The sequence below is a fragment of the Aquimarina sp. AD1 genome, from assembly GCF_003443695.1.
GTDB lineage: Bacteria > Bacteroidota > Bacteroidia > Flavobacteriales > Flavobacteriaceae > Aquimarina > Aquimarina latercula.
Genome location: NZ_CP031966.1, coordinates 4,188,944 through 5,111,689, shown reverse-complemented (window position 1 = coordinate 5,111,689; position 922,746 = coordinate 4,188,944). Strand labels below are relative to the sequence as shown.

Below are 922,746 nucleotides of genomic sequence, written 5' to 3'. Positions count from 1 at the left end.
CCAATATTTAACAAATACTTCTTAGTCATTAATTTAAAATAATACTTTTTTCCTTTTCCATATTACCTATAAATACTAAGTCACCATGTACTTTTTTACAAGAATAAAATTTCATTTTCATTTCTTGTTCAAGCATCCATTTGTAAGGAAAAAACCGCACATGCTCATCTAATGTATAATAATAAGCTCTTTGACAAGGAACTACTACACATAAAGTTTTTTTAGTAATTCTCTTTAATTCTCTAACAGCTTTTTCAAAATCTATAACATGTTCCAAAGTATGCGTAGAGAAAACCACATCAAAGGAATCATCTTCAAAAGGCAAATTTTCTATATTAGCTTGAAAATACTCACTGTGCGTAAAGCTTTTACCGTCTATAATATCACATCCAGTAGTTTTAAAACCTTTTTTGTTCGCATAATCAAGTAAAAAACCATTTCCGCATCCTACATCAATAAACGTTTGATTATCAGACTTTATCTTTTCAAATACATGTTTTAAACATTGTTTAGACATATCAGTCGGTCTACTATTAGAAAACCGAGTATCTCTTTTAGAGTAAAAGTCAGAAAACTCTTCTTCTGACCACTTAAAAATTATGGATTTCAAGTTCATTACCGTTTTTATATTCCTTCCCTTATATGCATAATAATAGAACGGAAACATAAAAAATTTAGAATCTCTTATAGCCGGCGGTAACCATTCATCCATAAAATATCTAATAATATTTGTAAATCCTCTGCTATTCATAAATAAAATAATTAATTTTTGGAATCAGTTATCACGAATGTAAGTATTACTTAACAAAACCTCTATATAGGAAATAAAAAACATATTGAATTATTGAAAATCAAGAAAATATTAAAAAGAAAAAAGCTTCATCTTAATTAAGATGAAGCTTTGAGCGGGAGACCAGGTTCGAACTGGCGACATTCAGCTTGGAAGGCTGACGCTCTACCAACTGAGCTACTCCCGCTTTTGCGCTCGCAAATGTATTATATTTTATTAAAAATAAAAATATTTTTAATTTTATTTTTATTTCTTATTACAATTTCAATTGATCCTAAGATCAAAAAAATCATTCTTTAACATTGAATAATTATACCTTATATCCAAGTTAAAATAGATTGAAAAAAGTATTTTATCGAAAAAAAATGCATTTAATCGGATTAAATGTGTATTTTTGTAGTTAAGAAAATATTAATATATTAGCAACTTATCTATATTAGCTTAGATAGAAGGCTAGTTTTGTTTAAACAAAATAGTTACGTGATAACCCCAAACAAAGAGAGGTAAAACTCTTTTTTGAAAAGAAATTTCCTACAGCCTATGAAGGTAAAATTACTTCTTTTTATATGTATACTTTCATCTTTGAGCAATGTATATGCACAGGTGAAAGTTGGTGACAATCCAAATCAAATAGATACTTCATCTATTTTGGAACTAGAAAGCGTGGATAAAGCTTTCGTTTTAACCAGAATCAATACGAATCAAATGAATGCACTCACTCCATTAAATGGAGCCTTAGTGTATAATACAGATGATGAATGTATTTTTCAATTCAACAATAATAGTTGGTCCAGTCTATGTAGTGGTAACGATAATCAAGTATTATCGTTCGACCCAATTACTAACGTATTAACATTAGAAGATGGTGGATCAGTCGATTTAACCTCTCTTATTAACGACCCTGATTCTGACCCAACGAATGAAATCCAAATATTAAGTCAAACCGGCAATACTATTACCTTGTCCAACGGTGGAGGAAGTATTACTGAAACCATATCTACACTATTAGATAATGGAGATGGTACATTTACCTATACATCAGAAGATGGAACAATAACAAATATTGGTACCATTGGTGCGCAAGGACCTACTGGAGCACAAGGACCACAAGGTATTCAAGGACCGCAAGGTATTCAAGGACCTCAGGGTGATACGGGTGCGCAGGGACCACAAGGTATTCAAGGACCTCAGGGTGACACTGGAGCACAGGGACCACAAGGTATTCAAGGACCGCAAGGTGACACTGGTGCACAGGGACCACAAGGTATTCAAGGACCTCAGGGTGACACTGGAGCGCAGGGACCACAAGGTATTCAAGGACCGCAAGGTGACACCGGAGCACAGGGACCACAAGGACCACAAGGTATTCAAGGACCTCAGGGTGACACTGGAGCGCAGGGACCACAAGGTATTCAAGGACCGCAAGGTGACACCGGAGCACAGGGACCACAAGGACCACAAGGTATTCAAGGACCTCAGGGTGATACGGGTGCGCAGGGACCACAAGGTATTCAAGGACCGCAAGGTGACACTGGAACACAGGGACCACAAGGTATTCAAGGACCGCAAGGTGATACTGGTGCGCAGGGACCACAAGGTATTCAAGGACCGCAAGGTGACACTGGAGCACAGGGACCACAAGGTATTCAAGGACCGCAAGGTGACACCGGAGCACAGGGACCACAAGGTATTCAAGGACCGCAAGGTGACACTGGAGCACAAGGACCACAAGGTATTCAAGGACCTCAGGGTGACACGGGTGCGCAGGGACCACAAGGTATTCAAGGACCGCAAGGTGACACGGGTGCACAAGGACCACAAGGTATTCAAGGACCTCAGGGTGACACCGGAGCGCAGGGACCACAAGGTATTCAAGGACCGCAAGGTGACACGGGTGCACAAGGACCACAAGGTATTCAAGGACCTCAGGGTGATACGGGTGCGCAGGGACCACAAGGTATTCAAGGACCGCAAGGTGACACTGGAGCACAAGGACCACAAGGTATTCAAGGACCTCAGGGTGATACGGGTGCGCAGGGACCACAAGGTATTCAAGGACCGCAAGGTGACACGGGTGCGCAGGGACCACAAGGTATTCAAGGACCTCAGGGTGATACGGGTGCGCAGGGACCACAAGGTATTCAAGGACCGCAAGGTGACACTGGAGCACAGGGACCACAAGGTATTCAAGGACCGCAAGGTGATACGGGTGCACAAGGACCACAAGGTATTCAAGGACCGCAAGGTGATACGGGTGCACAAGGACCACAAGGTATTCAAGGACCGCAAGGTGATACTGGTGCGCAAGGACCACAAGGTATTCAAGGACCTCAGGGTGATACGGGTGCGCAGGGACCACAAGGTATTCAAGGACCGCAAGGTGACACTGGAGCACAGGGACCACAAGGTATTCAAGGACCGCAAGGTGACACCGGAGCACAGGGACCACAAGGTATTCAAGGACCTCAGGGTGACACCGGACCACAAGGACCACAAGGTATTCAAGGACCGCAAGGTGACACTGGAGCACAGGGACCACAAGGTATTCAAGGACCGCAAGGTGACACCGGAGCACAGGGACCACAAGGTATTCAAGGACCGCAAGGTGACACTGGAGCACAAGGACCACAAGGTATTCAAGGACCTCAGGGTGACACGGGTGCGCAGGGACCACAAGGTATTCAAGGACCGCAAGGTGACACGGGTGCACAAGGACCACAAGGTATTCAAGGACCTCAGGGTGACACCGGAGCGCAGGGACCACAAGGTATTCAAGGACCGCAAGGTGACACGGGTGCACAAGGACCACAAGGTATTCAAGGACCTCAGGGTGATACGGGTGCGCAGGGACCACAAGGTATTCAAGGACCGCAAGGTGACACTGGAGCACAAGGACCACAAGGTATTCAAGGACCTCAGGGTGATACGGGTGCGCAGGGACCACAAGGTATTCAAGGACCGCAAGGTGACACGGGTGCGCAGGGACCACAAGGTATTCAAGGACCTCAGGGTGATACGGGTGCGCAGGGACCACAAGGTATTCAAGGACCGCAAGGTGACACTGGAGCACAGGGACCACAAGGTATTCAAGGACCGCAAGGTGATACGGGTGCACAAGGTATTCAAGGACCGCAAGGTGACACTGGAGCGCAGGGACCACAAGGTATTCAAGGACCGCAAGGTGACACGGGTGCACAAGGACCACAAGGTATTCAAGGACCTCAGGGTGACACCGGAGCGCAGGGACCACAAGGTATTCAAGGACCGGAAGGTGACACGGGTGCACAAGGACCACAAGGTATTCAAGGACCTCAGGGTGATACGGGTGCGCAGGGACCACAAGGTATTCAAGGACCGCAAGGTGACACTGGAGCACAAGGACCACAAGGTATTCAAGGACCTCAGGGTGATACGGGTGCGCAGGGACCACAAGGTATTCAAGGACCGCAAGGTGACACGGGTGCGCAGGGACCACAAGGTATTCAAGGACCTCAGGGTGATACGGGTGCGCAGGGACCACAAGGTATTCAAGGACCGCAAGGTGACACTGGAGCACAGGGACCACAAGGTATTCAAGGACCGCAAGGTGATACGGGTGCACAAGGACCACAAGGTATTCAAGGACCGCAAGGTGACACTGGAGCACAGGGACCACAAGGTATTCAAGGACCGCAAGGTGACACTGGAGGACAGGGACCACAAGGTATTCAAGGACCGCAAGGTGATACTGGTGCGCAGGGACCACAAGGTATTCAAGGACCGCAAGGTGACACTGGAGCACAGGGACCACAAGGTATTCAAGGACCGCAAGGTGATACGGGTGCGCAAGGACCACAAGGTATTCAAGGACCTCAGGGTGATACGGGTGCGCAGGGACCACAAGGTATTCAAGGACCGCAAGGTGACACTGGAGCACAGGGACCACAAGGTATTCAAGGACCTCAGGGTGACACCGGAGCACAGGGACCACAAGGTATTCAAGGACCTCAGGGTGACACCGGACCACAAGGACCACAAGGTATTCAAGGACCGCAAGGTGACACTGGAGCACAGGGACCACAAGGTATTCAAGGACCGCAAGGTGACACCGGAGCACAGGGACCACAAGGTATTCAAGGACCGCAAGGTGACACTGGAGCACAAGGACCACAAGGTATTCAAGGACCTCAGGGTGACACGGGTGCGCAGGGACCACAAGGTATTCAAGGACCGCAAGGTGACACGGGTGCACAAGGACCACAAGGTATTCAAGGACCTCAGGGTGACACCGGAGCGCAGGGACCACAAGGTATTCAAGGACCGCAAGGTGACACGGGTGCACAAGGACCACAAGGTATTCAAGGACCTCAGGGTGATACGGGTGCGCAGGGACCACAAGGTATTCAAGGACCGCAAGGTGACACTGGAGCACAAGGACCACAAGGTATTCAAGGACCGCAAGGTGACACTGGAGCACAAGGACCACAAGGTATTCAAGGACCTCAGGGTGATACGGGTGCGCAGGGACCACAAGGTATTCAAGGACCGCAAGGTGACACGGGTGCGCAGGGACCACAAGGTATTCAAGGACCGCAAGGTGACACTGGAGCACAGGGACCACAAGGTATTCAAGGACCGCAAGGTGATACGGGTGCACAAGGTATTCAAGGACCGCAAGGTGACACTGGAGCGCAGGGACCACAAGGTATTCAAGGACCGCAAGGTGACACTGGAGCGCAGGGACCACAAGGTATTCAAGGACCGCAAGGTGACACGGGTGCACAAGGACCACAAGGTATTCAAGGACCTCAGGGTGATACGGGTGCGCAGGGACCACAAGGTATTCAAGGACCGCAAGGTGACACTGGAGCACAAGGACCACAAGGTATTCAAGGACCTCAGGGTGATACGGGTGCGCAGGGACCACAAGGTATTCAAGGACCGCAAGGTGACACTGGAGCACAAGGACCACAAGGTATTCAAGGACCTCAGGGTGATACGGGTGCGCAGGGACCACAAGGTATTCAAGGACCGCAAGGTGACACGGGTGCGCAGGGACCACAAGGTATTCAAGGACCTCAGGGTGATACGGGTGCGCAGGGACCACAAGGTATTCAAGGACCGCAAGGTGACACTGGAGCACAGGGACCACAAGGTATTCAAGGACCGCAAGGTGATACGGGTGCACAAGGTATTCAAGGACCGCAAGGTGACACTGGAGCGCAGGGACCACAAGGTATTCAAGGACCGCAAGGTGACACGGGTGCACAAGGACCACAAGGTATTCAAGGACCTCAGGGTGACACCGGAGCGCAGGGACCACAAGGTATTCAAGGACCGCAAGGTGACACGGGTGCACAAGGACCACAAGGTATTCAAGGACCTCAGGGTGATACGGGTGCGCAGGGACCACAAGGTATTCAAGGACCGCAAGGTGACACTGGAGCACAAGGACCGCAAGGTGACACTGGTGCGCAGGGACCACAAGGTATTCAAGGACCTCAGGGTGATACGGGTGCGCAGGGACCACAAGGTATTCAAGGACCGCAAGGTGACACTGGAGCACAGGGACCACAAGGTATTCAAGGACCGCAAGGTGATACGGGTGCACAAGGACCACAAGGTATTCAAGGACCGCAAGGTGACACTGGAGCACAGGGACCACAAGGTATTCAAGGACCGCAAGGTGACACTGGAGCACAGGGACCACAAGGTATTCAAGGACCGCAAGGTGATACTGGTGCGCAGGGACCACAAGGTATTCAAGGACCGCAAGGTGACACTGGAGCACAGGGACCACAAGGTATTCAAGGACCGCAAGGTGATACGGGTGCGCAAGGACCACAAGGTATTCAAGGACCTCAGGGTGATACGGGTGCGCAGGGACCACAAGGTATTCAAGGACCGCAAGGTGACACTGGAGCACAGGGACCACAAGGTATTCAAGGACCTCAGGGTGACACCGGAGCACAGGGACCACAAGGTATTCAAGGACCTCAGGGTGACACCGGACCACAAGGACCACAAGGTATTCAAGGACCGCAAGGTGACACTGGAGCACAGGGACCACAAGGTATTCAAGGACCGCAAGGTGACACCGGAGCACAGGGACCACAAGGTATTCAAGGACCGCAAGGTGACACTGGAGCACAAGGACCACAAGGTATTCAAGGACCTCAGGGTGACACGGGTGCGCAGGGACCACAAGGTATTCAAGGACCGCAAGGTGACACGGGTGCACAAGGACCACAAGGTATTCAAGGACCTCAGGGTGACACCGGAGCGCAGGGACCACAAGGTATTCAAGGACCGCAAGGTGACACGGGTGCACAAGGACCACAAGGTATTCAAGGACCTCAGGGTGATACGGGTGCGCAGGGACCACAAGGTATTCAAGGACCGCAAGGTGACACTGGAGCACAAGGACCGCAAGGTGACACGGGTGCGCAGGGACCACAAGGTATTCAAGGACCGCAAGGTGATACTGGTGCACAAGGACCACAAGGTATTCAAGGACCTCAGGGTGACACGGGTGCACAAGGACCACAAGGTATTCAAGGACCGCAAGGTGATACTGGAGCACAAGGACCACAAGGTATTCAAGGACCTCAGGGTGACACTGGTGCGCAGGGACCACAAGGTATTCAAGGACCGCAAGGTGACACCGGAGCACAAGGACCACAAGGTATTCAAGGACCGCAAGGTGATACTGGTGCACAAGGACCACAAGGTATTCAAGGACCGCAAGGTGACACGGGTGCGCAGGGACCACAAGGTATTCAAGGACCGCAAGGTGACACTGGTGCACAAGGACCACAAGGTATTCAAGGACCGCAAGGTGATACTGGAGCACAAGGACCACAAGGTATTCAAGGACCGCAAGGTGATACTGGTGCACAAGGACCACAAGGTATTCAAGGACCGCAAGGTGATACTGGTGCACAAGGACCACAAGGTATTCAAGGACCGCAAGGTGATACTGGTGCACAAGGACCACAAGGTATTCAAGGACCGCAAGGTGACACGGGTGCGCAGGGACCACAAGGTATTCAAGGACCTCAGGGTGACACGGGTGCACAAGGACCACAAGGTATTCAAGGACCGCAAGGTGACACAGGAGCACAAGGACCACAAGGTATTCAAGGACCGCAAGGTGATACTGGTGCACAAGGACCACAAGGTATTCAAGGACCTCAGGGTGATACTGGTGCGCAGGGACCACAAGGTATTCAAGGACCACAAGGTGATACTGGAGCACAAGGACCACAAGGTATTCAAGGACCGCAAGGTGACACGGGTGCGCAGGGACCACAAGGTATTCAAGGACCGCAAGGTGACACGGGTGCGCAGGGACCACAAGGTATTCAAGGACCACAAGGTGATACTGGAGCACAAGGACCACAAGGTATTCAAGGACCTCAGGGTGACACTGGTGCACAAGGACCACAAGGTATTCAAGGACCGCAAGGTGACACTGGTGCACAAGGACCACAAGGTATTCAAGGACCGCAAGGTGATACTGGTGCGCAGGGACCACAAGGTATTCAAGGACCGCAAGGTGACACCGGAGCACAAGGACCACAAGGTATTCAAGGACCTACTGGTGTTGGAATTCCCCAAACTATATCGATTAGTGATCATGACATCACATTATCAGATGGTGGTGGAACCGTGACAGTACCAGATGATACTATATATAATACCGATGGCACTTTAACTGGCAATAGGGTGATGACAATGGGTAATTTCAATCTACAGTTTGATTCAGACTTAGATAATAGAAATACCTTAACTCTTCGAAGAACTAACAACGCAAGAGAGCTCGGTATTTCATTTAGAAACTCTGGTAATGCTTATGCTGCGGCAATTGGATTTGGAACAACGGCTAATGGTAATAACAATGGACTAAATTTCTATGCCGGTGGTAATCAAGGTGATCCAGCAGATATTCAAGAAACATTAAGTCTAAGAAATAATAATCAAATTAGATTTAGCCGATATGGAACTATAGACACCTATCAATTTGATAATACCCCTACTCGATTCTTAGGAATTGAAGCGGATGGCGATGTAGTAACTGTAGATCCAGCTTCTATAGGAAGTGATGACCAAACTGCTTCTGAAGTAGATTCTGATACTCCTGTAGATGTAGATGGTGATGGAAATACCGAAGCAACAGTAGAAGATGTAATTCAGGATATTGCACCGATTACCTCTAAGGCTGCCAGGATATTCTATCCTCCATCAATTGCTATTGATGCAAGCACTATTTCAGCAAATACAGCTGCTCCAGGTGATGAAAGTGTAGATCTTTATCAACAATATATCGATCAATTTACATTAGCAAATGCAGCTACATCACAATCAAGTGCTGGTGCTCCTGGGGCTATCCCAACATATGCGGCCAATGAATTATATTACTATGTAACATATTTTGACCCTACAGTTTTTGCAAACGTTGCTATTGATGCGAACGGAGTTATGACCTATGATATAATAGGTACTCCTGCTGACTATAACACATTAATTAATGTAGTATTCGTAGTACGATAATTTTTATATGAAACTCGTCAAATTATATAAAATAGCATCTAAACATCTAATTACTAGTGTTATTACTATGTCTTTGTTCCCTTATACTTTCTTTTCTCAAGAAACATATAGAGACAATTTTAGTACCGTATCCTACGCAAACAATAATGGAACTCAAAATTGGGCAGGAAACTGGATTGAAACCAATGACAACAACAGTCCTAATAATGGATTTATTAGGATAACAGGAGGAGATCTTAGACTTGATTGGTTATTTGTAAATGCTGAAAACATAAGAAGAACCGCTAATCTTACTGGAGCTTCATCTGCAACTTTATCATTTGATTGGGAAACCAGTGGTTTAGATGGCGGAGTGAATGGAGAAGAATTAAACATTCAAATATCCTCAGATGGCACAAATTTTACTGATATTGGATCATTTACAGGAAGCCAGACCGGAAGTTTTAATCAAGATATAACCGGATTTATTTCTGCTAATACAACAATTAGATTTATTAATAATGGAGGTTGTGGTTTTTGTAATTGGGAAAATGGAGAATTTGCTTTAATTGACAACCTAGAAATATCTGCAGTTTTCGGTCCAATTGTTTCCGTAATTGACTTGACAGTTAATGAGAACGTAGGAACAGCAACTATTACCGCAAGGCTTACCGGTGGTAATATACCTGGAGGTTTTTCCGTAGATTACAACACCATAGATAATACCGCTTTTGCAGACTCTGATTACATTACTTCTTCTGGCACATTAAATTTTGCTGGAAATCTTAATGAAACGCAAACCTTTACAGTGCCTATCGTAAATAATGCTTTTGGAGAAAACGATGAAACATTTTTTATAAATCTTAGTAATATAAGTAATGCTTCTGTAAGAATGGGTAATGGTACAATAACAATTAATGATGATGGAGATCCAACAATACCTAATGAAGTACCTTTAACACTTTTTGATGAATTCAATGGATATTACGATTATGCAGTAACTGCAGGATCTTTTAGAACTTCAGATAATAATGTAGATCCCTGTGCCATAGGAGCAGCATCCTCAAATACGCTTACCACCTCAATTCCTGCTGGTTCTACTATAGAAAAGGCATATTTAACCTGGGCACATTCAGGTCCTTCACCAGATGATGTCGTAACTTTTGAAGGTCAAACCGTTGTTGCTGATGTAATATACTCGGCTAATCAATTGGCACAATACTATAGTATGAAAAGTGATGTTACCTCTATTATTAATGGAATAGCGGATCCAAGTAATGAGACATTTGAAATTACCGACCTTAGCATCACGGTCAATGGATATTGCGGAACAATAGTATTAGGAGGCTGGTCTTTAATGATTTTTTATACAAATCCTTCTTTACCAGCCGTAAGTATTAATTTTTATGATGGGTTTAATTCAGAACAAAATTCATCATCTAGCTATACCCTTGATGGTTTTTTTGCAATTGGTAGTTCTGGTTCTAAAACATCCGTACTTGCATGGGAAGGAGATGTTAATTTTACAGGAGGAGAAACCATTACTTTGACCTCTGGAGTAAATACAACAACCTTAAACGGAGATGGCGATAATACAGGAGGAACTCAAAATGTTTTTAACTCAACTATTTATGACGACACGACAGCCCCTATAATCAATGATTCTTCACAGTTTGGTGTAGATTTAGATACTTATGATATTTCTTCACTTATATCTCAAGGAGCCAACTCTGCTACAACTAATGTTAATGTAGGAGGAGATATCGTATTACTTAATTCTGTATTACTTAAAGTACCTAGTAACTTAATGACAGGTACTGTTTTTGAAGACATGAATTATCCAGGAGGAACAGGAAGAGATCTTACCACTTCATCTGGAATAGGAATAGAAGGAGCTCTTGTAGAACTATATGATAATACAGATACTTTTATCGATTCGGATATTACCGATTCAAACGGAGACTATAATATAGGCGGTATGGCTAATGGAACCTACACGCTGCGTGTTGTAAATAATACCGTACGTTCGACTAGAGGTGGCGGTACTACTTGCACAACTTGTATACCTGTTCAAACATTCAGATCGATATTTGCTGCTAGCACTATAGGATCAGTAACAGATGAGATTGGTGGTACTAACCCTCTTAATGAAGATGTTGTAGCTGGGACAAATACAAACGCGCAAACAATTTCAACTATAACAATTCTAAACGAAGGAGCCGTTGGCATTGATTTTGGTTTTAATTTTAACACCATAGTAAATACTAACTCTAGTGGCCAAGGCTCTCTTGGTCAGTTTATAATTAACTCTAATAATCTCGACGAAACTGGATTAAACATTGAAGCTAATGGTATTTTTGATCCAGCAGCTGGTCAAGACACTTCTATTTTTATGATACCTCCTACTGGGGATCCGTTGGGAAGAGCTGCGGACCCAAACTTTGTTACTGGTTTTTTTGATATCAATTTACCAAACGTAGATCCACTGGATGATATCACAGACGATTCAACTCATATAGATGGTAGAACCCAAACTGCTTATTCTGGTGACACAAATACTGGTACAATCGGATCCGGAGGAACCATTGTTGGTATTTCGGGGATTACATTACCAAATTATAATTTACCAGAAATACAAGTACGTAGTGATTTTGGTGATGTCATTCAATTACAAGCATCAAATCTTGTTATAAGAAACTTGGCAGTATATGGCGGAAACAGAAGAGCAATACGACAAGATTCTGGAACAGGAAATCTAGTAACAGCAAATCTTCTAGGTGTCAACGCCCTAGGAGTTACTGGAACTGTTGGTGTTGGAAGTTATGTAGATGACGGTTTTGAAATTAATGGAGGACAAGTAACTCTTGATGGTAACTATATTTCCTCTAATACTGACTTTGGAATTTCTGTAAATGGAGGTACATCAACGCTAATACAAAATAATCACATAACCAATAATGGTTTTAGAAATTGTGAGTATAACATTAGAATTGCTAACGGAAGCGGTGTAGTAATCCAAAACAATCTTATAGATAACTCCGCTGCTACTGGCATTTTTGACAACCAAGGTAACGTAACTATTACAGAAAACACAATTACAACAGCTGGAAGTAATAGTGGTGCTGGATGTACTGAACTTAGTGGTATCAATTTAGCGCAAAGTAATTCTTCTATTACTAATAATATTATTGATAATAATGGAGGAGCTGGTATTGTATTAAATGGTGGAACTACTTCTGGGAATCTGATATCTCAAAACTCTATTTTTGCTAATGGTACTGTTGCCGATGCACTCGGTATAGATATTGCAAGTGATGGAGTTACGATTAATGATGTTGGAGATGCAGATACAGGTCCCAATGGAAGTTTGAATTTTCCTCTTTTGGAATCCGTAACCATTTCAGGAACAAATTTAAAAATAATAGGATGGTCTCGTTCAGGAGCAATAATAGAAGTTTTCTTAACAGATATAAACCAAGGAACCGCTACTGTTGGAGATAATCAATTAGGTCTTAGTCTGGATTATGGTGAAGGTCAAACGTATTTAGGTTCTGGCACGGAAGGAAGCGGTGCGGATCTTGACAATACTATCTCATTATATACTAATGCCGATGGAAATACAGATAACACCAATAGATTTAACATTAGTATACCATTAGGTACAACAATTCCTGTTGGCAGTTTAGTTACTAGTACTGCAACAATATCAAACACTACTTCTGAATTTGGAAATAGAACTATTGTTGGAGCAGCAACGGTTATTACTAATCGAAAAATTACATATAGAGTAAAACCCAATTAATATAAATATAATAAAAACGCTTAACGTAAAAAATTTAAAACTTATAACTTAAAAAAACACAGTATCACCCAAACATTATGCATAAACATCGTCATCATTGTAAAATATTCACGAAAAAGAATCTTTTCAAGGTTTAGCTACTCGATCACTGAATAGTTTATCCCCTTATATTTTATTAAAAACATATTTCTTCTTCATTCTAAAATGTAGCAAGACAAAATTATTCTTGCAAAAGAAAATGTCTTACAAATTAATAAGTGAAAATATATCTTATCGTGAAATATATGTACTTCGTCGACAAAAAAATGCATTTCAACGATACTTTTGTGAATTTTTTTTTAAAAAAAAGTAGGATGTATGAATAATTTTTATATATTCGCAGTAATTGATTTATGGTTTAACCGTAAAATCAAATTTTAAAAGATATGCCCCAAAATAAACTCTACATAACGTTATTCATACTAGCTGGTTTTATTTCCAATGCTCAGTTGTCTTTTCATAATTTCGGAAATTTACAAATACATGATGAAGGTCAAGTAGGATTTCATCTAGATGTAATTAATGATGGAACCTTTGATCAAAATCGTGGGTTCGCTGGTTTTTACAATCAGAACAATTTAACAATTTCGGGAAGTAATCGTCCTATTTTTCACGATATGGAAATCGATGTAATTGATGATTTGTTTTTAGAAGTTCCTGTAGGGGTTAATAATTTTCAAGAATTTACAAATGGAAGAGTTTTTACTCCCAGAGATCAAAAACAGATTTCATTAGATTACATAAATGATGCACCATACTTAGGAGAAAATGATGATCGTTATGTTGATGGTTATGCTTCAATAACTGGTCAATTAGATTTTTCTTTTCCTATTGGTGATGATTTCCGTCATAGACCAGCACGTATTGAAAGTCAAGCTGCAACTAATACCGCAAAAGCAGCTTATTTCTTTGAAAATCCTAATTTCCCTAATTTCTTTCCTGGAAATTTTGATACTAACAGTTTTGGAGATTTATTATATGGAATTAGTATTTTCGAATTTTGGGATGTAGACGGAGACCAAGAGACAAGAGTTACCTTAACTTGGGACACTAATAGTAATATTCCTACTTTAGTAAATGATTTATCTGATCTTAGAGTTGTAGGATGGGATCCTAATTTAGAACAATGGATTAATCTAGGAAATACTTTTGTTACGGGAGATCTTGATAGCGGAGAAATTACTTCTGAATTAATCGTTCCTGATAATTTTGTAGCTTTAACTTTTGGAACATCTGGTCTTATACTTGATGGAGACTTAGAAATCTTTACAGCTGTTTCTCCTAATGGTGATGGATTTAATGATACTTTCGTAATACAAGGATTAGTTCAATACCCTGATAATGAGCTATTCGTATATAATCGTTGGGGAGTTTTAGTATACAATAAAAAAGCTTATCATGAAGTACAGCAAACTTCAGAAGGCTTTAATGGAATTTCTGAAGGTAGAGCTACTATAGCTAAAGGAGAAGAATTGCCTGCTGGAACTTATTATTATGTTTTAAACATAGAAGGAACAAAGGATAGAGCTGGTTATCTTTACGTAAATAGATAGATTCTAATCTCAATTATTACTTAAATAACTGAGGTAAAAGCATATTTTTTTAATCAGAGCTTCTAAATAACACTTCACATTTGAGTATATACGGAATCGGACTACCACAATTCCTCAAAACCTCAAAACATACACTATTTTTTTGAAACCATAAACTCATTAATATTAGTTAATGATTTCGCTAATAACAAAATAGACTTCTAAAATCATGTTAAATATTAGATTCTCTAATAAAAGTATCAAATTTGTTATCTCATAAATCGTAATAATTTCTAAAATAATTATACTTTTAGCTATTGGTGTGTGTATTATCTATACTGTATACACTCAATTTTAGAAAAACAATTGTAAACTAATTACTGATGAAAGAAAAAGCTGGAAAAATCCAAGATATAATCGATAAAAAATTTTTAGAAGAGCGTAGTGTTTTTCTATGGGGTCAAGTAGATGACAAATCTGCTAAACACGTCATTGACAGGCTTATGTATCTAGATATGATTAGTAATGATGAAATAAAATTATATATAAATAGTCCTGGTGGTTATGTTACATCTGGATTTGCAATGTATGATACTATAAAAGCATTGAAAAGCCCTGTATCTACAATCTGTACAGGACTAGCAGCATCCATGGGTTCTATTTTATTAAGTGTAGGAGAAAAAGGACGCAGGTTTATTCAACCTCATGCTAAGGTAATGATTCATCAACCAAGTGGTGGAGCGAGAGGACAAGCCTCTAATATAGAAATTCAAGCTACCGAGATTCTTAAAACTAAAGAGTTAAGTGCTCAAATTCTTGGAGACAACTGCGGGCAAGAGATTGAAAAAGTACTAAAAGATTTTAATCGAGATTATTGGATGGATGCACAAGAATCTATTGAATATGGTATTGTTGATGGAATACTAGAATAGTATAAATTAAAAACACTTTACAAAATCAAGTCTATATCCATATGTTAAGAAGGGATTTCATAAAAATTAGTGGATTAGGCATTACTGCACTCTCATTATCTTCACTGAATATGATTCAATTAGAATTTACCAAAGATGATTTAATGGGAAAAAGTAATCCAGTTTTTTATGGAGATACTTATAAACTGAAAAAAGAAGCGCACGAAGCATTTTTAAAAATGAAAAATAAAGCTTCGGAAAGTGGTATTAGCATAAAAACTGTTTCGAGTTATCGAAACTATGCACATCAAAACAGAATCTGGGAACGTAAATATAAAAAATTTACTAAAGAGGGCTTATCCCCTATTAATACCATAAAAAAAATAATAGAATATTCTACTATTCCCGGGACTTCACGTCATCATTGGGGTACAGATATAGATATCGTAGACGGAACACCTAAACAACCAAAAGGCCTTCTTCTAGAAGAAAACTTTCATGAAGAAGGTCCATTTTGTAAATTCAAGGAATGGATGGATATTCACGCCAATAGTTTTGGATTTTATCTAGTTTATACAAACAAAAAAGATAGAAAAGGTTTTAAATATGAACCTTGGCATTATTCCTATGCACCTCTATCTATACCCATGCTCAAATCTTATAAAAAACTGGATATAAAAAACGAATTACAAAATGCTAATCTATTAGGTAGTAATCATTTTACAATCGATTTTATACAACAATATATTACTGAAAATGTATTAGATATCAATCCTAAATTACTGTAAAACATACTAAAACATATTTCTTTCAGTTATACTAAAAAAGCCCTTTAATATTTTATGAAAGTATTTTGTAAATTTTTCTTTACGGTATGTATCGCGACAATTATAGTTTCTTGTTCATCTGAGGACGATTCTATAAACTCAAATATAAATACAGATGAACTTACCAATGAAACAAACATTTCTGATGATATACTTGCATTAGTAAATCAACATAGACAAAGTCTTGGATTATCAACATTATCCAAAAACAACACTGCAGAGCAACTCGCTATTGATCACACAAAATATATGATATCTATTGAAGAAATCAATCACGATAATTTTAATCAGCGAGGAAATATATTAGGAGATGAAGAGAATGCTACTGGAACTGCCGAAAACGTCGCTAGATTTTATTCTGATGCTCAGAGTGTTGTTGACGGTTGGTTAAATAGTACAGGGCATCGAGAAAATATAGAAGGTAATTATATGTATACTGGTATCTCCGCAATTAAAGACGAGAATGGTAGATATTATTATACTCAACTTTTTTATCGTTAACCAAGCATCAATTATGCTAATTAGCACAATTCGTATTTAAAAATACGAATTTGAATCCCCTAGTAGTCGCTTACCAAAAAATGACCTCTTTTACATTTATTTGGTAAGCAACTTTTATATTTAGTAACTTTATAACTCAAAAACTTTTACTCTAACCAAAAAATAATTGATGAGACGCGGTGGATTAAAAATAAGAATATTAATAGGTCTTGCTATTGTGGCTTTTGCTTTTATCAAGAAATGTAATAACAAAACCCATAATGAATATACAGATAGAGTTCAGAATATTAATATGACTACGGAACAGGAAATCGCTATTGGTCTCCAAAGTGAACCTGAAATGACTAGACAACACGGAGGACTATATCCAGATCAAAGGCTTCAAAATTATGTCGATAACGTTGGAAACAAACTTGTCAACAATACGATGGCTAGAGAATCTGATTACCGATATGAATTTCATCTTCTAGCCGACCCCAATACTATTAATGCTTTTGCATTGCCAGGTGGTCAAATATTTATAACCTATGCACTTTACTCTAAATTACAAAATGAAGATCAACTAGCTGGTGTACTAGGTCATGAAATTGGACATGTTTTGGGACGACATTCTGCAGAACGTATAGCAGAACACGAGTTTTGGAAAACAATATCAACAGGAGCCTCTGTAGGTGCTGATGCTGGTGGACTTGTAAATGGTATAGGACAAAATGTTCTTTTAGGAAACGGTAGAGACGATGAATTAGAGAGTGATAAATTAGGGGTTTTATTTATGATAAATTCTGGTTATAATCCTCAAGAAATGATTGGAGTAATGGAAATTCTAAAAAAAGCCGCTGGACCTAACCGTACTCCAGAATTTCAAAGTACGCATCCTGACCCGGATAATCGTATTGAAAAAATTCAAGAAGCCATTAAAGAATATAGTGTACAATAAAAACTTCGATTCGTAAATTACGAATCGAAGTTTTTAGGAGTTTTACAATTAAATTTTTAGGACATTTCTTTAAGGAGATCTATTGCTTCTTTAGCATTAGCTAATTCTGCAAATTTTAATGCAGTATTACCTTGACTGTCTTTAGCCTTAAGATAAGCTCCTTTTCCAACTAATAATCTTATAATATCAACTCGATTATACCTAGCTGCATACATTAAAGGTGTTTTTCCATCTAACCTTAGATTTACATCACTCCCTTCATCTATCATTTTTGCCACAGTATCAAGATCCCCCTTAATAACTGCCATAAAAAAAGGATCCACTTTATTAATAGTTAATTCATAATCTTTACTATCACTTACCTTTACTTTTTCCGAAGCAAAGTTTACAGGCATAATGAACAGAATCATTAATACTGACATAATTGTTTTTCTCATAATGTTGTGAATTATTGAAGTTAGTATATTGATTTATTATTTTTTTAAAAATTATAAAAGAGATAATCGGTTTTTATGCACCTACCTAATTTACAGATTTTTAACCAATAATCAACTTAAAAATTTGATAATATTTTAAAAATTTAACATTTTAATCACGAATATTTAAATTTATAACTTCCTAATTTATCAATTATTTACACATGTGAGTTAAAAAAATTATTGTTTATCTTAGATAAACCAAAAATTCAATTATCGTCATTAAAACCCTATCAATCCTAAGAATTAACTATTTTATACCTTGTTCACTAAGATCTATTAATAGTTCCTCAAAAAAACATCTAAACAAAACAATCTAAACCTTCAAAAATCAGAAATCAGTATCAACAGGTTTTTGTCTGCTTCTATTCTATATTGTAATTTAGCCTCTAATCAAAGTTGTCAGCAATCAGTTAAATAAGTGATTGAAAAACATCAAATCGTATATAGAAAAAGAAATGAACAAAAAAGTAATCTTAATGATTCTGGATGGATGGGGAACATCGCCAGATCCTAAAGTTTCTGCAATCGATCATGCTAAGACTCCATTTATTGATAATTTATACACAAAATACCCTAACGCTTCCTTAAGAACGGACGGTTTACACGTTGGACTTCCTGATGGCCAAATGGGAAACAGTGAAGTAGGTCATATGAATCTTGGAGCAGGAAGAATAGTATATCAAGATTTAGCCAAAATTAATATGGCTATCAAAAATGATACACTAAAAAATGAGCAAACACTGATTGATGCCCTTAAGTATGCTAAAGAGAATAATAGAAATGTTCATCTATTAGGATTGGTTAGTGACGGAGGCGTTCATTCTCATATTAATCACATCAAGGGACTATTAGACGTAGCCAATTCTGAAGGATTAGAAAATGTTTTTTTACACGCATTTACTGATGGCCGCGATGTAGATCCAAAATCTGGAATAAATCATATCAAGGAAATTAAAGATTATATGGATACATCTACCGGAAAATTAGCTTCTGTCATTGGACGATACTATGCTATGGACCGCGATAAAAGGTGGGAACGTGTTAAACTAGCATATGACCTTCTTGTTAATGGAACAGGAACACCCACTGATAATGTTATTGAAAGTATTCGAAAAAACTATGATAACGATATCACTGATGAGTTTATTAAACCAATAGTAATAGAAGAAAAAGGGGCTCCTGTAGCCACGATTAAAACAGATGATGTTGTAATATTCTTTAACTTTAGGACAGATCGTGGTCGTGAACTCACAGAAATGCTTTCTCAATCCGACATGCATGAATATAATACTCATAAGCTTTCTCTATATTATGTTACGATGACTAATTATGATGAAAACTTTAAAAACACTCATGTAATTTATGATAAAGACAACATCACAGAAACCTTAGGCGAAGTATTATCCAAAGCTGGCAAAAAACAGATTCGTATAGCGGAGACAGAAAAATATCCTCATGTTACATTTTTCTTTTCTGGAGGGCGAGAAGAACCATTTGAAGGTGAATCCAGAATTCTTAGAAATTCTCCAAAAGTTGCTACTTATGATCTTAAACCCGAAATGAGTGCATTTGAACTAAAAGATGCATTAGTTCCTGAATTAGAAAAAGGTGAGACAGATTTTATCTGTCTAAATTTTGCTAATGGGGATATGGTAGGTCATACAGGAGTCATGGAAGCAGCAATAAAAGCTTGTGAAGCTGTCGATCAATGTGTAAAAGATGTTGTAACAAGTGGACTAGAAAATGGATATACCACTATATTAATCGCAGATCACGGTAATTGCGAAACTATGATTAATCCAGATGGATCTCCTCATACAGCACATACAACAAATCCTGTTCCTGTTATATTAATTGATACTGATGGAATTGAAATAGAAGATGGAGTCTTAGGGGACATTGCGCCAACTATATTGGACCTTATTGGTCTAGAACAACCAAAAGCGATGACACAAAAATCTTTATTGAAGAAATAGATAGTAAATACATAAAAATATAAAGATGAGTTTAGCAATTCTTATACTCATCTTTATATTTTTTTTGCGTTATTTTTTAACATTAAATACATAAATTAAATATTTTAAAATAAAATTAATATTGAATTTATCTTTTTAATGCATACGCCGAACCTTGTGCAAGATCTTTTAAAAAGCTAATACATATGTTAAAGTTCATCTGAAAAAAAGGGTTTAAATACTTCATAACTATCTGATTTTTAAATTACACCTTAAATTTATTCATTAATTATCTTCTAAACAGCAATTTTCGCTTAGTAAGTCTAAAACATAGCTAAAACGTCACTTATATAAGACGAAAGAAATTCAAATTCTAATTATCTAATATTTCATTTTAGTATCTTTAATATATTATTATAAATTTTATAATAATTATACGCAGCGAAATCCTACATCCTCAGTTAAGTTTTATGAGAGTAAGCACTAACCCTTATTCATGAATAAAGAAGAACAAGACAGACTGGTTAAAGCTTGTAAAAAGAATGACCGGAATGCTATGGAAAAAATATATAATACTTTTATGCCCAGGATGCTTGCGGTAAGTTTTCGCTATTGTAAAAATCAATCAGATGCAAAAGATATTGTACAAGAAGCATTTATCAAGGTTTTTAAAAACATAAAAAAATATAAACATAATGGTACATTAGGAAGTTGGATCGAAAGAATTGTAGTTAATTGTGCTATTGATGATTGGCATAAGAGAAAAAAAACAGTTTTAATAGATAATTCAGAGTCCATAGAAGAAAGTGAAGTACAAGAATTAGATGATTTTGAAAAAGATCACTTTTCTAAAAAACTTTCTGCAGACAAATTAAGAGCACTAATAAATGAACTTCCTGAACAATATAAATATGTATTAAACTTATATGCCATTGAAGGATATTCGCATAAAGAAATAGGAAAAATATTGAAGATTAAAGAAAGTACATCTAGATCTAACTATACGAGAGCGAGGAAAAAGCTTTTAGAAAATATGAGAGCTATCGGAATAGAAAAATATCAATAAATCTCTAAATGAGAAACTGATGAAAGAGGATAAAGACCTTTTAAAAGAGTTTTTGCAGACAAAATTTAAAGACGACATTATGGAATCGTCTGGAGATGGCTTTGATCTCATTTTTGATGCTGTACAAGAAAAATCCGATGACAAAAATTTGTTTTATTGGTATACCGCTGGTTTCATAATTCTAATGATTATTGGCGTGTTTACTATATACTATTTTAAAAATGATAGTACTTCAGACATTAACATAGAAACAACCAATACAGAAACTACTACTAAAAATAAAAATAGTAATCTTACGACTATAGTTCTTGATTCTATCTCGGAAAAAAAAGAAACTAATATTACGCTCATTACAAAAGATGAACCAACTGAAGATCCAGATCAATCTTCTAAGAAACCTAAAAATAGACAGATAGATGTAACTAACTTGGAGCCAGAAGACGAAATTATCGAAAAAGGTGTTATTACAGTAACGTATACTGCTTCTGACAAGTATGCATTTACAGAAAGAACAAAATACAATACACTACCAGATTCTAGTACGATTGTAGTAAGAAAAAATAGTAAGATAAACTTTACAGCAACAAAACAAGGGTATCGCAGAGCTGATATTATGGGTACCGTATTTTTAAACATTCGAAAAGATGAACACAAACCATTCATTCTTTTTGGAAAACACGGTAAAGTACAAATTACTGGTAATTCTTTTGCTATGCATTCTGCCCCGGAAGCGGATTTAATGACTTTAATCCAAGGATCTGCAAAAGTAGTTCATAATAAAACAAAAGAAGTGAAAATATTAGCTCCTGGGGAGAGTTTACGAATAGATGATAGAGGAATTTCGGTATTAGAAAAATCTCCGAATCGATTTGCGTGGAAAACTGGCAAATTATTTTATCAAAATACTACCGTAAACGAAATCATTAATGACCTTGGAAATAATTACGATGCCAAAATCCTATTAAAAAATCGTAATATATTAGACTGTAATTATTCTGGATCCTTTAATAATGATAAGATCTCACAAATATTAAAAAAGCTAACAACATCTTTAAATCTTAAATTAATTAAAGAAGATGATGTATATATAATTACAGGAAAAGGATGTACTAAATAAAGAGATTGATAATCTCTCAATCGTCTAAGTGTAATAAAATTTTCAATATCAAAAAACCGGATCTTCATAAAAGTACTCTAATATAAAAAACACCTCTACTCAACTTTACAGAACTACTGAGTAAACCCTATCTATGTATTAGAACTTGAAAGATAGAATAGACTTTCTAATGCACAAACCAAATAAACTATAAGACCATATTTAATAGAAAATACGAACCTCTTTTACAAGGTTCTAAAAAAATATTCAACGCACCTGTAAGACACTTACTAAGGAGATATAACAACTTTACCATAAAACTTTGATAGGATATACTCTCTCTAATCTAATCAATAAGTAACCTTATATTTCTTTTAAAACTAAATCAAAAGACATAAAAAAACCGCCTGCAAATATTTTGCAGACGGTTTTTAGAATTTAACTAAACTATCTATTATAAATCAAAAACAATAGACTCTCCATTATCTCCGGTTAGTACAACCTCTTTATCGCAAGCTCCATCTCCGAAATCAATATTAAAATTAACACCAAAACTACTGGTGAAATCTAAAGATCCTTGAACTGGATATCTCAAGAAATTCAATCTATTAAAACAAGCCACTTTATATACTAAAGGTTCGTTTTCTACAGATTCCGATTTCATAAAATATGTTTGTGTTATACCTTCTACTAAAGAAGATTCTTCTAAAATAACAACCTCATCCGTCGAGAATCTATTTTCAAATGTAAAATTCCTATTTGTCGTATAACGATACGAATCACCATTAGGTTCAGTAATTACCCCATCAATAACAACATCAAAAACCTTCGTTGTTTCTGTACTTAATGCTGAATTTTGTTCAGCAACTCTATAACCATCAAATGTATAACCTTCATCTCCCCTAACGTTTTTAAACACAGTAGAATCCTTCCATTGCTCGTTGAACACTCCAGCCACATAGTATTCTAGTTTACCGCTCCAATCATCAAATTGGCATTGTTCCTCTCTATAATCTAAAATCATTTTACTATAATAATCATACTCCTCGAAACCTAGTAATGGAGTCTCTTCATTAGACACCAACAATTCTATAGATACACAACTGCTTTGAGAACTCTTAGAAGAACTTTGCACCTCATTAAAAGCTGACTCAGAAATTAAATCAAACCCGTCCATCGCTCCATCTAAACTATTATACATTTCAAAATTTTCTTTATCGCTATTCTGGATCGATACGTTATCATCCATATCCTCTACGGCACAACTTACCATTAATCCTAATCCTACTATACAAATCAATAATTTTTTCATGGTTTACTTTTTTAAATGAATATTATAATGTGTTTTCTATCTATTAAACCTGAAAAAATAAAAACGCTGCGTATTTTTTTATTTTTTTTAAAGTGCTTCTGATTTTTTCGCAAAAAACTTAAGTAAAATAGGGTTTTACAGCGCAACATTTTTTTATAAAAAGACATGTTTTATATAAAATTAATCCTATGTTGATTTAAAAATTCTATAAAACTATCATCCTAAGAGCACTAAAATGGGAATTCTTATCAGAGATTAAAACTTGATCAATTGACTGAATCCTAATATTCTTTGTAAATTTGCCATCCTTAATGAGGATATTATGATCATTACTAAAACACGTGAAGAAATTGAATTAATGCGCGAGAGTGCCCTGATTGTCTCTAAAACACTTGGAATGCTTGCTCCGGAAGTTAAACCAGGAGTAACTACACTTCAATTAGATAAACTAGCAGAAGAGTTTATTAGAGATCACGGAGCTATTCCTGGGTTTTTAGGATTATATGATTTTCCTAACACTTTATGTATGAGTCCGAATGCTCAAGTAGTACACGGTATTCCTAATAATACTCCATTAGAAGAAGGAGATATCATCTCCATAGATTGCGGAGCCATTAAAAATGAATTTTATGGTGATCATGCATATACTTTTCCCGTAGGAGAAATAACTCCAGAAGTTGCACACTTACTCAAGATTACCAAAGAGTCACTATATAAAGGTATTGCCGAATTAAAAGTTGGAAAACGTGTAGGTGATGTTGGGTATGCAATTCAGAAATTTACCGAAGAAGCAGGATATGGTGTGGTAAGAGAATTAGTGGGGCACGGATTAGGGCGTAAAATGCATGAAGATCCAGAAATGCCTAATTACGGTCGCCGTGGAAGGGGTAAAAAACTTGTAGAAGGAATGGTAGTAGCAATAGAACCTATGACTAATATGGGAACACACCGTATAAAGCAATTAAGAGATGGCTGGACAATACTTACTGCAGATGGTAAACCAAGTGCTCATTTTGAGCACGATGTAGCTATTATAGATGGTAAGCCCGAAATTCTTTCTACGTTTAAATATATTTATCAGGCATTAGGTATAGAATCTGATGAAGAAGATGCATTTAGACAAGAATTATTAGCGGTTTAGTTTTTTTCCAAACATGAAAAAACTCTTCAAGTTTATATTAAACACAATTCCTAGGCCTTTATTAATTCGTTTGAGTTATGCTGTAAGACCTATAATCTCTATATTCCTTAAAGGAAATACTTTTACAGATCCTATCGATAGAAAAAGTTTTTCTAAGTTTTTACCATATGGATATGGAAATCAAAGAGACAATGTTCTTTCACCTTCTACCCTTTCTCTAGAGCGTCATCGATTACTTTGGTTGTATTTAAAAAATGAAACTGATTTTTTCACTGCTAAAGCTAAAGTATTACATTTTGCTCCTGAACAGGCTTTTTATAAAAAATTTAGACATTTAAAAAACTTAGAGTATACTACTACAGATCTTAACTCTCCATTAGCAGATGTAAAAGCAGATATTTGTGACCTCCCATTTGATAGTAATCAATATGATATCATATTTTGTAATCACGTTTTAGAACACATTCCTGATGACACTAAGGCGATGCAAGAATTACTAAGAGTTCTAAAACCTGGAGGTATGGCTATCCTTCAAATCCCGCAAGATCTTAATAGAGCGGTTACTTTTGAAGACAATACTATTACTGATCCTAAAGAACGTGCTCAAATTTTTGGTCAATATGATCATGTAAGAGTCTACGGAAGAGATTACTTTGAAAAACTACGTTCTATTGGTTTTAAAGTTAATGAGGTTGATTATACCAATGAATTATCTAAAGAAGAAGTAATCAAATACTGCCTAGCTCCTGGAGAAATACTTCCCGTTTGTTATAAGGCTTAAAGAAATATCTATCAAGAAACATCTTTTTTTATATCAGATTTTTTATCACTACCAAGTTCAGAATATAATGGATCTTTAGCTATCAACTCCATTAAGTGTTTTTTGCATTCAAATTTTCGCTTTCTCACATATCCTTCGGTATAATTCGTTAATTGAGCAATTTCTTTCATACTCTTTCCATCAAAAAATAAAAACAATAGATCTTTACATTTACAATTAAGATTTAAGAGATATTTTCTATATAATGATTCACGATCTCTTTGTTCTATATTATCTATTATAGAAAAGTTTGTATCCGACACAAGGTCATTTATCCGTCCACAACAAGAAACTTTTTTCAACTTACTTAACCTTCTCATCCAAATATTTTTAGAAATCCCATAAAAATATGTATGTATAGAATAGTCGAGCACTAAAGAATCATTTTTTATTTTTTGATACAGAATAACAAGAGCATCCTGGAATATATCTTCAGCGTCTTTTTCTGTTCCAGAATTTTTGATAATAAAACTTTTAATTATGATAAAATTCCTTTTATAAAAATCTTTTAAAATTTCATTGTTACCATGTAATATACCGTTGAAAATTTTAATCTCATCATTGTACCCCATATTGATGATATAAGTTTAGTTAGTTTTTTCTAGATAATACCTGTAACAACTTTTGTTCCATTTTTATATCAGAAGTATAATGTTCTAGAAACTTCATACTGTTCTAAAAAGGCAGATATTACTTATCAAAATTGAAATTAACTAAGACCTGAAAAAATCAAAAGTATAAATGAGAGAACACCCGTTCTCAATGAGTAAAAGTGCCTATTCATTTTCTCTATGTAACATTTTGATTGTTATAGTATCAATTTAATTTCTTTCATACTTCCCAATGTTAGGTTATGAATTAACGACCTATGTTACAATTCAACATAAAATGACGACGATTGAAAATTAAATCATTTCATTTCCTTCTTAATTTCTAGATATTCGAGTCATCATTTAATAAGGCTATTAACTAAAACTAAACAAATATGACTACCGCAGATACTTTTTCTATAGCTAATATGATTGCTATGCCAATGTGGGTACTAATGATACTACTACCTAAATGGAAAATAACCAGATTCTTAATTGACTTCAAAATAATTCCCATAGCACTCTCCCTGATTTACGCCTTTTATATTTTTCAGGCAATACAAATTGGTGGAGGCATGGATTTCGGAAGTTTAGCTTCCGTGATGGCCTTATTTACTGAAGAAAACGCAGTACTTGCTGGTTGGGTACATTATCTAGCTTTTGATCTAATGGTAGGTATGTGGATACTAGATCAAAATAAAAAGATTGGAATACATCAACTGCTAATAGCACCTTGTCTTTTTGGAACATTTATGTTAGGACCAATTGGACTTCTACTCTTCTTAATCATCAAATCAATCAAACAAAATAAATCATGAAACATCTAAATCAAATATTCAAAGAAGTAAAAAAAGAAAACCTCATATTATATTGGGCAGTCATCATATACTTTATAACCGCAATTTTTTGTCTATCTGGAGTTTTAATTGATGACAGAACCTTAATGGGAGTTAATGTTTGGATCAAACCCTTAAAATTTTCTATCTCCATTGGTATCTATACCCTAACAGTTGGATATTTGATAACACTGTATCCATATTCTAAAAGGAAAAAAAATATTATAAACAATCTAGTTGTTTGGACACTATTAATTGAACTAGCAATCATTGTATATCAGGGATCAAGAGGAGTACGATCCCATTATAACGAAGAAACGCTATTTGATGGAATGTTATTCCTAGCTATGGGATTATTAATTGGAATCAATATATTACTGATGATATTGTTCATTATTGATACTTTACGATTAAAGTTAAATACTCCCAGATCTATTCAGTATGCTATTCTGATGGGTTGGTTAATTGTATTTTTCGGAAGCTGGATAGGTGGTCAAATGATTTCGCAGATGGCTCATAATGTTGGTACAGCAGATGGTGGCGCTGGTCTTCCATTAGTCAATTGGAGTACTATTAGTGGAGATCTTAGAGTAGCGCATTTTTTTGGATTGCACGGTATACAAATAATTCCGTTATTCGCATTATGGCTGTCTAAAAAATGGACTGTTTCTAATAAAAAACAAATCATCACAGTACTTGTTTTTGGATTGCTATATGCTGGATGGATTGGGTTTACTTTTTATCAAGCCAAGCAAGGTATCCCATTACTTAAACTATAACTAAACCAATATGCTAATTAATAAAAAGAAGCGCATAAAATACTTAGGTTTTGATGACTTTTGGTTTATTATCATCGGAATTTTAATCCTTAGTTTCATTACAGATTACCTATTTAGTAATTCATTCGTTCGACTTCCTTTTGGTGAAGCTATTATTAGTTGGAGTGTATCCCTTTTCTTTTCTACCTGTGATTGGTTTATTATTCGTGCCATCATGATTTTTTTACGAAAAAGACTCCCCGATTTTAAAGATAATTCGAAGCGTATTTTTTTGTTCTTTATTTCTATTGTTAGCACCGTTTTTTTAGTTGATGTATTCGGCAATATGATATTATCTTTTATTTGGGGATTAAACTACAATCCTTTATCAAGAGCTAAAGTATTAGTCCCTGTAATTTTGATTAGCACTATGACTATGGCGATATATGAGGCTATTTATTTTTATGTCCGGCTAAAGAAATCTATAAGAGATGAGGAACAAGCAAAACAAATGATTGTACAGGCACAGTTGGATACACTTAGAAATCAAGCTCAGCCACATTTTTTATTTAACACTTTAAATACTCTTAGAGATATCATTGATCAAAACTCTAAAGAAGATGCTAAGGAATTTGTAGATAAATTATCTGATGTCTATAGATTTATATTAGAATCTGGGAATGCAAATTTGACATTACTAAAAAATGAATTAAAATTCGCCAGATCATATATCCACATACAGTCAGAAAGGTTTGGGAAAAACCTAACAGTGCATTGGGATATTCCTGAAGCCTCATTAAATATGATGATAGTTCCGATGAGCCTTCAACTTTTATTAGAAAACGCAATAAAGCATAATGTAATTTCTAAATCAAAGCCACTCATCATATCAGTAAAAGTTGAGAACAACTCTTTATATATAACAAATAAGATTCAACCAAAATCTACTAAAGTACCATCCACCAAAGTTGGGTTAAAAAACATTGAAAAACGATATGGATTAATCTCTAATGAACCTATTGAAATAAGAAACGATGGAAACCATTTTATTGTTTCCCTTCCATTATTAAAATCATCTGATCAAAAAAACAATTATGCAGATACTGATTATTGAAGATGAACCACGAGCAGCCAACCAACTTCAAAATAAGTTGAAAGCTGAAAAATTTAATTATGAATTATTAGACATCATTGATACTATAGAAGATACAGTACTATGGTTTCATAAAAATAAATCACCCGACTTAGTATTTATGGATATTCAGTTAGCTGATGGATTAAGTTTTGAAATTTTCCAAAAAATAGATATTGATGCACCTATCATATTTACTACAGCCTTTGATCAATATGCTATCCAAGCATTTAAGGTTAACAGCATAGATTACCTGTTAAAACCGATCCAACAAGAAGAATTAAATCACGCATTGGATAAGTTTAAAAAATCTAACAAGCAACCTATAGTTGATCCATTGATCTTAAAAAAACTTCTTGGCAGTATACAAACTACTAATAAAAGAGAAGGTATATTAGTTAAAGAAGGAAATGGTTTTACACAAATTAAAATAGCCGATCTATTATATTTTTATTCTCAGGAGAGTATCACTTTTGGTGTCACTCTGGATAAAAGGTTTATTATTGATGAGACTATGGATCAGCTATTTGAATCATTAGACACCAATCAATTCTATAGAATTAATCGTGGTCAAATCATCTCTAAAAATTCAATTCAGAAGATAGACTCCTATTTCAACCATCGGGTTAAATTAGGCATTCTAAATCCCAGAGATCAGGATTTTATTGTTAGCAGACAAAAAACTAGTGATTTTAAAAACTGGTTAAATAGTTGAATTTAGTTTTCAGGAAAACCATTCAGGTTAAGTGTTTTCAATTCTTTATGATCATCTTCATAAATAAAATACACTTCTAGCTTAGGGTGAGTTTTTAAAAACGCTATAGATTTTTCTAAGCCCATAGACATCAATGCTGTAGCATAAGCATCGGCATCCATACATTTTTCTGTCAATACAGAAACACTTAATAGATTAGATTTATGAGGATATCCTGTTTTTGTATCGATAATATGTGCATATCTGTTTCCATGTTCATCAACCTTAAATTTGCGATAACTACCAGAAGTTGCCATGGCTTGATCTTCTAAATAAATAACTTTGCTATAAGATTGCGTTTGATCAAAATTAGGATCTTCTACTCCTATTCTCCAAGATTGCTCTTTGATTAAATTACTGCCTTTTCCTCTGATCTCTCCTCCTATTTCAACCAAATAGTTTCCTATTTTTTTTGATTCTAGAAAATCTGCAAATACATCTACAGCGTATCCTTTTGCTAATGCATTAAAATCAATAAAAGTATTCTTATGCTGTTTTATAACCTTATCCTTTTGTAAAGTAACCTTATCGAGTCCAACAGAAACCAATAAACTATCTATTTTAATGCTATCTAATGCAACTATTTTACCTTCTGGTCCAAAATCCCACGCATTTACTAAAACTCCAACGGTAGGATCAAAAACTCCATTTGTTTCTTTATAAATTCTTTTAGATGCTTTAAATACAGTTTGGAAATGATCATCAATAGTAACTGTAGCATCTCCTTGATTAATTTTAGAAATATCAGAATCATTTTGATAGGTAGACATAGAGGTATTAATAACCGTTACTATACTATCATATGATTTTGATAGATCTATTTTTTTTGAATCAATAAACTGAACCGAAAAGGTAGTTCCAAATGCATTTCCGTTGGTATAATTCAAATGCTGTTCTGGCTCCTTATTGCATGAAAACAAGCATATCACCAAAAGTAAAAAAAGGAAATTACGAATCATATTATTTAATTGAGATGAGTTTCTATTACTTGTAATCCAGCATACTCCATTGCATATGCTTCATTAAAAAAAACCGGCTTATTTGGGTTTTCAGAATTTTGTAGTCCTACACCTGCATAAAAAACCTTCGCTTCTTGTTCTCTGGCGTGCTTTTTAAACGCTTCCATCCAAACCATATCATAATTATGCGGATTATCTGGATATGCTATAGCTTTTACAATTACAAAATATCGTTGATTCGATGTATCAATACATACAAACTGTGGATGTTTCCCTAACTTACTATTAATAGCAATAAACTCGAAACCCTTTTTTTCCAATTCTTTTCCAACAATATTCATTGCTAGATTATGAAGTTCTTGTTTGGTTAAAATCCTACTCATAGCAGGCAAAGATACTACTCTCTACAAAAACTAAATACATAAACTAAAAAGTTGAGCAATCTATTGTATAAGATAATCTAAGTGTATCTGCTAAGTTCGTTTGAGCAATTTCACGATAATGATGAAAATCTTCATTAAAATTTCCAGTAGAATATGTAAATCTCACCTCAATATCTGAATTAGGTTTTGTTCTCAAATAAATCAGAGTATCCTTTTCTTGTTCAAATATATTTTGTGTCCCAAACGAATAAGAGATATTATCATTATCAACAATACCATTACCAACTGTCAAAGGTTCATTATTATTATTTCTAATTTTCAAATTCAATGCTAAAATAACCGGATACCAAGCATCAACATCTTTTATATTTTCCTTACCAGGAATAATACTATCTTTTTGAATTATTTCAGTATAATATGATGTCCCGTAATATTGTTTTAGAAGATTATATTTTTTCCCTAAAACATGGTTATAAGTTATAGAATAATTACCTTTTTCATCTGTCCAAACAGAGTCAACTGGATCGGTAAAGCAGCCGTTTAGAGAATTAGAGAACCTACAATCTATTGTTCCTAAAACTAGCTTAAAATCCTTAACATCAACCTTTCTTTCTACATCATACACCCGCCCTTTTAGAGTTGTTAAAACTGAAGTTTGATCATCATCAGACCCACAAGAAATTAACAATTGAACTATAATAATAGTTAAACTTTTTAAAACAAACTTCTTCATATTTAATATTTATTAGATCAATGCAAACGTAGTATATATATCTACTTATTATTTGTAATAAATAAGTAGATATGAATTTAGTTTCGCAGAAATCACAAATACAACAATTAACTATTTAAATCGTATAAACACACCTTTTTCAAAATAATAACTAGGAGTATAAATAGTAGTATTTTCTTCAAATCGATACCAAGGAGAAATATCAGTATCTTCAAAATTCTTAAGCAAGCATACATTCTGTGCTGGTGTATTTCCTTGTGCTAACAAAAATAGTTTCTGCCCTTGATCATTTACTATTTCATCTACTATTATTTCTATATGACCAGGAGTTCCTGGGTTTACTAGCATATCACCAATAGTCAAATCCTTTATTTTTACTTTTGGTAATTCTGTATGCAAAGATAACGTCCCCGCATACGTATAGACAAGATTCAAATATTTATAAAAATTTGATTTGGAAGAATTCGGGTTAGCTGTCTTATGAAAGGTTACTTTATTACCTCGGATCTTAGGTCTAAAACCTTCTGCATACTTTTCCCAAGAACAATAATGTCCCGAAGTAAAATTAAATCCTATGTCATCTTTTCTATTTGCATCCCAGAGATATTCTGCTCTCATTCTCATTAAAGCATCCGCACATTGTTGCAATCCATTAGCAGGAACAGGAATTTCTAAAATGGCATCATGCCAATTCTGTGCAAAGTATCTAGTATTATCATAATTTATAATAGGAGAACCGTGTTTTTTCAATTGATAATGACGAAGATATTCTTGAAAAGAACCTTTTGGATATGCTTTTCTTTTATATCCTTTCGGAAGTTCAACTCTGGTACTAATAGAATCTCCTAATTCATTAATATAACTAGGTGTTGAGATTGTGTTTTCTATGATTCCTTTAACATGGTTAGTTAATTGTTTTCCTTTAGAATTCATTCTAAGAATGACTATTAAAGCAATAACACCTAATCCAATTAAAAAATATTTCTTCATAAAAACAACATATACTAAGCAAGATACTTAAAAAAGAAAAAACCAGGGTAAACCCTAGTTTTTAACAAGCAATTAATCCCCTGATAACCATATGATTTAAATTCGATATTTTTGAGTATGATCCATTTATTAAAAATAATAAAACATTATTTAATCGTATTCTTATTATTATCTTCTTTTTCTACTCCTGCACAAGAACTTGATAGTTTATACAATATCCTGAATACTAAAAAAAATGATTCAATTATTGCCAAAGCTCACGGAAGAATAGGTTGGCTTACAATGTATACTGACTCTAAAAAAGCGCTACAACATCTAGATTCATCTCATGCCATTTACAAAAAACTTAATGATGAGAGAGGCTTAGTATACACTTCTTATCGAAAAGCTGTTATAAACAGAACGATAGGGAATTTAGAATTAGCGCTTAGCCAAATGAATTCATTTAAAGTATTTGCGGAGAAAGAAAACAACGAAAAGAATATAGCAAACGCTGCCTTCCAGTTGGGTGTTATTTACAGTGAGATGGGAGATTACCCTAAGGCTTTAGAACAATACCAAAAAGCAATCGCTATTTATGAAAAAAATGACAATATTGATAGCATAGGTTTTGTCTTAAATTCAATAGGAATAATCTATAAAAACACAAAACAATATAACAAAGCGATACAAACTTATAGGAAAGCAATAAAAATTCATAAAGGAGAAAAAAATCCTAATCGTTTAAGTGATGTATATTATGGTCTAGGTTCAATTTTTAGTGAAAAAAAAGCAACAGATAGCGCTTTAAAATACTATCGAAAATCAATTAAATTAAATAAAATGATTGATAAGAAATGGGGACTAGCTCTTAACTTTACTGAAATTGGAAATATTTATAGAGAAGAAAAAAAGATAGATAGTAGTATTTATTATTTAAACAAATCTTATGAACTTCAAATCGAAAACAATTTTAATTCAAATTTAATTTTAACTATTGCTAACCTAGTATTGTTAGAAATTGACAACAATAATTTTAATAGAGCTGAAACTTTATTTAAAAAAGGTATTTCTATTAAATCTGCATCCAAAAAATCAAAAAGAGAGATGTATAGGTCAGGATATCTGCTATATAAAAGAAATTCTAATTACAAAAATGCCTTAAAAAACCTTGAACAATTCAACACCTTAAATGATAGTATAATCAATGAAAGTGTATTAAATAATGTTAATCAATTAGAAATCAAATACGAGACCGAGAAAAAAGAAAGAGAAATTGCAGAACAGAAAATTCAGATTCAAGATCAAGAATTAGATTTAATCAAAAAACAACGACAAATCACTTTATGGTCAATTACTGGAGGTATTTTAGCATTAGTATTAGGCATTACCTTTTGGTTCAACAAAGAAAGACAAAAGAGAAAACAACAAGAAATTGAGAACCTTCAGAAACAGCAAGAAATTATAAAACTAGAAGCTTTGGTCTCAGGTGAAGAAAAAGAACGAGTACGATTGGCTCAAGACTTACACGATGGTATTAATGGTGATTTATCGGTCATAAAATTTAAAATGAATTCTTTAAACAAAAAAGCATTTTCAGAGACCGAAACAAATACGCATATCCAAGCCATAAGCATGCTAGATAATGCAATTGATCAGGTTCGTAGAATTTCACATAATCTAGCACCTCCATCCTTGCATAATTTCAGCTTGTTAGAAGCGATCAAACAGTATTGTAATAAAATACAACAAACAAATCCTTTTACTATTGATTTTCAAGATTTCGGAAACCCTTCTTCTTTTGATAGTGAGAAAGAAACTGCTATATACCGAATCATTCAGGAACTATTAAATAATATCGCTAAACATGCTAAAGCTACCGAAGTTTTAGTTCAGCTAAACAATACCGAAGAATCCTTAGAAATAACTGTAGAAGATGACGGCCAAGGGTTTGATACTCAAAATGTCAAAAATGGAATTGGCTTGCAAAATATTGCGTCACGGGTTTCTTTCTTAAAAGGTAATCTACATATAAACTCAGGAAATGATGGCAGTGCTTTTATCATTACTATTCCTTACCTAACTAGTACGAAAATCTCATGATTAAAATATGCATTTTAGACGATCATCAAATGATCATAGAAGGATTAGAATCCATGTTAAAATTAGAAACTGAAATCTCTGTAATTAACAGTTTTACGCATAAAGCAAACTGTTATGATTTTTTTGAAAAAGAAACTCCTGATGTATTACTTCTAGATATTAATCTTAAAAATGATAATGGGATAGCAATATGTGGTGAGCTCTCTAAAACATATCCCACTATTAAAATTATTGGTGTTAGTAATTACACAGAACCTGGTTTTATAAAAAACATGCTAAGAAGCGGAGCCAAAGGATATCTTCTAAAAAACACTACACAAGAAGAACTGGTAGACGCGATTAAGACCGTTATGAATGATCAAACATTTTTACCTCGTTCTGTAGAAACTATTTTATTAAATGATAGTATAGGTTCTCCACAATCCAAAAGAAGTATTCCAAAATTAACCCGTCGTGAAAAAGAGATATTACAACTGATCAGTGATGAAATGACAAATGCTGAAATTGCAGAAAAATTAATAGTTAGCATTAAAACCGTAGAAAGTCATCGAAATAATCTCCTCCAAAAATTTGGAGTTAAAAATGCAGCAGGACTTATAAAAAATGCTATGAATATGGGTTTTATTTCTTAACGCATTAAAAAACTCAGGGTTTACCCTAGTATTCACATTTACAACATATTACTGATTCGCGGTATCACTTCATTTTAGACCTTAGCTATATAATTATAAGCCATGTCAAAAATGAAAAAAATACTTCTATTACTTATTGCTAGCTATTTAATTAGTTGTAGCAATGACGATTCTACCACAACGAATCAAGCGCCAGCTAATTTTACGGTAACTACAGAAATAATAAATAATGATGTTACTATTTCATGGACTGAAGCAACAGATCCAGAAGGAGAACAAGTTACTTATGAAGTCATATTAAACTCTGAAAGCATCAGCATTGATCAGGAAAGTACATCGTTTCAAATAGATGATTTATCTTATAACACGAACTATGAAGGAAGTGTTACCGCCAAGGATACCGATGGGTTAACAACTACCAGTGATTTTAGTTTTACAATTGATGAACAACCAAATACCGCTCCTACCGAAGCATTGTTAATAGTCCCAGAAAACAATTCTAATAGTAACGATGTAGAAATCACACTTTCTTGGCAAGCTGCTTCTGACAATGAAAATGACCCAATAACCTATTCCGTATTCATTAAATCTGGAGATGAAAGTTTCGTACAATATGCAGAAAACCTAACAGAAAATCAGTTCAATTGGCCAGGTGGGGGCATTGATGAATCTCATCAATGGTATATAGAAGCAACAGATGACAAAGGAGCAAAAAGTACTTCAGAAACATTTTCATTCAGAACCATAGAAAACACTACCGTTAATTATTCTAATCAAGAACCTCCTTTTCCGGATAGAGATAGTCACGCTACTCTTATTTTTAATGATAAAATCTACCTTATTGGAGGCGGTTTAAGTACTGGAGGTGCTCGATATAATGACGTATGGGTTTCTGAAAATGGAAAAGAATGGACAGAACTAACGACGGGACCAAAATTTACAGCTCGCTTATGGCATAGTGCAGTAGTTTTCAATAATAAAATATGGATTATTGGTGGCAACGCAGCATATAGTAGTGGAAACGAACTGAATGATATTTGGAGTAGTGAAGATGGTGATACTTGGATACAAGAAAATGCAAATCCAACCTTCGCTCCAAGGTATGGTCACAGATCTTTAGTATATGATAATCATATATGGGTGTTTGGCGGTCGAGATGTAACTATAAGTTTTAGTAGAGAAGAAGTATGGAAATCTGCGGATGGAATTAATTGGACACTCGTTACAGACAGTGCTAATTTTGGTGCAGCCTCTTTTGATGTTGTTGTTTTTAATGACAAAATGTGGAAAATTGGTGGTCGCGGATCAGGGGTATTTAGTTCTACAAATGGAGAAAATTGGCAGGAAGAAATAAACGAACCAGCTTTTGGAAGATTACGATTTCAACATTCTTGTGCGGTTTTAGACGGTAAACTATGGCTTTTTAGTGGTTATAACGACACCCATCTAAATCCCCCAATTACAGATGCCTGGTATTCTAATGATGGTAAAGAATGGTTCTTGTCAAGTGACAATATTGGGTTTCAAGCAGTAAATTTTACCAGTACAGCTTTTAGAAATACCATCGTAATTATAGGAGGTGCAACCGGAGGATCAGGAAGAAATGCTGTAAACGACATCTATCACATCACACCAGACAAATTTCTTAATTAACAGCGATGAAATGAACTACAAAAAGTAAGTTAATATCACCCAAAATGATTACTGGTGAATTCCATTTGACCTTAGAAAAAATAAATATAAACAAATGAAAACAGGACACACTTTTATAATAATACTAGCCTTATTCCTCATAGGATGTTCTAATGATGACGAAACTATTATCAACACAGAACAAGAAGGGACCAATACTGCTCCATTAGAAGCAAAACTTTTAGGACCAATTAATGGAGCAGAAGTACAACAATTTCTAAATATTACGCTTAGCTGGAAAGGAGAAGATCCTGATAACGATCCATTAACCTATGATATTTTGTTAGGGAAAAGATCTAATCAGCTCGAAGTGTTGGTCGAAGGAATTGAACAAGAAAGTTATACCATAGATTTCTTAACTACAGGAGAAACCATATATTGGAAAGTTATAAGTAAGGATCCCGATGGATTAATCAGTGAATCTGATATTAACGGATTTAATATTTATGAAAATATCTTCGAAGGAGATTATACCATAACTTCTAACGAAGATTTAGAAAGTTTTGCCGCCAATGGTTATACCAAAATAATTGGTGATTTATCAATTGCTAATGTTACAAAATCAGAAAGCAATGATTTAAAAACACTTAACAAACTAGAAGGTTCTCTTTTTATAAAAGATACTAACTTTTCTAATTTTGATGGGTTAAACAATTTAGAAATATTAAAAGGAGACCTTAGTATAAGAAGTAATGATTTTTTAAAAAATATAACAGGATTAAGTAAAATTCAAAAACTAGAAAAAAGTATTTTTATTGAAGGAAACCCATTACTATCTAGCTTACAAGGAGTTGAAAATATCAATCAGTCTATGGAAGGATATATTTCAATTCAGAGCAATACCGCTTTAACAAATCTATCCCCATTATCAAATCTGCTATATGTTAGCAATGATATATATATAACAGGAAATGGAAATATTACAAACTTAGATGGATTACAAAACTTGCAAGCGACGGGTGGATCGTTAGTAATAGGTGACGAATCTAACTTAAGTTCTGTAGGTTTGAATAATTTTCAATCTGTTAATTCTTTAAGATTAATTAACATTGGTAAAATCACTGAAATAAATTTTGAAAATCTAACTGTAGTAAGAGGAAATATATCTATCCAATCTAATAACATTTTAACCAACATAAATGGTTTTGAGAACATTACTGGCGAAATATCCGAAGGTTTAGGTTTATTTATTATTAATAATCCCCTATTAACAAATATTGAAAGTTTACAAAATTTGACAACACTAGAAGAATTAAAGATTTCTAAGAACATAATGTTAAAAGAGATAAATTTTAATAAACTTCTAAATGTTCAAGAAATAGAATTAAACGAAAATGATAATCTAATCAATATTCAAATGGGAAATCTAGAAAGTGTCACCGACAATTTTGAGATTATTGCTAACCCATTATTAACTGATTATTGCAGTTTAGCAAGCTATGCTAGTATCGCACTTACAGAACAAAAAGAAATCACCACTGAAGGAAATCTGTACAACCCCACTACAGAAATGATCTCCACTAGAGAGGAATGCAGACTATAATCTTACTAAAATTCGCAAAAGAAAACATTCATGAAAACACTATATTATTATGTATTGACAATGGCCCTGATTATAAGTAGTAGCTGCTCAAATGATGATGAGCAGCTACCTTCCCAAGAGCTAGAAACAGAGAATAAAGCACCACTAAAAGCAACACTTTTAGGGCCAACAAATGATGAAGAGCTACAACAATTTTCAGGCATTACACTCTCTTGGAAAGGAGAAGATCCTGATGGAGATCCGTTGACTTATGAAATTCTATTAGATCAAGACCCAACGCAACTACAAACAATAGCAAGTGCTATTAATGAAGAAACGTACACTATTGACCACTTGATAGCGGGAGAAACCTATTACTGGAAAATACGCAGTACAGATACCAATGATCTTACTAGTCTTTCGGATTTAAGAAAATTTAGTATTTATGAAAAAGTTTGGGAAGGTAATCTGTCGATCTCCTCACAAGCGGATCTAGATAATTTCGAGAGTAATGGATATACTAGAATTGCCGGTAATTTTTTTGTAGGTCAAATAGAAAATCCTAGATCCAATCAATTAAAAACACTTCACAAAATAGACGGTGGTTTGTGGTTTTCTAGGAATAACTTTATTGATCTCGAAGGCTTAGAGAATTTAACAAGTGTTGGAGAGCTAGGGGTTATGCTCACTAGTAATAACTTTCTCGAAACTATAGAACATCTCAAAAATCTCAAAAAAGCAGGTAGTATCGTTATTGATGACAATCCGTCATTAATCTCCCTCGATGGACTTCAAAACATTACTGAATTAACAGGAAGGTTTTTTCTAGCTGATCTTCCATTAATAACAAACTTAGACGGATTTCCTGAAGCTATTAAAGAAATCCCAGGAAATCTTTATATATCAAAATTGCCTATGATTACCAATATAGATTCACTACAAAACATTGAAAAAATCACTGGAACTTTAAACATAAATTTTACAAGCCTTAACAATTTCAATGGATTAAGCAACCTTACAGAAATTGGTGAAGATCTAAGAGTTACTTATAATGATGATTTAACGACTGTTAATTTCCCAAATCTAGCAATCGTCAAAGAATATTTTAATATTGCGAACAATGAGAACCTTACTTCCCTGAATTTTGATGTGCTATCATCACATATAGGCACTATTGCAATCATTTCAAATCCCATGCTTTCGGAAATTACAGGGTTTAACAACTTAACGACCGTAACCGATTATTTAAGTATTCTAGGTAATGATTCACTCATTAAAATTGACGGTTTTAATAGCCTTAGTGAAGCTACAGAAAATTTAAACTTACAATTTCGAAACAATGATATTTTAGAAACAATAAGTGGATTTAACAGCCTAACAAATGTAGCTGAATTGACCATTTTCAATAACGATAATATGTCATCAATTATTTTAAATACTATAGAGACTGCAAATACTATTTCATTGAATAATAACGATAACCTAACAAACATTGGACTAGAAAATCTAAACAATGTCGCGACAAGCTTTGAGATTAACACCAATCCGATATTGACCAATTATTGTGGATTATCTAATTATGCTTCCCTTGCCGTACAAGAACAAAAGGAAATTGATATCCTAAACAACGGATATAACCCCACTACCGAAATGATAGCCAACGCAACACAATGTCAACAATAAACAAAAATGAAAAAATTTATATATATCATCATGATAATTTCTAGCAGTATATACGGGCAATTAACAGGTCGTGTAGAATACAAAGAAGAAGGTGTTACTTTTAATATCCCTACAAACTGGGTTGGGCAAGAAGTAGAACAAGTATTTATTATGGGATCCCAGCAAGAATCAGGTTTAATAGCACTTATAACACATCCTGCTAAAAATCTAAAAGAACTTCAAGATACTATGCACTTAGGGCTAAAAGAAGGAGGGGTTACCTTAAGTTTAAACAATAACCTCAAAAAATTATCGAATACAATGGTGGAAGGCATGTATGAAGGTGTCATAGATAATCAAAAAGTAAAAGGAAATGCCGTTGGATTACTAAATTCTTATGGAGAAGGTGTTGTTGTGTTTTCCTTAATAAACCCTGATTTATTTTCTAATCGAACACTACAAATTGGTAGAGAAGTAGCAAATAGCGTTAGTTTCTATGCTCCTCAACTATCTAATAACCCTTCTAATGGACTAAATGCAGCTCAAGTAACCAAAGATTTAGGAGGTAATAAATTAATTTATTCCGAAAGTTATTATTCCAATACTCCAGGAGGAGGAGGTTATGAACGAAGCAAAGAAATTAATCTATGTCCTAATGGTGCATTTACGTATTACGGTAGCAGCTATCTTAATTTTACAGATCCCAATTTTGATCCTTATAGAAAAAATGGCCAAAGTCACGGCACCTGGAAATTTATAGATCAAAACGGGAGCGTATATCTAAATTTAAATTACAGAAATGGTAGTAAAGAAAATCTTCTTGTGCGCTATAAAGACGACAAAACATTTCTTGATGGAGGCAGATATTATCTAGGTGATGTAACGTGTTATTAAGAGATTAAAAACATTTAACAAGATCAAATGCAACGTATTATTAAGATTTTAAGTCTTTTATGAAAAGATAATAACACATATATACCGTAATAAATTAAAAGTATAATCGCATTGATTATACTTTTTTTATTTAATAAAATATACAAGTATAAATTAACAAAATATTAATAAACAATCTATTTTTTCCCTTTGTCTTTAAAGTAATTCACAATATAATTTAAACAAGACAATATGAAAACAACACTTTTACTTTTTATTACAGCGATTACATTATCCAACATTTATGCCCAGGAAGATTCTTCATTTGGATTTAAAAAGGGAGATATTACCATCTCTGGAACTATGAGTTATTCTTATCAAAACTCTGATTCTTTCAGAAATGACATAGATGGTACTCCCTATCGATTCGAAACAAAAGGGCATAATTTTAGCATCATCCCTGAAATAGGTTACTTCGTATCATCGCATTTTATGACCGGTTTAAAATTTGGATATATTAGTTCTAAAACAGAAAGTTTTGATAATGACCTTTATGATTACACATCTAAAGGAAGAGGATATAGCACTAGTCTTTTCGGAAGATACTATTTCACTCCTCAAAAAAGAGTTTCATTATTTATAGAGTTAGAAGCCGGTTACACAAAAAACACAATAGATTCTGATAGAGTATTTCAGGTTAATGATCTAACATCGTATACTAATAAAGTTCAAAATTATAGTGTAACAGCAGCTCCTGGAATAAATGTATTTATCAACAAAGATCTTTCTTTAACTTCTAGAATTGGTCGTATCGGATATTCGAATATTAAAGACAATTTTAGTAACTCTAATGGAGATACGGGAACGAATAAAAGAGACAGTATTGATGCTAGTATTTCTTTAAATAACTTCTATTTTGGAGTACTCTATAGAATATAAGCTAGAAGCAATAATTCACAAAAAAACCGATACAACAAGTATCGGTTTTTATTATTTAAAAGACATTATGCCTGTTTTATCCTCCAAAGTCATCAAATCTGATATTCTCATCAGGAATACCAAAATCTTCTCCCATTTTCTGAACAGCTTTGTTCATTAATGGAGGCCCACAGAAATATAATTCAATATCTTCTGGAGATTCATGATGATTCAAATAATTATCGATTACACAATTATGTATGAATCCAACAAATCCATCTCCTTCGGCATCTATATCACTTTTCACCTTCCAGTTATCTTCTTCTAAAGGCTCAGAAAGTGCTAAGTAGAATTTAAAATTAGGGAAGTTTTTCTCTAAATCATAGAAATGATCTAAGTAGAATAACTCACGTTTAGAACGTCCACCATACCAATACGTAACTTTACGTCCTGTTTGTAATGTTCTAAATAAGTGATATAAATGAGAACGCATTGGTGCCATACCTGCACCACCACCTACATATAACATCTCAGCTTCGGACTCATTGATAAAAAATTCTCCATAAGGTCCAGAGATAGTTACTTTATCTCCTGGTTTTTGAGCAAAAATATATGAAGATGCCACACCAGGATTTACATCCATCCATCCATTTTTACTTCTATCCCAAGGTGGAGTAGCAATACGCACATTAAGCATAATCTCTCTTCCTTCTGCTGGGTAAGAAGCCATAGAATAAGCTCTTTCTACAGTTTCATTATTTTTCATTACTAATGGCCATAAACCAAACTTATCCCATTCTGCCTGAAACTTATCCGGTGTTTCATGTTCTTCTGGGTGTGCAGTAATATCAATATCAGAATATTTAATCTCGCATTGAGGAATTTCAATCTGAATATATCCACCAGCTTTATATCCCATATCTTCAGGAATCTCTACAACGAATTCCTTGATAAAAGATGCTACATTATAATTACGTACAACAGTAGCTTCCCATTTTTTAATTCCAAATACTTCTTCTGGAACCTCGATATTCATATCCTGTTTTACCTTCACCTGACAAGCTAAACGTGCTCCGTGTTGTAATTCCTTACGAGAAAAATGTGGCGTTTCTGTAGGCAATGCTTCTCCTCCACCTTCTAATACGTGGCACTCACATTGAATACAAGTTCCACCTCCACCACATGCAGATGGTAAAAATATTTTTTCATTTCCTAAAGTAGATAATAAAGTCCCTCCAGAAGCAACTTCAATCTCCTTTTCACCATTAATAGTAATTTTTACAGGTCCTGATGGTAATAATTTATCTTTTGCAAATAATAAAATCCCTACCAATACCAAAGTAAGTACCAAAAACGAAATAATGGTGATAGCGATTGTTCCAAGTGTTGACGCTAAAAATATCATATTATTTAAGTGTTGAAACGTTAGTGTTTTCTGCTACTTCTTTAGCAGCTTTCTCTTCTATCTGAACAGTTTCCTGTTTCTTTGATTCCTCTTCATCTCCTCCTGTAAGCATTCCTCCGAAACTCATAAATCCAATTGCCATAAGTCCAGTTAGAATAAAAGTGATTCCTAATCCTCTTAATGGAGCAGGAACATTAGAGTATCTAATCTTTTCTCTAATCGCAGCAATAGCAAGAATTGCTAAGAACCAACCAATTCCTGATCCAATTCCATATACCGCAGCATGAGAGATTGCTGGGAATTCTTTTTGTTGCATAAACAATGATCCACCAAGGATTGCACAGTTTACTGCTATTAATGGTAAGAATATACCTAATGAGTTATATAAAGACGGTGAAAACTTCTCAACAATAATTTCTACTAATTGTACCATCGTAGCAATCGTAGCAATAAAAAGGATAAATGTTAAGAAACTTAAATCATAATCTGCGTACTCAGGACCTAACCATATTAAAGCACCTTCTCTAAGTATATACTTATCTAATAAAAAGTTTAAAGGTACTGTAATTGCTAAAACGAATATAACTGCAGCTCCTAGACCCACAGCAGTAGATACCTTTTTAGATACCGCAAGGTAAGAACACATTCCTAAGAAGAATGCGAATACCATGTTATCTATAAAGATCGCTTTTAAAAATAATTCTAAATATTCCATTTTTTATAATTTTTAAATTGCCAGTGGTAGCTTCATACCACCAACAATTGTGAACTTTCTAGTGATCTTCGATTAGTGCTTTATTTCTACTTCTCTGAATCCAAATAATGATCCCTACAGTTATCAAAGCCATTGGGGCTAATACCATAAAACCGTTATTTTCATAACCAAAAGCATACAATCCAGTTTTCTCTATTGGATCTCCCAATACTTTAGCACCGAACAATGTTCCTGATCCTAATAGCTCTCTGAAAAATGCTACAATTATCAATAAAACTCCATATCCAGCCGCATTACCTATACCATCTAGAAAAGATTTCCATGGTCCATTTCCTAAAGCAAAAGCCTCAAAACGTCCCATAATAATACAGTTGGTAATAATCAGACCAATAAATACCGAAAGCTCCTTACTCAATGTATAAGCAAAAGCTTTTAATACTTGATCAACTACAATTACCAAAGCAGCTACTACTACTAACTGTACAATAATTCTAATTTTTGACGGGATAATATTTCTCATTAATGAGATCACAACATTACCAATACCAAGTACAAAGATTACCGAGATAGCCATTACTATTGAAGGCTTTAACTGGGCAGTAATTGCAAGTGCAGAACAAATACCTAATACCTGGATAGTAATAGGGTTATTATCCGCTAGAGGATCTGTTAATAATTTCTTGTTTTTCTTCGAAAACAATGGCTCTTTAGGCTCTTTTACTTTAACTTCAACTTTTTCTTCTGTTACTTCAGCCATTTGTTATTTTTTTAAAGTTTCGAAATAAGGTTGATACATCTTAATTCCTTTCTTCACCATTGCAGTTACACCATCTCCGGTAATTGTAGCTCCCGCCATAGCATCTACTGCATTATCATCTTTTCTTACGTTTTTAGGATCTCCATTACCTTTCTTTACTGTAATTCCTTTATAATTTCCAGAAGCATCTAAAATACTCTCTCCAATAAAGTCATCTCTAAAATAAGCTTCTTTGATATTAGCTCCTAAACCAGGAGTCTCTCCTTTATGATCAAAAAAGGCACCTTTCACAGTTTTAAATTGTTTATCTAAAGAAACATATCCCCAGATTGCATCCCAAAGACCATTTCCTCTCATAGGCACAACATAAAACTCCTGACCGTCTTTTTTACCAATAAACAATGGCATTTTTCGCTCATAATTTGGATCCTGCTTTACCTTATCATTCTCCTTCTTCACTTCTATGTTAAAAGCATCAGTTGTTTTCTTAGCAGAATTTCCAGTAATGATATATTGCTCATCTCCTACATATTTATCAAACAATTCTTGTGCTTTTTCTGCAGGTACAAATTCGTTAGGATCTTCCGTATCCGAAATCCCCATTGCGAATAATATATTCTGCTGCTTTTCTGTGATTTTATTAGCCGTTATATTTGGTTTAAGTACCGAAGATATACCTGCTAATATAGAACCTACCACAACTACCATTGCAACTGCAAAGATAATTGTATATGAATTTTTATCTGTATTAATCGCCATAACTAAGCAGTTTTTAATTTTAGACGTTTCATTCTTTTCTTAACATTTCCTTGAACCACGTAATGGTCAATTGTAGGTGCAAATACATTCATCAATAAAATTGCTAAAAACACACCTTCTGGATATGCTGGATTAAACACTCTAATTAATATTGAAATAAATCCAATCAAGAATCCGTAAATCCATTTTCCTTTATTGGTTTGAGAAGCTGTTACAGGATCTGTAGCCATAAAGACAATACCAAAAGCAATACCTCCTACTATTAAGTGTTTCCAGAACTCTAGATTCATTAATGCATAAAACTTACTAGATTCTGCTATCCAACCAGCATTGGTAACTCCATTAAAAATTAGTCCCATAACCAATGTTCCTAACACAGCACTCACCATAATTCTCCAGCTTCCAATTTTTGTAAAGATTAAGAAAGCAGCTCCTAACAATATCAATAATGCCGAAGTCTCTCCTACAGAACCAGGAATAAATCCAAAAAACGCATCCATAACAGAATATGTAGCATCTCCAGAACCTAAAATATTTTTTCCTTGTGCTAATCCTCCCAAAACAGTCTCTCCAGAGATCGCATCTAACTGAGCACCTCCAGCAATTTCATTTGCTCTATCAACTGCTCCATGCACCCATACTTTATCCCCAGACATCCAAGTTGGATATGCAAAGAACAAAAAGGCTCTTATAGTTAATGCTGGATTTAAAATATTCATACCAGTTCCTCCAAATACTTCTTTACCAATCACTACTCCAAAAATAACTGCTACAGCCAACATCCATAATGGGGTATCAACAGGAACAATTAATGGAACTAACATCCCGGTAACCAAATAGCCTTCTTCTACTTCGTGTCCTTTAATAACTGCAAATAAAAATTCTACAGCTAACCCTACTCCGTAAGAAACTACCACTAACGGTAACACTTTCCATAATCCGATTATCAAATTATCAAGTGACCAAAATGCAGCACTAAAAAAACCATTAGCAGCCGCTTCTATTTCACCCAACGCTAAATAATGCTGATAACCTGCGTTAAACATACCAAAAATTAAACATGGTACTAACGACATGATTACAGTGTTCATGGTACGTTTTAAATCATCTGCTGCACGAACATGAGATCCAGAATGCGTAATCTCATTTGGCAGATATAAAAAAGTATGGAGTGCATTAAATGCGGGCGCCATCTTTTTATCTTTATACTTAAGTTTTAAGTTATGTAATTTACTCTTTAAACCCATGACCTTATCCTATTTCTTTTAACATTAAATCTAGTCCTTCTCTAATGATCTGCTGATGTGGTTGCTTAGAAACACATATAAACTCAGTCAATGCAAAATCCTCCGGAGCTACTTCATACATTCCTAATTGTTCCATAGCATCTAGATCGTTAACCGCACAAGCTTTTAAGATCTGCAATGGATAAATATCTAAAGGAAAAACAGTTTCATAATTACCGGTAACCACAAAGGCTCTATGTTCACCGTTTGTATTGGTATTTAAATCATATTTTTTATTCGGAAATAACCAGGAAAAAGTCAACGCTCTAGACGGAGATATCTTATTAAAAATCGGTTTATTCCACCCAAACAACTCATAATCATCACCTTCTGGAATCACAGTAATCATATCATGATAAAATCCTAAATGACCATCAGGCTTTACATTATCACCTGTAAGAACATTTCCGCTTATAACCCTAATATTATTATCTTTCACACCAGAATCATAAATAACAGAAGAAACTTCTGCACCGATTTTAGTTTTAAAATATTTTGGATTTTTTATTGAAGATCCAGCCAACGCAATGATACGTTCAGCGTTAAACTTACCAGTTAATAACAATTCACCAATAACAACAAGATCTTGTGGATTGACTACCCATACAACTTCTCCTTTATTTATCGGATCTACTTTTGCTATTTGCACTCCCACATTTCCAGCAGGATGAGGGCCACTTACATTGTGTAAGGTAATATTATCCAACCCGTTAAAAGGTGAATTATCCTTTTTCCCCACAGACACGTGAACATCTCCTTCTGTTAACTTACTTAACGCAGTTACTGCTGCTTGAAGCTCTTTATCTTTACCTGCTAATACGTGAGCTAGATCAGCTGCTAAAGGAGCTGTTGCATACGCAGATATAAAAATTGCTTTGGGAGCAACATCAGGATTAGCTATAACGTCATATGGACGTTGTTTGATAAAAGGCCAACAACCTGAAGACAGCAAGTGAGATTTGATCTCATCTCCACTCATTGACTTTACATCCTTTGTTCCAAAGTCTGTAAATTGTTGCTCTTTATCTGCTAAAATTTTAAATGCTAATATTTTTCGTTTAGCACCGCGAACAATTTCCACAACCTCCCCGCTTACTGGCGAAGGAAAAAGCATATTTTCATTAGATTTAGAGTGGAATAAGGGTTCGCCGGCTTTAACTTCTGTACCCTGTTTGGCAATAACTTTTGGCACAATACCGTGAAAATCGTCAGGCTTAATTGCGTAAACATTACTTTTGGTAGCTTCTGCAGTAACTTTCTCTGCTTCGCCAACAAGCTTAATGTCCAAGCCCTTTCTGATACGAATGTCTTTTGACATATTTGTAGTCTATGTTAATTAACTAAAAAAATCGTGCAAATTTAATAATTAAAACACGTAAGTGAAAGCTAGCACTCTTATAAGATTTTATTTATAATGTTTCTAAATAACAAGTTTTAGGCTTTAAAATCATCAACTCATTTTTAGGCATACATTTTGTTTATCTTTACACAGCTAACAATTCATTTAATGTCACAAAATCTTAAACAATTCTTACTAATTCTAGGAATATTTAGTAGTTCTTCATTTTTTATTACAGCTCAGCAAGTTACAAATGAAGTAAACCCTCCTGATCACATCAAAACCATTCAGCTATTTGGTAGCGAAGAATTTTCTGGAACACCTATTCTAAAACTCGGAGAACCTCTTCATATTAGATTTGATGATATCAATGGTGATGAAGTAGATTACTACTACAAAATCACTCACTATAATTTTGACTGGACTCCTTCTGTTTTATACAAAAACGAATACTTAAATGGCTTTGACGATATTAGAATCGTAAACTACGAGAATTCTTTTAACACCCTACAGATGTATAGCAACTACACTTTGAGAATCCCAAACGAAGACACAAAAGGATTAAAAGTAAGCGGTAACTATATGATAGAAATTTATGACGAGGATGATGAAATCGTATTTTCCCGGAAATTTATAGTATACGAAAGTGTAACAAGTATAAAAGTATACACAAAGAGATCAAGAAACTTAAAATATATTGACACCAGACAATCAGTACAGTTCGAAATAAGCTCTCCTAATGAGATTCTAAAAAACCCAAAACGAAATTTAAAAACATTAGTTATTCAAAACAATGATTTAAAAAATGCTATTACGGATCTCGTACCACAATTTACAATTGCGAACAGTTTAGTATATAAATACGATGTAGAATCAAGTTTTTGGGGTGGCAATGAATATCTTTTCTTTGACAGCAAAGAAGTAAGATCTCCAACTGCCAACATAAGAAGTATCGATCTTCAGAAAATATACCACAATTATTTATATACAGATATTGTTAGAGCCAATAGAATATACACCTACTACCCGGACATTAATGGTAGTTTTGTAGTAAGAAATTTGAGAGCCGAAAATAACAACACTGAAGCTGATTATGTCTGGATGCATTTTTCTCTAGAATGCTACGAACCACTTAATGGAGGAGAAATTCATCTATATGGAAATTTCAACAACTACGTTATAGACGACTCTACAAGATTGACTTATGATAAAGAAAATGGTATTTACTTCGGGAAAAAATTATTTAAACAAGGATTTAATAATTACAAATATGTCTTAGTAAATCCAGACGGCACTATTGATCCTGGATTTATCAGCGGAAACTTTGATGAAACCGAGAACGAATATATGATCATCCCTTATTATCGAGCACCAGGAGCAAGATATGACAGAGCAATTGGCAAAGGTATTGGCAATTCTAGAAATATAACAAACTAAGAAATTTAAAACCTACATTTCACCCTTGATCACAAGAAGTGTTTGAATTATTATTAATTACAAACACTAAATTAACAATACACTCTGATTATAAGTTGCTTCATTTAACTACCACCAACTTTTTTCGACATTAAACACGATAACAATACTTCTTTTCGCTATACTACTGTTACTAGTATTACCCGCATTAACTAATACCGATTTTATTCTATTTTAAAGACATTCAGAATTTTTATGTTTTGTAACGAAATACTGTTATTTTAGTCCCATTACGCAAACCATGAACTATACATGAAAGAAAAGGGGAGATTTCTTAAAAAATATAGAGGAAACGAGTGTTTAAACTGCCACGTACCTCTAGATGTTATTGATCGATATTGTCATAACTGTGGTCAAATAAACACTACCAAAAAACTATCGTTTAAGGATTTCTTTAATGAGTTTTTTGCGAGTATATTTTCATATGACTCCAGATTAAGACACACTGTAGTTGGCTTGTTATTTCGACCAGGAATGATTTCTAAAGATTATATCGAAGGAAGAAGAATAAAATATGCCAACCCTTTTAGATTTTACCTTAGCGTATCAATACTATTTTTTATTATAAGTGGTTTATTTATTGATTTTGACACCATAATTACTAAAAACAATGATCAAGACAACCAAGCATTAGCGGTAAATTTATCTAATCAAGATCAACAAAAAAGCACAACAACCAATGACTCCATATTAAAATCTGACAATAAAGACGATAATGATTATGTATATTTTAGTGAGAAACAGCTAGACACTATGGATATGTTTACTGCTTTAAACAAACGTTGGAAAACATATAAATCACATTATAAAAAAACCGAGCAATTATCTGCAAGTATTGCTTTAGACAGTTTAAAGCACTCTAAAAATGGATATACCAAATACTTATACAAAAGAAGTATACGAACAAAAAATCTAAACGAAAACCCGATGGAACTTCTTAAGTTTGTCTTTAACAAACTACCCTTCATCATCTTTTTCTTTCTTCCTTTTTTTGCGTTAACAATATGGATTATATACATAAGAAGACCTTTTAACTACATGGAGCATCTTGTATTCATTTTTCATACTCAAACCATGTTTTTCATCCTTATGGGAATTGCTATTTTAATTGATCAAATCACCAAAAGTGAAGTTGCATCTAGCATTGCGATGTTCATTTTTCTATTTTACCTATATAAGGCGATGCGTAATTTTTACCAACAAAAAAGAGCTAAAACTATTGTTAAATTTCTGTTAGTGAACGTATTATTTTTTATCTTAGCAAGTATAGGATCTTTAATTACGATCATTGGATCAATGTTTATTTTTTAATATGGTTGAACAAGTAACCAGAGGTATAAAAATTTCGGTGGACACCACCTTTGAAGGTACGTTCTTTAAGAACTATAAGATGCACTTTGCCTTTGGATATCGTATCACCATAGAAAATCAAAGTAAAGATTCAGTACAACTTACTTCTCGCTTTTGGGAAATAAAAGATGCGTTAAGTAACACTGAAATTGTAGAAGGAGAAGGTGTTATTGGCAAAAAACCCGTTTTAAAACCAGGAGAATCTCACACTTACAATAGCGGATGTCTTTTAAGCTCTCCATTTGGCGCAATGAAAGGACATTACAACATGGTTAATTTTACTTCTACAAGAAAATTTAAGGTAATCATCCCCAGTTTTAAACTCAGCTCTCCTTTTGCGCTAAATTAAGCCTCTTTATCAAATCAAATCTTATAACTTTCCCATCCTGTTCGATATGGCAGTATTTGCAATGTGAATCAAAAACGAATTTATAGCTTTTACTATAAACAAAAATTGATTTAGGTTCAAACAACCCTCTAAAATCCTCTTGTCCATGCTCGGTATATCGTCTTATTTCAAATAATAAACTTTCAGAAGATTCTTTCATAACGAAATATGCTCCACTACCGATTCCTGTAAGAAAACAAGCTTGTTCTAAAAAAACAGGTAATACATTTTTTTTCTTTTGAACAAAATTCGGTGTTTTCTTGTCAAAATAATTGGTAAGATTCTCTATAAAAACAGAATTTGGATATTCAATTAGACTACCACTTTCTACCTGATAAATTTTATTTTCCATAGACCCTTTTTCTACATTCCCCAAAGGACTTGGAGTAAACAATTTATTTCGCAATAACGGGGTTCTTATTTTGGATTTATCAGTGCTTTTTAAGATCGTATCTGTGACTATCCTAGAACAATTACTACCTTCTTTTCTAAACGTAGAATATGGAATACTTCCTTTATTTTGGACTTCCAACACATATTCTTTTGCCTTATCATAATATATATAATCACATACAGATGCAACTAATCGCCCACTACCATGCGTTTTTTCGGGATTTGCTTCCAACCATAACAGAAATTGATCAACATTAGACAATTTACCTTCTGAAGTAAAAGTCGCTTTAAAAGGAATTTCAAGCTCCACATCAGTCTCAGCGCTTCTTACTCTTCCTTTTCCTGGTGGAGTTATATAACGCCCAAAATCATAGTACTCTGCTATTCCTGTTTTATTCTCAATTAAAACAAAAGCAGCATGACCAGCCTTAATAACTCCTCCTTTTCCCAATCCAAAGAATTGTAACAAACTGGTAGATTTTTTTTCCTCGTCAGAAAAACGAACAAAAGTATCTGGAAAAGCTAGGGAAATTATTTTACCCGTGTAATTCATCACACGCTTAAAATTTTAATATTATACGTATTTTCAAATGTAAGATTGCATTCATAATTTACTTTCAAGCCGTTATTGCTTCAAAAGTAACAATATTTACTTCAGAATTCTGAAGATCCTCATAACGCATTGTAAGTTCTTCTTCGTTATTTTTAACAACCTGAGTTATACTTCTAGTCTTTAAAAAACCTCTATCAATCTGCAAATCTACATCCTTATTTCCTATCCCTGCATTCTTATGAAAATCTAGAAGAGTTTCTGGTGTTAATACATTTTCTTTTTCAAACACTTCAAACCAATCTTCTCTCTTACCCTTCATTTCGGAAGTATATAAAGTTGAAGATGACCAAATATAAATTTCTTTATCTAGTACTCTAAAATGTTTTTGCCTACCATCCCAAACTAATTCAAAAAATTCTAATTCTGATTGCCAGTTTGCAGCAACTATAGTAAACGGCTCAATGCCTTTATAATCATAGTTCATAATTGCATCTTGCAAATTACTAGCACCTAACAAATCTTTAACTACTACTCCTCTACTTTGCCTGTAAGAAGCTAATCTTTCATGAATTTTAAAGCCTCCATTAAGAAGACAGATCATTGTATTTTTATCACTAATTCCAATCCAAGTTCCTCCAGCTACCGCATCTTTTGGAAATAACATTCTGGTTTTATCAACTTGATAAAACTCAGGAGCTAAAGTTTTTCTGTTTAATGCTTCATCTCGATTAGAGGTTAATATAAAACCGTTTTCTTGAGTGGGAATCAACGTTACTGTACACATAGATTTTTGGGTCGCATAAATTTTGCACAACTTACAAAAAAAAATACACACTATACATGTTTATAAAAGGTTAAAATAAACATTACCCTACATAATTTCCTATCTTTGCCGCTTGAAGTATTCTAACACATCTTACAAATTAAACTAAAATACACGTAACTATGGGAAAAGGTTTTTTTCAAGTTCCAACAGCAATAAATGAGCCTGTAAAGTCATATGCTCCAGGGACTCCCGAGAGAGAAGAAGTTTTGGCAACATATAAATCAATGTATAATTCATCTATAGATGTCCCATTATACATAAATGGTGAAGAGATCAGAACTGGTGACACAGGAACCATGTCACCACCACATGACCATAAACATTTATTGGGAACGTATCACAAAGCCGAAAAGCAACACATTCAAAAAGCAATAGATACTGCAATAGAAGCTCGTAAAAAATGGGCTGACCTAGCTTGGGAACAACGTGCAGCTATATTTTTGAGAGCAGCAGAATTAATAGCTGGTCCTTATAGAGCAAAAATTAATGCAGCGACTATGTTAGCGCAATCTAAGAATATTTTCCAAGCAGAAATTGATGCTGCTTGCGAATTCATTGACTTCCTACGTTTTAATGTAGAGTTTATGACTCAGATCTATGAAGATCAACCAGATTCTACTTCTGGTGCTTGGAACAGACTAGAGTACAGACCTTTAGAAGGTTTTGTATATGCAATCACTCCATTTAACTTTACTGCAATAGCAGGGAATTTACCAGCTAGTGCTGCATTAATGGGAAACACTGTTGTTTGGAAACCAAGTGATAGTCAAATTTATTCTGCAAAAGTAATTATAGATATTTTTAAAGAAGCAGGAGTTCCTGATGGAGTTATTAATGTAGTATATGGAGATCCTGTTATGATTACCGACACAGTATTAGCAAGTCCTGATTTTGCTGGTATTCACTTTACCGGTAGTACTCATGTATTTAAAGATATTTGGGCTAAAATTGGAACGAACATCCATAATTATAAAACCTACCCAAGAATTGTAGGTGAAACAGGTGGAAAAGATTTTATCGTTGCGCACCCTAGTGCAAATGCTAAGCAAGTAGCTACAGGAATCTCTCGTGGAGCTTTTGAATTCCAAGGGCAAAAATGTAGTGCTGCTTCCAGAGCTTACATCCCTAAAAGTTTATGGGCAGATGTAGAAAAGTTCTTAAAAGCAGATATCAAGTCATTCAAAATGGGATCACCAGAGGATATGAGCAACTTTATTACTGCTGTTATTCATGAAGGTTCTTTTGATAAACTTGCTAAATTTATTGATCAAGCTAAGGAAGACAATGGAGCAACGATAATTGCTGGTGGTGGATATGATAAATCTAAAGGATACTTTATCGAGCCAACGGTTATTCTTGCAGAAGATCCTAAGTACACAACTATGTGCACTGAGCTTTTCGGACCAGTAATCACCATCTATGTATATGACGATAGTAAATGGGAAGAAACATTAACCTTAGTAGATCAGACTAGTGAATATGCATTAACTGGGGCAATCTTCTCAACTGACAGATACGCTGCTGCAGAAGCTACAAAGGCATTACAAAATGCTGCTGGTAATTTCTACATCAATGACAAACCAACTGGTGCAGTTGTAGGGCAACAACCTTTTGGTGGTGCAAGAGCATCTGGAACAAATGATAAAGCCGGATCTTACCTAAACCTATTACGTTGGGTATCGCCTCGCACAATCAAAGAAACTTTTGTAACTCCAGCAGATTATAGATACCCTTTCTTAGGAGAATAGTCTCTAGTGAAGTACATAACACATAAACCGTATATCATTTTTTGGAGTTTGACTCCAATTTTATTGATATACGGTTTTTCTTTTGACGAAGAAACATTAGACATTAATGTTCACGACACTTATTTTGTGATTTATTAGTCTCATTTTTTTACATTTTTATCTATTTTATTCTTAGGTATTGGACTACTTTATTTTACCGTTCATAAATTAAATAAAAAAAGAACATCATTACTATCTAATATCCATGTGATCTCCACAATTACCGCTACATCGATATTTATTTTTACCTTCTTACTTTCTATTTCTAAATCTACTGAGGGCATAGAAGAAGTTGTATTAATTGTCCGTCTTATTTCTCTTGTTACTATAGTAGTAGCACAACCGATACTTTTCTTATATTTAATTATTAGTATTTTTCAAAAAAAATAAAAAATGATAATACGTCCAGCGCATATTGAAGACCTTCCAACCCTACTTGAATTTGAGCAAGGCATCATTGAAGCAGAACGTCCAATGGATATTACGCTTAAAACCGAAGAAAAAATAAGTTATTATAACATTAGCGAGTACATAAAATCTAATCACACAGAAGTAGTTGTTGCCGAGATTGATGGAGAAGTAGTGGGCAGTGGTTACGGACAGATCAGAGAGCGAAAAGAATTCTTCAAACAGGATACAATGGGATATATTGGTTTTATGTTTGTAAAAGATGAGTTTCGTGGACAAGGAATCAGTCAAAATATAATTCAGTATCTATCAAACTGGTTCTCGACTAAAGATATTACAGAAATACAGTTGGATGTTTATGACCAAAATCCAAGTGCCATAAGAGCCTATGAAAAAGCTGGTTTTGAAAAATATCTAGTTCGCATGCGAATTAATTCAGGAGATAAGTCTTAATAACAAGATTTCATTTTTTAGCTCTTCTATCATTCCAACCGAGGTTAGAACGCATCTTCATTATTAACGAAAATTCTTGTTTGACACCAAAAACAATTACAAACGTTATCTTTAGCAAGCATTTACACGATTATTCCTATAAGCCTAATTCTTTTACCGTATGAATCAAAAAAAAGCACCTTGGTATTTTCTTTTACTACTTATTCTAGCGGGCGAGTCAGTATTTATCCTTCCGTTTGTTCTTTCACGTGTATTTAGACCTACAGTACTGGAAGCGTTTAACTTGAACAACTTTCAATTAGGAGAATGTTTTTTTGTATATGGTATTGTGGCCCTATTATCTTATCTTTTTGGAGGGCCTATAGCGGATAAATTTCCCCCAAGAAAACTGATCGCCGTCGCACTATGGATGACCGCTTTAGGAGGCTTGGTCTACGCTACTTTTCCTGATTATACAACATTAAAAATATTATATGGTTACTGGGGATTTACTACCATTTTTTTATTCTGGGCACCAATGATCAAAGCTACACGGGTTTGGGGTGGATCTACTTCTCAGGGTAAGGCTTTTGGTTTTTTAGATGGTGGACGCGGATTAGTAGGAGCACTGTTTGGAGCCATGGGTGTCTTTATATTCTCTTTGTTCATAACCTCAGATGCATCACAAGTCACTGTTCTTGAAAGTAGAGTAGCATTTAAGCAAGTAATACTGGTGTCTGCTGGTATTGTAGCTCTCATAGGCTTAGCGGTGTGGTTTTTTATGAAACTTGACCACGAAACAGAACAAGAAATTATCCTTGAAAAAATAACAACATCGCAAATTTTAGAAGTATTAAAACTACCCTCAGTATGGCTATTAATGATCATTATCCTATGTGCATACGTAGGTTACAAAATCACGGATGTATTTTCGCTCTACGCTAAGGATGTGATGCTATATGACCAAGTAGAATCCGCTCAGGTAGGTACTTTTTTACTATTTGTTCGCCCGATTATCGGAGTGTTAATTGGAGTATTGGCGGATCGCACGCAAACCACTTTTTGGCTGGTGATTAGTTTTGTAGTCTCCTTTATCGGAGCTTTATTATTTGCGCTTGATATCATTTCGGATTCTGAAACGCTATTATTCTTTATTTCGATATTAGTGGTAGCAACTGGAGTATACTCAGCACGTTCTTTGTATTTCGCAGTAATGCAGAGGGGTAAAATCCCACTAGTTCTCACAGGAACCGCTGTAGGTCTTATATCACTGATAGGATATACTCCAGATATCTTCGCAGGACTTGCTTATGGATATCTTTTAGACAATTCTCCAGGTATTACTGGGCACCAACATGTATTCTGGATGCTGGCTATATTTTCTTGTACAGGAGGTATTGCTGCTTGGTATTACCATAAATTATACAAAAAGAAAACAACCTAAAACACCAATTCTAAAGTGTTTTTTTCACTGATAGTATATCAGCTACACCTTATATTTTATTGGGAGGTGTACTACTTTTTTTGTTTCAAAAAAATCTTCTTCGAAATAGTCTTGTAAATTATACTGTGTTGCTTTGGGGAATGAGGTTAGTTCCTCTGTTAAATCCCCTCCTTTTAGATACAAAATACCATTAGATAATTCATGTATTGATTTTTTAGCTACATTCTTTCTAACCCATTTTACAAAATCGGGCATATTAGTAACTGCTCTACTTACAATAAAATCAAAGCGCTCGTCGAATGTTCCTGCCCTGCGTTGTTCTGCTTTTACATTTTCCAAGCCTAAAGCACTAGAAACCTCATTTACAACACGTATTTTTTTAGCAATTACATCTACCAAGTAAAACTGAGTTTCTGGGAATAATATAGCTAACGGTATCCCAGGAAATCCACCACCTGTTCCAACATCCAACACACTTGTACCTTCTTTAAATCCTTGAATTTTAGCAATCCCCAAAGAATGCAATACATGTCTTTCATATAATAGATCAATATCCTTTCTAGAAATCACATTAATTTTAGCATTCCAATCTTTATATAATTCACCCAGTTGCGTAAACTTTTGTATTTGATCATCTGTTAAATCGGGGAAATATGTAAGTAGAATATCCATACAGTAAATTTTAAACAGCAAAAATACATGTTAACTTAATATATTTTACTACTTTTTAAGAAGTTAAAAAAATTTAAATACCTAACTTTACCGAATAAATTATGACGAATAACGTTAAGTCATAAACACAAAGCCCATGACTACACCTACCGTGAAATTTAGTAGAGTAGATTCCGCAAAATTTTTCAGAACACTGAACAAACGTGTGAATCAATATTTCAAAGAAAATAACATTAAACGTACAGGAAACTGGAAACTTCATTTGAAAACTATTATTATGTTTTCAATATTTCTTACGCCATATTTCTTAATACTTACTCTAAATATATCTCAATGGTGGATGTTATTACTTACAGTTGTAATGGGTATTGGTATGGCTGGAGTAGGAATGAATGTAATGCATGATGGAAATCATGGGTCATATTCTTCTAAAAAATGGATCAACAAATTAATGGGTAGCAGCATGTATGTACTAGCCGGAAATGTATATAACTGGCAAGTACAACACAATGTACTTCATCACACATATACTAACATTCATGGACATGACGAAGATATGGATGCTGGTAGAGTTATACGTTTTACCAAACATGCAAAGTGGATGAAGTTCCATAAATTTCAGCACTATTACTCAGTGTTTCTATATGGTTTATTAACTTTTAATTGGGCCTTAACTACAGATTTCAAACAAACTAAAAGGTATTTAGCACGTAAACTAGCATATGGGAAGCTACCAAGTCCTTTAAAGCAATGGAGCACTATTGTAATTACAAAAATTATTTATGTATTGATCTGGATCGTTATCCCTATGATAATTATGTCTGTTTCTTGGTGGAAAATTTTAATAGGTTTTTTCGTGATGCACTATGTAGCAGGACTTATTTTAAGTATTGTTTTTCAATTAGCGCATATGGTAGAAGAAGCACAAATGCCGCTTCCTGATACTACAGGAACTATGAAAAATACTTGGGCAATACACCAGCTATTTACTACTGTAAATTTTTCGACAAAAAACAGATTGATCAACTGGTTTACCGGGGGGTTAAATCATCAAGTGGAGCACCACATTTTTCCACATATTAGTCACATCCATTATACTAAAATTTCTAAAATTGTTAAGCAAACTGCGCAAGAATTTAATTTACCGTATAATGAATACAAAACCACTCGCAAAGCGATTGTCGCCCATTTCAAACACTTAAAAGAAATGGGGATTAAACCCGCGATGCAGTCATAACTTTTATTTACCAATTACCAAAATGAGCACACAAGTATCGGAAATGAGCATTCAATTATCAGACAAAATCAACAAGCTTAAAGCCTCTGCAACTTTAGCAATGGCTGCAAAAGCAAGAGAATTAAGAGCAGAAGGAAAGGATATTATCGGTTTAAGTTTAGGAGAACCTGACTTTAATACTCCAGATTTTATTAAAGACGCCGCAATTAAAGCTGTTAATGACAATTATAATTCTTATACTCCAGTAGATGGATATATAGAATTAAAGGACGCGATTATAACAAAGTTTAAAAGAGACAATAATTTAAGTTATGATCACTCTCAGGTTGTTGTATCGACTGGTGCAAAACAATCTCTTTACAATGTAGCTCAGGTATATTTAAATCCAGGAGATGAAGTTATACTCCCATGCCCTTATTGGGTAAGTTATAGTGACATTGTAAAACTAGCAGAAGGTGTTCCTGTAGAAGTTAAAACTTCGATAGAAAATGACTTTAAAATGACTGCTGATCAATTAGAAAAAGCCATAACTCCTAAGACTAAAATGATTTGGTATAGCTCTCCTTGTAACCCAAGTGGATCTATATATAGCAAAGATGAATTAAGAGCATTAGCAGATGTTCTTCAAAAATACCCAGATATTATTGTCGTTAGTGATGAAATCTATGAACATATTAATTATGTTGGTGATCATGCTTCAATGGCTCAATTTGACGATATGTACGAGAGAACGGTAACTGTTAATGGAGTTGCTAAAGCTTTTGCCATGACTGGATGGAGAATTGGATATATAGGAGCTCCAAAAGCGATTGCTAGAGCTTGTAATAAAATGCAAGGACAAGTAACTAGTGGCGCTAATTGTATTGCGCAAAGAGCAGTAATTACAGCCTTAGAAGCTCCGGTTAGTAAAATCCAATACATGATTGATGAATTTAAAAACCGTAGAAAATTAATTTTAGATTTGTTAGCCGAAATCCCGGGATTTGAATGCAATGAACCAGAAGGAGCATTCTACGTCTTCCCCGATGTTTCTTACTACTTTGGTAAAACTATTAATGGAAATATAATAAAAAACGCTTCTGATTTCTCAATGTTTTTATTAGAACAAGCGAATGTTGCTACGGTAACTGGAGATGCTTTTGGGAATGGAAATTGTATTAGAATTTCTTATGCCGCAAGTACAGAGCAAATCAAAGAAGCAATCAATAGAATTAAAAAAGCATTAAGCTAAATTAGCAATACTGTATAACTTTTATTAAAAAGCCGATGATTCAATAAAAATTATCGGCTTTTTATTTTCCTAAAAATAAATTACTGTTTTTTGAGTTATTAGATTGCTATATTAAATGTTTTGGGGAAAACACTTAAGAAGAGATAATTGTAGTTTGAACATAAATAACAATCTTAAAACCTACTTTTGTATTTATGGACATTCTTGAAAAAGAACGTATTGTTCAAAAAAATGTGCTTGAAATTTTTAAAGAAAATTTTAATAGCCCTTATTCCGAAGATGAAATTCTTAACTATACTCCTTCTGATGTAGAGGATACTGTTTCATATTATGAGTCAATTCTTGATATCTTTTTTATCGAACCAGAATACCTACAAAGTGTAAAAGGCTGTGTAAAGGATACTATTAAAAAAGTCGCAGAGCTTTGGCATATCAACCCATATGCTTTTGGCCCTTGGGAAGAATCTTATTAATTATTCAACTACGGTAAAATACTATCTGTTCCTCCAGAAGAAAGGAGTAAGCAAAATAAGAACTGTGAACAGCTCTAATCTTCCTATAAGCATTAGAAAAGAACACCACCATTTACCAAAGGCTGGCAGTACATCAAAATTATTTACAGGACTTAGCTTACCTAAAGCAGGTCCAACGTTCCCTAAAGACGAGGCAGCTCCACCTATAGCAGTTTCAAAATCCAGTCCTAACATTCCTAACACTAAAGACCCTATTATAAAGGATAACATATACAATATAAAAAATGCTAATATATTAAACACAATCTCTTTAGAAACCGCTCTTTGATTATAACGCACAGGCAACACAGCTCTAGGATGTAATGTCCTTTTAAATTCTAAAATACCATTACGAATTGTAATAAGATGCCTTACTATTTTCATCCCACCTGCTGTGGATCCCGCCGAACCTCCTAAAAACATTAATCCAAAGAATACTATCTTCAAAAAAGGAGTCCAAACCGTAAAATCAGCAGAAACAAAACCTGTAGTAGTAATAACAGCCAACACCTGAAACAAAGAATGCCTAAAAGCGCTTTCTGCCTCTCCAAAAACCATAGGATGATCTATAACAGAATTCGCTGGATCTGCTTTTAAATAAATAATTAATGCGGCTATAGCGGTAAAAGCCACTATAGAAATTCCGTACCATTTAAACTCTTCGTCTTTAAGAAATTTTCCAAATTTTCCTTTAAAACCAAAGTAACTCAAGATAAAATTCATTCCTGCAAGGAACATAAACAAAATAATGATATACTGTATTAAGGGTTGATCATTCCAATAAGCGACACTTGCATTTTTTGTAGAAAACCCTCCTGTAGACAATGTACTAAGTGCATGATTTATCGCATCAAAGAAATCCATCCCGGCAAGTTTCAATAAGATTGTCTCTGCCGCTGTATACCCAAAATATATTAGCCATAACCTTTTTGCAGTATCAGTGATCCTTGGATGTAACTTATCAGCGCTTGGACCAGGAGCTTCTGCTGCAAATAACTGCATCCCTCCTATTCCTAACAACGGAAGAATAGCTACAGCAAGAACAATAATCCCCATTCCACCGATCCAATGTGTAAGACTACGCCAAAAGAGAACACCTTTAGGAACAATTTCTATTTCATTAAGGATAGAGGCTCCGGTTGTAGTATAACCAGACATTGTCTCAAAGAAAGCATTGGTAAATGATGGAATTGCTTCAGAAAATATATACGGTAGCGTTCCACTTAAAGACATGAATATCCAACCAAATGTAACAACAATATACCCTTCTCGTTTATTTATTGATTTTTGATGTTCCTTAGTAAGAAACATTAAAATTATACCCACAAACATAGTCGATAATGCTGCTAACATTATCTGCATTGTAACACCGTCTTTATAAATAAAACTTACAATGGTTGCTATTAGCATAAAACCTCCATTACAGAGCAATAGAAGCCCCATAATATGAGTAATAATTTTAAAGTTTAGTTTGGACATGTTACAAGAAAAGGTTTTCTATTTTCTTAATAGATTTAGGTAGACAACATACCACTACTCGATCTCCTGCTTTAATATAAAAACCTCCTAAAGGAATCATCCCAACTCCATCTCTTATAACTCCAGCTATAATAGCGGAACGAGGAAAATCAAGATCTCTAATTAGGTTATCACTTACTTCGGAAGTTGGTTTTACAATAAACTCCAACAACTCGGCATTCATATTATTAAGCTTCGTCATAGCAACTACCTCTCCTTTTCGGATAAATCTAAAAATATTATTAGCTGCTAATAGTTTTTTATTGATTAATGTATCAATACCTATAGAATGAGAAAGCTGGAAATAATCCATATTCTCTACCAAGGCAATTGTTTTACGCACTCCTTTAGATTTAGCTACTAAACAAGACATGATGTTGGTTTCAGAGTTACCTGTTACTGCAATAAACGCATCCATATCATCTATATTCTCTTCTTCAAGCAATTCTACATTTCGTCCATCCCCATTAATAATCAATGCATTTGGTAAATCGTCCGCTAAGTCAAATGCTTTGTCTTTATCACTTTCGATCAGCTTTACTCTAAATTTATGATCACATAGATCACAGGTAGTTTTATGTCCAATTTTACTACCTCCCAAGATCATCACTTTTTTAATTTGTTCTTTTACTTTACCCGTTAACTTGTAAAGCTCATCTACTCCTCCTTTAGAAGTAACAAAATAAACCTGATCTCCTTCCTTAAATTTTGTATCTCCTCTAGGAATTATTGTGTATTGCGTTCCCGATCTTTGAATGGCTATTGGCATAAAATGAAGTTCCGGAAAAATCTCGGCAGCCTCTCTAACAGTTTTATCCACAAACAATGCGCTGCTAGAAAGAGTCGTTCCTACCATGGTTAGTGCACCATCCTCAAACTCATAACTATCACTAAAAGCCGATTGATTTAATAATAATTCTATCTCACTTGCCGCTAGTGCTTCTGGAGAAATCAATTCATCAATTCCAAACTTGATAAAACCAACTTCTTCTTTATTCTCTATAAATTCTGTATTGGAAATTCTGGCAATTGTTCGCTTAGCACCTAATTGTTTTGCTAAAACACATACGGTAATATTGGTAGTCTCACTAGAGGTAACACTAATCACCATATCAACATTCTGTACTCTGGCATCTTTTAAAATACTTATTGAGGTAGCATCTCCCTTAATCACTCTAATATCCAGATGGCTATCAGCATAATTTAAGCATTCCTTATCAGGATCAATCAGGGTAATATCCTGAGATTCAAATGAAAGTAATTTTGCCAAATGAAATCCTACTTCACCAGCACCGGCAATAATAATTTTCATCTGTGTTTTCTGTTATTTATCATCAAAAGATAAAATTAAACTTCAGCAAAATCCCCTTAATAACAAAGTGAAAATTTCTTGCTGAAAAATAAAAGCCTACAAAGATAGTGGAATTTCATTAATTCATAAAACAATTAATAACTAGTCACTTATTTTATATCTACTATTCCATTTAAATTAACAAGAACATAGAGCTTACCAAAAATCCGCTGTACCAGCATTCATAGACAACTAATCATTAAACTACAGAATCATTAATAATACTTAAACACATCTGTAACAAAAAACATACTTTAACCGTCTTAAAAGAACATCATCAATCAAAAAACAATCATGAAACATTCTGCATTAAGTATTTCAATATTTATAATTTCTTCAATTCTATTCACTGTTAGTTGTAACACAACAAACAACAACACCTCTTCAACGGAAAACAAAATTGATCATATTATAGAAAAGAAAATAGATTCATTATTAAAATCATTGCATCAAAACAGAAAATTTAATGGAAATATTTTAATCGCTAAAAATGACCAAATCATATACAAAAACGAATTTGGCTTTTCTGATGGCTACAAAAAAAACATTCTTAAAGAGACTGACAGATTTAATATTGGTTCTATTTACAAGGAAATTCCCGCAATTGCAATTATGCAATTAGAAGAAAAAGGTCTTTTACAATTAAACGACCCCATTAAAAAACACCTTAGTTACTTACCGGATTGGTCTAACAATATTAAGATTATTAATCTTTTACAATACACAAGCGGATTACCTAAAATTGATTGGAGAAAACATAAAATAATAAATGATCAAAACCTCATAAATGATTTATCAGAAATATCTAATTTAGAATTTACACCTGGAGAAGATTACATATACACAAATTTCAGCCCTTTCTTACTTTCTAAAATAGTAGAAAGTATCACAGATACAACCTTCTCTTCTTATGTAAACCAAAACATAATAAAACCTCTACATTTAGAACAAAGTACATTTAACACCTCATTTCCATACAAGAATAGGGATTCCATGGCCCTTCCATTTAACAACAAATTTGAAGAAGACAAACTTCCATTCATTATAAAATCTCCTATATTTCTATTTTCCACTACAACTAATGACCTCTTTCAACTTATAAAAAACCTGCATTCTGGTAATATCATCAATAAAAATTCATTACTCAAGATTAGCAAAACTGCAAATTTAGATAGGAATAACATGCAATCCGCGTTAGGAAATATCACCTATGAAAAAGAAAAAATAATAGAACACACACATCATGGAACTAGTGGTAACTATGAATCTATCATAAGTAAAAATGAACTAAACAGTACTACCATTATTATTTTAACAAACAACAAAAGTGGAAACATTCACGCTTTAAGAAATACTATTATTGAATTAATAAAAACTAATAACGAAGTAAAATAACAATTTCGTAATCTCCTTTTTTTTAAAAGAAATATTTCTAAACACAATTCATAAGCTAAAAACTACAACTCAGTAATTATTCTTTTTAGGATTTCTGCAATAGCAACATCTTAGCAGTATAAATACTAACTTTTTACTTATGAAAACGAAACTTATATTACTCGCATTATTTATTACTAAATTTATTTTTGTCCAAGCACAAATGGACGATAAATTCTATTTCCCAAAAAAAGATTTAAGCCAGATAACATGGAAAAATCATGAAGAATTAATGATCAAGACAGAAACTGATACAATTTCTGTTTTAATTCTAAAACCAAAAGAAACACCAAAAGCAACTATATTTTATTTTCACGGAGCTGGGGGGAATATAACATACTACCTCCCCTTAACACAAATATTAGCAGAAAACAACTTTCAGGTAGTTATGATTGATTTTCGAGGGTACGGAAAATCAACAGGAACTCCTACACACAATAACATAGCTAAAGACGGTGAATTATTCTTCGAAACTCTTCTTAAGAAAAAAGGAATAAAAGAAACTCCAAAAATAATATATGGAGTCTCTATTGGAACTCAAATCGCTACTTTACTAGCCAAAAATCATCAAGATAAAATTGAAGGATTAGTGCTAGAAGGAACTATAGCATCCTTTACAGATATCGCTATGTATCATGTACCTGAGTACAAAGATTTTTTAGAAAAAAACTATATCTCTCCCTACGCGGCAAAAGAAGATATAAAAACCATTAATAAAATTTCTAAACTCTTCTTGCATAGCAAAGAAGATAAAGATGTACCATTTACACAAGGCGAAACCGTATACAACAATGCATCGGAGCCAAAAGAGTTTCTAGAATTTAAAGGAGAACACCTACACGCACTTAAATACAAAAAGGAACAAATACTACAAAAAATCAATGAAATGATAGAATAAATTTTATAAACAAACATTAATTACAAAATTGATAAATAGAAGTAAAACAATAAGCTAATAACAACTTAATGACATTCTTTTCCTACGATCCATATCAAAAATGTATATTTGCCTAAATTTTTTTGAATGTCAGAAAAAATAACGCCATACAAAGATAAAAACACGACCAAAAAACAACAGGTTACAGAAATGTTTGATACTATTTCTGGTAATTATGATGGTCTTAATAGAGTGATTTCTTTTGGAATTGATGTAAAGTGGCGTAAAAAGGTTGTAAAAATAGTTGCAGACACAAAACCAAACAGCATTCTAGATGTTGCAACCGGAACCGGAGATTTGGCTATAAACTTAGCTAAAACAGGTGCTTCAGAAATTATCGGATTAGACATCTCCGCAGGAATGCTGGAAGTTGGAAAAGATAAAATAAAGGCAAAAAAATTAGATAAGACAATCTCTATGGTCAAAGGAGATGGAGAGAGCTTACCGTATGATAATGATTATTTCGATGCAATTACTGTAGCTTTTGGCGTAAGAAATTTTGAAGATTTAGATCAAGGTCTATCAGAGATATACAGAGTTTTAAAACCTGGAGGGATTTTCGTTGTTTTAGAAACCTCTGTACCCACCAAAACACCTTATAAACAAGGATATAAACTACATACTTCTTTGATTTTACCATTAATTGGGAAGATCTTTTCTAAAGACAGATCTGCATATTCATATCTTAGCGAAAGTGCGGCAGCTTTTCCTTATGGAGATGCTTTCAACAATATTTTGAGAAAAATTGGGTTTATAGAAGTCGAGGATAATCCGCAAACTTTTGGTGTTGCCACAATTTATACAGCCACAAAATAATATGAAAAGAGTTTTTATAGCAATAGCTGTTATCGTTTGTACTCAGAATGTGAGTGCACAATTGTTTTCTAAAGAACGAGTTAGAAATCTTCAAAATTATGATAAACCTAGATTAAGTTGGGGGTATATCCTTGGGTTTAATAGTTATGATTTTAATTTTGATTATAAAGCTACACCAGAAGGAGAAGAACCTTTATTGGATGGTGATATTCAGGTAGCAAAATCTATAGGTTTTAATGTAGGATTATTGGGTAATATGAGAATCAATGATTACCTAGATCTTAGACTAGAACCTCAGGTATCTTTTGTACGAAGAGACCTTACCTTTACCGGACCAGATTTTGAAGATTCTCAAAGGTTTAGAGAAGTAACATCAACCTATGTACACATTCCTCTTTTATTAAAAATATCTACCAAAAGACTTAATAATTTTAAACCTTTTATTGTTGGAGGAGTATCTACTTCTATAAACTTATCTAGTAATGAAGATAACCCCGACGATAATAGTGTAGGACAATTTAGAACTAAAACGAATACTAATTATTTCGAACTTGGATTTGGAATAGACTTTTACATGTTCTATTTCAAATTTACACCTTCTATTAGAGGAGTATTCGCTATGTCTGATGAGTTAGTAGCTGATAACGACCCTAATAGCCCTTACACTGCTGCTATTGATAAAATGTCGTCAAGAGGACTTTTTATTAATTTCACTTTCCAGTAGTTTTTAAATTCGTCTAAATTCATTTAGAATAATTGCAGTTGCAGTAGCTACATTAAGACTCTCTGTTACTGGAGTAGTTCCAAATCTCGGTATTGAAATCCTTTCGTTCACCAATTGTTCTATATCAGAAGAAATACCGTTCGCTTCATTTCCCATAACAATAATTCCTTTTTCAGGTAATTGTTCGCCATAAATCGTATTGCCATCCATAAAAGTACCGTACACCGGTATTTCTCCTCTTCTAGAAATCAAAAAATGCTCCAGATTCGTATAAACAATATTAACTCTTGTTACAGATCCCATTGTTGCCTGAATGACCTTTGGATTAAAACAGTCAACTGTTTGCTCTGAACAAACCAAATCTGTTATACCAAACCAATCACACAGCCTTATAATTGTTCCTAAATTTCCTGGATCTCTAACATCATCTAATGCTAAAACTAGCCCATTATTCGTCACCGATTGAGCTTCTGGAATATAAAATATAGCTACTGCAAATTGCGGAGTCGTCAGAAAGCTGATGCTTTTAAGCTCAGTTTCTGTAACTATGAAAACTTTTTCTGAATTTAATTTAAAATAAGAAGCATCTAAAGCAAAAAGCGAATGAAGCTTTAAATCAGCTTCTAACAACTCATTAATTACCTTTTTACCTTCTGCAACAAATAATCCATGTTGTTTTCGGTACTTTTTTTGATGTAAACTATTTATTAATTTCTTTTGGTTTTTGCTAACCATACAAATAATGTATTTTTGACACAATAATGAATCTCGATTGAAACACCTGCTCACAAAAATAGTATTTGTTGTAATATCTACAATTTTTTTAATTTCTTGTAATGCGATTAAAAGAGTGCCAGAGGAAGAATACCTGTTGACTAAAAATGAAATTTTTGTTGACAGCACTAAAACCAACGACTCTAAATTATACAATCAGCTTTATCAAAAACCTAATTCTAAACTTGCTTGGACTCCTTTTAGACTTCATCTTTATAATCTTGCTAAAGTAAACCCTGACTCTTCATATCAAAATTGGTTACATAATAAACCAAATAGAGAACGAAGATTAAATAACTTTTTATCTAAAAAACAAGTTAATCGACTGGGTGTAGCGTATACAGGAATTAATAACTGGCTAAAAAAAGCAGGAGAGACTCCAACTATAATCGATGAATCTAAAGCAAAACGATCTGTAAAAAGACTACAATCTTATTACTGGAATAATGGTTGGTTTAATGTAAAAACAGACTACAAAATAAACTTGAACGAAGATCAAAGAGCCTCTGTATCATATTACATCCAACCTTCTAAGCCCTATTTTATTGATTCTCTAAACACTAAAATAGAGTCTAAAGCTGCTGATTCTATATATAAACTACATCAAAACAAATCTAACATAGTAACCGGAAAACAATACCGAACTTTAGACATCGAATCAGAAAGAGAAAGACTTACTAGTTTATATAGAAATTCTGGATTGTATAATTTCGAAAAAGAATACATCAAATTCGATGCAGACACTGTCAATACTGACCAAAAAATACAACTTAATTTACTGATCAAAAACAGACAAATTAAAGAAGGCGAAGAAACTAAGAGACTGCCTTTTAAAGTTCACAAAATAAGCAAAGTAAACGTATTCACAGACTATTCTTATCAAAACAGAAACGCAATACCTAAAGACAGTGTTTCTTATAACGGATATAATATTTACAGTTATGACAAACTTAGATATACGCGTAAAGCAATAACAAATTCTATTTTAATTACACCTGGAGAGATTTTTAAAGATAAAGACAGAACTCTTACTTATAACCAGATCAACAATCTTAAAACTTTTAAATACCCAAATATAAGATACAGTATTGACCCCGATAACCCCGAAGGAACTGACCTTATCGCAAGTGTTTTACTTACACCAAGAAAAAAATATAGTACCAATGTAGAATTTGATGTATCTACTTCTAATATCCAAGTGTTTGGAATTGGATTTAGCGGTTCTTTCTTAATACGAAACGTATTTGGAGGAGCAGAAATTTTTGAAATCTCTGCAAGAGGTAGTGTCGGTTCTTCTAAGGATCCAGTAGATCCAAATGGACAGTTCTTTGATATCTCGGAGATTGGAGTAGATCTTAAACTATCATTTCCTAAAATAATTTTTCCTATCCAAACAAGAAAAATTATTCCAAAATACATGTCGCCGACTACGAACTTGATTTTTGGTATCAATTCACAACAAAACATTGGACTTGACAAACAAAATGCTTCTGGTATATTTAACTATCAATGGAAACCTAGCACCAAGCTTACTAATCAAATTGACTTAGTAAACGTTCAATATGTTCGTAACCTTAATACGGGTAATTATTTTAATGTTTACTCTAATTCTTTTAACAGACTTAATAATATTGCAACAGAAGTATTAGATTCTAATTCACCCTTCTTCGATCCAGATAACACAAGTGAAAACATCTTATCAATTCCATCTGGGGCAAATAGTTTTATAGCACAATCGCTAGGAACAGCACCTGATAGTGATTTAACTACAGATCAATTACAAGAAATTAGTAATATTAATGAACGAAAAGAGCGATTAACCGAGGATAACCTAATTTTTGCATCTAGTTATACATATTTAAAAAATAACAGAGAAAATCTTTATGATGAAAACTTTTCAAGATTCAGAGCAAAAATAGAATTCGCTGGTAATGTCCTAAATACTGTTTCTAATCTAGCTGGTCTAAAAGAAAATTCACGTGATCGTTTTGAAGTATTTGGTGTTGAATTTTCACAGTATGCTAAGACAGAACTAGATTATATCAAACATTGGGATCTTGGAAGAAAAAGAGTATTAGCTTTTAGAGCATTCGGTGGAATTGCATTACCCTTTGGTAATGCAAATAGCATCCCTTTTGCTCGAAGTTTTTTTGGCGGTGGTCCTAATGATAATAGAGCTTGGCTTCCATATGACCTAGGCCCAGGAAGTAGTGGTGGCAGAAATGAGTTTAACGAAGCTAATATGAAAATTGCGTTAAATTTAGAATACAGATATAATATTTTAGGTTCTCTTAACGGAGCATTTTTTGTAGATGCTGGTAATATCTGGAATGTTTTAGACAGTGTAGAAGAAGAAGATGCTGTATTTTCTAGTTGGGATGATATTCAAGAAATCTCTGTGGGTAGTGGCTTAGGACTTCGATATGATTTTGACTTCTTTGTAGTTAGATTGGATTTAGGTTTCAAAACATTTAATCCTGCTAGAATAGAGGACCGACGATGGTTTAAAGGATATAATTTTTCGGAAGGTGTATACAATGTTGGAATCAATTATCCTTTCTAAAAACAATCATCGTTTTTCATTCTTAAATATAAAATTCATTCCGTATTATTTTACTATTTTTGTAGGCTTATTAACTAAAAGTAAATTATGAGTCACAACATCAAACCAGGAGTTGCAACAGGAGACGAAGTACAGGCTATTTTCAATTATGCCAAAGAAAAAGCATTTGCCTTACCAGCAGTAAACGTAATTGGATCCAATTCTATTAATGCAGTATTAGAAACTGCTGCAGAATTAAACTCGCCTGTAATTATTCAGTTCTCCAATGGAGGAGCTCAATTTAACGCAGGAAAAGGACTTTCTAATGAAGACCAAAAAGCTGCAATTGCAGGAGCAACTGCAGGAGCCAGACATGTGCACCTAATGGCAGAAGCTTATGGAGTACCTGTTATTTTGCATACTGACCACTGTGCAAAAAAACTACTTCCTTGGATAGACGGATTATTAGATGCCGGAGAAGCATTTTATAAAGAAACAGGAAAACCTCTTTATAGTTCTCATATGATAGATTTATCAGAAGAACCTATTGAAGAAAATATAGAAATCTGTAAGGAATACCTTGCTCGAATGAGTAAAATAGGTATGACTCTAGAAATAGAACTTGGTATTACAGGAGGAGAAGAAGATGGTGTTGACAATAGTGATGTAGATGATTCTAAATTATACACACAACCAGAAGAAGTTGCATATGCTTATGAAGAATTAAGTAAAGTAAGTGATAAATTTACAGTGGCAGCAGCTTTTGGTAACGTACACGGAGTATACAAACCTGGTAATGTAAAATTAACTCCAAAAATCCTTAAAAATTCTCAAGAGTTTATTTCAGAAAAATATGGTGTAGAACATAACCACATTGACTTTGTATTTCACGGAGGAAGCGGTTCTACTCTAGAAGAAATTAGAGAATCTATAGGATATGGAGTTATCAAAATGAATATTGACACTGATCTTCAATTTGCATTTTGCGAAGGTATTAGAGATTATATGACTGGTAAGATCGATTATCTTAAGACTCAGATTGGTAATCCTGATGGAGCTGATGAGCCGAATAAGAAATATTATGATCCTAGAAAATGGTTAAGAGAAGGAGAAATCACTTTTAAAAACCGACTTAAAAAGGCTTTTGAAGATTTAAATAATGTAAACACATTATAATTAAGATAGAAAACCAAGCTGAAACTCTAAACAAGAAAGAGTTTCAGCTTTTTTAATACAAATAATTTATGGCTTGGTTTAAGAGAACTCAAAAAGGTATACAGACTGCTACTGAGGATAAAAAGGATGTTCCAAAAGGACTCTGGTATAAATCTCCTACAGGAAAAATAGTAGATGCAGAACAACTAGAGAAAAACTTTTATGTAAGTCCGGAAGACGGATATCACGTAAGAATAGGTAGTAAAGAATATTTCGAAATTCTATTTGACGACAACAAGTTTAAAGAATTAGACAAAAATCTAACCTCTAAAGATCCTCTTAAATTCGAAGACAAAAAGAAATACACCGATCGTCTTAAGGATGCTCAAGAAAAAACAAGTTTAAAAGATGCTGTAAGAACTGCCGTTGGAAAATCAAATGGTAATGATTTAGTAATCGCTTGTATGGATTTTTCATTCATAGGAGGTTCTATGGGTAGTGTAGTTGGAGAAAAAATAGCAAGAGCCGCTGATTATGCACTTAAGCATAAAATTCCGTTTATGATTATTTCTAAATCTGGAGGAGCTCGTATGATGGAAGCTGCATTATCATTAATGCAGTTAGCAAAGACTTCTGCTAGACTTGCCCAATTAGCTGATGCAGGAATCCCATATATATCACTATGTACAGATCCAACAACTGGAGGTACTACCGCATCCTTTGCAATGCTTGGTGATATTAACATTGCGGAACCAGGTGCACTGATTGGTTTTGCTGGACCAAGAGTAGTTAGAGACACTACGGGAAAAGAACTTCCTGAAGGTTTCCAAACTGCAGAATTTTTAAAAGAACACGGATTTTTGGACTTCATTAGTCCTAGACAAAATCTTAAAGAAAAAATCAACTTATATCTAGATTTAATTCTAAATAGACCTTTATCTTCTAATTAGATATCAGATTTTTAAAAAAAAGTATTAAAAAACCCGGTTATACCGGGTTTTTTAATACTTTTTTAGATTATAAGACAACATCAAAAAAAAGCGTCTTCTAAATAGAAAACGCTTCTTTAACTGCCTAAAACAAATATTTACAATAATATTTCCCTTTCTTCACCTTCAGAATTTGTAAATACTGCAGCGTTATCACAAGATCCATCACCGTAATTCAAAGATCCATTATATGTAGTTCTTACCAATTCCACTACTCCACTTACCAAAAACCTACAACTAGCTTCTCTTCTTAACGGAGTAGAAATGGTTGTACTATGAACATTACCATTTGCTAAATTAGTTTGCCAATCACCAGTAATTAAGAAAACGTTATCTCCCCAGTTACCATTAAAAGCACCTTCGATCCATTCACGAGTTTTCGACCCGGTCCTAGATGCCTGAGTACCATCCACAAAAGTTACCTTAAAATCAAAACTCATTGTATATTGTGGATTACCATTCTCATTAGATTTAAGTCTAGTAATTGTTCTAGATCCTGCAAATTGTACATTATCAATGAAGAAATCCTCCAAGCTGTAATTAATCAATAAAGACAGGGCATCTGTATCTAGTTCATATGACATCAAAATCTTTCCTTTTACAATATGACCACTTCTTACCTCACATCCTTCCGTTCCAAAATCTATTGTCACATTTTTTGTAGTATCCGTTAATTCTATGGTCACCGTAGCACAATCAGGTAAAAAACGATTTATATTACTTTTTGCTAAACTCTCCTCATCTTCAAAACCTTGTAATGTGAGATCACTAAGTACTTCAGAACCATCATCAATTGTTGCTGTTAATGTAGCCTCTTCACGATCGATTTCATCTACAGATAATTGATCCGTTGCTTCTTCATTATTACACCCTACTAAAACCACCGTAAAGAATGCAATAAAACCAAATTTTAAAATGTTGTTCTTCATTATCTTAATTTTTAATGTTACCCCTCTAGGACTTAATTATTTACAAAAGGTTTAATCAAACATGTTTTTTTTCATAAGAAGCAATTCTAATATAAAAAATACTATATTTGCACGCTGATAGCAGAATGCTATTTATACATAAAAATCATTTAAAATAATATTGGAATGTATTTAACAAAAGAAACAAAAGAAGAAATCTTCGCAAAACACGGAAAAGGTAAAAATGACACCGGTTCTGCAGAAGGACAAATTGCATTATTTACGCACAGAATTACTCATTTAACTGAGCACTTAAAAAACAACCGTAAGGATTTTAACACTGAACGTTCGTTAGTAAAGTTAGTAGGTAAGCGTAGAGATCTTTTAGACTATCTTGTTAAGAAAGATATTATGAGATATCGTGCAATTGTAAAAGAATTAGGATTAAGAAAATAATCAAAAAAGAGAGGCAGTACGCCTCTCTTTTTAATTATATTCATTTCTAATAGAATACGTTTAAATTAAAAAACGTTTTGATCAAGAGATGATCAAAACGATGCCTTAGTTTTTCATTGGTCGCGCAACTACACAACAACAACACAACCTTGTCCGTCCGAGTAAGACGGAAACCAATGTTTAATGAAACCTTTGATATTTGAAGTATCTAATTAACTGACGATATATAGGGTTAGAATCAAAAAAAATATGATTCCAAAAGTTTATAGAGAGGTCATTGATCTAGGAGATGGAAGAGAAATTAGCCTAGAGACCGGAAAATTAGCAAAACAGGCGCACGGATCTGTAGTTGTTCAATCAGGAAAATGTATGTTATTGTGTACTGTAGTTTCTAACTACAAAGCTGCAGATGTAGATTTCCTTCCTTTAACAGTAGATTATAGAGAAAAATTTGCTGCTGCAGGTCGTTATCCTGGTGGCTTTTTCAAAAGAGAAGCTAGACCAAGTGACGGAGAAGTGTTAACAATGAGATTAGTTGACCGTGTATTACGCCCTTTATTCCCTAAAGATTATCATTCTGAAACTCAGGTAATGATCCAATTAATGTCTCATGACGAAGATGTTATGCCAGATGCCATGGCAGGATTAGCAGCCTCTGCTGCAATACAGTTATCAGATTTTCCTTTTGAATGTGCTATTTCTGAAGCAAGAGTAGGACGTATTAACGGTGAGTTTATTATCAACCCAACAAGAGCTCAATTAGAAGAATCCGATATTGATATGATGATCGGTGCATCAGCTGACTCTGTAATGATGGTTGAAGGAGAGATGGATGAAATCTCTGAAGAAGAAATGACTGAGGCTATTAAATTTGCTCACGAGGCTATAAAAATTCAATGTGCTGCTCAAGAAAGATTAGCAGAAGCTTTCGGAAGAAAAGAAGTTCGTGAATATGAGCCAGAAAGAAATGATGAAGAGTTAGCTAAGAAAATTCATGATATGGCATATGACAAAGTATATGCTGTAGCAAAACAAGGTTCTTCTAAACATGAAAGAGGAGCTGCTTTTGCTGAAATCAAAGAAGAGATAAAAGCTACTTTCTCTGAAGAAGAGTTAGAAGATTTCGGAGATTTAGTATCTAAATATTATTCGAAAGCAGAAAAAGCTGCTGTTCGTGATTTAACACTTAATGAAGGATTACGTCTTGATGGTAGAAAAACCACTGAGATTAGACCAATTTGGTGTGAAGTAGATTATTTACCTTCTACACACGGATCGTCTATATTTACAAGAGGAGAAACTCAAGCACTGGCAACAGTAACTTTAGGAACATCTAGAGAAGCTAATCAAATAGATATGCCATCATATGAAGGAGAAGAAACATTCTATCTTCATTATAACTTCCCTCCTTTCTCAACTGGTGAAGCAAGACCTATACGAGGTACTTCTAGAAGAGAAGTTGGACACGGTAATTTAGCACAACGAGCTCTTAAAGGTATGATTCCTAATGATTGTCCATATACAGTTAGAGTTGTTTCTGAAGTATTAGAATCTAACGGTTCTTCTTCTATGGCGACTGTATGTTCTGGTACAATGGCATTAATGGATGCTGGTGTACAACTTAAAAAACCAGTTTCTGGTATTGCAATGGGACTAATATCTGATGCTGATTCTGGAAATTACGCAGTATTATCAGATATCTTAGGTGATGAAGATCATTTAGGAGATATGGACTTTAAAGTTACAGGAACAGCTGATGGTATTACGGCTTGTCAAATGGATATTAAAGTAAAAGGTTTAAGTTATGAAATCTTAGTAAACGCTTTAAATCAAGCACGTGATGGGCGTCTTCATATACTTGAAAAACTTACCGATACGATCGAGACACCAAATAACGATGTTAAGGCACACGCACCAAAAATGGTTACCAGAACAATCCCTGGAGAATACATTGGAGCACTTATCGGACCTGGTGGAAAAGTAATTCAAGAATTACAAAAAACTACAGGTACTACTATTGTAATCAATGAAGATCCTGTTACAGAAGAAGGAATTGTAGAAATTCTAGGAACTGGACAAGAAGGAATTGAAGCAGTATTAGCTAAAATTGATTCTATTACTTTTAAGCCACAAGTTGGAAGTGTATACGAAGTAAAAGTAGTTAAAATGCTAGATTTTGGTGCTGTTGTAGAATATACAGAAGCTCCTGGTAACGAAGTACTACTTCATGTTTCTGAATTAGCTTGGGAACGAACTGAAAATGTAAGTGATGTAGTAAACATGGGGGACGTTATGGATGTAAAATATTTCGGTATTGATTCTAGAACTCGTAAAGAAAAAGTTTCTAGAAAAGCTTTATTACCTAGACCTCCAAGACCTGAAGGTAGCAAATCTAGGGATGATAAGCCAAGAGGTGATAGAAAACCAAGAAATAATGATAAAAAAGAGAATTAACACACTCTCTTTATGACACTTAAAAAACGCCTTCAAATTATGAAGGCGTTTTTGTTTTTTCATAAATTATATTGGTTTTACGAAAATGAACAGTATATTTGTATTGGTTGACCAAATTGGTTGACCAATTTTAAACAAAAAAAGTAAAGCCCTAGATTATGAAAAACAATTATTTGAAGGTGTTTACCTTCTTATTAGTATTGATCACTTCTTACAATCACACCTACTCTCAGATTGTAAACAACAATTCAGAATTACAAACAGCTATTACCAATGCTAGTGCCGGAACTACCATAACATTAGCAAACGGCACTTGGACCGATGTACAAATCAACATCAATAAGAATGGTACCGAAACAAATCCTGTTACTATCCAAGCAGAAACTCCAGGATCAGTTTTTTTTGAAGGCAACTCACGCGTAAGTATGGGTGGTTCTTATATTATTTTTGAAGGGGTTGTTTTTCAAAACCCATCTAATTTAGACGTAAATGGTAGTACTATTGAACCTGTTATAGAACTCAGAGACTCTAGCAATAATGAATGTGATAATTGTACTATTACAAATATTAAAATAGACAACTACAATGGAACCGCAGCTCAAGAGCTATTGACGTTTAAATGGATCATTGTTTATGGGCAATACAATGAAATAAGCTTTTGCTCATTCGAAGGAAAATATGGTATAGGAAGTATAATAAATGATAATAGAAATGCCACTTCTACCGAATTTGCGGAGCCAGATTTTACAAAAATACATCATAATTACTTTGCTGATCGAACGCCTGTTGGTGTGGTAAATGATCTAAATGATCAGGATGCTATTAGAATAGGAAATAGTAGTACTTCATTACATCCTTCAAATACTGAAGTATATGATAATCTATTTTACAATTGGTCTGGAGAAGTCGAAATCATTTCTAATAAAAGTGGTGAGAATAAGTACTACAACAATACTTTTAGAGATTATCAGGGAACTCTAACACTACGACACGGCGATGATTGCGAAGTTTATAACAATTTCTTTTTTGCTGAAAACAATCTTTTTTCAGGTGGTATTCGTGTAATCGGAGAAGGACATAAAATATACAACAATTATATTGAAGGAGTAAATTCTGAAAAACCTGACGGAGGGAATACCAAAACTGCAGGAGCTATTAATGTCAGTAATGGACAAGAAAATTCACCGCTTAATCGTTATTTCCAAGTTAAAGATGCAATTATAGTAAATAATACTTTTGTTAATTGTGATTATGGGTTTAGAATTGGGACTAGCGTAAGTAGCAATCCAGTGTTAACCTTAGCACCAGAAAATTTAGTGATTGCTAACAATATTATGATTAATACAGAAGAAAGTGCGGTTGATGAACAAACAGCTCCAATAGGTTCTTCCATATATCAAGGGAATATTACTCAAAATGGAGCTTGGGATCTTACTACAGGAACTAATAACAATCAAGTTGTTACTAATGGACTTTTAGAAAATGGGACTTTGTATTATGAATTAGGAAGTAATAGTCCAGCTATTGACGCTGCTGTTGGAAGCTATCCTTTTGTGACTACCGATATCTTAGGCGGAAATCGATCCGGAAATCTTGATGCAGGTGCTGAAGAATTCAATTCAGGTGGTTCTCGTATTCCATATACCACTGCCGATGTAGGTGTTTCAATTGGTTTTGGTGGAACCGGTATTGACACTCCTAGATTAACCACAAATACTATATCTATAAATGTAGCAAGAAGTTCAGGAAATACTTTGTTTGATATTGATGCTAATGTAGATTGGACAATTACCGATAATGCGGATTGGTTAACTCTTGACATAACCTCCGGAAGCAACTCGGCAATAATTACAGCTAATTTCACAGAAAACACCTCATCTGCTCAACGTACGGCTACTATTACTATTAGTGAGGTAGCTGGAGGAAGTGATTTAACTACTATGTTGACCATAATACAGTCTAATATATTTTCGGAAGAAATTACAATTGTAGATGCAACTGCTATAGGAACTGAACCAGGAAAACCTAATGTAGGACCTCAATTTGCTTGGGATAATAATGTAACCGAAGCAGAATATTGGACGGGAGATGCCAATACAGAACCAGAGGTTTCTATAACTTTCGATCTGTCTTGTATAAGAGTTCTAAGTGAAATAGGAATTCATGTGCTAAAAGCTGATGAAAGAACTATTAATTTTGACATTGCAGTATCGGATGACCAAACAGGTCCATTTGCCAGCATATTAACGGGTCAAGATAGTATGATTGAAACAGGTGCGGAAAATACAGAACAATTTTTTAACCTTAATAATGCAACAGGGAGATATGTAAAATTTACTTCTAACGGAAATAGCACTGGTTCTGGATTTGCAAGTATTGTAGAAGTTAACATCTATGGTGATACCACCTGTGATGCTACACTAGGAGTAGATGACAATCTTCTTTCTTCTAAAGGTATTTTATTATATCCCATCCCTGCAAAAAACCAACCTATTGTAATCGAATCCAACACGATAATTGGAAAAGTAGAAGTATTTGACTTACACGGAAGGCTAATGTTGAAAAAAGAAATTGACAGTAATATTGGTCAATTAGAAATTAGTAATCTTAGCACAGGGACTTACATTGCTAAAATACAAGGAGCTTATGGTCGTTTTATAATTCAATAATCATAAATAACAAACAAAATAAACGCCTTTAATACATGAAATTAAAGGTGTTTATGTTTTTAATAAAGAAAAACTAACTCAATTAAATTTATACTGAAAAACAACATTTCCGCTATAGGTTGTGTTTATAGAATTAAAATTTACAAAGGGACTTAAACCAAAAGCAAACCTTTTAGCCGGATAAAACAATAATTTAGTATTTATAGGAATTCCTAGAACATTCTTTTGATCTGTAGTACCACTTTTTGTTGTAATTTTATGATGATATAGACCTATCCCAATGTTACCTTCTATTTTGAGCCATCTTGTTAATTCTAGTTCCCTTCCATATAATAAATTAACTCCGTAAAAACCCTGTAACTCTGGATCATCTCCAAAGTTTATAATTACCAATTCGGTTCCCGTTTCTAAGTGAAAAGAAAAAATATTTTTCTTATATGACATAGAAACAAGACCATTAACAGTTATTCCGCTATGATCATATAAATCATTATTCTGGGGTTTAGAATGATATATTCCAAAACCTGACTGTATAGATCTAAATTTGAATTTATTGTTTTCTAAAGAGGTGTTACCTTGTTGACTCAAAGTAATTATTGACAATAACATCGCTATCGTAGTGATAAAAAATCTTCTCATAATAAGAATGTTTAAAATTGTTTAGTTATTCAAACATAAAAGCTATTTATCTACTACAGTTGTCAAAAACACAAGGGTAAAAACATATCTTTGTGATTAACACAACCAAAACATTACATCATAAAAAAACCTTCTAAAAATTATTAAAAGGTCTTTTAATACTAGTTAAATAGATTAATTCAAAAGAGTCTTCCCAAAACAACTCCAAACTGTAATCCATATACACTTTTTACTCCATTTAGATTACCATATGCAGAAAGTTCTACACCTACTACCCTAGTAAAGGTATATCTTAAAGATATTTTAGAAAATCCTCCAAAAATTATTTTCTTATTCTCCTTACTTCTCATATAATCCAGTGATGGACCTGACCCATCACCTGGAAAACAAAAACCAAAACCACAAGATGACGCTGGAGAATACTTAGCAGTATATTCATAATCCTCACTATATATAATAGAAGGACCACCCATTATAAATATGCTAAGGGATCTTGTTTTATTAAGGGCAAAAGACTTAAACACGTTAGGTGATAAAGAATATAATCTATTATCTCTTTTACTATTATAAGTAAATCTTTTTTCAATTCCGGAGGGTAATTCAGTACCTTCAAAATTTTCAATTTCTGTAACTGGAGGAATTCCTTTAGTACTTTCTGCTGTATAAGCTGATCTTGTAAAATCAAAGCCATAACCCCATCCATTCTTCCGCTCGAACAATACACCTGCATAAATATCTAATTCATTACTCTCGTCACTTACAATCGTACTGAACCCATTTGTGAAAGCAATCGGCTTTTTATCAGTTCTTATATCTTGACCATGACAATATTTAGAGATACACAGTAGCAAAAGGAATAATTTAATTAATCTTTTCATTATAAAAATTTTATTGTTTAGTGATTCAAACATATTATTTATCAATCAACTGCTATTGTCAATAACACAAGCCCAAAATTTTGTTTTTGCGATAATCACAATGCAAGAGTCATTCACTCATCAGGACTAAGTAAAATTATGCATGCAAATGCAACATGCTTTTGAGGGGAAACAGTCTTATTTTGTGGATACAAGTCAAATCCATAAGGAGGAAGTGACTAAAAATTATATTTCATTCTAGCAATTTGTATTATTTCTGTATCCAAAATAACTTCAAATATTTCAAGTGAGTCATTTTACAACCAATATCCAGTGGCTTAGATCATTAAAAAACACTACTATTTTTGTGGTAATCGCAATAATACATCACTAAATAAAAACAAGCACCTTCTGTATGAAGGTGCCTATTCTTTATTATAATTATCAGTTCCTATAAACTTCCCAAATACTTTAAATGAGACAAATGGGATTTTACACCTCCCAGATATGATGTCTGATTAGGAATGATATTATTAGTAATCAAAATATTATATAAAACCTTATTTAGTTCCGGATAATAGACATGATGAATATGAGGAAATAGATGATGTGCAATATGATTATTAAATCCTCCAAATATGAAATTCGCTATTTTACTAAAAGGATAAAAGTCGTTAGAACTTTTTATCTGATTCATTAACCAAGATGTTTTTATAAAACCAAAGTTATCCGTTTTAGGATACATCACTCCTTTAATATGATGTGTCATAAAAAAGGTAAATAATAAAAATAAAGACTGTATCAAATGCATCATCATAAACCCCAAAAGAATCACATACCATTCGTGGTCAGTCAAAAACAATGGTAGTACAATTAAGTACGATATATAAAAAAGCTTTTGACACCAAAAAGAAATTTTATAGCGTTGAGTTCTTCTCTTTCCTGTGATAGTTTTTCTAAAAAATATTTTAAAATCTTTTATAAATATCCAGAATAATGAATAGGTAGTATATAAAATTGGAGCATACCAATGCTGATACTTATGAAACCATCTCAAAGAACTTCCGGGAACCACCCTAATAAGATCAGTTATCTCCAAATCTGTATCATACCCTTCTACATTTGGTGCATGATGATGCGAATGCACATGTCTATCTTTCCAAGCTTCTGCATGAGCACCAACCATTGTATAAAGTAATACAAAACAACTATGATTTAGTTTTTTACTTTTAAAAATTGTATTGTGAGAAAAATCATGAGCAAAATTAAAAGCGAATAACAATGCAACTAAACCAAATAACACATAAGTCGCTATTAATAGAGATGGATTACTTATAGCATAAAGACTTATATATACCATAATAGTTAGAATCATATAAACAAAACCTTTAAAGATGATCCTTTTTTTAAATCGATTCGGGCAGAAATTTAATTTCCTATCAATCTCCTTCTGAATGAAGAGAAATAGTTCTTTGTGAGACGGATTATATACATGTTTAGATTTCATAAGACATAGTTTTAAATTCTAATTGTGTTCCCATTTTCTTCAGGAATCTAAAATGTGATCGCAACGCTTGACTATATGACATTTCCATATATACGATACCATACTTCTTTGCAACCTCTCTAAATATTGGCAGTAATTTTATGTAATGTATGTGACATATATTAGGCAATAGATGATGTAATGCATGTGCATTAAAACCACCTAACGTCCAATTTAAAAAAGTACTATTTACATTATAATCAACAGAAGTACACATCTGTAACTTGGGCCAACTCATAGCAAGCTTTCCTTTAGAATCAGGTTGTGGATGTACTACATAATCCGACAAATGCGATACTCCTAACACTCCGGTAAATAGTATAGATACTAAGAAATGATTTAATAAAAAAGCTACAAAAATATATTCCCATGCAAACGGTAATACAATCCCTGGAATGATAATCATATACGTGATATAAGCAATCTTAAAAAAAATAAGTTTAAAAATCTCCCAAGTAGGAATCTTGATCTTTATCGTTCTACTCGATCTATTAAAAATCATTAAGAATTCTCTAAACAAAAACCAATTCAAAGAATAAAACAGATACAAAAAAGGAACATATAAATACTGAAATCTATGATACCATTGTAAATTTTGTTCCGTTGTCATTCGTACTAAAGGATTATTGAGAACATCAATGTCGCTTCCTTCTATATTGGTATACAAATGATGAGACTCATTATGGTTTTTACCCCACACATATGCATTGTTCCCTTGCAGGTTAAAACTTAATTGAAATAGAAGTTTATTCCAGAATTTACTTTTTACAGCTACTCCATGCGCAGCATCATGAGAGACATTAAATGCATTTAATAATACTGATATTCCCAAACCAATGTAAAACACAAAGAATGCCCCTAAATCAGATGAAATGAGCATCAAAAAATAAAACAAAAATACTAGCGAAAAATACATCACTATCTTAAAAACCATCTTTCTGTTTCCTGTTTTATCGATCTGGTTACTTTCAAAATAATTTCTAATTCGTTCATTGAGTTCCTTATAAAAATCAGAACCCTCATCTTTAGAAAACTTTATTTTTTTCATAATTATTTCTTTAAAAATTAGACATACCAATAGTGGCGTGATGATCAAAGGCTATCGCTTTGATATCTCGATTATATTGTAGATATGATATTAATTACTCAGAATTCACACAGAACTAAAGACTTGTCCTGTGCTCATATTATAAATTTAAATCTTACTTTTTCTTTCTAGAAGTAAGATCTTTAAAAACTCCTAGTTGTACTTTTCCTGTTTTCGACAAAAAAATTAATAATTGTTGCTTACTAGAACGCACATTTATTTTTTGAGTCCGCCAATGCTTAATAAACGAAAATATTGAAGTAACTCTATTACAAGATGAAACGCTAAAAATCCCATCTCTTAGCGTACCTTTTATATATTTATTAATCTTTTGAGTTTCTGATTTCATTAAACTAATCTTCAGGGTTCTATCATCCAGTAGTCTAATGCGTGTATATAATTTTTCTTTTACTGGAATAAGACCAACCAAGTCTCCAGTAAGTACATAAAAAGCTTCGAATCCATAATCCCCTTCGATGCTTAAGTTGCTAGTGATATTCATAATTAAGATGTTTTTGTTTTCACTTTTTTCTTAGAAAATTGCCAGTTGATAAAAGGTAGAGAACGTCTTTCATTTTTGTTCCACAATCCTATTTGAATTCCTCTAAAATTGTCTGCTTTATTTAAAATTCCGATCTGGATCCCTTCATATTTAGAATGAGTAGTAGTATCATGATTTGATAAACCAATCTGGATTCCCTTATAATCATTAGAAGTATTAAATATGCCTAATTGCATTCCTCTACCAAAACGCTCAATATCATTAAACGCTCCTATTTGAACACCTAAATAACTATAAGCATAGTTACCTGATAAAGCTATCGATGCTCCTAATCCGTGATAAACTTCATTTCCTAATAACGCAATCGATATCCCATTTTGTTCTTCTATAGAATTTGCAATTCCACCAATTGCTATTCCATTCATAACCTGTAAATATTGCCCTATAAAAGCACCAGATATCCCATGAACGGTAATTTCTCCAAGACTGCCTCCAGAAAAATTAATCCCATATACCTTTTCTAAAAGATCGTCATCATTAGGTCCTCCAGAAAGATATGATTTTGGTGCAATTGGATAAAGAATTCCTAAACCCGGCGCTTCCAATTTCATACCATATGTTCTTGTTAAGGTAGTATCTCCTAGCAAGTCTTTTGGAGCAACTCCTAGTGAAAGTCCTATTATATCTGTGTTTTTAGAATGATAGGTCCAAGCTCCAACATATTTCTTACGTTGCTGACTAAAAGAAGACAGAGAAATCAATAATACTAATGTTATTACAATGCTATTCTTCATTTTTCTTGTTTTTAAAAATTCAACAAGTCAAAACTATTGTGATAATTACAAGACCAAAAGTGATAAATGCGAATAGAAATTTATTTTTTTGCGATTATCACAAAACATAAAGAGCTTATTTTCTTATTTGCGAAAAAAGTGATAATCACAAGCTGATGTTTTATTATTTGCGAAAAACGCAAAATTAACTTATTTTTCTACGTTACTTTTCCACTTCGGAACATCATCAATCTTATTAAAATCAAAAAATGATACAGGAAAACTTCTTAGAACTTATAAAAAAACAAATCAATTCTAAAAATTCTCTTATTGATGAAGTAGCTACCGCATTAGACATTAGTTATGATGCTGCTCACAGAAGAATCAGTAAAAAAAGTAAATTATCATTAGAAGAAGGAGTTACATTAGCTAAATACTTCAGTTTATCAATAGATCAGCTATTCTCTAGTGAAGATGAACATATAGTGGCTGTAAAAAAGACAGCTCCTGTTCAGGATATGGAAAGTCTTCTTGCCTATTATGAAAATTCATATAACTCCTTATCACCTCTTATAAACAATAAGGATGTGGAAATGATTTATTCTGCTAAGGATTTGCCTATTTTTTATACATCTGACGACAATTTGCTTTCTAAATTTAAAATGTATGTCTGGTTAAAAATAATGGATTCTGATCTTGGTGATGTTAGATTTACGGGGTTTAATCCGTCTTTATCACTTTTAGAAGCTGCAAAACGCTTAGGTAATATGTACAACGACCTAAACTCTGTAGAGATATGGGATATTACCACTATAAATAGTACATTAAAACAAATACACTTTTATTTTGAATCGAATTCACTTAGTTCTAAGGATGCCTTAGAAATATGTGATGACCTTCAGAAATTGATTCAAAGAATTTCTAAAAAAATAATTGATCAAAAAGATAACTTTAAATTCTATTATAATGAGTTATTACTAATGAACAATCGTGTATTAGTAAAAACACCTACCGAAACATCATTATATGTTCCTTTCACTATCCTTTCATATTATAGAACCAATGATGTGATTACCTGTAATCAAGCAGAACATTTTTTGAATATACAAATGGATGGTTCTAAACTTTTAAGCACGGCTGGCGAAAAGGAAAGAAATCTATTTTTTAATAAAATGTATAAAAAAATAGATGCACTCCGATCCCTTATAGCAGCTAAAAATGTATTAGAATTCGAATAAAACTGTAAATATTTAGGTTCTCATGCGACCAAAAATTAAAGTCATTTTATATAATACAATAAGGCTTTGAAAAAATAATTTTACTTTTTTGTAACATTTTCGTAACAACATACGTATAATAAATAAAAAGCAAAGCCCTAAAGTATTCACTAATAAAATTTCAAGGATAACATAGATGAGACAACTTAAGATTACGAAGCAGGTAACGAATCGTGAGACTGCATCGCTGGACAAGTATTTGCAAGAAATAGGAAAAGTAGATCTTATTACTGCAGATGAAGAGGTAGAATTAGCTCAGCGAATAAAAGCTGGAGATGAGAGAGCCCTTGAAAAATTAACCAAAGCGAATTTGCGATTTGTTGTATCTGTTGCAAAACAATATCAAAATCAAGGACTTACTTTACCAGATTTAATAAATGAAGGTAATTTAGGTTTGATTAAAGCGGCTAAACGTTTTGATGAAACAAGAGGTTTTAAGTTCATTTCGTATGCAGTATGGTGGATTCGTCAATCTATCTTACAAGCTTTAGCCGAACAGTCTCGTATTGTTCGTTTACCATTGAACAAGATTGGTTCTATTAACAAAATTAATAAAACATACGCTTTTCTAGAGCAATCTCACGAACGTCCACCAAGTGCCGAAGAGATTGCGAAAGAACTTGATATGACTATTAATGACGTAAAAGAGTCTATGAAAAACTCTGGCCGTCATGTAAGTATGGATGCTCCTTTAGTAGAAGGAGAAGATTCTAATCTTTATGATGTATTAAATTCTGGAGAATCTCCAAATCCTGATAGATCATTATTACACGAATCACTTCGTACCGAGATTGAAAGAGCTCTAGAAACACTTACACCAAGGGAAGCTGATGTAATCCGTTTATACTTCGGTCTTGGAGATCAACATCCTATGACACTAGAAGAAATTGGAGAAACTTTTGACCTAACACGTGAGCGTGTTCGTCAAATTAAAGAAAAAGCTATTCGTAGATTAAAACATACATCTCGTAGTAAAATATTAAAAACTTATTTAGGATAACTTTTTATTTCCTAAATTGCGATTACAAACAGTTTATAACATAACTGTTCGTTTTTTGATTGATGAATGACCTCCGGCTGATTACCGGAGGTTTTTTCATGTAAATATCTTATTGAAAATTTAAAAAAAATATTTCCCCACTTTCTTAAAATTAAAAAAAGAGTATCTTTAAGAAAGATTCGTATCAAATGTGGCAAACTATTAGTTATGTAAGTACTGTTGATCCTTCATTAAATGATGATGATATGGAAAAATTATTTGAGTTTGTTAAATTGAAAAACAATGATCTCGAAATTACTGGCATTCTAATGTATTCTGATGGAAATTTTCTACAAGTTTTAGAAGGAAAGAAAGATGTAATTGACTCTTTATTCAATAAAATAAAACAGGATTCTAGACATTATAATATCATAAAAATCTTTGATCGAGCTATTGTTAATCCTTGTTTTTCTAAGTATCATTCTAATTTCACAGTTGTAGGGGAATCCTATGATCACAGTGAATTTCAGACTTTTCTAAGAGTAGAGAAATCTTATAACCCAGATAATTATAAAAGCATTTCTTATCTAGCTAATAAATTTATGAAACTTTCTTAAACAATTTCTATTACTTAAGGATCGTATAAGAAAAATAACAAGTTTTATAAACAAAAGTTAAAAAATAAATTTAACAGAAAAATTCCCTTTAAAAAATGTAACTTTAAGATATAACCCAATCATTATGTTGTATACCATTTCTTATGTAAGTACATCTGCAGAACTTTCCGATTTTCAAATCAATGAGCTATTGCACATAACAAAATTAAAAAATGAAGACCTCGGTATCACTGGCATTTTAATGTACTCTGATCAAAACTTTTTCCAAATTATTGAAGGGCAAAAAAAAGTCATCAAATGTCTTTATCAAAAAATAGAAAAAGATATACGTCACTTTAATCTAATTAGAATATTAGATAGATCCATTAACATTCCATCATTTACCAGTTTTCAAAGTACATATACTATAGTAAATCGAGAAAAGGATTATTCGGATTTACAGCAATTTTTAGAAATAGAAAAAATTTACAACCCCAAAAACTTCAAAAATATATCATATCTAGTCAATAAATTTATGAAGCTTACCTGATAATATACTCTGGTAATCAACTTCACCCCATTGAAGTATTAAATATTTTTTTTAAAGATTAGGGATAACTCCCTATAATTAAAGTTAAATTTAATAAACACTATTTCAATTATGTGGCAGACCATAAGTTATGTTAGTACCGCTAGCCGATTCTTAACCAACTCTGATGTTAATGAACTATTCGAGTACGTAAAGGTTAATAATAACAGTTTAAAAATCACTGGAATTCTGATGTATTCTGATGGTAATTTTTTTCAAATTCTTGAAGGCGAAAAAAAACTTATACACGATTTGTTTAAAAAAATACTACTCGATTCTCGACATTATGATATCATCAAAATTTTTGATCATGAAATGACTAAACCTTCATTCTCAAAATACAACTCCAACTTTTCGACAATTAATAAAAGGTCAGAACATTCAGAATTACAGCAGTTCTTAGAAAAAGAAAAATCTAATAATCCCGAAACTTTTAAAAGCATATCTTATTTAACAAATAAATTTATGCAGCTTTCTTAGTCTGGATTTCAAAACTTTAATAGTATTTTTGCGGAAAACAACACAATTTTATGTCTTCAAAATTAATTGCCCCTTCCGTACTAGCTGCTGATTTTGCTAACTTACAGCGTGATGTAGAAATGATCAACAACAGTGATGCCGATTGGTTTCATATTGATATTATGGATGGAGTTTTTGTCCCGAACATCTCTTTTGGGATGCCAGTATTAAGAGATATTGCAAAACATGCAACAAAAACTATTGATGTACATTTAATGATTGTTGATCCAGACAGGTATATAAAAACCTTTGCGGATTTAGGAAGTAATATACTTACCGTTCATTATGAAGCTTGCACACACCTTCACAGAACGTTACAAGCTATAAAAGCTGAAGGAATGAAAGCCGGTGTCGCAATAAATCCACATACCAATGTAAGCTTACTAGAAGATACTATCAAAGATATTGATTTAGTATGTATTATGAGCGTAAACCCTGGTTTTGGTGGACAGTCATTTATAGAAAATACTTACAAAAAAGTAAAACAACTTAAAGAAATCATTGATCGTAATAATGCACAAACAATGATCGAAATAGATGGAGGTGTGACGAACAAAAATGCTAAACAACTTATAGAAGCAGGTGCTGATGTTCTTGTAGCTGGAAGTTATGTATTTAAAAGTGAAGATCCAATCCAAACCATTACAGGATTGAAAGAAATGATTGCTTAATGAAACATTATGATCTTATAGTAATTGGTGGTGGTCCAATAGGTATTGCCTGTGGACTAGAAGCGAAAAAAAATGGGTTAAATTATCTCATTATTGAAAAGGGGCCAATAGTAAATTCTCTTTTTAACTACCCAATTAATATGCAGTTTTTTTCTTCTTCAGAAAAACTAGAGATCGATGGAATTCCTTTTATAAGTAATGAAGCTAAACCTAAAAGAAATGAAGCTTTAGAATATTATCGAAGAATTGTAACTTCTAATGATATAAATATTCATCTTTTTGAAAAAGTAAATACCGTAAAGAAAGAGAATAAAACGTTTTTTATAGACACCGAAAAACAGAACTATACAGCAAATCAAGTTATTGTTGCAACTGGTTTTTATGATATTCCTAATACAATTAATGTTCCGGGAGAAGATTTACCAAAAGTATCTCACTATTATAAGGATCCCCATTTTTTTGCAAAACAAAAATTAGTCGTTGTTGGTGCTAGTAATTCTGCGGTGGATGCCGCTTTAGAGTGCTATCGGAAAGGTGCTGATGTAACCATGATTGTACGATCACCAGAAATCGGAAATAGAGTAAAATACTGGGTAAAACCTGATATTGAAAATAGGATTTCCGAAGGGAGTATTAATGTCTTTTTTAATAGTACGGTAAACGAAATATTGCCTCAACATATCATTATAAATACACCCGAAGAAAAAGTTCGTATCGAAAATGATTATGTCTTAGCATTAACAGGATATACTCCAAATTTTGATTTTCTACAGAAAATTGGAATCCAGCTTTCTGATGATGAGAAAAAACATCCTAAATATGATGACCAAACTATGGAATCAAACATTAGTGGATTATATTTAGCTGGTGTTATCTGTGGAGGAATGGATACTCATGTTTGGTTTATAGAAAACTCCAGAATACATGCAAAAACTATTATAAAACATATCATTTCTAATCAATCAAGTGTTTCATAAAGATCCTATAATTACTTTTAAAAGAAGGTCTGAAAAATGGTATAGTGACCTTCAAAGTTATAGTACTGAAAAATTGTATCACAAACCATTAACCAATCAATGGTGCCTTGCAGAATTATACGATCATATTATTCGCGTAGCAAAAACATATCAGCTCCCCAATTTTCAAAAATGTATTGAGGGTGATATTAAAAAAGGAAAAAGAAAAAACAGTATTGCCTACCTAATATTTGATTTAAGTATCGTTCCTTCTCGCACTATAAAAATGGAATCTTTTCCTGCCAAAATTGTATCAGATTTCACTCCTGAAGTTTTAGAAAGAGAAGCTTTAGAAAATAAATTCAAAGAATTCATCGCAGAAACGTTATCTAAAGAACCGTTAATCAAACATTCTGATAAATCTTTAAAACATCACCACCCATTCTTTGGGATGATCAATGCTTCAGAATGGTTTTCTCTTATAGAAATACATATGAGACATCATGAACGCCAAAAGAAGCGATTAGAGGCAATAACAAATAAAAAAGCTCTCTGATTTAGAGAGCTTTTTTATTTGTTATTACTTTAATTTATATAATAAATTAATCGTTTGATAGGATACTTAAGATATACCAAAACAATAGCATTAGAGAAGCAAACAATCCTAGAGAAGCACCCACATATTGATCTTCTGAGTATTTATGTACCATATTAGAAGTTTGATACAAGATGGAACCAGATGCCAATACTACCATCCCTACACTAAACCATAATCCAAGATTAAATCCAAATAATAATCCAGCAATAATAAGTCCTAATGCTATAAAGAAACCAATTGTCAACATAGATTTTAAGAAAGAAAAATCTTTTTTAGTTAACAATACCACTCCTGATAGTCCTGTAAACAATGCTAACGTTAATATCGCAGCTTGATTTAATATATTAGCTCCTCCATTCTCTGCAATCATCATTGCTATTCCTATTAAAGGAATAAAAATAAAAGCCTCTGCTACTACATAAAGAAGCAGTCCTAAATACTGCTTATTGATATCATGTGTTTTGTGAGCCATTTTCTCGGCATAATTTGTTGCCAACATAAAACCTCCTAACATGATCATCCATCTCCATCCTTGTGTCATTGAAAATGCAAAATTTACCAAAGGTTCAATCTGAAAAAACACCCATTCTACAATCACAAACAACAATACTGCCATTGCCAAATGCGTATAAGTCTTTTTATAAAAAGCAACTCTTTTTTCATCAGTAAGTGAACTTACTACAGGTGCTACTTGCTGAAACTCTTCCATATTATTCATTTTAGATTTAACTGTTTAGTTAGATAAATATAGTTTTATCATTTAATATAAGTATCATAGTGTTGTAAAATGTTACCTTCATTTTCTGTGTTTTTTCAATAAAAACGAATAGACACCTGAAAAACAAATAATTACAAACCTATCTATAGGTGATTACACTAATTAAACACCAGCATTTAAACTTTAAAATATTTGAAATTTAGCATCCGACTTACATACGTATAAATATCAGGAAATTGCTTCTTTAGCTTTTCTGGAGATTCCATAAAAACTTCTACTAGTACTGCAATAAATTCGAATTTATCGGTAAATGCATACTCTCTTAATATCTTGGAATCAATAATTTTATTACGTAATTCTACAGAAGACAAGTGTTTTTCTAGTTCTAAAAAAGTATCATGAAATATCTCTGAGCTAATATTGTTACTCTTTAATGAACAGTAATGAATCGCATGTGTAATTTCGTGTATTCCAAGATTAATTCCATCTTCTTGATGTAAGTTTCCAATAGTAAAATGTTCCCAAGATAATGCCAATGCCTTAGATCTTGGATTAAACTCACCATTGTTTTCTGTTTTATTAAGTATCGAATAATAACTAGATGGATATAAGATAATGGTCTCCACATATTCTAATAAATAATTACGCATCCCAAAGGTTAATTGAATAACCATTATCGCAATTTGCATACGCTTATCATCATCGACAATCAGTCCCTCTCTTCCAACAAACTTCGTTGTTTCCAAAAACCTCATAATACGATGCTCAAAATACTTTTTTCTTCGTTTATCTAATTGGTTATAAAACGTATTAGTAATTAAAAAAGATACTAGATTTGGAGGTAATTTTTTATAATTCAAATAAAAATGCACAAAAAAAGGCTTCTTATACCTCTTAGCATAAACTGTTTCCAAATATCGAGAGATATAATAAATACATATGGAGACAATACCAATTGTCAATAGGACTCCCAAAAATTTTGGAATCCCTGGTTGAGGCACCTCCTGAGGGGATATTATATATAATAAGTAAAAGTTCAAAAAAAGGATAAGTAGGTTTATTAGGTTACAAAATAGTGGTTTTGAAATAAAAACTCTGTTAAATCAACTACTAAAACGTTAATCTAGCCTACATAGTATTACAACCTACTAAGAAACAATCATTATATATTCAAAGAAAAGCCCTACATGATAGTTTGTATTCCTGCTTCCTTAATTGATTTAAAACCACCAGCGACATCCATCAAATTGTGTATTCCTCTACTCTTTAAAATAGAAGCGGCTATCACAGAACGATATCCTCCGGCACAATGAACATAAAAAGTTGTATCCCTTGGAAATTCATTAAAGTGATTATTTATCAAATCAAGCGGAGTATTGTTAGCTCCCTCTATATGAGCGGCAGAAAATTCATTCTGTTTTCTAACATCAAAAACAGGAGTAGTATCTGTTAGTAGGTTCTTAAAAGTATCTGCAGGAATAGAATCTAAAGTATCTATTTCTCTCCCTTCTTCTTGCCAAGCTTCAAAACTTCCTTTTAAATACCCTAAAGTATTATCAAATCCTACTCTAGAAAGTCTGGTTACTGTCTCCTCTTCTCTTCCTTTAGGTGTTATCAATAATATAGGTTGCTTTACATCTCCAATCAAAGCTCCGACCCAAGGCGCAAAACCTCCATCCAAACCTATAAAAATAGATCTTGGTACGTGACCATTTACATAATCATGTTGATGACGAACATCTAGAATAACCGCACTTGTCTCATTTGCTAACAATTCGAAATTTTCAGAAGTCAATTCACGTGTACCGCGCTCTAAAACTTCCTGGATATCTTCATATCCTTCTTTATTCATTTTTACATTTAAAGGAAAATACGAAGGTGGAGGAAGTAAACCATCCGTAACCTCTTTTACAAACTCTTCTTTAGTCATATCAGATCTCAAAGCGTAATTCGTTTGTTTTTGAACACCAAGAGTCCCTACTGTCTCTTTACTCATGTTTTTTCCACAAGCCGATCCCGCTCCGTGAGCTGGATATACAATGACATCATCAGATAAAGGCATAATCTTAGTTCGCAAACTATCAAATAACATCTCTGCCAATTGTTCTTGAGTCATATTCGCTCCTTTTTGAGCAAGATCTGGTCTTCCTACATCTCCTAAAAACAAAGTATCTCCACTAAAAATAGCATGATCCTTTCCCTTTTCATCTTTTAGTAAATATGTTGTGCTTTCTAGCGTATGACCTGGAGTATGTAATACTATAATGGTCACGTCTCCTACTTTAAATTCCTGTCCATCAGTTGCTATAATTGAATCAAAAGAGGTTTTAGCTTTAGGACCATACACAATAGGTGCTCCAGATTCTTTGGAAAGTGTGACATGGCCACTCACAAAATCTGCATGAAAATGAGTTTCGAAAATATACTTTATGTTCGCATTGTCCTCTTTGGATTTCTCTATATAAGGTTTTATCTCTCTTATTGGATCTATAATAGCTGCTTCGCCATTACTCTCAATATAATATGCTCCTTGCGCAAGGCAACCAGTATACATTTGTTCAATTCTCATTTTTCCTAGTAATAAAATATCAAATAATTTTTCAAAGGTATGATTAATTAAAAATACCGCATAATAGTCTTTTATTTATATAGGCAAATTGGAATTTTTCTAAGCAGTGCTATTTTGGTCTTAATGACATTTATCATAAAAATCTAATATAATTCATCATACTTTTATTTAAAATTTATTATCTCCTATATGCTCAATCGATACTTACCTATTTTTATTATACTCGCCATCATTTCGGAAATTTTGGGCACTGTAGGCGGATTCGGTTCCTCTGTTTTTTTTGTTCCGGTAGCAAATTTCTTCTTAGACTTTCAATCTGTACTTGGATTAACTGCTTTATTCCACCTATCAAGTAATGTAACCAAGATTGCTTTATTTAAAAAAGGATTGGATAAGAAGCTAGTTATATCACTAGGTATTCCGGCAGTTCTTTTTGTTTCTATTGGTGCATTATTAAGTAAATATGTTGATCCAAAAATCTTGACTTGGTTTCTTGGTTTCTTCTTAATTAGTTTGAGTTTACTATTCTTGATTTTTACACAGCTTAAAGTAAAATCTACCACAAAAAATGCTATAATTGGAGGTACATTATCAGGATTAAGCGCTGGGCTTTTAGGCACAGGAGGAGCGATCAGAGGTATTACCATGGCGGCATTTAAAATGAACAAAGATAAATTTATTGCCACTTCCGCAATGATTGACTTAGGAGTAGACTTTAGTAGAACTATAGTCTATTATTTTAATGGTTATATGAATAGAGAAGTTTTATATTTAACTCCCTTTCTGATAGTAGTGAGCATATTAGGTACTTGGATTGGAAAAAAAATATTAAATAAAATTTCCCAAGAACAATTTCGAAAATTTGTGTTATTCCTGATATTGGCAATAGGAATAGTAAGTATCATTGTTAATTTATGATTTTAAAAGTTTAGGAAGATACTCTAAAGCTTTACTATCACGTTTTTCAAAATACTCTTCAGCATATTCTTTTAACCAATAATTATCAATAAAATTAATAAATATTGGCAACAAATGATTCTTATACTGTTTCACCTCTACTTCCAAACCACTAGGCAGTCTATGCATATACATTTTATATTCGCGATTATATTGTGGAAACTTTTCTTCTAAATATTTATCGAAATGAATCGCCACACTAATATCTGGTCGTATCTCTTTTCCATCTAAAGCATAATTTGGTAAAATATACCCTTCTTTTTCAAAACGTCCATACAATCTTATAAAAAGCTCACTCAAAACAGAAAAATGACCAGGTGCTACTCGATCCCAATTGTCATTGAATCTAATTACAAAATTAGGGATTTCTAATCGTTTAGTATGATAGTAACCTCTAACTCTAATAAGTGGCAATACCTCATTAGTGACCCATTTTTTAAACTTTTTAGCACTTTTAGAGTCATTACTAAAAATTAACTCATATAAAGCACTTTCTGATATCAAATTTACCATTTGCATTTGCCCATCTTTATAAACCTCCGTAGCAAAACGATCTTCGGGATCCAAAGAATTCCAAGTATCTATTGGATCAAAAATGCCCATAAGAATGCTAACATCCTTCATAACAAACCAAACTTGACCATCAATTTCTATAGATCCGAGTTTCTGGAAGTAAGTCGTATTTCTTTTCTTGGTGATTTGCGTATTCATATCCAAATATTGTATAATTAATTTTTCTTAAGAGGCATTTACATATGAAAGTAATTCATAAACAAGAAAAGCTGGCCAAACAAATGCTTTAAGAACACCTATTATACCTACCCAAAAGCTTGTTGCCTGACTTACATAATATATTAATGCACCAATAATTCCTAAACCATAAACAGTATTAGATGAGGCATTTTTTTGTACTCTTTCTTTCATTATAATGTGTTTATAATTTTAACTTTTTTGCATTCTCCCAATAGCACAACTCACATAAGATTTAGCTTTTCTACCTAAATTGTTGCTATCATTAACCAGTGGATATCCAAGTTTAGTTAGTTCTTTCTGTACAGTTTCTATACCATCATCAGTATCATAATTAAAAGACACTGTACAAGTATCAGTATTAACAGATATCTCTTTAATTCCTTCTAGAGTATGTAGTTTTTTTGCAATTGTACTCTCACAACCACTACACTTCAAATTTTGAATTTTTACTGTTGTTTTCATAATCAAATTTTAAAAACATAAAAATAAAGACACAGGTGTTTTTTTACTATGATAATTATCAGTCTTTAACGTAGATAAATCTGATTAATATCATTTTTAATCAAAAACTGCAAATCTATCTTTATAAAAAATTTAGTACTAACTCTATGACAAAATCCCTTAGAATAGTAGGAAGAGTAAAAGCTTTTTTTATAGAAATTGGTGACTTATCATATTTTTCATTTCGATTTTTTAAAGAAGTATTCAGTAAGCCGTTTGAATTTCAAGAATTACTGCGTCAATGTTATCATATAGGCAATCGGTCTTTATTATTGGTTGGTGTAACAGGGTTCATTCTAGGGTTAGTTTTTACATTACAATCTAGACCTACGCTAATGGAGTTTGGGGCAGAATCTTGGATGCCTTCTATGGTTGGAATATCAATCGTTAGAGAAATTGGTCCTGTAATTACAGCTCTGATATGCGCAGGACGCATAGGTTCCGGAATGGGTGCGGAAATAGGATCCATGAAAGTTACTGAACAAATCGATGCAATGGAAGTATCTGGAACAAACCCTTTTAAATATTTAGTAGTAACACGTATAACCGCAACAACCTTAATGCTTCCGTTACTGATTATTTTTGGAGATGCTATTGCGTTATTTGGATCAGCTATAATAGAAAACATAAAAGGTGCTGTTTCTTATCAATTGTATTTTAATCAGGTTTTTGATGCGATAAAATTCAGTGATATCATCCCTGCTACGATAAAATCTTTCTTTTTCGGTTTTGTCATAGGACTTGTAGGGTGCTATAAAGGGTATCATTGTAAAAAAGGAACTGCTGGCGTTGGAGAGGCATCTAACTCAGCAGTGGTATACACTTCCATGCTGTTATTTATCATTGACTTTATAGCGGTATTTGTATCTGATATATTTTTTGAAATCTAATATGATGAAAAAACAAGTAAATAAATTCCCGATTTTAGAACTTAAAGAGTTACAGAAAAGTTTTGGCAGCAATAATGTTTTAAACGGATTCAGCTTACAGCTATTCGAAGAAGAGAATTTGGTAGTTATGGGTAAATCGGGTTCAGGTAAGTCTGTAATGATTAAATGCCTGGTCGGTTTAATGCAGGCAGATAAAGGAAGTATTAAAATTAAAAATCAGGATATCACCGTCTTGGGTCAAAATGAACTAGATCTACTCCGAACAGAAATAGGTTTTTTATTCCAAGGAAGCGCCTTATATGACTCAATGACTGTAAGAGAAAATTTGGAATTTCCATTACGTAGGCATAAAGAAAAATTAAAGATGAAAGAAACCACAGAAGATCTAATTATCGAAGCATTAGAAAACGTAGGTTTAGTAGAGGCTATAGATCTTATGCCTTCTGAACTTTCTGGTGGTATGCAAAGACGTATTGCTTTAGCAAGAGCTCTAATTTTAAAACCAAAAATCATTTTATATGATGAACCTACAACTGGATTAGATCCTATTACGGCAAAAGAAATTATTCAATTAATGAGAAACATTCAGAAGAAATATAAAACATCATCTCTGATAATAACACATGATGTAGACTGCGCTAGGGTAATTTCTAACAGGATAATTCTATTAGTAGATGGAATCAATTATGCAGAAGGAACATATCAAGAATTAATACAATCAAATGATCCTCAGGTAAAAGCTTTTTTTAAACATTAAGTACAAATCAAACCAAACGTTATGCAAAAATCAGTTTCACAAAAATTAAAACTAGGTGTTTTTATAGTACTAGGTACATTATTACTGGTAACTGCACTTTATTTTATAGGAAATAAACAACATCTCTTTAGTAGCAATATTAAGGTCCTATCCCAATTTGCCAATGTTAACGGTTTAGAGATAGGGAATAATGTTAGGTATTCTGGTATAAATGTCGGTACCGTAAGTAAAATTGAAATAATAAGTGATTATCAGATTATAGTTGAGATGATGATACAAGAGAATATTAAGAAACATATTAAAAAAGACGCTGTAGCTACTATTGGTTCCGACGGTTTAGTTGGTAATATGATCATAAATATTATTCCAAGAGAAAGTAAATTATCATCAATTACTTCTGGAGACACAATACAATCATATAGCAGAATTGGTTCAGATGATATGCTTACAACATTAAATGTTACCAATGAAAATGCTGCCCTATTAACCGCAGATTTATTAAAAATAACCACCGAGATTATCGATGGTAAAGGTACACTAGGCTTATTAATAAATGATTCGACAATGGCTCAAGACCTTAAACAAACAATTTTTCAATTAAAAAAAACCAGTTCTGGAGCTTCAAATGCAATTAGCGAGCTTAATCAAATAATTTCTTCTATCAACAAAAATGAAAGTGTAGCCGGTGTTTTATTATCTGATAGTATATCTGGAAAAAAAATGAAAACGATTGTTTCTAATTTAGAGCAATCAAGTTTTGACATTAATAAGGTTACTAAAAATCTTGATTCTGCCTTAACGAATGTAGTTTCCGGAAAAGGAGCTCTGCATTATTTAACAGAAGACGAATCTTTAGTTAAAAATATAGATACAACGATTAATAATATAAAAGAAGGAACAGATCTTTTTAACCAAAATATGGAGGCGCTAAAACACAATTTCTTTTTTAGAGGGTATTTTAAAAAACTCGAAAAGGAAGAAAAGAAAAAAGACAATTAAATCAAAAACTTGTATTATGAAAATTGAACATCTCGAAGAACACGTAAATGACTATAGAACCTCAATTAAAACTGTTGTAGACAAAAGGTTACTTTGGAAAACAAAGACAAAAGGTCTACTCATCAAAACACTAAAAACTATAGTAAAACTATACGATATTGGATGGAAAGTACAAGAATTAAGTTGGATTCATAATAATGAAGCTATCAACATTACTTTTGACTCCTTCCCTAATGAATTAATAGATTGTACTAATTTGATTCCTGCATATCAATTCTTACCAGGTGGAGCATTGATTTTTTCTCAATCATATAACGGCGATATTTATATTTTCATGTTATTTCCTGAAATTGAAAACCTACCCAAAGAAAACAATGTAGTAGAATTAGGTACCTATACCCCAGAAACAATATCCGAAAAATTGATTATCGAAAAGGTCGATGAATTTCTGAAAGAAATGATACGTTGGGAAGTACCTTCTGTTAAAAGCAAGGTTGGTTATTGATATCTTATAAAAAGAGGGTGATATAATAATTCAGTAAAAGCTATGAAATAAAGCGGGTTAAAACAATTTACCAATTAATCTTATGTTAAGATCTCATATCTTGAAATCTTTGCTTTAAAATATTCTAACTTCTGTCCATTAATATTCCAAATTCCTGTCATCGAATTAGGAAGTAAGAACCCATCATAACTTTTATACGCTCCTATTTCTCCTATAAAATTTTCTAGAATAGTATCTCTATATCTTTTAGTTTCGAAATGATCTATTAAACCGTTCTCAGCAAAAAAGAAAAACCCTTCAATAGTAAGATTTCCTTTTACCATAATAGCCTTTACACTCCTAGTGCTTATAGTTTCCCATGAAATATCAGAATCCAAAAATCCAACAGGAAACCATATCAATTCTCCTAAGTACCTCGCTAAAGAACTCTGATCTACTTCTCGACCAAAGAACCGAGCTATATTTTTAAAACCAAAAAAACTAACTTTCACTTCTCCCTTATTATTTATGCTCTTATCTCTGATAAATATTGGAAAACTTTTTGCTTTCCAGATAAACCCATAATTAACTGAAGACATATATTGAACAGCTGTAAAGCTTATCCATTTCTTATCTATACTGGCTCTGATTTTACCAGCTTGATTGAATACGACATTGCAATATTTTGGTTTTCCCAACACTCCTACTTTAATCAAATAATTTTTTACCAAATCAGGAAGTCCACTCATATCCTCTAATGAAATCTTTACATTAGACTTATTATTAAGACCAAGGAGAACTGCTTTTTCTTGTTCTACATTATTATTAAATAACAAAAAACCAATTACACCTACTAATATTAATATTATCAAGAATCCACCTATTATCCATAAAACCATTTTTCCTATTTTTTAAATACTATCACAGTCTATTTTATGATTCGACCTGTCTGATTTGTAAAATTTAAATCAAGTATAACTTCCAATAAGGATAATCACTGTTCCTCATTTAATTATTTAAAATATTAAACTTATTATCCGAATTACAACTATCCAAATTTCATAGAAAACACAATGTTTTGGAATGACATTTATCATATTTAAAAACAAAGAGAGCCATTATTTTTGAAATAAATTTAAAGATCACTATAGTTATGGACGTATCAATTTTTTTAGCTAAATTCTGGGGATGGTATCTTCTCATATTCTTTCTTATACTAAGTTTTAATACCACTCGTATAAAACAAGTTTTTGAAAATCTGAAAGATCAAAAATTCTTGATAACTACCTCTTTTGTAGCTATCATTATTGGATTACTCAATATTCTTTTTCATAACATATGGGAACCAAATTGGAAATTTATAATCACCGCTATAGGTTGGATTTCATTAGGGATAGGATTAGCACTATTTATTTTTCCTGAAGGAACTACAAAGTGGCTAGAATTCATTAACATAAAGCTAGTGCAAATATTATATGTTTTATTATTCTTAATTGGAATTTTCTTACTCAACATATCCTATCAATTAGTACCATATTAATAGTATAAAAACGCAAGTACGCACATAAAAAGCTGAAGAAATCAAAAGATAAAGAAAAACTATAGCCTACTAAAAATCTTATACTTTGAGTGCCAACTAAAGCATCTTATTAATGAAAAGAAAAAAAATGAATAACTTATTATTGGTAATAGGATTGATATTAGGAATTTGGATGACTCTTTCCATTGTTGTAAGAAAAAAAGGAGCAAAAAGAGTATCATTTATAGGCTCATCTACCAATGAATATAAAGCACTAATCATTTATGATCCTGATCCAATTTACAACCTAGACGAAAAGATTAGTCGGTCCTTTGCTAAAGGCCTAGCTGAAAATGGATGGTTATCAACATTATCAACTGTAACTTCTACATCAGAAATAAAGGAAAAAGAACAATTTGATCTTTACGTATTTTGCTCAAACACTTACAACTGGGCTCCTGATAAGGCTATAAAAGAATACATTAATAACAGTAATCATCTAAAAGAAAAAAAAGTGGTTGCAATTACTTTAGGGAGTGGTGCAACAAAAAGATCACAACGAATACTCGAAGAATTAATAAAAAAAAGAGGAGCAAAATTAATGGGATCCAGAGAATTTTGGCTAATGAAACCTAATAACGAATCAAAATCGAAAAGATCTAACATTAAGATTGCTGTAGAAATGGCAAATACTTTTGGAAAAGAAATTGCTAAAAAAATTAAAAACTAAAATTACTTACTTATGAAAACAAACATTCAGTTCGTACAAATGCCAACAAGTGAATATATGGAAGGTTATGTACAAGAAAAATTAGAAAAATTATATAAAAAATATGATTGGATCATTAAATCAGATGTATTTTTCAAAAAAGAAAACGATCCCAAAGGAAATGGAAAAATATGTGATGTTGAATTAAGTTTATCAGGTCCAAAAATATTCGCTACATCTAACGAGAAGAATTTTGAATTAGCTGTTAAAGAAACAATTAGCGATCTAGAAAAACAACTCAAAAAGAGAAAGCAAGAGATGAAACCATATATCTAAATATTTATTAGAAATTCATAGAGGGTATTAAGGAGAGTCTTAATACCCTTCTCTATATCTTGATACGATAAAGAAATTATAAATTCAAACTCAAAAACCGATGGTATTTTTCACTTTCATTACTTCGGTTTTGATTTCCAAAAACCATATAAAAGTTGTCCAAAAAAGTTTTTAGGCACTTTTTCATCTCCGGGAAAACCTATTTCGATAGTACCACTATTCTCCGGTATGTAATTCGTTTTAAAAATATAATCCCATACACTCAAACTAATTCCAAAGTTAACACCATAGGAATCTTTTGGTAGTGCATAAGAGTGATGGTATAAATGCATAACTGGATTATTTAAAATATACTTCATAGGTCCCCAAGTAATTTTAATATTTGCGTGATTAAAATGCCCTATAGTAATAGCTACGAAATGTACAATATAGGCTTGCTCCGGTTCAAAACCTCCTAGAATCATTACTCCAATAGTTTTCAAAGGTTTATAAAATATATTTTCCATCCAATGATATCTAAGATGAGCCGCAAAACCCATTTCCTTGACTGAATGATGAATCTTATGAAATCTCCAAAGAAAGGGATATTTGTGAAGTAGCACATGGGTAAACCACTGAACAAAATCCAAGATGATAAAAAAGACAATTAATTGTCCCCACATTGGTAAATCAGAAATATCTAAAAGTGTCAAACTTTTAGCTGATATTCCAACATCTGCGAAAAACACTGCAATAAGTTGATAGAACCCACTAATTACAATCGCAAAAACGAAAAAATTGAAGAACATATAAAACCCATCTAACCAAAAATCTTTTCTAAAAACAGACTGTTCTTTTCTCCAAGGAAATAGTACTTCCAAACTCCAAACCAGCAATGAAATTACTATCAGACCCCAAAAATAATTTGTATACCAAGGCACTTCTAATAGTATTGAATTCCAGGTCCACTGGATATTATTGATAAAAGCATCAATAAAGGCATTGATATACTTCTCCATAGCATAAAATTTTATAGAATAACGGATACTATTCTGTCGTCTAAAACATTAAAACATTTCTTTTCTTACCTCATCTAATCAACGAAATAATTTCACAGCTTAAAAGTATAAAAAGTGAATACTTCTTTCAGTAACTTATGTTACAATATATAAATACAGAAAAACCATCTTTATAAAAACTAATAACGAATTTCAAACATTGTATAAGGTAAAACATCACCTTCTTCTATAGAAACATCAGTAACTTCAGCCAATTCTGGTCCTTTACCACACCAATCTAAGAATGTTTTTAGTTGTGTCTTATTCCCTTCAACCTCTATATAAACATTACCATCAGACATATTCTTTACAATTCCTCTTACATCTAATTCCCACGCTTTTTCTAAGGTACTTTTTCTGTACCAAACTCCTTGTACTTTTCCTTTTACAACTATATTATAATGTTTGACCATATTACTTTGTCATTAAAACTTCAATATTATACAATATACCTAAAGTTCGAAACAACTATAAAACATTTAACTATTCTTATAAATATGCATGATAATAAAACTATCACGAATTGTAAGTATGAGAATTATCATATTAATTAATCTAAACATCTTCTACTTTTGATTTTGTAAAACAATTAGATATGAAAAAAATTCTTGTTCCAATAGACTTTTCTGAGAATTCAGAATATGCATTACGTGTTGCAGCTTCAATTGCAAAGCAACAACAAGCAGAAATTATTGTGCTACACATGCTTGGTTTATCCGAAGCAATCTTAACTAAAGACGAAGCACAAGAAACTGCTGAGGCCATTTATTATTTAAAACTTGCCGAAAAAAGATTTAGTACATTTTTAAATAAAGATTTCCTAAATGGAATTAAAGTAACAGAAACAGTACAAAACTATAAGATATTTAGTGAACTAAATGAAGTCGCAAAGGAAAACAATGTAGATCTTATCGTTATGGGCTCCCATGGAAGCAGCGGATTAAGTGAAGTATTCGTTGGATCGAATACCGAAAAAGTGGTTCGTACTTCCGATGTCCCTGTGCTAGTAATTAAACATAGAATTGATGAATTTATAATTAAGGAAGCTGTCTTTGCTTGTGACTTTAAAATAGAAAACATCAAAGCTTATAATAAAGCAAAAAGATTGTTTGAATTATTAGATGCTACATTACACTTAGTTTATGTAAACTTACCAGGTGATCGATTTAGGAATTCTAATCAAATTGAAAAACGCATTAAAGACTTTCTTTTTAAGGCGGATTCTGGAAATTTAGAGAATTTTGAAAATGTATATGTCCAAAATGATTATTCTGTCGAAAGTGGAATTTTTAACTACTGTAAAAAAGTAAATGCTGATATTATTGGAATACCAACTCACGGAAGACAAGGAATATCACACTTTTTTAATGGAAGTATTGGAGAGGATATTGCAAATCATGCTAATGAACCCGTTATTACGTTTAAGATTTAGGATTATATAAGTTTTTATAGTACTCTATCAAGTCTTCTGAAAAAAGTATTTTCAGAAGACTTGATTTTTTCTTATAAAATACCTAAGGCTATTTCAACCATTTTGCTAAAAGTAGTTTCTCTTTCTTCAGAAGAAGTTCTTTCTCCGGTAACTAAGGAATCAGAAATCGTTAAAATTGCTAATGCTTTTACATTAAATTTTGCTGCAATTGTATACAAACCTGCCGCTTCCATTTCGACACAAAGCACCCCATATTCTGCCCATTTTTTATAGGAATTAAAATCATCTTCATAGAACTCATCTGCAGATAATACATTTCCTGCTTTTATGGGAATACTATGTTCATTAGCATACTTGACAGCTTTCATTAACAAATCAAAATTTGCTGTTGGAGAGTAATCCGAATTGATAAACCGAGAATTATTAATTCCAGAGGTAGAAGAAGCTGCCATGGCAATCACGATATCTCTTAGTTTAACTTCCTTCTGATAAGATCCCGAAGAACCTACCCTAATTAAGTTCTTTACTCCAAAATCATTTATTAATTCATGACAATAGATTAATGAAGATGGAATGCCCATTCCAGTTCCTTGTACGGAGACTTTTTTGCCTTTATAAGTTCCTGTATATCCAAACATACCACGCACTTCATTATAACATACCAGGTTATCTAAAAATGTTTCTGCAATCCATTTTGCCCTCATAGGATCTCCTGGTAACAAAACAGTTTCTGCTACCTCACCTCTCTTTGCTGCGATATGTGTACTCATAAGCGATTATTTTGAAGTTACCAAAGCTACACTAGAAGAAGTACCTAATCGAGAAACTCCCATATTGATATATTGCACTGCGGTTTTGGCATCTCTAATTCCACCTGAAGCTTTTATCTGGATTGCATCCATCGCAATCTCCTTCATTAACCTTATATCTCCTAATGTTGCTCCTCCATCTCCAAAACCGGTAGATGTTTTTATAAAATCCGCACCTGCATCAATAGATAATTGGCAAGCGATTTTCTTTTCCTCTTCAGTAAGATAACTATTCTCCAAAATTACTTTTAGCACATTATCTCCAATGGCTTTTTTGATCAAAGCAATTTCATCCTGAACAATTTTATGATAACCGGATTTAAGTAATCCTATATTTAGCACCATATCTATTTCATTTGCTCCATCATCAATACACTGTTTAGCTTCAAATACCTTAGCTTTAGTAGTCATGGCTCCTAAGGGGAATCCAACTACAGCTGCAATTTTAATATCTGATTTCATTAATTCGCTACAAGCTAAACCTACATAAGCACCATTAACACATACTGAATAAAAACCATATCGTTTAGCTTCCGTACATAATTTCTTAATATCCTCTACAGTAGCTGTCGGTTTTAAAAGGGTATGATCTATATATTGATTAAGTTTCATGGGCTATTTATTAGCATTTATAATACTAATTATCTCCGTTTTTTGTAAAACTCCTGATTGTCGCCAAAGTTGTTTCCCTTCTTTAAAAAGTAACATTGTGGGTACTCCTCTAACTTGATATCTAGCTGCTAATGGTTGATTTTTATCTACATCAATTTTCACAATTTTTATTGATGTTCCTAATTCTTCTTTCACCTCTTTTAAAATAGGAGCTAATGTTTTACAAGGACCACACCAATCTGCATAAAAATCTACCAGTACAGGTGTATTAGAATCTATAATATTACTAAAGCTATCTTTCATTTTTGATTTTCTTTTATTAATTTAAAATATTCTTTTTTTGCATAAACATATTCATAATATTTAAAAGAATATAATATCCACCCAAAAGTGATAATAAATATCCCTCGTTGATATATCCCTCTATAATCAGAATGAATAAACATCAAAAAAGATCCTATTAAAGTAATTATCCCAACAAACAACGCCATCAACTTTTGACTCTTCCATCTTGCAGCGAAACTAATGACTAAAGAATATGCACAAAATGAAATACCAGTAATGATCGAAAATACAGAATGCATTTCATTTTGAAAAGAATCAAAAACGAGCTTTCGATCTATGGGAGCAGATAAATATATTGCAGATAATACGAGAGAGAGACAAAAAACAAGTAATATTAATAACTGAACACGTTGCTTTTGTAATATTCTGAAACCATTAACAAAGCTTATCAAACCAAGTAAAATAAGAACAAAGTTCATGATCCAATTATAAGGAGTTTTTTGTGCTCCTAGTTCATATAAAGTGTGTTTTGATATCGAATATTGTGGATCAGAAAAAAAAGGCAATATAAATGCTATTACTATTAGGGTAATATATAACCCACATAAAAAAAGGTAATTCTTATACTGCTTTTTTCTATAACCTTTCATCCTATTAATGGTTTATTATTATACTTTTTTATAAGATGAATAACATCATTTATTGGAACCTCTATAGCATATGTCCCTGTATATGAAGGGCAGATAATACAGTCGTCAAAATAAAATTTAATAACATCTTCCGTAATAACAAAATTGTTTTTATAAACCTTAAAATCTTCCTCAGACAATTGCCAACATTCATAATATAAGTCTCCAGAATTTATTCCGTCAGATATCACAGTATTGATAGTGGTTAGCAACTCACTTTCTGAATTATCAACAAAAAAATCGTTATAATATAGAAATCCATGATTCTCTAAATCGTAATTAAGGCACTCGAACATATAGGTGGAATGTTTCATCCCCGAATAATAATTTTCTTTATAAAGTAGCACACTGATAAGTTGTTGTTTTACCGTGTATATTTTATAATCAATAATTCGTTTATCCATGCACCTGCCAATTGCTAGAGAATCACAGAATAGGACTTTATCTTCCAAAATTTCATTTTCAGTAGCTTCAATATTTAAGTAATTTTCAGACAGAAATTCATTAAACACAGAATTATTTTCATCCATATTCTCATTTAGATAAGGATACTTATAATCCAAAACATACACATCTTCAGCTTTATAGAATTGCTTATCTATAACTAGTTCCTGTAATTTATGTTCGTCATCTTTTGTAGAGATAAGACGCTCTACTTTTGTTGATTTTGTTTTTTCCTGATGTAGTTCTTGTTGCTCTTCTAATAAATACTGTATACTATCTTCACTTAGAGTATTGTCTTTTTCTATCTGTGTAGTGTAGGTTTCAGGTTTTTCTTTGATCTGAGTTTTATTATTACAAGCGATTAAGCTTAACATCACAAAACTGGTAATTAGCGTTCTCATAGGATACTTTTTATTTTATATAAATGTAATAGGGCTACTTCTTAAAAAATATGATATCCATCAGTTATATGGACATAAAAAAACGAGTCTCATCATATGAAACTCGTTTCTCATTAAGTGTTATATGTAAAATATCAAAATAAACTATTCCCAATAATAAGTAAACTATTAACTAGTAGACTCACGATCAATAGGTCTAATACTAATTTAGGCTTCTGAACTGTTAATATCGCAGCATTATGGGCACTACAAACGGATACCGTTAAAAATACTAGAAGCATTTGTATAAAACCATTACCTCCTAATAAAGTGGTCATAATTGCAATTGAGCCTAAACAAGTAGATGCAATAATTGCTAAAGCAGAATATCCAATATAATTCTCAGAAAAATCAGCGTTAATTTTTGCGTATAATGTCATGATCGTTTAATTTTTAAATTCAGTGTAAAATTACAAGGCTCTTACTAGTTAAAATATGATAAAGATCAGTTCTCAAAAATTAACTGAAGTTTTCCGAGCATCATCAATTCTGATTTATTTTTACCAGAAAAAGCTCCTGCAATACTATTAGATGTATTCCATATCAATTTCTTTATGTTATCTGTAAAAAGTGATTTATTCTCGTGATAAAAATCTTTAAATTCAAGAAAGCTATCTTCTGCAATTAATGATTCATAATCTAACCAATCAAAAACAATTTCTATTTGAAATGCAGCGTCAACGCCAAATTCATCTTCTAGATCATCAACTGCTAACCATTCTGATTTAACTAAATTTCTCAACGAAGTATACTCTGATTTACGAACTACTTTGTCCGAAGCAGCAATAGCATAAAATAATTTACCTAAGCTTTGATAAAATGTAATTCCTATATTTTCTGTTGTATTCATTTTTCTAAAATTATTGGTTTAAAACATAAAATTAATATATGAAATTCACCTTTTCTATGATAAAAATCAGTTATACTATCTAGTAATTAAATTGGACTGAATCAATATAAATTCACTTATATTTGGAAGGTCAATTGCTCCAACAAGTTCATTATTACTGGTAACAGCAAAAAAATCTTTTTTCTTTGTGTTCATCAATACAAAAACTTCTTTTAGCTCTTCTGCGGCATCAATTGACGCAAAAGAAATATCCATAATATCTTTTATTCTAAGATCCTTATTTTTGGATTTAGAAAGGATATCTTGGTGATGAAGAATCCCTATAATCTTAGAATCTTCTACGACGATAAAATTTTTCTCAGTACTCTTAAGTAATATATCAATAACATCTCCGATAGTATTATCTGGTTTTAAAACAGTAATCTTAGTTAACATAGCTTCCTTTACGCTGTGCCCTTTTATTAGTGCCAACTGCTGAACCATTTTATTTTCTGAAGTTGCTCCAAAATATATAAACAATGCGATTAGTATTAAAAAAGGATTATAGAGCGCACCAATAAGCAAAAAAACAAAAGCAATAATTTCTCCTAGGCCAGTTGCTATACTTGTCGCTTTTACTCTATCCATTCTCAAAGCTAGTAACGCTCTAAAAATTCGACCTCCATCCATCGGAAATGCTGGAATAAAATTAAATAGTGCTAATATAACATTGGTTGAAAACAGATAAAGGACAAGATTTTCTATAGTAACATGACTTAAATTAGAATCCATATAACTAGAATCCTGACCAACCAACAATTCAAAAGGAATAAAAAGAACTAAAAGTAATGCTATTACTATATTTACTGCAGGCCCTGCCAATGAAATCAATAATTCTTCTTTAGGGTTTTCTGGAATGGTATCCATGGAAGCGATTCCCCCAATAGGCAATAAAGTGATTTTTTTAGTACTAACTCCAAATTTTCTAGCGGTAAGTATATGTCCAAATTCATGAAGAACAACACAAATAAAAACTAATAAAACGAAAAAAATACTCATTAGTACATTTTGCACATTCCCTCCCCGTTTAAGTTCTAAAAATGATACCCAGGCAATGATTAACAAAAATGTCCAATGTACTTTAATTGCTACATTAAATACTCTACCAAGAAAAAGTGATCCTTTCATAATTTATAATTTTTGGTTAAAGTATCTAGACAAGGATTAATAAGAAATGACCAATATCATAATTTCTGGTTTTTTATCTATATTTGTTAACCAGTTATCTTTAGTCGATCATCTTGTGTTTTTATAATAAAATTAGAACATCATACTTAAGTAATATCACAAAACTCCATGTTACCAACCGGTGAAAACACATTTGACATTCTTTCTGAAGCAATCTCGGAAGGTGTAATTATTGTTGATGAAAATCAGACAATTGTAGCAACTAACTCTGCTGCAGAAGAAATGTTTAATTATAAAAAAGGAGAGCTAAAACAACAACCACTTAATATTTTAATTCCACAAGAGTATCGTGGGAATCATGGAGGGCATTTCAAGAGTTTTTTAAAAAAGAGTGAAAAACGACAAATGGGAAGAGGTAGAGACATTTATGGAGTTCGTAAATGTGGAAGTTCTTTTCCTGTAGAAGCAGGATTAAGTCCTTTTGAAATCTATGGTAAGACCTTTGTAATGGCTTTAGTAATGGATATTACCGTTCGAAAGAAAGCTGAGCAAGAACTAAAACATTGGGCTACCATTTTTGATGAGTCACTTAATGAAATCTTCATTTTTGATACCGAGTCTCTAAAATTTATTGATGTAAATCAGGGAGCACTAAATAATATAGGCTATACTTTAGATGAGCTTAAAAGTCTTACTGCAATTGATATTAAACCAGATTATACCACATCAAAATTTTTAGAACTAATAGAACCTTTGCTTCAAAAAAGTAAAAAAAAGCTACAATTCGAAACTATACATAAACGCAAAGATGGTACAACGTATCCTGTAGAAGTACATTTACAGTTATCTACTTTAGGAAATCAACCTGTTTTTGTTGCTATTATTTTAGATATTACTGATAGAAAAAATTATACCGAAAAATTAGAAAAAACGGTTACAGAAAGAACACAACAACTTAGCGAAGCTCTTGCTAAAGAAAAAGATCTTAATGAATTGAAAACAAAATTTCTTTCACTGGTTTCTCATGAGTTCAAAACGCCGTTAAGTGGAATTCTTACTTCTACGACCTTGATCGGAAAATACACAAAAGCGGAGCAGCAGGAAAAAAGAGATAAGCATCTTGCTACCATAAAAAACAAAGTAAAATATCTCGACAATATCCTTAATGACTTTCTATCTGTAGAACGTCTAGAAAGTGGTAAAGTAAATTATAAGTTTACCTCTTTCCCATTAAGTAAAGTTATAAATGAAGTCGTCTATGATGCCAATATGTTACTTAAGGATGGACAAAGAATAAAATACCCTCAAGATATTGATGATTTTACATTAGAGTTCGATGAAAAAATATTGGAGTTAGTGCTAACCAATCTAATACGGAATGCCATAAAGTATTCCGGAGAGAACACCACTATCGACTTACAGGCTATTTTCGAGAATAATCTACTTACTTTTCATATAATAGACCAGGGAATTGGTATTCCTGAAAAAGAACAAAAATTTATTTTTAATCGATATTTTAGAGCAGAAAATGCGCTATTGGATCAAGGAACAGGAATCGGATTGAACATCGTAAAAAGTCATTTAGAAAACCTTGGAGGAAGCATTACTTTTATTAGTAAAGAAAATCAAGGGTCTACTTTTACAGTAAACATACCTATATCAAAATTATCATAACCATGAAAACAATTCTATTAATAGAAGACGATACTGCTCTAAGAGAAAATACGGCAGAACTTTTAGAATTATCCGATTATAATGTGATCACATCTCCAAATGGTAAAATAGGTATTACTAAAGCGAAAGAAGAAAAACCTGATATCATTGTTTGTGATATTATGATGCCAGAGATCGATGGTTATGGTGTTCTGGAAGCATTGTCTCACGATACTATTACTGATCAAATACCTTTTATCTTTTTATCCGCTAAAACAGAACATAAAGAGATCCGTAAAGGAATGGATTTAGGAGCGGATGATTATCTTACAAAACCTTTTGATGAAGACGATTTATTAAGTGCTATAGAGAGCCGTTTGGCAAAAGCCCATATTATTTCTAAAAGATTAAAAGAACAATCTCTAAAGCCAGAAGAAGATTCAGAAGATGGGTTGAGAAGCTTACACGAACTCAAAAACTTTTTTGATGATCACGGAGATATTTCAAGTCACACCAAAGGAGACGCTATTTTTAAAGAAGGAGACCATTCTAACAAAATATACTTGATTCTGAAAGGTGTTGTCAAAACTCATAAAATGGATGAAAGTGGTAAAGAATTGATTACAGCATTATTTAAAGAAGATGATTTTTTAGGTTTTACATCATTTACAGATCATACTCCATATCAAGAATCAGCAACAGCAGTAGAAGATGCAGAGTTGGCGGGTGTATCCAAAACAGATCTAAAAGATATACTAGAAAAAAGTAAAAACATTTCTTTAGAATTAATGGAATTGCTTAGTGATAATCTTTCTGAAATAAAAGAACAATTATTACAGATGGCATATAGTTCGGTTCGTAAAAAAACCGCTCAAACCATTTTACAATTCACTCAAGTGTTAAATAAAAAACCTGAAGAAAGTATTAAAATATCCCGAAACGATCTAGCTAGTGTGGCGGGTATTGCCACAGAAAGTTTAATACGCACATTATCCAGCTTTAAAAAAGATGGGCTTATCGAAATTGAAGGTCGTAATATTAAAATCTTAGATCTACCAAAACTTCAACTTATAGAGTAAAAAAATAGCTAAGCTGACTTTTGTCATATTTTTCATAGACACATCCTAATACATTTGTTGTATTAGAACATATTAAAAATGAAGAATATTCTTATTCCAACAGATTTTTCGGAAAACTCGTGGAATGCTATTACTTATGCTTTATCTTTTTTTGAGAAAGTACAATGTAATTTCTATTTTCTACATATTTCCCCATATAAACAAGTCATTGGGAATGAATCATTTTTTGAGTCAACTGATCAAGTTGTAGATAACATTACTCTTAGTGATCAGGAACAAATGCAATTATTGTTAAAGAGGATTCAAAAATTACCTCTTAATCCTAAACACTATTTTTTTACTATCCATGAATATATCTTTTTTATAGATACTATCAGAAAACAGGTCGAAGAGAAGAATATTGATTTCATCGTTATGGGGACTAAAGGAGCTTCTGGATTAAAAGAAAAAACAGTAGGCAGTAATACCGGAGATGTCATAACCAAAGTAAAATGCCCTATTCTGGTAATTCCCGAAAAAGCTAAATACTCTAAAATTAACGAAATCGCATTTCCGACGGACTATAATATCCTATATAAAAACAGAATATTACAAACCATAACTGAAGTTCTTACTATCAATAAAGCGGCGTTACGAGTACTACATATTGCAAAAAAGGAAAAACAGCTTACCGAACTACAAAAAAGGAATAAAAATATTCTCAACGTTTTTTTAGAAGAAGATATAGATCACAGTTTTCATTTTTTGTCCAATCCGAGTATCGAACAAGCAGTACAGTGCTTTGTAGAAAGTAGAGACATCAATATGATCACTATGGTTGCTAAGAATCTCAATTTTTTTCAAAGGATTTTATTTCATCCAACCGTAGAAAAAATAAGTTATCATATCAATATTCCATTTCTAGTATTACACGAGTAAAAATTATATAAAAACTAAATAATGCATACAAAATTAGTGGACAAATACAATGTTCCAGGACCCAGATATACCAGTTATCCAACCGTTCCATATTGGAATCATGAAACATTCTCATTAAATGAATGGAAAAAATCAGTGATAACATCTTTTGCAGAAAGCAATGATGCACAAGGAATAAGTATATATATCCACTTACCTTTTTGCGAAAGTATGTGTACTTTTTGTGGATGTAATAAACGCATCACTAAAAGACACACTGTAGAAATCCCATATATCAATTCAGTTTTAAAAGAGTGGCAGTTATATCTAAACCTTTTAGAAACAAAACCAAAGATCAAAGAATTGCATTTGGGTGGAGGAACCCCTACATTCTTTTCGCCAGAAAACTTAGAATACTTAATCAAAGGATTGTTCTCTTCTGCGAAATCAGCTGAAGCTTGCGAATTTAGTTTTGAAGGACACCCTAATAATACAACTCGTGAACATTTACAAGCATTATACGCTGTAGGTTTTAGAAGAGTGAGTTTTGGCGTTCAAGACTATAATGAAAAAGTCCAAAAAGCAATTCATCGCGTACAACCATTTGAAAAAGTAAAATATGTTACCGAAATAGCACGAGAAATAGGATACACTTCGATTGGTCATGATATCATTTTTGGATTGCCTTTTCAGACCGAAGAAGCTGTAATTCATACTATTCAAAAAACAAAAGAATTATTACCTGATCGATTAGCTTTTTATAGTTATGCTCATATTCCTTGGCAAAAAGGAAATGGACAACGAGGATTTAATGAAGAAGACCTTCCTACTGGAGAAGAAAAAAGACGACAATATGAAGTTGGTAAAAAATTATTATCCAAAGTCGGTTATGTAGAAATAGGAATGGATCATTTTGCACTTAAAAGCGATACATTATTCCTAGCTATGGAAGATCAAAACCTACATCGTAATTTTATGGGGTACACGGTATCAAAAACCAAAATGATGATCGGTTTAGGAGTATCTTCTATTAGTGATAGTTGGCATGGGTTTTCTCAAAACGTAAAAGGCATAGAATCCTATCAAAATTTAGTCAACCAAGGAATAATACCAGTTTATAGAGGTCATATATTGACCAAAAAGGATAAAATAATTAGACAACATATATTAAACCTTATGTGTCATTTTAAAACCGATTGGAGTAGTAAACAACTTTATTTAGATGAACTAATAGACATAACTATACGCTTAAAAGAAATGGAACAAGACGGATTGGTAATTATGACCGATCATAGTATTGAAGTTACCGAAAAAGGGAAAGCCTTTGTACGTAACATCTGCATGGCTTTTGATCTAAGACTACAGCATAATAAACCAGAAACACAGCTATTCTCTATGACAGTTTAGAACATTCGTTTTTTAGATCTTTAATCCGATATAATTAATACTAATGACATTCAAAACTAGAAGAAACCAATTCTGTAGATTGTTTAGGTGATATATATGGAATTCCTAATCCCATTCCTCGTAAAATAAACAACAAACCAATCATTACGATAAATACGGGGATCACTTTTTGAACATGTTTTCGTATCCACTTTGCTTTAAAAAAGTGACCTGCATATACTACCATGGTCATTAAAGGAATCGTACCTAAACCAAATAAAAGCACATACAGTGTGCTATTCATAACATTACCTAAAGCTACAGCAGCAAAAACTGCCATATATACCAATCCACAAGGAAGAAATCCGTTTAAAAAACCAATAGTTAAAAATGTATCTGGTGTTTTCTTTTTAAGTTCTTTTCCTAATGCATTCTTGATCTTAGAAATTATCCGATATATCGGTTTAGAAAAACTATATTTCATAAGTATTGATGAAGGTATCAAAACCACTAAGATCATTACAATCCCAATGCTAATAGAAAGTCCTTGCTGCATTCCAAAAATGTTTAGACTTTTTCCTATAATCCCAAAAAATAAACCAATAATACTATAAGCCAGCAAACGGCCCAAATGATATAAAGAGATCTGAAAAAACTTCTTTAATTGATTATTATGATCTAACGGTAACATAAACGCAATTGGTCCACACATCCCAACACAGTGAAAACTTCCTAAAAGACCTAATATAAAAGCAGAAACTAACATTTAATACGTAAAGGATTCTCTAAAGAGATATGATGTGTTTTCATTTTCCCAATTCACTTTAATCTTCCATTTGCCTTCTATCAATTTATTTTTTGGAATTATAACTTCTGAAGTTGTAAGTGAGATCGGAACTTCGAAATCTAACTTTTTGTTAGATGGGCGGTATAGCGAAATAGTTCCGCTTAGTTTTTCGGAGTTTATATCCTCCGGAAATTTAATCAGTAATCCTTCGGATACCTTTTTAATCGTAATATTACTTTTTAGTGCCTTTGCATTTTTTTCGGCATTGATTTCTTCCTGAAAAGCTAATTCTTGTTTGTAGTAATCTTCTGTTACTAAATCATGTTCATATTTTTTATCGGTATTCATCCGTATCACAAAGAATAGTATAAAACTTATAAATCCTATAAATACCAATACAATCGCTGTACCCCAGTTTATTTTCATAACTCATTTTTTTAATTTGGATTCCAGCCTATGCTGGAATGACACGTACTTTACATATTTTTAGTTCCTGTTTGTCATCCCAGCGCAGGCTGTGATCTACTTCACATCTTTTAGAATTTTCTTTTCTCCAATACTCATAAAATCATAGACTCGTCTTCGTTACCTATAACTTCTTGGGCCTAAAAATGCTGTGGTTGTTGTTTCAATCAATTCATTATCATTAGCGTATACTCCAATTTTTACTTTATCCTTATCACCACTTAAGGCAGATGCATTAATTTCTATGAACAATGTTCCCTCTGCTAATCCTTGCTTAGGCACCACAAAGTTTTTATGCGTTACCACTTCTATAGTTCCTGTATGTGATAGCAATTCGAAATGAACATTTTCGATATCATTAATCGTTTTATTCACTAGTTTAAATGTATATACATTACTAATCATATTATGCTCTTTTCGCTCATACAATTGACCTGGTAACCTTAAAATATTCGCTTCGACATCATTTCTCAAAAAAGACATTCCCAAAAAGACACCAATTAATATCACTAATACTGCTGTATATCCTTTTAACCTTGGTGTAAACTTAAATTTCTCTTTTTTAGCGATATCATCTTCACTAGCATATCGGATCAATCCTTTCGGAAGATTTACACTTTCCATCATATGATCACAGGCATCAATACAAGCAGTACAATTCACACATTCTAATTGTGTTCCATTGCGGATATCGATTCCTGTAGGACACACATGTACACATTGAAAACAATCAATACAATCTCCTTTTCCGCTAGTAGGTCTGTCCTCGTTCTTCTTAAACTTAGCGCGTCCTGCTTCTTTTTCTCCTCTTTTATAATCGTATGCAACTACAATTGATTTGGCATCTAACAATACCCCTTGTAATCGACCATATGGACAAGCAATTACACAAACCTGTTCTCTAAACCAGGCAAACACAAAATAAAATACAGCGGTAAATATTAATAAGGAAATTAAAGTCCCCACATGCTGAAAAGGGCCATCAATAAATATATATTGAATGAGCACATCACTACTAATCAAGTAAGCCAAAAACACATTCGCTATTAAAAATGAAATGATAAAAAATACCCCCCATTTAAGAACGCGTTTTTTGATTTTTTCGGCGTTCCAAGGTTGTTTATCCAATCGTATTTGTTTTCCTCTATCTCCTTCGATCCAATATTCTATTCGTCGAAAAACCATTTCCATAAATATGGTTTGTGGGCATATCCAACCACAGAATAATCGTCCAAAAGCTACTGTAAATAATATTACAAAGACTACCCCAATAATCATTGATATTACGAACAGATGAAAATCCTGTGGCCAGAAAGGAGCTCCGAAAATGTTGAAACGTCGCTCTAACACATTAAACAATAAAAACTGATTGCCATTGATTTTGATAAAAGGAGCGGCAAATAAAAAAATCAATAACCCATAACTTACCCATTTGCGGTATTCATAAAATACGCCACTTGGTTTTTTAGGGTACAACCAAGCACGTTTTCCTTCTTCGTTAATCGTACCGATAGAATCTCTAAATGTTTCGTTTTCTGGTGTTTCCAATGGTCAATGAATATTGATTATACGATTTATGTTATACTACTAACCTTTATAATCCTAATTACTTACTACAGAAGTAGAGTCTGCAATAGTTACGGGAACAGTTTCTGGAATTTCTTTTTCTAGAACCTCTTCTTTTACAGCATCTGGATCGATCCAGATCTCGCCTTGCGCCTCTTTAGGTTCTGCAGGCGTTGTACCGCCTAATGTGATTACATAACTAGCCACTTGTGCCATTTCTGCCGGTTTTAGAGTTTGCTTCCAAGCAACCATCCCTTTTCCATCACGACCACCTTCAGAAATAGTTTTGAATACATTTTTAATACCTCCGCCCAAAATCCAATTCGGATCCGTTAGATTGGGGCCAATACCCCCTCCTCCATCTGCTTTATGACAGGCTACACAATTGGTAGTAAAAATGGCTTTCCCTGCACTAATATCAGCAGCATCCGTTAGCAATACAACTGTATTTATATCCACAAGATCTTTTGCGGTTTTTTTATACGCTTCTATAGCGATCAAAGCCTCTGCAACTTCTGTTTCATACTCTTCTGTCTGATTGTAATCATTAAATACATGGAACCGCACTAAATAGATAACTCCAAACAAAATAGTCGCATAAAAACCATATACCCACCAAGGCGGAAGGTTATTATCCAGTTCCTTAATTCCATCATAATTATGATCCAAAATGATTTCATCTTCCTCTTCTACTGGTGTACTATCCACTAATTTTAGATAGGTAGCTTTGATCCATCGAAACTGTTTGTCTTTTTTAATCTTCTGGCTTAGTACATAGCGTTCTTGAGCTTCGGGTTTCAGGGATTTAAACAACACACTTCGTAGTGCCTCTACACAAATCTCTATAGCGATCGCAAATAACAATACGATGCCTAACACTACCCAACTAACTGGTACTGCAATAAATGCCGATTCTTCTCCAGAATCCACTGCCCATTCTATTAAAAAATAAGTGATCAATAGTAATGCAATGACTCTGATATAGGATACTGTACTTCTCATAGTATTAATTCGTTTTCATTTTCAGATTCCAATGGAATCTCGCTTACTTCTTTTATATGTTCCTTTTTTGCTGAAATTACCCACCAGAATAAGGCAGTAAAAAAGATGAAAAATATCAGTAGTGATATGATAGGATATATCTCTACACCTTCGATACTTTCCATATGTCCTTTTATAAATTTAAACATGGTTTATTTCTTTAGTTTGAACTTGCAGTTTCGTTTTTAACTTTGATATCGGTTCCTAATCGCTGTATGTAGGCAATTAAGGCGATGACTTCTCTATCGCGCATTTCTATAAAATCCAATCCATTATCCTTGGCATATTTTTTATCTGCTTCATAGGTTTTGGAAAAATCTGGATCATCGTATAGGTTTTTCTCGATCTGTGTTGCTTGTTCATCCATCCATTTTTGTGCTTTAGCAATCTCTTCTGGAGTGTAAGGAACCCCAAGAGTAACCATAGCTTCCATTTTGGTTTCTGTATCCGATCGATCGAGTTCATTTTTTAGCAACCATTTATAACTTGGCATAATAGAACCCGACGATGTACTTTGCGGATCATAGAAATGATTAAGGTGCCAGTTATCCGAGTATTTACCTCCGATACGCATCAGATCAGGCCCAGTTCGTTTACTTCCCCAAAGAAATGGGTGATCATAGACATATTCACCAGCTTTAGAATACTCTCCGTATCGTTCTACCTCACTACGAAAAGGACGAATCATCTGCGAATGACAAGACACACAACTCTCTCTGATATATAGATCTCTACCTTCTAATTCTAGCGGTGTATAAGGTTTTACACTAGTAATTGTAGGGATATTGGAATCGATCATTAGCGTTGGTACAATCTGTACGGCTCCTCCAATAAGTATCGCAATTGTAGCAAAAATCGTAAGCTTTACCGGTCTTCTTTCTAACCAAGTATGATATCCTTCTTTTGCAGTTCTTTTGTTAGTTACTTTTGTTAATGGAGCAGCTTCTGCCAATTCATCGGTAACCGTATTACCCGCTTTGATAGTTTTGATTACATTATATAGCATAATAAACATCCCTAAGATGAACATACTACCGCCAATTGCTCGCATCCAATACATCGGTATAATTTCGTTTACGGTTTCTAAAAAATTACCGTATACCAAACTACCGTCTGGGTTAAACTGTTTCCACATAGAAGCCTGAACAAATCCAGCCACATACATCGGCAATGCATACATAATAATCCCTAAGGTACCAATCCAGAAATGTGCATTAGCCAATGCTGTAGACCACAATTTGGTCTTAAATATTTTAGGGATTAGCCAATATGCCATCCCAAAGGTGAAGAAACCATTCCATGCTAATGCGCCTACGTGCACGTGCGCAATCACCCAATCACTAAAATGTGCTATTGCGTTTACATTTTTTAAAGAAAGCATAGGCCCCTCGAACGTGGCCATCCCATATCCTGTGATTGCGACCACCATAAATTTTAATACTGGATCTGTACGTACTTTATCCCAGGCACCACGCAAGGTTAATAATCCATTGATCATACCACCCCAAGATGGTGCGATTAGCATTATAGAAAAAGCAACACCTAAATTCTGCGCCCAATCCGGCAACGAAGAGTATAATAAATGGTGAGGTCCTGCCCAGATATAAATAAAAATCAATGACCAAAAGTGTACAATCGATAATCGATAGGAATATACCGGCCTATTCGCTGCTTTAGGAACAAAATAATACATCAATCCTAAAAATGGGGTGGTAAGAAAAAAGGCTACCGCATTATGTCCGTACCACCATTGCACCAGTGCATCTTGCACTCCTGCATAGACCGAATAACTTTTTAGCGCACTTACGGGTAATTCTAAACTATTAAAAATATGAAGTACCGCCACAGTAACTACGGTTGCCAGATAAAACCATATGGCTACATATAAGTGTCGTTGTCTACGTTTTAGAATGGTACCAATCAAATTCCAACCAAAAACTACCCAAACAATAGCGATAGCGATATCAAAAGGCCATTCTAATTCTGCATATTCCTTAGAAGTAGTATATCCTAACGGTAATGTGATAGCTGCACCTACTATAATCAATTGCCAACACCAAAAATTAATGTTACTAAGCGTATCATTAAACATTCTAGTCTTTAGCAATCGTTGTGTAGAATAATATACTCCTGCAAAAATAGCATTACCTACAAAGGCAAAAATCACTGCATTGGTATGTAGTGGTCGTAAACGCCCAAAACTTAGCCAAGGGATTCCATCGGTAAGGTTAGGAAATAAAAATAGAAACGCCAGTAGCAATCCGACTGACATCCCTACAATACCCCAAAGCATGGTGGCGTATAAGAATTTTTTTACGACTTTATTATCGTAATAGAATTGTTCCATTTTCATAGTTTTAATTGATTGTTATTAGTGGAAACTGAATGTTTTTCTTTAGGCTCTTTAACTAGCTCATCATCAAAAAGCATTCTTACAGAAGGTGTATAAGTATCATCGTATTGTCCTTTTTTTACAGAGAGAATAAAAGCTATAAAAAACACGATAGCAACAATGATACTAATGGTTAATAAAACATAGATAACACCCATAAGATTCTTATTAGGCTCCAAAAGTATAGGTGAACATTTTCTTAAAAAATGACATTTATCAGGTTTTAGAAAGGTAGTTTGTACTAAGAACTAAAACCGTTAATAGCATCTCTTAATTTGGCACAGCAAAACAGCTATACAAACTATCTGAATTAGAATTTTGAATTCGGGGAATTTTTACTTTATTTTAGAAGCGGAAAACAAATAATTACAAACGGTACTATACGTAATAACTATACTCGCATGTTAGCTATAATTAAAGAGCAACCAACAGAAAAAGACAATAATGGAAATTGAAATAAACTCAATAAGTAAATTAATTTCTCAATTAAAAAAAGAAACCAAAAAATGCAAAGAGGATATTTGGTTTAGAGGTCAGTCTGATTTTAGTTGGGAGCTATCACCAGGAATTTTAAGAATATCTAATACCACGTCAGAGAGTTCACTACTTTCAAGGTTTAAGCAGTCAGCTGCAATGCTAATTGAAAACAAGACAACAGATGATTTTGACTGGCTATTTTTAATGCAACATTATGGATTGCCAACCAGGTTATTGGATTGGAGTGAAAGTCCATTGACTGCGTTATATTTTGCAGTAAATAATGAAGAAAAAGATAATATTGATGGAGCTCTATGGTTATTAAAACCAACAGAATTAAATGAAATAGCAAATATTGGAGCTTTGGAAAAAAACTTCATTCCTTCTTTTGATGATGAAATTTTAGCTAACTATTCTGTTAAATCTTTAAGCTCAAATCCTAGACATCAACTTGCACCAATTGCGACAATTGCGACAAGAAACAGTCCAAGAATTCAAGCTCAATTAGGTGTCTTTACAATCCATCATTTAGATACTAAACCAATTGAGCAATTTTGCCAAAACGAAGAGGTTATTAAATTCAAAATTCCAGCTAAATCTAAAGCAAAAATAAGAGAGGAATTAACGCTTCTTGAAGTAAATAAATTTGCTCTTTTTCCAGAATTATCAAGTATTGGAGAAATTATTAAAAAGAAATTTATATGAGTTATATAGAAACATTTCCAGTTCAGCACTCAACAATAATGAGTACATATTCTGAAAGAGATGAAATCATTGTAAACCCTGAATATCAAAGAAAAGGTGGTGTTTGGACTACGGAAAAAAAACAATTATTGATAGATTCAATTTTAAATAAGTATGATATCCCAAAAATATACTTTCATCAATTTGACAGAAAGGAAAGAAAAGAAAGCGGAAAATCATTTGCTATTATTGATGGTAAACAAAGACTTGAGACAATTTGGGGTTTTATAAACGGAGATTTCTGTCTATCAAATGACATTGAATTTCAAGATAATCCTGATATAAAGCTTGGTGGATTAAGTTATGATGATTTAGGAAAAGAATACCCTAAAATAAAAATACGATTTGATTCTTTTGTTTTACCTATTGTTGGTGTTATGACGGATGATATAGATTTAATTGAAGATATGTTCTTTAGATTAAATGAAGCTGTTCCGTTAAATTCTGCGGAGAAACGAAATGCTTTTGGAGGTAATATGGTAAAAGCTATTAGAGAAATAGCCAATCACTCATTTTTTATTGACAAAGTAAAATTTAAAAACACAAGATACCAGCATATGGAAGTTGCTGCTAGGTTTTTACTAGTAGAAATTTCAAAAATTGAAGTCAACAAGTTAATTGACACCAAGAAAGTTTATCTAGACGCAATGGCTAAAAACTATAAAACCGAAAAGAAAAAAACGGTTAAAGATGTTAGTCAAAAAGTTAATTCTGTACTAGATGAAATGGTAACTCTTTTTGCCGACAATGATAATTTATTGAGAGCGCAAGGAAGTATGGTTATGTATTATTTATTATTTAAATGGGCAATTTCAGAAAATAAAAATATAAAACGTTCCAAGCTTATTAAATTTGAAAAAACAATAAAAGAAAATAGAAAATTAGCTGAAAAGAGTTACGAAGAAGCAGATTATGATTATTTAGAATACGACAGACTATCACAACACGGAACGAATGATGTATCAAATATTAAAGAAAGATTAAGGATAATTACAGAATATCTGGAATAATAACTATAGCTAACACCGTATAAAATTAATTGCTGGTTATAGCCTACTTTAGTACTTAAAACACGCAACTAATCTTATACAATCACGTTGTAGCTAATTATAGAACCAAGTTAATCTTGAAAGTTTGGACAATTTATTTGACATAAATGAACCTGAAAAAATCTGTGAATATCGTGGTGAAACTTATCGCGTGAGAGAAAACGGTTCTATTTTCAGACTTCAAAAAACAAATAAAAGAAAAAGACCTTTAGACGAAAAATGGACTTTTGGTAAACCATGCAAACAGAAAGGATATATGAACTTCTCATCAGAAACAGTTCATAGAATTGTGGTAACGGCTTATCATGGAAAACAACCTTCTGATAACCATATTGTTGACCATATTGACACCAACAAAAAAAATAATAGACCAGAAAACTTAAGGTGGATAACTAGATTAGAAAATATATTACTTAATCCTATAACTCTATCTAGAATAATTTTTAAGTACGGAAGTGTTGATAATTTCCTTGAAAACCCATCCAAACCAATTGACGGAGAACTTGAACAAAATTTTGAATGGATGAGAACGGTTACAAAAGAAGAATCGGAAAACACCAGAAAGAATTTAGAAAATTGGGCGAAAGAAGGTAAAATTACAAAAGGAGGTCAATTAGGAGAATGGATATTTAATCAAGAAATTTATACAAAACCATCAATTCCAGAACCTAATTACATATTATCAAAAACTCCTAATGCAGCACAACGCATAATTTTTTATAATGACAAACCGAATGAGTTCCCTTGTACTCCAGGAGAAATTGAAAGTAACCCTTTGAAAACATATTATGAGAATTTGAATGAAGGAATGGTTTTTTTTCGAAACCATAATGGAGAATATGTAATTGTAAATAGTGGTTTTTCTAAAGACAGACAATCTATTTACATATTGACAAGAGCTGATTATGTCTATAGAGAAAATAAGGATGGAGAACATAATCCTGTACCCATTTCCAAACTTCAAGAAGTAGTTTCAGTTAAGGATTTACCTCATGCGCTAACTGAAGTAACTTATAAAGATGAGTTGTTTATTCATTCAAAAGTAGAAACCGGTTTTCACCCACGTGAAGAACTAGAACAAATATTTGCAGATTACACTCTAAATGAATAAAACTAGGTACAACAACGTGTATAGTTAATTGTTTGTTCTGTGTATACTCGGTAAATCCTACGGATTTTCCTACGGTTCGTTTTCTTTTGCTAACTTAGTTCTTTCCAACGCAACTAACCATACACCAACACGTTGTAGCCAATTTCAAAATGACTCAGAAATTAAAAGTTGAATTTATTAAAATCATTGAAAGTCTTATCTTGTCTAACAACACGCTCCTAATTTTTCATATCGGTTAATAAGACAGATGGCAGAAATCGCAGTATACTAAACTTCTACCGCCTGTGTTTTTACACTTCTTATACAAATTACCAGGATTATTCACATTGAGCATCACGACCATCATCTAAAATACTCCAATTACTTTCACTAATCAAAGTAGCTCTTGCATCAGTCGCTTCATCAGAACAAAAAGTGGTGTCAATAGCTCCAAAACTAACATCATTTTGTCGTGTTTGATTAGCAAAATTAATGAGTAGTTTGTCGTAATTTTCTGTTGACAAGGCTGAACCATTAAACATAAGACCGGCATCAGTAACCTTAGAAATATTCCAGTTGCTAATATCGGGGTTTGCTAATGAAGCAAGAAAAAACATACCAGCTAGAGTCGTTACATTACTAATATCCCAATTACTTACATCAGGATTTACAATGGATGCACCAAGAAACATAAGTGATAGATTACTCACGTTTGACAAATCAGGAATATCGGTTGCAGGAACTTTAAGATTAATACAGTCAATAAATGATCGGGCCATAGACAACCATACTCCCGTCCCCCATTGATCCACAGAGATAATCTTACTCTTATTAGCCTCATCTGTACTATTGTCAAATTGTATAGAAGGAAAAGTACCTGTTATACGTATTGTATGCTCCTCATCAGTATCAAAAGTATGAGTAATATCACCTGTTATTCCAGATTCATCTACTATTCCATCGTTGTCCCAATCTACATTATAGTTATAAGTCAATTCTGGATCTGTGGGAATGGTAATTTCTTTAGCAGACCAGGTCGTTATAAATTCTATTCCTGATGCTGTTCCTAAGTCAACATTAACAGTGACCACAAACTCTTGAGTATTTCCGTTTTCTGCAACTACGGTATACACTACAGGATTTGTAAAATCTTGTACCGAACCAAGAGCTGGAACTACAGTTAATCCTGTATGCTCAATAAGAGGAGTCAAAGCTGTAATATCTGTTCCTGTATCAAACTCAAGGGTAATGGTATTATTATCTATAGTACCCTGTTGCTCATTAATACTAAATGAAGTAATATCATTAAGATCGCTTAATACCTGGCCGTCATCATCGTTAGAGCATGATATGCATAGTAAGAGCAGACAAACGTAAATAGATAGTGCTTTCATTTTTCTTTGTGTTTCTATATGAATTGATATATCAAATAAAGGTTAAAAAAAAAATTAAACCAAAATAAAATATGCAGAAAGGAAAAAATGAGGTTAAAAGGGAAAACAAATGGTTTAAATATCTATTTCTTATTTACGAAAGTTTCTTGATTAATGACATAGGCCATGAAAAACAGCTTAGGTTTGCTAGCATTACGAAAAAATAAAATGAGCAAGAAGATAAAAAACAATTGACTTTTTCACATGACGAGGTAAATGAAAAATACTGAGAGAAAGAGATAAAAAAGATACACTAATTATAAACCATTTAAAGAATAAATAACTGGCTACTACACCATATATAAAATCAGAGAAATTTAGTGCCGGATCGAAAGGTTATTTCCTTTTTGCAATGGCGCTAGATTTTTATAAATTAACTAAGAAATAAAAATGCGCAGATAGATCGATTGGTTTAGGCTTACTTGCTTTGCTCCGATTCATATATTTAGCGTTGTGCATAATGCGAAAAAAAACGCAGTGAATAATCTGAAAACTATAAAAGAATATTACAGACCGATTCAGCCAACAGTTTCGGCTAATGATAATGAAATAAGTTATCAAGAGAGTAAACCAAATAAAGAAATTGAAAATTTCATCTATTGTTTTTGGCAACTTAAAACGCTGAAACCATTAAACAAAGATTATAATTACCGAGTAGTTTCAGACGGCTGTATCGACATATATTTTGACCATAAACAACCGACCGAAAACTTTATAATGGGATTTTCTAGAAAGTTCGTCCAATTTCCAATTGGAAAGGAATTTGATTACATAGGCATTCGTTTTTTACCTTCTGCATTTCCACACTTATTCGGAATAAACGCCAGAACTTTAAGTAATCAATCTCAAGAACTAAACAAAGTTTTACCTAATTTTTCCGAGTGGATAAATTCACAAATCACGACTACTGATTCATTTGAAAACATTGTAAAAATACTGAACGAAAGAATAATTGAATTTTTAAAAAACCAGGATATTCATTATGACCACCGTTTTTTAGATTCACTAAACCTAATTTTCCAAAAAAATGGATACTTGAACACAGAAAAAGACCTTAATACAGGTTTAAGTTCAAGACAACTTCGCAGAATTTTCAATTTTTATATCGGAACAACAGCTAAATCATTTAGCAATGTTGTACGCTTTCAACATATTTTAAATGCAAAACCTTCCAAACAAAGTTTAAAAGAAAACAAGTTATACTTTGATGTTGGATTTTTTGACCAAGCTCATTTCGTTAAAAACTTCAAAACATATTACGGAGTTACACCCTCCGAAGCCTTCCATTAAGTTTGTCCGATTTTTACAATGTATAGGTTTCTTGCAAACCTAAATTTGTAGCAACAAAATTATTGACAATGAAAGCATTTATATTAACAGCATTTGTTCTTACAGCAGGTTGGGCAAATGCACAAACAACAAACAAGATGAAACTTAATGCAGGAATAATCACTGAAAAATTACAGGAAACCAAGAAATTCTATACAGAAGTATTGGGATTTGGAGTAAGTTTTGAAAACGAATTTTATTTATTACTTCACACCCCCAATAATTCGGCAGAAATCAGTTTTTTACAACCGAACCACCCAAGCCAAAAACCAATTTTCCAATCAGCATTTAATGGAAATGGAGCTTATTTGACTATTGAAGTTGAAAATGTAGATGTAATTTATAAGCAACTAAAAGAAAAGAGAGTCCAAATGGAAATCGAAATCCGAGACGAACCTTGGGGAGACAGACATTTTGCAATAAAAGACCCAAATGGAATTGGAATCGACATTGTAACTTATACAAAACCAGAATAATAAAATACTATACACAACAAGATATAAAAAAACATAGGGCTTTTGTGTTAACTCCAAAGTTCTGTGTTTTTTTACAAAGTCGCCAACTATAAAATTTGGCATTTTTCAACAAAAAAGATAAAAGCAAAATATTATATTTGACGTAATACCAAACCGAAATGTATTGCTTATAGCCTCCCCTACGTTTCTTATACTAACCGCTACCTACAAGCAAAAAAATGAAAAAAATTCTAATATTTTTTATAATATCAATTACAAGTCTGAGTTGTAACAACAAAGGAAAAGATGGTGGAATTAAAACCAAAACCAAATCTGATTTTGAAAAATATGATGAATTAGTTTGGAGCGGAATGCTAAATTTTAAGGACAAAGATTATCAAAACGCATTATCCAATTTTCAAGACGCCTTTAAAATAAAACCTGATGAAAGTACTTCAGATTATTTTTATGCTTCTGCATCTGCTTTAAACTTAAAACAAGATAAAGTTGCAAAGGATTTTATAATAACAGCAATTCAAAAAACTAACGCATCCGAAAATTATTTTGACAGTTTTGATGAATTTAATGCTTTTAGAGAAAACAAACTTTTTTCAGAGATAAAAGCTAGGTATTCCAAGTACAAAACTGACTACACTAATAATCTTAAGAACCCTGAAATATATAAAGAGATTGAGTTATTAGCAGAACGAGACCAAAAAGTTAGAACAGATGGCAGTAGTGTTGAGGAAATGCAAAGAGTCGATAGTCTGAACATCAAAAGACTAATTGAAATAAACAAAGAGTACGGTTGGTATGATAGGCAATGGATATTACTATGGCATCACAGAGGGATTCATCGAGAGAACAATTACGTTTGGAATTATTTTAGACCATTAATCAATAAAAAAATTGAGAAAGGCGAATTAAGAAAAAACTATTGGGCAAGATTTGATGATGAAAATTCTATGCTTAGAGGTAAGGGCGTTCAAATATATGGAACGTACTGGAATAATTATGACCAATTCCCAATTGAGAATATAAACACGGTAGATAGTTTGAGAAATACGGTCGGATTACCTCCTTTGGCATATATAGAAAAGGTTTATGATGTAGAATTACCTGAGGGATATACAGTAAAAATGCCCCTAACAAGATATAAAAAAAATAGGGAGAATTAGTACTTAATCGAAAAATCTACGTGTGTTTAGAAAGTCGCCAAATTTAAAAATTTGACTCGTTCTCAATCCGAAAATAATCCTTAATTTAAACGCTAAAAACTATATCCAAGACTGTGAGCAGTAATCGAAAAATCGACAACATATCTAAAAATCGTGAACTCTATCAAAAATTATTTTTTAGTATCCGTTATTTAAAATAAAACTTTATATGCGACTAATCATTGTTATGATAATGTGTATCTGTTGTTTCGGTTGTAAAAACCAAACAATAGTAAAAAACGAAGTACAGGACCAAGCATTAGAAAAAAGAATTAGACCTGTGCATGATACAATTGGCTTCACAAAATATAATTGGCAATTAGACTCTATTTATAAGCGTTTAGGCATTAAGGATTCTAAAAATAGTATGCAATGGAAAGCAGCTGTAAGTCCGCATGACGATTACAAATACGCTGGACGTTTGTATTATGAATCCCTTAAAGGAATTAATGCCAACACTATTATTCTCGTTGGTGTTGCTCATCGTGCTCGAAACTTTAATCTTCAAGACAAAATCATTTTTGGAGATTTTACACATTGGGAATCTCCTTATGGTGATTTAAAAGTGTCTGATATAAACTCTGAAATTATTGAGCAACTTCCAAAATATTCATACCTGGTTCATAACGATATGCAAGAACTAGAACATTCTTTAGAAGCGATTGTGCCCTTTTTACATCGGAAAAACAAAAATCTAGAAATTATCCCAATACTTGTACCCTATATAAATTATTCATTGATTGATGTCATAGGTAATGATCTTTCTATTGTGGTGTCAAAAATTTTAAAAGAAAAGAATCTTGCCTATGGAAAAGATGTAGCAGTTGTTATTTCTAACGATGCTGTTCATTATGGTAATGAAGAATGGGGTAGAGATTTAGCACCTTTTGGAGTTGATGATGAAGGCACTAAAAAAGCTAGAGCTATAGATATGGAGATTATCGAGAAGTGTTTAGTAAACGAAATTAGTAATGAAAAAATAAAAACGTTTACAGAATACACCGTGCAAACTAATGATTATAAAGAATACAAATGGGTTTGGTGTGGTCGTTATTCTGTACCTTTTGGAGTGAGTTTTGCAAATAAATTAAATCAGACATTACATAATAAACCGTTACTAGGAACTTTTTTAGATTACCAATCGAGTATAGATCATGAGCTTATAACAGTAGAAGACTTAGGAATGGGAACTACAGCTATCGCAACTCAAAAACACTGGGTCGCTTATGCGAGTATCAAATATGAATAGATCTGTAATTCTTGATGGTGTTAAAATTAGAAAAGAAGTCGTAAAGAAAATTACTCAGTACAGTTTAATTACGACCATGAAAGAATCGTTTATTTGAGCAGACAAGTAATGTATATTAAATCGAAATAAACAATAAAAACAGCTGTATAATACTGTTGATAATCTAGTCAAAGGTAGAAAATTCAACAATTTTAATTGCCGTACTAACCATAGCCGAGAGCCACCCTCCATAATAACCAAAAGCCCAGCTACTACATTAAAAACTTATACTTTTTTGACATAGTTTTACATTTGATATGGCAAAACAATTATGTAAACTATCCGAATTAGAATTTTGAATTTGGGGAATTTTTACTTTATTTTAGAAGTGGAGAACAACTAATTAAATACAAATGTATACATGTCCTTTGTAACTAACTATACTTACAAATTGACTGTAATTTCAAGAATTCCGTAAATGGCTAGAATATATGGAACCATAGGATCATTAAAATCTCTAAAATCTGAGTTAGAGACTAAAGGAGTTACTAGATTTAATTCTGTCGGAGAGATTAATGTTTTTTTATCGAATTATAATTTAGAAAAAAGCGCAATTATTAATGACACATCAGATCAGTTAGAAAAGGAATATTCTGAAACATGCATTAACCTGGAACAAAAAATTGAAAGTAAAGCTAAAATAATCAATGTAGAAACGGAAAGAATAGATCACAGGATTTCTGATTTACGGACAAAAACTGACTTAATTCATAGCAATAAAAATGATAACTTTTTAAAAAAATTAATATCAAGTGTAAAACTTTATTTTTTAAAATATAAAGTCAATCATTTTGTAAAAAACAAAACTAGACTTATAAGTTTATCTGTAAAAGAAATCTCTAAAAACATTAAAAATGATGAACTTTTTATAAAAAAATATAAAGCTGAAAAAGAACAGCTAATTAAACAAAGAGCAAAATCCAAAATTGAAGAATTAAAATATATCCATGATGTTTTAGAAAACTCAAGAAATCTAATTGCAGGCTCATTAGGAGAAAATTTAGTTGTTAAAGAAATAAAGAAACTTTCAAATGATTATGCTTTGATTAATGATTTTAATTTGAGTTTTTCTCATCCAATTTTTTATAAAAAACATAATCAGAGAATTAATTCTATACAAATTGACCATCTCTTAATTTCGAAAGCTGGAATTTTTATAATAGAAACAAAAAATTGGAGTAAATCATCTATCAATTCTTTAAGCCTAAGGTCACCGATTGAACAAATCGAAAGGTCAAATTTTGCTCTTTATATTTTCCTTTCAAAAAATATAGTTTTAAACGAACATCATTGGGGAGAACAAAAAATTCCAATACGAAATCTTATTGTAATGATTAATAATAAGCCAAAAGCTAAATTCAAGTACGTAAGCATAAAACTACTTAGAGAACTGAATGACTATATAAAATATTTTGAACCTGTTTTAACCGAAAAGCAATTGAATAGAATAATAAATAAATTGCTAAAATAGTTCTTAATTAACTAAACAAATACAAAAACACTACCCTCCATAATAACCAAAAGCCCAGCTACTACATTAAAAACTTATACTTTTTTGACATAGTTTTACATTTGATATGGCAAAAGAGCTATAAAAAGTATTTAATTTTGAATTTTTAGTTTAGGGAATTTTTAGTCTATACTAGAGACAGAAAACAACGAATTATCAATACACGAAATTAATTACTAATGCGTATATGCCTCCCTTTTATAATTATATCAATATGCTGTAGTGCATTTTAAGAAAAACTGTAACAATCATTAAAAATTGTAATCTTTAGAGTACGAAATCAATAAACAACATGTTAACTAAAACTACTAGTTCTTCTCTATTACTAATTGTCATTTTATTAATTGGTTGTAAACCAAATGAAGATAAAAACCACTCAATCAAAGGTATTTGGAAATCCATCGGTTATGGGGAAATCCTGAAAATAGATGCTAATTCTTATGAATATTTTGACATAAGTGACATTTCTTGCTTACCAGTAAAAGAAGGTACTGTTTCGGAAGTCGCAAATTCAATGCAAGTTTCAAATGATACGCTAATCATAAATCGTGGATTTAACAGATATCGCTACCTCAGGATAAAAAAGCTTCCAGATTTTTGCAATCAAAACTCAAAAGATAAAAACAACATCTTGTATAATTTCGAGGTTTTTGCAAATACCTACAAAAATCACTACGCATATTTCAAACTGAATAAAATTGATTGGGACAATCTTTACATAAACTCAAAAAATAAAATCAATTCAAAAAGTACAGAGGTTGATTTATATATAGTTATGGAAGATATGATTGAAAAGTTGAAAGATAATCATGGTTCGATAACACCAACAGATGAAGTTTATAAATTAGCAGAAAATCAAATCCAACCAGAATTAGCAGAAGAAGAAACAAAAGAATTGAAAGAATATGGCGATTTTGAGATTGCTGGAATGGTTGCAAATTATTATCTTAAAGAGGATTTGACCAAAGATACGTGGCTTATGAAATGGGGCAAGATGGAAAACAATGTTGGTTATATCCAAATCAAAGCAATGTTTTTGTATGCAGATTTGAATTTAAACGATAGTCTTGTCAAAGAAAATGGATTTATTTCAACATATATGGATGCATTTGATAGTTTAAATTATCAACAGCAAATTTCAGAAGAAGTTGATGGAATAAGTAAATTAATGGATACAATAATGCAGGACCTTAAGGAAACAAATTATCTCATTATCGATGTTCGTTTTAATGGTGGTGGACATGATGTAGTATCATTAGAAATTTTGAGACGATTTAACTCTGTCAGAAAAAAAATCGCTGTTAAAAAAGCAAGACACAATAACAAGTATACTATAAAAACACCGATTTATTTAGAGGCAGCCAAAAATCCCTATACAAAACCAGTATATTTATTAACTTCCCAACAGTCTGCAAGTGCAGCTGATATGATGGCTTTGAGTTCAATGGAATTAGATAATTTGAAACGTATTGGCTCACATACAAATGGAGCAATTTCGGATGCTTTGCAAAAGACATTACCAAACGGTTGGTATTTTTCTCTTTCTAATGAAATTTACACAGATAATAATGATAAATGTTATGAAAATATAGGAGTTCCTGTTAATTATGAATTGAATTACCCCAATGATAGACAGACTTTTTTTAGAAGTGTTGCTGACGATTTAGAAAAAGATAAAAAAAATATTTTAAACGCAATTAACGAGTTACAAAACGAGTAAAAATATATCACGACAAAGAACTGAGGTAAAAAACATAGGACGGTTTAAACTTTCAGAAAAGTCTGTGTTTATTTATAAAGTCGCCAAACCGAAACGTATCACTTATCACTTGCCCTACGTTTCTTGTACTAAACCTTATCAACAAGCTAAAACCTAAACTATGAAAACTGAGATTAATACAATATGGATTGACTTACACGAAGAACTTTATAAATTCATTTTAGGGAAAATAAAAGATGAGCAAGCATCAAAAGATATTCATCAGGAGGTGTTCTTGAAAGTTCAAACTAAAATCCATCAACTAAACCATTCTTCTAAACTTACATCTTGGGTTTATCAAATTACAAGAAATACTATTATTGATTATTTTCGAAAAGTAAAAAATGAAAATACATCTATAAGTGGGTTAGATTTTCCTGAAATAGACAAAAGTAATTTTGATTACTCAAATCTAACAAACTGTATCAATCAAAAAATAGAAAACCTTTCTTCTCAACATAAAGAAGCAATTATTTTAACTTCTTTTAAAAATTATTCACAAAAAGAACTGGCAGAACATTTAAAAATATCATATTCCGGAACAAAATCAAGGGTTCAAAAAGCTAAAGAAATTTTAAAAGAAAACATTTTAGATTGTCCAAATGTAGAATCTGATAGCACCGGTAAATTAATAGACTTCGAAAAATAATTAAAATAAACTACGTCTTTTTCTAACTAATTGCGTCTATCCTATATAACATCTAAAAAAAATCAAAATGGGTAGTTTAAAAAAAATAGTAATAGTACAAGTTCTTAATGCTTTTGCAGAAAATGGGAAAGGTGGTAATCCAGCAGGTGTAGTTTTAAACGCGGATGAATTATCTGATAAAAATAAACTGGAAGTTTCTAAAAAAGTAGGTCTATCCGAAACCGCTTTTGTTTCAAAATCTAAAACAGAAGACTATAAATTGGATTTCTTTACCCCAACTAAACAAATAGCACATTGTGGGCATGCCACGGTAGCAACATTTTCTTATTTAAAGCAAATTGGTTTATTGAAAAATGATAGTTCTTCAAAAGAAACTATAGATGGGAGACGAAAAATAGAAATAATTGGAGATTTAGCGTTTATGGAACAATTGGTTCCCAAATATACTGATGTAAACAACGAAGAAAGTATCATTTTAAAATCATTAGGGTTAAAGAAAAAAGACTTGATTCCAAATGCACCAATTAAATTAGTTAATACAGGGAATTCATTTATACTCATTCCTGTTAAAAACAATGAAATTTTAAAGAATATAATTCCCAAATTTGATTTGATTAGTGACGTTAGTGATAAGTTTGATTTAATTGGTTACTATGTATTCTCTACCGACACAAAATCTGACGCTACTTCAAGAATGTTTGCTCCTAGCTATGGAATATTAGAAGAGTCAGGAACAGGAATGGCTGCTGGACCACTTGCTTGCTATTTATTTGACATTTTAAAAATTAAAAAAAAAACTTTTCACATTCAACAAGGAAAATATATGAAAGAGCCTTCATCAAGCATGATTATTGTTAAATTACAAATCAATGAAGGAGAAATAAAGAATTTAATGGCTGGTGGAAAAGGAATACTCAATAGACAATTAAAGATCGAAATTGACGATTAACAACTAGTTATCAACTTAGATGTTTATAACACCGAACAAACAATATGAAAAACAATCCACTTTTATACATTTTAATAGCTTTGATTATTATTAGTTGTACTAAAGAAGAAAAGAAAATAATCGTTGAGGAATGGAAATTAGAATACAAAAATGATACTAATGGAAACAAAGTATTCGGTAACAAAGAGGCACTAATCTCATATGTAAGAAAAGGAAATCCTATTAGAATTGGTTGGGCTTCGCGAAGACGAAATGATTCGACAAAAACGGTTGAACATATTGTCGATGCAGAATTTATAACAATTGCGAATGGAGAAGAAGTCTTTGCACAGATTAAACCATTCCTTGCTCAACGTCCTGATTTAACGAGTGACACGCTGAGCATGACCTTAATGCCATCACAATCCCATTGGATTTTGAGCACAAACGGACTAATTAGCACAATGAGTATTAATTACGGTAAGGATACTGTAAGTACATCGAAGCCAAAACCATTTAGACACGATATAAGTTGGTTTACAAAAAAATCTAATTCATCAAAAAAAGCGAAACCTCTATGGGACTAAATGAATAATCAACAACGACTAACAACAAGTAAACTTAGAGATTCTTGTTACACCTTTAATGAAAGGAATTCATTAAAAAATCCAGTAAAACTTAGTGAGGATCACAGTTAATATGTAATGAATTCGTTGTAACATTTTCATTAATTCTCATACCCATAACCTATAATCTTAAATTTAAATTATTTGCATTATTCACATATAATTAATTGCGGCAGAATTTCCCTATCAGAAATTCTCTTGCATTAATTATCTTTAGCAACGGCAGAAAGTACTCGCATACTTTCTTGCGAATAATCATACACAAAACATTAGATATTAATTAAGGAAACTGAATTGAAAATTAGAGAAACATATAGAAATGATTATACCATTTCAACCGACAAGGATAAATTAGATATTTTAAGCATTCATAAATTCCTTGCAAATGAGACTGATTGGGCTAACGGAATCCCAATCAATACTTTTAAAACATCCGTTGAAAACTCGTTGAATTTTGGGCTTTATTACCAAAACAAACAGATTGGTTTTGCAAGAATAATTTCAGACTATTCGACTATTGCATATTTAGGAGATGTTTATATCCTAAAAGAATATAGAGGAAAAGGATTAAGTAAATGGCTGATAGAGGAAATCATGGAACACCCTAACCTTCAGGGATTAAGGCGCTGGATTTTATTGACTGATACTGCTGAATGGCTTTATAAAAAGTTTGGGTTTACGGAAATACCAAATCCTGAATTTTATATGGAAAAACATAACCCAAATGTATATAACGGAATAGATAACACTAATGCCGACAATGCATAAAAAATTATAGAGAGGTTTCTGCTTTCCCGAAGGTTTGTGGTTATCTACAAAGTCGTCAACTATAAAATTTGGGGTAGTATCAATCCAAAACGTATTGCCTATCAACTGCCTTACGTTTCTTATACTGAATGTTAACTACAAACTGCACAAACACTCGAACTTAAAAAAACAGGATCAAGTGAAATTGAACACCCCAAAACTAGGGGCTACCCAAAAATGAAAAAACAATAAGCAACCATTTAGAAAAAAATTGCGTCTTTATAAATAGAAGTACTTTAAAAACCAAGCAAACATGTTAGAAAATCCAAAAATAAACATCAAAATCAAACTTTCTTCATTATGGGCTTCAGCAACTTTCTGTTATTTATATGGAGATTATTTTGAACTCTACACACCAGGTAAAATAGACAGCTTACTTACAGGCGAAAATATTTTAGACAGCCCTACCAAATTATTAATTGCAACAATAATTTTAGCAACTTCATCCATAATGGTTGCTGCTTCAATTATTCTTAAACCAAAAATAAATCGTATTCTGAATATTACATTTGGAATGTTATTTACAATAATGATGTTATTTATTGGATTCAATTCTAATACGGAATGGTATGGATTCTACGTGTTTTTAGCGTTTTTAGAAAGTATTATTACTGCTTTAATTGTTTGGTATGCTTGGAAATGGCCTAAAGAAAAAAGCATCTCATCATGAAAATTAGGACATAGAATAGAAAAAAAGTACTGGAATATTCTAGTATAGGACAACAATCAATTCTAATCACTAAAATGAGAAGAGCCCGTTGCCAACTATGTATAAAAATAATCCTAAATTAGTCGCTTAATCAAAGGTTAGTACCATTTTGTTACGCCTGATTTTCCTTCGAAAAATCCTCGCACACAAAACCGCACTATTCTTATACATTAAACGTTGGTAAACATTTGAAGAAATTAATTAATGAACATAGAAGTTATTAAACCTTCAGATATTGAACTTCAAAAATACATTGAATGTTTTTATATTTTAACACATTCAAAAGAAGAAGGCAGAACAACTTATTTTACATTTCCCAGTATTTTTTCTATAGTGTCAATTTCTTCTAATACAAATGTAGTTAGAACAAATAGGTTTATAAAAACTACAGAGTCTTCAATACTAAATTTTGATTCCAATTTAGACACTCGCTTCACAAATCCTATTTTGATTCAATATGAGGGTTACGTTAAAGAAATTACAACTTATTTTAAACCATTAGGTTTGAATGCCTTTTTAAATAGGCCACTTAATTATTATTGTAACTCAGATAAAACACAATTTTTACCTTTTTTAGATTATATGGATGTTATGAGTTCAATTCTAAAAATAGCATCATCTGATAAAATAATGAAACTACTCGAAAATTACTGGTCTAGTAAACTAAAAAATGATAGGCCATTAAAGCTTGAAAAAGCCATTAAAGCCATAATTGAAAATCCTAATAGATCAATCTCTTCAATCGCAAATGATAGTAATTTAAGTCACAAGACTTTAATTTCACATTTTAATAAAAACATGTGTAAAACCCCTACTGAATTTAGAAAAATCGTTCGTTTTAGGAAAACGCTAAAAAACAAAAAAGAAAATAATTTAACACAGTTAAGTTACTTGTCAAATTATTTTGACCAAGCACATATGATTAAAGATTTTGATAAACTTACTGGTTACAAACCAAAAGATTTTTTTAAAAATTTAACCTCAATTGATGAAAAAATAAATTGGATTTTCACATAAGGGTAAAATCTGTACAATTCTACTTTACAATAATTGCTGATTTTTGGCTATCAAAATAAAAAGATGATAGAGATTACAAATGCAGTTTTATATGCTGATTTTGAAATTATTGAAAGTTTAGTTAGGCAAATTTTACATAAATTTTATGACCCAGTTATTCCAAAAGAACATACTAAATATTTCATAAATAAGTATCAAACAGCAAAAGCAATAGAGCAACAGGTTGAGAATGGAAGTAATTATTTTTTACTTAAATATAAAGGCTTGAATGTTGGTTATCTCGCCCTAAATAAAACGTCTGATTTTTTGTTATTAGATAAGTTATACCTACTAGAAGATTATAGAGGTAAAAAGATTGGTAAAAAGGCAATTGAATTTACTGATAGTTTCGCTAGAAAAATGAATATTTCAAGAATTGAATTAATCGTACACAAAGAAAACCTTAAAACAATAGAATTTTATAAAAAAATGGAGTTTAAATTACTAGACATAGTACCTAACCATTTCGAGACTGGTCAAATTATTGAAAATTATCAAATGGCAAAAATATTAGTAACAAAGTAAAACGTCTACAATGTAAAAAAACACAGGGCAAAGACAATTTGAAAGATCAGTTCTTTTCTGTGATATCGCCACAATAAAATATGGCATTTAGAACAAAAAAGATAAAAGCAAAACATTTATATTTGGATTAGTACCAATCCGAAATGCACCGCTCATCACCTGCCCTACATTTCTTATACTAGACGGTTAACCATAATTATAAATATGAATATAACTATTAATACATTTCTACTTTCACTTTTATTCTACTACTCTTATTCTCAAACTAGTAAAATTACTGTTATTATACCTGATTGTGGAGTAGATTCTCAATGGAAAGAAATAAAAGCAGATGTAAACGAAGCATATTGGGGTGTTTATGAGAAAAAAAAGTATCATAACAGGGATAATTTTCTAATCAAAAAATATGATAATACTAAATCTACTATCCCAAAGTTTTTAATAAAGGGGTTAAATTTAAAAGATAGTATTTTTACAACAGGAAAATGGGTAAATAGAATGTTGTACCCAGGAGAATCAATTCCATTTTCTGTCTATAGCATAGAAGATGAGCAGAATAGCAAAAATTACTTTCTCTACGCTAAAGGGAATATAATTGAAACAGAAAAAGGTGAGTTTCCATATTTTAAGAAAATTAAAAATTATGAACTTGTTGTAGATTCATACAACGATAAAACTCGTCAAACAATTAGAAAAATGGATCTTTTTTCTTTTCCCTCTGGTGGTTTTGAAGGAGGAGTATTTATCCATTGGATTGGAGATTTGAACGGAGATAAGCTACTTGATATGTTAATTGGAACTTCTGAACATTATGCTGGATCAACGCTTTCAATATTTTTATCCAACAATATTTCTAAAGAGTTATTTAAAGAATATGACGTTGGAGGATGTTCCTGGGATTAACATTATATATAATAATATTAAAAACAAGTTACTGAATGATAGAAATCATTGATTTAAGTCAAGAAATTTACGAGGGAATGCCTGTTTATAAAGACCTCCCACAAGTTAAAATGACAGTTCATAATTCCCATGAAGAATGGAATGGAATAAAAAATCCAAAAATTAAAACACCAGCAGTTCATAAATTAGAATTAGGGGAACATACCGGAACACACGTTGATGCAATAAACCATATGGCAATTGAACATAAAGGAAAATCAATTGACAAAATGCCTTTATCCATGTTCTATACTCAAGGAATTTGTTTAGACTTTTCTCATAAAGGACTAAAAGAATTAATTGAACCTAATGAAATTGAAAATGCTTGTATAGAGGCTAATTTGAAAATAGAAAAAGGAGATACTGTATTGATTTATACTGATCATTATCGAAAAAACTTTAATGGAAAAGATTGGGGTAATGGACCTGGGATTTCTACAGAAACTGCTCGTTGGTTAGGAGAAAAAAAAATATCAGCTTTCGGAGTTGAAACGATGTCACCTGGAGTTCCGGGAATCTCAAATAAAAAAGTGCATCATATTTGTGGAGAATTGAATTTTACGCATTACGAGAATATGATAAATCTACATCTGCTAATCGGTAGAGGAAGATTTCGATTTATTGGACTTCCACTGAAAATTAAAGGAGGAACAGGTTCACCTGTTAGAGCTATCGCAGTATTCGAAAAATAACAACTTTGGCTACACCCTATAAAGCTAATTATTTACTAAATTTAGTGCTCTAACTAGGCATTAAAATCATTTTATGTTAAACCCTATATACAATCAGGACTAATATGAAAAATAAATAACAGAAGAATGTCAGAATTAAATTCACTATTTGTTAAGGTAAAAATTAAAAAGAATAAACTTGATGATTTTCTAAAATCAAAACCAAAGCAATTAAAGATAGATGCCAATTGGGTTGCATGGTGGGATTCAAGAGAAATGTACGGAAAAAATGAACTTTCTCAAGACAACCTTTCTAGTTATGAACAACCGGATAATCAAAGTATCGTAGATACTTGGAAGAATAATAAACGAAGTGGAGGATTTTCTGAATATGATTCAGAAAATGGAATTTGGAACTTTGGAGTAGTTTTTTTTGGAGAGAACTATTATGAAATGATTCCAGGACTTGGATTCATAAAAAGTATTGCGGATTATATCGAACACGATATTGGTAATTTTGCTATAGTCTTCGACTTTTTCTGGGGTAGTAATGAGGTAAATGCTTTAATAGATTTTAATAAAGAGAAAGGGTGTTTTAAGCCTACGGCTAAAGTAAAATCAGATATCAATCCAGAAAGTCTGAGGTATGCAGAAATTTATTTGAATAAAAAAACAGAAGAATTCTCTAAAGCGCATGAAGATTGATTGCGAAATTAACTACCCTGAACCTATCGTATACGCGCGTTTCCAAAAACATTCAAGAAATCTACTTTAAAGTAACTTTTACCTAATGAAGCATTTTTTCAGAATTTTACACCAAACATAGATTGGATTTAATGAATGATGAGCAATATGCTTAGTGAAAATTCTAAAGAGAAATTATTCTTTACTTTTGAAACTGACAAAAATGAGCTTCTAATTAATGAATACCACACAACCAACAAAGAATATAGCAAAAACAGTATGGCCTTGGTTTAGAAAGGCAATTGTATTAATATTATTCTCTTTAGTGGTAAATCACTTAGCTGCAAGCGATAATTTTCTAGATAGTGAATCCTATAGATTCCCTTTAGTTGGTTTTTTGTTTACTATTATTTTATCCATTCTTGTTGTAGTTATAGCACATTTTAATTTTAAATTTTACGAGAAAAAACATTTTTCTAAAAAAATAGAAAGCGTTACAATCATAAGATTTATGGCTTCTACTCTAGGATATATTACAGTAATTTATGTTCCTGTAAATATCATTGTAGGAATAGTTGTAGATGGAGAAATACAATTTTATTACACTTTAATTGGTTTGCTAATTACCTTATTAATATGTTTTATTCTCATAGGTTTATTATATGCCCAAGACGTATACAATTTATATAAGTTATCTATAAAAGATGCAGAAATCACTATAGATAGCGGAGCGAAAATAAAGAAGCTTACCTATGAAAATATTGCGTGCTTTTATAGCGAAAACAAAATTGTGTATACTGTTCAGAATGATGGTACAACAATTAACACCGATTTTACATTAAATGAGCTCGAAGAAAAAATAAACGATCAATTATTTTTTAGAGCCAATCGACAAATTATCATCCATAAAGATACTGTAGACCTAATCGAAAAGATTGAAAATGGCAAGTTGCGTATTCGATTAAAAGGTTTCATTAAAAATGATGCAATCGCAGAAATCAATATCAGTCGTTACAAGCGAAAAATATTTATGGATTGGTTTCAATAAAAGATGTCAAAAACTACCGACTATTCAGTTGTAAATTTCGACCATTCAGTAAAAACATGAGTATTTAAAGGGGATTTCAGAGATTTTGTTCATTATTTCGTTTAGAATTTAAAATCAAAAACAATGAACAAAATCACCTTACGTCAAATATTAATTCCATTAATTACCATTGCATTCATCTGCTTTTTTTGGTTTGGACCGTTTCGTATAACCATAGAAAACATCATTATTTCTATATTAATCATTATAGCAAATTATATAGAATATAAAGAAAAAGCATTTTCAGAACTTGGATTTCAACGTAAAAATTTCACATTCAAAAACATTTTAGTAATTGCGCCATTAGTCGCATTAGGGCTCTTTATTTTTTATGTCTTTATATTGGTTCCTGGGATAACAAAATTCACAGGAACTCCTATTGATTATTCTGCTTTTGATCAATTAAAAGGAAATCTTCCTGCCTTTTTAATTACTTTATTATTAGTGTGGGCCACCGCAGGGTTTGGAGAAGAAATTATCTTTCGTGGTTATTTTATGCGACAATTTGTAAAATTCTTTGGAGAAAGCAAAATCAGTATTGCGCTTAATATTATCCTAATTACTGGTTTTTTTGGCTTTATGCATAGTTATCAAGGAATTACCGGACAACTTGTTACTTGGATTGTGGGAGCGCTCTTGGCCTGGATATTCTACTTGCGTAAATACGATTTGTGGTTTCTGATTTCCGTACACGGTTTTTTTAACACCATCGCTTTAAGTTGTATTTACTTTGATTTGGTATAACGATTCCCAGCAACAATACATAGATCTTTTTTGGAACTATAATTTATTATAAAAATAAAAATTAATTTTACCTAGACTATTGAGAACTATAATTACAAAAAATGAAGCAAATTCAATCAATAATCTTATTTCTACTCTTCATCAATTTTGGATGCAAAAACTCAATAGCAGAAAAGCCGGAAAAAGCATTGGATCAATCTAAAAAAAATCTACAATCAAAACCGCTAGTAAGTTTTACATTCGACGATGGAAATACATCTGATATCGCAAATTTCAAATTTGAGGAATGGAACAAAATGATTTTAACACATCTTGAAGAAAAAAATCTAAAAGCCATATTCTTCGTTACAGGAAAAAATAAATCCAGTAAAAAAGGGCAATTTTTGCTTAAAAGTTGGAATGATAATGGGCATAAAATAGCGAATCACTCCTATTCTCACCCCAATTTTAATTCCGAAAAAAACGATTCACATCTTTTTGAGAATGAACTCAAAAAAACAGATGTAATTATCTCAAAACTTAGCAATCATATCAAGCTTTTTCGATTTCCCTACTTAAAAGAGGGACAAAACCAAACAAAAGTTGATAGCATTAGAAACATACTTAGCAAGCACAATTACTCGAATGGTTATGTAACTATAGATGCTTCGGATTGGTATGTAGATCAGCGCTTAATCAAAAGAATAAAACAAGTTGGACTTGAAAAAGCAGATATCGATAGGTTTAAAGACTTCTACTTAGATCATATTTTAGAACGAGCGAATTATTATGAAAAGCTTTCTTACGAAATGAACGGAAGACATATCAATCACACATTGTTGCTTCATCACAATCTAACATCTGCATTGTTTTTAGGAGATCTTATTAAAAAATTTAAAGAACAAGGTTGGGAGGTTATTGATGCCGATAAAGCTTTTGAAGATGAAATATTTACAAAGATTCCTACATCCGATTTTGCAGGAGAGAGTTTAATTTATTCAATGGCTAAACAATCAGAAAAATACGATCAGATATTGCGATATCCTGCAGAAGATAGTCGATACGAAAAAAACAAAATGGATGCAATTGGTCTTTAACATAGAAGGATTACCTAAATAATATTTTTAACTCCTTGTAACCAACAGAAAAACTAAAAAACGAGGTAACATTTTACCTTTTTATGATACATACTTATAACCTCATAACATACTTCTGTAATAACATTAACTATTAAAATGCAAAAGCTAACAAAAACAATTTTATTCCTATTATTGATTTCTAATATGTACGGACAAGAATATTTTGAAGGTCAAATAGAGTATAAAATTGAATATGAACCTATAAACCCAAATATTCCAAGGAGTTATTTATCTACCGAACTTGGAGATTCTTTTACAGCTTTTGTTCAAGAAGATAGATATACAATGATTTATAACGGAAAAGGAGAACTTGGATGGATGAAAATAATAGTTCGATTAGACGAAGGATATTCATATACTGAATACGAAAAAAAAGATACCATAACTAAGGCAAAATTTGGGCTTGAAAAAGACAAATTACTTGAATTTAGTCGCAATCCAGATGACAAAAAAATTGTAATGGATGAATTATGCGAATCTATCACCATTAACTATCAACCATCTGATCCAAAATCGTTTTTTAAAACTTTTCGTGGTAAATATTATTTCAATCCAAAATATAAACTTAATTCGAAGTTATATGAAAATTATACTAATGGATTTTGGAATCTATTTGTAAAAGAATCTAACTCAATAAGTATTAGAAATGAAACTGAGTTTTATCCTTTTTTTAAAGCCACCCAAGAAGCTATATCTATTGATGAAAAGAAAATACCATCAAAAATATTCGAGCCAAATAATTCAAAAGTGATATTTGAAAAAAAGTAGAACCGTAGCTAACACAACATATAAAACACTTGAGGCAATTGAATACAGAAACCGATGGAAAATGGATTAATGTGAGCGAAATAAGACCTTTTCGTAGTATCGACATTATTACTTTCGGCAATGATAGAATTACAAATGCTGTTTTAGAAAATGTCGAAAATGAAGTAAATTTAAAGGAAAAAGAAGTAGAAAATTCTTCTAAAAATATAGCTGGCCTAAACTTTCAATTTATAAATCCCGACCGAATACGATTTTATAGAAAATGAAAAAAGGTAACCTTATTGAACGAAACGGAATCTAAAACCGAAGACCATATCTTTGAACAAGATTATGTTAGATTGACTCCAACAATATCAAAAATATCAGGAAGTAGGATTCAACTTTTGAAATATAATTTTAAATGGAATAACGAAAAGATGATCATTAAATTCAATAAAATTTTAGATCCTTCTGAAATAACCCAAGCTCTTAATACAATCGAACATACAGGACAAAAACACTGTTAGAAAAAATAGATAATACTTTATTGATTTCTTTCTTTTATAATAATCGTAGAGGATTGGTATTATTTATTAAAGAAATTGACGAAACTAAAGCTGTCTTGTATGGACTTCCTCTAGAACCTTTTGATATAGTAGCTAAAAGAATTGACTAAAAAATACTTAACACTGCAACATACATATAATACCAAGAGTCAATTAATCAACCGAATGGTTGTTGTATTTTTGGTAAAGTGTAAAACTTGCTCTGAATAATTAGTTAATCAACACCGAATATCCTCAGTAGAAAACAATAAAACCGTGTTAAATATCCTTTGAAATGAAAAAATTAAAAAAATCACTATTTCAAACGCCTGTACTAATCAGTATCCTTGCACTATGCTTAAATAGTTGCTTTCATACTAATGCAACTAAAAACGTTGAAAAAGAAAACACGAAAACTACTGTATACCCTAGTGATGTTATTCCTTTTATGAACGAATGGAGTATTCTAACAGGTGATGGCACACGTACCGAAGAATTAGCCAATTACGAGCAAAAAGATTTCTTTTATGTTTCTAATGATGGAGAAACGGACTGGGTAGTTTATAAAACACCAAACTCTGGTATTACGTCAAAAAATTCGAGCAATACAAGAACAGAATTAGGGCAAAAAAAACATTGGATACCCGAAACGGGAGGCAAATTAAATGGTACCTTAAAAGTAATGCATGTTTCCACATCTGGCGATGCTAGAGTGGCTGCATCATATTCTGTAGTCGTTGGACAAATTCATAGTGATGATGGACATGAAAACGAACCACTAAAAATATTTTACAAAAAATTCCCTGGACATACAAAAGGATCTGTTTTTTGGAACTACGAAATCAATACAGAAGGAGATAATTCAAAAAGATGGGATTACTCAACAGCTGTTTGGGGTAATGATATGTCTACTATTGGATCGAGTCCAACTACATATCCTGAAGAACCTAAGGAAGGAATCGAACTAGGAGAAGAATTTAGCTATGAAGTAAACGTATATAAAGGTATTATGTACATCACTTTTACAAGTAAAGGTCATCCAACAAAGACGTTTACAAAAAACTTATTAAAATCAGAATTTATCTCTAAGGAAACCATACCTAAACAAATACTAACATTATATGCGGCTATAGGTCGAGATGGTACAGAACGCCCAGATGCATATGCAGGCGAGTTGCAATTTTTTAAACAAGGTGCTTACAACCAAACAAACGGAAAGAATCCAGAAGACAATATCGTTTGGAATACTGGATCAAAAACTTATGATGGTGATATCGCTAAACAATATGCTAACGGATGCTATGCCGAAGTATGGTTTAAAGAAGCTGCTGTAGGTTCTGGTACGGTACCTAATAAAGAGTAGCGTATTCATGAAATTAATTTTAGATTTTTTTTTGGTGGGAGGCATTTTTATCATTGCCATAGTTCTGATCCAGCTATTAAAAATAAAAAACAGAAAACTACCTCAAAAAATATTAATTGTATTATTTCTTTTTCTTTTATGTGTTACAATCTATTTTTATGCGTTACTACACACTATTGATTGGCTAATACAGCTTCTATTTTTGCCTAATGATATCACCATTATAATTTTGGGTCCTTTATTATTTCTATATGTAAAATCATTATTTTTAAAGCAAAAAGAATTAGTAAAGAATACTTTAGTTCATTTTACTCCTGCTTTACTATTTGCGTGTAGCATTACAATACCAACAATACTATTCAACAACTTCAAAATAGACGAACTAGCTTATACACATACTAATTTTATTCGCTCAATTATCAAAATTGATAGTTTATATTTTTTATTGTACTTATTTTTTTCGCTACGGTTATTATCAACATACAGAAAACTAACCAAACATAAATATTCGAACCTAAACCACTATGATTTTAATTGGATTAAGATTATGCTACTTGCAGCACTAGGTATTATGAGTGTTGATATGGTGATTAAGATATATGAATATGTATTTAGTGATTTTCATTTGAATGCGGACTATTTTTCTGTTTTGGCGATGATAGTTCTAGTGATGTTCTTGAGTTATTACGGTACAAATCAATCTAAAGTATTATTACCTTCTTTTTTATTAGATGATAAACCGCTCTATAATATTAAAAAGATAAAAAATGAAAAAATTTCACCTTCAAAAAAAGAAGCGTTCGAAATCTTAAAGAACAAACTCGAAGTTCTTCTACAAACAGATCAAACGTATTTAGATCAAGATTTAACATTAGGAAAATTGGCGCAAAAAACCTTTACAACGGATAAAATACTTTCTACTATGTTAAATCAACATATGAATACTACATTCTATGATTTAATAAACAAATATCGTGTACAAGCTGTAAAAGAAAAGATACTCCTAGAACAATATCAAAACTATAACCTCTTCGGAATTGCTTGCGAATGTGGTTTTAAATCAAGAACCAGTTTCAATAGAATTTTCAAAAAAGAGACTGGACTTTCGCCTTCTGATTATAAAAGAAGTATGTTAGAAAGATAGTTTTATCTTTTTTTAACATATTATAACATACCAATGCTTCCATTGGTCAATCCGAATCCCTTTTAATTCATTGATTTGTGATCAAATTTATAAACATTAAAAATGATGAAAAAAATCGCATTGACCTTATTTTTTTGTGTATTCACACTAATTGTAAAATCACAAAATCTAATTGAAAAACCACAGAATCCAAGTGTAGAAAAATCAATTTTAGGTATTCAAATTGGATTTGCAGGATTATGGATTTATAATGAATTTAAACTATCAAATCAGTTTACATTGCGGACGGAATTAGGTCTTGATGCTTACGAAAATGATGATTTCTATCCAGATACAGGTTTTCTGTTAACAACAGTTATTTCGTTAGAACCTCGATGGTATTATAATTTTGATAGACGATTAAGTAAATCAAAACGAATCGACAATAATAGTGGTAATTTCTTTGCGCTGAAAACAAGTTTTCATTGGGATGATTTACTAATTAAGTTTGGGGGCGATAGTAATGTTAATATCGTTAATAACTTATCAATAATTCCTACTTGGGGTATTAGAAGAAATATAGGAACGCATTTTAATTATGAAACTGGTATTGGGATTGGTTATATTCACTTCTTTTCTAAAAATTCTGGATTTACAAAAGATAAAGGTGAAGCTGCAATAAATCTACACTTTCGAATTGGGTATCACTTTTAGTAATATAAAAGCTGGTATTTTTAAGAAAAAAGAAAGCAAAATATTATATTTAGTGAGGTAACATTATAGTATATTTTAGAACGCAAATTAAGATTTGAAAGACACACAAGGAAAAGCTATTATTATTGGAGGAACTTCTGGTATTGGAAGAGGTTTAGCAGAAATACTGTTAGAAAATAGTTGGATGGTGGGTGTAACTGGTCGTAGGATTGAACTACTTAATCAAATAAAAGAAAAATCTGATAACCGAATTATAATCCAAGAACACGATATCACAGAAATAAATAGTTCGGATAAAAAAATGGAAGCTCTTTTTAACCAAATGGAAGCAGTTGATTTAGTGATTGTTTCTTCTGGTATTTCAGAATTAAATCAAGAATTGGATTGGGAAACTGAAAACAAAATAATACAAACGAATGTAAATGGGATTTCTAAAGTGTATGAATTCGTGTTTTCTAAGTTCAAAAAACAGGGCTACGGTCACCTTGTTGGAATTTCATCTATTGCCTCTTTAAGAGGTAATAGGTATTGTCCTTCGTATAGTGCATCAAAAGCTTTTCAAGCAAATTATCTCGAAGCGCTAAGATGTATTGCAAAAAATGAAAAATTAGATATACAGATTACCGATGTACAACCTGGTTTTGTAGACACACCAATGGCCAAAGGAGATGGACTATTTTGGGTAGCTTCTGTAAAAAAAGCTTCCGCTCAAATCTATGCAGCAATCCTAAAACAAAAAAGAAAAGTTTACGTCACCAAAAGGTGGAGATTAATCGCCTGGGTTATGAAGCTTGCTCCAAATTGGATCTTAGAAAAAATGTAAAGAACACACTACAAATAGAACTGCAATCCATCCAGAAAGTGAGTTAATAGTACTCTGCAAATCCTTGCAAATTTTGTATTCGGTTTCTGTTTGTTTAATTAAATGCTTCCAATATATTAGCAGAAAGGTATATATTAAGTAACATAATGACATGTCAATAGCTAAAATAGGAATAGTAACAGTGAGCGATCGAGCTAACGCAGGTATTTATGAAGATATCAGTGGAAAAGCAATTATAAATACATTGACTGATTATCTTACTTCTCAATGGACAGAAGTGTATAAAATAGTTCCCGATGAACAAGAAGTTATTGAACAAGCTCTTATCGAATTAGTAGATCAAGAGAAATGCTGTTTAGTAATTACTACTGGTGGTACAGGTCCCGCTAAAAGAGATGTTACCCCAGAAGCTACCGAAGCAGTTTGTGATAGGATGATGCCTGGTTTTGGGGAACTTGTGAGGGCAGAGTCTTTAAAGTTCGTACCAACTGCGATTCTTTCCCGACAGACTGCCGGACTCAGAAGTAGTAGTTTAATTATTAATCTCCCTGGAAAACCAAAATCAATCAAAGAATGTTTGGACGCTGTTTTTCCTGCTGTCCCATATTGTATCGATCTCATGAATGGACCATTTTTAGAATGTAATGAGGATGTTATTAAACCATTTAGACCAAAGAAAAAATAGAGTTGAATTAAAAACATTATGAATAAACTATAAATACAATAATCATTCATGTTTTGACCGCATTTTTAATTAAAACCAAATATTTCATAAAATTATGCTTACCTTAAATATTATAAATTGATAAAAAAGAATGAATGATCTTTAATGAAATTTGGAACAAGCACGAAAGTCATTTGTTAAACTTTATCAAAACAAAAGTTAGTGACCAATGCATTGCGGAAGATATTTTACAAGAAGTTAGTATAAAACTGCTTGACAATATAAATCGAAAGACCGCAATCAAAAACTATAAAACTTGGCTCTTTCAAGTGTGTAGAAATACAATTGCAGATTATTATAGAAAAAACAAAAAGCATTTTGAATTATCTATAAATGATTCTGAAATCGAAATCAACTCAAATACTTGTGTTTGTGATTTATCTGAGTTTGTGATTCAAACTTATTTGCCAGAAAAGTATAGTAAACCTCTTTATTTAAGTGATATTAAACAAAAATCACAAAAAGAAATTGCTCAAATACTTAATTTAAGTTTGACAGCAACAAAGTCAAGAATACAAAGAGCACGTAAAAAACTAAAGGAAATAATCAATGAATGTGTTGATATTAACTATAACGATCGAGGTGAAATCTTCGATTTTCAATTAAAAAAAGGATGTGAACTTCCATCTGAATTAAGAGCAGAAATAGACAGAATAAATTTAATTCTATAATCTTGCATCTTTTTACTTTCTCTTTACGACTACAAGAGAAAAGTACTTAAATGAAACATAAAATAATATCCTTAACAGCAATCCCGCTATTATTAGTTATAATAAGTATAATAGGTTTTCTAACATTGGAGAATAATTGGAACTTTGAATTGACATCGTATTCAGTATTCCTTTTTACTCTCTTTTATATTTTAATTTTAGAACGTATTATACCTTTAAAAAAAGATTGGAAACCCAAAAAACGGCTTATCCTGACAGATATTAAACACTTAGTTTTTTCAATAGCAATTTTTGATGCTTTAGGAAAAATGTTTGCTCTATCATTAACTATTTACTTACAAGAAAAAAAATTTATAGCCTTTGATTTTTGGGATTCTTTACCCTTTATTGTTGTACTTATTATTGCTAATTTAATAGGAGATTTTCTTCCTTATTTATATCACAGGATTAGTCATAAAGGGAATCCTAATTCATACATAAGTATTTTGTTATGGAAAGTTCATTCCATACACCATCTACCTAAAAGCTTAAACTGGTTCAAGACTAATTGGATACATCCAATTAATATGTTTTTAAACACATTTCTTAAAATGACACCAATTTTATTGTTAGGCTTTAATAGCGAAATTATCTTTTTAGTTGGCATTATACACGCGGTAGTTGCGTACATATCTCACGCAAATATTAAAACAGCAAAAAGTTTTTGGGATTATTTAATAGTTACACCACAAATCCATCATTTTCATCATAGTGCCAACACAGAAGAGGCAAAAAACTTCGGTAACACCTTACCATTTTGGGATTTATTATTTGGCACTTATTTTAATAGAAAAGGAGCTGTTAATAAAGTTGGAGTTTTTGAAGAGGAGCATACAGACTACCCGTCAGATACTAATTATGTGAAACAACTTTTATACCCTATAAAGGTCACAAAAAAATGTTGCATATAAATACTTTCTTATTATGAAATGACCAAACACATCGAATTTCAAAAATAAAAGTTAAAAGATTTTTTATTACTAACCGATTGTTTAGTTTTGTTCTGTTTTAATAAAACAATGGCAAGAAAAAAACAATATATAGAATCAGAAGTTATTGATAAAGCTATGAACTTATTCTGGCGTAATGGATATGAGAGTACGTCCATGCAAATGCTAGAAAAGGAAATGGGTATTAATAAATTTTCTATCTATTCGAGTTTTGGTAGTAAACACGGGCTATTTCTGGAAAGCCTAAAAAGTTACAAAAGAAAGGTTAACAACATTTTTGAAAAATTCAGACAATCTTCTAATGGTGTAGATGATATTAAAGAATTCTTTTATGATTCCGTAAAAATCTGTAATCAACAAGGTAATGAAAAGGGATGTATGGTAACGAATACCTATAATGAATTCTCTGGAAAAGAAGATGAATTAATCAATGATGAGATGACTAAGTTTATGGAAGATCTTAAAAAATTGTTTATTACTAAGTTAAGTACCGATACGACCAAAAAGCAAAATGATATTTTAAAACAAGCCAACTTTTTATTATTAGCTAAGCACGGTCTAGCCGCTGCATCTAAAGTAAATAGTAAAAAAGAAATTGAAGACTATATTGAAATGACATTTAGTAGTCTATAGCATTTTTTTTTAATAATAACTAAACGATTGTTTAGTTATAAATGATAATTATATATAACAATAAAATTTAAAATCATGACAACATTAAAAGTAAACACAATCGAATCAGCACCAGAAGAGAGTAAAGCCTCTTTAGAACAATCTGTAAAATCTTTTGGCATGTTACCAGGATTACATGGTGTTTTAGCTTCTGCTCCAGAAGTATTGGAAGCTTATAAAACATTACACAGTGCTTTTCAAAATTCATCATTTAATGCTGAAGAACTTACGGTAGTTTGGCAAACAATTAATGTAGAACACGAATGTCATTATTGCGTTCCTGCTCATACAGGTATTGCTCACATGATGAAAGTAGACTCTGCATTAACTGAAGCTCTTAGAAATAGAACAACAATGCCTAACGAAAAACTACAAGTATTACACGATTTTACTCTAAAAGTAGTTCGTAACCGTGGACATGTAACACAAGAAGATTTAAATACATTTTATGCTGCTGGTTATGGAGAAAGACAAGTGTTAGAAGTTATTTTAGGACTATCACAGAAGGTAATTAGTAATTATACCAATCATATCGCCAACACACCGGTTGATGAAGCGTTTCAAAAATTTGCTTGGGAAGCACAAAAAGTGTAATGCCAAAAACAGATACGTCCAATCCTTATTACTTAAGGTTTGGACGTATCCTATTATAATATTAATTATCAATGTTATTTAAGTATCCAATCAAGAATTAAAAAATTAAAATGTAACAAATACTACTTTCTACATACCAATAAATAAAACATCTGTATATGAATATCTAGGTGTCCAAAAAAACTAAATGATAAGAATTAACTGGAAAAAAGATCTTTTTTCGTCTAAGTATAGACTGCAATCTCACAATCAAAACGTAGGAGAATTCGATCAGCATTCTTTTAGGAATTTTTCAATTGGAAAATTAAATGACACTAAACTCAAATTTGAAAAGAAGGGATTTTTTAATTCAGAAACGCACATCATAGACCTGAATTTAAATCAACCTATCGGGAGTATTAAATTTAGTAACTGGGGAAGCGGAACTACTATTTCACTTAACGGGAACAACTATAGGTGGAACTATGATAATTTCTGGCACTCTAAATGGAGTATCTCTCAAAATCAAAAAAGATTAATTCATTATAACAGCTCAACTACAAGTGGTCTAATTGAATCTTCAGTTGATAGTGAATCTTTAATGTTATGCGGACTTTTTGTTCATAATTATTATATACTAACATTAGTTATCATTTCTACATTCATCATCATAATATCAACAAGCTGATAAAATAATTATTGCATCCTAAACCATAAAGAATTTAGATTTTACACTAATATTTATTCTATTTTTATAGTGTTCTAAGATACTTGAGTTCTCAGTTTAGATAAAAAAACAATAGTTTGCGAAAATTTATTTTTGAAAAAAGGAAGTATGGATTCGAATTACTGATGGATTTGCATAGGTTCGAAAATAATCCAAATGTATTTTTTGAACCCAAGCCTCAAACAACTGACTTTTTTGAAATCATGATTTTTGAAAAAGCAAGTGGAGCTATTGAATTAAATGGACATTTTATAGAAATTGCAGATAATAGCTTTTTCTTCATCTCCCCTTTTCAGACTAAAAGTTGTAAGATTTCTCTAAATCAACTAAAAGGATTTCATCTTGTATTTCAAAGTGATTTTTTATCTGATTTTTTTAATGATGCTCTGTTTACTTACCGATTACAGTATTTTTACAACACTCAATATCCTCAATATTTATGTTTAAAAGATGCTGATTTTAATATTATAAAAATCGCTTTTAACGAAATTATCACTGAGATAAATGATTATCAAAACGATAGCGCTCACATATTACGTTCTCTACTATATTTCTCATTATCCAAGCTAAACCGGTTATATTCTAATTTCTACCATATCTCTCCAGACACACAATCTAACACCGTAATTTATAGATTTAAGGCCTTACTAGAACAGAATATTAGAAATCTACATACGGTAGCAGATTATTGCAATCTACTTAATGTTACACGACATCAGCTTAATACATTAGCAAAAGAATATACTAAACATACTACAAGAGAAATAATTAACAATAGATTACTTCTAGAAATAAAAACAGAATTGCGTTATTCTAATAAAACCATTGCAGAAATTTCTGATGCTTTACACTTCAGTGAACCTAATAATTTGACTCGTTTTTTTCAAAAATTAACAGGAACAAGTCCAACAACATATAGGAAAAATTACCAAAACGATAGATTTTGATTGTAAATTGATACGGGATTTAAACAAATTCAATCAGATATTTGCAAATAAAAAATCATGGTAAAATTTTCTTCATCATTCATCTTATCCTTATGTTTTTTAGTCTCCTTCTCACAGAGCTCTAAAACAAAAATTGAAATGATCGCCTCCAACTGGAATACTACAAAAGAAGCAACTTTCGAAAAATTCGACAATAGAGAAACCCTAGTATTAAAAAAAGGAAGAATTACTGTAAAAAATCAGAAATTTACTAACGGTACTATTGAGGTTGATGTATATGCCAACACTATTAGAAGTTTTGCAGGAATTACCTTTAGAAAAAAAGATAATACCATGGAAGAAGTTTATATGAGACTTCACAAAACAAACCAAGCAGATGCGATACAATACACTCCTATTTTTAATAATGAATCTAACTGGCAGTTATATAGAGAACACCAAGCCAACGTATTATTTAAGAATAAAGGATGGAATACACTTCGTATAGAAGTAAATAATGACCAAGCTAAAGTTTTTGTGAACAATGAAGAAGTGATGAGCATTTCTAATTTAAGAACGGATAATATATCAGGTGAAATTGGTTTATTTGCCCTATTCACTAACAGATTTTCTAATTTTAGGATAACCCCAAAAGAATCTAGTGAAGTACCTGAAAAGACTGAAGAAACACCAACCGACCTCAACATTATAAAAAAATGGAAAATTACTGAGGCAAAACTATTCGATCGAAAAAATCTTAATTTTAAAAATTTTTTAAAGGAAGAATACATTACTGTTACTACAGAAAAATCAGGGTTATTACCTATTTCCAAATACATTAAAAAAGCTTCTTCTGGAAACTTTGAACAAAATACCGAAGATTATACCATTGCATTTACAAATATTTATTCAGAAAAAGAGGAAACAAAGCTTTTCTCATTTGATTATAGTGATACAATACTAGTTTATTTAAACGGTAAAATCATTTTTGAAGGTAAAAATGGATTTAGAACAAAAGGAATTCAATATATGGGACACTTAGATATTAATACCAATACATTATACATGCCACTTAAAAAAGGTAATAACACAATTCATTGTGTCGTTATAGATAAAGCAAATGGATGGGGGCTTATGGCAAAAATGCAATAAGATTTCTTACGATAAGTAAATAACAAACTAAATAAGGCAAACGTTCTAAAATCCTATAAATATGTAATGAATAAATATAGATCGCACTATTTAATGTGAAAAAGATCCGTTGCATATAGGATAATTATGGAGTAAGATTGTATTTTTATGATTTTCATCAATCAAACAATCAAACAATGACCCATATAGAAACACCTCATTGGAGTTTATCTAGCAAAATTTTTCTACGATTTATATTTCTATACCTTTTATTCTATATATATCCATATGGATTCGAATATATACGAGAACTAGATACCTCCGATATTTCTTTTTGGCAGGGGATCACTGTATGGTTTGGGGAAACTTTTCTTAGTTGGGAGTTTGATAAACAAAACCTTCTAAACGGTTTTGATTCTAAATACGATTATAGTAGGTTTCTATTAATTACAGTACTTTCTATAATTGGCACTATAGTTTGGATGCTCATTGACACTAAATTTAAACTTAATTATAATCAAAAATTAAAAACTCTTACAAGGACTATTCTTAGATATCATATTGGATTAACTCTTATAATCTATGGATTAGCAAAGGTTTTTATGCTTCAGTTTGGTGAAATGGATCTGGATCGATTAGAAAACACTATTGGTAATCATAATGGTATGAGTTATCTATGGACATTTATGAGTTATTCTAAATTCTACACAATGACTACTGGTTGGGTAGAAGTAATAGGTGGTGTTCTCCTATTATTTAGAAGATCCACTTTTATTGGCGCTTTTATTTTATTTATAGCCATGATCAATGTTGTAATTATCGACATTGGTTATGATGTAAGAGTAAAAATGTTCGCTATTCATCTTTTAGTTATGACTGTTTTACTAATTAGTAATGACCTGAAAAGGATGATTAACTTTTTTATACTTAACAAGCCTACAGTACCGATTATCGAACTACCACTGTTTACTAATCCAAAGACAAAAAAGATCGGATATATCCTTAAAGCTTGTATATTACTATATTTCACTATTTCTAGTTCAATAAACTTCTCTAATAGAATTAAGAGTCAAACGGCAAATAGGTATCCTAGTATGACAGGGTTTCACCAAGTGGAAATTCAGATGGTAAATGGTGATACGATACCTAAGTCTACTAATATTCGATGGAAGAACATCTCCATTAATGGAAGTTCATATAGACCAGAAACTTTAAAAATAATTCAAGAAGATAAAAAACAACTGTATTTTCTCTTTGAAGCGGATACAATAAAAAGGACCATTGACTTTCATGAATATAATGATTCAGAAAAGAAAGCAAATTCATTTACTTATGATCGACTAGATGATAACGTATTCATTTTTAAAGGCTCTTATAAAGGTGATTCTATTTGGATTAGAACTAAAGCTAAAACGTTTAAGAACTATCGATTGACAAAAAGTGGAATGCGATGGATAACTGATCTTACAAAATAAAACTCTTCAATATTAAAATACATAAGTACCAATTCCTCGAGAGATATAACTCGGAAGGAAGACTGTACTATATATTATAAAACGATACATATATATAAGTAAATAAATTTAGAGCAACCATTGTTAATTTAGCAAATATTATTACCAAATTCTTCTACCCTAGTTAAAAAAATAACAGTTAAATTTCTTTTATTTTTCTAAAAAACACCTCCAAACCCCAGTGTTTTCGTTAAAATATGTTAAAATAGTACCTTTTTATACATAGTACTGTAACAAAAATGAAACATCTGCGTCTAGTAAGTATATAACAATTTAAAACAATAGAAATTATGAGAATATTAGATAGTAATCAAATCAGTAAAAAATTAAAAAACACAAACGGAAATATCTGGAATGCTAAAAGACGTTATAGATAATCCATAACAATAAAAGTATTCATCAATCAATCATCAATTCAATCAAAAAACAAAACATTATGAGAACATTAGACAATAATCAAATCAGTAAAAAATTAAAAAACACAAACGGAAATATCTGGAATGCTAAAAGACGTTATAGATAATCCATAACAATAAAAGTATTCATCAATCAATCATCAATTCAATCAAAAAACAAAACATTATGAGAACATTAGACAATAATCAAATCAGTAAAAAATTAAAAAACACAAACGGAAATATCTGGAATGCTAAAAGACGTTATAGATAATCCATAACAATCAAAATATTCATCAATCAATCATCAATTCAATCAAAAAACAAAACATTATGAGAACATTAGACAGTAATCAAATCAGTAAAAAATTAAAAAACACAAACGGAAATATCTGGAACGCTAAAAGACGTTATAGATAATCCATAACAATCAAAATATTCATCAATCAATCATTAATTCAATCAAAAAACAAAACATTATGAGAACATTAGACAGTAATCAAATCAGTAAAAAATTAAAAAACACAAACGGAAATATCTGGAATGCTAAAAGACGTTATAGGTAATTCGGAAATCTAATTATTCATCAATCAAAAACTAATCATCATGAGAACTTTACAAAACATACGAAACATATCACGAAATAGTGGTACTCCGCAATATAGCAGATTCGTAAATTATATCACGCAATTCTACGATTATGAAGGAAATATTATTACTGGAAACAAACGGTACACTTACCAAGTTGAACGATAAAACAATAAACTGAATTATGGTATAAATTCCATAATTCAGTTTTATTTTTTATATCCACTAAACTCTACATCTTTTCTAAACCATTCTTCTTTCTCCCAACTATGATCCAATGTTATTTTATAATTAACAATACTGGTAACATCAGCTATCAAATCTTGTTTCATAAATTCTAAATAATGTGGCTTAACAATATATCCACCCCAATAATCAGGTTTAGTAATTTCTTTATTCCTAAATTGAATTCTATATTTTTTCAAACGTTCCTCTAATACGTTTCGAGAAACGATTACTTCGCTTTGATTAGATACCCAAGCACTTAATTTACTTCCTTCTGGACGAGATTCAAAATATCCTTCTGAAATATTTTCTGAAAGCTTCTCTGCCCTACCTAAAATTAATATTTGGCGTTTTGAGTTCACCCAATTAAACAGTAAAGAAACTTTACTGTCATTTGCGATAGCTTTTCCTTTTTCGCTATTGTAGTTTGTAAAAAACAGAAACCCTTCCCAAGTAAATTTTTTAAGCAATACTACCCTACTTTTAGGAAAACCATCCAAACCTTTTGTCGACAATATCATGGCGTTCGTTTCATCTTCGGGATATGATTTATCTACTTCAAAAAACCATTTCTGAAAATGTTCTATTGGATTGTGATCATCAGATCTATACATCATTGTTTGAGTTTTATCTTTCTTCCGATATAATTGGTTAAAATGGTTACATAAATAATTACAGAAATAGAGCTTAACGGCATTAGTATAGCCGCCACAATAGGAGATAGTTGCCCAGTAACAGCAAAATACAACCCTATAACATTATATAAGAAAGATAAAACAAAACTTGATTTAATGACCTTCATTGTCTTTCTAGAAATTATTAAATATTGTGGAATTTTGTCAAATTGCGAAGCATCTAAAATAGCATCGCAGGCTGGAGAAAAAACATTCACATTCTCGGAAATAGCAATCCCTACATTACTTTGCGCCAAAGCACCTGCATCATTAAGACCATCGCCTATCATAATTACTTTTTGTCCAGATTCTTGTAATGATTTGATATAATCTAATTTATCATCTGGCTTATGATTAAACTTTAATGTCGTTTTTTCTGGAAGTATATTTTTCAAATGTTCTCTTTCTCCTTCGTTATCTCCAGAAAGAATAGATAGTTTATATCCGCTATTAAGAATATCAAAAACATTCTTAATATTCTTTCTGTATTGGTTATGAAAAACATATCTCCCTTTATATTTATCATTCGTACTTATGTGCACATTGGTGTTTTGTGTTTCTGAAAATTGATTATTTCCAACAAAGTTCGAAGAACCTATTTTAATAGTACTTTCAGATATCTTGGCCTCAATTCCTTTTCCTATGTGTTCCTGATATTCATCAAGCGTATAAATATCGTGATCTTCTAGTATTTTATATAATGCTCTACTTAGTGGATGATTAGAAGCTCTTAGGCTATTTTTAAGTAATGATTCTTCTTCAGAAGTTAACTCGACTCCCTGATACTCGATATTACTTTCAGTATTAGTAGTAATAGTTCCAGTTTTATCAAATATTATACTATCCATTTGAGCTAATCGCTCTATTACATCCGCATTCCTTAAATAAAATTTATTTTTTCCAAAAATCCGCAACATATTCCCCAAAGCAAAAGGTCTAGCTAACGCCAATGCACAAGGACAAGCAATAATCAAAACAGCAGTAAAAACATTAATAGCTTTATTGATATCAATAAAGAACCAAAAAAGGGTTGTGATTACGGCAATGCTCAAAATAATAAGTGTGAAATATTTACTAACCGCATCTGTTAGATTAGTAAAACCGATAGACTTATCTTTTTTAAATACATCATTACTCCATAAACTCGTAAGATAACTTTGTTCTATAGTTTTAGTGGCTTCAATTTCTATAGCTCCATACAATTGCTTTCCTCCTGCAAAGAGTTTATCACCTGATACTTTGTCAACCCATTCACTTTCTCCGGTTACAAAACTATAATCGATTCTTGCTCTTCCTTTAATCAATACAGCATCTACAGGTATTAGCTCTTCATTACGTATAAGTAATCGGTCACCTTCTTTGATGTCATACAGCTGAATACCTTCTTCAATATATTTCTTATTGTTTTTAGTACGAACTAATCTTGTAACTGCAATTGGAAAATAGGATTTATAATCTCTTTCAAAAGATAAAAAAGAATAGGTTTTTTGTTGAAAAAATTTACCTAACAATAAGAAAAACACCAACCCAGTCAAACTATCAAAAAAGCCTGTTCCCAAATCAAATATAATTTCAGAGGTGCTTCGAATAAAAAGTACTGCAATACCCAATGCTATAGGCACATCTATATTCAATATTTTAGATTTTAGTCCCTTATATGCAGAAATAAAATAATCCTGAGCTGCATAGAAAACAACAGGTAACGAGAAGGCAAACATTAACCAACGGAATACATGTTTATACTGTTCTAACCAATATTCTGATACCTCAAAATACTCAGGAAAAGATAAAAACATAACATTACCAAATGCAAATCCAGCAATTCCTAACTTATATATCAAACTTCTGATATTATTCTTTTTACCTTCTGAATAATCATCTAAGCTTATATATGGCTCATAACCAATCGAATTAAGAAGTATAATAACTTTTTTTAGCGATGATTTTTCTTTATTAAAGGTGATTCGAACTGTCTTCTTTGGAAAATTGACCTGTGAATTAATAATAGAAGGTTCTAACTTATGTAGATTCTCTAAAACCCAAATACATGAGCTACAATGTATATCAGGAATATAAAGTGTACAAATTGCTGTAGTATCATCACTAAACTCAATTAATTTTTCTGCGATAGAAATAGTATCAAGATAATTATATTTTTTTTCAATCTCTTTAGGAATGTTACCAGGTGCAGATTGTAGATCATAATAACAATCTAAATTATTACTAGAAAAAATATCATATACTGTTTTACATCCATTACAGCAGAATGTTTTCTGATCGTACGTAATTCCTAATGCAGCATCACAATCACTTCCACAATGATAACATGTAGATTCTATCATAAGTATCTAATTTGAAATACAAAAATGAAAAAGACAACAAGTATATAATATGATAAAAATCATAGTTTTAGCTCTAACGAAGATTTAGTTTTGGAATATCACTTTAAAACTACTGATGATGAAACGGATTCTATTACCAACTGATTTTTCTGACAATTCTTGGAATGCTATTGACTACGCTACAGAACTCTTTAAAGATGAAGACTGTATCTTCTTTCTATTAAATGCTTATAGTAAGATTATTTATGAATCAGTGCATATTTCCGATGTACCTCACAAGCGAAGTATTGAAAATACTATAAAAACGAATGCTATAACCAACCTAGAACATATAAAGAAAACTATTAAACACACTACCATCAATGAAAGACATAAGTTTAATATCATTGCATCGTTTGGAACGCTAACTGAAGTAATACAAGAGTTTGTGAAATCTAAAAAAATAGATCTTGTCATTATGGGAACAAAAGGTGCATCCGGAACAAAAGAGGTATTTATGGGTAGTAATACTGTTCGTATTATTAATACTATCAAAAATTGTCCTGTTATAGCCGTTCCCGAAAACTTTACCTATATATCAAAACCATCGGAGATTACATTTGCTACAGATTTCACTCATTTCTATAGCAAAGAAGAGCTTCAACCTATAGTAGAATTAGCAAAATCATTTGACGCAACCATTAGAATAGTTTATATACAACAACAAAAGGGTGTTCTAACAGAAGAACAAAAATTTAATTTAAGAATGCTTCAAAAATACTTTAAAGACATTACCTATTATCAACACACCCTTTCTAAAAGCGACTCAATTTCAAAATCAATACAGGTTTTCTCTGAAGAGCTTGACATTTATCTACTTGCTATGCTAAATTATAAACATAGCTTTATGGACAGACTTACTAGAGAACCTGTAATTAAAAATATGGCATTCCATACGCAAATACCCTTATTGGTAATTCCTGAATTGGGTATTAGTTCTGCCCTTTCTAAGACTATAAAAAGTAATTCTAAACTAGAAGAAATTAAATAGTATTTCAAACTTTCTTAAATAAGAATAATTGGTCATTATTATTACTAATAATGACCAATTATAACAATCAAAGTTGTTGTTTAGATCTTCATATTTTTTATTAGAAAACAACCAAAGCATATTAATTATCAATCAGGATAACTGATCTTTTAAAAGTAAGTAGCTGATAAAAGTCATAGTTTTAAATTCTATTCTTCTCTAGTTTTGAGAAAACAACTAATAATAGTTAGAATAATGAGAAAAATATTAATTCCCACGGATTTTTCAGAAAATGCAATGAATGCAATTAAATATGCAACAGAGCTATTTAAATATGAAAAGAGTGAGTTTTTTATCTTTCATGCCTATGCAGATGAAGTATATGATAGTAATGAGCTAGTTTCTAGAGAAACTTTAGAAAAACTAAAAGAACAGACACACAAAAACTCTGATAACCAGTTAGAAAAAATACTATCTACACTGCTTACGATTTCTCCAAACCCTAGGCATGAATATAAAATCTTATCAATTTTTGGAACACTCGTAGATGAAGCTAATGATCTCGTTGATCGAGAAAATATAGACATCCTTATTATGGGCACCAAAGGTAAAACAGATGATCGTGACATTACATTTGGGAGCAATACATTACAAGTACTTAAATATGTAAAATCTCCTGTATTAGTAATACCAGAAAATTATAAGTATCAACAACCAAAAAACATTCTTTTCCCTACAGATTATATGTTGCCTTATAAAAGACGAGAATTAAAATTACTCAGTACATTGTCTAAAAGTTTTAGATCTTCTATTAATTTTTTATATGTGTCGAAATATAAAAAACTTTCTATTCGACAAGAAGATAATAAAGTCTTTATTCGAGAATGTTTACCAGATGCAGAAATATTCTTTCATACTATTGATGATAAAGATGTAACTACGGCTACAAATCAATTTATTGAAAAAAACGAAATCAACATGTTAGTTATGGTAAACTCTAGACATTCATATCTGGAATGTGTATTACACCAATCCACCATAGATCAGATTGGGTTACATATAAAAATACCATTTCTAACTATGCAAAATTTACAACGAAATTAAATTACAAGAATTATGAAACGGATTCTATTACCAACTGATTTTTCTGATAATGCATATAACGCAATACGATATGCGATGCAATTTTTCAGAAACGAAAAATGCACATTTTACCTCCTTAACACCTTTACACCAGTGTCATATAACATAGGATATCTTATAGAAAATCCAATGCCATATGGTTTGGAAGATATCGCAAGGATGAATTCAGAAAAAGAGATCGAACTTATAGAGACTAAAATAAAAGAAGAGTTCAACAACTCAAAACATAGTTTTGAAAGAATTTCTGCCTTTAATATGTTAATTAATGAGATTAAAGATACAGTAGAGCGTTATGATATAGATTTGATCGTAATGGGGACCAAAGGAACAACAGGTGCCAAAGAAATATTTATTGGAACCCATACCATGTATACAATCAAAAATGTAACATGTCCTGTATTAGCAGTGCCTTCTGGTTTCGAGTTTGAAGAACCAAAAGAAATCCTCTTCCCTACAGATTATTACCTTAGTTCAACTAATAAATATCTTTCTTTTATAAAAAACATCTGTGATAATCACACATCAAGACTACATATTCTTAATGCATATTATGGTATCCCATTAGATAAAGATCAGGAAAAGATAAAAGATTTCGTGGATAACTATTTTAAAAACAATGCTCATATTTTTCATATAGCAGATGGCATGGATGTTATAGAAGCGATTGAAGATTTCCAAAAAATGAATATCATAAATATGCTTGTTATGGTACATAATAAACATTCTTTTTTTGAAAACCTTTTGTTTAAACCTGTAATTAATCAAATAGCACATCACACTAACATTCCATTTTTAGTAATCCCTTCAGAAAAAAGAATAGGATCAAATAAAAAAAGTGATCACATCGACATAAAAGGAAAAGAAAAAGAGAACCAAAATATAATCATATAACAAAAAGTCAGAATAGTTAGGTGAATAAGAATACGTTATAGAAAGATGAAAAAAATATTAGTAACAACAGATTTTTCTAACAAAGCTTGGAATGCTCTTGTATATATCCTTGAATTATATAAGAACATTCCTTGCGAACTTCATATTCTTAATACGTATGATCTAAATTCTGCCCAATTAGTTACTACGGTAAGCTCACAAAGAGTTGGTCATTTCTATACATCTATCAAGATAATGTCAGAAGATCGATTAAAAAAAACTCTAGAAGATATTCAAAACACCAAACTCTCTAAAAATCATACATTTCAGACAGTTTCTAAACCTGGTTCATTAACCAAAGTTTTAAGACAAATGACTGCACAGTACAAGTTTGACTTGATTCTAATGGGTTCCAAAAAAGTTTCAAATTCGAAACAATTATTCTTAGGAAGTACTGTAAAAAGAGTTTTAGAAAGTGAATTTAACTCCCCTATCCTTATAATTCCTGAAGATGTAATTTTTAAGCCAATTAATAATATAGCATTTGCTACAAATTTCGAAAGGATTTATTATAAATCAGAAATTAATCCAATTATTGATTTAGCCAAACACAATAATGCCACTGTTAAAATGGTCTGTGTTTACGATGGATCAAAACTAAATACAGTACAACATTATAACACCACCACTCTAGAGGGCTTTTTCAGAAATGTGAAATTTGATTTTCACATGATACCAGATTCTTCTAATATAGAAATTGGAATTCAATCTTTCATAGAAGAACAAGAAATAGACCTATTAGCAATGATTACATATAAGCATAATTTTATTGAACGTCTAACCAGAGAAGCTGTTATCAAAAAAATAACATTCCACACCAAAATTCCTTTCCTAGTAATTCCCGCAGATCATATCTAACTATAGAGATAATTAATTAGTAATCACCTCCAAAAAGGTACTGTTATTTTATTTCAAATATGAGAATTATCATAGTATTCATAGTGTTTAAAAAATACTTTTATAGTAAATAAACAAAACTAAAAAACAATGAAAAGAATACTTGTTCCCACCGATTTTTCAGACAACGCATATAGTGCTCTTTTTTATGCTACAAGATTATTCCAGAATCAACCGTGTCAATTTTATATTCTTAATACTTTCGAAGTCAATACACCAGTACTTACTGGTAGAATTGATACAAGCAAAGGAGATGCAACATATCAAAAACTAAGTGCGACATCTATTGACGCTTTAGCAACAACATTTCATTCAATCGTTAGAGATTCGGAAGATCTTAAACATACCTTCGAAACTATCTCTATATCAAAAGATTTAACAGAAACAATTAACAAAACTATCAAAAATAAGGATATTGATTTGGTCGTTATGGGTACAAAAGGAGTTACTGGTGCTGCCTCTCTTTTTATGGGAAGTAATACCGTAAAAGTGGTACAAAAAATAAAACATTGTCCTGTTTTAATTGTTCCTAATGAGTTTGATTTTGATAAACCAATAGAAATTGCATTTCCTACTGATTTTAAACGTTTTTATCTAGAAGCAGAAATAAAGCCATTATTGGATATCGCCTCTTTATTTGATTCCAACATACGTATTTTTCATATCAACGAAGATGAAAATTTAGACGATATACAAGAATATAATTATAATCTATTGAAACGACATCTTTCAAAATTCACCCATAGTATACATTGGATTTCTAAAACTGGACAAAAGACTTCACTAATCAATGAATTCATTGATGAATTTGATATCAACTTGGCTATTATGATTAATTACAAACATAGTTTAATAGAAACCATAACACATGAACCTGTAATTAAAAAAATAGGATTCCATCCATCCATACCTTTTTTGGTAATTCCTGATGCTACCTGATAATTATCATATTTTTTAACTATGATCAATTATATATTTATCTCATTAATCTTTAAAAACCGATCTGATGAAAAAGAAAATTTTATTACCAACGGATTTTTCTAAAAATGCATGGAACGCAATAAGTTACGCAATCGAATTATATAAAAATGAAGAATGTGATTTTTATATTCTTAATGCATTTAATGCTACTGGATATGCTTTAGAAAGTATGATGATTCCTGAACCAGGAGAAAAGATGTATGACGAAGCTAAGGAAAAATCAGAAAAAGGATTAGGAAAAATATTACAACGCCTTTCTTTTAGAGATGAATCTACAAATCATAAGTTTATTATGATTTCTCAATTCAATAGTTTACTAGAAAGTATAAAAGATATAGTAAATAAACAAGATATCGAAATGGTAATCATGGGAACTAAAGGATCCACAAACGCAAGTGATATTATATACGGTAGTAATGCTATTCAGGTCATGGAGAAAATAAGAAACTGTCCAGTGATGACAATTCCTGAAAATACAATCTACAAAGAACCAAAAGAAATCGTGTTTCCTACTGATTACAAGACACAAGTAAAACGTCGAGAATTACAATATCTAATTGAAATTGCAAAAATTAGCAATGCAGCTATACGTTTTTTACACGTTTCTGAAGAAGATACTTTAGATGAAGAGCAAATAAATAATCAAAACTTGTTAAAAGAATATTTTGAACATATACCTCACACATTTCATACGCTACATAATGTAGATGTAAAAGGAGGACTCAGTGCTTTTGTAGAAAGTAGAAATAGTGATCTGATTACTTTTATAAACAGAAAACATTCTTTCTTCGGAAGTATATTTTCCAGACCCCTGGTTAAAAATTTAGGATACTATTCTAAAGTACCAGTATTAGCATTACACGATATTAAAAATTAAATCAAATTGATTATGAAAAACATAGGAATATGGATGGATAAGGAAAAAGCTTATATCATCATCGTAAAAGAAAACAACGAAGAAATGATTACAATTTTTTCGGAAATAGAAGATTACAGAATACATGGAGGTTCTGGAACTAAAATAAAAGGTGGACCTCAAGATGTTGTTCAGGACAGCAAATTCTTAGAACGTGAAAAACATCAATTCAAATCTTATTTTAAAAAGATTATCCCTCTTATTAAAGACTCTGATGCTATTGTAATTTATGGCCCAGCAGAAGCTGGAGAAAAATTCAAAAAAGAATTAGATGAAAATTATTATAGTCTTAGTAAAAAAGTAAAAGCTGTTCTTAAATCAGATAGTTTGACCGAAAACCAAACGAAAGCTTTGATAAGAGATTATTACAAAAATAATAAGTCACATATTCTTAGATAAGTATCCTTCATACTTATCTAAGAATTCTAATGTATTAAACTTTCAAGCTTTTAAATCTATGAAAAATGAAGATTTCAATATCAGAAAATCTTCTGGTAAAAAAGTGAAGTTTTCATTGAGTAAATTAAAGAGTTCACTTAGTAGAAGCGGAGCAGATAACAAAACAATAAAACATATTGTTGACACTGTAAAAGATGAATTATATCAAGGGATTTCTACAAAAGAGATTTACAATAGGGCTTTTTCATTATTAAAGAAGGAAAAAACTGTATTTGCTTCAAAATATAAACTTAAAAAAGCCATCTATGAATTAGGCCCTACTGGATTTCCTTTTGAACGGTTTGTAGCCGCTGTATTAAAATTTTCTGGATATCAGGTTCAAGTAGGACAAATTGTTTCTGGCAAATGCGTTACTCATGAAGTTGATATTATCGCAAAGAAAAACTCGGATTTCATTATAATTGAATGTAAGTTTCATAGTGAAGAAGGGCGTAACTGCAATGTTAAAATTCCATTATATATTTATTCTAGATATCAAGATATCATTGCGCACTTTGGAGACAAAGAAAAAGATCCATTAATTCCTAATCAAGGTTGGGTTGTTACTAATACTAGATTCACAAAAGACGCTATTCAATACGGTAGTTGTATCGGTTTACATTTACTTAGTTGGGATTATCCTAACGGGAATGGCCTTAAAGATCGAGTCGATCACTTAGGATTATATCCCATTACAGTATCCACAATTCTTACCAATCGCGAAAAACAGTTTTTGCTAAGTAGAGATGTTGTTCTTTATCAACAACTAAAAGGAGATGTATTTTACCTTGACCATTTAGGAATTTCTGAAAACAGAAAACAAAAAATACTAAATGAGATAAAAATGTTATGTGATTTATAAAACATTAATATATGCCATCTATTAAAATTCAATTTCTTGGAGCAGCAGGAACTGTGACTGGATCAAAAATCTATATAGAAACTCCACAAAAAAACATATTAATTGACTGTGGTATGTTTCAAGGCATTAAGGAATTAAGAAAGCTAAACTGGACACAATTACCAATTAAAGCTTCAGAAATTGATATAGTTCTATTAACTCACGGACATCTAGATCATACAGGGTATCTTCCTAGATTAATTCAACAAGGGTTCAATGGTGAAATCATTGGAACAGCACCAACCCTTGCAATTACAGAAATCATTCTGAAGGACAGCGCAAAAATTAATGAAGAAGAAGCAGATAGGGCTAATAGAGAAGGATACTCTAAACATGATCCAACATTACCTTTTTACACCATAAAAGAAGTCGAAAAAACAGTACATCATTTTAAAGCTAGAGAAAAAGACATCTGGTTTTCTTTATCAAAAGATATTGAATTTAGATTTAGATATAACGGACATATTATCGGTGCGTGTTTTATAGAATTACATCTTTTCGGAAAAGATTTCGTTTTCTCAGGTGATATAGGGAGACCAAAAGATCTACTACTTAAGCCTCCTGAAAAACCGGAATGGGCAGATTTTCTTTTTATAGAAAGTACCTATGGTAATAAACTTCATCAAGATCAAGATATTGAAGAGAAACTAATTGGATTAATCAAAGAAACATTATATAAACAAGGAACGTTAATTATACCTTCTTTTGCTGTAGAACGTTTACAAACTTTAATGTACCTTTTGTGGAAGTTATATCAAAAAAATCGAATCCCCAATATCCCAATCTATGTAGATAGCCCGATGGGAAGTAACGTATTATCCGTATTTGAAAAATTTTCGGATTGGCATAAATTATCCAAACAAGATTATAATTCTTTATGTGATCATATCAATATTGTTACATCATACAAAGAAACTTGGGAAGTAATTGATAATCCCAGACCCAAAATTGTAATTGCCGGAAGTGGAATGGTAACTGGGGGCAGAGTATTAACATACCTAAAACAGCTTGTAGATAATACAAATACTTCTATTCTTTTAGCAGGATATCAAGCTGAAGGTACAAGAGGCAGACAATTACAAGATGGAGTTCATGAAATCAAATTATATGGTAAATATTATACTGTAAAAGCAGAAATACATCATATAGAAAGTCTATCAGCTCATGCTGATCAATATGAATTATTAGATTGGGTAAGTAAGATCAAAAACATCCCTGAAAAGGTTTTTCTAATCCACGGAGAGCCATCTGCATCGGAAGCATTTGACACCAAATTAAAACATACTTTAAATTGGAAAACACATATCCCTAAGCTCCATGAGGTCCTAAATATTACTGTTTGAAATATATTAGAAACGTGACCATTATCATTTTTCAGGTTTTAATCTTTAGCTAATTTACTACTATAAATATGATATAATAATCATTCTTTTAGTAACCATTAAAAATTAAACTATGACAACTGAAACAAACACAATGAGCAGTGACTTAAAGGATATCCATTTTGATACTCTAGAATGGAAGTCCAGCCTTCAGTTTATAGAAGGAGAACTATTGTTTATCAATCAGCTATTACAATCCTATGTTTTCGAACCAACTACTCCTAATCTTTTTGAACGATTACAGCAGTTTAGACAAGGAATCGAAAATATTGAGAAAGAAATCAGCAAACTGCACCAAAAAATAAGAAAACATGAAAGTGAACTAGGTGGTATGTTGGAATGTGACACTATCTCCTGTGATCATTATTATTTCGATGAGCATAAAGAACTTCGAAATCATTTCTACAATTTTTACAAAAACTTTCGTACGCTAAAATCAGAGGTGTTTCAATATGCAGGAGGAATTCTCAAAAAAAACAAGAATAATTAAATAAGCTGATAATTGTCATTTTATTCAACCTAACAACTAATTACTTTTATTTCAATTAATTAAAACACTAATAATTAAAACCTAAACATTATGTCAATAATTAAATTTAACAAAAACAGATTCCCGTGGTTTAACGACAAAGCTTCCAATTGGATGGATACTGACAACTTTTTTTCCGATGATTTTTTCATTAAAGATAGAAATCTACCGGCAATGAATGTAAAAGAACGTACGGACGATTTCGAAATTGAGCTTGCAGTTCCTGGGTTTTCAAAAAAAGATATTGAAATAACCTTGGAAGATGATGTCCTACATATTTGTGCAGAAAAACGCAATGAAGAAGTAGAAGAAGATAACGATTACGCCCGTAGAGAATTTAACTACAGTTCCTTTGATCGCAGGTTACAAATGCCTGCTAGTATAGATCAAGATGAAAAGATTAAAGCTACATACAATAACGGAGTTCTTACTCTTAATCTATTAAAAAAAGAAGAGGCAAAAGAATTACCTAAAAAAGTAATCGCCATAGATTAATCTCATTCATAAAGGCGAAGGATAATTATATGTAGTTATTTTTTGCCTTTTAATGTTTTATTATAAAATTAATAATGAAACCACAACCTATAGATACTAAATATATAGAATGGAAAAGTGCAGAAGAATTGCATCAAATTTCCATGAATTGGATTTCTGAACTAAAATTCATCAAAGATGAACTTACATTTTTAACGGATCTTATTATAAATGTTGCTTCACCAATAATCTCAAAAAAGATTTTTGCAAAAAGTAACAAATTAATTAAAGAACTAGATCAGAAGAAAAAAGAACTTAATCCAATATTAAAAAAACTGATTGAACACTGTAATAAGCTCATTATACTAATCGACGGTGTTGATCAGCTAAAGGAAGAAAAAAAATACAAAAAAGAGCATCAAGAAATATCAATAAAAATCAGTAATTATTTTGATAATTATAAAAAAAACAAAAGAGAAACTTTTGATCTTGTTAAGGATATTATTAAGAAAAAGAAACAAAAGAAATTACTTAATTAGTTTGATAAGCTTTCGATGAAAAAAATGAAAAAAATAGTGTTCACCGTTATAGCTCTTTTAATCGGAGTCTGGGCATGGTATGAATATACATATTCTATGGATACTGTTATTCCTTTTGAGGTAAATAACAAAAATGCTAAAACAAAAATTTTAATAGCATCTCAGGGCAGTAAATTTAAAGATTCAGTAGTTCAAGGAATTTTAAGAAAATACGAAAAAGATACTATTTATTTTAAAGTAATCGATGTATATACACTATTTACAGTAAATATTGAAAAATGGGATGCCTTAATACTTATCAATTCATGGGAATATGGTAGTCCCCCAAAAAATGTAAAAAAGTTTATTAAGAATCATCCGAACGAACTAAATAAACTTATCGTTTTATCAACAGTTGGAAGCAGTAATATTGTTTTAAAAGATGTAGATGTGATTTCTGGAGAATCTATTATTGAAAAAACATCTACATATGTAGAAGTTGTAACGAACCGACTTAATCAAATAATAAAAAAGAAACAATGAATAAAATAGAAACATATATCATTTTGTTAATCTTGGGATTCTTGACAAGCTGCTCATCCAGTGAACTTATAGAAGTTTGGAAAAATCCTGATATTGAAAGTTTTGAGGCTAACAAAGTATTGGTAATAGGCATGACCTCTGATCTTGATGGGAGAAAAGTATTCGAAAAAAAGCTCACTGCAGCACTCAAAAAAAATGGAGTCAAATCAGAGAAAAGCCTTGACTTCTTCCAAAAATCATTTACCGATTCTCCAAAAACAGAAGAAGACCTAATAACTATGGAAGGTAAGCTTTTAGAAGCCGGCTTTGATGCTATTTTATTATCCAAAGTATTAGCTGTAGAAGATCGATTAACCGTAGTACAAGCTTATCGAAATATGGATAAAGATTTCAGAAATTTCAAAGATGATTACTACAAAAACCAAGATATTTACTACGAAGAAGATTATTATGAAGAGTATGAAATCTATCACGCAGAAACATCTTTGTATTGCATATGCCCTGATAAAGAAAGAGAATTAATTTGGAAAGGATCTATCGACATTACAGAGCCCGAAAACGTAAAAAAGGCTGTTAGTGATTACGTAAAAGTATTGATTTGGGCATTAAAAGGACAGAAATTATTAATTATTGAAGAAGAAATTACCAATGAAAATATTGATCTATAGTGCCAAGGATTTTGAAATACCTTTTCTTGAAAAAGCAAACAAAGATATCCATCAGATAAAATACGCCCCAGAAAGGCTTACTTCCAAAACGGCTATGATGGCTATAGGTTTTGATGTAGTTTCGATTTTTTCCGCGGATGATGCTTCTTCAAAAACACTTCGATTATTAAAAGAATTCGGAGTAAAATATATCACCTTGCGATCTGCTGGTTATGATAACATACACTTAGGAACTGCAAAAAAATTAGGTATTAAGGTAGCCCATACCCCAGATTATTCTCCATACGCAATTGCAGAACATGCTATAGCATTGTTATTAGCATTAAACCGAAAACTAATTTTATCAAATCAACAGTTCAATGATTACAATTTTTCCCTAAGTAATTTAATTGGATTTGATCTTTACAATAAAACAGTTGGTATTATTGGAACTGGTAGAATTGGAAAAGTAATTGGAAAAATATTACGAGGATTTGGTTGCCATGTAATTGCAACTGATATTTATCAGGACATCAACTTTTCTCAAACAAATAATATCAAATATGTTTCTTTAGAGCATTTATGTAAACAATCTGATGTTATTATGCTAAGTATGCCTCTTAATTCAGAAACTCATTATATGATTAATGCAGACCTAATACATCTAATGAAAAGAGAGGCATATATCATAAATATTTCTAGAGGAGCCGTTGTAAATACTTTAGAACTCATAGAAGCCTTAAAATGGAATAGAATCGCTGCTTATGGATCTGATGTGTATGAATATGAACACGATTTATTTTTCTACGATCACTCTAAAAATAAACCTGATGACTCGTTATTGAAACAATTAATAGATTTACCCAATGTTTTAATAACTCCACATCAAGCATTCGCAACAACCGAAGCATTAACTAACATAGCAGAAACCACCTTTTATAATATTAATTGTTGGGAACAAAATAAAGCTTCTGATAATGAAATCATTCCAGAATTAGTGGGGTAACCTATCTTTAATCAAACCGTATAGAAATGTTCCTAAGATGGAAGCTATGATCACTATTACAATTGGTAAATACCCTGCACCTAACAAAACGAACATTGGTCCTGGACAAGCTCCAGCTAACGCCCAACCTAGACCAAAAACAATCCCTCCTATCATATAACGATAAAAACTTTTTTCTTTTGATAGAATAACTATTTTATCTCCAAAAAAAGATCTCACTTTATATCTTTTAATAAATTGAACGATAACAATACCAAGTCCTACAGCGGATCCTATGATACCATACATATGAAACGATCCAAATTGAAACATTTCATAAATTCTAAACCACGAAGCAGCTTCTGATTTAAACAAAACAATTCCAAAAAAAACACCAATTACTAAATATACAACTGTACGCATATGCTTAAAATAATAAAGGAAAAATTAAATGGATCATCACCAAACCACCAATAAAGAAACCAACAACAGCAATAAGTGATGGTATTTGTAAATTACTTAAACCCGAAATCGCATGACCAGATGTACAACCGCCTGCATAGCGAGCACCAAAACCAACTAATATTCCACCAATCACAAGAATAATTATTGTTTTTGGAGTCATCATAATTTGATCAGAAAATAACCTACTTGGTATGTAACTTTCTCCAGCATCCGCAAAACCTTTTGCTTGAAGATCTTTTACCACATTAGCATTCAGATTTACTTTAGTATCAAAAGACAAGTAATTTTCTGCAATAAAACCACCTATAATTATCCCAAAAACTACTACAAGATTCCATCGCTGGGATTTCCAATCAAATCTAAAAAAATCAGCAGTTTTACCAGCACCGCAAATAGTACACATTGTTCTTAGATTGGAGGACACACCAAACTTTTTACCCATCATAAGCAACAAAAACATTACCAATGTTATCAATGGTCCTGACACATACCAAGGCCACGGTTCATATAACCAATTCATTCTTTTACAAATTATATTTTAGTGCAATAACTTACATTTTTTAGCTAGAATCAGTAACCTAAGTTACACAAGAGTATTTTTGAAATAATAAATCAAAATATTCTTGGAAAGAAACGACCTGTAGTCGCTTTGTATACTTTATATTCCTCAAAAAATTCTTGTAACTTTTCTTCTTCGTATTTAGTTTTGAAATAAAAAAGCATATAAATAGTGGTAGCTATAATTAATTTAAAAATGGAACCTATATAAAGTCCATATCCAAATACAACACATAATATTCCTGTATATATAGGATGTCTTATAAATTTATATAGACCAGTTTTAACTAATTTTGAATTTAATTTTGGAGTAGGAAAAGGTGATAGGTTTTTATTTAACTGTAATAAAGAAATGAATACAATCAAAACACCCAATACAAACGTAAATAAACCTATTCGATTTATAAATGGTAACCAACCAATACTTACTATTTTTACATCAATTACGTACACAAAAAACAGTACGAACTGTACTAAGACGAAAAGAAAATCATTGTTTTCTAATTTCATAATTTAAAAAAATAGATTCGTATCTAAAAACCTGTCATCATCTAAATGACAGGTTAATAAGCAACATCATTAATTAAGTTTAGTTCTTTACTTTACAGGTATTTAAACCTACCAGTGAGTATAGCGGGCAAAAACTAACAAAACCAGTTACAGCAAATATTCCTGCTAATCCCAATAAAACATATGCAACGGCACCTTGAATAATGTTAAAATAATAAAGTAGCGCAATTGTAATAGCAACAATCAATCTCAAAATACGATCTGTATTTCCCATGTTCTTTTTCATAGTATATAATATAAAATTAGGTTTTAAAAAATTGAATAAGAAGAACTATTATGGTAGTAATGCTTATACATAATAAACAGACTATTAAAAATTTAATCTCCTTACGCATTTTCATCTTCAATATTTTGGGTTATTGAGGAACAAATTTATCTTAGAGGAAGAATAAAAACTGTGACAAATGTTACAACTACACAAATTTTATGATGACCATTCAAAATTTAAGATCAGGACTAGGTAATATTGACATCTACTTATTAGATCAAATACTAAAAGATAGATATTCCCAAAATGATAAGATCTTAGATGCAGGATGCGGAAATGGTAGAAATATACATTGGTTTTATGAAAATAAGTTTAACATCTATGGATTAGATCGGGATGTAGAACAGATCGAATATGTGAAAAGTATATATCCTGATTGGAGTACTAAATTTGATGTATCCTCTTTAGATACACTGAAATATCAGAATAATTTTTTTGATCATATTATTTGCAGCGCAGTACTACACTTTGCTTCTAGTACAGACCACTTCAATTCCATGTTTTCAGAACTTATACGTGTATTAAAACCATCGGGAACTTTATTTATAAGAATGACTTCTGATATTGGAGTAAAAGATAAGATATCCCATATACATAAGGGTGTATATAGATTAGGAGATGAATCAGATCGATTCTTGCTAACACAAGAGTTACTCTCTTCTATTATGCATAATCATGGGCTATCATTTTTAGAGCCCTTAAAATCCACTAACGTACACGATCTAAGATCTATGTCTACGGTAGTACTTCAGAAGATTTAAGTTACATCAATCAGTTCTATCTCACCTTGTTTTAAAAATATATGACCTTCTTGCTCTAATTTTTTAAGTAATCTAGATATTACTTCTCTAGAAGACCCTAGATCATGCGCAATATGTTGATGCGTCGTATTAAGAACATTTCGCCCTTTTAACTTGGCTTCTTTTTTTAAATACTCTAATAATCGCTTATCCTTATTAGAAAATGTCAATATTTCTATAACATCTAATAATTCTTCGAACTTAAGGTTAAAGAGGTCATAAATAAACTCATTCCATTTCGGATATTTCTTTGCAATTACTAGTGCTTTATCTGCTGGTATGACCACCACTTCAGAATCTTCTTCAATCACCGCTTTTACCTGACTTTCTTGATTACGAATTAAAGTAGTAACTGACATTACACAACTTTCTCCTGGCTGTATATAATACAATAAAACCTCGTTTCCATTAATCGGCTCTTCTTTAAATACTTTTGCTAAACCCGATATTAATAGTGGGATGACTTTAACATATGAGCCTTGTCTAAGAATAACCGTGCCAGCCTCAAATTTATGAATACTACTAATTGCTACAAGCTCTTTCTTTAAATCTGGCATTGTAGTCAATTTTGGAAAGTAAGTATCTAAAGCTTCAGAAATCAACGGTGTTTATTTTTTACTAATTTAATCAATAATTGATTCTATATTATATCATTTTTCTGAATACGAACTCCAAGCTTTATAACCACCTTTAAAATCATATACTTCATTAAAACCTAGTTTAACTAATAATTTAGCAGCGCGATGACTTCTCCAACCAGAATAGCAATAAATATATACTGGTTTTTTTTTATTTAGTTTTTGAAATTCTGAAACAAATTTTTCTCTATTCGCAATACTTATATTTATTGCGTCATCTATATAACCATTAGTATACTCCTCTACAGTACGTATGTCAACAAATTGCACATTCTTACCAATTACTTTTTCTTTAATTGAATTGACATCAACAATCTTTATTGAATTGATTTCTTTAGTAGAAGAATTTCTAAAATAATCCTGAGAAAAACCAAAAAAGATGTTTCCTAAAATTAATAAAAAAGTTACATAATATTTTAACGATATTATTTCAAATCTTACTACATCTTTCATGAATTATTTTAAGGTAGTTGGACATACGTAATCTGTCGTTTCTAAACCAGTTTCCTTAATAGCAGCAAAACCACCAGCAACATCTATAAGATTATGAATACCTCTACTCTTCAAGATCGAAGCAGCAATAACAGATCGATATCCTCCTGCACAATGTATATAAGCCATTTTATCCTCTACAAAATAATGCATATAATCATTGATAAAATCTAATGGCGAATTTTTTGCATTCTCTAAGTGTTCGGCAGCAAATTCACTCTCTTTTCTTACATCAAAAACATGTACTTCTTCTCTTTCAATAATGTTTTTAAGCTGCATCGCTGATATTGATGATATTGTATCAACTTCTTTTTTAGCTTCTTTCCAAGCTTCAATTCCTCCTTCTAAATATCCTAAAGTACCATCAAAACCTACTCGAGATAATCGAGTAATCGTTTCTTCTTCTCTACCTATTGGTGTTACTAATAAAATTGGTTGTTGCACATCTGCTATCAAAGTACCTACCCAAGGAGCAAAACTACCATCTATTCCAATAAATATAGATCTTGGAATATGAGCTTTTACATATTCGTTTTGATGTCTAACATCTAATACAATCGCACCGGTTTCATTAGCCAACATCTCGAAATCTTCTGGAGACAATGGTCTTATTCCTCTTTCTAATACCTCATCTATATCTTCGTATCCTTCTTTGTTAAGTTTAACATTTAAAGGGAAATACTTTGGTGGAGGTAACAATCCATCAGTGACTTCGTTTACAAATTCTTCTTTAGTCATATCTGCTCTCAATGCGTAATTCACTTTCTTCTGATTACCCAAAGTATCAACCGTTTCTTTCATCATATTTTTACCACAAGCAGAACCTGCTCCATGTGCTGGATATACAATTATATCATCATTTAATGGCATAATCTTATTTCGCAAACTATCAAATAACGTTTCTGCCAATTCTTCCTGCGTAAGGTGAGCAGCTTTCTGAGCTAAATCTGGACGTCCAACATCCCCAAGGAATAAAGTATCTCCACTAAAAATGGCATGATCCTTACCATTTTTATCACGCAATAAATATGTAGTACTTTCCATAGTGTGGCCTGGAGTATGTAAGGCTACAATAGTTATATTTCCCAATTTAAACTCTTGTTCATCACTAGCAATAATAGCTTCAAAAGAAGGATTGGCATTTGGTCCATAAATAATCTTCGCACCTGTTTCTTTAGCGAGTGTTACATGTCCGCTCACAAAATCCGCATGAAAATGTGTCTCAAAAACATATTTAATTTTTGCTTTGTCATTTCTAGCTCTTTCTATATAAGGTTTTACTTCTCTTAACGGATCTATAATTGCAACTTCACCTTCACTTTCAATATAATATGCTCCTTGTGCTAGACACCCAGTATATATTTGTTCTATCTTCATTTGTTCTATTTTTTATTTTTAAAAATACTACTCAGATTGTCATTTTACAGTAACAATTGTTACAGATAAAACAATCTAAATTTTTGTTAAGTCAATTCTTTTATCAGTATATAAATTCCCATTATTAAAACGAACCATCCAAAGCCTTTTTCTAATTTTTTTCCTTCAATAAAATTGGATAAATATATCCCAAGAAAAATACCTAGGATAGAAATTCCAGTAAAGGAAATTAGGAAAATCCAATCTATATCTAGATTTTCTACATCGCCCACAAACCCAATCAACGATTTGATTGCAATAATTAATAGTGATGTAGCCACTGCTTTTTTCATTGGTAATTTTGCGAATAAGACCAATGCTGGTATTATTAAAAACCCTCCTCCTGCTCCAACAATTCCGGTTAATACACCCACTATGAAACCTTCTATTATAATTAAAGGATAATTATATAAAACTTCTTCCTTTTTCTGCAATGTATCTTTTCCGTTTTTTATCATAGAAACCGAAGCCAATAACATAATCATTGCAAAAAACACCATGATTCCTATATTTTTAGTAATCACAAACTCTGCTACAGAAAAAAGATTGTCCGGTATCGCAGGAACCAAAAACTTTCTTGTAACATACACTGCTATAAAAGCCGGAATTGAAAATACCACTGCAGTACGTAAACTAACAATGCCTTTTCTCAGGTTCTTAATAGCTCCAATTAATGCCGAAGACCCTACAACAAATAATGAATAAGCAGTAGCAGTCACAGGATTAATATGCATTAAATAAACAAAAATCGGTACTGTTAGTATGGAACCTCCTCCTCCTATTAAACCTAGCACTACTCCAATTATCAATGCGCCAAAATATCCAAGAACTTCTACTATTTCCATCAATTTTTTTTGACAAAAATAATTTTAGCTTATGTTAGTCACAGTAACATTAGTTACACACTATTATAGACTTATGACTTTTATACTATTTCTATTTAATTCTATTCTACCATCCACCTCTAGTTTTTTTAACAGTCTAGAAATTACCACTCTAGAGGTATGCAAATCATAGGCAATTTCCTGGTGCGTATTATGTACAATAGTATCGCTATTTACTTTGATTTTATCTTTAAGATATTTTAGTAATCGTTCGTCCATATTAAGAAAAGCAATGTTATCTATAGCCTCAATTGCTTCCATCAATCTTTTATGATAACTTTCGAAGACAAAACTTCTCCATGAACTATATTTTGTGGTCCACTCTTCCATTTTTTTTATTGGAATCATGATAAGTGTAGAGTCCATCTCCGCGATTGCTTTTATTTCGCTTTTATGATGCCCCATACAACATGAAAGGGTCATTGCGCAAGTATCCCCTTTTTCTAAAAAATAAAGTAACAACTCATCGCCTTCCTGATCTTCTCTTAATATTTTGATTGCTCCATTAATAATCAAAGGCATTGACTTAATGTAACTACCCGGCTTAATAAGTATATCACCCTCGAGTACTTCTTTAGTTATAGAAACCTTACTAATTTCTTCTAAAAGCTCTTTCTCAAAAAAATGACCATAATTATTATTCAGTTCTTCAATCATTCTGATTTATTCTATTTTTGGTTTTCAAAATATTGTTCTAATTGTTGTTTGGCTTCCTGATAACCCAACTCAAAAATTTGATCTAAATTTCCACTACTAAAGAGCCCATGATTGGTAAGTTTCTTTGGTTGAATCACCAAATCACATTCATCAAATTTTGTTTCAGAATTGGGCATAGCTCTTAAATAATATGCTCGTTGCATAACATTATATGCATGCTTAAAATCTGTGAGTTTAGGTTTTCGGATAGGAGTAACATCAATTCCTATGATCATATCACATTGTTTTTTTATCGGCGTGATCGGAAAATTATCCAAAATTCCTCCATCAGAATATAATTGATCTTCAATCTGTATCGGAGAAAACACACCCGGAAAAGCAGCTGAGGCCAATATAGGTTTAATTAATTCTCCCTTATTAAAAACCGTTACTGTTCCTGTCAAAAGGTTCGTAGCAGTAACAAAAAGTTTTTTCTCCAGACTTTCGAAAGAGTTTTCATTAAAATAATTGATTAAATCATCGTAAAATTTTTCTGAATCTAAAAACCCTGCCTTTTTTCTGGTAAACCTATTTAATTTAAACAGCGGTGTTTTACTAAAAAAACTCTTAATCTTTTCTATAGAATGTCCAGCAGCATATAACGAACCTACAATTGCTCCTGCACTGGTCCCAGAGACATAATTCGGAAACAAACCAGCTTCTTCTATTGCTTTTATTGCTCCTATATGTGCTACACCTTTAAACCCTCCGCCAGAAAGGACAAGACCAACATTTTTTAAAGTTTCCATCTTTTTATATTTTAAAGAACTGGGCTAAAAATTTTAGCTGCTCCTTCTTTTAGTTTTTCTACCCAAGGTCTATCTACAAAAGTACTATAGTTCAGCTGAACACTTTGTTTACAATCACTTAAAAAATCATTTTTCAATTCCATAGCAAAACTATCATCATATATCACCACATTTACCTCGTAATTTTGTTCAAAACTTCTAATATCTAGATTAGTAGTACCTACCGAAGAAACGGTATCATCAGCAACAATTGTTTTACTATGTAAAAAACCATTAGAAAATAAGTATATTTTAACACCAGCTTCCATCAACCCTTCAAAATAAGATCGCACACACCATCTAACAATTATGTTATCAGAAACTTCCGAAAGCAGTAACCTAACTTCTACTCCACTCAGCGCAGCTACTTTTAGGGCTTCCAAAATAGCCTCTCCAGGAATGATATATGGATTGGCTATATATACATAGCTTTTGGCTTCGTTTATTAAAGAAAAATACATTTGCTGAGTAGACGAAAAATCCTCATCTGGACCACTATGTACCGTCTGAGCTGTCATAGTTCCTATTTCTTTATAACTTGTAAAATAAGATGTATTTAAAATATTTTCATTATTACTTACTAGGTACCAATCCATCACAAAAATAGCCTGTAAACTATGTATTATTGGTCCTTCTAATTGCAAATGCATATCGTTCCACATTCCTAAATCAGAATCTCCTGTAACATATTTATCCGAAACATTAATACCACCTGTAAACGCTATTTTATTATCAATTACAATAATTTTTCGATGATTACGGTAATTTAATGATGAAAGAAATTTACCGAATTTGATTGGCAAAAACCCATATATTTCAACACCTATATCTTCAAGCTTTTTGATATATTTTTTACTTAATGATAAACTTCCGATACCATCATATAAAATGCGTACCTTAACACCTTCTTTTACTTTCTTTTCAAAAAGCTCAAAAAGCCCGTCAGCCAATATTCCATTCTCGAAAATATAATATTGCAAATGGATAAAATGCTCTGCTTTTTTTAAGCTTTCGAATATTGCTCGAAAAGTGGCATTACCGTTTTTAAGAAGTTTCAATTCATTTCCAGCACTTGGTGAGAAACCACAATTCTTCGTAATAAGTTCTATTAATTTTTGATGTTCCTGATATTCATTTTGCTGTACCGGTTGATAATAACTTTCAGCTTTTTCTAAATATGTATTAATCTCACCCGTTCTTTTTAATTGAAATAACTTGTTTTTCCTTCGATTTCTACCAAGTAACAAATAAAACAACATCCCACCCACAGGGATTGTAAAAACCACAAGTATCCAAGCTAACGTTTTGGTAGGACGCATACCATAAAGTATCAGTCTAATAACAATAACTAAGCCCGCTAAAAAATATATGATAAGAAAAGTAAAATATACCATTTATATTTTTTTATTAAAACATCAATTCTTCATAATAAGTAAAGGAACTCTAGTTCTATAACTGATTTTCGAAGCCTCAGAGCCATAGAAAAATCGTTCAATAAATGTTTCCTTTTGAATAAACATAGCATTCATATCGATATTCATTATTTGGACAAAACTATCAATTGCTAATGCACTAGGAACATTGGTAATCGAATGAAAGGTATGATTAATATTCTTAAAAAAATCTTTTAATTGTTTCTTATCTTCAAATTCTGCAATAGTTACAGTATCATCTTCTTTTATTTTTAGAATTCTTAGAGAGGACTTATACTTTACCACCGTATCTACTAGAGGATCCATACCTTCCGTATTAAAATGATCGTTATCATCAAGTGTATATAACACAGTTTTTAAATTTTCAAAAACATATCCTTGAGGAATCACAAGAACAGGGCAATCTACCTTACGAATTACATTCAGTGTATTACTTCCAAAAACCACTTCTCTGGCCCCAGTGGCTCCATTTGATCCCATAATAATCAAATCAATTTTTTTAGATTTTACTGCCTGTTTAATCGCATCAGTAAAAACATCATAATCAGTAATTGCTTTAAAAGAATATTTCTGATTTGTAGTTTCCTTTTGGAGGTATTTTGTTAACTCATTAAGTTTTTCTTTAGATGTATTAATCACAGATTGATGAACCGAGGTATTCATAGGTGCAGCCATAAGATCATCAGTCATATAAAGAGAAGCTTTTTGAACGTTTAAGATATAAAAAGTACAAAGCTCATTTTCAAAAAAACGCATTGCATAATTAATAGCATTTCTTGAATTTTCTGAAAAGTCGGTAGGAAGCAGGATATTTTTCATTTTAAAAAGATTTTATATGATAAAAATAGCCTAGATACCTATTAAGAACTATGATATTTATCAGCATAAAAAATAATCAATTTGTTAATTTTGTTTAAACATTTTTAATAAATGTTAAACATTTTTTATCTTTACAAAAAAGAAGATTTGGAACTTATTAAAAAAGCTTTAGAGTTTGAGAGCAGAAAGATAAGTAATATGACTACTAGTAATCGGGTAGCAGCATCCAGAGAGGCTAAATCTCTAGTTCTGGCTATTAATGAAATCTATAAAAAGACACAAGAGTCTAATCTTATGTATATTATGAAACTAGTTACTGCGAAGAAAAGAAAAATAGAAAAACGTCTTAAAGGCGTGCCTACAATATGATTGTTTTTAATGCACAGAAAATTAATTAAGTATGCTTTTAGAAACCACATATAGAAATAAAAAAAACAAAGCTCTCATTAATGATTTGGTAGGAAAACCATTTTCTATATTAAATGCAATTAAACTTAAGGGCATTGGATCGAAACGCATGATTATTGAAGATGTTAGTCCTAATCTAAAAAAGGTTATTAATAGTATATCTGATGTTAATTATGGTAGTATAGAACTACGACCAAATGGTATTCTAATAGCTATCAATAAAGGATTGCAAAATTTCACTTGGGCAATACCTTATTATCAGTTTTACCTTTATAATACGAATGGAATAAGTATTCATGCACAAGGAAAATTTGTTCATTTTAGAAATAATCGTACACATCAAGAAAACGCTTCTTTCTTCAAAAAATTAATGCGATTAAAAGTTGAATATGATCAACGGTTTCCACATGTTGATTCTATTTAAAATAAAAGAACTATAAAACTCCAATTCACTTCAAACCTTATTATATAAAAGTCTCCGATATGCTTTAACAATAATAGATAACGTTAAATCATATCCTAAAAAAACAGTTTATATTCGTTATTCCAATTCCTTGTAAGGGATAAAAAATTATAATACCTTTTATTATTTAATTTAAGAATTAGCATATGGGGAACGCCAAACAAACATTTTATGGACATACACCAGGACTAGTTCCTGGATCTGTCGTATACGTTGGTAAAAAAAGCACCAGTGATTTATTTATAGACGTATTCAACTATAATAAAGAATCTTATGAAGAAAAAGAATTAAAAAATATTGAAGAAGCATATTCTTTTATTGATTCAGAACCTACAACTTGGATAAACGTTAATGGTCTTAACCATATAGAGACAATTGAAAAATTAGGCAGGCACTGCAATTTACATCCTTTAATACTTGAGGATATCGTTAACACCCAACAAAGGCCTAAGATTGACGAGTATGACAATTACCTTTTTGTAGTTCTAAAAATGATTTATTTTAATGAAAAAGGAGAGCTTTCTATAGAACATATTAGTTTCGTTTTGGGAAATGGATTTGTCATTTCATTTCAAGAATCAGATGGAGATGTTTTTGATTCCATTAGAAATCGTATTCGAAATAACAAAGGTAGAATTCGAACTATGGGATCGGACTACCTTCTTTATATTTTGATGGATGCTATAGTGGATAATTATTTTAACCTAATCGAAGTGATCGGTGATAAAATAGAAGAATTAGAAGATGATCTTTTTGAAAATAAACAAAATGATAATATTACCTACCAAATACAAACGCTTAAAAAAGAAGTTCTTAAAATTAGAAGAGCAGTACTCCCACTTAGAGAGGTAGTTAATAGAATCGAAAAAAGTGAACATAAATTAATTACAAAAAAAATACGATTATACCTTAGAGATCTATATGATCATATCATTCAGGTATCCGAAAATATTGAAATTTATAGGGATATGATTTGGGGGTTAATGGATATGTATATGACAACTATTAGCAATAAGATGAATGAAGTAATGAAAGTACTAACGATTATTGCTACCATATTTATTCCCCTTACTTTTATTGCTGGGATATATGGTATGAACTTCGAACATATTCCTGAACTTAAGTTTAAATATGGTTATTTTGTGCTTTGGGGAGTAATGATATTTATTTTTGTAGCTCTTATATATTTTTTTAAAAGAAAAAAATGGCTTTAAAACAATATCCAAAAATCAACATTCATGTTAAAGTATCAAACAGAAATTTTTCTTACTATCGTACTGGTGATCATAATGATCATATTATTATTATTAAGTAAAAAAGCGATACAACGATTTGGTTTTATTAGATCCATCGAAGCGAATCGTAGAAAAATCATCTTTAAACTAAGTCATCTTCTAATTTACGTGATTGCCATATCGATACTTGCAATTATTTGGGGAGTGGATCGCAAACAATTTGCTGTTTTTATTTCATCTGTAATGGCCGTTTTAGGAGTAGGATTCTTTGCTCAATGGTCACTACTATCCAGTTTGACTGCAAGTGTTATCTTATTTTTCAATCACCCTGTTAGAATAGGAGATCGCATCCGTATCCTTGATAAAGATTTTGATTGGACAGGTGAGATTATTGATATTACTGGTTTCTATTTATTTATGAAAACAGATGATGGAAGAAATATAACAATCCCTAATTCATTAGTAATGCAAAAAGGGATTGAAATACTTGAGAAAAAATAGTATCTGTTATTCTTTTATTGCTTTTTTAAATGCATCTATACCACCTACTATAGGAACCGTAATAGATGTTTCATCTAGATCAATAGTAAGTTCAGTCCCAGGTTTTGGTAATAGTGTAAACTTACTATCACTAGAAAAAATCATTAATCCAATTTGTTGTCCTTTTTTAATTACCTGATCATCTGGTTGTAAATCAAAAGACAGTTCATAGAATGAACCTGGTTTTAGCGGTTTGCTTTCTGTTAACGATTTATGATTTTGTGGATCAGCCCAACCACGAGTAATTATATTATCCGTGATTTTTTTCGCATTCTTTTCCCAAGGTAAAGAGACTAACCAAACCGAGAAATTAGCTGCAGGTTTACTACTAGCAAGTTTTACAGTTACTTTGGCAATTCCTGATATGTGAATATCTTCTGTTAGTACCGGAGTTGAATATAGCAAACGATGGTTAGATTCTTTTAATATCGCTAACGAATCACCTGAAAAAGTATAGTCATCGATCAATTTTTCTACACCTAGTTTAATTGGTTTTTTAATACTTAACAACCCAATTTCTAATCCTCCAATATTGGGAAAAAGAGCCACATCTGATGCATCCGGATTAGGATATTCTTTATAGGCAACCGGATGCTCTCGAGAATCGTTTTCTCTAACAATCCAAGCACGAGCATCTTTTTCTACTCCATTTTCTATTCCGTGCAAGTATCTTGTAAACCATCTATTCATTATTCTAATTGGAGGAGGACCTCCATGACCATTTTGATGATAATAAATCTGAGATGGAATACCCATTTCTTTAGCTTTCCTATATATCCTGTAACTATGTTCTGGCATTACATTCCAATCATTAAATCCATGAGACATCAATAATGCGGCTTTCATAGGCTTCATATCATTTAGATAATCTCTACCTGCCCAGAAATCGTTATAATCGCCTGTAATTCTATCCATTCCATTTTTCATCTCAGTATCTCGTATTGTTTTATTATTGTATGGACGTTTGGACTCATCTCCACTATGAATAAAATCATATAGTACATCTATATCCTCTCCTAAATATCCACCTGGAGAACGTACCAAACCATTAGATCTATAATAATGATAATACGAGGTATTTGGTGCAATTGGAATAATAGCTTCTAAACCTTTGACTCCAGTAGTTGCAGCTGCTAACGGAATAGTTCCGTTGTAAGAAGTTCCCGTCATCCCAACTTTTCCTGTAGACCAATATGCTTTAACTTTCTCCGTACCTTTTTTTTCAGTGTATCCATCAATGCGACCACATAACCAATCAATCACTGCTTTCGGAGCTAACGATTCGTTATCACCACCCACGGTTGGAGCTCCTTGCGATAATCCAGTACCCGGAGAAGATGAATGAACTACAATATATCCTCTTGGAATCCATTTTTTTATATGCGAATTAGAAATAATTGGTCTTTTACCTCTACGCACTACTTCTGTATGTGTTCTTGGTTTTGGTTGTTCCCCTAATTCATGATGTACATCCCAAAACAATCCATCTATGTCGGCAGCAACACCCGCAAAATATGGACTAGAAACATAAATAACAGGTAGCTTCAATCCTTCTGTTTCTGTTTGATACGGACGTGTCACAGATACGTGCATTCTATCCAATATTCCATCACCATCTGTATCAAATTCTGTAGGCACCCATAGATCGTGACGAATCCATTTAGCAGGTGTATTAAAAGCTTCTACTATTTGCGCTTCGCCATCCTTAAACAAAGGAACTGCTTTTTCTTGTGCGTTTATTGAAGTAATTGAGAATATAAATAATACTAAAAAGTGTATGGTGATTTTGTGAGTCATTGTTATAATAATTTATGAAATATCATCCCGTAGTCAAAAAACGATAGTCTATTCACTGTGTCAAACAAATATAGAATACAAATATGATTTTTTTTATTTCCGAAAGAGAAAACAAAAAACTTTACATTATTTTAAGAGAACAGTGTAAACTTTAAAAGAAACTTAATCTATAAAACATTTAATATACTCTTTTATATTTATATTTAATCTGATAGTATAAATACACCTCTAGAAATATTGCTTTATAAATTAATATACCTGTTTAGAGTATTCTATGAAGACTCCAAACTAAAATTTTGATACTTTATATATTACAAATAGAGAATTCTGATTTATCTTCATAACTAACTCTATTAATTAAGTTAATCCTACAAAAATAACTCTTTTGTTTTTTTTAGGTGTTTAAACCAAAAAAATGTACCTTTGATCTAACACAATCAACTTTTTTGAATAACATAATAAGCTTAAGGTTAAAATTCATTAACAACCCCTATTAGAATTTTAAAGTTTATGAGGTTATTATGGTAGTATCTAAATTAGAAATTTCTTATCCACAAAAAATGATGAACCAGGTTGCAGGTTTCATATTTCGTTTATTTCTGGGGTTCTTTACATTTGTAATAGGCGTATTATCTATTGTTTATATTTTATTATGGGATTTTATACGTGAAAAAATACTTCGAAGAAAACCTATTGAAAGCCCATGTTTTGAAAAAGTCTTACATAACGATGAAGTTCGTATGAAAAATGAAATGATAGGTTCTTCTAAATCAGAAAAAACAGTTCCAGAAGTAAAAAAAATTGATTTATAAAATTGTCTTTTACTAAAAAAGAAAAATAAAATATTTTCTATATCATATAATAATTAAACAAATAACCCAGAACCTTAATTTTTAATAAAGGTTTTGGGTTATTACTTTTTTGAATATAAAACTATTCAATTTATCTTTTCACAATTCTACAGGTTTCGTTAACACCTTTTCCAATTATTCTCAGTAAATAAATACCGGTTGGTATAGAATTGTTTTGATTAATACTATAGTATATCATATTATCTCCTTTATCAAGACTTTGATTACTTATATTTTGTCTTACTCCATTAATATTATACAGTTCTATATTTACATTTTGATCTACTTTGGAGTGTATTTCAATAGTTAACTGATTATTATTTTCATCTACTATGGTAGGATATACTTTAATATTATTTTCTACAATATTATCGCAGGACTCTACCATGATTAAAACTTCATCAGTAGCCTGGCATCCATTTTCATCAGTAATAGTAACGGTATATGTTGTAGTTTCTGTAGGAGACACATTAATGGTAGAAGTAGTTTCATCTGTCGACCATTCATAAGTCACTCTACCATTAGAAAACACTATATCAATATCGCCAATAGTATACTCACTATCTGTTGTTTGTATCCACCCAGAAGCTCCATTAGCACTAGATTCAATTTCTGTACTATTTGCTCCTGTTCCTATCTGAAATGCAGGTCCTCGCCTTATAAATGTTGTAGACCACGATCCATCCGTAGACGATATAATTCCTGAAATATTTGTATAATACTCCCAACCATCACTATTAATTTCATTACAGATGCTTGGTTTAGGGCTACCTTCCGCAGCTACTATAGTTCTACCTGAAAAAGTAGCTTCAAAATTAAACACTTCGTTTGTTACTGTATAATCCAGAATTGTTCCTTCTAAGGTTGCTGTACCATTGTCCAATTCTGTCCACTCTAAATCAATATTTGAAAAATATCTATTAACTTGTCCATTGTATAACCATAAAACGTAATTCTGAGGATCACCAGTACAAATAGTTGTATTTAATATATCTCCTTCAGAAATAGTACTTGTTACTATCGGAGTAAGATCTACATCTTCTCCAGAACATATTGTAATATCATCTCCCAGATCTACGGATAAGTCACATGCTTCCACAAATATTGTAATCGTATCTATTATAATACAATCACCTATCGTCGCGGTAACAACATATGTTGTGGTTTCTATCGGTGATACTATTGGAGCTTGTGATGGAGAAACTGTTGTAAAGAAAACGTTTCCATCTACAGACCATTCTCTATATTCTACATCAGAAATTGCATTTAAACGAACCGATTCACCTTCCTGAATCGTTCTATCATTTCCTGCATCAATCATAATATCATCACAAGAAAGAACAGTAATCACTACCATATCTTCAGCAATACATTCTCCAAACCTAGCTCGAACTGTATAAGTAGTAGTCTCCGTAGGAGAAACGGTAGGTGATGCAGATGGAGAACCTGTAGAGAAAAACACATTTCCATCAATAGACCATTGAACAAGATCAGCTCCTGAAACAGGTATCAATGTAACTGAATCTCCTTCTAAAATAGTTTGATCTTCTCCAGCTTCAATAGCCACTTCATTACTAATAACATTAATTGAATCTGTTGCCATACAACCATCTTCATTTGTAACTGTCACTGTATATTCTCCAGCTTCACTAATTTGAATACTAGCAGTATTTTCTCCTGTAGACCATTCATAAATCATGGATCCATTTACAACACAGTTCCCTAAGTTAAAATTAAAGTCTCCTATCTCATATAAATCTTCATCTGTGATGAACCAACCTGAACCTCCTGCTCTTCCGGATACTAACTCTGTATCATTAGCGCCTTTTCCAACTTGAAAAGAAGGTCCTCTTCTTGACACATTAATAACATCATTGGTTGTTAATGATGTAATCGTTCCATTGAATTCTGGATAATATTCCCAACCATCTGCATTTACATCAGAAGAACAACCATGTAGTCTAGGACTTTCTGCTGGTGGAATTGTTGTTTTCTGTGTAAATACCACAGAAATTTGATAAGTATCATTTGCATCTTGACTATTTACCGCAATTCCTTCCATTCTAGCTGTAGTATCATCAACTTCTTCCCACTGTACATTTTCGTTAACCAAATACACTCTATTCTGCTGATTACCCAGACTTACAAGATATGTATTGATACCACTACAGAAATTAGTATTCTCTACATCAAAAGTAGTACAAGCTCCTGCATCGTTTCCGGAAATAATCGGTGTAATAGTAATAGGCTCGTTATTACAGATTGTTCTATCATCTCCTAAATCTATCGAGAAATTACAAGGTTCTACTGTAATTGTTACTGTATCTTCATAAACGCACTCTCCCTTAAAGGCATGAACTGTATATGTAGTTGTTTGTTCAGGAGATACTGTTGGGGATCTGCTTGGAGAAACTGTAGTGTAAAATATAACTCCATCTACAGACCATTCTCGACGATCGATTTCAGGATCAGATATTGGATCTAAAGTCATAGAATTACCTTCTACAATTGTTTGATCTTCTCCTGCATCTATTACAAATTCCTCGATTACAACTTCAACGGAATCCATCGCATTACATCCTTTACAATCTTCAACAGAAACAGTATATGTACCACTTTCTGAAACAGTAATTGATGGTGTAGTTTCTCCATTAGACCAAAGATAATTTACTTCGTCCGTTGTCTCTGATGAATTACACGGTCCAATATTTATATTGAAATCTCCTATTTTATATACGCTATCATTAGTATCAAACCATCCAGAACCTCCTAATCTTCCTTTCTTCTTTTCTGTAATATTAGCACCTTCTCCTAATTGAAATGCTGGTCCTCTTCTTGAAAGATTTATTGACCAACTATTATCTTCTTTAACAATAGTTCCAGAAAATTCTTTATAATATTCCCAATCTGAAGAGTTTTCTTGATTACACCAATGCTCTTTTGGGCTACCTTCTGGGGCTGTTTTAGTTCCATTTGTAAAAATAACATCAACAATATAATTATCGCGACCATCTGTTACCATACCCTTAAGCGTAGCCTCTTCATTTCCTAGTTCTTTCCATTCTAAATCTACATTAGAGAGGTATTTAACATCACCATTATCATCAGATAGCCAAACCACATATTTGTTTTCTTGTCTATCACAAAATTTCGTATTCTTTATCTTATATCCAACACACGAAGTACACTCTTTCTGATTAGCAGAAGTAGCTGTTAAGGTTACCATCTGTCCGTCACAAACAACCTGATCAGTTCCTGCATCTACAGAAATTGTACAAGAAGTTCTATTTTCAATGTTCTGTGCACTAATTGAAGATATCAAAAAGAGACCTATTAGCATCATAACAGATCTTAACATGAATGCTTTTTCTCTAAAAATATCCAAGTGATATTGTTTCTTCTTTCTATTCTCTAGAAAAAAAGGTTGAGTAATCTTCGGAGCCATAATTTTATATTTTAGAATTAATTAAGTGATTTATGTAACCATAAATTAATAATATTTAAATTTTAATTTACGATCTAGCTAAAGAAATAATAACGAAAAACGTTAAAACACAATATTATATCTATAAAAAGCAAAGCACTATTAAAAATGTAGGATGAAATTGTATTTTACTCAAAAATCATTCAATTCATTCAACTGATAATCAACGGATAAACTTAAAGCACAACTTCAATCAAGGTTACATGATTAAAAGTTATAAAAACTCTTTACTTTATTTATTATTCATAATTCTCTTCTTCCACCACGGTTTTTTCTCTATTACACCACCACCATATGTATATCCATAATAATTTTTACTATGTGTCTCGACATCGTTAATTAAAACAGTCATACTAGAAAAACGTTTATTTTGATAAAGGCTATCTGCTACAGATAAAAGTCTCTTATCTGTAAAACCTGATCTTACTACATAAATGCATAGATCTACATAATCCGTGAACAATAATGCATCGGCAACTAAACTCACTGGCGGTGTATCAATAACAACATAATCATACTGAGTTTTTAATGCTATAATTAATTTTTGAAAACGTTTACTTTTTAACAACTCAATTGGATTAGGAGGAATAATTCCAGAATTTATTACATCCATATTTGGAACATTGTCTAAGCCAATAATGATATCCTCTAAAACAAGTTTTTCATCTCTTATATAGTTAGTCACTCCCACAGAATCTTCTAAATTAAGATACTCTAAGATTTTAGGTGATCTAAGATCTAATCCTAACAAAGCCACTTTCTTATCTGGGTCAGCTAAAGCAATGGCAAGGTTTGTAGAAATAAACGTTTTACCTTCTCCTGTAGCAGAAGATGTTACCAAAATAGTTTTACCTTTATCTGCATTTTCAGAAAGTAAAAACTTTAGATTACTCTCAAAAATTCTAAATGACTCAGCCACTATAGAGCGATTATCTCTAGAAATAAGAAATTGTTCCTTAGTATCTGTACCTGGTATTTCAGCAACTATCGGTATATCAATAAGTTTCTGAACTTCTTTTTTCCCTTTAACTTTTACATCCAAAAGATCATAGAAAAAAATCACTATTGAGGGCAGCAAAAAGGATAATAGTATAGTTACTAGAAAAACAATACGTTTTTTAGGTTTAACCGGGAATTTAGAGCTATAAGCTCTTTCTATTATTTTTGCATTAGCAACGGTAGCAGCAAGTGAAATTGCAGTTTCTTCTCTTTTCTGTAATAAATAAAGATATAGTGTTTCCTTAATTTCTTGTTGTCTAACGATATCTCTTAACTCTCTTTCTTGTCTAGGTAAAGAATTGATTTTAGAATTCATCACCGCATCTTGTCGCTCTAAATTTCTTAATTTAATTTTTAAAGAAGTCTTCTGATTATTTAGACTCTGTTTTAAACTTAATTTGAGGTTTTCAAGTTTCTCATTTAGGCTAACAACAATAGGATTTTTTAGGGTAGTCCCATTAAGTACCTCATCCCTTCTAAGAGCAATTTCATTATATAGAGTAATTGTACCTGAGATAGAACCATCAGAAAAACCAAGATTTGCTGGCAATAATCCTTCACTATTCTTTTTTAAGTAATCGTTCATAAAGTTAACGAGTCCAATTTGAGTACTGGTTTCTAGAACTTCTTTTTTATTTTCGGATGAATTTTCTAAAAACAATTCTGCTTCAGAGGTTACATTCGTTAGACTATTAGAAGTTTTAAAAACTTCTACTCCTTGTTCTATATCCGATAATTCTGAATTGATAATAGTAAGTCGTTCTTTAATAAAACTTGCTGTATTTTCATAAATCAAGTTTTTGTCCCTGATGGCATCAAGATTATATTCTTCTATCAATCCATTTAATAGATCTTTAGCCTTCGCTCTAGTAGTAGTATTTATGCTCAAAGAGATCACATTTGCATCTTTATTAACCAAACCGATACTCACTTTTGATTTATACTCTTCTACCACATCCATTATTGGTTGTACAGAAAGATAAATTTCATTGTCTAAAAAAAGTTCTATAAAATTATTATCTGGAACGAGAATAACATTACCTATTCTTGTTGATATTACTTCGCCAAAAACTCCTTCTTTAATAAAATCTTTTTCTTCTTCTTTAATTGTAAATGAATTTTTCGAATTAATTGTAATTGTAAAATCGGCCGATATATCCTGTAGCAATGAATCCTTTATAAACTTGGCTTCAAAAGGTTTATTCTCATATAATTCTACTAATCTTTTCGAAAACTTTGTCTTGGTAAAATATTGATGATGCGCATTAAGTTTCCTTATTACATTCTCAAACAATGGTCGAGATTTTAGAATCTCTATTTCATTTTCTACCTCTTTATTATTTGTCTCTACAATATTTAAATCTTCAAAAGCGGAGAGTTCAGATAACATTCCTGTTTTTTCTCCTTTGATCAAAATAGTTGCTGTTACCTTATATTGAACCGATGTATATTTTAGATACAGAAACGCTAATATGATGAACAAAATACCTGATACAAGAAACAGTTTCCAAAATCTTAGATATTTACTTATATGATCTTTTAAGGTAAGATTACTTGATTCTTGTTGATATTCGTAATCCATGTTTGTATTTTGCTTAATCTCCACAGAATTAACGTGTTAATAATATTCCTAAAGACACTAGTACAGATGCTACAGATATCCAAATTGGAGTGTTCTTATTGTAAGAAGATGACTTTATCTGTGCGTTATTAGGTGTCACATATATTGCATCGTTTTGTTTTAAATAAAAAACTGGGGAATTAAAAATTTGATCAGAAGTAATATCTACTCTATAGTATTTATATACTCCTTCTTGTTCTCTAATTACTAAAATATCATTTCTTACTCCTGTAATAGTAAGATCCCCCGCCAAGCCTAACGCCTCAATAATACTAATACGTTCGTTAGGAATTGTATAGGTGCCTGGGTTATTTACTTCTCCTAAAACCGTTACTTTAAAATTAACCAATTCTATATGGACTATAGGAGTCTTTATATAAGATGATAATTTTGTTTTCAGTAATTCTGTTGCCTCTATTAATGATAATCCAGCCAATGGTACCTTCCCTAAAACTGGGAAATCAATTGTCCCATCTTTTCTTAATAAATAAGTAAGCTGTTTTTGTTGTCCAACTGCACTACCTGGAATCGCATTGAAAGAAACCGCGGGTAAGTTAAAAGGCTCTAGTCCTTGCATATCAGAAGAAGAAACTGTGATAGCCAGTAAATCATCTGCTTGAAACGTAGTATTGTATTCTATTTTAATTTCCTTCTCTTGAGCATTTCTTATATCCTTAAAATAAACTATATCTTTACGAGAAGCACAAGAAACTAACAAAGATATAATCAATACGAAAAAAGGAAAGTTTTTCAAATTTTTAATAATCATGTATAAATGTTTAACAGAATAAGGGTTAATTAAGTTAACAACTTCTTTTACCACGAAGAAGTATATTTTTCATGATTTTAATTAGATAATCGATATCAGTTTTTATCGGAGCTTTTTCATATGCTTCCAGATACTTTGTTTCTGAAGCAACAATCTCGTCTAAAGTTTTTGGCATATCCGCATAAAACGGTGGAAGTAAACCTGGTTTCACTTTTGTTCTTTTTTCCTGAAGTTCTTTAGGATATAAGCTAAAGTAATGACTACTTAAAGGTCTTACTCCGATTAGTTTCATTTCATTTTTAATTAAATTAATAATCATCGGAAGTTCATCAATCCAATACTTCCTCATTATTTTTCCTTCATGTGATATTCTAAAATCATTTTTGATTTTACCACCTTCCTTTAGATTGTTTTTTTCAAAAACATATTGTTGTAAATATTCAGAAAACGGATACATAGTTCTAAATTTATAAACCTTTATCGTCTTCCCATTTTCGCCTAATCTATTTAATTTTATCAAAGGACCATATGTTGGATCGTGATCAAAAATAGGTTCCTTTATTTTTCTAGCTACAAAATAAAGTTCATTATTAATTGTTCTTTCTTCTAAAATTTCGAATCCACAAGAATATAAACGTCCAAAGGTTTCTGCTTTTGTTAGCACTCTTCCCTTTCCTTTAGTAATATGAAAATACAATCCCTTGGTCCATTTTAATTTAGGAATCACTCGTGTAAGAATAACGTCACCTAAATAATACAAATAATTTAATGGTTTTGGGAGTTTTTTGAAAATCCTATTTTTCCGAACAGCGTGAGTTTCTACTTTATTTATAAAAACTCCTCCCTTAGGTAGTTTAGAATTAACAGACTGAAAGTATTTATTTATTCTTCTAAAATCATTAACCCTCTTAAGATTAACAATTGTTCGATATCTATCTTTCGTTATTTTCTCTATATTAAATCTTGTTCGTGTAGAGATAATATGAACGTCATTGGGTTTATAAGTAGCATACTCTGAAATAAAATCAAAGGTTTCTTCTCCAGCTTCTTTAACAACTAACTCTTTAATACTCACGTCCCAATCTTGATCAGAGATGGCATAAACATTCTCTAAATCTTCAGAACTCAATAACTTTTCGATTTGTGAATCGACAAATGGGGCAAATTTGGTAATCATTTTTGTGTGAGCCTTTAGTTAAGTGTGAATGACCCATATAAAGAATAACAATTATTCAAAACAATAGTATTTTAGGAACTATGTAAATAATTAATTGTCAAACCCTATACTACGTATCAACGGTTTTATTTAAATAATATTATATTAATTTCAAGCAACTTATATAAGTCTAATGACAAAACTTTTAGATACATTAAACATGTTACTTTTACACATAAAACCAAAAATCAAGTTATCTATGACTAAATGAACTATCAATTTAAATTTCTAAAATCAAATTAAAAATGTTTCTAACTTACTTAATAATTTATCCAAAAAATTTGAATGGTTTTTCGATAAAATGAAATAAAAACTGCTTAAATGCAATTTTTACTACAACGTATTTATGATTCTTAAAAGACTTAAATAATTACAAAACCCTTGTAGCTCTATTCTTTATTTACTCACAAAAAAATACTTTTTCACAAGGTTTTTCATGTTTTGTAATATAAGTTCTTTAGTCCATAATACTCTGTTATCACTCCATCGTTGCGGATGGAATGTAAACATTAATTGATCAGCCAAAGAATCGGATGATTCAATAATTTCCGTTGTTGTATGAAAAGTTTTATTAAATGATGTTTGTACCTTATCTCTAACACTAACTGCATGACCATCCCAACGACGACCAGTATCTGTAATGTAATAAACTTGTTCAAAATCTACATCAAAATAAGGCTCTGCAATAATCTCAAAATCTTTATAATTGTAAGTTTTCCAAAGATCCTTAGAATCATACTTAGACATTGGACTACCATGCATACAGATTGTTGTTACCGGAGCCAACTCACGAAGCGCTTTTAAGTTTTTACTAAAATCTTCTATCCCTTTTTTCAAATCTCCATTACAGGTTGTTAAGCATTCATAGTGATATCCTATTTCATGTCCTAACGACGCTATCTGCTTGATGATATCTTCATCCCAACTTTGAGGAACCGCTCTAAAATAATATGTTCCTTTCACTCCTTTATTGGCTTGTATTTTTGCAAATTCTAAAGAATTTTGAGGTAATAAATCAACATCATGCCTCAATACAATGGCTCTTTTATTAGGCCTGTTTATGAATTCTTCGAATGTCTGAAATGAATAGTCTTGATTAATTAATGACTGTAATAAGTCCTTATACTTTTTTACGGTAAAATCCATTAGCTAAAATTATGGTAATATTTTGGGTCGTTTTTCATAGTCCGATGGCTCTGAGGAAAATTTTCCACAAACCATATTAAAAATGCAGTAACATCTATTTTATCTTTTAAAAGTTGTTCTCTCTTTTTTCCAAAAGCCTCTTGCAGATTAGAAGTATTTTCTAATTCCTTAATTTTCTCCATAACTCCTTCTCCTTTCTGAAAATTAAAAAGTAATCCATAATCTACCTGCTCATCAATTGTACCCGCCATAATACTATTTATATATATTGCGGGAGTACCTAAAATTGCGCTTTCTGATGCCATCGTAGCGCCTTCTCCAATGAACATTTCCGCAAAAGCCAATACATCATGCATTTTTTCTGGAGGTATTTTTATTTGATATTCTTTAAACTCATCGGGTAACTGACCTTCTGAAGAAATAAAAACTTTATATTTTTTATCTAAATGTTGAAGTAACTCTCTTTTCTCTGTCATAGTCAACCCCGATTGATTAACATCATGGCTTGCATTCCAAGACACAAATCGTAAAACAACGTAAGGAGTTTGTTCTGGTATACCCAAAGTGTGATAAACTTTAACATCAGAAGTAAAATAATTCGGATGTAAATATGCCAACTCGTGATATCCTGCATATTCGATTTGTTTGTCTCCTAAACTCTTATGAAAAGCTGTAGAAGTAAGGACACTTTTTGTAAACGGCAAATACAATTTTACCTGTTCCATGTTCCCTGTATCTTCTAGAGATACATGAGGTTTTCTTAATATTGCTGCGGCATGAGCTGCATAAGGTGACCCGTGACTCATAAACAAATCTGGTTTAAATTTAAGTCCTTGTACAACTGTCATGAAATCGAACTTTAATAATCCAAACATTTTTCCAACTGTAGAATTATATTTTTTACCAAATGAGACAAATTCAAAACCTTCTGCTTTCATCAGTTCTATTTCAAACTCTTTTTGTCTACATGTAAATAAGAAAGTATGCCCTTTTTTCTGCATTTCTTTAGCCAAGTTCTTAAACAAATGCACATGACCTGGGTGACCTATATCGATAAGTATACGCATTTAAATACTTTTTAAAATTTTGACAGCTGTTTTTCCTACTTTATATAATAATGGTTGTGTGACATTGAGAAATCTACCGTGTTCAACCTGCTCTCCACCAAATTTAGATTTAAATTCTCGTACACCATAATCTTCATCAGGTTTTCCTGCTCCCATAAAATCAAATCGAGGAATTTTATTTTTAACAGCGTAATCCATTGCTGCCCAAGTAGCTAATATACTAGGGTATATATTTTTATAAACTCCATCTTTACCGCAAACGAACCATTCATAAATAACTTTGTTATCCAAAACGGGGCATACAATTCCACCAAGTACTTCTTCTTTATATATTATCAAAAAAAACTTAGCAACCTTATCTTTCCACATTCTAATAAAATAATCCAAATTAGGCAATGGAGTTTTAACTTTGGTCTTATATAAATTCTCAAGAATCGCATAGTATGCTTCTATTTCGTTTTGATCTTGCGCTTCCTTTATCTCCGCTCCTTCTTTTAAACTCTTTTTAACTTGTCTTAGTTTACTACTGCTCATTCGTTTACGCATAACAGCCTCATCCACACAGTTTAAATGAAAATTAAGATGTGGTACATACTCAAAACCTGCTTTTTTGAATACTTCTTTATAATCTCCATAATCATTTAAATTTCTCATCTCTATATATATTGCTTTCTTTTTAAGATAACTTACAGCATATGTTAATACTTCCAAAATATTCTTCTCTTCTGCATTGTCTGATATTATTGGACCACCATAAATAATCGCGCGACTAGTAAGACCAGCTTTCACACCTTTTTCTTTCTGAATAATTCCTGAAAGAAAAACTACAATTTCCTTGTCTTTTTCTAAAGCAAAAGTAAAAACTTCAGTTCCTACAGATTCAAAAAAATGAAGTGCTACTTTAGATTGAAAAAAATTGGCCGTATTACATTTAGACAATTCTGTCCACTGTTTTTCTGATATATTATCTATATTGGATTGTATCATGTTTAGTTTCTTAAGGCTGAGAGTTTTTATAAACATTCACCAATTGATGTGCAATTAGTTCCGAATCTAAATAATTAATATTTGCTCTTCCTTTGGTTTTATCCTCTAAATTGAGGGCTTCTTTTATTTTTTCTGAAATTTCTTTTGGATCAAATTTTGTTACAAAACAGCCTTTAGTGGATGAAATAACTTGTTTTATATCCCCCACATTAACAGCTACAATTTTACAATTGCAAGCCATTGCTTCTTTAATCACATTTGGTGATCCCTCCCAAAGACTGGTTAATAAGATAACATCAGATGCGTTAAAATAAAATGGCATTTTCTTATTAGGAATATCCACTAGTTTTTGCAATATTACCTCATCATTATCTATTAAGGAAAAAGCTTTCTTCGCCAATGCAAAATTTTTCTCAGGTCTATCAGGGTTCGCAGCAAATAAAATATGTTTCTTATTATAATCCCAGCCTGTTTCTATAATTGCCTCTGATCTAGGAATCTGCTTAAACTTTTTAAAGTTTACTCCATTAGGTATAACATTGGCTTTCTTTAATCCTGAATCATCCTTCATGTCCTGAGATTTTACAATAACTTGTTTCCAAAACAACCAGCTAAAAAGTTTGATTACATATTTTAATATTGCCGACGCCTTAACGTCACTCCCCATCAATGAAACAATCAAGGGTTTTGCACCAGCTAAGGATGCAACAATAGCGCTTAATGAGTAATGCGCGTGTACCACATCAAAATGTGTGTTTTTTAGAAATTTATTTAACGTAAAAATGTTTTTAAAATACCCTATAGCTCCTTTTCCTTTAATGGTAAAAAAAGTTACCTGATGACCTAATTCCATAATAGATTCTCCTTGATTTTTAGTCAATGAAGAAATACCGTTTTTAGAATTTCCGCTACTTACAAAAAGTATATTCATTTTGTTTACTACTTCAAAAAGGATATGATACTATCGACATATACTTTTTCGATTTCTAATTTTTCCTTTACAAATTCCCATCGCCCTTTTTTGTTAGAAAAATACCCTTTTGAGTAAGGTATACCTGCCGTTCCAAAGTACAGAGATTGAAACTCTATGATATAAAATTGTTTTCCATCATATGCTATATCTATAGAAAGATGTGGTACATTTAATTTTCGAAAAACATCGAGCGCCACATCAAACATTCCTTCTGGCGCCTCAGCATCTAAATCATATAAATAATTATCATATCCACCACCACTTGCTTTAATACCTCTTCCCTTTAATATTGGTCGTTTAAAAGTATATAGTCTATCTCCAAAAACATATACTTTCCAATCGTTTTTAAGGTTAGGAATAAAATCTTGCACAATAAACTTATCACGATAAATAGATTCTTTGATATACCCTTTATGTTTTAAAGCCCTACCATAATCCTTAGCATCTTCTAGGTAGTTCCTTTTTTGACTACTTGCTTTTACCTTAGCAATTAATTCTTGCTTACTTTTTACGAGGGCTACTCCCCTACCAGACGCCCCCTCTGATTCTTTAAAGACACAAGGAAAAGAAAGTTCTTCTATCGATTTTTCAAGATCAGACATGGAACCAAAAACTCTTGATTTTAATGGAGGCCGCATATCACAGACTTCGCGCATTAACTCCATAAACACCTTGTTATTATTAGCTCTAAGGTGCTTATATTCCGGAAGAACTTTGGTCCCTACAAGTTCCAGTGCAAACACCACATCTTCTATATATGATTTATAGCGATATCCTATATCTTCTGAAGAAGTATAGATTACAGGTATATTTTTGAGATCTTCATCCTGAACAGATACCTCATTAAAGCATTTAAAAATTACCTCATAGCCTGAAGCTTTAAAATAACTTGATAATTTATTTTTATCCATACCACTGCGGTAAGGAGTATCAAAGTGCTTGGATCCAAATTTTTCTTTATAATCGGTAAGTGCTATAATTTTATTCATTAAGCAAATATTTATTTGATTGATTAGATTTTTGTTTTAGCGCACTTATAAGAGATATAGTCATCAATAAAGTATCTCTTTCTTTTTCATTTGTATAAGGGGAGAGTCTATCTAAAATATTGAGTACATATTTTTGATCTATCCATTCTGTTTCTTGGATTAGACTTTTAAAGTTATTCTGTTGCGCTAAGGTTCCTGAAATAATTCCAAGGTTATCCAGGTTCGTTTGTTTAACTTTTCTTTTTAATCGCTTTTTAATAAATGGGAACAAAATATTGAATAAACCAAAAGGTTCTCTTACATCTTTTGGACGATATCCCTTTCCTGTTTTTTGATGATAAATTTGAGTATTGGTTTTTTTAATAATGTCCGCATATATGTACTGACCCTTCATCCTTTTCAAAGGGTTTTCTGTAAAAAAATCGTTATTCGCACCTGCGTATTGTGTTTTTAGAAGTTCTTTTATGAAGGTATAATCCAGAAAAGGAGTTCTTACCTTGATATAGCTCATCTGGATATAAATCCATTGCCCAAAAAACTTCCTAAAAATCTCTTCAAACACAAACGTGTAGAATTGTTGGTTTGGTGTAAGGTCCTTCGGGATTGATTCTTTATAGTTAATTAATTCTTCTATTAATTCCTCTAATTCTTCGGCAAAATCTTCTCTATTAATAATCAATAAAGGCTTTGCTTTTAATATTCGATCTCTAATTTCATCTGCAGTAGTACTAGTGAAAATATCAACCAAAGCTTGTGAAGTTACAGCTCCAGTTAAATGCAATGCTCTAAATAACTCACTTCCTACCACTCCCGAAATAAGATATTTAGATTTTTTAGTTATTTCTTTAGTACTGTATAAAAAGTGTGAATAAATCAATCCATTACCACTAGGGTATAAACTATTATATTCATTTGCATTTTTTATGTAATGTTCTTCTATGTACTCTTTGCTCCCCAGATCAAAATATTGATAGGGTATATCAATAGCCTTAGCATTCTCTTTTGGTATTGCTACATCCTCATTCTCTAATTTCCCAAAAGAAAAAGTATTGAATTTTTTATCAAAATGTGTAGCACAACTTACTAATGTTCGACCATCAAAACCACTAGTGAAAGCAATATCAAAAGTATCTTTCGGAAAATACTCTTTAGTAGTTTCTATGAATAATGCACTTATTTTATCCGCAGTTTTTGATCCTTTAGAAGGTTCTTGAGTAAAAAGAGATACCGTATCGAAATGTTTTTTAATCGTACTTTTTTCTTTAGTTAATTCTAAAAAATAATGACAAGGTGCTAGCTCTATTCCTTTATAAAGTGTTCGATTAAAGAATCCATAATTAAACAACAAGCTCTCTAAAATGAACTTTTTGTCCATTTCGAATTTCTTATCTGATTTTTTACGGATATATTCTATTGAAGAGGATATATATTCAAAATCAGAGGTATGATAAAGAGGTAGAACATTTAGAAAACTACTATATATTTTCAGGTGATTTTCTTCTATTACAATAGCATAAAAATTACCTTTCAATTTAGGAATTTGATTAACATCTATTGTAAACAATTGCTCTTTAGTCCCTATATAATCTCCAAAAACTAGTATTCTAACATCTCCTTCAAGATATTCTTCATACTTTTCTCCATCAATATTTAGATACCAAGCATCAGTTAATTTTAGTTGATGCTCCTTAGGCAATTTATCTTTTGATTTTGATATGATAAAATGATCCATCATTTATAAGAGTCCTCTGTTAGAAAGTTTAAATAAGTTCCACATTAAAATAGCTAGGAAAATGAAGCATAAGTATATTTTCCAATGCATTATTTTTTTTAGATAATTTGTAAAAATTCCATCTGCCATGAAAATGATTAAAAATGGTAATGCTAATACCTGAAATCTATCTTGAAATGAAATTCCAGAAATTGCTAGAATTAAAATATATCCTATAGAAAAGCTGGATATAAAAACAGACCCTTTATTTCTATGTTTTACAATCCTAAAAAGTCCAACAAAAACAAAAAAGTACAAACTGTTTCGTATGATCTCATTAAAAAAATGCGCATAGATTCCTAATTGAGCTTCTTCAAAATTTAATAAGGATGGAAATGGGGTAACAATTGCTCCGGCAATTAATAAAGGTGCTACAATCGCTTTGGTATAACTAATACCTCTCGATTGTGCCGCATATGACAGTTCGTTATCAAATTGGTTTTGGCTAGCGGCAATAATAGTATCAACACTCTCCTTCATCCCTAATTGTTCCACAACAATATAGCTGCCATAGACCATTAAAACAGAAACACATATAGATAATATACGATAATTCTTTTTTCTAGTTTTTAGAAATATAATCTGTAGTAAAATACATATCAACAATAAAGGAGCTATTACCGTTCTAAAATATAACGTAATTGCTACCTGAAAGACAATAAGTGCTAAAATAAGCCACTTAAACTTAGCATTGTGTACTAGTTTTATTATCAAATATCCAACATTGACAATAATAAACATCAAAAAGGTTTCTTTTAGCACCATACTACTAAACCACAAGAGAGGCGGCATTAGCATCACTAAGATTCCAGATAATCTGGCTCGTTTTTCATCAAAAACATACTGCGTAATTTGATAAATCCTTATTGCTATCAAACTCCCTACAAGAATATTAAAGATTTTAACGACCAAAGGATACGCACCAAAAATATAATATAGAAAACCAATAATAACTGAAAAACCATAATCCGAAGCTCCTTTCCAAAATCCTGATAGTTCATTCTGAATGCTAATTCCCTTTTCAAGTGCTTGCTCTACCAATTCTCCCGAAATATGGTAATTTACAGAATCAATCGCACCAATTTCAAAAGGTAGACTATCCGCATCAAAAGACATCGTAAGCACATACATCGCAATTACCGCCAATGTTCTATATACGACACTATGTAAAAATAGTTTCTTTTTGAATTGTTTTGTAAATTCCCAATACTTTGCATATTGATATAAGGCTACAAAAAACAGAAATATAGTTCCTAATCCTCCTAATAGAATTAACAATGGCATCGTATACTCCGAAAACAACAATATGTGGAATAACAATACTACTATTGAAAATAGTATTGCAATACTTGAGTATGTTTTATTCCAGATCATAGCGCTTTATAAGCTTTTAAGTAAGATTGATGAGCTTGATTAATCGAATATTTCTTTGAAAAAGAATCTTTCGCATTTAATTTCAACAACTTTCTTTCTTCTTCTGATAACCGTAAAAAGGTTAAAACATTGTTACAAAATGATTCTATTGTAAAATCCTTTGTAATAAATCCATTATATCCATGATTAACTACGTCCTTCATTCCTCCTGCAGGAGTAGAAATTACAGGAACTCCCAAGGATAAGGCTTCTAAAGCAACAATTGGCATTCCCTCTTCTGTAGAAACCACACATAAAGCATCTGCTTGTGTTATAAAATCAGCAGCATCATTCTGTACTCCAGAGAAAAAAATGTTTTCAGATATTCTTTTCTCTTCGCTTACGTTGCCTACCACTAAACACTTTATTTGAGGATACTTCATTTGTAAAATCTTACAGGCATCAATCAGTAATGAAACATTTTTAAATGGAGAATTATTAGCTATCATTAAAAATTTAAAATCCGTTTCCTTACATTTCAAACTTTGATTCCAATAATCTTTAACCTGCTGCTGACTTCTTAGTGGTTGATACCTTTGTATTCCGTTTTCTACATATGTAGTTTTTAATTTAGGAAAATTCAGTTTTAATTCTTCATAAATTGATCTTGACACACAAATGTGCAATACACTGTTATTTAAAAATCGTAACCTATTGCACAACCTCATAACTGGTTTCCAAATAGTAAAACTATTATGCATGGTATGCACATACTTATACTTCTTTCTTATGAATGATAATCCGTATACATAATATAGTGGATTGTGTAAATGCACATGAATGATATCGGGTCGTTCTATTTTTAAAACCCGATCTAATTCAATAAATTGAATACCACTATACTTCTTTTTCCAATCAAGCTGAATCAACTTTATTCTAGCGTTAATTTTAGAAATATAATTATGATATGCATCTGATTGCCTCAGTACAACGACTATTATTTCATCAGTCTCAGATTGTTGGTTAGCGAATTGAACCACAAAATTCTCAGCACCACCTAAATTTAAAGTTGATATGATATGTATAACTCTCAAGATGCTTTTCCTATTTTCTTTCGGATAATAGATTTTATTTCTTCATATTCGTCAAATTTCAAAAGATGCGCGCAGACTATATATCCAATTCCTACAGTACATATTCCTAATACAAGATATAATAATTGATCCTCTATAAAACTCCACAAAAAATAGCTCCCTGCAGTTAAAAATATACTAACAAAGGCATATTGTAACATGTCAATTATTTGTTTGAAACCAGAATAACCGATATATTTTCCACTATAATAAGCATATGTAAAAAAGCCTATAAATGATACTATGACATATCCCACAGCGATTATTTCTATCCCAAAACTATAGGTGATACCCAATGTTATTACAATGAGGATATTATTAATAATTTCTAATTTTAAGAATAAATCAGAACGCCCTTTTGCATTAATAAAATTAGAGTTGATCGCATTGATAGGAAAAAATATAACTCCAATTGCCAAAATTTGAAGTAAAACAACTGTTGGTAACCATTTTTCTGTTAATAACACTAGTACTAGTGGATTTGCAAAAGCTATTAAAATAGTTATCATAGGAAAAAGAAGAAAGGAAGTTAACCGAACACTTCTTTTCATAATTTTCCTAACACGTTCATCATCTTCTATAACATCTACCAATATAGGAAATGTAACATTTTGCATGATCGTTGTTACTAATGTTGCGGGAATTTGCTTAAAAAGAGTAGCTCGGGTATAATACCCTAATTCTTCAGATTTGTATATTTTACCAATTACTACTAAATATATATTTTGAAAAGCAGCATATAATAATGTAGATGCTAAAATTTTTGACCCAAAATTAAATAGTTTTTTTAAAGCGTTTATACTAAATATAAAGGAAGGTCTCCAATCATTAAAAATCCAAAACAAGACTGAAGTAGCAAAATTTCTAGATAAATATTGTAACACCAATGACCATACTCCTAAACCTGAGAGTGCACAACCAATCCCAACAAAAGCACCGATTAAGCCAGAAGTAATATTCACAATAGCTTGTGCCTTAAAATTGATTTTTTTAATCAAAATAGTTCTCTGAATGATCGCAAAAGATGAAACAATTACATTAAGGCCAACTACTTTAATAAGGTCTATCAACAAAGGCTCTTCATAAAAGTCCGCAATAAAAGGAGCTACTATATAAAGTATTCCATAAATACAGATACTTATCAAAAAGTTAAAAAAGAAGGTTGTAGAATAATCTATCTGATTTGCTTCTTTTTTTTGGATCAGAGCTCTACTGAAACCACTTTCTACAATAGCCTGAGATACGGTTATAAAAATAGTGATCATTCCTATAAATCCATAATCTTCAGGCAATAATAAACGGGCTAATACAATTCCAAAAACAAATTGTATCAACATCGTTGATGATTTATCTACGCCACTCCAGATTACTCCGCCAACAGCTTTTTTCTTGAGGCTGGTCACTTATCCAAATAATTTAAATGTTTAATCTATGAGATTAAACATTACTTTTTAAAAGTCCATCCTTAGTAGACTTTAGAAAAGGATGATAATCATTCTTTAATTCGGAAATAGAAGCATTTCGGATATCGTGAACAATTTCTATAGATTGTCTTGCATCTTTTAGTCCATAACCATTGCCATTTAGGATTGATTTGTAACTATTTGTATGCAATTCAGTAAATCCTCCACTAAATTCAATTTCTTCTCCATTTACGGTAATTGATCGGTAAGTTCTTTTTCCTTCTTTTTTAACCTTTTCAGGAATATTATTGTAATCAATAGATAAAAACCATCGTACTCTTGCTTTCTCAAATTCTAAATATCCTGCAGCCGTATCATCGGTAAGTTTATGAACCACATTTTTAGTTACTTTACCAAATATCCATGATAACATGTCATAAAAATGCACTCCTATATTTGTTGCTATTCCTCCAGATTTAGAAACATCCCCTTTCCAAGAAGTATAATACCAATTTCCTCTAGAAGTTAGATATGTTAAGTCAATATCATATATTTTATCTTTTGGTCCTTGATCAACTTTCTTTTTTAAAGCAATAATACTTTCATGAATTCTAAGCTGCAAAATCGAATATACATTATGTTCTGATTCATTTTCAATCTCTATCAGCTGATCCACATTCCAAGGATTTATAACTATTGGTTTTTCACAAATAGCATGTGCTCCTCTTCGTAATGCCATCCTTATATGAGAATCATGAAGGTAATTAGGAGTACAGATACTAACATAATCTAATGCTATGTTTTTCCTCCTTTTTATTTTCTCTATATGCCTATCAAACCTTTCGAACTCCACAAAAAAATGAGCTTCCGGAAAATAACTATCCATAATTCCAACACTGTCGAATTTATCTAAGGCTGCGATTAAATTATTATTGGTATCCTTAATAGCTTTCAAATGACGGGGTGCGATATATCCTCCTACCCCTACAATAGCAAAGTTTTTGTTCATTTTTTTTGTTTTGAGACAGTTTTATTTTCTAATCTATATGTTTCGTTACTTTCTGGGCAAACAGACCATCCATTGGTATCAAAATTTAATCGATGTCCATATTCACTCATCCAACCTATTTGTTTTGCTGGATTACCAACTACTAGAGCATATGATTTAATAGTTTTTGTTACTACAGCACCAGCGCCTATAAAAGCATATGCGCCTATATCATGCCCGCATACAATGGTAGCATTCGCTCCAATGGAAGCACCTTTGCCGATATGAGTTTTAGTATATTGCCCTCTCCTATTAACTGCACTTCTTGGATTAATCACATTGGTAAATACGCAAGAAGGCCCCAGAAAAACATCATCATCACAGATCACTCCTGTATATACTGATACATTATTCTGAATTTTCACATTATTACCAATAATCACTTCTGGAGATATCACTACATTTTGTCCTATATTACAATTTTCTCCAATTTGACTTGAAGACATTATATGAGAAAAATGCCATATTTTGGTTCCTTTACCAATGCTACAGTTATCATCCACATAAGATGATTTGTGCACAAAATATTCTTGGTCCATTTATTATTTAGTTAAAATCATCATCCTTAAGTCTTATAATAAAACCAAGGTTATATTGAATATAATTACTTCCTACTTTACTATTATCCACTGAAAAATTTCCAGTAACCTGTCCATTAAGACGTAAACTCTCAGTAATATAGTAATTAACACCTATACCAACATTAGCCGTTGTTGCCATTTCGCCATTATAAAATCCAACGCCAACGCCAGAACTCATATACCCTTCATACATTGCTCTATACTTATTAAGATATAGATTTGTTAGGTAATATTTAAACATTCCTTCTATTCCAAAAAAATTGGTATCCTCTCTTGCTATACTTCCATTTACATTTTTACCTTCCAAAAATCTATTAAAAGATCCAGCAACTTCAAAACCATAATCATTCTTAAATCTTTTCTCTATGACAATTCTAAATGGATTACTATAATTATAGTTGTCTTTAACATCAAAAACTCCATTAATTCCTTCTCCAGAATCATAAATCACATTTAATCCAAATCCAAGAATCCAAGGATTATCATCATCAAGATATGCTTGTGAGTTAACATCTATCGTCGTAAACATAAAAAAAAGACATAAGCATATGCTAACAACTTTCATCATACATTTTATTAATCATAACGTAAAGAGAACATTTATTCGTATACCTCCATAACATTTTACAGCTTTGGAATACACATATTTTTCATTACTCTGATAAGTTTATAGCAATTAGTACAACCTAAATAGACAATCATCATCAGGTTATTTTTAATCACAATTTTTCCTATATATCACGAATTTTACAATTTTCAATCTTAATACTTCTATTGTGTATTTTAAAAAGTGCTTATTATCGATCAAAACGCAAAATTTTCGTTAACTGTAAAACAAAACTAGAATTACAAACTTCATTTTATAAAAAAACAGGTTACCAAAAGGCGACCTGTTTTCTCTATAAATGCTTTTAAAATTAATATGTTAAAAAATTCTATCTAATTTCAATTTTAGTAGTAAGGTTTTTGTCATCAATATTTAATTGAAGAATATATATCCCTGTTCCAAGTTGAGAAACATCAACAGTATTTACTGTATTCTTCTCTAAATTCTCTGAAATCATTTGTTTTCCTATAATATCAAAAATTTGAACAGTTCCTTTATTATATAAAAAAGGGATTTGAATATTTACTTCGGATAATACAGGGTTCGGCCAAATTCGTGTATTACTTTCATTAAATTCATCTACAGAAAGTGTATTTCCTAATCCAATACCTGCACCTCCACTAGAAGTAAACACATACAACTCTAACGCTTGATCTTCATTTCCTGATGAAGGTGTAAGCAAACCACTTGCTATAATTGTTATAGATTGCCCAATAAATCCTGATATATCCGCATTACTTTCATTAAGCACATTTGTTGTTCCTTCTTCTCTTATCTCCAAAACATAAGCTGTAGGGTCTAATGTTTGGTATCCGTCAAAATCGGTATATGAAATATTATCAACTAATTCCGCTCCATTTGTAATTGCTGTTTCGAAAATATCTACTGATGGAGTATCTGGTGATCCGTGATGTACTAAAACATCTACTTTAGTATTATCATTAGCTGCTTGTCTTGCTAAATCATATATTTCATAATTCAATGCATTAGCGCCAGAACCACTAACTAAACCATCTACCACAATAATATAATCGTTATTTTCATCTAGAGTTACTATTTCCGATAAAACTGGAATAGAAGTAGCAGTAGCATTAGCAGGTCTAACATCAATTTTGAGGTTAATTTTTGCAAACGTTTCGAAAAAAGGGCTCGCTACTCTAAAATTCACATCCTCAAATGTTAATACATTTTCTACATAAACATCTACTGGGCCAGCATCCGGACTATTATGAATCAACTGAACTGAAGCCTTAGGAACTGCAGGAATTTCTAATCCAACGCCACCTCCTCCAAGTGCACTAAACACGAATAATCCAAAATCAGCTCCATCACTATTTACCGTAGGATTTAAAAATCCACTAGCAACAAGTACAACGGCATCACCAGCTAAATTAACCCCTTCTAAATCGGTTAACGTGGCATCATAAGCTTCTATAGTTTCTACAGTAGCTTCATCAGTAACCTTTATAACATAATCAATAGAAGGCAATGATTTATATCTTCCATTAGTAGTTTCAGAATTATCTCTTCCAACAAAAGTTCCATAATCAGCACTATTAAAAATTGCTGGTGCTCCCTGCACTGCCGCTCCATCAATAATATCAATCTCTGTTGGAGCATCCACTCCTCCGTGATGCAAAACAATATCCGTATTAGAAACTCCATTTAATCCAGATTCTTGTCCAAAAGCATAACTAAAAACATCAAAAGGAATATTAGGTTCATATCCTGTGTCACTTACTATACCATCAGCAACCAAAATATATGTAAATCCATCTGCTAGGTTTAGTTGTTTGGTAAAAATAGGACTACTATTATCCACTGCATCAGGAGCAGTAATATCAATTGTTAATGCCGTATCTGTTGGAACGGTTAAAAATGGAGAAGCTGTTCGAAACATTATGTTATCCAAAGAAGCATCTGGGATACTTCCATTTACATAAATATCTACCGTGGCGGCTGCCAAATCTGGTGAATTATGTATTAACTGAACTCTCGCTGTTTGAGCGATTGTATAATTCCCTATTAACAGGAAAACTAACGTAAATAAGTAAGTTGATTTTTTCATGGTTATGACGATTAGTGTGTAATAATTTGCTTAACACACTCAATTTAAGGTATTTAAAAACCTTAAGCATTCGAACATTTAATAAAATTTTACCAATAAAATGTTATAAAAAACCAAATTTTAGCAAACCTCTTTGGAGTTTACCAGTAGCGTATTTATCAGAAAAACAGGATCAAGCTAATATTATAAAACAAAAAAAAGACAAGCTAAATGCTTGTCTTTTTGAGTGACCCCGATGATTCAAAGTTCAAACTTTTTGGTGCAAGATCTGAAAGAAATAAATACATTTATAAATGAATACTCGGAGCTATCAATTATTTGCTGTCCGAAATAATCAATACAAATTATAAAAAGTTAAATTTATTTTAGACATTATTCTTAGTTAAGAAAGGATAAATATTAATTGGATTAAATACCAATTCTTCTAAGAAAATCGGCTTTATAACTCTCACCAATGGGGATTCTAGTTGTATCAATAATTACTTTACTTTTTTGAACAGTTTCTATATAGTTTATGTTCACTATAAACGATCTATGAATCCTTATGAAATTATTTTCAGGAAGTTTTGATTGTATGGCTTTAAAACTCATCAAGGTTAATTTTGGTTTTCCAGTGGTAATGTGAATTTTCAAGTAATCCTTAAGACCTTCAATATATTTTATTAATCCTAACTCTATTTTTATGTTTTCATATTCCGATTTCACAAAAATAAACTGATCAGGAGCAGTAATAGATTCGGGAGGTTTCTTTGCTATATCAGGTGTTTTATTATTATTTTTAAATTCAAAAATTTCTTTTGCCCTATTGACCGCTTTTATAAACCTTGGAAATGGTATGGGTTTTACCAAATAATCTACTGCATTTAACTCAAATCCTTCTATAGCATATTGGGAATAAGCAGTAGTAAAAATGAAAAGTGGTTTATGATCTAAAGCTTTAATAAAATCAATCCCATTGATTTGAGGCATTTCAATATCAGAAAAGACAAGATCAATATTGGCATTGTTTATAATGTTTAATGCTTCTAGTGCATTTGTAAAAATTCCGACAACTTCTATAGTACCTAAATCCTCACAATAGGATTTTATAATATTAAGTGCCAATGGCTCATCATCAATTATAATACACTTCATGTTATGTCAACATTAATGTTAATGTTAAATCAACTTTATAATAGTCCTTGTCATCTTTTATATTAAGAGTATGGGCATCTTTATATAAAAGCTCTAAACGATTCTTTATATTGCTAAGACCAATCCCCGAAGAATCTTCATTCTTTTTATAAGTTCCTATAATATTACTTATACTCATCATAAGTTTATTTTCAATAACTTCAATTGTTATTTCTATAATAGTATTCCCCTTAAAATCTGTACCATATTTAAAAGCATTTTCAATAAAAGAAATCAATAAAAGGGGATAGACTTTTTTGTTTTCATAATTTCCTTTTATCAGTAATTTTACTTGTTCACTATTAGTAAGTCTAAGTCGCTGTAGCGATACATAGTTTTTTATATAATCAATCTCTTTTTTAAGAAATACTATTTCTTGATTAGCCTCATACAACATATATCTCATTAACTCGGACAATGTAATTACTGCTTCAGGAGCTTCGTTAGATTTGTTACGTACCAAGGAATATACACTGTTCAATGAATTAAACAAAAAATGTGGATTTAATTGAGTTTTTAGAAATCGAAGCTCTGTTTCCGTTCGTTTTGCTTCTATTTCTTTAGCAATTTGATCTCTTTTATAGAAGTCTAGAATAAGACTAAAGATACCTCCTAAAAGAAAAAAGACAAAAGAGAAAATAGCTGGAAGAACATATTTCAAATTTTTTATAGGAGGAAATTCATTTTCAAACTCCAAGTGCTTATCTAATCTTTCTAATGGTGGAATTGGATAAAAATTTCTAAGTAGGTAATTAAACGAGACTAAAACACCAATAGAAAGTATAATATATAAAAGGTTTTTTTTCTTTAGAAGTAGCCTGGGAACTAATAATAAGTAATTAATATAAAATAGACCCACGCTACCAAGTCCTCTATAAATAAAATCTAATCGTATTTGATCTAATTCCGGAATAGCAATTACAATCGGTAATGTAAAAAAACACAACCAGATAATTACGTGGATCCAGATCTCTTTAATTCTAAAGCCTTTTTTCAAAGTAACTACTTTTTAATATCGATCAAGATAGTTATTTTTTGAAAGTGATATCATACTTCTTTAGTTCATTTAATGATATCATTGGCATAGTACCAGATTTTAATTTCGTAATTACTAATGTGCCAACTTTTTTAGCTTCTTCTTTAGATTTAAAACTTTGTATTCCAGGAACTCCTGGGATGGTCTCTTGTTTTATAATTAATTCAGAATCCAAATATACTTCGTAGTACCATTCTTTTTCCGCACGTTCATTGATTTTCAGTGTATATATGTCATTATTCTTTAGTGTTTCCTTTTGAAGAAAGAAGCTCAACACTAAAACACCTATGACGATTGTTACAAAGACAATTGTATATTTAAAAAACTTTTTCATGTCGTGTCATTTAAAATAGATCAGACAGTATTTATGGAAGGAGATTTTGGAAAAAGTAAAAACACTGCCTGACCGTAGCTAATAATTATTAATCATCTTCATCTTCGGTTTCAAGTGGAAAAAATTCTCTATTATCGTCTAGATACAAAGTTCCACTTCTACCTAATGCTACAAAAGCTCGTGATCCATTATAAAAGGCAATCGGATCTTCTCTGGATATACCTTCATATTCTGTTTTCTCTACCCAAAGATCTGTTGCAGGATTATATTCCCATATAGAGTTTGATGAGCCTAAACCAACATTTCCACAAGCAACATACCCTCTATTTCCTATACTAAAGCCTACAGCATTGTTTCTTGTAATAAAATAGTCATCATTATCATCCAGATCTGTTAGCGCACTCCAGGTTTCTGTTGTAGTATCAAACACCCAAAAATCTTCCTGATTTAAACCATTAGAAATACCCGTTCCCAAATATACTTTATCTCCAATAGAAAATGTCATTGCATCTCTTCTTTTATCACCTCCAAATCCGACTAATTCTATCCATTCATCAGTAGTTGGATTATATTTCCAGAAATCTTTTTTATCATTATCTCCGTCAAAACCAGTTCCTACATATCCAGAAGAACTAGAGTTAAATGCAACAGCACCTCTCCTGCTTCCTCCAGTAAAATCAGTAATGGGAGACCACATATTCGTTGAAGAATTATATTGATAAAAATCATTTAATTCATTGTCGCCATCAAAACCAGTACCTACATAACCATTGCTGTTAATTGTAAACCCTACTGCAGCACTGCGCTCTACTCCTGGGAAATCTGCCAATTGACTCCAGAAATTACCTTCTATATCATATTTCCAGAAATCTTTTTGGTAATCATCCCCGTCAAACCCGGTACCCATATATCCCGTATTATTAATAGTAAATGCAATAGCACTGCTTCTGGGAGTTCCATCAAAAACCGATCGTTCTACCCAATTTCCTAATAGTTCATCATCATCATCATCAGAACAACTAACTATGATAAGGGCCATTAGTAATACCAACAAGATTTGTTGTAATTGTAATAGATGTATTAAAAATGGATTATTTTTTGTTTTCATTCTTTGTTTTATTTAAGTTAAACTTTAATCCCATAGATATGTAAAAGGAACTATTTGATTCTATATCATACAGCTCATTATTATCATTGTCTCGTATTTTTAATTGGTTCCAAGGTGCATAACCCAGACTGATGGTAGTAGTCCAATTGGGTTGGATTCTATAATTATATTGGATTCCGGTATTCAGTGAATTATACTGTAATTTTGTATTCGTTTGTAAACTACTATCAGCTAAAGTAACCGATGAAGAAGCATTTCCGAAAAGACCACTAAAACTTGCTTTTCCTGAAAAAGTATGTCGCTCTCTGTAAGTATAGTTTATACTTGTTTCTGGGATACCTAATATATAACTCCAATTAGAATTTATTTTTTTTCTAAAAGAAATAGCAGGAAAAAATTGAGGTTCCCCAAACGGAGTTCCGAAACCTAATCCAAATGTTACTATTGAAAAAGTTTTGTCATTACCCCATTTTTTTGATACCGAAAGTATAGAATTTATGATGAGATCATTATTGCTTAGACTTCCTTCTAAGTTAGAGGATATAACTGGTGAAAACATAATATTTCCTGACCAGGATTCATTTATCATATACCTATAAAACATACGAAATCGTATATTATGAATTCTTTCATAGGATGCTAGATTAAAATCGATAAAAGAATCCTTCTTGTATAGAAAATCATACAGCGTATAGGAAATACCTAAGCCTACCATACCTTTTCCTAGTTTAGTCCCAAAATTTAGATTCGCAGCATATTTTTCTATCTGAGTATCACCAATATCAGGAATAACCGAATACTCAAAACCTCCTATTTCACCCTGTGGATCCTGTCCCCATAGTGCATTAGTAATTCCTGAAAGCATTATAATTAATGTAAAATGACACTTCATTTAATACAAATTTTGTGTAAAAATAACTTAACAACAAAGCATCAAAAAAAAAGATATACAGGTATACATTTTTTATATACCAAAATAGGATTTACCTCGATGAAACCTTGTTTAATAGATTGGTAGAGAGAAAACAGGAGCTGGTATAGAGGTATCTGTAATTTGTAGATTCTAGTTTTTTAATTCTAAACAGTCTCTTTGTTTTGTTATTCAAATAAAAAAATAATGAGAGAACTATTTGGTTTATTAATAATAATATTGTCTATAATTTCTTGTTCTGATCGAGAAGAAGATATTCCTACATTAGAGGTAGGTCAGGATTTTACAGATTCTAATATTCGTATAATATCTATTGATACTTTTGCTGTTGAATTATCTACATTTAAGTTTGATAGTATTAATAGTTCCAGTAATAATAGATTATTATTAGGACAATATAAAGATGAGTTCTTTGGTACAGTACGTGCTTCTAATTATTTCGAGTTAACCTCACTTAACTACAATTTGCCGGATGACGCTGAGCTAGATAGTATTGCTTTAGTTTTAGGGTATGATCGATATTTTTATAGTGATACTACTAATGTTGCACAAGTTAATATTCACGTCTTGACGGATGAAGTAGATCCAGAAGAAGATTTCTTTTATAATACCAGTGTACTTCCTTATGAAACTATTCCAATAGCTACACGTAACTATATCCCTGAACCATTTGACGAAGATTCTTTGCATATATCCTTACCTATTGCTTTTGGTCAAACACTGTTCGATTTAATACGTGATGGAGATATTAACGATGATGATGAATTAAGAAGAAATTTTAAGGGATTTACATTACAGCCGAGAGACGAAGATGACGCATCAATTATAGGGTTTTCAAAAAGTAGTGAAAGCACATATCTCCGTTTTTTTTATACCGTTCCAGGAGAATTTGAGGATGATGAAGAAGCGTTTGATTTAACTATAAATTCTGCTACAATTACTCCTAAATCATTTAATAACATTATAAGTAACGTAGCAGACACCTTTCTTGAACCATTAATTGATCAAGAAATTAACTTGCTGTCAAAAGACAGTGAGAATAGAAGCTATATCCAAGCAGGCACTGGTTATGCAACTCGTATTCAGTTTCCTACTATTCGTAAAATTTATGACATTCCCGGTACCGGAACTATCCTTAACGCCACGCTACAAATTAAACCACCTCCACAAGCTTTTAGTAATGCACTACCTATCAGGGATTCTCTTTTTGTTGATATAGCAGATCAAAACAATGAATTGATAGATAGATTATTTAATGGACAAGGAGGTGTTTTTGCACTCATCAATGAAGAAAACATAGAGTTTAATGAAGTTATATACGAAATACCTATTGGGTTTTATTTAGAGCAGGAACTTCAAGAAGCTCCAATTATAGATAATGCATTAGTGCTTTTTTCACAAGACTTTAATCAGACTGTAGATCGCTTTGTACTAGAAGGTGAAAGTAGTACGGACTTTAGAGCCAGGTTAATATTGACGTATGCTATTTATGATGAATAATAATTATTTAAAAATACTCGGAGTATTGTTTTTTTGGATATCTACTTCAAAAGCACAAACTAATTCTTTAACAGGATCCCCGTATTCCTTATTTGGATTAGGTGTACAAACCAATTCTAATATCGGAAGAAATAGCGCTCTGGGAAGAGGAGGAATTGCTTTGGAAAGTAATTACTTATTGAATACACTAAACCCAGCATCTTTTACAGGTATTTCTGAAAAAAGTTTTTTATTAGACATTGGTTTTTTAGGAGAGCTTAATAAAGTTTCTACTAATGATAAAGATGAAAACAGATTTTCTTCTAACTTTTCTAATCTAGCCATAGGATTTAGTCTTAATGAAAGATCCGGAATGGGTTTATCAATTGTTCCATTTACGGATGTTGGATATGCTTTGATCGGAATTGAAACTAACATTGAAGGTTCTCAAGATGAATTTATTAGCAATATTATTGGTTCAGGGGGTCTTAATGACTTAAACTTACATTATGGATACAGGTTATATGATAATCTAAGTTTAGGTATTAAATCTTCATTCTTATTTGGTGCTATCGATCAGATAGAAAACATCATTTTTCAAGAAACTTTTCTAAATATAACAGAAGAGAATTTTTATAACGGTTTCAGACTGGGGTTTGGATTACAATATAAGATAGATAACCAATATAGTTTAGGTTTTACAATAGATTCTCCAACATCTCTTAAAGGTTCACAGGATAGAAGTGTAACTAAGAGTCTTGACTTTATTCCAACCGAGGTAGAAGATGAAAATGATCTAGCGATCGACAGTTTTAAACTACCATTGGAGATAGGTTTTGGAGCTAGCGCTAGGTTTTTTAATTCACTAACTGTTAATCTTGACTATAAAGGAAACTTATGGGGGTTTACTAATCAGAGTGATGACATTGGTGATTATGTGGATCAAAGTATCATTAGTCTTGGAGCTCAATATAGAGCAAAAGAGATAGGGCTAAAATATTGGGAAAATATAGAGTTCAGAGCAGGATTTAATTATGATTCCGGATATCTAAAAGTAAACGATGAGACAATCAACAATTACAGTGTAACTGCAGGAATAGGTTTTCCGATTAGTGTTAGAGGAGGGTCTATGATTAATATTTCATATGCGACCGGACAACGTGGAACAGTTTCTGGTATTCTGGTAGGAGAAAGTTTTAATATGATCAATGTAAACATAAGTCTTAAAGATATATGGTTTAGAAAACTAAAGTTTAATTAAAAACAACTAGATGAAAAATAACATTCTAACGATAATAATAATTCTTGTTTGCAACATTAGTAGTGTTGCACAAGAAAAAATGAGTGTAACCGAAATGGCTGATTATCAAACCCAGCAGATGGTTAAGGAACTAAATCTTACTACAGAACAAACCGAAAAGGTAAAAATAATCAATCTAAAGTATACGGAGAAAATCGTTGTTTTGATGGAATCAACAGGTAGCATGTTTGGTAAAATTGGAGAAATGAATGAAATAAAAAAAGGCAAACTTTCTGAGCTGGAAAAAGTATTGTCTCAGGAACAATTAGAAAAGTATGAGCACGATGTAGCTCCAAACATCAAAAAACATATGAGAAAGAACATGAAACTGTAGACCAATGAAAAAATATGTAAGCATCATCATAGGAGTTTCAATTGTAATTTTAGGCGTGTTAGCTTTTAATTTATTGAATGTTGAAGACAATAAAAAAAAGGAAGAAGTCACAGCCGAGACACCTATAAAAGTAATTAAAGTAAAACGAGTAAAATTAACCAATGTACCATATGCCGTAGAAGCTACAGGCATACTTCACGCTAAAGAGAAAATAGAACTATATAGTGAAGTTCAAGGAGTAATTCAAAAAACAAATACAGCTTTTAAAATCGGAAATCGATTTAGAAAAGGACAAGCTTTAATTGTAATGGATAATAAAGAACATACTGCTCAAATAAAATCTGCGCGAAGCGATTTAATGAACCAAATTGCCGCTATGTTACCAGATATGGAGATTGATTATCCCAATATCTCCAAAAAGTGGGAAACATATTTAGAAAATCTTACAGTCAATTCAAAAACACCTGAGCTACCAGAATTTAACTCTAATGAAGAGAAACTTTTTGTATCTGGAAAGAATATTTATAGTGCGTATTACAACATTATAAATTTAGAAGAACGCTTGAGCAAGTATTATATCAATGCTCCTTTTACAGGAATAGTAACAGAGTCTAACGTAAATGTTGGAACCTTAATAAGAAGTGGTCAAAAAATTGGGGAATTTACAGATGATTCCAATTTTGAACTCCATCTTTCCATACCCGCATCTGATAATAGATATCTTAAAAAAGGAATTTCCGTTCATCTTAAAACAATGGATAATTTTCAATCATTTAGTGGAAAAATAACACGAATAAACGGGAAAATAAATCAAGATACGCAGAGTGTTAATGTCATTGTAGAAGTTAGTAACGAAGGTCTAAAAGATGGTCTATATCTAAAAGCCCAAATAGATGGAGACGATTTAATAGATGTTTTCAAAATAGATAATGCTCTCATTCTCGAAAACAACATGGTATATGTTGTAAAAGATAACCTTTTAGAATTGAAACCCATAAGAATTGTTAATTACCAAGGTAATGCTTCAGTGATCACTGGTCTGGAATCAGAGAATATTATTGTCAACCAAAGCATTGCTAATGCGTACCCCGGTATGCCAGTAGAAATTCTAGAATAATTATGAAAAACTTTCTCGGTTACTTTATAAAATATCCAGTTGCTGTAAACATTTTTATAGTAGGTTTTCTAATTTTCGGCTTTCTCGGGTATCAAAAAATGAATTCCTCATTTTTTCCTTTATCCGATGCTAAAACTATACAGATTACAGTTACTTATCCAGGAGCTTCTCCTGAAGAAGTTGAAGAGGGTGTCGTAGAAAAAATTGAACGTAATCTTAAAGGTATTATAGGTATTGATAGAGTAAGTTCTGTTTCTCAAGAAAATAGTGCTTCTGTAATCATTGAAATTCTGTCTGGTTTTGATATTAATTTGGTATTAGATGAAGTAAAAAATGCAGTCGACAGAGTCCCCTCGTTCCCAAAAACTATAGAGCCTCCGGTTATAGAAACAATTAAACCAACAAGACCAGCTATCTCATTCATTATTACTGGTAAGGATATTCCTTTACGAATATTAAAAGAGTATGCCCAGAATATAGAAAATGACCTACTCAGGATTGATGGAATTTCGCAAATCTCATTGACAGGATTTCCTGATGAAGAGATAGAAATTTCTATCTCTGAAGCGAAACTTAGAAATTATAATCTGACGTTCGAAGAGGTTGCTAAGTCTATTGCAGAAGCTAACATTAGTATTTCTGGAGGTTCCATAAAAACGAAGGATGAAGAGTTTTTGATTAGGGCAGATAACAAAAGGTATTTTGCAGATAACCTTAATAATATAGTTATAAAATCATCTGCTGATGGATCAAAAGTATACCTTAGAGATATTGCCAAACTAAATGATACCTTCAGCGAAAATCCAGATAAGCTCTTTTACAATGGAGAACAAGCGGTTCAAATTGACTTAAAGAATACGAATTCCGAAGATTTAATTAGTAGTGTAGAAAGTGTAAAAAACTACATAAAAAAATTTAACACCGAAAATGAAAATATTGAATTAAAATCAACTTTCAACACGGCAGATCTAATAGAAGATAGGATTTCTCTCCTACTAGAAAATGCCATTGTCGGAATGTTATTGGTCTTAATACTCTTATCTTTCTTTTTACGACCTAGCGTGGCATTCTGGGTAGCTTTTGGATTACCGATATCTTTTTTCGGAATGTTCATCCTCTTACCCAATTACGGAGTTACTCTCAATATGCTTTCTATGTTTGGGATGATTCTGGTAATAGGTATATTAGTGGATGACGGTATTGTAATTGCCGAAAACATTTACAGCCGACGGAAAAAAGGAGAATCACCAATACAAGCGGCTGTAAACGGTACATTAGAAGTATTAAAACCTATTCTTTCTGCTATTACAACTACCATATTGGCATTTTCAGTATTCTTTTTTTTAGATGGTCAAATAGGTGACTTTTTTGGAGATATTGCGCTAGTTGTCACCTTAACATTATTGGTGTCTCTAATCGAAGCCCTATTAATTCTACCCTCGCATTTAGCCCATTCTAAAGACATTAAGAATATCAATAAAATAAGTAAGTTTAATAAACTTGGTGAACGATTCATGGACTATTTACTGGATAAGATATACATTCCTGTTTATAAAAAATGTTTACAGAACAAGTTTTTATCGTTTACTATCATCTTCTTTTTATTTATAATCACAATTGGCGCATTTACAAGCGGTATCATAAAACTAAGTTTTTTTCCTACGAACGCAAGTGATCAAATTGTTGCAACAATAAACACCCCCCAAGGAACAAGTGAACGTGTTACAGATTCAATTGCCACTTATATAGAAAACAATGTTTGGAAAATCAATAAAGATTTAGGTCCAAACGAGATAAATGAATCCCATATTACAGGAACAGTAAAGCGTATAGGTTCAAGCAGTTCATCTAGTAGTATTACAATCAACTTATCTCCTAGTGAAACACGTTCTATTTCTTCCATAGAGATTACGGATAAAATTCGTGCTTCTGTAGGTAATATTCCGATTCTTGAAAAATTATCTTTTAATTCTGGAGCTAATGTTGGTGGGGCACCTATTTCTGTATCCTTACAAGGTAAAAACATTGAACAAATTAATAAAGCCAAGGAAATCTTATATACTGAATTAAGTAAGAACCCAAATGTTAAGGATATTATAGATTCTAGTCCAAAAGGTATCAAAGAAATTAATTTGAAGCTAAAGGATAACGCACAACTTTTGGGCTTAAGTTACAATAGTTTAATGACCCAAGTTAGAAATGCTTTCTATGGAAATGAAGTACAACGAATTCAACGAGGTCAGGATGAAGTGAAAATCTGGGTACGGTACGATAAGCAAAACAGATCAACTATCAGCAACCTTAATACTATTGAAATTAGCACCTCTAATGGACGGGTTCCCTTATCGGAAGTAGCCTCGTATACTATTGAAAGAGGTGAAGTAGCCATTAATCACTTAAACGGAATTCGAGAAGTAACTGTAGAAGCGGATATCGATAACGCCAAAGTCAGTGCAGCGGATATCATGATGGATTTAAAAACAAGAGTTGCCAAAGGCATAGAAGAGAAATACCTTGAAGTTACAGTTTCTGCAGAAGGTCAAAATAGAGAAGTTAATAAAATTGCAGACTCTGCAACTGCAGTTTTTCCTGCCATTATTTTTTTGATATATGTAGTTATAGTATTCACTTTTAGATCATTTAGTCAGCCATTTATATTATTGGCACTTATTCCTTTTAGCATCATTGGAGTGGCTTGGGGTCATTATTTACACGGCTTTCCTATGAGTATTTTATCATATTTAGGTATTGTTGGTTTAATAGGTATTGTAGTAAATGATGGTTTGGTATTTACTAATAAATTTAATTCATTTTTAAAAGAAGGTTTGAAGTTTGAAGAAGCTCTTTACCAAACCGGAAGAGCACGTTTTAGAGCTATTTTCTTAACCTCGATAACTACTATAGCAGGTCTTGCTCCATTGATGTTAGAAAGAAGCCTTCAGGCACAGTTTTTAATACCGATGGCCATTGCTATTTCTTATGGAATAGCGATAGCAACCATATTAACACTATTCATTCTGCCCATTTTTCTTTCGTTTTCTAATACAATTAAAGTGTATATAAAGTATATAAGAACAGGTAAAAAACCAACCAGAGAAGAAGTAGAACGTGCAATCATAGAACAAAAAGTAGCAAATGAAAAATTTTAAAACGTTAACAATACTATTCGTTTTTCTTAGTATTTCTCCGGTAATTTCACAAAATGTGCTTACTCTAGATGAAGCTATAAAAATTACAGTAGAAAAAAACTATGACGTTCGCATTGCAAAAAACAATACAGAAGTTTCTAATATTGAAAAAGGAGTTTTAAATAGCGGTTACCTTCCTACAGTTTCAGTTTCTGGCGGTATAAACTATTCTGATGAAGCCCAAAATGTAACTTTTTCCGATGGCTCTAATACGAATATAGACAATGCAATAACAGAATCTTATAACGCTTCGGTGACTGCAGAGTATACAATTTTTGACGGGTTAGAACGTAAATTCAACACTCAAAAAAACAGTGAAAATTTTAATCTTAAGAAAATAGAAGAACGGCAGCTAATAGAGAATACCATTGTTTCATTATATGATACGTATTATAATGTAGCATATCAAAAACAGATCACCGAAAACCTTCTGTTGAATATTGAAAATTCTAAAGATCGTTTAGAACGTACGAAAAAGAAATTAAAATATGGGCAAGGTTCAAAATTGGATGAACTAAATGCACAAGTAGATCTTAATAATGATAGCATTTCATACGCTTCAGCCTACAAAGATTTTAAGAACCTTAAACGTAACTTAAATCTTCTATTAGGTAGAGATATAACTATTGAATATGTTGTAGACACAACTGTAGTTTTTCTAAATAAACTTAGCGAAGATGCCATCCTACAAAAGGCTATTAATAATAATGTAACCTCCTTACTTAATAGACAAAACATATTATTGAGCGAGTTAGATATCAAAATAAATAAAGCTAAATTTCTTCCTAAAATTAATGGTAGTGCAAGTTATAATTGGAACGAAAGTATGAATCCTGTAACCTCATTCGCACTTAATAATGAAACGTATGGTGTTAACTTAGGACTGAGTTTATCTTGGAATTTATTTGATGGAGGAAAAAACAAAACAAAAGTTCGGACATCTAAGATAACAAAACAAAATCGTGAAATTGAACTCTATAAGGCAAGAGAAGAATTAAAAACAGAAGTCTATAATGCTTATGAAGATTATTTTAATAAACAATTCACTCTTAAAGCTGAAAATCATAATATAGCAACAAACCAACTGAATTTTAGTCGTACTCAAAAGCAATTTAGTCTTGGTCAGGTATCTGCAGTTGAATTTAGGCAAGCACAAATTAATTTATTCAATGCCTTGAATAACTGTGTAAAGGCAAAATATGATTTGAAGATTGCTGAGACTAATTTACTTCAATTGGGAGGAATCTTATTAGAATAATAAATGATTTGTTTGTTTCAGTAGATTTATAGTGTGATTTTTTATAACTAATTTATGCTCACTAGTTTTTCAGATCGATAACTATAAATCGTAATAGCCCGCAGTGTTAAGCTGCGGGCTTTATTACTAAGAATTTGGGTTTTGGTTTGTTAGATCTGATATTATTTTCTGTTCATTATTCTTGTTTTTTTTGAGAAGCAATACCCGTTACTTCATTTCGATAATCTATAGATCAAAAGAAAGAAGTATAAATCTCTTTGGCAATTATTCCTACTTTGTCATCTTAGAAAAAAGGGTGAAATATTTTGGTGAATGATTGCAAACACCTTATTTTGCCCGTATAACAAGTATTACAAATTAAAGAAAAGTGGGCTACTCTAGATAACACCCGCCAAAAAAAATGATTCAGAAACTTTAAGATTTCTGGATTCTGTTGAACATCAATTCACTTCTTTCTTTTCAAAATTTACAGATCGTTTTAAGGTTGTTAAATTTTCATATCGACAACACGCCTTTGATTATTTTCAATCTGTTTTCAAGTTTGAGAAGAAGAAGGCTAATTGCCAATATATGGCAGACCACTTGTCCAATCTTAGCCAACAAAGTATTAATCACTTTGTTAATAGTGATTTATGGTCATATAGAGCATTGATGGATCAAGTAGTTTTAGCTTCATCAGATTTGTTTTCACAGCGTAATGACCCCACTGCATTATTGATTGATGAAGTAGGTTTCCGTAAAAAAGGTGAGATGTCTGCCTGTGTTTCCAGACAACATTTAGGTTGTATCGGAAAAATGGATAATGGTCAAGTAGCCGTAGCAGCAGGACTTTCACAATCAGAATATTATACACCTATAGATATACGCTTGTTTATGCCTAAAGAATGGAAATCTGATACGGTACGCGGAATTAAATGTAATATTCCCGAAAAAGAACACCATTTAAGCAAGCCTGAAATAGCTAAAAAAATTATAGAACATGTAGTAAATAAGGGAATCAAGTTCGATTATGTCAATTTTGATGCTCTTTATGGTATTGCAAGTTCTTTATTGGAATATTTAGTGGATAGACAGCTTGATTTTATAGGTGATATCCGAAGTGATCAACAAATGTATTTCAATTACGATCTTAAAGAAAAATGTAGGGTCGATAAATACATCGCTAGTTTATCAGAAGATGAATTTCAACAAATTGACATCCGTAAATCAACTAAAGGAACTTTAAGAGCAAAATTTCATTATGTCAAAATACAAACCCGTACTACTAATCATAGATGGCTGTATTTGATATTATTGGTTAGAAAAGATGCGGATGGTAAAACCAAATATTCCGTAACCAATATGGAAAATAATCATATCAAAAAATTAGCTCAAAAACAAAGACAAAGAATATTCATAGAACAAATTTTTAAAGAAGATAAAAACCTAGTAGGAATGGGAGATTATCAGATTAGAGGATTGCATGGTTTTCACAATCATATGGCTATGTTGTTGATTACGAAATTAAAATTCAAAAACAACAAACAAAAATTTACTGCCGCTACAATCAAGAAAATTGTCAATCTGTGTATAAAAACTAAAATAGAAGAACCTCAATTAGCTATTGATCTAATTTTTGAGCAACACCAAAAGTATATAAATCAGCTTTTAAGGAATCAAAAAAAAACAAAAAACCTAAGATGACAAAGTAGGAATAAGATAGATATTCAAAACTTGAGTTTTGTTTTCTTTTATTTGAACTTAATTTTTCAGACAAACAACGAACTAATACGGAAGTTTTTTTTAAAACAATTATAGCTTTCCTGAACAATTAGTTAAGTTGTCCAGAAAAGCTATTTATAGTTGAATTTAATGTTTAATAATAAATTGAGAATTTTGAGTCTCTTTTTTATTGAAATCAATGGATAAGATGTACATTCCATTCGTGATACCAGAAACATCTATTGAGTATATTATGCTTTCTTTTAACTCATTTTTAGAGATTGCTTTAGCAACTCTTCCTTGTAAGTCATAAATTTTAATACTTTGTATTTCCTTTAATGAATTACCTAGTTGTAAAATCAGGTTGTTATTAACCGGGTTTGGATAAAAATTGATTTTTACATCTTCATTATTAGAAATTTCTGACCCTCTATTTCTTACACCAACATCGATCAATTTCCACGCTGTACAATCACCAGTATATGCTATAGAGACTTGTTTGATCCTAGTACCTTCATTCCCGGAACATCCCTCTGATCTAATCCAATGTCCAGTTTGTCTATTTTGTATTCTAAAATATCCATTACTGGTTTCTATTAATTTCCATTGTACACACCAACCAAAAGAATCGTTTCCTACCTGAACGATTTCTATTGAATCATCTACTATATCAGAACATCCTTTTGGTCTGTATCTCCCTTTGGTATATACATTTTCTATAAAATAGTAGCCATCATCTGCAGGGATAAAATTAAACATGGTACAGGTTCCTGTGTTTGTAGTAGGACTTACAATTAGAGGCACAGATTCATTATATTCGAGTCTACATAGAGGACTTATCCATTGTTTAGTTGCTTTATTTTCTATTCGCCAAGTGCTTGTAGTAACGTCATCATCTGCTAAACAATCTATATTTAACTCTTGTATAACACCTAGGTTATTACTAAACCCACCTCCTTTTGGGAAAATATAACCAAACCATTTGTATTCATTGTTACCTAAAGGAATATTAGGATCTATATCAATAGGTATCGATACAGTTCCCGTACCTTTAGAAACATTAACCTGTTTTGACCCATAGTTGGTAAAAGGAGCTTTGTTCTGTTTGAGCTCTAATATAACACTTCTATCTTCAGAAGCAGTATAATCTATATCAACAGTATAACTCTTACCTGGTAATACCACATCTGGTCCATCTATATTTGATGCACCATCTGTACTTCCATTTCCTCCGTCCGTAGAAGAGTCTAATTTTATTACTCTTACGAAACTGGCTGTTAAATCTCCTTGTTCTGCAATCAGGAAAAAATCATTGTTCATACCTGTAGCATTAAAACTGATATTTTTTAACACCCAGGTGATCGTCTTTAAAGTCCTTGTGTTTTGATTAGTAACTCTCTCTTTTACAATTCCTCCGTTAGTATTAGTATATTGTAAGAACCATTGAGTAGTGCCATTATCTTCATAACTAACTTTTATTGCTACTTCTCCTTTACCTTTGATAAAACGGTCGTCTAAGGCAAAACCTATTTTATTAAAACCATTAGATGCATCAGTTCTTCTTGCCGTGTAATCAAATGGTTTGTTTTTGTCTCTAAAAAGTATATCTCCTCCTTGCCCTCTTTCTCTAACAGGAATGGTTTTAATATCACCGCCATCACGTTGGTATAACCAACGCTCAAAGTTCTTAACAGGTAATGTGCCATCTGGGTTTCGATTTTCAACTGCAATGGCATCCTTAATACCTTTATTATTGGGATTATTGAGAATCATATCGCTTTGCCGTAAATAACACCATGCATCAGCAGTAGTATTTACTCTTTTTGCTAAACTAAGTGCTAAGAATTGACTTAATGGAGGATTTACAAATCCTTCTGCCCACTCATCCCAGATAGTAGTCCTACGCATCTGTAAAGCTCGTAAAGTTGATTCTCTATATCTATGTTTATAAGATCGAGGCTCTCCAAAACGACTTGCTGCTAACGCATTTAAAAAATAGTTTTCATTTTCATCTCCAGAAGTTCTGTTTTCTTTATAAATAACTGCATTCTCATTAAACTCTAAATAGCCTTGTGCATTTACTCTTGAGCCAATTTGTGGATTTACTAATCTCATTAGATACTGTTCTACAAAACCACCACGTTGACCCATACCGCGATCTATAGCTGCTTGAGCATTATTCTCATCACTCGACACACTTGTCAATTTTTTGGTATTACTGCCTGCTGCTTCAGCCCAAACATCCAATCGCTCTATATATTTGTCATAATTTGCCTCGTTTGGTTTAGGGCCTTCCCCTTCTTCACCCCGCGTAGGAGACCCTAGGCATACGTATGCGTTAAGAATTATTGGATCGTTTAATATTCCACTTTCTCCTAGTGCTGTTATTAATTTTTTATATCGAAAATGGTATCTAGAATCGAACTCATCGAGATTAGTAATTCTAACGGTTCCCTCAATCGCAGGAGCTTTTCTAGGGATATTGTATGTATCTACAAGCCATTGAGGTGCGGATTGCTCTGCATCAATAGATCTTCTTTGAAAATCATTTAATGAGGTATCAACAGAACCATCTGGATTGAGAAATTCGAATTTAAAAACGGCTGCATAAATATTTACTTCTAGTTTATATTTACCATTTTCGCTGACATTCTTAATTTCATCCCTAAGGCTTTGAAAGTCATAAACTCCTTCTTGAGGTTCTAGTTTTCTCCAATTCCAACTGACTTTTCGCTTAAATTGACCTTTAAATCCTCTTTCAGAATAAATTACATCTTTTCGTTTAAAACTAAGATTTGAAATTTTTCTAGAGGATACCAAACCACTATTTTCTGCTGGTTTTACCCAATTAGGCATTGACCAATCATAGCCGTCTATCGTATGATTGGTCTCATTCCAATTATGGAAGTATACATTAGTTCCATAGAATTCTTGTTCTGTCTGAGCACTTCCTATGATGCTAGTTAGCAAGAATATTTTGGTAAGTAAAAAATAAATTTTATAGTTCATAATGATTGTGTTAATGTTAAATCCTTACTAGACATTCAAAAAGAACTATTCAAGTAAGCATTTTATAGTTGAATTTAATGTTTAATAATAAATTGAGAATTTTGAGTCTCTTTTTTATTGAAATCGATGGAAAGGATATATATTCCTTCTGTAATATCCGATGCATCTATCACTTGCTCAGTATCTAATTTTAAATCGTTTTCAGAATACATAATAATCGATAGCCATTATATTCTGTGATATAAACAGAAAAACCATAAGACCAAGATGAAACTTTATGTTATAGATAAAACTTTTAATATCGTTTGAACTTGCTACTATATTTTTCCATTTGATTTGTGTAGTTTTCATAGGTTTAGTTTTAGAGTTAGCTTTTCCTGAACACTAAAAAGACTATCCAGAAAAGCAAATTGTGGTTGAGTTTAATGTTTATAGAGGTTAATAGTTAAATATTTTTTTCATTGATTAGTTCCAAGAAAAACTCATTGAAGTAGCTATTTAGATTAAAATCACCCTCCATGGAATACACGGTTCTTATCCAAGCTTTGATATGACGAATCATCGTATTAAGAGTTTTAAAATTAAGTCCTTTATGCTTTCTATTTGAGTAATGTTATAGGTATCATGGCAATAGATTGATAGTATTTTCATTTATCAGCACTTGCTTTTGGTATTAAAGAGCCTGTATTTCCTGCCTGTTAAAAAATATTTTTTTCATATGTTTATAATTTTAAATTACACTATAAAATTACTTCGGAAGTACACTTCTGATATAACCTAAATCACTGAATAAAAGACCACTTTTATTAATGTAAAGTATTTTAGCAGGTATAAAAGAAAAATAAAATAATTTGAAGATAAGTTCTAATCTTATTCAGCCGAAGATATTTTATGAGATTTTATCTCATTATATGTAGTTTCATAATCCTTAAACTCAGTCCCCATTAACCAATCCCAAAACCTGAAATGTAATCCATAGTTTCCATTAAACTTGCTATGGTGCATATTATGGTGTGTGCTTGAGGTCATAAAGCGAAGTAAACTTTTATTCCACCATGAAGGATACAACTCATAACCCAAATGTGCCTTTACATTGTCTAGTAGTCCCCAAAGTTGAAGCAGTATTAGAACAGGTGCATACATAGGAAATAGAAAGGAAACAGGTAATATCCAAAATGTAAGCAAGAAAGCTTCAATGATGTGAAAGGACATGGACGTAAACGGATTTACATCAACACTTTTATGATGCTCTCTATGAACATACTTGTAAATTTTAGGGTGATGTAAGAGACGATGAACCCAATAAAACCAGGTGTCATCTATAACTAACAGAGTAAAAAAACCACTAAAGCTAAAAAAAAGATTGTAGTCACTAATGTCAGTATAAATCTTTGTATACCCCATTCCGGTTAATAAAAAAACGATACCGCTAAACATGGTGCCTACTAATGTAACGAGTAAGGCATTTTTTAGTTCTCGTCGTAACTGCTTATTATTTATATATTGTTTTGATTGAATTCGCCATTTTTTTAGTCGTTTTGCAAATTTTTTCCATACCAGAAAATAAACAATTAAAATTATTGTGCCATTAAATAAAATGCCTTGTATTAATCCTTGGGGAAGTGTTTTTAAGTATTCTATGAAAATATCCATTTTGATTCTTTTTATAAAATCAAAGGTCATAGAATATTATTATTTCACACTTGACATTTGTTAAGAAATAATTTTACGTCTAATTCTACTCAAACTTTCAGGTGCAATTCCTAAATAAGAAGCGATATAATTAAGTGGAATATTTTGGATAATTTTTGGTTCTTGAGACATTAATTTTACATATCGCTCTTCAGCATTAAGAGTTGCCAAATCATTAGCTCTATGTTGTGTTTTTTGTATAGCTTCTTCAAAAATTGAAACACTATATGCTTTAAAGTTTTCACTATTCTCTATAAGCGCTTTCATCTTTGTATAAGAAATAGATAACACCTCACAATCGGTAATAGTTTCAATTATATCCTTAGATGGTATTTGGTTTACAAATGGTAGAAAAGAAGCTATATAGTTATTTTTATTGCTTAATACAGTTGTAATTTCGTTACCATCAGTATCTAAATGATATATTCTTGCATAGCCAGAAACGATGAAATATAAATGTTCAGAAACACTCTTTTCATTTTTAAGCGTATATTTTTTTGATATAGCTAGTTTATCAAATGAGTTATCGATTTTAGCAATATCCTCTTTGGTAAGAGATACTTTTTTGGATATTGCTGTGATTAATTTACTTATCATACTTTTTAATGATACAAAGTTAATGTAAAAAGAAGCACTCTCTTATTTGAAATGAAAACCAATCGATTACATTAGAATTAGCATTACACAAATTTAACCTAAAATTTGTATCTCCGCAATTATGGCAAAAAAGATATATCATCCTTTGAAAAGAATTAATTAATAGTAATAGATTATTGTTTTTAAATAAAGTTTCTTAAAAATCTAATTATTGCGAGATAGAGGTACATTTTTTTACAATATCTAAATCTAAGAATATAGACCAATAAACAAACTTAAGTGATTCTTTTTCTACAGAACCTTAATGAGGACTTCAAGCCTTTATAATAACTGAACATCAAATAATTAAAAACATCCTTATATTTTATAACAAAAAACAAAACCCCTTAAAACATTAGTGTTTTAAGGGGTTTTGAAACCTTTAGTGACCCAGGAGGGATTCAAACCCCCAACCCTCAGAGCCGAAATCTGATGCGCTATTCAGTTGCGCCACTGGGCCTATTATTTTTTTTAAGACAACTTAGCTTTTACAATAGTAGAGATCGTTTTTCCATCAGCTTTACCAGTTAATTGTCCGGACGCCATTCCCATCACTTTCCCCATATCTTTCATACCAGAAGCACCAGTTTTAGCAATTATATCTACAATTACCTTTTCTATTTCTTCCTCGCTCATTTGCTCAGGTAAAAACTGCTCGATTACTTGTGCTTGATCAATTTCTGGTTGTGCAAGATCATCTCTTCCTTGTTCGGTAAAAATACTTGCACTATCCTTACGTTGTTTTACTAATTTCTGTAATAGTTTTAACTCTTGATCTTCTGTTAATTCTTCTTTTGCTCCACTTTCGGTTTGAGCTAATAAAATAGCAGATTTAATAGCACGCAATGATGTTAAAGCATTGGTATCTTTAGCTTTCATTGCTTCTTTCATGGCTGTCATTACTTTGGCCTGTAAACTCATAACTAGTGGTTTTAATCTTTTGGATTGCGAAGATAAAAAATAAACCGATAATCCATTTTAGATTATCGGTTTATCTTAAAAACTATTTCTTTAATTCTTAGTCTACATTATCATGTAAAAAGGAATTGTTTTTTCGTAATTGAATATCATCATTGCTATCTGTACCTAATGAAGTTCTAGACAATTCAGACGACCCAGGCTTAGAATCTACATCTAATCCGGCACGTTTATAAGCAGGTTCTTTTTCGATATCATCAATATTAGAAGCATTATTTCTAAACTTATAATTAAACTCCTTCATTTTAGCTCTGCGTTCTGCAGCTCTAGCTTTTAGAGTTTCTGAAATCGGTTGATCTACAGGATCAGCGTTTTCTGAAGGTTCTTGTTCTGGAGTTGGAGCAACAGTCTTCTTTTCAAAAGCTACTTCCTTATCCTCCTCTATTACCTCAGCTGCAGGTTTAGCATCAGTAAGTCTTTTCTCTTCTTCCATGTACTCTTCAAGACTATACTTACGAACTCCTCCCGCTACTGTTTCGCTTACTGGAACTACTTCTATAGGTTCATTTACCTCAACTTCTAAAATATCATCTGTTAGATCGAAAACAATTGGTTTTTCTTCTTCTTCCTGTTTTACAACAGGAGGTGTAGGATCAATCGCTTCTATATTTTGCTCTTCATTTCCACTTACAGGCATATCAAAAGCCAATGTAAATTGGTCTTCCTCCTTCTCCTGTTCTTCCTTAGCTAATGCTATTTCATTTGCGTCATTAACCTCTATTTGATTAATAATATCTTGAGCATTAATAATCACAAAATCACTATCTACGGAGAAAGGGCTTACCTCTTCATGATCTACGACATCTATATTCTTTAAAAATTCTGTTGTCGGTAATAACAAAGATTCATTAATGTCCTCTTCCTCTTCTTCTATTAACTCATGTTTAATAATTATCGGTTCTTCCTTAACCACTTCTTTTTGTGGTACAGGAGTTATCTCAGGAGTACTTTTAGAAGTTGATTTAGGTGTTAAATCTTGGGTTGTTGCTCTTTGTTCTTCTTCTAATGTATGAATTATTCTTTTTGTTTCAGTATTAACAATTTCATCTTGTTGTTCTACATCAAAACCAGTCGCAATAACAGTTACAGAAATTGCATCTTCTAATGACTCATCTTCTCCAACTCCCATAATGATGTTGGCACCATGACCAGCTTCTTGTTGAATATGATCATTAATTTCTCCAATTTCATCAATAGTAATTTCTTCTTTTCCAGAAACAATTAGCAATAATACATTTTTAGCTCCTGTAATTTTATTATCATTAAGTAATGGTGAATCCAATGCTTTTACAATAGCATCGTGAGCACGTTTAGCTCCTGAGGCATTAGCAGACCCCATTATTGCTGTACCACTATTACTAAGTACTGTTTTTGCATCACGTAAATCTATATTCTGCGTATAGTGATGTGTTATTACTTCTGCAATTCCTCTAGATGCTGTAGCTAATACCTCATCTGCTTTAGAGAAACCTGCTTTAAAACCTAAGTTACCATATACTTCTCGTAGTTTATTATTATTAATAACAACTAAAGAATCTACGTGCGCACGAAGTTTTTCTACACCTAACTGTGCTTGTTCATTACGCATTTTTCCTTCGAACTGAAACGGAATAGTAACAATCCCTACCGTTAGAATATCTAACTCTCTTGCCATTTTAGCAATAATAGGCGCCGCACCTGTTCCTGTTCCTCCACCCATACCAGCAGTGATAAAAATCATTTTGGTATTGGTGTCTAACATTCGTTTTATCTCTTCATAACTCTCTACAGCTGATTGCTCACCCACTTCTGGATTTGCACCAGCTCCTAATCCTTCTGTAAGAGACACTCCCAACTGTATCTTATTCGGAATAGGACTATTTTCTAATGCTTGCGCATCTGTATTACAAATAACGAAATCAACTCCTTTGATCCCCTGCTGGAACATATGATTAATGGCATTACTACCACCTCCTCCAACTCCAATAACTTTAATTACATTTGATTGATTCTTGGGTAAATCAAAAGAAATGTTTTCGAACTCCTCGTTGTCACTCATAATTGCTAATTTTCTTGTTCTCTTACTTTTATTTTTAAATATCTTAATTTTTTATTCTAAAAAGAGGCTTACTTATCTACATCTTCAACGCTCGGTTTTACTCTGCGTTATCAAGAAACTCCTTGAACTTTTCCGTCCATTTCTCCAGAATATTTTTTCTAGGTCTGCTATCAACTACTGGCTTTTCTTCCTCGATACCTTCTCCCTCAATAGTTGCTGTTTCTTCTTTCTGCTCCTCTTCTACTACAGCTTCTTTTACCGCTGCTTTTTTCTGTTTACTAATATGTACAAGACTATCCATAACCAAACCAACTGCTGTCGCATACATTGGACTTGTAGTTTCTGGATCACTATTACCTGCTAAATGCTCATTTGGATATCCAATTCTGGTATCCATACCTGTTATATATTCTACTAGTTGTTTTAGATGTTTTAATTGTGATCCTCCACCTGTTAATACAATTCCTGCAATTAACTTTTTCTTTGGTGACTCATGACCATAATTTTTTATTTCTAAAAAAACCTGTTCTATAATCTCCACTACACGGGCATGAATAATTTTAGATAAATTTTTTAACGTAATCTCTTTTGGTTCTCTTCCTCTTAATCCTGGAATGGAAACTATTTCATTGTCCTTATTTTCTCCTGGCCAAGCAGATCCAAATTTAATTTTAAGCAGTTCTGCTTGTTTTTCTATAATGGAACAACCTTCTTTTATATCCTCGGTTATTACGTTCCCTCCAAACGGTATAACCGCTGTATGACGTATAATTCCATCTTTAAAAATTGCTAGATCTGTAGTTCCACCTCCTATATCAATTAATGCTACACCTGCTTCTTTTTCTTCTTGACTTAACACAGCGTTTGCAGAAGCTAGCGGCTCTAACGTAACATCCGATAATTCTAATCCAGAACTTTTGACACACCTTCCGATATTACGAATAGAAGTTACCTGACCAACTACCACGTGGAAATTAGCCTCTAAACGCCCACCATACATTCCAACAGGTTCTTTTATTTCTGCCTGCCCATCGACTTTATATTCTTGCGGAAGTACATGCAATATTTCTTCTCCTGGTAGCATCACCAGTTTATGAACCTGATTACAAAGTGTATCAATATCATCTTCATCAATAACCGCATCTGCATTAGGACGTGTGATATAATCACTATGCTGTAAACTTCTTATGTGTTGACCAGCTATTCCTACTGTTACTTCACTTATTTTTACTCCAGAAACACTTTCTGCTTCCTGAACCGCTTGTTGTATAGATTGTATTGTTTGTGTAATATTATTTACTACACCACGATGTACCCCAAGGCTTTTGGACTTACCAACACCTAAAACTTCCATCTTTCCATACTCATTATACCGCCCGACCATAGCAACAATCTTAGTTGTTCCTATATCTAATCCTACCGCTATTTCATGTTCTTCTCTTGCCATATTGGTATCATTTTATTGTACACACAACTTGATTCCTAAACTGTAAACTAACTTTCTTATATTTTTCTAAGCTTTTATCTTTTAAAGCTTTTTGATAAAAGGCTTTAAAATTTCTAACCTTACTACCTAAATTTTCAATTTTTCCAAAAACTACGTCGAAATCATAAACACGCAATCCTAATTCATAATGTCCGCTTACATTTCGATAAACACTCACTACGTGTTTTTTTAAAAACTCATCTTTCTGAATTTTTCGTAATAATGGAAAAACTTCTGAAACTTCTCGTTCTGAAACATTGCTTACTAGAGGAACATGAGCTGAATAATTATCCGATAATGGCATCGTATTTCCAGTAACATCAACATAAAAAGGAATAACCGCATTTACCCTAGCTATTGGAGTACGCTGTTTAATTCTCGCCTTAAGTTGCCCGTTTACTGTGAGATACACATCTGAATCTTCTATCATTTTGTGTGTATCCAGCCCCTTCTCTACAATATTCAAAACTAAAATTTCTTTACCTACATCCGTCACCCCTACCTGATTTTGTATTAACAATTTATTAACCGTTAATTCATTTATGTAAGGATTCTGTTCTTCAACGAATTCTATTTCTACTTCTTTTATCTTTCTTTTCTCGTTTCTACCCCCTGTAAAAGCAAAAAGAAATATGATCAATCCAACGAGACCAATAAACTTTGCGTATGTTAAAATCTTCTTCATACCGTCAACAATGCTTCTTTTATAACACTTACTTCTTCTCCTATATCCCCTGCTCCAATTGTGGTAATCACCTGAGCATTACTTTTCAAAATTTCATCTACTAAATGATTCTTTTTTACTAATTTTTTATCGTCGAGATGTATCATTTCCAATAACCATTCTGAAGTCACCCCCTCTATTGGCAATTCTCTAGCAGGGTATATATCTAACAATAATAATTGATCAAATTGCCCTAAGCTTTCTGCAAACTCTAATCCAAAATCTTTTGTTCTGGTAAACAAATGTGGTTGAAAAATTGCCAAAACTTTTTTTCCAGGATGCATTTCTCTTATCGCTTGATGTAGTGCATTAATCTCTGTAGGATGATGTGCATAATCGTCTACAAAGACAAGATCATCGGATTTAATTTGATAGCTAAAACGTCTTTGAACTCCTTTAAAAGAAAATAAAGCCTTTGCTAAGGCAGCGGTCGGGGAGCCGTAAAGCATTGCCATAGCAAAGGCTGTGATAGCATTTAACAAGTTATGTTTACCTGGCAGGTTTAAATGCAAATCCTTAATAACTTGAGTTGGTGTTTTTAAGTCAAAAATATAGGTTCCATTATCAATCTTAATATTTTGAGCACAATAATCAGCTCCATCTTCTACCCCAAATGTACTGCCCGATAAAGGCAAACCATTACAGACTAAAAGATGATCCTTCGCTCTAGAAGAAAACTCAATAAAGGATTCTTCTAATGCATTTGCTTCTTTATAAATATCAAGATGATCAGCGTCCATAGAGGTAACAGCTACAACATCTGGATACAACTGTAAAAACGACCTATCAAATTCATCTGCTTCTACCACTACCACATCATTTCCTTCTAGAACTAGGTTCGAGTTATAGTTCTCACTTATGCCGCCTAAAAAAGCGGTAACTTTTGCTCCACTCTCTTTTAATAAATGTGCTAAAATAGCAGTTGTTGTTGTTTTTCCATGAGTTCCAGCCACTGCTAACGTATACGTTCCTTGAGTAATAACACCTAAAACTTCTGCTCTCTTTTTAATTACAAAATCATTACTCTTTAGATAATTTAATTCTGAATGAGTAATAGGAATTGCAGGAGTATAGACAACCAATGTTTCCTTAACATTTAAAAATGAGTCTGGAATTGCCTTGATATCATCTTCGAAATGAATAGAAATTCCTAGATCTTCTAAATCTGATGTTATTTGTGTGGAGGTTTTATCATACCCTGCCACATTTTTTCCTAAAAACTTAAAATATCGAGCAAGCGCACTCATACCGATACCACCGATACCGATAAAATATATATTCTTTATATCTTTTAGTTCTTTACTCATTATTCAACCTAACCATTATCTTTTCTAATTAGTTGCTCTATTTCATCAACTATATCTTTCGTAGCATTTGGTAATGCCATTTTTTTTATTGCGTGTGTTAACTTAATTTGCATTGCCTCTGATGACAGTAATTGAGAAACAGTTTTCTGAAACTTTTCATCTAGCTCAATTTCTTTTAACATCTTAGCCCCATTTTTACTTACGATTGCATCAGCATTTTTAGTCTGATGATCCTCAGCTACGTTTGGAGAAGGAATAAACAAAGTTGGTTTTGCTACAATACATAATTCTGAAACAGAACTAGCTCCAGCTCTAGAAACAATTACATCAGCTGCCGCATATGCCAAGTCCATGGTATCTAGAAATTGGTGAACCTGAACATCTTTATTACCATCGTATTTTCTATATTCATCGTAGTACAACTTTCCACATTGCCAAAGTATTTGAACTCCTTTTTCCTCAAAAAACATCAATTCTTTCTCTACTAATTGATTCACTCTCCTAGCTCCAAGACTTCCTCCGATCACCAAAATTGTTTTCTTTTCAGAATCTAAATTATATTTAACAATCGCATTCTCTCTTTTACTTTTAATTTCTAACAAATCTTGCCGAACGGGATTGCCTGTTTTTACTATTTTATCTTTAGGAAAAAAGCGATCCATATTATCGTAAGCAACACATATTTTATTAGCCCCTTTTGCTAACCATTTATTCGTAATACCTGGATAAGAATTTTGTTCCTGAAGCACTGTTGGGATTTTTGCTGAATTTGCTTTCTTTAACAAAGGTCCACTTGCAAATCCACCTGTACCTATTACTACATCAGGAGCAAACTTTTTAATAATCTTTTTTGATTTCCAAAGACTACTCAACAACTTAAAAGGAAACAACAAATTACTCAATGATAATTTACGTTGGATACCACTTATCCACAATCCCTCTATCTCATAACCCGCTTCTGGAACCTTTTGCATTTCCATACGATCCTTAGCTCCTACAAATAATATAGCCGCTTCTGGGTACCTAGCCTTTAATTCATTAGCTATAGAAATTGCAGGATAAATATGTCCTCCTGTTCCTCCACCTGATAATATGATTCTTGGTTGTTGTTTCATATTGCTTCGCTCAACACCTCTAACGGGTTTTGTTCTTTAGTATCTAGATTATCTTTTACAGTATCATCAGTAGTTCCTTCTTCTTCTGACACACTTCTTTTACTACTTATACTTAACACCATACCTATTGCCATACAAGTCATCCAAATTGATGTCCCTCCGCTACTAACCAAAGGAAGGGTCTGACCTGTAACTGGAAACAATTCTACAGCAACGGCCATATTAATTAATGCTTGAAATACGATGGGCAATCCTACACCAATTACTAATAATTTCCCAAAAACATCTTCACTTTTATGGGCGACAATAACCAATCTAAACAACAACATTAAATAAAGAAACATTAGAAAAACTCCTCCAACTAATCCCCACTCTTCTATAATAATTGCATAAATAAAATCCGAAGAAGATTGTGGCAAAAAATTTCTTTGCACACTTTTGCCAGGACCTTGACCTATTACTCCGCCTCTTGCAATAGCTATTTTTGCTCGTTCTATCTGATAATCTTCTGGCGTATCCTTATCATTAAAAAAGTTTTCTGCTCTACTTACCCAAGTATCAACCCTATTAGGAAAAGCATCCGGAAACGCTTTTGCGGTAAGAATAAAGAATGTTAGTGCTAACAAACCTGTTCCTAATACAACCACAATATGTTTCATTGGATATCCTCCCAAAAAAACCAACATGATTACCATAGAAAAAATAATGGCAGCAGTAGAAAAATTAGCAGGTAAAATCAACATCAAAATGACAAATACAGGCAACCAAAGCGGTATTAACGACTCTTTAAAAGTTATTTTTTTATCTCTTATTTTAGATAAATATCTCGCCACATAAGCCATCAACACAACCGCAGCTAAGGTGGAAGTTTGAAAAGTAACACCAACAAATGGCAAACGAATCCATCTACTTGCATTAGCACCTCCGATAGTATTATTCTGAGCCATAGTAAACAACAACAAGACTACAACAACTGGCAACATAATAATCGAAAGTCCTTTAAAATAATGATATGGGATCTTATGGACCCAATACATAATTCCAAACCCTAAAAGCAAATGTGCAAAATGCTTTACCAAAAACACAAAGGTGTTTCCATTCCCATATAAATATGCTAAGTTACTACTCGCACTATAAACAGGTAGAAACGAAAATAATGCCAACAGAGCAACGATTGCCCATATTACCTTATCCCCTTTTATATTTCTTAAAACCTTTGTCACTTTATATTTCTATTATTTTAATATTACAATTCTCGAACTGCCTCTTTAAACTGTCTACCACGTTCTTCATAGTTTTTAAAAAGATCAAAACTTGCGCAAGCAGGCGATAATAAAACATTTTCGTTTCGTTCCGCAATCTTATACGCCATATTCACAGCTTCTTTCATAGACTGCGTCTCTACAATATTATCTACGCAATTACCAAAAGCATTAATTATTTTAGAATTATCTACTCCAAGACAAATAATTGCTTTTACTTTTTCGTTAACCAAAGGATACAACTCTGTATAATCATTTCCTTTATCAACACCTCCAACTATCCAAACTGTCGCAGACTTCATGGCATCTAATGCATAAAAAGTAGCATTAACATTTGTGGCCTTCGAATCATTCACGTATTGAACATTATTAATTTTCAATACATTCTCTAATCGATGCTCTACTCCATGAAAATTCTCAAGACATTCTCGTATAGTAGTCTTTCTTATTTTCAATAATTGTGATACAGTGGCAGCAGCCATAGCATTTTTCACATTGTGATTTCCTTTTAATGCTAAATCTTTTGTTGGCATAGTAAATTCGTTGTTGTCTATTGTTATTGTTATTTTTTCTCCTTCCAAATACGCTCCATTTTCTACTTTATTTCTTAAAGAAAATGGTAGCAATCTTGAACGAACAGGATGTTTTTCTATATACTTTTTGATTACTTCATCATCTCCATCATAAATAAAATAATCCCGCTCTGTTTGATTCATCGTAATCCTAAATTTTGAAGCGATATAATTCTCAAATTTATAATCATATCTATCCAAATGATCAGGAGTTATATTAGTCAGTACAGCTATATGAGGCGCAAAATCTTTAATACCATCAAGCTGAAAACTACTTAGTTCTAGCACATAACACGGAGCATCATGTTCTACAACTTGTTTAGCAAAACTATCTCCAATATTTCCTGCTATATTCACATCTATCCCTCCATTTTTAAGCACATGATGTGTAAGCATTGTGGTGGTAGTTTTTCCATTACTTCCAGTTATACCTACAATTTTTGCAGATGTAAATTCTGAAGCAAATTCAATCTCTGAAATTACTGGAACTCCATTTTGATGTAGTTTTTTTATCAACTCTACCTTATCCGGGATTCCAGGGCTTTTCATGACTACATCGGCAGTAAGAATTTTATCTTCTGTATGCTTTTGCTCTTCCCATTCAATTTCAAAACTTCTAAGAACGTTTTTATAATGATCTGTAATTATTCCTTTATCAGAAACAAATACCTTAAACCCTTCTTTTTTACCAAGAATAGCCGTTCCAACCCCACTTTCTCCTGCTCCCAATACAACTAGTCTTTTCACCTTATCTAACTTTTAAAGTAATCACCGCTATAATTGCCAGAAAGATTCCAATAATCCAAAATCTAGCTACAATCTTACTTTCATGAATTCCTTTTTTCTGATAGTGATGATGCAATGGAGACATTAGAAATATTCTACGCCCCTCCCCATATTTTTTTCTTGTATACTTAAACCAACTCACTTGCATCATTACAGACACTACTTCTATAAAAAAGATTCCACATACAATAGGGATCAAAAACTCTTTTCTGATAGCAATCGCGATCACAGCTATTATTCCTCCTATTGTTAAACTCCCCGTATCTCCCATGAAGACCTGAGCTGGATATGTATTATACCATAAGAAACCTACTAAAGCACCGGCAAATGCAGCAATATAAATGGTCATTTCACCAGAATTTGGTATATACATAACATTTAAATAATCCGAAAAGACGATATTACCAGATACCCAAGCAAACAATGCTAGTGTGAGCACAATAATTGCAGATGACCCCGCTGCTAACCCATCAATTCCGTCGGTTAGATTAGCGCCATTAGACACTGCTGTCACAATAATAATTACGATTGGTATAAACACCAACCAAGCATACTTACCTAAATCAGGGCTAATCCAAGTAATTAAACTTGAGTAATCAAATTCATTATTCTTAAAAAAAGGAATTGTAGTTTTTGTAGATTTAAATGCAGGATTAAAATCCGATTCTCCATCTACATTAGTAATTTGTGCAATATCTGCTCCAGGTTTCTCTTCTTTAATAGTGATATCTTCGTGGAAATACATTGTACAGCCTACGATAAGACCTAGACCAACTTGACCGATAACCTTAAACCTACCTGCTAAACCTTCTTTATCCTTCTTTTTAATTTTTAAATAATCATCAGTAAACCCTATAACACCCATCCATAAAGTTGTAATAATCAACAAAATGATATAGATATTATCCAGCTTAGCAAAAAGTAATGCAGGAACAAGTGTGGCTAAAATTATTATTATCCCACCCATTGTTGGCGTACCTGCTTTTTCTGCTTGCCCTTCTAACCCAAGCTCTCTGATACTTTCCCCCATTTGTTTTTTTCTCAAAAAATCAATGATACGTTTACCATATATAGTAGAGATCAATAGCGATAAAATAATTGCCATGGCAGCTCTAAATGTGATAAACTGAAACAAAGATGCTCCAGGAAACTGGTACTCATTTTCTAAATATTGAAATAAATAATATAACATATGTATCTTTACCTTTTACCCTAATTCAAATCAGACTTAATGCAAAGGATTTATTTATTTTCCTATTTTTTTTAGTTCTTCTTTTACTATTTCGAAATCATTAAAATCTATCCGTTCTCCATTAGTTTCCTGATAGGTTTCATGACCTTTTCCTGCTATTAAAATAATATCATTCTCTTCGGCAAACTGACAAGCAGTTCTTATTGCTTGTTTTCTATCGGAAATAGATATTATTTTTTTATAATTCTGCGGCTCAACTCCCTTTTCTATATCTTCTATAATCTGCTCAGGATTCTCCGTTCTAGGATTATCACTAGTAAAAACAACCTTATTACTTAATGTTGTAGCGATATTACCCATTACTGGTCTCTTTCCTTTATCTCTATCTCCTCCACAACCTACTACCGTAATCAAAGTTTCGTTATTAGTACGGATGTCATTGATAGTCTCCAAAACATTTTTAAGCGCATCTGGAGTATGAGCATAATCTACTATAGCTGTAATTTTTTTACTAGAAATCAAATATTGAAATCTACCACTAACACTCTCTAGATCACTTAATAACTGTAGAGTCTCCAATGTTTCTAACCCTAGCAATTCTGCTGTTCCAAAAATTGCAAGAAGATTATATGCATTAAAGCTTCCTATTAGTTTCGTCCAAACATCATTATCATTTATTTTTAACAACAATCCTCCAAGACTATTTTCAAGAATCTGCCCTCTAAAATCCGCATAGGATTTAAGAGCATAAGTATATTGTTTTGCTTTTGTGTTTTGAAGCATGAAGCTTCCATTCTTATCATCCTTATTAGTTAAAGCAAATGCTTTGTTACTTAACTCATCAAAAAATACTTTCTTCACATCTCTATATTCTTTGAAAGTATTGTGGTAATCCAGGTGATCATGTGAAAGGTTTGTAAATACTCCTCCTTCGAAAACCAATCCAGATGTACGTTTTTGATCAATTCCATGAGAACTTACCTCCATAAAACAATACTCAACTCCAGTATCATTCATTTCCTTTAAATATTTATTGATAGTCAAAGAATCCGGCGTAGTATGTGTCGCTTTATATGGGGTATCATCTACTAAAATTTTTACCGTAGACAACAGACCAACTTTATAACCTGCTTTCTTAAAAAGCTGATACAATAATGTAGCAATAGTTGTTTTTCCATTAGTTCCCGTTACTCCAACAAGTTTTAAATTTTCTGAAGGAGATCCATAATAATTAGCAGCAATAATAGCAAGTGCCTTTTGAGCGTCTTCTACTTGAACATACACCAAACCATCTACCAAAAATTCCGGCATGGTTTCGCATACAATAGCAATAGCTCCTTGATTGATTGCTTTCTCTATATAATCATGACCATCTACAACAGTTCCTTTAATTGCTACAAAAACATCGTCATGTTCAATTCTTCTAGAATCAAATTCTACCTTATTAATACTCGTTGCTGTGTTTCCAACAACGGCATCCATAGAAACTTTATATAAAATATCTTTTAATTCGATCACGATAATTCTATCCTAATAGTTTGATTTATTTTTACTTTAGTGCCTGGTTCAATTGATTGACTTTTCACTTTACCAGAGCCTTTTACCTCTACTTTTAACCCCATATTTTCTAAAAGAGAAATTACATCCATCGCCGGCATTCCTTTTAAATTTGGCATTATGGTTTTATACTTTCTTGCTTTCTGAAAGTACTCCTCATAACTCTCAGATATCTCTTCACTTTCTACGATATTAGCAGAAACTTCATCAATTACAGGTATGTCATTATACACTTTTAAAGCAATGGTTTTAAATACAGGCGCTGCCACTATATTTCCATAATACCCTTTTTCTTTATTTGGTTTATGAATAACCACAATACAAGAATATCTAGGATCATCTGCTGGAAAATATCCAGCGAAAGAAGATATATATTCTCTTTCCTTATCTTTTCCATAATTACCCCAACAAGTCCCTGTTTTTCCAGCTATCTGAAAACTCTCTGTATGTATATTATCAGCAGTTCCTCTCACTACAACATTCCTCATCATTTCCTGAACAATCTTTGCTGTTTCTTTAGAACATATTGCTGAGTTAAGAACTTCCTTATCAAATCTTTCTTTGGTTTTATCCCAAGCTTTTACTTCTTTTATAAACCTAGGTTTCACCATCTCTCCGTCATTTGCAATAGCATTATAAAAAGCTAATGTTTGCAGAGGAGTTACAGCTACTCCATATCCATGAGCCATCCAAGGCAATGTAGTACCGTACCAATCTTTATCACCTGGATATGGAATCTTTGGCTTACCTTCTCCTTTAATAGATAGTCCCAATGTTTTATGTAACCCCATATTCATTAATCGGTTTACAAACTTCTTTGGATCATCTTTATAATTTGCATCTATAATCTTAGCAAAAGCTGTATTGGATGATAATTCAAATGCTTTTGCAGCTGATATCTTACCATACCCTCCCCATTTAGAATCTTTTACAACTCTATCATAAAACTTAACACGACCATTCTCTGTATCTACTATATAACTAGAATCAATAACCTTATCCTCTAAGGCTGCTACCATTGCCATCAACTTAAAGGTAGAACCTGGTTCGTGTGATTCTCCAACCGCATAATTCAGCTTCTCATAGTACTTCCCAGATTTTGTTCGTCCGAGGTTAGAGATTGCTTTAATCTCTCCTGTTCTTGTCTCCATAACAACTACAGTTCCATGCTCCGCTTCGAATTTCTCTAATTGAGCCAATAAGGCATGATGAGTAATATCCTGAACATTAACATCAATTGTCGAAATCACATCATACCCATCTTGAGGTTCCACTTCATTAGCATCACCAATAGGTTTCCATTGATTTTTTGCTATTTTTTGCTTTTTACGCTTCCCTTCTTTCCCTCTTAAAAACGGACCGTATGCACCCTCTAATCCAACTCTAGTATAATACCCTTGCTCATCTTGGCGCTCATAACCTACCGTTCGTTCTGCTATTTTTCCAATCGGATGTTCACGAATCGTGCGTTGTTCTACAATAAGCCCTCCTCTATTAGCCCCATATTTAAAGAGAGGAAAACCTTTAACTCTTATGTATTGAGAATATCCTAAATTTCTTTTTATTAAAAAATATCTATTCTTATTATCTCTTGCTCTTCTTAATTTATCATCATAATATTCTGATGATCTTCCAAACTCTTTTGCTAATGCTATAGACAACTCCTTAATATTCTCTCTAAAATCCTTATCCGTAACCGTTACAGCATCAAATCTAATATCATACTTAGGTACTGATGTAGCTAATAAATTACCTTTACTATCATATAAGTTACCGCGATTAGCAGGTATATCAAATGTTCTAAAAACACGCTCCTCTGCTTTTGCACGATACATATCCCCTTCTACAAATTGTGTTTTCACAAGCTTTACCAAAACCAAAATTGCGAAGATGAACATACACCCCGAAATGAAGTATAATCTATTTAATATGTTCTTATCTTTTACTGCCAAAACAACTTACTCTTTTACTATTATTTTTTGTGGTGGTTTCGTTGGTCTTTTAATTCCTTTTTTTGTCATTTTTTCGATTACAGAAGATTCCATTTTTAACTGCATCAATTCTGTTCGTCCATCTACAAATTGCGTTCTTAACTCCCTAACTTCATTATTAAGTTTTGCAATCTCATGGACTTTACTTTCTGCATTATGCGAGCTAGCAATCATAATAATTGCCAAAAACGACAAAAAGAGTAGCATACGCCAATTCTTCATCGCATCATCAGCAATAAGAAATTTTCCTTTTAATATATCGTATACCGTTTGCTTCAAATCTTTTCTGCTATTCTTAGTTTAGCACTTCGCGCTCTATTATTTATTTTAATTTCTTCTTCATTTGGAACAATCAAACCTCCTACTTTCTTAAAAGGAACTGACACATTACCATACAAATCCTTTTCTGGTTCCCCCTCAAATAATCCGCTTCTGATATACCTCTTTACTAATCTATCTTCTAAAGAATGATATGATATCAAACTTATTCTTCCTCCTTTACCTAATACTTCTTCCGTTTGTATAAGAAACTCCTTAAGAACCTCTATTTCTTGATTTACTTCTATTCTTATAGCCTGATATATCTGTGCTAAAATCTTATGTTCTTTATGTCTAACCATAAAAGGTTTCAACACCTCTTTTAGCTCCGCACTAGTTTTAATCGGTTTATCGTTCCTAGAATTAACAATTGCTCTAGCTAGTTTAGGAGCATTTCTTAATTCTCCATACTGCAAAAACATTTTTCTTAAGTCTGATTCATCATATTCATTAATCACATGATAAGCCGATAATTCGCCATCTTGATTCATCCTCATATCCAAGTCAGCTTCAAATCTGGTAGAAAATCCTCTTTCTGCAACATCAAACTGATGAGAGGAAACTCCAAAATCCCCTAAGATTCCATCTGCTTTTTTAACCCCATAAAAACGCAGAAAACGTTTAATGAACCTAAAATTCTCATTAATTAAAACAAATCTATCATCATCGATTGCATTTAGTAACGCATCTTTATCTTGATCAAAAGCATATAATTTACCATTTACTCCTAATCTCTTTAAAATCTCTCTAGAATGTCCTCCTCCCCCAAAGGTGACATCCACATATACACCATCTGGTTTTATCGCAAGACCATCAACGGTTTCTTTTAGTAAAACCGGGTTATGATATTCCATCTGTTTCATCATCTAATCCCATTACTTCTTCTGCGAGATCTGCAAAATCAACAGCGGTATCATCTATCACTTTTTCATATTGAGTTTTATCCCATATCTCAATAATATTGACAGCAGATGACAACACTAACTCCTTAGTAATCCCAGCAAAACTGACTAAATCCTTTGGTATCAAAAGGCGCCCTGTTGAATCTATTTCAACAACTTTAACTCCTGCCGTAAACCTTCGGATGAAATCATTATTTTTCTTTTTGAAGCGGTTTAACTTATTCATCTTTTGCATCAGAAGATTCCATTCTTCCATCGGATACAATTCTAAGCAAGGCTGAAAAACAGCTCTTTTCAACACAAACCCCTCCTGCAAAACAGGTGAAAGTTGTTTTTTAAAAGCTGCAGGTATCATCAGACGCCCCTTAGCATCTGCTTTACATTCGTATGTACCTATAAGATTTACCACTTTTTCTTTCTTACCTCTATAATTAGTCAAATATATTGAAAAATTTACCACTTTTTACCACAATCTACCACATTGTTAATAAGTTGTCATCAAAAACCAGTCAAAGAAGCATGGATCAACATTAATATTTTGTTAATCAACAGAATATTCTTTTAGCTATAAAATCTTGGTTTTGACGTATTCAGGATCAAAAAAAATGACCGATTAAAAAAAACTAAAAAAATCATATCGCACTATTGATAAAAAATCTTCAAACTAATTATGAAAATGCTATATTTGCTTTTAATTCTTGTAAGAACTATTAATGAAGCACGAATTAAAAAAAGACGGAAAATTTAGTTATCTGGAACTCGGAGAAGGCACGCCAATAGTTATTTTACATGGACTTATGGGCGGTTTAAGTAACTTTGATGGTGTAAGTAATTATTTTCCAGAAAATGGATACAAAGTATTGATACCAGAACTTCCTTTGTATGAAATGCCGTTGATAAAAACCAGCGTAGGTACTTTTGCTAAATACCTTAAAGATTTTATCGATCAACTTGGATACAAAGAAGTAATTCTTTTAGGAAATTCTCTTGGGGGACATATTGGATTATTATGTACTAAGATGTTTCCCAAAAAAGTTAAAGCTTTGGTAATTACAGGAAGCTCAGGTCTATATGAAAGTGCCATGGGAGAAAGTTATCCTAAGCGTGGTGACTATGAATACATTAAAGCTAAGGCAGAAAATGTTTTTTATGACCCTGCAATCGCTACCAAAGAAATTGTTGATGAAGTGTACGCAACAGTTAATGATAGAAATAAGTTAATTAGAACACTTGCTATTGCAAAAAGTGCTATTAGACACAATATGGCTAAAGATCTTCCTAATATGAAGACGCCAACATGTATCATATGGGGTAAAAACGATAATGTTACTCCTCCAGAAGTTGCAGACGATTTCAATAGACTATTACCCGATTCTGACCTTTACTGGATTGACAAGTGTGGACATGCCGCTATGATGGAACACCCTGAGGAATTTAACACTCTATTACATTCCTGGCTTAAAGAACGTAATTTCTAAGCAACAAAATTTATGAAGATTAGCAGTGCTGAATTTGTAATGAGTAACAGCGATGTAGCGAAATGTCCTAAAAACAATTTGCCAGAGTATGCCTTTATAGGAAGATCAAATGTTGGTAAATCCTCTTTAATTAACATGCTAACCAGTCGAAAAAGTCTAGCAAAAACTTCTGGTCGACCCGGAAAAACTCAATTAATAAATCATTTTCTAATTAATAAAAATTGGTTTTTGGTAGACTTACCAGGATATGGCTACGCAAGAGTTTCTAAATCATCTAAAAAAGTATTTCAGAAGTTTATTACTGCATATTTTTCTAAAAGAACTCAACTAGTATCTGCATTCGTATTAATAGATTCGAGACATGAGCCACAAAAAATTGATTTAGAATTTATGCAGTGGCTTGGAGAGAATCAAATTCCTTTTTCCATAATTTTTACTAAAGCTGATAAACTCACAAAAACTAAGTTACCAAGCAATATTGAAGCGTACAAAAATGAAATGTTACAATATTGGGAAGAAATGCCTAATTATTTTATCACCTCCTCTTCATCTGGACTTGGCAAAGAAGAAGTACTAAATTACATAGAAGAAATCAATCAGCAAGTCGCTAAATCTTAGATTAGCTTAACACTAAGAATTTCTATTAGATCTTCTACCGATTTAATAGATTTTAATTCTTCGGATTTAACCAGAATTTCTAATCCACTCTTTTTTTGCTCTAAGATTACTGGAAATATAAGCTCTTGGTATTTAGGTTTTTTATGCTTTTTCAAAAATTCATTTTTATATGAAAAAATCATTGTATTTGAAGATTTCTCTCTAAATACTTTCCAGACTTTCTTTTCCGAAAAATTCCCATGAGTCAAATTACATAGGCCACAAGAATACGTGGATGGACTTATTATCTTATGAGCAAAATCTAAATATTTATTCCAACTACTGGAATCCGCATTATAAACGAATAAAATTGTCCTTTTCAAAATCAATATTTCATCTATTCATGATAACAGCAGGCCAATCAAACTCACTGAACACACAAAAAAATTACTTTTGTTTAAGCTCTAGTTTTTCTGCAAAATAATCACAGAAATCTTTCATTGTAGCTGACATTTTTTCGTCTTGTGTCGCTCTATTAAAAGTTTCACTCATAGAAACTAATGTCTGATGAAAAAATACTTTCATTTCATCCACAGGCATATCTTTTGTCCACAAATCAATACGAAGACTTTCTTTATTTTTATTATCCCATACTGATAATAACATAGCCTTAGTTTCTTCATTCTCTATCCCTCCATCCTTTGCGGTCCAATTTAGTTTTTCCGGAACTTTATTCTCATCAAGTTCTATTTCAATTTTGATTTCGGATTTATGCGTGTTTGCCATTATCTTGCAGGTTTATATTTAGAAGCGTTAAAAATTGTTTCGGCGTCTGTTAGTAATAATTGACGCAAAGATACATTGTTATTTTTCATATATGAACTAACAATCTTCCAACCTATATACTGACCAACCCTATCTGGTGCTTCTTGATCAATTTCCTCCAAATAAAACTTAGAAAAAGGTCCTGGATATAGAAATCGAGGTAGAAGATCTGCCTCTGTACTATATAATAATTGACGATCAATAAAGTACCTCCAAATTTCTTCTTCATTTGCTTCTATCCAAGCAAACTGATCATCTTTATACGCCATTTTCTCGCTATCCTCAAAATCCGGCAAAAACAGGTCTTTCAGATACATTTCTTTCCCATAATATATCATATTTGCTAAAAAAGTTCTGTTTCTAGGAAATTCTACTAATTGTCGAGCATAGATTGTAGCCACATCAGGTAAAATCTGAATTCTAACAAAACGATCCTTTAAATATGCCTGAATACCGCTATAAAAATAATGATCTGATCCTAAATAAGTATCAAGAGAAATAATCAATAAATTATCTGACAAAATTACTTTACGCTGGTAATCTACATTAGAGGTAACAGTAATAACTCTAGGCACTGTAACTTCTGGGAAATAATATTTTATATGCTGCAATAGCGATTTTAGTTCCTCTTGCTCATTTGTGAAGTTACTGAACTTCTTTTCTACTTCTCGATTAATCTCTAATTGCAACGTATCCTTAGTCTTCTGTATCCAAATACTATCGTCATATTTTTCTGGAAATAAAAAGGGATATTTAGACTTTACATCTGCTAAATTCTCAGGTGTTACATCCGCAAAAACTCTGTCAAAACGTTCAATTCCAATTTCTACAGGTATTTTTGCTATCTCTTCTTCTATTTTATTTTCATCAGCACAAGACCATATTATGCAAAAAATCACTATTATTTTTAAAAATTTACTATACTTCATTCAAATATTATAATATCTATATAAATAATTACTCTTACTCTTTAACGCTAGCTTTTTTTATTAATTTTATAACCACAAATGTACTATTATCAAATTAGGTTTTATACACTAGTAATAGTTTAAAGACATATCATCTTAATAAAGAATTAAAAAATATAAAATATGCAAACTGAAAAAGTAATTGATCACATTGTAAATTGGCTTAAGGATTATGCTACGAATGCAAATATCAATGGTTTTGTTGTAGGAATAAGTGGTGGAATTGACAGCGCAGTTACCTCTTCTTTATGCGCCAAAACGGGTCTTAATGTATTATGTGTAGAAATGCCTATACACCAGGCTCAAAGTCAAGTAAATCGTGCACAGGAACACATTTCTCAGTTAAAAACTCGTTTTAATAAAGTATCCGATACACGAGTTGACCTTACACCCGTATTTGAAGGGTTTAAAAAATCTGTTCCGGAAGGTGATTCTGAAAGCCGGTTAAACCTTTCTTTAGCTAACACCAGAGCCAGATTAAGAATGACCACATTATACTATTTAGCAGGTCTAAATAGCTACTTGGTTGCGGGTACTGGAAATAAAGTTGAAGATTTTGGTGTTGGTTTTTATACTAAATATGGTGATGGTGGCGTTGATATAAGTCCAATAGCAGATTTATTAAAGAGCGAAGTTTATGAATTAGCAAAGGTATTAGAAGTACCGGAATCGATACAAACTGCTACTCCTACAGATGGTTTATTTGGAGATAGTAGAAGTGATGAAGATCAGATTGGAGCAAGTTACGACGAACTGGAATGGGCTATGAAAATGAAGGATTTAGGTAAGAAAAGTGATGATTTTTCTGACCGAGAGCAAGAAGTTTTCAAGATTTATTCTCGTCTAAATACGGTAAATCAACATAAAATGATACCGATTCCTGTCTGTGAAATACCCGTTAATCTGATTTAATTAACGCTTTATCGATAACTTCATAAAAACAAGTTTACGACTGGTAGTTCTTATTAATTTTGCATGGAAAACAAATATCAGAATTACCCCTAGAGATGTTAACCCTTTAAAACAAAAAATTAACATTTATCAATTGTAAACAAGAATGACAAACGTACTAATCGCAGATCATCATCCTATTACTAGAAAAGGGATCGTTTCTTTACTTAGGAACTCTGAAGATTTTGAAATCATCGGAAAAGTAAGTAATGGAAATGAAATGTATGATATTTTGAAATCTAATACTCCAGATATTTTAATCATGGAATTAGACTTGCCGCAGATCAATGGCATTATGGCATTGCGAACCATAAAAAAAGAATTCACAGGAATTAAAGTTATAATTTTTAGCTCTCACCCTGAAGAAATGTACGCACTAAGTGCTATTAAAGCAGGTGCTTCTGCATATTTATCAAAAACCGTTGCTACAAAAACGCTTAAAAAAGCTATCGAACGTGTAGCGCGTGGTGGTATTTATCTTAATGACAACTTAACTCAGCAGTTGGCGAATGGGAACACCAACGAAAATAACATGGTTGTTAAATACAAAAAGCTTTCTTCTCGAGAAATAGAAGTTTTAAATCTATTATCCTCAGGAAAGCGTAATAAGGATATTGCCAGTACTTTATCTATTAATGAAAAAACGGTAAGTACATACAAAACAAGACTATTAAAGAAACTTAAAGTAGACAATCTAGCTGATTTAATCCATCAATCTAGATTACTACATATCAATTAGATAACTCTATTAAGTTTTCGGTATAATAGTCTTCTTAGAGTATAATAATTATTTATATCCTCTAGGATGTTCCTATTATCTTCAAAATTTTGAGCTTTCACTTCTTGTGAAAGCTCATTTATTTTTTTATTTATTAAGTATCTGCGTAAATTCAGGATTGTATCTGACACATATTGAGAAACAGAATGTTCTTTTTTCTTAACATGTATCTCCATATCCGACCATCTATGAAGTGCATGGCGTTCTTCGTCCATCATAATCTCCGTAATTTCATAAGCTACTTCTGGAGGTATTTGATTTATAAAATGATCAATCTTAAAATTTTCTTGCTGATTTAATTGATCTATTAATATTTTATACACTTCTTTAAAAGTGCTTTGAGTAAACTCAATTTCATCTTCTTGAAGATCCAAGTATATTTTCTCAAAAACTTTGGTAGTGTATAATTCTGGCTCTAAAAACAACTCTCCTTCATCATTTTCTTTCATCACTAAATCCTCAAACTCCTCTTCATTAGTGCCATATAATAGTAGAATTTCAATAATTTTTTTCTCTAAACCATTTTGCTCATTAATCTTAGGTTGTTGCTGAGTTTGCTGTTTTACAACTTCTAAAGGTTTCTCGGACTGCTTCTGCTGTTTTCGTTGATCTTTGATATCAACATTTCTGAGTTGAGCTAAAGTATCAAATAACACATCTTCTGAGATATCCATAATGCGAGAACACTCTTGCACATAAATTTCTCTTTTAATTACGTCAGGAATTTTAGAAATACTAACAACCATATCCCTTACCAATTCTGCTTTCTTAATCGGATCTGTTTTAGATTCTTCCTGAAGCAATGAAGCTTTAAACCTAATAAAATCTTGAGCATTTTCCTGAAGATAAACAGTCAACTCCTCCAAAGTATTCTGTTTCGCAAAACTATCAGGATCCTCGCCATCAGGAAAGCTACAAACTTTCACATTCATCCCTTGTTCTAGAATCAAATCGATACCTCTGATTGATGCACGCATACCAGCAGCATCACCATCAAATAAAACTGTAATATTTTTAGTAAGTCTATTTATTAATCTGATTTGATCCGAAGTCAGGGCTGTTCCAGATGAAGAAACAACATTCTTCACTCCTGTTTGATGAAACTGAATTACATCAGTATACCCTTCTACAAGAAAACAATTATCTTCTTTTGCTATCGATTGTTTTGCATGGTAGATACCATAAAGCACCTTACTTTTATGATAAATATCACTCTCAGGAGAATTTAAATATTTTGCGGCTTTTTTCTCGTTGGTTAAGATCCGCCCTCCAAAACCTAATACTCGACCAGACATAGACTGAATAGGAAACATAACTCTTCCCTTAAATCGATCAAATTGTTTTTCTTCCTTAATTATAGTGAGCCCAGTTTTTTCCAAAAACTCGAGCTTATATCCTTTTCTTATAGCTTCAGAAGTAAAAGCATCCCAGGTATCAGGAGAATATCCTAGGCCAAACTTTTGTATAGTTTCAGTCGTAAATCCTCTTTCTTTAAAATAAGATAATCCTATAGCCTTACCTTGTTCTGATTTATGTAAAATATTCTGGAAGAAAGTATTAGCAAATTCACTGACAAGATACATACTTTCTCTTTCATTAGCTTGTTCTTTTTGCTCATCAGTTTGCTCTGTCTCCTCTATTTCTATATTATATTTTTTAGCCAAGTATTTTATAGCTTCAGGGTAGGTAAAATGCTCATGTTCCATAAGAAATGCAACGACATTACCACCTTTTCCACTCGAAAAATCCTTCCATATTTGTTTAACAGGCGATACCATAAAAGAAGGTGTTCGCTCTTCACTAAAAGGACTCAATCCTTTAAAGTTACTACCCGATTTTTTTAGCTGAACAAAATCCCCTATCACTTCTTCTAATCGTGCAGTTTCAAATACAGCATCTATGGTTGATTTATGAATCATTAAGTAAAAAACATAACGTTATATAGCCAACAAAAATAACATAATTAATAGATTCATTCCTTTCTAAGAATATAAACAAAGAGGCTGCCTTAAAAAAGACAGCCTCCTTGTGGCTAAATTATATTTTTAAATAATTTATTATTCAGCAACAACAAACTTTCTAGTTATCTCTAATTCTTCTTTATTAGAAACAAAACGAATAAAATATGTCCCTGAAGCTAAGTTACTTATATCAATTTGCTTTTGAGTTCCTTGGTTAGAAATTTCTTTCACCAATTGACCATACATAGAAAATATCTTAACATTATCGATTGATCTATTCCCTGTAGCTACATTAAGAGTTCCTGTAGCAGGAATAGGATAAATTTTGAAAGCATCAGCGTCTTCTGATCTAAGATCACTTAATGGATAAGTATCTATTCTAGCTCCTGATCCTTCTACACAGAAATCAGTAGCCTCTGAAGCGGCAAATTCTCCTCCACTTACAATAGTACCAGCATCACTAGATAGTGTATATGAACCGTTTCCAAATCCACAGCAAATTCCATCACCAAATGAATCAGAAATTGTAAATGTGTAAGTACCATTTCCTAAGTCAGAAATAGTCTCAGTAACAGTAGATCCGTCAGGATTAGCAGTAGAATAACTCTCAGAAGCAACCACACTTCCTTCAGAATCTGTTAACGTCCAAGAAGTTTCTTGTGGATAGTTATCAAAAGTAATACTTAAGGTAACATCTCCAGAAACACAATCTCCACCGCCTGTTCCACCATCAGCTGTTACTTGCACATTATCTATTGCTGCATCAGCTCTCCAAGTACCACCAGTAACTCTATTAAATCTTAATTGCACACCTGTACCTGCATAATCAGCTAAATCAATACTAGCAGTTTGCCAAGAATTACCTTGGTTTCCACTTCTTGTCCAAATACTAGCCCAAGTTACACCTTCATCATTACTTGCTTCTACACTAAGAGATCCAAAGTCATTTGCACCAAACATATGATACTGGAATGAGAAAGAAGCAGAAGTAGCTCCTGTAAGATCAAAACAAGGAGATGTTAAAATTGCTTGCTTATTAGGGAACCCTGTACCACTACCTGAAGCTTCTACATATATATAATTAGATCCATCCACAGCACTAGAAGGACCTGTTCTATTTGATGGAGTTCCATTAGCATCTACAGTCCAATCAAGATCATCACCTGAATTTTGTGTCCAATCTCCAAGACCAGCCTCAAAACTTTCTGCGTATGGAGGCAATACACCACCTAAACATCCTGAAGCCGCTGGTGTTGTTACACTCGTTGCATCACTTGCTACAGATTCATTTCCTGCCGCATCTTTTGCTATAACAGTAAATTCATAGGTAGTTTCTGCAGTTAACTCTGTAATTACAACAGTAGTATCAGAAACTGTAGCTACTACTACACCATCTTGTAATACATCATACTCTGCTACACCAACATTATCGGTTGAAGCATCCCAACTAAGCGTTGTTTGACCTGCAGTAGTATTCGAAGCAGTCAAATTCGCAGGAGCAGTTGGAGCTTCCGTATCAGGAGCTTCTGTAGTTACTGATAGCGCTGCACTAGCTGCAGATTCATTTCCTGCAGCATCTTTAGCTACAACAGTAAAGTCATAAGATGTAGATGGTGTTAATCCAGTTATATCTGCAGAAGCCGTAGCAACTGTAGTTACTAAAGTTCCATCTTGAAATACATCATAGGCTGTAACTCCGATATTATCTATAGAAGCATCCCAACTAATTGTTGTAGAAACATCTGTAGTATTAGAAGCCACTAAGTTCGTCGGAACTGTTGGAGCTTCTGTATCTGGAGTATCTGGTTCTAGCTTAAAGGCAACTACATGACTTCTTCTAACATTAGGAGCTGGCCCTTTCATATATTCACCAATATGCCAGAAGGTCATATCATCCGTAGGATCTATTGTCATTTGAGCATAATCCCCATAACGTCCATCACCTCTGTTATTTTGAGCATCCCCATCAACAACACTTTGTTCCACTAGTGTCATTGTTCCTGAAGGATCACTTGCTAATCGTCCAGTATATCGTATCGATGTAAATACAGTACTACTTACTACTGTATAAGCAAGACCTATATTACCCTGTGCATCTTGTGCTATACTACCACAAAAAGCACTCAAACCATCTGGTTGCACATAAGTACCTTCTTGGAAAATAGTCCATGGTTGACCATCACCAGTTTGTCTTAATTCATACCACCGAATACCTGCAAGACTATCCGTACCATCTAAATCTACTACAAAATTTAGTACAATAGAGTTATGCGTTCCAAAACGTCTATAATTTGTCATATACATCATAGTAGCTTGTAATGCATCTATATCAGGTCCATTGCCTGGTTCATCCAAATTCTGGAAAGACCCACCATCAAATACACTATCAAAAGGTGTAGTATCAATTTCTTGAGGTTGAGAAATAGTTGAATTAGCAATATTTGTCCAATCTACGTCGGTTGTCCATACTTTTATATGATCCTGAGATACTCCTGCCCATGCATCATCTTGTAAATATAAAATTGAATGCCCTACTCCCACTGGTGGTAAGTTAGGACCTGTAGAGTTTGATCCACCTGGGCTATAAAAACCACTCGTTGAAACGCCTGGCAACGGAAAACCTACAAATTGAGCATTTGGATCTCCAGCTAACATTAAATCTCTTTCTAAAGCATATACCACTTGACTAGTATCAGCCGAGTTTTGATCTTTATTAGCTGTGATATAATATCCATCGCTCCAAATAGATAATTTTTCATAATCCGGAAACGATCCTGTATTAAATCGATAAGTAAACCATCCGTCATTCACTGGATCAGGTCCTTGTCCTATCGCTAGTAAAATACCATTTGGAGTATTACTAAATTCCATGATGATAAATCTATCCGCATAGTTATCATATACCACTATAGGATCTCCTAAAGTTTCACCAGGAAATAAAGTACCTAAAGATGCTTCTGGCACTAATACATTACCTGATCTATCCAAAATACCAAAACCTGAGTTAAATGCATACACATAATGATTTGGTCCAATAGCACCTGTAGGATCATTTAGTACTGTACCAATATGAGCATCAAAAGAAGCAACTTGAGTACTAGTAGCGGTTCTGGTAGTGTTATTTTTTTGTCTAGCCATTAAAGGATCATTCTGACCAACGGCCGGTACTCCTTTTCCTGGAACAAAAGTATTAGAGCCTAACCTTTTTGGTGGAGCGGTATGTTCCATTCCTTTCGCAGCAATGATATTATCCATTTTTGACAATGCAGGTACGCTTCTCACGTATTCAGCTTTACCTAACAAGCTGGCTTTTTGGGGGTTTTGTTGAGCTATAAGCCCAAGACTACAAAGCATAAAAAATGCTACATAATAGAATTGTGTTTTCATATCTAAAATTTGGTTAACAGTTACATAGTTATACACCAATTTTTAGCATAAGTAGTATTTCAAAAACTTGTACTTGGGCAAATACAAGCCTGACTGGACTATTAAAAAAACCTTTATAATTTGACTATCAAAAGGGATTCTAAATATATACTATTTAGATTAAGAATAAAAAAAAATACATGTCATAAAATACTTACAATCAATAACTTACTTTAAAACCGTAACGTTTTTAAGGTATATATCTTCATTTTTATATTTAACAGTTAACGATTTATTGTTTATTATTTAACAAAAATAAAACTACTCTACTTTTCATAGTATTTTAATAGAGTATTCTTGACACCCTGCTAAATCTCAATAAAATAACTCACATATTTTTTTAAAAACAAAAAAGAGTTGTGATTACACACAACTCTTTTCCCCATAAAAAACGGTTAACACTTAAAAAATAAATTATAATAAAATTTGCTCTCGTTCTAATTCCAAAATAAAAATTGAATAGAGAACCTTACCGATTATGGTTATTATCAAAGGTCAAAACGCAACCCCAACGACACATTGTTCTGATCAACGGTCGCATTTTTGAATATTGGAGATAAATCATACTTAGCATATATAGACATATCACCAAAACCAATATAGGTACTTAATCCATATATTAAATCGCTAGTATTATAATCTCTTTTTATTTTATCTTTAATTCTATCTCCATCTTCCTTATATTTTAATTTTTGTCTTGTACTAATGTTCGCTCCTACATATCCTCCCAATCCAATTCTAAATTTTCCATGTGTTTCGAACCTTAATTTTTCTTCAGTTTCTACTTTTTTTGAAGCACCAAACTCTAAATGTAAAGGCACTACGATATTATCCATTCTAAATTTAGATTTATCCAACTCCACTCTAAACTCTTCCAATTCCGTTTGATCTCCGTTTTGCACAAAGTATCTATTATCTGTAGGCTTTAACCCGTTAGATTGATATGAAATCCCGTATTTAACCCTCATAAAGTTTGAATTCTTAAAAACCCTTGTTTTCCAAGCTAATCCTATCTCAAAAAACCTACTACCGGCTATTTTATAGTCAGAATCATCCAACGATTGCCCATCGACTATTGCATTATTTAGTCCAAAAGCTACTACTAAATCTGAATATGTTCTTCTATCATATCGTACCTTGGTCTTCTTTCCATTTTTTACATTAATCCCAAATAAAATGTCTCCATCATCTCTATCTTTTGCCCCTATACCAATGGACAATTTGGTTTTACCATTTAAATAATTAGTATCATTTCGTTCTAATAATGCTATTTGATTATCAACAATTACTAATCTATTTTCGATATTTAAAGCATGTTTTTGAGCTGCAATTTCTTTTAACTCTTGCGCTTCTGCTGTAGTTAACTCTCCTTTTACCAATCGCTCGTTAATAACTTCTACTTCTTTCTTTAAACTCTCTTTTTCCGATAATACTATTTCTTCTTTTTGCTGTTTTAATATTTCTATTTCTTCTGAATTATTTACATCCTGCGCATTTAAAAAATGGACACTAAGTGACATGGTCGTTAACACGACATACATTATTATTGTTCTCATAAAAAATTTGATTTCTACTTACTTTCCCCTCTCAAATTAGAGAGGGAATTAGTAAGAATTGATTGATGAATGTTTATTAATTATCTCTCTCAGCAACGGTTGTTTTTAATTTTTCAAAACCTGTTTTAAGTGCTTCAAAAACACGATTTTTAAAAGACTCATCTAGTTCTGATTCTACGTCTAGAAGCAGAGCTGATGCACTTACCGTATTTGATTTTAAAATTTGTTGTGTTGTGATTTCGAGTTGAGCTTTTCGGAGTAATGCTTCTATCTCTTGATCAGTAACTTTTTTATTATTTTTTTCAAGTTCTTTTATTTGAGCTACCAAACTAGAAACCTTACTTTCTATAAGCTCTGTAGTTATATCCAGCGAATTGCTTTCTTCAGTTAATTTACTATCAATTGTATCTGTTCGCAAGGTTATAGCTTCATTTGTTTTTTCATCAAACATATTTTCTGGAATTACTATTTGGTCACTCTTAGGAGTTTCCTTTTTAACATTCTCATGTTTTTCCGTTCTCTTAGTTTCTTCCTTGTTTAGATCTGCTACAACAATTTCGGTTACTTCTTTTTTAGTTTCTTGTTTATTCTCAATAATATTAGATACTTGTTCGGGCTCTATAATCTCCTCTACTTCGGCATCTTTTAACATATCTTGGTTAAAATCCTCTTCTGTAACATTAACAAATTGAGGGTTTGATGGTTTTATTTTATTATTAGATCGAATTAGAAATGTGGTTACAATTAATAATCCTACAAAACTAGCTGCAATACCAACCCACCAATATTTTTTAATTTTTTTTTGACCTAGTTGATTATCTAACTTATCCTCTAATTTATCCCAAGACCCGTGAGACGGACGTATTGAACGCTGCTCCAACTTCTCTCGTATACTATCTTCAAATTTTAATGGCGCCATTACTAATCTTATTTTGTTGGTTTAACTTTTGCTGTAACATTTTCCTTGCTTTAAAAAGTTGCGACTTTGATGTACCTTCACTAATTTCAAGCATTTTGGCAATCTCGTTATGTTTATATCCTTCTACAGCATACAATACAAACACCATTTTATATCCTTCTGGCAGACTATCTATCAAATCCTGAATTTGTTCTACTCCTAACTCTATATTTATATTATTCCAAGATTCTTCAGTATGATAAGCAATATCTTCTGTGAAAACTACTTGCTTTTGTTTCCTTAAAAACGATATTGATTCATTTACCATTATCCTTCTTATCCACCCTTCAAAACTTCCTTCGAAATTAAACTGTTTTAAATTTGTAAATACTTTTAAAAAACCACTTAACATTACTTCTTCTGCGTGATGAATATCTCTTACATAACGGCGACATACTCCCAACATTTTTGCCGAATGTTTTTCATACAACTGATGCTGAGCATCTCTATGCTTATTTGCAGCCTTTTTTATCAGCTGTGTTTCGTTTTTATAAAACTGAATAACTTTCAAAGTAAAATCAATTATTTAAGACTATCTATTTACATAGACGCAATTAAATTCAAAAAGGTTGTCTGGCTCTAGAAAAAATATTTTTTTTCTAATCAAGCTTTTCGATATCATCTATAATCCACTGTAATTCTTCGTCTTTATCGTTTAAAGTTTTTTTGATAGAGATATCCGGCTTAATCCCATAACCATCAGGCTCTATTTGATAAGGTGCATTTATTTTCATTAACCCTACTCTCATATTAATCCTGGAATTAGGCAATTCCACTTTTGCATAAACCCCTGCCACTGTTCCATTATAAGCTCCTCCGGTTTCTTCTCCAACAAACGTAGCTCGTTTAGTTGCTTTTAAATGAGTAGAAAGAATACTACTTGCCGAAAAACTTTCTCCATCAATTAAAACATATACCTTACCACTAAAAGAATTTGGCTTAGGCTTTCTTAATTTACTATACTTAAATTTAAAATAAGCTTCACCATTTTCCTGCTTTACTTTAAACATTTGATATATCCCTAATATAGGTGATAGTATTGTAGCCATGGTTTTTGTTCCCCAAGACTTTGTATGAAAATATGGATATAAAAAACTTAAACGCCCAGTCATTTTGGATTTTTCTATAAACACATATTCTTTATCTGTTAAATAAGAATATAAATCATCAATTTCCGTAAGTCTACCTCCAAGATTACCTCTTAAATCAAGTACTAAATTTCTACATTTCGCAGAATCAATTTTAGCAAAACTCTCTTTATAAAAATCTTTATATCCTCCATTGGTAAAACTTCTAATATTCATATATCCAATTAGTGTATCGGATTCTAAAAACGAAAAATTTCTATTATAATCTTTTGTTTTTTTGTTATATCCATATTTGAAATTTTTCTTCCGCGTCTTCTTTTTAAGTTCTTTAGCTATTCTCCTATCTACTTTACTCCATTTTTCATTTTGAACACTAGTAGAATCTTTTTTGGTTGAAGCTTTAAGTTTATCATAATCCGCATATATATATTTAGAATATAAACTATCTCTTAATTTTAAATGTAACAATATGCTATCATTCTGTTTATGAGTATTTGAATAAAAAAAACCGAAACGACTGCCTACAAACTCCGGCATAAATGTCTTATTAAAACCATCACTGGCGTGTAATTTATTAAAAGAATCAAGCAAATCACTAACATTTTCATTCTCTACTTTAACAACTTCTGATCCTTCTATTATAGTGGTATCACCTTTAAAAACTTTTCTTACAAATAGTTTTTTATCGGATGCTTGAAATGATAAAGAATGAAAAGGTGAAGACCTTTTACCTTTTTCTTTTATCTGTTCTTTAGTTTGTTTTATAGATGGAACATGTATTGATAAATGACCTTGCTTTATGCTGGTAAAAACTGGCGCAAATGAATTATAAAACTCTTTTGTAGTTAGTGGCTTTGTTAACTCACTCTTTAATTTATTTATGCTTTCTTCCAACTCTTCCTTAGATACATACCAATAAACATCAGGGTGTAATTTTACCAGTTTTTTATATGCATAATCAACATCTTCTCGTAAATCAATAGGGTTGTGAGTTTTATTTATTTGTTGGTTGTATTTCTCTACAGATGCACAACTAGACAATAATAAAATTGAGAGGTATAAAAATAGTTTTTTTTTCATAGATGTTTTTATTTAAAGACAAAGGAACTTTATTCTAAATGATAGACGTCTAAAAGAATAAAAAGGTTGTCCTATTACAAAAAAATGATTAATTGTTAGTATCAAAACCAATACCATAGTCATATTTTTTGGATAAAAAATACGGTAATTACTTGATTTTAGATACTGGAAATTCCGTTTGGATTATTTCTTACGGTCAATAACGTAATTAACCATTAATTGTAAAGAGGATTTATATTCGGATTCTGGATATTCTGAAAGTATAGTCAAAGCCTCTTCTTTAAACTTGTGCATTATTTTTGTAGCATATTCTAATCCTCCACTTATTTTCACAAAATCAATAACTTCTTTTACCCGTTTTTTATTCTTATTATGATTTTTAACAGAGTTAATTAGCCATTTCTTTTTTTCTTTGGAGCAATGATTTAAAGTATAGATTAAAGGCAACGTCATTTTTTGTTCCTTAATATCTATTCCCGTAGGTTTACCTATTGCTGTATCTCCATAATCAAATAAATCGTCTTTTATCTGAAACGCCATACCAATAAGCTCTCCGAACTTTCTCATCTTTTCTACTGAATCAGAATCTGGTTCCACAGAACAAGCACCGACACTACAACATGCTGCGATTAAAGTAGCTGTTTTCTGACGAATAATCTCGTAGTAGATTTCCTCTGTAATATCAAGATTTCTTGCTTTTTCTATTTGTAACAACTCCCCTTCTACAATCTCTCTAACTGCAACAGAAATAATTTTTAGTAAATCAAAATCATCGTTATCAATACAAACTAGCATCCCTTTTGAGAGTAGATAATCACCAATTAGTACAGCTATCTTATTTTTCCAAAGTGCATTTACTGAAAAAAAACCTCTTCTACGATTAGAATCATCAACTACATCATCATGAACAAGACTTGCTGTATGTATAAGTTCTATAACTGAAGCTCCTCGATAAGTACGTTCTTTAACTTCTCCTCCAGATACCATCTTAGCAACGAGAAAAACAAACATAGGACGCATCTGCTTCCCTTTTCTGTTTACTATATAATGAGTAATTCTATTAAGTAAAGCAACTTTGGAATACATTGATTGAGAAAACTTTTGTTCAAAAAGCTCCATTTCATCAATTATAGGTAATTTTATTTGCTCAACAACTTTCAATCCAAAGTAGATTATTTTGTTTTCTAACTAGTTGCGAAGATAGTACAATCCATAATGAGGGTCAAAACAGTTGATAAATAATTTACAAGGAAGATATATTCTAAGATTTATTTGCCAATTGTCCACAAGCCGCATCAATATCTTTACCTCTACTTCTTCTAACATTTACCACAAAACCCCTAGATTCTAAGGCATTAATATATTGCTCTATAGCAGAATCAGAAGCTTGCTGAAACTCTCCATCATCAATTGGATTATATTCTATCAAATTAACCTTACAAGGAACATAAGAACAGAATTTTAATAAAGCGTTTATATCTTCTTTCCTATCATTTATACCCTTCCAAACAACGTATTCATATGTAATCCTACTTTTCGTTTTCTCATACCAGTACTCTAGTGCTTCTCTTAAATCTGTAAGCGGAAAATTCTCATTAAACGGCATAATAGCAGTTCTAACTTCATCTATAGCCGAGTGCAACGAAACAGCTAACTTAAACCTCACTTCGTCATCAGCCATTTTTTTTATCATTTTTGGCACTCCCGATGTGGAAACAGTAATTCTTTTCGGAGACATTCCTAGTCCTTCTGAAGAAGTAATTTTATCAATTGCCCTAATAACATTATTATAGTTCATCAACGGTTCACCCATCCCCATAAAAACAATGTTCGATAATGGACGGTTGTGATATAATCTACTTTCATTATCTATAGCTACAACCTGATCATAAATCTCGTCTGGATTAAGGTTTCTCATTCTCTTTAGACGCGCAGTAGCACAAAATCTACAATCTAAACTACAACCAACCTGAGAAGAAACGCAAGCAGTAGTTCTGGTAGGCGTAGGAATTAAAACAGATTCTACTACTAATCCATCATGGAGTCTAACCGCATTTTTAATCGTACCATCAGTACTTCGTTGCATTTGATCAACGCTGATATGATTAATAACAAAATTATCTTCGAGTATTTGTCTTGTAGTTTTTGAAATATTAGTCATATTATCAAAACTATGTGCTCCTTTACTCCATAACCATTCGTATACTTGATTCCCGCGAAAAGCTTTATCTCCGCTTTCTACGAAGAACTCGCGCAATTGCTCTTTAGTTAGAGCTCGTATATCTTTTTTTTTTGACTTCATTTATATGCAAAAGTATGTAAAAGATATAGGATCTCTAATAGATCGTAAAACTATTTAAGAATATCACTAGGGGAGATCTAGTATTAGAATTTTACAGTACGAAAATCTTCTCTGTTATCTTTTTTAGATGATTTAATACGTTTCCATTGATGCACTCCACCGCTACCTCGATACTTAACATTAAGCACATCGCTGTCATCTTTATCAATCCAAATCTGGCACTCGGATATTTTTCCAGTTCTTATATCAGTAAATTTACCATTAATGTACTTAAATTCACTTTTATTCTTCAAGTGTTTAAGTATAACTAGCCCTTCTACTGGTTGATTTTTATCATCACCTTGACATTCATAACAAACTGCATCTCTTTCTGATTGACGCAACATCTGTTGGATAGAACCAAAAACCTGATTTTTGATCATATATAATTGAACTATATTGATCGCTACTCCAGTTTTTTTATCATATGCTTTCCATTGTCCTAGTACTGGATTGGCGTCATACGTTCCTAATAAATCTTCTTTAAGTTGTACATCAACAGGATTCTCTCCTAACCATATTTTAAAAAGAGCTTGCTTAAACTCTAAACTATTGGTAACAGCTCCAAGTCTTTCCTTGTTTTTATACAAAGTTAGCTTTTGATCTTTTGTATATATAATTTTAAAAATCTCATACTTATTAATTGTTTTAGGAAGAAGTTTGATAAAATCTCTTATTTGATCTTCCATCAAATAGCTGTTACCATCAGTAGCACGCTCTAATCCATTTCTAATAATTTCTTTTAAATCATCATTAGTAATATCAGAAATTGTCTTGATGGTAAGTGCCATCGTAGCATCTTTATCTGCTACCATAAGACCATCTTCCACTCCGTCAACTTCGAAATCCAAATATAAACCAATAGTATACAGTTTCTCTCGCTCTCCTGCTCCATTAAGCATTAGCTCATTATTTTCAAATACATCTATATCATTATAGTGAAGATTACCTACCTTGGTTTGAGAAAATGAAAATAAGGTTACAAAAAATAAAACAATGTGTAATATTCTGTTCATAGGTTAATTTTAAATTTACTTAGGGTGCGCACAAGAAACGATTAATTTTTCAAAAAAATAGGACCAACAATTAGCCTTATTCATTTTTTCGATAAAAAACCAAATTAATCGACATCTTACTCTTTTTAAAACTACGGTAAAACCGTATTTTTTCAAAAAGCTCCGCAAAATACTTATTTTTTATGAAATAAACATTATAACTGATTAATTTTAAGATTTCTACAATAAATATTTAAATCTATACTTTACGTACTTACAATACAAAATGTAGGATTTACAATACATAAGCAAACAAAAAGGCTCCACTTTTAAACAAAATAAAGTGAAGCCTTTTAGTATACATTTTACAAAAATGTTAGATGATTAACATTGCATCACCATATGAGTAAAACTTATATTTTTCTTTTACAGCTTCTTCATAAGCTTCTTTAATAAAATCATGACCAGCAAAAGCAGACACCATCATCAACAGTGTTGATTTTGGAGTATGAAAGTTCGTAATCATACTATTTGCTATACTAAAATCGTAAGGAGGAAAAATAAACTTATTTGTCCATCCTCTAAATTCATTTAAAGTATTATCTGAAGAAACAGAGCTTTCTAATGCTCTCATAACAGTAGTCCCCACTGCACAAATTCGTTGCTTATTAGCAATTCCATTATTAATAGTCTCTGTTGCACGAGCAGTAACGTATGCCTCTTCACTATCCATTTTATGTTTGGATAAATCTTCTACCTCTACCGGGTTAAAAGTACCCAAACCAACATGAAGTGTTATTTCTGCAAAATCTACTCCTTTTATCTCCAAACGCTTCATTAGATGTTTAGAAAAATGCAATCCAGCGGTTGGAGCTGCTACCGCACCCTCATTTTTTGCATAAATCGTCTGATATCTTTCTTCATCTTCTGGTTCTGCATCTCTTTTGATATATTTTGGCAGAGGAGTTTCTCCTAAGTCCGTCAGTTTTTGTCTAAACTCATCATATGATCCATCATATAAAAAACGAAGTGTTCTTCCTCTAGAAGTAGTATTATCAATAACTTCAGCAACTAAACTTTCATCATCACCAAAGTATAATTTGTTTCCTATTCTGATCTTACGGGCAGGGTCTACCAACACATCCCAAAGACGTGTTTCTGAGTTTAATTCACGTAATAAAAACACCTCAATTCTAGCTCCAGTCTTTTCTTTGTTACCATACAATCTAGCAGGAAAAACTTTAGTATTATTTAAAACCATAACATCATTAGGCTCGAAATAATCTATAAGATCTTTAAACTGTTTATGCTCTATTGTTTGATCCTTTCTATTAAGAACCATTAGACGTGCCTCATCCCTGTTTTCTGAAGGATATTCTGCTAATAGATCTTGTGGAAGGTCAAAATTGAAATGTGATAACTTCATTAGTGTCTGTTTTTTTTGGAGGTGCAAATATACAATCTCGACATAGGGGTTGTCAAGTAAATCACCATTTAAATTTTTATTTACAGTACTTTAAAATCTAATTTTTTCAAATCATTCCAAAAATCAGGGTACGATTTTGATACCACATCTGCATCATTAATAAGCAATGTTTCTCTTAGTGCTAAAGGAGCAAAAGCCATCGCCATACGATGATCGTGATACGTATCTATAGATATTTCTGACTTAATTGATTTGGAAGCTGCCAACCTTAAGGAATCATCAGTAATTGCAACATTTCCTCCTAATTTTTCTATTTCTATCTTTAGCGCTTCTAATCTATCTGTTTCTTTAATTTTTAATGTATGCAAACCAGTAAGATAACACGATTTACCTAGCCCAAAACAAGTAACAGCAATAGTCTGTGCAATATCTGGAGAATTAGATAAATCTAATTGTAACTCATCTGACTCGATAGCCGCAGAACTTTTGGTTAGTGTTATTTGATTGTTATGAAAAGTAGTTTCTACCCCTAGTTTTTTGTATATCTGCGCTAATGCAGAATCCCCTTGGTAACTATTTTGCTTATAACTACCCAAAGTAACACTCCTATTGTCCGACAAAGCCACAATACTATAAAAATAAGAAGCAGAACTCCAATCTGATTCTACAACAACCAATTTTGGTGTAGCTACTTTTAAAGGATGTATATTAATAACATTATTTTCGAAAGTTCCTTGAATCCCAACATCCTCAAGCAAACTTAAAGTCATTTTTATGTAAGGAATCGAGGTTACTTTTCCCTCTAAAACGATCTCCAAACCTTCCGGCAAAGAAGATGCAATCAACATTAAAGCAGAAATATACTGGCTGCTTACATTCGCGGCTAAAGAAACCTTATTTGTTTTTGGTTCTTTTCCAATAATTCTAATTGGCGGATATCCTTCTTCTTTTTCATAAGTTATTTCACATCCTAATTGCCTAAGTGCATCTACTAGGATTTTTATTGGTCGCTCTTGCATTCTTTTACTCCCAGTCAGAATAGTTTCTCTACCATTCTTTACTGCAAAATAAGCTGTAAGAAACCTCATTGCTGTACCCGCATGGTGAATATCGATTACCTCATCAGTACTTGCCAATGCCGCCTGCATTAATTCTGAATCATCACTATTTGATATATTCTCTATTTTAATTTCAGGATACAATGATTGTAAGATTAACAATCTGTTTGTCTCACTTTTAGAACCAGTAATTTGTAGAACATTATCCTTAATATTCGAAATGTGATTTAATTTCAAATTCATTTTATCTATTGGATTTACGTTTTCTTAATTCAAAATAATACCCTAGAATCATCCCATATGTTAATCCTCCTACAACTCGAGAAGTGATATACCTTACCCAAAGACCATTATTTATTTTTTCATCTATAAAAGTATCGAATGCCAAGCCACCATATTGCATTAAATGTTCAATAATACTAAACAACACAACAAAAACAAGACCTAAAAGAAGTACAGATTTCCAATATCTTTTTGAGGAAATAATTGATTTAAACATTATTTTAATTTATCATTATTATGGTGACGATCGTGATCTCTTTTTGTCTTAATATCCAACTTTTTATTGAACGCTTCTTGAAGATCGATACCCGTTTGATTTGCTAAGCATAATACTACAAACATAACATCTGCTAGTTCTTCTCCTAAATCTTTATTTTTATCACTTTCTTTTTCACTTTGCTCACCATATCTGCGCGCTATTATCCTTGCCACTTCTCCTACTTCTTCGGTAAGTTGTGCCATATTGGTAAGCTCATTAAAATATCTTACTCCATGATTCTTAATCCAATCATCTACCGCTTTTTGCGCATTTTGAATATCCATTCTTTATATTTTTTCCTTCTCTCAAACAAATTATGAGAAGATTATTATTCTTTGTTCTTAGTATCAATAATTATGGTTACTGGTCCGTCGTTAAATAATGAAACCTTCATGTCTGCTCCAAAAACTCCAGTTCCTACTTTCTTTTTTAAGTTTTTTTCTAGCTCTTTTATAAATTCTTCATATAAAGAAATTGCTTTTTCTGGCTTTGCAGCTTTAATAAAACTCGGCCTATTTCCTTTTTTAGTGCTCGCATGTAATGTAAATTGACTAACTACTATTGCGTCTCCATCAATATCAAGAATACTATTATTCATCATATTATTCTCATCACTAAATATTCTTAGCCGACTTATTTTTCCTGATAACCATAATACATCATCTTTAGAATCTTCATCTTCAACTCCTAACAAGATGAGAAGACCCAAACCAATCTTCGAAATCTTGTCTCCTTTTACTTTAACTGATGCTTCAGAAACTCTTTGAATTACAGCTCTCATTATGTATGTGTCTTTTATAGAGGAAATGTTACCCTGAAAAATAAAATTTTATTCTTCATCGTAATTATTTTTTCGATAATGCTCTTCTTCTCCTTCGAGGATTTGCAAATAACTTTTATATCGAGACCAAGCGATCTCTTCCTTATCTAGCGCTTCTTTAACAGCACATTTTGGTTCATTTATATGTAGACAATTATTAAACTTACATTGTTGTTTTAGTTCGAAAAATTCTGGAAAATAGTCTCCAACTTCTTCTTTATCCATATCGACGATTCCAAAACCTTTGATACCCGGAGTATCAATAATCTTAGCATCAAAACTAAGGTCATACATTTCAGCAAAAGTAGTAGTATGTTGTCCTTGTTGATGTTGATCACTAATCTCGGCTGTTTTAAGAGATAAATTAGGCTCTATTAAATTAACCAATGTAGATTTTCCCACACCACTATGTCCAGAAAACATACTCACTTGACCTTCCATTAAGGTTTTAACTTTGTCAATATTTTTTCCTGTTTTTGCAGATATCCCTATACACTCATATCCTATATTTCTATATAAAGCAGCTAGATACTTTATTTCTAGGAGTTCATCTTCATCATAAGTGTCAATTTTATTAAACAATAAAATTGCCTTAATATCATAGGCCTCTGCAGTAACTAAAAAACGATCTATAAAAGCCGTAAAAGTTGGTGGATTATTAAGAGTTACTAATAAAAAAACCACATCAATGTTTGCCGCAATGATGTGAGTTTGTTTAGAAAGATTTACTGATTTTCTAATAATATAATTCCGGCGTTCTCTTATATTTTCTATAACACCGGTTTCTCTATCATTATTAGTTTCTACCTTAAAATCCACCCTATCGCCTACAGAAACTGGATTGGTACTTTTTATACCTTTTATTCTAAATTTACCTTTTATACGACATTCATATACAGTGCCGTTATCAGTTTTAACGGTATACCAACTTCCGGTAGATTTATAAACGGTTCCTGTCATAAACGCAAAGATGCAAATAAATCTCTATACCCAATAGGTATTATACACATTTAAGATTTAGCTACTTTTTTCTGGTGATTTATAGACTCTTGATGGATTGCTTTATAAATTCTTAACATGAACTCTTCACTTAATCCCTTTTCTTCTCCTTCAAGAATCATTTTACCTAAAATTTCATTCCAACGTTTAGACTGCAATATCGCAACATTCTGTTTAGCTTTGGCTTTACCAATCTCATCAGAAATTTTCATTCTTCTGGACAAAACATCTAATAATTGATTATCGGCTACATCGATTTTTGCACGTAATTCATTTAAAGTTCTTTGGTATGCTTCATCGACTCCTACTTCTTTACGAATTCTTAAATCTTTCATATGTTGAACTAAAGTTTCTGGTGTAATCTGTTGTGCGGCATCACTCCAAGCATTATCTGGATCATAATGCGTTTCGACTATTAATCCATCAAAATTTAGATCTAAAGCCGTCTGCGAAAGGTCAAAAATCAAGTCTCTTCTTCCCGCAATATGGGATGGATCTAAAATAAGTGGTAAATCTGGAAAACGATTTTGCAAATCAATTGGTATTTGCCATTCTGGGATATTACGGTACTTCGTTTTTTCATATGTCGAAAACCCTCTATGTATTACCCCCAAATTTTTAACATCGCACGTATAAAAACGCTCTACAGCTCCTAACCAAAGTGATAGATCTGGATTAATTGGATTCTTGATCAATACGGGATTATCAATCCCTCTACAAGCCTCTGCAATATCTTGCACTATAAAAGGAGAAACTGTACTTCTGGCACCTATCCATAATACATCTACTCCATGTTCTAGGGCCAATTCTACATGATGAGGATTTGCTACCTCAGTAGCTATCTTCATTCCTGTTTCTTCTTTAGCTCGCTGTAACCATTTCAACCCTAAAGCTCCAACACCTTCAAAATTACCTGGTCTAGTTCTTGGTTTCCAAATTCCAGCACGCAACACTGTAGCGTCAGAATCTTTAAGTTGATGCGCTATCTTAACTACTTGTTCTTCTGTTTCTGCACTACAAGGCCCTCCTATCACCAATGGGTGATCCAAGTTGTATTCGTCTAACCAGTTTCTAAGTTCTTTTTTATTCTCCATTTTTATTTTTTTATTCTCTATTAATAATCTGTTTTTAAGTGGTTATTTTATGAAATTCCTTTCAAAATTGTTCTTATATGATTAGTGTCTTCCATTTCTTTATAAATTTCTACAAAATTATCTTCTTCCATCAACTCTTTAAACTGTGTGAGATTTGCTATATACTCAGTTAAAGTTTCGACTACATTTTCTTTATTGTGTTTAAAAATGGGTGCCCACATTTCGGGAGAACTTTTAGCTAATCTTACCGTAGATGCAAACCCACTACCTGCCATATCAAAAATATCACGTTCATTCTTTTCTTTCTCAATTACGGTTTTTCCTAACATAAAAGAACTAATATGTGACAAATGAGATACATATGCAATATGTTTATCATGAGAAGCAGGGTCCATATATCGTATCCTCATTCCTAATCTTGTAAAAATCTCCATTCCGCGCTCCTGTAATTTAAAAGCCGTCTTTTCTACTTCACAAATAATGTTAGTTTTACCTCTATACAAATTAGCAATTGCTGCCTGCGGTCCTGAAAACTCTGTTCCGGCTATCGGATGTGCCGCCAAATAATTTCTTCGTTTCGGGTGATCACTTACTGAATTACATAATTTCTTCTTAGTAGAACCTACATCAAATACCAAACAGTCATCATGTATAATATCTAAAATTTCCGGTAATAGTTTCACGGTTACATCTACCGGAATCGAAGTTATAACAACATCTGCTTTTTCTAATGCTGAAAAATTTGCTTTCTCATCGATTAACCCAAGAGAAATTGCTTTATCCAAATGCTCTTCATTTTTATCTATACCGTAAATTTTCGCTTCGTTAAATGCCGCTTTGACATCAATTGCAAACGAACCTCCTATCAACCCAATACCTATTATGAATACTTTCATGCTTCTACTTGTAATCTTTTTATTGCTTCGTTTATATTCTCTTTAGTAACACATAAAGAAAAACGAATATAACCTGCTCCATTACTTCCAAAAATATCACCTGGAGTTATAAAAACACTATTTTCATATAATATCGTATCGATAAACTCAACAGCGTTAATTCCTTTTGGTAGTTTTGCCCAAACAAACATTCCTGTCGCTGTTTTATCATAGTTGCAACCAAGAATTGAAGCTAATTCCCAGATTAACTTTCTACGTTCTTTATAAATAGCATTCATATTAGAATACCAATCATCAGATATATTCAATGCAGCTATAGCTCCTTTCTGAATCCCTTGAAACATACCACTATCCATATTACTTTTTACTTTTAGAATAGCTTCAATTTTTTCCTGACTTCCATTAACCATTCCTACTCTCCATCCGGCCATATTAAATGTCTTACTCAACGAATTTAGCTCAAGTGCAACATTTTTAGCTCCAGGAACAGATAGAATACTTATTGGGTTATCATTTAGAACAAAGCTGTAAGGATTATCATTAATCAATAAAATATTATGATTTGTTGCAAAATCTACTAACTTTTTAAACAAATCCATACTACCATTGGCTCCCGTGGGCATGTGGGGGTAATTAATCCACATAATTTTCACCTTACTTAAATCATTTTTAGCTAAAGCTTTTAAATCTGGTTCCCACCCATTATCCGCCACCAAATCGTAATAAACAGGTTTGGCTCCAACTAAATTAGTTACAGATGTATATGTGGGATATCCAGGATTGGGAACCAAAACCTCATCTCCTTCATTAAGATACGTTAATGATATATGCATAATTCCCTCTTTGGATCCCATCAAGGGTAAAATTTCATTTTCTGGATCTAGAACTACCTTATATTTATTTTCGTAAAAGTTTGAAATAGCTTCCCGTAATTCTGGGATCCCCTGATAACTTTGGTACTTGTGAGCTCCATCTAAAACAACGGCATTTTGAATAGCTTCTACAACTTTTTTAGGTGGATCCAGATCGGGACTACCTATAGCCATATTTAGAATTGGCTTACCTGAAGCCGCTAGCGCCCTTACCTCTCGTAATTTTTTAGAGAAATAATATTCCTCAACCGTTTCTAATCTTTTTGCAGTTTGAATACTCATCCGTTTTGATTTTTATATTCTCCTAAAATTTTAAATTCTAATGCCATTATTTTTAATAAAGAAACAGCTTTTTGATAATCCTCATATGCACTAAACGTAACATCTACAAAAAAGGAATATTTCCAAGGCATGTTAATTACCGGCAATGACTGAATCTTAGTAAGGTTCAAACCACAATCGCTCATAACATTAAGAACTGTTGCTAAACTTCCTCTTTTATGATCCGTTAAAAATTTTAAAGATGCTTTATTAATTTCTTTACTATCCACTCCAGAATCCTCTCTAGCTGTTAGTATAAAAAACCGTGTGCAATTTGATTTAATTGTCTGAATTTCTTTTGCTAAAACATTTAATTGATAAATATTAGCAGCAGTTTCTCCTGCCACAGCAGCAACGCCTTTTAATCCTTGTTCTTGAATTCTTTTTGCAACATCTGCGGTATCTGAATCTTCTACTAATTTAATATGTGGTTGGTCTCTAAAAAATTCTTTGCACTGAAGCAAAGCCATAGGATGAGAATATACCTCTTTTATATCGGAGATTTCTTGTCCCTCTAAAGCCATTAAACAATGATGAATTGGCTGAAAATACTCCCCACATATTGTTAGATTATGTTCATCAATATATGCATAATTAGGAATAATCGAGCCTGCGATAGAGTTCTCTATTGCCATCACAGCATCAGTACTTTTCTTTCTCTCTAGACTATGAACCAGTTCTTGAAAAGACATACATTCATCTACATCTATTTGATCACCAAAATATGCTTGGGCAACCCCATGATGATATGATCCTTTTATTCCTTGTATAGCAACTTTCTTTCTCAAACGTTTTAAATTTTTATTTCAAAAAAAAATCCCGATTTTTCATCGGGATTCTAATTTTATAAATTTTGCTTATTCATTTACATAGCGATCCCGATCTTACTTTTAAAATAAAAGAAGAAAAAATAAAATCGGTTCCAAGTAAACAAATTGCTCATTGTTGTTTCTTTAATACGTTGCTAAATTAGCTAAAACTATTACCATACAAAATATTTTTTCATTTTTTTCATTGATTCAAACCTATTATCATCAAATATCAAATTTTTAATATGAATCAATGAAATATTTTAAACAAACCAACCTGTACAATAAGAATCTTTTAAGTTTTTAAACACTAACAAACGTTAGTAATTATATTACTCCCAGCTCTTTACCTACTTTAGTAAATGCTTTTACTGCTTTTTCTAAGTGATGTCGATCATGTCCAGCAGATAATTGTACTCTTATACGAGCTTTACCTTTTGGTACCACGGGATAGAAAAATCCAATAACATAAATTCCCTCATCTAATAATTTTGCAGCAAACTCTTGCGCTAAAGTAGCTTCATAAAGCATCACAGGAACTATAGGATGATCTCCAGATACTATATCAAATCCTGCAGCAGTCATTTCTGATCTAAAATATTTAGTATTCTCCTCCAGTTTATCTCTAAGTACAGTTGAAGAACTTAACAAATCAAGTACTTTAATCGAAGCTCCTACAATTGATGGTGCCACTGTATTAGAAAACAAATAAGGCCTAGATCGTTGCCTTAACATATCTACAATTTCTTTTCTTGCTGCTGTAAAACCCCCAGAAGCTCCACCAAGCGCCTTACCATAAGTACCTGTTATAATATCAATCCTTCCCATTACATCCCGATACTCATGAGTTCCACGTCCAGTTTTTCCAAGAAAACCTGTAGAGTGACACTCATCGATCATTACCATGGCTTCATATGTATCAGCCAAATCACAAATTTTATCCAATTGTGCAATAGTTCCATCCATAGAAAAAGAACCATCCGTTACAATCAATACCCTTCTGGATCCTTTTGCCGCTTGTAATTGTTTTTCTAGATCCACCATATTATTGTGTTCGTATCTAAAACGTTTTGCCTTACACAATCTAATCCCATCAATTATAGAAGCATGATTCAACGAATCTGAAATAATAGCATCCTCCGCCGTAAGAATAGGTTCAAAAACTCCTCCATTTGCATCAAAAGCTGCTGCATATAGAATAGAATCTTCCATTCCAAGGAATTCTGCAGTTTTTCGTTCTAATTCTTTATGAATATCCTGGGTACCACAAATAAACCTTACAGAAGATAATCCATATCCATGAGAATCTATAGCATCCTTACCCGCTTTTATAACATCTGGATGAGAAGAAAGTCCTAAATAATTATTTGCACAAAAATTTAAAACATGTTTTGTGTTTGTAGTATCTATTTCTGCTCCTTGTGGAGTAGTTATTACTCTTTCTGATTTATACAAGCCAGCAGATTTAATATCATCTAACTCTTTTTGTAAATCGTCTTTAATATTTGAAAACATTACGGTATTCTTTATTTTATTATTTACTAATTAAACTCAAATTATAAGTCTATAAAACAAAATTTCTAAAACATTAGAAGTTCTTTACTTTTTGAACCTGTTTTATATTTCTGTTGTAGTTTTTCAATCATAATTTCAGTAATATCTTTGAGATCATAACGTGGTTGCCATCCCCAATCTTTTTTAGCAGAAATATCACTAATTGATTTTGGCCATCTAGAAGCTATTTCTTGTCGGAAATCAGGGGTATAATTTACATTAAAATCAGGGTATAATTTACGAATTTCGGAGACTACATTTTCCGGAGAAAAACTAATTCCCGAAATATTATAAGATGTTCTTACTGCTATATTTTCTTTTGGTGCCTCCATTAATTCTATCGTAGCTCTAATAGCATCCTCCATAAAAATCATTGGAAGCATCGTATCTTCTTTTAAGAAGCAATCAAAGTCTTCTCCTAGTACTGCTTTATGATATATATCTACCGCATAATCGGTTGTACCTCCTCCAGGTAACGATTGATAACCAATCACACCAGGATACCTTATAGACCTAACATCTAAACCATATCTAAGAAAATAATACTGTGCCCAATTTTCTCCCGCAGCTTTACTAATACCATATACTGTAGCAGGATTAAGATATGCATCATCTGGTGTGTTTTCTAAAGGTGCACCTTCTCCAAATACCGCAATTGAACTTGGGAAAAATACTTTATCGATATCATTTTTTCTTGACACCTCTAGTACATTAAACAAAGTCTTCATATTAATATCCCAAGTAGCTAATGGTGTTTCCTCTCCTTTAGCTGATAAAATTGCCGCTAAATGATAAATTTGGGTAATCTTATATCTTTCTATAACTTCTTGAATCCTATTCCTATCAGTAGCATCAACAATTTCAAATATGCCTTTAAAATCCTCATTTTGTCTAAGGTCTGAAGCTATTACATTTTCTATTGTATACTTTTTTTGAAGCTCTTTTGTCAATACGGAACCTAATTGTCCATTTGCTCCAATTACTAAAACTTTTGTATCCATATTCCTCTTAAAATTTTAACACACAACAAGTATTATTCACTTACTAAATTAGCAAATACAACTTTTATATCCGATATATATCAATATTTAAGTAATTATTCCTTTATATTGCACATTATATCGTTTTAATTACTTTTAAAGGATGTGTAACTCTCTGTTTTAAAGTAATTTTTAATTAACATACATGGACCATTTAGATCAAACTGACATCACAATTCTTAGAATTCTTCAAAAAGATTCTAAAAAAACGGCTAAAGAAATTGCTGCTATTCTTAATTTAACACCATCTCCTGTTTATGAAAGAGTTAGAAGGCTAGAAAAACAAGGGATTATAAAAAAGTATGTAGCTATATTAGATAAAAAACTAATAGACAGATCTATAACTACTATTTGTCAAGTGTCTATGAGATATCACAATGAAGCATTTATTGAAAAATTCGAAGAACAAATTCAAAATTTAGAAGAAGTGCAAGAATGTTACCATATGGCCGGGCAAGTAGATTTTATCTTAAAAATCCACACTAAAAGTTTAGAAGAATACCATGATTTTGTAAAGACCAAACTTTCTAAAATTGAAAATATTGGGGTTTTAAATAGCACATTTGTTTTAAAAGAAATCAAACATTCATCAGAATTCTATATTTAACCTGAACGATTGGATAAATAATCTTTAAGCCAAAATGCTGTTTTTTTCATTTTTCTATTGAGTGTAATTTTATCCATACCAATTATTCCGAATTTTGGAATATATCCTTCGGCCCATTCAAAATTATCTACAAGCGTCCAAAGTAATATCCCTTTTAAGTTGATTTCTTGATCAGAAACCTTTTTCATACCCTCTATAATATGTGTGTAATATTCTATCCGTTTAGCATCATCTTCTTTTTCTGATAAGGCCATTCCACATTCTGTAAGCCACAATGGTTTTTCTGAATCATACATCGAAAATCTTTCCAAAAAATACTGAATCCCATTTGGATATGTTTCCCATCCCATAATAGAAACAGGTGCTTTTCTTTTGCTTGGTTTAACAGGGATACTACCTAAATAAGGAATGTACCACGCACTTTTAACCACTTCTCGAGCGTACGTCTGAATTCCCCAAAAATCAAAATCAACTTTCATTTCTTCCATATCACCCTGTTGTACAAACCGCTTAATTCTTTTTACGAGAGGAAGTTCATTCTCAGGGTACCCCAAACCTATATAGGGTTCAATACATAAACGATTCATTAATGCATCTATTCGACTCGCTGCTCTTAGGTCTTTTTTTCTTTTGGAATGCGATTCAATTTTTGTGCAACTAATAGCGGTGCCAATTTTTATATCTTTCTTACCTTTTAAAACTCTATAACCTCTGGCCTGAGCTAATAAAATATGATGAATACTAGCACTAAAACTTTTAATCCCTCGCTTGCCAGGAGCGTGTATTCCTAGAAAATATCCTGCTCCAATACACACAATCGCTTCATTAATAAGTATCCAATTTTTTACTCGGTCGACAAAATAAAGCTTAAGTACTTTAATATAATTTTCGTAATCAGTAATTACATCTCGATTTTTCCAACCACCTTTATCTTGTAATTTCTGAGGTAAATCCCAATGATATGTGGTAATCCATGGTTCTATACCAACTTCTATACAATAATCAATTACTTTATTATAGAATGCAATTCCTTTTTCATTAATTGCTCCTGATCCATTGGGTAAAACTCTTGACCAAGAAATTGAAAAACGAAATATTTTCAACCCTATTTTAACAGATAAATCAATATCCTCCCTATATCGTTCGTAAAAATTTGTTGCAACCTGGTTATTTGATTTATCCTTAATACTTTTTGGTTTATTAGTAAACGTATCCCATATAGAAAGGCCTCTACCATCCGCATTAAAACCACCTTCAGTTTGGGCTGCTGCAGTTGTGACTCCCCAAATAAGATGGTCAATATTACTCATTGATAAATAAAACTCAAGGAAAGAATAGTTACTAATGCTTGAATAAGCTCTTCTTAATGTATGGATATATAATAAAGAAAATTACCTTTTGAATATTATAAATCACCTTGGTAAAAAAACGAACTATGTTATTATTTATTCTACTAACTAACATATAAATTGGTTTTGATTTTTAAAGTTAATAAAACAGATCCAACATATGTTTACCTAAATATTATCTAAATGTTATGATCAGTTTTTTAATTTTTTATTGGTTATCGATACAATAAATATCGTTTTATGTACTTTTGAACATAACGGGTAGTTATAATATGTGTTTATGTCAATTTCAGTTTCAAATATTACGAAAATATATGATAATCAAAATGCTTTAAAAGAAGTTTCTTTTAAAGTAAATCAGGGAGAAATTGTTGGTTTTTTAGGGCCCAATGGTGCTGGAAAATCTACTATGATGAAAATCTTAACTACCTATTTAGACCCAACTGAAGGAGAAGCTTTAGTCAATGGTTTTGATATACATACGCAGCCCATAGAAGTACAAAAAAGTGTTGGGTATCTTCCTGAACACAATCCTTTGTATTTGGAAATGTACGTTAGAGAATATTTATTATTCAATGCACAGGTGTATAAAATCACAAAATCTAGAATAAAAGAAGTAATTACGTTAACTGGCCTACTACCAGAGTCAAATAAAAAAATTAGTCAATTATCTAAAGGATATCGACAACGTGTAGGGCTAGCATGTGCTTTGCTACATGATCCAAAAGTTTTAATACTAGATGAACCAACAACAGGTCTTGATCCCAATCAGTTAGTAGAGATCAGAGAACTTATTAAGTCAGTCGGCAAGGAAAAAACAGTTTTTTTATCTACACACATTATGCAGGAGGTGGAAGCAATGTGCGACAGAGTGATTATAATTAATCAAGGTGAAATTGTCGCTGATAAAAACTTAAATGAAATAACTGATCAAATGGATCAACTCATAGAAGTTGAATTTGATTATAGAGTAGAAGAAGCTTTTTTATTAAAATTTGAGCATATAAAAGATGTACAAAACATCCATGGATTTGTATATCAACTTACATTTGACACTACTACAGATATGAGATCAGCAGTTTTTGATTTTGCTCACGATAATGAATTGAAAATTCTTCAACTTTCAAGAAAAAATAAAGATTTAGAAAGTCTATTTAGAGAATTAACTAAATAGTATTTTTTAATAATAATATTAAAAAGCACTTTCAAAATCATTCAAAACCTCCTTCAATTTTGCAACTGATATAGGTTTTACTATATAATCACTTACTCCTTCGTAAGATGTAGCTTTAAGAACATCCTCTGGATCAACTGATGAAGAAACAACATAGATAAGTATTTCTTTCTCGCAAGGTATCTTAATGAACTCATCCAAAAATTGCCATCCATCCAATACTGGCATATTTAAATCCAACAAAATAATATCTGGTAGCTTTTCCTTTGCCGAAATAATCGCTCTTAAATTATTTAATGCTTCTTGGCCATTTTTAAAAACCAATATTCCTTCACAAAAGTCAATGAGTTGCATAACCTTTTTAATCCCAAAAACAAAAATAGGGTCGTCGTCTATAACACAAGCAATATCAATTCTTCTCATATTTCATATAAATTTTAAAAGTTGTTCCTTGATTAACCTTACTAATCACTTCTATCTTTCCTCCAATTGCTTCTACTTGATTTTTAGTAATAAACAATCCTATTCCCCTCGAATTTTTAATATTAGGATGAAAGGTTTTATACATTCCAAATAGCTTAGATCGATGCTTAACCAAATCAATACCCAATCCATTATCCGTTATCGATAAAACCACGTATTTCCTATTTGCAACTGCACTAAGGCTTATATGACTCTTTCGTTCCCTTGATCTGTATTTAATACCATTTGTAATAAAGTTGAGTAATATACTATCTAAATAAGCTGGAATAGCTAATACATCAATATCATCATCAACTAAATTATTAATTTCTACTTTAGACTCTAATGCTATAGCAGAAACACCTCTTACGACCTCATCAATAACATCTTTAAGCTGTATTGGCACTAAACTTTTATCAAGCGAAGTATTGATCAAAACTACCTCATTTAAATGAGCAATAGTATCAGAAAGATTACTTGAAGCAGTCTTAAAAAGTTTAATGATTTCATTGTCTTCTATTTCCGGGTTTTCCTGTAAAAATAGATCCAGCAACATTTCAAAATTTCCTGAATGAGATTTAAGATTATGAGAAACGATATGAGCAAAGTTTTTTAATCTTCTATTCTGCTCTTCTGCTACCTTCAATAATGACTTTAATTCTTCCTCTTTTTTTATTCTAGTAATATCCGAAACATGAATTATAAGACCACCTATTTCAATATCATCTGAATACCAAGGACGTAACTCCCAAGATAACCACTTAAATTTGCCACTTTTAGTTTCTATTTTCTCTTCATAATTCTTAACTATATTTCCTTTTAAACAATTATCAATATTTATTTTCCTTGCTTCACTGATTTTAGAAAAAATCTCATAATATGATTTACCAATAATTTCAACATCTTCTATCTCATACACTTCTAACCATTTTTGAGAAGCTGCTAAATAATTCATTTCATTATCTAGCATTGCAATTGCGCTAGGAGTTTGCTCTATAAAAAGTCTGTTTCTCTCAAAATCTCTCTTCTTTTTAGTAATCTCTTGATGGGATCCAACCATCCATTCAGGATTTCCATTTTCATCCCAGCTTACTACTTTTCCTCTATCTAAAACCCAAATCCACTCACCATTTTTGTGTTTCATTCTAAATTCACACTCGTAAAAAGGGGTTTTATTAAGAAAATGATCTTTTAGAAATTTGTTTGATCTATCTTGATCTTCTTTAGTGGAATGTTCTAACCAAGTACTTAAAGAAATTGGTTCTAGTTCTGAAAGTGAGTATCCTATAATTTCTGCCCAACGTTCATTGAGAATTGTTTCTCCTGTTTTAACATTCCATTTCCAAGTACCTAGACCGGTTCCATCAATTATGTGTTCAAAAAAAGCTGACTGAAGTTTAAGTTCTTCTTCTTTTATTTTAATATCTGTGATATCAGTATGTGCGCCTAACATTTTAACAGGCTTCCCATCTTCATCTCGTAACATCATACCTCTGCACCGAACCCACACAGTATGTCCTAATTTATGTCTAAATCTAACTATCTGATCATAAGGGCAGGTAGGATCTTCTGCATGGCTTGCAAAATTGGCATATACATTTTTTAAATCTTCTTTAAACACAATATCCTGCCAAGAATCTACTTTATGAGGCATTTTCTTGGGATCATATCCAAATGTGGTCCAATAACTAGAGTTCATCCATACGTTTTCTGGGTCTAATAGATCCCAAAACCACAGCCCGTCCAACGCTCCGACTTGTAAAAAATCGAATATTGAACTTTCTTTTTTAACTAGATCGTATAATTCTTTTTGCAAATAGTGTTCCCCGCTATCCAAAATTGGATCTACATCTATCTTTTTTTCAAGTTTCATTGTCTTATTCATTTTATTATAACAGAAGGGGTATGTAAGTAGGAATTTACTTAAAGTTAAGGAAAATTCCCTTAAAAAATATGTTAATAAACCTCAATAATATTATGGTCTCAACTTTATAAATATATTTTTAGATTATCCTGTATAAACTAAACCTCGTAAAAGTTAATCTAAATTAGTTGTAATAGAATTATTGATTTTAACTACATCATTTAAATCCTTGATAGTATCTGAAAGCTTAGATGATGTAATTTTAAACATCTTAATAATATCAGATTCTTTTATCTCAGGATTTTCTTGTAAAAATTTTTCTAAGAGTCTTTCTAAATTACTTGAGTGTAATTGTAATTTATGAGATACAATATGAGCAAAGTCTTTTAAACGTGTGTTTTGATTTTCGGTTACTTTTAAAATTGACTTAAGCTCTCTCTCTGCTTTTTTTATATCACTAATATCGGTTGCAACACCTAAATAACCTATTATATTTCCTTTTTCTTTTATTGCAGTAATCGTAAGTTGCACTGGGAATTGAGTTCCATCTTTTCTTACAAGTGTCCATTCTCTCGTATAGTATTTTTCTTTATTTGCTAATTCAATAAAAACCTTAAACCCTTCTTTATACTCCCCTAACTCTGTTGACAACTCAATTTCAGCCATCTTTATCTCATCTTTTAGATGAATAATAATTGGACTTTCTTTCAATAAAAGTTCATCTCTAGAATATCCCAATAAGTTTTCTGCTCCTTTATTAAATATGTTAATGATACCTGATGTATTTGTACCAATAATAGCAACTCTAGTACTCGACTCTAAAACTCCTTCTAATTTTGCAAGGGCCTTATGTAATTTCCTCCTAGTATTTATATTCTGAGTAGTATCCGTTATTTGAGAAATGAAATAAAGTGGTTTTTGATTTTTATCCTTCACCAAAGAGACTGATAACAACGTATAGACTTCCTGACCGTTCTTATGAATATATCTTTTTTCTAAATGATAATACGGTATTTCATCTTTTAAAAGTTTATTCAATAATCCTAGATCTTTTTTTAGATCATCAGGATGGGTAATATCCTGAAAAGTCATCTTAGTAAGTTTTTCTTTAGAATACCCAATCATATTGCAAACTGCATTATTCACTTCGATCCATCTTCCGTCTAAGCCAATGATAGCCATTCCTATAGCTGCATTTTCAAAATTTCCTCTAAATGCTTCTTCACTTACTTTAAGTTTATCTTCAGCCATTTTTCTTTCAGTAACGTCATGCATAGCCACAACCGCACCTTTTATTTCTCCATCTGCTCCTATTAACTGAGAACCATTAGTTACTACTTTTCTTATAGGACCAATTTTAGGGATTATAGTTAACTCTTGATCTTTTACCTCTTCTCCTTTTAAAGCTTTTAATAGTGGTATTTCTTCTTCTTTTAATGGTGTTACGCCATCTCTCTTATAAAGACCATAGTGTTGAGATAATTCTGTAATTGGAATAGATCGTACTGGTAAACCATGCCATTTTTTCGTCGCATTATTAAATAAGGTCAATTTACCGTTTTGATCACAGGATACTATCCCTACGTTAACACTGTCTAAAATTGCTTCTAAAAAAACTTTACGTTCTTCATTAATGGCTTCTGCTTTTTTTAGTTTAGAAATGTCAGAAGTATGCATTAAAACTCCAGCAATTTTTCCTTCTCTATTATACCAAGGCCTGAGTTCCCAGGAAATCCATTGTAAACATCCCTCTTTACCTTTAAGACAATCCTCTTCTTTTCTAAGAACATTTCCTGTGAGACATTCTTTGTAATATTCGTTCCATTTTTCTTCCATTTCTGGAAAAACTTCATACTGAGTTTTTCCAATTATATTTTGACCTACAATATTATAATCTTCAAACCATCTTCTAGATGCCGCCAAGTACCTCATATTTGTATCAAACATTGCCATTGCACTTGGGGCTTGACTTACAAACAATCTATTTTTTTCTAATGCTTTTTTATTATCAGTAATATCGACCTGAGACCCTACCAACCATTCTGGATTATCCTCTTTATCCCAGCTAATTATTTTACCTTTAACCAAAGCCCATATCCATTCTCCATTTTTATGTTTTAGTCGAATCTCACATTCATAATACGGTATTCTTTTTTCATAATGTTCCTGCAATATTTTAGTTGTCTTAATATGATCCGAAGGATGCATAAAACTAACCCAAGTATCTAGAGAAATAGGCTGTAATTCAGCAAGTGAATATCCAATAATATTAGCCCATTGTTCATCAAACAACACCTCTCCTGTCCTTAAATTCCATTCCCAAGAACCTTGATTTGGACCTTCAAGAACATCCTCATATTTTTCGACTAATTCTTGTAATTTTTCTTCAGTTCTTTTTAATTTACTTAGGTCTGTATGGATTCCCAACATTTGAGTCGGTTTTCCGTCATCATCTTTTATTATTAAACCATTAAATTGTAGCCAAACGATATGCCCTAATTTATGCGTATAACGAAGAACCTGTTCGTAGGAATCAGAAAGGTGATAAGAATAGTTTTCAAGGTTATCTGAAATTTTTTTTAGATCTTCATCTTTTATAACATCCCGCCAAGAGGATATTTTATCAGGCATCTGCTTTGGATCATATCCCAATGTATCCCAAAAATTTTTATTAACCCATTCATTTTTAGGCTTTTTTAAATCCCAAAACCAGAGACCATCCCATACTGAATCTTGAATAAAGTCAAAAATCTTATCTTCCTTCTTAATAAGTTGATAGAGTTTTTCTTTTAAAAAATTTTCATTTAAGGGAATAAAATCTCTAGACGTAGTTTCCTCGCTATAGGCCATACAATTTTGTTAAGATTAAAATGTTTGATCAGCGGGGTACTTAAATTTACGCAATATCATTAACTTTTTATTACAGAAAAACCTTTTATTTTAAAAGTTTAAACCACAATAAAATTACACGCAAAAATGAGTGTTTTACTTTTAACATAAAAACACAAACTGCTCATTAACAATCATTTGTATTAAAAAACATTATCAATTGATTATAATAAAAAAACAAATAGAGTATGAAAAAACTAACAAAACCATATTTAAAAAAAAGGGAAAAATCCCTAATATTAGTTATGATTTAAATAAAATCAGGAAATTAATTAAAAATAAGTCGGCCAGTAAAAAATTCATCAACCTCTATTATTGGAGGTGTATTTACAGAAATCACATCACCTGTGCTTCTTATTTCACCTTTTATGGATTGTTGAGGATTTACAATGATCTTATTTGTACCTCTATGCTTTATGTTCACATCTTGAGAAATAAGCTCACCTCCTTCAAATCGACCCGTTCCGGAAGCAAAAGTAACGCTCAAAGTCTCCACATTACCTTTAATAAAAAAAGAAGCAATATTATTGCCAACAACTCTTAAAACTTCGTTATCAACCTCCATAGTAAAAGTTCCTGTTATATTCCCTCCCTCATTTTCTAAAAAGTCCTCAGAGAACAAAACTAATGAAGGATATCTCAACACCCCATCTGAAGAAATATCAAATTGTGTTTCACTCCTAATTTCAGTAATATTTGGAGAAGTAACAAAAACTTTAGTTTGATTAAAATCTCTCACAAAATTACAATCATTGCTATTACTTAACACTAAACGATCTCCTTCAACCGCCGCGGATACTTCATCCAATAAGTTATCACCTGTCTCTATTACGACCGAAGCTACTTCTCCCTCTTTTAAGATTAACTCTACATTAGGATTTACTAAGATTCTTGTAAAATCAGCAACCTCAACCTCTTGTCTTATTATACCTCCCGTTCTTTGAAAACAGTCCAACGCATTTTCAGAATCACAGGAAACCAGACACAAACCTAATATTATTATGATAACTCTTTTCATAATCTATACCCTATTGAAAACTCTACTGCTTCCGCTTTAGCTGCGTGAGATCTAACAGTAATTGAACCAAATATATTTTTGTTAAAATAATATCTTGCACCAAAACGATTATACACTTGACCTTCGAAATCGTATGGATAATACACATAATATCCTAACTGTGTCAAAATCGATATCTTATTAATTCGTAATTCATGTCCTAAAAAAATACCAACTCTTTTGGAATCTTCGTCACCTGTAGTTCCGTCTTCAAAATCTCCAGTTGACCTAAAATCTATGAACTTTTTTAAAGCTTCTGAAAAGAATAATTCCGCTCCCAATTGAACACTACTCTTTTTATTCAATCTCTTATCTGCAAACGCTGCAATTGTATAAAATGGATGCTGACCAGATCCAACAACATCACTTTCATTAATTCCACTGCGGAACATAAAACCGTAAGAAATAGGTTCCGAACCTTTAACGTCCCCTTTTTCTTTTTTAATATATTCTGGATACGTACTATCCAAGACATAATTAAACCCTGCGTTAAAAACTAGTGTATTTGTACTTTTATTAGGAGCTTTAAAATTAGCATTAGAATAATGAATTACCCCAAACCCTAATTGCACTCCAAGTCCACCTATTAAATTTTCTTTTTTTAGATTCAACATTGCAAAGGTAGAACTCATAAAATGAGATCCGTAAGCTACATTTCTAAAATTATTATCTTCATCATATGGATTTGTATTATAAGCTAATCCCTGTCCAAGTCTAAGCATTAAAACCCGCTTAAAAAAATAAAAATTATAATGAGCATAGAATCCGAAGTTTTCTCCTAAAAACTCATTATCCATATCTTGATAAATAAATGATACTCCATAATCGGGAGAATTATACAACCGCTGCCAGTCTTTGTTTCCAAAAGTCTTTCGGTTTATTGAAAAAAGAACTCCAGAGGGATGCCCAGTAATTAAATGAGAAATATCCGGATTGTGTTTCAGGATTGTTCCATAAAAATTATTGACATCAAAACTATAATATGGTTTATCTTCTTGAGATTGCACCAAATACCCTAGAAGAAAAAGTACTAAACAAAGATGTTTTATCATTCCGACAAATGTAAGATAGCATCATTAGGTTTCCAAAACCTTACTACTTTTTAAAATACATTTGCTGCAATTTTTTTTATGTTATCAGATTTACCCATTGAATAATAATGCAAAACAGGTACTCCGTATTCCATTAACTCCTTAGATTGCTGTATTGCAAATTCAATACCGACTTCTCTTACTTCTTTATTAGTTTTACAACTCTCAACTGCCTTAACAAGTTCATCTGGCATATCTAACTTAAATACCTGTGGAAGTAATTGCAAATGTCTTTTTACAGCGACTGGTTTAATTCCTGGAATGATTGGCACATTAATCCCGGCTTCTCTTGCTTTTTCGACAAATTCAAAATATCTTTTATTATCAAAAAACATTTGAGTTACAACATAGTCTGCACCTGCATTAACTTTATCCTTCAACCTTCTTATATCCGAATCCATAGAAGGAGCTTCTAAATGTTTTTCGGGATACCCTGCTACTCCAACACAAAAATCAGATTGGTTATCACTCTCTATAACTTCATGTAGAAACCTACCACTATTCATATTCACAATTTGTTCTACCAATTCATTGGCATAACAATGACCTCCTTTTGTAGGATTAAAATACTTTTCCTCCTTCATTGCGTCTCCGCGTAACGCCATAACATTATCTATCCCTAAATAATGACAATCAACTAATAGATATTCTGTTTCTTCTTTTGTAAAACCACCGCATAATACATGCGGAATAGTATCGACATTATATTTATGAGTTATCGAAGCACAAATCCCAACTGTCCCGGGACGCATACGAGTAAGCTTTTTATCTAGTAACCCATCTCTATCTATATAAATAAATTCTTCTCTAGAAGTAGTTACGTCGATAAATGGAGGTTTAAACTCCATTAAAGGATCAATGTTATTATATAATTCTTGAATACTTTTTCCTTTTTGTGGTGGTATTAGTTCAAAAGAAAATAATGTTTTTCCTTTTGCATTTTTTATATGATCTGTAACCTTCATCTAATTTATAGTTCTTAGTTGGTAATCTTTTATTTTAGTCAATAATATTAGGACTTAACCATTTTTGCGCATATTCGAAGTCAATATTTTTTCTATTGGCAAAATCCTTCACCTGATCTTCTTTTATTTTCCCTAATCCAAAATATCTAGCTTCTGGGTTTGCAAAATAATATCCCGAAACTGATGCTGCAGGCCACATAGCAAGTCCTTCTGTCAATTCAACCCCTATTCTATCTTTTACTTGTAACACTTCCCAAATTGTTAATTTTTCTAAATGATCTGGGCAAGCTGGATATCCTGGTGCTGGTCTAATACCCTTATACGATTCTTTAATTAATTCTTCATTTGATAATTTCTCTTCTTTAGCATAACCCCAATCTTCTTTTCGAATTTTCTGATGTAAACATTCTGCAAAAGCTTCGGCAAGACGATCTGCTAAAGCTTTAATCATTATCGAATTATAATCATCCAGATCTGCTTCAAAAGCTTCTGCAAGTTCTTTGGTTCCAAAACCAGTAGTCACACAAAAACATCCCATATAATCTTGTATCCCACTTTCTTTCGGGGCAACAAAATCAGCCAATGCAAAATTAGGTTTGCTAGCATGCTTCTTTAATTGCTGTCTCAATGTCCTAAATTTAAAATCTTTTGAGTTTGATTTAATTAAAACATCATCATGATCCACAGTATTGGCCTCAAACAAACCATACACCGCTTTTGCGCCAAGTAGTTTTTCATCAAATACTTTTTGTAATAATTCTTGTGCATCTTCATACAATGAAGCGGCTTGTTCCCCAACAACTTCATCTGTCAAAATTGCTGGATATTTACCATGTAAATCCCATGATCTAAAGAAAGGTGTCCAATCAATAAAAGATTCTAACTTTCTTAAATCAAAATCTTCAATAACCTGAATTCCTAACGTATTTGGTTTTATAATTTCTGAAGAAGACCAATCGATCTTATATTTATTTTTTCTAGCTTCTTCAATAGACAAGTATTCTTTTTGTTTTGTTCTTTTAAGAAACCCTTCTCTAAATTTTTCATAATCATCTTTGAGATCTCCTACATATTTTTGATTACTTCTTTTATTCAACAAATCTCCAACAACAGTAACTGCTCTGGACGCATCATTTACGTGAACTACTGCATTTTTATATTGAGGATCAATTTTAACAGCGGTATGTGCTTTTGACGTAGTAGCTCCACCTATCAATAAAGGAACCTTAAAATTTCTACGCTCCATTTCTTTTGCTAAAAACACCATTTCATCCAGTGAAGGTGTAATCAAACCACTTAATCCAATGATATCTACTTGCTCATCAATAGCAGTTTGAATAATCTTTTCTGGGGGGACCATTACTCCCATATCCACAATTTCATAGTTATTACACCCTAGTACTACAGACACTATGTTTTTTCCTATATCATGAACATCTCCTTTTACCGTAGCCATAAGAACTTTACCCGCAGAACCATTACCTTCGGCCTGTTTGGGATTCTTTTTCTTTTCTTCTTCGATATAGGGTAACAAATAAGCAACTGCTTTTTTCATAACCCTAGCGGATTTAACTACTTGTGGCAAAAACATTTTACCAGATCCAAAAAGATCTCCTACTACATTCATACCAACCATCAAGTTACCTTCGATCACTTCAATTGGTTTCTCTGCGACTAATCTTGCTTCTTCTACATCTTCAACTATATATTGATCAATCCCTTTAACGAGTGCTCTAGTAATTCTATTTTGTAAAGATTCTTCTCTCCAAGAAAGGTCGACCGTTTTTTCTTTACTAGTCCCTACAACAGTTTCTGCAAAATCCAATAATCTTTCTGTGGCATCATCTCTTCGGTCTAAGATCACATCTTCTACATGTTCAAGGAGATCCTTAGGAATATCATCATACACCTCTAACATTGCAGGATTTACAATCCCCATATTCATACCAGCTTTTATGGCATGATATAAAAACACTGAATGCATTGCTTCTCGAACAGGATTGTTTCCTCTAAAAGAAAAAGAGACATTACTAACACCTCCGCTTACACTGCAATGTGGTAGGTTTTCTCGAACCCATCTTGTAGCTTCAATAAAATCAATAGCGTTTTTTCTGTGCTCCTCCATTCCCGTGGCAACAGGAAATATATTTAGATCAAATATGATATCCTCAGGAGGAAAATTCACCTGATTTACTAAAATATCATAAGATCTTTTTGAAATCTCAATTCGACGTTCATAATTATCAGCTTGGCCAACCTCATCAAAAGCCATAATTATTACAGCAGCTCCATATCGTTTAATTTTTTTGGCGTGAGCAATAAACTCTTCTTCACCTTCCTTAAGACTAATAGAATTTACTACACATTTTCCTTGTACCACCTGTAAACCAGCTTCAATAATATCCCATTTAGAACTATCAATCATAATAGGAACTCTTGCAATATCTGGTTCTGCCATAATTAAGTTTAAAAACCTAACCATCGCTTCTTTTCCATCAATTAGGCCATCATCCATATTGATATCTATCACCTGTGCACCACCTTCTACCTGATGCCTAGCTATGTCTAAAGCTTCGTCAAACTTTTCCTCTTTTACTAAACGTAAAAATTTACGCGATCCAGCAACATTTGTTCGTTCTCCTACATTAATAAAATTAGTTTCTGCTGAAACAATCATGGGTTCCAATCCGGATAATTTCAGATATTTTCTTTTTTGCTCCGTACTCATAATCTATGCTACAACTTCTACTGATCTTGGTTCATACTTTTTAGCTAAATCCGCAATCGCTTTTATATGCTCGGGTGTTGTTCCACAACATCCTCCGATAATATTCACTAAACTTTTATCCATATATTCCTTAATCTGAGATGCCATTTGTTCTGGAGTTTCATCATATTCTCCAAAAGCATTTGGTAATCCCGCATTAGGATGTGCAGAAACTCCAAAATTAGCTTTCTGGGCTAACACTTCTAAATGGGGAGTTAATTGACTTGCTCCCAAGGCACAATTAAAACCAACTGATAGCATTGGTATATGAGATACCGAAATTAAAAATGCTTCTGCAGTTTGTCCGGATAGTGTACGGCCACTTGCGTCGGTTATCGTACCACTTATCATAATTGGCACTTCTATATTTCTTTCATCTTTCACCTCTTCAATTGCAAAAAGTGCAGCTTTTGCGTTTAAAGTATCAAAAATAGTTTCAACTAAAAGAATATCAGAACCTCCATCAAGTAAAGCTTCTACTTGTTGTTTATACGCCACTCTTAATTCATCAAAAGTAACTGCTCTAAACCCAGGATCATTTACATCTGGAGACATACTAGCCGTTCTATTTGTAGGACCAATGGACCCTGCCACAAATCGAGGTTTATGAGGTTCTTTCTCTGTAAATTCATCAGCTACTTCTTTTGCTATTTTAGCAGATTGATAATTTAGTTCGTAGACCAACTCTTCCATCTCATAATCTGCCATCGCAATTGTAGTCCCCGAAAAGGTATTGGTTTCCACAATATCGGCTCCTGCCTCGAAATACAACCGATGCACTTCTTTTATAGCTTCGGGTTGTGTAATGCTTAATAAATCATTATTCCCTTGCACCGGAATCGGCCAATCTTTAAATCGTTCTCCTCTAAAATCCTCTTCTGTATACTTATGACGTTGGAGCATAGTACCCATAGCACCATCAAGCACAAGAATTCTCTCTTCTAATATTTTTTTTATGTCTTTCATTTATCCATCTTCAAGCTAATACTTCTTAAATCTATTTTTAAACGATAATGAAATACTAAGGCGGGCTTTATATAACATTATCGAATAACATTAAATCTCCTTTATAAAAGGAATATTTTAAAATATATCAAGAAAAATAAATGGAAATAGCAAAAGCTATGGTCATTTGTTATCTATTTCGTTTAGTATACGAATAGAACGTAGCACCTTCTTTAAAAGATAAAGGGTTGCTAAGGTATCATAGGGTCTATTCCCTCCACCTTTCTTGATAACATTTAATAATTATATGAACTAAACAGTTTTATAACCGTTATGATTACAAATTAAAGGCATAGCCTTTTGTTTTGCAAGTTTATTCTACATTTTTAAGATTCAGGAGCTAATTCTACTTCTAAACCATCCAATTCTGGAGTAATTGGAATCTGACATCCAAGTCTACTATTATCCTCTACATAAAAAGCTTCTGCTAACATTAAATCTTCATCTTGGCTCATTTCTGGAAGCTCATGATCTGATAAGACATAACATTGACAAGATGCACACATCGCCATACCACCACAAGTTCCTTCTACAGGAAGTTCATAGGCTTTGCACACTTCCATAAGGTTCATTGCCATATCAGTAGGAGCCTGTACTTCATGAATTTCTCCTTCTCTATCTTTTATCTTTATGGTAACGTCTGACATATTATCGTCTTAATCGTATAAAAATCCTCGCAAATATACCGAAAAATGATCAGTATTAATTGCGAGGATTATGATATAATAAATTCTATACTATTGCTTTTACTACTTCTTTTTTAGCTTCTTTTTTAGATCCATCAAATCCTTCAACTCCTCCAACGGTAGTATACTTCATTACATATTTCTTGTCTGGGAAGATCCTTTGATAAGCACTTTGACACATAATGGCTGCTTCATGAAATCCTGAAAGAATTAGTTTTAGCTTTCCTTTATATGTATTAACATCTCCTATTGCATAAATACCAGGAATATTTGTTTGGTAATCGTAAGAGTTATCTACTTTTATTGCATTTTTTTCTATTTCTAATCCCCAATCACCTATTGGTCCTAATTTTGGTGAAAGTCCAAATAATGGAATAAAATAATCTGTATCAACATTGATATCTCCCTCTGTTTTATGTTTGATCCCAACAGCGGTAATATGATCATCTCCTTTTAGTTCTTTTACTTCTGCTTGAGTGATTAAATTTACTTTTCCTAACTTAGTTAATTCAGCAACTCTTTCTACAGAATCTAAAGCTCCTCGAAACTCATTTCTTCTATGTACTAGTGTTACCTCACTAGCTACATCTGCTAAGAAAATAGTCCAATCCAATGCAGAATCTCCTCCTCCAGCTATCACAACTCTTTTATCTCTATATACTTCTGGATCTCTAATAATGTAAGCAACTCCTTTATCTTCAAAATCCGTAATATTTGGAATAGGTGGTTTACGAGGTTCAAAAGAACCCAATCCACCAGCAATTGCTACTACAGGCGCATTGTGTTTTGTTCCTTTATTGGTGGTTACCAAAAAGGTATCATCTTCTAACTTCTCAATAGTTTCTGCTCTTTCTCCTAAAGTAAAACCTGGTTCAAAAGGCTTTATTTGTTCCATCAAATTATTCACTAAATCACCAGCTAAAATCTCAGGAAAACCTGGAATATCATATATTGGCTTTTTAGGGTATATTTCAGAACATTGTCCTCCTGGTTGAGGCAATGCATCTATAAGATGTGTTTTTAACTTCAGTAATCCAGCTTCAAAAACAGTAAATAAACCTGTTGGTCCAGCTCCAATGATTAGAATATCAGTCTTGATCATGTTCAACTTCTTTTTTTCCTATTAATCCTTTGGTAAATTCATTAAGTGTTTCCACTTTTTCTTCGAAATCACCTTTTATTGTTTTTCTATATTCGTTTAAATTCTTAACTAAATCATCTATGTTTTCTGGAATTACTTCTTCGAAAAACTGACGTAGTCGTTTTGCTGTTGTTGGTGACTTTCCATTTGTCGAAATAGCCACTTTTACGTTTCCTTTGGTTACAATACCTCCCATATAAAAATCACAATACGGAGGATTGTCCGCTACATTTACCAATTTACTTCTTTTCCTACAGTCTTTATACACTTGTACATTGACTTTTGGAACATCTGTAGTAGCAATCACAATATGTTTCCGTTTAAGAAAACGTCTGTGATATTTCTTTTTAATCATCTCCACCCCAAACTTATTAGCTAAAGTAATTGTATCGTCTCTATACATTGGGGACACCATTGTTACTTTAGCATCTGGACTAGATTTTAGTAAGAACGTAAGTTTTTCTTCGGCTACATTTCCTCCTCCTACAATTAGGATCTCAAGGTTTTTAACTTTCAGAAAAACGGGATATAAATTATTTCTTTCTTTCATCTCTACATCTATCCTGAACTATCAAGATACGATTTCTTCTTTTACTTCTCTATAAATCGAAGCTAATTTTGCTCTTTGCTCTACTACTTCTCCAATTACAATAATCGCTGGTGATGATAGTTTTTTATCTAATACAACCTGCTCTATTGTTTTTATTGAACCAAATCCAAATTGCTCATTTTCAGTAGTTCCATTCTGAATAATAGCAACTGGAACATCCTCTTTATTTTCGGCTGCAAAGATACTAACTATTTCGCTTAACTTGCTCATCCCCATTAAAATTACCACAGTTGCATTTGATTTAGCTGCCAGGCAAACATCCTGCGATAATTTATGGGATTTAGTAGTTCCTGTAATTACCCAAAAGCTCTCGGAAGATCCTCTTTTTGTTAATGGAATTCCTTGATATGCCGGAACTGCTAAAGACGATGATATCCCTGGCACCATATTAGTATCGATACCAAATTTTTGAACATAGTCAATTTCTTCAGCTCCTCTTCCAAAAATAAATGGATCTCCTCCTTTTAATCGTATTACGTGTCCATGGCTTTTGGCTCTACTAACAATTAACTCATTAATCTGTTCCTGTTGATATGCATAACATCCTTTTCTTTTTCCTACAAATATTTTTTCAGCTTTAGGCGCATATTCTAATAAGGATTCATTGATAAGTGCATCATACAACACCACATCAGCAGACTCCAATGCTTTAATAGCTTTTAATGTAATCAAATCTGGATCTCCTGGTCCTGCCCCGACTACTGTGAGTTTTGGTGTTTTAGTACTCATTTTTATTTACTTATTGTCTTTATTTTAAATATTTTACAACCCTGTAAAGATATTATACATTTTCTACTTCGAGTGCTCTAAATGCTTGCACTTTTTGCAAAAATTGCCCTGCTTTTTTAATATAATCCACTGCAAAATCCTTGCTCGGTGCATTTTTTTGAATCTGATATATCAAATCCGCGAACGTTCCATCAAGATTGATCTTCCCACTTACCACAAATTCTGTATCAAATTGACTTATAATACTAGCATGTGTATTTGTTTTCTTGTTCTCTGCAAGTAATAATGCTTTAGCGGAATTAACTAAAGAACTATATGCATGATATATAGCATCAGAATATACTTCATTCTCAAAAGATACTTTTGCATTTTCTATCTTTTCTTCACTTTCTAAAAATAATGTCGCTATTAAATCAATTACTACACCAGCACATTCTCCAATCCCTATTGCTTTTACATACTCTTGTTCAGTCCCCCAGTCTATAAAATCTTCTTGAGTTAAATTTTCTACATTGGACAAATCCGTAAGTAAGTTATAAAAATACTTTTCTCCTTTGTCTTCATAATATGCTACAAAAGTCTTACCATTTGCATTTTCTTCATAATCATCTAAAATTCTACGTAATGCTTCTGGGCCCCTTCTACTAGGAATTTTTACTACTTTATCTGCAAAACGACCTTTTCCATCACCCAGGTTTCCTCCTCCAAGCAATACTTGTAATGCTGGAGCTACTAATTTATCTTTTGTTCTTACTGACATTCCCTGAAAACCAATATTAGCCATATTATGTTGACCACAGGCGTTCATACATCCACTAATCTTAATTACCAGATCCTCTTTTTGTAAATATTGAGGGTATTCAGTTTTTATAACTCTTTCTAATTCTTCGGCAATACCAGTACTACTAGCAATACCTAGGTTACAGGTATCAGTTCCTGGACAAGCTGTAATATCAACCGCTTTATTATAACCTGCTTCTACAAATCCCAATTTTTCTAATTCTTGATAGAAAAATGGAAGCAATCCTTCTTTTACAAAAGGAATTAAAATATTCTGACGAAGAGATAATCTTATTTCTCCTGCAGCATATTTCTCTACTAAATCAGCTAGTAACCTGGCTTTATCTGTGTAAAAATCACCTAATAAAACTTTAACCCCAATTGCTACATATCCTTCTTGTTTTTGTTGGATTACGTTAGTAGATTTCCATAAATCAAAAGCTTTTTGGTTCTTAACCTCTACCTCAGGAATTTTAACCGATACCGGAATTGATGCTACATAAGCTTCTGCATCAATGGTAACTGTTTTCTGCGCAATTGCTTGTTGTTCTGCTTCTACTAATTCTTTAAAAGCTTCCACACCAATATCCTTTACCAAGAACTTCATTCTAGCTTTTGCTCTACTCTTACGTTCTCCATGACGATCAAAAATCCTCAAAACTCCTTCCATTAAAGGAATAATCTTATCGGTCGACAAGAAGCTATATAATTCATCTGCATGTCTCGGCTGCGAACCTAATCCTCCTGCAAGCATCACTTTAAACCCTCTTACCCCATTTTCTATTTTGGCAATAAAACCAAGATCATGCATATAAGACAATCCAGTATCTTCTTCTGTTCCTGAAAAAGACACCTTGAATTTACGTCCCATTTCCTGACATATTGGATTTCTTAAAAAGAAACGAAACAACGCATCTGCATATGGAGACACATCAAACGGTTCCTTTGCATCAACTCCCGCAGTTTCTGAAGCAGTAACGTTACGAACCGTATTACCACAAGCTTCTCTAAGTGTTACATCATCTCTTTCTAACTCTGCCCAAAGCTCAGGAGTTCTATTTAAATCCACATAATGGATCTGAATATCTTGTCTTGTTGTTATATGCAATCTACCTCTAGAATATTCATCTGAAACGTCACAAATTCTTCGTAATTGATTGCTCAACACCTTACCATAAGGTAATTTAATACGAATCATCTGCACACCTTCTTGTCTTTGTCCGTATACTCCACGAGCTAGACGTAGGCTACGAAATTTCTCTTCATCAATCTTCCCTTTATGGAATTGCTCTATTTTATTCGCTAATTCGATAATGTCCTTTTCGACAATTGGGTTTTCTATTTCTGTTCTAAAACTTTGCATTTTCTTTCGTATTACAACCTTTAAAAAAGGACATACTTATGACTTTTGTATAAAGGTTTTTTAATTCTAAAAATTCTTGTTTTTTCTTATCAGTAAAAGATTTTTATCTATTGGATAAAACCTACTCCTGAAGTATTATTGGTTTGAGAATCTATTAATATAAATGACCCTGAAGCTTTATTCTTACTATAAGAATCGATAGCCAAAGGTTTACTTAATTGTATTTGAACTTTTCCTATTTCATTTAGACTTAGTGAATTCTTAGCGGTATCTTCTCCAGAAAAATCAGTAGCAACTGTTCCACTAATATTCTTCACTTTTGCTAAAACTCTACTACTTCCACTTTGGATGAAATAATTTGTTCCAGGATTTAGGTCTTTATTATCCATCCAACAAATTGTTGCGGTTAATTGCTTTTCTACCTTAGGCTTCTCCGACGATTTTACAATCATATCACCACGACTTACATTTACATCATCTTCTAATGTAATCGTACAAGAACTACCTCTACCTGCTGTATCAAATTTTTGATCAAAAAAGAAAATCTCTTTCACTTTGGATGTTGTTAAAGAAGGTAAAATTGTTACCTCATCACCTACAGAAATATCTCCTCCATATAATTTACCAGCATATCCTCTAAAATCATGAAATTCATCTTTTTTAGGTCGAATTACTGTTTGTATTGGGAAACGAACTTCTGCTTTTTCATACACATCTTGCGCATCCAATTCTTCTAAATGTTCTAGTAATGTTTGACCATTATACCAAGGAGTATTCTTTGATTTATCTACAACATTATCACCTTGCAAAGCACTAACCGGAATAAAAGTGATGTTTTGTTCTTTGTAATCACTTTTAGCTATCAACTTTTCAAAATCTTCTTTGATCGCCTCATATTTATCCTGAGAAAAATCAACCAAATCCATTTTGTTTACCGCCACAATCACATCTTTTACTCTCAATAAATTATTAATAAAAAAGTGACGATATGTTTGTTCAATTACTCCTTTTCTAGCATCAACCAGAATAATCGATGCCTGAGAAGTCGAAGCTCCAGTAACCATATTTCTGGTATATTCTATATGACCAGGAGTATCAGCTATAATGTAACTTTTCGTTTTTGTAGAAAAATAAATATGCGCTACATCAATAGTAATACCTTGTTCCCTTTCTGCAACTAATCCATCAGTAGCTAATGAAAAATCTAAGTAATCAAAGCCATTAGCTTTGCTTCTAGTTTCGATTGCTTCTAGTTTATCTGTTGTTAATGACTTTGTATCGTATAAAATACGCCCAATCAAGGTACTCTTACCGTCATCTACACTTCCTGCTGTTGCTATTTTTAATACGTCCATTTTATTACTCGTTGATCGTTTACAGTTGGTTATCAGTTGATTGTTTAAATCTTACAAAATCAACCTACTAATACGATATATTCTCAATTAATTCAATTCTTATTTTCTTTTATCTGTTAACCATCAAAGATTAACTAACAACTATCAATTATTTCTAAAAATATCCTTGTTGTTTTCGTTTTTCCATGGCTGCTTCAGATCTTTTATCATCAATACGAGCTCCTCTTTCTGAGATCGTAGACTCTCTAATTTCTGAAACTACCTTATCAATAGTAATTGCATCAGATAGCACTGCTGCTGTACAAGACATATCTCCTACGGTACGAAATCTCACTAATCGTTCCTCTACTAATTCATCATCTTCTCTATGCACGACATCATCTTCTGCAGACCAAATCATACCATCTCTAATAAATGTTTTTCGTTTATGCGCAAAATATATAGAGGGGATTTCAATATCTTCTTTTTGGATATAACTCCAAACATCAAGTTCTGTCCAATTACTAATCGGAAATACACGTACATTCTGACCTAAATCAATTTTACCATTAAGATGATCAAAAAGCTCTGGTCGCTGATTTTTTTCATCCCACTGACCAAAATCATCTCTTACAGAAAATATACGTTCTTTTGCTCTCGCTTTTTCTTCATCTCTTCTTGCTCCGCCAATTGCAGCATCAAATTTAAATTCTTCCAACGCATCAAGAAGTGTAGTCGTTTGCAAACTATTACGACTAGCATACTTACCTTTCTCCTCTATCACTTTACCTTGATCAATAGAATCCTGAACATTACGAACTATTAATTCTACTCCAAGTTCTTTTACCAAACGATCTCTAAACTCAATGGTTTCAGGAAAATTATGCCCTGTATCAATATGTAAAAGCGGAAAGGGAATCTTACCTGGATAAAATGCTTTTTGCGCTAATCTTACTAGAGTAATAGAATCTTTACCCCCCGAAAAAAGTAATACAGGCTTTTCAAATTGGGCCACGACTTCTCTAAAAATATAAATCGCCTCACTTTCTAAAGGATTCACTTTTAGCACTTTTGCATCCACAATTTGTTCTTTTATATGTTCAATTACTTCCATGTAATTTAATCTTTTTTTTATATATCTTGACCTAATTAGTATGAATCCCGCATTCTCTATTATCTAGAACTTTTGTTGGATCGAAATACTTAAATTCATTTGGTAAATTATGTTGTTCTAAATACACATCTAACTCCGCATCACTATAGTAATAAAAAGGGCTTACTTTTAAAACTCCATCATTACCCAAACTCAAAATATCTAATGAATCTCTTAATGCCGTTTGTCCTTTTCGAAGATTGGTAAACCATACATCCGGTTTAAAATCATTCATAGCTCGTTTAAAAGGTTCTAGCTTTACTTGTTGTGTAAAAATTTTATGTTTTGGATCATCAATATCAGGAATACCCATCACTACATCCCTATGCGCAGCTGTTTGTTTTGGAACGTACAATTGTACATTAAGTTTAAGTAAATTAATCACTTCTTCTGCATGCTTATATGTATTAGGAGTATTGTATCCAGAGTCACACCAGATAACAGGAATATCAGATAATGCTATAGAACTCACATTAAGAATAGCAGCTTCATACGGTCTAAAATTAGTAGTTACTACTGGAGTTTTCGCATTTAAAACAGCCCACTGAGTAATCTCTAAAGGAGTTTTGTCCTTTAAAGCATTATTTAAATTCTGTATTTCCTTTTCTGTAAATTTCATTTTTTTTATTCTTTTTCTGTTACTTCTAATTTAATCAAGAAGTAAACCAGCAATTATCTTCCCCATTTAATACGATTCCAAATTCTTTCATGAAAAAAGTAAAGGATCATTTTTGTTACAAAATCAATTGATGCGATAGATGTAGCTAATGCTATTTCGCCAGTTAACACATAAGAAACAATTAATGTGTCCAACGTGCCAACTACTCTCCAACTTATAGCCTTGGCGATACTTCGTAATGGTTTCTCCGAAGTCCTATCAGTCTCATACGATGTTTTCTTCGTAGCTACTTTATCTAATATCATTTGATCTACAATCATTTTTTACTTTAAAACCTATTACCCTATCGGAATAGTAGATTATTAAACAAATGTATATATAAAAATCTATTTCTTAGTCTTAAAAACTTTAAAAAATTACTAGAAATGAAAGAATTATGATATTATTAATAAAAAGCCTAGTGATTTAGTAGATTATTATTCAAACAAGTCATGTTATAAGGAATCCAGCACAATAATTTCGATTTTTTGACTACTACTATTATTGAAAACATCCCAAACTTTAATTTCTAAAGTATGGTGCCCTTTTGATAATGTATCTAATGGATAAGAGATAAACCCTTTCTTATAACTATTGTCATAATTGGAAAAATAATTGTTTAATATTTTCTTTTCTCTTGTATGTCCATCAATAGTCATTGTCATTTGATGCCCAATTCCCATTCTAGAAACATTGATTCCGTCCTCATCAGCGATCTCTATTTTTAGTTCTGCATTAGCCTTAACAACATTAATTACCTTTGTTTTTTCACCTTCAATAAAAACCCTGATCTCTGGTCCATTGATATTCGATGATTTTACTTTTGATAATCCACCCAACAATATATCTTCTTGCACCCCAACAGCATCTTCTAAAGCATTTTCAACTTTAGCATATAAGATTATTTTACACTTCCCTACAGATAGGTTTATATCTTTTGGGACCACAAATTCGAAATCAAACAATCCTTTTTTAATTTCAAAACTTCCATCATATATTACAACGTCTTGATCTTTGTATTTTAACTGTATAAGATCTCCTTTTCTATTTTTAATTCTATTATTACCTAGTGTCTTTTTACTAAATTCTTTGTCAAATATCTTAACATAAATCTCCCCATCATATTTTTTTATAACATCTTGAGACACATCTAATAGTTCTCCAGATATTCTAATCTTGTCTAGAGCTCTAATTGTATCATTAAACTTTTTAATTGGTATTTCATTAATCTTAGTAATACGAATAGTAGGTAAAGGCATTTGAAGAGACATTACTGGGTCTCCAATAAAAAACACACTTCTTTTATCTTGATAGCCTAGTTCATTTTTTAGTTTTAATACTACTTCTGATGGTTTCAAATGAGAGTCTTTCTCAGAAAAAAGAGAATTGATTATTTTATTATTTATTCTAACTCCAGCACTCATAAAAATTTCTCTAGTAGTTGCAATCATAGCTATTGCACCTCCGTTTGGGTTTTTAAAAATATGCTCTCCAACAGAAACTTCGAAAGGATTATCAAACCGAGTAGCCAGACAGGTAACAGTAACAAACAACGGTAGCTTATCTTTATTTTTAAGTTTGATTGCTTCTTTTTTAGTAAAGAAAAACTCCGTACCAAACCCTTCCTCTTCAGCGTGTCCAAAATAATCTAAAACAGCAACACCTTCCTCGATTTTCTTTATTAGTGTCTTCGTAACGTTTGGATATCGCTCACCGCTGGATGTTGATTCTTGAATAAATGCATCGCTATATACTTTAGAGATATTTAAAAAAGGATATTTTTTAATCAAAGAATTTCCTACATTATCTAAGCTTCCTTGGATACGTTGCTCCCAGACTTTATCCACATCATCCGACAGTAAGAGTATGTTGTTTTTCCAATCCCCAAAAGAATTTTTCTGATGATATCCTATAATTTTATTAACTACATCATTAGCAGCTATATCAGTATCAACCAATATTCGTCCAAGAGCAATATCTAGATTATCTTTCAATCTCATTTCTCCTTCTTCTGGATCCATCATTGCAAAAAAATCATCTGACACATACGATCTAATGTTTGAAAAACTATTATAACTCATAAAACTTGGAACATCATTCTTTTTATATATCTGATTCCCTTCTGTATCCATCATTTTATGTTTATAATCGAATGTAGCATTTCCTAAGAAACATACATATGAAAGTTTTTTAGCATCAGATGAAGCATTTTCATAGACATATCTTATAAAATTTCTAATCGCTCCTATGTCTTGTTTACCGCTACTAAATTCATTATAAATTTCATGCACGGGTGCTACTTTGACATTCTTTTTATTATGTTCCCTATGAAAATTTGCCAATCGATTTGCCGCTAAAAGTTTATCTTTTGATGTAATTATTATATAATCTACGTCTCTAAAATTATTCTCTTTATCTAAGAAAACAGTTCCTTTCAGATCTTGGTTTTCTACTTTGCAATTATTTGGCTTTAATGGATGATAAAAATCATTCTTAGGAATAGCAATAAACCTTCTTGTTTGATTAAGGTTTGTCTTAAAAGAAAACTTTCTAAAAAAAGAAATATTCCTAAAAACGGCTATTGAATCTGTATTAGTCACATCCCATATTTCGGTAATTTCTTTAGTATTCTTTAATTGTATTTCTCCTCTTTTTTTAACCGAATTTAGAGCACGAATTTCAAACTTCAATTGCTTATCAGATAAAACCAATGATCTTTCTGCCGAAATCTTTATGTAATCTAAATAACTCTTTCCTAATACCTGATTTTCTGTTTCATATTTAATGTTAATATTAATAGAATCTGAATTATTCGTTATCATCTTTTCTACCCAACCTTCTTTGGCAATACTCCCCTTTGATAGCTTCTGAAACTTAATCCCTTCTGTTTCTTTTTGGTTTATTTTGATACTGAATTTAGAAGGCTTATCGGATTGAGCAGCTGCAACAATAGTATAGTAAACCGGCATAAAATCTACCTTGTTAGGAAAATAAAACGAAAACTGCTTTTCTTCATTATTTCTAATTTGATCCCCTAACCATCTGCGCCCCATCAATCCAAGATTATATTGATCTATTTCATAAAACTGGCCTTCTCTAAATGTAGTAATAACTGTATCAACTTTTTTGTTTACAGATTCTGAATTGAATATTCTATTTCCTTTTTTTCCAGATGTGGTAATAAAATAATAAGATTTATTATCATATGCATTGATATGAGTTTTACTATCGGTATTGTACCCTTTGGTACTTTGACCATAAAAGAGGATGTAGTCATTTTTAGCCAAAAACCCATTTTCTCCCCCAACTACTTTTATAGCATTTTCCTTTAAATCAAACTCCTCATTTTCGCTGTTTTTAAGAGGAAGCATTTGCCCTCCATTACCGTAAATTTTTATTGTCGTAGGATCTATTGTAGTAACATCGATCCCTAAATCAGATAAAAACTCAGGAGTAATTTTATATATTCCCGATTTTTCAATATAAAACTTGTACCAATCCCCTTTTGCTAACACAGAATTAGACATGGGGATTTTTTTTACAACTTGCTTAGTTGTGCTCGTTCTTTTTTTAGGAATTTGTTGTACTTGATTTCCATAAAGCGAAGCACTCAATAAAACGATAAAACATAATAAAACACTTCTTTTCATAAAAATAAAATGATAAAATAAATATACATTTTATATCTCACGAATTGTTCCATTGTTATCTATAAAGAAATCATATTAGTAATGATTTGAAAGTTCTTTCTATTTAATTATAAATAAGATTACACTTGTAAGAAAAATTATATTTCTTCTAGTGCTTGTGTAATATCTCCAATAATATCATCAATATGTTCCAACCCTACAGAACATCTTACCATTCCGTCTGTAATACCAACAGCTAATTTATCTTCAACTGCTAATTTACTATGTGTTGTAGAAGCAGGATGCGTAACAATCGTTCTAGTATCACCCAGATTTGCAGAAAGTGAGCACATTTTAATACTATCAAAAAATGTCTTCCCTCCTTGTACTCCATTCGTAACTTCAAAAGCAACAATATTACCTCCTAATTTCATTTGTCGTTTTGCTACCTCATATTGCGGATGAGATTTAAGAAAAGGATATTTCACCCAATTTACCTTAGGATGTGATTCTAAAAACTCTGCCAGTCTCAAAGCATTCTCGCAATGTCTATCTACCCTAACAGCCAAAGTTTCTAAACTTTTGGATAACACCCATGCATTAAATGGTGATAATGCAGGCCCGGTATTGCGAGAAAATAAATAAATATCTCTTATCAATTCCTTTTTACCAACAGTTACTCCTCCTAATACGCGTCCTTGCCCATCAATTAATTTTGTAGCTGAATGGATCACAAGATCAGCTCCAAACTTTATCGGATTTTGTAAATATGGTGTTGCAAAACAATTATCAATAACCAATAACAGTTCATGCTTTTTTGCAATCTTACCTAACAATTCCAGATCCAATACATCTACTCCTGGATTTGTTGGAGATTCTGCATAAATGATTTTTGTATTAGGCTGGATTAAACTTTCTATTGTATCAACTTCATTAACTGGAAAATAACTTGTTTCTATATTCCATTTAGGAAAATACTTCGTAAACAAAGAATGTGTTGATCCAAATACTGACCTAGCAGAAACGATGTGATCTCCTGCATTTAATAATGCAGCAAAGGTAGAAAACACCGCAGCCATTCCTGTTGCAAATGCATAACCATCCTCTGCTCCTTCTAATTTGCAGATTTTATCAACAAACTCTGTGGTATTGGGATTACTAAAACGACTATATAAATTACGATCTTTCTCTTCTGCAAAGGCAGCTCTCATTTCTTCAGAATCTTCAAAAACAAATCCAGATGTTAAATACATCGGTGTAGAGTGTTCTAAAAACTGAGTTTTCTCAGTTTGAGTCCTTACCGCTTGCGTTTCAAAATTTTGGCTTTTTAAGCTCATACTTCTTTATTATTAACTACAACCTTATAAGTTATAGTAGCTGTAGGCTCCAATGTTTTAGACACGGAACAATATTTTTCGAATGATAATTGTGCTGCTCTTTTAGCTTTTTCTGGGGCTATTTCTCCTTCTAAATAAACCGTAACGGAAATCTCTTTAAATGGTTTTGCTCCATCAACTTCCACTCTTGAGCCATCAACTTCTGCTCTATAATCTATAATTTCTTGACGCTGCTTCTTAAGTATTGAAATCACATCAATAGCGCTACAACCGGCTACCCCCATCAATACATATTCCATAGGACTTGGTGCCAAATCATGACCTCCAACTTCTGCTTTGCTATCAATATAGGTGATATGACCTCTTTCATTTTTTAGTTCAAAATGATAATCATCATCTATTCTTTTCAATTCTATTTTCATATGTTCAAATATTTTTAATCACTTATAAATACATTAAAAATTGAGATCACGCTCAGTAACTACGTTCTCTTTTTTTAAAAATTCAAATATCTTTCATAAACTAGAAATAACTTTAATTCGTAGTTATTATAATTTATCTTTTTTCAGTTAACCTCAATATATCTCCAAAAACTCCTCTGGCAGTAACCGCAGCTCCCGCTCCCGCTCCTTGTATCACTATAGGTTGATTTCCATATGACTCTGTATAAATCTCGAATATAGAGTCGGAACCTTTTACTTGTCCTAACGCACTGCTTTCGGGAACAGATACTAATTTAACATCTAAAATTCCTTTTTCTTCAAATAAATCACCGTGAAGATCCCCAATATATCGCAAAACATGATCGGGTTTCTGTTCTTCTTTTATTTTTTGATATACTGGGTCTAACTCTTTTAACCTTCCTAAAAACAAATCAGCCTCTCCTTCTCTTAAACTTTCAGGAATTAAATTATGAATATTGACATCTACAAATTCATTACTCAAATCAAGTTCTCTAGCCAAAATCAATAATTTTCTTCCTACATCATTACCACATAAATCCTCTCGAGGATCTGGTTCTGTAAACCCTTTATCAATAGCCTCTTGCAGCACTTCACTAAACAGTATTTGTTCTTTAGAAAAAGTATTAAATAAATAACTTAATGAACCAGAGAAAACTCCTTTGATTCTAGTAATATTTTCTCCAGATAAATGTAACAACTTAATAGTATCTATTAAGGGCAATCCAGCACCAACATTAGTTTCATACAGATATTGTTTTTGAAATTCTTCTAACTTTCTTCTAAGTTCTTTATAAAAATCAAAACTTAGCGTATTTGCCACTTTATTAGAGGACACCAAATCAAATCCATTTTCAATTAAAATGGTGTAATTATCAGTAAATTCTTTACTAGCAGTATTATCTATAGCGATCAGATTTTCTAAATGATGCTCATCAGCAAATTTTATGACATCTTCAATACCATAAGAGTTCCCTTGTTTTAGATCAGTTTTCCAATTAGTATCAACTCCATTTTTATTAAAAAGTACTTTTTTAGAATTTGCAACCGCAAAAATATTAAGATCAATCTTTTTTCTCTTTTCAATATCATCTGCAGATTTTAAAATTTGATCTATCAAAGTTCCACCAACAAGTCCATGTCCAAACACAGCAATATTTATTTTCTTTGCTACTCCAAAAATCTCCCCATGAATAACATTTAATGCTTTATGAAGTTGACTTTTATATACAACTAAACTCACATTCTTACCTGTAACTGTATTGTTAAAAAGTAATGGGATTACCTGATTTTTAATTAAGGAATTATAAGGTTTATGAAATGTACTTAAATCTTGTCCTATAATAGAAATTACAGAAACTTCATTTATTATTGTAATTCTATTTACATCTTGCTTATGAAAATCCACTTCGAACTCTTGTTCCAAAACTTTTTTAGCTTCTATTGCTTTTTCTGAAGTTACAACAAGACCTATTCCTCTCTCGGACGAACCTTGTGAAATAATGCTTACACTGATATCTTTATAAGCTAACGCTTTAAATATTCTAGCATCCACTCCTACTTTTCCTAAAAGTCCTCTCCCTTCTAAATTGATTAAAGAAACATTCTCCAAAACAGAAAGAGATTTTATTCCTTTATTACTATTCTCTGCAGTAATTAATGTTCCATCATTATGACCGTCAAATGTATTTAGAATACGAAGAGGTATATTTTTTTCAATTAATGGTATTATAGTTTTAGCATGGAGAATATTAGCTCCAAAATACGCCAACTCATTTGCCTCAGTAAAAGATAATTTTTCAATCTTTTTTGCATCACTTACTAAATCCGGATTCGCTGTGTAAATTCCACTTACATGGGTGAAATTCTGTAACTCTTCTGCATCTAAGTAATTGGCTAAAAGCGCAGCAGTATAATTACTTCCATTTCTTCCTAAAGTTGTTGTTTCATTATTAGTATTAGAAGCAATAAAACCAGTTACAATATTAACCGTTGAACCATTAAATTTTTTAAAATGTTTAATAACATTTTCTTTAGATAGCTTATCTAACGGTTGTGCTTCTCCAAACTTACCATCGGTTTTTATTAACTCTCTGCTATCTGTGAAATTGGCTTTTATTCCTTTTTCTTTAAGTATGTGAGTAAGTAACTTAGCAGAGATTACTTCTCCTTGAGATAATACTTGATCTTTAATTCTTTTGCTGTAGTCACCTAACAAAGAAACTCCTTCAAAAAGCTTATCCAATGTTTCAAACTCCTCATCAACTTTAAAACTACCGTAATCATTTATTTGATATTGTTTAAAAGCCTGTAGTTGTTCTTGATAACTTTCATTTTTAACAGCCCTATTCAATATTTCTTCTAATTGATCGGTAGATTTCCCTCTAGCAGAAAGCACAACAGTAATTAACTCACCATTATTAACCTTATCTTCTATTATATCAACCACTTTATGAATACCTTCACCATTAGCAAGTGATTTTCCTCCAAACTTTAAAATCTTCATTTTGTCCTATTTTAAAATACATCTGACAACAACCTACTCAGTTGGTCAAATTCTATAAGAAACGCATCATGTCCGTGAACCGAATCAATTGTATGATGCCAAACATTTTGCTTTACTTCCTTTAACTCCTGAAAAGTAATCTCATCTTCTTTTGCCGTAAAAAAGCCATCAGAATTGACACTTACGATATGAATATTCGATTTGATATTAGCCGCCAAATCCTTAAAACATCCTCTCCCTTCTGTTATATCAATATTGGCAAGTATATAGTTCAGCTCTTTATATGCGGAAAGAGTAAATCTTTCATTTAACTTTTTCCCATGATGAAACAACCAACTTTCCACATTATACATTCCCTTTTCACCATTAAAAGTCCTATGAAACTTTTCCTTAAATGACTCAGGCGATCTATAGATAAGCATCGCATGCAATCTTGCATCATGCACAGGATTCTTAGAGTTTAGTAAAATCTGCTCTTGTATTAAACAATTAGCTTTTAACCAATCTGTAGATTTCCAGTCTGTAGCTACTGGAATTAAATGATTAATCAATCCTGGCGCTAATGCTGCAAGTTCCCAAGCAATACCTCCTCCAACCGATCCTCCTATAGCAGCATATAGTTTTTGAACATTCAGTTGTTTTATACCTTTTTCAAAAATCGCTGCGATATCCCTTGCCGTAAAAAGTGTATAATCCGTAATTAAATTTTTCTCATCTCCATCATATCCATTACCTGGAATATTAAATGAGAGCACCGTATATTTATCTGTATCAATACATTTACCTTCTCCAATCAGTCCATTCCACCAACCATTGGGGCCACAAACATCAGAATTACCCGTTAACGCATGATTAACCAAAACTACGGGGCCTTCTAACAAAGGTTTACCAAAGACTTCATAAAACAGTGGAATTCGTTCTATTTCTAGCCCTTTGGTAGTTATAAAATCTAATATTTCAATTTTTTGGAGCATATATATTAAGCCTACTATTTATAAAGAGTCTACTTCCCCTTCTTCTAATCTCAAGGAAAGGGTTAGCATCTCAATGCTTGTCAATCTTAATTACTTTACTTTTTCAGCTACTTTAGAAAATGCGCTTTTTAGATCCGTTTTTAAATCTTCTATATTTTCTAAACCAACAGAAAGTCGTATTAAGTCCTGTGTTACTCCTGTTGATTCTTGCTGTTCTTCGTTTAACTGTTGATGAGTAGTACTTGCAGGATGAATAATTAAAGATTTTGAATCTCCTATATTTGCTAATAAAGAAAATATCTCGGTTTCATTTGCAACTGTTTTTGCTGAATCGAAACCACCCTTTATTCCAAAAGTAACAATACCACTCTGTCCCTTTGGAAGGTATTCTTTTGCAAGTTGATGATACGTATCACTTTCTAATCCTGGATATTTTACCCAAGTAACCTCATCTTGCTCTTTTAACCATTTTGCTAATGACAAGGCATTTTCACTATGTTTTTTAATTCTAATCTCTAAAGTTTCTAAACCTTGTAAAATCTGAAATGCATTAAAAGGACTTAGTGCAGCTCCATAATCTCTCAATCCTTCTATTCTTACCTTAGCAATAAAAGCAGCAGCACCTAAAGCATCGTGATATACTAATCCATGATATCCTGGAGAAGGTTCTGTAAACTCTGGAAACTTGCCACTTGACCAATCAAAGGTTCCTGCGTCTATAACAACCCCTCCTAAAGAAGTTCCATTTCCGCTTATGTATTTTGTTAATGAATGAATAACAATATTAGCACCATGTTCTATTGGGTTTAATAAAGCTGGAGTAGCCACCGTGTTATCTACAATAAGTGGAACTTTATATGCTTTTGCTTCTTTAGAAATCGCCTTAAGATCTAATACATCTAGTTTTGGATTACCTAATGATTCTACAAAGAAAACTCTTGTATTTTCCTGTACAGCATTCTTGAAATTCTCAGAATCCGAAGGGTCGACAAACGTAGTTGTTATTCCAAACCTAGGTAACGTAACGTTTAAAAGATTATAAGTTCCTCCGTATAAACTACTAGAAGCTACAATATGATCTCCTGATTTTAGTAATGTTAACAATGTAGTATTAATAGCTGCTGTTCCAGATGCCGTAACTACAGCAGCAATACCGCCTTCTATTGTAGCCAATCGCTGTTCTAAAATATCATTTGTTGGATTATTTAATCGAGTATAAATAAAACCTGGTTCAGATAAATTAAAAAGATTAGCCGCATGATCTGCATCATTAAAAACATAAGATGTAGTCTGATAAATAGGAACTGCTCTTGTCCCTCCATTGTTTTTCACGTCATGTCCTGCGTGTAAAGCTTCTGTTGCAAATTTTTGTGCACTCATAATTTTCTATTTTAAATTTTAAATAATTGATAAAATTCAAATACATCAAACACTCTTAAAGCGTATGGTATAGAAAATTAAAAAGAAAGGAAACGACAATTACAAGTACTGCAATTTGTATCGAGTTATCTTTTTCGTCTACAACGAATAGAATTTAGCACCTTCTTTATAACTAAAGGGTTGCTAAGGTTTCATAGGGTCTATTCCCTCCACCTTTCTTAATAACTTACTAATATGTATAAGAAACTTCGGGACAAAGCTAGTAATTATTTTTAAACTAAAAACAATTTCCATAAAAATTGTTTTGATCGAAAAAATCACCCTTAAAAGTTTTTTTTTATTGGAAGAAAATTAATGATACGTTAAATCCTTTCCAATATTATCATTTTTTTTACCTTTGCCGCATTATTAAAAAGGGATAGATTTGACTGATTGCAACCCTAAAGAGCTGAAATTATAGTATTCATATCAAAACTGATAGAATCAATTCAGTAAATAAATGCTAAAGCAGTTCGGTACAATACTATAATTATCGAAAGCTTCTTTATTGCAATCCTGTCATAATTTATTATAGTTTATTCTATAAAAACAACGAAGAATGGCGTATTTATTTACTTCAGAAAGTGTATCTGAAGGACATCCGGATAAAGTGGCAGATCAAATTAGTGATGCTTTATTAGATAACTTTTTAGCCTTTGATAAAGATTCGAAGGTAGCTTGTGAAACTTTGGTAACTACTGGACAAGTGGTTCTTGCTGGAGAGGTTAAATCAAAAACATATTTAGATGTACAGCAAATTGCAAGAGAAGTAATTAACGAAATTGGGTATACCAAAGGAGCCTACCAATTCAGTGGAGATTCTTGTGGTGTAATTTCTCTTATCCACGAGCAATCACAGGATATCAACCAAGGTGTTGATAGAGAAACTAAAGAAGAGCAAGGAGCAGGTGACCAAGGAATGATGTTTGGGTATGCAACCAAGGAAACTGAAAACTACATGCCCTTAGCATTAGACATTTCTCATAAAATCCTTATTGAACTTGCTAAATTAAGAAGAGAAGGTACAGAAATTCCATATTTACGTCCTGATTCTAAAAGTCAAGTTACTATTGAATATAGTGATGATAATGTACCACAACGTATTGTAGCAATTGTTGTCTCTACTCAGCATGATGATTTTGATATAGATGATGATGTTATGCTGGCTAAAATAAAAAATGACATCGTTTCGATTTTAATTCCTAGAGTAGTTTCTCAATTACCAAAATATATTCAGAATTTATTTAATGATCAAATAACGTATCACATAAACCCTACTGGTAAGTTTGTAATCGGAGGACCACATGGAGATACTGGTCTTACTGGACGTAAGATTATTGTTGACACTTACGGAGGTAAAGGTGCTCATGGTGGAGGTGCTTTTTCTGGAAAAGATCCTAGTAAAGTTGACCGTTCTGCAGCTTATGCATCTAGGCATATAGCCAAAAATTTAGTTGCTGCTGGTGTTGCAAATGAAGCATTAGTTCAAGTTTCTTATGCCATTGGAGTAGTAGAACCTACTTCTATTTTTGTTGACACTTATGGCACTAGCACGTTAGGTATTACCGATGGAGAAATTGCAGAAAAAGTAGCTGAAATATTTGATATGAGACCAGCTGCAATAGAAGAACGTTTAAAATTACGTAACCCTATATATAAAGAAACTGCAGCATATGGACATATGGGAAAAGAACCAAAACTAGTTACCAAAGTTTTTGAAAGCCCATATTCTGGAAAAGTAGAAAAAGAAGTAGAATTATTTACTTGGGAAAAACTAGATTATGTTGATCAAGTAAAAAAAGCTTTTAAAATATAACTTATTTAATGTAACTTTATAATCTCCAATACTTTATATATCTAACTTTTAAAAATTAGTCATTTTTCTAATGTAGTCGGATACTATAACATGACCTACGAATACTAAATAATTGAATTGCCTGTTATTAATAAAAGATATATTTAAGGCGCAATGATCAAATTATCAAAAAGTACTAAAATGAGATTAAAAATTGGAATTACTTTCATTATGTTTTGTGTTTGTAGCTTATCCTTTGGACAAGACTATAAAACCAATACAAAATCTATAAAAGAGGTTGATGTAAAAATTGAAGAAGGATCTTATAATCAAGATAATTCAGTTTCTGCGGATAGACTTATTATTAAAACTTCTGAACAAGGAGCATCAGAACAACAAGGTTTTACTTCTTCCGCAAGTTACAGTGATGAAGAATGGGCTGACATAAAAAAACAAATATTAGATACTAAAAAAAGAATCAATGATGGGCGAGAGATTTTTGCTTCTAAGGTAGTTGATACTATTTTTGTTACTATACCGACTTTAAGTAGTAAAGAATCTCAATTATCTGGCTGGTAAATTAAATACCACATTATTATAAATTAACAAAAGATCGCTTTTCCAAGCGATCTTTTTTTTATAATTCGTTATAAATCAGAACCTTTTTTAGGGTAAGGGAATATGCACTATTAAAAAAAGGGGTGTTTTCCCTCTAGAAACAACTTTATATATAACGTAAATTAGCATCTGAAAATCAACCCATTATAAAAAAAAAAGAAAAGTTATGAAATTTAAAATGGTAATCATAGTAGTTTTGATCTGGTTTGGTCAAAACGCATTTGGACAAGCTAACACAGAAAAAAATAACACAGTAGAAGACACTCCTCATAATACTATAGTAGTAACTAATGAAAATAGTGAAGTAGTATACAATGATAAGGAATGGAAGAAAATAAAAAGACAAATTCGAAGAAATAAGAAAAGAATTACAAATAGTAAAAACGGAATTCATAGCTACAAAAAAGTAGACACCATATTTTTAGAAATAAAAATCTCTAAAACCAATTCTCAAATTACTAATTGGTAACATCAACTTATTGCATACAAGGGTCATTTGTTAAAAGGGTATTTACCTATTTTTTTGAATGAAAATAGGGGTATTTACCTGATACAAACATTACGGTTTTAATGTAATTTAGATTCGGATTTAATTTGTAGTTTCATACCATATATAATTATACAATGAATCTTGGTATTCATAGTGTACTGAAGTTATAAATATAAAATAAGTCCCCATCTATATTTGAATTTAATCAACCAAAAAAGTATCAATAACTTAAAACCATACCCGTCATGCCAAAATCAAATTATTGTTTAATTGACCCTGATGGAGGTCCCTTAAAGGTTAAGGTAACCGCTAATAATGGAATTAGATCTGGTTCCATATTTATTCTTTGGGAATTGCAGAATGGAAAGTGGGAAAAGAAAGAAAAATTTAATGTAATTACTGGAGACGATGGCGTAGATGAATTTATTCTTCTAGAAAAACCAAGTGATATTGAAAATGATTCTCTTGCTTGGTCTATCAATGCTTGTTCCATGATCAATAATGTAGAGCGAGGAGAATTCAGCATTACAGTAATTCAAGACGAGGAAAAACGATGGACAAAAGATTCTTCACGCCTTGTACCTAAATGTTCTGATGGAAAACAATTAAAATTTGGAAATCACGTAATCTTCAAGCATCTTATTAATGATAATTTCTCAACATCTGACTTATGGAAAGATACAGAATAAGTTGCTCAATTTTGATACTCTTGATAATGCTCACAGGGTATTCGCAAGATGCTGAACAGCCAGGCGATAATCAGGAAGCATATTCTTTTAAACTAGACTATAATGTTCCTGAAAGCCCCGCTTTTGCTGTACTAGATGCTAACCCTACTACTGTTATGCGTGCTAGTACTCCTCAAGAAATTATTACACAATTGGCTAGTAATTTTCTTAGCGGAAATGAAGTTAGTCCAGGATTAGCTTTTGATTTCAACCCATATTTCACATTTGGAGGGAGATTAAAAAACGTAAAAGAATATCGAAATAATTATGGAAAGAGATTTCTAGCAAATCTTCAACTCTCATTTGCGACCATAAATTCAATGGACTTTCCGGATGACCTATTATTTTCTGGAGGGATAAGAGCTACTCTTTTCGACAGTAAAGACATCATATTTGACCAACAACTAGGACAAGATATTGACAATGCTCTTCTTCCAAACGACTCTGACGAACCAGGACCTATGAATTCTGACGACCAAGGAACTATAGTAGACAATCCAGCATTAAAACAAGCATACATCAATGCTAAAACACGCTATATGGAAAAAGCTGGAGGTTCGCTTGCTCTTGGTTATGCGATTGCCGGAAGAGCTAGAGATAATTCTTTTAAAACAGATAGTATTGTTACCTATAGACATCAAGCTTGGCTCGTGGGACAATATGATTTAGGTAAAAGTGGGATGAGTATTAACGGAATGATCATGTATCGATATGATCAAACACCACAGACCACGGATAATGATGGTTTGATTAGCGGGATTGCATTAAGAAAATATGGACAGAAATTAATTCTATCTGCCGAGATTTACCATGACAGCATGAAAGAAAGTATTGATTTCGGCGGGTATGCAGAAGCATATCTTATACCAAGTATTACACTATTTGTATCACTCAAAAAAGAAACAAACGCTATCACCGGTGATGAGGATGTTATATTAAAACCAGGAATAAAATGGAACTTTAGTCAAGCTAAAAAATAAGAGTTTTTAATCATGAAACCAACTGTTACAATCATTTACAATGTTGTTCTAGCAATAACTTCGGTATTATTGCTATATAGTTATTTTTATGTTCTCGTATATGATAAGGATTTTTTCACTGAAGAACATACACATAATAGATTAAGTGAAAATGCCAAAACAGTTGAAGATTCTTCTTCGGTTAACATACAACCGATGCCCGCTAGTCCCATAAAAATAGATACGATCATAAGAGATACCTCTAAAACTACCTTATCTAAAACAAAAGTAAACTTATCAGTTTCAACAGATCTTGAGAAAAAAGATTCATCATTAAAGGAAAAAGAAAAAGAAGTTGAACCCGTAAATTTCTTAGATATGTTGGTCGTTATGTTTTTAGCAGGTATGTTAGGAGGAGTACTAGCAAATCTACGTGGAATTTTTGAGTTTTATCGTGAAGAAAAAATGTTCCCGGATCACTTATTTATTCCCTATTTAATAAGACCATTAACCGCAGCAATATCTGGATTATTAATATTTTTCATATCACACTTAATTATTTCTTCGACTGCAAATCCTACCTATGACAATGAGTATATATCTTTTAGAGGAATGGTTTCCTTTATGAGTCTTGCTATTATTTCGGGTTTTGCATCACAAGAATTTACAGAGCGATTAAAAGCTGCAGCAGGAACATTATTTGGGATTTCTCCTGCTCAGACTCTGGAAAAACCAAAGAATATTACCGAAGAACCCGATCCAAGTAATCCAAATCCCGCCGCTGATTCGGATAGTGACAATCCTGATCCAAATGCAGAAAAACCTGCTCAAAACACAACATCTCCATCTAATCCCCAAGCGTCCCCATCGATCCCTCAAGCTCAGCAAAAAATGGGAAAATCGAGATATATAAATCGAGATTAAGAACACCCATTTTACATGTTGAAGATTGCAACTCCACTTTATGATAAATAAAACGGAGATAGATTTTATAAAAACAACATAAAATAATAAATCATGGGAAAAATACTTCGTGTCTGTCTGGCAATGGGAGGAGGAGTCTCTTTAGGTTCTTTTTCTGGTTCGGCATTAACCGAGGCATTAAAATTATTAGTGCTTTATGGTAAAGACAAAAACAAAAATGATTATGATAAAGTAATCGTTGATGGAATGAGTGGAGCTAGCGCCGGCGCAATTGCTTTGACTATAATGCTTAAATGCCTTATTGATTACCAAGCAATGATGCCACTATTTAGTGAGCAACTTACCCAGAAAGAATTACTTGATGAAATTATAAGAGACTACTTTAACGGAGATATTTCGAAAGCAGAAGAATACAAAGATAAGTTTGAAACATTAAAAGCATTACAACTTGCTCAAAAGATCCAATATAAATTATGGGTAGACGAAGTGAACTCCTTAAAACTATACGGTTCCAAAGCTCAGGATGACTATGAGCCAAAACCTAATGAATCTTTTTCTTTACTAGACAGAAAACTTCTAGAAGATCTTACCAAAAAATATTTAATGGCCTCTGATGGAGTAGATATTTCTAGAAGACAGCTTTTAGATCCTAAACGAGTCATTTTTGCTTGTTCCTTAACCAATTTATTACCAATTGAGATAGATTTTTTTAAAAACGGTAATTCCAACAAGGATCGATTACAGCAAAACTTTTTGAAATCTGTAGGGTCAGAAAATCATTCAGAATTACGTGTTATAGATTTTGTGTTTGATGAAAACGAAGTGCAAAAAGCGCAAAAAGAAACAGATTCTAGATGGTTAAAATTTTGTAATACTCCCGATCCAAATACCCCAACACATTTTAAGATGACTGATCAATCCGCCTGGGCGACAATTTCGGCTTCTGCACTTGGCTGTGGAGCGTTTCCTATTGCTTTTGAACCCGTAGTCTTAAAAAGGTTTAAACAAGAGTTTGGTGATAATGATAATAACACAAACTGGCCATCTTCTTTCATCAAAATACAAAACGAAATCGACACTCATACATCTAAGAATAATACCACCTTTAAACAAAATAGTTTTTTTGCAGAAGAAGGAGAAAATACACTAGACTATAACAGCTTCAATTTCCCATATATTGATGGAGGAACTTTCAATAATGAACCGATTCGGGAAGCATTTAAAATAGGAACTTTTCAAGATTTTGGACGAATTACCCAAAACGAAGAAAGACTCATTCTATTTGTAGATCCAATTGTTAGAAAAGAACAATATCATTCATTTAAAGTATCGGCCTTCTCTCCTATTAAAATGTCCAACCACGAAGTAACTTTCAAAAAAGAATTGGGTAAACTTCTGGGGAACACTTCTAGTATTTTAGGTGTTTTAACAAACCAAGGAAGTATCAAAGAAGAACATAAAATCATTGACATAAAAGAAAATTTCGAACTGCGAAACACTATCTTCAATTATCTAGACGCTAATAGTGATATGAGTAGTAATCTAAATATTGAAATTATTGCTACCGCTTTCAATAAAATTGCTAAAAATCTCAAAAACGGAATCATATCTTTAGGTACCAGAGATCCTATGATATATTTCTTATCAGAAATTAAAAAGAACTGCGATAACAAAAATGGTGATCAAAATACTTGTATTAAAATACTTCAAGAAGATTTACTAGCTCTTAAAGATCTTATTGATGAAAAAATCCGAAAATCAGAACCTCTTAAGATTGATAAAGTATATGAAAAACTTCAACTAACTAAGAAAGAGGATAAAAACATTTTTGCTCAGACAGTATTTAAAGTAATCGCTGATTTTGCATTAAATACAGATGGAAAAAATGAAAATGCATATCGCGCAGCAATACTACCAATTAATAAAAATCTAAACACCATAGAGTTACCAGGAAGCGAAATTGAGGCTTTTGGTGGGTTTGCATCTCTAAAAGCTAGAAAATATGCTTTCGAATTTGCTCGTTTAAGCACTCTATTATCTCTAAAAGAAACTACTGGTGGGTTTAGACCAGAACGTCCTTTCATTGCTAATGAAGGCTTTTCTACTTTAGAAAATCAATTTACCAATAAAATTAAAAGCATCGATTTTTTTAATGATAAAAATCAATATGCTGATGAAATAGAAAAGAATCTTTTTAATCCATCAATTGTTCGTATAAAAGGAGTTTTATTAAGTAATAAATACTTAAAGTTTATATTATTAAAAGTCCCTTTTGTAGCAACATCATTATTGGGAACTATCGCTATGCCATTTGTATCTATTGGATTATTAGCATCCTCTATTTTTAAGAAATCACCTTGGCGTGGTTCAAATATTTTGAAAGATATCATCAGTAAAAGTGTAGATTCGATCAATTATATGCCATTAGAAGCCGTAACGATTTCAATTTTAAGTGATACACAGCTCAATAAAAAACTTTTAATAAGGTGCTCCGATAATTCTATAAAAAAACGAAATTCCATAGAACATATAGTAGAAACATCGGACAATAAAATTAGATATCAGTATTATTTTCAGGTTTCACTTTTAGAATATATAAAACAAGAGAATTCCATTCACGCAGATACCATATCACAAAATGCAGATTCTTTAAAAATAAATTCTCAATTTATACAACGACTTGGGTTATCACTTTCTAATAAAGTAAAAATGCCTAATGATATTGATGGAAACCTGAATCCAGAAAATAAACGCATCGCCCTAGAGAATAATTACACAGATATTATCACTGAAATGCGAATTGACAGATTTAATCTACCACTTTTAAACAATTCAATAAATAATGCTTCAACAGCGCTACATTATTCTCTAAAGAATATCAATTACCACGTAAATCCATTATTAGAGATTGATTTACAAAAACTAACAGAAGGGTGGTATTTTAAAGAACAAACCGAGTCACTGGATAAAAAATTACTTCGTTAATTTATCATATAATATATCGGTGTAGTTTTTGATATACTATAAAAAAACATCATATTATGAAAACTGATACCTATACAAAATCTATTCTAACAATTATTGCAATTGCTTTAAGCATTATTGCAATAAAAGACATTGATATTATACCAAAAGCTTACGCTAATGATAGTTCTTTATTACCTAATTACGGATTGATTCCTATTAACGAAGATGGAACGATTACAGTTAAATTAGCAACCAACGAGGAACTAGATGTAAATATCAAGAGTATTAGTACCTACGATAAACTCAAGATTGACATTAATGAAATCAGTACCAGCAATGAATTAAACATTAACATTGATGAAATCGGCGGAAGCTATGTTTCCAGTGGTGGTCCCATCAAAGTAAAAGTCCAGAATTAGTCGTGGATACAAGTAAATTTCATTCTCAAAATATTATAAAAAAACTAAGTATGATTATAATCCTGCTGCAGCCGAAGTAATTTTATCCAACGCTCCACTTATCTTATTTAGTACCTCTTCGATATCATCTATATCATGACGTTGCTGTAAGTATTTAGGATCGTTATAAGAAATTTTCACAATACCGGAATCATCCTGAAAAATCAAAATTTTCTGTGGTAGATCTAATCCTGTAGTTTGAGCACTTTGCATTAAGGGAGTTCCCAATTTAGGATTTCCAAACATTATAATTCTAGTTGGATTTAACTCTAATCCAACAGATGCTGCATTGGCTTGATGATCTAATTGCGCTATGATTTTTAGATTCGGATTATCTTCAATAATTGTTACCAATTTATTATAGGTATCATCAAAAGTGTTAGTACTTTGTTTTGTTATAATTCCTTGTTTCGGTGTAATTTCCATTTGTTTTTCTAATTCAGGTTGCGCACTATTAGACGTATCCTTTTTAACTTGATTACAAGAAAATAGGAGTATATAAAAAACAAAGCAAAAAACTATTCTTTTCATAGTGAGTTTGGTTTAATATAGTGGTTGGTCATCATTTTTACTGTAATCACAATCATTGAGATTAACATACCAGATCATTTTTACGTTATCAGAAAACTCATCACTTTGATTTACATCTTTGTTATCAAGGTATACTTGTGTCATTTCTCCGGTTGTTCCTAAAATAGAATACCAAGAATGTGTTTTTATTAAGTTTAAATGAGGTAATTCTCTAGAGGGTGCTTGGCCCATGATTTCTGATAATTGGGCAAAAACATGGCCTTTACTAATGGTAATAAATTGAGCTTGTGCAGCATGCTCTACAGTAATAACTTGCTTTAGTCCGTCTTTTTTGTACTCATTATAGATCCCCCAACCTACTCTAATGTTACAACCTTGACGAACTGCTTTTTTTAAATCACTTATATCTCCAGATAAAGGATTTCCTTCGCTATCATTTCTGTAGATTTCTTGCCATCCTTTAATCTCATTAGTAGCGTTTTCATGTTGTTTTCCAATATTACAAGAACTCCATAAAACTACTATGAAGAGCATCGTTATACTTCTAACCATCCAATTACTTTTTACTCTAAAGATAGTCGAAAAGCAAAACAAATTCTAATTTCGCATGCTTATATTTGTGCTCTCAAGGGATTTTTCAACCTTTATTATGTTCGTAATTATGACTGTATTATTCAAAATTTTGATATAGTTAAAATAGTAATAAAAACGAGTACTATTTCTTATTATTAAAATGATTTTGTAATAACTTTCGTCTCTCTATTTGTTCTTATATATTATTTATGAGTAAATAAAACCAATAAATACGTACTATCTAAAAATATACTATAATAAATTTTAAAAACTTATTACCAAATTAAAGCAACTCTTGTCTTCCATTCACATATCACTTGCGCATAATACATCGTTAATGGCATCAATTCATTACGCTTTTCGACATCATAAATACTAATCGTTAAGTGACAAAACAAATCCAAAAGAATATAATTGACTTGTTCTAATCGACATACTGTTTATATTTTTTTAAGCATTCCACTTTGAAAATATTTTTGATATAAAGTATTCAAAATAGTATTCCGTTTTATGGAAAATTCAAATTAGTATTAATAATAAATGTTTGTTTTTCTCCATTCTTACTATTTGAAATCACACTCATTTGTTCAAGTACTATAGGATTTTTCTTATAACGTAATTTTCGAGATAACTTAATGCTATTATTAGTACACAACCATGCTACATAATCATTATAATTTAAGTTCTCATGAAAATTAACATTCAAAAAATCCGTTTTATCCCATAATCTTTTATAAACACGACTTTTAATCTTAATTTTTTTATTCCCTAAAAAAACAAATTCATTATTTAAAAGTATTAAATTCTTAAATCGATAATTCTTAGTGTCCTCACTATTAACTTTGTGAATAACATCTTTATATTGTTTCTTATCTTCAATTTTTATAGGTAATGTACCTAAAACCCCACTTCCCATTTCAGTAACTGAAGCCGGAGAAGTGACATACACGATATTCTTAATCCCTTCTTTTGCAACAAACGTTTTTACTAAATTTACAATATCATAATTTGCTACAGCATCAGAATGTAAATATACTTTATCAATCACCCCTATATTTTCTTTTATTATTTCCCTTATCTGATTAGGGTTTTTAATCTGGTTTCCCTCCTTATCAAATATCTTATTCTTACTATTTACATAAAAAACTACATTAGTCTGTTCATCAAATGAAAATAAATAATTACCAATATCTGTTGGATAAGTAATATTTTTATATTCCTGAGCATTGATTTCTTTACATAGGAGAAAAAGGACAATGATAAACATGATTTTGTGTGTGTACTTATTTTCAAACATGATACTTTACTTTTATTTTTTACTTCTTTTTATTATAAACTTATTAACTCCTACAAAATGAAATTTGCTTTTACAACAATACCTTTTAACCTTATACGTTAATTAAGGAACTTAGTTAGTACATTTTTCTATTTAAAATTCGGACTCTTATAATTATAGTATCATTAAAACACAAAATGTTACCTTACATTTTCATAAATTATAATAGTTTTTCAACCTTAAGCAATATTATCTAAAGTTTCTAACCCATAATAATTTATAGTTTCTTGTTTTAATGGATTTTTATCCCAATCTTCCCAAGTGTTTTTATATGGGTCATACCCACATTTTAAAGGTTTACTAAAAGTATTTTGAGGAGTCTCTACATAAGCTCTACAGTCAGTACATACGTATCTAAACTCACAATCTTTACAAGTTTCTATTTGATTCTTATTAATGCTCCAATATTTCTTATAATTTTTATTCTCTAAAACTTCTTCAAAAGTATTTTTATCAATATGACCAAAAGATTTTTTCATTGATGGACAATTTTTAATATTACCATCTATATTTATTGAGATTTTTCCGTTTAGACAAGAATTATGTTTCAATGACTCAGTAAATGTTTTAATATTTACCGAAAATAAACCTGGATCAATAAGTCCACAACATTTTTCGTTCTTTAAAACTTGATTAGAATAAATAATATATCCTCTTTTATTTTCAATTGGTAACACAAACTTTTTTTCAGGAGCGGAATAAAACCTAAAAGAACAAACTCTAGGGAAATTATACATAAAGTCCTGCATTTTTTTCTTATCAAAATCTTTAGAAAAAGGTATCGTAAAATCTATTGACAGTACAGATGATTTTATAGTATTTAGATGCTTTACAATAGTTTCGATTTCATCAAGGTCAATTTTTCTGAAAAATCTAAATTCTACATGTTTACAATTTATATTGGTTAAGCCATCTAATACTTTAAAAATATCATACTTATAACTTCTTCCAATATCTATAATAGCATTCGTAATTTCATTAGGTGATTGCCATTCCATAGGCATTTTCGGAAATAACTCTGGAGTGGTAGTAAAAAATATAAACTCATGTTCAATTAAAAACTCAAAATATTCGTCAATTATGGTATCATATTTATGATTATACTCCTTTTTAATTTCCTTAATGGTATTACCTTCATGCTTTTTTATTAGCTCATATAAATCATTAGGGATTAGTTGTATGGATCCCCTATGAAGATCACAAATAGAGCTTCTTTTAGCTCCTTTTACAGGTATACAATTTGCAATAAGTTTAAAAGGAGTTTCTTGCTCAACTTTCATAGGGTAAAAATTTTCGAAATGGGTCTGTAAAAACTATAAGGAGTCATTGCATCTGTATCTATATAATCAATTGCAATTGTTTTATTTTGTTGTTTGAAAATCCTATTTTTTTGAATTTCTGCTTTTTGAAACGTAAGCGGTAAAACGGGTTGTAATTTCTTTATTTGGTCCATATTACTTTAGTATTGATTATTTAAAGACTAGATATTCTGCGATATTCTTTTCGATATAATAATTGCAATGTTTTGAAACCCAATCTAGTTGTCCTTGTGGATTAACTTCTAAGAATATATAATCATCTGATCTGTCTACGATAAGATCTATAGATCCTGTAGAGAGTTTAGATCTTTTTATAAAGTTTAGTACCTTTTGTTCAATATGTTTTGATAAAAGAACAGGAACATTTCTATTTGGTTTCTCTCTATTATAATTACGGTAATCGACCGAAGTTTTGGTGTCGTTTTGTGATAAAATAGCCATAGGATACAAGGTGGTTTTAAAAAAGAAAACTCGGATTTCATACTTTTTATCAACCTTTTCTTGTACCAATGTTGGAGCAAAATGCTCTTTCATAGATGTAATCATATCTTCAGATACGACAAAGGTCCCTGCTGAATACATCCCAGAATCCTGAGCTTTTATCTTTATACCATATCGAATGTCTTTGGTAATAATTTGATCATAAGCATTAAAAAACGATTGTAATTCCTTTTTGGAAGTTGTTATTAATGTATCCGGGATTCGAATACCACAATCTTTTGCTTTTAGCAAATAATCAATTTTATAATTTTCAACTTCTTTATGATAGCTGCCAATATATTCTTTAGTATCACCAAGAATATCTTCCAACGATTTTAATAAACTATCTTCCTCCTTTTTTAGATAGGTATATAAAGATGAAGTAGTATTTCTAAGTGTACTTGGTAAAAAACGCATACTTCCACGACGATGCCATATTTTTTCAACCTTACTTGTATCAATACAAGCAATTTTTGAAGTACAAGTTTGATTTGTGATTTTAAGACTATTTAACGGAGTATAACCTGAGAAGTTAATTCGTTTTACATCTTTGGTATAATGACGAATCCACTCCATAGCAATATTAGTGGTGATATCGTTAGTATCACCAATGACAAGTATCATAATAAGAATATTTTTTTAGTTTTTAGTAACAATTTTGAGAGGTAGTAATTCCTGTCGTCCTTCTAAATTCCATTTGATCAAATGATATTCTGCGGTAGTCATTCTCTTTGCTTCCAGTTCACGATGTAGCAATGGCATCAATTGATCACAATATTTATCATCCGCATGTTGGAATATTAGCCATATAGGAATTGGTTTTCCACTACGGTTTGGATTTGGGAATCCATATTTCTCAGTAAAAGTGATGAGTTTTTGTGTATTTTGATCATCTAAACGCTCTTGAATACTCCAGAGTGAGTCCCATTCTTTTTTTGGAGGTTGTTTTCCAATTCTATATAAAGAGTCCAAAGGTTTTCTATAGCGCATATCATTTTTAACTATAATACCCAGTTCCTTCTGTAATTTTGCTTTGTCAAGACCTTGAAAAGCTACTTCAATTTCTTCATTCGTTTTTATATGTTGCTTGCACGAGAGCAAGACAAGTAAACAAACACTATATATATAAAATGTTTTCATCTGTTATCTATTATTTCTAATCCTGGTACTTCAGGTATTCCTTTTCTGCCATTTAAAGTCCAATTTAGCAATCCATATGTAATGCTATCCATTCTTCTAGCTTTAAATTCTCTTTCGACCAAAGGTTTAATTTTTTTATGATATTCTATTGGTGCATGATGTAATATAAGCCACGCTCCAATAGGTTGACCAGTCCTTTCCGGGTTTGTAAGTCCATATTTTTCGGTGATTTCTATAATTCTTATTGTGTTTTTATGATCTACTGTAAGTTATAATGCTAATAGAGAGTCTTTTTGCTTTTGATAATGTACACTATATCTATCTAATCCACTTATCATACCTCTATAGTATTGATCCATATAAACCATTTCTTCTAACTCTTTCCAAAGTTTTTCGTTATTGACTTTCTGAAAAGCTTTTTCAATTTCTTTATTGGTAGGTTGTAGTTTACCACAAGAAACGATAAGAAAAGTGAATAACATAAGAAGATATTTTGATGGCATATTTTTAGGTTTTAAAAGATAGGTTCTTGTAAATGTAGTTTTTTATTCAAAGAGATAAGTAAATATCTAGAATATACTTATCTCTTTACCATTACACATTCCTATTTGACTAGTGAATAGCAAAAGGTTCTACTGCACAAATCATATCACCTACTCCGTAGGTCCCATCATTGTTACTATCTTCCCATATGTCAGTATATAAACCGTCTGAGTTTTTTGACGTAGGAACACTATTAGCACCTCCCAAGATAGAACCCAGCGAGTTCTTTTCTATTTCTAAACTTTGAAATTTTTTTATTGTTTTCATATGTATTTGATTTTTGTGATATTATTTAATGTTAGCATACTACTATTTCAGCACATTCTCCCGGATCTTGTTTTCCGTTATCGTTTGTATCTTCTAAGCAATCACATAATTGTGAACTTCCTGAACCTAAGACAGTATCAATATACTGAAGACCTCCATAAATATTACTTAATCCAATTTTCTCGATTTTTAAACTTTCAAATTTTTCCATGTTGTTTTTAATTTAAAATAATTTGCACCTACTCTATTATCTAAAGGCTTTTCGGTTTCCGCCTTTTCCGTTGCGCAACGGTTTTTTATTTAGATTATCTATACCGTAAGATTGTAGGGTCTTTTGGTATTTATATCTTATATTATAATTATAGAGCTTTAGACCCTATACTTCGAGAACCTCAGTCCTCTTATTAGTAACTAAGCCTAATAAAGTCCTACTAAACAACTGTTATACTGTTAATTCGGCATAGATAGGATCGTTTTGTACCATCTGAAATAAACGATCTTTAATCATACACTTCTTTTTTCTGGTATACCCTTCTGTATACCCAGTACTATTAGCAATGTCACGCATACTTTTTCCTTCAAAAAATAATCCTAATACCAATCTGCTGCTATCCGTAAGTTTAGTTATATGTCTATAAAACACTTCTTCTTGATCCCTATTGGTTATCTTATCGTACAAAGACACATCATTGTCCTCTGCTTTTTGAACGATAGGCTCACTGTATTCTAACATTCTTTTTTTTCTTGATTGATTCTTCCAAATATTTTTACAAACCCCTATAAAATATGCATGAATCGACTGGTGCAATTCTAGATCCCCTGTTCGTAATTTATGATACACTAATATCATTGCTTCCTGAAAAACATCTTCTACATCCTCGGTTGTGCCTTGATATTTTAGAATAATCTTTCTAACTGCTGGTAAGTTTTTCTTATAGAATGATTTTAGGACATCGTTATTTCCTGTAATGATTCCTTCTACGATATATTGATTTTTTGTTGAGTTCATATTTTATTTTCCTTACTTTACTTTTTTACTCTTTTCCTTTAAAATTTGAATGCAAAGTCCCTATCGATGACAACAGACATCGTCTATAAAACTTCACAACACTTGGTTGCAGCGGCTTATTTAAAAAACTTTAATTATTGGGTTATTAGGATCGGACTAATTAGCTTAATTTTTAGATACTAAACTTTTTAAGCGCATTACGGAATCCTATAAGATTATTTTTAATTTTTATAGTAGTTTTGTCACTGATCAGATTTTTGAACTACGTTTTAACGTTGAGACAAATATATGGGTGAGAATTACGTTAAAGCAAGGAAAGATGGTTTCAATTCATAAATTGAGGATTACCAATTCATAAATTGAAAGGATATTATTTAAGAATATAAATCAGTTATTCTGGTTAAAAGAGAACCTTTTAGATGAGAATATATCAACAACAGAAAAAAAAGAATAATGATAGAAAACTTTTATGTCTATCTATCTCATTTTCTTGTTTAATTTTTTTTACTACTCTAACCGCTCAAGTAAATATTTCAATAGATTCTTTACACGATAAAACATTAGAAGAATTAGAAAAAAGTTATAATCTTTATCGGGGAGATTCATTGATGTCTAAAATATATGCTAATTCCTATTTAAAAAAAGCGAAAAAGGAGAAAGATGAATTGGTTATTGCAAATGGGTATAAATTATTATCGGAAATATCAGAAAACTCTTTAAAAATAGATTATTTAGATAGTATTATTCACATAACAAAAGATAAACAAAATAAAAAATTTCCTAGTTTAGCTTATTTAAGAAAAGGAGTCTATTATTTTAATAATCTAGAATATAATAAGGCGTTAAACTTGTATTTGGAGGCATTAAAATTCGCTAAAATTAATCGGAATAAATTTTACGAAATAGCCATAAAACATAATATAGGACTTCTAAAAAAAAATTTAGGAGAAGAAAAAGAAGCCTTAGCTTTATTTAAAGAGAATCTGAATGTAATTAAAAGTGACACAAATGATATAGATTTAAAAGGGTCACTTAACAGCACATTATTTGCTATTTCGGATTCATTTTTAAGATTAAAGTTTCCAGATTCTGCTAAAAAATATATTCATTCTGGTTTAGCTAAAAGTCATAAAAGTAATGACAAAGATCTATATACTAGTTTTTTAGCTTTAAACGGAATTCAGAATCGAATGCAAAATAATTATAAAAAAGCTATAGATTCCTTAATCAAAGCTAAAGTACGAATTGAGCAATCCAATAATTATGACGCGAATAAAACAATAATTTACCTTCAAATAGCCAAAGTTCTACTTAAAATCAATCGGGAAAATGAAGCAGTTTCCTATTTAAAAAAAATTGATTTCCTAACAAATGATGAAAACTTTTCCATAGATATAAGAGATAGTTATGAATTATTAATTGATTATTATAGAAGATCAAATGATAAGGATAATCAAATAAAATACTTGAATAAATTGATTCATTTTGATAGTGTTTTTAATATTAATAATAAGAATATAAAATCAAATATCGTAAGACATTATGATTATAAAGAATTAATTAATGAAAGAAATACTGCTATTAATCAACTAAAGAAAAGTAAAGGAAGGTCTGATAGTGGGATCATACTGTCCTTTTTAATTATCTTCTTATTGTTAGTTTTAATTTTCTTTTACTACAGGAAAAAGAAAATTTATCAGAGTAAATTTGAAAAACTTATTGAGGAAAAGAAAATAGTAGAACCTCAAATTTCTTATCAGGAAGAAAATAATATTTCTAAGGTTTCGTCAGAACTAGATATAGATGAGGAAATAGTAAAAGATATATTATATAAATTAAAGACTTTTGAAGAAAAAAATAGATTTTTAAAATCAGGATTAAAAATGGATACTCTAGCTAAATCATTTTGTACAAATTCAACATATTTGTCTAAAATAATCAATATAAATAAACAGAAAAACTTCAGTCAGTATATAAACGATTTAAGGATTAATTTCTGTATAAATAAATTGAGAAATGACCCGAAATTTAGATTATATTCAATAAAAGCTATAGCTTTTGAAGTTGGATTTACTAGTATCCAATCCTTTAATCGTGCATTTTTAAAACAAACAGGGATACATGCTTCTTACTTTATAAAAAAAATTGATAATCAATAGTTTATGCGTGTTTTTTTTTAATACCATTTTATAAATTGGATCATATATAAGGCAAAATGACAATAAAGAATGTAAATTTTTAAATAGCTTTGTGAAATAAATATTAATAAAAATGAAAATAAGAAACAAGAAGAAATTAGTTTTAAAAAAAACCGTGGTATCAAATTTGGATAGGACTTCTATGCAAAGAATTAATGGAGGGGGTACTCTTACGAGTTTAACAAATAATCCTACCACTGGGATTAGTATGCAGGGTACAGGAAATAATACTATTACTAAAACAGCCGGTACGGCTTAATAATTAGAATTTCAATTAAAATGGAATCATCATTGGTTCCATTTTTAAATAATTTGTATTTTGTTAGATATGTTAAGAAAGAAATTTAAGTATCTTTTCATTTTGATATTTATTGTAAGTCTTAGTTGCAAGGATAAGCAATCAATGAATAAGAAATTTATAGGAACCACATCAAATAATTATCATGGTCAAATAATTTTTGACGAATATAGAAAACTTGAGAATTTAAAAGATTCCTCAGTAATACAATGGTTCAAAAATCAAAGTGTTAGAAGTAATAAAATATTAGAGAACATACCTAATAGTCCCCAATTGGTTTCATTACAAAAAGAAATTTTAGGTACTCAAAATGAGTTCGTAAGTAATGTTTTAATAACGAAAAACAATAAGTTCTTTTATTTTAAAAGACTTTCGACTCAAAAATTTTCAGACCTTTATTACAAGAATGGATTAAACGGGGAAGAAACATATCTATTTGGCTCTTCGGATATAGAAAAAGACTCCTATATAAGTTATTTTCGCCCTGATTGGGACGGAAATAAAGTTATAATAGCTTTTTCAAAAAACGGAGATGAGTTTTCTGAATTGAGAGTTCTGGATGTAAAGTCGAAAACTTTATTACCTTTAAAAATTTCTAATTGTTTACCATCATATGGAGGTGCTTATTGGTCACCAAATAGCAAAGCTATATTATATAATAAGGTTAGAAACACAAAGGATAAGAAAGATGCCTATATGGATATGGAATTTATTTATCACCCTTTAAATTCATCTCCAAGAAAAATGTTTTCACGAATAAATAATCCAGATATTGAGATGAAGCCTGTGGATATTCCAATTGCATATATTGAGGATCCTGATGAGAAATTCTTTTTCGGAGCAGTAGCTGGAGCTACTATTTATCAAGATTATTATTACACTAGTATTGAAGATATTGAAAATAATAAAAAAGAATGGAAGAAACTTTTTTCCAAGAAAGATAAAGTAACATCGTTTGTAAGAGATAAAGATAGTGTGATTTATATCTCTTCTTTGAATGCTTCTAATTTTCAGATTTGTAAGACATCTTTAAGTTCTCCAGACACAAATAATTCAAGAATCATTGTTCCAATGAAAAAAAATGAGATTATTAGAAGTCTTAGGTTGATAAAGGGAGGAATAGTATATACTACAATTAAAAATGGAGTAGAAGCCAAAATTTTCCTAATAGATTCTCTTAACAAAACGAAGGAGTTAACAATACCTGTCAAAGCAGGAAACATATCCGTTCAAACCAAAGGAAAGAAATATAATTATTTATCAATTCTTGTTGAAGGTTGGTTAAGTGATAAAAAGAGATACGAATACGATTTTGAAGAGAAAAAATTTAAGAAAGCTGAAATTAGTAAAATAAGTAGTTATTACAATACTGATGATTTTGAAGTAAAAGAACTTGAAATCCCCTCACATGATGGAAACTCAGTTCCGTTATCTTTAATTTATAAAAAGAGTGTTGAGCTTAATAGTCATAACTCGGTTCTCATGATAGCGTATGGAGCTTACGGAGTTTCTATTACTCCATCTTTTAGTGAGAAAATTTTGACTTGGGTAAGTGAAGGTGGAGTTTTTGCGGTATCTCATGTAAGAGGAGGTAGAGAAAAAGGTGATTTATGGTATAAAAATGGGTTTAAAAGTACAAAAGCTAATAGTTGGAAAGATTTAATCTCAAGTGCCGAATATTTAATAGAGAAGAAATATACCTCCGAAGGTAGAATAGCTATTAATGGGGCTAGTGCGGGTGCAATAACAATTGGACGTGCTATGACTGAAAGACCAGATTTGTTTGGGGCTTCCATTATTGATGTTGGATTTCTAAATATGATAAGAGCAGAAACTGGATATAATGGAAAGAATAACACCAAGGAATTTGGAACTGTTGAAAACAAAGAAGAGTTTCAATATTTAATGGAAATGGATTCATATTATCATATTGAAAAAGGAAAAGAGTATCCTGCTTCATTAATTACTTCAGGAATTAATGATTCAAGGGTTCCGCCATGGCATTCTGCTAAGTTTGCTGCAAAACTTCAAGATTTTAATAAAAATAAAACTCCTATTTTACTTAAAATAGATTTTGATGCTGGTCATAGCAACACAGCAAGTGATAAACGCTTAGAAAGTGTAACTAATGTTTTATCTTTTGCATTTTGGCAAACAGGTCATCCTGATTATCAACCTAAATAGTTAAATTTTTGAAAATATCTCAGGATTGGAATTCATTTTGTCAGTGTATTGATCTAGCCAATAAGATATACGATAGTTTTAAATTGACAGCATTAGTCAAGGCAAAAATAAAAAGCCCAAAGAGCTCAGCTGCATTATGGGCTAGAGTAGAAAATGCTGATGGAGGTATTGATTTCTTTGATGATATGACCGATAGGCGTATTCAATCGTCTCAATGGATGAAATATGAAGTTAACGGTATAATTGATATAAATTCATCTAAACTCTATTTTGGAGGATTTTGCACGAATCAAGGAGAGTTTTATTTTAAAAGCTTCAGACTTTTTTTATCAAACAAAAAAGAAACGAAGGAAGTGATAATTAATAACCCAAATTTTGATAAAGTTAAAAGTCAATTGTTAGTTCCTGGATGGACTCAAGGAATTGGTAATGAAACACCTAATCAAATATTAGAATATAATTTTATTTCCGAAGTTTCCGAATACAGTAAAGAATCTCATTTAAAAATCACTTACACTGACAATTTTAAAAACTTAAAAGATTACGATTGTGAAGTTTATGAGTTACTCAGGATGTTAGAGGATGTAAGTATAAGAATGATTAGATCTATCCAAAATCTAACTATTGATCAATTAGATTATAGAATAAATCTTACATCAAACTCTATAGCCCTATTAATAATGCATATTTCCGCAGTTGAATCATTTTATCAGGTTTTTACATTTGAAAACAGGACATTCAATAATACTGAAAAAAAGAGATTTGAATCAATTTTGAAAATGGATAGTAAAGCACAAGAAACGTTTGTCAATTTTAATATTGAGTACTACATTTCTTATTTTCATGAGATTAGAAGCAGAACTCTAGAAAATTTTAAGAAAAAAAGTAATGGTTGGTTGAAAAATAGACCATCCATCTCTGATAAAAACAACCATTATCACTGGCTTCATGTATTAGAACACCAATCTTATCACATTGGGCAAATTGAATTATTGAAGAAATTAATGAATTAATAACTGGCAATCTATTTGCTTAAATATCATGATTTTCTTTGAAAGAATAAATTTGACTATATAATTCATAATCATAATAAAGGGGATTCAATACTAATAAAAGTAATACCATGTCAAAAATCACTAAGCTGTTTGTACTCATTTCACTTATATATCAACATCAAGGGGTAGCACAAACCCAAAAAGTATCTAGAAATTGGGCTTCTTTCGTACAATCTATAGAGATAAAAACTGACAAGAAAACGAAATTCAAACTTCAAGGTTGGGTTAAAGTTATAGGAAATGAAAAAGACCCTAACGTAAAAGCAGGACTCTGGGTTCGTGTTGATACTAAAAATAATGAAACAGCTTTTTTTGACAATATGAACAACCGACCTATTACTGCCAACATATGGCAACAATATGGAATTATTGGTGAGCTAGATCAGAAAGCTGATAAACTAAACTTTGGAGGAATTGTTCATTACAACGGAACATTTTATTTTGATGATTTTAAATTATACTTAGAAGACGAAAATGGAAACCTTAAGCAGGTTAATATAGAAAATGGAGGATTCGAGAAAGATGATTTCTCAAACGGTTGGTATAAAGGAATAAGAATAAATAATGAGGTAGTTATTAAAGAATTTGAATATAATTTATCCGCAGATCATAAGGAAGGAAAACAATCAATTAAGATAACAGGAAGAAATATACCTAAACGACTATCCAAAGAACAACTAAAAACCTGGTATCATAAAGATTATATTAATGACTCAATCCCCGGAATAAGTTTAGAAAAAGCATATAATAAAATTTTTAAATCTAAAAAAGGGAAAGAGATTATTGTAGCGGTTCTGGATACAAAATTAGATATACATCACGAAGATTTAAAGAATCAAATATGGTATAATAAGAACGAAATCCCTAATAACGGTATTGATGATGATAAAAATGGATATATCGACGATATCAACGGTTGGGATTTCCTCAGTAATACAAGCGGTAGCTTTGTCTCATACGCACCTCTTGAAAGTACGCGGATTGTAAAAAAGTATAATGCTCTTTTTAGTGGTAAAAAAATTAATCAAATCCCGAATGATCTGATAAAAGCTTATCGACTATATACTTCAGCCTATCAAAAATGGAAAAATGATATTGCAGAAAACAAAGAAACCTTAAAAAACATGGAACTATGGAAACTTGCTGTTGTTAATTGTAAATCTTTTTTAGATAGTATATTGCCAAAAAAAGAGCACAAGATTGTGGACATAGATAGCTTATTAACGGTTTATAAAAAAGACTCTGTTATCCAGCACATGTTATATGGATATAGAAATTCTATCGAGTATGAACTTACAGAAGATTACATTAATAAATACATCAATGATCTGAATAAAGAAAAAGAAATTACACTTAATCTTAATTATAACGAGAGAGAAATATCAGGAGATGACATTAACAATATTGGAGATTACACTTATGGTAGTCCAATAGTTGATGGAGATGTACCATTTCATCATTCCACAGCAGTATCAGGAACCCTAGCTGCAAATCGTGCTAATGATATAGGAATTCAAGGTTTTTCTAATCAAATTAAGATAATGCCCGTGGTAATGGTAGCAAGTGGAGATGAACACGACAAAGATGTTGCTTTAGCCATACGTTATGCAGTGGATAATGGTGCTAAGATTATAAATATGAGCTGGGGAAAAACACTTTCATCAAACGAGGAATGGGTAAATGATGCAATAAAATATGCAGCAGACAAAGATGTTTTATTGATTAAAGCAGGAGGAAATAATAACACTAACAATGATACAATTAAGTATTACTTGAATGATTATGACGATACTGAAAAGGAATTTGTTGATAATCTTATTGTTGTTGGTGCGAGTAGTTGGAATATTCAAAATCTTAAAGCTAATTTTTCAAATTATGGTAAAAAACATGTAGATGTTTTTGCTCCTGGAGTTAATATGTACACTACAGAATATGGAATCGATAAATATACAACTACAGGAGGAACTTCTCTTGCGTCTCCCGTTGTTTCAGGAATTGCAGCTTTAATAAGATCTTATTACCCAAAATTATCAGCCAAACAAGTAAAAAAAATACTTCTGGATTCTGGAAGTTCCTTTGATGTTAATGTTGAAATCAAACAAGAAGATGGTACAAAAAAAATAGTCGCTTTTTCAGAATTATCTAAATCCGGTAAGATTGTAAACGCTTACAACGCTTTACTACTAGCAGAAAAAATATCTAAACAAAAGAAGTAAACACTATGCAAACCATTCAAAAAAACAGCAAGTTATTACTACTTGTATTCTTCTTCATCTGTATCTCGCTAATAAATCACACTTCTTATTTTGATCAACAGACTAAATTATATCTGGCTATAGGTTGCGCTGTAATTGCTATCTCGTTCTTGATTTTTTATTGGTCTAAAAAGGAGAATAGAGCATCTTATAAAAACAATACATTTAAAAATAAAATAGGCATTCTTATTGGAGCTGTCGCTGTGACTTTAGTTATATATGTTTACCAAATGATATAACATAAAACTACTACTAGTTACTAGTTCCTTTTAAGTATTGCTCAATTTTGCTTATTTCTTTAGTTTGTTGTGGAGCATTATAGTTCAACCAAAACTCTGCATTGTATTCGCTTGAGTGATTTTCTATACTACTATCAGAATTCATATTTCGAGTAAATGGGTATTTCTCTACATTATCTACAATGATTTTGTTTACGAACAATTCTTTTTTTGGTTCTTTTACAAATAGTAATTTACTAGGAGTTTTAGTATCATAAATATTCCAGGTATCTTCTTCCCTTTGATATTTTAAGTACATTTTGTTCCTATATTCCTGATATTCAAAAATCACATTATAATACACTTGTTCTCCTCCGTGTGTTAATCTTCTTTTCCACGATTTTCCTTTATTTGCAGTTCGCGTAAGCTCCATTCTTACAAAGGCGAAAGATTCTGTATCTATGTATAGTGTTGCTTTCTGAAAAGGTGCATCTGTTCCTTTTATTTTATATACATACTTCTGATTATAAGGTAAGATATCCTCCAATTCATATTTCCATCCATTTTTTCCTTTAATGGGTCCATAATCAAATCTTATAAAATCATCTTCTATTAAGTCGATAATTGAATTTTTTCTTTCCCACTGTTTGTTCCAAGGATTTTTTTCTGCGATGTAGCTATTCCTTATGGCTACAAGCTCTACTTTAGCTTCGACTTCTTTATTTGTAGGTTGATTGTAAAACTTAGCTGCACATTCTAAATACTCTACATATGTACTATCTTCTTTTTGCAAATCACGAACAAAACCTTCTAGAATATAAGACTGATCAGGGTAGTTATTAGGAATCTCCTGATATGCCTTTTTTACTATCTGTTTTGCCGATAATTTCTTCTTTTTTGTCGTTGTAATCACCACTTCACTAAGAGCATTTACTTCTGCACTTAGAAATATTTGCTGATCAAGATTAAAATCATCAACATTTTTCTCTATAGAACTATATCCCAAACTAGATATTATAACTGTGCCATTTCCTCTATTAGAAATATGAAAAACAAACTTCCCTTCTTCATTCGATATTGTACCAATTGCCTGCCCTTTTAGGTATATAGAAGCAAATGGAATCGGTTGATTGTTTTCTTTATCTAAAACTTTCCCTGTGATGGTTTTGTTGCCATTTTGTGCAATGGAAATAACCGTACATAAAAAGACACTTACGGAAATAACAAATCTAATAATTGTATGCATAGTAAGATGACGAGCCAAAACTAATTTCGTTACTTTTTTTGAATACTAAAATCTTTTTTGCTTGAACATGTAACTTGCCACACTCAATATAACTATACACCTCATCAATCAATTTTAGCACCAATCTCCTATTATCAAACGAGATACACCTATAAAACCTAAACTACTTATGTCAATATTGTATCGCTACTAAAACCAAAATTACAGATTATATTTCACACTTAAAATCCAATATCTTGGTTGCACTACATAGCTAGATGTACTATTAAATAATTCATTAAAACTATCTCTATTGATACTTTCAGTATCTAATAAATTGGTAACGGAAAATTTATACTCCCATTTACTATCTGGTTTCTGATAAAACACCTCTGCATCCCAAAAACTATATTCATTTAAGGTAGTTTCGGTATCTCGATAATTATAGTAACTATAAGAAGATTTTAAAAGGAAGCCTTTGGCAAAAGTCCAATCTAATCTGGCAAAAGGGCGACTGGTATAGAAAGTACTTTCTGCACCATTATTATCATAATCATTCACTGTAATACTATAACCAAGATCAAAATTAGGTCCTTTCTTAAAATTTGTAGACCATTCTGTCTGATACGTTTGTGTAAGACTAATACTCTCACTAGGCAATGTGTTGACTATATTATTAAAACTAGACCAACTTACATTAGCACTTAGGTTTCCTTTGATCTTACCAAAAGTCCTCGTAAAATTACCACTACCGGATAAAACCTGATCGGCAAGATTAGAATTTATCGGTGTATTTACCCTATTGATCCCAGATACAACACTCGTATTCTTAATAGGATTACGTCTATTGGTATAACTTAATCTAGCGAAGATATTGGTGTAATTAAACATATTGAAACTAAAATAGTTTAAAGAGTAGTTATCGTACAATGCATTCTCTAAACTTCTATTTCCCTGAGATAATGAGTTATAATTATTAAAAACATATCCTTCTGCCAGATTATTTATATCTGTATAGTTGGCGGTAATTGAATAATTAAATCGCAGACTCTCACTTTTTTTAAACTGTACTAAAGCGAAGAAATCTGGTAATACCTGCCACTCATTCTGGCTATTAGTAGTCCCCAATTGCTCATCTTTTAAATCATAATTATGAATACTAACTCCTGGATTAAAGGTAAAGATTCCAGTAATGAACTTATAATGTACTCCAGCATATAAATCATTAAAATTATAAGTAACATCATTAGTAAATTCTTCTGACTCAAAATTATTTTGATTTCCATCATCTAAAATTTGAAAAATATCAGAATCAAAGTTTTGTTTACTGAATGTGGATCCTAGCGTAAAATTAAGATTACTCTTTTTATTCAACACATAGTAATAATCTAATTTAGCATCTAGTTTACTGGTAGTTACATTTTTTTGTTGATTGATATTATATCGTTCTGAAGATTCTAAGGGATCAAAGGTATCCACATCCGGATCAGCAGGGTCATTAATTTGTGTAAAAACTCCTCTAAAAGGAATTTCTGACCTAATAGCGTTATAAAATGGATCTTCTTCTTGGAATAAATGTTGAGCTTCAAAAGAGAAGATATTTTTTGAATTTAGTGTATAATATGCATTTAAATTTTGTTGTACAGAAAAAGGGTCATTTTCTAATCGTTCGTTAATATCTTCAGAAATATCATCTCTTACAGAAAGAAAAGTATCATCCTCTTCTTGTTGAGAAAGTTTCCCAAAAACATCATAATCTAATCGAAAATTGCTACTCGGTCTATAACTTGCACTTAGTTTTAACAATCCTAAAGTGCTACGTTGCTCTGTATTATCAAAAGTTTCCTCTATTGTGTTGTCAGTAGGATCAGCAGTATCATCAATATACGTTCTTCTTGTATTGGTGATCAAATCTGTTTTAGTATTGCTTACAATTCCATATCCACTAATATCTAATGTTTTACTAGCAGACATACTAAAATTGGCAGCTCCAAACTTGGTGTTAATTTCATTAGCTCGATCATTCTGTAGCACAGCAAATGCCAAATCATCACTTGTTATATTAAAAGAAGTCCCTCCTCTACCTAAATTTCTAAAACCTCCTGTAAAATTAAAGTAGTCCCTTCTAGAAAATGGTACTTCTCCTATATCATTAAAATCGGTTAAAATATTAATACTATATTTTGGATTATAATAAAACAATTTAGGTTTTACCAAATATCGTTCTGTCTCTCCTACTCCTGCTCCTACGGTTATATCTCCGAACCAAAAATTCTTTTTACCTTCTTTCAGTTTTATGTTAATCGCTACCTGATCCTGGTTATTACGAAGGCCGCGCATTTGACCAACATCTTCATAATTTCTTAATACTTCTACCTTATCTAATGCATCTGCCGGAATATTTTTTGTCGCCAATTTAGAATCTCCATCAAAAAAGTCTTTTCCTTCTACCATTACTTTAGAAACTGTTTTTCCTTCGACTTCTATTTCTCCGTCATCATTTACTTCTATCCCCGGTAGCTTATCTAAAACATCACCTAATTTTTTCTCATTACCATTGGTAAAAGAATCTGTATTATATACCAATGTATCTCCTTTTACTACTACTGGTATCTCATAAACGATTTCTACTTCATCAAGACTATTTGCTTCTGAAGTCATCTCGAAATCTACTTTTACATCTTCAGTCTTTACAATACTAGTTTTATCTTTTGCAGAAAGCCCTATAAAACTTACCTTAAGTAAATAGGTTTCATTAGCAGGAACTGATAAACCATATTTTCCTTTACTATTCGTAATTCCATAAGCGGTCATGGAATTATCACTTTTTTTATAGGCTATTACATTTGCCATTTCTAATGGATTACCAACTGAATCTTTAACAAATCCCGTAATCTGAACTTTCTGTGCAGACATAGTGATTCCTACCAACAATATGGCATATAGTATTTTTTGCTTCATTTCTTTGATTAATTTTTTTAAACGAATTTTAATTTCTGCGTCCTCCGCCTAAGCCTCCTCTTCCTCTTCGTTGTGTACTGAATTGTTCGATCATTTCTTCCACTTTCTTCTTTGTAATTTCATCAAACTCAGCTTGTGAAACATCTTTCCCTTTTGTTGGTGGTTTGATTTCTTCTTTTTCTTCGGCGTTTAGCACAATTTTATTACACAATAGTGTTGTTCTTCCCTCTTGTACTTCTAATATTAAACCTGGTAATCCCCAATAAGATCCTGGTCCTTGGTTTACCGGAATTTCTGGTGTATACCAAGCAGTAACTTCAATTTCTTCTAGTGGTTCTGGCATATCCGGAGCATTATCTGCATTTGCCTGATCATCAGATCCGTTTTCTCTTTGATCTCTTTGTTCCCTAGCCTTTCTTCTCATAGCTCTAAAGTCCATCACTTCATTCACTTTTTTAGTAGTGGTTGCTTTAAAACAGGTATAATTTCCAATTTTTTTAGTCTCATTAACTAAAGTCCAATTATATTTTGCTAGTGAATCTTTGATCAAGAAGTTTTTTCCATAAAATTCTCGTTGATCATAATATTGACCATCTTTTATACTTTTATAATAATTATTAGATGTAAAACCAGAAAGCATAGCTCCCCATCTTCCACCACCTCCACCAGATGCATCTAATTGTGCTTCTTCCTTATAGGTCGCGGCACTTTTATTAAAAGTAAGCACAAAGGTTTTTTCCATGACAGATTTCATTCTATCGGCAATAGCTTTTTTCTGGTCTTCCGACATTTGTCGTCTACCAAAATCCATATCCATTCCTGTTTTACTGAAATAATAGGCTTTTCCCTGAAAATCCTGTGCGATTGTTAAAGAGGTTACAAGAATAGTAACCCATGTACATATAGTCTTCATATTAGGCAGTTTTAAAATATTTAGACTCTATGATTAGCACTAGGTTTAATCAATAAAAGTTAATTATATCCTAAAAAAACAACAGTCTTCTATTAGATTAATCGTTTCAATAAAATAACTACTCGATGTACTTCCCCTGATTTATTTTTTACTTCTATTTCTACCTTTTTTTGATCATGCTTTAAATGCTTCTTCCAAAAGTTTAGTTCCTTCCCACCATATCCATCTATTTTAAGTAATTCATCTCCTTCTCTAATACCTTTTTCATACGCTTCACTAGATTGTACCACATGACTTACTAATATTTTGCCTTCTACCTTTTCTATACCTATTCCGCTAGTAGGAAATTCAAATGGAGTATTAAACTTTTCATTAGGTTTGAAATAAAATAATTTCTTTTCATAATCTAGTACCATGTTGAATCTATTAATAATTTGTGCTCCTAAGATTCCAGTATAATTGGAAGAGCCTGATACTCCTTCTTTGCCTTCTGAAATATCAATTGGTAAATCAGTAAATTCGAAATCGCTGAATCTTAATTTTTCTATAGTTCCTTTCGTATAAGTTGTAGATTTATTCAGCCCTCTTGCCTTGCCTTTAATTGTTTTTCCTGATCTATTTCTAAGATCATTTTTTACAGCATATGGTGTATTAAACAATACACTCATATTTGCACCACTATCAAATAGAAAATTTCCAGTTAGCGTATTACCATCATTTAAAGTAAAGGTTAAATCAATTTGAGGAATAGGTGTTCCATCAAATTTCATTGGAATCTTAGTGTATAAATCCAATCCTGAAATCAAATCACCTTCATTATATAATGTGATCATTTTTTTCTGAAAATCAAAGCTTGTTCGATACTTCCTTAAAACATCATACCCTATGATACCTTGAATTTTTCTACCAGATCGTTGAGAAAGCTTTTGTAAATCTACAAGAACTAAATTCGAGTTATCAAATACGACTGCTCCTATCTTGACAGTTTGATTTGTAGCGATATTATAGGTTTGCGATCCATTTGCACCTTGTGCATTTTGCGAATAATTAGATTTTATATTCAATCTTTCGGCCACTGCACTGTCCAAAACTCCAATCGATGCTCCAGTATCGAACACAAAATCTAAATATTCTTCTTGATCATTTACCCGTACCTTTATAAAAACGAGGCCGTCTTCTTCAAAAGGTATAGTGGTTACTTGTGCTTTTATGTTAAAAAACACAAGTATGAATAATACTAATAAAATCCTGTTCATTTTTTGATTGTTTTGATCGATGATTATGATTATCCTCCTATTCTAATTTCTATACTATTACCATCATCTCGGCGCGGCATTCTATCTTGCATTTCTTTCATTTTTTTACGCATGATTTCTTCAAATCTGGTCTCAGTTACTTCTTTACCCTTTGTTGGCTCCTCAATTTCTATTTTTTTACTTGGATTTAAAACAATTTTATTACATAAAACTCGCAAATCTCCGTCATTAACCTCCATAATGAGTCCTGGTAAACCCCAATAGTTTGCTGGACCATTGTTTACGGGTATTTCTGGCGTATACCATACTACTACTTCAATCTCTTCCGTTTCTGGTTCGGATTTTTCTTCTTCTCCATTAACTCGTATATCCCTAATAATTTCCTGAGTTCTGGTCATGGTCGCTTTATAACAATTATAGTTTCCTATTTTTTTAGTTTCATTAGATAGTTTCCAATTATAATGGGTTAAAGTATCTTTTACTAAAAACATTTTGCCTAACATATCTCGTTGTGCAACAAACTTCTCTTCCTTTGTATTTTTGAAAAGAATATCTGAGGCTCCAGATCCTGCGATCATTATTTGCATTCCTGAAGCGGGTTGTGGAGCTCCTAAACTTTCTTCTTCCTTATAGACTGATGTTTCTTTATTGAATCGTAGTGTATATTCTTTTTGAAATTGCTTACGCATCATTTCATGAATCTGTTTCTGCATTTCAGAATTCACCTGTGTACTATCTAATTGTATCTCTAATTTCCTATCTGTGCTATAGGTTGCTATCCCTTGAAAATCTTGTGCCGAAATTTTTGCTATAGCGAATAATGTTATTAGTATTATTAATCTTATCATTTTTGTTTATTTTAAAAGGGTTTCTAGTTTACGTTTTAGTTCTGTAGCTTCTCCCATTTTCATTCCACCATTTTCATCTCTTATATAAGGTATTCCACCTTCTATATTTTTTACTACGCCGTTTTTATCAAGTATAATATTATTAGGGAACGATTTCATTTCTAATGCGTCTGTATATTCTCTAGCGTCTATAACATGTCTGAAATCAAACTTATATTTCTTTAGAAATTTTTCTACTTTTTCTTTGGATTCATAGGTTATAGCAACAAAATTCACACGTTCTCCAAAATGTTCTTTTAACTTATTTAATTCTGGCATTTCGTCAATACATGGAGGACAATTAGTAAACCAAAAATTAAGCAACGTTGGTTTTCCTTCTAAATCGCTAATATTTATTTGATCCCCTTGTAATGTTATTAAAGAAGACGCTAACATTTTTTTTCCTTTATATGAATTAAGCTTTGTTTTTAAATTTAAAGTACCATTCAGATTTACATGAAAACCAAAATCATGGATTATCGAATCCTTTCTAAAATCTGTGTCTTTTATCTCTATCTCAACTACAGCTTTTTTATTGATCTTTTGGATTTTATCTTTCATTTTACTTTCTGCTTCTTTTAACTCTGCCTCATCTAACAAAATTCCATCATGACCCCTGTAATACGTTGATTGTGCGTGGTTAATAAAAGAAGTCAAAAGAAGAAAAAGAGTAACTACTGTTAAGATCCGTGTTTTCATGTTAATTTTAGTTTATATGATTTGTACACTACAAATATGGAAACCAAATGCTAACCAAACCGTTAACCAGTGTTAACGAGTGTTAACTGGTTCTTTTTATATCAGTTAAGAATCCTATTTTTGAACTATGCAAAAAAATAGTTACAGAAGTATATTGTATTTTATTGCCTTTGTAATTCTAGTTACTCTAAGCATTCAGGTATATTGGAATCTAAAGAATTACGAAGCAAGTAAACAACAACTAATTAATGAAGTACAGATAAGTTTAGACAATGCCGTTGATCAATATTATACCGAATTAGCAGAAAAAAATACGATTGGTTTTTCTTCAGACTCCTCTAATATTGGTAGTTTTCTAAAGAAAAGTAGTTTTTCAAACCTTTTAAAAAAAATAGATTCGGGAACGGTTGATTTTAAAAGTTATACATTTTCTGAAGGCTTAGATCATAGTGATATAAAAATATATAGAGGTCTTTCTGTAGATAGTATCGATCGAATGGATCAGCATCCAAACTTTTGTATAGATTCATCTAAAATCATCGAATTTCCAGACGGATTAGAAGAAATAGAGAATGGTGATTCTAGAAAAAAAGCTTTTGAGCAACTTACATCGAAAATCATAATTTCGATTAATGAAGATTCGCTACAACTAGAAGTTTTAGACACTATAATAAACAATCAATTAAAGAGGAAACAGTTAACCATTAGTTATGGAATTACGTTTCAAGATCAAACCGGAACATCGTTCTTATTTAATGAAAATGTTATCAATCAATCTGATTTAAAAACTAAGACAAAATCTTACTATTTACCTAGAGGAAGTTCTTTAGAACTATCTTTTATGAATACTACACGTACAATTCTAAAGAAAAACTTATTCGGTATTGCTTTATCATTTTTATTAGTTAGTGCTGTAATAGGATGTCTTTTATATCTTTTGAATATTATTAATCGTCAAAAGCAATTAGCTGAATTAAAAAATGATCTCATCAGTAATATTACTCACGAATTTAAAACTCCGATTGCTACAATTAGCGTAGCCTTAGAAGGTATCCAAAATTTTAATCGTGAAAATGATCCTGAAAAAACTAAAAAATATATTGACATGTCTTCTAATCAATTGGGCAAGTTAAATACCATGGTAGAGAAAATATTAGAGACCGCTACACTGGATAGTGAAGAACTAGAGTTAAATCTCGAAGAAGTAAACTTAGTCGATTTAACCCAAACAATAACTAATAGACATCAAACAAATACTACAGAAAAAAACATTAGTTTTCATCATACTCATGAAAATATTTGGAAAAAGGTGGATGCATTTCATTTCGAAAATGCTATTAATAATATCATTGATAATGCCATTAAATATGGAGGTAATAACATTGATATATATTTAAAAAATACACATCCTAATATTACACTAGAAATTAAGGATAACGGAACATCTTTAATTAGATCACAAAAAGATAAAATATTCGAAAAATTTTATAGAGTTCCGAAAGGAAATACGCACGATGTAAAAGGATTTGGTATAGGATTATTTTACACCAAAACTATTATTGAAAAACATGAAGGAACAATAGAATTACTTCTAGATCAAGATCAAACTAATTTTAAAATCACACTACCCAATGGATGAAATTATCGAAATAGTACTAGCAGAAGATGAGCCATCTTTGGGGCAAATTATAAAAGAAAGTTTAGAAACCAGAAACTTTAAAGTGCATCTTGCCCAAAACGGCGAAGAAGCCTATAAAATATACAAATCCATAACCCCAAAGTTATTAGTGTTAGATGTTATGATGCCCAAAAAGGACGGATTTACTTTAGCAAAAGAAATCAGATCAGAGAATGAAACTATTCCAATAATATTTCTTACCGCAAAATCGCAAACACAAGATGTCGTAGAAGGGTTTACTATCGGAGGAAATGATTATCTAAAAAAGCCATTTAGCATGGAAGAGCTTATCGTTAGAATCAATAATTTACTCCATAGGACTAAAACACAACAAAGTTCAGAATCATTAGAGATAGGAAAATATACCTTTGATTTTCCTAAACAACTTCTTACTTACGATAATCAATCACATCAACTCACGCATAGAGAAGCTCATTTATTATTTCACCTCATTAAAAACAAAAATCAAGTATTAGATCGTTCTATGATTTTAAAAAAACTTTGGGGTGATGATGATTTTTTTAATGGCCGCAGCATGGATGTGTTTATTACCAAACTAAGAAAAAAATTAAAACAAGATGATTCTATACAGATTATCAATGTAAGGGGCTTTGGTTACAAATTAGTTTGTTAAAAACGGCCTTATTTTTGTACTTTGCTATTTCATGAAACAAATTATTCTGTTTTTAATCTTATTAGGGTTTATTCATAAGGGGTATACCCAGAGAAACGTAATAGCACAAGACACTATAGCATTAAAGGCTGATCAGTTTTTAGGAATTGATTCTTTTGGTGCAATTTATTATGCTAAAGACAATATTTTTTATAAAAAATGGAATAATCAAGAATGGCAATTTGGTGATTTTATTCTTGGTCAACTTACTCAAGCATCGGTATTAAATCCTTTAAAAATCTTATTGTTCTATGAATCCTCGAACACTATTGTGTTAGTTGACAAATATTTATCGGAAATAACCCGAGTGAATTTTAATACAATTACTGAGTTTAAAAGTGTTTCTCTTGTTTCTCCAGCAAATGATAATAGCAGTTGGCTTTTTGACAACAACACTCAACAATTAGAGGTATTTAACACCAATTCTGAAAAAACATTAGTTGTTACACAACCCATTAATGAACTCCCTACATTATTACGCAGTAACTTCAATTATTGCTGGATACTTACTTCTGAGAACCTTTCTCAATTCAACATTTATGGAAGTTTGTTAAACCGAAATGAGAACGAGGGATATAATGGTATCAGAATTATAAATAATGATTTGATAGTTCTAAAAGATGATGGTTTATATTATCGTTACACAAAGACCGGAGAAATTGAAAAAATAAATCTTCCTGAAATTCATATAAAACAGTTTTATGTTACTAATGAAATCCTTTATATTTACGACCAAAGTAAGATTTACAGTTTTGACCTAACACTCCAAAAAAAATAATCACTTATGCACGTAGCTATTGCTGGAAATATTGGTGCTGGAAAAACAACACTAACCAAATTATTAGCCAAACATTATCGATGGGAACCTCAATTCGAAGATGTATTAGAAAACCCTTATCTAGAGGATTTCTATAATAAAATGGAGCGCTGGTCTTTTAATTTACAGATCTATTTTCTTAATAGTCGTTTTAGGCAGATCCTAGAAATACGTGAAAGTGGTAAAGATATTATTCAGGACAGAACCATTTATGAGGATGCATATATTTTTGCTCCTAACCTACACGCGATGGGACTTATGACGAATCGTGATTTTGAAAATTACAAATCACTTTTTGATCTTATGGAAAGTGTTGTCGAAGGTCCTGACTTACTAATCTATTTGCGCAGTAGTATTCCTAATCTGGTTGCACAAATCCATAAACGCGGACGTGAATATGAGAACACCATTAGCATCGACTATCTTAGTCGATTAAATGAACGATATGAAGCCTGGGCACACGGATACGACAAAGGTAATTTACTTATTGTAGATGTTGACCATCTTAATTTTGTCGATAACCCCGAGGATCTTGGTAGTATAATTAATCGTATTGATGCAGAATTAAACGGATTATTTTAAAAATAATAAAGGCCTTTCATACTGAAAGGCCTTCTTTTTCAACTTACATTAATAAGTTTTCTACTCTAACGTCTTCTTAAGATGTTTGTTCACCACCTTCAGTTTCTGCCTCCTTGTTATCTTCTTTTACCGCTTTATCAAGAGTACTTTCTACTTCTTCTCCAGCTTCTTTTACTGCTTTTTCCGCTTCTTTTTCGATCTCTTCAGCTTCTTTTAAAGCTTCTTCTGCAGTATTTTCAACTTCTTTTTGTACTTCGCTGGTTTCTTCGGTAGTACTTTCTGTTTCCTTATTAGTTTCTCTACAAGAAACAAACATTACATTTAAAGTAAATAAAAACGCTAAGGCCAAAATTACTTTTTTCATAATTAAAAAATTTTAGTTGTTATTATATCGGTATAACGGTATTCTAATCCCACTATTTCTATTACCTTGGTAATGTTTTCACAAAAAATCTTAATTTTTTTAACAGAATGAATTTCAGTGATTTATTTCAATTTCTTTCAGAATTACAACAAAATAATAACAAAGAATGGATGGATACTAACAGAAAATGGTATCAACAAATTCGAAATTCTTTTATAGATTGGTTAGATCATCTGGAGGTAGAACTTGCCAAAATTGATCCAGAATATTATCCGACTTCAGGAAGAAAAGGAATCAATAGAATTAATAACAACTTACTTTTTCATCCTAACAAACCTGTATACAAAGATCATTTCGGTGCAGGATTAGACCAATTATCTAAACAGGGAGACTTCTATATCGAAATAGGCCTTTCTCAATGTGTCTTAGCTGGAGGATATTGGCGACCAGAAAGTAAAACACTGCAAAGTATTAGAGAAGCTATTGATTATAATGGAGAAGAATTAAAAAAAATTCTTGCTAAAAAAAGTTTCCGAAATACCTTTGGTAATTTATATGATGACGGCAATTCTCTTAAAAAAGCACCTAAAGGGTACTCTATGGATCACGAACATATAGATTTATTGCAAAAAAGAACTTTTGCAGTAGCTTATGAATTACAAAAGGAAGATGTACTACACTCTGATTTCACGCAAATAGTGATTCAGGTATATCGAGAAATGCTTCCATTTAGAAGGTATCTAAGAGAAGCAATATCTGTTTAGAGTTTTGCAATCTTCTCGGTTAAATAAGCAACAATCATATCCGTTGCTCCGGTATTGCTATTGATAAAGTGTCCAGCGATCATTCCAGTTTTTTCTCTAAATTTCCGATCATCAACTAATTTATTCATAATAGCACTAAATTCTTCAGAAGTAGATATAGAATATAAACCTGCTAACTTTTGCAATTGTTTAGCTTCTCTAAATTTTTCAAAATGCTGACCGATAATAATTGGAATCCCAAAAGTTGCTGGCTCTAATATATTATGTAATCCAGAGGTACCCATTGCTCCTCCTACATATGCGATATCGCCATAACTATATACTCGCGATAAATAACCAATTGTATTCATAATAAAAACCTGATGGTTTTGTAAACTCTTTCCTTCTTTTTCTGAAAAAACAATAGTCTTTTTGATTATTTTTTTCTGCAAAGACTGCACTCCACTATTTTTTATTTCATGCGGAGCAATAATAAAACATAAATTTTCACTAGCCTGATTTACAAAATCTATAAATACTTCTTCATCTTCTGACCAAGAGCTACCTATAACTATACAAAGTCTATCTCCTATAAATTCTGAGATAAAATCTACTTGATTATCCATTTCTATTTGATGAGATACCCGATCAAATCTAGTATCACCACTCACAGTAACGTTGTTGAAATCGACTTGACTTAATAATTGCTTAGAAATTGTATCCTGTACAAAGAAATGATCTACCGTTTTTAAAGCATTACGCATAAAACCTCCATACCACTTAAAGAATGCTTGATCTTGTCTAAATGCTGCAGAAATTATGGTAATTGGAGTATTGTTCTTTTTTAACTCTCGTAAGTAATTAGGCCAAAACTCATACTTTACAAAAATTGCAAGCTTAGGATTCACCAATTCTACAAATCTTTTAGCATTTTTCTTTGTATCTATTGGAAGATAAACAATACTATCAGCGAGGGTGCTATTTTTTTTTATCTCATATCCTGAAGGGGAGAAAAACGTCACCAATAACATATAGCTAGGATATTTCTTTTTTATCATCTCCATCACAGGAACACCTTGCTCGTATTCTCCAAGCGAAGCACAATGAAACCAAACTATTTGATCTTCTTTTTTTAGTTGTTCCTTTAAAATTTCGAAAACTGTTTTCCTTCCTTTTACGAACAAAGTAAGTTTAGGACTTAAGAGTCCTATTATAGGAAGCATACTATTGAAAACTGAAATAAGGAAATTATAGAAAAAATTCAAAAGTCTTGATTTAATACATCGCTAAAATACGGCTCTTTCCTGTAAAAATTGATAAACATACGGTGCAAAACCTGAAATTTTCAAATTATCAAAAACACATAATAATTATCATTTTACTAAAAATATACTTAAAATTTTACGTTTTTAACAAATTTTGTTTATTAAAATTCTTAAATTAACACCAAATATCACGCAAACTCAAATCTTATGAAATTAAAACTTACTCTAATTGCTTTACTATCCTGTGCAATACTTTTTTCTCAGAATTTTTTAGAGGTACAACTGCCTACACCTGATAAACTCAATCCATTTTTTGTTGGTCCGCTTTTTAAATCAACCATTCATTATGGAGCGACCCCTGCAAATTATAACGGAAAAGTGATTGTTTTTAATCACGGATATATTGATCTAAATCAAAGTCAATTTTTATTTGATAATTCTTTTTATCAAAAAACATATAATGAAGGATATCAGGCTGTTTTCGTTGCTACAACAAGAGGTGGTGGCATATGGGTCAATGGAGAACTACTTGCAGAGTCCATTGACATTGTTACAAACAAATACAATGTCGCAGATGTATATATCATAGCCCATAGTAATGGAGGGAAAGCCGCAGAAGCTGCTATGATTCAATATGGAAAAAAAGATAAGATACAACAAGTTTTTGCTTTGGGAACTCCATATTGGGGAACTTATCTAGCCGACATTTCTCAAATGCCTTGGTTAAACTGGGCTTGGCGATTGACTGGTTTAAATGAAGGTGCTAGAACCTCTACCACTTATTATTGTCGAGATGTAGTTCGCCCATATTTAGATAACAATGAAAATAACGAGCCAGAAAAATTTGTTGTTTTAGGAGCTTCCGGATATTTCAATGGATCAAATCTTCTTGCCAGAGCCGCTTTTACGGTTACCGGTGGAATTTTACTTCCTATCCAAGGTGCAAATGATGGTGTTGCACCTTATAGAAGTACGCTAAGGCCTGGAGCAACATATGTCTTTAAAAAAAATGATTATCGCGCATTCTTTGATCATATAGATGTAAGTTTTGGACAATTTAGTTGGCCTTATGTAAAATCATACATACAAAATCGTTCTCAAAAAAGTAATCCATCTTTTGAAAACATAAATCCAGAGAATTACATCACCACTAGTAACTATTACATCATACATTCTGAAAATGAATACGACGAAATAATTTTTGACAAAAACTCTAGATTTGCAGTAGCCGAAATTATACACGAAAATCCTAAAGCTACGTTTCAAGGCATTAACAAAGAACAAACAGATCAGTTAAAAATTAATACCCAAGGCAATCATAGATCTGTAATCTCTCTTACTTCTAATAATATCAAGTTACAAAGTAATTCTCGTTTTGCTGCCTTTGTAAAACAAAATAATGGAATCACGATGTCATTAGAAAATCAAATAAGAAATAAATATCCTTTATTAAAAGTTGATATTTCTTCAACACAAAAAAATAATTCTTTACTTACAAACATAGAAACACGCGGTGTAATTATTAGAACTTCTAATATTGATGGAACACAAGTACAAAGTGATCCGGAAGTAATTACTTTTGATAAAATCAACGATAGTTTTTATTTCGATACCAAAAATCTGGAAGAAGGTGTATACAGCTTGTTTCTAAATTCAGAAAGTACAGGTAATTTTAAAAGAAGTATTATCTCTGGTTTTGTAGTAGGAGATATTAATAAGGCTTTGACTTTTAATACGGAAGTAAATAAGCCTTTAGATAAAAACGAAAAATCAATAAAGTTATCACCAAATTCGGTAAAAAATTATGCTTTACTATCACTACAAGGATATTCTATATCCGATAAAATATCTTTAGCAGTTTACGATATAACTGGCAAAAAAATGAAGAGTTTTGAAGTGAAAGTAACCCAAAATTCAGAATATAATATTTCAGAAAAATTAGAGCAATTATCCTCTGGGATATACCTTTTACAAGTAAATCACGAAAAAACAATAAAATTCGTTAAGGAATAGTTTTATAAATATCTAGAAGAAAGGCTGTTGCTAAAATGACACTATTTTGATTTTATCCGTTAATAAAAAACAGATCAAAACTAAGTATCACATTGGCAATGGCATCATTATTTTGTACTTTCGTCCGGTTACAAAACACATCCTATGAAGAAGATTCAAATGGTTGACTTAAAGGGTCAATACGAACAAATAAAAGAACGTGTAGACTCCTCTATTCTAGACGTTATTTCATCTGCTGCATTTATTAATGGCCCTGAAGTACATAGTTTTCAGAAAGAATTAGAGGAATATCTTGATGTAAAGCATGTGATTCCGTGTGCGAATGGAACAGACGCTTTACAAATAGCAATGATGGGATTAAATTTGAAACCAGGAGACGAAGTAATTACTGCAGATTTTACTTTTGCTGCGACAGTAGAAGTAATCGCGTTATTACAGTTAACTCCGGTACTTGTGGATGTAGAAAAAGATTCTTTTAATATTGATCCCGATGCTATACGTAAGGCAATTACTCCTAATACAAAAGCAATCGTACCTGTTCATTTATTTGGCCAGGCTGCCAATATGGATGAAATTATGAAAATAGCAAAAGAACATGATCTATATGTAATAGAAGATAATGCTCAAGGAATTGGTGGTAGTTATAAATTTAATGATGGTAAAGTTGCTAAAACGGGAACTATTGGTCATGTATCTTCTACTTCATTTTTTCCTTCTAAAAACTTAGGATGCTATGGTGATGGTGGAGCTATTTTTACGAATGATGATGATCTAGCACATACCATTCGTGGTATTGTAAATCACGGAATGTATAAAAGATACCATCACGATGTGGTTGGTGTAAATTCTCGTTTAGACTCTATTCAGGCTACAGTACTTAGAGCAAAATTACCTAATCTGGATACTTATAATAATGCTAGAAGAACAGCGGCCAGAAAATATAATAAAGCTTTTGAAGGAATTGAGAATATTATCACCCCAAAAGTGAAAGGAAATAGTTGTGACACTAATGAGAATATAATTTGTGACACTTGCGATTGTCACGTATTTCATCAATATACATTGCGTGTTGTCAATACAGATAGAGACGCGTTAGTACAACACCTTAATGATCAAGGAATTCCTTGTGGTGTATATTATCCAATACCCTTACATAAACAAAAGGCTTATCAAGATGATCGCTATGATGAAGCAAATTTCACAATTACTAATCAGCTTATAAAAGAAGTGATTTCATTACCAATGCATACTGAATTAGATAATGAGCAAATTGATTTTATTACAAAAAACGTTATCGATTTTGTAACGAAATAGACAAAAAAGCTAGTAAAATTAGGTTAGAAAATAATTTTAATCTCTTTTACATATATATAAATAACCCCGTAGTTAATAACTAAATACAACCAATAAATACCCACAATGGATTCACTTTGCATCTGTTATAACCTAGTTGACCATAATAATTTACCTGGAATCCCTCCATTACCAGAAGCGTATATTGTACCTGTTACAAATGACCGATTAGGATATGTAGAAAAACAGGCTACTCCTGCAACATTAAAAAGTTTTGAGATACCATATTTAGAAACAGCTCATGAACAATTGCTAGAAATATGTTCCAGTTTAAAAACAGCTGTTTTAGAACAACAGTTTAGACCCGCTAAAAAAAGAAAAACATTCGGTTTAGCAGACATTCTAAAGGATCCTAAAATTAAAGATGTTGTTATTAATTATGTAAACAATAAACTTTCTGACTTTTATGAGTTAGTTATAAAAAACGAATACTCTGTAATACATAATGCGCAGAGAAAAGATCCGTTTGAAGTACATAGATTATCGATTGGAAAAAGTATCCTCAACCCTATTCTAGAATTTACAAAAACTGATGAAGGAATTGATTATGCCTTTTCGTTAAAAGATGAAGAAAAGGTAATAATCCCTCAAAATCATAGTATTCAAATTTTATTAAACGAACCGTCTTGGATTGTTGTAGACAAATCCATACATCACATTAACAACCTGAATGCCAACAAACTAAAACCTTTCTTTAGCAAAGAAAAGATTACCATTGCTAAGAAACACATTAAAACATATCTAGATAAAGTAATTATTCCTGTTATCAAAAATGTAGATGTAATTGCTAATGGCTTCGAAATTGTGATTCATAAAAACATAGCATCCTACAAACTAGAAATTATCCAAGATTTTATAAAGGAAAATTATGTTGCCAAGGTAATTTTTAATTACGGAGAAGCTAGTTTTGATTACAATAGCAATAAAAAAACATCTTCTGATGTACATTTTGGAGATAACGAAGAAATCCAGATCACCCAAATAAAAAGAGATCCAAAGGCTGAAAAAGAAATAATAGATTTACTAGAGTCTAAAGATTTAAAGGTAAATGCAAACCTTTTATTAGAAACTACAACTTCTGATGATCCTTTAGCAATTTTTAACTGGGTACAGAATCACCATAAAGATCTTGAAAAAGAAGGTGTCGAAATCATCCTACCGGATTTAGATAATAAATCTGTAAATCTTGATTCACACGAAATCGAGATAAAAAATAAAAAAAAAATGACTGGTTCGATGTCAAAGGAATAGTACAAATTGGCACAAAAGAAATTCCTTTTTCGAAATTTATTAAATACATAAAAGATAATAATCGATTCTTTCCAATGGATAATGAAACCATTTTCATTATTCCATTGGAATGGATGACTCGTTATAAAAAATTAGCAAATTTCGGAAAAGTAAAAGAAGATAGCATCCTTGTTAACAAAGGAAATTACACACTACTTAAAGAAATCGTTGACCCAGAAGAACTAGAAATAAAGGATACAATTGATTTAAAATATCAATCATCTTCTAAACTAAAAGCTACATTAAGACCATATCAAGAAGAAGGCGTAAAGTGGTTAGTAAAACACCAAGGAAATCATCTGGGAGCTTGTCTTGCTGATGATATGGGACTTGGAAAAACATTACAAACTATTGCAACTCTTGTTTTTTCAAAAGAACAACTAAAAACAGAACAATCAACTCCAAAAACCGTTCGACTAGATCTATTTAGCGATCCCCTAGAAATAAAAACGTATTTAAAAGCTCTAATTGTTTTACCCTCTTCTCTTGTTTTTAATTGGGCGCAGGAAATACTAAAATTTGCTCCGCACCTTACTATTACAAAGTATATCGGGAGTGATCGAAAAAAAATAGCTCCTTATTTAGAAACCTATGACATCATACTGACCACCTATACCACTTTAGCTAAGGATATTTCTATTTTACAAAAAACAACATTCACCTATTTAATAACAGACGAAAGTCAGCAGATTAAGAATAAAGAATCTAAAATATTTAAAGCTATTAATGATATTAATGCAACTCATAAAATTTCGCTAAGCGGAACTCCTATAGAAAATTCATTATCTGATCTTTGGTCCCAAATGGAGTTTATCAATCCAGGAATGTTGGGAAGTTTTCCGTTTTTTAAAGATCATTTTAAAATTCCGATTGAGAAATATCAGAACGAAGAACGCATTAAAGAACTAAAAACACTCATAGAACCTTTTATATTAAGAAGAACCAAAGAACAAGTTGCAAAAGATCTTCCTGAGTTATCTGAGCAAATTATCTACACAGAAATGCTTAATGAACAAGAAAAAGCATACGAATCTCAAAAATCAGCTGCAAGAAATCTATTACTAGGTATTGATCCTATTGCCACTAATAAAATACATGTTTTAAACACCTTAACTAAATTAAGACAACTAGCCAACCACCCTAAACTATTAGATTCCACAACAGAAGATTCTTCGTGTAAATTCAAGGATGTTACTTCTTATCTAGAGACCTTAGCTAAATCCCATAAAAAAGCCCTAGTATTCAGCTCTTTTGTATCTCATTTAGAGATCTATCAAACTTGGTGCAAAGCACAAAACATATCCTTTGTTAGTCTTACTGGTCAAACAAAAAACGCTGATAGAGAAAAAATAGTTAATGAGTTTCAGAAAAATGATTCCATCTCTTTATTCTTTATTTCACTAAAAGCTGGTGGAGTTGGTCTTAATCTAACCAAAGCTTCTTATGTTGTTTTATTAGACCCTTGGTGGAACCCATTTATAGAAAAACAAGCTATTGCTCGGGCCCATCGTATTGGACAAAACAACAATGTTATGGTTACTCGTTTCATCACTAAAAATACGATAGAAGAAAAGATTCTTCAATTACAAGAAAGAAAACAGCATCTTTCTGATGAAATCATAGATATCGATACTATACCTGACTATATAGAAAATGATCTAGTAGAATTATTAAGGTAACATTTTACACACACTTAACTTTTTGTAATATCTATACAGGTTAAGTGTCCTTAAGAAAAAGTAAACAAATGAAACGATTTTTTTTAGTTCTCTTAATTATTATAAATCTTTACTCATGTTCATCTCAGGAATCTATAATTCTAGAGAAAAAGAAAATTGATTGGCAACTTTATCCTAAGGTATTTACAGATTCTTCTAAAACTAAATTTAAAGATAGATTTCGTTATTCCGAAAATGTAGACATGTTCGAAATCACTTATCTAAGTGATGGGCTAAAAATTCAGTCTTTCGCTTCAGTTCCCAAAGGAGACAAGAAATATCCAGTTATTATCTACAACAGAGGAGGGAATAGAGATTTTGGTAATTTAAATGTATCCTGGGCGGCCATAAGGTTTTCAAAATTAGCAAGTGAAGGTTATATTGTAATTGGCTGTAATTATAGAGGATCAGGTAAAAGTGAAGGAATGGAAGAATTTGGAGGAAATGATATAAATGATGTCTTAAATTTATCTAAAGTAATTAAAGAGCTACCTAAGGCAGATACAACACGTATTGGGATGTATGGTTGGAGTCGAGGCGGAATGATGACATATATTGCTCTTACCAAAATGAACAATATAAAAGCGGCTGTTACCGGAGGCGCAAAGTCTGATCTGAGAACAATCGATAGACCTAATATGGAAAAGGGTGTTTATGCTGAGTTAATTCCCAATTATCATCAAAACAAACAAGCTGAACTAGAAAAAAGATCAGCAATAGTATGGGCAGATAAATTCTCTACTAAAGTTCCTATTTTATTATTACATGGTAATGCAGATTGGAGAGTAAAATCAACCAATTCCTTAAAACTAGCTTTAGAATTTGAAAAACATCGAATACCTTATAGATTAAAAATCTATGAAGGAGCAGATCATGGTATCAGTCAGTTTAAAGAAGAAAGAGATCAAGATATAATCGATTGGTTTAATAAATATTTAAAAGGCAACGCAGCATTACCTGATATGAAATTTCATGGTAAATAGCCATTATTACCAACCTATATTTCTAAAAGAAATCATAATCTATTAATCAATTAGATTAATTTATTTTAAATTGTTCATCTGATAATATACACAAACAATTTCACTCAATTTATTAGCTTATGAAATTCTTTTACACTTTACTTTTTGTTTTAACGAGCATTACAATTACTGCACAAGACACATATCTGCATTGCGGAAAATTAATTGATAGTAAAACTGGAAAAATTCTTCCTGAAAGAACCATTGTGGTTTCTGGAAACAAAATAAGCAAGGTAGAAATCGGTTATACAGAGGGAGATAGCAATGATATAATTGTTGATCTCAAAGACAAAACAGTTATGCCGGGACTTATCGATATGCATGTTCATATGGAGAGTGAATCCAATCCGAAGGCATATTTAGAACGTTACACTCATAATGATGCAGATGTTGCCTACAACTCTGTAGGATTTGCCGAAGCTACTTTGTTGGCAGGATTTACTACTGTAAGAGATCTTGGAGGAAGCGGTGTAAACATCTCTTTAAAAAAAGCAATTGCTCAGGAAAAAATAATAGGTCCACGAATTTTTACGGCCGGAAAAATTATTTCTAGTACTGGAGGACATGGAGATCCCACTAATGGAAGTAAAAAATCTATTATAGGAGATCCAGGACCTAAAGATGGTGTTGTAAACGGCGTAGAAGATGCTAAAAAAGCTGTAAGACAACGTTACAAAAACGGAGCAGATCTTATTAAAATAACTGCCACAGGAGGTGTATTAAGTGTTGCTAAAAGTGGTTCTAACCCTCAATTCAAACTAGAAGAAATAAAAGCAATTTGCGAAGCCGCTAAAGACTATGGATTTCATGTTGCAGCTCACGCACATGGTGATGAGGGTATGCAACGTGCTTTAAATGGTGGAGTAACGACCATAGAACATGGGACTCTAATGAGTACTAAAACAATGGATCTAATGAAAAAAAAGAAAGCTTATTTAGTACCTACGATTACCGCTGGTAAAGAAGTAACCGAAAAAGCAACAATTGATGGGTATTATCCAGCCATTATTGTTCCCAAAGCATTAGAAATAGGTCCAAAAATTCAAAATACATTTAAAAAAGCTTATAAACGAGGAGTACGAATTGCATTTGGTACCGACGCAGGAGTTTTTAAACACGGCCAAAATGGAAAAGAATTTGGATATATGGTTGAAGCCGGAATGCCAGCTATAACAGCTATACAATGTGCAACTATCGTTAATGCAAAAGTATTAAACATGAGTAAAGAATTAGGGCAAATAGCTCCAGATTTTATAGCGGATATAGTTGCAGTAGACAAAGATCCTAGAGATGACATCAAAACTATGGAAAATGTAGTTTTCGTTATGAAGAATGGTAAAATCTATAAGCAATAGTTCTTTACAACTATAAATTATTAAAAAAGATATATCTCAAATAAAAGTGAAAAAAATATCACAATACATTATTCTAGGAATTATTGTCTTATTTGGGGTATTCTATTTATATACAAAATTTTCGGCAGCAGAAAAAGGAGATTTAGCTCCAGATTTTGAAACGACTCTTATTGATGGCACTCCTTTTAAATTATCAAATCTACAAGGAAAATATGTACTGTTGGATTTTTGGGGTTCTTGGTGCGGTCCCTGTCTTAAAGAAAGTCCTGAACTGGTCGCAATCTATAAAAAACATGATAACCAACTTACTATAGTTACGGTTGCTCTTGAAAAGAATCTAAAGTCTTGGAAAAAAGTGGCTGATAAATTTGGGTATACATGGAAGAACCAAATTGTAAATCAAAATCGTTTTGTTTTATTATCTGATATTGCAAGAAAATATGGTGTTTCAGAAATTCCAGCTAAATTTTTGATCTCCCCAAAAGGGGAGCTTATGGGAACTTATACATTTGAACAAATTGATTATTTATTATCAAACTCCATTAACAATTAATACAACTATTTTTAACCTCTTATCTATTAATATAAAAATATCCCGCTCTATCTTTTGCTCCAGTTATGTTCAATACATAATAATAGGTCCCCTCAGGCAGTTCTGATTTTTGAGAAATTGTGACTCTACCTTCAGAAATACCAGCAAAGTTTTGATTTTCATGATATGCTTTCTTCTGAAAAACTAATACTCCCCATCGATTATATATAAATAATTCGTTATCCGGAAAATTTGATAATCCCTGAATCTTAAAGGTATCATTCATTCCATCTCCATTAGGTGATACAGCAGTAAAAATTTCTAAATCTCCATCTAATAATCTATTTGATGATCCAAAAGTTAATACTTCATAATCATCCGGGATAATTGCTTTAGAAGAAATTTCACCTTTGTTTACATCACCAAACACTGAGGTATTTCCTAAATTAACCCACTTACGAAGTTCTTTACTCCAACCTACCACTCTTAAATCGTTAAGATCTCCAACTAATGTAGGTATATTACTATTACTATCCCATGTTAGAGTAACTCTAGTTTCATTACTACCATCTAAATCCCAAAATTCGAAAATACTTACACCAAATAATAAATCTTCATACATCTCAGTATCAAAGCTATCAACAAAAAAATTTGGCGTATTAGGGTTTTCAAAAAAGTACGCAGCTCTGGAGCCATTACTAGCAGCTTCATTCTCAATTTTTATAGGTCTTAACCTAAAATCATCACCTACAGGAAAAGAAAAATCTAAGTTTCCATTTAAAGTAGCATACCCATCGACATACCTATCATCATTTTCTCCTAAATATGGAGCATCATTTATATAGTCTAATGAAACACTTTTCTCATCTCTATCAGTTATTACTCTACCATTTACAAATTCTTGAAAGTTAGTAACCCCTACGCCGATTTCTAAAACCAAATCATCTTTAACATCGATTTCTAAATCATGAAATACTGGTTCGTTATTTCCAGAAACTGTTAAACTATTATCGTTATAAAATCCTGTCTTTCCTGCGTTATTGTCAAACTCTCCATTATTGATAACATTTATATGAAAACCTATCTGAGCGGTTGAATGAATTTGAACATTACCGAAATTATGAAAAGCCTCTTGAGTAAATCCAGAAAAGCCAATTAAAGTGATTATTATAATTCTTAAATACGACATTTACTTTGGGTTTTTGTATTCGTTACCGTAAATATAATTTGAGAAGTCCCATAAAAACCTTGGAGCCAGATAGGATGACATTTTATACCCGCGAATGGAAAAACACCTCTGTTAAGTCGTTATATGTTCGTTAAAACGGAATAAGTATCGTTCAATGGAAGTTATTAACCGATGAATAGAACTGTGAAGTAAAAAGTATTATTTTAAATTAGCAGAATAGAACTTTTAATAGATAAAAAAGCTCTATTCATTCAGTATTAAATTATTATTGTATGCAATGTAACATTATCAAACTCGCAGTCATTTTTTTTTCGTTTATTAAACTAATATTGGCTCAAGAATCAAATCTTGTTGTTTTCGAAAACCTGATTGATAAAGAATGGAAAGCTATTGGTACTTGGGGAGATGGAACGGCATTTAAACAAGAAACGATATTTAAATTTGATCTTAACCGTACAATTGTCATAGCAAAATCAAAAGGGTTTATAGACAAAAAACAGACTCAATATGGTTCGCGAAATCATGGGATACGAAAATTTGATCAGGAAACCAATACCATTAAATTTTGGGAGTTCGATATTTTCGGAGGTGTTACTGAAGGAATTGTTATAGTTGATGGAAAAAATATTTTATACCAGTATCAATATGGGAGTTCATTGGTAACTGATATGTGGGAATATATAGATAATAACACTTATAATTTTAAAGTCGGAAATTATGTAGACGGGCGCTGGAAACAAATATATCTAGAGACTCAATTTAGAACCGAAAAAATCAAAAAAAAGTAACTAAAAACAATTTTTAAATTAAGTATTATCAATAAAAAACCTCGAAAACTATTTAAATTTTCGAGGCTTCCTTATAATTCTTTTATATTAAATAGATGCAGAAATAGTTTCCATAGATCTATCTACTTTTTTCACTAATCCCGATAGTACTTTTCCTGGACCAACCTCTGTAAATGATGTTGCTCCATCTTTCATCATATTCTGCACACTTTGTGTCCATTTTACAGGAGCAGTTAACTGAGCAATTAAATTCTTTTTAATTTCCTCAGGATCAGTCACTGCAGTTGTAGTCACATTTTGATATATAGGGCAGTTTGGTGTATTGAAAGTTGTTTCTTCTATTGCTGCTGCTAACTCTTCTCTAGCAGGTTCCATTAAGGGTGAATGAAAAGCACCTCCAACCGGTAATACTAAAGCTCTACGAGCACCTTTTTCTTTCATAAGCTCACAAGCTTTTTCTATAGCTTCTACTTCTCCAGAAATAACTAACTGACCAGGGCAATTATAATTTGCAGCCACTACAATACCATCAATTTCTTCACATCCATTTTCTACTACCTCATCATCTAATCCTAAAACGGCAGCCATTGTAGAAGGTTTTAATTCACAAGCGCTTTGCATCGCTAATGCTCTCTTAGAAACTAATCTAAGTGCATCTTCAAAATTTAATGTTCCGTTAGCCACTAAAGCAGAAAACTCACCAAGAGAATGACCTGCTACCATATCTGGTTTAAAACTATCTCCTAATACTTTACTTAAAATTACCGAATGTAAAAATATCGCCGGCTGAGTAACTTTTGTTTCCTTTAACTCATCAGCAGTACCTTCAAACATGATTTTAGTTATTTCAAAACCTAAAATATCATTGGCTTTATGAAAAAGTTCTTTTGCAATTTCTGAATTCTCATATAAGTCCAGTCCCATTCCTGAAAATTGAGCCCCTTGACCTGGAAAAACATATGCGTTCATGTACTGTGTCTTTTAAAATTTTAACAAAAGTAAGTATAAATACCAAGAGTAATTAACTTAAAAAATGTTTTTAAATAGCCTATTTGATTTTAAAACTTCTAAAGAAATCTACTTTCCTGGTTTTAGAAATGGATAACTTTTTTCCATCGTCCATTACGACAAACCCTCCATCAGACTTACTAATACGAGTGATGTGATCTTTATTGATTAAACTAGAGTTGTGTATCCTTAAAAAACCAAAACTCTCCAGCAGATACTCATAATATTTTAAATTCTGCGAAGCCAAAATATGTTTATTATTATTTAGTGTCAATTGAGTATAACTTCCATCTGCTAAACAATATAAAATCGAACTTATGGAAACAATTTCATAGCCATCAAAGGTGGGAATAGATATTTTATTAAACTTATCTTTTTCTAACTTAAGTTGCTCTATCAGTTCTTTTGCATTATTAGCAAAATATCTTCTCTCCAAGCCTTCTAAAAGTCTATTGATAGCTTTTTTAAAGTCATCAATATCGATAGGTTTTAAAAGATAATCTAGTGCCATATACTTAAAAGCTTCTAGCGCATGATTATGTGCAGACATGAAAATTATCTCAAAATCAATTCTTGTAAACTTTTCTAAAAACTCGAAAATACTTCTAGTACCAATCTGAATATCTAAAAATGCTACATCAATTGTATATGATTTCAATAGAGTCTGGGCCTCTTCGAACGTTTGTGCAGTACCTATAATTTCAATTTGCGGATAGAATGTTACTAGTAAAGATTGTAAATTTTCTATACCGTTCAATTCATCATCTACTATAATAGCATTAATTATTTTTGTCATACATATTCTTTAATGGCAAAATTAATATACTTCTAGTTCCTTTTACCTCATTATTTTTATCAAAGAGATCTTCAAAATAATATCTAGCATCCTTATACCCTGATTTTACCAGTATGTCTATTCGTTGTTTTGTATTAATCGAAGTAATTCCGATAAAACCTTTTGGCTTAGACATTTTTATTTTTTGAGCTTCTTTTCTTCCAATTCCATTATCTTGTACAATAATTTTTAAGTTACTATTAAATGGTTCTATTGTTAAAGAAACATGGCCTCCATCTGGTTTATTACTAATACCATGAATTATGGAATTTTCTATGATAGGTTGTAAAATCATTGCAGGAATATAGGGGTTCTGTTCTTCGATATTGCAATCTACCTTTAATGTAAAATCCAGTTTATTTCTGAATCTTATTTTTTCTAAATCTACATACACTCTAATAAGGTCTAATTCCTTTTGTAACCTGATAAACGAATCATTCGAATTATCAAGAATTAACCTAATTGATTGAGAGAACTTACTTAGGTAGTTATATGCACTAAACTTATCTGACTTTAATATCGAGTTTTGCACTCCATTTATCGTATTAAAAATAAAATGAGGATTCATTTGAGATCTCAAAGCGAATAATTTCATCATAGAAATCTGCTTCTGCTTTTCTACCAAATACACTCTATTGCGATATACATATACTACAATCATTCCTATAATTGCTATTAAAACAATACTTACTATCCAAATGATTCTTTCTATATCCGATTCGAATTCTTTTTTATCTTCTGCTTTCTCTTTTGATAAAGAAGCATAAGCAACATCTTTTTGTTCAATTACTTTAGAAGATTCTATTTTTGAAATTTGTTCAGAAAAATTCTCATCTAATAATTTAGATTCGAGTGAATTAAACTTTTCATAATACAAAAGTGCTTCCTTATAGTTTTCCGTTTTTTTATGATATCTACATAAGTCTTTATAGGCATCAATAATTGCTGTCTTTATTTCGTACTCTTCTGCAATTGACAAAGCTTTATTAAGATTATATTCTGCTTTTTTATAAGCTCCAATATCAAGATACACATTGCCTAAAGTACGATAGGTTTGTCCTACTCTACTATCAAACAATTTATCTGGCTTAATTGCTAAAGATTTTTTGGCATAGACAAGACTAGAATCATACGCTTTTATTTTATAATAGTTAAATGCTAGATTGTTATAACACGTCCGTCTTTGATTATAATACGTTAGATTATCGTCTAGAATTTCACTTAATATCTTCTTATACAATACAATTGCATTTTCAAAATTTTCTAATTGAGTTTCTATTACTGCTAAATTTATATAACTAGTAATTTCTCTATCTTTTTCACCCAATAATATTGCAACTTCTAATGCTTCAGAGAATATATCTACTGATCTATCATTTTTATTTAGCTTAGAGTATAAAATTCCCAATCTATTTAATGACTTATGTTTTTCTACAGAAGGTTTTTCATCTTTAAAAAAGTAATATGCTTCCATTAGATTGCTCAATGATTCTTTATAATCACTTTTTCTTTGAAATAATAACCCAATGTCTGATTGAATATCTGCAATTAAAAAATAATCTTTCTCATCATTTGCAATACGTTTAGCTCTATTAAAATAATTATACGCTAAATCCGCATCTTCTGAATACATATAAATGACACCTAATCGTTTTAGACTACGCGCATATAAACCATAATCCTTATGTTCTAAGGATAATCTCTTAGAAACTTCTGCATATTGTAAGGAAGTATCCATATCTACATCCTTGTAATACAAACTAAGATGATAAGATGCTCTAGCCTGTTCAACATCTTCACAAATGGTATAAATAGTTAACAAACTATCTTTTATCCCACCATTTTTCTTAGTTTGGGTTTGCGATACTGTTACTAACGTAAAAAGTAAAAAAAACCAACATATATTTTTATTATACAATTTCAACTTGATAGCATAAGTTTTTCATCCATAACTGTATTTTTTTTGAATACTACTTTAAAATAGATAAAGCAGATAATTTTAGTAATTACCTGCTTGATTAACTGTATTTTGGTTAAATCTATTGCGAATGATTTTATTCTTTATAAATTTTAATAGTTTTTTGGTCTCCACTAATCTTAGAATATATACTTATCAAATACATCCCTTTAGGAAGATCTTCTATAGCAAAAGTCGATTTGACATCATCGGTTTTGGACTGAAATGACTTAAGAATTTTCCCCTCTAGGTTTATAACCTTAATAGAAAGTGATTCATTTTTTATATGCTCTATAAAAAATGAATTCGATATCGGGTTAGGATATATTTCTAAGGCCTCCATTGTTGTCTCTCCATTTCGGTTTTGACCACAAGGAAGGTTTCCAAAATCAAAATTCCCATTACAATATAACCATTCTGAAGAACCACATCCTGTTCTACTAGAATAATCTTCTGTTTGATACAAAGTATCACAAATTTTAATCCAATCGATATAGGCATTTAAGTCACAAGAACTATTATCATCATTTACAAAAGCTATCTTAATATTTTGACCTTCCTTATAATTGACATAACGATACACTTCTATATCATTAGTTAAAATAAACTGAGCTACCGATTCATTGTCCAAAAGTATTTCTATTTGCTCGCCAGAGCAATTTCCTTTTGCTCCTACTTCTAAAACTTGAGTGACAGTATTTCCCGAAACGCAATCAATATTTGGCTTATTTAGGTTACCTAATCGATTGTTCCAATCTCCTCCAACCGAAGTTATATAGACCTGAAACTGATATTTATCTATTCCTAAAGGAGTGTTTTCTGGTATAAAAATCGGAATATCGATAGTTCCTAAGCCTTCCGAAACTCTAATCCTATTAGTTTTATAAACAGTATAAGGGCTAGAATCTAATTGAAAAACAATGGATATATCTCTATTCTCTTTTGCTTCATATGATACTGTGATATTTATTTCCTGCCCAACGACGACTTCATTGGGAACTAATGTAGAAACAATCATATCATCAAATGTATTTATTGTTCCTTGAAACTCCTTAGCTCCTATATCAATTGATCCTCCTATAATAGTTCCAAATCCTACATTAACGCCTCTATCGATAGCGGGACTATTAGATTGAAGATTCATATCCTGAACTGGAAAATTATTATTTTCGGTAGGAGTAAATAATTTTGCAGAAGCTCCATTGATATTAAACGGATTCGATGTAGTTGCTAGTAGGATAGTTTGTGATTCACTTAATGCTTGAATGTTTTTTAATTTTGGATTTACAATAAAATCATTAGAATTTATAGGCTCTGGATTACCAGTTATGTTCCAATGTATATTTTGATCATAGGTTATATTTTCGTCCTGATATCTAGATATTGTAGTTTTTGAATCATTAGAATTATATAAAATATTATTCTTTACACGGGCATTTTTAACTCTTCCTATCGATAATTGAGAATCTCCAACAGCAATCGGATATGCAGGATTAGATATGCGTGTACTTTGTGCATTATCAAATAAAGTATTGTTGTATACATCAACATTGTCACTAGAGAACACATTAATTCCTTGCCCTCCATTACCATAACAAATATTCCCTATTAATAGTGTTCTACTATTATATGGAACTCCGTTTTCTTTTTGATCTTGGATGTGATCATCAACAATGATTCCATTACCATCCGTAATTCTATTACCTCCACCAAGAAAACCTCTAAGATTCACATTATATCTAGAAACATTATTTTTATAGATAATTCTATGATTTGGATATTCTGGAAAGCTACTAACATCTAAATTTGCTGGTTGATATGACGAAATTCCACTATTTCCATTCTGACTTCGAAACGCACAATGTTCCACTAAATTTCCTTCTATTAAAACGACTTCTGATCCACCAATAGCAATTCCATTTCCGGGAAAATCATGTACATAATTATTACGAATAATAATATGATGCGAGCCGTTATCTATTCCAATAGCTCTTCTTGCTCTCCAAAGCTCCAAACCAAAAGAAGGATTATCTATCATTCCTTTCACATCTTGATTAGCAGGAACAAATTCTAAGTTTTCTATAATTACATACGAAGACCCTAACATATCAATTCCTTTTACTGAAGCTGAAACTATTGTAGGTAATTTTCCTTGTGCATCAGGTACTCCGGAAAAAGTTATGTATTTTCCTTCGGATCCAGATATAGACATAAATATTTCGCTCCATGGACTATCATTCCCACCCGTATATATTCCTGATAGAATTCTTACAGTATCACCTTCATTTACAGAATTTACTGCTTTCTGAATTGATTTAAATGCTACATTTTGATCTAGTCCTGAGTTATTGTCATTCCCGTTTTGAGAACTCACATAATATGTTTTTTGTGCACTTGCAAAGAATCCAACCAACACACTTAACATTATTATTAATTTCATTTTTTTCATAATATTATTCTATAAACAATGGATATACTTACTGTAAAAAAGAAATATCAAGTACAATTACTTGATATTCCTTTTCAGTTTAATTAATGATTATCTATAAGGATTTTTTTGGTCTCTTTTGTTTTAGTAGTCAAGTCGTACAACTTTAGTATATACAAACCATTATTTAGGTGATTTGTTAAAATGATACTCGTATTAGATACATTATTTTCTTCATAGACCTTTTTACCTATCATATTATAAATTACTACTGTATATTGTTCAGAGCCTTTTATAGTAATCTTGCTATCAGTTACAGGGTTAGGATATATCTCAAAAGTGTTCTGAATACTCTCATCCGGAGTTTTATTATCACAACCAAGAGCGCCGAAATCGAAATTACCATCACAAAATAACCACTCCGAATTTCCACAACCTGTTCTGGAAGCAATATCTTCCGTTTGATATCTTGTAGCACATACTTTTATCCAATCTATATAAACATTTTTATCGCAATCGTTTATGTTGCCATCATTTATAAAAGCAACTTTTATATTCTCATTATTTTTATATCCTTCATAAGTATATACTGAAATATTCGTGTTAAGAGACCATTCAGATACTTTTTTGTTGTCAATTAACAACTGAATTTTTTCGCTTCCACAGTTTCCTTTCGCTCCTATTTCAATAGTTCCTACTTGATTTGAATTAGCTCCGTTTCCAAAATTAATGTAACCATTACAGTGAATTGCTTGTGTAAAACTTCCTCCACCACAACTTACCACCCAGGCACCTGTATTTTCTTCCCTAGATTCTGCCTGGATTCTTTCTCCATTGATTTCTAACCAATCGATTTCTACATCTCGCCCAGTATCATCATTGATAAAAGCGACTTTAAAGTTTCCTGAAGTCTCTGGAACTGACAAACTATAATTAGCAAAATTATTAGTAAGCGTTATAGCATTATCAATTCGCACATCATTATAGCGTACTTCAATTTTCGAATTATTAGTTCCTTTTGCTCTAACTATAATATTGTCCGGATTATCAACATTATCAATACAATCAATATTAACTTTAGAAATAGTATGTAATCTTTCATTCCAATCCCCACCTTGTGGTGCTATAAAAACTTGAAATTTGTAATCATTATCAGCTACAGGAGTATTTGCATCAATAGGAACTTCTAATTCTATAGTATCTGTCCCTTCTTGAACATTTGTTCTTTTTGATCCATAAACGGTATACGGGCTTCTGTTCAATTGAAAAACAATTACAAGATCTCTATTAGTACTCGAGGAATACTCTATTTCAACAAAAGCGTTTTCTCCTTTCGCAACTTGATCAGGAGTTATTAAAGACTTGATCATATCTTCATCAGTTCCTCCTGTATCATCACAAGATGATGGAGGTGTGTTTACAGTCCTAAAATGATCCCTGTTCCATTTCCCTTCTGCAGTAAGATCATTATTATAATTCCAATTACCATTTGGACTAGCCGATCTATTAAGGGATGAACTAATTTCGTTTTTATTACTTAATGACCACTTACAATAACTAATATCATTATTATCCATCCATTGTTCCCAACGGTTCCACTCGGCAGCATCTAGATTGTTATTAGGTCCATAATTAGTTCCAACTCTTCCACATTCAGTCATAAACAATGCTAAGCCTTTATTAATTGCATAATTACCCTTATCTCTCAATGATTGTTTATGCGCTCCGGCATATGCATGTATCGTATAGGCTATATTACTTACTGGTTTATTATTAATATCTACGGTCAAAGGATTGTCTGCTGCTATGTCTACTCGTTGCGAATAAAAAGGCGTCCCTACTACTATAATATTATTGGGATCATTTGCTCTTATCTCCGCTATTACTTCTCTAGAATAACTTTTTATCTCGTTCCAAGTACCAACTGCATTTCCATAATCTCCAATAGGTTCATTCCAAATCTCATAGATAATATTAGGATATGCTCCATACTCCTTAGACATTTGTCTAAAAAAAGTTTTAGCTTGTTCTTTATAATTAGGATGGGCATGAAAATCTATTACCACATAAATCCCATGTTCAATAGCAGCATCTACAACTGATCTAACCTGATTTACAGAACCAACAGGATCATCTATATAATCTCCACCCCCTCCGCGAACACCCATAGCAGCTCTGACTATTTCTACTTTCCAATCATCCCTTAACCATTTTAATGCATTGCTATTCCAATATTCGCCTCCTTCCCATTGATGCCAGAAATAACTCATTCCTTTCAACTGAGTATTTCTATTACATTTATCCTTTATTTTCGTTCCCTCTACTCTTAATTGTCCGTGTCTTTCTACAATTGTTTGGGCTGACAACTGAAATATCGTGAATAGCATCATTACGATCATTAATAGGTTTGTTTTTCTCATAATAAAGATTGATTTGTGTTAGACCTCTAAAATAAAAGCTAAAACGATCGGTAGAAATGCTCAATTTGATGAACGACCATTCTCAATCAATGGTTGACCTCTATTAATTTGCAGTGCGTTTTTATTAAAAAAGAAAAGAATACTAAACCATTCCTTAGGAATATTTTTTAAGTATTGATTGAATTTGTGGTAAATAAGAATCTCCAAATAAATTAAGATGCACTAATAAATAGTATAATTGCCAAATTTCCATTCTTTTTTTCCAACCATCTATTAATGGGAAAATGTCATTATAAACCTCAAACAATTCGTGTTCAAAACCTCCAAAAAGATGCATCATTGAAATATCCATTTCTCTAGGAGCATAAGCCACTGCTGGATCTATTAAACAAGGAAAACCATTAATATCAATCATAAAATTACCACTCCACAGATCTCCATGTATTAAACTAGAAACTTCATCCGAAATTTCGTTTTCAATAGCAACATAAAAACTATCCAAACTCGAAAAAGAAAAACCTCTTTTAATAGCCATTTCGAATTGTGGTTGTAATCGCTGAGTTATATAAAACTCTGAAGCGGAAGAATATTTGGAGTTATATTGTGGTAAACTTCCAATGTAGTTATCACCTTCAAAACCAAAATAGGGTTTACTTTGCTTATGTAAATTTGCTAGTCGTTCACCGAATATTGACCAAAAATCTCGAGTTTTATTTCCAGACTTTATATATTCTAAAAGCAAAAAAGACACATCAGCATCTTTACCAAACAACAGCACCTCAGGTATTTTAAATATAGCAGCATCTATGAATTCTTGTAAGCCCCTTGCTTCTGCTTTAAACATTCCATGAAATTTAAACACACTATTCACTTTAACCACCATTTCTCTATTATTTGTGGTTAAAAGAAATACTTCATTGATATCTCCGCCGGATAAAGATTTAGTAGAAATGATTTTCTCAGAAAGAAGATTTTCTAGATGTTTTATGAGTCTTTTTGACAACAAACCAAAAACTCTTACTTCTTATTATAGGTCAAATATGTAAATGCATATTCATGTCGCTCATCTGCACCATGAAGCTCTTTTTTATCAACAGTCCATTTCTCCATATCGATTTCTGGGAAAAAAGTATCTGCTTCGAATACCCCATGAACTCTTGTAAGTTCAATACAGTTAGAATATTCCATTCCAATATCATAAATCTCTCCACCACCAATAATAAAAGGCTGTGGATCATCTTTAGCTATTTTTAAAGCTTCTTCCATAGAATGAACTACAATAGCTCCTTCTGGCTTATAATTTTGATTTCTAGTTATTACAACATGTACACGATTTGGTAATGGTTTTGGAAATGATTCAAAAGTCTTTCGACCCATAATAATATGATGTCCAGTAGTTAATTGTTTAAAACGTTTAAAATCATCCGGTAAATGCCAAACCAGATCATTATCTTTTCCTAACGCATTGTTTTCTCCTGCCGCCGCAATCATTGTAATTATTTGGTCTTTCTTAGATACTACAGGCGCCTCAATAACTTTTGATTGTTGTTGTTTAATAAATTCTTCTTTCTTTTTAACCAATTCATCTTTTGGATACATCTGATCAACATCCTTCTGAATCAATGCTATTTCGGCTTTTTGTTTAGCAATCAATCGTTCCATCTGCTTACTTGTCCATTCCGTACCCATAAACTTGTGAAATAACCATACATTACAAAAGTGTAATACCAACAAAAATGCCCAACAAACTACGGCTATCAAACACCAGTCAATACCAAAAAAAGTAATCTCCTTACCAATTCCGACTAATAGGTTTAGAATAATCAAAAACACCGATCCAACTAAAAATACTATAAAATGCTGAAATAGTCTTTTCTTTTGAACAATCCGTTTACGAGCATGTTCATATAATTCGCGCTGTACAGGATCAATTTGTGGAGTTTCTTTTCTTTTTGAAAACATTTTAATAGTACCTTAGTAATGCTTGATTAATTATCAAAGTAAATATAAAGGTTTTACCAAAAAACCGTAAAATAACTTATGAAGAATTTAAAAAAAGAATTTCCCGTATTATCTCAAAACACATATCTTAACACGGCCTCCTCCGGCTTATTATATGATTCATTATTAGACTATAGACAGGAGCATGATCTCGATTTTCTCATTGGAGGAAGTATGTTTAGGGAACATCAAGAAAAACTTTTAAATTCAGTAAGGACATCAATTGGTTCGTTTTTAGGCTGCAAATCAGAAAATACTGTATTAACACCGAATTTTTCTTTAGGTTTTAATACCATATTAAACGGGTTAGAAAAAAATAAAAAAGTACTTCTTCTAGATGAAGATTATCCTTCTATAAACTTTTCTGTAATAAATAAAGGGTTTAATGTATGCTATGCTAAAGTGAACACCTCGTTAGAGGAAAATATCGAAAAAGCTATCGCTAAATATAACCCTACTGTTTTTGCTTTTAGCTTAGTACAATACATTAGCGGTGTAACAATAAATCTTGAATTCCTTAAGAAATTAAAACTAAAAAATCCTGATCTTTTAATAATTGCTGATGGCACACAGTTTTGCGGAACTAGAGTTTTTGATTTTGACACTTCAGGAATTGATATTCTTGGATGTAGTGGGTACAAATGGTTATTAGGAGGTTATGGCAACGGATTTTTATTATTTAAAGAAGGCATTCTTAATAAAACAACACCGGATACTTATAAAAAAGCTTCCTCAACTGCTAATTATGATCCTTCATACACAAATCTACAAGCAAGATATGAATGCGGACATTTGGACACCTATAACTTCGGGAGTTTACAGTTTTCTTTGGAATTTTTATCCAAAATTGGTCTTCCTAAAATTGAAGAAAACATACAAGAACTAAAAGAGTACACAAAAACAAAATTAGCCTCCTTAAACTTATTAGAAACTGATGTAATAGAGAGGAATGATCATAGCTCTATTTTTAATATAAAAGGAGATCAAAAATTATATAATACACTAAGGGAAAGAAATATAATCACCTCTCTAAGAGGAAATGGAATACGAATAAGTCTGCATTTTTATAATACTATCGAAGATATTGACACCCTATTAACCTACCTATAAAACCTTTTCATGACACGTGCATTATTTCTACACTAGTTGTAGAAATAGTATAAATAAATATTGGGTTAAAATATGTAATCAGCGATTCTCATTCAGGTTTTAAAAATGGTATGATTTTTTGAAGTAAATAAACAATTATTGCAGAACTGATTACCAACCACAAAGTTATAATAGATAACTACAAATTAGTACTAACCAAATATTGCTTTAATATATATAAATATACTAGCAAAGAAGTACCTTTCTTGTTATAACGATATAACCATATAGATTGCTCAATTTTCTTAAAACGTAACACAAAATATCATGAAAAAACTTAACTTATTACTCACCCCTTTATTTTTATGCATTGCTTTTTTAACTACTTCGCAAGAAGTACCGATATCTAATATCGAATCAAACGATATAATTGCTAAAGTTATAGGAAAAGAAGATAAAGTATTACACATGTCTGCTAATCTAGTAGTAGATGAACCAGAAGATTTATTTGTTTATATTGATAGAGCAAAAGCAGCTGGAGCGAATACTGTTCTATATTCTGATTCTAAATTAAATACGTATGGACTAGAAGGGACTGCAGGGTCTAGATGGGATGAGCGAATCCAAGTATTGGTTGATGGAATTAAAGAAAGAGGAATGAAATTACATTTCATCACTATTTCCATGGGATTTGCAGGTTCACTAATAGCATCTAACCCTAATTTAACTACTGGATATCCTATTGAAGAACAAAAATTAAAAGCTATAGATGGCGAACTTAGACCTATTAAATCTTCTAATCTAATTAATGGAGATTTTGAAGACTTTGATGGAAACAAAGTTCTGCAATGGAAATTTCAAGATGCAATCGGAGAACGAACTTTTATTGACACCAATATTAAAAAAAGCGGTAATGCTTCTTTTAGAGCAGAAGCTACTAACAATGAAGATTCTAGAATTTTTACAGTTTTTGATGTGAAACCATTTCATCAATACACATTAAAAGTTTGGATCAAGACCGAAAATCTAACTGCAAGAAACTTAGCAGCATTAATTAGAGATGAAAATAATAAGGACCGTACTTTAACAAATTTACATATATCTCTTCCAAATGATAACGGAGGTAGAAAATATTACAATAGTCCTAATAACTTAACTACAGAAGATTGGGAAGAAATACGTATTGGATTTAACAGTTTAAATGCTACTGAAGTTAATTTAGCATTAGCGGTCTTTGGAGGTCAACAAGGTACAATTTGGTGGGATGATTTAGAAATTATTGACTCTCCAACTCTTAACTGGTTAAATCGAGAAGATTTACCAACATCTCTAAAACATAATAATGGACAAACACTTACATTTGGAACTGATGTAGCTCCAATATCAGATGATCAACTTGGTGTTTCTGGATTTTCTGGAGCTTTCGACACGCAACATTTATCACCTAAAATACTCATTAGCAGTACTACAAATATAAAAGAAGGCGATATAGTAAAAATAAGCGGATATCACGGACTTCCTACCGCAAGTGGACAAGTATCCGCTTCTTGGAATCATCCCGAAATATATAGTAGAATGCGAAGAATTCATCAAAAACTAAGTAATGATTTTGAACCTGACGGCTTTTTATTGAATTATTCTGAAATAAGAACAGGAGGATGGGAACCTTTAGATACTCAAATCGGAAATTCTGGTGCTGCCTTATCAGCTAGTATCCAACGATCTTTTAAAGATCTTTTTGAAGTTGCGCCAGATGCAGCATATTATTTTTGGAGTGATATGATTGATCCAGAGCATAATGCCATTGCAGATTATTATCAAATTAATAATACCCTAGATCAGTCTTGGGTTAGCGTAGATCCAAATAAAGTTATACTTGCAACTTGGTGGGAAGGTCAAAAAATTATAGATAAAGGTACAAAATCGCTCAAGTTTTTCTCTGATCTAGGCTTTAAACAGATTGTAGGAGCATTTTACGATGCAGATGTTGAACTTAACTTTAATCAGTGGCAGACAGCAGCCCAAGATACAGAAAACATCATTGGATCTATTTATGCTACTTGGGTTAAACCTCGTAATTATACACAAATAGAAAATTTTGGTTCCCTTTGGTGGTCACAAAATCAAGCAAACGATGAAATCGTATCTATAGATGGTCCTGACACAATTTCTCCTGGTGGTACCGGAATAATAAATTTAGAGTATTCAGCATCGGCAACTAGAGATATTATTGTTTCCTTGCAACTTAATAGAGCTCCGTGGACTAACTATGGTGTTAAAATCACTACAGTTCCCGCAGGAACAAATAATATAGAAATTGAAGTTGTAGTAAATGAAGATATACCAATAGCGGATAACGATTATAAATGGTTATCCTATATAGTTCCAGAAAATGAAAATTGGAATAACCGTTTTGATGATCTTCAAGAAATTAATATTAGCGCTATAAATAATGACACAGAAATAGATATTAGTGGAACACTATGGAGATTAGAAAATAAAGCTACCAAGCAATGGATAAGAACTAGAGGATGTTCGAATGATTATAGTGAAATCACGCCATTAGTAATGACTTCAACCAATAATACTGGAAATTGCACAATCTTTGAATTCATACCAACAGATGAAGGATATTACTATCTACAAAACAAAGGAACAAATGGAAGATATCGTCCAAAAAATTGTAGTAATACTGCCAATGATTCTATCGAAATAGTTCAGGTAAGCTCAGCTTCTTTTGGCTGGTGCGAGCAATGGAAATTAATAGAAACGGATGAAGAAGGGTATTTTAGAATCCAAAATAGACAAACAAACAACTGGATAAGATCCAAAGGTTGTTCCGCTAATATTGACGAATCTATTGCAATCACACAGGTATCACAGGGCTACACAGGCAACTGTACCAAATGGAAACTAATTGATACTAGTAATAATCAAATTAACAGAGATTTTATAGACACTAATATAGATGATATAAAGCTATTCCCAAATCCGGCCAATAGCGAAATATCCATTCAAAAATCTACAAGTAATACAAACGAAATTGTAGCTATTAATATTTATGACTTACAAGGAAGAAAACAACTAACGGTTGATTCTCAAAAACTCATAAGTAATGGAAACAATATTGAGGTATCACATTTAACCACTGGTATGTATATATTATCAGTTGACTATCATAAAAAAGAAACTCAGAATTTACAATTCATGATAAGTCATTAATATTTTTCTCTAAGTTTATGTAATGGTTTAACTTCTAAGAATTACTGTAGAATTATAATACTAGTTTAGGTTAAAGATACTACATCGTTATCGTTAATATTTAATTGTTAATTGTTCATTAAATTATTGAAAATCCGAGAGTTTACACTTTTATTTTTTAATGTTTTGTGGTAATTTCCCTTAAATTTTATTAATCAAGAATTAATTTTAAACTAAAATTATGGCAATAACCAAACAATACTTAAAGTCAAAACCTATCTGTAAAGTTACTTTTTCTGTTCCGGCAAAAGAAGCAACTAATGTTTGTGTGGCTGGAGAATTTAATGAATGGAATACTGAAGCAACGGTATTGAAAAAGTTAAAAAATGGTACATTTAAGGGGACTTTAGATCTTCCGAAAGATCAAAAGTTCGAATTTAAATATGTGGTAGATGGTCAATGGACCAACGAAACTGAAGCAGATGGATATCAATGGAACGATTTTGCTGCTGCAGAAAATAGTTTATTGGTTCTTTAACTAACATAATTTTAATTGGGGTTGTAGTTATTATTCTACAACCTCAATACCTTTCCAAAATGCAACGTAACCTTTTATTTGCTTAGCAAGGTCACTGGTTTCTGGATAAAACCATGCCGCATCTGTATTTTCCTTGCCATTTACAGTTACTGTATAATAAGATGCAACTCCTTTCCAAGGACAGTTGGTATGCGTTTCACTTGATTTAAAAAACTCCTTTTTAATAGCTTCAGGAGGAAAATAATGATTATTTTCAATCACTTTGGTATCATTGCTTTCTGCAATTATTTTATTATTCCATATTGCTTTCATAACTATTTTATATGCTTTTTTTTTAGATTTAAATTATCTATTCTGATTTCTTGAATACATAATTCTTATAATATTTATTTTCATCTGTAAACGATTTACTTATCTCTAATCCAGATTCTTCTGCAAGCCATTTTACTGTATCATCATCATACTTCTGAGAAATCTCTGTATGAATACTTTCCCAAGCTTCAAAGTGAACCTGTATCGATAAACAATCAATATCAACTGTTTGCTTTTTAGTACTTACTAGATAACTTTTAGCGGTTCCGCTTTCTGGATCATACACTTCCCAATGAGTAAATGCATCCAAATCAAAATTACCTCCTAGCTCTTTATTGATTCTAGCCAAAACATTCTTATTGAACGCGGCCGTTACACCAGATTTGTCGTTATAAGCGTCTAAAACTTTCTGAGGATGCTTCTTTTGATCGAATCCCATAAAAATAAGATCATCAGGATGCATGACAGCGTTTAATTTTTTCAAAAACTGAATCGCTCTAGGATGTAAAAGATTACCAATATTAGAGCCCAATACCATAATAACTTTTTTACGATCACTAATATGCTGCAATCTATCTAACACTTCAAAATATTCTCCTATCTGACCTTGTACACTAAGACTAGGTAACTCTTGTTCTAGATTAGAAACCAAACCATCAATTGCATTTTTACTAATATCTATGGGATGATACGTAACCGGATATTCTTTTTCGAGCAGTTCTCTTAATAAAACTTTTGTTTTCTTTCCATCGCCCGCACCAAGTTCTACCAGATCAAATCCTTCTTTATCAGAATCAAAACTTTTTAAAATATCGGCCTTATGTAACTGAAAAATATTAAACTCTGCATTAGTTAAATAATACTCTGGCAAGTCCATAATCTGCTGAAACAACTTATCACCTAATTCGTCATAAAAAAATTTGGAAGATAAATATTTAGGAAAAGCTGTTAGTCCTTCGTTTACTTCTTTGCCGAAAGCACAAAGCAATACATTTTGATCTTTAGAATTCATGTAATGGGGTTATTTATTTTTTACTAGTCGCAATCCATTAAATTGCCATCTTAGTTGGGGGTGAAAAAAATTACGATATGTAGGTCTTGTATGATTATTAGAAGTAGCCACAGAACCTCCTCTAAGCACTTTCTGATTTACCATAAATTTTCCGTTATACTCGCCAAGAGCTCCAGGAGCTTTACTATAGTTAGGATAAGGCAAATATGCACTTTCAGTCCACTCCCATCTTATCCCCCAATCAAAAAACTGTTGAGATGCTTCCCATTCAAATTCTGTCGGAAGACGCTCTCCTTTCCATTGAGCAAATGCAAAGGCTTCATAATATGATATATGAGTAACAGGAGCTTCTAAATCCAATTCTATTAATCCCCTCAATGTATACTGAGAATATCTTTCATCTATATTATGCCAATAAAGCGGTGTCTTAATATCATTAGAATTAATCCAATCCCAAGCTTCTGCATGCCACAACAAACTATTCTTATACCCTTTATCATTTATAAAATCAAGGTACTCCCGATTAGTTGTCAAATTATTAGCAATATGATACTCCTCAATAAACACTTTATGTGAACTAAGTTCATTATCATAACAAAATCCTTCTCCCTTATAACCAATCTCGTACAACCCTTCATTAATCTTATGATATCTAGTTGAAGGATTTACTTTCGGATTCTCATTAAACGTATCATTATATTTTGGTAATAACGGATTGTTACCTAGAATATATTTTATATCCGTTAATAATAACTCTTGATGTTGTTTTTCATGATGAATACCAATCTCCACAAGTGCTCTAATCTCTGTATTATCATTATCTTCTAAAAATGAATACAAACTATTAGTTACATAGTCTCTATACTCATAAACTTCACTAACCGTAGGTCTAGAAAGATTACCTCTATTAGTTCTTATAACTCGTTTCCCTACACTTTCATAATAACTATTAAAAACATATGCAAAATCATTATGAAATCGAGTATAATCCGTTTTGTATTTAGCAAGAATAAACTCTTCAAAAAACCAAGTAGTATGTCCTAGATGCCATTTTGGTGGAGAAACATCAACTATGGGTTGAACAACATAATCTTCTGTTTGAAGGGGGGCACAAATTTCTTCTGTATGAGATCTTGTAGCTAATAAAGAAGAAAGCAAATTATCAGTAATTACCATAAAAAAAGAGCGTATTCGATTTACGAATACACTCAAATTTAATGATTTTTATTATTTCACTAATTGATAATAGAGTTAATCCAATGTTAAAAACACAAATATCTATTTTGGTTTAATGAAAGTAATAGGTGCTTCATATGCAATAGCAATTGGTTTCTTACCCCACTTTCCAGGTTTCATTTTAGGAATAGCTCTAATAATTCTAACAGCTTCCCTTTGTAAATGTCTATGACCTCCTTTAACATCAATGACTTCAGACTTACCTTTATTATTAATTATAAATTCTACAGTAACTGTTCCTTCCAATCCATCTTTTTCAGCGATTTCGGGATATCTGAAATTTCGAATAATATGGTTTCTTAGGTTATTATCAAAACACTTTACAGGGCTCTGTCTTGATTTTTCACAGCCCGGCCATATAGGAGTAATCCCTTTTTCATTAGCGTTATCTTGAGACAGGATAACATTATCCTGAGCAAATAAAAAGGTGGAACATAAAATTGTTGCAATAAGTAGTAGTTTTTTCATAGTATTCAGTTTAAGTTTTGGGGGGGGTTAAACTGCAACTGCACCTTTAATATGAGGGTGCGGATTATAGTCTTCCAGTATGAAGTCATCAAAAACGAAGCCAAAAATATTTTCTACCTTAGGATTGATCCTAATAGTTGGTAATTTTTTAGGAGTTCTAGACAACTGTAATTCTAATTGTTCTTTATGATTATTATAAATATGAGCATCTCCAAATGTATGTACAAACTCTCCCGCTTCATAACCGCAAACTTGCGCCATCATCATTGTAAACAAGGCATAAGAAGCTATGTTAAATGGTACTCCTAAGAAAATATCAGCACTTCTTTGATATAACTGACAAGATAATTTCCCATTAGCTACATAAAATTGAAAAAAGGCATGGCAAGGAGGCAATGCAGCTTTTCCATTCGCCACATTTTCCGAAAAAGATTTAGATGTATCCGGCAAAACACTAGGGTTCCACGCAGATACCAACATTCGTCTACTATCTGGATTATTTTTTAAAGCTTCGACGATTTCTTTAATTTGATCAATTTCATCTCCATTCCAATTACGCCATTGATGTCCATAAACTGGTCCTAAATCTCCATTTTCATCTGCCCATTCATTCCAAATACGAACTCCATTTTCCTGTAGATACTTAACATTTGTATCTCCATTTAAAAACCATAATAGCTCGTGTATAATAGACTTTAAATGAAGTTTCTTGGTAGTCACCATTGGGAAACCTTCGCTCAAATCAAAACGCATTTGATATCCAAAAACACTTTTGGTTCCTGTTCCCGTTCTGTCTTCCTTTTCATTTCCATTTTCTAGCACATGACGTACCAGATCCAAATATTGCTTCATACTCCCTTACTAACTTTCTTTTTGAGTTTGTTAAAATTATACTAATTCCTGTCAAATATACAAAAAATAGGTTTTGAGATATCGTTTAATGCGTAGATTATGAAATACTTGTAAAATCTAATCCACAATTACATTTTTAACAAAAAAATCTATCTTATTTTATCCGATAATCATTCCGGCGATAGTGGCTGATAAAAGTGAAGCGATCGTACCACCTATTAAAGCTTTCATTCCAAACTCTGATAATGTTTTTCGTTGTCCAGGTGCAAGAGAACCAATCCCTCCAATCTGTATTCCAATTGATGCAAAGTTTGCAAAACCACATAACATATACGTAGCCATGATTACTGATTTATTATAAGTCAAATGTGTCACGTTTGCTACATTTTTTAAATCGGCTAATTGTATATAACCAACAAACTCACTAGCAGCTAACTTAATACCGAGAAGTTGTCCCATTAAAGCGATGTCTTCTTTTGCAACTCCAATTAACCACATTAATGGTGCAAAAATATAGCCCAAAATAAGTTCAAGAGATAAACTTTGGTATGCTGTGTTTGATGCAATCCAAGTATTAACAGATGTTATATCTCCGACCCAACCTAACATACCATTAAGCATTGCAATAAAAGCCACAAATACTAACAACATAGCTCCAACATTTACTGCCAGTTTCAAACCTTCAGTTGTTCCATTTGCAATAGCATCTAAAATATTAGATCCTATTTTTTCTGAAGAAACATATACATCGGTATTAATTTCTTCTGTCTGTGGAAATAATATCTTAGAAATAATAATCGCTCCTGGTGCAGCCATTACAGATGCAGCCAACAGGTGTTTTGCAAATTGCAATCTCAAAATCGGATCGTCTCCTCCCAAAAACCCTATATATGCTGCTAATACAGCTCCCGCAACAGTTGCCATACCACCGATCATAACCAATAGCATTTCGGATTTATTCATTTTTTCTAAGTACGCTTTAATCAATAAAGGCGCCTCTGTTTGACCTAAAAAAATGTTACCAGCTACACTTAAACTTTCTGCTCCTGATATCTTTAGCGCTTTAGTTAATAACCAGGCAAGTCCCTTTACTACCTTTTGGATGACACCTAAATAAAATAATAATGAAGTTAAAGCCGAAAAGAATATAATAGTGGGTAATACTTGAAAAGCAAATATAAAACCAAAAGTATCCATATCAACAACCAAACCTTCAAACAGAAATTTACTTCCTGCCCTAGTAAAGTCTAATACACTAACAAACAGGCTTCCTACCCATTCGAATATTGTTTGAACAAACGGAACTCTCAAAACCCCAATAGCAATAACTAACTGAAAACAAACACCTAGGCCAACTGTTTTCCAATTAATTGCTTTTCTATTACTACTAAATAGAAATGCAATAGCTAGTAAGACAATCATTCCTAAAACTCCTCTCCAGAAACTCGAAAAAGAAAAACCTTGATTAGGAATTAGTTCACCATTTGTTGGTACAGAAGCAACGTCGGCTATTTCCTTTTTAGGAATAAAAGAATATATCACATCTCTTTTAGATAAAACTAAAGTAGAATCTGTAGTACTTCGAATTTTATATTTTATAATAGAATCCTCTGCGATATCAGGAAAAAACAACAACACATTACCTTGAGCAAGGTAATCACCTTTAAGATTTTCTAATCGATTATTAAACTTATAAGAAAACAAACCTTCTTCTAAATTTAAATAATCGTTGTCTCCAACTTTAAATATATTATCAGAGGCTCCTTCAACATTCTTTAGAATCCATTCTTTTTCTATAGACTGTGCTGATAAAATAGTAATAGTAAATAATGATAGTAGGAGAAATAGTAGTCCTTTTTTCATATAATTAGAAAGTAATAATATATTATTTCGGAATATGTGATAAACGTCTTCAAAACTAACCTCGTTTTGAAATTTCATCTCTTATTCTGGCTGCCAATTCATAATCCTCATTGCCAACAGCTTGATCCAACATGCGATTTAATTCTTCGAGAGATAAATCTTGATAACTAGTTTCTTTACCTACCATTTCTACATCATCTGAAACTAATTCATCTACAAGTAGACTTTCAGCATCATCATCATCATCTTTCTTAGGATTTACCTTAAGATAAATTCCCGCTTGATCCAAGATGTTTTTATACGTAAAAATAGGCGCTTGAAAACGCAATGCAAGTGCTATGGCATCACTCGTTCTAGCATCTATTATCTCTTCGATCTTATCACGCTCGCAAATAATACTTGAATAAAAAACACCATCCACTAACTTATGAATGATTACCTGTTTAACCACTACATCAAATCGATCAGCGAAGTTTTTAAATAGATCATGAGTTAATGGACGAGGAGGTTTAATCTCCTTTTCTAAAGCAATTGCTATGGATTGTGCCTCGAATGCACCAATAACAATTGGTAATTTTCTTTCTCCATCTACCTCGCTTAAAATTAATGCATAGGCCCCATTTTGGGTTTGACTGTAAGATATTCCTTTTATGTTCAGACGAACTAAACTCATAGTAATTTTCAATAAAAAAAAGGCTGTTTGAACAAATGGACTTTACCTGAGTTCAAACAGCCCTTGATTGGGCACAATTTATGAAAATTATGCGTTATTCGCCTTAAATTCCTTTAATTTTTCAATTAACTGAGGTACTACCTCAAAGGCATCACCAACAATACCATAATCTGCAGCCTTAAAGAAAGGTGCTTCAGGATCATTGTTTATTACTACTTTTACCTTACTAGAATTAATTCCTGCAAGATGTTGAATTGCTCCAGAAATCCCAACAGCAATATATAAGTTGGTAGCTACAGGCTTTCCTGTCTGTCCTACATGTTCACCGTGAGGTCTCCACCCCATATCACTTACGGGCTTAGAACAAGCAGTAGCGGCTCCAAGAACATCAGCTAACTCCTCTATCATTCCCCAATTCTCTGGTCCCTTAAGACCTCTACCTCCAGAAACCACAACTTCTGCATCTGCAATAGATACTTTATCCGTTGCCTTATCTACTGATGTAACATTAACACCAAAATCTGCATCCGATAATGATGGATCAAAACCTTCTGCTGCCGCAGCACCTTGAGTTTCTTTTAATCCGAATGCGTTATTAGATAATCCTACTATTTTTACATCTGTAGAAATCTCCGTAATATTAAACGCTTTATTCGTAAAAGCTGTTCTTTTTACAGTAAAAGGAGCTACATTTTCAGGTAATGCAACAACGTTAGAAGCATATCCTGCATCAAGATTAACAGCTAACATAGAAGCTAAAAACTTACTATCCGCACTAGAACTAACTACTACAACTTTTGCTCCTTCTTTTTCCGCCGCTTGCTTCAATGAATCTGCATATGCTTTTGCACTAAACGTAGCTAGCTTATCGTTTTTAATTTCCAAAACTTTATCTACTCCATATGTTCCAAGATCACTACTATTCTCCACGTTAACGCTAACTGCGGTAACAGTAGTACCTAGCATATTTGCTATTTCTTTTGCATAGGATGCAACCTCAAAAGCAGCTTTCTTAAATTTGCCTCCTTCACTTTCTGTGTATACTAAAACTGACATATATACTGTTTTTTTTATATTGAATCTAATACCATTATTATGATAGTAGACATTCTTTAAAATTATTATATTGCTTTAGCTTCGTTATGTAATAACTCAACTAATTGACCTACATTATCAGGAGAAACCAAAGTTACATCTCCTTTTGGAGCTGGTTTCTCGAACTTAACAGCTTTTGTTTCTTGTGTAGCCTCTATAGCTTCTATAACGGTAAGCGGTTTTTTACGAGCCATCATAATTCCTCTCATATTAGGAATTCGAAGATCACTTTCTTCTACCAACCCTTTTTGACCACCAACTACAAGTGGTAATGTAGTTGTCGAAGTTTCTTTTCCTCCATCAATCTCACGAACTGCAGTGGCAGTATCTCCTTCTATCTCTAATCCAATACAAGTATTTACAAAATTAGCACCTGTTAGGGCAGCTAACATACCTGGCACCATACCTCCATTATAATCAATAGATTCTCTTCCTGCAATTACAAGATCATATCCCCCATCTTGCACAACTTTAGCCAGTTGCTTTGCCACATAAAAACCATCGGTAGCTTCTGTATTAACTCTAATTGCATTATCTGCTCCAATAGCTAAAGCTTTTCTTAAAGTAGGTTCAGTTTCAGCTCCTCCAACATTTACAACATCAACAGATGCACCTTGTTTTTCTTTAAACCACATAGCGCGTGTTAATCCAAACTCATCATTAGGATTAATTACAAACTGTACTCCATTTGTGTCAAACTTTGTATCTCCTTCAGTAAAATTAATTTTAGAAGTAGTGTCCGGCACATGGCTAATACAAACTAATATCTTCATTTTATATAGGTATTTTTTGAGAATTTAATAATAAAAGCGAAGGTACAAATAAAATGTCGAATTTACTATGCGTGCATAGTAAATTTTTCAATTTTCAATGATTAGTAAAAGGTATTAATTGCTACTTTTGCCTTTCGTGTAGCACAAAAATAATTATTTTAGAAATGAAAACGATACAATTCAGAGAAGCAATTTGCGAAGCAATGAGCGAAGAAATGCGCCGAGATAAATCTATTTATCTTATGGGTGAAGAAGTAGCTGAGTACAATGGAGCTTATAAAGCTAGTAAAGGTATGCTTGATGAGTTTGGCCCAGATAGAGTTATTGACACTCCAATATCTGAGCTAGGTTTTTCTGGTATAGGGGTTGGTAGCGCAATGAATGGTAATCGTCCGATCATAGAATTTATGACTTTCAACTTTTCATTAGTTGGAATTGACCAAATCATTAATAACGCTGCAAAAATGCGTCAAATGAGTGGTGGACAATTTAATATTCCTATCGTATTTAGAGGACCTACTGCATCTGCTGGACAATTAGGTGCTACACACTCTCAGGCTTTTGAAAACTGGTTTGCAAATACTCCAGGACTAAAAGTAGTAATCCCTTCTAACCCTAAAGACGCTAAAGGTTTATTAAAATCTGCTATCCGTGATAATGACCCAGTTATTTTCATGGAAAGTGAGCAAATGTATGGAGATAAAGGTGAAGTACCCGAAGGAGAATACACAATACCACTTGGTGTTGCAGAAACTATTAGAGAAGGTGCTGATGTAACAATCGTGTCTTTTGGTAAAATTATTAAGGAAGCCGTAAAAGCTGCAGATGAACTTGCGAAAGAAAACATCACCTGCGAAATTATAGACCTTAGAACTGTACGCCCTCTAGACTTGGATGCTATTTTTACTTCAGTAAAAAAGACAAATCGACTTGTTATTCTAGAAGAAGCTTGGCCATTAGCAAATATCGCATCTGAAATAACGTATCAGGTTCAATCTAATATTTTTGATTATTTAGATGCTCCTGTCATAAAAATAAATACAGCTGATACTCCAACACCTTATTCACCGGTTTTATTTGAAGAATGGTTACCAAACAGTAAAGATGTTGTTAAAGCTGTCAAAAAAGTAATGTATAAATAAAAGGAACCCTTTTTCTTTGCGTCTGATAGATTTTTAAATTTTGATTTGCTGCATCATAAAAGTTGGCTCGAAATTTGATGAAATATCACAAGTTTACAAACGTCAATTTTTAGGGCACTTTGAAATTTTGAGTTTATATATTTAAAAATGTTTTGTGTTAAGCTCTATAATCAAAAGCTTAACACAAAACATTTTTGGATTTGTAAAATATAAGAGGTAGGGTTTTTATATATTGATGTGTTTTAGATAGAGCAACATTAAATTGATACTATAGAATTAGGTTACAACATACTAATTGACTAATAAAAAAAGGGCTTAATTGCTCCTTTTTGATTTTTTAAAATCAAATTAATTTAATGATGCTAATCATAATTATTTAAAAATATTAGATGAAATATTGGGTTTTAGGGTTATTATTTTTTGCTTTTAGCAACTCCTTCGTTTTCGCACAAACTAAAGTAAGTGGTTATGTTTATGATAGTAATAAACAATCCGTTCCATTTGCAAACATTGTTTTCGTAAATTCAACTATTGGAACTATTACGGATGAAAATGGTAAATTCTATATGGAATCTGATCAAAATCACAGTAGTATTAAGGTATCTTTTATTGGTTTTGAAACAAAAACAATAAAACTTTCTAAACGCACCACTTATAACATGGAAGTTGTTTTAGAAGAAGAGGCGGCCTCATTAGACGAAGTTGTCATTTATAAAGGAAAGACTTCTAAAAAAAATAACCCAGCTATAGATATTCTTCGTAAAATTTGGGATAATAGAAGAGAAAATGGTGTTAAAAAGTTTAAGCAGTATAATTATGATAAGTACGAAAAACTTGAATTCGATCTAAACACCATTGATAGCGCTCTAGTTAATAGTAGAATTTTTAATGGTATGGAATTTATTTTCGAAGATATTGATACTTCGAGAATTACCGGTAAAACCTACCTCCCTATCTTTCTTAACGAAGCAATTTCTAAGGTATATGGTGATAATGAGTTAAACGAACTTAAAGAGGTTTTAAAAGGTAATAAAAATGCAGGTTTTAGCGATAATCAAACTCTTATAGCATTCGTAAAAGATTTATATTCTGATTACGATATCTATGACAATTATCTAAAGTTTTTTGACAAAAGTTTTACCAGTCCTCTTTCTAGAACTGGGATCAATGTATATAATTACGTCTTATCAGACAGTGCTTACATAGGAAACAAATGGTGTTATAACATTATCTACTATCCTAGAAGAAAAAATGAACTTACTTTTAAAGGAGATTTTTGGGTAAATGACACTACTTGGGCAATCAAAGAAATCAACCTAGAAGTTACCAAAAGTGCTAATATTAACTGGGTAAAAGACTTATACATCGAACAGGAATTTGATGTTCTTAATGATTCCATTTTCCTTATTACCAAAGATTATTTTCAATCAGATTTTGCTTTTAATAAAAAGGAGAAATCTAGGGGAATGTATGGTAAAAGAACTACCCTTTATGATAATTACAAATTTGACCAAAAGAAAGATAAAAAATTCTACCAAAGCCAAGTAGACCCTTATAATCAAGATATTTATAATAGAGACGATTCTTTTTGGACTAACGCCAGAATGGAAGATCTGAACAAAGACGAACAAAAAGTATACAAATTACTAGACACCCTTAGAACAGTAAAAGCTTTTAAAAGACTTTATAACGTAGGTACCATATTAGCTACAGGTTATGTAGAATTTAATGGATGGGATTTTGGTCCTTTATTCTCTACAGTGGGATATAATACGATTGAAGGGTTTAGATTAAGAGCTGGAGGTCGCACGTATTTTACTGCAAATGATAGATGGAGGATAGAAGGATATGGAGCTTACGGTTTTAGAGATAATAAGTTTAAATACGGAATTTCTGGAAAATATCTAGTAGACAGAAAGTCAAGATTAATAGTTTCAGCTGGAAATCGAAGAGATGTAGAACAATTAGGAGCCAGTCTAACTAACACAAACGATGTCGAGGGACGAAGTTTAGCCTCTTCATCGATAGTTGCCACAGGTGATAACAGTAGATTAACATCAATTAACCTATCGGCTTTTTCGATGCAAATAGAACCACGAAAGAATTTCACTATAGGAGTCACTGGATCATATAGAACATTAAAACCAGCAGATGATGATTTATTTAGTCTTGACTTTTTCGATCCTGAAACTGGTGAAATAAAATCTGAAATTAAGCAAGCAGAAATAGCTACTACGCTGGCCTATTATCCAGGACGTAAAACAACCGGATACGGTGTAGATAAAATAACAGTAAACGATGGCGACTATGCACAATTATTCCTTAATTATTCTTTAGGACTAGATCATATCTTAGAAAGTGATTTTGAGTATCAAAAACTTCAATTCTTCTATAGGCAACCATGGAATATTGGTGGTTTTGGTGTTCTTAGTAGCTCTTTAGAAGTAGGTAAAACGTTTGGAGAAGTACCTTTAGGACTGCTAAGTGTTGTACCTGGTAATCAGACATACTTATCAATTCAAAATACATTTCCGTTATTAAATTTTTACGAATTTGTTACAGATACTTATGCCGCTGTACATATTGAACATAATTTTAATGGTAGAATTTTTTCTAGAATACCGTTACTTAGAAAATTAAATTTACGAGAACTTGTTGGCATTCGAGGAGTTTGGGGTGAGTTATCTGATGAAAATATCGCACTAGATGCCTCTGGTTTCTTACAAACTGTAGGAGCTCCGGATGAAGAAATCTACTGGGAATATAGTGTTGGAGTTGGAAATATCTTTAAAGTATTCAGAATTGATTTTCACTTTAGAGGAAATTACTTCGATAACCCTGATGCCCGTGATTTTGGAGTAACAGGATCTTTCGGGTTCTATTTCTAAAAGAGATAAATTCTATATGATTTAATCTCTTTTATCAAGCTTTATATTTTTGCTTATTTATTTTATAAACTGTACTATTATTTTTACGAAAAGGTTTAAGGTTACCGTAACATTAAATATTAGCACAAAAATCTGTTATTTTTGGTTATAAATTTTAACCAAACCCTTGTAATACTTATATTTGCCGCCCATAAAAATGAGAATAATAATATGAGCGCAGCAAATCGCGATAGTTTCGATGTACTAATCGAAATTCCAAAAGGAAGCCGAAATAAATACGAATACGATTTTGATATAAAAAAGATCCGCTATGATCGCATGATCTTTTCTTCTATGATGTATCCAGCAGATTATGGATTTATCCCAGAAACTTTGGCATTAGATGGTGACCCACTTGATGTTCTAGTATTGGTAACAGAACCTACATTTCCTGGATGTGTAATAGAAGTTAAACCAATAGGTGTTTTTCATATGACGGATGAAAAAGGTCCAGATGAAAAAATCATTTGTGTACCTGTAGCAGATCCTATCGCTAGTCGTTTAGCCGATCTAAAAGAAATGAATCCACACCTTATAAAAGAAATAGAACATTTCTTCCAAGTATACAAAGATTTAGAAGAGAAAAAAGTAGATGTTGGTGGCTGGGGAAATATAGATGAAGCCAGAGAAATTATCAAAGCCTGTGTAAAACGTTTTGAGGATATGCCAAATAAACCAAAAGGTTTATTCAGTATTCACTAAAGTCCATACAAAAAATAAATAAAAGCGCAATATTTTGTAAAGAATATTGCGCTTTTTCTTTTTAGCTTTATTTTACTACATTTAGTGACTAATTAACTAAAAATACATTTAATGGAATCAAATATGATTTATATGCCAATTGTTTTGGCATTACTAGGGCTTATTTATATGCTGGTTAAAAAATCTTGGGTAATGAAACAAGATGCCGGTGATGGAAAAATGAAAGAAATTTCAGATCATATATACGAAGGAGCCTTAGCTTTCCTAAATGCAGAGTATAAATTACTTGCAATATTTGTAGTAATAGTAAGTGTTTTACTTACCATTGTATCTTTTGTAGTACCAACTACTCATTGGTTAATTGTTATTGCTTTTATATTTGGAGCGGTTTTCTCTGCCTTTGCAGGTAATATAGGGATGAAAATTGCTACCAAAACAAATGTAAGAACTACACAAGCAGCTCGTAATAGCTTACCAAATGCGCTAAAGATTTCCTTTGGTGGAGGTACAGTAATGGGTCTTGGTGTTGCAGGTTTAGCAGTTTTAGGATTAACTGCTTTTTTCATTGTCTTTTTTCATTATTTTATGGGAGGACAATGGACCAACACATCTGATATGACTGTTGTTCTGGAAACTTTAGCAGGATTCTCCTTAGGAGCTGAATCTATTGCTTTGTTTGCTCGTGTTGGTGGAGGAATTTACACAAAAGCCGCTGATGTAGGAGCAGATTTAGTTGGAAAAGTAGAAGCAGGGATCCCAGAAGATGATCCTCGTAATCCCGCTACAATTGCGGACAATGTTGGAGATAATGTTGGAGATGTTGCAGGTATGGGTGCAGATTTATTTGGTTCCTATGTAGCCACAGTATTAGCGGCAATGGTATTAGGTAATTATATCATTAAAGATATGGGAGGAAATATTGTCAGTGAAGGGTTTGATGGTATTGGACCTGTTTTATTACCTGTTGCAATAGCAGGAGCTGGAATTATTATTTCTATTATCGGAACGATGCTTGTAAAAATAAAAAGTAACGATGCTAAAGAAGCCCAAGTTATGGGAGCTCTTAATATCGGAAACTGGACATCAATCGCATTAGTAGCTGCATCTTGTTTTGGTCTATGTACATATATGCTTCCTGAAACCATGAAAATGGAATTTTTCGGAGAAGGTTTAATAGATATTTCTGCAATGCGGGTATTTTACGCTACATTGGTTGGTCTTTTTGTAGGAGGAGTAATTTCTGCCGTTACTGAATATTATACAGGTTTAGGCAAAAAGCCTATATTAGAAATTGTACAAAAATCAAGTACTGGAGCAGGAACTAACATTATCGCTGGTCTAGCTACTGGTATGATTTCGACTTTTTCTTCTGTCTTATTATTTGCAGGAGCTATTTGGGCATCTTATGCTTTTGCTGGATTTTATGGTGTAGCTATGGCTGCATCTGCTATGATGGCTACAACGGCAATGCAATTAGCAATTGACGCTTTTGGACCTATTGCTGATAATGCAGGAGGAATTGCAGAAATGAGTGAACAAGAACCAATCGTAAGAGAGCGAACTGATATTTTAGACTCAGTAGGAAACACGACAGCCGCAACTGGAAAAGGATTTGCTATTGCATCTGCAGCGTTGACTTCCTTAGCTCTATTCGCTGCATATGTAACATTTACAGAAATTGACGGAATCAACATCTTTAAAGCACCTGTATTAGCCATGTTATTTGTTGGTGGAATGGTACCTGTAGTATTCTCTGCTTTAGCGATGAATGCTGTAGGAAAAGCAGCAATGGAAATGGTATATGAAGTGCGTCGACAATTTAAAGAGATTGCCGGAATTATGGAAGGAACTGGAAAACCAGAGTATGACAAATGTGTCGCAATTTCTACTAAAGCCTCTTTAAGAGAAATGATGTTACCAGGATTGCTGACTATAGGGTTTCCATTAGCAATAGCTTTTATTCCCATGATTTTTGGAATGAATAATCAGGCTATAGCAGAAATGTTAGGTGGATATATGGCCGGAGTTACAGTTTCTGGTGTTTTATGGGCTATATTCCAAAATAACGCCGGTGGAGCTTGGGACAATGCTAAAAAATCATTTGAAGCAGGTGTAGAAATAAATGGAGAAATGACTTACAAAGGTTCCGATGCTCACAAAGCAGCCGTAACGGGAGATACAGTTGGAGATCCTTTTAAAGATACTTCTGGACCATCCATGAACATCTTAATTAAATTAACATGTCTAATCGGTCTTGTAATTGCACCTATTCTTGGCGGACACACTTCTGAAACTGCCGTTGCAACAAATGAAATAGAAGTTATAGAAACAACATCTTCTTCTGATAAAATAGGAAAACTAATTCAAGTTGAAATGAATATGGATGGTGATATGGCAAATGCTAAAGTTACCATAACTAAAACTGTCAATGGAAAAACTTCTACCGAAGTAAAAAAACTTAAAGGGACTGAGAAAGATGTAAAAATAAAAATTGAAGAAATTAAAGCTTCAATAAAATAATATTTAAAGCTATTTAATAAAAAACCTCGCTATTTAGCGGGGTTTTTTATCTTTATATTGCAGCATAATTACAATTATAATGTTCAAAAAAAAACCATTACGAATTAATTCTTACTTAGGATATGGAACTACAAACAGATTAAGGGCAACTGGAAGAGCACTAGAAGATGAGAATGTCAATTTTGATGGAAATACAGGAACTTTAAAAACATTACGAAACATTTATCGACAGTTCGAAAGTGATGAAATTAGAAAAGCGCATATCGATCTAAAATTATCTAATGGACAAAAATACACTACAACCACGGATGCCGAAGGATACTATAATTTTGATGAAATTATATCAAACTCTAATGAATTACTAAATAAAGAAGGATATATTAATTATATAGTTTCCTATCAAACTACAGGTAACAAGAAAGTAATTCAATCAAATATCTTTAAGGGAAAAATGTTAGTTCCTTCTAAAAAAGCTTCTTATGGTATAATCAGTGATATTGATGATACAATTCTGCATACAGGTGTAGCATCTATCTTAAAGTGGCGAGTTATTGCAAACACTTTTTTTAAAAATTTTGATAGAAGACTGCCGCTTGAAGGAACTGTCCAATTTTATCAGAAACTTAAACTAGGTAAAGCCAAAAAATCAACTAATCCAATTTTTTATGTTAGTAATAGTCCTTGGAACTTATATGATTATTTAACCGCTTTTTTAAAAAAACATTACTTCCCAGAAGGACCTATTTTATTACGAGATTTCAGAACACCTTTTGACAAAACACCAAAACCAACAGCTCCACATAAACAGTCAGAAATTTTAAATATCCTAAAAATATATCCTAATTTAAAGTTCATACTTATTGGAGACAGTGGCGAAAAAGATGCACATATTTATACAGAAATAGCAGGACAATTTCCCGACCGAATATTAGCAATTTATCTGAGAAGTGTTAATCACAAGAGAAAAGAAAAAAGAATCATGGATATTATTAATTCTTTTACCATTACTCCTATCCTACTTGTTCACTCATCACAAGAAGCGGAAGAACACGCAAGAAAGCATGGATTTATAGATTAATTTTTTAAACTTCTAACTTCAGAAGTCAAAACCATCATTGCATCCTGTAATTGTTTAATACTTGCAGTATCAGAATTTGCATCAATATTAAAACTCAGTTTACTATTCACTTCCCAAACCTCTACTATTTGATGTGTTTGGATTGTAAATGGTAAGTAATCAGCGTTTAGAGAAATTAACGTCAATACTGAAGAATCTTCATTCTTTCTAACTTTCTTTACCACAACACTATCCTGTAAAACTACAACATACAAAGCATTACTACTCAATTCTGAAAGACTATTTATAGCTTTTCCAATAACCCACTCTTTAGGCTCCAAAACAGGCAACATACTATCTCCTTCTACCTGAAACCCTCTATACGTAGCATTCCTATATTCTGGCAATGGTATATCAAACGCAGGTAATTGTTGATACCAATCCACATCCTGAACGTTATGCGGATAACCAGCTGCCGCCTTTACATTTACAAGAACAATATTTTCATTATTCTCCGAATCCACGGTAACAACCTTAGGTGTAACATCACCATTATGTAACTGAATTCTCTTTTGATCACTCTCGCCAAACAACCATAAAGGATTCACTCCAAACTCCTGAAGTAATTTAGAAACTACTTTTCCTGAAATCTTTGTTTTTCCTCTTTCTATATCCGCAGTAGAATTTTTAATATTCAAAATTTTAGCAAAATCAGATTGTGTAAAATGATTTTCCTCACGGATTGATTTAAAGCGTTGAATGGTTTGGTTAGTTAAATTATCCATACAACTATTATTTATTTATTAGCATACATTTCGGTTACTCCGGTTAGGGATAATTATGTAACAAATATACTGTTTTTTGGAATAATTCCAATTTTAACACTATTTCATTTTTATTTTATTGGAATAATTCCATAAATTTGGAAAAATTACTAGTCAACTATAATCTTATGAGATCACAAATTGTATTACATCAACCGGAATCAGAAAAAATCATTAAGTATTCATTAAATAATTCTATCCCAGCAACAGAAGAACTTTATGAGGGTTTAACCAAAAAAGGATTTTATTTCATTAGGAATCATAAGGTTGGCAATTATATTTTTGACTTTTATTGTCCTGTATTAAAAATTGCTATAGAAATAGATGGATATGCCCACGAATTTTCTGAAGTATATAGTCAGGATGCTCCTAAAAAATTACACATTCATTCTTTGGGTATAACCGTATTGCGTTTTACAGATTATCAAATCCTTGTTGACATTGAAGAAATATTTAGAGCATTAAAGCACGAAATCAAGACATCCAATCAAAATTCGTATGTCGTTTGATAGAATCACTGAAAAACTATCGATTCTTGCCGATGCAGCTAAATACGATGTATCTTGTGCAAGTAGTGGAGGAAAAAGAGCAAATACGCAAAAAGGATTAGGCAATAATACTGGAATGGGTATATGCCATAGTTATACAGAAGACGGACGCTGTGTATCCTTATTAAAAATTTTACTTACCAATCACTGTATATTTGATTGCGCATACTGTGTTACAAGAAAAAGCAATGACATAAAAAGAGCCGCATTTAAAATCCAAGAAGTAGTCGACCTGACCATAAATTTTTACAGAAGAAACTATATAGAAGGTTTATTTTTAAGTTCTGGAATTTTCAAAAATTCTGATTATACAATGGAACGCTTAGTAGCCGTGGCAAAGAAACTAAGACTAGAAGAGAATTTTAATGGTTACATTCATTTAAAATCAATTCCTGGTGCAAGTGATGAACTTATGAGAGAAGCTGGACTTTACGCTGACCGATTAAGCGTTAACATAGAAATTCCTACAATATCAGGACTAAAACTTTTGGCCCCAGACAAAAAACATGAAGATTTTATAAAACCTATGAGAAAGGTGAAAAATGAAATCATTCGGTATAAATCTGAACGAAAATCGATAAAAAACACTCCTAAATATGCTCCCGCAGGTCAAAGTACTCAGATGATTATTGGAGCGACAGGAGAGAGCGATAGAGATATTATGTATTCTGCAAACTATTATTATCAAAAATTTAATATGCGTAGAGTCTATTACTCAGGTTATATACCAATAACCACGGACAATCGACTACCTTCTATACAGACTGAGGTGCCAATTTTAAGAGAAAACAGATTATACCAAACTGATTGGTTACTTCGCTTTTATGGATTTTCAATCCAGGAATTATTAAACGATCAACATAAAAACCTAGAGTTAGATATAGATCCAAAATTGAGCTGGGCTTTACGAAACATGGAAGTTTTTCCGATTGATATTAATACAGCTGATAAAAATATAATTGCTAGAGTACCTGGAATCGGAATGCAATCCGTATACAAAATACTACAAGCTAGAAGATTTAGAAAATTAGATTGGTCACATCTTAAGGCAATTGGTATCTCTCTAAACAGGTCCAAATATTTTATAACCTGTAATTCTACCAATTTTTTTCATAAAGATATAGCTCCATTAGACTTAAAAAAACTTATTGTGAATTCTTCCAAAAGTAAGCACAATAAATATTTTACAAATCAACTCAGCTTATTTCCTTAAACGTAATACTATGAATCCACAAACTATTTTACAATACGATGGAAGTTTTGATGGATTCCTATCATGTGTTTTTATGATCTATGAACAAAAAATTGATTCGCCAATTATACAAAAACAACAAGAAATAAATAATCAACTATTTACGATTTCCGAAATAATTCATACGGATAAAACTAAAGCAAAAAGAGTCTGGAAAGGGATCAAGGATAAAACCGACATATCACAACAGAAAATTCTTTTCAGGGCATTCTTAAGTGAAATTAAAGGTGTCGAAAACACCATATTTTCTTATATAAAGAATACTTTTAAGGCCACAAATTCTAAATTTATTGATTATAGCAGCAAAGATATTCTTAAAATAAGCCAAGTAGCAAAGATGGTTAGTAGAGAGAAACACCGTATGGAAGCTTTTGTAAGATTTAAAAAAACTAAAGATGAAATCTACACTGCCACTGTAGAACCTGATTTTAATGTACTACCTTTATTAATACACCACTTTACGGATCGCTATGCGGATCAAAAATGGTTAATCTATGATATTAAAAGAGCTTATGGAATATTTTATAACCTTCAGAAAGTAGAGATAATTACTTTAGACTATTTTTCCAAACACACTACTACAATTAACAAAGAATATTATACTAATGATGAGTTGGAATTTCAACAATTATGGAAAACGTATTTTGACAACGTTAATATAAAATCCAGGAAAAATTCAAAACTACATATACAACATCTTCCAAAAAGGTATTGGAAATACTTGATCGAAAAAAACAATATATAAAATAAAATGTTAAATTTGGCGTTCAATAACCCAATTAACTATATCTATCAATTATGAAAAGATTATTTTTAGGAGCAATTGCTCTAACGTTAGCTGTTTCAGTAACTTCTTGTAAAGACACAACAAAAGCAGAAGATGCTGCTAATGAAGCTGTTGAAGAAGTAAAAGAAGCTGCTGAAGAAGCGAAAGAAGCTGCTGGAGAAGCAGTTGAAGAAGCAAAAGAAGCTGCTGGAGAAGTAGTAGATTCAGTAAAAGCTGCTGCTGGAGAAGCAGTAGACGGTGCGGTTGATGCTGCAAAAGATGCTGCTGGTGATGCAGTTGATGCTGCAAAAGACGCTGCTGGTGATGCAGTTGATGCTGCAAAAGATGCAGTAAAAGACGGAGCTAATAAAGCTACTGATGCACTTAAAAAGCAATAATATATAGTCATATATATGTAAAAACCCTTCCAATTTGGAAGGGTTTTTTATTTACTAATCGAACCATTTTACTTTCTCTTCGACTGGATTTCTTTTAGAAGATAACTCATCTTCTTTATCGTAATTACCTATATAAAGAAAACCTAGGCACCTTTCTCCTTCTTCAAGTTCAAAAAACTGGTCTGCATATTTTATTGATACGGGACTACTCCAATAGCATCCAACGTTATTAGATGCGCATGTAAGCCACATATTCTGGACAGCCATAGCAGTTGCAGCTATTTCTTCCCATTCTGGAACTCGTTCTTTAGCATCTCTTTGCATACATATAGCTATAATAGTATCAGACGCATCACATTTATCTTTAATCTTTTTGACTTTAAATGGCGAAAACTTATCATCTGGTGTGATATCCGTATAGGTATCCGATAAAAAATCCTCGATTATATTTGTAAATATAAAGAAAACAAGCACGATTTTTGGTTAACCTTAAAACAACTACAAACAAATGAAAAGAAAAAACCAAAAGAAAAATTTCGCTTATGGCTGGCAGGATTAGTAATTTAGTATCCGTATATTGTTTGAATTATTAAAACGAATACTCTTAATACGTAGCGAAGGATGAATATCCAAAATGAAATTAACAAAACTGGAGGCTTTACGAATCTTGAACTTTTAGCTAAACAAGTGGTAGAAGGTTTTATTTCTGGAATGCATAAAAGTCCTTTTCATGGATTCTCTGCGGAATTTGCAGAACATAAAGTATATAATAACGGAGAAAGTACAAAGCACATAGATTGGAAACTATATGCGAAAACAGATAAATTATTTACTAAAAGGTATGAAGAAGAGACCAACTTAAGGTGTCATATTATTATTGATAATTCTTCTTCAATGCATTATCCAGAGATTAAAGAACATCATTTAGGATCGCTAAATAAAGTTAGTTTTTCGGTACTGGCAACTGCTTGTTTAATGAATATACTCAAAAAACAACGTGATGCTATTGGATTAAGTATTTACAGTGATACTTATGATTATTATTCTCAAGAAAAAGGTAGCGAGAGGCATCATCAAATGCTTCTGAGCAAGTTAAGTCAAATTGTAACTTCTACTCCAACTTCAAAAAATACCGATACCTATACTTTTTTACATCAAATTGCAGAAAAAATCCATCGTAGATCTTTGATTTTCTTATTTACAGACATGTTGCAGGCCACGTCAAGTCCCGAAAAATTATTTGAAGCCTTAAGACATCTTAAATATAACAAACACGAAGTAGTGCTGTTCCATACCTTTGATAGCACTAAGGAGCTAAACTTTGATTTTAATAATCGTCCTACCAGATTTATAGATGTAGAGACTGGTGAGCACGTAAATTTATATGCAGATAATATTAAAGAAAATTATCAGAAAGCGGTCGCATCTTATTTTTATGAACTCAAGTTAAAATGTTCACAGTATAAAATAAAATATGTAGAAGCTGATATTACAAAAGATTTTGACAAAATTCTCACAACATATCTTGTTGAAAGGCAGAAATTTGTATAAATCGACAAAAAATAAACTAAAAAAAGTTGAAAAAACATTTGCGGGTTTTAAAATGAGGTGTATATTTGCATCCGCAATAAGGCAATGGTCTGGTAGTTCAGTTGGTTAGAATACCTGCCTGTCACGCAGGGGGTCGCGGGTTCGAGTCCCGTCCAGACCGCAAATTGCAAAAGCTTCAACTAACATTGAAGCTTTTTTTTGCAATTAACGAAGTTGTGTTGTCCCACGCCGTTTGCGTGGGTGGTTTAGTAAACCAATGAGAAGCTTTTCCTGAAAACGGAGAGGCTTTTTTTAATTTAATACTATATGTAAGATTCTTAAACTCACAAAATCAAAAGCCACAGAATTCTAAAAATCTCTTTTAAAACTTAGAACCCCCTACTACTATATTCCTAGAGAAAAAACATATTTGTATAATTATTCAATGTTAAATTTAACAACTGTAGTCTTAATCCTACTAAAATCAAATAAAATAGACTAAAATATGTTAAAATGCACTTTTTTATAGATAAAGTGCGTAAATAATTTGGTGATAAGCTTTTTTATACTATCTTTACAAAGTGAAAATGAGTTAGTGCTTTCATTACCCCCAAGATGAAAGTTTTTATAAAAGTGAGTTTTAATTTTAGAATAAGCCCCTAAATTAAGATGATTTGTGTGAAGAAAAAGAGCGTGGAGACGCTCTTTTTTATTGTTTATTACTAAAACAATTCCCCCCAATGCTCCCAAACTTTATTGATATATAAAATCACAAAAGCTACGGATACTATAAATTTTACGAAAGTACCAGCAAGAAAACCAAGAAATGAACCAAAAGCTGCTTTTAAAGCCTTACCAGAATCATTACTGTCTTTTATAAGTTCACCGATAAATGCTCCAGCAAAAGGCCCTATAACAATCCCCAATGGCCCCAGAAACAACAACCCTATGATAAGTCCTACAGAACTCCCTATCATACCATACTTGGTACCGCCAAAATGTTTTGTTCCCCATGCTGGGACTACATAATCAAGCACCCAAACTACTAATGCTATAGCCAACGTAATCCCTAAAAAAGTCCAATTTTGAGGAATAACATTTGTAAAATGCAATATTAAAAGACCTATCCATGAAGTAAAAGGTCCCGGTAGTACAGGCAGAAAACTACCAATAATCCCAACTAAACATAAAATAAATCCTATTATGACTAAAGCTATATCCATAGTAATTTATTAGACTAATAAAAAACAATATTGTTACTGTACTATTACTTTTTTAATATAATTCTTAAAGTTGTATTAACACGTAAAATTCTTACAAACTATAAATTTGTAGGAAAATAAAATACTTTATTAACCTATCCTGCCCCCGAAATGAAAAAGTATATTCTTACTACTATCATGATCATTTTTATTGGTTTTTTTGCTTATTCACAAAAAAAGCCCACCACGGTTAAGTGCAAAAACAAAAATATCGAACGTGTTAGAAAGCATTGTGTTTGTAAAGATATAGAACAATATGCTAAAAATAATTACAATGTTAGATCCGTATCTTCCTATGCTCAATCTGGATTCAATCGTATTTATACAAGATTTAATATTTCTAATGATGGTCAAATCAAAAACATACAAGTCAAAGGAGGCTCACCGGAATTAGAAAAAGAAGCTATTAGAACTTTGATGTCATTTCCAGATATTATTCCCGCAAATCCGCAATCAAAGACTATATTAAATTCTCAAGAATTCTATACAATTTTAATTCAATTCGAGGTTAAAAACACTATCACTAATCTATAAACCACATTAGCTCTAAACTCGTTATTTCATTTTAAGCTATTTATTTTTAATACTTTAATAGAGCACATGGAATATTTCCTGTAGAATTCACCAAAACTTACTCCACAAAAAACAACTAAAAATCATAATTTTTTATTTTTTTTAACTAAAAATTTAGTTAAAACAAAAAAATACATATATTTGCTATTCAACTAAAGTATTAGTTGAATAGATGTAGTTACCTACAAAACAACATTGGGGTCGTCAATTTGAGTCTGATATTCTTTTTTTTAATCATGAATACTCAGACTCTAGATTGACAAAGCCTTAACAGTTTTACTAAAAAAGAAAATATGTTTTATTACCTACTCCAAATCTTAATATTTCAGTTAGTATTTCTTTTGATTTATGACCTGTTACATAAAAAAGATACTTTCTTTAATTGGAATCGTCTATATCTATTGATAGTACCATTCTTATCGCTAGCACTGCCGTTTATAGAGATTGACTTTCTTAATTCTAGCACCACCGGAGCTTATGTTTCTACTATTGAAAGAACAATTATAGCCTCTACTGAACGCACCCTACTGAACGGAAACCAAACCAATGATATTTATAATATTTCCTCTGAGTCTGTTAATTGGTCATTAATAGTATACTTAATAGGAATAATGATCAGCATAGTAGTTCTTATATTAAAATTCCATAAACTTCATATACTAAGGAATGTTTCTAATATTTCTAAAGCTTTTGACAAAAGAATAGTAATACTCCCTAATAGCTCTCATGCATTTTCGTTTTGGAATACCATTTTTTTAGGAGATGCTTTAACTGAAGAAGAAAAGAAAAATATCATCTCACACGAACTGGTTCATGTAAATCATAAACATACTATTGATCAAATCGGTATAGAAATATTAAAAGTATTATTATGGTGGAATCCTTTAATATATATTTATCAAGCTAGGATCACCCTACTCCACGAATATATCGCTGACTCCGTTACTATACATAAAGTAAATCAAAGAAATTATATAGAACAGTTACTTAATTCTGCTTTTCAAACAGAAAAAATAACTTTTATCAATCAATTTTTCAATCAATCATTAATCAAAAAACGAATACTTATGTTACAAAAGTCCCAATCAAAATCTATTGCCAAATTTAAATACCTACTATTAATACCAGTCATTACGGGAATCCTTACCTACACTTCTTGTAAAGATGATGGTACATCTAAATCAGAAGACGCTACTATGGTAGAAGGAGAGAGCACTGATATTAATAAAAAAATAGCAACTAGTAATCAGCCTTCATGTCTTAACAAAGGTTCTAAGTATGATTATACGTTAGATAATTACTTAAAAATTACAAATGGAAAAAATGCTGATATAATTGCCAAAATTGTCTCTTTAACTACAAATGAAATTATTAGAACAGCTATAGTTTACAAGTCTCAGACTCATCTTGTTAGAAACATACCTCAAGGTACATATCGAATTGATGCTGTCTATGGAAATCAGTATAAAGAAGAGGAAAAAGATGGTTATTGTTCGGGGAGTTTTGCAACAGAGTTTATTTCCGAAACTGGAGAAGACGTTCTCGATTATAATATTATCATAAATGAAAAAGGGAAAAATGTACCTTCTTATTCTTTAGCATTAGATTTCTTACCTAAAGATTCTAAAAGTAACAATACCGATAACAAAGGAAATGTTAATCAGGAGGAAAAAAAAGGCGAAATTTCTGAAAAAGCAGCAGCTTACAACAATGGGATCAAAACAAATGATATATCCAAAAAAGAAGCTGAGCCTTATTGTGCAAATTCTGATGAAACTAGATACGACTATAAATTAGATAATTATCTAAAAGTAACCAATGGAAAAAATGCTGAAGTAATTATCAATATTGTTAACTTAGAAACGCTAAAAAGCGTAAGGACTATACACCTGCCTAAGAATGCAGAATACTTCATTAGAAACATTCCGGAAAGCAAGTATCACTTAAAAATTGTGTATGGAGAAGGTTATAAAAAAGAAGAAAAAAACGAAAAATGTGTGCTTTCGTTTACCAACAAAAAAATAGAAGAAGAAGGCCAAGATATTCTTGATTTTAATACAATTATATCACCACAAGGTCTTAATGTTCCTTCATATTCTATTTCATTAGATATGTTAGATGAACATACACATTAATAGAGTAAACTATAAATAATTAATACTAACAGATATGCTTCAATATTGTATTCAAACTATATTATTTCAGTTAATATTTTTATTAGCGTACGACATGTTTCACAAAAAAGATACTTTTTTCACTGTAAATAGAGTATATCTTTTAGTTACTTCTGTACTTTCTTTGACTCTACCTTTTATTAAGGTTAAAAGTATCCAAGAAACTATCCCAGACGATTATGTAGTTAATTTACCCACTGTTTTTATCGGGGAAAGAATTTCGAATAATACTATTGAAGTTGCAAATACTGTTTCTTCAGCATCTCTAAATATAAACTGGTGGTTAGTTCTTTATATAATCGGAGTTTCCGTAGCCGTGTTCTTATTTATTAGAAAAATACTAATCATTCGTTCTTTAAAACAAAAATCTTCTAAAGGGATGATCAGGAAATTCCCTGTTAGAATATTACCTGATAGTAAAGATGCCTTTACTTTTTGGAACACTATATACATTGGAAATGAATTATCGGAAACAGAAAAAAACAAAATTCTAATTCATGAGATCGTGCATTTAAAACAAAAGCACACATTAGATCTCATTTGGTTCGAAATAATCAAAATCCTTTTCTGGTTTAATCCTTTGATTTACATATATCACTCTAGAATCATCACTTTACACGAATATATCTCTGATGCATCCGCTATTAGACAATTAGGAAAGAGAGCATATTATGAACAATTACTTAACTCTAATTTCCAGACTAAAAATGTAAAGTTTACTAATAATTTCTTCAATCATAAATTACTTAAAAAAAGAATCATCATGCTTCAAAAAACGAAATCAAAATCCAATGCTAAATTAAAATACTTAGCTATTGTACCGTTATTAGTAGTTATGCTTACATTTACCGCTTTTTCTCAAAAAGCTGTTGCTATTGCAAATATTTCATCCGAAAAAATAACAGATGAGATTAAAGAATTGACTAATTCACTATCTCATGAAAAGGTCGATACTGAGATAGAAACTGAAATTCCTGCTGAAACTAATATTTCTAATAATGAAAAAGAGGTTTCAGATATTATAGAAACTGAACCAACAGAAGAAAAAGAAGAGGAACAAATCCAACAACCAATAAAAACAATTACTAGAGATTCATTATCAAAAGTAGATCAAAAGATTGTTGATAGACTTTTAGAAATTAAAAATGATATTATTCAAAATGGTAAAAGCTTTGCCAGTAGAGCTGTACTATATTCAGAAGACCCTGGATCCAAAGGTAATGGAGGATTATATTTTGTACAAAAAGACACTCCTTTTCATGAAAAATTTAAAGCTATTGCTTTTACCTTAAAAGAAGGTGAAATTTCTGAACCTTTTAGAACCTCTTTTGGATGGCATTTACTAACTGTAGATAAAATAAAAAAAGACGGAGTAGATGTAAGACATATCTTAATTTTAAGAGAACAAAATATCCCTTATGCAGCAGTAGAAAAAGTACCAAAGACACAGAATTGTAAGGATTTAACAAATAATGAAGAAGTAAAAAAATGTGTCTCTGATGAAATCAAACAATTCGTCAATAGGAATTTCAATGTAGACATTGCAGAGTCAATCGGTTTAACTGGGGTAAATCGAATCTTTGTAAGATTTAAAATAGATACTTTAGGAAATATCACAGAAGTTCAATCTCGTGGACCAGCTATCGAATTAGAAGAAGAAGCTAACAGAGTAATTAGTTCTCTACCTAAAATGATCCCAGGAGAGTCGAATGGAGAAAAAGTAAATGTTTTATATTCATTGCCAATTGTTTTTCAGGTACACGGCACCTCCGACCAAGAAGCTGAAAAAAAAACTAAAAAACAGAATATAATTACAGAAGAAAAAGTTCTAACCGAAACATTATCAGACTATGAAAATCACACTATCAAAAATGGATACTATATGGTAGTGAATATTTTTAAACGCCAAAGTTATTTTGAAAAAGGCATCGCAAAATTAAAAAAACAAGGACTTAAACCTAAGCACTTCAGAAACCCAAAAGATTCATACATATACGTATATCTAGAAAGATATGACACTTTAGATGAAGCCAAAGCAATGTTAACTTCTGATATGAATGGACAATACACAGGAGATTTATATATATTAAAAATCCAATAATAAACTAAACGTAAAAAATAAATACATAGAGTCAAACAAATGAAACAACTCACCAAAGCAGAAGAAGAAGTAATGCAGCTTTTATGGCAACTTAATGAAGGAAATGTCGCTGCTATTATCGAACAGATGTCAGAGCCTAAACCAGCATATAATACAATCTCTACAATAATTAGAATTCTAGAAAACAAAGAGTTTGTTTCTCATCGTAAAGAAGGGAAAGGATATGTCTACTTTCCGTTGGTAAAAAAGGAGGAGTATAGTAACCAATCATTAAATAAATTAATGAACAATTACTTCAATGGATCTTTTAGAAATATGGTGTCATTTTTTGTAAAGAAAAATGATATGAACATGAAAGATCTAGAAACTATACTTCAGGAAATTAATAAAGATGATAGTAGTAATTCATAAAAGCATAAAATATTTTTTTTACATTTTAATAGCCTTGACTTTTATAAAAGTTGAGGCTCAAGACTCTCAACTAAAAATTGCAGATAGTCTTTATACAATTGGCAACTTTTCGGAAGCAATAAAAAGCTATAAAACAATCGTTCCGAAGGATGACTATATACTTCTAAAAATAGCTAAAGCTCATAAAGCAAAAGGTACTTATAAGGATGCCTTAAATTATTATGAAAAAGTAATTCTAATGAACACAGAATTACTTCCTGCAAAATTAGAATATGCAAAATTATTGATGTCTACAAAAAAGTTTAAAAAAGCAGATAGTGTATACTCAGACTTGGTTGCTAAACATAATGATAATCCAAATTTCCAATATCGTTTAGGGCTTGCCAAGAAAAAATTAAAAGATTCTACAGCGATAATTTATTTCGAAGAAGCCTTTAGACTAGATAGTACTCATCAGAAAAGTTGTTTTGAAGTTGCAAAACATTATCTTAAAAAAAGAAAATACATCAAAGTAGAAGATATTGCCAATAAAGGACTAGCATCTTATCAAGAAAACCCAGAGTTAATTAATGTAATTGCACAAAACTATCTTTTAAGAAAATACTACTCAGAAGCTATACCATATTTCGAAAAACTTATCGAATTAAATCATAATAATGAATTTGTTCACGCTTCCCTAGCCTTATGTTATCATAAGGATTATGAATACAAAAAAGCTATTGAACAATATCTACAGGCCTTAACATTTAATAATCAAGTCTCTTTAAGGTATACTCGATTAGCTCAAGCCTATAGTTCTATCAAAAAGTATGATGAAGCACTAACTAGTTTTAAAATGGCATTAGAACTTAAAGATGTTCCTATAGATGAAGATCTATATAATATTGCCATGACCTATAGGCATAGAGAAGAATGGGAAAATGCCATTAAACATATGAAATTGGCAATTAAAGAAAATCCAAATTATCACAATGCACAATACCAACTGGCAACTTTTGCCGATGCCTATTATAAGGATCCTAAAGTAAAGCTAAAGTATTATACTGATTGTTTAAAAAAACTAGAAGCAAGTAACGAAGACAATACATTCATAAACTTTCTTAAACAAACTGTCAATAAAAGGATTAGACAATTCGAACAAGAAATCGAGAAAACTAAAAAAAATATTGAAAAAAAATAAATTTATTTACAAAAGTAAAAAGAGTATTCTTATCACATTGATATTAACCTTCTGAAAAAAAACTTTAATTTTATGCGCTTAGAAACACTTAAGTTCTTTTATAGCTATTAAAATTAATCAATGATTAAGCGATTTTATTATATATCTGTTTTAATTTTTACATTATTTTCTTGTGACAATTTAGTGCTCAAAAAAGAGAATCAAGAACAAGTTTTAAAGGATAAATGGAATGAAATCGACAAAAACCAAGTCGATGAACCTCCTCTATTTGATGCTTGTAAACACGTTTCTGGAGAAGAAATAGAGCGTTGTTTCCATACCATCATAAATGAACAAATAGGAAACTATCTCCAAGATCAAACAATTAAAGTAAAAGAACCTATTAATGATACCATCTGGGTTCCTTTGTTAATTACCAAAAATGGGGATATAATTCTTGAAGACTTTTCAGTTCCAGATTTTATAACATCTCAGATTCCAGATTTTAAAGACATTTTAGAAGAAAGTATTGATAATCTTCCTGATGTAGAACCTGCTCATACTAGAAGTACTCCTGTAAATACAAGATATAAACTTCCATTAGTAATTAGTATTAATTAAACTTACATTCCTTAGTTTTGTATAAATTGAAAGCTATTGGAAAGTGAAAAAATAATATTGGGTATTGATCCTGGAACTACCATCATGGGATTTGGCTTGATTAAAGTTGTTAAAAAAAAGATGTCTTTCTTACAGCTTAATGAGTTACAACTTAGCAAATACGATGATCACTACGTGAAGTTAAAACTTATCTTTGAACGTACAATAGAACTCATAGAAACATATCACCCAGATGAAATAGCTATTGAAGCTCCATTCTTTGGTAAAAACGTACAATCTATGCTTAAATTAGGTCGTGCACAAGGAGTTGCTATGGCGGCTGGATTAAGTAGAGAAGTGCCTATCACAGAATACTCTCCAAAAAAAATAAAAATGGCAATTACAGGTAATGGTAATGCTAGTAAAGAACAAGTCGCCAAAATGCTTCAAAGTCTTTTAAAGATCAAAACGCTTCCTAAAAACCTAGATTCTACAGATGGATTAGCAGCCGCTGTTTGTCATTTTTATAATATGGGCAGAGCCGATATTGTAGGTAAAAGCTATACTGGTTGGGCAGCATTTGTAAAACAAAACGAAAAACGAGTGAAGAAATAATAATAATTCAAAAAAAAATAATATCCGATTTAACTCACTCAATTATAACTCTAAAAACTTAAAGTCATCAGCGGTATTTACATACATATTCCATTTTGCAAACAAGCATGTCACTATTGTGATTTCCATTTCTCTACCTCTGGTAAAAAGAGAGATCAAATGGTTTTTGCGTTATGTAATGAAATTAAATTACGAAGATCAGAAATTGATGATCACGAAGTTATAGAAACAATATATTTTGGAGGTGGAACTCCAAGTATATTATCTGTTTCAGCATTAAAATTTATTATTGATACAATTTACGAGAATTACCTTGTTTCTGATGATGTAGAAATTACCATAGAAGCAAATCCTGATGACCTTACCGAAACATACATAAAATCATTAGCTTCTACAGAGGTCAATCGTCTTAGTATTGGTATTCAATCATTTTTTGATGAAGATTTAAAACTTATGAACCGAGCTCATAATGACAATGAAGCTAAGACTTGTTTATCGATAGCAAGTAAATATTTCGATAATATCTCAATTGATCTGATTTATGGTATTCCAGGAATGTCTTCAGAGCGATGGCAAGAAAACTTAAAAATAGCCTTAGATACTAATATTCCTCACATATCAAGCTATGCATTAACTGTAGAACCAAATACAGCACTATCTTCATTTATCGAAAAAGGAGTCATTGCTCCGGTAAAAGATGAACTAGCACAACAACATTTCGATATTTTAGTAGATACCATGGAAAAAGAAGGTTTTGAATATTATGAATTTTCTAATTTTGGAAAACCTGGATATTTTAGTAAAAACAATACTGCATATTGGCAAGGCAAACATTATCTAGGAATTGGTCCTTCTGCACATTCATATAATGGCAAAGAACGTAGCTGGAATATTAAAAACAATATAAAATATATCAAATCGCTACAGGAAAACAAACTCCCAAAAGAAATTGAAGAACTTACCACTACTGACAAATACAATGAATACGTAATGACAGGATTAAGAACTATTTGGGGAGTTTCGCTAAAAAAAGTTGAAGACGATTTTGGACTTACATATAAAGAATATCTACTAAAACAGGCTCAAAAACATCTAGATGAACATCTCTTGTTTCTTGATGAGGATATATTAATTGTTACTAAAAAAGGAAAGTTTTTAAGTGATGGGATTGCAAGTGATCTTTTCTTGTTAAATTTAGGGTAACTAGTTTCTTAAATATAAAAACTAGCATAAGTACAACCTCATGATTACTACTATACAAGATAAAAAACGCTTTTACAAAATAGATCTATCTAAACCTCTAGATATTTCAATTACATTAAGAGGAACCTCTGATAATGTAAACGCCTGGTATATAACCGCTCCAAAAATTGAGCCCGTTACTGATGGAGATTGGATTGGTAAAGTTTCTGAAGGTGCTTCTACAAATTTTAATAATATCCATTTTAACCCACACGGACACGGAACGCACACCGAATGTGTTGGCCATATAACAACAGAGTTTTATAGTATCAATGACACCTTAAAACAATTCTTTTTTACCGCAGAACTTATTAGTATAAATCCAGAAAAAAAAGGTGAAGATTCTGTGATTACGAAAAGTCTGCTGCAAGAATTAATTCATTATAATACGGAAGCTCTAGTTATCAGAACGCTTCCTAATTCGGATGAAAAAATTAGCAAACAACATTCTCATACTAATTGGCCCTATTTATCAGAAGATGCAGCAATATATATCCGAGAACTAGGAATAAAACACCTTTTAATCGATGTACCGTCTGTGGATAAAGAAAAAGATGATGGCAAATTATTAGCTCATAAAGCTTTTTGGAACTATCCAAAAGGAACAATATTTGATGCTACCATTACCGAAATGGTATTTGTGAAAAATGTTATTAAAGATGGAGATTATATGTTAAACCTTCAGATTGCCTCTTTTGAAAACGATGCTTCTCCTAGTAAACCAATTTTGTATAAAATATTAGAATCCTCATGAAATCGACTTTACAGTTAGAAGAGCTAGCTATGCTTGGGCTAGGAATTTATCTATTTAGCCTATTATCCTTTTCTTGGTGGTTATTCTTGGCTTTATTTTTGATTCCAGATATTGGAATGCTAGGATATGCGATTAATAATAAAATAGGCGCCTTTTCATATAATCTATTTCATCACAAGGGCCTCGCTATTTTGATTTACCTCGTTGGAATATACTATTCAAACGAATTTGTACAACTCTGTGGAATTATTTTATTTTCGCATGCTTGTTTCGACAGAATTCTAGGATATGGTCTTAAATATGAAAAAGGTTTTAAATTTACACACCTTGGTGAGATAGGTAAAAAGAATTAGTATGGAATTATTATTTATTGGATTGTTAATAGGTTCTGTTTTGGCATATTTTATTTTTGCCAGATTTAATATCGTAAAAAAAAGAGCCGGCATACAAACACAATCTACTATCTTAATGGAAAAAATCAGAAGTGTTTGTAAGCTTGTTACTGTAGAAGGTGATTTTGCAGAAATCTATCACTACGAAAGTGTAAAAGAAAAATTCTTTAAAACCATTAGAGGAAAGAAAAAAGCTTTAATTCTAATTGATGCAAAAGCACATGTGGGTTTTGACCTTTCTAAAATAAAAATGGAGAGTGATACTAAAAACAAACAGATCATACTAACACAGTTCCCTAAACCAAAACTTCTTACGATAGAAACTGATTTTAAGTATTATGACAAAAAAGAAGGTTGGTTAAATCCTATGACATCTAATGACCTAACAGATATAAATCAAGAAGCTAAACAGTTTATTATTGATAAAATCCCAGAAAGTGGATTAATAGAATCTGCAGGAAAAGAACTACTTACCGTTATCTCACTTATGGAAACTGTTGCAGAATCTATAGGATGGACATTAGACTACTCTGCCTTAGAACTCAATAATGATGTTGATCAAAAACTCCTAAACTAAAAAAGATGGAGCTTATTATCTCTACAGAAAAATCAAAATTAGACATTGATTTTATTCATCAATTTCTTACCAATACTTATTGGGCAAAAGGAAGAACAAAACAAGAAGTAATAACTAGTATAGAACATTGTCTTAATTTTGGCGTTTATATAAACGACGAGCAAATTGGTTTTGCAAGAGTGCTCACTGATTATACCGTATTTGGATATCTAATGGATGTTTTTATAATCGAAAAACATAGAGGAAATGGGTATTCGAAAATACTAATCAAAACAATTATGGAATATCCTGACTTACAAAAAGTTCATCGCTGGATGCTAGCTACAGCAGATGCTCACGGATTATATAAGCAATTTGGGTTTGATTCATTACCCAATCCAGATCTGGTTATGGGTAAAATGATAGATAACAATATTACACGATGAATATAGAAGGGTTTAGAGATTATTGTTTGTCAAAGAAGGGAGTAACCGAAGAGTTTCCATTTGATAAAACTACTTTAGTTTTTAAGGTAATGGGAAAAATGTTTGCGCTAACTGGATTAGAAAGACATCCTTTTAGTGTAAATCTAAAATGTGATCCTGATAAAGCTATTGAACTAAGAGAATATCACTCAGAAATCGAACCGGGATACCATATGAGTAAAAAACATTGGAATACTGTTAACTTTTCTGGCAGTTTAGCTACTAATATGTTATGCGAATTAATAGATCACTCTTATGCGTTAGTAGTAAGTGGTTTAACAAAAAAAGTAAAGCAAGAATTAGAAAATCTTTAATATTAAAACTAAAATAGAGTACGATAAAAAACACTCATTTTTTTATCAATATCTCTATTTCTATAACATACAATGAATAATCCTCAACAATTCTATAACACACAAATAAACACTTATAGCCTATCTCTAAAAAAGGTAAAAAAACAACTAACTCTTTCTAGTACAATTAGACTTTTTGTCTTCTTAGGTATCATAGCCGGTATCTATTTTGGGTACCCAAATACGCAGATTATTGTTGGAAGTATCGTAATAGGAATTGCTCTTTTTATTGTAATGGTTAATCGCCATACCAATTTATCTTACACAAAAAATAAACTACAGAAGTTAATCGATCTTAACACATTAGAAATTGATGTTTTTGGTGGAGATTACAGTAAATTATCTAAAGGAAAAGAATTCATAGACCCTTCTCATAAATATAGCCATGATATTGATTTATTTGGAGATAGATCTTTCTTTCAATATACAAATAGAACAGCCACTGCAGCAGGAAAGAACAAATTAGCAAATTTATTAAGAAGTAATAACATAAATAACATCAATGACAAACAAGAAGCTATAAAAAACTTGGGGAATCTAGCAACTTGGCGACAGGAATTTAGTGCTATTGCCTCACTTGTTGATGTTTCTGCTTCAGTATCTACAATTCGACAGTGGTTACAAAACTATGTCCCATTTGTTCCTAAAATAATGAAGATTCTTCCTACTATTATTTCATCTATTTCTGTAGTGTTACTGGTATTATTATTCTTGGAAATTATTACTTTCCAAATGTTCTTAATTTGGTTTTTTATTGGTTTAGGAATAACAGGATCTCAACTAAAAAAAATCAATAGCTTATACAATGAAGCAAATAAAGTAAAAGATACTTTCGAACAATATTATAAACTAGTAGATAAAATTGAAAGTAGCAGTTTTGATTCAACCTTGCTTCAGGAAAGACAGCAGAACGTAATTAACGAAAAAGAAAAGGCATCACTCATACTAAAACAATTTGCAAGTATTCTTAATGCTTTAGACCAAAGAAACAATATGATGTTTGGTGTTTTTGCTAATGGTCTTCTTCTCTGGGATATTATGCAATGCTATCGTATAGAAAAATGGATTGCCACGCATCATCACAAAGTAGATCAATGGTTTGAGGTTATTGCCTTTTTTGACGCCTATAACTCATTAGGGAATTTTGCTTTTAACAATCCTAGTTATACATATCCAGAATTAATTAAAGAAGGTACCATCATTAACGCTAAAGAACTTGGACACCCAATGCTAAAAACAGCAAAACGGGTTGATAATGATATTATAATCAACAAAGAGGAATTTTTTATCATAACCGGAGCTAATATGGCAGGTAAGAGTACATTTCTTAGAACTGTAGCGTTACAAATTGTAATGTCTAATATTGGATTACCTGTTTGTGCTCAATCCTGTGTATATCGACCTATTAAGTTAATCACTAGTATGAGAACCTCGGATTCTCTAAGTGATGATGCTTCTTATTTCTTTTCTGAGTTAACACAACTTAAAAAAATTGTGGATGCACTACAAGACGATGAGTACTTTATTATTTTAGATGAAATTCTGAAAGGAACAAATAGTAAAGATAAAGCAGCTGGATCTCGAAAATTTGTAGAAAAACTAGTCAATGCTCAAGCTACCGGAATAATAGCAACACACGATTTAAGTCTATGCGAAATCGCGACAGAATTAGATAAGGTGAAAAACAGATTTTTTGATGCGCAAATCATAAATGATGAGTTATATTTTGATTATAAATTCAAAGATGGTGTTTGTCAAAATATGAATGCTTCTTTTTTACTAAACAAAATGGGAATCGTGTAATCTCTTTTTGTATGTAGACGGAGTAACTCCCTTTATTTCTTTAAACTTTCTATTAAAATTAGATAGATTCTTAAAACCACTATTATACGATGCTTCCGATATCGTAATTTCAGTTCCTTTGGATAAAAGTCTACAGACATTTTCAATTCGAACCTCTATCAAAAATTGAAAAAATGTTTTATTTGTGCGTTGTTTAAAATATCGGCAAAAAGCATTTGGTGTCATATTAGCAAGGCTTGCCACTTCTTTTAATGAAAAATCTCTGTTAAACTCATTCATTACAACTTGAAAAACAGTAGCCATTCTTTTTCCTTCATTATCTGTATATGCTCTTTTAGAAATAAATGAAGATATTGTTTCTACTTTAACCGTTTTTAAAAGTTTTAATATTTTCAGAAAAACCATAAAACGATCTAGTCTATCTTCTTTTCCTAAAATTTTGAGAAACTGTTTTTTTAGCTTTTGTTTTTGTGAAAGCACTTTAATCCCATATACAGAGCTTTTAAAAAAGTGATTTAAACCCTCAAACTCTGGTAAGTCAAAAAACCCTTTACCAAAGGATTCTTTCGTAAAAAAAAGAGAAATCATATAAGATTTCTGATCAGATTGCGCGCTTTGTAATACATGCGGAACATTACTCCCAAAAACCAAAATATCATTTGGTTTGTAATCAGTAATGGTATCACCAACAATTAAGTTACCTTCTCCAGAAATAATAATAGAAATTTGTATTTCTTCGTGCTGATGAAATTTATCATATAAGACAATTTCCTTATCTTCTTGAACAATTAAAGTATCCGTGGAAGATTTGGGTATTTTAAAGGGTAAGGCTTTCATTTATAGCAGTATCTACATCAATATTAATCATAATTAAGCAAATTATTACAATATGCGATAATATAGTATCATAATGAGATAATTTCGAAATATACACTTGATGAAATTGACAATATATTTGAACCAAAATTATAAGCAATGACTATAGATTGGAAAGGCGTTATGCCAGCAGTTACTACAAAGTTTACAGACGAAGACACTTTGGATTTATCAATGTTTACTACTAATATCGAAGCACAATTAAATGCTGGTGTTCATGGAATTATTTTGGGCGGAACATTGGGAGAAGCAAGTACATTAAACAATATGGAAAAAAGTACTCTCGTAAAAACTACCGTAGAAATTGTTAAAGACAAAGTCCCTGTTATTATCAATATTGCAGAACAAAGCACAAAAGGTGCTATTGAAGCTGCTCAAAAAGCAGAAGAAGATGGCGCTAATGGTCTTATGATGCTCCCTCCGATGCGATATAAAGCTGGAGATAGAGAAACAGTTGTTTATTTTAAAGAAGTAGCTAAAAACACTGATTTACCCATTATGATCTATAATAATCCTGTAGATTATAAAATTGAAGTTACGTTAGATATGTTCGAAGAACTTATCAAATTTGACAACATACAAGCAGTAAAAGAATCCACCAGAGATATTTCTAATGTTACACGTATAAAAAATAGATTTGGAGATCGATTAAAAATCCTAAGTGGTGTAGATACTCTGGCTCTAGAAAGCTTACTAATGGGCGCAGATGGATGGGTTGCTGGATTAGTTTGTGCATTTCCAAAGGAAACAGTAGCGATCTACGAACTACAAAAAGCAGGACGAATTAAAGAAGCAGTAGAAATTTATCGTTGGTTTTTACCATTGCTAGAGTTAGATATAAATCCTAAATTAGTACAAAACATTAAGCTAGCAGAGGTTGCTACCGGAATTGGAACAGAAAACGTAAGAGCTCCAAGACTTCCATTAATTGAAGAAGAACGTCAAAATGTTTTACAGGTCATTGAAAATGGATTAAAAACAAGACCAGTACTACCAAATTACAAATCTTTGGTTTCTTAACAGAACACAAACAATTCTAGGAGAATAAAATCCTCCTATTATAGATTAAATTATTATAACACTAACTCACTAATTTGTCATTAATGATAAGCGGTAAAAACTACATTGGTAATCAACTTTCTGCAGAAAGTACCAAAACATATAAAACTTTTAACCCTAAACTAAATCTAGAAAATGAAACTATTTTTCATGAAGCTTCTTCAGAGGAAATAGAAAAATCAATATCTCTAGCTGCAGATGCGTTTGAATCATTTAAAAAAGTGTCTGGTCTAAAAAAATCGGAGTTTCTTAATACTATCGCAGACGAAATCTTGAAACTAGACCAAACACTTATTAACACATATATGTCCGAAACTGGACTGCCAGAAGGAAGAGCAAAAGGAGAACGCGGCAGAACAATCGGTCAGTTAAGAATGTTTGCGGAGTTAGTTGCTAATGGTTCTTGGGTAGAAGCTACAATTGATACAGCAAATCTAGAACGCAAACCGATCCCCAAACAAGATATTCGTAAAATGTTAGTTCCTCTGGGGCCAGTAGTTGTTTTTGGAGCTAGTAATTTTCCTTTAGCTTATTCTACAGCTGGTGGAGATACTGCTGCTGCATTAGCAGCTGGATGTCCGGTCATTGTAAAATCGCACCCTATGCATGCGGGAACTGGAGAACTAGTAGCTTCGGCTATTATAAACGCCGCTAAAAAAACAGGTATGCCTAATGGAGTATTCTCTAATCTTAATAGCTCTGGAATCGAGGTTGGTACTAAACTGGTTAAGCATCCAAAAGTAAAAGCTGTAGGATTTACTGGAAGTATAAAAGGAGGAAGAGCTCTTTTTGACTTAGCATCACAACGGTCAGAACCAATACCTGTATTTGCAGAAATGGGAAGTGTAAACCCTGTTATTCTTTTACCAAAAGCAACAACTTCTAAAGGAGCAGACCTTGCGAAAACCTATGCACAATCAATTACACTAGGAACTGGACAGTTTTGTACAAACCCAGGTTTACTCCTAGGAATAAAAGGTGAATCACTTGATAATTTTATAAATACTTTATCTGATGAAATTATAAAAATTGAACCATCTTGTATGCTACATCCAAATATCATTGGTAACTATGAAAAAAACAAAACTAATGCGATACAACAAAAAGGCCTAATTATAACTGCTAATTACGAAAGTGACGTAGCCGTTAATCACGCAAAACAAACTATAACTACCGTAGAAGGAAAAACATTTTTAGAAAACACTACATTACATCAAGAAGTATTTGGTCCATTTTCTATGGTTGTACAATGTGAGGATATAAAAGAATTAGAAACTGTAATTACTAATCTAGAAGGGCAACTTACAGGAACTATCCTTGGTGAGGATGATGAAATTGAAATGTATTCTCCCATAATAAACGCATTACAAAATCGTGTGGGAAGAATAATTTTTAATGGCGTGCCTACAGGTGTAGAAGTGTGTCCTTCTATGCTCCATGGTGGTCCATATCCAGCTTCCACGGATAGTAGATTTACAGCAGTTGGTATTCATTCTATTAAACGTTGGGTACGACCATTTAGTTATCAAAGCTGGCCAAATAACTTACTGCCAAATGAACTTAAAAACGAGAACCCTTTACATATTTCTCGATTAGTAGATGGAAAACAAACTCATGATCAGATTTAATCATGTCTAAAACTGTTTATAAATGTATAGATGCTCATACCTGCGGAAATCCAGTTAGGGTAGTTACTACAGGACATCCAAATCTTAAAGGAAATTCAATGAGCGAAAAACGCCAACATTTCCTAAAAGAATATGATTGGATAAGAACAGGGTTAATGTTTGAACCCCGTGGGCACGATATGATGAGCGGTAGTTTTTTATTTAAACCCAGCGATTCTTCAAATGATTTTGCAATATTATTTATTGAAACATCTGGTTGTTTACCTATGTGCGGTCATGGAACCATTGGTACTATTACCATTGCTATCGAAGAAGGGTTAATACAACCCAGAACCCCAGGAAAAATACGAATGGAAGCCCCTGCAGGTTTAGTTGAGATTACCTATAAGCAGTCTGGAAAAAAAGTAGAATGGGTTCGCCTGAAAAATGTAAAATCCTATCTTGCTAATCAGGATTTAACTATAGATTGTCCAGAACTTGGAGAAATTATTTTTGATGTGGCTTACGGAGGTAATTACTATGCAATTGTAGACCCTCAGAAAAACTTTAGTGGAATACATAATTTTACAGCTTCTAAGTTGATTCAATATTCACAGGTTTTGCGTGGTCGAATTAATAAAAAATACCCAAACTATTTTGTTCATCCAGAGAACGAAACCATTAGAAATGTAAGTCATATTCTTTGGACGGGAGATCCTTTAGACCCTAACTCTTCAGGGAGAAATGCTGTTTTTTATGGTGACAAGGCCATAGATCGCTCTCCTTGTGGCACAGGAACCTCAGCAAGAATGGCCCAATTATATGCAAAAGGAAAACTAAAAAAGGGAGATGATTTTATACACGAAAGTTATATCGGTTCTAAATTTATTGGAAGAATAGAAGAAGAAACTGAGCTTGCTAATCAAAAAGCTATTATTCCTAGTATACAAGGATGGGCAAAAATTTATGGATACAACACCATCATTATCGATGATCAAGATGACCCATATGCTCACGGTTTTCAAGTAATTTAAATTTATGATTCAAAAATGAAGGAAGTAATTGTTATAGGAGGAGGAATAATCGGTCTTTGTTCTGCATATTATCTGCATAAGGAAGGTCATAAAGTAACAGTGATAGATCAGTCATCTATGGATTTTGGAGCTTCTTATGTAAATGCTGGATATCTAACTCCTAGCCATATCATACCTTTGGCAGCTCCTGGAGTAATGAAGAAAGGAATTAAGTGGATGTTTAATCCAGCCAGCCCTTTATACATAAAACCTCGACTTAATAAAGAATTTTTAAAATGGTCTTGGGCTTTTAATAAATCTTGTTCTTCAAAAAATGTAGCTCGCAGCATTTCTGCCATTAAAGATATAAATCTACTAAGCAGAGATCTTTATTCTGAAATAAGAGAACAAGAACAGTTTAAATTCCATTTAGAACGAAAAGGGTTATTAATGCTTTGTCAGACAGATTCTATGCTAGAAGAAGAGATCCGTGTAGGAGAACTTGCGCAAAAAGAAGGATTACCCGTTAAAAACCTCTCATTTTCCGAATTAAAGCAAATTGAACCTAATGTACAATTCAAGGCTAAAGGTGCTATTTTGTATGAATGTGATGGACATACAACACCTTATCTATTTATGGAAGAAATAAAAGAATACCTTTTAAAACAAGGTGTGATCTTTTCGAAAAATGAAAAAATTTCTGACCTAATAATAGAAAATGGAAAAATTACTGCCATTAAAAGCACAACTACAGCATATTCTGCTGATGAATTTGTATTAGCAGCCGGTTCTTGGTCGAAAATACTAAGTAAAAAACTTGGAATTAAATTATTGTTAGAAGCTGGTAAAGGATATCGGATCAATTCTAATAGAAATTTAGGTATTACTATGCCGACAATCTTAGCAGAGGCTAAAGTTGCTATTACTCCAATGAAAGGATTTACTCGATTCGCAGGAACTATGGAAATTGCTGGAATTAATCATAATATTAACAAAGTAAGGGTTGAGGCTATTGCCAAAGCTGCTCATACATACTATCCTGATATTGTTCTTACTGATAACGAAAAGAACGACGCTGCCAGTGGTTTACGACCTGTATCTCCAGATGGCATGGCTTATATTGGCAAATCCAACAAATGTAGAAATCTAACCATTGCCACCGGACATGCAATGATGGGTTGGAGTATGGGCCCAGCAACAGGAAAACTAGTTTCTGAAATTATTTCGGATAAAAAACCATCGTTAAATCTAAACGTATTTCATCCAGATCGACGGTTTTAAAAATCAAGTATTCGACCTGAAAGGTATAACCTACCCCCTCAGGTCTTTGATTTATACTATTTTATAATATATCAGTTTGCTTTTTATAGAAGGCATCTTGTTGTTTCTGCATCAACTCTCTTGCAATTTTCTTTTTATATTGATACAATTCGTCCTCTTCGGCAATATCGCCATAGACTCTATCATTAACTGTATGATCCGTTGCTAATAAAATTTTACGCTGATCTGCTTTTTGCGCTGTCCAGGTTTTTACTTCGCCTTCTACATCTTCAATTTTAAAATCATATTCGCCTCTAGGAGAAAGTAACTTTGCAAAAATTGGAGAAGTTTCAATAGCTAAAAACAATAAAAATATAAAAAATGAAGGTAGCCAAGGCAATTCATTAAGTGCATTTACTCGAGCCATTAATCCATCAAAATTATCAATTATTGGTTGAGAGTCTTGTACTTGCTTTTCATACTCCAATGCTAACTCCGTTTTTTGCAATTCTAAATTTGCAATTTTATCTGTATTCGTTTTCTTAAGTGTTACCAATTCCGCTAATTGCGCATCGTGTTTTTCTCTTTTTTCTTTGTAAACAGGGCCTTTGCCAACTAGCTCTGTTCCTTTTCGACCTTCTGCTTCTGCAATATAAGTTTCGTACAAGCTATTTACCTTTGTTTCCTTGTCACTAATATCTTGTTTCAGTTCTGCAATTTCAGTATCTAAACCTTCTAATATCGGAGTGTACTGTGTCGCTATTTGTTCCTGATTTGCTAAGGTTAAATCATTCTTTTGCTCTAACAGAACTTGATCAATTTCCTTTTCAAAAATCTTTAATTCTAAAGGTTTTGAAATCACTACCGCAATAATCACCGCTAAAATAATTCTAGGAGATGCCTGTAGAAATTCATCTAGAAAACTATCTTTTTTCTTAATAGTAGATACTATAAATCGATCAAGATTAAAAATTAATAACCCCCATACCAATCCAAAGAAAACAGCAGTGAAATAATTATCAAATACTGTATATAATGCATAACTGGCCGCTAAAAATGCCATCAGCGCTGTAAAAAATACCGTTGCACCAATACCTGCGTATTTGTTTTGTTCTCCATTAGAGCTATCCGCCAATATATTAGCATCTGCACCGGAGCACATAATAAAAAATCTTTTTAACATAATCTAAGGGTGTATTTTGATTGACAATAGACTTATAACGCTGATTTCTAACCAAATGTTGCACAAAAACCTCACCAAGGTGAGGTTTTAATTAATTTATTATGATTTCTAATAACTAAAGTTTATGATCAATCTTTAAGTTTAACTTTTGATTTACCATTTTTTGTAGATGCATCAATTGAAATCTTGTTATTAGAACCCTCTACTAATTTAAGAGCTTCTTTAGCAGAAATTTGTTTCCCGTTATAATAGAAATCAGCATCATTTTTCGCCATTCTTTCTATAAGTTTATCAGGCGTATTGTTCTCTGCCATCCTCGCTGCTCTCTGCTCTGCTCTCATAGCGTTCATTTCTGCCCTGCGCATTTTTTTTTCTGCTTCCATTTCTGCTTTGCGAGCATTCATTTCTGCTTTACGAATTACTTTTCGCGCTTCCAGTTCTGCTTTTTGAGCATTTTTTCGTGCTTTCATTTCTTCCATCCGTATTTCCTTCTCAGCTTTTCGAGCTTGTACTTCAGCCTTTCGCATTGATTTTTCTGATCGCTCTCTTGATTCTTCTGCAGCTTCTCTAGCCATAGCTCTTGCTTTCTCAGCAGCTTCTCTACTTATCATAGCATTCTCGCGAGCATTTTCTGCTGCTTGTCTAGCTTCTTCTTGACTAAGCATTGCTATTTCTTGTCCCATTCTAGACTCCTCTGCTCTTACCATTGCTTCTTCTCTTCTAATTTCCGCTTTTTCTCTTGCAAGTTCCGCTCGCTCTCTAGCCAATTCTCTTTGTACTTCTGCCTTTAAAACCGATTTTTCCTCTTTTGTCCAATCTTCTTCTTCTGATAACAAAATTTCTGCGTAACCATCTTCCGTCTTTATTTTTTCCGATTTTTTGGATTTGTTATTGTCATATTCTTTCCCCTTAGGAGCAGGAGGAGGTGGTGGAGGTATATCACTCTTCTCCCCTTTCTTTACTTCTGGAGCTGGCGGAGGTGGTGGTGGCGGAATATTGCTTTTTTCTCCCTTCATTACTTTTGGTGATTCTGGAACTGGAGGTGGCGGTGGAATATCTGGAAACTGTTCCACTCCTTTTCGCTGCTCAGCAGTCATTTTCCTATAAACATCTATCATACGATAAATCTCACTCTGCTTGATGTTAATCGGTTTGTTACCTTTGATTTTAGCATTTATATTTTTTGCCCACACATCATATTCTTTTACCATCTCCTTAGTAACTCCGTCCTGAACGTCTTTCTTTTCCCAATTTTTAGAAATGGTCATAGTTCTTTTTTCAGAAGTATCTGTAGTCGTTGATGGCTCGAAAGATTGAGGTTCCTCAACAAAATTTTCATTTTTAAACTTAATATCATCCATACCAAGGTCTTTAAGCTCATTTAATAATGGAAGTATAAATAAATCCTTATTAGCTTCTTGATGAAAAGTTATACTAGCATTCGTAGTTTTTTTTGTAGCATTAAGCTTTACATATTCTTTTGCTAAGTTTCTTACTTCATCAATGTTAATTTTCTTTTCTTCATGATAAAGATTGTTACTGGCATCAATTGTTAATTCAAAATCATCTTCAATTAACCGCTCTGGCACTTCTTTGATAATTTCCTTGGCTACAATATCATTATTAAATGATAGTAGACCAATTGCCAGCAACGGTAACACGGCTAGCATCTTTAAGATTGTCTTCTTACGGGAAAAATTTTTAGTCATCATCTGTAATCGTTTTTTTGTTAATGAATAATTAATAGGACTCGATAATCCAGCTTGATTAGAGCTGTTTTTGTAATTAAGAAGTAAGTCAACATAACTCTGTATCGAAAATTGTTGTTTCAATACATTCTGATCGGCTAAGAATTCATGATTTAATCTAATTGATTTTTTAATGAAAATAAATACCGGATTAAACCAAAAAATTACTTGTAATAATTCTACAAACAGTATATCTAAGGTATGCTTCTGAAGCACATGCGTTTTCTCGTGAACAAGGATTTCTTTAGGAATAGCCTTTTCCTGAAATTCCTTTTTGGGAACAAAAATAAAGTCTAGAAAAGTATGAGGAACAATCGAGTTGCCCACTAAAACGTTTACATGTGATGTCTCTTTTAAACGTTCATTTCTTCTTACTTTTTTTCCAATATCGATAAGATTTTTAATGAATCTAATCCCGAAAATCAATACCCCAATTCCGTATAAACTCCATACTATAATTGATATATAATTGATCGGTTCTTTTACTTCATTTACCTCAGATACATTCATCATCATCGGAACTGCCGTGTCCAAAATTATTTCTGGTTGTGGAACAACTTCTACTTCGTAGGTAAGGGTAACAAACGGAACACTAAAAGCAAACACCAAACTAAAAAGAAGATAAAACCTCTTTACAAAATGAATATTTTCTTTTTCTAAAAACAACTTATAGAATCCCCATAAGAGTATTAAACAAAGTGATGATTTAATTATATATGCTATCATTTTTGTTTCTTTAAAAGTTCTTTATCTACAATCTTTTTAAGTTCTTCTAGTTCTGAGGTTGATAAATTCGTCTCAGAAGTAAAAAAAGATGCAAACTGGGATGCAGAATCGTTAAAAAAATTCTTTATCAAACCGTTTACATGCTTCGAAAAATAATCTGTCTTTTTTACCAGTGGATAATACTCTCTAGATTTTCCGTATAAAGTATAATCTATAAATCCTTTGTCGGTCATTCTTTTTAATAAAGTAGCGACTGTGGTAGTTGCCGGTTTTGGTTCTGGGAAAGCATCTAGTAAATCTTTCATGAAAGCTTTTTCTAGTTTCCAGAGGTACTTCATTAATTGTTCTTCGGCTTTAGATAACTGCATTACTCTACATTATTAGAATTAACTCTACAAATGTAGAATAAAAATTTGTATTTCCAAATATTTTTTTATTTAGAACAAAAAAACCACTCTAAATGAGTGGTTTAATTAAAAGATAAGCTTAAAAAATTCTTTGTTATTTATATAATTCTGTAAAATATTTATAAAACAACGGGATGGTCTCTATACCCTTTAGATAATTCCAAACACCAAAGTGTTCATTAGGGGAATGGATTGCATCACTATCTAATCCAAATCCCATAAGAATTGTCTTACTCTTTAATTCTTTTTCGAATAAAGAAACGATTGGAATACTTCCTCCACTTCTTTGCGGAATAGGAGTTTTACCAAATGTATCTTGGTATGCTTTGCTCGCTGCTTGATATCCAATGCTATCTATTGGAGTTACATATCCTTGTCCTCCGTGATGCGGAGTAACTTTTACAGTTACTGCCTCTGGCGCAATACTTTCGAAATGATTCTTAAAGAGTTCTGTTATTTCTTTCCAATCTTGATTAGGCACTAAACGCATCGAGATCTTAGCGTATGCTTTACTTGCGATAACCGTTTTAGCTCCTTCTCCTGTATATCCGCCCCAAATTCCGTTCACATCTAATGTTGGACGAATTGAATTACGTTCGTTAGTTGTATATCCTTCTTCTCCGTATACAGCATTGATATCTAATGATTTTTTATAAGTATCCAAAGAAAATGGAGCTTTTGCCATTTCTGCACGCTCTTCTGTAGAAAGGTTTTCTACCTTATCATAGAATCCCGGAATTGTTATATGATTATCCTCATCGTGTAATGAAGCTATCATTTTAGTCAAAATGTTAATTGGATTTGCTACCGCTCCTCCATATAATCCGCTATGCAAATCTCTGTTGGGTCCTGTAACCTCTACCTCTACATAACTTAACCCTCTTAATCCTGTTGTAATCGAAGGAACATCTTTTGCAATCATCCCAGTGTCACTAATAAGAATTACATTGTTCGATAATTTTTCTTGATTTCTTTCTACAAACCAACCAAGGCTATTACTTCCAACTTCTTCTTCTCCTTCGATCATAAACTTAACATTACAAGGAAGTTGATCTGTCTTAGTCATTAATTCCATTGCCTTAACATGCATATACATTTGCCCTTTATCGTCACAAGAACCTCTTGCAAAGATTGCGCCTTCTGGATGTAATTCGGTTTTTTTAATTACTGGTTCAAAAGGTGGACTATCCCAAAGGTCAATTGGATCAGGTGGTTGTACATCATAGTGACCATATACTAAAACAGTAGGAAGATCAGGGTTTATTATCTTTTCGCCATAAACTATAGGATATCCAGGAGTTTCACATATCTCTACAAGATCACAACCTGCATTTTCTAGACTCTTCTTAATTTCATCAGCAGTCTTAATAACATCATTCTTATATGCAGAATCTGCACTAATAGATGGTATTTTTAGTAATTCAAGAAGCTCGTTGATGAAACGCTCTTTATGTTCCTGAACGTAAGATTTAATATTTTGCATTGGATTGAATTAATTTTGTCTAAAAGTACTAAAAAAATTTACTGAGACTTTTTATTTTAAAAGTATTGTTTATATTTGCACTCGCTTTTATAAATAGTCCTAAGTTTTATAAAGGTTTTAATGCGGGCGTGGTGGAATTGGTAGACACGCTAGACTTAGGATCTAGTGCCGCGAGGTGTGAGAGTTCGAGTCTCTCCGCCCGCACTGCAAAAGAGCCGAATCATATGATTCGGCTCTTTTTATTTTATTTGTTTTTCACCATTGTAATATTAGATCAAATCACATTTTAGTGATAATAAATTCTGACCTTCTATTAAGTTGATGATCTGCTTCTGAACAAGGATTTTCATTACCACAATTATTAATCAATTGTGTTTCTCCATAACCTATCGCACTTTCGATTCTACTAGATTCAATTCCTTGTGAAATAATATATTCTCTTGTTGATTTAGCTCTTCGATCTGATAAGGCAAGATTATAATCATCAGGAGACCTAGAATCTGTATGTGATTCAATTTTGATAACCATATTAGGGTACTGGGTCATTAACAAAACAATTTTATTAAGTTCTATGGCTGCATCATTTCTTATAAAAGATTTATCTAAATCAAAATAGATTATTCCTATCTTAATTTTGAGTAAACCATTTTCTTCTACAATTAGTTCACTTACAGTATCAAGACCCAACGGCACTTCTGTTTTACCAGTCTGTCTAGCTGTTTTAAATTCTTTATCATTTGGGCTATACCCTTGTTTTTGGGCAATGACCTTATATTTTTCATCACAATCAATTGGTGTAACGAAATTATAATCTCCATTTACGTCTGTGATAGTTTCTTGTATTTGTTCTCCACCGTTAGAAAACAATACTACCTTAACATTCGTAATTCGCTCACCGGTTTTATTGTTGGAAACATATCCATAGACGTTTTGAGCACATTTTTCTACAGGAATCCTTTCAAATGAATAAATATCATCATCTCCTTTTCCTTGTTTTCTATTAGAACAAACAAATCCAGTATTCTTATCTTCTCTTATTATGAATCCAAAATCATCTAATTTACTATTAAGTGGAGATCCCAAATTTACAGGAGTTTCAAAATAATTATTGACCACATAATTAGATTCAAAAACATCTAATCCTCCAAGTCCTAAATGTCCATCTGAAGCAAAATACAACCTCTCTTCCGTTATATAAGGGAACATTTCTCTACCATATGTATTAATCTGATTCCCTAGATTTCTAGGTTTAGAATATTCATCATTATCCAATATGTCAACTACGAATACATCGGTAGCTCCAATCGAACCAGGCATATCTGACACGAAATATAATTGTTTTCCATCTGGGCTAACTGCTGGATGTCCTACTGAGTAATCTTCTCCATTAAACGGTAATTCTTTTATATCAGTCCATATTTGATTTCCTTTTCTATCTTCTTCTAAAACAGCACTGTAGAGCTTAAGATGATTAATCCCCTCTTCATCTCTTCCTAAATCTCCATTGAAGTTGTTACGAGTAAAATAAACCTTGTTATTATCTACAGAAAAAGAAACAGTTGCTTCATGATATTTTGTATTTATCGTTTCAGAGAAATTCTCTGATTTTATAACATCATTTTCTAATGTATTCATTTTACCTAAGTACAAATTAAGAAAAGGCTGCTCATTCCATCTATATTTTCTTTCGTGATAATATGACGAATCTATTGCAGAAGCATACACTAAACTATCTCTGTAATACATTGGCCCAAAATCTGAATACTCCGTATTTATCGAAAGGTTTCTAAGAACGAACTGTGGCTCTATATCTAGAATATCTTCTATAGTAACTTCTTCTTGTGCATATTTGGTAGCACGAGGATCATTGGTTTTCGTTTTTTTAGCAAATTTTTTCATCCACTTCTTTGCTAATTTATATTCGCCTAAACCTTCTAATGAATGCGCATATCTGAAAATATATTCTGGATTAACTTCATTAGGATACTCTGATATCAATTTATCATACCATTTAAAAGCATTCTCCATATCAGTATTAAAGTAATAAGCATCTCCTGCTTTTTGTAATACTTCGATCGAATTATCTCCTTCATCAATAACTGCTTCATATTCCTTAGCGGCCTGTATATACCACATTTTAGAAAATAAATCATCTGCTCGTTTATATTTTTTCTGAGCCGAAATTGTAATTGAAAAAATCAATAAAATATGTATAGTAATAATTCTTTTCATTATTGAGTACTTTTTAGAAGAATCTAGGTGACTTTAATCTCTTTTCTGCTGATATCAATTCAAAACGTATCATAATTTCGTGACTACCTGTTGTAAACTGTTGTAACTCGGTAGTAGTGTAATCATAAGCATATCCTATTAACAATCCTGGGGAAACTTGAAATCCCGCGAGACCACTGAATGAATCATCCCAACGATAAGATGCTCCCAATCTAAATTTATCGTAAAACATAAAATTAGCTGATAAATCGACTATTAAAGGAGCTCCCACAACATGTTTTAACAGAAACGCAGGTTTAAATTTGGTATTTGCATTGATATCGAATACCAATCCTCCTATTAAGAAAAAATGTAATCGTTCTGAGGCTAGTGATTGTTCAATATCATCATAATGTTGATCTGTAAAGAAGTTTGGAATAGATATTCCTAAATAACTTTTTTCACCATGCAGATATAATCCGGCTCCAACAGTGGGCAAAAACCTATTGTCGATGTTTTGTTGAAACAATACATCTGGGTTTTGAGATTGACCTCTTGTCCAATCTAGACTAAAGAGCCTTCCTCCACCTTTAACTCCAAAAGATAATTTATGAGTTTGAGAAGCTTGAATTGTATAGGAAAAATTTAAATCAACATAAAACTCATCAGAAGGACCTATTTGGTCGTTTACAATCGACAATCCTAGACCTACCTTTTTTCCTATAGGAGAATCGACTGTTAAGGTTTGTGTTCTTGGCGCCCCATCAATTCCTACCCATTGAGAACGATGAATTCCTGTAACACTAAGATTTCCTCGAGATCCTGCGTAAGCGGAGTTTACACTCATCGTATTATACATATACTGTGTAAATTGCGGATCTTGCTGAGCATACATTCCAAAGGATATAAATACTATTAGAATCCCTATATTTTTTCTGATATCAATATTCATTGTCTTTATCAAATTTTTCGAAAGTAGATTTTCTATTTTACTGTTCTTTTTCATCGGTAGGTTTTTTATCTATTGATATATAACCATCCAGCTTTTGGCTCATTACCGTCTCCTAAATCTAGAATGTAGTAATAAGTTCCTACTGGAAGTTTATCCTCCGTATATAAAACGGCTCTACCGTTTGATGTTCCATCAAATGTGTTATCATATCCATCTTTTTGATATACGATATTTCCCCATCTGTTATATATGGTCAGTTTATTGTTTGGATATCTATCTATACAATCGATATAGAATTGATCATTTACACCATCATTATTTGGTGAAAACTCATTAAACACAGTCAAACAAATAGTTTCAATTGTAACCTGATCTTCATCATTATCAGAATTTCCATCAATTTGATCTAATGACGTTAAAGAAGCAATATTCAGATAATCATCAATATCCAATACCTCTACAGTAATTTCTAATACTTCGGAAGTATTACCTGCTACTAGTGGAACAGACCATATACCAGATACAGCACTATAATCTCCAGATGTAGCAGTAAATGATTCAAACTCATATCCAGTAGGTAACTGATCTAATATTTCTACTGTAGTAGCATCCAAAGAACCTAGATTATTAGCGGTAATTGTAAAAGTTATGATATCACCTATTGCAGGGTTTCCATTACTAACCGTTTTGATAACTTGTATATCTGCTACAGGTGTCTCAATAAATGCATTGTCTTCATCATCCTCGCTTTGATCTCCATCATCATTATTAGGATCACTATTAGGATCAAACTGATCACTCACAGTAATCTGAGCGATATTAATATACTCTCCATCTTCTAATGTTGGCATATTAACGGTTGCCTCGTATGTTAATGTTAATCCAGCAGTTGTTATAGTTAAACCTGACCAATCAATAATATTACCTGTTAATAAACCTCCGTTACTAATATTAGAAATATTACTATAACCAATAGGTAATATATCCTGAGCACCGACTCCTGTTGCTGTATCAGGTCCTATATTATCTATTTGTAATGTAAACGTAACAACCTCACCAACATTGGCGTTTACATTACTAACTGACTTGGTAAGACTCAGATCTGCTTGCTCTACAAATACCTGAATATTATCTTGGTCATCCTCTGTAATATCATCATTACCTGGCACACTATTAGGGTCCAATTGATCACTCGCAGTAATCTCTGCCTCATTAATATATTCATCAGAAGTTCCAGAAGGAGTATTTACCAATACATCTATAAATAATGTTTGTGTACTTCCATTCGGCACTGTACCAACATTCCAGATTCCTGTAACTTCATCATATGTCCCAGACGTCGCACTGAAAAGTATAAAATCAAATCCAGGTGGTAATTGATCTACTACTTCAACATTCGTAGCTACATCGGGACCATTATTAGTTACAGTTATTTGGAAAGTGATCTCATCACCAACATTTGGTGTAATATCATCGTCTACGACTGTTTTTTCTAATGACAAATCAGCAATCGCATCTACAGGAGTAATTAATTGATTATCCTCATCATCTTCGCTCTGATCTCCATCATCGTTACCTGGTCCAGAATCAGGATCTGTTACATCTGATGCAGAAACTTCTGCTACATTTAAATAATCTCCTGTGGCATTCACTAATACATCAATTAACAATGTTTCGGATGTTCCACTAGCGATATTACCTACATTCCAAATTCCTGTATTCTCATCATAACTTCCGGTTGAAGAACTAAAGAGTACAAAATCAAATCCTGAAGGTAGTAAATCTAATATTTCAACACCTGTTGCATCTTGTGGACCATCATTCGTTACCGTTATTTGGAACGTAATTTCTGTTCCAACCAACGGCATTGTATCTCCATCAACAACAGTTTTTGCTAAAGATAAATCAGCTATAGACTCTACTGGAATAACAATCTCACTGTCTTCATCATCTTCACTTTGATCTCCATCATCATTATTAGGACTCGAATCTAGATCTAAAATATCTGATGCGGTAACTTGCGCTATATTTAGATAATCTCCTGTAGCATTTACCAATACATCTATTAATAATGTTTCGGATGTTCCACTAGCAATATTACCTACTGTCCAAATTCCAGTACTTTGATCATATCCTCCTACTGTAGAACTAAACAAGACAAAATCATATCCAGAAGGAAGCAAATCTGTCACTTCTACACCTGTTGCATCCTGTGGACCATCATTAGTAACCGTTATTTGGAACGTAATCTCAGAACCAATTAATGGTGTTGTATCTCCATCAACTACGGCTTTAGTAAGCGATAAATCAGAAACTGATTCTATTGGAGTAACAATTGCATTATCTTCATCATCTTCATCTTGATCACCATCATCATTATTCGGAACAGAGTCCATATCAAAAACATCTGAAGCAGTAACTTCGGTAACATTTAGATAATCTCCTGTAGCATTAACTAACACATCTATCAATAATGTTTCTGATGTTCCACTAGCAATGTTACCTACTGTCCAAACTCCGGTATTTTCGTCATAATCACCTACTGTGGAACTGAATAATATAAAGTCATATCCGGATGGTAGTAAATCTGTTACTTCTACCCCAGTAGCGTCTTGTGGACCATCATTAAATACTCTAATTTGGAAAGTAATCTCAGAACCTATTAATGGAGTTGTATCTCCATCAACTACTACTTTGGTCAAGGATAAATCTGCCTGAGCTGGTGGAATCGTAATACTGTCCTCATCATCATCAGCAATTCCATCTCCATTATCATCAACTGTATCATCTGAGTTAGGATCACTATCTGGATCAAACTGATCACTTGCCGTAATCTGTGCAGCATTCGTATATTCTCCTGCAGCTCCGGTTGGAGCTTCAACAGTTGCTGTATAGGTTAAGGTAATACTACCATTATTAGTAGGAATACTCAATCCACTCCAATTCGCAGTGTTATTTGGAATGTCTGCTGTACCTCCATTATTAACAGCTACTAGAGTAAACCCAATTGGTAATACATCTTCTACCGATACACCCGTAGCAGCATCTGGACCAGCATTGCTAATCTCTAAAGTAAATACAACTACATCTCCCACATTTGGACTAGAATCACTAATACTCTTTATAATACTTAAATCTGAACTCTGTGGCACAACTACAGCCGTATCTTCATCATCATCAGCAATACCATCACCATTATCATCAACTGTACTATCCGAGCTAGGATCACTATCTGGATCAAACTGATCACTTGCGGTGATCTCTGCTTGATTTAGATACTCATCAACAGCTCCCGTTGGAGCATCTACAATAGCTTCGAATGTAAGTATTAAAGGTACAGTAGTTGTTACTGATAGACCTGTCCAATCTATTGTGCTACCTGTAACAATACCTCCAGAACTAATACTAGTAATACCACTATATCCTCCAGGCACAATATCTGCAACGGATACTCCTGTAGCATCACTTGGCCCATCATTAGTAATAGTTAAAGTGAAAGTAACTGTATCTCCCACATTTGGAGTAGGATCACTTACTACCTTATTGATACTTAAATCTGATGTCTGTGGAGTAACTTCAAAATTATCCTCATCATCCTCGCTCTGATTACCATCATCATTGTCAGGGGTACTATCGGGATCAAATTGATCACTCGCTGTTACTTCTACAACATTATTGTATTCTCCTGCAACACCGGTTGGCGCCAATACTTCAACATCATAGGTTAAAGTAAGTGTACCTGCAGCGGCTGTTAATGATAAACCACTCCAGTTAATCATATTACCTGTCAATCCACCGCCATTACTAATGTTAGTAATATTGGTGTATCCAGAAGGTATAATGTCTTCTACAGCAATACCTGTAGCATCATCTGTACCATTATTAGTCAATGTAATTTCAAATGTAATTACATCTCCAACATTTGGAGGTAATACGGTTCCTGCATTCTGAACTCCTTTAGCAATCTCTAAATCTGCCTGAGCTGGAACTACGGTCTCTGTATCCTCATCATCATCCGCAATACCATCACCTAGATCATCTACTGTCTCATCACTATCTGGATCACTATCTGGATCAAACTGATCACTACCAGTGATCTGAGCTAAATTCGTGTACTCACCGGCTGCGCCTGTTGGTGCATTAACCGTAACATCGTAGGTCAAAGTTGTTGTGCTATTACCAGCTATGGACAAAATATCCCAATTAATCGTCGTAGCTCCTGCATTATAAACTCCGCCATCGCTAATACTGCCTGGTACAATACTATATCCTATAGGTAATACATCTTCGATACTTATATTAGTTGCTGTATCCGAACCAACACTATTGTTAATCGCCAAACTAAAAGTTAAAACATCTCCTACATTCACCGGAGCTCCATTACCATCTACAAAACTCTTTACTAATGATAAATCTGCTGCAGTGGGAGTGATCACAAATGTATCTTCATCATCATCCGCTATTCCATCTCCATTATCATCAACTGTATCATCTGCCGTAGGGTCACTATCTGGATCAAACTGATCACTTGCAGTAATCTGTGTGGTATTTAAATATTCATTGGCTGCTCCTGTGGGGGCATTAACTGTAGCAGTATAGGTTACTGTAATCGAACTATTTGTAGGTACAAATAAATTTGTCCAAGTAGCAGTGTTATTAGGAATATCGGCTGTACCTGTATCGTTAACTGTACCTAATGTTAATCCGATAGGTAGTACATCTTCTACTGCAACTCCGGTAGCATTACTTGTACCATCATTGGTAATCGTTAATTCAAATACTAATGTATCTCCTATATTAGGCGTAGCACTCCCACTTTGCAATCCTTTACTAATACTTAAATCTGCCTGTTGTGGTGGAATCGTAATACTATCCTCATCATCATCCGCAATACCGTCTCCATTATCATCAACTGTATCATCTGCCGTAGGATCACTATCCGGATCAAACTGATCACTTGCAGTGATCTGTGCAGCATTTGTATATTCCCCTGCCGCACCTGTTGGTGCTTCAACAGTTGCTGTATAAGTTAAGGTAATACTTCCATTATTAGAAGGGATACTTAATCCACTCCAATTCGCAGTATTATTTGGAAGATCTGGAGTACCACCGTTATTAACAGCTACTAAAGTAAACCCTATTGGTAATACATCTTCTACCGATACACCCGTAGCTGCATCTGGACCTGCATTACTAACAACTAAACTAAAAGTAACTGTATCGCCAACATTTGGACTGCTATTATCAATACTTTTCTTAATACTTAAATCCGAAGATTGAACAGTAACAACTGCCGTGTCCTCATCATCATCAGCAATACCATCGCCATTATCATCAACTGTATCATCTGCCGTAGGGTCACTATCTGGATCAAACTGATCACTTGCAGTGATCTCTGCTTGATTCAAATACTCATCAACAGCTCCCGTTGGAGCATCTACAACAGCATCAAAACTTAAGGTAACTGTATCGGTACCCACTGGCACCGCTAATCCTGTCCAGGTAAGAATATTACCAGCAGGAACTATAACAGGGACAATATTACTTATTCCGCTATATCCTCCAGGTACAACATCTGCTACCGAAACATTTGTAGCCGCATCTGAACCAGCATTACTTAATGTAATCGTAAAAGTAACAGTATCTCCCACATTTGGAGTAGGATCACTTACTACCTTACTAATACTTAAATCAGAAGTCTGTGGAGTAACTTCAAAATTATCCTCATCATCCTCGCTCTGATTGCCATCATCATTGTCAGGTGTACTATCTGGATCAAATTGATCACTTGCTGTTACTTCTGCTATATTTAAATATTCTCCCGTTGCTCCCGTTGGGGCATTAACTGTAACATCATAACTTAATGTAATAACATTACTACCTGCAGGAATAGCCGTTGGATCTGGAATAGTAAGAGTTGTCCAATCGATTTGATTACCAGTAGCAACTCCTCCATTATCAATAGTTCCTCCTACAATCGTATACCCAGCAGGTACAAGATCTTGTATTTCAACACCCGTAGCTGCACTAGGACCATTATTTGTCAATGTGATTTCAAAAGTAATTACATCTCCAACATTTGGAGGTAATACGGTTCCTGCATTCTGAACTCCTTTAGCAATCTCTAAATCTGCCTGAGCTGGAACTACGGTCTCTGTATCCTCATCATCATCCGCAATACCATCACCTAGATCATCTACTGTCTCATCACTATCTGGATCACTATCTGGATCAAACTGATCACTACCAGTGATCTGAGCTAAATTCGTGTACTCACCGGCTGCGCCTGTTGGTGCATTAACCGTAACATCGTAGGTCAAAGTTGTTGTGCTATTACCAGCTATGGACAAAATATCCCAATTAATCGTCGTAGCTCCTGCATTATAAACTCCGCCATCGCTAATACTGCCTGGTACAATACTATATCCTATAGGTAATACATCTTCGATACTTATATTAGTTGCTGTATCCGAACCAACACTATTGTTAATCGCCAAGCTAAAGGTCAATACATCTCCTACATTCACCGGAGCTCCATTACCATCTACAAAACTCTTTACTAATGATAAATCTGCTGCAGTGGGAGTGATCACAAATGTATCTTCATCATCATCTGCTATTCCATCTCCATTATCATCAACTGTATCATCTGCCGTAGGGTCACTATCTGGATCAAACTGATCACTTGCAGTAATCTGTGTGGTATTTAAATATTCATTGGCTGCTCCTGTGGGGGCATTAACTGTAGCAGTATAGGTTACTGTAATCGAACTATTTGTAGGTACAAATAAATTTGTCCAAGTAGCAGTGTTATTAGGAATATCGGCTGTACCTGTATTATTAACTGTACCTAATGTTAATCCAATAGGTAGTACATCTTCTACTGAAACTCCTGTAGCATTACTACTACCATCATTGGTAATCGTTAATTCAAATACTAATGTATCTCCTATATTAGGCGTAGCACTCCCACTTTGCAATCCTTTACTAATACTTAAATCTGCCTGTTGTGGTGGAATCGTAATACTATCCTCATCATCATCCGCAATACCGTCTCCATTATCATCAACTGTATCATCTGCCGTAGGATCACTATCCGGATCAAACTGATCACTATCCGTGATCTGTGCAGCATTTGTATATTCCCCTGCCGCACCTGTTGGTGCTTCAACAGTTGCTGTATAAGTTAAGGTAATACTTCCATTATTAGAAGGGATACTTAAGCCACTCCAATTCGCAGTGTTATTTGGAAGATCTGGAGTACCACCGTTATTAACAGCTACTAAAGTAAACCCTATTGGTAATACATCTTCTACCGATACACCCGTAGCTGCATCTGGACCTGCATTACTAACAACTAAACTAAAAGTAACTGTATCGCCAACATTTGGACTGCTATTATCAATACTTTTCTTAATACTTAAATCCGAAGATTGAACAGTAACAACTGCCGTGTCCTCATCATCATCAGCAATACCATCGCCATTATCATCAACTGTATCATCTGCCGTAGGGTCACTATCTGGATCAAACTGATCACTTGCAGTGATCTCTGCTTGATTCAAATACTCATCAACAGCTCCCGTTGGAGCATCTACAACAGCATCAAAACTTAAGGTAACTGTATCGGTACCCACTGGCACCGCTAATCCTGTCCAGGTAAGAATATTACCAGCAGGAACTATAACAGGGACAATATTACTTATTCCGCTATATCCTCCAGGTACAACATCTGCTACTGAAACATTTGTAGCCGCATCTGAACCAGCATTACTTAATGTAATCGTAAAAGTAACAGTATCTCCCACATTTGGAGTAGGATCACTTACTACCTTACTAATACTTAAATCAGAAGTCTGTGGAGTAACTTCAAAATTATCCTCATCATCCTCGCTCTGATTGCCATCATCATTGTCAGGTGTACTATCTGGATCAAATTGATCACTTGCTGTTACTTCTGCTATATTTAAATATTCTCCCGTTGCTCCCGTTGGGGCATTAACTGTAACATCATAACTTAATGTAATAACATTACTACCTGCAGGAATAGCCGTTGGATCTGGAATAGTAAGAGTTGTCCAATCGATTTGATTACCAGTAGCAACTCCTCCATTATCAATAGTTCCTCCTACAATCGTATACCCAGCAGGTACAAGATCTTGTATTTCAACACCCGTAGCTTCACTAGGACCATTATTTGTCAATGTGATTTCAAATGTAATTACATCTCCTACATTTGGAGGTAATACGGTTCCTGCATTCTGAACTCCTTTAGCAATCTCTAAATCTGCCTGAGCTGGAACTACGGTCTCTGTATCCTCATCATCATCCGCAATACCATCACCTAAATCATCTACTGTCTCATCACTATCTGGATCACTATCTGGATCAAACTGATCACTACCAGTGATCTGAGCTAAATTCGTGTACTCACCGGCTGCGCCTGTTGGTGCATTAACCGTAACATCGTAGGTCAAAGTTGTTGTGCTATTACCAGCTATGGACAAAATATCCCAATTAATCGTCGTAGCTCCTGCATTATAAACTCCGCCATCGCTAATACTGCCTGGTACAATACTATATCCTATAGGTAATACATCTTCGATACTTACATTAGTTGCTGTATCCGAACCAACACTATTGTTAATCGCCAAACTAAAAGTTAAAACATCTCCTACATTCACCGGAGCTCCATTACCATCTACAAAACTCTTTACTAATGATAAATCTGCTGCAGTGGGAGTGATCACAAATGTATCTTCATCATCATCTGCTACTCCATCTCCATTATCATCAACTGTATCATCTGCCGTAGGGTCACTATCTGGATCAAACTGATCACTTGCAGTAATCTGTGTGGTATTTAAATATTCATTGGCTGCTCCTGTGGGGGCATTAACTGTAGCAGTATAGGTTACTGTAATCGAACTATTTGTAGGTACAAATAAATTTGTCCAAGTAGCAGTGTTATTAGGAATATCGGCTGTACCTGTATTATTAACTGTACCTAATGTTAATCCAATAGGTAAGACATCTTCTACTGCAACTCCTGTAGCATTACTACTACCATCATTGGTAATCGTTAATTCAAATACTAATGTATCTCCTATATTAGGCGTAGCACTCCCACTTTGCAATCCTTTACTAATACTTAAATCTGCCTGTTGTGGTGGAATCGTAATACTATCCTCATCATCATCCGCAATACCGTCTCCATTATCATCAACTGTATCATCTGCCGTAGGATCACTATCTGGATCAAACTGATCACTTGCCGTGATCTGAGCAGCATTCGTATATTCTCCTGCAGCTCCGGTTGGTGCATTCACTGTAGCTGTATAAGTTAAAGTAATACTACCATTATTAGAAGGGATACTCAATCCACTCCAATTCGCAGTATTATTTGGAAGATCTGGAGTACCACCGTTATTAACAGCTACTAAAGTAAACCCTATTGGTAATACATCTTCTACCGATACACCCGTAGCTGCATCTGGCCCTGCATTACTAACAACTAAACTAAAAGTAACTGTATCGCCAACATTTGGACTGCTATTATCAATACTTTTCTTAATACTTAAATCCGAAGATTGAACAGTAACAACTGCCGTGTCCTCATCATCATCAGCAATACCATCGCCATTATCATCAACTGTATCACCTGCCGTAGGGTCACTATCTGGATCAAACTGATCACTTGCCGTGATCTCTGCTTGATTCAAATACTCATCAACAGCTCCCGTTGGAGCATCTACAACAGCATCAAAACTTAAGGTAACTGTATCGGTACCCACTGGCACCGCTAATCCTGTCCAGGTAAGAATATTACCAGCAGGAACTATAACAGGGACAATATTACTTATTCCGCTATATCCTCCAGGTACAACATCTGCTACTGAAACATTTGTAGCCGCATCTGAACCAGCATTACTTAATGTAATCGTAAAAGTAACAGTATCTCCCACATTTGGAGTAGGATCACTTACTACCTTACTAATACTTAAATCAGATACTTCTGGTGTTGGAATACTCGCAGTATCTTCATCATCCTCGCTCTGATTACCATCATCATTGTCAGGGGTACTATCGGGATCTAATTGATCACTTGCAGTAATCTCTGCAACATTATTGTATTCTCCAATTGCACCTGTCGGAGCATTGACCAAAGCCGTAATCTGTATACTCTCGGGTGAACCAACAGCTACAGTTCCTACATTCCAAACTCCAGATCCGGGAGCATAATTACCTCCACTATTATCACTTTGATATGAATATCCTGCCGGTAACTGATCTTCTACAACAACGTTAGTTGCTGAGTTAGCTCCTCCATTAGTAACAGTAATCGTGAACACTACAGAATCTCCAACATCAGCTGAAGCCGGCGATACTGTTTTTCCTAAACTTAAATCTGCTGATATTATGGTTACATTTGCTGTGTCTTCATCATCATCATCCGGATCAGCATCGCCATTTTCGTCGACAGTATTATCGGTAGAAGGATCACTATCCGGATCAAAACTGTCACTTGCTATAATCTGAGCCGAATTCACGTATGGTCCTGAAGAATTTACAATCACATCATACGTTAAATTTAAAGTATCCCCACTAGCAACATCCAATCCTACCCAAGTTATGGACAGATTTCCTGCATTATAAATTCCTCCATTACTTACTGTTCCCGGTACCAAAGTATACCCAAGAGGTATCAAATCTTCTACACTAACACCACTGGCATCTGATGAATTAGTGAGTGTAGTATTATTATTAAAAATAGAAACAGTAAATGTTACCTGATCTCCAATGTTTACCGAAGAAGGTGCTACTGATTTTGTAAGTTCTAAATCAGATACTGGAGTTATTATAATGGTTACTTGATCTGTAGCAGGATCACAGTCACCATTTGTTATTGTCCATTCAAAAACATAAGTACCTACTATCGTTCCTGTTACATCAGTTCCAGGATCAAGTGGATCATTGATATTAGCAGTATTGGGTCCAGATACTTGTGACCACTCCCCTTGTCCTATTGTTGTTGCTGTTGCACCCAAAGTAACCAAGGAAAGCTCTGGTAATGTTTGGTCAGGACCTGCTTCTGCTACCGCTGCATTAGATCTGACAATAATTTCCATGGTATCCACATTGGTACACCCTCCTCCTACTACTGTCCAAGTGAATATATAAGGATCACCTACTGGTGTAGGAGCTAAATCTATGATCAAACTTTCAGGATTGTTAGGAGCAGTAATTGTTGGACCTGCAGGACCTCCTGTTTGTGTCCAAGTACCAACACCACTTGTAATTGGATCAGCATCCATAAAAGTTTGTGTTTCATCACAAAAATCCTGATCCGGACCTGCTTCTGCATCAGATGGTGGAGCTCCTGTAAAAGTAATTGTAACAGTATCTACTTGTGTATCACATAAATTAGGAGATACCGGATCTGTAAAAGGATCTGTATTCGAATTAGAAACTGTCCAAGTCAATACATATACATCATCAATACCGTCATCGCCGACATCATCAGGAACATTTAATAGTCTAGTTTCTGGGTTATTAATACTTTCTATAGTTACGACTCCCCCTGATGGGTCATCTCCTGGGTTCGCAAATGACCAAACACCGTTACTACTATCAGAAGTAGCGGTTGCTGCCATTTGAACATCCAACTGACAAGCATTTGGTTGATCTGGACCAGCCTCTGCAGCTCCCGGCGCTTCGAACACCTCTACTCGAACGATACTAAACTCATCTGTACAGTTTCCTATTGAATAATTCCATTGTAATATATATACTCCTGGTACCGTTAATCCATTAAGAGTAGCATTTGGATTACTGATATCTCCTGCTGGTATCGAAGCAGTATTTGAAGGTTGTTCTATAATACTCCAGGTAGCTGTTAATCCTGGATCTGCTGGAGGAGTACTTCCATTTAAGGTAATGGAATCATTATTATCTTCACAAACAAAACGATTGGTACCGGCAGATGGCATAGCACTAGGACCGCCAGTAACTGTAATAACTACATCATCAGAATTATTACATATGACACCTGGTCCCGTATAATCTGTGGTAAACCTGAAGGTATAGGTATTACCAGGTGTAATCGTGGCATTGGCTCTATTACTATTAGAAGGAGATTGTGTAATTACGGATCCATTACTAGTAATTTCAGTCCAAGTACCTGTTGCTCCTTCTGTCGCTTCTAAAAACACACTATTTACATTACATAAATCTTGATCTGCGCCTGCAGTAGCTGGTGCAAATACATCAACTTGTATTTCATCAAAATCTGATCTAGGATCACAAACTGGTGATCCTCCTACAGTTGTCCATCTAAAGGTGTAAGAACCTGTTACCAAATCTGTAACTGTTATACTGTTGCTACTAGGATTATTGATAGTTGGATTGTTTGGCCCTGAAATCACTGTCCAAGTTCCTGTTTCGGTAACTGGATTATTTAAAGGGTCTGCAGTAATTACGGTATTGTCAGCAGCACAAACTACTTGATCACCACCTTGAATAACTGCAGGTGTTACTGGAATTCCCACATTAATAGTTACTTGATCGGTAGCCGTAGTACAGCTTCCATATTCTACTGCCCATTCAAATACATACGTACCATCTAATAGATCAGTGAAAGTAGCTGTTGGACTATTTATATCATCCACTGTAAAACCACCTATACCTGTTACCAAACTCCAAGTTCCTGTTCCTAAAGGTGCAGGATCAGTGGCAGCCATTGTAAATGAGGTAGCACATACATCCTGATTAGGTCCAGCTTCGGCCATGGCAGCGCCTGCTACAGTAATTTCTACAGTATCCGAAGTTGCCGTACAAGCTGGAGATGGAGGTATACTGGTATATTCAATTGTCCAAGTAAATACATACGTACCATCACCAGGTAATGTTACATCAGTATCAAATTGATTTTCGTCGGCAAAAACGACTCCTGCCAAAGGTGTTACTGTCCAAGTACCTGTCTCATCGGCTTGTTCTTGATTACCTGCCAATGTAATATTAGTAATTCCGGCTCCCAAACAAGTATCAGCTCCCGCATCGGCAATAGTTGGAGACTCATCAGCTGTTGTCGTTATAGTTACTGTATCTGTAGCTGCTGGTCCACAAAAAGTAAAATCATTTATTAAGGACCAAGTAAGTACATAATTTGTAGATGGGTTTACAAAACCTGTGGCAATAGCATTAGGATCATTAACATCTGAAAATACGATACCGTCTGGAGAAGACCATGTACCTGTTTGACTATCTGCAGGAGGATCTGCAGCCAAGGTTACAGGCGCATTAAAACAAACTGTTTGATCCACACCTGCTTCTACTGGATTATTATCTAAAGGTGATACAAAAATAGTTGTATCTGAAAAAGATGGAGGTGTACAATCCGGCCCTGCACTTACTGAATATCTGAAAACATACTCTCCGGGAATAAGACTAGATATTCCTGTATTTTGAGCATAGATGTCTGCTATTGTCGCTGAATTAGGCCCTGATATTTGCGACCATACAGATTGTCCTGTAGTAATCGCATTACCGGCCAAATTACCTCCTGATTGTCCACAAATAAAAGTTTGATCAGATCCTGCATTTGCTATTGTAGGTATTAAGGAAACGGTAACATTAACAAAATCTCTAGCCTCATCACAAGCCTGAAATAAATTCCCTGTTCTTCTTCTTATAAATTCTATCGTATATGTTCCTTCTACATCCAAATTTTCAATAGTCACAGGACTACTACCTGCTGATATAGGTCCTGTTGTAGATCCTGGAGGACCATTAACAATCTGGTATTCTGTTATATTTCCACTAGTAAAGTTAAAGTCAATATCAAAAGAAGTTTGCCCGCAAGTACCTATGATATCATCTCCCATCCCAGGATTTACATCAATACTTATGGGGTTTACATTGTAACGAACATTAACTATTGCTTCTTCATCACAATTAGTATTTGTATTTGTGATCGTATACCTAAATTGATATGCATTTGGCGAAGTTAATCCAGTAACTTGGGTTGTACTACTTGTCGGATCCACAATAGTAACCGGAGGATTTCCATCTATTTGTTCCCATAGTACTGTTTCATCTGTATTTTCAGGTACAGAACCTACCAAAGTAGTTTCCGTTACAGAAGGATCACAAAATCTTTGATTATTATTTTGAATTGTAGCGCCTGTTACATCCTGTGTCGCTTCATCGACAGTAATAGTAATAGTGTCACTTCCCGTGGAACAAGGCCCTGCTACTTCCCATAAAAATGTATAGGTACCTTCTCTTAAATTACCTATTCCTGTAGTATTCGAATTAGGATCATTAATCGTCGGTGTTGTTGGACCACTAAGAAATGTCCAAGTTCCTATCTGACCGCCAAAACCAGCTCCTCCAAAGGAGGCATCCATAGTAGTGGTTTGGCTTACTGTATAACAATTGTCTAAGGGTATATCTGGACCAGCACTCACTGGTTGTTCTCCACCAAAGTTCGTTACCGTCAAATCAGCAAAAGACTCACAAAACACTCCTGTGCCAGGATCTGTAGGTCCAGTGATTGTCCAACGTAGAGTAGAAACCCCAGCACTGCCTTCTGGTAATAGTATAGGTGTAGACGTAGAAGTAGGAACAGAAATAGTAACACCCGCATTATTAGCACCTACAATAGACCAAACACCTGTTTCTCCAGCATTACCTGGTGTATTTGCATTGATCACAATAGATCCAGAAGTATCTGGACACGATGCTATATCAACCCCTACAGCAGCTTCTGTGATTGGAAGCACTGTAATTGTTACATCCTGAAAAGGAGTATCCCCATTAAAACATTCCGCGGAGTATCTAAATCCATATGTATTACCTCCTATAAAACCTGTAATAACAGGATTATCAATAGTAGGGTCACTAATAACTACTGTTGGTCCAGAAATCTGAGTCCAAGTAGGACCATCTGCATAGGTATCAGGACTATTACCATCTAATTGCATTACATCATTAATACAAATAGTCTGGTTAATACCAGCATTCAAAGTACAACTTTGTGCATTCGTATTTGTAATGGATAAAAAGCTTATAAAAATAAATGATAATACTCTGAGAATACGCTTATTATTTTGAATAAAAAATAAGGATACAATAAAACACAAGTAATTTTTAATCATACCAAAATAGTTAGTTAATGTAATGAATCCGAAAATTCAGTATAAATATTGCCCGTTTTTAAATAGTACAAAGGGGATGTTTTAGCAGAAATTATCTTAAAAATCGATGATGTGATTGTTTTTTCGACCAAATGCACAATAAAAAGGTTCAATAATCAGTTTATGAAGATAAAGACAATAAATAGTTTTTTTTGGGAATTTTCCCTCAAAATATATAAGGTAAAACCATTCTTTGTAACAATAAATTCTCCTAAAAAATTGATTGACAAATAATTGACATGTTGTATTCTATCGAGAAAGTATTTATTTCATCGATATACCTAAATAAATAAACCTCGAAAAATCACACTTCACTTGATATCTGATCTAAATTACCCCTCACTAAAAAAATGGAGTCATGTCTAGGATTAATCATACCGTACTTATTGATGACAATAAAACAACCAATTTCCTCAACAAATATTTGATGTTAAAATCAAAACGTTTTAAACGTATAGAAGAATTTATAAACGGAAATACGGTACTTGAGCGATTCGAAAAAGATCAATCTTTTGAACCAGATATCATTTTTTTAGATATAGACATGCCCAATATTAATGGTTGGGAGTTACTCGAAAGATTTGAAAAACTTTATTCTAAAAAAGTAAAGACAAAAATATTTATTCTTTCTTCGTCAATTAATAAAGAATATTCTCAAGTTTTTAAACCTAAATATTTCGCTCCTGAATACTTAATAAAACCACTAAATCTTACTATAATAGAAGCACTGTATCATAAATATTATCTTAAAGGTTAAAATATTTGATAAACTCTAGATTAATAAATGTTCCTTAATCACTGCGGTTAACTAACTAACTCTGATGGACTAATAGCAAATTGTTTTTTAAAACGTTTAGAAAAATATGACGGACTAGAAAATCCAGTCTGAAAAGCGATCTCCGCAATGGTATTCTGTCGACCAATAATCAATTCCTTTGCTCGATTTAAACGAATTGAAGAAATTAGTTGATTAGGAGACATATTAGTACTAGCCTTAAGTTTACGCTGCAATTGTCGTTCACTAACACCCACTTCCGTACAAAGCATTGTTACACCATAGTAGTCATTGCTTAAATGATGATTAATATTTTGAATCACTTTTTGTAACAAAGAATCTTGTTGTGGAGATTTATTTTTATCAATCAAAGTGACATCTGTAGGAAGATTTTTAGTCGCTTTATATAATAATAAGGAAGCCCCTAATTCAGTTTTAAAAATTGTTTGATAAGGTACAAAACTCATATTTACCCCTATTAATAAATTCTTTACCGTCTGAGTTACTATAATTTGATTAGGTGCACTCTGTTTAGTTACTAAGGTTACGAAATCCTCAGTTTCTTCACAAATACAATCTTTTATAGAACATTCCTTGATATCAACCCCAATAGATATGTGCGCATTGACGCTCTTAACAATTTTCATTAATTCTGAACTACAATAAACTGCTGTACTAGGCCCTTCAAAAGTTAATGTGAATGTATCATTATCATATATCGCTACATTTCCTCCATATCTAGCTACACATTCTCTTATGAGTTTATGTAGCTTATTATCTCGTTTTATTGGAGTGCTTATATGGCCAACCATAAAGGTATAGAGCTTTTTTTCATAAACAGGTTTAGGTTTTACATCGAAAACAAATGTCCTTATTTCCTGAAGAACCCGTTCCGTATCACCAACCCAAAAAAGATGATCATTTCCTTCTAACTCTACAAATTTTGCTCCCGAAATACGTTCGGCTATAAATCGTCCTTCTTCAATCTTTACATCGATATCGTGCGTACGCTGTAATATAAGAGTAGGTACATTAATGGATCCTAAAATATCTATTATGTCAATTTGTGTATTTAATTTTGTCAACATCATAGCAGCTCCAGGACTTGCTCCTGACCTAAAATAACTAGCTAACCAATCCATAAAATTTTTATCATTAGCCTTAGAAGGAGCAAGCGCCTCGAGATTCATATCTCCACTACCCCAATTATTTTCGATCATATCATACACCTCTTGGCGTTCCTCATTAGTAGGCGCCCATGGATAATCCGAACTATAAACTCTTTTAGCAAATATCCCAAAAGAAACTAAAGAAATGGTCCGTTCTGGATAAGTAGCAGCGAAAAGAGCAGATACGGAACCTCCTTCGGAGTGCCCAAATAATACCGCTTTTTTGGATCCAACAGCATCCATTACAGCTCTGATATCATCCATTCTTTCCTCTAATGTAGGATATGTAGCAATACGATCAGAAAGTCCTGTTCCTCGTTTATCAAATAAAATAACTCTTGCTATTTTTCCTAATTCTTGTAAAAAGCTAACAAGTTCTGGACAAGCCCACATATAATCAATATTTGAGATCCATCCAGGAATATATACCAAATCAACGGTTCCAGAACCAAAAACCTGATAAGCAATATTTACATGACCACTTTTAATATAGTTGGTATTAGGTTTCATAAGAGTATAATTTAATAGGTTTTAGAATACTCTAAAATTATAAAGCCCTAATAAGAAGGCAATTAAAAAGACGTATACAATGTGTGCACCTAAATAAAAAAAGGATGTATACAAGGGATACAATAGGTAGACAACAAAAATTTAAATATTTGATTTTCAAATATTTAGACCCTAAAACATAACATCTTACGCTATTTATGTTTTTTATTCTTCTAATTGTAATAAATAGGTGAGAATTTCTTGTTTAGGATCTAATTCTATTTTTTTTCGAAGACGATATCTAGCAGTTTTTACGCTCTCAGGAGATATCCCCAAAATACTAGCAGTCTCTTTTATATTAAGATTTAGCCTAATTAAGCTACAAATTTTTAAATCATTTGAACTTAAATCTGGATGTTTTGATTTTAACCTCACATAAAAGCCTTCATGTGCATCTTCAAAAAATCGACTAAAATCCTCCCAGTCTTTATCAATACTTAGATTCTTTTTAATTATCTTATTTAAATCTGTAATTAACTGTTGTTTTTCTATAGAAGAGGACTTTTTAATCTTCTGAATAGTTTCTTGTAACTGCTCAACAATTTCATTTTTCTTTATAAAGTTAAGCGCATAAGAAGAAAGTTCTTTATTCTTAAAATCTAATTGCTGTTGCAACTCTTGCTGTTTTAAAGCTAAGTTCTCTAAATCTTTTTGAGTAAGCGCATGTTCCGACTCTAGAAGTTCTCGTTTTTTTAAAGCTAATAGTTTACTTTTTTTGGTTCGTTGCCTACTTATAAAATAGATAACACCTCCAAAAATTGATATAATAACCACACTTAGAAATAAAATCAATTGAATTAAATCATCTTTCTTTTCTTGTTCTTTTAGTGCTACTAATTCTTTGTCTTTCCCTTCTAACTGGTTCTCGAATTCTAGGTAAGCAATTTGTTTTGACTTTTCTAAATTTAAAAGAGAATCTCTAAGAAAAATAAATTTATCATAATAAGCCAAAGCTTCTTCTGGTTTAGACTGTAATTTTTTGATTTCCTTTAATTCTTCATATGCAAATAGTTCATATTTTTTCAGTTTGTTCTCTTTTGCAGATGTCAACCCTTTTTGAATTTCTATTGCAGCTTCATCAAGTTTGTTTGATAATCTTAGAATTCTTCCATGAATTATATGGTTATTAGTTAATCCATCAATATCATTGACTTTATTGCCAAGATCCATCGACTTTCTTATATGATAATAGGCCTGCTCTATTTCGTTTTTATGAAGATATAAAATCCCTAATTTATTATGCGCTTCTGCAATCCCATAGGTAAAATTAGCATCCGTATGCATCCTCAATGCATCGGTAAGATATTTTAATGCTTCTTCATCCTTTTGTTGCTCTATAAGAATAGTTCCTATTTTGCTAAATGTAGTTGCTATTCTTCCTTTTAAGCCTAACGCCGTGAATTCATTAATCGCTTCTTCATAAAAAATTAGTGCTTTTGTATATTCTTTGAGATCAGCATATACCATCCCTATATTGAGTTTTGTATTTGCTAACCCTACTTGATCCTCTATATTATTGTATAATTTATACGAAGTATTTAGATAGGTCAAAGCTTTATTTAAATGTCCTTGCGCCCAATAAGCTACTCCAATTATTCGGTTTGCTCTAGCTTGGCCTTTAGTAAATCCAATTTTTTTAGATATGCGCAATGCTTCTTTTCCAAAATTAATAGATTGATTTGCATCTACAATCCAATACTCAAAACCTATAGTATTAAGCAAGTCCACCTTTTCTGCATTCTCTTTGTTATTAGTATTTATTAAATTACGAAGACTATCGACCTTTTCTAATTTCTGAAACCCATAGAAAGAATTAGGCAATAAAAAAAGTCCTAGGATGATACAAGCTATTAAACTTGTTTTATATTGATACGGTCTGATTTGAAAAAAGTAAACTTTAGAAAAAGTCATTAAAAAGTATTTACAAAAGGTGCTATTAGTATTTTTTCAGTTTACTGTAAAACTACTCATCATTTCTCTAAAGAAACTAATATGAAATGTTAAATGAGGTATTATAAGATTGTATAACAATTCTTTAAAATTATATCATAAAAATCCGATGATTATATTTTATAATGAAACTCCAACCAGAATTCCAACTCCGATACCCGCAACACCGATAAGGATTTTTTCAAAAACGCCTTTTCTTCTTTGTCTCTTGGCAGCCTTATCTACAATATCAAGACTATTTGTTGCTCTCTCTAGACTGTTTATGGTATAATCTAGCGCTTTTTGGGTATTTAATAAAGTTGCTTGAGTCTTTTCATATACCTTCTGATCTAGGCTATCACTGGCAGCAAAATTAATTTGCAGACTACGTTCTAAATCAATATTTCTGCGTAATGTTTGTGAATATTTCTCTATCAATTCTTTGGTCATTTTATCTTGTTGTAAAGTACTTTGATACACATTTTTAATGGCTAAAAAAGATTTCTTATTGACTAAAAATACATCAGGAGTTCTAAATAGATAGAGACTGTCTTTTTTTACAATAAAAGGTTCTCCTTTATAATTAGCATAACTTTCCGGAATTTCAATTACCTTAAGAGAATCAATCTCCTGAGAAAAAGATACTGATGCAAATAGAAATAAAAAGATGAAGGTGATTTTTTTCATGTGATAGTTAATTTACAAATAGCTAAATATTTTTTTATTGTTCTAATCCAAAAACTCCGTTTAATATTGCTCGGTCCTTTGCTAATTGATCATTCGTAAGTTTTATAGAATCTTTGATACGTTCTAACTCAGACCAATCTTTCGCATTTTTCCTTTTAAATGAGAGTATTAATGAATCTCGTTTATGAATAATTAAATCCTTTTGAGTCTTCATTTTTTCAAATTCTTTTCTAGAACTTTCTAATTCGGATTTGGTTGTTTCAATTATCTCTTTTGATTGCTTTAATTCTTCTTTTGCCTTGTTCAGTTCTGATGTTAGTATCTTCCAATTAGAACTAGAATTAAAGATCAGATAACCAATAACCACTAAAAAAAGTAGTGCTACAATCTGCAGGATTAAACTCGTAGTAGTATTTTTCACAAGGTCAAATTTTTATCAATTAATCTATTCGTAAATATATCGTAAAACATATCAATAAATCAACATAAGTATTTTAGAAATGAAAAAAATACTGGTTTCAATAATTTATGCTTTAGGTTTTGATTATTAGTTGAATTTCTAGTTATCTGCATATCATTTTGTTTTATAGTAATTCTTTAATTTTCTTCAATTTTAATCTTATATTTTTCCTTGTACAGGATAATTAGGTTGCAAAAAGAGATAATAAACCCAGCAGATAATAGGTAACAAAGGAATAGCATTATTATTAATTGAATTCTATTACTTACAATACTATCTTTAGTCCAGGCTTTTTCCGGATCTCCTAATAGGATCAACATGCGTTCTTTTCTTTCTGGTAAAAACCCATGAGATTCCTTAAAAGTATCAAATGGATTGTTCGCTATCAATTCACTACCAATCACAATATCATTATCTACATATGGAAGTGTATTTGCCTCTCTAAAAAAATGATAGGTCGCATAAATCCCAACAAACATTAGTAAAAATTGAAGCGATAATCGCATCCAAGTTCTTATCATTTTATGCTTTAGTGAATATAAAATCAAAAATCCAGCTAATGCAGTCGCGATAAAAACTCCAAATTTCATAAGAAAAGCAGTATTATCATCTGTAGCATACCAAGAAGGTAGCGGAATAATAAATGCTCCTGTAATAGATGCAATCCAGGTACTTAATAATGTTATCTCTTTCCAAACTTCTTTTAATCTATTTACTAGCATCGTATACTTATTTTGGGGTTTTTAATACTAGCTGTTTTTCTTCTTCACCAGAATTACTCATAATTAGATGGAGTTCTGGTTCTCCTATTAAACCATCTTTTTCTAACCAAAACAAATAATATCCAGGGACAAAATCTAGAGAAGCATTTTGTGTTGGTTGATTAAATCGAAAGCGTTTAATATCCAAATCCTGCTCATAAGATAATTTCCCGAAAACAAAAAAACCTTCATTTTCACTTGAGTTTACTATCACTTTAATAGTTGTGGTGGCATTATTTTGTGCTGTGTTTTTTATGGTTTGTAGTTTGGCTTCATAGTCTTTTGATATTGCTTTTAAAACAAATGTTTTATCCGTTGTTGTTTCATACTGCTCATTTAGATTTCTTAAGGTATATTCCGTAGTTTCTAAAGTTGATACATACGCTGGAGTAAGCGCATATTTATCATTACACTTTTCTAAAACAGGGAATAGTGTAGCGCTCTTTTCTATCAATTCATTATAAGCTGCTTTTAGATTATTATCATTTGTAGTAGTTATTTTTCCTTCTAACCCACTTATAGCTTGCTGGGTCTTAGACAAAACCAAAGACAGGTCTTTATTTTTCGGACCATAGCTTGCACAACTATATAGCATAATTAATATGCAAAACTTAATCAAATACACATACTTATTTTTCATGTCTAGGGAGTTTTTATGAACTATTATAGGGATTATTCCAATTCAAAATTATAGTAAACCAACGTTATCTTGTTATGACAAAAACGGCTAATTCTAGTAATTTTCCGACTTTAAAAACCAAGTAAACCACTGATAATTAAATCCCAATCAAAAGCAGGACCTATATCCCATTTACCAGTAGATCTATAATTAACATGAGATGTAATTCCCCTAAAGTTTACCAACTCTTCTTCTGCCACTATATCATATCGTTTATCCTCTGGTAAAAACGTTGTAGGAATATCATATTCTGAAGTTAAATACCTAAGTAATACCAGTAAACTTTTATACTGCTTAGCGGTATATGTGGCAAAATATTGTTCCCCACGAAAAGGTATATCTAACTTTCTATAAAACTTAGTTTCGCTTACATGACAATACACATCAGTATCATTATATACGGTTACTAATTGATCTCCAATTCTTTTTAAAAACCCAATATTAGACATCTCGATTCCGATGGTTCTTTTACCTCCTTTGGTATTTCCTCCTATTGCTTTTGAACCTAAGTGGTACGCCCAATATGCAGAAGACCACAAGTTAAGTATGGTGCCATTTCTAGCAATAATAAAAGGCACAGAGACCCTGTAATTGGGCTTAGACAAAGCTGCTACATCCCCTTTCAAATAGCCCGCAGTATAATGTAATACTATTTGTTTTTTGGTATGTTTTTCCTGAATATAAAAAGATGTGTCTCCATTTTTAGGTCTACATTGTGTATAAGACATCATCTCCAATGCGCCTTGAATTGGAACCTCTTTATGAGTTAATAAAAATTCTTTTCCAGCTGAGTCTCGACCAGTATCAAAAAAGTTTTTCTCATGTTTGATTATACTAGTTGCCTTCATACCACATTTAATTTATGATTACTTACATCAAAATTACTATAGGTTATGTCTACAAACTATCTTAAAACCGCCAAATAAAGGGAATTTTACGACACTTTTAAAATTGAAATATATGATAAAACTAGATCGTATGCCTTAAATTTATTTTTAAAACAAAAAGCTTCTTATAACAAGAAGCTTTTTGTTTACTGAAGAATATATGATCCTGTAACTACTCTATTTTTGTAAAAGCTATATTAGCTGCTCTAGGAGCATCAAGATTAAAACCTATGATTTTTCCAGTTTTACTTCTTTCAAATCTTAACGTAAACATTCCCATAGCATTGAATTCATCTTTTTTAACGGCCTCCAAAGGAAGTTTTTGATTAAAAATTGGAAAAACAAGTTGATCATCTTCCATCTTCAACCTAAACTCTAGGTCTAATTCATCATTTCTGTATTTCTGGCTAAAAAGATTCAACTCACTAATATCCAATAATGTTTTAGTATAACTCTCAGCATGTAATGTAATTGGACCATCATTCCACACTATATTTTTCTTCTGAATATTTTTAAAATCGAAAGTTAAAATTACATTTGGCCTGTCTTCAAAAGTTAACTTGTTTTCTCCCAGAGGAACTAATTTACTGGTAGGACCATTATTACGGACATAAAAAAGTTGATTCTGATTTCTTTTTATCGTTCTATGTTCATTAGTTTCTATAAAACGGTAATCTCCAACGAATTTATCCAATGCTACAGATGTTAATTTTATAGGTTTCAATTTTTGATTTTCTGCTGACTTCTTAGGTTTATCCTTAGGAGGAAAAAAAGAATTTGCTATCTGCATAGCATATGACCTTATATCATACCAGTTTTGATTAGCAAGAATTATTATAGATAAGTTATGATCAGGAAATCTAATTAAATCAGAACTGAAACCCGGATTTTGACCACTATGAGATATCATTTTCTGTCCATTTTGTTCTCCTTTTATCAACCCAGAAGCATAGGATATTTCCTTTCCGTTTTCTAGCATACCATTAGTTAGCATCATTGACCAAAATTTCTTGGAAAACAAATTCTGATTATGAAATTCATTTTCCCATAATACTAAATCATCAATACTAGAAACAACCCCTCCATCTCCCACAGTAGCTGCTTGAAAACGATATTCCTCTCTTGGGCAATCAGGACATTCACTCACATAACCTGCAGCTCTATTAGGAACCAATTGACCCGTTCTTTCTACATATGAAGTGTTTGTCATTTTTAAAGGCATAAAGATGTTAGCCTTAGCATAATCACCTAATGATTTTCCTGTAATTTTTCCCACTATTTCACCCAGAATCCAATAATTAGTATTAGAATAACTATGCTCTACTCCACTATCAAAAGAAAGTCCCTTCTGATTCGAAACTACATCCATAATATCACGATCCTCTCCAATAAAGCTATTAAAGAAATCCATTTGTCTAGATCCTTTAAGCATTAAAAGAGACATATAATCTCTAATACCCGAAGTATGATTTAACAGTTGTCTGACTGTAACATTTCCAATATTTTCGGAAAATTCTGGAAAAAATTTTGACAATTCATCTTCTAATTTAAGCCTTTTCTGTTCTGCCAAAAGAATAATACAAGCAGCCGTAAATTGCTTGGAGGAGGAAGATAATCTAAAATTAGTTGAATTCGATATTGGTAGGTTATAGTCCAAATTTGCCATTCCTTTAGCTACAGAAAAACTAAGTTTATCCTCTTGGACTATACCTATTGCAACTCCAGGACCTTTTGGATCAATTTCGGATATAATTGAATCTACCAACCTCGAAGAATCAAAAGATTGTGCAAATGTAAATAAGGGAAAGGCTATTAAAATTATTATAAGATGTCTCATGATAGTTATTATTAAGTATTGATTAAATAATTAAATAGTTTCTATGATTGCGCAAATAGAACTAAACAAACTAATTCTCTTAAGTATTAATTTTCTGTTTGTTAATCTGATACTTCAATATTCATAAAGGTTACAAATAATTGAATTTTATTTTTTCAACTTTTTGTAACCTTTAGCTAATTATGGGTATCCAATGGATATATATTAATATTAAAAATGAAAATAAAATGAATGATCCTGTAGCAATAGTTGTAATAGCATTGATAGCCGCCGCTGTATTTTCAATTTTCTATATCATAAAAAGTAAACACTTGGAGCGTATGGCAAAAATTGAAAGTGGAATGATTGACCAAAAGTTTAAGGATTCCGGTAATATTTTTTTAAACATTGGAATACTTTTATGTTCGCTAGCAACAGCTGTATTTACATCCTACTTATTCAGTTTATACACTAAAATCCCAGAATATGTAATCATCCCGGGTTTTCTATTACTATTTGGAGGAATAGGTTTTCTGATTTCTTTTTATATCAGTAAAAAGAAAAGTAATTGAATTCTATACCAGACAAAGCGCATATAGATAAAGTACTCTCTGGAGATAAAAATGCCTTTGTGTATTTTATAAAGACATATCAGGAAATGGCATATTCAATTGCAATTTCTATGGTAAAAAACGAGTTTAACGCGAATGATGTTGTTCAAAATTCATTTATAAGAGCATTTAAAGCCTTAAGATCATATCGTTCTGACGCAAAATTTTCGACTTGGTTGTATAAAATTGTAGTAAATGAATCTTTAAAATTTATAAAGAAAAACAAACGGTCACAAGAGTTCATTACGTTTATGGATGATCCTTTTGATTATTCAGTATCTTTTAATGAAGCAATTGAAAACTTTGAAAAAAAGGATCAAAAATTAGAAATTAAAAAGACTTTAAATCTTATGAAACCCAAAGAAGCTTTACTATTGAAATTGTTTTACTTACACGAAGAGTCTATTCCAGAAATAGAAAAAATTACAGGTTTCACCAAATCAAATATAAAAGTATTACTACATAGAGCACGAAAGAGTTTTCTTGCACTTTCTATTCAACATAATAATCTAAATAATGGATAAGACAGATCAAAATATACATAATACACTTACTGAATACAATCCAATTTATGTTACTCACCCTGAATTAGAAGATAATATTATGGATATAGTAAAAAAGGAAAAAAACTATAAAGAAGTATTGATAAAAACAAGACATAAAGTAAAAGCTGGACTTATTGTAAGTGTAATCCTTTTGTCAATTTATATCATTTTAACTTATACGGATTTATTAAACTCAATAGATCAGAATGAAGATAGTATAAAACTATTTTACCCTTCTATTCTTGCAACTATAGTTGTTATACTTGTCTACTTTCAGGGGATATTTGGGATTTCTATTTTAAAAAAGGAAAATTAAATCTAAACATTTTGATTTTTTAAAGCTTAGAATTGATCCCGTATCTGTAAAAATTCAATAAACATATATAACTAAGAAACTAATGTAAATAACAAAATTCACCTCTCTAAATTTTTAACACATAAGAGAGGTGAATTTTACAAAAAAATTAGGGAGAAATGCTACTGTTTAATCAGTTTCATTGTTTTTACTTCTTTACCTATTCTAAGTTTTAAGAAGTAAATTCCACTAGGAATACCATCTGTATCCCATTGAATATTTTGACTTCCAGAAGAAAGTTTTTCGTTATTTTTTAATACAGCGACTTTTACTCCGATCTGATTATAGACAACTGCATTAACTAATTCATTCTTACTCAATCTGAAAGTAACTGTAACCTCTGAACTAAAAGGATTAGGATACATTTTTAAACTTTCTTTTTCAAGTAATTCTTGCTCTGGAGATCTTTGATCTAAGGCGTCTAAATAAGTTCGATGAGGATCTGAGAATCCAAAACCTGCAACAATATCCCAGTTAATAGACCAAGTCATTAAACCTCTAAAGTTAGCATATCCAGAAGGATTTCGCAACGTGTATTGTCCGCCAAAAGATTGTCCTTTGATAATATAATCTAATGCTTTATACACTTCTGCGGCTGGTGTGTATCCGCTTCCCGCCGCCGATGGACTAGCTGGTAATCCTATGGCAACTTGATCAGGTCGTAATGCAGGAAACTGTTCTCCTGTACTTAATGTAAATCCTTGCAATAATACTTCGGCCATCGCCACATGAAAATCTGCATTTCCAGCAGAATAAGCTCTGCCATCTAATCCTAACATGCTACCCGTATTATAATGCTGAACGTGAATGTAATCCATTTCAGTACGTAGTGCATAGATTAATGGAAGATATGCTCCCCAAATACCACCATACTGGCCAATTGCACCTTGTACATAGGCAGTTTCAGGAGCCATTGACAGAATAAATTTCGACATATCATATTGAGAAAGAATTGATCTAAAAGCAGTTATAAGATTTACAACTTTTGGAGAAGTCGGGTTTGATAAACTAGTATCTCCCGGTGCCAGAGAAATTGAAGTACCTTCAAAATCAATATCCATACCATCAAAACCATACTCATTAATAATATTGGTCATAGAGCTACTAAAAGCTTGCGCATCTGCTGGGCTATCTACATCTACCGCACCGGTAGCCCCACCCATAGAGATCAATACTTTTTTACCTCTACTTTGTAATAAAGCCACATCATTTTTAAATTCTTGAGCGTTTGAATAGATCTCTGGATCTGGAGTAAAAGTCATGGTAGCTCCATTTTGCACAGTTGGAATTGCAAAAGAGATATTAATCACATCCCATTTATCAGATATATCTCTTAGCTTTGGAATTGAAGATCCATTATTAAAATTATGCCAATATCCTACCAAGATTCTTTTTGGCAAATCTCCACCTGGTGGAGGTGGTGGTACAGATCCTACAGAAATATTTACTGTAGCCTCTCCCGTGGCATTATCATCATCAGTTGCTCTTGTAGTAAGTATATAATTTCCTGTAGAAGCATTGTTCCAGGTAAAACTATAAGGGTTTGTTGTATCTTCTCCTATTATAGTCCCATTTCTTAAAAACTCCACTTTTGTTACATTCCCATCACTATCTGAAGCTGAGGCATTAATTGTAATTGTGCTTCCTGCAGTAAATGACTGTCCGTTTACAGGTTGCGTAATGGATACAGTTGGAGCTTCATTTCCTCCAGTATCTCCATCACCACACTCACCAATGAGAGTCCATGCATCTTGCCAATAGGTTCCTTCTCCAGGTGCATATGCCCACGCGGCTCCATTACACCATCCCGAGAATGGATAAGGTTTACACTCATATAAATTTCCAGCATTCTCAACTTGACTACCTGCAACATATCCACCATTTTCTACATATTGTGGTTCTGTACAATCTCCTCCTCCTACTGCATTTCTTGTAACTGAAATAGAATTTGAAAAGTCAAAAGATCCTTGTAATCCTGAAACATTATTATCTGCGGATAATCCTATCAGACCATTTTCATAACTCAAATGCCATATTAAACAAATACCTACTCCTGCTCCGTCAAAATTCACTTGCTCTGGCGATGCCGGTAATCCCAGTATTTTTCCTTGTTCATCGGTAATAACCCATTGCGAATTCATACCACTATTACCACTCAGCGTAATACCAGAAACATTATCTGCAATACCATCTCCTACTGTAAATACAAAGGGTCCTCCAGCTATAACTCCTCCTTCTGGATTATTATCTCCTACTGAATTTCTTGTAACTGTAATAGAATTTGAAAAATCAAAAGCCCCTTGTAATCCTGAAGTATTATTATCTGCGGATAACCCAGTTAAACCGTCCTCATAACTTAGATGCCATATTAAACAAATACCAGGTCCTGATCCGTCAAAATTTACTTGCTCTGGTGATACTGGTAATCCAAGTATTTTTCCTTGTTCATCAGTAATAACCCATTGCGAATTCATACCACTATTACCACTCAGTGTAATCCCAGAAACATTGTCCGCGATACCATCTCCTACCGTAAATACAAAAGGTCCTCCAGCTATAACTCCTCCATCCGGGTTATTCTCATCAGTACATGGTCCTAATAATTCCCAAACATTCTCTCGGTTCGTAACGGGATCATTATTTTGTGTCCACCACTTAGCACGATATTCATTTCCTTGATATGAGACTGTATCTCCTCCAACATATACTTGTCCATTTACGTATGGAGGAGCAGTACAACCTCCAGTATCACCAGAAGTAACTGTTACACTAACTTGATTAGTCGTTGATTCATTATCATTATCCGTAGCGGTGACTACAATAGTATATGGCCCTTCAGAATCTGGAATCCAACTAGCTGAATATATATTATCAGAAGCAGTTGCTGAGATATCTTTACCTGCAATAGTGAATACGACACTACTTATTGTTCCATCTTGATCAGAAGCCGTAGCGGTAAGGTTTATAGTTCCTAATTCGATATTTGCATTATTAGTCGGTGATGTAATGCTAACTACCGGCTTTATATTACCTGGGTCGCAAGGATCTCCTACAACCTGGTTAATCGCTGCTAAAAGAGATGTTTGTTGATCCGTTGTATCATGAGACAACTCCCATATCATAATACCTCCAGCTCGATTCAGCGCCATTTCGGTTTTAGCTTTTATAGTAGGAATACCATTATAATTATTTCCTTGGAAAGAATCGCTATTAGGGCTTGCTCCTTGAGCTAACAATGAAGCATAACTTTGTGCTTGCGGTCTGCTATAAAAAGGCACTCCTAATACTGCTTTTTCTTTTGGTAATCCACGACCAAGCCAATAATCTAATCCACCTTGAGCTTGAGTCATAGCTCCGTGATCAGGACCGTCATATGCCATAATATTTAAGAAATCTACATCATCAAAAACTCCACTAAGAATCCCATCTGCATTCCAACCTGAAACGACTACGGCCGAGGTTAATAATTTCCCTCTACTATGCATTGCTTGACCAAGTTCTTGCATTAACAATTCAAAATTTTGAGGTTCATTACCTTCACGGGGATATTCCCAATCCATATCTACACCATCTAAATTATATTGATTTACATAATTCACCAGGTTGTCTATAAAAGTAGTTCTCGTCGTTGGATTTGCGGCTAATGTGCTAAACGGGGAATCATTACCATCCATCCATCCTCCTACAGCAATCAACACTTTAACTCCTTGTGCATGTCCAAGACTAACGATTTGTTGCATTTTTGCAACATTATCAAGAGGTTGTAGACTACCATCACTATTAGGGAGTAAGAACGAATAATTAATATGTGTTAATTTGTCGTACTGTATTGTATTTGCACTTCCTTGCCAGCTTGGCATATATCCAACTACTTTAAAATTATTTTGGCTATCGGAGCAATCTCCACCGGACACAAAAATAGAAATCGAAGAAGAAGTTGTATTCGCATTATCATTATCGTAAGCTTTAGCTGTCAAAGAGTAACCACCTTCATTAGCTCCATTCCAAACTACTTGATAAGGACTTGATATATCTTCACCTATTTTCTGAGTTCCAACATAAAATTCTACTTTAGTTACTGTTCCATCAATATCATTAGCATTGGCTTCAATTGTAATAGCATTCCCTTCTTCAAAATTCGCATTATCTAAGGGAGAACTAATAGCTACCGATGGTGCTGTATTTGGATCTGGATCTCCTCCATTCGCAAATACTTCATTCACTTTATTTATTAATGGTGACTTCACGTTAGACCATCTCTTCAACTTAGTTCCAAATGATTGAAAAGAGCCACTTATCTCCAAGTCTCCGAACACCGTCCATACAATTGTTCCAGCAAGATTATTGTCATTAATGTACTGTGCTTTAATCCCAATAGACTCTTCATCATCGTAACTAAGAAAAAAATTACCTTTAGTCATATAAGGGACTTTTGCTTGGTCATCCCATTTTTTTGTCCAGCCATTTCCGCCTTCTGTTTTTTGTTTGATAAAAAAATGATTTGGCGTACCATCATATACATCCTGTGGCCAATTGGTATAATCTGCAGCTGTACTAACAGGACCATCTGGTTGTATTGTCACATTTCTCTTAACTGTTGGCGCATTTAACGTAGCATTACCATCAGTTACAACTCCTCTTCCATAAAATGGTATCCCGAAGTTGATTTTATTTGAAGGCACCCCCATGGATTGCATTGCAGTTAACGTAGACTGCCAATTAAAATCTGGTACTTCTGCACCATCATATGGATATACTGGAGCATTATGACCTGCTATATTAGACCACCCTCCATTAAAATCATAGGTCATCATATTAAAGTAATCCATAGAGTTATCTAGTCGGTTCCAATCAAATCCTTCTAGCTTTTTTGGATCTGCAGACATCGCAGCGGTAATCAATTTATCAGGACCTATTGCTGCCCTAATCTCTTCTACCAAGGATGCAAAATTTGGGTAATCTGCATTTGTTCCCGTAAAATTCATTCCAGGATAAGGACCTGGATATTCCCAATCCAAATCTATTCCATCAAACCCCATATTAATTAGTCTTTTACAATCTTCAATAAATCGAGCTTTTTTAACAGGGTCCGCCGCCATTTCAGGAAAATGCTTACACATACTCCATCCCCCTATAGAAGCCATTACTTTTACTCCATTTTCTTTTGCCAATTCTAACAATCCTTTTGCTCCACCTTCTTTAGGAAGCGGTAATGGTAATTGGCCACTCAATCCCCATCCAGGATGATTCCACGTAGCTCCACCCACCTCAACTTCAAATCCATAAGCCTCTGCTCTTTCTTTTACATCAGGGCTTATGTATTGTATTACTTCTAATTCTCCAAACAACAAATACATATCCCAGCTACTATATATATCCGTAAATAGAATGTCTCCTGGTTCCTGAATTGCTCCAGGTTGATATATGTTTTTGTTTCTTAAATCTCCACTGTGTAAAGATCCATCAACTGCTACACCAAAAAAGGAATAGTTAAGGATCGTATATTTCGAATAATCGATATTAAGCTGTGTTAATGCACCTGCAGAGGGAACTCCTGCACTAGCGGCTTTCCAGGCATCCCAATTTGTGATATATCCAATCACCTGCTTTTGATGATTTGATGTTGTTGCGGTTCCTCCTGTATTTACTTGTCCCCAGGTTAAGCCTACGAAAAAGGAACATAAGATTAGTAATGGCACTTTCCAAGAGCCAAAATGAAAAGGGTTTTTCTTTAGTAAAGGTTTTAATAGTTTCATGATGATTTGTGTTTTAAGTTTTCAACAGTTTATGTTAAACTGATCTTAAAGTATAAAGAACTATATAGGCCAAAAAACTAATTGGATCAATGACATCATTTTGTAGATATTATGAAGCAAAAATCCTATAACCGTAATTTTGATATATTTAGAAAAAATCAATAGGGTTTGTATAAAAAAGAGGAATAGCATTTAGATATCTAAATGCTATTCCTCTCTTAAAATTAAGTTCAATATTTATTAGGATTAGACAATAAGGTCTTTACCTATTTTCCTCCAAACTCTTACCAATAAAACACCTGCAATTATGGTTCCTGATCCAAGAATTAATGATTCTTGTAAATTCCCATAAATTATGTGTCCTGTCGTAAACAATACTCCATAAACTAAGAAGCATCCTAATAATAATGCCAGAATTCCAGACGGCACACTCCATCCTTCTAAACTATTTACGATATCTATATTATTTTCTTTTGCCTTTGTAATAACATTCTTCCAACCAGGTCCTCCTGGTTGTATTTTTTTATAAAAATTTTGTAAAACACTATCGCTTTCTGGTTTTGTTAAAAATGTTACACTTATCCAAACAACTGTAGTTATAAACACTATACTCGGAAGTTTTGCCCAGCTTGACATAATTGCATCATCACCAAAAAAATAATCTCCAACAGGAGAAGCGAATATTAAAGATACCACTCCCGAAATAATCATCGCTGAAATCTCACTCCAAGAATTGATGCGCCACCAGAACCATCTAAGAATAAAAATAAGTCCAGTTCCAGCTCCAAACATTATTATAATATCAAATAATTGTTTTGCATTTTTAAGATACAATGCAAATAATGCGCTTAATATCATAAGCACAACAGTCGAAATTCTTCCTACCATTACCAATTCTTTTTCTGATGCATCTTTCTTTATTTGTTGCTTATAAAAATCATTTACAATATAAGACGACCCCCAATTAAGATGTGTAGATATAGTACTCATATATGCTGCAATCAAAGAAGCAAATACCAATCCCAAAAGACCACTTGGCAATTTTGCTAGCATTGCTGAATACGCTAAATCATGTCCTAATTTATCCTCAGTTACATTTGGAAAAGCCTCTTGAATACTTGCTATATCAGGAAAAACTATAAGCGAAGCTAATGCTACCAATATCCATGGCCAGGGGCGTAAAGCATAATGCATAATATTAAAGAAAAATGTTGCACCTATTGCATGATTCTCATTCTTAGCAGCTAGCATACGCTGTGCAATATAACCTCCTCCTCCAGGCTCTGCTCCCGGAAACCAAGAACTCCACCACTGAACTGCTAAGGGGATAATTAATAGTGTAATAAGTGCTTCCTTATCATTAAAATCTGGTAATAATGATAGTTTATCCGCTACATTGGGATGTGTTATTAAATTCTGAAGTCCACCAACTTCAGGAATATTTACTAAATAATATGCTGCCCCTATTGCACCTCCAATTGCTATGAAAAATAATAAAAAATCAGTATAAACTACTCCTTTAAAACCTCCTAATGCACTGAATACTACAGTAATTATCCCTGCATAAACTATAGTCTCCCATGGTTCTAAACCAAGCATAATACTACCAATCTTAATCGCAGCAAGAGTGACACCAGCCATTGCAAAAACATTAAATACAAGACCTAAATATAAAGCTCTAAAAGACCTTAGGAAAATGGCAGGAGCTCCTCCATACCTTAATTCATAAAACTCAATATCCGTACTTACGTTGGACCTTCTCCATAATTTAGCATATATAAAAACAGTTAAAAGACCTGTAATTAAAAACGCCCACCACATCCAATTCGAAGAAACTCCATCTTTTCTAACAATATCTGTTACAAAATTAGGAGTATCGGTAGAAAAGGTAGTTGCTACCATAGAGAACCCTAGTAACCACCAAGGCATATTTCTTCCTGATAAAAAATATTCTGAGGTACTCTTCCCTGCTTTTTTCGATACTATTACTCCTATAAAAAGTGTAGTCAGTAGAATAACTATTATAATTGAGTAATCAAGTGTGCTTAGTTTCATGTGAATATATTTGCTGTATTATTGGTTATGTCAGTTGTATTAAAATTACAGATGTATTTTTATTATTAAAAGGTCTCTTTTTGTGCAATATAGATACTTATCCATTGAGTAGGTTCCCTTTGTTTTTTAATATTTGTTTTTTAGCGTGAATTGAGTAGTTACGACCGATTGGAATTCTCTTATCGCCAATCTCCACAAGATTACCTTCTACAGATTTTACTTTATCAATTGCTATGGCATATGATTTATGTATTCTAATAAAATTTTCGGAGGGTAGTTCCTCACTTATACTTGCTAAAGATTTATGAGAAATATAGGTTCCTTCTACACTACGCAACTTTATATAATCTTTTAAACTCTCTATATAAAGAATATCGCGAAGAAAAATCTTGATTAGTTTTTTATCTACTTTCAAAAAAACATGAGGGGCTTGTTCAAATTCAGCAAAAGGCTTGCCTTTGTCCAGTGTTATTAATCTAGCCATTAACTTATTTATTGATTTTAAAAACCTGCTAAAAGGTATGGGTTTCACTAAATAGTCAAGAACCTCTAATTCATAACTTTCGATTGCATACTCTTTATATGCAGTTGTAATGATGATTTGTGGATATTCTTTAAGTGTTTTTAAGAATTCTAAACCATTCATTCTTGGCATGTTTATATCTAAAAAGACTACATCAACACCATCATTCTCAAGCAAGGGCAGCGCTTCCAAAGGGTTTTTAAACACACCTATAACTTCGATGTTTTTGAACTCTTTAAGGTATGATTCAATAATACTTATTGCCAAATGTTCATCATCAATTATGATACTTTTTATGGTCATGTGGTTGGGATTTTAAGGGTAATCTTATAAAGGTTATTATCATTAGATACTATTAGCTCATAATTTTCATTATATAAAAGTTGTAATCTTCTTTCGACATTTTTTATTCCGATTCCATTCTTAGAATTTGAAGAAGCCTCTTTACCATAGCTATTCTCAGACACAAAAATCAATGTATCGTTATTTACTTCAAATGAAACTAATAGGCTCATCTCTCCTGTATCCTTAAAACCATGCTTAAAAGCATTCTCTACAAATGGCAGGAATAATAGCGGAGTTACTAATACATCATCTATACACCCAACGATGTTAATTTCCGTCTTAATCTCGTTTCCATATCTTATATTTTCTAACTCAATATAATTATCAATATACTGTATCTCTTGTATTAAAGAAACTTTCTTTTTACTAGCATCATATATAATATACTGCATAAATTCTGATAGTTTAACAACTACGTCTGATGCTTTCGAAGACTTTTGTATTGTTAACGCATATAAGTTGTTTAACGTATTAAAAAAGAAATGTGGTTGAATTTGTGCCTTAAGATATTGTAACTCGGTTTTATATTGTAATGCTATTAATTGCTGAGTCTTGTTTCTTTCCAGAATAAAGTCAACACTGATTTTTATAGAAAAAGTTAATGCAAGAACATATAATTCTCCTAATACTACCGCTATGATGTGATTAAGACCGAAGGGGGCATTCTCTCCTTGGGCTTCAGGCCAAATATTTTCTGTAATTAGCCAATAATTCAACCCTGACCTTACCACATAATGAACCCCTAAACTTAAAAGCAAAAAAGTAACATACATCGTATATTTTTTCTTCAATAAATAATTTGGGATAAGGTAATTTATATTGAAATAAACAATTACAAGGTGTAATGGAAATTCTACTAAATTGGATTTAAAAGAATACCAGTAATCATTAAAATAACTACCCCATCTTATCACATTAAAAAGAAAGTATGTCATCCAAAAATAGATATGATACTTCGTTTTAATTGTTTTTTCTTCCACATCTTCGTGGATTACATTTTTATCAGTTTTTAGCACAGAACAGTGTTAATTTTATTAAAAAACTGTGAAAAAGTATCATTAAATATCATAAAAAACAAAAAAATGTTTGGTTCCAAAAACCTGTAGCAACGGTTATCTATGGTTATATGTCGTTCATTATCAAAATGCTGTTGTTGGGATAAAAAAAAAAAAAGAAAACCTTCAAACTATTAATTTAGAACAACACAAATAATCAATAAAAGGAAAACATGAGGCAAAAAAAATTAACTTTAATTTCATTTTTATTTTTAGTAATCGGAGTTCTCGCTCAGGAAAAAAAAATATCTGGAATAATAACTGATGCGGTAAATAACACACCCTTACCTGGAGTAAATGTTATTGTGAAAGGAACTTCTACCGGAGAACAAACCGATTTTGATGGTGCATATACAATTAATGCTTCTACAGGTGATATTCTGGTATTTTCTTATATCGGATTTAAAACCGTAGAAAAATCTATTGGCTCATCAAACACCATAAATATTGGTCTAGAAGAAGATGCAGAACAACTAGAGGATGTAGTAATAACAGCTTTTGGTATACGACAAGAATCAAAAAAACTAGGGTATTCAGTACAACAACTTAAATCTGAAACAATTACACAAACAGCAGATCCTAATATTGGATCAGCGATTCGTGGGAAATTAGCGGGTGTAAATATCAATTCTAACTCAGGTGGAATTGGTTCATCTGTATCAATTAATATTAGAGGAATCAGTTCTTTAGGAGCTAACAATCAACCTCTAATTGTATTGGATGGTGTTATTATAGATGATAATCAAGGTGGTCAGGGAGATTTTGCTTCTGGACTTGATTATGGTAACACACTATCTAATCTCAATCCTAATGATATCGAAAACATATCCCTACTAAAAGGTGGAAATGCTACAGCACTCTATGGATTTAGAGGAATAAATGGTGTTTTAGTAATTACCACGAAAAAAGGACGTTCTGACAAGCCCACTGTAGAAATAAACTCTTCGATTACTGCAAGTTCTATATTGGTTTCCCCTAAATTTCAAAATGAATATGGTCAAGGTTTGTTTGACACCTCAACAAATCAACTAGTATACGATATCACCAATGGTAGTAGTTTTGGACCGAGGTTAGATGGAACACAACGAGAGCGTTTTGATGGAGTTGGAACTGCCAGTTATTCTGCGAATGACAACGATTTTAAAGATTTTTTCAGGAGTGGGTTTTCTTTTTTAAATTCAGTTGCAGTTTCACAAGGAACAGAAAAATTTGATTATAGGTTTAGTTATTCCAGATTAGATGATGAGTCCATAGTCCCTGGAAGTAATTTAAAACGTCAAAACTTTAGTATCAAAGCTGGTGCTTCTATCACAAGTTGGTTAAAGATCCTCGGAAAGGTTGATTATATCCATCAAGATGCACGAAATCGACCTGAACTAACAGGAGGTCAAACCAATATTACTCGCGCTCTTTCATTAAGGCCCAGAAATATTTCTAATACATTGTTAAGAGATAACTTTTTAGAATCGGATGGCACTCCCAATAACTGGGCAGGAGCTTTCATTACAAATCCATATTACACTTCTAATACACTGCTCAATGAAGATGAAGTTGATCGATATATCAGTCTATTAGAACTAAATATTGATATCGCACCAGGCCTAAAGGGATTAATGAGACTTTCTCAAGACCACATCACAAGTAGTCAGCAGATATTCAATCCTTTCGGTGCTTTTGACATTGCTGGTAACGGAAGATTTTCTGATACCAACTCTACTGCTAGAACCAATAATTATGATTTAATTTTTACCTACAATACAGACATAGGTAATAATTTTAACTTGGGAGCTACACTTGGGTTTAGTCACTCTGATGTCTCTTTTAAATCATTACAAGCTATTGGAGAAACTTTTTTACTTCCTAACTTTTTCTCTCTTAACAATTTTGAGAGTATTAGCGTAGTTCCTGGTAATGCCAAAAATTCTTCTAATTCTATATTCGGATCTATGACTATAGGATTTAACAATTATTTATTTGCAGAATTTACCGCGAGAAATGACTGGAGTTCTACATTACCAATAAACGATGCTTCATTTTTCTATCCATCTGTTGGATTAAGTTTTGTAGCAACAGATGCTTTCCCATCATTACAGGACAACGAAATACTTTCTAATCTAAAATTGAGAGGTAGTTTTGCGCAGACTGGTAATGCCACAGGTGCTTTTTCTCTTGTAAATACTTATAATGTATCATCTAATCTTTTTAACGGCCAGCGTTTTTTCTTTTTCGGAAATGCAGAAGAAGGGGCAGGAACTGGGCCAGAACTTAACAACCCCGACTTAGTTCCTGAAATATCAAATGCTCTTGAATTTGGTTTAGATGCCCGTTTTATAAACAACAGAATAGGGCTTTCTGCGACATATTACACTATAAGAACCGAAGATCAAATATTACGATTAACGCTTCCTCCATCCAGTGGAGCAGCAAATCAAATAATCAACGCTGGTTTAGTAACAAATAAAGGGCTTGAACTTTCTTTAGACGCTGATATTATAAAGACCGATAACTTTAAATGGTCTACAACCGTAAATTTCACAACTAACGAAAATAAAGTTGAAGAATTAGCTCAAGGAGTGGATAGAAACATATTAATACGTCAATTTAATGATGTGGTTCAAGTAGCGGCCGAAGTAGGCTCTAGCGCTCAAGGATTATTTGGTACTACATTCTCGAAAGATGATAGTGGAAATGTAATCTACGATACTAACGGATTACCCGTAATTAATACTGAAATATCTCAAATCGGTGATGTTGCTCCAGATGCTTTTTTAAACTGGGGAAACTCTTTTTCTTATAAACAATTCTCTTTAAGTTTCTTATTCGACGCAAGGTTTGGTGGTGATGTATTTTCCTTATCAGAAATACAAAGACATACACAAGGTACGGCGATCGAAACATTAGAAGGAAGAGAATTCTTTTCTGGCGGACAAGGTATCTCCTTACCTCAAAATGCAGTGATTGATGGAACATTAGATCCTAATGTACAGCAAAGAGGTGTAAACCCTCAAACATATTGGGGTAGAGTCGGTCAAATTTCAGAAAACTGGGTCTACGATGGAAGCTTCATTAAATTTAGAGAACTAACGTTTGGGTATACTTTTCCTGAGAGAACGATTAAAGGGCTACATCTATCTAATCTATCTATAAGCTACGTAGGGAGAAACTTAGCCATACTTCATAGTAATACTGACAATTTTGATCCTGAAACAGGTTTCAATACAAGTTTTGGTGGAGTTGAATTTTTTGGAATTCCTTCTGCCAGTAGCCACGGACTTAGAGTAAATCTTACTTTTTAAAATAAATAATGTTATTAATAAACAAAGAATTATGAAAACTCAAAAACACATCATAAAACTATTTGTTGGTTTTCTTATACTAATTATTACAACCGTTTCTTGTACTGAAGATTTTGAAGAAATAAATACCAACCCTATTGACCCGCAAACTGCAACTGTGGAAGGTATTATGGCTGGAGTACAATATTTTGAATTTGCTGAACCTCGTTTCTTAACCTGGAGAGGAAATTTAATCTATACTAGCCAATTTGCAAATCAATTTAGTTACAATGCAGAAGGGTCTTGGTTTGCTGGAGATGCTTATCAAAACAATCAAGGTTGGACTAATGCGATATTTGATGCATCATATCAAAAAGTCTCCCTCAATATTAGAAATTTACTAGGTACTTATAATGATCTTGAAGATACTAATGGTGCAGCAGTTACCAAAATTATGATGTCCTGGTTTTATCAAAAAATGACAGATATTTATGGAGATATCCCTTATAGTGATGTAATTGGCGACGAATTAATTCTGACTAATCCTCAACCTACATATGACGCTCAAAAAGAAATTTATACAAGTATCCTAAATGACCTAAAAGCACAAATGGATGAGATTGGCACTTCATCAGAAATAATTGCTGGAGCAGATGGCGATTTCATTTATAATGGAGACCCTCAAAAATGGAAGGCGTTTGCCAATACCTTGCGATTACGTATCGCAATACGATCCAGAGATGCTTTTATACAAGCAGGTGAGCAATCCTTTATAGATACAGTTATTAATGATTGTCTAAGTAATACCCTCATAGATAGCTCTAATGAAGCACTATTAAAAAAATCCGAATCTGCGTTGATACTATCATTTCTTGATGGAAGTTTCGAAGATGTTTACTGGGGATTTGGAGGACTAGGTTCTAAATGGGTATTCTCAGATCGTTACTTGAATTTATTAAATGATAATAATGATCCTAGACTCCCACAGATAGCAGATCCTTCTCCAAATGACACTTTTGAAGGTACCGCAATTTCAATGAGAGGAATTATCCCAAGAGATAATCTTGCAATTCCATCTCAAAAAATCATCGGGACTTCGACAACTGATGTAGCTAACGTTGTACCAACTCAAATTTTAACTGCTGCAGAATCTTACTTTCTACAAGCAGAAGCAGCACTTTTAGGGTATTCTGGAAATCCACAAGGGCTTTATGAAGAAGGAATTAGAGCGAGTATGAAGTTTTGGGATGTAGATGCTGGTGATATCGAAACTTTTATAATTAACGAACCTATCGCCACTTTATCCGGATCAACAGAACAACAATTAGAAGCTGTCTGGAATCAACGATGGTTAGCACTATTAATGAATGGATATGAAGCTTGGTCTCTAGTAAGAAGAACAGAGCTTATCCCAACATTAACAGACAACGCTATTTTTTTTGTCTCAGAACCTAATAATGGAACAGTCCCAAAAAGATTACAATATTCAACCACAGAACTAGTCGCAAATGAAACAAAAGTAAAAGAAGCTATAGATAGACAAGGACCAGATACAATGACAACTTCTATCTGGTGGGATATTGAATAAGTATGTAATAAAAACTCTTATTAACCTTCCATAAATCAATATGGTACTATTAAAAAAGAAAAATGATTAAAGAAATTAAATTCAGACAAGTTGGCAAATTTGAAGATACCAAATTCGAAAAAATCCATAATGAAATATTTCAGGATTCTTCTTATGCTTCTAAATTGGCAGCTTTAGAAATTTCAGATTTAATAAAACAAAAACAAAAAGAAGGTAAGTCTTGTGTACTAGGATTGGCTACTGGATCTTCTCCAATAAAAGTATATGAAGAACTAGTTACATTATATAGATTAGGAGAACTCAGTTTCAATAACGTGATCACCTTTAATCTGGATGAATATTATCCTATGGATACAGATAATCAACAAAGTTATTATCACTTTATGCATCAACATCTCTTTGATCACGTTGACATAAATCCAGAAAATATCAATATTCCTTCTGGAAATATTAATCTAGAAGAAATTGATCAATACTGTATCGATTATGAAATGAAAATAAAAAAACTTGGTGGACTAGATTTTCAATTACTTGGTATTGGTAGAACAGGGCATATTGGATTTAACGAACCTGGATCTCATCGTAATTCTGGAACAAGGATTATAACATTGGATCATATAACTAGAAGAGATGCAGCATCAGATTTTAATGGTTTAGAAAATGTTCCCAAAAGAGCCATCACTATGGGAATAAGCACTATTATAAAAGCTAAACGTATTCTTTTACTTGCTTGGGGTCATAAAAAAGCATCTGTCGTAAAAAAAACTATTGAAGGCGAAATGACCCCTCAAATTCCAGCTTCTTTCTTACAGGATCATAAAAACATTACCGTTATTCTGGATAGTGAAGCAGCAGCCGATCTAACTAGAATTAAAACTCCCTGGTTAGTAGATCAGTGTATTTGGACATCGAAACTTAAACTAAAAGCAGTTACATGGTTAAGTGAGGAAGTGCAAAAACCTTTGTTAAAACTAACTGATAAAGATTATAATGATCACGGTATGTCCAGTCTTCTAACTTTAGAAGGATCTGCATATGAACTTAACATTAAAATGTTTAATCATTTACAAAACACCATCACAGGATGGCCTGGTGGAAAACCAAATGCTGATGACGCTAAACGTCCGGAAAGAGCCAATCCTGCTCAAAAAAGAGTACTAATCTTCAGTCCTCATCCTGATGATGATGTAATTTCTATGGGAGGAACATTCTCTAGGCTTATTGATCAGGGTCATGATGTACATGTTGCATATCAAACCTCTGGGAATATTGCTGTAACTGATCAAGAAGCCTTAAAATTTGGAGAAGTAGCACAACGTTTAGCTGATGGTAATAGTATATTTAAAAATATAATAGACGCTATAAAATCAAAAAATACTGGAGATATTGATTCTCCAGAAGTAAGATTAACTAAAGGTCTTATTCGAACAATGGAATCCTACGGTGCTACTAGATATTTGGGGCTTCCTGATCATAAAGTTCACTTTTTAAACCTTCCTTTTTATGAAACCGGCAGAGCGAAAAAAAACCCTATTGACACTCCCGATATTAATATTGTAAAGGATATTATAACTCATATAAAACCACATCAGATCTATGCAGCCGGTGATCTGGCAGATCCACACGGAACACATAAACTTTGTCTTGATGCAATTCTCGAAACAATATCAATAATAAAGCATGAAAAATTCATGAATGATTGTTGGCTTTGGCTATACAGAGGAGCCTGGCATGAGTGGGATATCCATGATATTGAAATGGCAGTACCATTAAGCCCAGATGAAGTAAATCGAAAAACAAATGCAATTCTTTTTCACCAATCTCAAAAAGATAAAGTAATGTTTCAAGGTGAAGACTCGAGAGAATTTTGGCTGAGAGCAGAGGAACGAAATAAAGATACTGCGGAACGATACGATAATTTAGGGCTAGCTGATTATGAAGCTATTGAGGCTTTTAAAAGACATTATTTTTAACACGTAGCATTGACTTTATTAACTCTTAAACTTTAAAAATGTGTGTTAAAAATCATGAACAAGAAGCTCTTAATTATAAAACAAACCATAAAGATTAGAATCTATGATATTAATAGCAGATAGTGGTTCTACAAAATGTGATTGGATTCTAATGGACTCACAAGGAAAACAAGTATTCTCCCAGACAACAATAGGAATCAACCCATTAAACACATCACAAAACAAAATTGAAAGCATATTATTAGAGATTTCCGAAGTTTCGAAAAAAAGAAATTTGATTAATGAAGTACACTTTTACGGAGCTGGATGTAACACAGAAGCATCAAATCAAAAAGTCAAATCATCTTTTCAATCTATCCTTAAAAATCTCACGGTAATAAATATTGAAGAGGATATTATTGCTGCTGTACACGCTACCACAAAGACACCAGCCGTAATTGTTATTTTAGGAACCGGCTCTAATTGCTGCTACTTTGACAGTAAAAAAATAATACAATATGCCCCTTCATTAGGATATTTACTAGCGGATGAAGGTAGTGGTAATTACTTCGGAAAAGAATTGCTTAAAAGTTTTTATTTACAAAAAATGCCTTCAAGCCTTGCGAAAGAATTTGAAACCAAGTTTGGCTCCAATTTAGAGCAACTCTTTTATAATTTATATGATCTTCGGCAACCTAATGCATACCTAGCCTCATATGCTTTTTTCATGTTTCAACATCGAAATCATCCCTTTATAGAAAGAATGTTATACTATGGAATCAAAGTTTTTATAGACAACTATTTGACACTTTATTCCAAAGAATTAGAAAACAACCCTATACATTTTGTTGGTTCTATTGCATACTATTCCCAGGACATCATTAATAAAATACTGCTTGACAAAGGTTTTACGGCAAAAAGTTTTATCAAAAAACCTATAAACAATCTTATTAATCACATTATCTCTACTAGGAATACACTACAAAAAACAATATAACAAATGAAGAAATCCATTTTCTATATACTATCAATCATTATCTTTTTTATTTCTTGTCATGAAAAAAACACACCAACAACTGCTGTAAATACAAATCCCAGAATTACTCCAATGCCTTTATCATTGCTGGAAAAGCAAGGGACTTTTACAATTGACAAAAAAACTTCTTTCATTGTAAAGACCAATGAAACCCAGAAAATTGCTTTGTTTTTTATCGATGTTATTTATGAAAAAACAGGATTACATCTTAGTACATCAGATCAAAAAAAAGACAATTCCATTTATCTAGTTATAGATCCTTCTGTCGAATTAACCGAAGAAGGTTACTTATTAAAAACCTATGAAAATCATATTGAAATTATTTCAAAAACAGCGAAAGGTCTATTTTACGGAGCCCAATCTTTAATGCAATTACTACCATTTGTCTCTGATGACGACTCCCACGAAAATTTACAAGTCATAATTCCTTCAATAGATATTAAAGATGAACCGGCTTTTAAATGGAGAGGTGTATTACTTGATGTTTCTAGGCATTTTTTTACAGTAGAGTTTATAAAAAAACAGTTGGATTTTTTGGCAACATTAAAGATCAATAAATTCCATTGGCATTTGACCGATGATCAAGGTTGGCGTATAGAAATAAAGCAATATCCCAAATTAACAGAAATAGGTGCCAAAAGGGGTAATAAAAATAGCACCATTTATCATGGATTTTACACACAAGAGGATATTAAAGAAGTTGTTGCCTATGCTAAGGAACGATTTATTGATGTGATTCCCGAATTTGATATGCCAGGACATGCTAAAGCAATTCTTGCATCTTACCCGGAATTAGCTTGTGAAGAAAAGCCTTTTGAAATAAGAGAAATATGGGGTGTGGATTATAACATCCTATGTGCAGGAAAAGAAGAGGTATATGTTTTTATAGAAAATGTAATTACAGAAATGGTAGCTCTATTTCCTTATAAATACTTCCATGTTGGGGGAGATGAAGTTCCTAAACGTAGTTGGATAGAATCTGAATTATGTCAAAAACTGATCAAAAAAGAAGGACTTAAAGATGAAAAAGAATTACAAAGTTACTTTATGGCTCGTGTAGAAAAAATTCTACACAAGTATAATAAAACAATGGTTGGATGGGATGAAATTCTAGAAGGAGGAATTACAAAAACTACCAACATTATGTCTTGGCAAGGAGAAAAAGGAGGTATAAAAGCTGCAAATGAAGGTCATGATGTAATTATGACTCCATTGGACTATGTATATCTTAATTTTTATCAGGGTAATAAACAAGTAGAGCCAATGGCATTTGGGGGACATACTCCATTAAAAAAAACATATTCGTACAATCCAATACCCCAAGCAATAAAAGAACACAGAAGACATCATATTCTTGGATTACAAGGAAATCTATGGGCTGAACAAACCGATAATGATAAAATCGCAGAATATCAATTATACCCCAGATTAATTGCTATTGCAGAAACAGGATGGACTATAGAGAAAAACAAGAATTTTAATAATTTCTTAAATCGCTTAAACAGCTTATATCCAATTCTTGATCATCATGAAATAAATTACCACATTCCATTACCAGAAGGTCCTTCCTCTGATCGGATAGTATTCATTGATAGTATATCCATCCCATTTAACACCACACATCCTGTTAAAATGGTCTATACAACAGATGGATCTAATCCTACCAACAAAAGTGAAGAATACTCTAAAACACTCACATTTAATGAGACATCTATTCTAAAAATTGCATCCATATTACCACATGGAAAAATTAGTAAAACAAGAACTATTGACATTGTTAAGCAATCCTATCTATCGCCGATATCAGAATCAATGGATTTATCTCCTGGTTTAAAAACAAAAACGATAAAAGGTCACTTTTCAAGTGTAGATGATATCAGGAAAGAAACTCCATCAAAAATATCAATCGTACAAAGTATTAAAGAGGCAAATACGACCTTCGATTGGGGACATGAAGTTAAAAAAGAAAATTTTAAAGCAGTATTTCTAGAAGGATATATCGACATCCCAGAAGATGGAATATATTATTTTTCTAGTACACAAGATCAAATATGGATTGGTAATCAATTAGTGATCGATTACAAAAAAACAATAAAAAAACACCCTGAAGAGAGCTCTATTGCTCTTAAAAAAGGAAAACACAAACTTAAAATTGTATATCTAAATAATATCAAGAAAGGATGGGCATCTGATTGGAATACTGTAGAACTAAAATATCGAAAGGAATTAGATAAAGAATATAAAACTGTTAATGAAAAAATGATTTTTTATGAGAATTCTAATAGAAGTCTCTCCCTTAAATAGTTAAAACACTTTCAAATTAAAACCAATATAAACACAAACTCTTATGACAACATTTAAAAAAATCATTGGATGTATCTTCTTAATTCAGATACTATTCTTGTCTTGCACTAATGAAAGTTTTCTTGATGAGGAAAATCTTAAAGAAATCACTCCGGTAATCGATCGGTCTGCAATCACTGAACCTATTATTTTAGGGTACTTCCCATCCTGGTCAGAAAGTTGGACTACAACTGGACAAGGATCCAAACTTAGAGATATTCCCGAGCATGTCACTCATGTCTTTCTGGCTTTTGCAAGACCAAACTTACGATATCAAAAAGGATCTTTAGATATTACAGGAACCGGAATTCAAACTCCTTATGATGGTCAAACTCTAAAAGAATCTGTATCTATTCTTAAAACTAAAGGAATTAAAGTAATTCTTTCTATAGGTGGAGAAACTTACTGGGGCACAAATGCTGCTTACGACATCAATTATCAACAAATAAAAGATTTAGTAGATGATATTGGTTTTGAAGGTATCGACTGGGATTTCGAGCCTAACGGCGGATTTCAGACTATTGGGGAATCAATTAATGTGCAGCGATTTATTAGTTTTTTTAATGAATCTAGAGCACTGATGCCTAAAGGTCAATATGTAATTGCCTGCGCACCTGCAGGTGCAGGAGCTTTAGGAGGCCTTAACAATGATGATCCCTCTTCTCCTTTTGCTCATAGTAAAAGAAATACAGTAACTGGAGAATCCGATACTAACCTATTTAATGCCACATCACCAAATCAAGCAATAAGTTTATTTGGCTTTGCTTCTACAGGTCACATGATCCCCGTAATAAAAGCAGTAGGTGATAAAATTGATTTAATTGCTTATCAAGGTTATAATACAGGAGCAGCTAGCAACAGAACAATTATGTACGACTCTTATAAACATTATGCAGATCAATATGGATTCTCAATTGCGGCAGGTACTCATTATCCCAATGAACCCTGGGGCCCCTATTATACCTACAATTATCAAAATATGGCTGACTTATCTGATCATATTTCTTCAAAAAGTACGACAGATGGTATTATGATTTGGCAAATGTTACTTGAAGAAAATTCATCATCTGCCTATGGGTATTTATATGTGTCAAGTCAAGTTCTAAATGGAACTTCTCAATCACAAGCAATTGCTAATGCTGAAAATTATCCCGAATCGCCATATACCGGAGATAGTGATGGTGGAGATGGAAATGGTTCTGGTTGTTCATCTAGTCAGTGGAATTCATCTGTTGCTTATACAAATGGTAATGAAGTAGTTTATGAAACTTCAGTATATAAAGCAAAATGGTGGACTCAAGGAGATAACCCAATAACTAATAGTGGAAATGGAAAGCCATGGGAATTTATAGAAAACTGCGATGGCGATACTGATGGCGGAGATGGAAATGACAATTGTAATGTAAACCAATGGAACTCATCCACTGCATATGTAACAGATAATGAAGTTTTCTATGACAATGTTATTTATAAAGCAAAATGGTGGACTCAAGGAGATATTCCAGTATCCAACACCGGAAACGGAAAACCATGGGAATTTGTTCAAAACTGTAATTAGCCACAATAAGAATAAAACACTTTTCTAAACTAATTGATTATCATTTTGATAATATTCGAACCGCCTGAAAACAGGCGGTTTTTTTATAACTTACAATATAAAAAAAGTAGTTACTGAATTCAGTAACTACTTTTAAAACAACTAATACTGAAAGTATCACAAATGGATAACCGCAGTGGGCATTTTACGGCTTTCTAACTAATTCAAACTTTTGCATAATTTCATTTTTTCTTTTTCAGATTATGTAATAGATAAGCGTCCTTTTAGTCTTTTATCAATTTTGCGCTTTTTCTCTGTAATCAATTTCATGATATCCATTAAATATGGATCTTTACTTTTCTTATAAATTTCGTTAATACTTAGTACTAATGATTTAGCTTCTCTGGATGCAGAAACTCGATCACTTGTACTCATATTACTCATACTTCTCTTCTGAAACTCTCGTGCTTTTTTTAATAAATCCATAGAAAATACATTTTAAATGAAACTTTTAATTCTAAATAAAACGAAGAAAAATGTTAGGCAAATCTATTCTATCCTTATATTAATTCACACTCTCACATTATTCTGTCTTACCTCTAATTTACAACAGATTTTTCATATATTTTTATTTATATTTGTAATCATATCTATTAACTTTATTTATGAATTATACATTGCATCAGCTGCAAATTTTTTTAAAAATTGCGGAGAAAGAAAGTATTACTAAAGCTTCCGAAGAATTACATTTAACGCAACCCGCTGTTTCAATTCAACTCAAAAACTTTCAAGATCAATTTCCTATTCCTCTTACTGAAGTTATCGGAAGAAAACTTTATATCACCGATTTTGGAAAAGAAATTGCAATTGCAGCTCAAAAAATAGTAGATGAAGTCAATCAAATTAGTTACAAAACAAAAGCGTATCAAGGCCATCTATCCGGTGTTTTGAAAATTTCTGTTGTATCGACCGGAAAATATATTATACCCTATTTCTTATCAGATTTCATGAAACAACATGAAGGTGTAGACCTCATCCTTGATGTAACCAATAAGCAACAGGTTATTAACAGTTTAGAAAAAAATAATGTTGATTTTTCTCTTGTTTCTGTATTACCAAAACATCTACAAATTGAGAAAACAAAACTTATGGAAAATCAATTGTATCTAGTAGGTAACACCTCAGAAAAATTTACAAAGAAAAAATATCAAAAATCCATATTTTCCGAACTTCCTTTAATTTATAGAGAGTCTGGTTCTGGAACCAGACATACTATGGAAACCTATATAGAAAAAAATGATCTTCCTGTTAGAAAAAAAATGGAATTAACTTCTAACGAAGCAGTTAAACAAGCAGTAATTGCAGGATTAGGATATTCAATAATGCCTCTTATTGGTATCAGAAACGATCTAGAAGCGGGACGTTTACAAATCATTCCTGTACAAGGTTTCCCTATAAAATCAATCTGGAATTTAATTTGGTTAAAAAACAAAAAGTTTTCTTTAGTCGCAGAAGCTTTTCTAAAATATGTTGAGGAACAAAAAGATGAAATAATTAAAGACAAGTTTCATTTTTTTAATTGATAAGGTATATATAGAAGATTAATACATATGCCTTGTAACATAATAAATAGTTATGTTTTTCATCATAAATATAAATAAAAATATATGCTAAATAATACTGATTTTTGTATATCAAAGGGTTAACTAAAATCCTTTATAAAATCACAAAAATGACCAAAGTATTTATTTCTAGAATATCCGAATATTTTCAAATCTCTATTGGTGTAATATTTGCTAGTATTGGATTAAAAGCATTTTTATTACCTAATGGTTTTTTAGACGGAGGAGTTACGGGTATCGCTATCTTACTTAATTCTACATTACATATCAATACTTCTGTTATCCTAGTTTTATTGAGTATCCCATTTTTGATTATAGCATATTTTTCAATTTCAAGAGCCATGGTAATCAAATCTATATTAGCCATCATTGGTCTGGCTATTTCCATCCAGTTAGAAACTTTTGATGTTGTAACAAATGATAAGCTTCTTATCTCCATATTTGGTGGATTATTTCTTGGGTTAGGAATAGGAATTACTATAAAAAATGGAGCCGTTTTAGACGGTTCTGAAATACTTGGTATTTATGTCAATAATACTTTTGGTGTAAGTATTGGAAAGGTAATTTTATTATTCAATTTTATATTATTTTCAATGACCGCGATTATAGTCTCGAAGGAAACTGCTATGTATTCTATTTTAACTTTTTTAATAACTGCAAAAATAACAGACCTTACTATTGAAGGTTTTGAAGATTTTATTGGTGTAATGATTGTATCCAAAAAATCAAAAGAAATGAAAAACGCAATCAAAGAAAAATTAGGAGCCGGAATGACTGTTTTTCAAGGAGTAAATGGTTATGGAAATAATGGCCCGACAGAAAACTTCGAAGTAATCCAGACTGTCATAAATAGGTTTGAAATTAGAAAAATAAATAGAATTATAGACAATATAGATCCCGATGCCTTCATTATTGAATACGATGTAAATAAAATTAAAGGAGGTATTTTAAGAAGGTATCTTCATAAAAACAACTAATATCCTTAAGAATAAAAAAGGTTCAAGCTATTTAATCTTGAACCTTTTTTAAAATGTATCCATTATTACTAGTTAAATATTTGTACCAAATACAGATATAATGGTAAGCCTATTGTAATATTAAATGGAAAAGTTACTGCTAATGCCATTGGAACATAAAGACCTGGATTTGCTTTTGGCGCAACTAATCTCATAGCTGCAGGCACTGCTATGTAAGAAGCACTAGCTGCTAAGATTGCCAATAGGAACCTATTTCCAATACTTTCGATAAAAGTAGTACTAATTAAGGCTACTAGAATACCATTAAACAATGGGATCACTATAGAAAAGAGTACTGCGAACCAACCTTTCTTTAAGAAAGAAGAAATCTTTTTTCCACTGGTAATTCCCATATCTAATAGAAATACAGCCAAAAACCCTTTAAAAATATCTGTTGTAAATGGTTTTATACCAGCAGCTTGCTCTTGACTTGCCAAAAACCCTACGACCAAACTTCCCATAATGAGTAAAACACTTCCATTAGTTAATGCGTGCTTTAAAACTTTTCCTAACGGAATAGCATCCTTAGTATTTTTATTCATTATCGACATTAAAAGAACACCTATCATAATAGAAGGCGCTTCCATAATAGCCATAACCGCTACCATATGTCCTCCAAAAGAGATTTGCTCCATTTCTAAAAAAGAAAGTGCGGTTACAAAAGTTACCGCACTTACTGAACCGTAGGACGCAGCTATCGCCCCCGAATTTTCTATACTATACTTTCGCCTTAGAATAAAAAATGTGTATATCGGCACAACGAGTGCCAATACTACTCCAAAAATAAGAGACCATATGATCTCTAATGTTAATTCACTATGAGAAAGTTCTTGACCACCTTTAAATCCTATCGATAATAATAGGTATAGAGAAATAAATTTTGATGAGTTTTCTGGAATTTCTAAATCACTCTTCAGTCGTACTGCTATAATTCCTAAGAAAAAAAATAATAAGGCAGGATTAGTTAAATTATCAATTAATAAATGTAAATCCATAATAAAGACAATACTATCTATTTTTTAAGTTTGAATATGTTTAAAAATTATTGAATTATTTTTTTATTAAAGTAATTTGGATATCGCTCTCAATCTGCAACTCCAAACCTTCTCTTCGAGCTTCCATTATAGTCTCTCGTATTGATTCTTTTGCTTTCATTAATTCATCTATCCTACTATATAATTGAGGCGTATCATCATTACAATCTTGCTCAGTAATACATAATCTCTGTAGCTTATGAAAATTAATTTTCTTATCTATAAAAATGTTAAGAATATCTGATGCTTCTGATGGGCTAAAGACTCCATCCATTAGTTTAACTTTTTGATCTGTAAGTACCATAATTTCAATTTTTATTAATTACTATTAGTTTTAATTTCTAAATACTTTTTAGGTTTTGATTCTTCTTATGATTTATATTTTGAAAAATAAAAGCAAAGACTAGATATGCCTAGTTATTTCATAAATAATCCTGTAAACCTGTAAAGAGGATAAAAGGAGAATTATAAAGAATAAACCTGCAAGAAAAATTTTATTAATTATTTTTATATCAAATGATGTTTAGTTTACAATTACATTTCTGTTTTCAACCGAATAAAAATTCACTTTCATCAATATTTTAAGCAACGCTACTTGTAAAATTTTGCTTAACTAAAAACAAAAGTGAGAACATTTTTTCATATATTTTTATTTATATTTTCAATACAAAACATAAGATAAATTTATGTTTTGAAATATTTATTAATTCATAAAAATATACTCTCTCCTAACGCCTCTAGGAAAATAAGTGTAAAAAAAGCCACATAGATATGTGGCTTTTTTTAAGTTATGAGGATTTAATTTCTAAAATCATCAATAATAAACTGTCTAGTATTTATAAATAAAAGTTTTTTTAGAAAAAAAATAAATATGTAGCTTTAAATAAAAATTTAACAAACATTAATACATAAAGACCTTATTTCAAAAAATTATTGTGAAATCAAAAATATATAAGAAACAAACACCTTGGAATACGGAAAATAGAATAATAACAGGTAAAGTAAATTTTTAAATAATATAAATCAATTATCTATGTCTAAAAAGAGAAGATATAACTAAAATACCTATTCTTGAATGTATTTATTAATTGTAAATACTTAAAATGAAGCATACCACAGATTAATTTATAAATTGGAAGGGTTTTTTATTTACTAATCGAACCATTTTACTTTCTCTTCGACTGGATTTCTTTTAGAAGATAACTCATCTTCTTTATCGTAATTACCTATATAAAGAAAACCTAGGCACCTTTCTCCTTCTTCAAGTTCAAAAAACTGGTCTGCATATTTTATTGATACGGGACTACTCCAATAGCATCCAACGTTATTAGATGCGCATGTAAGCCACATATTCTGGACAGCCATAGCAGTTGCAGCTATTTCTTCCCATTCTGGAACTCGTTCTTTAGCATCTCTTTGCATACATATAGCTATAATAGTATCAGACGCATCACATTTATCTTTAATCTTTTTGACTTTAAATGGCGAAAACTTATCATCTGGTGTGATATCCGTATAGGTATCCGATAAAAAACTTCCTAATCTATCTTTTGTTCCTCCACGTACGACCTTAAAACGCCATGGTTCCGTTAAACGATGTGTAGGAGCCCAATTTGCATTCTCCAATAAGTTTTTAATAAATTCTTTAGAAACTGGCTTATTATTATATTGAGAAGGAAAAATTGCCCTTCGTTCTCGAATAACCTGATTTAAATATTCATTATTCATGAATTTTATGTTTTTAATGTAAAGTTATTATTAATATTGAGACCAATAAAAAATAAATCCTAATTTAGATCTTGAATTTGCGAATTCGTCTTCATACAAAAGAACAACTTGATAATTTATCGCTATCTGGAAAGAAATTATCAAAAGTATTAATAAGCCTAAAATTAATCAATAAACTGTTCGGAAATCACAAGCAGCTAGCTAAAAGCACTCTTGACTATTGTATTAAAAATCCTCAGAAAAAACCAATTCGTATTGTTGATATAGGTTGCGGAGGTGGTGATAGTATTTATAACGTTTTTAGCAAGCTTAATAATAATGGTATTCAAGGTAATTTTCTTGGAATTGATGGAAATCCACAAACTATTAACCACGCTAATTCTTTATATGCTAAAGAGGATCAAATACAATTCGAGATTGGTGATATTCTAGATCCTGCATTTATAATTCCTGATTGTGATATTATCATAAGTAGTCATTTTATATATCACTTTGAAGATGAAGAACTAATTAAATTTATAAAAAGAATACAAGAAAAAGGAATTAAGCATATTATATTTAGCGAATTAAAAAGAAGTAAAATTGCTTATTTTTTATTTAAGTATTCAAGTATTTTTTTACCCATTTCTAAATTAGCCAAACAAGATGGATTAATTGCAATACAAAGGGCTTTTACCATTAATGAATTAGAAAATATTATTAATAAAAGTGACGTAAAAAAATATACTGTACACAAAAAAACATGGTTTAGAACCTTAACCAAAATAGATCTTTAATTATGAAAGAAATCCTTATTCAAAATCTAAAAGAAATAAAGGAAACTCCTAAAACAATGATCTTCACATATATTATAATATATTTTTTATGGGGATTAGGAATGAATCAGTTTGGTGCAGAAATGGAAATTGCAAGATTTAGTTATTGGTGGCAGGTAATCACTTGTTATATCTTGTATATGGTTCCGATTTCAATTTTATTAAAAAAATACAACTTCTTTAATCAATATGCATACGGATTAGTGGCTATGGGTATTCTCGAGTTTCTGGGGTATTGGTTACAAACTTCTTATGTATATCCAAATAACATACTAGACCTATTATTTAATCCTCAGAATTTTAGTTTGGGAATGGCTTTATTTTTTGCTTTATACTTTCCTGCTGGAAACTGGCTAGTTAACAAAGTTCATAGCCTAATTTTCAAAAATTGATATAAACTTTGTTTTTTACTTTTTAACCAAGATAAATTGCTGCTTGCCTTGTTTTTTAACTCGATATTTATCTTGAATATCTTCTGCACCTTTTAGATCCAAAGAATCCTTAACAAAAGTTATCCAATCTTGTCGATGCACAATCACATTATCTAAAACCACATCTGATAAATCAGCATCATCTAACTTAGTTCCCCATAAAGTTGCTTCCGTTAAATCCGCTTCTGTCAAATCTGCCCCATATAATTTCGCATTTGTTAAATCACAACTTAATAATTCTGAATTGGTTAGATCGGCATTAGTAAGATTAGCTCTTTTTAATATCGCATCGGATAGATTTATTCTTTTTAAATTAGCGTACACCAATTCCGCTCGCTCCAAATTAGCCGCAGGAAGATTAACTTCTGATAAATTAGAATGGTTTAAATTGATATACTTTAAATTAACTCCTCTACCCAAGAATATATCTTTAAAATATGTGTAACTAAAATCAGAAGCATCTAAAATCTCTCTGTAAGATTGATCTGCTAGATCACTTCTTAATAAACTAAATAGCAATTGACCTTTTTCTGGACTTATCTCTTTATCAATAAGTTCACCATCAACTTCATATCTATAGGGTTTCATCGCTCTAGACAAGCTCGCTATTCTTGCCTCTAAAACTGGACTAATATTACGTTCACTAGAACCTTTATACTTTAGTTCCTCACTTAGATCAGAAAGCAAATTATCCATAATAAAAACTAAAGAAGAGCGTCGTTCAGCCTCTATTAAATAGTTTTGATTTTTTACTATCCTATTTTGATTGATTACTAGTTTTGTTTGAACTATCAATATGACAGAAGGTATTAATGTCACAAACAACCCAAAAAGACCAATTCTAGTAATCCGCCATATGATATTAGAAGAAACATCAGAAACGGTATCGACAGAAACAGTTTTCGTTTCCTTGTACTCACTGATAGCATTAGTAATACTTTTCTTAAGTTTTATTCCTAAGAGCGGAACACTAGATTTTTTAAGTAACCAAAAACCAACACTTTTTTTCTTTTCTTTTCTTTTTTTAATCTGATCTAATTGATCCTGAAGTTGTTGTTTTTCCTTCTCTAGCTGCTTTATTTGTTCTTGCTCGGTCACTTTACTCTAGGGTTTGGGATTTTGAATCTCCAATATATTAAAGTTAAATGATTAATACCAATTAAAAAAAAGAAAGCCTTTTTATAAAAAAAAGGCTTTCCAAATCTAACATAATAAAATATAGTCCAAAAAAACCATACCCTTACTTTATATAATTAGAAATATCTTCTGTAATACTTTCTACCAACGAAGTTCGTTCTCCATCATCTACTTGATTAATAATCTTTGCTAAAAGCAGTAAGTAACTCGCAACATAATCACTTTTCTTATTCTCATTCACATACTCTTTACCCTCAACCGCTATGAAGGTAATTAGATTACGTATAACCTCTCTTAAATCCGAAATACTTAACTCCTCTTTCATTTTTCAAGTAGATTTGTTTCTAAATTTTATAATGAAAGTAAGGTTCTAACTTTCTAAAAATGAATATAAAACTTTAGAAAAATAGTAATTCTCGATAAAATGCAACTTTTATCGATTTAGAGAATTTTGTAGAAATTTAAAGGAAAAATGTACAGTTAACGAAGGCTCATAAAAGCGCTATCATTAAAATAGTATAATTGATTAAAAGTTTAATCAAGTTGTTCTAACAACTCTTTAGCTTCTAGTTTTTTAAAATTCAAACCATTGTCAATCAATAATTTAAACTCATTCTTCGCTTTCTCCAGCTCATTAATCTTTAAAAAACATAACCCTAAATACCAATGAGCTTTAGAAGAATCAAGACTATCATTGTTCAGTAATTTTGTAAAAGATTCAATTGCATCTTCATTCATATTTAGTTCTAATTGATTGGCACCTAAGTATAAAAGAATTTGTGAATTCGCTTCTTGATTATTTTCTATCATATATTTTTCTATCAGGATCAATGATTCTTCATTTTTTTTATTCCTGAACAATTTTTCTATATCTGCTAATTCAGTAGCTCCATCTCTTAAAACTAATGATGGTAGTACATTCCAATCTTTATACTCCGCATATAATTGACTATTATCAATATCTTTATTAAACTGCCCTAAAAGAAACAGTCCTGCGATAAAAATAGCTGCTATCCCTCCAACATAAAGAAAAATGCGTTTCATTTTAGATGTTTGTGGCTCATCGAAATATGATTGTTCTGCTTTACCAATTGCGTTTTTAACAGACGCTCCTTTATCTCCCTTAAAAAACTCTTCATACTCTCTTATTTTTTTATAAGAAGGCTTTTTATCCGTTATGTTCCAATTTTCACTATCATAAATGGTATTCATTTCTTGATAGAGAGTTAGAGCTTCTTTTGCATCTGGATTTCCATCTATTTTTTCTAGAAAAACGATCGTTTCCTCCTTGGTCATTTCACCATTGAGGTATTTCTCTATTTCCTGCTCCATAGTATTCAAAACTCTTTTAATTCGTTATAACGCATATCGGCATGTATCGCTTCCTTTAATTTCGATTTACACTTAAAAATTCGTTGTCTTACCGTATTTTCCGATCCGTACCCTAGCTTTTCTGCTATTTGCACATAAGGTACTTTATTAAAAAAAAACGCTAGTACTTCTCTACAATTTTGCGATATTTCTAATAATTTTTCTTGAAATAACTCCCACTTCTCCTGTTCATAGGTCGCCAAAGCTATCTCTCTTTCTTCATGAACAAGATCCATAACTCCTTCATTTGTTACCCTCATTTTTGATAATTTTGAAGCTCGCCTCCATAAATTCTTGCAGATAGTTATAAAATACCCTTCAAAACTAGAAGTAATCTTGAAATTTTCATCCTGTGCTCTGGCAGATAATTGTAACAATGCTTTTTGCATTACATCCTTTGCATCATCTTCTGATCCATCGTGACTAACTATGTAAGACTTTATTTTTGGATACAGTCTAATATATATTTCCTTAACACCCTTATCATTACCGGATTTAAGGCTCTGTAACAGGTAATCATCAAGCTTTTTATTTGCCATGGAATCTCTAAGTAATTATAGAATAATTTCTATACGAAGAACACAAACATAACTATAATTCGTGAAACTTTGTTAGGGGAATAAGACTGTTTTTTTATGGGTTAACTGCTCTTATTAATTCACTTTTTAAGAAAGAAAAAGGGAAATATAATCATCTATAAAACGCATAAAGAGATTATTTAAACAGACTTAAAATCAATTAATTAACATCAAAAAATAATTTCAAAGCCAAATCAAATTATACTATTTAAACAAATTATCTTAAATATTTGGGTAACATTTCTACTATTTTCGAATCCGGTCTATGAATATCAACTAAAAATGTGATTTAGTGATTTAGTAATATATCATATGACTTTACACATTTTAAAAAACAAACTAATTATCATGAAAAAAAGTATTGTAATTGTAGCATGCGTATGCGTTTCATTAATCGGAGTATGGGGATGCTCCGTTGATGAAGATAACTTAGAAGAAGGTTTTTTAAATTTTGAAAAAACAGCCTCTCAAAACATTCCTATTCCAGACATAATTAGAAATCAAGTAGTAGTTCGTTTTAGAGATACCACACTGAGTGATATTGAAAAGAGAAATAAACGTATAACAATTGAAGGGCTTTACAATTTTAACATCTTAAAAAAAGAAACCTGTGATTGTGATAAAAATGGTCCCGAATTATGGACTATCGATACAACCCACAATAATTTTATGGGAGTTGAACACCTTGTTGAAAATTTGGTTACGAATCAATCTAGTAGCAATGGTGATGAAAATGTAGAAGGCGATGAGCATGCGGTTTATGATTATCAATTCTATATAACTATTGCAAACAACACTTTATCAGGAAATTACACAACATCTATAAATAATAGAATAATAGCTTCGAATAACCCTGATTATGTCAACATCGCAATTTTGGATACTGGGGTAGATTATGATTTTTTTCCTGATCCATTCCTATATAACACTAAAAATATACGAAATGGTACATTCGGTATCTCAGGTTGGGATTATATAAACCATGATAATGATAGTAGAGATGATAACGGTCATGGTTCCAAGATAACGAAAATCATTACTACAGAACTTAACACAAGCAATATACCACATCAAATATTACCAATAAAAGCATTTGATCAAGATGGAAGCGGTAGTTATTTTGATATTGTTTGTGGTATGAATTATATTTCAAAACTTCATAACATACATGCAGTAAATATGAGTTTTGGTTGGTATGGGCTAAGAAATCAATCGATTTTAAAAGCAATAATGGAAGAAATTACTGATGACACTTTATTTATAACCTCAGCAGGGAATTATGGTATTAATATAGATGAAGAAACTCCACATTTTCCATCTGGATATGACATAGATAATCTTTTGGGTGTTGGTGGATATGAATTATCTTTAGAAGAAGAATTAGAGTTACCTGACTTACTAGAGTTTATTACATTAGAAAGGTCCAACTATGGATCCTTAAATATTGATCTAGCAGCACCCATAGATAATTATACCTTGGTAATGCAATCAAATCCTAATCTTACTGTTCATCCGGTAGGAACATCATTCTCAGCAGCCTATATTACATCTATAGCAGGAAAATTATATGATAAAGAAAATTCTACTTTGCAGCTTTATACCGACATAATGGATACTTGTCACAAGGTACCTCGCTTACAAAGAAAAATAGAAGAAGGAAATATTATGCTTAGACTAAACAACCGACAATCATTTTAAACATAATACACTTATTATCAACACAATAACAATTTTAGATATACAGTATATCTTTTATAATCACTTAAAATTATTTGAGATCTATTAAAACTTTCTTCTCCAAGCGTAATTTTCATATTTTTATATAATGAAAATTACGCTTTTTATTATATTGTTTTCGATATATATATTCCCTTCTTATACGCAGGAAGAAAATAAAAGACATCAAGAATACAACTCTATCATAACCGCTCCAATAGAAAGCTCTTTAAAGCAAAAAAAAATAGACTCTTTCTTCAAACAAAAATTGCAATCCCCACCCACATTAGATTTGGCAAATTGTTATCATGATTATAGTATAAACCGTTATAAAACATCGAGAGTTAACAATGATAAAAAAACATTAAAAGAAGCAATTAACTACGCAAAAAAAGCATTAAATATTAAAAAAAAAATTGGAAACGTTACTCAGGAGTCGATTGATAAAACATTATTCAATTTAGGTTTTTTCAATTTTCGAAATCATGAATACTTTAAAGCTATTGATTATTTTTCCGAATTAATTGAAGTCGGAAAAACAAATAAAAAAATAAAGGCATATAACGAATTAGGAAGCTCATATATTGAAATAGGAGACTTTCATAAAGCCTTAAATTCTACGGAAAAAGCCTTTGAACTATGCAAACCTATAGATGTCAATCAAAGAAACATAATAAATATATATTTATTAAGAGCAGATATTTATTCTGTTATGGGTTACAAAGAACATTCCAAAGAGATTAAGAAAAATTTACAAAAAGCAGACTCTATTTTAGATATAGCTTCCTTTAATAAAGCTCGAATCAAGAGTCGAATGCACCAAATAGAAGGAAACAGATTGCTTGAAACTAAAAAATACCAAGATGCAATTCTTATTTTTTCTAAAATTTTAGAATCTCAACATCATCTAGACTCAATTAATCGAGCTATAGCTCACAATAGCTTAGGTCTTTCATTTTTAAAAACAAGACAATTAGATAATGCTAAATTCAACCTAGAAAGTGCTATTCAATATAACCCCAAATACACTGCTGCTTATGAAAATTTAGGTGATCTACACCTTGAAAAGAAAGAATTCAAAAAAGGACTATATCAATACCAAAAAGCAATTAATTACTCAATTTCGAATCACAGTAAATTTACATACAGAGATTTAATAGACACAGAAAGGTTAGAAATTGCTATCCACAAATATTACCTATTACATCACTTAATCCAAAAAGCTAATGGTTGGATGCAGTACTATCACCACGACAAAAATCAAGATCATCTCATACAAGCTTTAAAAACTTTTAAAATTGCAGATAAATTAGTTGATATTATTCGTTTCGAAAGCTCTGAATATAAATCTAAGTTATATTGGAGAGAACAAGCTTCATCTTTGTACATGAAAGCTGTAGAAGTATCTTTTCTATTAAAAAAATCTGAAGACGCTTATTATTTTATGGAAAAAACAAGGCGATACTCTTATTAGAAGATATCACCAATGAACAAGCAAAAGATAATGCCAAACTGCCCTCGGAACTGGCTAGCAGAGAATATTTTCTAAAACAAAGTATCTATCTATCAGAAAACAAATTAAATATACTAGACAATACATCAAAAGATAGTATTCTTGCAGTGAAAAAAGAAATCTATCAACATAAGCGCAGCTATGAGGTCTTTGTAGACTCTCTTAATATCAAGTATCCCGAGTACGCAATTAATAAGCAAAAAGTTAAGGTTCTACCCTACTCGAATTTTACAACGAAGTTTATTTCAGACAAAGAAGTTGTATTACAATATATTCTAAATGAGAATCAAGGATATGGGATCCTTCATACGAAAGGCAAATCCATATTTTTCGAGATTCCTAATCCAAAAGAATTAATTCGGGATATCAGTATCGCAAACCATCAAGTTACTACCTGGTTTACAAATCAACAAGAATTAGCGGCATATCAGAAAACAGCATATCGAATTTTTAATCAACTTATTCCAGAGAATGTTTATTCAGTAATTAAAGAAAAAAATGTAACAATCATTCCTGATTATGCATTACAACAACTTTCTTTTGAGACCTTAATTACGTCAGAACATGATCATAGTTATTTAATTAAAGACACCGAAATTAGGTATGCTTATTCTATGAGTTATTTAGATCAAAATAAAAACAAAAACAGAAATCCTGAACTCAATTTTTTAGGTGTTGCGCCAATAGATTTTAAGATGGATAATTTAGGCTCTTTAATTCATAGTAAAAAGGAAGTGACCAACATATCCGATATCGTTTCTGGAGATATCTTATTAAAAGAAAAAAGCATTAAGGATAGTGTTATTAGCAATTTTGACAAATACAATATCTTACACCTATCTACGCATGCTGATGTTGGAGCTATAACAAATCCTTGGATTGCTTTTAGAGATCAAAAAATGACATTACAAGAAATATACGCCACCAAAAATCAATCAGAAATGGTAGTGCTAAGTGCTTGTAAAACCTCTTTAGGAAAAATCAACAAAGGCGAGGGTGTAATGAGCCTAGCTAGAGGATTTTTCTATGCAGGTACTAATAGCGTAGTCTCTTCTTTATGGTCTGTAAATGACAAAGCAAATCAAGAATTGATGATTGACTTTTATAAAAACATCGATAAAGGGTCTACAAAATCTTCCGCTTTACGAAATGCTAAACTACACTACCTAAACACTCACGACGGTAGCGAATTATCTCCTTTTTATTGGGGTTCGTTAATACTTATTGGTAATAATACTCCTATTTCATTAGATCAAAATTCGTTTAAGCCCTATATCGTTTTCATTCTTTTGATGCTAGTAATTGGCGCTACAAGTCTTTATTTTTTTAAAAAGAAAAATAGAAAGGCTAAATAAATAGTATCATTTTAGCCTTTCTATCAAAGTAGTATGATTTCTTACTTATTACAAATTAAATATACTTCCACCAATAGGAATCTTTTCAATCGCAATAGAATTATTTAAAACCTCATCATAATTATCAATATCATCACCTTCAAAGTAATCTTCAAATACCGTTAAAAAGTTAGTTGACAAATCGGGACAAGCACTACATAAAGTATTAAAGTTCCTTAACGTAATAGTGCAGCTGCAATAACTTCCTGCACCATCTAATCCTATTGAGGCCCAAAGATACGGTGGCAAATAAGCAGCCTGAAAATCATCAATCAACACTCCATGTTGAAACACATAATCTTTTGGCACATTTACTTCTGTCGGATAAGGAATATATAATACATTCACTTTTGCTTGATTCTTTCTATCATCTACCTCTTGAATTAAAATAGCTCGACTATCTTCTTTATACAGAATCTCTTTAATAAAAGATATTTCCTCTCTTTCAATCGGTAATTCATTTAGATCAATAAATGATGCTACATCTTTTCCTGTTATAAATATAGGCGTTTTCGGAGTGCCCGGTACAAATCTAAAATCTGGATCAATAGCTTTAGCATATTGTAAAGCATATAAACTTGCAATTCGTGCATCCATACTAAACATAGATGTTACCTCTTCTGCTTCTTTACTAGCATTAAATTGTAAAGCGCTAGATTCTATTTCTTCTTTGTTACAAGAAAGAATGAAGCTTGCAAAAAGCACGCATAGAATTCCTTTTAAAATATTATAATTCATTTTCATTAGTTTTTATTTTTAATGTTTATTTCTTGTTATCAATAAGCTAATACTAGTAGTAAATCCAAGTACCTACCGTATTAGGAGTAGCAGGATACCAATGCGACCAATGTTTTGTAACCCCTGATCTGGGAGTAAATTCTGCAGGTATAAAACCAGCACTCCAATCATATACATCTATGGCTTCATAACAGTTACAATAATTATGACTAGACTTTGATTTTATTCGAGGAGATACTTCAAAAAAATCTTGCGCATACCAAGACGCTTCAAACTCTAATCTATTGTCTGTTTTTACATCTTTCCAATCACTCCACCATAACACTTTTGACCATTCTTGCGTTTTAGTAACGGATCCTATCGAGCTATAAAAAGCCCAAAGTCCATTCCATTGCTTAGCAATCATTCTTGCCTTTCTTCTATTAAATTCACGAATCACTTTTGTTGTAGAAGCTGATTTTTCAGTGATTTCTTCTATTTTATTTTCATGTTTAAATACTGTAAGATTTTCTCCAAAAGAGATCGTCTCACCGTCTTGGACTTGCACATCACCTTTGGCGTTTGCAGCAATAAACTCATTAATTACTTTTCCAAATCCTCGTGTATATGTGTAGACAAAATCTCCATCTATTCTAAAGATTTTATCTTCTATTCCAATTTCTCCATTCTCATTTAGTAAAAAAAGTAACATACTATCCGGAGAATCCACCTTTGCAATATTTTCCCTTTTTAGACCAAGTTGTTCAGCTTCCTCTTTTTCTAAACTATTATACACTAACAATAATGATAATCTTCCTCGTTCTTCGAAAGCAATTCTTGCTTCATCTAAAAGGTTTTCTTTCGACTCCATTTTTTGAGCAATAAACTCTTTAAATTCATCTTGCGAATCAAAACTGAGCATAGAAGACTCTTTAGTTTCTTCTTTAGTATTAATACTAGTTTCTTCTTGCTGTAGAAGAGTATCATCCTGCGAACAAGCAATCAACAACGTACTTAAAACTATTATTCTTAAAATATTTTTCATTTTTATTCTTTTATAAATATTAGTTACTTTTTAAAGTTTTTGAAACAATGCGGATATAATAAAAAACATATATCCCATCATTCAATTAAACCATTTGACAAACCATATACTTAATTCATCAAATGGTTGTTTTTAGTTTCTTACATTTCTATTGTATTGCTAACTGTTGGGTAATTACTTCACCAGAATTTCTTATAATTCTAACAAAATACATTCCTTTAGAAACCCTAGAATCAATCTCTAATTGGATACTTTCTTTCTGAACTGAAAAAGATAACGAGGTACTTTTTCCAGAAAGCTCAACCAGTTCTATACTTTTAATTGGATCATTAAAAGATCCCGAAATGGTAAGTGTATTTCCTGACTGTACCGGATTAGGATACATCTCTAATTTAGATAGATCGGTATTTTTATCATCTGAAGAATTCTCTCTTTCATATTCTTCATATAGTTCATAAATAGTACCCGAATTAACTAACTCATTAATTTCTTTGGTATAAGCACTATCTGGCTCAAAAGGATACTCTTTAGTTTCTAAAATAAAGCCTCCAATATTATTTTCACTTTCCTGTATCTGAACTCTAAAATATTTTCTAGTTTCTTGCCATTCTTTGCAGTCATTCCAGATTCCATGTTTCACATAATACCAAGTATTTATTAAAAGTCCTTGAAAAGAAGCTATATCAGAATTACAGCAAAATCCACTGATTACATTATGGTTTACATCATACACTTGCCATCCATGATATACAGAAACTGGATTACTATCTGCCTGTACATTTACACTTACCTGACCATTAAAATTAGAACTTACACTTAATGCAAAATCAGTAGTGTATCCAGCCCAACTAACAGAACTAGGAATAATTTTTCTAGTTTCTTGCCACGGATAACAATTTTCATCAGAATCTTTCCAAACTCCATGTTTGATATAATAATTTTTAGTCCTACTTAGTCCACTAAACGTTACCGTTGTTCCACCTTGGATAGGTCCTATTTGTGTACCTCCATTAGCAATAGAAGTTGGTGTTTCGAATAATCCCCACCATTGATACGCATTTGGGTTTGTTGCTGTTACCTGTACTGTAATGGTTCCATTACCAGCACAGCTAGTATTCATGATAAAATTAGAATCTAATCCTACATTAGGCAATACTGTAAATCGCTTGGTTAAAGGCAACCATCCGATACAATCATTACCCAATGCTACTTTGATTTCATATTCATATCCAGCTTCAAAATTCACATTATTACCGGCAAATAGGGTCGTTAAATTAACTGTTTGCAATTGTCCTGTAGTCCAACCTAATCCAGATACGTACTGAAAACTACCTGTACTTCCTGTTGGTCTTCTCCAAGCATCTATAAAATAACGAACCTCTCCCTGAGAAGCACTTCCGTTTAATAGAATTGTCTCTCCATCACAAAAAGCATCTTTAGTATTAGCATCAGTATCTTCAAAATGAAAATCAACAGATAAAGATTGACTTTCTTCTATAACGATATTATCGATTGCCATTTCTGCCTGCTTTACTCCACCTGTATACAGCGGATTTATTAAAAGTCTAGCATAGTTTGCATTAGGTGTAAATGTAGTTGTAACCAAATGCCAGTTATTTCCTAAATATGTGCCTATGGTATTAGAAAAAATAGTTTGTTCATTAAGGATGGTACCGTTCTGAAAATTAACAGCTCTTACATTTATAGTACCGTGATCACTTATATCTTGATTACCTCTATCATTAGTTCTTACTTTAAAAGAAACTGCATAACATTTTCCGGTCTCAAATGCGATAGGAGTTTGTATACTTTCATAATGATTAGTAGAACCTCCTGACCACATCCAAGCATGTGGATTAGACGATACGCCGTGCAATGAAGGACTCCCAGAAAAGGAGTTCCAATTAGGAACGCAATTATTGCTGGTGGTAGTAAACGCAAAACTATAATCATTACAATTTGTATTGTAATTAGAAAAATCTCCGTTAGTCACTAGATTCTGTGCTACCCCCAAGTTAACTGATACTATTGTAAAAAATAGCATTAAAATATTTTTAAAATTCATTGTATTAGTTTTAAAAGAAATGCCTACTCATACGCTTTTCGGCTGCCGCGTTTTGCTTCGCAAAAAATTATACAGGTTGATCAGACCTAGAAACAATTGCTTATTTGGTAGGAGGAGTACGTTTATATCTAAATGTTACCCTGAGTTTTTATTTTTTTTGAAATAGATGATTTCTACTAATGAATCATCAGTGAGATACATCTAAGAATACGTGTATCAATCTGGTGAAAAAGTGTTTTGGTAATCACTAATGAAAAAAGAAGAGCGGAGATGAGTATGAATCTGAAATTAGAAAGGGGAACAGTAATAATAAATCTTAATGACTGTTTAGTTAATTATAATTAATCTATTTTAAAAATTAAAGTACTCTAAAATGATGGTTTTAATGAAACTCGAATTTGAGAAGTCTGAAAGATACACTCAAAATTCGTAAGTTGAATTAATCCCCCACTAGGGCAGAATCAGATAAATTCCATATATAAGCCCATTAAGTTCAACAAAACGATGGCTTTTCCAAAAAAAACCTAAGCGAATTACAGATTATATAAAAAAAATACAATTGGTGGTAACATTTTAAGCTTATTTGACACTTTTTAAGGAATGAACATTTATATGAGTTTTAATTATATCATTATGAGTAATTTTGCACTTTAAAAATTTAATAATTATGAAGATACAGCACCTAATCTATTTTCTTACCTTAACAGTAACCTTTGGGTATTCTCAAATTGTAAATATTCCTGATTCTAATTTCAAGACTTATTTGTTAAACCATCCTAATATCAATACAAATGGTGATAGTGAAATACAAGAAACAGAGGCAATTCAATACGCGGGAACTATAAGATGTGGAACTGGAAGTATTAGGGATTTAACAGGAATTGAAAAGTTTATTAATATAGAAGCCCTAATTTGTAAAAGGAATTATCTTACAAACATAGACTTGTCAAACAATATTAAGCTTACAGAATTGGATTTAGATAGTAACGACATTACTAGCTTAGATTTATCCCAAAACATTAATTTAAAAAATTTTACCTGTGCAGATAATGCTCTAACTAATTTAATTCTTCCCGATAGTGAAATACTTGAAAGTATAACTTGTTGGGACAATCAAATAACAAGTTTAGACATTTCAAAAAATATTAATCTAAAGCATATATTAATAACCACAAACAGAATTTCTACTTTGGATTTCACAAAAAACATTAATTTAATTAGTATAAATTGTGGTTTTAATAAGTTAACTAACTTAGATTTGTCAAATAACACAGCCCTTTTAAGTCTCAACTGTTCAGGTAATAGGTTGAAGAGTTTAGATTTTTCGAAAAACACTGAGCTTAATACATTGTTTTGTGGCTTTCAGCGTTTTGGAGGTTTAGAAAATTTAAATGTTACTCAAAATAGGCTTTTAGAAAATTTTGCTTGTCAAGAAGGAATATTAACAAATTTAGACTTATCAAACAATACGGATTTAACTCATTTTAATTGTGAATTTAATGATCTTAGAAGTTTAGACTTATCCCAGAACAACAAATTAAGGGTTTTTCAAGCAAGGGCAAATGAATTAGAATATGTAAACCTAAAAAACGGAGGTAATGCTGATAATCTCCTAAGTGTTCAATTAAAATTGAACCCCAATTTAAGCTGTATTAAGATTGACAATATTAACATTCCTGAAAGCAAAGATAGCTGGTCAATAGACGACACGGCTTATTATAGTGAAGATTGCGAAACTCTGGGTGTTCATAATATAAAGGAGGATATTTTAAGTATTTCAGTATTTCCTAATCCTGTTTCGGATGAATTGAGAATAAATAGTGTTGAAAATTTAAAGGAAATAAACCTATACACATTACAAGGAAAATTAATAAAACACCATTTGAATTCTTCAAAAATGAATGTTTCTAATTTAAACTTTGGATTGTACATTTTCGAAGCCATCACTGTAAATGGAGATCGATATACAGATAAGGTTTTTAAGATTTAGATACTCAATTTCGATGGATATCCGAAAACACATTCAACAAAAAATCACTTTTTATTTTGCTCAATAATATTAAAAGCATTTTTAGGTGATAGAGAAATTAAGAATTATTGGAATATTGCCAATCCTACTAGGTTTGCTATTATTTTGTATTGAATACTTTTTAAAATACTTCATTGATCTCGTATACACCTCTTACTAATATCGCGACCTATTATATTTATACTAAAATTTGCTATAATCCTTCTGAAACCTAAAGTTCAATAAAACGATAACTTAATTAAAAAAAATAAAGTCTAATAAACGATGAAGAAAAAGCAGGTAACATTCTTTATAATTACTCTAATGACCTTGAATTCTATTATATCACAAGAAATTACTCTACATAGCACGAAGTATAATGTTTGGATAGAGAATGCTACAATTATTTTAAAAACAGGAAAAACTTTAAGTGGTCGCTTCAAATTATATCTTCCTCCAGGAAATTCTGCATTCAGTTCTAATCAAAGTTTAGCCTTTAAGGAAAATAGAAAGTCAAAAAAAATAAAATTTAAAGCCAAAGATATAGATAGGGTGTCATTCGTTAATTCTTTATCTGACACAGTTGTTTACAACTGTGTCAGAGTCTCTAACAGAAAATACCTGTTATTGCAAAATTTGATCCATGATAAGTGTTCATTATATGCATCACGTTCATATGTAGGAAATATTCCTTATTACTACTATACAATTAAAGAAGACGATAGTATCGCTACTATTATGAATTCTAATGGTCCATTCCGATCTTTTAGGAAACAAAGTTTATCAGTTTTTCAATCTTGTAAGAGTTTAGTTGAATTGATAAAAGAAAGAAAACTTAGAGAGTGGGATATTATAGATGTCGTGAGAAAATATAATAATTGCGAAGAGTAAGCATTCTAGAAAAAAAATGTATTAAATAATTAAAGTTCAATAAAACGATAGAAACATACAGAATGATTAATATTCACAGTAGAAAAGAGTTTATTAATTTTCTAGAGGGTCTCTTAAAAGAGTATCAAGAGCATGCTGAGAATTGGGAAAACCATAAGATGGAAGATTTTTTAGAAGCTATGATACGATATTCTGATGCTGTTCAGCAATATTATAAAAACACAAATCAAGGTATTAATGCAGATGAAGCTCAATGGAAAGTATTTGCAGATATTATCAAAGGAGCTTCTATGTATGAATAATCAATATGTTTAAAATAAGATGTTTCAAGAATGCAACCTAAATATAAGATACGATCTTCCCAAAGAAATTTGGGATACAATAGAACTAGTATATATGAAGATGCCTGGATGGTTAGGTTTTGGTACAAAAAATAAAGGATATGAAGGTTTACCACATTGGTTTAGTTTTAATGAAGATGAAAAACACATAATCGCTTCTGTAGAACCAAGTGGACTCCAACTCGTGGCTAATATGGAGGAAGATGAATGGCTTTTATGGAAAACTAATTTTAAAAAGGTCGCTACAGAAATTTTAGGATTCAACGTTGGAGAAATAGAAGAAGGAGAAGTGGGACATGACTTAGAGTGGATCAATTAATCAGCAAAATTTAATAAACCGATGTTATTAAAACTACTAAAAAAACCATATTTACTTTTTTGGGGTATTATTCCTTTATTATTGCTTATTTCCTATTATGAAGCTGATCAAACATTAGATGTAAATATTCATGACACTTATTATGTTTTTTCACGGCAACAATTAATAATCCTAATAAGTATCCTTTTTGGCCTAACTGGTTTTATATATTGGTTGTTAGAACGTTTCAATTTTAAAACTGTAACCTTATTAAATCTCTTACATTTAATTTTTACGATTGGAATTATCTTGATAAATAACATCCAAGAATTTTTAGTAGACTATTTTTTAGGCAAAAGCTACTATACGAACTCTCATGTCTCCAATTCATCTATTTGGCTCTTTATTTTGATTATCAGTATAGGACAAATCATTTTTGTAGTAAATATTTTTTTAGCTATTCTGAAAGGAAGGAGTTATACAACTAAAGTTTGACAAACTACCTATGTTGGGGTCTTCTGTTCTTGAAAACTTCACCTAACTTATCGAAGTGCATTTCTCCCTAAATCGAGTAATCGATCTAACGATTTTTTTCAAAAAAAGAAATACTTAAAAAACAAAAAAGCCTTCAAAATCAAAAGATTAAGAAGGCTTTAAGTACTCGGGACGGGACTTGAACCCGTACGTCCTAATGGACATTGGATTTTAAGTCCAACGTGTCTACCAATTCCACCACCCGAGCGTGGTATATTTCCTCAGAGCGAAAGACGAGATTTGAACTCGCGACCCTCACCTTGGCAAGGTGATGCTCTACCCCTGAGCTACTTTCGCAGTAATTTTATGAACTTCGCAATTCGTTATTGCGGATGCAAATTTAAAACATTTCTAGTAATACCAAAGTCTTTTCGCAAAAAAGTGTAAAAAACTTTACACTGTAGAAGCTTTCTTCCTGGTTAACATACGTTTAATCTCATTTAATTTCATCAAAGCTTCTACAGGAGTAAGCGTATCAATGTCAATATTTACAATTTCATCCTTAATTTCTTCCAATAGTGGATCATCTAGATTAAAAAAACTTAATTGTAGCTCATCCTCTTCCTGAATCCCTTTTATCTTATCCGTAAGCTCTTCGCTACTATGCGATTTTTCTAACTTTTTAAGCATCTTATTTGCTCTATGCAATACTTGTTGAGGCATTCCTGCCATTTTAGCTACATGGATTCCAAAACTATGCTCACTGCCTCCAGGAACTAGTTTACGAAGAAACAACACATTATCTTTTAACTCTTTTACAGCTACATTATAATTTTTAATCCTCTTAAAGGTTTCACACATTTCATTAAGCTCATGATAATGCGTAGCAAATAAGGTTTTTGGTCTCGCTGGATGCTCATGAAGAAATTCACTAATTGCCCAAGCAATAGAAATCCCATCATAGGTACTTGTACCACGTCCTATTTCATCAAGCAATACCAAACTTCTGTCCGAAATATTATTTAGAATATTTGCGGTTTCATTCATCTCTACCATAAACGTGGATTCTCCCATAGAGATATTATCGCTTGCTCCTACTCTAGTAAATATTTTATCTACGGCTCCAATTTTAGCCTCATCTGCAGGAACAAAACTTCCCATTTGTGCTAATAAGACGATTAAGGCTGTTTGTCTCAATATTGCAGACTTACCACTCATATTAGGTCCCGTAATCATAATCATCTGCTGATCTTCCTTATTTAAAGAAACATCATTAGCTATGTACTGTTCTCCTGGTGGTAATTGTTTTTCAATTACTGGATGACGTCCATTTTTAATTTCTAGCGTATAGGAATCATCTATCAACGGACGTGTATAGTTGTTTTCTTCAGCTAATTGAGCATAAGAACATAAACAGTCCAATTGTCCGATCAAACTAGCATTTAATTGCACCGGCTTGATATACTCATTCATCCAAATAATTAAATCACTAAACAACTGTTGTTCTAGCGTTAGAATTTTTTCTTCGGCTCCAAGAATTTTAGCTTCGTATTCTTTTAACTCTTCTGTGATATATCTTTCTGCATTAACCAGTGTTTGCTTCCGTATCCAAGTTTCAGGAACTTTATCTTTATGGGTGTTACGTACTTCGATATAATACCCAAAAACATTATTGGAGGCTATTTTTAAAGAAGTTATTCCGGTAGCTTCTGTTTCCCGCTCTAACATCTTATCTAAATAATCTTTCCCAGAAAATGCAATCGAACGTAATTCATCTAATTCGTCTAAATAACCATCCGCTATGGAATTACCTTTAAGGATATTTACAGGAGCTTCTTCATTCAGCGTTTCTTTTATTTTGTTACGCAACAATTCGCAATCATGCAAGGTATCCCCTATTACTTTTAAGGCCTCATTATCACTATTAGTTGCTTGCGCTTTTATGGGAACTATTGCTTCTAAAGAGTTTTTTAATTGAATAATTTCTCTGGGATTGACTTTTCCTGTAGCAACTTTAGAAATCAAACGTTCAATATCTCCAATTTGTTTAATCTGATGTTGGACCTTTTGGTGTAGCATTCCATTATCTAAAAGGTATTGAACTACTTCATGACGTTTTTGAATACTAACTACATTTTTAAGTGGTAAAGCTAACCAACGTTTTAGTGTACGTCCTCCCATTGGAGAAATTGTTTTATCAATAACATCTATTAACGTTACAGCATTGACTGCATTAGGGTTATACAATTCCAAGTTTCGAATTGTAAAACGATCCATCCATATATACTCATCCTCTGCAATCCGTTGTATGGAAGTAATATGTTGTAATTTATGATGCTGCGTTTCTCCTAAATAATGAAGAATTACCCCAGCCGCTATAACACCTTCTTGTAAATGATCTACTCCAAAACCTTTTAGAGATGTCGTCTCAAAATGAGCATTTAATGTCTCATTTGCATAATCCGTTTTAAAAACCCAATCTTCTAGAAAAAAAGTATGAAAATCATTTCCAAAATCATTTTGAAAAGCTTGTTTTTTAGGTTTAGGTATTAACACTTCACTTGGGCTAAAATTACGTAGTAATTTATCCATCTGTGCTACATCGCCTTGAGCAGTCAGGAACTCTCCTGTAGAAACATCTAAAAATGCAACACCTAATTCTTTTTTACCATAATGCAGCGCACACAAAAAATTATTAGTTTTACTCTGTAATACCTCATCATTTAGAGCAACTCCAGGAGTTACCAATTCAGTCACTCCCCTTTTTACAATCGTTTTTGTCTGCTTAGGATCTTCTAATTGGTCACAGATTGCCACTCTTTCTCCTGCCTTAACTAATTTAGGCAAGTATGTGTTTAGAGAATGATGCGGAAATCCTGCCAATGCAGTTTCGTGTTCACTTCCATTACCTCTCTTGGTCTGTACAATATTAAGAATCGCTGCTGCCTTAATAGCATCTTCTCCAAAAGTCTCATAAAAATCACCTACTCTAAATAGTAATAATGCATCCGGGTATTTAGCCTTAATAGCATTATACTGCTTCATTAGCGGTGTTACTTTCTTTTCTTTTTTTACTTTTTTTGGTGCCAAGAGTATCTAATTTTTCTACTGTGGCTAATGTAGGTATTCTCCATTTTTTTTTGAAACCTAACCAACAGGAGTTATTCATTTTTATTCACAATTTCTCTAAAGGAGAGGGTAGTATTAAGTTTCCAGTTGGCAGCGTAAAACCATATCTAGAGAATAAACATTCAAAAAAAACCTCTTAGTAGTCCAACTAATATTATATAACATACAAAGAAGAAAATTATACCTTTGACAAAATTTCAAAACAAATATGGATTTTAAGAATCTACTAGCGTATAAAAATTCTTTTGATTTAGCCATGAAAATATTTGAGATTACAAAAAACTTCCCAAAAGAGGAAAAATACTCCCTTATTGATCAAATAAGGCGATCTTCGAGAAGTGTAACTGCAAATATTTCTGAATCATATAGAAAACGAAAATATCCTAAACACTTTATAAGTAAACTAACAGATTGCGATTCGGAAAATGCAGAGACTCAGACTTGGCTTGAATTTTCTTTAGCTTGTAAATATATTGATCAAAAAACTTTTGACCAACTTACTTCATTAAGTTTAGAAGTAGGGAATCTAATAAATTATATGATTAACAATCCCGGAAAGTTTGGCGTCAAAGAATAGATTAAATCATTAACACAAAACATTTACTGCATATTGCCAACTAGACACTGTAAACTTTTAGAAATGAATAGAAAACTAAAAAACAGCGAACTTGATCGTAAAACGGTTGCTGAATTCAAAGAAGCTGAAAAAACTCCTTTGATAATTATTCTTGATAATATTAGAAGTCTCAATAATATTGGATCTGTCTTTAGAACTGCAGATGCTTTTTTAATCAAAAAAATATATTTATGCGGTATTACTGCTACTCCACCACATAAAGACATTCAGAAAACCGCCCTTGGAGCAACAGAAACTGTAGATTGGGAACACACAGAAGATACTATGGATTTAGTTGTTAAATTACAATCAGAAAACATAAAAATTCTATCCATTGAACAAGCAGAAAATGCTACTATGCTACATGATTTTACACCTGAATCTAATCAAACCTATGCGGTGATTTTTGGGAACGAAGTAAAAGGTGTTCAACAAGAGGTCGTTTCTGCAAGTGATAGTGTTATAGAAATTCCTCAGTATGGTAGTAAACACTCTCTAAACATTTCGGTTAGTACTGGAGTAGTAGTTTGGGATTTGTTTTGTAAGTTTAAGGCTCACTAACTCAATTATTATTTCATAATGAAACACATCTCTATACTACTGGCCATCTGTTTAACTTTAATTGGTTGCAACCAAAAAAAAGAAGAACCTAAAAAAGAAGAATCCATGACAGAGGCTCAACTAATCTCCAAAGCAAAAGAAATACATAAAAATGTCATTACGCTAGACACTCACTGCGATATTAACATAAAGAACTTTACCGACTCTATTAATTACACGCAAGATTTAAACTCTCAGATTACATTACCAAAAATGAAAAAAGGTGGTTTAGATGTAGCTTGGTTTATTGTATACACAGGTCAGGATTCATTAAATGCAGAAGGTTTTAAAAAGGCCCATAAAATTGCTATGTCAAAATTTGATGCCATCCATAGATTAGTTGATACTCTAGCTCCTGATCAAATAGCATTAGCAAGGAATTCTGATGATGTACGCAGCATTCATAAATCAGGTAAAAAAGTGGCTATGATAGGTATTGAAAACGGATATCCTGTCGGAACCGATATCAGTAATGTAAAAAAGTTTTATGACCTTGGTGCTAGATATATGTCTTTATCTCATAATGGTCATAGTCAACTTTGTGATTCTAATACTGGAGAAGCAGATGATGTTTGGTTACATAATGGACTTAGTGAGCTTGGAAAAGAAGTTGTTGCAGAAATGAATAAATGGGGTATGATGATTGATGTTTCTCATCCATCAAAAGAATCCATGCGCCAGATGATTGAACTTTCTAAAGCTCCAATTATAGCTTCTCACTCCTCGGCTAGAGCATTATGCGATCATAGCAGAAATCTAGATGACGAACAATTACAGTGGCTAAAAGAAAATGGTGGTGTCGTTCAGACAGTTGCTTTTACATCATATCTAAATACCCAAAAGTTCGAAAAAAGAGTCGTTAAAGAAGTGGAAATCGGAAAACAAATAGCGGATTCTATGGGAGTTACTTGGTTAGAGCGAGATGAAGTAATGAAGCTTAGTTCTGAAGAAAAAGAAACTTATTACGACTTTTTAGGAAAAATGGCTGCGATACGAAGAGCTAAAGTTAAAACAATGAATGACCTACCTCCTGCCGTTGATGTTGTAGATTTTGTAAATCACATAGATTATATGGTTGATAAAATTGGCATCGAACACGTAGGAATAAGTTCTGATTTTGATGGTGGTGGTGGAATTGAAGGTTGGAGTGATGCTTCAGAAACTTTTAATGTAACACTAGAGCTAGTAAAACGTGGATATACTGAAGCACAAATAGAAAAATTATGGAGTGGTAATTTGCTTCGCGTTTTAGACGAAGTTCAAAAAGTAGCTAGTGACCTTCAGAAAGGATAAATCTAGTTAAGTAATTGGTTTAGAACCCAAATGTAATCTGTTCTATTCGAAATAAAATCTCTTTCGGATATATCGATAATTTTAACGTTAAGGTGTGATTGCGCTTTTATAAATTGCAAATATCCTTGGTTGATTTTATCAAGATATTCGGCAGGGATTTTTTGTTCGTAGTCACGCCCTCTTTTTTTAATATTTTCTAGCAAACGTTCTGTGTTTTGATATAAATACAAATACAACCTAGGTTTTGGCAAATCTCTGTACATAATATCGAAAACCTTTTTGTACAATTTATACTCCTCTTCTTGAAGTGTTACCTGAGCAAAAATTAATGATTTAAAAACATCATAATCGCTTACTACAAAATCCTTAAAAAGATCAAACTGACCAATATCATCCTGTAATCGTTGATATCGATCTGCTAAAAATGACATTTCTAACGGAAAAGCATATCGTTCCATATCCTCATAGAATTTTGGTAAAAATGGATTGTCTGCAAAACGTTCTAACACCAATTTTGCATTAAATTCTTCCGAAATTAAATGAGCTAAACTTGTTTTTCCTGCGCCGATATTACCTTCAATCGTTAGATACTGAACTGTTGATAATGAATATGTGTCTTTTGGATTTGATATGACCTCTTTAAGTTTAGTGACCTTAGATGTATCTTTAGTACTACCTAACAATTGACTTACTGTTTGTTTTAATACTGGATGTAGCTGTTCTGCTGCAATTTCTTCCAGAGGTTTCAATACAAATATTCGATCTTGCATTGATGGATGTGGAACCACGAGCTTTTGAGTTTGTATAATTCCTTCAGAGGAAAAAACAACGTCTAAGTCTATTGTTCTAGCTTCATAACCTTGTTTATCTGTTCTGTTTCTTCCTGAAGAGTTTTCAATCTCTAATAATTTATCCAAAACTTCTTCAGTTGTATAAAAAGTCTTTATTAAGACACAAGCATTATAAAAATCATCACTACTAAAACCCCAGGCTGGAGTTTGATAAACCCCAGAAATTTTAACAACATCACCAATAGTATTATAAATGGCTTCTACCGCTTTTTGGAGGTAATCCAATCGATTTCCGATATTACTACCTAACGAGATATGTATATGACTGGGTGTTTTCAATTTCCGTTTTTTATATTCTGAATAGAAGTCCGTACTTTTAAGAGCAAATTAAGGAAAACAAAACCACTTCACCTTATTTTTGCGTGAAGTATTATGAACTAATTGTATTTTGAATAACACTCCTCTGAATCTAAAAGATAAAATCCTCGCATATAGAATTTACCTAATTCTTGGAGCTTTATTTATTTCCTCATTAGTAGCCTCAAACCTTATATTTCAGAAGTTTTTTTATTGGGATTTTTTCGGTGTGTATACTTTTGAGATTTCTGTTGGAATATTACCGTATCCTATTACTTTTTTAATAACAGATATTATTAGTGAAGTATATGGAAAAAGAAAAGCTAACCAAATAGTTACCGCAGGTATTTTTGCTTCTTTCTTTTCCCTACTAATTATCTATGCTTCTAAAGAAGTTCCTGCAACCAGCTGGTCACCGATCAATGACGAAACATTTACAGAGGTTTTTGGTGCAACCGCAATAGCTGTTTTTGCATCGATGATGGCATATCTTTTTGCTCAATATATAGACATTCAGGTTTTTCACTTTTGGAAAAAAGTTACGAAAGGAAAACATCTTTGGATCAGAAATAACTTCTCTACATTTTCTTCGCAATTTATAGACACACTTACCGTCCTGGTATTATTATGCTCTACAGGAATCATCGATTGGGATCGTTTTGGAATACTTTTACTTAATGGTTTTTTATTTAAAATATTAGTAGCCGCATTAGACACTCCTATTCTTTACCTAAGTGTTTTTATACTAAGAAAAAGGTTCAAATTAAAACAAGGAGGAGAATTAGCATTAGAAATTTAAAAAATCTAACAAATAGTTAACTCAAATACCGCAACATTGTACCTTTGTAAATCGTTACTTTACACAAAAAGCAATCATAATGGTTAAAAAAGCCCTCAAAATCTTCGGTATTCTTATAGTTATTCTTGTAATAGCAGTTATTTCTATTCCTTTACTTTTTGGAGGAACCATTAAAGATAAAATACGATACTTAGCAAACGAACACGTAAATGCAAAAGTCGATTTTGCAGATGTAGACATTAGTTTACTCAGAAGTTTTCCAAAAGCATCTGTAATCATTGATGAGCTTTCTATTATTAATTTTGCCCCTTTTGAAGGAGATACGCTAGCGTATGCTAAAAAGATATCTCTGGACATGTCCATAAATGAACTATTTAAAGGCGCAGAAGAAGCTATTAGTGTTCAAAAATTCATAATCGACGAAGCCAATATTGCTATAAAAACAGACTCTTTAGGAAATTCCAATTTTGATATAGCAAAAGAATCAGGAGAAACAAAAACTACCGATAACGAAGAAGGAGGTTCTTTTACTTTCGAATTAGATCATTACGAAATAAATAACAGTAAGCTATTGTACAAAGATGATGTAGGAAAGATTGCTTTACTTATGACTAATGTAAATCATAGTGGTGACGGATCTCTATCTGGAGAAAATATTATATTAGACACTGAATCTAGTTCTGAAGTCTCTTTTAGCTTAGATGACACCCAATACCTGAATAAAAACGCACTAAAACTTGACGCAGAATTAGAACTAGATCTAGAAAATCAACGATACGCTTTTAAAGAAAATAAAGCACTGGTAAATCAATTGCCATTAGAATTCGAAGGATTTGTACAATTATTTGAGAAATACACCGACGTTGATCTTAGTTTTAAAACACCAACTTCAGATTTTAAAAACTTTCTAGCGGTTATACCAGAAGTCTATGCTAAAAACCTAGATGGCGTACAAACCACAGGAGATTTTTCGGTTAATGGTGTTATTAAAGGAAAAGCTGATGATGTATATATCCCAAAAATGGATATCCAAATTGCCTCTCACAATGCTTCTTTTAAGTATCCAGATCTTCCAAAGAGTGTTCAAAACATTAATATCGATACTCAAATAAAAAATGATACTGGTTTAGCAGATGACATCTATGTTAACATCGGAAATCTTACTTTTAAAATTGACCAAGATACTTTTGCTGCCAAAGGAAGCCTAAGAAATGTTACTACAAATATGATTGTGGATATGGCAGTAAACGGGACTTTAAATCTTGCTAATTTGGATAAAGCATATCCTTTAGAACTAGAACAACAACTTAATGGAATACTTAAGGCAAATGTAAATACGAAATTTGATATGCTATCTTTAGAAAAAGAACAATATCAAAACGTAAAAAGCGCTGGAACCATTAGTTTGGATAAGTTTACGTATGCATCACCAGAATTACCGAGTGAGATAAACATAGAAAAAGCAAATGTAAATTTTAAACCAGAGACCATTACACTGGATAAAATGCAAGTGACTACAGGAAAATCGGATCTTGCTGCTCAGGGAACTATAAACAACTTAATGGGGTTTCTATTTTCTAAACAAGATCTTAAAGGAACCTTTGATGTTACTTCCGAAGTTTTTGCGGTAAATGATTTTATGGTCGCTGGAAATGAAACAGCTGAAGAACAGACTGAAGAAGAAACATCAAGTGACCCTCTTAAAATCCCATCTTTTATTGATGCTACGTTGAATTTTGATGCAAAAAAAGTAATTTACGATAATCTAGAATTACGAAATACCAAAGGGAGTGTAAAAATAAATGACGAAACAGCATATTTACAGAACGTAACATCTAACCTTTTTGATGGTGGATTAGCGTTTAATGGGAAAGTATCTACTAAATCCGAAACTCCGAATTTTGGGATGAATCTAGATCTAAGTAAAATAAATATTGCGAAATCATTTTCAAGCCTAGAGCTATTGCAAGGTTTAGCACCGATCGCAAAAGCACTAACAGGAGCATTAACAACACAAATCAATATAAATGGTAACCTAAACAATGATCTTACTCCAGTTCTTAATTCTGTAAAAGGAAATGCACTAGCAGAAATATTAAATGCTAAAGTAAACACTGCGCAAACACCACTACTATCTAACTTAGATAGTCAGTTAAATTTTTTAGACCTAGACAAGCTAGACTTAAAAGACATTAAGACATCTCTTAGTTTCGATGATGGAAAAATCAATGTAAAGCCATTCGATTTTGATATAGAAGGTATTAAAATAACTGCAGGAGGAAGTCACAGTTTTGATATGAACATGGATTATAACGTATCATTGGATGTACCCGCAAAATATTTAGGTAACGAAGTTGGTGGATTACTCTCTAAACTTAGCGATCAAGAATCTAAAGACATGACAGTAGCACTTCCGATTGGAATATCTGGAAATTTTTCGAACCCGAAAATCAATCTTAATACTGGTACAGCAGTTAAGCAACTTACACAACAAATTATAGACAAACAGAAGGAAAAAGCAACCGGTAAAATCGTTAACGAAGGAACTAAGGTACTTACAGATTTATTAGGTGGTTCTAAAAAAGATAAAGACTCAACAAAAACAACTACGGACAAACCAGAAGATAAATTAAAAGATGCAGCCAAAGATATTTTAGGAGGTTTTCTGGGCAAGAAAAAGAAAAAAGACACAACAGGAACTAAGAATTAAACTTGTTTTTATCTATCCTATATAGAAGATTCTTATCATTTTTTTAATTATAATGTGCTAATACTCCATTTTGCATAAAAATTACTATTGGAATTAACCATCATTAGTAATAAATTTTTTTTATGTTTATTTCTTAGTACATTAGTACTGGGAAAACTACAAAAAAGCATGGGATTTTAATTGGATATAGCAATATTTATAAACCTTTTAAAATCAAAATATTAAAACTTCGCAAACGATATCTCGTATATTAAAAAGTTATTTCATTAAAGAAATAATGGTTGTCGCACAATAAATTTGTTAAAATTGGATTAACTATTTAGTAAAGTTAGATCCAATACCTCTAATTCTTATAATTATAATTTTACCCGAAAAATAAACCCCGCAAAAAGTTATGAAACCAGCTATTTTCCCCCTTGCATTTCTTATATTTTTCCCTTTGTTTTTATCATCTCAAAACGCAATGAATGATAATCCTATGAAATGGACAAAAGGATGGACCAACTTTGACCCTAATCACGAAGCATATCCAGAACCTGATAGCGACATTCCCAATATCATTGATAGAGACACTTATTTATCAAATGATTCAGTATACCTATTGTCTGGTAATACTTATGTAACCAACGGAGCTACGCTAACTATTCAAGAAGGCACAATTATTAGATGTGATAATGAAACCTCTACAAGCTTAGTAATTACTAAAGGATCGCAACTAATAGCAAGCGGACTTAAGGGGCAACCTATAGTTTTTACATCTAGCAAATCTCCTAAAGCGAGAAAAAGCGGAGATTGGGGAGGAATAGTAATTGCGGGATCTGGGATTATAAACTCTCCATCAGAAGCAGGAATTATTGAAGGAGATTTTCTTCCTCATTATTCATTATATGGAGGAAACGATGATCAAGAAATGACTGCAATTATGACTTATGTGAGAATTGAGTATGCAGGAAAAAAAATCAATCAATCAAAAGAGTTAAATGGATTATCTCTGTATGCTTTAGGAAAGAAATCTATTCTAAACAACATTATGATTAGCCATTCTGCCGATGATTCTTTTGAATTTTTCGGAGGTACATTTAATATAAATAATCTAATTTCTTATAAAGCCAAGGATGACGATTATGATTTTACCTTAGGATATAGAGGAGAATTATATAATATTGTAGCCGTTAGACACCCTTATATATCAGATGTTAGTGGATCTTATGCAATTGAGATAGATGGATATGATAAAAAACTAGGGTTGACCTCTAAAAAACTCTCTTATGTAAAAATTTCGCAGGCTACTTTAATTAATCTCTCTGACAACAGCAATTACCAACATACTACTGCTGCGATTTCTTCAAAAAATTTAGCACAACTAAATTTTCTAGATTCAAAAATATCGGGATTTGCTAATGTGGTAAAATTTGACAATTCTTATAGATCTTTTACTGAGTTAGCTAATTCATTTTCTTTAGAAAATAGTATCTTTAACGTACACGATGCAAATGTTTTAACCAATTTAGAACCAAAATCAGAAGCGCAGAAATTATTAAAATATAATATGTTTACAACACAGTTTAGAAATGTTTCTGATCTATTTGAGAAACCTCTAGACAATAAAAACCCAGAATTTACATTAAAACAAGCACGTGATAGTTACACAGTAATGCAGTAAAATAAAATTTACGCTATAATTATTTAACAACCTAATGATGAAATCGATTACTAAAATATTTTTTTTCCTTTTTATAGTTACTACCAGTTTTGCTCAAACTAAAAACAATATTCTTTTTGACCAGAGCACAATGATTAACAAGTTTCACACTATTGATGAATTAGAAAATCTAAAAAAGGGACAACTTGTTAAATTATATATAGAGAGAGCAAATGAAATCATTACCGTACTTCCATATATAGCATTAACTAATGAAGCTAATGTTAGTCTTTCAGATATTGGAATAAAAGAAAACTCGGACAATCAAAAACTTCTAAAAAAACATCACGAGACAACTACGGATGCCTTTGGAAGCACTAGTAATTTAATAACAGAGTTCGTGCCTTATGCTGATACTGAAAAAATAATATGGTCCATTTTATATTATGAAGAAATGATCAAAAAAATTCGGATCGGAGTCAACGGAAATTTTTAGAACAATATTAAAAACAGCCTGATGGCTGTTTTTTTTATCCCAAAACCCCCTATCCTATCTCAACTAATCTCAATTAAAAAATCTTGTACTATAACTTAGAAAGAGTTAGTCAAGAATCCTTTCTACTTACTAATTCTTACAAAAAAATGTTAATAAATCATTTTTTCTGTAATCTTTATTACGTCTTATCGAACTAAATGGTGTTACTAGTTAACAAACCTTGATAGAAAAACTGATCAACTACAAAAGATCTAATGAAGGTATAACTTAAAAAAAGAAGTTATGAAGACAAGAGCAATATTAAGTTTATTTTTAATTATTACAATATCAGTTTCGGGTTTATCTCAAAATGATTTCAACCCAAATAACATGAAATGGATGAAAGATTGGACCAATTTTTCACCAAATAACACCAATTATCCGGATTACGAAGAGCAATTACCAAACATTATCACTAAAGACACTTTTTTAAGTAGTGATATTGTCTACTTTATTTCTGGTGATGTATATGTTGTAAACAATGCCACTTTAACTATAGAAGAAGGAACACTGATAAAAGCAGACACTGAAAAATCAACAAACCTGATTGTATCTAAAGGAGCTAAACTTATTGCCAATGGAACTAAGGCGTCACCCATCGTATTTACCTCTAACAAATCCAGAAACTCAAGAAAAAGTGGAGATTGGGGTGGAATAACTATTATTGGATCCGGTAAAGCCAATACTGTAGAAGGAGAAGGAAGTATCAAGGGTAAATTTAATCCTCTATACACCATATTTGGAGGAAACAAAATGGAAGAAGAAACTACAATATTAAAGTTTGTAAGAATCGAATATGCAGGTAAATCTACAAATGGATTATCCTTATATGCACTGGGAAGCAAGTCTGTGGTAGAAAATGTAATGATAAGTTATTCTGCAGATGATTCTTTCGAATGGCACGGAGGAGCCTCTACCTCTAGAAATCTAATCTCATATAAATCAAATGATGATGATTTTGATTTTACGCAAGGATACCGAGGAGAGCTTATCAATATTTTAGCAGTTAAACACCCATATATCACAAGTAATAATGGATCATATGCAATTGAAGTAGATGGTTATAATAAAAACCTAGGTTTTGACAATTCCAAAATATTATCCAGTATTGATATCACCGGAGCCACATTAATTAGTTTAGCAGATGAAAGCAATTACAACCACACTAGAGCTGCAATTTCTATAAACAACTTAGGCGAGCTTTATCTTAATAGCTCCAACATATCTGGATTTTCTGATGTAGTAAAACTAGATAAAACATTTTCTACCCTTAGAATGATAGAAACGGCTTTTAAACTAGACAATAGCTTTTTTAATGTACACAAGGAAGGTGTAGTTACCCATAACAATATCAAAGATGACACATTTAACCTTTTGAAATACAATCGATTTACTAAAACATTTCAGCAACCAGAAGAAATATTTAGTGATCCATTAGATAAATCAAACCCAGATTTTTCATTAAAAAACTCACTAAATAATTACATGGTAATCCAGTAAGTAATCCAACCACAAACAAAAAAAAGAACCATGAAAAAAACAACTATACTATTACTATTAGTGCTTACAATAGGTACTTTAAGTGCACAAACTAAAAAGAAGGGAGTCCTCTATAATGATGATAAACTAATTAATAGATTTCATACTATTGATGAACTACAAGATCTTAATAAAGGAGCCTTAATTGAACTATACTTGGAACGAACAAGAGAGATTTTTATAGTACTACCATACTTATCGTTATCGAATCAACCGGGAACTAGTCTAAGTGATATTGGTATTAAAGAAGACTCTGATAATATTAAAGTCGTAGAAAAAAATAATGAAATAGCGGATAGAGCTTTCGTTTATACTACAAACACTGTAAAAGAATTAGTCCCCTACTCAGATACGGATAACATAATATGGGCAATCTTATATTTTGAAGAAATGATTAAAAAGATGAGATTAGGCAAGGATGGAAATATATAAATTATTGCCCAATCAAAAAGGGAATTAATCATCGACAAAAGGTGCAAAAATCACGTTTATAATTCACTGAATTAAACGTGATTTTACTTTTTTAATAATGAAACATTTACATAAAGGAGAAAAATTAATCAAATTTCAAAAAAACGTAAAAAACACAAATACTTAAAAATCAATATTTTAAATAAAAAAAGATTTTGAAAATAAACTAAAAAACTCTTTAAGATCATTATTGTTTATCTTTTTCATTAAATAATTAAACAATACATAAAATACTGAAAATCAACACCATAAAATCTTATTAAGTAGGAATAATACTCTTAAAATTTTCATAATTACATGTAAAATGACGACGAACGTACATATTTTACGGTAAACACGTAACCAACTATCAGAAAAGTATATTAACTTAGTGACCCTAAAGTAGAAGAGAGAATTTTCTTCTAAATTTTAACCCCAAAATTAAACTTTTATGAAACTAAGATGCGCCTTAATTACGTCTATTCTTTTATGCATTACTATTTTAAACTCTAACGCACAAGATTTCAATACTAATGACAGCAAATGGACTAAAGGTTGGACCAATTTCACTCCAAACAGCACAAACTATCCTGAAGCAGAAGAAAAACTTCCAAACATTATAGCAGAAGACACTTATCTAAGTAATGATACAGTGTATCTATTATCTGGTAATGTATATGTAATAGGAAATGCAATATTAACCATACAAGAAGGAACCGTAATAAGAGGAGATCATGAAAATCCTGCGAATCTAATTATTAGTAAAGGTTCTAAACTTATTGCGGTTGGTACAGAAGCCTACCCAATTGTTTTTACCTCTAACAAAGCTCCTAAATCAAGAGCGAGTGGAGATTGGGGTGGTATCATAATAGCTGGCTCTGGAAACGTAAATTCAGTTTCTGGAAATGGTATTATAAAAGGAGATTTTAACCCTCAATATGCCGTATATGGAGGAAATAATCCAGATGAACAAACTACAGTACTAAGATATGTTAGAATAGAATTCCCAGGTAGCAAAGCAAAGGGAACTGATCAATTAAACGGTTTATCGTTATTCGGAATTGGTGCCGCTTCTATTGTAGATCATATAATGGTTAGCTATTCAGGTCAAGATTCATTTAATTGGACTGGAGGTAATAACAACATAAGAAACATGATTTCTTATAAAGCAGAAGACGATGATTATCAGATTTCTGAAGGTTTTAAAGGAGATCTTGATCAACTTATGGCAGTTCGTCATCCATACATTAACAGCCCAAAGGGATCTTTTGCTATAGAGATTGACGGATATGATAAAAATCAAGGATTCTTAAAGCCAAATGCAATTACTGATGTAACTATTACTAATTCGACTTTTGTTAATTTATCTGATAACTCGAATTATATGCATACGGCGTCTGCCATTTCTGCAACAAATTCTGCTTTGGTGTATTTACACAATTCTAAAATTTCAGGATTTTCTAATGTTGTAAAATTCGATGAATCATATACTTCTCTAGCTGTACTAGAAAGAGCTTTCAAAATGGACAACAGCTTTTTCAATATTCATGGAGAAGGTGTAGAAGTAAGCTACAAACCAAATGCTGGAGTTTTAAATATTTTGAAATACAATCGATTTACTAAAGACTTTGTTAGTGTTGATAAATTGTTTGAAGACCCTACAAGTAAATCAGCACCAAAGTTTCATCTTAAAAAGGCAATGAATAATTATATGGTAATGCAATAGATGCTGACCATACCTATTAAAAATAACATTTTTTTGTCCCAGGTTCCCCAAATCCTGTAAACGAATTTAATCCGGCAATACAAATTATGCTTAAATCAAAACTATTAGTAGGTTTCATCTTTTTCTTGTCCATCCATTATATCAATGGCCAGCAAAAAGATGAAGCCGTTTTTTTCAATCAAAGAGACCAAATAACTAAATTTCATACTATACGTGATTTAGAAGATCTAAAAAAAGGACAACTCATTCAACTTTATCAAGATCGTATAAAGGAAATCATTACTGTTCTTCCGTTTCTATCTCTTACTAATGAGCCTGGAGTTAGATTAAGCGACCTAGGAATTAAAGAAGATTCGGGACACATAAAATCTCTTAAAAAAAGTGTAGAAACTAACAAAGAAGCAATCAACGTAACTCAGAATTCTATAGAAGAACTGGTCCCCTACGCGGATACAGAAAAAATCATACTAACAATTTTATATTTCGAGGAAATCATAAAGAAAATGAGAATCGGAGTTACTAAAAACTTTTAACTTGAGGTTTAAATAAAAAATTAAGAAAAAGACAGTATTAATACTGTCTTTTTCTTTTGCAATAGATAAAATATCGTATATTATTGTAAGGGTATTTTAGAATTCACTACTAAGAAAACATGATTACATTTTATCTGTTTTTGGGAATATTAACTTCGATCGCTGGCGCGCTTCCACTTGGAGCTGTAAATATTGCTGTAATCAATACTACTATTAAAGAAGACACAAAAAAAGCTTTCCGAATAGCTTTAGCTGCTGGTGTTAGCGAAGTACTATTAGCTCTTTTCGCATTACATTGTAGTATGGAATTGACAGATTTTTTTGAAAACAATCGATGGATTCAGATAGTAATTATTTCTATATTCTTAATTATCGGAGTTTATTTTTTAGCAAGAACTAACAAAACAGAAACTGTCAAAGAAATTAAAAAAAATAAGTTTGGAAAGTCTAAATTCTTAACCGGTTTTTCCCTTGCCTTTCTAAACCCACCTGTTATCATATATTGGATAGTAGCAATATCATTAACCAATAAACATCTATTTGAGCTTACGCTATACACACCACTAATTGCCTTATTTCTTTTCTTTTCTGGTATATACTTAGGTAAAATTGGAACGCTTTATTTATACAGTAAATGGGGTAATAAAATGGCAAGTAAATCTAACAACTCTAAGACTAAATTATTTAAAATTATTGGAATTGCTTTAATAGTAATTTCAGTTGTTCAGGGATTAAAATTCTTCATAGTCTAAAGGCACAATTAACATATACTTTTTTAAAACTGTTTTATACCTATTTTAATATTCAAAAACAGTCTACATTTGCATACGATTTTGATAAAAAGATGCAATGAAGGAAAACCACCTAAATCCAGAATTAATATTGTCCAAGGATGATATGACACAATATGGATATACAATAATAGATCATATTGTAGAACATTTTGACAATCAAGACTCTAAAAAACCAGTAGCAATAGCAACTCGCGAAGAAATGGATAATCTACTAACTGAAGATATTCCAACCAATCCTACCGATGCCAATAAAGTTCTTGATTTTGTCATGAAGGAGATTATACCACAAAGTACGATTGTATCCCATCCAAAATCATTTTCTTTCGTTCCGGGACCAAGCAATTACATAAGCGCAATGGCAGACACGATAGCCACGGGTTTCAATATCTTTTCAGGTGGTTGGGCGGCTTCTCCGGCAGCAGCAGAATTAGAAATTCTTACCATGAATTGGTTATTAGAAATTTTTGGGTTTGGTACTAAACAAGGAGGTGGTATTTTTACTAGTGGTGGATCTATGGCTAATCTAACTGCTCTAGTAACCGCAAGAAGAATTAAATGCGGAGATGACTTTTCTAAATCAGTAATCTATTTATCGGATCAGGCACACTCTTCGAATATTAAAGCGATCAAAGTAATTGGCTTCAAAAAAAGTCAAATAAGGATTATACCGACAGATCTCGAGTTTAAAATGTCTTTAAACAAATTAAAAAATGCGATTGCCAAAGATCGTCTACAAGGGTTAGAACCTTTTTGTATGATAGCTTCTGCTGGAACCACTAATACAGGAACCGTAGACCCATTAGACGAAATTGCAAAAATCTGTACCAATGAAAAGCTATGGTTTCATATAGATGGAGCCTACGGAGGAGCTGCAATATTAGCTGATAATGGGAAAGAATTACTAAAAGGTATTGAAAAAGCAGATTCGTTAACAGTAGATCCTCATAAATGGTTTTTTCAACCATATGAAATGGGATGCTTACTTATAAAAGACCACAATTGGCTAAGTGGAACATTTAGCGAAAAACCTGAATACTTGCGAGATGTCGAGGGAAATGAATCAGAAATCAATTTTTATGATCACGGGATTCAATTAACTCGCCGTTTTCGTGCTCTAAAATTCTACATGTCATTAAAAACTTTTGGTTTAAATTCTTTCAAAAAAGCGATACAATACAATATAGAATTAGCAGAACAAACTGAAAATATTCTCAGAAAAAGCTCTAAATGGGAAGTAATTTCTCCAGCTACGTTAGCCGTTATTAATTTCAGGTATCATCCAATTGACAAAAATTTATCTGAAAAAGAAATTGATATTATCAATCAGAAAATCTCTGAAAAAATAATGAACTCCAGAGAAGCATTATTAGTTACAACAGTGCTTTTAGGGCAAGTAGTATTAAGAATGTGTTTAATAAATCCTAGAACTACAATTACTCACATAACTGAAACTATTGAACAATGCGAATTATATGGAGATGCTTTACTTTCCTTAGAGGAAGTCAATTAAAGCATGGTTAACTGTACCACATACCCTTCATTATTTCTAACATTAAAAACGGTATCATCTTCAAAAATTAGATATTGACCTTTGATACCTTTCAGAATTCCTGAGTATTCGGGTGTTTTCTCTAAATTTAAACTTTTTAATTTATTAGGGTAGTCCAATACAGGAAAATCAAGTTCTGTTTCTTTATTATTATCTATAAAATATTCCTTAGCCTCTTCGGGTATGAATTCTTTTAGCTTATCACGGTATTCTTTTAAATCCTTATCTTCAATCTCATTCTTAAGCATTTTACGCCAATTCGTTTTATCAGCTACATGATCCTTAAGAGCAACTTCGGTAATTCCGGCTAAATATCTATTGGGAACCTCAACAATCTCTATTGCCTCGTGCGCTCCTTGATCAATCCATCTCGTTGGCACTTGAGATTTTCTTGTAACTCCCACTTTTATATTACTCGAATTAGCTAAATACACAATATGAGGTTGAAGTTGAGCTTTTTTCTCAAAATCCAAATCTCTATCTTCTATCCCTAAATGTGCCTTACTTAATTCTGGACGCATCACCCAATCTCCAACCTGAGGTTGATTATAAAAATCATCATAACAATATCCTTGTCGATAAATTTTTTTGTTTTTGCCGCAAGCCAAACATTTATACCCAATAAATTTTATGCTTAAGGATTTATTCAATAACTGATTTACATGGATAAAGTCCGAATCAAACACTAAATAATACTGAATTGGACTCCCTATCTCTGTCTGCATTTTAGTAAGTACTCCCTGATATTGCATAAAAAGTTTAGTTATAAGTTAAATCTTATAAAAAGAATGTTATTATTTTTATTATTTTAGTTTCCGATGAAAGTCAATCACACAATCATATTAATGCTAATTTCAGCTCAAAGATACATCAAAAAATGCCAATCCCTTTAGTCAATTCTATAGCTAGCTGGTTCTTAAAAAAGCGTTTTCACCAGATGGAGCTCTTCCTTAAGTACCCCAATGAAGTACAGCTAGAATTATTACATGTTCTACTGGAAACAGCCAGAAATACTGAGTTTGGCAAAACCTATGACTTTTCTTCTATCCATAATTACGAAACCTTTAAAGAACGAGTTCCTATTAGATCTTATGAAGATTATGAAGAAATGATCGAACGGAGTAGATTAGGAGAACACAATATATATTGGCCTACCCCAATTAAATGGTTTGCCAAATCTAGTGGAACTACAAATGCAAAAAGCAAATTTATTCCTGTTAGCCAAGAATCTCTAGAAGATTGTCATTATGCCGCAGGGAAAGATCTATTATGCATGTATCTTAATAACAACGAAAATTCTAAGCTATTTACAGGAAAAAGTCTTCGGTTAGGCGGAAGCAAAGAATTATATAAAGAAAACGGCACCTCTTTTGGTGATCTGTCAGCTATAATCATTGATAATATGCCCTTTTGGGCAGAATATAGCTCAACTCCAAGCAATGAAGTTTCTTTAATGAGTGATTGGGAAACGAAGATGACGGCGATCGTTAATGAGACTATTCAAGAAAATGTTACAAGTCTAGCTGGAGTTCCATCTTGGATGCTAGTTTTATTAAATCAAGCACTAGAGACCACTGGACAAGAGCATTTATTCGAAATATGGAATAACATAGAAGTATACTTCCATGGAGGAGTTAGTTTTGAACCATATATTGATCAATACAAAAAAATATTGCCAGGAGATTCCTTTAAGTATTATGAAATCTACAACGCATCAGAAGGTTTTTTTGCAATTCAAGATCAAAACGAATCTTCCGAGCTTTTATTAATGCTCGATTATGGAATCTTTTATGAATTTATACCTATGAATACCTATGGCACAAATAATGAAAAAGTAATTTCTTTAAGTGACGTAGAAATTGGCATCAATTATGCCGTTATAATTACCACTAATGCAGGTCTATGGAGATACAAAATTGGAGATACCGTACGTTTTACTTCTATAAATCCTTATAGAATTAAGGTCTCCGGAAGAACTAAACACCATATTAATGTGTTTGGAGAAGAATTGATTATAGAAAACGCAGAAGAAGCTTTAAGAAAGACTACAAAAGATACTGATTGTGAAATTGTGGATTATACAGTAGCTCCTATTTTTATGGAAGGTAAAGAAAAAGGAGCTCATGAATGGATGATTGAATTTAAAAAACAGCCTAAAGATCTTACGCTGTTTACCAAAATCTTAGATCAAAACCTTCAGAATATCAATAGTGATTATGAAGCTAAAAGATATAACAACACTACTTTAAATATATTAAAGGTTAACAAAGCAAGACCTCAATTATTTTATGATTGGCTTAAGAAAAATAACAAATTAGGAGGTCAGCATAAAATCCCAAGGCTTTCTAATTCTAGAAAATATCTTGATGAGTTATTACAATTAAACAAGGTAAATTCTTATTCGATTTAAGGATGTTATAAATTGTAATTTAGCGAAGTAAATCTCCCAGAATCTATTTTTAGAAATACGGTTTTACCACAAAAACAATACGTAATAAATTCTGTTTTTTGTTAAAAAACAAGTATTTCATCGGCAAAAAAAAACGATTTGTCTAAAAAATAAAAAATATCTTTCGTACCCTTTATTTTCATATTAAATTTGTTTTCAGTTAGTTACAAAACAAACGTCCCAAATATGAAAAAGTTTTTACTCAGTATTGTTTTTATTTCGTTCTCTATCGCTGCAAGTGCACAGGAAATCAACACAGAAAAAAACATTGAAGAGAATACCACTTCTAAAGAGTTACCTTTGATAAGTAATCATATATCTTTATCGACAATCAATACTACAGCAAAAACTACAAAACTAGATAATGTATGTTACGGAGAGACTTCTAAAGTTGCATTTTATGAAGTTTTAATATCTAAAAATGGTTTTGATATAAACCTTAAAGATAGCACTGATCTTGTTATAAAAAACACTGAGGAAATTATTTCAAAAAAAATAGAAGAGACTTTATATTCTGAAGAAGAAGAATAGTAACCAACCATATATTGTAAAGCACAATAAAAAACTCCTTAGATATTAAATCTAAGGAGTTTTTTATTTCTATTAGGTAAAGAACTTACTCTATGAAACTGCTTTAAGTTTATTGATAGTGGATTTATTTAGTTTTTTCTCTGCATAATCTTTAGTTACCCTTAATTCAGTTTCTTCACTTTCTGGTAACTCATACATTGCATCTGTAAGAATCGCTTCGCACAATGAACGTAATCCTCTAGCTCCTAACTTATACTCTACAGCTCTTTCTACAATATAATCTAAAGCTCCAGGTGTAATCGTAAATTCGATATTATCCATTTCGAACAGCTTTTTATACTGCTTTATGATAGCATTCTTAGGCTCTGTTAAAATTGCTCTTAATGTATGATTATCCAATGGATTCATATGAGATAATACTGGAAGACGCCCTATAATCTCAGGAATCAACCCAAAATCTTTTAAATCCTTAGGGATTATATATTGTAATAGATTATCCTTCTCTATAGTATCCTCTGACTTAGATGCGCTAAAGCCCATGGCTTGCATATTCAATCGCTTCTGTATAGCATTTTCGATACCATCAAAAGCCCCTCCTGCAATAAAAAGGATATTCTCTGTATTTACCTCAATAAACTTTTGATCAGGATGCTTTCGTCCTCCTTTTGGCGGAACATTAACTACAGTTCCTTCTAACAGCTTCAATAAAGCCTGCTGCACTCCTTCTCCAGAAACATCTCTTGTTATACTAGGATTATCACTCTTCCGTGCAATTTTATCGATCTCGTCAATAAAAACTATACCACGCTGTGCTTTTTCTAAATTATAATCAGCAGCCTGCAATAAACGCGTAAGAATACTTTCTACATCTTCACCAACATATCCTGCCTCAGTAAGAACAGTAGCGTCAACTATTGCTAATGGTACGTTTAGCATTTTAGCGATAGTTTTAGCTATCAAAGTTTTACCAGTACCTGTTTGCCCTACCATAATGATATTACTTTTCTGTATTTCAATATCATCATCAGTACTTGGCTGTAATAAACGTTTATAATGATTATATACGGCAACAGACATCACTTTCTTAGTGAATTCTTGACCAATTACATATTCATCCAAAAACTTTTTAATAGCCATAGGCTTACGAAGCATTAATTCAGAGCTCAGTTCTCCTGTCTCTTCATCTCTAGCCTCTTCAACAACAATTCCGTGAGCTTGAACAATACAACGATCACATATGTGAGCGTCCAAACCTGCAATCAATAAATTGGTCTCTGGCTTTTTTCTTCCACAAAACGAGCATTCTAAATCTTCTTTCGGCATAATTATCTATTTCAAAAACTTGTTTGCTATTCAAAATTATAACAAACATTACTAGGGGCGCAAAATATAAACTTTGCTTTTATTTTAATTATATATTATTCTCTTGTAAGTATTTCATCAATCATACCATACTCAAGAGCTTTATCTGCTTTCATCCAATAGTCTCTATCACTATCTTCATAAACTTTATCATATGTCTGACCTGAATGTTTTGCTATAATTTGATATAGTTCTTCTTTTAATGTCAATATCTCTCTCGCAGTTATTTCGATATCACTTGCCTGACCTTGGGCTCCTCCAAGAGGCTGATGAATCATTACTCTACTATGAGGTAATCCAGAACGCTTTCCTTTTTCTCCAGCACATAATAATACAGCTCCCATAGATGCTGCCATTCCTGTACAAATAGTAGCCACATCTGGTTTAATAAACTGCATTGTATCGTAAATCCCTAAACCTGCATAGACACTTCCACCAGGAGAATTTATATATATCTGTATATCTTTAGAAGAATCAACACTTTCTAAAAACAAAAGCTGCGCTTGTATAATATTCGCTACCTGATCGTTAATACCAGTACCCAAAAAGATAATACGATCCATCATTAATCGAGAGAATACATCAAAAATAGCCACATTCATTTGACGTTCTTCTATAATATTAGGAGTCATACCTACTGGATACATACTACTTATAATTTGATCATAGTAATTACTATTGATACCGTGATGTTTCGTAGCGTATTTTTCGAATTCTTTTCCGTAATTCATATGTTCTTTTTCTGAAATTTTGTTTTTATAAAAAAGGCGTTAACCAAAACTTGGTTTAACGCCCTAAATATAAGTATAAATTCCTTATTAGTATGTGTTGATTATTTGTAAACTTCTTTTACAAAATCATCAAAACTTACTTCTTTTTCTTTCAATTTAACATTCTCTTTATAGTATCCAAGTAATTTCTGGCTCATAAGTTGCTCAGAAATCCTTTTTACCTCATCCTGATTAGATAAAATTCTTGCTGCTATATCTTCTAACTCTTTATCTTCTGGAGACATTTGACCAAACTGAGCCATTTGTCCTTTTATCAGGTTTTTAGCGAATTCTTTTAACTCTTCAAAAGTAACCTGAAGGTTATTATCATTGATTAGTTTTCCTTCGATTAACTGAAAACGTAATCCTTTCTCGCTTTTCTCATACTCATCTTTCGCCTCATCCTCTGTCAAAGGTTGCTCTCCAGTAGCTTGAATCCACTTTTGTAAGAACTCAGCAGGTAAATCAAATTTAGTGTTTTCAAGTACACTTTCTGTCACATCATTTAGCAACTGCTGATCCGACTGCTGAACAAACTGGCGATCTGCATCTTCTTTAATCTTTTCCTTAAGTTCAGTAACAGTTTTTACTGTATCCTTACCGTAAATTTTATCAAATAAATCTTGATCTAATTCAGCTAATTCTTGATTGTTAATTTCAGAAATAGTAAAAGTTACTTCAACTTCTAACCCTTTAGCATCCTCTTGACTAACTTTTAACGCATTTATCAAATCTTGATCATCAGAAAATAAGCCCTTTGTTTTCAAAGTAAGTACATCACCAACTTTAGAACCAATAAACTTATCTAAGTTTCTTTTTCCTTTGATCTTATCTAACGAAATAGTAGTTTGATTGTTAATTTCTTTTTCTTCGTTAACAAAAGTACCAGCAATTAAATCATCCTTCTCTGCAGCATCCTTTGGTACTAATTTACCATATTGCTTTTGGATTGTTTTGATTTGATTATCGATCATTTCTTCACTAGCTACAATCTTGTAATGTGTTATAGCTTTCTTACCATTAAGTTTTACCTCAAATTTTGGCGCCAAACCTAATTCAAACTCAAAAGAATAATCATCAGAATCCCAGTCAAAGTTTTCTTGCTCTTTCGGTAATGGATTTCCTAAAACATCTAATTTTTCCTCTGTTAGATACTTATTTAGAGCATCTTGCAACAATTTATTTACCTCATCTACTAAAACTGCTCTCCCATATTGCTTTTTTACCAATCCCATAGGAACATGGCCTTTTCTAAAACCAGGAATATTGGCATTTTTGCGATAATCTTTAAGAATGTTATCTACCTTATCGCTATAATCTGCTTTTGCAATATCTACTGTCACTACAGCATTTAAATCGTCTAATTGCTCTTTTGAAATATTCATTATCTCTACTTTTTTGTACTAAAAATCGGGTTGCAAAAGTAATACTTTTTTACAACTCAACAAAGTTTTAACTTCCTGAAAAACAGTTAGCTTTTATCTTTCTTTAAAATAGAGTATAATATAGATTGAAACACGGATAACAAAACACTAAATATTAATGCCCATAACCAACCGTTAACTCCAAAACCTGAAACAAAATGATCTGCTATTAATATTATCGCCGCGTTAATTACCAATAAAAACAATCCCAAAGTAACAATTGTAACTGGAAGCGTTAAAATAACCAACAAAGGTTTTACGACAGCATTTAGAACTGCCAAAAGTACCGCCACAATAAGAGCGCTAACATAACTATCCACATTAACTCCCGGTAAAATCTCTGCCAACACCAATACAGCAATTGCACTGAGAATCATTTTTAATAAGAATTTCATTATATATAGGTTTAGATTGATTCTCAAATTACCAAAAAACAATACAATAAAAAAACCTGCTATTAAAATAATAGCAGGCTTATATATTTTATATTAACTTAAAGCAAATTAATTCACCTCGTTACTAAGTGTAACAGTTCCGTAGTCTCCAGGATTAACAGAAGGCAAAGTAGCTCCATAAGTTTCTTCGATCTCTTCTAGCACTGCATTCGTTAAAATCGCATGTGCTCTTGGTGTAGGATGCACTCCATCTAAAGAGAATCCACCACCAGTTACAAAAGTTGAAGTAACTACTCCAGAATCAAAAGGAATACCACTACCTGCAGCCTGACTTAAGATTGACTTTACATCTACAAAAGCTAAACCATTAGCAGCCGCTAATGCTCTTATAGTAGCGTTAAAAGAATCCTGAGCACTAGTTACTGCAGCTTGTTCTGCTTCTGTTAATACATCAGCATCTCCTAAAGGAACGGAAACCCCTGTAATCAAACTACCGTCTCCCGTAAGATCAACACCTATATTACCTGCTGATGTTAATGGAATTAAGTCTGAAGAAGTAGCCTGTCTTAATTGACCTAAAAGCCCAGCCGTTTGAGCATCTAAGTTAAAGGGAGCTCCCTGTATTATTGTTGAGATATCAGTTAATGATTCATCTACTATAGTTACAAAGTTCTGACCAGCTACAAAATTAATTTGTCTGCTTCCAGCTTCTTCAGCAGTTATTACACCAAGTCCCGCCAATCCAGGAAGTATTTGAGTATTATACGCAGCAAATTGCGAATTTAAAAACGCAGCAGTCTGTGCATCTAAAGGTACTGCATTAGTTGGTACAGTTGTAAAAAATGGAAGTGATGTTACACTTGGCAAATTAAGAACTACACCTTTTGCTCCATTTGCAGTAAGAGCATCTAACAAATTACTATAAACAGAAGCAAAAACATTACTATTAGTAATATCACTTCCTCCATAAGTAGTAGGGTCTATATTTCCAGTAACATTGTGATCTTCTCCCACACCTCCAGAAGTAGCATAACTTAAGATGTCATTATTACCTATCCATAAACTAAAGAATGTTGGGCTTTGTGCAACTGCATCTGCAATAACTGTAGCGTCTGCAGAAGAAGCAAACCTAGCAAAATATGGGTTCGCTAAACCCGCAGCAACACCTGCAACATCTCCATATCTATCAGCAACTAAATGAAAACTTTTAGCTCCTGGAACTCCCATATTATTAAAAGAAGCACCTAGGTTATTTGATATTTCAGTTGTCGGCATTGCACCTGTATAAGGTGTAGGGCCAGGATTACCGTCTGCATCAAAAGCTAATACCAATCTATTTCCTAAAATCTGAGTCCCTCCCAATAAGGCTCCACCAGCATTATCCGCCATTAAAGGCTGGGTAAAGTCTCCTCCACCTGCTAAAGCAAATTGTTGAGATAATATGTTTGGGTATGAATTCTCTTGCCCCGTTATATACAAAGCATTATCTGCAAAACCAGCAGTTAGCGAATTTCCTAAAGCTACATAATTAGAAAAATCAGCTTCTCCACTAGTATACACACCAGCATCATCAATTGGATTGTCAAACTCTGGCTCACAAGCTACTAAACCTAATGCCAGAATTGCTAAATATTTTATATTGTTTTTCATCTTCATTTTATAATTTATAAGTTAAACCAAGTCCTGGCGCAAATGCGCTTGATTTATATGTTCCTCCAAATGGAACATTCTGCCCATTTTCTTCATAAAAATCGTAGGATGCATCAACCTCTTCAAACCTTAGATAAAAGAAAGAAGCGTCAATTGCTAACTTAGGAGTAATTGCAAAACTTACACCTCCTGAAAAACCTTGAGAATCGTTACGAGGTGTTTCTGGTGCAAAAAATCCAGATTGAACAGGAGATTCATCAATATAGTATCCTGCACGAAGTGAAATCTTAGAAGTTGCATCATATTGTAATCCAAAACGATATACCGATGAGTTCTTATAATTACGTGGATTAATAGAAGTTGCTCCATTACCAAACTGTAAATCTAAAGATTCATATACATCCCAGAACTGTCTGTTATAATCAAAAGCAAACAACCACTTATCATGGAACTGATAAGAAAGTCCTACTGTCAATTCCGCAGGCAATGGCAATTCTGCATTAAAAGTAGTAGTTCCATTTGCAGGAACACCAGGAGCAGTAGTAACAGGGAAATTAGAGAAAGTCGCCTCTCCTCCTTCTGCTTCAAGAATAATTTCACTACGATAACTAAATCCTAATCTAAAATTTTCTGTTGGGTTAAACATGGCACTTACACTCCAACCCCAATTATTAACTCCAGAATCATCTATAGTAATATTAGCACGATTTCCATCAATATCCGTAGTCGTTCTATTAGCATTTCTATTAAAATTCACAGAACCTGTAACAAAAATAGGTCCTCCCCCAATACTAAACTGGTCAGATAATTTAATAGAAACTACAGGTTGAATATAAATTGCAGCTAATTCAATATTATTTACTAAATGGGAACCAGCCCAATCTGTTGGCCAAGTTACCTCACTACCATAAGGAGTGTACACCCCAAGTCCTAGTGCCAACCAATCATTCACCTTATAAGATCCATATAAGTTAAGTGGAGTCCCAACAGAACTATCAGTTTCTGAAGAAATCCCAAGATCTGAATTTTGATAAATAACATCGGTAAAAATACCGCTCGCACCAGCACTTATATTCAGCTTATTTTCTAAATATACAAGACCAGCTGGATTAAAGAATACTAACTCCGCACTATTTACCACGGCAACACCTGTGTGCCCCATAGCCATAGCTCTCTGTCCTTGCACACTAACTCTATATCCACCGGCATATGTGACTAATGTCACTAAGGCGAATAGAACTAATAATAGTAGTTTTTTCATAATAAATTAAAATTGTTTTTGTTTTTATAAGAATAAAGCACCAAATTTAGTAGAAAATACCAATTATCCAACTAAATCATTAAAATATTATGCATACATAACATTTTTTGTTCAATTTTTGAGAAATTCCAACAAAGTCATTAAAAATTCTGAAGGGTTCTCGGCATGCAACCAATGTCCAGCGTTAGAAATCTCCCCTATTTTTGACTTAGGAAACTGTTTCTTTATAAGATCTATATCTTCGTCTATTATGTAATTAGATTTTTGTCCTCTCAGGAAAAGAGTATCGCCAGCGTACAAGTATTCTTCCGATAACGCAACCCCTATTTCAGAAGAATTACGAATCAAACTATTTAAATTCATGCGCAAACCTAGTCGACCTTTTTCTTTCCAAAACAGATTTTTCATTAAAAACATACGGACACCAGCATCTCTGACATAAAGCTCTAATGCTTTGTCAACATCTCCTCTACTTTTTAAAACTTCAAAATCTAAAGAATCCAATCCATCTAGGATATCCTGATGATGTAACGGATAATATTTCGGACCTATATCCGCTACCACCAATTTATCAACAATGTCAGGATACTTCGCAGCAAAAAGCATTGCCGTTTTACCACCCATAGAATGACCAAGCAACACTATATCCTCAAGCCCATGATCTCTACAATACTCCAACAGATCTAAAGCAAGAATTTCATAATTAAACTCATCACTATGTGGACTCCGCCCATGATTTCTCTGATCGATCAAATGTATTTGATAGCCTTGTTCAGATATCTTCTTAGCTAGGGTCTTCCAATTATCTCCCATACCAAGAAATCCATGTAATATTACAAACGGAGTACCTTCTCCAAAAACATTTGCATGTAACTTCATTATTTATTTGAGTTTATGTAGATACATATTTACCACATTTTCTAATCCAAGATATAGTGATTCACTTATCAGAGCATGTCCAATAGAAACCTCAAGCAAACCAGGAACATTTCCTTTAAAAAACTTGATATTATCCAGCGAAAGATCATGACCTGCATTCACACCTATATCAAGATCCATAGCAATCTTAGCACACTCCGCATATGAACTAATAACACTTTCATCTCCCTTTGTATACGCTGATGCAAAATCTTCAGTATATAATTCTATTCTATCAGCTCCCGTTTCTTTTGCACCTTCTACCATATTCTTTATTGGATCCACAAAAATCGAAGTTCGAATACCATTTCTTTTAAATTCTGATATAACTTCAGACAAAAAGCTCTTGTTTTTTATAGTATCCCAGCCTGCATTACTAGTTATAGCATCTATTGAATCTGGAACTAATGTTACTTGCGTAGGTACAATATCAGTAACCAATTCTATGAATTTTGGAATTGGATTCCCTTCAATATTATATTCTGTATGTACAATTGGTTTTAAATCATAAGCATCCTGATATCTTATATGTCTTTCATCAGGCCTAGGATGTATCGTAATACCTTCTGCCCCAAAATTCTGAACATCAGCAGCAACTTTGAGTAAATCTGGAGTATTACCTCCTCTAGAATTACGTAATGTTGCAATTTTATTGATATTAACACTTAACTTTGTCATAGTTTTTGATATAACTTTAATAAATAACAAAAATACGAACTTGAGAGTGCCTCGGTTACATATTTTTGATTAATTTGCACAAAAAGCCCCGGGAATATGAAGACAAGTTTATACATAGTAAATGAAATAGCGCCACTTGCCACTTCTGCTAAAGTTGTGGATGCACAATTATTATTTAATGAGCTTACGTATACTCATTTCCCTGTTTTGAATGACAAAACGTATGTAGGTTGTATTTCTGAAGCAGACGTTAGGTGTTTCGAAACTGAAAAAAAATTAGAATCCTATGTATACGCTTTGGAAGGTTTTTTTGTTAGAACTGATGCTAATTGGCTTGATATATTAGAATCATTCGCTCAAAACCACTCTAATATTATGCCTGTTCTTGATGATGCAAACAATTATCAAGGGTATTTTGAATTAAGAGACATCATGAATCTCTTTAACGAAACTCCATTTCTTAGTGAACCAGGCAATATTTTGATTGTAGAAAAAGGGGTTTTAGATTATTCTTTTAGTGAGGTTTCTCAAATTGTAGAATCTAACAACGCTAAATTACTTGGACTTTTCATTTCTAATATGGAAAATGATGTAATTCAGATTACGTTAAAAATAAATGACAGTGACATCAATAATATTGTACAAACCTTTAGAAGATATAGCTACAATATTGTTTCTAAACACCACGAAGATTCTTTCCTAAACAACCTTAAAGAAAGGTCTCAATATTTAGAAAAATACCTTAATATATAAATTAAGACATCGAGTAATAACTTAAACAAACTAAATTATAATGAAGATAGGTATTTACGGCCAGTTCTATCATGAAAAATCTGGGATATACATCCAACAATTACTCGAAGCTCTAGACAAAAATAATATCGAAGTAGTAATTGAAAAGAACTTTCTTGAGTTAATTGATCTTCATGATGATATTGACAAAAGTTACTCCCATTTTAGCACGTTCGAGGAATTAGACCATTCTTATGATCTTTTCTTTAGTATCGGTGGAGACGGAACGATATTAAGGACCATTACTTATGTAAGGGATTTAGGAATTCCAATTGCCGGTATTAATACGGGAAGATTAGGATTTTTAGCAACTATCCAAAAAGAAGAGATAAAAGATACTATTGATTTAATTCTAGATAAAAAATATTATATATCACCAAGAACGATTGTAACTATAGATACCGTTCCTCCTTCTAATAAATTCGGAGTGTTAAATTTTGCTATGAACGAAATTGCAGTCAGTAGAAGAAATACAACTTCTATGATTACTGTACACACAAGTCTTAATGATGAATTTTTAAATTCATATTGGGCTGACGGTTTAATTGTATCATCGCCTACAGGCTCCACAGGATATTCGCTTAGCTGCGGCGGTCCAGTCATGATGCCAGATGCAGAAAGTATGGTACTTACACCTATAGCTCCTCATAATCTTAATGCTCGGCCGTTAGTTATTCCTGATGACAAAGAAGTTAAACTACAGGTTTCTGGAAGAGAAGACACTTATCTCGTATCGTTAGATTCAAGAATACATACCTTACCAAATGAAACCACTGTTGTTATCAAAAAAGCTCCTTTTAAGATTAATATGGTAGTTTTAGAAGGTGATAGTTTCCTAAAAACATTGAGAAAAAAAATGCTTTGGGGTGAAGATAAACGTAATTAAACAATAAAATCTACTAAAAAGTGTTTTTTAATTCATACTATTTTACTCAAATTCTTGTGTAGTAAAGTTAATTGTTATATTTGCAAACTTTTGAAAATCTATGAGATACTTAGCATCCTTTGTATTAATTTTGTTTTTTGGACAAACTATCAACTGCCAAACCTATGAGGTTGGGCTAATGCTTGGTGGTTCTAACTATATTGGTGATGTAGGATCTTCCTATTATATAGCACCAAATGCGCTTGCTATTGGAGCAATTGGAAAATGGAATAGAAGTAAAAGACATGCTTTTAGAGCATCCTTTTTATACGCTAATCTAAAATCAAATGACGCTAACGGTGATGATAGAAGAGTCCAAAGAGGTTTCAGCTTTAATAATTCTGTAAAAGAATTTTCTTTAGGATTGGAATTTAATTTCTGGGATTGGTATCTATATGATTCTCAACCACAGTTTACTCCATACCTATATACAGGTTTAACCGGTTTCAATTATAGTGCAAAAGCAGTTGATCCTATCAATGGAAATCAGATTAGCTCCTACAGCGAAAGATGGAGCGCATCAATTCCTATGGTAGTTGGAATTAAGAAAACAATTGGAAGGCACTGGGTACTTGGTGCAGAAATTGGAGCAAGATATACATTCACTGATAATTTGGATGGTAGTGATCCAGACAGTGCATTTGGGACAGGATTTGGTAATTTGGATAATAATGATTGGTATGTATTTACTGGAATAACATTATCCTACACATGGGGAAGAATACCATGTTATTGTGCATTTTAAAATAATGATTAATAAAGAACAACTTAACTCTAACATTCCAGAACACGTAGCCATCATTATGGATGGTAACGGAAGATGGGCTAAAAAGAAAGGGCTTTTTAGAGCAGTAGGTCACGAAAATGGAACAAAAGCGGTTAGAGAAGCAGTAGAAGGGGCTGCCGAAATAGGTATTAAATATCTTACACTATATGCGTTTTCTACTGAAAATTGGAACAGACCAAAGTTAGAAGTAGAGACTTTAATGAAACTTTTAGTAAGTTCTTTAAAAAAAGAAATTAAAACGCTACAAAAAAACAACATCCGCTTAAATGCAATTGGAAATCTCCAATCTTTACCTCAAAAAGCAAGAAAAGAATTACTGGAAGTCATTGAAAAGACTAAGGACAACAAGCATATGACACTTTCATTAGCACTTAGTTATGGTAGCAGAGAAGAGCTAATAAAAACTATTCAAGATATAAGTATTAAAGTTAAAAATAATGTACTTTCGCCACATCTTATAAATGAAGCAGTCATTAATGAGCATTTGTATACCAAAACACTACCAGATGTAGATTTATTAATACGTACCAGTGGAGAACAACGTATTAGTAATTTCTTATTATGGCAAATTGCGTATGCAGAATTATATTTTACTGAAATATTATGGCCTGATTTTAAAAGAACAGATTTGTTTGAGGCCATTTTAAATTATCAACAAAGAGAGAGAAGATTTGGAAAAACTAGTGAGCAGCTTAGTTAAAAAGATGACAAAAAAATTACCTTTTACGTATTTAGCATTCATTGTAATCTTATTAAATACGGTATCAATTTCAGCACAAAATTTGCCTGGGACTTCAGGAAAAGAGTATATCATTGGCGATATAAAAGTTACAGGTATATCTACTTACAGTGAGAACACTATTATTACCTTCACAGGTCTTAAGAATGGTGAGCGAATTGCATTACCTGGAGACAAAATAAGTGCGGTAATAAAAAAATTATGGGATCTTGAATTATTTAGTGATATTAATTTTTACATCACGAAAGTTGAAGGAGAAAAAGCATTTCTTGAGATCAATATTCAAGAGGTTCCGGAATTAAATCAAGCAAGAATTGAGGGTGTTAGAAAACGTAAAGCTGAGGATTTAGTAAAAGACAATAGTCTTAATCCAGGAGCTAAAGTAACAGAAAACCTAATTACTACCACTCGAAATTTTATTACCAATAAATATCGTAAAGATGGTTTCCTTAATACAAAGGTTATTATTAACACTACTCCTGTAAAAGACACTATACCTACTAATAAAGTTAATATGTTGGTTCGCATAGATAAAGGCGATAGAGTAAAAGTTGATAAAATTAGAGTTGAAGGAAATGAGCAATTCTCTGATGGCAAGGTGAGAGCAGCGATGAAAAATACCAAGCAGAAAAAATTCTGGAGATTCTGGAAACGCTCAAAGTATATCAAAAATGACTATCAAGATGATAAAGAAAGTATCATTAGCAAGTATAAAGAAAAAGGATATAGAGATGCGCGAATTACTTCTGACTCCTTAATCGTAGAAGACGACAATAGTGTTTCTTTAAATCTTGCCATAGAAGAAGGGAACAAATATTATTTTGGAAATATTAATTTCCTAGGTAATAGCGTCTATACAGATAATCAGTTAGCAAGACAATTGGTAATTAAAAAAGGTGATGTCTATAATGGAGTTTTACTAGAGAAACAGATTGCAGACAATACCAAACCAGATGCAAATGACCTTACCAATCTATACCAGAACAATGGATACCTATTTTCTAACATTGATGCGGTAGAGACGAATGTAAAAAATGATACTATCGATTTTGAAATACGAATTCGAGAAGGAAAATTAGTTCACTTTGATCATATTACTGTAACTGGAAATGACAAAACAAATGATCATGTTGTTTATAGAATCTTAAGAACAAAACCTGGTCAGATTTATAGTAAAGATTTAGTTGTTAGAACAGTTAGAGAAATTGGACAATTAGGATTTTTCGATCCAGAACAATTAGAACCTCAGTTTCAAAATGCAGATCCTCAAGCAGGAACTATAGATATTAATTATCCAGTTGTTGAAAAAGGAGCTAGTCAAATTGAACTACAAGGTGGTTTTGGTGGTGGAGGTTTTGTTGGAACCTTAGGATTAGCCTTCAGCAACTTCTCAATTAGAAATATTTTTAACAAAGAAGCTTACAGCCCACTTCCTATGGGAGATGGACAAACCCTGCGGATAAGAGCACAGGCAAGTCAGTTTTTTCAAACCTATAGTTTATCTTTTGTAGAACCTTGGTTAGGAGGAAAAAGACCATTTCAGCTTTCTACTTCTTTTTCTCATACGATTCAATTCTTATTTAACAATAGAACTCGTGATGTAGATAGAGACAGTAAATTTTTGATTACTGGGGGATCCATCGGTATTGCAAAAAGATTAAACTGGCCTGATAATTATTTTACTTTATCCCAAGCAGTAAGTATACAGCATTATAATCTTAAAAACTACAACACACGTTTATTTACCTTTGGTGACGGTTCGTCTAACAATCTTGCCTACACTATAGGAATTAACAGAAATAACACTGCTGTAAATCCTATTTTTCCAACATCTGGATCAGAGTTTAATCTAATTGCTAAACTTTCATTACCATATTCTATATGGGACGGAACTGACTATGGTGAATTAGCTGAAGAAAGAAGTAATTTACTTGCAGAACAAGAAGACCTTGTAGTTAATGACCCTACAAACACTAGAATTGGAGAGATCAGTACGGAAATTGGAGAAATAGATCAAGAACGTTTTGACTGGCTAGAATACTATAAAATAAAGTTTGACGCTACTTGGTACACAACTTTAACTAAATTAGGTAAACAACCATTAGTATTAAAAACAAGAGCTGAATATGGTTTTCTTGGAGCATATAACAATAATCGAGGGAATATTCCTTTCGAAAGATTCTTTTTAGGTGGAGATGGTTTAGGTGCAACAGCACTTGACGGAAGAGAGGTTGTAGCCTTAAGAGGGTACCCTAATCAATCACTTATTCCACTAAGTAGAGCAAATGATCCAGATTTTGTTGAAGATGGGGCAACAATTTATAATAAATATTCGTTAGAACTTCGTTATCCAATTACTCTAAAACCATCAGCATCCATATATATGCTGGCGTTTTTAGAAGGAGGAGCTTCATATGATAGCTTTAGAGGATTCAATCCATTTCAATTAAATCGTTCTGCTGGAGCAGGTTTACGTATCTTTATGCCAGCCTTTGGATTGCTGGGTATTGATTTTGGGTACGGTTTTGACCCAATTCCAGGTACGACAGGAAATAATGGATGGGAGACTCACTTTATCATTGGACAACAATTTTAATTTTGGCACGATTATTTCTATAAACAAAACAGGATCATGAAAACAAAAGTTCTTTTAGTATTAGCAGCTATCCTTTGGTTATCTTTCTCCAATACAGCTGAAGCTCAAAAAGGTATAAGAGTCGGATATATCGATATGGATTATATTTTAGAAAATGTACCTGAATATAATGAAGCCTCTGCAGATTTGGAGACAAAAGTTCAGAAATGGAAAGTCGAAATTGAAGCTGAATTAAAAGAAGTTGAAGAAATGAGAAAAGACCTCAATAATGAGCGTGTTCTTCTCACTAAAGAATTAATCGAAGAAAGAGAAGAAGATATTTTCTTTAGAGAAAAAGAGATCCTAGAATATCAACAAAAGCGATTTGGTCCTAATGGCGATTTGTTTATTCAAAAGAAACGATTAGTGCAGCCAGTACAAGACCAAGTTTTTGTTGCAGTACAGGAAGTAGCAAAAAATAAAAAATATGATTTCATATTTGACAAATCGGCAGACTTAGTAATGCTTTATTCTGCTGACAGACACGACATAAGTGATCAAATATTATTAAGAATCAATAGAGCTTCTAAAAGAAAGCAAGTAAACAGTAAAAAAGAGAAGAAAGCATTAGAACGAGCTGAGAAAAGAAATTCTGAACAAGAAAAAGAAGTAACAGATAGAGAAAAGTCAACTTCTAAAAAACAAGCTGAGAGAGAAAAGCTATTAGCCGAAAGAAAAGCTGCAAGAGATTCTATCAGAGCAGCAAAGAAAAAAGAATTTGAAGCTAGAAGAGCTAAACTGTTAGAAGCGCAAAAAAGAAAAAAAGATTCTATAACAGCATTAAAAGAAAAATTGAAAAATGACTCTCAATCTGACGATGATGATAATAAAGATGGAGAAACTAACGATAATTAGAGAAATTAATTTTTAAATTTATAACACACTTAATATTATTAAAATGAAAAAGTTTAGAACCCTATTAGTAGCTTGTGCATTAATCCTTGGAGCATCAAGTTTCGTAAATGCACAATCCAAAGTAGCTCATATTGCATCACAAGAGCTTGTGGAGGCAATGCCTGCTTTTAAAGCTGCCAAGAGTGAAATTGAAAAACTAAACAAAACATACGAAGCTGAAATCAGAAATATGGTTTTGGAATTACAGAATACAATGAAAAAGTACCAGGCAGAAGCTCCTTCTAAGACAGAAGAAGAAAACGCTAAAAGAGCACAAGAAGTTCAGGCTACTGAAAAAAGTATCGGTGATTACAGACAAAATGCTTTACAAGATCTTCAGAAAAAAGAAATTGAATTGTTAAAGCCGATATATGAAAACGCTCGTGTTTCTATCCAGAAAGTTGCGAGAGCACAAGGATTTCAGTATGTATTAGATTCTACAACAGGAACAGGAGTTATCCTAGCTGATGGTAAAGATTTAATGGCAGATGTAAAAAAAGATTTAGGTATCTAAAAAATTACTTTTAGAACATAAAATAAAAAAAACAGTGAGTCCAAATACTCACTGTTTTTTTATTTTTGAGAAGTACATCATTATAAAAATGAAAAAACAAGCAATCGGTATTTTTGATTCAGGAATTGGAGGGACATCTATCTGGAAAGAAATTGCAATTGCGCTTCCGAATGAAGACACAATTTATTTAGCTGATAGTAAATTTGCCCCCTACGGAAAACGTAGTAAAGAAGAAATAATATCACTAAGTATTAAAAACACAAAAAAACTCTTAGAGTTAAATTGTAAAATAATTGTTGTGGCCTGTAACACCGCGACGACAAATGCTATAAAAACTCTTAGAAATCAATTCGATGTCCCATTTATTGGCATAGAACCGGCAATAAAACCTGCCGCTCTTAAAACAAAAACTAAAAAAATAGGCATCTTAGCCACTAAAGGCACCTTATCTAGCGAACTCTTTGCTACTACATCAGATTTATACACTAATAACACAGAAGTAATAGAAGTAATCGGAACAGGCTTAGTAGAACTCATTGAAGCTGGTAAAATCTATAGCGAAGAAATGCTTACCCTCTTATCTTCCTACATCCAACCTCTTGTAGAAAAAGACATAGATTACCTTGTATTAGGTTGTAGCCATTACCCCTATCTAATTCCGGTTTTAAAAAAGATTCTTCCTAAAAACATCATAATTATCGATTCTGGTGAGGCCGTAGCAAGACAAACTAAAGTTATTTTATCAAATAATGATTTATTAAACGAAAACGCTTCAGAAGGATCACATATATTCTTTACTAATGGAAGACTTTCGGTTCTTCAAAATATCCTTAAAAAAAGTAATATCTCAACAGACACTAATCAATTAGAGTTTTAAAAGTATCTTAATTAAAAAACTTCTTTTTAATAATTTTAGTTAAAAAAAGCGCATTTTGTTGATTTTTAACACTTCATATATTCATTGAGATTATTTTTTTGTTTAATTCGATAATCTATTAGTTGTTAAACACTTACAGCCAACAAGATATTAATAAACCTTTTTACCCCTATAGTAATTATGAAGAGGAGCATTATAGCGCTTTTTGGATTATTATTTTGCGCAAATACCATTATTGCTCAAAATGATGTCAAAATTGATGGAAGACTGAAACCACACTTAGATAAATTCTTTGAATATTGTAAAGAATACAATATTCAATATTATGATAAACTATTTAAACTTAAAAATATTGATATAGTCGATACTCTTACCGTCTCATCCAAAGGATCTACACTAGGTATGTTAACCAGAGATAAAAACAACAACGTAGAAAATATAATAATTAACTGGATTACAATGTTAGATCCAGAAATATTGAAAGTAGTTGCATTTCATGAATTTGCACATTATTTTCTGGAGTATCAAAAACATATTTGTGATGACTGCAACCAAATTATGGCTGTAGTAAATACTAGTTATTTCGATATTATAAAAGATTGGGATAATCAAGTAAAAACATTATTCTTAGATTCTCCTGCTTATAAAACAAGAAAAACGGTAGCATATATTGAACCCTACAACACCAAAAACACCATAGCTAATTGAGTCTATTTTACTTAAAGTAATCGAGTAACGTACCTTTTTTAGAAGAAGATACCATAAGCTCTTTTCCTGATGATAATTGGACACTACCTCCTTTACCCTTTTTATATTTTACTATAGTGTTTACATTAACCAAATAACTCTTATGGATTCTAACAAAACCATGTTCTTTTAAAGAATCCTCGAAATACTTCAATGTTTTGCTGACCAACTTTTGTCCTTGATTGAGAAATATCTTTGTATAATTATCATCGGCCTGACAATATAAAATTTCGGAAACTTTTAATACCTCAAAGCCATCTTGTTGTGGTATCGTAATCTTGCCATCAACTGTAGGAGATATTTTTGGAGTTAATACTTTATCTTGTAACTCCTTCTCACGTTCTTTTATATGACCAACATGATCTACGGCCTTTATTAGGTTATCAATTGCTATAGGTTTCAATAAATAATAAGTAGCTTGTGCATTTAAAGCATCTACAGCATAATGATCATAGGCAGTTACAAAAACAGTTTCGAATGTTCTATCTGGTACTTGCTCCAATAAATCAAAAGCATTTCCATAAGGCATTTCTACATCAAGAAATAACAAATCCGGATTATTAGATTCCAAAAGTTTCAATGTTTCCTGAACACTGGCTGCCTCTCCCAAAACCGTCACAGATGGGCAATATTTATTCAAATAATTTTTAAGAATCGCTCGGCTATTTGCCTCATCATCCACTACAATTGCTGTTAAATTCACAGTTTTAATTTATTTATAAGTTATTATATTTTTTAAAATCAATTATCCTTGTTAAGTAATAATTTAACTTTAGTTCCTGCTCCATCCTCCTCATGAGCTAAATCGGATATAAAAACATCAACTTTATCTTTATACATAGTATTGAGTATCTGAATTCTTTTTTTGATATTACTCATCCCTTGTGATTTCTGCTTCTTTTGGTTTAGTGTTTTTAATGACATTGACTTTTCTCTTCCAATTCCATTGTCTGCTATTATTATTTCGATAGTATCGTTATCCTTCTTTTTAAAATCTATAGACAACAACCCTTTTTCCGATTTATATCGTAATCCATGCCAAACAGCATTTTCCACATATGGCTGTAATAACATTGGAGGTATCATATATTGTTTAATATCTATTTCTGGATCAACATCTATCCTATACTCAAACTTATCCTGAAACCTAAAATGTTCTAATTGCACATATAACTCCAGTAATTCTATTTCTTTTTCCAAGGGAATAAAATCTTCTTCACTATTTTCTAAAACAGCTCTCATTAACAATGAAAAATCTGTAAGATATCTATTTGCTGCTCTTTCATCGCTGGTTGCTATAAAAGTGTTAACAGAATTTAAAGCATTAAAAATAAAATGAGGATTCATCTGAGAACGCAAAGATTTAAGCGCTAATAAATTATTAGCATACCGTTGTTGTTTTATGTTTCGATACATTAAATAAGCAGCAAAAAACAATAAAACAGATAAACCAATCAATGAGTAGATAATTACTTTTTGTTGTTCGGCTAATTCTTGAGATTTAAATGCCAATTGATACCTACTCTCATTAAGCTCTCTATCCTTTTCTAAAGTTGCTATACGATTAGCTTTTTGAACAAGTTCGCGATTAAATCTTGTCGCTTGCGATATTTCTTGTTCTTTTTGAATATATAATTTATCTATGATAACTTCATATTCTTCAAAAGCTTCAGAAGCTTTTCCTAATTCTCCCTTTTCTCTATATACCTCACCTAATTTCCTTGTAGCATCTTTCTGAACAACAAGATCATTTTCTGAAGCAGCTTTCTTAATACTTTCTTCTAAATAAGGTATCGCTTCATCATATTCTGATTGAGCAGCAAATGCATTTGCTATTTTATAATTCTGAACTTGTGAAGTAATTGCTCTGTCCTCAGCAGCATTAGATTCGCGTGTAACACTATCTTTTTTGATTGGACTAAACGCTTCTTTCTCTTCTATATCCTGAATATCCTCTAGAGCTTCTTTACGTAACTGTATCTCTTTATCAAAGCTATTATTCTTATTATAAAAATCAGCGGCTTTTGCCCGTTGTATGGCTGAAGATTTTTTACTTCTTTTACTTGCAAGCTGCACGGAATTTCCAAGATATTCTTCAGCATCATCAAGATTTCCTTGAATCTGAAGCATTTCTGCAAGTTTAGAATTTAATTCAATAACATTGTCTTCGGCATTGTTCTTTTGAGCAAACGACAGTGCTATGTTATAATTACTAATTGCATTTTCGTTATCTCCATTACCTTTATAACTATCTCCTAATCCTCTATAAATTTGTATTCGTTGTGTCGCGTTTAATCTTGATTTCTTTAACTGATTAAAAGTTCGCAGAGAAGCATCATAATCTTTAATCTGTAATTGAGCGTTTCCTAACTTAATTTTTACGTCGGCGTTAAACTTATTACTTAAACTAGTTATATAGTTAGTTTCCGCTAAATCCGGTTGTTTCCAATATGCATAAATATCACCCAAAGTCTCAAAAAGTTCAGCCTTTTTCTCATCTCCAAAAGTATCACCATCTTCTATGGTTTCTAAAGCTTTTGTTACATAATCAATACTAGTGGTTGCATCTTTTTTCATAGAACTTCTTGCAGCAGCAAGATGTAATCCATATTCTGCGGATAATTTCTTTTGCTTTCTATCACTGCCCCTACTTAATGATTCTGGATCTTCTTGAACTTTTACATCAATTCTTTCTCTACTTTGAATAGTATGATAAACCGTGTTAAAATTATCGTGACTAATAATAATCTGATCTCCTATTTTAGCTTGTATTTTAAAATCCCCTAAATTATCAGTGCGGTATGTTTTACCACCTATAACTCTAATTTCTACATTTTTTAAAGGACGCAGACTTTCATCTTCCTTTACAGTACCTCTTATTGTAACAGTATTATTACTGGCATTCTCAAGTGTTCGTGCATTATCCTGAGCGTACTCAACATTTGGCAAAAACCACATTATCAGTAAAATAAAATAAAATTTATTCATCATATATTAAATAGTCAAGGTAAACTTAATCCAATTATATGGGATATTAAAATCCGAATTTGACGAGAATTCCTATTTTCATCCATTTCTATATAAAAAAAAGATACTTCCCTAACTCAATAGCGTTTTTCACTCATCCATAATAGTTTCTTACTCATTAATGATTTTTATCTAAAAAAGATCATCATAGTTTTAGCCTAAATTAAAAAAAGTAACAATTATGAAAACAATATATGTATGGAGTCTATTATGCTTATTAATCGTTCCTATCTCCTGTAATGCTAAAAACAATAATGATTCTAACCTAGCATTAAAGACCGAAAAATCATATGAAATTTACACTACTAAAACAGATCCAGATACAAGAAACATTCAGGTTGCTCTGTTATTAGACACTAGCAACAGTATGGATGGTTTAATTGATCAAGCAAAAGCTCAATTATGGGAAATCGTAAATGAGTTATCCTATGCAAAATGTGGTCATTATAATATAAAACTTCAAATTGCTTTATATGAATATGGTAACGATCGTTTACCTTCTCAAGAAGGTTATATTAGACAGGTACTACCTTTTTCTGATGATCTAGATGAAATATCTAAAGAACTTTTTTCTTTAACGACGAATGGAGGGAATGAATATTGTGGTAAAGTAATTAACACATCAATAAATCAACTTGATTGGAAAAAAAATAATGATCACCTTAAATTAATTTTCATAGCGGGTAATGAACCATTTACTCAAGGTCCAATAAATTATAAGGATGCTGCCACTGATGCAAAAGAGAAAGACATTACTATTAACACTATATTTTGTGGTAATTATAAGCAAGGCATCCAAACTAAATGGAAAGATGGAGCCAACCTTACTAATGGAGAATATAGCGCTATTGATCATAATAGAGAAACTATACATATAGCTACTCCTTATGACGATATTATCTTACAACTAAATAGAAAACTAAACAATACATATATCTACTACGGTAACGAAGGTTCTAAAAAAATCGGTTTACAAGCGGAACAAGATCGTAATGCGAGATCATATAGCGCAGCTAATGCTGTTAGTAGAACTATTAGTAAAAGTTCTGGATTCTACAAAAACAAAAGCTGGGATCTTGTGGATGCAGCCGAAGACAAAGATTTTGAATTAGAAGAAATTGAAAAGGAAGAACTACCACAAGAGCTTAAAGATAAATCCAAAACAGAAATAAAACAATATGTAGCTCAAAAAAGTAATGAACGAAAAGAAATACAGAAGAAAATACAAGAGCTAAATAAGAAGCGTTTGGTGTATATCAAAAATAATAGCAAAAAAGATGATGCCAATTTAGAAGCCGCATTAATCAAAGCGATTAAAAACCAAGGAGAAAGAAAATCTTTTAGTTGGAAAAAATAAAACATATGAAAACGATAAAAAAAAGTCTAGTCATTTTACTAATCCCAATAACTATGATCTCTCAAAAAAACAATGAACTACAACACTCAAAAGTTGATTATAATTCATTTATAGAAATTACAGAAGAAGTTATGGAACATAGACAATCGAGATTAATACACTTAGATACGTTCCTTGATTTTGCCACCGAACCAAATACCATTTTATTAGACACTAGATCCGAAGCAGCTTTTAACAAAAAACATCTAAAAGGAGCAGTCAATTTAAATTTTTCAAATTTTACTAAAGAAAAATTAGCGAAACTCATCCTTAACAAGGAAACCAGAATCTTAATCTATTGTAATAATAATATCGATGGGGATACTATAAATTTCCCTTCAAAAAGTATTCCTTTAGCGTTAAATATCCCTACATATATTAACCTATATGGATATGGTTATAAAAACGTTTATGAATTATCATCTTTGGTTCCAATAAAAGACAAACGACTAAAATTTACCGGAACAGACGTTAAATAAAAAAAGCAAGCTTTGAAAAGCTTGCTTTTTTGTTTTTTATCAATGTAAATATTCTTAATTGTTAACGGCAGGACAATGACAATTCCATCTTTCTTTTCGTTTGCCAAAGTCATATCCTAATGTCAGCTGATGAAAACCTCCATTACTTAAGACAACTGAATTGGATTGATAACTATAGGTGTACCCTACCATCCAATTCTTATAATTTATTCCTAGAAAAGGAGTTATATATTGAAGTTTTTGACTTTCAATTTCTGCACCTGTTTGAGAAAATTCTGCACCATCAAAACTTCTTCTATAAGACAGTCCTCCCCACAATGTAGCCAATTCTCCAAATCTTCTATATACTTTTAAATTTCCATCTATCGTACTTTCTTTAGTTTGATCTGTTGATTGATATAAAATTGATGGCTCTAAGCTCCAAGGACCATTTGATAGTCCAAACACATATCCTACCGAAAAAATATACCTTCTCTGGTTATTTGATTCTAGGATAGTATTATTAGCATTATCAAAAATTTCTCTGGTAGAAGGTAAAATATTCTTAACCGTAAAATGAGCATACCAATCAAGATAATGGTAAGACATACCTACATCCAAATTAAAATATCCACTTTTTTGTTCTCTTCCAATAATAACAGGATCTGGATCTAATGGATCATCTAGTCCTCTTTCATCTACATTAGACTGTATAAAAGCTCCACTAATCCCAAAAGACAACATATTAAGATCAGTTCGATCTCTCGAAAACAATAGATGATACGCAAAAGTCGTAAATACTCCTGTTTGCGAGAAACGCCCATTCTCATCTCGATATACAATAGCTCCCAGACCGACTTTATCACCAGTTCTAAAATTAACATTAGCCGATTGTGTACTAGGCGCATTATCAACATCAAACCACTGTTTTCTAGCAGTAAGTCTTATTTTATTCGCATTAGAAGCTCCTGCCATAGATGGATGAACCAAATATAGATTGTCAGAAAGATAATCTGCATAAACTGGAATTCCTTCCTGAGAAAAAATAAGTTGTGAGGTCAATATAGCAAACAACAAATAATATTTCTTCAAATTCATTAGAGGCTTTAGGTTTAAAAAAAAGGAAAAACTAGGTTAATTATTTCAATATAAACTATTTAATACAGCTTATATTGTGGGGCTTTAATATTTCTTTTCCCAAATTAAAATATTATTTCTTGCCAGCTTCAAATATATAAATTTTTACAAGAACATATCTTTAAAGCCCAGTATTAAAACATTCTTAATCTTATAAACCCTACTCCATATGGAATTACTTTTTAGTAAATTTGCCAAAAATTAGATTATGGAAAAGATTTTTGAAATAAAAATAGAACCAACTTCTAATGCAAGTATTATAAAGTTTGAGGCCAATTATTTTTTAACTCAACATACTAGCTATGAATTTGAAAATATAGATCACGCCAAAAATTCTCCCTTGGCACAGCAGTTATTTTACCTTCCTTTTGTAAAAAGAGTATTCATTGCTCAAAATTTTATTGCCATAGATAAATTCGATATTGTGGAATGGAGTGATGTACAAGACGAAGTTGCGGAACAAATAAAAACCTATTTAAATAGCGGGCAACCTGTTATTAGCGAAACTTCTTCAACAAAAAAAGTACCTATTACTATTTATGCAGAAAGTACACCTAACCCTGCGGTACTTAAATTTGTAGCAAATAAAAAATTAGTAACAAGTGGGCACGAATTTAAAAGCATTGATGATACTAAAGAAGCTCCTATCGCAGAAAAACTATTCCATTTTCCTTTTGTAAAAGAAGTATACATTGATGAGAATTATATCTCAATTAATAAGTACGATATGGCAGATTGGAATGATATCACCTTAGAGATAAGAGAGTTCTTAAGAGAATATCTAGAAGAAGGTAAAGAAGTTTTATCAGAAAACGCTACTGCATCAAAAAGCCAAGTAGAGAAACAGGCAGAGGCTGATTTTGAAAAACTAGATGACACCTCTAAAGATATTGTAAATATTATAGAAGAATATATTAAACCCGCTGTTGCTAGTGATGGAGGTAATATTATGTTCGATTCTTATGATCCAGAGAGTAAAGGTGTAAAAGTAATTTTACAAGGAGCCTGCAGTGGATGTCCATCCTCTACTTTTACATTAAAAAATGGTATCGAAAATATGCTAAAAGAAATGCTAAAAGACAAAGTAGAGTTTGTAGAAGCTATAAATGGGTAGTTTATCGAATAATCTTTAATGATATCGAAAAAACCATAAAAATAATAGCGGTAAATATTAAAAAAAGAACAAAGTATCTTGTATATTAGAGACTCTTTTATAAAATATTAACCAAAAAATTATTAAAATGGCAATTGTTAAAGTAATAGAAGTAATAGCATCATCAGAAAAAGGTTGGGAAGATGCAGCTAGAAATGGTGTCAAAGAAGCTAGTAAAACAGTTAAAAACATCAAATCTGCTTGGGTATCTGATCAAAAAATGATTATTGATGACAATCAAATTAAAGAGTATCGAGTAATTTTAAAGATTTCTTTCGAAATAAAATAATTAATTACTTCTATATTATAAAAAGCATCTCACAAATAACGAGATGCTTTTTATATATCTCATTAAAAAGATATAAATCTATTTCATTCATTCAATTATCAAAAATTTAATTTTTTTCAAAAAAATATATTATTAATTCAATCCTATTTTTATAGCCTCTCGTAATATTTGTTTCGACAAGCAAATCAAGCTTTTAGCTTTTTGTTTGAAGTTTTTTCTTACAAAATAACATCGTTTTCGTTCATTTTTTACTGTTTTACCACAGAAAAACGATGCTAATTTTTTAATAAAATTCAATATTTCTAATTGATATACAGTAAAAAATGTCATTCTATTAAAGAATCGATAAAAATTATGTATTAAAACTTATATTTTTGCATTTAAACTCCCTTTTCGTTAAATTTAATTCACCTAAATCAATATACCGTGAGAAAAATATTACAATTTCTATTTCTAATAATGTCCCCGGTTTTATTTGCACAATTACCGCAATCTTTATTAAAACCAGCCAAGAGAGTTACTACTTTTGATGAGTATGATGGTTCCATATTTAAGAGCCTTAAATACAAAAATGCAAGTGTCATAGATGAAAAGTCTGGAACTTTTGATGCAAAACTTCGGTACAATGCCTATTCCGATGCTTTAGAGTTTAAGAAAGATTCTGAATTATTTGAACTATTAAAGAATCCAACTGCCCATGCGAGGATAGACGGAGATTATTATTACTACTGCAACTTTAAAACCCAACGAGGTTTAAAACGAAGTGGATACTATGTTCTTGTTGAACTAAATGAACAATACAGAATATATAAAAAGTATAACGTAAAAATTACCGAACCTGACAAAAGAGGTTCAGCTAGTGGTACAGCTACCCCTGGAAAGGTTCAGATAAAAACCAAATACTATTTAGAAGAACGTGGTGTAATCATGGAACTTCCCATGAATAAAAAGAAGGTTTTAGCCGCTCTTGGCGATAAGGAAGAGGAGTTAAAAACGTATATGAAAAAGGAAAAGATAAAGGTTAGAAAGGAAGAAGATTTAATCCGTCTCGTTTCTAGATATAATGCACTAAAAAATATGGATGGCAATCCTTCGAGAAGTCTCCTAAGCACCAGAAGTAGAAGGAATTAAAACCTTAGAAAAATATAAGCTCTAATAATTTAGAGTAAATAATTAAAAAAGCTGTCTATGTAGATGGCTTTTTTTGTTTATTATATCCTTTGGAATGGTATATCTATTAACCTGCGACAAAATCTTTTAAGTAATAAGGCTCAAAATAACTAACATCTTCAAAATCCTTTTCTAAAAACTTAGTATAGCCTAAGATTCCCATCTCCACAGCGGATGGTAACTTATCAGTTATAAACTTAGCATTCTTATGATTACAGATCTCTTCGAACTTAGCTACCCCATTACCTATAAAAAATACTTGCTTGTTTTCTAAATACGTACTAAAAGAGTCCTCTGAAAGCACTTCTGCTTCAATGGTTCGTACTTGTTTATAATCACTTGAAAAAACCGCAGAATATACTTCCATTCTCCTTGCATCTAGCATAGGAACAACAAAACCTTCCATTGATTTTACTTGTAAAGCAAGTCCTTTTAATGTACTAACAGATATTAGAGGAATATTTAAGCCAAAACACAAGCCTTTTGCAGCAGAAACACCAATTCTAAGACCTGTGTACGAGCCGGGTCCTTTGCTTACAGCAATTGCATCAAGTTTATCTAAAGCTATCCCAGCTTCTTTCATGACAATTGTTATGAACTGATGTAAACGTTCTGCGTGAGAATATTTAATGTCGTAATCTTCTTTAAAAGCAATTACTTTACCATCTTTAGACAAAGCAACCGAACAATTAGTTGTAGAAGTTTCTAAACAAAGAATATAAGGCATCTTTTAAAAAAATTTATGCAAAGATACCCTTATTTATTATATTATTCTTTAGTCTCTTTCTTATCGCTTTTAGAAGATACTTTATCGCCTGTTTTTAGTGTTTTGGTCACGACATTATAAGGTCCTATAATAACATCTTCTCCAACCTCTAAACCTTCTGTAATTTCTATATTACTATCGTCCTGAATACCTGTTTTTATCACTCTTAATTTAGCCGCTCCTCCATCTTTCACAAATACACATTCAAACTTTTCATCAGACTCCTTTAGCTTTTCTTTCGTATAAGATCTCTTCACATTACTAGAAGTGTCACTTTTTATAACTATCGCACTGATAGGTACACCGATCACTTGTTCTCTTTTATTGGTAATAACATCCACAGTTGCGGTCATTCCTGGTCTAAAAGGAGAATAGCTCTCTGGTTTATCTTTTATTAAGTCTTTATATGATTCTTCAAGAATACGAACCTTTACTTTAAAATTAGTAACCTGATCTGCACTCAATGTGCTTTCTGCAGAATTTGCAATTTCCGTAACTAACCCTTTAAACTGCTTTTTAAGATAGGCATCAACCTCTACTATAGTAGAATCACCTAGGGATATTTTTACAATATCATTTTCATTAACATCTACTTCAACCTCCATGTTACTTAAATTGGCAACTCTCACTATTTCCGTTCCTGCCATTTGTTGTGTTCCTACAACTCGCTCACCTAATTCTACGGATAGTTTAGAAACGGTTCCGCTCATAGGAGCATAAATAGTTGTTCTACTAAGGTTATCTTTTGCTTCATTTACAGTAGCTTGAGAACTCTTTACACTATAAAAAGCTGACTGCTTTGCTGCTTCTGCCACCTCATATGCAGAAACAGAACTATCCCATTCTGCTTTAGAAATAACTCCTTTATCAAACAGCTCTTTGTTACGATCATAACTTAGCTTTGCTTCTTTAAGACTTGCTTCTGCCTGTCGTAAACCAGCTCTTGTATTTTCTAAAGCCGCCTGAGACCTATTCAATCCTGACTGTATAATATCTGGATTAATTCTTACTAACAAATCTCCTTTATTTACTTGTTGCCCTTCTTTAATTGGTAAATCAATTATTTCACCCGAAACCTCAGAGGATAACTTAACCTCCACTTCAGGTTGAATTTTTCCTGTTGCAGAAACAGTTTCAATAATATCAAGTTTTTCAATTGTTGATATTTCCACTTCTTTCAAGTTTCCGTCTTTACCAAACAATCCCGCCTTTTTACCAAAGACCAATCCTACAACCAAAACGACAACAATTATTAATATAATTAGTAAAGTTTTTCTACTCATGGCTTACTTTAAAAAATTAATTCTATTGGATGAAATTACGATCTTTTGGGTAACAGCCCAAATAGACCATTATTTATTTACAATTTAATATCTGCTATTTTTATTCCAAAATAAAGCTCTAACACCTTAATTTTGAATATATAATCAAACTTTGCTTGCACCTCATTACTTTGTGCATTTTCTAATCTAAACTTTGATTGACTAAAATCAAAGGCATTCGTTCTTCCTACATCGTACCTATCTTTAGCGTACTCATATGCCCTTTCTTGAGCTTTCACTGCAACAAGAGAAGCTTCATATGCTTCTGCGGATCCCTTGGCATCTAAATATGCCTGATACACATTACTATCAAGATCTAATTCTGCTTGCTCTAATTGAAACGCTGTCTGTTTTACATTAACCTTACTCCTTTTTACATTTACTCTTGACGAAAACCTATTTAAAATAGGAACACTTAATTGTAAACCATAAGAAAAACCATCATTTTCATACAATTGTTTCACAAGACTTCTATCAAAAAAATCGTTATCAGCCCATCTTGTATTATATCCAAAAAATGCACTTAAGGTTGGGTAATATGCTCCTCTTGCGATCTGTAAATCCTTTTCAGCAATTAATTTATTTTGTTCAGCTATTTGAACTTCATATCTAGCTCCTCTAGCACTAGACCTGATTTCTTCAATTGATTTATTTAGAATAGATGCTGAAGGAATTAGATATTCTTGTTCTGCGATATCAAACTTCTCATAATCCTTAATTAACAATGTTTGCGCTAGTCCAACGCGAGCAATTAATACTGCATTTTCTGCCTGTACAATACGCGTTAATTCATCTGCCGAAGTAGCTTCTATTTCTAATAGATCTCCTTGTGGCAACACACCAGCATCTACTAAATCTTTGGTACGTTTAAGTTGTTCTAAAGTAATATCATGTTGTTTCTCTATTACTTTTAAAGATTCTTTATTTAATAAAACTTGCAAATAACTATTAGCAACAAACAATGCAATATCATCTTTTGATTTACCTAAATTATACTGACTTAATAACTTATTCATGTTAGCTCTTTGTAACTGTCTAAAATTACGTAAACCATCAAACAAAGTAAGCCCTAAATTAGCACCACCTGTTAAGGATGTAAATGTATTACTCTCGAAAGTATTGGTTACTGGGTTAATATTGGCTCCTGTGTTTGAAGAAAGGCTAGCCGAGGTATTAACTGTAGGCACAAAATTTCCTATTGCCGCTAATTTATCTATCTCAGCAGTTTCGATATTAAGTGCAGATTGCTTAATTGTAATATTATTTTCTAAAGCATATTCTACGCACTCCCTTAACGTCCACTTTTTTTCTTGTGCTTGCGTAGCGATCATCCCAAGAAGGATACAGCAAATAATTGAAATTTTAACTTTCATCCGTTTTTCTTTATTTTAAGAGGTCAGAATGGAGGCGCACCAAAAACAATAAAGTTTTATAGTTTACCTCACAACACCTATTTGTATACTATTGATTGTTATTGTTACACTTTTTGTTAAAAAAAATTAATTCCCAAACTCTGGTTTCTTAATTTGATTCCAAACTTTGATCTTATCTTCTTTTGTAATTCCACTTTTTACTTCAACATTAATCCCGTCACTAACTCCTAATTCTACATCTCTATTTTCAAACTCTTGTTCTCCTATAGCTACTTCTACAAAAGGTTTTTGGGTTTTTGGATCATACTGAATAAGAGATTCTTTTAAAGCCATTACACTATCCACTTTTGCTAAAATTATAGATGCATTTGCACTTAATCCAGCTCTAATAAAAGTTGTGTCCTTCTTATTTAAAGTTCCTTTTATTTCAAATTGAATTGCTCCATTTTCTTCTTTTCCTTTTGGTGCTATGTAATCTAAAACTGCATCAAACTTTTTATTCTCGATTGCTCCTACAGTTATTTCTAAGGGCAAATTTTCTTTTATTTTCCCTACTTCACTTTCATCAACATTACCCTCAAAGATCATCTGACCTACATCTGCAACTGCCGCAATTGTAGTTCCATCATTAAAATTATTAGATTCTATAACCTGATTCCCTTGTTTTACCGGAACTTCTAGTATCATTCCTGTAACTGTAGAACGAATTAAAGTATTTGCCGCACTTCCTAAACCTCTAGTTGTACCAGTTCTAACAATCTGATAATTCTGTTGAGCTGCTTCATAGTTTTGCCTTGATTGTTTATATGTAACATCAGCACCATCAAATTCATTTGCCGATATTACTCCTTTATCAAATAGTTCTTTCTGACGATTAAAAACCTTTTCTTGATTATCTAAATCTATTTTTGCAGTTTGTACTGCATTTTTAGCACTCTGTAAAGAAGACACATTAGGAATCACCCTAATTTTAGCTATTAAATCTCCTGATTTAATCTGATCACCAGCCTCGATATAAATTTCTTCTATAATTCCCGAAATATTTGGTTTTATCAGAACTTCCTCTTTAGGGACTATACTTCCGGTAGCAACTGTTTTTTTTATGATCGTTTCTGTAGTACTCTGTTCTGTTTTATAGGTAACAGGATCTTCTTGGTTTTTTTGATATAAATAATACAAAGCTCCTCCGAATACAACTACAATGAGAAGCAAAATAATGACAGTGATTGTTTTTTTCATTTTCCGTATTTATTGATTTTTACTATTTGCAACAGTAATTTTGATTGATTTTACATTTAATCTGCTCTAAGAGCATCTATTGGTTTAGTTTTTATAGCCACCTGTGCAGGAATTAGCCCAGCCAAAAGTCCACTCGAAATTAAAATTAACAAAGCTATGAAAACCACAGTAAGATCCACACTAGGATTTGCAAACATAGTCTCATCACTTGCTGGTATTCCTTCTAACACTTTATTTACCAAAAATATCACACCTGTAGAAACAGCAATACCTGTCATTCCTGATATGATTGTTAGAAAAATCGATTCTAATAATATTTGTCCTCGCACGGACCAAGGTGACGCTCCCAAAGCTCTACGAATACCAATTTCTTTGGTCCTCTCTTTTACTACAATCAGCATAATATTACTAATTCCAATGATCCCAGACAACAACACTAAAGTTCCAACAAAATATGCTACTCCCCTAAGTGCTATAAAAAGTCCATTAATTTTGCTAAATTCTTCATACAAATCGAAATTTCCAACTGCTCTATTATCTTCTGGGTGAATTGTATGATTCGTTTTCACAACATCGATAATACTTTTTTTAAGACTTGTAATTGAGTTATCATCCTCTGCGGTAATTGCCATCCAACCGACATTATCTGCACGATTAAAAGCTTGCGAAAAAGAAGTAAAAGGAACAAATATCTCTTTCTGACCTTGTTCACGGTCTCCATTATTAGATTTTTTCATGTAAGTTCCAATTACCATAAAACTTACTCCTTGTATTTTTATATACTCTCCTATTGGTTCTTCCCCAAATTTAAATAGCTCTTTCTTCACTCCTTCTCCAATTACTGCTACTTTTCTATTATTATCTATATCACCATAGTTAATAAACCTGCCAGAAGTAATTGTTATTGGATCTTGATTAATTATTTCTGGATAATCTCCATATACATTGAATGCACCTGCATTAAGACCTCTAATAACATTGTTTGTCCCACCAAAACCTCCTAATTGGTTTCTGGGTGATATATATTTCAATCCAGGAACCTTTTCTCTAATAGAGCCAACATCTCCTATCTTAAAATTATATCTTCTCCCTTTTGGTAATCCTTTATATGGCTTAGAAGCAACTTGAGTCCACATAAACATCGTATTAGTCGCTATATCTCCAAAACCGCGCTTAACACCATTTTCCAAACCTTTACCTGCTGCTAATAAAATAACAAGTATAAAAATCCCCCAAAACACTCCAAAAGCGGTAAGTAAAGTCCTAAACCAATTCGCTGTCAGCGCCTCTATAATTTCATTCCATCGATCTCTGTTAAACATATTATTCGTCTCTAAGTGCTACAATAGGTTTAATTTTTGCTGCTCTCCACGCTGGGAAGAAACCCGCAATTGCTCCTGCAAAAATCAATATAAATACAGTCGTCAAAGCAACATTAAAATTCACTGACGGACTGGATATAAAATCTGTTTTGATCATTGGCCCTAACAACTCTAACAAGATCAATCCGAAGATCAATCCAGTAAATCCTGCAATCGCAGTCACAAATATGGCCTCGTGTAAGATCATACCTATTATTGAAGAAGGCATAGCTCCAATCGCTTTTCGAATACCAATTTCTTTAGTTCGTTCTTTAACAATGATAAGCATGATATTACTTACACCTACCACTCCTGCGATAATCGTACATACTCCTACCCACCAAAAGAAGGCTTTAATCATAAAAATCAGGCTGTAAAATCTTTTGGCTTGTTCTAAAGAATTCCCTATACCAATAGCTCGTTCATCTGTTGGAGCTATTATATGCTTATTTTTCAAATATGTAGTTATTCCTGCAACGAATTCTTCTGACTTAGCAACAGCCGTTTCAAAATCTTTTTCTGGTTTAAGAGTATAAGACAAGTTGTTGATATTTTGCCCTCTATTAAATACTTGTTGCGCTGTGGTGGACGGAACAGAGACCTGTTCTTCTTCGCGTTCACCACCTTTATCAGTATATACTCCAACTACTTTAAAAGGGATATCATTTAATTTTATATACTTTCCAATAGGATCTTCATCATTTTTGAATAAAGCTTCCTTTACTTTGTTACCAATTGCTACAATTTTCCCTTTTTCATTAATATCTTGTTGATTAATGAATCTACCTGAAACCATTGATTGATTTTCTATAAATTGAAAACCCGGAAAAATCCCTTCTATCCTATAATTCCCTGACTCCTTTTTGTAAGAAATAACCGAATTCCATATTCTAACTCTAGAAGATTCATACTCGATCACATCCTCATTCGTTTTATGAATAAAGTCAAAATCCTCATTAGTCATACTAAAAAATCTCCCTGGATTTAAGCCTTTGTATTCTACAGAAGTTGGTCTTGTCCAAACCCAAATACTATTGGATGCATCCCCTTCAAATTCTTGAGAAATTCCATTCTGCATTCCCTGACCTACTCCAAGAAGAATTACTAGAATAAATATCCCTGAAGCAACTGAAAGTCCTGTTAAAAAAGTACGTAGTTTATTCTTAGCAATCGTATCAAATATTTCTTGCCAACGCTCTATATTAAACATATGAATTTGCTCTTACTTGTTCTACTATTCCATCATCAATGATAAGACCATCCTTAAGATTTACTATTCGTTTACTCATATGAGCTATATCTTCTTCGTGGGTTACAATAAGAATAGTTTTCCCTTCGTCATTAATTCCTTGTATTAACTCCATAACCTCATAAGAAGTTTTAGTATCGAGTGCTCCTGTAGGCTCATCTGCTAACAAAACCTTTGGCTCAGAAGCTAAAGCTCTAGCAATCGCCACACGCTGCTTTTGTCCTCCCGATAACTCATTCGGAAGATGAGTTGCCCAATCAGCCAAACCAACTTTTTCTAAATAATGAAGTGCTTTATCTGTTCTTTCTTTTCTCTTAATACCTTGATAATACAATGGCATTGCTACATTATCTAGCGCATTTTTATAATTAATAAGATTGAATGATTGAAATATAAACCCTAAGAATTTATTCCTATACCTAGCTGCTATTTTTTCATTCAAGTCTTTAATAGGTATGTTATCCAAAAAATAACTTCCTGTATCCGCTTCATCTAACATTCCAAGAATATTAAGCAACGTAGATTTTCCAGAACCCGAGGATCCCATAATAGCTACAAGCTCACCTTCTTTAACATTAAAATTGATTCCCTTAAGGACATGAAGGGAATTGCTTCCCATTTGGTAAGATTTATGTAAGTCTTTGATTTCAATCATAATACTAGATTAAGATTTAATAGACATCAAATGATGCCAGCTTCAATTTAAAACAAGACTTACACTATACGGTGTAATACATTATAATTGATGAATTTCTAGTCTCCCCTCTAGAAATAATTTAAATTGGTTAGTGTAGTCTTATACCATAAGACTTCTCCTACACCACATTCGTTACACTTCAATATGTTATGAATATGTTAAAGATTTAAAATCAAGAAAAATTAAAATAAAATCAGTCTTTGATCGGCTTCTTTTTATTTCTGTAAATGAAGTACCCTACAACCCCAATAAGAACATAAGGAATAATCATTAAATACACGATTCCATTGTTAATCCCTTTAGCTGTGTTTTGTCCTTCTTCACTTTCTAATACCGCTCTGCACATAGCACATTGCGCATCCATTGAAACTGTAAAGAATAACAACAAAACTAATATGTAGAATATTTTTGTTCTCATTTTGAAATATTATCTAAGTGAATATGATCAATTAGACTTTTAAATTTACGTATAATATGGTGAAATCATCAAATAAACTATTACCCCGGTAATTGCTACATACAGCCATATCGGAAATGTAATTTTTGCAATCTTCCGATGTCTATCAAAACTTTTAGCCAAAGCTCTAACATATGTTATTAAAACAAATGGGATCACAACAATAGATAAAACAATATGTGTAATTAGTATGAAGTAGTAAACATATTTAATCAATCCTTCTCCACCAAACTTTGTAGAATCACTTGTCATATGATACGCTACATACATCACTAAAAACAAAACAGAACATGTAATCGCAAATTTCATGAGATTTTCGTGTAATTGCAACTTCTTATTTTTAATAGCCCAAAGTGCTGCTATAAGAACCACAGCAGTCAATCCATTAATACTCGCATAAATTGGTGGCAAAAAGGTAAGCGGTTCAACATCATAACCCAATTTACGAAGGTTTACACCAAATAATGCTGCTACAGCTAGCGGTATTACTATGGACAATATAACAATCCATTTATTATATTTTTTTTCTACCTCAGAAGTACTTTTACTCATTTTCTTTTAATAACTTTTTAATATCCTCCAATAGGATTGTTACCTGTTCTTCTTCTCCGTTTTCGTCCTTTTTTTCATCAACTCCGATAGTTCCTCTATAATAAATGATAGGATTTCCGGAGGCATCATAACGTGATCTAATGTAACCTTCTTGATCTATTAGTGCAAAATACCCATTATGTTCAAATCCTCCTGGAACCTCTGGGTTTTCTGCTGCATAAATATTAAAACCAGCATTAGCCAATTCATATAAATCTTCTCGCTCCCCTGTGAGCAAATGCCAATCTGGATTTACTATTCCATAATTCTCTGCATACTTTTTAAGAATCCGTGGTGTATCTCTTTTGGGGTTAATCGTAAAAGATGCAATTCCAAAATTTTGATAATCTTTAAGTTTATTTTGTAAATAAGCCAGATTTCGACTCATTTTTGGGCAGATAGTAGGGCAGCTAGTAAAGAAAAAATCTACTACATATACCTTTCCCTTATAATCATGATTAGTAATTAACAAACTATCCTGATTTAAAAATGCAAACTCCGGAACTTTTCTAGGCTTACCATTAATCTTTATGTATGAAAGTTTTTCATTAGCCACAGGATTATCCGCACTCATTCTATCATTTTTAACAATAGAAGTATCCTTTACTCTATTTACAATTTTAGGGATAAAAATGATCCCAAAAATCAGAATTATAAATGATATACCAACGTATGAATATTTTTTCATCCCTTATTTTTCTTTTCGATCTGCTTTATATTTCTTAAGAGCTAAACGGTACTCAGCTAAGATAACTTTTACGTCATCAACCATTACATTATTTAAATCCGCAACAGAACTAGTATCATATCCATAGACCTCTAACTCATTTTTCTCTTGATTCTCTTCTCTACCCCTTAGATTTACATTCTTATCTATAATAAAAACAAAATTAGAAGCATTTTTTTGATTGAGTTTATAAGGCGTCTGAAGTCCTTTAAACAAGCGTTGTACACTCTCAGGTGTTCCGAAAACAAATTTCCAACCGGATACATCAGTAATGTCATCTAACTCTTCTAAAAGATCTTTTACTGCATTCTCGCTACCATATGGCAATGCCATTACTAATTGAAAATCCCTGAATTCGCGATTTTTATTATAAATCTTTTGATTTAAATTAAAAACATTTCCTTTTTTATCCTGAATATCTTCACCAAAAAAACCTAATATTGTAATCTTATCTTCTAATGTAATTTGTTCTCCTGTAAGGCTTTCAAAATCGTCCAAATTTCCTATAGACTCTTTTAACACAGGAAGTTTAGAAAAATTATCAACTGCTGAAGCAAAAAACAGATACATCACTATTGGTAGTATAAACAGTATTCCAAGAACTAAAAATTTTTTCATTAAATCGTTTACTTTACTTCGATTACAAAAATAAAAAAGACGGCTGAAAACAACCGTCTTTTACTATCTTTTATTATGCTTTTAACTTAAAAACACAAACGGATTTTAAATTAAAAGTCCCAGCTTTTGTGTCCAGCTTTAAATACTTCATAAATATAATCACCTTCTGTTAATAATATAAATATTAAATAACTGATAAGGAATACTGCTGTCCATACTACTGCTCTACGCAAACCTTTAGTTTCACCTTCCATATGCATAAAAGACCAAGTAATATAATACGCCTTATATATAGTAAGAATTATAAAAATCCAATTAAGTAATTTCATACTAATTACTGTAGTCTCTATCAAAAATGCGGGTTTAATAATACCCAAAATTACTTCTACTATCGTAACTACAGATAATAAAATAAATACTTTCCAGATTTTAGCCGTATTCGATTCGTGATGTGCTGTATCGTGTGCCATAATATCTATTATAAATTCTTTTAATTATTAAACTAGGTAGAAGAACGTAAATACGAATACCCAAACTAAATCTACAAAGTGCCAATAAAGCCCTACTTTTTCGACCATTTCATAGTTCTTCCTTCTCTCGTATGTTCCCAAAATCACATTGAAAAATATGATGATATTAATTACAACACCTGATAATACGTGAAATCCATGAAATCCAGTAATAAAGAAAAAGAAGTTAGCAAATAGAGGTGTTCCGTACTCGTTATGAACTAGGTTAGCTCCTTCTACGATACCAACAGCATCCGTATTCAATCTTCGTAAAGATTCTTCTCTAGATAATATTGTTTTTTCTCCTTTTTCAGTAAGTATCTGCGTTCTTATAAGAAGATCACTTCTTTTAGAAAACCCTTCTCTGATCTCATCAACAGTATATGTAGGTAGTGTACCTTCCTTATCATACCAAACACCCAATTTACTTTCATGCTGAAGCCTTTCTTTGTGATTATCCACTACAGCAATATCATGCAATGCCACTCTATGACCATCTTTATCAACAAATTGTAGTATTTGACCACCCTTTGTTTCGACAGCACCATATTCTCCTTTAATGAAATTTTTCCACTCCCACGCCTGTGAACCAACAAAAATAGCTCCTCCGATAATAGTAAGGAACATATATAGTATTACTTTCTTTTGTTTCATTTGATGGCCAGCATCAACGGCTAACACCATAGTTACAGAAGAAAATATCAATATAAATGTCATCAATGCAACATAGTACATTGGTGCATCTACACCATGAAGAAACGGAAAGTGATTAAACACTTCATCCGCTATTGGCCATGAATCAATAAATTTAAATCTTGAAAAACCGTAAGCAGCAAGAAACCCAGAGAATGTAAGCGCATCAGACAGGATAAAAAACCACATCATCATCTTACCATAACTCGCCTTGAGTGGTTGATTGCCTCCGCCCCAAGTTTTACCTTCTGTACCTGTATTAGTAACAGCTGTTTCCATATAAAGAATTTGGTATTGTTAAATTTTCCACAAAAGTAATCAATTTTATTATCTCACGAAATATAAAAATAAAAAGAGATAAACCCACAAAACATCTACGAAATGCCAATACATAGCACCCAGTTCTAAACCAAGGGTTTGCCCTCTTTTATACTTTTGTTTAAAATGATTATAAATTACGACTAAAAGTACTAGTAGCCCAACAATTACGTGAACTATATGTAATACTACAATGATATACAAAAAAGTTGGAACAATATTCGCAGAGGGCCCTGTAAAATAATAACCCTGTGACATAATATCTTCAAAGCCTTGAAACTGCATAAAAACAAACAGCACTCCTAAACCAAATGTAGCTAACAATAAGAATGTTGCTAAACCTCGGTTTTCATTATCAATAGCCTTTTTGGAAAGAAAAAAGGATATACTACTAGCTATAATTACCAATACACTTAAAATAAAAGCATTTGGAAAAACTAAGTCTGTTAACCAATCTTCTCTTGTTTTACTTACTACATAAGCACTGGTAAGACCAGCAAATGTCATGGTCATGCTAATCATAGCAAACCACATCATGGTCTTTTTTGCTCTTTTTTGTTTTTCGCTTGTTGTTCCTTGGGTTAAATCCATGCACGAATAAATTTATCTGCTACATATATAATCTGTAACAATGTAATATAAGACACACTAGCTAACATTAATTGTTTTGCTGTCTTAGCATCTTTGACTTTATATAAACGAATTGCATATCGCAATAAAAAAGCTCCTAATATTAGTATCAAAACTCCAGAAACAGGAGTAATATATAATTTACCAGTAACACCAAACACTGGTATTAGTGAAGTTACTACTGTCCAAACAGTATATATAACAATCTGCGTTGCTGTACTTTTATCCTTTTTACCGGTAGGCAACATAAAGAAACCTCCTTTTTTATAATCATCAAACAAGAACCAACCTATTGCCCAAAAATGAGGGAATTGCCAAAAAAATTGTATCATAAACAAGGTGCCAGGTTCTATTCCAAAATCATTAGTAGCTGCAACCCAACCTAACATAAACGGAATAGCACCAGGAATAGCGCCTATAAATACAGACAACGGCGTTTTCGTTTTTAACGGTGTATATAGACTTACATAAATAAATATAGAAATCGCACCAAACATTGCTGTTTGAGGATTAATAAAATACAGCACGGAAATACCAGAAATAGTAAAAACCGCTGCTATAATAAATGCGGTATTAACAGACATTCTTCCAGATGGAATAGGCCTATTTTTGGTCCTATCCATTAAAACATCTAAATCTCTCTCTATAATTTGATTAAAGGCATTAGAGGCTCCAACCATAAAATATCCTCCTATTGATAAAAGCAGCAGTGTACTCCAAGAAATAGTATCTACTCCTAAAAGATAACCAGCTACAGAAGAGAACACTACACTTAATGCCAAACGCATTTTAGTGATCTCTTTAAAATCCTGAATAACAGAAACTTTGGCAGTATCGACTTGGGTTATACTCAAATTTTGCACGTTAACTAAATGTCTTTTTAAAAAAGTTGTGCAAAGATATGCCTTAAATGGATTATAGACAACTTATAACTATTTATAATTCACCTTTTAACAACTGTTTTATCTTAATACAGTCATTTAACCTTAATTAAAAGACTAATTATGAAGCATGATTAACTTTTAGAAAAAATACACTTTTAAAGAAAACCCATCTATCCAAGACAAATGGGTTTTTAAAACTTAATTTTGAATTTTAAATGTAATTGGTAAAATATATTTAACCTTAACAGGCTCTTTTCCTATCTTCCCAGGTCTCATATTCGAGAATTTTTTCACTACTCTTCTTGCTTCTTTTTCTAAAGCCGGGTGTGGCGCTCTAACCATAACCTCATTTATAACACCATCTTTATCCACTTGAAACTGAACGTGAATCCTTTGCAAACCCTTAAGACCATAAATTGCTCCTAGATCAGCATTAAATTTTTTTGAAACGATTCGTTTAATTTTACCAGAAAGACAAGATATTCTTTCATCATTAGTACTTAAACCTTCACATCCTGGGTAAATAGGCGCTATTGCAACTTTATCAATGTCATAAATAACTTCCTCTTTATCAACTACATCAGAAATAGAATCAACCGGAACTTCTTTAGAGTTTGAATCACCTCCTTCTTCGATTAGTGCTTTTTTAAACTTTTGCAAAACAATATCATCATCGACCTTTTTTAGCTTTGTCCAATCCGGCTCCTTTATCGTTTTTGTTTTAACTACAATCTTTTTCTTAGTCTTTTCTTCAACCTTAAAAACATCCATTGTAAAACTTACATCTTCCTTTTCGTTAGAGGCAACATCAGGAGGATCTACAACAGAAATAGAAGTATATGTCTGGAACATCACATAAGTGAATAATAGGCTTGCTATAAGCCCAATTTGAAAGTTTACCAATGTACTTTTTCGTACATTCGCATCATGCTTGTTACTCATACTATTTAGTTTTAACGTTACAATTAAAATCTGGATCAACAAGCATACCAAAAAAGAATCCCGTTTACGATTATCGTAACGGGATTCTCATATTATATATCAACTATACTTAATCCTGAATCTTAAATACTATAGGCAATTGATATTTTACCGTCACTGGTGTTTGACGTTGTTTTCCAGGAGTCATTGTTGGAAATAAACGAATTACTCTCTCTGCTTCTTTTTTTAGTTTTGGATGTGGGGCTCTTACTTGTATATTCTGAATCGTACCATCTGCTGCCACATCAAATAAAGCATATATTCTCTGCACTCCACTAAGTCCATAATCACTTCCTATACCCGTATTAAATTTTCTAGAAATGATTTTACTAATCTTCTCAGAAAAACAGGCTGCTTTTTCTTTATTCGTTTTTAAGCGTTCACAACCAGGAAAAATAGGCACATCCTCTACTACTGAAAAAGGTACATTCTCAGGAATTTCCTCCTCTTCCTTATCGTCTATTGCATCCGGATTAAATGAAGCTGTCTCCTCAGGCTCTTCATTCTTAAACTCTTCTGTTACATCGTCTAAAGTCACATCATCTTCTACAACTTCAAAATCCGTTGGATCTGGAATAGGCACAGGCTTCTTTTGTGCGACCACTTTTTGCTCTGGCTCTTGATAAACCTCAAAAGCTCCATCCCAAACAAATGACTCATCTTCTAAAACTACTTCTTTATCTGAAGCTTTATTGATAGGCTGCGAGGTGTACACCTCAAACATCACATAAGTGAATAATAGACTTGCTACAAGTCCAATCTGAAAGTTTACCAATGTACCCTTTCGCACATTAGCATCATGCTTGTTACTCATATTATTTAGTTTTAACGTTACAGTTAATTCTAAACACAACAAGCATACCAAAAAAAGAATCCCCTTTGTAATAATTACAAAGGGGATCTAATATTTTAAAAAAGTACTTTACTTAATCCTGAACCTGGAAAACAATCGGTAAAGAATACAGTACACCTACTGCTTTACCTCTTTGCTTACCTGGCGTCATTTTAGGTAACATTTTTATAACTCTTTGAGCTTCTTTTTCTAATCTTGGGTGTGGTCCTCTCGCTTGAACACCAACAATCTTACCAGTTCTATCAATTTTAAAACGAACATATATTCTGTTCACTCCCGAAAGACCTAGTTCACTCCCTAATTCTGTATTAAATTTACGGTTAACAAATTTCTTAACCTTATCACTCATACATTTCTTCTTTGCAGTATTACCAGCTTCTTTTTCACAACCTGGAAAAACTGGTACGTTTTCAATTACAGCAAAAGGAACGTCCGCAATTTCTTCTTCCTCTTCAACATCTTCTACTTCTTCTACCTCAACAATCTCTTCTTCCTGATTAGTTTCCGTAGATTCTATAATAGTTTCCTCTACCTCTTCTTCATCTTCAACAACATCAATAATTTCTGGTGCTGGTGGTGGAGGTGGTGGAGGTGGTGGAGTATTTAAATTTTGAGTAATAGGAACTTCCTCTTCCTCTAATTCATCAAGGTTAACTTGACCTATGTCGATATTACTTCTATCATAGGTTTTCCACTCTATACTTTGCCAAGTGACAAACAAAACTAAAATTAGTCCCAATTGTAAAAATAAGGCACTTTTTTTGGTCAAATCTGCTTTCGGATTTTTCTTCGGTTCCATACTACAATGTTATTATATGATTGCTAAAATAGCTAATTTCTTTTGTAATTTCCAATTAAACGTAAAAATGTAAACCTAAAAATCCATTTTTTAACTTTTAAGCACACATCATATCTACTTCATAAAACGTGTAAAATGCCACAAAATCAATATTTACGACACTTTCATCCTAAAGCTAACTAATTTATTTTTAAGCACTACCATTACTATTACTGCCAAAATAATGCCAGAAGTATTTGCTAAAACATCATTCCAATCAGAATTTCTGTAGCTTGTTAATACAGCTTGAAAAAATTCCATTAACAATCCAAACAGGAATCCAAAAATAGCTGATAACCATAAACTCTTTGAAAAACTCATTGGTTGCTTTCTTGAAAAAAAGAAAGGTAAAAACCAAACAATTGCAAATACAAAATATGCTAAAAAGTGTCCGATTTTATCGCTTCCTTCAACCTTAATATCAATTGGAATAAAAACTTTTGCTAAAGATAACCAAGTTATCACACAGGTATACAATACCGCTAGCACAAGCAAATATCTACGCACCGATAAGCTCTTTGTACCCATCAGCAGATAAAAGATCATCTATTTGAGATGCGTCTGCTATTTTAATTTTTACCATCCAACCATCACCATATGGATCATTATTAACTAATTCAGGATCGCTCTCTAAAGTCTCATTGAATTCTGTGATTTCTCCTGTTAATGGTAGAAATAAGTCTGAAACTGTTTTAACAGCTTCTACTGTTCCAAAAACTTCTTCTTGTTCCAGCTCTTCACCAACTGTCTCAACTTCTACATAAACGATATCACCTAATTCACCTTGTGCAAAATCAGTAATCCCTACTGTAGCTATATCTCCATCAATCTTGATCCATTCGTGATCTTTTGTATATTTTAATTCTGAAGGAATATTCATCCGAAATAGTATTTATATGTTGTTATTATTTTGAAGACGAAAATAAATTTATTTTATCAAATTTTAGAAAAACAGCTTTAAAATTTATAAAAATTTAATTATTCACTGATTGAATAGAAAAAAAGCAACAAATCTTTTCTAATATATTACAATCCATCCTTATTAGTTTCCAAAATTATACCTTAATGTAAAACCTCCTCTAATTGTAGTTTGCGGGAAAGCTGTAGAAATTGAATACTTAGAAAAAGTATGATCATAAAACAGTAACGCTGTTAAGTTTTTACTTAATGCGTAGTCTGTAGTAAACTTAATACCATATATATCCTGTCCCGCAGTAACTTGCGTATTATCTATATCTAAATATCTAATTATCGTTTCATTCTGACGCAATGATAAATCAGCTCTAAAATTAAGATCACTTTTTAAAGTAGTCTTTTTCCCAGCAATCTTAGTAACAAAAGTTAGATCTTGCACCCTATACCCAAGACCTATAATATATTCATTACCCTGAATCTCCGTAAGTAAATTATTATCAAAACTTAGTGAAAGCGCTCGATCTTTTTTCCATTCGGCAAGAATTTTTATAGAATTTTTCATTTCCATATCTAGCCTAATCAATGGACTAAATTGCTCCGTAAGATTAACATTAGCATATAATTCAGGATTCTTAAAATTATCTCCTTGATCTAATTCATCTGGATTATTAGGATTAAATTCTAGGTTTGTCTGAAATTGATTAATCGTATAATTAGCGCGATATCCGTGTGCCATTGAGAACCTCTTGAAACGTTTTTTAAACCATTTTAAGTTCATCAAACCAGTATATTTAATATCCCAATTAGGTAGAGGAACATCTCGGAATGCTCCTTTCTGAACATTTTGAGGATCTGCTCCTGTATACGCTGCTAGGAACGCAGGCAAAAGAACCGCTTGATTCGTAGGACCTAGACCAACCGGAAAATTATTTCCAGTTCCTGGATCTATTCCTCTTTCCAGCGCTAAACGCCTTGCTATAATGAGCCTATTTTCTCGAAACTTATCGAAAGTTTCTGAGTTAAATTCGTCGCTTTTCTTAAAAGCAGTCCCAATTAACAAAGTGGAAACAGTATAGTTACCAAAAGTATTACCCGTTAAAGACGAATATGGATTATCTAAATTTATATTCCCATCAAAATTATCCTCTACATCTAAATTAACTCTATAATTCTCCGTATATGTTTCGGAATAATTTCTATTAGCACTAATATCAATCTTAAGATCCTTAAGTAAGTCTACTGAAGCCTGTATATTTAGTTGCCTACCTTCTACTTCACGATATTGTTGGTTAAAATCCTGATACAAAGTCAACCAACCATTTCTTGCAGCTAAATCCCTTATCTCTGCTTGACTACCAAATGTAAAACCAACCGTAGGTTTTAAAGTTCCAACAAATCCTGGTTCCCGAATATAACCTGGCAAGAAAATACCGTTATCCTGTTGATAATTAATATTAACTTTCTTAACCGCAGTCACCAGACCTATTGCAGTATTAAGCACTTTATCTCCTATAGTAAGTTTACTAGATTTCTTTTTAGTTCTTTTCTTGGAATCAGCTAAAGCCGGTTTAGCAGTATCTTTACCATCAGCTTCTTTTGATTGCTTCTTTTTCTTTGCTCTATTCCTTCCAGGTTTCTTCTTGGTTAAACCAACATATTTATACAAGGTTCCCATATCTAAAGAACCATTTACAGTATGAATATTTGCATTCTGTATTGTATTACCCAAATCAGGTATCCCATCCAGATTCTTCAGAGCTTCACTTCCTTTAGTCCATTGAAAATCTGCAGAATAAGAATATGTTGTCCTCAAGAATTTTAACAGTGGAATTTTATTAAAAGGAATCTCATAATTAACCTGCAACTGTTGGCTATGGAAGTTAGGATCACCAACATCAAACAAACCACTCCAAACACCTATGGAGTCATCCACATTACCTTCATCATCAATAAAGTTCTTTACAATTCTATTATTCGCCGAATTGAAACTAAAATTAAGCGATTTTGTTAAATTGTAATTAATCCCATATTGCCAATCAAACAAGAAATTACGTTGAGTAAGTGCAGGCAACCTTAAATCATTTGGGCCTAGTGTTATATCTCTAAACACTTGCTCATTAAATTGCCTAGTAATATTAGAATTAACAGAAATACTTGTTGGTAATAGATTAAAATTAAAATCCTTAATTAAATCAAAATACTTACTCCTACCTAAAAATTTTATCTTTTTAAAGGGTTCAACTTCTTTAGGCTGAAAACTAAAATCATATGTTCCACCTAAACGAACACTCTGATCTAATGAATTTTCTATTTCAAAATCATGATGATCAGTTTGATTGTATGTCCCCGAAAAAGCCAAATTTTCTACATCATAAGGCATAGGTTTACTATCACCAGTTCTATCCTTTCGAAGCCCAATTACGTTAAAACTCTGTCTTTTGGTATAATTAACAGATTGCCTTCTTATACGCTCTTTTTCTTCAGGATCTGTCTCATTATCCAGTCTATCCTGTAATTCTAAATCCAGAAATTCCGGATCATATTGTGGCGTGATAAGCTCTTCTCCTCTACTATAGTTAAAAGGCACTTGTAACCCCCATTTCTTCGGCAATAGTTGACCTAAATTTACATTCGTAGTAAGGTCATATTGCTTAACATCTTCGATACTTCGTTCATTTGGCCCTTGTTCTATACCGCCAAAACCTATTGTACTAATCCTACCAGAAGCACTTACCGTAGCAAAATCTGCAATATTAGCATCCATACTTCCTACAGCTGCCCAACCACCTCTATTCTTAAGATCACTTAGACGCATTTCGTTAAACCAAACAGAACCAGATTCATTTGTATTACTAGCATTCTTAACACCAACCATCATCACCTGGATATCTCCAAAATTCGGATTTCCTTTGATCCCAACTCTTAGATTATTTGGGCCATTAAAAAAATTAAGGTTTGTACTACTTAAGGAGCCATCTCCTATTACTGTTGCTTTTACTTCTTGCAAAAACTCTAAAGGTAAATTTAGTCTATTAGCCTCAGGCCAGACTTCATCTGGAACTCTAGTAGCTATGTCTGAAACTTGAAGTGGTAATTCTATCTGATAAAAGTTATTTGTAAAATCATTCCCCATCCTTACAAAGGCAACTAACTCGTCATTTGTCAATGAAGATTGTCCTGGAAGATTTTCTGCATGTAAGAATAATTCAAGGTTTTCATATTGACGCATGTCTACATTAAAATTTTTGTAAACACCCCTAGAATCATCTGTTTGAAGATCATTAACTGTTAACGCTAAGGATCTTTCATCTTCCCGTATTGTGGTATTATTATTTATCAACTCTTCCCTTCTTACTCCAGGAGGAGTTACGTAATTAGGAGTTTCTTCTTCACTAACTGAAGTCACTAACACTTCATTATCTCCAAAAATATTTAATCCACTTGTAGGATCATTTGTAACATTTCCAAGCTGGACGTACCTTCTATAATCTCCTCGAACAAGATCCATTGTCGCGAATCTTAATATTACTGGCTCATCAAAACCAGTAACAACCATTCTCATAAATCTAATAGATCTAAAATCACTTATATTTCTTGCGTTTGTTGGTTCATAAATAGGGACTTTAAAACGAAGCCATCTATATCCATGATTCTGACCATTTAAGATAGTTCTGTTTCCTTCTCTAATATCAGTAACAAATCCTGTACCTCCATCAGCACCAACATCCATACCAGGAAAGATTGGTATTTCGTACTCAAAATAACTATCTATTGTATTCATGGTATTATCACGATTCACATCCTCTGCAGTTGGAAAAGTGGTATTCCCCCGATCTTCATTAGAAACACTTGTTGGGGAGTTCCCTTGTGTACCATTATAATCGTTATAACGCTGAACGATATCTCCTTCTGCCTGTAAAAAATATCTATAATTATCATTTGCTGGATCAATAGGATCGAAATTTGGAAAAGAAGCTCCTTCTTCAGTATCACTTAACCCATCATATCCTGCATCTTGATTTACTCTTGCCTGACCTTCTGAATCAAACGCATAGATCAAAGATTGATTAATTGGAACTTTACCGAAATCCGTAGGAGAAGTATCAGTATCTGTGCCATCCGCAGGAAGTCCATTTTCGTACTGCTTCCTACCATCTTTTAAAACATCCTCACTAATATTACCTAGGTTAAAAACAATCGTACCGCCTGTTGCATTTGTCAATGGAGCACCTCCACCTCCTGGATCAAAAAATGGATCCATTAACCAAAATTCGATAAACTCTACATTTGATTGCTCAAAATTAGTAGATGTCAATTGACGAGTTATTCCTGCAAAATTATCTTCAGGATTTGGCAAAACATTATCAGCAGCAGCCAGATCATTATAATTATAAGGGCCACGCTCTGATGGTCTATAATGAAGATCTAAAGGAAACAACGACAATGTCTGTCCAGGTGGTCTATCTGTATCAGGAAAAATTTCATCTAGAAATACCCTTCTTGCTGGGTTAAATTCCTCATCCTCATCAGAAATACCACTAGGCTTGTCATTCGTATAAAAAATAGGATCAACTGTATACCAAGATAAATCTGCCCTTCTAAATCCTGATTCAATTCCATCTAGAACAGCATCACTACTTCTAGAATCAAAACCAATTGGCACACTAGATAATTCCCAAGATAATGCAGAACTCACATCAATTTGTGTCTGCGCTCCTTCAAAATCATCTATATAAGTCGTTACTTTCCCTCCAAAATCCGCACCTTTGGGAGCACCAGCAATCAAATAAGCACCTTCTGCTCTAACAGAAACATTAGAAGGTACATCTGTATCTATATTAGGTAACTTATTAACCATCCTAGTTAGGAATGGAACTTCCGTAGAGTAATTAACATTAAAACCTAACAAGGTATTGTTTATAGGTTCAAAGTCGTAACTAGATTTCTGAGTAATCGGCCTTTCATTAAGATTTAAATAGGTTCCACCAAGAATAAAATTATCACTGAATTTATGCTCTATATTAACTCCTGTAAAACGTTTAGTTTGCTGTCCAAACACAGCATTATTTTCAGTAGAAACCTGAATTGGAGTATTAGAAGCCAATAGAGCTTCATCTAATATATTAACCCTACCTAATTGATAGTTTACAGTATAATCGACTCCTTCTTGTAGCGTTCTTCCACCTGCAGTAACCGTAACAGATCCCTGCGGAACATTAAATGCTCCTAAAGGTATTCCATCTTGCCCAGAGGATTTATACCTACCTTTTAGTTGAAAATATTTATTTTCGGCAGCTTGTTGATCTGCTATTACTTTTGTCTCTGTATATAATTCTCTAAATACATATTTACTTTGATTTCCATTATAATTTAATGGATTATTATAATCATCAGGGTTAGTAATTCCGTCATTATCTAATTTATTAAAAAGATGCTGTCCGAAAGGTTCTACGGTTGTAAAAATCACTCTTCCATTTTCTGGATCAATGGTTAATCCAGGAACATAATCAAAGAAACCATCTCCCGAACCATCAGCTCCCTGCACTGGGTCATTATTAGGATTTAACCTATCCATATTAAAAACACTCAACAACCTTGTCTCCGCAACATCATCAGGAAGCACTGTTGTTGCACCCTCTGCCTGTGTAATATAATTCACTGGAGACGGATTGGTATACACTATATTTAATCTAAAATCTTCTGAATTTAATCTAAAAGCTCCTGTACTATAGATGTTCTTCATCATTAGATCCCAAATCGGAAGATCTACATTAGTTATAGGACTTTTTAGCATTTTCACTACCAAACTATTACTAGAACCTGCTTCAATACCAGTACCTGAATCATCTCCGATAGTAGCATCCACACCATCATTTGCGAACTCCCCTACCTGAAACACTTCTCCTCCAACGGTGTATTGAAAAGCAACAGCGAGAACTTCGTCGTTATTTAATTTTTGATTTAAAGATATATACCCCAATTGTGTATTTAGCGTATACTCGCTTTGATTTAATTGTCGCGCATTTTCTAAAACCGCATAATCAAATCCCTCGTTAAATCCTGAGATTGCACCTGTAAAACCTTGTTGCACAGTTGGTATCTGACGAACAGCATCCGTAATAGGTCCTCCAGGACCTATTGCAGAAGGATCTAAATCATTATTTCCATTATCAGGAAAAGATCCTGCTGGCTGATTAAACAAAGAAACTGGTATTGTAAAATTACCCGTATCAGGAGATTCTCCTAAATCCTGAATTGCAACAATATTTCTCGCATCTGTTAGCGTTTGTGCACTCGTAGCTCTATTCGTTAACCAAACCTCTATCCTAGTAATTTGAATATTATTATTAATAAAAGGATAATTAGTTAAAGCTTGATCATAAGTATCTCTAAAATAATGAGATAAAAAGTAGTGCCTATTATCATCATACTCTAAAGCAAAAATTTCAAAATCTTCTACGGTTCCTCCTCCCTGAACATTCACGGATCTTGTTTCTGACCTTTGTTCAGAATATACAGCAGTAACACTAGTTTTACCAAACTGCAATCCAAGTTTTGCTCCAAAAAGACTCTGAGATCCTTGAATTAATGAGTTATTAATTGGCATTGTAACATTACCAATTTCGATACTTCTTATGATATCATCTTCCGTAGGAGTATATTCTAACTTTATTTGATTTTGAAAATCAAAGGTTGATTCTGTATCGTAATTTGCGGTAATCTGCAATCTTTTTCCAACTTTACCCAACAAACTAAGACTAATTCTTTGATCAAAATCAAACGTAAAATTACTTCTGTTTCTTGGTGAAAACGCTGGATTATCTTGTTTTGTATACAAAATTCCCAAATCCATTTCAACAGATCCCTGGGGTATTATCTCAATTTCATTTCCACCGAAAATCGATTCAAAAAAGTTTGAGTTTACATAAAAAATAGGGAGAAGATTTTTACGCTTCTCTTCGCTCCCGTCTGTTTTTCCACTAAAAGCGCTTATTTTTTCTTTAAAGTAATCTCTTCTTTGTTCTTGTTCAACTAGAGCTTCAAATTCTTCTGGAGTAAGAAATAAAGGATACCTAACATTAAACGACCCTAACATTTCACGATATATATAGCGATTTGTTATTGGATCATATTCATACTTGGCAACTATACTATTAGGATCTGGTAAGGAAATTTCTCCTAAAGAAAATGTAGTACTTGTGGAATCTCTTACTGTTTCATTCTCTTGACCGAAAAGTACTCCCCCATATAGTGCGATTAAACAAACTAGTCTTTTCAAAAATTTAAAATATAAGGAATGTAATGAACTCAATGTTTTTATAAATTTTTTAGTGCTTGTTTAATAATATTTTCTACTGTTTCGTCGGGGCTAACCTTAAGAATTTTATCAACAACTTTTTCTGATTGTTTTCTATTAAATCCAAGGGTTTCTAATGCAGATAACGCTTCATCTTTATTAGTATTGTTTTGGGATACAGAAAGTTCATCAATATTATAAACTTTAAGAATTTTATCTTTTAGATCAATAATTACACGTTGGGCCGTTTTCGCTCCAATTCCTTTTATAGATTGTATGGTCGCTACATCATTAGATGCTATAGCATCTTTTATCTGATCTGGATGCAAAGAAGAAAGCATAGTTCTTGCTGTACTTGCCCCAATTCCTGAAACAGAAATCAAAAGTCTAAAAATCTCACGTTCTGATTTTTCTGCAAAACCAAACAATGTATGAGAATCCTCTTTTACCTGTAAATGTGTATATAATTGTAAAACTTCCTGATCTGGAATTAAAGAGAATGTATGTAATGAAACATGTAAAAGATATCCGACACCATTACAATCTATTACTACGTCTGTTGGATTTTTTTCTACAAGTCGCCCCTTGATTTGTGTAATCATTAGTCAAATGAGTGTTAAGCATCCAAAAGTAAGAAAATTATCCTACAAAACCGTTTAAAAAAATAAGCTTCAAAAACTTATATTTTTTGAAGCTTATTTTACTATTAAAATTTTGTAAATATCACTTAACAACTATACATCACTCGACGTAAGTGAGAACATTTCTTTTTCTCTTTTTTCCTTTTCCTGGGCATCTATTACAGCAACCGCTGCTACATTAACCATCTCTTCTACACTAGCACCTAACTGAAGTATATGAACTGGTTTTTTCATTCCCATCATTATCGGTCCTATGGATTCTGAGTTATTTAATTCTTTCAGCATTTTATACGTACTGTTGGCAGAATCTAAATTAGGAAAAACTAAAGTATTCACTTTACGACCGTTAAGCTTAGAGAAAGGGAATTTATCTTTTCGCATATCTCGATTTAAAGCAAAATCCATTTGCAATTCTCCATCCACAACTAAGTTAGGATAATAACGATGTAAGTATGAAACTGCGTCTTTTACTTTAGAAGCATTAGGATGTTTTGAAGATCCAAAATTAGCGTAGGATATCATCGCTATAACGGGGTCAACACCGAACATCTCTACTGTTCTTGCCGTCATTTGAGCTATCTTCGCTAACTCCTTAGAAGTAGGATCAATATTAATAGAAGTATCGCTAATAAACAATGGTCCTTTATTCGTCATCATTACATTCATGGTAGCAATCCTAGTAGCTCCTTTTGCCAATCCAATAAGCTCTAATATTGGCTTTAATACTGTTGGATAACTTCGAGAATATCCTGACAACAATGCATCCGCATCACCTTCATTAACCATCATCGCAGCAAAGTAATTACGCTCTCGCATCAATCTTTGAGCTCCATAAAGAGTTATTCCTTTTCGGCTATTATCTTGCCAATATTTCTGAGCATACCTGTTTTTTCTATCAATTTCTTCATCTGCCTTAGGATCGATAATAGTAACCCCAGCAGGATCAAAATCAAGCTCCTTCATTAGTTCTGCAATAATATCTTTACGACCTAATAATATTGGAAAAGCTATTCCTTCTTCTTTTACTGTTTGTGCTGCCTTTAAAACATCTAAATGATCTCCTTCTGCAAAAACAACTCTTTTGGGGCTTAGCTTGGCGCGATCCATTAACAATCTCACCAATTTATTATCATTCCCCATTCGTTCTAAGAGCTCACTTTCATACTTATCCCAATCCTCGATCGGTTCTGTAGCTATGCCGCTTTCTATTGCAGCTTTAGCAACTGCTGGAGGAACTTTGGCTATCAATCTAGGATCAAAAGGCTTTGGTATAATATAATCCCTACCAAAATTAAGTCTAGTTTCTCCGTATGCTATATTTACTTGCTCTGGCACTGGTTCCTTAGCCAAATCCGCCAGCGCTTTTACAGCCGCCATTTTCATTTCTTCATTTATACCAGTTGCCCTTACATCTAATGCTCCTCTAAATATAAATGGAAAACCAAGAACATTATTTACCTGATTAGGATGGTCACTTCTTCCTGTAGCCATAATAATATCCTTACGCGTTTGTACCGCTAAATCATATCTTATTTCTGGATCAGGGTTTGCCATGGCAAATACAATAGGGTCATTAGTCATTGACAACAACATTTCTGGATCCACTAAATTAGCCATAGATAAGCCTATAAACACATCAGCATCTTTCATAGCATCTGCAAGGGTATCAAGATTTCTATCTGTTGCAAATTCTGCTTTTTCTGGAGTTAGGTTATCTCGATCTTTACGAATTACACCTTTACTATCAGTCATTACTATATTTTCAGCTTTTGCTCCAAAAGCTTTATATAGTCTTGTACAAGAAACTGCTGCAGCTCCAGCTCCACTAACCACTATTTTAACTTTATCAATATCCTTTCCAGCGATTTCTAGTGCATTTAACAAGGCTGCGGCAGAAATAATAGCTGTTCCATGTTGGTCATCGTGCATTACCGGAATATCTAGTTCCTCTTTTAGACGCCTCTCTATTTCAAACGCTTCTGGAGCTTTAATATCCTCTAGATTGATTCCTCCAAAAGTAGGTGCTATATTTTTTACTGTTTCAATAAATGCATCTACATCTTTAGTGTCAACTTCAATATCAAATACATCAATATCTGCAAAAATTTTAAACAACAACCCCTTTCCTTCCATAACAGGCTTAGAAGCTTCTGGACCAATATCACCTAGTCCCAAAACAGCAGTACCGTTAGATATTACCGCTACTAAATTTCCTTTTGCAGTATACTTATATACATTTGCTGTATCTTTTTCAATTTCTAAACAAGGTTCTGCTACACCAGGAGAGTATGCCAATGACAAATCCCTTTGAGTTGCATATTTTTTTGTAGGTACTACTTTGATTTTACCAGGAGTGGGTTTCGCATGATAAATTAGCGCTTCTCTTCGTTTACTTTCGATACTCATATTATATCAATAAAATTGTGTGCTATACAAAGGTACAAGTCTATGCGAGATGCAAAAGACAAAACTAGGTAATCTTTAAAAAAATTAAGGTTTCAAAAAACTTTGTAGTTTTTTGTGAATTATATTGTAGATTATATAATTATTTACCTCTTTTACTAAATATATCGTTAGGATCTACTAACTGATCTAATTGGGATTTTAATTTTTCATCTAAAATATTTAATCCTAATTGATAAGATGCGTTCATCCACCCAAATCCACTTGGAGTTATATAATCAAATTCTGTCCCGACATTGCCATATTCTGCATATACTTTATGCGTACATTTTACTACATCATACTTTTCGGGAATAGTTCCGTTATAATTAACGGCGTTTTTTGTAATCATCCATAACCAGCGATAAACCAATTCTTGAGCTTCTTTTTCATAACCATAGTTTATAAGACCTCTCCATATCATCATCTGATGTGGTGCCCAACCATTAGGATAATCCCATTGACGTTGTGGTGCATTCGGATCTTCTTTATTAGAGATATCTGTAGTTGCTGCAACACCCCCTTTTTGAACTAAATTATTAAACAAACTTTCTACCAATGAAGCAGCCTGATCTTTACTACTTAATCCAGCCCAAAGCGGATAATAATTAGTTGCTGATTCTATCTTTTGTTGTGTTTTAGACACAAAATTATAATCATAATACACCTTCTTTTCTTCATCCCACAACAGATCATTCATTATCTTTTTTCTTTTCTCTGCTTTTTCTAACCAAAAGTCAGATGAAAATTCTTTAGAATCAATACTAAACTTATCCTGAAATGCTTCTCTTATCAAATATGCTATATCCTGTTCGTATTTATACAAAAGACTATTAATCCCTACAGTATTTAAATGCACACACACATCATCTAATCTATTAGAAGTATCATGTCCGCTTTCTCTCATTGATCTATCATGGGTAAAATACAAATCAAGTTCTTCATCTATAATTTCGCCTGAATCATATTTCTCTACAAACTCATCTAAATTAAGCTTATGTTTTGCTGCATACTTATTTAATATAAAATCAAAATGTCCTTTTTCTGTTTCTGGTGGAATCCCAATTCCCTCTCCATAGAAACGACTTAACCCAGTACTTGTTAAACGAACATCTTTTTCTGACCAAACAGTTTCATATTCTTTAATCACCATTTTTAGATTATCTGACAACCAGTTTCTTGATACGTTTGGATTCTTCTGATATATTTCTCTTACTAAAGAACTAAAAAATGGAGGTTGTGTTCTGGTAAGATAATAACTTCTATTAGCGTTAAGGATTTTACCATAATGTTCAATCTGATACCCAAAATTATCCGCCATAGACATGGCTAAATCTTCTCGACCATCAATTAATAATCCAACAGACTCAAAATAGCTATCCCAGCCATACATTTCATTAAATCTTCCTCCAGGAACTACGAAAGGTTTTGCTTTATAATTTCCGCTTTCATCTATCTTATGGGCTAGATTTAATATTCCAGAAACTTTATTTAATGTTTTTACATATGACGGAGTAATATTCTCTGGTAGCGTTATAACTTTTAACTTTGGAATATCTGATTTTATAGTTTCGAAATAAGTAATTGCTTCTTGATCATTAAATGGCACATAAAGCCTAAAAGTATCAGTTTCTGATTTAGTATCCTCTAATACTTTTGCTAATCCTTTTTTATCCACTGATCTTGTTAGATTATCCCAATATCTAGTTTTAATTAATCTTGAAATTCGACTACTTGGAGACTCAATAATTCGATCCAAAGAAATAGTATCGTTCTGATCTGCAATAGCCAACTCTTGAAGCAAATTAGACAAATGATAAGTCCCCTTTATCAAATTTACTTCTCCATATGAATCAATAAATTCGAATTGTTTAGGGCCTTTATCATCAATGGTTATTTTCTTATCACCATCTGTATCTTCTTGTAGAATCAACTTGTCAAGTGTTTGTTGATGACCTAAATATTCAATTTTCTTATCATTATTACAATTAAAAAGGAATACCGAAAGTAAACACGTTGTTAGAACTCTAAACCTAAAATTTCGCATATTTAATTATTTAATTTACCAGAAAAAACCAACTACAAGAGCCGTTATTACCAAAAGTATTACAGATAAAATTCTATAATTTTTATACCAAGGTAAACCTATTAGCTCCTTAGATTCTTCTTTAAACATTTCCTTTTTATAAGTATACTCCTTTATTTGCTCTTCTGATTGTGCTCTTGTCATCAAACTTACAATCATATGAAGAATGACACATATAACAAATAACCAAGTAGCTTTTGCCAAGAAATGTAATTCATTTATAACAGGTATCCAATCAAAAGTTTGTGATAAAATCATAAACACAGCCAAAGAAAAACCTGTTAATAAACTTACAATTGAACCGTTTCCATTAGCCCGCTTCCAAAAAAGACCTAATACAAAAGTAGAAACTGCTGGAGGACATGTATAAGCAATCACTAACTGCAAATACGTCCACAAAGAATCACTTACACTTTCGATAAATGGAACCCAAGAAATAGCCAAAACTACTAAAATGACTGTTGTAATTTGTCCAACTCTCACTAGTTGCTTACTGGTAAGTTCAGGTTTTAGCTGTTTCACAAAATCCATAGTAACCAAAGTTGACGCAGAATTAAATGTCGCAGAAACGGATGACATCATTGCTGCCATTAGTCCTGCTACTACCAAACCTAAAACTCCCACTGGTAATAATTGAAATAATAAAACTGGATATGTAAGATTTGGACAATCAGAAAGGTTGTTACAAATAGTTCCATCGGTTAACGTATAGTTCAAACTAGTAATATCCAAAGTACTAAATAGCAGTAATGCTAATACACCCGGAACCACCATAATAAAAATCACTGGTAATTTTAGAAATCCTGCAAACAATGCTCCCCAACGACCATGATTAAGGTCCTTTGCTCCCAAAACACGTTGCACCATAAATTGATTATTTGCCCAAAAATAGAACCCTAATAAAGGGACTCCTGTTAACAAACCCCACCAAGGCATAAACTCATCATTACTAGGCCTGACTAAACTAAATACTTCATCAGCATTGGCTGGTATATATTTCCCTTCATCTAAGCGATTCCCAAAATTAACATCTCCAGCAGATAACATAGTATCCAATTTTGCCATCATTCCTGACCATCCTCCTCCTAATTGATCAAAAGCAAAATATGTTAACAGACAGGAACCAATAATAAGCAATATTGCCTGAATAACCTCTGTTTGAATTACAGAATTCAATCCACCTGGAATAGTATATGCTGCAGCCGCAACTGCCAAAATAACCAAGATTAATGTAGAATCCATGGATGGAAACAATAGTGTCAATACAATTTTACCTACATAAAGTCCCGCTGCAGTATCCACTAAAATGTTACCGACTACGGTGATAAATGAAAAATAATAACGAGACCTCTTATCATATCTTCGCTCTAAAAATTCTGGCATTGTATAAACTCCGGATCGTAAATAAAAAGGAAGAAAGAATATTGCGAAAAAAATCAGTACTACAACCGCATACCATTCATAATTATAAACATTAATGTTGGTCTGATAAGCATCAGATGCAAGTCCAACTAAGGTAGAACTAGAAATATTTGCAGAAAACAATGCAATACCTACAATTGGCCAAGTCATTGTTCTTCCGCCTAAAAAATAATCTTCTGAACTTCCCCTTTTTGATTTTGATATTCCGTATATAATAATTCCGATGAGATACACTACAATTACTGTAATGTCGATATAAGATAATTCATTCATGTGTGAAATGTTTAGTACTTGATACTGTATTAGAATCTTAACTTAAACAATAAGACAAGTTAAAATTAGTCAATATTTTAGCTAAAAATCCAATGAATATACAAGTTTCTTAAAAAATTATTAACGTTTTGATACCAAAAACAGGTAAAACAATATATACAACCGTTTGTATTATCAAATCGTCAAACAATCAACATATTTATTTTAAAAATTGGATGTTCCTATGTAAGCCAGAAAATTTAGTTCGTTTCACTGCGGATTTTTGAAAAACTTTAGAAAAAACTTCTTGGGTAACTTCTTCCCAATCTTTCTTTGTCATCTCTAACAATTCTGGTTTAGGATTAAAAAGCGGTTCACTATGTGATTTAGAAAAACGATTCCAAGGACATACATCTTGGCATATATCACAACCAAACATCCAGTTATCAAATTTTCCCTTATAGTCCGAAGGAATCTCTTCTTTCAATTCAATTGTAAAATAAGAAATACATTTACTACCATCTACCACATATGGATCTACAATAGCCTGAGTAGGACATGCATCTATACAAGCAGTACATGTTCCACAATGATCTGTAACGGGTGTATCATATACCAACTCCAAATCAATAATCAATTCTGCTATAAAATAAAATGACCCAACTTTTTGAGTAAGCAGGTTACTATTTTTACCAATCCATCCTAATCCACTTTTTGCTGCCCAAGCTTTATCCAATACTGGAGCGGAATCAACAAAAGCTCTTCCGTAGACATCGCCTATCTCTTCCGAAATAAATTCTTGGAGTTGTTTCAGTTTTGATTTAATCACATGATGGTAATCTTGACCGTAAGCATATTTGGAAATCTTAGGAGCATCTGAATCTTTTTGCGTCTCGGAAGGAAAGTAATTAAGAAGTAATGATATTACACTTTTAGAATCCGGAACTAACTTTGTCGGATCGAGCCGTTTGTCAAAATGATTCTCCATATATGACATTTGTCCGTTCATATTTTTATGCAACCATTTTTCTAACCTAGGTGCTTCTTCTTCTAAAAACTCTGCTTTACTTATACCACAAGATAAAAAACCAAGGCGTTTAGCTTCGGCTTTTATCAAAGATGCATATGTTTCAGATTTATTAATCATAAGCAGTATATGAAAACGTTTTTGAAAGCTTTAAATATATGGCAAGTTGTGTAGAAAATAAACGATTACTTCCGGTTTAGCTACAAGCCAAATCACTTTATTTTATTTTTTTATTCTTCTTTTATTAATACTAAATCATAAAGATTTGGATACTTTGCAAATAACCCCTAATATTTTGGTTGAAAACTAACCTCTCTATCACGGAACTATAGTTTAGTTTGTAAGCTTATTTATTTTTACAAAGAAGTATTACTTCTTTGTCATACTTATCATCCGAGTTACACCATTCGAGTTTTTTATTCACTTCTTGAGGAACAACATCTTTTTTATGTTTCTTAAATCCAAATTTGGAATAAAAACCTAGTAGATTTTCAAATGGTAAGCACCAAACTACAGACTCTTTGTAAGGATTTTTGTCACATAGATTGCTCACAATATTTTCAGCAACCTTTAAACCTCGAAAATCAGGAAATGTATAAATCCCTCCAAGTTCGATATTTTTTTCATCAATCTTTACTAACCTTCCAAGTCCAGCGTTATTATTCCCGACCTTAGCAATAACAATAAATTCACTATCGTAATTAGATTTTACAAAACCAATTTCAGCATACTTCGAATTAATCCACTCGATTTCATTTTTGTCAGCTTGAACTACTGTGACTGTTTTCATATTTACTTGACTTACATACAACACAAAGATAAAACAACTCTATATTCATTTGGCAAATTGTATCTTTAGACATCAATTATTCAAGTACATGCGACAACTCTTTTTATATACTTTCTTTTTTATTATACATTTTGGTTATTGTCAACAAGAATTTCCAGCTTCTGAACAAGATAACTATTTTGAATTCTTACACCGTATTGCTAGCAAAGATTCAACAATTAATAATACATACAAGAGATATAAGTGCTCCGAAAATTTCTTCGGAACCATCGACTACTATCGAGAAAATGAAAAACTTCGTTTTATTATTCACGCCTATAAGCCCCACGCTTATGAGGACACAATTCTTGAATATTATTATATAGAGAATGACTCACTAAAAACAAATGCTGTGTTCAACTATATCATTAAATACAACACAAAAAGTTTTGAAAGTAAAAATGTTCAAAAATTTGGAGCTGAGAAAATTACAGAGATTCAAGAGGACCTAAGTATTTTTAGTCCCAAAATGAATTCATTAAATTGTTTTACAAGAATGCTCCCAAGTGATGGAGAGTCTTGGATTAAAGATGCTTATTTAAATAAGCTTACCCTTTACAAAAAAGCACCATGTAAGGAGGCTGCAGTCGAAATTCTTGACAAATACAACCAATTACGAAAGGCTGAAAAGAAACTAATCACTTACCATAGAACACTCGGATGTTTGTTCCATCTATGGTAATTCTTTTTAAAGATACTACTGATTTATTATTTATTTCTTGGAGTAAACTTCAGAATTGCATTTACTGGTTTCAAAGTAATCAATGGCTTAATCTCAATTTCTGATATGGATGTAGAAATTTTATATTTTCTGATTAATTCACTAACTGCATAAATCATTTCATACATCGCAAAATTACTACCTACACACATCCTTGGTCCTGCACCAAAAGGAAAATACCAATCAGAATATTTCTTTTTATTATCAGGATGAAAACGATCTGGATCAAAAACAGTAGGATTCTCCCAGAAATCTTTATGTCTATGTATCTCAAAAAATGAGATAAGCACTGTCGTACCTTTTGACAATTCTATATCATTAAACTCATCTTTCTCAATATTTACTCTATCCGAGAAATATGCTGGCGGGTACAAACGCATAGATTCTTCAATACATTGAGCAACATATTTACTCTTCTCGAATTGCTCCATTAAGGATAATTCTTGTCCGTCATATTTCGCAATTTCTGTATATGCTGATTCCTGAATTTCGGGATGTAATGCTAACAAGCTTAAACAAAAAGATAATGCATTAGAAGTAGTTTCGTGTCCTGCAACAAACAAAATCAATATCTCATCTATCAATCTTTCATTATCCATCGAACTACCATCTTCATATTTAGAACTTAACAACATGTCCAAAAGATCATCATATGTATCTTCAGATCTTCGTCTTTCTTCAATAATGGTATTCAATATATCTCTTGCTTCCTGGGTTAACGTAAGTGTGCTTTTTATTTGACCACTAAGATAAAACCACCATCTTTTATATGGCTGTCTAATTTCTCTAATTAAGGATTTTTGCGCAGCTTCCGTTATATGTTGTAATCTAGCCATAGTATTCCCAGTATCGGTATAGCTAAACAATGATTTTGCTACTACCTTAAAAGCCAAATCATTCATTAACGGATAAATATCCATAGAAACATTAGGCTCTATTCTGGACAGTTCTTCGCATATGGTTTCTCTAATGGTTTTTGCAATTACATCTATTTTCTTTTTATAAAATGCTGGCTGTATCAGTCTCCGTTGTCTTAACCAATGATCTCCATTGGAAGTTAACAAACCATTACCTATATACTTTCCTAAGTCTTTAGTTTGTAGTGGAGATTTATAATATTTTCTATGTTGATTTTGCAACATATGTTTTGCAAAACCTGCATCTCTGGTAAAAATAACAGAATTACCAAATCCTAAATTAACTTCGAAAATATCTCCATGTTTTTCAAAATTCTTATTATGAAATGGCAATGGGTTACTAAGAATATTTTTAGCATTCTTAAGAACTTTATAAAAAGAGACTTTAGGGACTGGCATATTTTTAATACTTTTTATTATAAGACTAAAACAATCCTCCTTGGATTCCTCCTTTTACTCGTCCTAAATGTTTATAAGCTGCTTCTGTAACCTCTCGACCTCTTGGTGTTCTCATAATAAACCCTTGTTGAATCAAAAAAGGTTCATAAACTTCTTCAATAGTTTCAGCACTTTCACTTACAGCTGTAGCCAACGTGGTAATCCCAACCGGACCACCTTTAAACTTATCTATTAATGTCGTAAGAATTTTATTATCCATTTCATCTAGTCCATGAGCATCCACATTGAGCGCTTTAAGGGCAAATTTAGAAATCTCTATATCAATCTTACCATTACCTTTAATTTGTGCAAAATCACGTACTCTACGCAATAACGCATTAGCAATCCTAGGAGTCCCTCTACTGCGACCTGCTATTTCTATAGCCGCTTCTAATGAAATAGGAACATTTAATATATGAGCACTTCTTTCGACAATCGTGGCAAGTAATTCGGTTGTATAATATTGTAATCTAGATTGAATTCCGAAACGAGCTCTCATAGGTGCTGTTAAAAGACCTGACCTAGTTGTTGCTCCAACTAATGTAAAAGGATTTAAATTAATCTGTACTGTTCTTGCATTAGGACCACTTTCGATCATTATATCAATCTTATAATCCTCCATAGCCGAGTATAAATACTCTTCAACTATTGGGCTTAATCGATGAATCTCATCTATAAATAAAACATCTCGATCATCAAGATTGGTTAACAAACCTGCTAAATCACCTGGTTTATCCAAAACTGGCCCGGATGTTACCTTTATACCTACTCCTAATTCATTGGCTAAAATATGCGCTAATGTAGTTTTACCTAAACCTGGAGGGCCATGAAACAGTGTATGATCCAAAGCTTCATCTCTTAAATTAGCAGCTTGCACAAAAATCTTTAGATTCTCAAGAACCTGATCCTGTCCCGCAAAATCCTCAAATGCAAGAGGTCTTAATGCTCTTTCTATATCAAGATCTTCATTAGAGTAATTTTCACTTGAAGGATTCAAATTTTCGTTCATTACTAAAAGTATATTTTTTAAAGTGAATTCTGAATTATATTAACCGCATAAACAAATATACTAGAAAAAGAAAGATCGGCTTTAATATAACAATGCTTTACACACTTAATTATTAAATTCAATATATGACAAATGAAATAGCTTAAAATTATACCTTGTAATAGATATCCTATAAATTATATGCTAAATAAAATTAGACCCTTTAGTTTCTTCCATTGGCTTAGTACTTACTAAGAACTTTAGATAAAATAACATAGCAATTACATCTACAGAATATATAATAGCTTCAAAAATGACATTGTTATAATATAACTCTTGAATAGGAACTAAAGCATTAACTAAAGCACAACTACTTGCTGCAATTAGTAGGTAGTAAGAATATTGATACTTATTTCTCAAGTAAATAATAAAACAACACCCTAAGAAGTAGAGTAGAGAAATAACTATTATTACACCATAACCAATAGCATCTTGAAAGCCAGGCATGGTCATATTAAAAATAGAAAGAGTAAGATAAATAACTAATAATACACCTATTACCACAGAAGGAGAAAGCATTTCTTTATACTTAATATCTTTTAAAGAAATAAACGGCAGTAACAAGTACGAGCATAAAAAGTAATACAACATCAATAATATGCTTATATATTCAAAATAAAGATCAAAATTCTTTAAAACAAGAACATCATTTATAATAATGATACCGATAATTAATGGATACAGCACACTTACCTTCTTCCTATTGTCAAAATAAATCCAAATCAGTGTTAAAGAAGAGATTGGTTTTATAAAAACCAACACTGAGTTCCCATAAAACAACCCACAAAAAAATACTACTACAATACTTATATAACAAAAGACATATGCCGAGGATAGGTAGCTCAATTTTGAATTTTCTATTTATACTCTAAAATAGCATTAAAATTATACTTAACAAACTACTTAAGTATACTTCTATATACCATTAATAAAGTAAAATAATCTCCTCAAAAATAAATAAGCCCTTTTGAGATTAACTCAAAAGGGCTTATTCATTTTTATAATAGATCAGTTAATGATGCATTTCCTCTTCTCCGTCCTGTAATGGAGTGATTTGGGAGACATAATCCTGTCCAGGAATTACATACTCACCATCTTCTCTAGTTTTACTATAATCATAAGGCCATCTATATACATGTGGAATTGCTCCAGGCCAGTTTCCGTGCATATGCTCTACAGGTGTTGTCCATTCCATAGTATTAGATTTCCATGGGTTTTGAACCGCTTTCTTTCCGTAGAAAATAGAATGTATAAAGTTATAAAGGAATACCAATTGTGCAGCTGCTGTAATCAAAGCAAATACAGTAATTAAAACATTGGTATCCGCTAAATCATCAAAATATGGGAAATTACTGTTTGTATAATAACGACGTGGCAATCCAGCCATTCCAATAAAGTGCATTGGGAAGAAAACTCCATATGCCCCTATCGCTGTTACCCAAAAATGAACATATCCAAGATTTTTATTCATCATCTTACCATACATCTTAGGGAACCAGTGATATACTCCAGCGAATAAACCATACAATGCCGAGATACCCATCACCAAGTGAAAGTGCGCTACTACAAAATATGTATCATGTACATTAATATCTAACGTACTATCTCCAAGAATAATTCCTGTAAGTCCACCAGTAATAAACGTAGATACTAGACCTATAGAAAATAACATTGCAGGATTGAGCTGCAGATTACCTTTCCATAATGTGGTAATATAATTAAACGCTTTTACCGCTGATGGTATTGCAATTAATAAAGTTGTAAACGTAAATACTGATCCCAAGAACGGATTCATCCCTGAAATAAACATATGGTGACCCCATACGATAGTAGATAAAAATGCAATTGCCAAGATTGAAGCAACCATGGCTCTATATCCAAATATAGGCTTACGCGCATTCGTTGCAATAATCTCTGATGTTATACCCAAAGCCGGTAATAATACAATATATACTTCTGGGTGACCTAAGAACCAAAATAAGTGTTCAAAAAGTACAGGTGATCCCCCTTGGTTATGCAATACTTCTCCGGCAATATAAATATCACTTAAGTAGAATGAAGTTCCAAAACCTCTATCCATTATTAATAATAATGCCGCCGAAAGTAAAACCGGGAAAGATACCACACCAATAATCGCTGTTACAAAAAATGCCCATATTGTTAATGGCATACGCGTCATTGACATCCCTTTTGTTCTTAAATTAATTACGGTTACCACATAATTTAATGAACCTAATAATGAAGAAGCGATAAAGATTGCCATAGATACTAACCATAACGTCATACCAGTACCAGAACCTCCGATAGCTTGCGGTAAAGCACTTAATGGCGGGTAAATAGTCCATCCAGCAGATGCAGGTCCTGCCTCTGCAAACAGAGATAAAACCATTATTACACTACTTAAAAAAAACAACCAATATGAAACCATATTTAAGAAGCCAGAAGCCATATCTCTAGCACCTATCTGCAATGGAATTAGAAGGTTACTAAATGTACCACTTAAACCTGCCGTTAATACGAAGAATACCATAATCGTACCATGTATCGTCACCAAAGCAAGATACATACTAGGGTCCATTACACCATCTTCTCCAAACTTACCTAATAAGACCTCAAAAACAGTAAATTTATGATCAGGCCATGCTAATTGCATTCTAAACAATAAAGACATTGCAATACCAATGATTCCCATAATCAATCCAGTAATCAAATACTGCTTGGAAATCATCTTGTGATCTTGACTAAAAATATATTTAGTTATAAATGTCTCTTTATGATGATGTCCGTGATCGTGATCTTCTGCGTGACCATCTACGTGTGCTATTGCTGACATACAGTTATTCTTTTAATAAAAATATAATAATTTCTCTTTTTCTCTTTCTTAGTTGCTTGCTTGAGCAGATAATTGCTCTTTAAATGTCTGTTGTGTTTTTAACCAAGCATTATAATCTTCTTCTGATTCCACTACAATCTTCATTTGCATATTGTAATGAGAAGCACCACAAATCTTGTTACATAATAAGTAGTAATCAAATTCGTAATTTTCTAAAGCTTCATCTCCTGCTGCAACCAATTGTTTGCTCTTTTCTCTTCTAATCTTATTAATAGTGGCTACTTTTTCTACCATAAACTCACTATTACGCATTTCATCAGAAGTTAATATCGGTGTATATGCAAACTCTGTAATCATACCAGGAACTACATTCATCTGTGCTCTAAAAAACGGCATATAAGCAGAATGTAATACATCCTGAGAACGCATTTTAAAGATCACTTTTCTATTAACAGGAAGGTGTAGTTCGTTTACTATTTTATCATCCATCCCATAAGAATCAGATGCATCTAACCCTAAAGTATTAACACCTTCTATAAAACGAACATTAGCCTTTCCTAAAACATTATCTTCTCCAGAATATCTTGCTCTCCAATCAAATTGATATGCATATAATTCTATAATTAACGGATCACCTTCTTCCTCATCGATATTCATAATATCAGTCCAAGTAAACAATCCATATATAATCAATCCTGCTAAAACAATCACAGGAATAATAGTCCAAATAAACTCTAACTTATCATTATCAGCAAAGAATAATGCTTTGTTATTTTTATTTCCTCTATACTTATATGAAAAGAAATGTAACAATCCTTGAGTGATGATCTGAACAAACATAATCAACACCATAGATATTAACATTAACCTATCGTATTCAATCCCGTGCTCAGAAGCCGATTCTGGAAGGAAAAAACTATTATATTGAACAAAGCAAAATATGGTTAGGATATATATGAATACAACAAAAGCAAGCATTAACTTACCTTGTAAGTTATTATCCTTGTCGTTAGCTACTTGAGAGTTATCAGCTCCTTTAACTTGAGATAACTTCAATATTTTAGACATCTGCCATAAGGAGATTCCTATAAGTGCTATAACTACTATGGTTAAGAATACAGTCATTTTTTATCTATCTTCTTTTTTACGATCTAATTTTTAATAATGAAAGTGTTTACTTTCTTCAATATAAGGATTCCCTTTAGCTAATAATGGTGCTTTAGTAAGTGCTTTGAATACTACGTATAAGAATAATCCTAAAAACAACAATACCGCGCTAATTTCCGTAACACCAATAAACCAAGATTCACCTACTGTAGCCGGCATTACCATATTAAATATATCAACATAATGTCCACATAAAATAATAATACCTGCCATCACTACAAACCAGTTAATACGTTTATAATCACTGTTCATAAGAACTAATAAAGGGAATATAAAGTTCATAACTAACATACCAAAGAATGGTAATTTATAATCCTCAATACGAGTTATAAAATATGTTACCTCTTCAGGAATGTTAGAATACCAAATCAACATAAACTGAGAGAACCAAAGATATGTCCAGAATATACTAACACCGAACATAAATTTCGCTAAATCATGAATATGACTATTATTCACAAATTCCATATATCCTTTAGACTTAAGGTAAATAGTTATTAATGCAATCGTAGTTATTCCTGAAACAAATAAACTTGCAAAAACATACCATCCAAACAAAGTACTAAACCAATGTGGATCAAAACTCATAATCCAATCCCAAGAAGCCATAGATTCTGTATAAATAAAGAACACCAAGAATCCTGCTGAGATTTTAAAACTCTTTTTATACCACTTGTTTCCAGTAGCATCTTCATCTTGTTTTCTAGAGTATTTTACCGCAAAATGACGATACAACATCCATCCTCCTAAGAAAATAGCCGCTCTAATTATAAAACCAGTTCCATTTAACCACCCAGATTTACCTTGAATTAATTTATCATGAGCAACTACCTCAGGATCGGCCCAAACAAATAAATGATTTACATGAAACCCTGATAAGGCCAGTATTACAAATAATATTATACCTCCAGGCACCAAATATGCTGTGATCGCTTCCATAACTCTAAAAAGTACCGGAGACCAACCTGCTTGCGCAGCAAATTGAATTGCATAAAATGCTAACACACCTAACGCAATCATAAAGAAGAAAAAAGCAGCTACATATAATGCTGCCCATGGCTTATTTTGCAATTGATGTAACGTATGTTCATAATGTGAATCTCCTCCATGCGCATCTTCTTTACCATGGGTTTCGGTTCCATGACCTTCAGATGCGTGTGAATCAGTTGTTGCCTGCGTATCACCATGTCCACCTCCGTGAGCATCGTGTGCTGCCATCATTTCTTTTACCTCTTCGATAGTATTAGGAGCAGAAAGGAAACCATAAGTTAGCCCTATTGCACCAATAACTACAAGAATGATAGAAAATAATCTTAATTTACTTGATAGCGTATACATATTTATATAATATCGTTATTCTTAACTTTTAACAAATGCACTAATGTGCGTTATCGTGGTTCTCTTCTGTTGTGTTGTGAGCAGTCTCTTCTACTTTTGCAGAAACCACTTCTGTATCAATACGAGCAGGTTTCCCTTCAAGATCAGCCTTTAACTTTTGTACATATTGTACAATCTGCCAACGTTCGTTCTCATTTGTCTGAGAAGCATATGATCCCATAGAATTAATACCATAATACATTACGTGATAGATACTCCCTTCAGTAATTGCTCTACCAATATCGTCGTAACTAGGAACACCAAGAATTTTTTCCCTTTTTACCAAGGTTCCTTTTCCATCTCCTTTTTCTCCGTGGCAAATCGCACAGTAAATATCATACAATGCTTTTCCACTCTCCTCATTCTCCTTAGTATATCGAATAGGGTTTCTTAAAGAATCTTTAGCTAACTGATATCCCTCTGGTGCATTCTTATAATCATAAGGCATCCAACCTCTTGGAACAGAACCCTCCGCAGGTAACATAGCTTCTTGACCTCCTGGAAAAACTCCATACTGGCCATAAGTTTCATAACCTACAGGCTCATACATATTAGGCATATATTGATAATTAGGTTTTGAATCTTTTTTACAAGAAACAATTGTAATCATCATTATTGCAACTACTATTATATTTAAACTATTCTTCATTATTACTAATGGTTATCTTCTTGCTTATCTATTACTTTAATCTCTACAGCTCCCGTATTGCTTAAGAAACTTGTCATCGCATCTACATCTTGATGACTTGCATCTATTTCCATTAAGAAATGATCATCTGTAGTTCTTACATCCGGATTTTCTGCTTCTTTAAATGGCCATAGTTTACTTCTCATATAAAAAGTTATAACCATTAAATGCGCTGCAAAAAACACAGTAAGTTCGAACATGATTGGAACAAATGCAGGCATGTTTTCGATGTAGCTAAAACTTGGCTTACCACCAATATTTTGTGGCCAATCCTCTATCATAATGAAATTCATCATAGTAATCGCTACTGTGAGTCCAACACACCCATACATAAAGGATGTTATTGCAAGTCTAGTAGGAGCCAATCCCATTGCTTTATCAAGACCGTGAACAGGAAAAGGTGTGTAAACCTCTTCAATATGATAATGTTCTCCTCGAACCTGCTTCACAGCGTCCATTAGGACATCATCATCTGTATATAATGCATGTATAACTTTAGATGCCATACTTCTAGTTGTTTTTTAATTTTTCAGCTTGCCCAGCCCAATCGTCACGTTGTGCTCGTCCTGGGAAAGACCCTGTAATACTATCTAATAAATTGTACTCTGTTTCGGTCATCTTACTTACCTGATCGAAAGTATAGATTCCAATTTCATTCAATTTTTTCTCCATTACTGGACCAATACCGTTCACTTTCTTAAGATCATCAGCTGTCTGTGTGGCCGAATCAAAAGTTCCTAAGTTACCTAATAAGTTATTGATATCATCTTGACTAGTATCCTCTACATTCTTAACTTCTTCAGACACCTCTTCAACTATCTTTTCCTCAGATGTAATCTTAGCAGCTACTTTAGGCAACTCATCTCTATGATCAATACCAGCCTCTCTTAGCTTTTTATATTTCTCTCCAGAAGATTTCAATATTGTTTTCACTTCTGCTTGTGCAATTACTGGGAATGTACGTGCATACAATAAAAATAATACAAAGAAGAATCCGATCGTACCTATAAATATTCCAATATCTACAAATGTAGGAGAGAACATTGTCCAAGATGATGGTAAATAATCTCTATGAAGCGAAGTAACAATAATCACAAAACGCTCAAACCACATTCCTATATTTACTACGATAGATATAATGAATGAGAACATTATACTTCTTCTCAATTTTGGAAACCACATAAACTGAGGAGAGAATACATTACAAGACATCATCGCCCAATAAGCCCACCAGTAAGGACCAGTTGCTCTATTTAAGAAAGCATACTGCTCATACTCTACTCCAGAATACCAAGCAACAAACAGTTCGGTTATATACGCAACTCCAACTATTGAACCCGTAATCATTATTACAATGTTCATTAATTCTATATGTTGTATTGTAATATAATTTTCTAGGTTCGACACCTTTCTCATTATAATAAGTAATGTGTTTACCATTGCAAATCCAGAGAAAATTGCACCTGCCACAAAATAAGGAGGGAATATAGTTGTATGCCATCCAGGAATAACAGATGTTGCAAAGTCAAAAGATACAATTGTATGTACAGAAAGTACTAATGGTGTTGCTAAACCTGCAAGTACTAAGGAAACTTCCTCAAAACGCTGCCAATCTTTTGCTCTACCACTCCATCCAAAAGAAAGTATACCATATATTCTCTTATTAAATGGTGTAATAGCACGGTCTCTTATCATCGCAAAATCAGGCAGTAATCCAGTCCACCAGAAAACTAAAGAAACTGAAAGATATGTAGAGATCGCAAATACATCCCAAAGTAATGGAGAATTAAAGTTTACCCATAAAGATCCGAATTGATTCGGAATAGGTAATACCCAATATGCCAACCATGGACGTCCCATGTGAATTATTGGAAATAAACCTGCCTGAATAACCGAAAATATGGTCATCGCTTCTGCAGATCTGTTAATCGCCATTCTCCATTTCTGACGGAATAACAATAATACAGCAGAAATTAATGTTCCTGCGTGACCGATACCTACCCACCATACGAAGTTGGTAATATCCCACGCCCATCCTACTGTTTTATTAAGTCCCCAGGTACCAATACCTGTGGAAATTGTATAAATTATACAACCTATTCCCCAAAGGAAAGCAATAAGCGCGATAGAAAAGACAATCCACCAAGATTTATTTGCTTTTCCTTCAACCGGTGCAGCCACATCCACAGTTACATCGTGGTAGGTTTTATCGCCAGTTACTAAAGGTTTTCTTATAGGTGCTTCGTAATGAGACATAATCCTTTATAATTGAATTGATTCTTTATTTAGTTAATTAGGCTTCCGTAGTATTTCTTACTTTCGTTTGATACATAACATTTGGTTTAGTACCTACGTGTTCAAGTAAATGATACATACGATTATCCTCTGTTAATTTAGCTACTTTACTATCCTTATCATTTATATCACCAAATGTCATTGCTCCAGAAGAACAAGCAGCCGAACAAGCAGTTTGGAATTCTCCATCCTTAATTGCTCTTCCCTCTCTTTTAGCATCCAAAATTGTTTTTTGAGTCATTTGGATACACATAGAACATTTTTCCATAACCCCTCTTGAACGAACAGTTACATCTGGATTTAATACCATACGCCCTAGATCATTGTTCATATGATAATCAAATTCATCGTTTTCATTATACAAGAACCAGTTAAATCTACGTACTTTATAAGGACAGTTATTTGCGCAATATCTTGTTCCTACGCAACGGTTATAAGCCATATGATTCTGACCTTGTCTTCCGTGTGATGTTGCCGCTACTGGACAAACAGTCTCACAAGGTGCGTGATTACAATGCTGACACATTACTGGCTGAAATGCAACTTCTGGACTATCAGAAGGAACTTCCATTTCACCAAATTCAGATAAAGAACTACCTAAACCAGAAATAGCATCTTTCTTATTATTATCACCTTCAAAACTTTCTTCTGAAGAATAATAACGATCAATACGCAACCAATGCATATCACGCGATCTTCTAATCTCAGACTTCCCAACTACAGGAACATTATTCTCAGCATGACAAGCAATAACACAAGCTCCACATCCTGTACAAGCATTTAAATCTATAGAAAGATTAAAATGATGCCCAACAGAACGATCAAACTCATCCCAAAGATCAACTTCTGGCGAAGTAACATCAAACTCAATATGATCTTTACTTACCTGAGGCATCTTGTTCCAATCTTTTGGATTGCCCGTATTAAATATCTCAAGAGTCGTTTCTTTAATAATATCTCCACGACCCATCAATGTATTATGTAACTGTACACAAGCAAATTCATGTGTACCCTCAGCCGCTGAAACAGAAACAGATTGTACCGCATTTTGATTCTGGTATAATGCAAATGCATTAACACCTACTTGCATTTCTTCTTTTACACCAACTATCTTACCGTACCCTAAAGCTAAACCAATAGTTCCTTGTGCTTGCCCTGGCTGAATGATTACCGGTGCAGTCACATTAACTCCATTCACCGTAACAGTTGCATAACTACCATTTAAAGCTCCATTCGCGACATTTTCATTCATCAAGCCATTAGCCTCTGCATCTGCTCTTGAAACTGTTAGATAATTATCCCAAGAAGCTCTGGTTATAGGATCAGGCATTTCTTGTAACCAAGGGTTATTAGCCTGTTGCCCATCACCTAAAGCAGTCTTCGTATATAATGTAAGTTCTAATCCATTTGATTTTGCAGTAGCCAATCTTCTTGCCGCAGCTCCAATATTAGGACCAACAGGTACTTCAACCTCTACAGCGTCTCCTTCTGGAGCAGCAATAGCAGTCTCTAATGACTCCTTAGCAAGCACTGGCTTAACCAATACTCCATCATGTAATGCCTGATTCCAAGAAGTACCTCCTAGTACACCTGTCCAAGCATCTTTAATATAATCGTTATAAGCGGCAGTATTACCTGTCCACTTCAATAATGTTTCTTGAAATTGTCTAGTATCAAATAGAGGGCGAATAGTAGGTTGCATCAAACTGTAGCTACCTTTCTTTAATTCTACATCTCCCCAAGACTCTAAATAATGAGGTGTAGTCGCAACATAAGTACACTCAGATGCTGTGGCATCATTATGCATACTAAAAGCAACAGAAACGTCAACTTTTTTAAGACCTTCTTTAAACTCATTTGCATTCGGAAGAGAATATGCTGGATTAACACCTGCTATTAAAAGTGCACCAACACGTCCTGCATTCATATCCTTCACCAACTGAGCTACCGCCTTAGCATTACCTTGACGAATTTTTCTTGGTGTAGCTTCATTAAATGCTTTACTACTAATATGCTTATTAATAGCCAAAACTAACAATTGAGCATCCACATCTTGAATACCAGAAACTACAACTGCGTTGCTTCCTGCTTTCTGTATATGCTTAGCCGCTTTAACAACTTCGGCATCCAAACCAGCATCCAATGCTCCTTTGGATCCGGCACCAGTAACATATTTATATAAAGCTGCTAACACCTGTTTTTGTTGAGTAGGCGTTGCTTTTACTCTTTTATCTGCATTTGCTCCAGATAATGACATATTTGCTTCAAAATGGATATGTTTAGACATTTTCCCATTTTCAGGAACACGTCCTTGTGCATATCCACTGTCATATCCTCCTCCTTGCCAATCTCCTAAGAAATCAGCAGCTATACTTACAATAGTATTTACTTTAGAAAAATCATAATCAGCTAATGCTCTTTCTCCATACATCATTTCGTAAGCGTCTAATGCTTCACTGTAAGATATAGCATCATATACCACTTGAGAAACATTAGCATATTTTGCTTTAAACTCTGATATCAATTTAGATGTAGAAGGACTAGCAAATGTCTGAGTTAACAATACAATTTGTTTTCCTCCTAAACTATTTAGCTTAGATCCAACCTCTTTATCAAGAACATCCCAACTAATATCTTCATCTCCTTTTTTGGGACCTTGCAAACGAGTACTATCATACAATGATAACACTGAAGCATGAACTCTAGCATTTGCCTCTCCATTAGAAGTAGCAAGGTTATTATTTTCTACCTTGATTGGACGACCTTCTCTTGTTTTTATTAAAACACTTGCAAAATCATAACCATCTGCAATAGTAGTCGCATAATAATTAGCAACACCAGGAACTATTCTTTCTGGCTGTACTACATATGGTATTGATTTAATTACTGGTCCTTCACAAGCTGCTAAAGATGCAGCCGCTGTACTAAAACCTACATATTTAAGAAAGTCACGACGTGAAGTCGAAGAACTTTCTAGAGATGACTTATCTCCTAAAAACTCATCCGTAGGAATCTCCTGAACGAACTCATTTTGTTGTAGCGTCTCAACAATAGAGCTATTTTCGTTTAGCTCTTCAACACTTTTCCAGTATTTCTTGTTTGATGACATATATAATTGATATTAGCTTCTTACTTATTTTTTCGCTTAAACGACGAATAAATCATTTTATTAATAGTGGCACTTACCACATTCCAGACCACCCATCTGAGCAGCTGTTAACTTATCCACTCCATACTTCTTAGACAATTCTTTGTGTATTTTATCATAATACTCATTGCCTTCCATTTTCACATTAGTCTCTCTGTGACAGTTAATACACCATCCCATTGTCAATGGAGCATGTTGATACATAATTTCCATTTCTTCTACAGGTCCGTGACATTTCTGACACTCTATACCCGCTACGCTTACGTGCTGAGAGTGATTAAAGTATGCAAAGTCTGGTAAATTATGGATACGCACCCATTTTACAGGCTCAGTTTCGCCAGTGTAAGACTGAGAATTCTCATCCCAACCAACAGCTTTATATAACTTCTTAATTTCACCGTCATAAAACTCCTTCGAATAATCAGCCGTTGCAGTACCTTCAGCAACCTCACTAATTGATTTGTGACAATTCATACAAACATTAAGCGATGGAATTCCTGAATGTTTAGAAACTCTAGCTGAAGAGTGACAGTACTTACATTCTATCTTATTGTCTCCTGCATGTATTTTATGAGAATAATGTATTGGTTGAATTGGCATATATCCCTGATCAACTCCAACTTGCATAAAATAACCATAAACAAAGTATCCACTAGCAAGCAATACAAATATTGCAGAAACCAACACTAAAAATTGATTTTGAACAAATGCTTTCCATATTGGAGTTCTAGCTTCTGCTTCAGGTAATTGTACACCATTTGCTTCTGCAAAATTCCTAAGTGTTTTATTAACTAAAAACAACACTACTACCAACATTAGGAACACTAATGCTAAAGCTGCTAAAATTAAATTAGAAGACACTCCAGAACCACCAGATTGACTAGTCACTTCACCAGGAGGCGGTGGAGGCGGATCAGCTTTTGGCACCATAACATATGCCAAGATATTATCAATATCCGTATTTGTTAATTGAGGAAAGGCATTCATCGGAGTCTTCTTGTACTCTTCAAAAATTGCAACTGCGTCTGCATCTCCAGAAGCAATCATTGCTGCACTATTCTTAATCCAAGAATACAACCATTCTGTATCTCTTCTCTCGGTAACTCCAAACAATGCTGGACCTGTCATTTTCTTATAACGCTTGTGACAAGCAGCACATAGCGATTTAAATAACGCTTCTCCTTTTGCAACATCACCACCAGCAGCTGATTCCACAGCAGCGGCTTCAGTTGACACAGCTTCTTCCTGAGCAAAAACTGGATTCAATAAAGAGAACAAAAAAACAGTTCCTAAGAGTAGGAGTTTTGAGGCTGAATTTCGGTATTTCACCTGTTTCATATTATTAAGTAGAATTATCGTCTAAATTTTGGTATGGTTTTTTCATTATTTGTAAAAAATGACACAAAAACCACGTCCATTTAATTCGACAGCAAAAGTACTATAATAAGTCGATTTTAGAAATGTTAGCGAAGTGTTAAGTGGTAATTTATAATAATTCTAAATAATATTTTTAAAGGATTTTGAGTTATTAAACTTTACCTTTGTATCAAATCTATTTGTAATGAGAATTTTAAACAAAAAAAACAACCTTTTATTATTAGGTTTTTGTTTTACAGGAATCACCTATATAAGCGCACAAGATTCTACTAATTTGGATAATCCAACTGTTTTTACCACTGTAGAGATGACTCCACCAGCCGAACCAACCATTACTATCAACCAAGATCCACGAATCAACCAGCTGCTAAACATTAAAACCAAAATGGATAAAGACGGTGTTCTCAGTGAGAACTACAGGATTCAACTATATACGGGGGACCTAAAAAATGCAAACACAATTAGAAACAATGCAGAAAAGTCTTTCCCTCAATGGAGAGCAGACATCGTTTATGAAACTCCAAATCATAAAGTATGGATAGGTAATTATCGAAGTAAATTAGAGACGGATCGAGCATTAAAAGAGATAAGAGAAGAATTTCCTAACGCATTCCCTTTTAAACCAGAAAAAAAATAAATATCAAAATCCATATCACAAACATAAAAAAGCCTGATCAATATTGATCAGGCTTTTTTATTATAATCCTATATGTATATCGGTTTTATAATTTTTTCTTCACAGCAACTTCCTGGAAAGATTCTATTACATCACCTATCTTAATATCATTGTAATTTTTAACCTGCAATCCACAATCATACCCTTTAGAAACCTCTTTCACATCATCCTTAAATCTCTTTAAAGAAGCAAGCTCTCCAGTATACACAACTACACCTTCACGTATCAAACGAATTCCAGCATTACGTATAATTTTACCTGTCTGAACCATACAACCTGCAATTGTTCCAACTTTAGATATCTTGAATGTTTCTCTAATCTCAGCAGTACCAGTAATTTCTTCCTTCATCACAGGAGAAAGCATACCTTCCATTGCATCTTTTAGATCATTAATCGCATCGTATATAATCGAATATGTTCTGATATCGATTTCTTCTTTATCAGCAACCTGACGGGCATTACCTGCAGGTCTCACATTAAACCCTATTATAATAGCATCAGAAGCAGATGCTAGTAACACATCACTTTCTGTAATTGCTCCTACTGCTTTATGGATTATATTTACATGAATCTCTTCTGTCGATAGCTTCTGGAATGAATCCGTTAACGCTTCTACCGAACCATCAACATCACCCTTAAGAATAATATTTAATTCCTTAAAGTCTCCAAGTGCAATTCGACGTCCAATTTCATCAAGTGTAATATGTCTCTGTGTACGTACTGATTGTTCTCTATGCAACTGAGCTCTTTTAGAAGCTATATCTTTTGCCTCTCTTTCATCTTCTAAAACACTAAACTTATCACCTGCCTGAGGAGCACCATCTAGACCCAAAATAGATACTGGTGTTGAAGGACCTGCTTTCTTAACGTTCTTACCACGTTCATCCTGCATTGCTTTAACCTTACCACTATTCTTTCCGGCCAATACATAATCTCCAACTTGTAGTGTACCTGTTTGTACTAAAATTGTTGACACATATCCTCTACCTTTATCTAAAAATGCTTCTACCACAGTACCAGATGCCAATCTATCCGGATTCGCCTTAAGTTCTAATATTTCTGCCTCCAGAAGTACTTTTTCTAAAAGTTCTTTAACCCCTTGTCCTGTCTTAGCAGAAATATCATGGGATTGAATTTTTCCACCCCAATCTTCTACCAATAAATTCATAGAAGCTAATTTTTCCTTAATCTTATCAGGATTAGCTTCTGGTCTATCTACTTTATTTATAGCAAAAACAATCGGAACACCAGCAGCTTGCGCATGACTGATCGCTTCTTTTGTTTGCGGCATTACATCATCATCTGCAGCTATCACAATAATTGCTAAATCCGTTACTTGAGCACCACGAGCACGCATTGCTGTAAACGCTTCGTGACCCGGTGTATCTAGGAATGCAATCTTTTGACCATTTTCTAATTGAACACCGTACGCACCAATATGCTGCGTAATACCACCACTTTCTCCTGCTATTACATTCTCTTCACGAATATAATCTAACAGAGAAGTTTTACCGTGATCAACGTGTCCCATTACAGTAACAATAGGTGCTCTAAGTACAAGATCTTCTGGAGCATCTACTATTTCTTCTATTGATTCTTCAATATCAGATGTTACAAAATCAACTTCATATCCAAATTCATCTGCAACAATAGAAAGGGTTTCCGCATCCAAACGTTGGTTCATAGTCACCATAATACCTAATGACATACAAGCTGATATTACTTGAGTTGTAGGAACATCCATCATCGTCGCCACCTCAGAAACCGTAACAAACTCAGTTACTTTAAGAACCTTACTTGCCTGTTCTTGCTGAGCCACATCATCTTCCACTTTTTGGCGATGCTGATCACGCTTATCTCTACGATATTTAGCTGCTTTGGATTTATTTGATTTCCCTTGAAGCTTCTCAAGAGTTTCTCTTACTTGTTTTTGTACTTCTTCTTCACTAGGCTCCTCCTTAACTACAGCAGGTCTCTTTCCTTTTCCTGGACCTCGGTTTGGACCTCGGTTTCCTGGACCACGCCCACGATTACCGCCTTGTCTATTACCTGGTCCTCCAGATTTAGCTCCTCCACCATCTTTGCTAATTCTTCTACGACGTTTTTTTGGATCGCTATCGGAAGACTTCGATTTATCTTCTTTCTTTTTTGGAGGTTTCTGAAACTTAGTTAAATCAATTTTTTGACCAGTAAAATTCGGACCATCCAACTTCTTATACTGAGTTTCTACCTTTACAGGTTCTCCCTGAGGTTCCGGTTCTTTAGAAGCAGGAGATTCCTTTTTAGCTGGCTGCTCTGCTGGTTTAGAAGCTTTCTTTTGTTCCAGATCTATCGCTGCAACTTTAGCTATTTTTATACCTTTTTTAGCAGGCCTATTAGAAACCACTTCAGGAGCCTTTTCTTTCACTTCCTCTTTCTCCTTTTCAACTTCTTTTACCTCTTCTATCTTAGGAGCTTCTTCTGTTGCTGCTTTTTCTTCGGGCTTCTCAACAACTTCTTCTTTCTTATCCAATTCTATTTTACCTACTTGTTTCGGTCCAGTCAATTGGGCTTTGGCTTTCACAACTTCACGAGCTTCAGCGCGCTTACGTCTCTCCTCTTGTTCCGTTTCAATCTGCACTCTGAGCGCTTCTTTCTCTTTTCTTTTTTCCTCACCAACCTCTTTTGAAGCTACCTTCTTACTCTTGTCTGTCTGGAACTCATCAAACAACAGCTGATAGATCTCCGAAGAAATCTTTGTGGTAGGACGCGAGTCTATCTCATGACCTTTTGAATTCAAAAAGTCAACAGCCCGATCTAGCGAGATATTGAATTCGCGTAATACCTTATTTAATCTCATTGTTTTTGCTTCAGCCATAAATGCCTTATTATTTTATGCTCAAATATAAATTAATTGAAGTTATTAATCTTCAAATTCTGATTTTAATATTCTAATAACTTCACTAACAGTCTCTTCTTCAAGATCTGTTCTTTTTACTAAGTCTTTAATATCTTGCTCCAAAATACTCTTAGCTGTATCTAATCCTATTTTAGCAAATTCTTCTATAATCCAAGAGTCTATTTCGTCGGAAAATTCTGATAATTCAACATCTTCTTCAACCCCTTCTCTAAACACATCAATTTCATAACCTGTTAATTGACCAGCCAATCTAATATTGTGTCCTCCACGTCCGATTGCTTTAGAAACTTCTTCTGGCTTCAGCATAACTTCTGCTCGGCTACCCTCTTCATTAAGCTTAATAGAAGTTACTCTTGCTGGACTTAAAGCCCTAGTAATAAACAACTGAAGGTTATTCGTATAGTTTATAACATCAATATTTTCATTACCAAGTTCTCTTACGATACCGTGGATACGAGATCCTTTCATACCAACACAAGCTCCAACTGGATCAATTCTATCGTCATAAGAGTCTACAGCTACTTTAGCTTTTTCTCCTGGTATTCTAACAACTTTCTTAACAGTAATCAAACCATCAAAAACCTCTGGAATCTCAGACTCGAACAACTTCTCCAAAAACAATGGAGATGTTCTAGACATAATAATTGCTGGTTTATTACCTTTTAACTCCACAGATTCAATAACCCCTCTTACATTTTCTCCTTTTCTGAAAAAATCTGAAGGTATTTGTCTATCCTTTGGTAAAATAATCTCATTACCCTCATCATCCAACAAAATAATCGCTCTATGACGAATATGATGCACTTCTGCAGTATATATCTCTCCTTCTAATTCTTTAAATTGCTTATAGATATTAGTGTTATCGTGTTCATGAATTTTAGAAATTAAATTCTGACGTAAAGCCAAAATTGAACGTCTACCTAAATCTATTAACTTCACTTCTTGAGAAACGTCTTCTCCTATTTCAAAATCTGGTTCTATTTTTTGCGCTTCAGAAATTGATATTTCCTGATTTCCATCCTCAACTTCACCATCAGCAACAACCACACGGTTTCTCCAAATTTCTAAATCCCCTTTATCAGGATTTATAATGATATCGAAATTATCATCACTACCAAATTTCTTTTTTAATGCATTTCTAAACACATCTTCTAAGATCGCCATTAGCGTAACACGATCGATTAACTTATCATCCTTAAATTCTGAAAATGACTCTATTAATGCGATATTTTCCATATCAATTTATAATTAAAATGTTATCATAACTTTAGCTTCCTGTATTTCATCATAAGAAACAGAAGCCTCCTTTATTACCGTTATTTTTCCTTTCCCTACTGGTTTTGGCTCTCTTGCTTTCCAAACCAAATCTATACTATTATCAGACACAGAAACCAACTCTCCTTCAATAGTATTACCACCTTCGGTTTTTACCTTTAATTTTCTACCTATATTCTTTTTATACTGACGTCGATGAACTAAGCCTTCAGAAACTCCAGCAGACATTACTTGTAAAGAAAAATCTTCTTCTTCTCGGTCTAAATTATGCTCAATCGCTCTGCTTAAAGCTATACAATCCTCTACAGTTATACCACCATCACCATCAACAATAATCTCTATGATGTTACCAGGATGTATTTTTTGACTGATCAAGAAAAGAGAAGGCCTTTCTTCTAGGGCTTCTGCTAATAAACTTTGAACTTTATCTTTTAATAACATAGGCAGATAAAAAGAGGGGACTTTCCGTCCCCTCAATCTGGTTTTTTAATTTCAACGGTGCAAAGATAGTAATAATATCTTAGATTCAAAATCTACTTAAGAATGAATTTATTCGTAAATTTAAATGACTGTTAGCTTATTACAACCTAACGATTTTAAGAATCATAGGAAAAATACATTTTTTAATCTACAGTTCACGCAAACAAAAAAATAACTAACCTAAACCAAGTGCTACTTGGATATTGATAAATTTCTCTTAAACACACTTAACCATGATTAAAAGAATTCTAGTACCTACTGATTTTTCTACTCAAGCAGAAAGCGCCTTAAAAGTAGCAGCGCAAATCGCTAAAAAGAACGATTGTCAGATCTATCTTTTACATATTTTAGAAATGCCAGTTCATCTGGTCGATTTAATGTCTTCTGGAGCTTCCGCTTCTGCGCCGGAAGCCATATTTTTTATGAAACAAACACATAAGAAGTTTGAAGAAGTTTTAGCTAGTGACTACCTAAAGGATCTAGAAGTAATCGAAACTGTTAGTTTTGAAGATGTTCTCCGTGGAATTATGGATTCGTGTGACAAGAATGATATAGACATGATTATAATGGGTTCCCACGGATCCTCCGGGTTTGAAGAATTATTTATTGGCTCTAATGCCGAAAAAGTAGTTCGAACTTCAGAAAAACCTGTGCTTGTAATTAAAGAAGATTGTAACATCTACAATGTTAACAACCTTGTGTATGCTACTAATTTTGATGATGAAGATAAACCCTCATTAATATCAGCGCATGAATTTGCTAAACAACTAGAAGCAAAATTACACTTAGTGTGGATAAACACAGCAAATAGTTTTAAAACAACTAGAGAAACGGAAGAAAAAATGAATCTAATGATTGCTGATCTACCTATTGACAACTACTCACTAAATATTTACAACGACATCAATGTAGAAAAAGGAATTTTAAATTTTGCAAATTCGGTAGATGCAGGCCTTATAGGAATTAGCACACACGGAAGAAAGGGATTATCTCACTTTATTAATGGAAGTCTTGGAGAAGACGTGGTAAACCATGCTAAAAGACCCGTTCTAACCTTCAAAATATAATTTAATCTTACTTATAAATAAAAAAGAGCTACATATAATATGTAGCTCTTTTATGTTGGTCTACTAGGGCTCGAACCTAGACTCTTCTGGACCAAAACCAGACGTGTTGCCAGTTACACCATAGACCAATGCGTCATTGCGGGTGCAAATTTAATATATTCTTTTTGGTCTGCAAACATTTTTTTAAAAAAATATTCATTCTTTAGTTTTTATCCTATTTATTGAGCCAGTTTTATTTACCACTTATCCAAAATATAAACTTCTGTTAAGCGTTTGCTAAAAAAACTAATAGAGAAGTATTTTTATTACTAAATTCGCCACACGTTATAACAGTTATATCTTATGAGCACATTCAACTTTAAAAAGTGGAATAAAATATTAGGATGGGTAGTTTTTGGAATCGCCCTTTGTGTATACTCCTTAACCGTAGAACCAACAGCTAGTTTTTGGGATGCAGGTGAGTACATAGCTACATCTTCTAAATTACAAGTTGGACATCCACCGGGAGCACCTCTATTTCAAATGATAGGCGCTTTTGCTTCCATATTTGCTTCAGACCCCACGCAGATAGCGCTTGTTGTTAATATGACCTCAGCTTTCGCTAGTGCTTTTGCCATTCTCTTTATGTTTTGGTCAATCACTATCCTTGTCAAAAAATTAATTATAACGGATGAAAGTTTTACGGATGGTAAAGCTTTGGCAACCTTAGGGAGCGGCTTAGTTGGGTCTTTGGCATTCGCTTTTACCGATAGTTTTTGGTTTAATGCAGTAGAAGCAGAAGTATACGCAATGGCTACCTGTATTTTATCTGTATTGTTTTATTTAGGATTACTCTGGGAAAGAGACATGCATAACCCGAGAGGCAACCGATGGTTAATTTTAATTGCTTTTATTGCTGGACTTTCATTTGGAGTTCACTTTATGGGATTACTTTCCATACCAGCAATAGGATTGTTATATTATTTCAAAAACTATAAGGTTACTATAAAGAATTTTATTGTTGCTAACATCGTAGTGGTAGCAATACTTTTATTTATATTTAAGTTACTACTACCTTCCACTTTAAAATTGTTTGGATGGTTTGAGGTTACTTTTGTGAATAGTTTTGGAATGCCATTTAACTCAGGGACTATATTTTTAGGCCTCATTATAGCAGCGGCATTTTATTTCATTCTTAAATACACGCGCAAAAAGGAATTCCCTTTAATCAACTCTGCTGTACTATGCGTGTTATTTATATTCATTGGTTTCTCTTGTTGGATCATGCTTCCTATAAGAGCTAATGCTGGAACAGTCATAAATGAAAATAATCCAAACAATGCTCGTGAATTACTCGCTTATTATAACCTAGAACAATATCCAGAAACTCATCTATTTTATGGACCACAATTTACTGAAATATATGCCGGACTCGATGAAGACGAACCTTATGAAGATGACAAACCTAAATATGAGAAAAATCTAAAAACTGGGAAGTATGATATTGTAAACGACTGGAAAAATGCTAGACAAAACATAGATGATGATCATAAGGCATTTTTACCAAGAATGTGGAGTACCGAGCATATTTCCAATTACATGGACTTCACCGGACCGATTAGGTTCACTATAAAACCAGAGTACCAAGATGAATCCGAATTACTTGAAGCTGTTACGCAATTTAGAAGAGAATATGCGGTAGGTAAATTAGACAATGACGACTACAATAAATTCTTACGCTCCTTTGGTGATTATTTAAATGTAGAAAAACCATCTTTTGCATCTAACGTTTTATATCTCCTTGAATATCAAATAGGATATATGTATTGGAGATATTTTATGTGGAATTTTGTGGGTAGACAAGATGATAATCAGGGAAAATATAGCAATCTAGAAGGTAATTGGCTTAGTGGAATTAAATTTATTGATGAAATACACTTAGGATCTCAAGACAATTTACCTGGGGATGTATTAAAAAACAAAGCTCGTAACACCTATTACTTTTTACCATTATTGCTTGGTCTCATTGGTTTTGTGTTCCAAGTACAAAAGGATAAGAAAAATTTCTGGGTGCTATTAGCTTTTTTCTTATTTACAGGATTGGCCCTAAAAATATATCTTAACGAAAGACCTTTTGAACCAAGAGAAAGGGATTATGCCTTAGTTGGTTCATTTTATGTATTCGCTATATGGATAGGTTTTGGAGTATATGCATTATTCGACATTCTTAAAAACTCATTAAAACCAAAATTACTAGCTCCTCTAGTAACTACAATATGTTTACTCGCCGTACCCGTTTTACTGGCTGCTCAGAATTGGGATGACCACGACCGTTCGAATCGATATACAGCACAAGCTATGGCAAAAATGTACCTTCAATCATGCCAAAAAGACGCTATACTTTTTACAATAGGTGATAATGATACATTTGCATTATGGTATGCTCAAGATATAGAAGAATACAGAACTGATGTAAGAACAGTAAATACTAGCTTATTTGCAACAGATTGGTACATCGATCAGATGAAAAAAGCTGCATATGATGGTAAACCAATCCCATCTCAGTTAACACACGAGTTCTATAGGTTTGGAAACAATGATGCTATTTATTACAAACCAGTCACTAATGATACTATGCTTATCAAAAACTGGATGCGATGGATTGAGACTGATGATCCTAGAACCAAAGGTGACTTACAAAATGGAAAACAAGTAAACACTTTTCCAACGAAACATATAAGAATTCCTGTTGATAAAGAAGCCGTTCTTAGAAATGGAATCGTATCACAAAAAGATGCTCATCTTATAGTTCCTTATATAGATATACATTTAAAAGGTGATCTACTATTTAAAAATCGATTGCTAATGTTAGACATGATTGCTAACAATAACTGGGAAAGACCTGTATATTTTACTGGTGGAAGTTTTGGTGATGATGATTATTTATGGATGAAAGATTATTTACAATTAGATGGTGTTACCTATAAACTAGTTCCTATTAGAACTCCAATAGACAAACGAAACCCTTATGACATGGGACGTATTGATACAGACCTTATGTATAACAATGTTACTAGCTGGGATTGGGGAAATAGCGAAAACCCCAACATTTACCATGATCCTGAAACTCGAAAAAACGCTATTACTTATCGTAGTAATCTAGCTAGATTAGTAGAAGCATTGATTAATGAAGGCAAAAAAGATAAGGCTAAAACAATTCTAGACCTTGGGATGGAAAAAATGCCAATAGAATTCTATGAGTATTACACGCTATTAGAACCATATGTAAGTGGATACTACGAAGTAGGAGAAAAAGAAAAAGCGCGTGATTTATGGAATAAAATCGCAAAAAAATATCAAGAACAATTGACATACTTCGGGAGCCTTACTTTAGAACATCAATATGAATATGCTAGTGAGATAGTAAGTAATGTAGAAAGATATAGAAGTGTTGTAGATCTTCTAATAATCAATCAAGACAAAGAAATGATTGAAGAAAAGGCTGAAGAATTTAATAGATACCTAAGATTATTTACAAGACTTTATTCTGAAGATGAAGAGTATGACAATCAAGATGTTTTGGAAGATCAAGAGCAAGATTTGCAAAAAGAACTTCTAGATAGTCAAAAACCATTAGATACTTTAGAAGAACTACCAAAATCATAACACAACTGAGCCTTTTAACTAAGGCTCTTTTTTTTGATCAATTTGGATTTAATACCTAATAAAACGCCTAACAGTATTAAGTTACTATTTCCCAACTATACTTGGGATTTCTACACTTGCGAAGAAAAGAAGATTTATCTAACCTTTGATGATGGCCCTATTCCCGAAGTAACCGATTTCGTATTAGATCAACTAAAACTGTATAACGCAAAAGGCACTTTTTTTTGTATTGGTGAAAATATTAGGAAAAACCCAATGATTTTTAAAAGAATAATTTCAGATGAACATAGTATTGGTAACCACACTATGAATCACTTGAAAGCGAGGAAAAATAGCTTTTCTACATACATTGAAAATGTTTTAAAATGTGAAAATGAAATTTTAGAACACACTAAAATTAACCACAAACTGTTTAGACCTCCTTATGGACAATTAAATAAGCGTAAATTATCAGAGTTAAGGAAACTAAACTATGAAATTATATTATGGGATGTGTTATCCAAAGATTGGGACAAAAATACCTCACCAGAACAATGCTCTATTAATGTCGTTGCAAACGCAAAAAAAGGTAGTATTGTTGTTTTTCATGATAGTATTAAAGCATTTAAAAACCTTAGGGTAGCATTGCCTAAAGTACTTAAGCATTTTTCTGAAAAAGGATTTATATTTGAAAAGATTTAATCTTAATCAATCTAAGAAAGTTCTTTTTTAAACATACTCTTTCATAAGACCTATAAGCGTGTTCGCATCTTGCTCTCCGCTTTGTCTCCAAACCATTTCTCCTTCTTTATAAATCATTAATGTAGGAAGACCTTTAATACGAAGCGCTGTAGCCAACTCCTCATTTTTATCCACATCTATCTTTATCACTTTAGCTTTATCGCCAAGAGCAGCAGCCACATCCTTTAACACAGGATGCATGGATACAGAAGGTTCATTCCATTCAGTATAAAAATCCAGCAAAACCGGAACCTCAATACCTATTAACTCTCCAAACTTTGACATGTTCTAAAAATTTTATTATCTAACTATGCTATACTAACGAACAAAGCTGATATATAATTGTAAATATAACACTTTCTTCGAATTATGCGGGTTTAGGGCCTTTTCTCAATTCTATAACAGTAATTTCCGGCCAAATCCCTACTCTTCCGGGAAAGGCATGAAAACCAAACCCTCTATTTACATTAAGATAACGCCCCATATCATTATACATACCAGCCCATTGTTTATAAACATACTGTACAGGACTCCACTTTAAAAACCCAGGGATTTCTATTCCAAACTGGAATCCATGAGTATGCCCACTAAGCGTTAAATGATAATGATTATCATGCTTTTTTACCTCATACTCCCAGTGAGATGGATCATGACTTAATAAAATTTTAAAATCTTCTTTGGAAACACCATTCGATGCTTTTGCCAAATCTCCTGCCTTTTTAAAATTATGCCCCCAATTCTCCACACCGACTATAGCTATTCGGTCATCATCTTTTTCTATAAACGAATTGTCATTTAACAACAATTGAAAATCAATTTTAGAATGCACTTCTTTAATAGCTTCAAAATTAGCTTCTTTTTCTTCTTCTGAATCCCAAGTTACATATTCACCATAATCATGATTTCCCAAAATAGAATATTTCCCAAAAGAAGGTGTTTTTAAACCCTTAAAAATATCAATCCAATCATCCATTTCACTAGCCATAGTATTTACAATATCCCCAGTAAAAACTAATAAGTCAGTTTGCTGCTGATTTATTAGATCTACAGCATATTCAATCTTTTCAACCTCATCAAAACTACCAGAATGAATATCCGATATCTGAGTTAACCGAAAACCATCAAATGCATTTGGTAAATCATCAAAATATAGAACATGATTAATAACTTTAAAATTATACTTACCTCTAAATATACCATGCACTAATCCTGCAAAAGGTATTGCAGCCACCCCTAAAGCTATTTGACTTATAAATTTTCTCCGGCTTGGTAAATATTGAGTCGCATTTCCGTCAAAAAATGTATTTGTAAGATAAGTATACCCTGCTACGCAAAGCCTTATAATATCCTCCCCAAACATAAACAATACTAAAATCAACTTAGGAACTAAGGTGACTAACAACAAACCACTTGCTCTTAATGAATATTTTGTAGGACCTACACTTCTATCGTAGTTAGCAAAAACATATATAACATACCCTATTATGAGTAATGAGATAATCAAATATACTATTTGGATCCATTGATTTTTTGATAAAGTGCGAATTACTTGATAAGCATATAATTCTATTAAAACATAAAGCACTAAAGGAATAATCCAACGCATATTAATTCTAAGTTTTATTTACTAAACAAAACTATCTCACCTTTTGTCAATCATAAGTATATTTAAGTAAAAATTAACTGTTTATCATTGAATCATTATAAAATACTATCGTTACTAAGATACACATATATCAAACACCATAAATCTTAGAATTTTCTTTCATATGTATAATTTTTATTCGTACCTTCGTTCAACTATTTAACTATAGGGATGTACAAAAAAAATCTACTTTATTCATAAAATATTACTATCGTATTTATAGCAATTGATAACATTGTTATCAATTTTATTTTGGGGCGAAATGCCGTCATTCATTGACGGCATTTCTTATTTAGTATAATTTTGAAACGATTTTCAGCAATCTTCTTTTTATATTGCATTTCTAAAAACTGAACATACACTATGTCACAAAAACGTCTTTTTCTTCTGGATGCATTCGCACTTATTTTTCGCGGATATTACGCTTTAATTAAAAATCCAAGAATCAACTCTAAAGGGCAAGATACCTCAGCAATTATGGGGTTTGTAAATTCACTTTTTGATGTTATCAAAAGAGAAAAACCAGATCACTTAGCAGTTGCATTTGATAAACAAGGAAGCAAGGATCGTTTAGAGATATTTCCAGAATATAAAGCTAACAGAGACGAAACTCCTGAAGCTATAAAAATAGCTGTTCCTATTATACAGGAAATCTTAAAAGCAATGCATATCCCTATTATTGAAAGAGCTGGAGTAGAAGCTGATGATTTAATCGGAACCATTGCTAAACAAGCCGAAAAAGAAGGATACCAAACATATATGGTTACACCTGATAAAGATTATGCCCAATTGGTGTCCGAAAACATTTTTATGTATCGCCCAGCTCGCATGGGCAATGGTATTGAAATCTGGGGAATACCCGAAGTACAAAAAAGATTTGAAGTAGAACATCCAGAGCAGGTGATTGATTACCTTGGAATGATGGGAGATGCTGTGGATAATATTCCCGGCTTACCAGGAGTTGGTGATAAAACTGCCAAGAAATTCATTGCTGCTTATGGATCTATGGAAGGTCTTTTTGAGAATATAGATCAGCTAAAAGGCAAGATGAAAGAAAAAGTAGAAGCTAATCAAGAGTTAGGGCTTCTTTCTAAAAAATTAGCAACGATTATCCTCGATTGTGATGTTACTTTCGACGCAAAGGATTATGAAATTTCTGAACCGGACGCAAAAAAAGTACAGGAAATTTTTGAAGAGCTCGAGTTTAGAAGATTGACTGATCAATTCACTAAAATCTTCTTTCCATCTGAATCCCCTACCCCAACAAAAACTATTTCTTCAAATAAGCAATCGGAACAAGCTGGTGCGGGTCAATTTTCATTGTTTGGTGGCAATCAAGATACCAATACTGCTACAGATTCATTTTCTAGTAGAAAAACAATTGCAAATACAGAACATTTTTACCAGAGTGTAGCTCCTGGAATGGCAATGAAATTATTTATTCAAAATCTACTTAAGCAGAAAAATGTTTGTTTTGACACAGAGACAACTGGACTCGATCCTCTTACTGCAGAATTGGTAGGAATCTCATTTTCTTGGGAAGCAGGAAAAGGGTTCTACATTCCTTTTCCTGAGAATCAAAATGAAGCTCAAGAATTAATCGAACAACTAAGACCTTTTTTCGAAGATGAAAATATTACCAAAATTGGTCAAAATTTAAAATACGACATCAAAGTATTAGCCAAATATAATCTAGATGTAAAAGGAAAATTGTTTGACACTATGCTAGCTCATTATCTAATCAACCCAGATATGAGACATAATATGGATGTCCTTTCAGAAACCTATCTTAATTACACACCAGTTTCAATAACTGAGCTGATAGGAAAAAAAGGGAAAAACCAATTATCTTTCAGACAAGTTCCACAAGAAAAGCAAACGGAGTATGCAGTGGAAGATGCCGATATTACATTTCAACTTAAAGAACACTTTACTCCAGAACTTAATGAAGCTAATATATTATCTCTTTTTGAAGACATAGAAGTTCCTTTACTAAGAGTTCTAGCAGCGATGGAGATAGAAGGAATTAATCTAGACAATGAATTTTTGCAGTCATTATCAGAAGAACTGAACAATGACATTAAAACGTTAGAAACTGACATATATAAAGAAGCTGGAGAAGAGTTTAACATTGCTTCGCCTAAGCAATTAGGAATCATTCTTTTTGAAAAAATGAAATTGGTCGACAAACCAAAGAAAACAAAAACTGGTCAATATTCTACCGCAGAAGATGTTTTATCGTACCTAGCTAAGGATCACAAAATCATTCAAAACATACTAGATTATCGTGGATTATCTAAACTAAAAAGCACCTATGTAGATGCATTACCTAACCAAATTAATGAATCTACAGGTCGTGTACACACAGATTATATGCAAACTGTAGCCGCAACTGGGCGACTTAGTTCTAATAATCCTAATTTACAAAATATCCCGATTAGAACAGAAAGAGGAAGGCAGGTTAGAAAAGCATTTATTCCAAGAGATGCTGAACACATTCTATTAGCAGCCGATTATTCTCAGATAGAATTAAGAATCATTGCTGCATTAAGTGAAGAAGAAACGATGATCAATGCTTTTAAAAGCGGAGAAGATATTCATGCATCTACCGCAGCAAAAGTTTTCAATGTACCTATTGAGGAAGTTACTAGAGAACAACGTAGTAATGCTAAGACTGTAAATTTTGGAATTATATATGGCGTCTCTGCATTTGGACTGAGCAATCAAACCGATCTTTCTCGAAGTGAAGCCAAAGAACTTATAGACACCTACTACAAAACCTATCCTAAACTACGTAATTACATGAGCGAACAAGTAGATTTCGCTAGAGAAAATGGTTATGTCCAAACAGTATTAGGAAGACGTCGTTATCTTAAAGATATTAACTCCGCTAACGCCGTTGTTAGAGGAGCAGCAGAACGAAATGCAGTAAATGCACCAATACAAGGTAGTGCTGCGGATATTATCAAAATTGCAATGATCAATATTCATCAAAAATTAAAAGAGGATAATTATAAGACAAAAATGCTACTGCAAGTACATGATGAATTGGTTTTTGATGTATACAAACCTGAATTAGAAAAAATACAATCTCTTATAAAATCAGAAATGGAAAATGCATATACACTTGCAGTTCCTTTAGATGTAGATATGGGGTTAGGAGAAAATTGGCTAGAAGCCCACTAACCTGTAACTGCACTTAGTATTATTATATTCATATTTAATAACATAACCAATCAACACTTATTTTATGGAACAACTTTTTACCGTTGAAAGTCTCATTACCCTATTAATGCTTGTACTACTGCAAGCGGTTTTAGGATTTGATAATCTCCTTTACATTTCTTTAGAATCAAAAAAAGCACCTCCAGAAAAACAAAGTTTCGTAAGAAAAATGGGAGTTGGATTAGCAATTGTACTTCGTATAGTTTTGCTTTTTGTACTTATGTCTGTAATACAATTTTTCCAAGAACCTTTCTTTAGTCTTCATGACAATAACATTCTTGAGTTCGAATTTAATGTCCATAGCTTAATTGTTCTTGCAGGAGGTGTATTTATTATATATACAGCAATCAAAGAAATTTGGCACATGATGTTACTTAATGAGCACGAAGAAATAGAAAAAGATGATAAAAAAGGTTCTATAAACAAAGTCATCTTATGGATCGTAATTATGAACTTGGTTTTTTCTTTTGACTCTATTTTAAGTGCAATGGCGTTAACCAGCGATATGGAATATGTACCGCAACTTGTTTTGATGTCTATAGCAATTGTACTAGGCGGTGTTTTAATGATCGTTTTAGCTGATAAAGTATCTAACTTTCTTCAGAAAAATAGAATGTATGAAGTATTAGGGCTTTTTATATTATTCATAGTAGGTATTATGCTATTATCAGAAGGAGGTCATTTAGCACATCTCCATATTTTTAATAATGAAGTTACACAAATGAGTAAAACAACATTCTATTTTGTAATTGTTGTACTTGTAATTGTAGATATTGTGCAAGGTCGTTATCAGAAAAAACTATTAGCAGAAAAGCAACACCAAGAATCACTAGCAAAAAAAGACAAGTAACTCCTTTTTTTAGTAAAAAGAAATAAAAAGCGCTTCCCTGTTTAAGGAAGCGCTTTTTATTTTAACCACAATAACAAATAACTTATTGACGCGTAAAAACTAAATCAACAGCTCCTAAGTCTTCAACTTCATCTGTAAAAGAAAGTGTTGTCTCTGTAAGTGTAATCATCACTGTTCTTGGATCCATTCCAGTTGGAGTAAATGTTAATTGACCACTTGCTAGAGCCCATTCACCTGTTACCTCAAGTATAAGACCTGTGCAGTCAGCAGTAACTACCGGAGGTAAATCTGGAGTTACATTAACATCAATCTGTGTGACATTTTGATTATATGTGCTATCATCACTTACCACAATTGTATCTTCAAAACAAGGCAATTCTTCTAATAAATTAGTAGAAGCATTTCCGTCCATATCTAAATCAACTGGCAACGCTCCAGAAGCAGAAGTAAGCTCCCAAGTTCCAACTAATGAGACCATATCCCCTCCATTGTCGTCATCGGAACTACAAGAGGTAAAAAACAATGCAATAGAAATAGCAAAAAGAAAAAAATTAGTTTTCATTATTTTTGAGTTTTAAATATTAATAACGATTTATTGTTCCTTCTTAGTATTTGCAAAATACACCTTATTTACTTGAAAAACCATTCACTCTCCACTACCCTCCCATTGTTGCAGTAAAAAAATCATAGTAATTCAAAAATGTCGGTATTACTGGGCCATTAAAAGTGTTTGGCCCATTAAACAATACGCAAACGCCTATCTTATTTTCTGGGTCTATCATTAATTGCGTTTTATACTGATTTACATTTCCTCCATGATAGACAACCTTTCTATCTCTGTAATCTAAAACCCTCCATCCTTTTGCATAATAAGAGTCAGAAACACCATCCCACAAATTCACGTACGTATCTTTATCACTTGTGCAGATCATCGGATTAAATATTTCTATTAAGCTTTCTTTAGAAATAATATCAGGACGATTTCCAAGTAGCACTTTTAAATATTCTGCCATATCAGAAATAGAAGCATTAACCCCTCCAGCGGCAGCAACATTATAATAGTTTTCATGAAGATTTGTTAAATAATATTTCTTAGAATAATGATTCCATTTATGTGGTAACGCAACATTAGAGTTTTTCTTAATATCTGAATAACTACTGGATGCATTTTTCATTCCTGCAGGCACAAACAATCGTTCTCTTAACAATGCTTCAAATGACTTTCCCGTATTATTCTCCATCACCTTCTCTACTACAGAAAAAACAGCATTCTGATATTCATATTCAGTGCCTTCTTTAGCTACAACACCATTCCTTTTAAAGTTTGCAATAATGTTCTGCAATGACATCCCTTTATGAATCAATTTAGAATTAGTATACTTATATAATCCTGACGTATGAGACAACAAATGATTAACAGTAAGTCTTTCTGCTTGTGCTTTATCTCTTAAGTTAAATATACCTACTGATTTTTTAACATTTTGCTTCCACTTAATCTCATTATTATCAGCCAAATTTCCAGCTAGCACTGATGTAACTCCTTTTGATAGACTTGCTATTCTAAATACCGTATTCACATCTACAGAATCAGTTGTATGGATCTCTTTTACACCAAAACCTTTTTTGTACACAACTGTAGAGTCTTTAACAATCACTATAGCAGCTCCAGGACATTCTGAAATATTAAAATTAGTTGCAAAAAACTTCTCGTAATGATCCAAAAAAAGTGACAATGAATCTTTTTTAGTTAACACAGGCTCTGGATCAGTAACAACAACCTTTTTCTGTTCAGTTTTAGAAGTAGTACATCCGATAATACATATAGAAACAAAAAGCCCTAAAATTTTTTTCATATTATAATCTTCTTAAGTATTGCAAAATACACGTAAAAAATCTTGATGAAAAACTTTCTTAAAACCTTTTTAAAAATTTTATAATACGAACCTATAAGTAGCCTTAATCAAAAATGTGTTTTCTGGTTGCTGACCAAAAATCTGATTGTCTAAACTCCTAAAAAGATGATCTCCTGGATCACCCAAGCCATTAACTCCTTGTGACCATACAAGAAAAATCTCTGATCCTGGTATATACTCCCAACGTAAAACCAAATTCGATCGAAACTGTACAAAAGCAAAATCAGGATTATCAATAGTATAATCTATTACGCCATCTAAGTTTTCATCCACAGAGTATAAATCATCCGCAAAAGAAATTTGATTATCATTATACAATGTAACTCTCTCATTTAAATCCGAAGCAATAGGATTATTCACATAATTAAAATCTGTATAGGTACCTCTGGAAATAAATGGTTGTCCATAATATTGAATAGTAAGATTAGGGTTGATATTATAATTTAGACGAACACTTGCGCTTAATGTCTGCTGATCGATTCTAGCGGTTATATATCTTGGGGTACCTGCAAAATCTACTTCTGTTACATACTGAGTTTTATTAGGATTCCTCTCGAATTCTGGATTTAAGGAAATACTTAATGCATTAAATGGTTGGTATCTCATCCTTAACACATATCTATGAAAGGTAAAATTATTTTGTCTAGCACCAGAATTAACATACCCCATAGTAAAATTAAACTTTTTCCTACTGTCCGAACCAAAAAACAGAAAGGCAAAATTCTCTTCAGAAAATCTCCAGCGAGGACCCCCTCTTAATACTGTGTTTGTATAAATTCTGGGCTTATGAGCTGCTCCTACTTCTGTCCACCAGTTATTTTTATAGTTAATAAAACCATTAAACTCATATTGAATTCTATTAAAATTTCCTTCAAAATCAAATGCCGAAGTTTGCTCAAAATTCAGATTTGCTCTTCTATAAAATTTAGTAGGTTTTAAAAACAAATATCTAACATTAGCAAATTGTCTGATATCATCAGCTTGCCTTAAAAACCCAACGTCATTTAACTCTAATTCTGGCGACCTCCAAAAAACCCCTCCGGTATACCTCCAATTTCCACCACCTGATTTACCACCGATAAGCTTACCGCCAGTACCCGTAAGTGAAGTTCTATTAGGATCTACTTTTACATGATCTGCATCTACTCTTTGAAAAAGATGTGTTAATTCATTTTGGGTCGCTTCTATGGCTTCTTTAGACCCTTCTACATGACTTGTTACTAAATTTCCTTCGACAAAATACTTTCTATCTTTCCAATTATGTCTAAAATCTAATCCTGCGGTATATGCTGATTTTCTTAAAAAATTTAGATTATTTTCTCTTAACCCAACTAATTCTGAAGTCTCATCGGTATTAGGATCTTCATAATCAATATTCAAAATATCACCGAGATTTCTATTCGTAGCCGTAAAAATACCTCCAATATACGTATTACGATCATTAAAATCTTTCTGAACTCTACCAACAAAATAATTTGTCAAAGGCTCTACAATAGTTTCGCGCCTGTTACCATCGGCGTCTTCTACTTTCGCTATTTCTCGCTGTGTTACACTTTCTAAGACTCCGATTGACCAACCATTCTTTGTTTTTCCACTAAACTTAGCAGCACCTAATATTGTTGTATTAGTTGGCCTATCAACAAACTCTGTATTAATAGGACTAGATCCTATAGAACCTTGTGGACTTCTTCCAATTCTTCTGGAATAAAAGACATTATCTTGACCATTCGCAAAACGATAATCAAAAATATTTTTATTCTCCACAAAAAACGGTCTTTGCTCTCGAAAAAATATCTGAAAACCATCCAATGCTATAGCCGCAGGATCTGCTTCTACTTGTCCAAAATCAGGATTCACCGTTAAATCCATTGTAAGATCATTAGTAATCCCAATTTTAGCATCTAATCCTCCATTCAATTTAAAATCATCTCCATCTCTAAAGGGGTTACCATCTTCTTCGGGGAAAGTGTCATATTGAGTAACAACAAACGGTTGAATCTCTAACTGTTTTTGCGGCTCTATATCAATTAATCCGTGTAACTCGCCAAACTCACTAACCCATCCAGGCGCATCCTGAGGTACTCGCTGCCATACAGATCGCTCTTCTTTTCTAAAAAACCTTCTGTTTACCTGTAAACCCCATATTTGTTCTTTACTCTTACCAAATTTTAATTGACTTAAAGGAATCTTAACCTCTGCTGTCCATCCTTGATCATCTATATTAGTTGCTGTATACCAGATAGGATTCCAACTACCATCCCAATTATTACCATTATCAGATATAAACTCATCTCCTTTTACACCTGCGGCAGTAATTGTAAAAGAGAAGCCTGTTCGTTTATCATGATAACTATCTAAATTAATTTCTACCCAATCTCCAGCAAAACCATCCCTTCTAGATAATCTCTTTTCTATTTTGTCGGGTTCTGTATCATAACATCTATAAGCGATATATAGGTATTTTTGATCATACAAAATTTTAAATTTTGTTTGTTGACTTGGAGGTGTATTCTCATCTGGCTCATTTTCAATAAAATCTCCAGACCATTCTACCAGATCCCAACTAGATTCTTCAATTAATCCATTAATTGTTGGTGCTTCTGAACCATTTAGAGGTTTCGTAGTATAAACTCTTTTTTTCACCACTGTAGAATCTTGAGCATTCGAAAACAGTGTAAAAAGAAGGAATCCTAGCACATGGATCGCGTACTTCATGTTGATTAGTTTTGTTGATTGATGTTTAATACAGGACATAAATTATGAATCTTTGTCACAGTTACTATCTATATTTAGTAAAAAATTAACACCAAAAAGATATTTTAAGTTTAAAACCCATAAAAAATCATCAGAAATTGATCTATCTGAAAACCAACGCATCATAGACACAAAATAATATCAATTACCTGTTTGCTATATAAATATATAATTGTACATTTGCACCCCTATTTTATATAGGAAAGGAATGTTTAATTAGTAAAATTAGTTAGTGTGGACACATTAAGTTACAAGACAGTATCTGCCAATAAGGCAACCGTTTCTAAGGAATGGTTACATATAGATGCTGAAGGACAGACTTTAGGACGTCTATCTTCTGTAGTAGCAATACTATTAAGAGGAAAGCATAAGCCTAACTTTACCCCACATGTTGATTGCGGTGATAATGTAATTATTACAAATGCCGAAAAAATCAATTTAACAGGAAAAAAGTGGACTGATAAATCGTATATCCGTCATACTGGTTACCCTGGAGGGCAAAGAAGTCTTACTGCTCAGGAGTTATTTGACAAAAACCCAGAGCGTTTAATCGAAAAAGCGGTAAAAGGAATGTTACCTAAAAACAAATTAGGAGCAGCTTTATTCCGTAATTTAAAGGTACATGCTGGAGCAGATCACAAGCAAGATGCTCAGCAACCAAAAACTATTAACTTAAAAGAATTTAAGTAATGGAAGTTATTCACAAAATTGGTCGTAGAAAAACGGCTGTAGCTCGAGTTTACCTTAAAGAAGGTTCTGGAAAAGTTACGATCAACAAAAAAGATCTTAACGATTACTTTCCTACTGCTACATTACAATACAAAGTGAACCAACCTTTTGCCCTAACAGACAATGAGGAAAAGTTCGATGTAAATGTAAACGTATATGGAGGTGGTATCACAGGACAGGCTGAAGCAATTCGTCTAGCAATATCTAGAGCGATGTGCGAGTTAGATCAAGAAAACAGAGCAACCCTTAAACCAGAAGGTTTATTGACAAGAGACCCAAGAATGGTAGAGCGTAAGAAATTCGGACAGAAGAAAGCTCGTAAGAAATTCCAGTTCTCTAAACGTTAATTTATTAAAACAGTATTTGTTGTTATCCCCGATTTTAGGGAGGTTAGTTTAGCATCTAAATATTCAAGGCCTTATCAAAAGCGATAGCCACTTGAATATTGCTAATTCAACAGAACGTAAACTATTACAAAAATGGCAAACAATATCGAAGTAAAAGACTTACTTGATGCAGGTGTACATTTTGGTCACCTGACAAGAAGATGGGATCCTAATATGGCACCATATATTTATATGGAGCGTAATGGAATCCACATCATCAATTTATACAAAACAGCTGCAAAGATTGACGAAGCAAGTGAAGCTTTAAAGAAAATCGCAGCATCTGGTAGAAAAATTCTTTTTGTTGCTACCAAAAAACAAGCAAAAGAAATCGTTGCTGAAAAAGCAGCAAAAGCAAACCAACCTTACATCACTGAAAGATGGCCTGGTGGAATGCTTACTAATTTCGTTACTATCCGTAAAGCCGTAAAGAAAATGGCTGCTATCGATAGAATGAAAAAAGATGGTACTTTCAACACATTATCCAAGAAAGAGCGTTTACAAGTAGACCGTTTAAGAGCTAAATTAGAAAAGAACTTAGGTTCTATCTCTGATATGACTCGTCTACCTGGTGCATTATTTGTTGTAGATATTACTCGTGAGCATATTGCGGTAAAAGAAGCTCAGAAATTAAACATTCCAATTTTTGCAATGGTTGATACTAACTCTGATCCACGTCAGGTTCAGTATGTAATCCCTGCAAATGATGATGCTTCTAAATCAATCGACAAAGTAATGACTTATGTAAGTGATGCTATTATCGAAGGATTAAGTGAAAGAAAAGCTTCTAAAGAAGCTCCTAAAGCAGATGCTTCAGCAAAAGCTGAAAAAAAGGCACCTGCTAAAGCTGAAACTCCAGCAGCACCTGCTGTAGAAGCTCCAGCTAAGGTTGAGGAAGCTCCAGCAGTAGCTGAAGCAGCCAAGCAAGAAGAAGAATAAACATTCATTGATTGCTTTCAATCATTAAGAATCATATTATTAAAGAATAAGTTACAAAACTTAACTTTAATATAAATTAATGAGTCGTTTAGTTCTTTACTTTCACAATAGTAAAAACTAAGCGACTTGTTTTTTACACAAACACATTAAATATTTAAACGATATGGCAAAAATTACAGCCGCAGAAGTAAGTAAATTACGTAAAGCTACAGGTGCCGGAATGATGGATTGTAAAAAAGCACTTGTTGAAGCTGATGGAGATTTTGACAAAGCAATAAAAATCCTTAGAGAAAAAGGACAAAAAATAGCTGATAAAAGAGCTGACAGAGAATCTTCTGAAGGAGCAGTTATCGCAAAAGTTAATGACGCTAAAAATAAAGGTGTAATTGTTTCTCTTAACTGTGAAACTGATTTCGTAGGTAAAAACGACTCTTTTGTTTCTTTAGCAAAAGAATTAGCAGAATTAGCTCTTAACAGTTCTTCTAAAGAAGAATTATTAGCTGCTGATTTTAACGGAATGAGTGTTCAGGACAAGCTTATTGAACAAACAGGAGTAATCGGTGAAAAAATCGAAATTGGAGACTTTAAAGTTTTAGAAGCTCCTTTTGTAGGGTCTTATATCCACGGTAATAAAATTGGTGCTCTTACAGGATTATCTTCTAGCATTGATTCCGCAGAAGCTCTTGCTAAAGATATCTCTATGCAGGTTGCATCTATGGGTGCGACTACATTATCTTACAAAGATTTTGATCCAGAATTTGTAGCATCAGAAACTCAAGCAAGAATCGCTGCTATAGAGAAAGAAAATATTGAGCTTGGTAGACTTGGTAAAACATTAAAAAATGTTCCTCAGTTCATCTCAAGATCTCAGTTATCTGATCAAGTAATAGCTGAAGCTGAAGAAAAACTTAAAGCTGAACTTAAAGCAGAAGGAAAGCCAGAGCAAATTTGGGACAGAATCCTTCCTGGTAAATTAGAAAGATTTATTTCTGACAACACTACTCTTGATCAAGAGCAATGTCTTCTTGATCAAAACTTCATTAAAGATGAAAAGAAGACTGTTGGAGACTACGTAAAAACATTAGGCGATGTTTCTGTAGTAAGTTTCGAAAGAATCTCTCTATAGTCGAACACTAAAAATAAGGATTAATTTCCTGTGTTAAAAATCAAAAACCGCTTCGATTGAAGCGGTTTTTTCGTCATTTTTCGAAATACTTTCTAGTAGTTTCCGAAACATTTTCTTTAACATTTTGGACCCCTCCAAAATGCTACCCCAAAAAAGACTAACTCCCCAATCAGTCTAGAATACAAATTACACTTTCGTGAATTTGTAAGTTCAAAAAACGCTTCTTCACTATTTCAAAAATATTCCTCATCTCCCTCTGTTATGTTTTCCTTTGGCAAACCTATGACATTCTTAAAGACCAATCAATAGGGGCGTCAGGGGAAAAGAACCCTTTTTTATTAGTCATTCGATATTTACAATACTCTAAAGCTTTTATTTTTAGATTTACCTTTACTTAGTAAAGTATTTTCTAAATTAAGAATATCATTATATTTGCACCACAGTTCAAGCAAATGATGAAATACAACAGAATATTACTAAAATTATCAGGAGAAGCCCTGATGGGAGAACGTCAATACGGAATCGATCCTAAAAGACTAGCAGAATATGCTAACGAAATCAAACAGATAACTGATAGAGGTGTAGAAGTTGCCATTGTTATAGGAGGCGGTAATATTTTTAGAGGTGTTGCAGGAGCCAGCAAAGGTATGGACCGAGTGCAAGCCGATCATATGGGAATGCTTGCAACTGTAATTAATGGATTAGCATTACAAAGTGCTTTAGAAGATGCCGAAATTCCAACAAGGCTACAATCTGCAATAAAAATTAATGAAGTAGCTGAGCCGTTCATCAAAAGAAGAGCGATTAGACATTTAGAAAAAGGAAGAGTTGTAATTTTTGGTGGAGGAACCGGTAACCCTTATTTTACTACAGATTCTGCAGCAGTATTAAGAGCTATAGAAATTAACGCCGATGTTATTCTTAAAGGAACAAGAGTAGATGGAATCTACACAGCAGATCCCGAAAAAGATTCTCAAGCCACTAAATTTGATTTTATTACATTTGATGATGTTTTAAGCAAGGGACTTAAAGTTATGGATACAACCGCCTTTACGTTAAGCCAGGAAAATGAATTACCTATCATAGTTTTTGATATGAATAAAACAGGAAATTTATTAAAGGTCATTTCTGGAGAATCTATCGGAACAAAGGTAAATCTGTAACAAGACAAAAAGTGGCTCGTTTTTTGATCAACTAAAAAAAGAAAAGAATTATATTACGATGAACGAAGAAGTAGATTTTATTCTGGATTCAACTAAAGAATCTATGCAGGGTGCTATCGCCCATTTAGAAAAACAACTAATTGTTATAAGAGCAGGAAAAGCATCACCAGCAATGCTTAGTGGTGTTATGGTTGAGTATTATGGAAATCCTACGCCATTAAACCAGGTAGGAAATGTAAATACACCAGATGCAAGAACAATTACGATCCAACCATTCGAAAAATCTTTAATTCAAGAAATCGAAAAAGCAATTTTGATGGCTAATCTTGGTTTTAATCCTATGAACAATGGAGAAAGCGTTATCATTAGTGTACCGCCTCTAACCGAAGAACGTCGTAGAGATTTAGTAAAACAAGCGAAAGCAGAAGCAGAAGACTCAAAAGTTGGTGTACGTAATGACCGTAAAAATGCCAACAATGAAATTAAAAAATTAGAAAAAGATGGTTTATCTGAAGATATGGCAAAAAATGCCGAATCAGATATTCAACAATTAACTGACAGTTACATCAAAAAGATTGATGAAATGTTATCAGTTAAGGAAAAGGAAATTATGACTGTATAATACTTTTTCAAAAACAATAGTATACAAAAGTGTTTTAAGAACAAAACACTTTTGTATATCTTCAATTACTATGAATCAAATCGGATAATGCAAAACAAACTCTTCTGTTTATTATTTTTCACTCATTTTGTTGTACTATCTCAAATTAGCATTACCGGAAAAGTAATTGATCAAAGCACCAACCAAGCATTACCGTTCGCTACGGTAAAAACGGATCATAATTCATATGCACTAACCTCATCGACTGGAGAATTCGTAATACGATGCGAAAGTTATCCAATAAACTTAACTGTTAGCTACATAGGGTACACTACCAAGAACTTCTCCATTAAATCTGAAGATATTGTTAAGGTAGAAATACAGCTTTCTCCTAAATCAGAAAATCTAGCAGCAGTAAAACTTGATATCCCAGGAAGCGTTGCTTCTAATATTATCAAACAAGCTATATCAAATAAAACAAAAAACAACCCTAACAAGGCATTAAAAAGTTATAGTTATAAAACTTATAATAAATTTAAAATTACTGAAGATAATCAGGCTACGTTTGAAACTCCGGACACTACAAAAGTAGATATGGAACGGATTTTTAATGACGCACATTCTTTTCTTTCAGAAAAAGTTAGCCTACATGAGTTTAATAAGGGGCGTGATGAAAAAGAAAGCGTTCTTGCTTCGAGAATGACAGGTTTTAACAAACCAGTTTACAATGTTCTAGGCATTAAAATTCAATCCAATTCGCTGTATAAAGAAAACTATGTAATCTTTAATAACAGATATGCTGGACCTTTATCCAATAGGGCCCTCAAAAACTATTATTATAAAGTTTTAGATACTACCCAAGGAAAAAGGCCTGCATACGTAATTCTATTCCAACCTAGAAGATCCAAAAGAATTGCCAGTTTAGAAGGTGTTTTGTACTTAGACATGGAAACACTTGCTATCCAAAAGGCAGTAGCAGAACTAAGAGGAGAACTCAATGTCCTAGTAAATCACGATTTTAAATATGATCCAAAAGAAAAATTATGGTTCCCACTAAATCAAGAAGTTACCATAAGACCGGGGATCGGAAAACAGAAAGTAACTTTGTTTGGTGGACAAATATCTGTCGGTAGATTAGGGAATGACAAGAAAAGTTTTACCGGCAATAATGATTTTCTAATTTCAAAAACAGATTTCTTTGACTACAATACCAAAAAAGATGTCAAAATTAAACTGCAACAATCTGCTATAGAAATAGATCCTGAAGCCACTACCAGAGATGAAGATTATTGGAATAAATATCGAACAAGTGCAATTACAGCAAAAGATCTAAATTCTTTTTCAATAGTAGACAGTATTGTTCAAGCTCAAAATATTGAAAGAAGAATAGACGTTATTCAAAGTTTTAATATTGGGTATTATCCCGTTGGTTTTTTTGACTTTGACCTAACCTATCCTATAAAATATAATAATTTTGAAGGTTTACGTTTAGGAATCGGAGGTTTAACCAATGAGAAATTCTCTAAACGATTCCGAACCGAAGGATACTTAGTTTATGGATTTCGAGATGGAAGGTTTAAATTCGGTCTTGGCGGCGGTGTTTTACTTAATAAAGATTCAGGATCTTGGTTAAACATAAATTACACAGATGACCTCAAAGAAGTTGGAAGTTTCTTTTATCTAACCGACAGACGTGTTTATTCTTTATTTGAACCACGCTTAGTAAATATTGATTTTTATTATAAACACAGAACATGGAGCACAAGCTTACAACATAGAATTTTACCTAAATTATTATCCGAAACTCAATTTTCTGTAAGTAACATTGATCAAACAGGAGGCTATACATATCTCAATAATGGTAATTCCTTCTCCAGCTACAAAACAGCAGAATCCACAATTGCACTTAGATGGAGTCCATTTAGTAAATTCTTAAAAACTCCGAGTGGATTTAAAGAAATACAAGATGGTTATCCAAAAATAACAGCTCAATACACCCAAGGATACAAAGGCGTATTTGATAGTGATTTTAACTATAGTAAAATTGGAGTCAAAGCGGAATACATTATTAACCGTCTTAATCAATCGAGCACTAGCTTACTTCTTGAAGCTGATATTGCCAGCGGAGATATCCCATTAACACATTTATACCACGCATATCCCAATGCCCCAACAAAAGAAACTATCTTTCAGAGGTTTTCTGTTGCAGGACGAAGAAGTTTTGAAACCATGTATTTTAGTGAGTTTTTTAGCGATAGATTAGCTACACTGCAAGTCAGACACCGATTAAGGCCTTTTAAAATAGCTAGTTGGCTAAAACCTGAAATGGTTTTAATAACTCGATACGCTATTGGAGATGTAAGTAATCGTGATAAGCACCAAGGAGTTAATTTCAATTCCCTACAGCAAGGATATCAAGAATCTGGATTCGAAATAAATAAGCTTTTTGCTGGCTTTGGGTTGAGCTTTGCCTATAGATATGGGGCATATCATTTACCAAAACTAGAAGACAATATCGCTTTTAAATTCACTTTTTACTTAAAGCTTTAACTCATTATTATTTATTCATTTTCTTTTGAATATTTTTTAAGTATTAAAACCTCAAATTCTTACATTTGCACAAGGAAAATAGAGAATGGCAAAGTTATTAACTTTCGGGTTTTGGAATACATTGGCTGGAATTATACTCCGTAATAGAGCAGCTATATTTATAATTATTATTGGAATTACAGTTTTTCTAGGTTTTCAATGGAAAAATATGCGATTCTCTTTTACAGAAGCAAATCTTCTTCCAGATGATCATGAGGTAAACATAAAGTATCAAGAATTTCTAGAGAAATTTGGTGATGAAGGCAACCTTATTGTTATGGCCGTAAATGATAGTTCTCTATTTACTCCAACAAAATTAAAGGCCTGGAATGATTTTAATAATTCATTCAAACAATATAGTGAGATTGACCTCGTGATTTCTGTAAGCGATCTAAAAACGCTTAAAAAGAAGGATAATCCAGCTAGATTCGAGCTAGTATCTTTTATAAAAGATAGTATTTATACAGATGAGAAAGTTTCTGCATATCAGCACGAACTCTTTAACAAATTACCTTTCTATGAAGGCTTAATCTACAGCAACAAATCAAACACCATACAGAGTGCTATTTATTTAAACAAGGATATTGTTAATACAATTGTTCGAAAAAAGTTTATTGAAAATACTTTAAATCCAAAAATCAAAGAATTTGAAGAAAAATTCAATATGGATATAAAAGTATCTGGTATGCCATATATCAGAACTATGAATTCTCAAAACATCATGGATGAGATTCAAATATTCATTTTAGCAGCATTGCTAGTTACCTCCTTAATCTTCTTTTTCTTTTTTAGATCATTTAGAGCCACTTTTATTTCGATGACAGCAGTTATTATAGGTGTTATGTGGGCATTTGGTCTACTAGGCTTATTAGAATACGAGATTACCGTTCTTACGGCAATTATCCCTCCTCTTGTAATCGTTATTGGAATTCCCAATTGTATTTTCTTAATAAATAAGTATCAACAAGAAATAAAAAAACACGGAAATAAAGCTAAATCATTACAACGAGTTATTACCAAAGTCGGGAACGCCACTCTAATGACTAACGTTACTACCGCAGCTGGTTTTGCAACCTTTGCCTTAACGGAGAGCAAACTACTAAAAGAGTTTGGTATTGTCGCTGCGCTAAACATTGTTGCACTATTCATATTATGCTTATTAGTAATAACCATTATTTACAGTTATATGCCTCAACCAAAAGAAAGGCATTTAAAACATCTAGGTAAGCGATGGGTAGAACGACTTGTAAACTGGATGGAACACGCTGTTAAAAATCGAAGAATCACTATATACACATCCTCTTTAATCATCCTTATAGCTAGCATAATCGGCATTTACACGATTAAAGTTTCCGGAAGTTTACTAGAAGACATGCCTAAATCGGCTGGGTTTTTCCAAGACATTCAATTTTTCGAAGATGAATTTGATGGTATCATGCCATTAGAAATATTAATCAACACAAAACGTAAGCAAGGGGTTCTAAAATTACCAACCTTACGTAGAATGGAGCAACTGAGCGAATTAATCGAAGAAACACCAGAATTATCTAAACCTATATCAATAGTCAATTTAGTAAAATACGCTAAACAGACTTATTATAATGGAAATCCAAAATACTATCAGTTACCAACAAGTCAAGAACGAAATTTTATTCTGCCTTATGCCAAAAGCTTTGAATCCGAAGCTGGAGCTATGAATAGTTATGTAGATTCAACAGGACAATATGCTAGAATTACTACATTCATGAAAGATGTTGGAACTGAAGAAATGGAAAGAATAGAGGCCAACCTAGCACCAAAACTAGAAAAACTATTCCCAAAAGATAGATATGAAGTTACATTTACGGGTAAAGCTCTAATATTTCAGAAAGGAACTACCTATTTAGTTTGGAACCTTATCTTTTCATTAGGATTAGCAATTGTCCTGATTGCACTATTTATGGCATGGATGTTTAGATCATTTAAAATGATTATTATTTCTCTGATCCCAAACCTCCTACCATTACTTATGACAGCAGGTTTAATGGGTTTTTTAGGAGTTCCAATAAAACCATCTACAATATTGGTTTTCAGTATCGCTTTTGGTATCTCCGTAGACGACACAATTCATTTCTTAGCTAAATACAGACAAGAATTAAAATCTAACCATTGGAGAATTCGCAAATCCGTTTTTGCTGCTTTAAAAGAAACTGGCGTAAGTATGTTTTATACATCCACAGTTTTATTCTTTGGGTTTTCGGTATTTATGATCTCAAGTTTCGGTGGAACTAAAGCACTTGGAGGATTGGTATCTGCTACATTGCTTTTTGCAATGTTAGCCAATCTTTTACTACTCCCTTCTTTATTACTTTCTTTAGAGCGAAGTATAGCAAATAAGAAAACCTTAAAAGAACCTGCTTTAAAAATTATCGCAAGTGATGAAGAACTTCTTGAAGAAGAAGAACAATAATATTGCTATAATTTAATCTAAAAAAAGAAGTCTCACTAGTAAACTAGCGAGACTCCGTGTAAGATAGATTACCCCAAAACCTATCGAACTAAACTTAACGTAAACACAATCGTCATAATTGCATATGCAATATACATCCCCTTTTTGTATTTTGAAACCCATTCATGGGGGGAATTCCCCCTTTCGATAAAATAAACAAAGGTTTAACTTTTTTTTTGTAATCCAAAATTGGATTAAAAAACCATAATCACTTTGTAACCAAATACTTAAAAAAAATTATTTTGTAAGAATTTTTTACCTTCTTTTTGAAAAAAGCAATAAAAAAAACTATTTTTTCCCCAAAAAACTATACTTTTACGGTTTTTACATAGAATTCATCTAGAAAAAACCGTCGGATTATATAATCGCTTAAAATCACTCTATTTTTGTTATCACAAAAAAATGAAATTCAAGATCTATAGAATTTAAGTATTTTTTGAAGAGTAAGACTATGCATCAATTCGATTAAAAATTTATCTTTGCTACCTTGAATTTTTTAACGGATAATCTGGAATAAATTCAAATTTAGGTAGTTCCCTAAAAAGTATAGAAATAAAAAGTAACGCAACTGTATTATTAAATAGATAATATTGATTGTGTATTGCATCCAATAGATGTAAAACATACAAAAATAAGATTGATGAAACATACTAAAGTAATAGACGTACTACAAAGTGATCAGCTATTGCAGCCTGTCTGTGTAAAAGGATGGGTTCGTTCTTTTCGTAATGATCGTTTTATAGCGATAAATGACGGATCAACAATTAAAAATATTCAATGCGTAATTGAAGATAATACAATAGATGCTTCGATTATAGAAAAAATAAATATCGGCGCTGCACTTTCAATTACTGGTACGTTAACAGAAAGTGAAGGTAAAGGCCAACGTGTAGAAATAAAAGCTACAAGTATTGAAATTGAAGGCGAAGCTGATTCTGAAGAATTAAAACTAACTATCCTTTCTCCTAAACGTCATAGTTTAGAAAAATTAAGAGAGCAAGCTCATCTTAGGATTCGTACCAATACATTCGGAGCAATTATGCGCATGCGATCGAAACTATCGTTCGCTATTCACGAGTATTTTCAAAAAAATGACTTCTATTATGTACATACTCCTGTAATTACCAAAAGTGATGCAGAAGGAGCAGGAGAAGCTTTTAAAGTAACGAACCTTGATCTTAACAACATCCCAAAGGATGGAAATGGCGAAGTAGATTACAAACAAGATTTCTTTGGAGGAGAAACAAACCTTACAGTATCTGGTCAATTAGAGGCAGAAACTTACGCAATGGGATTAGGTCAGGTGTACACTTTTGGACCTACATTTAGAGCAGAGAATTCTAATACTTCTCGTCATCTTGCAGAATTTTGGATGGTAGAACCTGAGGTTGCTTTTTGTGATTTAGATGGTAATATGGATCTAGCAGAAGATTTTATAAAATATGTTATTCAATTTGTTTTAGATAACTGCCAAGACGACCTTGCATTTTTAGAAGAACGATTAGTTCAGGAAGATAAACAAAAACCTCAAGCGGAAAGAGCAGAAATGCTACTTAGAGATAAGTTAAAATTTGTTTTGGAGAATAATTTTAAGCGAGTTAGTTATACTGAAGCTATTGAAATATTAAAAAACTCTAAACCTAATAAGAAAAAGAAATTTAAATTTCCAATTAACGAATGGGGTGCAGATTTACAAAGTGAACACGAACGTTTTTTAGTTGAAAAACATTTTAAATGTCCAGTAATATTATTTGATTACCCAGCTGATATTAAATCTTTTTATATGAGACTTAATGAAGATGGAAAGACAGTGAGAGCAATGGATATTTTATTCCCAGGAATTGGAGAGATTGTAGGAGGTTCTCAGCGTGAAGAAAGACTTGATGTGCTTAAAGAAAAAATGGCAGCTTTAAATATCCCTGAAGAAGAATTATGGTGGTATTTAGACACACGTCGTTTTGGAACTTGTAAACACAGTGGTTTTGGACTAGGTTTCGAAAGACTTGTATTATTTGTTACTGGAATGGGTAATATTCGTGATGTAATACCTTATCCAAGGACTCCATTAAATGCAGAATTCTAAAAACATAGTTTAATTTCTATGTTTCTTTAATAAAATCTCAGAAATTAGATCATAAATCACCTTTTGATTACCATCTAGTTCCTGAGATTTATTTTTTGCTTTTTGAATTTTTTCGTAATGTGGGACCTTTCCTGTTTCTGCCAATAACCTCATAGCATCTTCAAAAAAATCATCCAAAATAGGCATTACGTACTCACTTCCTGTATTAATATCCCTAAGTCGAATAAACTTCTTTGTATACGCCAAAAACATCTGGGGATACTTCGCAAAAGTAATAATTGCTTCCGTAAAATTTCTCTTGACCTCTTCAGAGGTAACCGAATTTCTAAATTTTAATTTTGTGTTATCAATATGCTTTAGAGTATACAGAAGTGCACTTTCCTTTATAAAATTACCATAATCATTTACAGAATAATAATAAATCTCCATACCGACATTGGTATTTATTATTAATACTTCATCTCCTATACTATCTTTAAGAAAAGACTGAAAAGTAGCTACAGTGGATGAAGACATTAACAAACGCCTTTTTATATCGGTAGAACGAATATTAACGGATTTTATATAGTGTACAACTGAATTAATACGCACTAGATTACATTCGACAATTCTGAAAAATCAATCCCCTGATTCTCAGCATGCATTGCTGCAGTATACCCATTATTATCTTTAGCACCTACATCTGCTCCATTTTTAATCAGCAATTTTATAATTTCTTTCTGACCAAAAGTAGCTGCAAATATTAAAGCGGTTGCATCATTGTAACTTTTGATATTGACATCAGCACCCGAAGAAATCAATAATTCTGCAATCTCGTAATGCCCTTTAAAACAAACACCCATTAGAGCAGTGTTTCCAGAAGCATCTTGTTCGTTTATATTTGGGTTATAACTAATAATAAGTTTAACAATATTCAGAAAACCGTAATAAGTAGACAATAAGAGAGGTGTAGATCCTCTTTGATCTTTTGTATTAACCAAACTACCATCCTTGGCAAGAAAGTTTTGAACACTTTCTAAATTCTGTGATCTAATCGCATCAAAAATTGTATCCATTGAAATAAAGTTGCAATAATTTTTTATAAATAAGCTAAATACGCTTAATAACTACTGAAGATATCAAAAAAAAGATCAGCAACATTCTAATTAGGAGAAATTTATAATTTCTAAGGCAAAACTTACACTAAAATCTAATTTTTTCTAAAAGCGGGTGAGTTTTACTCGATGAATCAGTCATTACACAGGAATCTCCAGAAGCTACTATCAAACTTATATCAAAAACATTTAACAAATGAATACCTTTAGCACTTTTTATAACGAACTGCCAGTTATACTAATTTTACATATATAGAATTGCTGATCTTAATATATTTTTAAAATCAAACATGTTATCATTTAGAAATTTTTCTCCCTCGAAAACAGAATGGGATCAATAATGAAAAATAGATTCTAAAACAAAAAAGAGGAGCAGCCGCTCCTCTTTTTATATAATATTCATATAATAATTATCCTAACTTTTCTTTCATTCTAAATAATTCTTGTTCTATCATTTGCAACTTACCTTCCATACCATCTGCAAATTCAGGAATACGTTTGCAAAACACATAGCGTACTCGCCACATTTCTTTTATTTCTGAAATCGGATACTCGTCATCCTCAATGTTTTTATGATCTGCGCGTAATACCACGCTATTTTTAGTAATATATAATCTTCTAAAGATTAATTTCGAGTCCGTTAAAGCAACTACCAAAGTTCCATTATTCAATTTCTTAATAACATCTGATGGTACTTTTTCTCCAATCACGATATCTTTTGGATAAAATCCTTGATCATGATTAGTCATTTCTAAATTCAATACGGTATACCCTCTAAAAACCTTAGCTGGATTTACCGGTAATTGAATCGTAGGAAGCTCTTTTATAAAATTATCTTTATTATATAATGATATATACTCCCCAGATGTACTTTCAGTAATACAAGGAATTAGTGCAAACTGTTCACGTTTTACATCTTCTGCGTATGTAGTTAGATCTCCCTTAAACTTTAAAAGCTCATTTACGGTCAGTTCACTAGTTAGCAACTTATCTATTTCAATGCTAAAATAATTAGCTATTTTAATAATCGTATCTATCTTCGGTTCACTCCTACCTTCCTCATAAGCCCCTAAAGTCCCTCTTTTTAAGTCAAAAAGCTCCGCAAAAGCCTGTTGACTTAAACTTTTTACACTTCTAATTTTTTTAATATTTTTTCCAAAAAATGACATTTTTGCTAATTTTATTTGCAATTATAAAAATTTATTGTACTTTTACACTAACAATATTAGCTAATATATTTAATAAATGCTAATTTTAGTAGAAATACTTTTAATAAGTGTATTGATTTTGGGCAAAATCAAAAAACATACTAAAAATTTTAGCAAACAACTAATTCATTAATCATAAAAAATAACATACCCATGATATCCGCAGTGCAATACATTGTCAATTTAGCCGTCGATATAGTAGAAAAGTTATCGTACTTTTTGTAATATTGATATAAGGTCAGAAACAAGAAATAAATTACTAATAATCAGTCAAAACAACCATCACATGCAAGATCACTTCCAATTGGTGAAAGATTACTTATTGAAACTTAATTTTAACATCATTCACGAAAATAGTGGCGATGGAATTATTATGATCAGTAAAGAAAATGAAGGAATTAAAAATCTAATTATTGGTGTCGCATTACCAATTTTGATTATTGAACAACATATTTTCAATATAAAAAACAAAAACGAACTAGTATACCGCAGTTTACTTCAAAAAAACAGGGATATCGTTCACGGAGCATTTGTTCTGGATGAAACTGGAGAAAAAGTAATCTTTAGAGATACCCTACAGTTAGAAAACTTGGATTTAAACGAATTAGAAGGAACCCTAAATTCTTTAAGTCTACTATTAAGTGAATACTCGCAACAAATTATAAATTTTTCAAAATATTAATATTATGAACTTTTTCAAAAGACTATTTAAAATAGGTGAAGCAGAAGCACATTCTGCTATCGATAAGATGGAAGATCCAATCAAAATGACTGAACAAGGAATCCGAGATATGAAGGTTGATCTCGAGAAAAGTCTAGAAGCTTTAGCACAAGTAAAAGCTTTAGCTATTCGATCTAAAAATGATACCGAAGAGTTTGCTGCAAAAGCTGAAGATTATCAGCAAAAAGCGATGCTTATTCTTAAAAAAGCACAAAGTGGAGATTTAGAAAGTGCAGAGGCCGATCGATTAGCAAAAGAAGCATTGATTAAAAAGGAAGAATCTTTACAACATGTAACTCGTGGTAAACTTGAAACCGAAAAATTTGATAGTTCTGTATCTCAATTAGAAAAGAATGTAGGCGAGATTAAACAGAACATAAGCAAATGGGAAAATGAGTTAAAAACGCTAAAAGCAAGAGTAAAAGTGTCTGCTGCCACTAAAAATGTGAATAAACAAATGGCAGAAATCGATAGCTCTAGTACAGTTTCTATGTTAGAAAGGATGAAGGATAAGGTAAATCAAGAAGAAGCCTTAGCAGAAGCTTATGGAGATATTGCCAATGCATCAAAATCTATTGATGAAGAACTTGACAAAGCAGTTGATATCACAAAAACAAATGCTGAAGATGATTTAGCTAAGCTAAAAGAGCAATTAGGTCTGAATGACAAAAAGAAATAGAAGTAATTAATAATCAGCCACTTTTGGTCCAATCGACAAAGTATTAACAAAAAAACTAATAAATCATGGTAACATCTACGACAGAAAAGATACCTAATAAAGAAGTAATTCAAATTTTAGGAATAGCAAGAGGAAGTACAGTGAGAGCAAGAAATATTGGTAGAGATGTTTTTGCAGGGCTAAAAAACATAGTTGGTGGTGAAATTGAAGAGTACACCAAATTGCAAGCACAATCTAGAGAACAAGCATTACAGCGAATGAATCAAGATGCGCAACGATTAGGAGCGGACGCAGTTATTAATGTGAGGCTAACTACTTCCATGGTGATGCAAGGCGCATCAGAAATCTTAGCATATGGGACAGCAGTAAAACTTAAATGATTGAGTTATGGAAGGACTATTTGTAATACTGTTTTGGGCATTCATCTTAGTAATTCTGGTATGTTTAGCGATTAGAAGAATTAAGATATATCAAACGGAAGATTTTGAAAAGAGGGATAACTAAATAACTATCAATTAATTAACTAAACAACTAAAACATTGAAAGAATTGGTCGACATAGCTTTTTCGCAAGTAAATATTGTATTAACCGTACTAATGATTTTATTAATCTTGTATTGGTTATTTACAATGATTTCAGGAATTGATTTTGATCTAGATGTTGACGTAGATATTGATGTGGATGCGGATTTAGATCTAGATATGGACACTGATAGTAATATAGAAGGTGGTAATCTAGATTTTGAAGATATTGCTAATACAGAAGTTAATAAAGAAGATGTTATTGGAAAAAGAAGAAAACCCTTAAAATGGTGGCAAATTCTTTTAATTTATTTCAACTTCGTTGGTCTTCCATTTATGTTCACGTTCACATGCTGGATATTTATATGGTGGTTGTGCACCACGATAACGACAAGTTTGACTCATAGTTACAATAGTGATATTGGATTTATTTTCTTCCTTGCTGGAATCATTCCTTCTCTATTAATAACTAAAATTTTCACTACTCCTTTCAAAAGTTTTTTTAAAAACCTAAATAAAGATGGAGATGCTCCAATCGACTTAATAGGTAGAAAAGGAGTAATTCAATCAACAATATCGGAAGACAAAATGGGTTCCGCAGAAGTAGTAGTAGAAGGAAATCCAATGTCTATATATGTTAAATCTCTAAATGGAGAGGAAATAAACTATCATCAGGAAATTTTAATTATAAAACAGTCAGGAGACAAAAACTACTACTATGCACAGTCTTATGATGACTAATAGAATTCCTAAAATAAAAATTTTAAAAACTAATAAACACTAAACTATTATGACAGGCATCTTACCATTCATTGGCATAGGAATAGGCTTAATTCTATTCTTAATCATTGTATACTTTGCGATCATCGCAATGTTTTATAAAAAAATTCCTCAAGGGCAAGCTCTTGTTCGAACAGGGTTCAAAGGTACTAAAGTAGCCACTGACAAAGGGCTTTATGTAGTTCCTGTATTCCACAAAGTGGAAATTATGGATATATCCGTTAAGAAAATACAAATAGAACGATTAGGAGGAGATGGATTAGTTTGTAAGGATAATATGAGAGCAGATATAAAAGTAGCTTTTTTTGTAAGAGTTAATAGTGATGTAGATTCTATTAAAAAAGTGGCACAAACAATTGGTTGTGAAAGAGCCTCTGAAGTATCAACCTTAGAAGGGCTTTTTGAAGCCAAATTTTCTGAAGCTCTAAAAACAGTCGGTAAGAAATTTCAATTTACCGAATTATACGAAGCGAGACGCGAATTCAGAGGAGAAATTGTAAATATAATTGGTACTGATCTAAATGGATACACTTTAGAAGATTGTGCAATTGATTATTTAGAACAGACACCTGTTTCATTCTTAAAGATGGACAACATATTAGATGCTGAAGGTATCAAAAAAATTACTGAATTAACCGCCGCACAAAATATGAAAGCTAACCTCATCAAACGTGATGAAGAAAAAGTGATTCGTAAACAAGATGTAGAAGCGCGTGAAGCAATTTTAGAATTAGACAAGCAATTAGCAGAAAAAGAAGAACAACAAAAACGTGAAATTGCAAATATTAAAGCACGCGAAGAAGCAGAAATGCTAAAAGTGTCAGAAGAAGAACGTTTAAAATCAGAAACTGCACGTATTGCTACAGAAGAAAAAGTAAAAGTTGCCGAAGAAAATATGCAGCGCCAGATCATCGTAGCAGAAAAAAACAAACAGCGTACTGATGCCGTAGAAACGGAAAGAGTAGAAAAAGATAGAATGTTAGAGGCTACAGAACGCGAGCGTATCGTAACCTTGGCTCAGATCGAAAAGGAAAAAGTAGTAGAAGTTGAAAAGAAAAACATTCAAGATGTAATTCGTGATCGTGTTACCTTAGAAAAAGGAGTGGTAGAAGAGCAAGAAAACATGAAAGATATAGAGGCTTTTAAAACTGCTGATCGTGAGAAACAAGTAAAAATTACTATAGCAGAAGCGAATGCAGAAGAAGCATTGATTACTACAATCAAAGCTGCTGAAGCGCAAAAAGAAGCAGCTAAGCAAAAAGCAGAAGAAATTAATATCGAGGCACAAGCACAAAAAGAAGCTAGTGAAAAAGAAGCTGAAGCTCGTAAAACACTTGCTGAAGCAACTGCCAAAGAAGAAGCGACTATTGGTATGTCTGAAGCACAAGTAATGCACGCAAAAGCAGATGCTAACGAACGTCAAGGATTAGTAGAAGCAAATATTATAGAGAAAAAAGCGAAGGCTGAAGCGGCTGGTATATTAGCTAAAGCTGAAGCAATCAAGGAAGAAGGATTAGCAGAAGCTGAAGTAATTAAAGAAAAAGCAATTGCAGATGCTGCCGGAATCGAAGAGAAAGCAGAAGCTATGAAAAAACTTGATGGTGTTGGTAAAGAACACGAAGAGTTTAAATTACGATTAGATAAGGAATTACAAGTAGACTTAGCCGAAATAAACATCCAGAAAGAAATTGCAGATGCACAGGCAGAAGTAATCGGAGAAGCACTTAAAGCTGCTAACATCGATATTGTAGGTGGAGAAACTATGTTCTTTGATCAAATAGTTGGTCAAATAACTAAGGCCAAAGGATTTGATAGACTGGTAAAACACTCTGATAATATTCAGGATGTAAAAGATGCTATTTTAGGAAGTGATGATGTAAAAGGAAATCTTTTAGAAAAAGTAAAAGAATTTGCTACCAAATACGGAGTATCATCAGAAGATATCAAAAACCTTACAATCGCTAACATTTTGATGGATTTAAAACAGAAATCTAGCAATGAAGAAGAAAACACTTTATTCAGTAACCTGTTTAATCTAGCAAAAGGACTAGGGTTATCAGACCAGAAATTGAAATAACATTCATAAAAATTCTCCTCCTTTATTTGGAGGAGAATTAAATCCGCTTAAATGTGGAAATAAAACAGTAGGAATCTGCAATACTTTATGAATACCATCATAAATACATTTTTAGACCCATAAAAGTCAATCCCAGAAAGTCTCGAACTCTCTTTGGGGTAGCGAGTGATTGACTAGATGGGATTTGTTTAACTTTTAAATACGGTTTAATTATGAGCATAGCAGCCATGGTTGCTTCGATTAAATTTAATGATCGAAGAAATAGAAGAGAAGCATTTAGTAATATAAGCGGCACTATAGACACCAAAAGTCAAGGCATTAAAATAGAGCCCGTTTCTGAAGAAGCTTTGAAAGAAATCAGAGATAAGCTAAAAAAACAAAGATTAACAGTTTTTAAAAAGCAATTAATAGTTTCTGTGTTTTTGGTAGTTCTTATTACATCCTTCATAATATACATAGTTTAGTTATGGGAGGATATGGCCATAATCTAAGTAATCTTCTTAAAAACAGTAGAAGAAAAGAACGAAAAGCCTATGACGGATGGACAGAAAGTGACGAAGAAAGTCAAGCGATCAAAGTAGAAACAGTTTCAGAAAAGACATTGCAAGAAATCAGAGACAAATTAAAAAAACAACGACAAGCACTATTTAGAAGAAGATTGATTGGTTTTGGGTTGATAATGCTTTTGGTTGTTGGAATTATAGTTTATACATCTATTTAAAAGATAAAATTATGAACAAAAAATTTATAGGATTAATAGCAGTTTTATTAATGGCAATTGGAGTTTTAGCATTCAACACCTATTATAAAAAAGAAGGGTTGATAAAAAATGGCACTAGCACAATCGCGGTAATAGAAAAAATTTCGACAAACAAAATTGACAATGAATTCTCACCCACTGTAGAGAATATTCATGTCAAATATAAATACACAATTAAGAATAAAGATTATACGAAAACACAGGAGATTTCAAGACATGAACACGATTTGTATTTCTCTAAAACTGGTAAAATAGGAGATTCTGTTATGATAATCTATGATTCTGAAAAACCTACGAATTCTAGAATTGAAAAAATTAAACTCAAGAAATAGTTTTGTAAACTCAGCGTGACATCGGAACTAAAGATTAAATAAAAATCTTTACAAAAATAAGAGATATGACAACTGACATTCATTATACAGAGAAGCAAAAGTTTAGCCAATCTTGGTTATGGCTGTCAATACTCATTTCTGGAATCGTAGCTTTACTCTATCTATTTAATAACAAAGATGTAGGAACTACTACCCTTGTAATCACTGCTTCCTCTTTTGCATTAGTAATTTTAATTTTTGCTTTAATGAAGTTAGAAACGCAAATAAAAAATGACGGAATTTACATCCGATTTTTTCCATTTCATATTAAATTCATACAGTATGATTGGGGTAGTATTAAACAATTATATATTAGAAAATATGACCCAATATATGAATATGGTGGATGGGGAATAAGAATGAATATTAGAGGAAAAGGCAAAGCCTTTAATATTTCTGGAAATATAGGATTACAATTGGAATTCCTAAACAACAAAAAATTATTAATAGGTACCAATAAACCTGAGAAACTTTCTGAAGCTTTGAAAAAAATTGGCAAACTTTAATCGACGCTAAAAACACGTAGAGTAACAACTATGGAAGAAACCAACACAAATAACATACAACTAGACGGCGGAACCTACGAGATCATCCAAAACCGTTTGCAAAAACAAAAAGGAGAACTCCAAAACCGTTTAACACAATTAAATGACGCAAGAAAAGAGGTTTTCGGTAGTGTAGAAACAAAGCTTATTGCTAATAATCGTATCAATACAGAGAATAACTGTATTGCAAGAGATATTGTAACTATAGGAAAGTTTTGTCTTTTTGGATACAATGTACATTTTGGATTACGAACGGAGATAAAATTAGATGATGTATTTAGTATTTACACATACGCTGATGATCACTTTATAAATAAAAAATTAGATCTTATCAACGATGCTGTTTTTATTGATGACTTCACCAACTTATATAAATACTACAGAAACACCATCTTCTCCAAATTCGCTATTGTTGGTAATTACCTACACATGGTCTTTCAGCTAAGCGAAAGTGTTTCTGACATAAAAACCTTTAAATGGTTAATAAACGAAGACACACTTACCTATGTAGATAATCGTAGTGAACATGAATTTAAATTTCCAAAACAATATGAATTTGAATGGGTCGAAGTCACACGTGATATGCATCGGTATGGAACACACCCACATATTTCAATTTTAGATAAAGTATTTGTAGAAACTGTAGGTGGAGATCTTACTATTAAAATAGAAGATAATACGGATGATGGAAAAGGAATATATGATGAGGCAGTAGAACATGTAGATCAGACACTTGATGATGGTCAATATCGATATGCCAATCTTGGTAATTTAATTGCGTTAGAGATTAAACCATTCCAAGAAGCTCCTAGATATTTTGTATACAATCATAAAGTACAAGAGGTTAAAAAAATTGAATGCATTAAGGATGCCTGTGTATTACTGCCAGATGATCAAGGAATTATATATCCTAATGGATATTACTTACAATCTGGGGAAGTAAAAATATTCACCAATGAGATTTCTGATGTTCAATTTCAACAAAAAATCAGTTCGCCAAATGGAGAGGACTTCTTATATGTATTCTATGAAAGTGAAAAAGGGTTATATACCTTAATGTCCTATAATGTTATAGAACAAGAAGTAAAAACTCCTATTATCTGTAATGGTTTTACGATTTTACAAGATGGCGAGTTATGTTATTTCAAGACGGAAGATGAGCAAACTAAACACCATGTTATTCAGATATGGCAAACACCGTTCTTAAAAGGAAATGAAATCCCTTCAGAACATACAGATACTTTATTATATAAAATTGGCAATAAAGATATTGTAAAAGCAATGGCAGAATGTCACGCCCTCATTACATTATTAAATAAAGAGGATAACTATGATGGATTGTATGATGATTTGGCCAAGTCATCCAGTGATATTACAGATAGTTATTATTGGATTAGAGAAGATGATACATGTAGATTAGATATCCCATTAGGAGAAATTAGTAATGCGGCTAATGCGGCTATAGATGAGTTCGAAAAAGTAGTACAGCTTAGAAGAACCGCTGCCAATGTAACTAAAGAAACAAAAACAGCCGCTGAAGGTATTTTTGGCAAAATAAAAAGTAGTTCTTTTCGATCTATTGATGATTTTGTACAAGTATTATCTCAACTACGAACTTTACGAGGAGAAGTTATTGGTTTAAATGATATACGGTACATTGACAAGCAATTTATTACCGATCTTGAAACCGAAATTGCAGAACAAACCGATAAAATCTCTAAGCGTTGTGTACAATTTCTGCTTGATGATAAAGCATTATTACCATACCATGCTCGCGTAGAAGAAAAGCAACAAGAGTTAGAAACCATCAAAAAAGTAATAGATGCTAAAAAATTAGAAGATGAAGTAAATCAAATTGCTAAAGATCTGGAAATGTTGATTGATATTGTGTCAAATCTACAAATCGAAGACACTTCGCATTCTACCAAAATTATTGATAATATCTCTTTAATTTTTGCAACTATTAATCAGCTAAAAGCTGGTATCAAGAATAAAATAAAATCATTGGGAAGTAAAGAGGCTAATGCCGAGTTTGCAGCTCAGTTAAAACTTGTAGATCAGAGCATTATTAACTATCTCGATATAGCAAATACTCCCGAAAAGACAGACGAATTATTAAATAAAGTGTCTGTACAACTAGAAGATTTAGAAGGAAGATTTGCCGATTTCGAAGAGTTTATTACTCAGATCATTGAAAAACGCGAAGAAGTATACAATGCGTTTGAAGCTAGAAAAAACAGCTTGATCGAAGCTAGAAACAAAAAAGCTGTTGCCCTTGAAAACGCGGCAAACCGAATATTAAAAGGTGTAACCAAAAAAGCATTAAGTTTTGATTCTACAGCCGATATTAACGGATATTTTGCATCTGACCTAATGATCAACAAACTCCGAGATATCATTACTAATCTAATGGAGTTAGATGATGCGGGTAAAGCAGAGACTATTGAAACTGCTTTAAAAGTTGCTAAAGAAGATGCAACAAGAAAACTAAAAGACAAACAAGATCTTTATGAAGATGGTGAAAATATTATAAAACTTGGAAAACATAAGTTTGGTGTAAACAAACAACCACTAGATCTAACAATTGTATATAAAGATAGTACGTTACAATACCATCTAACAGGGACTGATTTTTATCAAGAAATTAAAAATGAGACATTATTAAAGTCTAAAAAATATTGGGATCAAGAACTAATTTCGGAAAACCAAGAGATATATCGTTCTGCGTATTTAGCGTACAAATTGTTCACTACTAAAAAAGATGAGCTAACCAATTTAGGTGAAAATGAATTGTTGGAACTTATAAAATCCGAAAGTAGTAAGAACTATGCAGAAGGGTATGTAAAAGGAGTTCATGACGAAGATGCTGCAATGATTCTAAAAGTTTTGGTAAACAAAAACAAGGATCTTGGTTTATTACGATATGACTCACTATCTAGGTCGTATGCGCAATACTTTTGGCATAGTTTAAATACTGAAAAGAAATCCTATTGGAATGAAACTATCAAAGCCTCTGGAGAAGTTTTAAAAATCTTCTCAGATAGTACAGAATATAAAACTGTACTTAAAGATTTAGAAAACGAAATTGTAATTTTCGCTGATGAAGCAAAGTTATTTGACAAAAAATATAAAAATACTATTAGCAATTATCTTTTTGATGAATTACAAACAGATGACATCTTTTGCATTAGTCAAACTGCAAATGAATTACATGATTCCTTTTTAACTGAATTAAAGAAGAAAAAGGTACTTACCAAATTTAAGAAGTCATTAGAATTAACAAATGAAAAAAGTCAGAAAGATTTAATACGCTTAACATTACAATGGATAACCGCCTATCTAAAAACACATCATCCTAAGAAAATTGAGTATGCACAAGAAATTGTTTGTGTTTTATTATATAAAAAGGAATCAATTTCAGAAGTAGTACATGTAAATCCTTCACAAACTATAGAAGGTTTAAATGGAAGTCACCCTACTATTAATGATGGTAACTTTGACTTTAGTTATCACCAATTTATTACTGAATTATCAGATTTCGCTACTATAGAAGTTCCAGCATTCGAAAGATATCGAGAAGCAAAACACACAGTAACCGAAAACTTGAAATCAGATCTTAAACTTGAGGAATTTAAACCTAGAGTATTATCATCTTTTGTGCGTAACAAATTAATTGATCAAGTCTATTTACCATTATTTGGTGATAATCTTGCCAAGCAATTAGGAAGCGTTGGAGATAATAAACGAACGGATAGAATGGGAATGCTATTATTAATTTCCCCTCCAGGTTATGGTAAGACGACTTTAATGGAATATATGGCTAATCGATTAGGATTAGTATTTATGAAGATTAATGGTCCTGCTATCGGTCATGAAGTTACCTCTGTAGATCCAATGGCAGCTAATAATTCTGCAGCAAGAGAAGAGTTAAAAAAATTGAATTTAGCCTTCGAAATGGGTAATAACGTAATGTTATATTTAGATGACATTCAACATTGTAATCCAGAATTTTTACAGAAATTCATTTCACTAGCAGATGGAACTCGCAAGATTGAAGGCGTCTACAATGGAAATCCTAAAACCTATGATTTACGCAGTAAAAAATTCTGTGTGATTATGGCAGGAAACCCATATACAGAAAGTGGAGACAAATTCCAGATTCCTGACATGTTAGCCAATAGAGCTGACATTTATAATCTGGGAGATATTATTGGTGATACAGCAGATTTATTTAAGTTAAGCTTGATCGAAAATGCATTAACTTCCAATCCAGTGTTGCACCAGTTGAGCAGTAAATATTTCGAAGATATTTATGGCCTAATTGAAATGGTCGAATCTGGAACGCAAGAAGGCATAGAATTACAAGGAAATCATACCAAACAAGAAGTACAGGATTATCTAGCGGTATTAGAAAAAGTAGTGACAATTCGAAATACAGTAATGCAAGTAAATGCCACCTATATTAAATCAGCAGCGATGGAAGATTCTTACCGAATTGAACCTTCGTTTAAGTTACAAGGATCCTATCGTGATATGAGTAAACTAGTTGCCAAAGTAGTTCCTATTATGAATGAGAAAGAATTACAAACCTTACTCCTATCTCATTATGAAAATGAATCTCAGACATTGACTAGCGCCGCAGAAGCAAACCTTCTTAAATACAAAGAATTAACTAACACTATTGTTGATGAAGAAACTGCACGTTGGAAAACCATCAAGGAAACCTTTGTAAAAAACAATAAACTAAAAGGGTTTGGTGATAAAAACGAAATGGCGCAGGTATTAGCCCAGATGATGCAATTTAGTGAACATTTATCTGGTATTCAGGAAGTATTAAAAAAGGGATTAGAAAAATAGTAATATGATAAGGTTTAAAACAATAGTCGGTTCCTTAATTTTGTTTATTTGCATTTGTTCTCTAAACGGTTGTACAAGAAATGATAACGCACAATTAGTTAAAGATTATTACAATCAACTGAACCAGAGTAACTATTCTGAATTATCCGAATTTATTGGAGATAGTATAACTATTAGCGAAGGTGATTATAACATGAACTATTCTACAAACGATTACTATCAATTCTTTCAATGGGACTCTGTATTCAATCCTAAATATGAAATATTAGCCATTAAAGAAATTGATAACAAAGTAGAAATAAGTATCTGCAAAACATGTACTCGAATTGAATTTCTAAACCAAAAACCTCTCATCTCTACGGAAATAATAGAAATCAAAAATCAAAAAATTTCCAAAATCAAAAATATAGAAATGGACTCTGATTTTAAGCTTTGGAATATTAAGAGAGGTCAAATGGTAACTTGGATCAAAAAAAACCATCCAGAATTAGATGGTTTTATATATGATCAGACCAAAATAGGTGCACAAAACTATTTAAAAGCAATAACGCTATACAAGAAATCTAATAACTGAAAGATTTTGGAAACAAAAACGAAATAGTATAAGTATTAATACGAATCGTATACTTCAAGAAGTATTTAATAAAAACCTGAACAAGTAATCAAGCTATAATAGTATTATTTTAAGCTTAATTAAACAACACAACTACTCATATGAAAAATTGATGATATTTTTAATCCCAACCTAAGCTGGGGTGACAAAATAAACCTCAAACAATCATAAAACTTGTCATTCCGGCGAAGGCCGGAATCCATAACACATACGCATGTTAAAACCGGAACATCAATACTCAGTATATATTCTCTCTAATAAGAAAAATGGAACTATATATATTGGAATAACAAATAATATAGAAAGAAGAATTTTTGAACATAAGAATAAATTAGTGGAAGGTTTTAGTAAAAAATACAATCTAAATATTTTAATCTATTTTGAAGTTTTTAGAAACGTTAATGAGGCTATATTAAGAGAAAAGAGATTAAAAAACTGGAATAGGCAATGGAAAATAAACTTAATAGAAAAAGAGAATCCAAATTGGACTGATCTAGCAAAGGATTGGTATCCGTAAAATAAATTATGGATTATGGATTCCGGCCTACGCCGGAATGACACTAATTTACACAAGGTGGTTTCATTTATAGCTTTTAATCATTAAAGATTATTCATCTAACACTATTAATACACGATTACCTTATCCTGAAAAGAATTTTCCTTTAGATTTTTATAGATCAAACATTCGATACTTTGCAGAAATTGTAGTAGAATTTGAGTTTAAAAATAAAACTAAAGGGAAATAAAACAGCCTTTTTTCCTAAAATAAGTGTAACCAGATTTCTTTATTTCAAATACATTAATTTACCACCTTATACTAATTCTTATATGATATTAGCTTAGATGGAATTAAACTATTTTGAAATATAAATTAAAAAGAAACGATATTACTTTATTATTAATTTATACACATAAAAAAAGGGCTGAAATTACTAGTAATTTCGGCCCTTTCAGAAAAATAGTTAGGTAGTTAGTTACCTCTACTGTTTTATAAACTTTAATATATTCTGATTTTTTCCATCTCTTAGTACCATAAAATAAACCCCAGAAGGGATTCTAGATATATCAACAGTATTACTTTCAGATTCCGAAATAGTTATAGAAGACATAACTTTTCTTCCCGTAATATCGTAAATAGCCGCTTTTCCTTTAGTCAGTCCTTGTATATTAATAATATCCTGGGCTGGATTAGGATATAAACTAGATTCTTGAAGATCAAAATCTTCTACGGATAATGCACAGTCAACCAAAACTTCATCCGGTCCTGTTCCCGTTGGTTTGGTATAAGTTTGCGATAATACAAACTTATCCATTTCTACTCCATCTTCTCTCATAGAAAAAGAAATAGTATGTATTCCAGCAGATGGAACATCTATATATATTAGTTCGGCTTCTCCACAATGGTTTGCATTAGTTCTTTGTTTACTTTCCCAAGTCCATTGATTTTTTCCAGCACACCACTGCATTCGCTGTCCTGATGCTGGCCAAGTACCATTAATTCCAACATGAATTCCATTATCTTCGGATCCTGTGGAATATAATCGTACCCATACAAAATACCTTCCAGAAGTAGTAAATTTCACTTTGTAATCCAAAATACCAACCACACCAGGTGTATTAGAAAAACTTTCTCCATTAACTAGTGGATCATCGTGCGTAACTCTTGTATCTGGTAAAATTTCCAAGTAACCATCTCCACTAGCAGAAGCATGGTGACTAGGGTCTGGATCTGGTGTTGGCGTAGAAACAGTTCCATCTTGAAAATACCATTTTCGCTTATCCGTTTTTGACTGGCCTTCAAAATGCTCTGCCTCTACAGCAACGATTCCATTTTCTTCTAAAGCTACACAACTATTGCTTCCATCTCCACCGCCTCCATCATCATTACAATCTAATTCTAACATAAGTCTTGGAGCATTCGAACCTTCTTTAGATGAAAAAGAAACGTCATTCCCTCCAGTTTGTTTAATTACCAAAGAAACTGTTTCTCCCGCACTAATCCCAGATAAATTCCATTCATATGATTGTCCGTCACTATAGGTCGTATTTAACGATCCTAAAAGAGCTCCTTCTTCAGGTTTATTGCTATTCGACAAGGTACTTTCTGTCCAGTTATTTGATGTTCCTTTATACACTTCGATAAGTCCATTACCTCCATCCGTACTAACAGAAAGTTGAAGTTTTACTCCCGTAATAGTTTCTGATGGAGTTGGCACCACAAACTGTAAATAAGACACTCTATTACCACTTTCTACTCTCAAGTCTGAAGTATTAAACAACGTAGTTCCTTGCAAATAAGCATCCTGAGAAGCCGAAACATTTTGCAAATTATTACAATCTGTTCCATCAGATTCTCCCTTAATTAAAGCTACCCAGTCATTATTGTCTGGTGCTGAGATCGAACTAGACACGGTAGTTGCACCACTTAAACTCCCACCTGATCTTGGGTTATACCATTGCACTTTCCATGTTCCTGAAGGCAAATCTATATTAGTAGATCCTCCATCAGGGAGATATACTGCATAGACTTCACCAGCTTTAGCAAAAACATAATCATTACCATTAGAAGTAATTTCATCTGCACTTATCATTTCTGTCAAGTAAGGCTGTAAATAATTATTGAAGAAATCAAGAGCATATCCTCCTTCTTTATACTTATTACCTCGTTTCCTATGATCATTTCCATTGATATCTCCATCATCATCTGTGTAACCACTATAATACTCTACTCCTGTTCCTCCAGCCATTAATGTAGCCCATAAAACATCTTCTCTTACTTCTTTGTCAGAAACTCGAATTCCTTCTCCAGCGCTACCTTGTTCATCATTAGCAACGATCCATTTTTTACCAGCATTTCTTGATTTTTCAAGCCATCTTCTTACATCATTATGCACATTACTTTTATTAGTCTGTATGGATGCTCCTGTAAGCTCAGAACTAGATCCTAGTAATGGATCATATCGTTGATCTTGTTGATTCGGGTATGTATGTATTACTATATTGTGATCATAAGGGTCTAAGTCTTTAATGTAACTAGCTGTACTTTTTGCAACATTATCAGTAAGCGTTGTTTCTTCGGTAAGGTTCCAATTAAGTGCTAAATGATGCCCAAAACGAGCAATCAGCTCTCGATAATATAATTTTCTTTCTCTTCCAAAACCATTTCCATCCATCAAATTATCATTTTCAGTTTCCATGGTTTTAAAATGTAGATAAATACCTTTTTTATCAGCATATTCCATCACTTTTTCCCATTGTGCCATCTTAGAAACATCAAAACGATCTTTATTCACTTTACTCCACTGCTGATTTCGCGCAGTATTTCCATATTCCTCAAGAGACACTTGTAAAGTATGCGGAAAAACTGCTCCTCCATCTCCACTCGAGTTCCAAGTCAAAAAAGACATTACATTAGCACCTTGCTCGGAAAGATAGTTTAACATTCCTAAAATCTCTGTTCCCTTATCATTGTCCCAAGTATAAGTGCTTGCATCTGCGGCAACATAATCTTGTTGATGTGGTTGCCAGGTTTTACTTCCTATCTTGTTTAAATTATTATTATAACTAGGTGTAGCATCAAAATCTACATAATTCAGCGCATTTTCTGGAGAGTCAGCTCCTGCCTTTATAAACCAAGGACCATTAGGGTTATCTGGATCAGTTCCTATATGCTTTAAGTAATGTTCTCCTACATATTTTAACCTTCCTAGGTCTTTACTTCTAAAATCCCTTCCTAATTTATCAGATTCTATCACGTTAAAAGACCCTGTCACTCCATCCATAAATCCAGCACTAGATCCACCTGCATTAATAGCCACATCAGGTCCTGTAGTAAACTGGGCGGACCAATTCCAAGTTCCTATTTGACTAGGACTAAAATGTACTTGCCAGATATTACCCGCATCACAACTGGAATCAGCAGCATCAGAACATCCCGCATAAAAACCTGGAACTACATAACTCAAACTTCCATTAGTAAATGTTACATCCAATCTATAATCCGAAAATGGATTTGTAGTTGCAGATTCCGAAGTATTAGGCCCTTCAAAAGATAATGTGATTTTATGCCAACGTTTTAGTTCTCCTTGAGGATCTTGGGCACTGACAGCAAGTACACTAAATACACATAGTGCAATAAGTTTTAATCGAGTTGAAATAATCATTGTGTGGTTAATTTTAATATTGAGTTCTTTTTAATTGACTCCGAAAAATTTACGAATTTAAAATCCCTAATTCTCAGTTATAAGTTCAGTTATATTCAAAAAAAGTGTAATTAAACTATAACGTAATCAAGCACACTATAGTGTGCTTTGTCTACCCCTAAATAGTATTCGTAAACAAAAAACCAATATTCGCAAACATTTGATTATTATTCGAATAGAGCCTATAAAGATCTGTTTCTTCAGAAAAATCTAACTAAAAAACTTGTACCTCTTTAGATATAAAGCAATTCATATTTTTTAATAGTTCTAAAAAATGTTTACTTTTACATAAGCACTTATATAAATACTTATGAAAGATTCTTTACAAGAATTTGGAGAATTAGGTTTAGGTTCCAGATTAAATAGATTAAGTGAATACTTAATGAAAGAAACTCAAATTATATATAATAGATTACAGATAGATTTTGATCCCTATTTATTTCCAATTTTTAAAATTATCGTGGATCAAAAAAACACTACAACTTCAGAAATACAAGAACAATTACAATATACACAACCAGCGATCACACAAGCTATAAAAAAGCTTCTAACAAAAGGGTTAATTAAATCCGAAGTAGATAAAACCGATAAAAGAAAAAAACTTTTCCAACTATCTCCCAAAGGTAAAAAAACACACGTCCAGCTCATTCCTGTCTGGGATGCTATTGACAAACAAGTAAAATGGCTTACCGAAGGATCTTCTATTAGTTTAACTCGTCATTTAACGTATATGGAAAATCAGTTTAAAGAAAAATCTTTAAGTAAACGCATATTAGAAAACATAAAATAATCACTATGGACTCCAAAGGACAAATAGAAATCATCCCGTTTGACTCAAAATACTCAAAAGACTTTGCAGACCTCAATGTTGCCTGGCTAGAAAAATATTTTGTAGTAGAACCTCACGACGTTGATCTTTTAGAACGATGTGAAGAAACCATTATCCAAAATGGAGGATATATTTTCTTTGCTAAGTCTAATACTACAATTGCAGGAACATTTGCACTCATCAAAAAACAAAATGGAATTTATGAATTAGGTAAAATGGCCGTTTCACCAGAATTTCAAGGACAACAAATAGGGCAAAAATTGATGTCATTTTGCATAGATTTTGCAGAAAAACAACACTGGACAAAAATACTTTTATACTCTAACACTGTCCTAAAAAATGCAATTCACATATATAAAAAATTCGGTTTTGTAGAGATTGATTTAGAAAACGATTCTCCTTACCAACGAAGCAATATTAAGATGGAATTAAAATTTTAAATAAAATAAAGCCCGCCTTACAAACACACATGTTAGGCGGACCTTTTCATTAGATAAACGTCTCTACTTAATTACTAGAATTTATGGTTATTGTATAATTTTTTCCGTAATTATTATCCCAATATTCCTTCCCGTTTACTCTGTAAACTACCGCATATTCCAGTTGATTTTGTGAAGCATTCAACCCCACATACCCTTGCCACCTTTCTATACCAAAATTGTTAGGACTCTGTATTGTATAAAATGGGCCATTTGACCAAAACTGTCGATATATCAATGGCAAATACTTTTGGGTTTCCCATCCATCAGAAGAATAAACTACTCCAACTTCTTTGTTAGGAGCTAGATTTCTAACATCTACAGTAATACTGAACCTATTTTTATCTTCATAAGGAGAATACGAGAAGCTTGCAAAATCAGTATCTACGCTAACATTAAGGCTTGCGTCTGCAAAGAAAGCACCTTCTGTACGTGACATTGAATAATTAGACCCATTATTGTTATCCCAATATGTAACTCCATTAACATCGTACCTTATAACAAATTCTTTATCGTATACTTGATCAACACTATATCCTCCTAAACTATATGTGCCAGACCAAATCTCATTTTGACCATTATCTATACTCCTATCATATGCTAATGGTATTTCGTCCCAACTTCCATCTAATTTTTGATGATATACATTCACATTCTTATCGTAGGCCAAGTTTGCTACTTTGACCGTAAATTTTCTAGTATAGGACTGATAACCTCTATAGAAACTATAGCTTGTCCAAGCTTTTGTAAGCTTTACAGGACTTAAGTTTTTAAGAAGCGGATCATTCTTAGTTATAGTGTCTTTTTGGTTGTCAATAAAATCATCTTCTGTGTTACAAGATAGAACGACTAAACTGATAAATAAATAGAAATACTTTTTCATTATAAATGATTTGTGTTTATATAGTTGATTAATAATTAACTTTATTTAAGGTGTAATTATTTCCATAATTATTATCCCAATATTCTTCTCCATCCACTTTATAAACAACAGCAAATTCAATAGATTGCACATCATCCGGGACTCTAATAGATGTATTATAAATGTCAACATCAAACTGATTTGGACTCATAATATAATGCGCATATCCAACCCTAAAATATCTTTGATACGTTAGTGGAACGGTACTTTTTGTTACCCAACCATCAGTAGTGTAAACAACCTCTGCTGTAGCCACTGCTCCATAATTACGCTTAGCATTTATATTGATAACAAAAGATCTTCCCGCAGATCTTGTAAAACTTTTATTTATCTCAACTTCTGTTTCTGAAGATAAATAACCTCCAGTATTTACCAACATACTGTAGTTCTTACCTTGATTATTATCCCAATATGTTTCTCCATTTACTGTATATTTTACTACAAAATCTGTACTATAGACTTCGTTGTCAGGAGTAACCTCTCCAACCCAAATCTCCTCATCATCTCCAATAGATTGTTCATATGCAAGGGGAATATCAGTCCAATTACCATCATTCATTAGATGATGAATGGCTACTTCTTTTTGATATGCTAAATTTTTGATCTTTACTTTAAACTTCCTTTGATAATTTATCTGCACAGGACTGCTTCTATTCGCTGTCCAAGCACTCAATAGTTTTACATTCTCAGAACTGTTTTTTGAAGCTAGTTCAATCGATTTTGATTCAAAGTTCATAGTATCTATATCCGAAGTACAAGAATATAGAGCTAGAATCACACTTAGTACTACATAAATTTTTCTCATAATTTTGGTTTTAAGTTTTTGTTGTTAAGACGATAATTGCAAAAAATACTTTTCGAAAAGTTTAGTTCTTAGCTTTTGCAGCTACTATGAAGTAAGCGAAGAAAAATTCCCTTAACAATTTCAAGGGATATTTTTAACATATTTTTTAACGAAAAACGTTTTCGGAAAGACTAGATTTTAACTTTTTTTTGTGCTTTGTTTTTTTGGAATTATGGAGTGTAATTATTTCTGCTTTTTAAATAAGAAAACTATTGTTGATATCGAAAATATTTCGTCTTAATTCCGAAAATATTTAGTAGGTATACCCAATAAAAATTGGCAAAACGCAAACAAAATTAGTTTTATAGTTCTTATCAAGAAAAAATACTCCTACAATAAAAAACCACCGTTAATCCACTTTTTATCAAAGGGGTCTTTCCCCCTTTTTTTCAAAAAGACAAAACAAAACACTATCCATTTTAGCGCAACAAAGCCACTGTAAATCAAGACTTTCTTTAGCTCAATTTGCAATTGTAGCCGTTCTAAATTTTTTAAAACTATTTAAAATGGTATTTTTAATTCATAAAGCTTAACAAAAATTAAGTTTTAGCTAACTAATATTTTGGTTAAAACCAAAATCACACAAATACTTATTAAACCTATCAAAAAAATGAAACTACAAACTAACCCTATCAAACAGTACCTGATAATTGCTTTTGCATCTTTATTAGTGATTTCCTGTAAAGACAGTGTACAGACTAACACAGCAGAGGTAGAAAAATTTAAAACTACTATCAAACAAAAAGACAGTGTTATTAACGAGCTAAAGAGACAATTAGGCAATATCTCTAATGACAAAAGGGCTCCTGAAAACATCATACAGTCTGGTTTTGCTAAGAAGATTTATCATTTATACAATAACAGAGAAGATCTAATTAACGAAGTTGTTGGAAAAGATGGTGTAGGTGAACCGTTTAAAGCAACACGATCATTATTTTATAACATCGATGAATTACAAAAATACATTCGATATGTAAAAACTAAGTCTCGTAAAGCTGGAGAGAAACCATCTGGATTTAGATTCTATTTTGCATTATACCCAGAAGATTATATTAGAAATAAAGAAGATAAACGATATGCTAATAGACAAACTTTTTTCATTGCACCTACGAAAGCAGTAAAGGATGCTGCAGGAAACATAGAACACTTAGGATATACACTAGACAACAATTTTAAAGTAGAATTATTAACCGAAAAAATTGGACTGGATAGTAGAATGGACAAAGATGGAAATATACAAAAAGGAAGTTTTTTTAGCTTTAATACCACGATAGAGGATGAAGAAAATAGCTTGATTTCCAATGAAATTCATTCATCACCTCCAGAAGGTAACAAATAATACATTTTGAGATAAGCATAAACAAAAAGTATGAATGATGGTAATTTAAATCTGATTCAAATACTAAGGGATTTAGCAGTCTATTCAGAATATGTTTCTGCTGTTATAGGCATAATATTTTATTACAAATACAAGAATACACCTTTAAAATATTTTGCACTCCTTCTCATATATATCGGACTAAATGAATATTTAGGACTACAATTTAAAGAGAATGGAATCAGATACAATAAAATAATTTATAACATATATAACGTAATTAATTTCACGTATCTATTCATAATTTATAAAAATTATATAAAAAATAAACGTCGAAAAAGAATAATTTTATATTTTATAATTATCTATATTATTTCATTTATAATTAATGGTTTTTTTCAAAATTATATTAAACAATCGCAGACTATTCCCTATATATTGGCCTCAATATTCTTAGTCATCAGTGTAATATTTTATTTTATTGAAATATTAAATTCTGAAAAAGTATTAAAAGTTAATAGAAATTTACTTTTCTGGATTAGTGTTGGTCTTTTCTTATTTCATATTGGAATAATACCCTTTAGAATTATAGTAAATTCTTTCTCTAATTTCACAGCATTGAATTATTTATTTTTAATAAAGTTTATTTTAGTTATAATAATGAACATCTGCTATATAATAGGATTTATATGGAGCAAGAAGGAACAGCCATACTAGTTGCTAGTATTATTTTAATCGTACTTGTAATTTTAATAATATCTCTTTTTTCTATTTTTCAAAAAAGAAAGAATAGTTTATTGCTACATCAAAAAGAAGCAGAGAAAAAGTTTGAAAGAGCTATTGCTGAGACCCAAATAGAAATACGAGAAGAAACTTTGCGTAATATCAGTTGGGAATTACACGATAATATAGGTCAACTACTTACCTTAGCAAAAATACAGGTAGACGTAGCTAAAGAAGATCCTAAAAGGCTTCCCGAAGTAACAGAAACGATCACTAAGAGTCTTACAGAGCTCAGAGCTTTGTCTAAATTGATCAACCCTGATGCTATTAAAAGCTTAAGTCTTACAGAAGCAATCGCGCTAGAGGTAGAACGTTTTAATAGATTACAATTTATTGAGGCTACCTTAAGCAGTAATACCGAGGTAAGAGCGTTAGATGATAAGGCGGAGATAATTATTTTTAGAATATTACAAGAGTTTTTTAGTAATACCATCAAACACTCTAAAGCCTCTAAACTTAATGTAAACGTTCGGTATGATCAAGAAAAACTGGTCATTGACGCAAAAGACGATGGCGTAGGATTTGACATGAAAGATCTTAAATCAAAGAAAAAAACTGGTATAGGATTATGTAATATGCAAAATAGAGGTAAATTAATAAATGCAGAAGTTAGCCTAAACTCTGCTAAAGGTAAAGGAACAGCTATTAACTTGATGTACTATTATAAAAAAATAGAAACAGAAGAGGAAGACAACTTATAATAAAGCCTAAACAACAGGTTTTTCACACAAAACATATACCCATGAAATACTCAGTAGTTATTGTAGAAGATCATATCTTATTATCCCAGGCATTAGCAGGGTTAGTAAATGGATTTTCTAAATTCAAAATATTGTACCTGTGTAAAAACGGACGCGAACTACTCACGAGACTAAAAGATCCAAAAAATATCCCAGATATTGTACTTATGGATATCAACATGCCTATCATGAATGGAATCGAAACCACAATTGCACTAAAAGAGGAATATCCAGACGTTAATGTACTCGCTCTTTCTGTAGAAGAGGATGAAAAAACAATTCTTAAAATGCTTAGAGCTGGTGCCAAAGGATATTTACTAAAAGACACTGAAAAAAGTATTTTAGAAAATGCATTAGTCGAAGTACAAGAAACAGGCTTCTATCACACCAAAGATGTCACTAATTTATTACTAGGTTCTCTAAATCCTAAAAAAGAAAACAAAGTTGTACTAAAAGAGCGTGAAATGGAATTTATTAAACACGCCTGCACGGAAAAGACGTATAAAGAAATAGCTAGCGATATGTGCTTAAGTCCCAAAACAATAGAAGGCTATCGGGATTCTATTTTTGAAAAACTACATTTAAAAAACAGAACTGGTTTGGTAATTTATGCAATAAAAAATAAAATTTTTATTCCGTAATTTCTGTAACCTATCATTATAACGATTGTAAAAAATCTTCTTGATTAAGGTAATAAATCGATTTTGGCGCGTTTATTGATCAGTTGCATAAAATAGTTTTATGTAACACATATAAAACTATCATCTTTTTAAGAAAACTAACCATCGATTACCTACAGAAATACGCCGTATTTTGTTTATTTTTGTGAGTATAAGAACATTGACATTTTTATGCTAAAGCAACAACTAAATTTTAAACTTTCTCAAAAACTTTCTCCTCAACAAATACAGTTGATGAAGCTAATTCAGCTTCCAACTCAAGCTTTTGAACAGCGTTTAAAGCAAGAAATGGAAGAGAATCCTGCGCTAGATAGCGGTAAGGAAAAAGCTGATGAATACGAGGATGCGTTTAGCAACGAAAATACGGGTGAAGATGATTATGGTAACGAAAAAATAGAAACCGACATCAATGTAGATGAATATCTTAGTGATGATGAAATCCCTAGTTATAGATTAAGCTCCAACAACTATAGCGCTGATGACGAAGAAAAAAATGTTCCATATGCATCAGGAACATCATTTCATCAACATTTGGTAAATCAATTAAACACCTATCGATTTGACACAGAAGAGCGTGAAATTGCAGAATTTTTAGTAGGAAGTATTGACGAAAGTGGTTATATCAGAAGATCTGTAGCTGATATTTTAGATGATCTTGCTTTTACTCAAAACGTATATACTACCGAAGAAAAAATTGAAAGTATTTTCAAAACGGTACATCAATTAGATCCGGCAGGTGTTGGAGCAAGAAATCTTCAAGAATGTTTGTTGATCCAACTTAATAGAAAAGAAACTACCATACCGATCAAATTGGCAACAATGATCTTAGAAAAATCTTTTGATCACTTTAGCAAAAAGCATTATGAAAAGCTTTTGACTAAATTTGATATCAACGAAGATTTATTAAAAGAAGCAATTGAAGAAATCGAACACCTTAATCCTAAACCTGGTGGAGCTTACGCAGGAAACAATAAACTCATAGAGCATGTAGTCCCAGATTTTACTATTAGAATTGCAGAAGGTGAGCTAGAACTTACACTAAATGGTCGTAATGCTCCGGAATTACACGTATCTAGAGAATATAACAATATGCTTCAAGGCTATAAAGCTAGTAAAGAGAAATCAAAATCTCAGAAAGATGCGGTCATGTTTATTAAGCAAAAATTAGATGCTGCCAAGTGGTTTATTGAAGCGGTTAAACAGAGACAGCAAACACTTTTTTTAACAATGAGTGCAATAATGCACTACCAACAAAGTTATTTCTTAAGTGGAGACGAGCGTAATCTTAAACCTATGATCCTAAAGGACATTGCTGATGAGATTGATATGGATGTAAGTACAGTTTCGAGAGTAGCGAATAGTAAATATGTGGACACACCATACGGAACCAAATTAATTAAAGAATTTTTCTCCGAATCTATGACCAATGATCAAGGAGAAGAAGTTTCTACAAGAGAAATCAAAAAAATACTGGAAATTACAATAGGAGAAGAAGACAAGAAGAAACCGCTTACTGATGAGAAGTTAGCTAAAATTCTAAAAGAAAAAGGATATCCTATTGCCAGAAGAACTGTAGCCAAGTATAGAGAACAATTGGATATTCCTGTTGCCAGGCTACGAAAAAAGATTTAATGAACTTTTTACTAAAAAGTATTTCTTATATTTTTCACCCTATATTGATGCCTATAGCAGGCTCAGTAATTTATTTTATTACCGCTCCAAGGTTTATTCCAGAAAATATTATTCAAGCTAAAATTTTTGGACTGGTGGTAGTCACAATACTTATCCCAATCGTGCTTTATTTCTTTCTTCGTACAATTGGTGTTGTAACCTCTATCCATCTAGAAGATGTAAAGCAGCGTAAGATTCCTCTACTTTTACAATCATTAATACTACTTTTAGTAGTTAAGATGATTATAGATGCATACAATTATCCTGAATTATACTTTTTCTTTCTTGGTGCATTATTGTCATCTTTAACAGCAATTTTTATTGTATTTTTTGATATAAAGGCTAGTTTACACATGATTGGTTCTGGCGCAGTAACCATGTTTACTATTGCGTTGAGCATTCATTTTGAGACAAACCTTATACTTCTTATTGCAGCAATGATTTTTGCCAATGGTTTAGTAGCCACATCAAGATTACATTATAAAGCGCATACGAACCTTGAACTCACATTAGGTTTTCTGATTGGTGTAATTCCCCAATTGACTTTAATTAATTTTTGGTTATAAGATATAGAACATCAGACCTATCTTAGCAGTAGTTAGACCAACTTCTTCATTGCCAATCTTTGCATTATCATTAAATAGAGGGTTTAGACTATAATAAAAATGAAAATTAAATGTATTCCAACCAAAAGTAAAGGTTGCGCCTACCCTCCAACGATTTAATTCATCGATTTTAGTTTGTCTAACTCGATTTCCCGGTTGTTCAAATTTAGCATCAAAATAATAAAGGTAACCAATCCTTAGCCCAGTATAAATTCTCCAAAACTTATGAGTTTCCGGCACAGATGTTCTCCACCTAAACTCTAATGGTGATTCTACGATATGAGTAACGAATTTATTTTTATCAAAATCAACACCATCAAGACTACTAAAAATACTCTGTCCAGAATCTAAGTCTTCACCTATAAAAAGATTTTGACCATATGTATTTACAGAATATCCTAACCCTAACCCTATAGCTATATTTCTTTTCTTATTTATTGGCATATCCCTAGTATACCCCAAATGCAAGCCTCCAGAAAATCCTGATTGACTTATATCAGAAGGAGTATTCCAAAGCAAATTAAAAGTAAAACCCGCATAAAATTGATCTTCTCTATATAAAGAATCTAGCACTTCTTCTTTTTGCAAACCTAGCGTATCCACCTCTTGAGCATATCCAGAAATCGTAGCTATAGAAGCACACACAACTACCAATAGTTGCTTAACTTGATTAACATATTTATACATCAAACTCATATAGTTCACTAAAATAAATCTATTTCTTTAGAAATAATGACACTTTTTAAAAAAGAATAAGAATTCCACGAGTACTCATGGAATTCTTATAAAATATTTCTTACTACATCATTCTAAATTTTTAATCGCATCACCAGTTTGTGTAGTATAATTTATCTTAAGCATTTGAACGGATCTTAACTCATTTTTGATATCACCTACAAGTCCCATTTTAGTACTCTTATCAACTTTTAAAGCGGTCGTTAAATATGGTCTCAATTCTTTTGGTTTTGACTTCATCTCCTCCAAAACAAAAGGCTGGATTTCTCGAATATCAGCAAATTTATCATTAAGCTGAACCCTAGCTTCGGAACCGATATTTTTATATCTAGAGCTAGGTTTTCCTGCATAAATATGTATTACCATATTCTTTTTATCCAACTTCTCTACCTGATCCGCATGTGGCAATTCATTTTTAACAATCAATGTATCCTTACGCATAACAGTCGCAACCATAAAGAAAAACAGTAACATAAAAACAATATCTGGTAAAGATGCTGTAGAAATTACTGGTAAGCTTGCTTTTTGTTTATTTTTAAATATAGACATAATCAATGGTTTTTAAATTATTATAATGAAGCGGTAACTGGTTCAGCTTCTGAAAGCTTTTCTGGATACATTAACCTAATTTGTTTTATTTGATCCTTAAGAAGTGTTTTATCACCGGAATAATTAGCATCCTTAAGATATGCTTTCATTAACTTAAAAGACATCCCATAGACCCTAAGAGCCTCCCTATTCCTTAATTCCTCATATGCACTTATAAGTTCATTCTGAACTGCTATATAAGTCTCATAGTTCGTCTCTCTACTATTTACAAGAGATATAACTGCTTTATCAGGATTGTCTGAAGACTTAGGATCTCTTGCTCCTCTGCAATAGCTACAATATTCTGCTTCTACCCCACCACCGTTATCTAAAAATGCAATTGCTGCCGTTTTCAGATCTTTTAAAGCCAAAGGTTTCTTCTCTACAAATAATTCGTTTAATTGATTTAGCTCTACTCGAAACAAATTTTTTTCTTTAATAAGCATATTACTCTGTATATCCTCTGGTGGCGGAGGCAACCTTCTACTAATACCATAATCAGTCTCAATAGTAGTACTTACTAAAAAAAAGATCAATAATAAAAAGGCGATATCCGCCATGGACCCTGCGTTTACTTCTGGTGCTAATCTTCTAGCCATAATAATTTATATTTAGTTAATAATTACTTACTAAATCACAGGTGATATTATTAAAGACAAGTATTTGGAAATCCAATAATGCTACTCTATAAAATCACATAAGAGCAATTCATGTAAAGCATCAATTAGATTGTAACCGTATATTTCTATCAATTCAATATCACAATTTGGAAGGTTAGATATTGATCATATGAGCAGATCACAGTTACATTATAAGCAACAATTGTTATGCCACTATAGCGTATTAGCAGAGAAGAATATCAAAATAATTATAAACTCTTAAATATAAATAGCAAGTAAAACCATAGAAGATCGTATTGGTTTTGAAGAATATAACAGCTAATTTATGAGGTATTAAACAAAAAAAACCTGCTACTAGAGCAGGTTTTTTTTTAATATATTAAAGTAAATCTTTAACCGTTACTGTATATTACCGGTAGCTTCACCTTGTCTTGTGGTATAGTTAATTTTCAGCGCTTGAACTTCTCTCAATTCTTTTTTAATATCACCAACAAGACCCATATTTGTTTCTGTATCCACTTTTAGAGCAGTAATCAGAAAAGGAACTTCCTCTTCCCTTTTGGCAGCTCTTTCAGCTAAAATAAAAGGTTTGATATCACTTACCTCAGCAAACTTATCATTAAGCTGAATTCTTGCTTGAGTACCAGCACTAGCTGCGTATCTCGAACTTGGTTTTCCAGCATAAATATACATTACTAAGTTTTTCTTATCTAACTTTTCTGTCTGATCAGCTTGAGGTAATCTATTTTCAATTTTAAGATTATTCTCCCTCATTACTGTTGCAACCATAAAGAAAAACAGTAACATAAATACGATATCTGGTAAAGACGCTGTTGAAATAGCGGGTAATTCACCACCTTTTTTCTTTTTAAACTTAGACATAATTACGTTTTTATGTTTTACTTATTTCTTTGGTTCTGCTTCAGAAAGCTTTTCAGGAAACATCAACTGTATCTGTTTAATCTGATCTTTAAGTCTGTCTTTACTACCTGAGTAATTCACATCCTTAAGTTCTGATTCCATCTGAGTAAATGACTTTCCGTAAAGTCTCTCTGCTTCTCTATTTCTTAGTTCTGTATATGCTGCAACCAATTCATTTTGCACAGCTATATAAGTACCATAACTAGTTTCTCTGTTATTACGTAGAGAGATTACAGCTTTCTCTGGATTATCCGAAGAACTCGGACTTTTTTCTCCTTTACAGTAGCTACAAGCTTCATCACCGCTTCCTCCACCATTATCCAAAAAGGCAACAGCAGCAGCACGTAAATCCTCCAACTTCATTGGAGCTTCCTCTACTAAAAGGTCATTATTTTTGTTCAATTCTACCACAAAAATATTTTTTTGCTTAAGAATTGGAGGCTCAACGGTTTCGTCTAAGGGCGGTGGTAACTTACGACTAATACCTCTATCCGTATCAATGGTTGTAGTAACCAGAAAGAATATAAGAAGTAAAAATGCAATGTCCGCCATAGATCCTGCGTTAACCTCAGGTGCTGATCTTCTTGCCATAATTATTTACCTATTAATTTTTTAACTCCAGATAATGCCATCATACCGACAGCTATTGCTGCTAAAAAGTAGAAAGCATATATACCCGTTCCTACTAATTTAGATCCACTCGCTGAAAGCACTTCTCCGTCTTTCATCGGTGTTTCAACTCCTTCAGCCATAACGTATCCTATACCAATCACTACTAAGAAAGCAACGATTCCTATACCAGCTTTCTTAAGACCTGCAGGGTTTTTAGCTAATGCTGAAAATACCGCAACTAAAGTTGCTATTACAATAATAACAAAAATTACTAAAGTAAGATTGTACATAGGGCTAACCAATGAAGTAGCTTCTGCAAAAGCTGATGAAGAAGTATCTTTCACCAAATCCTTCGCCTCTGTAATACCATAGTTGTCCATAAGTGTTGTGAAATTACCATTCATTAAGAACAATAATACAGCACCTATTGCACCTACTGCGAGAACAACGTATGATAATATTTTTGAAATTTTCATGTGACTAATTTTTTACTGAGCTGTTATTATACATAACAACTATATAATTAATAATAAATGTTTTTATACTCTATCGATTTTATTAATCTGAAATAAAATCTAAAAAGGCATTTACTATTTTTTGTTTTTGTAAGCTACTAACATATCGATTAAAGTAATCGATGCATCTTCCATATCATTTACTATACTATCGATCTTAGCAATAATGTAGTTATAAAATACCTGAAGGATAATTGCAACAATAAGTCCAAATACCGTAGTAAGAAGTGCTACTTTAATACCACCTGCTACAAGAGATGGCTGCATATCTCCAGCTGCTTCAATTTTATCAAATGCATCAATCATACCGATTACTGTACCCATAAACCCAAGCATTGGTGCAAGAGCAATAAATAAAGATACCCAAGATACATTCTTCTCTAATTGTCCCATTTGAACACCTCCGTAAGCTACTACTGCTTTTTCCGCAGCATCAATGCTTTCGTCAGCTCTATCAAGACCTTGATAATATATAGATGCAACAGGTCCTTTTGTATTTCTACAAACTTCTTTTGCTGCTTCTACTCCACCACTATTTAAAGCATCTTCTACATTTTGTTGAAGTTTCTTACTATTCGTAGTAGATAAATTTAAAAAGATAATTCTTTCAATTGCTATCGCAAGACCAAGAATCAAACATAAAAGAACGATTCCCATAAAACTAGGACCTCCTTCTATAAAACGTTTTTTCAGGTTTTGGTGAAAGGATTCCTCCGCTGCTGCAGGCTCATCTGCATCCTGAATAGTTGTTGTTACTGGAGCAATTAATAATTGCACGTTTGCCGTTAACTGGGCTGGAGCAGTAGCTGCTTGTATATTTCCAAAAGCCATTACTGTTGCGATTGCCAGAATAGAAAATAGTCTTTTCATTGCGCTGATTCTTAATTTTAATTAGTTAAAGGGTTAAAGATAAAAAAATATTACAAAATCCATTAAAAATTTAATAATAATGCAGAGAGGAAGGGATTCGAACCCTCGATACGCTTTTGACGTATACACACTTTCCAGGCGTGCGCCTTCGACCACTCGGCCACCTCTCTAAAAATTTTTGCCTAAAATGGTTGAGCAAATAACAAAAAAAATGTTAACTACTAAAATTTGGGGCGTTAATTTTCTGACATTTCACCTCGCAATGAGGTTTCATAAATGGTTTTGAGGACTTTAAGAGGTAATTTTTCTCCTAGTAAATACATTAGTTTCGCTATTGCTGCCTCTGTTGTTATGTCTTTTCCTGATATAACTCCTACCTTTTTTAACGCAACGCTAGTATCATACTTCCCCATTTCCACACTTCCACCTACACATTGTGTCACATTTATTACAGGTTTTCCTTGTTTTATCTGTTCAGAAATAATATCCAAAAACCAAGATTTCGTCGTTGTATTTCCTGACCCATAAGTCTCAATAATTGCTCCTTTTATCGATTCTGAAGAAAAAATACCCTGTAAGATGGCTTCATTTATTCCAGGAAACATCTTAATCACTACAATATTATTATCAAAATGTGTATGATATACCATTTTCTTTCTACGATTAGTTACTCGTAAAAAAGAAGTGTTCACTTTTAAATGCACTCCAGATTCCACTAATGTAGGATAATTAAGAGATTGGAACGCCTTAAAATGCTCCGCATTTATTTTTGTGGTTCTATTTGCTCTAAGCAATTTATACTCAAAATACAGTCCTACCTCTGTCACTACAGGCTTTCCTTTTTTTTGTAAAGCTGCTATCTGCACCGCAGTAATTAAGTTTTCTTTAGCGTCTGTTCGAAGATCACCAATTGGTAATTGTGATCCCGTGAATATAATTGGTTTCCCAAGATTTTCGAACATAAAACTTATGGCAGAAGCCGTATAAGACATCGTATCACTACCATGTAGTACCACAAATCCATCATACATTTCATAATTATTATTTATAATACCACCTAATTCTTTCCAACGCTCTACATCCATGTCGGAAGAATCAATTGGCTCTTTGAAACTTTTAGTTTCAATATTACAATCTAGCTGTTTTAATTCGGGTATTTTTAGCAGTAGCTCATCAAAATCAAAAGCAACTAAAGCTCCTGTTTCGAAATTTTTAACCATACCAATAGTACCTCCAGTATAAATCAATAAAATATTTGGTGAATTCTTCATTGCAAAACCTCCATTTGTTGGTCTGACAAATGAACAAAAATAAAATTAAAACACATTCACTATATACCGAATATATCCTTGGAGTTTTTGGTTGTTATGCTTGCTATTTCTTCTGGTGACTTCTTATAAACATCGCATAATTTTTCTACAACTTGAACTAAATAAGAACTCTCATTTCGTTTACCTCGATATGGAACTGGTGCTAAATAAGGGGCATCTGTTTCTAGAACAATATGTTCTAAAGGAAATTCATTTAAGAATTTATCAATTTTTCCATTTTTAAAAGTCACAACACCTCCAATACCTAATTTCATATTATATCCTATTGCACGTCTGGCATCATCAATTGTACCAGTAAAACAATGAAAAATCCCAAACAAATCTTCGCCTTTCTCGGATTCTAAGACCTCGAAGACTTCTTCAAAAGCTTCTCTACAATGAATAACTATTGGCAATTTATATTTTTTAGCTAATTGAATTTGAGATCTAAATGATTCTTGTTGTTGTTTAATAAAAGTTTTATCCCAATATAAGTCTATACCTATTTCTCCTACAGCATAAAACTTTCGATCACCCTCGTTATCCAAACGTTTTTTTATCTCTTCTTCTACATGTTGAAGTTCTTCTTTATAATTTTCTTTAACATGAGTTGGATGCAACCCCATCATTAAAAATACATTATTAGGATATTTTTTTTCAATATCATACATGGATTGGGTGTATCCCGAATCAATAGCTGGTACAAAAAAACGTTCTACTCCTGCAGAAATTGCTCTTTGCATCATTTGATCTTGATCTTCTTCAAAAGACTCACTATAAATATGGGTATGCGTATCGGTAAGTATCATGCCGCAAAAATAACCAAAATTTACACAAAGAATTTTGCATAATTACAATTAAAGCATGCTACGATTTAAAAACGAATACATAGTAAATTAAATCATATTTGTTTAAGCAACTCTTGGGCTTTCTGATAATCTTCGGCTTCATTAGGTAATTGTTTCAATAGTGACTTACATTGATCTTTTTCTCCTTGTTTCAATTGGTTCAAAGCCTCAAACCAAATCGCTTTATACCTATATACAGACTTCCCATTTTGTAATTTACCAAAAACCTCGGAAGCTTTTTTATACTTATCCTGTTCTACTAAGGTAATACCTAAATAAAAATTATACTCAGAATTATCAATATCATTTTTCAATAACTCAGAAAGATGTATCTCTGCTTCTGAATACTCTGCAGAATTAAATGCATCTTCAGCTTTTTTAATCAACTCATCATCAACACCTCTCTCTGTGATTGATAGTTCCGGAATTGATACAAAATCATTATATGAGGAACCCGTTTTCACAAAAGTATACACACCTAAAAGAATTGCTAAACTTGCCGCCACAGCATATCCCCAAGAAGGAATTTTTAATACCTTGGTTTCTTTTTGAGTTTGTTTCTTTTCAAAAAATGATTCTCCTATACTTTTTAGATTATTTTCCAAATCAGCTCTTTCTTCATCAGCATTAACGTTAGCTTCTAAATAAGAGCTCCATCGTTTATAAAGTCTAAATTCTTCAGCTACAGATTTATCTTGCTCTAAGATTTTAGAAAATATTTCTTGCTCTTCTACAGAAAGCTCATTGTTAATTTTACCTTCAAAAAGCTCATATTTTTTTTCTGGGGTCATAACAAGTTTTTTATTTTATTATACTTAGGAGAGCTTTGCATCATTTTTGTTAATTGACCGATACATAGAGATTTTTTCTTTCTGACATACCCATAAGATTGCCCTAATTTTTCAGCAACTTTTTCCATTGATTTTATAGAAAACGTTGCTTTTAACAATTCTTTACAAGCATTTCCTAATTCGTTAAATATCTCTGCAAAAAGTGCATTCTTAGCTTCAAAAATCATTGTTTCTTCTACATACTGCATGCTCTCATCATTTATAGATACAACCTCTTCGTTAATTGTTACCTTATTTACAGAATTCTTTTTTAGTTCATTAAGCCATTTTCTCTTGCAGAGCAAAAAGAAATACGCATCAAAGGGACAAGTAAGTATTAATTTCTTTTCTCTAGCCTGATTATATATTGTAATCAACGTTTCCTGAATGATGTCCTGAGCATTGGAATCATCTCCACTATTCTTTTTTATATAGTTAACGACTTTTGGTGCAAATTTTTGATACACCTCTTTAAGCACGATACTATCATTATCCAAGAGCGCTTGTATATATTTTTGATCTGAATGTGCCTGGTTTTTTTCCATAAACGATTTGTCTGGACAACTAAATTAAAAAAGTTTTTAAGAAAAAGGGTAACAAAAAATCAACGGTGTTGATATGAAGATGTAAACAATAAAAATAAGAAAGTCCGAAACGGATATTAAAAACAAAAAACATGAAAACAAATAGTACAACAATTACTTTACTGAAAAATAGTAAGAAAGTAAAACAGACAATGACTCATTTTTTATTCTTGGGGTTCTCTATTTTGCTATTGACCAGTTGTAGTAAAAATGATGATAATGACATTATCATTACGCAACCAATTTTAGGAGGATTAGAATTACAAACTGAAATATTAGAAAATAGAGAAGACGCTTTACAAAGTTTTACCTTAAACTCTGGAGGTGCTGGAGAAGTATATGGAGAAGACGGTACCATTCTATATTTCCCTGCTAACAGTTTTTTAGACCAAAATGGAGATCAAGTTACAGGAGTAGTAGACATAGAGTTAATAGAAATCTATAACAAAGCAAAAATGTTGCTTACAAAAATGCCAACTAATGGAAAACGTCCTAATGGAGATGTAGAAACACTAGTATCAGGTGGAGAATTTTATATAAACGCGACTCAAAATGGAGAACAATTAGAACTTGCTAATGACTTCATGCTTTTTGCTCCAGCGGATGAATTTGATGAAGACATGAGAATATTTAATGGTCAAGGTAATGACTGTAATGATGAAAATTTAGAATGTGATATCGTTTGGGAAGAAGATGAGCAAGCGGGCTTAGAACCAATGCAAAGAGAAGGGCCTAATGGGCAGGGAGTAAGTGGATACGGAGGTTTTCTTAGTAATTTTGGATGGACAAATATTGATCGTTGGTACAATGACTCAAGACCAAAAACGATGTTACAAGTTGATGTACCAGAAGGTTTTGACAACACCAATAGTAACGTATATGTCTCTTATGATGGAGAACCAACAGCGCTAGCTTTATTAGATATTTACGATCCAGAAACAGGTCTTTTTTCTGAGCATTACGGATTAATCCCTATAGGCTTAGAAGTTCACATTATTTTCGTATCCGTTCAAGATGACCAGTATGTTTATGCAATCCAAGGAACTACTATAGAGGAAAATCACTTAGAAATAATTGGAACTACAAATACTGGAACCGAAGCAACATTAGTTGCATTAATAAACGATCTCCCGTAAAAAACTCACACTGGAATATGCATATTAGGTAATGGGGGTTACAGCAAATTTCAGCAAAAATTCCGGAAGGGTTTACTTTCCGGAATTTTAATTCACTAAGGATATAAACTTAAGTGATTTAACTTTTTGTTTATCTTTATTAACACTAACAAAAAATCATGAACAAATCTGCGGCTTTAATATTCATTATATTTTTTCATTTTTTCTGTAACGGACAAACAATAATTAATGACACTATCGCCAGAATAGCTCCAATATCTCACGAAATACAGGGCAATCAAGTAATTTATGGAGCAAAAATGCCCGTTCTTAATCAAATCGCTGGTGCACCAAAAGCCTTTTACACCTATTATTGGGAATTTGGTGATGGCACGTATAGTTTTAAAGAAAAACCAACACACTCGTACAAAAAGAAGGAAACCTATACAGTTAAACTATGGGCCACTAATAATTATGACAATGGAAAACCGCCCATTAGTAGACCAAAATCTGTAACAATTACGGAGACAGAAGATGAAGTTTCCATTGAAAACACATCTCCGTTTAAAGAAGATCAAGATTTAATATTAAAACGAAATCGCGAACCAATTCCTAATCAAGAAATGGTGTTTATTACTAGCTATAAAAACAATAATAATTATGCTTCTAGCGGAAAGCTTTACTTATTTTACAATGACCGTCAATTTAAAAATGATAATTTTATATTAGAAGATACTCGGTTACATCATGGAGAACGAATTACACCATTAGATCTTATTTCATCTAATCTTCCTGAAAATGATAGCCATACTTTTTTAGCGTCTAATAATACTTCTTTTTTGTATAACAAAACTCTTGTTGCACAGGACACCACTAAACGAAAAAATCTACCGCTTACATTAGAAGAATCAAAAGCTTTATATCGAAATTATCAAATAATAGAATTTGACAACATGAAACCTGGAGAGGAACGAAATATTTTCCGAACATTGCAAACCACTCCAGAAATGATTAAAGACACTAGTGCAATTGTCACATTAAGAAGTGTCTATGTTCCTGATAATAATTTTGATAACCATACTGTAAAAGACACTGAAATGGAAATTGTCACTTCACATGACCCTAATAAAATGTCTTCTAATGGCTGGTTAATGAATTATCGATTAGTAAGGTTTAAAAAGCTAAAATTCAAAGTACGATTTCAGAATAACGGAGAAGGTCCTGCTAATACTATTAAATTAGAAGTTGACACTCCAGAAATGTTTGACAAGTCTACTTTAAAAATAGATAGCATGTATCCCGAATGTCCAATTTGTCCAAAAGAACGGGAGGTGAACTACAGCTGCTTAGATACGATTCTAAAAAAGGATAAAATTATTTTTCAATTTAATAAAATCTACCTTCCTGGAAGTGAGCAAAAAAACGTAGAGGAGATTGACTCCACCAAAGGTTTTGTAAAGTACTCTATGAAGTTTGGTAAGAATTTTCATAAAAAAAAGACCCGAAGCAGAACAGCAATATATTTCGATAAAAATGAACCTATTATTACCAATTATGCCACCACTAGATTCTCTCCAGGAATTTCTATCGGAGCAAAAGCCGGTTACATCTTAGTTCCTGAATTAAATAGACAGAGAGAATACTTCGTTGGTGCAACGCTATCGCCATTTAAATCCTACCGAATGTACTATCAGGCAGAATTATTATTTTCTTCTGCTTCTTATGATGATATCCAAAATTTTGAAACTAATACCATAAATCCAGATGGATCCAGAAACTTAGTAAGATTTTCAGAATTAAATCAATTTAACAACATATCTGTATATGCCATACCTGGATCCATTAGATACAATTTTAACAACTATCTAGCAATAGGAGCTGGTGTACAATTAAAATTGGATATGACTAGTAGTAATGACCAAGAAACCACAGGAGAAGGTTTTATAATAGATAACAATGGTGTTCTTAACCCAAACCCTGATCTAAACTCTTTTGTAGAAAACACTATAGATGACAGTTTCACAAATCTACAAACAGGAGTATTCTTAGGAATGAACATCGGCGCCGTTCGTATTGGTCCCAGTATTGGAATTCGATATGTTTATAATTTTGATACCCCAAACTCTCAAATTCAATTCTATGGAATTTGGAAGTTTTAGAAGCATTATTTTAATTTTTGTTTTATTGTACTTTGGAGATTCTGCAATTTATTCACAGCAAAAAAACAAAACTTCGGATTTTTTATACCATCAATTAGACCAATTCCTTTCGGATCCTACCGCTTCTAATTTAAATAGACTAACTAAAATAATTAATTCAAAAGAAAACCAACTACAGACTACCGAAGATAAATTAGCCTGGGTTATAACCAATACGAATATCGGTTACTATAAGACCCATTTTAACAGTCTATCTGGCGCAATAGTCCATTATGAAAAAGCCTGGAAAGCTTTTCAAGATAACAACATTAAAAACTATGATATTGTTAAAAACTGTCTACAACCTTTAGGAAATTTATATCTTAAAATTGGTGATTTACAAAAAGCAAAAAATACAATAACAAGCTATTTATATTTAGCAGAACAGCAACAAAATTTGCCTCAGATAATTTCAGCGATTACAAACTTATCTATCGCATACAACAATCAAAGTAATTATCAACAAGCTATAACCATACTCCAAAAAGGAGAAAAACTTGATTCTAAAAACGTAAACATCCTAATCAATTTAGCAACGAATTACTTAGGTATTAACGAACCAGAGAAAGCCCAAAGCTATGCCTTAAAAGTAATAGCTATTGATCCTTCGCAAACTAATGCTTATCAACTATTAGCAGCAATCGCGTTGGAAAATAACGACATACATAATGCTCAGCATTATATAAATAAAGCAAAAATTCAACTATTAGAACAATCAAATACCACAACTAGAGATCTTGCAAAATTACAATTAGCTTTTGTAGATATTTTACTTTCTAAATCTTCATTTACCGAAGCAATAGAAATTATAAAAGAAATTTACAGTATTCTTTTACCTACATATTCTAAAAAAACTGATATACCTAAAAAAAACCATCTTATAGCGGACAGAATTCTACTTAAAACTCTTGATGTACAAGCATATATTTACGAACGGTTAAACAAACCTATTTTTGCAATTGAGTCTTATGAAGCTGCTTTCATAGTAAATTCTAAATTAAACACAGTATATCCATTACAGGACACAAAAATAATTCAGCACAGTCAAAATCGAAATCGGACGGAACAGTATATAGATATTTTATATTCTTTGTATAGGAAAACCAAAAACATTAAACATATACATAGAGCATTTGAAGCAGCTGATAATTCTAAAGCACCTTTTGTAAACGAAGCACAACTATCAAAACAATTGCTATCCGTATATAAAAATGATTCTTTAGTAAAGAAAAACAAACAACTAACATATCAACTTGCATCCTACGAAACCAGTATCTTACAAGAAAAACAACAAGCTGATAACGCTGATATTGAAAAAATTCAAAAATGGACCAATCTACATAACAATAAATCTATTAAGCTTAAGGAATTAAACACCATATTAAAAGAAAAATACCCCGAACTATTACCCCCTCATAATACCATATCTATTCAAAAACTCCAAGAAAAGCTAAAACAAGATGATATTACTTTAATCGAATATTTTTTCGGAAAAGAAACCACATATCAGTTTAGAATTGATGCTCACTCTATCAGTTTACAAAAAATTGGTAATAGTGAAAATTTTAGAAAAACTATTAAAAGTTACATTTCCTATTTTAATACCCCTTCAGCTATTAACGATGATGTGATTTCATTTTCAGAAAGCAGTTTTAATGTGTATAAAATTTTAAAAATCCCAAGTTCTAAAAGAATACTAGTTGTTCCTGATGGATTGTTAAATTTCATTCCTTTTGAAACATTACTTACTAAAAAAACAAGTTCTTTTAGTTTTCAAAACATGCCATTTTTATTAAAATCTAGTGTTTTGGTTTATGAAAACTCCGCCAGTAAATACGTGAGGTCTATTAAAAACACAAACAACGATAGAAGCATATTAGGGATATTTCCTGTTTTTGAAAAAACCAACCTAGAACTTCCCTTCTCAATAAAAGAGCAACAATATATTGAACAAAAATTTAATGGTACTTTTCTCAAAAAAGAGAATGCGACCTATACAAATTTTCTCAATAAATCAAAAAGTCATACTATTTTACACCTATCAACTCATGCTGAAGCTGGAAATTTTTCTAGACCTGCTTCTATACAATTTAGAAATCAAAACATCCCGGTAAATCAATTATATGGACTAGCATTAGAAACAGACTTAGTTGTTCTTAGTGCTTGCGAAACTGGCATAGGCACTCTAATTTCGGGAGAAGGACCTTTGAGTATCGGTAGAGGATTTCAATATGCAGGAGTTCCTAATGTATTATTTTCACTATGGAAGGTTAATGACAAAACTACTTCTGAACTCATGAACTATTTTTACCAAAAACTATACGCTACTAATTCGAACGCAGAAGGATTACATAACGCAAAATTAGACTATCTCAATTCTAAAAAAATCTCTAATATTCAAAAATCACCGTATTACTGGGCTGCATTCATTTATTATGGTGCATACCAGACTCCAACCTCAACCAATTATAACTGGATTTGGATAACAGGTATTTTCTTATTAATTATACTATTTTTGTTTGCGATCCGACAAAAAATAAAATGACTACACTACGCCAATTCCTAATTAACAAAGAATATCAACGTATCAGACTTGTATACACCAAAACAAATCATTTTGAGGTAAAAGCAAAGCTTAATGGTATAGAAGGAAATTTTATTTTAGATACGGGAGCGTCTAATTCATGTGTAGGTTTTGATGCTGTGGAAAAATTTAATCTTTTTGCTCAAGATAGCGATGTAAAAGCGGCTGGTGCTGGCGCGACCGATATGGTTACTCAACTTTCTAAAAAAAACACATTACAATTAGGCAAATGGTCAAAAAACAATGTTTCCCTTGTTTTATTTGACCTAACACATGTAAATACTGCTTTAACCGCTCATCAAGCCGAACCTGTTGATGGAATAATTGGCGCTGATATTTTAAAAAGAGGAAAAGCAGTAATTGATTACGAACGAAAGTGCGTATACTTAAAATAACCTACCATTCCACTCATTAGATCATTTTTCTCTACTACATATTTGTCTGGTTGACTTAACCAATCTTCCTAAACTTTCTTAAAACAAGAATATACTCATAAGTATTTCTCACCACAAAGAATTGCTTAATAGTATTTTTCAAAATTCGGGTGGTTTTACGTATACCATATTTTTTATTCTTCACATAACTTTGATTCAAAGGGAAATTACAACTATTTATTTATGAAAACAATTCTCATCGGAGCATTTCCAATTTGTTTTTCCATCTACAAATATCTTTCTGAAAATGAAATGTTAAGCGCTATCTGTTTTGAAGAGTTGGTAGGACAAAATTCAAACAATTTTTGGTCCAATTCCATACAAAATGAAGAATATGAAACATATAGAATTAACAAACAAAATATTCATACAGATTTTAAAGAATGGTTAAAAAATAAAAATCCTGATTTAGTATTAGTTTGTGGTTTTTCTATTAAGGTCCCCGAAGATATTTTGGCAATTCCAACATACGGATTCTTAAACGTACATTTTGGGAAATTACCTGAAAATAAAGGCCCTGATCCATTATTCTGGTCTATAAAACAAGGAAAAAAACAAACTGCAATTACTATTCATCAAATGAATAAGGATTGGGATACTGGTAAAATTCTATTAGAACAACCTGTTCCTATAATTCCCGGCGAAACGTTGGGAATGGCTAATTCTAAAATGAGTTACATGCTTGGCGAGCTAACTAAAAAAGCATTAGAACTAATAGTAGATGCTAAAAATCTAAGATTACAATCGAATGAAGGAATAGCATACTATAACAGACCTACCGAAAAAGATACCACAATATCTTGGGAGACACAAACTGCTGACGAAATAGAAAATCTGGTGAATGCTTGTAATCCCAAATATGGTGGAGTAACCACTTACTACCAAGGATCACCGATAAAAATAATAGAAGTTTCTCCGGTAGATAGTCAACCCATATTTGGTAAAACCGCTGGAGAAATTGTACATGCACATCCTCAAGAAGGACTATATGTATACTGCAAATACGGGAAAATATTAAGAATAAATATAATCAGCTCGGATGCAGGTGTTTTATCTGGAGCTAAATATGTTCACCTAGGTATAAAGCAAGGGCATTACTTTCAAAGCAATTTTGAACAAAAAAAAGAATTAATAATCAAATAATCGATACTATGTACACATTAAATGTAACCAATAATTATAGCTATAATGTACCTGCAAGTAATGCTAAAACAGTAGCTAAAGATGGGGGAAAAACAACTTTTGAAAAACAAGGAAGTCTTCTTTTAGAAATTCCTGGAATAGGAACTCTAAACTTTATTGATCTAGGAGATAAGAAATTAGAAGGTCATCCCGATATTACCGAAACTTGGGGAGTTTTAATTAGAGCAATAACAACTGAGGCATACTATAGATACGAAGGAAATGGTGTTTTGAACCTTGAAATAGACAAATTGGGAACTTCAACTTTAAACACTGATAATGGTTCATTGGTACAAATTAAACTTAGAGAACTTAGCATTGAAACAAAAATGAATCTAGCAATATAACAAATAAAAATAAATACTAAATACATACAATTATGGAAGGAACAATAGGGCAAATAATGCCTTGGGGACCTAATTGGGCTCCAAGAAACTGGTTTTTATGTCAGGGACAATTATTATCTATATCACAGTATAATGCTTTTTTCTCTCTTATAGGAACCATTTACGGAGGAGATGGAAGAACAAGTTTTGGTTTACCTGACTTAAGAGGTCGTTCTGTAATCGGTAGCGGTAGTGGACCAGGATTACAACCTTATAACATAGGTGCTAAAGGAGGGGTCGAATTTGTAACCTTAAATCAACTAGAAATACCAACGCACACCCATACAGCAACATTAAATGGCTTATCTGCAAGCATCAATGCAAATGAAGAAGATGTGGATTCCGCTGATCCAAATGGCAGATATTTTGGAGTTGCAGAAACACCAACTATATATAATAGCACAGCTCCTGATGGAACTATTAAAATGGGGCCAAATAGCATTAGTATCGATGGAAATATATCTGTTGGATTAACGGGAGGAAATCAATCTCATGAAAATCGGGCACCTTTTCAATCTTGCAATTATATTATTTGCTATCAGGGAATATACCCCTCCAGAAATTAATGTTTTAATCCCATGTAAGCTTGTTTTTCAAAAAAATAAGCTTACATTTAATACAAACAAAACGTAAATGAAAACAATACTACTTAAAATATTATGTCCGTTTGCACTTGGATTAATTTCAAGTATTTGTTATAGTCAAGTCGGCACTAATTTTTCTGAACCCACGGCAGTTTCTGCCGTTTACTCTGATCCTAATACCACCACACATCAACTTTCTAATAATGTTAGTCAACCAACGGTAGAATACGTTTTTGGAACAAATGGATCTACAGAATTAGGTTTTAAAACAAGATTTATAGCTACCAGAACTGGTACTTCGGGAAGTTCAGGTTTATCAGATGGTGATCTAATTGGAGTGGTTCCAGGGACAACATTTCAAAATGGTGCGCCATCTACAACCGGAGCAGCTGGTTTCTTAATTGGATCAGGGAATGTATTTATGATCGAAGATCCAGACGGTACAATTCAAATAGAATTCGACGAAGTGGATCTTTCAAGTACCATAAATCCTCAATTGAGTCTAAAATATGGTATAAGATCTGCTACTTATGAAAATACTGATGGAGCAAATGATCGTTTTTTTGTAGCATTACAAGTTGATGGCAACCCAAACTTCGTAACAATTTTAGATTCTGATGGGGATGGAACAGAAGGGGGAAATAACGCTACGGGAAACGATATTGACGGACAACTTACAGAAGGAAGTGAACAAACAATCAATTTTAGCTTAGTACCGTACATTGGAAGTAAAGTCAAACTTATTATAGAAGCCGACTTTAATGCTGCTAGCGAAGAAGTCGCGATTGATGACATTGTCTTTTCTGAAGGGTCGATTGCTACGAGTAACAACGCTCCAATAGCAACAGCGCCATCCGCACCAACACTATTAGAAGACGCTATTAATGTTGCTTTAGCAGATAATATTCAGGTCGCAGATACTGATGGAGATGATCAAACTGTAACTTTTACCATTACAGGTGGAACGGTTACATTAGGTACAGCAGGAATTACTTTTGGCGGTAGTGGTAATGGATCTGCTAGTTTTACTGCTGCAGGAACCTTAGCAAATATTAATGCTGCGCTAGATGCCGCAACCTTTACACCGACTCCAAATCTTAACGGCACTAATGCTGGAACAATTTCGTTTACTACTAATGATGGTACGGATACATCTAGTCCCGCAAGTATAACTTTTGATATTACTGCTGTAAATGATGATCCTACTATAACTGGGCTTTCAGCAAGTGTAACGGTTACAGAAGATACACAAAGTAATGTTGATTTGTCTACAGCTTCGTTTGCAGATGTAGATAGCGCATCCATAACAGTTACCTTAACCGCCTCGACTGGTACATTTGTCACTCCAGCAGATGGCGCAGGTGTAGGTGGTGGAGTGACAGAAACTCTGGTGAACGCAACCGTAATTACACTGGTAGGTGCTCCAGCTGATATTAATACCTATTTGGATACAGCTTCCAATATTCAATATACACCTGCTATGAACGTAAGTGGTAATGCAGCTGCAACTATTACAGTAACAACAAATGACGGAGATGGTAGTGGAAATATAAACTTAGGAACTGTTAATATTAATGTAACGGCAGTAAATGATGAACCAAGTTTTACTGCGGGTGCTAATGAAACAATTAATGAAGATGCAGGTACACAAACTGTAAATGGATGGGCAACTGCTATCGATGATGGAGATGCCGACGCAACACAAACGTTAACATTTACAGTAACAAATGATAACAATGCATTGTTTAGCGCTCAACCGGCTATTGATGCTACTGGAAATCTAACTTATACACCTGCTCCAAATGCTAATGGAACAGCAACAGTAGACGTTGTACTATCAGATGATGGTGGAACTGCGAATGGTGGTGATGATACGTTTGCAACACAGCAATTTACTATTACTGTAAACGCCGTAAACGATGAACCAAGTTTTACTGCGGGTGCTAATGAAACAATTAATGAAGATGCAGGTGCACAAACTGTAAACGGATGGGCAACCGCCATTGATGATGGAGATGCCGACGCAACACAAACGTTAACATTTACAGTAACAAATGATAACAATGCACTGTTTAGCGCTCAACCGGCTATTGATGCAACTGGAAATCTAACTTATACACCTGCTGCAAATACTAATGGAACAGCAACAGTAGACGTTGTACTATCAGATGATGGTGGAACTGCGAATGGTGGTGATGATACTTTTGCAACAGAGCAATTCACTATTACTGTAAACGCTGTAAACGATGAACCAAGTTTTACTGCGGGTGCTAATGAAACAATTAATGAAGATGCAGGTGCACAAACTGTAAACGGATGGGCAACCGCCATTGATGATGGAGACTCAGATGCCGCACAGACTTTAACATTTACAGTAACAAATGATAACAATGCACTGTTTAGCGCTCAACCGGCTATTGATGCAACTGGAAATCTAACTTATACACCTGCTCCAAATGCTAATGGAACAGCAACAGTAGACGTTGTACTATCAGATGATGGTGGAACTGCAAATGGTGGTGATGACACCTTTGCAACACAGCAATTTACTATTACTGTAAACGCCGTAAACGATGAACCAAGTTTTACTGCGGGCGCTAATGAAACAATTAATGAAGATGCAGGTGCACAAACCGTAAATGGATGGGCAACTGCTATCGATGATGGAGATGCCGACGCAACACAAACGCTAACATTTACAGTAACAAATGATAACAATGCACTGTTTAGTTCTCAACCGGCTATTGATGCAACTGGAAATCTAACTTATACACCTGCTGCAAATGCTAATGGATCTGCGACGGTAAACGTTGTACTATCAGATGATGGTGGAACTGCGAATGGTGGCGATGACACCTTTGCAACACAGCAATTTACTATTACTGTAAACGCCGTTAACGATGAACCAAGTTTTACTGCGGGTGCTAATGAAGCTGTTAACGAAGATGCAGGTGCACAAACTGTAAATGTATGGGCAACTGCTATCGACGATGGAGATGCTGAAGCTATGCAGACACTTACTTTTACAGTAACAAATGATAACAATGCATTGTTTAGCACTCAACCGGCTATTGATGCAACTGGAAATCTAACTTATACACCTGCTGCAGATGCTAATGGAACAGCAACAGTAGACATTGTACTATCAGATGATGGTGGAACTGCGAATGGTGGCGATGATACCTTTGCAACACAGCAATTCACTATTACTGTAAACGCTGTAAACGATGAACCAAGTTTTACTCCTGGAGCAAATGAAACTGTTAACGAAGATGCAGGTGCGCAAACTGTAAATGGATGGGCAACTGCCATAGATGATGGAGATTCTGAAGCTATGCAGACACTTACTTTTACAGTAACCAATGATAATAATGCACTATTCAGCGTACAACCGGCTATTGATGCAACTGGAAATCTAACCTATACACCTGCTGCAGATGCTAATGGAACAGCAACAATAGAGGTTGTACTATCAGATGATGGTGGAACTGCAAATGGTGGCGATGATACCTTTGCAACACAACAATTCATTATTACTGTAAACGCCGTAAACGATGAACCAAGTTTTACTCCTGGAGCAAATGAAACTGTTAACGAAGATGCGGGTGCACAAACTGTAAACGGATGGGCAACCGCCATTGATGATGGAGATTCTGAAGCCATGCAGACGCTTACTTTTACAGTAACCAATGATAACAATGCACTATTCAGCATTCAACCGGCTATTGATGTATCTGGTAACTTAACATATACACCTGCTGCTAGCGCAACTGGAGCAGCAATAGTAGATGTAATACTATCTGACAATGGAGGAACTGCAAATGGTGGTGATGATACTTTTGCAACACAACAATTTACAATTACAGTTTCAGATATTACACCTCCTATGGTAAGCATTACTTCTTCAGAACCTAATCCTACAAACAACTCCTCATTTGAAATTACTATAAATTTTAATGAAGATATCACAGGTTTTGATATTAGCGATATCATTGTTGGAAATGGTACAGCTGCTAATCTTTCTGGAGGAGGGTTATCCTATACAGCTACAATAACAGCAACTACACCAGGAACAATAACCGTAGATATTAACGCAAACAGTGTAAATGATCTTTCAGGAAATGGAAATATCGCTGCGACTCAATTCAGTATCATATATGATAATTTACTAGATGTTAACGACGAAACTCTAGCAAATGGTCTTACTGTATATCCTACTCCTTCCAATAATATTATAAATATCACAGGAGCAATTGATTTAGATATAGAGCGTACTGAAATTTTTGATATTCGTGGAAAATTAATTCTTTCGCAAAAGTTAGATCCTAGTAGTATTATAAACACTATAGACATCTCTTCAATACCTTCTGGCTTGTATTTAATGAGAATATATTCAAAAACAAGTTCCACAATGAAAAGGGTAGTGAAAAAATAAAACTAATTCACTTTAATAAAAAAGCCGAAGTCTTACTTCGGCTTTTTTATTTTATATCTTTTAAAAATTAATGAAAATTTAGCTGAAATTTATCATTCAATACAAACAAGTATTTCTACCTATTTTATAACCTCCTTATTCATAGTACTTTTACCCTATGATAACAGTTATAATGCCCCCAAAGAAAAAAAGAAATATTATTATGAAGCTAATTCCTGTTGCCGTTTTGGTAATTATATTAATCGCCCTAGGGATGAATATTTACCTGTTGCTTCGATTCGTGTAGTATAAAAACATAATCACCTTCTACATTCCAGTTCTAATTGCTTCTACTGGATCTAATCTAGCAGCCATCCAAGCAGGAAAAATACCTGCGATCAAGCCTATTAAGGTTGACCAAAACATTCCCCAAAACATATTAGAAGTAGAAAGTATAAATTCGAAATCACCAGTCATACTAGAAGCTCCTTTTGAGATTAACCAAACCAAAATTAATCCGATTAATCCTCCAAAAACTGCAAGTATTACCGCTTCAAATAAAAACTGAAGTAAAATAAATTTTCTTTTAGCTCCCAATGCTTTTTGGATCCCTATAAGATTAGTTCGTTCTTTTACACTAACAAACATAATATTAGCAATACCAAAACCTCCTACTAACAGAGAAAACATACCTATAAAACCTCCTATTTGAGACATCGTCCCTGTTATATTATCTATAAAATCGGTAAAACCTTGTAATTGATTTACGAAAAAATCATCTATTTCATCTGGCTTTAAACCTCGGTAAGAACGAACCTTTTGAGTCAAAGAAGCTACAAACTCCGGCACGTCACTACCAGATTCTGGCTTTATTATAATCATTGGAAATGTAAACTTATTATTATCTCCATAAAGTCTTCTCACTATATTAACAGGTAATATTGCAGCAGTATCTTTAGAACCGCCAAAAAGACCACTCCCCTCTTTCTTTAAAACACCAATTACCGTAAATTTTCTACCATAAACACGAATCTTTTTACCAATTGGATCACTTGATCCAAAAAGACTATTGGCTATTTCATCACCAATTACAATTACTGGAGCTCCTCCTACCGATTCTTGTTCATTATAAAATCTTCCTTGGACTACTTGCAACTCTTCAATATCATAATAATCATTAGTAACGGGTACCATATCGACATTACTAATACTCTTATCATTATATTTTAGAGTCTCTTGTCCAACATTTAATAAAAAACTTGCTGCTTTTAAATCAGGCATAGTTCTTTTCACATGCTGATACTCTTCAAAAGTTACATCCGGAAACTGTTCTCTTTTCCAATCAGGAACTTGAGTAGGACCAAAAGAAATCCTAGTAAGATATATAGTACTATTATCTAAAGAACTTATACTTCCTTTTATTTCTTTCTCTAAAGAATCTACAGCGGCAAGAACCCCAATAATGGAGAATATACCAATAGTAACTCCTAACAAAGAAAGAAAGGTTCTTAATTTATTGTTTCTAAGAGCGTTAACCGCAAAATTAAAACTCTCTTTTAGTACTCTAAGATATATAAGCATGTGCTATTTTTTGGACAATATAAAGATAGGACGTTTTCCTTGCAATTTTGTTACAAAATATCTAAAACAATTACGCGCAATGGGTTGTCTAATTGATAACTAAATTGCTACTTTTGCGTTTTACTAACTAAAAATTGTCATGAGCAACACAAAAACCGCTAAATCTGCCTTAATTTCTGTATTCAGTAAAGACGGGTTAGCACCTATCGTTAAAAAATTAGATGAACTTGGTATTACTATTTATTCTACTGGTGGTACTGAAAAATTTATAAAAGATCAGGGAGTGGACGTTATTCCAGTAGAAGATGTTACTTCTTACCCTTCTATTCTTGGCGGAAGAGTTAAAACATTACACCCAAAAGTATTTGGTGGAATCCTAAATCGCCAAAATAACGATAGCGATGTTGCAGAACTTGAACAGTATGAAATTCCACAAATTGACATCGTGATTGTTGATTTATATCCATTTGAAAAAACAGTTGCATCAGGTGCGCCTGAACAAGATATTATTGAAAAAATTGATATCGGAGGAATTTCGTTAATTAGAGCTGCTGCTAAGAATTTTGCAGATGTAACTTGTGTAGCATCTGTAGAAGATTATGCTGAATTTTTGGAAATTATTTCAGAAGGCAATGGTAACATATCTTTAAAAGATCGTAAGCGTTTTGCTGCAAAAGCTTTTAATGTTTCTTCTCACTACGATAGTGCAATTTTTAATTATTTCAATACTGATCAAGAGATTGCGTCACTTAAGATTAGTGAAACTAAAGGAAAAGTATTACGCTATGGTGAAAACCCCCACCAAAAAGGGTTTTTCTTTGGAAATTTTGATGCTATGTTTGATAAATTACACGGTAAAGAGTTATCATACAATAATCTTCTTGATGTAGATGCTGCGGTAAATTTAATGAGTGAATTTAAAAAAGAAGCTCCTACTTTTGCTATTCTTAAACATAATAATGCGTGTGGATTAGCACAACGTTCTACGGTTCATCAAGCATATGTAGACGCATTAGCTGGTGATCCTGTTTCTGCTTTTGGAGGCATATTAATCAGCAACTCTGAAATAGATGCTGCTACTGCTGAAGAAATTCATAAATTATTCTGCGAGGTAGTAATTGCTCCTTCATATAGCGATGAGGCTTTAGAAATATTAAAAGGGAAGAAAAACAGAATTATTTTAATTCAAAAGAATATAGAATTACCAAAGACACAAGTTCGTTCTTGTCTTAATGGTTCTTTAGTGCAGGATAAGGATTTAAAAACTGATGCCTCGTCTGATTTGAATGTTGCAACCAAAGTTGGTCCAACAAAAGAACAGATTGAAGATTTACTATTTGCTTCAAAAATCTGTAAACACACAAAATCTAATACTATTGTTTTTACCAAAGGAAAACAATTATTAGCTAGTGGAACTGGACAAACATCTAGAGTAGATGCTCTAAAACAATCTGTAGAAAAAGCAAAGTCATTTAATTTTGATCTTAACGGAGCCGTTATGGCGAGTGATGCATTCTTCCCATTCCCTGATTGTGTGGAACTTGCAGACAACGCGGGTATCAAAGCAGTTATACAACCTGGAGGTTCTATAAAAGATCAATTAAGTATCGATTACTGTGATGCAAACGGAATTGCTATGGTAATGACCGGAACACGTCATTTTAAACATTAATTTTAGTACATTTACTCAATTCTAACCCTTTTTATCGTTTTATATGGGATTTTTCGACTTCTTTACTGAAGAAATTGCTATAGATTTAGGTACGGCAAATACCTTAGTTATTCATAATGACAAAGTGGTGGTAGACAGTCCATCCATTGTTGCCAGAGATATTATGTCTGGAAAAATAATTGCAGCTGGTAAAGAAGCTGCTATGATGCAAGGAAAAACACATGAAAATATAAAAACCATTAGGCCATTAAAGGATGGAGTAATTGCAGATTTTGATGCTAGTGAAAAAATGATAAGCATGTTTATCAAAGATATTCCTGCTTTAAAGAAAAAAATATTTACTCCAGCGTTACGTATGGTTATTTGTATTCCTTCTGGAATCACAGAGGTAGAAATGCGTGCGGTAAAAGAAAGTGCAGAACGCGTTAACGGAAAAGAAGTATATCTTATTCACGAACCAATGGCTGCAGCTATTGGTATTGGAGTAGATATTATGCAACCTAAAGGAAATATGATAGTAGATATCGGTGGAGGTACCACAGAAATTGCTGTAATTGCCTTAGGAGGAATTGTATGCGACAAATCTGTAAAGATTGCAGGTGATGTTTTTACTAACGATATTATATATTATATGCGTACGCAGCATAACTTATATGTTGGTGAACGAACTGCAGAAAAAATAAAAATCCAGATTGGAGCAGCTACAGAAGATTTAGAATTGCCACCAGAAGAAATGAATGTACAGGGCCGTGACCTTCTTACGGGAAAACCTAAACAGGTTCAGATATCATTCCGAGAAATTGCAAAAGCTTTAGACAAGTCTATTCTTAGAATTGAGGATGCCGTAATGGAAACATTATCTCAAACACCGCCAGAACTAGCAGCGGATATTTACAATACAGGTATTTACCTTGCTGGTGGAGGTTCAATGCTAAGAGGTCTTGACAAAAGACTTTCTCAAAAAACCGATTTACCAGTTTACATAGCAGAAGATCCTTTAAGAGCTGTTGTAAGAGGAACAGGAATTACTCTTAAAAATATTAATAGATATAAAAGTGTATTGATTAAATAATTGTTTTTCAGAAAAATTATAGGCAGAGTATACCTAAAATTAATTTTTAACGTTATTGTGCTTTAATTGTTTTTAATCAAGTGAAAAACACACTATAAAAACATAATATTATTAGTAGAATTTAGTACCCCCATAAGACATGCAGCAGATTATTAATTTTTTAATACGGAACAAAAACTTCCTATTATTTTTGCTGCTTTTATTTTTCTCATTAATCCTTACCATTCAATCTCATAGCTATCACAAAAGTAAATTTATAAGTTCTACTAACTTTCTTTCCGGAGGTGTATACGGATGGAGATATTCCATAACTAATTATTTTGGCCTAAAAAACAAAAATGAACGTTTACTTGAAGAAAATGAATTACTTAGAAATCAACTTAGCTTATTAACTAAGGATACTATAGCAACAACATTTACCGACACTACTTCCTTTAGCAAACCCTATACCTTTATAAAAGGAAATGTTTACAAAAATGATTATAGCAAAGCTGATAATTATATTTTGATTAATAAAGGAGAGAAAGATGGTATTAAAGCTGATATGGGTATTATTACAGACAAGGGAATTGTTGGTATTGTAGAAAACACCTCTAAAAACTATAGCAGGGTGATTTCTATACTAAATACTAATTCTAGAATTAATGCAGGATTAAAAAAATCTAACCAATATGGATCCTTAGTTTGGAATGGAAAAGACCCGAATATAGTACAACTTGAAACAGTTCCGAGGCAAGCCATCTTAAAAAAAGGAGACACTATTATCACTAATGGACGTTCTACTATATTTCCGCGTGGAATAGGGATTGGAACTATCCTAAATTATGAATTAGATCAAAATCAAAGTTATTTTTTAATTGATGTACAATTATTTAATGATATGACTGATATAGGTTTTGTTTATGCAATAAAAAGTAATGACGCCACAGAAATTAAGTTATTAGAAAACCCTAAAATAGATGAATAACAATGTTCTTTTATACATAGGTAGATTCTTAAGTCTGATTTTGGTTCAGGTTTTTATTCTTAATCATATAAATTTTTTAGGATACCTAAACCCATATATATACATTATTTTCATTCTACTTGCTCCGATAAATATAAATAAAAGTTTATTTCTTTTTTTAAGTTTTGTTTTAGGGTTAACCCTAGATTTATTTGGTGATTCTGGCGGTATTCACGCTACAGCCTGTATATGTATTGCATATTTACGTCCTGTAATTTTAAGATCTGTTTTTGGGTTGAGTTATGAGTTCCAAACAGTAAAATTAAGTAAAGTAGGTTTTGGGCAACGTTTAGCATACGTAACTTTAATAGTTTTCATACATCATATTATACTTTTTTCATTAGAAATATTTAACTTTTCTCATACACTATTAATTGCTAAAAAAACGTTATTTTCTAGTCTATTTTCAATTGTAGTAATTATGATTGTTTTAGTATTGTTTAGAAGGAAAGATTCATGAGAAAATTATTACTATATCTTATTATCATAAGCACTGGTGTTGTATTTACAGCAAGACTCTTTTATCTACAAATTTACAATACATCCTTTGCCGCATTATCAGAAGATAATGCCATTAAAGTATTGTATGATTACCCGCAACGAGGAGCGATCTACGACCGAAATGGTAAACTTTTGGTTACTAACCAACCCTCTTATGATGTTATGGTAATACCAAGAGAACTAAAGCCATTTGATACTTTAGAGTTTTGTTCGATACTTAAAATAACGAAAGAAAAACTCGTAAAGCAATTAAAAAAAGCGAGAGTGTATTCTCCGCGTGTCCCTTCTGTAGTCATACCGCAATTAACTAAAGATGAATATGCATACCTACAGGAAAAAATGCGGAAATTTGATGGGTTTTACATACAAAAGCGTTCTCTAAGAGATTATCATACGGTAAACGCATCGAATGTACTTGGATATATTGCCGAAGTAAATGACGGATTAATAAGGAAAGATCCATACTACCTTTCTGGTGATTTAATTGGAATGCAAGGAGTAGAAAAACAGTATGAAAATCAACTTCGCGGAATAAAAGGAATAAAAAGAATCCAGAAAGATAGGTTTAATCGTGATATTGGTCCGTATAAAAATGGTAAATATGATACACTTCCTGTTAATGGTAAAGATCTTACGATAACTATTGACGAAGAATTACAGGCATACGGTCAAAAGTTAATGGAAAATAAACGAGGTGGTATCGTGGCATTAGACCCAGCTACAGGAGAAATTCTAACTTTAATAACCGCCCCAAGTTATAAGCCAGAATTATTAGTCGGAAGAAAAAGATCTCCCAATTACACTAGATTGCATTATGATTCTATTTCTAGACCCTTATTTGATCGTGGTGTAAAAGGTGAATATCCTCCTGGGTCTCCTTTTAAAGCAATTACTGCATTGATTGGATTGCAAGAAGGAGTTGTTGACACAAAAGAAAGTTTTTCTTGTAATCATGGATTTCGATATGGCAAAAAGGCTAAACTTGGTTGTCACTCCCATCGAAGTCCCTTGAGTATGATTCCTGGAATTGCTCAATCTTGCAACGCATATTTTGCCAACGTATACCTAAGAAGTATTAATAAGTATGACACTCCACAAGAAGGTATCGACAATTGGGAAAAACACGTAGAAAGTTTTGGACTAGGAAACTATCTAGGTAATGATTTATCAAGCGGAAGTAAAGGTTTAATTCCAAATTCTAAATTCTACAACAGACAATATAATTACCCTAAATATAAGTGGTATCCAACCGCAACAATATCTAATGCTATTGGACAAGGAGAAGTGTTGGCTACGCCCATACAATTAGCTAATATGACCGCCGCTATAGCTAATAGAGGTTATTTCTATACACCTCATATTATCAAAGCTATTGACGGACAACCTATAGAGATTGAAAACTTTACCAAACCAAAATACACTACAATTGATAAGGAACATTTTGAGCCGGTAATCGAAGGAATGCACCAAGTATATGTACAAGGTACTGCAGCATCATTACAAGTAAAAGATATAGAAATTTGCGGTAAAACAGGTACTGCAGAGAACTACACTGTAATTGATGGAGAACGCATGCAATTAACTGACCATTCAGTTTTTGTCGCATTCGCTCCAAAAGATAATCCGAAAATTGCGCTAACTGTATTCATTGAAAATGGTTATTGGGGAGCTAGATATGCTGGTAAAATTGCTAGTTTAATGATAGAAAAATATATTAACCAATCTATCTCTAGAACCGATCTTGAAGATTGGGTGTTAACACACAGTCTTGAAGAAGAATATGCAAAACCATATAGTGGAGAACCTTTTAAAATCAATCAATAATGGCTAGATCGGCGGTAGGAGCAATAGATTGGCTAACTGTACTTTTATTTTTATTATTGATAGGTTTTGGTTGGGTTAATATATACTCTGCTTCTTATGGTGATGAAGTTTTCTCTATAACTGATTTTACCCAACCCTATATCAAACAATTGTATTGGATTGTACTAAGCATTGTTATCATAGTTATAACACAAGCAATAGAAACTAAATTTTATGAACGATTTGCTGGCTTGATCTATGTAATATCGTTAGTATCTTTATTAGGACTTTTTTTATTTGGAAAAAATGTAAATGGAGCCACTTCTTGGTACGCATTTGGCCCCGTAGGATTGCAGCCATCAGAATTTGCAAAAGCCGCAACTGCATTAGCACTTGCCAAATTCTTAAGTGATATGCAAACCAATATTAATTTAGTTAATCACCAACTAAGAGCATTTTTAATTATAACATTACCTGCATTAATAATCATACCTCAACCCGATCCTGGGAGCGCATTAGTTTATGCAGCTTTTTTCTTTCCTTTATACAGAGAAGGACTAGCAGCAACATATCTAATTATTGGAGCTTCTGCCGCAGCTTTGTTTATTCTGACTTTGTTGTTTACTCCTTTATGGGTTGTTCTCGGTATCGCAACTATAATGCTGCTAATTCTTATTAGAAATAGAAAACACAAACCAAAATACGCTAGATACCTATTAACAATTATTGTAATTACTGGATTTTGTTTCTCTGTAAACTATATTTTTAATAATGTTTTTGAACAAAGACATCGTGACCGTTTTAATATCGTTTTAGGAAAGGAAGTAGATGCTAAAGGTATTGGATATAATACCAATCAGAGTCAAATAGCTATAGGTAGTGGAGGCTGGACAGGAAAGGGCTGGAAAGAAGGAACCCAAACCAAAGGTGGTTTTGTGCCAGAACAACATACGGATTATATATTTACAACCGTTGGTGAAGAATGGGGTTTTCTTGGTGCCACTGCAGTAATTATACTTTTTATTGGACTTCTTATAAGACTTTTATATCTAGCAGAAAGACAGAAATCACAATTTAGCAGAGTTTATGGATATAGTGTTGCAGGAATATTATTCATCCATTTTGTTGTTAATGTAGGAATGGTAACAGGCTTACTGCCTACCGTTGGAATCCCATTACCGTTCTTTAGTTATGGTGGATCGGGATTATGGGGCTTTACGTTGTTACTTTTTATTTTCATTAAACTTGACTCTAACAGAGTAAATGAATGGTAAAACCAGCATAAATCAATAGTTCTAATTAAACCATTAAAACCTCCAACCATTTGTAGCAGAAGATGCCTCTAGCTTATTCTCCAAATCATCAGATAATTCTGGAAAAAAATCAATTCCCGACAATTTCTCAATACTATCGGTGGTAACAACAAAACTAGATAATCGCTTATTCGTATCTTTATTAGGAATTAAAAATGCAACCATTTTTGGTTTTTTAGAACTGTAATCCAAAATTACCTTGTAGAAATATTTCGGTACAGAAACTGCTTCATATCCAATTGTGTTAAGATCATCTGTCAAAATCCCTCCGGTTATTACATAAACCCCATTATATATTTTTGCCCAATACCTCGTTTTTTGTTCTAATTGGTTCCAAATCCCAGCATTAAACTCATGATTTTGAGGAGAAATGTTTGATGTTAGAAAAGTTTCTTCAAATGCATCATAGGTAAATCTTCTATCCGCTGCAGGGCAAAGGTGACCTTTATCATATCCAGTATTTTTATAATTTCTCCAATCTGCAGATGAAGACCTAACCTTATCATCAACTTCAAAAAAAGGTCTTTTAAATTCATTTTTAGAGAGATGCTCTTTTTTTAACTCATAAGCCACCCACTCTGGTTGTTCGTGTTTTTCAGAATAGGACAATACATAATTATCGTGAGAGATTATTGCATTCGTTGTAGATGTTGGAAGATAGAAAAAACCCAATTCTTTATCTTCAATCTTTCCATTAGTATAATCACCTTTCGTTTCGTCTAGGTATTTTTCGGTATAATAGAAACTAACCGTAACAATCAAAACCATCAACGGATATATATACTTTCTTTTCAAATTTATCTTTTTTAATTATTCACAGATTGATTGCAAAAGTATCAAATTCGAATAACTATAAAATATCATATAGTACAAAGAACAGAAATTGATAAAAAATAGATCATTCATTGCTTCGAACCCGCTATTTAATATGACAAATTAAACTTTAACATAAATTAATGAACACCTCTTTTGAATACCCCAAAAACACCTAAACCATTAAAAATTAATAATTTAACTCTTTAAATTAACATAAATAAATTATAAAATTACGGTTATTCCACTTCTATTTTATGTAATATCCTCGTCCGGAAAATGTTTTAAAATATCTAATTTAGGAAGCTTTTAATTCTGAATTGAAATTTCATTTTTTTTATTATTAATGAAAAATTATAGATTTAAGTAGATATAGGGGAATCAACTTATATTATCTTTATCAGAAGAAAGCACGCAAAACAAACATCTTAAAGGATTCATGAAAAATAGTATTGAAAAAATAGTTGAAACAGTTCTAATCCAAAACAGGATTAGTAATTATGATAAAAAAGATTTAGAACTACAATTACAAATACATCCCAACTATCCAAGTTTTCAATCAATTACTGATACTCTAGATTATTTTGATATAGATAACATAGCAGTAGAAGTTCCAATTGACGCTTTAGATCAATTACCAAAAAGCTTTGTTTCTCTAGTAAAAAAAGAAAATTCTGAAGAAATTGTTTCGATAATTAATAAGAATGGGAATATTGAACTTAAACACACGGATCTCGACACTAAGAAGTTTACGCATGAAGAATTTAAAAAAATATGGGTTCCTAAAGTAATCGCAGTAGAACATAATACCGGAAACAGTGCTCTTTTTTCAAAAGAAACACTTGTACAAAATATTCTTTTTGGAGGTCTTCTACTAGGTGCTTTGACAACTCTTGTTTTTAGACCTTTTGATCTTTACCAAATCCTATTTTTGTTATTATCTATTTCGGGTATAATTTTCAGCTTATTTGCAGTTAGAGAAAGTCTTGGTATTCAATCCAACACAATGCATCAATTTTGCACTACTGTTGGAAATTCCAACTGTGGTGATGTAATAAATAACAACACTGGTAAATTATTTAAAGATTTCTCCTTAGCAGATGCTAGTATTGCTTTTTTTGGGATTCTTATAATATATCAGCTATTTTACGGATATAATAGCACGCTATTGCTACCGACACTTATAGGAATTCCTTTTATTATTTACTCTATCTATTCACAAGCTTTTGTAATCAAAAAATGGTGTGCTATATGCATTGCTATAAGCGCTATATCCTCTGGTTTAATCGCTATAGCCTTATACAGTTTGCCTTTTAGCTTTTCCCTAGTATCCATAGCCTCTTTTATTATGATTTCTGCTCTAGGAACACTTGCTTATATGCACGTAAAACAAAGCATGGTAGAAAATAAAGATTATAAAAATGAAAACATAAAACTCAATCAATTTAAAAGAGATCGACAAATATTTGAACATTTATTAAGCTTATCAGAAAAAGTAACTGACAATAGTACAATTACCAATGAAATTATATTAGGTAATCCGAATTCAAAATTTAAAATCATCAGCTTAACCAATCCTATGTGTGGTTATTGCAAAGGTGCTTTTGAAGCGTATGCAAGAGTATTAAGAACAATGAGTGATCAACTTCAGATAATCATACGATTAAAAGTTTCCTTAGACGATCTTAATAATCAAGCTACACAGATTAGTTTGCGCTTAATGGAAATATACCATACCGATGGATCGAGTAAGTTTATAGAAGCTTACAGCGAATGGTTTAATGATAGAACACACAGTAATTGGATAAAAAAATATGGCGCACCGAAAAACAATATGCAACATGTAGAAACCTTAAAAACACAATCTAAATGGGCGGAAAGCAATAATTTGTTTTATACTCCTGCTTCCTTAATGAACACATCTATTTACCCTAAAAAGTATAGCTATGATGAGTTCTTTCATTTCACTAGTATGATGATTGAAAACCAGCAAGAACCTGATTATAACGTGGAACAAAAACCAGTTGAGGCTTAATCAATCACATAAAGATTCTTTTAAAATAGAATCAAGACAACCTTTTCTAAATAGAAAAGTTATTTAATAGTAAAAAGACGTATTAAAAACTCTTTTTCTTCACACACTCACTCAGACATTCCCCGAATGTCTTTAAACTTTCGGGGAATATTTTTTTAACTCTTAAAACCTAAATATTATGAAACAAATTAAAAAATTAAAAGGAGCAAAAACTCTTTCTAAAAAACAACAACAAGATGTTAATGGAGGTATTTATGTATTAACTAACCAAAGTAACAGAAGAAGACGTTGTGATCCGGCACTAAGTTGCTGTTATCACAATGGATATACTTGGGTACAAGGACCTCCTTGTTTCTAAAATTTATTTAAACTTATTCAAATAAACCCAAAAGGCTACTTAATCAAGTAGCCTTTTTATAATACGCAGGAAACTTTTTTAGTTTAACTCCAAACGCGCTATTGAGAAATTGTTATCAAATATATCTCGTAGCTCTATGACCTTTATCTGCTTAATCTCTTCAGGCATTCCGTAATCTTTATATAAGGTACATTTAACAAAACGTGGGATTTGATTATTTTTTTCTTCAACCTTATAACCTTTAATATTTATCAACCAAATTCCAGGATCACTTTCTTCTAGAACAAACTCTTTAGTATTATATCCCTGAACACGTTCTTTTAATAATTCTTTAGGCTGAGAATTTAAAGTATGCTGCCATGTAAAGTATTTTTTATTCGGATTTACAAATTGAATTTCAAATTCACTAAGGGGGTCATTCCATTCAAAAACAATTCTTCCATCTAAATCCTGCGCTTTACTATAAAACGAAGGATGTAAATCCCTATAATCTAAATCTATTTTATGTTTTGTCACTAAATATTTTACTTCCGTAACAGCAATTTCTAAAACAGTATCCCCAAAGACTACTCCGGGAATTTTGTTATCTAAAATCAACTTATATAAAGAGAATGCTTTCTCATATTCACCAATAGAGGTATAACTTTGAGCAAGGTCCATATAAGATTGCGATCTTCTTGGTTCCAATTCTCCTATTCTTTTATAAATTTCATGTGCTATTCCGAATCTCCCATTCTCTTCAAAAATAAAAGCAATACTTCTTAACGCTTTTGAATTATGATTTGCAATAGATATTGCAATATTCAAAATATCATAGGCATATTCCTCATCCCATTTTTTAAAATAAATAAATGCCTCCTTGTAAAAATTTACGTTTAATAAATTTAACTCTAATTCTTTTAAGTAAACAGCTTTAGCTTCCTCAAAAGATGACGAGTTTTCCAAATTTGATGCAACTGTCTTAAAATAAACAGGTGCCTCATATCGTTTTGCTAAACCATCATAGTCATTCCCTTCTACCAATAAAGAATTTACTATTTCTTTTTCCTCTAAAAGTTTTCGATTTTGCATGGCTGATTTGGTTGTAATATACAACACTCCATTTCTTCCATTACTTCCATAAACTGTATTACCCGCAAGACCAGGAACATAAGAAATGTTTGCCACAATACTAGGACTAATTAGGTTTGTATCACCAACGAATACAGCTCCATCCAAAACAACAGCTATTTTGTTAGAAAGAGTAAAACTAGAATGACCTCTACCTATACCAGTGCCTACAGAAAGACCCGGAAACTTTCCTCTAATTAAATCCTCAAAAGTTAATGCAAACTTATTAAATTCATCAATACCCAAAGACCGAGCTGAATATCCCAAGCTTCTCTTTTTCTGGGGACCAACCCCTAACCCTGACACAATTTCCTGATCTTCTTTGCTATAAGAATTAACAACTACTTCCGATAATGAATCATACTTTAATTTTAAAAATACATTTATTTTTTGTGGATTCTCAACCTTTATATTTTTTGACTCGGTAAACAAGGACCTAAATTCTAGTACATCTCCAGTTATAGCGGCTATGTTAAAAGATCCATCTCTATTTGTTTGTACATAACTTAATTTATCTTTTATTCTTACTTCACAACCCTGAAAAGGTCTACCTAATAAGGTTACAACCCCTGTTACCTTAGACTCTTCAACAACTCGCTTTTTTACATCTCCAGCATCCCCCATATTCAATACATCTAATAAAAAACCTATCGAATTAAAGGGTAGTATCTCCCAACTATCTTGACTTGTGGACTTTACAAAAGATGTCCCTATATCAGTAGACATTATGAATTGCAACTGATTTCCTTTAACTCCAAAGCTTTCTAATCGTTCTATGCCAACAATCACCTTCGGACTGGATATAACTTCTTTTGCATTAATAGCTACTAATTCTTCACCTTCTTTTCTTTTAATAATATGATATATCGATTTTACTATTTTTTTACCGGGGATATTATCTGGTCCAACATCATATATATTAATTCTTACTAAAGTACTGTCAGCTTTATGCTCTGCAATTCTAAACTTTAATTGTTCTAAACTAGTAACATTAGATGAAAGATCTATCAAACTAGCCAGCTCTGCTCCTTTCTTATCTTTTTCCGACCAACCAATGGTAACTTCTGAATCAGCTACTGATCCAACATAATCTTTAACCAAACTATTTTCAGAAAGATGTCTCAAATTTTTATTTTCATCAGACAGTTTCGATAAGTAAAGTACTTTAGTCTTATCCAAAACAGATTGTAATCTAGAGAAAGCTATACGCAAAGGATAATACCCTTGAGCGGAAATCTGCAAGGTATCTTTATTAGTAACATGGCTTTCCATAAATGAAAACTCAAAATACCCCTCTTTATCTGTTACTGTACCTACTCCCCTATCTATAAAACCAACATTAGCATATGCTATAGGTGTTCGCAAAACTCTATCAAAAATTAATGAACTTAGTTCTACTTTAGTCTGACTGCAAAGTATCCCCGAATACATCATTATAAAAACCAAAATTATTTTTTTCATATCCCCTATTTTAATATTGAATCTTTTTCATCTAAAACTTTTAAATATTTATTATATTCAAACAAGTCTATCGTATTAAAAACTTAAAGTAATTTGTTACAAAAGACATATCAAAAAGCAAGAATGACAGCCCTACAATATATACTTTTCTCTACATTAGTAAATATAAATATAATCAATCAAAAAAAAAGTTAATCACCTGTTAATCAATATTTTTTTTACCCGAAGTTTGCGATGTAAAAATTATCCTTTTACATCTAAAGCATCTCGCAATGCATTACCAATTAACATAAATGCCATTACAAGGCTCATTATTCCCAAGCCAGGAATAATAGCCAAATATGCTTTGCCTAAAATAATATATGAATAATGATCTTTAATCATTGCTCCCCAACTAGCCATTGGAGGTTGTGCTCCAATCCCTAAAAAGCTTAACCCACTTTCTATTAAAATTGCTGCAGCAAAGTTAGCCGCAGAAATCACTATTACTGGCGCTAAGCTATTTGGTAAAACATGTTTTGTAATTATTCTAAAATCATTAAAACCTAAAGCCTTTGCCGCAGTAACATATTGCATTTGTTTTATACTTAAAACTTGCCCTCTAACGACTCTTGCTACCTCTACCCACATTGTAAGACCAACAGCAATAAAAACCTGCCAAAAACCTTTCCCTAAGGCTAATGTGATAGCAATAACAAGAAGTAAAGTTGGTATCGACCAGGTTACATTAATCAACCACATAATGAGCACATCAACTTTCCCACCAAAATACCCAGCAATAGCTCCTAAAGATATTCCTAATATTAAAGATATAAGCACAGCAACAAAACCTATTGAAAAAGAAATACGAATACCAATTAGCATCCTACTAAGCATATCTCTACCATATTTATCAGTACCTAAAATAAAAGTGCGATCACTAATAAAATTTTGCTCTATTTCTTTATTGTTATGTTCCTCAGGAAAGCTTTTAAGTTCAATACTTTTAGAAATTCCGATAAGTTCTCCTTCTGTGTAAGGAATAACTTTAATAATATCTTTATCAAAACTAAAAGATTCTATAGGAATCTCTGTATCCATATTTTTTGTACCAAAAAACATCTCACTAAAATAAGATTGATCAGATACACTGCCAGACGGTATGGTTAACATTTTTACAGAAAAACCTGGGCCTTTTGAATGAATGGATAAATGCATTTGATTTGCATTCTTAGAACTATCAGGCGCTAGCACATACGCTAAAATTGCGATAAGTGCACAAATCAAAATAAACCAAAAACTCAAAACGCCCCAAAAATTTTTCTTAAATCTTTGGAGCGCTAACTTTGTCAGTGAATTTGATGTAGTCTGTTGCATTAAAGCAAATTAGTTCTTCAACGTAAGTGGATTTTTAGATCTACGAATATTATTAATTTTCATATCCTCTAAAACACTCAACGCTTCTTCTACATATACATCTTTACTTAAGCTTTTGTGCCATCTATTTCTTTTTTCTTCAAGAATTGAATCTTTCTTCATTAAATCCTTTTCGTATGGTAAAGATTCAAAAGTCAAGTTCGTCTTATAATCATTAAGACGATCAAAACGTTCTGCTTGTTTTTCGTTCAATTCTATATTCGCTTTGTACTTACTATAATTTAAAGAGTACTCATTTACATCTCTCTTCTCACGCACCCATTTTGCATTTTCTTCTATCAATTTTAATTGATCATTAGTTGCCATACGAGCTTTACTCTTATTGATAGTTTGATCAAAATCTATATATCCATCCCATAAAGTATAATCAGCTGCTGGAATCTTATCCCAAGGCAATGGGTTTTCTTGATCTTTTTCTCCTATATCAATATAGCTGTAACGATCTGGAACAACAACATCACTTTTTACACCTTCTAATTGAGTAGATCCACCATTTACTCTATAGAATTTTTGTGTAGTTAGTTTTAACGCACCTAAATCTCCAAAGTCATTACTTCTCATCCATCGATTTAGATCCATCACATTCTGTACAGTTCCTTTTCCATAGGTTTGTTTACTCCCGATAATAATTGCCCTTTTATAATCCTGCATAGCAGCTGCTAAAATCTCGGACGCAGAAGCAGAAAGTTCGTTTACTAAAATAACCAATGGACCATCCCATAAAACATTTCTGTCTTTATCACTTAAAACTTCAGGAGATTCCCCTTTTGTTCTTACCTGAACAATTGGTCCTTTATCAATAAATAATCCAGCAATATCAACCACAGTCTGCAAAGATCCTCCTCCATTATCTCTTAAATCAATTACAAGACCTTCCATCTCTTCTTGTTTAAGACGTATAATTTCTTGTTTTACATCTTTTGCAGCATTACGTTGATTATAGTCCTGCATATTAAAATAGAATTTCGGTAAATTTATTATTCCAAAATTCTTTCCGTTTTTCTTAACCACAGAAGATTTAGCATAGGTTTCTTCTAATTCAACAACATCTCTAACGATTTCAACATTTTCTATAGTTCCATCTACTTTCTTTACGGTAAGAACTACCTTAGTTCCTTTAGGTCCTTTAATAAGACTTACCGCATCATCTAACCTCATTCCTACGATACTAACAGGCTCAACTTCGTCTTCTTGTTTTACCTTCATAATGAAATCTCCAACTTCTACTTTATTTCCTCTCCAAGCTGGACCTCCAGAAATAATTTCAATGATTTTTACATTATCATTTTTCTTTTGTAGTCTTGCTCCTATTCCTTCTAACTTACCAGACATAGCAATATCAAAACGATCTTTATCTTGAGGAGCAAAATAGTATGTATGAGGATCAAATTCTTCTACAATTGAGTTTATATAAATAGAAAACCAATCTTTTCTTTCTAAGTCATCAGCAAATTCGAAATATTCTTTTAATGATGTTGTAGTTATATCACGAGATTCCTCTTCTAAAACAACCGCAGACTTTCTCTTAAACTCTTTGTTTTTTGTAATGGAATCTATTTGCTCATCTACTTTATCATAGTAACTAGATAAAGCATTAAACTTAAGTTGTAGCCTCCAACGATCTCTCATTTCATCTTTATCACGAGCATAAGAAAGTTTTTCATAATCCGTATTAATCGACTCTTCTTTTTCAAAGTTAAAAGGATGTTCTAAGATTTCTTTATACAAAGATCTTGCTTCAGTCATTCTATGCTGCAATCTTTCGTACGTTAAATTGAAAAAATCAATCTCCTTATCTCTGATCTGATCGTCGATTAAGGTTTCAAATTTTCTAAATTCTTCAATATCGCTCTCATAAAAATATCGCTTCAATGGATCTAAAGCATCAATATAATCAACAAAAACATTCTTTGAGAAATCATCATTAATATCCTTTGCATCGTAATGCCCCTTACTTAGCACATAACTAATAAGGTCGATTAGTATTCGATCCTTATCAGGGTCATTATCAATTTTTGTTGTAAAGCTACAAGACGCAGCTGATACAATTACGGTAAGCATCAATACCAAAAAACTCTTTTTCATACGCTCATTTTTAATTTAGGGGTGTTCAGGCAAAATACATTAAAAATCGTGCCAATAATAGGTAATATTACTAAATTTTTCTTAAAAGAACTAATAATGTACACTACTGATTACTAATAATATATTTAGAATAAAAAAAATGTATTTTTACCAGTGAAAAAAATAATCCTATGCCACAAAGAAAACCCTTGATTTTAGTAACCAATGATGATGGCATAACAGCTCCTGGAATTCGGACTTTAATTAGCATAATGAATGAAATTGGCGATGTATTTGTTGTTGCTCCTGACAGTCCACAGAGTGCTATGGGTCATGCTATTACAATAAACAACACCTTGTACTGTGATCCTATTACTATTGACAAAGACGGACCGCAGAGGGAATATAGTTGTTCTGGAACACCTGTGGACTGTGTCAAAATGGCAACAAGACAAATTCTAGATAGAAAACCGGACTTATGTGTAAGTGGAATTAATCACGGTTCTAACTCTGCTATCAATGTTATCTATTCTGGTACAATGAGTGCTGCCGTAGAAGCTGGAATTGAAGGAATTCCTGCTATTGGATTTTCATTACTTGATTATAGTATGAATGCTAATTTCGAACCTTCTAAAAAATTTATAAAAAATATTGTAAATAATGTGCTTAAGAATGGATTGCCAAAAGGTATTGTCCTCAACGTTAATATCCCAAAATTAGAAGAAGAAAACATTAAAGGCATTAAAATATGTCGACAAGCTAATGCGCATTGGGTAGAAGAGTTTGACAAAAGAACAAATCCTATGGGTAGAGACTACTATTGGCTTTCTGGGAAATTTATTAATGAAGATAAAGGAGAAGATACTGATGAGTGGGCTCTGCACAATGGTTACATCTCTATTGTTCCCACAAAATTTGATCTTACCGCACATCATTTTATACAAGAATTAAACAACTGGTCGTTACATGATTAAAAAAGAAATTCTATTCGGTTTTGTTACTGGAATACTTGCCAATGCAATTGGAATAATTTTATACATATTGTTATTTTCTGAATTAAGTATTAAAGAAACTTTAAAAGCAGCCCAGCAAAATAATTTTTTAGGAAGTTTGATTGCTTTAGGAGCCATTCTAAATCTTATTATTTTCTTCCTATTTTTAAAACAAAACAAACCATATAGAGCGCGTGGCGTACTTCTTGCTACTTTAATTGCTGCAGTAAGTATTGCGATTAGTAAGTTTAGTTAACACACGACGAAAGTATATAGAGATGAAATATTATCTTATTGTAGGAGAAGCATCTGGTGATTTACACGGTGCAAACCTTATGAAATCTATTCTTAAAGAAGATCCCGAAGCAGAATTTAGGTTTTGGGGAGGAGATTTAATGCAATCAGTGGGAGGTACCATGGTTCTGCATTATAAAGAAAGAGCCTTTATGGGGTTTTTTGAAGTTATTCTAAATCTATTTAAGATTTTAGGTTTTATAAAACAATGTAAAAAAGACATTGAGCAATATAATCCAGATGCATTAATTCTAATCGACAATTCAGGTTTTAATCTTCGTATTGCCGAATGGGCAAAACCAAAAGGCTATCTAACACATTATTACATAAGCCCCCAAGTATGGGCATCAAGAGCTGGAAGAGTCAAGACCATTAAAGCCAATGTTGATCATATGTATGTAATATTACCTTTTGTATCAGATTTTTATAAAAAATATGATTACGAGGTTAATTTTGTTGGACACCCACTTATCGATGCTATTGCGGATCATACTCAAGTAATGCCAGATAATTTCAAAAAACAATATCATTTAGATGAGCGCCCGATAATTGCAATATTACCAGGAAGTAGAAAGCAAGAAATCAGAAAAATGCTTGAAGTAATGCTCAGTGTGGTGGATGATTTTCCTTCTTACCAATTTGTTATTGCTGGAGCTCCTAGTCAAGACGAAAAATTTTATGAGCCATTTATAAAAAAGGAAGGGGTACATTTAATTATGAATCGTACCTATGATGTTTTAAGTTTGAGCAATGCTGCTTTAGTAACTTCTGGAACAGCAACATTAGAAACAGCTTTATTTAAAGTTCCACAGGTGGTATGCTATAAAGGAAATACAATATCATACCATATTGCCAAAAGAATTATCAATCTAGAATATATTTCTTTGGTAAACTTAATAATGGACAAACCTGTGGTTAAAGAGTTAATTCAAGGTGATTTTAATAAAAAACAATTAAAAGAAGAGCTTACGAAAATATTAGATGATTATAAGAGAGCCGTAATGTTCTTAGAATACTATGATTTAGAAAAGAAACTTGGTGGTAAAGGAGCTAGTGATAAAACTGCCAATTTAATTGTAGAAACTATAAAATAAAAAGCCCCAAAATGAATAATAAGTTATTTTATTTTTTACTTGTAGCATCTATTACGCTCACCTCTTGTGGAGGTGCTAAAAAGAGAAGTACTGTTTCAAGAAAAACCGAAAACACATCTAAAACTAAAAGAGTAACACCCAAAAACAAAAAGATCAATAGTATTATTGATTATGCCAAGACATTTGAGGGTACTCGATATAAATATGGTGGCACTACCAAAAAAGGAATGGATTGCTCTGGGTTAATTTACACATCTTTTAAAAAGGAAGAGGTTGTCTTACCGAGAACCTCTAGAGCTATGTCTGTTCAAGGAAAAAAAATATCTCTAAAAAATGTTACTGTTGGAGATCTTTTGTTTTTTAGAACAAACAAAAATAAAAACGCAATAAATCATGTTGGCCTAGTAGTAAAAACTGGAAAACGAATAGAGTTTATTCATGCCTCTACATCTAAGGGAGTTACTATATCAAGTTTAGATGAAAGATATTGGAACAATTGTTTTGCCGGAATTAGGAGAATCTTATAAAATTATTTTCTGTTTTCTTACTTTTTTACTTTATTGACCTTAAATTCCCCATAATTATTTTAAATTAGTGTATTAAAAATCATTCATTTATCATGGAATACTCATTAGATCCCTTAGAAGTAAAAAAAGTTATTGATGCTAAAGTAAATGGGCAAGAATTTGATGAGAATCAGTTCATCTATTATCATCTTAATAGAAATCTTTTTAATGTAAAAAAAGAGGTTACTACATTAACTCATTATATGGGTAATAAGTTTCGAGATAATAAAGGATATATATGGGAAGAAGCTCCTAGGTTTAAGAACTGGTATCACACACCTAAATCTAATTATTTTGGAAGCTTAGTCGGTATGAAACCATATAGTCGAAAATTTTTGCGCCCAGATAAAGAGACTGGTATTGGAGGTGAATTTGAAATGATTATTCGTCATGATGGAAAACGAATAGATGCACTAACACACGAAGGATATCAGGAAACATATAATTTTGGACCTACAAATAATTCAAAATTACATATTCTCCTTGATGTAGATCCACATGGACCACATCCCGATTACACAGTAAAAATAGACACTGGTAAAGTCACTATAAAAGACAAGAAGAGAGAACTTTCCGGAGCCATTAGAAGAAGAAACCGAATAAGAAAGTAATTCTTTTCAATTTTACCTTTAGCAATTTCTTTACAAAACCTATCAATTCTTAAGGGAATCATGTTTTAGGTTAGCTTAAAATACCAAGAAAACAAAAATCTACAGGTAACATATTTAGTTTATACGACACGATTAGTTATAGGTCCTAAAAGCCTATTAATTATCAATAGGTGTATAAATTACGTAACATTCCATTTTTATTCTTAACCCTTTCCTTGATTACAGGAATTATTATCGGTCAATACACTACTATTGGATTGAGATTTATTCTTATATGTCAAATAATTGCAATACTAGGACTACTAAGTTCCTGGTGGTATGCAAAAAAAATATTCAGAAGCTCTATTAGTTTCAGTTTTTTGGTAGTTATTACTTTTACAATGTTTGGGATTACTATGGTTAAAATTAATAATCCAAAAAATAACTCTGAACATTACACCCATCTAATTGAACAAGACAACAATCCGACGGTATTAAATTTTCACATAAAGGAAAGACTAAAACCAAGTACATATTATGAAAAATATATTGTAAGTCTTTCATCAATAAATAAAGAGAACGTTAATGGAGAATTTCTATTACAAATAGTAAAAGATAGTGTAAATCATAAATTGATAACAGGTGACTCCTATATTACATTTAACACTTTGGAGTCAATACCTACTGCTTTAAATCCGAATCAATTTGATTATGCTAACTATTTAAAGCAACAATATATTTTTCATAAAATAAGTTTAGAGCACAAAGAATTAATCCCCACAAACTCTCCTGTATTTTCAATTTACCGAATTGCACATATCATTAGAACGGATATATATCAAAAACTCGCATTGTATAATTTTAGTAATAAACAATTATCTATTCTTAACGCACTCCTTTTAGGTCAAAGACAAGATATAGATTCTGCCACTTTTAAAGATTATCGTGATGCCGGAGCCATTCATATATTAGCTATTTCTGGATTACATATTGGAATCTTATTAATTATTCTAAGTTCGATCCTAAAACCTCTTGATTACTTTACTAAAAATGGTAAAGTGGTTAAAACCATATTCATTATTTTACTTTTATGGTGTTTTGCTATTATCGCAGGTTTATCTCCCTCAGTACTTAGAGCAGTAACCATGTTCTCTTTTGTAGCTATAGGAATGCATATTAGATCAAAAACAAGCATTTACAATTCTTTAATTGTTTCCATGTTTATTCTATTATGCTTACGTCCGTTATTATTATTCTCAATTGGATTTCAATTAAGTTATTTAGCAGTATTTTCAATAGTTTGGATACAACCATCATTGGTTAAATTATATACTCCTAGATTCTTTATTGATAAAAAACTATGGGAAACTCTTACAGTTACAATAGCAGCACAACTTGGTTTATTACCGCTATTATTATTCTATTTTCATCAATTTCCTTTACTATTTTTTATTTCTAACCTTATAATCATCCCTTTTTTAGGAATTATTCTCGGATTAGGAATAATAGTAATATTCTTAGCAGAAATGCAATTGTTAACAGATTGGATAGCCCTTACATTTGGAAACTTTATTAACCTAATGAATTTTATTGTTCATAAAGTTTCTGAACAAGAAAAGTTTATAATAACAAATATTTATTTTTCATCCAAAATGCTGATTACAGCATATGGTTGTATTATTTCTTTAATATTCTTACTCAAGAAAAGATATACCATAAGAGTTTTGACTGTATTAATAAGTAGTCTTCTTTTTTTATCAACTGTAATTTATGAAAGACATCTAAATCTAGGTAAAGAAGAACTCATTATCTTCCATAATTATCGGAACTCTACATTAGGCGTTTTACAAAATCAATATCTAAGATTATTCTCTAAAGATTCTATTTCCATTAGCACTAAAACGTACTTACTAAAAAACTATCTAATTGAAAATGATTCCAAACTTCTCAGTACCGAAAAGCTAAATAACATCTATTATTATAAGACTAAAATAATATTAGTAATTGATAACTCTGGAATCTATAAACTCGAAAAATTACACCCTGATATAATTGTTCTAACTAATTCTCCAAAACTTCATATTGAGAGAATGATTCAAACCTTACAACCAACACTAATCGTTGCAGATGGTAGTAATTATAAAAGTTATCTCGATCAGTGGGAAAAGAGTTGTTTAAAACAAAACATCCCTTTTCATCGCACAGACAAAAAGGGAGCTTTTATATTGAACTAAAATTTTATAAATTATTCTAGAAATCGGATACCTCTGCAAGTAATTCTTCTACTGGAATATCCATTACTTCTTTTACAATTTTATGGATATCTGGGACAACAGTCCTTGCTAATTTTGTTGGACTATTAAAAAGAATAGTTATTCCGAGATCCTCTTGTGGAAAAATAGCTATTTCACTTCTAAAACTATTTACATGACCACCGTGATGAATCATTCTGCTTGATTCCCCTGTTTTTCTATTTTTAAAATCATGAATACGCCATCCATGTGCATATTGAGATTCTTTATGACCCGCCCATTTCTGGTAATATTTACTTTTTCCTGGTAGATTAATTATTGGATTAAAAACTTTATTTAATCCATCCGAATTCATTACACTAGGATTATGTCCTAATAAAAATCGCATCCATTTCGCCATATCAGTTACACTGGCATTTACGCCTCCAGCCGGAATTGCGTTGTAGTATTTTTGATTAAGTTTTAGAGATTTCCAGCGTCTACCATATTTTCTATGTGGCATTGCTACATTAGAAGCGGTTTTTAAAGAATTATGATCTGTAGATGCATTATACATGTTTAGTGGTTCAAAAATCTTTTCTGCAATCGCTTCTCCATAGGACTTCCCACTCACCTGCTCTATCATTGCTCCACTCAGAGCAAATACTGCATTTTGATAACTATAAATATTGCCTGGTTTAGCTATAGTTCTGATACTTTTAAACTGACCCGCTATGGTATTTAAATCAATCCCATCTTCTACCAAATTTGTAAAACTATGATATGGTAAGCCAGAAGAATGTGATAAAATATGTGATAAGGTTACACTGTCTGTCCATTTCTTATTAGCCAACTCAAAATTAGAAACATAATCATGTACCTTATCTTCCCAACTAAGCAAACCTTCTTCTACATATATCCCAGATAGTACTCCAGCAAAACCTTTAGAAACAGAACCTATTCTAAAAATGGTTTCTTCGTCTATCGTTTCTTTTCGTGAAGCATTTCTTTTTCCAAAACCACCTAAATAAATAACAGAATCACATTTTACGATACTAACTCCTGCTCCTACAATTTTGTGTTGTTTTAATGCTTTATCAAAATATTTCTCTACGGCTTCAACTAAAAGCTCTTTCTGTCTATCAGATATTGGATTTTTAAAAAAATCTACCGAAGCTTGTACTTTTACTGGTTTTAATTCTTTAGTCGTTTTGGTCTTCTCTATTTTATTAGCAGAGATAAGAGGGAAAAGCAATGCAATTAACAGCAACATTGAAGGGGCAATGATGAAACGTTTTTTCATATCAGGTTAAGCTCTAGTAAAATATTAAAGTCAAAAAAATGGGGAGACTCTTAATACTTTTATGTAACGATTTGGTTTATTAATTATTTCAATTCTGACCAAATATAACGATTATATGCAAATATCATCGTTGAAATACATTTTATTATAAATTTTAACACTTTTTAACCGCTATGTGGATTTATAAGGGTTTCATATGAAGGAAAAAACTTTCAAAAAAAGAATTATAATATTAAGACAGCTTAATATCTTCTTTAAAAAGCATATGTATATACTCTGCATGGATATCTGCATTGTGCTTACTCTCTAAACAATGAAATAATAAATGAATCAAACCGTAATCGCCTAGACAATCTCTATACTCATCTTGCTCTTTATTCTTCACCCAAAGAATAAAACTACACAAATGCCCTATCTCACCTAGCTTATCAGGTCTTTTTAGACATTTTTTAAACTCTTTTAACTCCATCATAGCGTACTCATTATACTTTTGCTTACAAAAGTTATAATCAAATGTGTGCTTATATGATCTAAGCTTCCTGTTCTGTATTTCATACTTAATACCACTCATAAGGTAAATTTCTTCAATTAGGTATTGGTGTTACGCATATAGTATATTTTGTTATACAATAACAAAACACACTCCAAGATTGCTTTTTTAAGATTCTTTTAATGAAGTTTAACGAATCTATAAATAGGAATTATTCCAAAACAAAGATACAAAATTAGGAATTATTCCTAGTTTATTTAACGTATTATTTTCAGTATATAACTAAAAAAATTCCCTCTCATCAATAAGACAAAAGAGAATTTAAAATTAATAACCGGTAAGATACTATCTGTTATATTGTTTTGATAATGGAAACAGAAATTTCAACCCCAGAAGTATTTAATGTTCGTAAATGAGAAGGTAACGCGTCTATGGTATTCGGTCCAAATGATTTTGCTTCTAACTCTAATTGCCTATATCTAATACCTGGCTCTAGAAAAATCACATCTGACAATTTCAATCTTAGTTTGGCATCTATATGAAAACCTAAATTCGTCTCATATTCAATCGGATCTGCAGAAAAATCATTTTCAGTAATTCTTAATTTTCCAGGAATACTATAATTACCCCCAACACCTATTACAATCCCGTGTAACGTATTTTCCGAAAATTTGAAAAACTTATTTATTCCCAAAGTAAAAAAGGCTCTGCCAAAAGTAACAGAGCTTTTATTAGATCCGTTTGTACCACTCTGCAATTGAAGGGCTAAATTATACTGATATCCTAATGTTCCGTAACCTGATAACCCGTTAAAAAACCTATATTCTGCACCAACTTCAAGTCCCATTCCACCTCCTGGACTATAAGCCAAACTTCCTCCATTATAATCAATCGATTCATAATTAAATCCGATACTTCCATTTAACCTACCAATTAAATTTAATTCCTGTGCTGTTCCACTAGTAAACAATGTACAAAAGAGTACAAGACTCCATATAATTTTCTTCATTTTATGATGTTTAGTTTTATTCGTCCTTATAAGTGTCTAAAAACAATAAAATGTTACCTCTGTTATCATATAAACTTCAAACAAATCCATATCATTCACAAAGCCAAACAACTATAATCAAAAAACCCTCTTATCAGATAGACAAGAGGGTTTTCTATAATTAAAATATATTCTTTAATTACTAAATGTACTCACAAATGATTGTTCATACTGCTGCCAAGCCTCTGCACTTGTTAATTTCTTATAATCATTAGTATGAATCATCTTTAAGTAAATTTCCAATTGCTGTGGTGTTTTATACCCCACCACTGGAGCAATCAAATTGCCTGATTCATCAAAAAAAACAATACTAGGATATCCACTTATTTTTAAGGCATTAGCAAAAAAATGTTGACTATTTCTACCTTTTCTATCAGGATTGTGATTAGGATTGGTATAGGTAAAATCGTTATACTTTATCTCTTCAGTACCTTCTCCATTAAATTTTACAGCATAATAATTAGAATTAACGTATTCTACTACGTCTTTATTATGAAAAGTTTTTTTGTCTAACAATTTACACGGCCCACACCAATCGGTATATACATCCATAAAAATCTTCTTTGGCTTTTTCTTTTGCGCCTCCAATGCTTCATTCATCGACATCCAATTGATCTCTTGCGCCTGGGATTGCAAAACAAGTAGAAATCCAAATAGTAAAAGTAGGTTTTTCATCTGTTCAAAATTTGTATTTACATATTAGTCGAAACAAAAACTGTTCCTTATTAAAAACTTCACCCGTTTTGGGTAACGGGTAAAGTAGTGTTTTAGTATTAACGAATTCCGTGCATCATTCTCAATAAGGTCTTATTTAGAACAAGCATAACAACTCCTGCACCTGCAGGTATTATAGTAAACATTAAGAAGAACACACTCATTCCGTACTCTTCTACTATTGGATCAATAAAACTACCTGTTACACCAGCCATTGTATTAGCAATAAAGTTCGCTACAAACCAGATTCCAAACATTAACCCTACGTACTTTACAGGAGCTAATTTACTAACATATGATAGTCCAACTGGTGAGATACAAAGCTCTCCAAGCGTATGAAATAAATATGCCAATATTAAGAAAATCATACTAACAGAAGCTGTTTTAGCCCCTAAAGGTATTCCCATAGATCCAAACGCTAATATTCCAAAACCTAAACCTAATAATATTAATCCGATTGCAAATTTAACAGGTCCTGTTGGGTTATACTTACTTTGCCATATTTTAGAAAAAAGTGGTGCAAAGGCAATAATAAAGAATGAATTTAGAATACCAAACCAAGAAGCAGGAACATCTGCCGAGTCAGCAACGAACTCTCTCTGTAACATCCAGATCACTATACCCCATATAATTGCAAAACCTGCTCCTAGTAAAATATTAGATAAAGAATATTTTCCAAAGGTTTGTTTAAATAATAACATTAGCACCCAAGTTATTATTAACATAGGTACTACTGTCAATACAGTATTTGATATTTTAAAGATCATAGCTCCGTTCCCTTCAAGAACCCTATCCGTATAATCAGAAGCAAATATAGTCATAGAACCTCCAGCCTGTTCAAAAGCCCACCAGAAAAAGATAACAAAGAAAGAGAAAACACCAATTACGATTAATCTATCACTAGTAACTTTAGATTTTTTAGATTCATCAATAATATCTTCGATTGCATCTTGTGTATTTTCTATAGAATCTTCAATTACATCATCTAAATCTTCCATCTTTTTTGGAGAAAGACCAATATTCGCAAAAATTCCCTGTGCAAAATAAAATTGTAACATTCCTATAAACATAAAGATTCCAGCTAAACCAAAACCATAATGCCATCCTACTTTCTCTCCTATATATCCACAAAGTAAAATTCCAAGAAAAGCACCTGCATTAATTCCCATATAAAAAATGGTATACCCTGCATCTTTTTCTTTCCCTTGAGTTTTGTATAACTGACCAACCATTGAAGAAATATTCGGTTTAAAAAGTCCATTACCAATAATCAAAAGTCCTAATCCAGCATAAAAGAATAAATCAGCAGTAACTTCTAAAGCCATTGATGCATGCCCCAATGTCATTAATAAGGCCCCTAAAACAACGGCATTTCGATACCCCATAATTTTATCAGCTATCAAACCTCCTAAAATTGGAGTAATATAAACCAATCCCGTATACCATCCATAAAGCAATAGTGCACTATCTCTTTCCCAGCCCCAGCCACCATCTACGATCGAAGCTACAAGAAATAAAACAAGTAAAGCACGCATTCCATAGTACGAAAAACGTTCCCACATCTCTGTAAAGAAGAGTACAAAAAGCCCTGAAGGATGTCCTAAAACGGTTCTTTGGTTTATCTCTGAACCTCCAAATTTAAATTCCATATTCAATTATTAAGTTAGTAAAATTTATAAGTTGTTTAATGATTATAAGTTCGCTTTAATAAAATTAGTCATCTTATTATACAGATGTAATCGTGTATTACCTCCATAAATTGCATGATTCTTATCCGGGTATATTGCCCAATCAAAATCTTTATTTTTCTGTACCAACGCTTCGATCAAACGCATAGTATTTTGAACATGTACATTATCATCTGCACTACCGTGCACTAGTAAAAATTTTCCTTTTAATCCATCAACAAAATTGATTGGAGAATTATCGTCATACCCTTTCGCATTCTCCTGTGGAGTCATCAAATATCGTTCCGTATAGATTGTATCATAAAACCTCCAACTTGTAACAGGAGCAACTGCAATACCCATCTTAAAAGTATCAGGCGCTTTAAACAAACAATTACTAGACATGAAACCACCATAACTCCATCCCCAAATACCAATTCTGGATGCATCAATATAATCTAAAGCTCCTAGTTGTTTTGCTGCTGCGATCTGATCCTGAACTTCTAAATTCCCTAAATCATTTTGTGTAACTTTCTTAAATTTAGCTCCTTTAAACCCTGTTCCTCTTCCATCTACACAAACAACAATATATCCTTGTTGTGCTAACATCATATACCAATAATCATTACTCCTATTCCAAGAATTACTAACTGATTGAGATCCTGGTCCAGAGTATTGATACATAAACAGTGGATACTTCTTAGCAGGATCAAAATCCTTTGGCTTGATTGTCCACATATTTAATGTTTCGCCGTTAATATCTATCGTAGAAAATTCTTTTGGTCTTACATCATATTCTGCAAGTTTATCTTTTAATGCTTGATTGTTTTTAATCTCACGAATTACCGCTCCATCTGCAGCATTATTTAAAGTAAACTCAAAAGGAGTAGATGTATTTGAGAAATAATTGATGTATTGACTAAAATCTGCGCTAAAATCTGCTTCATTAGTCCCTTCTTTAGTACTTAATCTCTTCTTGTTTTTTCCATCTAAACCAATTGAATAGATATCTCTATTGATATTCTTGTTTTCTACACTTTGATAAAAAATACTTTTATTTTTTGCATCGTATCCATAATAATCTGTTACTTCCCAAGAACCACTAGTAATTTGATTAATCAATTCTCCTGATTCTTTATAATGGTAAATATGATTGTACCCATCCTTTTCGCTAGTCCAAATGAAACTATTATCTTCTAAAAAGGTAAGATTATCGGTAACATCAATATACGCTTCATCCTTCTCGTTAAGCACAATTTTTGGAGTTTTTGTTTTCGCATCTACAAAAATTAAATCCAGATTATTTTGATGCCTGTTTAATACTTGTACACTCAAAATATCTGGATTTGTAGACCATTTAATTCTTGGTATATAAAAATCTTTATACTCTCCTAATTTCACTTTATCTAAAGACATACTTCCTAAATCGGCTATGTGTAATGAAACTTTAGCATTTTTTTCTCCAGCTTTAGGGTATTTAAATACATCTTGTTTTTGATATAATTGTGCACCATATACATCCATTGAAAATTCTGGAACCTCTTTTTCGTCAAATCTTATAAATGCTACCTTATTACTATCAGAACTCCAATCAAATGCTCTTACAAATGCAAATTCCTCTTCATATACCCAATCGGTAATACCATTGATAACTTCATTCTTTTTTCCATCATCTGTTAACTGAATCTCTTCTCCGGTAACAAAATTTAAAACATATATATTATTATCTAATACATATGCTATCTTATTTCCATCAGGCGATAACGCAGGTGATTGTATTTTACTGTCACTAATCTTAAAACTACTATTGGAAGCCACATCAAACAAATGATAAATTCCTCTTGACGAACGACGATAGATTTGTTCTAACTCACTTGCAAGTAAAACTCTCTTCTCATCTTTACTAAATTCATACCCTTGAAAAAACTTCAGGTCGTCTATAAAAGAGGATTTGATTAATGTATTTGCCTTTTCTCCAGTGGCATAGTCATAAACTTCGATAGAAGTTTCACCAGAAGTATTATCTCTTTCTAAAACCGAATATTGCGTACCATTATTCATGGAATGCAAGGATTGTAACCTTTCAGTTGTAAATGCTCCTCCCCATATTTCTTCTAATATAAATGCTTTGTCTTGCGCTATAGTAACAAAACTTATAAAAAATGCTATTCCAAAAAACAATCGGGTAATCTTCATATCTTAATTTCAATAAAAAAAATGTTAGCGCCAAGAATACTAAAAAATCCGTGAAAAATACAACAATTGACGTTAAATACCATAAAATGGAATGCGAGAAACGAATATTTATTAGCATATCATTAATAAAACCTTGTGAATAGATAGAATAATATACTTTTAAAATAACGGGATATTGCATTTATGAATTCATAAAAATCGTTTGAAACAAAACAGAATAGTATCTTTGACCCCTTATAGTAAAAAAACAATATGGCTCCAGTAGTTTCTGGCTTCTCTAAGCTTTCTAAAGACGAAAAAATAAATTGGTTGGTTAAACATCATTTTAATAATGACACAAACACCATCGATATTATTAAAACTTATTGGAATTCTGATGAAAAACTTCAGCAGTTGCACGATGAGTTTACGGAGAATACTATATCCAATTATTATTTACCTTTTTCTGTAGCTCCAAATTTTTTAATTAATAATGAACGTTTTACTATTCCAATGGCTATAGAAGAAAGTTCTGTAGTTGCTGCAGCAAGCAAAGCAGCTAAATTTTGGCAAAGTAGAGGTGGTTTTAATGCCGAAGTATTATCTACTACAAAAGTCGGACAGGTACATTTTACATTTTCTGGAGACAATGAAAAGTTAAGAAGATTCTTTAAAAATATCAAGTCTGATCTTATTTCCTCAGCTTCCCATATTACTAAAAACATGGAAAAACGAGGTGGCGGAATTATAGATATTGAGCTTAGAGATAAATCATCAGAACTAGAAAACTACTATCAACTTCATTGTACTTTTAGTACTGTTGATGCCATGGGAGCAAATTTTATAAACTCTTGTTTAGAGCAGTTTGCTGATTTCCTAACCAATGCAGCGACTACCTATAACGAATTTTCTGAAGCTGAAAAAAAGATAGAAATTATCATGAGCATACTTTCTAATTATGTCCCAGAATGCATAGTTAAAGCTTCTGTTTCTTGCTCCATTGATGATTTACCAAGTATAAACAACTTAACCTCTTTACAGTATGCTCAGAAATTTGTAAGAGCTGTACAAATTGCAAAAATAGAACCATACAGAGCTGTTACTCATAATAAAGGGATCATGAATGGTATTGATGCGGTTGTATTAGCAACAGGAAATGATTTTAGAGCTATTGAAGCGGGAGCTCATGCATATGCTTCTAAAGATGGTAAATATTCTAGTCTAACAGCGGCTAAAATTGAAAATAATGTATTTCATTTTTCAATACAAATCCCTTTAGCTCTTGGTACAGTTGGGGGTTTAACTACATTGCATCCACTAGTAAAACTCGCCTTAAGTTTACTTGGAAGTCCCAATGCAAAAAAACTTATGGAAATTACCGCAGTAGCAGGACTTGCTCAAAATTTTGCTGCCATCAATTCCCTTATTACTACCGGGATCCAACAAGGCCATATGAAAATGCATTTAATGAATATCCTCAATCAGTTTCAAGCCACTAATGATGAAAAAGAAAAATTAGTTGAGCATTTTAAAACTAATACCGTAACACATAGTGAGGTAGTACTACAAATCGAAAAACTACGAAATTAAACCTACTTCTACTTTTCTTATTTTGGAATAGTTTGTCATACTAGGGTAATTATACCGTTTATTATTAAAACTCGTATTTGGATTTTGGTTTGGTCAACAACTAAAGTCATTCATCTAAATTGCGTTTCTGATTTTAACTATGCAGACAAAACTATATCTACTTTTCTCATTCTATAAAAAGCATTTTTACGTCCTCACCTTTGTTACACTTTTACTTTTATTTAAAGAAAAAAACACAACGCTCGCTTTTATAATCTTAATAAAGTTTGTGTATTTCTTAGGACTAAAAATTTGGCATAAATTAGTCTCTTATACAAATATGGAGGTTTCGTTTACTGATCGTTTCTTCTTTTATGAAAACCTAGGACTACATAATTTACATCTTTTTTTGTTTGGATTTTTATTTGATAGTATAGCTTCTGTTATGACTTTTTACTCATTTCAATATTTTATAAGATGATCCTAGAAATTGACAACGTAGAATTATCATATAACAATAAATTCATTCTAAATGGAGTATATGTTAAAGCTGAAAAAGGAAGAGTTACAGGAATACTTGGAAGAAATGGCTCAGGAAAGAGTAGCTTGCTAAAGATAATATTTGGGCATCTAAAACCTCAAAACAAATTGATTCGTATTAACAAAAAGAACAAAGCCAGACCTCTCTATCTTTCAGGAAAAGTAAAATATTTATCCCAAAAAGATACAATTCCAAAAAATATTTCTCTCGAAAAAGTTTTTAATTTATTTAACCTCAGCTGGGAATCTTTTACGATCATATTCGAACCATTTCAAAAGTATCAAAACCCAAAAATATATGATCTTTCGGGAGGTGAAAAAAGAGTTATAGAAACATATCTTATGTTAATGAGTCCAGGAGAAATAGCATTATTAGATGAACCTTTTTCAAATATTGCACCTCTATATATAGAGACCTTTATAGAACTTATTAAGCAAGAAAAGAAAAACAAAATTATCATCCTAACAGATCATATGTATCGTTATATCCTTGACATATCAGATGATATATACCTATTAACCAATAGCACTTCTACACGTATTAAAAACCCTACCGAACTGGTCGGCTATGGTTACTTAAACAGTTTCTAAGTCTCTCCTTCATTTAGAAAAAACTGTATTCAACATAAGTTAATAACTAATATATTTAGAGTATTCTTATTTATTAAATGTAGTAATAAAGTAAATTTGTTTCTAGTTAAGACAAAATTATATGTTGAAAAAATCATTTTATAGTCACGGCAAACTTCTACTAACTTCAGAATACCTTGTTCTTGATGGCATCAAAGCACTAGCATTACCTACAAAACTTGGACAATGGTTAAAAGTTGAAGAAAATGATTCTGATCATATTTCTTGGAAAAGCTTTGATAAAGATGATGATTGCTGGTTCGAAACGATTATTAAACTCCCTTTAGCAATTTCTGAAGCTAATTCATCTAACACCAGTTTTTTAACAGACGAAGAAGGTTTAGGCATTTCCGAAACACTTTTAGAAATACTGAAAGTAGCTCAGGAACTAAATCCTGATTTTCTTTCTGGCGAAAAAGGGTATTACGTAAAAACCCATTTAGAGTTTAATCGCAAGTGGGGATTAGGCTCTTCTTCAACACTTATAAATAATATTGCTCAATGGGCAGATGTCAATGCTTTTACATTATTAAAAAAAAGCTTTGGAGGAAGCGGTTATGATATTGCTAGCGCACAACACACTACACCAATCTTATATATCCGAAAAGAAGATACTCCTGTAATTAGCATTGCAGAATTTGATCCTATTTTTAAAGATCATTTGTTTTTTGTTTACCTTAATCAAAAACAAGATAGCAAACAATCCATCAAACACTATCAGTCTTTGCCGCTTAAGGATTTTGATGTAGCTTCGGAAAAAATTAAAGAAATTACCAATTCACTAATTGATTGCTCCTCGTTAGAAGAATTTTGTGACCTTATTGATTTACACGAACAAACAATATCTAAAATTATTAAAACGCCTACCGTAAAATCTACCTTATTTTCGGATTATTCCGGAAGTATAAAAAGCCTTGGTGGATGGGGTGGAGATTTTGTCCTAGCTACTGGAACTATTTCTGATATGAATTATTTTTCTAATAAAGGTTATAAAACTATTATACCTTATTCTAAAATGGTACTGTAATGTTTTTTTTGAAAAATGGATGATTTGCATTTTTTTACTAGTAAATGACATTCGTTCCTCTATATAAAATATCTATAATACAGGTTTTTTACACCTTTAATATTTTTCAAAACATCACCTATAAGCTAGGTGTTTAGAAGAGTTTTTACATCTTCATCATCATTCAAAACATCGTGTTCATAAAATGTAAAGATTGCGATATAAATACAATACCACTATTCTGCGTTATCTTTAATAATTGACTTGAGAAATTAATGAATTAAATAATTAAATGAAGCTTTAAATAGGTTGGTAACACATATCACAAAATCTATAGAAAGAAAAAGTTACTTAAAATTGAGCACAAAGTTTTCGTGACTTTTTAAATTTTATCTTTTAAACAACTCCACAATAACTTAACTTCTTTTAAATACAATATCTCATTAATTTCTCAAGTCAAAACATGAAAAATAACCCTTAAAATTCAAAAAAATTGTCCCAATGAAACAAAGAATTCTGTTTACCATCGCCCTTTCATTCTTAATTGCTTTTATAGGCAATAGTCAAATTATCTATAGTGATAATTTTGACGAAAACATATTAAGTGTAGAGCCTACTTCTGCATATGCCGTATCATTATCTAATGATAATTTATCAATCAATGCTAATGGTACAGCAGGAGCTTTTAGCCCATTTAAATATACACTACACAACAATGGTTCTGATATATCAATAAATATATCAAACCAAACCAAACTATATATTAAAGTAATGGGTAGTTCGAATCCGGATTTAAGAATTGATATCCAAGATGAAGATGGTTTTGTATCTAATTTAAGCCCATTGTCCGTCAGAATAGACAATGAGTTTACTATTTACGAACTAGACTATTCTTCTAATTTACAGGATGGAGGTTATGGAGGTTCTGATTGCACACAAGCTACAGCTCCTTGTCCCGTAGATCCATCTAAAATAGCTTTTGTTCAATTTTTTGTAAATGCTGCAGAAGGAGGATACTCAGGAACTATTGAAATTGATTGGATTTCTTTTGGAGAACCTTTAGAAACACCTCCTCCACCATCCGCATATGAAGTTCGCTACAATCAAGTATCTTATATAGCAGGCAGAAATAAAACCATTAGTGTTGTAGCTCAAAGTAGTTTTAGCAATCAAGCATACACCATACTAGATAGCTCAAATAATACAGTATTATCTGGAACGACAGGAGCATCATCTTTATGGAGTGATTCTGGAGAACATATTGCGAATGTAGATATTTCTGAAGTGGACATCGAAGGAACATATCGTTTTCTAATAGATACTGAAGAAATTACCTTTAATGTAAGTATAGATGGATATGCGGAACTTAGAGAAGAAGCTTTTAAGTACTATTATTACAACCGTTCTTCTACGGCATTAGAGTCAACCCACGCAGGTATTTATGCAAGACCAGCAGGAACTCCAGATGACGTCGTTCGTGTGCATTCATCAGCAGCAACGTCTGCACGACCAGAGGGGACTGTAATATCTGCGCCAAAAGGATGGTATGACGCAGGAGATTACAACAAATACGTAGTAAATAGTGGAATTAGTACATATACCTTATTAGCTGCATATGAACATTATAAAACGGAATGGCAAAGCTTACAATATAATATTCCTGAACAAGGCGGAGATTTACCTGATATCTTAGATGAAGTTTTATGGAATTTAGATTGGATGTTAGACATGCAAGACCCGAATGATGGTGGAGTATACCATAAATTAACTGCTAAAAACTTCTCTGGAAGAGTTATGCCTGCCGCATATAATTTAGAAAGATTTGTTGTACAAAAATCAACTGCAGCAGCTTTAAATTTTGCTGCTGTAACCGCAGTGGCATCAAGAATATTTTCTGATTACGAAAGCGTAAGACCTGGATTTAGTGCACAATTAGAACAAGCAGCAAAAGATGCCTATTCTTGGGCAAAAGCTAATCCTGCTATTTATTATAGCCAAGGGAACGGAACACCTGTTTCCGATATTTCTACCGGAGAATACGGAGATACGAATGTTACCGATGAATTTCAATGGGCAGCAGTAGAACTATTTATTACAACTAGAGAAAATACCTATCGAGATGACATTGATGTAAGTTCTATTGGAGGGGGAACTCCAAGCTGGCCATATAGTGATCCTCTTGCACTAATTTCAATCGCTCAATACACTACCAGTTTAGCAAGTTCAATTAACGTTACTGCAGCCAATAGCACTTTAATAAGCACAGCTGATCAGTTAAAGAATCAGGTTAATACTTCTCCAATGAAAACTACAATGTCTACTAACGACTATTCTTGGGGTAGTAATGGAGCAGTAGGAAATCAATTAATCTTACTGATCAGAGCATATGAGTTGACTCAAGATGAGTCTTATTTAGACGCTGCTTATACAGCGATGGACTATATTTTTGGTAGAAACGGAACTGGATACTCTTATGTAACTGGATTTGGAGATACACAAGTATTCGAACCTCACCACAGAATATCTGATGCTGACGGTATTTCTGCTCCTATTCCTGGGATGATTGTAGGAGGACCGCAAAATGAAAACAACCCAGACACAGGTGATTGCACAGGTTCTGGAATTAATTTCCCTTCTAATTTGCCAGCTTCAAAATATGTAGACCACTGGTGTTCATATTCTACCAATGAAATTACTATTAATTGGAACGCCCCTCTAGTCTATGCAATGCACGCTTTAGATTTCTATCAAAAAGAATCAGCTACATTATCTATAAATGAGCTAGAAGAGAACATAAGTTCTGTCAAGATTTTCCCAAATCCTTCAAGTAGCATTTTAAATATAAAATTCTCAACAGACATAGCATCCTCGAATATCGAAATCTACTCGCTTCGAGGTAAAAAAGTCTTGTCAAAAAAAATAAACACTACTTCTTCCAGCATAGATATAAGTAACCTTACTACAGGACTCTATTTAGTTAAAGTAACTACTAAAAACCAAAGTTATACAACTAAAATTGCAAAGAAGTAAAACAATTTTAATGCAAACTCTAACTAAAAAATCACCCTATTTAATTATTAAAATTAAATAGGGTGATTTTATCTTTTTAGTAAGAAAACCTTCGACTAAAGTTCAAGGGCTTTATTTATATTATTATCCATTAATAATTCTTCAGGATTTTCTAATGCCTCCTTAACAGCTACCAAAAACCCAACAGATTCTTTACCATCAATAATTCTATGATCGTAAGACAATGCCACATACATAATCGGTGCTACAACTATTTGTCCGTCTCTTACAATTGGTCTTTCTACAATATTGTGCATTCCTAAAATAGCACTCTGCGGTGGGTTTATGATCGGAGTAGATAACATACTACCAAAAACTCCTCCATTAGTAATTGTAAAAGTTCCTCCTGTCATCTCATCTACCGTTATCTGACCTTCACGAGCTCTAATTGCCAACCTTTTAACCTCAGACTCAACTCCTCTAAAGCTTAAGTTTTCAGCATTTCTAATTACCGGAACCATCAATCCTTTTGGTCCAGAAACGGCAATACTGATATCTTGGAAATCATAAGAAATCATCTCTTTACCTTCAATCATCGAATTAACGGCTGGATACATTTTTAGAGCTCTTACACAAGCTAATGTAAAAAATGACATAAACCCAAGACTAACTCCATGCTTGCTTTTGAATGTTTCTTTATATTGTTTTCTTAAATCAAATATCGGCTGCATATCCACTTCGTTAAAAGTAGTCAACATCGCAGTTTCATTCTTCACAGAAACTAATCTCTCCGCTACCTTACGACGTAGCATAGATAATTTTTTACGTGATTCTCCTCTACTTCCAGGTCCTGGAGTACCCATTGATGGTTTTGCATCAACTGCATCTGCTTTGGTAATACGTCCATCGCGCCCAGTTCCTTTTACTTGAGAAGCATCAATTCCTTTTTCAGCTAACACCTTTTTAGCAGCTGGCGAAGCAGTTCCAGTTGCATATGTTTCTGTTTTAGCTGGAGCTTCTGTTTTCGCAGGTACTGGTGCCTCTTCCTTTTTTTCTTCCGTTTTTGAAGTTTCTTTAGATGCAGAAGAACCTCCTTCTGGTTTAGCTGCATCTGTGTCAATAAGACACACAACTTCACCAACAGCTACAGCGTCTCCTTCTTCTGCTTTTAGTGTAATAATACCACTAGCTTCTGCAGGAAGCTCTAACGTTGCTTTATCACTATCTACCTCTGCTATTGCTTGATCTTTTTCCACATAATCACCATCTTCTACAAGCCATTGAGCTATTTCTACTTCTGTAATGGATTCTCCCGGAGAAGGGACTTTCATTTCTAAAGCCATAATTCTAAATTTATACTTTATATCGCTTTCGCGAAAATATTTCTATTTATAGTTACTTTACTATTTTCTTTTTCTTCTTTGATTATCCTTTGTTTTATCAAAAACAAAATCGATTACTTCTTGATGTCTTCTTTTAGATCTAGTAGCACTACCCGCCGCAGGTGCCCCGTAAGGCCTTCTACTTGCAAATCTAAATGAACTGGCATCATCATAATGCATTAAAATATGACTTAGCGCACCCATATTACGTGGTTCTTCTTGAGCCCAAACAACATCGGTAGCCTTGTATTTTTTAATTAATATATCCATTTCCTTTGCTGGAAGTGGAAATAACTGCTCTAATCTCACCAAAGCAACATCATTCCTATCCAATTTTTCTTTTTCTTCTAATAAGTCATAATAAAACTTACCTGTACAGAAAACCAATGTTTTAGTATCTTTTGCCTTAGCTACTGGATCATCTATTACAGTTTGAAAACTTCCATTAGCAAATTCTTCTACAGAAGAAACTACTTTAGGATGACGTAATAAACTTTTTGGAGTAAAAATGATTAAAGGTTTTCGATATGTAGCTTTCATTTGTCTTCTTAACAAATGAAACATATTGGCTGGTGTAGTAACATCTGCTACAAACATATTATCTTTAGCACATAATTGAAGGTAACGTTCCATTCTCGCAGAAGAATGTTCTGCTCCTTGTCCTTCATATCCATGTGGTAATAACATTACTAATCCATTCTGAAGCTTCCATTTATCCTCTGCAGAAGAAATATACTGATCAATCATAATCTGTGCTCCATTACTAAAATCTCCAAATTGAGCTTCCCAAATTGCCAAGGATTTTGGACTAGCCATAGCGTATCCGTAATCAAACCCAACAACGCCATATTCTGAAAGCAAAGAATTATAGATATAAAAATCTCCTTGTTCTCCTTTTAGGTTATTCAATAACAATACTTCCTCTTCACTATCCTCAACCTTTACAACAGCATGTCTGTGAGAAAAAGTTCCTCTCTCGACATCTTGTCCACTCATTCTAACATCATACCCTTCTTTGAGCAGTGATCCATATGCTAGTAATTCTCCCATAGCCCAATCCAACTGATCTTTCTCAAAAAACATTTTATGTCGTTGATCAATTAAACGCTCTATTTTACGAAGGAATTTCTTATCCGACGGTAATTTAGTAATAACCTCTGCAATCTCAGTTAGTGCTTCTTTAGAATATGTGGTATCCACAACTTCCATCATCTCATCCTCTTGAACTCTTGTAAATCCAGCCCACTCATCTTGCATAAAAGGAGTGATTACTGTCTTTTCTTGTTTTCGAGAATCTTCTAGCTCTTCTTCTAGAGATGCTTTATATTCTTTTTCAAGATCCGAAACATGATCGTGATTTATAATTCCTTCAGAAATTAATTTCGCTGCATAAATATCTCTAGGGTTTTTATGTTTAGCTATTGCCTTATACAACTTGGGTTGTGTAAAACGTGGCTCATCACCCTCGTTATGACCGTATTTTCTATAGCCTAGTAAATCTATAAATACATCGCGTCCAAAATTCATTCTAAAATCAAGCGCAAAATTTGTTGCATGCACAACAGCTTCGGCATCATCTGCATTTACGTGAAGTACAGGAGACAAGGTTACTTTACCAACATCTGTACAATACGTAGATGAACGTGCATCTAAATAATTCGTAGTAAAACCTATTTGGTTGTTTACGACAATATGAATAGTTCCACCTGTCTTATAACCATCTAATTGTGCCATTTGGACAATTTCATACACCAAACCTTGTCCAGCAATAGCTGCATCTCCATGAACAACAATTGGTAAAACCTGTGATATATTATCTTTATAATACTTATCCTGTTTAGCTCTAGTAATTCCTTCTACTACCGCTCCTACAGTTTCTAAGTGAGATGGATTAGGGGCAATATTCATGTTAATTGCCTTACCCGAATCTGTTTTTCGTTTAGAAGTCCATCCTAAATGATACTTTACATCACCATCAAAAACAGCCTCTTCATAATCTTTACCATCAAACTCGCTAAATATATCTTTTGGGCTTTTTCCAAAAATATTGGTCAATGTACTAAGACGACCACGATGTGCCATCCCCATAACAAACTCTTTTACTCCCATACCAGCCGCTTTTTCTACTAAAGCATCTAATGCAGGTATTAAAGACTCTCCTCCTTCTAGAGAAAAACGCTTTTGACCTACATATTTAGTATGTAAAAAGCTCTCAAAAGATACTGCTTGATTTAGTTTCTTAAGAATATGTTTTTTCTGATCAGTAGAAAATTTAGTCCTATTGGTATTAAAATTTACACGATCTTGTATCCACTGCCTCTCTTCAGGATTTCTAATATACATGTATTCGATACCTATAGCATCACAATATATTTGCTCTAAATGAACAATTATATTACTTAATGTATTAGGTCCAACTCCAATAATCTCTCCGGCATTGAACACTGTATTAAGATCCCCTTGACTTAAACCAAAATTCTCTAGAGCAAGAGAAGGATGATACTTTCTTCTTTCTCTTACTGGATTTGTTTTGGTAAACAAATGACCTCTGGTTCTGTAGGCATCGATAAGACGCACAACCTGAAATTCTTTTTGAAGATTTTCGGGAACAGCTACAGCAGTATCTCCCGAATCTTTTTCTATATAAATTGTTTCCCCAGAGCCATCTGCACTTTCTAATCCAAAATCAAATCCTTGAAAAAATGCTCTCCAACTAGGTTCTACACTATCTGGGCTTTGCAAATATTGATCGTATAAATCTGCAAAAAATGCGGTATTAGCCGCATTCAAAAATGAATATTTATCCATATGTAAGTATTCAACCGTCTTTTTATTATAAAACATCACAAAAATACAATAATTACAGTATATTGAGTATGGAATTATATATATTTATTGTAACATTTTTTTACCATTTTAACAATGAAAGTGTTTCTTATTCATAAAATCAAAATCATACTCTTAGTATCCGCAATGTTATTTTCCTTACAACAATGTTATTCTCAGGAAGACAATTTTTGGTCTCGAGTGAGGATTGGAGGTAACATAGGTATTGGGTTTACAAACGATACTTTTAACGGAATCCTAGCTCCTTCTGCTGTCTATGATTTTAATAATCAATTCAGTATGGGTTTTGGTCTTAATTTTGGATATACTGATTCTCGTAATTTTACGGCAACAAATTATGGTGCTAGCATTATTACTCTTTACAATCCTTTTCCTTCATTACAATTATCTGCTGAGTTTGAACAAATGGGAGTAAGTAGAAGTTTTGAAATTGAAGGACCCAATATAAATGATAATTATTGGTATCCCGCTTTATTTATAGGTGCAGGCTATAGAGTAGGATTTGTTAGTGTTGGTTTACGATATGATGTTTTATACGATGACAACAAAAGTATTTATGCCAGCGCTTATGCTCCTTTCGTGAGAGTATTTTTCTAAAAACCACAATACTACAGAAAAAAATACGTTTTTTATCTAGAAAAAAATACCGGTTATCTAATATATAGCGGAAGCGCCATAGTTTTCTTGTATTTTTTCTACTTTTAATATCAATTACGATTAAAACCCCAAAATAAAATGAAAAACTACTTACTAATGCTATCCATTGCGATAGCAGTATCTTCGTGTTCTAGCAACAAAAAAACGGTAACGACAAAATTCGATCCTAACAACAATCCTTATTACGTAAAAAAAGAAAAAAAAGGAGTAACCGAAGTAAACGATCCTAAAATACAAGGAAAAATTAATACAATTATCGAGAAACATCTCGGGATTTCAATATCTTCTATTGCCATATCACCAATTACTCTTAATAATTCTGGATATCACTGGAAATTTATGAATGTAAGAAACGGTAAAAGTTTTATAGGATCTACTGATCTTAAATTTGAGTCTGTTAAAATAACAAAGAACAAGAAGAAACCTAATACTCAAGTATCTGATTTTTAAAAGATATTATTGTATTCTACCAGATATGAAAAATACATTGTCGTTTTCTGTTTGAATAACTCTGTAGTTTCTGTTCTGCTTTTCTTAAAAGTTTATATTTATAGCTTACTTCAGCGGTATCTTCAATACAAATACCTTTTTTAAATACAAGGGTATTAAAGTATTCGTGATCCCAATCAACAAGTTTTTCGCTATGCTTTCTTTCGAAACAGCCTGAATTCTCTTTATTTTCAAAGTACATCCTTTGTTCTGTAACTTCAATTACTTTTTCTGCAGTTGTAGAGGACACTCCCTGACTACTTTCTTTATAAAGTGTATTCATATACATGATTTCAGAAATTGAAGTCTTCAACTTTAATTTATCTTCATCTATAAAATAATTTTCTAAAAACGTATCATTACCAAAACCTTGCTTATAAACATGAGTCATCAATCTCAATTTATCATTCAAATAATAAAGCTCTATTCTTCCTGATAAATCCTCCGAACATTTATAATATTTTGTTCTATTTTTTATTAAAGTATCCTTTGCTGTAATTCTTTTTAAAAAGGTTTCATAGGAATCATTAACATCATCAAAACTTTCCTGTCCGTTTGAAACACTTAGGAAAAACAATAATAATACAAGTGGAAATATTTTCATAACAACAACTACTTACAATTAGGTTACAACAGATTAGCTTTTTTTCTTAATAACTGTTTTTAATCGAAAAAATCAACAAATCAACCAATATTACATTTTAATTTTATGCTTAAAACACAATTTTACTATGTTTAACCAGTAATTTTGAATTATTAAACAAACTCATTATGAAAACAAAATTACTCATTGCTCTTTTAGGGTTTTCCATTATTAGTTGCTCTAGTTCTAAAGAAACATTAAAAGAAACAAATACCGTAACATCCGCACCAGAAAAAGCTCGTAAAAACGAAGCTAGCATAAATTATGCATCCAAAGAAATTAACCGTAAAATTAATAGTATAATTCAGAATTATTTAGGCGTACCAATTTCTTCTATAGCCAGGTCAGATGTAAAAGAGACCGAACAAGGATATCAATGGAAATTCATGAATGTAAAAACGGGAGAAAACTTTATCGCTAATACTGATTTTAATTTTAACTCAGTAAAAATTATAAAAAACAAAAGAAGTTAATATCGTAGTAACCTACAACTACTTTTATTAATATTAATACGCAGTTTTTTTGCCTCAACTAAGCGTAACCTGATTTAATTATAAATCAGGTTTTTTTTATACATTTCTATTCATCAATTGTTCTCCAAAAATTTGTAAAATTTTCTTTTTATCCTGCGAAATCGATAAATTATTTAAAACCTCAAAAGCTTTTTCTGTATACTTCTCTATTTCTATTCTTGTTTTTTCTTTTGCTCCAGTAGTTTCAAAAATACTCTTAACAGTTTGTATTTTCTCCGATGGATCTTCTGGGTTTAAAGAAAAAAGTCCTTCTAACTGCTTTTTCACATTATCATCTGCATTCTCCATTGCTTTAAGGAACAAAAAGGTTTTTTTATTCTCGATAATATCTCCACCTACTTGCTTTCCAAAAGTAGCAGGATCACCAAAAGCGTCTAAATAATCATCTTGCAACTGAAAAGCCAAACCAAGCAACCTCCCAAAATCATAAATAGCAGATTTACAAGCACCTGAGGCATCTGCTATAATTGCACCCATTTGCATCGCTGCAGCAACCAGTACCGCAGTTTTATACTCAATCATTTTTAGATATTCTGGAATTGTAACATCATCTCTTGTTTCAAAATCAATGTCGTACTGCTGCCCTTCACAAACTTCAATTGCAGTTTTAGTAAACAATTGTGCTAATTGCTTAAAAGTATCTCCTTCATAATTTTCAAAAAGTTGATAGGCATTAATCAACATAGCATCTCCCGAAAGAATCCCTGTATTAATATCCCATTTTTCATGAACAGTCTCTTTCCCTCTTCTTAGCGGGGCATCATCCATAATATCATCATGGACTAAAGAAAAATTATGAAAAACTTCAATGGCTAGTGCCGCATCAAGGGCTTTTTCGTAGGATCCACCAAAAATTTCAGATGTCATCAACACCAAAACTGGTCTTAATCTTTTCCCTCCAAGTGTAAGGATATAGGAAATAGGCTCATATAGATTTTTGGGTTCCTTGTCTATAGTATTCTTTGATAAATAATCTAAAAAATATTCTTGATAATCTGAAATGCTATTCACCACTCTTTTTTTGCGCTAAGGTAAAATAAAAATTAAAAATCTGTTTAGTTAAAAACCTTATCTCTAGTCAAAATAAACATATACTATTTTATTGAAACTAAAAGTCTTCGGACACCTATAAAATCCATGATAGTAATTCTTTAAAATTAACCTAAAACAGTCTTAATCATAAAAAAAATAATTCTAAAACCTTTGTCTACACCATAATATTAACAATATCTAATACTTGTAAAAGCACAAAACCTAATAATAGCTTCGGAGCATATGAAAGATCCCCCTAAAAACTATAAAATAAACACTACTATACATCAACTAAATCTAAAGTAATAAATTAAGATTTTGTAATTTATAAGATAGACTGTCCAAATTAGACAGCCTTTTTCGTTTTATTCAAAAAAGAAAAGCATAATTAAAACAGTTCAACCCTGCATTGTGACGGTTCAAGTTATTTCATTGTTAAAAAATTGTGAAACTTAGGAAACTTTTAATGTTTTTAAAGTTTCCTCATGTACATTTGCACAAAATAATCTAAACCCTAGATGAAGGAAAAAATAATTGAAAAAGCAAATGACATGTTCTTAAACCTTGGCTTTAAGAGCGTTACAATGGATGACCTTGCTTCGGAAATGGGAATTTCTAAGAAAACGATTTACGCACATTTTCAGAATAAAACAAAGCTAGTCGAGGCTACTACAGATCATTTATTCTGTAATGTTAGCGATGGAATCGACGCTATTTTAGAAGAAAACAAAGAACCCATAGAAGAATTATACGCCATTAAGGCATTTGTAATGCATCACCTTAAAGGTGAAAAGACATCCCCTCAATATCAGCTTCAAAAATATTATCCAAAAATTCACAGTAGTCTAAAAATTAGACAATTTGACACAATGCAAGAATGCGTTATAGAAAATTTGGAAAGAGGTATAAAAACAGGAGTTTTTAGAGAAAATATCGATACTGAAACTATTTCAAGATTATACTTTATGGGAATGACAGGAATAAAGGATCAAGAAATGTTTCCTATCCAACGATTTCCAATATCAAAATTAATGACAGATTATTTAGAATATCATGTACGTGGTATCGCCACAGAAAAAGGATTAAAAATTTTAGACAACCTATTAAAACAACCATAAATTATGAGAAACAACCTTTGGTCGATATGTTTCTTTAGCTTATTTACAACAATTTCTTTTGCACAAGAAACACCCGTTTCTTCACAATATTCATTTACATTGGATGAAGCAATTGAATTTGCATTAGAAAATAGTTATCAGTCTATCAATGCTAGACGAGATGTAGCTAAAGCTTTAAAGCAAAAATGGGAAACCACAGCAACCGGTTTACCACAAATTAATGCTGCGATTGATTATCAAAATCAATTAAAGCAACCAGTTTCTTTGTTACCAGCATCAGCTTTTGACAGTAGAGAAAGTACTATTAATACCGTTGAAGAATTCTTTGACTTAACCGCTAATGGTTCTCCCGACCCACTTGAAGGTTTTATACCAGTAGTTTTTGGAACTAAACAACAACTAACTGCAAGTGCTACATTATCTCAACTACTTTTTGATGGATCTTATCTTGTTGGTTTAGAAGCTGCTAAAAGTTTCTTACAGTACACTAATGATTCTCAAGAAAAAACACAACTTAATGTTCGCGAAAGTGTTATTAATGCCTACGGTAGTGTTTTGGTATCAAATGAAAGTGTAAAAATACTTGAGAATAATAAAACTGCTTTAGAAAAGAATTATGAAGAACGAAAAAAGATTTTCGAAAATGGTTTAGCAGAAGAAGAAGATGTAGAACAATTGCAAATCACGTTACTGCAGATTACTAATCAACTAAATAATGCACAACGATTATCTAAAATAGCATTACAAATGTTCAACCTCACTATTGGAGTAGATGTTGATTCTAATACTGTTTTGTCCGACAACCTTAATACTTTAACTATTAAAAATGTAGATACATCTGTTGGATTAAAACCTTTTGTCATAGAAAATAATGTTGATTATAGATTAGGATATTTATTAACAGAGCAAAGAAGATTAGAACTAAAATTAGAAAAAAGTAAAGCCTTGCCTACATTATCCGCTTTTGTAAATTATGGAACCCAAGCCAATAGTAATTCTTTTACATTCTTAGAGAACGAACAACGCTGGTTTCAATCCTCAATATTAGGAGTAAGTCTTAATATTCCAATTTTCAGTTCTTTAGGAAGAAGTGCAAGAACACAACAAGCAAGAATCGCTTTTGAACAAGCAAATACATCTTTTACAGAAGTACAACAGCAAATTCAATTACAATACAATTCTACAGTAAGTGATTATCAACTTTCTCTAGAAACATATGAAACCTCTAAGCAAAATCTTGCCTTAGCAGAAAGAATAGAAAACAAAAACCAAATCAAATATACCGAAGGATTGGCATCCAGTTTTGAGTTAAGACAAGCACAATTACAATTGTACAGTGTACAACAAGAAGTGTTACAAGCAATGCTTACTATTATAAACAATAAAGCCAAACTAGAATCAATTCAAAATACACCTAATAATTAGACATACTCATGAAAAAAATACTTACCATATTCTCTGTATTTCTTCTTTTTGCTTCTTGTGGTCAAAAAGATGGAAAATCTATTGAAAAAGTAATAGAAAATGGCGACCTAACTGCGATTAGAGCTAAAAGAAGTGAAATTGTAGCTGAACAACAAACTATTGCAGACAAACTTAAGCAATTAGACGAAGCTATAGCATCATTAGACAGTATCAAAAAACTTCCTCTGGTTACTACAATACAAGCAAAAGATACTTTATTTAATCACTATTTAGAATTACAAGGAAGTGTAGAAACAAAAAAGAATATTGTTCTATATCCAGAAACTTCTGGAACACTTCTAAAAGTATTTGTGAAAGAAGGACAACGTGTTTCTAAAGGTCAGACATTGGCTAGAATTGATGATGGTGGTCTTAGTCAACAAGTGGCTCAAATGGAAGTGCAGGCAGAATTAGCTAAAACTACTTATGAGCGCCAGAAAAAATTATGGGAACAAAAAATAGGTTCCGAAATTCAATACTTACAAGCAAAAACAACTTATGAGTCTTCTAAAAACGGAGTTGATCAGATGAAACGACAATTGGCTAGATCCGTAGTGACCGCTCCATTTTCTGGAATCGTTGATGATGTTATCGCAGAACAAGGAAGTGTTGTTGCTCCTGGACAAACAGAATTAATTCGTATCGTTAACTTAAACGATATGTATATTGAGATCGAAGTTCCGGAAACATATATTTCTAGTATTGTAAAAGGAAAAGAAGCAAAAGTTCATTTTCCAATATTGGGAACAACTATAGATACAAAGATCAGACAAGTAGGTAATTATATAAATCCTAATAATCGTTCATTTACTGTAGAAGTATCAGTACCAAATAAGGACGGGATTATTAAACCCAACCTTACTGCTAAAGTAAAAATCAATGATTATACTAGCGAAAAGGCAATCTTGATACCCCAAAGTATTATTTCAGAAAATTCTGAAGGTGATCAGTATGCATATGTAACTTCCGGAAAAGATGCTAAAAATATAGCAGAAGCAAAACGTACAATCGTAAAAACTGGGAAAACTCAAGGAGACTATATAGAAATCCTAGAAGGAATCACTAATGGAGATGATATCATAAGTGAAGGAGCTAGAAGTGTTAAAGATGGTCAGAAAGTAGAAATTATAAACTAATATCTTATGGAAGTAAATAAGAAAAAAGTAGATAAAGAATTTAGATTATCGTCTTGGGCCATAGACAACCCAACTACCATTTATGTAATGATGGCGATTTTCTTCATTCTTGGATTATCGGCATATTTTTCTATGCCAAGAGAGAATTTCCCAGAAATTAATGAAACCAAAATTTACATTAGCGTTCCATACCCAGGAAATACCTCTGAAGATATAGAAAGACTTATCGTTGATCCTTTAGAAGATAAATTAAAGAACCTTGGTGGAGTTGTAGAGATAGTATCTACATCTCAGGAGGATTATGGAATTATAACAGTAGAGTTCGAAGAAAAATTTACTGTTGCAGAAGCAAAACAAAAGGTAAAAGATGAGGTAGACTCTGAAAAATCTAACGAAGACTGGCCAACTTTTAATGGAGCCAAGGTAGAACCAAATGTTTTTGATTTGAGTATCTCAGAAGAAACTCCAATCATGAATATCAATATAACTGGTGATTATCCAGTAGATAAGTTAAAACAATTTGGAGAATATCTAGAGGATGAAATTGAAGATCTAAAAGAGATCAAAGGTGTTGACATAAGAGGCGCCCAAGAAAAGGAAGTAGAAGTAGCTGTTGATATTTATAAAATGATGGCTGCTAAAGTAAGTTTTGATGATGTCATTAATACCATTAGAAACGGAAATGTCACTATGTCTGCCGGAAATATGATCACTAGCGGACAACGAAGAACAATCAGAATTCTAGGTGAGATAGATCAACCTTCAGAACTGGATAATTTTGTAGTAAAATCTCAAGACGGAGCTGTATATCTTAGAGATATTGCAAAAGTTACTTTTAAAGAAGAAGACAAAACTACCTATGCTAGAGAATTTGGAGATAATGTAGTAATGCTAGAAGTTAAAAAACGTTCTGGAAAGAATATGGTAGAAGCTGCAGACCAAATTAAAGTAATCGTTGCAGAGGCCGAAGAAAATGTATTCCCTACAGATCTAAATATTAGTATAGCTAATGATCAATCAACAAAAACGATCAATCAAGTAGATGATCTGGTAAACAATATCATCTTTGGAATAATTCTCGTAGTTGGTGTATTGATGTTTTTCTTGGGATTTAGAAATGCTTTGTTCGTCGGGTTTGCAATACCTATGTCCATGTTCATATCATTTATGATTTTATCTCTATTAGGGTACACAATGAATACTATGATCCTTTTTGCATTGATTATGGGCTTAGGAATGCTCGTAGATAACGGTATTGTAGTAGTAGAAAATGTATACCGATTAATGGAAGAAGAAGGCATGTCTCGTATCGAAGCAGCCAAAAAAGGAATTGGCGAAATTGCATTTCCTATTATTGTTTCTACACTAACAACAGTTGCTGCCTTTGTTCCTCTAGGTATGTGGCCAGGTGTCATGGGACAGTTTATGATATATTTTCCAATTACATTATCGGTCGTATTAGGTTCGTCATTATTTGTAGCTATCTTTTTTAACTCCATGTTAGTTTCTAGATTCATGGACATTGGTGAAAAAGAATTAACAGTAAAACAATTGATACGCCTAAGTTTAATTCTTGGTGGGTTTGGAATATTTATAATGATTGTTGGCGGTCCAGCAAGAGGACTTGGTACTTTAATGATATTTACCGCGATCATGTTCTGGATTTATAAGTACCTTTTAAAAAGAATGGCTACTTTTTTCCAAACCAAAATTTTAACTTGGTTAGAAAACACTTATCAACGCTTTCTTTCATTTGCGTTAAGAGGATGGAGAACTTATGCTTTTATAATTGGAACATTCTTACTACTTTTTGTAGTATTTGGTGCATTTGGTGCTTCGATTGGAAGTCAACGAACTAAAGTAGAATTCTTCCCTGATAACACCCCAAATCAAATCATTGTATACATCGAATATCCACAAGGAACGGATATCGAAAAAACAAATAAAATCACTAAAGAAATTGAAAATCGTGTATACGCCATCATAAATGATCAAGAATATATCGAAGGTGAAGATCACAACTTTTTGGTAGAAGCTGCGGTGTCCCAAGTAGGGGAAGGTGCCGGAAATCCTCAAACAGATGGTGGTAGTAGTGCAGAAATGCCGCATCGTGGTAAGATCATTGCCGCTATGAGAGAGTTTAAATTCAGAAAAGGAAAAGATTCTGAAGAATTACGATTTAAAGTACAAAAAGCATTAAAAGGAATTTATCCTGGTATTGCTATTTCTGTTGAAAAAGATGCAGTAGGCCCCCCTGCTGGATATCCAATCAATATCGAAATCGAAGGAAAAAATTATGATGAGTTGATTAACGTTGCAGAACGTATGAGAAACTTTATCAATGAAAAAAATATTCCTGGTATCGAAGAATTAAAAATAGATGTTAATAAAGGGAAACCAGCTATGCAAGTAGCTGTTGATAGACAAAAAGCTGGTGAATTAGGTGTAGCAGCTGGTCAGGTTGGTAATCAATTGCGTCGTTCTATTTTTGGTGAAAAAGCTGGTGTTTACAAAAAAGAAGGAGAAGATTATGATATCTATGTACGCTTTGATAAAAATGATCGCTATAATACCAGCGCTCTATTTAATCAAAATATTACGTTTAGAGATCAAGCAACTGGTAGACTCAAAGAAATTCCTGTTTCTGCAGTAGCTTCTAAGAAGAATACTTCTTCTTTTAGTGCTATAAAACATCGTGATACTAAGAGAGTGGTTACTGTATATTCTGGATTACAACCTGGTTATACTGATGCCGGTGCTATCGTAGCACAAATAGAAACTGAGATGGCAAGTTTTACAGGTAAACCAAACAGTGTTAAAATTAACTATACGGGTCAGATTGAAGAACAGAATAAACAAATGGAGTTTTTAATGGGTGCCTTTTTTGCAGGATTAGGACTTATTATGTTAATCCTTATTTTCCAATTTAGCTCTATTTCCAAACCTACAATTATTATGATTGCAATTTTCTTAAGCTTTATTGGAGTATTTGGAGGAATTCTAATCACTGGGGCAGCATTCGTAATTATGATGACCATGATGGGAATCATATCTCTGGCAGGGATTGTAGTAAATAATGGGGTGGTACTTCTTGATTATACCCAATTATTGATTGATCGTAAGAAAGTAGAACTCAATATTCCAGAAAATGAGCATCTTGATAATGATGAGGTAATGAAACTGATCGTAAAGGGAGGAAGAGCTCGTCTTAGACCTGTAATTCTTACTGCGATTACAACGGTATTAGGTCTGATTCCTTTAGCAGTTGGATTTAATATTGATTTCTTCTCATTATTTGCCAATTTTGACCCTAAGATTTATATCGGTGGAGATAATGTTATTTTCTGGGGACCTTTAGCTTGGGCTGTTATTTACGGATTAATTATAGCTACCTTCCTTACTCTAATTATAGTACCTTGTTTGTTCTTTATGGTACACAAGATAAAGGTTTGGTTTAGTAAAAAAAGAGATGCTAAAACAATAATCACTGAAGAACCAGATCTTGAAGATGATGAGGGTGGTGAAATTCCTATACCATCTGCAACATAAGTGAAACTTAATTATACAAAAAACGCCGCAGATTTGCGGCGTTTCTAATTTCAAAATAATATAAAATGATTATTGATTTTCTGACAAAGGTATTGGTAAAACATTAAATACTTGATCTCCTGCTCTATCAATAGGTAACGTATTAGACAATCCATATCTTTTTAAATCAAACATTCTATGATTCTCTGCCCATAAAGAATAACGTCTTTGATTTAAAAGTTCCGTTGTTAGATCTCCTGATGTTTGAGCACCAGCATAATCTACTAAACCGGCTGTATTACGAATTACATTCAATGCATCCTCTGCATCTTGTAAATTACTTGCTAATATACTCGCTTCTGCATATATTAAAATTAGTTCTTCATTTCTAAGAATGTCAATTGGTGTTACATTCGATGCATATAATCTCGTTTCATGTGTTCCATTGAGTCCATCCTGAGCACTTGGCGTTGGCCTAACCGCTGCTTTAGATGCTACTCGTGTATCACCTGCTTCAGCATCATTTATCCAACTATCATGAACAATAATCTGATCCGCATTATTTGGTTCCTCAGCGGATGTTGAAGGTGAACGAAAAACACCATTAGGTAGATCTCCAGCTCCTAATCCAAAAACATATTTAGGCCCATTGGTTAAACTTCCCATAAGATCGAAATAAGAGTTTGACAATTCTGAAAGAGCACTAGTTCCATCTCCTGCATATACTGCAGCAAGGGCGGCAACAGCTCTATTAAATAAAATGAATTCATCAATAGTAATTTGACTATTATCATCACGTACATCATCTCCCATCTCACCCGATGCATCTATTAAATTACCAAAACCTGAAATAGGAAATAAAAATTGATCTAAAGATGTAAATCCACTTAAATCATTTTCAGCTTCGTCTAACAAGTTTCTAATTTCTACAAGTGCGGCATCAAATTCTAAAAAAGGACCAAGATTATCCGGATCTGCTACATCAATTCTTGCTGTACCATAGGATTTCAAAACCTGAATAAGCTCATATGCAATATAAGTTTTAGCAAAACCTCGATATCCATTTTTATCCATTTCCTCTATAGCCTGTGTATTATCTAAAGCGGCTAATAGTACATTTGCATTTTTAATACATCTATAGCTTCCAGTAAATTGAGCGGTACTATAAAATGAATTATTATCTAATTGAATTCCATTTTTTCCCAACAAATCTCCTGTGTTTCTAGGATCTGCGTCAAATAAGTATAATTCTCTTGCCAATGTACCACTGGCCGTCGTTTCTATACCATGACCATCTCTAGAACTAGCCTGAATTCCAATTGCTAATTCATTAAGTTGTCGTAAGGAAGCATTAGATTCTACCCCTTCAAGACTTGGTCCATTAGGGTCAATGTCTTCATCAAAAGAACATGATACTGTTACCATAAAAAGTAAAACAAGCACCAGATGATATTTCGTTTTCATTATTATTCTATTATTCATTATTGCTTATTTTAAAAATTAACATTTAGGTGAAAGTAAAATTGTTGAGAACTAGGAAACGGTGTTACCTCTATACCACTGGATAAACCTGCTCCTCCATTTACAGATACCTCTGGATCATAACTACTATAATCTGTAATAGTAAATATGTTCCTTCCTGATACTCCTAATTTTACACCCTCTACTACTTCTCCAAAAAGTCCTTCTACAATATTGGTAGGAAATCTATAATAAATCGCTGCCTCTCTTAATCTCACATATCCTGCATCTTCTATAAAACGTTCGGCATTGGCTGCCGTTCCAAGTCGAGCTTGTCCTTCTGGAGTTTCCAAATCTGGAGAAGTTTGTCCTAGATCAGTAAGAAACCTGGATAAGTTTAGGTTTTCTCCTCCTTGCTTCCATTGTAATAAAAAGGAAATATCCAATTGTTTGAATAAAGTGAATTGATTGTTAAAAGCCATTTGAAAATCAGGCTCTACATTTCCTACTTGCTGCAAACTTCCTTCTATCGGTCCATCTCCATCAGGATCTATATTTCCTACAATCTGTGTAACTGGTTGTCCTTCTTCTATAAAAAACGTACCTAAACCGGTTCCAAAACCAGCACCAGGTTGCGCGAATGCAGGCACATCTAAACGAGTCACTTCGGATCTGTTAAAATAAAACTGAATTCCAGTATTCCAATAGAAATTATCACCTCTCCAAACATCTCCTCGTACTGCCAATTCAAGTCCTTGATTCACTAAGTCGGCAAGATTAGTGGTTTCTGTAGTGAAGCCAGAGGAGGCTGGTACATTTCTAGATAATATCAAATCACTAACTTTTCTATTATAATATGATGCTTCTAAAGAGACTCTACTATCTAATATTCCAAGATCCATACCTACTTCAAATTCTGCCGAAGTTTCTGGTTCAATATCCGTATCTCCTCTTGTTCCTACACTAAGACCACCATTGCCTCCAATATTACTTGGGTTCAATCTTGTGTATATAGAACCAAAAGCTGCAGATGAGCCCGTTTCTCCATAAGCACTTCTTACTTTTAATTGATTGATACCTTCAACATTCCAAAATTCGAAATTTGCTATATTAATAGCAAGAGAAGCTTTAGGAAAACCATATAACTTGTTTTGATCTCCATTTAATGTGGATTTATCTAAACGATACCCCAAAGTAGCAATTATTTGATCTTTATAGTTACCTTCTATCTGAGCAAAATATCCAAAATCCTTTTGGTTTGATCTAGTCTGGTCAATCACCTGATTTACCGATTGATCTACACTTGTTTGCCCTCCAAATAAATTAGAACCTCTACTATTCACTAAGTTAGCCTGTTGTTCTAAATAACTAACTCCTCCTTGTGTAGTAAGACCCAAATCACCATTGAGTGCAGTATGATCCCATACGGCAAAAGTTAACAAATTAAATTGAGTAAAATTGTTTCTTCCCTCAGCGACAAAACCTTCTTGATTACCTACTTGAGCTTGATGGGTCTCTGGTACATATACATATGTTTCATTTGCCAGATAGTCGATACCTCCATTTACTACAAACCTTACCTTATCTTTCTCTTTGTTCAATAGTTTAGTAGTAAATTTTACACCTTGTATAAATCTATTATTAGAATCTTCGTTCTTAGCTTGATCTCTTACAAATATTGGATTCCCAGGATAGTTTGGGTTATTAGGATAGTTCCCATCAGCATCTGGAAATAAATTATTCCAAGGTCTTGTAAATGCTAATGTATACCCAAAACTTAATCCTCCTTCATTTTCATTTCCTGTAAAACTTCTACTAGAATTACTTCTTACATAGTTAGAGGATAAAGAAACATCGAAAATGTCCGAGATTTTATGATCTATATTACTTCGAATAGAAAATCTATCAAAACCTGTCTTTTGGATAATCCCTTCTTCATCACGGTAAGAACCACCTATATAAAATCTAGTTTTATCATTCCCTCCGCTGGCACTTAATTTTGTTTCAGAAATAAAACCTACATTTCCATAAATTTCATCTTCATAATCAATTAATCCACCGTTCTGAATAGCATTATTAAAAGCAGCAACTTCTGCTTCAGCCGCAGCTCTTGACCTTGCTTCAGCCTCTGGATCATCAGGATTAGGTGTAAAAAATGCATCAAATACACTTGTAGCTGTCCAAGGGCGCAATCCTAATCTGTTTTGTATAACATTGACCCCTGTATCCTGACTAAATCTAATTTTAGTTTTTCCGCCTTTTCCTTTTTTAGTAGTAATAATTACTACCCCAGCATTTGCTCTCGTTCCATAAATTGCTGCAGCAGAAGCCCCTTTTAATATTTCAATATTTTCTATATCATTAGGATCTATATCTGCCAGTCGGTTTCCAGCATTTTCCTCATTACCTCGATTCGCTCCAGATGCAAAACGAAGCCCTGAAGGTATCTCTACATTATTAATATATACTCCATCTACTATAAATAGAGGTTGATTATTTCCGTTAATCGATGATATACCTCTTAACCTTAATGCAGTACCACCACCTGGTGCTCCAGAGGAGGCAGTAATATTAACACCTGTTACTTTACCATATAATGCACCGTCTACAGTTGTTTGTCCTGTATTACCAACTAGTTCTTCAGAAGATACAGTAGAAACAGCATTAGCAAGATTAGCTCTTTTTATAGATGAACCTAATCCAGTAACCACCACTTCTTCTAACGACTCAGTAGATTCGCTAATTTGAATTGTGATATTACCAGCTTGAGAAACATCTACCATTTTAGTCGAAAAACCAAGAGCAAATACTCTTAATCGTGCCGGTAATGAACCTACGGTAATTGAAAAATTACCATCAATATCACTAGCAGTGCCGTTATTCGTACCATTCTCTACGATATTTACGAATGGTGCTCCTTCACCGGTACTTTCAATAACTACTTTTCCGGTAATAGTTTCCTGAGCAAAAAGCATGACAGGAAAGAAAAACAAGAATAGCAAAAGCCCCTTGCTAGTTTGTGTTTGTTTTTTCATAATGATTTGTTTATAAGTTTGGTTAAATCTATTAAAACATTCTTATAAAAAAAAGTTAAAACTAACATATGTTAGTCCAGAAAACAATGATTATCAATAAGTTATAAGCTTAAACCGTAAATATTATACAGTAAACACGTAGTCCTTTTTTTAGATAAACTATTAATAATTATACTATTCATTTTCAGAGAAACTCAATTACAATTAATATTAAACTTCTTATTTTTGCAGCCTTAACAAACAACTATGTATAGAAGTCATTCTTGTGGTGAATTACGCACCTCCGATATCAATAAAGAAGTAACCTTATCTGGATGGGTCCAAAAAGTAAGAGACAAAGGATTCATGATATGGGTAGATCTAAGAGATCGTTATGGAATAACCCAATTGATCTTTGATGAAGAACGCACTCCTTCTGATGTTATGGAAAATGCAAAAACTCTTGGTAGAGAATTTGTAATACAAGTCAAAGGAACTGTAATAGAACGAGAATCTAAAAATCCAAATATTCCTACTGGTGATATCGAGATTTTAGTGCAAGAATTGCAAATTTTAAATGAAGCATTAGTTCCACCTTTTACCATTGAAGATGAAACTGATGGAGGTGAAGATATCAGAATGAAGTATAGATATCTTGATATAAGAAGAAACCCTGTAAAAAATAGCCTGATGTTTCGTCATCAAGTTGCTATGAAAGTTCGTAACTATTTATCAGAAGATGGTTTTATAGAGGTAGAAACGCCTTATTTGATAAAATCAACCCCAGAAGGAGCTAGAGATTTTGTTGTTCCATCTCGTATGAATGAAGGTCAATTTTATGCTTTACCTCAATCTCCGCAGACTTTTAAGCAACTATTGATGGTTGGGGGAATGGATAAATATTTTCAGATTGTAAAATGTTTTAGAGATGAAGATTTAAGAGCGGATAGACAACCAGAGTTTACTCAGATTGACTGCGAAATGGCATTTGTTGAACAAGAGGATATTCTTACTATTTTTGAAGGACTTACTCGTCATTTAATTAAAGACATTAAAGGTCAGGACATTACTGATTTTCCAAGAATGACTTATGACGAAGCCATGAGAACGTATGGTAATGATAAGCCAGATATCCGTTTTGGAATGAAATTCGGAGAACTAAATAAAGTAGCTCAACATAAAGAATTCAAAGTTTTTAATGATGCCGAATTAGTAGTTGCAATTGCTGTACCCGGAGGAGCTTCTTATACTAGAAAAGAAATTGACAAACTAATAGATTGGGTAAAACGTCCACAAGTAGGAGCACTAGGAATGGTGTATGTAAAATGTAATGAAGATGGAAGTTACAAATCATCCGTGGATAAATTTTATGACCAATCTGATTTATCCAAGTGGGCAGAAACTACTGGTGCAAAACCTGGAGATCTTATTTGTGTACTATCAGGGCAAGCAACTAAAGTACGAGGACAGTTAAGTGCATTAAGAATGGAACTGGCAGAAAGATTAGGATTAAGAAATCCTGAGGAATTTGCTCCATTATGGGTAGTTGATTTCCCTCTTTTAGAATGGGATGAAGATACAGAACGATATCATGCAATGCATCACCCCTTTACATCTCCAAAACCAGAAGACATACCTCTTTTAGATACTAAACCAGGTGATGTTAGAGCAAATGCTTATGATCTGGTATTAAATGGTAACGAAATTGGTGGTGGATCTATCCGTATTCATGATAAAGAAACGCAAGCATTAATGTTTGACCATCTAGGTTTTACTCCCGAAGAAGCAAAAGAACAATTTGGTTTCTTAATGGATGCCTTTCAATATGGAGCTCCTCCACACGGAGGAATAGCTTTTGGATTTGATAGATTGGTAGCGATACTTGGAGGTCAGGAAACCATTAGAGATTTTATTGCTTTCCCTAAAAATAATAGTGGTCGAGACGTAATGATAGACGCTCCTGCTAATATTGATCAAGAACAACTCAAGGAATTAAACATAAAACTAGATTTATAAAATAAAACATCCCGCCGAAAGCGGGATTTTTTATTACCTTTAATCTAAACCTTGAATATCCATAGATGCCAGCTAAAAAAAAGACGCTACTACATAGGTTTTTGATTTGGCGATATCGTCATATCTCCAATAAAAACTTTGTTCTTATTTTAAGTGTTTTTGTTGGTTTTTGTGCTGGTCTCATTTCTCTTTTACTTAAGAACATTACACACCTAATACAGGTAGTTTTGGAAAGTGATATTATCTCATGGCAAACATCTTTTTATTTTATTATTCCAATGATTGGGCTCCTGATCGTTTACATTATTACAAAATTTATAGTCAAAAAGAGTGTAAAATCTGCTATTCCAATGATTTTATATTCTCTTTCTAAAAAAGATGGAAAAATAAAACCATTAAGTGGTTACTTACCACTCCTTCTATCTCCTATTACTGTAGGTTTTGGAGGTTCTGTAGGATTACTTGGCCCAGCTGTGGGCTCGGGTTCTACATTAAGTTCAAATCTTAGCTCATTATTTAAGTTAGACACCAAAACGCGTTTTTTATTAATTGGATGTGCTGCTGCAGGAGCGATTTCCGCTGTTTTTAAATCTCCTCTTGCCGGTTTAGTATTTGCCGTAGAAGTATTTAGTCTTGACCTTACCTTAACTTCATTATTACCATTATTATTTGCTTCCGTTTCATCGATTATCACTTCTTATTTCTTTTTAGGAGATGAAGTATTGTTCAGTTTTGATGTTCTAGAAAAATTTGATATTTACGATACTCCTTTTTACATTATTCTCGGAATTGGAACAGCAGTTGCTTCTATTTATTTTACTAAAATGTACTTCGGAATTCTTCATTTTTTCGATCGTTTTCCTAAAAAAATTCATCGTTTACTTATTGGTGGTTTTGCTATTGGTATCATGCTATATTTTATTCCACCACTTTATGGTGAAGGATTAAGTTTTATTAATGATCTTTTAAATGGAAATCACCTTGCAGCTATTGGAAATACTCCTTTTGATACCATGACAGACAACATCTGGATGATCATTGCTTTGCTTACAGGTATAACAATTTTTAAAGCAATTGCGATGACGGCAACATTTGGTGCTGGTGGTTCTGGAGGGATTATAATCCCCACTATGGTAATGGGCAGCGCATTAGGCAATGTAGTCTCCAAAATAATCAATAATCTCGGTATTGGTATTCAAGTATCCGAAGCCAATTTTACTTTATTAGGAATGGCTGGCCTTATAGCCGGTGTATTACACGCTCCTCTTACTTCTATTTTTCTTATAGCTGAAATTACTTCTAGTTATGAATTATTTGTACCATTGATGATTACAACAGCTATATCATTCATTATTTCAAAAAATAGTATCGAGCATAATATTTATACAAGAGAGCTTGCAGAACAAGGGTTATTACTTACACACGATAAAGATCAAACCGTTCTTACCCTTATGAAATTAGATGATTGTATCGAAACTAACTTCATTCCTGTTAATCCTGAACATACTTTAAAACATCTACTCAGTGAAGCTGTTGCTAAATCCAATAGAAATTTATTTCCTGTTGTTGATGAATCTAATACTTTATTAGGGATTGTAAAATTAGATAATATCAGGGATATTATGTTTGATATTTCTCTGTACCATAAAACTACCGTTGCTATGTTGATGACCCAACTAGAAACTATGATTGTTTATGAAGAGGACGATGCAAAAACTGCAATGCGGAAATTTCAAGACACTGGGGCTTGGAATCTTCCTGTAGTTAAAAACGGAAGGTATTATGGCTTTATTTCCAAATCAAAATTATTAACCGCTTATCGAAGAAAACTTATTAATTTCACTAGATAAATACCTTTTCAAAGAATTTAGATAATAAAATAAATCCCACTAAGATAAATTCTTAGTGGGATTTAAAAATCAAAAAAAGAGATGTTATTTTTTGATTAATTGGACAATTTCATTCCGTCCATCCAAAATTATTTTTATCAAATACATTCCTTGAACCAGATTAGGTGTTTCTATACTAATAATATTCTCTTGAACCTCTACTCCATCATTACTCATTACCTTTTTTCCTAGAATATTATATATTTCTACTTGCACATCTTTTAATCTTACATTAGTCATTTGAAAAGAAATTTTTACAGAGTTTGTAAAAGGATTTGGCCAAACTTTTGCAAAAGCTAGATTTGGTAAATCAATCGTATCTACTCCTAAAGTTTGAGAAATAGGCTCGCTAATTAATACCAATCCAAAACTTGTTCCAAAACTAACGGTACCATTGGTAACTGTTCCTAACGATCCAGAAAAGTAATCTTGTAATTCTGTTCCGTCTTCCCACATCCCAAATACATCCAAAACTCCAGTAAAGTCATTATCATTACCCGTGTAGACAAGAGCTTTATCCTGAAAGCCATTTTTATCATATTCTCTCTTAAAAGTATAAGGAGTGTCTTGTAGTTTTGTATGTTTTCCTGCTCCTACAGAAATATGTTCTCTTCTAAACTTACCAATTTTCTGATAATGTGTTAATGTTAGCGAAGCAACAGAATTCGGATTAGTAAGTTCATCAAAATTCATATTAGAGCGTAATGTAGCATCTCCTGTAGCACCACCACCTGGAGTAAGTGTTCTAGCAGTTTCATCTCCATAATATATCTGTGCTGGCCCTGGTGTTAATAATAATTTGGTACCAGCTTCAAAAGTCTTTTGTCTATTCCTATCAAACACTTCTTCAGTATCATGATTGGTTAAAAAATTCATTGCACTTTTTCCTTCTCCTAATTGATTTTGTAATAGATTATCATATCTACTAAAAATACTTTCCAAACCTTCATCCGCATTAAACCTAAACTCGAAATTGATTAAGTTTGCAAACCCATTGTTATAATAATCTACATTAAAACCATCTCCTGTAAAATTTCTTCCCATTGTGGGAGCATTATAATTAAAGACTTCTCCAGTCATCCAAAAATCAAGATCGTCTAACTTTTTGCTAGGGTTGTTAGTTTTCCATTCTCTTAAAGCAATGATACCTTCTGCCTCCAACTCTTTCCATACAGCTTCTTCTACGTGTTTTACAGTATCTACTCTAAAACCATCTACTCCATATTTTCTAACATAATCTGTGAGCCATTTAATGATATAACTTCTTGGAGATCTAGATTTACCTGTTCTATTAAAAAAATCATTCAGTTCATTTTCTTCTCGTTCTCTTCTCCCTTCTTGATTCCATTTCTCTAATAACCAATTTGGCAAGCTTACATTATCATTAGAATCAGTTCTAATGTCTGGTAAGTTATCTACTAGCTCACAAGGTATTGTACCATTAGGACCTTGAAAATTACAATCAGGATCTCTTCGCACCCACTCATCCGGCCATGATTGATTTTGATCTGTACTTGTGTCAGGGCCAACATGATTCAATACAACATCTAACAAAACTCTAATTCCATGCTCGTGCGCAGTATCTACAAAAGTTCCAAAAAGAGCATTGGTTCCTAAGTTTGCATCTATATTGGTCCAGTCTTTTGCCCAATATCCATGAAAACCGTATCCGGCTCCTGGAACAGATCCATAAATATTTTCAATTGGCGGTGTAATCCATAGAGCATTTACGCCAAGGTCATCAAAATATCCTTCTTCTATTTTATTAATTAAGCCTAATAAGTCTCCTCCTTCGTAATTTCTTAGTGGCGGTCCATCTTGTGGTCGACTATAAGAAATATCATTAGAAGGATCACCATTTTCAAAACGATCCGTAAGAACAAAATATACTGTTGCGTTTTCCCATACAAATGGCAAATCCCTTTCTGATTGTGCATAACTAGCGCTGTAGAAATACAGCATTAAAGTTACTGCAATTACTAAACTCTTTTTCATTGTGTGATTTTTTAAGTTTTGTTTGTGTTTGATATACGTATAAGTTTAATTTGTTAAGGTCTAAAAGCTTTTAGAGCGCATTTAAACCTTAGATCTTAGAAAACGTATGTTTTATAAAACTATTAGATGATTTTTTTACGAAAACCTTTGATTGTTAATAAATTGTACTTAAATCACCAAAAAAAACTCTTAGATGAAATATGTTATTAGAATATTATTCATTGCAGTAGTCGCCCTAGTCGCTATTGGTTATTATCATAAAAACTCTGGAGATCATCTTACAGGAGACAAATGGGTTGGTCTCGGAATCTTAGGTGCTTCTTTTATATTAATGCCTTTATTCATATATCACAGATGGAAAGATAAAAAGGTTAAAGATTATATGTTAACTGAAGAAAACCTTCAAAAAATGAGAGATCACGGTAAAGAGGAAAAAACTGACAAAAACTAAAATTATGCAAATATTTACATTTTAATAACAAATCTTTTTGCATTAAAAGTTACCTTTATGTTTCATAATATTATCTTATTACAATGGAAGGAACAGTAAAATTTTTCAATGAATCTAAAGGTTACGGGTTCATTACCAACGATGAAACAGGAAAGGACATCTTTGTACACGCTTCAGGATTAAATGGTGAAGCGCTTAATGAAGGTGACAAAGTAGAGTATGAAGAAGAAGAAGGAAGAAAAGGAATTATTGCAGCTCAGGTTCGCGTAATTCATGGTTAAGATAAAAAACTTCTAAGTTTCATAGGCGCTAATCATAGCGCCTTTTTTATTCTTTTACATTATACTTTTTCTTAAACAATTCTACTTGCATTATTAAAAATTCTAAAACTTTTAAATCATCATTTGTTTTAAGAACAGTTTTTAAACTTTTCTCTTCATTTAAAAAATCCAAAAAATTATAAAACTCTGTTTCGGGTATTTCCAATTCTTTTATAAAAAACTCTTCTTTATAAAAATCTGTTATTTGGGCTTTAGATTCAATCTGTTTCGATTTATTTCTAAAAGCTCCAGATATTAGATTAATTAATATTCCTATATCAATCGATATCGAAGCTTGGCTACTTCCCTGTCCTAAAGCGATATTTTTTACTGGTGATTGGGCATCATCTTGCCAAACAATCCTCATTTTCTTGATCTGAGCTGCATTCCACAATGGTAATCTATCCTCGTATGTTGGTATTTCTTGGATGTCCTTTTGTATATCTCCAGATAAAATATACTCTGATATTCTTACTTCATCTAATTCATTAACCTCTGGTTCTAAGAAAACCGTAAAATTATCCGATTGTAAATCTTCTTTAGTAATTACAAGCTTTTCTAATTGGAATTGAATTGATGAAAACACAACTTGATCTCCTGGTTCTGCCTCTATTTTAAAATATCCTAATGCATTACTAATAGTACCTATCTCTTTGGTAAGATTGACAATATTAACTGCTTCTAATTCTAATGTTTTTACAACAATTCTTCCTTCTAACCAAGAGTTATTCTGGCCAAAACTTAATAAAGAGATCAAAAAAAAGAGATGGAAAATATTTTTTTGCATTTGTTTCTTCAAATAGTGTAATACATTTTCAGTTTTTCTCTTTTCGTAGAATTTTAGTATTAAAATCTTTACTTTGATTAATTAGGTATTCTAATATCCTTAACTCATCTCTTGTTTTTAGCACCTCTTTTGTTTCTACTTTTTGATTTAGATAATCTATAAAATTATACACTTCAACTTCAGGTATTTCTAATTCATTCACTAAAAAATCACCATTATAAAAATCTGACACTTTTGGAATACGAACTACTTTTTTAGGTCTCTTTTTCTTAAAAAGACTAGCAATCATCCTACCTGTAGCTATAAAATTAAAAGCGGTAGCATTTTTTCTATGATCAATAGTTGTATTTCTAACAGTTGCAGCACCTTTTTCATGTACAAAAGGAGTAGTATCCAATAGTTTTGCATTAAACATTGGTAATTTATCCTCAATTGTTTCAATTTTCTTTATATCCTCCTTAGGCTCTCCTGAAAGATTATACCGAGAAATAGTGACTTCGTCTAATTCATTTACTTTAACCTCTAATTGTATAGTTAGATTCGCTTTTTTTAGATCTTGTTTAGTAACTATATGTGATTTTTGGTAATGTTGGACTGATGAAAAAATGATCGTATCCCCTTTATTGGCTTTTATTTCAAAAAAACCAACTTTATCATTTATTGTTCCTATACCTTGGCTAATATTTATAATATTTACCGACTTCTGATGAATCGTATCTGTGAGTATTTTACCTCTTAAAATCTCATTATCTTGAGAAAAGCCAACAGAGCTCACTAAAGAAATAATAACATATAGTTCTTTTCGCATTTTGATTGATTCTACAAAAAAGACTGAGATCTATAAAAACAGTTGCAAGTATTGTTTAAACACCTTAATCTTAAAACAGATTAGACAGCTTATCCGTTTTAAGAATTTTTAATCTTGCTATGGTTTTAAGGAAAGCTATTGCAGTAATAAAAGCATCTCCAGAGGCTGTATGTCGATCGCTTTTGGATATTTTTAAGTCATCACATAATTCATCTAAACTATAATGAAGATGCTTTCTATGGGTATGATATACGATATGTTTAGTTTTCCGAAAAAGTACTCCAGTATCCAAAAACCTATTCTTTAATGTCCCTAACCCATGCCTTTTTAAGGCACTATTTATCATTCTGCGATCAAAATCTGCATGATGTGCAATTAATATAGCGTTTCCTATATATTTTATGAATAACTCAATTGCTCTGTATTCTAATATCGTATCAAAATTATTATTCTTTCGAATCCCATGAATCTCTACTGTATCAGAATTGAAAACATCTTGTTCTAGATATAATTCCAATTGATCTGCCACGTCAATTGCAACATTATTAATTGCAACACATCCAATAGATAGAATCCTATCATCCTTATAATCAAAGCCAGTAGTTTCTGTATCAAATGCAACAAACCTAACCTCATCAATAGTTTTTCTCTGAAAACGATTTTCAAAAAGTGAAAGATAATTATTCCAGAAATCTGGAAGCTCTTTATTTCTATTTAGAGACCATAAACTCATCACTACATTAATGTTTTTAACTGAAAACGTACTCTTAACACCTCTTGAATATCCCGTATGGGCTTAAAACATCTTTTAAGCTTTAGTTTATCACTTTTACTCAATGTATTTAATTTAATAAATCTCCCAGAGTCTTTATGAATTAACCCCTGACGTGTTCTAAACTTAAGTAGCACTCTAAAGGCCTTTGCACAACTCTCAAAAAGCTCCTTGTTATTTGGTTCTAGTATTGCAAGTTTTTCATACCGAAGTAATGTATTATTAACTCCTTTTAAATTATGATATAGTGATAAAATTCTTGCTCCATCGATCAATACCATCATAGCTCTTGTTTTGATATCAAAAGTATCCTTATGTTCTCCATTTTGTTCAACCAAAAACTGCTTAAAAAAACCTAAAGGCGATGGTTTTTGTAATGCACTAACTCCCAACAATCCTAAAAACCTTTTACTTTTATTAACTCCATCAAAAACCACATCAGATAGCTGATTTACCATATATGGATCTCCATATACTAACTGAAAATCAAAGAATATTGATGACAATAAGGTACTTTCTTCCGTTGGGGTTGTCATCCAATTTCTAAACTGCATTTCCCATTCCATAGCAGACATGCACCATCTTGGGTTACTTGCCATCATTTCTGCTGGACAATACTCAAAACCAATTGTGTGTAAGCTTTTAGTAATTATTCGCGCTAATTCTAAAAAGTAGCGTTGAGTTGATTCATATATATCTTCGCTAACATCTTCGAATACAATGGCATTATCTTGATCAGTTAACAACAACTGTTCTCTTCTTCCTTGACTACCTAAAACTAAAAAACTAAACTTCACTGGTGGTTTTTCTGGCATTTCTTTTAATGATAATTCGATTGCTCTAATTACCAATGCATCATTAACTTCTGAAATAAGATTTAAGATATGTAATGTTGGAATATCTTGTTCTAAATATGTTTTTAACAATCTTTCTAACTGCTTCCTAATATATCTAAGTCGTTGTATTTTTTTAGCTCTCTTAATCTCCTTAATCAATACGGAAGGATTATTTCCAAAAGACACTAACAAATCATGATTAGAAAAAACGCCAACTAGCTTTGAACTGCGAGTTCCATCCTTAGTTATACAAAGATGACTAATATTATTTTTGATTAACGCAATTTGTGCTTCTGCTACGGTCAACTTTTTAGCATATGTTTTAACTGGAGTATTCATAATCTCTGTAACCATTGCGGTAGCCGGAAACAAACCTGTAGCTACTTTTGCTCTAAGATCACTATCAGTTACGATACCTATTGGGTATTTATTTTCATCCGCAACGACTACTGCATCTACTTTACGTTTGTTCATTTCTAAAGCAATATCCTTTACAATAGTAGATGAATTACATGTTAGTGGTTTTTTGCGATAAGAAATTGTCCGCAAAGTAGAAAGATCATTTGCCGTATCAATGGATATAGTATTATCTATTCTTTTTCCCTTTTCTGTCTCCGTATAATAGTTTCTCGCATGGGTTGCAAATGTTTCTAGCAGAAAAGTATTTACGTCTTTATTCTGATCAATAAAGGGTTTGAAAACTGATGATGGAATTGCATACACTATAGACTCTTCATTGGCTAAAGAGGCCATTCTATAATTCTTTTTAATAATCATAATACGAAGCCCAAAAAGATCTCCGGTATCACATATATCTACTAAATCCTTTTCGTTTCCAATGTTTCTGTATAATCCAATTGCTCCCTCTCTTACTATATAAAATTCATCGTGGCACTTTTCATCTTGATTAAACACATACTCTCCCTTCTCTAAATACAATACTCGAATCTGACCAGAAATCATTAATAATTCTTCCTTTCTCAACATACTGAAAGGTGGAAACTGTTTCAAAAAATCCTGAATTCGTTCTGCAATTGTATTTTTCATGAAGATATCATTAGTATCAATTTAAATTACGTTTTTCAATAAAAAAGCGTTTAAGTATTTCACTACACTCTTCTTCTAATACACCCCCTGTCATTTTGGTTTTAGGATGTAATTTTGTCCCCATGTTAATACACCCGCGTTGTTCATCCCTTGCTCCGTATACTATTTTACCGATCTGACTCCAAAACAAGGCACCAGCGCACATTTGACATGGTTCTATTGTCACATACAACGTACATTCTTTTAAATACTTCCCACCTAAAAAATTTGCAGCTGCCGTAATAGCTTGCATTTCGGCATGAGCCGTTACATCATTTAATAGCTCTGTTAAGTTATGTGCTCTAGCAATAATTCTATCAGAAACTACTATCACCGCTCCTATAGGTATTTCTCCTTTCTCATAGGCCAATTCGGCTTCCTGAAGTGCCTTTCTCATAAAATGTGAGTCGTCGTATGGATCAAACATAAACTTATTTTAATTTAAAGTAAAACTAATAAATATAATCCTTCTTATTTTCAATGTATTCAGCTTTATAAGAAACTATCTCAATTAATTTTATGAGATCTCATTAGAATTACCAATTAGAGACTGTTACAGCTCATTTCAAAATAGTACTTTTACTGAATGAAAGACACACTACTTTCGCATATTGAATATCCAGAAGATCTCCGTAAACTATCAGTTAATCAATTACCAGATTTAGCGAAAGAGTTACGAAACTTTGTGATTAACATTGTAGCCAGTAAAGAAGGACATTTAGGCGCTAGTTTAGGTGTTATAGAACTTACGATTGCTTTACATTACATTTTTGATACTCCAAATGATTTATTAGTCTGGGATGTTGGACATCAAGCATATCCTCATAAGATACTTACAGGAAGGAAAAGTTTATTTCATACCAATCGACAATTAAACGGTATTAGTGGATTTCCTAAACGAAGTGAAAGTGAATATGATACTTTTGGTGTTGGACATTCTTCAACTTCTATTTCTGCTACTTTGGGAATGGCTATTGCCTCAAAACTGAAAGGCAATAGTGTCAAACAACATATTGCGGTAATTGGAGATGCTTCTATCGCCAGTGGAATGGCTTTTGAAGGATTAAATCACGCAGGAGTCACTGATGCCAATATGCTAATTATTTTAAACGATAATTCAATTGGAATTGACCCGAGTGTAGGAGCTTTAAAAGAATACTTAACCAAAGCCAAAGTTGGTTACAAACCTAAAACCGATAATATTATTGAAGCCTTGAATTTTAAATACTTTGGCCCAATAGATGGACATGATTTACCAACTTTATTAAAAACACTCGAAAAATTAAAGACTATAAAAGGTCCAAAACTCTTACACATTATAACTACTAAGGGAAAAGGGCTTAAACAAGCAGAAGAAAACCAGGTTACTTATCACGCCCCCGGAAAATTTGATGCGCATACGGGAGAATTAATTCCTAAAAAAGATATTCAACAACCTCCTAAATTTCAAGATGTATTTGGGTATACTATTCTAGAACTGGCTAGAAAAAACGAAAAGATTATTGGGATAACACCCGCAATGCCAACCGGTAGTTCTTTAAAATATATGATGCAAGAAATGCCAGATAGAGCATTCGATGTTGGTATTGCCGAACAACATGCAATCACGTTAGCTGCTGGAATGGCAACGCAAGGATTAATACCTTTCTGTACCATCTATTCTACATTTTTACAGCGTGCTTATGATCAATTAATCCATGATGTAGCACTACAGAATCTACCTGTAATTTTCTGTATTGATCGCGCTGGGTTAGTTGGAGCAGATGGTGCAACACACCATGGTGTTTTTGATATTGCATATCTGAACTGTATTCCTAATATGATTATAGCAGCACCGGCGAATGAAATTGAGTTAAGAAACCTTATTTATACGAGTACATTAGGCTTAAAAAATCCAATAGCAATTAGATATCCTAGAGGTAGAGGAAAAATAATAGATTGGAAAGTTCCTATGACAGAAATTTCAATAGGAAAAGGAAAGTGTTTAAGAAATGAAATTTCGAAAATAGCTATCTTATCGACAGGAACAATAGCGAATAACATTATAGATGCGTTAAAACACATCGACAAAACAATAAGTCACTACCATTTTTGCTTTATAAAACCTTTAGATTCTGAATTATTAAAAGAAATACTACAAAAACATACTACTATTATAACGGCAGAAGATAGTGTTATCAAAGGAGGTTTTGGAAGTACTATTATAGAATTTGCGAATCATCATAATTTTCAAAATAGGATAATCACCCTTGGAGTACCGGATCACTTTATACATCAAGGAACTACAGAAGAATTACAAGAAATTTGTGGTATTTCTGTAGAAAAAATAAGAGAGACTATTTTTAAAAATATGCCTGACAAGTAAAAAGAGGCTATTTTTATAAAACAGCCTCTTTTATGTTTATTTATAGAATCTATTCTATTATAATTTTAGAAGTAGAAATTCCTTCTCCATTCTCAGCTTCAATTCTTAACAGATAGATTCCTGATCTAAGACCTGTTTCTACTCTATAAAGATTTGTAAGACTTACCCTTTCTTTATATACTATTCTACCATTCATATCAAAAATATAAATATTACTATCCCCTAAGCTTTCAGAAACTCTAATATTAAATATTCCTCGCGAAGGATTAGGCTCTATCTTAAAAATGCTTTCATTAAAACTATCAACACTCAATGTAGAGCAATCTAACTCACTTGATGGAGGAAGATTGAATGCAGCAATCTGATCAAAACGATCATCAGTAGAACCTTCCAAAGCTCCATAACCAACTCCTCTTCTTGCAAAGACATCCCAAATAACACATTTATTTGCTTCGTTATTAGGAAGCAATTCTGCTGCTGCAAGGATACCATCTCTTCCACTCACAAATCCAGGGTTACAAGCTTGAAGTTTTAATCCGTCAATTACTAATTGCATTGCTAAGTTATTACCTCCTGTGCCATTATATAAATCAGGGTCAAAACCATCTCTTTCAATAAAAGCCCAAGTCATATCCCATAAAATAGATGCCCAAATTGAACCTATCCCATGAGGCTGCGAAAAACCTTGATCATCTTTAACATTATCGTAAGTAACAGGGTTAACATTCATATCTGTACTATAAGGAAACGGTCGAATCCCAGCACCTGAAGTAGGCTGTCCCGTAGCATACGTACCTATACCTCTGCTATCTGTTCCATTATCACCAGATTCGATAGTCATCATCAATGCAAACCAATCTGACCATCCTTCCCCCATTTGTTCTGCATTACCTAAACAACCCGCAGCAGATGGACCTCCAGCAAGTCTATTTGAAATACCATGACCATATTCATGAATCACGATACCATTATCAAAAGAACCATCTTCGGCAATTATATTTTTTCCAGCATCTGAAAGACTAACATTAACGGGAATTAAACTACTTTTTATAGCATTAATAATATCTTCTCCATCTGTCATATTAATCATTACAGCAGGAATAGTTATCGCATTATTTTCCCCTCCCATTGGGATAGGATTTCCTCCCACATTATTAACTACTAATACCGCAAGAGCACCCGCTTGCTGACATCGAAATACTTTATCAGTAAAATTACACTCACCTCTTCTAACAACCGCAATTTTACCATCTAAATCAGAACTATTTATAAGTTCAGAGCAAATATCATTTTCATCTATTGTAGCATCGTCATCTACCGCTAAAGCTAAGTCAGCTGTTATTGCATCGGGAGCACTTGGGGCATCTACATGCCCAGGATCAAAACTGTTATCTGATACAGGGTATCCTCCTGACAAAGAAGTATTATTAACATTAAAAACCTGAACATCAGAACTAGCCTGGGGATTCCATAAAAACATTGACATTTTAGGGTTAGCACCGTCTGGTGGTGTCCCAAATGTAGCATTATTAGTCCCTGATCCATCAATAGCATCAGCAGAAACTTCATCACCACCAAAACCTCCTTTTCCATAATTATTAAATTGAAAATTTCCAGAGGTTTCATCAAAACCATACTGATACCATACATCATGAACTACATTATTTGCATAAAACAAATTAGTGATAGATGCATCTTCATTATCCGCTACTAAGGCACCATCTAAATAGGGATAATCAAAAATTAGACCTCCTCCTCCATCAGGCATGTATCCAATTCCATCATTGCCATCAAAATCCTCAGAAGCAATTACATTATTACCCCTTGTAGTATTAAACTCTGCACCTTCTACTCCATCGGTATCATGCCAACCAAAAGGCGAAGCATTATCATCCTCTTGACCAGATATTAATTGTCTATCACCATGATTAGGACTTTCAACGGAAGGAATTGGAAATACATTATATACCGGGGTATCCATAGGCAACACAACAGGAACTTGCAATTCAGATTCCAATAAAGAATTACTTCCAGTAATTAAATTTTCATTATGAACATGAGTATTAAAAGAACACTTAACTATCCAATCATTTTGACTTAATAAGTTACCGTCCTCAGCATTTAATCTAATGCTATACCAGTTCTTTCCATCCTTAGTATGAATACTCAAATCCCAGCAAAGAAAAAGTCTTTCTTCTTTCAATTCATAAACCAAATTTACGGGTATTTCATCCATAGAAATATTACTTCTAGTGACTACAAACGAATTTTCTTCAGAAGATTTTTTTTGAAGTATTCTCACATCTTTAAGACCTTCTAAACCTAAAATTCTTGCTGCATATACAACAGCATCCTCTGCAGATAACAAAGGTGTTACTGTATTTATTTTGTCCGAAATATCCTTTACATAATTGCCCTGAAAAGAAACTACCTTTCCATTCTTAATTGCAAAACTACCAATTGCATTTTTTATAGGAATTCCCTTATATTGCTGTATAACGTAAGTTGTACTCACATTCATACTTTTAGAAAAAGATTCTGATTGAATACTAAGACTATTTATATCTTTTGTACTAATTCCTGAATCTAATAGATAATCTTTAATAATGTCCATTTTCTCTGTTTGAGAAAATCCAAGATTAAGCCCAAATACAAGTATTAAAAGTTTAAAATAAATTTGTTCCATTGTTTAATTAAATTGAGTTTGTGAAATTGATAAAAGGATTATATTATAAATACGAGAACTAAATATTTCCCTAATAAGCTGTTCCACAAAAATAATTAATAAGTTGTCTCTCGCAAGAACAAACTAAAAAGAATACATCATCAATCCTTCGATCTTTTAAAATTTCAACAAGTAACTTCTATCTTGGAGCCTCGCGAGATAGTTCATGACATTAATAAATCTACAAGCTAATCCTTACAAATTATTACTCGTTAATAAGTGTTTTTAAAATTTAATGGTAACATTTTTACAATTTTATGAACTACTTAATAAAATGATGTATTAATTAAACAAAAAGTAAGTTTATTGCTTCTTTTTTTAAAATAAAAAATTCACTTAATTGTTTTACACCCTAAAAAAATGTTAATTCGTCAAAATTTTTAAAATTAAACTAAAAGTATTACTAATGAAAAAACTAAATCTATTCTTAACCTTATTATTGACTATTACATTATTTTCATGCCGAAGTGATGATGATGGTACACTTGAAAACATTGAAATTACTGAAGCCAATCTAATTGGGACTTGGGACCTTACTTCAGGAACAGAAAATGGAGAAAGCTATGAGCCTTTTTCTTGCGTTTATAGAATGACATTGGCCACAGATGCAAATGGTGAAAATGTTGCAACATTTGTTGAAGGGTACACAGAAAACGGTAATTGCCAAGAATCTACATCTGTTGATTACTGGTGGGCTCTATCTGGAAATAATTTAAATACAGGTATAGAAGATATTGATACGTATGATGAATCCGAAGAAATAATAGAATTAAGTTCTACTACATTAAGATTACGATATACAGAAGAAGAAGAAGGTATCACGTATACATATGTAGATACATATACCAAACTATAACTTCATTGCTAAAAAAATAAACCTATTGGACATCTATTCCGATAGGTTTATTCTAAACTTGTAACCCTTTAATCTTCTGAAATTTTAATAGTGCATTCCCATCAGTTAGACTTGCTACATAATTACTTATACTAATTAATCTAGTATATAGGTCATCATTGGTATAGTCGAAATTATTTCCTTCAGCTTTTAGAATCAATTTATCATAATTAGAGGCTTTTTGATTCATAAAATGATCTGTTGCCACACAATATCTATCTAAAAGAGTAGCAAGAATCTCGTATCCTGCAATTTCTTTCTCTACTACTTCCTGACTTTGATATATCTTATCGATACTAATCTTTATAATATCATCGATTTGAGCCTGATATTTACTTTTATCAATAAGTGCCGCATCAAAATCTCCTTTTAGTATCTCTTCTTCGTTTTCTAAAAAGATATTTGCAGCTTCTTGTATCAAGGTATTAATTGCTAATGCTCTTAAATAACTTAGGCGATCAGCTGTAGTGATCAGACTATTATATTTTGATGTATTGATTGTATCCTTTACTAACTTGATAAGATATTCTAGCGCATACTCTTCTTGTATCAATCCTAAATTAATACCATCTTCAAAATCAATAATGGTATAACAAATATCATCAGCTGCTTCTACTAAAAAAGTTAATGGATGACGGCTATAGGTGATTTCATCTCCTATTTTTTGAGAAAGTAACCCCATTTCTTCTGCTACTTCTTTAAAAAAAATTGTTTCGTTTTGAAAATAGCCAAATTTCTTATGTGCAATATGTGAGGTTGGTTTTTTAGGTAAAGACTCTTTAGGATATTTCATAAAGGCTCCTAACGTAGCATATGATAGTCGTAAACCTCCTTCTATGCCTTGTTTAGATTCTGTTAAAATCTTAAAACCATTTGCATTTCCTTCAAAATCTATAAGATCTTGATATTGTTTTGGAGTCAAATATTCTTTATACATTTTACCTTTTCCGGTAGCAAAATATTCTCCTATCGCTTTTTCTCCCGAATGTCCAAACGGAGGATTCCCGATATCATGAGATAGAGAAGCAGCCGCCACAATAGCTCCAAAGTCATTAAATTGATACCGGTGAATGGTAGAAAGATGTGGATGTTTTTCTAAAATCTTTTTCCCTACTGCTCTACCTAAAGAACGCCCTACAACAGAAACCTCTAAACTATGTGTTAATCGAGTATGTACAAAACTTGTTTTGGATAAGGGAATTACTTGTGTTTTATCCTGTAAACTTCTAAACGCAGAAGAAAATATAATTCTATCATAATCCACCTCAAAACCTAATCGAGTTTCGTCTTGTTCTTTACGTAATCTTTTATTCGTATCTCCCTGTCTTTTTAAGGATAGGAGCTGTTCCCAGTTCATCATAATTTTAAGAAAAATCGAATATACAAAAAAGGGAAGCTTCTATACAGAAAACTTCCCTTTTGCCCTATTTAAATGGTCTTAATTAAGACCCACACATTAAACAATCATCTCCTTCAGCTTCTTTTGATTGCGCTATTAACGCTTTCAATTCTTCTGGAGTTAAGGAGGTACCTTCTGCAGAAACCTGCACAGCTTCTGGCTGCTCTTCTGTTTTAGAAGCTGATTGCGCTTCCATTACTTGAGCCGCTGCCACTGCTACTTGCTCCGCTTGTGGTTGTTCTTTCTTTTCAGTCTTAAGCGTAAACTTAATTGCATCTACTGCAGATTTTGTTCTCAGGTAATACATACCTGTTTTTAATCCACTCTTCCAAGCATAGAAATGCATTGAAGTAAGTTTTGCCATCGTAGCACCTTCCATAAATAAGTTTAGCGACTGCGATTGATCTATAAAATATCCTCTATGACGAGACATATCTATAATATCCTTCATACTCAATTCCCAAACTGTTTTATACAACTCTTTAAGGTTTTGAGGAATGATATCTATATTCTGGATAGATCCATTGGCACGCATAATAGCATCCTTAAGATCATCGCTCCATAAATTTAATTTTACTAAATCTTCTAATAAATGTTTATTTACTACAATAAATTCACCAGATAACACACGTCTTGTATAGATATTACTTGTGTAAGGCTCAAACGCTTCGTTATTTCCTAAAATCTGAGAAGTTGATGCTGTTGGCATAGGAGCAACTAATAATGAGTTACGAACCCCATTCTCTAACACTTCTTTTCTAAGACTGGCCCAATTCCAACGTCCACTTAATTCTTCATCTTTAATTCCCCATAAATTATGTTGGAATTCTCCTTTAGATATTGGTGATCCTTCATAAGATTGATATGGACCATCTGCAGTAGCTTCTTCCATAGACGCTGTTACTGCAGCAAAATATAAAGTTTCAAAAATTTCTTGATTCAGTTTCTTAGCCTCATCACTAGTAAAAGGCATACGCAATTGAATAAAAGTATCCGCAAGTCCTTGTACTCCTAATCCAATAGGACGATGACGCATATTAGAATTCTCAGCTTCTTTTACAGGATAATAATTACGATCTATTACTTTATTTAAGTTTTTTGTTACTCGTTTTGTAATTCTAAAAAGCTCTTCGTGATCAAATGCTCCATTTTTTACAAACATTGGTAACGCAATAGATGCCAAATTACATACTGCTACCTCATCAGGACTAGTGTACTCCATAATTTCTGTACACAAGTTAGAAGAACGAATAGTTCCCAAATTCTGCTGATTAGATTTACGATTTGCTGCATCTTTATACAACATGTATGGAGTTCCAGTTTCAATCTGAGATTCTAGAATTTTCTCCCAAAGCTCACGCGCTTTTATAGTTCTACGCCCTTTTCCTTCTGCTTCGAAACGTAAATATTCTTTTTCGAATTCATCACTATGAATATCAAATAATCCTGGACATTCATTAGGACACATTAATGTCCATTCTGCATCTTCTTGTACACGTTTCATAAATAGATCCGGAATCCACATTGCATAGAATAAATCACGAGCACGCATTTCTTCTTTACCATGGTTTTTCTTAAGATCTAAGAAATCAAATATATCTGCATGCCAAGGTTCTACATAAATAGCAAAAGAACCTTTACGCTTTCCCCCACCTTGATCTACATAACGCGCGGTATCATTAAATACACGTAACATAGGAACTATACCATTCGATGTCCCATTAGTACCTGCAATATAAGATCCTGTAGCTCTAACATTATGTATAGACAATCCAATTCCTCCAGCAGATTGTGAAATCTTCGCTGTTTGTTTCAACGTATCATAGATTCCATCAATACTATCATCTTTTGTTGCCAATAAGAAACAAGATGACATTTGTGGTTTTGGAGTTCCGGAATTAAATAACGTAGGTGTAGCGTGTGTAAAGTATTTTTTAGACATTAATTCATAGGTCTCAATTGCTGCATCTAAATCATTTAGATGAATTCCAATTGAAACTCTCATTAACATATGTTGTGGACGTTCTGCAATCTGACCATTAATTTTTAATAAGTAAGAACGCTCTAATGTTTTAAAACCAAAATAATCGTAACCAAAATCTCTATTATAAATAATTGTAGAGTCTAACTTTTCTTTATTTGCCATGATCACATCATATACTTCATCCGAGATCAGTGGTGCTTTTTTCTCAGTTCTTGGATTCACATATTCATATAAATCTGTAACAACTTCAGAAAATGTCTTCTTTGTATTTTTATGTAAATTAGAAACTGATATACGTGCAGCCAACTTAGCATAGTCTGGATGTGCTATTGTCATAGTCGCAGCAATCTCTGCAGCAAGATTATCCAGTTCACTAGTAGTTACACCATCATACAAGCCTTCTATTACCCGCATCGCTACCTTTACTGGATCAACGAGAGCGTTTAACCCATAACACAACTTCCTTACCCTTGCGGTAATTTTGTCAAACATAATTGGCTCCTTGTGACCGTCTCTTTTTACTACATACATACGTTTTTGGTTTTTATAAAATTCTTCTTCTGAAGAACTATGGTGTTAATTTGTGTTTATATTCCTCTATTTTCTTGAAAGCTATAATTATAATTGATCTCCCCCGAAATCAGATACTAAAATGAAGCCTCTGTATTATGATAATCAGAGTTATTCTCATTAATTAAAATATAACTATATGACTTTCGCCTTCTTTTGTTTCTTTGTAAGCTTTTAGAAAGCTTTATCAAACTGAGCTAATCGCTATTTAAATAGAAGTACTATTCTTAATTAGCTCAGAATGAATATATCCTTAATTTGAAATGATTTCTAAAGATTAAAAATCAGCATCAAAACTTATTTTATTTTCTTCTGTATCTTTATTAAGAACTCCTGCCTTTTGATATTCTGACACTCGTTTTTCAAAGAAATTTGTTTTCCCTTGCAATGAAATCATATCCATAAAATCAAATGGATTTGCAGTTCCATATTCTTTTTCACATTCTAATTCGGACAACAATCTATCGGTAACAAACTCTAAATATTGAGTCATTAGGTTTGCATTCATACCAATCAAACTTACCGGAAGAGATTCTGTAACAAACTCTCTTTCTATATTAAGAGCATCTACAATAATTTCTCTAATTCTATCTTTTGGTACTTTATTAACTAAATGTTTATTGTGTAGGTGTACTGCAAAATCACAATGTACTCCTTCGTCTCTAGAAATTAGTTCATTAGAAAAAGTAAGACCTGGCATTAAACCACGTTTCTTTAACCAAAAAATAGAACAAAATGCTCCAGAGAAGAAAATACCTTCTACCGCTGCAAAAGCTATTAATCGCTCAGCAAAAGAATCCGACTCGATCCATTTTAATGCCCAATCCGCTTTTTTCTTAATTGCAGGAAAATTATCTATTGCTTTAAATAAAATATCTTTCTCCTTTTCATCCTTTACATACGTATCGATTAGTAACGAATATGTTTCTGAATGAATATTCTCCATCATGATCTGAAAACCATAAAAGAATTTTGCTTCGCTATACTGAACTTCATTTACGAAATTCTCTGCTAAATTTTCATTCACAATTCCGTCTGAAGCTGCAAAAAATGCTAAAATGTGTTTAATAAAATATCTTTCGTCATTTGTTAACTTAGTTGCCCAGTCAGTAATGTCCTGATGTAAGTCAATTTCTTCAGCTGTCCAGAAACTAGCTTCTGATTTTTTATACCAATCCCAAATATCATGATGTTTGATAGGAAAAATAACAAATCTGTCTTTATTTTCTTGTAAAATTGGCTCTACTGCATTCATCTTTTTTTCTTTAAGCTAGTTCTATGTTTTTTTGTTTCCGCTACGGACTAACAAAGATCAAAAAATGCTCTAGAAGTTTCACAAAAAATTAGGAAACGTTTTCAACAAAGTTTTCAACACGAAGGGAATTAACCTATAAAAATCAACAATTCATATGTTTTATTTAAAATATTGACAATCAATTATTTAATCGTTAAAAAAAAGATATAAACATCGTTGTTAGTAACCTCAAAAACTACTTATTTTTCACCTGTTACCGAGGTTTTTTTACACTAAAAAAACAAAACCAAAAAACAAGCAATTTTACGGCAAAACCACATCTTAATAATTGTAAATAAAAATCAATTTTTATTGTTTAAAACAATAAAAAAAAGAAAAATCATATGCGTTATTCACATATGATTTTTCCAAAACAGTATTTTATTATTTTATTTCTTCTATGGCCAAGAAAAAGTTTCTCCAGTAGCATGATTTGTATATGTACCTGTCCCATCAGATAACCAAACAAAACTTTCAGTCAATACTCCTAACTCAAATGCTTTTATAGATCCTGATTGATCTACTTCATTGTACACAAGCTCTATCCCATTATCACTCTGATCTTTTATGCTAAAGTTGATAATGCTTCCTGTTTCACTAAATGTCATTAATACGAAGTCTCCTCCTTCTCCATTGAATCTTACATCATAGAAATTACCATCTTTACTTATTTTACCTTCATAGAAGGTTCTACGGACACCAGATTCCTCTATATCGTATGTAAAATAATCATAAGTAGCATCTGATGTTACCGTGTAATACAATGTAACCCCACCATAACTCCAAACCCAAGTACGAGTATTTCTTCCATTTTTTCCTATAATACTTTGTTGTTCTGCATCACCTGGAATTGAAAGAAAAACCGACGAATATGCCAATGCTTGTACTTGTAAAGTCGACAACGTAAATACTGCACTGGAAGCATACGTATTCTGTTGAGCATATTGTTCCATATCATCAGGTGCCTCAATATTCTCAATAGATTCTTGATACTGTTCTATACGACCTTGAATATTCTCTAATTGATCTTCATTTTCAATAATTACCCCATCATCCTCACTGCTACAGGATTGAAACATTATTGCAATTGCCATCATCACTATTACACTTATACTTTTAAATTTTGTTTTCATTATTTTTTCTTTTAATTGTTAGATAATTTACTTCTTAGTATTCATCGAACCACTTAGGTAAACATTTCGAATACTTTTTTTCAAAAAAAATTAAAGTTTTTTAAACTCCACCCTTCTATTTTTAGCTTTAGCTTCGAGTGTATTCTCTTTAGAAATAGGATCACTTTCTCCTTTACCATTGGTTTCTAACCTAGATCCATCAATCCCAAATTCATCCACAAGAACATTTTTTACAGAAACAGCTCTTTTTTTAGATAGTTTTTGATTAAAAACTTCATCTCCATCTTTATCTGTATGACCAGTTATTGACACTTTGATAGTAGGATTATCTGAAAGAATCTTTGCAATTTTTTTAATTGTACCATATGATGCAGATTTCACAGATGCTTTTCCTGTATCGAATGTAATTCCGTAAGTGACTAATTTCCCTTCTGTAATTAATTTATTACGCATATCAGGTTTTCCCACTGCATATCTTATATTACCAACATAATAGAATGTGTTTTCTGGTTTTGTTTGAGAAAAGAATTTTACATTTTTAAGCACAGTAGTTTTCTCAAATGCTCTTGGAATATCAAATACTTTTTTCTCATCAATATATATTCTCATTCGTTGCTTTTGTTTCCAAATAGAGATGTGCATTTTTTCTCCTCTACTATTATTCTTTTTATCCAACTGAGCTATCTGTTTATCTGAACTTAAGTTTAGTTTACTATCAGAACAATATTTGTGCACATCTACTTTTCCGCCATAGCTGTTTCCTCCACGAATAGCAAAAGCAAATCCATTTTTACCTGGAGTATGGTCTTGTAATTCATACCCTGGATTTTCTACATCAGAAAACACCACCATTAAATCACGTTGATACGCATACTCAGACACATCATAATCAAACACTACATCATATTCTAAAGTAAAATTCTCAGGAAACTCTTCTATAAATTCAGGAACATAAGACCCCTTTCCGGCACCTATTTGTATAAAACGTCCTTCTGTATTATTTAAAGTTACAACCTCTGCTGAGTTCGAAGAATTCCAACGTGCAGGCAAATCTCCTATTTCGTCTTGGCTAAAATCTTCGAATGCTATTACATTTTCGCCAGCTACAAAATCAAACTTGGAATATGCTGCAAAAGAAGGTTTGGTATCTGTTTCGCCTATTTCATGTTCTACTTCATTATCAGAAGAAATAACAGCACCCTTTTTCTTTTTAGTTTTCTTGCTCTTGTTCTTCTTTTTCTTCTTTTTAGGTTTTCCATCAACAGTATCATCTATCGTTTTACTTGTTTTTTTGGATACTTTTTCTTCTGTCTTCTTTAAAACAGTTTTTTCTGCCGCCCTTTCTGCAGTTTTTGCTACTTTTTTCCAAAACTGTGCTTCTATATTCTGAGGTATACACATCATAAAAAACAACACTGCTATTCCTATTATTTGTTTTGTAGTTTTCATAATACTAATTGTTTGGTTTTGTCTCTTTGTGTACGTTTTAGAAAAAAGGTTAACTTTATCTTCGGAAAATAAGATGAACCTATTACCCTATTGTCAGGTCACAAAGTATGAAGGAAGAACTCTTAACGTTAAAAAAAGGACATAATCAAGCCTTAGAAAAAATATACACAGAGTATCGCAACGCTTTTTTGCAGTTTGCAAAAAAATATGATCTAGATCATGATTCTCTTGTAGATATATATCAAGAAGCTTTTATAGCCTTACGCGAACATGCTATTAATGGTAAACTAGACACTATCAAAAGTTCTATTAAGACCTATTTGTTTAGCATTGGAAAATATATGATCTATGATCAACTCAAAAAACAGAAAAAAACAGTTTCTTATGAAAATAGTGTAGATTATAAAGAAACATCTGATGTTCAAGAGGTTTTTGAGGAGCCTCAATTAACTCCACAACAAGAATTATTACGACAACATTTCAAAAATTTAGGAAAACGTTGTCAAGAAATGTTAACCTTATTCTATTATCGGGGACTAACCATTGACGAGATTACTGAAAGCTTAGGCTATGAGAACAAAAACGTAGTAAAAAGCCAAAAATCCCGTTGTTTAAAATCCCTAAAAGAATCAATTAAAACCCCCGCATAAATGGAACGAGAAGAGTTAATAGACAAGTATTTACAATCAGAACTGACTCCTGTGGAAAAAGATCAGTTCGACAATCTTTTAGAAAACGACACTACTTTTAGAAAAGATGTTGAGTTTCTTAAAGATCTTAATCTAGTTGCTGGAGTTGAAGACAGAGATGGATTAAGAAATAGCCTAGCAGGTTTTGAAGCTAAAATTGAAGCTAAGGAAACCAAAGTAATACCGCTATTTAATTATAAAAAATTATTAGTAGCTGCATCTATATTATTGGTAGTTGCTATTGGCGGCATTACATTTCTAAAACCTTTTGGTGTGGATACCAATCAATTGTATGCGGAAAATTTTGAACCCTATAAAAATGTAGTTACTCCTATTGTTCGTGGAGATGAAGCTACCAATGAAGAGACTATTGCATTTACCTCATATGAAAGTAAAAATTATGAATTAGCTGCAGAGCAATTTGGAAATCTATTTAAAACAACAAAAAGTGCTTACTTCTTATTATACCAAGCAAATTCATTATTGGCGTCTAATAAAACCCAAGAGGCAATTCCATTATTAGAGCAACACATTTCTTTAGGAGATCAATTATCTGAAAGAGGAAAGTGGTATTTATCACTAGCCTATCTAAAAGAGAATAGAAAAAAAGAAGCTATTAATTTATTAGAAGAAATGTCTAAAACTGGAAGTTTTAAGAAAAGTGATGTCGACAAACTTTTAAGTCAATTAAAATAAGTCTACACGATCTATTTTTTTATTTTTCTTATTACTACGATTAAAATTGGAATACCAAGCAATAACAGCCACCAAAGGTATGAGGTCTTTTTTTGGAGCGGAGTTGTATCACCAGAAATCATAAATCCAGACCAATAATACGGGTGTTTTAATAATTCATCATCAGCATTATTAAGATAGGTTAACTTAGCTTCTCTTAGTGCTTGATCCTTCGATAACGATTTATTCAAGTTTTTATAAAACTCCTGCATCAACTCTGATGTGGTTTGGTCATTGATCTTCCATAATGTAGTAACCAAAGATTTAGCACCTGCATAACTAAAACCCCTCGCCAAACTAAGCATACCCTCTCCTTTTTGAAGTTTCCCTAAACCTGTTTGACAAGCGCTTAATGCCACTAAATCAGCATTAATACTATAACCATATAAATCTTTAACAAACAACAAACTAGTCTCTCCTTTATCATCTGGAGCAAACGCTAAATAAGAGTAGTCTGGATATTCATCATTGGTGGCCGCGTGTGTAGCAAAATGAAGCATATTATATGCCTTAGAATCTTCCGAAAATGATACTAGCGATGCATCATCACCTGTAATAGCTTTTCCTTCAAAGAATTTTGTTATTTGATCCACTTCATCTTTATTATATAGCAACGGTCCAAAATCAGATCTGTTTTGTGAAATATTTTTATCCACTATTTCAAAACTTGGAGCATATGCTAACAACTTATTTTTATCACTCTTTAATTTATTTTGTTGCTCTCTAAGTAATGTTGAAGAATTAGTATAAGAGATTTGGTACTCTTGGATTAAGTAATTTGCTACATCCTTTGATGCGGATAAAGCTTCAAATGGCAAATAATTCAGAACTCCATCAGGAATAATTACAAGCTCCTTAGCCTCTATCTCTTCTAAAGACCTTCTTAAAATCTGATTATAAATTAAATTTCCTGTTTTATAAATCTCGGATACATCTTTAATATTAACCTTTGACAATAGAGAATAAAAACGCGTAATTCTATCTTGATCTTCAGAGCCTAAAGGTATTTTATAGATGTTTTTCTTATTCTTTTCTACTGTAATCAAATACAAATCTGTGTTTGTAGAAAAATAACTTAATAGTGCTTTGTTTTTTATTAACTGGTTGGCTGTTTCTTCTAAACTCACTACATCCGCATTATACTTTAAATCATAATATTTAGGGTATTTTTGTTCTATATCAGAAATGAAATTATAATATTTATTCTTAAGCTGAAACAAGGAATCAAAAACCACCATATTAGATTTTTGATTAAAGAACTTTTTCTCTAAATGAATGATATTTGCTCTGAACTGCTGCTCTTTATCCACAATATCTTCTGGAACTCCACCATAAGAACTAGCTTGTGTACTTCTTGCTGCTTCTAACAGTAATACACTTTTACTTTTTTCAAAGAAATAAAAAGCATCATCAATATATGTAGTCTCTTTAGTTACCTCATAAAGATCATATGCAACGGCCACCATACTATGAAAAGCTGGATACATCTCCGATATCAGAAACTGCTTATCCACTTTACTTTCAAACTCAGGTTTTAATAAATCTAGTGTTTTGATAATTTCCTGAGAAGTGGAAAAGGCTATCTTAAGATCTTCAATTTTATTACTTTTTTGATACAATAATCGTAGTGCTTCTAACTTTTCTTTCAACACTTTTACCAGCTCTAGTTTAGACAGTACTTTTTTAGGATCAGGATTATTTTTGATATCCTTATCGTTAAAGTTTGGTGCTATCTGCATCAAAGATTCTTGATAAAATGCTAATGCCCTATTCGGATTATCTTTAGCTACATATAGTTGCCCTAATTTAGAAAAAGCCTCTGCTATATCTTGATGTTTTTCATTCTGTCTATAAGATTTTGTTTTTATTAGATATGATTGGTAAAAAGCTTCGGCCTCATCAAATTGCTTATTTTCTAAATAAACATCACCATACAGCATATCAGCAGATCTTTTAAAAGGATCATTTTCAGAATAGTACACTTCGCTTTCTTTAAGCACATCTATTGCTTTTGTTATACTATCCTGCAATAAATAATTCCTTGATAAGCGCTGATACGTAGAAAGAATGTTATTCTTAAATCTTGGGTTTTCCTTTTGTGAAATGTAAACCGGTAGTACTTCATTTAATAGCCCATTTGCACTTAAATAATCACTTTCATTTTCATAAACTCTAGCCAATCTCATTCTAGTATTAAGAATATGTCTGCTCCAATTTATTTCAGGATATCCTTCGGTAATGGATAAGGTTTTATTATGATATTCCTTTGATAAACTATATTTTCCGGTTTTTTCATACACAGCTGCTATAAAAGAATATGCGGAATAGAGTTCATTTAATTCATTCATTAAATCATCTCCGTTAGACTTTGAATCAGTTAAATCATTAACTAGTTTATTAAAATATCTTAAAGCTGTCTGGTAATTATTAATTTTATAAAAGTATTGTCCCTTTTCTAATAAAAATCTTCTTTGATAAATTGCTCCATACTCTAGGGTATCAACCGACTCTTCATCTTTTAACACCTCTTCAAAAGTTTTTAAATTCTGATTTAATTTTTTTAAATCAAAATGGTATCCATTTGCTTGGACTAAGTAAGTTAACGTATTTAACTTACCATCTAGATAATTACTTTCATCAGCAACTTTATAACTTTCTGATAAATATACATAAGCACTATCTTTATTTGCGTACAAAAAAGTACCTCCTTTATTTAAGAAATACTCATAATCTGCTAATTGTTCTTCTGTTTGAGAATAACATGATAATCCAGTAAAAATGGCTACTAAAACAAGAATATATTTCATAAAAAAAGCTCTCAAGTGATTGAGAGCTAATTTAATTATTATTTATGAAGGTAACTAAAGGTTAATACTCCCTTCTATAGAATAGGTAGTTATATCACCAATTGGTTCAAAGAACTTAGAAATTTGAACTGTCACATTTCCTTGAAAATCTATGGCTTCATTCAAAGAAATTACCTGCAATCCTGTATCTTCAAAATCTGTAAGATTACCAAATTCTGCTATTACTTCTTGATTTTCTGTAAAAACTGTTACTGCAAACCCTTCTGCATTTCCTGCCAATAAAATTTGTTCTAACCTACTAAATTCTACATCCGTAAAACACGTACAAGGAAGCGGTGGTGGCGGAACTGGCGGAAGTCTAGGTACTCTTGGTCGTACCGCAAGATCACCTACAACCTCTTCTATTTGTTCATTCAGAAAATCGATCTGCTCTGTATTAGCCTCTCTTCTTCCTTCTAATTCTTCTAACTGCCCTTGTAAATCCAGATTATTAGGATCGTTAGCTAGCTCTTCTTCAACTGATGCAATTTCTTCTGCAATCAAATCATCTTGCCTACTTAAATGCAATAGATGAAGATCTTGCTCTAAGAATGTTCCCGTTTCTTCTGCATCCGGAACAACGATGTCATCTACTATATCATCATCACTGCATCCAAAAGGAACAACAGCGAGCATAAATAGTCCGATACATACTTGAATTGTTTTCATAAAATTATTGTTTTGGTTTTAATGTTAGTATTCCTTTTCCCTAATAGGTAAACATTAATAACAATAAAAATAAGAAAATTTATTTTCTAAGATCCTCTGCTACTTTTTCTAGCTCCATATACCAGTCCTCTCCAAACTTACGTATCAATGCTTGTTTTACAAATTTGTACACAGGTACCTGAAGTTCTTTTCCTAGTGTACATGCATCATCACATATTTCCCATTTGTGATAATTAACAGCAGAAAACTCTGTGTAATCTTGCACTCTCACTGGATATAAATGACACGATATTGGTTTTTTCCAATCTACTTCTCCTTGATTATAAGCTTCTTCTATTGCGCATAAAGCTGTGCCTTTTTTATCAAAAATAACATACGCACAATCTGCTCCCTCTATTAACGGAGTTTCTAAATCACCTTGTTCAGTCTTTATAAAAGCTCCTTGGTTTTCAACTGCTTCAATACCTTCTTTTCTTAAATAAGGCTTAACAATAGGATAAATTTCTTCTAATTTTTGGGTTTCCCATTCTTCTAATGGAGCGCCTGCTTCGCCATCAATACAACAAGCACCTTTGCAAGCAGAAAGATTGCACACAAAATCTTTTTCGATGATTTCTTCTGAAACGATGGTTTTGCCTAACTGAAACATATTGCGAAGATAGTTTTTATGAAAGATAAATTTTACTGATTATTTATCTTTTTATGCTACTTTTATACTGCTAAGTCCATGCACTTTGGCACTAACCATAAAAAATCAACTAAAATGAACTTTGACTTAAAGGAAATATTGACTGCTAGTATGATACTTTTTGCGGTAATCGATATCGTAGGTAGCATTCCTATTATTATTGACCTTCGTAAAAAAGTAGGTCACATACAAAGTGAAAAAGCGTCTCTAGTAGCAGCAATTTTGATGATATTATTTTTATTTGTTGGTAAAGAGATTCTAAATCTTATTGGGATTGATGTTAATTCTTTTGCTGTGGCGGGTGCTTTTATCATATTCTTTTTAGCATTAGAAATGATTTTAGGAATTCAGTTATACAAAGATGATGAACCTGAAACTGCGGCAGTAGTTCCTTTAGCATTTCCACTTATTGCTGGAGCTGGAACGATGACATCTATATTATCCCTTAGAGCAGAGTATCAACCTATAAACATAGTAATCGCTATTGTTGTCAACATTATTTTTGTTTATATTGTATTAAAGGCTTCTGGAAGAATAGAAAAAGTACTAGGTAAACAAGGAATTAATGTTATTAGAAAAATATTTGGTGTAATTTTGCTTGCAATTGCAGTAAAGTTATTTGCAACTAATATAAAAGGACTATTTTAAATGAAGTACTTTATTTACGCTTTAATCGTGATAGCCATTTCTTTGATTATTTATAATGCTACAGTTTTAGACTTTAGCAATATTCTGAAAGGAGATAGCAAAACAGCATTAATCAGTATTCTTGGTTCGGCATGTGTGGTTGTATTGCTTACGATACTTTTGGTCTCCAGAGCTATACAACAAAAACACAAAAACGGATAAATTTTAGGCTATAAAGGTTACAAGAAAACAACCAATGATTACTGGTGGTAATGAAATTACCGCCAGAATCATAAAAAGATTGTGCAGTTTTCTAAATATCAATGCTTTCTTTAGTGATTTTTTTAATTTCATATCTTCTGTACTCTCGATATGTTCTCTAATTAAATCACCTGATACGTAAGAAGAATCTACCAAAATCTCATTATCTAAAAATAATGATGCACTATTATCTAACAACCGAAACCCTACTGCCACGATAAAGAAAAAAAGTGGAGAGCAAAGCGCAATTGCTAATAAATATTCTTTTAATTCAGGCATATTTGGGGTCGAGATAAGATTCTTAGGTCTTTTTCTGTTTTTAAAAATATCATTTAAATGTTAATATTACCAGAAAAACTCCAGATATTAATGAAAACATTATAAATAGTTGGTGTAATTTTCTTAACACTAAAGCTTTCTTCAGTGATTTCTTAAACCTAATATCTGATGTACTTTTTATATGTCTTTTTAGCAATGAAGTGGCTGGATAAGATGATTGTACAAAAATCCCATGACTTAATAAAATAGCTGCACTGTTATTGATCAATGTAATTACAGCTGCTACTAAGAAAAAACAGAAACAAGAAATCGCTAAAAAACCAGGTAATGATTCCATTTCTATATTGGATTTAAGTTTTTAATCAGAAATAGATAAAACTTTTTGAATCATTTTATCATCTTCATTAATAATTTTTTCAAATTCACTAGTCCCAAATAGTTGTTGGGCCATAATAGCTTTTAAATATTTCTTTAATTGTTCTCGATAATTTTTTAAATTAATATCTATTCCATTTTTTCTTGTATACACAAGAAATCCATCTGCAAAATCATCGTCTATTCTTATTTCTTCTTTGAATTGCTCTTCTGTCAATTCATTATAAAATGGTCTCTTTTTATCCAATTCCTCGAAAATATACCCTCCCATTCTTCCAGATCTAAGCATATAATCTAGGGTTTCTCCTACTCTTGTCGTATCCTTACTAACAAAAATATCAGGTATAATTCCTCCACCCCCATATACCGTTTTACCACCTGGAGTTTTAAATTTCAAAGAATCTGCAACCTGTATACTATCTGCATTCTGTAATTCTCCGTTTTTATATCTTTCTAAATATTCATTAAAATACTCTTTATTACCATTCTCATAAGGCTTCTGAATTGATCGCCCAGTTGGTGTGTAATATCTAGAAATTGTCAATCGAATCGCGCTACCGTCTCCTAACGCCATTTCTCTCTGCACCAAACCTTTTCCATAAGAACGCCGTCCTACAATAGTTCCCCTATCATTGTCTTGTATTGCACCAGCAAAAATCTCACTAGCAGAAGCAGAATTTTCATTAATCAACACATAGACGTTTCCTTTCTCAAAACTTCCATTACGTGTGGCATAATTATTTTCTATGGCTCCTTTTTTATTCTTAGTAAACATGATCAATTCATCATTTTTCAAAAACTCATCAGCCATTTTTAACGCAGGGGCAATAAAACCTCCTCCATTGTCTCTAAGGTCCACAACTAAATTCTCTGCACCAAGATCTTGTAAAGAATCTAATGCTTTTTTAAACTCTTTATAGGTAGTCTCTGCAAAACGATTCACCTTTATATACCCTAACTTATCTTTTAGCATATAACTAGCATCCACACTTCTCAATGGTACTCGACCACGTTTTACCACTACATCAAATATCCCCGTACCTTTTCTATATACTTTTAACTGTACTTGACTATTTAGCTCTCCTTTTAATTTATCTGCTAATCCATCTCTTCTTAAGCGCTCTCCATACAACGTATCCTGATCCGCCATGAGGATTCTATCTCCAGCTAAAATTCCTGATCGCTCACTAGGACCGCCTTTAATTGTATTAATAACAGAAATAGTATCTCTATAAGGGTAATAACTTACACCTATTCCAATGAAATCTCCCTGCATACTTTCTGTAATACCTTCTAACTCTTCTGGAGGAATATAAACCGAATGAGGGTCAAGGTTTTCGAGAATTCTATTTACTGTCACATCAACAATACTATCTGTGTTGATTTCATCAACATATTCATAATCTATATAATCGATAAGCCTATTTAGTTTTTCCTTTTTAGCATTATAGGAAAATAGCTTAGCTGATGGATTGCTAAAATTGAGTTTACTTCCTAAAAAAACTCCCGCTCCCATCGCCAAACCAATAAATAATGGCAAGTATTTTTTTGAATAACCCATTAATCGTCTAAATCAGTAATCTTTTCTATTTCTACACCAGCCTTTTCTAAAAACAAAAGCCCAGAATTATCTTTATAGGCATTTTGATAAACAATTCTTTTTATTCCTGCTTGATGAATTAACTTGCTACATTCTTTGCAAGGAGAAAGTGTAATATATAACGTAGCTCCTTTACAAGATTGTGTTGAAGAAGCAACTTTTAAAATTGCATTTGCTTCTGCATGTAACACATACCATTTCGTATATCCCTCTTCATCCTCACAAGGATTTTCGAAACCAGTTGGAGTTCCATTAAATCCATCAGAAATAATCATTCTATCCTTTACAATAACCGCACCAACTTTTTTTCTCTCACAATGAGATAACTTCCCCCATTCTCTCGCTATTCTTAGATAGGCCTTATCATATTTTAATTGCTTATTTTGGGGCATATATATAAATTGGATAGTACTTATTATTAATAAAGTACGAATATATTATGACTATGTGTCAAATACAACCCTAATTGATAATTAATTACCATATTTTGCTTGAAATTATCATAGGGATTACCATCCCAATTACTATAGAAGAGACTACTAATATCCAATCACGTTTAGAAAATCTAAAAATTGTTTGAACAAGGAAACTAATAATCAGAACTATTAGTACTACAATAATTTGAGAAACTTCAATACCAAGAGCGAATTCTAATATTGACAGAGCTTTATAATCACTAGCACTGCTAATCATATCAAAATAACTTGAAAAACCTAGTCCATGAATAAGCCCAAAAAACGCAGTGGTTGTATATAACACACCAATTTTATCTTGCTTAGTTGTATTCTTTGCTGTAAACACATTAAATAAAGCGGTTATTAATATGGTAATCGGGATTAAAAATTCGACCAATTTTGAATTTACAGAAACTATATCATAAACAGCTAAAAATAAAGAAACGGTATGACCTAAAGTAAATAAAGTAACTAAGGTTAATATTCTTTTCCAATCGTCAAAAGTATAAGCAATAATAAGAACTATAAAAAATAGAACGTGGTCATATGCTTGCCAATCTAAAACGTGAAAGAAACCTTCTTTAAAAAAGTATAAAAACTCTGACATAAATTTGTGTTTTGAGGTTGCGTAATGTACAATTAAAATGAAGAATGTAGAAGTTTTGTAGGAACTCTTATAAAAATTTTAGGATTATCAACCTTTTAAAGGGATTGAATCACCCTTTGTCGAATTTTTAGCATTCTTACATATTGTATTAAGCTATCAAAAGCATAAATCATTAATTTTAAGATTTACAAATCACTAATTTAAAAAAACTTGTATATGGATATTCAAAAATGGTTAGATAAAGGTATTGAATTTATCGTTGATTTTGGACCAAAGGTAATAGGCGCTATTCTAATCTGGATCATTGGTTCTTGGGTTATAAAAAAACTAATGAAAGGTATTTCTAAAGTTATGGAGGTTAGACAATATGATGAAAGCCTTCAAAAATTCCTGAGTAATCTTTTAGGTTGGATTCTAAAAATTATTTTAATACTTGCTGTGCTTGGTACGGTTGGAGTAGAAACTACTTCTTTTGCTGCAATATTGGCCGCAGCTGGTTTGGCAGTCGGTTTAGCTTTACAAGGGTCTTTAGCTAATTTTGCTGGTGGTGTACTTATTATGATCTTTAAACCATTTAAAATTGGAGATTTAATAGAAGCCCAAGGTGTAATAGGTGTAGTAAAAGAAATAGAAATTTTTACAACAAAATTATCAACCCCAGATAATAAAGAAGCAATCGTTCCTAACGGAACTTTATCAAATGGAAATATTATTAATTACACTTCTCAAGGAACACTTAGAGTAGATCTTAACATTGGTATTGGATATGGAGATGATATCAAAAAAGCCAAAGATGTTATTATGAAAGTTCTTATTGATAATCCAAAAGTTTTGAAAGATCCAGCTCCTACTGTTGCCGTTAGCGAACTTGGAGATAATGCTATTAATCTTGTAGTAAGACCAAATGCTAATGTTGCAGATTATTGGGATGTTTACTTCAGTGCGTTAGAGGATTCTAAAAATGCATTAGATGCAGCAGGGATATCAATTCCATACCCTCAAAGAGATGTACATATTCATAATGTAAAATAATATTTATATAAATAACATAACAAGGTCTCATAATTTGAGGCCTTTTTTTTATTAAATAAAAAAAAAGAAATCCAACCTAACATTTTATAAGCTTTACTTTTTTGTCGAGACAAAAAATATAACAGAGATTGAACAATTCATTACCCAAAAAAAAATCTTTGAATACCATATGGTAGCTATATTGCAATTATGTTTTAATTCAAACTATCTAGGGAATATGAAAGCAACTTCTACCTTTATTCATAATGACTTTTTATTACAGAATGAATTTTCAAGAATTCTTTATCATTCTTATGCCAAAGATCTACCCATTATAGACTATCATAATCATCTATCTCCAAAAGACATTTGTGAAAACAAAAAATTCAAGACTATTGGTGAAGTTTGGTTAGAAGGTGATCATTATAAGTGGCGTGCTATGCGAACATTAGGCATTGAAGAAATGTATATTACGGGTAGAGCTAATGATAAAGACAAATTTCTGAAGTGGTCAGAGACAGTTCCTTACAGCATTAGAAACCCATTGTTTCACTGGACACACATGGAGCTTAAGAAGCATTTTTCTATCTCTGAATTATTATCTCCAGAAACAGCTGAGAAAATTTACTCATCAGCCAATGAACAATTACAACGTTCCAGCCACTCCGTACAAGGATTATTAAAGATGAATAATGTGGAGGTAGTTTGTACCACAGATGACCCTATAGATACGTTAATACATCATACTACGTATGCAGGTAAGGAAAAAATAATGAAGTTACTACCAACTTTTAGACCGGATAAGTCCTATGCGGTAGAAAATATCGAAAGTTATTTAAAGTATCTAAATAAGTTAGAGATCAAATCCAATATCCAAATTAAAAACTTTGAAGATCTCTTAGCTGCACTCGAAAATAGAATTGATTACTTCCATAAAACAGGTTGTAGATTATCAGATCATGGTTTAGAGAACCTATATCACTTTAAAAAAGGAACCTATAATATCGAACAGATTTTCAAAAAAATTAAAAATCAAAAATCCATAAGCACTTCGGAAATTAATTATTTTAAGTTTGAAGTTCTATATTTTTTAAGCACCTGTTATCATAAACGAGGATGGGTTCAACAATATCATCTAGGTGCAATTAGAAATAATAATAGGAGGCTTCTAAAAAAACTTGGTCCTGATACGGGATTTGATTCTATTGGTGATTATTCCCAAGCCAAAAATTTAAGTGGATTTTTAAATTCTTTAGATACAACAGATCAACTTGCAAAAACTATTCTATATAACTTGAATCCATCAAACAATGAGGTTTTTGCTTCTATGGTTGGTAATTTTAATGATGGTACTATTAAAGGAAAAGTTCAATATGGTGCAGCATGGTGGTTCCTAGATCAAAAAGATGGTATGGAAAAACATTTAAATACATTGTCTAGTCTAGGTATGCTTAGTTGTTTTGTTGGGATGTTAACTGATTCAAGAAGTTTTTTATCTTTTCCGCGACACGATTATTTTCGTCGTATCCTCTGTAATTTGATTGGAGGTGATGTAAAAAATGGAATATTACCTAAGGATGAAAAATGGTTAGGTAAAATTGTTTCTGACATTTGTTACCATAATGCTAAAGCCTTTTTTCCTTTTTAAAAAACAATAGAGGAGGCATCACAAAACACCTCCCCTAAAAACAATTCAAAAACTAACAAAATGTAAACTCTAACTATTAAACTATTATTTTGATATGGTTAAATAAGTTCCTTTAAAACTTTGATTTAACACCATCATTTCGACAGTAGAGTTTTCTTTATTTGGCACAACTTCAATTTGTGCCTTCCCATTAGACATTTTAATGGATTCACTGCCCATTGGTGTGCCTAGGTATTTCTTATTAACTCCTCCAGATAAGCATTGAAAATAAACTCGCTCTTCATAGTCTAAACATATCAATCCTTCTTTATCTTTTGCAACAGCAGTAATTAAATAATTACCATTTTTTAATTCTTTATAGGAAAGTGATAAAGACTTAGCCACATCATTTTTCTTATACCTATAGTCTACTTTAAGACTATCTGTGACTTTTTCACCATCTCTATATCCAATTGCTTTTAGCTGGTTAGTACCTTCTTTAAAAAGTAGGTCCCAGGTTAATCCAGAAGCTGGAAATTTATTAATATCTTTTTTCTTTCGCCCTAGAGATTTTCCTTCAAAAAATAGTTCTACTGTATCACAGTTACTAAATACATTAATGGTTCGTGAGGTATCTTTAGGTCCTTGTCTTTCTGTCCAGGTATGAGATTCTATATATACAAATGGATCCTTTGCCCAATAACTTTTAAAAACGTAGTATGCATCTTTAGGGTTCCCTTCTCGATCCATAATCCCTTTTTGATTAACATATGGAATATCATTTTCTGGTCTTAACGGTGTTCCAAAATCTTTAAACGCCCATTGTACATTCCCTACAAAAGATGGATTAGTTTCTGCTATCTTTAAATGCCAATCAAAAAGATCTACAATATAATTCTCGCTCCAATCACCTATTTTGGCAATATTAGTAACAGAAGTTTGTGTAATAGCTTCTGTCCATCCATCCGGATCCATAGCTCCACTACCGTCTATTGGATTTTCTGTATGTCTCCCATAATGACTAGACCCTCCATACTCAGCGTGGAGAAAATGATCATATTCTTTTATATATTTTTTTAAAGCTTTTTCGTAGGTAGTATAACTACCAGAATACCAACCAGACCAGATAGATGGTGAAAATACATCTACAATATCTGATCCTGAATAATATTTACGGATAGCAGTTTTTCTTGTTGGATCTAATGTATGTGATAGTGTATTTAATTCTTCTAAAAAATCATTTAATTTCTTCTCATTATCCCCATCCTTAAAATCTGGCAACCAATAAATTTCATTTCCTAAAGACCATATGATAACACTTGGATGATTATAGTTTTGATTGATAATTTCGGATAACATGTTTTTGGTATTGGTCTTCCAATTTTCATTTCCAATTCCTCCTCTACACCAAGGTAATTCATCCCAAACTAAAATTCCTAACTCATCGCACATTTTATAAACTTCTGGGTCCTGAGGATAATGTGCTAACCTAATAAAATTAGCACCCATCTCTTTTATAGCTTTAATATCATTGCGATGCAATTCATTAGGCATTGCTGCTCCATATCCTGCATGTTCTTCGTGACGATGTGTTCCTCGTAACAATACTCTTTTCCCATTAAGATAAAATGGTCCATTTTTTTTAAACTCGAACCAGCGGAAGCCTACTTTTTCTGACAATTTATCGATGTGTTTCCCAGATTTTAATAATGCAATATCAACGCTATATAAGTAGGGAGTGTCGATACCCCAAAGCAATGGTTTAATAGTATCCTTAAAATCTAGTATCAATTGATTCGTTGATACCTTTTCCCTAACCACTTGTATTTCATTTCCATTTGGATCAAAAAGCCTAGCCTCTACTTCGTATTTTTCATTTTCTTTAAGATCTGCAATGTTTACATCCAGTTTTAGCGAAGCTTTCTCAGGAGAAACGAATGGAGTATTTACTTTTAGATTCGAAATATTAGTTTTATGTTTTTGAAGTAACCATACGTCTCTGGTTATTCCCCCATATATAAAAAAGTCACTTTTTTGTGAAGGTATTATTTCGGGATCATAACTATTATCAACCCTAACAAGTATCTCATTATTTCCTGTTTTTAGCTCTTTAGAAATATCAAAAGAAAACCCTATATAGCCTCCTTTATGGTCTCCAACTAGTTTACCATTTACATATACGTGGGTAGTAATATTTGCACCTTCAAAATACAAGACATAAGCAACATCCTGATTTATTGTTTCGAACTTAAGTTTTTTTCTATACCAACTTGCACTTCTTCGATAACCTGGATCAAGATCCATAGTATCATAATTATTCCAAGTGTGCGGCAAGTTAATAGAGACCCAATCTGTATATTTATAAACTTGATCAATATTCTCGATACTCAACTCTAAATATTCCCAATTATCATTTATATTTTCTTTTAATCTACTTATTTGCGCTAAGCAATAAGAGGATAAAAAAAGTAACACTATAAACTGTGCCAATTTTAAAAAAGAAAAAATAGTATTATTCATAGGACTTATAGGCTTTACTTAAGATTCTTTCTCCTTAAAATTGCTTCTAAAAAATAGTAATCGGCGTAATTAATTGGCCCATTAATTTCATCATTTTTAGGCCAATTTCCCGTGCTATGATTTAGAATAAAGGGTACATTAGTTTCTTTTTGGATTACATATTTTTTTGATGATAAACTTGTTATAATTTCATCTGCAAATTCCAGATATTTTTTGTCTTTGGTGTATTCATATAATTCTATCATTCCTGAAGCAATAACTGCCGCAGCCGAAGCATCTCTTGGTTCACTAGGAATATTAGGAGCATCAAAATCCCAATATGGTACAGCATCTTCTGGGAGGTTTTTATGTTCCATAAAAAAAGAAGCAATCTTTTTAGATTGTTCTAAAAACTCTACATCTTCAGTATACCTATATGCCATCGTATAACCATAAAGTCCCCAAGCTTGGCCTCTTGCCCAAGACGATTCATTTCTAAAACCTTGATGAGTTACCTTTGTTCTAATATTACCGGTTATGGTATCATAATCTATTACGTGATAACTACTATTATTCTCCCTAAAATGGTTTTTTAAAGTCGTGTTAGCGTGTTGTTGGGCTATATTATAATATTTAGGGTCTTCTGAGTAATTAGATGCTTCAAAAAGCAATTCTAAATTCATCATATTATCAATAATCACAGGAAACTGCCATTCTTCCTTATTAAAATCCCAAGAACGAATCGATCCGACAATACTGTTATATCTAGTCGATAAAGTTTCTGCGCTTTCTAAAATAATGACTCTATAAGATTCATCATTCGTCATTCTGTATCCATTTCCAAAACTACAGAACACTTTAAATCCCATATCATGGGTTCTATCATTATACTTTTCTTTTTCAATAAAAATTGTCCATTCTTTAGCCTTTGCTTTATATCTAGCATCACCAGTTAATTGATAAATTTTCCAAAGAGTACCTGGAAAAAAACCACTGGTCCAATCCTTTGAAGGGACTTTTTTAATAATCCCATTATCATCAGCACTTCTTGGAAAAGCTAAAGAATCTACTGGATACTCTAATAAATATGAAAGCCTATCTGAATATTGAATAATCTTATCCTCTTCAGCTATTGTATCTTCTTGTTTATTATCCGAAGAAATATCCTTACACTCGGTAAAACATATTAGTAAAGTGATAATTAATCCGAAAAGTATTTTTCTTTTTTCTTTTATCATAGATATCATCAATTAATACCCTGGGTTTTGCGGTTCTAAGTTTGGATTTCTAGCTAATTCTTCTGCTGGTAATGGGAATAAGTAATCTTGATTAGGGTCAAAGTTTGCTTTTTCTCCTTCTAACCCTGAAGCACTAAACACTTCACTACCAATTCTTCTTCTAGCGATATCATACCATCTTTTAAACTCAAATGCTAGTTCCCATTTACGTTCTTCTAATACGATGGTTCTAAAATCATCTTGTGATAATCCAGAAACATCCTCAGGGAAAGTAGCACCATTTCCACTTCTTGCTCTAGCTCTTACTCTATTTACATACTCGTGAGCTTCGCTTGATCCAGGATTTACTTCATTTAATGCTTCGGCTGCAATTAATAGCACCTCTGCATAGCGTATCATCATATAATTTGCTTCTGATCCTCTACCATTTCCGGTAGCAGTTGTTCCGATAGAACGAGTATACTTTGCAATATGTGGACGATTCACACCTCTACCAGCACCACTTTCTTTAAAAACAGTAAATGGTCGCTCTTCTAACGACTGAACTCCTGTAACAGGATCTGTGATATTAAAAACTCCTATGGTATCTAAACTCACTTGTTTTCTGTAATCTCTACCATCCCAAGTATTGTATACTTCTAAGGAAGGGACTCCTACAGACCAACCACCTCCAAGACCATATTGTTGATCATCTCTAAGTCCTGTTAATGCTGCTTGATAATCTCTTCCATCATCTCCATTGCTTGCCCCAATAAAATCCAATGTAAAAATTGGTTCTAAGGAAGTATCTATTAGTGAAGAGTCAAATAGATCCTGAAAATCTGGTTCTAATCCTAGGTTATAGGTTCCTTCATTATCAATCACTCCTTTTGCTTGGTCATAGGCTTGTTGGTATTCACCCATCGTTAAATATACTAATGCTAAATAGGAGTGTGCTGCAGATTTAGCAGGTATGGATCGTGCAGCTTGATTATCTGGTAACCAGGTTTTAGCAAACTCAAAATCAGCAATGATATTTGCATACACATCCGCAGCTGGAGTCTTGCTAATAGAACTTGCTTCTTCTAGATTCGTTACTGGAGTATCTAAATAAGGGATATCTCCAAATTGTCTTACTAAATGAAAATACGCAAACCCTCTTGCAAAATAGGCTAGGGCGGTAACTGGATTTTTTATTTCATCGGCTACATTTACTTGTTCTGCACCAGCTATTGCTTGGTTAGCAGCGGCGATCATTTGATATACTCTAAGCCAATATCCATCAATCATTCCATTATCAGCAGGAACATTGAATTCATCGTGTTCGATTCTTCTTGTTGCTGTAGTAGGGTCTCCAATAGCAACCATATCTCCACGTAACATTAATGTTAAAGACATTTTTCTGCCCCAAAAATCTTCGTGAGTCATATGTCCATAAGCACCATTTGCTGCTGTCTGTATATCATTTACATTGTTAAAAAAACCATCTGGTGCTAATAGCCCTACAGGTTCTTCTTCTAGATCAGAACATCCTATTATTGATAATCCTATCAATAAGAATAAATATTTATATTGTTTCATAATATATGCTTTAAATTATTGATTAAAATTTTACACCAAGACTAAAGTTCACAGATCTAACGGTTGGATAATTTCCAAAATCAAATCCATTAAATGTATTTTGGCTTCCTGAACCACCATTTCCTAAAAAGTTCACCTCAGGATCTAATCCAGAGTAATCTGTAAAGGTTAATAGGTTTTGAGCACTTATAGATACTCTCACATTATCCATACGTAACTTATCAGTAATCTCTGATGGTAAATTGTAGCCTAGGGCAATATTCTTTAGTCTTATATAGCTTCCATCTTCTACAAAACGAGAAGAAATTTGTTTCCCTCTAAGTTTAGCAGAGGGTATATCTGTATTTGTGTTTGTTGGAGTCCAAGCATTTAATATATCTGTAGTGGCATTAGAATCTCCGTTAAATAACTGTACATTGGTAAGATTCATAACATCGCCACCATAAGCTCCTTGAAAAAAGATGCTTAGATCAATGTTTTTGTAAGTAAATGTGTTTGTGATACCAATGGTAAAATCTGGATTAGGATCTCCTATTATTTGTTGATCATCGGTGGTAATTACGCCATCTAAATTACCATCTTCATCTGGTAAATCTGTAAATAATTGATCTCCTGCTTCGCCTCCTTCAAAAATAGCGGTTCCTTCTGGTAAAGCTCCACCTTGGTAAACACCTCTATATTCATATCCCCAAAAAACACCTACAGCTTCTCCTTCTCTTAGGATATGCGTACGATCTATATTAAAATATCCAGGAGAAGCATCTTGGAATATATCTTCACCATTTAATAAACTAACAAACTCATTTTTGTTTGTAGACCAATTAAGATCTGTAGTCCAACTAAAGTTTTCGGTACTAACATTTCTGGTATTTAAAGTAATTTCAAATCCTTTGTTATTAATCTCTCCTACATTTCTTAAACTTGCAGCAGTTAGAAAACCTAAAAATTCTGGTTGACTAGAATCTGCAATGATAAGATCCTTGGTGTCTATATTATAGTAATCCAATGACAGTGAAACTCTATTAGAAAATAATCCTAGATCTAGACCAAGATTGGTTTGATAGGAAGATTCCCATTTTAGATCTGGGTTGGCTACTTGGTTTGGTGTTACATTAATAACAGTCTGTCCATTGATAGGAGTAAAGACAGATGCAAAACTAGCAAGTGATCCATATGCTGCAATTGCTTGATTACCGGTTACCCCATAACTGGCTCTTAACTTTAGATTAGAAACCGTTTGACTGTCCTTTAAGAAGTTTTCATTTGATACTTTCCAACCAATGGCTCCTGATGGGAAAATTGCATATTTTTCATTTTTAGCAAAATTCGATGATCCATCTCTTCTAACTGTAGCTGTTAGTAAGTACTTATCATCATAATCAAAGTTTAGCCTACCGAATTGAGATTGAATCTCTATTTCAGAAAAAGAAGAAGTAGGTATCAATTGAGTAGATCCTGTCTGTAATGCGTGGTAAGAAAAAGAATCTGAGGTAAACCCTTCAGCTCCTGCAGAAAATCTATCTGTAGAATTCTTTTGGTAAGAATATCCCGCTAATAAAGTAAGATTCCCTCTTCCTATTTCTGCATTATAGGTTAAGTAGTTTTCACTTAAGATACTTGTACTCTTAGAATTTGTGATGGTTGCTCTTCCGCCTGTACCAGCTCCAGCTGTAGTAATTAAAGTCGATGGACTAAATGTCCCTTGAGTACCATTAATGGTACTAAAACCAAATGTAGTTTTGAAAGTAAGGTTTTCAAAAATATCGTAATTCGCATATAAATTGGCTCTATAATTATCCGTTTTTGTCTCATCGATTCCCTCAGTAGCAATGGCAAATGGATTATCTACATTATCTCCAACAGAGTTAATTGTATTAAGGCCATTGGCATCCTGTACCCCAAGATCTGGTGCAAATCGAAATAATAATGAAACCACATCATCTCCACCACCATTTACTGTAGCACCGGTTGATTGTGTAGGAACTCCATCTTTATTTCCTCGACTACCAAATATATTAGCTCCCAACTTTAACTTATCAGTTACCTGTGCATCGATATTTGATAAAAAAGAAATTCTTTCGAATTCAGAATTTATAATCACACCTTCTTGCTTAAAATAAGTAGCAGAGGCATAAAAATTTATCTTATCACTTCCTCCAGAAAAAGAAAATTGATGATTGGCAGTACTACCACTACGATACAATAAATCTTGCCAATCTGTATTGGCAGATCCTTGAACATATCCAGGATTGATGGTTTGCTGATAAGCTGCAAATTGATCCGCATTTAATAAATCTAGACGATTGGCTGTGTTTTGAATAGAATATGTAGTATTTACCTCTACAGATAATTTACCCTTTCTACCTTTTTTTGTGGTTACTAAAACAACCCCATTAGAACCTCTAGAACCATAAATAGCGGTAGCAGATGCATCTTTTAAAATCTCAATAGATTGAATGTCATTTGCCTGTGGAAAGATACCTCCTACAAATCCATCTACAACTATAAGTGGGGCACTACTAGCATTGATAGAAGTATTTCCTCTAATCTTTACATTGATAGGGGCACCCGGTTCTCCACCATTGTTAGATTGAACTACTACACCTGCTGCACGACCCTGAAGCGCCTGTGCTGCATTCAATACAGGAAAAGCATTTAACTCCTCCGTCTTTACAGAAGATACAGAACCTGTTACGTCACTCTTACGCTGAGAACCATAACCGACAACAACGATTTGCTCCAAAGATTCTATTGATGCAGATAAAATAACATTGATACTTTTTTGACTACCAACTAATATTTCTTGATCAGCAAATCCGATATAAGAAAATACTAAAACAGCTTTTTCATCTGGCACCTTTATAGTATATAAACCATCAAAATCAGTAGTAGTACCAATAGGTTTATTTTTTACGCTAACGTTAGCACCTAGAATAGGAACTCCATCTTCTGATGTAACTGTTCCTGTAATCTCAATTTGTGCGGATAACGCAGACCCCATCATTAATAACAAAACTTGAATACATCTTTTCAATACTTTTAAATATGTAAATTTTTCATTCATGAGTGATTGATTTATGTTAGTGTACGCTTCTGTTTAATACAGATATATAATTAGAAGACAAAAAAATATGATACACAACGAAAAGAAGAGTTGTAAAAAGATATATCTGCTTTGTTTCCTATTCATACTCAAACCTACTTAAAACGATATATCTAAAAGTCCTAAAAAGGGTATATTTCTGTACTAAACATTGGAAATAAGCACTTAACAGACCCTATCATTGTTAAAACGATCTGTTTTTAAGAAAAGAATTTTGATGCGTATTCTGAGGGAGTCTGATCAAAATGCTTTTTAAAACATTTTGTGAAATATTTAGGGTTTCTAAAACCTACTTTATAGCAAACTTCTGAGATATTTATTTGACCTAACTCTAATAATTGAGAAGCTCTTTTCATTCGGATAGAATGAATAAATTCATTCGGTGTTAAATTGGTCCAGCCTTTAATTTTAGAAAATAACATGGTTCTACTTACACCTAACTCCGAGCTAAAGTATGGAATATCAAAAGAAGTATTGCTTATATTTTCTTCAACAATTTTCACCGCTTTTTTCAATAACTCTTCATCTATAGAAGTTACCGTAATGTCCGATGACCTAAACTCATTAGATGAAAATTTCTCTTTTTGTTTTTCTAAAGATGACAGAAGGTTTCGTATGGTTAACAAAAATTCTTTTACATTAAAAGGCTTATTTATATAAGCATCTGCTCCAGACTCCAAACCATCAAACTTATAAATTAATGAGGTTCTAGAAGTCAATAAAATAAAAGGAATATGACTCGTTCTAATATCATTCTTTATTTTAGAGCACAGTTCAGTCCCTTCCATTTTAGGCATAATCACATCACTAATTATTAAATCTGGAACTTTTTGTATTGCCTTTTTAAATGCTACCTGCCCATTCTCAGCTTTGATTATCTGATAATAGTCTTTAAGCATATCTCCTATGAAATCTCTCAATTCATCATTGTCCTCTGCAATAAGAATCAATGGCTTTTGGTCTTCTTTAAAAACCATTTCCATATCTAGTTCTTTATTTTTCTTAGCTGTAGAAATTTGATTTTTATATTGAGTAATATCATCACTAATCTTAAAATCCTTTATAATATCTGTTTCGTTTAAATGAGCTTTCCCTTTTTTAAGACTTACTCTAAAAACAGTTCCTTTTTCTAATTTGGTATCCATAACTTCTATAATACCTTGATGTAATTCGACAGCTTTTTTTGCTATCGACAATCCAATCCCACTGGCTTGATTAAATTGTTTCTGATAATCTTTATCTGCAGCTACTTCATAAAAACGATCAAATACTTTGTCCACAAACTCTTTATCAACTCCTTTACCTGTATCCTCTATTTCAACAATCGCATTATTGTTATTCTCGAAAATTCTTACATGAATCTCTCCTCCTTCTGGAGTATACTTAAATGCATTAGAAATTAAGTTATAAAATACCCTCTCCAATTTATATCGATCAAAGTATACTTCTATCATATCCGAAGAAGTTTCAAATGTATAGGTATACGAACCTGCTTTAGCAAATTCATTAAATGACAAGTAAATTTCCTTTAGGTATTTTACCAAATTCCCTTCTGCAACCTGTAATTTAGAATGCTTATTTTCAAACTTTCTAAAATCTAATAATTGATTAATCAATTTCAATAATTGATCCGCATTACGTTCGATAACTAATAAACGTTTATACATCTTGTTACTACCTTGATAATTCTCTATCAATTGTTGTAAGGGTGCTATAATCAGTGCTAATGGCGTTCTGAATTCGTGAGAAATATTTGTAAAAAACTCTAACTTAGAACGATTCATTTCTTCTTTTCTAATATTTTCTAGATGTTCTAAGTCTAATTCATGTTTTAGTTTTGTTTTTGCTTTGTTAATTTGGTTTAATCCAAACAATGCTAAAATTATTGCTATGACATATCCTGCAAAAGCAAGGGGACTCTTCCAAGGAGCTGGTTTTAATGATATTTTTAGTTTTGTAGGCTCATCATTCCAAATATTATCATTATTCGCCCCTTTTACCTCAAAAGTGTAATTACCTGGTTTTTGTATTGTGTAATTTACTTCGGTATTTTTGGTATACTGCCATTGATTATCTAATCCAACTAATCGATACGCGTATTGATTATTAGAAGAATTAATAAAATTAGGCATTGCAAAACTAATCCCAAAAGAAGCTTGATCATGCAATAATGTAAGTTTATCCGTATAGGAAACACTCTTTTTTAGTACTTTTTTATCTCCATAAGTGTCAATCTTTTTTCCTTGAATATTAAAATCTGTCAAAACCACTTTGGGTACAAAAGTATTTTTCTTTATCTGATTAGGATTTAAAAATGAGACTCCAGATGGTCCTCCAAAATAGAGACCTCCATTTTTAGCTCTTAAACATGCATTATTATTAAATTCGTTACTGATTAAACCATCAGTTTGGTTATAAAGAATCGAAGTTTTTTTATCAGGATTATATGCTACAATACCTTTATTGGAACTCATCCAAATAACGTTATCATCATACTCTACAATACTAAAAACTGTACTAATCTTTGTCCCTACTACATTAAGTTCTAATTTATTAAATGTATTATCATCAAACTTATATACACCATTTGCTTTGGTCCCAACGTAGAGAATTCCTCTTTTATCCTCGTATATGCTTAAAATATCATCTCCGGATAATTGTTCTTCATTAAAAAAGAAACGTTTAACCGTAATTATTTCTTTATTATTTAACTTACTTCTTTCTATAAAATTAAGGCCATTTTGTGTGCCAATCCATAAGTTAGAATCTTTATCAACAAGTAAAACTCTAATTCTATCATTAGAAAGTGATTTTTTATTTATGTCATTATGATCTATAAATCTAAAATCTTTGTTTGTTAAACTATATTGAATAAGGCCTTTTCCAAAAGTCCCTAAATACATAAAATCTCCAGATTTTTTAATCGTATATACCCCGACATCTTTAAGAAGCAGTCTTAAATCCTTGCTCAACAAATTAGAAACAAATTTCTTAGCCTCTATATCATATAAAGCTACACCAGCATTATAAGTTCCAATCCAAAGTTTTTTGTCATCAATAAATAATGATTTAATACTAAGACTAGGGAGTTTATTTTCTGAAATCTTCTGTATATCAAGAGATTGATTTTTCTTCAAATCTAATATACTAATCCCTTTTCCTTCGGTTCCGAAATATAAATTATACTTATCATCTTGCACAATACTGCTTACTACGCCGTATTCAATATCATCAGTAGAGTTTTTTCTAAGCGATATAAAATTAGAATTGGATTCATCCCATATGTTAATTCCTCCATAATAAGTTCCTAGCCAAGCAGAACCTTTTCTATCTATAAAAATTGTTTTAATCGAGTTTCTGCTAAGACTTTTTAAATTGTTCTGTTGATGCCTAATAGAAATAATAGAGTCATCATTGTTTTTAATACAAAGTCCATCATAAGTTGCTATCCAAAGTACTCCCCGATTATCTATAGATAAACTTCTAACATCTTTATTAATTGTTTGGTTTTTATTAGTCTTCCTTACACGACCAAAGGAACTAGAAGTTAAATCGTAGTAGTTAAGACCTCCATATTTAGTTCCAATCCACAATCTATCTTTATCATCTTGTACAATAGCTTGAATATAAGAGTCACTTAAGCTATTTGATTTTTGATGACTATAAAATCTCTTAAAAACAAAATCTTTATCATTCCTTGTTTTTAACTTATTTAAACCATTTGCTGTCCCTATCCAGATATCTTTTTTATTGTCTTCGTATATACTTAAAATATAATTATTCGAAAGACTTGAAGCATTCACTGGGTTATTTTTGATTGTAATAAATGAATCTGATTCCCTATTATATACCATAAGACCGTTAGAAGAACCAAACCAAAGTTCTCCATTATCCAACATGTGAATAGACCAGATTGTATTGTCTGAGATACTTCCTTTTTTACTAGAATGGAAATATGATTTAAATATATTAAGTTTTGGATCGTATCTATTTAATCCATTGTATGTTCCGATCCAGATAAAACCTTCTTGATCTTCTTGTATAGATAAAATGTCATTATTACTAATTGAAGTGGAGTCATTAAGTATATTTCTATACACCGTAAAATTATCACCATCATATTTATTTAATCCATCTCTGGTTCCTATCCACATTCGACCTAATCGATCCTGATGAATAGCAATTACTGTACTTTGTGATAATCCATCTGAGGTAAAAAGATGTAAAAATTTATTATAAAAATTATCTTGAGCAATAGATAAAGTTGAAATAAAAAATAATAGTAATGCGTATATATGCTTCATCAATTCCCTTAAAATTTCCTCCTAATAACGTTTTAAACTTCAAAATATTAAATAAATGTTAATAATTTAACGTTTAAGACTAATTCATTTTTGCTTTCTAATTTTTTAATTCTTTAATCTTCTCTTAAGTTGATACTTATATAACGAAGGAATTAATTTTATGTCTTCATTTACAAAACCTACATAGGCATCTGGATTATAGTTAATTACTATCTTTTGATTTCCCGAGATACCTACTAACCTAGCATTAGGCCCATCGTTCATTCCATCTAAACGTATGAGTTCTTCATGTTCTAGGGTATTCAAAAAATTTACTTTAATATTCCAAAAAGTACTATATGATGCATGTGAAGGTTTCCAATAACCTGCTCCACCACCAGTAAAAAGAGGATATGAGTCATTTCCTAATGTATTTAAATGAACAGTTATTAAATCAAATAAATTTTGATGATTTACGCCTGAGTGTTGATCCAAAATTGGATTTTTAAAAACTTCGCAGTTATGATAAACGCTTTTAGTAGAAAAAGTATTAAAGCTTAAAGGATGCATTACATCATTATGAACAGATAAATTCTTAACTAAAACATTATGAACTCCACCCATTTGTACTGTATAATGACCTTTCTTTTTCCCGGTAGTCTTAATATCTTTAATGGTTACATTAGCAATAGCTTCTGTTAATATACCACTGTCAGAATTTTCTATAACCACATTTTGAACCCAACTATTAAAAACTCTAGTCAAGTAAATTCCATTATATCCTTGTTCTACGTGATGAGCTATACGATTAGAAAAAGGAAATGTAATTTTGAAATTCTGAATCCCCACTTCTTTTAAATGATCCCATTTTATTATTCTCACCTCATATTCCGGAATAATGTCTGTTAATAATGGAGATTTAATTGTGACCTGATTTCGAACTATTTCTTCAATTTGTGCCTGTTGACGAATTAATGGCAAATTGGTATAGTTCCAATGATGAGATCCAATTTTTAAATTTTCAGTATCTCCATATAATTCTCTTAATATATTTGCCTCTTTGCCCTTTTTATTAAACCATTGTATCTCTACAACGTCCCCTTTATTTAATCCTAAATCATTATGAACTTTAAATGAGACTGAACCACGTTTTGCATTTTCAATAGTTCCCAAAACTTTAGGCTCTTTATCGTATTTTTTAAGATAGGATTTTACCCTAGCACCAGGAGTTCTGGTCCAAAACATACCTCCTGACCAAGAATATTGAGAGAAAGGAAGGAAAATGTTCTTTTCTTCTTCTTTTTGAATTTTATCTAGTTTAACCAGATATTCTCTAAGTTCTTTTAAATCATTAGGATCTTTTAAGTACATCATTGGTCTTGGGCAGAAAATTTCAGTTCCATTATTTTCTACTCCCTGACCATTAAGTACAATGTTGCTCCTTTCGAAATATAATACTTCACTTAAAATTATCCTTCCTGCAGGTAATTGAATCAACACTGGTTCTTTTATCTGATGAGCTTTCTCAAAAACTCTCAATAACGCTTTGGAATCATCTTTTTCATCATTTGCAACAACCCCAAAATCAGTTGCGTTCAGTACAGTAGTAATATCATCTGAAATTTTTATCTCCTTCTCTCCAAATTGATACCCAGCATAACTATAATTAGGAATATAAGGACCTTTATTAGCAACTAACTCCGACAAAGAATATTCTTCCTGAGAAGAAGCTCCGATGACCTGTAATAGCAATAAAAATAAGAAAACAGTACTTGAATTGTTTTTGTCATTTATTCGCATTCTATATTTCTTTTTATAGTCCTAGAAAAACTTATTTTATCATTATTATATGTTATCAACAGTACTCATACATTTATAAGTTAAAACTTAAAATGTACCTCTCTATTCTAAGAATAAGTTTATCGATTATAATCTATTATGAAAAATAGGTTGTTTCAAAACTATTAAAACCTACTATCCTAATAGTTCGGATTAAGGGCGCTAATTGTTCGAATAATTCAAAAATTGTCTTCAAAATTTATCAAATACTTAATACAATCCTTTGAAAACAAACAACATATTCAATTTTTTAAGAAAATTTACATTTAAATCAGCAAAAAATTAATACGCTGAAAATCAATTAATTGTACTTTTTTATACTTATTTCCGTATGATCCTTCTCTAAAATTTAAATCTTAATTGTAATAAAAGTTTCAAATTTGAAATAGATGAATTTTTTCTATTGTAAATATGGATAATAAGGTAGTAGTACTCACTGGTGGCGGTGGAGTTTTAGGGAAAACAATAGCATTAGCATTGGCTAAAAAAGGAGCACAACTTGCTATTTTGGATTTAAGAAAAGATGCAGCAGAAAAAGTTGCACAAGAAATTAAAAAACAAGGTGGTTCAGCGATTGGTATTGCTGCAGATGTACTTAGTAAAGAATCTTTATTAAAAGCACAATCCGAGATTAATTCAAAATTAGGTAGTTGCGATATTTTAATTAACGGAGCTGGTGGAAATCACCCAAAAGGGACAACTTCGAACACGCACCTTAGATTAAAAGATTTGGAAAATAATCAAAATGATTTTAAAAGTTTTTTTGATTTAGATACAGAAGGAATTCAATTCGTTTTTAATCTCAATTTTATAGGGACTTTATTACCAACCCAAGTTTTTGCAAAAGAAATGGTGGGTAAAGAAAATTGTTGCATTCTCAATATATCATCCATGAATGCATTTACTCCATTAACCAAAATTCCAGCGTATAGTGGAGCAAAAGCAGCGATATCAAATTTTACACAATGGCTTGCTGTACATTTTGCGAAAGTGGGTATTAGAGTAAATGCTCTAGCACCTGGTTTTTTCTTAACGGATCAAAATAGATCGTTATTAACAGATTCTGAAGGAAATCCAACCCAAAGAGGCAAAACTATCATAGAACAAACTCCAATGGGCAGATATGGGAACCCCGAGGATCTTATCGGAACTACAGAATGGTTATGCGGAGAAGGCTCCAAGTTTGTAACTGGTATTGTCGTTCCCATTGATGGAGGTTTTAGCGCTTTTAGCGGTGTTTAATATATAATATATGAAATTAGAAAAAACATGGCGATGGTATGGACCTAGTGATCCAGTATCATTATCCGACATAAAACAAGCTGGAGCAACTGGTATTGTATCCGCTTTACATCATATCCCAAATGGAGAAGTTTGGACCATAGAAGAAATACTAAAAAGAAAGGAAATCATTGAAGCATCCGGATTAAAATGGTCTGTTGTAGAAAGCGTTCCAATTCACGAAAACATAAAAACCAGATCTGGAAACTATATTAAATACATAGAAAATTACAAAACTACAATACAAAACCTAGGTACTTGCGAAATCAATATCATCTGCTATAACTTCATGCCTGTTCTCGATTGGACCAGAACAAATCTAGAATACAAAGTTTCGGATGGATCAACTGCATTACGTTTTGACGCAACTGAATTCGCAGTTTTTGATCTATTATTACTTAATAGACCAAATGCACTAAAAGAGTACACTGATACACAAATTAAAAATGCTAAGATATTAGAAAAACAAATGTCTGAAGAGCAAAAGAAACTCTTAGTAAATAACATAATCGCCGGTTTACCAGGTGCAGAAGAAGGATATTCGTTAAAAGACTTTAATGCCATTTTAAATACTTATAAAGATATTGGAGCTAAAGAATTAAAAGAACATCTCTTTTCATTTTTAAAAGATATTATACCTACAGCAGAACAATCCGGAGTACTTATGTGCATCCACCCAGACGATCCTCCATATCCAATCCTTGGTCTACCACGAGTAGTAAGCACAGAAAAAGATATTATGGATTTATATAACGCTGTAGACTCTACCAATAATGGGTTAACATTTTGTACCGGATCCTTTGGGCTTCGTCCTGATAATGATTTACCAAATATGATAGAACGTTTAGGAAGTCGAATACATTTTATTCATTTAAGAAGTACTAAAAGAGATGAAAAAGGAAACTTTTATGAAGCTAATCATCTAGAAGGTGATGTGGATATGTATGAAGTAATGAGATCTCTAATAAATGAACAAAAGAAAAGGAAGAAAGTTGGTCGATCCGATCTTAATATTCCAATGCGACCAGATCACGGTCATAAAATGTTAGATGACCAATATAAAAAAACAAATCCAGGGTATTCAGGAATCGGAAGATTAAGAGGTTTAGCAGAATTAAGAGGCCTGGAAATGGGAATTAGAAAATCAATACTATAACAACTAAAACATAAAATTATGGCTACTGCTTACGAATCCAGATATGCATCTCACCCTAAAGCTGTAAAAGCAATGGATACTACAGAATTAAGAGATGAATTTTTGATAGAAAACCTAATGCAGTTAGGACAAATAAATCTTACATATTCGCATTACGACAGGTATATCGCTGGATCGGTGGTGCCAAAGGATACTTTAAAACTAGAACCTATCGATCCCATAAAAGCGGACTATTTTTTAGAAAGAAGAGAGCTGGGAATTATTAATGTTGGAGGAAAAGGGGAAGTTATAGTAGATGGAACTTCTTATGAACTAGAATACAAAGAAGCTTTATATGTGGGAAAAGGAAATAAAGAAGTAGTATTTAAAAGTCAGAGTTCATCAAATCCTGCTAAATTCTATATCAATTCTGCACCAGCACATCATAGTTATCCTACGGTAAAAGTAACTAAAGAAAAGGCCAATAAAATAGAATTAGGCTCTTTAGAAACTTCTAATCATAGAACGGTGATACAGCTTATTGTTGGTGGTGTCGTAGAAACTTGTCAATTACAAATGGGAATGACAGAATTAAAAAAAGGTAGTGTATGGAATACAATGCCAGCACATTCTCATGATAGAAGAATGGAAGTATATTTCTATTTTGAAGTACCAAATGATCAATCTGTCTGTCATTTTATGGGGCAAACACACGAAACCAGACATATCTGGATGCAGAATGAGCAAGCTGTAATTTCACCTCCTTGGTCTATACATTCTGGTTCAGGAACCTCTAACTACACATTCATTTGGGGAATGGCCGGAGAGAATTTGGATTATGGGGATATGGATACATGTAAAATTACAGATCTTAAATAAGTCACATTATGTCACTATCACTATTTGATATAAAAGATAAAAATGCTCTAATTACAGGATCAACACATGGCTTAGGTATGGCTATGGCCAAAGGATTAGGACTTGCAGGAGCTAAAATTATCGTAAATGGAAATTCCTCTCAAGAAAAAATCAACAATGCAGTAGATTCATATAAAGAATTAGGAATAGATGCTCGAGGTTATAAATTCGATGTAACTAATGAAGAAGAAGTAAAAAATGCTATTAAACAAATTGAAGAAGAAGTAGGCCCTATCCATATTCTAATTAATAATGCGGGTATTATAAAACGTACGCCTCTAGAAAAAATGGAAGTTTCTGATTTTAAAGAAGTAATTGACGTAGACCTTGTTAGCCCATTTATAGTTTCTAAGCACGTAGTTCAGGGAATGATCGAAAGAAAATCAGGAAAAATAATTAATATCTGCTCTATGATGAGTGAATTAGGGCGCAATACTGTTGGCGCATACGCTGCTGCAAAGGGAGGATTAAAAATGCTTACTCAGAATATGGCTACAGAATGGGCAAAATACAATATACAAGTGAATGGAATTGGTCCAGGATATTTTGCAACAGAACAAACAGCACCAATCCGTATAGACGGACATCCGTTTAATGAATTTATCATTAATCGTACTCCAGCTGCTAAATGGGGCGACCCTAGCGACTTGGCAGGTACAGCTATATTTTTAGCTTCTAAGGCAAGTGATTTTGTAAATGGGCATATTCTCTATGTAGATGGTGGTATTCTAGCAACTATTGGTAAACCTACAAACGAAAAGTAATGAAACATCTATGCATCATTATTTCCTTAACGCTTACAGTAATAAGTTGCAAAAAGGAATCCGTATCTGATCAAGGTAAAAAATATATCAGCTTTACAAATACTTCTTCTATAGATAGAATGGATGAGAGTATTATTATTTCCAAAGATATAATAATAAACAAGTTAGACAGTATCTCCGATAATAGAGTTCCTATAATTAAAGATTCGTCTGGAAGAATCATTCCTTTTCAATTAGATAACCTAGAAAAAAAGGAGGAGTGGGATGAATTAAGCTTAACCCTTGACTTTAAAGCAAATCAAACTCAAAAACTAGAATTAACAACAATAGCTACAGAAAGTATTCCTTCGTTTACTCCAAGAACAAATATTAGGTTCGGAATTGGAACTAATAAAAATACTGTAAAAGAAGTTTTAGAGCAAAAGCGAACAGGTGACCCACGAACCAATGATAGTATTTTTTATCAAATGGAAGGACCCGCTTGGGAGAATGATAAAGTAGGCTTTAGATTCTATTTTGATCCACGAAATGGTATTGATATTTTTGGAAAAAACACCTCCGAACTTGTATTAGATCGCGTAGGTTTAGGAGAAGGAAATTATCATGAATTAGATGACTGGGGGATGGATGTCCTAAAAGTTGGAAACTCTCTTGGAGCTGGAGCATTGGCTATAAAATATAATGACTCACTGATCAGGCTTACTGGTAAGGACCAAGCAGAATTTAAAACTGTTATGGAAGGGCCTATAAGATCAGTTTTTGACATGATTTACAGGAATTCAAAAATTGGAGATCAAAATATAGATGTTGTCCATAGAATTACCATTTGGAAAGGACAATGGGGGTACCAGAGTCAAGTGTTTTTTAGAGGTGCGACCAATCAAATGGATTTGGTTACGGGTATTGTAAATTTAAAACCTAACGATAAATATTCTAAAAAATCAAAAAACCATTTTGTTCTAGAGACTTTCGGAGCACAATCAGAGAACAATGATTTGTTAGGTATGGCGATCATAATCCCTAAAGATGATTTTATAAACGAAGGAGAAGCTCCAAAGGAAAACACAGATATTACAACAACTTACTACACTGTAATGAATGCTTCTAATAAAAAACCTTCTACTTTTTATTTCCTTGCCGGATGGGAACAATCCAATGTCCAATTCAATACCTATGAAGGTTTTGATAAAATAGTTTCCGAAATGAGCGAAAAATTATCAAATCCAATATTAATAGAATAAAATGGAGAAAAGAGTTATTACTTTAGGTGAGGTTCTAATGCGTCTTACTACCGCAACGAATGAGCGATTCGAGCAATCGAATACATATAAGGTACATTTTGGCGGAACAGAAGCTAATGTTTCAATCTCTCTTGCACAATGGAATGTCAGCGCTACTCATATCACTTCATTTCCAAATCATTCCATAGGAAAAACTGCTTGCAACTACTTAAAAAAGTCAGGAGTTGACACCAATAACATAAAATTCAATGATGGAAGAATGGGGCTTTATTTTTTAGAAAATGGTGTTATGCAACGATCTTCTAAAATCATATATGATCGTTTTGATTCTTCCTTTTCAAAATTAAACCCTACTATTTTTAACTGGGACGAAATTTTAAAAGATGTAGATTGGTTTCATTGGACAGGAATCACACCGGCGATCTCTGAATCCGCAGCTCAACTATGTCTCGATGCTTTGACTTCGGCTCAAAAATTAGGAATAACAGTAAGTGGAGATATTAATTATAGAAGAAACCTATGGCAATATGGGAAATCACCTTTAGAAATAATGCCTGAGCTTATTAGCAAAACTAATGTTATCGTAGGTGGGCTTACTGATTTTGAAAATTGCCTAGACATTTCAGCAAACAACTTTGAAGAAGGATGTAAAAAAGTACAGCAGAAATACACTACTGTGCATACGCTATCTAATACCCAACGAGAAATCCTTTCTGCATCTCAAAATAAGTTATCGGCAATACTTTGGAGAAATAATAAGTACAATGTCTCTAAAACTTATACTATGGAAAACATTGTAGATCGCATTGGCGGTGGTGATGCTTTTATGGCAGGATTAATTTATGGATTGATGCACAAAGAAGAGGATGATGCTCTTGAATTTGCCGTGGCTTCTGCAGTATTGAAACATGGAATTCTTGGAGATGCAAATTTAGTTTCTGTAGAAGAAATAGAACAACTAGTACAAGGGGATAACATTGGAAGACTATTGAGATAAATGAAAAACTCTGCAGAACACATCATCACAATAATGGAAAAAACCGGATTAATTCCCGTTTTTAATCATCAAGATATTGAAGTTACTAAAAAAGTATTAGATGCTTCATATGAAGCAGGTATAAGAGTTTTTGAATTCACAAATAGAAATGAAAAAGCACTCTCCGTTTTTACTGAATTACGAAAACATGCATTAAAGTACAATGATCTAATTCTAGGTATAGGAACCATTTTTACCAAAACTGAGGTTGAACAATTTCTTAACGCTCAAGCAGATTTTATAGTTTCTCCGGCATTAATCCCTGAAATCGCTAATTATTGCAATAAAAAAGAAGTGTTATGGGTCCCAGGATGTGCTACCGTTACAGAAGTTTATAGTGCTCAACAACTAGGAGCAAAATTAATTAAAGCCTTCCCTGGTAATGTTTTAGGTGTAGATTTCATCAAAGCTATTAAAACTGTTTTACCTAAAACTAAAATAATGCCTACCGGAGGTGTACAACCTTCTCTGGAAAATTTAAGATTATGGTTTGATTCTGGAGTAAGTTGTGTTGGAATGGGATCTCTACTTTTTAGTAAAAACAATATTAAGAACAACGATTTCTTAAAACTTTCTTCGGATATAAAAGAAGTATTGGTGAGCATTAAAGAAATTAAAAACAACTAATATCATGAGAATCAAGATACTATTTCCACTTTTTATAGGACTATTAATAATAGGATCTTGTTCTACGAAAAAAGAAGTCAAAATACTAAGACTAGCGCACACATTAGACACCAAACATCCTGTGCATAAAGCAATGATTATTTTAGGTGAAAAACTTAAAAAAAAATCAAACGGAACTTTACAAGTTAAATTATACCCAAGTGGTCAATTGGGTGCAGAACGTGAATGTCTTGAATTACTACAAATTGGAAGTCTAGACATTACCAAAGTTTCTGCAGCTGTCTTAGAAAACTTTATCACAGAATACAAGGTTTTTAGTATTCCATATCTATTTAGAGATAGACAACACGCTTTTCAGGTTTTTGATGGAGCTATTGGAGATGAAATGCTTACTAAAGGAGATAAATATCGACTAAGAGGGTTAACTTTTTATGATGCAGGAAGTCGTAGTTTCTATACAAAAGAGAAGCCTATAACGACTCCAGAAGATCTTAAGGGTTTGAAAATAAGAGTTCAAAAAAGTAATATGGCTGTTGCAATGGTCAATTCTTTAGGAGGATCTCCCACTCCCATTTCATGGGGAGAATTATACACAGCTCTACAACAAGGTGTTGTCGACGGCGCAGAAAACAACCTGCCCAGTTTTTATACCTCTAAACATTATGAAATATGTAAATACTTTAGTCTTGATCAACATACTGCCGTTCCTGATGTTTTATTAATTGGTTTAGATACTTGGGAACGATTATCGGAGCAAGAACAAATCTGGTTAAAAGAAGCTGCGAGAGAATCTACAATAGAACAACGTAAGTTATGGGCTGCATCAGAAAAGGAATCCTTGGATATTATTACCACATCTGGAGTCGAAATTATAACTCCTGACAAAACTTTGTTCGAACAGGAGACAGAAAGTATTCAAAAAATGTTTCAAGATAATCCTGATATGCTATCCTTAATTAAGAATATCAAAAACACAAAGCAATGAGAAAAACAATAGATACATTTTTAGAAAAAGCGCTAATTCTAATATTCTCATTGATGTTATTTAGTGTTATATGGCAGGTGTTTTCAAGGTTTTTATTAAAATCCCCCAGTACTATTACTGACGAGATTTCGAGCTTCTCCTTAATATGGCTAGGCCTATTGGGAGCGGCATACGCCACAGGAAAACGCTTACATCTTGCCATAGATCTGATACCTTCTCATATTGTAGCTAAAAGACAAAAATTATATGAAAGGATTGTGCAAGGATCTGTTTTAATTTTTGGATTTCTTGTTATGGTTATCGGAGGAGTAAGACTTTGTTGGTTAACATTTGTGTTTCAGCAAAAATCAGCTACACTAGAAATTCCTTTAGGATTTATTTATTTGGTAATTCCTATAAGTGGCTTATTGATCTGTTATTATTCTTTAGTCATACTATTACGTAAAAAAGATCTTGTATTATGAATTATACTGAAGTTTTGATCCTAACATTAAGTTTTCTTGTATTACTCTCAATTCGAGTTCCCATAGCGTATGCCATTGGTCTATCCGGACTATTTACCCTTATTGTAGCCATGCCATTTATGCCATCAGTTACTACGTTAGCGCAAAGAATGGCAACATCTTTGGACAGTTTTACCCTTTCTGCAATTCCTTTTTTCATATTAGCAGGTCAAATTATGAATCGAGGCGGTATTGCAGTACGACTCATAAATTTCGCAAAAGCTATTGTAGGACCTTTACCAGGAGGATTGGCTTTTGTAAATATATTTGCTTGTATGCTTTTTGGTGCAATATCCGGTTCCGCCGTTGCAGCTGCTTCTGCTATTGGTGGGTTTATGAATCCAATGATGGAAAAAGAAGGGTATGATAAATCTTTTAGTGCTGCTGTAAATATAACTAGTTCTACGACAGGTTTATTAATCCCACCAAGTAATGTTTTAATTATATATTCTCTAGCTAGTGGTGGTGTTTCTATTGCTGCTCTATTTGTAGCTGGATATGTCCCAGGTTTATTGATTGGATTTGCTTTAATGTTAGTCGCTGGTATTTATTCGGTAATCAAAAAGTATCCTACCGAAAAACTAGTTAGTCTTAAGGTTTTTCTTAAACGATTTTTAGATGCATTACCAAGTCTTCTTTTACTTGTAGTTGTTATTGGAGGAATCGTTGCCGGAATTTTCACAGCTACTGAGGCTTCTGCAATAGCAGTTATTTACACTTTTATATTAGCTCTTGTGTATAAAGAAATTTCACTTAAAAGCATTGCTCCGATATTATTAGAAACTATAAAAACCTCATCAATCGTGTTATTACTAATTGCAACCTCTATTGCAATGTCTTGGGTAATGTCTTATGAAAACATTCCTCAAGAAATTAGTAACGCATTACTTTCAATTAGTGATAATCCAATTATTATTTTAATACTTATCAATCTAATTTTATTATTTGTGGGAGTCTTTATGGATATGACTCCAGCAGTATTGATTTTCACTCCAATTTTTTTACCTATTGTAACAGATTTAGGAATGAATCCTATCCACTTTGGTATTGTTATGATTCTAAACCTTTGTATCGGATTATGCACGCCTCCTGTAGGTTCTGTACTTTTTGTAGGGTGTAGTGTAGCAGAATTAAGTATTCAGAAAGTAATTCGTCCTTTGATGCCTTTGTTTTTAATTATGATTCTAGTATTAGTTTTAATCACATATATTCCAGAGTTAAGTTTATGGCTTCCTAGGTTATTTGATTTATAAAAGCTTATACAATATATAAACAACCTCAAGGAAAAATACCTTGAGATTGTTTATCATTCTCTTTAATTTGTTTTTACAATTTTATATATCATTAAATCTGATCGACGATTCTCTATATCTATAATTCGCACCATATAGACTCCTTTGGACAGCTGGCTAAAATCAATCTCATTTTCTGATTCATCCAAAGATTGACTAATCTTTTCTGCACCTAACAAATCGTATACCTTAATGACTTTGGAAAAATCCGCACCAGAAACACGTAAGATATTCTTTACTGGATTTGGATAAAGAATAGGGTCGTTATCATCAACGTTGTCAGGATTTTTATTCTCTAAATAAGTAATTACCAATTTTGGAGCTCCTGTAGTTCCATTTTCCTTGGATCCAAAAGCAAAATCATTGCCTCCATTCATTTCTAAAATAAGACTGAGCTTCTCATTAGTCAAAACTTTAGAAAGATCTACCCGAATTTGTATGGTAGAACCTATTGCATATGCACCTGTTCTAGAACCTATAATCTGTGCTTTTGTGGCAGGTTTATTTTGAAGAGAGAGATTGGTCTCTGTCCAACCGTTATGTGCTGCCTCTTGGACTAGTACTTCTCCATTTCCTGCATCACCAAATACTTCAAATTCTAATATCGCATCAGTAATCTCTCCATTAATTCCAGCTAGATCAAACATTAAATATCCGGTACGTCTTCCACCTTCTAATCTCACCATAGTATTATTAAATCTTGTACTATTATCTAAGTAAGCATCGTGAATTGGAGAAAGGCTTGTAGTTGTTTCCACAAGCGAAGGTTTTGTAACTTCAACTTTATCAAAATTAAATAAATACCCAGCTCCACCAGTGTATACCAATCGTAATGTTTGGTTTCCACCGGAAAGTGAAATAGAACTAGTATGTGATTGATATGAATGCCAATTACCATTTCCTGGGATCTGTATAGATTCTTTTAAAGAGTTATTCGCATAAATCTCAATGGTACCGCCATTAGTATTACTTGAAGTAAATACCGTAAAATCATAACTTCCCGAATCCTCAACATCAATCTGATACTCAGTATAATTGTTATTTAATATAAAACCAAGGTTTTGTCCTCCACTAGGTGTATTCTCTTCACGAACACTGCCTGATATATTAGTAAATGCTTCAGCTTCAAAACCTCCTGGTATTGGAATTGCAGTTCCATTTACATCATTTACTATGATCGTTTTGATTTTGGTGACAGTTTCACCACTGGTAGTGGTTGCTATAGCCTTTAACTCATAAGTTCCTGCCGCAAGATTTAATAAAGTATTATCATTTTGGTTGGTATTTGCTGTCCCCCATTCATAAGGAGCTCCTCCTTCTTGTCGTACCAAAACATCATTTAGATAAAGTCTAATATTTGAAACACTTCCATTGGTAACAGAGACTACTACACCTAAATCATCACCTTCTTCTAACTCGTTATTTGTAGGATTTGTAAATACAATTTCTGGTGAATTATCACAAGGGTCATCCGATGCATTTGGTCCATGAATATAATCAACCCAATAATGACTAGATCCAGAAGGATTTCCAGGAAAATCTAATCGAAGTTTGGTAATGGTTTGCCCCATCCAGCTGTTGAGATTACTCATATCAAACACAAGTTCTTCAAAGACATTTGTGGCTTGTGGGGTCACTGTTACTGATCGAGCAGCTGAAAAATTATTCTCATTAATTGTAGTCCAAAATAGTTGATATGACCCAGTTGCCTCAGACTTAGTTCTAATTCTTAATTGGGAAACCTGATTCCCGTCAAATTTAAATCCACTTCTTACAATATAGGGATCATTCGAGTTATCTGCTCTTATCAACCAATGTTGATCGCTACTGGTATTAGCGGCGGCAATATTGAAGCGTTCAAAATTTTCATTGGTATTACTAAATCCGAAGTTTAAATCGGATGCATTGTTTGGGTTTCCACAAGTATCTATTTCAGTGATATCGGGCCTTCCATCACCATCACTATCTAGAGCAGTAACTCCATCAAGGTCGTTTGTTGTACAAGGAAGATTAGAAGGTTGAAAACCTCCATTGTTATCCCAATTTAAGGTAACATTTACTCTATCATCTCCTCCAACCGCTCTAAATTTAATATACACATCTCCATTTCCTGCTATAAAATATCCATTATTTGTAGCATTTTCTACTGCTACTCTAGAATTTAGTAGCGGAGCACCGTTTACTCTAAAATTTCCTAGTTTTCCCAAACCTTTTAAGCAAGCTAATCCTAAATCTCCCGCGTCTCCCCTATTCCATATAAGTAATATACTTTTATTTGCTGGGGCTTTATCAAAATAGTATGTATACATAAAATCTTCATTAACAATCATTGGAAATTTATAGGTTCCAGATGACGATGATCCAGATTCGTAAAAACAAACATCTTCAGTACCGGGCTTAGATCGAACTACCGACATACGAACTCCACTTGCATTGATTCTTGCCATCCATAATCCTGCAAAATAATAATCAGATCGAGCCGCATTTCTCCAAGAAGAATGTCTGTATTCATGTCCATCTCTAAGAAATGGAATATCTCGAATCAACGTACCAGGTTTTCCTAACATCGTTCCATCATAATCTTTGAAAAATTGTCCAACCTTTCTTGTACGAGTATCAGTAGTATTTGGCAGTTGAAAAAATCTAAATGGGAAAGGTTCAGAAAATCCTTTGGTAGTTCCTCTAAATGTAGGATTAAAATTCTCAGTTGCTCCACCACCTGTGATTTGCTTAATCATTTCGGCATTAGATCGGTTCCATCCTTCAAAATGGCAATCAAAATGTCTACCAGGACCATCATAAAATCTAAAGAATTCTCGTACACCATCAAAAACACCTAAATCTGTATCAACATTAAAAAGGCTATTCTCTATCGTAAGATCACCTGCAAGCATAGAAACCGTTTTATTATCACTAAAAGCACAATTATAAAAAACTGTGTTTTCATTTATTCCTCCTACACCTAATCCGCTATATAAAGCTTGATCATTTCCATAAAACAAACCATCTTTAATCAGTTGCCTAGAATTAACTTTCCATCCAAAATTCTTTTTTATTGAATGATCAGGGTTTAACTGATCAAAAACATCCCAGCCAGTCATACAAGTATGTGCTACAAAACCATCGAATCGCCCTAAGGGTTCCGTTGTTGGGTTCATCCCCTGGAAATAAGCTAAATTACCAGAATCAAACATAGGTTTTTCTGGAAAAGCGAACCAAAATCCTGTTCCTTCTGTACCCGCGGCCACATTATTTTCGAAATAGTTATTAGGGTTAGTAATCCAATAAGATGCTGGTGTTCTATTTTGTGCTTCATTAGCTTCATTATCAGAAGGAGTCAATTCTTCACCTGGTTTTGGCCTTCTGGTAACAAATACTACATTATTTTTAATGGTATTAAATCGTTCTCCTCCATCTTCTAAAAAAATACCGTGACCAATTTGGTCGTAAGCAAATACACCATCGACAGTGACGTAATCTGTACCATGTATTGTAACAGCTCTATTAAAGGATTTATGCACACTGCTATTTCTTAGATAACTACCATTTGATTGATCTTCATTTAAGTGCCAGTGATAAGGGTATCGACCTAACACACCTTTTTGTCCCATTTTGTATAACTCTATATTTTCTGAATGAGAAGTAGAACCTTTCATGAGCATAATATGACCTCCAAAGCCAGTTTGCTCATTATTTCCATCCATTTTACCTTGAATTTTAATATAGTGTGATAACAAACCAACTTCTCCTTGAATATTTACATCCCAAGTTTTTCCATCTCTGTCTCTAGTATATGTTTTAGATCCTCCAATATGTTTAAATTTAAGAGGCGGTGATAGTGTAAGTGTTCTTTTATTACCGCTAATAGCAGTTATTGTAGCTTCATCCACATTGTTCCAAGCTTTTGATTGCGAACTGGCCAATCCTGTGGCAGTAAGTGCGATCTTATCCCCTACTTCCCAATCTACCTGATCTTTTAGGGTAATTTGCGTTGCTCCTACATTTGCAGTACTTGCTAGATTGGTCCAACTTATTCTTTTCTTTCCATGCAATTCTAAGCGGCCTCCGCCCATTACCATAATTGCTTTATATGATGCTGCCGCATTAGCAATCTTGTTACCCGTAAGTGTTATTTGACATCTAATGCCTCCAGGGCCTTTATCTGCATAGTAAGGCTGATTTTCAGTTCCTACTTCCATATACCCTCCGTTAGCAACCATAATACTTTGTGCTTCTAAATCTATCCAAGCACCTGGAGATTGATAGTTTACTGCACCAAGTTTTCCTTGTACAGTGATGTTTTTGGCTCTACAAGTTCCTACCATAGTTAAAGTTATTCCAGGAGGAACAACTATATCATCATTTGCTGTTGGTAGATTACCATTGGGCCAAGTTGATGCCTGTGTCCATAATCCAGATTGAACAGGTCTAATAGTAACCAAACTAATAGTAGGTGGAGCACAATCAAAAGATGAAGTAATTTTTGTGGGTGTATCGTTAGAAGTAGCAAAAATTTTACTTACACAAAATATAAGGAACATCAATAAAATTAATGTAATGAAACTGTTGTGTTTTAATAGGTATCGCCATTTATGGAGGTAACTTTTAGTTGTATTCATAATTTATTAGGTTTTAGTTGTGAGTTTGTGTTATGTTATTGAGCACCTATAGAGACAATAATTGATCTATAAACACTAAGCTTATTATGGTATCTTAGATCATTTCTAAGCACCTATTTAATGTATTCGAAATCGCAATTTTTATCATTAATTTTATTAATAAGGTCAAATCCATTTAATGAAATAAATCACTATACTGGATATACATATTAGTAACCGAATTAAAATATTAAAGATCTAAGGGAAGAAATATTTTAAGAGTCAAATGCTAGTTATCACTTGATATTTAGAACAGTTGTTTTTGGAATGATTATTATCATAAATAAATTTTTAAAATTATAAATTAAAATTCCCAATAATATTTGTTCAATGCTTCTTAACTATGATATAAAAAATTTAACAAGAGCGTCTGGATTTTCTTATTAAATATTATCATACAATAGTATTGAATTTCGAAGAAAAATTCAAGTTTTAAACATGAGTGAAAATTCACTTAAACAACTGACAAACATTTATTTACATTAAATTTTTATAGATACTTTATAGATATTATTAAGGTTTTTATTATAGATTATTCTTTCCTACTATACTCGTGTCGAAAAATATCAAGTTTTAATTCTAAATATGATCTTTAAAAAGATAATACAAAATGATTTTTATATAGTTATGACTAATAAAACTAGGATATTTTGATCTCAAAAAATATCCTAGTTAGCTATTACCAATCTTATTTTTTTACAAACAATAAAGATTCTTTAAATCCTATCGATTTAATAGATAAGAAATAGGAACCAGATGGTAATTCTGAAACATCCACAGTTTCTATTTCTTTTTCAGTCATAAACTCTTTTACTACTTTCCCTTCAACACTAATTATCTGAAGAGTTTTTAATTCTGAGGACATTCCTGAAATGGTTAAAAAAGAATCCGACAAAGGGTTAGGAAAAGCTTTAATCTGCGAAACATCAATTGCTGGATTAGACCTATTACAATTTGGAGCAGATACCGAATTACTGAAATATATCGTATATCCTTCAGATTTGGAAACCAGTGCAAAATTAGCACCGTCTCTAGCTATCCAATAAGAACCATCGAGACCTTCAAATCCAGTATTGTTCAAAGTAACTTCTGGATTAGAATTCTTAAACTGAAAAGTCATTGTAGCTTTAAAATCTACATACCAATCTGGTGAACCATTATTTGTATTGATAGCAAACTGATATAATCCATTGTTAGCAGGAACCCAATTAATGGTAAACTTTCGGAAATTACCAAGTTTGGGACCATCGCTACCTAAAACATGAACATTACTATACGTAAGCTTATCCATAGCATTAAGACCACTATTGATAGGTGTACCAAAGGCACAATTATCGCTTCCTCCAGTGTTGTCTCCTTGAACAGTTAAAGTAAATGTCGCTTCACTTTGTTTGCCATCATTATCAGTAGCTACAGCTTTAACTGTATACGTTCCTGCAGATCTTCCATTTACTTCTTGTGGATTAGGAGAACTATTGTGACCCCACTCATATGGTGCTACATTCTCTTGACGAACTAAACTGTTATTAATATATAATTTTACATTAGAAACACTTCCATCAGAATCAGAAGCATTTGCAACTACGGTAAGATCATATCCCTCTTCTAAAGTAATGTTACCAGATGGTGAAGCAAATGAAACATTTGGAGCTTGATTACTAGTTGGTGACTTAACAATTACCGTTCTTGAAACTTCTGTAGAAAGCCCTTCTTGTCCTTCTTCAAAAGCTCTTGCGCCTATTGTATATGTTCCTGCTACTGTTGGTGTCCAAGTAACCGTATAAGGAGCTGTTTGATCTTGATCATAATAGCTACCGTTTACTTTAAAATTAACTCGACCTACATCGCCATCAGGATCCGAAGCGTTTGCTCTTAAGACAATTGTTTCTCCTAAAGTAAACTCTTGATTATTCTGAGATGGATTCGTTAAGGCTACTGTTGGTGGTTTATTAGAATCAGAAGAAGTCCCCGAAGGAGTTGCAGCTACTAAAGTTGTTGCGACTCTCATTTCGTCATAATAAGTGCTAACATCAAAGTTGCACGCATTAGAGTTATATGATCCCCATTTCGGATATACAACAGTACCATCAAATGTTTTATGATATGCTCTCTTACCATCCGAGGACAACGTTACTTTATAATCCTGAAATCCTGAATTGGTTAAAGTTTGTTTCTCTCCATTATACCAGAATTCTATATATCCTACATCTTTATTTCTAGACAGTTTTATTTTTATGACAAAACTCACCCAAGTATTTTCTGGAATAGATTTATTCCATAAAGTAGTTTTGCGTCTGCTAATAGATCCACTACAAGAATTCCACGACGGATAACAAGGACCCCAAGCACTAAGACTTAAGTTCCCATTGCCATACCCCATATTAAGAGGGTAATTTTGAGTGTTATTTTTATTACCAGCATCAGTTTTCCACTGCCACACAGCGATTCCGCTAGTAATGTTAGGTGTTGAATTTATTTTCCATCTCCATCCATAATATAGTACATCCCCATCCTTAGGCAGATGATTATTAACCGTACCCGTCGTTCTGGCAAATTCCCCTCTTTTCTGACCTTTCGGTTTACGAACTCTCCAAACTTTTCCATATTCCGAATCATTCGTAGTAGTAGCTGTAGATGAATTATTAGATTGATTATTACAGTAATCTCCAGCATTACCAGAATCAAATCTTCTGAAGCTACTATTCACACTCTTATTAGGATCTCCATACCAAAGCACTTGGCTATGTGCATAAACCCCTGCTAATAGAAATATTATTATAAAAACCGTATTTCTAATTTCATTTTTTTTCATAATTCACGATGGTATTAGTATATACAAATTGATAATCTTATTATTAACTTATATATGTATTTAACTAGTTTAGTTAGTGTTATACCTTTTTTCTTATTTAATGAACAAAAAGGATTGTTTCGAGTTCTTACTTCTACTAATCAGCAAATATGGACCAGAAGGAAGTTCTGAAACATCCATAGTTTCTGCAGTGTTTGTAGAATTTAATTCTTTGATTATTCGTCCTTGGAGATCAACAATCTGTAAGACCTTAGTCTTTGTAGACAAACCACCAATGTAGATAACATTATCCTTGACAGGATTAGGATAAACAATCATCTTCTCTTCAATATTATCAATACCTGAAGATCGATTACAATCTGGAACAGATGATGAGTTACTGAAATATATAGCGAAGTCCTTTATCTTAGAAACCATCACAAAACTATTAGCTTCTTGTGTGACCCAATAAGATCCATCTAAACCTTCAATTCCAGTATTGTTCAAAGTAACTTCTGGATTAGAATTCTTCAACTGAAAAGTCATTGTAGTTTTAAAGTCTACATACCAATCTGGTGAACCATTATTTGTATTGATTGCAAACTGATATAATCCGTTATTAGAAGGAACCCAATTAATAGTAAACTTTCGAAAATTACCAAGTTTTGGACCATCACTTCCTAAAATATGAACATTAGAATACGATATCTTATCCATAGCACTAAGACCGCTATTGATAGGTGTACCAAATGAACAACTATTATTACCATCTCCATCGCCTCCATTATCATCATCTCCTTTTACAGTTAAAGCAAAAGTGGCTTCACTTTGTTTACCATCATTATCAGTAGCTACAGCTTTAACTGTATACGTCCCAGCAGATCTTCCATTTAACTCTTGTGGATTTGGAGAACTATTATGACCCCACTCATATGGTGCTACATTCTCTTGACGAACTAAACTGTTATTAATATATAATTTTACATTAGAAACACTTCCATCAGAATCAGAAGCATTTGCAACTACCGTTAGATCATATCCCTCATCTACAGTAAGGTTACCAGATGGTGAAGCAAATGAAACATTTGGAGCTTGATTACTAGTTGGTGTCTTAACAATCACAGTTCTTGAAACTTCTATAGAAAGTCCTTCTTTATCAAAAGCCTTAGCTCCAATGGTATATGTCCCTGCTGCTGTTGGTGTCCAGGTAACATTAAAAGGTCTATCCTGATCTTGTCTAAAAAAGGAACCATTTACTTTAAAATTGACATAATCTAAATTTCCATCTGGATCCGAGGCATTTGCTCCTAGCGCAACAGTTTCTCCTAGAATAAACTCTTGATTATCTTGTACAGGATTCGTTAAGGAAACTGTCGGTGGTTTATTTTCTTCGTTCTTAATTCCTAAATCAATAATCTGTAAGTACAATGGCTGCTTATCTCCTGATTTCTTTTCCATCAAGTAGTAGTACAATTTTCCATCATTGATATAAGGAACACCGAATCTAAATTTCTTTCCATTTGTTGGAGCATATATTCTTGTAAAATTATTTTTACCTCCATCCGCTTTCTCTACGTAAACACGGTCATTATTGGTGCCAATGATGTAAATATTATTATCATATGTATATAATTGATCTCCACCCGAAAAATTTGTTGAAGTAATAAAACTTGAACTACCCGCTGGCTTATACGTATGTACATTTTTGGTTACGTTATTTTTAGTGTCTCTAACTTTACCAATAATATGTACATCTCCCCTATCTGTAACAGTCCAATCAAAACCTTGTACCATAAAAACTTCATCTTTACCGGTTGCAGAAACCAAATTTCCAGGTTCATACACTTTCAATAAATCAGCGTTAGCAAATGGAATGTTAATTGCTCCTCCTAAATGATCTTTCCATTGACTTTTACCACTTTGGTCATTAGAATACCCATAATAAAAACCATTTTGATACAAGTATTTATCGTTATTGTTTGCACTCCTTCTTTGAAAACCAACTCTAAGTTTACCATTTACGTATTTCATGCTCCCATATAGTCCCCAATTAAATTGTTGACCATTATTTTTAGCATTTAATTTATTAAATTGAGTAAGCTCATCCCATTTTGAAGTACCTGCGTTGTATTTACTAAATACATATGCGCCATTATTATGACCTCCTCTTCTCATATACATAAGTAAGTCTCCACCATCATTTAAAAAAAACTTAGGGTACGTAAGACTTTGAAACTGTTCAGGATCGGAAGTGCCATTTAGACTTACATGGGTATAGTCATTAGTTCCATCCGGAATAAACAAATTCAGTTTAAAATCTGAATCTGAAACAGTAGCGGCATTCTTTTTAGAGTAAGCATATCGGAAGTAATCATTTTTGGAGAATCCTGTGTTCTTATAGGCGTGCATATCATAAAGCATGTGGATAGTTCCATTTTTAGGACTAATACCAACTGCTATTGTATTATGAGATTCTCCTATCCACCATTTACCGTTTAACCCGGTATGAGTATGAGGAAACTCAATAGTTTTAATGACACCTGTACTGGTATTATACCTAGAAAGCATAACATGTCTATTATATTTACCTCCTTTATACCAAGTCATAAAAACAAATTGTTTATACTTCTTAATACAATCTCCATGGGCTGATATCCTATTTCCAAAAAAATAATCATATCCGGACCCATTATTTGGAGCATTTCGATCTACTTTTTTTCCATCGAAAAACAAACCGACATCTGTAATCTTTGTTTCTTCTTCTAATTGAATTTGTGCAATACTATAATAATTAGTTAATAAAAAACATATCAAACAGGCAAAGACTGTTTTTGTTTTATTTGAGTTAGTAAAATAATTCATGATCATTTTGAGGTTAAAATTTTAATAATGGAAACTAGTCTACTAAGCCACCTTATTTTGACAGCTAAAAAAATGATGTAAAAAAAAATTGTGCTATATCGGTAACCTACTGTTCTACATTTTGATATAGTATACATAGATTGATAATTATCTATCAATCTATGTATGCTTGACTAGTTTGGTGGGGTTATACCTATTCCTTATTTAATGAATAAAAAGGATTGTTTAGCGTTCTTACTTCTACTAATCAGTAAATATGGACCAGAAGGAAGTTCTGAAACATCCATAGTTTCTGAAGTGTTTGTAGAATTTAATTCTTTGATTATTCGTCCTTGGAGATCAACAATCTGTAAGACCTTAGTCTTTGTAGACAAACCACCAATGTAGATAACATTATCCTTGACAGGATTAGGATAAACAATCATCTTCTCTTCAATATTATCAATACCTGAAGATCGATTACAATCTGGAACAGATGATGAGTTACTGAAATATATAGCGAAGTCCTTTATCTTAGAAACCATTACAAAACTATTAGCTTCTTGTGTGACCCAATAAGATCCATCTAAACCTTCAAATCCAGTATTGTTCAAAGTAACTTCTGGATTAGAATTCTTCAACTGAAAAGTCATTGTAGTTTTAAAGTCTACATACCAATTTGGTGAACCATTATTTGTATTGATTGCAAACTGATATAATCCGTTATTAGCAGGAACCCAATTAATGGTAAACTTTCGGAAATTACCAAGTTTTGGACCATCACTTCCTAAAATATGAACATTAGAATACGATATCTTATCCATAGCACTAAGACCACTATTGATAGGTGTACCAAATGAACAACTATTATTACCATCTCCATCGCCTCCATTATCATCATCTCCTTTTACAGTTAAAGCAAAAGTGGCTTCACTTTGTTTACCATCATTATCAGTAGCTACAGCTTTAACTGTATACGTCCCAGCAGATCTTCCATTTAACTCTTGTGGATTTGGAGAACTATCATGACCCCACTCATAAGGTGCTACATTTTCTTGACGAATAAGACTATTATTGATATATAATTTTACATTAGAAACACTTCCATCAGAATCAGAAGCATTTGCAACTACTGTTAGATCATATCCCTCATCTACAGTCATGTTACCAGATGGTGAAGCAAATGAAACATTTGGAGCTTGATTACTAGTTGGGGACTTAACAATTACCGTTCTTGAAACTTCTGTAGAAAGCCCTTCTTGTCCTTCTTCAAAAGCTCGTGCTCCTATAGTGTATGTGCCAGCTGAAGTCGGTGTCCAAGTAACAGTATAAGGAGCCGTTTGATCTTGATCATAATATCCACCATTAACTTTAAAGTTAACTCGATCAACATCTCCATCGGGATCAGAGGCATTAGCTCTTAAGGTAATCGTCTCACCAAGTGTAAACTCTTGATTATTCGATGATGGATTGGTTAATGCAACTTGTGGTGGTTTGTTATCCTCGCCACCGTCTGGTGGGTTACCACATCCTGTCCAAACTTTAAAATCATCAAAAAACGTATATTCTGTTCTTGGAGAATGCCAAACAGGATCTGTTCTACTTCCTCCACGATAGGTATTCATAATTAAAGCATTGATTTTTAAGCTGCTTTTTCCTGAGTTTCGAATTTTCGCATTGTTATCACGATACGTTTCTACTCCATCAATCCACATGATTACTTTACCATTTTTTTGGCCTGGTGTATTCATTTTGATGTACTGACGGATTGTATACCATTTATCGTCTTTCAGATTAGAAAAAATTCTTTTTCCGTCTCCACAATCTCCATCTTTTCTAGCACTCCCATCTTGTTTTTCGGCAAAGTAACTGTAAAGAATAAGATAAGGTGCATTGGTTTGCGCCCTATTTCTTCTCCACATCAAACGTGCAGACCATCCATTTGTATTGTATTTACATCCAGATGGAATAGTTCCACGACCTGTACTTTCACTATTAATCCCGCTGGTAGAACCTCCCAACCCTGGCAATTTTCCACCAGTAGCCCAGAAAAAATTATCATCAAATTTTACCTTATATTCTAAATACGCTTCATCTACGGCATCAAAATAAGGATCAAAGAGAAAACCACCTGATCTACCTGAGGCATCATTTTTTAAATACTGCGCTCGTAAAGTTCCATTAACAATTCTTGTTTCTTGCGGAGTATTTTCTATCAAATTACTTGCAGCGCCGGGACCTTCTACTCCTCTATATGTAGATGCAGTCCAAGGTTTGACTTTATTATTAAAATCATTTTTGATATCTGCAATAGAGTATCGTCTGTTGTTCCAATTATTAAAATCAACATCGATTATAGTATTACATTGAGCAAAAGTGTCTTGATTATTAAAAAGAAGTGCGATCACTATCAAAAATGATAGTGTAAAAACATTCTTATTTATATACCGTTTATAAACAATCTTTTCTTTCATGATTATAAAATTTTTAATTAGTTAATTAGTTGAGTTTGGTTATTAATTCTTTATTAGTTTATATCTTTTCGATGCTACCTTGAAAGATTTTAACTCGATAAAATAAAGTCCATTCTGTAATGAAGTAACATCAATTGAAATCGATTCTTCCTTAATTGGCTTTATTGATTTAACTTTCTGACTATTTATATTATAAATCACTATTTCGCTAATAGATGGATCAACACCGCTTAGCAAAATTGAACTATTGGCAGGATTTGGGTAATAAGAAAAGGAATCTACCTCTTCTAAATCAGGTTGGGATTTATTATCGCAAGAAGGAAATTCATTAGAATTACTGAAATACAATGTAAATCCTCTAGTCTTAGAAACCATTATAAAATTATCTTGATCTCTAGCAATCCAATAAGAACCGTCTAATCCAGAAATTCCAGAATCATTAATTGTTATTTCAGGACTTGATTGTCCCAACGTATGAGTTACTTTATTTTTAAGATCTATGTAATAACTAGGAATTCCATTATTGGTATTGATCGCAAATTGATATAAACCATTATTACCCTCATTCCAATTAATAGTAAGCTTTCTAAAATTGTCTAGTGCAGGTCCATTATTTCCTAAAACGTATGCTTCGGAAAAAGACGTCTTTTCAATACTTGAGATACTATTATTTACAGGAGTATCGAAGGAACAATTATCACTATTATCTGTATCTTCATTTTGTACAGTAAGCGTAAATATAGTTTCTGAAGTTGCCCCATCATTATCTATTGCAACCGCTTTAAAAACATGTGAACCAACAGGCAAATTATTTACTTCATCTGGATTTGGCGATGAAGCATGACCCCATTCATAAGGAGCAACACTTTCTTGTCTTATAAGGTTATTATCTATATAAAGTTTTACATTACTAATACTCCCATCGTTGTCAGAAGCGTTAACCTTAACATCGAGACTATATCCTTCATCTACTGTAGTATCATCAGAAGGCGTTGCGAATGTTACAACTGGTGATTGATTTGTATCACCTCCATTATCTCCGTCTCCATCATTGTCGTCATCATCTCCAATTCTAGTGGTAGAAACAATAAAATCATCGAAATATGCTTCTAGATCTTTGGTAGGCTGGAAAGTTTCATCACTACCCCCAAAAAAAGTGGATAGATATATAATATTAAGATGAATATCTTCTTCTCCAACTTGTCTATAATCGCCATTATCTGTAATATCTATTGCAAGCTCTCCATTTAACCAACCTCTCATTATTCCATCATTCTGTCCAGGAGTATTTAGCTTATTATACATTTCTACATGATTCCATTGTCCTTTTTTAAATTTTACTTGATCTGGCTGAGGTTCTCCATTTGGTTCTTCATAAGGATCTGTTAGACTCCAATTAATAGATGCATGCCATCCATCCCAAGTAGGTTCTGTATTATAATGCACATAGAACTCAACCAGTCCATCGTATCTCCACATTAAACGTAAAGACATATTCCTTTCTGAAGTCTGATATGCTAAACCAGGTAATTTACCACCTGCTCGAAATTCAAAGTCTTCTGGAAAGTATATCCAATAACTAATATATAATTCATCATACTCTCCTTCTACATCAAACGGTACTTTAGTATGCATACCACTTTCTCCGGTTTTAACCTGTCCTTTAGGATACTTAACATCTAATACCTTACCGCGAGTTTCAAAATCAGAAATATGTACCCTACCTTCATCTGCTCCTTTACAAAAGGAAACATTTAGTGCTTCTTTTATTTGATCTCTATTATATTGCCCAGAGGACAAATGATCAAAATCATATTGATATACATAGTTTTCTTGAGCAAATAAGAATGAAGTAAGGCTCAACAAAATAAATGTAAAACTATTTTTTACGTATTTATAATTCATGTTGTATGCGTTTTGAATCATTAGAATCATCATCAGATAACTTAGTCAGCTACCTGATGATGATGATTGGCTAATACTATTACTGTTTAGTAAATAGAATGGATTTTCTGAATTTTAATCCTTTAACAATGAGAACATACATACCCGATTTAAGTTTAGAAACATCTAAACCTACTTCTGTATTCTCAATATTCTCTTGAAGTACAATCTTACCTTGCATATCAGCTACTTCTAAAGTAGATTTTTCCTGAGCTATCCCTGTAACGTTAAGTATGTTATCACTAACAGGATTTGGAAACAATTTAATATTGGTTAATTTATCCTCATCTACCGGTGATTTATCATCATCACAGTTAGGAGCTGTATCAGAGTTACTGAAATAAATTGAGAAGTTTCCGCTTTTAGAGACCATAACAAAATTAGTTCCGTCTTTTGCTACCCAATAAGAACCATCTAATCCACTAAAACCTGAGTTGCTTATCGTTACTTCAGGATTACTAGTATTAAAGTTAGTGCTACTAAAAGGTCTAAGGTCTACATAATAATTCGGCACACCGTTATTAGTATTCATTGCAAATTGATACAATCCATTATACTGTGGATTCCAATTAATACTAAATTTTCTAAAGTTATCCAACGCAGGACCACCGCTTCCCAACACATGTACTTCTGTAAAAGATACTCCATCAAACGCTGGTAAAGCACCACTAGAAGGAGTTCCAAATAAACAATCATTGCCTCCACCAGTATCTTCACCTGTTACTGTTAATGTAAAGGTGGTCTCGGAAGTGGCTCCTTCATTATCTGTAGCTGTAGCTCGAAATGTATGATTCCCAGTTACTAAACCAGTTGTTTCTGCTGGGTTAGGTGATGTGCTATGTCCCCATTCATAAGGATCGAATCTTTCTTGTCTTATAAAATTACCATTGATATAAAGTTTTACATTGTCTATGGTTCCATCACTATCTGAAGCATTTACTTTAATATATAGGCTACTATATCCTTCATCGACTGTTAAATTACCAGTAGGTGTTTCGAAAGAAATTGCAGGAGGCGTATTATCTCCTCCATTATCGTTAGATACCGTAATATTTACATTACCAGAAGTTGTTGTTGCTCCATCATTATCCGTTGCTTTTGCAGTTAAATTATAATTACCTGCTTGCACATTATTTATATTATACTGGTATGGAGGTGAAGAATCTTCTCCTAATTTTACAGAGCCGTTATAAAATTCAACTTTTGTTATACTTCCATCTGAATCTGATGCATTAGCTATTATTGTTATATTATCTCCTTCTTGATATGATTGTCCATTAGTAGGAGATGTAATACTTACACTTGGAGCCTGATTTTCTCCACCTCCACCACAAGGGATAATATTCCAACTTGGGCAAGATTGTGTTACAAAATTCGTAGTTCCATCACTTATAGGGAAATCTGGAGAGTTTGGATTACGCGTATTATTCCATACGTGAATTTCTGAAGGGTCTCCTTGTTTTTTTCTTGCTGTTTGAATTTCGTTAGCTCTACTACCTAAATTAAAAGTATTATCAAAAATTGCATTTCTAAAACCAGTATTGAATCCAGTTCCTCTATCTAAAAAATCAACTCCAGCATTAATAATCGTAGATCCATCCAAATTAAAGATGTTGTTATATACAAAACCATAAGCTCCTTTAAGGTCAATAAAAGCATCTGCACTATTTTCCCCAGATATCCCTTGCGCAGAGAAAGTACAATTACGGATAATTGTATTTTTAGTTCCTTCTTTTACATCGACACCTTCTGCTGTTACATTAGGCCCTACAATACAACCATCAATAATATTATTATTACATTCTCTTTCGTAATCATCATGCTGTCCTTTATCAGATCCCACATATAAACCTTCTCCAATTCCTGGTTTTTTGATACCCACATTATATACTCGACAATCTTTTACAAGGTTAGAACTCGACCCATCTCTTAAATGAATTCCTTCTTCTCCTAATTCTCTAACTGTTAGATTTTCTAGGATTCCATTATTGGCATTATCCAATACAATTCCTTTAGAACCTTCTTCAAAAATTATATTTTTTATTTCCCAATAATCTCCTAGCATGTGCAATACATATCCATCATACTTCCCATTTTCACCTTTTAATATTGGTGGATTGGAAGGGTTTTGTGCTCTCATAATGATAGGTTGCGAAGCTGTACCATTTTTATCTGAAGCAAATCTAGCTGCTCTTCCTCCTATATTAATTTTATCTGGAGCCTCATAGGTTCCTGAAGCAATTATAATTTCATCTCCTGGTTGTGCATTTTGCATAGCATTTCTAATACAGTCTACTGTATTACAATTGATGGTACCACTAGGCCCATCAGGATCTCCTCCATCATCTTCTGACCAGTTTTTTATAAGGTCTTTTATGTAATTTCCTGTTGGTGTTAGTTGATTATTTTTTAATCCATCAATCCCCTTTCCTAATTCTACTACAGAAGATCTTTCAGCTCTTGTAGGATCATTGTTACTAGGTTTATCACTAACTGACCAATTTACGTGGCTAATATTATTGTCTTTGAAAAATTGCATCCATCTTTCCGTTTCTGGAATTTCTAAAGCTCCATCACCACTAGCATCAACCGCTCCCCATTCTGTAACAAATAATGCTATACCATTGTTCATAGCTGTTGTAGCTTTTTGTCTTAAACTATTTGTATGTGTCCCTGAATAAAAATGTAAAGTGTATGCTGTATTAGCATCACTTATTGGATTATTTGATGCTACATCAACATCCTGAGACCAAGTAGGAGAACCTACGATAATAAGATTATCCGGATCTTCAGATCTAATAGCTGCAATTACCGTTTCGGAATAACTTTTTACTATTGACCAAGATTGGTTAATCGGCTCGTTATATACTTCATAAATAACATTAGGTTTATCTCCGTATAATTGTGCCATTTCCTTAAAAAAGTCAGCAGCTTCTGAAGTGTATTGTTCAGCTTCATGAGTATGCCAATCTATTATCACATAGATTCCTTCTGTTATCGCTGCATCAATTACTTTTCTAATTTTATTTTTTTGTAAATTAGGACTATCAATGTAACCTGTACCTCCATCCCAGTTTTCTTTTACTCCCATAGCTACGCGGATGATTGAACTATTCCAATCACTGGTAAGATGTGATACGGTTTCGGCATCATAAAAATCCGAAGTATCTCCCGCATTACTCCAGAATAAACTATTTCCAGCCAGACTGACCGGATCATTATTTTTATCAACAATTTGATTTCCTTGTACTCTTAATCTTCCATGTTTCTGTACAACTGTTTGAGCTACTCCTCCTGCCCAAATAAATAATAGTAGTGCTAACCATAAAAAACGGTTTGCTGAAAAATGTTTCTTGTGTGTGTAATACATTTTCATAATTACGCTTGTTTGTGTGTTATATTATTATAAAATGATCTGAAAATATAGGCCTACAGCGTTATTTATATAGGTTCCTATACATCATTATTACTTACCTAAAGAAATCGACAGCTCTATTTAAATGAAAATACAATCAGAGATATTCATCGTAGACGTCTAATCTAAATCAGTATTACAACTACTGAAATATCATATCCGAATGCACTGAAAAATGATTACAGTCATTAGTAACGAGCCAGAAATTCTTCTGGTACGATCCATTATTTAAAATGATATGTCCAAATTCCGGAAGGGTGGGAGATAGAATTTAGATATCGAACTTACTTGCAATTTTATTTAATTCTAATTAATTGGAATTTTTAGTAATTGTTTGTGGGTTCATTAAACTTTACTTAAAATTAATTTGCCAATCTCAAAATCAAACATTTTTATTAATACTCCTTTTCTAAAGGAAAAATTACATGATTTTTATTTACAAGACATCTAAGAAATCAATTTAGACGATCTTTAGTTAACTCTTTTTACTTCTTTTTAGTATTCCATTTTTCTAAAATTTCTACTAGCAAAATGAATACTAATTGCTATAACCTTTTAATTATTCTATTTATACTAAAAAACAATGCTTTTTACTCTTTCTAGCTCTTCTGGGGAAACTATACTATTCGTATTAGCACTATCTCATTTAATAAATTAATGAAAAATTAATTACTTATCAAGATGTGTGTGTATCACAATAAGTCTTAAAATTAATGCATCGTAATATTAGTGTTAAATGCTATTTTAATAATACACTTTTAGGGGTAAATAAATACAAGTATCTGATTATTAGATTTTTAATTTTATAAAATTCAATATAAAAAATGGCATTAACATACCCTCTTTACTTAATAAACACATCAATTAATCAATACTAATTCAATAGAATTTCGCACCAAAAACCATTCTCCATAATTTACTACAGACAAAAGCTGATCTTAGAAATATAATTTATTACCGCTCAGAAGAATCCAGTATAATATTGAGGTGGTCCAGATTATAAAAGATATAATTTTAATTTATCTCTACCCTAGATCAAAATCCTTCTCCGGATTTGTATGTAAGAATAAATCCATTAGTATTATTAAAGGGAGTATCGCTGTTAAAAGCAGTATAACTATATGCAAAACGCCAATTTTTTAAAAAATAGAGTCCTACCAGTCCATTAAACGATGAACTACTCCGATAACCAGCTCCAATTTCTATTCTGTTTTTATAATTTGCAGATACATTAAAATCAAACTGAGCAGGTGCATCTTCCTCAAACTTTACCAACATACTAGGTTGTATCCGTATTTCTTGAAATCTACTGAGATACAATCTATAACCACCATATAAGTAATATGGTGTCTGGATATTTACATTTTGATCAGAAGCAACACTATCAGCAAATAAATTTTGGACAGAAAATCCTACATACAATTTATTGTGATTATAGAGAACCCCAAAACCAAAGGAAGGAACAGTGACATTAACATCATTTTCAAAATTTGGGTCTCCTTGTATATTTAATCGAGATAAATCTTCATTAAAGAAAAGTACTCCCGTAGTTAATCCAAATGATAATACGTTAGGATTATAGTTCCACCAACGTCCTCTATTATAATTCTCGTCCAACAATATTTTGTAAGCATAGGATCCAAATAGCGTTGTCGCGGAAGTGACTCCAATTTGATCACTTATAAAACCTCCGCTTATTCCAACATTATTATCAAAAAGACTTGTATTAAGAATCCCTGAAAACGTTCTTGGGCTTCCCTCAAACCCACTTAGGTATCCAAAATTACTTAAGCTTACCTCTGTATCCGGACTATATCCAGAATGAGCAGGATTAATTAATACTGGATTATAATAATAATCAGAAAACACTGGTGTTTGCTGAGCTTGTATAGAGTTCTTGCATACTAACAAAATAAGTATTGTTAGCACATTATATATATGTTTTGTCATAAAATTATCGTTTTAAAACTAAAAATCCTTTTAGTTTTTTTAGAGAATTACTTTGGGGGATATTAATACTAAAGAAATAGGTGCCTTCTGGCAATGCACCACCACCAAGATTGGTTAGACGATTTGCATCACCTCTAAAAACCCTTGAAGTATTATTGTATCCTGAAATTTCAAATACCATATCTCCCCAACGATTATAAATAGAAACAACATTTTCAGGATAATTTTCTATACCATCAATTTCCCAGAATTCATTAATCCCATCCCCATCCGGAGAAAACCCATATTTCGTATCATCCTCTACAATAATTATCGGATTTTCTGTGATAAAATTCTCTTCAGAACATCCAATTGCATCTCCTAATATGTTGTATGGGGTAATAGTTACAAAAATTGTAGTATTCTCTGGTAAATCAATTGGCAAATCAAAAGCTGTAACATTACCAATATCCTGATTATTTATAATATCTGTACCACCAGAACTCGTCCCAACTGTTAGTCTATATCCAGTAGCATCAGAAACTGCATTCCAACTTATGTCTGTATCTACAGAAACATCTGTATCCCCACTTAAAGGATTAGATAATGTAGTACAACTCGGAATCGTTGATAAAGTCTCTGTAGTAAAACTCTCTTCTGAACATCCTGTAGCATCTCCAACTGCATTGTACGGAATAATAGCAACAAAAATCTCAGTATTCTCCGGTAAATCAGTTGACAAATCAAAAGTAGTTACATTACCAACATCCTGATTATTTATAATATCACTTCCGCCAGAACTTGTTCCAACTATTAATCGATATCCTGTAGCATCAGAAATTGAATTCCAGCTTAAATCCGTTCCTATAGAAATATCAGTAGCGCCATCCAAAGGAATCGATAAGGTAGTACAACTTGGAATCGTTGCAACAGTTTCGGTAGTAAAACTCTCTTCTGAACATCCAGTGGCATCACCAACGGCATTGTATGGAATAATGCTAACGAAAATCTCAGTATTCTCTGGCAAATCTGCTGGCAAATCAAAAGTCGTTACATTACCTACATCTTGATTATTTATAATATCACTTCCGCCAGAACTTGTTCCAACTATTAATCGATATCCTGTAGCATTAGAAACTGCATTCCAACTTAAATCCGTTCCTATCGAAATATCAGTAGCGCCATCCAAAGGAATCGATAAGGTAGTACAACTTGGAATCGTTGCAACAGTTTCGGTAGTAAAACGCTCTTCTGAACATCCAGTAGCATCACCAACAGCATTGTACGGAATAATGCTAACAAAAATCTCAGTATTCTCCGGCAAATCTGCTGGCAAATCAAAAGTCGTTACATTACCTACATCTTGATTGTTTATAATATCAATCCCACCAGAACTTGTTCCAACTGTTAATCGATATCCCGTAGCATCAGAAATTGAATTCCAACTTAAATCCGTTCCTATCCCAACGTTAGCAGCTCCATCTAAAGGAATCGATAACGTAGTACAACTTGGGATCGTTGCTATAGTTTCTGTAATAAAACTCTCTTCTGAACATCCTGTAGCATCACCAACTGCATTATACGGAATAATAGTAACAAAAATCTCAGTATTCTCTGGCAAATCTGCTGGCAAATCAAAAGTCGTTACATTACCTACATCTTGATTATTTATAATATCACTTCCGCCAGAACTTGTTCCAACTATTAATCGATATCCTGTAGCATCAGAAATTGAATTCCAACTTAAATCTGTTCCTATCAAAACGTTAGTAGCTCCATCTAAAGGAATCGATAAAGTTGTACAACTTGGAATCGTCGCTAAAGTCTCTGTTGTAAAACTTTCTTCTGAACATCCTGTAGCATCTCCAAAACTATTATAAGGAACTATTGTAACAAATATTTCTGTCCCTTCTGGCAAATCAGCTAGTAAATCAAAGGTAGTAACATTACCAACATCTTGATTATTTATAATATCCGTGGCTCCAGAACTTGTGCCTACTGTTAATCGATATCCATCCGCATTAAAACTGCTGCCCCATGTTAAATTACTACCTATTGCAATGTCTATAGCTCCATTTAAGGGAATAGTAAGTGTGGTACATGCTGGAGGATCATTTAGTGTAGATTCTCCTGTTCTAAAACTTTCTTCCATACATCCAACTGCGTCACCAACATCATTATATGGTATAATTGTTACATAAAAAGTTCTGTTTTCAATAAGATCCGTTGGAAAATCATATATAGTTACATTTCCTACGTCAATACTATTCGCTATTTCAATACCGCCTTGAGTGATTCCTACAGAAACCAAGTAACCTGTGGCTCCATCAACACTATTCCAACTTAAATCTGTATCGATTGCTACATTAGTTGCTCCATTTAAAGGATCCGAAATCGTAGTACAAGAAGGCACAACAGGAATCAACTCTGTAGTAAAACTTTCTTCTGCACATCCAGTTGCATTTCCTTCTTCGTTATACGGGGTTATAGTAACGAAGATTTCGGTATCTTCCGGTAAATCATTTGTCAAATCATAAGTGGTAACATTGCCAACATCTTCATTATTTAAAATATCATTCCCACCTGTAGATGTACCTACTGTTAAAAAATAACCATCAGCATCAGCAATTGCTTGCCAAGAAACATCGGTTGTTATAGTAACATCAATAGTTCCAGCCAAAGGAGTTACCAACATTGTGCAATCTGGCACCGTAGCAGGATTTGTTGACAGAAAAAATGTTTCGGCAACACAACCTGTGGCGGTACCTTCGTCATTTCTAGGCTCTATAAGAACTGTTACGCTAGTAGAACCGACAAGTTCATTAGCCATAAATTCATAAGATTCTGTAGTAACAGTTGCATTAATTATGGTTCCACTTGGTTGAAGCGTAATTGTAAGCACATATTCAGTTGCATACAGAACTGGTTCCCAAACAAGGTTTGTATTTATTGGCACATCCACATCGCCGTTTTCAGGCGATGTTAGCTGTGTACATACTGGAATCGGACAATCCCGAATATCATCTGTAAAAATCCATCCATAGGTATCGATCATGGATTGTCTTTCATCTATACTATCACAATAAAGCAATGATTCTGCACCTAAATTAATTCCTGTAGTCAATGCCTGTTCTGACCAAGCAATTAATGTACTATCATAATTTTCTCTTGTTAATGCAGTATTATCCAACATATCTAACATATTGCTAACGCTACTTATATTCCAATCACCGAGAAACTGATCAAAGGCCGTAGCATTTTCTAACATAGATTGCATACTAACACTACCTATATTCCACATATTCATTTCTTGATTATAACTACTAGCATTTCTAAACATATAATCCATATTCTGAACTCCACTAACTCTCCAATTATTTAATAATCGATTGAAAGAAGTAGCTCCATCAAACATATATGCCATCGTATTTACTCCTCTTACATTCCAACTGCTAATAGCTTCATTAAAAGAAGTAGCACCCTGAAACATTCCTTCCATCGTAGTTACCGAAGCTACATTCCAAGAATCCATTGCTTGGTTATAAGATGTAGCGTTTCTAAACATTTCTTCCATAGTCGTTACAAAAGAAACGTTCCAAGAATCAATATTTTGATTAAATGCAGTAGCGCCACTAAACATTTCTTGCATATTCTGAACCTCTCCTGTATCCCAACTATCTAATGATTGATCAAATACAATTGCATCCTTAAACATAGAATCCATATTTGTTACCACAGCAACATCCCAAGGATTCAAATTCTGGTTAAAAGCTGAAGCACTTTCAAACATAGAAGTCATAAGTGTTACAGAACTCACATTCCAATTATCGATGGGTTGATTGAATGCATTAGCTCTTCTAAACATAGAAGTCATGTTGGCAACTGCACTTACATTCCAAGCATTTAATGGTTGATCGAATGCTTGGGCATTTTGGAAAGTAGAAACCATACTTACCACAGAATTTACATCCCAATTATTAAGTGGTTCATTAAATGCCAAAGCATCCTCAAACATGGACTGCATAGTGATTACATTGGTCACATTCCAAGAATTTATATCTTGATTAAATACAGAAGCTTCATGAAACATTTCTGACATATCTGTAACATTTCCAACATCCCAATTATTTAGAGGTTGATCAAATTGAGGACAATACGCAAACATTTCTCTCATATCGGTAACATTGTCTACATCCCAATCGTTTAAAGATGCATTAAACTCCATATCTAGAAAAAAACCATTAAACATCTCTGCCATATTAGTTACATTGCTAACATCCCAAGCATTTAAAGATTGATTAAAGATCAATGCCCTTTTAAACATTCCTGCCATATTGGTTACGTTGCTAACATCCCATGAGTCCATAGGAGAATTATATAGTCTAGCACCCTCAAACATTGATGCCATATTTGTTACCGACGAAACATCCCAACCATTAATATTTTGAGTAAAACTAGTTGCAGATCTAAACATACTTGACATAAACTCTACATTAGATGTATTCCAAGCATCCAAAGGTTGATTAAAACTAGTAGCGGCAGAAAACATTCTCGACATATTCGTAACATTATCAACGACCCAATTGTCCAGAGGTTGATTAAAAGCAGTGGTACGATTAAAAAGACCACTCATATCTGTAACATTACTCACATCCCAATCATTAATATTTGCATCAAATAAAACAGCCCCATCAAACATCTCGTTCATACTTGTCACCTGTGATAAATTAGGTATGTCCGTAGCATTGTAAATCATATTCTCACAATCATTACAGGCTTTTTCCATAGATAGATATTCGAATGTTCCCCATCGATCAATAGAAAGTACTTTTTCGCCATCTCCAAAAACTCCAAAATAAGGATTAGGGAACTCTCCTATAATGGCTACATTATATATTCCAGGAACATCATACGTATGGATAATATCAGAAGTTACATTATTATCATATTCTCCATCTCCCCAATCGATATTTATATTATAGGTAAAATCATTATTTGTTTCTACTTCAAATTGATCTAAAGGTGTTGTAGCAAAACCATCTATTCGGGTATCAATCTGTATTCTATATGCATTAGGGTTATTTTGCCAAGAGGATACTACCGAAAAACTTATTTCATCACAGTTTTCTGCAGGTCCTTCAGCATTATAAGGAACGACGGTAATGTATACAACATCTCCATCCAGAAATTCATTAGTAAACGTGATACGAGTAACATTTCCCAAATCTTCATTGTCATAAATCACTTGTGTAACACCACCGTTTTCTCTTCGTAAACTTACTAAATAACCCGTTGCTTGCGGGGCAGCATTCCATACAATATCAGAATTAGCTGGCACTCCTGTTGCACCATCTAAAGGAGAGATTATTTCAGTGCAAAAAACATTGGTACAATTAACAATATCACCCGTAATAGTCCAGTTAAAATTATCTATTAGTTCTTGCCTAGCAATTCTACCATCACAATAACGAATATTTAAGGCTCCCAAAGAAACATTTGATTGCACTGCTTGTGATGCCCATCCTATCAAGATATTATCATAATTTTCTTGCGACAAACCCGAATTAGACAGCATATTACCCATTTGCGTAACCGAGGTAATATTCCAAGAAGCTAAATTTTGATTAAACATTTGGGCTCCACTGAACATTACATTCATATTAGTTATGTTTTGAGTATCCCAATTTGTTATGTCCTGATTAAAACTTGTTGCTCCACTAAACATTGCTTGCGTATTCGTAACAGTAGATATAGCCCAATTGTCTAAAGGTTGGTCATAAATCGTGTTACTTGCAAACATTGTTGACATATTTGTAACGCTAGATACGTCCCAATCATTAATATTTTGGTTAAATGCTGACCAACCAAACATACCTGAAACATTAACAACAGCAGATGTATTCCATTGATCTAAGGGCTGATTAAATGGTGTAGTAAAAGAAGTATTTCCACCAAACATTCTAGACATAGAAGTTACAGAACTCACATCCCAATCATTTAATGGCAGATTAAATAACGCTCTATTAAACATTGAATTCATAGAAGTAACCCCGCTTACATCCCATTGATCCAATGGTAAATTAAAAACTGTAAAAAAGAACATCGTATCCATATTGGTAACTGAAGATACATCCCAATTATTAATAGGCTGACTAAAATTACGATTAACAGAAAACATTGATGACATATCTGTTACAGCTGAAACATTCCAATTATCTAAAGGTTGGTTAAAATTAATACATGAGAACATCCCGGACATGTCCGTAACATTATCCACTATCCAATTATTAATATCTTGATTAAATGAATTAGCATCATCAAACATCTGAGACATATTGGTAACATTAGAAACATTCCAGTTATTCAGAGGATTATTATATGCACTAGCATCAAGAAACATTCTTGACATGTCGGTAACATTTGACACATCCCAATTATTGATATTTTGATTGAAACGTTCAGCATCATCAAACATACCTTGCATGTTGGTTACCGTTGCTGTATTCCAGTTATCTAAAGGTTCATTAAACAATTCTGCATCCCGAAAAGTTTCGGACATATCAGTTACATTTATTACATTCCAATTATCTAAAGGCCTATTAAATATTTCTGCGTCATAAAACATTCCCGAGATATCTGTAATTGTACCTATATCCCAATTATTAACAATACCGTTAAACGAAAGACACCCCCTAAACATATTTTTTAACGAGGTTGCTTGAGACAAGTTTGGAGAATCTATCGCGTCAAAATTAAGATTTCTACATCCATAGAAGGCATTCTCCATGGTTAACCATTCTATAATTCCCCACTCCAAAATTTCTATAATCTTTTCTCGATCTCCTGAATTATTAAAATAAATAGCTGGAAAATCACCACTTATTTTTACAGTATATATTCCAGATGCAGCATAGGTATGAGTAATATCGGTTGTAATACCAGTGTCCGAAGATCCATCTCCCCAATCTACTGTATAATTATAGGTATATGCCGGATTAGTAGGAATCGTTATTTCATTATCTAAAGAAGTTCCTGGTTGTGTTGTATCCCAAATCGAAGTAAACTCTCCAACAAAACTGGTAAACTCAGATTTTTCTATAGTATGTTCTAAAGAATATCCACCAAATAAAGGAACTATTAGCAAACTATAACTCAGCAAATACAGTATGGTACGTAAGTGTATTTTTTTTATCATAAGAAATTTTTAAAATCAATTTTTCCTTGTAAACCAAATTAAAATCAACCATTGCTAGGGATGACCTTATATTTACGCAAACAAAACTATGGTCTCTTCTTACCCCAGACAACCCTGAAAACCGTTGTTTTTAATTTAGTTTCCAAAATGAATCTAAATTGCATAAGCAAGATTCATTTCATTTTTATCAAAACTATGTATTAATGTTAGTGAAGACGTTTCAAATTATAATTTGAAACCTATAAATAATGTTTTTGGTGTTCTTTTCTTGCACAAAAAAGGATAGAAAATATTAAAATTGGGTATTAAAAAACCTGACAAACATCTATTTATCAGGTTTTTTTGTACTCAAGGTGGGAATCGAACCCACACTCTCGAAAGAACTGGATTTTGAATCCAGCGCGTCTACCAATTCCGCCACTTGAGCAACTTTGAATGAATTGGACGGCAAAATTAAAAAAATATTTTATCACATCCATTAAATAAGTAATAAAATACGAGCCAGAGTAGAAATAAATTTTTAAATTTGCACCTTGTTTTTAGAAAATAAGTTTTAACTCATTACAAAACAACATTTTACCCTATGCCTAATTTAATTACAGAAGCAAAATTTTTTGCTTGTAACCAAAGTACTGAACTCGCAGAACAAATTGTGAAAGCATATGGTGCGAAATTAGGTAAAGTCATTACATCTACCTACAGTGATGGTGAGTTTCAGCCTTCTTTTGAAGAATCAGTAAGAGGGTCTAGGGTATTTATTATTGGATCTACACATCCAAACTCTGATCATTTAATGGAAATGTTGTTAATGTTAGATGCTGCTAAAAGAGCTTCGGCAAGACATATTACTGCTGTGCTACCATATTATGGATGGGCACGTCAGGATAGAAAAGACAAACCAAGAGTTCCTATTGCTGCAAAGCTTATTGCTAAAATGCTAGAAACTGCAGGTGCAACAAGAATCATAACTATGGACTTGCACGCTGATCAAATTCAAGGATTTTTTGAAAAACCAGTAGATCATTTATTCGCATCAACTATATTTTTACCTTATTTACAATCGTTAAATTTAAGTGATTTAACAATCGCTTCTCCTGACATGGGTGGTTCTAAGAGAGCATATGCATATTCTAAGGCTTTACAAAGCGATGTAGTTATTTGTTACAAACAACGTGCTAAAGCTAATGTGATTTCTCATATGGAATTAATAGGAAATGTGACTGGTAAAAACGTAGTGTTAGTAGATGATATGGTAGACACTGCAGGTACACTTACTAAAGCTGCTGATCTTATGATGGAAAGAGGAGCAAAAAGTGTTAGAGCAATATGTACACACCCTATTCTTTCTGGAACAGCTTATGAAAGATTAGAAAACTCAAAACTAGAGGAATTAATCGTAACTGACTCTATTCCCCTAAAACAAAAAAGTGATAAAATTAGAGTAATTACTTGTGCTAATTTATTTGCAGATGTTATGAATAGAGTTCATAACAACGAGTCTATTAGCTCTAAATTTATAATGTAAATTAATAATTATTAATATATTTTAAAATGAAGTCATTAACAATCAATGCATCTCAAAGAGAAAGCGTAGGTAAAAAAGCAACAAAAGCCTTACGTAATGCTGGACAGGTACCTTGTGTTATTTATGGTGGAGACACTATTATACACTTTGCAGCGCCAGAAATTGCTTTTAAAAACTTAGTGTATACTCCAGACGTTCATACCGTGGTAATAGCGTTGGATAATGGTACAAAAATCAATGCCATCTTACAGGATATTCAATTTCACCCTGTAACTGACAGAATTTTACACATCGATTTTATTCAGATTTTTGATGATAAGCCAATCACTGTAGAACTTCCTTTCAGAACAACTGGAAACTCTCGTGGTGTTCGTAATGGTGGTGTTTTACGATACAACCTAAGACGTATCAAAGTAAAAGGTTTAGCATCTAAATTACCAGATTTAATTGAAGGAGATATCACTGAGCTTAAAATTGGAAACAAATTATATGTTACTGATGTAGCTAGCGAAGATTTCTCTATTCTACACCCAGAAAACACAGTAATCTGTATGGTTAAAACTTCTCGTACAGCGGTAGCTGATGATGAGGAAGAAGAAACTGAAGGAGAAGCAACAGCTGCAGAAGCACCAGCTGCTGAAGCATAATCTTTTCTTTACAGAGATAACAATCAAAAAGCATTCTGATTCTATTTTCAGAGTGCTTTTTTTATTTTTACAGAAAAGAAACACAAATGTTCTCTCTATTTAGAAAAATATTCTCTAATCAAACTCAAAATACAAAAGAAGAAACCCAGGAAGATCTCATGAAAAAATTTCTTGTTGTAGGTCTTGGTAATATTGGACCTAAGTATCATAACACTCGTCATAATATTGGCTTTAAAATTCTTGACGCTCTAGCAAAAGAAGAAAATCTTGATTTTGAAACCGAGAAGCTTGGCGATGTGACAACTTATAAGCACAAAGGACGCACCATCTTACTATTAAAGCCTAATACATATATGAATCTTAGTGGAAAAGCTGTAAGATATTGGCTAACTAAAGAAAAAGTACCTATTGAGAATCTTTTAGTTATAACTGATGATATTAATCTTTCTTTCGGTACCATTAGAGTTAAGGCAAAAGGAAGCGCCGGAGGACACAATGGACTAAAAGATATTGAGGCACAACTTAATACATCAAAGTATTGTAGATTTAGATTTGGTGTTGGAGCAGAATTTAGCAAAGGCAGGCAAGTGGATTATGTTCTTGGAGAATGGAATTCTGAAGAAGAAGCTGCTATGCCGGAACGATTAGATAAAGGAATTGCGCTTATCAAATCCTTTGTTAGCGCAGGATTAGCTAACACAATGAATACCTTTAACGGAAAATAAATAGTAGATCTCACAACATTTGCTTAATTTTATAGCTAACAATTCTTACTACCAAGACATTGTAATAAGAATTAGGTAAATGTAGATAAATCCTACACGGTTTTAATTAAAATAATCTTCTTGAAACAAAATACATATACTCAATTGAAAGTAATTATCGCGTACAATTACGAATTCCGTTTTACTAAAAAAATAAATAAAAATTAACGGATGAAACGTTATACCGACGCTAACACATATGATAATCACACTCCATCGGTTGTTACCATTGGAACTTTTGATGGTGTTCATATTGGTCACAAAAAGATAATTGAACGATTAGTAGATGCTGCTAAACGCGATAATCTAGAATCTGTTATTCTTACCTTTTTCCCGCACCCAAGGATGGTTTTGCAAAAAGATACAAGTATAAAACTCATTAACACAATTGAAGAGCGAATACAAATTTTAGAAAAAACTGGGTTAGATAGTTTAGTAATTCATCCATTTACAAAAGAATTTTCTCGTCTTTCGGCAAAAGAATATGTGGAAGAAATGTTGATAAACAAACTAAATGTTCGCCACGTAATTATTGGCTACGATCATCGTTTTGGACGCAATCGTAATTCCAACATTACGGATCTTGCTTCTTTCGGAATTCAGAATGATTTTACTGTAGAAGAAATCTCCAAACAAGATATTGATGATGTTGCTGTGAGTTCTACTAAAATTCGAGAAGCTTTACTCGAAGGAGATATTATTAAAGCGAACAAATACTTGGGGTACAATTTTATGCTAACTGGCAAAATAATAAAAGGCAAAGAATTAGGACGCAAGCTAGAATATCCTACGGCCAATCTTCATATAGAAGAGGATTACAAACTGATTCCAAAAAAAGGAGTATATGTTGTAAAATCCCATATCAATAACAAGATGTATTTCGGGATGATGAATATTGGGAATAATCCCACAGTAAATGGGACACATCAAACTATTGAAACTCATTTTTTTGATGCGTCATTTAACCTTTACGAAAAGAAAATACAGATCGAAATTCTCATTCGTATTAGAGATGAGAAAAAATTCGATTCTATCGAAGATTTAAAAAATGCAATGCAAGATGACGAAGATTTTTCTAGAGATTACATAAATTCTACGGTATGATCAATCGTTGGTTATTTACACAAATAGACAATAGTGCTTTAATAATCTTTAGAGTATTTTTTGGGTTTCTAATTACTGCAGAATCTTTTGGTGCTATTCTTACCGGTTGGGTTAGAAGAACTCTTGTAGAGCCTCAATTTACCTTTAATTTTATAGGATTAGATTTTCTACAACCACTTCCAGGAAGCGGAATGTATTATTATTTCGCCCTTATGGGAGTTTTCGGAATCTTTATTATGATAGGTTTTAAATACCGCTGGAGTATGATTTCTTATACTATTCTTTGGGCTGGTGTTTATTATATGCAAAAAGCTTCTTACAACAATCATTATTATCTCCTGTTATTACTGTGTATTCTTATGAGTACATTACCTGCCGGAAATTATTTTTCTTTAGATGTTAAGAAAAATCCAGCACTTAAACGAATCTCTATGCCTAGATGGTGTATTCTATTCATAATATTGCAGTTATGGATTGTTTACACATATGCTTCTGTTGCTAAACTATACCCAGATTGGCTAGACTTTAGTGTAGCTAGAAACTTAATGTTATCTAGAGCAGACTATCCTATTGTTGGAGAAGTATTACAACAAAAATGGGCTCATGTAGCTATTGCATATTTTGGAATTTTATTTGATTTACTAATCATCCCCTTACTGCTATGGCGAAAAACGCGCTTAGCGGCATTTATTATTAGTATCTTTTTTCATCTTTTTAACTCTATTGTATTTCAAATTGGAATATTCCCATACTTATCATTAGCGTTTACGGTCTTTTTCTTTTCTAAAGAACGTATTCATAGTCTTTTTATGCCTAAAAAAGAGTTCTACTCAGCAAATGAGTTAATTGTTCCATCATACAGAAAATTATTAATCCCAGCATTGGCAATTTGGTTTATAATTCAACTTACTTTACCAATTCGTCATTGGTTTATTCCAGGTGACGTTTTATGGACAGAAGAAGGACATAAGCTAAGCTGGAGAATGATGCTACGAGGCAGATCAGGATATACTAATTTTTATGTAGAATTTAATGACAATACTTGTAAGAGAGTTAAAATAGACAAGAATCAGTATTTATCAAAAAAACAACGCCGTATCGTAAACACAAAGCCTGATGCAATCTGGCAGTTTGCTCAATTTCTCAAAAAAGAACACCAAAAAGAAGGAAGAGATATAGCTGTATATGTAAAAAGCAGAGTTTCTGTAAATCGTAAAAAATCGAGGGTACTAATAGATCCAGATGTTGATCTAACAAGTGTAAAATGGAATTATTTTGCGACTAATCCCTGGGTTATTAAATATGACAAAGAATAGGTGTTTTTATATTGATAACATATCTTCAATGTAATATTATGGGTATTTTAATTAAGAGGTTTTTAATATTAATTATACTAGTTTCATTTTCTAGCAAGGCTCAGGAAAAGAAAGACTGGTATTCTTCTTTTGGAAAAATCCCTAATACCGTAGACAAATATTACTATAAGAATCTAAAAAATGCAAAAGATCTTCTAGAAAAAGTTAAGTTTATTGATACGATTGCCGCAATCCATATAGAGTCAGGAAATACAGACTCTATACTGCATTACGGAGAACTTCTAAAAAACGAGATTCTTATAGAAAAGGATAATTTTTCTGATTACAATCTCTATCTATCCAAGTCTTATAATATCCTTGGTAAAGGTAAACTAGAAAAAGGGTTATTTGATGATGCAATGAAACATCATTTAGATGGTATTGCTATTTCTTCGATTTCCGAAATGAATAGGATGCATTATATTCATCAATTAGGGTTAGGAACAGTGTATTTGCATCAAAAAGAATATGACACAGCTTTATCTGTATTCGAAACTTGTATTCAAAAAAGCAAGGACAATGATGTCCAAGTACTAGCAAAAAAATTATCTGCAGACGTATTCTTTTTCAAGAAAGATATTTCTAAAGCAAAATCCACATATCTTGAAGTTTTAGAAGAATTAAAAATTTACGAAAACAATAAAATCCGACTAGAGACTCAATTAAAACTTGGTAGAATTGATTTTTTTGAAAATAACCTAGAACACGCGCTCGAGTATTTTAGATCTGTAAAAGACATCGCGTTAGAAAGTAAATTCTATGATCTCTATATAGATGCGGTGATACGAATGGGAATCGTTTATTACAACCAAGGGCATGTTAAAGATGCAGAAATGATCCTGTCCACTGCCTACGTAAATACTATGCAATGGAATAAACTTGAGCTACAAAGAGATGTTATTATGGTACTTAAAGACATTAAGGTAGCGGACAAAGATTATGAAAATGCTTATAATTTGATGACTCAATATTTATCTATTTCTAACCAAATTCTTAAGAATCAAAATAAAGCGATTGTAAAGGAGATGGAAGTTAAGTATCAAACTTTACAAAAGGAAAAAGAAATTCTATCACTTAAGGAAGAAAAGCTACTTAAGGAAAGTGAACTTAAAAGACAACGAACTATTAAAAAAGCATTCCTTATAGGGTTTTTGGTAGTATTGCTACCAGTAATAGCATTGTTATTTGTATACTTCCAAAAATTAAAAACACAAATTGAATTAAACAAATCTCAGAAACAAGTCAATTCTCAAAAAGTTCACGGGTTGATGAAAGAGCAAGAGCTCAACCTGATAAATGCCACTATGGATGGCCAAAACAAAGAACGAAAACGTCTTGCACGAGAATTACACGATAGTATAGGGGGAAATTTAGCTAGTATTAAATTGCAACTTTCTAGCTCTAATGATAACGGAACGTTACAAACAAAAATTATAAAACAAATAGATGAGACTTATCATCAAGTCAGGGATTTATCACATAATCTAGCTTCCAAAAAGTTTCAAAAAAATGGTATTTCTACGCTTATAAAGGAGTATGTAAATAATATCCAACAAGGGAGTAATCAAAATATATCCTTCAACCCTCATCCAGAAGAAAAGATCAATGAAATTGAAAGCCCTTTAAAAGAAGAATTATTCAAAATCGTTCAAGAACTATTAACCAACACTCTTAAACACGCTAAAGCCGATCATATAGATATTTATCTAAATGAGTACCAAACTTCATTACAGCTTCTTTTTGAGGACAATGGAATTGGTTTTGACACCTCTAAAATAAAAGACGGAATTGGTTTTAAAAATATCAGAAACCGACTAAGTCCTTTATCTGGTAAAATGATGATAGATTCTACAGAGAATAGAGGCACCGTAGTTAATATAGAAATCCCTGTATAAAATTAAAAAACATGTAAGAATTCTTACTACGTATTACTTTCTAAGCCACGTATCCGGGTCTAGGTAAAACATTTTACGATTTCCTTGTATAACTTCTGGTTCTCTTAACCACCAATAAGGAAACGGAGTTGTGATCGCATAATGTAAATGAGGAGGTTTACCTAAAGCATTACCAGTATTTCCTACTGTTCCTAATTTGGTTCCGGACGCTACTGGTTGAAACGGAAAAGCATCAACCTCATCAAGATGGGCATAATAATGAAATCGCCATTTAGGACCCAAAACCATGACTGTCTTCCCTCCTTTGCCTCCTTCATAGGTATACATCACAATGCCGTGCGTAGATGAAATTACATCGGTGCCTTTTTCCTTGAAAATATCAATCCCTTTATGCGTGACTGAACTTCCCCAAGGATATGCCCAAAAAGAATGATCATCCCAATCTTTTTTCGTAGCACCTTTTACAGGAATCACCATTTGCTGTGGTAGTAAAAATCCTAAACCGATAATCAATACCGGTATCAATGTAAATTTTCGGGTTCTTTTATTTCTATATAAAGACCCCATAAAAATTAAAAGTGAAGCTAAAAAACGACGCGTGGTACTAGTGATCATATATTAAATATACGATATATACTCTGAGCTACTGAATCTATTAAAACTATAAAAAACGAGGCGCCCTTTTCAGGCAACCTCGTTTATAATTAATTTACAAAAAACAATTTCCCATAAAACAAGGAACCGGACATCTAGGAGCATTAGGCTCGCTATTGCCACCTGGACAATAATAACCTCCACTTTGTCCATTGATTTGTTTTAATTCCTCTCTACTTAAAGTTTTTCCGATGTTTAAAATTGATTTTTTCATATGTGAAATATTTAATGATTTGTAAGCCCTGAACATTTATCGACACTCAAGGTTTGTGTCGTTTGATCACATCATTTCTTATACTATTTTATGTATCACTTACTTCTTACTTACTTCATTAATTAGAAAATCATCTCTAATCAGTTAATAACTTAAATCTAAAAAGTGTTACTCAAGCAAAGTTTCTTTTCGTTAAGAGTTGATATTAAATCGATAAACAGCACAAGAAAATTTAATTTATTTTATAAAAATGGGGAGAATTCCTCAAAAAAATAATAACCCAAAACGTCTTCAAGGAAAATGAAACAAATCAACCTCATCACTATAATTTCCTTTGGGCGATAGAAAATTAGATTTGGTCTATAGAAACTTTACTCCCACCTAATCTTAAGAAAATATTGAAAAGACCTGTAGTATTTTTACATCAGAGAAAATAACAAATTAGTGTTGTTTATATGAAACATAAAATAAGTAACCGAGAGTTGCCTCTAGAAAGAAACATATAATCCATACATAAAAAATATTGATCCCCAAGATCCCACATCGTCATATTACCCAAAAGCTATGCATTGTTGCATAGCTTTTTTTATTGTTTACCCTAAGTAATCACCGAATAATATCATCTATTTTAAGTCTAGAAATAAGTCTAAAAAATAAAAGGTTCATCTTTTTTAAAAAATTCATTCTTTCTCATTCATACAAAACCAACCTTTTCTTTAAATTTGCTGCTTTAATGCGAAAGGGATAACAGCGACATCCTTTTGTTTTATCATCCTGAACTTGTAGAAGGAAAAACAAAAGATATAGCGGATAGCCCGACCACGAGGAAGCGAGTGGAATCGCCCAAAACAAAAACCATGTTACTTGCACAACAAATCATAGCACATAAAGAAGAATATATTGCTGCATTAGCCAAAAGAAATTTTGATGCTGCTCCAATTCTAGAAAAAGTAATCAATTTAGATGAAGAAAGACGTGCTACACAGTCCAAGTTGGATAATATCAAAGCAGACTCTAACAAATTGAATAAAGAAATTGGAGTTTTGTTTAAAAATGGAGAACAACAAAAAGCTAACATATTAAAACAAAAAGCTTCTCAAATCAAGGAAAGCATGAATACTTTAGAAGATAGACTTCCAAAAGTAAAAGCTGAACTTATTGAGTTATTATACACAATTCCTAACATTCCACATTCTTCTGTTCCTGATGGACAAACTGATGAGGATAATGAAGAAGTCTTTAGAGAAGGTGATATCCCAACCTTAGAAGAAGGAGCCTTACCGCATTGGGAGTTAGCAAAAAAATATGACATCATAGATTTTGAACTAGGAGTAAAAATTACAGGTGCCGGATTTCCAGTTTACAAAGGAAAAGGAGCAAGATTACAACGTGCCCTAATTAGTTATTTTCTAGATAAAAATACAGATGCTGGATATAAAGAATATCAAGTTCCTCATTTAGTAAATGAAGCTTCTGGTTATGGTACTGGCCAATTACCGGATAAAGAAGGCCAAATGTATCACGTTACAGCAGATGATTTATATTTAATACCTACGGCAGAAGTTCCGGTAACCAATATGTTTAGAGATGATTTAGTAAATGAGAATGACCTCCCAATTTGCTGTACTGGATACACTCCTTGTTTTAGAAGAGAAGCAGGTTCTTATGGAGCTCACGTTCGTGGGTTAAACCGCTTACATCAATTTGACAAAGTAGAAATTGTACGTATCGAAAAACCGGAAAACTCTTATCAGGCACTAGATGGAATGGTAGATCATGTAAAGGAAATTCTTAATGAATTAAAATTACCTTATCGTATATTAAGATTATGTGGAGGAGATATTGGGTTTACAGCTGCACTTACCTATGATTTCGAAGTGTTTTCTACCGCTCAAGATCGTTGGTTAGAAATAAGTTCTGTTTCTAATTTTGAATCTTATCAAGCCAATCGTTTAAAACTAAGGTATAAAGACGGTAATGGTAAAAATCAATTAGCTCATACATTAAACGGAAGTTCTCTAGCATTACCAAGAGTATTAGCTGGTATTTTAGAAAACTATCAAACGCCTAAAGGGATTAAAATACCAGATGTTTTAGTACCTTATTGTGGGTTTGAATATATCGACTAATTCTTTTAGAGCTAGATAATCAGCTAGTTTAACAATACTTATAACATAATATCAAAGCGCATTTTGCTATATTTACAAAAAAACTTGCAGCATGCGCTTTATTTATCTTTGTATCATTTTTCTTTTTGCTATACCCATGTTTGGTCAATCCGAACAGCTAGCAAAAAACTATGTACAACAAGGTGAATATGAAAAAGCACTTTCTGTATATAAAAAATTACATACCAGAAACCCTAATCGGATTACCTATCTCCTAGGTCTGGTAGAATCTCATCAACAATTAGAACAGTTTGAAAAAGCAGAAAAAATTCTGCAGAAGCAAATTGAGAATAAACCAAAGAACGCACAACTACTTGTTGAGTTGGGTCACCATTACGAAGTTCAAGGGAATTCTGAAAAAGCCACTACCTATTATAATAAAGCTTTAAAAGTTTTTAATAGTAATAATGTAAATGCGGCGTATTCACTAGCACAAACTTTCGAAAAATACAATCTTTTAGATCAAGCAGCCTTAATTTATGAAAAAGGAATGGCATCTAACCCAGGAGCTAATTTTAATGTACAACTTGCTAAAATTTACGGAGAACAAGGTAAACTAGAAAAAATGTTCGACAGTTATCTTTCATTACTACAATTACAACCAAATTATAAAAACATTGTTCAACGTAATTTTAATCAATATATCACAGATGACCCATTAAATAATGCCAATGTTATTTTCAGAAAATTATTAATCAAAAAATTACAGCAAAACCCTGACATCATATATAATGAGATGTTAAGTTGGCTTTTTGTGCAACAAAAGGACTTTAAAAAAGCGTTTGTACAAGAAAAAGCAATCTATAAAAGAAAAGATCAAGGGTTACAAGGTATCATTGGGCTTGCCCGAATTGCTATAGGCGCTAAAGATATAAAATCCGCTACCCAGATTTTAGATTACATACTAAACGCACCTGCTGGGAATGATATGAAATTGACAGCTCATAAAATCATTTTAAAAGCAAAAACCGATCTTGCTGATAAAAAGGATTACAAAGAAATCAAACAACAGTACGAAGAAGTATTCGAAACCTATGGAAAAGGCTCGCAAACAATCGGTTTACAAATAGATTACGCTCATTTTTTAGCATTCAATCAGGATAATAAAAAAGAAGCAATTGAATTCTTAAAACGTTTATTAAATCAAGAAAGACTTTCGAGATTTCAATCTTCTAGAGCTAAAATGAAAATTGCAGATATTTTAGTTTTAGATCAAAAATTTAATCAAGCACTTATCTATTATACGCAAGTACAGAATGCATTAAAAAATAACTTTCTAGCCCAAGATGCACGTTTTAAAGTAGCTAAAACTAGTTATTATAAAGGGGATTTTGCTTGGGCGCAAACTCAGTTAGATGTACTAAAATCATCTACCTCTCAATTAATTGCTAATGATGCTATGGAATTAAGTCTTATTATAAGTGATAATTCTTTAGAAGATTCGACGCAAACAGCTTTAAAGATTTTTGCCAGAGCTGACTTGTTAGCTTTTCAAAATAAAAACCAAGAAGCAATCACTAAATACGAAGAAATTTTAGTGAATCACAAAGGAGAAAAAATTGAAGATGAAGCTTTTCTTAGACAAGCGAAATTATTTGAAAAAGAAAAAGAATTCGAAAAAGCAAAAGTAAACTATCTCAAAATCATCGAATTCTATCCTGATGACATATTGGTAGATGATGCCTATTACTGGTTAGCAGAATTATATGTAAACATTCTGGGTGAACCTGAAAAAGCAAAAGAATTATATGAGAAGTTAATCTTTAATCACGCGGACAGTATCTATTTTGTAGATGCTAGAAAAAAGTATCGAACACTGCGTGGTGATGCCATCAATTGATTCTTTTTAAAATATATTTTCCTTCTATATATTATTCTATCCAAAACTCAAATAACAATGTGATCGTTATAACAGGTCTAAGCTTCTTCGTAACTTTGTAAGTTAATTATAAAAGCATTGATTCCCTTAGATCAATAAAGACAATTACGAATATGTATATTTACAATGTTACTATTAATATAGAAGAGACTAAGCACCAAGAATGGTTATCCTGGATGAAAAATGAGCATATTCCTGATATGCTCGCAACAGGGAAGTTTAGTAAAGCCTTAATGAGTAAGGTGTTGGTGGAAGAGGAAATGGGAGGCTATACATATTCTGTACAATACACAACGGATAGTAAAAGTACCTTAGAACAATATTATAAAGTAGACGCAGAAAGATTAAGAGCTAAAACAAATCGATTTACAGGACATTTTGTTGCGTTTAGAACAGAATTAGAAATTATTAGTGAACAATAATATGAAACAATATAGACCAACATTACTGTATGCTATTAAGATTTTTGGTCTTATAGTATGTGCTGGTTTTGGGGTTTTTATAATTAGTGTTTTTTTAAATATTGTTTCATTTTTTATAGCAAGCTCTATTTTCGAAAAAATTATAACTGTAGTTCTTATTGCTTTATTTATAATATCCGCATTTTTAATAATACGTTCTAACAATCCTGGTATTACTACCTATGAAGATTATATAAATATCGGCAACCAAGATATACCTTATAATTTAATCCAAAGTTTTTATCCAGCTAAGGGTGGTTCTGAACCTTATGTTATTACTACAGACGGAGAAAAAATTGATCTTGAAATTTCTTGGCTTTCAAAAAAAGATAGAATAGAAATCGAAAAGACAATCCTAGAAAATATAAAACCTTTAACAAAACAAGTTTAGGATGTCCTCTAAATTTAAAAAAAATAAAAAGCAATCATCTAACGATAGAGTTCGAATAGAAAAAACTGCTGTGCGTGCTAAAAAACATTTGGGTCAGCATTTCCTAAAAGATGAAAATATTGCTAAAAAAATTGGAGACACATTAACACTAAACGGTTATACTAATGTAATTGAAATAGGCCCAGGAATGGGTGTACTTACTAAATATATACTACAAAAAGATGTAGATTTAATTGCTATGGATTTAGATACAGAATCTATAGATTACCTCAATACTAGTTTCCCTTTAGAACATCCAGAAATTAGAAATGGAAAAGGAGCTTTTAAAGTTATCGAAGCAGACTTTCTTAAATACGATTTAGATACATTATTTGACAATGATCCATTTGCTATTACTGGTAACTTTCCATATAACATTTCCTCTCAAATTGTTTTTAAGACATTAGAAAAACGAAAACGAATTCCTGAGTTTACCGGGATGTTTCAGAAAGAAGTAGCCCAACGTATTTGTGAAAAACCAGGAAGTAAAGCCTACGGTATTTTATCGGTATTAACCCAGGCATTTTATAATGCTGAGTATTTATTTACAGTTCCTCCTTCTGTTTTTAATCCTCCGCCCAAGGTGGATAGCGGAGTTTTACGATTGATTCGAAAATCAAATCACACACTTCCTTGTGATGAAAAACTTTTTTATAAAGTAGTCAAGACTTCTTTTGGGCAACGAAGAAAAACATTGAGAAACAGTCTTAAAACATTTCAATTACCTGATGAAATAAAAGAAATGGAAATACTAACTAAAAGACCAGAACAGTTAAGTGTTGATCAATTTATAGAACTCACTTTGTTAATTGAAAAATCAAGAATTTAATTCATTTAACGTCAATCTAAACTGCAATTCAATTCTTTGGTTATCTTTGTGAGCGTTTGTAAAGAAATCCCATAAACAAGTACACTATGTCATTCGAGATTTCAGATGAGCTTATCGATCAAGTAAAGCATCTTATTGAAGATGTAAGCGATACTCGTTTACAAGAAATGCTCGATGAAATCCACTTTGCCGATATTGCCGAAATAATCGGTGAGCTTAACTTATATCAAGCAACTTACTTAATTAAATTATTAGATAGTGAAAAATCTTCGGAGGCTCTAATGGAGTTAGAAGAAGATTTCCGAGAACGTATTCTTGAAAACCTATCTGTAAAAGAAATTGCAGAAGAGTTAGAAGAAATGGACACGGATGATGCTGCAGATATTATTGCAGAACTTCCTGAAGATCGTGCAGAAGAGGTAATCGCTGAGATTGAGGATGAAAAACACGCTGAAGATATAAAAGAACTGCTGCTGTATGAAGAAGATAAAGCAGGAGGATTAATGGCAAAAGAACTTGTAAAAGTAAAAGAAACTTGGACAGTTGCCGGGTGTGTTCGGGAAATGCGTCGTCAGGCAGAAAAAGTAACCAGAGTACATTCAATCTATGTAATAGATAAAGAAGGAAAATTAAAAGGAAGATTATCTCTTAAAGATTTACTTACTGCTCCTACAAAAGCATATATCAGAGATGTTTATATCCCTAAAGTAGACTATGTTAATATAGAAACTGAAGGTGAAGAGGTAGCAAGAATTATGCAAAAATATGATCTCGAGGCCATTCCTGTAGTTGATCATGAAACGGTTCTTGTTGGTCGTATCACAATTGATGACATGGTTGATTTTATTAAGGAAGAAGCAGAAAAAGATTACCAAATGGCAGCTGGTATATCTCAGGATGTAGAAGCCGATGATAATGTATGGGAACTTACTAGAGCACGTTTACCTTGGTTAATTCTAGGGTTATTTGGAGGTTTAGGAAGTGTTTTTATTATGCAAGATTTTGAAGATGTAATGACCAATCCTAGAATACGAGATCTATTCTTTTACACACCTCTTATTGCAGCGATGGCAGGTAATGTGGGAGTTCAATCTTCAGCCATTATTGTGCAAGGTTTGGCAAATGACAATGTAAAAGGCAGTCTTTGGAAACGATTATTAAAGGAAATTGGGCTTAGTCTAATAAATGGAGTTGCTCTAGCTCTTTTAGTGATACTATTTGGAATTGTTATGAGCTACGAAATTTCATTTAGTTTAACTATCGCTACAGCACTTATGAGTGTAATCATAGTAGCCGCTTTGATAGGTACATTTGTTCCTATAATTCTTGACAAAAGAGGTATTGATCCAGCTATTGCAACTGGTCCATTTATTACTACTAGTAATGATATTTTTGGAATTTTCTTGTTTTTTTACATCGCAAAATTAATACTTGGGTTTTAAGTTTTAGAACTCCATTAATTATAATTAGTACTACTCTTATTATGAACTCTGACGTATTTCAATATACTATCACGGTACCAAAATCCGCAATTGATGATATGAATCATGTAAATAATGTTACCTACTTGCATTGGGTACAGGATATTGCAAAAAAACATTGGGAAACAAAAACAACAGAAACGATTAGAGAAACCTACGTATGGGTAGTTTTAAATCATTTCATAGAATATCACAGTCCAGCCGTTGAACATGATGAACTAACAATCCAAACATGGATTGATCATCATCATGGTGCAAAAAGTGAACGACACACTAAAATAATAAAAACTTCTACCAAAAAAGTAATAGTTACCGCCAAAACCATGTGGTGTTTACTCCATAAAGAAACGTTAAGACCTACCAGAATCAATAAAGAAATAAGTACCTTGTTTTGACATAATTAAGTTGAAAACATGGAAGCAATTAATATTAAAGATAAACTATCTCAATTTAACAAGCAATGGCATCCACATCGCATAGCAATGGTGGATAACAATCAAGTTTATCTTGCAAAGTTAAGCGGTGATTTTATTTGGCATAAGCATGACGACGAAGACGAACTTTTTCAAGTTGTAAAAGGTACACTTTTCATGAAGTTTAGAGATAAAACTGTTAAAGTTAATGCAGGGGAAATCATTGTTGTGCCAAAAGGAGTGGAACATTGTCCTTCTACAGAAAATGATGAAGAAGTTCACGTTCTATTATTTGAAAAAGCAAGTACTAAACATACCGGAGAAGTAGAAAGTGAAAGGACTGTTTCTCAATACATTGATATTTAAACAATAATATTTTTTTAATAGATTTTTCCTTTAAAAAATTTAATAAATAGGTTTATGAGTATAAATAGAAGGTCATTTATCCGAAATATTGGGTTAATAGCAAGTTATAGTATTATACCATCCGCACATTTATTCTCTAACACTCCAAATAAAAAACTAGGAGTATGTTTAGTAGCATTAGGCAACTATAGTACTTCAATCCTGGCACCAGCATTACAATTAACAAAACATTGCCAATTGACTGGAATAGTTACTGGAACACCATCTAAAATACCTATCTGGCAAAAGAAATATAATATTCCAGATAAAAATGTTTATAACTATGAGAATATGGACCGTATTGCGGATAATCCAGATATAGATGTAATATATATTGTACTACCCACTGGTTTACACGCAAAATATGCAATTAAAGCGGCTAATACAGGAAAACACGTATGGTGTGAAAAACCGATGGCAAAAACCGAAAAAGAATGTCAATCCATCATTAGTGCTTGTAAAAAAAATAAAGTAAAACTATCTATTGGATATCGAATGCAACACGAACCCAATACACAACAAGTTATAAAATGGGCTACTACCAAACCTTATGGAAATATTAAAGAAGTTTATGCTGAAATTGGTTATAATGTAAGAAATCCAGAAAGAAGCTGGAGACTAGATGCAGCTTTAGGAGGAGGAACTATGTATGACCTAGGTGTATATTCATTAAATGCGGCGAGGTATGCAACCGGAGAAGAACCAATATCTGTAGTAGCTGAACAAATGACTACAAGACCAGATATATTTACTGAAACCGATGAAACAACGCATTTTACATTAGAGTTCCCCTCAGGCGTAATAGCCCATGGAAAAACAAGTGTTGGACATGATATGCATCGGTTACGCGTAAACACTAATAATGGATGGTATCAACTACAACCATTTTCAATGTATGGTGGCGTACAAGGCGAAGCCAGTGACGGAACTTTATTAAATACATATATAGAAAACCAACAAGCCAAACAAATGGATGATGATGCTTTATCTATAATAAATAATACTGATGTCTTAGTTCCCGGTGAAGAAGGTATAAAAGACATTAGAATTGTAGAAGCAATTTATAAATCTGCTAAAGACAAAAAGAAAATTAAACTAGTTTAATAAGTACTAAAAAAGATATAGTTTTTACCTATTAAGCAATTTCACCAATTATAATTCGTCCTTACAAGATCTAATTGCCTCATAAAACAAACGATAATCTGTGGTTGTTACAACCTCTCCTTTTGTGCTTAAAGTAACAGTACCTTTTTCTGCTATCTCACTATAAGGAATCTGTTTTTTAGCGTATCCCTTATAAACAAACTCAAAATAACTATCAGCTTTTAACTTACTTGGATTGATTAAAAAATCATATAGACCATCTTTATCTGTATAAGCCTTCATACAAGTATTTTCATCTACAACTAACTTAACAGCTACATATTCCATTTTCTTTTTCCTTTTACCTAACACTTTTCCTGTAAGTAATTCATCTTCTGCTATAGCCTCAATATCCTCGTTTCCACCTAAAGATTCTCCTTTTTGTTGAGTTTTACAAGAAAACAAAAGGGTAACAGCAAATAATAATAGTAGTGATCTCATCATATTTTAATTTTGGGTTTTGAATTATTATACATAAGCAAAGTCATTTAACTATACTTTCTCATAATTTTTAGTCAATTTACAAAATAAAACTACTTGTTTAACATAAGTATAGTAGTGTTTTTTTATAACACGCTATTATAATGCTATTTCCTACTAAATATATAAAAAAAACTCCCCAAGTATCTAAGCAATTTCTGGTTTTATCAAATAGAACACTATTTTAAACTTTGTAAATGATCTAACTATCTATATAATATATTAAAAACAACATTTATTCTGGCGGTTAGATTTATAGAAAAATGCTAGCTTAAAAACAGGTATAAATACTATGCTTTTTACCGATTATAATTTTATAGTTTTAAAGTACTAAATAACTATCTATAAATTCTTAACACCATGGCAACTGCAACTAACATCAGTAAAGCTACCGATAAAACAGTAAAAACTATCTCTCCAAAACCTGAAATAGTTCCTGGAATTTCTAAAGAAATCATTCATAAGCTTAGTAATGAAATAAATAATATGCTCTCTTATGCTATTTTTAATGGTATAACTATAAATACAGAGGTGAATACGCTTATTCAAAATAGTACGGTAGATGATCTTATCAATTCTCATAACATATTATGCAAAAATATTTCACCTGCTACACCAAAATCTATTGAGTACACTAAAAAACTTAGAGAAGAAGAAAAAGGAAAGACATTGTTCAGCAAATTACCTTTGGTAAGAAACTTAATCATATTATCTATAATTTTTCTAATCGCATTTATCATTACTGGACTTTCTCCAGAAGTAAATAACGATTCATTGGACAAAGGTATTATGGATAACCAAGGTCTTTCATTACTCCTAAATTTAGGTTTTCTAACTGCTATATCAGGTTTAGGAGTACTTTTTTATTTACTAAAAAATGTAAGTACGGCAGTAAAAAATGGCACTTTGGTTCCAGAAGATACGATCTACTACGTCGCATTAATTATCTTGGGAGTTATTGCTGGGCTAATTTCTTCGGAGATTATTTCTTTTTATCAAAAAGATGCTCAGCAAATTAATCTATTCAACAAAGGACTAATGGCACTTATTGGTGGTTTTTCTTCTGATGCAATCTTTAGCATCCTACAGGGAATTATCGATAGAATCAAAGCTATTTTTATCCCTTCAAATTCCACAACTTAATCAACTAAGAATAAAAAAACGATATCATATATAATTGTACTTTCGTTAAAATTATTTTATCTTTTATTAGTTACTTTTGAAATACTAATAATATCGTTCATGAAAATACTGCATATAGATGCTAATCATTCTCTGTTAATCAATCAATTAAATGATTTAGGGTTTGAAAACGAAGAAAGTTATACGTCCGGAAAGCCTGAAATCGAATCAATAATAAAAGAATATGATGGAATCATAATCAGATCCCGTATTAAAATTGATAAAGAATTTTTAAATAAAGCTACAAACCTAAAGTTTATTGGTCGGGTTGGTGCAGGCCTAGAAAGTATTGACACTGATTATGCAGAAAAAAAAGGCATTAAACTCTTTTCTGCTCCCGAAGGAAATCGTAATGCTGTAGGAGAACACGCTTTAGGAATGATTTTATCACTATTCAATAAATTAAACACAGCAGATCGTCAGGTAAAGAATGGTCATTGGAACCGTGAAGCAAATCGTGGTATCGAACTAGATTTAAAAACTATTGGTATCATTGGATATGGTAATATGGGAAGAGCTTTTGCGCGTAAATTGAGAGGTTTCGATGTAGAAGTAATTTGCTACGATATCAAAGAAGATGTTGAAAATAGCGATGCTACTCAAGTTAGCTTAGAAGAACTTTTTGAAAAAACAGATGTTTTAAGTTTGCATACACCTTGGACTCCTTTAACCAACAAAATGATAGACGCTAAGTTTATCGATAAATTCAAAAAACCATTTTGGCTCATCAATACTGCTAGAGGAAAAAGTATAGTTACCAAAGACTTGGTAGATGGTTTACAATCAGGGAAAATTTTAGGAGCGGGATTAGACGTACTCGAATACGAAAAATCTTCTTTTGAACAATTATTTTCTTCAGAAGCTGAAATGCCCGAACCACTAAAAGACTTAATAAAAATGGACAATGTAATTCTTAGTCCTCACATTGCTGGTTGGACTATTGAATCTAAAGAAAAGCTTGCTCAAACAATTGTAGATAAAATCAAAGCTGAATTTTGCTAGAAGAAATATTCATACAACTGATTACCAAATATTCTGAAAATCAAAAAATTTCCAGTTCTCTATGGGATTATGTAATCAAAAATCACAGTAAAAAAAGTCGATATTACCATAATCTATCGCATCTAGAAAATTTGTATCAAAATTTACTTTCGGTACAAGAAGAAATTGTAGACTGGGATATTGTGTTATTTTCATTGTTCTATCATGATTGCATTTACAACGTTTTAAAACAAGATAATGAAGAACGAAGTGCACAAAAAGCTGAAGAAGTATTATCCTCATTATTTATTAGTTCAGAAAGAGTTGAGCTTTGTAAAGAAATAATTTTAGCAACCAAAGGCCATCAAATTTCTAAAAACAACGATGTTAATTATTTTACGGATGCTGATCTTTCAATTCTAGGAAGTAGTTGGGCCGATTATGAAATGTACTTTAAACAAGTTAGAAAAGAATATAAATACTACCCAGATTTTATGTACAATAAAGGCAGGATCAAAGTACTAGAACACTTCATTGAAATGCCTAAAATTTATAAAACAGGGCATTTTTATAATACACTAGAAAAACAAGCTAAACAAAATCTTCAAAAAGAGATTGACTTGCTTTCTAAATAATTTATTTAGCACAGCAATAATAAGTGATTACATCTTGTTTTAGTAAATTTATAATGTGAAGAAAACCATATTCATCTTCGGAGCACTAGTTTTAGCACTACTTATACTTTTTCAGTTAAGTAAATACAGTCTTGTATCTGGCAACACCTCTATAGAATTTATTATTGCAGGAATAGCCATCGTTTTTTTTGTTATTGGAATCATAATTAATAAAAAAGTACTTCACAGAGAAAAAAGTAATTCAAAAGAAATAGATCACGAAAAAATCAAAACATTAGGTTTAAGCAAACGGGAATATGAGGTGTTATGCGAAATAGCTTCAGGTTTGTCTAATAAAGAAATAGCAAAAAAACTTTTTGTGTCAGAAAGTACCATCAAAACACATGTGTCAAACATCTTAGTCAAGTTAAATGCTAAACGCCGTACACAGGCTATACAAATCGCCAAAGAGCTTCAAATTATCCAATTTTAAAGGCTTTTAGCACAAAAGTGCTATACAATTCATACTTTAGTATGAGTGATTTTTTGATTATCAAAACTACTTTTGACTTAAATCATAAATTATAATAGACATGAAAAATACAGTTGTACGTTATGGAATATATGGTTCGATAACCATATGCATACTATTTACTTTAGCATTGACTCTTGGAAAAAACTTATCCTATTCTCTACAAGAAGTAATTGGATATGCCAGTATGGTAGTATCCCTTATTTTCGTATACTTTGGCATAAAGCATTACAGAGATACAGAAAATAATGGTGCAGTATCTTTCGGGAAAGCATTGATAATTGGATTATTGATTTCTTTATTTGCCGCAATCGCATTTGGATTATTAGATGTAATTTATATAAAGTATATCAACCCCGATTTTTCTGCAGAATATTATGGTCACATTATAGAAGAAATGCGTACTACTCTTTCTGAAGAAGAATTTAAAATAAAGCTTTCAGAATTAGAGACCCAAAAAGAATTATTCTCAAGTCCTTTAATGAACTTTTTATTGATGTCTGCCACTGTTCTAATCATTGGTTTTATTATCTCGCTGATTTCGGGACTTATACTACAAAGAAAGCCATCTCAATAATTAAAACATAAACAGTATGCAATACAAAGCAAACACACCAGATGAATATATTGAAGCCATACCTGAAGAACGCAAAGAGGTAATGCAAAATCTAAGAAAGGTGATTTTGGATAATCTGCCAGAAGGATTCTCTGAAGTAATGAATTATGGGTTAATAGGATATGTGATCCCTCACGAAACATATCCCAACGGATATCATTGCGATCCAAAATTACCGTTACCATTTATGAATATTGCATCTCAGAAGAACTTTATTGCCTTATATCATATGGGGATTTATGCGGATAAAGAATTAATGGATTGGTTTGTAGGAGAATATCCAAAATATGTAAAAACAAAATTAGACATGGGAAAAAGTTGTATTCGTTTTAAGAAAATTGATCAAATTCCTCTGCAATTGATAGGCGAGCTAGCTACAAAGATGACTCCAGAAAAATGGATTGAAATATACGAGACGAATATCAAAAAATAAGTAATAAAGATTTTATATATGAAACGAGTAACAGGGCTAGGAGGTTTTTTTTTCAAAACAAAAGATCCAAAAACAACAAAAGAATGGTACGGCAAACATTTAGGGTTACCTGTAGATGATTATGGATGTACTTTTTGGTGGAAAGACAAAGATGGCAATGATTGTTCTACGCAATGGAGCCCTTTTAAAGAAGACACCAACTATTTTTCTCCTAGCAAAAAAGAATTCATGATGAATTTTAGAGTAGAAAACCTAGTAGAACTCTTAAAAGTTCTAAAAGAAGAAGGGGTAAAAATAGTTGGTGAAATAGAAGAATATGAATATGGTAAATTTGGGTGGATTGTAGATCCCGAAGGCAATAAAATTGAGCTTTGGGAACCTATAGATAAAGCATTTTTATAAGCTTACAATCTAATTACAGCTTTAAAAAAGGTTTTAACAGATCATATTTGAAGATTTTCATTGTGTTACCTTTTTTATAATGATTCTATATAATCATATTTTTTTGTAACTTTCTACACACTAATCAATTGTATATAACAAAATTATGAGTGAAGAAAACAACAATTTGGGAGACGATCTGAAAAAAGGAGCTGAAGAAGCGCTTGATGCAGCAAAAGAAACAGCTAGTGAGTTTGCCGAAGGGGCCAAAGAAACATTTAACGAAGTAACAGGTGATAACAAAAAAGTTCTTGCAGGTATCTTAGGAATACTTTTTGGATCATTAGGGATTCATAAATTTGTTTTAGGGTACAATAAAGAAGGTATTATCCAATTAATTATATCAGTAGTTACCTGTGGTGCAGGTGGTATTGTAGGATTAATTGAGGGGATTATTTACTTGACCAAATCTGATGAAGAATTCTATCAAACCTATCAAGTAGGTAAAAAACCTTGGTTCTAAAAAAAACAAAAAAGCCAGAAAATATTATTCTGGCTTTTTTATTTCATTTTAATATCGTAATATTGCGATATTAAAATGACATTATGGGTATTACCAAAACTCAAATATTCGATCAACAACAAAATGAACTAGCTCAAACTTTTAAAATACTTGGGCATCCTGCGCGTATCGCCATACTTCAATATATAAGTAAACAAGATGCTTGTATATGTAATGATTTGGTAGAAGAAATAGGTTTAGCACAAGCTACTATATCACAACATCTCAAGGAATTAAAAAGCATTGGCCTCCTAAAAGGAGAAGTCGAAGGAAAAAGTATGTGTTATTGTATCAATATTGACAAATGGAATGAATTACAACAAAATCTCAATTCATTTTTTAATACCACGAAACAGAACTGTTGTTAAACAAAAAAATAAATTATTTATATTATGAATACATCAGAATTTATTTCATTATTAGGAGAACATCAAGACAAACCTTTACTGTTTGAATATGCGCCTGGAATGCTGGTAGGTGCTAATTATCATATTACAGAAGTAAAACATGTAACCATAGACTCTGTTGATTGTGGAGCAGGAACAGATTCTTGGAAAGAAACAATCATTCAGTTATGGGAAAGTCCAAATGAATTAGGGAAACGAGATTATTTAAGTTCTTATAAGGCATTAGGTATTCTTAGAAAGGTAGGAACAATGACAGCCTATGAAATGGATGCTCCGGTAAAGATAGAATACGGAAATGCTATGTTTCACACCGCACATTTACATATCACAGGATTTAATGTAAATGATGGACAATTAATCGTAAAGCTTGCGGTAAACCCTACCGATTGTAAAGCAAAAGAGCTTTGTGGCGTTCCAGAAACTGCTTCTATTGAAGCTAATTCTTGCGCTCCAGGAAGTGGATGTTGCTAGATGAAATCCAAAATAGAAATACTAACTTTTAGTGAAGAAGATTGGCAAGATATTGCTAAAATCTACAAAGAAGGAATAGATACTGGTATGGCAACTTTCGAAACCAAGATCCCAAAATGGGAACAATGGAATCAAGTTCATATTAGATCCTGCAGATTAAAAGCTGTTCTAAATAATGAAATTATTGGTTGGGCAGCTTTAGCTCCTGTCTCTACAAGAGATGTTTATAGAGGCGTTGCAGAAATTAGTATTTACATAACATCAAATCGTAGGAATTTGGGGGTCGGCAAGTTACTTTTGACTAAATTAATTGAAGAAAGCGAAAAAAAAGGATTTTGGACCCTACAAGCAGGAATATTTAGTAATAACAAAGCTAGCATTCATCTACACACATCCCTAGGATTTAGAGTCATTGGATATAGAGAAAAAATAGGCAAGTTGTCTAACATATGGTATGACAATACCATTTTAGAACGTAGAAGTAAAACAATAATATAACCACAAAAAACACCACAATAATGAACATTTTAGTATTATGCACAGGAAATTCCTGTAGAAGTCAAATGGCAGAAGGCTATTTAAAACATTTTGCAAAAGATAGTGCAACGGTTTATAGTGCCGGAGTAGAAACTCATGGTGTAAACCCTAGAGCTATCGCCATTATGAAAGAAGATGGAATTGATATCTCTAATCATACATCTAACAACCTAGAGGAATATTTAGATCTAAAATTCGATTATATTCTCACAGTTTGTGATAATGCAAAAGAAAGGTGCCCTTTTTTTCCAGGAAAAGCAGAACGCTTGCATTACAACTTTTTTGATCCTTCAAAAGTAGAAGGAACTGAAGAAGAAATTCATGCAGCTTTTACCAAAACAAGAAATCAAATTAAAGAATATTGCCACGATTTTGTAAATAAAAGCGTTTTACAAACTACATAGGTTTTAATCAAATTACTTGTCAATCTTAAACCCTGGTTTAGCATAGTTTTCAGGAATGTTCGAAGGCGGAACTGCCAGATTGTTTCCATCTCTTACGGCATGATAGTGTGGGGATAGAATTTCTATTCCCGATTGATGTAATTCATTTTTAATATTCTCATGTAGTATCGAATAAATGGCAGCTGACTTTTCGGGATTTTTGGTGTAAACATTTAATTCATAATTTACATAAAAATCATCCAAACTTTTAATCAAAACAAAGGGTACGGGTTCGCTTAAAACCTGATCCGTATTCTTTGCTCCCTGTTTTAATGCTTCTATAACGTCATTACTAGACACATCATATCCAATGGTAACCGAAGTATGTAGAATAACACCTACATCTTCTGAAGCGTTCTTAGTAAAATTGATAATATGATTTCCTAAAATTGAAGAGTTAGGAATTGTCACATCCAGGTTTTTTATTGTACGAATTCGTGTTACTAAAAGACTTCTTTCTGTAACATCTCCAATAGTATTTCCTATCTCAACCCTATCACCTACTTTAAAAGGTCGCATATATGTTATCACAACACCTGCTACAATATTAGATATCGCAGAGGTAGATCCCAAAGAAAATAAAATACCAAAGAAAATTGATAAGCCTTTAAAAGCAGGAGAATCAGAACCTGGTATGTATGGAAAGACAATTATGAGTGCAAAAGCAATTATAAAAACACGTAATAAGTTAAAAGTCGGTCTTGCCCAATCTGCATGAAAACCATCTAGACGCACTGCTTCTTTTTCTAATTCTGCTGTTACATATTTTAAAAACCTTATTAGATATTTAGTCACAAAAAAGATAACAATAATAAAAAATAAGTTCGGTATAAAACCCACTAACCCTTCATATAAAAACACTAAAGGTTTCTTTATATACCCTAAAACAACATCAGCATACTCCTTCGTTTGTGGAACCAGACTAAATAGAAAAGGAAGATAGAATATGAAAAAAATAAAGATTACAGTTATCTTTAAAAGCCTTATAATGAACGTAAGAATATGTCTTTCTCTTCTAGGAGTTATAAATCTAAAGAACTGAGAGAATTTAGTTCTTCCAAAAAAAATATTGTTTTCTAGTTTACTTATTTTGCTTTGTAACCACTTAAAAAGTCTTTTATTAAGAAAAAGAAATAATATAACGCCTAATAACGCAATAGCAAAGTAAATATATTGTACAACCACTTCAAGATATTTTAATCATCAAATTAGTGAAATATATCAGTATTCTAAAAGAATAGAGTAAGAAAAAACGGGAATTTTACGATTAACTACACAAAAAAACTACCAATTACCGATTATTTGTCGGCATTTTTAAAATACTTCTGTTCTAATTCCGCCTGAAACTCTTCCATTACCGGTTTAACCGTGCTATCAGGCAAGTCTGCTATTCTTATATACATCAATCCATCAACGGCATTATTAAATAATGGATCAACATTAAACGCTACAACCTTAGCGTTTTGTTTAATGTATTTTTTTATCAAAACCGGTATACGAAGACTTCCAGGTTCGATTTCATCAATAATTTTATCAAATTTATTAAGATCACTTCTACTCTCATCAAACACAAAATCCTTATCCGCATCCTTAAGTTTAACCTTAAATTCTTTTTTAGGTCTAACATATTGTGCCACATAAGGATCGTAATAATGAGATTTCATAAACTCGATCATCAATGATTTAGAAAAATTACTAAACTTATTACTTATACTTACACCACCGATTAAATATTTATGATCTGGAAAACGAAGTGTACAGTGCACAATCCCTTTCCAAAGTAAAAATAACGGCATCGGACGTTGTTGATATTCTTTTATGATAAATGCTCTACCCATTTCAATAGATTCACTCATCATTTTATGTAATTCTGGTTCGAACCTAAATAGATCTTGTAAATAAAATCCATCAATTCCAAAATTCGAATAAATTTCATTCCCCATCCCCATTCTATACGCTCCAGCTAGTTTTTTAGCCTTCGTATCCCATAAAAACATATGATGATAGTAATCATCAAAAGGATCTAAATCGATAGATTGATTTGTTCCTTCTCCAATCTCTCTAAATGTGATTTCGCGTAATCGACCAATTTCATGCACAACATTCGGAATACACTCTTTTTTAGCAAGAAAAACTTCGTAATTTTTACTCGCTAATAAACGCATGTCATTATCACGACAAAATGTAAGTTCCGACTCTATAGAATTAATACTTCCTTCTACCGCGATTTCTTTCGGAGACTTTGGTATTTTTAAATTCTGAGGAATAGATTCCATCAATGTTTTCTTCTCATATGGATTGGCTAACATATAAGTTTTTTTACGTAAAAAATTCGTAAAATCTTCTATGTTACCATATTCTTCTTGATCTTTTACTGAAACAGGGTTACCTATCCTTACTTTAATGACTTTATTTTCTTGAGAAAAAAGTTCGCTTGGTAATTTAGCTGTTCTTAGCGTATCATTAATTGACGCCAATTGATAAAAAAGCCTACTATTTCTTGCATGAAAATATACCGGAATTACAGGTACCTTAGCTTTCTTAACTAATCTCATTGCTCCTGGCTCCCAAGGTTTATCCACATAATGCTTACCCTCCTTCATTGTAGACACTTCTCCTGCAGGAAATATTCCCAATGGTTTACCTTCCTTAAGATGCGAAATTGCTCCTCTAATTCCTACAAGACTAGATTTTACTTCCTTTCTATTTTCGAAAGGATTAACAGGCATAATATATCGTTTCAAAGGAGTGAAATTATGCAAAAGAAAATTAGCTATTATCTTGTAATCCGAGCGGTGTTCAAACATTAACTTAAGCAACAATATCCCGTCAAGCCCGCCCAGTGGATGATTAGATAGTGTAATAAAAGCTCCTTGTTTAGGCAATCTTTTTAGATCTTCAGGTGGAATCTCAAAAGTAACACCATACATATCTAATACACTCTTTACAAACTCCTCACCCTCTAAGTGACTAATACTATCGTATTGACGATTTATTTTTGATAACCGTGTGATTTTAAGAATCATCCAGCCAACAAAAGTGCCAATAAAACCAAGTTTATCCAATTTAAGCCCTTTGGCTACTTCTTTAGAGGTGACTACCGCCATTAAATACATTTTGTGCTAACTACAAATATAGCAAAATCATTGAATAGGGCATCTTATTGTTTTGCAACCATTTGATACGTTTCTTTTGTGCTTTGTTTAAGCAATATATCCTTATTTTCTTCTAAAAAAAGAATTGCTTCCTTGTTGAAATGTCTAATGGTAAATAAAGACACGTTCTTTTGGTACGTGACACTAAATTTTGCTTTTAAGTGTATTAATAATTCATCAAAATTATTGAATTTATCATCTAAACAAACAGAAAAACTAATTGCGGAGTTCTGTATAAGATCTACTTTTAGGTGAAACTTATGAAAAAGTGCAAAAACTTCACTTACGTTCTCCTCTACAATAAATGAAAAATCTAAAGAAGAAAGGGATAAAAGTATTTGATCCTTTTTTATGATATAACAAGGCAAATATGGAACCAATCTTTGTCCTTTTTTAACCGAAGTTCCTTCATTTTCGGGGTTGAAAAATGATTTCACATATAATGGGATCTCTTTTCTTTGCAATGGCTGCAAGGTTTTAGGATGAATTACTGAAGCTCCGTAAAATGCTAATTCTATAGCTTCTTCATAAGAGATTTGCGATAATAATTTAGTGTTTTCAAAAACTCTTGGATCTCCATTTAGTACGCCGGGTACATCCTTCCATATTGTTACACTTATGGCGTTTGTACAATACGCAAAAATTCCTGCTGTATAATCACTTCCTTCTCTACCAAGTGTCGTTGTAAAATTATTAGAATCAGAAGCTATAAAACCTTGTGTTATTGTCAGACCTTTTTTATTTACTGTAGCATCAATACTTTTTTGAGTGATTTCCCAATCTACAATAGCGTCGCGATAAACATCATTTGTCTTTATAACATCTCTGGCATCTAATAATTCATTTTTGTATCCATTTTCTGACAAATACTCACTAATAATTGTAGTAGATATTAATTCTCCATAACAAACCGTTTGATCATATACATAATCGTATTGATTGGATTTATTTCTATTAAGCATAGTTTCCATATCCAAAATAAGGGAATCTATCTTATCAAAGATTGGATGATGTTTATTTACAAAAAGATCTGTAAGTACTTCGTGATGATATTTTTTTATAAAGTCTATGGCATCTTTAAATTGGTCACTCTTGTTAAGATAATGTTCTACAACTGTTTCTAGAGCGTTGGTTATTTTCCCCATAGCAGATACTATAATTACAATATCAGAATGCCCAACTGTTTGTAATACACGAACTACGTTTTTTACCGCTTTTGCATCTTTTACAGATGCGCCTCCAAATTTAAAAACCCTCATCAGTTACAATAATTTCGTTCATAAACGAATGTATTCATCTCCATATTACATCTTTGAAACAAATGCATTTAATCCAGATTCATCCATCTGCACAACCTGCCAACCTTCTAAAATTTTAGCACCACTCTTTAGATAAAAATTAACTGCGGGCTTATTCCAGTCCAGAACATTCCACTCTACTCTTTTAACTCCTTTCTCAATTCCGTACTGCATAACTCTTTTATATAATCCCATTCCAATACCAGAACCTCTCATAGACTCTCTAACAATTAAGTCTTCTAGATGCACAGTTCTTCCTTTCCACGTAGAAAACCTAAAATACACCAGTGCTAAACCTACTAACTCATTATTAATTTCTGCCACAAAACAATGAAACAATGGCTTTTCTCCAAAACCTTCATTAATCAGATCTTCTACCGTCACTTCTACGGCATCAGGTTCTTTTTCAAAAAGAGCTAATTCTTCAATTAATTTAAGTACTTGAGGCATATCCTCTGCTACAGCATCTCTTATTATATAGTCCATAAGTCAAAAGTTTATCAAAACTATAAAATATGTATTAGAAACCAGACAATTTTGTAATCTTATACTGATCTAATTTTGGTTTTACTAATTCTTAAAAAAGTTTCACAAATTACGGTTACGAAAACGTTTTAGTTATTTAAAAAATAATATTTTTGCAGAAATTCAACATAACCAAAATGGCTAGAAAAAACCAAACCTTAGGAGAATTTATTATCGAAAACCAAAAAGACTTTCCGTATGCTAGCGGAGAACTTTCTCGATTGATCAATTCAATTCGATTAGCTGCAAAGATGGTGAACCATGAAGTTAACAAAGCAGGTTTGGTTGATATCACTGGAGCTATAGGTGAAACTAATATACAAGGAGAAGATCAACAAAAACTTGATGTACTAGCAAATGAGACCTTTATCAACACACTAACAAATCGAGAAATTGTTTGTGGTATTGCTTCCGAAGAAAATGATGACTTCATTACAATTAAAGGACAAAAAAGTGATCATAGAAACAATTATGTGGTACTTATGGATCCATTAGATGGTAGCTCTAACATAGATGTGAATGTTTCTGTAGGAACAATTTTTTCGATTTATAGACGAGTTACCCCGACAGGAACACCTGTTACCATGGAAGATTTCTTACAACCTGGTAATCTACAAGTTGCTGCTGGATATATTATTTATGGAACATCTACTATGTTGGTATATACTACTGGTCACGGTGTTAATGGATTTACATTAAACCCAGCTTTGGGTACATATTACCTATCACACCCAAACATGACTTTTCCAGAAGATGGAAACATCTACTCTGTAAACGAAGGAAACTATATTCATTTTCCACAAGGTATAAAGGACTACATTAAGTACTGTCAAGAAGAAAAACAAGATCGCCCATATACATCAAGGTACATAGGTTCGTTGGTTAGTGATATACATCGTAATATGATAAAAGGCGGAATTTATATGTATCCAAGCACTTCTAAATCTCCAAACGGAAAACTTCGTTTACTTTACGAATGTAACCCAATGGCCTTTATTGCAGAACAAGCAGGTGGATCAGCAAGTGATGGATTTAAAAGGATTTTAGAGATAAAACCGACAGAATTACACGAACGCACTCCATTTATATGCGGTAGTAAAAATATGGTTTCAAAAGTAGAATCATTTATGAAAAGTTCCGAATCATAAATACATCAGTTTTACTTATGATATAATTTATTTAACTATCAAGCGAGTAGTTAGATAATGGTGTATTTATAAAAAAAGGCTTATGAATACATTGATTGCAATTAATTTTCACTAATCTTGCAATCAAACGATAAAAATAAAAGAGTTTCTCCCTCCAACCAACTATTAAAACTCTATAAATTAAACGTATTACATTTGTTGTAAAAGCAAGTAACTTTAACATTATTGTTCTGTGAACTCTTATTTTTAATGTTTTTTATGTTAAATTTACCTGAAGCTCATAGAACAACAATATAAATTACCAAAAATGGCCAAAGAAAATAAAGCTGCGCAAGAACAGGTAGTAAATGATCCTTCTTCAAAAATAGAAGCAATAAAGAATCTAATATTTGGAGAAAACATTGCTGCTTATAATTCTGAATTTGACTCAGTTAAAAAAGATATTTCTTCTAAGAAAAAGGAGCTTGAAGATTTTATTGAAGATACTCGAAAAGAATTAAATCAGGCAATTGACAATCTTAGCACTGATGTAAATATTAGAATCACTGAATTAGAAGACAATCTCGCTGATAAAATAGATACACTAGATGATAAAAAGGTTGATAGAAAAACATTAGGTGATCTTTTAATCGCTATGGGAGAAAAAATTAATAAGTAGTAATCTGTTTATCCAACAATATGGAAGAACAGGATAAATTAAAAATTCTCAAAGAACTACTTCTTACAGAAGAGAAGGAGTATGCGGAATCCATTGCCAAAAAAGTTGATGAATTAAGTAAAATTGTTCATCAAAAGCAGCAATTATCGTATAAGGTAGATCCTATTATAGATGATAAATTAAAACAATTTGTTGAGGATATACCGAAAACTTTAGGACCCACAATTACAGAAACTTTAAAGGAAGAGATTAAAAACTCTCAGGACGCCGTGGTAGAAGCATTATTTCCGATAATCGGTAAAATGATTAAGAAATATATTGCTCATGAGATGAAACTGTTAAGTGAAAACATTAATCGAAAAACTAGGCAAGCATTCTCATTCAAAAACTTATTTAGAAGAACTAAGGCAAGGGCGCAAGGAATTAGTGATGGCGATCTGGCTATTACAGATTATGCAAAACCTAGATTAATACAGATGTTTGTTATTGAAAAAGATTCTGGTTTACTAATAACAGATTACAGCCCGTTGTCAGATAATACTGTTGATAAAGATATGGTTGCAGGTATGTTAACTGCTATCAAAAGTTTTGTAGAAGATGCTTTTCGGGGAGGAAACCAAAATCTGGAAACTATAGAATACGAATTATACACTATACACGTGCAAAATTTTTATTCTTATTATATTGCCGCTGTAATTTCTGGCGCATATAATATGATGTTTAAAGAAGTATTAGAAGATCAAATTATTAACTTTGCACAGCATCACATTTCTAAAAGAGACTTAGAAAACAGTGAACTTTTTACTAAAAAATTAAAAAAACATTTTGAAGATGAAATTGTCTAAAAAAGTAGTGCTTTTAGGACACTTTGGTGTAGGAAAAACGTCTTTATTCAGACGTTTTATTGATAACGAATTTTCTGAAGATTATAAAGTTACCTTAGGTGTTCAAATTAAAAAGAAAGTAATCGAAATGCCAGATGGTCGAGAACTTTCTATGATCATTTGGGATACCGAAGGGCATACAGACATAGAAGACACCAGAAAGTCATACCTTCTAGGGTCCAACGCCTTTATTTATGTATTTGATCTTACTCGTATCGACACCTATAAAGATCTCAACCAAGATTTAGAATATCTTTCTAAAAATCATCCTAAGGTAAAAGTAAAGGTTATTGGCAATAAATTAGATCTGGTTAATGAAAAAGATGTAACAAAAAAATTCGAAGAACTAAATATAACTGTTGATTGTTTGACCAGTGCAAAAACCAATAAAAACGTACAAGATTTCTTTACAGATCTTGCTAAGGAAATAACTGCATAGTACCATGACATATCAAGAAGAAAAGTTACTATTTAATCAAAAAACGCAGTGTACGATTGTTCAACACGATGGAACGATTAAAGAAACCGACGGCAATATTTTCACATGGAAAATAGGAACATCTATCTATGATGCACATCCGTTTTTCGAGATTATAGAAGGTTTTATTGCGGTTTTTGAAAAAGAAGAAACTACCTATAATTTCCCTTGTATTCACTTAGAAGAAGGGAAACTTGATAAAATATGTGATATCACAATTAAAATAAATTCTGAAGAAGTTGTTATTCTCTTGTTTGATTACTCTACCAAGTACTACGAACTAAATAAAATAGCACAACAAAAAAATGAGTCTATTTTAAGGGCAAAAGAGTTAGAGCTTAAAAATCAGTATTTACTTGATAAAGAACAGTTCAAAAATAGTTTTATAGCCAACATTAATCATGAAATTAGAACACCTTTGACAGGTATTTTAGGTTTTATCGAGGTATTAGAAAAAACAAATTTAAATTTTGAACAAGAAGAATTAGCTCGAATTATTAAGAGACAAAGCATACACCTCAATGCTCTTATAGAGGATATGGTAGATATTTCTAAAATAGAATCTGGAAAAATAAAAATTATAGACGAAAGGTTTCTATTTATTAACCTATTAGAAGGTTTCGAAGAAACATACGCCAAACTTGCCGAAGAAAAAGGCATCGAGTTCGAAACTTATATTGATCCAAATATTCAGGAATATCTTATTGGAGACAGAACCAGAGTATTTCAAATTTTAAATAACATTCTTAACAATGCTTTCAAGTTTACCGAAGAAGGCAAAGTAACTCTATCAGTTACTAAAAACTATCAACGTACCAATAAAATAAGTATTGGTTTCAAGATTGAAGACACTGGTTTAGGAATTCAAGAAGAAAATCTTAAAAACATTTTTAACAGATTTACGCGTTTTAATGGGGATAAACAAATTTCAGGCACAGGATTAGGATTAGCTATAGTAAAAGACTTGGTAGATCTCCTAAATGGAGAGATCAAAGTTACTAGTGAACCAGATAAAGGGACAACCTTTGATATTAAGTTACCCTTCAAGTTTGATGTTACAAAATCTATCCCAACGAAGAAAAAGAAAAAATACAGCCTTCCAGAAACTAAAAAGAAATTTAGAATATTAGTGGTCGAAGATGAAGAAGCTACTCAATTCTTATTAATGAAAATATTAATTAGTCACGGAAGTTTCTTTGTAGATGTTGCTATTAACGGTCAGGAGGCAATTAATTATCTAGAAAGAAGAAACTATGATCTTGTTTTAATGGATTTAAAACTATCAAAAGTAGATGGTTATAAGGCAACCCATATGATCAGAAATAATTATGGAGACAAAATGATATCCGAAGTTCCAATCATAGGTTTTACTGCAAAAGCAACTGAAGCTGAAAGAGACAAATGCTTACGTTCTGGAATGGATGATTTCATAGCGAAACCTTTTGAACAAGAAGATTTAATCTATAAAATAGTAAAACAAATAGCTAAAAAAGCCGCTTCATAGAAGCGGCTTTTTTTATAATATTGATTATCAAAATTTGATTATCGATTCATATTTTTAATTTCATCTGCGAATGTATCTCCATCCACATTTTGATCAACTAAAAAAAGTGCTTTATCAACTACATATTTAGCATTGTCTGATCTAAAACCTAATCCGATACATAACTTCTCTAATAACACAACCTGATCATCTCCTTTTATATTATCAGCATATACCATTCTTGCTAAATCAAACAATCTTTCTAATCTAGCGTCATAACTTGTAGGAGGATTAATAGGACGAGAAGCATAATCTTTTAATATTTCTTTATAATCATTTTCAGAGATACTGAGATTTCTAGCTAATCGATCTAAGAAAGCGCTCTCTTCATCAGTTATCACTCCATCACTCATTGCTACTCTAACAATTGCAGCAAAATGATCTTGATTTCTCTTCTGAAATCCACTATCAAATAAATCAGATATTGACATCATGTATTTTTATTTATTTTCCGCAAATATAACCAAACTATACTCCTTTTAAAATTTAATAAGCGAGATTTTTTTATCGATCCAATTCAGAATAAAAATACACTAATTCAATTCTAAAAACGACCATCAACAACTCCTAATATTTCTATAAACACTTTCTCGTCCACATAGTATTCCGTAATTTCAATAAATTAAGTTATAATTACCATTTATGTCATATCGACCGCTTTTAGAATTCACAGAAAAGGGAATCTATTGTGATGTTGCCAAAGTATATCTTGATCCTTGGAAACCGGTAGATAAAGCAATTATTACACACGGACACGCTGATCATAGTAGATGGGGACATCAACAATACATCACACATCATACAAACATTCATATAATCAAACATCGATTAGGAGATATTGAAGTCAGTGGAAAAGAGTATGGAGAAACCTTTACAATTAACAATGTAAAATTTAGTTTTCATCCCGCAGGTCATATCATTGGAAGTTCTCAAATCAGAGTGGAACATAAAGGAGAAGTTTGGGTTTTCACAGGAGATTATAAAATAGAAAATGATGGTATTTCTACTCCTTATGAGCCTGTAAAATGTCATACATTTATTACGGAATGCACTTTTGGGTTACCCGCATTTAAATGGACACCTCAAAACGAAGTTTTTAGAGATATTAACCAATGGTGGGCAGAAAATAAATCAGAAGGGAAAACTTCTATACTCTTCGGATATTCTCTTGGAAAAGCACAACGTCTTTTGAAATATTTAAATCCTGAAATTGGAAGGATTTATACACATGGAGCCATAGAAAACATGACCAATGTTATTAGACCAATGATCGACTTCCCTAAAACTACTTTGGTAACGAGAGAAACTAAAAAAGAAGATTTTATCGGGAATATTGTAATAGCACCGCCTAGTGCTCATGGTAGTACTTGGATACGGAAAATGGTGCCGTATGTAACAGCCTCGGCTAGTGGATGGATGACATTTAGAGGAGCTCGAAGACGAAGAGCAATTGACAAAGGGTTTGTACTCTCTGATCATTGTGATTGGGATGGTTTATTAACGGCCGTTAAAGAAACTGGAGCTACTAAAGTTATAAGTACCCACGGATATACTGAAATATTCTCGCGATATCTTAGGGAACTTGGGTATGATGCTCGTACAGAAAAAACACAATATGAAGGTGAACCTGCAGAAATAGAAACTAAAAAAGAAAGTGAGGTTATAGAATGAAACAGTTTGCAAACCTCATCAAAACTTTAGATAGCACCAATAAAACCAATGTAAAAGTAAGCGCATTGGCTTCTTATTTTAAAAATGCCCCAGAAAATGATAAAGTATGGACTATTGCTATACTCTCTCATCGAAGACCACCAAGACCTGTAAACACGACGTTACTTAGATCCTGGGCTTCAGAATTAGCGAACATTCCGCTTTGGTTATTTGAAGAATCATATCATATTGTTGGAGATTTAGCAGAAACCATAGCGCTTGTAGTCCCTACTTCAAAAGAAAGTTCCACAAAAACCCTAACGGAATATCTACAAGAAATGATCGCTCTTAAAAAGCAATCCGAAGAACATAAACGTGCATATCTTCAAAAAAATTGGGGAGTATTAAACTACTACGAACGTTTTGTGTTTACAAAACTGATCACTGGAGGTTTCCGAATTGGAGTAAGTCAAAAATTAATGACACGCTCTTTATCCAAAGCTACTGAAATAGATGAAGATATATTAGCATATAAATTGATGGGGAACTGGGATCCCAATACTATTTCATTCCAAGATTTAGTACTAGAGGAAAAAGAATCTGATTTTCTTTCAAAACCCTATCCTTTCTACCTAGCATATGCAGTAGAAAATGAAGTTTCGAATCTAGGAAATATAACAAATTGGTATGCCGAGCATAAATGGGACGGAATCAGAGCTCAAGTTATTATTAGAAACAACGAAATTTTTGTCTGGAGTCGTGGAGAAGAATTGGTAACGGATAAATATCCAGAGTTTCAAGAACTCTTAAAAATCATACCCAACGGAACCGTTTTAGACGGTGAAATTCTACCATTCCCAAATGGAACAATAGGAACTTTTAATGATCTACAAACCAGAATAGGGAGAAAAACAGTTTCTAAAAACTTATTACAAAAAACTCCTGTTATTCTAAAAGCATATGATATGCTAGAGTGGAAAGGAAATGACATCAGAAACTATCCATTTTCTGAACGTCGTGAATTATTAGAAAAACTATTTCTTAACGTCCGTCATTCTGAACTCAACCCAGAATCTGGAACACCTTTGCATCTATCAGAAAAAATGACTTTTAACTCTTGGGAAGAAGTAGCCAATGAACGCGAACGATCTCGAGATGTTAAGTCAGAAGGTTTGATGTTAAAAAAGAAAGATTCACCTTATTTAGTCGGTCGCAAAAAAGGAGATTGGTGGAAATGGAAAGTAGATCCACTAACTATCGATGCGGTTTTAACATATGCTATGCGAGGACATGGGCGTAGGTCTAATTTATTTACAGATTATACTTTTGGACTTTGGAACGAGGATAAAACTGAATTAGTCACTTTTGCAAAGGCATATTCTGGTCTTACCGACGCAGAGTTTAAGGAAGTTGATAAATTTATAAAGGCAAATACCTTAGAACGTTTTGGCCCAGTAAGAAGTGTAACTCCTCAGCTGGTTTTTGAAATAGCTTTTGAGGGAATTGCTTTATCCAAAAGACACAAAAGTGGTGTGGCAACTCGATTTCCTCGCATCTTAAGATGGCGACAGGATAAAAAAATTCAAGAAGCAAATACATTAGAGGATTTAAAAACATTGATCCCCAGCCTAACGAAGGAATCATGACCCAGAAAGAACTTTTTACCATAGCAGAATCTTGGTTTCAACAACAACAATGGAAATCTTTCCCTTTTCAAAAACAAAGTTGGAAAGCATTCCTACAGGGTAAACATGGATTACTAAATGCACCAACAGGAAGTGGAAAAACGTATTCTTTATGGGTTCCAATTGTTCTGAACTATATAAAAGATAATCCTGACTATCAAACCAAACATAAAAAAGGATTGAAAGCAATATGGATCACACCTCTACGAGCACTTTCACAAGAGATTAAACAAGCTACAGAAAGATTTGCTAAAGATCTAGATACACAATTTACAATAGGGATAAGAACAGGAGATACTTCTCAAAAAGAAAGAGCAGCACAAAAACGTTCTATGCCAGATTTGCTCATTACCACTCCAGAAAGTTTACAATTACTACTTGCTTCAAAAGGATATGATAAAACTTTTAAAGATTGCACTGCCATTATAATTGATGAATGGCACGAACTATTAGGAACCAAGAGAGGAGTTCAAATTGAATTAGCACTATCTCGATTAAAAACAGTTTCTTCTAAACTTAGAATTTGGGGAATATCAGCTACCATCGGAAACTTGGAGCAGGCACGTGAAGTTTTATTAGGATATCAATCAGATGCTTTACAAAACTCGGTATTAATCAAAGCTAACATCAAAAAGAAAATTAAGGTAAAAAGTATTATTCCCAAAGAAATGGAAACCTTTCCTTGGCGGGGTCACTTGGGAATTCATTTATTAGACGAGGTTGTACCTATTATCAAAAGAAGTAAAACAACATTACTTTTCACTAATACTCGTAGCCAATGCGAAATCTGGTTTCAGAAAATACTACAAAAATATCCTGAATTCGCAGGAGAAATGGCTATGCATCACGGTAGTATTAACAAAGAAACAAGGCTTTGGGTAGAACAAGCAATACGTAATGAATCTTTAAAAGCAGTAGTCTGCACTTCTAGTCTTGATCTAGGTGTTGATTTTGCTCCAGTAGAAACTATTATTCAGATTGGAGGGCCAAAAGGAGTGGCACGATTCTTACAGCGAGCAGGTCGTAGCGGACATCAACCTGGTAAAACCAGTGTAATCTATTTTTTGCCAACACATGCTATAGAATTAATTGAAGCATCTGCTTTACAGCAAGCTGTAAAACATAATACCGTAGAAGATCGAATTCCGTACCTAAATAGTTATGATGTACTGGTTCAGTATCTTACCACACTAGCGGTTTCTGATGGATTCTATCCAAAAGAGATTTATCACGAAATTAAAAGCACTTTTTGTTACCAAGCTATTTCTGAAGATGATTGGAGATGGATCCTAAATTTTATAACTATTGGTAGTCAAAGTTTACAAAGTTATGATGAATATAAAAAAGTAGAAATTCTAGAAGATGGATTATTCAAAGTAAATAATCGTGGTATTGCAATGCGTCACCGCCTACAGATAGGTACCATTGTTAGTGATGCTGTGTTAACGGTCAAATACCTTAAAGGTGGATATATTGGAAGCATTGAAGAATGGTTTATTTCAAAATTGAAACCTGGAGATGTTTTTACTTTTGCAGGACGAAACCTGGAACTTGTTAGGATAAAAGAAATGAAAGTTTTGGTAAGAAAATCTTCAAAAAAAACTTCCAAAGTTCCTAGTTGGATGGGTGGTCGATTGACACTAACATCCCAAATGTCTGAATTACTTCGGAAGGAATTATATAAAGCTTCATCCAAAACTGACGAAAAAAAATCTTTGGAATTAAAAGCACTATCACACATATTTCAGAAACAACAAGAAGAAAGTATCGTTCCAGGGTCCGATGAATTCTTAATAGAAACCTTTAAAACTAGAGAAGGATATCACGCGATTTTTTATCCTTTTGAAGGTAGATTTGTCCACGAAGCTTTAGGAAGCTTGTTGGCCTATAGAATTAGTCTTTTATTTCCTATCTCTTTTTCCTTAGCATTTAATGATTACGGTTTTGAACTGTTATCAGACCAAGAAATTGATATGCAACAGGTAATTGACAACAATCTTTTTGCTACAGATCATATGCACAATGATCTTCAAAAAAGTCTGAACGCCACAGAAATGGCCAGACGAAAATTTAGAGATATAGCTGTAATATCAGGAATGGTGTTTACGGGATACCCCGATAAAATGCTAAAAAGCAAACATTTACAATCCAGCTCACAATTATTATTCAATGTGTTTAGAGATTTTGAGTCTAAAAACCTCTTATATCAACAATCTTTTATTGAAACATTTGAACATCAATTAGAAGAAGGAAGATTACAAAAGGCCTTGGAAAGAATAGAAAATCAATCTATTGTTTGGAAATCCTGTAAAAAAGCGACTCCTTTTTCATTTCCTATTATAACAGATCGATTACGAGAAAAATTATCCAGCGAAAAACTTGAAGATCGTATTAAAAAGATGGTAGCTTTGTTGTCTAAAAAATAGTGAATCTTTGAAATTCCAGACGGTACAAATACAAAATCAAACTTTTCTTCTGCATCCTACAGGCGCAATGTTTTGGAAAGAAAAAAACATCCTTTTGATAGCGGATTTACATCTAGGAAAAATATCCCATTTTAGAAAACACGGTAGCGCGGTACCTCAAGAAGCAATTCTCAAAAATTTTGAACAATTAGACGCAGTTCTCGAAACCTTTACCCCATCTAAAGTTTGTTTTTTGGGAGATCTTTTTCATAGTTTCATTAATAATGAATGGATATTGTTTTCAGAATGGGTATCTAAAACTAAAGTAGAGCTTCTTTTAATCGTAGGAAATCATGATATCATCTCTCCTATTAAATATGAAGAAATAGGCATAAAACTAGGTTTAGAATTAATTTTAGATAATTTTTTACTTAGTCATCATCCTGAAGAAAGAGAAGGTCTATTTAATTTTTGTGGACATATTCATCCTGGCGTACTTTTAGAAGGCTTAGGCAAACAACGTTTACGCCTGCCTTGTTTTTACCAAAAAGAAAATCAACTTATCCTCCCTGCTTTTGGAGAGTTTACTGGTAATCATATACTGGAATCCACAAAAAAAGTCAAAATATATGCTATCACAAAAAAGGAAGTTATTTTAATAAATTGATTACTTAAATAACAAGAATCAAAGCCCATCGATCCTAAATCTTTTCTCTAAAAAATTGGGACTCATTAGTTATTTGATCTTAAAACTTATATTAAATTTAATTGCTAAATTATCTTCAAAATCTTCATTTGAATAAAAACCATATCTATAAAACCCGCCTAAACCAAATCCTAAATAACCTAAATTGAGGTAATTCACTTTAAATAAACTCTTTAACTCTAAACCACTTTCTAAAAACACCTCATCCATTGTGTTAAACGGAACAAGAGCGTTATTGTTATTAATCAGATTACCCCAACCTATATTTTGATGCACTACGATATCAGGTTGAAATTTTCCAATTTTAAACAACAATCCCTCGAAATTGTGAGCAATAAAAAGGTTAGCATATCTATCAGACACGAATTCGTATGGAGTCATTGTCTGAAAAAGATTTTTACTAAAAAAAGGGTAGTCAGTATCGTAATTACCTTTTCCTGTAAACGACAATCCATAAGGAACTGCACTATCTATATAGCCACCCTCCATCCTATAACTAGTCTTTCCAAAGCTTTTAGTGTAAAAAGAATGATCTAGAGATACTTCTATTTTATTATAATCTATATCTCCATCAAGAATATCATCAAATCCTTTAGAAAACGAAAAACCAATAACCGGGTAATCTGTTCCCGATGTGAATCTTTGGTTAAACGAATTAATCATTTTTTCCTTATATGCATATCTAAGATTAAGAGATAAGCTGCTATTGGTATATTCTCTCAAGTTTGTTGTTTCACTAATGAATTCATATTCGTACTTAGGATTAACTGAAGTATGATTAAAGGATAAATCAGCTGTTAAATATTTTAAACTTCTGAAATGAACATTTACCGAATGCTCTCTTATCTTATCAAAGTTAAATCCTAAATAACTTCTGAAATTTAAAAACTCTAAATCTTGTTGTTGCCTATTGTAATTACCAACTTCTCTTAAGTTTACCTGATACTGATATCCTATGGATACTTCGTTCTTTTTTGACACTGAGTAATTTACTTCTCCACCATATTTCCAATCTTTATCATCAAATCCATATCCCACAAAACCACCTAAACTTAATCGATCATCAAACTTATCATTTGTATACAAGCCTGTTCCTAATCGAAAACCTTCAAATTGATTCATGATTATGGTTTTATTTATATCAATATCTACCATACCAACTGGAATTTTACCTCTAAAAAGACTCTCTGATAAGGTTAAAAATTTATCTAAATCCACCTTTTCTCCAATACTATCTAAAACTCTATACGTAATCTTTTCTTTTGGATTTAAAACTGTATTTCGATTTAGGTTCCAGAATACACTATCCTTTTTAGTAGCACCTTCTGCAATACTAACAACCTCTATTGGAAAATCTCTTTTTTGTAACAAGGTATCTAAAGAAATATTGGTAATATAACTTTTACCATTCATCACTAAATTATTTTCTTTACTTGGATACTCTGGCATAGACAATTTATAATTCAATTGTTCAGGAAACCATATAGAATCTCTTAACAACGTGTACTTTTGTTGAATTTTTAAATCAATTTTTCCTTTTTGATATGGAGAAGCTGTAACATTCTGTATTGCAAATTTATTAGTGTTTATATGGATTATTCCCTTTAACCCTTCAAAGTTTTTATTTGCCTTTGGCTGAAAAGAAATCACATGTATTGTATCCTTTTTTACTGGTATACTCTCTTCAAGAAAAAATTTATACTTTTTTAAGCTTCCTTTAGATATCGGGTTTAAGTAATTAACCTCGAACAAATTTATCATATCAGTATAAAAAGAAAAAGGTTGAATATCTGTAGCTAGTGATGCAAATTGAGGATTTCTAAAACCTGAAACTTTAGTTCCGACAACTACTTCATTACTTAAATCCGGTTCTAAAAATTTTCTTCTAGTAATACTCTCCATAATCATCATATGCCCACCTTTAAGTCTTTTTACCAATGACACCGAATCTTTATTTTTTTTTGAGCGGACATCAAAAATAATTTTATTGTAAGAGTTATATGCAAAAGACTGCAACTTCTCTGGATCATTTATTTCCCTATTTTTAATCGCGTTTCTTATAATTCTATTTGCTGGATTCTCGGTTGAAGAAATAACAACTTGATCTAGTTGATTTTCTTTCGGTATTAATTCAATAACTATATAAGTAGTATCTATTACATCAATAGTTTTTTTATTGTACCCTAAATAACTACAAACCAAACTATTAATGTCTGTATCAGAACTAAAAACAAAGTTTCCGTCAATATCAGTAATAGTACCTAATGTTTTGTTGTTATTAAAAACGATAGTAGAAAACGCTAGTGGCTCTTTTGTATTAAAATCAAGCACTTTTCCTTTTAAAGATTTTTGAGAAAAAATAGAACTCCCAACTAATAAAAAGCACCAAATTACTATTCTGTACATATATTATGTTTTTAGTATTTGACTCTACGTATTAAATTTTGTTACAAACATTTATTTCTTATAAAAGTTAAAGAATTCTTAGTAGCTGAGTATGAATCAATTTAATATTCTAATTTGCTTAAACCTAATACAAACCAAAAGTATAAATCACTTACTAATGCAAAACCAAAAACACCTTTTTGATCTATCCCAAGAAATTACCTATTTAAATGGAGCCTATATGGCTCCACAATTAAAATCAGTTACCGAAATTGGTATGCAATCTTTACAAAAGAAATCACATCCTAATGAAATCTTACCTGAAGATTTTTTTAATGATAAAGAAATTTTAAAACAGCGTTTTGCAACATTAATTGATGCTCCAGATTATAGAAATACAGCTATTATTCCTTCCGTTTCATATGGTATTGCCAATGCTGCAAATAATATTCCTTTACAAAGTGGTGATGAAATCATCTTAGTTGATGAACAATTTCCTAGTAACGTATATATCTGGCAAGAGGTAGCCAAAAAAAACAATGCCATTATCAAAGTTGTATATCCTCCAAAAGATTTTAAAGATCGTGGTATGTTATGGAATCAACATATTTTAGATGCTATATCTCCAAATACTGCGGTTATTGCTTTGCCTCATATACATTGGGCAGATGGAACTTTATTCGATCTAAAAGCTATCCGTGAAAAAACTAACATGGTAAAAGCTATGTTAGTCATAGATGGTACACAAAGTGTTGGCGCATTGCCATTTTCTGTTCAAGATATTGAACCTGATGCTTTAGTTTGTGGAGGTTATAAATGGTTATTAGGTCCCTACTCTATCGGAATGGCTTATTACAGTGATGCTTTTAACGATGGAACACCTATTGAACATAATTGGATGAATAGACACAATAGTGAGGATTTTTCTGGACTTACTAATTATGAAGATCGTTACAAAGAAAAAGCAGCTAGATATTCTGTAGGAGAATCTAGCAATTTTATATTAACGCCCATGTTGATAAATGCTATAGAGCAATTGATTGCATGGCAACCAAAAAACATTCAGGAGTATGCAAAAAATATCTCTAAAGATACCATACAAAAGCTTAGAGAATTAGGTTGCTTTATTGAGAATGACTCTTTCAGAGCACATCATCTTTTTGGCATCTACCTTCCTAATCAAATCAATTTAGACGAACTAAAGGTTCGATTAAAAAGAGAGCAAATATTTGTTTCATTTAGAGGGAATGCCATACGAGTTTCTTGCAATGTATATAACTCTGAAAAAGATTTTGAAAGACTACTACTTCAATTCTCTTAATAAATCAGACGTTCTTTTTTGGATACGTTTATATAGCTGTTATATTTGCTACAAAATCTTCGCTACGTGAGTCAAATCTTAATCACGCAAACTTTTGCACAGTCTCAGCAATTGCAGAAACTGGGAAATGCTATTGCCCAATCCGAAAGTAAAATTCATTTACAAGGTCTCATTGGATCTTCATTATCCTTTGCAATTGAAAATGCTTTTCTACAAGCAGAAAAACCTTTTTTATGTATTTTTAGTGATAAAGAAGAAGCAGCCTATTACCTAAATGATTTAGAACAATTATTGGGTGATAAAAATGTGCTTTTTTACCCTGGTAGTTACCGAAGACCTTATCAAATTGAAGAAACTGACAATGCCAATGTTTTATTAAGAGCAGAAGTATTAAATAGAATTAACTCGCGTAAAAAACCTGCTCTGATCGTTACCTATCCCGATGCGTTATTCGAAAAGGTAGTTACTCGGAAAGAATTAGAAAAAAACACCTTAAAAATATCTATTGGGGATACTTTATCATTAGATTTTGTAAATGAAGTATTATTCGAGTATCAGTTTCAAAGAGTAGATTTTGTCACTGAACCTGGTGAATTTTCTGTACGTGGTGGTATAGTAGATGTATTCTCTTTTAGTAATGACGAGCCTTATCGCATAGAATTTTTTGGTGATGAAGTAGATAGCATCAGAACCTTTGATGTAGAAACTCAATTATCGACAGAACAAATTAAAAAGATCACTATCATTCCCAATGTCGAGAATAAAGCCATGCAAGAAACTCGTGAGAGTTTCTTAAAATACATTGCTTCCAAAACCGTCATTTTTGCAAAAGACATTGATCTTCTTTCTTCAAGAATTGATAAAAATTTTGAAAAAGCCAAAGAAGCCTTCAAAACACTTTCTGAAGATATCAAGCATAGTACACCTGAAGAACTATTTGCTTCTTCAGAATTAATCAAAAAACAACTACTAAATTTTACATTAGTAGAAATAGGAAACAGACCTCTAACTAAAGCTGATTATGCCATAAAGTTTGATACAAAACCTCAGCCTTCCTTTAACAAGCAGTTTGATTTATTGATTAAGAACCTTAATGAAAACCACGAAAAAGAATATAAGAATTATATTTTCTGTGTAAGTGAACAACAAGCTAAACGTTTCCATGATATTTTTGATGATGCTGATCTTGATGTAAAACAATACGAAACAATTGTATTTTCTGCATTTCAAGGGTTTATAGATCATAATCGTAAAATTGCTTGTTATACAGATCATCAAATTTTTGAGCGCTACCATAAGTTTAGTCTAAAAAGTGGATATGCTAAAAAACAAGCTATTACATTAAAAGAGCTTACTAATTTAGAAGTTGGTGATTATGTAACTCATATTGATCATGGAATCGGAAAATTCGGCGGACTCCAAAAAATAGATGTAGAAGGTAAAAAGCAGGAAGCTATCAAATTGATTTATGGAGAACGTGATGTATTATACCTAAGTATTCATTCTCTTCATAAAATCTCTAAGTTTAATGGTAAAGATGGTAAACCACCACAAATATATAAGCTAGGTTCTAAGGCTTGGAAAACGTTAAAACAAAAAACAAAAGCAAGAGTAAAACATATTGCTTTTAACTTAATTCAGTTATACGCAAAAAGAAAACTTCAAAAGGGATTTCAGTATAACCCTGACAGTTATTTACAACATGAATTAGAAGCATCTTTTATATATGAGGATACACCTGATCAAAGTACTGCAACAGAAGCTGTAAAAGCCGACATGGAAAGCGAAAGACCGATGGATAGATTAATTTGTGGTGATGTTGGTTTTGGTAAAACTGAAGTTGCCATAAGAGCTGCATTTAAAGCCGTAGATAACGGAAAACAAGTAGCCATATTAGTCCCAACCACTATTCTTGCTTTTCAGCATGCTAAAACATTTAGAGAACGACTAAAAGATTTTCCAGTAGTGGTAGATTATGTAAATCGTTTCCGTACTGCCAAACAAAAAAGAGAAACACTAGAAGATTTAGCTTCTGGAAAAGTTGATATCATTATAGGAACCCATCAATTGGTAAATAAGAATGTCAAATTTAAGGATCTTGGATTATTAGTAATCGATGAAGAACAAAAATTTGGTGTCTCCGTAAAAGACAAATTAAAAACAATCAAGGAAAATGTTGATACGCTTACATTAACAGCTACACCTATCCCAAGAACATTACAATTTAGCTTAATGGCGGCAAGGGATTTATCTACAATAACTACACCTCCGCCAAATCGATATCCGATTGAAACCAATGTTATTAGATTTACTGAAGAAACGATTAGAGATGCGGTGAGTTATGAAATTCAACGTGGTGGACAGGTATATTTTATTCACAACAGAATAGAAAACATTAAAGAAGTAGCTGGGATGATACAACGTCTAGTTCCTGATGCTAAAGTAGGTATTGGGCATGGTCAAATGGATGGTAAAAAATTAGAAAGCTTGATGCTCTCTTTTATGAATGGAGAGTTTGATGTACTTGTGTCTACTACTATAGTAGAAAGTGGATTGGATGTACCCAATGCAAATACTATTTTTATCAATAATGCTAATAACTTTGGGCTATCAGACTTACATCAAATGAGAGGTCGTGTTGGTAGAAGTAATAAAAAAGCATTCTGTTATTTTATTACACCACCCTATTCTGCAATGACAGAAGATGCAAGAAAACGTATTACCGCTTTAGAAATGCATTCTGATTTAGGTAGCGGATTTAATATAGCTATGAAAGATCTAGAAATTCGTGGAGCAGGTGATTTATTAGGAGGAGAACAAAGTGGATTTATTAACGAGATTGGTTTCGATACTTATCAAAAAATATTAAATGAAGCTATAGAAGAATTAAAAGAAAATGAGTTTGCAGAATTATATGAAGATGATAAAAAAGAAAAAGCATATTTAAAAGATACACAAATTGATACCGATTTTGAATTATTATTCCCTGATGGTTACATCAACAATATTACTGAGCGACTTAACTTATACACAGAACTTAATGGTATTAAAGATGAAACCGGATTACAGGAATATGAAAAGCGATTAATCGACCGATTTGGAGAATTACCCGATCAAGCAATTGATCTTTTAAACTCTGTACGCATCAAATGGATTGCTACATCAATAGGTATTGAGAAAATAATCATGAAACAAAATAAACTTATTGGATATTTTATTAGTGATCAACAATCTAGTTTTTACCAAAGTCCTGCATTTTCAAAAGTACTTCAATTTGTACAAAAGAACCCAAATGTCTGCAAAATGAAAGAAAAAAATACAAGGAATGGATTAAGACTATTACTGACTTTCGAAAATATTGACTCTGTTAATACTAGTCTTAAAGTATTGCAACCATTAAAATTTGCAGTTAATAAATCTTAAGATTCTTAAATACTCATTAAAATATAAGCGTTAAAATTAACTTTAAATACTATAAAACGAAAAATAACCGTTCATCGATATAAAAATGCATTTCAACGTCATTTTAACTATATTTAACTACAAAAAACGATTTATACTATTTTAAATTTCTAATTTCATTTCAGATTATAAGTACCAAACCAACTTAAATTATGAGACGAAAAGAAGAATTTAGTTTTTTAAAAGGATCTTTATCGAGAAAGGTAAATATGGATACTAAGAATAACAATAAACTTTATGCTATCAATTATTCAAATGTAGAAAGAAGGTTTGCTGAAGAATTAGAAAACTACAAAAATCACCCTGAACTTATCGATATAGAAGAATTTTCTATAAACTATTCGTTTGGTTACCATTACAGTAATGATATTGATGACCTTCATAGTAAAGAAGCTATGTTTATAGAGGTTAAGAGTTATCTGCAAAATCTAAGAATGTGCGCTTAAATCTAAAAACTACAGTTGCAACAATAAAATCTCTACTGTTCTAATTAATTATCTTATATAAAGAATACATCTTATTCCAAAAACATAGGTTTTTGCATTAGAATAATTCCTATATTTCATCTCCAAAGGGATTTACTAAAAACCCTTCAAAACCCTATTATACTTGAAATGTCAGGTTAATGACGGGTCAAAGTCAAGTCAAAAAATTTGAGATTTTATCTCTTACAACTAATATTGCTGTATCAAATGAAAACAAGTTCTAGTAATTCTACTGCAGGGAATACTACTTCACAAGAAACGAAAAACTTAAAAATCATGGAACAACCAGCATTAGGTATTAAAATATCCGAATTAAGAAAATCTAAAGGACTTACACAGGAAGAGCTCGTAGAACAATGCAATATTAGTGTTCGAACTATACAACGCATTGAGGCGGGAGAAGTAACTCCAAGAAGCTACACAATAAAAACAATCTTATCGGCACTGGATTATGACTTAGAAAAAATACAAACCGAAAATTCTAAAGTAGCTAAAGAATTTAAAAAACTTTTTCTTCTTGATATTGATGACAGTAAAGAAGCTAGTTTTTTAACTAGACAACTGACCATATCTTGGATTAGTGGTATTGTATATTTTATTCTTGGATTTGGAGAATTTGCGTTGGACTATTCAAGACATTTTGGTAGTGAAATGTTAGTCTCCACTGCACTTTATAGCGTATTAAAATTGGTAATTCTAGTAGCAATTATACTTTTTATGAGAGGTTTCATACTTTCTGGCAAAATTTTTAAAAACTACTTATTGAGAATAACTGCTTTTATATTTACATGTATGACAATTATTTTCTATACCTATGATTTAATATCCTTACACATAGGTGAGTTAGATTTCACCTACATAATTGGCGCTCAAGCTGTCACTTTTGGAGTTATTGGTATTCTTTTAGGAATCTCTGTGATTAGGCTTCAAAATGCATTAGGAATGTTAGCAAAAACTACGGGTATCTTCGAAATTATTGCTTATGGATGTATGGCCACAGTTATATTAGGGTTTCTTGGGTATTTCTTACTTACTCCTACCATTATTCTTGAAATAATCCTTTTGTATAGGATCTCTGAAATGCTAAAAGCTAAGCAACAAGAAACCGACTTAGCGTAATCTCTTTTTCATTTTAAAAATACTTATCAAAATCATTGAATTAACTTTCTATGACAAGGAATTCTATGTCTAATCTCAATTAAAAAATATGAAAAAATACATTAAAATTTGTTCTATTTTTATTCTAGCTTTAGTCTTAGCATATTATCTTTTTGAACCGATATTTGTCTATACCATCGGTTGGAAAAACAAGCCTAACACTTCCAATATTCAACCGGTTCAAATACACAATGACCTCATATTAAAGAAGGCAGATAGTATTCTTAAGGCAATCTACACAAAATTAGATGCGCCAGCTGTATCAATTGCAGTTGGTCAAAACAATAAAGTCATATGGTCTAATGTTATCGGATATCAAAATATTGAGGATAAAACCTTAGCAAATCTTACTACTAAATTTAGAATAGGAAGTACCTCAAAAGCAGTCACTTCTTTAGGAATAGGTGTTTTACTTCAAAATAATAAACTTAATTTAGACCATCAGGTAAAACAGTTCGTCTCATATGTAGACAAACCTCTTAAAGACTTGACTTTAAAACAATTAGGGTCACATACTTCTGGGATAAGAAACTATGGAGCTTGTCTTTGTTTTCCTATTTGGGAATATTACAATAACGATTCTTATTCTAGTGTAGAAGAAAGCGTTTCATTATTTAATAATGATGAATTATTATTTACTCCTGGGAATAATTTTAGTTATAGCAGTTATAATTATACACTTCTTAGCGCAATGATAGAAGAAGCTTCAGGAAAACCATTTCCTGAATTCATGAAAGAATCTGTATTCGAACCATTACGTGCTACATTCATTGTTGAGGAAACTTCGGAAACTATAAAGGATGCCGCAGAGTTTTATGATGTAACTAATCAAAAATATAAAAAGGTATACCCCGTTAACAACAGTAATAAATGGGCTGGAGGAGGTTTTTTAGCATCTCCAACCGACCTCATCAAACTAGGAAATGCTTTTTTAAATAATGAATTATTCGATAAAAACACTACTGATCTACTAACTGCACCAGTAATGCTCAATAATTCTAAAGTTAACGAACAGAATTATGCTATTGGTTGGAGGAATGATGCCAAAGATATATTTAACAACGGTACTACAATCAGGGTTTGGCATCATGGAGGTATTGCTAATGGATCCATCTCCTTATTAGCACTATTTCCTGAGTATAACTTATCAATATCAATGCTAGCTAATAAAAATGGCTCATCATCGGATTTATTCGAAAATGTATATGCAATTGCAAAAATTTTTATTAATCAAAAAAATCTAACAAGATGAAAAATATAAAAAAGGTCAGAATTTAGAATTCTGACCTTTTTTATATTTGAATTAGCCTTAATTAAATACCTACTGCGGACTAAAATGGTCCTCCAACAGGTCTACATAAGCATCCAGCACAGATTAACGGATAATCACACTCGCTATCAGAATGACATTCGGAGTTTAATCCTCCTCCTCCATTGATTGTTTGTTGTTGTTCTTTGTTTAATTGTTTTACTCCTTGCTGAGTCAAAATCGATTTTAACATGATGAATTTATTTTAAGATTAATTTGTATTGTGGGTATAAGTTACAAAATAAAAAAGAGAAAATTTCCCTGTTTCTATTTAATAATTATAAATTAATGTTCAATACCACTTTCTATGATTCTCAAATTTTTGGTCCCAGCATCAGAAATATATAGGATTTTCTGATTCTTACTAGCTAATATTCCATTTGGAAAATTAAATGTCGCTTCAGAAACATCTCCATCTTCGTTACCCAATACACTTCCTGCAAATACTTCAAAATCATTTTCTTTGTTTGGATTGATCTTATAAATCTTATGTTCCCCTATTTGAGTAGCAAAAAGAAAACCTCTAGCATACGTCAAAAACCCTAAAAAATTAGCATTAGGTGCTTCTGCGGGTAACTCAGCAATAAAAGTAAGTTCACCGTCTTTAAATTTATAAATTTTTCTATCATTAAAGTTACCTATATATGAATCACCTCTCCTATCGAATGCAATTCCAGCTGGTCCATTAATTGGTGATCCTTCATATAACTTAGTGATTGTATTATTTTCTGATAATAAATTAATCGTATTCGTATTATATTCGACGAACAACATATCATTGGTCCCTGGTATTCTTTTTATACCTGCTGGAGAAATTGCCGGAATACTATCCAATTGTGCACCTTCTTCTGAGTACTTATAAATAGTATTGCCAAAATGATCGCAAACATAAATTTCATCATTTTTATTAATACCAATCCCATTTGGAGAAACCAGACTATCTACAAAAACTGTTACTTCTCTGGAAGGAGTCATTTTATAAACCGTATTTCCGACAAAATCAGATCCATATAAATTCCCTTTACGATCTATTGCCAGTCCATCGTGAAATGAACCATCTGTCACTGTATCTACCGTGGTTACTATATTGGGAACTTCGCCCGGTCTACAAGAAGTAACCAATAGCGATAAAACAAAAATAGAAGGGGTAACATATGAGCATATCGCTTTCTTTATTGCTGAAAAAAAATTAACTGTTCGTTTCATTTGATATAATTTTAAAGTTATACTCAAAACTGAGTCAAAAAACTTTAAAAATCGACCTAATGTATACGCTGAAACTTCTTTAAGAGGTTTGTAATGTTTTTATATAATTACTTGGAGTGTCATTCTTAATCATTTTAAAAGCCTTATTAAAAGTTGATTTCGAATTAAAACCTGAATCTAACGACAATGCTAAAATAGTATGATTAAAATGCTCTCCTTTTTGGATTTTGGAGATAAATTCTTGAACTCTATATGTATTTACATAATCATAAAAATTACATTGATGTATATTATTGAGTAACCAAGATATATTGTTAGTAGAAGTATTGAGTTCTTTAGAAAGATCCTTTAAAGTAAGTTCATTATTTAAATATATCTTTTTATTAACCATAAGATCCTCTAAATTCTTTTTTAATATTTCCAATTCTTCTCCATTCAACCTTTCTTTTGAAACAGTTTTTTTCTTACTAAGTGGAACCCTAAATATTTCGGGTTGCTTTAAACTAAAAAATCCAACAATATAAATAAATACGGGAATTGACATCCAAATTAGATGATAACTTATAAAATACAACTCCTTAAATCTCATAAAATAATTAGCATAACTTATGATCCATAAAATCATAAAAACTGAAATTCCAAATAAAAAAAACCTTAGGAAGATTTGTACTTTCTGCGAATAAGAAAGGTTTGTTTTTTCTGCAGTTTTATAGATACTGAGCAAATGATATGATTTAGCAACATATACTACATTACTTATTAAACCTACAGTCTCTACAATAAAATAAACAAAATTAAAGCCACCTTCACTGATTATAATTTGTAATTCTTCTCTAGTATAAAATAACGTCCAACTAAAAAATACTACATGAAGAAAAGCAGGAATAAAATGATACCAAGGAGTTTTATAACCCGGAGATTCATTAAAAGTCAATCTTCTTATGTACGTATATAGCAAAGGTCCAAAAATAAAAATCAATGTATCCACAAATCCTGCTATTCGGAAAAATAAAACTCCAGAAAATCTCGGATAAAACACCCTGCCTACAAGCATCAAACAGGCTATTAATAGTATAAAGGATAAGATCCTATTAGCTGGTTTATTTTTATTATGAAGCAATGAAAGAGTAATCGCAAGAAAAACTCCTTGACTAATTCCTAAGAATAATAATAAATCAACAATTCCGAATGAATCCATATAGAAGTTTAAATATTCCCTTTTTCAAATCTAATCAAATTTAAAAATTAGAAAGACCGTTTGGGTACACTCGTACTTTTTATATCAATCTATCTGTGATTTTTATATAATAATGGCTGAATAATGTTTTGAAGATAGTTAAGTTCTTCATCGGACAACTGCTGTATTTCTAAAGCTTTTATACATTCTTGTAACTGATGTTCAGTTCTAAAACCAACAACAGAAGAAGTAATAGATTTATGATTTAAAACAAACTGAATTGCTATTTGTCCGATAGTCCTATCCTCATTAGATAATTGTTTTAACTTTTTAATAACAATATCAACATCAGAAGAATTATATTCTAAGTACTCTTTTGCCTTTTTCCCTGCTAACAATCCCTTTGCTATCGATCCTCTTGATAAAACAGCTATGTTATTTTTCTGTAATAATTGTAAACAGGATTCTTCTGGTCTCCTATCCAAAAGACTATATTGCATCATTACACTAGAAATTCTAGAGTGTTTTATATATTCTCTTATTACATTAGGTCGAATAGACGAAATACCATAGTATCTTATTTTACCTTCTGCTTTTAATGTTTCGAAAGCATCTATAGTTTCTTCAATAGGATCATCAATAGTTCCTCCATGTAATTGATAAAGATCTATATAATCAGTCTTTAAGCGAGTTAAACTCTTTTCTACAGAATTTATAATATATTTTTTACTTGGATTCCAATCCCAGCCTTCTCCATTTTCTCTAGGTTGATTCCCAACTTTTGTGCCTATAATAATCTTGTCTCTAAAACTTTTAACGGCCTTACCTAGCATTTCTTCGTTGTTACCATTTTGATATAAATCAGCTGTATCAAAATAATTAATCCCTTTATCGAAAGCCAAATGGATTAGTTCTTTTGTTTTTTCAAAATCTTCTTCAAGAGACATACAACCAAAAGATATTTCACTAATCTCCACATCCGAATTACCAAGTCTGCGATATTTCATTTATTCTTTTGTATTAAGACTAATTATTAAAAATGATAAAAAGCATCTTCAAGATGCTCAATTTCCGTTCGCAACTTATTTTTAATTATTGCTATAATATCAAAACGTATCTCTTCATCGAAATCATTTTCCTCTACGTAGTGATTTATCGCTTTGATCAATAATTGTATTTGTTTCTGTTTTACAAAATCCTGTGGATCACCAAACTCTGGTGTGCTTCTGGTTTTTACTTCGACAACCACTATTGTATTACTTTTCTTGGCTATAATATCAATTTCAGCCTTTAGATATCTATAATTTTGTTCTAGAATTTCATATCCCTTTTTTTCCAAAAACTCAACAGCTAATGTTTCTCCTTCCTTACCAAGTAAATTATGCTCTGCCACCCCTACATATACTTTAAGGTTACAGATTCCTTTTGTACTTCCAAAGAAATTTCTGCCCCCATAATTAATGCTCTATTATCTTCAATATGCCCCATCGGAAAATCAAATACCACAGGAAAACTATAATCTCGTACAATTTCTAAAATAATTTCTTTAGCATTTTTTCCAAAAGAAATATTATTATCGTGCATCTTAGTCATCCCCCCAACAATTAAACCGGACAATCCATCAAAATATCCATTACGTTTTAAATTCTGGAGCATTCTATCAACATGATATAAATATTCGTCTAAATCCTCAATACAAAGTATTTTTCCTTTACAATCAATAGATGATTTAGAACCACAAATAGAATATAAGATAGATAAATTACCTCCAATAACCTTTCCTTTACAATTTCCTGTTTTATTCTTTTCAAAAGAAGGAATATTATACTTAATCTTTTTTCCAAATAAAGAATCATATAGTGATTGTCTTGATTCTTCGCTACCTTTATGAATATCTATCGGCATTGCGGCATGAATTGTAGAAATTCCTAAATTGTGAATATGTGCGTGTAATACTGTAATATCAGAGTAGCCAACAATCCATTTTGGATGTTTCATAAATATAGAAAAATCTAATAGGTCTATAATTCTTATTGTACCGTAACCGCCTCGAGCACACCATATAGCTTTTATTTCATTATTATCTAACATTCTTTGAAAATCCTGCCTTCTATCATCATCTGTCCCTGCAAACTGGTTATACTCTAAATCAATAGTTGATCCCACAACAGGAGTTAAACCCCATTTTTCTACAATATTAATAGCCTCACTAATTTCTTTATGACTAATTTTTCGTGCAGTGGAAACAATGGCTATTTTATCTCCTTTTTTAACAAAATTAGGCTTCAACATTTCTTAAATTTTTCATTTTAGGATACTAATTAACAAATGTTTTCGTTCTAAACTATTATATTACGCTGAAAATCGTCCCTTAACACTAATTAAACCTATTGCCTATGATCTCTGATACTTCTTGTAACTTAGCATCGTTAGACCCTTATGTACCCTCGGCTGAGAATCCTTGGAACGTAAGCAAAATAAATCATTTATACCGAAGAGTAGCCTTTGGAGCTACTAAAACACAGGTTATCGATGCATTAAATCAGAACAACCCCTCAGCATTAGTAGATTCCTTGATTGATGAAGCAATTGCCTTAGTTCCAACTGCTGCCCCAGAATGGGCTTTTTGGAATCGAGATCAATTTGAAGCCGCTGAAATGGCTAACGAGGACAATGATATTAATTTTTATCAGGATGAGGGTAAAAGACAAATGATATATGATTTTGTGCAAAACGGATTGAGAGATCGTTTAACACTATTTTGGAGTAATCACTTTGTTACTGAGGATCAATCGTACAGAAGTCCTGCTTATCAATATCAATATTATAATCTTCTTCAATTTCATGCATTAGGTGATTTTAGACAATTTGTATATGATATCGGTATATCTTCTGCTATGTTGGTATATCTAAATGGAGATGAGAACACAAGAGACAGACCTAATGAAAATTATGCCAGAGAATTATATGAATTATTTACATTAGGTGTAGATAATGGATATAATGAAAATGATATTATCGAAACTGCCAAGGCTATTACCGGTTGGGTAGAAACTAATGATATTCCTTGGGGACCTATTACTTTTAATCCTGGTCAATTTAGTAATGACACAAAAGATATTTTTGGTCAAACCGCTAACTTTGGATATTATGGACTTGGAAGCCCTGATGACGTAATTGCACATTTGTTTGCGCAACGAGAAACATTAATAGCTAATTTTATTTGCGGTAAACTATATGCTTATTTCGTAAGTCCTACTTGTAACGAAGCAATTGTAGCCGAAATGGCACAAACATTTATAGCAAATAACTTTCAGATTGCACCAGTGTTACGTCAGCTTTTTAAAAGCGAACACTTCTTTGATCAAGAAGCTATAGGTGCCATTATTAAAAGTCCAATTGATCTATTTGTTACTCATTTTAAACAATTAAACTTTGAATCTCCTCCTACACTAGCAACTTTAAATTCTTTATTAGGGAGAACTACTACAATTGGTCAAGAAGTACTAAATCCAATTGATGTAGAAGGTTGGCAAGGAGATGAAGATTGGATTAGTCCTGACTATTTAATTGGAAGATGGGAAGGTATTCAAAGTATCATAAATACTTTTTATTCTCAGAATCAAACACAGTTCAGTGATTTCCTAAATGGTCTTCCCATTGGAACTTTAGCTGATGGTTTTGTAAATAACACATTACAAGGAGAACAGGTTAATATCGTGGTAAAAGCAATTCTAGACTATTTTCTGCCTAGAGGATTAGAAGATCAAACATTGTTCGATGAAGCATTAGCAATATTCAAGGAATTTTATCCTGAAAATTATTATGAACCTGATGCCGTTGCTCCTATTTTATGGACATTAGATTTATCAGGAGTTCCTGATCAGTTTTATGCGCTACTAAGTCACATTGATGAATTGCCTGAATTCCAACTTAAATAATTAACCTATGTGCGATACACACCACCCCAAAAATATAAAAACAAACGTTAAAGAAGGCGTTTGTAATACTGATGATCACAAAAAATGGAATCGTAGATCTTTTTTACAAGCATTAGGACTTGTAGGAGGAGGATCTATGATGCTGGCAAACACAAATCTTACCGTTTCCAGACCGTCTCCTCTATCCGTAGCTTTAAGTCAAGCAGAAACAGATAATATTTTAATCATATGCAGACTTGGTGGAGGTAATGACGGTTATAATACCATTATTCCAGTAAATCAATATGATATTTATGCAAATGCCAGACCTTTAATAAAAATACCCCCTAGTGAATTTATTAATCTAGAAGAAAACGAATACGCAATGCCCAAACCTATGAATAAATTAGAAAATTTATGGGGTGACGGGCAAATGAAAGTAGCCCATGGAGTAGGATATGAAGATCAAACGTTATCACATTTTAGAGGTACGGATATATGGGCGAATACCAATTTAACCGAAGAAGAACGTTCAGGTTTTATGGGTAGATATTTTCAAAGATTATATCCTAGTTATATTACAGACCCACCACCAAGTCCGCCTTCTATTCAGATTGGTAGTATTGGTAATCTAATTTTTAGAGGTCCAGAAAACGATTTTTCTTTTGCAATTTCAGATCCTAGAAGATTAGAAGCTTATATCGAAAATCAAGGTTATAGTTTGGACCCAGCTCCTGATTGTACATATGGTGATCGGTTAAATTTTATTAGAGAAAGTACAAACGTAACATATACATATGCAGAGGCAATATCTGAAGCATTTAATAGATCTACAGATTTCGGAGGATATTTAGAAGATGATAGTTTCGCTAGACAAATGCGTATTGTTGCTCGTTTGATAAAAGGAAATCTAGGAACCAAAGTGTATATGGTTACACTTGGAGGATTTGACACTCATAACAATCAAATACAAAGACATCAACAGTTACTAAACTCTTTCTCTGAAGGTATTAGTAATTTTTATGCAGATTTACAAGCTTCTGGTTGGGACGATAAGGTTCTTACTATGACGATTTCTGAATTTGGGAGAAGACTAGTAGAAAATGGTTCTTTAGGAACTGACCACGGTACCGTTGCTCCAATGATGTTTTTTGGAACAGGACTTAATGGTAATGGTTTTATTGGAGAACATCCGGACTTACCAGATAATCCTAGTGTTGGATTCAACGCAGAAAGTACTAATGATTTTAGACAAATCTATTCTACCGTTATGAAAGAGTGGTTGTGTATTGATCCAAGTACTGTAAGCGACGCCTTACTTGGTGAAGAGTTTGAGTCTTTAGACTTAGGGTTCACCTGTGGCGGAGTTAGTCCTAATATCCCCGGAGATGGAGAAACACTATCCCATATAGTTACTTATGATGGAGGGCAAACTTTTATAAACATTAATAACCCAGAAACTACACATGTAGATATAACATTATTTAACATTATTGGGCAAAAAGTAGCCACATTAAGAAATGAAATGCTATTAGAAGGAGAGCATGTTATTGATGTAAAAGAATCTGCTGGAACAAGATTAAGTACAGGTCAATATGTATACCGAATCGAAACCGGAGCAGGTGAGTTTAGTAAATCACTGTTAATTTCTTAATATAGTAAAAGTTATAAAATAAATATATAATAAATCCGTTAGTAATAATATATTTACTAAGGGATTTATTCTGTTATACCGTTAACTCCAAAAAAATTCTAAACGACATAAACAGATACTAGTTAATCACAAACGAATACTAAAAGAGTAGCAAGAAATCGATCTAAAATATTTAGTTTAAAATCATTTTTATTGGAAAAATTGATATTAATAAACAATATCAAAAATTATCATAATTATGACTAAATATTTCTTAACAAGAAACTAACTGTCAGATAATTACGTTTCGATAAAAATAAACTAACGTAAATTCTTAACTAACTCAATCTATTTATGCTAACAACAAATACTTCGTGTAATGTTGCTTCATTAAACATCTATTCCCCGACAAACTCAAATCCTTGGAATAGACAAAAAGTTAATCATTTGTACAGAAGACTTGGTTTTGGTGCTACTCCAGAAATGGTGAATAATGCGCTCAATCAAAACCCTTCTGACCATATTGATAGTCTTATCGATGAAGCTTTGAACCTTAATCCAACTCCAGCACCGGCTTGGGGCTATTGGATAAAAGATGACTTTGACGCAAGACCAGAAAACCCTTTTGAATACAGAAGAGATTGGAAAAATCAAATGGTGGCAGATATGTTTCAGAATAATCTTAGAGATCGTCTTACTTTATTTTGGAGTAATCATTTTGTAACAGAAGATAATACATATCAAAGCCCTGCATATATGTTTCAATATTACAATTTACTACAACTTCATTCTTTGGGGAATTTTAAGGATTTCGCAAGTGATATGGGACTTTCTTCGGCTATGCTTATCTATTTAAACGGATATGAGAACACGAAAAATAGACCCAATGAAAATTATGGACGAGAGTTATATGAACTCTTTGCTCTAGGAGTAGACAATGGATATACTCAAAATGATATTGTTGAAACTGCAAGAGCTTTAACAGGTTGGAACGAAAGAGAAGAACGTTGGGGTCCAATTACCTTTGATGCTAACAAATTTGATAGTGATGATAAAACAATTTTTGGTCAAACTGGAAATTGGGATTATTATGATGTAATTAGAATTTTATTTGAGCAAAGACCACAACAAATAGCAGCATTTATTTGTGGTAAACTCTATCGCTACTTTATTAGCCCAGCAACCAACGAAACTATTGTCAATCAACTAGCTCAAACTTTTTTAGATAATAATTTTGAAATAGCTCCTGTACTAAGACAACTGTTTAAAAGTGAACATTTTTTTGACCAGAAAAGTTTAGGTGTTCATATTAAAAGTCCTGTTGATGTACAAATCAACTTTTTTAAAGACTTAGGTTTTGAATTACCCGCGGATTTCGAATTTAACAACAAAATACGTGGAGGATGTCAAGAATTGGGACAAGAATTATTAAAACCAGTTGATGTTGCTGGTTGGCAAGGAGATAAAGATTGGATAGATTCTAGTACAATTACTACAAGGTGGGATAGAATTGGTTGGTATCTATGGAGAGCTTGGAGGCATAACGAAGAGCAATTTAGAGTAATCGGCAAGGCTGTAAGTGATGAAAACTCTAATGATGTTGAGTTAGTATCTCGACAAATTATGGATAATTTTTTGTCCAAAGAGCTTATTAGCGCTACAGAATATAGCCAAGGTTTAGAAATTTTTAAAGATCAAGTTCCTGAAAATTATTTTGAAGATGGCACTTGGAATCTTGATTGGGAAACTGCTCCCAAACAGGTCTATAGCCTTTTACAATTTCTAATAACAATCCCTGAATTCCAACTTAAATAATAACATCATGTGCGATACTCATTATAAAAATTTCACACCAAAATCTGGTAGCTGTAATAATCAAGAACATAAGAAATGGAACCGTCGTTCATTTTTACAAGCTCTAGGAATCGTTGGTGGAGGTACTATGGCATTTGCTAACACCGCTTTGTCTGTATCAAAACCTTCTCCACTATCCGCTGCTCTAAATGAATCAGAAAATGATAGAGTCCTAGTAATTGTAAGACTTAAAGGTGGAAATGACGGATTAAACACAGTAATCCCAATCAATCAATACGACACATATGCCAATGCACGCCCTAACATAAAGATTCCAGAAAATCAATTATTCAACCTTAATGATGATTATGGAATGCCGAATTATGCTAATAAATTTGAGAAATTATGGGGAGATGGTCAGATGAAAATTGTGCATGGAGTAGGATATGAACAAAGTGCATTATCACACTTTACAGGTTCCGATATTTGGGCAACCTCTGATGTAACCGATCAAGAAAGTTCTGGTTGGATGGGAAGGTATTTTGAAAACCTATATCCAGACTATCTATTAAGTCCTCCAGATCGTCCTGCAGCTATACAGATAGGAAGTAGTGGGAATCTTATATTTAATGGAGACCAAAACAATTTTGCTTTTTCTGTAGCCGATCCAAGAAAACTTTATGAAATAGCTCAGAATGGATCTCTTTATGACCTAAGTAATCTTCCTGATTGTACACACGGAGAAAAAGTAGGTTATCTAAAAGGAGTGGCAAATACTACATTTACATATGCAGGAGTAATTAATGATGCTTATGAAAGTACTTCTGATTTCGGAAATTATCCTGACAATAGATTATCACAACAATTAAGTGTTGTTTCTCGTCTTATAAAAGGAAATTTAGGAACCAAAGTATATTTTGTTACTTTAGGTGGTTTCGATACCCACAATGACCAATTAAATAGGCAAGAAGAATTGATGACTCAATTATCAGAGACTATGTCTTATTTCTATGATGATCTTAAAGATGCTGGATGGGATGATAAAGTAGTTTCCATGACAATTTCAGAATTTGGAAGAAGAGTAAAAGAAAATGGCTCTCGTGGAACAGATCATGGAACTGCGGCTCCTATGATGCTTTTCGGAACAGGATTAGATGGAAATGGTTTTATAGGAGATCATCCTGATTTGTCAAATTTAAATAATAACGGGAATCTATATAATACCAATGATTTTAGACAAGTGTATGCTTCTATTATGAAGGAATGGTTATGTATAGACGGTAATATTGTTGATCAAACTCTTTTAGGTCAGCAATACGATCCATTGGATCTTGGTTTTGGCTGTAATAGTTTAGGTACAGATGAAGAAATCCCAACCTTCGAAAATTTCGGTCACACAGTTACATATACAGATAACCAATCATTTCTTCATATTACCAATGCGCAGGCTGGTCATGTAAATGTAGATCTTTATAGTATGAGTGGGCAAAAAATAGCAAACCTAAAAAATGAAATGCTATTAGAAGGAGAACATGTAATAAACGTAAAAGAAGCCGCTCAAACTAATCTATCCGAAGGGTTTTATGCTTATAGAATAACTAAAGGCAAAAAACGATATAGCAAACCCGTTATGATCTTATAACAATTTTAATACAACAAATTATTTTAAACAGTATCAGGATTATTTCTTGATACTGTTTTTCTATTAAAAAGAATGTTATTTCTAATTAAACCTAGTCAGAGACACTAATATAAAAGCATAAAATAAGATTCGTATTAATTAGATAAAGCTTTCTTATTTTATATAAGTGTTTATTACCTTTGTGCCTCATTTTTATAAGCATTATGAGCGCACCTAAGAGATATACAATTACATCAGCTTTACCATATACAAATGGCCCAATTCATATCGGGCATCTTGCAGGAGTTTATGTTCCTGCAGACATATATTCTAGATACCTTAGAATTACGGGAAATGACGTGGCCTTTATTTGTGGTAGTGATGAACATGGTGCCGCCATACCAATGCGCGCTAAAAAAGAAGGAGTTTCTCCTCAGGTAATTATTGACAAATACCACGCAATCATTAAAAAGTCTTTTGAAGATTTCGGAATTACCTTTGATAATTATTCTAGAACCTCTGCTCCTATCCATCACGAAACGGCTTCTGATTTTTTCAAAAAATTATATGAAGATGGAAAGTTTATTGAGGAAACCTCAGAACAATTATATGATGCAGAAGCAGATCAATTCCTTGCAGATCGTTTTGTAACTGGTACTTGTCCAAAATGTGGATACGAAGAAGCTTATGGAGATCAGTGCGAAAACTGTGGTAGTTCACTGAATGCAACAGATTTGATAAATCCAAAATCTACAATTTCTGGGGCAAAACCGACATTAAAACAAACCAAACACTGGTTTTTGCCATTAGATCAATATGAAGATTTCCTTAAGGAATGGGTACTAGTAGGTCATAAAAAAGACTGGAAAACCAATGTATATGGTCAAATCAAATCCTGGGTTGATGACGGATTAAGACCAAGAGCAGTAACTCGTGATTTAGATTGGGGAATCCCTGTCCCGGTAGAAGGAGCAGAAGGAAAAGTGCTATATGTTTGGTTTGACGCACCAATTGGATATATTTCTTCAACTAAAGAATGGGCAGCAAGAGAAGGAAAAGACTGGGAACCTTATTGGAAAGACAAAGACACAAAACTTGTACATTTCATCGGTAAAGATAATATCGTATTTCACTGTATTATTTTTCCAAGTATGTTAAAGGCAGAAGGAAGCTATATTTTACCAGAAAACGTCCCTGCAAATGAATTTTTAAACCTTGAAGGAAACAAACTCTCTACTTCTAAGAATTGGGCTGTTTGGTTGCACGAGTATTTAGAAGATTTTCCAGGTAAACAGGATGTGCTTCGCTATGCACTAACCGCAAATGCTCCAGAAACGAAAGATAATGACTTTACTTGGAAAGATTTCCAAGATAGAAATAACAACGAACTAGTTGGTAATTTTGGAAACTTTATCAATCGTATTGTTGTGTTAACGAATAAATATTACGACGGTATCATTCCTGAACCAAATGAATTGTCTGATGTAGATCAACAAACCTTAAAAGAACTAAGAGCTTATCCTGATGTTATCAGTAGCTCTATTGAGCGCTATAGATTTAGAGAAGGTTCACAAGAATTATTAAACGTTTCGAGATTAGGTAATAAGTACTTAGCAGATGAAGAACCTTGGAAACTTATTAAAACAGATCCTGAGCGTGTTAAAACCATTATGTATGTTGGTTTACAAGTTGCTGCTGCTTTAGCTACTTTATCAGAACCATTTTTGCCTTTTACATCTCAAAAATTAAAGAATATCCTTGCTATCAATTCTGATGACTTAAAAACCAACTGGAATGATATTTCTACAAAAGAAGCACTTCTTCCTGCCAATCATAAGATTGAAAAAGGCGAACTATTATTTTCTAAAATTGAAGATACTGATATCCAAAAACAGCTAGATAAATTAGAAGCTACTAAAAAAGCAAACCAAGCCGAGAACAAAACCGTAGAACCGCAAAAAGACACAGCTACTTTCGAAGATTTCACTAAAATGGATATGCGAGTTGGAACTATTGTAGAAGCTGAAAAAATGCCAAAAGCAAAAAAGCTGTTAGTATTAAAAGTAGATACTGGAATCAATACTAGAACGATCGTTTCGGGCATAGCAGAACACTTTAAACCAGAAGACCTAATTGGTAAAAAAGTGACTGTTTTAGTAAATCTTGCTCCTAGAAAATTAAGAGGTGTAGAAAGTGAGGGGATGATCCTAATGACTGAAACTCCTGATGGGAAACTAGTATTCTTAAATCCAGATCAAGAGGGTGTCAATCCTGGCGCTATGATTAGCTAATGTTTGAATACTATTAACTACTTGAATTTTCTTCAATATCTTTTCTGAGGTCTAATTTCCTAAAAGCTGGAGAAACGATAGAAGTAAAAATAACAGTTAGTAATGTCATACTACCGCCAAATACAACGGCTGTTACTGTGCCCATGTATTTGGCAGTAATACCACTCTCAAAAGCTCCTAATTCATTTGAAGATCCTACAAACATGGAATTAACAGAAGAAACTCTCCCTCTCATATGATCAGGAGTTTTAAGTTGTAATATTGTTTGTCGTATCACCATTGAAATTCCATCCGTGATTCCGCTAAAAAATAATGCCATTACAGAAATCCAAAAAACAGAAGAAACACCAAAAATTATAATACTAACTCCAAATCCAAAAACAGCTAATAACAGTTTTATACCTGCTTTTTTATTAATCGGAAAATATGCAGTGGTAAACATAATTATAAAGGCCCCTACAGCAGGAGCAGCCCTTAGAACACCAAAACCTTGTGGTCCAACTTTAAGAATATCCTGAGCAAAAACAGGTAATAATGCAATAGCACCTCCAAAAAGAACAGCGATCATATCTAAAGTAAGTGCCCCTAAAACCGCTTTGGTCTTAAAAACAAACGTTAACCCTTCTTTCAAACTCTTAAATATAGGTTCACCAATATTAGGATTCATTATTGGTTTCTTAGGAATCCTAAACAAACAAATGAAAGCTATTAACGCCCAACCAACAATCACTAACATCGACCAATGCACATCAATAAAACCTATTGTAAATCCAGCAAGTGCTGGTCCAGCAACGGCTCCTATTTGCCAAGTGGAACTACTCCAAGTGGCAGCATTAGGGTACACCTTTTTAGGAACTAACAACGCTAACAAGGAAAACAAAGTAGGACCTAAAAAAGCTCTAACAATACCTCCTAAAAAAACGAGAAAATAAATTCCATACAAAATAGTAGATTCAGCCAAAGAACCTGAAATACTAGGCCACGTTAATAGTAACAAACCTAAACTAATTCCCAAAAATCCTAAAATACACGTAAGTAGTAAGCTTTTCTTCTCTTTTTGATCAACAATATGACCTGCAAATAAAGCCAAAGATACTGCCGGGATAACCTCCATTAAGCCAATAATACCTAAAGAAAGTGGATCTTTTGTAAGACTATATACTTGCCATTCGATTACTATAAATTGCATAGTCCACGCCATAACCAGTGACAACCGTATTAATAAAAAAATTGTAAACTCTTTATATCGTAATGCTGAGTAAGGATCATTTTTCATCAAAAAGGTAATTGGTTGTTTAGCAAAGATAGTATCTTCGTATTCATTAAGTAAATGATTATTGCCTTATCTAAATGCTAAAAATAGCATACCATCCTATATACAAACATCCCTTACCAGAAGGGCATCGTTTTCCGATGATCAAGTATGAGCTATTGCCTAAGCAATTATTACATGAAGGCACTTGCAATCAAGAACACTTTTTTATCCCAGAAATACCTGATTCTAAGCCTATCTTAGCAGTTCATACCACAGAATATTATCAAGAACTTACTGAGCTTACATTAGATCGAAAAGCGATACGTAAGATTGGTTTCCCGCTATCGCAGGAGCTCGTTGATCGAGAAGTGATTATTGCTGATGGCACTATTAAAGCTTCAGAATATGCAATGAAGTACGGTATAGCTATGAACATCGCTGGAGGAACACATCACGCTTACAGTAATCGTGGCGAAGCTTTTTGTTTATTAAATGATCAAGCTATTGCTGCTAGATATTTATTACGACAGCAAAAAGCAAAGAAAATACTAATCATAGATCTTGACGTGCATCAAGGAAACGGCACTGCAGAAATATTTAAGAATGATCCAAATGTATTTACATTCTCCATGCACGGAGCAAACAATTATCCTTTTAAAAAAGAACAGTCTGACCTAGATATTCCACTTATTAATGGAACAGAAGATAAAGACTATCTAAAAATTCTGAAAGAAACACTCCCTAAACTTATTAAAACACAAAAACCCAATTTTATATACTACCTCTGTGGAGTTGATATTTTAGGCTCCGATAAATTGGGTAAATTGGGGTGTACTATAAAAGGCTGCAAAGAAAGAGATCGATTTGTAATACAAACTTGTAAGGATCATTCTATTCCGATAATGTGTTCAATGGGTGGAGGATACTCTCCAGATATTAAGACTATTATTGAGGCGCATGCTAATACCTTCAGATTAGCGCAAGAAATCTATTTCTAATACAAACAAAACTTGCGAGTTTTTAATAATATAAGTTTTATACTACACCTCCTTATCATAGTATACCTACAAACGAAAAATCCATTTAACAAATTCTCATTTAACATAAAGTTTTAGTGCATAAAACTTTAAAAATCAATACCATTAAAAGCTTTTTAATAAAAATGATATTTATCAAAAATAGAATCAATAATGAAATACTAAAAGTTTTTACGCAATCGTTATAGCTGTTATACAAATCATAACTAAGCTTAACTAAAATGAAAAAAATTTACATCCTATTTCTGATAACAGTTTTAATGTCATCAAAATACGTTATTTCTCAAGAAGATTGTCCCGGCAATTGGTTAACTGTAAACGGCAACAAATTATTAGATGCCGATGGTAACGAAGTAATACTAGCAGGTGTTAACTGGTTCGGATTCGAAACACAACTCAGTAGTTTTCATGGAATCTGGTCTCGAGATCATAAAAGTGTACTACAACAGTCTAAAGACCTTGGTTTTAATTGCTTTAGAATACCTTGGCATAATATGATGTTAAGAGATGGTGCTTCAATAAACATTGGCTCTTATGGTTCTGATCCTTATACCGGAGTAACACCTATGAATGAAGAAGAATCAACTTTTACAACTCCATTAGAGCTATTAGATAGAACAATCCAATGGTGCCAAGAAAACGATATGAAAGTAATCCTAGATTGTCATTCTAGAAACCCTGATGCATATCTCGTTGAAAAATTATGGTATACCGATAATGTACCCGAACAACAATGGATTGATGACTGGGTGTTTATAGCAGATCGTTATAAGAATTTTGATGCCGTTATCGGAATGGATATTAATAATGAACCAAACGGTAAAATTGATAATCCAGAAGGTGCTAGATGGGGAACTAATGATGCTTTCGACTGGCGATTAGCAGCCGAAAAGTGTGGTAATGCTATCCTAGAAGTAAACCCAAATGTACTAATCATGGTTGAAGGGATTGAAGCATACACAAAACCAGATGGTACAGAAACATCATATTGGTGGGGAGGAAATCTGCAAGGAGCCAGAGATTACCCTATTACGTTAAGTAATCCAAATAAATTGATGTATTCACCTCACGAATATGGTCCTACCGTATTTGAACAGGAGTGGTTTTCTGCACCAGATTTTCCTGATAATATGCCGGGAATCTGGGAAGAACAATTTAACTTCTTAAATACAAACGGAACTTCTCCTCTACTCGTTGGAGAATTAGGAATTAAGGGGCAAGGAGGATTAGATGAAATCTGGTTTGCCAAGTTTATAGATTTTATCAAAGAAAAGAAATTACACTTTACATTTTGGGCATTAAATCCTAATTCTGGTGATACTGGAGGTATTTTGGCTGATGATTGGAGCACAGTAGTGCAATGGAAAATGGATTATTTACAGCCCATTTTATCAAATCCAATCCCTAATTGTTCTGCAGGTAACGTATTAGCGGTAGATGATCTTTCTGATATTTCTTTTAGCGTATACCCAAATCCAGTATCTCAAACATTAAATTTCAACTTTAAACAGGGTAGTATTAATTCTATCAGTATTTATGATCTTAATGGCAGAAAAGTGGATCATATTGCACAAGAAATTTTATCTTCTGATAGCTATTTATATGATGTTTCTAAACTAACTGCTGGAGTATATCTTTCTAAAATCACTATTACTAACTCCAAAGAAACGTTCACTAAAAAAATAATCATTCAATAATAGATCTTTTATCATATCCAATAAAAAATGGAGTATACTAATTAGTGTACTCCATTTTTTTAACCCCTATATTATCCATTTACAAACGATTAAATCGGATTATTGTATATTGCTATCAAATAATACTTTATGCAAAAAGACTGTCCAGAATGTGGTGAAAAAATTATTGGTCGCGCTGACAAAAAATTCTGTAGTGATTATTGCAGAAATGCCTTCAATAATAAACTTAATAAGGATAGTAAAAACTTAGTACGAAATATCAATAACCGCCTTAGAAAAAACTACCGCATTCTAGAGGAACTCAATCCAAAAGAAAAAACAAAAACTACCAAATCAAAGTTAATTGCTAAAGGGTTTGATTTTCAATTTTTCACCAGTATTTATACTACAAAAGTTGGAACAGTATATTACTTCGTTTATGATCAGGGATATCTTCCTTTAGAAAACGAATACTATGCTTTAGTAAAAAGAAATAACTAATATGTCTTTTTTAAAACTTCAATTAATGGCTATAGGAGATAGTGGATTCTTTTTCATTTTTCTATTCGGCATTATCGTTTTTTTTATTCTATCTCAAGTTTATAGTAAGAAAAATAGGATGCTAAGGAAGTTAAAAAAACATTCTTTTAAAAAAATCCCTCTTTGTAAAGAAAACGAATACATTAAAGTTAAGGGTAAAGCTTTACCTATTGATCAACATTTAATTTCGCCTATTGGAAAAAGAGAATGTTTGTATTATAAAATTCAGGTAGAAGAAAAAAGAAGTAATGGAAAAAACAGCTCTTGGAGAACAATCATTACCGAAGAAAAATATCAAAATTTCATTCTAGAAAGTGACGGAAATAAAGCAATTATTGACACAAATATCCCGAAAAAAAGTAAAATCACATACCTCGATCAAGATGTTGAATACACTTCTGGAACTTGGAAAGATGCACCTACTTTTTTAGAAAAGTTCCTTCAATCTCATGGAAAAGAAAGCACAGGGTTTTTAGGCTTTAATAAAAGTATTCGTTATAAAGAAGGAGCGATAGAAATAGGTGAAGAGATTACAATATTGGGTATAGGAAATTGGAAAGAATCCGATCATAACTTTGACCGATATTCTTCCAAAAGTATGTACATATCAGGTGATAGCGAACATAAACTTATCATTACTGATCTTTCTAAAGCAAAAAAATCAAAAAAAACGACTTAAACTTACTTATACGTCTCTCCAGTTTTGGCCTTTCATCTGTAAAGCTGCTTTCATAACATCTTTTTGACTTATCTGTCCTACTAACTTACCATTTTCCAATATTGGAAAACGCCTTCTTTTACTCTCTAAGAATTTATTAGCAGCATCAAAAATACTAATATTACCGTCTATGGTATCCACATTTTTTGCCATAAACCTTTCTACATTAGCATCGTCAATTGGCATATTGTAATAACGACTTTCGTTTAGTTGTTTAATACAATCTCCTTCAGAAATAATTCCTAACAATTCATTTCGTTCATTAACTACTGGACCTCCAGAAATTTTATGTTTTATTAAGGTTTCCATCACTTCCATTACAGATTGTTCTGGAGAAAAAGTGATCAAGTTTCTGGTCATGTAATCTGAAACTTTAATTGGAGTATTATCCTGCTTTTTTACCTTGGTTCTCGCGCCCTGAAAACTTATAATTCCCATAATAATAGTGATTTAGTGAATCTTAAATATAGTCATTTTCAATTACTTATTCAATAGCATTTTAACATTTACGATGGTAAAATCTGATTTTATTACCTTTATCAAAATTATTCGAATCATCAAAATTTAGATATTTCCTAAAAAAATATGGTTCGCGTAAACTATCTTAAAGGATATTAAACAAATGAGGGAAATAAGAATCAATTTGACAAAAGTGAGTTTATTTCTATTACTTATTAAAAACTTGTCTTCTTCTATTCAAATCTTAGACGATATACTTTTATCTAGACTAACAAAACAAACTAAAAACTGATGAAAAAAATTCTTTCAGTAATCACGTTCATATGCATTCTTTTATCTGTATGGTATACCTTTTATAGTAGTATGCCTCAACAAATATCAGGTTTGGACACACCAGAACAAGAGTTCTCTACATTAAGAGCATTAGAGCACGTTAAAAAAATCTCTAAAAAACCACATTATTTAGGAAGCTCAGGGCATGAAGAATCAAAAAACTATATCCTAGAAGAACTTAAAAAATTAGGTTTATCTCCAGAAATTCAAGAAGGATTTTCCTTGGGCGATAAAGGGACAATGAGTAAACCCCAAAATATCATAGCAAAAATAAAAGGTGCCAAACCTGGAAAAGCTTTACTCTTATTATCACATTACGATAGTAGTCAACACTCTTCTTATGGTGCGAGTGACGCGGCAAGCGGTGTTGCGACCATTTTAGAAAGTATTAGAGCATATTTAAGTCAAAATAAAACTCCGACTAACGATATTATTATTTGTATTTCAGATGCAGAGGAATTAGGGCTAAATGGTGCAGATTTATTTGTGTCGGAACACCAATGGGCAAAAGATATCGGATTAGTACTTAATTTTGAAGCTAGAGGAAGTGGAGGAAATTCTTTTATGTTAATGGAAACCAATGGTAAAAATGGTAAAATGATTGAAGAATTCATCAAAGCCGACCCTAAATTCCCTGTAACAAACTCTCTAGCCTATAGTATTTATAAACTACTTCCTAACGATACGGACCTAACCGTTTTTAGAAAACACGGAAATATTGAAGGGTACAATTTTGCTTTCATCGATGATCATTTTGATTATCACACAGCAAATGATACTTGGCAAAACCTTGACCTTAACACATTACAACATCAGGGTAGTTATTTAATGCCATTACTAACCTATTTTTCTGATGCTGATATTTCTAACCTAAAATCAGAACAAGACTTTTTATATTTTAATATTCCAATATTCAAAATTATTAAATATCCATTTAAATGGATCTACCCTCTACTTGGAATAGCCATTTTTCTTTTCATTGGACTTATTATCTATGGCAAGGCAAGGTTTCGTATTAATTTTAGTGAAGTTGGAAGCGGATTTTTAGCATTTATTATTTCAGCAGGATTAGCAGGAGTGCTTGGTTTTGGGCTATGGAAATTAGTGCTAATAATATACCCAGAGTATCACGACATATTACATGGATTTCCATACAATGGATATTACTATATAGCTGGAGCTATATTCCTTGCTATAGCAGCATTTTTTAAAGTATACAGTATCTTTAATAATGTAGAAGAACTGCCAAGTATATTAGTAGCTCCATTATTTTTTTGGATACTAATCTGCGGAGCTGCTGCTGTATATTTAGAAGGTGCAAGCTATTTTATCATTCCGGTATTATTATGTTTATTATGTCAATTTGTATTGATTAACCAAAAGAGACCATTTCCTTTATTGATGCTAATTCTATGTCTACCTTCTATTTTTATGATGGCACCTTTTATTGCGACTTTCCCTGTGGCCTTAGGATTAAAAATAACGTTTGCTTCTTCTGTACTTACAGTTTTATTATGTACATTATTATTACCAGTGATTGGTTTTTATACTAAGAAAAGTATGTTGGGTACAGTTGCTTTCGTAATTGCTTTAGCCTGTCTTGGTACATCTCATATTAAATCAGATTTTACCAAAGAAAGACAAAAACCTAACAGTTTGGTTTACATCATACATGAGGACAATAACAAAGCATATTGGGCATCTTATGATCATACGCTAGACTCTTGGACTAAAAACTATATTGACCGCCTTAAAAACATTGCTAAAGATTGGAATCAAAACACTATCGAAAGTAAGTACAGTAATTCTTTTAACTATGTTAACGAAGCTCCTTTAAAAAACATTAGTTCTTCGAAAATAGAAACTTCTTTTGATAGTATACAAGGAGATACAAGAATTTTAGATTTATGCATACGACCACAGAGAAATATTAATAGAATGGATTTATTTATACGAAAGTCTTTTAAATTTAATAAGCTATCTGCAAACGGTATTTCTGCTAAAGATATAACTGGCAAAGATGGTTTTGTAAAAAACTCTTTTACTGAACGTACTGGTAATCGCTTACTGACGTATCATCTAAGGAATAATGAATCACTAGAATTAAAAATGGAATTTCATAAAGATTCAGTTCCAGAGATTGTTCTTTATGAATCTTCTTATGACCTGCTAGAAAACGATTTATTTTCTATTCCTAAGCGTTCTGAAACGATGATTCCAAAACCATTTGTATTAAATGATGCCATAACTATTAAGAAAACATTGACATTAGAATATGTCGAAAAAATCAAAGATTCTGCATCTTTGCAAACCAATCAATCTTCAAATCTATCAGAAGATAATGAACAAACAAATTAGTGTATTAGGAACTGGGTGGCTAGGATTATCTTTAGCCAAAGCTCTTTTAAAAGAAAACTACATAATTAAGGGATCTTCTACAACAGAAAGTAAATTAGACAACCTTAGAAATGAAGGGATTGACTCGTATCTGTTAGAAATAACTGAAAATGGGCCTAAGGGCAACACTCAGTCTTTTCTCGATGGAAGTGACATATTAATTATTAATATCCCACCAGGATTACGCAGAAATCCTGAAGGTAACTTCGTAGCTAAAATTAGAAAATTAGTTCCTTTAATTGAAACATCAACAATTAAAAAAGTAATTTTTATAAGCTCTACCTCCGTTTTTTCTGACGAATATGGTTTCCCTCTAATTACGCAAGAAACTACTCCTAATGCTACTACAAATGCAGGAAAACAGCTAATAGAAGTAGAAAAACTATTACAAGAAAATAAAAAATTTCATGTTGTTATACTTCGTTTTGCAGGTTTATTTGATTCTAGAAGGCATCCGGCAACAATGCTATCTAAAAGGAAAAATATTAAAAATCCTCTAGCCCCAGTAAATCTTATCCATCGGGAAGATTGTATTGGAATTATCGAAAAAATTATCAAGCTCGACAAGTGGAATAAAACCTTTAATGCATCTTACCCTGATCATCCTAAAAAATCGGCCTATTATAGTGCAATCTGTAAACAAATGGAATTACCGGTTCCCGATTATGATTTTGACACTCCTTCAAAAGGTAAGATTATTGATTCCAAAAATTTACAACACGACTTGCAATACAGCTTTAAAAGAAACCTGTATTTATTTAGTTAAGCCTGATAAATCTAAACGTTTGATTAAAGAATCAATTAATTGTTCTTGTTTATATGGATTAGGAAGTGTAAATCGATTACCAAATTTCATACGATGAAACCTTTCTAGATAAAACGAAAAACTACCGGGTTTAAGATCCTTATTTATATAAGCATTATACAAATAGGTAAAGTTTCTTTGCCTTGACTCAATGTTTCCTGAATGATGAATAACAATCCAGGGAGTTCCAGCCGCTAGTTCTCCTAGTGTATCTTTAGACGGGTGCCCATATTCTTGCAAATACAGTTCAATTTTTTGAAGATTAATTCGATCATTTTTAATCATCTGCTGTATCGCTCCCTTTTTCTCATCACTATCATACCCAAATTCTAGCTCTACTTCGGCAAGATTCTTACGAACTTTTTGATCTTGTAAATGTATTTCATCTAAAAAAGCCATCTTCTCATCATTAGTATACAAAGACTTAACCTCAAGAACAATTTCTTTGCTTATTTTATCTTCCTTATTACAACCTAATATTAATATAAAGATCAAGCAATATATAACCTTATTCATGATACTTCTTTAATATTGAAACCCTAATCTATTTCAAAAACTAAGGTAAATTATATTGTTTATCGAATTTTGAAGTGTAATATTTACCTAAAAAAACTGAAAAATTGCTTGGTCCTAAATCTCCATGCTTATATGCTTTATAGAGATGCTCAAAATTTCGCTCTTTAGATGCTAAGTTTCCTGAATGATGAATTATAATATAAGGAGTTTTTGCTGCCAAATCTCCATGCACTGCAGCAGATGGATGGCCATACTTTTTTAAATATAATTCAATTTTTTGTAGATTAATTTTATTAGTTTGTAGCATCAATTGAAAAGCTTCTTTTCTTTCTTTACTATCATAACCATATACCATTTCAATATCATTAATCTGTTTACGTATCTTCCAATTCACTTGCTGTATTTCTTCTAAGAAAAACCTTCTTTCATCATTGGTAACCAGACCTTCTACTTCTCGCATAATATCCTGACTTACTACATCCTTTTTCGCACAACTAGCTGATAGGATAAGTAGGACAATTAAATAGAATATAATTTTATACATTGCATTCGGGGATTATCTAAAAACTCCAAATATTTAGCTATTTGGAGTTTTAGCGTTTAACAAAATAATTTTACCAATAGCGTATCATAATATGCCACCAATCTAACTAAATCCACTTCCTTCTTAAAGTTTAAACCTTCTTTATTTATATAACTTTTTAACTCATTTTGTTTGCCAGGAAAAGATTTTTACAATCTTTCTTTTATTCATTTTAAGATGCACCATCCTACCATCAATCTCGATATAATATTTTTCATGATCCATAAACTTAGCAGGCGAATTTACTCCATAATTATATAAATCATTTAACTTAACGTATCATCTATTAATTAATGTCTTTAGTTAGAAAAATGTTACCACAAAAAACATTCCTTTTCAAAAAAAAACTCCAAATCAATTGATTTGGAGTTTTCCTCTTGTTTATGTATGTACTTAATAAACTATCCTTTCAAGCTTGCTTTTAGATATTCTCGATTCATACGTGCTATATTCTCTAAAGAAATACCTTTAGGACACTCTATCTCACAAGCACCTGTATTCGTACAATTACCAAACCCTTCTTCATCCATTTGATTTACCATAGCCATTACACGTTCAGTCGCTTCTACTTGTCCTTGTGGCAACAATGCATATTGAGATACCTTTGCTGATGTAAATAACATCGCAGAAGCATTCTTACAAGCGGCTACACAAGCTCCACAACCAATACAAGTTGCTGCGGCAAAAGCATCATCTGCATTTTCTTTATTTACTGGAATAGCATTCGCATCTATAGTGTTTCCAGAAGTATTTACTGAAATATAACCTCCAGCATGTTGAATTCTATCAAAAGCACTTCTATCTACCATCAAATCTTTTACGACAGGAAATGCCTGTGCTCTAAAAGGTTCTATAAAAATAGTATCCCCATCATTGAACTTTCGCATATGTAACTGACAAGTAGTAACTAATCTATCTGGTCCATGAGGTTCTCCGTTAATCTGTAAAGAGCAAGCTCCACAAATACCTTCTCTACAATCGTGATCAAAAACTACAGGCTCTTCACCTTTGGTAATTAATTCTTCATTTAACACATCTAGCATTTCTAAAAAAGACATGTCTCCTTCAATTCCAGATATCGGATACTCTACTATCTTTCCTTTAGATTGGGCATCTTTTTGACGCCATATTTTTAATGTAAGATTCATAGCTTTTATTTATAAGAACGTGTTTTTAATTCAATGTTTTCAAATACTAAATCTTCTTTATGAAGCACAGCATCTTTAGGTTCTCCTTTGTATTCCCAAGCAGAAACATACTTAAAGTTTTTATCATCTCTCAATGCTTCTCCTTTTTGTTCTCCTGATTGTTCTACAGACTCTTCTCTAAAATGTCCTCCACAAGATTCATTACGATCTAAAGCATCTTTAGCAAATAATTCTCCCAATTCTAAGAAATCTGCAACTCTTCCTGCTTTTTCTAACTCTGGATTCATACTATTAGCATCTCCAGGAACTTTTACATTTTTCCAAAAATCCTCTCTTAAAGCAGCAATTTCATCAATTGCTTCTTTTAATCCTTTCTCATTACGAGACATTCCGCATTTGTTCCACATGATTTTACCTAATTTTTTATGGTAATAATCAACAGAATGCTCTCCAGATCCAGACATTAACTTTTCGATTCGATCTTTTACATCCTTCTCTGCTTGATCAAACTCTGGAGTATCTGTAGGTATTTTTCCTGTTCTAATATCATGTGATAAATAATCTCCTATTGTATATGGTAATACAAAATATCCATCAGCTAAACCTTGCATTAAAGCAGAAGCACCTAACCTGTTTGCCCCGTGATCAGAAAAGTTAGCTTCTCCAGCTGCATAGCATCCAGGAACAGTTGTCTGTAAATTATAATCTACCCAAAGACCTCCCATTGTATAATGTACTGCAGGATAAATCATCATTGGTGTTTTATAAGGATTCTCATCAACGATCTTTTCATACATCTGGAATAAGTTACCATACTTATCCTCTATTACTTTTTCTCCAAATTCCAATATCTGTTCTGCAGTTGGATTATGAATACCAGAAGTTAATGCTTTTTCTTTTCCGTATCGTTGGATTGCAGCCGCAAAATCAAGATATACAGCTTCACCTGTTTTATTAACTCCAAAGCCTTCATCACAACGTTCCTTTGCAGCCCTAGAAGCTACATCACGTGGAACTAAATTTCCAAATGCAGGATATCTTCTTTCTAAATAATAATCTCTTTCTTCCTCAGATAATTGTGTAGGTTTTAATTTACCTGCACGAATAGCCTCAGCATCTTCTTTTTTCTTTGGAACCCAAATTCTTCCATCATTACGCAAGGATTCAGACATCAGTGTCAACTTCGATTGATGATCACCTGATACAGGAATACATGTAGGATGAATCTGAGTATAACAAGGATTTGCAAAAAAGGCTCCTCTCCTATGTGCTCTCCACGCTGCCATTACATTACTACCCATTGCATTGGTACTCAAGAAAAATACATTTCCATATCCTCCAGTTGCCAATACTACTGCATGTGCAGAATGACGTTCGATTTCTCCGGTTACCAAGTTTCTGGCTACAATACCTCTAGCTTTACCGTCTATTTTTACAAGATCTAACATCTCGTGACGATTGAAAGCTTGTATTTTACCTCTATTAATCTGGCGATTCATTGCAGAATATGCTCCAAGTAATAACTGTTGTCCAGTTTGTCCTTTAGCATAAAAAGTACGAGATACTAATACTCCTCCAAATGATCTATTATCTAACAATCCACCATATTCACGTGCAAAAGGCACACCTTGTGCAACACATTGATCGATTATATTTCCTGAAACCTCTGCTAATCTATATACATTTGCTTCTCTTGATCTATAATCTCCTCCTTTTACAGTATCATAAAAAAGGCGATAATTAGAATCTCCATCTCCTTGATAATTTTTTGCAGCATTAATTCCTCCTTGTGCTGCAATAGAATGTGCACGTCTTGGAGAATCTTGATAACAAAATGTTTTAACGTTATAACCAAGTTCTGCCAAAGTAGCAGCAGCACTTCCACCTGCTAATCCAGTACCAACAACAATAACATCAATATTACGTTTGTTTGCCGGATTTACCAGGTTAATTGTATTTTTATGTTTTGTCCACTTATCAGCCAGTGGACCTTCTGGTATTTTAGAGTCTAAAATTGACATAATAGTGGTTTTAATGATTATGATTAAAATGAAGAACCAAGGATATGATTATAAATCCAAGAGGAATTACAATAGCGAACACTTTAGCAAACTTAGTCGCTCCCACAGAAAATTTATTATTAAAACCAACTGATTGAAAGGAAGACGCGAAACCATGCCAAAGATGTAATGCTAAGAAAACAAATGAAAGCACATATATTCCTGTGCGTACTGGACTTACAAATTTCTCTAAGAGCTCGTGATAATAACGAGTTGGATCTTCTGGTGCAAATTCTACATATTTATGAACCATTTCTGGAATCCAGAAATCATAAAAATGTAATCCTAAAAATGCTAAAATTACCAAACCTGAAAGAATCATGTTTCGTGACATCCAAGAAGCATTAGCCCCACCGCTATATTTTGCATATTTAACCGCTCTTGCATTTCTATTTTTTACTTCCAAAATAAATCCCATTACAAAATGGAAAACTACTCCAAAAATTAATACGGGTTGCAGCGCAAATTGAACCAAAGGATTTGTACCCATAAAATGAGACAACTCATTAAAAGTATCCGGACTAAAAATAGAAGTAAAATTGATCGTAAAGTGCTGTAATAAGAAAAATACTAAGAAAAGTCCCGAAAGTGCCATCGCAACCTTTCTAGCTATTGAAGATTTTATCAATCCACTCATTATTAAGAATGTTTAAAAATTTGATTAGCAAAAATAAGCTTCAAACTTGTTTTTAACAAGATTTTGATACAGTAATGCAGTATTTATAATGAATTAAAATAGAATTCAAATTTTGTTGAGGATTCATTACGAAATCGTTTGAAATATAGTGCTAACTTTGAACAAAAGACAATACTGCATTTTATAATCATATTAATTTTATCTCATGCGACACATACATTCCAAACTTCCAGAAGTATCTACCACTATTTTTACTGTTATGAGTAATATGGCAAATGAATATAAAGCAATTAATCTGTCTCAAGGTTTTCCAAATTTTGAAACGGATAGTAAACTAACGAATTTGGTTACTAACGCAATGCAAAAAGGATATAATCAATATGCTCCTATGCCTGGCCTGGTATCTCTTAGAGAAATCATTGCGGAAAAAACAAATACTTTATATAATAGTAATTATCTCCCCGATACTGAAGTAACCGTTACTTCAGGTGCAACCCAAGCGATCTTTACTATTATTTCTGCTTTTATCCGCCAAGGAGATGAAGTTATAATATTTAAACCTGCTTATGATTCTTACGAACCTTCAGTAAAACTTTTTGGGGGTAAAGTTATTCCTGTACAATTATCCACTCCTAACTTTACCGTTGATTGGCATGAAGTAGCTAATAAAATTACTTCTAAAACAAAGATGATTATTATCAACACACCTCATAATCCTACAGGAACAATTTTATCCAAAGAGGATATGCTAAAACTAGAAAACTTATTAAAAGGCACAGATATTATTTTACTTAGTGACGAGGTATATGAACATATAATTTTTGACAGTCAACCGCATCAAAGTGTTGCAAAGTTTCCTGGATTATCCGAAAGAGCATTTATCACTGCTTCTTTTGGAAAAACGTTTCATACTACCGGTTGGAAAATGGGATACTGTATAGCTCCTAAAGAGTTGATGAAAGAATTCAGAAAAGTACATCAATTTAATGTATTCTGTAGTAATCACCCTATGCAATATGCCTTAGCCGAATATTTAAAAACTCCTGAAAATTATATGTCTTTACCTAATTTTTATCAGGAAAAAAGAGATTTATTTTTATCATTAATTAAAGATTCTCGATTTTCATACGTCCCAGCTGCCGGGACTTATTTCCAATTATTAGATTACTCCAATATTACGGATGAGGGAGATGTAACTTTCGCAGAAAGGTTAACAAAAGAATACAAAATTGCTTCTATACCTGTTTCAGTATTTAATCTAAATCAACAAGATGACAAAGTACTTAGGTTTTGTTTTGCAAAAACGGATGATACTCTAAAAAGCGCTGCAGAAATATTATGTAGTATTTAATCTTATCCTAATATTTAAGCTTCAAAAGCTGAATTATAAAGTAACATTTTAATGTAAAGTGTTACTTATATAAAATCTAAAATTATTCTGAGATGCATTTATGCTAATCATTTACTAAAAACAGAGCTTTATGAAAATTAAATTTATCCTTTTTATTACGATCACAGTCTTAACTTTTTTATCATGTTCATCATCAGATGACTCGTCACCTGAAAATAGTAATTATGCAATGACGGCTAAAATAAATGGAGAAGATTTCCAAGCCAATAATCCTTTTGGAAATAATGAACCGTCTAGCACAACTATTTTCAATTACTTCCCAAAAGAAGACTTTGTTTTATTAATTGGTCGAGAGGGAGGTGTTATAGGAGGTAAAGAAATTAAAATTTGGTTAAAAAAGAGTGATATTATTGTTGGTTCTTATGAAACAGGTCCTGAAACCTTCGACACCACACCTTCTCACTTTATCGACTTTTTAGACCTTACTAACGAAATAGATGAATCTACGAAAAATGGCACAATTGAGATCACAGAAGTAAATACCTCAACAAACACTGTAACCGGAACTTTTTCATTTACAACAGTGGATGGAACCTTTGACCCTTCATCACCCATTGATTTCAATATAACCGATGGAACATTTAAATACATATATGAGTAAGAATCATCATTAAAAATTGAAAAAGTAAAGGTCAGTTACTTAGCTGACTTTTACTTAATTTTATAACTGGTGCCTATAGTAATACTAAAAAAAGGACCTTGCTAAAAATCAAACCTGAGCTGTATAATCTCAATTTCTTCTTTTTCTTTCTTTTTTTGATCTTTATTTCCAGTATTCAAATTAGACAAAGAAATTCCTAAAAGACGTACCGAATTTTTCATTTCTGACTGGTATAATAGTTCTTTCGATGTCTCTAATAAAATATCAGCGTCATTAACAAAATATGGTAATGTCTTACTCCGTGTCTGTAACGTAAAATCACTATATTTAATCTTTAGAGTAACCGTTCTTCCAGCAACTTTACTCCTTTTTAATCGTTTTTGTAATTCTTCGGCAATATTTTCTAAGCGTTCTAACATATATATCTCAGAGGATATATTCTCATTAAATGTTCTTTCGGCTGCTAATGATTTTCTTTCTCTATTCGGTTTTACTTCACTTAGATGAATTCCTCTAACTATATTATAATAGTGCCCTCCAGATTTACCAAAATGCTCAGTAAGGAACTCTTCAGATTTTGTTTTTAAATCCTTACCTGTATAAATACCCATCTGATACATTTTAGCTTGTGTGACCTTTCCTACTCCATAAAATTTTTTGACATCCAAATCTTCCAAAAAACCTAATACCTCTTCAGGATTTACAGTTTTCTGTCCATTTGGTTTGTTATAGTCACTAGCTACTTTTGCAATAAACTTATTAATAGATATTCCTGCAGATGCCGTTAATCCAACTTCCTCTAAAATGCGATGTCTTATTTCTTGGGCAATCAAAGATGCACTTGGATTCCCTTTTTTGTTTTCGGTAACATCTAAATATGCTTCATCTAAAGAAAGTGGTTCTACTAAATCTGTATAATCAAAAAATATCTTACGGATCTGTTTAGAAATTTCTTGATATCTATCAAACCTAGGTCTAACAAACAATAGATCAGGACATAGTTTTCTGGCCGTAAATCCAGGCATTGCAGAACGCACACCAAACTTTCTTGCCTCATAACTCGCTGCACTTACCACACCTCGTTTTCCACCACCACCAACCGCTAAAGGTTTTCCTTTAAGTTCTGGATTATCCATTTGCTCAACAGATGCATAAAATGCATCCATATCAACATGTATTATTTTTCTATCGCTTTTCATTCTTGTACACTACAAAAATAGTAGTTATAAATCATTTAAAATAAACCCCAACATACTGGCTATCAACTAAAATTACACGGTTTAACGAGTAAATATTTGACTCTTAAATACTTCTAAAAAATGATATTACTATATTTGTATAGATTTTATGAGATAAAAATAATATCTTGCTTTATTGATCCCAATCAATTTGAACTAAATTATATTTAAAAAATGAAAAATTACACCCTACTTCTACTCTTTGCATTTATCTGTTGTAAATCGGAAAGTAAATCTTCTAATGAATTAAAAGACAATAAAACTAATACTACGCAGGTAGCTAAAGATTTAGATACTGAAACTAAAATCGTCAATACCATTATTGCTACCAAAACATATGTTGCTCAACAAAAAGATGCTAATGGTAGTTACTCTCAAAATTTGTTAATCTCCTGGATTTCTGACAACATCGTGGAATATACACTTACTTGGAACAATAATTCTTGTAAAAAAACCATCAAAGGAAGAGCCAATAGTATTAAACCAAAAAAAGAACCTTTTATGAGCAGCTATAAGGGAGTTTCTTTTGAAGTTACTAAATACAAAGACAGTAAATCTGATTATAGTATCTTGCTACAGTTAGATTCTACTAACAAAGACAAAGCGGTCGTAGAGTTAACTTCAACTGCTGATGGAGATAACGAAGATTGTAGACCAGAAAGTGTAGTTATGGTCGAACAAAAATAATTTTCTGTCAAATAAATACCGATACAGCGGATAAGTGAGTACAATGTTACTACCAAGTTTACTTATGAAATATTTATTCCTTAGGGGATATTAAACGATAACTGTAAAAGGTTCCTATTTCCTAAAAAAACAAAATCAACATGTCCAAAACAGCGATCATACTTGGCGCAACAGGATTAACAGGAAGGATTCTTTTAGCATCATTACTTGATGATAGTCGTTATACTAAAATCAAATTGTTTTCGCGAAAAGCAATAGGCATTTCGCATTCCAAAATTGAAGAACATTTGATTAACGTACTGCAACTAAAATCAATCACAGACAATTTTAAAGCGGACGAAGTATTTTGTTGTATAGGAACCACAAATTCAAAAACTCCAGATAAAGGTCTTTATCGTTCAATTGATTTCGGAATCCCTGTTACCGCAGCACAGCTTTGTGTTCAAAATAAAATTGAGACTTTTATCGTAATTTCTGCATTAGGTGCTGATAGTGATAGTAAAATCTTTTATAACCGTACCAAAGGTGAAATGGAAGAGGCAATATTAGCATTTGAAATACCTAAAACACATATTTTACAACCTTCACTAATTAGCGGAAAAAGAAACGAAAAAAGAGCAGGAGAATATTTTTTCAAACAATTCATGAAGATTCTAAATCCTCTACTCTTTGGACCTTTAAAAAAATACCGTTCTATTCATCCTACAACAATAGCGTCGGCAATGATATGGTTAGCAAATAACTCTTCTGAAAAGAAAAGAATAGTTTCGGATGAAATACAAACAATTCACACTAAAAAACAGCTATAATTAGTTCACATACCGTATGCGTATGTTTCTAAGCCCCTATTATTACTGAGTATTTGTTTAAGCTTCTAAATTTGTTCAAAAAAGTACAAACAATTAAAAAATGACTAATTATGAAGTTATTCAAAAGCTTAATCTTATTTGCAAGCTGTTTATTTACACTAAATCTTTTTGCCCAATCTGACATTAAATCTTATGACTTTAAAAAAGGTGAAATTCTAGATATTCTATTATTAACTACTAAACCTGGAACCAAAAAAGACTTTGAGAAATACAAAAAAACAATCTTTCCTGTTGGCATCGAAAAAACCTACAAACCATTACCCGGTTTCGGTATTTCAGAAACAACTCAAGGCAATATACAGCCTTCTAATTTTATATTTGGTAAATGGAAAGATTTAAAAAATCGTGAAGAATTCATAGCTCAAATTGAAGGTATTGTTCCTGATTTTCATGTACAAAGAAGAAATATTTGGTCACTATTTAATTTAACATACTATGAAATGCCTCAAGACATTTCTTTCAAAATAGATAAAACCAAATACAATGTTGCCACTTCATACTGGAAAAAAGAGACCACATCTTTCAAGAAATTCAAGGAGCAATGGTTACAAAAATCATCAGCTAATGGCGGTAAGAAAATTATAGAACTCACAAACGGAAAATCAGTTGTAGGCTATTATCATAATCCTGATTTACTTGTTATTACTCAATGGGAAAGCAAGGCTGCATTTGATTCTTTTTATAAAGAAAATCTTAAAATGAATCATAAAGGTATCTTGCACGTAAATCAGTTTGTTTTAAACTAGTATATTAAACCCGAAAAAGATCTTGTTTATATGCAGACATTCCTAAATCAACTTGTCTATTTTGGATATTTTCAAAGCTTGTTTTTGCTATTTATTTATATTTTTTCTAGAGAAAAAAGAAAAAACATCAATAAGTATATAGCATTTCTAGTGTTGGTACTTTCCATTGGGCTAACAGGACGGGTTTTATATATTTCAGGTTTTTTCGGTGATAATTATCGATGGGTTATTTTTTCAGAATTTTCAACACTATTATTTGGAGCTACTATTTATCTCTTTACACGATCTAGTTTATTAAACCAACCTTTTTCGTATAAAGAATTACTTCATTATTTACCTGCTGTGGCATATAACATTGGTGTTACTATCGCATTTATAATACCATCGGATAAGGTATTACAAACTAGAAATACAACAGGAGAGCAATTTAAAATCACTTTAGTCTTTATTGCAATAGGTTTACTATTCAATATTACATATTGGGTTATGAGTCTCAAAATTTTTCTAAGATTTAAAAAAGACATTCAAAATGAGCTAAGTTATCATATTAAATCTCAATTCTTCCTTAATTTTCTAATTGCGATAGGGGTTTGTTTGGTTTGTTGGTCTATCATGTTTATTAATTGGCTTCTAGACTTGGAGTTATTCAATAGAACAAGTTGGCAAGTTATCTGGATAAGCATTGCGCTAATAATATTATTTATAACTTTTTATGGTATGAAAGAACCTGATTTATTTAAAGTTCCTTCACTACTTAAACCTAAAAAGTACGCGCAGTCCAAACTATCTAATCCAGAATTGGATAATTTAAAATCTAAATTGGAGCATTTAATGATAGATAGAAAGCCTTACTTAAATAGAAAATTACTGAAATCAGAACTGGCTGAAATGCTTGGAGTGAGTAATCCAGAGATAGCTCGTTTATTAAATGAACGTATAGGAATGAATTTTTTCGAATATGTAAACTACTATCGAATCAAAGAATTTATTGCATTAGCAAAAACTGATCAAGCAAAAAACATGACCTTTTACGGTCTTGCTCAAGAAGCAGGTTTTAATTCTAAAACTACATTTAACAAATCATTTAAAGATTTAATGGGTACTACACCAAAAGAGTACTTCTCAAATCTATAATCTTATTAAAACAACATCATGTTCAAAATATTTTTATTCAGTATAATTACTGTCGCGACTGTGAACGCGCAACTTAAAGTTCCTGCACTAAGTCCATCTTCTAAAACTACACAAACCGTTGGATTAACAGAAATTGAGATCGAATATTCTCGACCTAGTAAAAGAAATCGAATCATTTTTGGAGAAAATGGTATTATTCCCTTTGGTGAGTTATGGCGTACAGGTGCAAACGCTGCTACTAAAATTTCGTTTAGTGATGATCTAACAATTTCTGGAATAGCACTAAAAAAAGGGTCCTATACTATTCTTACTAAACCCAACGAATCTAATTGGCAAGTATATTTATACACTTATAAATCAGGGAATTGGACTAATTATGTAAATCAAAAACCTATAGTAAGTTTTACAACCAAAACCATTGAAAAAAAGGAGGTCTCAGAATCATTTTTAATATATATAGATACCATCACTCTTGATAGTGCCGAACTAGTTTTTTCTTGGGGTACCATAAAAATAATACTACCACTAAAATTTAACACACACGAAAAAACAATGTCTAATATAGAGAAGGTACTTTCTGGTCCATCAAATTTTGATTATTTCCAAGCGGCATTATATCTGCACGAGACACAAAAAGATCTAAATACTGCATTAAGTTATATCCAAAAAGTTACTAAAGCAGAAAATCCTTTATTCTTTCAAGTATATCGTGAATCATTAATCTTGGCTGATATGGATAGAAAACCTGAAGCTATCGAGGTAGCTCAAAAATCTCTGGAATTATCAAAAAAAGCAGGAAATAAAGATCTGATTAGATTAAATGAAAGAAATATCAAAAAATGGTCTAAATAAGGACTTTTTTAAATTTCTAGGTGTAGATTTGAAAATAATAAATTTTTGTAATTTTCAAATCTACTCTTTTAGAGAGAAGATACTATTATACAACATTAATGATTGAAATTGAACGCAAATTCTTACTAAAATCTACTTCTTTTAAAGATATAGCTCAAAAAAAAACCAAAATATCTCAAGGGTATCTAAATTCTAATCCCGAAAGAGCCGTAAGAGTTCGAATCAAGGGAGAAAAAGGTTTTATAACTATCAAAGGAAGAAGTAATGATTCGGGCACTTCTCGCTTTGAGTGGGAAAAGGAAATTGATATCAAAGAAGCGCAAGCGTTATTACAATTGTGTGAAAAAGGTGTTATCCAAAAAACCCGTTATGAAGTTACAGTAGGAGATCATATGTATGAAATAGATGAATTTTATGGCGAAAATGAGGGTTTGATTGTAGCAGAAATAGAATTGTCCGATGAACATGAAAAATTTCAAAAACCAGATTGGTTAGGAAAGGAAGTTACCGGAGATTCTAAATTCTATAATTCGCAATTAAGTAAGCATCCATTCAGAAATTGGTAAAAAAAAGATCGTAAACTGACTATTTTTCAATTAACAAATTTGTAACATTTTTAAATGTAATTAAAGGAGAATTGTCCCCGTCTAAGGAGACTTATTAACCATTAATAAAATATTTATGTTACACAAATCTAAAAAGTCTCTTTTAGAGACATTACTCGTATTATGTCTATCTACTCCGATAGTTGCACAAACAGAAGTTAGTGGATTCTATCCACAAAAAAATGAGCTCACCATAGCTCCTAGTTATTCTTACAAACAATATGATCGATTCTACCGAGGCAATGAACTTACTGATGGAAATCCAGCAGGGTTGGGTGCAATATCTTCATATATTGTGAATTTATATGGAGAATATGGAATCACAAATTGGTTATCCGCTTCTCTTAATATGCCATATATTTTTATAGAAAGTGAAAATGGAGAACCAGATCCTGTTCAAGGAACTTCTAGTGTTGAAGGGATTCAGGATCTAAGTATATTTATAAAAGGAAGAATACTAGAAAAGAATGTGAAATCCTTAGGAAGATTAGGATTAGGTGCTGCGGTTGGAGCTAGTATTCCTGTCGGCAATTATGAAGCAGAAGGTGTTCTGTCTTTGGGGAATAATGCAAATAGTATTCAAGCAAATGTTTTAGCACAACTAACGACGAATGTTAATTTTTTTACAGAACTTCAGTATGGATATAGTTTAAAAGATAATAGTGATTTTGATGTACCTAATGCTCAAGTATACGGCATTAAGATTGGATATTTTAACAGTCATTTTTATACCCACGTACAATTAGCCGTTCAGGATTCTATGGATGGATTAGATATCGGAACACCAGAATTTGTGGAAGCTGGTGGTCCTCGAGCGCTCCCTCAAACGGAGGTTGATTACACCAATTTAAATCTAAATTTATATATACCTGTATATAAAAATGAAATAGGTGTCTCTACAGCTTATAATCACAACCTAGATGGTCGTAATTTTAACAAAGAAACTTCTTTTTCTTTTGGTTTAGTTTACAAACCATTGTAATCAATTATTGATCAAAGAATAAGTTTATATCCTAATTTTCGAACTAGGATATGGACTTATTCCTTTATCTCTATTTTCTTTTTTAATTCGTTACCATTCTCGTCTAACACAGTTATAACATGTTTTCCCGGACTTGGCTGTACTGGCATTTCATGAAATTGCTTAGTAACTCCCACAAAATGATCATCGATATACCAAAACACTCTTGTCTCTGGTTTCGTGTGAGCAATTTTTAAAACTACTTCGTTTATTTTACCATCAAACCCTTTAGGTAGATAAACACTACTATTACCTTTCGGAAAGATAAAAGCCATACTTGCCAATAAATCAGTACTACAATCAGATCTAAAAGGAGGTAGAGATCTATAATCTGCATGCTTATTTTTATAATAATACGCTTGCAAAGGTGGTAATACAAACCAAGGTTGATGTATCATTCTATCAACAGATTCACAGGAAGAATTAACTCTGTATTCCTCTACAGGATCTAAGTGAACTAATTGATGATAAGGGCAAGGTTTGGTTTTGGTTCCTGCCAATGGGACATAGACATCTTTAACAGGACATTCTTTTGACGCTAAAAAACCGCTTTTAGCACAAACTTTGGCCATTACTAAATCATCATAAGGTATGGGAAACCAATTAGAATTAGGTAATAAATTCACCACATCAAATAACAAAGGTGCTGCAGAATTTAATCCGGTAAGATCTGGTCTTCCTTCTCCGTCTGCATTACCAATCCATACTCCTACGACATAATCTTTACTTGCTCCGATAGCCCAAGCGTCTCTATTTCCAAAACTCGTTCCTGTCTTCCAGGCAATTTCTCGCGATGAATCATAAAATTCCCAAGCCTCATCCCCTTGAGGACGGTTAACTTTTTTCATAGATTCAAAAGTTAACCAAATACTTCCTGCTCCTACAACTGGTTTTTGTTTCACTTTTTTTCCGAAATCAACTTTTTCATTTGCTAAAATAATTGGTTCTGTAAATTCCTTTGTAAAATATTCACTAGAAGAGTTTTCATAATGATTAAGCGTACCCGAATATCCCGCGTACGTTTTACATAAATCCCAAAGATTACCTTCTGCCCCACCAACAATTAGTGATAGACCATAATGATCAGCACTATACTTAAGATCTTTAATCTTAAACACACTTAATTCATCTCGAAAACGCTGTAATCCATATTTTTGTAATAGTCGCACCGCAGGTATGTTTAAAGACCTAGCTAACGCAGTACTAGCCGACACTGCTCCACTAAAAGTTTCATCATAATTCATAGGAGTATATCCAGCAATTACAGTAGGCACATCAGATACCAGTTGCTCAGGTAATAATTCCCCTTTATCCATCATAGCAGCATATAATAAGGGCTTGAGTGTACTTCCTGTACTTCTTGCAGCTCTAATAACATCTACATCTTTTTGATGCACCTTATCTGTTGGTGAATTACCTACATAACTCATCACTTCTCTAGTATCAACATCCAATACCAATACCGCCATATTATGTACTTCATTTTGACGTAACAATGTATAATGCTGTCCTACTAATTGATTTACTCTTTGTTGCAAAGATCTATCAATAGTCGTCCGTACCCTTTGCCCTCTATTCGTATGAGCAACACGATCTAATAAATGTGGTGTTTCTTGCGGAAGACTATATGGTTTTTGAGGTAAAGATTCGCTTATGGATAACTCATAGGTTAGAGAATCAATAACTTCTTTCTCTAATAAGGTTTTCAGCAATCTATTTCTTTTGCGTAACAATTGTACCTGGTTTTTTCCAGGGTAAATTAATGATGGAGCATTAGGCAAAACTGCTAAAGTTGCGCTTTCTGACCAAGATAATTGATGAGCTGGTAATCCGAAATATCTCCAAGAAGCCATATCGATCCCTACTACATTACCTCCAAAAGGAGCATTGGAAGCATATAATCTTAAAATCTCTTTTTTAGAAGCTCCAAACTCCAATCTTGTAGCCAAAATCAGCTCTTTCAATTTCTCGAAATAGGTTCTCTTTTTCCCTTTTCGAGAAAGTCTTATGACCTGTTGGGTAATAGTACTTCCTCCTCGAACTATTTTGCCCGCTTTTATATTTTCACTAATAGCTTCAATCATCGAAACTGGATTAAAACCGAAATGCTTATAAAATTGTTGATCTTCAAATGCAAGAATACAATGTTCAAACTTTTTAGACACACTATCAGTTTCGGGAAATCTCCATTGTCCATCCTTTGCAATTTTAGCACCTAATAACTCACCAGATCTGGTTTCTAAAACGGTTGCCGTAGGATCATCAAATAATGGTTTTGGTAAGGAAAAATAATACCAAATAAGAAAAACTCCAATAAGAAAAAATTTCTTAGGATGCTTATTCACATAATTTCTGAATCGGCTAAACAATTTTCTTACAATTAGTACAACGCTGAAATTTATGTAAATGTCTTTAGATATCCGAAAAAACGATACTTAAATAAATTGCAATAACGACTTAATCAATAATTACAACAAATATATTTTCTAAAAAAAAAGCGTAAATCTCCCCGTTTTATCAAAAATTAAGAGTCTTCGACACTGAATTTTCTCTTAGATCTTAACAAATAAACCCCATAATTTTATTAAATTATATCACTCTTAAAAACAATTAGCTATGAATACATTGGCTAAATGATTAAAAATATTGGGGCTTAGAATGTAAAAATGAAATTATATAATGCAACTAAATATGTTATTGCATCGAGTATAATCATTTTTAATAAAAGTTATTTTACGTTGAAAAGAAATCCAATATATATATATTTTGTCTTTATTTTTTCACTTGCCTCTTTCTCCCAAGAAAAGCCTCTATTTGAAAAAATTGATACTTTAGATGTTTTATTACGAACTTCGGAGAAATTAAGAGTCGCTAATGATATGTACGCCTCATTAGAATACGCTTTTAAAGTGGTTAATTATGCTCAGGACCTAGGACATAACCACTATTTATCACACGGATATTTATTGATGGGAACCGTACAATATGAAATCATTGACTATGAAAATGCTACGAAAAACTTTCTAAAGTCATTAGAATATACGGAAAAAACAAAAAATAAAGTTCTTTTACCATATGTACTGAACAGTTTAGCAAATGTATATTATGATGGTAACAAGGACTATGAGAATGCTTTAAAATATTATAAAAGAGCTGTCAAACTAGGAAAAGGAAATCCTCATATCCAGCAATATCAGATACCATTACATAATTTAATATGGACATATATGGATCTAGACAGGTTTGATGAAGCTGCAATATATTTAAGAGAAGCCGATAGTATTGACAGTTCAATTCCGGATAGTGTGCAAACAGATCGAAGTTCGCTTTACCTCTTAAGAGCGAGAAATTATGCTCAAAATAACGACATTATAAGAGCTGAGGAAAACTTCGATAAATCCTTCGAATACTTAAAGGATGAAACGTATTGGCCAAAAGGAAAAAGTTACTTCTATCGATATAGATCAGAGATGTATGAAAAGATAGGTGATCATACAAAAGCGATTAATGATCTCAAGTTATTGAATGAAAATGATCAGAAAGTTTTTGAAAATGCAAGATCTAAAACCGATGAGACTACCAAAATGAGGTTTAAAGTAGATCAATATGAACAACAGCTAGCAATAGCAAAAAGAGAGAAAGACCTATTATTAGATATAGATAAAAACAACAAAAAGATTATTTTTATTTCCACTACGGCACTTTTATTATTAGCAGGCATAGTTTTCTTCTATTACAGAGGATATCGATCTAAGAAAAAAATCTCCGAAATATTAGAATTTAAGAATATTGAGCTATCCGAAGCTAAATCTCAAGCTGAACAATTAAGTAAAATTAAATCCCAATTTATTTCTACTATTAGCCATGAACTGCGAACTCCTCTATACGGAGTGGTAGGTATTTCCTCTATTTTACTTGAAAATGACGCTAAATCAGAGAAAGATAAAAAGCTACTTAATTCACTTAAATTCTCAGCTGACTATTTACTTGACTTAGTGAATAAAGTTTTAAAGGTTAGTAAAATTGATTCGGAAGAAAAGGAACTTATCAAAACACCAACAGATTTATTTTCATTGTCCCAAAATATATTACAATCTTTTGAATATCAGTCTCATAAAAAAAATAATATCTTGATTTTGGATCATAATCACAGCATCCCAAAATTACTTTACATAGATGCCTTAAGAATATCTGAAGTTTTAATCAACTTAATCGGAAATGCTATTAAATTTACCCACCAAGGAAAGATTTGGCTTAGGGTTAAGCTACTATCAACTGATGATAAGACCGTTACCATAAGATTAGAGGTAGAAGATACTGGAACTGGTATACCTGAAGATCAAAAAGATTATATTTTCGAAGAATTTTCTCAAGTAGGAAGTGTTTATGATAATAAACAAGGAACTGGTTTAGGGCTTTCCATTGTTAAGAATTTGGTTCAAGTAATGGGTAGTCAAATTTATTTCGAAAGCAAAAAAAACATAGGATCTCTATTTTATTTTGATTTAGAATTAGACATTGCCGAAAGCTTAAATGATCTAAACAATCAGTCCGAAAATAAGGAAAGTACAACTAATATTTCTGCAAAGATTCTTGTTGCAGAGGACAATAAAATCAATCAATTAGTAACTAAAAATCTACTTAAGAATATTGGATGTAGTTGTATAATGGCAGAAAATGGAATAGACGCCGTACAAATTCTAAAAAAGGAATCTTTTGATTTAATCCTAATGGATATTAATATGCCCATTATGGACGGAGTTCAAGCTACAATAGAAATTAGGCAATTTGATACTACTACTCCAATAATTGCATTGACTGCTTCGGAGCTTAGTGAAGTCTCTGATGAGTGTAAAAAAGCAGGAATGAATGATCTTATCAATAAACCATTAAACAAAGAAGACCTAAGAAACTGTATTGCAAAACATCATAAATAATTTTTAACTAAAATTTCCCCAAAAAATTATATTCTTATAAAATATTAGCGATAAATTTGCAAAAGCTCTTTAATTATATTTTTACAGTAAAAAAATTAGGGGTTTGACATAGTTAATTGTTTTATTATAAACCCCTTTGTATAAGATAAAAAAAATACCCGCACAAATTACTCAATTCAAAAACTCAACTCCCCTTGAAAAAAATTACATTATTGTTTACAATAATTGCACTCCCCTGCATATTATTCGCACAATCCAGACAAGAATTTAAAAACACTAATGATTTAACCCTTTTAAACAAATTATCCGATAGCTCAGAATTTAAAAAAGAAAAAGAGTTTCTACATAGCATTCAATCCAATATTCACGAAGTAGAAAAATACAAACGTCAACTAAAAGTTAGTCAACGAGAAAAGGATTTATTGGTTAGTATTGATAAAAATAACAAAACGATCATATACATAACAATTATAGGGCTTATACTAGTGTTTGGTGTACTATTCTTTTACTTTAGAGAATATCATGCGAAAAAGAAAACAAGTGATATTCTAAAACTAAAAAATATAGAATTATCTGAAGCAAAAAATCAAGCAGAAACATTAAGTAAAATAAAATCCCAATTTATTTCTACTATTAGTCATGAGCTAAGAACTCCTTTATATGGTGTTGCGGGAATATCTTCTATGTTATTAGAAAACAAAGAACGACCAGAAAAAGATATAGAATTATTAAATTCTTTGAATTTTTCCGCCGATTACTTACTTAGCTTAGTAAACAAAGTTTTAGATGTTAGCAAAATAGACTCCGAAAAAGTAAACCTAATAAATTCTAAAGTAAACCTACTTTGTCATGTAAAAAGCATTATAAAAACTTTAGAGTATCAAGCTTCTCAAAAAAATAATCAACTTAAGCTAGAGTATGACCATATTCTTCCGGAAATTATCAATATTGATACGATCAGAATTTCTGAAGTATTGATTAACCTAATTAGTAATGCCATTAAATTTACGGAAAATGGGACCATCTGGATTAGAACAAAGCTTATAGATAAAAAAGCAAATACCGCTACCATACGATTCGAAATACAGGATACAGGTATAGGAATTCCAGAAGATCAAATTGCATATATTTTTGAAGAGTTTACCCAATTAGGGAGCGTCTATGATAACAAACAGGGTACTGGACTAGGGCTACATATTGTCAAAAAAATATTAAAACTAATGGATAGCGATATACATTGTCATAGTGCAAAAAATATTGGCTCCAATTTCTTTTTTACTATTACTGTTGGTATCCCTGAGGATTCTTTTTCGGAACCAAATAATGATGATAATATAGACATCTCAAATTTATTTCCAACAAAAATACTAATTGCAGAAGACAACAAGATCAATCAGATAGTAACCAAAAATCTACTAAAAAACATTCATTGTCAAAGTACCATTGCAGAAAATGGTCAGGAAGCTTTAGAAATATTGCGAAAAGAAACATTTGACATTGTTCTTATGGATATTAATATGCCAGTATTAGACGGTATGCAAGCAACACTAAAAATTAGAGAGTTTGATACCTCTACTCCAATTATTGCATTAACCGCTTCTGAGCTTAGTGAAGTAGAAAAAGAATGTATAAAAGCTGGCATGAATGACTTAGTAAACAAACCCTTAAACAAAAACGATCTAAAAGACGTTATTTTCCGAAATCTGACGATTGATAGTATTGACATTAATAATTAATGCATTTCACAAAACTTTCTACCTAGAACTATATCATTTTGCTAAATGCGAAATTTTAAGTTATTTTTAGAATCTATAATTGAAATAGCCATAAAACAATACATCTTTGTAAATCGTTATAGACAATGAAATAAGGTGATAGATGTTATAATATTATTATAACTTGATTGGCATTCTTTAAAGAAACAATCTTGATACGCTCTGTTTTAATAATATTATTTATCTTCTTTTACTCATCGAATGTCTTTGCTTGTAGTTGTACATTTGCCTGGAACGATTCATTTAGTAGAACTATAAAAAACTCGGAGTTCGTTGCTTTAGTCAAAATAATTTCCTTTGACAAATACCTTGACGAAGATATCTTAGGTCATAATGGTAAAATGCCATATTCAATGACTGTTGAAATAATAAAAAAATATAAAGGCAACGAACAACGAAAGAAAATAAAAATATTAGGAGATAATGGTATGTTATGTCGACCATACTTATCTAATTTTAAAATTAACAGTTATTATTTGGTTTCGCCTAATGCATTGGATAATTCTGCAAACACTGAATATGACTTTTTTTCCTGTAGAACAGAATATTTAAATGTAGACATTGATTCAAACGTAGCTCTAGGAAACTATTCCCTGATTAGAAATCAAATTAACCTTGATAAGTTTGAAAACAAAGTAAAAAATGGAGATTGGGATATCTTATTACTTAGTTTAATTTTAAGCTCAATAATTCTACTATTACTATTTATGCGAAGAAACATAAAACGAAAGACCAATAGAAGTTCTGACTAGTAACGTCTTTCGAAGCACCTAAGAAATAAATCAATCAAACAAAAGATGATGAACAAAGTATTCTCAATATTCGCGCCCATTATTTTACTATTAATTTTAAGTTGCAAAGACTCTAAACCTGATAATTTTAATCAAACCACAAAACAAACAGTTGACATAGAACAAGAAAAAAAAGCTATACTAAAAACGCTAAATAATGAAACCAAAGCTGCATTTAACAGAAATTACGAAAGCTGGAAAAAAACGTGGGTACATGATCCAAAAATAACAAAAACTTATATCAACTTTGCAGACAGTACTTTTTCGGAGTCTGTGGGTTGGAATAAAATAAGCTTATATGTAAAAACTTTTATTGAGGAACATCCAGAACCTGAACCTATACCAAAACTACTAAAAGACATAGACATACGTCTTTACGGCAATGGTGCTTGGGTAACATATGAATTAAAGGACTCTTTACGTGGACTAAAACGTGAAACAAGACTTATGGAAAAAATAAATGGGTCCTGGAAAATTGCTGGTATGCAAACCACTATTTACGGATTTGAAACCAATCATAAATAGTTTAACTTAATGAAGACAGTCACGCTACCGGATCAATTAAACCTAAATCCTTCTATATCGATTACTGTTTTTGCTTATGAAAGCAATAAGGAAATAGATAAACAACAAGTCTTACTAAATAAAAATACATTTAGTTTTCTTCAGGAAGGTAGTAAAGAAGTATTTTTTGATAACTCTTCCTATGCAATTGATAACTCTCAGTTTTTATTAATGAAATCAGGACATTGTTTAATGACTGAGAAACTTTCTAATGATTCAAAATTTTATAAAAGTATTTTACTATTCTTTTCTGAAGAAGAAGTATTAAAGTTCATGCGAAAATTTAAACTTCAAGCTCCAAAAGCCAAAAAGTTTTACTCTACATATTCAATTAACTATGATGACTATATACAGAGATTTGTAAACAGTCTCTTGGATATTTCTAAGCTCTCTAGTGCTATTCAAAATAACATTTTACGTACGAAATTTGAAGAAATAATGCTATATCTTATTGAGCAAAATGGAGTAGATTTTTTATATTCTTTAATTAAAAACAATGATAATCAAACGCAAAAATTCATACAAACTGTTGAGAGCAATACATTAAATAAATTAACATTAAAAGAACTTTCTTTCTTATCTAATATGAGCGTATCCACTTTTAAGAGAGAATTTGAAAAACAGTTCCATAGTTCACCTAGTAAATGGTTTCTGGATAAAAGACTTGAACATGCTGCTTTTCTATTAAAAAATAAATCGAAACGCCCGTCAGATATATTTGAAGAGATCGGATATGAAAATCTTTCTAATTTTATTCAAGCTTTTAGGACAAAATTCGGTGTAACTCCAAAACAATATCAATCAACTTGAGCTTTTACCAATACTTTTTGAACTAAACTCAATACAGAATATTACCCTTCACATCATAAATTTGTTCTCGAAATTAAAAACAAATATTATGAAGAAATCGAATTTAATTTTAGCGATTATAATTACTTTTTCAAGTTCAATTTTTGGTCAAAACACATTTACTTTATCTAGCAAAAATTTGGGTGGTGAAGCCACTATTAATGAAGAATTTAATGGTTTTGGCTGCACTGGTAAAAACCAATCACCACAATTATCATGGAAAAACGCTCCCAAAGGAACCAAAAGTTTTGCTATAACTATGTATGATCCAGATGCTCCCACAGGAAGTGGGTGGTGGCATTGGCTTGTATTTGATATACCCACAAATATTAATGAATTAGTATCTGATGCAGGAAACACTAAATTAAAATTAGCACCTGAAGGAATTATTCAAAGTATTACCGATTATGGAACAAATGGATATGGTGGTCCTTGCCCTCCAGAAGGGCACGGTTTACATCAATATATTATTACAGTTTATGCATTAAAAACAGATAATCTTGGATTAAATGAAAATACTAATCCCGCTGTAGTTGGGTATTATTTAT

Annotated in this window: 782 protein-coding genes, 9 tRNA genes, 2 pseudogenes and 2 riboswitches (2 of these 795 only partly in view); of the genes and pseudogenes, 406 read left to right on the top strand and 387 right to left on the bottom strand. The window is 32.4% G+C overall.

The window, feature by feature from the left end:
• The 3 genes from D1815_RS22010 to D1815_RS22000 form a co-directional block, all read right to left on the bottom strand.
• A protein-coding gene (locus D1815_RS22010; protein WP_118389462.1) for a lysylphosphatidylglycerol synthase transmembrane domain-containing protein crosses the window boundary here: on the bottom strand, positions 1-29 show its 5' portion. Its footprint begins 907 nt before the window's first position; only the first 29 of its 936 coding nucleotides appear in the window; it begins with the start codon at positions 27-29; the stop codon falls past the left edge of the window.
• Positions 29-751: a methyltransferase domain-containing protein gene (locus D1815_RS22005; protein WP_027393683.1), complete on the bottom strand. Its 723-nt coding sequence runs from the start codon at positions 749-751 to the stop codon at positions 29-31. The genes D1815_RS22010 and D1815_RS22005 overlap by 1 nt, the downstream gene beginning before the upstream one ends.
• A gap of 153 nt (positions 752-904) precedes the next feature.
• Positions 905-977: transfer RNA gene (locus D1815_RS22000), tRNA-Gly, on the bottom strand.
• Positions 978-3,319: 2,342 nt separating this feature from the next.
• On the opposite strand from D1815_RS22000, the pseudogene D1815_RS24115 reads away from it, so the two are divergent.
• The 9 genes and pseudogenes from D1815_RS24115 to D1815_RS21960 all read left to right on the top strand — a co-directional run.
• Positions 3,320-4,621 (top strand): annotated as a pseudogene (locus D1815_RS24115) (collagen-like protein); the annotation flags it as partial.
• Positions 4,622-5,308: 687 nt separating this feature from the next.
• Positions 5,309-6,610 (top strand): annotated as a pseudogene (locus D1815_RS24110) (hypothetical protein); the annotation flags it as partial.
• A 1,830-nt stretch (positions 6,611-8,440) separates the two neighbouring features.
• The gene (locus D1815_RS24055; RefSeq protein ID WP_240337534.1) at positions 8,441-9,322 is read left to right on the top strand and encodes a hypothetical protein; all 882 of its coding nucleotides are present in this window, start codon (positions 8,441-8,443) and stop codon (positions 9,320-9,322) included.
• Between the two features lie 7 nt (positions 9,323-9,329).
• Positions 9,330-13,103, top strand: coding sequence for an S-layer family protein (locus tag D1815_RS21985; RefSeq protein WP_233557627.1), 3,774 nt, complete (start codon positions 9,330-9,332; stop codon positions 13,101-13,103).
• Positions 13,104-13,528: 425 nt separating this feature from the next.
• Entirely contained in the window at positions 13,529-14,695 is a 1,167-nt protein-coding gene (locus tag D1815_RS21980; RefSeq protein WP_035086810.1) for a gliding motility-associated C-terminal domain-containing protein, read from the top strand.
• A 362-nt stretch (positions 14,696-15,057) separates the two neighbouring features.
• On the top strand, positions 15,058-15,606 hold the full coding sequence (locus D1815_RS21975; RefSeq protein WP_027395685.1) for a ClpP family protease: 549 nt from the start codon (positions 15,058-15,060) through the stop codon (positions 15,604-15,606).
• Between the two features lie 41 nt (positions 15,607-15,647).
• Positions 15,648-16,373: a M15 family metallopeptidase gene (locus D1815_RS21970; RefSeq protein WP_027395686.1), complete on the top strand. Its 726-nt coding sequence runs from the start codon at positions 15,648-15,650 to the stop codon at positions 16,371-16,373.
• Positions 16,374-16,427: 54 nt separating this feature from the next.
• Positions 16,428-16,913 carry a CAP domain-containing protein gene (locus D1815_RS21965; protein WP_051336376.1) on the top strand — a complete coding sequence of 162 codons (486 nt, stop codon included), beginning with the start codon at positions 16,428-16,430 and terminating at the stop codon, positions 16,911-16,913.
• Between the two features lie 169 nt (positions 16,914-17,082).
• On the top strand, positions 17,083-17,850 hold the full coding sequence (locus D1815_RS21960) for a M48 family metalloprotease (protein WP_027395687.1): 768 nt from the start codon (positions 17,083-17,085) through the stop codon (positions 17,848-17,850).
• A gap of 56 nt (positions 17,851-17,906) precedes the next feature.
• Here D1815_RS21960 and D1815_RS21955 read toward each other — a convergent pair whose 3' ends face one another.
• A complete protein-coding gene (locus tag D1815_RS21955; protein WP_118389458.1) occupies positions 17,907-18,287 on the bottom strand; it encodes an ankyrin repeat domain-containing protein in 381 nt (126 codons plus the stop codon).
• 497 nt (positions 18,288-18,784) lie between these two features.
• Between D1815_RS21955 and gpmI the strand changes: the two genes are divergently transcribed.
• From gpmI to D1815_RS21940, 3 genes are all read left to right on the top strand, one after another.
• Positions 18,785-20,305 (top strand): 2,3-bisphosphoglycerate-independent phosphoglycerate mutase, encoded by a 1,521-nt coding sequence (gene gpmI / locus D1815_RS21950; protein WP_118389456.1) that lies wholly within the window; start codon positions 18,785-18,787, stop codon positions 20,303-20,305.
• A 475-nt stretch (positions 20,306-20,780) separates the two neighbouring features.
• The gene (locus D1815_RS21945; protein WP_118389454.1) at positions 20,781-21,350 is read left to right on the top strand and encodes an RNA polymerase sigma factor; all 570 of its coding nucleotides are present in this window, start codon (positions 20,781-20,783) and stop codon (positions 21,348-21,350) included.
• Between the two features lie 19 nt (positions 21,351-21,369).
• A complete protein-coding gene (locus D1815_RS21940) occupies positions 21,370-22,467 on the top strand; it encodes a FecR family protein (RefSeq protein WP_027395691.1) in 1,098 nt (365 codons plus the stop codon).
• Positions 22,468-22,900: 433 nt separating this feature from the next.
• Here D1815_RS21940 and D1815_RS21935 read toward each other — a convergent pair whose 3' ends face one another.
• A complete protein-coding gene (locus D1815_RS21935; RefSeq protein WP_118389452.1) occupies positions 22,901-23,758 on the bottom strand; it encodes a hypothetical protein in 858 nt (285 codons plus the stop codon).
• A gap of 322 nt (positions 23,759-24,080) precedes the next feature.
• Here D1815_RS21935 and map point away from each other — a divergent pair, with 322 nt between their 5' ends.
• Together map and D1815_RS21925 are read left to right on the top strand one after the other, a co-directional pair.
• A complete protein-coding gene (gene map / locus D1815_RS21930) occupies positions 24,081-24,899 on the top strand; it encodes a type I methionyl aminopeptidase (protein ID WP_027395693.1) in 819 nt (272 codons plus the stop codon).
• A 13-nt stretch (positions 24,900-24,912) separates the two neighbouring features.
• Positions 24,913-25,680, top strand: a complete 768-nt coding sequence (locus tag D1815_RS21925; RefSeq protein WP_118389450.1) for a class I SAM-dependent methyltransferase — start codon at positions 24,913-24,915, stop codon at positions 25,678-25,680.
• A gap of 11 nt (positions 25,681-25,691) precedes the next feature.
• On the opposite strand, the gene D1815_RS21920 is transcribed toward D1815_RS21925, so the two are convergent.
• Positions 25,692-26,291 (bottom strand): RNA polymerase sigma factor, encoded by a 600-nt coding sequence (locus D1815_RS21920; protein ID WP_027395695.1) that lies wholly within the window; start codon positions 26,289-26,291, stop codon positions 25,692-25,694.
• A 413-nt stretch (positions 26,292-26,704) separates the two neighbouring features.
• On the opposite strand from D1815_RS21920, the gene D1815_RS21915 reads away from it, so the two are divergent.
• Genes D1815_RS21915 through D1815_RS21900 form a run of 4 tightly spaced genes read left to right on the top strand, consistent with a single transcriptional unit; the run spans position 26,705 to position 29,750 of the window.
• Positions 26,705-27,127: an ABA4-like family protein gene (locus D1815_RS21915; protein WP_118389448.1), complete on the top strand. Its 423-nt coding sequence runs from the start codon at positions 26,705-26,707 to the stop codon at positions 27,125-27,127.
• A complete protein-coding gene (locus D1815_RS21910) occupies positions 27,124-27,924 on the top strand; it encodes a hypothetical protein (protein ID WP_118389446.1) in 801 nt (266 codons plus the stop codon). The genes D1815_RS21915 and D1815_RS21910 overlap by 4 nt, the downstream gene beginning before the upstream one ends.
• A 10-nt stretch (positions 27,925-27,934) precedes the next feature.
• Complete coding sequence (locus tag D1815_RS21905) at positions 27,935-29,017, top strand: sensor histidine kinase (protein WP_118389444.1); 1,083 nt, start codon at positions 27,935-27,937, stop codon at positions 29,015-29,017.
• Positions 28,998-29,750 (top strand): LytTR family DNA-binding domain-containing protein, encoded by a 753-nt coding sequence (locus tag D1815_RS21900; protein ID WP_027395699.1) that lies wholly within the window; start codon positions 28,998-29,000, stop codon positions 29,748-29,750. The genes D1815_RS21905 and D1815_RS21900 overlap by 20 nt, the downstream gene beginning before the upstream one ends.
• 2 nt (positions 29,751-29,752) lie before the next feature.
• Here D1815_RS21900 and D1815_RS21895 read toward each other — a convergent pair whose 3' ends face one another.
• From D1815_RS21895 to D1815_RS21880, 4 genes are all read right to left on the bottom strand, one after another.
• Positions 29,753-30,676 carry an FAD:protein FMN transferase gene (locus D1815_RS21895; RefSeq protein WP_233557549.1) on the bottom strand — a complete coding sequence of 308 codons (924 nt, stop codon included), beginning with the start codon at positions 30,674-30,676 and terminating at the stop codon, positions 29,753-29,755.
• Positions 30,677-30,753: 77 nt separating this feature from the next.
• Entirely contained in the window at positions 30,754-31,131 is a 378-nt protein-coding gene (locus tag D1815_RS21890; RefSeq protein ID WP_118389440.1) for a Na(+)-translocating NADH-quinone reductase subunit F, read from the bottom strand.
• Positions 31,132-31,174: 43 nt separating this feature from the next.
• On the bottom strand, positions 31,175-31,864 hold the full coding sequence (locus D1815_RS21885; protein WP_118389438.1) for a hypothetical protein: 690 nt from the start codon (positions 31,862-31,864) through the stop codon (positions 31,175-31,177).
• A 111-nt stretch (positions 31,865-31,975) separates the two neighbouring features.
• A complete protein-coding gene (locus D1815_RS21880; protein ID WP_118389435.1) occupies positions 31,976-32,854 on the bottom strand; it encodes a DUF4846 domain-containing protein in 879 nt (292 codons plus the stop codon).
• A 117-nt stretch (positions 32,855-32,971) separates the two neighbouring features.
• On the opposite strand from D1815_RS21880, the gene D1815_RS21875 reads away from it, so the two are divergent.
• The 7 genes from D1815_RS21875 (at position 32,972) to D1815_RS21845 (ending at position 42,256) form a co-directional block, all read left to right on the top strand.
• Entirely contained in the window at positions 32,972-34,936 is a 1,965-nt protein-coding gene (locus tag D1815_RS21875; protein ID WP_118389433.1) for a sensor histidine kinase, read from the top strand.
• Positions 34,933-35,568 (top strand): response regulator transcription factor, encoded by a 636-nt coding sequence (locus D1815_RS21870; protein WP_118389431.1) that lies wholly within the window; start codon positions 34,933-34,935, stop codon positions 35,566-35,568. The genes D1815_RS21875 and D1815_RS21870 overlap by 4 nt, the downstream gene beginning before the upstream one ends.
• Before the next feature lie 111 nt (positions 35,569-35,679).
• Complete coding sequence (locus D1815_RS21865) at positions 35,680-37,221, top strand: kelch repeat-containing protein (RefSeq protein WP_158594399.1); 1,542 nt, start codon at positions 35,680-35,682, stop codon at positions 37,219-37,221.
• Between the two features lie 94 nt (positions 37,222-37,315).
• A complete protein-coding gene (locus tag D1815_RS21860; protein ID WP_118389427.1) occupies positions 37,316-38,803 on the top strand; it encodes a hypothetical protein in 1,488 nt (495 codons plus the stop codon).
• A 30-nt stretch (positions 38,804-38,833) separates the two neighbouring features.
• Positions 38,834-40,465 carry a hypothetical protein gene (locus D1815_RS21855; protein ID WP_118389425.1) on the top strand — a complete coding sequence of 544 codons (1,632 nt, stop codon included), beginning with the start codon at positions 38,834-38,836 and terminating at the stop codon, positions 40,463-40,465.
• A 6-nt stretch (positions 40,466-40,471) separates the two neighbouring features.
• Entirely contained in the window at positions 40,472-41,338 is an 867-nt protein-coding gene (locus tag D1815_RS21850) for a hypothetical protein (protein WP_147404022.1), read from the top strand.
• A gap of 231 nt (positions 41,339-41,569) precedes the next feature.
• Positions 41,570-42,256 carry an outer membrane beta-barrel protein gene (locus D1815_RS21845; RefSeq protein WP_118389421.1) on the top strand — a complete coding sequence of 229 codons (687 nt, stop codon included), beginning with the start codon at positions 41,570-41,572 and terminating at the stop codon, positions 42,254-42,256.
• Between the two features lie 76 nt (positions 42,257-42,332).
• Here the strand turns inward: D1815_RS21845 and nqrF are convergent, their stop codons facing one another.
• The 6 genes from nqrF to D1815_RS21815 are packed head-to-tail and all read right to left on the bottom strand — an operon-like array spanning position 42,333 to position 48,475.
• Entirely contained in the window at positions 42,333-43,640 is a 1,308-nt protein-coding gene (gene nqrF / locus D1815_RS21840) for an NADH:ubiquinone reductase (Na(+)-transporting) subunit F (protein ID WP_027395709.1), read from the bottom strand.
• Between the two features lies 1 nt (position 43,641).
• Entirely contained in the window at positions 43,642-44,355 is a 714-nt protein-coding gene (gene nqrE, locus D1815_RS21835; protein ID WP_027395710.1) for an NADH:ubiquinone reductase (Na(+)-transporting) subunit E, read from the bottom strand.
• A 58-nt stretch (positions 44,356-44,413) separates the two neighbouring features.
• On the bottom strand, positions 44,414-45,112 hold the full coding sequence (locus D1815_RS21830) for an NADH:ubiquinone reductase (Na(+)-transporting) subunit D (protein ID WP_051336378.1): 699 nt from the start codon (positions 45,110-45,112) through the stop codon (positions 44,414-44,416).
• A 3-nt stretch (positions 45,113-45,115) separates the two neighbouring features.
• Positions 45,116-45,871, bottom strand: coding sequence for a Na(+)-translocating NADH-quinone reductase subunit C (locus D1815_RS21825; protein ID WP_027395712.1), 756 nt, complete (start codon positions 45,869-45,871; stop codon positions 45,116-45,118).
• Between the two features lie 2 nt (positions 45,872-45,873).
• Positions 45,874-47,118 carry an NADH:ubiquinone reductase (Na(+)-transporting) subunit B gene (locus tag D1815_RS21820; RefSeq protein ID WP_027395713.1) on the bottom strand — a complete coding sequence of 415 codons (1,245 nt, stop codon included), beginning with the start codon at positions 47,116-47,118 and terminating at the stop codon, positions 45,874-45,876.
• Positions 47,119-47,122: 4 nt separating this feature from the next.
• A complete protein-coding gene (locus tag D1815_RS21815) occupies positions 47,123-48,475 on the bottom strand; it encodes a Na(+)-translocating NADH-quinone reductase subunit A (protein ID WP_027395714.1) in 1,353 nt (450 codons plus the stop codon).
• A gap of 189 nt (positions 48,476-48,664) precedes the next feature.
• Here D1815_RS21815 and D1815_RS21810 point away from each other — a divergent pair, with 189 nt between their 5' ends.
• From D1815_RS21810 to apaG, 3 genes are all read left to right on the top strand, one after another.
• Entirely contained in the window at positions 48,665-49,933 is a 1,269-nt protein-coding gene (locus tag D1815_RS21810) for a DUF5103 domain-containing protein (protein WP_118389419.1), read from the top strand.
• 291 nt (positions 49,934-50,224) lie between these two features.
• Positions 50,225-51,283, top strand: a complete 1,059-nt coding sequence (locus D1815_RS21805) for a DUF3667 domain-containing protein (RefSeq protein WP_118389417.1) — start codon at positions 50,225-50,227, stop codon at positions 51,281-51,283.
• A gap of 1 nt (position 51,284) precedes the next feature.
• On the top strand, positions 51,285-51,671 hold the full coding sequence (gene apaG / locus D1815_RS21800) for a Co2+/Mg2+ efflux protein ApaG (protein ID WP_027395717.1): 387 nt from the start codon (positions 51,285-51,287) through the stop codon (positions 51,669-51,671).
• Here apaG and D1815_RS21795 read toward each other — a convergent pair.
• Both D1815_RS21795 and D1815_RS21790 read right to left on the bottom strand, forming a co-directional pair.
• Positions 51,646-52,656 carry a DUF6695 family protein gene (locus D1815_RS21795; protein ID WP_118389415.1) on the bottom strand — a complete coding sequence of 337 codons (1,011 nt, stop codon included), beginning with the start codon at positions 52,654-52,656 and terminating at the stop codon, positions 51,646-51,648. The genes apaG and D1815_RS21795 overlap by 26 nt on opposite strands.
• A gap of 64 nt (positions 52,657-52,720) precedes the next feature.
• Positions 52,721-53,440 (bottom strand): NRDE family protein, encoded by a 720-nt coding sequence (locus D1815_RS21790; RefSeq protein WP_118389413.1) that lies wholly within the window; start codon positions 53,438-53,440, stop codon positions 52,721-52,723.
• 161 nt (positions 53,441-53,601) lie between these two features.
• Here D1815_RS21790 and pruA point away from each other — a divergent pair, with 161 nt between their 5' ends.
• The gene (pruA, locus tag D1815_RS21785; RefSeq protein ID WP_027395720.1) at positions 53,602-55,230 is read left to right on the top strand and encodes an L-glutamate gamma-semialdehyde dehydrogenase; all 1,629 of its coding nucleotides are present in this window, start codon (positions 53,602-53,604) and stop codon (positions 55,228-55,230) included.
• A gap of 200 nt (positions 55,231-55,430) precedes the next feature.
• Here the strand turns inward: pruA and D1815_RS24030 are convergent, their stop codons facing one another.
• A complete protein-coding gene (locus D1815_RS24030; RefSeq protein WP_255420146.1) occupies positions 55,431-55,553 on the bottom strand; it encodes a hypothetical protein in 123 nt (40 codons plus the stop codon).
• 109 nt (positions 55,554-55,662) lie between these two features.
• Between D1815_RS24030 and D1815_RS21780 the strand changes: the two genes are divergently transcribed.
• Together D1815_RS21780 and D1815_RS21775 are read left to right on the top strand one after the other, a co-directional pair.
• Positions 55,663-56,130: a GNAT family N-acetyltransferase gene (locus D1815_RS21780; RefSeq protein WP_027395721.1), complete on the top strand. Its 468-nt coding sequence runs from the start codon at positions 55,663-55,665 to the stop codon at positions 56,128-56,130.
• Positions 56,131-56,290: 160 nt separating this feature from the next.
• Positions 56,291-57,553 carry a nitrate/nitrite transporter gene (locus D1815_RS21775; protein WP_118389411.1) on the top strand — a complete coding sequence of 421 codons (1,263 nt, stop codon included), beginning with the start codon at positions 56,291-56,293 and terminating at the stop codon, positions 57,551-57,553.
• Positions 57,554-57,595: 42 nt separating this feature from the next.
• Here D1815_RS21775 and rsmG read toward each other — a convergent pair whose 3' ends face one another.
• Positions 57,596-58,225: a 16S rRNA (guanine(527)-N(7))-methyltransferase RsmG gene (gene rsmG, locus D1815_RS21770; protein WP_118389409.1), complete on the bottom strand. Its 630-nt coding sequence runs from the start codon at positions 58,223-58,225 to the stop codon at positions 57,596-57,598.
• Between the two features lie 136 nt (positions 58,226-58,361).
• On the opposite strand from rsmG, the gene D1815_RS21765 reads away from it, so the two are divergent.
• From D1815_RS21765 to D1815_RS21755, 3 genes are all read left to right on the top strand, one after another.
• Positions 58,362-59,462 (top strand): acyl-CoA desaturase, encoded by a 1,101-nt coding sequence (locus tag D1815_RS21765; RefSeq protein ID WP_027395724.1) that lies wholly within the window; start codon positions 58,362-58,364, stop codon positions 59,460-59,462.
• A gap of 43 nt (positions 59,463-59,505) precedes the next feature.
• Entirely contained in the window at positions 59,506-60,693 is a 1,188-nt protein-coding gene (locus D1815_RS21760) for a pyridoxal phosphate-dependent aminotransferase (protein WP_118389407.1), read from the top strand.
• Between the two features lie 194 nt (positions 60,694-60,887).
• Positions 60,888-61,166, top strand: a complete 279-nt coding sequence (locus D1815_RS21755) for a hypothetical protein (protein ID WP_027395726.1) — start codon at positions 60,888-60,890, stop codon at positions 61,164-61,166.
• Positions 61,167-61,187: 21 nt separating this feature from the next.
• On the opposite strand, the gene D1815_RS21750 is transcribed toward D1815_RS21755, so the two are convergent.
• Positions 61,188-62,684, bottom strand: a complete 1,497-nt coding sequence (locus D1815_RS21750) for a TrkH family potassium uptake protein (protein ID WP_027395727.1) — start codon at positions 62,682-62,684, stop codon at positions 61,188-61,190.
• Position 62,685: 1 nt separating this feature from the next.
• Positions 62,686-64,035, bottom strand: coding sequence for a Trk system potassium transporter TrkA (trkA, locus tag D1815_RS21745; RefSeq protein ID WP_108801854.1), 1,350 nt, complete (start codon positions 64,033-64,035; stop codon positions 62,686-62,688).
• A 333-nt stretch (positions 64,036-64,368) separates the two neighbouring features.
• On the opposite strand from trkA, the gene D1815_RS21740 reads away from it, so the two are divergent.
• From D1815_RS21740 to D1815_RS21725, 4 genes are all read left to right on the top strand, one after another.
• Positions 64,369-65,469, top strand: a complete 1,101-nt coding sequence (locus D1815_RS21740) for a serine hydrolase (protein ID WP_118389405.1) — start codon at positions 64,369-64,371, stop codon at positions 65,467-65,469.
• A gap of 139 nt (positions 65,470-65,608) precedes the next feature.
• On the top strand, positions 65,609-66,406 hold the full coding sequence (locus D1815_RS21735; RefSeq protein ID WP_027395730.1) for an alpha/beta hydrolase: 798 nt from the start codon (positions 65,609-65,611) through the stop codon (positions 66,404-66,406).
• Positions 66,407-66,532: 126 nt separating this feature from the next.
• Positions 66,533-67,261, top strand: coding sequence for a bifunctional demethylmenaquinone methyltransferase/2-methoxy-6-polyprenyl-1,4-benzoquinol methylase UbiE (gene ubiE, locus D1815_RS21730; RefSeq protein WP_027395731.1), 729 nt, complete (start codon positions 66,533-66,535; stop codon positions 67,259-67,261).
• Between the two features lies 1 nt (position 67,262).
• Positions 67,263-67,985, top strand: a complete 723-nt coding sequence (locus D1815_RS21725; protein ID WP_027395732.1) for a porin family protein — start codon at positions 67,263-67,265, stop codon at positions 67,983-67,985.
• A gap of 3 nt (positions 67,986-67,988) precedes the next feature.
• Here the strand turns inward: D1815_RS21725 and D1815_RS21720 are convergent, their stop codons facing one another.
• Positions 67,989-68,720: an RNA methyltransferase gene (locus D1815_RS21720; RefSeq protein ID WP_118389403.1), complete on the bottom strand. Its 732-nt coding sequence runs from the start codon at positions 68,718-68,720 to the stop codon at positions 67,989-67,991.
• A 37-nt stretch (positions 68,721-68,757) separates the two neighbouring features.
• On the opposite strand from D1815_RS21720, the gene D1815_RS21715 reads away from it, so the two are divergent.
• From D1815_RS21715 to accD, 3 genes are all read left to right on the top strand, one after another.
• Positions 68,758-71,322 carry a BamA/TamA family outer membrane protein gene (locus D1815_RS21715; RefSeq protein ID WP_118389401.1) on the top strand — a complete coding sequence of 855 codons (2,565 nt, stop codon included), beginning with the start codon at positions 68,758-68,760 and terminating at the stop codon, positions 71,320-71,322.
• An 87-nt stretch (positions 71,323-71,409) separates the two neighbouring features.
• Complete coding sequence (gene fbaA, locus D1815_RS21710) at positions 71,410-72,477, top strand: class II fructose-bisphosphate aldolase (protein WP_027395735.1); 1,068 nt, start codon at positions 71,410-71,412, stop codon at positions 72,475-72,477.
• A gap of 68 nt (positions 72,478-72,545) precedes the next feature.
• On the top strand, positions 72,546-73,406 hold the full coding sequence (gene accD / locus D1815_RS21705; protein WP_027395736.1) for an acetyl-CoA carboxylase, carboxyltransferase subunit beta: 861 nt from the start codon (positions 72,546-72,548) through the stop codon (positions 73,404-73,406).
• 137 nt (positions 73,407-73,543) lie between these two features.
• On the opposite strand, the gene D1815_RS21700 is transcribed toward accD, so the two are convergent.
• Positions 73,544-74,374: a hypothetical protein gene (locus D1815_RS21700; protein ID WP_118389399.1), complete on the bottom strand. Its 831-nt coding sequence runs from the start codon at positions 74,372-74,374 to the stop codon at positions 73,544-73,546.
• A 165-nt stretch (positions 74,375-74,539) separates the two neighbouring features.
• On the opposite strand from D1815_RS21700, the gene rpsO reads away from it, so the two are divergent.
• The 3 genes from rpsO to D1815_RS21685 all read left to right on the top strand — a co-directional run bounded on the left by rpsO (position 74,540) and on the right by D1815_RS21685 (position 79,932).
• Positions 74,540-74,809: a 30S ribosomal protein S15 gene (rpsO, locus tag D1815_RS21695; protein WP_027395738.1), complete on the top strand. Its 270-nt coding sequence runs from the start codon at positions 74,540-74,542 to the stop codon at positions 74,807-74,809.
• 249 nt (positions 74,810-75,058) lie between these two features.
• A complete protein-coding gene (locus D1815_RS21690; protein WP_118389397.1) occupies positions 75,059-77,263 on the top strand; it encodes a polyribonucleotide nucleotidyltransferase in 2,205 nt (734 codons plus the stop codon).
• Between the two features lie 158 nt (positions 77,264-77,421).
• A complete protein-coding gene (locus D1815_RS21685) occupies positions 77,422-79,932 on the top strand; it encodes a chondroitinase-B domain-containing protein (protein ID WP_118389395.1) in 2,511 nt (836 codons plus the stop codon).
• 78 nt (positions 79,933-80,010) lie between these two features.
• Here D1815_RS21685 and D1815_RS21680 read toward each other — a convergent pair whose 3' ends face one another.
• From D1815_RS21680 to D1815_RS21655, 6 genes are all read right to left on the bottom strand, one after another.
• A complete protein-coding gene (locus D1815_RS21680; protein WP_027395741.1) occupies positions 80,011-80,571 on the bottom strand; it encodes a hypothetical protein in 561 nt (186 codons plus the stop codon).
• 179 nt (positions 80,572-80,750) lie between these two features.
• Positions 80,751-81,449, bottom strand: coding sequence for a hypothetical protein (locus D1815_RS21675; RefSeq protein ID WP_118389393.1), 699 nt, complete (start codon positions 81,447-81,449; stop codon positions 80,751-80,753).
• 430 nt (positions 81,450-81,879) lie between these two features.
• A complete protein-coding gene (locus tag D1815_RS21670; protein ID WP_027395743.1) occupies positions 81,880-82,935 on the bottom strand; it encodes a fatty acid desaturase in 1,056 nt (351 codons plus the stop codon).
• Positions 82,925-84,022, bottom strand: a complete 1,098-nt coding sequence (locus D1815_RS21665; protein WP_027395744.1) for an acyl-CoA desaturase — start codon at positions 84,020-84,022, stop codon at positions 82,925-82,927. The genes D1815_RS21670 and D1815_RS21665 overlap by 11 nt, the downstream gene beginning before the upstream one ends.
• Positions 84,023-84,176: 154 nt before the next feature.
• Positions 84,177-84,563: a hypothetical protein gene (locus tag D1815_RS21660; protein WP_118389391.1), complete on the bottom strand. Its 387-nt coding sequence runs from the start codon at positions 84,561-84,563 to the stop codon at positions 84,177-84,179.
• Between the two features lie 2 nt (positions 84,564-84,565).
• Positions 84,566-85,357 (bottom strand): LA_2272 family surface repeat-containing protein, encoded by a 792-nt coding sequence (locus D1815_RS21655; RefSeq protein WP_118389389.1) that lies wholly within the window; start codon positions 85,355-85,357, stop codon positions 84,566-84,568.
• Between the two features lie 248 nt (positions 85,358-85,605).
• On the opposite strand from D1815_RS21655, the gene D1815_RS21650 reads away from it, so the two are divergent.
• The 8 genes from D1815_RS21650 to D1815_RS21615 all read left to right on the top strand — a co-directional run bounded on the left by D1815_RS21650 (position 85,606) and on the right by D1815_RS21615 (position 91,479).
• The gene (locus D1815_RS21650) at positions 85,606-86,574 is read left to right on the top strand and encodes a hypothetical protein (protein WP_027395747.1); all 969 of its coding nucleotides are present in this window, start codon (positions 85,606-85,608) and stop codon (positions 86,572-86,574) included.
• Positions 86,575-86,749: 175 nt separating this feature from the next.
• Positions 86,750-87,613 (top strand): RNA polymerase sigma factor RpoD/SigA, encoded by an 864-nt coding sequence (locus tag D1815_RS21645; protein WP_027395748.1) that lies wholly within the window; start codon positions 86,750-86,752, stop codon positions 87,611-87,613.
• A gap of 188 nt (positions 87,614-87,801) precedes the next feature.
• Positions 87,802-88,209: a BLUF domain-containing protein gene (locus D1815_RS21640; protein WP_118389387.1), complete on the top strand. Its 408-nt coding sequence runs from the start codon at positions 87,802-87,804 to the stop codon at positions 88,207-88,209.
• 124 nt (positions 88,210-88,333) lie between these two features.
• Positions 88,334-88,738 (top strand): BLUF domain-containing protein, encoded by a 405-nt coding sequence (locus D1815_RS21635; RefSeq protein ID WP_118389385.1) that lies wholly within the window; start codon positions 88,334-88,336, stop codon positions 88,736-88,738.
• Between the two features lie 111 nt (positions 88,739-88,849).
• Positions 88,850-89,257, top strand: a complete 408-nt coding sequence (locus tag D1815_RS21630) for a BLUF domain-containing protein (protein WP_118389383.1) — start codon at positions 88,850-88,852, stop codon at positions 89,255-89,257.
• Between the two features lie 50 nt (positions 89,258-89,307).
• Positions 89,308-89,967: a ribulose-phosphate 3-epimerase gene (gene rpe / locus D1815_RS21625; RefSeq protein ID WP_027395749.1), complete on the top strand. Its 660-nt coding sequence runs from the start codon at positions 89,308-89,310 to the stop codon at positions 89,965-89,967.
• Positions 89,967-90,944 (top strand): YpdA family putative bacillithiol disulfide reductase, encoded by a 978-nt coding sequence (locus D1815_RS21620; RefSeq protein ID WP_118389381.1) that lies wholly within the window; start codon positions 89,967-89,969, stop codon positions 90,942-90,944. Before rpe ends, D1815_RS21620 begins: the two co-directional genes overlap by 1 nt.
• The gene (locus D1815_RS21615) at positions 90,934-91,479 is read left to right on the top strand and encodes a hypothetical protein (protein WP_118389379.1); all 546 of its coding nucleotides are present in this window, start codon (positions 90,934-90,936) and stop codon (positions 91,477-91,479) included. Before D1815_RS21620 ends, D1815_RS21615 begins: the two co-directional genes overlap by 11 nt.
• A 46-nt stretch (positions 91,480-91,525) precedes the next feature.
• Here the strand turns inward: D1815_RS21615 and D1815_RS21610 are convergent, their stop codons facing one another.
• From D1815_RS21610 to D1815_RS21600, 3 genes are all read right to left on the bottom strand, one after another.
• Positions 91,526-92,230 carry a Bax inhibitor-1 family protein gene (locus D1815_RS21610; protein WP_027395752.1) on the bottom strand — a complete coding sequence of 235 codons (705 nt, stop codon included), beginning with the start codon at positions 92,228-92,230 and terminating at the stop codon, positions 91,526-91,528.
• 185 nt (positions 92,231-92,415) lie between these two features.
• On the bottom strand, positions 92,416-93,153 hold the full coding sequence (locus D1815_RS21605) for a zinc-dependent peptidase (RefSeq protein WP_158594456.1): 738 nt from the start codon (positions 93,151-93,153) through the stop codon (positions 92,416-92,418).
• Positions 93,154-93,422: 269 nt separating this feature from the next.
• Positions 93,423-94,808: a rhodanese-like domain-containing protein gene (locus D1815_RS21600; protein ID WP_118389375.1), complete on the bottom strand. Its 1,386-nt coding sequence runs from the start codon at positions 94,806-94,808 to the stop codon at positions 93,423-93,425.
• A gap of 189 nt (positions 94,809-94,997) precedes the next feature.
• On the opposite strand from D1815_RS21600, the gene D1815_RS21595 reads away from it, so the two are divergent.
• Positions 94,998-95,726 carry a sulfite exporter TauE/SafE family protein gene (locus tag D1815_RS21595; protein WP_027395755.1) on the top strand — a complete coding sequence of 243 codons (729 nt, stop codon included), beginning with the start codon at positions 94,998-95,000 and terminating at the stop codon, positions 95,724-95,726.
• Here D1815_RS21595 and D1815_RS21590 read toward each other — a convergent pair.
• Genes D1815_RS21590 through D1815_RS21580 form a run of 3 tightly spaced genes read right to left on the bottom strand, consistent with a single transcriptional unit; the run spans position 95,721 to position 96,980 of the window.
• Positions 95,721-96,476 (bottom strand): Bro-N domain-containing protein, encoded by a 756-nt coding sequence (locus D1815_RS21590; protein ID WP_027395756.1) that lies wholly within the window; start codon positions 96,474-96,476, stop codon positions 95,721-95,723. The two genes, D1815_RS21595 and D1815_RS21590, sit on opposite strands and share 6 nt — an antisense overlap.
• A 27-nt stretch (positions 96,477-96,503) precedes the next feature.
• Complete coding sequence (locus D1815_RS21585; protein ID WP_027395757.1) at positions 96,504-96,689, bottom strand: hypothetical protein; 186 nt, start codon at positions 96,687-96,689, stop codon at positions 96,504-96,506.
• A gap of 18 nt (positions 96,690-96,707) precedes the next feature.
• Positions 96,708-96,980 carry a heavy-metal-associated domain-containing protein gene (locus D1815_RS21580; RefSeq protein WP_027395758.1) on the bottom strand — a complete coding sequence of 91 codons (273 nt, stop codon included), beginning with the start codon at positions 96,978-96,980 and terminating at the stop codon, positions 96,708-96,710.
• 146 nt (positions 96,981-97,126) lie between these two features.
• Here D1815_RS21580 and D1815_RS21575 point away from each other — a divergent pair, with 146 nt between their 5' ends.
• The 4 genes from D1815_RS21575 to D1815_RS21560 are packed head-to-tail and all read left to right on the top strand — an operon-like array spanning position 97,127 to position 100,170.
• The gene (locus D1815_RS21575) at positions 97,127-97,909 is read left to right on the top strand and encodes an ABC transporter permease (protein ID WP_027395759.1); all 783 of its coding nucleotides are present in this window, start codon (positions 97,127-97,129) and stop codon (positions 97,907-97,909) included.
• A gap of 4 nt (positions 97,910-97,913) precedes the next feature.
• On the top strand, positions 97,914-98,666 hold the full coding sequence (locus D1815_RS21570) for an ABC transporter ATP-binding protein (protein WP_027395760.1): 753 nt from the start codon (positions 97,914-97,916) through the stop codon (positions 98,664-98,666).
• A gap of 21 nt (positions 98,667-98,687) precedes the next feature.
• Positions 98,688-99,665: an MlaD family protein gene (locus D1815_RS21565; protein WP_027395761.1), complete on the top strand. Its 978-nt coding sequence runs from the start codon at positions 98,688-98,690 to the stop codon at positions 99,663-99,665.
• Positions 99,666-99,681: 16 nt separating this feature from the next.
• Complete coding sequence (locus D1815_RS21560; protein ID WP_027395762.1) at positions 99,682-100,170, top strand: hypothetical protein; 489 nt, start codon at positions 99,682-99,684, stop codon at positions 100,168-100,170.
• An 80-nt stretch (positions 100,171-100,250) separates the two neighbouring features.
• On the opposite strand, the gene D1815_RS21555 is transcribed toward D1815_RS21560, so the two are convergent.
• Positions 100,251-101,048, bottom strand: coding sequence for a DUF6544 family protein (locus D1815_RS21555; RefSeq protein ID WP_118389372.1), 798 nt, complete (start codon positions 101,046-101,048; stop codon positions 100,251-100,253).
• A gap of 254 nt (positions 101,049-101,302) precedes the next feature.
• Here D1815_RS21555 and D1815_RS21550 point away from each other — a divergent pair, with 254 nt between their 5' ends.
• The 3 genes from D1815_RS21550 (at position 101,303) to hpf (ending at position 102,713) form a co-directional block, all read left to right on the top strand.
• Positions 101,303-101,689, top strand: coding sequence for a hypothetical protein (locus D1815_RS21550; protein WP_118389370.1), 387 nt, complete (start codon positions 101,303-101,305; stop codon positions 101,687-101,689).
• Positions 101,690-101,801: 112 nt separating this feature from the next.
• On the top strand, positions 101,802-102,398 hold the full coding sequence (locus D1815_RS21545; protein WP_120650493.1) for a hypothetical protein: 597 nt from the start codon (positions 101,802-101,804) through the stop codon (positions 102,396-102,398).
• Between the two features lie 12 nt (positions 102,399-102,410).
• Entirely contained in the window at positions 102,411-102,713 is a 303-nt protein-coding gene (gene hpf / locus D1815_RS21540) for a ribosome hibernation-promoting factor, HPF/YfiA family (RefSeq protein ID WP_027395766.1), read from the top strand.
• A gap of 119 nt (positions 102,714-102,832) precedes the next feature.
• Here the strand turns inward: hpf and D1815_RS21535 are convergent, their stop codons facing one another.
• Positions 102,833-103,711: a sterol desaturase family protein gene (locus D1815_RS21535; protein WP_027395767.1), complete on the bottom strand. Its 879-nt coding sequence runs from the start codon at positions 103,709-103,711 to the stop codon at positions 102,833-102,835.
• Between the two features lie 179 nt (positions 103,712-103,890).
• Positions 103,891-104,163, bottom strand: a complete 273-nt coding sequence (locus tag D1815_RS21530) for an acylphosphatase (protein WP_027395768.1) — start codon at positions 104,161-104,163, stop codon at positions 103,891-103,893.
• Between the two features lie 182 nt (positions 104,164-104,345).
• Here D1815_RS21530 and D1815_RS21525 point away from each other — a divergent pair, with 182 nt between their 5' ends.
• The gene (locus D1815_RS21525; protein ID WP_118389366.1) at positions 104,346-105,182 is read left to right on the top strand and encodes a universal stress protein; all 837 of its coding nucleotides are present in this window, start codon (positions 104,346-104,348) and stop codon (positions 105,180-105,182) included.
• Between the two features lie 71 nt (positions 105,183-105,253).
• Here the strand turns inward: D1815_RS21525 and deoD are convergent, their stop codons facing one another.
• The 8 genes from deoD to D1815_RS21485 form a co-directional block, all read right to left on the bottom strand.
• Entirely contained in the window at positions 105,254-105,952 is a 699-nt protein-coding gene (gene deoD, locus D1815_RS21520) for a purine-nucleoside phosphorylase (RefSeq protein WP_118389364.1), read from the bottom strand.
• A 6-nt stretch (positions 105,953-105,958) separates the two neighbouring features.
• The gene (gene deoC, locus D1815_RS21515) at positions 105,959-106,603 is read right to left on the bottom strand and encodes a deoxyribose-phosphate aldolase (protein WP_118389362.1); all 645 of its coding nucleotides are present in this window, start codon (positions 106,601-106,603) and stop codon (positions 105,959-105,961) included.
• 3 nt (positions 106,604-106,606) lie between these two features.
• Positions 106,607-106,906: a thioredoxin gene (trxA, locus tag D1815_RS21510; protein ID WP_027395772.1), complete on the bottom strand. Its 300-nt coding sequence runs from the start codon at positions 106,904-106,906 to the stop codon at positions 106,607-106,609.
• Positions 106,903-107,538: a DUF998 domain-containing protein gene (locus D1815_RS21505; protein ID WP_118389360.1), complete on the bottom strand. Its 636-nt coding sequence runs from the start codon at positions 107,536-107,538 to the stop codon at positions 106,903-106,905. Before D1815_RS21505 ends, trxA begins: the two co-directional genes overlap by 4 nt.
• Positions 107,535-108,422 (bottom strand): RsiV family protein, encoded by an 888-nt coding sequence (locus D1815_RS21500; RefSeq protein WP_035086843.1) that lies wholly within the window; start codon positions 108,420-108,422, stop codon positions 107,535-107,537. The genes D1815_RS21505 and D1815_RS21500 overlap by 4 nt, the downstream gene beginning before the upstream one ends.
• A gap of 134 nt (positions 108,423-108,556) precedes the next feature.
• Entirely contained in the window at positions 108,557-108,841 is a 285-nt protein-coding gene (locus tag D1815_RS21495; protein ID WP_027395775.1) for a hypothetical protein, read from the bottom strand.
• Between the two features lie 65 nt (positions 108,842-108,906).
• A complete protein-coding gene (locus tag D1815_RS21490; protein ID WP_027395776.1) occupies positions 108,907-109,311 on the bottom strand; it encodes a hypothetical protein in 405 nt (134 codons plus the stop codon).
• A gap of 75 nt (positions 109,312-109,386) precedes the next feature.
• The gene (locus D1815_RS21485; protein WP_118389358.1) at positions 109,387-110,478 is read right to left on the bottom strand and encodes a site-2 protease family protein; all 1,092 of its coding nucleotides are present in this window, start codon (positions 110,476-110,478) and stop codon (positions 109,387-109,389) included.
• 168 nt (positions 110,479-110,646) lie between these two features.
• On the opposite strand from D1815_RS21485, the gene D1815_RS21480 reads away from it, so the two are divergent.
• The 4 genes from D1815_RS21480 (at position 110,647) to hemN (ending at position 115,514) form a co-directional block, all read left to right on the top strand.
• On the top strand, positions 110,647-112,152 hold the full coding sequence (locus D1815_RS21480) for a PAS domain-containing sensor histidine kinase (RefSeq protein WP_118389356.1): 1,506 nt from the start codon (positions 110,647-110,649) through the stop codon (positions 112,150-112,152).
• A 2-nt stretch (positions 112,153-112,154) separates the two neighbouring features.
• Positions 112,155-113,210, top strand: a complete 1,056-nt coding sequence (locus tag D1815_RS21475; RefSeq protein ID WP_118389354.1) for a response regulator — start codon at positions 112,155-112,157, stop codon at positions 113,208-113,210.
• A gap of 78 nt (positions 113,211-113,288) precedes the next feature.
• Positions 113,289-114,128 carry a universal stress protein gene (locus D1815_RS21470; protein ID WP_118389352.1) on the top strand — a complete coding sequence of 280 codons (840 nt, stop codon included), beginning with the start codon at positions 113,289-113,291 and terminating at the stop codon, positions 114,126-114,128.
• Positions 114,129-114,149: 21 nt separating this feature from the next.
• Positions 114,150-115,514 carry an oxygen-independent coproporphyrinogen III oxidase gene (hemN, locus tag D1815_RS21465; protein ID WP_118389350.1) on the top strand — a complete coding sequence of 455 codons (1,365 nt, stop codon included), beginning with the start codon at positions 114,150-114,152 and terminating at the stop codon, positions 115,512-115,514.
• Between the two features lie 40 nt (positions 115,515-115,554).
• Here hemN and D1815_RS21460 read toward each other — a convergent pair whose 3' ends face one another.
• The 7 genes from D1815_RS21460 to ccoS all read right to left on the bottom strand — a co-directional run bounded on the left by D1815_RS21460 (position 115,555) and on the right by ccoS (position 121,902).
• Complete coding sequence (locus tag D1815_RS21460) at positions 115,555-116,259, bottom strand: sulfite exporter TauE/SafE family protein (protein WP_118389348.1); 705 nt, start codon at positions 116,257-116,259, stop codon at positions 115,555-115,557.
• A complete protein-coding gene (locus D1815_RS21455; protein WP_118389346.1) occupies positions 116,260-116,706 on the bottom strand; it encodes a FixH family protein in 447 nt (148 codons plus the stop codon).
• Between the two features lie 159 nt (positions 116,707-116,865).
• Positions 116,866-118,293 carry a cytochrome c oxidase accessory protein CcoG gene (gene ccoG, locus D1815_RS21450; RefSeq protein WP_118389344.1) on the bottom strand — a complete coding sequence of 476 codons (1,428 nt, stop codon included), beginning with the start codon at positions 118,291-118,293 and terminating at the stop codon, positions 116,866-116,868.
• A 54-nt stretch (positions 118,294-118,347) separates the two neighbouring features.
• Positions 118,348-119,313: a cbb3-type cytochrome c oxidase N-terminal domain-containing protein gene (locus D1815_RS21445; RefSeq protein ID WP_118389342.1), complete on the bottom strand. Its 966-nt coding sequence runs from the start codon at positions 119,311-119,313 to the stop codon at positions 118,348-118,350.
• Entirely contained in the window at positions 119,310-119,501 is a 192-nt protein-coding gene (locus D1815_RS21440) for a cytochrome c oxidase subunit IV (RefSeq protein ID WP_027395786.1), read from the bottom strand. Before D1815_RS21440 ends, D1815_RS21445 begins: the two co-directional genes overlap by 4 nt.
• 11 nt (positions 119,502-119,512) lie before the next feature.
• A complete protein-coding gene (gene ccoN / locus D1815_RS21435) occupies positions 119,513-121,705 on the bottom strand; it encodes a cytochrome-c oxidase, cbb3-type subunit I (RefSeq protein ID WP_118389340.1) in 2,193 nt (730 codons plus the stop codon).
• A complete protein-coding gene (gene ccoS / locus D1815_RS21430; RefSeq protein WP_118389338.1) occupies positions 121,702-121,902 on the bottom strand; it encodes a cbb3-type cytochrome oxidase assembly protein CcoS in 201 nt (66 codons plus the stop codon). Before ccoS ends, ccoN begins: the two co-directional genes overlap by 4 nt.
• Positions 121,903-122,188: 286 nt before the next feature.
• Here ccoS and D1815_RS21425 point away from each other — a divergent pair, with 286 nt between their 5' ends.
• The 3 genes from D1815_RS21425 to D1815_RS21415 all read left to right on the top strand — a co-directional run bounded on the left by D1815_RS21425 (position 122,189) and on the right by D1815_RS21415 (position 125,125).
• Positions 122,189-122,926, top strand: coding sequence for an FRG domain-containing protein (locus tag D1815_RS21425; protein ID WP_199726726.1), 738 nt, complete (start codon positions 122,189-122,191; stop codon positions 122,924-122,926).
• Positions 122,923-123,975 (top strand): DUF262 domain-containing protein, encoded by a 1,053-nt coding sequence (locus D1815_RS21420; protein ID WP_118389334.1) that lies wholly within the window; start codon positions 122,923-122,925, stop codon positions 123,973-123,975. The genes D1815_RS21425 and D1815_RS21420 overlap by 4 nt, the downstream gene beginning before the upstream one ends.
• Before the next feature lie 124 nt (positions 123,976-124,099).
• A complete protein-coding gene (locus D1815_RS21415; RefSeq protein WP_118389332.1) occupies positions 124,100-125,125 on the top strand; it encodes an HNH endonuclease signature motif containing protein in 1,026 nt (341 codons plus the stop codon).
• A 317-nt stretch (positions 125,126-125,442) separates the two neighbouring features.
• Here D1815_RS21415 and D1815_RS21410 read toward each other — a convergent pair whose 3' ends face one another.
• Entirely contained in the window at positions 125,443-126,498 is a 1,056-nt protein-coding gene (locus tag D1815_RS21410; RefSeq protein WP_118389330.1) for a BspA family leucine-rich repeat surface protein, read from the bottom strand.
• A 516-nt stretch (positions 126,499-127,014) separates the two neighbouring features.
• Between D1815_RS21410 and D1815_RS21405 the strand changes: the two genes are divergently transcribed.
• The 37 genes from D1815_RS21405 (at position 127,015) to D1815_RS23795 (ending at position 159,034) form a co-directional block, all read left to right on the top strand.
• The gene (locus D1815_RS21405; RefSeq protein WP_199726725.1) at positions 127,015-127,827 is read left to right on the top strand and encodes a helix-turn-helix domain-containing protein; all 813 of its coding nucleotides are present in this window, start codon (positions 127,015-127,017) and stop codon (positions 127,825-127,827) included.
• Between the two features lie 137 nt (positions 127,828-127,964).
• Entirely contained in the window at positions 127,965-128,342 is a 378-nt protein-coding gene (locus tag D1815_RS21400; protein WP_027395797.1) for a VOC family protein, read from the top strand.
• Positions 128,343-128,560: 218 nt separating this feature from the next.
• Complete coding sequence (locus tag D1815_RS21395) at positions 128,561-129,499, top strand: hypothetical protein (RefSeq protein ID WP_027395798.1); 939 nt, start codon at positions 128,561-128,563, stop codon at positions 129,497-129,499.
• A gap of 208 nt (positions 129,500-129,707) precedes the next feature.
• Complete coding sequence (gene amrB / locus D1815_RS21390; RefSeq protein WP_118389325.1) at positions 129,708-130,787, top strand: AmmeMemoRadiSam system protein B; 1,080 nt, start codon at positions 129,708-129,710, stop codon at positions 130,785-130,787.
• 457 nt (positions 130,788-131,244) lie between these two features.
• Positions 131,245-132,297, top strand: a complete 1,053-nt coding sequence (locus D1815_RS21385) for a nuclease-related domain-containing protein (RefSeq protein ID WP_118389323.1) — start codon at positions 131,245-131,247, stop codon at positions 132,295-132,297.
• A gap of 331 nt (positions 132,298-132,628) precedes the next feature.
• Positions 132,629-134,056, top strand: a complete 1,428-nt coding sequence (locus D1815_RS21380) for a S41 family peptidase (protein WP_118389321.1) — start codon at positions 132,629-132,631, stop codon at positions 134,054-134,056.
• A gap of 160 nt (positions 134,057-134,216) precedes the next feature.
• Positions 134,217-134,744, top strand: a complete 528-nt coding sequence (locus D1815_RS21375) for a sigma-70 family RNA polymerase sigma factor (protein WP_027395802.1) — start codon at positions 134,217-134,219, stop codon at positions 134,742-134,744.
• Between the two features lie 67 nt (positions 134,745-134,811).
• Entirely contained in the window at positions 134,812-135,693 is an 882-nt protein-coding gene (locus D1815_RS21370) for a PhzF family phenazine biosynthesis protein (protein WP_118389319.1), read from the top strand.
• Positions 135,694-135,737: 44 nt separating this feature from the next.
• A complete protein-coding gene (locus tag D1815_RS21365) occupies positions 135,738-136,259 on the top strand; it encodes a hypothetical protein (RefSeq protein ID WP_118389317.1) in 522 nt (173 codons plus the stop codon).
• Positions 136,260-136,592: 333 nt separating this feature from the next.
• Positions 136,593-137,066, top strand: coding sequence for a GNAT family N-acetyltransferase (locus D1815_RS21360; RefSeq protein ID WP_118389315.1), 474 nt, complete (start codon positions 136,593-136,595; stop codon positions 137,064-137,066).
• A 292-nt stretch (positions 137,067-137,358) separates the two neighbouring features.
• Positions 137,359-137,775 (top strand): DUF6326 family protein, encoded by a 417-nt coding sequence (locus D1815_RS21355; protein WP_027395805.1) that lies wholly within the window; start codon positions 137,359-137,361, stop codon positions 137,773-137,775.
• Positions 137,776-138,018: 243 nt separating this feature from the next.
• Positions 138,019-138,831: an AraC family transcriptional regulator gene (locus tag D1815_RS21350; protein ID WP_027395806.1), complete on the top strand. Its 813-nt coding sequence runs from the start codon at positions 138,019-138,021 to the stop codon at positions 138,829-138,831.
• 63 nt (positions 138,832-138,894) lie between these two features.
• Positions 138,895-139,395: a GNAT family N-acetyltransferase gene (locus tag D1815_RS21345; protein ID WP_118389313.1), complete on the top strand. Its 501-nt coding sequence runs from the start codon at positions 138,895-138,897 to the stop codon at positions 139,393-139,395.
• Positions 139,396-139,599: 204 nt separating this feature from the next.
• On the top strand, positions 139,600-140,298 hold the full coding sequence (locus D1815_RS21340; protein WP_118389311.1) for a hypothetical protein: 699 nt from the start codon (positions 139,600-139,602) through the stop codon (positions 140,296-140,298).
• Between the two features lie 35 nt (positions 140,299-140,333).
• On the top strand, positions 140,334-141,029 hold the full coding sequence (locus D1815_RS21335) for a cyclase family protein (RefSeq protein WP_027395809.1): 696 nt from the start codon (positions 140,334-140,336) through the stop codon (positions 141,027-141,029).
• 126 nt (positions 141,030-141,155) lie between these two features.
• Complete coding sequence (locus D1815_RS21330; protein WP_118389309.1) at positions 141,156-141,713, top strand: hypothetical protein; 558 nt, start codon at positions 141,156-141,158, stop codon at positions 141,711-141,713.
• Positions 141,714-141,930: 217 nt separating this feature from the next.
• Positions 141,931-142,740, top strand: coding sequence for a LytTR family DNA-binding domain-containing protein (locus D1815_RS21325; RefSeq protein ID WP_118389307.1), 810 nt, complete (start codon positions 141,931-141,933; stop codon positions 142,738-142,740).
• A gap of 123 nt (positions 142,741-142,863) precedes the next feature.
• A complete protein-coding gene (locus tag D1815_RS21320) occupies positions 142,864-143,523 on the top strand; it encodes a CPBP family intramembrane glutamic endopeptidase (protein WP_118389305.1) in 660 nt (219 codons plus the stop codon).
• A gap of 101 nt (positions 143,524-143,624) precedes the next feature.
• A complete protein-coding gene (locus tag D1815_RS21315; protein ID WP_118389303.1) occupies positions 143,625-144,599 on the top strand; it encodes a polysaccharide deacetylase family protein in 975 nt (324 codons plus the stop codon).
• A gap of 138 nt (positions 144,600-144,737) precedes the next feature.
• On the top strand, positions 144,738-145,409 hold the full coding sequence (locus tag D1815_RS21310; protein WP_147404138.1) for a hypothetical protein: 672 nt from the start codon (positions 144,738-144,740) through the stop codon (positions 145,407-145,409).
• 38 nt (positions 145,410-145,447) lie between these two features.
• Positions 145,448-145,675 carry a hypothetical protein gene (locus tag D1815_RS21305; RefSeq protein WP_118389299.1) on the top strand — a complete coding sequence of 76 codons (228 nt, stop codon included), beginning with the start codon at positions 145,448-145,450 and terminating at the stop codon, positions 145,673-145,675.
• 15 nt (positions 145,676-145,690) lie between these two features.
• Positions 145,691-145,915, top strand: coding sequence for a hypothetical protein (locus D1815_RS21300; RefSeq protein ID WP_118389297.1), 225 nt, complete (start codon positions 145,691-145,693; stop codon positions 145,913-145,915).
• Between the two features lie 20 nt (positions 145,916-145,935).
• Positions 145,936-146,064 carry a hypothetical protein gene (locus tag D1815_RS24025; RefSeq protein ID WP_255420145.1) on the top strand — a complete coding sequence of 43 codons (129 nt, stop codon included), beginning with the start codon at positions 145,936-145,938 and terminating at the stop codon, positions 146,062-146,064.
• Positions 146,065-146,228: 164 nt separating this feature from the next.
• Positions 146,229-147,296 carry a polysaccharide lyase family 7 protein gene (locus tag D1815_RS21295; RefSeq protein ID WP_118389295.1) on the top strand — a complete coding sequence of 356 codons (1,068 nt, stop codon included), beginning with the start codon at positions 146,229-146,231 and terminating at the stop codon, positions 147,294-147,296.
• A gap of 547 nt (positions 147,297-147,843) precedes the next feature.
• Complete coding sequence (locus D1815_RS23800; RefSeq protein WP_158594432.1) at positions 147,844-148,440, top strand: AraC family transcriptional regulator; 597 nt, start codon at positions 147,844-147,846, stop codon at positions 148,438-148,440.
• Between the two features lie 102 nt (positions 148,441-148,542).
• Positions 148,543-149,133, top strand: coding sequence for a hypothetical protein (locus D1815_RS21285; protein WP_233557560.1), 591 nt, complete (start codon positions 148,543-148,545; stop codon positions 149,131-149,133).
• Positions 149,134-149,227: 94 nt separating this feature from the next.
• The gene (locus tag D1815_RS21280; RefSeq protein ID WP_118389288.1) at positions 149,228-149,956 is read left to right on the top strand and encodes an SDR family NAD(P)-dependent oxidoreductase; all 729 of its coding nucleotides are present in this window, start codon (positions 149,228-149,230) and stop codon (positions 149,954-149,956) included.
• Positions 149,957-150,107: 151 nt separating this feature from the next.
• On the top strand, positions 150,108-150,641 hold the full coding sequence (gene mog, locus D1815_RS21275) for a molybdopterin adenylyltransferase (protein WP_118389286.1): 534 nt from the start codon (positions 150,108-150,110) through the stop codon (positions 150,639-150,641).
• A gap of 134 nt (positions 150,642-150,775) precedes the next feature.
• Positions 150,776-151,351 (top strand): sigma-70 family RNA polymerase sigma factor, encoded by a 576-nt coding sequence (locus D1815_RS21270; protein WP_118389284.1) that lies wholly within the window; start codon positions 150,776-150,778, stop codon positions 151,349-151,351.
• A 50-nt stretch (positions 151,352-151,401) separates the two neighbouring features.
• On the top strand, positions 151,402-152,301 hold the full coding sequence (locus D1815_RS21265) for a sterol desaturase family protein (protein WP_118389282.1): 900 nt from the start codon (positions 151,402-151,404) through the stop codon (positions 152,299-152,301).
• A 108-nt stretch (positions 152,302-152,409) separates the two neighbouring features.
• Positions 152,410-152,973 (top strand): TetR/AcrR family transcriptional regulator, encoded by a 564-nt coding sequence (locus D1815_RS21260; RefSeq protein WP_027395823.1) that lies wholly within the window; start codon positions 152,410-152,412, stop codon positions 152,971-152,973.
• A 75-nt stretch (positions 152,974-153,048) separates the two neighbouring features.
• Positions 153,049-153,606: a carboxymuconolactone decarboxylase family protein gene (locus D1815_RS21255; RefSeq protein WP_118389279.1), complete on the top strand. Its 558-nt coding sequence runs from the start codon at positions 153,049-153,051 to the stop codon at positions 153,604-153,606.
• A gap of 187 nt (positions 153,607-153,793) precedes the next feature.
• Entirely contained in the window at positions 153,794-154,273 is a 480-nt protein-coding gene (locus D1815_RS21250) for a hypothetical protein (RefSeq protein WP_118389277.1), read from the top strand.
• A gap of 116 nt (positions 154,274-154,389) precedes the next feature.
• Positions 154,390-155,259 (top strand): AraC family transcriptional regulator, encoded by an 870-nt coding sequence (locus D1815_RS21245; protein ID WP_027395826.1) that lies wholly within the window; start codon positions 154,390-154,392, stop codon positions 155,257-155,259.
• A 138-nt stretch (positions 155,260-155,397) separates the two neighbouring features.
• A complete protein-coding gene (locus tag D1815_RS21240; RefSeq protein WP_233557646.1) occupies positions 155,398-156,390 on the top strand; it encodes a family 16 glycoside hydrolase in 993 nt (330 codons plus the stop codon).
• A 176-nt stretch (positions 156,391-156,566) separates the two neighbouring features.
• On the top strand, positions 156,567-157,844 hold the full coding sequence (locus D1815_RS21235) for a DoxX family protein (RefSeq protein ID WP_118389273.1): 1,278 nt from the start codon (positions 156,567-156,569) through the stop codon (positions 157,842-157,844).
• 1,040 nt (positions 157,845-158,884) lie between these two features.
• A complete protein-coding gene (locus tag D1815_RS23795; protein ID WP_155839795.1) occupies positions 158,885-159,034 on the top strand; it encodes a hypothetical protein in 150 nt (49 codons plus the stop codon).
• Between the two features lie 41 nt (positions 159,035-159,075).
• Here D1815_RS23795 and pdxH read toward each other — a convergent pair whose 3' ends face one another.
• Together pdxH and D1815_RS21225 are read right to left on the bottom strand one after the other, a co-directional pair.
• The gene (gene pdxH, locus D1815_RS21230) at positions 159,076-159,708 is read right to left on the bottom strand and encodes a pyridoxamine 5'-phosphate oxidase (protein ID WP_118389271.1); all 633 of its coding nucleotides are present in this window, start codon (positions 159,706-159,708) and stop codon (positions 159,076-159,078) included.
• A complete protein-coding gene (locus D1815_RS21225) occupies positions 159,705-162,107 on the bottom strand; it encodes a heavy metal translocating P-type ATPase metal-binding domain-containing protein (protein ID WP_118389268.1) in 2,403 nt (800 codons plus the stop codon). The genes pdxH and D1815_RS21225 overlap by 4 nt, the downstream gene beginning before the upstream one ends.
• Positions 162,108-162,225: 118 nt before the next feature.
• Between D1815_RS21225 and D1815_RS21220 the strand changes: the two genes are divergently transcribed.
• The 15 genes from D1815_RS21220 to D1815_RS21150 all read left to right on the top strand — a co-directional run bounded on the left by D1815_RS21220 (position 162,226) and on the right by D1815_RS21150 (position 174,421).
• A complete protein-coding gene (locus D1815_RS21220) occupies positions 162,226-163,137 on the top strand; it encodes a universal stress protein (RefSeq protein WP_118389266.1) in 912 nt (303 codons plus the stop codon).
• Positions 163,138-163,371: 234 nt separating this feature from the next.
• Complete coding sequence (locus D1815_RS21215) at positions 163,372-164,220, top strand: universal stress protein (RefSeq protein WP_027395831.1); 849 nt, start codon at positions 163,372-163,374, stop codon at positions 164,218-164,220.
• A gap of 12 nt (positions 164,221-164,232) precedes the next feature.
• Positions 164,233-165,150: a universal stress protein gene (locus D1815_RS21210; protein WP_118389264.1), complete on the top strand. Its 918-nt coding sequence runs from the start codon at positions 164,233-164,235 to the stop codon at positions 165,148-165,150.
• Positions 165,151-165,195: 45 nt separating this feature from the next.
• Entirely contained in the window at positions 165,196-166,047 is an 852-nt protein-coding gene (locus D1815_RS21205) for a universal stress protein (RefSeq protein WP_118389262.1), read from the top strand.
• A gap of 129 nt (positions 166,048-166,176) precedes the next feature.
• Positions 166,177-167,025: a universal stress protein gene (locus D1815_RS21200; RefSeq protein ID WP_027395833.1), complete on the top strand. Its 849-nt coding sequence runs from the start codon at positions 166,177-166,179 to the stop codon at positions 167,023-167,025.
• A gap of 67 nt (positions 167,026-167,092) precedes the next feature.
• Positions 167,093-167,944: a universal stress protein gene (locus D1815_RS21195; protein WP_027395834.1), complete on the top strand. Its 852-nt coding sequence runs from the start codon at positions 167,093-167,095 to the stop codon at positions 167,942-167,944.
• Between the two features lie 12 nt (positions 167,945-167,956).
• Complete coding sequence (locus tag D1815_RS21190) at positions 167,957-168,382, top strand: hypothetical protein (RefSeq protein WP_118389260.1); 426 nt, start codon at positions 167,957-167,959, stop codon at positions 168,380-168,382.
• A 58-nt stretch (positions 168,383-168,440) separates the two neighbouring features.
• Positions 168,441-169,283 (top strand): ATP cone domain-containing protein, encoded by an 843-nt coding sequence (locus D1815_RS21185; RefSeq protein ID WP_118389258.1) that lies wholly within the window; start codon positions 168,441-168,443, stop codon positions 169,281-169,283.
• An 11-nt stretch (positions 169,284-169,294) separates the two neighbouring features.
• A complete protein-coding gene (locus tag D1815_RS21180) occupies positions 169,295-170,665 on the top strand; it encodes an MBL fold metallo-hydrolase RNA specificity domain-containing protein (RefSeq protein WP_118389256.1) in 1,371 nt (456 codons plus the stop codon).
• A gap of 112 nt (positions 170,666-170,777) precedes the next feature.
• Positions 170,778-171,194 carry a hypothetical protein gene (locus D1815_RS21175; protein WP_118389254.1) on the top strand — a complete coding sequence of 139 codons (417 nt, stop codon included), beginning with the start codon at positions 170,778-170,780 and terminating at the stop codon, positions 171,192-171,194.
• A gap of 90 nt (positions 171,195-171,284) precedes the next feature.
• Entirely contained in the window at positions 171,285-171,728 is a 444-nt protein-coding gene (locus tag D1815_RS21170; protein WP_118389252.1) for an Hsp20/alpha crystallin family protein, read from the top strand.
• A 74-nt stretch (positions 171,729-171,802) separates the two neighbouring features.
• The gene (locus D1815_RS21165) at positions 171,803-172,246 is read left to right on the top strand and encodes a hypothetical protein (RefSeq protein WP_118389250.1); all 444 of its coding nucleotides are present in this window, start codon (positions 171,803-171,805) and stop codon (positions 172,244-172,246) included.
• A gap of 24 nt (positions 172,247-172,270) precedes the next feature.
• Positions 172,271-172,768 (top strand): hypothetical protein, encoded by a 498-nt coding sequence (locus D1815_RS21160; RefSeq protein WP_035086857.1) that lies wholly within the window; start codon positions 172,271-172,273, stop codon positions 172,766-172,768.
• On the top strand, positions 172,765-173,436 hold the full coding sequence (locus tag D1815_RS21155) for a hypothetical protein (protein ID WP_027395842.1): 672 nt from the start codon (positions 172,765-172,767) through the stop codon (positions 173,434-173,436). The genes D1815_RS21160 and D1815_RS21155 overlap by 4 nt, the downstream gene beginning before the upstream one ends.
• Positions 173,417-174,421, top strand: a complete 1,005-nt coding sequence (locus tag D1815_RS21150) for a 2-hydroxyacid dehydrogenase (RefSeq protein ID WP_118389248.1) — start codon at positions 173,417-173,419, stop codon at positions 174,419-174,421. The genes D1815_RS21155 and D1815_RS21150 overlap by 20 nt, the downstream gene beginning before the upstream one ends.
• Here the strand turns inward: D1815_RS21150 and D1815_RS21145 are convergent.
• From D1815_RS21145 to D1815_RS21130, 4 genes are all read right to left on the bottom strand, one after another.
• Positions 174,410-174,823, bottom strand: a complete 414-nt coding sequence (locus D1815_RS21145; RefSeq protein WP_118389246.1) for a DUF6691 family protein — start codon at positions 174,821-174,823, stop codon at positions 174,410-174,412. The two genes, D1815_RS21150 and D1815_RS21145, sit on opposite strands and share 12 nt — an antisense overlap.
• A gap of 4 nt (positions 174,824-174,827) precedes the next feature.
• Positions 174,828-175,385: a YeeE/YedE family protein gene (locus D1815_RS21140; protein ID WP_118389244.1), complete on the bottom strand. Its 558-nt coding sequence runs from the start codon at positions 175,383-175,385 to the stop codon at positions 174,828-174,830.
• A 92-nt stretch (positions 175,386-175,477) separates the two neighbouring features.
• Entirely contained in the window at positions 175,478-175,933 is a 456-nt protein-coding gene (locus D1815_RS21135; RefSeq protein ID WP_118389242.1) for an isoprenylcysteine carboxylmethyltransferase family protein, read from the bottom strand.
• A gap of 79 nt (positions 175,934-176,012) precedes the next feature.
• Positions 176,013-176,219: a DUF2892 domain-containing protein gene (locus D1815_RS21130; protein WP_027395847.1), complete on the bottom strand. Its 207-nt coding sequence runs from the start codon at positions 176,217-176,219 to the stop codon at positions 176,013-176,015.
• Positions 176,220-176,419: 200 nt separating this feature from the next.
• On the opposite strand from D1815_RS21130, the gene D1815_RS21125 reads away from it, so the two are divergent.
• Positions 176,420-177,022, top strand: coding sequence for a bifunctional 2-polyprenyl-6-hydroxyphenol methylase/3-demethylubiquinol 3-O-methyltransferase UbiG (locus D1815_RS21125; RefSeq protein ID WP_233557625.1), 603 nt, complete (start codon positions 176,420-176,422; stop codon positions 177,020-177,022).
• Here D1815_RS21125 and D1815_RS21120 read toward each other — a convergent pair.
• From D1815_RS21120 to D1815_RS21085, 8 genes are all read right to left on the bottom strand, one after another.
• The gene (locus tag D1815_RS21120) at positions 177,019-177,618 is read right to left on the bottom strand and encodes a Crp/Fnr family transcriptional regulator (protein ID WP_233557624.1); all 600 of its coding nucleotides are present in this window, start codon (positions 177,616-177,618) and stop codon (positions 177,019-177,021) included. The genes D1815_RS21125 and D1815_RS21120 overlap by 4 nt on opposite strands.
• A 93-nt stretch (positions 177,619-177,711) precedes the next feature.
• Positions 177,712-178,152 carry a rhodanese-like domain-containing protein gene (locus tag D1815_RS21115; protein WP_118389236.1) on the bottom strand — a complete coding sequence of 147 codons (441 nt, stop codon included), beginning with the start codon at positions 178,150-178,152 and terminating at the stop codon, positions 177,712-177,714.
• Positions 178,153-178,155: 3 nt separating this feature from the next.
• Positions 178,156-179,568 (bottom strand): rhodanese-like domain-containing protein, encoded by a 1,413-nt coding sequence (locus D1815_RS21110; RefSeq protein ID WP_118389234.1) that lies wholly within the window; start codon positions 179,566-179,568, stop codon positions 178,156-178,158.
• An 86-nt stretch (positions 179,569-179,654) separates the two neighbouring features.
• Positions 179,655-180,452 carry a sulfite exporter TauE/SafE family protein gene (locus D1815_RS21105; RefSeq protein WP_118389232.1) on the bottom strand — a complete coding sequence of 266 codons (798 nt, stop codon included), beginning with the start codon at positions 180,450-180,452 and terminating at the stop codon, positions 179,655-179,657.
• Between the two features lie 63 nt (positions 180,453-180,515).
• Positions 180,516-181,148, bottom strand: coding sequence for a Crp/Fnr family transcriptional regulator (locus D1815_RS21100; RefSeq protein WP_027395852.1), 633 nt, complete (start codon positions 181,146-181,148; stop codon positions 180,516-180,518).
• A gap of 11 nt (positions 181,149-181,159) precedes the next feature.
• Entirely contained in the window at positions 181,160-181,936 is a 777-nt protein-coding gene (locus D1815_RS21095; RefSeq protein WP_118389230.1) for a patatin-like phospholipase family protein, read from the bottom strand.
• 11 nt (positions 181,937-181,947) lie between these two features.
• On the bottom strand, positions 181,948-183,369 hold the full coding sequence (gene cls / locus D1815_RS21090; RefSeq protein WP_118389228.1) for a cardiolipin synthase: 1,422 nt from the start codon (positions 183,367-183,369) through the stop codon (positions 181,948-181,950).
• Between the two features lie 21 nt (positions 183,370-183,390).
• Positions 183,391-184,227: a universal stress protein gene (locus D1815_RS21085; protein WP_027395855.1), complete on the bottom strand. Its 837-nt coding sequence runs from the start codon at positions 184,225-184,227 to the stop codon at positions 183,391-183,393.
• 111 nt (positions 184,228-184,338) lie between these two features.
• Between D1815_RS21085 and D1815_RS21080 the strand changes: the two genes are divergently transcribed.
• From D1815_RS21080 to D1815_RS21065, 4 genes are all read left to right on the top strand, one after another.
• Positions 184,339-184,596, top strand: coding sequence for a hypothetical protein (locus D1815_RS21080; protein WP_233557623.1), 258 nt, complete (start codon positions 184,339-184,341; stop codon positions 184,594-184,596).
• Between the two features lie 31 nt (positions 184,597-184,627).
• Entirely contained in the window at positions 184,628-185,059 is a 432-nt protein-coding gene (locus D1815_RS21075; RefSeq protein ID WP_091407515.1) for a hypothetical protein, read from the top strand.
• A gap of 185 nt (positions 185,060-185,244) precedes the next feature.
• A complete protein-coding gene (gene corA, locus D1815_RS21070; protein WP_118389226.1) occupies positions 185,245-186,312 on the top strand; it encodes a magnesium/cobalt transporter CorA in 1,068 nt (355 codons plus the stop codon).
• 24 nt (positions 186,313-186,336) lie between these two features.
• Positions 186,337-186,834: a mechanosensitive ion channel domain-containing protein gene (locus tag D1815_RS21065; protein WP_118389224.1), complete on the top strand. Its 498-nt coding sequence runs from the start codon at positions 186,337-186,339 to the stop codon at positions 186,832-186,834.
• A gap of 6 nt (positions 186,835-186,840) precedes the next feature.
• Here the strand turns inward: D1815_RS21065 and D1815_RS21060 are convergent, their stop codons facing one another.
• Entirely contained in the window at positions 186,841-188,670 is a 1,830-nt protein-coding gene (locus D1815_RS21060; protein WP_118389221.1) for a Xaa-Pro dipeptidyl-peptidase, read from the bottom strand.
• Between the two features lie 521 nt (positions 188,671-189,191).
• On the opposite strand from D1815_RS21060, the gene D1815_RS21055 reads away from it, so the two are divergent.
• The gene (locus tag D1815_RS21055) at positions 189,192-189,482 is read left to right on the top strand and encodes a hypothetical protein (RefSeq protein WP_118389219.1); all 291 of its coding nucleotides are present in this window, start codon (positions 189,192-189,194) and stop codon (positions 189,480-189,482) included.
• Between the two features lie 130 nt (positions 189,483-189,612).
• Here the strand turns inward: D1815_RS21055 and D1815_RS21050 are convergent, their stop codons facing one another.
• The 22 genes from D1815_RS21050 to D1815_RS20945 form a co-directional block, all read right to left on the bottom strand.
• Positions 189,613-192,966: a T9SS type A sorting domain-containing protein gene (locus tag D1815_RS21050; RefSeq protein WP_118389217.1), complete on the bottom strand. Its 3,354-nt coding sequence runs from the start codon at positions 192,964-192,966 to the stop codon at positions 189,613-189,615.
• A 271-nt stretch (positions 192,967-193,237) separates the two neighbouring features.
• Complete coding sequence (locus D1815_RS21045) at positions 193,238-195,586, bottom strand: polysaccharide biosynthesis tyrosine autokinase (RefSeq protein ID WP_118389215.1); 2,349 nt, start codon at positions 195,584-195,586, stop codon at positions 193,238-193,240.
• Between the two features lie 28 nt (positions 195,587-195,614).
• The gene (locus D1815_RS21040; protein ID WP_147404120.1) at positions 195,615-196,394 is read right to left on the bottom strand and encodes a polysaccharide biosynthesis/export family protein; all 780 of its coding nucleotides are present in this window, start codon (positions 196,392-196,394) and stop codon (positions 195,615-195,617) included.
• A 34-nt stretch (positions 196,395-196,428) separates the two neighbouring features.
• Positions 196,429-197,571, bottom strand: a complete 1,143-nt coding sequence (locus D1815_RS21035) for a sugar transferase (protein ID WP_118389210.1) — start codon at positions 197,569-197,571, stop codon at positions 196,429-196,431.
• A 435-nt stretch (positions 197,572-198,006) separates the two neighbouring features.
• Positions 198,007-198,756, bottom strand: coding sequence for a hypothetical protein (locus tag D1815_RS21030; RefSeq protein WP_027395886.1), 750 nt, complete (start codon positions 198,754-198,756; stop codon positions 198,007-198,009).
• Positions 198,756-199,823: a DUF354 domain-containing protein gene (locus tag D1815_RS21025; RefSeq protein WP_118389208.1), complete on the bottom strand. Its 1,068-nt coding sequence runs from the start codon at positions 199,821-199,823 to the stop codon at positions 198,756-198,758. Before D1815_RS21025 ends, D1815_RS21030 begins: the two co-directional genes overlap by 1 nt.
• Positions 199,824-200,810 carry a peptidoglycan bridge formation glycyltransferase FemA/FemB family protein gene (locus tag D1815_RS21020; protein ID WP_027395888.1) on the bottom strand — a complete coding sequence of 329 codons (987 nt, stop codon included), beginning with the start codon at positions 200,808-200,810 and terminating at the stop codon, positions 199,824-199,826.
• Between the two features lie 10 nt (positions 200,811-200,820).
• Positions 200,821-201,741, bottom strand: a complete 921-nt coding sequence (locus D1815_RS21015) for a glycosyltransferase (RefSeq protein WP_118389206.1) — start codon at positions 201,739-201,741, stop codon at positions 200,821-200,823.
• Between the two features lie 8 nt (positions 201,742-201,749).
• Complete coding sequence (locus tag D1815_RS21010; protein WP_118389204.1) at positions 201,750-202,772, bottom strand: RimK family alpha-L-glutamate ligase; 1,023 nt, start codon at positions 202,770-202,772, stop codon at positions 201,750-201,752.
• Positions 202,765-204,507, bottom strand: a complete 1,743-nt coding sequence (locus tag D1815_RS21005) for a hypothetical protein (RefSeq protein WP_118389202.1) — start codon at positions 204,505-204,507, stop codon at positions 202,765-202,767. The genes D1815_RS21010 and D1815_RS21005 overlap by 8 nt, the downstream gene beginning before the upstream one ends.
• On the bottom strand, positions 204,508-205,917 hold the full coding sequence (locus tag D1815_RS21000; RefSeq protein WP_118389200.1) for a glycosyltransferase family 39 protein: 1,410 nt from the start codon (positions 205,915-205,917) through the stop codon (positions 204,508-204,510).
• On the bottom strand, positions 205,914-206,990 hold the full coding sequence (locus tag D1815_RS20995) for a glycosyltransferase family 4 protein (protein WP_118389198.1): 1,077 nt from the start codon (positions 206,988-206,990) through the stop codon (positions 205,914-205,916). Before D1815_RS20995 ends, D1815_RS21000 begins: the two co-directional genes overlap by 4 nt.
• The gene (locus D1815_RS20990) at positions 206,987-208,432 is read right to left on the bottom strand and encodes a lipopolysaccharide biosynthesis protein (RefSeq protein WP_118389196.1); all 1,446 of its coding nucleotides are present in this window, start codon (positions 208,430-208,432) and stop codon (positions 206,987-206,989) included. Before D1815_RS20990 ends, D1815_RS20995 begins: the two co-directional genes overlap by 4 nt.
• Positions 208,433-208,466: 34 nt before the next feature.
• Positions 208,467-209,441 (bottom strand): Gfo/Idh/MocA family protein, encoded by a 975-nt coding sequence (locus D1815_RS20985; RefSeq protein ID WP_027395894.1) that lies wholly within the window; start codon positions 209,439-209,441, stop codon positions 208,467-208,469.
• Positions 209,438-210,019: an acyltransferase gene (locus tag D1815_RS20980; protein ID WP_027395895.1), complete on the bottom strand. Its 582-nt coding sequence runs from the start codon at positions 210,017-210,019 to the stop codon at positions 209,438-209,440. The genes D1815_RS20985 and D1815_RS20980 overlap by 4 nt, the downstream gene beginning before the upstream one ends.
• A gap of 7 nt (positions 210,020-210,026) precedes the next feature.
• Positions 210,027-210,590, bottom strand: coding sequence for a hypothetical protein (locus D1815_RS20975; RefSeq protein ID WP_027395896.1), 564 nt, complete (start codon positions 210,588-210,590; stop codon positions 210,027-210,029).
• A gap of 406 nt (positions 210,591-210,996) precedes the next feature.
• A complete protein-coding gene (locus tag D1815_RS20970; RefSeq protein WP_118389194.1) occupies positions 210,997-212,736 on the bottom strand; it encodes a DUF4397 domain-containing protein in 1,740 nt (579 codons plus the stop codon).
• A gap of 408 nt (positions 212,737-213,144) precedes the next feature.
• A complete protein-coding gene (locus D1815_RS20965; RefSeq protein ID WP_118389192.1) occupies positions 213,145-213,870 on the bottom strand; it encodes a LytTR family DNA-binding domain-containing protein in 726 nt (241 codons plus the stop codon).
• 1 nt (position 213,871) lies between these two features.
• Positions 213,872-214,906: a sensor histidine kinase gene (locus D1815_RS20960; protein ID WP_118389190.1), complete on the bottom strand. Its 1,035-nt coding sequence runs from the start codon at positions 214,904-214,906 to the stop codon at positions 213,872-213,874.
• A gap of 31 nt (positions 214,907-214,937) precedes the next feature.
• The gene (locus tag D1815_RS20955; protein WP_118389188.1) at positions 214,938-215,279 is read right to left on the bottom strand and encodes a DUF4907 domain-containing protein; all 342 of its coding nucleotides are present in this window, start codon (positions 215,277-215,279) and stop codon (positions 214,938-214,940) included.
• A gap of 88 nt (positions 215,280-215,367) precedes the next feature.
• The gene (locus tag D1815_RS20950; protein WP_233557444.1) at positions 215,368-216,387 is read right to left on the bottom strand and encodes a galactose oxidase; all 1,020 of its coding nucleotides are present in this window, start codon (positions 216,385-216,387) and stop codon (positions 215,368-215,370) included.
• Positions 216,371-217,279: a DUF6268 family outer membrane beta-barrel protein gene (locus D1815_RS20945; protein ID WP_147404010.1), complete on the bottom strand. Its 909-nt coding sequence runs from the start codon at positions 217,277-217,279 to the stop codon at positions 216,371-216,373. Before D1815_RS20945 ends, D1815_RS20950 begins: the two co-directional genes overlap by 17 nt.
• A gap of 225 nt (positions 217,280-217,504) precedes the next feature.
• Here D1815_RS20945 and D1815_RS20940 point away from each other — a divergent pair, with 225 nt between their 5' ends.
• The 7 genes from D1815_RS20940 to D1815_RS20910 all read left to right on the top strand — a co-directional run bounded on the left by D1815_RS20940 (position 217,505) and on the right by D1815_RS20910 (position 227,677).
• Positions 217,505-218,818: a DUF4270 family protein gene (locus D1815_RS20940; protein WP_118389184.1), complete on the top strand. Its 1,314-nt coding sequence runs from the start codon at positions 217,505-217,507 to the stop codon at positions 218,816-218,818.
• Positions 218,808-220,058: a hypothetical protein gene (locus D1815_RS20935; RefSeq protein ID WP_147404008.1), complete on the top strand. Its 1,251-nt coding sequence runs from the start codon at positions 218,808-218,810 to the stop codon at positions 220,056-220,058. Before D1815_RS20940 ends, D1815_RS20935 begins: the two co-directional genes overlap by 11 nt.
• Positions 220,059-220,137: 79 nt before the next feature.
• The gene (locus D1815_RS20930; protein WP_147404006.1) at positions 220,138-220,431 is read left to right on the top strand and encodes a hypothetical protein; all 294 of its coding nucleotides are present in this window, start codon (positions 220,138-220,140) and stop codon (positions 220,429-220,431) included.
• Positions 220,432-220,435: 4 nt separating this feature from the next.
• Positions 220,436-221,548, top strand: coding sequence for an efflux RND transporter periplasmic adaptor subunit (locus D1815_RS20925; RefSeq protein WP_118389177.1), 1,113 nt, complete (start codon positions 220,436-220,438; stop codon positions 221,546-221,548).
• A 2-nt stretch (positions 221,549-221,550) separates the two neighbouring features.
• A complete protein-coding gene (locus tag D1815_RS20920) occupies positions 221,551-224,697 on the top strand; it encodes an efflux RND transporter permease subunit (RefSeq protein WP_118389175.1) in 3,147 nt (1,048 codons plus the stop codon).
• Positions 224,684-225,994: a TolC family protein gene (locus D1815_RS20915; RefSeq protein ID WP_118389173.1), complete on the top strand. Its 1,311-nt coding sequence runs from the start codon at positions 224,684-224,686 to the stop codon at positions 225,992-225,994. Before D1815_RS20920 ends, D1815_RS20915 begins: the two co-directional genes overlap by 14 nt.
• Positions 225,995-226,375: 381 nt before the next feature.
• Positions 226,376-227,677, top strand: coding sequence for an IS701 family transposase (locus tag D1815_RS20910; RefSeq protein WP_118389171.1), 1,302 nt, complete (start codon positions 226,376-226,378; stop codon positions 227,675-227,677).
• A gap of 165 nt (positions 227,678-227,842) precedes the next feature.
• Here D1815_RS20910 and D1815_RS20905 read toward each other — a convergent pair whose 3' ends face one another.
• The 19 genes from D1815_RS20905 to mraZ form a co-directional block, all read right to left on the bottom strand.
• Positions 227,843-230,704: a T9SS type A sorting domain-containing protein gene (locus tag D1815_RS20905; RefSeq protein ID WP_118389169.1), complete on the bottom strand. Its 2,862-nt coding sequence runs from the start codon at positions 230,702-230,704 to the stop codon at positions 227,843-227,845.
• Positions 230,705-230,778: 74 nt separating this feature from the next.
• Entirely contained in the window at positions 230,779-230,916 is a 138-nt protein-coding gene (locus D1815_RS23790; protein WP_162897377.1) for a hypothetical protein, read from the bottom strand.
• 658 nt (positions 230,917-231,574) lie between these two features.
• Positions 231,575-232,357: a sterol desaturase family protein gene (locus tag D1815_RS20900; protein WP_158594394.1), complete on the bottom strand. Its 783-nt coding sequence runs from the start codon at positions 232,355-232,357 to the stop codon at positions 231,575-231,577.
• 60 nt (positions 232,358-232,417) lie between these two features.
• Positions 232,418-232,993, bottom strand: a complete 576-nt coding sequence (locus tag D1815_RS20895) for a Crp/Fnr family transcriptional regulator (protein WP_118389165.1) — start codon at positions 232,991-232,993, stop codon at positions 232,418-232,420.
• A 425-nt stretch (positions 232,994-233,418) separates the two neighbouring features.
• Positions 233,419-233,492, bottom strand: a tRNA-Arg gene (locus tag D1815_RS20890).
• Between the two features lie 11 nt (positions 233,493-233,503).
• Entirely contained in the window at positions 233,504-233,953 is a 450-nt protein-coding gene (locus tag D1815_RS20885; RefSeq protein WP_027393125.1) for a GatB/YqeY domain-containing protein, read from the bottom strand.
• A gap of 97 nt (positions 233,954-234,050) precedes the next feature.
• Positions 234,051-236,048, bottom strand: a complete 1,998-nt coding sequence (ftsZ, locus tag D1815_RS20880) for a cell division protein FtsZ (RefSeq protein ID WP_118389163.1) — start codon at positions 236,046-236,048, stop codon at positions 234,051-234,053.
• A 97-nt stretch (positions 236,049-236,145) separates the two neighbouring features.
• Entirely contained in the window at positions 236,146-237,495 is a 1,350-nt protein-coding gene (gene ftsA, locus D1815_RS20875; RefSeq protein ID WP_118389161.1) for a cell division protein FtsA, read from the bottom strand.
• 7 nt (positions 237,496-237,502) lie between these two features.
• A complete protein-coding gene (locus D1815_RS20870) occupies positions 237,503-238,219 on the bottom strand; it encodes a cell division protein FtsQ/DivIB (protein ID WP_027393122.1) in 717 nt (238 codons plus the stop codon).
• Positions 238,216-239,565, bottom strand: coding sequence for a UDP-N-acetylmuramate--L-alanine ligase (gene murC, locus D1815_RS20865; RefSeq protein WP_035085262.1), 1,350 nt, complete (start codon positions 239,563-239,565; stop codon positions 238,216-238,218). Before murC ends, D1815_RS20870 begins: the two co-directional genes overlap by 4 nt.
• A gap of 8 nt (positions 239,566-239,573) precedes the next feature.
• Positions 239,574-240,680, bottom strand: a complete 1,107-nt coding sequence (gene murG, locus D1815_RS20860) for an undecaprenyldiphospho-muramoylpentapeptide beta-N-acetylglucosaminyltransferase (protein ID WP_027393120.1) — start codon at positions 240,678-240,680, stop codon at positions 239,574-239,576.
• Positions 240,677-241,903: an FtsW/RodA/SpoVE family cell cycle protein gene (locus tag D1815_RS20855; RefSeq protein WP_027393119.1), complete on the bottom strand. Its 1,227-nt coding sequence runs from the start codon at positions 241,901-241,903 to the stop codon at positions 240,677-240,679. The genes murG and D1815_RS20855 overlap by 4 nt, the downstream gene beginning before the upstream one ends.
• 23 nt (positions 241,904-241,926) lie before the next feature.
• The gene (gene murD, locus D1815_RS20850) at positions 241,927-243,261 is read right to left on the bottom strand and encodes a UDP-N-acetylmuramoyl-L-alanine--D-glutamate ligase (protein WP_118389159.1); all 1,335 of its coding nucleotides are present in this window, start codon (positions 243,259-243,261) and stop codon (positions 241,927-241,929) included.
• A 1-nt stretch (position 243,262) separates the two neighbouring features.
• Complete coding sequence (mraY, locus tag D1815_RS20845) at positions 243,263-244,492, bottom strand: phospho-N-acetylmuramoyl-pentapeptide-transferase (protein WP_027393117.1); 1,230 nt, start codon at positions 244,490-244,492, stop codon at positions 243,263-243,265.
• 54 nt (positions 244,493-244,546) lie between these two features.
• Positions 244,547-246,010: a UDP-N-acetylmuramoyl-L-alanyl-D-glutamate--2,6-diaminopimelate ligase gene (locus tag D1815_RS20840; RefSeq protein ID WP_118389157.1), complete on the bottom strand. Its 1,464-nt coding sequence runs from the start codon at positions 246,008-246,010 to the stop codon at positions 244,547-244,549.
• On the bottom strand, positions 246,007-247,947 hold the full coding sequence (locus tag D1815_RS20835; protein WP_118389155.1) for a penicillin-binding protein: 1,941 nt from the start codon (positions 247,945-247,947) through the stop codon (positions 246,007-246,009). Before D1815_RS20835 ends, D1815_RS20840 begins: the two co-directional genes overlap by 4 nt.
• A 60-nt stretch (positions 247,948-248,007) precedes the next feature.
• Positions 248,008-248,319, bottom strand: a complete 312-nt coding sequence (locus tag D1815_RS20830; RefSeq protein ID WP_108801995.1) for an FtsL-like putative cell division protein — start codon at positions 248,317-248,319, stop codon at positions 248,008-248,010.
• Positions 248,316-249,212, bottom strand: a complete 897-nt coding sequence (gene rsmH, locus D1815_RS20825) for a 16S rRNA (cytosine(1402)-N(4))-methyltransferase RsmH (RefSeq protein ID WP_027393113.1) — start codon at positions 249,210-249,212, stop codon at positions 248,316-248,318. The genes D1815_RS20830 and rsmH overlap by 4 nt, the downstream gene beginning before the upstream one ends.
• Positions 249,199-249,669, bottom strand: coding sequence for a division/cell wall cluster transcriptional repressor MraZ (gene mraZ, locus D1815_RS20820; RefSeq protein ID WP_027393112.1), 471 nt, complete (start codon positions 249,667-249,669; stop codon positions 249,199-249,201). Before mraZ ends, rsmH begins: the two co-directional genes overlap by 14 nt.
• A gap of 304 nt (positions 249,670-249,973) precedes the next feature.
• Between mraZ and D1815_RS20815 the strand changes: the two genes are divergently transcribed.
• Both D1815_RS20815 and yihA read left to right on the top strand, forming a co-directional pair.
• Positions 249,974-250,738, top strand: coding sequence for an alpha/beta fold hydrolase (locus D1815_RS20815; RefSeq protein WP_118389153.1), 765 nt, complete (start codon positions 249,974-249,976; stop codon positions 250,736-250,738).
• A 12-nt stretch (positions 250,739-250,750) separates the two neighbouring features.
• On the top strand, positions 250,751-251,356 hold the full coding sequence (gene yihA, locus D1815_RS20810) for a ribosome biogenesis GTP-binding protein YihA/YsxC (protein WP_027393110.1): 606 nt from the start codon (positions 250,751-250,753) through the stop codon (positions 251,354-251,356).
• Here yihA and D1815_RS20805 read toward each other — a convergent pair.
• The 3 genes from D1815_RS20805 to gldB all read right to left on the bottom strand — a co-directional run bounded on the left by D1815_RS20805 (position 251,353) and on the right by gldB (position 253,089).
• Positions 251,353-251,718: a GTPase gene (locus D1815_RS20805; protein ID WP_147404004.1), complete on the bottom strand. Its 366-nt coding sequence runs from the start codon at positions 251,716-251,718 to the stop codon at positions 251,353-251,355. The two genes, yihA and D1815_RS20805, sit on opposite strands and share 4 nt — an antisense overlap.
• 64 nt (positions 251,719-251,782) lie before the next feature.
• A complete protein-coding gene (gene gldC, locus D1815_RS20800; RefSeq protein ID WP_027393108.1) occupies positions 251,783-252,121 on the bottom strand; it encodes a gliding motility protein GldC in 339 nt (112 codons plus the stop codon).
• Positions 252,121-253,089, bottom strand: coding sequence for a gliding motility lipoprotein GldB (gldB, locus tag D1815_RS20795; protein WP_027393107.1), 969 nt, complete (start codon positions 253,087-253,089; stop codon positions 252,121-252,123). Before gldB ends, gldC begins: the two co-directional genes overlap by 1 nt.
• A 162-nt stretch (positions 253,090-253,251) precedes the next feature.
• Between gldB and nadE the strand changes: the two genes are divergently transcribed.
• Positions 253,252-254,040 carry an NAD(+) synthase gene (gene nadE, locus D1815_RS20790; RefSeq protein ID WP_027393106.1) on the top strand — a complete coding sequence of 263 codons (789 nt, stop codon included), beginning with the start codon at positions 253,252-253,254 and terminating at the stop codon, positions 254,038-254,040.
• 145 nt (positions 254,041-254,185) lie between these two features.
• On the top strand, positions 254,186-254,818 hold the full coding sequence (locus tag D1815_RS20785) for a response regulator transcription factor (RefSeq protein WP_091407582.1): 633 nt from the start codon (positions 254,186-254,188) through the stop codon (positions 254,816-254,818).
• Here D1815_RS20785 and dnaG read toward each other — a convergent pair.
• The 21 genes from dnaG to D1815_RS20680 form a co-directional block, all read right to left on the bottom strand.
• Positions 254,815-256,776 (bottom strand): DNA primase, encoded by a 1,962-nt coding sequence (dnaG, locus tag D1815_RS20780; RefSeq protein WP_118389149.1) that lies wholly within the window; start codon positions 256,774-256,776, stop codon positions 254,815-254,817. The genes D1815_RS20785 and dnaG overlap by 4 nt on opposite strands.
• Positions 256,777-256,914: 138 nt before the next feature.
• Positions 256,915-260,205, bottom strand: a complete 3,291-nt coding sequence (locus D1815_RS20775) for a T9SS type A sorting domain-containing protein (protein WP_147404002.1) — start codon at positions 260,203-260,205, stop codon at positions 256,915-256,917.
• Positions 260,206-260,732: 527 nt separating this feature from the next.
• Entirely contained in the window at positions 260,733-261,800 is a 1,068-nt protein-coding gene (locus tag D1815_RS20770) for a hypothetical protein (RefSeq protein WP_118389145.1), read from the bottom strand.
• Between the two features lie 76 nt (positions 261,801-261,876).
• On the bottom strand, positions 261,877-262,719 hold the full coding sequence (locus tag D1815_RS20765) for a hypothetical protein (protein WP_118389143.1): 843 nt from the start codon (positions 262,717-262,719) through the stop codon (positions 261,877-261,879).
• Complete coding sequence (locus D1815_RS20760) at positions 262,700-263,269, bottom strand: RNA polymerase sigma factor (protein WP_027393102.1); 570 nt, start codon at positions 263,267-263,269, stop codon at positions 262,700-262,702. The genes D1815_RS20765 and D1815_RS20760 overlap by 20 nt, the downstream gene beginning before the upstream one ends.
• Positions 263,270-263,357: 88 nt before the next feature.
• Entirely contained in the window at positions 263,358-264,926 is a 1,569-nt protein-coding gene (locus D1815_RS20755) for a S41 family peptidase (RefSeq protein WP_118389141.1), read from the bottom strand.
• 183 nt (positions 264,927-265,109) lie between these two features.
• Positions 265,110-266,087: a polyprenyl synthetase family protein gene (locus tag D1815_RS20750; RefSeq protein WP_027393100.1), complete on the bottom strand. Its 978-nt coding sequence runs from the start codon at positions 266,085-266,087 to the stop codon at positions 265,110-265,112.
• A gap of 100 nt (positions 266,088-266,187) precedes the next feature.
• Positions 266,188-267,228, bottom strand: coding sequence for a 23S rRNA (adenine(2503)-C(2))-methyltransferase RlmN (gene rlmN, locus D1815_RS20745; protein WP_118389139.1), 1,041 nt, complete (start codon positions 267,226-267,228; stop codon positions 266,188-266,190).
• Positions 267,229-267,311: 83 nt separating this feature from the next.
• Positions 267,312-268,283 carry a chalcone isomerase family protein gene (locus tag D1815_RS20740; RefSeq protein ID WP_051336115.1) on the bottom strand — a complete coding sequence of 324 codons (972 nt, stop codon included), beginning with the start codon at positions 268,281-268,283 and terminating at the stop codon, positions 267,312-267,314.
• Between the two features lie 355 nt (positions 268,284-268,638).
• Complete coding sequence (queA, locus tag D1815_RS20735) at positions 268,639-269,688, bottom strand: tRNA preQ1(34) S-adenosylmethionine ribosyltransferase-isomerase QueA (RefSeq protein WP_027393098.1); 1,050 nt, start codon at positions 269,686-269,688, stop codon at positions 268,639-268,641.
• 80 nt (positions 269,689-269,768) lie between these two features.
• Complete coding sequence (locus D1815_RS20730) at positions 269,769-270,989, bottom strand: 3-phosphoshikimate 1-carboxyvinyltransferase (protein ID WP_118389137.1); 1,221 nt, start codon at positions 270,987-270,989, stop codon at positions 269,769-269,771.
• 1 nt (position 270,990) lies between these two features.
• Positions 270,991-271,245 (bottom strand): hypothetical protein, encoded by a 255-nt coding sequence (locus D1815_RS20725; RefSeq protein ID WP_233557547.1) that lies wholly within the window; start codon positions 271,243-271,245, stop codon positions 270,991-270,993.
• Entirely contained in the window at positions 271,245-271,571 is a 327-nt protein-coding gene (locus D1815_RS20720; RefSeq protein ID WP_027393095.1) for a nucleotide pyrophosphohydrolase, read from the bottom strand. The genes D1815_RS20725 and D1815_RS20720 overlap by 1 nt, the downstream gene beginning before the upstream one ends.
• Positions 271,572-271,615: 44 nt before the next feature.
• Positions 271,616-272,068, bottom strand: coding sequence for a D-aminoacyl-tRNA deacylase (dtd, locus tag D1815_RS20715; RefSeq protein ID WP_118389135.1), 453 nt, complete (start codon positions 272,066-272,068; stop codon positions 271,616-271,618).
• A 48-nt stretch (positions 272,069-272,116) separates the two neighbouring features.
• Complete coding sequence (gene rsgA / locus D1815_RS20710) at positions 272,117-273,067, bottom strand: ribosome small subunit-dependent GTPase A (RefSeq protein WP_027393093.1); 951 nt, start codon at positions 273,065-273,067, stop codon at positions 272,117-272,119.
• A 50-nt stretch (positions 273,068-273,117) separates the two neighbouring features.
• A complete protein-coding gene (locus D1815_RS20705; protein WP_027393092.1) occupies positions 273,118-274,200 on the bottom strand; it encodes a bifunctional 3-deoxy-7-phosphoheptulonate synthase/chorismate mutase type II in 1,083 nt (360 codons plus the stop codon).
• Between the two features lie 47 nt (positions 274,201-274,247).
• Positions 274,248-275,096, bottom strand: a complete 849-nt coding sequence (locus D1815_RS20700) for a prephenate dehydrogenase (RefSeq protein WP_118389133.1) — start codon at positions 275,094-275,096, stop codon at positions 274,248-274,250.
• Complete coding sequence (locus D1815_RS20695; protein ID WP_118389131.1) at positions 275,093-276,250, bottom strand: pyridoxal phosphate-dependent aminotransferase; 1,158 nt, start codon at positions 276,248-276,250, stop codon at positions 275,093-275,095. Before D1815_RS20695 ends, D1815_RS20700 begins: the two co-directional genes overlap by 4 nt.
• The gene (locus D1815_RS20690) at positions 276,247-277,077 is read right to left on the bottom strand and encodes a prephenate dehydratase (protein ID WP_118389129.1); all 831 of its coding nucleotides are present in this window, start codon (positions 277,075-277,077) and stop codon (positions 276,247-276,249) included. The genes D1815_RS20695 and D1815_RS20690 overlap by 4 nt, the downstream gene beginning before the upstream one ends.
• 348 nt (positions 277,078-277,425) lie before the next feature.
• Positions 277,426-278,613 (bottom strand): glycine C-acetyltransferase, encoded by a 1,188-nt coding sequence (kbl, locus tag D1815_RS20685; protein WP_118389127.1) that lies wholly within the window; start codon positions 278,611-278,613, stop codon positions 277,426-277,428.
• 65 nt (positions 278,614-278,678) lie between these two features.
• A complete protein-coding gene (locus tag D1815_RS20680) occupies positions 278,679-279,653 on the bottom strand; it encodes an NAD-dependent epimerase/dehydratase family protein (RefSeq protein ID WP_118389125.1) in 975 nt (324 codons plus the stop codon).
• 184 nt (positions 279,654-279,837) lie between these two features.
• On the opposite strand from D1815_RS20680, the gene D1815_RS20675 reads away from it, so the two are divergent.
• The gene (locus D1815_RS20675; protein ID WP_027393087.1) at positions 279,838-280,299 is read left to right on the top strand and encodes an Lrp/AsnC family transcriptional regulator; all 462 of its coding nucleotides are present in this window, start codon (positions 279,838-279,840) and stop codon (positions 280,297-280,299) included.
• On the opposite strand, the gene D1815_RS20670 is transcribed toward D1815_RS20675, so the two are convergent.
• Positions 280,296-281,609 (bottom strand): glycoside hydrolase family 1 protein, encoded by a 1,314-nt coding sequence (locus D1815_RS20670; protein WP_118389123.1) that lies wholly within the window; start codon positions 281,607-281,609, stop codon positions 280,296-280,298. The two genes, D1815_RS20675 and D1815_RS20670, sit on opposite strands and share 4 nt — an antisense overlap.
• Positions 281,610-281,928: 319 nt before the next feature.
• On the opposite strand from D1815_RS20670, the gene gldA reads away from it, so the two are divergent.
• A complete protein-coding gene (gldA, locus tag D1815_RS20665) occupies positions 281,929-282,822 on the top strand; it encodes a gliding motility-associated ABC transporter ATP-binding subunit GldA (protein WP_118389121.1) in 894 nt (297 codons plus the stop codon).
• Between the two features lie 18 nt (positions 282,823-282,840).
• Here the strand turns inward: gldA and D1815_RS20660 are convergent, their stop codons facing one another.
• From D1815_RS20660 to D1815_RS20550, 23 genes are all read right to left on the bottom strand, one after another.
• Positions 282,841-283,245 carry a response regulator gene (locus tag D1815_RS20660; RefSeq protein ID WP_027393084.1) on the bottom strand — a complete coding sequence of 135 codons (405 nt, stop codon included), beginning with the start codon at positions 283,243-283,245 and terminating at the stop codon, positions 282,841-282,843.
• Positions 283,232-285,157: a PAS domain-containing protein gene (locus D1815_RS20655; RefSeq protein ID WP_158594426.1), complete on the bottom strand. Its 1,926-nt coding sequence runs from the start codon at positions 285,155-285,157 to the stop codon at positions 283,232-283,234. The genes D1815_RS20660 and D1815_RS20655 overlap by 14 nt, the downstream gene beginning before the upstream one ends.
• A gap of 165 nt (positions 285,158-285,322) precedes the next feature.
• Positions 285,323-287,998, bottom strand: a complete 2,676-nt coding sequence (locus tag D1815_RS20650) for a PAS domain-containing protein (protein ID WP_118389117.1) — start codon at positions 287,996-287,998, stop codon at positions 285,323-285,325.
• A gap of 307 nt (positions 287,999-288,305) precedes the next feature.
• Positions 288,306-289,055: a head GIN domain-containing protein gene (locus tag D1815_RS20645; RefSeq protein ID WP_118389115.1), complete on the bottom strand. Its 750-nt coding sequence runs from the start codon at positions 289,053-289,055 to the stop codon at positions 288,306-288,308.
• A complete protein-coding gene (locus D1815_RS20640) occupies positions 289,052-290,146 on the bottom strand; it encodes an acyloxyacyl hydrolase (RefSeq protein WP_118389113.1) in 1,095 nt (364 codons plus the stop codon). Before D1815_RS20640 ends, D1815_RS20645 begins: the two co-directional genes overlap by 4 nt.
• Before the next feature lie 50 nt (positions 290,147-290,196).
• The gene (metF, locus tag D1815_RS20635; protein ID WP_027393081.1) at positions 290,197-291,150 is read right to left on the bottom strand and encodes a methylenetetrahydrofolate reductase [NAD(P)H]; all 954 of its coding nucleotides are present in this window, start codon (positions 291,148-291,150) and stop codon (positions 290,197-290,199) included.
• Between the two features lie 34 nt (positions 291,151-291,184).
• Positions 291,185-293,878 carry a methionine synthase gene (metH, locus tag D1815_RS20630; protein WP_118389111.1) on the bottom strand — a complete coding sequence of 898 codons (2,694 nt, stop codon included), beginning with the start codon at positions 293,876-293,878 and terminating at the stop codon, positions 291,185-291,187.
• Between the two features lie 3 nt (positions 293,879-293,881).
• Positions 293,882-294,883: a homocysteine S-methyltransferase family protein gene (locus D1815_RS20625; RefSeq protein ID WP_118389109.1), complete on the bottom strand. Its 1,002-nt coding sequence runs from the start codon at positions 294,881-294,883 to the stop codon at positions 293,882-293,884.
• Between the two features lie 166 nt (positions 294,884-295,049).
• Positions 295,050-295,158: riboswitch (SAM riboswitch) on the bottom strand.
• A 90-nt stretch (positions 295,159-295,248) separates the two neighbouring features.
• Positions 295,249-295,569, bottom strand: coding sequence for a 2Fe-2S iron-sulfur cluster-binding protein (locus D1815_RS20620; protein ID WP_027393078.1), 321 nt, complete (start codon positions 295,567-295,569; stop codon positions 295,249-295,251).
• An 85-nt stretch (positions 295,570-295,654) separates the two neighbouring features.
• Positions 295,655-296,710 carry an NAD(P)/FAD-dependent oxidoreductase gene (locus tag D1815_RS20615; protein WP_027393077.1) on the bottom strand — a complete coding sequence of 352 codons (1,056 nt, stop codon included), beginning with the start codon at positions 296,708-296,710 and terminating at the stop codon, positions 295,655-295,657.
• Positions 296,697-297,299, bottom strand: coding sequence for a bifunctional precorrin-2 dehydrogenase/sirohydrochlorin ferrochelatase (locus D1815_RS20610; RefSeq protein WP_035085254.1), 603 nt, complete (start codon positions 297,297-297,299; stop codon positions 296,697-296,699). The genes D1815_RS20615 and D1815_RS20610 overlap by 14 nt, the downstream gene beginning before the upstream one ends.
• Before the next feature lie 21 nt (positions 297,300-297,320).
• On the bottom strand, positions 297,321-298,088 hold the full coding sequence (cobA, locus tag D1815_RS20605) for a uroporphyrinogen-III C-methyltransferase (protein ID WP_118389107.1): 768 nt from the start codon (positions 298,086-298,088) through the stop codon (positions 297,321-297,323).
• A gap of 52 nt (positions 298,089-298,140) precedes the next feature.
• Positions 298,141-300,231, bottom strand: a complete 2,091-nt coding sequence (locus D1815_RS20600) for a HEPN domain-containing protein (RefSeq protein ID WP_118389105.1) — start codon at positions 300,229-300,231, stop codon at positions 298,141-298,143.
• Between the two features lie 107 nt (positions 300,232-300,338).
• Entirely contained in the window at positions 300,339-301,586 is a 1,248-nt protein-coding gene (locus D1815_RS20595; RefSeq protein WP_108802036.1) for a sulfate adenylyltransferase subunit 1, read from the bottom strand.
• 154 nt (positions 301,587-301,740) lie between these two features.
• The gene (gene cysD / locus D1815_RS20590) at positions 301,741-302,679 is read right to left on the bottom strand and encodes a sulfate adenylyltransferase subunit CysD (RefSeq protein ID WP_051336111.1); all 939 of its coding nucleotides are present in this window, start codon (positions 302,677-302,679) and stop codon (positions 301,741-301,743) included.
• Positions 302,680-302,710: 31 nt separating this feature from the next.
• Entirely contained in the window at positions 302,711-303,337 is a 627-nt protein-coding gene (locus D1815_RS20585; RefSeq protein ID WP_027393071.1) for a phosphoadenosine phosphosulfate reductase family protein, read from the bottom strand.
• Between the two features lie 53 nt (positions 303,338-303,390).
• Positions 303,391-303,657 (bottom strand): DUF2061 domain-containing protein, encoded by a 267-nt coding sequence (locus D1815_RS20580; protein WP_027393070.1) that lies wholly within the window; start codon positions 303,655-303,657, stop codon positions 303,391-303,393.
• A 174-nt stretch (positions 303,658-303,831) separates the two neighbouring features.
• Positions 303,832-307,026 (bottom strand): type IX secretion system sortase PorU, encoded by a 3,195-nt coding sequence (porU, locus tag D1815_RS20575; protein ID WP_118389103.1) that lies wholly within the window; start codon positions 307,024-307,026, stop codon positions 303,832-303,834.
• Positions 307,027-307,163: 137 nt separating this feature from the next.
• On the bottom strand, positions 307,164-308,342 hold the full coding sequence (locus D1815_RS20570) for a PLP-dependent aspartate aminotransferase family protein (RefSeq protein WP_108802040.1): 1,179 nt from the start codon (positions 308,340-308,342) through the stop codon (positions 307,164-307,166).
• Complete coding sequence (locus tag D1815_RS20565; RefSeq protein WP_118389101.1) at positions 308,339-308,764, bottom strand: OsmC family protein; 426 nt, start codon at positions 308,762-308,764, stop codon at positions 308,339-308,341. Before D1815_RS20565 ends, D1815_RS20570 begins: the two co-directional genes overlap by 4 nt.
• Before the next feature lie 133 nt (positions 308,765-308,897).
• Positions 308,898-311,309, bottom strand: coding sequence for a bifunctional aspartate kinase/homoserine dehydrogenase I (gene thrA / locus D1815_RS20560; RefSeq protein ID WP_118389099.1), 2,412 nt, complete (start codon positions 311,307-311,309; stop codon positions 308,898-308,900).
• Between the two features lie 11 nt (positions 311,310-311,320).
• Positions 311,321-312,283 (bottom strand): alpha/beta fold hydrolase, encoded by a 963-nt coding sequence (locus D1815_RS20555; RefSeq protein ID WP_118389097.1) that lies wholly within the window; start codon positions 312,281-312,283, stop codon positions 311,321-311,323.
• Positions 312,284-312,373: 90 nt separating this feature from the next.
• On the bottom strand, positions 312,374-313,663 hold the full coding sequence (locus D1815_RS20550) for an O-acetylhomoserine aminocarboxypropyltransferase/cysteine synthase family protein (protein ID WP_118389095.1): 1,290 nt from the start codon (positions 313,661-313,663) through the stop codon (positions 312,374-312,376).
• 122 nt (positions 313,664-313,785) lie between these two features.
• A riboswitch (SAM riboswitch) is annotated at positions 313,786-313,891 on the bottom strand.
• Positions 313,892-314,261: 370 nt separating this feature from the next.
• On the opposite strand from D1815_RS20550, the gene metK reads away from it, so the two are divergent.
• The 8 genes from metK to D1815_RS20510 all read left to right on the top strand — a co-directional run bounded on the left by metK (position 314,262) and on the right by D1815_RS20510 (position 322,602).
• On the top strand, positions 314,262-315,518 hold the full coding sequence (gene metK, locus D1815_RS20545; protein WP_118389093.1) for a methionine adenosyltransferase: 1,257 nt from the start codon (positions 314,262-314,264) through the stop codon (positions 315,516-315,518).
• A gap of 180 nt (positions 315,519-315,698) precedes the next feature.
• Positions 315,699-316,076, top strand: coding sequence for a hypothetical protein (locus D1815_RS20540; protein ID WP_118389092.1), 378 nt, complete (start codon positions 315,699-315,701; stop codon positions 316,074-316,076).
• Between the two features lie 205 nt (positions 316,077-316,281).
• Positions 316,282-316,584, top strand: a complete 303-nt coding sequence (locus D1815_RS20535) for a hypothetical protein (protein WP_027393061.1) — start codon at positions 316,282-316,284, stop codon at positions 316,582-316,584.
• Between the two features lie 266 nt (positions 316,585-316,850).
• Entirely contained in the window at positions 316,851-317,294 is a 444-nt protein-coding gene (locus D1815_RS20530) for a hypothetical protein (RefSeq protein ID WP_027393060.1), read from the top strand.
• Positions 317,276-318,313: a hypothetical protein gene (locus tag D1815_RS20525; RefSeq protein WP_147404355.1), complete on the top strand. Its 1,038-nt coding sequence runs from the start codon at positions 317,276-317,278 to the stop codon at positions 318,311-318,313. Before D1815_RS20530 ends, D1815_RS20525 begins: the two co-directional genes overlap by 19 nt.
• A 12-nt stretch (positions 318,314-318,325) precedes the next feature.
• On the top strand, positions 318,326-319,216 hold the full coding sequence (locus tag D1815_RS20520; protein ID WP_118389090.1) for a hypothetical protein: 891 nt from the start codon (positions 318,326-318,328) through the stop codon (positions 319,214-319,216).
• 93 nt (positions 319,217-319,309) lie between these two features.
• Positions 319,310-322,201, top strand: a complete 2,892-nt coding sequence (locus tag D1815_RS20515) for a patatin-like phospholipase family protein (protein WP_118389089.1) — start codon at positions 319,310-319,312, stop codon at positions 322,199-322,201.
• Positions 322,202-322,257: 56 nt separating this feature from the next.
• A complete protein-coding gene (locus D1815_RS20510) occupies positions 322,258-322,602 on the top strand; it encodes a hypothetical protein (RefSeq protein ID WP_118389088.1) in 345 nt (114 codons plus the stop codon).
• 54 nt (positions 322,603-322,656) lie between these two features.
• Here D1815_RS20510 and D1815_RS20505 read toward each other — a convergent pair whose 3' ends face one another.
• The 11 genes from D1815_RS20505 to D1815_RS20460 form a co-directional block, all read right to left on the bottom strand.
• Complete coding sequence (locus D1815_RS20505) at positions 322,657-323,172, bottom strand: DUF302 domain-containing protein (protein ID WP_081415603.1); 516 nt, start codon at positions 323,170-323,172, stop codon at positions 322,657-322,659.
• A 12-nt stretch (positions 323,173-323,184) separates the two neighbouring features.
• Entirely contained in the window at positions 323,185-323,724 is a 540-nt protein-coding gene (locus D1815_RS20500) for a hypothetical protein (protein WP_118389087.1), read from the bottom strand.
• A gap of 529 nt (positions 323,725-324,253) precedes the next feature.
• On the bottom strand, positions 324,254-325,042 hold the full coding sequence (locus D1815_RS20495) for a hypothetical protein (RefSeq protein WP_118389086.1): 789 nt from the start codon (positions 325,040-325,042) through the stop codon (positions 324,254-324,256).
• A 218-nt stretch (positions 325,043-325,260) separates the two neighbouring features.
• Positions 325,261-326,361 carry a grasp-with-spasm system SPASM domain peptide maturase gene (gene gwsS / locus D1815_RS20490; RefSeq protein WP_118389085.1) on the bottom strand — a complete coding sequence of 367 codons (1,101 nt, stop codon included), beginning with the start codon at positions 326,359-326,361 and terminating at the stop codon, positions 325,261-325,263.
• 189 nt (positions 326,362-326,550) lie between these two features.
• On the bottom strand, positions 326,551-327,504 hold the full coding sequence (locus tag D1815_RS20485) for a hypothetical protein (RefSeq protein ID WP_118389084.1): 954 nt from the start codon (positions 327,502-327,504) through the stop codon (positions 326,551-326,553).
• Between the two features lie 15 nt (positions 327,505-327,519).
• Complete coding sequence (locus tag D1815_RS20480; RefSeq protein ID WP_162897375.1) at positions 327,520-327,870, bottom strand: hypothetical protein; 351 nt, start codon at positions 327,868-327,870, stop codon at positions 327,520-327,522.
• Between the two features lie 146 nt (positions 327,871-328,016).
• Complete coding sequence (locus tag D1815_RS24020) at positions 328,017-328,142, bottom strand: hypothetical protein (protein ID WP_255420144.1); 126 nt, start codon at positions 328,140-328,142, stop codon at positions 328,017-328,019.
• Between the two features lie 147 nt (positions 328,143-328,289).
• The gene (locus D1815_RS20475; protein WP_118389082.1) at positions 328,290-328,523 is read right to left on the bottom strand and encodes a hypothetical protein; all 234 of its coding nucleotides are present in this window, start codon (positions 328,521-328,523) and stop codon (positions 328,290-328,292) included.
• A 109-nt stretch (positions 328,524-328,632) separates the two neighbouring features.
• Positions 328,633-328,830 (bottom strand): hypothetical protein, encoded by a 198-nt coding sequence (locus tag D1815_RS20470; protein WP_118389081.1) that lies wholly within the window; start codon positions 328,828-328,830, stop codon positions 328,633-328,635.
• A gap of 31 nt (positions 328,831-328,861) precedes the next feature.
• Positions 328,862-329,041 carry a hypothetical protein gene (locus D1815_RS20465; RefSeq protein ID WP_118389080.1) on the bottom strand — a complete coding sequence of 60 codons (180 nt, stop codon included), beginning with the start codon at positions 329,039-329,041 and terminating at the stop codon, positions 328,862-328,864.
• Between the two features lie 231 nt (positions 329,042-329,272).
• The gene (locus tag D1815_RS20460; protein ID WP_118389079.1) at positions 329,273-329,839 is read right to left on the bottom strand and encodes an RNA polymerase sigma factor; all 567 of its coding nucleotides are present in this window, start codon (positions 329,837-329,839) and stop codon (positions 329,273-329,275) included.
• A gap of 419 nt (positions 329,840-330,258) precedes the next feature.
• Between D1815_RS20460 and D1815_RS20455 the strand changes: the two genes are divergently transcribed.
• From D1815_RS20455 to D1815_RS20430, 6 genes are all read left to right on the top strand, one after another.
• Positions 330,259-331,998, top strand: coding sequence for a helix-turn-helix domain-containing protein (locus tag D1815_RS20455; RefSeq protein ID WP_118389078.1), 1,740 nt, complete (start codon positions 330,259-330,261; stop codon positions 331,996-331,998).
• Positions 331,999-332,110: 112 nt separating this feature from the next.
• Positions 332,111-332,296, top strand: a complete 186-nt coding sequence (locus tag D1815_RS20450; protein ID WP_118389077.1) for a class I lanthipeptide — start codon at positions 332,111-332,113, stop codon at positions 332,294-332,296.
• A 144-nt stretch (positions 332,297-332,440) separates the two neighbouring features.
• A complete protein-coding gene (locus tag D1815_RS20445; protein WP_162897374.1) occupies positions 332,441-334,519 on the top strand; it encodes a prolyl oligopeptidase family serine peptidase in 2,079 nt (692 codons plus the stop codon).
• An 8-nt stretch (positions 334,520-334,527) separates the two neighbouring features.
• Positions 334,528-335,532: a DinB family protein gene (locus D1815_RS20440; RefSeq protein WP_118389075.1), complete on the top strand. Its 1,005-nt coding sequence runs from the start codon at positions 334,528-334,530 to the stop codon at positions 335,530-335,532.
• Between the two features lie 110 nt (positions 335,533-335,642).
• Positions 335,643-337,790 (top strand): S8 family serine peptidase, encoded by a 2,148-nt coding sequence (locus tag D1815_RS20435; RefSeq protein ID WP_118389074.1) that lies wholly within the window; start codon positions 335,643-335,645, stop codon positions 337,788-337,790.
• Positions 337,791-337,795: 5 nt separating this feature from the next.
• On the top strand, positions 337,796-338,068 hold the full coding sequence (locus D1815_RS20430) for a hypothetical protein (protein WP_118389073.1): 273 nt from the start codon (positions 337,796-337,798) through the stop codon (positions 338,066-338,068).
• A gap of 13 nt (positions 338,069-338,081) precedes the next feature.
• On the opposite strand, the gene D1815_RS20425 is transcribed toward D1815_RS20430, so the two are convergent.
• The 6 genes from D1815_RS20425 to D1815_RS20400 all read right to left on the bottom strand — a co-directional run bounded on the left by D1815_RS20425 (position 338,082) and on the right by D1815_RS20400 (position 345,988).
• Entirely contained in the window at positions 338,082-339,293 is a 1,212-nt protein-coding gene (locus tag D1815_RS20425) for a carboxypeptidase-like regulatory domain-containing protein (protein WP_118389072.1), read from the bottom strand.
• A 201-nt stretch (positions 339,294-339,494) separates the two neighbouring features.
• Positions 339,495-342,233: an outer membrane beta-barrel protein gene (locus D1815_RS20420; protein ID WP_118389071.1), complete on the bottom strand. Its 2,739-nt coding sequence runs from the start codon at positions 342,231-342,233 to the stop codon at positions 339,495-339,497.
• Positions 342,234-342,261: 28 nt separating this feature from the next.
• Positions 342,262-343,146, bottom strand: coding sequence for a GLPGLI family protein (locus D1815_RS20415; RefSeq protein ID WP_118389070.1), 885 nt, complete (start codon positions 343,144-343,146; stop codon positions 342,262-342,264).
• Positions 343,147-343,238: 92 nt separating this feature from the next.
• Positions 343,239-344,402, bottom strand: a complete 1,164-nt coding sequence (locus D1815_RS20410) for an aspartyl protease family protein (RefSeq protein WP_118389069.1) — start codon at positions 344,400-344,402, stop codon at positions 343,239-343,241.
• A 29-nt stretch (positions 344,403-344,431) separates the two neighbouring features.
• Positions 344,432-345,250 (bottom strand): GLPGLI family protein, encoded by an 819-nt coding sequence (locus D1815_RS20405; RefSeq protein WP_118389068.1) that lies wholly within the window; start codon positions 345,248-345,250, stop codon positions 344,432-344,434.
• Between the two features lie 6 nt (positions 345,251-345,256).
• The gene (locus tag D1815_RS20400; RefSeq protein WP_118389067.1) at positions 345,257-345,988 is read right to left on the bottom strand and encodes a TlpA disulfide reductase family protein; all 732 of its coding nucleotides are present in this window, start codon (positions 345,986-345,988) and stop codon (positions 345,257-345,259) included.
• A 127-nt stretch (positions 345,989-346,115) separates the two neighbouring features.
• On the opposite strand from D1815_RS20400, the gene D1815_RS20395 reads away from it, so the two are divergent.
• Genes D1815_RS20395 through D1815_RS20380 form a run of 4 tightly spaced genes read left to right on the top strand, consistent with a single transcriptional unit; the run spans position 346,116 to position 349,738 of the window.
• A complete protein-coding gene (locus D1815_RS20395; RefSeq protein ID WP_118389066.1) occupies positions 346,116-347,627 on the top strand; it encodes a sensor histidine kinase KdpD in 1,512 nt (503 codons plus the stop codon).
• Positions 347,620-348,300 (top strand): response regulator transcription factor, encoded by a 681-nt coding sequence (locus D1815_RS20390; RefSeq protein WP_118389065.1) that lies wholly within the window; start codon positions 347,620-347,622, stop codon positions 348,298-348,300. Before D1815_RS20395 ends, D1815_RS20390 begins: the two co-directional genes overlap by 8 nt.
• Before the next feature lie 31 nt (positions 348,301-348,331).
• A complete protein-coding gene (locus D1815_RS20385; RefSeq protein ID WP_118389064.1) occupies positions 348,332-349,117 on the top strand; it encodes a hypothetical protein in 786 nt (261 codons plus the stop codon).
• 6 nt (positions 349,118-349,123) lie between these two features.
• On the top strand, positions 349,124-349,738 hold the full coding sequence (locus D1815_RS20380) for a deoxynucleoside kinase (RefSeq protein WP_027393042.1): 615 nt from the start codon (positions 349,124-349,126) through the stop codon (positions 349,736-349,738).
• Between the two features lie 76 nt (positions 349,739-349,814).
• On the opposite strand, the gene D1815_RS20375 is transcribed toward D1815_RS20380, so the two are convergent.
• The gene (locus D1815_RS20375; protein ID WP_118389063.1) at positions 349,815-350,102 is read right to left on the bottom strand and encodes a hypothetical protein; all 288 of its coding nucleotides are present in this window, start codon (positions 350,100-350,102) and stop codon (positions 349,815-349,817) included.
• A 107-nt stretch (positions 350,103-350,209) separates the two neighbouring features.
• Here D1815_RS20375 and D1815_RS20370 point away from each other — a divergent pair, with 107 nt between their 5' ends.
• Positions 350,210-350,866: a DUF2461 domain-containing protein gene (locus tag D1815_RS20370; protein ID WP_118389062.1), complete on the top strand. Its 657-nt coding sequence runs from the start codon at positions 350,210-350,212 to the stop codon at positions 350,864-350,866.
• On the opposite strand, the gene D1815_RS20365 is transcribed toward D1815_RS20370, so the two are convergent.
• Entirely contained in the window at positions 350,863-352,068 is a 1,206-nt protein-coding gene (locus tag D1815_RS20365; protein ID WP_118389061.1) for a 3-deoxy-D-manno-octulosonic acid transferase, read from the bottom strand. The two genes, D1815_RS20370 and D1815_RS20365, sit on opposite strands and share 4 nt — an antisense overlap.
• A 249-nt stretch (positions 352,069-352,317) precedes the next feature.
• Here D1815_RS20365 and D1815_RS20360 point away from each other — a divergent pair, with 249 nt between their 5' ends.
• The 7 genes from D1815_RS20360 to D1815_RS20330 all read left to right on the top strand — a co-directional run bounded on the left by D1815_RS20360 (position 352,318) and on the right by D1815_RS20330 (position 361,414).
• Positions 352,318-354,123 carry a T9SS type A sorting domain-containing protein gene (locus D1815_RS20360; protein ID WP_118389060.1) on the top strand — a complete coding sequence of 602 codons (1,806 nt, stop codon included), beginning with the start codon at positions 352,318-352,320 and terminating at the stop codon, positions 354,121-354,123.
• 144 nt (positions 354,124-354,267) lie between these two features.
• Entirely contained in the window at positions 354,268-355,437 is a 1,170-nt protein-coding gene (locus D1815_RS20355) for a DegT/DnrJ/EryC1/StrS aminotransferase family protein (protein ID WP_027393038.1), read from the top strand.
• Between the two features lie 105 nt (positions 355,438-355,542).
• Positions 355,543-356,727, top strand: coding sequence for an SNF2 helicase associated domain-containing protein (locus tag D1815_RS20350; RefSeq protein ID WP_118389059.1), 1,185 nt, complete (start codon positions 355,543-355,545; stop codon positions 356,725-356,727).
• A gap of 74 nt (positions 356,728-356,801) precedes the next feature.
• Positions 356,802-358,445 (top strand): DEAD/DEAH box helicase, encoded by a 1,644-nt coding sequence (locus D1815_RS20345; protein WP_118389058.1) that lies wholly within the window; start codon positions 356,802-356,804, stop codon positions 358,443-358,445.
• A 68-nt stretch (positions 358,446-358,513) separates the two neighbouring features.
• Positions 358,514-359,467: a S9 family peptidase gene (locus D1815_RS20340; RefSeq protein WP_118389057.1), complete on the top strand. Its 954-nt coding sequence runs from the start codon at positions 358,514-358,516 to the stop codon at positions 359,465-359,467.
• Between the two features lie 119 nt (positions 359,468-359,586).
• The gene (locus D1815_RS20335; RefSeq protein ID WP_027393037.1) at positions 359,587-360,861 is read left to right on the top strand and encodes an amidohydrolase family protein; all 1,275 of its coding nucleotides are present in this window, start codon (positions 359,587-359,589) and stop codon (positions 360,859-360,861) included.
• A gap of 46 nt (positions 360,862-360,907) precedes the next feature.
• Positions 360,908-361,414 (top strand): TlpA disulfide reductase family protein, encoded by a 507-nt coding sequence (locus D1815_RS20330; RefSeq protein ID WP_158594411.1) that lies wholly within the window; start codon positions 360,908-360,910, stop codon positions 361,412-361,414.
• A 19-nt stretch (positions 361,415-361,433) separates the two neighbouring features.
• Here the strand turns inward: D1815_RS20330 and D1815_RS20325 are convergent, their stop codons facing one another.
• The gene (locus tag D1815_RS20325; RefSeq protein ID WP_118389055.1) at positions 361,434-362,582 is read right to left on the bottom strand and encodes a gliding motility-associated C-terminal domain-containing protein; all 1,149 of its coding nucleotides are present in this window, start codon (positions 362,580-362,582) and stop codon (positions 361,434-361,436) included.
• Between the two features lie 272 nt (positions 362,583-362,854).
• On the opposite strand from D1815_RS20325, the gene D1815_RS20320 reads away from it, so the two are divergent.
• Positions 362,855-363,370 (top strand): hypothetical protein, encoded by a 516-nt coding sequence (locus tag D1815_RS20320; protein WP_118389054.1) that lies wholly within the window; start codon positions 362,855-362,857, stop codon positions 363,368-363,370.
• Positions 363,371-363,457: 87 nt separating this feature from the next.
• Here D1815_RS20320 and fabD read toward each other — a convergent pair whose 3' ends face one another.
• The 7 genes from fabD to D1815_RS20285 all read right to left on the bottom strand — a co-directional run bounded on the left by fabD (position 363,458) and on the right by D1815_RS20285 (position 373,980).
• Complete coding sequence (fabD, locus tag D1815_RS20315) at positions 363,458-364,339, bottom strand: ACP S-malonyltransferase (RefSeq protein WP_027393033.1); 882 nt, start codon at positions 364,337-364,339, stop codon at positions 363,458-363,460.
• Between the two features lie 79 nt (positions 364,340-364,418).
• Complete coding sequence (locus D1815_RS20310) at positions 364,419-365,174, bottom strand: LytTR family DNA-binding domain-containing protein (protein ID WP_027393032.1); 756 nt, start codon at positions 365,172-365,174, stop codon at positions 364,419-364,421.
• Entirely contained in the window at positions 365,158-367,137 is a 1,980-nt protein-coding gene (locus D1815_RS20305) for a tetratricopeptide repeat protein (protein WP_118389053.1), read from the bottom strand. The genes D1815_RS20310 and D1815_RS20305 overlap by 17 nt, the downstream gene beginning before the upstream one ends.
• 130 nt (positions 367,138-367,267) lie before the next feature.
• Positions 367,268-369,610 carry a T9SS type A sorting domain-containing protein gene (locus D1815_RS20300; protein WP_158594473.1) on the bottom strand — a complete coding sequence of 781 codons (2,343 nt, stop codon included), beginning with the start codon at positions 369,608-369,610 and terminating at the stop codon, positions 367,268-367,270.
• A gap of 92 nt (positions 369,611-369,702) precedes the next feature.
• Entirely contained in the window at positions 369,703-372,018 is a 2,316-nt protein-coding gene (locus D1815_RS20295; RefSeq protein WP_118389051.1) for a cellulase family glycosylhydrolase, read from the bottom strand.
• Positions 372,019-372,172: 154 nt separating this feature from the next.
• Complete coding sequence (locus D1815_RS20290) at positions 372,173-373,021, bottom strand: fructosamine kinase family protein (RefSeq protein ID WP_233557622.1); 849 nt, start codon at positions 373,019-373,021, stop codon at positions 372,173-372,175.
• A gap of 14 nt (positions 373,022-373,035) precedes the next feature.
• Positions 373,036-373,980, bottom strand: a complete 945-nt coding sequence (locus D1815_RS20285; RefSeq protein ID WP_118389049.1) for a dihydrofolate reductase — start codon at positions 373,978-373,980, stop codon at positions 373,036-373,038.
• A 78-nt stretch (positions 373,981-374,058) separates the two neighbouring features.
• Here D1815_RS20285 and D1815_RS20280 point away from each other — a divergent pair, with 78 nt between their 5' ends.
• From D1815_RS20280 to D1815_RS20270, 3 genes are all read left to right on the top strand, one after another.
• Entirely contained in the window at positions 374,059-375,129 is a 1,071-nt protein-coding gene (locus tag D1815_RS20280) for an aminotransferase class V-fold PLP-dependent enzyme (protein WP_118389048.1), read from the top strand.
• Between the two features lie 306 nt (positions 375,130-375,435).
• Positions 375,436-378,330: a T9SS type A sorting domain-containing protein gene (locus tag D1815_RS20275; protein ID WP_118389047.1), complete on the top strand. Its 2,895-nt coding sequence runs from the start codon at positions 375,436-375,438 to the stop codon at positions 378,328-378,330.
• Positions 378,331-378,550: 220 nt separating this feature from the next.
• Positions 378,551-378,847, top strand: a complete 297-nt coding sequence (locus D1815_RS20270; RefSeq protein ID WP_027393025.1) for an isoamylase early set domain-containing protein — start codon at positions 378,551-378,553, stop codon at positions 378,845-378,847.
• A gap of 30 nt (positions 378,848-378,877) precedes the next feature.
• Here D1815_RS20270 and D1815_RS20265 read toward each other — a convergent pair whose 3' ends face one another.
• The 9 genes from D1815_RS20265 to D1815_RS20225 form a co-directional block, all read right to left on the bottom strand.
• Positions 378,878-379,159 carry a DUF427 domain-containing protein gene (locus D1815_RS20265; protein WP_027393024.1) on the bottom strand — a complete coding sequence of 94 codons (282 nt, stop codon included), beginning with the start codon at positions 379,157-379,159 and terminating at the stop codon, positions 378,878-378,880.
• Between the two features lie 37 nt (positions 379,160-379,196).
• The gene (gene egtD, locus D1815_RS20260) at positions 379,197-380,171 is read right to left on the bottom strand and encodes an L-histidine N(alpha)-methyltransferase (RefSeq protein WP_027393023.1); all 975 of its coding nucleotides are present in this window, start codon (positions 380,169-380,171) and stop codon (positions 379,197-379,199) included.
• 9 nt (positions 380,172-380,180) lie between these two features.
• Entirely contained in the window at positions 380,181-381,347 is a 1,167-nt protein-coding gene (gene egtB, locus D1815_RS20255; RefSeq protein ID WP_118389046.1) for an ergothioneine biosynthesis protein EgtB, read from the bottom strand.
• Positions 381,348-381,449: 102 nt separating this feature from the next.
• The gene (locus tag D1815_RS20250; RefSeq protein ID WP_027393021.1) at positions 381,450-381,875 is read right to left on the bottom strand and encodes an energy transducer TonB; all 426 of its coding nucleotides are present in this window, start codon (positions 381,873-381,875) and stop codon (positions 381,450-381,452) included.
• A gap of 27 nt (positions 381,876-381,902) precedes the next feature.
• Positions 381,903-382,727, bottom strand: coding sequence for a thymidylate synthase (locus D1815_RS20245; protein ID WP_027393020.1), 825 nt, complete (start codon positions 382,725-382,727; stop codon positions 381,903-381,905).
• A 159-nt stretch (positions 382,728-382,886) separates the two neighbouring features.
• Positions 382,887-384,590 carry a NupC/NupG family nucleoside CNT transporter gene (locus tag D1815_RS20240; protein ID WP_118390085.1) on the bottom strand — a complete coding sequence of 568 codons (1,704 nt, stop codon included), beginning with the start codon at positions 384,588-384,590 and terminating at the stop codon, positions 382,887-382,889.
• 55 nt (positions 384,591-384,645) lie between these two features.
• Positions 384,646-385,263 carry a bifunctional nuclease family protein gene (locus D1815_RS20235; protein WP_118389045.1) on the bottom strand — a complete coding sequence of 206 codons (618 nt, stop codon included), beginning with the start codon at positions 385,261-385,263 and terminating at the stop codon, positions 384,646-384,648.
• An 87-nt stretch (positions 385,264-385,350) separates the two neighbouring features.
• Positions 385,351-386,319: an electron transfer flavoprotein subunit alpha/FixB family protein gene (locus D1815_RS20230; protein WP_118389044.1), complete on the bottom strand. Its 969-nt coding sequence runs from the start codon at positions 386,317-386,319 to the stop codon at positions 385,351-385,353.
• 65 nt (positions 386,320-386,384) lie between these two features.
• Positions 386,385-387,131: an electron transfer flavoprotein subunit beta/FixA family protein gene (locus tag D1815_RS20225; RefSeq protein ID WP_027393016.1), complete on the bottom strand. Its 747-nt coding sequence runs from the start codon at positions 387,129-387,131 to the stop codon at positions 386,385-386,387.
• A gap of 164 nt (positions 387,132-387,295) precedes the next feature.
• On the opposite strand from D1815_RS20225, the gene D1815_RS20220 reads away from it, so the two are divergent.
• The 5 genes from D1815_RS20220 to D1815_RS20200 all read left to right on the top strand — a co-directional run bounded on the left by D1815_RS20220 (position 387,296) and on the right by D1815_RS20200 (position 395,500).
• A complete protein-coding gene (locus D1815_RS20220; protein WP_118389043.1) occupies positions 387,296-388,273 on the top strand; it encodes a pyruvate dehydrogenase complex E1 component subunit beta in 978 nt (325 codons plus the stop codon).
• A 389-nt stretch (positions 388,274-388,662) separates the two neighbouring features.
• Complete coding sequence (locus D1815_RS20215; protein ID WP_027393014.1) at positions 388,663-391,161, top strand: DUF5686 and carboxypeptidase-like regulatory domain-containing protein; 2,499 nt, start codon at positions 388,663-388,665, stop codon at positions 391,159-391,161.
• A gap of 210 nt (positions 391,162-391,371) precedes the next feature.
• On the top strand, positions 391,372-391,902 hold the full coding sequence (locus D1815_RS20210; RefSeq protein WP_027393013.1) for an inorganic diphosphatase: 531 nt from the start codon (positions 391,372-391,374) through the stop codon (positions 391,900-391,902).
• A gap of 111 nt (positions 391,903-392,013) precedes the next feature.
• Entirely contained in the window at positions 392,014-394,422 is a 2,409-nt protein-coding gene (locus D1815_RS20205) for a sodium-translocating pyrophosphatase (RefSeq protein WP_118389042.1), read from the top strand.
• Between the two features lie 79 nt (positions 394,423-394,501).
• Complete coding sequence (locus D1815_RS20200) at positions 394,502-395,500, top strand: App1 family protein (RefSeq protein ID WP_118389041.1); 999 nt, start codon at positions 394,502-394,504, stop codon at positions 395,498-395,500.
• Here the strand turns inward: D1815_RS20200 and D1815_RS20195 are convergent.
• Positions 395,497-396,264, bottom strand: coding sequence for a LexA family transcriptional regulator (locus D1815_RS20195; protein ID WP_118389040.1), 768 nt, complete (start codon positions 396,262-396,264; stop codon positions 395,497-395,499). The genes D1815_RS20200 and D1815_RS20195 overlap by 4 nt on opposite strands.
• 167 nt (positions 396,265-396,431) lie before the next feature.
• Between D1815_RS20195 and D1815_RS20190 the strand changes: the two genes are divergently transcribed.
• Genes D1815_RS20190 through D1815_RS20175 form a run of 4 tightly spaced genes read left to right on the top strand, consistent with a single transcriptional unit; the run spans position 396,432 to position 399,267 of the window.
• A complete protein-coding gene (locus tag D1815_RS20190) occupies positions 396,432-396,812 on the top strand; it encodes an endonuclease domain-containing protein (protein ID WP_027393009.1) in 381 nt (126 codons plus the stop codon).
• Positions 396,802-398,064, top strand: coding sequence for a putative DNA modification/repair radical SAM protein (locus D1815_RS20185; RefSeq protein WP_118389039.1), 1,263 nt, complete (start codon positions 396,802-396,804; stop codon positions 398,062-398,064). Before D1815_RS20190 ends, D1815_RS20185 begins: the two co-directional genes overlap by 11 nt.
• Before the next feature lie 10 nt (positions 398,065-398,074).
• Positions 398,075-398,848 carry a TIGR03915 family putative DNA repair protein gene (locus D1815_RS20180; protein WP_118389038.1) on the top strand — a complete coding sequence of 258 codons (774 nt, stop codon included), beginning with the start codon at positions 398,075-398,077 and terminating at the stop codon, positions 398,846-398,848.
• Between the two features lie 53 nt (positions 398,849-398,901).
• A complete protein-coding gene (locus D1815_RS20175) occupies positions 398,902-399,267 on the top strand; it encodes a hypothetical protein (RefSeq protein ID WP_051336102.1) in 366 nt (121 codons plus the stop codon).
• A gap of 54 nt (positions 399,268-399,321) precedes the next feature.
• On the opposite strand, the gene D1815_RS20170 is transcribed toward D1815_RS20175, so the two are convergent.
• Positions 399,322-399,741 carry a nitroreductase family protein gene (locus D1815_RS20170; RefSeq protein WP_240337533.1) on the bottom strand — a complete coding sequence of 140 codons (420 nt, stop codon included), beginning with the start codon at positions 399,739-399,741 and terminating at the stop codon, positions 399,322-399,324.
• A 147-nt stretch (positions 399,742-399,888) separates the two neighbouring features.
• Between D1815_RS20170 and D1815_RS20165 the strand changes: the two genes are divergently transcribed.
• On the top strand, positions 399,889-400,818 hold the full coding sequence (locus tag D1815_RS20165) for a DUF58 domain-containing protein (RefSeq protein ID WP_108804961.1): 930 nt from the start codon (positions 399,889-399,891) through the stop codon (positions 400,816-400,818).
• 86 nt (positions 400,819-400,904) lie between these two features.
• A tRNA-Asp gene (locus D1815_RS20160) sits at positions 400,905-400,978 on the top strand.
• Between the two features lie 541 nt (positions 400,979-401,519).
• On the opposite strand, the gene D1815_RS20155 is transcribed toward D1815_RS20160, so the two are convergent.
• The gene (locus tag D1815_RS20155) at positions 401,520-402,020 is read right to left on the bottom strand and encodes a DUF456 domain-containing protein (protein ID WP_118389036.1); all 501 of its coding nucleotides are present in this window, start codon (positions 402,018-402,020) and stop codon (positions 401,520-401,522) included.
• 150 nt (positions 402,021-402,170) lie between these two features.
• On the opposite strand from D1815_RS20155, the gene D1815_RS20150 reads away from it, so the two are divergent.
• The 14 genes from D1815_RS20150 (at position 402,171) to D1815_RS20085 (ending at position 415,277) form a co-directional block, all read left to right on the top strand.
• A complete protein-coding gene (locus tag D1815_RS20150; protein WP_118389035.1) occupies positions 402,171-402,593 on the top strand; it encodes a hypothetical protein in 423 nt (140 codons plus the stop codon).
• 332 nt (positions 402,594-402,925) lie between these two features.
• Positions 402,926-404,767, top strand: a complete 1,842-nt coding sequence (locus D1815_RS20145) for a M56 family metallopeptidase (RefSeq protein ID WP_118389034.1) — start codon at positions 402,926-402,928, stop codon at positions 404,765-404,767.
• 94 nt (positions 404,768-404,861) lie between these two features.
• On the top strand, positions 404,862-406,907 hold the full coding sequence (locus D1815_RS20140; protein WP_158594406.1) for a peptidylprolyl isomerase: 2,046 nt from the start codon (positions 404,862-404,864) through the stop codon (positions 406,905-406,907).
• Positions 406,908-406,946: 39 nt separating this feature from the next.
• Entirely contained in the window at positions 406,947-407,318 is a 372-nt protein-coding gene (locus tag D1815_RS20135) for a BlaI/MecI/CopY family transcriptional regulator (RefSeq protein ID WP_027393002.1), read from the top strand.
• Positions 407,299-408,498, top strand: a complete 1,200-nt coding sequence (locus tag D1815_RS20130) for a tetratricopeptide repeat protein (RefSeq protein ID WP_118389032.1) — start codon at positions 407,299-407,301, stop codon at positions 408,496-408,498. Before D1815_RS20135 ends, D1815_RS20130 begins: the two co-directional genes overlap by 20 nt.
• Before the next feature lie 120 nt (positions 408,499-408,618).
• A complete protein-coding gene (locus tag D1815_RS20125) occupies positions 408,619-409,098 on the top strand; it encodes a hypothetical protein (RefSeq protein ID WP_118389031.1) in 480 nt (159 codons plus the stop codon).
• Positions 409,099-409,134: 36 nt separating this feature from the next.
• A complete protein-coding gene (gene ruvC / locus D1815_RS20120; protein WP_027392999.1) occupies positions 409,135-409,692 on the top strand; it encodes a crossover junction endodeoxyribonuclease RuvC in 558 nt (185 codons plus the stop codon).
• 66 nt (positions 409,693-409,758) lie between these two features.
• Positions 409,759-410,895, top strand: a complete 1,137-nt coding sequence (gene hemW, locus D1815_RS20115) for a radical SAM family heme chaperone HemW (protein ID WP_027392998.1) — start codon at positions 409,759-409,761, stop codon at positions 410,893-410,895.
• 40 nt (positions 410,896-410,935) lie between these two features.
• Positions 410,936-411,688, top strand: coding sequence for a cyclase family protein (locus tag D1815_RS20110; protein ID WP_027392997.1), 753 nt, complete (start codon positions 410,936-410,938; stop codon positions 411,686-411,688).
• Entirely contained in the window at positions 411,685-412,041 is a 357-nt protein-coding gene (locus tag D1815_RS20105; protein WP_027392996.1) for a DUF4260 domain-containing protein, read from the top strand. Before D1815_RS20110 ends, D1815_RS20105 begins: the two co-directional genes overlap by 4 nt.
• 1 nt (position 412,042) lies before the next feature.
• Positions 412,043-412,657 (top strand): DUF4230 domain-containing protein, encoded by a 615-nt coding sequence (locus D1815_RS20100; protein WP_118389030.1) that lies wholly within the window; start codon positions 412,043-412,045, stop codon positions 412,655-412,657.
• Between the two features lie 5 nt (positions 412,658-412,662).
• Positions 412,663-413,082, top strand: coding sequence for a GNAT family N-acetyltransferase (locus D1815_RS20095; protein ID WP_027392994.1), 420 nt, complete (start codon positions 412,663-412,665; stop codon positions 413,080-413,082).
• Positions 413,079-413,435, top strand: a complete 357-nt coding sequence (locus D1815_RS20090; RefSeq protein ID WP_027392993.1) for an MmcQ/YjbR family DNA-binding protein — start codon at positions 413,079-413,081, stop codon at positions 413,433-413,435. Before D1815_RS20095 ends, D1815_RS20090 begins: the two co-directional genes overlap by 4 nt.
• 72 nt (positions 413,436-413,507) lie before the next feature.
• The gene (locus D1815_RS20085) at positions 413,508-415,277 is read left to right on the top strand and encodes a DNA mismatch repair protein MutS (RefSeq protein WP_118389029.1); all 1,770 of its coding nucleotides are present in this window, start codon (positions 413,508-413,510) and stop codon (positions 415,275-415,277) included.
• Here D1815_RS20085 and D1815_RS20080 read toward each other — a convergent pair.
• Complete coding sequence (locus tag D1815_RS20080) at positions 415,254-416,114, bottom strand: AraC family transcriptional regulator (RefSeq protein ID WP_118389028.1); 861 nt, start codon at positions 416,112-416,114, stop codon at positions 415,254-415,256. The genes D1815_RS20085 and D1815_RS20080 overlap by 24 nt on opposite strands.
• 138 nt (positions 416,115-416,252) lie before the next feature.
• Here D1815_RS20080 and D1815_RS20075 point away from each other — a divergent pair, with 138 nt between their 5' ends.
• The 4 genes from D1815_RS20075 to D1815_RS20060 all read left to right on the top strand — a co-directional run bounded on the left by D1815_RS20075 (position 416,253) and on the right by D1815_RS20060 (position 421,113).
• Positions 416,253-417,173, top strand: a complete 921-nt coding sequence (locus D1815_RS20075) for a dihydrodipicolinate synthase family protein (RefSeq protein WP_118389027.1) — start codon at positions 416,253-416,255, stop codon at positions 417,171-417,173.
• Positions 417,174-417,256: 83 nt separating this feature from the next.
• Positions 417,257-418,840: an aldehyde dehydrogenase (NADP(+)) gene (locus tag D1815_RS20070; protein WP_027392989.1), complete on the top strand. Its 1,584-nt coding sequence runs from the start codon at positions 417,257-417,259 to the stop codon at positions 418,838-418,840.
• Between the two features lie 2 nt (positions 418,841-418,842).
• Entirely contained in the window at positions 418,843-419,853 is a 1,011-nt protein-coding gene (locus D1815_RS20065; RefSeq protein ID WP_118389026.1) for a 4-hydroxyproline epimerase, read from the top strand.
• Positions 419,854-419,868: 15 nt separating this feature from the next.
• Positions 419,869-421,113: an FAD-binding oxidoreductase gene (locus tag D1815_RS20060; protein WP_118389025.1), complete on the top strand. Its 1,245-nt coding sequence runs from the start codon at positions 419,869-419,871 to the stop codon at positions 421,111-421,113.
• A 61-nt stretch (positions 421,114-421,174) separates the two neighbouring features.
• On the opposite strand, the gene D1815_RS20055 is transcribed toward D1815_RS20060, so the two are convergent.
• From D1815_RS20055 to D1815_RS20040, 4 genes are all read right to left on the bottom strand, one after another.
• The gene (locus D1815_RS20055) at positions 421,175-422,275 is read right to left on the bottom strand and encodes a DUF4407 domain-containing protein (RefSeq protein ID WP_118389024.1); all 1,101 of its coding nucleotides are present in this window, start codon (positions 422,273-422,275) and stop codon (positions 421,175-421,177) included.
• Between the two features lie 128 nt (positions 422,276-422,403).
• Positions 422,404-424,749 carry a M56 family metallopeptidase gene (locus D1815_RS20050; RefSeq protein ID WP_118389023.1) on the bottom strand — a complete coding sequence of 782 codons (2,346 nt, stop codon included), beginning with the start codon at positions 424,747-424,749 and terminating at the stop codon, positions 422,404-422,406.
• Entirely contained in the window at positions 424,746-425,117 is a 372-nt protein-coding gene (locus tag D1815_RS20045) for a BlaI/MecI/CopY family transcriptional regulator (protein ID WP_027392984.1), read from the bottom strand. Before D1815_RS20045 ends, D1815_RS20050 begins: the two co-directional genes overlap by 4 nt.
• A 133-nt stretch (positions 425,118-425,250) precedes the next feature.
• Entirely contained in the window at positions 425,251-426,639 is a 1,389-nt protein-coding gene (locus tag D1815_RS20040) for a dipeptidase (protein WP_027392983.1), read from the bottom strand.
• A 122-nt stretch (positions 426,640-426,761) separates the two neighbouring features.
• On the opposite strand from D1815_RS20040, the gene D1815_RS20035 reads away from it, so the two are divergent.
• Positions 426,762-426,843, top strand: a tRNA-Leu gene (locus D1815_RS20035).
• A gap of 75 nt (positions 426,844-426,918) precedes the next feature.
• Here the strand turns inward: D1815_RS20035 and D1815_RS20030 are convergent.
• The 3 genes from D1815_RS20030 to D1815_RS20020 all read right to left on the bottom strand — a co-directional run bounded on the left by D1815_RS20030 (position 426,919) and on the right by D1815_RS20020 (position 444,960).
• On the bottom strand, positions 426,919-428,871 hold the full coding sequence (locus tag D1815_RS20030) for an OmpA family protein (RefSeq protein ID WP_027392950.1): 1,953 nt from the start codon (positions 428,869-428,871) through the stop codon (positions 426,919-426,921).
• A 13-nt stretch (positions 428,872-428,884) separates the two neighbouring features.
• On the bottom strand, positions 428,885-429,802 hold the full coding sequence (locus D1815_RS20025) for a type IX secretion system membrane protein PorP/SprF (protein WP_027392949.1): 918 nt from the start codon (positions 429,800-429,802) through the stop codon (positions 428,885-428,887).
• Positions 429,803-429,867: 65 nt separating this feature from the next.
• Complete coding sequence (locus tag D1815_RS20020; RefSeq protein ID WP_118389022.1) at positions 429,868-444,960, bottom strand: gliding motility-associated C-terminal domain-containing protein; 15,093 nt, start codon at positions 444,958-444,960, stop codon at positions 429,868-429,870.
• A gap of 397 nt (positions 444,961-445,357) precedes the next feature.
• Here D1815_RS20020 and D1815_RS20015 point away from each other — a divergent pair, with 397 nt between their 5' ends.
• Positions 445,358-445,756 carry a two-component system response regulator gene (locus D1815_RS20015; RefSeq protein WP_051336209.1) on the top strand — a complete coding sequence of 133 codons (399 nt, stop codon included), beginning with the start codon at positions 445,358-445,360 and terminating at the stop codon, positions 445,754-445,756.
• Positions 445,757-445,803: 47 nt separating this feature from the next.
• On the opposite strand, the gene D1815_RS20010 is transcribed toward D1815_RS20015, so the two are convergent.
• From D1815_RS20010 to D1815_RS19975, 8 genes are all read right to left on the bottom strand, one after another.
• Positions 445,804-447,453, bottom strand: coding sequence for an alpha/beta fold hydrolase (locus tag D1815_RS20010; protein ID WP_118389021.1), 1,650 nt, complete (start codon positions 447,451-447,453; stop codon positions 445,804-445,806).
• A 204-nt stretch (positions 447,454-447,657) separates the two neighbouring features.
• The gene (locus tag D1815_RS20005; RefSeq protein ID WP_027394134.1) at positions 447,658-449,403 is read right to left on the bottom strand and encodes a tetratricopeptide repeat protein; all 1,746 of its coding nucleotides are present in this window, start codon (positions 449,401-449,403) and stop codon (positions 447,658-447,660) included.
• A 159-nt stretch (positions 449,404-449,562) separates the two neighbouring features.
• Positions 449,563-450,108 (bottom strand): hypothetical protein, encoded by a 546-nt coding sequence (locus D1815_RS20000; RefSeq protein ID WP_118389020.1) that lies wholly within the window; start codon positions 450,106-450,108, stop codon positions 449,563-449,565.
• Between the two features lie 34 nt (positions 450,109-450,142).
• Positions 450,143-450,529, bottom strand: coding sequence for a hypothetical protein (locus tag D1815_RS19995; protein ID WP_027394132.1), 387 nt, complete (start codon positions 450,527-450,529; stop codon positions 450,143-450,145).
• A 176-nt stretch (positions 450,530-450,705) separates the two neighbouring features.
• Positions 450,706-451,290, bottom strand: a complete 585-nt coding sequence (locus tag D1815_RS19990) for a hypothetical protein (protein ID WP_027394131.1) — start codon at positions 451,288-451,290, stop codon at positions 450,706-450,708.
• Positions 451,291-451,297: 7 nt separating this feature from the next.
• Positions 451,298-451,969 carry a hypothetical protein gene (locus tag D1815_RS19985; protein WP_118389019.1) on the bottom strand — a complete coding sequence of 224 codons (672 nt, stop codon included), beginning with the start codon at positions 451,967-451,969 and terminating at the stop codon, positions 451,298-451,300.
• A 110-nt stretch (positions 451,970-452,079) separates the two neighbouring features.
• A complete protein-coding gene (locus D1815_RS19980) occupies positions 452,080-452,856 on the bottom strand; it encodes an N-acetylmuramoyl-L-alanine amidase (RefSeq protein WP_118389018.1) in 777 nt (258 codons plus the stop codon).
• A gap of 211 nt (positions 452,857-453,067) precedes the next feature.
• Complete coding sequence (locus D1815_RS19975; RefSeq protein ID WP_118389017.1) at positions 453,068-454,732, bottom strand: serine hydrolase; 1,665 nt, start codon at positions 454,730-454,732, stop codon at positions 453,068-453,070.
• 227 nt (positions 454,733-454,959) lie between these two features.
• On the opposite strand from D1815_RS19975, the gene D1815_RS19970 reads away from it, so the two are divergent.
• The 3 genes from D1815_RS19970 to D1815_RS19960 are packed head-to-tail and all read left to right on the top strand — an operon-like array spanning position 454,960 to position 456,183.
• Complete coding sequence (locus D1815_RS19970) at positions 454,960-455,283, top strand: DUF6249 domain-containing protein (protein WP_118389016.1); 324 nt, start codon at positions 454,960-454,962, stop codon at positions 455,281-455,283.
• Positions 455,280-455,846 carry an RNA polymerase sigma factor gene (locus tag D1815_RS19965; RefSeq protein WP_118389015.1) on the top strand — a complete coding sequence of 189 codons (567 nt, stop codon included), beginning with the start codon at positions 455,280-455,282 and terminating at the stop codon, positions 455,844-455,846. Before D1815_RS19970 ends, D1815_RS19965 begins: the two co-directional genes overlap by 4 nt.
• A complete protein-coding gene (locus D1815_RS19960) occupies positions 455,839-456,183 on the top strand; it encodes a hypothetical protein (protein ID WP_118389014.1) in 345 nt (114 codons plus the stop codon). The genes D1815_RS19965 and D1815_RS19960 overlap by 8 nt, the downstream gene beginning before the upstream one ends.
• Positions 456,184-456,344: 161 nt before the next feature.
• On the opposite strand, the gene D1815_RS23860 is transcribed toward D1815_RS19960, so the two are convergent.
• The 4 genes from D1815_RS23860 to D1815_RS19930 form a co-directional block, all read right to left on the bottom strand.
• On the bottom strand, positions 456,345-461,978 hold the full coding sequence (locus D1815_RS23860; protein ID WP_199726719.1) for a glycosyl hydrolase family 18 protein: 5,634 nt from the start codon (positions 461,976-461,978) through the stop codon (positions 456,345-456,347).
• A gap of 246 nt (positions 461,979-462,224) precedes the next feature.
• Positions 462,225-464,033, bottom strand: coding sequence for a sodium:solute symporter family protein (locus D1815_RS19940; protein WP_027394124.1), 1,809 nt, complete (start codon positions 464,031-464,033; stop codon positions 462,225-462,227).
• A gap of 97 nt (positions 464,034-464,130) precedes the next feature.
• Positions 464,131-464,859, bottom strand: a complete 729-nt coding sequence (locus D1815_RS19935) for a LytTR family DNA-binding domain-containing protein (RefSeq protein WP_118389013.1) — start codon at positions 464,857-464,859, stop codon at positions 464,131-464,133.
• Positions 464,856-465,917 carry a sensor histidine kinase gene (locus tag D1815_RS19930; protein WP_233557513.1) on the bottom strand — a complete coding sequence of 354 codons (1,062 nt, stop codon included), beginning with the start codon at positions 465,915-465,917 and terminating at the stop codon, positions 464,856-464,858. Before D1815_RS19930 ends, D1815_RS19935 begins: the two co-directional genes overlap by 4 nt.
• 212 nt (positions 465,918-466,129) lie before the next feature.
• On the opposite strand from D1815_RS19930, the gene D1815_RS19925 reads away from it, so the two are divergent.
• From D1815_RS19925 to D1815_RS19900, 6 genes are all read left to right on the top strand, one after another.
• Positions 466,130-469,252 carry a SusC/RagA family TonB-linked outer membrane protein gene (locus D1815_RS19925; RefSeq protein WP_118389012.1) on the top strand — a complete coding sequence of 1,041 codons (3,123 nt, stop codon included), beginning with the start codon at positions 466,130-466,132 and terminating at the stop codon, positions 469,250-469,252.
• Positions 469,253-469,283: 31 nt separating this feature from the next.
• Positions 469,284-470,819: a SusD/RagB family nutrient-binding outer membrane lipoprotein gene (locus D1815_RS19920; RefSeq protein ID WP_118389011.1), complete on the top strand. Its 1,536-nt coding sequence runs from the start codon at positions 469,284-469,286 to the stop codon at positions 470,817-470,819.
• 62 nt (positions 470,820-470,881) lie between these two features.
• The gene (nagB, locus tag D1815_RS19915) at positions 470,882-472,792 is read left to right on the top strand and encodes a glucosamine-6-phosphate deaminase (protein WP_118389010.1); all 1,911 of its coding nucleotides are present in this window, start codon (positions 470,882-470,884) and stop codon (positions 472,790-472,792) included.
• A gap of 103 nt (positions 472,793-472,895) precedes the next feature.
• Positions 472,896-473,768, top strand: a complete 873-nt coding sequence (locus D1815_RS19910; RefSeq protein ID WP_118389009.1) for an N-acetylglucosamine kinase — start codon at positions 472,896-472,898, stop codon at positions 473,766-473,768.
• 3 nt (positions 473,769-473,771) lie between these two features.
• Positions 473,772-476,111, top strand: a complete 2,340-nt coding sequence (locus D1815_RS19905) for a family 20 glycosylhydrolase (protein WP_118389008.1) — start codon at positions 473,772-473,774, stop codon at positions 476,109-476,111.
• A 43-nt stretch (positions 476,112-476,154) separates the two neighbouring features.
• Positions 476,155-477,708, top strand: a complete 1,554-nt coding sequence (locus D1815_RS19900; RefSeq protein WP_118389007.1) for a carbohydrate-binding protein — start codon at positions 476,155-476,157, stop codon at positions 477,706-477,708.
• A 240-nt stretch (positions 477,709-477,948) separates the two neighbouring features.
• Here the strand turns inward: D1815_RS19900 and D1815_RS19895 are convergent, their stop codons facing one another.
• Positions 477,949-478,173 (bottom strand): hypothetical protein, encoded by a 225-nt coding sequence (locus D1815_RS19895; RefSeq protein WP_118389006.1) that lies wholly within the window; start codon positions 478,171-478,173, stop codon positions 477,949-477,951.
• A gap of 179 nt (positions 478,174-478,352) precedes the next feature.
• Between D1815_RS19895 and D1815_RS19890 the strand changes: the two genes are divergently transcribed.
• Positions 478,353-479,270: a LysR family transcriptional regulator gene (locus D1815_RS19890; protein ID WP_118389005.1), complete on the top strand. Its 918-nt coding sequence runs from the start codon at positions 478,353-478,355 to the stop codon at positions 479,268-479,270.
• A gap of 149 nt (positions 479,271-479,419) precedes the next feature.
• Positions 479,420-480,286, top strand: a complete 867-nt coding sequence (locus D1815_RS19885; RefSeq protein ID WP_118389004.1) for a YitT family protein — start codon at positions 479,420-479,422, stop codon at positions 480,284-480,286.
• Positions 480,287-480,354: 68 nt separating this feature from the next.
• Here the strand turns inward: D1815_RS19885 and D1815_RS19880 are convergent, their stop codons facing one another.
• From D1815_RS19880 to D1815_RS19870, 3 genes are all read right to left on the bottom strand, one after another.
• Positions 480,355-481,320, bottom strand: coding sequence for a sodium-dependent bicarbonate transport family permease (locus D1815_RS19880; protein ID WP_027394112.1), 966 nt, complete (start codon positions 481,318-481,320; stop codon positions 480,355-480,357).
• Between the two features lie 55 nt (positions 481,321-481,375).
• A complete protein-coding gene (locus tag D1815_RS19875; protein WP_027394111.1) occupies positions 481,376-481,663 on the bottom strand; it encodes a hypothetical protein in 288 nt (95 codons plus the stop codon).
• A gap of 848 nt (positions 481,664-482,511) precedes the next feature.
• Entirely contained in the window at positions 482,512-483,087 is a 576-nt protein-coding gene (locus tag D1815_RS19870; RefSeq protein ID WP_118389003.1) for a nitroreductase, read from the bottom strand.
• A 71-nt stretch (positions 483,088-483,158) separates the two neighbouring features.
• Here D1815_RS19870 and D1815_RS19865 point away from each other — a divergent pair, with 71 nt between their 5' ends.
• On the top strand, positions 483,159-483,863 hold the full coding sequence (locus tag D1815_RS19865) for a methyltransferase domain-containing protein (protein ID WP_158594482.1): 705 nt from the start codon (positions 483,159-483,161) through the stop codon (positions 483,861-483,863).
• A 2-nt stretch (positions 483,864-483,865) separates the two neighbouring features.
• Positions 483,866-484,294, top strand: coding sequence for a hypothetical protein (locus D1815_RS19860; RefSeq protein WP_027394108.1), 429 nt, complete (start codon positions 483,866-483,868; stop codon positions 484,292-484,294).
• 15 nt (positions 484,295-484,309) lie between these two features.
• On the opposite strand, the gene D1815_RS19855 is transcribed toward D1815_RS19860, so the two are convergent.
• The 4 genes from D1815_RS19855 to D1815_RS19840 all read right to left on the bottom strand — a co-directional run bounded on the left by D1815_RS19855 (position 484,310) and on the right by D1815_RS19840 (position 487,380).
• Positions 484,310-485,431 carry a pentapeptide repeat-containing protein gene (locus tag D1815_RS19855; protein WP_118389001.1) on the bottom strand — a complete coding sequence of 374 codons (1,122 nt, stop codon included), beginning with the start codon at positions 485,429-485,431 and terminating at the stop codon, positions 484,310-484,312.
• Between the two features lie 142 nt (positions 485,432-485,573).
• Positions 485,574-485,795: a hypothetical protein gene (locus D1815_RS19850; RefSeq protein ID WP_027394107.1), complete on the bottom strand. Its 222-nt coding sequence runs from the start codon at positions 485,793-485,795 to the stop codon at positions 485,574-485,576.
• Positions 485,796-486,004: 209 nt separating this feature from the next.
• On the bottom strand, positions 486,005-486,802 hold the full coding sequence (locus D1815_RS19845) for a tol-pal system YbgF family protein (RefSeq protein ID WP_118389000.1): 798 nt from the start codon (positions 486,800-486,802) through the stop codon (positions 486,005-486,007).
• A gap of 5 nt (positions 486,803-486,807) precedes the next feature.
• Positions 486,808-487,380, bottom strand: coding sequence for an RNA polymerase sigma factor (locus tag D1815_RS19840; protein WP_118388999.1), 573 nt, complete (start codon positions 487,378-487,380; stop codon positions 486,808-486,810).
• Positions 487,381-487,767: 387 nt separating this feature from the next.
• Here D1815_RS19840 and D1815_RS19835 point away from each other — a divergent pair, with 387 nt between their 5' ends.
• From D1815_RS19835 to D1815_RS19825, 3 genes are all read left to right on the top strand, one after another.
• Positions 487,768-489,117 (top strand): S8 family serine peptidase, encoded by a 1,350-nt coding sequence (locus tag D1815_RS19835; protein ID WP_158594481.1) that lies wholly within the window; start codon positions 487,768-487,770, stop codon positions 489,115-489,117.
• Positions 489,118-489,244: 127 nt separating this feature from the next.
• Positions 489,245-490,609 (top strand): lipopolysaccharide assembly protein LapB, encoded by a 1,365-nt coding sequence (locus D1815_RS19830; RefSeq protein WP_118388997.1) that lies wholly within the window; start codon positions 489,245-489,247, stop codon positions 490,607-490,609.
• 146 nt (positions 490,610-490,755) lie between these two features.
• Positions 490,756-492,003, top strand: coding sequence for a CHAT domain-containing protein (locus D1815_RS19825; protein ID WP_162897373.1), 1,248 nt, complete (start codon positions 490,756-490,758; stop codon positions 492,001-492,003).
• Between the two features lie 48 nt (positions 492,004-492,051).
• On the opposite strand, the gene D1815_RS19820 is transcribed toward D1815_RS19825, so the two are convergent.
• The 3 genes from D1815_RS19820 to D1815_RS19810 form a co-directional block, all read right to left on the bottom strand.
• A complete protein-coding gene (locus D1815_RS19820; RefSeq protein ID WP_118388995.1) occupies positions 492,052-492,780 on the bottom strand; it encodes a hypothetical protein in 729 nt (242 codons plus the stop codon).
• A 52-nt stretch (positions 492,781-492,832) separates the two neighbouring features.
• Positions 492,833-493,804, bottom strand: a complete 972-nt coding sequence (locus D1815_RS19815; RefSeq protein WP_118388994.1) for a hypothetical protein — start codon at positions 493,802-493,804, stop codon at positions 492,833-492,835.
• A gap of 148 nt (positions 493,805-493,952) precedes the next feature.
• Positions 493,953-495,869 carry a T9SS type A sorting domain-containing protein gene (locus D1815_RS19810; protein WP_118388993.1) on the bottom strand — a complete coding sequence of 639 codons (1,917 nt, stop codon included), beginning with the start codon at positions 495,867-495,869 and terminating at the stop codon, positions 493,953-493,955.
• A 667-nt stretch (positions 495,870-496,536) separates the two neighbouring features.
• On the opposite strand from D1815_RS19810, the gene D1815_RS19805 reads away from it, so the two are divergent.
• The 4 genes from D1815_RS19805 (at position 496,537) to D1815_RS19790 (ending at position 499,428) form a co-directional block, all read left to right on the top strand.
• The gene (locus D1815_RS19805; protein ID WP_118388992.1) at positions 496,537-497,859 is read left to right on the top strand and encodes a T9SS type A sorting domain-containing protein; all 1,323 of its coding nucleotides are present in this window, start codon (positions 496,537-496,539) and stop codon (positions 497,857-497,859) included.
• A 303-nt stretch (positions 497,860-498,162) separates the two neighbouring features.
• Positions 498,163-498,768: a hypothetical protein gene (locus D1815_RS19800; protein ID WP_118388991.1), complete on the top strand. Its 606-nt coding sequence runs from the start codon at positions 498,163-498,165 to the stop codon at positions 498,766-498,768.
• Positions 498,769-498,830: 62 nt separating this feature from the next.
• Positions 498,831-499,070 (top strand): hypothetical protein, encoded by a 240-nt coding sequence (locus tag D1815_RS19795; RefSeq protein ID WP_118388990.1) that lies wholly within the window; start codon positions 498,831-498,833, stop codon positions 499,068-499,070.
• 19 nt (positions 499,071-499,089) lie between these two features.
• A complete protein-coding gene (locus D1815_RS19790) occupies positions 499,090-499,428 on the top strand; it encodes a hypothetical protein (protein ID WP_118388989.1) in 339 nt (112 codons plus the stop codon).
• A gap of 637 nt (positions 499,429-500,065) precedes the next feature.
• On the opposite strand, the gene D1815_RS19780 is transcribed toward D1815_RS19790, so the two are convergent.
• From D1815_RS19780 to D1815_RS23775, 4 genes are all read right to left on the bottom strand, one after another.
• Positions 500,066-500,149 (bottom strand) — tRNA-Leu (locus tag D1815_RS19780).
• Positions 500,150-500,166: 17 nt separating this feature from the next.
• Positions 500,167-500,238 (bottom strand) — tRNA-Gly (locus tag D1815_RS19775).
• 96 nt (positions 500,239-500,334) lie between these two features.
• Positions 500,335-502,926, bottom strand: coding sequence for a DNA mismatch repair protein MutS (mutS, locus tag D1815_RS19770; RefSeq protein WP_118388987.1), 2,592 nt, complete (start codon positions 502,924-502,926; stop codon positions 500,335-500,337).
• Positions 502,913-503,050 (bottom strand): hypothetical protein, encoded by a 138-nt coding sequence (locus D1815_RS23775; RefSeq protein WP_158594424.1) that lies wholly within the window; start codon positions 503,048-503,050, stop codon positions 502,913-502,915. Before D1815_RS23775 ends, mutS begins: the two co-directional genes overlap by 14 nt.
• 168 nt (positions 503,051-503,218) lie before the next feature.
• Here D1815_RS23775 and D1815_RS19765 point away from each other — a divergent pair, with 168 nt between their 5' ends.
• The 3 genes from D1815_RS19765 (at position 503,219) to D1815_RS19755 (ending at position 505,519) form a co-directional block, all read left to right on the top strand.
• Positions 503,219-503,587, top strand: coding sequence for a four helix bundle protein (locus D1815_RS19765; RefSeq protein ID WP_118388986.1), 369 nt, complete (start codon positions 503,219-503,221; stop codon positions 503,585-503,587).
• A 63-nt stretch (positions 503,588-503,650) separates the two neighbouring features.
• The gene (locus tag D1815_RS19760; protein WP_118388985.1) at positions 503,651-504,187 is read left to right on the top strand and encodes an RNA methyltransferase; all 537 of its coding nucleotides are present in this window, start codon (positions 503,651-503,653) and stop codon (positions 504,185-504,187) included.
• Between the two features lie 18 nt (positions 504,188-504,205).
• Positions 504,206-505,519: a dipeptidase gene (locus D1815_RS19755; RefSeq protein ID WP_118388984.1), complete on the top strand. Its 1,314-nt coding sequence runs from the start codon at positions 504,206-504,208 to the stop codon at positions 505,517-505,519.
• 2 nt (positions 505,520-505,521) lie between these two features.
• On the opposite strand, the gene folK is transcribed toward D1815_RS19755, so the two are convergent.
• Positions 505,522-506,649, bottom strand: a complete 1,128-nt coding sequence (gene folK, locus D1815_RS19750; RefSeq protein ID WP_118388983.1) for a 2-amino-4-hydroxy-6-hydroxymethyldihydropteridine diphosphokinase — start codon at positions 506,647-506,649, stop codon at positions 505,522-505,524.
• Between the two features lie 109 nt (positions 506,650-506,758).
• On the opposite strand from folK, the gene D1815_RS19745 reads away from it, so the two are divergent.
• From D1815_RS19745 to D1815_RS19700, 10 genes are all read left to right on the top strand, one after another.
• On the top strand, positions 506,759-507,466 hold the full coding sequence (locus D1815_RS19745; RefSeq protein WP_369899336.1) for a queuosine precursor transporter: 708 nt from the start codon (positions 506,759-506,761) through the stop codon (positions 507,464-507,466).
• Positions 507,467-507,545: 79 nt separating this feature from the next.
• Positions 507,546-510,176 carry an AsmA family protein gene (locus D1815_RS19740; RefSeq protein ID WP_118388982.1) on the top strand — a complete coding sequence of 877 codons (2,631 nt, stop codon included), beginning with the start codon at positions 507,546-507,548 and terminating at the stop codon, positions 510,174-510,176.
• Positions 510,177-510,570: 394 nt separating this feature from the next.
• Positions 510,571-511,839 carry a hypothetical protein gene (locus D1815_RS19735; RefSeq protein ID WP_118388981.1) on the top strand — a complete coding sequence of 423 codons (1,269 nt, stop codon included), beginning with the start codon at positions 510,571-510,573 and terminating at the stop codon, positions 511,837-511,839.
• Positions 511,840-511,969: 130 nt separating this feature from the next.
• Positions 511,970-512,314 (top strand): hypothetical protein, encoded by a 345-nt coding sequence (locus D1815_RS19730; protein ID WP_147404113.1) that lies wholly within the window; start codon positions 511,970-511,972, stop codon positions 512,312-512,314.
• 282 nt (positions 512,315-512,596) lie between these two features.
• Positions 512,597-513,853: a hypothetical protein gene (locus tag D1815_RS19725; protein WP_118388980.1), complete on the top strand. Its 1,257-nt coding sequence runs from the start codon at positions 512,597-512,599 to the stop codon at positions 513,851-513,853.
• Positions 513,854-513,883: 30 nt separating this feature from the next.
• Complete coding sequence (locus D1815_RS19720; protein WP_108802186.1) at positions 513,884-514,324, top strand: hypothetical protein; 441 nt, start codon at positions 513,884-513,886, stop codon at positions 514,322-514,324.
• A gap of 469 nt (positions 514,325-514,793) precedes the next feature.
• On the top strand, positions 514,794-516,068 hold the full coding sequence (locus D1815_RS19715; RefSeq protein WP_118388979.1) for a hypothetical protein: 1,275 nt from the start codon (positions 514,794-514,796) through the stop codon (positions 516,066-516,068).
• Between the two features lie 86 nt (positions 516,069-516,154).
• The gene (locus D1815_RS19710) at positions 516,155-516,601 is read left to right on the top strand and encodes a hypothetical protein (RefSeq protein WP_027393498.1); all 447 of its coding nucleotides are present in this window, start codon (positions 516,155-516,157) and stop codon (positions 516,599-516,601) included.
• Positions 516,602-516,720: 119 nt separating this feature from the next.
• A complete protein-coding gene (locus tag D1815_RS19705; RefSeq protein ID WP_118388978.1) occupies positions 516,721-517,353 on the top strand; it encodes a LysE family transporter in 633 nt (210 codons plus the stop codon).
• 97 nt (positions 517,354-517,450) lie between these two features.
• Complete coding sequence (locus D1815_RS19700) at positions 517,451-518,905, top strand: aminotransferase class V-fold PLP-dependent enzyme (RefSeq protein WP_118388977.1); 1,455 nt, start codon at positions 517,451-517,453, stop codon at positions 518,903-518,905.
• On the opposite strand, the gene D1815_RS19695 is transcribed toward D1815_RS19700, so the two are convergent.
• Positions 518,902-519,696, bottom strand: coding sequence for a DUF2797 domain-containing protein (locus D1815_RS19695; RefSeq protein WP_118388976.1), 795 nt, complete (start codon positions 519,694-519,696; stop codon positions 518,902-518,904). The genes D1815_RS19700 and D1815_RS19695 overlap by 4 nt on opposite strands.
• Positions 519,697-519,821: 125 nt before the next feature.
• Here D1815_RS19695 and D1815_RS19690 point away from each other — a divergent pair, with 125 nt between their 5' ends.
• The gene (locus D1815_RS19690) at positions 519,822-521,354 is read left to right on the top strand and encodes a GH3 auxin-responsive promoter family protein (protein ID WP_035085559.1); all 1,533 of its coding nucleotides are present in this window, start codon (positions 519,822-519,824) and stop codon (positions 521,352-521,354) included.
• A 225-nt stretch (positions 521,355-521,579) separates the two neighbouring features.
• Positions 521,580-521,924 carry a hypothetical protein gene (locus D1815_RS19685; RefSeq protein WP_027393493.1) on the top strand — a complete coding sequence of 115 codons (345 nt, stop codon included), beginning with the start codon at positions 521,580-521,582 and terminating at the stop codon, positions 521,922-521,924.
• 90 nt (positions 521,925-522,014) lie between these two features.
• Here D1815_RS19685 and clpX read toward each other — a convergent pair whose 3' ends face one another.
• The 8 genes from clpX to D1815_RS19645 all read right to left on the bottom strand — a co-directional run bounded on the left by clpX (position 522,015) and on the right by D1815_RS19645 (position 530,382).
• Positions 522,015-523,247, bottom strand: coding sequence for an ATP-dependent Clp protease ATP-binding subunit ClpX (clpX, locus tag D1815_RS19680; protein WP_027393492.1), 1,233 nt, complete (start codon positions 523,245-523,247; stop codon positions 522,015-522,017).
• A gap of 95 nt (positions 523,248-523,342) precedes the next feature.
• Positions 523,343-524,017 carry an ATP-dependent Clp endopeptidase proteolytic subunit ClpP gene (clpP, locus tag D1815_RS19675; protein WP_027393491.1) on the bottom strand — a complete coding sequence of 225 codons (675 nt, stop codon included), beginning with the start codon at positions 524,015-524,017 and terminating at the stop codon, positions 523,343-523,345.
• A gap of 101 nt (positions 524,018-524,118) precedes the next feature.
• On the bottom strand, positions 524,119-525,441 hold the full coding sequence (gene tig, locus D1815_RS19670; RefSeq protein ID WP_118388975.1) for a trigger factor: 1,323 nt from the start codon (positions 525,439-525,441) through the stop codon (positions 524,119-524,121).
• Between the two features lie 86 nt (positions 525,442-525,527).
• Entirely contained in the window at positions 525,528-525,875 is a 348-nt protein-coding gene (locus D1815_RS19665; protein ID WP_027393489.1) for a phage holin family protein, read from the bottom strand.
• 108 nt (positions 525,876-525,983) lie between these two features.
• The gene (locus D1815_RS19660; protein WP_118390083.1) at positions 525,984-527,525 is read right to left on the bottom strand and encodes a G-D-S-L family lipolytic protein; all 1,542 of its coding nucleotides are present in this window, start codon (positions 527,523-527,525) and stop codon (positions 525,984-525,986) included.
• Positions 527,526-527,532: 7 nt separating this feature from the next.
• Positions 527,533-528,786 (bottom strand): OmpP1/FadL family transporter, encoded by a 1,254-nt coding sequence (locus D1815_RS19655; RefSeq protein ID WP_027393487.1) that lies wholly within the window; start codon positions 528,784-528,786, stop codon positions 527,533-527,535.
• Positions 528,787-528,897: 111 nt separating this feature from the next.
• Positions 528,898-529,665, bottom strand: coding sequence for an alpha/beta fold hydrolase (locus D1815_RS19650; RefSeq protein WP_118388974.1), 768 nt, complete (start codon positions 529,663-529,665; stop codon positions 528,898-528,900).
• A 3-nt stretch (positions 529,666-529,668) separates the two neighbouring features.
• The gene (locus D1815_RS19645) at positions 529,669-530,382 is read right to left on the bottom strand and encodes a pyridoxine 5'-phosphate synthase (RefSeq protein ID WP_027393485.1); all 714 of its coding nucleotides are present in this window, start codon (positions 530,380-530,382) and stop codon (positions 529,669-529,671) included.
• A 96-nt stretch (positions 530,383-530,478) separates the two neighbouring features.
• Between D1815_RS19645 and D1815_RS19640 the strand changes: the two genes are divergently transcribed.
• The 9 genes from D1815_RS19640 to D1815_RS19600 all read left to right on the top strand — a co-directional run bounded on the left by D1815_RS19640 (position 530,479) and on the right by D1815_RS19600 (position 539,253).
• The gene (locus D1815_RS19640; RefSeq protein WP_027393484.1) at positions 530,479-531,135 is read left to right on the top strand and encodes a CBS domain-containing protein; all 657 of its coding nucleotides are present in this window, start codon (positions 530,479-530,481) and stop codon (positions 531,133-531,135) included.
• A gap of 40 nt (positions 531,136-531,175) precedes the next feature.
• Positions 531,176-532,060, top strand: a complete 885-nt coding sequence (locus D1815_RS19635; RefSeq protein ID WP_027393483.1) for an NAD kinase — start codon at positions 531,176-531,178, stop codon at positions 532,058-532,060.
• 100 nt (positions 532,061-532,160) lie between these two features.
• Positions 532,161-532,844, top strand: coding sequence for a DUF6089 family protein (locus D1815_RS19630; protein WP_027393482.1), 684 nt, complete (start codon positions 532,161-532,163; stop codon positions 532,842-532,844).
• A gap of 4 nt (positions 532,845-532,848) precedes the next feature.
• Complete coding sequence (locus tag D1815_RS19625; protein ID WP_027393481.1) at positions 532,849-533,586, top strand: isoprenyl transferase; 738 nt, start codon at positions 532,849-532,851, stop codon at positions 533,584-533,586.
• A gap of 4 nt (positions 533,587-533,590) precedes the next feature.
• The gene (bamA, locus tag D1815_RS19620; protein WP_118388973.1) at positions 533,591-536,221 is read left to right on the top strand and encodes an outer membrane protein assembly factor BamA; all 2,631 of its coding nucleotides are present in this window, start codon (positions 533,591-533,593) and stop codon (positions 536,219-536,221) included.
• 36 nt (positions 536,222-536,257) lie between these two features.
• Complete coding sequence (locus tag D1815_RS19615) at positions 536,258-537,115, top strand: OmpH family outer membrane protein (RefSeq protein WP_027393479.1); 858 nt, start codon at positions 536,258-536,260, stop codon at positions 537,113-537,115.
• 43 nt (positions 537,116-537,158) lie between these two features.
• Entirely contained in the window at positions 537,159-537,668 is a 510-nt protein-coding gene (locus tag D1815_RS19610) for an OmpH family outer membrane protein (protein ID WP_027393478.1), read from the top strand.
• A gap of 88 nt (positions 537,669-537,756) precedes the next feature.
• Positions 537,757-538,545 carry a glutamate racemase gene (gene murI / locus D1815_RS19605; protein ID WP_027393477.1) on the top strand — a complete coding sequence of 263 codons (789 nt, stop codon included), beginning with the start codon at positions 537,757-537,759 and terminating at the stop codon, positions 538,543-538,545.
• 180 nt (positions 538,546-538,725) lie between these two features.
• Positions 538,726-539,253, top strand: a complete 528-nt coding sequence (locus tag D1815_RS19600) for a hypothetical protein (RefSeq protein ID WP_027393476.1) — start codon at positions 538,726-538,728, stop codon at positions 539,251-539,253.
• Between the two features lie 7 nt (positions 539,254-539,260).
• On the opposite strand, the gene D1815_RS19595 is transcribed toward D1815_RS19600, so the two are convergent.
• On the bottom strand, positions 539,261-539,995 hold the full coding sequence (locus D1815_RS19595) for a LytTR family DNA-binding domain-containing protein (protein WP_027393475.1): 735 nt from the start codon (positions 539,993-539,995) through the stop codon (positions 539,261-539,263).
• A 38-nt stretch (positions 539,996-540,033) separates the two neighbouring features.
• The gene (locus D1815_RS19590) at positions 540,034-542,283 is read right to left on the bottom strand and encodes a histidine kinase (RefSeq protein ID WP_233557468.1); all 2,250 of its coding nucleotides are present in this window, start codon (positions 542,281-542,283) and stop codon (positions 540,034-540,036) included.
• Between the two features lie 217 nt (positions 542,284-542,500).
• On the opposite strand from D1815_RS19590, the gene D1815_RS19585 reads away from it, so the two are divergent.
• The gene (locus tag D1815_RS19585) at positions 542,501-543,676 is read left to right on the top strand and encodes a VWA domain-containing protein (protein ID WP_118388971.1); all 1,176 of its coding nucleotides are present in this window, start codon (positions 542,501-542,503) and stop codon (positions 543,674-543,676) included.
• 5 nt (positions 543,677-543,681) lie between these two features.
• Positions 543,682-544,194, top strand: coding sequence for a rhodanese-like domain-containing protein (locus D1815_RS19580; protein ID WP_199726706.1), 513 nt, complete (start codon positions 543,682-543,684; stop codon positions 544,192-544,194).
• Positions 544,195-544,248: 54 nt separating this feature from the next.
• On the opposite strand, the gene D1815_RS19575 is transcribed toward D1815_RS19580, so the two are convergent.
• Positions 544,249-545,271 carry a type IX secretion system membrane protein PorP/SprF gene (locus D1815_RS19575; RefSeq protein WP_118388970.1) on the bottom strand — a complete coding sequence of 341 codons (1,023 nt, stop codon included), beginning with the start codon at positions 545,269-545,271 and terminating at the stop codon, positions 544,249-544,251.
• A gap of 247 nt (positions 545,272-545,518) precedes the next feature.
• On the opposite strand from D1815_RS19575, the gene D1815_RS19570 reads away from it, so the two are divergent.
• The 3 genes from D1815_RS19570 to D1815_RS19560 all read left to right on the top strand — a co-directional run bounded on the left by D1815_RS19570 (position 545,519) and on the right by D1815_RS19560 (position 547,883).
• A complete protein-coding gene (locus D1815_RS19570; protein WP_118388969.1) occupies positions 545,519-546,424 on the top strand; it encodes a NifU family protein in 906 nt (301 codons plus the stop codon).
• Between the two features lie 127 nt (positions 546,425-546,551).
• The gene (locus D1815_RS19565; protein WP_027393469.1) at positions 546,552-546,752 is read left to right on the top strand and encodes a dodecin family protein; all 201 of its coding nucleotides are present in this window, start codon (positions 546,552-546,554) and stop codon (positions 546,750-546,752) included.
• A 459-nt stretch (positions 546,753-547,211) separates the two neighbouring features.
• Entirely contained in the window at positions 547,212-547,883 is a 672-nt protein-coding gene (locus D1815_RS19560; protein WP_118388968.1) for a hypothetical protein, read from the top strand.
• A 106-nt stretch (positions 547,884-547,989) separates the two neighbouring features.
• Here D1815_RS19560 and tsaB read toward each other — a convergent pair whose 3' ends face one another.
• The 27 genes from tsaB to D1815_RS19425 all read right to left on the bottom strand — a co-directional run bounded on the left by tsaB (position 547,990) and on the right by D1815_RS19425 (position 580,900).
• Complete coding sequence (gene tsaB, locus D1815_RS19555) at positions 547,990-548,649, bottom strand: tRNA (adenosine(37)-N6)-threonylcarbamoyltransferase complex dimerization subunit type 1 TsaB (RefSeq protein WP_118388967.1); 660 nt, start codon at positions 548,647-548,649, stop codon at positions 547,990-547,992.
• A 41-nt stretch (positions 548,650-548,690) separates the two neighbouring features.
• A complete protein-coding gene (locus tag D1815_RS19550) occupies positions 548,691-549,971 on the bottom strand; it encodes an efflux RND transporter periplasmic adaptor subunit (protein ID WP_027393466.1) in 1,281 nt (426 codons plus the stop codon).
• A gap of 77 nt (positions 549,972-550,048) precedes the next feature.
• Positions 550,049-551,383: a TolC family protein gene (locus tag D1815_RS19545; RefSeq protein WP_108802211.1), complete on the bottom strand. Its 1,335-nt coding sequence runs from the start codon at positions 551,381-551,383 to the stop codon at positions 550,049-550,051.
• 126 nt (positions 551,384-551,509) lie between these two features.
• A complete protein-coding gene (locus D1815_RS19540; protein WP_118388966.1) occupies positions 551,510-552,622 on the bottom strand; it encodes an efflux RND transporter periplasmic adaptor subunit in 1,113 nt (370 codons plus the stop codon).
• A gap of 56 nt (positions 552,623-552,678) precedes the next feature.
• Positions 552,679-553,944 (bottom strand): ABC transporter permease, encoded by a 1,266-nt coding sequence (locus D1815_RS19535; protein ID WP_118388965.1) that lies wholly within the window; start codon positions 553,942-553,944, stop codon positions 552,679-552,681.
• Between the two features lies 1 nt (position 553,945).
• The gene (locus D1815_RS19530; RefSeq protein ID WP_027393462.1) at positions 553,946-555,193 is read right to left on the bottom strand and encodes an ABC transporter permease; all 1,248 of its coding nucleotides are present in this window, start codon (positions 555,191-555,193) and stop codon (positions 553,946-553,948) included.
• Positions 555,186-555,887: an ABC transporter ATP-binding protein gene (locus tag D1815_RS19525; protein WP_027393461.1), complete on the bottom strand. Its 702-nt coding sequence runs from the start codon at positions 555,885-555,887 to the stop codon at positions 555,186-555,188. Before D1815_RS19525 ends, D1815_RS19530 begins: the two co-directional genes overlap by 8 nt.
• Before the next feature lie 235 nt (positions 555,888-556,122).
• Positions 556,123-556,347 carry a hypothetical protein gene (locus D1815_RS19520; RefSeq protein ID WP_118388964.1) on the bottom strand — a complete coding sequence of 75 codons (225 nt, stop codon included), beginning with the start codon at positions 556,345-556,347 and terminating at the stop codon, positions 556,123-556,125.
• Positions 556,348-556,392: 45 nt separating this feature from the next.
• Positions 556,393-556,938, bottom strand: a complete 546-nt coding sequence (locus D1815_RS19515) for a DUF420 domain-containing protein (RefSeq protein ID WP_118388963.1) — start codon at positions 556,936-556,938, stop codon at positions 556,393-556,395.
• Positions 556,931-557,665, bottom strand: a complete 735-nt coding sequence (locus tag D1815_RS19510; protein ID WP_118388962.1) for an SCO family protein — start codon at positions 557,663-557,665, stop codon at positions 556,931-556,933. Before D1815_RS19510 ends, D1815_RS19515 begins: the two co-directional genes overlap by 8 nt.
• A gap of 3 nt (positions 557,666-557,668) precedes the next feature.
• Positions 557,669-558,322, bottom strand: a complete 654-nt coding sequence (locus tag D1815_RS19505; RefSeq protein ID WP_027393457.1) for a hypothetical protein — start codon at positions 558,320-558,322, stop codon at positions 557,669-557,671.
• Between the two features lie 110 nt (positions 558,323-558,432).
• Positions 558,433-558,792 (bottom strand): cytochrome C oxidase subunit IV family protein, encoded by a 360-nt coding sequence (locus D1815_RS19500; protein WP_027393456.1) that lies wholly within the window; start codon positions 558,790-558,792, stop codon positions 558,433-558,435.
• 27 nt (positions 558,793-558,819) lie between these two features.
• The gene (locus tag D1815_RS19495; protein ID WP_118388961.1) at positions 558,820-559,803 is read right to left on the bottom strand and encodes a cytochrome c oxidase subunit 3; all 984 of its coding nucleotides are present in this window, start codon (positions 559,801-559,803) and stop codon (positions 558,820-558,822) included.
• 48 nt (positions 559,804-559,851) lie between these two features.
• On the bottom strand, positions 559,852-560,433 hold the full coding sequence (locus D1815_RS19490) for a cytochrome c oxidase subunit 3 (protein WP_118388960.1): 582 nt from the start codon (positions 560,431-560,433) through the stop codon (positions 559,852-559,854).
• Entirely contained in the window at positions 560,424-561,326 is a 903-nt protein-coding gene (gene cyoE, locus D1815_RS19485) for a heme o synthase (protein WP_118390079.1), read from the bottom strand. Before cyoE ends, D1815_RS19490 begins: the two co-directional genes overlap by 10 nt.
• Before the next feature lie 228 nt (positions 561,327-561,554).
• The gene (locus D1815_RS19480) at positions 561,555-562,298 is read right to left on the bottom strand and encodes an energy transducer TonB (protein WP_118388959.1); all 744 of its coding nucleotides are present in this window, start codon (positions 562,296-562,298) and stop codon (positions 561,555-561,557) included.
• Between the two features lie 109 nt (positions 562,299-562,407).
• The gene (locus D1815_RS19475; RefSeq protein WP_118388958.1) at positions 562,408-563,151 is read right to left on the bottom strand and encodes an energy transducer TonB; all 744 of its coding nucleotides are present in this window, start codon (positions 563,149-563,151) and stop codon (positions 562,408-562,410) included.
• Positions 563,152-563,263: 112 nt separating this feature from the next.
• On the bottom strand, positions 563,264-563,989 hold the full coding sequence (locus tag D1815_RS19470; RefSeq protein WP_027393450.1) for an energy transducer TonB: 726 nt from the start codon (positions 563,987-563,989) through the stop codon (positions 563,264-563,266).
• A gap of 153 nt (positions 563,990-564,142) precedes the next feature.
• Positions 564,143-564,535 carry a VanZ family protein gene (locus D1815_RS19465; protein ID WP_158594405.1) on the bottom strand — a complete coding sequence of 131 codons (393 nt, stop codon included), beginning with the start codon at positions 564,533-564,535 and terminating at the stop codon, positions 564,143-564,145.
• Positions 564,528-564,908, bottom strand: coding sequence for a glycine cleavage system protein GcvH (gene gcvH, locus D1815_RS19460; protein WP_027393449.1), 381 nt, complete (start codon positions 564,906-564,908; stop codon positions 564,528-564,530). The genes D1815_RS19465 and gcvH overlap by 8 nt, the downstream gene beginning before the upstream one ends.
• 162 nt (positions 564,909-565,070) lie before the next feature.
• Positions 565,071-572,222: a cell surface protein SprA gene (gene sprA, locus D1815_RS19455; protein WP_118390077.1), complete on the bottom strand. Its 7,152-nt coding sequence runs from the start codon at positions 572,220-572,222 to the stop codon at positions 565,071-565,073.
• A gap of 38 nt (positions 572,223-572,260) precedes the next feature.
• Complete coding sequence (gene ruvA, locus D1815_RS19450; protein WP_091407910.1) at positions 572,261-572,842, bottom strand: Holliday junction branch migration protein RuvA; 582 nt, start codon at positions 572,840-572,842, stop codon at positions 572,261-572,263.
• Positions 572,843-572,974: 132 nt separating this feature from the next.
• Entirely contained in the window at positions 572,975-575,287 is a 2,313-nt protein-coding gene (locus D1815_RS19445) for an NADP-dependent malic enzyme (RefSeq protein WP_027393446.1), read from the bottom strand.
• A 139-nt stretch (positions 575,288-575,426) separates the two neighbouring features.
• Entirely contained in the window at positions 575,427-577,370 is a 1,944-nt protein-coding gene (locus D1815_RS19440) for a trehalase family glycosidase (RefSeq protein WP_118388957.1), read from the bottom strand.
• Positions 577,371-577,385: 15 nt separating this feature from the next.
• Complete coding sequence (locus D1815_RS19435; RefSeq protein ID WP_027393444.1) at positions 577,386-579,104, bottom strand: sodium:solute symporter; 1,719 nt, start codon at positions 579,102-579,104, stop codon at positions 577,386-577,388.
• Between the two features lie 199 nt (positions 579,105-579,303).
• Positions 579,304-580,230 carry a tRNA epoxyqueuosine(34) reductase QueG gene (gene queG, locus D1815_RS19430; protein WP_035085553.1) on the bottom strand — a complete coding sequence of 309 codons (927 nt, stop codon included), beginning with the start codon at positions 580,228-580,230 and terminating at the stop codon, positions 579,304-579,306.
• A 226-nt stretch (positions 580,231-580,456) separates the two neighbouring features.
• Positions 580,457-580,900: a GNAT family N-acetyltransferase gene (locus D1815_RS19425; RefSeq protein WP_118388956.1), complete on the bottom strand. Its 444-nt coding sequence runs from the start codon at positions 580,898-580,900 to the stop codon at positions 580,457-580,459.
• A gap of 88 nt (positions 580,901-580,988) precedes the next feature.
• On the opposite strand from D1815_RS19425, the gene D1815_RS19420 reads away from it, so the two are divergent.
• Positions 580,989-581,621 carry a hypothetical protein gene (locus D1815_RS19420; protein WP_027393441.1) on the top strand — a complete coding sequence of 211 codons (633 nt, stop codon included), beginning with the start codon at positions 580,989-580,991 and terminating at the stop codon, positions 581,619-581,621.
• A gap of 26 nt (positions 581,622-581,647) precedes the next feature.
• Here D1815_RS19420 and D1815_RS19415 read toward each other — a convergent pair whose 3' ends face one another.
• The 11 genes from D1815_RS19415 to D1815_RS19365 form a co-directional block, all read right to left on the bottom strand.
• Complete coding sequence (locus D1815_RS19415; protein ID WP_118388955.1) at positions 581,648-582,976, bottom strand: cytochrome P450; 1,329 nt, start codon at positions 582,974-582,976, stop codon at positions 581,648-581,650.
• Positions 582,977-583,001: 25 nt separating this feature from the next.
• On the bottom strand, positions 583,002-584,024 hold the full coding sequence (ruvB, locus tag D1815_RS19410; protein ID WP_027393439.1) for a Holliday junction branch migration DNA helicase RuvB: 1,023 nt from the start codon (positions 584,022-584,024) through the stop codon (positions 583,002-583,004).
• Positions 584,025-584,207: 183 nt separating this feature from the next.
• Entirely contained in the window at positions 584,208-584,909 is a 702-nt protein-coding gene (locus D1815_RS23770) for a hypothetical protein (RefSeq protein ID WP_147404036.1), read from the bottom strand.
• Between the two features lie 166 nt (positions 584,910-585,075).
• Positions 585,076-586,896 (bottom strand): cbb3-type cytochrome c oxidase subunit I, encoded by a 1,821-nt coding sequence (locus D1815_RS19400; protein ID WP_108802235.1) that lies wholly within the window; start codon positions 586,894-586,896, stop codon positions 585,076-585,078.
• A gap of 48 nt (positions 586,897-586,944) precedes the next feature.
• Positions 586,945-588,021: a cytochrome c oxidase subunit II gene (locus D1815_RS19395; protein ID WP_027393436.1), complete on the bottom strand. Its 1,077-nt coding sequence runs from the start codon at positions 588,019-588,021 to the stop codon at positions 586,945-586,947.
• A gap of 33 nt (positions 588,022-588,054) precedes the next feature.
• Entirely contained in the window at positions 588,055-589,401 is a 1,347-nt protein-coding gene (locus tag D1815_RS19390) for a quinol:cytochrome C oxidoreductase (RefSeq protein WP_118388954.1), read from the bottom strand.
• A 40-nt stretch (positions 589,402-589,441) separates the two neighbouring features.
• Entirely contained in the window at positions 589,442-590,089 is a 648-nt protein-coding gene (locus tag D1815_RS19385) for a cytochrome c (RefSeq protein ID WP_035085547.1), read from the bottom strand.
• Positions 590,090-590,094: 5 nt separating this feature from the next.
• Positions 590,095-590,634, bottom strand: a complete 540-nt coding sequence (locus D1815_RS19380) for a DUF3341 domain-containing protein (protein WP_027393434.1) — start codon at positions 590,632-590,634, stop codon at positions 590,095-590,097.
• A 4-nt stretch (positions 590,635-590,638) separates the two neighbouring features.
• Entirely contained in the window at positions 590,639-592,387 is a 1,749-nt protein-coding gene (nrfD, locus tag D1815_RS19375; RefSeq protein ID WP_118388953.1) for an NrfD/PsrC family molybdoenzyme membrane anchor subunit, read from the bottom strand.
• A gap of 34 nt (positions 592,388-592,421) precedes the next feature.
• Positions 592,422-595,532: a TAT-variant-translocated molybdopterin oxidoreductase gene (locus D1815_RS19370; protein ID WP_118388952.1), complete on the bottom strand. Its 3,111-nt coding sequence runs from the start codon at positions 595,530-595,532 to the stop codon at positions 592,422-592,424.
• Positions 595,533-595,592: 60 nt separating this feature from the next.
• Positions 595,593-596,909, bottom strand: coding sequence for a c-type cytochrome (locus tag D1815_RS19365; protein WP_118388951.1), 1,317 nt, complete (start codon positions 596,907-596,909; stop codon positions 595,593-595,595).
• Between the two features lie 223 nt (positions 596,910-597,132).
• Between D1815_RS19365 and D1815_RS19360 the strand changes: the two genes are divergently transcribed.
• Complete coding sequence (locus tag D1815_RS19360; protein WP_081415620.1) at positions 597,133-597,585, top strand: SPOR domain-containing protein; 453 nt, start codon at positions 597,133-597,135, stop codon at positions 597,583-597,585.
• 85 nt (positions 597,586-597,670) lie between these two features.
• Here D1815_RS19360 and infB read toward each other — a convergent pair whose 3' ends face one another.
• Genes infB through rimP form a run of 3 tightly spaced genes read right to left on the bottom strand, consistent with a single transcriptional unit; the run spans position 597,671 to position 602,239 of the window.
• Positions 597,671-600,481, bottom strand: coding sequence for a translation initiation factor IF-2 (infB, locus tag D1815_RS19355; RefSeq protein ID WP_118388950.1), 2,811 nt, complete (start codon positions 600,479-600,481; stop codon positions 597,671-597,673).
• 45 nt (positions 600,482-600,526) lie between these two features.
• Entirely contained in the window at positions 600,527-601,759 is a 1,233-nt protein-coding gene (nusA, locus tag D1815_RS19350; protein ID WP_027393429.1) for a transcription termination factor NusA, read from the bottom strand.
• Between the two features lie 12 nt (positions 601,760-601,771).
• On the bottom strand, positions 601,772-602,239 hold the full coding sequence (gene rimP / locus D1815_RS19345; RefSeq protein WP_027393428.1) for a ribosome assembly cofactor RimP: 468 nt from the start codon (positions 602,237-602,239) through the stop codon (positions 601,772-601,774).
• A gap of 272 nt (positions 602,240-602,511) precedes the next feature.
• Between rimP and D1815_RS19340 the strand changes: the two genes are divergently transcribed.
• A complete protein-coding gene (locus D1815_RS19340) occupies positions 602,512-603,345 on the top strand; it encodes a universal stress protein (RefSeq protein WP_369899335.1) in 834 nt (277 codons plus the stop codon).
• A gap of 55 nt (positions 603,346-603,400) precedes the next feature.
• Here D1815_RS19340 and D1815_RS19335 read toward each other — a convergent pair.
• Positions 603,401-603,473, bottom strand: a tRNA-Gln gene (locus tag D1815_RS19335).
• 214 nt (positions 603,474-603,687) lie between these two features.
• On the opposite strand from D1815_RS19335, the gene D1815_RS19330 reads away from it, so the two are divergent.
• Both D1815_RS19330 and D1815_RS19325 read left to right on the top strand, forming a co-directional pair.
• Positions 603,688-606,990, top strand: a complete 3,303-nt coding sequence (locus D1815_RS19330) for a DUF2723 domain-containing protein (protein WP_118388949.1) — start codon at positions 603,688-603,690, stop codon at positions 606,988-606,990.
• A gap of 33 nt (positions 606,991-607,023) precedes the next feature.
• Complete coding sequence (locus tag D1815_RS19325; RefSeq protein WP_342667687.1) at positions 607,024-607,671, top strand: polysaccharide deacetylase family protein; 648 nt, start codon at positions 607,024-607,026, stop codon at positions 607,669-607,671.
• Positions 607,672-607,698: 27 nt separating this feature from the next.
• On the opposite strand, the gene D1815_RS19320 is transcribed toward D1815_RS19325, so the two are convergent.
• Both D1815_RS19320 and D1815_RS19315 read right to left on the bottom strand, forming a co-directional pair.
• Positions 607,699-607,995: a co-chaperone YbbN gene (locus D1815_RS19320; RefSeq protein WP_027393424.1), complete on the bottom strand. Its 297-nt coding sequence runs from the start codon at positions 607,993-607,995 to the stop codon at positions 607,699-607,701.
• An 82-nt stretch (positions 607,996-608,077) separates the two neighbouring features.
• Positions 608,078-609,316, bottom strand: coding sequence for a metallophosphoesterase (locus D1815_RS19315; protein ID WP_035085545.1), 1,239 nt, complete (start codon positions 609,314-609,316; stop codon positions 608,078-608,080).
• Positions 609,317-609,718: 402 nt separating this feature from the next.
• On the opposite strand from D1815_RS19315, the gene polA reads away from it, so the two are divergent.
• Together polA and D1815_RS19305 are read left to right on the top strand one after the other, a co-directional pair.
• A complete protein-coding gene (gene polA, locus D1815_RS19310; RefSeq protein ID WP_118388948.1) occupies positions 609,719-612,541 on the top strand; it encodes a DNA polymerase I in 2,823 nt (940 codons plus the stop codon).
• A gap of 64 nt (positions 612,542-612,605) precedes the next feature.
• Positions 612,606-613,430, top strand: a complete 825-nt coding sequence (locus tag D1815_RS19305) for a TerC family protein (RefSeq protein WP_027393421.1) — start codon at positions 612,606-612,608, stop codon at positions 613,428-613,430.
• An 82-nt stretch (positions 613,431-613,512) separates the two neighbouring features.
• Here the strand turns inward: D1815_RS19305 and D1815_RS19300 are convergent, their stop codons facing one another.
• The 3 genes from D1815_RS19300 to D1815_RS19290 form a co-directional block, all read right to left on the bottom strand.
• Positions 613,513-613,992 (bottom strand): lipocalin family protein, encoded by a 480-nt coding sequence (locus tag D1815_RS19300; RefSeq protein ID WP_118388947.1) that lies wholly within the window; start codon positions 613,990-613,992, stop codon positions 613,513-613,515.
• A 94-nt stretch (positions 613,993-614,086) separates the two neighbouring features.
• Positions 614,087-615,283, bottom strand: a complete 1,197-nt coding sequence (locus D1815_RS19295) for a serine hydrolase (protein WP_118388946.1) — start codon at positions 615,281-615,283, stop codon at positions 614,087-614,089.
• Between the two features lie 78 nt (positions 615,284-615,361).
• Positions 615,362-618,058: a DUF5916 domain-containing protein gene (locus D1815_RS19290; protein WP_027393418.1), complete on the bottom strand. Its 2,697-nt coding sequence runs from the start codon at positions 618,056-618,058 to the stop codon at positions 615,362-615,364.
• Positions 618,059-618,331: 273 nt separating this feature from the next.
• Here D1815_RS19290 and rplM point away from each other — a divergent pair, with 273 nt between their 5' ends.
• The 9 genes from rplM (at position 618,332) to asnS (ending at position 630,201) form a co-directional block, all read left to right on the top strand.
• Positions 618,332-618,787, top strand: coding sequence for a 50S ribosomal protein L13 (gene rplM, locus D1815_RS19285; protein WP_027393417.1), 456 nt, complete (start codon positions 618,332-618,334; stop codon positions 618,785-618,787).
• Positions 618,787-619,173, top strand: a complete 387-nt coding sequence (rpsI, locus tag D1815_RS19280; protein ID WP_027393416.1) for a 30S ribosomal protein S9 — start codon at positions 618,787-618,789, stop codon at positions 619,171-619,173. Before rplM ends, rpsI begins: the two co-directional genes overlap by 1 nt.
• Positions 619,174-619,305: 132 nt before the next feature.
• Complete coding sequence (gene rpsB / locus D1815_RS19275; RefSeq protein ID WP_027393415.1) at positions 619,306-620,151, top strand: 30S ribosomal protein S2; 846 nt, start codon at positions 619,306-619,308, stop codon at positions 620,149-620,151.
• A 163-nt stretch (positions 620,152-620,314) separates the two neighbouring features.
• Positions 620,315-621,277 carry a translation elongation factor Ts gene (gene tsf, locus D1815_RS19270; RefSeq protein ID WP_027393414.1) on the top strand — a complete coding sequence of 321 codons (963 nt, stop codon included), beginning with the start codon at positions 620,315-620,317 and terminating at the stop codon, positions 621,275-621,277.
• Positions 621,278-621,732: 455 nt separating this feature from the next.
• A complete protein-coding gene (pyrH, locus tag D1815_RS19265; RefSeq protein WP_027393413.1) occupies positions 621,733-622,440 on the top strand; it encodes a UMP kinase in 708 nt (235 codons plus the stop codon).
• 58 nt (positions 622,441-622,498) lie between these two features.
• Positions 622,499-623,062: a ribosome recycling factor gene (gene frr / locus D1815_RS19260; protein WP_118388945.1), complete on the top strand. Its 564-nt coding sequence runs from the start codon at positions 622,499-622,501 to the stop codon at positions 623,060-623,062.
• Positions 623,063-623,149: 87 nt separating this feature from the next.
• Entirely contained in the window at positions 623,150-625,591 is a 2,442-nt protein-coding gene (locus tag D1815_RS19255; RefSeq protein WP_027393411.1) for a DUF5686 family protein, read from the top strand.
• A gap of 85 nt (positions 625,592-625,676) precedes the next feature.
• Positions 625,677-628,079, top strand: a complete 2,403-nt coding sequence (locus D1815_RS19250; RefSeq protein WP_027393410.1) for an RND family transporter — start codon at positions 625,677-625,679, stop codon at positions 628,077-628,079.
• A 679-nt stretch (positions 628,080-628,758) separates the two neighbouring features.
• Complete coding sequence (asnS, locus tag D1815_RS19245) at positions 628,759-630,201, top strand: asparagine--tRNA ligase (RefSeq protein WP_027393409.1); 1,443 nt, start codon at positions 628,759-628,761, stop codon at positions 630,199-630,201.
• A 9-nt stretch (positions 630,202-630,210) separates the two neighbouring features.
• Here the strand turns inward: asnS and D1815_RS19240 are convergent, their stop codons facing one another.
• From D1815_RS19240 to D1815_RS19230, 3 genes are all read right to left on the bottom strand, one after another.
• The gene (locus tag D1815_RS19240; protein ID WP_118388944.1) at positions 630,211-630,717 is read right to left on the bottom strand and encodes a hypothetical protein; all 507 of its coding nucleotides are present in this window, start codon (positions 630,715-630,717) and stop codon (positions 630,211-630,213) included.
• A gap of 74 nt (positions 630,718-630,791) precedes the next feature.
• On the bottom strand, positions 630,792-631,256 hold the full coding sequence (locus tag D1815_RS19235; RefSeq protein WP_118388943.1) for an ankyrin repeat domain-containing protein: 465 nt from the start codon (positions 631,254-631,256) through the stop codon (positions 630,792-630,794).
• Positions 631,257-631,705: 449 nt separating this feature from the next.
• Positions 631,706-632,464 carry a helix-turn-helix domain-containing protein gene (locus tag D1815_RS19230; protein WP_118388942.1) on the bottom strand — a complete coding sequence of 253 codons (759 nt, stop codon included), beginning with the start codon at positions 632,462-632,464 and terminating at the stop codon, positions 631,706-631,708.
• Between the two features lie 325 nt (positions 632,465-632,789).
• On the opposite strand from D1815_RS19230, the gene D1815_RS19225 reads away from it, so the two are divergent.
• The 12 genes from D1815_RS19225 (at position 632,790) to D1815_RS19170 (ending at position 644,944) form a co-directional block, all read left to right on the top strand.
• Entirely contained in the window at positions 632,790-633,185 is a 396-nt protein-coding gene (locus tag D1815_RS19225) for a molecular chaperone Tir (RefSeq protein WP_027393404.1), read from the top strand.
• 4 nt (positions 633,186-633,189) lie between these two features.
• Positions 633,190-633,903, top strand: a complete 714-nt coding sequence (locus D1815_RS19220) for a PspA/IM30 family protein (RefSeq protein ID WP_027393403.1) — start codon at positions 633,190-633,192, stop codon at positions 633,901-633,903.
• Between the two features lie 65 nt (positions 633,904-633,968).
• A complete protein-coding gene (locus D1815_RS19215; RefSeq protein WP_027393402.1) occupies positions 633,969-634,283 on the top strand; it encodes a YbjQ family protein in 315 nt (104 codons plus the stop codon).
• 216 nt (positions 634,284-634,499) lie between these two features.
• Positions 634,500-635,165 (top strand): hypothetical protein, encoded by a 666-nt coding sequence (locus D1815_RS19210; protein WP_199726749.1) that lies wholly within the window; start codon positions 634,500-634,502, stop codon positions 635,163-635,165.
• Positions 635,166-635,214: 49 nt separating this feature from the next.
• Positions 635,215-637,281, top strand: a complete 2,067-nt coding sequence (locus D1815_RS19205) for a flotillin family protein (protein WP_118388940.1) — start codon at positions 635,215-635,217, stop codon at positions 637,279-637,281.
• A gap of 212 nt (positions 637,282-637,493) precedes the next feature.
• A complete protein-coding gene (locus D1815_RS19200; RefSeq protein WP_118388939.1) occupies positions 637,494-637,745 on the top strand; it encodes a hypothetical protein in 252 nt (83 codons plus the stop codon).
• A gap of 2 nt (positions 637,746-637,747) precedes the next feature.
• Complete coding sequence (locus D1815_RS19195; protein WP_118388938.1) at positions 637,748-638,002, top strand: hypothetical protein; 255 nt, start codon at positions 637,748-637,750, stop codon at positions 638,000-638,002.
• A gap of 11 nt (positions 638,003-638,013) precedes the next feature.
• A complete protein-coding gene (locus D1815_RS19190) occupies positions 638,014-638,373 on the top strand; it encodes a DUF3592 domain-containing protein (protein ID WP_027393397.1) in 360 nt (119 codons plus the stop codon).
• A 65-nt stretch (positions 638,374-638,438) separates the two neighbouring features.
• The gene (locus tag D1815_RS23965) at positions 638,439-638,918 is read left to right on the top strand and encodes a hypothetical protein (RefSeq protein ID WP_118388937.1); all 480 of its coding nucleotides are present in this window, start codon (positions 638,439-638,441) and stop codon (positions 638,916-638,918) included.
• A 30-nt stretch (positions 638,919-638,948) separates the two neighbouring features.
• On the top strand, positions 638,949-643,814 hold the full coding sequence (locus tag D1815_RS19180; protein WP_118388936.1) for a DNA repair ATPase: 4,866 nt from the start codon (positions 638,949-638,951) through the stop codon (positions 643,812-643,814).
• Positions 643,815-643,818: 4 nt separating this feature from the next.
• Positions 643,819-644,388: a hypothetical protein gene (locus D1815_RS19175; protein WP_118388935.1), complete on the top strand. Its 570-nt coding sequence runs from the start codon at positions 643,819-643,821 to the stop codon at positions 644,386-644,388.
• 253 nt (positions 644,389-644,641) lie between these two features.
• Complete coding sequence (locus D1815_RS19170; protein WP_027393393.1) at positions 644,642-644,944, top strand: GIY-YIG nuclease family protein; 303 nt, start codon at positions 644,642-644,644, stop codon at positions 644,942-644,944.
• A 463-nt stretch (positions 644,945-645,407) separates the two neighbouring features.
• On the opposite strand, the gene D1815_RS19165 is transcribed toward D1815_RS19170, so the two are convergent.
• Positions 645,408-648,590, bottom strand: a complete 3,183-nt coding sequence (locus D1815_RS19165; RefSeq protein ID WP_118388934.1) for a DUF5060 domain-containing protein — start codon at positions 648,588-648,590, stop codon at positions 645,408-645,410.
• A gap of 349 nt (positions 648,591-648,939) precedes the next feature.
• On the opposite strand from D1815_RS19165, the gene D1815_RS19160 reads away from it, so the two are divergent.
• Positions 648,940-649,419 carry a MarR family winged helix-turn-helix transcriptional regulator gene (locus D1815_RS19160; protein ID WP_027393392.1) on the top strand — a complete coding sequence of 160 codons (480 nt, stop codon included), beginning with the start codon at positions 648,940-648,942 and terminating at the stop codon, positions 649,417-649,419.
• 5 nt (positions 649,420-649,424) lie between these two features.
• On the top strand, positions 649,425-649,898 hold the full coding sequence (locus tag D1815_RS19155) for a GNAT family N-acetyltransferase (protein WP_118388933.1): 474 nt from the start codon (positions 649,425-649,427) through the stop codon (positions 649,896-649,898).
• A gap of 67 nt (positions 649,899-649,965) precedes the next feature.
• Here D1815_RS19155 and D1815_RS19150 read toward each other — a convergent pair whose 3' ends face one another.
• Together D1815_RS19150 and D1815_RS19145 are read right to left on the bottom strand one after the other, a co-directional pair.
• Complete coding sequence (locus D1815_RS19150; RefSeq protein ID WP_027393390.1) at positions 649,966-650,820, bottom strand: carbohydrate-binding protein; 855 nt, start codon at positions 650,818-650,820, stop codon at positions 649,966-649,968.
• A gap of 28 nt (positions 650,821-650,848) precedes the next feature.
• Entirely contained in the window at positions 650,849-651,664 is an 816-nt protein-coding gene (locus D1815_RS19145; RefSeq protein ID WP_118388932.1) for a carbohydrate-binding protein, read from the bottom strand.
• 649 nt (positions 651,665-652,313) lie between these two features.
• Here D1815_RS19145 and D1815_RS19140 point away from each other — a divergent pair.
• From D1815_RS19140 to D1815_RS19115, 5 genes are all read left to right on the top strand, one after another.
• Positions 652,314-653,042, top strand: a complete 729-nt coding sequence (locus D1815_RS19140) for a hypothetical protein (RefSeq protein ID WP_118388931.1) — start codon at positions 652,314-652,316, stop codon at positions 653,040-653,042.
• 668 nt (positions 653,043-653,710) lie between these two features.
• Positions 653,711-654,505, top strand: coding sequence for a sensor histidine kinase (locus D1815_RS19130; RefSeq protein WP_118388929.1), 795 nt, complete (start codon positions 653,711-653,713; stop codon positions 654,503-654,505).
• Between the two features lie 41 nt (positions 654,506-654,546).
• A complete protein-coding gene (locus D1815_RS19125) occupies positions 654,547-655,185 on the top strand; it encodes a response regulator transcription factor (protein WP_027393385.1) in 639 nt (212 codons plus the stop codon).
• 210 nt (positions 655,186-655,395) lie between these two features.
• Complete coding sequence (gene rpoN / locus D1815_RS19120; RefSeq protein ID WP_027393384.1) at positions 655,396-656,856, top strand: RNA polymerase factor sigma-54; 1,461 nt, start codon at positions 655,396-655,398, stop codon at positions 656,854-656,856.
• Entirely contained in the window at positions 656,856-657,461 is a 606-nt protein-coding gene (locus D1815_RS19115; protein ID WP_027393383.1) for a hypothetical protein, read from the top strand. The genes rpoN and D1815_RS19115 overlap by 1 nt, the downstream gene beginning before the upstream one ends.
• On the opposite strand, the gene D1815_RS19110 is transcribed toward D1815_RS19115, so the two are convergent.
• The 12 genes from D1815_RS19110 to D1815_RS19055 all read right to left on the bottom strand — a co-directional run bounded on the left by D1815_RS19110 (position 657,456) and on the right by D1815_RS19055 (position 665,894).
• Positions 657,456-658,187: a porin family protein gene (locus D1815_RS19110; protein WP_051336146.1), complete on the bottom strand. Its 732-nt coding sequence runs from the start codon at positions 658,185-658,187 to the stop codon at positions 657,456-657,458. The two genes, D1815_RS19115 and D1815_RS19110, sit on opposite strands and share 6 nt — an antisense overlap.
• 117 nt (positions 658,188-658,304) lie before the next feature.
• Positions 658,305-658,784 carry a biopolymer transporter ExbD gene (locus D1815_RS19105; RefSeq protein ID WP_118388928.1) on the bottom strand — a complete coding sequence of 160 codons (480 nt, stop codon included), beginning with the start codon at positions 658,782-658,784 and terminating at the stop codon, positions 658,305-658,307.
• Between the two features lie 20 nt (positions 658,785-658,804).
• A complete protein-coding gene (locus D1815_RS19100; protein WP_118388927.1) occupies positions 658,805-659,422 on the bottom strand; it encodes a biopolymer transporter ExbD in 618 nt (205 codons plus the stop codon).
• Positions 659,423-659,842: 420 nt separating this feature from the next.
• Positions 659,843-660,325, bottom strand: a complete 483-nt coding sequence (locus tag D1815_RS19095; protein WP_108802291.1) for a biopolymer transporter ExbD — start codon at positions 660,323-660,325, stop codon at positions 659,843-659,845.
• Between the two features lie 21 nt (positions 660,326-660,346).
• Positions 660,347-660,955, bottom strand: a complete 609-nt coding sequence (locus D1815_RS19090; RefSeq protein ID WP_108802292.1) for a biopolymer transporter ExbD — start codon at positions 660,953-660,955, stop codon at positions 660,347-660,349.
• A 2-nt stretch (positions 660,956-660,957) separates the two neighbouring features.
• Positions 660,958-661,380 (bottom strand): hypothetical protein, encoded by a 423-nt coding sequence (locus D1815_RS19085; protein ID WP_158594416.1) that lies wholly within the window; start codon positions 661,378-661,380, stop codon positions 660,958-660,960.
• A gap of 186 nt (positions 661,381-661,566) precedes the next feature.
• Positions 661,567-662,361, bottom strand: a complete 795-nt coding sequence (locus tag D1815_RS19080) for a MotA/TolQ/ExbB proton channel family protein (protein ID WP_027393376.1) — start codon at positions 662,359-662,361, stop codon at positions 661,567-661,569.
• A gap of 82 nt (positions 662,362-662,443) precedes the next feature.
• A tRNA-Ser gene (locus tag D1815_RS19075) sits at positions 662,444-662,531 on the bottom strand.
• A gap of 66 nt (positions 662,532-662,597) precedes the next feature.
• Positions 662,598-663,632, bottom strand: coding sequence for an asparaginase (locus D1815_RS19070; protein WP_118388926.1), 1,035 nt, complete (start codon positions 663,630-663,632; stop codon positions 662,598-662,600).
• Positions 663,633-663,691: 59 nt separating this feature from the next.
• Entirely contained in the window at positions 663,692-664,480 is a 789-nt protein-coding gene (locus D1815_RS19065) for a TatD family hydrolase (RefSeq protein WP_027393374.1), read from the bottom strand.
• 92 nt (positions 664,481-664,572) lie between these two features.
• Entirely contained in the window at positions 664,573-665,310 is a 738-nt protein-coding gene (locus tag D1815_RS19060) for a tol-pal system YbgF family protein (RefSeq protein WP_027393373.1), read from the bottom strand.
• Complete coding sequence (locus tag D1815_RS19055) at positions 665,307-665,894, bottom strand: RNA polymerase sigma factor (protein WP_118388925.1); 588 nt, start codon at positions 665,892-665,894, stop codon at positions 665,307-665,309. Before D1815_RS19055 ends, D1815_RS19060 begins: the two co-directional genes overlap by 4 nt.
• A 131-nt stretch (positions 665,895-666,025) precedes the next feature.
• On the opposite strand from D1815_RS19055, the gene D1815_RS19050 reads away from it, so the two are divergent.
• The 8 genes from D1815_RS19050 to D1815_RS19015 all read left to right on the top strand — a co-directional run bounded on the left by D1815_RS19050 (position 666,026) and on the right by D1815_RS19015 (position 678,851).
• The gene (locus tag D1815_RS19050; RefSeq protein ID WP_118388924.1) at positions 666,026-667,069 is read left to right on the top strand and encodes a hypothetical protein; all 1,044 of its coding nucleotides are present in this window, start codon (positions 666,026-666,028) and stop codon (positions 667,067-667,069) included.
• Between the two features lie 158 nt (positions 667,070-667,227).
• Positions 667,228-669,207 carry a PKD domain-containing protein gene (locus tag D1815_RS19045; RefSeq protein WP_118388923.1) on the top strand — a complete coding sequence of 660 codons (1,980 nt, stop codon included), beginning with the start codon at positions 667,228-667,230 and terminating at the stop codon, positions 669,205-669,207.
• Positions 669,188-671,791, top strand: a complete 2,604-nt coding sequence (locus D1815_RS19040) for a CHAT domain-containing protein (RefSeq protein ID WP_158594417.1) — start codon at positions 669,188-669,190, stop codon at positions 671,789-671,791. The genes D1815_RS19045 and D1815_RS19040 overlap by 20 nt, the downstream gene beginning before the upstream one ends.
• A complete protein-coding gene (locus D1815_RS19035; protein ID WP_118388921.1) occupies positions 671,788-672,225 on the top strand; it encodes a retropepsin-like aspartic protease in 438 nt (145 codons plus the stop codon). Before D1815_RS19040 ends, D1815_RS19035 begins: the two co-directional genes overlap by 4 nt.
• A 222-nt stretch (positions 672,226-672,447) precedes the next feature.
• Positions 672,448-673,407: a methionyl-tRNA formyltransferase gene (locus D1815_RS19030; protein WP_118388920.1), complete on the top strand. Its 960-nt coding sequence runs from the start codon at positions 672,448-672,450 to the stop codon at positions 673,405-673,407.
• Between the two features lie 8 nt (positions 673,408-673,415).
• The gene (locus tag D1815_RS19025; protein WP_027393366.1) at positions 673,416-673,793 is read left to right on the top strand and encodes a hypothetical protein; all 378 of its coding nucleotides are present in this window, start codon (positions 673,416-673,418) and stop codon (positions 673,791-673,793) included.
• 32 nt (positions 673,794-673,825) lie between these two features.
• The gene (locus D1815_RS19020; protein ID WP_027393365.1) at positions 673,826-674,398 is read left to right on the top strand and encodes a phage tail protein; all 573 of its coding nucleotides are present in this window, start codon (positions 673,826-673,828) and stop codon (positions 674,396-674,398) included.
• Positions 674,399-674,465: 67 nt separating this feature from the next.
• Positions 674,466-678,851 (top strand): S-layer family protein, encoded by a 4,386-nt coding sequence (locus tag D1815_RS19015; protein ID WP_118388919.1) that lies wholly within the window; start codon positions 674,466-674,468, stop codon positions 678,849-678,851.
• Positions 678,852-679,157: 306 nt separating this feature from the next.
• On the opposite strand, the gene D1815_RS19010 is transcribed toward D1815_RS19015, so the two are convergent.
• Positions 679,158-680,411, bottom strand: a complete 1,254-nt coding sequence (locus D1815_RS19010) for an ABC transporter permease (protein WP_118388918.1) — start codon at positions 680,409-680,411, stop codon at positions 679,158-679,160.
• A 139-nt stretch (positions 680,412-680,550) separates the two neighbouring features.
• Between D1815_RS19010 and purH the strand changes: the two genes are divergently transcribed.
• From purH to rodA, 6 genes are all read left to right on the top strand, one after another.
• A complete protein-coding gene (gene purH / locus D1815_RS19005) occupies positions 680,551-682,083 on the top strand; it encodes a bifunctional phosphoribosylaminoimidazolecarboxamide formyltransferase/IMP cyclohydrolase (protein WP_118388917.1) in 1,533 nt (510 codons plus the stop codon).
• A 43-nt stretch (positions 682,084-682,126) separates the two neighbouring features.
• A complete protein-coding gene (locus tag D1815_RS19000; RefSeq protein WP_027393894.1) occupies positions 682,127-683,155 on the top strand; it encodes a rod shape-determining protein in 1,029 nt (342 codons plus the stop codon).
• Positions 683,156-683,294: 139 nt separating this feature from the next.
• On the top strand, positions 683,295-684,122 hold the full coding sequence (gene mreC, locus D1815_RS18995) for a rod shape-determining protein MreC (RefSeq protein WP_118388916.1): 828 nt from the start codon (positions 683,295-683,297) through the stop codon (positions 684,120-684,122).
• A complete protein-coding gene (locus D1815_RS18990; protein ID WP_027393896.1) occupies positions 684,115-684,621 on the top strand; it encodes a hypothetical protein in 507 nt (168 codons plus the stop codon). The genes mreC and D1815_RS18990 overlap by 8 nt, the downstream gene beginning before the upstream one ends.
• Positions 684,618-686,486 (top strand): penicillin-binding protein 2, encoded by a 1,869-nt coding sequence (gene mrdA, locus D1815_RS18985; RefSeq protein ID WP_118388915.1) that lies wholly within the window; start codon positions 684,618-684,620, stop codon positions 686,484-686,486. Before D1815_RS18990 ends, mrdA begins: the two co-directional genes overlap by 4 nt.
• Positions 686,486-687,739, top strand: a complete 1,254-nt coding sequence (gene rodA, locus D1815_RS18980) for a rod shape-determining protein RodA (protein ID WP_027393898.1) — start codon at positions 686,486-686,488, stop codon at positions 687,737-687,739. The genes mrdA and rodA overlap by 1 nt, the downstream gene beginning before the upstream one ends.
• A 33-nt stretch (positions 687,740-687,772) precedes the next feature.
• Here the strand turns inward: rodA and D1815_RS18975 are convergent, their stop codons facing one another.
• On the bottom strand, positions 687,773-688,573 hold the full coding sequence (locus D1815_RS18975; RefSeq protein WP_233557655.1) for a DNA/RNA non-specific endonuclease: 801 nt from the start codon (positions 688,571-688,573) through the stop codon (positions 687,773-687,775).
• A 457-nt stretch (positions 688,574-689,030) separates the two neighbouring features.
• Between D1815_RS18975 and D1815_RS18970 the strand changes: the two genes are divergently transcribed.
• Both D1815_RS18970 and D1815_RS18965 read left to right on the top strand, forming a co-directional pair.
• On the top strand, positions 689,031-690,626 hold the full coding sequence (locus D1815_RS18970; RefSeq protein WP_118388913.1) for a vitamin K epoxide reductase family protein: 1,596 nt from the start codon (positions 689,031-689,033) through the stop codon (positions 690,624-690,626).
• 178 nt (positions 690,627-690,804) lie between these two features.
• On the top strand, positions 690,805-690,984 hold the full coding sequence (locus D1815_RS18965) for a hypothetical protein (RefSeq protein WP_027393901.1): 180 nt from the start codon (positions 690,805-690,807) through the stop codon (positions 690,982-690,984).
• A 78-nt stretch (positions 690,985-691,062) separates the two neighbouring features.
• On the opposite strand, the gene D1815_RS18960 is transcribed toward D1815_RS18965, so the two are convergent.
• The 3 genes from D1815_RS18960 to D1815_RS18950 form a co-directional block, all read right to left on the bottom strand.
• Positions 691,063-693,555 (bottom strand): hypothetical protein, encoded by a 2,493-nt coding sequence (locus D1815_RS18960; RefSeq protein ID WP_147404231.1) that lies wholly within the window; start codon positions 693,553-693,555, stop codon positions 691,063-691,065.
• A 243-nt stretch (positions 693,556-693,798) separates the two neighbouring features.
• Entirely contained in the window at positions 693,799-694,911 is a 1,113-nt protein-coding gene (locus tag D1815_RS18955; protein ID WP_118388911.1) for an ABC transporter permease, read from the bottom strand.
• A gap of 9 nt (positions 694,912-694,920) precedes the next feature.
• Entirely contained in the window at positions 694,921-697,056 is a 2,136-nt protein-coding gene (locus tag D1815_RS18950; protein ID WP_027393904.1) for a carboxy terminal-processing peptidase, read from the bottom strand.
• Positions 697,057-697,226: 170 nt separating this feature from the next.
• Here D1815_RS18950 and surE point away from each other — a divergent pair, with 170 nt between their 5' ends.
• The 6 genes from surE (at position 697,227) to D1815_RS18920 (ending at position 702,805) form a co-directional block, all read left to right on the top strand.
• Entirely contained in the window at positions 697,227-698,009 is a 783-nt protein-coding gene (gene surE, locus D1815_RS18945) for a 5'/3'-nucleotidase SurE (protein ID WP_027393905.1), read from the top strand.
• On the top strand, positions 698,002-698,283 hold the full coding sequence (locus D1815_RS18940) for a hypothetical protein (RefSeq protein WP_118388910.1): 282 nt from the start codon (positions 698,002-698,004) through the stop codon (positions 698,281-698,283). The genes surE and D1815_RS18940 overlap by 8 nt, the downstream gene beginning before the upstream one ends.
• A 22-nt stretch (positions 698,284-698,305) precedes the next feature.
• Positions 698,306-699,415 (top strand): lipid-A-disaccharide synthase, encoded by a 1,110-nt coding sequence (lpxB, locus tag D1815_RS18935; RefSeq protein WP_027393907.1) that lies wholly within the window; start codon positions 698,306-698,308, stop codon positions 699,413-699,415.
• 11 nt (positions 699,416-699,426) lie between these two features.
• Entirely contained in the window at positions 699,427-699,942 is a 516-nt protein-coding gene (locus tag D1815_RS18930) for a C40 family peptidase (protein ID WP_027393908.1), read from the top strand.
• A gap of 92 nt (positions 699,943-700,034) precedes the next feature.
• Positions 700,035-700,592, top strand: coding sequence for a hypothetical protein (locus D1815_RS18925; RefSeq protein ID WP_027393909.1), 558 nt, complete (start codon positions 700,035-700,037; stop codon positions 700,590-700,592).
• A gap of 170 nt (positions 700,593-700,762) precedes the next feature.
• Positions 700,763-702,805, top strand: a complete 2,043-nt coding sequence (locus D1815_RS18920; protein ID WP_118388909.1) for a ComEC/Rec2 family competence protein — start codon at positions 700,763-700,765, stop codon at positions 702,803-702,805.
• A 16-nt stretch (positions 702,806-702,821) separates the two neighbouring features.
• Here the strand turns inward: D1815_RS18920 and D1815_RS18915 are convergent, their stop codons facing one another.
• The 6 genes from D1815_RS18915 to D1815_RS18890 form a co-directional block, all read right to left on the bottom strand.
• Positions 702,822-704,105 carry a serine hydrolase gene (locus D1815_RS18915; RefSeq protein WP_118388908.1) on the bottom strand — a complete coding sequence of 428 codons (1,284 nt, stop codon included), beginning with the start codon at positions 704,103-704,105 and terminating at the stop codon, positions 702,822-702,824.
• Between the two features lie 232 nt (positions 704,106-704,337).
• Positions 704,338-704,676 carry a hypothetical protein gene (locus D1815_RS18910; protein WP_027393912.1) on the bottom strand — a complete coding sequence of 113 codons (339 nt, stop codon included), beginning with the start codon at positions 704,674-704,676 and terminating at the stop codon, positions 704,338-704,340.
• Positions 704,677-704,947: 271 nt separating this feature from the next.
• The gene (locus D1815_RS18905) at positions 704,948-705,604 is read right to left on the bottom strand and encodes a hypothetical protein (protein WP_035085780.1); all 657 of its coding nucleotides are present in this window, start codon (positions 705,602-705,604) and stop codon (positions 704,948-704,950) included.
• Positions 705,605-705,778: 174 nt separating this feature from the next.
• A complete protein-coding gene (locus tag D1815_RS18900; RefSeq protein ID WP_027393914.1) occupies positions 705,779-706,318 on the bottom strand; it encodes a thioredoxin family protein in 540 nt (179 codons plus the stop codon).
• A 98-nt stretch (positions 706,319-706,416) separates the two neighbouring features.
• Positions 706,417-708,006 (bottom strand): peptide MFS transporter, encoded by a 1,590-nt coding sequence (locus D1815_RS18895; protein WP_027393915.1) that lies wholly within the window; start codon positions 708,004-708,006, stop codon positions 706,417-706,419.
• A gap of 42 nt (positions 708,007-708,048) precedes the next feature.
• Positions 708,049-710,220, bottom strand: a complete 2,172-nt coding sequence (locus D1815_RS18890) for a S9 family peptidase (RefSeq protein ID WP_118388907.1) — start codon at positions 710,218-710,220, stop codon at positions 708,049-708,051.
• 252 nt (positions 710,221-710,472) lie between these two features.
• On the opposite strand from D1815_RS18890, the gene D1815_RS18885 reads away from it, so the two are divergent.
• The 4 genes from D1815_RS18885 to D1815_RS18870 all read left to right on the top strand — a co-directional run bounded on the left by D1815_RS18885 (position 710,473) and on the right by D1815_RS18870 (position 716,974).
• Entirely contained in the window at positions 710,473-711,789 is a 1,317-nt protein-coding gene (locus D1815_RS18885; RefSeq protein ID WP_118388906.1) for a hydroxymethylglutaryl-CoA reductase, degradative, read from the top strand.
• A gap of 456 nt (positions 711,790-712,245) precedes the next feature.
• Entirely contained in the window at positions 712,246-712,899 is a 654-nt protein-coding gene (locus D1815_RS18880) for an ATP-binding cassette domain-containing protein (RefSeq protein ID WP_118388905.1), read from the top strand.
• A 121-nt stretch (positions 712,900-713,020) separates the two neighbouring features.
• Positions 713,021-713,965: a GYDIA family GHMP kinase gene (locus tag D1815_RS18875; protein ID WP_027393920.1), complete on the top strand. Its 945-nt coding sequence runs from the start codon at positions 713,021-713,023 to the stop codon at positions 713,963-713,965.
• 480 nt (positions 713,966-714,445) lie between these two features.
• Complete coding sequence (locus tag D1815_RS18870; RefSeq protein WP_118388904.1) at positions 714,446-716,974, top strand: glycoside hydrolase family 9 protein; 2,529 nt, start codon at positions 714,446-714,448, stop codon at positions 716,972-716,974.
• 95 nt (positions 716,975-717,069) lie between these two features.
• Here the strand turns inward: D1815_RS18870 and odhB are convergent, their stop codons facing one another.
• Positions 717,070-718,296 carry a 2-oxoglutarate dehydrogenase complex dihydrolipoyllysine-residue succinyltransferase gene (gene odhB, locus D1815_RS18865; RefSeq protein ID WP_027393921.1) on the bottom strand — a complete coding sequence of 409 codons (1,227 nt, stop codon included), beginning with the start codon at positions 718,294-718,296 and terminating at the stop codon, positions 717,070-717,072.
• Between the two features lie 60 nt (positions 718,297-718,356).
• Complete coding sequence (locus tag D1815_RS18860) at positions 718,357-721,143, bottom strand: 2-oxoglutarate dehydrogenase E1 component (protein ID WP_118388903.1); 2,787 nt, start codon at positions 721,141-721,143, stop codon at positions 718,357-718,359.
• 114 nt (positions 721,144-721,257) lie between these two features.
• Here D1815_RS18860 and D1815_RS18855 point away from each other — a divergent pair, with 114 nt between their 5' ends.
• Entirely contained in the window at positions 721,258-721,779 is a 522-nt protein-coding gene (locus tag D1815_RS18855) for a hypothetical protein (protein ID WP_035085784.1), read from the top strand.
• Between the two features lie 138 nt (positions 721,780-721,917).
• Positions 721,918-722,289: a hypothetical protein gene (locus D1815_RS18850; RefSeq protein ID WP_120650121.1), complete on the top strand. Its 372-nt coding sequence runs from the start codon at positions 721,918-721,920 to the stop codon at positions 722,287-722,289.
• Positions 722,290-722,305: 16 nt separating this feature from the next.
• On the opposite strand, the gene D1815_RS18845 is transcribed toward D1815_RS18850, so the two are convergent.
• Complete coding sequence (locus D1815_RS18845; RefSeq protein ID WP_027393925.1) at positions 722,306-722,932, bottom strand: hypothetical protein; 627 nt, start codon at positions 722,930-722,932, stop codon at positions 722,306-722,308.
• Positions 722,933-723,099: 167 nt separating this feature from the next.
• Between D1815_RS18845 and D1815_RS18840 the strand changes: the two genes are divergently transcribed.
• Entirely contained in the window at positions 723,100-723,444 is a 345-nt protein-coding gene (locus tag D1815_RS18840; RefSeq protein ID WP_027393926.1) for a hypothetical protein, read from the top strand.
• 96 nt (positions 723,445-723,540) lie between these two features.
• Here the strand turns inward: D1815_RS18840 and D1815_RS18835 are convergent, their stop codons facing one another.
• Positions 723,541-724,515 (bottom strand): polyprenyl synthetase family protein, encoded by a 975-nt coding sequence (locus D1815_RS18835; RefSeq protein WP_118388901.1) that lies wholly within the window; start codon positions 724,513-724,515, stop codon positions 723,541-723,543.
• Between the two features lie 539 nt (positions 724,516-725,054).
• Between D1815_RS18835 and D1815_RS18830 the strand changes: the two genes are divergently transcribed.
• From D1815_RS18830 to D1815_RS18815, 4 genes are read left to right on the top strand one after another with little or no spacing between them, the layout of a single operon-like run.
• The gene (locus D1815_RS18830) at positions 725,055-725,654 is read left to right on the top strand and encodes a TetR/AcrR family transcriptional regulator (protein WP_118388900.1); all 600 of its coding nucleotides are present in this window, start codon (positions 725,055-725,057) and stop codon (positions 725,652-725,654) included.
• 3 nt (positions 725,655-725,657) lie between these two features.
• Complete coding sequence (locus tag D1815_RS18825; RefSeq protein ID WP_118388899.1) at positions 725,658-727,079, top strand: TolC family protein; 1,422 nt, start codon at positions 725,658-725,660, stop codon at positions 727,077-727,079.
• 8 nt (positions 727,080-727,087) lie between these two features.
• Positions 727,088-728,254 carry an efflux RND transporter periplasmic adaptor subunit gene (locus D1815_RS18820; RefSeq protein ID WP_118388898.1) on the top strand — a complete coding sequence of 389 codons (1,167 nt, stop codon included), beginning with the start codon at positions 727,088-727,090 and terminating at the stop codon, positions 728,252-728,254.
• A 6-nt stretch (positions 728,255-728,260) separates the two neighbouring features.
• On the top strand, positions 728,261-731,803 hold the full coding sequence (locus tag D1815_RS18815) for an efflux RND transporter permease subunit (protein WP_118388897.1): 3,543 nt from the start codon (positions 728,261-728,263) through the stop codon (positions 731,801-731,803).
• A gap of 69 nt (positions 731,804-731,872) precedes the next feature.
• On the opposite strand, the gene D1815_RS18810 is transcribed toward D1815_RS18815, so the two are convergent.
• Positions 731,873-733,264 (bottom strand): RagB/SusD family nutrient uptake outer membrane protein, encoded by a 1,392-nt coding sequence (locus D1815_RS18810; protein WP_240337532.1) that lies wholly within the window; start codon positions 733,262-733,264, stop codon positions 731,873-731,875.
• 11 nt (positions 733,265-733,275) lie between these two features.
• Positions 733,276-736,278, bottom strand: a complete 3,003-nt coding sequence (locus D1815_RS18805) for a SusC/RagA family TonB-linked outer membrane protein (RefSeq protein ID WP_118388895.1) — start codon at positions 736,276-736,278, stop codon at positions 733,276-733,278.
• A gap of 246 nt (positions 736,279-736,524) precedes the next feature.
• Between D1815_RS18805 and aspS the strand changes: the two genes are divergently transcribed.
• The gene (gene aspS, locus D1815_RS18800; RefSeq protein ID WP_118388894.1) at positions 736,525-738,273 is read left to right on the top strand and encodes an aspartate--tRNA ligase; all 1,749 of its coding nucleotides are present in this window, start codon (positions 736,525-736,527) and stop codon (positions 738,271-738,273) included.
• Between the two features lie 65 nt (positions 738,274-738,338).
• A complete protein-coding gene (locus D1815_RS18795) occupies positions 738,339-740,123 on the top strand; it encodes a chloride channel protein (RefSeq protein ID WP_027393934.1) in 1,785 nt (594 codons plus the stop codon).
• A gap of 84 nt (positions 740,124-740,207) precedes the next feature.
• Here D1815_RS18795 and D1815_RS18790 read toward each other — a convergent pair whose 3' ends face one another.
• Positions 740,208-742,157: an alpha-amylase family glycosyl hydrolase gene (locus D1815_RS18790; RefSeq protein ID WP_120650124.1), complete on the bottom strand. Its 1,950-nt coding sequence runs from the start codon at positions 742,155-742,157 to the stop codon at positions 740,208-740,210.
• Between the two features lie 193 nt (positions 742,158-742,350).
• On the opposite strand from D1815_RS18790, the gene D1815_RS18785 reads away from it, so the two are divergent.
• Both D1815_RS18785 and D1815_RS18780 read left to right on the top strand, forming a co-directional pair.
• A complete protein-coding gene (locus D1815_RS18785; protein ID WP_027393935.1) occupies positions 742,351-742,608 on the top strand; it encodes a hypothetical protein in 258 nt (85 codons plus the stop codon).
• A gap of 83 nt (positions 742,609-742,691) precedes the next feature.
• Positions 742,692-742,889 carry a cold-shock protein gene (locus tag D1815_RS18780; protein WP_027393936.1) on the top strand — a complete coding sequence of 66 codons (198 nt, stop codon included), beginning with the start codon at positions 742,692-742,694 and terminating at the stop codon, positions 742,887-742,889.
• 46 nt (positions 742,890-742,935) lie between these two features.
• Here D1815_RS18780 and D1815_RS18775 read toward each other — a convergent pair whose 3' ends face one another.
• From D1815_RS18775 to D1815_RS18755, 5 genes are all read right to left on the bottom strand, one after another.
• On the bottom strand, positions 742,936-743,715 hold the full coding sequence (locus tag D1815_RS18775) for a hypothetical protein (protein WP_118388893.1): 780 nt from the start codon (positions 743,713-743,715) through the stop codon (positions 742,936-742,938).
• Positions 743,716-743,743: 28 nt separating this feature from the next.
• Positions 743,744-744,523: a hypothetical protein gene (locus D1815_RS18770; protein ID WP_027393938.1), complete on the bottom strand. Its 780-nt coding sequence runs from the start codon at positions 744,521-744,523 to the stop codon at positions 743,744-743,746.
• 70 nt (positions 744,524-744,593) lie between these two features.
• Entirely contained in the window at positions 744,594-745,256 is a 663-nt protein-coding gene (locus D1815_RS18765; protein ID WP_118388892.1) for a PolC-type DNA polymerase III, read from the bottom strand.
• Positions 745,257-745,258: 2 nt separating this feature from the next.
• On the bottom strand, positions 745,259-747,178 hold the full coding sequence (locus D1815_RS18760) for a DUF294 nucleotidyltransferase-like domain-containing protein (RefSeq protein WP_118388891.1): 1,920 nt from the start codon (positions 747,176-747,178) through the stop codon (positions 745,259-745,261).
• 16 nt (positions 747,179-747,194) lie between these two features.
• Positions 747,195-747,644: a nucleoside deaminase gene (locus D1815_RS18755; RefSeq protein ID WP_027393941.1), complete on the bottom strand. Its 450-nt coding sequence runs from the start codon at positions 747,642-747,644 to the stop codon at positions 747,195-747,197.
• Between the two features lie 159 nt (positions 747,645-747,803).
• Between D1815_RS18755 and D1815_RS18750 the strand changes: the two genes are divergently transcribed.
• A complete protein-coding gene (locus D1815_RS18750) occupies positions 747,804-749,582 on the top strand; it encodes a 1-deoxy-D-xylulose-5-phosphate synthase (RefSeq protein WP_118388890.1) in 1,779 nt (592 codons plus the stop codon).
• Positions 749,583-749,631: 49 nt separating this feature from the next.
• Here D1815_RS18750 and D1815_RS18745 read toward each other — a convergent pair whose 3' ends face one another.
• Complete coding sequence (locus tag D1815_RS18745) at positions 749,632-752,268, bottom strand: T9SS-dependent M36 family metallopeptidase (protein WP_118388888.1); 2,637 nt, start codon at positions 752,266-752,268, stop codon at positions 749,632-749,634.
• A gap of 445 nt (positions 752,269-752,713) precedes the next feature.
• Here D1815_RS18745 and D1815_RS18740 point away from each other — a divergent pair, with 445 nt between their 5' ends.
• Positions 752,714-753,163, top strand: a complete 450-nt coding sequence (locus D1815_RS18740) for a lipocalin family protein (RefSeq protein ID WP_118388886.1) — start codon at positions 752,714-752,716, stop codon at positions 753,161-753,163.
• A 52-nt stretch (positions 753,164-753,215) separates the two neighbouring features.
• On the opposite strand, the gene dgt is transcribed toward D1815_RS18740, so the two are convergent.
• The 5 genes from dgt to D1815_RS18715 form a co-directional block, all read right to left on the bottom strand.
• Positions 753,216-754,559, bottom strand: a complete 1,344-nt coding sequence (gene dgt, locus D1815_RS18735) for a dGTP triphosphohydrolase (RefSeq protein WP_118388884.1) — start codon at positions 754,557-754,559, stop codon at positions 753,216-753,218.
• A gap of 85 nt (positions 754,560-754,644) precedes the next feature.
• Positions 754,645-757,116, bottom strand: coding sequence for a ribonucleoside-diphosphate reductase subunit alpha (locus D1815_RS18730; RefSeq protein WP_118388882.1), 2,472 nt, complete (start codon positions 757,114-757,116; stop codon positions 754,645-754,647).
• Between the two features lie 316 nt (positions 757,117-757,432).
• Complete coding sequence (locus D1815_RS18725; RefSeq protein ID WP_027393949.1) at positions 757,433-758,410, bottom strand: ribonucleotide-diphosphate reductase subunit beta; 978 nt, start codon at positions 758,408-758,410, stop codon at positions 757,433-757,435.
• Between the two features lie 437 nt (positions 758,411-758,847).
• Complete coding sequence (locus tag D1815_RS18720; RefSeq protein ID WP_118388880.1) at positions 758,848-759,582, bottom strand: hypothetical protein; 735 nt, start codon at positions 759,580-759,582, stop codon at positions 758,848-758,850.
• Positions 759,583-759,672: 90 nt separating this feature from the next.
• Positions 759,673-761,031, bottom strand: coding sequence for an OmpA family protein (locus D1815_RS18715; RefSeq protein WP_118388878.1), 1,359 nt, complete (start codon positions 761,029-761,031; stop codon positions 759,673-759,675).
• Positions 761,032-761,138: 107 nt separating this feature from the next.
• Between D1815_RS18715 and D1815_RS18710 the strand changes: the two genes are divergently transcribed.
• Both D1815_RS18710 and D1815_RS18705 read left to right on the top strand, forming a co-directional pair.
• Complete coding sequence (locus D1815_RS18710) at positions 761,139-761,681, top strand: RNA polymerase sigma factor (protein ID WP_035085789.1); 543 nt, start codon at positions 761,139-761,141, stop codon at positions 761,679-761,681.
• Positions 761,682-762,416 (top strand): hypothetical protein, encoded by a 735-nt coding sequence (locus D1815_RS18705; protein ID WP_027393952.1) that lies wholly within the window; start codon positions 761,682-761,684, stop codon positions 762,414-762,416.
• 11 nt (positions 762,417-762,427) lie between these two features.
• On the opposite strand, the gene D1815_RS18700 is transcribed toward D1815_RS18705, so the two are convergent.
• The 3 genes from D1815_RS18700 to D1815_RS18690 all read right to left on the bottom strand — a co-directional run bounded on the left by D1815_RS18700 (position 762,428) and on the right by D1815_RS18690 (position 766,619).
• Positions 762,428-765,262 carry a CHAT domain-containing tetratricopeptide repeat protein gene (locus D1815_RS18700; RefSeq protein WP_118388876.1) on the bottom strand — a complete coding sequence of 945 codons (2,835 nt, stop codon included), beginning with the start codon at positions 765,260-765,262 and terminating at the stop codon, positions 762,428-762,430.
• Positions 765,263-765,316: 54 nt separating this feature from the next.
• Complete coding sequence (locus tag D1815_RS18695; protein WP_035085791.1) at positions 765,317-765,970, bottom strand: hypothetical protein; 654 nt, start codon at positions 765,968-765,970, stop codon at positions 765,317-765,319.
• Positions 765,971-766,049: 79 nt separating this feature from the next.
• Positions 766,050-766,619: a DUF3109 family protein gene (locus D1815_RS18690; protein ID WP_027393955.1), complete on the bottom strand. Its 570-nt coding sequence runs from the start codon at positions 766,617-766,619 to the stop codon at positions 766,050-766,052.
• 114 nt (positions 766,620-766,733) lie between these two features.
• On the opposite strand from D1815_RS18690, the gene D1815_RS18685 reads away from it, so the two are divergent.
• The gene (locus tag D1815_RS18685; RefSeq protein WP_027393956.1) at positions 766,734-767,306 is read left to right on the top strand and encodes a MarC family protein; all 573 of its coding nucleotides are present in this window, start codon (positions 766,734-766,736) and stop codon (positions 767,304-767,306) included.
• The gene (locus D1815_RS18680; protein ID WP_118388874.1) at positions 767,307-767,507 is read left to right on the top strand and encodes a hypothetical protein; all 201 of its coding nucleotides are present in this window, start codon (positions 767,307-767,309) and stop codon (positions 767,505-767,507) included. It begins immediately after the preceding gene.
• 3 nt (positions 767,508-767,510) lie between these two features.
• On the opposite strand, the gene D1815_RS18675 is transcribed toward D1815_RS18680, so the two are convergent.
• From D1815_RS18675 to D1815_RS18655, 5 genes are all read right to left on the bottom strand, one after another.
• Positions 767,511-767,825 (bottom strand): hypothetical protein, encoded by a 315-nt coding sequence (locus tag D1815_RS18675; RefSeq protein ID WP_118388872.1) that lies wholly within the window; start codon positions 767,823-767,825, stop codon positions 767,511-767,513.
• Positions 767,826-767,874: 49 nt separating this feature from the next.
• The gene (locus tag D1815_RS18670) at positions 767,875-768,162 is read right to left on the bottom strand and encodes a hypothetical protein (protein ID WP_027393959.1); all 288 of its coding nucleotides are present in this window, start codon (positions 768,160-768,162) and stop codon (positions 767,875-767,877) included.
• A 21-nt stretch (positions 768,163-768,183) separates the two neighbouring features.
• On the bottom strand, positions 768,184-769,740 hold the full coding sequence (locus tag D1815_RS18665; RefSeq protein WP_369899334.1) for a S41 family peptidase: 1,557 nt from the start codon (positions 769,738-769,740) through the stop codon (positions 768,184-768,186).
• 20 nt (positions 769,741-769,760) lie between these two features.
• Positions 769,761-770,192, bottom strand: a complete 432-nt coding sequence (locus tag D1815_RS18660; protein WP_027393961.1) for a dCMP deaminase family protein — start codon at positions 770,190-770,192, stop codon at positions 769,761-769,763.
• A gap of 85 nt (positions 770,193-770,277) precedes the next feature.
• Positions 770,278-770,862 carry a HupE/UreJ family protein gene (locus D1815_RS18655; protein ID WP_118388870.1) on the bottom strand — a complete coding sequence of 195 codons (585 nt, stop codon included), beginning with the start codon at positions 770,860-770,862 and terminating at the stop codon, positions 770,278-770,280.
• 216 nt (positions 770,863-771,078) lie between these two features.
• Here D1815_RS18655 and D1815_RS18650 point away from each other — a divergent pair, with 216 nt between their 5' ends.
• Both D1815_RS18650 and uxaC read left to right on the top strand, forming a co-directional pair.
• On the top strand, positions 771,079-771,894 hold the full coding sequence (locus D1815_RS18650) for a mechanosensitive ion channel family protein (RefSeq protein WP_118388868.1): 816 nt from the start codon (positions 771,079-771,081) through the stop codon (positions 771,892-771,894).
• A 217-nt stretch (positions 771,895-772,111) separates the two neighbouring features.
• A complete protein-coding gene (gene uxaC, locus D1815_RS18645; RefSeq protein ID WP_118388866.1) occupies positions 772,112-773,521 on the top strand; it encodes a glucuronate isomerase in 1,410 nt (469 codons plus the stop codon).
• An 84-nt stretch (positions 773,522-773,605) separates the two neighbouring features.
• On the opposite strand, the gene D1815_RS18640 is transcribed toward uxaC, so the two are convergent.
• The 6 genes from D1815_RS18640 to D1815_RS18615 all read right to left on the bottom strand — a co-directional run bounded on the left by D1815_RS18640 (position 773,606) and on the right by D1815_RS18615 (position 787,983).
• Entirely contained in the window at positions 773,606-776,020 is a 2,415-nt protein-coding gene (locus D1815_RS18640; protein ID WP_118388864.1) for a glycoside hydrolase family 2 TIM barrel-domain containing protein, read from the bottom strand.
• Positions 776,021-776,034: 14 nt separating this feature from the next.
• Entirely contained in the window at positions 776,035-777,237 is a 1,203-nt protein-coding gene (locus D1815_RS18635) for a glycoside hydrolase family 88 protein (RefSeq protein WP_118390073.1), read from the bottom strand.
• Positions 777,238-777,249: 12 nt separating this feature from the next.
• Positions 777,250-778,797 (bottom strand): RagB/SusD family nutrient uptake outer membrane protein, encoded by a 1,548-nt coding sequence (locus D1815_RS18630; protein ID WP_118388862.1) that lies wholly within the window; start codon positions 778,795-778,797, stop codon positions 777,250-777,252.
• A gap of 22 nt (positions 778,798-778,819) precedes the next feature.
• Complete coding sequence (locus D1815_RS18625; RefSeq protein ID WP_240337531.1) at positions 778,820-781,861, bottom strand: TonB-dependent receptor; 3,042 nt, start codon at positions 781,859-781,861, stop codon at positions 778,820-778,822.
• A gap of 239 nt (positions 781,862-782,100) precedes the next feature.
• The gene (locus tag D1815_RS18620) at positions 782,101-786,204 is read right to left on the bottom strand and encodes a two-component regulator propeller domain-containing protein (protein ID WP_118388860.1); all 4,104 of its coding nucleotides are present in this window, start codon (positions 786,202-786,204) and stop codon (positions 782,101-782,103) included.
• 105 nt (positions 786,205-786,309) lie between these two features.
• Complete coding sequence (locus tag D1815_RS18615) at positions 786,310-787,983, bottom strand: right-handed parallel beta-helix repeat-containing protein (RefSeq protein ID WP_118388858.1); 1,674 nt, start codon at positions 787,981-787,983, stop codon at positions 786,310-786,312.
• Between the two features lie 450 nt (positions 787,984-788,433).
• On the opposite strand from D1815_RS18615, the gene D1815_RS18610 reads away from it, so the two are divergent.
• The 10 genes from D1815_RS18610 to D1815_RS18565 are packed head-to-tail and all read left to right on the top strand — an operon-like array spanning position 788,434 to position 797,765.
• Positions 788,434-789,264, top strand: a complete 831-nt coding sequence (locus D1815_RS18610; protein WP_118388856.1) for an SDR family oxidoreductase — start codon at positions 788,434-788,436, stop codon at positions 789,262-789,264.
• Positions 789,265-789,274: 10 nt separating this feature from the next.
• Positions 789,275-790,459 (top strand): mannonate dehydratase, encoded by a 1,185-nt coding sequence (gene uxuA, locus D1815_RS18605; protein ID WP_118388854.1) that lies wholly within the window; start codon positions 789,275-789,277, stop codon positions 790,457-790,459.
• An 18-nt stretch (positions 790,460-790,477) separates the two neighbouring features.
• Complete coding sequence (kduI, locus tag D1815_RS18600) at positions 790,478-791,317, top strand: 5-dehydro-4-deoxy-D-glucuronate isomerase (protein ID WP_027393359.1); 840 nt, start codon at positions 790,478-790,480, stop codon at positions 791,315-791,317.
• Positions 791,318-791,325: 8 nt separating this feature from the next.
• Positions 791,326-792,120, top strand: a complete 795-nt coding sequence (locus tag D1815_RS18595; protein WP_118388852.1) for a gluconate 5-dehydrogenase — start codon at positions 791,326-791,328, stop codon at positions 792,118-792,120.
• Positions 792,120-793,361, top strand: coding sequence for a DUF4861 domain-containing protein (locus tag D1815_RS18590; RefSeq protein ID WP_118388850.1), 1,242 nt, complete (start codon positions 792,120-792,122; stop codon positions 793,359-793,361). Before D1815_RS18595 ends, D1815_RS18590 begins: the two co-directional genes overlap by 1 nt.
• 1 nt (position 793,362) lies before the next feature.
• On the top strand, positions 793,363-794,358 hold the full coding sequence (locus tag D1815_RS18585) for a sugar kinase (protein WP_118388848.1): 996 nt from the start codon (positions 793,363-793,365) through the stop codon (positions 794,356-794,358).
• Positions 794,359-795,024 carry a bifunctional 4-hydroxy-2-oxoglutarate aldolase/2-dehydro-3-deoxy-phosphogluconate aldolase gene (locus D1815_RS18580; RefSeq protein WP_118388846.1) on the top strand — a complete coding sequence of 222 codons (666 nt, stop codon included), beginning with the start codon at positions 794,359-794,361 and terminating at the stop codon, positions 795,022-795,024. It begins immediately after the preceding gene.
• Positions 795,025-795,028: 4 nt separating this feature from the next.
• Entirely contained in the window at positions 795,029-796,009 is a 981-nt protein-coding gene (locus D1815_RS18575; RefSeq protein WP_027393354.1) for a TRAP transporter substrate-binding protein, read from the top strand.
• Complete coding sequence (locus D1815_RS18570; protein WP_233557607.1) at positions 796,006-796,473, top strand: TRAP transporter small permease; 468 nt, start codon at positions 796,006-796,008, stop codon at positions 796,471-796,473. Before D1815_RS18575 ends, D1815_RS18570 begins: the two co-directional genes overlap by 4 nt.
• Positions 796,470-797,765 carry a TRAP transporter large permease gene (locus tag D1815_RS18565; RefSeq protein ID WP_118388844.1) on the top strand — a complete coding sequence of 432 codons (1,296 nt, stop codon included), beginning with the start codon at positions 796,470-796,472 and terminating at the stop codon, positions 797,763-797,765. Before D1815_RS18570 ends, D1815_RS18565 begins: the two co-directional genes overlap by 4 nt.
• Before the next feature lie 62 nt (positions 797,766-797,827).
• Here D1815_RS18565 and D1815_RS18560 read toward each other — a convergent pair whose 3' ends face one another.
• The 9 genes from D1815_RS18560 to D1815_RS18520 form a co-directional block, all read right to left on the bottom strand.
• Positions 797,828-802,423: a carbohydrate-binding protein gene (locus D1815_RS18560; RefSeq protein WP_118388842.1), complete on the bottom strand. Its 4,596-nt coding sequence runs from the start codon at positions 802,421-802,423 to the stop codon at positions 797,828-797,830.
• Positions 802,424-803,150: 727 nt separating this feature from the next.
• A complete protein-coding gene (locus D1815_RS18555; protein ID WP_118388840.1) occupies positions 803,151-805,274 on the bottom strand; it encodes an Ig-like domain-containing protein in 2,124 nt (707 codons plus the stop codon).
• 93 nt (positions 805,275-805,367) lie between these two features.
• A complete protein-coding gene (locus tag D1815_RS23765) occupies positions 805,368-808,115 on the bottom strand; it encodes an Ig-like domain-containing protein (protein WP_120650497.1) in 2,748 nt (915 codons plus the stop codon).
• A 200-nt stretch (positions 808,116-808,315) separates the two neighbouring features.
• Complete coding sequence (locus tag D1815_RS18545) at positions 808,316-810,568, bottom strand: polysaccharide lyase (RefSeq protein ID WP_118388838.1); 2,253 nt, start codon at positions 810,566-810,568, stop codon at positions 808,316-808,318.
• Between the two features lie 42 nt (positions 810,569-810,610).
• Positions 810,611-812,473 (bottom strand): polysaccharide lyase, encoded by a 1,863-nt coding sequence (locus D1815_RS18540; RefSeq protein ID WP_162897372.1) that lies wholly within the window; start codon positions 812,471-812,473, stop codon positions 810,611-810,613.
• 79 nt (positions 812,474-812,552) lie between these two features.
• A complete protein-coding gene (locus D1815_RS18535; RefSeq protein ID WP_118388834.1) occupies positions 812,553-815,888 on the bottom strand; it encodes a cellulase family glycosylhydrolase in 3,336 nt (1,111 codons plus the stop codon).
• 1,074 nt (positions 815,889-816,962) lie between these two features.
• On the bottom strand, positions 816,963-817,877 hold the full coding sequence (locus D1815_RS18530) for a PorP/SprF family type IX secretion system membrane protein (protein ID WP_118388832.1): 915 nt from the start codon (positions 817,875-817,877) through the stop codon (positions 816,963-816,965).
• A gap of 4 nt (positions 817,878-817,881) precedes the next feature.
• Positions 817,882-825,051, bottom strand: coding sequence for a BspA family leucine-rich repeat surface protein (locus tag D1815_RS18525; RefSeq protein WP_118388830.1), 7,170 nt, complete (start codon positions 825,049-825,051; stop codon positions 817,882-817,884).
• A 345-nt stretch (positions 825,052-825,396) separates the two neighbouring features.
• Positions 825,397-825,478 (bottom strand) — tRNA-Leu (locus D1815_RS18520).
• A gap of 156 nt (positions 825,479-825,634) precedes the next feature.
• Here D1815_RS18520 and D1815_RS18515 point away from each other — a divergent pair.
• The 6 genes from D1815_RS18515 to D1815_RS18490 all read left to right on the top strand — a co-directional run bounded on the left by D1815_RS18515 (position 825,635) and on the right by D1815_RS18490 (position 832,341).
• On the top strand, positions 825,635-826,576 hold the full coding sequence (locus D1815_RS18515) for a ribose-phosphate pyrophosphokinase (protein WP_027393346.1): 942 nt from the start codon (positions 825,635-825,637) through the stop codon (positions 826,574-826,576).
• Between the two features lie 26 nt (positions 826,577-826,602).
• A complete protein-coding gene (locus tag D1815_RS18510; RefSeq protein WP_118388828.1) occupies positions 826,603-827,223 on the top strand; it encodes a 50S ribosomal protein L25/general stress protein Ctc in 621 nt (206 codons plus the stop codon).
• An 86-nt stretch (positions 827,224-827,309) separates the two neighbouring features.
• Complete coding sequence (gene pth, locus D1815_RS18505; protein WP_118388826.1) at positions 827,310-827,948, top strand: aminoacyl-tRNA hydrolase; 639 nt, start codon at positions 827,310-827,312, stop codon at positions 827,946-827,948.
• 210 nt (positions 827,949-828,158) lie between these two features.
• Entirely contained in the window at positions 828,159-829,091 is a 933-nt protein-coding gene (locus D1815_RS18500; protein WP_027393343.1) for a bifunctional riboflavin kinase/FAD synthetase, read from the top strand.
• Complete coding sequence (locus tag D1815_RS18495; RefSeq protein WP_118388824.1) at positions 829,088-830,407, top strand: HTTM domain-containing protein; 1,320 nt, start codon at positions 829,088-829,090, stop codon at positions 830,405-830,407. The genes D1815_RS18500 and D1815_RS18495 overlap by 4 nt, the downstream gene beginning before the upstream one ends.
• A 38-nt stretch (positions 830,408-830,445) precedes the next feature.
• The gene (locus tag D1815_RS18490; RefSeq protein ID WP_118388822.1) at positions 830,446-832,341 is read left to right on the top strand and encodes an ATP-binding protein; all 1,896 of its coding nucleotides are present in this window, start codon (positions 830,446-830,448) and stop codon (positions 832,339-832,341) included.
• A 33-nt stretch (positions 832,342-832,374) separates the two neighbouring features.
• Here D1815_RS18490 and D1815_RS18485 read toward each other — a convergent pair whose 3' ends face one another.
• Positions 832,375-832,956: a M23 family metallopeptidase gene (locus D1815_RS18485; RefSeq protein ID WP_118388819.1), complete on the bottom strand. Its 582-nt coding sequence runs from the start codon at positions 832,954-832,956 to the stop codon at positions 832,375-832,377.
• A gap of 94 nt (positions 832,957-833,050) precedes the next feature.
• Complete coding sequence (locus D1815_RS23760) at positions 833,051-833,209, bottom strand: hypothetical protein (RefSeq protein ID WP_155839685.1); 159 nt, start codon at positions 833,207-833,209, stop codon at positions 833,051-833,053.
• 857 nt (positions 833,210-834,066) lie between these two features.
• Between D1815_RS23760 and serS the strand changes: the two genes are divergently transcribed.
• From serS to D1815_RS18440, 9 genes are all read left to right on the top strand, one after another.
• A complete protein-coding gene (gene serS, locus D1815_RS18480; RefSeq protein ID WP_027393334.1) occupies positions 834,067-835,338 on the top strand; it encodes a serine--tRNA ligase in 1,272 nt (423 codons plus the stop codon).
• Positions 835,339-835,429: 91 nt separating this feature from the next.
• Positions 835,430-837,217: a tetratricopeptide repeat protein gene (locus tag D1815_RS18475; RefSeq protein ID WP_027393333.1), complete on the top strand. Its 1,788-nt coding sequence runs from the start codon at positions 835,430-835,432 to the stop codon at positions 837,215-837,217.
• A gap of 152 nt (positions 837,218-837,369) precedes the next feature.
• Positions 837,370-837,678: a DUF4286 family protein gene (locus D1815_RS18470; RefSeq protein WP_118388817.1), complete on the top strand. Its 309-nt coding sequence runs from the start codon at positions 837,370-837,372 to the stop codon at positions 837,676-837,678.
• Position 837,679: 1 nt separating this feature from the next.
• A complete protein-coding gene (locus D1815_RS18465; protein ID WP_035085468.1) occupies positions 837,680-838,108 on the top strand; it encodes a hypothetical protein in 429 nt (142 codons plus the stop codon).
• Position 838,109: 1 nt separating this feature from the next.
• Entirely contained in the window at positions 838,110-838,976 is an 867-nt protein-coding gene (gene rsmA / locus D1815_RS18460; RefSeq protein ID WP_118388815.1) for a 16S rRNA (adenine(1518)-N(6)/adenine(1519)-N(6))-dimethyltransferase RsmA, read from the top strand.
• 86 nt (positions 838,977-839,062) lie between these two features.
• On the top strand, positions 839,063-840,418 hold the full coding sequence (mgtE, locus tag D1815_RS18455) for a magnesium transporter (protein ID WP_027393329.1): 1,356 nt from the start codon (positions 839,063-839,065) through the stop codon (positions 840,416-840,418).
• Between the two features lie 41 nt (positions 840,419-840,459).
• Positions 840,460-840,852: a thioesterase family protein gene (locus D1815_RS18450; RefSeq protein ID WP_118388813.1), complete on the top strand. Its 393-nt coding sequence runs from the start codon at positions 840,460-840,462 to the stop codon at positions 840,850-840,852.
• Positions 840,853-840,870: 18 nt separating this feature from the next.
• Positions 840,871-841,236 (top strand): cupin domain-containing protein, encoded by a 366-nt coding sequence (locus D1815_RS18445; protein ID WP_027393327.1) that lies wholly within the window; start codon positions 840,871-840,873, stop codon positions 841,234-841,236.
• Between the two features lie 54 nt (positions 841,237-841,290).
• Positions 841,291-842,379 (top strand): Gfo/Idh/MocA family protein, encoded by a 1,089-nt coding sequence (locus D1815_RS18440; RefSeq protein ID WP_118388811.1) that lies wholly within the window; start codon positions 841,291-841,293, stop codon positions 842,377-842,379.
• Between the two features lie 48 nt (positions 842,380-842,427).
• Here the strand turns inward: D1815_RS18440 and D1815_RS18435 are convergent, their stop codons facing one another.
• Complete coding sequence (locus tag D1815_RS18435; RefSeq protein ID WP_035085465.1) at positions 842,428-842,859, bottom strand: hypothetical protein; 432 nt, start codon at positions 842,857-842,859, stop codon at positions 842,428-842,430.
• A 399-nt stretch (positions 842,860-843,258) separates the two neighbouring features.
• Here D1815_RS18435 and D1815_RS18430 point away from each other — a divergent pair, with 399 nt between their 5' ends.
• From D1815_RS18430 to D1815_RS18375, 12 genes are all read left to right on the top strand, one after another.
• Positions 843,259-844,041 carry a hypothetical protein gene (locus D1815_RS18430; RefSeq protein WP_118388809.1) on the top strand — a complete coding sequence of 261 codons (783 nt, stop codon included), beginning with the start codon at positions 843,259-843,261 and terminating at the stop codon, positions 844,039-844,041.
• A 99-nt stretch (positions 844,042-844,140) separates the two neighbouring features.
• Positions 844,141-845,082, top strand: coding sequence for a 2-hydroxyacid dehydrogenase (locus D1815_RS18425; protein ID WP_118388807.1), 942 nt, complete (start codon positions 844,141-844,143; stop codon positions 845,080-845,082).
• Entirely contained in the window at positions 845,076-845,696 is a 621-nt protein-coding gene (locus D1815_RS18420) for a hypothetical protein (protein ID WP_240337530.1), read from the top strand. Before D1815_RS18425 ends, D1815_RS18420 begins: the two co-directional genes overlap by 7 nt.
• A gap of 55 nt (positions 845,697-845,751) precedes the next feature.
• On the top strand, positions 845,752-846,168 hold the full coding sequence (locus D1815_RS24050; RefSeq protein WP_118388803.1) for a response regulator transcription factor: 417 nt from the start codon (positions 845,752-845,754) through the stop codon (positions 846,166-846,168).
• A gap of 100 nt (positions 846,169-846,268) precedes the next feature.
• Entirely contained in the window at positions 846,269-846,784 is a 516-nt protein-coding gene (locus tag D1815_RS18410; protein WP_118388801.1) for a DUF4199 domain-containing protein, read from the top strand.
• 16 nt (positions 846,785-846,800) lie between these two features.
• Positions 846,801-847,256, top strand: coding sequence for a DUF1801 domain-containing protein (locus D1815_RS18405; RefSeq protein ID WP_118388799.1), 456 nt, complete (start codon positions 846,801-846,803; stop codon positions 847,254-847,256).
• Positions 847,257-847,274: 18 nt separating this feature from the next.
• Positions 847,275-847,658, top strand: a complete 384-nt coding sequence (locus D1815_RS18400; protein WP_027393318.1) for a VOC family protein — start codon at positions 847,275-847,277, stop codon at positions 847,656-847,658.
• 145 nt (positions 847,659-847,803) lie between these two features.
• Complete coding sequence (locus tag D1815_RS18395) at positions 847,804-848,160, top strand: TM2 domain-containing protein (RefSeq protein WP_027393317.1); 357 nt, start codon at positions 847,804-847,806, stop codon at positions 848,158-848,160.
• A gap of 83 nt (positions 848,161-848,243) precedes the next feature.
• On the top strand, positions 848,244-848,567 hold the full coding sequence (locus D1815_RS18390; protein WP_027393316.1) for a helix-turn-helix transcriptional regulator: 324 nt from the start codon (positions 848,244-848,246) through the stop codon (positions 848,565-848,567).
• 24 nt (positions 848,568-848,591) lie between these two features.
• Entirely contained in the window at positions 848,592-849,077 is a 486-nt protein-coding gene (locus tag D1815_RS18385) for a DUF6428 family protein (RefSeq protein ID WP_118388797.1), read from the top strand.
• A complete protein-coding gene (locus D1815_RS18380) occupies positions 849,078-849,575 on the top strand; it encodes a GNAT family N-acetyltransferase (RefSeq protein WP_118388795.1) in 498 nt (165 codons plus the stop codon).
• 20 nt (positions 849,576-849,595) lie between these two features.
• On the top strand, positions 849,596-850,018 hold the full coding sequence (locus tag D1815_RS18375) for an arsenate reductase ArsC (RefSeq protein ID WP_035085463.1): 423 nt from the start codon (positions 849,596-849,598) through the stop codon (positions 850,016-850,018).
• 12 nt (positions 850,019-850,030) lie between these two features.
• Here D1815_RS18375 and D1815_RS18370 read toward each other — a convergent pair whose 3' ends face one another.
• From D1815_RS18370 to D1815_RS18355, 4 genes are all read right to left on the bottom strand, one after another.
• Positions 850,031-851,242 carry a mechanosensitive ion channel family protein gene (locus D1815_RS18370; RefSeq protein WP_118388793.1) on the bottom strand — a complete coding sequence of 404 codons (1,212 nt, stop codon included), beginning with the start codon at positions 851,240-851,242 and terminating at the stop codon, positions 850,031-850,033.
• Positions 851,243-851,355: 113 nt separating this feature from the next.
• On the bottom strand, positions 851,356-853,164 hold the full coding sequence (locus tag D1815_RS18365; protein ID WP_118388791.1) for a lysophospholipid acyltransferase family protein: 1,809 nt from the start codon (positions 853,162-853,164) through the stop codon (positions 851,356-851,358).
• A 53-nt stretch (positions 853,165-853,217) separates the two neighbouring features.
• Positions 853,218-854,471 carry an aspartate kinase gene (locus D1815_RS18360; RefSeq protein WP_118388789.1) on the bottom strand — a complete coding sequence of 418 codons (1,254 nt, stop codon included), beginning with the start codon at positions 854,469-854,471 and terminating at the stop codon, positions 853,218-853,220.
• Positions 854,472-854,516: 45 nt separating this feature from the next.
• The gene (locus tag D1815_RS18355) at positions 854,517-854,996 is read right to left on the bottom strand and encodes a GNAT family N-acetyltransferase (protein WP_118388787.1); all 480 of its coding nucleotides are present in this window, start codon (positions 854,994-854,996) and stop codon (positions 854,517-854,519) included.
• Positions 854,997-855,172: 176 nt separating this feature from the next.
• Here D1815_RS18355 and fbp point away from each other — a divergent pair, with 176 nt between their 5' ends.
• From fbp to D1815_RS18330, 5 genes are all read left to right on the top strand, one after another.
• Positions 855,173-856,183, top strand: a complete 1,011-nt coding sequence (gene fbp / locus D1815_RS18350) for a class 1 fructose-bisphosphatase (protein WP_027393309.1) — start codon at positions 855,173-855,175, stop codon at positions 856,181-856,183.
• A gap of 307 nt (positions 856,184-856,490) precedes the next feature.
• Positions 856,491-856,841 (top strand): fructose 1,6-bisphosphatase, encoded by a 351-nt coding sequence (locus D1815_RS18345; protein ID WP_118388785.1) that lies wholly within the window; start codon positions 856,491-856,493, stop codon positions 856,839-856,841.
• 20 nt (positions 856,842-856,861) lie between these two features.
• A complete protein-coding gene (locus tag D1815_RS18340) occupies positions 856,862-857,686 on the top strand; it encodes a hypothetical protein (protein ID WP_027393307.1) in 825 nt (274 codons plus the stop codon).
• A complete protein-coding gene (locus tag D1815_RS18335) occupies positions 857,673-858,164 on the top strand; it encodes a Rab family GTPase (protein ID WP_118388783.1) in 492 nt (163 codons plus the stop codon). Before D1815_RS18340 ends, D1815_RS18335 begins: the two co-directional genes overlap by 14 nt.
• A gap of 4 nt (positions 858,165-858,168) precedes the next feature.
• The gene (locus D1815_RS18330; RefSeq protein ID WP_118388781.1) at positions 858,169-859,707 is read left to right on the top strand and encodes an ATP-binding protein; all 1,539 of its coding nucleotides are present in this window, start codon (positions 858,169-858,171) and stop codon (positions 859,705-859,707) included.
• Between the two features lie 38 nt (positions 859,708-859,745).
• Here D1815_RS18330 and D1815_RS18325 read toward each other — a convergent pair whose 3' ends face one another.
• Positions 859,746-860,177 carry a TerB family tellurite resistance protein gene (locus tag D1815_RS18325; RefSeq protein WP_027393304.1) on the bottom strand — a complete coding sequence of 144 codons (432 nt, stop codon included), beginning with the start codon at positions 860,175-860,177 and terminating at the stop codon, positions 859,746-859,748.
• A gap of 211 nt (positions 860,178-860,388) precedes the next feature.
• Between D1815_RS18325 and D1815_RS18320 the strand changes: the two genes are divergently transcribed.
• From D1815_RS18320 to pdeM, 4 genes are read left to right on the top strand one after another with little or no spacing between them, the layout of a single operon-like run.
• Positions 860,389-861,417 (top strand): ligase-associated DNA damage response exonuclease, encoded by a 1,029-nt coding sequence (locus D1815_RS18320; RefSeq protein ID WP_118388779.1) that lies wholly within the window; start codon positions 860,389-860,391, stop codon positions 861,415-861,417.
• A complete protein-coding gene (locus D1815_RS18315) occupies positions 861,414-863,042 on the top strand; it encodes an ATP-dependent DNA ligase (RefSeq protein ID WP_118388777.1) in 1,629 nt (542 codons plus the stop codon). The genes D1815_RS18320 and D1815_RS18315 overlap by 4 nt, the downstream gene beginning before the upstream one ends.
• A complete protein-coding gene (locus tag D1815_RS18310; RefSeq protein ID WP_118388775.1) occupies positions 863,039-865,507 on the top strand; it encodes a ligase-associated DNA damage response DEXH box helicase in 2,469 nt (822 codons plus the stop codon). The genes D1815_RS18315 and D1815_RS18310 overlap by 4 nt, the downstream gene beginning before the upstream one ends.
• 7 nt (positions 865,508-865,514) lie before the next feature.
• Positions 865,515-866,153, top strand: a complete 639-nt coding sequence (gene pdeM, locus D1815_RS18305) for a ligase-associated DNA damage response endonuclease PdeM (RefSeq protein ID WP_027393300.1) — start codon at positions 865,515-865,517, stop codon at positions 866,151-866,153.
• Positions 866,154-866,222: 69 nt separating this feature from the next.
• Here the strand turns inward: pdeM and D1815_RS18300 are convergent, their stop codons facing one another.
• Entirely contained in the window at positions 866,223-868,598 is a 2,376-nt protein-coding gene (locus D1815_RS18300) for a DUF5686 and carboxypeptidase-like regulatory domain-containing protein (RefSeq protein ID WP_118388773.1), read from the bottom strand.
• A 157-nt stretch (positions 868,599-868,755) separates the two neighbouring features.
• Between D1815_RS18300 and D1815_RS18295 the strand changes: the two genes are divergently transcribed.
• The 5 genes from D1815_RS18295 (at position 868,756) to D1815_RS18275 (ending at position 876,255) form a co-directional block, all read left to right on the top strand.
• Positions 868,756-869,898, top strand: coding sequence for an aminotransferase class V-fold PLP-dependent enzyme (locus D1815_RS18295; RefSeq protein WP_118388771.1), 1,143 nt, complete (start codon positions 868,756-868,758; stop codon positions 869,896-869,898).
• A 66-nt stretch (positions 869,899-869,964) separates the two neighbouring features.
• Positions 869,965-873,321: a transcription-repair coupling factor gene (mfd, locus tag D1815_RS18290; RefSeq protein WP_118388769.1), complete on the top strand. Its 3,357-nt coding sequence runs from the start codon at positions 869,965-869,967 to the stop codon at positions 873,319-873,321.
• A 191-nt stretch (positions 873,322-873,512) separates the two neighbouring features.
• Entirely contained in the window at positions 873,513-873,806 is a 294-nt protein-coding gene (locus D1815_RS18285; protein WP_118388767.1) for a hypothetical protein, read from the top strand.
• 246 nt (positions 873,807-874,052) lie between these two features.
• Complete coding sequence (locus D1815_RS18280; RefSeq protein WP_118388765.1) at positions 874,053-874,964, top strand: helix-turn-helix domain-containing protein; 912 nt, start codon at positions 874,053-874,055, stop codon at positions 874,962-874,964.
• 88 nt (positions 874,965-875,052) lie between these two features.
• Positions 875,053-876,255 carry a serine hydrolase gene (locus D1815_RS18275; protein WP_118388763.1) on the top strand — a complete coding sequence of 401 codons (1,203 nt, stop codon included), beginning with the start codon at positions 875,053-875,055 and terminating at the stop codon, positions 876,253-876,255.
• A 79-nt stretch (positions 876,256-876,334) separates the two neighbouring features.
• Here the strand turns inward: D1815_RS18275 and D1815_RS23755 are convergent, their stop codons facing one another.
• The 6 genes from D1815_RS23755 to D1815_RS18250 all read right to left on the bottom strand — a co-directional run bounded on the left by D1815_RS23755 (position 876,335) and on the right by D1815_RS18250 (position 880,987).
• Complete coding sequence (locus D1815_RS23755) at positions 876,335-876,505, bottom strand: hypothetical protein (protein ID WP_155839683.1); 171 nt, start codon at positions 876,503-876,505, stop codon at positions 876,335-876,337.
• A 92-nt stretch (positions 876,506-876,597) separates the two neighbouring features.
• Positions 876,598-877,518, bottom strand: a complete 921-nt coding sequence (locus D1815_RS18270) for a hypothetical protein (protein ID WP_027393294.1) — start codon at positions 877,516-877,518, stop codon at positions 876,598-876,600.
• A 79-nt stretch (positions 877,519-877,597) separates the two neighbouring features.
• Complete coding sequence (locus D1815_RS18265; protein WP_027393293.1) at positions 877,598-878,716, bottom strand: AraC family transcriptional regulator; 1,119 nt, start codon at positions 878,714-878,716, stop codon at positions 877,598-877,600.
• Between the two features lie 89 nt (positions 878,717-878,805).
• Positions 878,806-879,702: an aldo/keto reductase gene (locus D1815_RS18260; RefSeq protein WP_118388761.1), complete on the bottom strand. Its 897-nt coding sequence runs from the start codon at positions 879,700-879,702 to the stop codon at positions 878,806-878,808.
• 26 nt (positions 879,703-879,728) lie between these two features.
• On the bottom strand, positions 879,729-880,088 hold the full coding sequence (locus D1815_RS18255; RefSeq protein WP_118388759.1) for a YraN family protein: 360 nt from the start codon (positions 880,086-880,088) through the stop codon (positions 879,729-879,731).
• A 2-nt stretch (positions 880,089-880,090) separates the two neighbouring features.
• Positions 880,091-880,987: an LD-carboxypeptidase gene (locus D1815_RS18250; RefSeq protein WP_118388757.1), complete on the bottom strand. Its 897-nt coding sequence runs from the start codon at positions 880,985-880,987 to the stop codon at positions 880,091-880,093.
• A gap of 104 nt (positions 880,988-881,091) precedes the next feature.
• Here D1815_RS18250 and D1815_RS18245 point away from each other — a divergent pair, with 104 nt between their 5' ends.
• The 5 genes from D1815_RS18245 to metG all read left to right on the top strand — a co-directional run bounded on the left by D1815_RS18245 (position 881,092) and on the right by metG (position 889,954).
• The gene (locus tag D1815_RS18245) at positions 881,092-882,636 is read left to right on the top strand and encodes a DUF1800 family protein (protein WP_027393289.1); all 1,545 of its coding nucleotides are present in this window, start codon (positions 881,092-881,094) and stop codon (positions 882,634-882,636) included.
• Positions 882,637-882,643: 7 nt separating this feature from the next.
• A complete protein-coding gene (locus D1815_RS18240) occupies positions 882,644-884,269 on the top strand; it encodes a DUF1501 domain-containing protein (RefSeq protein ID WP_027393288.1) in 1,626 nt (541 codons plus the stop codon).
• A gap of 333 nt (positions 884,270-884,602) precedes the next feature.
• Complete coding sequence (locus D1815_RS18235) at positions 884,603-886,063, top strand: DUF1800 family protein (RefSeq protein ID WP_027393287.1); 1,461 nt, start codon at positions 884,603-884,605, stop codon at positions 886,061-886,063.
• Positions 886,064-886,070: 7 nt separating this feature from the next.
• On the top strand, positions 886,071-887,684 hold the full coding sequence (locus D1815_RS18230) for a DUF1501 domain-containing protein (RefSeq protein WP_027393286.1): 1,614 nt from the start codon (positions 886,071-886,073) through the stop codon (positions 887,682-887,684).
• A 203-nt stretch (positions 887,685-887,887) separates the two neighbouring features.
• Positions 887,888-889,954: a methionine--tRNA ligase gene (gene metG / locus D1815_RS18225; RefSeq protein ID WP_035085458.1), complete on the top strand. Its 2,067-nt coding sequence runs from the start codon at positions 887,888-887,890 to the stop codon at positions 889,952-889,954.
• A 13-nt stretch (positions 889,955-889,967) separates the two neighbouring features.
• Here the strand turns inward: metG and D1815_RS18220 are convergent, their stop codons facing one another.
• A complete protein-coding gene (locus D1815_RS18220) occupies positions 889,968-891,233 on the bottom strand; it encodes an MFS transporter (RefSeq protein WP_118388755.1) in 1,266 nt (421 codons plus the stop codon).
• Positions 891,234-891,304: 71 nt separating this feature from the next.
• On the opposite strand from D1815_RS18220, the gene D1815_RS18215 reads away from it, so the two are divergent.
• The 4 genes from D1815_RS18215 to D1815_RS18200 all read left to right on the top strand — a co-directional run bounded on the left by D1815_RS18215 (position 891,305) and on the right by D1815_RS18200 (position 895,141).
• Positions 891,305-892,207 (top strand): histone deacetylase, encoded by a 903-nt coding sequence (locus D1815_RS18215; RefSeq protein WP_027393283.1) that lies wholly within the window; start codon positions 891,305-891,307, stop codon positions 892,205-892,207.
• A gap of 260 nt (positions 892,208-892,467) precedes the next feature.
• Positions 892,468-893,943: a cellulase family glycosylhydrolase gene (locus tag D1815_RS18210; RefSeq protein ID WP_118388752.1), complete on the top strand. Its 1,476-nt coding sequence runs from the start codon at positions 892,468-892,470 to the stop codon at positions 893,941-893,943.
• 129 nt (positions 893,944-894,072) lie between these two features.
• The gene (locus tag D1815_RS18205) at positions 894,073-894,423 is read left to right on the top strand and encodes a hypothetical protein (RefSeq protein WP_027393281.1); all 351 of its coding nucleotides are present in this window, start codon (positions 894,073-894,075) and stop codon (positions 894,421-894,423) included.
• Position 894,424: 1 nt separating this feature from the next.
• The gene (locus tag D1815_RS18200; RefSeq protein ID WP_118388750.1) at positions 894,425-895,141 is read left to right on the top strand and encodes a hypothetical protein; all 717 of its coding nucleotides are present in this window, start codon (positions 894,425-894,427) and stop codon (positions 895,139-895,141) included.
• Positions 895,142-895,147: 6 nt separating this feature from the next.
• On the opposite strand, the gene D1815_RS18195 is transcribed toward D1815_RS18200, so the two are convergent.
• Positions 895,148-895,618 carry a CBS domain-containing protein gene (locus D1815_RS18195; protein ID WP_027393279.1) on the bottom strand — a complete coding sequence of 157 codons (471 nt, stop codon included), beginning with the start codon at positions 895,616-895,618 and terminating at the stop codon, positions 895,148-895,150.
• Between the two features lie 312 nt (positions 895,619-895,930).
• Here D1815_RS18195 and D1815_RS18190 point away from each other — a divergent pair, with 312 nt between their 5' ends.
• Both D1815_RS18190 and D1815_RS18185 read left to right on the top strand, forming a co-directional pair.
• Positions 895,931-898,330, top strand: coding sequence for a M28 family peptidase (locus D1815_RS18190; RefSeq protein WP_118388748.1), 2,400 nt, complete (start codon positions 895,931-895,933; stop codon positions 898,328-898,330).
• Positions 898,314-899,135 carry an NAD(P)H-binding protein gene (locus D1815_RS18185; protein WP_118388746.1) on the top strand — a complete coding sequence of 274 codons (822 nt, stop codon included), beginning with the start codon at positions 898,314-898,316 and terminating at the stop codon, positions 899,133-899,135. The genes D1815_RS18190 and D1815_RS18185 overlap by 17 nt, the downstream gene beginning before the upstream one ends.
• Here D1815_RS18185 and D1815_RS18180 read toward each other — a convergent pair.
• The 5 genes from D1815_RS18180 to D1815_RS18160 form a co-directional block, all read right to left on the bottom strand.
• Positions 899,124-899,690, bottom strand: a complete 567-nt coding sequence (locus tag D1815_RS18180; RefSeq protein WP_120650149.1) for a hypothetical protein — start codon at positions 899,688-899,690, stop codon at positions 899,124-899,126. The two genes, D1815_RS18185 and D1815_RS18180, sit on opposite strands and share 12 nt — an antisense overlap.
• A gap of 40 nt (positions 899,691-899,730) precedes the next feature.
• Positions 899,731-900,234, bottom strand: a complete 504-nt coding sequence (locus D1815_RS18175; RefSeq protein WP_120650147.1) for a hypothetical protein — start codon at positions 900,232-900,234, stop codon at positions 899,731-899,733.
• A gap of 440 nt (positions 900,235-900,674) precedes the next feature.
• Positions 900,675-901,421 carry a succinate dehydrogenase/fumarate reductase iron-sulfur subunit gene (locus tag D1815_RS18170; protein WP_027393274.1) on the bottom strand — a complete coding sequence of 249 codons (747 nt, stop codon included), beginning with the start codon at positions 901,419-901,421 and terminating at the stop codon, positions 900,675-900,677.
• Between the two features lie 5 nt (positions 901,422-901,426).
• Positions 901,427-903,442 carry a fumarate reductase/succinate dehydrogenase flavoprotein subunit gene (locus D1815_RS18165; RefSeq protein ID WP_118388740.1) on the bottom strand — a complete coding sequence of 672 codons (2,016 nt, stop codon included), beginning with the start codon at positions 903,440-903,442 and terminating at the stop codon, positions 901,427-901,429.
• Between the two features lie 10 nt (positions 903,443-903,452).
• Positions 903,453-904,118: a succinate dehydrogenase cytochrome b subunit gene (locus tag D1815_RS18160; protein WP_108803280.1), complete on the bottom strand. Its 666-nt coding sequence runs from the start codon at positions 904,116-904,118 to the stop codon at positions 903,453-903,455.
• Positions 904,119-904,323: 205 nt separating this feature from the next.
• Here D1815_RS18160 and D1815_RS18155 point away from each other — a divergent pair, with 205 nt between their 5' ends.
• Together D1815_RS18155 and D1815_RS18150 are read left to right on the top strand one after the other, a co-directional pair.
• Positions 904,324-905,469, top strand: coding sequence for a methionine aminotransferase (locus D1815_RS18155; protein WP_118388738.1), 1,146 nt, complete (start codon positions 904,324-904,326; stop codon positions 905,467-905,469).
• Positions 905,470-905,599: 130 nt separating this feature from the next.
• Positions 905,600-906,130 (top strand): DUF6252 family protein, encoded by a 531-nt coding sequence (locus D1815_RS18150; protein WP_118388736.1) that lies wholly within the window; start codon positions 905,600-905,602, stop codon positions 906,128-906,130.
• 101 nt (positions 906,131-906,231) lie between these two features.
• Here the strand turns inward: D1815_RS18150 and dinB are convergent, their stop codons facing one another.
• Positions 906,232-907,329, bottom strand: coding sequence for a DNA polymerase IV (dinB, locus tag D1815_RS18145; RefSeq protein ID WP_118388734.1), 1,098 nt, complete (start codon positions 907,327-907,329; stop codon positions 906,232-906,234).
• Between the two features lie 213 nt (positions 907,330-907,542).
• Between dinB and D1815_RS18140 the strand changes: the two genes are divergently transcribed.
• The 7 genes from D1815_RS18140 (at position 907,543) to D1815_RS18110 (ending at position 913,243) form a co-directional block, all read left to right on the top strand.
• Entirely contained in the window at positions 907,543-908,055 is a 513-nt protein-coding gene (locus D1815_RS18140; RefSeq protein WP_118388732.1) for a hypothetical protein, read from the top strand.
• A gap of 140 nt (positions 908,056-908,195) precedes the next feature.
• The gene (locus tag D1815_RS18135; RefSeq protein WP_118388730.1) at positions 908,196-908,864 is read left to right on the top strand and encodes an NAD(P)H-binding protein; all 669 of its coding nucleotides are present in this window, start codon (positions 908,196-908,198) and stop codon (positions 908,862-908,864) included.
• A gap of 110 nt (positions 908,865-908,974) precedes the next feature.
• Positions 908,975-909,670, top strand: coding sequence for a hypothetical protein (locus D1815_RS18130; RefSeq protein ID WP_027393266.1), 696 nt, complete (start codon positions 908,975-908,977; stop codon positions 909,668-909,670).
• Positions 909,671-909,700: 30 nt separating this feature from the next.
• Positions 909,701-910,804 (top strand): helix-turn-helix domain-containing protein, encoded by a 1,104-nt coding sequence (locus tag D1815_RS18125; protein ID WP_118388728.1) that lies wholly within the window; start codon positions 909,701-909,703, stop codon positions 910,802-910,804.
• 18 nt (positions 910,805-910,822) lie between these two features.
• On the top strand, positions 910,823-911,656 hold the full coding sequence (locus D1815_RS18120; protein ID WP_118388726.1) for a DUF2911 domain-containing protein: 834 nt from the start codon (positions 910,823-910,825) through the stop codon (positions 911,654-911,656).
• 98 nt (positions 911,657-911,754) lie between these two features.
• Positions 911,755-912,222, top strand: a complete 468-nt coding sequence (locus tag D1815_RS18115) for a CYTH domain-containing protein (RefSeq protein ID WP_118388724.1) — start codon at positions 911,755-911,757, stop codon at positions 912,220-912,222.
• A 115-nt stretch (positions 912,223-912,337) separates the two neighbouring features.
• Entirely contained in the window at positions 912,338-913,243 is a 906-nt protein-coding gene (locus D1815_RS18110; protein WP_118388722.1) for a transporter, read from the top strand.
• Between the two features lie 56 nt (positions 913,244-913,299).
• Here D1815_RS18110 and pbpC read toward each other — a convergent pair whose 3' ends face one another.
• On the bottom strand, positions 913,300-915,627 hold the full coding sequence (gene pbpC / locus D1815_RS18105) for a penicillin-binding protein 1C (RefSeq protein WP_233557467.1): 2,328 nt from the start codon (positions 915,625-915,627) through the stop codon (positions 913,300-913,302).
• 321 nt (positions 915,628-915,948) lie between these two features.
• Here pbpC and D1815_RS18100 point away from each other — a divergent pair, with 321 nt between their 5' ends.
• The 6 genes from D1815_RS18100 to D1815_RS18075 form a co-directional block, all read left to right on the top strand.
• Positions 915,949-918,219 (top strand): response regulator, encoded by a 2,271-nt coding sequence (locus D1815_RS18100; RefSeq protein WP_118388718.1) that lies wholly within the window; start codon positions 915,949-915,951, stop codon positions 918,217-918,219.
• Positions 918,220-918,413: 194 nt separating this feature from the next.
• Positions 918,414-919,955: a response regulator gene (locus tag D1815_RS18095; protein WP_118388716.1), complete on the top strand. Its 1,542-nt coding sequence runs from the start codon at positions 918,414-918,416 to the stop codon at positions 919,953-919,955.
• Between the two features lie 191 nt (positions 919,956-920,146).
• Positions 920,147-920,746: a hypothetical protein gene (locus D1815_RS18090; protein WP_147404049.1), complete on the top strand. Its 600-nt coding sequence runs from the start codon at positions 920,147-920,149 to the stop codon at positions 920,744-920,746.
• 48 nt (positions 920,747-920,794) lie between these two features.
• Positions 920,795-921,310: a hypothetical protein gene (locus D1815_RS18085; RefSeq protein WP_035085449.1), complete on the top strand. Its 516-nt coding sequence runs from the start codon at positions 920,795-920,797 to the stop codon at positions 921,308-921,310.
• 9 nt (positions 921,311-921,319) lie between these two features.
• A complete protein-coding gene (locus tag D1815_RS18080; protein ID WP_118388714.1) occupies positions 921,320-922,159 on the top strand; it encodes an AraC family transcriptional regulator in 840 nt (279 codons plus the stop codon).
• An 88-nt stretch (positions 922,160-922,247) separates the two neighbouring features.
• Positions 922,248-922,746, top strand: partial view of a YbhB/YbcL family Raf kinase inhibitor-like protein gene (locus D1815_RS18075; protein WP_118388712.1) — the 5' portion only. 59 nt of this gene lie beyond the right edge of the window; the window shows 499 of its 558 coding nt (coding positions 1-499); its start codon is at positions 922,248-922,250; its stop codon lies off the right edge, out of view.

What these genes read in the sequence shown, in the direction of transcription:
- D1815_RS22005 (WP_027393683.1), bottom strand. Translation starts at nt 751, where the DNA reads ATGAATAGCAGAGGATTTACAAATATTATTAGATATTTTATGGATGAA.
- D1815_RS21985 (WP_233557627.1), top strand. Translation starts at nt 9,330, where the DNA reads ATGAAACTCGTCAAATTATATAAAATAGCATCTAAACATCTAATTACT.
- D1815_RS21980 (WP_035086810.1), top strand. Translation starts at nt 13,529, where the DNA reads ATGCCCCAAAATAAACTCTACATAACGTTATTCATACTAGCTGGTTTT.
- D1815_RS21975 (WP_027395685.1), top strand. Translation starts at nt 15,058, where the DNA reads ATGAAAGAAAAAGCTGGAAAAATCCAAGATATAATCGATAAAAAATTT.
- D1815_RS21970 (WP_027395686.1), top strand. Translation starts at nt 15,648, where the DNA reads ATGTTAAGAAGGGATTTCATAAAAATTAGTGGATTAGGCATTACTGCA.
- D1815_RS21965 (WP_051336376.1), top strand. Translation starts at nt 16,428, where the DNA reads ATGAAAGTATTTTGTAAATTTTTCTTTACGGTATGTATCGCGACAATT.
- D1815_RS21960 (WP_027395687.1), top strand. Translation starts at nt 17,083, where the DNA reads ATGAGACGCGGTGGATTAAAAATAAGAATATTAATAGGTCTTGCTATT.
- D1815_RS21955 (WP_118389458.1), bottom strand. Translation starts at nt 18,287, where the DNA reads ATGAGAAAAACAATTATGTCAGTATTAATGATTCTGTTCATTATGCCT.
- gpmI (WP_118389456.1), top strand. Translation starts at nt 18,785, where the DNA reads ATGAACAAAAAAGTAATCTTAATGATTCTGGATGGATGGGGAACATCG.
- D1815_RS21945 (WP_118389454.1), top strand. Translation starts at nt 20,781, where the DNA reads ATGAATAAAGAAGAACAAGACAGACTGGTTAAAGCTTGTAAAAAGAAT.
- D1815_RS21940 (WP_027395691.1), top strand. Translation starts at nt 21,370, where the DNA reads ATGAAAGAGGATAAAGACCTTTTAAAAGAGTTTTTGCAGACAAAATTT.
- D1815_RS21935 (WP_118389452.1), bottom strand. Translation starts at nt 23,758, where the DNA reads ATGAAAAAATTATTGATTTGTATAGTAGGATTAGGATTAATGGTAAGT.
- map (WP_027395693.1), top strand. Translation starts at nt 24,081, where the DNA reads ATGATCATTACTAAAACACGTGAAGAAATTGAATTAATGCGCGAGAGT.
- D1815_RS21925 (WP_118389450.1), top strand. Translation starts at nt 24,913, where the DNA reads ATGAAAAAACTCTTCAAGTTTATATTAAACACAATTCCTAGGCCTTTA.
- D1815_RS21920 (WP_027395695.1), bottom strand. Translation starts at nt 26,291, where the DNA reads ATGGGGTACAATGATGAGATTAAAATTTTCAACGGTATATTACATGGT.
- D1815_RS21915 (WP_118389448.1), top strand. Translation starts at nt 26,705, where the DNA reads ATGACTACCGCAGATACTTTTTCTATAGCTAATATGATTGCTATGCCA.
- D1815_RS21910 (WP_118389446.1), top strand. Translation starts at nt 27,124, where the DNA reads ATGAAACATCTAAATCAAATATTCAAAGAAGTAAAAAAAGAAAACCTC.
- D1815_RS21905 (WP_118389444.1), top strand. Translation starts at nt 27,935, where the DNA reads ATGCTAATTAATAAAAAGAAGCGCATAAAATACTTAGGTTTTGATGAC.
- D1815_RS21900 (WP_027395699.1), top strand. Translation starts at nt 28,998, where the DNA reads ATGCAGATACTGATTATTGAAGATGAACCACGAGCAGCCAACCAACTT.
- D1815_RS21890 (WP_118389440.1), bottom strand. Translation starts at nt 31,131, where the DNA reads ATGAGTAGGATTTTAACCAAACAAGAACTTCATAATCTAGCAATGAAT.
- D1815_RS21885 (WP_118389438.1), bottom strand. Translation starts at nt 31,864, where the DNA reads ATGAAGAAGTTTGTTTTAAAAAGTTTAACTATTATTATAGTTCAATTG.
- D1815_RS21880 (WP_118389435.1), bottom strand. Translation starts at nt 32,854, where the DNA reads ATGAAGAAATATTTTTTAATTGGATTAGGTGTTATTGCTTTAATAGTC.
- D1815_RS21875 (WP_118389433.1), top strand. Translation starts at nt 32,972, where the DNA reads ATGATCCATTTATTAAAAATAATAAAACATTATTTAATCGTATTCTTA.
- D1815_RS21870 (WP_118389431.1), top strand. Translation starts at nt 34,933, where the DNA reads ATGATTAAAATATGCATTTTAGACGATCATCAAATGATCATAGAAGGA.
- D1815_RS21865 (WP_158594399.1), top strand. Translation starts at nt 35,680, where the DNA reads ATGAAAAAAATACTTCTATTACTTATTGCTAGCTATTTAATTAGTTGT.
- D1815_RS21860 (WP_118389427.1), top strand. Translation starts at nt 37,316, where the DNA reads ATGAAAACAGGACACACTTTTATAATAATACTAGCCTTATTCCTCATA.
- D1815_RS21855 (WP_118389425.1), top strand. Translation starts at nt 38,834, where the DNA reads ATGAAAACACTATATTATTATGTATTGACAATGGCCCTGATTATAAGT.
- D1815_RS21850 (WP_147404022.1), top strand. Translation starts at nt 40,472, where the DNA reads ATGAAAAAATTTATATATATCATCATGATAATTTCTAGCAGTATATAC.
- D1815_RS21845 (WP_118389421.1), top strand. Translation starts at nt 41,570, where the DNA reads ATGAAAACAACACTTTTACTTTTTATTACAGCGATTACATTATCCAAC.
- nqrF (WP_027395709.1), bottom strand. Translation starts at nt 43,640, where the DNA reads ATGATATTTTTAGCGTCAACACTTGGAACAATCGCTATCACCATTATT.
- nqrE (WP_027395710.1), bottom strand. Translation starts at nt 44,355, where the DNA reads ATGGAATATTTAGAATTATTTTTAAAAGCGATCTTTATAGATAACATG.
- D1815_RS21830 (WP_051336378.1), bottom strand. Translation starts at nt 45,112, where the DNA reads ATGGCTGAAGTAACAGAAGAAAAAGTTGAAGTTAAAGTAAAAGAGCCT.
- D1815_RS21825 (WP_027395712.1), bottom strand. Translation starts at nt 45,871, where the DNA reads ATGGCGATTAATACAGATAAAAATTCATATACAATTATCTTTGCAGTT.
- D1815_RS21820 (WP_027395713.1), bottom strand. Translation starts at nt 47,118, where the DNA reads ATGGGTTTAAAGAGTAAATTACATAACTTAAAACTTAAGTATAAAGAT.
- D1815_RS21815 (WP_027395714.1), bottom strand. Translation starts at nt 48,475, where the DNA reads ATGTCAAAAGACATTCGTATCAGAAAGGGCTTGGACATTAAGCTTGTT.
- D1815_RS21810 (WP_118389419.1), top strand. Translation starts at nt 48,665, where the DNA reads ATGTCACAAAATCTTAAACAATTCTTACTAATTCTAGGAATATTTAGT.
- D1815_RS21805 (WP_118389417.1), top strand. Translation starts at nt 50,225, where the DNA reads ATGAAAGAAAAGGGGAGATTTCTTAAAAAATATAGAGGAAACGAGTGT.
- apaG (WP_027395717.1), top strand. Translation starts at nt 51,285, where the DNA reads ATGGTTGAACAAGTAACCAGAGGTATAAAAATTTCGGTGGACACCACC.
- D1815_RS21795 (WP_118389415.1), bottom strand. Translation starts at nt 52,656, where the DNA reads ATGAATTACACGGGTAAAATAATTTCCCTAGCTTTTCCAGATACTTTT.
- D1815_RS21790 (WP_118389413.1), bottom strand. Translation starts at nt 53,440, where the DNA reads ATGTGTACAGTAACGTTGATTCCCACTCAAGAAAACGGTTTTATATTA.
- pruA (WP_027395720.1), top strand. Translation starts at nt 53,602, where the DNA reads ATGGGAAAAGGTTTTTTTCAAGTTCCAACAGCAATAAATGAGCCTGTA.
- D1815_RS24030 (WP_255420146.1), bottom strand. Translation starts at nt 55,553, where the DNA reads ATGCCCTCAGTAGATTTAGAAATAGAAAGTAAGAAGGTAAAAATAAAT.
- D1815_RS21780 (WP_027395721.1), top strand. Translation starts at nt 55,663, where the DNA reads ATGATAATACGTCCAGCGCATATTGAAGACCTTCCAACCCTACTTGAA.
- D1815_RS21775 (WP_118389411.1), top strand. Translation starts at nt 56,291, where the DNA reads ATGAATCAAAAAAAAGCACCTTGGTATTTTCTTTTACTACTTATTCTA.
- rsmG (WP_118389409.1), bottom strand. Translation starts at nt 58,225, where the DNA reads ATGGATATTCTACTTACATATTTCCCCGATTTAACAGATGATCAAATA.
- D1815_RS21765 (WP_027395724.1), top strand. Translation starts at nt 58,362, where the DNA reads ATGACTACACCTACCGTGAAATTTAGTAGAGTAGATTCCGCAAAATTT.
- D1815_RS21760 (WP_118389407.1), top strand. Translation starts at nt 59,506, where the DNA reads ATGAGCATTCAATTATCAGACAAAATCAACAAGCTTAAAGCCTCTGCA.
- D1815_RS21755 (WP_027395726.1), top strand. Translation starts at nt 60,888, where the DNA reads ATGGACATTCTTGAAAAAGAACGTATTGTTCAAAAAAATGTGCTTGAA.
- D1815_RS21750 (WP_027395727.1), bottom strand. Translation starts at nt 62,684, where the DNA reads ATGTCCAAACTAAACTTTAAAATTATTACTCATATTATGGGGCTTCTA.
- trkA (WP_108801854.1), bottom strand. Translation starts at nt 64,035, where the DNA reads ATGAAAATTATTATTGCCGGTGCTGGTGAAGTAGGATTTCATTTGGCA.
- D1815_RS21740 (WP_118389405.1), top strand. Translation starts at nt 64,369, where the DNA reads ATGAAACATTCTGCATTAAGTATTTCAATATTTATAATTTCTTCAATT.
- D1815_RS21735 (WP_027395730.1), top strand. Translation starts at nt 65,609, where the DNA reads ATGAAAACGAAACTTATATTACTCGCATTATTTATTACTAAATTTATT.
- ubiE (WP_027395731.1), top strand. Translation starts at nt 66,533, where the DNA reads ATGTCAGAAAAAATAACGCCATACAAAGATAAAAACACGACCAAAAAA.
- D1815_RS21725 (WP_027395732.1), top strand. Translation starts at nt 67,263, where the DNA reads ATGAAAAGAGTTTTTATAGCAATAGCTGTTATCGTTTGTACTCAGAAT.
- D1815_RS21720 (WP_118389403.1), bottom strand. Translation starts at nt 68,720, where the DNA reads ATGGTTAGCAAAAACCAAAAGAAATTAATAAATAGTTTACATCAAAAA.
- fbaA (WP_027395735.1), top strand. Translation starts at nt 71,410, where the DNA reads ATGAGTCACAACATCAAACCAGGAGTTGCAACAGGAGACGAAGTACAG.
- accD (WP_027395736.1), top strand. Translation starts at nt 72,546, where the DNA reads ATGGCTTGGTTTAAGAGAACTCAAAAAGGTATACAGACTGCTACTGAG.
- D1815_RS21700 (WP_118389399.1), bottom strand. Translation starts at nt 74,374, where the DNA reads ATGAAGAACAACATTTTAAAATTTGGTTTTATTGCATTCTTTACGGTG.
- rpsO (WP_027395738.1), top strand. Translation starts at nt 74,540, where the DNA reads ATGTATTTAACAAAAGAAACAAAAGAAGAAATCTTCGCAAAACACGGA.
- D1815_RS21690 (WP_118389397.1), top strand. Translation starts at nt 75,059, where the DNA reads ATGATTCCAAAAGTTTATAGAGAGGTCATTGATCTAGGAGATGGAAGA.
- D1815_RS21685 (WP_118389395.1), top strand. Translation starts at nt 77,422, where the DNA reads ATGAAAAACAATTATTTGAAGGTGTTTACCTTCTTATTAGTATTGATC.
- D1815_RS21680 (WP_027395741.1), bottom strand. Translation starts at nt 80,571, where the DNA reads ATGAGAAGATTTTTTATCACTACGATAGCGATGTTATTGTCAATAATT.
- D1815_RS21675 (WP_118389393.1), bottom strand. Translation starts at nt 81,449, where the DNA reads ATGAAAAGATTAATTAAATTATTCCTTTTGCTACTGTGTATCTCTAAA.
- D1815_RS21670 (WP_027395743.1), bottom strand. Translation starts at nt 82,935, where the DNA reads ATGAAATCTAAACATGTATATAATCCGTCTCACAAAGAACTATTTCTC.
- D1815_RS21665 (WP_027395744.1), bottom strand. Translation starts at nt 84,022, where the DNA reads ATGAAAAAAATAAAGTTTTCTAAAGATGAGGGTTCTGATTTTTATAAG.
- D1815_RS21660 (WP_118389391.1), bottom strand. Translation starts at nt 84,563, where the DNA reads ATGAATATCACTAGCAACTTAAGCATCGAAGGGGATTATGGATTCGAA.
- D1815_RS21655 (WP_118389389.1), bottom strand. Translation starts at nt 85,357, where the DNA reads ATGAAGAATAGCATTGTAATAACATTAGTATTATTGATTTCTCTGTCT.
- D1815_RS21650 (WP_027395747.1), top strand. Translation starts at nt 85,606, where the DNA reads ATGATACAGGAAAACTTCTTAGAACTTATAAAAAAACAAATCAATTCT.
- D1815_RS21645 (WP_027395748.1), top strand. Translation starts at nt 86,750, where the DNA reads ATGAGACAACTTAAGATTACGAAGCAGGTAACGAATCGTGAGACTGCA.
- D1815_RS21640 (WP_118389387.1), top strand. Translation starts at nt 87,802, where the DNA reads ATGTGGCAAACTATTAGTTATGTAAGTACTGTTGATCCTTCATTAAAT.
- D1815_RS21635 (WP_118389385.1), top strand. Translation starts at nt 88,334, where the DNA reads ATGTTGTATACCATTTCTTATGTAAGTACATCTGCAGAACTTTCCGAT.
- D1815_RS21630 (WP_118389383.1), top strand. Translation starts at nt 88,850, where the DNA reads ATGTGGCAGACCATAAGTTATGTTAGTACCGCTAGCCGATTCTTAACC.
- rpe (WP_027395749.1), top strand. Translation starts at nt 89,308, where the DNA reads ATGTCTTCAAAATTAATTGCCCCTTCCGTACTAGCTGCTGATTTTGCT.
- D1815_RS21620 (WP_118389381.1), top strand. Translation starts at nt 89,967, where the DNA reads ATGAAACATTATGATCTTATAGTAATTGGTGGTGGTCCAATAGGTATT.
- D1815_RS21610 (WP_027395752.1), bottom strand. Translation starts at nt 92,230, where the DNA reads ATGGAAGAGTTTCAGCAAGTAGCACCTGTAGTAAGTTCACTTACTGAT.
- D1815_RS21600 (WP_118389375.1), bottom strand. Translation starts at nt 94,808, where the DNA reads ATGAGAATTGAACAAATGTATACTGGTTGCCTTGCGCAAGGAGCATAT.
- D1815_RS21595 (WP_027395755.1), top strand. Translation starts at nt 94,998, where the DNA reads ATGCTCAATCGATACTTACCTATTTTTATTATACTCGCCATCATTTCG.
- D1815_RS21590 (WP_027395756.1), bottom strand. Translation starts at nt 96,476, where the DNA reads ATGAATACGCAAATCACCAAGAAAAGAAATACGACTTACTTCCAGAAA.
- D1815_RS21585 (WP_027395757.1), bottom strand. Translation starts at nt 96,689, where the DNA reads ATGAAAGAAAGAGTACAAAAAAATGCCTCATCTAATACTGTTTATGGT.
- D1815_RS21580 (WP_027395758.1), bottom strand. Translation starts at nt 96,980, where the DNA reads ATGAAAACAACAGTAAAAATTCAAAATTTGAAGTGTAGTGGTTGTGAG.
- D1815_RS21575 (WP_027395759.1), top strand. Translation starts at nt 97,127, where the DNA reads ATGACAAAATCCCTTAGAATAGTAGGAAGAGTAAAAGCTTTTTTTATA.
- D1815_RS21570 (WP_027395760.1), top strand. Translation starts at nt 97,914, where the DNA reads ATGAAAAAACAAGTAAATAAATTCCCGATTTTAGAACTTAAAGAGTTA.
- D1815_RS21565 (WP_027395761.1), top strand. Translation starts at nt 98,688, where the DNA reads ATGCAAAAATCAGTTTCACAAAAATTAAAACTAGGTGTTTTTATAGTA.
- D1815_RS21560 (WP_027395762.1), top strand. Translation starts at nt 99,682, where the DNA reads ATGAAAATTGAACATCTCGAAGAACACGTAAATGACTATAGAACCTCA.
- D1815_RS21555 (WP_118389372.1), bottom strand. Translation starts at nt 101,048, where the DNA reads ATGGTTTTATGGATAATAGGTGGATTCTTGATAATATTAATATTAGTA.
- D1815_RS21550 (WP_118389370.1), top strand. Translation starts at nt 101,303, where the DNA reads ATGGACGTATCAATTTTTTTAGCTAAATTCTGGGGATGGTATCTTCTC.
- D1815_RS21545 (WP_120650493.1), top strand. Translation starts at nt 101,802, where the DNA reads ATGAAAAGAAAAAAAATGAATAACTTATTATTGGTAATAGGATTGATA.
- hpf (WP_027395766.1), top strand. Translation starts at nt 102,411, where the DNA reads ATGAAAACAAACATTCAGTTCGTACAAATGCCAACAAGTGAATATATG.
- D1815_RS21535 (WP_027395767.1), bottom strand. Translation starts at nt 103,711, where the DNA reads ATGGAGAAGTATATCAATGCCTTTATTGATGCTTTTATCAATAATATC.
- D1815_RS21530 (WP_027395768.1), bottom strand. Translation starts at nt 104,163, where the DNA reads ATGGTCAAACATTATAATATAGTTGTAAAAGGAAAAGTACAAGGAGTT.
- D1815_RS21525 (WP_118389366.1), top strand. Translation starts at nt 104,346, where the DNA reads ATGAAAAAAATTCTTGTTCCAATAGACTTTTCTGAGAATTCAGAATAT.
- deoD (WP_118389364.1), bottom strand. Translation starts at nt 105,952, where the DNA reads ATGAGTACACATATCGCAGCAAAGAGAGGTGAGGTAGCAGAAACTGTT.
- deoC (WP_118389362.1), bottom strand. Translation starts at nt 106,603, where the DNA reads ATGAAACTTAATCAATATATAGATCATACCCTTTTAAAACCGACAGCT.
- trxA (WP_027395772.1), bottom strand. Translation starts at nt 106,906, where the DNA reads ATGAAAGATAGCTTTAGTAATATTATAGATTCTAATACACCTGTACTG.
- D1815_RS21505 (WP_118389360.1), bottom strand. Translation starts at nt 107,538, where the DNA reads ATGAAAGGTTATAGAAAAAAGCAGTATAAGAATTACCTTTTTTTATGT.
- D1815_RS21500 (WP_035086843.1), bottom strand. Translation starts at nt 108,422, where the DNA reads ATGAGAACGCTAATTACCAGTTTTGTGATGTTAAGCTTAATCGCTTGT.
- D1815_RS21495 (WP_027395775.1), bottom strand. Translation starts at nt 108,841, where the DNA reads ATGACATTATACGCAAAAATTAACGCTGATTTTTCTGAGAATTATATT.
- D1815_RS21490 (WP_027395776.1), bottom strand. Translation starts at nt 109,311, where the DNA reads ATGAATACAACAGAAAATATAGGAATTACATTTTATCAAAGCTTAGGT.
- D1815_RS21485 (WP_118389358.1), bottom strand. Translation starts at nt 110,478, where the DNA reads ATGAAAGGATCACTTTTTCTTGGTAGAGTATTTAATGTAGCAATTAAA.
- D1815_RS21480 (WP_118389356.1), top strand. Translation starts at nt 110,647, where the DNA reads ATGTTACCAACCGGTGAAAACACATTTGACATTCTTTCTGAAGCAATC.
- D1815_RS21475 (WP_118389354.1), top strand. Translation starts at nt 112,155, where the DNA reads ATGAAAACAATTCTATTAATAGAAGACGATACTGCTCTAAGAGAAAAT.
- D1815_RS21470 (WP_118389352.1), top strand. Translation starts at nt 113,289, where the DNA reads ATGAAGAATATTCTTATTCCAACAGATTTTTCGGAAAACTCGTGGAAT.
- hemN (WP_118389350.1), top strand. Translation starts at nt 114,150, where the DNA reads ATGCATACAAAATTAGTGGACAAATACAATGTTCCAGGACCCAGATAT.
- D1815_RS21460 (WP_118389348.1), bottom strand. Translation starts at nt 116,259, where the DNA reads ATGTTAGTTTCTGCTTTTATATTAGGTCTTTTAGGAAGTTTTCACTGT.
- D1815_RS21455 (WP_118389346.1), bottom strand. Translation starts at nt 116,706, where the DNA reads ATGAAAATAAACTGGGGTACAGCGATTGTATTGGTATTTATAGGATTT.
- D1815_RS21445 (WP_118389342.1), bottom strand. Translation starts at nt 119,313, where the DNA reads ATGAGAAGTACAGTATCCTATATCAGAGTCATTGCATTACTATTGATC.
- D1815_RS21440 (WP_027395786.1), bottom strand. Translation starts at nt 119,501, where the DNA reads ATGTTTAAATTTATAAAAGGACATATGGAAAGTATCGAAGGTGTAGAG.
- ccoN (WP_118389340.1), bottom strand. Translation starts at nt 121,705, where the DNA reads ATGAAAATGGAACAATTCTATTACGATAATAAAGTCGTAAAAAAATTC.
- ccoS (WP_118389338.1), bottom strand. Translation starts at nt 121,902, where the DNA reads ATGGGTGTTATCTATGTTTTATTAACCATTAGTATCATTGTTGCTATC.
- D1815_RS21425 (WP_199726726.1), top strand. Translation starts at nt 122,189, where the DNA reads ATGGAAATTGAAATAAACTCAATAAGTAAATTAATTTCTCAATTAAAA.
- D1815_RS21420 (WP_118389334.1), top strand. Translation starts at nt 122,923, where the DNA reads ATGAGTTATATAGAAACATTTCCAGTTCAGCACTCAACAATAATGAGT.
- D1815_RS21410 (WP_118389330.1), bottom strand. Translation starts at nt 126,498, where the DNA reads ATGAAAGCACTATCTATTTACGTTTGTCTGCTCTTACTATGCATATCA.
- D1815_RS21400 (WP_027395797.1), top strand. Translation starts at nt 127,965, where the DNA reads ATGAAACTTAATGCAGGAATAATCACTGAAAAATTACAGGAAACCAAG.
- D1815_RS21395 (WP_027395798.1), top strand. Translation starts at nt 128,561, where the DNA reads ATGAAAAAAATTCTAATATTTTTTATAATATCAATTACAAGTCTGAGT.
- amrB (WP_118389325.1), top strand. Translation starts at nt 129,708, where the DNA reads ATGCGACTAATCATTGTTATGATAATGTGTATCTGTTGTTTCGGTTGT.
- D1815_RS21385 (WP_118389323.1), top strand. Translation starts at nt 131,245, where the DNA reads ATGGCTAGAATATATGGAACCATAGGATCATTAAAATCTCTAAAATCT.
- D1815_RS21380 (WP_118389321.1), top strand. Translation starts at nt 132,629, where the DNA reads ATGTTAACTAAAACTACTAGTTCTTCTCTATTACTAATTGTCATTTTA.
- D1815_RS21375 (WP_027395802.1), top strand. Translation starts at nt 134,217, where the DNA reads ATGAAAACTGAGATTAATACAATATGGATTGACTTACACGAAGAACTT.
- D1815_RS21370 (WP_118389319.1), top strand. Translation starts at nt 134,812, where the DNA reads ATGGGTAGTTTAAAAAAAATAGTAATAGTACAAGTTCTTAATGCTTTT.
- D1815_RS21365 (WP_118389317.1), top strand. Translation starts at nt 135,738, where the DNA reads ATGAAAAACAATCCACTTTTATACATTTTAATAGCTTTGATTATTATT.
- D1815_RS21355 (WP_027395805.1), top strand. Translation starts at nt 137,359, where the DNA reads ATGTTAGAAAATCCAAAAATAAACATCAAAATCAAACTTTCTTCATTA.
- D1815_RS21350 (WP_027395806.1), top strand. Translation starts at nt 138,019, where the DNA reads ATGAACATAGAAGTTATTAAACCTTCAGATATTGAACTTCAAAAATAC.
- D1815_RS21345 (WP_118389313.1), top strand. Translation starts at nt 138,895, where the DNA reads ATGATAGAGATTACAAATGCAGTTTTATATGCTGATTTTGAAATTATT.
- D1815_RS21340 (WP_118389311.1), top strand. Translation starts at nt 139,600, where the DNA reads ATGAATATAACTATTAATACATTTCTACTTTCACTTTTATTCTACTAC.
- D1815_RS21335 (WP_027395809.1), top strand. Translation starts at nt 140,334, where the DNA reads ATGATAGAAATCATTGATTTAAGTCAAGAAATTTACGAGGGAATGCCT.
- D1815_RS21330 (WP_118389309.1), top strand. Translation starts at nt 141,156, where the DNA reads ATGTCAGAATTAAATTCACTATTTGTTAAGGTAAAAATTAAAAAGAAT.
- D1815_RS21325 (WP_118389307.1), top strand. Translation starts at nt 141,931, where the DNA reads ATGAATACCACACAACCAACAAAGAATATAGCAAAAACAGTATGGCCT.
- D1815_RS21320 (WP_118389305.1), top strand. Translation starts at nt 142,864, where the DNA reads ATGAACAAAATCACCTTACGTCAAATATTAATTCCATTAATTACCATT.
- D1815_RS21315 (WP_118389303.1), top strand. Translation starts at nt 143,625, where the DNA reads ATGAAGCAAATTCAATCAATAATCTTATTTCTACTCTTCATCAATTTT.
- D1815_RS21310 (WP_147404138.1), top strand. Translation starts at nt 144,738, where the DNA reads ATGCAAAAGCTAACAAAAACAATTTTATTCCTATTATTGATTTCTAAT.
- D1815_RS21295 (WP_118389295.1), top strand. Translation starts at nt 146,229, where the DNA reads ATGAAAAAATTAAAAAAATCACTATTTCAAACGCCTGTACTAATCAGT.
- D1815_RS23800 (WP_158594432.1), top strand. Translation starts at nt 147,844, where the DNA reads ATGCTACTTGCAGCACTAGGTATTATGAGTGTTGATATGGTGATTAAG.
- D1815_RS21285 (WP_233557560.1), top strand. Translation starts at nt 148,543, where the DNA reads ATGATGAAAAAAATCGCATTGACCTTATTTTTTTGTGTATTCACACTA.
- mog (WP_118389286.1), top strand. Translation starts at nt 150,108, where the DNA reads ATGTCAATAGCTAAAATAGGAATAGTAACAGTGAGCGATCGAGCTAAC.
- D1815_RS21270 (WP_118389284.1), top strand. Translation starts at nt 150,776, where the DNA reads ATGATCTTTAATGAAATTTGGAACAAGCACGAAAGTCATTTGTTAAAC.
- D1815_RS21265 (WP_118389282.1), top strand. Translation starts at nt 151,402, where the DNA reads ATGAAACATAAAATAATATCCTTAACAGCAATCCCGCTATTATTAGTT.
- D1815_RS21260 (WP_027395823.1), top strand. Translation starts at nt 152,410, where the DNA reads ATGGCAAGAAAAAAACAATATATAGAATCAGAAGTTATTGATAAAGCT.
- D1815_RS21255 (WP_118389279.1), top strand. Translation starts at nt 153,049, where the DNA reads ATGACAACATTAAAAGTAAACACAATCGAATCAGCACCAGAAGAGAGT.
- D1815_RS21250 (WP_118389277.1), top strand. Translation starts at nt 153,794, where the DNA reads ATGATAAGAATTAACTGGAAAAAAGATCTTTTTTCGTCTAAGTATAGA.
- D1815_RS21240 (WP_233557646.1), top strand. Translation starts at nt 155,398, where the DNA reads ATGATCGCCTCCAACTGGAATACTACAAAAGAAGCAACTTTCGAAAAA.
- D1815_RS21235 (WP_118389273.1), top strand. Translation starts at nt 156,567, where the DNA reads ATGACCCATATAGAAACACCTCATTGGAGTTTATCTAGCAAAATTTTT.
- D1815_RS23795 (WP_155839795.1), top strand. Translation starts at nt 158,885, where the DNA reads ATGAGAACTTTACAAAACATACGAAACATATCACGAAATAGTGGTACT.
- pdxH (WP_118389271.1), bottom strand. Translation starts at nt 159,708, where the DNA reads ATGATGTATAGATCTGATGATCACAATCCAATAGAACATTTTCAGAAA.
- D1815_RS21225 (WP_118389268.1), bottom strand. Translation starts at nt 162,107, where the DNA reads ATGATAGAATCTACATGTTATCATTGTGGAAGTGATTGTGATGCTGCA.
- D1815_RS21220 (WP_118389266.1), top strand. Translation starts at nt 162,226, where the DNA reads ATGAAACGGATTCTATTACCAACTGATTTTTCTGACAATTCTTGGAAT.
- D1815_RS21215 (WP_027395831.1), top strand. Translation starts at nt 163,372, where the DNA reads ATGAGAAAAATATTAATTCCCACGGATTTTTCAGAAAATGCAATGAAT.
- D1815_RS21210 (WP_118389264.1), top strand. Translation starts at nt 164,233, where the DNA reads ATGAAACGGATTCTATTACCAACTGATTTTTCTGATAATGCATATAAC.
- D1815_RS21205 (WP_118389262.1), top strand. Translation starts at nt 165,196, where the DNA reads ATGAAAAAAATATTAGTAACAACAGATTTTTCTAACAAAGCTTGGAAT.
- D1815_RS21200 (WP_027395833.1), top strand. Translation starts at nt 166,177, where the DNA reads ATGAAAAGAATACTTGTTCCCACCGATTTTTCAGACAACGCATATAGT.
- D1815_RS21195 (WP_027395834.1), top strand. Translation starts at nt 167,093, where the DNA reads ATGAAAAAGAAAATTTTATTACCAACGGATTTTTCTAAAAATGCATGG.
- D1815_RS21190 (WP_118389260.1), top strand. Translation starts at nt 167,957, where the DNA reads ATGAAAAACATAGGAATATGGATGGATAAGGAAAAAGCTTATATCATC.
- D1815_RS21185 (WP_118389258.1), top strand. Translation starts at nt 168,441, where the DNA reads ATGAAAAATGAAGATTTCAATATCAGAAAATCTTCTGGTAAAAAAGTG.
- D1815_RS21180 (WP_118389256.1), top strand. Translation starts at nt 169,295, where the DNA reads ATGCCATCTATTAAAATTCAATTTCTTGGAGCAGCAGGAACTGTGACT.
- D1815_RS21175 (WP_118389254.1), top strand. Translation starts at nt 170,778, where the DNA reads ATGACAACTGAAACAAACACAATGAGCAGTGACTTAAAGGATATCCAT.
- D1815_RS21170 (WP_118389252.1), top strand. Translation starts at nt 171,285, where the DNA reads ATGTCAATAATTAAATTTAACAAAAACAGATTCCCGTGGTTTAACGAC.
- D1815_RS21165 (WP_118389250.1), top strand. Translation starts at nt 171,803, where the DNA reads ATGAAACCACAACCTATAGATACTAAATATATAGAATGGAAAAGTGCA.
- D1815_RS21160 (WP_035086857.1), top strand. Translation starts at nt 172,271, where the DNA reads ATGAAAAAAATAGTGTTCACCGTTATAGCTCTTTTAATCGGAGTCTGG.
- D1815_RS21155 (WP_027395842.1), top strand. Translation starts at nt 172,765, where the DNA reads ATGAATAAAATAGAAACATATATCATTTTGTTAATCTTGGGATTCTTG.
- D1815_RS21150 (WP_118389248.1), top strand. Translation starts at nt 173,417, where the DNA reads ATGAAAATATTGATCTATAGTGCCAAGGATTTTGAAATACCTTTTCTT.
- D1815_RS21145 (WP_118389246.1), bottom strand. Translation starts at nt 174,823, where the DNA reads ATGCGTACAGTTGTATATTTAGTAATTGGTGTTTTTTTTGGAATTGTT.
- D1815_RS21140 (WP_118389244.1), bottom strand. Translation starts at nt 175,385, where the DNA reads ATGAATTGGTTATATGAACCGTGGCCTTGGTATGTGTCAGGACCATTG.
- D1815_RS21135 (WP_118389242.1), bottom strand. Translation starts at nt 175,933, where the DNA reads ATGAAATTAGAAAACAATGATTTTCTTTTCGTCTTAGTACAGTTCGTA.
- D1815_RS21130 (WP_027395847.1), bottom strand. Translation starts at nt 176,219, where the DNA reads ATGAAAAAGAACATGGGAAATACAGATCGTATTTTGAGATTGATTGTT.
- D1815_RS21125 (WP_233557625.1), top strand. Translation starts at nt 176,420, where the DNA reads ATGATGACCATTCAAAATTTAAGATCAGGACTAGGTAATATTGACATC.
- D1815_RS21120 (WP_233557624.1), bottom strand. Translation starts at nt 177,618, where the DNA reads ATGCCAGATTTAAAGAAAGAGCTTGTAGCAATTAGTAGTATTCATAAA.
- D1815_RS21115 (WP_118389236.1), bottom strand. Translation starts at nt 178,152, where the DNA reads ATGAAAGATGTAGTAAGATTTGAAATAATATCGTTAAAATATTATGTA.
- D1815_RS21110 (WP_118389234.1), bottom strand. Translation starts at nt 179,568, where the DNA reads ATGAAGATAGAACAAATATATACTGGGTGTCTAGCACAAGGAGCATAT.
- D1815_RS21105 (WP_118389232.1), bottom strand. Translation starts at nt 180,452, where the DNA reads ATGGAAATAGTAGAAGTTCTTGGATATTTTGGCGCATTGATAATTGGA.
- D1815_RS21100 (WP_027395852.1), bottom strand. Translation starts at nt 181,148, where the DNA reads ATGATTGAAGAACTGAATAATAATTATGGTCATTTTTTTGAGAAAGAG.
- D1815_RS21095 (WP_118389230.1), bottom strand. Translation starts at nt 181,936, where the DNA reads ATGGAAACTTTAAAAAATGTTGGTCTTGTCCTTTCTGGCGGAGGGTTT.
- cls (WP_118389228.1), bottom strand. Translation starts at nt 183,369, where the DNA reads ATGGTATATTTTACTTTTCTTATCATATATTTTTTAGCGGGCTTAGTT.
- D1815_RS21085 (WP_027395855.1), bottom strand. Translation starts at nt 184,227, where the DNA reads ATGAAAAATATCCTGCTTCCTACCGACTTTTCAGAAAATTCAAGAAAT.
- D1815_RS21080 (WP_233557623.1), top strand. Translation starts at nt 184,339, where the DNA reads ATGTTAAACATTTTTTATCTTTACAAAAAAGAAGATTTGGAACTTATT.
- D1815_RS21075 (WP_091407515.1), top strand. Translation starts at nt 184,628, where the DNA reads ATGCTTTTAGAAACCACATATAGAAATAAAAAAAACAAAGCTCTCATT.
- corA (WP_118389226.1), top strand. Translation starts at nt 185,245, where the DNA reads ATGGGGAACGCCAAACAAACATTTTATGGACATACACCAGGACTAGTT.
- D1815_RS21065 (WP_118389224.1), top strand. Translation starts at nt 186,337, where the DNA reads ATGTTAAAGTATCAAACAGAAATTTTTCTTACTATCGTACTGGTGATC.
- D1815_RS21060 (WP_118389221.1), bottom strand. Translation starts at nt 188,670, where the DNA reads ATGACTCACAAAATCACCATACACTTTTTAGTATTATTTATATTCTCA.
- D1815_RS21055 (WP_118389219.1), top strand. Translation starts at nt 189,192, where the DNA reads ATGGTAGTATCTAAATTAGAAATTTCTTATCCACAAAAAATGATGAAC.
- D1815_RS21050 (WP_118389217.1), bottom strand. Translation starts at nt 192,966, where the DNA reads ATGGCTCCGAAGATTACTCAACCTTTTTTTCTAGAGAATAGAAAGAAG.
- D1815_RS21045 (WP_118389215.1), bottom strand. Translation starts at nt 195,586, where the DNA reads ATGGATTACGAATATCAACAAGAATCAAGTAATCTTACCTTAAAAGAT.
- D1815_RS21040 (WP_147404120.1), bottom strand. Translation starts at nt 196,394, where the DNA reads ATGATTATTAAAAATTTGAAAAACTTTCCTTTTTTCGTATTGATTATA.
- D1815_RS21035 (WP_118389210.1), bottom strand. Translation starts at nt 197,571, where the DNA reads ATGATTACCAAATTTGCCCCATTTGTCGATTCACAAATCGAAAAGTTA.
- D1815_RS21030 (WP_027395886.1), bottom strand. Translation starts at nt 198,756, where the DNA reads ATGGATTTTACCGTAAAAAAGTATAAGGACTTATTACAGTCATTAATT.
- D1815_RS21025 (WP_118389208.1), bottom strand. Translation starts at nt 199,823, where the DNA reads ATGCGTATACTTATCGATATAGGTCACCCAGGTCATGTGCATTTGTTT.
- D1815_RS21020 (WP_027395888.1), bottom strand. Translation starts at nt 200,810, where the DNA reads ATGATACAATCCAATATAGATAATATATCAGAAAAACAGTGGACAGAA.
- D1815_RS21015 (WP_118389206.1), bottom strand. Translation starts at nt 201,741, where the DNA reads ATGAATATACTTTTTGTAAGTAGCGGAAATTCTAAAAACGGTATTTCT.
- D1815_RS21010 (WP_118389204.1), bottom strand. Translation starts at nt 202,772, where the DNA reads ATGAATAAAATTATAGCACTTACCGATTATAAAGAAAAATTTGGATCC.
- D1815_RS21005 (WP_118389202.1), bottom strand. Translation starts at nt 204,507, where the DNA reads ATGATGGATCATTTTATCATATCAAAATCAAAAGATAAATTGCCTAAG.
- D1815_RS21000 (WP_118389200.1), bottom strand. Translation starts at nt 205,917, where the DNA reads ATGATCTGGAATAAAACATACTCAAGTATTGCAATACTATTTTCAATA.
- D1815_RS20985 (WP_027395894.1), bottom strand. Translation starts at nt 209,441, where the DNA reads ATGAACAAAAACTTTGCTATTGTAGGGGTAGGAGGATATATCGCACCC.
- D1815_RS20980 (WP_027395895.1), bottom strand. Translation starts at nt 210,019, where the DNA reads ATGGACCAAGAATATTTTGTGCACAAATCATCTTATGTGGATGATAAC.
- D1815_RS20975 (WP_027395896.1), bottom strand. Translation starts at nt 210,590, where the DNA reads ATGTTTACGACGATAGATGTTAACTCACAAGCATATCTTGATGATGAT.
- D1815_RS20970 (WP_118389194.1), bottom strand. Translation starts at nt 212,736, where the DNA reads ATGAAAAAATCAACTTACTTATTTACGTTAGTTTTCCTGTTAATAGGG.
- D1815_RS20965 (WP_118389192.1), bottom strand. Translation starts at nt 213,870, where the DNA reads ATGAAGTGTATTATAATTGATGATGAGCCATTGGCACTTAATATTATA.
- D1815_RS20955 (WP_118389188.1), bottom strand. Translation starts at nt 215,279, where the DNA reads ATGAAAAAGTTTTTTAAATATACAATTGTCTTTGTAACAATCGTCATA.
- D1815_RS20950 (WP_233557444.1), bottom strand. Translation starts at nt 216,387, where the DNA reads ATGAAAACAAAAAATAATCCATTTTTAATACATCTATTACAATTACAA.
- D1815_RS20945 (WP_147404010.1), bottom strand. Translation starts at nt 217,279, where the DNA reads ATGAAGTGTCATTTTACATTAATTATAATGCTTTCAGGAATTACTAAT.
- D1815_RS20940 (WP_118389184.1), top strand. Translation starts at nt 217,505, where the DNA reads ATGAGAGAACTATTTGGTTTATTAATAATAATATTGTCTATAATTTCT.
- D1815_RS20935 (WP_147404008.1), top strand. Translation starts at nt 218,808, where the DNA reads ATGATGAATAATAATTATTTAAAAATACTCGGAGTATTGTTTTTTTGG.
- D1815_RS20930 (WP_147404006.1), top strand. Translation starts at nt 220,138, where the DNA reads ATGAGTGTAACCGAAATGGCTGATTATCAAACCCAGCAGATGGTTAAG.
- D1815_RS20925 (WP_118389177.1), top strand. Translation starts at nt 220,436, where the DNA reads ATGAAAAAATATGTAAGCATCATCATAGGAGTTTCAATTGTAATTTTA.
- D1815_RS20920 (WP_118389175.1), top strand. Translation starts at nt 221,551, where the DNA reads ATGAAAAACTTTCTCGGTTACTTTATAAAATATCCAGTTGCTGTAAAC.
- D1815_RS20915 (WP_118389173.1), top strand. Translation starts at nt 224,684, where the DNA reads ATGAAAAATTTTAAAACGTTAACAATACTATTCGTTTTTCTTAGTATT.
- D1815_RS20905 (WP_118389169.1), bottom strand. Translation starts at nt 230,704, where the DNA reads ATGAACTATAAAATTTATTTTTTACTTACCAAAATATTCTTGCTAACT.
- D1815_RS23790 (WP_162897377.1), bottom strand. Translation starts at nt 230,916, where the DNA reads ATGTATTCTGAAAACGATTTAAAATTAGATACTGAGCAAGTGATAGAT.
- D1815_RS20900 (WP_158594394.1), bottom strand. Translation starts at nt 232,357, where the DNA reads ATGGATATTTTCATAGAATACTTAAAAACACTTCCCCAAGGATTAATA.
- D1815_RS20895 (WP_118389165.1), bottom strand. Translation starts at nt 232,993, where the DNA reads ATGATAAGTAAATTAATCACAGCAATATCCAAAAAAGTATCTCTTACC.
- D1815_RS20885 (WP_027393125.1), bottom strand. Translation starts at nt 233,953, where the DNA reads ATGAGTTTACAGGCCAAAGTAATGACAGCCATGAAAGAAGCAATGAAA.
- ftsZ (WP_118389163.1), bottom strand. Translation starts at nt 236,048, where the DNA reads ATGAGTGACAACGAGGAGTTCGAAAACATTTCTTTTGATTTACCCAAG.
- ftsA (WP_118389161.1), bottom strand. Translation starts at nt 237,495, where the DNA reads ATGGCAAGAGAAGAACATGAAATAGCGGTAGGATTAGATATAGGAACA.
- D1815_RS20870 (WP_027393122.1), bottom strand. Translation starts at nt 238,219, where the DNA reads ATGAAGAAGATTTTAACATACGCAAAGTTTATTGGTCTCGTTGGATTG.
- murC (WP_035085262.1), bottom strand. Translation starts at nt 239,565, where the DNA reads ATGAGTAAAGAACTAAAAGATATAAAGAATATATATTTTATCGGTATC.
- murG (WP_027393120.1), bottom strand. Translation starts at nt 240,680, where the DNA reads ATGAAACAACAACCAAGAATCATATTATCAGGTGGAGGAACAGGAGGA.
- mraY (WP_027393117.1), bottom strand. Translation starts at nt 244,492, where the DNA reads ATGTTATATTATTTATTTCAATATTTAGAAAATGAGTACCAGTTTCCT.
- D1815_RS20835 (WP_118389155.1), bottom strand. Translation starts at nt 247,947, where the DNA reads ATGTTCATCTTCGCAATTTTGGTTTTGGTAAAGCTTGTGAAAACACAA.
- rsmH (WP_027393113.1), bottom strand. Translation starts at nt 249,212, where the DNA reads ATGGAATATCATAACCCGGTTTTACTAAAAGAAACCGTTGATGGTCTT.
- D1815_RS20815 (WP_118389153.1), top strand. Translation starts at nt 249,974, where the DNA reads ATGAAGCACGAATTAAAAAAAGACGGAAAATTTAGTTATCTGGAACTC.
- yihA (WP_027393110.1), top strand. Translation starts at nt 250,751, where the DNA reads ATGAAGATTAGCAGTGCTGAATTTGTAATGAGTAACAGCGATGTAGCG.
- gldC (WP_027393108.1), bottom strand. Translation starts at nt 252,121, where the DNA reads ATGGCAAACACGCATAAATCCGAAATCAAAATTGAAATAGAACTTGAT.
- gldB (WP_027393107.1), bottom strand. Translation starts at nt 253,089, where the DNA reads ATGAAGTATAGTAAATTTTTAAAAATAATAGTGATTTTTTGCATAATA.
- nadE (WP_027393106.1), top strand. Translation starts at nt 253,252, where the DNA reads ATGCAAACTGAAAAAGTAATTGATCACATTGTAAATTGGCTTAAGGAT.
- D1815_RS20785 (WP_091407582.1), top strand. Translation starts at nt 254,186, where the DNA reads ATGACAAACGTACTAATCGCAGATCATCATCCTATTACTAGAAAAGGG.
- dnaG (WP_118389149.1), bottom strand. Translation starts at nt 256,776, where the DNA reads ATGATTCATAAATCAACCATAGATGCTGTATTTGAAACTGCACGATTA.
- D1815_RS20775 (WP_147404002.1), bottom strand. Translation starts at nt 260,205, where the DNA reads ATGAAAACACAATTCTATTATGTAGCATTTTTTATGCTTTGTAGTCTT.
- D1815_RS20770 (WP_118389145.1), bottom strand. Translation starts at nt 261,800, where the DNA reads ATGAGAACAATAATAATGTATGTCGTGTTAACGACCATGTCACTTAGT.
- D1815_RS20765 (WP_118389143.1), bottom strand. Translation starts at nt 262,719, where the DNA reads ATGGCGCCATTAAAATTTGAAGATAGTATACGAGAGAAGTTGGAGCAG.
- D1815_RS20755 (WP_118389141.1), bottom strand. Translation starts at nt 264,926, where the DNA reads ATGAAAAAAAAACTATTTTTATACCTCTCAATTTTATTATTGTCTAGT.
- rlmN (WP_118389139.1), bottom strand. Translation starts at nt 267,228, where the DNA reads ATGAAGTCAAAAAAAAAAGATATACGAGCTCTAACTAAAGAGCAATTG.
- D1815_RS20740 (WP_051336115.1), bottom strand. Translation starts at nt 268,283, where the DNA reads ATGAACAGAATATTACACATTGTTTTATTTTTTGTAACCTTATTTTCA.
- queA (WP_027393098.1), bottom strand. Translation starts at nt 269,688, where the DNA reads ATGAAGTTATCACATTTCAATTTTGACCTTCCACAAGATCTATTAGCA.
- D1815_RS20730 (WP_118389137.1), bottom strand. Translation starts at nt 270,989, where the DNA reads ATGAATTTGAAATTAAATCACATTTCGAATATTAAGGATAATGTTCTA.
- D1815_RS20725 (WP_233557547.1), bottom strand. Translation starts at nt 271,245, where the DNA reads ATGTTTAAATCAATTATTTCCTCAAAAAGATATTGGAAATCTGTACTT.
- D1815_RS20720 (WP_027393095.1), bottom strand. Translation starts at nt 271,571, where the DNA reads ATGGATATTCAAAATGCGCAAAAAGCGGTAGATGATTGGATTAAGAAT.
- dtd (WP_118389135.1), bottom strand. Translation starts at nt 272,068, where the DNA reads ATGAGAGCTGTAATTCAAAGAGTTTCTGAAGCATCAGTTAAAGTAAAA.
- rsgA (WP_027393093.1), bottom strand. Translation starts at nt 273,067, where the DNA reads ATGACAGGAACCGTTTATAAATCTACCGGAAGTTGGTATACCGTTAAA.
- D1815_RS20705 (WP_027393092.1), bottom strand. Translation starts at nt 274,200, where the DNA reads ATGGAGAATAAAAAAGAACTTAGAAACTGGTTAGACGAATACAACTTG.
- D1815_RS20700 (WP_118389133.1), bottom strand. Translation starts at nt 275,096, where the DNA reads ATGAAAGTATTCATAATAGGTATTGGGTTGATAGGAGGTTCGTTTGCA.
- D1815_RS20695 (WP_118389131.1), bottom strand. Translation starts at nt 276,250, where the DNA reads ATGAGTATTCAAACTGCAAAAAGATTAGAAACGGTTGAGGAATATTAT.
- kbl (WP_118389127.1), bottom strand. Translation starts at nt 278,613, where the DNA reads ATGTTTTCAAATATTAAAGACGATTTACAAAAAGAGTTAGATGATATT.
- D1815_RS20680 (WP_118389125.1), bottom strand. Translation starts at nt 279,653, where the DNA reads ATGGATACAAAAGTTTTAGTAATTGGAGCAAATGGACAATTAGGTTCC.
- D1815_RS20675 (WP_027393087.1), top strand. Translation starts at nt 279,838, where the DNA reads ATGGACCATTTAGATCAAACTGACATCACAATTCTTAGAATTCTTCAA.
- D1815_RS20670 (WP_118389123.1), bottom strand. Translation starts at nt 281,609, where the DNA reads ATGAGTAATATTGACCATCTTATTTGGGGAGTCACAACTGCAGCAGCC.
- gldA (WP_118389121.1), top strand. Translation starts at nt 281,929, where the DNA reads ATGTCAATTTCAGTTTCAAATATTACGAAAATATATGATAATCAAAAT.
- D1815_RS20660 (WP_027393084.1), bottom strand. Translation starts at nt 283,245, where the DNA reads ATGAGAAGAATTGATATTGCTTGTGTTATAGACGACGACCCTATTTTT.
- D1815_RS20655 (WP_158594426.1), bottom strand. Translation starts at nt 285,157, where the DNA reads ATGAAACTTGAAAAAAAGATAGATGTAGATCCAATTTTGGATAGCGGG.
- D1815_RS20650 (WP_118389117.1), bottom strand. Translation starts at nt 287,998, where the DNA reads ATGGCCTATAGCGAGGAAACTACGTCTAGAGATTTTATTCCCTTAAAT.
- D1815_RS20645 (WP_118389115.1), bottom strand. Translation starts at nt 289,055, where the DNA reads ATGAAAAGAGTTATCATAATAATATTAGGTTTGTGTCTGGTTTCCTGT.
- D1815_RS20640 (WP_118389113.1), bottom strand. Translation starts at nt 290,146, where the DNA reads ATGATAAAACATCTTTGTTTAGTACTTTTTCTTCTAGGGTATTTGGTG.
- metF (WP_027393081.1), bottom strand. Translation starts at nt 291,150, where the DNA reads ATGAAGGTTACAGATCATATAAAAAATGCAAAAGGAAAAACATTATTT.
- metH (WP_118389111.1), bottom strand. Translation starts at nt 293,878, where the DNA reads ATGAGTACGGAGCAAAAAAGAAAATATCTGAAATTATCCGGATTGGAA.
- D1815_RS20625 (WP_118389109.1), bottom strand. Translation starts at nt 294,883, where the DNA reads ATGAAAGACATAAAAAAAATATTAGAAGAGAGAATTCTTGTGCTTGAT.
- D1815_RS20620 (WP_027393078.1), bottom strand. Translation starts at nt 295,569, where the DNA reads ATGTCAGACGTTACCATAAAGATAAAAGATAGAGAAGGAGAAATTCAT.
- D1815_RS20615 (WP_027393077.1), bottom strand. Translation starts at nt 296,710, where the DNA reads ATGATCAAGACTGATATTCTAATCATTGGAGCTGGACCAACAGGTTTA.
- D1815_RS20610 (WP_035085254.1), bottom strand. Translation starts at nt 297,299, where the DNA reads ATGAAAGAAAGAAATAATTTATATCCCGTTTTTCTGAAAGTTAAAAAC.
- cobA (WP_118389107.1), bottom strand. Translation starts at nt 298,088, where the DNA reads ATGAGTACTAAAACACCAAAACTCACAGTAGTCGGGGCAGGACCAGGA.
- D1815_RS20600 (WP_118389105.1), bottom strand. Translation starts at nt 300,231, where the DNA reads ATGCAAAGTTTTAGAACAGAAATAGAAAACCCAATTGTCGAAAAGGAC.
- D1815_RS20595 (WP_108802036.1), bottom strand. Translation starts at nt 301,586, where the DNA reads ATGGACGTATTAAAAATAGCAACAGCAGGAAGTGTAGATGACGGTAAG.
- cysD (WP_051336111.1), bottom strand. Translation starts at nt 302,679, where the DNA reads ATGGAAGTAATTGAACATATAAAAGAACAAATTGTGGATGCAAAAGTG.
- D1815_RS20585 (WP_027393071.1), bottom strand. Translation starts at nt 303,337, where the DNA reads ATGAAATTTACAGAAAAGGAAATACAGAATTTAAATAATGCTTTAAAG.
- D1815_RS20580 (WP_027393070.1), bottom strand. Translation starts at nt 303,657, where the DNA reads ATGATTGTAGATCAAATGATATTAGATAAAGTAGCTACGAAGAAAACA.
- porU (WP_118389103.1), bottom strand. Translation starts at nt 307,026, where the DNA reads ATGAAAAGAAGTGTTTTATTATGTTTTATCGTTTTATTGAGTGCTTCG.
- D1815_RS20570 (WP_108802040.1), bottom strand. Translation starts at nt 308,342, where the DNA reads ATGAGCTTAAAAAGCCAAAATTTTGAAACGCAAGCGGTAAGGACTCAA.
- D1815_RS20565 (WP_118389101.1), bottom strand. Translation starts at nt 308,764, where the DNA reads ATGAAAATAGAATTGAAAAGAATAGATGATGATTATCATTTTGAACTA.
- thrA (WP_118389099.1), bottom strand. Translation starts at nt 311,309, where the DNA reads ATGAAGATTTTAAAGTTTGGAGGAAAATCACTTGCTAATGGTGAAGGT.
- D1815_RS20555 (WP_118389097.1), bottom strand. Translation starts at nt 312,283, where the DNA reads ATGCTCCAAAAAATTGAAATATTAGATTTTATAACTACCAAAGGGCTA.
- D1815_RS20550 (WP_118389095.1), bottom strand. Translation starts at nt 313,663, where the DNA reads ATGAGTGCACAAAAATTTGCAACAGAAGCTTTACACGCAGGACATGAC.
- metK (WP_118389093.1), top strand. Translation starts at nt 314,262, where the DNA reads ATGGCGTATTTATTTACTTCAGAAAGTGTATCTGAAGGACATCCGGAT.
- D1815_RS20540 (WP_118389092.1), top strand. Translation starts at nt 315,699, where the DNA reads ATGAGATTAAAAATTGGAATTACTTTCATTATGTTTTGTGTTTGTAGC.
- D1815_RS20535 (WP_027393061.1), top strand. Translation starts at nt 316,282, where the DNA reads ATGAAATTTAAAATGGTAATCATAGTAGTTTTGATCTGGTTTGGTCAA.
- D1815_RS20530 (WP_027393060.1), top strand. Translation starts at nt 316,851, where the DNA reads ATGCCAAAATCAAATTATTGTTTAATTGACCCTGATGGAGGTCCCTTA.
- D1815_RS20525 (WP_147404355.1), top strand. Translation starts at nt 317,276, where the DNA reads ATGGAAAGATACAGAATAAGTTGCTCAATTTTGATACTCTTGATAATG.
- D1815_RS20520 (WP_118389090.1), top strand. Translation starts at nt 318,326, where the DNA reads ATGAAACCAACTGTTACAATCATTTACAATGTTGTTCTAGCAATAACT.
- D1815_RS20515 (WP_118389089.1), top strand. Translation starts at nt 319,310, where the DNA reads ATGGGAAAAATACTTCGTGTCTGTCTGGCAATGGGAGGAGGAGTCTCT.
- D1815_RS20510 (WP_118389088.1), top strand. Translation starts at nt 322,258, where the DNA reads ATGAAAACTGATACCTATACAAAATCTATTCTAACAATTATTGCAATT.
- D1815_RS20505 (WP_081415603.1), bottom strand. Translation starts at nt 323,172, where the DNA reads ATGAAAAGAATAGTTTTTTGCTTTGTTTTTTATATACTCCTATTTTCT.
- D1815_RS20500 (WP_118389087.1), bottom strand. Translation starts at nt 323,724, where the DNA reads ATGGTTAGAAGTATAACGATGCTCTTCATAGTAGTTTTATGGAGTTCT.
- D1815_RS20495 (WP_118389086.1), bottom strand. Translation starts at nt 325,042, where the DNA reads ATGTTTGAAAATAAGTACACACACAAAATCATGTTTATCATTGTCCTT.
- gwsS (WP_118389085.1), bottom strand. Translation starts at nt 326,361, where the DNA reads ATGAAAGTTGAGCAAGAAACTCCTTTTAAACTTATTGCAAATTGTATA.
- D1815_RS20485 (WP_118389084.1), bottom strand. Translation starts at nt 327,504, where the DNA reads ATGATACTTGTCATTGGTGATACTAACGATATCACCACTAATATTGCT.
- D1815_RS20480 (WP_162897375.1), bottom strand. Translation starts at nt 327,870, where the DNA reads ATGCGCTATAGAAAACCTTTGGACTCTTTATATAGAATTGGAAAACAA.
- D1815_RS20475 (WP_118389082.1), bottom strand. Translation starts at nt 328,523, where the DNA reads ATGCCATCAAAATATCTTCTTATGTTATTCACTTTTCTTATCGTTTCT.
- D1815_RS20470 (WP_118389081.1), bottom strand. Translation starts at nt 328,830, where the DNA reads ATGAAAACAATAAAAAAATTTCAAAGTTTAGAAATAGAAAAGAACTCG.
- D1815_RS20465 (WP_118389080.1), bottom strand. Translation starts at nt 329,041, where the DNA reads ATGGAAAAATTTGAAAGTTTAAAAATCGAGAAAATTGGATTAAGTAAT.
- D1815_RS20460 (WP_118389079.1), bottom strand. Translation starts at nt 329,839, where the DNA reads ATGAACTCAACAAAAAATCAATATATCGTAGAAGGAATCATTACAGGA.
- D1815_RS20455 (WP_118389078.1), top strand. Translation starts at nt 330,259, where the DNA reads ATGAGAATATATCAACAACAGAAAAAAAAGAATAATGATAGAAAACTT.
- D1815_RS20450 (WP_118389077.1), top strand. Translation starts at nt 332,111, where the DNA reads ATGAAAATAAGAAACAAGAAGAAATTAGTTTTAAAAAAAACCGTGGTA.
- D1815_RS20445 (WP_162897374.1), top strand. Translation starts at nt 332,441, where the DNA reads ATGAATAAGAAATTTATAGGAACCACATCAAATAATTATCATGGTCAA.
- D1815_RS20435 (WP_118389074.1), top strand. Translation starts at nt 335,643, where the DNA reads ATGTCAAAAATCACTAAGCTGTTTGTACTCATTTCACTTATATATCAA.
- D1815_RS20430 (WP_118389073.1), top strand. Translation starts at nt 337,796, where the DNA reads ATGCAAACCATTCAAAAAAACAGCAAGTTATTACTACTTGTATTCTTC.
- D1815_RS20425 (WP_118389072.1), bottom strand. Translation starts at nt 339,293, where the DNA reads ATGCATACAATTATTAGATTTGTTATTTCCGTAAGTGTCTTTTTATGT.
- D1815_RS20420 (WP_118389071.1), bottom strand. Translation starts at nt 342,233, where the DNA reads ATGAAGCAAAAAATACTATATGCCATATTGTTGGTAGGAATCACTATG.
- D1815_RS20415 (WP_118389070.1), bottom strand. Translation starts at nt 343,146, where the DNA reads ATGAAGACTATATGTACATGGGTTACTATTCTTGTAACCTCTTTAACA.
- D1815_RS20410 (WP_118389069.1), bottom strand. Translation starts at nt 344,402, where the DNA reads ATGAACAGGATTTTATTAGTATTATTCATACTTGTGTTTTTTAACATA.
- D1815_RS20405 (WP_118389068.1), bottom strand. Translation starts at nt 345,250, where the DNA reads ATGATAAGATTAATAATACTAATAACATTATTCGCTATAGCAAAAATT.
- D1815_RS20400 (WP_118389067.1), bottom strand. Translation starts at nt 345,988, where the DNA reads ATGAAAACACGGATCTTAACAGTAGTTACTCTTTTTCTTCTTTTGACT.
- D1815_RS20395 (WP_118389066.1), top strand. Translation starts at nt 346,116, where the DNA reads ATGCAAAAAAATAGTTACAGAAGTATATTGTATTTTATTGCCTTTGTA.
- D1815_RS20390 (WP_118389065.1), top strand. Translation starts at nt 347,620, where the DNA reads ATGGATGAAATTATCGAAATAGTACTAGCAGAAGATGAGCCATCTTTG.
- D1815_RS20385 (WP_118389064.1), top strand. Translation starts at nt 348,332, where the DNA reads ATGAAACAAATTATTCTGTTTTTAATCTTATTAGGGTTTATTCATAAG.
- D1815_RS20380 (WP_027393042.1), top strand. Translation starts at nt 349,124, where the DNA reads ATGCACGTAGCTATTGCTGGAAATATTGGTGCTGGAAAAACAACACTA.
- D1815_RS20375 (WP_118389063.1), bottom strand. Translation starts at nt 350,102, where the DNA reads ATGAAAAAAGTAATTTTGGCCTTAGCGTTTTTATTTACTTTAAATGTA.
- D1815_RS20370 (WP_118389062.1), top strand. Translation starts at nt 350,210, where the DNA reads ATGAATTTCAGTGATTTATTTCAATTTCTTTCAGAATTACAACAAAAT.
- D1815_RS20365 (WP_118389061.1), bottom strand. Translation starts at nt 352,068, where the DNA reads ATGCTTCCTATAATAGGACTCTTAAGTCCTAAACTTACTTTGTTCGTA.
- D1815_RS20360 (WP_118389060.1), top strand. Translation starts at nt 352,318, where the DNA reads ATGAAATTAAAACTTACTCTAATTGCTTTACTATCCTGTGCAATACTT.
- D1815_RS20355 (WP_027393038.1), top strand. Translation starts at nt 354,268, where the DNA reads ATGAAGAAGATTCAAATGGTTGACTTAAAGGGTCAATACGAACAAATA.
- D1815_RS20350 (WP_118389059.1), top strand. Translation starts at nt 355,543, where the DNA reads ATGGATTCACTTTGCATCTGTTATAACCTAGTTGACCATAATAATTTA.
- D1815_RS20345 (WP_118389058.1), top strand. Translation starts at nt 356,802, where the DNA reads ATGGATAATGAAACCATTTTCATTATTCCATTGGAATGGATGACTCGT.
- D1815_RS20340 (WP_118389057.1), top strand. Translation starts at nt 358,514, where the DNA reads ATGAAACGATTTTTTTTAGTTCTCTTAATTATTATAAATCTTTACTCA.
- D1815_RS20335 (WP_027393037.1), top strand. Translation starts at nt 359,587, where the DNA reads ATGAAATTCTTTTACACTTTACTTTTTGTTTTAACGAGCATTACAATT.
- D1815_RS20325 (WP_118389055.1), bottom strand. Translation starts at nt 362,582, where the DNA reads ATGTCGTATTTAAGAATTATAATAATCACTTTAATTGGCTTTTCTGGA.
- D1815_RS20320 (WP_118389054.1), top strand. Translation starts at nt 362,855, where the DNA reads ATGCAATGTAACATTATCAAACTCGCAGTCATTTTTTTTTCGTTTATT.
- fabD (WP_027393033.1), bottom strand. Translation starts at nt 364,339, where the DNA reads ATGAACGCATATGTTTTTCCAGGTCAAGGGGCTCAATTTTCAGGAATG.
- D1815_RS20310 (WP_027393032.1), bottom strand. Translation starts at nt 365,174, where the DNA reads ATGACAAAAATAATTAATGCTATTATAGTAGATGATGAATTGAACGGT.
- D1815_RS20300 (WP_158594473.1), bottom strand. Translation starts at nt 369,610, where the DNA reads ATGAAATTAATAATAATGTTAAGTGTGTTGGTTGGATTCTTTGCAAGT.
- D1815_RS20295 (WP_118389051.1), bottom strand. Translation starts at nt 372,018, where the DNA reads ATGAGAAAAACAAACCTATTAATGATCGTAATGATGCTATTCACGATA.
- D1815_RS20285 (WP_118389049.1), bottom strand. Translation starts at nt 373,980, where the DNA reads ATGTTTTCAAAAAGAAAAGAAACTCCACAAATTGATCCTGTACAGCGC.
- D1815_RS20280 (WP_118389048.1), top strand. Translation starts at nt 374,059, where the DNA reads ATGAAGAATTTAAAAAAAGAATTTCCCGTATTATCTCAAAACACATAT.
- D1815_RS20275 (WP_118389047.1), top strand. Translation starts at nt 375,436, where the DNA reads ATGAAAAAACTTAACTTATTACTCACCCCTTTATTTTTATGCATTGCT.
- D1815_RS20270 (WP_027393025.1), top strand. Translation starts at nt 378,551, where the DNA reads ATGGCAATAACCAAACAATACTTAAAGTCAAAACCTATCTGTAAAGTT.
- D1815_RS20265 (WP_027393024.1), bottom strand. Translation starts at nt 379,159, where the DNA reads ATGAAAGCAATATGGAATAATAAAATAATTGCAGAAAGCAATGATACC.
- egtD (WP_027393023.1), bottom strand. Translation starts at nt 380,171, where the DNA reads ATGAATTCTAAAGATCAAAATGTATTGCTTTGTGCTTTCGGCAAAGAA.
- egtB (WP_118389046.1), bottom strand. Translation starts at nt 381,347, where the DNA reads ATGGTAATTACTGATAATTTGCTTTCTTCTTTATTAGCTACAAGATCT.
- D1815_RS20250 (WP_027393021.1), bottom strand. Translation starts at nt 381,875, where the DNA reads ATGAAAAAACTACTACTTATTGCAACAATTTTATGTTCCACCTTTTTA.
- D1815_RS20245 (WP_027393020.1), bottom strand. Translation starts at nt 382,727, where the DNA reads ATGAAGCAATATTTGGATCTGGTACGTCATGTGCTAGAAAATGGAAAT.
- D1815_RS20240 (WP_118390085.1), bottom strand. Translation starts at nt 384,590, where the DNA reads ATGAAAAAAGGACTACTATTTCTCCTACTATCATTATTTACTATTACT.
- D1815_RS20235 (WP_118389045.1), bottom strand. Translation starts at nt 385,263, where the DNA reads ATGAGTTTAGTTCGTCTGAACATAAAAGGAATATCTTACAGTCAAACC.
- D1815_RS20230 (WP_118389044.1), bottom strand. Translation starts at nt 386,319, where the DNA reads ATGTCAGTTTTAGTATACACAGAAAGTGAAGGAGGCAAATTTAAGAAA.
- D1815_RS20225 (WP_027393016.1), bottom strand. Translation starts at nt 387,131, where the DNA reads ATGAAGATATTAGTTTGTATTAGCCATGTGCCGGACACTACTTCTAAA.
- D1815_RS20220 (WP_118389043.1), top strand. Translation starts at nt 387,296, where the DNA reads ATGAAAACGATACAATTCAGAGAAGCAATTTGCGAAGCAATGAGCGAA.
- D1815_RS20215 (WP_027393014.1), top strand. Translation starts at nt 388,663, where the DNA reads ATGAAATATTGGGTTTTAGGGTTATTATTTTTTGCTTTTAGCAACTCC.
- D1815_RS20210 (WP_027393013.1), top strand. Translation starts at nt 391,372, where the DNA reads ATGAGCGCAGCAAATCGCGATAGTTTCGATGTACTAATCGAAATTCCA.
- D1815_RS20205 (WP_118389042.1), top strand. Translation starts at nt 392,014, where the DNA reads ATGGAATCAAATATGATTTATATGCCAATTGTTTTGGCATTACTAGGG.
- D1815_RS20200 (WP_118389041.1), top strand. Translation starts at nt 394,502, where the DNA reads ATGTTCAAAAAAAAACCATTACGAATTAATTCTTACTTAGGATATGGA.
- D1815_RS20195 (WP_118389040.1), bottom strand. Translation starts at nt 396,264, where the DNA reads ATGGATAATTTAACTAACCAAACCATTCAACGCTTTAAATCAATCCGT.
- D1815_RS20190 (WP_027393009.1), top strand. Translation starts at nt 396,432, where the DNA reads ATGAGATCACAAATTGTATTACATCAACCGGAATCAGAAAAAATCATT.
- D1815_RS20185 (WP_118389039.1), top strand. Translation starts at nt 396,802, where the DNA reads ATGTCGTTTGATAGAATCACTGAAAAACTATCGATTCTTGCCGATGCA.
- D1815_RS20180 (WP_118389038.1), top strand. Translation starts at nt 398,075, where the DNA reads ATGAATCCACAAACTATTTTACAATACGATGGAAGTTTTGATGGATTC.
- D1815_RS20175 (WP_051336102.1), top strand. Translation starts at nt 398,902, where the DNA reads ATGAAAAGATTATTTTTAGGAGCAATTGCTCTAACGTTAGCTGTTTCA.
- D1815_RS20165 (WP_108804961.1), top strand. Translation starts at nt 399,889, where the DNA reads ATGAATATCCAAAATGAAATTAACAAAACTGGAGGCTTTACGAATCTT.
- D1815_RS20155 (WP_118389036.1), bottom strand. Translation starts at nt 402,020, where the DNA reads ATGGATATAGCTTTAGTCATAATAGGATTTATTTTATGTTTAGTTGGG.
- D1815_RS20150 (WP_118389035.1), top strand. Translation starts at nt 402,171, where the DNA reads ATGAAAAAGTATATTCTTACTACTATCATGATCATTTTTATTGGTTTT.
- D1815_RS20145 (WP_118389034.1), top strand. Translation starts at nt 402,926, where the DNA reads ATGTTTTATTACCTACTCCAAATCTTAATATTTCAGTTAGTATTTCTT.
- D1815_RS20140 (WP_158594406.1), top strand. Translation starts at nt 404,862, where the DNA reads ATGTTTCACAAAAAAGATACTTTTTTCACTGTAAATAGAGTATATCTT.
- D1815_RS20135 (WP_027393002.1), top strand. Translation starts at nt 406,947, where the DNA reads ATGAAACAACTCACCAAAGCAGAAGAAGAAGTAATGCAGCTTTTATGG.
- D1815_RS20130 (WP_118389032.1), top strand. Translation starts at nt 407,299, where the DNA reads ATGATAGTAGTAATTCATAAAAGCATAAAATATTTTTTTTACATTTTA.
- D1815_RS20125 (WP_118389031.1), top strand. Translation starts at nt 408,619, where the DNA reads ATGATTAAGCGATTTTATTATATATCTGTTTTAATTTTTACATTATTT.
- D1815_RS20110 (WP_027392997.1), top strand. Translation starts at nt 410,936, where the DNA reads ATGATTACTACTATACAAGATAAAAAACGCTTTTACAAAATAGATCTA.
- D1815_RS20105 (WP_027392996.1), top strand. Translation starts at nt 411,685, where the DNA reads ATGAAATCGACTTTACAGTTAGAAGAGCTAGCTATGCTTGGGCTAGGA.
- D1815_RS20100 (WP_118389030.1), top strand. Translation starts at nt 412,043, where the DNA reads ATGGAATTATTATTTATTGGATTGTTAATAGGTTCTGTTTTGGCATAT.
- D1815_RS20095 (WP_027392994.1), top strand. Translation starts at nt 412,663, where the DNA reads ATGGAGCTTATTATCTCTACAGAAAAATCAAAATTAGACATTGATTTT.
- D1815_RS20090 (WP_027392993.1), top strand. Translation starts at nt 413,079, where the DNA reads ATGAATATAGAAGGGTTTAGAGATTATTGTTTGTCAAAGAAGGGAGTA.
- D1815_RS20085 (WP_118389029.1), top strand. Translation starts at nt 413,508, where the DNA reads ATGAATAATCCTCAACAATTCTATAACACACAAATAAACACTTATAGC.
- D1815_RS20080 (WP_118389028.1), bottom strand. Translation starts at nt 416,114, where the DNA reads ATGAAAGCCTTACCCTTTAAAATACCCAAATCTTCCACGGATACTTTA.
- D1815_RS20075 (WP_118389027.1), top strand. Translation starts at nt 416,253, where the DNA reads ATGACTATAGATTGGAAAGGCGTTATGCCAGCAGTTACTACAAAGTTT.
- D1815_RS20070 (WP_027392989.1), top strand. Translation starts at nt 417,257, where the DNA reads ATGATAAGCGGTAAAAACTACATTGGTAATCAACTTTCTGCAGAAAGT.
- D1815_RS20065 (WP_118389026.1), top strand. Translation starts at nt 418,843, where the DNA reads ATGTCTAAAACTGTTTATAAATGTATAGATGCTCATACCTGCGGAAAT.
- D1815_RS20060 (WP_118389025.1), top strand. Translation starts at nt 419,869, where the DNA reads ATGAAGGAAGTAATTGTTATAGGAGGAGGAATAATCGGTCTTTGTTCT.
- D1815_RS20055 (WP_118389024.1), bottom strand. Translation starts at nt 422,275, where the DNA reads ATGTTAAAAAGATTTTTTATTATGTGCTCCGGTGCAGATGCTAATATA.
- D1815_RS20050 (WP_118389023.1), bottom strand. Translation starts at nt 424,749, where the DNA reads ATGATAGCATATATAATTAAATCATCACTTTGTTTAATACTCTTATGG.
- D1815_RS20045 (WP_027392984.1), bottom strand. Translation starts at nt 425,117, where the DNA reads ATGCAGTTATCTAAAGCCGAAGAACAATTAATGAAGTACCTCTGGAAA.
- D1815_RS20040 (WP_027392983.1), bottom strand. Translation starts at nt 426,639, where the DNA reads ATGCAAAATATTAAATCTTACGTTCAGGAACATAAAGAGCGTTTCATC.
- D1815_RS20030 (WP_027392950.1), bottom strand. Translation starts at nt 428,871, where the DNA reads ATGAAAAGAATTATTACTATACATATTTTATTGATTTTTTCAATTACA.
- D1815_RS20025 (WP_027392949.1), bottom strand. Translation starts at nt 429,802, where the DNA reads ATGAATATTGATATCAGAAAAAATATAGGGATTCTAATAGTATTTATA.
- D1815_RS20020 (WP_118389022.1), bottom strand. Translation starts at nt 444,960, where the DNA reads ATGATTAAAAATTACTTGTGTTTTATTGTATCCTTATTTTTTATTCAA.
- D1815_RS20015 (WP_051336209.1), top strand. Translation starts at nt 445,358, where the DNA reads ATGTCTAGGATTAATCATACCGTACTTATTGATGACAATAAAACAACC.
- D1815_RS20010 (WP_118389021.1), bottom strand. Translation starts at nt 447,453, where the DNA reads ATGAAACCTAATACCAACTATATTAAAAGTGGTCATGTAAATATTGCT.
- D1815_RS20005 (WP_027394134.1), bottom strand. Translation starts at nt 449,403, where the DNA reads ATGACTTTTTCTAAAGTTTACTTTTTTCAAATCAGACCGTATCAATAT.
- D1815_RS20000 (WP_118389020.1), bottom strand. Translation starts at nt 450,108, where the DNA reads ATGAAAAAAATCACCTTCATCTTTTTATTTCTATTTGCATCAGTATCT.
- D1815_RS19990 (WP_027394131.1), bottom strand. Translation starts at nt 451,290, where the DNA reads ATGCTAGTAAATAGATTAAAAGAAGTTTGGAAAGAGATAACATTATTA.
- D1815_RS19985 (WP_118389019.1), bottom strand. Translation starts at nt 451,969, where the DNA reads ATGAAAAATAAGTATGTGTATTTGATTAAGTTTTGCATATTAATTATG.
- D1815_RS19980 (WP_118389018.1), bottom strand. Translation starts at nt 452,856, where the DNA reads ATGAAGGCAACTAGTATAATCAAACATGAGAAAAACTTTTTTGATACT.
- D1815_RS19975 (WP_118389017.1), bottom strand. Translation starts at nt 454,732, where the DNA reads ATGAGACATCTTATAATAATTTTAATAGCCTTTCCCTTATTTACATTT.
- D1815_RS19970 (WP_118389016.1), top strand. Translation starts at nt 454,960, where the DNA reads ATGAATGATCCTGTAGCAATAGTTGTAATAGCATTGATAGCCGCCGCT.
- D1815_RS19960 (WP_118389014.1), top strand. Translation starts at nt 455,839, where the DNA reads ATGGATAAGACAGATCAAAATATACATAATACACTTACTGAATACAAT.
- D1815_RS23860 (WP_199726719.1), bottom strand. Translation starts at nt 461,978, where the DNA reads ATGAAACTATTAAAACCTTTACTAAAGAAAAACCCTTTTCATTTTGGC.
- D1815_RS19940 (WP_027394124.1), bottom strand. Translation starts at nt 464,033, where the DNA reads ATGAAACTAAGCACACTTGATTACTCAATTATAATAGTTATTCTACTG.
- D1815_RS19935 (WP_118389013.1), bottom strand. Translation starts at nt 464,859, where the DNA reads ATGACCATAAAAAGTATCATAATTGATGATGAACATTTGGCAATAAGT.
- D1815_RS19925 (WP_118389012.1), top strand. Translation starts at nt 466,130, where the DNA reads ATGAGGCAAAAAAAATTAACTTTAATTTCATTTTTATTTTTAGTAATC.
- D1815_RS19920 (WP_118389011.1), top strand. Translation starts at nt 469,284, where the DNA reads ATGAAAACTCAAAAACACATCATAAAACTATTTGTTGGTTTTCTTATA.
- nagB (WP_118389010.1), top strand. Translation starts at nt 470,882, where the DNA reads ATGATTAAAGAAATTAAATTCAGACAAGTTGGCAAATTTGAAGATACC.
- D1815_RS19910 (WP_118389009.1), top strand. Translation starts at nt 472,896, where the DNA reads ATGATATTAATAGCAGATAGTGGTTCTACAAAATGTGATTGGATTCTA.
- D1815_RS19905 (WP_118389008.1), top strand. Translation starts at nt 473,772, where the DNA reads ATGAAGAAATCCATTTTCTATATACTATCAATCATTATCTTTTTTATT.
- D1815_RS19900 (WP_118389007.1), top strand. Translation starts at nt 476,155, where the DNA reads ATGACAACATTTAAAAAAATCATTGGATGTATCTTCTTAATTCAGATA.
- D1815_RS19895 (WP_118389006.1), bottom strand. Translation starts at nt 478,173, where the DNA reads ATGGATTTATTAAAAAAAGCACGAGAGTTTCAGAAGAGAAGTATGAGT.
- D1815_RS19890 (WP_118389005.1), top strand. Translation starts at nt 478,353, where the DNA reads ATGAATTATACATTGCATCAGCTGCAAATTTTTTTAAAAATTGCGGAG.
- D1815_RS19885 (WP_118389004.1), top strand. Translation starts at nt 479,420, where the DNA reads ATGACCAAAGTATTTATTTCTAGAATATCCGAATATTTTCAAATCTCT.
- D1815_RS19880 (WP_027394112.1), bottom strand. Translation starts at nt 481,320, where the DNA reads ATGGATTTACATTTATTAATTGATAATTTAACTAATCCTGCCTTATTA.
- D1815_RS19875 (WP_027394111.1), bottom strand. Translation starts at nt 481,663, where the DNA reads ATGGTACTTACAGATCAAAAAGTTAAACTAATGGATGGAGTCTTTAGC.
- D1815_RS19870 (WP_118389003.1), bottom strand. Translation starts at nt 483,087, where the DNA reads ATGAATAATGAATATTTAAATCAGGTTATTCGAGAACGAAGGGCAATT.
- D1815_RS19860 (WP_027394108.1), top strand. Translation starts at nt 483,866, where the DNA reads ATGAAAGAAATCCTTATTCAAAATCTAAAAGAAATAAAGGAAACTCCT.
- D1815_RS19850 (WP_027394107.1), bottom strand. Translation starts at nt 485,795, where the DNA reads ATGAAAGAGGAGTTAAGTATTTCGGATTTAAGAGAGGTTATACGTAAT.
- D1815_RS19845 (WP_118389000.1), bottom strand. Translation starts at nt 486,802, where the DNA reads ATGGAGCAGGAAATAGAGAAATACCTCAATGGTGAAATGACCAAGGAG.
- D1815_RS19840 (WP_118388999.1), bottom strand. Translation starts at nt 487,380, where the DNA reads ATGGCAAATAAAAAGCTTGATGATTACCTGTTACAGAGCCTTAAATCC.
- D1815_RS19835 (WP_158594481.1), top strand. Translation starts at nt 487,768, where the DNA reads ATGAAAAAAAGTATTGTAATTGTAGCATGCGTATGCGTTTCATTAATC.
- D1815_RS19830 (WP_118388997.1), top strand. Translation starts at nt 489,245, where the DNA reads ATGAAAATTACGCTTTTTATTATATTGTTTTCGATATATATATTCCCT.
- D1815_RS19820 (WP_118388995.1), bottom strand. Translation starts at nt 492,780, where the DNA reads ATGAATTATAATATTTTAAAAGGAATTCTATGCGTGCTTTTTGCAAGC.
- D1815_RS19815 (WP_118388994.1), bottom strand. Translation starts at nt 493,804, where the DNA reads ATGAAAAATATTTTAAGAATAATAGTTTTAAGTACGTTGTTGATTGCT.
- D1815_RS19810 (WP_118388993.1), bottom strand. Translation starts at nt 495,869, where the DNA reads ATGAATTTTAAAAATATTTTAATGCTATTTTTTACAATAGTATCAGTT.
- D1815_RS19805 (WP_118388992.1), top strand. Translation starts at nt 496,537, where the DNA reads ATGAAGATACAGCACCTAATCTATTTTCTTACCTTAACAGTAACCTTT.
- D1815_RS19800 (WP_118388991.1), top strand. Translation starts at nt 498,163, where the DNA reads ATGAAGAAAAAGCAGGTAACATTCTTTATAATTACTCTAATGACCTTG.
- D1815_RS19795 (WP_118388990.1), top strand. Translation starts at nt 498,831, where the DNA reads ATGATTAATATTCACAGTAGAAAAGAGTTTATTAATTTTCTAGAGGGT.
- D1815_RS19790 (WP_118388989.1), top strand. Translation starts at nt 499,090, where the DNA reads ATGTTTCAAGAATGCAACCTAAATATAAGATACGATCTTCCCAAAGAA.
- mutS (WP_118388987.1), bottom strand. Translation starts at nt 502,926, where the DNA reads ATGAAGCAGTATAATGCTATTAAGGCTAAATACCCGGATGCATTATTA.
- D1815_RS23775 (WP_158594424.1), bottom strand. Translation starts at nt 503,050, where the DNA reads ATGAATAACTCCTGTTGGTTAGGTTTCAAAAAAAAATGGAGAATACCT.
- D1815_RS19765 (WP_118388986.1), top strand. Translation starts at nt 503,219, where the DNA reads ATGGATTTTAAGAATCTACTAGCGTATAAAAATTCTTTTGATTTAGCC.
- D1815_RS19760 (WP_118388985.1), top strand. Translation starts at nt 503,651, where the DNA reads ATGAATAGAAAACTAAAAAACAGCGAACTTGATCGTAAAACGGTTGCT.
- D1815_RS19755 (WP_118388984.1), top strand. Translation starts at nt 504,206, where the DNA reads ATGAAACACATCTCTATACTACTGGCCATCTGTTTAACTTTAATTGGT.
- D1815_RS19740 (WP_118388982.1), top strand. Translation starts at nt 507,546, where the DNA reads ATGGTTAAAAAAGCCCTCAAAATCTTCGGTATTCTTATAGTTATTCTT.
- D1815_RS19735 (WP_118388981.1), top strand. Translation starts at nt 510,571, where the DNA reads ATGAAACCAGCTATTTTCCCCCTTGCATTTCTTATATTTTTCCCTTTG.
- D1815_RS19730 (WP_147404113.1), top strand. Translation starts at nt 511,970, where the DNA reads ATGATTAACAAGTTTCACACTATTGATGAATTAGAAAATCTAAAAAAG.
- D1815_RS19725 (WP_118388980.1), top strand. Translation starts at nt 512,597, where the DNA reads ATGAAGACAAGAGCAATATTAAGTTTATTTTTAATTATTACAATATCA.
- D1815_RS19720 (WP_108802186.1), top strand. Translation starts at nt 513,884, where the DNA reads ATGAAAAAAACAACTATACTATTACTATTAGTGCTTACAATAGGTACT.
- D1815_RS19715 (WP_118388979.1), top strand. Translation starts at nt 514,794, where the DNA reads ATGAAACTAAGATGCGCCTTAATTACGTCTATTCTTTTATGCATTACT.
- D1815_RS19710 (WP_027393498.1), top strand. Translation starts at nt 516,155, where the DNA reads ATGCTTAAATCAAAACTATTAGTAGGTTTCATCTTTTTCTTGTCCATC.
- D1815_RS19705 (WP_118388978.1), top strand. Translation starts at nt 516,721, where the DNA reads ATGATTACATTTTATCTGTTTTTGGGAATATTAACTTCGATCGCTGGC.
- D1815_RS19700 (WP_118388977.1), top strand. Translation starts at nt 517,451, where the DNA reads ATGAAGGAAAACCACCTAAATCCAGAATTAATATTGTCCAAGGATGAT.
- D1815_RS19695 (WP_118388976.1), bottom strand. Translation starts at nt 519,696, where the DNA reads ATGCAATATCAGGGAGTACTTACTAAAATGCAGACAGAGATAGGGAGT.
- D1815_RS19690 (WP_035085559.1), top strand. Translation starts at nt 519,822, where the DNA reads ATGCCAATCCCTTTAGTCAATTCTATAGCTAGCTGGTTCTTAAAAAAG.
- D1815_RS19685 (WP_027393493.1), top strand. Translation starts at nt 521,580, where the DNA reads ATGAAAAAGTTTTTACTCAGTATTGTTTTTATTTCGTTCTCTATCGCT.
- clpX (WP_027393492.1), bottom strand. Translation starts at nt 523,247, where the DNA reads ATGCCGAAAGAAGATTTAGAATGCTCGTTTTGTGGAAGAAAAAAGCCA.
- clpP (WP_027393491.1), bottom strand. Translation starts at nt 524,017, where the DNA reads ATGAATTACGGAAAAGAATTCGAAAAATACGCTACGAAACATCACGGT.
- tig (WP_118388975.1), bottom strand. Translation starts at nt 525,441, where the DNA reads ATGAATATTTCAAAAGAGCAATTAGACGATTTAAATGCTGTAGTGACA.
- D1815_RS19665 (WP_027393489.1), bottom strand. Translation starts at nt 525,875, where the DNA reads ATGAAATTCTTATTAAAAATGATTCTCAGTGCAATTGCTGTATTGGTG.
- D1815_RS19660 (WP_118390083.1), bottom strand. Translation starts at nt 527,525, where the DNA reads ATGAAAAACAATATAAAATATTTAGCAATTCTGGCATTAGGTTTAGTA.
- D1815_RS19655 (WP_027393487.1), bottom strand. Translation starts at nt 528,786, where the DNA reads ATGAAAAAACTACTATTATTAGTTCTATTCGCCTTAGTGACATTAGTC.
- D1815_RS19650 (WP_118388974.1), bottom strand. Translation starts at nt 529,665, where the DNA reads ATGAAGTTACATGCAAATGTTTTTGGAGAAGGTACTCCGTTTGTAATA.
- D1815_RS19645 (WP_027393485.1), bottom strand. Translation starts at nt 530,382, where the DNA reads ATGACAAAGTTAAGTGTTAATATCAATAAAATTGCAACATTACGTAAT.
- D1815_RS19640 (WP_027393484.1), top strand. Translation starts at nt 530,479, where the DNA reads ATGAAGACAAGTTTATACATAGTAAATGAAATAGCGCCACTTGCCACT.
- D1815_RS19635 (WP_027393483.1), top strand. Translation starts at nt 531,176, where the DNA reads ATGAAGATAGGTATTTACGGCCAGTTCTATCATGAAAAATCTGGGATA.
- D1815_RS19630 (WP_027393482.1), top strand. Translation starts at nt 532,161, where the DNA reads ATGAGATACTTAGCATCCTTTGTATTAATTTTGTTTTTTGGACAAACT.
- D1815_RS19625 (WP_027393481.1), top strand. Translation starts at nt 532,849, where the DNA reads ATGATTAATAAAGAACAACTTAACTCTAACATTCCAGAACACGTAGCC.
- bamA (WP_118388973.1), top strand. Translation starts at nt 533,591, where the DNA reads ATGACAAAAAAATTACCTTTTACGTATTTAGCATTCATTGTAATCTTA.
- D1815_RS19615 (WP_027393479.1), top strand. Translation starts at nt 536,258, where the DNA reads ATGAAAACAAAAGTTCTTTTAGTATTAGCAGCTATCCTTTGGTTATCT.
- D1815_RS19610 (WP_027393478.1), top strand. Translation starts at nt 537,159, where the DNA reads ATGAAAAAGTTTAGAACCCTATTAGTAGCTTGTGCATTAATCCTTGGA.
- murI (WP_027393477.1), top strand. Translation starts at nt 537,757, where the DNA reads ATGAAAAAACAAGCAATCGGTATTTTTGATTCAGGAATTGGAGGGACA.
- D1815_RS19600 (WP_027393476.1), top strand. Translation starts at nt 538,726, where the DNA reads ATGAAGAGGAGCATTATAGCGCTTTTTGGATTATTATTTTGCGCAAAT.
- D1815_RS19590 (WP_233557468.1), bottom strand. Translation starts at nt 542,283, where the DNA reads ATGATGAATAAATTTTATTTTATTTTACTGATAATGTGGTTTTTGCCA.
- D1815_RS19585 (WP_118388971.1), top strand. Translation starts at nt 542,501, where the DNA reads ATGAAAACAATATATGTATGGAGTCTATTATGCTTATTAATCGTTCCT.
- D1815_RS19580 (WP_199726706.1), top strand. Translation starts at nt 543,682, where the DNA reads ATGAAAACGATAAAAAAAAGTCTAGTCATTTTACTAATCCCAATAACT.
- D1815_RS19575 (WP_118388970.1), bottom strand. Translation starts at nt 545,271, where the DNA reads ATGAATTTGAAGAAATATTATTTGTTGTTTGCTATATTGACCTCACAA.
- D1815_RS19570 (WP_118388969.1), top strand. Translation starts at nt 545,519, where the DNA reads ATGGAAAAGATTTTTGAAATAAAAATAGAACCAACTTCTAATGCAAGT.
- D1815_RS19565 (WP_027393469.1), top strand. Translation starts at nt 546,552, where the DNA reads ATGGCAATTGTTAAAGTAATAGAAGTAATAGCATCATCAGAAAAAGGT.
- D1815_RS19560 (WP_118388968.1), top strand. Translation starts at nt 547,212, where the DNA reads ATGTCCCCGGTTTTATTTGCACAATTACCGCAATCTTTATTAAAACCA.
- tsaB (WP_118388967.1), bottom strand. Translation starts at nt 548,649, where the DNA reads ATGCCTTATATTCTTTGTTTAGAAACTTCTACAACTAATTGTTCGGTT.
- D1815_RS19550 (WP_027393466.1), bottom strand. Translation starts at nt 549,971, where the DNA reads ATGAGTAGAAAAACTTTACTAATTATATTAATAATTGTTGTCGTTTTG.
- D1815_RS19545 (WP_108802211.1), bottom strand. Translation starts at nt 551,383, where the DNA reads ATGAAAGTTAAAATTTCAATTATTTGCTGTATCCTTCTTGGGATGATC.
- D1815_RS19540 (WP_118388966.1), bottom strand. Translation starts at nt 552,622, where the DNA reads ATGAAAAAAACAATCACTGTCATTATTTTGCTTCTCATTGTAGTTGTA.
- D1815_RS19535 (WP_118388965.1), bottom strand. Translation starts at nt 553,944, where the DNA reads ATGTTTAACAGAGATCGATGGAATGAAATTATAGAGGCGCTGACAGCG.
- D1815_RS19530 (WP_027393462.1), bottom strand. Translation starts at nt 555,193, where the DNA reads ATGTTTAATATAGAGCGTTGGCAAGAAATATTTGATACGATTGCTAAG.
- D1815_RS19525 (WP_027393461.1), bottom strand. Translation starts at nt 555,887, where the DNA reads ATGATTGAAATCAAAGACTTACATAAATCTTACCAAATGGGAAGCAAT.
- D1815_RS19520 (WP_118388964.1), bottom strand. Translation starts at nt 556,347, where the DNA reads ATGAGAACAAAAATATTCTACATATTAGTTTTGTTGTTATTCTTTACA.
- D1815_RS19515 (WP_118388963.1), bottom strand. Translation starts at nt 556,938, where the DNA reads ATGAGTAAAAGTACTTCTGAGGTAGAAAAAAAATATAATAAATGGATT.
- D1815_RS19510 (WP_118388962.1), bottom strand. Translation starts at nt 557,665, where the DNA reads ATGAAAAAATATTCATACGTTGGTATATCATTTATAATTCTGATTTTT.
- D1815_RS19505 (WP_027393457.1), bottom strand. Translation starts at nt 558,322, where the DNA reads ATGAAAAAATTTTTAGTTCTTGGAATACTGTTTATACTACCAATAGTG.
- D1815_RS19500 (WP_027393456.1), bottom strand. Translation starts at nt 558,792, where the DNA reads ATGGCACACGATACAGCACATCACGAATCGAATACGGCTAAAATCTGG.
- D1815_RS19495 (WP_118388961.1), bottom strand. Translation starts at nt 559,803, where the DNA reads ATGGAAACAGCTGTTACTAATACAGGTACAGAAGGTAAAACTTGGGGC.
- D1815_RS19490 (WP_118388960.1), bottom strand. Translation starts at nt 560,433, where the DNA reads ATGGATTTAACCCAAGGAACAACAAGCGAAAAACAAAAAAGAGCAAAA.
- D1815_RS19480 (WP_118388959.1), bottom strand. Translation starts at nt 562,298, where the DNA reads ATGAGTAACAAGCATGATGCGAATGTACGAAAAAGTACATTGGTAAAC.
- D1815_RS19475 (WP_118388958.1), bottom strand. Translation starts at nt 563,151, where the DNA reads ATGAGTAACAAGCATGATGCTAATGTGCGAAAGGGTACATTGGTAAAC.
- D1815_RS19470 (WP_027393450.1), bottom strand. Translation starts at nt 563,989, where the DNA reads ATGGAACCGAAGAAAAATCCGAAAGCAGATTTGACCAAAAAAAGTGCC.
- gcvH (WP_027393449.1), bottom strand. Translation starts at nt 564,908, where the DNA reads ATGAATATTCCTTCAGAATTAAAATATACAAAAGATCACGAATGGATC.
- ruvA (WP_091407910.1), bottom strand. Translation starts at nt 572,842, where the DNA reads ATGATTACACAAATCAAGGGGCGACTTGTAGAAAAAAATCCAACAGAC.
- D1815_RS19445 (WP_027393446.1), bottom strand. Translation starts at nt 575,287, where the DNA reads ATGAGTATCGAAAGTAAACGAAGAGAAGCGCTAATTTATCATGCGAAA.
- D1815_RS19440 (WP_118388957.1), bottom strand. Translation starts at nt 577,370, where the DNA reads ATGCGAAATTTTAGGTTTAGAGTTCTAACAACGTGTTTACTTTCGGTA.
- D1815_RS19435 (WP_027393444.1), bottom strand. Translation starts at nt 579,104, where the DNA reads ATGAATGAATTATCTTATATCGACATTACAGTAATTGTAGTGTATCTC.
- queG (WP_035085553.1), bottom strand. Translation starts at nt 580,230, where the DNA reads ATGATTAATAAATCTGAAACATATGCATCTTTGATAAAAGCCGAAGCT.
- D1815_RS19425 (WP_118388956.1), bottom strand. Translation starts at nt 580,900, where the DNA reads ATGAAAACAGTCACAGTAGTTCAAGCTGACAAAAATGAAATCGAGTGG.
- D1815_RS19420 (WP_027393441.1), top strand. Translation starts at nt 580,989, where the DNA reads ATGCGACAACTCTTTTTATATACTTTCTTTTTTATTATACATTTTGGT.
- D1815_RS19415 (WP_118388955.1), bottom strand. Translation starts at nt 582,976, where the DNA reads ATGCCAGTCCCTAAAGTCTCTTTTTATAAAGTTCTTAAGAATGCTAAA.
- ruvB (WP_027393439.1), bottom strand. Translation starts at nt 584,024, where the DNA reads ATGAACGAAAATTTGAATCCTTCAAGTGAAAATTACTCTAATGAAGAT.
- D1815_RS19400 (WP_108802235.1), bottom strand. Translation starts at nt 586,896, where the DNA reads ATGTCAGCAATAGCACACGTAGATGGTCACGCAGAAGATCACGATCAC.
- D1815_RS19395 (WP_027393436.1), bottom strand. Translation starts at nt 588,021, where the DNA reads ATGACTGTATTCTTAACCATAGTAGTTATAGCACTTATAGGAATCTCC.
- D1815_RS19390 (WP_118388954.1), bottom strand. Translation starts at nt 589,401, where the DNA reads ATGTATACGCTATCAAGTAAATTAAGATTATTTTCTATCATTCTTGTA.
- D1815_RS19385 (WP_035085547.1), bottom strand. Translation starts at nt 590,089, where the DNA reads ATGAAGAATAGTTTAAATATAATAGTAGTTGCAATAATGATGATTACA.
- D1815_RS19380 (WP_027393434.1), bottom strand. Translation starts at nt 590,634, where the DNA reads ATGGCATCTAAAGTTATACATGCATTATATACAGATGATGATGTCCTA.
- D1815_RS19370 (WP_118388952.1), bottom strand. Translation starts at nt 595,532, where the DNA reads ATGTCATCAAACAAGAAATACTGGAAAAGTGTTGAAGAGCTAAACGAA.
- D1815_RS19365 (WP_118388951.1), bottom strand. Translation starts at nt 596,909, where the DNA reads ATGAAACAGGTGAAATACCGAAATTCAGCCTCAAAACTCCTACTCTTA.
- D1815_RS19360 (WP_081415620.1), top strand. Translation starts at nt 597,133, where the DNA reads ATGAGAATTTTAAACAAAAAAAACAACCTTTTATTATTAGGTTTTTGT.
- infB (WP_118388950.1), bottom strand. Translation starts at nt 600,481, where the DNA reads ATGGCTGAAGCAAAAACAATGAGATTAAATAAGGTATTACGCGAATTC.
- nusA (WP_027393429.1), bottom strand. Translation starts at nt 601,759, where the DNA reads ATGGAAAATATCGCATTAATAGAGTCATTTTCAGAATTTAAGGATGAT.
- rimP (WP_027393428.1), bottom strand. Translation starts at nt 602,239, where the DNA reads ATGTTATTAAAAGATAAAGTTCAAAGTTTATTAGCAGAAGCCCTAGAA.
- D1815_RS19340 (WP_369899335.1), top strand. Translation starts at nt 602,512, where the DNA reads ATGATTAAAAGAATTCTAGTACCTACTGATTTTTCTACTCAAGCAGAA.
- D1815_RS19330 (WP_118388949.1), top strand. Translation starts at nt 603,688, where the DNA reads ATGAGCACATTCAACTTTAAAAAGTGGAATAAAATATTAGGATGGGTA.
- D1815_RS19320 (WP_027393424.1), bottom strand. Translation starts at nt 607,995, where the DNA reads ATGTCAAAGTTTGGAGAGTTAATAGGTATTGAGGTTCCGGTTTTGCTG.
- D1815_RS19315 (WP_035085545.1), bottom strand. Translation starts at nt 609,316, where the DNA reads ATGCGTTGGATTATTCCTTTAGTGCTTTATGTTTTAATAGAATTATAT.
- polA (WP_118388948.1), top strand. Translation starts at nt 609,719, where the DNA reads ATGTCACAAAAACGTCTTTTTCTTCTGGATGCATTCGCACTTATTTTT.
- D1815_RS19305 (WP_027393421.1), top strand. Translation starts at nt 612,606, where the DNA reads ATGGAACAACTTTTTACCGTTGAAAGTCTCATTACCCTATTAATGCTT.
- D1815_RS19300 (WP_118388947.1), bottom strand. Translation starts at nt 613,992, where the DNA reads ATGAAAACTAATTTTTTTCTTTTTGCTATTTCTATTGCATTGTTTTTT.
- D1815_RS19295 (WP_118388946.1), bottom strand. Translation starts at nt 615,283, where the DNA reads ATGAAAAAAATTTTAGGGCTTTTTGTTTCTATATGTATTATCGGATGT.
- D1815_RS19290 (WP_027393418.1), bottom strand. Translation starts at nt 618,058, where the DNA reads ATGAAGTACGCGATCCATGTGCTAGGATTCCTTCTTTTTACACTGTTT.
- rpsI (WP_027393416.1), top strand. Translation starts at nt 618,787, where the DNA reads ATGGAAGTTATTCACAAAATTGGTCGTAGAAAAACGGCTGTAGCTCGA.
- rpsB (WP_027393415.1), top strand. Translation starts at nt 619,306, where the DNA reads ATGGCAAACAATATCGAAGTAAAAGACTTACTTGATGCAGGTGTACAT.
- tsf (WP_027393414.1), top strand. Translation starts at nt 620,315, where the DNA reads ATGGCAAAAATTACAGCCGCAGAAGTAAGTAAATTACGTAAAGCTACA.
- pyrH (WP_027393413.1), top strand. Translation starts at nt 621,733, where the DNA reads ATGAAATACAACAGAATATTACTAAAATTATCAGGAGAAGCCCTGATG.
- frr (WP_118388945.1), top strand. Translation starts at nt 622,499, where the DNA reads ATGAACGAAGAAGTAGATTTTATTCTGGATTCAACTAAAGAATCTATG.
- D1815_RS19255 (WP_027393411.1), top strand. Translation starts at nt 623,150, where the DNA reads ATGCAAAACAAACTCTTCTGTTTATTATTTTTCACTCATTTTGTTGTA.
- D1815_RS19250 (WP_027393410.1), top strand. Translation starts at nt 625,677, where the DNA reads ATGGCAAAGTTATTAACTTTCGGGTTTTGGAATACATTGGCTGGAATT.
- asnS (WP_027393409.1), top strand. Translation starts at nt 628,759, where the DNA reads ATGAAACATACTAAAGTAATAGACGTACTACAAAGTGATCAGCTATTG.
- D1815_RS19240 (WP_118388944.1), bottom strand. Translation starts at nt 630,717, where the DNA reads ATGTCTTCATCCACTGTAGCTACTTTTCAGTCTTTTCTTAAAGATAGT.
- D1815_RS19235 (WP_118388943.1), bottom strand. Translation starts at nt 631,256, where the DNA reads ATGGATACAATTTTTGATGCGATTAGATCACAGAATTTAGAAAGTGTT.
- D1815_RS19230 (WP_118388942.1), bottom strand. Translation starts at nt 632,464, where the DNA reads ATGTCATTTTTTGGAAAAAATATTAAAAAAATTAGAAGTGTAAAAAGT.
- D1815_RS19225 (WP_027393404.1), top strand. Translation starts at nt 632,790, where the DNA reads ATGCAAGATCACTTCCAATTGGTGAAAGATTACTTATTGAAACTTAAT.
- D1815_RS19220 (WP_027393403.1), top strand. Translation starts at nt 633,190, where the DNA reads ATGAACTTTTTCAAAAGACTATTTAAAATAGGTGAAGCAGAAGCACAT.
- D1815_RS19215 (WP_027393402.1), top strand. Translation starts at nt 633,969, where the DNA reads ATGGTAACATCTACGACAGAAAAGATACCTAATAAAGAAGTAATTCAA.
- D1815_RS19210 (WP_199726749.1), top strand. Translation starts at nt 634,500, where the DNA reads ATGATTTTATTAATCTTGTATTGGTTATTTACAATGATTTCAGGAATT.
- D1815_RS19205 (WP_118388940.1), top strand. Translation starts at nt 635,215, where the DNA reads ATGACAGGCATCTTACCATTCATTGGCATAGGAATAGGCTTAATTCTA.
- D1815_RS19200 (WP_118388939.1), top strand. Translation starts at nt 637,494, where the DNA reads ATGAGCATAGCAGCCATGGTTGCTTCGATTAAATTTAATGATCGAAGA.
- D1815_RS19195 (WP_118388938.1), top strand. Translation starts at nt 637,748, where the DNA reads ATGGGAGGATATGGCCATAATCTAAGTAATCTTCTTAAAAACAGTAGA.
- D1815_RS19190 (WP_027393397.1), top strand. Translation starts at nt 638,014, where the DNA reads ATGAACAAAAAATTTATAGGATTAATAGCAGTTTTATTAATGGCAATT.
- D1815_RS23965 (WP_118388937.1), top strand. Translation starts at nt 638,439, where the DNA reads ATGACAACTGACATTCATTATACAGAGAAGCAAAAGTTTAGCCAATCT.
- D1815_RS19180 (WP_118388936.1), top strand. Translation starts at nt 638,949, where the DNA reads ATGGAAGAAACCAACACAAATAACATACAACTAGACGGCGGAACCTAC.
- D1815_RS19175 (WP_118388935.1), top strand. Translation starts at nt 643,819, where the DNA reads ATGATAAGGTTTAAAACAATAGTCGGTTCCTTAATTTTGTTTATTTGC.
- D1815_RS19170 (WP_027393393.1), top strand. Translation starts at nt 644,642, where the DNA reads ATGTTAAAACCGGAACATCAATACTCAGTATATATTCTCTCTAATAAG.
- D1815_RS19165 (WP_118388934.1), bottom strand. Translation starts at nt 648,590, where the DNA reads ATGATTATTTCAACTCGATTAAAACTTATTGCACTATGTGTATTTAGT.
- D1815_RS19160 (WP_027393392.1), top strand. Translation starts at nt 648,940, where the DNA reads ATGAAAGATTCTTTACAAGAATTTGGAGAATTAGGTTTAGGTTCCAGA.
- D1815_RS19155 (WP_118388933.1), top strand. Translation starts at nt 649,425, where the DNA reads ATGGACTCCAAAGGACAAATAGAAATCATCCCGTTTGACTCAAAATAC.
- D1815_RS19150 (WP_027393390.1), bottom strand. Translation starts at nt 650,820, where the DNA reads ATGAAAAAGTATTTCTATTTATTTATCAGTTTAGTCGTTCTATCTTGT.
- D1815_RS19145 (WP_118388932.1), bottom strand. Translation starts at nt 651,664, where the DNA reads ATGAGAAAAATTTATGTAGTACTAAGTGTGATTCTAGCTCTATATTCT.
- D1815_RS19140 (WP_118388931.1), top strand. Translation starts at nt 652,314, where the DNA reads ATGAAACTACAAACTAACCCTATCAAACAGTACCTGATAATTGCTTTT.
- D1815_RS19130 (WP_118388929.1), top strand. Translation starts at nt 653,711, where the DNA reads ATGGAGCAAGAAGGAACAGCCATACTAGTTGCTAGTATTATTTTAATC.
- D1815_RS19125 (WP_027393385.1), top strand. Translation starts at nt 654,547, where the DNA reads ATGAAATACTCAGTAGTTATTGTAGAAGATCATATCTTATTATCCCAG.
- rpoN (WP_027393384.1), top strand. Translation starts at nt 655,396, where the DNA reads ATGCTAAAGCAACAACTAAATTTTAAACTTTCTCAAAAACTTTCTCCT.
- D1815_RS19115 (WP_027393383.1), top strand. Translation starts at nt 656,856, where the DNA reads ATGAACTTTTTACTAAAAAGTATTTCTTATATTTTTCACCCTATATTG.
- D1815_RS19110 (WP_051336146.1), bottom strand. Translation starts at nt 658,187, where the DNA reads ATGTATAAATATGTTAATCAAGTTAAGCAACTATTGGTAGTTGTGTGT.
- D1815_RS19105 (WP_118388928.1), bottom strand. Translation starts at nt 658,784, where the DNA reads ATGTCTATATTTAAAAATAAACAAAAAGCAAGCTTACCAGTAATTTCT.
- D1815_RS19100 (WP_118388927.1), bottom strand. Translation starts at nt 659,422, where the DNA reads ATGGCTAGAAGATTAGCACCAGAAGTAAACGCAGGGTCCATGGCGGAT.
- D1815_RS19095 (WP_108802291.1), bottom strand. Translation starts at nt 660,325, where the DNA reads ATGTCTAAGTTTAAAAAGAAAAAAGGTGGTGAATTACCCGCTATTTCA.
- D1815_RS19090 (WP_108802292.1), bottom strand. Translation starts at nt 660,955, where the DNA reads ATGGCAAGAAGATCAGCACCTGAGGTTAACGCAGGATCTATGGCGGAC.
- D1815_RS19085 (WP_158594416.1), bottom strand. Translation starts at nt 661,380, where the DNA reads ATGAATGGTAATTTCACAACACTTATGGACAACTATGGTATTACAGAG.
- D1815_RS19080 (WP_027393376.1), bottom strand. Translation starts at nt 662,361, where the DNA reads ATGAAAAGACTATTTTCTATTCTGGCAATCGCAACAGTAATGGCTTTT.
- D1815_RS19070 (WP_118388926.1), bottom strand. Translation starts at nt 663,632, where the DNA reads ATGAAGAATTCACCAAATATTTTATTGATTTATACTGGAGGTACTATT.
- D1815_RS19065 (WP_027393374.1), bottom strand. Translation starts at nt 664,480, where the DNA reads ATGATACTTACCGATACGCATACCCATATTTATAGTGAGTCTTTTGAA.
- D1815_RS19060 (WP_027393373.1), bottom strand. Translation starts at nt 665,310, where the DNA reads ATGACCCCAGAAAAAAAATATGAGCTTTTTGAAGGTAAAATTAACAAT.
- D1815_RS19055 (WP_118388925.1), bottom strand. Translation starts at nt 665,894, where the DNA reads ATGGAAAAAAACCAGGCACATTCAGATCAAAAATATATACAAGCGCTC.
- D1815_RS19050 (WP_118388924.1), top strand. Translation starts at nt 666,026, where the DNA reads ATGAAAACAAATAGTACAACAATTACTTTACTGAAAAATAGTAAGAAA.
- D1815_RS19045 (WP_118388923.1), top strand. Translation starts at nt 667,228, where the DNA reads ATGAACAAATCTGCGGCTTTAATATTCATTATATTTTTTCATTTTTTC.
- D1815_RS19040 (WP_158594417.1), top strand. Translation starts at nt 669,188, where the DNA reads ATGGAATTTGGAAGTTTTAGAAGCATTATTTTAATTTTTGTTTTATTG.
- D1815_RS19035 (WP_118388921.1), top strand. Translation starts at nt 671,788, where the DNA reads ATGACTACACTACGCCAATTCCTAATTAACAAAGAATATCAACGTATC.
- D1815_RS19030 (WP_118388920.1), top strand. Translation starts at nt 672,448, where the DNA reads ATGAAAACAATTCTCATCGGAGCATTTCCAATTTGTTTTTCCATCTAC.
- D1815_RS19025 (WP_027393366.1), top strand. Translation starts at nt 673,416, where the DNA reads ATGTACACATTAAATGTAACCAATAATTATAGCTATAATGTACCTGCA.
- D1815_RS19020 (WP_027393365.1), top strand. Translation starts at nt 673,826, where the DNA reads ATGGAAGGAACAATAGGGCAAATAATGCCTTGGGGACCTAATTGGGCT.
- D1815_RS19015 (WP_118388919.1), top strand. Translation starts at nt 674,466, where the DNA reads ATGAAAACAATACTACTTAAAATATTATGTCCGTTTGCACTTGGATTA.
- D1815_RS19010 (WP_118388918.1), bottom strand. Translation starts at nt 680,411, where the DNA reads ATGCTTATATATCTTAGAGTACTAAAAGAGAGTTTTAATTTTGCGGTT.
- purH (WP_118388917.1), top strand. Translation starts at nt 680,551, where the DNA reads ATGAGCAACACAAAAACCGCTAAATCTGCCTTAATTTCTGTATTCAGT.
- D1815_RS19000 (WP_027393894.1), top strand. Translation starts at nt 682,127, where the DNA reads ATGGGATTTTTCGACTTCTTTACTGAAGAAATTGCTATAGATTTAGGT.
- mreC (WP_118388916.1), top strand. Translation starts at nt 683,295, where the DNA reads ATGCAGCAGATTATTAATTTTTTAATACGGAACAAAAACTTCCTATTA.
- D1815_RS18990 (WP_027393896.1), top strand. Translation starts at nt 684,115, where the DNA reads ATGAATAACAATGTTCTTTTATACATAGGTAGATTCTTAAGTCTGATT.
- mrdA (WP_118388915.1), top strand. Translation starts at nt 684,618, where the DNA reads ATGAGAAAATTATTACTATATCTTATTATCATAAGCACTGGTGTTGTA.
- rodA (WP_027393898.1), top strand. Translation starts at nt 686,486, where the DNA reads ATGGCTAGATCGGCGGTAGGAGCAATAGATTGGCTAACTGTACTTTTA.
- D1815_RS18970 (WP_118388913.1), top strand. Translation starts at nt 689,031, where the DNA reads ATGAAAAATAGTATTGAAAAAATAGTTGAAACAGTTCTAATCCAAAAC.
- D1815_RS18965 (WP_027393901.1), top strand. Translation starts at nt 690,805, where the DNA reads ATGAAACAAATTAAAAAATTAAAAGGAGCAAAAACTCTTTCTAAAAAA.
- D1815_RS18960 (WP_147404231.1), bottom strand. Translation starts at nt 693,555, where the DNA reads ATGAAAAAAATAATTTTGGTTTTTATAATGATGTATTCGGGGATACTT.
- D1815_RS18955 (WP_118388911.1), bottom strand. Translation starts at nt 694,911, where the DNA reads ATGCAACAGACTACATCAAATTCACTGACAAAGTTAGCGCTCCAAAGA.
- D1815_RS18950 (WP_027393904.1), bottom strand. Translation starts at nt 697,056, where the DNA reads ATGAAAAAGAGTTTTTTGGTATTGATGCTTACCGTAATTGTATCAGCT.
- surE (WP_027393905.1), top strand. Translation starts at nt 697,227, where the DNA reads ATGCCACAAAGAAAACCCTTGATTTTAGTAACCAATGATGATGGCATA.
- D1815_RS18940 (WP_118388910.1), top strand. Translation starts at nt 698,002, where the DNA reads ATGATTAAAAAAGAAATTCTATTCGGTTTTGTTACTGGAATACTTGCC.
- lpxB (WP_027393907.1), top strand. Translation starts at nt 698,306, where the DNA reads ATGAAATATTATCTTATTGTAGGAGAAGCATCTGGTGATTTACACGGT.
- D1815_RS18930 (WP_027393908.1), top strand. Translation starts at nt 699,427, where the DNA reads ATGAATAATAAGTTATTTTATTTTTTACTTGTAGCATCTATTACGCTC.
- D1815_RS18925 (WP_027393909.1), top strand. Translation starts at nt 700,035, where the DNA reads ATGGAATACTCATTAGATCCCTTAGAAGTAAAAAAAGTTATTGATGCT.
- D1815_RS18915 (WP_118388908.1), bottom strand. Translation starts at nt 704,105, where the DNA reads ATGAAAAAACGTTTCATCATTGCCCCTTCAATGTTGCTGTTAATTGCA.
- D1815_RS18910 (WP_027393912.1), bottom strand. Translation starts at nt 704,676, where the DNA reads ATGAGTGGTATTAAGTATGAAATACAGAACAGGAAGCTTAGATCATAT.
- D1815_RS18905 (WP_035085780.1), bottom strand. Translation starts at nt 705,604, where the DNA reads ATGAAGAAAATTATATGGAGTCTTGTACTCTTTTGTACATTGTTTACT.
- D1815_RS18900 (WP_027393914.1), bottom strand. Translation starts at nt 706,318, where the DNA reads ATGAAAAACCTACTTTTACTATTTGGATTTCTACTTGTTTTGCAATCC.
- D1815_RS18895 (WP_027393915.1), bottom strand. Translation starts at nt 708,006, where the DNA reads ATGGAATTTAAATTTGGAGGTTCAGAGATAAACCAAAGAACCGTTTTA.
- D1815_RS18890 (WP_118388907.1), bottom strand. Translation starts at nt 710,220, where the DNA reads ATGAAGATTACCCGATTGTTTTTTGGAATAGCATTTTTTATAAGTTTT.
- D1815_RS18885 (WP_118388906.1), top strand. Translation starts at nt 710,473, where the DNA reads ATGGCTCCAGTAGTTTCTGGCTTCTCTAAGCTTTCTAAAGACGAAAAA.
- D1815_RS18880 (WP_118388905.1), top strand. Translation starts at nt 712,246, where the DNA reads ATGATCCTAGAAATTGACAACGTAGAATTATCATATAACAATAAATTC.
- D1815_RS18875 (WP_027393920.1), top strand. Translation starts at nt 713,021, where the DNA reads ATGTTGAAAAAATCATTTTATAGTCACGGCAAACTTCTACTAACTTCA.
- D1815_RS18870 (WP_118388904.1), top strand. Translation starts at nt 714,446, where the DNA reads ATGAAACAAAGAATTCTGTTTACCATCGCCCTTTCATTCTTAATTGCT.
- odhB (WP_027393921.1), bottom strand. Translation starts at nt 718,296, where the DNA reads ATGGCTTTAGAAATGAAAGTCCCTTCTCCGGGAGAATCCATTACAGAA.
- D1815_RS18860 (WP_118388903.1), bottom strand. Translation starts at nt 721,143, where the DNA reads ATGGATAAATATTCATTTTTGAATGCGGCTAATACCGCATTTTTTGCA.
- D1815_RS18855 (WP_035085784.1), top strand. Translation starts at nt 721,258, where the DNA reads ATGAAAGTGTTTCTTATTCATAAAATCAAAATCATACTCTTAGTATCC.
- D1815_RS18850 (WP_120650121.1), top strand. Translation starts at nt 721,918, where the DNA reads ATGAAAAACTACTTACTAATGCTATCCATTGCGATAGCAGTATCTTCG.
- D1815_RS18845 (WP_027393925.1), bottom strand. Translation starts at nt 722,932, where the DNA reads ATGAAAATATTTCCACTTGTATTATTATTGTTTTTCCTAAGTGTTTCA.
- D1815_RS18840 (WP_027393926.1), top strand. Translation starts at nt 723,100, where the DNA reads ATGAAAACAAAATTACTCATTGCTCTTTTAGGGTTTTCCATTATTAGT.
- D1815_RS18830 (WP_118388900.1), top strand. Translation starts at nt 725,055, where the DNA reads ATGAAGGAAAAAATAATTGAAAAAGCAAATGACATGTTCTTAAACCTT.
- D1815_RS18825 (WP_118388899.1), top strand. Translation starts at nt 725,658, where the DNA reads ATGAGAAACAACCTTTGGTCGATATGTTTCTTTAGCTTATTTACAACA.
- D1815_RS18820 (WP_118388898.1), top strand. Translation starts at nt 727,088, where the DNA reads ATGAAAAAAATACTTACCATATTCTCTGTATTTCTTCTTTTTGCTTCT.
- D1815_RS18815 (WP_118388897.1), top strand. Translation starts at nt 728,261, where the DNA reads ATGGAAGTAAATAAGAAAAAAGTAGATAAAGAATTTAGATTATCGTCT.
- D1815_RS18810 (WP_240337532.1), bottom strand. Translation starts at nt 733,264, where the DNA reads ATGAATAATAGAATAATAATGAAAACGAAATATCATCTGGTGCTTGTT.
- D1815_RS18805 (WP_118388895.1), bottom strand. Translation starts at nt 736,278, where the DNA reads ATGAAAAAACAAACACAAACTAGCAAGGGGCTTTTGCTATTCTTGTTT.
- aspS (WP_118388894.1), top strand. Translation starts at nt 736,525, where the DNA reads ATGTATAGAAGTCATTCTTGTGGTGAATTACGCACCTCCGATATCAAT.
- D1815_RS18795 (WP_027393934.1), top strand. Translation starts at nt 738,339, where the DNA reads ATGCCAGCTAAAAAAAAGACGCTACTACATAGGTTTTTGATTTGGCGA.
- D1815_RS18790 (WP_120650124.1), bottom strand. Translation starts at nt 742,157, where the DNA reads ATGAAAAAGAGTTTAGTAATTGCAGTAACTTTAATGCTGTATTTCTAC.
- D1815_RS18785 (WP_027393935.1), top strand. Translation starts at nt 742,351, where the DNA reads ATGAAATATGTTATTAGAATATTATTCATTGCAGTAGTCGCCCTAGTC.
- D1815_RS18780 (WP_027393936.1), top strand. Translation starts at nt 742,692, where the DNA reads ATGGAAGGAACAGTAAAATTTTTCAATGAATCTAAAGGTTACGGGTTC.
- D1815_RS18775 (WP_118388893.1), bottom strand. Translation starts at nt 743,715, where the DNA reads ATGCAAAAAAATATTTTCCATCTCTTTTTTTTGATCTCTTTATTAAGT.
- D1815_RS18770 (WP_027393938.1), bottom strand. Translation starts at nt 744,523, where the DNA reads ATGCGAAAAGAACTATATGTTATTATTTCTTTAGTGAGCTCTGTTGGC.
- D1815_RS18765 (WP_118388892.1), bottom strand. Translation starts at nt 745,256, where the DNA reads ATGAGTTTATGGTCTCTAAATAGAAATAAAGAGCTTCCAGATTTCTGG.
- D1815_RS18760 (WP_118388891.1), bottom strand. Translation starts at nt 747,178, where the DNA reads ATGAAAAATACAATTGCAGAACGAATTCAGGATTTTTTGAAACAGTTT.
- D1815_RS18755 (WP_027393941.1), bottom strand. Translation starts at nt 747,644, where the DNA reads ATGTTTGATCCATACGACGACTCACATTTTATGAGAAAGGCACTTCAG.
- D1815_RS18750 (WP_118388890.1), top strand. Translation starts at nt 747,804, where the DNA reads ATGAAAGACACACTACTTTCGCATATTGAATATCCAGAAGATCTCCGT.
- D1815_RS18745 (WP_118388888.1), bottom strand. Translation starts at nt 752,268, where the DNA reads ATGGAACAAATTTATTTTAAACTTTTAATACTTGTATTTGGGCTTAAT.
- D1815_RS18740 (WP_118388886.1), top strand. Translation starts at nt 752,714, where the DNA reads ATGAAAAAACTAAATCTATTCTTAACCTTATTATTGACTATTACATTA.
- dgt (WP_118388884.1), bottom strand. Translation starts at nt 754,559, where the DNA reads ATGAACTGGGAACAGCTCCTATCCTTAAAAAGACAGGGAGATACGAAT.
- D1815_RS18730 (WP_118388882.1), bottom strand. Translation starts at nt 757,116, where the DNA reads ATGTATGTAGTAAAAAGAGACGGTCACAAGGAGCCAATTATGTTTGAC.
- D1815_RS18725 (WP_027393949.1), bottom strand. Translation starts at nt 758,410, where the DNA reads ATGAATGCAGTAGAGCCAATTTTACAAGAAAATAAAGACAGATTTGTT.
- D1815_RS18720 (WP_118388880.1), bottom strand. Translation starts at nt 759,582, where the DNA reads ATGAAAACAAAATTTAAAAGTATAAGTGTAATAGTGATGATGGCAATT.
- D1815_RS18715 (WP_118388878.1), bottom strand. Translation starts at nt 761,031, where the DNA reads ATGAAAACTACAAAACAAATAATAGGAATAGCAGTGTTGTTTTTTATG.
- D1815_RS18710 (WP_035085789.1), top strand. Translation starts at nt 761,139, where the DNA reads ATGAAGGAAGAACTCTTAACGTTAAAAAAAGGACATAATCAAGCCTTA.
- D1815_RS18705 (WP_027393952.1), top strand. Translation starts at nt 761,682, where the DNA reads ATGGAACGAGAAGAGTTAATAGACAAGTATTTACAATCAGAACTGACT.
- D1815_RS18700 (WP_118388876.1), bottom strand. Translation starts at nt 765,262, where the DNA reads ATGAAATATATTCTTGTTTTAGTAGCCATTTTTACTGGATTATCATGT.
- D1815_RS18695 (WP_035085791.1), bottom strand. Translation starts at nt 765,970, where the DNA reads ATGAAAACAATTCAAGTATGTATCGGACTATTTATGCTCGCTGTTGTT.
- D1815_RS18690 (WP_027393955.1), bottom strand. Translation starts at nt 766,619, where the DNA reads ATGTTTCAGTTAGGCAAAACCATCGTTTCAGAAGAAATCATCGAAAAA.
- D1815_RS18685 (WP_027393956.1), top strand. Translation starts at nt 766,734, where the DNA reads ATGAACTTTGACTTAAAGGAAATATTGACTGCTAGTATGATACTTTTT.
- D1815_RS18680 (WP_118388874.1), top strand. Translation starts at nt 767,307, where the DNA reads ATGAAGTACTTTATTTACGCTTTAATCGTGATAGCCATTTCTTTGATT.
- D1815_RS18675 (WP_118388872.1), bottom strand. Translation starts at nt 767,825, where the DNA reads ATGCCTGAATTAAAAGAATATTTATTAGCAATTGCGCTTTGCTCTCCA.
- D1815_RS18670 (WP_027393959.1), bottom strand. Translation starts at nt 768,162, where the DNA reads ATGGAATCATTACCTGGTTTTTTAGCGATTTCTTGTTTCTGTTTTTTC.
- D1815_RS18660 (WP_027393961.1), bottom strand. Translation starts at nt 770,192, where the DNA reads ATGCCCCAAAATAAGCAATTAAAATATGATAAGGCCTATCTAAGAATA.
- D1815_RS18655 (WP_118388870.1), bottom strand. Translation starts at nt 770,862, where the DNA reads ATGTCAGAGTTTTTATACTTTTTTAAAGAAGGTTTCTTTCACGTTTTA.
- D1815_RS18650 (WP_118388868.1), top strand. Translation starts at nt 771,079, where the DNA reads ATGGATATTCAAAAATGGTTAGATAAAGGTATTGAATTTATCGTTGAT.
- uxaC (WP_118388866.1), top strand. Translation starts at nt 772,112, where the DNA reads ATGAAAGCAACTTCTACCTTTATTCATAATGACTTTTTATTACAGAAT.
- D1815_RS18640 (WP_118388864.1), bottom strand. Translation starts at nt 776,020, where the DNA reads ATGAATAATACTATTTTTTCTTTTTTAAAATTGGCACAGTTTATAGTG.
- D1815_RS18635 (WP_118390073.1), bottom strand. Translation starts at nt 777,237, where the DNA reads ATGATAAAAGAAAAAAGAAAAATACTTTTCGGATTAATTATCACTTTA.
- D1815_RS18630 (WP_118388862.1), bottom strand. Translation starts at nt 778,797, where the DNA reads ATGAAACAATATAAATATTTATTCTTATTGATAGGATTATCAATAATA.
- D1815_RS18625 (WP_240337531.1), bottom strand. Translation starts at nt 781,861, where the DNA reads ATGAATGAAAAATTTACATATTTAAAAGTATTGAAAAGATGTATTCAA.
- D1815_RS18620 (WP_118388860.1), bottom strand. Translation starts at nt 786,204, where the DNA reads ATGAAGCATATATACGCATTACTATTATTTTTTATTTCAACTTTATCT.
- D1815_RS18615 (WP_118388858.1), bottom strand. Translation starts at nt 787,983, where the DNA reads ATGCGAATAAATGACAAAAACAATTCAAGTACTGTTTTCTTATTTTTA.
- D1815_RS18610 (WP_118388856.1), top strand. Translation starts at nt 788,434, where the DNA reads ATGGATAATAAGGTAGTAGTACTCACTGGTGGCGGTGGAGTTTTAGGG.
- uxuA (WP_118388854.1), top strand. Translation starts at nt 789,275, where the DNA reads ATGAAATTAGAAAAAACATGGCGATGGTATGGACCTAGTGATCCAGTA.
- kduI (WP_027393359.1), top strand. Translation starts at nt 790,478, where the DNA reads ATGGCTACTGCTTACGAATCCAGATATGCATCTCACCCTAAAGCTGTA.
- D1815_RS18595 (WP_118388852.1), top strand. Translation starts at nt 791,326, where the DNA reads ATGTCACTATCACTATTTGATATAAAAGATAAAAATGCTCTAATTACA.
- D1815_RS18590 (WP_118388850.1), top strand. Translation starts at nt 792,120, where the DNA reads ATGAAACATCTATGCATCATTATTTCCTTAACGCTTACAGTAATAAGT.
- D1815_RS18585 (WP_118388848.1), top strand. Translation starts at nt 793,363, where the DNA reads ATGGAGAAAAGAGTTATTACTTTAGGTGAGGTTCTAATGCGTCTTACT.
- D1815_RS18580 (WP_118388846.1), top strand. Translation starts at nt 794,359, where the DNA reads ATGAAAAACTCTGCAGAACACATCATCACAATAATGGAAAAAACCGGA.
- D1815_RS18575 (WP_027393354.1), top strand. Translation starts at nt 795,029, where the DNA reads ATGAGAATCAAGATACTATTTCCACTTTTTATAGGACTATTAATAATA.
- D1815_RS18570 (WP_233557607.1), top strand. Translation starts at nt 796,006, where the DNA reads ATGAGAAAAACAATAGATACATTTTTAGAAAAAGCGCTAATTCTAATA.
- D1815_RS18565 (WP_118388844.1), top strand. Translation starts at nt 796,470, where the DNA reads ATGAATTATACTGAAGTTTTGATCCTAACATTAAGTTTTCTTGTATTA.
- D1815_RS18560 (WP_118388842.1), bottom strand. Translation starts at nt 802,423, where the DNA reads ATGAATACAACTAAAAGTTACCTCCATAAATGGCGATACCTATTAAAA.
- D1815_RS18555 (WP_118388840.1), bottom strand. Translation starts at nt 805,274, where the DNA reads ATGAAAAAAAATGAAATTAGAAATACGGTTTTTATAATAATATTTCTA.
- D1815_RS23765 (WP_120650497.1), bottom strand. Translation starts at nt 808,115, where the DNA reads ATGAATTATTTTACTAACTCAAATAAAACAAAAACAGTCTTTGCCTGT.
- D1815_RS18545 (WP_118388838.1), bottom strand. Translation starts at nt 810,568, where the DNA reads ATGAAAGAAAAGATTGTTTATAAACGGTATATAAATAAGAATGTTTTT.
- D1815_RS18540 (WP_162897372.1), bottom strand. Translation starts at nt 812,473, where the DNA reads ATGAATTATAAATACGTAAAAAATAGTTTTACATTTATTTTGTTGAGC.
- D1815_RS18535 (WP_118388834.1), bottom strand. Translation starts at nt 815,888, where the DNA reads ATGAAAATGTATTACACACACAAGAAACATTTTTCAGCAAACCGTTTT.
- D1815_RS18530 (WP_118388832.1), bottom strand. Translation starts at nt 817,877, where the DNA reads ATGACAAAACATATATATAATGTGCTAACAATACTTATTTTGTTAGTA.
- D1815_RS18525 (WP_118388830.1), bottom strand. Translation starts at nt 825,051, where the DNA reads ATGATAAAAAAAATACACTTACGTACCATACTGTATTTGCTGAGTTAT.
- D1815_RS18515 (WP_027393346.1), top strand. Translation starts at nt 825,635, where the DNA reads ATGCCTAATTTAATTACAGAAGCAAAATTTTTTGCTTGTAACCAAAGT.
- D1815_RS18510 (WP_118388828.1), top strand. Translation starts at nt 826,603, where the DNA reads ATGAAGTCATTAACAATCAATGCATCTCAAAGAGAAAGCGTAGGTAAA.
- pth (WP_118388826.1), top strand. Translation starts at nt 827,310, where the DNA reads ATGTTCTCTCTATTTAGAAAAATATTCTCTAATCAAACTCAAAATACA.
- D1815_RS18500 (WP_027393343.1), top strand. Translation starts at nt 828,159, where the DNA reads ATGAAACGTTATACCGACGCTAACACATATGATAATCACACTCCATCG.
- D1815_RS18495 (WP_118388824.1), top strand. Translation starts at nt 829,088, where the DNA reads ATGATCAATCGTTGGTTATTTACACAAATAGACAATAGTGCTTTAATA.
- D1815_RS18490 (WP_118388822.1), top strand. Translation starts at nt 830,446, where the DNA reads ATGGGTATTTTAATTAAGAGGTTTTTAATATTAATTATACTAGTTTCA.
- D1815_RS18485 (WP_118388819.1), bottom strand. Translation starts at nt 832,956, where the DNA reads ATGATCACTAGTACCACGCGTCGTTTTTTAGCTTCACTTTTAATTTTT.
- D1815_RS23760 (WP_155839685.1), bottom strand. Translation starts at nt 833,209, where the DNA reads ATGAAAAAATCAATTTTAAACATCGGAAAAACTTTAAGTAGAGAGGAA.
- serS (WP_027393334.1), top strand. Translation starts at nt 834,067, where the DNA reads ATGTTACTTGCACAACAAATCATAGCACATAAAGAAGAATATATTGCT.
- D1815_RS18475 (WP_027393333.1), top strand. Translation starts at nt 835,430, where the DNA reads ATGCGCTTTATTTATCTTTGTATCATTTTTCTTTTTGCTATACCCATG.
- D1815_RS18470 (WP_118388817.1), top strand. Translation starts at nt 837,370, where the DNA reads ATGTATATTTACAATGTTACTATTAATATAGAAGAGACTAAGCACCAA.
- D1815_RS18465 (WP_035085468.1), top strand. Translation starts at nt 837,680, where the DNA reads ATGAAACAATATAGACCAACATTACTGTATGCTATTAAGATTTTTGGT.
- rsmA (WP_118388815.1), top strand. Translation starts at nt 838,110, where the DNA reads ATGTCCTCTAAATTTAAAAAAAATAAAAAGCAATCATCTAACGATAGA.
- mgtE (WP_027393329.1), top strand. Translation starts at nt 839,063, where the DNA reads ATGTCATTCGAGATTTCAGATGAGCTTATCGATCAAGTAAAGCATCTT.
- D1815_RS18450 (WP_118388813.1), top strand. Translation starts at nt 840,460, where the DNA reads ATGAACTCTGACGTATTTCAATATACTATCACGGTACCAAAATCCGCA.
- D1815_RS18445 (WP_027393327.1), top strand. Translation starts at nt 840,871, where the DNA reads ATGGAAGCAATTAATATTAAAGATAAACTATCTCAATTTAACAAGCAA.
- D1815_RS18440 (WP_118388811.1), top strand. Translation starts at nt 841,291, where the DNA reads ATGAGTATAAATAGAAGGTCATTTATCCGAAATATTGGGTTAATAGCA.
- D1815_RS18435 (WP_035085465.1), bottom strand. Translation starts at nt 842,859, where the DNA reads ATGAGATCACTACTATTATTATTTGCTGTTACCCTTTTGTTTTCTTGT.
- D1815_RS18430 (WP_118388809.1), top strand. Translation starts at nt 843,259, where the DNA reads ATGGCAACTGCAACTAACATCAGTAAAGCTACCGATAAAACAGTAAAA.
- D1815_RS18425 (WP_118388807.1), top strand. Translation starts at nt 844,141, where the DNA reads ATGAAAATACTGCATATAGATGCTAATCATTCTCTGTTAATCAATCAA.
- D1815_RS18410 (WP_118388801.1), top strand. Translation starts at nt 846,269, where the DNA reads ATGAAAAATACAGTTGTACGTTATGGAATATATGGTTCGATAACCATA.
- D1815_RS18405 (WP_118388799.1), top strand. Translation starts at nt 846,801, where the DNA reads ATGCAATACAAAGCAAACACACCAGATGAATATATTGAAGCCATACCT.
- D1815_RS18400 (WP_027393318.1), top strand. Translation starts at nt 847,275, where the DNA reads ATGAAACGAGTAACAGGGCTAGGAGGTTTTTTTTTCAAAACAAAAGAT.
- D1815_RS18395 (WP_027393317.1), top strand. Translation starts at nt 847,804, where the DNA reads ATGAGTGAAGAAAACAACAATTTGGGAGACGATCTGAAAAAAGGAGCT.
- D1815_RS18390 (WP_027393316.1), top strand. Translation starts at nt 848,244, where the DNA reads ATGGGTATTACCAAAACTCAAATATTCGATCAACAACAAAATGAACTA.
- D1815_RS18385 (WP_118388797.1), top strand. Translation starts at nt 848,592, where the DNA reads ATGAATACATCAGAATTTATTTCATTATTAGGAGAACATCAAGACAAA.
- D1815_RS18380 (WP_118388795.1), top strand. Translation starts at nt 849,078, where the DNA reads ATGAAATCCAAAATAGAAATACTAACTTTTAGTGAAGAAGATTGGCAA.
- D1815_RS18375 (WP_035085463.1), top strand. Translation starts at nt 849,596, where the DNA reads ATGAACATTTTAGTATTATGCACAGGAAATTCCTGTAGAAGTCAAATG.
- D1815_RS18365 (WP_118388791.1), bottom strand. Translation starts at nt 853,164, where the DNA reads ATGGCGGTAGTCACCTCTAAAGAAGTAGCCAAAGGGCTTAAATTGGAT.
- D1815_RS18360 (WP_118388789.1), bottom strand. Translation starts at nt 854,471, where the DNA reads ATGAGGGTTTTTAAATTTGGAGGCGCATCTGTAAAAGATGCAAAAGCG.
- D1815_RS18355 (WP_118388787.1), bottom strand. Translation starts at nt 854,996, where the DNA reads ATGGACTATATAATAAGAGATGCTGTAGCAGAGGATATGCCTCAAGTA.
- fbp (WP_027393309.1), top strand. Translation starts at nt 855,173, where the DNA reads ATGGCTAGAAAAAACCAAACCTTAGGAGAATTTATTATCGAAAACCAA.
- D1815_RS18345 (WP_118388785.1), top strand. Translation starts at nt 856,491, where the DNA reads ATGGCCAAAGAAAATAAAGCTGCGCAAGAACAGGTAGTAAATGATCCT.
- D1815_RS18340 (WP_027393307.1), top strand. Translation starts at nt 856,862, where the DNA reads ATGGAAGAACAGGATAAATTAAAAATTCTCAAAGAACTACTTCTTACA.
- D1815_RS18335 (WP_118388783.1), top strand. Translation starts at nt 857,673, where the DNA reads ATGAAATTGTCTAAAAAAGTAGTGCTTTTAGGACACTTTGGTGTAGGA.
- D1815_RS18330 (WP_118388781.1), top strand. Translation starts at nt 858,169, where the DNA reads ATGACATATCAAGAAGAAAAGTTACTATTTAATCAAAAAACGCAGTGT.
- D1815_RS18325 (WP_027393304.1), bottom strand. Translation starts at nt 860,177, where the DNA reads ATGTCAATATCTGATTTATTTGATAGTGGATTTCAGAAGAGAAATCAA.
- D1815_RS18320 (WP_118388779.1), top strand. Translation starts at nt 860,389, where the DNA reads ATGTCATATCGACCGCTTTTAGAATTCACAGAAAAGGGAATCTATTGT.
- D1815_RS18315 (WP_118388777.1), top strand. Translation starts at nt 861,414, where the DNA reads ATGAAACAGTTTGCAAACCTCATCAAAACTTTAGATAGCACCAATAAA.
- D1815_RS18310 (WP_118388775.1), top strand. Translation starts at nt 863,039, where the DNA reads ATGACCCAGAAAGAACTTTTTACCATAGCAGAATCTTGGTTTCAACAA.
- D1815_RS18300 (WP_118388773.1), bottom strand. Translation starts at nt 868,598, where the DNA reads ATGTACAGAATAGTAATTTGGTGCTTTTTATTAGTTGGGAGTTCTATT.
- D1815_RS18295 (WP_118388771.1), top strand. Translation starts at nt 868,756, where the DNA reads ATGCAAAACCAAAAACACCTTTTTGATCTATCCCAAGAAATTACCTAT.
- D1815_RS18285 (WP_118388767.1), top strand. Translation starts at nt 873,513, where the DNA reads ATGAGACGAAAAGAAGAATTTAGTTTTTTAAAAGGATCTTTATCGAGA.
- D1815_RS18280 (WP_118388765.1), top strand. Translation starts at nt 874,053, where the DNA reads ATGAAAACAAGTTCTAGTAATTCTACTGCAGGGAATACTACTTCACAA.
- D1815_RS18275 (WP_118388763.1), top strand. Translation starts at nt 875,053, where the DNA reads ATGAAAAAATACATTAAAATTTGTTCTATTTTTATTCTAGCTTTAGTC.
- D1815_RS23755 (WP_155839683.1), bottom strand. Translation starts at nt 876,505, where the DNA reads ATGTTAAAATCGATTTTGACTCAGCAAGGAGTAAAACAATTAAACAAA.
- D1815_RS18270 (WP_027393294.1), bottom strand. Translation starts at nt 877,518, where the DNA reads ATGAAACGAACAGTTAATTTTTTTTCAGCAATAAAGAAAGCGATATGC.
- D1815_RS18265 (WP_027393293.1), bottom strand. Translation starts at nt 878,716, where the DNA reads ATGGATTCATTCGGAATTGTTGATTTATTATTATTCTTAGGAATTAGT.
- D1815_RS18260 (WP_118388761.1), bottom strand. Translation starts at nt 879,702, where the DNA reads ATGAAATATCGCAGACTTGGTAATTCGGATGTGGAGATTAGTGAAATA.
- D1815_RS18250 (WP_118388757.1), bottom strand. Translation starts at nt 880,987, where the DNA reads ATGTTGAAGCCTAATTTTGTTAAAAAAGGAGATAAAATAGCCATTGTT.
- D1815_RS18245 (WP_027393289.1), top strand. Translation starts at nt 881,092, where the DNA reads ATGATCTCTGATACTTCTTGTAACTTAGCATCGTTAGACCCTTATGTA.
- D1815_RS18240 (WP_027393288.1), top strand. Translation starts at nt 882,644, where the DNA reads ATGTGCGATACACACCACCCCAAAAATATAAAAACAAACGTTAAAGAA.
- D1815_RS18235 (WP_027393287.1), top strand. Translation starts at nt 884,603, where the DNA reads ATGCTAACAACAAATACTTCGTGTAATGTTGCTTCATTAAACATCTAT.
- D1815_RS18230 (WP_027393286.1), top strand. Translation starts at nt 886,071, where the DNA reads ATGTGCGATACTCATTATAAAAATTTCACACCAAAATCTGGTAGCTGT.
- metG (WP_035085458.1), top strand. Translation starts at nt 887,888, where the DNA reads ATGAGCGCACCTAAGAGATATACAATTACATCAGCTTTACCATATACA.
- D1815_RS18215 (WP_027393283.1), top strand. Translation starts at nt 891,305, where the DNA reads ATGCTAAAAATAGCATACCATCCTATATACAAACATCCCTTACCAGAA.
- D1815_RS18210 (WP_118388752.1), top strand. Translation starts at nt 892,468, where the DNA reads ATGAAAAAAATTTACATCCTATTTCTGATAACAGTTTTAATGTCATCA.
- D1815_RS18205 (WP_027393281.1), top strand. Translation starts at nt 894,073, where the DNA reads ATGCAAAAAGACTGTCCAGAATGTGGTGAAAAAATTATTGGTCGCGCT.
- D1815_RS18200 (WP_118388750.1), top strand. Translation starts at nt 894,425, where the DNA reads ATGTCTTTTTTAAAACTTCAATTAATGGCTATAGGAGATAGTGGATTC.
- D1815_RS18195 (WP_027393279.1), bottom strand. Translation starts at nt 895,618, where the DNA reads ATGGGAATTATAAGTTTTCAGGGCGCGAGAACCAAGGTAAAAAAGCAG.
- D1815_RS18190 (WP_118388748.1), top strand. Translation starts at nt 895,931, where the DNA reads ATGAAAAAAATTCTTTCAGTAATCACGTTCATATGCATTCTTTTATCT.
- D1815_RS18185 (WP_118388746.1), top strand. Translation starts at nt 898,314, where the DNA reads ATGAACAAACAAATTAGTGTATTAGGAACTGGGTGGCTAGGATTATCT.
- D1815_RS18180 (WP_120650149.1), bottom strand. Translation starts at nt 899,690, where the DNA reads ATGAATAAGGTTATATATTGCTTGATCTTTATATTAATATTAGGTTGT.
- D1815_RS18175 (WP_120650147.1), bottom strand. Translation starts at nt 900,234, where the DNA reads ATGTATAAAATTATATTCTATTTAATTGTCCTACTTATCCTATCAGCT.
- D1815_RS18170 (WP_027393274.1), bottom strand. Translation starts at nt 901,421, where the DNA reads ATGAATCTTACATTAAAAATATGGCGTCAAAAAGATGCCCAATCTAAA.
- D1815_RS18165 (WP_118388740.1), bottom strand. Translation starts at nt 903,442, where the DNA reads ATGTCAATTTTAGACTCTAAAATACCAGAAGGTCCACTGGCTGATAAG.
- D1815_RS18160 (WP_108803280.1), bottom strand. Translation starts at nt 904,118, where the DNA reads ATGAGTGGATTGATAAAATCTTCAATAGCTAGAAAGGTTGCGATGGCA.
- D1815_RS18155 (WP_118388738.1), top strand. Translation starts at nt 904,324, where the DNA reads ATGCGACACATACATTCCAAACTTCCAGAAGTATCTACCACTATTTTT.
- D1815_RS18150 (WP_118388736.1), top strand. Translation starts at nt 905,600, where the DNA reads ATGAAAATTAAATTTATCCTTTTTATTACGATCACAGTCTTAACTTTT.
- dinB (WP_118388734.1), bottom strand. Translation starts at nt 907,329, where the DNA reads ATGAAAAGCGATAGAAAAATAATACATGTTGATATGGATGCATTTTAT.
- D1815_RS18140 (WP_118388732.1), top strand. Translation starts at nt 907,543, where the DNA reads ATGAAAAATTACACCCTACTTCTACTCTTTGCATTTATCTGTTGTAAA.
- D1815_RS18135 (WP_118388730.1), top strand. Translation starts at nt 908,196, where the DNA reads ATGTCCAAAACAGCGATCATACTTGGCGCAACAGGATTAACAGGAAGG.
- D1815_RS18130 (WP_027393266.1), top strand. Translation starts at nt 908,975, where the DNA reads ATGAAGTTATTCAAAAGCTTAATCTTATTTGCAAGCTGTTTATTTACA.
- D1815_RS18125 (WP_118388728.1), top strand. Translation starts at nt 909,701, where the DNA reads ATGCAGACATTCCTAAATCAACTTGTCTATTTTGGATATTTTCAAAGC.
- D1815_RS18120 (WP_118388726.1), top strand. Translation starts at nt 910,823, where the DNA reads ATGTTCAAAATATTTTTATTCAGTATAATTACTGTCGCGACTGTGAAC.
- D1815_RS18115 (WP_118388724.1), top strand. Translation starts at nt 911,755, where the DNA reads ATGATTGAAATTGAACGCAAATTCTTACTAAAATCTACTTCTTTTAAA.
- D1815_RS18110 (WP_118388722.1), top strand. Translation starts at nt 912,338, where the DNA reads ATGTTACACAAATCTAAAAAGTCTCTTTTAGAGACATTACTCGTATTA.
- D1815_RS18100 (WP_118388718.1), top strand. Translation starts at nt 915,949, where the DNA reads ATGAAATTATATAATGCAACTAAATATGTTATTGCATCGAGTATAATC.
- D1815_RS18085 (WP_035085449.1), top strand. Translation starts at nt 920,795, where the DNA reads ATGAACAAAGTATTCTCAATATTCGCGCCCATTATTTTACTATTAATT.
- D1815_RS18080 (WP_118388714.1), top strand. Translation starts at nt 921,320, where the DNA reads ATGAAGACAGTCACGCTACCGGATCAATTAAACCTAAATCCTTCTATA.